At 61.5% G+C, this 922,746-nt stretch carries 804 protein-coding genes, 2 tRNA genes and 3 riboswitches (2 of these 809 only partly in view); of the genes, 415 read left to right on the top strand and 391 right to left on the bottom strand.

Annotation, left to right across the window (positions count from 1 at the left end; all coding sequences use genetic code 11):
* A protein-coding gene (locus KXD86_RS13335) for an alpha/beta hydrolase (RefSeq protein ID WP_218636493.1) crosses the window boundary here: on the bottom strand, positions 1-449 show its beginning. 481 nt of this gene lie to the left of the window's left edge; 449 of the gene's 930 nt are visible here — the first part of the coding sequence; its start codon is at positions 447-449; its stop codon lies beyond the left edge, outside the window.
* 284 nt (positions 450-733) lie between these two features.
* Between KXD86_RS13335 and KXD86_RS13330 the strand changes: the two genes are divergently transcribed.
* Both KXD86_RS13330 and KXD86_RS13325 read left to right on the top strand, forming a co-directional pair.
* On the top strand, positions 734-1,786 hold the full coding sequence (locus KXD86_RS13330; RefSeq protein WP_218636492.1) for an NAD-dependent epimerase/dehydratase family protein: 1,053 nt from the start codon (positions 734-736) through the stop codon (positions 1,784-1,786).
* A gap of 46 nt (positions 1,787-1,832) precedes the next feature.
* A complete protein-coding gene (locus tag KXD86_RS13325; RefSeq protein ID WP_218636491.1) occupies positions 1,833-2,912 on the top strand; it encodes a zinc-binding dehydrogenase in 1,080 nt (359 codons plus the stop codon).
* Positions 2,913-2,960: 48 nt separating this feature from the next.
* Here the strand turns inward: KXD86_RS13325 and KXD86_RS13320 are convergent, their stop codons facing one another.
* The 3 genes from KXD86_RS13320 to KXD86_RS13310 all read right to left on the bottom strand — a co-directional run bounded on the left by KXD86_RS13320 (position 2,961) and on the right by KXD86_RS13310 (position 6,196).
* Positions 2,961-3,932 carry a VOC family protein gene (locus tag KXD86_RS13320; protein WP_218636490.1) on the bottom strand — a complete coding sequence of 324 codons (972 nt, stop codon included), beginning with the start codon at positions 3,930-3,932 and terminating at the stop codon, positions 2,961-2,963.
* Between the two features lie 12 nt (positions 3,933-3,944).
* Positions 3,945-5,570, bottom strand: coding sequence for an AMP-binding protein (locus KXD86_RS13315; RefSeq protein ID WP_218636489.1), 1,626 nt, complete (start codon positions 5,568-5,570; stop codon positions 3,945-3,947).
* Positions 5,571-5,665: 95 nt separating this feature from the next.
* Complete coding sequence (locus tag KXD86_RS13310) at positions 5,666-6,196, bottom strand: 2,4'-dihydroxyacetophenone dioxygenase family protein (protein ID WP_137437001.1); 531 nt, start codon at positions 6,194-6,196, stop codon at positions 5,666-5,668.
* Between the two features lie 166 nt (positions 6,197-6,362).
* On the opposite strand from KXD86_RS13310, the gene KXD86_RS13305 reads away from it, so the two are divergent.
* Positions 6,363-7,424: an AraC family transcriptional regulator gene (locus KXD86_RS13305; RefSeq protein WP_218636488.1), complete on the top strand. Its 1,062-nt coding sequence runs from the start codon at positions 6,363-6,365 to the stop codon at positions 7,422-7,424.
* A gap of 239 nt (positions 7,425-7,663) precedes the next feature.
* Here KXD86_RS13305 and KXD86_RS13300 read toward each other — a convergent pair whose 3' ends face one another.
* The gene (locus tag KXD86_RS13300) at positions 7,664-8,347 is read right to left on the bottom strand and encodes a Crp/Fnr family transcriptional regulator (RefSeq protein WP_218636487.1); all 684 of its coding nucleotides are present in this window, start codon (positions 8,345-8,347) and stop codon (positions 7,664-7,666) included.
* 114 nt (positions 8,348-8,461) lie between these two features.
* Between KXD86_RS13300 and KXD86_RS13295 the strand changes: the two genes are divergently transcribed.
* The 7 genes from KXD86_RS13295 (at position 8,462) to KXD86_RS13265 (ending at position 16,250) form a co-directional block, all read left to right on the top strand.
* On the top strand, positions 8,462-10,009 hold the full coding sequence (locus KXD86_RS13295; protein WP_218636486.1) for an arylsulfatase: 1,548 nt from the start codon (positions 8,462-8,464) through the stop codon (positions 10,007-10,009).
* Between the two features lie 70 nt (positions 10,010-10,079).
* On the top strand, positions 10,080-11,054 hold the full coding sequence (locus tag KXD86_RS13290; protein WP_218636485.1) for an AAA family ATPase: 975 nt from the start codon (positions 10,080-10,082) through the stop codon (positions 11,052-11,054).
* A gap of 11 nt (positions 11,055-11,065) precedes the next feature.
* Positions 11,066-12,013: a DUF58 domain-containing protein gene (locus KXD86_RS13285; RefSeq protein WP_218636484.1), complete on the top strand. Its 948-nt coding sequence runs from the start codon at positions 11,066-11,068 to the stop codon at positions 12,011-12,013.
* A complete protein-coding gene (locus KXD86_RS13280) occupies positions 12,010-12,504 on the top strand; it encodes a DUF4381 domain-containing protein (RefSeq protein WP_218636483.1) in 495 nt (164 codons plus the stop codon). The genes KXD86_RS13285 and KXD86_RS13280 overlap by 4 nt, the downstream gene beginning before the upstream one ends.
* Positions 12,491-13,498, top strand: a complete 1,008-nt coding sequence (locus KXD86_RS13275; RefSeq protein ID WP_218636482.1) for a VWA domain-containing protein — start codon at positions 12,491-12,493, stop codon at positions 13,496-13,498. Before KXD86_RS13280 ends, KXD86_RS13275 begins: the two co-directional genes overlap by 14 nt.
* Positions 13,495-14,988 carry a VWA domain-containing protein gene (locus KXD86_RS13270; RefSeq protein ID WP_218636481.1) on the top strand — a complete coding sequence of 498 codons (1,494 nt, stop codon included), beginning with the start codon at positions 13,495-13,497 and terminating at the stop codon, positions 14,986-14,988. Before KXD86_RS13275 ends, KXD86_RS13270 begins: the two co-directional genes overlap by 4 nt.
* A complete protein-coding gene (locus tag KXD86_RS13265; RefSeq protein WP_218636480.1) occupies positions 14,985-16,250 on the top strand; it encodes a BatD family protein in 1,266 nt (421 codons plus the stop codon). Before KXD86_RS13270 ends, KXD86_RS13265 begins: the two co-directional genes overlap by 4 nt.
* Positions 16,251-16,314: 64 nt before the next feature.
* Here the strand turns inward: KXD86_RS13265 and KXD86_RS13260 are convergent, their stop codons facing one another.
* A complete protein-coding gene (locus KXD86_RS13260) occupies positions 16,315-18,015 on the bottom strand; it encodes a carboxypeptidase regulatory-like domain-containing protein (protein ID WP_218636479.1) in 1,701 nt (566 codons plus the stop codon).
* A gap of 280 nt (positions 18,016-18,295) precedes the next feature.
* On the opposite strand from KXD86_RS13260, the gene budC reads away from it, so the two are divergent.
* Together budC and KXD86_RS13250 are read left to right on the top strand one after the other, a co-directional pair.
* Complete coding sequence (gene budC / locus KXD86_RS13255; RefSeq protein ID WP_218636478.1) at positions 18,296-19,078, top strand: meso-2,3-butanediol dehydrogenase; 783 nt, start codon at positions 18,296-18,298, stop codon at positions 19,076-19,078.
* A 34-nt stretch (positions 19,079-19,112) separates the two neighbouring features.
* On the top strand, positions 19,113-20,102 hold the full coding sequence (locus tag KXD86_RS13250; RefSeq protein WP_218636477.1) for an NADP-dependent oxidoreductase: 990 nt from the start codon (positions 19,113-19,115) through the stop codon (positions 20,100-20,102).
* A gap of 96 nt (positions 20,103-20,198) precedes the next feature.
* Here the strand turns inward: KXD86_RS13250 and KXD86_RS13245 are convergent, their stop codons facing one another.
* On the bottom strand, positions 20,199-22,496 hold the full coding sequence (locus KXD86_RS13245; protein ID WP_218636476.1) for a tetratricopeptide repeat protein: 2,298 nt from the start codon (positions 22,494-22,496) through the stop codon (positions 20,199-20,201).
* 149 nt (positions 22,497-22,645) lie between these two features.
* Between KXD86_RS13245 and KXD86_RS13240 the strand changes: the two genes are divergently transcribed.
* The 5 genes from KXD86_RS13240 to KXD86_RS13220 all read left to right on the top strand — a co-directional run bounded on the left by KXD86_RS13240 (position 22,646) and on the right by KXD86_RS13220 (position 30,402).
* Positions 22,646-23,680, top strand: a complete 1,035-nt coding sequence (locus KXD86_RS13240; RefSeq protein ID WP_218636475.1) for an AraC family transcriptional regulator — start codon at positions 22,646-22,648, stop codon at positions 23,678-23,680.
* 108 nt (positions 23,681-23,788) lie between these two features.
* Positions 23,789-25,411, top strand: a complete 1,623-nt coding sequence (locus KXD86_RS13235; RefSeq protein ID WP_218636474.1) for an AMP-binding protein — start codon at positions 23,789-23,791, stop codon at positions 25,409-25,411.
* A 155-nt stretch (positions 25,412-25,566) separates the two neighbouring features.
* The gene (locus KXD86_RS13230) at positions 25,567-27,171 is read left to right on the top strand and encodes an arylsulfatase (RefSeq protein ID WP_218636473.1); all 1,605 of its coding nucleotides are present in this window, start codon (positions 25,567-25,569) and stop codon (positions 27,169-27,171) included.
* A 297-nt stretch (positions 27,172-27,468) separates the two neighbouring features.
* On the top strand, positions 27,469-29,040 hold the full coding sequence (locus tag KXD86_RS13225; RefSeq protein ID WP_218636472.1) for a parallel beta-helix domain-containing protein: 1,572 nt from the start codon (positions 27,469-27,471) through the stop codon (positions 29,038-29,040).
* 75 nt (positions 29,041-29,115) lie between these two features.
* Positions 29,116-30,402 (top strand): SO2930 family diheme c-type cytochrome, encoded by a 1,287-nt coding sequence (locus tag KXD86_RS13220; protein ID WP_218636471.1) that lies wholly within the window; start codon positions 29,116-29,118, stop codon positions 30,400-30,402.
* Between the two features lie 65 nt (positions 30,403-30,467).
* Here KXD86_RS13220 and katG read toward each other — a convergent pair whose 3' ends face one another.
* Positions 30,468-32,696 carry a catalase/peroxidase HPI gene (gene katG, locus KXD86_RS13215; protein ID WP_218636470.1) on the bottom strand — a complete coding sequence of 743 codons (2,229 nt, stop codon included), beginning with the start codon at positions 32,694-32,696 and terminating at the stop codon, positions 30,468-30,470.
* Between the two features lie 347 nt (positions 32,697-33,043).
* Here katG and KXD86_RS13210 point away from each other — a divergent pair, with 347 nt between their 5' ends.
* Positions 33,044-33,994: a hypothetical protein gene (locus KXD86_RS13210; protein WP_218636469.1), complete on the top strand. Its 951-nt coding sequence runs from the start codon at positions 33,044-33,046 to the stop codon at positions 33,992-33,994.
* 113 nt (positions 33,995-34,107) lie between these two features.
* A complete protein-coding gene (locus tag KXD86_RS13205) occupies positions 34,108-34,425 on the top strand; it encodes a hypothetical protein (RefSeq protein ID WP_218636468.1) in 318 nt (105 codons plus the stop codon).
* 19 nt (positions 34,426-34,444) lie between these two features.
* On the opposite strand, the gene eutC is transcribed toward KXD86_RS13205, so the two are convergent.
* The 3 genes from eutC to KXD86_RS13190 all read right to left on the bottom strand — a co-directional run bounded on the left by eutC (position 34,445) and on the right by KXD86_RS13190 (position 37,921).
* On the bottom strand, positions 34,445-35,257 hold the full coding sequence (gene eutC, locus KXD86_RS13200; RefSeq protein ID WP_218636467.1) for an ethanolamine ammonia-lyase subunit EutC: 813 nt from the start codon (positions 35,255-35,257) through the stop codon (positions 34,445-34,447).
* Complete coding sequence (locus tag KXD86_RS13195) at positions 35,250-36,662, bottom strand: ethanolamine ammonia-lyase subunit EutB (protein WP_218636466.1); 1,413 nt, start codon at positions 36,660-36,662, stop codon at positions 35,250-35,252. Before KXD86_RS13195 ends, eutC begins: the two co-directional genes overlap by 8 nt.
* Positions 36,663-36,733: 71 nt before the next feature.
* Positions 36,734-37,921 carry a GGDEF domain-containing protein gene (locus KXD86_RS13190; RefSeq protein ID WP_218636465.1) on the bottom strand — a complete coding sequence of 396 codons (1,188 nt, stop codon included), beginning with the start codon at positions 37,919-37,921 and terminating at the stop codon, positions 36,734-36,736.
* A 201-nt stretch (positions 37,922-38,122) separates the two neighbouring features.
* Here KXD86_RS13190 and nfsA point away from each other — a divergent pair, with 201 nt between their 5' ends.
* On the top strand, positions 38,123-38,860 hold the full coding sequence (gene nfsA / locus KXD86_RS13185; RefSeq protein WP_218636464.1) for an oxygen-insensitive NADPH nitroreductase: 738 nt from the start codon (positions 38,123-38,125) through the stop codon (positions 38,858-38,860).
* 16 nt (positions 38,861-38,876) lie between these two features.
* Here nfsA and KXD86_RS13180 read toward each other — a convergent pair whose 3' ends face one another.
* Positions 38,877-39,632: a putative 4-mercaptohistidine N1-methyltransferase gene (locus tag KXD86_RS13180; RefSeq protein WP_218636463.1), complete on the bottom strand. Its 756-nt coding sequence runs from the start codon at positions 39,630-39,632 to the stop codon at positions 38,877-38,879.
* A gap of 119 nt (positions 39,633-39,751) precedes the next feature.
* On the opposite strand from KXD86_RS13180, the gene KXD86_RS13175 reads away from it, so the two are divergent.
* Complete coding sequence (locus tag KXD86_RS13175) at positions 39,752-40,528, top strand: crotonase/enoyl-CoA hydratase family protein (RefSeq protein WP_218636462.1); 777 nt, start codon at positions 39,752-39,754, stop codon at positions 40,526-40,528.
* Here the strand turns inward: KXD86_RS13175 and KXD86_RS13170 are convergent.
* Positions 40,494-41,474: an Nmad3 family putative nucleotide modification protein gene (locus KXD86_RS13170; RefSeq protein WP_228739382.1), complete on the bottom strand. Its 981-nt coding sequence runs from the start codon at positions 41,472-41,474 to the stop codon at positions 40,494-40,496. The genes KXD86_RS13175 and KXD86_RS13170 overlap by 35 nt on opposite strands.
* Between KXD86_RS13170 and KXD86_RS13165 the strand changes: the two genes are divergently transcribed.
* The gene (locus KXD86_RS13165; RefSeq protein ID WP_218636461.1) at positions 41,473-42,102 is read left to right on the top strand and encodes a metallophosphatase domain-containing protein; all 630 of its coding nucleotides are present in this window, start codon (positions 41,473-41,475) and stop codon (positions 42,100-42,102) included. The genes KXD86_RS13170 and KXD86_RS13165 overlap by 2 nt on opposite strands.
* A 31-nt stretch (positions 42,103-42,133) precedes the next feature.
* Positions 42,134-43,126: an LLM class flavin-dependent oxidoreductase gene (locus tag KXD86_RS13160; RefSeq protein ID WP_218636460.1), complete on the top strand. Its 993-nt coding sequence runs from the start codon at positions 42,134-42,136 to the stop codon at positions 43,124-43,126.
* Here KXD86_RS13160 and KXD86_RS13155 read toward each other — a convergent pair.
* Positions 43,123-43,671: a glutathione peroxidase gene (locus KXD86_RS13155; RefSeq protein ID WP_218636459.1), complete on the bottom strand. Its 549-nt coding sequence runs from the start codon at positions 43,669-43,671 to the stop codon at positions 43,123-43,125. The genes KXD86_RS13160 and KXD86_RS13155 overlap by 4 nt on opposite strands.
* A 155-nt stretch (positions 43,672-43,826) precedes the next feature.
* On the opposite strand from KXD86_RS13155, the gene KXD86_RS13150 reads away from it, so the two are divergent.
* The 5 genes from KXD86_RS13150 to KXD86_RS13130 all read left to right on the top strand — a co-directional run bounded on the left by KXD86_RS13150 (position 43,827) and on the right by KXD86_RS13130 (position 48,033).
* Positions 43,827-44,366, top strand: a complete 540-nt coding sequence (locus KXD86_RS13150) for an alpha/beta fold hydrolase (RefSeq protein ID WP_218636458.1) — start codon at positions 43,827-43,829, stop codon at positions 44,364-44,366.
* A gap of 140 nt (positions 44,367-44,506) precedes the next feature.
* Entirely contained in the window at positions 44,507-45,535 is a 1,029-nt protein-coding gene (locus KXD86_RS13145) for a TRAP transporter substrate-binding protein (protein ID WP_218636457.1), read from the top strand.
* 107 nt (positions 45,536-45,642) lie between these two features.
* A complete protein-coding gene (locus KXD86_RS13140) occupies positions 45,643-46,236 on the top strand; it encodes a TRAP transporter small permease (RefSeq protein ID WP_218636456.1) in 594 nt (197 codons plus the stop codon).
* A gap of 35 nt (positions 46,237-46,271) precedes the next feature.
* Positions 46,272-47,558, top strand: coding sequence for a TRAP transporter large permease (locus tag KXD86_RS13135; RefSeq protein ID WP_218636455.1), 1,287 nt, complete (start codon positions 46,272-46,274; stop codon positions 47,556-47,558).
* 34 nt (positions 47,559-47,592) lie between these two features.
* Entirely contained in the window at positions 47,593-48,033 is a 441-nt protein-coding gene (locus tag KXD86_RS13130; RefSeq protein ID WP_218636454.1) for a universal stress protein, read from the top strand.
* Positions 48,034-48,035: 2 nt separating this feature from the next.
* Here KXD86_RS13130 and KXD86_RS13125 read toward each other — a convergent pair whose 3' ends face one another.
* The 7 genes from KXD86_RS13125 to KXD86_RS13095 form a co-directional block, all read right to left on the bottom strand.
* Positions 48,036-50,306 carry a GGDEF domain-containing protein gene (locus KXD86_RS13125; protein ID WP_218636453.1) on the bottom strand — a complete coding sequence of 757 codons (2,271 nt, stop codon included), beginning with the start codon at positions 50,304-50,306 and terminating at the stop codon, positions 48,036-48,038.
* 115 nt (positions 50,307-50,421) lie between these two features.
* Positions 50,422-51,282 carry an ABC transporter permease gene (locus KXD86_RS13120; RefSeq protein WP_218636452.1) on the bottom strand — a complete coding sequence of 287 codons (861 nt, stop codon included), beginning with the start codon at positions 51,280-51,282 and terminating at the stop codon, positions 50,422-50,424.
* 2 nt (positions 51,283-51,284) lie between these two features.
* The gene (locus KXD86_RS13115) at positions 51,285-52,145 is read right to left on the bottom strand and encodes an ABC transporter permease (protein ID WP_218636451.1); all 861 of its coding nucleotides are present in this window, start codon (positions 52,143-52,145) and stop codon (positions 51,285-51,287) included.
* Positions 52,142-53,236, bottom strand: coding sequence for an ABC transporter ATP-binding protein (locus KXD86_RS13110; protein ID WP_218636450.1), 1,095 nt, complete (start codon positions 53,234-53,236; stop codon positions 52,142-52,144). Before KXD86_RS13110 ends, KXD86_RS13115 begins: the two co-directional genes overlap by 4 nt.
* A 4-nt stretch (positions 53,237-53,240) precedes the next feature.
* Positions 53,241-54,326 (bottom strand): extracellular solute-binding protein, encoded by a 1,086-nt coding sequence (locus KXD86_RS13105; protein WP_218636449.1) that lies wholly within the window; start codon positions 54,324-54,326, stop codon positions 53,241-53,243.
* A gap of 177 nt (positions 54,327-54,503) precedes the next feature.
* Positions 54,504-55,550, bottom strand: coding sequence for a TRAP transporter substrate-binding protein (locus tag KXD86_RS13100; RefSeq protein WP_376770978.1), 1,047 nt, complete (start codon positions 55,548-55,550; stop codon positions 54,504-54,506).
* A gap of 255 nt (positions 55,551-55,805) precedes the next feature.
* Positions 55,806-57,482 (bottom strand): methyl-accepting chemotaxis protein, encoded by a 1,677-nt coding sequence (locus KXD86_RS13095; RefSeq protein ID WP_218636448.1) that lies wholly within the window; start codon positions 57,480-57,482, stop codon positions 55,806-55,808.
* Between the two features lie 224 nt (positions 57,483-57,706).
* Between KXD86_RS13095 and KXD86_RS13090 the strand changes: the two genes are divergently transcribed.
* Positions 57,707-59,059 carry a CHAD domain-containing protein gene (locus KXD86_RS13090; protein WP_218636447.1) on the top strand — a complete coding sequence of 451 codons (1,353 nt, stop codon included), beginning with the start codon at positions 57,707-57,709 and terminating at the stop codon, positions 59,057-59,059.
* Positions 59,043-59,420: a thiol-disulfide oxidoreductase DCC family protein gene (locus KXD86_RS13085; protein ID WP_218636446.1), complete on the top strand. Its 378-nt coding sequence runs from the start codon at positions 59,043-59,045 to the stop codon at positions 59,418-59,420. The genes KXD86_RS13090 and KXD86_RS13085 overlap by 17 nt, the downstream gene beginning before the upstream one ends.
* 8 nt (positions 59,421-59,428) lie before the next feature.
* Here the strand turns inward: KXD86_RS13085 and KXD86_RS13080 are convergent, their stop codons facing one another.
* Complete coding sequence (locus KXD86_RS13080) at positions 59,429-59,647, bottom strand: DUF3565 domain-containing protein (protein ID WP_218636445.1); 219 nt, start codon at positions 59,645-59,647, stop codon at positions 59,429-59,431.
* Between the two features lie 8 nt (positions 59,648-59,655).
* Complete coding sequence (locus KXD86_RS13075; protein ID WP_218636444.1) at positions 59,656-60,141, bottom strand: YchJ family protein; 486 nt, start codon at positions 60,139-60,141, stop codon at positions 59,656-59,658.
* Positions 60,142-60,252: 111 nt separating this feature from the next.
* Here KXD86_RS13075 and KXD86_RS13070 point away from each other — a divergent pair, with 111 nt between their 5' ends.
* Positions 60,253-60,984, top strand: a complete 732-nt coding sequence (locus KXD86_RS13070) for a sulfite exporter TauE/SafE family protein (protein WP_218636443.1) — start codon at positions 60,253-60,255, stop codon at positions 60,982-60,984.
* Between the two features lie 3 nt (positions 60,985-60,987).
* Here the strand turns inward: KXD86_RS13070 and KXD86_RS13065 are convergent, their stop codons facing one another.
* Positions 60,988-61,665 carry a hypothetical protein gene (locus KXD86_RS13065; protein ID WP_218636442.1) on the bottom strand — a complete coding sequence of 226 codons (678 nt, stop codon included), beginning with the start codon at positions 61,663-61,665 and terminating at the stop codon, positions 60,988-60,990.
* Between the two features lie 175 nt (positions 61,666-61,840).
* Here KXD86_RS13065 and KXD86_RS13060 point away from each other — a divergent pair, with 175 nt between their 5' ends.
* Positions 61,841-63,199, top strand: a complete 1,359-nt coding sequence (locus KXD86_RS13060) for a cyclic di-GMP phosphodiesterase (RefSeq protein WP_218636441.1) — start codon at positions 61,841-61,843, stop codon at positions 63,197-63,199.
* On the opposite strand, the gene KXD86_RS13055 is transcribed toward KXD86_RS13060, so the two are convergent.
* The 3 genes from KXD86_RS13055 to KXD86_RS13045 form a co-directional block, all read right to left on the bottom strand.
* Positions 63,196-63,627, bottom strand: coding sequence for a hotdog fold thioesterase (locus tag KXD86_RS13055; RefSeq protein WP_218636440.1), 432 nt, complete (start codon positions 63,625-63,627; stop codon positions 63,196-63,198). The two genes, KXD86_RS13060 and KXD86_RS13055, sit on opposite strands and share 4 nt — an antisense overlap.
* A gap of 91 nt (positions 63,628-63,718) precedes the next feature.
* Complete coding sequence (locus KXD86_RS13050) at positions 63,719-65,101, bottom strand: ribonuclease J (protein ID WP_218636439.1); 1,383 nt, start codon at positions 65,099-65,101, stop codon at positions 63,719-63,721.
* Positions 65,098-65,850 (bottom strand): substrate-binding periplasmic protein, encoded by a 753-nt coding sequence (locus KXD86_RS13045; RefSeq protein WP_218636438.1) that lies wholly within the window; start codon positions 65,848-65,850, stop codon positions 65,098-65,100. Before KXD86_RS13045 ends, KXD86_RS13050 begins: the two co-directional genes overlap by 4 nt.
* A 195-nt stretch (positions 65,851-66,045) precedes the next feature.
* Between KXD86_RS13045 and KXD86_RS13040 the strand changes: the two genes are divergently transcribed.
* Positions 66,046-66,729, top strand: a complete 684-nt coding sequence (locus tag KXD86_RS13040; RefSeq protein WP_218636437.1) for a type 1 glutamine amidotransferase domain-containing protein — start codon at positions 66,046-66,048, stop codon at positions 66,727-66,729.
* Here KXD86_RS13040 and KXD86_RS13035 read toward each other — a convergent pair whose 3' ends face one another.
* From KXD86_RS13035 to KXD86_RS12990, 10 genes are all read right to left on the bottom strand, one after another.
* On the bottom strand, positions 66,730-67,197 hold the full coding sequence (locus KXD86_RS13035) for an acyl-CoA thioesterase (protein ID WP_218636436.1): 468 nt from the start codon (positions 67,195-67,197) through the stop codon (positions 66,730-66,732).
* A 45-nt stretch (positions 67,198-67,242) separates the two neighbouring features.
* Positions 67,243-68,421, bottom strand: coding sequence for a benzoate/H(+) symporter BenE family transporter (locus tag KXD86_RS13030; protein ID WP_218636435.1), 1,179 nt, complete (start codon positions 68,419-68,421; stop codon positions 67,243-67,245).
* Positions 68,422-68,536: 115 nt separating this feature from the next.
* Positions 68,537-69,886, bottom strand: a complete 1,350-nt coding sequence (locus KXD86_RS13025) for an MFS transporter (RefSeq protein ID WP_218636434.1) — start codon at positions 69,884-69,886, stop codon at positions 68,537-68,539.
* Between the two features lie 62 nt (positions 69,887-69,948).
* Positions 69,949-70,728 (bottom strand): benzoate diol dehydrogenase BenD, encoded by a 780-nt coding sequence (benD, locus tag KXD86_RS13020; RefSeq protein ID WP_218636433.1) that lies wholly within the window; start codon positions 70,726-70,728, stop codon positions 69,949-69,951.
* A complete protein-coding gene (benC, locus tag KXD86_RS13015) occupies positions 70,725-71,753 on the bottom strand; it encodes a benzoate 1,2-dioxygenase electron transfer component BenC (RefSeq protein WP_218636432.1) in 1,029 nt (342 codons plus the stop codon). The genes benD and benC overlap by 4 nt, the downstream gene beginning before the upstream one ends.
* A gap of 20 nt (positions 71,754-71,773) precedes the next feature.
* A complete protein-coding gene (gene benB / locus KXD86_RS13010; RefSeq protein ID WP_218636431.1) occupies positions 71,774-72,265 on the bottom strand; it encodes a benzoate 1,2-dioxygenase small subunit in 492 nt (163 codons plus the stop codon).
* The gene (locus KXD86_RS13005) at positions 72,262-73,638 is read right to left on the bottom strand and encodes a Rieske 2Fe-2S domain-containing protein (RefSeq protein ID WP_218636430.1); all 1,377 of its coding nucleotides are present in this window, start codon (positions 73,636-73,638) and stop codon (positions 72,262-72,264) included. Before KXD86_RS13005 ends, benB begins: the two co-directional genes overlap by 4 nt.
* Positions 73,639-73,761: 123 nt before the next feature.
* Positions 73,762-74,703 (bottom strand): catechol 1,2-dioxygenase, encoded by a 942-nt coding sequence (gene catA / locus KXD86_RS13000; RefSeq protein ID WP_218636429.1) that lies wholly within the window; start codon positions 74,701-74,703, stop codon positions 73,762-73,764.
* 69 nt (positions 74,704-74,772) lie between these two features.
* Positions 74,773-75,063 (bottom strand): muconolactone Delta-isomerase, encoded by a 291-nt coding sequence (gene catC / locus KXD86_RS12995; protein WP_218636428.1) that lies wholly within the window; start codon positions 75,061-75,063, stop codon positions 74,773-74,775.
* A 34-nt stretch (positions 75,064-75,097) separates the two neighbouring features.
* Positions 75,098-76,219 (bottom strand): muconate/chloromuconate family cycloisomerase, encoded by a 1,122-nt coding sequence (locus KXD86_RS12990; RefSeq protein ID WP_218636427.1) that lies wholly within the window; start codon positions 76,217-76,219, stop codon positions 75,098-75,100.
* Positions 76,220-76,325: 106 nt separating this feature from the next.
* On the opposite strand from KXD86_RS12990, the gene KXD86_RS12985 reads away from it, so the two are divergent.
* Entirely contained in the window at positions 76,326-77,228 is a 903-nt protein-coding gene (locus KXD86_RS12985; RefSeq protein ID WP_218636426.1) for a LysR family transcriptional regulator, read from the top strand.
* On the opposite strand, the gene KXD86_RS12980 is transcribed toward KXD86_RS12985, so the two are convergent.
* Positions 77,229-78,008, bottom strand: a complete 780-nt coding sequence (locus tag KXD86_RS12980; protein ID WP_218636425.1) for an IclR family transcriptional regulator domain-containing protein — start codon at positions 78,006-78,008, stop codon at positions 77,229-77,231. It lies immediately after the preceding gene.
* Between the two features lie 198 nt (positions 78,009-78,206).
* Between KXD86_RS12980 and KXD86_RS12975 the strand changes: the two genes are divergently transcribed.
* The 11 genes from KXD86_RS12975 to KXD86_RS12925 all read left to right on the top strand — a co-directional run bounded on the left by KXD86_RS12975 (position 78,207) and on the right by KXD86_RS12925 (position 88,659).
* Positions 78,207-79,022 (top strand): CoA transferase subunit A, encoded by an 816-nt coding sequence (locus KXD86_RS12975; RefSeq protein ID WP_218636424.1) that lies wholly within the window; start codon positions 78,207-78,209, stop codon positions 79,020-79,022.
* The gene (locus tag KXD86_RS12970) at positions 79,022-79,810 is read left to right on the top strand and encodes a CoA-transferase subunit beta (RefSeq protein WP_218636423.1); all 789 of its coding nucleotides are present in this window, start codon (positions 79,022-79,024) and stop codon (positions 79,808-79,810) included. The genes KXD86_RS12975 and KXD86_RS12970 overlap by 1 nt, the downstream gene beginning before the upstream one ends.
* An 8-nt stretch (positions 79,811-79,818) precedes the next feature.
* Positions 79,819-81,021, top strand: a complete 1,203-nt coding sequence (gene pcaF, locus KXD86_RS12965; protein WP_218636422.1) for a 3-oxoadipyl-CoA thiolase — start codon at positions 79,819-79,821, stop codon at positions 81,019-81,021.
* 15 nt (positions 81,022-81,036) lie between these two features.
* On the top strand, positions 81,037-81,825 hold the full coding sequence (locus tag KXD86_RS12960; protein WP_218636421.1) for an alpha/beta fold hydrolase: 789 nt from the start codon (positions 81,037-81,039) through the stop codon (positions 81,823-81,825).
* A 238-nt stretch (positions 81,826-82,063) separates the two neighbouring features.
* A complete protein-coding gene (locus KXD86_RS12955) occupies positions 82,064-83,239 on the top strand; it encodes an ABC transporter substrate-binding protein (protein WP_218636420.1) in 1,176 nt (391 codons plus the stop codon).
* Between the two features lie 85 nt (positions 83,240-83,324).
* Positions 83,325-84,188 carry a branched-chain amino acid ABC transporter permease gene (locus KXD86_RS12950; protein WP_218636419.1) on the top strand — a complete coding sequence of 288 codons (864 nt, stop codon included), beginning with the start codon at positions 83,325-83,327 and terminating at the stop codon, positions 84,186-84,188.
* A gap of 13 nt (positions 84,189-84,201) precedes the next feature.
* Positions 84,202-85,158 carry a branched-chain amino acid ABC transporter permease gene (locus KXD86_RS12945; protein WP_218636418.1) on the top strand — a complete coding sequence of 319 codons (957 nt, stop codon included), beginning with the start codon at positions 84,202-84,204 and terminating at the stop codon, positions 85,156-85,158.
* Positions 85,159-85,160: 2 nt separating this feature from the next.
* Positions 85,161-85,928 (top strand): ABC transporter ATP-binding protein, encoded by a 768-nt coding sequence (locus tag KXD86_RS12940; RefSeq protein ID WP_218636417.1) that lies wholly within the window; start codon positions 85,161-85,163, stop codon positions 85,926-85,928.
* Positions 85,925-86,638 carry an ABC transporter ATP-binding protein gene (locus tag KXD86_RS12935; RefSeq protein ID WP_218636416.1) on the top strand — a complete coding sequence of 238 codons (714 nt, stop codon included), beginning with the start codon at positions 85,925-85,927 and terminating at the stop codon, positions 86,636-86,638. Before KXD86_RS12940 ends, KXD86_RS12935 begins: the two co-directional genes overlap by 4 nt.
* Positions 86,639-86,733: 95 nt before the next feature.
* Positions 86,734-87,732 carry a porin gene (locus KXD86_RS12930; RefSeq protein ID WP_218636415.1) on the top strand — a complete coding sequence of 333 codons (999 nt, stop codon included), beginning with the start codon at positions 86,734-86,736 and terminating at the stop codon, positions 87,730-87,732.
* Positions 87,733-87,849: 117 nt separating this feature from the next.
* Positions 87,850-88,659: an IclR family transcriptional regulator gene (locus KXD86_RS12925; protein ID WP_218636414.1), complete on the top strand. Its 810-nt coding sequence runs from the start codon at positions 87,850-87,852 to the stop codon at positions 88,657-88,659.
* On the opposite strand, the gene KXD86_RS12920 is transcribed toward KXD86_RS12925, so the two are convergent.
* Positions 88,656-89,612 carry an AraC family transcriptional regulator gene (locus KXD86_RS12920; RefSeq protein ID WP_218636413.1) on the bottom strand — a complete coding sequence of 319 codons (957 nt, stop codon included), beginning with the start codon at positions 89,610-89,612 and terminating at the stop codon, positions 88,656-88,658. The two genes, KXD86_RS12925 and KXD86_RS12920, sit on opposite strands and share 4 nt — an antisense overlap.
* Before the next feature lie 161 nt (positions 89,613-89,773).
* On the opposite strand from KXD86_RS12920, the gene KXD86_RS12915 reads away from it, so the two are divergent.
* Both KXD86_RS12915 and KXD86_RS12910 read left to right on the top strand, forming a co-directional pair.
* Positions 89,774-90,502 carry a MotA/TolQ/ExbB proton channel family protein gene (locus KXD86_RS12915; RefSeq protein ID WP_218636412.1) on the top strand — a complete coding sequence of 243 codons (729 nt, stop codon included), beginning with the start codon at positions 89,774-89,776 and terminating at the stop codon, positions 90,500-90,502.
* A complete protein-coding gene (locus KXD86_RS12910; protein ID WP_218636411.1) occupies positions 90,499-91,524 on the top strand; it encodes a peptidoglycan -binding protein in 1,026 nt (341 codons plus the stop codon). The genes KXD86_RS12915 and KXD86_RS12910 overlap by 4 nt, the downstream gene beginning before the upstream one ends.
* A gap of 43 nt (positions 91,525-91,567) precedes the next feature.
* Here the strand turns inward: KXD86_RS12910 and KXD86_RS12905 are convergent, their stop codons facing one another.
* Positions 91,568-92,680 (bottom strand): S-(hydroxymethyl)glutathione dehydrogenase/class III alcohol dehydrogenase, encoded by a 1,113-nt coding sequence (locus KXD86_RS12905; protein ID WP_218636410.1) that lies wholly within the window; start codon positions 92,678-92,680, stop codon positions 91,568-91,570.
* A 189-nt stretch (positions 92,681-92,869) separates the two neighbouring features.
* Between KXD86_RS12905 and KXD86_RS12900 the strand changes: the two genes are divergently transcribed.
* The 11 genes from KXD86_RS12900 (at position 92,870) to KXD86_RS12850 (ending at position 103,245) form a co-directional block, all read left to right on the top strand.
* Positions 92,870-94,195 (top strand): DASH family cryptochrome, encoded by a 1,326-nt coding sequence (locus tag KXD86_RS12900; protein WP_218636409.1) that lies wholly within the window; start codon positions 92,870-92,872, stop codon positions 94,193-94,195.
* Positions 94,192-94,680, top strand: coding sequence for a DUF6231 family protein (locus KXD86_RS12895; RefSeq protein WP_218636408.1), 489 nt, complete (start codon positions 94,192-94,194; stop codon positions 94,678-94,680). Before KXD86_RS12900 ends, KXD86_RS12895 begins: the two co-directional genes overlap by 4 nt.
* 8 nt (positions 94,681-94,688) lie before the next feature.
* A complete protein-coding gene (locus KXD86_RS12890) occupies positions 94,689-95,282 on the top strand; it encodes a tRNA-uridine aminocarboxypropyltransferase (protein ID WP_218636407.1) in 594 nt (197 codons plus the stop codon).
* A 96-nt stretch (positions 95,283-95,378) separates the two neighbouring features.
* Complete coding sequence (locus tag KXD86_RS12885) at positions 95,379-95,813, top strand: YkvA family protein (RefSeq protein WP_218636406.1); 435 nt, start codon at positions 95,379-95,381, stop codon at positions 95,811-95,813.
* 67 nt (positions 95,814-95,880) lie between these two features.
* On the top strand, positions 95,881-96,657 hold the full coding sequence (locus KXD86_RS12880) for a MotA/TolQ/ExbB proton channel family protein (protein ID WP_218636405.1): 777 nt from the start codon (positions 95,881-95,883) through the stop codon (positions 96,655-96,657).
* Positions 96,658-96,660: 3 nt separating this feature from the next.
* Complete coding sequence (locus KXD86_RS12875) at positions 96,661-97,608, top strand: flagellar motor protein MotB (RefSeq protein WP_218636404.1); 948 nt, start codon at positions 96,661-96,663, stop codon at positions 97,606-97,608.
* 219 nt (positions 97,609-97,827) lie between these two features.
* On the top strand, positions 97,828-99,036 hold the full coding sequence (locus tag KXD86_RS12870; RefSeq protein ID WP_218636403.1) for an ammonium transporter: 1,209 nt from the start codon (positions 97,828-97,830) through the stop codon (positions 99,034-99,036).
* Between the two features lie 200 nt (positions 99,037-99,236).
* On the top strand, positions 99,237-100,670 hold the full coding sequence (locus KXD86_RS12865; RefSeq protein ID WP_218636402.1) for a circularly permuted type 2 ATP-grasp protein: 1,434 nt from the start codon (positions 99,237-99,239) through the stop codon (positions 100,668-100,670).
* Positions 100,664-101,602, top strand: a complete 939-nt coding sequence (locus tag KXD86_RS12860) for an alpha-E domain-containing protein (RefSeq protein ID WP_218636401.1) — start codon at positions 100,664-100,666, stop codon at positions 101,600-101,602. The genes KXD86_RS12865 and KXD86_RS12860 overlap by 7 nt, the downstream gene beginning before the upstream one ends.
* Positions 101,599-102,384: a transglutaminase family protein gene (locus KXD86_RS12855; protein WP_218636400.1), complete on the top strand. Its 786-nt coding sequence runs from the start codon at positions 101,599-101,601 to the stop codon at positions 102,382-102,384. Before KXD86_RS12860 ends, KXD86_RS12855 begins: the two co-directional genes overlap by 4 nt.
* Before the next feature lie 96 nt (positions 102,385-102,480).
* Positions 102,481-103,245, top strand: coding sequence for a proteasome-type protease (locus KXD86_RS12850; RefSeq protein WP_218636399.1), 765 nt, complete (start codon positions 102,481-102,483; stop codon positions 103,243-103,245).
* Here KXD86_RS12850 and KXD86_RS12845 read toward each other — a convergent pair.
* Genes KXD86_RS12845 through KXD86_RS12825 form a run of 5 tightly spaced genes read right to left on the bottom strand, consistent with a single transcriptional unit; the run spans position 103,212 to position 111,674 of the window.
* A complete protein-coding gene (locus tag KXD86_RS12845) occupies positions 103,212-104,294 on the bottom strand; it encodes a lipocalin-like domain-containing protein (RefSeq protein WP_218636398.1) in 1,083 nt (360 codons plus the stop codon). The genes KXD86_RS12850 and KXD86_RS12845 overlap by 34 nt on opposite strands.
* Positions 104,291-106,570, bottom strand: coding sequence for an FtsX-like permease family protein (locus tag KXD86_RS12840; RefSeq protein WP_218636397.1), 2,280 nt, complete (start codon positions 106,568-106,570; stop codon positions 104,291-104,293). The genes KXD86_RS12845 and KXD86_RS12840 overlap by 4 nt, the downstream gene beginning before the upstream one ends.
* 4 nt (positions 106,571-106,574) lie before the next feature.
* Positions 106,575-107,258, bottom strand: coding sequence for an ABC transporter ATP-binding protein (locus KXD86_RS12835; RefSeq protein WP_218636396.1), 684 nt, complete (start codon positions 107,256-107,258; stop codon positions 106,575-106,577).
* Positions 107,259-107,271: 13 nt separating this feature from the next.
* Positions 107,272-110,436 carry an efflux RND transporter permease subunit gene (locus KXD86_RS12830; RefSeq protein WP_218636395.1) on the bottom strand — a complete coding sequence of 1,055 codons (3,165 nt, stop codon included), beginning with the start codon at positions 110,434-110,436 and terminating at the stop codon, positions 107,272-107,274.
* A complete protein-coding gene (locus tag KXD86_RS12825) occupies positions 110,433-111,674 on the bottom strand; it encodes an efflux RND transporter periplasmic adaptor subunit (RefSeq protein ID WP_218636394.1) in 1,242 nt (413 codons plus the stop codon). The genes KXD86_RS12830 and KXD86_RS12825 overlap by 4 nt, the downstream gene beginning before the upstream one ends.
* A gap of 79 nt (positions 111,675-111,753) precedes the next feature.
* Here KXD86_RS12825 and KXD86_RS12820 point away from each other — a divergent pair, with 79 nt between their 5' ends.
* Complete coding sequence (locus tag KXD86_RS12820; protein WP_218636393.1) at positions 111,754-112,203, top strand: potassium channel family protein; 450 nt, start codon at positions 111,754-111,756, stop codon at positions 112,201-112,203.
* Positions 112,204-112,234: 31 nt separating this feature from the next.
* Here KXD86_RS12820 and KXD86_RS12815 read toward each other — a convergent pair whose 3' ends face one another.
* The 11 genes from KXD86_RS12815 to atpD (KXD86_RS12765) form a co-directional block, all read right to left on the bottom strand.
* Positions 112,235-115,468: an efflux RND transporter permease subunit gene (locus tag KXD86_RS12815; RefSeq protein ID WP_218636392.1), complete on the bottom strand. Its 3,234-nt coding sequence runs from the start codon at positions 115,466-115,468 to the stop codon at positions 112,235-112,237.
* Positions 115,465-116,517, bottom strand: coding sequence for an efflux RND transporter periplasmic adaptor subunit (locus KXD86_RS12810; RefSeq protein ID WP_218636391.1), 1,053 nt, complete (start codon positions 116,515-116,517; stop codon positions 115,465-115,467). Before KXD86_RS12810 ends, KXD86_RS12815 begins: the two co-directional genes overlap by 4 nt.
* 78 nt (positions 116,518-116,595) lie before the next feature.
* Entirely contained in the window at positions 116,596-117,519 is a 924-nt protein-coding gene (locus tag KXD86_RS12805) for a F0F1 ATP synthase subunit gamma (RefSeq protein WP_218636390.1), read from the bottom strand.
* Entirely contained in the window at positions 117,503-119,035 is a 1,533-nt protein-coding gene (locus tag KXD86_RS12800) for a F0F1 ATP synthase subunit alpha (RefSeq protein WP_218636389.1), read from the bottom strand. The genes KXD86_RS12805 and KXD86_RS12800 overlap by 17 nt, the downstream gene beginning before the upstream one ends.
* The gene (locus tag KXD86_RS12795) at positions 119,025-119,795 is read right to left on the bottom strand and encodes a F0F1 ATP synthase subunit B family protein (RefSeq protein ID WP_218636388.1); all 771 of its coding nucleotides are present in this window, start codon (positions 119,793-119,795) and stop codon (positions 119,025-119,027) included. Before KXD86_RS12795 ends, KXD86_RS12800 begins: the two co-directional genes overlap by 11 nt.
* A 3-nt stretch (positions 119,796-119,798) precedes the next feature.
* Complete coding sequence (locus tag KXD86_RS12790) at positions 119,799-120,089, bottom strand: F0F1 ATP synthase subunit C (RefSeq protein WP_218636387.1); 291 nt, start codon at positions 120,087-120,089, stop codon at positions 119,799-119,801.
* Positions 120,086-120,781, bottom strand: a complete 696-nt coding sequence (locus KXD86_RS12785) for a F0F1 ATP synthase subunit A (protein WP_218636386.1) — start codon at positions 120,779-120,781, stop codon at positions 120,086-120,088. Before KXD86_RS12785 ends, KXD86_RS12790 begins: the two co-directional genes overlap by 4 nt.
* Entirely contained in the window at positions 120,781-121,074 is a 294-nt protein-coding gene (locus KXD86_RS12780) for an ATP synthase subunit I (RefSeq protein WP_218636385.1), read from the bottom strand. The genes KXD86_RS12785 and KXD86_RS12780 overlap by 1 nt, the downstream gene beginning before the upstream one ends.
* Complete coding sequence (locus KXD86_RS12775) at positions 121,064-121,378, bottom strand: AtpZ/AtpI family protein (protein ID WP_218636384.1); 315 nt, start codon at positions 121,376-121,378, stop codon at positions 121,064-121,066. The genes KXD86_RS12780 and KXD86_RS12775 overlap by 11 nt, the downstream gene beginning before the upstream one ends.
* Positions 121,375-121,785: a F0F1 ATP synthase subunit epsilon gene (locus KXD86_RS12770; RefSeq protein ID WP_218636383.1), complete on the bottom strand. Its 411-nt coding sequence runs from the start codon at positions 121,783-121,785 to the stop codon at positions 121,375-121,377. The genes KXD86_RS12775 and KXD86_RS12770 overlap by 4 nt, the downstream gene beginning before the upstream one ends.
* Complete coding sequence (gene atpD, locus KXD86_RS12765) at positions 121,782-123,167, bottom strand: F0F1 ATP synthase subunit beta (protein ID WP_218636382.1); 1,386 nt, start codon at positions 123,165-123,167, stop codon at positions 121,782-121,784. The genes KXD86_RS12770 and atpD (KXD86_RS12765) overlap by 4 nt, the downstream gene beginning before the upstream one ends.
* Positions 123,168-123,372: 205 nt before the next feature.
* Between atpD (KXD86_RS12765) and KXD86_RS12760 the strand changes: the two genes are divergently transcribed.
* From KXD86_RS12760 to KXD86_RS12750, 3 genes are all read left to right on the top strand, one after another.
* Entirely contained in the window at positions 123,373-124,629 is a 1,257-nt protein-coding gene (locus tag KXD86_RS12760; RefSeq protein WP_218636832.1) for a sensor histidine kinase, read from the top strand.
* Positions 124,622-125,155, top strand: coding sequence for a response regulator transcription factor (locus KXD86_RS12755; protein WP_218636381.1), 534 nt, complete (start codon positions 124,622-124,624; stop codon positions 125,153-125,155). The genes KXD86_RS12760 and KXD86_RS12755 overlap by 8 nt, the downstream gene beginning before the upstream one ends.
* Positions 125,156-125,296: 141 nt before the next feature.
* Positions 125,297-127,390 (top strand): putative bifunctional diguanylate cyclase/phosphodiesterase, encoded by a 2,094-nt coding sequence (locus KXD86_RS12750; RefSeq protein WP_218636380.1) that lies wholly within the window; start codon positions 125,297-125,299, stop codon positions 127,388-127,390.
* Here the strand turns inward: KXD86_RS12750 and KXD86_RS12745 are convergent.
* The 8 genes from KXD86_RS12745 to KXD86_RS12710 form a co-directional block, all read right to left on the bottom strand.
* Positions 127,387-128,046, bottom strand: a complete 660-nt coding sequence (locus KXD86_RS12745; RefSeq protein ID WP_218636379.1) for an energy-coupling factor ABC transporter permease — start codon at positions 128,044-128,046, stop codon at positions 127,387-127,389. The two genes, KXD86_RS12750 and KXD86_RS12745, sit on opposite strands and share 4 nt — an antisense overlap.
* A gap of 76 nt (positions 128,047-128,122) precedes the next feature.
* Positions 128,123-129,856: a SulP family inorganic anion transporter gene (locus tag KXD86_RS12740; protein ID WP_218636378.1), complete on the bottom strand. Its 1,734-nt coding sequence runs from the start codon at positions 129,854-129,856 to the stop codon at positions 128,123-128,125.
* Positions 129,857-129,863: 7 nt separating this feature from the next.
* On the bottom strand, positions 129,864-130,730 hold the full coding sequence (locus tag KXD86_RS12735) for an MBL fold metallo-hydrolase (RefSeq protein ID WP_218636377.1): 867 nt from the start codon (positions 130,728-130,730) through the stop codon (positions 129,864-129,866).
* 78 nt (positions 130,731-130,808) lie between these two features.
* Positions 130,809-132,275 carry a diguanylate cyclase gene (locus KXD86_RS12730; protein WP_218636376.1) on the bottom strand — a complete coding sequence of 489 codons (1,467 nt, stop codon included), beginning with the start codon at positions 132,273-132,275 and terminating at the stop codon, positions 130,809-130,811.
* Between the two features lie 89 nt (positions 132,276-132,364).
* Positions 132,365-132,985, bottom strand: a complete 621-nt coding sequence (locus KXD86_RS12725; RefSeq protein ID WP_218636375.1) for a tetratricopeptide repeat protein — start codon at positions 132,983-132,985, stop codon at positions 132,365-132,367.
* Positions 132,982-133,764 (bottom strand): SDR family oxidoreductase, encoded by a 783-nt coding sequence (locus KXD86_RS12720; protein ID WP_218636374.1) that lies wholly within the window; start codon positions 133,762-133,764, stop codon positions 132,982-132,984. Before KXD86_RS12720 ends, KXD86_RS12725 begins: the two co-directional genes overlap by 4 nt.
* Positions 133,751-135,922 carry an AMP-binding protein gene (locus tag KXD86_RS12715; protein WP_218636373.1) on the bottom strand — a complete coding sequence of 724 codons (2,172 nt, stop codon included), beginning with the start codon at positions 135,920-135,922 and terminating at the stop codon, positions 133,751-133,753. The genes KXD86_RS12720 and KXD86_RS12715 overlap by 14 nt, the downstream gene beginning before the upstream one ends.
* Positions 135,906-136,604, bottom strand: a complete 699-nt coding sequence (locus KXD86_RS12710; RefSeq protein WP_218636372.1) for a thermostable hemolysin — start codon at positions 136,602-136,604, stop codon at positions 135,906-135,908. Before KXD86_RS12710 ends, KXD86_RS12715 begins: the two co-directional genes overlap by 17 nt.
* 169 nt (positions 136,605-136,773) lie before the next feature.
* On the opposite strand from KXD86_RS12710, the gene KXD86_RS12705 reads away from it, so the two are divergent.
* The 5 genes from KXD86_RS12705 (at position 136,774) to KXD86_RS12685 (ending at position 142,154) form a co-directional block, all read left to right on the top strand.
* Positions 136,774-137,457, top strand: a complete 684-nt coding sequence (locus tag KXD86_RS12705; RefSeq protein WP_218636371.1) for a response regulator transcription factor — start codon at positions 136,774-136,776, stop codon at positions 137,455-137,457.
* Positions 137,454-138,863 carry an ATP-binding protein gene (locus tag KXD86_RS12700; protein WP_218636370.1) on the top strand — a complete coding sequence of 470 codons (1,410 nt, stop codon included), beginning with the start codon at positions 137,454-137,456 and terminating at the stop codon, positions 138,861-138,863. Before KXD86_RS12705 ends, KXD86_RS12700 begins: the two co-directional genes overlap by 4 nt.
* Before the next feature lie 95 nt (positions 138,864-138,958).
* Positions 138,959-139,726, top strand: coding sequence for a glycosyltransferase family 2 protein (locus tag KXD86_RS12695; protein ID WP_218636369.1), 768 nt, complete (start codon positions 138,959-138,961; stop codon positions 139,724-139,726).
* A gap of 1 nt (position 139,727) precedes the next feature.
* Complete coding sequence (locus tag KXD86_RS12690; RefSeq protein ID WP_218636368.1) at positions 139,728-140,396, top strand: TVP38/TMEM64 family protein; 669 nt, start codon at positions 139,728-139,730, stop codon at positions 140,394-140,396.
* Between the two features lie 9 nt (positions 140,397-140,405).
* Complete coding sequence (locus tag KXD86_RS12685; protein WP_218636367.1) at positions 140,406-142,154, top strand: ArnT family glycosyltransferase; 1,749 nt, start codon at positions 140,406-140,408, stop codon at positions 142,152-142,154.
* Positions 142,155-142,180: 26 nt separating this feature from the next.
* Here the strand turns inward: KXD86_RS12685 and KXD86_RS12680 are convergent, their stop codons facing one another.
* Entirely contained in the window at positions 142,181-142,741 is a 561-nt protein-coding gene (locus KXD86_RS12680) for a lipid-binding SYLF domain-containing protein (RefSeq protein WP_218636366.1), read from the bottom strand.
* A gap of 250 nt (positions 142,742-142,991) precedes the next feature.
* On the opposite strand from KXD86_RS12680, the gene cobS reads away from it, so the two are divergent.
* On the top strand, positions 142,992-143,756 hold the full coding sequence (gene cobS, locus KXD86_RS12675) for an adenosylcobinamide-GDP ribazoletransferase (RefSeq protein WP_285368515.1): 765 nt from the start codon (positions 142,992-142,994) through the stop codon (positions 143,754-143,756).
* A gap of 13 nt (positions 143,757-143,769) precedes the next feature.
* On the opposite strand, the gene KXD86_RS12670 is transcribed toward cobS, so the two are convergent.
* The 10 genes from KXD86_RS12670 to cbiB all read right to left on the bottom strand — a co-directional run bounded on the left by KXD86_RS12670 (position 143,770) and on the right by cbiB (position 154,185).
* Positions 143,770-144,438, bottom strand: a complete 669-nt coding sequence (locus KXD86_RS12670; protein ID WP_218636364.1) for a DNA-3-methyladenine glycosylase I — start codon at positions 144,436-144,438, stop codon at positions 143,770-143,772.
* 13 nt (positions 144,439-144,451) lie between these two features.
* Complete coding sequence (gene bluB, locus KXD86_RS12665; RefSeq protein ID WP_218636363.1) at positions 144,452-145,150, bottom strand: 5,6-dimethylbenzimidazole synthase; 699 nt, start codon at positions 145,148-145,150, stop codon at positions 144,452-144,454.
* Positions 145,147-146,622, bottom strand: a complete 1,476-nt coding sequence (locus KXD86_RS12660; protein WP_218636362.1) for a cobyric acid synthase — start codon at positions 146,620-146,622, stop codon at positions 145,147-145,149. Before KXD86_RS12660 ends, bluB begins: the two co-directional genes overlap by 4 nt.
* 3 nt (positions 146,623-146,625) lie before the next feature.
* Positions 146,626-147,237, bottom strand: coding sequence for a cob(I)yrinic acid a,c-diamide adenosyltransferase (gene cobO, locus KXD86_RS12655; protein ID WP_218636361.1), 612 nt, complete (start codon positions 147,235-147,237; stop codon positions 146,626-146,628).
* A gap of 38 nt (positions 147,238-147,275) precedes the next feature.
* On the bottom strand, positions 147,276-148,055 hold the full coding sequence (locus tag KXD86_RS12650; RefSeq protein WP_218636360.1) for an ABC transporter ATP-binding protein: 780 nt from the start codon (positions 148,053-148,055) through the stop codon (positions 147,276-147,278).
* Positions 148,055-149,014 (bottom strand): FecCD family ABC transporter permease, encoded by a 960-nt coding sequence (locus KXD86_RS12645; RefSeq protein ID WP_218636831.1) that lies wholly within the window; start codon positions 149,012-149,014, stop codon positions 148,055-148,057. Before KXD86_RS12645 ends, KXD86_RS12650 begins: the two co-directional genes overlap by 1 nt.
* A 30-nt stretch (positions 149,015-149,044) precedes the next feature.
* Positions 149,045-149,938, bottom strand: a complete 894-nt coding sequence (locus KXD86_RS12640; protein ID WP_228739380.1) for a cobalamin-binding protein — start codon at positions 149,936-149,938, stop codon at positions 149,045-149,047.
* Positions 149,939-149,992: 54 nt separating this feature from the next.
* Positions 149,993-151,861, bottom strand: coding sequence for a TonB-dependent receptor domain-containing protein (locus KXD86_RS12635; protein ID WP_228739576.1), 1,869 nt, complete (start codon positions 151,859-151,861; stop codon positions 149,993-149,995).
* Positions 151,862-151,991: 130 nt separating this feature from the next.
* Positions 151,992-152,209: riboswitch (cobalamin riboswitch) on the bottom strand.
* Positions 152,210-152,224: 15 nt separating this feature from the next.
* A complete protein-coding gene (gene cobD / locus KXD86_RS12630; RefSeq protein WP_218636359.1) occupies positions 152,225-153,253 on the bottom strand; it encodes a threonine-phosphate decarboxylase CobD in 1,029 nt (342 codons plus the stop codon).
* On the bottom strand, positions 153,250-154,185 hold the full coding sequence (gene cbiB / locus KXD86_RS12625; protein WP_228739379.1) for an adenosylcobinamide-phosphate synthase CbiB: 936 nt from the start codon (positions 154,183-154,185) through the stop codon (positions 153,250-153,252). Before cbiB ends, cobD begins: the two co-directional genes overlap by 4 nt.
* A 124-nt stretch (positions 154,186-154,309) precedes the next feature.
* Here cbiB and cobT point away from each other — a divergent pair, with 124 nt between their 5' ends.
* Positions 154,310-155,365, top strand: coding sequence for a nicotinate-nucleotide--dimethylbenzimidazole phosphoribosyltransferase (cobT, locus tag KXD86_RS12620; RefSeq protein WP_218636358.1), 1,056 nt, complete (start codon positions 154,310-154,312; stop codon positions 155,363-155,365).
* Between the two features lie 3 nt (positions 155,366-155,368).
* Positions 155,369-155,995, top strand: coding sequence for a histidine phosphatase family protein (locus KXD86_RS12615; RefSeq protein WP_218636357.1), 627 nt, complete (start codon positions 155,369-155,371; stop codon positions 155,993-155,995).
* Here the strand turns inward: KXD86_RS12615 and cobU are convergent.
* The gene (gene cobU / locus KXD86_RS12610) at positions 155,992-156,537 is read right to left on the bottom strand and encodes a bifunctional adenosylcobinamide kinase/adenosylcobinamide-phosphate guanylyltransferase (protein ID WP_218636356.1); all 546 of its coding nucleotides are present in this window, start codon (positions 156,535-156,537) and stop codon (positions 155,992-155,994) included. The two genes, KXD86_RS12615 and cobU, sit on opposite strands and share 4 nt — an antisense overlap.
* 154 nt (positions 156,538-156,691) lie before the next feature.
* Between cobU and KXD86_RS12605 the strand changes: the two genes are divergently transcribed.
* Together KXD86_RS12605 and KXD86_RS12600 are read left to right on the top strand one after the other, a co-directional pair.
* Positions 156,692-158,569, top strand: a complete 1,878-nt coding sequence (locus KXD86_RS12605; protein ID WP_218636355.1) for a putative nucleotidyltransferase substrate binding domain-containing protein — start codon at positions 156,692-156,694, stop codon at positions 158,567-158,569.
* Positions 158,559-159,284: a 3'-5' exonuclease gene (locus KXD86_RS12600; protein ID WP_218636354.1), complete on the top strand. Its 726-nt coding sequence runs from the start codon at positions 158,559-158,561 to the stop codon at positions 159,282-159,284. The genes KXD86_RS12605 and KXD86_RS12600 overlap by 11 nt, the downstream gene beginning before the upstream one ends.
* On the opposite strand, the gene msrB is transcribed toward KXD86_RS12600, so the two are convergent.
* From msrB to KXD86_RS12575, 5 genes are all read right to left on the bottom strand, one after another.
* The gene (msrB, locus tag KXD86_RS12595; protein ID WP_218636353.1) at positions 159,281-160,456 is read right to left on the bottom strand and encodes a peptide-methionine (R)-S-oxide reductase MsrB; all 1,176 of its coding nucleotides are present in this window, start codon (positions 160,454-160,456) and stop codon (positions 159,281-159,283) included. The two genes, KXD86_RS12600 and msrB, sit on opposite strands and share 4 nt — an antisense overlap.
* 99 nt (positions 160,457-160,555) lie before the next feature.
* Positions 160,556-162,031: a sensor histidine kinase gene (locus tag KXD86_RS12590; RefSeq protein ID WP_218636352.1), complete on the bottom strand. Its 1,476-nt coding sequence runs from the start codon at positions 162,029-162,031 to the stop codon at positions 160,556-160,558.
* Between the two features lie 3 nt (positions 162,032-162,034).
* Positions 162,035-162,736: a response regulator transcription factor gene (locus KXD86_RS12585; protein ID WP_218636351.1), complete on the bottom strand. Its 702-nt coding sequence runs from the start codon at positions 162,734-162,736 to the stop codon at positions 162,035-162,037.
* A gap of 35 nt (positions 162,737-162,771) precedes the next feature.
* Positions 162,772-163,062: a hypothetical protein gene (locus tag KXD86_RS12580; RefSeq protein WP_218636350.1), complete on the bottom strand. Its 291-nt coding sequence runs from the start codon at positions 163,060-163,062 to the stop codon at positions 162,772-162,774.
* A 176-nt stretch (positions 163,063-163,238) separates the two neighbouring features.
* Positions 163,239-164,222, bottom strand: a complete 984-nt coding sequence (locus KXD86_RS12575) for an NAD(P)H-dependent flavin oxidoreductase (protein ID WP_218636349.1) — start codon at positions 164,220-164,222, stop codon at positions 163,239-163,241.
* Positions 164,223-164,277: 55 nt separating this feature from the next.
* Here KXD86_RS12575 and KXD86_RS12570 point away from each other — a divergent pair, with 55 nt between their 5' ends.
* Positions 164,278-164,859, top strand: a complete 582-nt coding sequence (locus tag KXD86_RS12570) for a QsdR family transcriptional regulator (RefSeq protein ID WP_312846289.1) — start codon at positions 164,278-164,280, stop codon at positions 164,857-164,859.
* 123 nt (positions 164,860-164,982) lie between these two features.
* Here KXD86_RS12570 and KXD86_RS12565 read toward each other — a convergent pair whose 3' ends face one another.
* From KXD86_RS12565 to KXD86_RS12540, 6 genes are all read right to left on the bottom strand, one after another.
* A complete protein-coding gene (locus KXD86_RS12565; protein ID WP_218636348.1) occupies positions 164,983-166,398 on the bottom strand; it encodes an aldehyde dehydrogenase family protein in 1,416 nt (471 codons plus the stop codon).
* A 15-nt stretch (positions 166,399-166,413) separates the two neighbouring features.
* Positions 166,414-167,520, bottom strand: coding sequence for a zinc-binding dehydrogenase (locus KXD86_RS12560; RefSeq protein WP_218636347.1), 1,107 nt, complete (start codon positions 167,518-167,520; stop codon positions 166,414-166,416).
* Between the two features lie 28 nt (positions 167,521-167,548).
* Positions 167,549-169,351: an acyl-CoA dehydrogenase gene (locus tag KXD86_RS12555; RefSeq protein ID WP_218636346.1), complete on the bottom strand. Its 1,803-nt coding sequence runs from the start codon at positions 169,349-169,351 to the stop codon at positions 167,549-167,551.
* A 9-nt stretch (positions 169,352-169,360) separates the two neighbouring features.
* Positions 169,361-170,545, bottom strand: coding sequence for an acetyl-CoA C-acyltransferase (locus tag KXD86_RS12550; protein ID WP_218636345.1), 1,185 nt, complete (start codon positions 170,543-170,545; stop codon positions 169,361-169,363).
* Positions 170,546-170,565: 20 nt separating this feature from the next.
* Entirely contained in the window at positions 170,566-172,659 is a 2,094-nt protein-coding gene (locus tag KXD86_RS12545) for a 3-hydroxyacyl-CoA dehydrogenase NAD-binding domain-containing protein (protein ID WP_218636344.1), read from the bottom strand.
* 182 nt (positions 172,660-172,841) lie between these two features.
* Positions 172,842-173,669: an IclR family transcriptional regulator gene (locus tag KXD86_RS12540; protein ID WP_218636343.1), complete on the bottom strand. Its 828-nt coding sequence runs from the start codon at positions 173,667-173,669 to the stop codon at positions 172,842-172,844.
* A 274-nt stretch (positions 173,670-173,943) separates the two neighbouring features.
* Here KXD86_RS12540 and KXD86_RS12535 point away from each other — a divergent pair, with 274 nt between their 5' ends.
* The gene (locus KXD86_RS12535; protein ID WP_218636342.1) at positions 173,944-174,873 is read left to right on the top strand and encodes a 2-hydroxyacid dehydrogenase; all 930 of its coding nucleotides are present in this window, start codon (positions 173,944-173,946) and stop codon (positions 174,871-174,873) included.
* Positions 174,874-174,879: 6 nt separating this feature from the next.
* Here the strand turns inward: KXD86_RS12535 and KXD86_RS12530 are convergent, their stop codons facing one another.
* Complete coding sequence (locus tag KXD86_RS12530) at positions 174,880-176,223, bottom strand: hypothetical protein (protein ID WP_218636341.1); 1,344 nt, start codon at positions 176,221-176,223, stop codon at positions 174,880-174,882.
* A 200-nt stretch (positions 176,224-176,423) separates the two neighbouring features.
* Between KXD86_RS12530 and KXD86_RS12525 the strand changes: the two genes are divergently transcribed.
* Both KXD86_RS12525 and KXD86_RS12520 read left to right on the top strand, forming a co-directional pair.
* Entirely contained in the window at positions 176,424-177,629 is a 1,206-nt protein-coding gene (locus KXD86_RS12525; RefSeq protein ID WP_218636340.1) for a 3-oxoadipyl-CoA thiolase, read from the top strand.
* Positions 177,630-177,650: 21 nt separating this feature from the next.
* The gene (locus KXD86_RS12520) at positions 177,651-178,817 is read left to right on the top strand and encodes an acyl-CoA dehydrogenase (RefSeq protein ID WP_218636339.1); all 1,167 of its coding nucleotides are present in this window, start codon (positions 177,651-177,653) and stop codon (positions 178,815-178,817) included.
* Here KXD86_RS12520 and KXD86_RS12515 read toward each other — a convergent pair.
* The 4 genes from KXD86_RS12515 to KXD86_RS12500 form a co-directional block, all read right to left on the bottom strand.
* A complete protein-coding gene (locus tag KXD86_RS12515) occupies positions 178,790-179,110 on the bottom strand; it encodes a hypothetical protein (protein WP_218636338.1) in 321 nt (106 codons plus the stop codon). The genes KXD86_RS12520 and KXD86_RS12515 overlap by 28 nt on opposite strands.
* A 76-nt stretch (positions 179,111-179,186) precedes the next feature.
* Positions 179,187-180,539: a DUF1329 domain-containing protein gene (locus KXD86_RS12510; protein WP_376770977.1), complete on the bottom strand. Its 1,353-nt coding sequence runs from the start codon at positions 180,537-180,539 to the stop codon at positions 179,187-179,189.
* Positions 180,540-180,578: 39 nt separating this feature from the next.
* A complete protein-coding gene (locus KXD86_RS12505; protein ID WP_218636336.1) occupies positions 180,579-182,471 on the bottom strand; it encodes a DUF1302 domain-containing protein in 1,893 nt (630 codons plus the stop codon).
* A gap of 118 nt (positions 182,472-182,589) precedes the next feature.
* Positions 182,590-185,568: a hypothetical protein gene (locus tag KXD86_RS12500; RefSeq protein WP_218636335.1), complete on the bottom strand. Its 2,979-nt coding sequence runs from the start codon at positions 185,566-185,568 to the stop codon at positions 182,590-182,592.
* A gap of 282 nt (positions 185,569-185,850) precedes the next feature.
* Between KXD86_RS12500 and KXD86_RS12495 the strand changes: the two genes are divergently transcribed.
* The 4 genes from KXD86_RS12495 to KXD86_RS12480 are packed head-to-tail and all read left to right on the top strand — an operon-like array spanning position 185,851 to position 188,956.
* Positions 185,851-186,438: an RNA polymerase sigma factor gene (locus KXD86_RS12495; protein WP_218636334.1), complete on the top strand. Its 588-nt coding sequence runs from the start codon at positions 185,851-185,853 to the stop codon at positions 186,436-186,438.
* Positions 186,425-187,114, top strand: a complete 690-nt coding sequence (locus KXD86_RS12490) for an anti-sigma factor family protein (RefSeq protein ID WP_218636333.1) — start codon at positions 186,425-186,427, stop codon at positions 187,112-187,114. The genes KXD86_RS12495 and KXD86_RS12490 overlap by 14 nt, the downstream gene beginning before the upstream one ends.
* Entirely contained in the window at positions 187,111-187,605 is a 495-nt protein-coding gene (locus KXD86_RS12485) for a hypothetical protein (RefSeq protein ID WP_218636332.1), read from the top strand. The genes KXD86_RS12490 and KXD86_RS12485 overlap by 4 nt, the downstream gene beginning before the upstream one ends.
* 37 nt (positions 187,606-187,642) lie before the next feature.
* Entirely contained in the window at positions 187,643-188,956 is a 1,314-nt protein-coding gene (locus KXD86_RS12480; RefSeq protein ID WP_218636331.1) for a tetratricopeptide repeat protein, read from the top strand.
* Positions 188,957-188,967: 11 nt separating this feature from the next.
* Here the strand turns inward: KXD86_RS12480 and oadA are convergent, their stop codons facing one another.
* The 7 genes from oadA to KXD86_RS12445 form a co-directional block, all read right to left on the bottom strand.
* Positions 188,968-190,767, bottom strand: a complete 1,800-nt coding sequence (oadA, locus tag KXD86_RS12475; protein ID WP_218636330.1) for a sodium-extruding oxaloacetate decarboxylase subunit alpha — start codon at positions 190,765-190,767, stop codon at positions 188,968-188,970.
* Positions 190,768-190,790: 23 nt separating this feature from the next.
* The gene (locus KXD86_RS12470; protein ID WP_218636329.1) at positions 190,791-192,212 is read right to left on the bottom strand and encodes an acetyl-CoA carboxylase biotin carboxylase subunit; all 1,422 of its coding nucleotides are present in this window, start codon (positions 192,210-192,212) and stop codon (positions 190,791-190,793) included.
* Positions 192,213-192,316: 104 nt separating this feature from the next.
* Entirely contained in the window at positions 192,317-192,586 is a 270-nt protein-coding gene (locus KXD86_RS12465) for a hypothetical protein (protein WP_218636328.1), read from the bottom strand.
* Between the two features lie 163 nt (positions 192,587-192,749).
* A complete protein-coding gene (locus tag KXD86_RS12460) occupies positions 192,750-193,769 on the bottom strand; it encodes a HupE/UreJ family protein (protein ID WP_218636327.1) in 1,020 nt (339 codons plus the stop codon).
* The gene (locus KXD86_RS12455) at positions 193,766-194,611 is read right to left on the bottom strand and encodes a peptidylprolyl isomerase (RefSeq protein ID WP_218636326.1); all 846 of its coding nucleotides are present in this window, start codon (positions 194,609-194,611) and stop codon (positions 193,766-193,768) included. Before KXD86_RS12455 ends, KXD86_RS12460 begins: the two co-directional genes overlap by 4 nt.
* A 4-nt stretch (positions 194,612-194,615) precedes the next feature.
* Complete coding sequence (locus tag KXD86_RS12450; protein WP_218636325.1) at positions 194,616-196,517, bottom strand: DUF3604 domain-containing protein; 1,902 nt, start codon at positions 196,515-196,517, stop codon at positions 194,616-194,618.
* Positions 196,518-196,757: 240 nt separating this feature from the next.
* Positions 196,758-198,065 carry a DcaP family trimeric outer membrane transporter gene (locus tag KXD86_RS12445; RefSeq protein ID WP_228739378.1) on the bottom strand — a complete coding sequence of 436 codons (1,308 nt, stop codon included), beginning with the start codon at positions 198,063-198,065 and terminating at the stop codon, positions 196,758-196,760.
* Between the two features lie 319 nt (positions 198,066-198,384).
* Between KXD86_RS12445 and KXD86_RS12440 the strand changes: the two genes are divergently transcribed.
* From KXD86_RS12440 to KXD86_RS12425, 4 genes are all read left to right on the top strand, one after another.
* Positions 198,385-199,581, top strand: coding sequence for an acyl-CoA dehydrogenase family protein (locus KXD86_RS12440; protein WP_218636324.1), 1,197 nt, complete (start codon positions 198,385-198,387; stop codon positions 199,579-199,581).
* Between the two features lie 10 nt (positions 199,582-199,591).
* Positions 199,592-200,734 (top strand): acyl-CoA dehydrogenase family protein, encoded by a 1,143-nt coding sequence (locus KXD86_RS12435; protein WP_218636323.1) that lies wholly within the window; start codon positions 199,592-199,594, stop codon positions 200,732-200,734.
* Between the two features lie 111 nt (positions 200,735-200,845).
* Positions 200,846-201,607: a class II aldolase/adducin family protein gene (locus tag KXD86_RS12430; protein ID WP_218636322.1), complete on the top strand. Its 762-nt coding sequence runs from the start codon at positions 200,846-200,848 to the stop codon at positions 201,605-201,607.
* 10 nt (positions 201,608-201,617) lie between these two features.
* On the top strand, positions 201,618-202,073 hold the full coding sequence (locus KXD86_RS12425; protein WP_218636321.1) for a MaoC family dehydratase: 456 nt from the start codon (positions 201,618-201,620) through the stop codon (positions 202,071-202,073).
* A gap of 16 nt (positions 202,074-202,089) precedes the next feature.
* On the opposite strand, the gene KXD86_RS12420 is transcribed toward KXD86_RS12425, so the two are convergent.
* The 8 genes from KXD86_RS12420 to KXD86_RS12385 all read right to left on the bottom strand — a co-directional run bounded on the left by KXD86_RS12420 (position 202,090) and on the right by KXD86_RS12385 (position 209,987).
* A complete protein-coding gene (locus KXD86_RS12420; RefSeq protein ID WP_218636320.1) occupies positions 202,090-203,025 on the bottom strand; it encodes a ketopantoate reductase family protein in 936 nt (311 codons plus the stop codon).
* The gene (locus KXD86_RS12415) at positions 203,022-204,695 is read right to left on the bottom strand and encodes a long-chain fatty acid--CoA ligase (RefSeq protein WP_218636825.1); all 1,674 of its coding nucleotides are present in this window, start codon (positions 204,693-204,695) and stop codon (positions 203,022-203,024) included. The genes KXD86_RS12420 and KXD86_RS12415 overlap by 4 nt, the downstream gene beginning before the upstream one ends.
* Positions 204,696-204,718: 23 nt before the next feature.
* Entirely contained in the window at positions 204,719-205,498 is a 780-nt protein-coding gene (gene surE / locus KXD86_RS12410; RefSeq protein WP_218636319.1) for a 5'/3'-nucleotidase SurE, read from the bottom strand.
* Complete coding sequence (locus KXD86_RS12405; protein WP_218636318.1) at positions 205,495-206,559, bottom strand: phosphotransferase; 1,065 nt, start codon at positions 206,557-206,559, stop codon at positions 205,495-205,497. Before KXD86_RS12405 ends, surE begins: the two co-directional genes overlap by 4 nt.
* A 169-nt stretch (positions 206,560-206,728) precedes the next feature.
* Positions 206,729-207,496, bottom strand: a complete 768-nt coding sequence (locus KXD86_RS12400) for an SDR family NAD(P)-dependent oxidoreductase (RefSeq protein ID WP_218636317.1) — start codon at positions 207,494-207,496, stop codon at positions 206,729-206,731.
* Between the two features lie 21 nt (positions 207,497-207,517).
* Positions 207,518-208,720 carry an acyl-CoA dehydrogenase family protein gene (locus tag KXD86_RS12395; protein WP_218636316.1) on the bottom strand — a complete coding sequence of 401 codons (1,203 nt, stop codon included), beginning with the start codon at positions 208,718-208,720 and terminating at the stop codon, positions 207,518-207,520.
* Positions 208,721-208,752: 32 nt separating this feature from the next.
* Positions 208,753-209,193, bottom strand: a complete 441-nt coding sequence (locus tag KXD86_RS12390; RefSeq protein WP_218636315.1) for a PaaI family thioesterase — start codon at positions 209,191-209,193, stop codon at positions 208,753-208,755.
* Positions 209,193-209,987 carry an SDR family NAD(P)-dependent oxidoreductase gene (locus KXD86_RS12385; protein WP_218636314.1) on the bottom strand — a complete coding sequence of 265 codons (795 nt, stop codon included), beginning with the start codon at positions 209,985-209,987 and terminating at the stop codon, positions 209,193-209,195. The genes KXD86_RS12390 and KXD86_RS12385 overlap by 1 nt, the downstream gene beginning before the upstream one ends.
* 145 nt (positions 209,988-210,132) lie before the next feature.
* Here KXD86_RS12385 and KXD86_RS12380 point away from each other — a divergent pair, with 145 nt between their 5' ends.
* Entirely contained in the window at positions 210,133-211,734 is a 1,602-nt protein-coding gene (locus tag KXD86_RS12380; RefSeq protein WP_218636313.1) for a class I adenylate-forming enzyme family protein, read from the top strand.
* A gap of 3 nt (positions 211,735-211,737) precedes the next feature.
* Here the strand turns inward: KXD86_RS12380 and KXD86_RS12375 are convergent, their stop codons facing one another.
* Positions 211,738-212,478, bottom strand: a complete 741-nt coding sequence (locus KXD86_RS12375) for an enoyl-CoA hydratase/isomerase family protein (protein ID WP_218636312.1) — start codon at positions 212,476-212,478, stop codon at positions 211,738-211,740.
* A gap of 163 nt (positions 212,479-212,641) precedes the next feature.
* On the opposite strand from KXD86_RS12375, the gene dctP reads away from it, so the two are divergent.
* From dctP to KXD86_RS12355, 4 genes are all read left to right on the top strand, one after another.
* Complete coding sequence (dctP, locus tag KXD86_RS12370; protein ID WP_218636311.1) at positions 212,642-213,688, top strand: TRAP transporter substrate-binding protein DctP; 1,047 nt, start codon at positions 212,642-212,644, stop codon at positions 213,686-213,688.
* Positions 213,689-213,778: 90 nt separating this feature from the next.
* Positions 213,779-214,324, top strand: coding sequence for a TRAP transporter small permease subunit (locus KXD86_RS12365; protein WP_218636310.1), 546 nt, complete (start codon positions 213,779-213,781; stop codon positions 214,322-214,324).
* Positions 214,321-215,631: a TRAP transporter large permease gene (locus KXD86_RS12360; RefSeq protein ID WP_218636309.1), complete on the top strand. Its 1,311-nt coding sequence runs from the start codon at positions 214,321-214,323 to the stop codon at positions 215,629-215,631. The genes KXD86_RS12365 and KXD86_RS12360 overlap by 4 nt, the downstream gene beginning before the upstream one ends.
* A 116-nt stretch (positions 215,632-215,747) precedes the next feature.
* Complete coding sequence (locus KXD86_RS12355) at positions 215,748-216,344, top strand: hypothetical protein (protein ID WP_218636308.1); 597 nt, start codon at positions 215,748-215,750, stop codon at positions 216,342-216,344.
* Positions 216,345-216,410: 66 nt separating this feature from the next.
* Here KXD86_RS12355 and KXD86_RS12350 read toward each other — a convergent pair whose 3' ends face one another.
* The 3 genes from KXD86_RS12350 to KXD86_RS12340 form a co-directional block, all read right to left on the bottom strand.
* Positions 216,411-217,808 (bottom strand): sodium-dependent transporter, encoded by a 1,398-nt coding sequence (locus tag KXD86_RS12350; protein ID WP_218636307.1) that lies wholly within the window; start codon positions 217,806-217,808, stop codon positions 216,411-216,413.
* Between the two features lie 164 nt (positions 217,809-217,972).
* The gene (locus KXD86_RS12345) at positions 217,973-219,547 is read right to left on the bottom strand and encodes a methyl-accepting chemotaxis protein (protein WP_218636306.1); all 1,575 of its coding nucleotides are present in this window, start codon (positions 219,545-219,547) and stop codon (positions 217,973-217,975) included.
* A gap of 149 nt (positions 219,548-219,696) precedes the next feature.
* Positions 219,697-220,569: a carboxylate/amino acid/amine transporter gene (locus KXD86_RS12340; RefSeq protein ID WP_218636305.1), complete on the bottom strand. Its 873-nt coding sequence runs from the start codon at positions 220,567-220,569 to the stop codon at positions 219,697-219,699.
* A 188-nt stretch (positions 220,570-220,757) separates the two neighbouring features.
* Between KXD86_RS12340 and KXD86_RS12335 the strand changes: the two genes are divergently transcribed.
* Positions 220,758-222,155 (top strand): MATE family efflux transporter, encoded by a 1,398-nt coding sequence (locus tag KXD86_RS12335; RefSeq protein ID WP_218636304.1) that lies wholly within the window; start codon positions 220,758-220,760, stop codon positions 222,153-222,155.
* Here KXD86_RS12335 and KXD86_RS12330 read toward each other — a convergent pair.
* Positions 222,085-223,113: a GGDEF domain-containing protein gene (locus tag KXD86_RS12330; RefSeq protein ID WP_218636303.1), complete on the bottom strand. Its 1,029-nt coding sequence runs from the start codon at positions 223,111-223,113 to the stop codon at positions 222,085-222,087. The genes KXD86_RS12335 and KXD86_RS12330 overlap by 71 nt on opposite strands.
* A gap of 264 nt (positions 223,114-223,377) precedes the next feature.
* Here KXD86_RS12330 and KXD86_RS12325 point away from each other — a divergent pair, with 264 nt between their 5' ends.
* Positions 223,378-224,502 (top strand): HD-GYP domain-containing protein, encoded by a 1,125-nt coding sequence (locus KXD86_RS12325; RefSeq protein WP_218636302.1) that lies wholly within the window; start codon positions 223,378-223,380, stop codon positions 224,500-224,502.
* Positions 224,503-224,520: 18 nt separating this feature from the next.
* On the opposite strand, the gene fghA is transcribed toward KXD86_RS12325, so the two are convergent.
* Both fghA and KXD86_RS12315 read right to left on the bottom strand, forming a co-directional pair.
* Positions 224,521-225,366, bottom strand: coding sequence for an S-formylglutathione hydrolase (gene fghA, locus KXD86_RS12320; protein WP_218636301.1), 846 nt, complete (start codon positions 225,364-225,366; stop codon positions 224,521-224,523).
* A gap of 28 nt (positions 225,367-225,394) precedes the next feature.
* Positions 225,395-225,826 (bottom strand): CBS domain-containing protein, encoded by a 432-nt coding sequence (locus KXD86_RS12315; RefSeq protein WP_218636300.1) that lies wholly within the window; start codon positions 225,824-225,826, stop codon positions 225,395-225,397.
* 189 nt (positions 225,827-226,015) lie between these two features.
* Here KXD86_RS12315 and KXD86_RS12310 point away from each other — a divergent pair, with 189 nt between their 5' ends.
* Both KXD86_RS12310 and KXD86_RS12305 read left to right on the top strand, forming a co-directional pair.
* Positions 226,016-227,380, top strand: coding sequence for an alanine/glycine:cation symporter family protein (locus KXD86_RS12310; protein WP_218636299.1), 1,365 nt, complete (start codon positions 226,016-226,018; stop codon positions 227,378-227,380).
* Between the two features lie 119 nt (positions 227,381-227,499).
* Positions 227,500-228,153 (top strand): peroxiredoxin, encoded by a 654-nt coding sequence (locus KXD86_RS12305; RefSeq protein WP_218636298.1) that lies wholly within the window; start codon positions 227,500-227,502, stop codon positions 228,151-228,153.
* A 90-nt stretch (positions 228,154-228,243) separates the two neighbouring features.
* Here KXD86_RS12305 and KXD86_RS12300 read toward each other — a convergent pair whose 3' ends face one another.
* Genes KXD86_RS12300 through KXD86_RS12290 form a run of 3 tightly spaced genes read right to left on the bottom strand, consistent with a single transcriptional unit; the run spans position 228,244 to position 230,719 of the window.
* Positions 228,244-229,026: a MetQ/NlpA family ABC transporter substrate-binding protein gene (locus tag KXD86_RS12300; RefSeq protein ID WP_218636297.1), complete on the bottom strand. Its 783-nt coding sequence runs from the start codon at positions 229,024-229,026 to the stop codon at positions 228,244-228,246.
* 20 nt (positions 229,027-229,046) lie between these two features.
* Positions 229,047-229,712 (bottom strand): methionine ABC transporter permease, encoded by a 666-nt coding sequence (locus KXD86_RS12295; protein WP_218636296.1) that lies wholly within the window; start codon positions 229,710-229,712, stop codon positions 229,047-229,049.
* On the bottom strand, positions 229,712-230,719 hold the full coding sequence (locus KXD86_RS12290; protein ID WP_218636295.1) for a methionine ABC transporter ATP-binding protein: 1,008 nt from the start codon (positions 230,717-230,719) through the stop codon (positions 229,712-229,714). The genes KXD86_RS12295 and KXD86_RS12290 overlap by 1 nt, the downstream gene beginning before the upstream one ends.
* Before the next feature lie 200 nt (positions 230,720-230,919).
* On the opposite strand from KXD86_RS12290, the gene KXD86_RS12285 reads away from it, so the two are divergent.
* Complete coding sequence (locus KXD86_RS12285; protein ID WP_312846288.1) at positions 230,920-232,341, top strand: HDOD domain-containing protein; 1,422 nt, start codon at positions 230,920-230,922, stop codon at positions 232,339-232,341.
* Positions 232,342-232,348: 7 nt separating this feature from the next.
* On the opposite strand, the gene KXD86_RS12280 is transcribed toward KXD86_RS12285, so the two are convergent.
* Both KXD86_RS12280 and KXD86_RS12275 read right to left on the bottom strand, forming a co-directional pair.
* A complete protein-coding gene (locus KXD86_RS12280; protein ID WP_218636294.1) occupies positions 232,349-233,047 on the bottom strand; it encodes an anti-sigma factor in 699 nt (232 codons plus the stop codon).
* Positions 233,044-233,601 carry a sigma-70 family RNA polymerase sigma factor gene (locus KXD86_RS12275; protein ID WP_218636293.1) on the bottom strand — a complete coding sequence of 186 codons (558 nt, stop codon included), beginning with the start codon at positions 233,599-233,601 and terminating at the stop codon, positions 233,044-233,046. Before KXD86_RS12275 ends, KXD86_RS12280 begins: the two co-directional genes overlap by 4 nt.
* A 157-nt stretch (positions 233,602-233,758) precedes the next feature.
* On the opposite strand from KXD86_RS12275, the gene KXD86_RS12270 reads away from it, so the two are divergent.
* The 4 genes from KXD86_RS12270 to KXD86_RS12255 are packed head-to-tail and all read left to right on the top strand — an operon-like array spanning position 233,759 to position 237,805.
* A complete protein-coding gene (locus tag KXD86_RS12270; protein WP_218636292.1) occupies positions 233,759-235,234 on the top strand; it encodes a DUF4331 domain-containing protein in 1,476 nt (491 codons plus the stop codon).
* Positions 235,235-235,246: 12 nt separating this feature from the next.
* A complete protein-coding gene (locus tag KXD86_RS12265) occupies positions 235,247-235,483 on the top strand; it encodes a hypothetical protein (RefSeq protein ID WP_218636291.1) in 237 nt (78 codons plus the stop codon).
* The gene (locus tag KXD86_RS12260; RefSeq protein WP_228739377.1) at positions 235,467-236,681 is read left to right on the top strand and encodes a tetratricopeptide repeat protein; all 1,215 of its coding nucleotides are present in this window, start codon (positions 235,467-235,469) and stop codon (positions 236,679-236,681) included. The genes KXD86_RS12265 and KXD86_RS12260 overlap by 17 nt, the downstream gene beginning before the upstream one ends.
* On the top strand, positions 236,678-237,805 hold the full coding sequence (locus KXD86_RS12255) for a HupE/UreJ family protein (protein WP_218636290.1): 1,128 nt from the start codon (positions 236,678-236,680) through the stop codon (positions 237,803-237,805). Before KXD86_RS12260 ends, KXD86_RS12255 begins: the two co-directional genes overlap by 4 nt.
* Before the next feature lie 59 nt (positions 237,806-237,864).
* Here KXD86_RS12255 and KXD86_RS12250 read toward each other — a convergent pair whose 3' ends face one another.
* Positions 237,865-238,476 carry a hypothetical protein gene (locus KXD86_RS12250; RefSeq protein ID WP_218636289.1) on the bottom strand — a complete coding sequence of 204 codons (612 nt, stop codon included), beginning with the start codon at positions 238,474-238,476 and terminating at the stop codon, positions 237,865-237,867.
* 122 nt (positions 238,477-238,598) lie between these two features.
* Positions 238,599-240,092 (bottom strand): amidase, encoded by a 1,494-nt coding sequence (locus KXD86_RS12245; protein ID WP_218636288.1) that lies wholly within the window; start codon positions 240,090-240,092, stop codon positions 238,599-238,601.
* Positions 240,093-240,144: 52 nt separating this feature from the next.
* On the opposite strand from KXD86_RS12245, the gene KXD86_RS12240 reads away from it, so the two are divergent.
* Both KXD86_RS12240 and KXD86_RS12235 read left to right on the top strand, forming a co-directional pair.
* The gene (locus KXD86_RS12240) at positions 240,145-241,272 is read left to right on the top strand and encodes a lysozyme family protein (protein ID WP_218636287.1); all 1,128 of its coding nucleotides are present in this window, start codon (positions 240,145-240,147) and stop codon (positions 241,270-241,272) included.
* A complete protein-coding gene (locus KXD86_RS12235) occupies positions 241,263-242,024 on the top strand; it encodes a sulfite exporter TauE/SafE family protein (protein WP_218636286.1) in 762 nt (253 codons plus the stop codon). Before KXD86_RS12240 ends, KXD86_RS12235 begins: the two co-directional genes overlap by 10 nt.
* A gap of 28 nt (positions 242,025-242,052) precedes the next feature.
* Here KXD86_RS12235 and KXD86_RS12230 read toward each other — a convergent pair whose 3' ends face one another.
* A complete protein-coding gene (locus KXD86_RS12230; RefSeq protein ID WP_218636285.1) occupies positions 242,053-244,398 on the bottom strand; it encodes a diguanylate cyclase domain-containing protein in 2,346 nt (781 codons plus the stop codon).
* Between the two features lie 207 nt (positions 244,399-244,605).
* Between KXD86_RS12230 and KXD86_RS12225 the strand changes: the two genes are divergently transcribed.
* The 8 genes from KXD86_RS12225 to KXD86_RS12190 all read left to right on the top strand — a co-directional run bounded on the left by KXD86_RS12225 (position 244,606) and on the right by KXD86_RS12190 (position 251,440).
* Positions 244,606-245,409, top strand: coding sequence for a MotA/TolQ/ExbB proton channel family protein (locus KXD86_RS12225; RefSeq protein ID WP_218636284.1), 804 nt, complete (start codon positions 244,606-244,608; stop codon positions 245,407-245,409).
* Positions 245,396-245,791: an ExbD/TolR family protein gene (locus tag KXD86_RS12220; RefSeq protein WP_218636283.1), complete on the top strand. Its 396-nt coding sequence runs from the start codon at positions 245,396-245,398 to the stop codon at positions 245,789-245,791. Before KXD86_RS12225 ends, KXD86_RS12220 begins: the two co-directional genes overlap by 14 nt.
* Positions 245,788-246,195 carry an ExbD/TolR family protein gene (locus KXD86_RS12215; RefSeq protein WP_218636282.1) on the top strand — a complete coding sequence of 136 codons (408 nt, stop codon included), beginning with the start codon at positions 245,788-245,790 and terminating at the stop codon, positions 246,193-246,195. The genes KXD86_RS12220 and KXD86_RS12215 overlap by 4 nt, the downstream gene beginning before the upstream one ends.
* Positions 246,192-246,932, top strand: a complete 741-nt coding sequence (locus KXD86_RS12210; RefSeq protein WP_218636281.1) for an energy transducer TonB — start codon at positions 246,192-246,194, stop codon at positions 246,930-246,932. Before KXD86_RS12215 ends, KXD86_RS12210 begins: the two co-directional genes overlap by 4 nt.
* 317 nt (positions 246,933-247,249) lie before the next feature.
* A complete protein-coding gene (locus KXD86_RS12205; protein ID WP_218636280.1) occupies positions 247,250-248,098 on the top strand; it encodes a formate/nitrite transporter family protein in 849 nt (282 codons plus the stop codon).
* Between the two features lie 73 nt (positions 248,099-248,171).
* Complete coding sequence (locus KXD86_RS12200; protein WP_218636279.1) at positions 248,172-249,899, top strand: bifunctional protein-serine/threonine kinase/phosphatase; 1,728 nt, start codon at positions 248,172-248,174, stop codon at positions 249,897-249,899.
* A gap of 211 nt (positions 249,900-250,110) precedes the next feature.
* Complete coding sequence (locus KXD86_RS12195; RefSeq protein WP_007155157.1) at positions 250,111-250,629, top strand: Hcp family type VI secretion system effector; 519 nt, start codon at positions 250,111-250,113, stop codon at positions 250,627-250,629.
* Positions 250,630-250,747: 118 nt separating this feature from the next.
* On the top strand, positions 250,748-251,440 hold the full coding sequence (locus tag KXD86_RS12190) for a hypothetical protein (RefSeq protein ID WP_228739376.1): 693 nt from the start codon (positions 250,748-250,750) through the stop codon (positions 251,438-251,440).
* A 7-nt stretch (positions 251,441-251,447) separates the two neighbouring features.
* Here KXD86_RS12190 and KXD86_RS12185 read toward each other — a convergent pair whose 3' ends face one another.
* A complete protein-coding gene (locus tag KXD86_RS12185) occupies positions 251,448-254,144 on the bottom strand; it encodes a nitrate reductase (protein ID WP_312846287.1) in 2,697 nt (898 codons plus the stop codon).
* Positions 254,145-254,646: 502 nt separating this feature from the next.
* Between KXD86_RS12185 and KXD86_RS12180 the strand changes: the two genes are divergently transcribed.
* Genes KXD86_RS12180 through KXD86_RS12170 form a run of 3 tightly spaced genes read left to right on the top strand, consistent with a single transcriptional unit; the run spans position 254,647 to position 257,935 of the window.
* Positions 254,647-256,035: a CmpA/NrtA family ABC transporter substrate-binding protein gene (locus KXD86_RS12180; protein ID WP_218636278.1), complete on the top strand. Its 1,389-nt coding sequence runs from the start codon at positions 254,647-254,649 to the stop codon at positions 256,033-256,035.
* Positions 256,036-256,058: 23 nt separating this feature from the next.
* A complete protein-coding gene (locus KXD86_RS12175; RefSeq protein ID WP_218636277.1) occupies positions 256,059-257,054 on the top strand; it encodes an ABC transporter permease in 996 nt (331 codons plus the stop codon).
* Positions 257,055-257,065: 11 nt separating this feature from the next.
* On the top strand, positions 257,066-257,935 hold the full coding sequence (locus KXD86_RS12170; RefSeq protein WP_218636276.1) for an ABC transporter ATP-binding protein: 870 nt from the start codon (positions 257,066-257,068) through the stop codon (positions 257,933-257,935).
* An 11-nt stretch (positions 257,936-257,946) separates the two neighbouring features.
* Here the strand turns inward: KXD86_RS12170 and KXD86_RS12165 are convergent, their stop codons facing one another.
* Positions 257,947-259,245 carry a nitrate- and nitrite sensing domain-containing protein gene (locus KXD86_RS12165; protein WP_218636275.1) on the bottom strand — a complete coding sequence of 433 codons (1,299 nt, stop codon included), beginning with the start codon at positions 259,243-259,245 and terminating at the stop codon, positions 257,947-257,949.
* Positions 259,246-259,591: 346 nt separating this feature from the next.
* On the opposite strand from KXD86_RS12165, the gene KXD86_RS12160 reads away from it, so the two are divergent.
* From KXD86_RS12160 to nirD, 3 genes are all read left to right on the top strand, one after another.
* Complete coding sequence (locus KXD86_RS12160; RefSeq protein ID WP_218636274.1) at positions 259,592-260,824, top strand: NAD(P)/FAD-dependent oxidoreductase; 1,233 nt, start codon at positions 259,592-259,594, stop codon at positions 260,822-260,824.
* Between the two features lie 28 nt (positions 260,825-260,852).
* Complete coding sequence (nirB, locus tag KXD86_RS12155; RefSeq protein ID WP_218636273.1) at positions 260,853-263,360, top strand: nitrite reductase large subunit NirB; 2,508 nt, start codon at positions 260,853-260,855, stop codon at positions 263,358-263,360.
* A 154-nt stretch (positions 263,361-263,514) separates the two neighbouring features.
* Entirely contained in the window at positions 263,515-263,883 is a 369-nt protein-coding gene (gene nirD, locus KXD86_RS12150) for a nitrite reductase small subunit NirD (RefSeq protein WP_218636272.1), read from the top strand.
* 151 nt (positions 263,884-264,034) lie between these two features.
* On the opposite strand, the gene KXD86_RS12145 is transcribed toward nirD, so the two are convergent.
* A complete protein-coding gene (locus KXD86_RS12145) occupies positions 264,035-267,199 on the bottom strand; it encodes an efflux RND transporter permease subunit (protein WP_218636271.1) in 3,165 nt (1,054 codons plus the stop codon).
* On the bottom strand, positions 267,199-268,278 hold the full coding sequence (locus tag KXD86_RS12140; protein ID WP_218636270.1) for an efflux RND transporter periplasmic adaptor subunit: 1,080 nt from the start codon (positions 268,276-268,278) through the stop codon (positions 267,199-267,201). The genes KXD86_RS12145 and KXD86_RS12140 overlap by 1 nt, the downstream gene beginning before the upstream one ends.
* Positions 268,279-268,458: 180 nt before the next feature.
* Between KXD86_RS12140 and KXD86_RS12135 the strand changes: the two genes are divergently transcribed.
* Positions 268,459-269,823, top strand: coding sequence for a WS/DGAT/MGAT family O-acyltransferase (locus tag KXD86_RS12135; protein WP_218636269.1), 1,365 nt, complete (start codon positions 268,459-268,461; stop codon positions 269,821-269,823).
* Here KXD86_RS12135 and KXD86_RS12130 read toward each other — a convergent pair whose 3' ends face one another.
* Both KXD86_RS12130 and KXD86_RS12125 read right to left on the bottom strand, forming a co-directional pair.
* The gene (locus KXD86_RS12130) at positions 269,824-270,231 is read right to left on the bottom strand and encodes an NINE protein (RefSeq protein WP_218636268.1); all 408 of its coding nucleotides are present in this window, start codon (positions 270,229-270,231) and stop codon (positions 269,824-269,826) included.
* 378 nt (positions 270,232-270,609) lie between these two features.
* Positions 270,610-271,716 (bottom strand): helix-turn-helix domain-containing protein, encoded by a 1,107-nt coding sequence (locus tag KXD86_RS12125; protein WP_218636267.1) that lies wholly within the window; start codon positions 271,714-271,716, stop codon positions 270,610-270,612.
* 224 nt (positions 271,717-271,940) lie between these two features.
* Here KXD86_RS12125 and KXD86_RS12120 point away from each other — a divergent pair, with 224 nt between their 5' ends.
* On the top strand, positions 271,941-272,846 hold the full coding sequence (locus KXD86_RS12120; RefSeq protein ID WP_218636266.1) for a metal-dependent hydrolase: 906 nt from the start codon (positions 271,941-271,943) through the stop codon (positions 272,844-272,846).
* A 45-nt stretch (positions 272,847-272,891) separates the two neighbouring features.
* Here the strand turns inward: KXD86_RS12120 and KXD86_RS12115 are convergent, their stop codons facing one another.
* The 3 genes from KXD86_RS12115 to KXD86_RS12105 form a co-directional block, all read right to left on the bottom strand.
* Entirely contained in the window at positions 272,892-273,674 is a 783-nt protein-coding gene (locus KXD86_RS12115; RefSeq protein WP_218636265.1) for a class II glutamine amidotransferase, read from the bottom strand.
* 52 nt (positions 273,675-273,726) lie between these two features.
* Positions 273,727-274,833: a GGDEF domain-containing protein gene (locus KXD86_RS12110; protein WP_218636264.1), complete on the bottom strand. Its 1,107-nt coding sequence runs from the start codon at positions 274,831-274,833 to the stop codon at positions 273,727-273,729.
* Positions 274,834-274,942: 109 nt separating this feature from the next.
* A complete protein-coding gene (locus KXD86_RS12105) occupies positions 274,943-275,758 on the bottom strand; it encodes an SDR family NAD(P)-dependent oxidoreductase (RefSeq protein WP_218636263.1) in 816 nt (271 codons plus the stop codon).
* Between the two features lie 200 nt (positions 275,759-275,958).
* Here KXD86_RS12105 and KXD86_RS12100 point away from each other — a divergent pair, with 200 nt between their 5' ends.
* Positions 275,959-276,417 (top strand): NfeD family protein, encoded by a 459-nt coding sequence (locus tag KXD86_RS12100; protein ID WP_218636262.1) that lies wholly within the window; start codon positions 275,959-275,961, stop codon positions 276,415-276,417.
* A gap of 2 nt (positions 276,418-276,419) precedes the next feature.
* Positions 276,420-277,454 carry an SPFH domain-containing protein gene (locus tag KXD86_RS12095; protein ID WP_218636261.1) on the top strand — a complete coding sequence of 345 codons (1,035 nt, stop codon included), beginning with the start codon at positions 276,420-276,422 and terminating at the stop codon, positions 277,452-277,454.
* 28 nt (positions 277,455-277,482) lie between these two features.
* Here the strand turns inward: KXD86_RS12095 and yfbR are convergent, their stop codons facing one another.
* A complete protein-coding gene (gene yfbR, locus KXD86_RS12090; RefSeq protein ID WP_218636260.1) occupies positions 277,483-278,076 on the bottom strand; it encodes a 5'-deoxynucleotidase in 594 nt (197 codons plus the stop codon).
* Positions 278,077-278,181: 105 nt separating this feature from the next.
* Between yfbR and KXD86_RS12085 the strand changes: the two genes are divergently transcribed.
* Positions 278,182-279,006: a substrate-binding periplasmic protein gene (locus KXD86_RS12085; protein WP_312846286.1), complete on the top strand. Its 825-nt coding sequence runs from the start codon at positions 278,182-278,184 to the stop codon at positions 279,004-279,006.
* Here KXD86_RS12085 and KXD86_RS12080 read toward each other — a convergent pair.
* Together KXD86_RS12080 and KXD86_RS12075 are read right to left on the bottom strand one after the other, a co-directional pair.
* Complete coding sequence (locus tag KXD86_RS12080) at positions 279,003-281,828, bottom strand: DUF748 domain-containing protein (protein ID WP_218636259.1); 2,826 nt, start codon at positions 281,826-281,828, stop codon at positions 279,003-279,005. The two genes, KXD86_RS12085 and KXD86_RS12080, sit on opposite strands and share 4 nt — an antisense overlap.
* A gap of 85 nt (positions 281,829-281,913) precedes the next feature.
* Entirely contained in the window at positions 281,914-283,200 is a 1,287-nt protein-coding gene (locus KXD86_RS12075; protein WP_218636258.1) for an MHYT domain-containing protein, read from the bottom strand.
* Between the two features lie 224 nt (positions 283,201-283,424).
* On the opposite strand from KXD86_RS12075, the gene pdxH reads away from it, so the two are divergent.
* Genes pdxH through KXD86_RS12050 form a run of 5 tightly spaced genes read left to right on the top strand, consistent with a single transcriptional unit; the run spans position 283,425 to position 286,205 of the window.
* Entirely contained in the window at positions 283,425-284,060 is a 636-nt protein-coding gene (gene pdxH, locus KXD86_RS12070; protein ID WP_218636257.1) for a pyridoxamine 5'-phosphate oxidase, read from the top strand.
* Positions 284,029-284,805 carry a 4'-phosphopantetheinyl transferase family protein gene (locus KXD86_RS12065; protein WP_218636256.1) on the top strand — a complete coding sequence of 259 codons (777 nt, stop codon included), beginning with the start codon at positions 284,029-284,031 and terminating at the stop codon, positions 284,803-284,805. The genes pdxH and KXD86_RS12065 overlap by 32 nt, the downstream gene beginning before the upstream one ends.
* A 3-nt stretch (positions 284,806-284,808) precedes the next feature.
* Entirely contained in the window at positions 284,809-285,390 is a 582-nt protein-coding gene (locus tag KXD86_RS12060; RefSeq protein ID WP_218636255.1) for a DNA-3-methyladenine glycosylase I, read from the top strand.
* A 57-nt stretch (positions 285,391-285,447) separates the two neighbouring features.
* A complete protein-coding gene (locus KXD86_RS12055) occupies positions 285,448-285,753 on the top strand; it encodes a DUF6482 family protein (RefSeq protein ID WP_218636254.1) in 306 nt (101 codons plus the stop codon).
* Positions 285,750-286,205 carry a DUF3429 domain-containing protein gene (locus KXD86_RS12050; RefSeq protein WP_218636253.1) on the top strand — a complete coding sequence of 152 codons (456 nt, stop codon included), beginning with the start codon at positions 285,750-285,752 and terminating at the stop codon, positions 286,203-286,205. The genes KXD86_RS12055 and KXD86_RS12050 overlap by 4 nt, the downstream gene beginning before the upstream one ends.
* Positions 286,206-286,214: 9 nt before the next feature.
* Here the strand turns inward: KXD86_RS12050 and KXD86_RS12045 are convergent, their stop codons facing one another.
* The 8 genes from KXD86_RS12045 to KXD86_RS12010 all read right to left on the bottom strand — a co-directional run bounded on the left by KXD86_RS12045 (position 286,215) and on the right by KXD86_RS12010 (position 296,779).
* Complete coding sequence (locus KXD86_RS12045; protein ID WP_218636252.1) at positions 286,215-287,213, bottom strand: sigma-70 family RNA polymerase sigma factor; 999 nt, start codon at positions 287,211-287,213, stop codon at positions 286,215-286,217.
* A 253-nt stretch (positions 287,214-287,466) separates the two neighbouring features.
* Complete coding sequence (locus tag KXD86_RS12040; protein WP_218636251.1) at positions 287,467-288,918, bottom strand: aspartate kinase; 1,452 nt, start codon at positions 288,916-288,918, stop codon at positions 287,467-287,469.
* Positions 288,919-288,969: 51 nt separating this feature from the next.
* Positions 288,970-290,238, bottom strand: a complete 1,269-nt coding sequence (gene ectB, locus KXD86_RS12035; RefSeq protein ID WP_218636250.1) for a diaminobutyrate--2-oxoglutarate transaminase — start codon at positions 290,236-290,238, stop codon at positions 288,970-288,972.
* A 195-nt stretch (positions 290,239-290,433) separates the two neighbouring features.
* A complete protein-coding gene (gene ectA, locus KXD86_RS12030; RefSeq protein WP_218636249.1) occupies positions 290,434-290,949 on the bottom strand; it encodes a diaminobutyrate acetyltransferase in 516 nt (171 codons plus the stop codon).
* Positions 290,950-291,098: 149 nt separating this feature from the next.
* Positions 291,099-292,049, bottom strand: coding sequence for a metallophosphoesterase family protein (locus KXD86_RS12025; RefSeq protein ID WP_218636248.1), 951 nt, complete (start codon positions 292,047-292,049; stop codon positions 291,099-291,101).
* 12 nt (positions 292,050-292,061) lie between these two features.
* Positions 292,062-293,465: a sodium:solute symporter family transporter gene (locus tag KXD86_RS12020; protein WP_218636247.1), complete on the bottom strand. Its 1,404-nt coding sequence runs from the start codon at positions 293,463-293,465 to the stop codon at positions 292,062-292,064.
* 169 nt (positions 293,466-293,634) lie between these two features.
* Entirely contained in the window at positions 293,635-294,603 is a 969-nt protein-coding gene (locus KXD86_RS12015; protein WP_218636246.1) for a radical SAM protein, read from the bottom strand.
* A complete protein-coding gene (locus KXD86_RS12010; RefSeq protein WP_218636245.1) occupies positions 294,590-296,779 on the bottom strand; it encodes a dihydrolipoyl dehydrogenase family protein in 2,190 nt (729 codons plus the stop codon). Before KXD86_RS12010 ends, KXD86_RS12015 begins: the two co-directional genes overlap by 14 nt.
* Before the next feature lie 277 nt (positions 296,780-297,056).
* Here KXD86_RS12010 and KXD86_RS12005 point away from each other — a divergent pair, with 277 nt between their 5' ends.
* From KXD86_RS12005 to KXD86_RS11985, 5 genes are all read left to right on the top strand, one after another.
* On the top strand, positions 297,057-297,674 hold the full coding sequence (locus KXD86_RS12005) for an RNA polymerase sigma factor (RefSeq protein WP_312846285.1): 618 nt from the start codon (positions 297,057-297,059) through the stop codon (positions 297,672-297,674).
* Positions 297,668-297,919 (top strand): zf-HC2 domain-containing protein, encoded by a 252-nt coding sequence (locus KXD86_RS12000; protein ID WP_218636244.1) that lies wholly within the window; start codon positions 297,668-297,670, stop codon positions 297,917-297,919. Before KXD86_RS12005 ends, KXD86_RS12000 begins: the two co-directional genes overlap by 7 nt.
* A gap of 141 nt (positions 297,920-298,060) precedes the next feature.
* Positions 298,061-298,813 (top strand): amino acid ABC transporter substrate-binding protein, encoded by a 753-nt coding sequence (locus KXD86_RS11995; RefSeq protein ID WP_218636243.1) that lies wholly within the window; start codon positions 298,061-298,063, stop codon positions 298,811-298,813.
* Between the two features lie 18 nt (positions 298,814-298,831).
* Positions 298,832-299,506: an amino acid ABC transporter permease gene (locus KXD86_RS11990; protein ID WP_218636242.1), complete on the top strand. Its 675-nt coding sequence runs from the start codon at positions 298,832-298,834 to the stop codon at positions 299,504-299,506.
* On the top strand, positions 299,503-300,249 hold the full coding sequence (locus KXD86_RS11985) for an amino acid ABC transporter ATP-binding protein (protein WP_218636241.1): 747 nt from the start codon (positions 299,503-299,505) through the stop codon (positions 300,247-300,249). Before KXD86_RS11990 ends, KXD86_RS11985 begins: the two co-directional genes overlap by 4 nt.
* 18 nt (positions 300,250-300,267) lie before the next feature.
* On the opposite strand, the gene KXD86_RS11980 is transcribed toward KXD86_RS11985, so the two are convergent.
* The 3 genes from KXD86_RS11980 to KXD86_RS11970 form a co-directional block, all read right to left on the bottom strand.
* Positions 300,268-300,954, bottom strand: a complete 687-nt coding sequence (locus tag KXD86_RS11980; RefSeq protein ID WP_218636240.1) for a TVP38/TMEM64 family protein — start codon at positions 300,952-300,954, stop codon at positions 300,268-300,270.
* A gap of 314 nt (positions 300,955-301,268) precedes the next feature.
* Positions 301,269-302,120: a UDP-2,3-diacylglucosamine diphosphatase gene (locus tag KXD86_RS11975; RefSeq protein WP_218636239.1), complete on the bottom strand. Its 852-nt coding sequence runs from the start codon at positions 302,118-302,120 to the stop codon at positions 301,269-301,271.
* Positions 302,121-302,421: 301 nt separating this feature from the next.
* Positions 302,422-303,045: a YbhB/YbcL family Raf kinase inhibitor-like protein gene (locus KXD86_RS11970; RefSeq protein ID WP_218636238.1), complete on the bottom strand. Its 624-nt coding sequence runs from the start codon at positions 303,043-303,045 to the stop codon at positions 302,422-302,424.
* Between the two features lie 175 nt (positions 303,046-303,220).
* Between KXD86_RS11970 and KXD86_RS11965 the strand changes: the two genes are divergently transcribed.
* The 3 genes from KXD86_RS11965 (at position 303,221) to KXD86_RS11955 (ending at position 304,553) form a co-directional block, all read left to right on the top strand.
* Positions 303,221-303,553: an ankyrin repeat domain-containing protein gene (locus tag KXD86_RS11965; protein ID WP_218636237.1), complete on the top strand. Its 333-nt coding sequence runs from the start codon at positions 303,221-303,223 to the stop codon at positions 303,551-303,553.
* A 7-nt stretch (positions 303,554-303,560) separates the two neighbouring features.
* Positions 303,561-304,301, top strand: a complete 741-nt coding sequence (locus KXD86_RS11960) for a spermidine synthase (RefSeq protein WP_218636236.1) — start codon at positions 303,561-303,563, stop codon at positions 304,299-304,301.
* A 75-nt stretch (positions 304,302-304,376) separates the two neighbouring features.
* Positions 304,377-304,553 carry a hypothetical protein gene (locus KXD86_RS11955; protein WP_218636235.1) on the top strand — a complete coding sequence of 59 codons (177 nt, stop codon included), beginning with the start codon at positions 304,377-304,379 and terminating at the stop codon, positions 304,551-304,553.
* A 39-nt stretch (positions 304,554-304,592) separates the two neighbouring features.
* On the opposite strand, the gene KXD86_RS11950 is transcribed toward KXD86_RS11955, so the two are convergent.
* On the bottom strand, positions 304,593-305,975 hold the full coding sequence (locus KXD86_RS11950) for an alanine/glycine:cation symporter family protein (RefSeq protein ID WP_218636234.1): 1,383 nt from the start codon (positions 305,973-305,975) through the stop codon (positions 304,593-304,595).
* 37 nt (positions 305,976-306,012) lie between these two features.
* A complete protein-coding gene (locus tag KXD86_RS11945; RefSeq protein ID WP_218636233.1) occupies positions 306,013-306,573 on the bottom strand; it encodes an LOG family protein in 561 nt (186 codons plus the stop codon).
* Between the two features lie 145 nt (positions 306,574-306,718).
* Between KXD86_RS11945 and KXD86_RS11940 the strand changes: the two genes are divergently transcribed.
* Positions 306,719-308,827, top strand: a complete 2,109-nt coding sequence (locus KXD86_RS11940; RefSeq protein WP_218636232.1) for a 4Fe-4S binding protein — start codon at positions 306,719-306,721, stop codon at positions 308,825-308,827.
* Positions 308,828-308,854: 27 nt separating this feature from the next.
* Here the strand turns inward: KXD86_RS11940 and KXD86_RS11935 are convergent, their stop codons facing one another.
* The gene (locus KXD86_RS11935; protein WP_218636231.1) at positions 308,855-309,409 is read right to left on the bottom strand and encodes a carboxymuconolactone decarboxylase family protein; all 555 of its coding nucleotides are present in this window, start codon (positions 309,407-309,409) and stop codon (positions 308,855-308,857) included.
* Between the two features lie 118 nt (positions 309,410-309,527).
* Between KXD86_RS11935 and KXD86_RS11930 the strand changes: the two genes are divergently transcribed.
* Together KXD86_RS11930 and KXD86_RS11925 are read left to right on the top strand one after the other, a co-directional pair.
* Positions 309,528-310,127, top strand: a complete 600-nt coding sequence (locus KXD86_RS11930; protein WP_218636230.1) for a TetR/AcrR family transcriptional regulator — start codon at positions 309,528-309,530, stop codon at positions 310,125-310,127.
* A gap of 171 nt (positions 310,128-310,298) precedes the next feature.
* Complete coding sequence (locus KXD86_RS11925; RefSeq protein ID WP_218636229.1) at positions 310,299-311,606, top strand: NAD(P)/FAD-dependent oxidoreductase; 1,308 nt, start codon at positions 310,299-310,301, stop codon at positions 311,604-311,606.
* Positions 311,607-311,637: 31 nt separating this feature from the next.
* Here the strand turns inward: KXD86_RS11925 and KXD86_RS11920 are convergent.
* Positions 311,638-311,711 (bottom strand) — tRNA-Gly (locus KXD86_RS11920).
* 71 nt (positions 311,712-311,782) lie between these two features.
* Between KXD86_RS11920 and KXD86_RS11915 the strand changes: the two genes are divergently transcribed.
* From KXD86_RS11915 to KXD86_RS11905, 3 genes are all read left to right on the top strand, one after another.
* The gene (locus KXD86_RS11915; RefSeq protein ID WP_218636228.1) at positions 311,783-313,507 is read left to right on the top strand and encodes a potassium/proton antiporter; all 1,725 of its coding nucleotides are present in this window, start codon (positions 311,783-311,785) and stop codon (positions 313,505-313,507) included.
* A gap of 108 nt (positions 313,508-313,615) precedes the next feature.
* Positions 313,616-314,176 carry a L,D-transpeptidase family protein gene (locus tag KXD86_RS11910; protein WP_218636818.1) on the top strand — a complete coding sequence of 187 codons (561 nt, stop codon included), beginning with the start codon at positions 313,616-313,618 and terminating at the stop codon, positions 314,174-314,176.
* Positions 314,177-314,380: 204 nt separating this feature from the next.
* Positions 314,381-314,659 (top strand): Lpp/OprI family alanine-zipper lipoprotein, encoded by a 279-nt coding sequence (locus tag KXD86_RS11905; RefSeq protein WP_218636227.1) that lies wholly within the window; start codon positions 314,381-314,383, stop codon positions 314,657-314,659.
* A gap of 60 nt (positions 314,660-314,719) precedes the next feature.
* Here KXD86_RS11905 and KXD86_RS11900 read toward each other — a convergent pair whose 3' ends face one another.
* The 8 genes from KXD86_RS11900 to KXD86_RS11865 all read right to left on the bottom strand — a co-directional run bounded on the left by KXD86_RS11900 (position 314,720) and on the right by KXD86_RS11865 (position 323,021).
* A complete protein-coding gene (locus KXD86_RS11900; RefSeq protein ID WP_218636226.1) occupies positions 314,720-315,511 on the bottom strand; it encodes a slipin family protein in 792 nt (263 codons plus the stop codon).
* A gap of 42 nt (positions 315,512-315,553) precedes the next feature.
* A complete protein-coding gene (locus KXD86_RS11895; RefSeq protein WP_218636225.1) occupies positions 315,554-317,002 on the bottom strand; it encodes an NfeD family protein in 1,449 nt (482 codons plus the stop codon).
* A gap of 25 nt (positions 317,003-317,027) precedes the next feature.
* Complete coding sequence (locus KXD86_RS11890) at positions 317,028-317,780, bottom strand: SDR family oxidoreductase (protein WP_218636224.1); 753 nt, start codon at positions 317,778-317,780, stop codon at positions 317,028-317,030.
* Positions 317,781-317,830: 50 nt separating this feature from the next.
* Positions 317,831-318,898, bottom strand: coding sequence for a L,D-transpeptidase family protein (locus KXD86_RS11885; protein WP_376770959.1), 1,068 nt, complete (start codon positions 318,896-318,898; stop codon positions 317,831-317,833).
* 54 nt (positions 318,899-318,952) lie between these two features.
* Entirely contained in the window at positions 318,953-319,522 is a 570-nt protein-coding gene (locus KXD86_RS11880) for a TMEM165/GDT1 family protein (protein ID WP_218636223.1), read from the bottom strand.
* A gap of 228 nt (positions 319,523-319,750) precedes the next feature.
* On the bottom strand, positions 319,751-321,142 hold the full coding sequence (locus KXD86_RS11875) for an MDR family MFS transporter (protein WP_218636222.1): 1,392 nt from the start codon (positions 321,140-321,142) through the stop codon (positions 319,751-319,753).
* A gap of 3 nt (positions 321,143-321,145) precedes the next feature.
* Positions 321,146-321,571, bottom strand: a complete 426-nt coding sequence (locus KXD86_RS11870; RefSeq protein WP_218636221.1) for a MarR family transcriptional regulator — start codon at positions 321,569-321,571, stop codon at positions 321,146-321,148.
* A 163-nt stretch (positions 321,572-321,734) separates the two neighbouring features.
* Complete coding sequence (locus KXD86_RS11865; RefSeq protein ID WP_218636220.1) at positions 321,735-323,021, bottom strand: MFS transporter; 1,287 nt, start codon at positions 323,019-323,021, stop codon at positions 321,735-321,737.
* A 270-nt stretch (positions 323,022-323,291) separates the two neighbouring features.
* Between KXD86_RS11865 and KXD86_RS11860 the strand changes: the two genes are divergently transcribed.
* From KXD86_RS11860 to KXD86_RS11845, 4 genes are all read left to right on the top strand, one after another.
* The gene (locus KXD86_RS11860) at positions 323,292-324,194 is read left to right on the top strand and encodes a helix-turn-helix transcriptional regulator (RefSeq protein ID WP_218636219.1); all 903 of its coding nucleotides are present in this window, start codon (positions 323,292-323,294) and stop codon (positions 324,192-324,194) included.
* Positions 324,195-324,203: 9 nt separating this feature from the next.
* On the top strand, positions 324,204-325,967 hold the full coding sequence (locus tag KXD86_RS11855; protein WP_218636218.1) for an ExeM/NucH family extracellular endonuclease: 1,764 nt from the start codon (positions 324,204-324,206) through the stop codon (positions 325,965-325,967).
* A gap of 136 nt (positions 325,968-326,103) precedes the next feature.
* Positions 326,104-327,009, top strand: coding sequence for an alpha/beta fold hydrolase (locus KXD86_RS11850; protein WP_218636217.1), 906 nt, complete (start codon positions 326,104-326,106; stop codon positions 327,007-327,009).
* Positions 327,010-327,163: 154 nt separating this feature from the next.
* Entirely contained in the window at positions 327,164-328,234 is a 1,071-nt protein-coding gene (locus KXD86_RS11845) for an AraC family transcriptional regulator (RefSeq protein ID WP_218636216.1), read from the top strand.
* Here the strand turns inward: KXD86_RS11845 and queE are convergent, their stop codons facing one another.
* The gene (gene queE / locus KXD86_RS11840; protein ID WP_218636215.1) at positions 328,235-328,891 is read right to left on the bottom strand and encodes a 7-carboxy-7-deazaguanine synthase; all 657 of its coding nucleotides are present in this window, start codon (positions 328,889-328,891) and stop codon (positions 328,235-328,237) included.
* Positions 328,891-329,556: a 7-cyano-7-deazaguanine synthase QueC gene (queC, locus tag KXD86_RS11835; protein WP_218636214.1), complete on the bottom strand. Its 666-nt coding sequence runs from the start codon at positions 329,554-329,556 to the stop codon at positions 328,891-328,893. Before queC ends, queE begins: the two co-directional genes overlap by 1 nt.
* A gap of 185 nt (positions 329,557-329,741) precedes the next feature.
* Here queC and KXD86_RS11830 point away from each other — a divergent pair, with 185 nt between their 5' ends.
* On the top strand, positions 329,742-330,251 hold the full coding sequence (locus KXD86_RS11830) for a 3'-5' exonuclease (RefSeq protein WP_218636213.1): 510 nt from the start codon (positions 329,742-329,744) through the stop codon (positions 330,249-330,251).
* Here the strand turns inward: KXD86_RS11830 and KXD86_RS11825 are convergent.
* Positions 330,223-330,462, bottom strand: coding sequence for a hypothetical protein (locus tag KXD86_RS11825; RefSeq protein ID WP_218636212.1), 240 nt, complete (start codon positions 330,460-330,462; stop codon positions 330,223-330,225). The genes KXD86_RS11830 and KXD86_RS11825 overlap by 29 nt on opposite strands.
* 546 nt (positions 330,463-331,008) lie before the next feature.
* On the opposite strand from KXD86_RS11825, the gene KXD86_RS11820 reads away from it, so the two are divergent.
* Positions 331,009-331,281 (top strand): hypothetical protein, encoded by a 273-nt coding sequence (locus tag KXD86_RS11820; RefSeq protein ID WP_218636211.1) that lies wholly within the window; start codon positions 331,009-331,011, stop codon positions 331,279-331,281.
* Positions 331,282-331,326: 45 nt separating this feature from the next.
* Here the strand turns inward: KXD86_RS11820 and KXD86_RS11815 are convergent, their stop codons facing one another.
* From KXD86_RS11815 to KXD86_RS11805, 3 genes are read right to left on the bottom strand one after another with little or no spacing between them, the layout of a single operon-like run.
* Entirely contained in the window at positions 331,327-331,740 is a 414-nt protein-coding gene (locus tag KXD86_RS11815) for a response regulator (protein WP_218636210.1), read from the bottom strand.
* 48 nt (positions 331,741-331,788) lie between these two features.
* Positions 331,789-332,343 carry a hypothetical protein gene (locus KXD86_RS11810; protein ID WP_218636209.1) on the bottom strand — a complete coding sequence of 185 codons (555 nt, stop codon included), beginning with the start codon at positions 332,341-332,343 and terminating at the stop codon, positions 331,789-331,791.
* A gap of 34 nt (positions 332,344-332,377) precedes the next feature.
* On the bottom strand, positions 332,378-335,908 hold the full coding sequence (locus tag KXD86_RS11805; protein WP_376770958.1) for a hybrid sensor histidine kinase/response regulator family protein: 3,531 nt from the start codon (positions 335,906-335,908) through the stop codon (positions 332,378-332,380).
* Positions 335,909-336,036: 128 nt separating this feature from the next.
* On the opposite strand from KXD86_RS11805, the gene KXD86_RS11800 reads away from it, so the two are divergent.
* Positions 336,037-337,107: a hypothetical protein gene (locus KXD86_RS11800; protein WP_218636207.1), complete on the top strand. Its 1,071-nt coding sequence runs from the start codon at positions 336,037-336,039 to the stop codon at positions 337,105-337,107.
* Here KXD86_RS11800 and KXD86_RS11795 read toward each other — a convergent pair.
* Positions 337,101-337,352: a hypothetical protein gene (locus KXD86_RS11795; RefSeq protein ID WP_218636206.1), complete on the bottom strand. Its 252-nt coding sequence runs from the start codon at positions 337,350-337,352 to the stop codon at positions 337,101-337,103. The two genes, KXD86_RS11800 and KXD86_RS11795, sit on opposite strands and share 7 nt — an antisense overlap.
* Positions 337,353-337,565: 213 nt before the next feature.
* Here KXD86_RS11795 and KXD86_RS11790 point away from each other — a divergent pair, with 213 nt between their 5' ends.
* Positions 337,566-337,910 carry a hypothetical protein gene (locus tag KXD86_RS11790; RefSeq protein WP_218636205.1) on the top strand — a complete coding sequence of 115 codons (345 nt, stop codon included), beginning with the start codon at positions 337,566-337,568 and terminating at the stop codon, positions 337,908-337,910.
* Between the two features lie 2 nt (positions 337,911-337,912).
* On the opposite strand, the gene KXD86_RS11785 is transcribed toward KXD86_RS11790, so the two are convergent.
* Together KXD86_RS11785 and KXD86_RS11780 are read right to left on the bottom strand one after the other, a co-directional pair.
* Positions 337,913-339,199 (bottom strand): serine hydrolase domain-containing protein, encoded by a 1,287-nt coding sequence (locus tag KXD86_RS11785; RefSeq protein WP_218636204.1) that lies wholly within the window; start codon positions 339,197-339,199, stop codon positions 337,913-337,915.
* A 41-nt stretch (positions 339,200-339,240) separates the two neighbouring features.
* Positions 339,241-340,488: a GGDEF domain-containing protein gene (locus tag KXD86_RS11780; protein WP_312846284.1), complete on the bottom strand. Its 1,248-nt coding sequence runs from the start codon at positions 340,486-340,488 to the stop codon at positions 339,241-339,243.
* Between the two features lie 134 nt (positions 340,489-340,622).
* Between KXD86_RS11780 and ybaK the strand changes: the two genes are divergently transcribed.
* The gene (gene ybaK, locus KXD86_RS11775; protein WP_218636203.1) at positions 340,623-341,093 is read left to right on the top strand and encodes a Cys-tRNA(Pro) deacylase; all 471 of its coding nucleotides are present in this window, start codon (positions 340,623-340,625) and stop codon (positions 341,091-341,093) included.
* A 4-nt stretch (positions 341,094-341,097) separates the two neighbouring features.
* On the top strand, positions 341,098-342,294 hold the full coding sequence (locus KXD86_RS11770; protein ID WP_218636202.1) for a cation:proton antiporter: 1,197 nt from the start codon (positions 341,098-341,100) through the stop codon (positions 342,292-342,294).
* Positions 342,295-342,382: 88 nt separating this feature from the next.
* On the opposite strand, the gene KXD86_RS11765 is transcribed toward KXD86_RS11770, so the two are convergent.
* The 8 genes from KXD86_RS11765 to KXD86_RS11730 all read right to left on the bottom strand — a co-directional run bounded on the left by KXD86_RS11765 (position 342,383) and on the right by KXD86_RS11730 (position 355,022).
* Complete coding sequence (locus KXD86_RS11765; RefSeq protein ID WP_218636201.1) at positions 342,383-344,626, bottom strand: NADP-dependent isocitrate dehydrogenase; 2,244 nt, start codon at positions 344,624-344,626, stop codon at positions 342,383-342,385.
* 422 nt (positions 344,627-345,048) lie between these two features.
* Positions 345,049-347,040 carry an acetoacetate--CoA ligase gene (locus KXD86_RS11760; protein WP_218636200.1) on the bottom strand — a complete coding sequence of 664 codons (1,992 nt, stop codon included), beginning with the start codon at positions 347,038-347,040 and terminating at the stop codon, positions 345,049-345,051.
* Between the two features lie 16 nt (positions 347,041-347,056).
* The gene (locus KXD86_RS11755) at positions 347,057-347,836 is read right to left on the bottom strand and encodes a 3-hydroxybutyrate dehydrogenase (protein WP_218636199.1); all 780 of its coding nucleotides are present in this window, start codon (positions 347,834-347,836) and stop codon (positions 347,057-347,059) included.
* A 13-nt stretch (positions 347,837-347,849) separates the two neighbouring features.
* Positions 347,850-349,214: a TRAP transporter large permease gene (locus KXD86_RS11750; protein WP_218636198.1), complete on the bottom strand. Its 1,365-nt coding sequence runs from the start codon at positions 349,212-349,214 to the stop codon at positions 347,850-347,852.
* Positions 349,214-349,852 carry a TRAP transporter small permease subunit gene (locus KXD86_RS11745; protein ID WP_218636197.1) on the bottom strand — a complete coding sequence of 213 codons (639 nt, stop codon included), beginning with the start codon at positions 349,850-349,852 and terminating at the stop codon, positions 349,214-349,216. Before KXD86_RS11745 ends, KXD86_RS11750 begins: the two co-directional genes overlap by 1 nt.
* A gap of 115 nt (positions 349,853-349,967) precedes the next feature.
* Positions 349,968-351,020 (bottom strand): TRAP transporter substrate-binding protein, encoded by a 1,053-nt coding sequence (locus tag KXD86_RS11740; protein ID WP_218636196.1) that lies wholly within the window; start codon positions 351,018-351,020, stop codon positions 349,968-349,970.
* A gap of 330 nt (positions 351,021-351,350) precedes the next feature.
* Positions 351,351-352,799: a sigma-54 interaction domain-containing protein gene (locus KXD86_RS11735; protein ID WP_312846283.1), complete on the bottom strand. Its 1,449-nt coding sequence runs from the start codon at positions 352,797-352,799 to the stop codon at positions 351,351-351,353.
* A gap of 117 nt (positions 352,800-352,916) precedes the next feature.
* Positions 352,917-355,022 (bottom strand): 3-hydroxybutyrate oligomer hydrolase family protein, encoded by a 2,106-nt coding sequence (locus tag KXD86_RS11730; protein WP_218636195.1) that lies wholly within the window; start codon positions 355,020-355,022, stop codon positions 352,917-352,919.
* A 358-nt stretch (positions 355,023-355,380) separates the two neighbouring features.
* Here KXD86_RS11730 and KXD86_RS11725 point away from each other — a divergent pair, with 358 nt between their 5' ends.
* Positions 355,381-356,316 carry an alpha/beta hydrolase gene (locus KXD86_RS11725; protein WP_218636194.1) on the top strand — a complete coding sequence of 312 codons (936 nt, stop codon included), beginning with the start codon at positions 355,381-355,383 and terminating at the stop codon, positions 356,314-356,316.
* Here the strand turns inward: KXD86_RS11725 and KXD86_RS11720 are convergent.
* Positions 356,285-356,647 (bottom strand): DUF6164 family protein, encoded by a 363-nt coding sequence (locus KXD86_RS11720; RefSeq protein WP_218636193.1) that lies wholly within the window; start codon positions 356,645-356,647, stop codon positions 356,285-356,287. The two genes, KXD86_RS11725 and KXD86_RS11720, sit on opposite strands and share 32 nt — an antisense overlap.
* A gap of 87 nt (positions 356,648-356,734) precedes the next feature.
* Here KXD86_RS11720 and KXD86_RS11715 point away from each other — a divergent pair, with 87 nt between their 5' ends.
* From KXD86_RS11715 to KXD86_RS11700, 4 genes are read left to right on the top strand one after another with little or no spacing between them, the layout of a single operon-like run.
* On the top strand, positions 356,735-358,147 hold the full coding sequence (locus KXD86_RS11715) for a DUF2868 domain-containing protein (protein ID WP_218636192.1): 1,413 nt from the start codon (positions 356,735-356,737) through the stop codon (positions 358,145-358,147).
* Positions 358,144-359,574, top strand: a complete 1,431-nt coding sequence (locus KXD86_RS11710) for a GTPase/DUF3482 domain-containing protein (protein WP_218636191.1) — start codon at positions 358,144-358,146, stop codon at positions 359,572-359,574. The genes KXD86_RS11715 and KXD86_RS11710 overlap by 4 nt, the downstream gene beginning before the upstream one ends.
* A gap of 50 nt (positions 359,575-359,624) precedes the next feature.
* Positions 359,625-360,020 carry an ectoine synthase gene (locus tag KXD86_RS11705; protein ID WP_058092911.1) on the top strand — a complete coding sequence of 132 codons (396 nt, stop codon included), beginning with the start codon at positions 359,625-359,627 and terminating at the stop codon, positions 360,018-360,020.
* Positions 360,021-360,029: 9 nt separating this feature from the next.
* Positions 360,030-361,232, top strand: coding sequence for an MFS transporter (locus KXD86_RS11700; RefSeq protein WP_218636190.1), 1,203 nt, complete (start codon positions 360,030-360,032; stop codon positions 361,230-361,232).
* Positions 361,233-361,368: 136 nt separating this feature from the next.
* Here KXD86_RS11700 and KXD86_RS11695 read toward each other — a convergent pair whose 3' ends face one another.
* A complete protein-coding gene (locus KXD86_RS11695) occupies positions 361,369-362,544 on the bottom strand; it encodes a type III PLP-dependent enzyme (RefSeq protein ID WP_218636189.1) in 1,176 nt (391 codons plus the stop codon).
* A 185-nt stretch (positions 362,545-362,729) separates the two neighbouring features.
* A complete protein-coding gene (locus KXD86_RS11690) occupies positions 362,730-363,548 on the bottom strand; it encodes an ATP-grasp domain-containing protein (protein ID WP_218636188.1) in 819 nt (272 codons plus the stop codon).
* Positions 363,549-363,693: 145 nt separating this feature from the next.
* On the opposite strand from KXD86_RS11690, the gene KXD86_RS11685 reads away from it, so the two are divergent.
* Positions 363,694-364,539: an eIF2B alpha/beta/delta subunit family protein gene (locus tag KXD86_RS11685; protein WP_218636187.1), complete on the top strand. Its 846-nt coding sequence runs from the start codon at positions 363,694-363,696 to the stop codon at positions 364,537-364,539.
* Here the strand turns inward: KXD86_RS11685 and hrpB are convergent.
* The 7 genes from hrpB to KXD86_RS11650 all read right to left on the bottom strand — a co-directional run bounded on the left by hrpB (position 364,493) and on the right by KXD86_RS11650 (position 372,821).
* Positions 364,493-366,979: an ATP-dependent helicase HrpB gene (gene hrpB, locus KXD86_RS11680; protein WP_218636186.1), complete on the bottom strand. Its 2,487-nt coding sequence runs from the start codon at positions 366,977-366,979 to the stop codon at positions 364,493-364,495. The genes KXD86_RS11685 and hrpB overlap by 47 nt on opposite strands.
* 428 nt (positions 366,980-367,407) lie before the next feature.
* The gene (locus KXD86_RS11675; protein ID WP_218636185.1) at positions 367,408-368,622 is read right to left on the bottom strand and encodes a YbfB/YjiJ family MFS transporter; all 1,215 of its coding nucleotides are present in this window, start codon (positions 368,620-368,622) and stop codon (positions 367,408-367,410) included.
* A gap of 91 nt (positions 368,623-368,713) precedes the next feature.
* A complete protein-coding gene (locus KXD86_RS11670) occupies positions 368,714-369,379 on the bottom strand; it encodes an SCO family protein (protein WP_218636184.1) in 666 nt (221 codons plus the stop codon).
* Positions 369,380-369,420: 41 nt separating this feature from the next.
* A complete protein-coding gene (gene cyoE / locus KXD86_RS11665) occupies positions 369,421-370,341 on the bottom strand; it encodes a heme o synthase (protein ID WP_218636183.1) in 921 nt (306 codons plus the stop codon).
* The gene (locus KXD86_RS11660; protein ID WP_218636814.1) at positions 370,338-371,393 is read right to left on the bottom strand and encodes a COX15/CtaA family protein; all 1,056 of its coding nucleotides are present in this window, start codon (positions 371,391-371,393) and stop codon (positions 370,338-370,340) included. Before KXD86_RS11660 ends, cyoE begins: the two co-directional genes overlap by 4 nt.
* Before the next feature lie 65 nt (positions 371,394-371,458).
* On the bottom strand, positions 371,459-372,103 hold the full coding sequence (locus KXD86_RS11655; protein WP_228739375.1) for a redox-active disulfide-containing membrane protein: 645 nt from the start codon (positions 372,101-372,103) through the stop codon (positions 371,459-371,461).
* Positions 372,084-372,821 (bottom strand): SURF1 family protein, encoded by a 738-nt coding sequence (locus KXD86_RS11650; protein WP_218636182.1) that lies wholly within the window; start codon positions 372,819-372,821, stop codon positions 372,084-372,086. Before KXD86_RS11650 ends, KXD86_RS11655 begins: the two co-directional genes overlap by 20 nt.
* 92 nt (positions 372,822-372,913) lie before the next feature.
* On the opposite strand from KXD86_RS11650, the gene KXD86_RS11645 reads away from it, so the two are divergent.
* The gene (locus KXD86_RS11645) at positions 372,914-373,117 is read left to right on the top strand and encodes a twin transmembrane helix small protein (RefSeq protein ID WP_218636181.1); all 204 of its coding nucleotides are present in this window, start codon (positions 372,914-372,916) and stop codon (positions 373,115-373,117) included.
* Positions 373,118-373,129: 12 nt separating this feature from the next.
* On the opposite strand, the gene KXD86_RS11640 is transcribed toward KXD86_RS11645, so the two are convergent.
* Genes KXD86_RS11640 through coxB form a run of 4 tightly spaced genes read right to left on the bottom strand, consistent with a single transcriptional unit; the run spans position 373,130 to position 377,414 of the window.
* Positions 373,130-374,017: a cytochrome c oxidase subunit 3 gene (locus KXD86_RS11640; protein ID WP_218636180.1), complete on the bottom strand. Its 888-nt coding sequence runs from the start codon at positions 374,015-374,017 to the stop codon at positions 373,130-373,132.
* Between the two features lie 16 nt (positions 374,018-374,033).
* Complete coding sequence (locus KXD86_RS11635) at positions 374,034-374,636, bottom strand: cytochrome c oxidase assembly protein (protein ID WP_312846282.1); 603 nt, start codon at positions 374,634-374,636, stop codon at positions 374,034-374,036.
* A 12-nt stretch (positions 374,637-374,648) separates the two neighbouring features.
* Positions 374,649-376,232 carry a cytochrome c oxidase subunit I gene (gene ctaD, locus KXD86_RS11630; RefSeq protein WP_218636178.1) on the bottom strand — a complete coding sequence of 528 codons (1,584 nt, stop codon included), beginning with the start codon at positions 376,230-376,232 and terminating at the stop codon, positions 374,649-374,651.
* A 57-nt stretch (positions 376,233-376,289) separates the two neighbouring features.
* Positions 376,290-377,414 carry a cytochrome c oxidase subunit II gene (gene coxB / locus KXD86_RS11625; RefSeq protein WP_218636177.1) on the bottom strand — a complete coding sequence of 375 codons (1,125 nt, stop codon included), beginning with the start codon at positions 377,412-377,414 and terminating at the stop codon, positions 376,290-376,292.
* Positions 377,415-377,673: 259 nt separating this feature from the next.
* Between coxB and KXD86_RS11620 the strand changes: the two genes are divergently transcribed.
* The 7 genes from KXD86_RS11620 (at position 377,674) to KXD86_RS11590 (ending at position 384,576) form a co-directional block, all read left to right on the top strand.
* A complete protein-coding gene (locus KXD86_RS11620; protein WP_218636176.1) occupies positions 377,674-378,945 on the top strand; it encodes an MATE family efflux transporter in 1,272 nt (423 codons plus the stop codon).
* Between the two features lie 198 nt (positions 378,946-379,143).
* A complete protein-coding gene (locus KXD86_RS11615; RefSeq protein ID WP_218636175.1) occupies positions 379,144-379,794 on the top strand; it encodes a hypothetical protein in 651 nt (216 codons plus the stop codon).
* Between the two features lie 13 nt (positions 379,795-379,807).
* Positions 379,808-380,449 carry a methylamine utilization protein gene (locus tag KXD86_RS11610; RefSeq protein WP_228739374.1) on the top strand — a complete coding sequence of 214 codons (642 nt, stop codon included), beginning with the start codon at positions 379,808-379,810 and terminating at the stop codon, positions 380,447-380,449.
* Positions 380,449-382,803 (top strand): putative bifunctional diguanylate cyclase/phosphodiesterase, encoded by a 2,355-nt coding sequence (locus KXD86_RS11605; RefSeq protein ID WP_218636174.1) that lies wholly within the window; start codon positions 380,449-380,451, stop codon positions 382,801-382,803. The genes KXD86_RS11610 and KXD86_RS11605 overlap by 1 nt, the downstream gene beginning before the upstream one ends.
* Positions 382,800-383,675, top strand: coding sequence for a DUF3034 family protein (locus KXD86_RS11600; RefSeq protein WP_218636173.1), 876 nt, complete (start codon positions 382,800-382,802; stop codon positions 383,673-383,675). The genes KXD86_RS11605 and KXD86_RS11600 overlap by 4 nt, the downstream gene beginning before the upstream one ends.
* Position 383,676: 1 nt before the next feature.
* A complete protein-coding gene (locus tag KXD86_RS11595; RefSeq protein WP_228739373.1) occupies positions 383,677-384,126 on the top strand; it encodes a group I truncated hemoglobin in 450 nt (149 codons plus the stop codon).
* A gap of 63 nt (positions 384,127-384,189) precedes the next feature.
* Positions 384,190-384,576, top strand: coding sequence for a DoxX family protein (locus KXD86_RS11590; protein ID WP_218636172.1), 387 nt, complete (start codon positions 384,190-384,192; stop codon positions 384,574-384,576).
* Positions 384,577-384,582: 6 nt separating this feature from the next.
* On the opposite strand, the gene KXD86_RS11585 is transcribed toward KXD86_RS11590, so the two are convergent.
* The gene (locus KXD86_RS11585; RefSeq protein WP_218636171.1) at positions 384,583-386,394 is read right to left on the bottom strand and encodes a sensor domain-containing diguanylate cyclase; all 1,812 of its coding nucleotides are present in this window, start codon (positions 386,392-386,394) and stop codon (positions 384,583-384,585) included.
* A gap of 161 nt (positions 386,395-386,555) precedes the next feature.
* Here KXD86_RS11585 and KXD86_RS11580 point away from each other — a divergent pair, with 161 nt between their 5' ends.
* Together KXD86_RS11580 and KXD86_RS11575 are read left to right on the top strand one after the other, a co-directional pair.
* A complete protein-coding gene (locus KXD86_RS11580; RefSeq protein ID WP_218636170.1) occupies positions 386,556-386,786 on the top strand; it encodes a DUF1653 domain-containing protein in 231 nt (76 codons plus the stop codon).
* 124 nt (positions 386,787-386,910) lie between these two features.
* Positions 386,911-388,233, top strand: coding sequence for a Na+/H+ antiporter family protein (locus tag KXD86_RS11575; RefSeq protein WP_218636169.1), 1,323 nt, complete (start codon positions 386,911-386,913; stop codon positions 388,231-388,233).
* 413 nt (positions 388,234-388,646) lie between these two features.
* Here the strand turns inward: KXD86_RS11575 and KXD86_RS11570 are convergent, their stop codons facing one another.
* Positions 388,647-388,898, bottom strand: coding sequence for a YheV family putative zinc ribbon protein (locus KXD86_RS11570; protein ID WP_218636168.1), 252 nt, complete (start codon positions 388,896-388,898; stop codon positions 388,647-388,649).
* Positions 388,899-388,956: 58 nt separating this feature from the next.
* Positions 388,957-391,002: an oligopeptidase A gene (gene prlC / locus KXD86_RS11565; RefSeq protein WP_218636167.1), complete on the bottom strand. Its 2,046-nt coding sequence runs from the start codon at positions 391,000-391,002 to the stop codon at positions 388,957-388,959.
* Between the two features lie 207 nt (positions 391,003-391,209).
* On the opposite strand from prlC, the gene KXD86_RS11560 reads away from it, so the two are divergent.
* The 3 genes from KXD86_RS11560 (at position 391,210) to KXD86_RS11550 (ending at position 393,947) form a co-directional block, all read left to right on the top strand.
* Positions 391,210-391,746 (top strand): gamma carbonic anhydrase family protein, encoded by a 537-nt coding sequence (locus KXD86_RS11560; RefSeq protein WP_218636166.1) that lies wholly within the window; start codon positions 391,210-391,212, stop codon positions 391,744-391,746.
* A 28-nt stretch (positions 391,747-391,774) separates the two neighbouring features.
* On the top strand, positions 391,775-393,307 hold the full coding sequence (locus KXD86_RS11555; protein WP_218636165.1) for an alkaline phosphatase family protein: 1,533 nt from the start codon (positions 391,775-391,777) through the stop codon (positions 393,305-393,307).
* 187 nt (positions 393,308-393,494) lie between these two features.
* Positions 393,495-393,947, top strand: a complete 453-nt coding sequence (locus KXD86_RS11550) for an Hsp20/alpha crystallin family protein (protein WP_218636164.1) — start codon at positions 393,495-393,497, stop codon at positions 393,945-393,947.
* A gap of 36 nt (positions 393,948-393,983) precedes the next feature.
* Here KXD86_RS11550 and KXD86_RS11545 read toward each other — a convergent pair whose 3' ends face one another.
* Positions 393,984-394,301, bottom strand: a complete 318-nt coding sequence (locus KXD86_RS11545) for a PA4642 family protein (protein ID WP_218636163.1) — start codon at positions 394,299-394,301, stop codon at positions 393,984-393,986.
* A gap of 243 nt (positions 394,302-394,544) precedes the next feature.
* On the opposite strand from KXD86_RS11545, the gene KXD86_RS11540 reads away from it, so the two are divergent.
* The 3 genes from KXD86_RS11540 to KXD86_RS11530 are packed head-to-tail and all read left to right on the top strand — an operon-like array spanning position 394,545 to position 398,601.
* Positions 394,545-395,906, top strand: a complete 1,362-nt coding sequence (locus KXD86_RS11540; protein WP_218636162.1) for a glycine cleavage T C-terminal barrel domain-containing protein — start codon at positions 394,545-394,547, stop codon at positions 395,904-395,906.
* 39 nt (positions 395,907-395,945) lie between these two features.
* Positions 395,946-396,884 carry a methylenetetrahydrofolate reductase gene (locus KXD86_RS11535; RefSeq protein WP_228739372.1) on the top strand — a complete coding sequence of 313 codons (939 nt, stop codon included), beginning with the start codon at positions 395,946-395,948 and terminating at the stop codon, positions 396,882-396,884.
* Positions 396,865-398,601 carry a formate--tetrahydrofolate ligase gene (locus tag KXD86_RS11530; protein WP_218636161.1) on the top strand — a complete coding sequence of 579 codons (1,737 nt, stop codon included), beginning with the start codon at positions 396,865-396,867 and terminating at the stop codon, positions 398,599-398,601. The genes KXD86_RS11535 and KXD86_RS11530 overlap by 20 nt, the downstream gene beginning before the upstream one ends.
* Here the strand turns inward: KXD86_RS11530 and gbdR are convergent.
* Both gbdR and KXD86_RS11520 read right to left on the bottom strand, forming a co-directional pair.
* Positions 398,593-399,699, bottom strand: coding sequence for a choline metabolism transcriptional regulator GbdR (gene gbdR, locus KXD86_RS11525; RefSeq protein WP_218636160.1), 1,107 nt, complete (start codon positions 399,697-399,699; stop codon positions 398,593-398,595). The genes KXD86_RS11530 and gbdR overlap by 9 nt on opposite strands.
* A 138-nt stretch (positions 399,700-399,837) precedes the next feature.
* On the bottom strand, positions 399,838-402,408 hold the full coding sequence (locus tag KXD86_RS11520; RefSeq protein ID WP_218636159.1) for a GcvT family protein: 2,571 nt from the start codon (positions 402,406-402,408) through the stop codon (positions 399,838-399,840).
* A gap of 215 nt (positions 402,409-402,623) precedes the next feature.
* Between KXD86_RS11520 and KXD86_RS11515 the strand changes: the two genes are divergently transcribed.
* Complete coding sequence (locus KXD86_RS11515; protein ID WP_218636158.1) at positions 402,624-403,751, top strand: chloride channel protein; 1,128 nt, start codon at positions 402,624-402,626, stop codon at positions 403,749-403,751.
* An 18-nt stretch (positions 403,752-403,769) separates the two neighbouring features.
* Here KXD86_RS11515 and KXD86_RS11510 read toward each other — a convergent pair whose 3' ends face one another.
* The 7 genes from KXD86_RS11510 to KXD86_RS11480 all read right to left on the bottom strand — a co-directional run bounded on the left by KXD86_RS11510 (position 403,770) and on the right by KXD86_RS11480 (position 410,082).
* Positions 403,770-404,603, bottom strand: coding sequence for a flagellar motor protein MotB (locus KXD86_RS11510; protein WP_218636157.1), 834 nt, complete (start codon positions 404,601-404,603; stop codon positions 403,770-403,772).
* Positions 404,604-404,607: 4 nt separating this feature from the next.
* Positions 404,608-405,381, bottom strand: a complete 774-nt coding sequence (locus tag KXD86_RS11505; protein ID WP_218636156.1) for a motility protein A — start codon at positions 405,379-405,381, stop codon at positions 404,608-404,610.
* A gap of 54 nt (positions 405,382-405,435) precedes the next feature.
* Positions 405,436-406,263 (bottom strand): shikimate dehydrogenase, encoded by an 828-nt coding sequence (gene aroE, locus KXD86_RS11500; RefSeq protein ID WP_218636155.1) that lies wholly within the window; start codon positions 406,261-406,263, stop codon positions 405,436-405,438.
* Positions 406,253-407,182 carry an oxygen-dependent coproporphyrinogen oxidase gene (gene hemF / locus KXD86_RS11495; RefSeq protein ID WP_218636154.1) on the bottom strand — a complete coding sequence of 310 codons (930 nt, stop codon included), beginning with the start codon at positions 407,180-407,182 and terminating at the stop codon, positions 406,253-406,255. The genes aroE and hemF overlap by 11 nt, the downstream gene beginning before the upstream one ends.
* A gap of 8 nt (positions 407,183-407,190) precedes the next feature.
* Positions 407,191-407,763, bottom strand: coding sequence for an L-threonylcarbamoyladenylate synthase type 1 TsaC (gene tsaC, locus KXD86_RS11490; protein WP_218636153.1), 573 nt, complete (start codon positions 407,761-407,763; stop codon positions 407,191-407,193).
* Between the two features lie 43 nt (positions 407,764-407,806).
* Positions 407,807-408,982 carry a DNA-processing protein DprA gene (gene dprA, locus KXD86_RS11485; protein WP_218636809.1) on the bottom strand — a complete coding sequence of 392 codons (1,176 nt, stop codon included), beginning with the start codon at positions 408,980-408,982 and terminating at the stop codon, positions 407,807-407,809.
* Positions 408,983-409,065: 83 nt separating this feature from the next.
* On the bottom strand, positions 409,066-410,082 hold the full coding sequence (locus tag KXD86_RS11480) for a LysM peptidoglycan-binding domain-containing protein (protein WP_218636152.1): 1,017 nt from the start codon (positions 410,080-410,082) through the stop codon (positions 409,066-409,068).
* A 407-nt stretch (positions 410,083-410,489) separates the two neighbouring features.
* On the opposite strand from KXD86_RS11480, the gene def reads away from it, so the two are divergent.
* The 8 genes from def to KXD86_RS11440 all read left to right on the top strand — a co-directional run bounded on the left by def (position 410,490) and on the right by KXD86_RS11440 (position 418,669).
* Complete coding sequence (gene def / locus KXD86_RS11475) at positions 410,490-410,993, top strand: peptide deformylase (protein WP_218636151.1); 504 nt, start codon at positions 410,490-410,492, stop codon at positions 410,991-410,993.
* 98 nt (positions 410,994-411,091) lie between these two features.
* Positions 411,092-412,027 carry a methionyl-tRNA formyltransferase gene (gene fmt / locus KXD86_RS11470; protein WP_218636150.1) on the top strand — a complete coding sequence of 312 codons (936 nt, stop codon included), beginning with the start codon at positions 411,092-411,094 and terminating at the stop codon, positions 412,025-412,027.
* A gap of 1 nt (position 412,028) precedes the next feature.
* Positions 412,029-413,330: a 16S rRNA (cytosine(967)-C(5))-methyltransferase RsmB gene (gene rsmB / locus KXD86_RS11465; protein WP_218636149.1), complete on the top strand. Its 1,302-nt coding sequence runs from the start codon at positions 412,029-412,031 to the stop codon at positions 413,328-413,330.
* Positions 413,327-414,730 carry a Trk system potassium transporter TrkA gene (trkA, locus tag KXD86_RS11460; RefSeq protein WP_218636148.1) on the top strand — a complete coding sequence of 468 codons (1,404 nt, stop codon included), beginning with the start codon at positions 413,327-413,329 and terminating at the stop codon, positions 414,728-414,730. Before rsmB ends, trkA begins: the two co-directional genes overlap by 4 nt.
* Before the next feature lie 124 nt (positions 414,731-414,854).
* A complete protein-coding gene (glyQ, locus tag KXD86_RS11455) occupies positions 414,855-415,880 on the top strand; it encodes a glycine--tRNA ligase subunit alpha (protein WP_218636147.1) in 1,026 nt (341 codons plus the stop codon).
* 2 nt (positions 415,881-415,882) lie between these two features.
* Positions 415,883-417,964 carry a glycine--tRNA ligase subunit beta gene (gene glyS / locus KXD86_RS11450; protein ID WP_218636146.1) on the top strand — a complete coding sequence of 694 codons (2,082 nt, stop codon included), beginning with the start codon at positions 415,883-415,885 and terminating at the stop codon, positions 417,962-417,964.
* A 35-nt stretch (positions 417,965-417,999) separates the two neighbouring features.
* Positions 418,000-418,557 (top strand): D-glycero-beta-D-manno-heptose 1,7-bisphosphate 7-phosphatase, encoded by a 558-nt coding sequence (gmhB, locus tag KXD86_RS11445; RefSeq protein ID WP_218636145.1) that lies wholly within the window; start codon positions 418,000-418,002, stop codon positions 418,555-418,557.
* Positions 418,558-418,592: 35 nt separating this feature from the next.
* Positions 418,593-418,669 (top strand) — tRNA-Pro (locus tag KXD86_RS11440).
* Between the two features lie 28 nt (positions 418,670-418,697).
* Here KXD86_RS11440 and KXD86_RS11435 read toward each other — a convergent pair.
* Positions 418,698-420,215, bottom strand: a complete 1,518-nt coding sequence (locus tag KXD86_RS11435; protein WP_218636808.1) for a phospholipase D family protein — start codon at positions 420,213-420,215, stop codon at positions 418,698-418,700.
* Positions 420,216-420,401: 186 nt separating this feature from the next.
* Here KXD86_RS11435 and KXD86_RS11430 point away from each other — a divergent pair, with 186 nt between their 5' ends.
* From KXD86_RS11430 to KXD86_RS11420, 3 genes are read left to right on the top strand one after another with little or no spacing between them, the layout of a single operon-like run.
* A complete protein-coding gene (locus KXD86_RS11430; protein WP_218636144.1) occupies positions 420,402-422,765 on the top strand; it encodes a sensor domain-containing phosphodiesterase in 2,364 nt (787 codons plus the stop codon).
* Between the two features lie 31 nt (positions 422,766-422,796).
* Positions 422,797-424,080, top strand: coding sequence for a sensor domain-containing diguanylate cyclase (locus KXD86_RS11425; protein WP_218636143.1), 1,284 nt, complete (start codon positions 422,797-422,799; stop codon positions 424,078-424,080).
* A gap of 28 nt (positions 424,081-424,108) precedes the next feature.
* Positions 424,109-424,480, top strand: coding sequence for a VOC family protein (locus KXD86_RS11420; RefSeq protein WP_218636142.1), 372 nt, complete (start codon positions 424,109-424,111; stop codon positions 424,478-424,480).
* Between the two features lie 54 nt (positions 424,481-424,534).
* Here the strand turns inward: KXD86_RS11420 and KXD86_RS11415 are convergent, their stop codons facing one another.
* From KXD86_RS11415 to ptsP, 3 genes are read right to left on the bottom strand one after another with little or no spacing between them, the layout of a single operon-like run.
* Entirely contained in the window at positions 424,535-426,289 is a 1,755-nt protein-coding gene (locus KXD86_RS11415) for a PTS fructose-like transporter subunit IIB (RefSeq protein ID WP_218636141.1), read from the bottom strand.
* Positions 426,286-427,260 carry a 1-phosphofructokinase gene (gene pfkB, locus KXD86_RS11410; protein ID WP_218636140.1) on the bottom strand — a complete coding sequence of 325 codons (975 nt, stop codon included), beginning with the start codon at positions 427,258-427,260 and terminating at the stop codon, positions 426,286-426,288. The genes KXD86_RS11415 and pfkB overlap by 4 nt, the downstream gene beginning before the upstream one ends.
* Positions 427,260-430,091: a phosphoenolpyruvate--protein phosphotransferase gene (gene ptsP, locus KXD86_RS11405; RefSeq protein ID WP_218636139.1), complete on the bottom strand. Its 2,832-nt coding sequence runs from the start codon at positions 430,089-430,091 to the stop codon at positions 427,260-427,262. Before ptsP ends, pfkB begins: the two co-directional genes overlap by 1 nt.
* Before the next feature lie 131 nt (positions 430,092-430,222).
* Between ptsP and cra the strand changes: the two genes are divergently transcribed.
* Positions 430,223-431,260, top strand: a complete 1,038-nt coding sequence (cra, locus tag KXD86_RS11400; protein ID WP_218636138.1) for a catabolite repressor/activator — start codon at positions 430,223-430,225, stop codon at positions 431,258-431,260.
* Here cra and KXD86_RS11395 read toward each other — a convergent pair.
* The 3 genes from KXD86_RS11395 to KXD86_RS11385 all read right to left on the bottom strand — a co-directional run bounded on the left by KXD86_RS11395 (position 431,181) and on the right by KXD86_RS11385 (position 435,673).
* The gene (locus KXD86_RS11395; RefSeq protein ID WP_218636137.1) at positions 431,181-433,463 is read right to left on the bottom strand and encodes an ATP-dependent DNA helicase; all 2,283 of its coding nucleotides are present in this window, start codon (positions 433,461-433,463) and stop codon (positions 431,181-431,183) included. The genes cra and KXD86_RS11395 overlap by 80 nt on opposite strands.
* Positions 433,460-435,166, bottom strand: a complete 1,707-nt coding sequence (locus KXD86_RS11390; RefSeq protein ID WP_218636136.1) for a VRR-NUC domain-containing protein — start codon at positions 435,164-435,166, stop codon at positions 433,460-433,462. The genes KXD86_RS11395 and KXD86_RS11390 overlap by 4 nt, the downstream gene beginning before the upstream one ends.
* 69 nt (positions 435,167-435,235) lie before the next feature.
* Positions 435,236-435,673 (bottom strand): DUF4864 domain-containing protein, encoded by a 438-nt coding sequence (locus tag KXD86_RS11385; protein ID WP_218636135.1) that lies wholly within the window; start codon positions 435,671-435,673, stop codon positions 435,236-435,238.
* A gap of 165 nt (positions 435,674-435,838) precedes the next feature.
* On the opposite strand from KXD86_RS11385, the gene recC reads away from it, so the two are divergent.
* Genes recC through recD form a run of 3 tightly spaced genes read left to right on the top strand, consistent with a single transcriptional unit; the run spans position 435,839 to position 445,394 of the window.
* Positions 435,839-439,429, top strand: a complete 3,591-nt coding sequence (recC, locus tag KXD86_RS11380; protein WP_218636134.1) for an exodeoxyribonuclease V subunit gamma — start codon at positions 435,839-435,841, stop codon at positions 439,427-439,429.
* Entirely contained in the window at positions 439,426-443,163 is a 3,738-nt protein-coding gene (gene recB, locus KXD86_RS11375) for an exodeoxyribonuclease V subunit beta (protein ID WP_218636133.1), read from the top strand. The genes recC and recB overlap by 4 nt, the downstream gene beginning before the upstream one ends.
* The gene (gene recD, locus KXD86_RS11370) at positions 443,160-445,394 is read left to right on the top strand and encodes an exodeoxyribonuclease V subunit alpha (RefSeq protein ID WP_218636132.1); all 2,235 of its coding nucleotides are present in this window, start codon (positions 443,160-443,162) and stop codon (positions 445,392-445,394) included. Before recB ends, recD begins: the two co-directional genes overlap by 4 nt.
* Here recD and KXD86_RS11365 read toward each other — a convergent pair.
* The gene (locus KXD86_RS11365; protein ID WP_218636131.1) at positions 445,391-447,208 is read right to left on the bottom strand and encodes an ABCB family ABC transporter ATP-binding protein/permease; all 1,818 of its coding nucleotides are present in this window, start codon (positions 447,206-447,208) and stop codon (positions 445,391-445,393) included. The two genes, recD and KXD86_RS11365, sit on opposite strands and share 4 nt — an antisense overlap.
* Positions 447,209-447,309: 101 nt before the next feature.
* Here KXD86_RS11365 and KXD86_RS11360 point away from each other — a divergent pair, with 101 nt between their 5' ends.
* The 3 genes from KXD86_RS11360 (at position 447,310) to KXD86_RS11350 (ending at position 451,510) form a co-directional block, all read left to right on the top strand.
* Positions 447,310-449,100 carry an ABC transporter transmembrane domain-containing protein gene (locus tag KXD86_RS11360; protein WP_218636807.1) on the top strand — a complete coding sequence of 597 codons (1,791 nt, stop codon included), beginning with the start codon at positions 447,310-447,312 and terminating at the stop codon, positions 449,098-449,100.
* A gap of 92 nt (positions 449,101-449,192) precedes the next feature.
* Complete coding sequence (gene gabT, locus KXD86_RS11355) at positions 449,193-450,470, top strand: 4-aminobutyrate--2-oxoglutarate transaminase (RefSeq protein ID WP_218636130.1); 1,278 nt, start codon at positions 449,193-449,195, stop codon at positions 450,468-450,470.
* A gap of 278 nt (positions 450,471-450,748) precedes the next feature.
* Positions 450,749-451,510, top strand: a complete 762-nt coding sequence (locus tag KXD86_RS11350; RefSeq protein ID WP_218636129.1) for a VC0807 family protein — start codon at positions 450,749-450,751, stop codon at positions 451,508-451,510.
* Positions 451,511-451,611: 101 nt separating this feature from the next.
* On the opposite strand, the gene gyrB is transcribed toward KXD86_RS11350, so the two are convergent.
* The 5 genes from gyrB to dnaA all read right to left on the bottom strand — a co-directional run bounded on the left by gyrB (position 451,612) and on the right by dnaA (position 459,253).
* A complete protein-coding gene (gene gyrB, locus KXD86_RS11345; RefSeq protein ID WP_218636128.1) occupies positions 451,612-454,026 on the bottom strand; it encodes a DNA topoisomerase (ATP-hydrolyzing) subunit B in 2,415 nt (804 codons plus the stop codon).
* Between the two features lie 78 nt (positions 454,027-454,104).
* Positions 454,105-455,232 (bottom strand): DNA replication/repair protein RecF, encoded by a 1,128-nt coding sequence (recF, locus tag KXD86_RS11340; protein ID WP_218636127.1) that lies wholly within the window; start codon positions 455,230-455,232, stop codon positions 454,105-454,107.
* 124 nt (positions 455,233-455,356) lie between these two features.
* Positions 455,357-456,628, bottom strand: a complete 1,272-nt coding sequence (locus KXD86_RS11335) for an ABC1 kinase family protein (protein ID WP_218636126.1) — start codon at positions 456,626-456,628, stop codon at positions 455,357-455,359.
* A gap of 10 nt (positions 456,629-456,638) precedes the next feature.
* Positions 456,639-457,742 (bottom strand): DNA polymerase III subunit beta, encoded by a 1,104-nt coding sequence (dnaN, locus tag KXD86_RS11330; protein WP_218636125.1) that lies wholly within the window; start codon positions 457,740-457,742, stop codon positions 456,639-456,641.
* Positions 457,743-457,798: 56 nt separating this feature from the next.
* Positions 457,799-459,253 (bottom strand): chromosomal replication initiator protein DnaA, encoded by a 1,455-nt coding sequence (gene dnaA / locus KXD86_RS11325; RefSeq protein WP_218636124.1) that lies wholly within the window; start codon positions 459,251-459,253, stop codon positions 457,799-457,801.
* A 648-nt stretch (positions 459,254-459,901) separates the two neighbouring features.
* On the opposite strand from dnaA, the gene rpmH reads away from it, so the two are divergent.
* The 7 genes from rpmH (at position 459,902) to KXD86_RS11290 (ending at position 465,740) form a co-directional block, all read left to right on the top strand.
* Positions 459,902-460,036 (top strand): 50S ribosomal protein L34, encoded by a 135-nt coding sequence (gene rpmH / locus KXD86_RS11320; RefSeq protein ID WP_008940054.1) that lies wholly within the window; start codon positions 459,902-459,904, stop codon positions 460,034-460,036.
* Positions 460,037-460,048: 12 nt separating this feature from the next.
* On the top strand, positions 460,049-460,456 hold the full coding sequence (rnpA, locus tag KXD86_RS11315) for a ribonuclease P protein component (protein WP_218636123.1): 408 nt from the start codon (positions 460,049-460,051) through the stop codon (positions 460,454-460,456).
* Positions 460,456-460,746, top strand: a complete 291-nt coding sequence (yidD, locus tag KXD86_RS11310; RefSeq protein WP_218636122.1) for a membrane protein insertion efficiency factor YidD — start codon at positions 460,456-460,458, stop codon at positions 460,744-460,746. Before rnpA ends, yidD begins: the two co-directional genes overlap by 1 nt.
* A gap of 4 nt (positions 460,747-460,750) precedes the next feature.
* Positions 460,751-462,454 carry a membrane protein insertase YidC gene (gene yidC / locus KXD86_RS11305; protein WP_218636121.1) on the top strand — a complete coding sequence of 568 codons (1,704 nt, stop codon included), beginning with the start codon at positions 460,751-460,753 and terminating at the stop codon, positions 462,452-462,454.
* A gap of 73 nt (positions 462,455-462,527) precedes the next feature.
* The gene (mnmE, locus tag KXD86_RS11300; protein ID WP_218636120.1) at positions 462,528-463,898 is read left to right on the top strand and encodes a tRNA uridine-5-carboxymethylaminomethyl(34) synthesis GTPase MnmE; all 1,371 of its coding nucleotides are present in this window, start codon (positions 462,528-462,530) and stop codon (positions 463,896-463,898) included.
* Positions 463,899-464,042: 144 nt separating this feature from the next.
* Positions 464,043-464,789, top strand: a complete 747-nt coding sequence (locus tag KXD86_RS11295) for a substrate-binding periplasmic protein (protein WP_312846281.1) — start codon at positions 464,043-464,045, stop codon at positions 464,787-464,789.
* 204 nt (positions 464,790-464,993) lie between these two features.
* On the top strand, positions 464,994-465,740 hold the full coding sequence (locus KXD86_RS11290) for a substrate-binding periplasmic protein (RefSeq protein WP_218636119.1): 747 nt from the start codon (positions 464,994-464,996) through the stop codon (positions 465,738-465,740).
* 16 nt (positions 465,741-465,756) lie between these two features.
* Here the strand turns inward: KXD86_RS11290 and KXD86_RS11285 are convergent, their stop codons facing one another.
* The 5 genes from KXD86_RS11285 to KXD86_RS11265 all read right to left on the bottom strand — a co-directional run bounded on the left by KXD86_RS11285 (position 465,757) and on the right by KXD86_RS11265 (position 474,296).
* Positions 465,757-468,177 carry a GNAT family N-acetyltransferase gene (locus KXD86_RS11285; RefSeq protein ID WP_218636118.1) on the bottom strand — a complete coding sequence of 807 codons (2,421 nt, stop codon included), beginning with the start codon at positions 468,175-468,177 and terminating at the stop codon, positions 465,757-465,759.
* The gene (locus KXD86_RS11280) at positions 468,174-469,376 is read right to left on the bottom strand and encodes an MFS transporter (protein WP_218636117.1); all 1,203 of its coding nucleotides are present in this window, start codon (positions 469,374-469,376) and stop codon (positions 468,174-468,176) included. Before KXD86_RS11280 ends, KXD86_RS11285 begins: the two co-directional genes overlap by 4 nt.
* Position 469,377: 1 nt before the next feature.
* Positions 469,378-470,703 (bottom strand): lysine N(6)-hydroxylase/L-ornithine N(5)-oxygenase family protein, encoded by a 1,326-nt coding sequence (locus KXD86_RS11275; RefSeq protein ID WP_218636116.1) that lies wholly within the window; start codon positions 470,701-470,703, stop codon positions 469,378-469,380.
* On the bottom strand, positions 470,696-472,264 hold the full coding sequence (locus KXD86_RS11270; protein WP_218636115.1) for a pyridoxal phosphate-dependent decarboxylase family protein: 1,569 nt from the start codon (positions 472,262-472,264) through the stop codon (positions 470,696-470,698). The genes KXD86_RS11275 and KXD86_RS11270 overlap by 8 nt, the downstream gene beginning before the upstream one ends.
* A gap of 211 nt (positions 472,265-472,475) precedes the next feature.
* Entirely contained in the window at positions 472,476-474,296 is a 1,821-nt protein-coding gene (locus KXD86_RS11265) for an acyl-CoA dehydrogenase C-terminal domain-containing protein (RefSeq protein WP_218636114.1), read from the bottom strand.
* A gap of 248 nt (positions 474,297-474,544) precedes the next feature.
* On the opposite strand from KXD86_RS11265, the gene KXD86_RS11260 reads away from it, so the two are divergent.
* Genes KXD86_RS11260 through KXD86_RS11250 form a run of 3 tightly spaced genes read left to right on the top strand, consistent with a single transcriptional unit; the run spans position 474,545 to position 479,384 of the window.
* On the top strand, positions 474,545-475,105 hold the full coding sequence (locus KXD86_RS11260; RefSeq protein ID WP_218636113.1) for a DUF3833 domain-containing protein: 561 nt from the start codon (positions 474,545-474,547) through the stop codon (positions 475,103-475,105).
* Between the two features lie 35 nt (positions 475,106-475,140).
* Positions 475,141-476,235 carry an efflux RND transporter periplasmic adaptor subunit gene (locus tag KXD86_RS11255; protein WP_218636112.1) on the top strand — a complete coding sequence of 365 codons (1,095 nt, stop codon included), beginning with the start codon at positions 475,141-475,143 and terminating at the stop codon, positions 476,233-476,235.
* A gap of 2 nt (positions 476,236-476,237) precedes the next feature.
* Complete coding sequence (locus KXD86_RS11250) at positions 476,238-479,384, top strand: efflux RND transporter permease subunit (RefSeq protein ID WP_218636111.1); 3,147 nt, start codon at positions 476,238-476,240, stop codon at positions 479,382-479,384.
* 7 nt (positions 479,385-479,391) lie between these two features.
* Here the strand turns inward: KXD86_RS11250 and KXD86_RS11245 are convergent, their stop codons facing one another.
* Positions 479,392-480,666, bottom strand: a complete 1,275-nt coding sequence (locus tag KXD86_RS11245) for an EAL domain-containing protein (RefSeq protein WP_218636110.1) — start codon at positions 480,664-480,666, stop codon at positions 479,392-479,394.
* Between the two features lie 634 nt (positions 480,667-481,300).
* On the opposite strand from KXD86_RS11245, the gene mnmG reads away from it, so the two are divergent.
* The 16 genes from mnmG to KXD86_RS11165 all read left to right on the top strand — a co-directional run bounded on the left by mnmG (position 481,301) and on the right by KXD86_RS11165 (position 497,994).
* Positions 481,301-483,187, top strand: coding sequence for a tRNA uridine-5-carboxymethylaminomethyl(34) synthesis enzyme MnmG (gene mnmG / locus KXD86_RS11240; protein ID WP_218636109.1), 1,887 nt, complete (start codon positions 481,301-481,303; stop codon positions 483,185-483,187).
* Positions 483,188-483,196: 9 nt separating this feature from the next.
* A complete protein-coding gene (gene rsmG, locus KXD86_RS11235; RefSeq protein ID WP_218636108.1) occupies positions 483,197-483,841 on the top strand; it encodes a 16S rRNA (guanine(527)-N(7))-methyltransferase RsmG in 645 nt (214 codons plus the stop codon).
* A gap of 21 nt (positions 483,842-483,862) precedes the next feature.
* On the top strand, positions 483,863-484,657 hold the full coding sequence (locus KXD86_RS11230; RefSeq protein WP_218636107.1) for a ParA family protein: 795 nt from the start codon (positions 483,863-483,865) through the stop codon (positions 484,655-484,657).
* Positions 484,658-484,717: 60 nt separating this feature from the next.
* Complete coding sequence (locus KXD86_RS11225; protein ID WP_218636106.1) at positions 484,718-485,593, top strand: ParB/RepB/Spo0J family partition protein; 876 nt, start codon at positions 484,718-484,720, stop codon at positions 485,591-485,593.
* A gap of 270 nt (positions 485,594-485,863) precedes the next feature.
* Complete coding sequence (locus tag KXD86_RS11220; RefSeq protein ID WP_218636105.1) at positions 485,864-486,265, top strand: F0F1 ATP synthase subunit I; 402 nt, start codon at positions 485,864-485,866, stop codon at positions 486,263-486,265.
* A gap of 19 nt (positions 486,266-486,284) precedes the next feature.
* The gene (gene atpB, locus KXD86_RS11215) at positions 486,285-487,157 is read left to right on the top strand and encodes a F0F1 ATP synthase subunit A (protein ID WP_218636104.1); all 873 of its coding nucleotides are present in this window, start codon (positions 486,285-486,287) and stop codon (positions 487,155-487,157) included.
* Between the two features lie 74 nt (positions 487,158-487,231).
* Complete coding sequence (gene atpE, locus KXD86_RS11210; protein ID WP_012138088.1) at positions 487,232-487,489, top strand: F0F1 ATP synthase subunit C; 258 nt, start codon at positions 487,232-487,234, stop codon at positions 487,487-487,489.
* A 64-nt stretch (positions 487,490-487,553) separates the two neighbouring features.
* Entirely contained in the window at positions 487,554-488,024 is a 471-nt protein-coding gene (locus tag KXD86_RS11205; RefSeq protein WP_218636103.1) for a F0F1 ATP synthase subunit B, read from the top strand.
* A gap of 15 nt (positions 488,025-488,039) precedes the next feature.
* Entirely contained in the window at positions 488,040-488,576 is a 537-nt protein-coding gene (locus tag KXD86_RS11200; RefSeq protein ID WP_218636102.1) for a F0F1 ATP synthase subunit delta, read from the top strand.
* A gap of 28 nt (positions 488,577-488,604) precedes the next feature.
* On the top strand, positions 488,605-490,149 hold the full coding sequence (atpA, locus tag KXD86_RS11195) for a F0F1 ATP synthase subunit alpha (RefSeq protein WP_218636101.1): 1,545 nt from the start codon (positions 488,605-488,607) through the stop codon (positions 490,147-490,149).
* A 73-nt stretch (positions 490,150-490,222) separates the two neighbouring features.
* Entirely contained in the window at positions 490,223-491,086 is an 864-nt protein-coding gene (gene atpG, locus KXD86_RS11190; RefSeq protein ID WP_218636100.1) for a F0F1 ATP synthase subunit gamma, read from the top strand.
* 55 nt (positions 491,087-491,141) lie between these two features.
* Positions 491,142-492,536 (top strand): F0F1 ATP synthase subunit beta, encoded by a 1,395-nt coding sequence (gene atpD, locus KXD86_RS11185; protein WP_218636099.1) that lies wholly within the window; start codon positions 491,142-491,144, stop codon positions 492,534-492,536.
* A 47-nt stretch (positions 492,537-492,583) separates the two neighbouring features.
* Positions 492,584-493,006 (top strand): F0F1 ATP synthase subunit epsilon, encoded by a 423-nt coding sequence (locus tag KXD86_RS11180; protein WP_218636098.1) that lies wholly within the window; start codon positions 492,584-492,586, stop codon positions 493,004-493,006.
* A 151-nt stretch (positions 493,007-493,157) separates the two neighbouring features.
* Positions 493,158-494,525, top strand: a complete 1,368-nt coding sequence (glmU, locus tag KXD86_RS11175) for a bifunctional UDP-N-acetylglucosamine diphosphorylase/glucosamine-1-phosphate N-acetyltransferase GlmU (protein WP_218636097.1) — start codon at positions 493,158-493,160, stop codon at positions 494,523-494,525.
* 27 nt (positions 494,526-494,552) lie between these two features.
* On the top strand, positions 494,553-496,385 hold the full coding sequence (glmS, locus tag KXD86_RS11170) for a glutamine--fructose-6-phosphate transaminase (isomerizing) (RefSeq protein ID WP_218636096.1): 1,833 nt from the start codon (positions 494,553-494,555) through the stop codon (positions 496,383-496,385).
* 99 nt (positions 496,386-496,484) lie between these two features.
* A riboswitch (glycine riboswitch) is annotated at positions 496,485-496,583 on the top strand.
* 166 nt (positions 496,584-496,749) lie between these two features.
* Positions 496,750-497,994: a D-amino acid dehydrogenase gene (locus KXD86_RS11165; protein WP_218636095.1), complete on the top strand. Its 1,245-nt coding sequence runs from the start codon at positions 496,750-496,752 to the stop codon at positions 497,992-497,994.
* A 24-nt stretch (positions 497,995-498,018) separates the two neighbouring features.
* Here KXD86_RS11165 and KXD86_RS11160 read toward each other — a convergent pair whose 3' ends face one another.
* The 5 genes from KXD86_RS11160 to KXD86_RS11140 form a co-directional block, all read right to left on the bottom strand.
* Complete coding sequence (locus KXD86_RS11160) at positions 498,019-498,486, bottom strand: MarR family winged helix-turn-helix transcriptional regulator (RefSeq protein ID WP_218636094.1); 468 nt, start codon at positions 498,484-498,486, stop codon at positions 498,019-498,021.
* Positions 498,487-498,569: 83 nt separating this feature from the next.
* Positions 498,570-499,709, bottom strand: a complete 1,140-nt coding sequence (aliB, locus tag KXD86_RS11155) for a cyclohexanecarboxyl-CoA dehydrogenase (protein WP_218636093.1) — start codon at positions 499,707-499,709, stop codon at positions 498,570-498,572.
* A 24-nt stretch (positions 499,710-499,733) separates the two neighbouring features.
* Positions 499,734-500,516: an enoyl-CoA hydratase-related protein gene (locus KXD86_RS11150; protein WP_218636092.1), complete on the bottom strand. Its 783-nt coding sequence runs from the start codon at positions 500,514-500,516 to the stop codon at positions 499,734-499,736.
* A gap of 32 nt (positions 500,517-500,548) precedes the next feature.
* Positions 500,549-501,316 carry an SDR family NAD(P)-dependent oxidoreductase gene (locus KXD86_RS11145; RefSeq protein ID WP_218636091.1) on the bottom strand — a complete coding sequence of 256 codons (768 nt, stop codon included), beginning with the start codon at positions 501,314-501,316 and terminating at the stop codon, positions 500,549-500,551.
* A gap of 33 nt (positions 501,317-501,349) precedes the next feature.
* The gene (locus KXD86_RS11140) at positions 501,350-503,011 is read right to left on the bottom strand and encodes an AMP-binding protein (protein WP_218636090.1); all 1,662 of its coding nucleotides are present in this window, start codon (positions 503,009-503,011) and stop codon (positions 501,350-501,352) included.
* A gap of 197 nt (positions 503,012-503,208) precedes the next feature.
* On the opposite strand from KXD86_RS11140, the gene KXD86_RS11135 reads away from it, so the two are divergent.
* From KXD86_RS11135 to KXD86_RS11125, 3 genes are all read left to right on the top strand, one after another.
* Positions 503,209-503,985, top strand: a complete 777-nt coding sequence (locus KXD86_RS11135; protein ID WP_218636089.1) for an enoyl-CoA hydratase — start codon at positions 503,209-503,211, stop codon at positions 503,983-503,985.
* A 233-nt stretch (positions 503,986-504,218) separates the two neighbouring features.
* A complete protein-coding gene (nhaB, locus tag KXD86_RS11130) occupies positions 504,219-505,724 on the top strand; it encodes a sodium/proton antiporter NhaB (protein ID WP_218636088.1) in 1,506 nt (501 codons plus the stop codon).
* Between the two features lie 90 nt (positions 505,725-505,814).
* Positions 505,815-506,645 (top strand): substrate-binding periplasmic protein, encoded by an 831-nt coding sequence (locus KXD86_RS11125; RefSeq protein ID WP_218636087.1) that lies wholly within the window; start codon positions 505,815-505,817, stop codon positions 506,643-506,645.
* Between the two features lie 15 nt (positions 506,646-506,660).
* Here KXD86_RS11125 and KXD86_RS11120 read toward each other — a convergent pair whose 3' ends face one another.
* The 3 genes from KXD86_RS11120 to KXD86_RS11110 form a co-directional block, all read right to left on the bottom strand.
* Positions 506,661-507,314, bottom strand: coding sequence for a DUF3047 domain-containing protein (locus KXD86_RS11120; RefSeq protein ID WP_312846307.1), 654 nt, complete (start codon positions 507,312-507,314; stop codon positions 506,661-506,663).
* A 162-nt stretch (positions 507,315-507,476) separates the two neighbouring features.
* Positions 507,477-508,382: a response regulator transcription factor gene (locus KXD86_RS11115; RefSeq protein WP_218636086.1), complete on the bottom strand. Its 906-nt coding sequence runs from the start codon at positions 508,380-508,382 to the stop codon at positions 507,477-507,479.
* On the bottom strand, positions 508,369-511,752 hold the full coding sequence (locus KXD86_RS11110; protein WP_218636085.1) for a hybrid sensor histidine kinase/response regulator: 3,384 nt from the start codon (positions 511,750-511,752) through the stop codon (positions 508,369-508,371). Before KXD86_RS11110 ends, KXD86_RS11115 begins: the two co-directional genes overlap by 14 nt.
* Positions 511,753-512,152: 400 nt before the next feature.
* Here KXD86_RS11110 and urtA point away from each other — a divergent pair, with 400 nt between their 5' ends.
* The 11 genes from urtA (at position 512,153) to KXD86_RS11055 (ending at position 525,136) form a co-directional block, all read left to right on the top strand.
* On the top strand, positions 512,153-513,331 hold the full coding sequence (gene urtA / locus KXD86_RS11105) for an urea ABC transporter substrate-binding protein (protein WP_376770976.1): 1,179 nt from the start codon (positions 512,153-512,155) through the stop codon (positions 513,329-513,331).
* Positions 513,332-513,414: 83 nt separating this feature from the next.
* Positions 513,415-514,341, top strand: a complete 927-nt coding sequence (gene urtB / locus KXD86_RS11100) for an urea ABC transporter permease subunit UrtB (protein ID WP_218636084.1) — start codon at positions 513,415-513,417, stop codon at positions 514,339-514,341.
* A 9-nt stretch (positions 514,342-514,350) separates the two neighbouring features.
* A complete protein-coding gene (gene urtC, locus KXD86_RS11095) occupies positions 514,351-515,571 on the top strand; it encodes an urea ABC transporter permease subunit UrtC (RefSeq protein WP_218636083.1) in 1,221 nt (406 codons plus the stop codon).
* The gene (gene urtD / locus KXD86_RS11090; protein WP_218636082.1) at positions 515,571-516,329 is read left to right on the top strand and encodes an urea ABC transporter ATP-binding protein UrtD; all 759 of its coding nucleotides are present in this window, start codon (positions 515,571-515,573) and stop codon (positions 516,327-516,329) included. The genes urtC and urtD overlap by 1 nt, the downstream gene beginning before the upstream one ends.
* A gap of 2 nt (positions 516,330-516,331) precedes the next feature.
* Positions 516,332-517,021: an urea ABC transporter ATP-binding subunit UrtE gene (urtE, locus tag KXD86_RS11085; RefSeq protein WP_218636081.1), complete on the top strand. Its 690-nt coding sequence runs from the start codon at positions 516,332-516,334 to the stop codon at positions 517,019-517,021.
* Between the two features lie 13 nt (positions 517,022-517,034).
* On the top strand, positions 517,035-518,081 hold the full coding sequence (locus KXD86_RS11080; RefSeq protein ID WP_218636080.1) for an aliphatic amidase: 1,047 nt from the start codon (positions 517,035-517,037) through the stop codon (positions 518,079-518,081).
* A gap of 15 nt (positions 518,082-518,096) precedes the next feature.
* Entirely contained in the window at positions 518,097-519,140 is a 1,044-nt protein-coding gene (locus KXD86_RS11075) for an AAA family ATPase (protein ID WP_218636079.1), read from the top strand.
* A 101-nt stretch (positions 519,141-519,241) separates the two neighbouring features.
* On the top strand, positions 519,242-520,474 hold the full coding sequence (gene fmdA, locus KXD86_RS11070) for a formamidase (RefSeq protein WP_218636078.1): 1,233 nt from the start codon (positions 519,242-519,244) through the stop codon (positions 520,472-520,474).
* Positions 520,475-520,479: 5 nt separating this feature from the next.
* Positions 520,480-520,833 carry a zinc ribbon domain-containing protein gene (locus KXD86_RS11065; RefSeq protein ID WP_218636077.1) on the top strand — a complete coding sequence of 118 codons (354 nt, stop codon included), beginning with the start codon at positions 520,480-520,482 and terminating at the stop codon, positions 520,831-520,833.
* Between the two features lie 84 nt (positions 520,834-520,917).
* A riboswitch (cobalamin riboswitch) is annotated at positions 520,918-521,131 on the top strand.
* A gap of 110 nt (positions 521,132-521,241) precedes the next feature.
* Entirely contained in the window at positions 521,242-524,031 is a 2,790-nt protein-coding gene (locus tag KXD86_RS11060; RefSeq protein ID WP_218636076.1) for a ribonucleoside-diphosphate reductase subunit alpha, read from the top strand.
* A 31-nt stretch (positions 524,032-524,062) separates the two neighbouring features.
* Positions 524,063-525,136, top strand: coding sequence for a ribonucleotide-diphosphate reductase subunit beta (locus tag KXD86_RS11055; protein ID WP_218636075.1), 1,074 nt, complete (start codon positions 524,063-524,065; stop codon positions 525,134-525,136).
* Positions 525,137-525,193: 57 nt separating this feature from the next.
* On the opposite strand, the gene KXD86_RS11050 is transcribed toward KXD86_RS11055, so the two are convergent.
* The gene (locus KXD86_RS11050; protein ID WP_218636074.1) at positions 525,194-526,492 is read right to left on the bottom strand and encodes an aq_1923 C-terminal domain; all 1,299 of its coding nucleotides are present in this window, start codon (positions 526,490-526,492) and stop codon (positions 525,194-525,196) included.
* 560 nt (positions 526,493-527,052) lie between these two features.
* On the opposite strand from KXD86_RS11050, the gene KXD86_RS11045 reads away from it, so the two are divergent.
* The 4 genes from KXD86_RS11045 to KXD86_RS11030 all read left to right on the top strand — a co-directional run bounded on the left by KXD86_RS11045 (position 527,053) and on the right by KXD86_RS11030 (position 529,328).
* Positions 527,053-527,364 carry a cupin domain-containing protein gene (locus KXD86_RS11045; protein ID WP_218636073.1) on the top strand — a complete coding sequence of 104 codons (312 nt, stop codon included), beginning with the start codon at positions 527,053-527,055 and terminating at the stop codon, positions 527,362-527,364.
* Positions 527,365-527,432: 68 nt separating this feature from the next.
* On the top strand, positions 527,433-528,059 hold the full coding sequence (locus tag KXD86_RS11040; protein ID WP_218636072.1) for an FMN-binding negative transcriptional regulator: 627 nt from the start codon (positions 527,433-527,435) through the stop codon (positions 528,057-528,059).
* 70 nt (positions 528,060-528,129) lie between these two features.
* Complete coding sequence (locus KXD86_RS11035; protein ID WP_218636071.1) at positions 528,130-528,714, top strand: DJ-1/PfpI family protein; 585 nt, start codon at positions 528,130-528,132, stop codon at positions 528,712-528,714.
* Positions 528,711-529,328: a hypothetical protein gene (locus KXD86_RS11030; protein ID WP_218636070.1), complete on the top strand. Its 618-nt coding sequence runs from the start codon at positions 528,711-528,713 to the stop codon at positions 529,326-529,328. The genes KXD86_RS11035 and KXD86_RS11030 overlap by 4 nt, the downstream gene beginning before the upstream one ends.
* Before the next feature lie 420 nt (positions 529,329-529,748).
* Here the strand turns inward: KXD86_RS11030 and KXD86_RS11025 are convergent, their stop codons facing one another.
* Together KXD86_RS11025 and KXD86_RS11020 are read right to left on the bottom strand one after the other, a co-directional pair.
* Entirely contained in the window at positions 529,749-529,970 is a 222-nt protein-coding gene (locus KXD86_RS11025; protein WP_218636069.1) for a tautomerase family protein, read from the bottom strand.
* 39 nt (positions 529,971-530,009) lie between these two features.
* Positions 530,010-530,405, bottom strand: a complete 396-nt coding sequence (locus tag KXD86_RS11020) for a hypothetical protein (protein ID WP_218636068.1) — start codon at positions 530,403-530,405, stop codon at positions 530,010-530,012.
* 156 nt (positions 530,406-530,561) lie between these two features.
* On the opposite strand from KXD86_RS11020, the gene KXD86_RS11015 reads away from it, so the two are divergent.
* On the top strand, positions 530,562-532,145 hold the full coding sequence (locus tag KXD86_RS11015; RefSeq protein WP_218636067.1) for a winged helix-turn-helix domain-containing protein: 1,584 nt from the start codon (positions 530,562-530,564) through the stop codon (positions 532,143-532,145).
* Positions 532,146-532,288: 143 nt separating this feature from the next.
* On the top strand, positions 532,289-533,212 hold the full coding sequence (locus KXD86_RS11010) for a M14 family metallopeptidase (protein ID WP_228739370.1): 924 nt from the start codon (positions 532,289-532,291) through the stop codon (positions 533,210-533,212).
* Positions 533,213-533,265: 53 nt separating this feature from the next.
* On the opposite strand, the gene KXD86_RS11005 is transcribed toward KXD86_RS11010, so the two are convergent.
* Positions 533,266-533,598: a DUF3135 domain-containing protein gene (locus KXD86_RS11005; RefSeq protein WP_218636066.1), complete on the bottom strand. Its 333-nt coding sequence runs from the start codon at positions 533,596-533,598 to the stop codon at positions 533,266-533,268.
* 387 nt (positions 533,599-533,985) lie between these two features.
* Here KXD86_RS11005 and KXD86_RS11000 point away from each other — a divergent pair, with 387 nt between their 5' ends.
* Entirely contained in the window at positions 533,986-534,345 is a 360-nt protein-coding gene (locus tag KXD86_RS11000; protein ID WP_218636065.1) for a nuclear transport factor 2 family protein, read from the top strand.
* Positions 534,346-534,384: 39 nt separating this feature from the next.
* Here the strand turns inward: KXD86_RS11000 and KXD86_RS10995 are convergent, their stop codons facing one another.
* The 3 genes from KXD86_RS10995 to KXD86_RS10985 all read right to left on the bottom strand — a co-directional run bounded on the left by KXD86_RS10995 (position 534,385) and on the right by KXD86_RS10985 (position 537,222).
* Positions 534,385-535,428 (bottom strand): TauD/TfdA dioxygenase family protein, encoded by a 1,044-nt coding sequence (locus tag KXD86_RS10995; RefSeq protein ID WP_218636064.1) that lies wholly within the window; start codon positions 535,426-535,428, stop codon positions 534,385-534,387.
* A gap of 95 nt (positions 535,429-535,523) precedes the next feature.
* The gene (locus KXD86_RS10990) at positions 535,524-536,447 is read right to left on the bottom strand and encodes a DUF2167 domain-containing protein (RefSeq protein ID WP_218636063.1); all 924 of its coding nucleotides are present in this window, start codon (positions 536,445-536,447) and stop codon (positions 535,524-535,526) included.
* 82 nt (positions 536,448-536,529) lie between these two features.
* On the bottom strand, positions 536,530-537,222 hold the full coding sequence (locus KXD86_RS10985; protein WP_218636062.1) for a zinc metallopeptidase: 693 nt from the start codon (positions 537,220-537,222) through the stop codon (positions 536,530-536,532).
* Positions 537,223-537,421: 199 nt separating this feature from the next.
* On the opposite strand from KXD86_RS10985, the gene KXD86_RS18895 reads away from it, so the two are divergent.
* From KXD86_RS18895 to KXD86_RS10975, 3 genes are all read left to right on the top strand, one after another.
* Positions 537,422-537,646 (top strand): GDCCVxC domain-containing (seleno)protein, encoded by a 225-nt coding sequence (locus tag KXD86_RS18895; RefSeq protein WP_228739369.1) that lies wholly within the window; start codon positions 537,422-537,424, stop codon positions 537,644-537,646.
* 20 nt (positions 537,647-537,666) lie between these two features.
* The gene (locus tag KXD86_RS10980) at positions 537,667-538,140 is read left to right on the top strand and encodes a GNAT family N-acetyltransferase (RefSeq protein ID WP_218636061.1); all 474 of its coding nucleotides are present in this window, start codon (positions 537,667-537,669) and stop codon (positions 538,138-538,140) included.
* Positions 538,141-538,243: 103 nt separating this feature from the next.
* Positions 538,244-538,789, top strand: a complete 546-nt coding sequence (locus KXD86_RS10975; RefSeq protein ID WP_218636060.1) for a DUF6647 family protein — start codon at positions 538,244-538,246, stop codon at positions 538,787-538,789.
* Between the two features lie 38 nt (positions 538,790-538,827).
* Here KXD86_RS10975 and KXD86_RS10970 read toward each other — a convergent pair whose 3' ends face one another.
* On the bottom strand, positions 538,828-540,822 hold the full coding sequence (locus KXD86_RS10970; RefSeq protein ID WP_218636059.1) for a PA domain-containing protein: 1,995 nt from the start codon (positions 540,820-540,822) through the stop codon (positions 538,828-538,830).
* Positions 540,823-541,173: 351 nt separating this feature from the next.
* On the bottom strand, positions 541,174-541,779 hold the full coding sequence (locus tag KXD86_RS10965) for a DVUA0089 family protein (RefSeq protein ID WP_228739368.1): 606 nt from the start codon (positions 541,777-541,779) through the stop codon (positions 541,174-541,176).
* A gap of 112 nt (positions 541,780-541,891) precedes the next feature.
* Here KXD86_RS10965 and KXD86_RS10960 point away from each other — a divergent pair, with 112 nt between their 5' ends.
* Positions 541,892-542,245, top strand: coding sequence for a hypothetical protein (locus tag KXD86_RS10960; RefSeq protein WP_218636058.1), 354 nt, complete (start codon positions 541,892-541,894; stop codon positions 542,243-542,245).
* A 79-nt stretch (positions 542,246-542,324) separates the two neighbouring features.
* Here KXD86_RS10960 and KXD86_RS10955 read toward each other — a convergent pair whose 3' ends face one another.
* Both KXD86_RS10955 and KXD86_RS10950 read right to left on the bottom strand, forming a co-directional pair.
* On the bottom strand, positions 542,325-544,148 hold the full coding sequence (locus KXD86_RS10955) for a diguanylate cyclase (protein ID WP_218636057.1): 1,824 nt from the start codon (positions 544,146-544,148) through the stop codon (positions 542,325-542,327).
* A gap of 187 nt (positions 544,149-544,335) precedes the next feature.
* On the bottom strand, positions 544,336-546,909 hold the full coding sequence (locus KXD86_RS10950) for an EAL domain-containing protein (RefSeq protein WP_218636056.1): 2,574 nt from the start codon (positions 546,907-546,909) through the stop codon (positions 544,336-544,338).
* Positions 546,910-547,270: 361 nt separating this feature from the next.
* Here KXD86_RS10950 and KXD86_RS10945 point away from each other — a divergent pair, with 361 nt between their 5' ends.
* A complete protein-coding gene (locus KXD86_RS10945) occupies positions 547,271-550,822 on the top strand; it encodes an EAL domain-containing protein (RefSeq protein WP_218636055.1) in 3,552 nt (1,183 codons plus the stop codon).
* Between the two features lie 23 nt (positions 550,823-550,845).
* On the opposite strand, the gene KXD86_RS10940 is transcribed toward KXD86_RS10945, so the two are convergent.
* Both KXD86_RS10940 and KXD86_RS10935 read right to left on the bottom strand, forming a co-directional pair.
* On the bottom strand, positions 550,846-551,022 hold the full coding sequence (locus KXD86_RS10940) for a DUF2897 family protein (protein WP_218636054.1): 177 nt from the start codon (positions 551,020-551,022) through the stop codon (positions 550,846-550,848).
* A 132-nt stretch (positions 551,023-551,154) separates the two neighbouring features.
* A complete protein-coding gene (locus KXD86_RS10935; RefSeq protein ID WP_218636053.1) occupies positions 551,155-552,303 on the bottom strand; it encodes a hypothetical protein in 1,149 nt (382 codons plus the stop codon).
* A gap of 194 nt (positions 552,304-552,497) precedes the next feature.
* On the opposite strand from KXD86_RS10935, the gene KXD86_RS10930 reads away from it, so the two are divergent.
* The 3 genes from KXD86_RS10930 (at position 552,498) to KXD86_RS10920 (ending at position 555,497) form a co-directional block, all read left to right on the top strand.
* A complete protein-coding gene (locus KXD86_RS10930; RefSeq protein WP_218636052.1) occupies positions 552,498-552,752 on the top strand; it encodes a hypothetical protein in 255 nt (84 codons plus the stop codon).
* 70 nt (positions 552,753-552,822) lie between these two features.
* Entirely contained in the window at positions 552,823-553,923 is a 1,101-nt protein-coding gene (locus KXD86_RS10925; protein WP_218636051.1) for a mandelate racemase/muconate lactonizing enzyme family protein, read from the top strand.
* 77 nt (positions 553,924-554,000) lie between these two features.
* Positions 554,001-555,497, top strand: a complete 1,497-nt coding sequence (locus KXD86_RS10920; RefSeq protein WP_228739545.1) for a helicase HerA-like domain-containing protein — start codon at positions 554,001-554,003, stop codon at positions 555,495-555,497.
* 53 nt (positions 555,498-555,550) lie between these two features.
* Here the strand turns inward: KXD86_RS10920 and KXD86_RS10915 are convergent, their stop codons facing one another.
* Together KXD86_RS10915 and KXD86_RS10910 are read right to left on the bottom strand one after the other, a co-directional pair.
* On the bottom strand, positions 555,551-556,102 hold the full coding sequence (locus tag KXD86_RS10915) for an outer membrane beta-barrel protein (RefSeq protein ID WP_218636049.1): 552 nt from the start codon (positions 556,100-556,102) through the stop codon (positions 555,551-555,553).
* A 139-nt stretch (positions 556,103-556,241) separates the two neighbouring features.
* Complete coding sequence (locus KXD86_RS10910) at positions 556,242-556,937, bottom strand: glutathione S-transferase family protein (protein ID WP_218636048.1); 696 nt, start codon at positions 556,935-556,937, stop codon at positions 556,242-556,244.
* A 144-nt stretch (positions 556,938-557,081) separates the two neighbouring features.
* Between KXD86_RS10910 and KXD86_RS10905 the strand changes: the two genes are divergently transcribed.
* The 9 genes from KXD86_RS10905 to KXD86_RS10865 all read left to right on the top strand — a co-directional run bounded on the left by KXD86_RS10905 (position 557,082) and on the right by KXD86_RS10865 (position 567,531).
* Positions 557,082-558,968, top strand: a complete 1,887-nt coding sequence (locus KXD86_RS10905) for a monovalent cation:proton antiporter-2 (CPA2) family protein (protein ID WP_218636047.1) — start codon at positions 557,082-557,084, stop codon at positions 558,966-558,968.
* Positions 558,969-559,114: 146 nt separating this feature from the next.
* A complete protein-coding gene (locus tag KXD86_RS10900) occupies positions 559,115-559,660 on the top strand; it encodes a hypothetical protein (protein WP_218636046.1) in 546 nt (181 codons plus the stop codon).
* A gap of 64 nt (positions 559,661-559,724) precedes the next feature.
* Positions 559,725-560,672 carry a hypothetical protein gene (locus KXD86_RS10895; protein WP_218636045.1) on the top strand — a complete coding sequence of 316 codons (948 nt, stop codon included), beginning with the start codon at positions 559,725-559,727 and terminating at the stop codon, positions 560,670-560,672.
* A 114-nt stretch (positions 560,673-560,786) separates the two neighbouring features.
* Positions 560,787-561,896: a histone deacetylase family protein gene (locus tag KXD86_RS10890; RefSeq protein ID WP_218636044.1), complete on the top strand. Its 1,110-nt coding sequence runs from the start codon at positions 560,787-560,789 to the stop codon at positions 561,894-561,896.
* Positions 561,897-561,931: 35 nt separating this feature from the next.
* On the top strand, positions 561,932-562,144 hold the full coding sequence (locus KXD86_RS10885) for an acetyltransferase (protein WP_218636043.1): 213 nt from the start codon (positions 561,932-561,934) through the stop codon (positions 562,142-562,144).
* Positions 562,145-562,271: 127 nt separating this feature from the next.
* A complete protein-coding gene (gene betI, locus KXD86_RS10880; protein ID WP_218636042.1) occupies positions 562,272-562,880 on the top strand; it encodes a transcriptional regulator BetI in 609 nt (202 codons plus the stop codon).
* Between the two features lie 13 nt (positions 562,881-562,893).
* Positions 562,894-564,363 (top strand): betaine-aldehyde dehydrogenase, encoded by a 1,470-nt coding sequence (gene betB, locus KXD86_RS10875; protein WP_218636041.1) that lies wholly within the window; start codon positions 562,894-562,896, stop codon positions 564,361-564,363.
* 27 nt (positions 564,364-564,390) lie between these two features.
* Positions 564,391-566,076 carry a choline dehydrogenase gene (betA, locus tag KXD86_RS10870; protein WP_218636040.1) on the top strand — a complete coding sequence of 562 codons (1,686 nt, stop codon included), beginning with the start codon at positions 564,391-564,393 and terminating at the stop codon, positions 566,074-566,076.
* Between the two features lie 237 nt (positions 566,077-566,313).
* Positions 566,314-567,531 (top strand): BCCT family transporter, encoded by a 1,218-nt coding sequence (locus KXD86_RS10865; RefSeq protein WP_218636039.1) that lies wholly within the window; start codon positions 566,314-566,316, stop codon positions 567,529-567,531.
* A gap of 79 nt (positions 567,532-567,610) precedes the next feature.
* Here the strand turns inward: KXD86_RS10865 and KXD86_RS10860 are convergent, their stop codons facing one another.
* Positions 567,611-569,716 carry a PQQ-dependent sugar dehydrogenase gene (locus tag KXD86_RS10860; RefSeq protein ID WP_218636038.1) on the bottom strand — a complete coding sequence of 702 codons (2,106 nt, stop codon included), beginning with the start codon at positions 569,714-569,716 and terminating at the stop codon, positions 567,611-567,613.
* Between the two features lie 241 nt (positions 569,717-569,957).
* On the opposite strand from KXD86_RS10860, the gene ahpC reads away from it, so the two are divergent.
* On the top strand, positions 569,958-570,521 hold the full coding sequence (gene ahpC, locus KXD86_RS10855; RefSeq protein ID WP_218636037.1) for an alkyl hydroperoxide reductase subunit C: 564 nt from the start codon (positions 569,958-569,960) through the stop codon (positions 570,519-570,521).
* A 101-nt stretch (positions 570,522-570,622) separates the two neighbouring features.
* Here ahpC and KXD86_RS10850 read toward each other — a convergent pair whose 3' ends face one another.
* The gene (locus KXD86_RS10850) at positions 570,623-571,099 is read right to left on the bottom strand and encodes a peroxiredoxin (protein WP_218636036.1); all 477 of its coding nucleotides are present in this window, start codon (positions 571,097-571,099) and stop codon (positions 570,623-570,625) included.
* Between the two features lie 49 nt (positions 571,100-571,148).
* Positions 571,149-571,871 (bottom strand): DUF3581 domain-containing protein, encoded by a 723-nt coding sequence (locus KXD86_RS10845; RefSeq protein WP_218636035.1) that lies wholly within the window; start codon positions 571,869-571,871, stop codon positions 571,149-571,151.
* 267 nt (positions 571,872-572,138) lie between these two features.
* On the opposite strand from KXD86_RS10845, the gene ahpF reads away from it, so the two are divergent.
* Complete coding sequence (gene ahpF / locus KXD86_RS10840; RefSeq protein WP_218636034.1) at positions 572,139-573,725, top strand: alkyl hydroperoxide reductase subunit F; 1,587 nt, start codon at positions 572,139-572,141, stop codon at positions 573,723-573,725.
* Between the two features lie 164 nt (positions 573,726-573,889).
* On the top strand, positions 573,890-575,050 hold the full coding sequence (locus tag KXD86_RS10835; protein WP_218636801.1) for an ABC transporter substrate-binding protein: 1,161 nt from the start codon (positions 573,890-573,892) through the stop codon (positions 575,048-575,050).
* Positions 575,051-575,070: 20 nt separating this feature from the next.
* On the opposite strand, the gene KXD86_RS10830 is transcribed toward KXD86_RS10835, so the two are convergent.
* Together KXD86_RS10830 and KXD86_RS10825 are read right to left on the bottom strand one after the other, a co-directional pair.
* Positions 575,071-575,736: a transglutaminase-like domain-containing protein gene (locus tag KXD86_RS10830; RefSeq protein ID WP_218636033.1), complete on the bottom strand. Its 666-nt coding sequence runs from the start codon at positions 575,734-575,736 to the stop codon at positions 575,071-575,073.
* A 110-nt stretch (positions 575,737-575,846) separates the two neighbouring features.
* On the bottom strand, positions 575,847-576,581 hold the full coding sequence (locus KXD86_RS10825) for a TrmH family RNA methyltransferase (protein ID WP_218636032.1): 735 nt from the start codon (positions 576,579-576,581) through the stop codon (positions 575,847-575,849).
* A gap of 156 nt (positions 576,582-576,737) precedes the next feature.
* Here KXD86_RS10825 and rlmE point away from each other — a divergent pair, with 156 nt between their 5' ends.
* Positions 576,738-577,358: a 23S rRNA (uridine(2552)-2'-O)-methyltransferase RlmE gene (rlmE, locus tag KXD86_RS10820; protein WP_218636031.1), complete on the top strand. Its 621-nt coding sequence runs from the start codon at positions 576,738-576,740 to the stop codon at positions 577,356-577,358.
* A 12-nt stretch (positions 577,359-577,370) separates the two neighbouring features.
* Here the strand turns inward: rlmE and KXD86_RS10815 are convergent, their stop codons facing one another.
* On the bottom strand, positions 577,371-578,399 hold the full coding sequence (locus KXD86_RS10815; protein WP_218636030.1) for a histone deacetylase family protein: 1,029 nt from the start codon (positions 578,397-578,399) through the stop codon (positions 577,371-577,373).
* 76 nt (positions 578,400-578,475) lie between these two features.
* Positions 578,476-579,360, bottom strand: a complete 885-nt coding sequence (locus tag KXD86_RS10810) for a carbohydrate kinase family protein (protein ID WP_218636029.1) — start codon at positions 579,358-579,360, stop codon at positions 578,476-578,478.
* A gap of 153 nt (positions 579,361-579,513) precedes the next feature.
* Between KXD86_RS10810 and KXD86_RS10805 the strand changes: the two genes are divergently transcribed.
* Positions 579,514-580,230 carry an SGNH/GDSL hydrolase family protein gene (locus KXD86_RS10805; protein WP_218636028.1) on the top strand — a complete coding sequence of 239 codons (717 nt, stop codon included), beginning with the start codon at positions 579,514-579,516 and terminating at the stop codon, positions 580,228-580,230.
* A gap of 94 nt (positions 580,231-580,324) precedes the next feature.
* Positions 580,325-581,851, top strand: coding sequence for a flavin-containing monooxygenase (locus tag KXD86_RS10800; protein WP_218636027.1), 1,527 nt, complete (start codon positions 580,325-580,327; stop codon positions 581,849-581,851).
* A 37-nt stretch (positions 581,852-581,888) separates the two neighbouring features.
* On the opposite strand, the gene KXD86_RS10795 is transcribed toward KXD86_RS10800, so the two are convergent.
* The 3 genes from KXD86_RS10795 to KXD86_RS10785 all read right to left on the bottom strand — a co-directional run bounded on the left by KXD86_RS10795 (position 581,889) and on the right by KXD86_RS10785 (position 585,539).
* Entirely contained in the window at positions 581,889-582,956 is a 1,068-nt protein-coding gene (locus KXD86_RS10795; protein ID WP_218636800.1) for a transporter substrate-binding domain-containing protein, read from the bottom strand.
* Between the two features lie 59 nt (positions 582,957-583,015).
* Positions 583,016-584,395: a membrane-bound lytic murein transglycosylase MltF gene (gene mltF / locus KXD86_RS10790; protein ID WP_218636026.1), complete on the bottom strand. Its 1,380-nt coding sequence runs from the start codon at positions 584,393-584,395 to the stop codon at positions 583,016-583,018.
* A gap of 70 nt (positions 584,396-584,465) precedes the next feature.
* The gene (locus KXD86_RS10785; protein ID WP_218636025.1) at positions 584,466-585,539 is read right to left on the bottom strand and encodes an SDR family oxidoreductase; all 1,074 of its coding nucleotides are present in this window, start codon (positions 585,537-585,539) and stop codon (positions 584,466-584,468) included.
* A gap of 76 nt (positions 585,540-585,615) precedes the next feature.
* Between KXD86_RS10785 and KXD86_RS10780 the strand changes: the two genes are divergently transcribed.
* The 3 genes from KXD86_RS10780 to KXD86_RS10770 all read left to right on the top strand — a co-directional run bounded on the left by KXD86_RS10780 (position 585,616) and on the right by KXD86_RS10770 (position 587,559).
* Positions 585,616-585,984, top strand: coding sequence for a MerR family transcriptional regulator (locus KXD86_RS10780; protein WP_218636024.1), 369 nt, complete (start codon positions 585,616-585,618; stop codon positions 585,982-585,984).
* Positions 585,985-586,037: 53 nt separating this feature from the next.
* Positions 586,038-586,487 (top strand): DUF302 domain-containing protein, encoded by a 450-nt coding sequence (locus KXD86_RS10775; protein WP_376770975.1) that lies wholly within the window; start codon positions 586,038-586,040, stop codon positions 586,485-586,487.
* A 151-nt stretch (positions 586,488-586,638) separates the two neighbouring features.
* Complete coding sequence (locus tag KXD86_RS10770; RefSeq protein ID WP_218636022.1) at positions 586,639-587,559, top strand: lysophospholipid acyltransferase family protein; 921 nt, start codon at positions 586,639-586,641, stop codon at positions 587,557-587,559.
* On the opposite strand, the gene KXD86_RS10765 is transcribed toward KXD86_RS10770, so the two are convergent.
* Positions 587,553-588,422 carry a TlpA disulfide reductase family protein gene (locus KXD86_RS10765; protein WP_218636021.1) on the bottom strand — a complete coding sequence of 290 codons (870 nt, stop codon included), beginning with the start codon at positions 588,420-588,422 and terminating at the stop codon, positions 587,553-587,555. The two genes, KXD86_RS10770 and KXD86_RS10765, sit on opposite strands and share 7 nt — an antisense overlap.
* A gap of 311 nt (positions 588,423-588,733) precedes the next feature.
* Here KXD86_RS10765 and KXD86_RS10760 point away from each other — a divergent pair, with 311 nt between their 5' ends.
* Positions 588,734-590,056 carry a DEAD/DEAH box helicase gene (locus KXD86_RS10760; protein WP_218636020.1) on the top strand — a complete coding sequence of 441 codons (1,323 nt, stop codon included), beginning with the start codon at positions 588,734-588,736 and terminating at the stop codon, positions 590,054-590,056.
* A gap of 145 nt (positions 590,057-590,201) precedes the next feature.
* Here the strand turns inward: KXD86_RS10760 and KXD86_RS10755 are convergent, their stop codons facing one another.
* Together KXD86_RS10755 and KXD86_RS10750 are read right to left on the bottom strand one after the other, a co-directional pair.
* The gene (locus KXD86_RS10755) at positions 590,202-590,948 is read right to left on the bottom strand and encodes an OmpW/AlkL family protein (protein ID WP_218636019.1); all 747 of its coding nucleotides are present in this window, start codon (positions 590,946-590,948) and stop codon (positions 590,202-590,204) included.
* Positions 590,949-591,105: 157 nt separating this feature from the next.
* On the bottom strand, positions 591,106-591,588 hold the full coding sequence (locus KXD86_RS10750; protein ID WP_218636018.1) for a winged helix-turn-helix transcriptional regulator: 483 nt from the start codon (positions 591,586-591,588) through the stop codon (positions 591,106-591,108).
* Between the two features lie 138 nt (positions 591,589-591,726).
* On the opposite strand from KXD86_RS10750, the gene KXD86_RS10745 reads away from it, so the two are divergent.
* Both KXD86_RS10745 and bamE read left to right on the top strand, forming a co-directional pair.
* Entirely contained in the window at positions 591,727-592,839 is a 1,113-nt protein-coding gene (locus KXD86_RS10745; RefSeq protein ID WP_218636017.1) for an NADH:flavin oxidoreductase, read from the top strand.
* A 138-nt stretch (positions 592,840-592,977) separates the two neighbouring features.
* On the top strand, positions 592,978-593,286 hold the full coding sequence (bamE, locus tag KXD86_RS10740) for an outer membrane protein assembly factor BamE domain-containing protein (RefSeq protein WP_218636016.1): 309 nt from the start codon (positions 592,978-592,980) through the stop codon (positions 593,284-593,286).
* A 57-nt stretch (positions 593,287-593,343) separates the two neighbouring features.
* Here the strand turns inward: bamE and pntB are convergent, their stop codons facing one another.
* From pntB to KXD86_RS10725, 3 genes are all read right to left on the bottom strand, one after another.
* Positions 593,344-594,738, bottom strand: a complete 1,395-nt coding sequence (gene pntB, locus KXD86_RS10735; RefSeq protein WP_218636015.1) for a Re/Si-specific NAD(P)(+) transhydrogenase subunit beta — start codon at positions 594,736-594,738, stop codon at positions 593,344-593,346.
* Between the two features lie 12 nt (positions 594,739-594,750).
* A complete protein-coding gene (locus tag KXD86_RS10730) occupies positions 594,751-596,328 on the bottom strand; it encodes a Re/Si-specific NAD(P)(+) transhydrogenase subunit alpha (protein ID WP_218636014.1) in 1,578 nt (525 codons plus the stop codon).
* Positions 596,329-596,436: 108 nt separating this feature from the next.
* Positions 596,437-597,069, bottom strand: a complete 633-nt coding sequence (locus tag KXD86_RS10725; protein ID WP_218636013.1) for a TetR family transcriptional regulator — start codon at positions 597,067-597,069, stop codon at positions 596,437-596,439.
* A gap of 310 nt (positions 597,070-597,379) precedes the next feature.
* On the opposite strand from KXD86_RS10725, the gene KXD86_RS10720 reads away from it, so the two are divergent.
* Positions 597,380-598,960 (top strand): flavin-containing monooxygenase, encoded by a 1,581-nt coding sequence (locus KXD86_RS10720; RefSeq protein WP_218636012.1) that lies wholly within the window; start codon positions 597,380-597,382, stop codon positions 598,958-598,960.
* A 7-nt stretch (positions 598,961-598,967) separates the two neighbouring features.
* Here the strand turns inward: KXD86_RS10720 and KXD86_RS10715 are convergent, their stop codons facing one another.
* The 6 genes from KXD86_RS10715 to KXD86_RS10690 all read right to left on the bottom strand — a co-directional run bounded on the left by KXD86_RS10715 (position 598,968) and on the right by KXD86_RS10690 (position 606,558).
* Positions 598,968-599,810, bottom strand: a complete 843-nt coding sequence (locus KXD86_RS10715) for a DUF2279 domain-containing protein (protein WP_218636011.1) — start codon at positions 599,808-599,810, stop codon at positions 598,968-598,970.
* 106 nt (positions 599,811-599,916) lie between these two features.
* Entirely contained in the window at positions 599,917-600,690 is a 774-nt protein-coding gene (locus tag KXD86_RS10710; protein ID WP_218636010.1) for an SDR family oxidoreductase, read from the bottom strand.
* A 28-nt stretch (positions 600,691-600,718) separates the two neighbouring features.
* The gene (locus tag KXD86_RS10705) at positions 600,719-601,867 is read right to left on the bottom strand and encodes an acyl-CoA dehydrogenase family protein (protein WP_218636009.1); all 1,149 of its coding nucleotides are present in this window, start codon (positions 601,865-601,867) and stop codon (positions 600,719-600,721) included.
* A gap of 36 nt (positions 601,868-601,903) precedes the next feature.
* Complete coding sequence (locus KXD86_RS10700) at positions 601,904-603,091, bottom strand: acyl-CoA dehydrogenase family protein (protein ID WP_218636008.1); 1,188 nt, start codon at positions 603,089-603,091, stop codon at positions 601,904-601,906.
* Between the two features lie 158 nt (positions 603,092-603,249).
* Positions 603,250-604,431 carry an acetyl-CoA C-acyltransferase gene (locus KXD86_RS10695; protein ID WP_218636007.1) on the bottom strand — a complete coding sequence of 394 codons (1,182 nt, stop codon included), beginning with the start codon at positions 604,429-604,431 and terminating at the stop codon, positions 603,250-603,252.
* 30 nt (positions 604,432-604,461) lie between these two features.
* A complete protein-coding gene (locus KXD86_RS10690) occupies positions 604,462-606,558 on the bottom strand; it encodes a 3-hydroxyacyl-CoA dehydrogenase NAD-binding domain-containing protein (protein ID WP_218636006.1) in 2,097 nt (698 codons plus the stop codon).
* A 194-nt stretch (positions 606,559-606,752) separates the two neighbouring features.
* Between KXD86_RS10690 and KXD86_RS10685 the strand changes: the two genes are divergently transcribed.
* The 5 genes from KXD86_RS10685 (at position 606,753) to KXD86_RS10665 (ending at position 610,139) form a co-directional block, all read left to right on the top strand.
* Entirely contained in the window at positions 606,753-607,373 is a 621-nt protein-coding gene (locus tag KXD86_RS10685; protein ID WP_218636005.1) for a TetR/AcrR family transcriptional regulator, read from the top strand.
* A 1-nt stretch (position 607,374) separates the two neighbouring features.
* The gene (locus KXD86_RS10680; protein WP_312846279.1) at positions 607,375-608,181 is read left to right on the top strand and encodes a hypothetical protein; all 807 of its coding nucleotides are present in this window, start codon (positions 607,375-607,377) and stop codon (positions 608,179-608,181) included.
* 90 nt (positions 608,182-608,271) lie between these two features.
* Positions 608,272-608,895 (top strand): MarC family protein, encoded by a 624-nt coding sequence (locus KXD86_RS10675; RefSeq protein WP_218636004.1) that lies wholly within the window; start codon positions 608,272-608,274, stop codon positions 608,893-608,895.
* Positions 608,896-608,936: 41 nt separating this feature from the next.
* Positions 608,937-609,512, top strand: a complete 576-nt coding sequence (locus KXD86_RS10670; RefSeq protein ID WP_218636003.1) for a gamma-glutamylcyclotransferase — start codon at positions 608,937-608,939, stop codon at positions 609,510-609,512.
* 159 nt (positions 609,513-609,671) lie between these two features.
* On the top strand, positions 609,672-610,139 hold the full coding sequence (locus tag KXD86_RS10665; RefSeq protein WP_218636002.1) for a hypothetical protein: 468 nt from the start codon (positions 609,672-609,674) through the stop codon (positions 610,137-610,139).
* Here the strand turns inward: KXD86_RS10665 and KXD86_RS10660 are convergent.
* Positions 610,096-610,998 (bottom strand): DMT family transporter, encoded by a 903-nt coding sequence (locus KXD86_RS10660; RefSeq protein ID WP_218636001.1) that lies wholly within the window; start codon positions 610,996-610,998, stop codon positions 610,096-610,098. The two genes, KXD86_RS10665 and KXD86_RS10660, sit on opposite strands and share 44 nt — an antisense overlap.
* A 231-nt stretch (positions 610,999-611,229) precedes the next feature.
* On the opposite strand from KXD86_RS10660, the gene KXD86_RS10655 reads away from it, so the two are divergent.
* Together KXD86_RS10655 and KXD86_RS10650 are read left to right on the top strand one after the other, a co-directional pair.
* Entirely contained in the window at positions 611,230-612,171 is a 942-nt protein-coding gene (locus KXD86_RS10655; protein WP_218636000.1) for a LysR family transcriptional regulator, read from the top strand.
* A 101-nt stretch (positions 612,172-612,272) separates the two neighbouring features.
* Entirely contained in the window at positions 612,273-612,581 is a 309-nt protein-coding gene (locus KXD86_RS10650; protein ID WP_218635999.1) for a hypothetical protein, read from the top strand.
* A 48-nt stretch (positions 612,582-612,629) separates the two neighbouring features.
* Here KXD86_RS10650 and KXD86_RS10645 read toward each other — a convergent pair whose 3' ends face one another.
* The 3 genes from KXD86_RS10645 to KXD86_RS10635 all read right to left on the bottom strand — a co-directional run bounded on the left by KXD86_RS10645 (position 612,630) and on the right by KXD86_RS10635 (position 617,100).
* Entirely contained in the window at positions 612,630-615,131 is a 2,502-nt protein-coding gene (locus KXD86_RS10645; RefSeq protein WP_218635998.1) for an acyl-CoA dehydrogenase, read from the bottom strand.
* Between the two features lie 178 nt (positions 615,132-615,309).
* Entirely contained in the window at positions 615,310-616,200 is an 891-nt protein-coding gene (locus KXD86_RS10640; protein ID WP_218635997.1) for a prenyltransferase, read from the bottom strand.
* Between the two features lie 12 nt (positions 616,201-616,212).
* The gene (locus KXD86_RS10635) at positions 616,213-617,100 is read right to left on the bottom strand and encodes an AEC family transporter (protein WP_218635996.1); all 888 of its coding nucleotides are present in this window, start codon (positions 617,098-617,100) and stop codon (positions 616,213-616,215) included.
* Positions 617,101-617,304: 204 nt separating this feature from the next.
* On the opposite strand from KXD86_RS10635, the gene KXD86_RS10630 reads away from it, so the two are divergent.
* The gene (locus KXD86_RS10630) at positions 617,305-618,501 is read left to right on the top strand and encodes a MalY/PatB family protein (RefSeq protein WP_218635995.1); all 1,197 of its coding nucleotides are present in this window, start codon (positions 617,305-617,307) and stop codon (positions 618,499-618,501) included.
* A gap of 1 nt (position 618,502) precedes the next feature.
* Here the strand turns inward: KXD86_RS10630 and KXD86_RS10625 are convergent, their stop codons facing one another.
* The 4 genes from KXD86_RS10625 to KXD86_RS10610 all read right to left on the bottom strand — a co-directional run bounded on the left by KXD86_RS10625 (position 618,503) and on the right by KXD86_RS10610 (position 623,427).
* A complete protein-coding gene (locus KXD86_RS10625) occupies positions 618,503-619,039 on the bottom strand; it encodes a carbohydrate-binding protein (RefSeq protein WP_218635994.1) in 537 nt (178 codons plus the stop codon).
* 15 nt (positions 619,040-619,054) lie between these two features.
* Positions 619,055-619,999 (bottom strand): DMT family transporter, encoded by a 945-nt coding sequence (locus tag KXD86_RS10620; RefSeq protein ID WP_218635993.1) that lies wholly within the window; start codon positions 619,997-619,999, stop codon positions 619,055-619,057.
* Between the two features lie 43 nt (positions 620,000-620,042).
* Positions 620,043-621,479 (bottom strand): succinylglutamate desuccinylase/aspartoacylase family protein, encoded by a 1,437-nt coding sequence (locus KXD86_RS10615; protein WP_228739367.1) that lies wholly within the window; start codon positions 621,477-621,479, stop codon positions 620,043-620,045.
* Positions 621,480-621,789: 310 nt separating this feature from the next.
* Positions 621,790-623,427, bottom strand: a complete 1,638-nt coding sequence (locus KXD86_RS10610) for an MBL fold metallo-hydrolase (protein WP_218635991.1) — start codon at positions 623,425-623,427, stop codon at positions 621,790-621,792.
* Positions 623,428-623,571: 144 nt separating this feature from the next.
* On the opposite strand from KXD86_RS10610, the gene KXD86_RS10605 reads away from it, so the two are divergent.
* Entirely contained in the window at positions 623,572-623,997 is a 426-nt protein-coding gene (locus tag KXD86_RS10605) for a thioesterase family protein (RefSeq protein WP_218635990.1), read from the top strand.
* Here the strand turns inward: KXD86_RS10605 and KXD86_RS10600 are convergent.
* The 4 genes from KXD86_RS10600 to KXD86_RS10585 form a co-directional block, all read right to left on the bottom strand.
* Positions 623,983-625,272 carry an MATE family efflux transporter gene (locus KXD86_RS10600; RefSeq protein ID WP_218636798.1) on the bottom strand — a complete coding sequence of 430 codons (1,290 nt, stop codon included), beginning with the start codon at positions 625,270-625,272 and terminating at the stop codon, positions 623,983-623,985. The two genes, KXD86_RS10605 and KXD86_RS10600, sit on opposite strands and share 15 nt — an antisense overlap.
* A 178-nt stretch (positions 625,273-625,450) precedes the next feature.
* The gene (gene tpx / locus KXD86_RS10595) at positions 625,451-625,948 is read right to left on the bottom strand and encodes a thiol peroxidase (protein WP_218635989.1); all 498 of its coding nucleotides are present in this window, start codon (positions 625,946-625,948) and stop codon (positions 625,451-625,453) included.
* A gap of 104 nt (positions 625,949-626,052) precedes the next feature.
* Positions 626,053-627,273 (bottom strand): multidrug effflux MFS transporter, encoded by a 1,221-nt coding sequence (locus tag KXD86_RS10590; protein ID WP_218635988.1) that lies wholly within the window; start codon positions 627,271-627,273, stop codon positions 626,053-626,055.
* 225 nt (positions 627,274-627,498) lie between these two features.
* Positions 627,499-628,410: a LysR family transcriptional regulator gene (locus tag KXD86_RS10585; RefSeq protein WP_218635987.1), complete on the bottom strand. Its 912-nt coding sequence runs from the start codon at positions 628,408-628,410 to the stop codon at positions 627,499-627,501.
* A gap of 108 nt (positions 628,411-628,518) precedes the next feature.
* On the opposite strand from KXD86_RS10585, the gene KXD86_RS10580 reads away from it, so the two are divergent.
* A complete protein-coding gene (locus tag KXD86_RS10580; protein ID WP_218635986.1) occupies positions 628,519-629,190 on the top strand; it encodes a haloacid dehalogenase type II in 672 nt (223 codons plus the stop codon).
* Positions 629,191-629,343: 153 nt separating this feature from the next.
* On the opposite strand, the gene KXD86_RS10575 is transcribed toward KXD86_RS10580, so the two are convergent.
* The gene (locus KXD86_RS10575; RefSeq protein ID WP_218635985.1) at positions 629,344-630,495 is read right to left on the bottom strand and encodes an alpha/beta fold hydrolase; all 1,152 of its coding nucleotides are present in this window, start codon (positions 630,493-630,495) and stop codon (positions 629,344-629,346) included.
* 200 nt (positions 630,496-630,695) lie between these two features.
* Between KXD86_RS10575 and yihG the strand changes: the two genes are divergently transcribed.
* Positions 630,696-631,586, top strand: coding sequence for a 1-acylglycerol-3-phosphate O-acyltransferase, YihG family (yihG, locus tag KXD86_RS10570; RefSeq protein ID WP_218635984.1), 891 nt, complete (start codon positions 630,696-630,698; stop codon positions 631,584-631,586).
* A gap of 18 nt (positions 631,587-631,604) precedes the next feature.
* Here yihG and KXD86_RS10565 read toward each other — a convergent pair whose 3' ends face one another.
* From KXD86_RS10565 to KXD86_RS10555, 3 genes are all read right to left on the bottom strand, one after another.
* The gene (locus KXD86_RS10565) at positions 631,605-631,814 is read right to left on the bottom strand and encodes a hypothetical protein (protein WP_218635983.1); all 210 of its coding nucleotides are present in this window, start codon (positions 631,812-631,814) and stop codon (positions 631,605-631,607) included.
* Between the two features lie 60 nt (positions 631,815-631,874).
* Positions 631,875-633,863, bottom strand: a complete 1,989-nt coding sequence (locus KXD86_RS10560) for a ribonuclease R family protein (RefSeq protein WP_218635982.1) — start codon at positions 633,861-633,863, stop codon at positions 631,875-631,877.
* An 83-nt stretch (positions 633,864-633,946) separates the two neighbouring features.
* Entirely contained in the window at positions 633,947-634,621 is a 675-nt protein-coding gene (locus KXD86_RS10555) for a Fe2+-dependent dioxygenase (protein ID WP_218635981.1), read from the bottom strand.
* Between the two features lie 133 nt (positions 634,622-634,754).
* Between KXD86_RS10555 and KXD86_RS10550 the strand changes: the two genes are divergently transcribed.
* Positions 634,755-635,807: a 4-helix bundle domain-containing protein gene (locus KXD86_RS10550; RefSeq protein WP_218635980.1), complete on the top strand. Its 1,053-nt coding sequence runs from the start codon at positions 634,755-634,757 to the stop codon at positions 635,805-635,807.
* Positions 635,808-635,855: 48 nt separating this feature from the next.
* Here the strand turns inward: KXD86_RS10550 and KXD86_RS10545 are convergent, their stop codons facing one another.
* From KXD86_RS10545 to KXD86_RS10535, 3 genes are all read right to left on the bottom strand, one after another.
* Positions 635,856-636,305 (bottom strand): DUF411 domain-containing protein, encoded by a 450-nt coding sequence (locus tag KXD86_RS10545; RefSeq protein ID WP_218635979.1) that lies wholly within the window; start codon positions 636,303-636,305, stop codon positions 635,856-635,858.
* A 141-nt stretch (positions 636,306-636,446) separates the two neighbouring features.
* Positions 636,447-639,062, bottom strand: coding sequence for a heavy metal translocating P-type ATPase (locus KXD86_RS10540; protein ID WP_218635978.1), 2,616 nt, complete (start codon positions 639,060-639,062; stop codon positions 636,447-636,449).
* 6 nt (positions 639,063-639,068) lie between these two features.
* Positions 639,069-639,500 carry a MerR family transcriptional regulator gene (locus KXD86_RS10535; protein ID WP_218635977.1) on the bottom strand — a complete coding sequence of 144 codons (432 nt, stop codon included), beginning with the start codon at positions 639,498-639,500 and terminating at the stop codon, positions 639,069-639,071.
* Positions 639,501-639,741: 241 nt separating this feature from the next.
* Between KXD86_RS10535 and KXD86_RS10530 the strand changes: the two genes are divergently transcribed.
* From KXD86_RS10530 to KXD86_RS10510, 5 genes are all read left to right on the top strand, one after another.
* Positions 639,742-640,470, top strand: a complete 729-nt coding sequence (locus KXD86_RS10530; RefSeq protein WP_312846278.1) for an HAD family hydrolase — start codon at positions 639,742-639,744, stop codon at positions 640,468-640,470.
* Positions 640,471-640,563: 93 nt separating this feature from the next.
* Positions 640,564-640,983, top strand: coding sequence for a hypothetical protein (locus tag KXD86_RS10525; RefSeq protein ID WP_218635976.1), 420 nt, complete (start codon positions 640,564-640,566; stop codon positions 640,981-640,983).
* Between the two features lie 74 nt (positions 640,984-641,057).
* Entirely contained in the window at positions 641,058-642,017 is a 960-nt protein-coding gene (locus KXD86_RS10520; RefSeq protein WP_218635975.1) for a 5'-nucleotidase, read from the top strand.
* 41 nt (positions 642,018-642,058) lie between these two features.
* Positions 642,059-642,451: a DUF6559 family protein gene (locus KXD86_RS10515; protein ID WP_218635974.1), complete on the top strand. Its 393-nt coding sequence runs from the start codon at positions 642,059-642,061 to the stop codon at positions 642,449-642,451.
* Positions 642,452-642,605: 154 nt separating this feature from the next.
* The gene (locus KXD86_RS10510; RefSeq protein ID WP_218635973.1) at positions 642,606-643,463 is read left to right on the top strand and encodes an AraC family transcriptional regulator; all 858 of its coding nucleotides are present in this window, start codon (positions 642,606-642,608) and stop codon (positions 643,461-643,463) included.
* Here the strand turns inward: KXD86_RS10510 and KXD86_RS10505 are convergent.
* The 6 genes from KXD86_RS10505 to folE form a co-directional block, all read right to left on the bottom strand.
* Entirely contained in the window at positions 643,425-644,012 is a 588-nt protein-coding gene (locus tag KXD86_RS10505) for a LysE family translocator (protein WP_228739539.1), read from the bottom strand. The two genes, KXD86_RS10510 and KXD86_RS10505, sit on opposite strands and share 39 nt — an antisense overlap.
* Positions 644,013-644,095: 83 nt before the next feature.
* Positions 644,096-644,419 (bottom strand): hypothetical protein, encoded by a 324-nt coding sequence (locus KXD86_RS10500; RefSeq protein ID WP_218635971.1) that lies wholly within the window; start codon positions 644,417-644,419, stop codon positions 644,096-644,098.
* A 51-nt stretch (positions 644,420-644,470) separates the two neighbouring features.
* A complete protein-coding gene (locus KXD86_RS10495) occupies positions 644,471-646,738 on the bottom strand; it encodes a putative bifunctional diguanylate cyclase/phosphodiesterase (protein ID WP_218635970.1) in 2,268 nt (755 codons plus the stop codon).
* Between the two features lie 428 nt (positions 646,739-647,166).
* On the bottom strand, positions 647,167-647,598 hold the full coding sequence (locus KXD86_RS10490; RefSeq protein WP_218635969.1) for a CoA-binding protein: 432 nt from the start codon (positions 647,596-647,598) through the stop codon (positions 647,167-647,169).
* Between the two features lie 22 nt (positions 647,599-647,620).
* Positions 647,621-647,995, bottom strand: a complete 375-nt coding sequence (folX, locus tag KXD86_RS10485) for a dihydroneopterin triphosphate 2'-epimerase (protein WP_218635968.1) — start codon at positions 647,993-647,995, stop codon at positions 647,621-647,623.
* A 24-nt stretch (positions 647,996-648,019) separates the two neighbouring features.
* The gene (gene folE, locus KXD86_RS10480) at positions 648,020-648,589 is read right to left on the bottom strand and encodes a GTP cyclohydrolase I FolE (protein WP_218635967.1); all 570 of its coding nucleotides are present in this window, start codon (positions 648,587-648,589) and stop codon (positions 648,020-648,022) included.
* 194 nt (positions 648,590-648,783) lie between these two features.
* Between folE and KXD86_RS10475 the strand changes: the two genes are divergently transcribed.
* Positions 648,784-649,701 (top strand): alpha/beta fold hydrolase, encoded by a 918-nt coding sequence (locus KXD86_RS10475; protein ID WP_218635966.1) that lies wholly within the window; start codon positions 648,784-648,786, stop codon positions 649,699-649,701.
* 13 nt (positions 649,702-649,714) lie between these two features.
* Here the strand turns inward: KXD86_RS10475 and KXD86_RS10470 are convergent, their stop codons facing one another.
* Complete coding sequence (locus tag KXD86_RS10470) at positions 649,715-650,785, bottom strand: GGDEF domain-containing protein (RefSeq protein WP_218635965.1); 1,071 nt, start codon at positions 650,783-650,785, stop codon at positions 649,715-649,717.
* 180 nt (positions 650,786-650,965) lie between these two features.
* On the opposite strand from KXD86_RS10470, the gene KXD86_RS10465 reads away from it, so the two are divergent.
* Complete coding sequence (locus tag KXD86_RS10465; protein WP_218635964.1) at positions 650,966-652,048, top strand: patatin-like phospholipase family protein; 1,083 nt, start codon at positions 650,966-650,968, stop codon at positions 652,046-652,048.
* A gap of 3 nt (positions 652,049-652,051) precedes the next feature.
* On the opposite strand, the gene arsJ is transcribed toward KXD86_RS10465, so the two are convergent.
* The 4 genes from arsJ to KXD86_RS10445 are packed head-to-tail and all read right to left on the bottom strand — an operon-like array spanning position 652,052 to position 655,680.
* Complete coding sequence (gene arsJ, locus KXD86_RS10460) at positions 652,052-653,245, bottom strand: organoarsenical effux MFS transporter ArsJ (RefSeq protein ID WP_218635963.1); 1,194 nt, start codon at positions 653,243-653,245, stop codon at positions 652,052-652,054.
* A gap of 1 nt (position 653,246) precedes the next feature.
* Entirely contained in the window at positions 653,247-654,251 is a 1,005-nt protein-coding gene (locus KXD86_RS10455; RefSeq protein WP_218635962.1) for an ArsJ-associated glyceraldehyde-3-phosphate dehydrogenase, read from the bottom strand.
* Positions 654,248-655,321, bottom strand: coding sequence for an ACR3 family arsenite efflux transporter (gene arsB / locus KXD86_RS10450; RefSeq protein WP_218635961.1), 1,074 nt, complete (start codon positions 655,319-655,321; stop codon positions 654,248-654,250). The genes KXD86_RS10455 and arsB overlap by 4 nt, the downstream gene beginning before the upstream one ends.
* Positions 655,321-655,680 (bottom strand): metalloregulator ArsR/SmtB family transcription factor, encoded by a 360-nt coding sequence (locus KXD86_RS10445; RefSeq protein ID WP_312846276.1) that lies wholly within the window; start codon positions 655,678-655,680, stop codon positions 655,321-655,323. Before KXD86_RS10445 ends, arsB begins: the two co-directional genes overlap by 1 nt.
* Before the next feature lie 136 nt (positions 655,681-655,816).
* Here KXD86_RS10445 and KXD86_RS10440 point away from each other — a divergent pair, with 136 nt between their 5' ends.
* A complete protein-coding gene (locus KXD86_RS10440; protein ID WP_218635959.1) occupies positions 655,817-656,065 on the top strand; it encodes a CDGSH iron-sulfur domain-containing protein in 249 nt (82 codons plus the stop codon).
* Here the strand turns inward: KXD86_RS10440 and KXD86_RS10435 are convergent.
* From KXD86_RS10435 to pilG, 12 genes are all read right to left on the bottom strand, one after another.
* On the bottom strand, positions 656,062-657,060 hold the full coding sequence (locus KXD86_RS10435) for a PAS domain-containing protein (RefSeq protein WP_218635958.1): 999 nt from the start codon (positions 657,058-657,060) through the stop codon (positions 656,062-656,064). The genes KXD86_RS10440 and KXD86_RS10435 overlap by 4 nt on opposite strands.
* Before the next feature lie 90 nt (positions 657,061-657,150).
* On the bottom strand, positions 657,151-657,963 hold the full coding sequence (locus KXD86_RS10430) for an iron chelate uptake ABC transporter family permease subunit (RefSeq protein ID WP_218635957.1): 813 nt from the start codon (positions 657,961-657,963) through the stop codon (positions 657,151-657,153).
* Positions 657,950-658,741 carry a zinc ABC transporter ATP-binding protein ZnuC gene (gene znuC, locus KXD86_RS10425; protein ID WP_218635956.1) on the bottom strand — a complete coding sequence of 264 codons (792 nt, stop codon included), beginning with the start codon at positions 658,739-658,741 and terminating at the stop codon, positions 657,950-657,952. Before znuC ends, KXD86_RS10430 begins: the two co-directional genes overlap by 14 nt.
* Positions 658,734-659,225 (bottom strand): Fur family transcriptional regulator, encoded by a 492-nt coding sequence (locus KXD86_RS10420; protein ID WP_218635955.1) that lies wholly within the window; start codon positions 659,223-659,225, stop codon positions 658,734-658,736. The genes znuC and KXD86_RS10420 overlap by 8 nt, the downstream gene beginning before the upstream one ends.
* A gap of 67 nt (positions 659,226-659,292) precedes the next feature.
* Positions 659,293-659,754, bottom strand: a complete 462-nt coding sequence (locus tag KXD86_RS10415) for a chemotaxis protein CheW (RefSeq protein WP_218635954.1) — start codon at positions 659,752-659,754, stop codon at positions 659,293-659,295.
* A gap of 11 nt (positions 659,755-659,765) precedes the next feature.
* Positions 659,766-660,818, bottom strand: coding sequence for a chemotaxis protein CheB (locus KXD86_RS10410; protein WP_218635953.1), 1,053 nt, complete (start codon positions 660,816-660,818; stop codon positions 659,766-659,768).
* Complete coding sequence (locus KXD86_RS10405; RefSeq protein ID WP_218635952.1) at positions 660,818-668,428, bottom strand: Hpt domain-containing protein; 7,611 nt, start codon at positions 668,426-668,428, stop codon at positions 660,818-660,820. The genes KXD86_RS10410 and KXD86_RS10405 overlap by 1 nt, the downstream gene beginning before the upstream one ends.
* Positions 668,429-668,439: 11 nt before the next feature.
* Positions 668,440-669,339 carry a CheR family methyltransferase gene (locus KXD86_RS10400; protein WP_218635951.1) on the bottom strand — a complete coding sequence of 300 codons (900 nt, stop codon included), beginning with the start codon at positions 669,337-669,339 and terminating at the stop codon, positions 668,440-668,442.
* A gap of 27 nt (positions 669,340-669,366) precedes the next feature.
* Positions 669,367-671,442 (bottom strand): methyl-accepting chemotaxis protein, encoded by a 2,076-nt coding sequence (locus tag KXD86_RS10395; protein WP_218635950.1) that lies wholly within the window; start codon positions 671,440-671,442, stop codon positions 669,367-669,369.
* 91 nt (positions 671,443-671,533) lie between these two features.
* A complete protein-coding gene (locus KXD86_RS10390) occupies positions 671,534-672,082 on the bottom strand; it encodes a chemotaxis protein CheW (protein WP_218635949.1) in 549 nt (182 codons plus the stop codon).
* Positions 672,083-672,102: 20 nt separating this feature from the next.
* Positions 672,103-672,465 (bottom strand): twitching motility response regulator PilH, encoded by a 363-nt coding sequence (gene pilH, locus KXD86_RS10385; RefSeq protein ID WP_011787171.1) that lies wholly within the window; start codon positions 672,463-672,465, stop codon positions 672,103-672,105.
* Between the two features lie 32 nt (positions 672,466-672,497).
* On the bottom strand, positions 672,498-672,890 hold the full coding sequence (gene pilG, locus KXD86_RS10380) for a twitching motility response regulator PilG (protein WP_008175635.1): 393 nt from the start codon (positions 672,888-672,890) through the stop codon (positions 672,498-672,500).
* Positions 672,891-673,187: 297 nt separating this feature from the next.
* Between pilG and gshB the strand changes: the two genes are divergently transcribed.
* From gshB to KXD86_RS10340, 8 genes are all read left to right on the top strand, one after another.
* Positions 673,188-674,150, top strand: a complete 963-nt coding sequence (gene gshB / locus KXD86_RS10375; protein WP_218635948.1) for a glutathione synthase — start codon at positions 673,188-673,190, stop codon at positions 674,148-674,150.
* 38 nt (positions 674,151-674,188) lie between these two features.
* Positions 674,189-675,055: an energy transducer TonB gene (locus tag KXD86_RS10370; RefSeq protein ID WP_218635947.1), complete on the top strand. Its 867-nt coding sequence runs from the start codon at positions 674,189-674,191 to the stop codon at positions 675,053-675,055.
* Positions 675,052-675,618, top strand: coding sequence for a YqgE/AlgH family protein (locus KXD86_RS10365; RefSeq protein WP_218635946.1), 567 nt, complete (start codon positions 675,052-675,054; stop codon positions 675,616-675,618). The genes KXD86_RS10370 and KXD86_RS10365 overlap by 4 nt, the downstream gene beginning before the upstream one ends.
* A complete protein-coding gene (ruvX, locus tag KXD86_RS10360) occupies positions 675,611-676,054 on the top strand; it encodes a Holliday junction resolvase RuvX (RefSeq protein ID WP_218635945.1) in 444 nt (147 codons plus the stop codon). Before KXD86_RS10365 ends, ruvX begins: the two co-directional genes overlap by 8 nt.
* A gap of 32 nt (positions 676,055-676,086) precedes the next feature.
* Positions 676,087-676,596 carry a bifunctional pyr operon transcriptional regulator/uracil phosphoribosyltransferase PyrR gene (gene pyrR / locus KXD86_RS10355; protein ID WP_218635944.1) on the top strand — a complete coding sequence of 170 codons (510 nt, stop codon included), beginning with the start codon at positions 676,087-676,089 and terminating at the stop codon, positions 676,594-676,596.
* A gap of 42 nt (positions 676,597-676,638) precedes the next feature.
* Positions 676,639-677,652: an aspartate carbamoyltransferase catalytic subunit gene (locus KXD86_RS10350; RefSeq protein WP_218635943.1), complete on the top strand. Its 1,014-nt coding sequence runs from the start codon at positions 676,639-676,641 to the stop codon at positions 677,650-677,652.
* Positions 677,649-678,956: a dihydroorotase gene (locus KXD86_RS10345; protein WP_218635942.1), complete on the top strand. Its 1,308-nt coding sequence runs from the start codon at positions 677,649-677,651 to the stop codon at positions 678,954-678,956. The genes KXD86_RS10350 and KXD86_RS10345 overlap by 4 nt, the downstream gene beginning before the upstream one ends.
* A gap of 243 nt (positions 678,957-679,199) precedes the next feature.
* Positions 679,200-680,186, top strand: a complete 987-nt coding sequence (locus tag KXD86_RS10340; RefSeq protein ID WP_228739535.1) for a putative solute-binding protein — start codon at positions 679,200-679,202, stop codon at positions 680,184-680,186.
* Between the two features lie 49 nt (positions 680,187-680,235).
* Here KXD86_RS10340 and KXD86_RS10335 read toward each other — a convergent pair whose 3' ends face one another.
* A complete protein-coding gene (locus KXD86_RS10335; protein WP_218635940.1) occupies positions 680,236-680,508 on the bottom strand; it encodes an HU family DNA-binding protein in 273 nt (90 codons plus the stop codon).
* 362 nt (positions 680,509-680,870) lie between these two features.
* On the opposite strand from KXD86_RS10335, the gene KXD86_RS10330 reads away from it, so the two are divergent.
* The gene (locus KXD86_RS10330) at positions 680,871-681,818 is read left to right on the top strand and encodes a hypothetical protein (protein WP_376770974.1); all 948 of its coding nucleotides are present in this window, start codon (positions 680,871-680,873) and stop codon (positions 681,816-681,818) included.
* Positions 681,819-681,825: 7 nt separating this feature from the next.
* The gene (locus KXD86_RS10325) at positions 681,826-683,907 is read left to right on the top strand and encodes a TRAP transporter large permease subunit (protein ID WP_218635939.1); all 2,082 of its coding nucleotides are present in this window, start codon (positions 681,826-681,828) and stop codon (positions 683,905-683,907) included.
* Between the two features lie 32 nt (positions 683,908-683,939).
* Here KXD86_RS10325 and KXD86_RS10320 read toward each other — a convergent pair whose 3' ends face one another.
* From KXD86_RS10320 to mutM, 8 genes are all read right to left on the bottom strand, one after another.
* Positions 683,940-684,743, bottom strand: coding sequence for a methyltransferase domain-containing protein (locus tag KXD86_RS10320; protein ID WP_218635938.1), 804 nt, complete (start codon positions 684,741-684,743; stop codon positions 683,940-683,942).
* 111 nt (positions 684,744-684,854) lie between these two features.
* A complete protein-coding gene (locus tag KXD86_RS10315; protein WP_218635937.1) occupies positions 684,855-685,133 on the bottom strand; it encodes a hypothetical protein in 279 nt (92 codons plus the stop codon).
* Between the two features lie 177 nt (positions 685,134-685,310).
* A complete protein-coding gene (locus KXD86_RS10310; protein WP_218635936.1) occupies positions 685,311-686,843 on the bottom strand; it encodes a phosphoenolpyruvate carboxykinase in 1,533 nt (510 codons plus the stop codon).
* A 174-nt stretch (positions 686,844-687,017) separates the two neighbouring features.
* On the bottom strand, positions 687,018-687,872 hold the full coding sequence (gene hslO, locus KXD86_RS10305; RefSeq protein WP_218635935.1) for an Hsp33 family molecular chaperone HslO: 855 nt from the start codon (positions 687,870-687,872) through the stop codon (positions 687,018-687,020).
* Between the two features lie 79 nt (positions 687,873-687,951).
* Positions 687,952-688,359, bottom strand: coding sequence for a ribosome-associated heat shock protein Hsp15 (hslR, locus tag KXD86_RS10300; RefSeq protein WP_218635934.1), 408 nt, complete (start codon positions 688,357-688,359; stop codon positions 687,952-687,954).
* A 41-nt stretch (positions 688,360-688,400) separates the two neighbouring features.
* Positions 688,401-689,090 carry a GMP/IMP nucleotidase gene (gene yrfG, locus KXD86_RS10295; protein WP_218635933.1) on the bottom strand — a complete coding sequence of 230 codons (690 nt, stop codon included), beginning with the start codon at positions 689,088-689,090 and terminating at the stop codon, positions 688,401-688,403.
* A gap of 84 nt (positions 689,091-689,174) precedes the next feature.
* Complete coding sequence (locus tag KXD86_RS10290) at positions 689,175-689,507, bottom strand: hypothetical protein (RefSeq protein WP_218635932.1); 333 nt, start codon at positions 689,505-689,507, stop codon at positions 689,175-689,177.
* A gap of 169 nt (positions 689,508-689,676) precedes the next feature.
* Entirely contained in the window at positions 689,677-690,489 is an 813-nt protein-coding gene (gene mutM, locus KXD86_RS10285; protein ID WP_218635931.1) for a bifunctional DNA-formamidopyrimidine glycosylase/DNA-(apurinic or apyrimidinic site) lyase, read from the bottom strand.
* 231 nt (positions 690,490-690,720) lie between these two features.
* Here mutM and KXD86_RS10280 point away from each other — a divergent pair, with 231 nt between their 5' ends.
* Positions 690,721-691,899 carry a DesA family fatty acid desaturase gene (locus KXD86_RS10280; protein ID WP_218635930.1) on the top strand — a complete coding sequence of 393 codons (1,179 nt, stop codon included), beginning with the start codon at positions 690,721-690,723 and terminating at the stop codon, positions 691,897-691,899.
* Between the two features lie 69 nt (positions 691,900-691,968).
* Here KXD86_RS10280 and rsmD read toward each other — a convergent pair whose 3' ends face one another.
* Positions 691,969-692,607 (bottom strand): 16S rRNA (guanine(966)-N(2))-methyltransferase RsmD, encoded by a 639-nt coding sequence (rsmD, locus tag KXD86_RS10275; protein WP_218635929.1) that lies wholly within the window; start codon positions 692,605-692,607, stop codon positions 691,969-691,971.
* Between the two features lie 162 nt (positions 692,608-692,769).
* Here rsmD and ftsY point away from each other — a divergent pair, with 162 nt between their 5' ends.
* The 8 genes from ftsY (at position 692,770) to KXD86_RS10235 (ending at position 700,760) form a co-directional block, all read left to right on the top strand.
* Positions 692,770-693,924, top strand: a complete 1,155-nt coding sequence (gene ftsY / locus KXD86_RS10270; protein ID WP_218635928.1) for a signal recognition particle-docking protein FtsY — start codon at positions 692,770-692,772, stop codon at positions 693,922-693,924.
* 30 nt (positions 693,925-693,954) lie between these two features.
* Positions 693,955-694,644: a cell division ATP-binding protein FtsE gene (gene ftsE / locus KXD86_RS10265; RefSeq protein WP_218635927.1), complete on the top strand. Its 690-nt coding sequence runs from the start codon at positions 693,955-693,957 to the stop codon at positions 694,642-694,644.
* Complete coding sequence (gene ftsX, locus KXD86_RS10260) at positions 694,634-695,638, top strand: permease-like cell division protein FtsX (protein ID WP_218635926.1); 1,005 nt, start codon at positions 694,634-694,636, stop codon at positions 695,636-695,638. Before ftsE ends, ftsX begins: the two co-directional genes overlap by 11 nt.
* A 193-nt stretch (positions 695,639-695,831) precedes the next feature.
* On the top strand, positions 695,832-696,692 hold the full coding sequence (gene rpoH / locus KXD86_RS10255) for an RNA polymerase sigma factor RpoH (protein ID WP_218635925.1): 861 nt from the start codon (positions 695,832-695,834) through the stop codon (positions 696,690-696,692).
* Between the two features lie 116 nt (positions 696,693-696,808).
* Positions 696,809-697,720: an NAD(P)-dependent oxidoreductase gene (locus KXD86_RS10250; protein ID WP_218635924.1), complete on the top strand. Its 912-nt coding sequence runs from the start codon at positions 696,809-696,811 to the stop codon at positions 697,718-697,720.
* A gap of 4 nt (positions 697,721-697,724) precedes the next feature.
* Entirely contained in the window at positions 697,725-698,516 is a 792-nt protein-coding gene (gene hyi, locus KXD86_RS10245) for a hydroxypyruvate isomerase (RefSeq protein ID WP_218635923.1), read from the top strand.
* 95 nt (positions 698,517-698,611) lie between these two features.
* Positions 698,612-699,292 carry a winged helix-turn-helix domain-containing protein gene (locus tag KXD86_RS10240; RefSeq protein WP_218635922.1) on the top strand — a complete coding sequence of 227 codons (681 nt, stop codon included), beginning with the start codon at positions 698,612-698,614 and terminating at the stop codon, positions 699,290-699,292.
* On the top strand, positions 699,279-700,760 hold the full coding sequence (locus KXD86_RS10235; protein WP_218635921.1) for a sensor histidine kinase: 1,482 nt from the start codon (positions 699,279-699,281) through the stop codon (positions 700,758-700,760). The genes KXD86_RS10240 and KXD86_RS10235 overlap by 14 nt, the downstream gene beginning before the upstream one ends.
* A gap of 2 nt (positions 700,761-700,762) precedes the next feature.
* Here KXD86_RS10235 and KXD86_RS10230 read toward each other — a convergent pair whose 3' ends face one another.
* A complete protein-coding gene (locus KXD86_RS10230) occupies positions 700,763-701,044 on the bottom strand; it encodes a hypothetical protein (RefSeq protein WP_218635920.1) in 282 nt (93 codons plus the stop codon).
* A 258-nt stretch (positions 701,045-701,302) separates the two neighbouring features.
* Positions 701,303-701,782 (bottom strand): transcription elongation factor GreB, encoded by a 480-nt coding sequence (gene greB, locus KXD86_RS10225; protein ID WP_218635919.1) that lies wholly within the window; start codon positions 701,780-701,782, stop codon positions 701,303-701,305.
* A gap of 313 nt (positions 701,783-702,095) precedes the next feature.
* On the opposite strand from greB, the gene KXD86_RS10220 reads away from it, so the two are divergent.
* The 7 genes from KXD86_RS10220 to KXD86_RS10190 are packed head-to-tail and all read left to right on the top strand — an operon-like array spanning position 702,096 to position 709,699.
* A complete protein-coding gene (locus tag KXD86_RS10220) occupies positions 702,096-702,608 on the top strand; it encodes a YfiR family protein (RefSeq protein WP_218635918.1) in 513 nt (170 codons plus the stop codon).
* On the top strand, positions 702,605-704,065 hold the full coding sequence (locus KXD86_RS10215; RefSeq protein ID WP_218635917.1) for an ATP-binding protein: 1,461 nt from the start codon (positions 702,605-702,607) through the stop codon (positions 704,063-704,065). The genes KXD86_RS10220 and KXD86_RS10215 overlap by 4 nt, the downstream gene beginning before the upstream one ends.
* A gap of 57 nt (positions 704,066-704,122) precedes the next feature.
* A complete protein-coding gene (locus KXD86_RS10210; protein WP_218635916.1) occupies positions 704,123-704,599 on the top strand; it encodes a response regulator in 477 nt (158 codons plus the stop codon).
* On the top strand, positions 704,592-706,286 hold the full coding sequence (locus KXD86_RS10205) for a putative bifunctional diguanylate cyclase/phosphodiesterase (RefSeq protein ID WP_312846275.1): 1,695 nt from the start codon (positions 704,592-704,594) through the stop codon (positions 706,284-706,286). Before KXD86_RS10210 ends, KXD86_RS10205 begins: the two co-directional genes overlap by 8 nt.
* A 53-nt stretch (positions 706,287-706,339) precedes the next feature.
* Entirely contained in the window at positions 706,340-708,064 is a 1,725-nt protein-coding gene (locus KXD86_RS10200; protein ID WP_218635915.1) for a thiamine pyrophosphate-binding protein, read from the top strand.
* A 13-nt stretch (positions 708,065-708,077) separates the two neighbouring features.
* Positions 708,078-708,905: a citryl-CoA lyase gene (locus KXD86_RS10195; protein ID WP_218635914.1), complete on the top strand. Its 828-nt coding sequence runs from the start codon at positions 708,078-708,080 to the stop codon at positions 708,903-708,905.
* On the top strand, positions 708,902-709,699 hold the full coding sequence (locus tag KXD86_RS10190; RefSeq protein ID WP_218635913.1) for a citrate synthase family protein: 798 nt from the start codon (positions 708,902-708,904) through the stop codon (positions 709,697-709,699). Before KXD86_RS10195 ends, KXD86_RS10190 begins: the two co-directional genes overlap by 4 nt.
* Here the strand turns inward: KXD86_RS10190 and KXD86_RS18965 are convergent.
* A complete protein-coding gene (locus tag KXD86_RS18965) occupies positions 709,696-711,741 on the bottom strand; it encodes a TonB-dependent receptor plug domain-containing protein (protein WP_218635912.1) in 2,046 nt (681 codons plus the stop codon). The genes KXD86_RS10190 and KXD86_RS18965 overlap by 4 nt on opposite strands.
* A 338-nt stretch (positions 711,742-712,079) precedes the next feature.
* Between KXD86_RS18965 and KXD86_RS10180 the strand changes: the two genes are divergently transcribed.
* On the top strand, positions 712,080-712,547 hold the full coding sequence (locus tag KXD86_RS10180; RefSeq protein WP_312846274.1) for a hypothetical protein: 468 nt from the start codon (positions 712,080-712,082) through the stop codon (positions 712,545-712,547).
* Positions 712,548-712,563: 16 nt separating this feature from the next.
* Here the strand turns inward: KXD86_RS10180 and KXD86_RS10175 are convergent, their stop codons facing one another.
* Together KXD86_RS10175 and KXD86_RS10170 are read right to left on the bottom strand one after the other, a co-directional pair.
* Entirely contained in the window at positions 712,564-712,875 is a 312-nt protein-coding gene (locus KXD86_RS10175) for a site-specific integrase (protein WP_218635911.1), read from the bottom strand.
* A 132-nt stretch (positions 712,876-713,007) separates the two neighbouring features.
* Positions 713,008-713,268 (bottom strand): acyl-CoA-binding protein, encoded by a 261-nt coding sequence (locus KXD86_RS10170; RefSeq protein WP_218635910.1) that lies wholly within the window; start codon positions 713,266-713,268, stop codon positions 713,008-713,010.
* A 151-nt stretch (positions 713,269-713,419) separates the two neighbouring features.
* On the opposite strand from KXD86_RS10170, the gene KXD86_RS10165 reads away from it, so the two are divergent.
* Positions 713,420-713,911 (top strand): DUF4442 domain-containing protein, encoded by a 492-nt coding sequence (locus KXD86_RS10165; RefSeq protein ID WP_218635909.1) that lies wholly within the window; start codon positions 713,420-713,422, stop codon positions 713,909-713,911.
* Positions 713,912-714,451: 540 nt separating this feature from the next.
* The gene (locus tag KXD86_RS10160; protein WP_218635908.1) at positions 714,452-715,876 is read left to right on the top strand and encodes a DNA cytosine methyltransferase; all 1,425 of its coding nucleotides are present in this window, start codon (positions 714,452-714,454) and stop codon (positions 715,874-715,876) included.
* A gap of 8 nt (positions 715,877-715,884) precedes the next feature.
* On the opposite strand, the gene KXD86_RS10155 is transcribed toward KXD86_RS10160, so the two are convergent.
* From KXD86_RS10155 to KXD86_RS10140, 4 genes are all read right to left on the bottom strand, one after another.
* Positions 715,885-716,601: an HhH-GPD family protein gene (locus KXD86_RS10155; RefSeq protein WP_218635907.1), complete on the bottom strand. Its 717-nt coding sequence runs from the start codon at positions 716,599-716,601 to the stop codon at positions 715,885-715,887.
* Positions 716,602-716,634: 33 nt separating this feature from the next.
* Entirely contained in the window at positions 716,635-721,599 is a 4,965-nt protein-coding gene (locus KXD86_RS10150; RefSeq protein ID WP_218635906.1) for an ATP-binding protein, read from the bottom strand.
* A gap of 472 nt (positions 721,600-722,071) precedes the next feature.
* On the bottom strand, positions 722,072-723,613 hold the full coding sequence (locus KXD86_RS10145; RefSeq protein ID WP_218635905.1) for a hypothetical protein: 1,542 nt from the start codon (positions 723,611-723,613) through the stop codon (positions 722,072-722,074).
* 5 nt (positions 723,614-723,618) lie between these two features.
* A complete protein-coding gene (locus KXD86_RS10140) occupies positions 723,619-725,736 on the bottom strand; it encodes a hypothetical protein (RefSeq protein ID WP_218635904.1) in 2,118 nt (705 codons plus the stop codon).
* Positions 725,737-726,621: 885 nt separating this feature from the next.
* Between KXD86_RS10140 and tssB the strand changes: the two genes are divergently transcribed.
* The 23 genes from tssB (at position 726,622) to KXD86_RS10025 (ending at position 757,207) form a co-directional block, all read left to right on the top strand.
* Positions 726,622-727,113: a type VI secretion system contractile sheath small subunit gene (gene tssB, locus KXD86_RS10135; RefSeq protein WP_218635903.1), complete on the top strand. Its 492-nt coding sequence runs from the start codon at positions 726,622-726,624 to the stop codon at positions 727,111-727,113.
* A 63-nt stretch (positions 727,114-727,176) separates the two neighbouring features.
* Positions 727,177-728,658, top strand: coding sequence for a type VI secretion system contractile sheath large subunit (gene tssC / locus KXD86_RS10130; protein WP_218635902.1), 1,482 nt, complete (start codon positions 727,177-727,179; stop codon positions 728,656-728,658).
* Positions 728,659-729,090 (top strand): type VI secretion system baseplate subunit TssE, encoded by a 432-nt coding sequence (gene tssE / locus KXD86_RS10125; RefSeq protein WP_218635901.1) that lies wholly within the window; start codon positions 728,659-728,661, stop codon positions 729,088-729,090.
* Between the two features lie 70 nt (positions 729,091-729,160).
* Entirely contained in the window at positions 729,161-730,933 is a 1,773-nt protein-coding gene (gene tssF / locus KXD86_RS10120; RefSeq protein ID WP_218635900.1) for a type VI secretion system baseplate subunit TssF, read from the top strand.
* Entirely contained in the window at positions 730,897-731,913 is a 1,017-nt protein-coding gene (gene tssG, locus KXD86_RS10115) for a type VI secretion system baseplate subunit TssG (RefSeq protein ID WP_218635899.1), read from the top strand. Before tssF ends, tssG begins: the two co-directional genes overlap by 37 nt.
* Before the next feature lie 24 nt (positions 731,914-731,937).
* Positions 731,938-733,257, top strand: coding sequence for a type VI secretion system-associated FHA domain protein TagH (gene tagH, locus KXD86_RS10110; RefSeq protein WP_218635898.1), 1,320 nt, complete (start codon positions 731,938-731,940; stop codon positions 733,255-733,257).
* Positions 733,254-733,787, top strand: coding sequence for a type VI secretion system lipoprotein TssJ (tssJ, locus tag KXD86_RS10105; RefSeq protein WP_218635897.1), 534 nt, complete (start codon positions 733,254-733,256; stop codon positions 733,785-733,787). Before tagH ends, tssJ begins: the two co-directional genes overlap by 4 nt.
* A complete protein-coding gene (gene tssK / locus KXD86_RS10100) occupies positions 733,787-735,121 on the top strand; it encodes a type VI secretion system baseplate subunit TssK (protein ID WP_218635896.1) in 1,335 nt (444 codons plus the stop codon). The genes tssJ and tssK overlap by 1 nt, the downstream gene beginning before the upstream one ends.
* 3 nt (positions 735,122-735,124) lie before the next feature.
* Complete coding sequence (gene icmH / locus KXD86_RS10095) at positions 735,125-735,952, top strand: type IVB secretion system protein IcmH/DotU (RefSeq protein ID WP_218635895.1); 828 nt, start codon at positions 735,125-735,127, stop codon at positions 735,950-735,952.
* Positions 735,953-735,962: 10 nt separating this feature from the next.
* Positions 735,963-738,596 (top strand): type VI secretion system ATPase TssH, encoded by a 2,634-nt coding sequence (gene tssH / locus KXD86_RS10090; RefSeq protein ID WP_218635894.1) that lies wholly within the window; start codon positions 735,963-735,965, stop codon positions 738,594-738,596.
* Between the two features lie 49 nt (positions 738,597-738,645).
* Positions 738,646-740,214, top strand: a complete 1,569-nt coding sequence (locus KXD86_RS10085) for a sigma-54-dependent Fis family transcriptional regulator (RefSeq protein ID WP_218636793.1) — start codon at positions 738,646-738,648, stop codon at positions 740,212-740,214.
* Entirely contained in the window at positions 740,211-740,831 is a 621-nt protein-coding gene (vasI, locus tag KXD86_RS10080; protein ID WP_218635893.1) for a type VI secretion system-associated protein VasI, read from the top strand. The genes KXD86_RS10085 and vasI overlap by 4 nt, the downstream gene beginning before the upstream one ends.
* Positions 740,832-740,850: 19 nt before the next feature.
* On the top strand, positions 740,851-742,278 hold the full coding sequence (gene tssA / locus KXD86_RS10075; protein WP_218635892.1) for a type VI secretion system protein TssA: 1,428 nt from the start codon (positions 740,851-740,853) through the stop codon (positions 742,276-742,278).
* 31 nt (positions 742,279-742,309) lie between these two features.
* Entirely contained in the window at positions 742,310-745,900 is a 3,591-nt protein-coding gene (gene tssM, locus KXD86_RS10070) for a type VI secretion system membrane subunit TssM (RefSeq protein ID WP_218635891.1), read from the top strand.
* Positions 745,901-745,994: 94 nt separating this feature from the next.
* Entirely contained in the window at positions 745,995-748,106 is a 2,112-nt protein-coding gene (locus KXD86_RS10065; RefSeq protein ID WP_218635890.1) for a type VI secretion system Vgr family protein, read from the top strand.
* Complete coding sequence (locus KXD86_RS10060) at positions 748,066-748,866, top strand: DUF4123 domain-containing protein (protein ID WP_218635889.1); 801 nt, start codon at positions 748,066-748,068, stop codon at positions 748,864-748,866. The genes KXD86_RS10065 and KXD86_RS10060 overlap by 41 nt, the downstream gene beginning before the upstream one ends.
* 134 nt (positions 748,867-749,000) lie before the next feature.
* Positions 749,001-752,267, top strand: coding sequence for a hypothetical protein (locus tag KXD86_RS10055; RefSeq protein WP_218635888.1), 3,267 nt, complete (start codon positions 749,001-749,003; stop codon positions 752,265-752,267).
* On the top strand, positions 752,254-753,249 hold the full coding sequence (locus KXD86_RS10050) for a hypothetical protein (RefSeq protein ID WP_218635887.1): 996 nt from the start codon (positions 752,254-752,256) through the stop codon (positions 753,247-753,249). The genes KXD86_RS10055 and KXD86_RS10050 overlap by 14 nt, the downstream gene beginning before the upstream one ends.
* Before the next feature lie 113 nt (positions 753,250-753,362).
* Complete coding sequence (locus KXD86_RS10045) at positions 753,363-753,776, top strand: DUF4124 domain-containing protein (RefSeq protein ID WP_260523761.1); 414 nt, start codon at positions 753,363-753,365, stop codon at positions 753,774-753,776.
* Positions 753,777-753,864: 88 nt separating this feature from the next.
* Positions 753,865-754,776, top strand: coding sequence for an esterase/lipase family protein (locus KXD86_RS10040; protein WP_218635885.1), 912 nt, complete (start codon positions 753,865-753,867; stop codon positions 754,774-754,776).
* Entirely contained in the window at positions 754,773-755,105 is a 333-nt protein-coding gene (locus tag KXD86_RS10035; RefSeq protein ID WP_218635884.1) for a hypothetical protein, read from the top strand. The genes KXD86_RS10040 and KXD86_RS10035 overlap by 4 nt, the downstream gene beginning before the upstream one ends.
* 71 nt (positions 755,106-755,176) lie before the next feature.
* The gene (locus KXD86_RS10030) at positions 755,177-756,487 is read left to right on the top strand and encodes a glycerophosphodiester phosphodiesterase family protein (RefSeq protein WP_218635883.1); all 1,311 of its coding nucleotides are present in this window, start codon (positions 755,177-755,179) and stop codon (positions 756,485-756,487) included.
* Between the two features lie 141 nt (positions 756,488-756,628).
* The gene (locus KXD86_RS10025) at positions 756,629-757,207 is read left to right on the top strand and encodes an outer membrane beta-barrel protein (protein WP_218635882.1); all 579 of its coding nucleotides are present in this window, start codon (positions 756,629-756,631) and stop codon (positions 757,205-757,207) included.
* Between the two features lie 48 nt (positions 757,208-757,255).
* On the opposite strand, the gene cysK is transcribed toward KXD86_RS10025, so the two are convergent.
* The 4 genes from cysK to KXD86_RS10005 all read right to left on the bottom strand — a co-directional run bounded on the left by cysK (position 757,256) and on the right by KXD86_RS10005 (position 762,228).
* A complete protein-coding gene (gene cysK, locus KXD86_RS10020; RefSeq protein ID WP_218635881.1) occupies positions 757,256-758,227 on the bottom strand; it encodes a cysteine synthase A in 972 nt (323 codons plus the stop codon).
* A 39-nt stretch (positions 758,228-758,266) separates the two neighbouring features.
* Positions 758,267-761,191, bottom strand: coding sequence for a transporter substrate-binding domain-containing diguanylate cyclase (locus tag KXD86_RS10015; RefSeq protein ID WP_218635880.1), 2,925 nt, complete (start codon positions 761,189-761,191; stop codon positions 758,267-758,269).
* A gap of 79 nt (positions 761,192-761,270) precedes the next feature.
* On the bottom strand, positions 761,271-761,708 hold the full coding sequence (trxC, locus tag KXD86_RS10010) for a thioredoxin TrxC (RefSeq protein ID WP_218635879.1): 438 nt from the start codon (positions 761,706-761,708) through the stop codon (positions 761,271-761,273).
* Between the two features lie 76 nt (positions 761,709-761,784).
* Positions 761,785-762,228, bottom strand: coding sequence for a methylglyoxal synthase (locus tag KXD86_RS10005; protein ID WP_218635878.1), 444 nt, complete (start codon positions 762,226-762,228; stop codon positions 761,785-761,787).
* A gap of 84 nt (positions 762,229-762,312) precedes the next feature.
* Here KXD86_RS10005 and KXD86_RS10000 point away from each other — a divergent pair, with 84 nt between their 5' ends.
* The gene (locus KXD86_RS10000) at positions 762,313-763,101 is read left to right on the top strand and encodes an ATP-binding protein (RefSeq protein ID WP_218635877.1); all 789 of its coding nucleotides are present in this window, start codon (positions 762,313-762,315) and stop codon (positions 763,099-763,101) included.
* Between the two features lie 2 nt (positions 763,102-763,103).
* Here the strand turns inward: KXD86_RS10000 and KXD86_RS09995 are convergent, their stop codons facing one another.
* Genes KXD86_RS09995 through pdsR form a run of 3 tightly spaced genes read right to left on the bottom strand, consistent with a single transcriptional unit; the run spans position 763,104 to position 767,177 of the window.
* Entirely contained in the window at positions 763,104-764,411 is a 1,308-nt protein-coding gene (locus tag KXD86_RS09995; RefSeq protein ID WP_218635876.1) for a DUF3422 family protein, read from the bottom strand.
* A 15-nt stretch (positions 764,412-764,426) separates the two neighbouring features.
* Complete coding sequence (locus KXD86_RS09990; RefSeq protein ID WP_218635875.1) at positions 764,427-766,472, bottom strand: ATP-binding protein; 2,046 nt, start codon at positions 766,470-766,472, stop codon at positions 764,427-764,429.
* Between the two features lie 3 nt (positions 766,473-766,475).
* A complete protein-coding gene (gene pdsR, locus KXD86_RS09985; RefSeq protein ID WP_218635874.1) occupies positions 766,476-767,177 on the bottom strand; it encodes a proteobacterial dedicated sortase system response regulator in 702 nt (233 codons plus the stop codon).
* A gap of 192 nt (positions 767,178-767,369) precedes the next feature.
* Here pdsR and KXD86_RS09980 point away from each other — a divergent pair, with 192 nt between their 5' ends.
* The 5 genes from KXD86_RS09980 (at position 767,370) to KXD86_RS09960 (ending at position 771,596) form a co-directional block, all read left to right on the top strand.
* On the top strand, positions 767,370-769,496 hold the full coding sequence (locus KXD86_RS09980) for a marine proteobacterial sortase target protein (protein WP_218635873.1): 2,127 nt from the start codon (positions 767,370-767,372) through the stop codon (positions 769,494-769,496).
* On the top strand, positions 769,493-770,095 hold the full coding sequence (locus KXD86_RS09975) for a class GN sortase (RefSeq protein ID WP_218635872.1): 603 nt from the start codon (positions 769,493-769,495) through the stop codon (positions 770,093-770,095). The genes KXD86_RS09980 and KXD86_RS09975 overlap by 4 nt, the downstream gene beginning before the upstream one ends.
* A 48-nt stretch (positions 770,096-770,143) precedes the next feature.
* Positions 770,144-770,842 (top strand): lysophospholipid acyltransferase family protein, encoded by a 699-nt coding sequence (locus tag KXD86_RS09970; protein WP_218635871.1) that lies wholly within the window; start codon positions 770,144-770,146, stop codon positions 770,840-770,842.
* Positions 770,843-770,946: 104 nt separating this feature from the next.
* Positions 770,947-771,189: a GlsB/YeaQ/YmgE family stress response membrane protein gene (locus KXD86_RS09965; protein WP_218635870.1), complete on the top strand. Its 243-nt coding sequence runs from the start codon at positions 770,947-770,949 to the stop codon at positions 771,187-771,189.
* A gap of 2 nt (positions 771,190-771,191) precedes the next feature.
* On the top strand, positions 771,192-771,596 hold the full coding sequence (locus KXD86_RS09960; RefSeq protein ID WP_218635869.1) for an MAPEG family protein: 405 nt from the start codon (positions 771,192-771,194) through the stop codon (positions 771,594-771,596).
* A gap of 55 nt (positions 771,597-771,651) precedes the next feature.
* Here KXD86_RS09960 and KXD86_RS09955 read toward each other — a convergent pair whose 3' ends face one another.
* Entirely contained in the window at positions 771,652-772,098 is a 447-nt protein-coding gene (locus KXD86_RS09955; RefSeq protein ID WP_218635868.1) for an OmpA family protein, read from the bottom strand.
* A gap of 303 nt (positions 772,099-772,401) precedes the next feature.
* Between KXD86_RS09955 and KXD86_RS09950 the strand changes: the two genes are divergently transcribed.
* Positions 772,402-773,847, top strand: a complete 1,446-nt coding sequence (locus KXD86_RS09950; protein WP_218635867.1) for a rhomboid family intramembrane serine protease — start codon at positions 772,402-772,404, stop codon at positions 773,845-773,847.
* Between the two features lie 37 nt (positions 773,848-773,884).
* Here the strand turns inward: KXD86_RS09950 and KXD86_RS09945 are convergent, their stop codons facing one another.
* Complete coding sequence (locus tag KXD86_RS09945) at positions 773,885-775,339, bottom strand: hypothetical protein (RefSeq protein ID WP_218635866.1); 1,455 nt, start codon at positions 775,337-775,339, stop codon at positions 773,885-773,887.
* Between the two features lie 182 nt (positions 775,340-775,521).
* Here KXD86_RS09945 and KXD86_RS09940 point away from each other — a divergent pair, with 182 nt between their 5' ends.
* The 3 genes from KXD86_RS09940 to acnA all read left to right on the top strand — a co-directional run bounded on the left by KXD86_RS09940 (position 775,522) and on the right by acnA (position 782,013).
* Positions 775,522-777,309, top strand: coding sequence for an ABC transporter ATP-binding protein (locus KXD86_RS09940; protein WP_312846305.1), 1,788 nt, complete (start codon positions 775,522-775,524; stop codon positions 777,307-777,309).
* 170 nt (positions 777,310-777,479) lie between these two features.
* Complete coding sequence (locus KXD86_RS09935; protein WP_228739365.1) at positions 777,480-778,994, top strand: methyl-accepting chemotaxis protein; 1,515 nt, start codon at positions 777,480-777,482, stop codon at positions 778,992-778,994.
* A 259-nt stretch (positions 778,995-779,253) separates the two neighbouring features.
* Positions 779,254-782,013 (top strand): aconitate hydratase AcnA, encoded by a 2,760-nt coding sequence (acnA, locus tag KXD86_RS09930; protein WP_218635863.1) that lies wholly within the window; start codon positions 779,254-779,256, stop codon positions 782,011-782,013.
* 44 nt (positions 782,014-782,057) lie between these two features.
* Here the strand turns inward: acnA and KXD86_RS09925 are convergent, their stop codons facing one another.
* Genes KXD86_RS09925 through KXD86_RS09915 form a run of 3 tightly spaced genes read right to left on the bottom strand, consistent with a single transcriptional unit; the run spans position 782,058 to position 788,631 of the window.
* Entirely contained in the window at positions 782,058-784,001 is a 1,944-nt protein-coding gene (locus KXD86_RS09925; RefSeq protein ID WP_218635862.1) for a sensor histidine kinase, read from the bottom strand.
* 20 nt (positions 784,002-784,021) lie between these two features.
* Positions 784,022-786,850, bottom strand: a complete 2,829-nt coding sequence (locus KXD86_RS09920; protein ID WP_218635861.1) for a PAS domain-containing protein — start codon at positions 786,848-786,850, stop codon at positions 784,022-784,024.
* A 5-nt stretch (positions 786,851-786,855) separates the two neighbouring features.
* A complete protein-coding gene (locus KXD86_RS09915; protein ID WP_218635860.1) occupies positions 786,856-788,631 on the bottom strand; it encodes a sensor histidine kinase in 1,776 nt (591 codons plus the stop codon).
* Between the two features lie 95 nt (positions 788,632-788,726).
* On the opposite strand from KXD86_RS09915, the gene KXD86_RS09910 reads away from it, so the two are divergent.
* The 8 genes from KXD86_RS09910 (at position 788,727) to KXD86_RS09875 (ending at position 797,072) form a co-directional block, all read left to right on the top strand.
* Positions 788,727-790,415, top strand: a complete 1,689-nt coding sequence (locus KXD86_RS09910) for a diguanylate cyclase (RefSeq protein ID WP_218635859.1) — start codon at positions 788,727-788,729, stop codon at positions 790,413-790,415.
* Positions 790,416-790,418: 3 nt separating this feature from the next.
* On the top strand, positions 790,419-791,588 hold the full coding sequence (locus KXD86_RS09905) for a response regulator (protein WP_218635858.1): 1,170 nt from the start codon (positions 790,419-790,421) through the stop codon (positions 791,586-791,588).
* A gap of 1 nt (position 791,589) precedes the next feature.
* Positions 791,590-792,003, top strand: a complete 414-nt coding sequence (locus KXD86_RS09900; protein ID WP_218635857.1) for a response regulator — start codon at positions 791,590-791,592, stop codon at positions 792,001-792,003.
* 88 nt (positions 792,004-792,091) lie between these two features.
* Positions 792,092-792,412 carry a DUF2288 domain-containing protein gene (locus KXD86_RS09895; protein WP_218635856.1) on the top strand — a complete coding sequence of 107 codons (321 nt, stop codon included), beginning with the start codon at positions 792,092-792,094 and terminating at the stop codon, positions 792,410-792,412.
* Positions 792,413-792,430: 18 nt separating this feature from the next.
* Entirely contained in the window at positions 792,431-792,802 is a 372-nt protein-coding gene (locus KXD86_RS09890; protein ID WP_218635855.1) for a PA4575 family protein, read from the top strand.
* Positions 792,803-792,835: 33 nt separating this feature from the next.
* Positions 792,836-793,744 (top strand): LysO family transporter, encoded by a 909-nt coding sequence (locus KXD86_RS09885; protein ID WP_218635854.1) that lies wholly within the window; start codon positions 792,836-792,838, stop codon positions 793,742-793,744.
* Positions 793,745-793,836: 92 nt separating this feature from the next.
* Positions 793,837-794,796, top strand: coding sequence for an ABC transporter substrate-binding protein (locus tag KXD86_RS09880; protein ID WP_218635853.1), 960 nt, complete (start codon positions 793,837-793,839; stop codon positions 794,794-794,796).
* On the top strand, positions 794,793-797,072 hold the full coding sequence (locus KXD86_RS09875) for a diguanylate cyclase domain-containing protein (protein WP_228739364.1): 2,280 nt from the start codon (positions 794,793-794,795) through the stop codon (positions 797,070-797,072). The genes KXD86_RS09880 and KXD86_RS09875 overlap by 4 nt, the downstream gene beginning before the upstream one ends.
* Here KXD86_RS09875 and KXD86_RS09870 read toward each other — a convergent pair.
* The 3 genes from KXD86_RS09870 to KXD86_RS09860 all read right to left on the bottom strand — a co-directional run bounded on the left by KXD86_RS09870 (position 797,069) and on the right by KXD86_RS09860 (position 800,740).
* Positions 797,069-798,658 carry a Na/Pi cotransporter family protein gene (locus tag KXD86_RS09870; RefSeq protein ID WP_218635852.1) on the bottom strand — a complete coding sequence of 530 codons (1,590 nt, stop codon included), beginning with the start codon at positions 798,656-798,658 and terminating at the stop codon, positions 797,069-797,071. The two genes, KXD86_RS09875 and KXD86_RS09870, sit on opposite strands and share 4 nt — an antisense overlap.
* A gap of 67 nt (positions 798,659-798,725) precedes the next feature.
* Positions 798,726-799,934, bottom strand: coding sequence for a cyclic di-GMP phosphodiesterase (locus tag KXD86_RS09865; protein ID WP_218635851.1), 1,209 nt, complete (start codon positions 799,932-799,934; stop codon positions 798,726-798,728).
* On the bottom strand, positions 799,931-800,740 hold the full coding sequence (locus KXD86_RS09860; protein WP_218635850.1) for a TatD family hydrolase: 810 nt from the start codon (positions 800,738-800,740) through the stop codon (positions 799,931-799,933). Before KXD86_RS09860 ends, KXD86_RS09865 begins: the two co-directional genes overlap by 4 nt.
* 120 nt (positions 800,741-800,860) lie before the next feature.
* Here KXD86_RS09860 and KXD86_RS09855 point away from each other — a divergent pair, with 120 nt between their 5' ends.
* Both KXD86_RS09855 and KXD86_RS09850 read left to right on the top strand, forming a co-directional pair.
* Positions 800,861-801,691 (top strand): polyphosphate kinase 2 family protein, encoded by an 831-nt coding sequence (locus tag KXD86_RS09855; RefSeq protein WP_218635849.1) that lies wholly within the window; start codon positions 800,861-800,863, stop codon positions 801,689-801,691.
* On the top strand, positions 801,688-802,983 hold the full coding sequence (locus KXD86_RS09850) for a D-amino acid dehydrogenase (RefSeq protein WP_312846304.1): 1,296 nt from the start codon (positions 801,688-801,690) through the stop codon (positions 802,981-802,983). The genes KXD86_RS09855 and KXD86_RS09850 overlap by 4 nt, the downstream gene beginning before the upstream one ends.
* A gap of 12 nt (positions 802,984-802,995) precedes the next feature.
* Here KXD86_RS09850 and KXD86_RS09845 read toward each other — a convergent pair whose 3' ends face one another.
* Entirely contained in the window at positions 802,996-803,685 is a 690-nt protein-coding gene (locus tag KXD86_RS09845) for a tRNA/rRNA methyltransferase (protein WP_218635847.1), read from the bottom strand.
* Here KXD86_RS09845 and KXD86_RS09840 point away from each other — a divergent pair.
* The gene (locus KXD86_RS09840; RefSeq protein ID WP_218635846.1) at positions 803,684-804,958 is read left to right on the top strand and encodes a methyltransferase; all 1,275 of its coding nucleotides are present in this window, start codon (positions 803,684-803,686) and stop codon (positions 804,956-804,958) included. The two genes, KXD86_RS09845 and KXD86_RS09840, sit on opposite strands and share 2 nt — an antisense overlap.
* Here KXD86_RS09840 and KXD86_RS09835 read toward each other — a convergent pair.
* The 3 genes from KXD86_RS09835 to KXD86_RS09825 form a co-directional block, all read right to left on the bottom strand.
* Positions 804,915-805,406, bottom strand: a complete 492-nt coding sequence (locus tag KXD86_RS09835) for a DUF4124 domain-containing protein (protein ID WP_218635845.1) — start codon at positions 805,404-805,406, stop codon at positions 804,915-804,917. The two genes, KXD86_RS09840 and KXD86_RS09835, sit on opposite strands and share 44 nt — an antisense overlap.
* A 68-nt stretch (positions 805,407-805,474) precedes the next feature.
* Entirely contained in the window at positions 805,475-806,665 is a 1,191-nt protein-coding gene (locus tag KXD86_RS09830) for an OmpA family protein (protein ID WP_218635844.1), read from the bottom strand.
* A gap of 151 nt (positions 806,666-806,816) precedes the next feature.
* Positions 806,817-809,147, bottom strand: a complete 2,331-nt coding sequence (locus tag KXD86_RS09825) for an ATP-dependent helicase (RefSeq protein ID WP_218636791.1) — start codon at positions 809,145-809,147, stop codon at positions 806,817-806,819.
* Positions 809,148-809,331: 184 nt separating this feature from the next.
* Between KXD86_RS09825 and KXD86_RS09820 the strand changes: the two genes are divergently transcribed.
* The 3 genes from KXD86_RS09820 to KXD86_RS09810 all read left to right on the top strand — a co-directional run bounded on the left by KXD86_RS09820 (position 809,332) and on the right by KXD86_RS09810 (position 812,629).
* Complete coding sequence (locus KXD86_RS09820; protein WP_218635843.1) at positions 809,332-809,709, top strand: DUF2237 family protein; 378 nt, start codon at positions 809,332-809,334, stop codon at positions 809,707-809,709.
* Positions 809,709-811,862 carry a tRNA(Met) cytidine acetyltransferase TmcA gene (locus KXD86_RS09815; RefSeq protein WP_218635842.1) on the top strand — a complete coding sequence of 718 codons (2,154 nt, stop codon included), beginning with the start codon at positions 809,709-809,711 and terminating at the stop codon, positions 811,860-811,862. Before KXD86_RS09820 ends, KXD86_RS09815 begins: the two co-directional genes overlap by 1 nt.
* A 71-nt stretch (positions 811,863-811,933) precedes the next feature.
* Entirely contained in the window at positions 811,934-812,629 is a 696-nt protein-coding gene (locus tag KXD86_RS09810; RefSeq protein ID WP_218635841.1) for an ankyrin repeat domain-containing protein, read from the top strand.
* Positions 812,630-812,632: 3 nt separating this feature from the next.
* On the opposite strand, the gene KXD86_RS09805 is transcribed toward KXD86_RS09810, so the two are convergent.
* Positions 812,633-813,736, bottom strand: a complete 1,104-nt coding sequence (locus KXD86_RS09805; RefSeq protein ID WP_218635840.1) for an enoyl-CoA hydratase/isomerase family protein — start codon at positions 813,734-813,736, stop codon at positions 812,633-812,635.
* Positions 813,737-813,956: 220 nt separating this feature from the next.
* Between KXD86_RS09805 and KXD86_RS09800 the strand changes: the two genes are divergently transcribed.
* Positions 813,957-814,292 carry a c-type cytochrome gene (locus KXD86_RS09800; RefSeq protein WP_218635839.1) on the top strand — a complete coding sequence of 112 codons (336 nt, stop codon included), beginning with the start codon at positions 813,957-813,959 and terminating at the stop codon, positions 814,290-814,292.
* 26 nt (positions 814,293-814,318) lie between these two features.
* Here KXD86_RS09800 and ppnN read toward each other — a convergent pair whose 3' ends face one another.
* Positions 814,319-815,701 carry a nucleotide 5'-monophosphate nucleosidase PpnN gene (gene ppnN / locus KXD86_RS09795; protein WP_218635838.1) on the bottom strand — a complete coding sequence of 461 codons (1,383 nt, stop codon included), beginning with the start codon at positions 815,699-815,701 and terminating at the stop codon, positions 814,319-814,321.
* A 149-nt stretch (positions 815,702-815,850) separates the two neighbouring features.
* On the opposite strand from ppnN, the gene thiI reads away from it, so the two are divergent.
* On the top strand, positions 815,851-817,305 hold the full coding sequence (gene thiI, locus KXD86_RS09790) for a tRNA uracil 4-sulfurtransferase ThiI (protein WP_218635837.1): 1,455 nt from the start codon (positions 815,851-815,853) through the stop codon (positions 817,303-817,305).
* Positions 817,306-817,309: 4 nt separating this feature from the next.
* Here the strand turns inward: thiI and KXD86_RS09785 are convergent, their stop codons facing one another.
* A complete protein-coding gene (locus KXD86_RS09785; RefSeq protein ID WP_218635836.1) occupies positions 817,310-818,323 on the bottom strand; it encodes a histone deacetylase family protein in 1,014 nt (337 codons plus the stop codon).
* Between the two features lie 174 nt (positions 818,324-818,497).
* On the opposite strand from KXD86_RS09785, the gene KXD86_RS09780 reads away from it, so the two are divergent.
* Positions 818,498-819,949 (top strand): NAD-dependent succinate-semialdehyde dehydrogenase, encoded by a 1,452-nt coding sequence (locus tag KXD86_RS09780; protein WP_218635835.1) that lies wholly within the window; start codon positions 818,498-818,500, stop codon positions 819,947-819,949.
* 259 nt (positions 819,950-820,208) lie between these two features.
* A complete protein-coding gene (gene uvrD, locus KXD86_RS09775) occupies positions 820,209-822,374 on the top strand; it encodes a DNA helicase II (RefSeq protein ID WP_218635834.1) in 2,166 nt (721 codons plus the stop codon).
* A gap of 161 nt (positions 822,375-822,535) precedes the next feature.
* Here uvrD and KXD86_RS09770 read toward each other — a convergent pair whose 3' ends face one another.
* Entirely contained in the window at positions 822,536-823,333 is a 798-nt protein-coding gene (locus tag KXD86_RS09770; RefSeq protein WP_218635833.1) for an undecaprenyl-diphosphate phosphatase, read from the bottom strand.
* 123 nt (positions 823,334-823,456) lie between these two features.
* Positions 823,457-824,083: a porin family protein gene (locus tag KXD86_RS09765; protein ID WP_218635832.1), complete on the bottom strand. Its 627-nt coding sequence runs from the start codon at positions 824,081-824,083 to the stop codon at positions 823,457-823,459.
* Between the two features lie 171 nt (positions 824,084-824,254).
* On the opposite strand from KXD86_RS09765, the gene KXD86_RS09760 reads away from it, so the two are divergent.
* Positions 824,255-825,439, top strand: a complete 1,185-nt coding sequence (locus KXD86_RS09760) for an MFS transporter (protein ID WP_218635831.1) — start codon at positions 824,255-824,257, stop codon at positions 825,437-825,439.
* A gap of 34 nt (positions 825,440-825,473) precedes the next feature.
* On the opposite strand, the gene KXD86_RS09755 is transcribed toward KXD86_RS09760, so the two are convergent.
* Positions 825,474-825,878, bottom strand: coding sequence for an acyl-CoA thioesterase (locus KXD86_RS09755; protein WP_218635830.1), 405 nt, complete (start codon positions 825,876-825,878; stop codon positions 825,474-825,476).
* 196 nt (positions 825,879-826,074) lie between these two features.
* Here KXD86_RS09755 and KXD86_RS09750 point away from each other — a divergent pair, with 196 nt between their 5' ends.
* From KXD86_RS09750 to phoU, 5 genes are all read left to right on the top strand, one after another.
* Complete coding sequence (locus KXD86_RS09750) at positions 826,075-827,118, top strand: substrate-binding domain-containing protein (protein WP_218635829.1); 1,044 nt, start codon at positions 826,075-826,077, stop codon at positions 827,116-827,118.
* A gap of 142 nt (positions 827,119-827,260) precedes the next feature.
* On the top strand, positions 827,261-828,649 hold the full coding sequence (pstC, locus tag KXD86_RS09745) for a phosphate ABC transporter permease subunit PstC (RefSeq protein WP_218635828.1): 1,389 nt from the start codon (positions 827,261-827,263) through the stop codon (positions 828,647-828,649).
* Entirely contained in the window at positions 828,642-829,916 is a 1,275-nt protein-coding gene (gene pstA / locus KXD86_RS09740) for a phosphate ABC transporter permease PstA (RefSeq protein WP_218635827.1), read from the top strand. The genes pstC and pstA overlap by 8 nt, the downstream gene beginning before the upstream one ends.
* An 11-nt stretch (positions 829,917-829,927) precedes the next feature.
* Positions 829,928-830,815, top strand: a complete 888-nt coding sequence (gene pstB, locus KXD86_RS09735) for a phosphate ABC transporter ATP-binding protein PstB (RefSeq protein ID WP_218635826.1) — start codon at positions 829,928-829,930, stop codon at positions 830,813-830,815.
* Between the two features lie 32 nt (positions 830,816-830,847).
* Complete coding sequence (phoU, locus tag KXD86_RS09730; protein ID WP_218635825.1) at positions 830,848-831,570, top strand: phosphate signaling complex protein PhoU; 723 nt, start codon at positions 830,848-830,850, stop codon at positions 831,568-831,570.
* A gap of 23 nt (positions 831,571-831,593) precedes the next feature.
* On the opposite strand, the gene KXD86_RS09725 is transcribed toward phoU, so the two are convergent.
* The 5 genes from KXD86_RS09725 to mnmH all read right to left on the bottom strand — a co-directional run bounded on the left by KXD86_RS09725 (position 831,594) and on the right by mnmH (position 836,183).
* A complete protein-coding gene (locus KXD86_RS09725; RefSeq protein WP_218635824.1) occupies positions 831,594-831,959 on the bottom strand; it encodes a histidine triad nucleotide-binding protein in 366 nt (121 codons plus the stop codon).
* A 47-nt stretch (positions 831,960-832,006) separates the two neighbouring features.
* Positions 832,007-833,302, bottom strand: a complete 1,296-nt coding sequence (locus KXD86_RS09720; protein ID WP_218635823.1) for a UbiH/UbiF/VisC/COQ6 family ubiquinone biosynthesis hydroxylase — start codon at positions 833,300-833,302, stop codon at positions 832,007-832,009.
* 82 nt (positions 833,303-833,384) lie between these two features.
* Positions 833,385-833,939, bottom strand: a complete 555-nt coding sequence (locus tag KXD86_RS09715) for an aminoacyl-tRNA deacylase (RefSeq protein ID WP_218635822.1) — start codon at positions 833,937-833,939, stop codon at positions 833,385-833,387.
* A 170-nt stretch (positions 833,940-834,109) separates the two neighbouring features.
* The gene (locus KXD86_RS09710; protein WP_218635821.1) at positions 834,110-834,943 is read right to left on the bottom strand and encodes a mechanosensitive ion channel family protein; all 834 of its coding nucleotides are present in this window, start codon (positions 834,941-834,943) and stop codon (positions 834,110-834,112) included.
* 136 nt (positions 834,944-835,079) lie between these two features.
* Positions 835,080-836,183, bottom strand: coding sequence for a tRNA 2-selenouridine(34) synthase MnmH (gene mnmH, locus KXD86_RS09705; protein WP_218635820.1), 1,104 nt, complete (start codon positions 836,181-836,183; stop codon positions 835,080-835,082).
* 139 nt (positions 836,184-836,322) lie between these two features.
* On the opposite strand from mnmH, the gene KXD86_RS09700 reads away from it, so the two are divergent.
* Complete coding sequence (locus KXD86_RS09700; protein ID WP_218635819.1) at positions 836,323-836,979, top strand: 50S ribosomal protein L11 methyltransferase; 657 nt, start codon at positions 836,323-836,325, stop codon at positions 836,977-836,979.
* Between the two features lie 426 nt (positions 836,980-837,405).
* Here KXD86_RS09700 and KXD86_RS09695 read toward each other — a convergent pair whose 3' ends face one another.
* Positions 837,406-837,810: a VanZ family protein gene (locus KXD86_RS09695; protein WP_218635818.1), complete on the bottom strand. Its 405-nt coding sequence runs from the start codon at positions 837,808-837,810 to the stop codon at positions 837,406-837,408.
* A 97-nt stretch (positions 837,811-837,907) separates the two neighbouring features.
* Here KXD86_RS09695 and cysZ point away from each other — a divergent pair, with 97 nt between their 5' ends.
* From cysZ to KXD86_RS09665, 6 genes are all read left to right on the top strand, one after another.
* The gene (cysZ, locus tag KXD86_RS09690; RefSeq protein WP_218635817.1) at positions 837,908-838,657 is read left to right on the top strand and encodes a sulfate transporter CysZ; all 750 of its coding nucleotides are present in this window, start codon (positions 837,908-837,910) and stop codon (positions 838,655-838,657) included.
* A 17-nt stretch (positions 838,658-838,674) separates the two neighbouring features.
* Positions 838,675-841,536, top strand: a complete 2,862-nt coding sequence (gene rapA, locus KXD86_RS09685) for an RNA polymerase-associated protein RapA (RefSeq protein WP_218635816.1) — start codon at positions 838,675-838,677, stop codon at positions 841,534-841,536.
* A 128-nt stretch (positions 841,537-841,664) separates the two neighbouring features.
* Entirely contained in the window at positions 841,665-844,112 is a 2,448-nt protein-coding gene (locus KXD86_RS09680) for an acyl-CoA dehydrogenase (protein ID WP_228739520.1), read from the top strand.
* Positions 844,113-844,274: 162 nt separating this feature from the next.
* A complete protein-coding gene (crcB, locus tag KXD86_RS09675; RefSeq protein WP_218635814.1) occupies positions 844,275-844,655 on the top strand; it encodes a fluoride efflux transporter CrcB in 381 nt (126 codons plus the stop codon).
* 259 nt (positions 844,656-844,914) lie between these two features.
* On the top strand, positions 844,915-845,121 hold the full coding sequence (locus tag KXD86_RS09670) for a cold-shock protein (protein ID WP_008172950.1): 207 nt from the start codon (positions 844,915-844,917) through the stop codon (positions 845,119-845,121).
* A 167-nt stretch (positions 845,122-845,288) separates the two neighbouring features.
* Positions 845,289-845,987, top strand: coding sequence for a lysophospholipid acyltransferase family protein (locus KXD86_RS09665; RefSeq protein ID WP_218635813.1), 699 nt, complete (start codon positions 845,289-845,291; stop codon positions 845,985-845,987).
* Positions 845,988-846,032: 45 nt separating this feature from the next.
* On the opposite strand, the gene KXD86_RS09660 is transcribed toward KXD86_RS09665, so the two are convergent.
* On the bottom strand, positions 846,033-846,836 hold the full coding sequence (locus tag KXD86_RS09660; RefSeq protein WP_218635812.1) for a dienelactone hydrolase family protein: 804 nt from the start codon (positions 846,834-846,836) through the stop codon (positions 846,033-846,035).
* 118 nt (positions 846,837-846,954) lie between these two features.
* Between KXD86_RS09660 and ald the strand changes: the two genes are divergently transcribed.
* The 3 genes from ald to KXD86_RS09645 all read left to right on the top strand — a co-directional run bounded on the left by ald (position 846,955) and on the right by KXD86_RS09645 (position 849,476).
* Positions 846,955-848,073 (top strand): alanine dehydrogenase, encoded by a 1,119-nt coding sequence (gene ald, locus KXD86_RS09655; protein WP_218635811.1) that lies wholly within the window; start codon positions 846,955-846,957, stop codon positions 848,071-848,073.
* 23 nt (positions 848,074-848,096) lie between these two features.
* The gene (locus tag KXD86_RS09650; protein WP_218635810.1) at positions 848,097-848,669 is read left to right on the top strand and encodes a glutathione S-transferase family protein; all 573 of its coding nucleotides are present in this window, start codon (positions 848,097-848,099) and stop codon (positions 848,667-848,669) included.
* Positions 848,670-848,864: 195 nt separating this feature from the next.
* A complete protein-coding gene (locus tag KXD86_RS09645; protein ID WP_218635809.1) occupies positions 848,865-849,476 on the top strand; it encodes a Yip1 family protein in 612 nt (203 codons plus the stop codon).
* An 85-nt stretch (positions 849,477-849,561) separates the two neighbouring features.
* On the opposite strand, the gene KXD86_RS09640 is transcribed toward KXD86_RS09645, so the two are convergent.
* Entirely contained in the window at positions 849,562-851,982 is a 2,421-nt protein-coding gene (locus tag KXD86_RS09640; protein ID WP_218635808.1) for a phosphoketolase Xfp, read from the bottom strand.
* Between the two features lie 191 nt (positions 851,983-852,173).
* Between KXD86_RS09640 and ilvD the strand changes: the two genes are divergently transcribed.
* Positions 852,174-853,850: a dihydroxy-acid dehydratase gene (gene ilvD, locus KXD86_RS09635; RefSeq protein ID WP_218635807.1), complete on the top strand. Its 1,677-nt coding sequence runs from the start codon at positions 852,174-852,176 to the stop codon at positions 853,848-853,850.
* Here ilvD and KXD86_RS09630 read toward each other — a convergent pair.
* Positions 853,834-856,446: an EAL domain-containing protein gene (locus KXD86_RS09630; protein ID WP_218635806.1), complete on the bottom strand. Its 2,613-nt coding sequence runs from the start codon at positions 856,444-856,446 to the stop codon at positions 853,834-853,836. The two genes, ilvD and KXD86_RS09630, sit on opposite strands and share 17 nt — an antisense overlap.
* Before the next feature lie 270 nt (positions 856,447-856,716).
* On the opposite strand from KXD86_RS09630, the gene pbpG reads away from it, so the two are divergent.
* Positions 856,717-857,661, top strand: coding sequence for a D-alanyl-D-alanine endopeptidase (gene pbpG / locus KXD86_RS09625; RefSeq protein WP_218635805.1), 945 nt, complete (start codon positions 856,717-856,719; stop codon positions 857,659-857,661).
* 23 nt (positions 857,662-857,684) lie between these two features.
* The gene (locus KXD86_RS09620) at positions 857,685-858,164 is read left to right on the top strand and encodes an asparaginase domain-containing protein (protein ID WP_218635804.1); all 480 of its coding nucleotides are present in this window, start codon (positions 857,685-857,687) and stop codon (positions 858,162-858,164) included.
* 7 nt (positions 858,165-858,171) lie between these two features.
* Here the strand turns inward: KXD86_RS09620 and KXD86_RS09615 are convergent, their stop codons facing one another.
* From KXD86_RS09615 to KXD86_RS09605, 3 genes are read right to left on the bottom strand one after another with little or no spacing between them, the layout of a single operon-like run.
* Entirely contained in the window at positions 858,172-858,867 is a 696-nt protein-coding gene (locus tag KXD86_RS09615) for a pseudouridine synthase (RefSeq protein WP_218635803.1), read from the bottom strand.
* A gap of 2 nt (positions 858,868-858,869) precedes the next feature.
* Positions 858,870-859,898, bottom strand: a complete 1,029-nt coding sequence (locus tag KXD86_RS09610; protein WP_218635802.1) for a metal-dependent hydrolase — start codon at positions 859,896-859,898, stop codon at positions 858,870-858,872.
* Positions 859,899-859,904: 6 nt separating this feature from the next.
* On the bottom strand, positions 859,905-861,158 hold the full coding sequence (locus KXD86_RS09605) for a lytic murein transglycosylase (RefSeq protein ID WP_312846273.1): 1,254 nt from the start codon (positions 861,156-861,158) through the stop codon (positions 859,905-859,907).
* Between the two features lie 241 nt (positions 861,159-861,399).
* Here KXD86_RS09605 and KXD86_RS09600 point away from each other — a divergent pair, with 241 nt between their 5' ends.
* The gene (locus KXD86_RS09600) at positions 861,400-862,275 is read left to right on the top strand and encodes a response regulator (RefSeq protein ID WP_218635801.1); all 876 of its coding nucleotides are present in this window, start codon (positions 861,400-861,402) and stop codon (positions 862,273-862,275) included.
* Positions 862,276-862,285: 10 nt separating this feature from the next.
* On the opposite strand, the gene phoR is transcribed toward KXD86_RS09600, so the two are convergent.
* The 5 genes from phoR to KXD86_RS09575 form a co-directional block, all read right to left on the bottom strand.
* A complete protein-coding gene (phoR, locus tag KXD86_RS09595; RefSeq protein WP_218635800.1) occupies positions 862,286-863,602 on the bottom strand; it encodes a phosphate regulon sensor histidine kinase PhoR in 1,317 nt (438 codons plus the stop codon).
* Positions 863,603-863,654: 52 nt separating this feature from the next.
* The gene (gene phoB, locus KXD86_RS09590; protein ID WP_218635799.1) at positions 863,655-864,347 is read right to left on the bottom strand and encodes a phosphate regulon transcriptional regulator PhoB; all 693 of its coding nucleotides are present in this window, start codon (positions 864,345-864,347) and stop codon (positions 863,655-863,657) included.
* Between the two features lie 75 nt (positions 864,348-864,422).
* Positions 864,423-865,310: a 4-hydroxybenzoate octaprenyltransferase gene (ubiA, locus tag KXD86_RS09585; RefSeq protein ID WP_218635798.1), complete on the bottom strand. Its 888-nt coding sequence runs from the start codon at positions 865,308-865,310 to the stop codon at positions 864,423-864,425.
* 79 nt (positions 865,311-865,389) lie between these two features.
* The gene (locus KXD86_RS09580) at positions 865,390-865,971 is read right to left on the bottom strand and encodes a chorismate--pyruvate lyase family protein (RefSeq protein ID WP_218635797.1); all 582 of its coding nucleotides are present in this window, start codon (positions 865,969-865,971) and stop codon (positions 865,390-865,392) included.
* On the bottom strand, positions 865,952-866,509 hold the full coding sequence (locus KXD86_RS09575) for a hypoxanthine-guanine phosphoribosyltransferase (protein WP_218635796.1): 558 nt from the start codon (positions 866,507-866,509) through the stop codon (positions 865,952-865,954). The genes KXD86_RS09580 and KXD86_RS09575 overlap by 20 nt, the downstream gene beginning before the upstream one ends.
* 284 nt (positions 866,510-866,793) lie before the next feature.
* On the opposite strand from KXD86_RS09575, the gene KXD86_RS09570 reads away from it, so the two are divergent.
* The 3 genes from KXD86_RS09570 (at position 866,794) to KXD86_RS09560 (ending at position 869,123) form a co-directional block, all read left to right on the top strand.
* Complete coding sequence (locus tag KXD86_RS09570) at positions 866,794-866,961, top strand: rubredoxin (RefSeq protein WP_008173532.1); 168 nt, start codon at positions 866,794-866,796, stop codon at positions 866,959-866,961.
* A gap of 15 nt (positions 866,962-866,976) precedes the next feature.
* Positions 866,977-868,131 carry an NAD(P)/FAD-dependent oxidoreductase gene (locus KXD86_RS09565; RefSeq protein WP_218635795.1) on the top strand — a complete coding sequence of 385 codons (1,155 nt, stop codon included), beginning with the start codon at positions 866,977-866,979 and terminating at the stop codon, positions 868,129-868,131.
* Between the two features lie 137 nt (positions 868,132-868,268).
* Positions 868,269-869,123: an acyl-CoA thioesterase gene (locus KXD86_RS09560; RefSeq protein ID WP_218635794.1), complete on the top strand. Its 855-nt coding sequence runs from the start codon at positions 868,269-868,271 to the stop codon at positions 869,121-869,123.
* A 6-nt stretch (positions 869,124-869,129) separates the two neighbouring features.
* Here KXD86_RS09560 and KXD86_RS09555 read toward each other — a convergent pair whose 3' ends face one another.
* The 3 genes from KXD86_RS09555 to KXD86_RS09545 all read right to left on the bottom strand — a co-directional run bounded on the left by KXD86_RS09555 (position 869,130) and on the right by KXD86_RS09545 (position 873,417).
* Positions 869,130-871,694, bottom strand: a complete 2,565-nt coding sequence (locus tag KXD86_RS09555) for an EAL domain-containing protein (protein WP_218635793.1) — start codon at positions 871,692-871,694, stop codon at positions 869,130-869,132.
* A gap of 90 nt (positions 871,695-871,784) precedes the next feature.
* On the bottom strand, positions 871,785-872,231 hold the full coding sequence (locus KXD86_RS09550) for a flavodoxin (RefSeq protein WP_218635792.1): 447 nt from the start codon (positions 872,229-872,231) through the stop codon (positions 871,785-871,787).
* 88 nt (positions 872,232-872,319) lie between these two features.
* Positions 872,320-873,417, bottom strand: coding sequence for a GGDEF domain-containing protein (locus KXD86_RS09545; protein ID WP_218635791.1), 1,098 nt, complete (start codon positions 873,415-873,417; stop codon positions 872,320-872,322).
* 207 nt (positions 873,418-873,624) lie between these two features.
* Here KXD86_RS09545 and KXD86_RS09540 point away from each other — a divergent pair, with 207 nt between their 5' ends.
* Both KXD86_RS09540 and KXD86_RS09535 read left to right on the top strand, forming a co-directional pair.
* Positions 873,625-875,184, top strand: a complete 1,560-nt coding sequence (locus KXD86_RS09540) for an inorganic phosphate transporter (protein ID WP_218635790.1) — start codon at positions 873,625-873,627, stop codon at positions 875,182-875,184.
* 101 nt (positions 875,185-875,285) lie between these two features.
* Entirely contained in the window at positions 875,286-875,552 is a 267-nt protein-coding gene (locus tag KXD86_RS09535) for a hypothetical protein (RefSeq protein WP_218635789.1), read from the top strand.
* A 148-nt stretch (positions 875,553-875,700) separates the two neighbouring features.
* Here KXD86_RS09535 and panP read toward each other — a convergent pair whose 3' ends face one another.
* From panP to KXD86_RS09515, 4 genes are all read right to left on the bottom strand, one after another.
* The gene (gene panP, locus KXD86_RS09530; protein ID WP_218635788.1) at positions 875,701-877,377 is read right to left on the bottom strand and encodes a pyridoxal-dependent aspartate 1-decarboxylase PanP; all 1,677 of its coding nucleotides are present in this window, start codon (positions 877,375-877,377) and stop codon (positions 875,701-875,703) included.
* A 192-nt stretch (positions 877,378-877,569) separates the two neighbouring features.
* The gene (locus KXD86_RS09525) at positions 877,570-877,908 is read right to left on the bottom strand and encodes a DUF503 domain-containing protein (protein ID WP_218635787.1); all 339 of its coding nucleotides are present in this window, start codon (positions 877,906-877,908) and stop codon (positions 877,570-877,572) included.
* A 28-nt stretch (positions 877,909-877,936) separates the two neighbouring features.
* The gene (locus tag KXD86_RS09520; RefSeq protein WP_218635786.1) at positions 877,937-879,637 is read right to left on the bottom strand and encodes an isovaleryl-CoA dehydrogenase; all 1,701 of its coding nucleotides are present in this window, start codon (positions 879,635-879,637) and stop codon (positions 877,937-877,939) included.
* Positions 879,638-879,639: 2 nt separating this feature from the next.
* Positions 879,640-880,272: a TetR/AcrR family transcriptional regulator gene (locus KXD86_RS09515; RefSeq protein ID WP_218635785.1), complete on the bottom strand. Its 633-nt coding sequence runs from the start codon at positions 880,270-880,272 to the stop codon at positions 879,640-879,642.
* A 275-nt stretch (positions 880,273-880,547) separates the two neighbouring features.
* On the opposite strand from KXD86_RS09515, the gene KXD86_RS09510 reads away from it, so the two are divergent.
* The 5 genes from KXD86_RS09510 (at position 880,548) to KXD86_RS09490 (ending at position 886,621) form a co-directional block, all read left to right on the top strand.
* On the top strand, positions 880,548-880,769 hold the full coding sequence (locus KXD86_RS09510) for a hypothetical protein (RefSeq protein ID WP_218635784.1): 222 nt from the start codon (positions 880,548-880,550) through the stop codon (positions 880,767-880,769).
* A gap of 160 nt (positions 880,770-880,929) precedes the next feature.
* Positions 880,930-881,949 carry a lipase secretion chaperone gene (locus KXD86_RS09505; protein WP_218635783.1) on the top strand — a complete coding sequence of 340 codons (1,020 nt, stop codon included), beginning with the start codon at positions 880,930-880,932 and terminating at the stop codon, positions 881,947-881,949.
* 120 nt (positions 881,950-882,069) lie between these two features.
* Positions 882,070-883,107 carry a porphobilinogen synthase gene (hemB, locus tag KXD86_RS09500; protein ID WP_218635782.1) on the top strand — a complete coding sequence of 346 codons (1,038 nt, stop codon included), beginning with the start codon at positions 882,070-882,072 and terminating at the stop codon, positions 883,105-883,107.
* A gap of 68 nt (positions 883,108-883,175) precedes the next feature.
* The gene (gene ppk1 / locus KXD86_RS09495) at positions 883,176-885,317 is read left to right on the top strand and encodes a polyphosphate kinase 1 (RefSeq protein ID WP_218635781.1); all 2,142 of its coding nucleotides are present in this window, start codon (positions 883,176-883,178) and stop codon (positions 885,315-885,317) included.
* Positions 885,318-885,331: 14 nt separating this feature from the next.
* On the top strand, positions 885,332-886,621 hold the full coding sequence (locus tag KXD86_RS09490) for a DUF945 family protein (RefSeq protein ID WP_218635780.1): 1,290 nt from the start codon (positions 885,332-885,334) through the stop codon (positions 886,619-886,621).
* Positions 886,622-886,671: 50 nt separating this feature from the next.
* On the opposite strand, the gene KXD86_RS09485 is transcribed toward KXD86_RS09490, so the two are convergent.
* From KXD86_RS09485 to KXD86_RS09465, 5 genes are all read right to left on the bottom strand, one after another.
* Positions 886,672-886,920, bottom strand: a complete 249-nt coding sequence (locus KXD86_RS09485; RefSeq protein ID WP_218635779.1) for a YfhL family 4Fe-4S dicluster ferredoxin — start codon at positions 886,918-886,920, stop codon at positions 886,672-886,674.
* A 10-nt stretch (positions 886,921-886,930) separates the two neighbouring features.
* Positions 886,931-887,413 carry a pantetheine-phosphate adenylyltransferase gene (gene coaD, locus KXD86_RS09480; protein ID WP_218635778.1) on the bottom strand — a complete coding sequence of 161 codons (483 nt, stop codon included), beginning with the start codon at positions 887,411-887,413 and terminating at the stop codon, positions 886,931-886,933.
* A 65-nt stretch (positions 887,414-887,478) separates the two neighbouring features.
* The gene (locus KXD86_RS09475; RefSeq protein WP_218635777.1) at positions 887,479-889,071 is read right to left on the bottom strand and encodes a GMC family oxidoreductase; all 1,593 of its coding nucleotides are present in this window, start codon (positions 889,069-889,071) and stop codon (positions 887,479-887,481) included.
* Between the two features lie 26 nt (positions 889,072-889,097).
* Positions 889,098-889,730, bottom strand: a complete 633-nt coding sequence (locus KXD86_RS09470; protein ID WP_218635776.1) for a hypothetical protein — start codon at positions 889,728-889,730, stop codon at positions 889,098-889,100.
* Between the two features lie 69 nt (positions 889,731-889,799).
* Positions 889,800-891,245: a coniferyl aldehyde dehydrogenase gene (locus tag KXD86_RS09465; protein WP_218635775.1), complete on the bottom strand. Its 1,446-nt coding sequence runs from the start codon at positions 891,243-891,245 to the stop codon at positions 889,800-889,802.
* Positions 891,246-891,427: 182 nt separating this feature from the next.
* Between KXD86_RS09465 and KXD86_RS09460 the strand changes: the two genes are divergently transcribed.
* From KXD86_RS09460 to gntR, 6 genes are all read left to right on the top strand, one after another.
* Entirely contained in the window at positions 891,428-892,102 is a 675-nt protein-coding gene (locus tag KXD86_RS09460) for a TetR/AcrR family transcriptional regulator (protein ID WP_218635774.1), read from the top strand.
* A 314-nt stretch (positions 892,103-892,416) separates the two neighbouring features.
* Complete coding sequence (locus KXD86_RS09455; RefSeq protein ID WP_218635773.1) at positions 892,417-893,427, top strand: TRAP transporter substrate-binding protein; 1,011 nt, start codon at positions 892,417-892,419, stop codon at positions 893,425-893,427.
* A 61-nt stretch (positions 893,428-893,488) separates the two neighbouring features.
* Positions 893,489-894,091: a TRAP transporter small permease subunit gene (locus KXD86_RS09450; protein ID WP_218635772.1), complete on the top strand. Its 603-nt coding sequence runs from the start codon at positions 893,489-893,491 to the stop codon at positions 894,089-894,091.
* Positions 894,084-895,400, top strand: a complete 1,317-nt coding sequence (locus KXD86_RS09445) for a TRAP transporter large permease (RefSeq protein ID WP_218635771.1) — start codon at positions 894,084-894,086, stop codon at positions 895,398-895,400. The genes KXD86_RS09450 and KXD86_RS09445 overlap by 8 nt, the downstream gene beginning before the upstream one ends.
* 1 nt (position 895,401) lies before the next feature.
* The gene (locus KXD86_RS09440; protein ID WP_218635770.1) at positions 895,402-895,923 is read left to right on the top strand and encodes a gluconokinase; all 522 of its coding nucleotides are present in this window, start codon (positions 895,402-895,404) and stop codon (positions 895,921-895,923) included.
* Between the two features lie 45 nt (positions 895,924-895,968).
* The gene (gntR, locus tag KXD86_RS09435) at positions 895,969-896,967 is read left to right on the top strand and encodes a gluconate operon transcriptional repressor GntR (protein ID WP_218635769.1); all 999 of its coding nucleotides are present in this window, start codon (positions 895,969-895,971) and stop codon (positions 896,965-896,967) included.
* Here the strand turns inward: gntR and yihA are convergent.
* Positions 896,964-897,611: a ribosome biogenesis GTP-binding protein YihA/YsxC gene (gene yihA, locus KXD86_RS09430; protein ID WP_218635768.1), complete on the bottom strand. Its 648-nt coding sequence runs from the start codon at positions 897,609-897,611 to the stop codon at positions 896,964-896,966. The two genes, gntR and yihA, sit on opposite strands and share 4 nt — an antisense overlap.
* A gap of 174 nt (positions 897,612-897,785) precedes the next feature.
* Between yihA and KXD86_RS09425 the strand changes: the two genes are divergently transcribed.
* The 3 genes from KXD86_RS09425 (at position 897,786) to KXD86_RS09415 (ending at position 900,120) form a co-directional block, all read left to right on the top strand.
* On the top strand, positions 897,786-898,394 hold the full coding sequence (locus KXD86_RS09425) for a c-type cytochrome (protein WP_218635767.1): 609 nt from the start codon (positions 897,786-897,788) through the stop codon (positions 898,392-898,394).
* Positions 898,395-898,559: 165 nt separating this feature from the next.
* The gene (locus KXD86_RS09420) at positions 898,560-899,198 is read left to right on the top strand and encodes a thiol:disulfide interchange protein DsbA/DsbL (RefSeq protein WP_218635766.1); all 639 of its coding nucleotides are present in this window, start codon (positions 898,560-898,562) and stop codon (positions 899,196-899,198) included.
* Positions 899,199-899,259: 61 nt separating this feature from the next.
* Positions 899,260-900,120, top strand: coding sequence for an endonuclease/exonuclease/phosphatase family protein (locus tag KXD86_RS09415; RefSeq protein WP_218635765.1), 861 nt, complete (start codon positions 899,260-899,262; stop codon positions 900,118-900,120).
* 72 nt (positions 900,121-900,192) lie between these two features.
* Here KXD86_RS09415 and rpmG read toward each other — a convergent pair whose 3' ends face one another.
* The 3 genes from rpmG to radC form a co-directional block, all read right to left on the bottom strand.
* Positions 900,193-900,348 carry a 50S ribosomal protein L33 gene (rpmG, locus tag KXD86_RS09410; protein WP_008173465.1) on the bottom strand — a complete coding sequence of 52 codons (156 nt, stop codon included), beginning with the start codon at positions 900,346-900,348 and terminating at the stop codon, positions 900,193-900,195.
* Positions 900,349-900,359: 11 nt separating this feature from the next.
* A complete protein-coding gene (gene rpmB / locus KXD86_RS09405) occupies positions 900,360-900,596 on the bottom strand; it encodes a 50S ribosomal protein L28 (RefSeq protein ID WP_008173462.1) in 237 nt (78 codons plus the stop codon).
* Positions 900,597-900,813: 217 nt separating this feature from the next.
* On the bottom strand, positions 900,814-901,488 hold the full coding sequence (gene radC, locus KXD86_RS09400; RefSeq protein ID WP_218635764.1) for a RadC family protein: 675 nt from the start codon (positions 901,486-901,488) through the stop codon (positions 900,814-900,816).
* Between the two features lie 190 nt (positions 901,489-901,678).
* Here radC and coaBC point away from each other — a divergent pair, with 190 nt between their 5' ends.
* The 7 genes from coaBC to argA all read left to right on the top strand — a co-directional run bounded on the left by coaBC (position 901,679) and on the right by argA (position 910,862).
* Positions 901,679-902,881, top strand: coding sequence for a bifunctional phosphopantothenoylcysteine decarboxylase/phosphopantothenate--cysteine ligase CoaBC (gene coaBC / locus KXD86_RS09395; RefSeq protein WP_218635763.1), 1,203 nt, complete (start codon positions 901,679-901,681; stop codon positions 902,879-902,881).
* A 38-nt stretch (positions 902,882-902,919) separates the two neighbouring features.
* Positions 902,920-903,381 (top strand): dUTP diphosphatase, encoded by a 462-nt coding sequence (gene dut / locus KXD86_RS09390; RefSeq protein WP_218635762.1) that lies wholly within the window; start codon positions 902,920-902,922, stop codon positions 903,379-903,381.
* Positions 903,382-903,473: 92 nt separating this feature from the next.
* Positions 903,474-906,110 (top strand): phosphomannomutase/phosphoglucomutase, encoded by a 2,637-nt coding sequence (locus KXD86_RS19020; RefSeq protein WP_312846272.1) that lies wholly within the window; start codon positions 903,474-903,476, stop codon positions 906,108-906,110.
* 45 nt (positions 906,111-906,155) lie between these two features.
* Positions 906,156-907,052: an acetylglutamate kinase gene (gene argB, locus KXD86_RS09380; RefSeq protein ID WP_218635761.1), complete on the top strand. Its 897-nt coding sequence runs from the start codon at positions 906,156-906,158 to the stop codon at positions 907,050-907,052.
* A 24-nt stretch (positions 907,053-907,076) separates the two neighbouring features.
* Positions 907,077-908,324, top strand: a complete 1,248-nt coding sequence (locus tag KXD86_RS09375) for an acetylornithine deacetylase (protein WP_218635760.1) — start codon at positions 907,077-907,079, stop codon at positions 908,322-908,324.
* Positions 908,325-908,353: 29 nt separating this feature from the next.
* Positions 908,354-909,523 (top strand): acetylornithine deacetylase, encoded by a 1,170-nt coding sequence (argE, locus tag KXD86_RS09370; RefSeq protein ID WP_218635759.1) that lies wholly within the window; start codon positions 908,354-908,356, stop codon positions 909,521-909,523.
* Positions 909,524-909,554: 31 nt separating this feature from the next.
* A complete protein-coding gene (gene argA / locus KXD86_RS09365; protein WP_218635758.1) occupies positions 909,555-910,862 on the top strand; it encodes an amino-acid N-acetyltransferase in 1,308 nt (435 codons plus the stop codon).
* On the opposite strand, the gene KXD86_RS09360 is transcribed toward argA, so the two are convergent.
* The gene (locus KXD86_RS09360) at positions 910,836-911,906 is read right to left on the bottom strand and encodes an aminopeptidase (protein ID WP_218635757.1); all 1,071 of its coding nucleotides are present in this window, start codon (positions 911,904-911,906) and stop codon (positions 910,836-910,838) included. The genes argA and KXD86_RS09360 overlap by 27 nt on opposite strands.
* A gap of 170 nt (positions 911,907-912,076) precedes the next feature.
* Here KXD86_RS09360 and KXD86_RS09355 point away from each other — a divergent pair, with 170 nt between their 5' ends.
* Together KXD86_RS09355 and KXD86_RS09350 are read left to right on the top strand one after the other, a co-directional pair.
* Entirely contained in the window at positions 912,077-915,835 is a 3,759-nt protein-coding gene (locus tag KXD86_RS09355; protein ID WP_218635756.1) for a DUF1631 family protein, read from the top strand.
* Positions 915,836-915,853: 18 nt separating this feature from the next.
* A complete protein-coding gene (locus KXD86_RS09350; protein WP_218635755.1) occupies positions 915,854-916,720 on the top strand; it encodes a phosphoribulokinase in 867 nt (288 codons plus the stop codon).
* Between the two features lie 5 nt (positions 916,721-916,725).
* Here the strand turns inward: KXD86_RS09350 and KXD86_RS09345 are convergent, their stop codons facing one another.
* The 4 genes from KXD86_RS09345 to KXD86_RS09330 form a co-directional block, all read right to left on the bottom strand.
* Positions 916,726-917,571, bottom strand: coding sequence for a pirin family protein (locus tag KXD86_RS09345; RefSeq protein ID WP_218635754.1), 846 nt, complete (start codon positions 917,569-917,571; stop codon positions 916,726-916,728).
* 38 nt (positions 917,572-917,609) lie between these two features.
* Positions 917,610-918,212, bottom strand: coding sequence for an FMN-dependent NADH-azoreductase (locus tag KXD86_RS09340; RefSeq protein WP_218635753.1), 603 nt, complete (start codon positions 918,210-918,212; stop codon positions 917,610-917,612).
* 153 nt (positions 918,213-918,365) lie between these two features.
* Positions 918,366-919,160, bottom strand: coding sequence for an adenosylmethionine decarboxylase (gene speD / locus KXD86_RS09335; RefSeq protein WP_218635752.1), 795 nt, complete (start codon positions 919,158-919,160; stop codon positions 918,366-918,368).
* A gap of 260 nt (positions 919,161-919,420) precedes the next feature.
* Entirely contained in the window at positions 919,421-919,843 is a 423-nt protein-coding gene (locus KXD86_RS09330; protein ID WP_218635751.1) for an OsmC family protein, read from the bottom strand.
* Between the two features lie 272 nt (positions 919,844-920,115).
* On the opposite strand from KXD86_RS09330, the gene crp reads away from it, so the two are divergent.
* Positions 920,116-920,757 carry a cAMP-activated global transcriptional regulator CRP gene (crp, locus tag KXD86_RS09325; protein WP_007153756.1) on the top strand — a complete coding sequence of 214 codons (642 nt, stop codon included), beginning with the start codon at positions 920,116-920,118 and terminating at the stop codon, positions 920,755-920,757.
* Here the strand turns inward: crp and KXD86_RS09320 are convergent.
* Both KXD86_RS09320 and modC read right to left on the bottom strand, forming a co-directional pair.
* Complete coding sequence (locus KXD86_RS09320; protein ID WP_218635750.1) at positions 920,742-921,653, bottom strand: alpha/beta fold hydrolase; 912 nt, start codon at positions 921,651-921,653, stop codon at positions 920,742-920,744. The genes crp and KXD86_RS09320 overlap by 16 nt on opposite strands.
* Positions 921,654-921,751: 98 nt before the next feature.
* A protein-coding gene (gene modC, locus KXD86_RS09315) for a molybdenum ABC transporter ATP-binding protein (protein ID WP_218635749.1) crosses the window boundary here: on the bottom strand, positions 921,752-922,746 show its 3' portion. It continues 88 nt past the right edge of the window; the window shows 995 of its 1,083 coding nt (coding positions 89-1,083); the start codon falls outside the window, past its right edge; it ends in the stop codon at positions 921,752-921,754.

Below are 922,746 nucleotides of genomic sequence, written 5' to 3'. Positions count from 1 at the left end.
AGGTTGCCCCCGGCCGACTCCCCGCCCAGTACAATCCGCTCAGCGGGAACCCCGGAATCGAGCAGCAGACGGTACGCCGCCTCGCAGTCGTCGAGAGCGGCGGGAAAGGGGTTGGCGGGGGCCAGCCGGTAGTCCGGAATGAACGCGCTGGCAGCCAGGGGATCACAAAGGCGTTCGGCAAAGGACAGGTGTCCCCTGGGCATCGCCGGCAGAACAAAGGCACCGCCATGCAACCACAGAAGTACGGGACTGCCAGTGCTGGCAAACGGTGTACCCAGCACGTGGCCTGCTACCGCCCCGCCCTCGCCCCAGTGGTAGTCGTAGCGAAACCGCTCCCTCTGACGGGTGCTTGCCCAGCGCCCGGCGATGCCAATCTGCGCTCGGGCTACGCGTCGGGGGTGCCCGCGCAACAGGTAGGCCATAAACGGCCGCAGTAGCCAACGCAGCACAAGGAGCTTGCACCGGGTCGTGAATGAAAGTTGGAGCGAGCGCGTTGAATACGTAGTGGGGTCAGAGCGTGAATTCATGGAAAGCCAATCCCTTGGGTAATTTCTGCCCACACTATGACCAATTGGTCGTAGTGGCTCCTTGGCTTACAACGTCAACAGCTTGTTATTTCACGCCACGAAAAATATGGCGTGTTTTACCTGTAATTTGTCGTGAATTGAAAAATAACGGCGTCAAAAACTACGCACGATAGGAGCAACACAATAAACAGAAAAGGAGCCACCCCATGTCTCTCCCAACTGGTCGGGACGGGCAAAAGCCGTCCCTCCCTTCAAAAGTCTTCATAACCGGCGCGAACGGCTTCATTGGTCGCACCCTCTACCGTCGTTACCGCGAGCTGGGCTGCGAGGTCTGCGGCATGGATTTGCAGGCGGATGAAGAGCGCAACGTCATAGCCGGAGACCTGACCAATCCGTCAGGCTGGCGCGATCATGCCAAAGGCTGCGACCTCTTTATCAACACCGCGGCGGTGGTGTCGCTGGCCGCCGACTGGGAGACTTATTCCACCACATCGCTGGTCGGCGTTCGCAACGCCCTGGACGTCGCCATTGCCGGCGGTGCACAGCGCTTCGTGCATTTTTCATCCATCGCGGCCATGGGCTACGACTACGAACCCGGAGCGGACGAGACGGCTCCCGTGGTGATTGGTGAACACTACCGCTACGGCGTGGCCAAGGGCGCCTCCGAACACACGGTGCTCGCCGCCCACGCCGCCGGTGAAATCGACTGCACCATCATCCGCCCGGGTGACGTCTACGGTCCGGGCTCCCGCCCCTGGTTGCTGGAACCCTTGAAGATGGCCCGGGCCGGCCAACTGATCCTGCCCAACCGGGGCAAGGGCATCTTTACCCCCGTGTACATCGATGACCTGGTCGACGGCACCCTTCTCGCCGCCGGCCTGCCCGCGGGAAGCGGCCGTATTTTCATCCTCTGGGGCGACGAGCCCGTGACCTGCCGGGAATTCTTCATGAATCACTGGCGCTGGGCCGGCAACTCGGGTTTCCCACCCAGCATGCCTCTGGCAGCTGCCCTGAAACTCACCCAGGGCATCTGGTGGCTGAACCGCACGCTCAAGCGCCCCAACGAGGTCACGCCCGACGCCATGCTGATGTTCGCGCGCAAGGGCGGATTCTCCATTGAGAACGCACGGAAACACCTCGGCTTCGAACCCAAGGTCAACCTCGAAGAGGGGATGAAACGTTCCGAAGCGTGGCTCAGAGAGATGGGCGAGCTGAGCGGAACCGACCGTCAGTCCTTTGACAAGGAAGCCCGCACCTAACGCGGGCTTCTGACTATGCCACCAAGAAACACCAAGGAGACACCCAATGCGTAGTGCCATCGTTGAAAACAACAACCTGAAGATCGTGGATCTGCCGGAACCCAAACCACGTGAGAACGAGCTCCTCATCAAATCTCTGGTTTGCGGCATCTGCGGGTCCGACCTGCATTGCCGGCACCACACCCATGAGATAGCCGAGAGCTCCCGCGAGGTCGTGGGTCGCTCCATCATCGACGCCGACAAACCCATCCTGATGGGCCACGAGTTTGTCGGGGAAGTCCTGGAAACCCAGCAAGGCTCGACGTTCAAGGCTGGCGACCAGGTCGTCTCCCTGCCCTTCCTGATGCGGGAAGACGGTCTTGCCATGATTGGCTTCAGTTCCGCCGACGTTCCCGGGGGCTTTTCCGAACAGATGCTGGTCGACAGCCGGCTCACCATGAAAGTCCCCAATGGCCTGAGTCCGGACATGGCGGCTCTGACGGAGCCCATGGCCGTTGCCCTGCACGCGGTTAACCGTGGCGAACCAACCCGGCATCACGTACCCCTGGTCATCGGCTGCGGCCCGATCGGTCTCGCCGTTATTGCCGTGCTGAAGATGATGAAGATTGGCCCCATCGTGGCGTCGGATTTCTCGAGCGCGCGTCGCGACCTTGCCAGAAAAATGGGCGCGGATGTGGTGGTCAACCCGGCCGAGCACTCACCCTATGACAGCTGGAAAGACGCAGCCCAGACTGCGAACCCGGAAGCGGCCGGCCCGATCTCACCCCTGTTCGGTGGCGCCGACCTGAGACCCTCGCTGATTTTTGAATGTGTGGGTGTACCTGGCCTGATCCAGAATGTCTGTGCCGGCGCACCCTACGGGGCTCGGGTCGTGGTTGTGGGTCTGTGCATGGAAAAGGACGCGATCATGCCGTCCTACCCGGTCATGAAAGAAATCGATCTGCGCTTTGTCAGTTTCTACAGCGGTGAGGAATTCGGAGCGACCCTGAACCACCTTGCCAACGGCGAGCTCGATGCCGGTGGGCTGATTTCCGACACGGTGGGCCTGAGTGATATCGAATCCGCCTTCGACCGATTGGGCAAGCCTGAAAACGACGTCAAGATTCTGGTAAGACCGTCAGAATAAGCCGTCGAATACGACAAAAAAAGCCGCTGTTTCCAGCGGCTTTTTTGTTTATTGCTCGCGCCGGGCCAGCCATCGGCGTAGCCACCGAAGGGGTGCACCCAGGCGAAGGCTGGGGCGAAAGCCGGTCACCCGATAGGCAAATTTTCGGGGGTACAGAAGCTCTATGCTATTGCCGTCCGGGTCATTGATGTACATGACTTTGAATATGCCCGCCTCCAGAGCCTTTCCATTGGCCCGAAACCCCGACCAGAGCGCTTGGGCATACACCTCGTCCCATTCAATACGGGACTGGGTGTTAAGGGCAAAGTTCATGAAACCGTGCTGGTACAACGGCGGACGTTGACCTCCCGGAAACGGCTCAGCGGTGCGACAGATTTCCACCACAACGCCGCCGCCACGCAGGTACCTCGGTTCTGACAGACCCTGCTTCACCACGGAGAGACGCTGAGCCCACCCCTCAGGCATCTGCACCGGCGTGACGCCAAGTGAGCCAGACCAGGCACGCGCCACGCCTTCGGCATCGTGGGAATTGAGCCGGATCAGCCGCACTGCGGACGGTTGCTTCCGGCCATTCCAGCCAGCGTCCGGCAGGGGATCCCGCTCATAGATTTCCAGCGCGTTACCCTCGGGGTCCCTGGCGTAGGCCACCCTGCCACCGGTCTCTCCCTCCACGGCTTCCAGACGCTGCTGGGCCGACAGGGCATCAACGCAACACTGGAACCGTTGGCTATAGATTCCGATACAGGCATAACCCGGCATCGCCGGGCTCCAGTGTTCCGGGCGGGGCCGCATTTCCGGCGACCGGAAGTCGAAGAACTCCAGCTGGAACATGTCGGCATTGCCATCGAGAGACCAATAGCAGCGCGTATTTACGCCGTCGATTCCCATCACCCGGGTAGACAGCTTGCCCGCATAGATGGTCCGCCCCGACGACACAAAACCGAACAGGGTGCCGTACCAGGACCGGAGGGCCCTGGCATCCTGACACACGAAGGCAATCTGACTGCAGTATGTGCTCATCGGAATCCCACCTCAGACAACGCGCAGATCCTTCCTCAGGATCTTGCCAACGTTTGACTTGGGCAGCTCCTGCAGCACCTCGATTTCCTTCGGAACCTTGTAGGCGGCGAGACTCTGCCGGCAATGTGCCATCACGGCGTCTTTGTCGATCGCGGATCCCTCGGTCGGCGCCACGAACAGGCGGATGCGCTCACCGGTTTTCTCGTCCGGCACACCGATACAGGCCGCTTCAGCAACCTCGGGCAACTCACTGGCAACGGCTTCCACCTCGTTGGGGTAAACATTGAACCCCGAGACAATGATCATGTCTTTCTTGCGATCAACAATCTCGAACTGACCGTCCGGGTGCATGACCGCGACATCACCGGTTTTGAAAAAGCCATCCTCGGTGAAGGTATCGGCCGTTGCCTGCCCCCGGTTCCAGTACCCCTTCATGACCTGGGGTCCGCGGGCACAGAGTTCGCCCGGCGTTCCGGCAGGCAGGGCGTTGCCTTGCTCATCGATGATCTTGACCTCAGTGGACGGTACCGGATAGCCCACCGTGCCGCTGAATGCTTCCTGCCCCATCAGGTTCAGGGTGAGGATCGGCGAGGTTTCGGACAAACCGAAGCCTTCCAGGATGTGAGCCCCGGTGAAAGCCTTCCAGGCCTTGGAGGTGCTCGGGAAGATCTTGGAGCCACCCCCAAATGCCACCTTGTAACGGGACAGGTCCACGTCCTTGAACAAGGGATGCTGGGTCATGCCCGCGTACAGGGTATTGACGCCACCAATAACGGTGAACCCGGAATCCTTGATGGCCTTCAGGTAGGCGTCCATGTCACGAGGATTGGGAATCAGGATGGCTTTGGCGCCGATTGCCGCGTAGGCCACGAAAATCATCAGGCCAAAGATGTGATACATCGGCAGTGCCAGCACCAGCACCTCCTCCCCCGGTTCGTTCGCCTCGGGTATGAAGCTCCGGAACTGAAGGCTGTTGGCAACCAGGTTACGGTGAGTCAGTGTCGCGCCCTTGGAGGGGCCTGTGGTTCCACCGGTGTATTGCAGAAACAGGACATCATCGCCGGACACCGGTACCGCAGTGGGTTTATTACCCGTGTTGTGCGCCAACAGGTCCGCCATGCCGGTAAACTCGCCCAGTTCGGCGGGAATGTCGCCACCCGGAATCGGGAGGCCGGCCCCATCACCGGGATTGACCACAATCACCTGCGAAACGGACGTAGCGTCACGGATCGGGGTCAGCGACGCCACGGAGCCCGAATAGATAAACATCGTTTCGGCGCCGGAATCATTCAGCTGGTGTTCCAGCTCCCTCGACGTGTACAGAGGGTTCACGTTCACCTGGATTGCGCCCACCTTGAGAATCGCCAACATGGCCACCGGATAGGCAAAGATATTCGGCAACATGACCGCAATCCGGTCGCCCTTCTTCACCTCGTATTGCTGCTGCAGGGCGCTGGCCAGGGCATCCGAGGCTTCATCAAGCTGGCCATACGTCATGGTGTGACCAAAGCACTCCAGCGCGGCGTGCTCCGGGAAACGCTTGATGGCGTCATTAAACAAGCTGGTAACGGAGGCGTGGGTGTCAGGGTCAATCGTGGGGGGAACATCCGCGGGGTATGAATCAAGCCAGGGTTTCATGGTTTTCTCTACCTTTATTGACTGTTCGGATACAAAAAAACGCCCTACCCGGGAAAACCTGTTTTGGCCGGGAGGGCGCTTCTGCACTGGCTGTCTTACTTGACGTTACGGACCCGGGCATTGTGGTCCGGCTGGGGCGGCGTAATGTAGTTCGCCGGCTCCAGGCCCCGTTCCCGGATCAGGTTGTCCAGCATGATCATGATGTCGCTGGCATCCATGATGCCCAGGTAGTTGCCATCGTCGTCGAAATTGACGTTGGCGCCGTGCACCACCATCAGGGTCTCTGTCGGCCCGGTGTTGGTCGCTGGCGTGGTGAACTGGTGAATGGAACCGCCCGGCTCGTACAGGTAGCAACCGTCGGTCTGGGGATCGTTGGGGTATTCCTTGTATTCCCAATGACCCGAAATCGTGAACAGGTGCACCGTGCCCGTGTGGTAGTGACGGGGCAGCGTCACACCCGGATGGAACCAGACTTTCAGCACCCAGACACCGTTATGCGGATCAAGGAAAAGCGGTTGTACATCAATGCCTGGCACGCCTGGCATGGCGTCTTCATAAACAGGCTGATTCTTGGAATTCACATAAAGCAGTTCGTGGTGCTCAAAAACCTGGTTTGGCGTCGTCATGGTCGACCTCTCTTGTAGATTGTTTTGCCGTTGGCAATACCTGCCAGATTTCATGGTCACCCGATTCCGATGACGGCACATGATAGAAAATGCCGTTTTCTTGTTATTTCCCGCCAATGCAGCTAGCGTTACCCGTTACAATCGTGAACAACAATTACACCTCATTATGGTTACGACAGATCTCACCAGAGCCTCGTCCCTGGCACGACTGGACGAGTTTTGCGCCAAATACGGCCTGGATTACCGGGCGATGCTCCGTGAAGCCAGGTTGCCCGAGGACGTGCTCGAACATCCCGAAAGCCTGATTTCCTATTCCCGGATGGCAACACTGCTCGAAAACTGCGCCAACCGGACAGAGCACCCATTGTTCGGGTTGGAATACGGTATCTTCCAGGGCACGACCATCTTTGGACGTTTGCTTTATCTATTCAAGAACGCCCAGACCGTGGGCGATTCGCTGAACGAACTGATGCAGTATTATCATCTGCACTCCTCCAGCGGACTGGTGACCGCCACCATCGAGGACAAGATGGCCATTCTCAGCTACGAACCCTTGTTGAGCGAGGGGGTCGCCAGCAAGCAGGCCGTGGAACTGGCCATCGGGGTGGGCAAGGCCTTGCTGAAAATGCTGCTTGGGACCCAGTGGCGACCCAGTGGCGTGCATTTCCGACACGGGCCCGGCAGTTCGCCGCAGGCCTACAGCCGGCTGCTTGGCCTGCCTCCCCAGTTCGACAGCACCATCAATGGCTGGGTGTTTGAAGCCCGCCTGCTGGACCTGCCCCTGAGCGATTCCGATCCGAAGCTGCATGCCCTGATGCGCGAGCATCTGGAAAAAATGGATGAACTGTCAGTCCAGGAATTGCCCGCCTACGTTCAGCATCTCATGAAGAATTTTCTGCCCAACGGCCGGGTGACCATTGATCTTGTGGCGGATTACATGATGCTCAGCTCCCGCTCTCTGCAGCGCTACCTGACTGAGGAAGGCACCTCCTTCCAAAAGCTCCTGGACGAGACCCGCAAGAGCATGGCCGAACGCTACCTCCAGGAATCCGGCATCAGCCTGACCCAACTTTCCGGGATTCTCGGCTACTCCGACCTGGCGGCTTTCTCGCGCGCCTTCCAGCGCTGGTACGGCGTCAGTCCGAGGCAATGGCGAAAAGATCAGGGAATCCAGTCGTCATCCCGACTGCTATCCATGCGAAAAAAGGCGCCAGGCTGGCTGCGCTGATCGAAAAAGACCCCTCCGGGGAGAAGGGGCTGAAAGGGACACAGTTTTGGGCCAACCTGGCCCGGTGCGGAGCACGCAGACGACACAAACAGCAAAGGTAGGAAATTCCGCCTGCGGGATTGCCGGAGCAACCATCTCCTCACCTCTTAAAACTATACAAGCCCGCCCCAACCGGTTATTTAACTTAAGCCGCCAATGACTTAACTTTTATGTACTCACTGACAAACCAGGGGCGGCCTTTACTCGCGTGCAATGAAGGCTTCCAGTCCTTCGCGGTCCTTCAGATGAATCACGCCGTACCGGAACTCGATCAGATCTTCACCAAGCAATACCTGCAGGGCCCGGTAAGCTGCCTGTCGGGAAATGCCCAACATGCTGCCAAGTTGCTCCTGGGTCAGTCGGAGCGAGACAGGCGGCTCGGGATTGCCATGCTGAAAGGTCGCTATAAACAACAGACGCCTTGCCAGCCGAGCCGGAATTCCTCGCAGCGCATCATCCTCAATGACCATCAGAGCGGCCCGCAGCCGTTGCCCCAATTGCCTGACAATCACCGGGTAACATTCGGGAAAGGCGTCCAGCAGCCTCACGAAAGTATCGGACCTGAATTCAATCAGTCTGGTGGACTCATGGGCCACGGCTCCATACAGCCGCGGCGTATCTTCCCAGAACACGCCGTCGCCGAACCAGTTTCCCGGCCCACAAATCATCAGGGTCAGCTCCTTGCCGGCACCGCTGATGGCGTTCACCCGGACCGACCCGGATTCAATCACCGCCAGGGTCTTCTGGGAGCTGCCCTTCCTATAAATGGTCTGTCCCTCAGAAAAGCTCCGCACCGTCGCCAGGCGCGCGGCCTCGGCAATCCCCTCCGGTGGCAACCCGGCCAGAAGGTCACAGCTTCCAAGTGTGTCGGGAACATTGGTCATATTGGATTGTTACTCTGGTTACAGTGTTGCCCGAGGCTCCTGCCGTAGACTCGAAGCAAGCGAACAAAGCCAACCTCTGACAATAACGCTTGCGAGCTTCGACAGGAGAACAAAATGACTACCGGAAGCCTCTACCGGAGTGCCACCCGCCTGATCCTGGGCGTCGGCCTGCTCAGCCTCCATTTGGTGGCCGCCGCCGCAGAACGCCCCAATATTCTTGTCATCATGGGTGATGATATCGGTATTACCAATATCAGCAAGTACAGCCATGGCATGATGGGATACCAGACGCCGAACATCGACCGCATCGCCAACGAAGGCATGATGTTCACGGATTACTACGGGGAGCAAAGTTGCACCGCCGGCCGGTCTGCCTTTATCACCGGCCAGCATCCGATCCGGACCGGTCTGACCAAGGTCGGCATTCCGGGAGCCCCGATTGGCATCCAGCCGGAAGATCCCACCCTGGCAGAACTGCTGAAACCCCTGGGGTATGCCACCGGCCAGTTCGGCAAGAACCACCTGGGTGACCGGGACGAGTTCCTGCCCACCAACCACGGCTTCGATGAATTCTTCGGCAACCTGTACCACCTGAACGCCGAAGAAGCACCCGAAGACCCGGCCTGGCCCAACGATCCCAAGCTTGCCCAGATGATTACCCCACGGGGGGTCATCCGCTCCACCGCAGACGGCAAGGTCGAAGATCTCGGCCCGCTGAATACCACACGGATGGAAACCATCGACGAGGAATTCCTGCAGGCGTCACTGAACTTCATGGAGAAAGCCCACAACCAGGACGAGCCCTTCTTCGTCTGGTTCAATTCGACGCGCATGCATTACTACACTCACATCAAGGATGAAACACGAGGCCTGTCCGGCCAGGGTTTCTACAATGATGGTATGGTCGAGCACGACAACCACGTTGGCGAATTGCTGGCCAAACTTGATGAGCTCGGGGTCGCGGATAACACCATTGTTCTGTACACCACGGACAACGGTGTTCATTACAACCACTGGCCCGATGCCGGCATTACCCCTTTCCGGGGCGAGAAGAACACCAACTGGGAAGGCGGCTTCCGGGTGCCGGCCCTGGTCCGTTGGCCGGGCAAGATCGATTCCAACAGTATTTCCAACGACATCATGTCCCACCTGGACTGGGTGCCGACACTGATGGCCGCAGCCGGAGTTCCCGACATCAAGCAGGAACTGCTGGAGGGCCACGAGGCCAACGGCAAAACCTACAATGTGCATCTCGATGGCTATAACTTCCTGCCCTACCTCACCGGCAAGGTCGAGGAAGGTCCTCGCAACGACTTCATCTACGCCAGTGACGGTGGCGATATCCTGGCCTTGCGGGATGGCCCCTGGAAATTGGTCTTTGCCGAACAGCGCTCACACAAGTTTAACGTCTGGTCCGAGCCTTTCGTGAAACTGCGCATCCCTAAGGTATTCAACCTGCGCCAGGATCCGTTCGAGCGTGCCGATATCGACTCCAACTCCTACCAGGTCTGGTGGGACCGGAAGATCCAGGCCCGCGGCATGGCGACGCTGATCAAGGTCAAACAGTTCCTGAACACCTTCAGGGAGTACCCACCCCGCCAGAGACCGGCGACCTTTACCATTGATCAGATGATGGAACAGTTCCTCAACTACCCGCAGTGAGAGTCAGGGAAACGCGGCCCATGGCGGCGTTTCCCCACTTTCCGGGCACGGTTCTTTTACGAGGACGGTTATGAATACCCACGATTCTGTGGTCACCCTGATCGATCGCCTGAGCTCCGATGTGCTGGGTCAGGAGCAGCTGATCGAACAACTGGTTCTTGCGCTACTCTCCGATGGCCATGTGCTGATCGAGAGCTTGCCCGGGTTGGCCAAGACCCGCACGGTGAAACGGCTCGCCCATCACCTGGAGGCGCAGATGCGCCGGATCCAGTTTACCCCGGACCTGCTGCCCTCCGACCTCACCGGATCGGAGGTACTGCACTACACCAACGGCGTGCAATCCCTGGCGTTCGAACCCGGCCCGCTGTTTGGCAATCTGATACTGGCGGACGAGATCAACCGGGCCCCGGCCAAGGTCCAGTCTGCCCTCCTCGAGGTCATGGAGGAACGCCAGATTACCGTTTCCGGTGCTACCCACCGGATGGACGACCTGTTCATGGTGCTGGCCACACAGAATCCGATCGAGCAGGAAGGCACCTATCCCCTGCCCGAAGCCCAGATGGATCGTTTTCTCATGAAACTGGTGCTGGATTATCCGAGCCACGAACACGAATGCGACATGCTGAGGCTGGTCAGGTCCGAGCAAGACAACGAATCGCCCCAACCGGTGTCGGCACCGGACTTTCAGCCCGGCATTTTGCTGGCCGCCCGCCGGGAAATCGTCCGGCTTTTTGTATCCCCGAAAATCGATCAATACGTCGTCAGTCTGGTCCAGTCGACGCGACCGGCATTGGCACCCGACGCAACACTCCGTGGCTGGCTCGATACCGGGGCCAGTCCACGGGGAGCCATTGCCCTGGACCGGGCCGCTCGGGCTCACGCCTGGCTCCACCAGCAGCCTCACGTCACCCCGGACAACGTGCGCGCAGTCGCCCTGCCGGTTCTACGTCACCGGTTGAGGCTCAGCTACGATGCCATCGCGGATGGGGTTACCGAGGATCAAATCGTTGATCGACTGCTCGATCAGGTTGCGATTCCCGCCTGAGGGGAGCCACCATGGGCCAAAGCCGCACTGACAACACCGGCGTCTTCACCACGACAGATCGGCTGATGGCGCTCGAGCCTGAGGGACGACTCCCCGACTTCCATGGCCGCCAGCGTTCAAACAGCCAGCTGGCAGGGCAACACGGCTCAAGGATGCGCGGACGCGGGCTCGACTTCGATGAGCTACGTCGTTACACCAGGGGTGACGATATCCGCCACGTGGACTGGCGTGCCACCCGCAGGGCCGGAACCCCCTTGGTTCGCAGCTTCACCGAGGAACGCGACCGGCCGACCATGATCCTGTGTGATCAACGCATGGATATGCTGTTCGGTTCGTCGCTCCTACTGAAAGCGACGGCAGCCGCGGAAGTGTCGGCATTGGCAGCGTGGATAGCCTTCAACGCCGGCGACCGGGTCGGTGGCATTGTCTTCAACGATCAGCGCCTTGATACGGTTACGCCACACCGGAGCCGGCGTCGGGTTGCCGATCTACTCACCCGGATAGCCCGTCAAAACCAGGCCGTGCGTGTCGATAACGACGCTCCGCGCAATGTCGGACAGCTGGACAAGGTCATCTCGGGCTGCCTTGCGAATGCCTACCATGACCAGACCGTCTGCATCGTCAGCGATTTTGCCGGCATTACGGAACGAACCCTGGGCCTGCTGCAACAACTCTCCCTTCACAATGACGTGCTGGCCATTCAGGTTTACGACCCGCTGGCTGTGACGCTGCCCGACGCCGGAGTGGTAACCGTTGCCGAAGACCAGGTGGAGGTGACCCTCGACCTTGGCCATGCAGGCGTCCGAAACAGCGTCGCGGATTTTCTCACCGAACGGTTCCGGATCGTCGACGAACATCTCAGGCGCAGCCGGGTCGCTCACCTGAAAATCAGCACGGGCGAAGCCACTGTGCCCCAACTCCGGCGGGCTCTTGGACTGGCGGGAGCACAGCGTCGATGAGTCTGGTCAGCGATCTGGAACAGCTCCGGGAACTTCCATCCCCGCCCATGCCCTTACTGTGGCCACAGACCTGGGGCTGGGCCCTGGTACTGACCCTGCTGCTGGCCCTGGTCGTGGCCGGCCTGCTTTTCTGGAGACAGCGCCGGAAAACCAACGCCTACCGGCGCGCGGCCCTGGCGGAACTCGACGTCCTGGAAGCACAGTGGCGCCGGGATCCGGCCAGCACTGCGCCACTGAGGGATATACCCGAACTGCTCAAGCGTGCGGTGCTCAACCGTCCGGGAAACACGGCAACCGAGTTGGCGCGCATGGGAGGCCCGGACTGGCAAGGCGAACTGCAACGCATGGCCGCCACACCGCTTTCCGAAACCTTTGCCGAATCTCTGGCCGATTTGGCCTACGCCAGTGACCAGACCCTGACGCGCCTGGATGCGGCAGCCGTGATCGCCGAGTGCCGGCAGTGGTTGGAGACTCATCATGATCCAGTTTGATTTTCCCTGGCTCTGGCTGTTGCTGCCCCTGCCCCTATTGGCGTACCACGGGTTGCCCGCCTACCGGGCGCCCCATCGGAAACTCCGGGTGCCGTTCACGGTCGCCTTCAAGGATCGAATAGCGCAGAAAGCCAGCCCAAGGGCCGCCGGAATCTCCCGGGCCGCCCTCGCCCTGCGTTGGCTGATCTGGGCCCTGCTGCTGACGGCGGCCGCACGGCCGGCCTACCTCGGGCCTCCGATAACGCACATCGAACCCAGGCGCGACCTGGTTCTCGCCATCGACCTGTCCCAATCCATGTCCGAACCCGATTTCACCACCTCGGACGGAGCTGACACCCGGCGGCTGGACGCGGTCAAGCGGGCCGCCAGCCAGTTCATTAACTGGCGCACGGATGACCGCATCGGACTGGTCGGCTTCGGGGACCGCGCCTTTGCCCTCGCGCCCCCATCCCGGGAACACGATACGCTGCAACAAATCCTGGCAATGACCGAGACCGGCATGGCCGGCGCCAACACCGCGCTCGGCGACGCCATTGGCGTCACCCTGAAACTGCTGGAGCAAAGTGACCGTCCCGACAAACTCCTGATCCTGCTCACCGACGGCAATGACAACCGCAGCCGGCTCGACCCAATACAGGCAGCGCGTATCGCCAACAATCGGGGTCTGACCATCCACACCATTGGCTTTGGCCGGACCGACACAGGAACTGACGATGCCGTGGATGCGCCAACCCTGGCGCGCATTGCAGGGATGACCGGTGGCCAGTCATTTCTCGCGACAGACCGGACGGCGCTGGAGCGGGTCTACAGGACCATCGATGCCATGACACCGCATAACGCGGAAGAACTGAGAGCCCGGCCCCGCCGGGAGTTGTTCTGGATTCCCGTGCTGGTCGCTTCGGGGTTACTGCTTCTGCATCTGCTGGCCGCTCTGCGGTCATCTCAGGCACAGCCTCTGGCGGGCTGGCGAGAAAGGGAGAGGCGCGAGCCATGACGGAATCGATCGCCCAGTTTCACTTTCTGCGCCCCTGGGGCCTGCTGATCATGCTCGCGGGCCTTGCGTTGCTGCCAGCATGGCACAGGATCAGCCGCCGCCGGGATGCGCTGAGCCGGATGATTGCGCCGCACCTGCTGCCGCACCTCGCGCTGAACAGCAACAACCAGACACGTTTCCGGCCCCTACATGGTTTCAGCCTGCTGCTAGTGGTAGCCGGGCTGTCGGTTGCCGGGCCCACCTGGGACCGACTGCTGCCGCCCAATTTCGACGACCAGACCCGGGTGACCGTCGTCCTCGACCTGTCCGCATCCATGGCCGACACCGGTACACTGGCTCTGGCCCAGGACCGCATTCAATCACTCGCGGAACGCCGGCCCGGCTGGCACACAGGCCTGATCGGATACGCCCGAAGCGCCCATCGGGTGTTACCCCACAGCCGGGACAGGCAGCTGCTCAGCCTGTATCTCAACTCCCTTGAGGCGGGCATGATTCCGGGCCAGGGACGCAACCTGGCAGCCGCACTGGACCTGGCCACGGCACCATTCGGAGCTGGTGCCGGCCCGCAAACGGTCATCCTGGTTTCCGATAACCTGGCGTCAGCGCAGTTCTCCCCCTCACAAAGTGAGGGTCCGGGTGGACTAAAGGTGCTGGCACTGCTGCCAGAAGAAACCCTGGCCTCCGGCGCAACCCACGCGGTTCTGAACACGCTCTCTGCCGACACCCGAGCCTTCACGACGACGGAGCAGGACGTCCGCTGGCTCGAGCGTCAGGTCCAGACCCATTTCCAGCGTCAACAGAACCTTGATGACACACTCAAGTGGCGCGACTACGGCTACTGGCTGGTCTGGCCTGCCCTGCTGCTGGCCCTCGTGTCCATGCGCAAGGGTTGGAACCTTCAGTGGTGCCTGGTCGCCCTGCCACTGCTGATGGCTCCGGCGCCACCGGCCAACGCGGACGCTCTGGCCAATGCGTTTCTGACACCGGACCAGCAGGGGCGGCTGGCATTCGAAGCCGGAGACTACGCAGACGCTGCGCGACTGTTCCGCGATCCGTACCTGCGAGGCCTGGCGGCCTACCGCGCTGCCGATTTCGAGACCGCCATCGAGAGTTTCAGCCAACAGGATTCACCCCGGGCCTGGTTTTACCTTGGCAACAGTTACGCCCGGCAACTGGAACTGGGAAAGGCCAAGGTCGCCTTTGAAACGGCACTTGAGAAAGATCCCGGGCTGGAGGCTGCCAGGGCCAACCTCAGGCTCGTCGAAAAGATCTCGGAAGATCTCAATGAAGGCCGGACAAAAGCGCCGGATATTGGCGCTGACGCCGTCCGGTTCGACAAGCAATCCGGTCAGGGAGTGAGCACCAGAATCCAGGGGCAGGAGGCCATCACCGACGCGATCTGGCTGGAGAACCTGAACACCTCGGTCACGGACTTCCTGAAACGTAAGTTCGCTGCGGAGCAGCGCAACCAGACCGGAGAACAGCCATGAGAGTGCCGGGAAAGCCGGTACTCGCCGCTATACTCGTTTCCCATCTGGCGGATCACACTCTGGCCGCGGAAGTGAGGATCGAGACCCGGCTGGTTCCGGATGCCGACATCCGCTCCGGCCAATCGGTCTCCTACGAAGTGGATGTCCTGACCGACACCTGGCTGACCGGTACCCCGGAATTCCGGCCGCTGGAGGTCGCAGGCGCCCTGGTGTCTTTCCAGGGCAGCCAGGGCCGGAGCATTCAGCGCACGATCGAGGGCAAGCGCTATTTCGGCGTCACCTACAGCTATCGCCTGATTCCCCTGGACCCGGGCGTCACGACACTGCCGTCATTTCGCATCAAGGCCCCGGTGGGTCAGGAAGATGCCCCGGTTGCCGTGACCACCCCGGAGCGTTCGTTTGCCGTTCAGCCACTCCCGGCCGTCGAGTCTGCCGACATTTCACTTCTGGCGGCGGACGTCCAATTGAGCCAGAGCCTCAGCACGACCGGCGGCGGCATCGCCGCCGGCCACCCCGTCGTTCGGGAAATTCGGGTACGGGCCCATCAGGCCCTGGCGCTGTCCATCCCTCCCCTGACGGCTTCCTCACCCGGTGAGGCAGTGGGCACTCGCCTGCCTGCAGACATTCGCCCGATCACCGACGAAGGCGGCTCGATCACCGGCGGGGAGCGCATCGAGCGCATCCGCTACAGCCCTGACCAAGCAGGGACTTATAGACTGCCGGCCCTCTCACTCACCTGGTGGGACATTGACGATGACAGGATCCGGCAGTCGACGTTACCGGCTCTGCCGATCGAGGTCCTGCCCGGAGCCGGCCCATCGGAAACCCGGGTTCCGACAAGCTGGCTCCTTGTCATCCTGGCTGCCGGAGCATCGATGGCGATCCTGACAGGCTGCCGGCGGACAATCCGCTCGCGCACAAGACACGTCATCAGGCGGGTTCGCCGCCGGTGGCAGAATTCCCTACCCGGACAAAAGCAGGCCGCCGTCCGACAGCTCAGGGGAACGCCCAGAGAACTGACGGGACTGTACCGGCTCGCGGACAAACGGACCGGCGCTCATTCACTGCGCGACTGCCCCCTGGAATGCAGGCAGCGAGAAGCCCTGATGGCAGGCATTGCCGGATACTACGCCCCCCGCCCGGAACCGGAAACGAGCACCCGCAGACTGATCCCGCTGATACGAAAGATCAAAAGCGACCTCCGGACCGACCGTGGCCCACGCTCCGCGCAACTCCCACCTCTCAACCCCCGTCAACGATAAAAAAAGCCCGGACCAAACGGCCCGGGCGAAAAAGGGAGCACAACAACAAGGGGTTCCTTCTGGCTCAACGGCGGTAATTCGGATCCAGACACATCAGCACGCCGGTAAATTCTTCCAGGGCCTGTACCGGAATCGGGTTATTGGTCATGCAGGCCCAACCTTCTTCCGTGAAAGTAACGTCCCGGGTGTAGGTGCCACGCAGGGGTGCCGGGTAGGCGATGAATCTCTCCTGCTCAGGATCAAACCGGTAAATATGATCTGTCATGGTCTCATTGACCCAGACATCGCCGGTTTTCGGTGCAATGTTCAGGGAATAGGGACCTGGACGGGCGTCCGGCGCAAATTCCGGCATTTCGTAGACCTTCATATCCATGGTCTTGGTATCGATACGCGCGATCTCACCGTGACCGTAACCGGTCTGCCAGAGGATGCCATCCTCGGCAAAACGCAAACGGCGCGGGCCGAACACCGGGGATTCAATCTCGGTCACTTCCAGGGTGTCCGGGTCGATCCGGCCGATGCGGTTACCCCAGAGCCGGCTGTACCAGATCGAACCATCGAGCGTACTGACCGCCACCCCATAGGTCAGAACCGCCGGCGTGATGGCCACCGGGCGCGGCTCCGGCAAGTCGATCAGGGTGACTTCCTGGCTTTTTGGATCCAGCCGCCCAATCTGCTCGGTACCAACCACACTGAACCAGAGGATGCCTTTGCTATCCACGCGAATGGTGTGCGGGTAGGGCGCGTTGCCCGGCAGCGGGATCTTCTGTTCCCACGCATTGGTTTCCGGGTTGAACACACCGATGGAGGCGGAGTAGGAATTGGTCACGTACAGCTTGCCATCGTGGCCTTCGGCTAGTGAATGCGGGCCGTGGCGCACGTTGACCTTGTTCATCGCCGGCGGAACACCCAGCACCGTGAAGATGCCACCCAGCGGCATACCTTGCTCCGGATGCGGTACAAACTCCGTCTCGCCCTTCTCCAGGTTGGTAACGTACATGCCATCGGCAAACTGATCCACGGTGTAGACCAGGCCGTTTTCCGAGTGCACATAGGCATCGTGCGGCACACCGGAACTGGGCAACTGGTACTCGTAGACCTTGGTGTGGGCTAACGCGTCATCGAACGGGAATTCCGGGCGCATTTCCGTGGGCTTGCCATCAAACCCCTCCGCAAAGATCTCAGCCCGGCGGCGGTCCTTCTCGGTAATGTCAATCGCGCCCATGTAGGCGTGCATACGCTGCACCGTTTGCTGCCAGGACTCCGCCGGGCGAACGGTACGGGTAAAGGGATTGCCCAGCTGGTGACAGGACAGGCACTCGAGCTGGAACTTATCCCGGGTAAATGGCTCGTCTTCGCCGGTATCGAACGGCAACTCGTTAAAATGATACGACGCCGCCAGACTCTCCGAGACTTCACGATCCGCGTCGAGCGCGGTCATACGGACATCTTTACCAAGGCTTGCTGAAGCATCAGGCAGAACGATCTGTTCCTCGTGATCGGCGAAGTAATGGGCGCGAAACCTCAGGCGGAGTTCGCCTTGCAGGTCCGTTTCCAATACATATTCGCCCCTGGCATCACTGTAAACAGACTCGGAGATTCCCGCTTGCACGTCCGTCAGTCGAATGATGGCACCGGCGATCGCGTCGCCGTCGGCACTGGTCAGTTTGCCGGACACGGTTCCCGCGGACACAGGGGACGCGGCAAACAGCATGGCCGAGATTACGACCGCGTTCGCGACGGCCTTATTGTTTCTTGTAGTCATAACGCTCTCCGTCAATGGATCTCGAGCCGGGCATAACGAAACCATCGCAGCCCAGATCGCCTTATCCTAGGTCGAAGCGCAATCGATCATTTAACCCATCGCGAACAATTCTTGTTTTTTCACGCCAAACCATACCCTGGCAATTTTTATCAAATTTTAGGCGCCAATTAACGCTTCCCCGCGTTTTGCCCGTTGTACAACTACCGCTACCCCTACTCGTCCCTGCTTTCATCCCGGGGCGCGGGTAACGAATATTCAAACAACAGATGGGTAAACAGATATGCTTCAGAACAAGAAAACCATTATTACCGGTGGTGCCTCCGGTATCGGAGAACAGGCGGTTCGCCTGTTCCACGAGAACGGCGCGAAGGTGGTCATCGCCGACATGAATGAAGACAACGGCATCGCCCTGGCCAAGGAACTGGGCGAAGGCGTGTCCTTCATCAAGGTCGACCTGAGTATTCCGGAGGAGATCGAGCAGATGATCGCTTCGGCGGTTGAAACCCTCGGTGGCCTGGACATCCTGATCAACAACGCCGGTTTTGGCACCTACGGCCGCACCCACATCATTGCACCGGAAACCTGGTACAAGGTGATGGAGGTCAACCTGAACGCTCTGTTCCACACTTGCCGGCACGCCCTTCCCCACCTGATGAAGAACGGCGGCAACATTATCAACACCGCGTCCGTCTCCGGCACCCGCGCCGATTACGGCTTCAACGCGTATGCCGCGGCCAAAGGCGGCGTGATCAACTACACCCGCAACCTGGCACTGGACTATGCGACCGACAACATCCGCGTTAACAGCATCAGTCCCGGACTCATCAAAACCCCACTGACCGGCCCGCTGACGGGCCAGCCGGAGGCCTACCGGGAATACATGCACAACATTCCGATGAGTCGGGCGGGCGAGCCGCAGGAAATTGCCAAGGTGATGCTGTTCCTGGCCTCGGACCTGGCCAGTTTTGTCACCGGTCAAAACCTCTGCGTCGACGGCGGCGCTTCCGCCTGGAACGGCCAGCCCCGTTTCACCGAGATTTTCGGTGACGTCACCATTCCCTAACGCCGACATCAACGATTTCAGGAGTTCTTCAGGCATGACATTCAAAGCGTACAAACTGGCGAAGCGCCCGACCGGCGAGTTCACCGACGACTGTTTTCAGGCGATTGAGCTTGAGAAACCAACACTCAACCACGGTGACTTCCTGGTCAAACAGACCCACATGTCTCTGGATCCGGCCATGCGCACCTGGGTGCAGGACAACGAGGACAGCTACATCGAGCCGGTCCGACCGGGCGACATCATGCGCTCTTACGGCGTTGGTGAGGTGGTTGAATCCAAAAACCCGGACTATCCGGTTGGCGCCCGGGTGGTTGGCATCACCGGCTGGGCCGAATACACCCTGGGCGGCGAGGACATGCAGGTGGTCGACAAGTCCGTCGATGTGCAGGCGCTCATGTCGGTACTTTACGTCCCGGGTTTCACCGCCTACGTCGGCCTGATGAAGATCGGCCGCCCGGTCAAGGGCGAAACCATGGTGGTCAGTGGCGCCGCCGGCTCCGTCGGCTCCCTCGTGGGTCAGATGGGTAAGGCCGAGGGCCTGCGCGTCATCGGTGTCGCCGGCAGCGACGAGAAATGCCGCTGGCTGGAAGAGGAGCTCGGTTTCGACAAGGCCATCAACTACAAGGATGCCGACCTTGAGGAACAGTTGGCCGCTGCCACGCCGGATGGTATCGACCTTTACTTCGAGAATACCGGCGGTCCGATCCAGCACATGGTGTTCAACCGGATGAATCGCCTCGGCAAGATTGTCGTGTGCGGCAACATCGCCGAGTACACCAACGAAGTTCCGAACCCCGGTCCAAGCTGGGTGGACATCAACCTGAAAGCACTGAGGGTTGAGGGCTTCGTAATCACGGATCACTACGACAAGGTCGATGAGTCCATGGGGGCGATGATGAACTACCTCCAGAACGGCCAGATCAAATTCCGCAGTCACGTACTTCAGGGGCTCGACAGTGCCGTCGAAGGGGTTCAGCTCCTGTTCTCGGGCCAGAATCAGGGCAAGCTGTTTGTCGAGCTCTGATGTGTGGGGAATGACCTGACCCCGGCGATCTGATGCCCCCAAAGCCCACCCTAGGTGGGCTTTTTTATTGGTAGCCGGGGTTCCAACGTCTTCCCTTCAGCCGCCAACGCGAGCCGAGAGATCGCGTATCAGCCGATCAACCTGTTGATCAGTCGGGTGCGCCGCCTTCAGTTTGCGGGCGAACGCCAGCGCTTCCGACAGGTGCCCCTGCTGAAGTTTCAGATAGATCATGGCGTTCAGAAGTCCATGGTCCTCGGGATGACGCGCCAGCGCCTGACCAAGTACCTGTTCCGCCTCCGGCACCTTGCCCATCTGCGCAAGAACGAGGCCATGGTTGTACGCAACCCGGGGGTTGCCCGGATTAAGCGCACCGGCCTGCTCGAAGCGTGGAAGGGCTTCGGATGGACGCTTCTCCTCGACCAGCGCAAGCGCCAGCAGGTAGGCCAGATGCCCCCGGTCTGCGTCAGGCAGCCCATCAAGCTCCGCCCCCTCCGTCAGCGTCTCAACGGCCAGTCCGATCCGGCCCTGTTCGCTGGCAAGCGTCGCCAGGTTGACCCGGGCCGGAACAAAAAACGGATCCATGGCCAGCGCTTGCCGGTACTGCTCAATGGCCTCGGTTGGCCGACCCTCTCGCTGCAGGTAGGAGGCGAGGTTAAGCCGGTTACCGGGAAGCGTCGCCAGCGACCAGAGCCGCTGCTCGTAGTCCGCTTTCAGAGCCCGTATCCGAGGTTGGTCCTGCTCCGGAAACGCGGACAGGTCGACACCCGCCAATGACCTCAGCGCCTGGTCCCGCACCGCCGCCGGCTGATCCTCCGCCAGCTGTTTGCGCAGCCAGTTCACCCGGTCAGACTCCGGCAATTGCGCCAGACCGTTGGCGGCATAGGCCTGAACCAGCGGGTCGTCCGCCAGCAAGCCACTGCGAAGCGCCGAGCCCGCCCTGGGTCCGAAGCCCCCCAGATGTTCCGCCGCCGTGGCCCGGGCAATGGCCGGGGCCTTCGTATCCCGGATCAGGGCCGCCACCCGAAGAAAGCCATCGGCCTCCGCCCGCCGGAAGGCACTCAGGGCATTGGCAAAGTGCGGAGGACGACGGGGCGATTCGAACCAGTCGTCAATCGCAGCCACCGCCCAGTCGGCGCTCTTGTCATCGTGGCAGTCGTTGCAGGCATTGGGACTGCCGGTCGCCAGAGTCAGGTCCGGCCGGGGAATCCGGAAGCTGTGATCACGGCGCGGATCCACCACCATGTAGGTCTTGTCCGGCATGTGGCAATTCACACACTGGGCGCCCTCTGATTCCGGCGGATGCCGGTGATGGCTGCGTTCATCATAATCGCCGGCGGCAAGCTGTGGAAACCGTTCGGGGGGCGAGGCATTGTGGCATTGCAGGCACAAGCCATTGCCCTGAACCAGAAGTTCGGTGGTGTGGGGATCATGACAGTCCAGGCAATCCACCCCGGCCGCCGCCATCTTGCTCTGGACGAAGGAGCCATACACGTAGACCTCGCCCTGGATCTGGCCATCGGCGTGGTAGAGATCGGGCCGCAGCGTCGCCGGCAGCGCCTTGTCCAAATAGGGCTCCTGAACGTGCTGGCCATCTTGCAGACTCTGTCGCCTGCTGTGGCAGAACGCGCAAGTCTCGACCACTTCCTGCCCCTCCATGGCCTCGAAATCAATCTTGAGGCCGTTGTCCCCGGCCCCCGGGTAATCACCGGAGTCATCAGAGTTCGTCCGTGCCCAATCGACGTGATCCCGGCCGGGGCCGTGACAGCCCTGGCAACCGACGTTCTGTTCCTGCCAGGTGGTGGCAAAGCTGTCGGCTTCCGCGTCGTAGTTCATGCTCAGATAGGTGGAGTGGCAGTCCGCGCACATGGCGTTCCAGTTCTGGTATCGACCGGTCCAGTGCAGGGCATCGTCGGGCGCAAAGCGCTCCCCTGGGTACAGGGAAAACCAGCGCTGGCCGCCTTCCTCCGGGGCCCGGGTATCCCAGGCGATGGTTAACGCCTGAAGGCGACCGCCGGGAAACGCCACCAGGTACTGTTGCAGCGGAGAATAGCCAAAGGTGTAGGCGATTCGAAACGTTCCGGTCTCACCATCCTCACCTTCGGTCTCAACCCAGTAATGGCCATCACGCTCAAAGAATCGGGCGGTGACGGCGCCATCGCTGAACGTCCGGTTACCGAAGTCGCCAAGCACCGAAGCGCTGCTGGCCGGGCGCATGGCCCAGGCGTGGTCGGAGTCGGACCAGGCATGTTGCTCTTTCTGATGACAGCCAGCGCAGGTGTCTTCGGCAACATAGCCCAGGTCCTCGACGGACCGTCCCGGCGCGGTTTCAGACGCAGCCAAGCCCGGCATCACAAGGGCCAGAAAGATAACAACCAAACCGGGAACGAGGGGCATCCAATGAAGTCCTTTTCAACGCCTTGAAGGCACAGTCCAAGGCTAGCAGATTACTTCATCCAACCGGAAAAATGTTGCCCCGACGCGTTGCCCTGCGAAATTCCCGCTAACCTGATAGATGAGTCTTCAAGCCTGCCAGGCCAGAACCGATGACTGGAACCACTCTGATCCGAGCCAGCGCCATGATGGGCATCCCGGAGACCATCCGGGAACTGGGCGGCGATCCGAAATCGCTCCTGGGCCAATTCAATCTGCGCGAGGATTTGATCAGCAACCCGAAGCAGATGATGCCCTACAGCAGCCTGATTCACCTGATGGAGCAGGCCGCCCGGGAGCTCGACTGCAAGGATTTCGGCCTCAGGGTGGGCCTTCGCCAGGGCATGGGCGTTCTGGGGCCCATCGCCGTAATTGCCCAGAACTCATCGACGACCGAACAGGCGATCCGACACATCATCAAGTACATGGCCTACCACAGCCCGGGCGTTCATCTGGCACTGGACCCGGTGATACCGGGCAAGCCTGCCACCCTGTACTTTGATATCACCGTGGCGCAGGCACCGATTCGAAACCAGACCGTGGAGTTGAGTCTGGTGCTGGCCAAACAGGTGATCAGCGTGCTGTCCGGCCCCGACTTCCGACCGACCCAGATACGTTTCCGGCACGCTATGCAGGCGCCCGCCGCCCGATACCGTTCGATCTTCCAGTGCCCGGTGCACTTCAACATGCCCGGCAACGCACTCTGTCTTTCAGCCGCCGACCTGCAACGGCCCATTGACCAGTCCGACGCCGTGCTTCGCCAGGTCATGGAGGATTACGTACGCCAAACGCTTGAGCAAACCTCGGCCTCCCTCAGCGCCTACGTGCGCTCGCTCGTCATCACACTCCTGCCCATGGGACAACGCTGCACTATCTCGCTGGTGGCCCGGCATCTTGCGCTCAACGAACGCACGCTGCAGCGGGCCCTGAAGCGAGAGGGCGTGGTGTTTGAGGATTTGGTGGATGACATCCGGCGGGAACTGACTTCCGATTACCTGGCCGAACCCCGGATGGCCATGAGCCAGGTGGCAGGCCTCTTGGGTTACCGACAACAAAGCTCCTTCAACCGCGCCTGCCTGCGCTGGTTTGGCCAGTCCCCGAAGGCCATGCGGGAGTCGCTGACCTCATTTGATAAAAATCTGTCGTGAAAGGAGAAATTTTTGGCCGCTCCGCGGCGCCATTATGACCCCCTGCCAAAGGCAACCTTCCTGACGTTTCGCTTTACCGACAGATCAGAACAATCACTGGATTTTACGATGACCCAACCCTGGCTCGAACGCTACCCGGAGAGTGTTCCGCATTCGATTGACCCCAACGACTTCGCATCCATCAATGACCTGTTCAGGCAGGCGGTGGCCCAGTTTCCAAACCACCAGGCCCTCGAATGCTTCGGCATGACATTGACCTACCAGGAGCTGGACAGCCTGTCGGATGCCGTTGCCGTCAGCCTGCAGCAGGATCTGGGCGTTCGGAAGGGCGACCGTATCGCGCTGATGAGCCCCAACCTGTTTGCCTACCCGATCGTCATGCTCGGCATTCTGAAAGCCGGCGGCGTGCAGGTTAACGTCAATCCGCTCTATACTCCCCGTGAATTGGCGCATCAGCTCAACGATTCGGGTGCCAGACACATTTTCATATTCGAAGGCGCCACTCCGGCCCTGGCAGAAATCCGGGCCCAGACGCCGCTGGAGTCCGCGATCACCATCGGTCCCGGCGATGGCTCGGGCACCAGTTTGCTCAGCCCCGGCATCGCAGAGAACCTCGGCCAACACCGGACCCTGCAAAGCCTGTTGTCAAAGTACAGGGGCCAGAAGCCTGAACCGGTGGACATCAACGCAGAGGATGTGCTGTTTCTGCAGTACACCGGTGGCACCACGGGACCGTCCAAAGGGGCAACGCTGACCCACCGCAATCTGATCGCCAATACCCTTCAGTTCCGGGCCTTTATGCCGGATGCCAACACGCCGGGCAAGGAATGTGTGGTTCTGGCCCTGCCGATGTACCACATCTTTGGCCTGATGATATTCGTGGCCTATGCGGCGATCGGCGCCAAAGCCATCCTGATTCCCAATCCACGGGAGTTGGATGCGTTGATTCGTACCATCTGGAATGCACGCTTTACCGTGATCGGGGGTGTGAATACCCTCTATACCAGCATGACCCGGCATCCGGATTTCAAGATCGTCGATTTCTCCGCTTGCAAGGTCGCCTTTGGCGGCGGCTCCAAGATTTTCGCCAGCACCTCGGAGCGCTGGAAGGCCGCCTCAGGCAATCACATTGTGGAAGGCTTCGGTCTGTCCGAAACGTCGCCGATCCTCACCCTGAACCTGCTTGGCAACGAACAATTCAGTGGTACCGTGGGTTACCCCGTGCCGTCCACGGACGTCAAGATCCTGGGCCCGGATGACCAGCCACTTCCACCAGGCGAAGCGGGCGAGCTCTGTGCCAAAGGCCCCCAGATCATGAAAGGCTACTGGAACCGGGAGGACGCCACCCGCGAGGCCTTTACCAGCGATGGCTATTTCCGGACCGGCGATGTAGCGGTGATGCATGAAGACGGTCAGTTTGAGATTGTCGACCGCAAGAAAGACATGCTGATTGTCTCCGGTTTCAACGTCTATCCCAACGAAATTGAAAGCCTCGTGTGCGAGCTGGACAGCGTTGGCGAGGCGGCCTGCGTTGGCGTGCCGGATGAAAAAACCGGCGAGCGGGTGCGATTGTTTGTCTCGCCGTCCGGCGCCGGTGAGTTCAACCTCGGCCAGATCATCGAGTACTGCCGGGCCAATCTTGCCGCCTACAAGGTGCCGAGAGAAATCATCCGGCTCGAGGAGATCCCCAAGTCCAACGTTGGCAAGATCCTGCGCAAGGAGTTGCGCTAGCGACCCGCTTCGGTGGCGGTAATACAACTCGCTGCTATTCTCGTATCCATTACCAGTCATACCCCGTATGACGCGAGGCCCCGGCGCAAGGAATTCGGCGAACACGGGGCAGCGCGCAATCCGTCTGTTAAATTGGATTTAATGGAGCGCTTCATATGACCGAGACCCACCGTTTCTGGAACGTCCTGGCGACCTGCCTGGTCGCACTTACCTTGTCCATCCTCTCCGCAGGAGCCGCCTACGCCCAAACCGACCGCCCCAACATACTGGTGATCTGGGGGGACGACATAGGCTGGCAGAATCTCAGTGCCTACGGCCTCAGCACCATGGGCTACAAAACCCCAAATATTGATCGGATTGGTATGGAAGGCATCCGCTTTACCGATCACTACGCCCAGCCCTCGTGTACGGCGGGCCGCGCCGCCTTCATTACCGGGCAGTATCCGATCCGGTCTGGCATGACCACGGTCGGTCAGCCGGGCGATTCCCTCGGGCTGCAGGAGGCATCGCCTTCCCTCGCCGAGGTGCTGAAAGCCGAGGGCTACGCCACCGGGCACTTTGGTAAGAATCACCTCGGTGACCGAAACGAACATCTGCCCACCGCCCATGGCTTTGACGAATTCTTCGGCAACCTCTATCACCTGAACACTCAGGAAGAGGCCGAACAGCGTGACTACCAGCGCTTCGGCGAAGCTTACTCGGGCGACCTGGACGCGTATGAAAAGAAATTCGGGACCCGTGGCGTGATCCACTCGTTTGCCACGGATACGGTGGACGAGACCGTGGACCCCCGATTTGGAAAGGTAGGCAAACAAAGAATTGAGGATACCGGCCCGCTCACCCAGGAACGGATGAAAAACTTCGACGCGGGCGAAGTGATTCCCAAAGCCGAAGACTTCATGAAGACCGCCAAGGCGGAGGGTAAACCCTTTTTCGTCTGGCTCAATACCAGCCGGATGCATCTGTACACCCGGCTGAACGATGAGTGGCGCTACGCCGCGGAAGAGTACACCTCTGAAGCCGACTATCACGGCTCCGGCATGCTCCAGCATGACCACGACATCGGGCTTGTACTCGATTTCCTGAAACAGAACGGCCTGGATGAAAACACCATCATCTGGTATTCCACGGACAACGGCCCGGAACACAGCTCCTGGCCTCATGGTGCCACCACCCCCTTCCGGGGCGAGAAAATGACAACCTACGAGGGCGGCATTCGGGTGCCTTCCATGATTCGCTGGCCCGGCGTTATCGAGCCAGGACAGAAACTCAATGGTATCCAGGGGCACCAGGACATGTTCACCAGTCTTGCCGCGGCCGCGGGTGTGGACGATGTGGCCCAACGGATGATGGAGGAGAAGGAACAGTACATCGACGGAGTGAACAATCTTCCTTACTGGAAGGGTGACGCCGAGCACTCGGCGCGTGATCACATCTTCCACTATTACGAGTCCAAGTTGACCGCCGTGCGCATGGGGCCGTGGAAATTCCACTTCTCTACCAAGGAAGACTATTACGCCAACCTGGTTCCCCGCACGGTACCGCTGGTGTTCAATATCCGGATGGATCCCTTCGAAAGCTATGACAGCCCGGATGCCTATGGTCACCTGATGCAGAAAGTGTCCTGGCTGATTCAGCCCATGGGCGAACTGATGGGGCAGCACCTCAAGACCCTGGCCGAATACCCGCCCGTGCAGGGCGGCAAATCCTTTGACATGTCGAACGTCGTCGAAGATTTCATAAACAAGGGCATGCAATAAAAGCGACAGGCCGGCTGGAAACAGCCGGCCTCCTTCCCCTTTTCTCAACAGCGTCACTCCCGGCAAACAGGCTGAAAGACGCTGGTCAAAACCTGTAATTGCACGATTCGCACACCGTCTTCGGAACGCCCAACCGCAGCTCCCAGCCCTTTGTTTTCGCGGCCTTTCATAGTTTGCACAGTGCCTTCCACGATTCGACCACCTGATTATATGGAACCATTCCCACGGCCCGTTTAGCGTCATGCTGGTGGCTGATTGCGGCCAAAGAATTCAAACAAGAACCGTAGGGAGTTGTTTATGTGGACATTGCCCGGCCGTAAAGGCCTGCTTTCGGTCGCTGTGTTATCTGGCAGCCTATTCATCTCAGGCTGCGGGGACGACGGCAAAGACGGTGCGCCCGGACCTGCGGGCTCGGATGGCTCGAATGCCTCGGCCCAGAGCACGACCACAACCACCTCGGGCTTTGCGATTCCCGGGGACGCCATTTTCGTGGCCGCAGACGCACAGCCCGGCGATGACATTACCGAGGCCCTTCTGCTCGCCCTGTTCAACGTTCCGGACGATGCCACCGTGGTGTTGCCCAAAGGACGTTTCACCGTTTCTGAAACGATTACCATCAGCAGTGCCAGTGGGCTGATTCTGACCGGTCACGGCATCAACGAAACCATCCTCGATTTCTCCAACGCCGACGGCGACGACGCCATCCGCTTCGAGGGCGGTACTGATATCACCATCCGTGACCTGGGCGTGTATGAGGCCCGCAAAAACGGCATCAAGACGATCAGCGCCAACGGTGTTCACATGACCTACACCGCCACCGTATGGGAAGGCGAACTGGCCTCCGACAACGGGGCCTACGGCCTGTATCCGCTGCAGAGCCAGAATGTGTTGCTGGAAAACAACTACGCCTATGGCTCCGCAGACGCGGGCATCTACGTGGGCCAGTCCAACAACATCGTGATCCGGGACAACAGCGCGATCAACAACGTCGCCGGTATCGAAATCGAAAACTCCACCATGGCCGATGTGTACAACAACCTGGCGGCCGGCAACACCGGCGGGATTCTGGCCTTTGACCTGCCAGGGCTGGAACAGGCGTACGGCGGCAACATCCGGATCTTCAACAACACGGTCTATGCCAACAACGCCGAGAACGTGGGCAGTGGCGCCGTGGGCATTGTGCCGCCTGGCACCGGTGTTCTTGTTTATGCCGCCAGCGACGTGGAAATCTACAACAACCAGATCACCGATAACGAAACCACGGCCATTGCCATCGCCAGCTATTTCCTGGCCGATGACGACGTGGCGAACTACCCGGCCAACTACGGTGCGACCATGGCCAGGGGCTGGAGCCCACTGGTGAAAAACGTGTACATGCACAACAACACCATCGCACGGAACGGCGCGGATCCCCGGGGAGCGCTTATCCAGGACATTGTTGATGGCTATACCCTGATGCTGGGGGAAACCATGCCAGCCATCTTGTACGGCGGTATTGGTGAGCTTCTCTCCAACGCCGGGGCAATCGCCGGCTTTGACGGTCTTGTCGGCCCCGAAGCGGCCGCCGACGGGGTCGACTACGACGCCTACACCAATGGCGACCTGATCTGCGCCAACAGCAACGTCAACGGCAACCCGGCCCCGGACTATGAAAATGTAAATACCGGACTGGTCTACGATCCCACACCGTCTGCCGGTAGTTTCGACGGAGACGGCAACCCTGTCCCCAGCCTGTTGATCGACCAAATGGTGAACAACACCTACCTGGCCTGTGTCCAGAATCGGCTCCCGCCCGCGTCCGTCAACTTCAAGAACAATATCTACGGTTGTGCGGGTGATGACCTCGCCGAGCACGCCTGTTCGCTCTGATCTTCAACCCATCCGACAACGTGAGGGGCGACTCGTTCGGCCTTCACGGCAAGCCAACGTACGAGAGTCTGTGCGATGACAACCTACAAGAACACACTCAAATACTGGATCACCGGTGTAACCGCCGCCCTGACCTTATCGGCCTGCGGCGGCGGTGGTGGCTCCAATAGCGAAACCGGTGCCGGGACGGGAGCGACAGGCTCGGCCTTGAATGCCGGCGCGGGCGCACCTTCCGGAACGCAGGGGGACTGCAATGCAGACACCCAGGGCGTGAACTGGGATGCCCTGATGACCGAGACCTGCCGAAACCTGTCCGACTACGGATTGTTCCAGAACCCGACCGATCCCACCGCCAACCCCTCGACGGGTGGCGTCCCCTACGATCTGTCGACGGCCCTGTTCACCGATTACACCTCCAAGTACCGGTTTGTGTTCATACCGGAGGGCAAAACGGCCAGCTATACGGACAACGAGGTTCTGGAGTTTCCCGTTGGCACGGTGATTACTAAAACCTTTGCCCTGCCCGAGAACACCGCATTCCGCGACGGCGCCGAGACGGTTATCGAAACCCGGCTACTGATCCACCGTGAAAACGGCTGGCTTGCAATCCCGTACTACTGGTCGAGCAGCGAGGATGCGACGATTGCCATCTCCGGCAAGTCCATCCCGGACATGACCACGAGCCACAACGGCGCGGATATCACCTTTACCTACTCGGTACCAACGGCGTCGGACTGCACCTCGTGCCATTCGGTCGTGCCGGTGCTTCAGAGCGCCGACGACAAGCGGGAACCCATCTTCCTGCCCATTGGCCCCAAGGCCAGGTACCTCAACCACGACTTTGACTACGGCGGCATGATCTACAACCAGCTGGCTTACTGGGCAGAGGGCGGCATCCTGACCGGGCTGCCAGCCGACATGCAGTCCGTAACCAAGGCACCGGTGTTCAACGACCTGACCACGGTCAGTGCGCTCAACGACGAACAGCTGATGGATACGGCGAAAGCCTACCTGGACATCAACTGCGCCCATTGCCATCGCTCAGGTCTGACGCTGCCGGAAAACTACGCCGGGGCGGCCGGCGGAAGCGGGTTACAGGTCGAATACAATCGCGCGTACGCCGACGATCCCGGCAAGTTTGGTACCTGCAAAACGCCGGTGGCGGGCGGGCATCCGGACTATTCCGCGGATGTGGTCCCCCAGGACGCCGGGGATTCCTATCTGCTGTTCCGGATTTCCACCAATGACAACCGGCATCGGATGCCGGAGCTCGGACGGTCCGTGGTGCATCAGGAGGGGGTCGAGCTGATCAGAAGCTGGATAAACTTCCTGCCCGCGGCGAGCTGTTCGCCACCCGCCTGACGTTCGTCAGCGCCAAAAAAAGCCCGGCGAGGAAGCTCCCCGCCGGGCTTTGGTTTCAGAGCGGATCAGCTCAGGTCAAACCGGTCCGCGTTCATCACCTTGTTCCAGGCCGCAACGAAGTCCTTCACGAACTTCTCTTTCGCGTCGTCCTGGGCATACACCTCGGCAATGGCACGCAGCTGCGAGTTGGACCCGAAGATCAGGTCGACCCGGGTTCCAGTCCATTTCACGTCACCGGTCTTCCGATCCTTACCTTCGAAGACATCAGCGTCATCCGACGTGGGCTTCCACTCGGTGTTCAGATCGGTCAGGTTTACGAAGAAATCGTTCGTGAGCTTGCCCGGGGTCTTGGTGAAGACACCGTGTTTGCTCTGCTGGTAGTTGGCGTCCAACACCCGCAAACCACCCACCAGAACGGTCATCTCCGGTGCGCTCAGGCCAAGCAGTTGGGCCCGGTCCACCAGCATTTCCTCGTCCGACACGGTGAAGCGTGCGCGGCGGTAGTTGCGGAAACCGTCCGCTTCCGGCTTCAACGGCTCGAACGACTCGGCATCGGTCTGCTCGTCGGTCGCGTCGGTCCGACCCGGCGCGAAATCAACCAGCACATTGTGGCCGGCGTCCTTGGCCGCTTTCTCGACCGCGGCGTTACCACCCAGCACGATCAGGTCGGCCAGCGAGACTTTCTTGTTGCCCGACTGACTGTCGTTGAAGGCCTTCTGGATACCTTCCAGGGTCTTCAGCACCTTGGCCAGTTGCTGCGGCTGGTTAGCCTCCCAGTCCTTCTGCGGCGCCAGGCGAATGCGCGCACCGTTGGCACCGCCACGCATGTCCGAACCCCGGAACGTGGAGGCGGAGGACCAGGCGGTATAGACCAGCTCGGCGGTGGACAGCCCGGAATCCAGGATCTTGGCCTTCAGGTCAGCGATGTCCTGGGCGTTGATCAGCTCATGGTCGACCGGGGGCACAGGATCCTGCCAAATCAGGTCTTCGGCCGGTACTTCCGGACCGAGATAGCGTACTTTCGGGCCCATATCGCGGTGCGTCAGTTTGAACCAGGCGCGCGCAAAGGCGTCAGCAAACTCTTCCGGATTCTTGTGGAAGTGCTCCGAGATCTTGCGGTAATCCGGGTCCATCTTCATTGCCATGTCCGCCGTGGACATCATAATCGGCACTTTCTTGGACGGATCCTCAGGGTCCGGGGCCATGTCGCTTTCGGTCAGCCCAACGGGTTTCCACTGGTTGGCACCGGCCGGGCTCTTGGTCAGTTCCCAGTCGTACTTGAACAGGACGTCAAAGTAACCCATGTCCCAGGTGGTCGGGTTGGCGGTCCAGGCACCTTCCAGGCCACTGGTAATGGCATCGCGGCCCTTCCCGCTGCCGTGGCTACTCTTCCAGCCAAGGCCCATTTCCTCGATTGGCGCGGCTTCGGGCTCGGGCCCTACCTTGTCCGGGTCACCGGCACCGTGGGTCTTACCAAAGGTGTGACCACCGGCGGTCAGGGCAACGGTTTCGTAATCGTTCATCGCCATGCGGGCAAAGGTTTCACGGATATCCTTGGCCGACGCCAGCGGATCCGGGTTGCCGTCCGGGCCTTCCGGGTTCACGTAAATCAGGCCCATCTGGACCGCCGCCAGTGGGTTCTCCAGTTCCCGGTCACCCGAGTACCGGCTGTGAGGCTTGTCGCTGGTTGCCAGCCACTCCTCCTCGGCACCCCAGTAGATGTCTTCTTCCGGCTGGTAGATGTCTTCCCGGCCGCCGCCGAAACCAAAGGTCTTGAAGCCCATGGTTTCCATGGCGACGTTGCCGGTGAGAATGAACAGATCGGCCCAGGACAGTTTGTTGCCGTATTTCCGCTTGATCGGCCACAACAGGCGTCGGGCCTTGTCCAGGTTGCCGTTATCCGGCCAGCTATTGATCGGCGCAAAACGCTGGTTGCCGGTGCCGGCACCGCCCCGACCGTCACCCATCCGGTAGGTGCCCGCACTGTGCCAGGTCATCCGGATGAAGAAGGCGCCGTAATGGCCATAGTCGGCCGGCCACCAGTCCTGGGAATCGGTCATCAGGGCTGCCAGGTCTTTCTTGACGGCAGCGAGGTCCAGCTTCTTGAATTCTTCGGCGTAATTGAAGTCTTCACCCAGCGGGTTCGACTTGGGCGCGTGCTGGTGAAGAATGTTGAGGTTGAGCTGGTTTGGCCACCAGTCGCGAACGGACGTTCCTGCGCTGTCCATCTTGGTCATTGCGCCGTGCATAACCGGGCATTTTCCGGCGCCCGGTTGATTCGTTGTTGAGCTCATAATTCTCTCCGGTTGTGCAGTGTTGTTTAGTGATCTATCCAAGATAGACCAAGTTCACGATCCAGAAGGCCAACTCACCTTTTTTCGTGGTTGGGAGCATCCAAACACAGGGGCTGTGCCCGGCTATGTATACTTAGTTGTAGCAGCCGTACCGGATGGCCACTATTTGCTTTTTCTAACCGAAGCAATAGTTTTTGGTTTTCGACCAGGCTGGCAGTGATAGGAGACGTCTCGCCCGGACCGGGGAGATGGCCCGGACAGGATTTACCGAACCTTTACATCGTGTTGACAGTGTTTTGTAGAACGCTCTGCAACCATAAACACCAACAACCTATGAAAGGTGACTTATGACTGTATGGAAAAGCGTACTACTGGCATTGGTTCCTCTCCTGCTGACGGGGTGCAAGGTCACCGTCTCTTCTGACCACGATCGGTCGGACGATCACTCCTCCTTCACGCCCGGATTTTTCTTCGACGCCCGGGATACCGGGGACCACTTTCCCAACTCGGACTGGACTCTGGACCCCCATGCCCAGGCCTGCATCAGTGAACCGCTGTACTTTGAGACCGACAGTGGCAGGGTCCGCGTCTACGGCTCCCCAGCGTACAGCGAAACCGATTTCCGGGCGGCAGCGACGGAACTGGAACACCACATAGACGGGGTGCTGGGCCGTTTCCAGTTGCGTTGGCCCGAGTTTGTGGAGGATCGCAGTGCGGCGGCACCCTATCCCGGTCAGATCCTCGCCTGCCTGACCGATTCCATTTCCCCGGACCAGCTCGCCGAGGCATCGATGTCAGCCGTCAGCATCAGCCCCCATTACCGCCACTGGCCCTATGAAACCGATACCATCTTCAGACACCAACTTGCCCACTTCGTTCAGGAAAACCTGAGTCGGTACAGCGCCCGCTCCACCCTACTGCCCTATTGGTTTGCCGAAGGCCAGGCTTCTGTGGTGGCCGGCGAACCCATTGCATCGCCGTACCAGCACTACAATTACGACCCCCTCGAGGATGCCACTCTGCTCGACGCCGGCGCAGCCGACTACCGGTTCGAGCACTACGCCCTCGCCTATCGCTACCTGGAAGACGCCAACGGCGTCCTGGCCATGAACCTACTGTTCGACCTGATCCAGTTGATCGATTGGGAAGGTGGTTTCGGGGGGTACACCGACAGTGGCGAAACCTGGGCATTCGTGGAAGCATTCAACGCAGCCGCGCTGGTTGACCACCGCAATCAGGCGCTGACCTGGCAGCGATACAAGGCCGATTACCACTACCTGTTGAGCCACAGCTATTGAGAGGTACGGGGCAGGGACGCCCCAGGGAAACTGGATTAAAAGTGACCAATCGGGGATAATGCCGACCGATTTTTTACCGGTTTTCTGTTTCTGTTATTGGTCTCTTACTTGTCATGACATTTTTCAGTATTGCCCAGATCGTCATTTTCATCTTGCTGCTTGTAAACACCGTTCACCTCATGCCCGCCTTCGGTCGGTGCCTACGGTCCGCCGATACCGCGATCCAGTCGGGTTTCCTCTGCGCCATGCTCGCGGTTCGACTGGCCAGAAATACCCTCGGCCTGATCCTGGTTACCGCAGCGACGGCGCCCAATCCGGACATTCATGCCATGGTGCCAAAAGGCATCGCGCTGTTCGTTGTGCTGGCCGCCACCAACGTCGCCCTGACCCATTTCCGTCAGCGTCGCGAGGTCGAAGGCCTCCGTTTCTAGGGCATTCGACTTTCGGCAGTCAGTCGGTGAGGAAGTTTCGATCACCGCCGGGCGCGTCAATCACGGTGTCATCCGTCCGGTCCTTCAGACCAATGCCGGAAAGCTTGAGCCGGTCAGCCTCCCGAATCAGGTACAGCAGCCGCCGGCTCGCCTCTTCCACGCTCAGGCCGGCCGGCCGGATATTGGAGATACAGTTCCGACGGGCGTCGTTCAGGCCCGGCTCCGGGCCGAAAGTCAGGTACACGCCCAGGCTGTCCGGCGAACTGAGACCCGGACGTTCACCGATCAGCACAACCACCATGCGGGCGTTGAGCAGCAAGCCGATCTCGTCACCAATGGCGACACGGCCCTGCTGCACCACGGTCAGGGGGGCCAGCCGCCAGTTGCGGCCGTCCTGATCCAGCTCGGCAACCAGGTGCTTCACCAGGGCTGCCGCGTTGTTCTGCACCCCAAACGAGGACAGGCCGTCGACAATCACCACCGCCAGGTCGCAGGGCTCGGTCGTCGCCAGCGTCTGCAGGCGAGCACGTCCCTCCGCCGATAACTGCCGGCCCAGATCCGGCCGCTGCAGATAGGTGATGCGATCCACCGCTTCGCTGTGCAATTCCACGGTCTTGCCCATCGTACCGCCCGAATTCGCCTCATCCAGGTCGGCCATCAGCTTCGGAACGTCCAGGGGCAAGTGCACGGCGTCCCGCGCCTGGGCGTGGGCCAGCTGGAACGCCAGCAATTCGGACGTGGGCAGACTGATCCCCGCCCGCCCAAGGCCAATGCGGGCATCGGTATAGCGCCGCAGGCGTCGCCAGACATTGTCGGTAACCAGGTCACTCATCGCCGGTCTCCCCGGGCAACGCCCTCAAGCTGCTCCGGAACACCTCCGGCAACGCCTGACTGGGCTCGTGGCGGGAGATATCCGTGAAGATCTTCATGCGCGCCAGCCAGGCCTCGAATTCCGGAGCCGGCTTCAGATCCAGTACCCGACGGACGTAGAGCGCGTCGTGAAACGAGGTAGTCTGGTAATTCAGCATGATGTCGTCGGAGCCCGGAATGCCCATGATAAAGCTGCAGCCTGCCACCCCCAGGAGGGTCAACAGGTTGTCCATGTCGTTCTGGTCCGCCTCGGCGTGGTTGGTGTAGCAGATGTCACAGCCCATGGGCAGGCCCAGGAGCTTGCCGCAGAAGTGATCTTCCAGCCCGGCCCGGATTATTTCCTTGCCGTCGTACAGGTATTCCGGCCCGATGAATCCGACCACGGTATTGACGAGCAGCGGGTCGAATTTCCGGGCCACCGCATAGGCCCGGGCCTCGCAGGTCTGCTGATCCAGCCCGTGATGGGCGTCCGCGGACAGAGCGCTGCCCTGCCCGGTTTCAAAATACATGACGTTTCTGCCCACCGTGCCCCGGTTCAGGGAGAGCGCGGCCTCACGGGCTTCCTTCAGGGTGGCGAGGCTGAAGCCGAAGCTGTGGTTGGTCGCCTCGGTGCCGCCAATCGACTGGAATACCAGATCAACCGGCGCACCCTGTTCGATGGCTTCGAGGGTGTTGGTCACATGGGTAAGGACACAGGACTGGGTGGGAATGTCGTATTTGCCGATCACCTCGTCCACCAGCCGCATCAGGCGGGTGGCCTGGGCAACGTTGTCGGTGGCGGGGTTGATACCAATCACCGCATCACCACTGCCATACAGCAGGCCATCAAGGATACTGGCTGCAATGCCGGTGATATCGTCGGTGGGATGGTTGGGCTGCAGACGGGTGGACAGTCGCCCGGCCAGGCCAATGGTGTTTCGGAACGCCGTTGTAACGCGGCATTTTCGGGCCACCAGAATCAGGTCCTGGTTGCGCATCAGCTTGCTCACCGCGGCCACCATTTCCGGGGTCAGGCCGGGCCTGAGCGCCGCCAGGACCTCCGGTGTGGCCTGATCGCCCAGCAACCAGTTCCGGAAATCGCCGACGGTGAGGTGGGAGACACGGCGAAACGCGCTGGCATCGTGATCGTCCAGGATCAGGCGGGTGACCTCATCGGTCTCGTAGGGAATCAGGGCCTCGGAAAGAAATGTTTTCAGCGGCAATTCGGCCAATTTCATCTGGGCCACGATCCGTTCCTCGTCCGATCCGGCAATAACGCCCGCCAGACGATCTCCCGAGCGGGCCGGCGTTGCCTTGGCCATCAGTTCAGAAAGGTTACGGAACTGCCACGTCCGGGTCCCGAGCATGAACGAATACGGGTGTCGCATCGTTTTCCTCCACCAACCGTTTACCGACTGCCGTCGGGCCAAACGCAACAGGGACAGGGCAACGAGGAAACCTAGACGGCGGGGTCCACCCGTGGGGCAAACTCCACCCGGTTACGGCCCTTGGTTTTTGCCCGGTACATGGCCGCATCCGCCAGTTGCATCATCTCAGCAAAACTGCCTGTTTCCGGTGTCATGGCGACGCCACCGATACTGGCGGAAAGATACAGCGGCCTGCCCGCCACCACTCGACCGCGTTCCGCCAAACGCGCCAACAGACGACCGGTGATGGCCTCAACCTCGGCCCGATTACCGGTATTGAGCACCGCGGCAAACTCTTCGCCACCAATGCGCCCGACCGTGTCGACATCCCGCAGTTCTTCCGCCAGCAATGTCGCGACAAACCGCAGGGCATCATCACCAACCGCGTGCCCCCAACGATCATTGATCTGCTTGAAGTAATCAAGGTCAATCATCAGCACCGTGAGCAACTGGCCACGCTGCCGTGCCTGCTCAAACGCCGCCAGGCCCTCCCGGTAGAACGCCCTTCTATTGAGAAGCCGGGTCAGTTCGTCCCGCTCGGCAAGCTCCCGCAAATCCTGCTCCGCCTGGGTAAACGCGAGCAGGGGCAGCGCGAGGACGGTTGCCGTGGCCAAGAGCAGATGGTTGAAGAGAATCAGGGAGAGCATGGCATCGATATCCACGGTCACCAGACCAGACCGCCCGCAAGCGATCGTCAGCACCTGGATCATCATCAGGATGCCGTGAATGGCAAACAGGCTCTGGAGTACCCGAAAGGGCAACCTGGGTTTCCGTTTGATCCTCGACAGACGGTAAACCGCCAGACTGAACAAGAGTGCGGAATACAGGGCGGTCAGGAAGCGGGCTGCGACCGGATCACCCTCGAACGACACCACCAGGCCAAAGACGTAGATTCCACTGGCAAACTTCAGAATACGGGCCGAGTGGCGCGAGCCGAAAAACGGCAGTTCCATCAGGCGGTGAATGCCTGCAAGCAACAGCAGCGGTGACACGCCAAGACTCAAATGTCCCACCAGGACGGTCAGAAGGGGAGCCTCAATGAACGCACCAGCCGAGGCCAACAGGCTACCAAGGACAAAGCTGGCACAGGCGCCGGTCCACACCAGAAAACAGGGCTGATTGTCCCGGAGACGGTACACGGCCCAAAGCAGAGCCCCGATCAGCAGGTTCACGGCTATCGACAGCATCACCAGGGTCGGCAGGTGCACGTTCAGTTCCATTGGTCCTCTGGTCCTTGAGAATGAATCTGGAGGCGAACTCCCTCCAGCTTCACGATACCAGCACTCCCGCCTCCTGAACGTATCTGCTTTGTAGGAATTGGTATTATTAGTGTCATCACTTTTACCCACAAACCAGGACGGGTAACCTCGGATTCGATTAACGATCGTATGCTATACGACATTCACCGACAGCGAGATGCCATGAACGCCACGATTGACCTCCTGAAATCCCACCGCTCCATCCGAAAGTTCACCGATCGGAAAATTCCCCGCGAATTGTTGCGCGAGCTGATTCGGGCGGGCCAGAGTGCGGCGACCTCCAACCACGTGCAAGCCTACTCCGTGATTCACGTGGTCAATCCGGAAAACCGATTGAAGATCGCCGAGCTGGCCGGTGGCCAGCCCTACATCGCCGACAGCTCCGATTTCCTGGTGTTCTGTGCCGACATGAAACGCTCGACGGAAGCCGCGGAAAGAGCCGGTGCGGACGTCGTTCGCGGCACTACCGAACAACTGGTGGTTGCCAGCGTCGACACCGCCCTGATGGCCCAGAACGTTGCCATTGCCGCGGAATCTGAGGGCCTCGGCCTGTGTTACATCGGGGGTATTCGGAACAATCCCGCTGAGATCAGCAGCCTTTTGCGTCTGCCCGAACACGTTTATCCGGTCTTCGGCCTGTGTCTGGGGTACCCGGACCAGTCGCCGGAGGTTAAGCCCCGCCTTCCGGTGGACCTCATTCTCAAGGAAGACTACTACCAGGACGCACAGGACCAGGAACAGGTCGAGTCCTTCGACGCCACCATGAACAGCTATTACCGGGAACGCACCGGTGGCAACAAGGACACCACCTGGTCGGAGCAGCTCAAGCCGCTGTTCACCACCAAGTTACGCCCGCACATGAAGGCATTCTTGGAGGCCAGGGGCTTCAGAATGAAGTGACCGGCACCGCCGGCCTTCACACGGAGATTTTCTGCCAGACCGTGAGCTCGGAAAAACTGTGCTGGAACTTGTTGCGGGTCTCGCGGATCACGAATGGCAGGCTCCGGGGCTCACCCATCTGGCGAAAATGCGGCCCCAGTACCTCCCTCAAACCGTCCAGGGTGGTGTACTCTTCACCATCCTTCAGGAAGCCGCCGACCCACTCGGCGCGGGGCGTGTACTCCTCCAGCCAGGTGTAGGGTGAGGCAATGACCAGCAGACCGTCGTCGTTGATGCGCTCATGGATGGTGGTGAGAAATTTAGACGGTTGATACAGACGGTCAATCAGGTTGCCCGCCAGGACCAGATCGTAACCGGTAAATCGGGGGTCGAGGTCACAGGCATCGCCCTGATGGAACGCCACCTTGCCGGCTGTCTGCTCCAGGTCCAACGCAGCCAGTGTTCGCTCGTGATAGCTCACCAGCTCGCCCTCTTCCGGGCGGGCGTAGCGAACCCGTTTGTGTTGCGCCATTTCCTCGCACTTTCGAATAAACGTGGCCGAAAAATCGATGCCATCAACGTGGTCAAACCGTCGCGCCAGTTCGAAACTGGTCCGGCCACAGGCACAGCCAATGTCCAGGGCCCGCCCGAAATTCCGACCGTCCATGGCATCGATGGCGACGTCGGCCAGTTCTTTCGGGAAATTGGGCTCGCCGTGCCACCGCTCGCCAAAATGGAACTCCGAGTACTGGGCAAGTGTGGTGTCGTTCTCGTAAAACCCGCTGGGCTGCATTTCCCCGGCCTCCGACCCTGTTTGTGAAATGGGTTATGCTCACGTTATGGGTGAGACGTGTTCACCCATCTTACAATGAATTCGGCGGTTCCCCGCAAAAGACGCACAGGACACCCACTATGACCGAGCAACCCGTTCTCACGTCACTGACCGAAGGTATCCTCACCATCACCCTGAACCGACCGAGTCAACGCAATGCGGTGGATCGGCCAACCGCGAACGCCCTGCGCCGCGCTTTCACGGAATGCGAGGAGAATGAAGCCGTCAAGGTTGCGGTCCTGACGGGTGCCGGCGGCAACTTCTGCGCCGGCGCCGACCTCACTGCCCTCGACGACCCGGACCGACGCAACGAGATTGACCCCCACGGCACTGGACACGGCCCCATGGGTCCCACCCGGATGCAGCTGTCGAAACCCGTGATTGCTGCGGTCTCGGGTTATGCCGTCGCCGGCGGACTGGAACTGGCGCTGATGTGCGACCTGCGCGTGGCGGACAGTTCGGCGGTCTTTGGTGTTTTCTGTCGGCGCTGGGGCGTCCCCCTGATTGATGGCGGCACCGTGCGCCTGCCCCGGATCGTTGGTCACGGCCATGCCATGGACATGATCCTCACAGGTCGCCCGGTGACGGCCGACGAGGCCCTCTCGATGGGCCTGGCTAACCGGGTCGTGCCGGACGGCACCGCGCTCGACGCAGCCCAGACGCTTGCCCGCACCATCGCCGGTTTTCCCCAACGGTGCCTGCTCGCTGACCGCGCCTCGGCCATCCGCCAGTGGGACCTGAGCACCCACGACGCCCTGGCCACGGAAGGCGCAGCCGGCTATCCGGTGGTTTTTGAAGAGGCCATCGACGGCGCCCGGAAATTCAGGGAAGGGGCGGGGCGGCACGGCCAGTTCTGAGCAGCGCCGACAACCAGGGTTCCAGCTCCGGATACGCCGCCAGATCCAGGACAAACTCCTGGCCCCTGGCCGCCCCTTTCAGGTAACACCAGGGCGGGGCCAGTCGCCAACGATCTGGCCTGGCATGGTAACTCAGCGGTGCACGGGCATCGCCTGGATAAAAGCCCGCCGGCAAACGCCACTGGGTCGGCAGGCGAGCCTCCGGGTCACTCAGCATCAGCCCCTCGTCAAACGATGGGAAGACGCCGCTGCCGGGAAGAATCTGCCGCTGTTCCGGCAACCGGAAATCAGGGCTGGCCACATACAGAGTATTGCCCGCATCCGGCTGGCCGTGGAAATGTGGGTGGTACCGGGCCCAGGGCAAGGCGCTCTCCGGGAGCGCATCAATGGAGTGGGTCTCGGCAATGTGTAGCCAGCCCCAGATGGCATGGAAGGGCCGTGAACCCGGCACGAATCGCCAGCGTCGGCGCCAGAGTTCGGCCCGACGGAAGACCCCGAAAAACAGGAACAGGTCGCCCTCAGCGACCCCCTGATTGCGCAGGTGCCCCTGGGCGGATCCTGTCTGCCCCAGAACTGGCCGCCACCCGTCCAGACGGGGATAAGCCCCGGCCATCAGATCCGGATCCAGGTGAGCGCCGTCACCACCCCGAACGCGGCCGCCGCTCAGGTCCCGCGCCAGCTTGCCCAACCGACGTTCGCCAAAGCGCACATCATCGTAACGGATTTGAGACTGGCCATCGGGAATCGGCAGCACGCACAGCGAACCATCCGGGAGCAGCGGGCTGGGGCAGCCACCAGCGGAGGAATCGAAGCCTTTGCGACTCAGTATCAGGCGCATGGGGGTCACCATAAATGCGTGGACGGGTCTGGGGCGCCAGATGCTATCGTAGAATACGACGGATTTCCCGACCGAATCGCCATTGTCATCCAGGACACGCCGAACCATGAGAATTGTCTGTATCTCCGACACCCACAGCATGCACCGACAGATCGAGGTGCCAGACGGCGATCTGTTGATTCACGCCGGGGACTGTCTCGGGGTCGGCACCCTGGAAGAGCTGGAGGACCTGGATCGGTGGTTCTCGGAGCAGCCCCATCGCCACAAGATTCTGATCGCCGGCAACCATGACTGGTGTTTTCAGGATGAACCCGCCGACGCCAGGGCATTGGTCCAGCATGCCCATTACCTGCAGGACAGCGCACTGGAACTGGAGGGCCTGAAATTCTGGGGCAGCCCCTGGACACCGGTGTTTTTCAACTGGGCGTTCAATCTCGAACGGGGCCCGGCGATTGCCGAGCGCTGGGCCCGAATTCCCGGGGACACCGACGTGTTGATAACCCATGGCCCGCCCGCCGGCATACTGGACCGGATCATTCTGCCCACGGGAACCGTCCGCCCCGGGTGCGAGGACCTGGCCCGAAAGGTTGAAACCCTGTCCCTTCGGCTCCATGTTTTTGGACATATTCACGAAGACCACGGCCAGCAACAGATTGGCGACTGCCTGTATGTCAACGCCAGCACCTGTACCGGCAGCTACAAGCCGTTGAACCTGCCGGTTGTCGTGGATCTCTGACTCACCAACATGCACACCAATCCGGAGCCCCATGTCCAACCGACCCGACTATTCCCTGCTTGAGCTTGCCTCCGTTCGTGAAGGCGATTCCGTCGGCACCACGCTGGCCAACAGCGTGGCCTACGCCCAGCGCGCCGAACAACTGGGCTTTAGCCGTTTCTGGCTGGCCGAGCACCACAACATGGAAGGCATCAGCAGCTCCGCAACCTCGGTCCTGATCGGTCACATCGCCGGCAAAACCGACCGGATACGGGTGGGTTCCGGCGGGGTCATGCTGCCTAACCATCCACCGCTGGTGATCGCCGAACAGTTCGGAACCCTGGAGAGCCTCTACCCCGGCCGCATCGACCTGGGCCTGGGTCGTGCGCCCGGGACTGACCCGGTCACCGCCCGGGCGCTTCGCCGGGAGGGCCTGGGTGCCGAACAGTTCCCCGAGGACGTGGCCCGGCTGCAACAGCTGCTGGGGCCATTGCAACCTGGCCAGCCGGTCAAGGCCATCCCCGGAGCCGGCTCCAATGTCCCGATCTGGTTGCTGGGGTCCAGCCTGTACAGTGCCCAACTTGCGGCCATACGGGGCCTACCATACGCCTTTGCCGGGCACTTTGCGCCGCGGCTTTACCGGGAGGCGCTGCGGGTCTACCGGGACAATTTCCAGCCCTCTGACCAGCTGGCTGCCCCCTACTCGATGCTGGCCGTTCCGGCGATCCCGGCGGACTCGATGGACGAGGCCAGACGGTTGGCCACCACCAGCTACCAGCGGATTCTCGCGCTGTTCCGCGGCCAGCCGCTGTGGATGCGCCCACCGGTCGACTCCATGGAAGGACTGTGGAATGCCGGCGAAAAGGCCAGCGTTCAGGACTTCCTCGCGCTCCAGATCCTGGGTGATGCCAACGACCTGAACCGGCAACTGGACGAGCTACTGGCGACGGTCGACGTCGACGAACTGATGTTCACGATCGACATCTACGACCCCGCCAAGCGCCGTCACGCCCTGGAGGTTCTGGCCGCAACACGCCGTGCCTAGAGCACCGATTCGACGGCCCGGACCAGTGTCGGGTCGTCCGGCTCTACCCGACTGGGAAAGGCCTCCACCACTCGGCCATCCCGATCCAGCACATACTTGAAGAAATTCCAGCGCGGCGGCTGGCTCTGGCCACTGACGTGCTGGAACACCGGATTGGCGTCCGACCCCGTCACCGGGCCCGGGGCAATCATGGTGAAGGTCACTCCGAAATTCTTGTAACAGACCCGGGCAGCTTCCGCTTCGGTGTCTGCCTCCTGGCGGAAATCATCGCTGGCAAAGCCAACCACGACCAGCCCCCGGTCCTGGTATTTCCGGTGCAACGCTTCCAGCCCTTCGAACTGTCCGGTGTACCCGCATCGACTGGCGGTGTTCACCACCAGCATGGGTTTGCCCGCGGCCATGTTGCACAGGTTGACGTTGTCCCGGGAATGAAGCTTGCGGAGCTCGTGATCGAGAAACGCCGGGCAGGACGACGACACCGGCTCATCGGCGTGAACCCCGCCAACCGACAGCGAAAAAAGGGCCGCGAAGAGCAGTCTGACCATGGTTTGATACTCCGTTTACGTTCACCAGTATTACGCCACACAACGCCAAATGGTTTCAGTGCCGGGCAGCGGTTCGGCTGGACATGCCCGGTTTGACCCACCATCCTTTGCGGGACGCTCAATCCTCACAGACACCGTTTCACAGGGTTCGAACCATGCCCACACCGACACTGTTCGTCTTCCTTTCCCACGGCCTCGAAAGCGGTCCGGGAAGCACCAAGATCCAGGCAATGAAGGATGCCGCCGAGGCCTTCCCGGGCGTGACAGCCATCGCTATTGACCATCGCTCCACCAGGGATCCGGCGACCCGATTGGCACAGATGGCCAGCGCCATGGAGGAAGCCGGGGCCGATCCGGGCCGTACGGTGCTTGCCGGCTCCAGCATGGGTGGCTGGGTCTGTGCGCAGACCAGCGAATCAACCCCGGTACTTGGATGTTTCCTGCTGGCGCCCGCGCTGGCGATGGAAGGGTATCCCCAGTCAAGTCCGAACATTCGGGCCCGGTTTAGCCAGGTGATCCACGGCTGGAGGGACGACGTGGTCCCCGTGATGCCGGTACTGGAACTGGCCCGGAAACAGGGGCTTCCCACCCTGGTTCTACCGGATGGTCATCGCCTTGAGAACAGCGTCGGCCGGGTGGTCAGCGAGTTCCAATGGTTCCTCGAGGTGTGTCGCTCGAATCTGAATGAACCATGATTTCATAAACTTGCGACAGGGGTTCGGCACCGGGTTGGATTTTTTTGTTTTGGCCATTTTCTTGCGAAAACCCCGTTGTTTTGCCAGTCTTTAATAATGTAACAATAAATCTCAGTAGAAAAACGAACGGAGAAAACCCGATGAGTAGCATGAGTAAATTCAAGAAACTGGCCGGAATTTCAGCGTTCGCTTTTGCGGCCATGACGGTCGCCAACTCGGTGAACGCCGCTAGCTGGCGTTATGCTCACGAAGAGTATGAAGGCGACGTACAGGACGTGTTCGCGTACAAGTTCAAGGAATACGTCGAGGAAAACTCCGATCACACCCTGCAGATTTATCGTTTCGGCGAGCTGGGTGAATCTGACGACATCATGGAGCAGACCCAGGCCGGGATCCTGAACTTTGTTAACCAGTCCCCGGGTTTCACCGGCGCACTGATTCCGGAAGCCCAGATTTTCTTCATTCCCTACCTGATGCCCACCGACATGGAAACGGTCATCGAGTTCTTCCGGGAGAGTGAAGCCATCAATGAAGATTTCCCGAAGTTGTATGCCGACAAGGGACTTGAGCTTCTGAAGATGTACCCGGAAGGCGAAATGGTGGTCACCGTTGACGAGCCGGTTACCAAGCCGGAGGACTTCAACAACAAGAAGATCCGCGTCATGACCAACCCACTGCTGTCCGAAACCTATGCCGCCTTCGGCGCCACCCCGACCCCGCTGCCCTGGGGTGAAGTCTACGGTGCACTGCAGACCAACATGATCCAGGGCCAGGAGAACCCGATTTTCTGGATCGAGTCCGGTGGTCTGTACGAAGTGTCTCCGAACCTCGTTTTCACCAGCCATGGCTGGTTCACCACTGCGATGATGGCCAACAAGAACTTCTATGACGGCCTGTCGGACGAAGACCAGAAGCTGGTTCAGGACGCTGCCGACTTCGCGTTCGAGGAAATCATTGTTCACATTGACGGCCTGGCTGAAGAAGCCCTTGGCAAGATCCAGAAAGCCTCCGACGAAGTCACCGTCACTCGCCTGAACGACGAACAGATCCAGGCCTTCAAGGAGCGCGCTCCCCAGGTTGAGGACAAGTTCATTGAAATGACTGGCGAGAGCGGCAAGGAACTGCTCAACCAGTTCAAGGAAGACCTGAAAGAAGTTCAGAGCAAATAATCTGATGGACCAGTGCCCGCCGGCGCCTGCCGGCGGGCCTACCCCTTAACCCCGCCCCGCCGGGGACCTCCTACCGGCCGGGAGCAGAAAGTTCTGGAGCGGAACCCATGTCCGAGAACTCCCCGGATCTAGAAGACGACACTGGCACCTACGAGTCTGGCCTGCCCGGGTTTCTGGGAACCATCGATGTATGGATCAGTAAAGTTGAGGCGGTGATGCTTGCCGTCGGTGTCATTTTGATGGCCGTAAACACCTGTGTGAACGTCATCGCGCGCTTTGTCTTTGGTGAGGGCCTTTTCTTTTCCGGCGAGATCAACCGGATTCTGATCATCCTGATTACCTTTGCCGGCATCGGCTATGCCGCCCGCCACGGTCGCCACATTCGAATGTCTGCGGTTTACGATGCCATACCCGCAAAAGGCCGCAAGGTGCTGATGATCTTTATCGCCCTGGTTACCTCCGTAACGATGTTTTTCCTCTGCTATTACTCGGTCGGTTACATCGAGACGCTTCACGGTCGCGGCCGGATCCTGCCAGCCCTTGGTTTTGAAATTTGGTGGATTTACATCTGGGCACCTATTGGCTTCGCCATCACCGGCATCCAGTACCTGCTCACGGCGATCAAAAACCTCACCAGCAAGGATGTCTACCTTTCCACAGGTGTGGTCGACGGATACTCGGATACCGAATCGGAAGTATGAACCCAGCAGCTGACGCGAGATAAGGAAAGAACACCATGGCAACTATAATGATGTTGGTCATGATCGGGTTGCTGCTGCTCGGCTTCCCGATGATGGTCCCGCTGATCGCCGGCTCGGTGGTTGGCTTCGTAATGATGTTTGACGGCTTCGGCCAGATGGGCACGTTTGTGCAACAGATGATGGGGGGCATCCGACCCGCGTCGCTGATTGCGGTACCCATGTTTATCCTTGCTGCCGACATCATGACCCGAGGGCAGTCTGCAGAACGCCTGATAAACATGGTCATGGCTTTTATCGGTCACGTGAAAGGCGGCCTGGCCATCAGTACCGCCACCTCCTGCACGCTGTTTGGCGCAGTATCCGGTTCAACCCAGGCCACCGTGGTCGCCGTGGGCTCGCCTCTGCGACCGAAGATGCTGAAAGCTGGTTATTCTGATTCCTTCACGCTGGCACTGATCATCAACGCCAGCGACATTGCGTTTTTGATCCCGCCCAGCATTGGCATGATCATCTATGGTGTGGTCTCCGGAACCTCAATTGCGGAGCTTTTCATCGCTGGCATCGGACCGGGTGTCCTGATCCTGTTCATGTTCTCCATTTACTGCCTGATCTACGCCTACAAGAACAATGTGCCCACGGAGGAGAAGTCAACGTGGGGCCAACGCGCCGTGTCGGTACGCGAGGCCCTGTGGCCCCTGTTCTTCCCAGTCATTATCGTAGGCGGCATCTACGGCGGCATTTTCAGCCCGACCGAGGCCGCGGCCGTCTGTGTGCTGTACGCGTTCCTGCTCGAATTCGTCGTATTCCGGTCGCTTAAGCTGGCCGATGTCTACCGGATTGCCAAGTCCACCGGCCTGATTACTGCCGTGGTCTTTATCCTGGTCGCCGTCGGCAACGGCTTCTCCTGGATCATCTCGTTTGCCCAGATTCCCCAGGCTATTCTGGCCGCTGTTGGCGTCAACGAAGCCGGTCCTGTGGGCGTCCTGATTGCCATCTGTATCGCGTTCTTCATCGCCTGTATGTTTGTGGACCCGATTGTGGTGATCCTGGTGCTGACGCCGATTTTCGCGCCTGCCATAGAGTCCACCGGACTGGATCCGGTTCTGGTGGGGGTACTGATCACGCTCCAGGTGGCGATCGGGTCGGCTACGCCACCCTTCGGCTGCGATATCTTCACCGCCATTGCGATCTTCAAACGACCTTACCTGGAAGTGATCCGGGGCACGCCACCGTTTATCTTTATCCTGGTTGCCGCAGCTGGTCTGATCATCGCGTTCCCGGACATTGCGCTGTTCCTGCGTGACGTCGCCTTTCGGGATTGACGTCTAACCGAACCGCCGTCTCAAGGAGAAAGCTATGTTCAAACGGATTCTGGTTGCCATTGACGGTTCCAAGGCGTCCCTCAAGGCACTGGACAAGGCCATTGAACTGCAGAAGCTGACCGAGGCCGAGATCTACCTGATCTGTGTGTACAAACACCACAGCCTGTTCGAGGCCTCGCTGTCCATTGGCCGGCCCCCGGGTATGGATATCCCGGACAAGGTGCTTTCGGAGTACGCCAAAGAAGTGGTCAATCACGCCAAGGAATTGGCCAAGTCCCACGGAGCCATCAAAATTCGGGGTTTCGTGAAAAGCGGCCGGCCTTCAAAAGTGATCGTCAAGTTTGCCGAGGACAAAGAAACGGACCTGATTGTCGTGGGTACCCGAGGCACCCACAGCGACAAGGACGGCATGCTCCTGGGCAGTGTATCCCACAGGGTGGCGTCCCACGCCAAGTGTCCGGTGCTGGTGGTCTGACGTCAGGCCGCCTTGCTTCTTGAGATACCGACCCGGTTACGCCCCTCTTCCTTGGCCCGGTAGAGGGCCTGATCAGCCAGACTCAGTAGCTGCTCGGGCGCCTCGCCGGTTTCCGGCCAGCAAGCCACACCCACTGAAACCGTCAGATGCCCCAGGTCTTGGCCCTGAAACACGACCGAGGCATCGCTCACGGAATCGCACAGGCTCTGAGCGCGCTCGGTGGCGTCGTCGGTGAGCGCGCCCGGCATGATGACCACAAACTCTTCGCCACCGTACCGACAGACGATATCGCTGTCCCGGAACTGACGCTGAAGCGTCAGCGCCACCGACTGCAAGCCGCGGTCGCCAGCCTCGTGACCATGGGTGTCGTTGAATTGCTTGAAGTGATCGATGTCGATCACCAGAAGCGACAACGGAAGGTGGCTACGCAAAGCAACGGCGCATTCATGCTCGAACAGCTGATCGAAATAGCGTCGGTTCTTGAGTCCGGTCAACGCGTCCTCGTAGGAGAATTTCTGAAGTTCTTCCCGCAGGGCAATGCTTGAGAGGGTAATCGAGATCCGCTGGATGGCCTGATCCAGTCTGGTAAACAGCCGCGCCAGGCCATACCCCCGCTCTTCGTTCCCAACCAGCCCAACACTTTCCAGCAACAGGACGCCCTCGGTGACGATTCCCTCACTGGCGGACTCCACATTGATCCAGAAACACAGTGGGTCGGCGGGCCAGTTGGCCGCAGCCTCGAGGTTATTGTTTCCGGACGCTTCCGGGACCTGGGAAGGCCGCGGCAGCCCCCTGGACGCATCCAGGCTCTGCGGCAATGCGTTTTGCTCACCCGCATCACCCCAGCACACGACTGCCCGATAATGGCCATCATCGCCACGCTGGTAGAGTATGCCGGGAAGAGGACTGCAGAGATCCGGAACCACTTTGGCCAGTACGGGAAACGCCTGCTCGAGGGTGAGACAATCCTGAAGATCCGCAATCATGTCACCGAGCACCCGGTTTTTCTCATTCTCGAACGTCAGCATGCGCACCCGGGCCTGTTCACGACGGGCGAGGGATTCGGCCCGTGCTGTCCGTTCCTCCACCTTCTGCTCCAGGGAAACCGCCAGCCGTTTCAAGCCATTCTGAGTGCTCGCGTAATGCCAGAGAGAAATCACCACCACGGCCAGTGTGAACATCAGCAGACCCCAGCTCACGGGCACCCGGCCCCACGGAAGCACGCCGTGGGCGACGGCCATATCCACGATCAGAAAACCACAGAAAATGCCGTAGGTCAGCACCAGTACCTGTTGCTCGCGCACCATGTGCCGGAACCGGCGCACCACCACGACAGTGATGGCGGCAATGGTCGCCAAAAACAATGCATCGAACACCGGGAAGGTGGACGAAAGATTGACCACCCCAAGCAGGGCTAAGCCGATCGCCCCGACCAGGTAGCCAAGATGCAGCTTCCAGATCAGGCCAATCAGCCAGGGACGGTAATCCGCCAGCCATTGCTCGAGCATCAAGGCCAGGGCGACCGGCAACATGTAATAGGACCCCGCGGCCAGGTAGTCCCACATCAGCGGACGATAGGTGATCAGGAGGCTGGCCTGGCTCTCGGCCACCAGCATCACGGCGGCGGACAACGCAAACACGGCAAGCCCCAGGAACGTCCGTCGTTCGGTCTGCAGGGCAGCGAAAATCAGGGCAAGCAGAGCGATGAGCGCAGAAAAGCCCGCAATCACCAGGGCTTTCAGCGAGTTCTCCACGATAAACAGCACAAGGTCGGCCTGGTCCATAATCGACACTTCGCCCCACAGTCCGATGTCGGTGTAATCGGAGAACACCCGGAAATAGATCGGCTTGTCCTGATACCCCGCGGGCAGGGCAATGGCATGCCAGGGCCATCCCTGAAAGGAGCCACGGCCCTGGGAGTCGAAGGTCCCGTACTCATAGATCTGCTCGCCACCCAGGTACACCTGAACAATGATGTCGACGCTGAAAATGTAGAGAACGGGTTCTTGCCACTCTCCATTCGGAAGGGTTACCCGGTACCAGACATGTTCCCGACCGTTGCGGTCGGGCGGATTGGACGGGAATCCGATGGTTTGCCACTGGCCGGCGTCGGTCTCGAGCGTCCAGTGGGGCTGGCCGTCAGCATTGAAGGTCGAATCGCCCCAGCGATATTCCCAGCCATCAGTGATCGGCTGGGATGCAGCAAGGGTCGCGCCCGGCAGGGTGAACGCCAGAGACAACGCGATGATCAGCAGTGGGCGGAGCACATGCATCGGGAGGAAGCGCCTGCATTGTTGGGGAACTGGCACCAATTATAGGTTAATAGATCACAAACTGAGCCAGTCCGCTACGGCTGATGCCATCGTTCCCAGGGCCCCGAAGGATTGCCTAGCTTGGTCGGGACTCCGATCGACCCATAACCACCATCGCCAGCAAGGCTGAACCGACCATCAGCAGCAACGCCACCGCATTGAGGACCGGCGTGGAACCTTCTCGCAGCCGGTTGAACAGTGCCACGGTCAGTGGGGTATCGCTACCGGTCAGCATAACGGTGGTATTGAAGTTCTCGAAGGACATCAGGAACGCCATGGCGGCCGCGCCGAAAACGGATGGCAACAGCCATGGCAGGGTTACCGTAAACCAGGCCACGAGCGGCGTCGCCCCCAGGTTCAGCGCCGCTTCTTCCAGTTGAGGGTCGAATTTCCGCAAGCGAGCGGCAATCACCAGGGTACTCAAGGTGGTGATGAAGGTGACCTGGCCCATGACGACCAGCGGCATACCCGGCCGAAACACATCCAGCTCGATACCCCAGGCTCGGGAAACGTCGTTGGCCATGCCGCTGTAGAACACCAGGATAGACACCCCGAGGATGACGCCGGGAATGACCAGCGGTAGCAGCATCAGCACGTACAGAAACTCCTTGCCCCGGAACTGCAGGCGTTCAAACAGCACGGCGTTCACACACCCCAGCGCCACGCTGACGACGGTCACCCAGAAAGCAACCCTGACGCTGGTCCAGAGCGCCGCCAACAGGCCATCGTCGTGGAACAGACCGGTGCGGCCGGCCGAACCATCGGCCAGGTACCAGTCCAGGGTGAACCCTTTCCAGGGCAAGGAAGGAAACGGCGCATCGTTGAAGGCAAAGACCCCCGTTACCAGCAGGGGCAGCGCCAGATAGACGAAAAAGGCCACCAGATAGGCCAGGTAGAGGCCGTCGAACCAGCGGGACCGGGGAACGGATCGAATCATGGCTACCCCAGGACCTTGCGCAGGGACTGGCCCGTGAGTTTCAGGCCCAGCCACACGATAAGCGACGACAACACCAACAGCAGGACACCCAGGGCCGCACCCTGCTCCCAGTTAAACCGGGTAATGAACTGGGTGAAAATCTGCTGGGTGAACCAGGCGCTGTCCTTGCCGCCCATCAGGATGGGGGTCAGGTAGCTGCCCAGGGTCAGCATGAACACGACGATGCAGCCGGAAACGATGCCCGGCATTGCCCAGGGCACCACGACTTCCCTCAGGACGGTGGCATGGCTTCCGCCGAGATCGTACCCGGCTTCCACCAGGTTCTCATCCATGCCGTCCAGGGTGGTTACCAATGGCACCACCATGAACAGCAGGCCGTTATAGACCAGGCCGATGATCACCGCGACGTCGTTGTAAAGCATCTCGACCGGTCCATCGGCCCAGCCCAGCGCCTGTAGCCAGGCGCTGAACAACCCGCTTTCCCTCAGCAGGATCATCCAGCCATAGGTTCGCACCAGTTCACTGGCCCAGAACGGGATCAGGCAGGCCAGGAAAAGGAACCCCCGGGCGCGTCCCCGCGCCAGACGAGCGATGTACCAGGCGATCGGGAACGCAACGATCAGGGTCAGGAAGGTGGTCAACAGCGACATGACCCCGGTGCGCACGAAGGTCCGCCAGTAGTAGGACTCGGTAAAGAAATTCTGGTACTGCTCCACGCCCCAGGCCAGCGTGTCCCAACTTTCCCGAACCTGAAATGACACCCGCAGCATCTGCAAATGCGGCACCAGCACCAGCAACACGATCCAGAGCAGGAACGGTGTCAGCAGTAACCACAGCGACAGCCGGCCAGCCGATGGGCTCATCCTGCCTCCACACCGAATACGCGTGCAAGCAGCGGATCCCAGGCCAGCCGGACCGGTGCGTTCTCATGCAGGTTCGGCGCGGAACCATCCTGGGGTAGCCGGGCGTAGAGGGTCTGGCCCGCCATGTCCGCCTCTACCCGGCTATTGGCACCGTCAAACAGGGTGGTCTGAACGGTCGCCTGCAACGCGGAGAATCCGAAATCGTGGGCCTCGCCAGTCAACAGAAGGGATTCCGGGCGGATAAAAAGTTCCGCCCGCTGGCCCGGCTCAAGGTCGTTAGCGGCCACACGGCCCTGCACCAGCGAACCGTCGTCCAGACGGACGTCGGCCAGATCCTCACGCACCGCCACCAGTTCACCGCCAATCCGGTTGTTGTCTCCCACGAATCCGGCCACGAACGGCGTCGCGGGTTCCCGGTACAGCTGCTCGGGCGGCGCCACCTGATCAAACCGGCCGTCCCGCATAACCGCCACCTGATCGGACATCACCATCGCCTCCGACTGGTCGTGGGTGATGTACACGAAGGTGGTGCCAAAAGCTTTCTGCAGATGCTTGAGTTCCACTTTCATCTGCTCCCGAAGCTTCAGATCAAGCGCCCCAAGCGGCTCGTCCAGCAACAGCAACGTCGGCTCCAGCACCAGGCAACGCGCCAGGGCCACCCGTTGACGCTGGCCGCCGGAGAGCTCTCCGGGATTGCGGGATTCCAGGCCGGGCAGCCCCACCTGTTCAAGGACCCGGGCAACGCGCTTGCGGCGGTCCGCCGCCGGCACCTTCTGACGCTTCAGGCCATAGCCAATGTTATCGGCCACCGACATGGTCGGGAACAGGGCCAGGTGCTGGAACACCATGTTGACCGGCCGACGGTTCGGCGGCACGGCGTTCATCCGCTGGCCCCGGATATGGATGTCGCCGGAGTCGGGACGGTCAAAGCCGGCCAGGAGCCGCAGCAGGGTGGTCTTGCCACAGCCCGAGGGCCCGAGAATGGAGAAGAATGTGCCCGCAGGTACATCCAGAGAGACATGGTCCACCGCCGCGTGCTGCCCGAAACGGCGAACCAGGTCCGTACAGAAAAGGTCCGAATTCACCCCCATGCAATCAGTTCGCTGCCTGAACCCGATCGAGGACCTGACCTTCCAGGGTTTCGAGCCCCGGCGGTACCGGCGGATACCACTTGATGTTGTTGATGGCCTGATCGCCAAAACTGGCTCGATAGGCGTCCCGCAGGTCGGCACGTACGTACTCGTCCGCCCCCTTGGAGGCCGTGAAATTGCCCGACGCGTTGGTGATACGGGCGGCGATCTCCGGCTGCATCACGAAATTGATCCACCGATAGGCCGCCTCTTCATTCTCGCTGCGGCGGGGAATCGCGAACGTGTCAATCCAGCCAAGAGCGCCGGATTCCGGAGCCACAAACCGGATGTCCGGATTCTCCGCGTTGAGTTTCCAGCCGCCGGCATCCCAGGCCATGGCGGCGGTCACCTCACCGGTGCGCAGCAGGGCCAGCAACTGATCGCCACCGGTCCAGTAGGTTTTCACGTTGCCCTTGCAGTCAATCAGCTTGTCTTCCACCTTCGCCAGGATGGACTGGTACTGGTCCCGGTCGTTGTAGGCGGAAAACGGATCCATGCCCATGGCGAAGGCAAATCCGATCAGCGTCGGGCGTTTCAGGCGATAACTCACCTCACCGGCCACCGCCGGATCGCACAGATCCGTGTAATCGGTGACCGTCTCAGCCACCGAGTTGTGCACAATCAGCCCGCTGGTGCCCCACACCGATGGGACACCGTAGAACGCGCCATCCAGTTGGGTGGCGTTCCGGGTCGCCTTCAGCATGGACGGTTGCAGGTTGTCGGTGTCGACCCGGTCAAAATCAATCGGTTTGTAGATGTTGAACTGGCGTTGAACACCAACAATACGGTCCTGGCTGGGCTGGGCCAGGTCGAAACCGGCTCCCCCGGTCGCCCGCAGCTTGGAAATCATGTCCTCGTTGTTGGAGAGGGTCACCTGCACATCGATGCCGGTTTCTTCCTCAAACTGTGCCACCACATCGTCCGGAGCGTAACCGCCCCAGGTGATCAGTCGTAATTCCTCGGCCTGGGCAACACTGGAAAACGTACCGGCAATGAGCGCGGCAGACAGCAGCAGCGAACGTGTGGGTGCCAAACAATGGAGCCTGGTCATAACGCATCCTTGGTAATGATTGGGTCGGGAGTTTGCTAACCATTTGTTATCAGGAAGTTATAGACCATGTATTTCAGTTTTGTGAAACCGGGATAACAAAAACGGGGTGTGGCATCCTTCCGGATCCCGACACCCCGTTGGTGCGGCCGTGACCGGCCGGCTGGGTCTGATGCGGCGTTATTCGCCGGCAACGCTGTCCAGGTAGGCCTTATCGGAAATGTTGGTCCATTGGCGAACCTGGCGCAGGTACTCGCGCTGGGAATTGATGATCTCTTTCGCCAGTTCGTCCTGTTCCGCTGCTTCTTTCAGGAGCTTGTTGGTCGCGCCTCTCAGGGCTTCGATCACTTCCGGCGGGAAGGTCTTGTGAGTGACGTCCGGATAGTCTTCCTTCATCCGGTCCCAGGCCACACCACTTTCGTGCGTGCTCTGGATGTACATGTCGTAGGCGGCTGTGCGCATGGCGACGCGCAGGATTTCCTGCAGATCCGCGGGCAGGCTGTTCCAGGTTTTCTGGTTGATCAGGAACTGGACCTCGGCGCCCGGCTCCTGCCAGCCGGAATAGTAATACTTGGCAATCTGGTGGAAACCCATGCTGAAATCGAGGGCCGGGCCCACCCATTCAACCGCATCGATGGTGCCCCGCTCCAGGGCGCTGTATAGCTCACCCGGCGGGATGTTGGTCACCGCCACACCCAGCTCGGACATCACCTCACCAGCAAACCCGGGCGTGCGCATCTTCATGCCCTTGAGGTCGTCGAGGGATTTGATCTCTTCCCGGAACCAGCCACCCATCTGGTTACCGGTGTTGCCGCCCGGAAACGACAGCAGGCCGTAGGGTTCATACACCTTCTGCATCAGTTCCATGCCTTCGCCATGGTAGAACCAGGCGTATTGTTCCGGCGCGATCATACCGAAGGGCACCGTGGTGAAGTACATGGCGTTCGGGATGGTGCCCTTGTAGTAGTAGGACGCGGTGTGACCCATGTCGTACTGGCCGTTGCGGACAAGGTCAAAGATGCCAAACGGTGCCTTGTGTTTGTTGGAGGCATCAATCCGGATCTTCAGGCGACCACTGGACATGGTCTCCGCCATTTCCGCCATGTGCTCAACGGTCTCACCGAGGATCGGCGAATTGGGCCCCCAGGTCTGCGCCAGGCGCAGTGTGAACGTGTCCTCAGCCAGGCTGAGGGAACTGACTGAAACGGTCAGCGCAAAAGCGACCATTCTGAAAAGGTGAGTCATCATTGTTGGCACCCTTTATCCTATTATTATGTAATAAATTTTTGTTGAATCCGATCAATACTAGCTTGGGAACAGTGCCAGCGCCAAGACTTGCTCTGCGTCGTGGGAAGGACCAACGTGATGAAGCCTGCCAGAGCCTCGGGGAAGTCCTGACCCGACCCTGCGCAATGGATCGAGGACAACGGCCTCGCAAAACTGCCCGGTCGACGGCGACTAACGGGAAAACGTCGGACTGACTCAGACCTTGAACTGACTCACCAATCCTCGCAGACTCTCGCCCAACCGCGCCAACTCCTGGCTGGCTTCGTTGGTCTGGGTGACGCCGGTATCGCTCCGCTGGGCGGCGTCGACAATGCGCACCACGTTCTGGTTGATTTCCTCGGCCACTTGGCTCTGCTGCTCAGCCGCCGTGGCAATCTGGGTCACCTGATCGTGAATCTGGCCCACGGATTTTTCGATGGTCCCCAGGGCACCGGTGGCGTGATTGATGCGCTCAACGGTCTCCGAGGACCGGTCACGGGACCGGTTCATGCGCTCAACCGCCGAACGGGATTCAGACACAAAGCCATCGATCATTTCCCGAATCTGGTCGGCAGACTCGGCACTGCGCTTGGCCAGCTGACGGACTTCATCGGCCACCACCGAGAAACCACGGCCATGCTCGCCGGCGCGGGCTGCTTCAATGGCAGCATTCAGCGCCAGCAGGTTGGTCTGTTCGGTGACCGCGTGAATCACATCCAGAACCTGCTGGATGTCATCCGACTTCTCCGCCAGCGCATTGATCGTCCGGGCGCTTTCCTGAATCTCCTCGGACAGCTTGTTCACCGCGCCCTGGGCATTGGTAATGGTTTCGCCACCGTCCCGGGCCATACGATCGGCGTCGGAAGCCGCACTTTCGACCTCGTTGGCATTGCCGGAAATCTGCTGGATCGTCGCCGCCATTTCATTGATGGCGGAGGCAATCTGGTCGGTCTCCGAACCCTGTTCCTGCACCGACGCGCGGGTTTCATTGGCCACCCGGCTCAGTTCCTCGGCCGCCGACGCGACCTGGTCGGTGGTTGCCCCCACCTCACGAATGGTGTTCTGGATCTTGATCACAAACGCGTTGAACCGGCGTCCCAACTCCGACAATTCGTCCGTGCCGTCCTCCGGCAGACGGTGGCGAAGATCACCCTCGCCATCCGCAATCTCCTGCATCATGTCGCTCACGAGCTTGAGCGGCTTGGTCACGGTGCGCCCGACGAACAGGCCTACCAGCAGGGAAATGACGACGACGACCACCGTCACCGCCAGAACAAACCCGAGGGTGGAGGCGATGTTGTCCTCAATGTCGGCACGGGCAGCCGCAACTTCACGCTCGATGTTGGTCACGTAAACCCCGGCACCAATCATCCAGTCCCAACCCGGGATGATGGTGGAGTAGGACACCTTCGGTTCCTCGTTACCGGACGCCGGGTTCATCCACTCGTACTCGTAGTAACCGTCTGTTTCAGCCGCATCGAACAGGGAGCCCACCAGCTTCCTGAGGGTCGGGTTGCTCGAGGGGCCTTCCTTGGAAGGATCCGGAGCATAGGCCAGGTTGTAGACGTCGCGGGTATAGGCAAAGACATAGTTGGTCTTGTCGAACCGGATGGTCCGGAGGCGCGACGCCGCCTCGGCCTTGGCCTCCTCCTCCGAGAGTTCAGGGTCGTTCTTCGCGTCCAGGACAACCGCCCGGGCGGCATCGATCAGGTTCTTGAGTCCGGCCTTCCGGGACTCCAGCAGGCTGGCTTCAAGACGCTTGAGCTCAGCCTCGCCGCTGGCCTGGATCTGGCTGACGGTAATCCAGGCGATGGTCGCAGCAGTAATCAGAACCGGCACCAATACGGCCAGCAACAGTCGGGTGCGTACGCGCAGGTTGTTCAGGAGATTCATCAAAACGATCCTTGGGAACGGGTTGGGAGTTGTAAATTATCCACAGACATGCGTGGGGCACTGTTCCAGTTTGTTAAAACACGCCCGGGCACAAATCCGTGAGGGTCGCCCGAGCTGACGCTAGACTGGTACTGTTCGCGCATTTTCAGATAATTAGGGTATCGACCGTTCGGACCGGATCTTGAACGCGATATCGACCAAAGTCTTAAGACAACGGATGCAGCATGAAGGACCTTTTCCTGATCCGACACGCAAAATCCAGCTGGGCCGACGACAGCCTGCGGGACCAGGCGCGCCCCCTGAATGCCCGGGGCCAGAGCCAACTGGCGCCGCTGGGCCGGGCCCTGGCCCATCACGGCGGTTTTGCCGGCCAGGTGTACGCCAGTTCAGCCGTCCGGGCACGGGCGACCCTCGAAGGTGTCTTGCCCGCGTCCTTCCCGCCGGACCGGGTGCACGTCTGCCCTGACCTCTACACCTTCGATTTCCGGCGCCTGGCGAAGTGGTTGCAGGAGCGGCAGGAGCCGGGCCCGGTCGCAATCATCGGGCACAACCCGGCGCTGCTGGAGCTTGCCCAGTGGCTGCTCAAGCACCCGCCGGAGCAGTTACCCACGGCCAGCTTCGTGCATCTTCGCATTCCTTCGCAGCAGTGGGGTGAGCTGGCCAAAGGCAAGGGCAAGCTGGAGGCCCTGTTGACACCAAACGAATTCAGCTACCGCCATGTCGCCCGCAAACTGAAAAAACGGGCAAGAACCGACGGCGCCCGGCCAGGCCGGGATATTCCTGCAGCGTTGCAACATCAACTGGGGCTCATGCACCAACTGACACCCGGGGTGATCGTCGGCCTGGATGACGAATTCCTGCACCAGTACCGCATTGCCATTCGCCGCAGCCGCGCCCTAGCGGAATCGATTCAGGAGGTTACCGGGAACACCCTGCTGGCAAAATCGACCAAAGAGCTGAAACGGTATGCCAATGCCACCAGCAGGCTCCGGGACCTGCACGTTTTCCTGCAACATCTGCCGTCGCTGTGCGCGGCCAACGACGAACTGCGCACGGCCCTTCACACCTATTTCGAGATGGCCGTGGAGAGCGAACAGCAACAACTGGTGAAGAAACTGACGGGCAAGCGCTACCGCAAGAGCCTGGCGGACTGGCAGGACCGGATAGAATCGGGAAAACTGGAAAAACTTGCCGCGTCATTGAGCCGCAAAGACATCCGAAAGACCGCCCGCCAACGTATTGATGAGATCAATCGGCGGACTGCACTGCTGACCTCTTCCTCGCCGGACGAGGATTTCCACCGATTGCGCAAACTGTTGAAGCGGACCCGTTACCTTATGGAGCTCAACCGGGGAGATTGGAAGCGCCCCTTGAAAGTGCTCCGGGAACGGCAGAAACATTACGGCCATTTCCAGGACCTGCACGTGCAGATTCAGTTGCTGGAGCAGTTCCGCAGTGACGCGCCGGATATTCTCCCGGCGGCCCTGCGCAATCTCGAGACCGGGTTGGAGCAGCAGAAAGCGGAGGTCCGAAACCAGATACTGGCCCTTGGAGGACTGGATGACACTCCGGTATGACACCCTTTTCTACGACAGCCGCTGCCCCCTGTGCGCTCGGGAAATCCTCACCCTGCGCAAGTTGCAGGACGGCAGCCTGATTTTTGCAGACATTCACGAGCAAGGCGGTGCCAACCCTGACGTGCCCAGCCACGAGCACCTGTTACGCCGGCTGCACCTGCTGACCTGGACTGGCGAGTGGGTAACCGGTCTGGAGGCCACCGTGCGCGCCTGGTCACACACCGGCTTTGGTTTCCTGTTCAGACCCTTGCTCTGGCCCGTCGTCTTCCCTTTGGCCTCACGCCTGTACGCGATCTGGGCGGATCGACGCTATCAACGCAAATACACCTGTGCCATCGGCCGCAACGAACAGACTCACTGACACTGGCGTTACTCCGGGCCTGGCTGACGGTCGGGCGGCGCACCCTGGTTACACTTCTTGCACTCCAACTCGACACCCAGCATCGAGTGCCGGCCCTCATCGGTTAGGACCCAGGGCCGGTTGACCCAGGGAGGGTCATGGCGTACGTGCTGGTTATGTCCGCACGCCAGCTGGGCAACCCAATGATTCTCCTCGTCCCGATGATAGCCGGTGATGGGTTGTTTCATGGCCGCCACTACCCCGTTACCGGGCCCACGCCCAGACAGCAGGCCTTGTACTTCTTTCCACTACCGCAGGGGCAGGGCTCGTTGCGACCGGGTTTCAGGGCTCCTTCACGGGTCTCGCCGGACAGGTAGAACCATTGCCCATGCTCGCGTACGAAATCCGAGTGTTCTTCAAGATAGCCCCAGCCAGAGCCCGCGCGGTAATTCGCCCGGAAGTGCACCGTTCCCGCATCACCGTGTTGCCCGCTATCAAGAATCTGAAGCGACGCCCAGTCCGGGGACTGTTCCAGGCTAAGGTTGCCCGGCCGGGTGCGGGGGTGCCAGGTTGCCACCAGGTAATCGGTCAGGCCCAGCACAAAGGCGCAGTAGCGGGAACGCATCAGCGCTTCCGGGGTTTCGGCCGTTTTACCGAGGTGCAGAGGTTGGCAGCAGGTGGCATAGGTCTGGCCAGAGCCGCAGGGGCACGGCGTCTGATCGGGGGAGCGTTGCGTTGTCATCCAGGTCGGCCCGTCGTTCCACTATGGTCTGATAAGGAAACCCAGTCTATCAGTTCCAACCCGATAACCGCTGTGTTATCAAGGCAGATTGCCATTGTCCGGTGACTCATCTTGAACGAACTGAGCCTGCTGCAGATCCTGCTTGCCAACCTCGCGATACTCGCCGGAGCCTGTCTCCAGGGTGTGGCCGGCTACGGTATCGGTACGTTGTCGGCACCGCTGTTGTTCCTGGTCAGCCCGGTCCTGTTACCGGGCCCATTGATCCTGAACGCCACCGTTCTGACCGTGTTCATGCTGATTCGTAACCGCGGTGCCCTGCAGGTTCGCCAGGTTCGCTTCGCCATTGTGGGCGGTGCCATCGGCACGGTGCTGGCCGGCCTGACCCTGCTCATTCTGTCCCCCAAGGGATTCGAGCTGATCTTCGGGGTGCTGATCCTGACCGGTGTCGCCCTGAGCATCGGCGGACTGCGGCCGGCACTGAACGCTCGCAACAGCGTCATGGCAGGCGCCGCCTCCACCTACATGGGCACCATCACCGCCGTGGGCGGCCCACCCATTGCACTGATCTACCAGAACGAGAAGGGCCCCCTGGTCCGGGCCAACATGTCCGCGTTTTTCCTGGTGGCCAGCTTCCTGAGCCTGTCTGCGCTGCTGTTTTCCGGTTTTCTCGGCGCCCGGGAGCTGAAACTGTTTGCACTGACCTTCCCCGGTGTATTGATCGGCTTCTGGCTGTCCGGACGCCTGGTAAACCGCATGCCCTTCGATGGGCTTCGGCCGGTGATCCTGGCCATTGCCGCCGTGGCAGGGGCCGCAGCCCTGGTGCGGGGTCTGCTGTCGCTGTAACGCTCACTCCACCCAGAACCTTATCCGGAACCGGCTCTTTCGCCACAGGCGGGCCAGCATCAGCGCGTGCACGTTGATCAGCAGGGCAAACACCCACTCAAAGGCATTGTCGGTCCGGCTGTACAGAACCGGCGCGACGCCGTTGAGAATCACCGAAAGAATGCCAATGGCCAACGTCAGCTGGCATAGCCCGAGTAACCACTTGCTGTCTGCCCGCCAGACCGGGTGCTCCCGGAGCGCGGCACTGATCAACAGCTCGCAGAGAAAGGTCAGGGAAAGGTAAAGCACAACGCCGATTCGACGCATCAGATTGAAGCCTTCCCCCTCATGGCCGAGGGCCACCGTGTACGCTGCCAGGGCGGCGCTCGCGATCAGCCCCAGCCAGGGTACCCAGACAACGGCTGCCGACCGTACGCCAAGCTGTCTGAGCCAACGGCCATTGAACCACCAGAACAGCAGGCCAAGCAGGGCCGCCGGCAGCATCGCACCCTTGAAGATGAAATAGGACGTGCCTTGACGCCCGGTCTTGCTGATGCTGGTGCAGCTATCCCAATAGGGGATACAGAACGAGACGTGCCCCTCCAGCACCGAGACCACAAACGTCAGATGGATGGTCAGCATCGGGATCAGCCCGGCAGCAAGTGCCAGCCACCATAGCCGAACGCTGTTGGGATCTTTCATGACGAAAGCTCTTCACCCTTTCCGCTTGAAACGATCGATTAGCGTATCCGTGACAGACCGACTAACCTCTTGGGTGTGTGATATTTGATCAGATTTTACAGGCTGAGTCGTTCGTTGCGGACGGATTTCCCTCGAAACAGACGTAAATGCCGTCAGGGATGGCCGGAAACGTGTTATGGGTACACCGCATCAGGAAATCGTAGAGACCTGTATTGACGTCGCCGAGCTCGCAGTGGGCATGCACGTCGTGCGTCTGGACAGGCCCTGGGAGGAAACCAATTTCCTCCTTCAGGGCTTCGTGATTCGCGACGCTTCCGAGATTGAGGCGCTGCGGTCACAGTGCGAGTTTGTTTATATCGAAGGCCGCGTCGAACGGCCCGAATCGCCGCCACCCACCAGGGATGCCGAGCCGGCCCCACCGTCCGGTGGCTTTTTCGGTTTTTTCAGGCGCGGGAAGCACACGGCGCGGCCCCGGAAAGAGACCACCCCGAACGTTCCCCCTCGCCGTCGTGTCACCTACATCAACAAGGTGGACATGGGCACGGAAATGAAAACCGCCGTGATCCGGTTCGAAGATGCCCAGAACACCGCCAAGTCGATCATGGCCGGTTTGCGGCTGGGGCGAACGCTGGACCTGAACAACGCCCGCGCCGTGGTCAACAGCTGTGTCGACAGTGTGCTTCGCAACGAAAACGCCCTGTTGCTGCTTACCAAGATCAAGAACCAGGACGAATATACCGCCGAGCACTGCATCAACGTTTCGATACTGTCTGCGGCGTTCGGCAAACATCTCGGCTTGCTGGAGGGTGAGATCCGTAACCTGGCGCTGTGTGGGCTGCTCCACGACGTGGGCAAGGTGAAGATTCCCGAAGAGGTCCTGAACAAACCGGGCGCGCTGACACCCGACGAATTCCAGATAATGCGCAAGCACACCAGCCACGGCCGCACCATCCTGATGGGCACCAGCCAGTCCCTGAATACCGCCGTGGACGTCGCCTACAGCCACCACGAACGGGTCGATGGCCAGGGCTATCCACGAGGCCTGGAAGCGCAGCAGATCCCCTACTTTGCCAAGCTGGTCGGGCTGGTGGACACCTACGATGCCATCACCAGCAACCGTATTTACGATACTGGCCGGGCTTCCATGCAGGCGCTGGAAATCATTCACAAGCATCGCGACAGCCAGTTCGACAAGGAGCTGGCCGAGGCATTTATCCAGATGATTGGCGTCTACCCGCCCGGTTCAATCGTGGAAATGCTGAATGGCGAGGTGGCCATTGTGGTCGAGACCCACCGCAAGCATAAATTGAAACCCAAAGTGCTGCTGGTGCGGGAGGCGGACAAATCCGTGATGACGCCGTTCAGACACCTCGACCTGATGCAGGCCCCACGGGATGGGGCCGGACAGCCCTACCAGATTGCGCGAGAGGTACCGGATGGCACCCACGACATAGTGCTGAAGCATTTTGTCGATGACGGCCTGATTCTCGCCGCCCCCGTTCCGGAAGAGCCTGGCCAGCCCCCGATCACCTAGCGTTGGGAGAGCTTGGTGACCGCCATGGTCAGGCGTGAGATACAGGTTGTCTTGCCCTGCTCATTTTCAAGCCGGATCTCCCAGACCTGGGTGGCACTGCCAATGTGGAGGGCTCTGGCTGTACCGTAAACCCACCCCGTCCTGACCGGTCGCAGGTGATTCGCGTTGATATCCAGGCCCACCGCCACGGTTTCCGGATCCTTCAGGCAACAGTTTGCGGCCATGCTGCCCAGGGTTTCCGCCAGCAACACCGAGGCCCCGCCGTGAAGAATTCCGAACGGCTGAACCGTGCGCTCATCAACAGGCATCCGCCCTTTCACATAATCGTCACCAACTTCCAGGTACTCGATACCCATGTGGCCCACCGCCGTGTTCCTGCTGGATTCCATGAACGCGTCGAGATTCGGGGTGCGGGTCCAGATCGCCATGTTTGACGGCCTCCATCAATTGCTGGTTGTCATAAGAAGGGACCCAGTCTAACCAGATAGGATGCGAACGACTATCGGAAATTGGGCGAAATCAGTCGACCCGGACCAGTGTCTGCCGGTCCCAACCCAACCGGCCGGTTTCGGCGATCTGCCGTCGCATGCCCGGCACCGGACGGATCATGAACAGGTCACCATTGCGGCCAACCAGCGCCCGGTTAACGCCACACCCCTTGGCAATCTCGGCGTGGGTATCCATGTGCTTGGCTTCCCCGTGCACCGGAATGGCAATCTTCGGTTGGACCCACTGGTACATGGCCTCAAGCTCTTCCCGGGCGGGATGGCCGGAGGCGTGGATCGGTACGGCCGACTCCTCGGCGGTAATGACCGTCACGCCCAGCTCCCTGAGCCGGCGGACGAGGGCATCAATCGCCTCCTCATTCCCGGGAATGGCCCGGGCACTGAAGATCACCGTGTCCCCGGCTTCCAGTTCAAAATCCGGGTGGTTGCCCGACGCCAGCCGACGCAGTGCGGTGCGCGGTTCACCCTGGCTTCCGGTCGCCACCGCCAGCACTTCCGCCCGGGGCAAATAGCCCAGATGTGACGGGGTAATCAGGCGGTCGGCAGCATCCCATACGCCGGCTGCCCGCGCCGCACTACTCATGTTGATCAGCGAGCGCCCGAGCAGCCCCATGTAGCGCCCGGTTTCACGGGCAATCATCGCGAGGGTGTGCAGGCGGGCAATGTTGCTGCCAAAGCAGGTAACCACGACCCGTCCCTCGGCGGACCGGACGGCGTCCAGCAACCCCTGGTGCAGGGCCGCCTCGGAAACGGAATGGCCAGCCACCGTGGCGTTGGTGGAATCGCAGACCATGGCATCCACCCCTTCGGCAGCCAGATCGGTGAAGGTCTTTCGGGAATAGCCATGGCCGACCAGGGGTTGATCGTCCAGCTTCCAGTCGCCGCTGTGGAAAATGTTGCCAATGCCCGTCCGGATCATCAGGGCATTGGGGTCGGGAATGGAATGGGTCAACGCCAGCCACTGCACGTTGAACGGACCGATCTGCCGGCTGTCCCCGGTCTCGACAACCATGATCGGCACCCGGTGCAGCAGGTCGAACTCGGCCAGCTTGCGACGCAGTATCTCGGCGGTAAACCGGCTGGTGTAGATCGGGCACTGCAGCAACGGCCACAGATAGGGCACGGCGCCCACGTGGTCCTCATGGGCATGGGTAATGACCAGTCCCGCCAGCCGGTCCCGGCGATCCGCGATGAACGCCGGGTCTGCCATCTGGACCGGCGGCTCGCCACTGTGATGAACGGTGCCGTCGGCTGCCACACGCCCGGGCCTGGGGAAGGTCACGCCACAGTCCACCATGAGCCACTGGCCGTCGTGCCCATACAGATTGAGGTTCATGCCGATCTCGCCGGTTCCACCGAGCGGCAGGAACCAGAGGTCGTTGTGATCTGGCGTCATTGGCTTTCGATTTCCAGGTATTTCAGCACAAGATCCTCGTAGATGCCTTCCATTTCGATCAGTTTAAAGGCGGCCCGGATGTCGGCGGCGTACGCCAGCACGTTCGATTTCTTCGCTACGGCGATGAATGATCGCTCACCCGGCACAAAAAAGGGCGACACGGAGGCACTCACGCCGAGTTTGGCGACGGTGTACTTGCCCACCAGTTCCGGAGCAATGACCACGTCTACCCGCCCCCGCTCCATCATCAACATCAGGTTTTCGTAACGGGGCGCTCGCTCCTTCATCAGCTCGTCGTCCTCGTCGAAACGGGGAAAGTAACTCGAGCCGTCGAGGACACCGATCACCCGACCGTAGAGATCGGAATAGCCGTCAATCCGGTGGGTATCGGTCTGGTAGAAAAACAGGCGGCGTTCGGGTGGAAAGGCCGGAGCCACGAACTCCAGGAAGCGTTCCCGGTCCTCCGTTCGCAGCGGACCCAGCACAATGTCCACCTGGCCCTCTTCCGCCAGGCGGAGCACCCGACGAAACGGCGCTTCCCGATAGCGCACGTTCCAGCCGAGCCGGGCGGCGATCTCCTCGAAGATATCTACGTAAAGACCGGTACGCTCGCCATTGCTGATGATTCGATAGGGTGGCGCATGATTCACTCCGACTGTGACGGTCAAGGGCTCGATCGTTTCCGTGCCCTGCTGCGCCCATCCCGGTATAGCCATGAGCGCAAGCACCATCAATGTCAATGCTCGCATGCTTGTTGTCCTTCCATGAATGTCTCGCACGTGCCGTCTGAGGTTATCAGACAATACCCAGTATAGCCGCCAACAGATCTGTCGCGCCGCGATCGGCGTAACCAACGGTTGAAATTACTCAGCCCGGCACAACCTTGAGTGACAGGCGCAGTTGAGATTTGCCATTCATTCGTCAATACAAAGGACGGACTCACTATGAAAATTCTGATGGTTCTGACTTCCCATGATCAAATGGGCGACACAGGCCACAAAACCGGCTTCTGGCTGGAAGAATTCACCGCCCCCTATTACGTCTTTAAAGATGCCGGCGCCGACATCACCCTTGCGTCCCCGAAAGGTGGCCAGCCGCCCGTCGATCCGAACAGTGAAGCGGAAGACGCCCTGACCGAGACCACACGTCGCTTCCAGCAGGATGCCCATGCCAAGGAATCGCTTGCCAGCACCAAGAAGCTGAGCGACGTCGACATGAACGATTACGACGCCATTTTCTATCCGGGTGGCCATGGCCCGCTGTGGGACCTGGCCAACGACAAGAAATCCGTTGAACTGATCAAGACGGCCTACGATCAGGACAAGGTCATCGGTGCCGTCTGCCACGCCCCCGCCGTGTTCCGGGACGTGGAAATCAAACCGGGTCAGAACCTGGTTGGCGGCCGCGATGTGACGGGCTTCAGTAACAGTGAGGAAGAGACTGTCGGCCTCACCCAGGTGGTGCCCTTCCTGGTCGAGGACATGCTCAAGGAGAAAACCGGGAACTATACCTGCGGTGACGATTTCACGCCCCACATCGTGGTGGACGGAAAACTGATCACCGGTCAAAACCCGCCCTCCTCGGAAGGCACCGCCAAGGCCGTGATCCAGGCCCTGCAGGGGAGCTGATCAGCCCTCCTGACGCTGCTCCCCGGCGTGACTGATGAGTACGCCGGGAGCGCCTGCCTCCAGCAACGCCCTGATTGTCTCCGGAATCGACACCTTGGCCATCTGCGAGGGCTGGATCATCACGTAGGTGATGTCGGCATCCGCAATCAGCACCCCATCGCCGTAGCGATGGAATTCCAGGTGCAGGGTGAACGAGGTGTTGCCGATGCGCCCTGCCCGGATGCGGGCCTCCAGCACGTCATCGAATTTTGCCGGTGCCTTCCAGTTGACCGTCAGGCTGACCACCTGAATGTCCAGATCCTGGTCCAGCAGACGCTGGTAATCCCCGAACAACGTCCGGATGTATTCGTTGACGGCAATATCCACAAAGTCCCCGTAGCGGGCATTGAAGACAACGCTCTGGGCGTCGCATTCGCCGTAGCGCACGCGGAAACGGAAGCGGAATGGCAGATCAAGCTGGTCGGTCATGGTTCACCCGGCACGGAAAATGTGAAGCCAGCGTAACCGATTCGTTCACGATTTTCCGCCAGCCCTGCCATTGAGCACCAGATAGCAGCCATACCCGATCACCACGCCCCAAAAGGCCGAGGACAGACCGAAGAGGGACATGCCCGAGGCGGTGACGATAAACGCAATCAGCGAGGCCTCCCGGTGGCTGGCGTCTTCCAGGGCCGAGAACAGGTTGCCGGCAATGGCACCCAGCAGTGCCAAACCCGCCAGTACGGCGACAAACGCGGCCGGCAGGGAGGTGAACAGGCTGACGATGGTGCCGGCAAACAACCCGCCCACCAGGTAGAACACGCCGTTGGCGACCCCGGCGATGTAGCGTTTGCCCGGGTCCTTGTGGGCATCCTCCCCGGTGCAGATGGCCGCCGTAATGGCGGCAACGACGGTGGTGATACCGCCAAACAGGGCCATGGGCAGCGACACCAGGCTGGCGACACTGATCACCGGCTTGGCTTTGACGTGGTAGCCGGCCCCGTTAAGGATCGCCATGCCCGGCAGGAACTGTCCGGTCAGGCTGACCAGCACCAGCGGGATGGCCAGGCTCAGGGTCGACCCAAGGTTCCATTCCGGCGCGATGAACTGCGGCACCGCAATCCTCCAGTGCACACCGGAGAGCGAGGCGCCTTCCAGCACCACCGCCAGGATCACGCCGGTGATCAGCAGCAAAACCAGCGTGTACTTGGGTAGCAGGCGCCGGAACACCACATACGCCACCAGCATCCCCAGAGCCAGGGCCGGGGTGGTTTCAATGGAGGTAAACGCCCCGACTCCGAACTGAAACAGGATGCCCGCCATCATGCCCGCGGCGATGCCCTTGGGAATGGCACGAACAAAGGCGTCGAAGGTACCGGTTACACCTATGACGAAAATGATAACGGCGGCGGTGATGTAGGCGCCAACCGCCTCGTTCAGGGAAAGTTCGGGAAACAGGGTGACCAGCAACGCCGTACCGGGCGCGGACCAGGCGGTCACGATGGGCGCCTTGAGCCAGAGACTCAGCACGATGCCGGAGATGGCTGCGCCCATGGAAATCGCCCAGACCCAGGACGTCATCATTTCCGGCGAGATACCGGCGCTGCTTCCGGCCTGGAAGAAAATGGCCAGCGGGCCGGAATAGGACACCAGCACCGCGAGGAACCCGGCCACCACCGCAGATAACGACAGGTCTTTCATAACATCAGGCATGAAAAATCCTTACTGAGGGCCAATCAAAAATTAAAAAAAGGCCCGGCAAGCATACGCTCTCGGGCCAAAGAGGGGTACGACTGACTGTCTACCCAGACACAACGACAACGCTCAATCAGTTACTCGCAACCGCGGCCGAACGCCGCACAGGCTCTGTGGTTCTGAACCGGGAAGCCTTGCGCCCCACCAGCGCGACGGCAACGGTTGCGATGACGCCCGGAATGGCCAGCGCCAGGAAGTTCATGTGGTGCGGCAGCGCCAGAGCCAGCAGGGTTCCGCCAAGCATGGGCCCGACAATCGCACCGTTGCGGCCGATACCCGACGCCCAACCCAGGCCAGTGGAACGGATACTGGTCGGGTAATACTGGGCCACATAGGCGTACAGCAGGATCTGGGAGCCAATGGTGGTCGCGCCCGCCACGCCCATCAGCGTGTACAGGAACCACATCGGGCTCTCATAGCCGAGCAGGACCAGCGAGCCCGACCCGAGTACAAAGAAACTCACCAGCACCGAGCGCAGGGAAAACCGGTCGGCCAGCCAGCCCCCACCCACGGCACCGATGATCGCGCCTACGTTCAGGACCATCAGGAACATCAGGCTTGAACTCAGGGCATAGCCGGCGTTGGACATCAGCTTGGGCAGCCAGGACCCCAGCGCATAGACCATCAGCAGGCAGCAGAAGAACGCGGTCCAGAACATCAGGGTGCTCATGGCCCGGCCACCCCGGAACAGCTCCAGTACGGGCGCCTTGCTGTCGGTGGTGGCTGGAAAAGTCAGCCGGTCCAGCTCGTTGATGTCCCTGAAGGGTGCAACCTGCTGGAGAATACGCCGTGCTTCATCGTCCCGCTTTTTCGCCATCAGGAAGGCCACGGACTCCGGCAGGAATTTCAGCATGAATGGCAGCATCAGCATGGGCACGACGGCCAGGTAGAACATGATCTCCCACCCGAAGTTGGGCACGATCCAGATACCCAGGCCGGCCGACATCATGCCGCCCACGGCGTAGCCACTGAACATCAGCGCCACCAGCGTGCTGCGCTTGCGCGCCGGTGAGTATTCACTCATCAGTGAGACCACGTTGGGCATCACACCGCCGATACCCAGGCCGGCAATGAAGCGCAGGATACCGAACTGCCAGGGCGTGGTGGCAAACCCGTTGATCACCGTGGTAACGCTGAACAGCACCACACAGGCAATGATCACGTTCTTTCGGCCCAGCCGGTCCGACAGCATGCCAAAGCCCATGGCCCCGAACATCATGCCAAACAGAGCGCTGCTGCCCAGAAGCCCGGCAACATAGGGGTTCAGGCCCCACTGCTCCATCAGCAGCGGCAACACCACACCGTAGATCACCAGGTCGTAGCCATCAAAGATGATGATCAGGGTGCACCAGAAGAGCACCTTCCAGTGGAATCGGTTGAAGGCGGCGTTATCGATAACGTCGTTTACGTCGATGTTTCTCATGATCTCTCACTCCCGCTGTTGTTCTTGTGCGGAGTTAATGGAATGGGTTGATCCGGGCGGTTCTAGCCCAGGTCCCCGCCTGCCACCGGCAGGACGGTCCCGGTCATGTAGGACGAGGCGTCTGATGCCAGAAACAGAATCGGTTCGGCCTGTTCGTCCAGGGTTCCGTAACGGTGCATGAAGCTGTTTTCCGTGGTCTGGTCGACCAGCGTCTGGTACCACGCCTTTTCCTGGTCGCTCTGCTCGCTGGCATTGCGCGGTGTCAGACGCGGTGGCGCCTCGGTACCGCCCGGTGCCGCAGCATTCACCCGGATGTTGTGGCCGGCATACTCATACGCCATGTTCACGGTCATGGCATTGACGCCGCCCTTGGCTGCGCCGTAGGGCACTCGCATCAGCCCCCGGGTTGCCACCGACGACACGTTCACGATTACCCCGCCTTTCTGCTCCAGCATGTAGGGCAGCACGGCGCGACAGCTCCACAGGGTGGTGAACAGCGAGCGCTGGATTTCCTTTTCGATCTGCTCCGGCGTGTAATGCTCGAAAGGCTGGGCCCAGATCGTTCCGCCGACGTTATTGATCAGGATGTCGATGCGGCCGAAATGCTTGTGGGCCTCCGCCATGACGGTTTCGGCGCCGGCCCAGGTTTCCAGGTTGGCCTGGACCGCCACGGTGTCCGCGCCCTGATCACGAAGCTCCGCCGCCACACCCTGGACGTAGTCCGCAATGTCCACCACCAGCAGCCGCGCGCCCTCGGCGGCGGCCAGCTCGGCAACGCGCTTGCCAATGCCCTGGGCCGCGCCGGTGATCACCATCACCTTGTCCGTGAATCGCGCTTTCATGCGACCTTCTCCTCGGCGGCCGGCGCACTCGGGGTGAACTTCTCGTAGTGGAACGAGTTCGGCTGGATGCCTTTCTCCCGGAAGAATCCAAGCACCGAATCCACCATCGGTGGCGGCCCGCACAGATAGACGTCCACATCGCCGTCGTTCAGCGGGGCCTGGTCCATGTGATGGGTGACATAGCCCTTGCGCGGATGATCGCTGTCGTCGCTGGAGACACAGGTGACATAACTGAAGTTGTCCAACTCCCCGGCAAAGCGGTCGAGGATATCCAGGCACACCAGGTCATCCTCGTTGCTCACGCCATACACCAGGTGCGCTGGCAGGTCACAACCATTGGCCTTCATGTGTTCCAGCTTGGCCAGGAACGGCGCCAGGCCGGTACCGCCTGCCAACATCAGGACCGGTCGCTCGATGGGGCGCAGGTAGAAACTGCCCATCGGGCCGGTCAGGGTGACCTTGTCACCGGTGCGGGCCTTGCCCACCAGCCAGGAGCTCATCAACCCGCCCGGCACGTTCCGGATCAGGAAGCTCAGATCCCGGCTGCCGGGTTTGGAGCTGAAGGAATAGGCGCGGGTCTGATCCGTACCCGGCACCTGGATATTCACGTACTGCCCGGGCAGGAACGCGATGTCGTCGTCCGAGGTAATTTTCAGCTCGATGGACGTGGGCGAAATCAGGTTCACCTCGGCCACCGTGCCGGTGACTTCGGCATTGCCGGTCTTGCACAGGGTGGACGCCACCGGGACTTCGACCACGCAATCGCTGGAGGGCACCATCTGGCAGGTCAGGATCATGCCCTGCTCGAGTTCCTCGTCGGACAGCGCCTCGTCGATGTATTCGTCCCCCAGGTCGAAGTTGCCCTGATGGCAGGCACCCTTGCAGGTGCCGCAGACGCCATCGGAACAGTCCATGGGCAGATTGATCTGCGCACGGTAGGCGGCATCCAGAACCGTCTCGCCCTCGTTGCAGGAGACAAACCGGGTAACGCCGTCTTCAAAGTTCAGTGCGATGTTGTAACTCATGATGCTGCTCTCCCCATCAATTACAGGTGGTAAACGTCCACCACCTGATTGATGCAATCGTTGGTCAGAACGATTTTCTTGAACCGGATCAGTGGCTCGCCGCCACGCACATCCAGGGTGTAGAAAGACGTTCCGTAGTATTCCTGGGTTTTCTGGTACCGGTAGGACTTGGTCAGCCAGTTGAACCGGAGCTGCACTTCGTTGTCGTCCTGGGACAGAATTTCCAGGCCGCTGATGAAGTGATTGGTACGCGGTTCCGGCAGGGAACTGGCGCCGGAGCGCTCCGTCTTCAGTCGGTAGACCCGATCCTCAAGACCATCCTTGCTGGGGTAATAGATGAGCGAGATCTCGCTTTGCGGATCCTCGGTCAGCTCGTCATTGTCATCCCAGGCCGGCATCCAGTAGGTGACGTCCTCGTGGTAACACTCCAGCCAGCGGTCCCAGTCGCGATCGTCCAGGTAGCGGGCCTCACGGAGGATGAACTGCTCGATATCGTGGTAGCTAAGGCTCATGCGGACGCCTCCTCTTCGGTCACGGGGATGAAACGGGCACGCTCGGCATCAATGGCACGGATCATCTCGTCCTGCCAGTGCTTGTGATGGTTCACGTACAGGCCTTCGTCTTCGGGCTTGGAGCCACTCATGGTCGGCTTCATGTCCAGCTGGTTGGCATGGTCGTCCGGCCCGTCGATCCAATGAGCGGCGCCCCGGCTCATGTCGTTCCAGCGCGCGTCGCGGGCTTCGTAGCCACTCTGGCAGGCGCGGAATTCCTCCAGGTCGTCCGGTGTGCCCATGCCGGACACGTTGAAGAAGTCCTCGTACTGTCGAATGCGCTTGGTGCGCAGCTCAGCCGGCTCGTTCTTCGGACCGAACGCGTAGATGGTGACCTCGGTCTTGTTCACGTCGATCGGGCGGGTGACCCGGATCTGTGTGGAGAACTGGTCCATCAGGTACACGTTCGGATACAGGCACAGATTCTTGGTGGTACGGACGATGGAATCGGCACGGGCCTCACCGTAGGTTTTTTCCAGTCGCTCCAGCTGGCTGAAGATCGGACGAACCTCAGGGTTGAGCAGGCGCGTCCAGAGCATCATGTGGCCGTTCTCAAAGGAGTAGAAACCGCCTTCGGCCGACCAGCTCTTGGCGTCCACGGCCTCGGTGCCGCCCTTTTCATAGTTGCGCTGGCCCATGGTGGACAGGTAGTTCCAGTGCACGGTGCTGACGTGATAGCCGTCGGCGCCATTCTCGGCGGTCAGTTTCCAGTTACCCTCATAGGTGTAGGTGGAGCTGCCGCGCAGAATCTCCAGACCGTCCTCGGACTGGTCGACGATGTTGTCGATGATCTTGGTGGTCTCGCCCAGGTGCTCCTCCAGGGGCAGTACATCGGCATTCAGGCTGCCGAACAGGAAACCACGGTAATTGCCGAACTTGGGCATCTCTTTGAGATCGTGGGAACCGTCGGTGTTGAACTGTTCCGGGTAGCCGCCCTTCTTCTGGTCCTTCGCTTTCAGCAGTCGACCATCGTTGCTGAAGGTCCAGCCGTGGAACGGACAGGTGAACGAGGTCTTGTTGCCGCGCTTCTTGCGGCAAAGGGTGGCGCCACGGTGGGAGCAGGTGTTCAGGATGGCTTTCAGATCGCCCGCCTTGGTCCGGGTGATGATCACCGGCTGACGCCCGACGGTCACTGTGAAGTAGTCGCCCGGGTTCGGGATCTGACTCTCGTGGGCCAGGTAGACCCAGTTGCCTTCGAAGATGTACTTCATTTCCAGGTCAAACAGTTCGCGGTCGGTGAAGATACCGCGATCGCACTGGTAGCGACCGGTTTCCGGGTCCGCGACCACCGCATTGCGGACCTTGTCTGCGAGTTGTTCAAGTTTGTTGCTCATGTCATCTCACTCCTCTTGTTCTTGTGATGCCCGGTTTCGGGCGTGAGTCTCCCCGGGCCACCCCGTTTTCGGGGTGGCCGATCACAAAAACGATGAACCTTGGGTGTCGGTGGAAGAGGCCGTTCAGGCCGCCTCACCCTCCAGTGCGCGCTTGCGCTCGTGACGGGTCTGGAGCTCCGGCTTGTCGGTCGACACCAGCTGGATATTGAACTCCACCTCGGTGAACGGCGCGTTCAGGCCGAATGCCTCGGCCCTGGCGGGGTCCTCAATGCGGTTGGCGTCAACCACCAGCTCGTCCCGGGTCGCGAAGGCAAAGTCATCGTAGGTGTACTCATCACCAGCCAGGTTGATCTGGGTGGTCAGGTGTTTGAAGCCCGGCTTGGAGATAAAGAAGTGGATGTGCGCCGGACGGTTGCCATGACGGCCCAACAGGTTCAGCAGCGCCTGGGTGGAACCCTCGGGCGGGCAGCCGTAACCGGACGGGATGATGGAGCGGGCGGTGTAACGGCCATTCTCATCGGTGACGATCCGGCGACGCAGGTTGTACTCGCTCTGTGACTGATCGAAGTAGGAGTAGGCACCCTTGGTGTCCGCGTGCCACACGTCAACCACGGCGTTGGTAACAGGGTGACCGTTCTCGTCAGTCACCTGACCGGTCAGGATCATGGTCTCGGCGTTCTCATCGGAGCCATCATCCATGCGGGCGAAACCGTCGCTTTTGGGCGCACCGGCCACGTACAGCGGGCCTTCGATGGTGCGCGGCGTGCCGCCGTCCAGGCCTGCCTGCTCATCTTCCGCGTCAAGCCGGATGTCCAGGTACTTGTCCATACCCAGGCCCGGTGCCAACAGGGCGGCCTCACCGTTCTGGCCCAGTTCGTTTACGTAGTACACGGCTTGCCAGAATTCATCCGGAGTGACATCAAAGTCTTCGATAATCTGAAAAACATCGTGCATAACCCGGTGAACAATCTTCTTCACCCGTTCGTTCCCACCGTCCGTGTTGAAGCCGGCAACTTTCTCCAGCAGGTCCTTCACTTCCGCAGTTTGCATGGTTTTAACGGTCATTGTTGGTCTCCTCGTACTCTTGTTGTTGTTGCTCAAAACAGCTCTTCGGTTGGCAACGGTGCGTTGGGTTTAACGGTCGTCCTCATGGATCGAGGACGGATGTCGGCACAGGGGCGCGACAGTGATATCCATGTAGGGGAACAGCGGCAGGTTGCTGATCAACTCCTGCAATTCGGCGTTGTCCTCCACATCAAAGATGCTGACGTTGGCGTAGCTGCCGGCCACCCGCCAGAGGTGACGCCACTTGCCCTGGTCCTGCAGACCCTGGGCGTAGGCTTTCTCCCGGGCCTTGATGTCCGCGGCTACGTCGGCGGGCATGTCGTGGGGGATGTTCACCTTCATCTCAACTTTGAACAGCATGTACTTTCCTCCGTTTTCAGAGCGTTCCGGTGCCTCAGGCTTTCCGGCGGTAATGGGCCAGTTTGTCTTCGTCGAGTGCGATGCCCAGGCCCGGGCCTTTTGGCAGGTCGACCCCGTTGTCATGGAAATTCAGGGGCGTGGCCACGATGTCGTCTTTCATCAGCAGAGGACCAAACATCTCGGTACCCCAGTGCAGGTTTTCGAGGGTGGACCAGGCGTGCAGCGACGCGGCGGAACCGATGGTGCCCTCCAGCATGGTGCCGCCATACAGACCGATACCGGCGGCCTGGGCGACCGCTGCCTGCTCCAGGGCGCGAATCGGACCACCGGCCTTGGCAATTTTCATGGCGACGGCGCCGGAAAAGCCGGCTGCGGCCAGGTTGTACAAATCCTTGGCATCTGCGACGGCTTCGTCCGCGAGAATGGGGATATGGAATTTGTCCGACAGGCGCGCCAGGGCGGCGTAGTCTTTCATCGGTGTCGGCTGCTCCACCAGATCAATGCCTGCGGCCTGCAGTTCCGCCATCCCCCTGGCGGCGGTGGCCTCGTCCCAAGCCTGATTCACGTCCACCCGGACACTGGCACTTTCGCCCACCGCATCCTTGATTGCCGCCACGTGGCGCACGTCGTCCATCAGGGCGCGGGAACCGATCTTCAGTTTGAAATCGCAGTGACGACGGGTTTCGATCAGGCCGAGGGCTTCCTCGATGTCCTTGCCGGTATCGCCACTCGCCAGGGTCCAGAGCACCGGAAGGTGCTGGTGGACGGAACCGCCAAGCAGATCGGAGACCGGGCGATTCAGGCGCTTGCCCTGAAGATCCAGCAACGCGGTTTCAATGGCCGACTTGGCCAGGTTGTTGCCCCGGGTCGAGCGGTTTAACATTACCCTCAGGGTATTGATGTTGCCGGCGGGCTGGCCAATCAGTTGCGATTTGAAATAGGTATCAATGGTAAGTTTCACGCTTTCGGGGCTTTCCGGACCGTAGGCCAGTCCACCGATGGTCGTGGCTTCGCCCAGTCCCTCGATGCCATCGGAGTCCTTCATCCGCACGATCACCATGCTCTGAACCCCCATGGTTGTCATGGAAAGCTTGTGAGGGCGGATGGTCGGGATATCGACCAGTATCGCTTCGATGGATTGAATGGTGGCGGACATGGGCTCTCCGAATCGCAAGTTAGAAATCCTGTGATTCGAACAGTACGAAGTTTCACGGATGTGAACCAATATTGATTAAGTAATAACCGATACCCTGGAGGTATGGATGGAGCTGAGACACCTGCGGTACTTCGTGGCAGTGGGAGAGGAAGGCAACCTGACCCGGGCCGCCGAAAAGCTGTTTATTGCACAACCACCGTTGACCCGGGCCATGAAGCAGCTTGAGGAGGAAATCGGGGTCGAGCTGTTTGTCCGCAAACCCAGGGGGCTGGAACTGACCAACGGCGGGGAGTACTTCCTGGAGCAGGCGCGACAGATTCTGGACAAGGTCACCGCAACGGTCGAAGACACCCGACGCATCGCCCAGCACCGCAAGACCATTTTCTCCATCGGCTTCGTGCCGTCGGTGTTCTACGGCCAGCTACCGCTGATGGTCCGGCGTCTGCGCCGGAACAAGAACCTGGAGATTGTGCTGCACGAGCTGAAAACCCGGGAGCAGGTGGAGGCCCTGAAAACGGGCAAGATTGATATCGGCTTTGGCCGCATCAGCATCGAAGATCCCGACGTGGAGCAGGAACTGCTGTTCGACGAGCCGATCATTGCGGCCATTCCGGCCGGCCACCAGCTGACCCGACACCCGCCGTCCATGAAAGAACTGTCGGCCTGGCCCATGGTGACCTTTCCTGCGGGCCCGGGTCCGAACTTCGCCGACATCACCCAGGGCCTGTTCCACCGGCGCGGCCTCAAGATCCACGTCAGCCAGCAGGTCAATGATCTTCAGACCGCGCTGTCCCTGGTCGCCTCCGACATGGGCTTTACCCTGGTACCGGAACAGGTCCGGAAACTGAACCGCGAGGGTGTGGAGTTCATGCCTCTGGAGGACAACAACATCACCACACCGGTCATCGCCTCGCGCCGGCGCGGCGAGAACCCGAATGCTGTCATGCGCCTGGCCAACACTATCCTCGCCGAGCTGGTGGAGAACCGGCTGACTGGACGCTATCCCTGATCAGCGGGTGGTCTGCCGGACCTTCTCGGCAATGGCCTGAAGCCGCGGAAGGTAGACACCCATGAGGGTGTCCAGGGTCACCCTGGCCGCATTGGTGCTGATATTGATCGCCCCCAGCAGCTCGCCACTGCCCGCGAACACCGGAACCGCCACCGACCGCAAGCCCTGGTCCAGCTCCTGGTCCACGATGGAATACCCCTGCTCCCGGGCCTTGTAGATTTCGGCGCGCAAGGTCTCCTTGCTGGTGATTGAGGATGGCGTGAGCGCCTTCAGGTCGACGCGACGGAGAAATTGCTCCAGCTCATCCTCCGGCAACTGGCCAAGCAACACCCTGCCCATGGAAGTATAGGCCGCCGGCAATCGGGTCCCCACGGAGAGCGTGATCGCCATCAGCCGCTGGCGCGCGGCCGAACGCACGACATAGACCACTTCATCACCGTCCAGCACCGCCAGTGACGAGGATTCACCCAGCTCGGCGGTAATGTCCTCCAGGTATTGCTGAATCACCGCCCGGTACTGGTTCGAAGCCTGGTAGGCGTAGCCCAGCTGCAACACCCGGGGCGTCAGCTCGAACTGGCGACCGCTGCGCTTGACGAACCCGAGCGCGTGCAGGGTGAGCAGAAAACGCCGCGCCTTGGCCCGGTCCATGTCCGTTCTTGCGGCCACTTCACTGAGGGTCATGCGCGGGTGCTCGGCATCGAAGGCCTGGAGCACGTCCAGCCCCGAGGCCAGCGCCCCCACATAGTCCCGATCCCCGGGCTTGAGAATCTGTTCGTCCATTCCGGCTCCTTCAATGCCTTGCGCAGTCAATGTCAGCGCATGGTACCAGCTCGTTCGCAGTCCGAACATCCGTGCACTTTTCGAAATTGGTGAAAATTTGTACTTGACGATGCAAATCGAATCGCGCCATTATGTTCGCATATTAAACTTCTGTTCGCATATCGAACTTATCAACCGAGACACGAAGGAGACACTGCGATGGCTGAATTCCTCTCCCTCCAGGAAGCGGTGAGCAAACACATCAACAACGGTGACACCGTGGCGATGGAAGGCTTTACCCACCTGATTCCGTTTGCCGCGGGGCACGAAATCATCCGTCAGGAAAAGCGCGACCTGACCCTGATCCGTATGACACCGGACCTGGTGTACGACCAGATGATCGGTGCCGGCTGCGCGAAGAAACTGATCTTCTCCTGGGGCGGTAACCCGGGCGTGGGCTCCCTGCACCGGCTGCGAGACGCGGTTGAGAAAGGCTGGCCGCACCAGATCGAGATCCTTGAGCACAGCCACGCCGCCATGGCCAACGCCTATGAAGCCGGGGCCGCCGGCCTGCCGCTGGCGGTTCTGCGTGGTTACGTCGGTAGCGACCTGCCGAAGGTGAACGACCAGATCAAATTCATCGAGTGCCCGTTCACCGGAGAGCGCCTGGCTGCCGTGCCCTCCGTTCGCCCGGATGTGGCCGTGATTCACGCCCAGCGGGCTGACCGCAAGGGCAATGTGCTGATCGAGGGCATCGTCGGTATTCAGAAGGAAGTGGTCCTGGCCGCCAAACGCAGCATCGTCACCGTGGAAGAAGTCGTCGACGACCTCGGTGCCTCCGTAAACGCCTGCGTGCTGCCGTCCTGGGCGATCACCGCCATTGCCGAAGCCCCGAAAGGTGCCAAACCCTCCTACGCCCTGGGTTACTACGACCGGGACAACGCCTTCTACAAGGACTGGGATGGCATTGCCCGTGACAGAGACACCTTCCAGGCCTGGCTGAAAGAAAACGTTTTTGAAAAAGGAGCTGCGTGATGAGCCTCGAATTTACCTCTTCGGAAATGATGAGCGTCACGGCCGCCCGGGCGCTGACCAACGACATGACCTGCTTCGTAGGCATTGGTCTGCCCAGCGAGGCCGCCAACCTGGCGCGCCTGACCCACGCTCCGGACGTCACCCTGATCTATGAATCCGGCACTCTGCAGACCAAGCCGGACGTTCTGCCCCTGTCCATCGGTGACGGCGAGCTGTGCGAATCCGCGCTGACCACGGTGTCGGTCCCGGAGATGTTTCGCTATTGGCTGCAGGGCGGTCACATCAGTGTCGGCTTTCTGGGTACCGCCCAGATCGACCGTTTCGCCAACCTGAACACCACCCTGATCGGCGATTACCGGGAGCCCAAGGTCCGCCTGCCGGGCGGTGGCGGTGCACCGGAAATAGCCACCAACGCGAAGGAAGTGTTCATTACCGTCAAGCACTCCAAGCGCACTTTCGTTAAGGACGTGGACTTTGTGACCACCGTCGGCTTCGGTCGGGACGGCAAGGCCCGGGATAACGTCCCTCACATCGGCCGCGGCCCCACCGTGGTGATCACCGACCTGTGTATCCTCAAGCCGGACCCGGAAACCAAGGAACTGGTGGTCACCTCCCTGCACCCGAACGTCACCCGTGAGGACGTGATCGAGGCCACCGGCTGGAACATCCGCTTCGCCGACGAGCTGGACACCACCTCGGCTCCCACGGCCAGAGAACTGGACGTGCTGCGGGATCTGAAAGCGCGCACAAACGCCCATCACTCTTCGACTCAATCTGGCCAACAGTGAGGCAAGTTATGACTGACGTATTTCTCTGTCACCCCCGCCGTTCGGCCATCGGTCGCTTCGGCGGCACCCTTGCCAGCGTGCGCCCGGACGACCTGGCCGCCCACATTTTCAAGGCCGTGCTGGAGCAGGCTCCGGAACTGGATCCGGCCGCCATCGACGAAGTGATGATGGGCAGCGCCAATCAGGCCGGTGAAGATAACCGAAACGTGGCCCGCATGTCCGCGCTGTTGGCTGGTTTGCCCACTTCCGTACCCGGTACCACCCTCAACCGGCTGTGCGGCTCCGGCATGGACGCCGTGGGCACCGCATTCCGCGCCATCCGCGCGGGTGAAATGGAGCTGGTACTGGCCGGCGGCGTGGAATCCATGTCCCGCGCCCCGTACGTGATGGGCAAGGCCGACACCGCCTTCTCCCGCGGCCAGAAGATCGAGGACACCACCATCGGCTGGCGCTTCGTGAACCCGTTGATGAAAAAGCAGTACGGCATCGACTCCATGCCAGAAACTGCGGAGAACGTCGCCGAAACGTTCAATATCTCCCGGGAAGATCAGGACCTGTTTGCGTTTCGCTCCCAGCAGAAAACGGCCCGGGCGCAGCAGGATGGTGTGTTCGCCGAAGAGATCGTGCCGGTTTCGATTCCGCGCCGGAAACAGGATCCGCTTGTCTTCGACACCGACGAACACCCTCGCGAAAGCACCCCGGAGAAGCTCGCCGCCCTGCCCACGCCTTTCCGTGACAATGGCAGCGTGACGGCCGGCAACGCCTCCGGCGTCAACGACGGCGCCGCCGCCATGCTGGTGGCCAGTGAAGCTGCCGTGAACAAACAGGGCCTGAAGCCGATGGCAAAGATCCTCGGCATGGCCACGGCCGGCGTGGAGCCGCGCATCATGGGCATCGGCCCGGTACCGGCGGTTCGCAAGCTGCTGGAGAAACAGGGCATCGGCATCGACCAGCTTGATGTAATCGAGCTGAACGAAGCCTTTGCCGCCCAGGGCCTGGCCGTGCTGCGTGAACTGGGCATTGCCGATGACGATCCCCGGGTTAACCCGAACGGCGGCGCCATTGCCCTTGGCCATCCCCTGGGGATGTCCGGCGCCCGTCTGCTGATGACCGCCGCTCATCAGTTGCAGCGCACCGACGGCCGCTATGCCCTGTGCACCATGTGTGTCGGGGTAGGTCAGGGCATTGCTACACTCATCGAACGGGTCTGAGCCGGGGAGCAAAACATGGCATTTCTCAAACACAACGGCCGTACACTCTGTTACCGCCTGCTCGGCGACAGCGCCAAGCCATTGATTCTGATGGCCCACCCCCTGGGCATGACCCAGGGTGTCTGGGACGACATGCTGCCGTCCTTACTGGGCAAATTCCGGGTGCTGACCTGGGATTTGCCGGGCCACGGCGCAAGCGCCGCCTGGCCGGCCGGTTCCAGCCGGATCACCCCGGACGACCTGGCCCGGGAAGCCCTGGCGCTGGCAGACAACGCAGGGGTCGAGCAGTTTCACTTTGTCGGCACCTCAATCGGCGGCGTTATTGGCCAGCAACTGGTCAGCCAGCACGCCGACCGCCTGCTGTCCGCCACGCTCACCAATACCGGAGCGGTCATTGGCACCGCCGACGCCTGGAACACCCGTTCGGCCAACGTACTGGAACTCGGGCTCCAGACCATGGCCGTGGACATCGTGCCACGCTGGTTCGGACCCAACGCCTGTGAACAACAGCCAGCGCTGGTGGAAGGCTGGCGGGTGATCATGGGGCGCGGTGATAACCGCAGCTATGCCCTGCTGTGCGAGATGCTGGGCCGGGCCGATTTCCGTGAGCAACTCGGGCACCACCAGGTGGCACTGGCATTGATCGGCGGCACTGACGACGTGGCCACACCCCCGGAAACACTTCAGGCACTGGCCCAGTGCAGCGGCGCGCAGGAACCGGTCATCCTGGAAGGGATTGGCCATGTTCCCTCGGTGGAATGCCCGCAAAAATTCAGCCAGATGCTGATTCGTAACCTGGTCTGACCATCGGCCAGGCGAGACCGTCCTGGTGGCGGTGTGTTGTCTTCCCAGGGTCTTCTCCATGTGACCCCTTGCCCAGCGGCTCAGCCCCTGGGCTTTTTTGTGCCCCAATCCACTGAAATCCATCGCTTCCATCCCGGCTCTGCAACCACCGGACACGCCTGTGCAGAAAACGGATATTTCTTAAGCCCCTTCCCGCCTCTAATGACAGAACCCACAACAACAAAATTGAGGTGAGCACATGAACCCCATTAAAACCCTTGCCAGCACTGCCTTGGCAACCACCCTGGCCGCCGGGCTTTCTACCTCTGCCCCGGCGGCTGCCGGCGACCCGGTGAAAATCGGTGTCATGCTGCCGTTCAGCGGCATCTACGCCCAGCTGGGTGAGGCCGGTCGGGACGGCCTCAGGCTGGCCCTGAAACAACGTGTCGACCAGTTGCACGGTGCCGAAATCGAGTTCGTTGAGCTGGATACTGAGGCCAAGCCCTCAAGGGCCCCGGAACTGGCCTCCTCGCTGCTCAACCAGCACAAAGCGGACTTCGTGATCGGTCCGGTTCACTCCGGTGTTGCCATGGGCATGATCAAGATGCTGCGCGGCAAGGACACCATCATGATCATCCCCAACGCGGGTTCGGCCGCCGCAACCGGCCCCCTGTGTTCGCCCAACGTGTTCCGGACCTCCTTCTCGTCCTGGCAGCCGTCCTACCCCATGGGCAAGGTCGCTCTCGATAAGGGCTATAAAAAGGTCTACGCCATCAGCTGGAACTACGGCATGGGCCGCGAGAGCCTGGATGCCTTCGCCGAATCCTTTGAGGCCGGTGGTGGTGAAATTGTCGAGAAGGTGCTGCTGCCCTTCCCATCCACCAACTTCCAGTCCCACGTCAGTGACATCGCCGACGAGCAACCCGACGCCGTGTTCACCTTCTTCGCCGGCGGTGGAGCCATCAAGTTCGCCAAGGATTACGACGCCATGGGCCTGCGCGGCAAGATCCCGCTGCTGGGTTCCGGCTTCCTGACCGAAGGCACTCTGGAGGCCCAGGGCCCTGCCGCCGAGGGCATCATGACGGGCCTGCACTACGCGGAGCAGCTCGACATTCCCGAGAACCACGAATTCCGTGAAGCCTTCAACACCGAATACGGCCACTACCCCGACATCTACGCCGTGCAGGGCTACGACGCCGGTCAGGCCATCGCCGACACCATCGACCAGCTGGGCGGCGACATCTCCGACAAGCAGGCGGTGATCAGCACCATGGAGAAACTGACCATCAACAGCCCGCGCGGTGCATTCACCTTCTCCAAGGCTCACAACCCGATCCAGAACATCTACCTCCGGGAAGTGAAAGATGGCGTGAACGTGGTGCAGACCGTTGCCGCCCAGGCGCTGGAAGATCCGGCCCGCGGCTGCAGGATCTGAGCAAGGGTTCCGATGACTCCCGGCAGCCGCCGGGAGTTTCCCTCCCCCCTGAACTGACTTATCCGTACAACCGTTGGGTATCGTTATGTCTACCGAACTTTTCTTCGTGCAACTCATTAATGGTATCCAGTATGGGTTGCTCCTGTTTCTGATCGCCTCCGGCCTGACCCTGGTCTTCGGCGTGATGGGAATTCTCAACCTGGCCCATGGTTCCATGTACATGGTGGGCGCCTACCTGGTGTGGTACTTCGTTGCCGTGACCGGCAGCTTCACCGCATCCGCCCTTCTCTCGGCAGCCATCGCGCTCGGTCTGGGCATATTGATCGAAAGGGTGTTGATCCAGCGGCTCTATAACCGCAATCACCTGGACCAGGTATTGCTGACCATCGGCATGATCTTTGTCTTCAACTCCCTGCAGAGCATTCTCTGGGGCAACGATCCGTACGGCGTTGCCGTGCCCGAGACCCTGAGCGGCTCGGTGCCCTTCACCGACAATTCCAGTTACCCGGTGTACCGCATCTTCGCGGCCCTGGTCTGCATTGGCATTGCCGCCGCGCTTTATTTCGTCGTGAGCAAAACCCGCCTGGGCATGCTGATCCGTGCCGGTGAGTCCAACCGGGAGATGGTCGAGGCCCTGGGCGTCAACATCAAAAGCCTCTACACCATCGTGTTCGCCATCGGCGTCATGCTGGCGGCGGTGTCGGGCATCATTGCCGCCCCCATGCGTTCCATCGTTCCCGGCATGGGCGAGAGCGTGCTGATCACCTGCTTCGTGGTGGTGGTGATCGGTGGCATGGGCTCCATCAAGGGCGCCTTCGTGGGAGCTCTGATGGTCGGCATTATCAGCACCTTCGCCGCGGTACTGATGCCCACCCTGTCCAACATGATCATCTACATCTTCATGATCCTGGTGCTGCTGGTGAAGCCCCAGGGCCTGTTCGCCAAGTAAGCGGGAGCCGAACATGATTTTCGAGAAACGCACCGAGCGCATCGTCCTGGCGATCTTCTTTGTCATCGCCCTGTGTCTTCCCCTGTTCCTGGAGGACAATTCCTTCTTCGTGGGCAAAGCCACCACCGTTCTGATTCTGGCCGTGTTCGTCATGTCACTGGATTTTCTGGTGGGGCGGGTTGGCCTGGTTACCCTGGGGCACGCGCTGTTCTATGGCCTGGGCGGCTACCTGTTCGTGATCCTCACGCCGGAGTATGAAGCCGTAAATTTCTGGATCTACGCACTGTACATCCTGGCCGTCAGCGCGCTGACGGCACTGGTCGTCGGGGTTGTGGTTCTGCGGACGTCGGGTATCTACTTCATCATGATCACCCTGGCGATCTCCCAGATGGCCTATTACTTCTTCTTCGATTCCCTGGAGTTCGGTGGCAACGACGGCCTGTTCATTTTCATGAAGCCGGAGACCAGCATTTTTGGCCTGAGCTTCCTGAACCTGGACAACCCCTCGCACTTCTATTACCTGGCGCTGCTGGCCGTCCTGGTGACGTTGCTGGCCATCAAGATCATCCTGCGTTCGCGCTTTGGCCGCATCGTGGAAGCCAGCCGACTGAACCCGGAGCGTACCGAGGCCCTTGGCTACAACATCTTTGCGTTCCGCCTGATCAGCTACGTCATCGGCAGCACTCTCGCGGCTTACGCCGGTCTGCTGTTTGCCCTGCAGTACGGCTACGTGAATCCGCAATTCATGACCTGGGAAATGTCCGGTACCGCCCTGGTGATGTCCATCCTCGGCGGCCTCGGCACTATCTATGGAGCCATTCTGGGCGCCATCACCTACGAGGGTCTGCAGTACCTTTTCGAGCACATGAGCGAGGACTGGATGCTGCTTATGGGCGGCGCCATCATCCTCATGGTCCTGCTCCTGCGCAAAGGCCTGGCCGGTTATCTTGAAAAACTGCTGGAGAAATAATCATGGCCAACGACATCATTCTGGAAACCGAATCCCTCAGCAAACACTGGGGCGGCATCAAGGCACTCGATAACATCTCGTTGCAGTTCCGGGACCGGGAACTGCACGGCGTGGTGGGCCCCAACGGGGCCGGCAAAAGCACCTTGCTGAACATGCTGTGTGGGACCCTGAACCCTACAAGTGGCTGCATTTTCCACAAAGGTGAACGGATCGACGGCATGAAACCCTGGAAGTTCGTGCGTCGGGGCATCGGCCGCAGCTTCCAGAAAACCAATATCTATGCCGAGGTTACCTGTCTGGAAAACTGTGCGGTCGCAGCCCAGCGCCGTTTCACCGGCAGTTTCAACCTGTTTGCCTCGCGCCATGCCAACAAACTGGTCCGGGAAGCCGCGGAAAAGGCGCTCTGCCAGGTGGGCCTTGATCGCCGCATCCACACGATTGCCGCTGAAATCTCCTACGGAGAACAGCGACAACTCGAACTCGCGATGGTGCTGGCAACCGATCCCTGCATCCTGCTCCTGGACGAGCCGATGGCGGGCATGGGCCACGAGGAATCCCTGCGCATCATCGAGCTGCTGAACGAACTCAAGAAGACCTACAGCATTGTGCTGGTTGAACACGATATGGACGCCATTTTCGAGCTGTCCGACCAGCTGACCGTACTCGATAACGGCACCCATCTGATCACCGGCACCGTGGACCAGGTGCGCAACGAGCCCCAGGTCAAAGAGGCCTATCTCGGGAAGGAAGAGGAGGAGGAAGCGGCATGAGCAACAGCCTTCTGGAAGTGAAGAACCTCAACACGCTCTACGGTCGCAGCCACATCCTGCACGACCTGTCGTTCCGGCTTGATAAAGGGCAGTCCATGAGCCTGATGGGGCGCAACGGCATGGGCAAGACCACGACCCTGAAATCGATCCTGGGCATCGTCGGGCCGCGCAGCGGCCAGGTCTGTTTCGACGGCCAGGACATCAGCCATCTGCCCACCTGGAAACGGATGCGCCGGGACATAGCCTATGTCCCGGAAGGCCGGGGCATGTTTCATAACCTGACGGTCAAGGAACACCTGCAGATGGCCGCCCGCCCGGACAGCAACGGCAAATCCGGCTGGGATTTCGACCGGGTCATGGCGACCTTTCCCCGCCTCCAGGAACGGTTATCGAACCTCGGCACGGAGCTGTCGGGGGGCGAGCAACAGATGCTGGCCATCGGTCGCGCCCTGGTGACCAACCCCCGGCTGATGATTCTGGACGAGGCCACCGAGGGCCTGGCCCCACTGATCCGCCAGGACATCTGGAACGTCATCGCCACCATCCGGGAATCCGGCATTTCGACCCTGATCGTGGACAAGAACATCAAGGCCCTGAAAAAGCTCTGCGACCGCCATGTCGTTGTTGTGAAAGGAAAGGTTCACTTTGACGGCAGCTCCGAAGAGCTGGACCGGAACCTGGAAGCGGTCGAAACCGCGCTCAGCGTCTAAATGTACAAAATACGGATAACGATGTTCATTTTCGGGATATTTGAGCCTCACTGAATCGCCGATAGTTCACTTGCCAAACAACAAGGAGAAGGCAAATGAACTATCAGAAATCACTCATGGCGCTGGCGGTTGCCTCAACCCTCAGCGCAACGCCAACCTACGCCTTTGATCTCGGCACCTACAACGACACCAGCGTCAGCATCGGTGGCTACCTGAAAGCGGAAGGCATTTACGAGGACCCCGAACAGGGTGAATCCCGTTTCTTCGGTCGCGCCAACCAGAGCCGCATCAACCTCAAGACCGTCACCCAGAAACAGGGCCACACCATCGTGGGGTTTGTGGAGGGCGATTTTTACGGTGGGCTCTATCCGGGCGAGAACAACGACCTCAGACTGCGTCACGCCTTTATCAAGGTGGACGATGCCACCGTCGGCCAGACCTGGACCGGCCAGTTCTGGGCCGTCGCCTACAACGATTACCTGGATTTCCTGGGCGGGCCTCGCGGTACGCTGGGTGGTCTTAACTTCCGCACCACCCTGGCCAGCTACCAGTTCAGCGGTTTCCGGATCACGGCCCAGGACCCCGTCAACAACGACGCGGACGTGCCGGACCTGGCCATCAACTACAACCTGAACTTCGACGGCGGCCACCGGCTGATCCTGACCGCCAGCGGCCGGGAAGTGGCCAACGGCGATTTTGTCGGCGGCGGTGCCATCGGTTCCGAGATCAAACTGGGGCGCCACAGCCTGACCCTCAACGCCCACCATGGTGACGGACTGGGCGCCTTTACCGGCGTCGGTGTCGGCGGTTCCCTGGCCACCGATGTGGAGAATGGTGATGCGGTCAGCCAGACCGGCTTCAACGCCGGCTTCCGGTTCGTCCTCAACGACCAGTGGCGCGCCAATGTGGCGTACACCATGGTTGAGGTGGATGATCAGGCGGACACCGACTACGAGTCACCGCGCGTCAACCTGATCCATAACATTATTCCGGAGCTGGAAGTTGGGGTAGAGTGGCGCAAGTACAATCTGGCTTTCGGCCCACTGATCCCCGAAGGTCAGCAGGTTGAGGTAATGGCGAAATACTCGTTCTGAACTGAGCACTCAGAATTGGTACCCTTACCGCACGCGGACACAGGCGCCGACCGTCTTCCCGGCACCTGTGTCCGATCCGCGTCCGGAACGATCAAACACTTCATAGCGACCGCCTACATGACAGATGAAAGCCCCAAGCGGCAGGGAATAGGATCTCTCGAGATTGGTCTGCACATCCTGAATTACATTGCCAGCGCGTCCCGACCACCGACGCTGAAGGAATTGTCCGGCGCACTGGATCTCTCACCCAGCCGGGCCCACAAATACCTGGTCAGTCTGTTGCGCGAAGGCTACATAAATCAGGTCAACCAGACCCAGTACACGCTTGGCAACTCCAGCCTGACCCTCGGGATTTCGGCGCTGCGCCGGATCAATCCGATCCAGCTGTCCTACGAGGCCGTGGACCAGCTCAACGAGGACACCGACAAGACCGTATCGGTCACGGTCTGGAATGGATCCGGCCCGCTGGTCATCAAGTGGCTGGACTCGAGTCAGCCGATCTCGGTCAACGTGCGTCTGGGCGCAGAACTGTCGACCCTGAATTCCGCCGCCGGCCGGATCTATCTGGCCAGCCTTCCGGACGAACGCCGGCGACAGATCATCGACCGGTTCTACAAGCAGTCGGCCACACTGCCGAAGCACAAGGGCAAGGACATCCCGCGGGAACAGCTGGGGGCCCACCTCGAAGCCGTCAGGAAGTCTGGCTACTGTGCGTTTTTCAGTGACTACCTGCCAGAGATCAACGTACTGAGCATGCCGGTTCACGACCTCAACGGTTCCATCGTCACCGTCATTACCCTGCTCGGCCTCGAGCGGGACACCGACATCAGCGAAGGCTCGGAACTGTTTGAGCAGGTCAGAAACTGCGCCAGCAAGGTCACCCGGCAGATCTGCGGGCACCAGAAAACCGAGCAGGGCGGGAATTAACCGGCCATGCGCAGGGTCTCCGAAGGCAGCTCCCCGAACATTTTCCGGTAATCGGACGAGAACCGTCCAAGGTGGCTGAAACCGTAATCCAGGGCAACCTCCGTTACGTTACGGCACTGGCCCGCCAGCAGGTCCTCTCTTAACTGCCGCAGTTTCCGCTGTTTGACATAGCATTTCGGGGTGGTGGCAAAGCCCTTTGAGAAGGCGTTGTAGATGGACCGGACGCTCATGTTGGAAATCGCGGACAATTCCTCAACATCGATGTTGCGCTTCAGGTTCTGGTCGATGTAGCGAACCATCCGGCACACCGCGGGCGAAAAAGCCGGCTGGCTGTCATCACTGGCACAGTTGCTCGGAAACACCTTCAACAGCTTCTTCAGAATGATTTCCCGGTACGGCAGGGAGACCAGGCCGACCTCTTCGTCCCCACCCTCCTCCAGCTCACAGAAGACCGCACTCAGGATATTTGCCAACGTGGGACACAACGTCAGATCCACCGGCGTCCGCTCAAAGCGGACTTTCTCTCCCCCATGCCTGACCGGTCGTGCGGACCGGGCCGATTCCAGAACCGGCTCCGGCACCTTGATGATCAGCTTTTCGCAATCCGCCGAATACTCCAGGTCAATCTTTTCATAGGGGTTGACCATCATCGCCTCGCCAGCGCGCAGCCGAAGCCGCTCTCCGGACTGATGCCACACGCATTCTCCCCGGGTAACGATCTGAAAATGGTAGATCGAATCCAGCTCCGGGCTCTTGACCCGGACCGGATTGCCGTAACTGATCCGGGAAAGCCCGAACCCGGCAAATTCACGGAAACTGAGGCTGGCCGCCGCCGTGCTTTGGCCTTTCAGTTCCAGACGGTGATGCCCGATGTGGTCATTCACAAAGCCGGACACCTCTTCCGGATGGGCGCCATTGAATACAGTGTTGCCGGCGAGCGTTTGTCCAAACATAGCAAGACCTGTTTTCTTTATTGTTAATGCGTTCACCTTATATAAATTAAATCGATCAATCAACAACCAATCGCCGGGCGCGATCTGACCACACCGTCATTTCACTGCGCCCGGGCTGTGCTATGTTTTCCTGATACTTCCATCAAAGACTGGCGATGCTCATGAGCAATCCAAAGCACACTCTTTTCTGGATGACGCTTTTTCTGGCCGTGGTTGTGGTCGTCGGCGCTCTGATCCACAAACCACTGGCGACCGCGTTCATGGCGAACTGGGTCTTCAACCTGTTGATTGTCGGGGTGCTGATCGTCGGGATCGGCCTGACCTACCGCCAGGTTTTCGTGCTATTCCCGGAGTTGCGCTGGATCTCCCAGTTCCGCACCGGGCATTCCGGGCTCTCCGTCCTGCAGGAGCCTCGCCTGCTCAAGCCCCTGGCACGCCAGCTCGGCGAGGAGTCGAAGCGCGACCGGTTCAAGCTCTCCACCCTGGCCCTGCGCACCGTGCTCGACGGCATTCACTCGCGAATGGACGAGCAACGGGAAATCACCCGATATTTCATCAGCCTGCTGATTTTCCTCGGGCTGCTGGGCACCTTCTGGGGGCTGCTCGGCACCATCAACGCGGTGGGAGATGTCATTGCCAATCTCGATATGGGCCAGGGCGATTTCGGTACAGTGTTTGCCGATCTTCAGTCCGGCCTGCTGACGCCCCTTCAGGGCATGGGCACGGCCTTCAGCTCGTCGCTGCTCGGTCTGGGCGGCTCCCTGATTCTCGGCTTCCTGGACATCCAGGCCGGGCATGCCCAGAACCGCTTCTATGACGGACTCGAGGAGTGGCTCACCGGTGTCACCACTCTGGTGGACATCGCTGGCGAAGACGACCTGCAGTCATGATCGGATCAAAACGCAGGGCCCGCACCACCACCAATGTGTGGCCCGGCTACGTGGATGCCCTGTCAGCGCTGCTGATGCTGGTCATCTTCATGCTGCTGATCTATGTCGTCAGCCAGCTCTACCTGTCCCAGACCCTGTCGGACCGCAACACCGAACTGGCCCGTCTGAACCAGCGTCTGAACGAGATTTCCCAGCTGCTGGGCCTGGAAAAAAGCCGGTCCGAAGCCCTGGAAAAGCAGATCAGCGCCAGCCAGGAGCGCAGCGACGACCTGCAGCAACGGCTGGAACTCACCCGCAACCAGCTGATGCAGCAGACGGCCACCGCCGAGGCTCAGTCGGAGCGACTGGCGAACCTCAATGACGAGGTGTCGGAGAAGGATGAACTGTCGGCCAGCCAGCAGGCCATGATTATGCGGCTGTCCAACCAGATCGCGTCGCTGCAGGCGCAACTGAAACAGATCACTGCCGCCCTGAAGCTTCAGGAGCAGGAAACCGCAGAGAAAGAAGGCGAGCTGGAGGAGGTCAGCCGCCGCCTGAATACCTTGCTGGCCGAGCGGGTCAACCAGCTGGAACAGTACCAGTCGGAGTTCTTCTCACGGCTGCGGGACATCCTGGCGGACAACGAAAACATCCGGGTGGTCGGTGACCGTTTCCTGTTGCCCTCGGAGTTGCTGTTTGCCTCGGGTTCGGCGCAGTTGGGCGAGGATGGCAAACGCGAGCTCGACAAACTCGCCGGGGTGCTACTGGACGTGGTGGGGTCCATTCCGGAAGACATCGACTGGATCCTCCGGATTGATGGCCACACCGACCTGATTCCCATCAACACGCCCCAGTTCCCGTCCAATTGGGAGCTGTCGACCGCCCGGGCCGTGGCGGTGGTCCGTTATCTGGCCGATCAGGGTGTGCCGGAGAATCGCATGGTGGCCGCCGGTTTCGGGGAATTTTTCCCGGTGGCATCGGGCACGTCGCCGGAGGCCCTCCAGAAAAACCGGCGCATCGAACTCAAGCTGACCGACCGCTAGGCGCGCTGCAGGCGGGGAGCCCCCCGCCTGCAGCGGCCCTGGCTCAGAAATGAATGACCGAGCGAATGCTCTTCCCCTCGTGCATCAGATCAAACGCCTTGTTGATGTCTTCCAGCTTCATCTCGTGGGTGATGAACACATCCAGCGGGATCTCCCCCTTCTCGGCTTTTTCCACGTAGGACGGCAGCTCGGTACGGCCTTTCACGCCGCCAAACGCGGACCCGCGCCACACCCGGCCGGTGACCAGCTGGAACGGTCGGGTGCTGATCTCCTCGCCGGCACCGGCCACGCCGATGATGGTGGATTCACCCCAGCCCTTGTGACAGGCCTCCAGGGCGGCCCGCATCAGTTTGACGTTACCCACACACTCGAAGGTGTAGTCGGCACCGCCATCGGTCATCTCAATGATGACGTCCTGGATTGGCTTGTCGTAATCGTTGGGGTTGACCACATCGGTGGCGCCCAGCTGTCTGGCGATGTCAAACTTGCCGGGATTGATGTCGACACCGATGATGCGACCCGCCCTGGCCATCCTGGCGCCGATGATGGCCGCCAGACCAATGCCTCCGAGACCGAAGATAGCCACCGTCGCACCTTCCTCCACCTTGGCAGTATTCAACACCGCACCGATGCCGGTGGTGACACCACAACCGAGCAGGCAGACCTTATCCAGCGGGGCTTCCTTGGGGATTTTGGCCAGGGAGATTTCCGGCAGCACGGTATACTCAGAGAAGGTGGAGCAGCCCATGTAGTGATACAGCGGCTGGCCCTTGTACGAAAACCGGGAAGTGCCGTCGGGCATAACACCCTTGCCCTGGGTCGCCCGTACCGCGCCACACAGGTTGGTTTTGCCGGACGTGCAGAATTTGCACGTGCCGCACTCGGCGGTGTAAAGGGGGATGACGTGGTCACCCACGTCGAGGCCGGTTACCCCCTCGCCCACCGCTTCAACGATGCCACCACCCTCGTGACCGAGGATGGTCGGAAACAGGCCTTCGGGATCGGCGCCGGACAGGGTATAGGCATCGGTGTGACAGACACCGGTCGCGACGATGCGCACCAGAACCTCGCCTTTCTGCGGCGGCGCCACATCGACTTCGACAATTTCGAGCGGTTTGTTGGCCTCGAAAGCCACCGCAGCGCGGGATTTAATCATGGGAAGACTCCTCTTGAAAACGGCTCTGATCATTGGAAACGAAACGCGTGATCACACTAGTCAAGCACCTGCCCGGCGGATTCGCCAGATCGGTTTTGGTATGTTGTCTGGTAGGTCTCTGGCAATAATCTCTTGCGGGAAGAAGCACGTACACCTCAGCATTGGCTGACTGAAAAGGAACGCAACGCCTTGCACACTCTCTACTGGTTCACCCGGGATCTCCGGTTACACGACAACGCGACCCTGCTCGCGGCTTCCCGATCGGATATGCTGCTGTGTGTCTATGTGGTGGATCCCCGCTGGTTTTCGCCCGGACGGCTGCAGAGCCGGGCCATGGGTGAACACCGTTGGCGCTTTCTGTGGCAGAGCCTGATGGCGTTGGAGCGCAGCCTGCGCCCGCTCGGCCAACGCCTGCACATCGCCTATGGAATACCGGAGACGGTCATCCCTCAGCTGGTGCGCGCCCACGGCATTGCCCGGGTCGTGCGCTCCCGGCAACCTGGCACCCAGGAAGCTGGCCAGTGGCAGTCTCTCAAGGAACAACTGCCCGACACCCTCTTCCAGCAGTTTGAAACCCTGAGCCTGTTCACCGAGGGCTCGCTGCCCATGGCGTTGCCCGAGCTCCCTGATACCTTTTCCCAGTTCCGCAAGCAGGTGGAAAAAGCCGGGGAGCGCTGTACAGAACGTTTGCGGATTCGGACCCTGACCGCACTGCCACCCCCGCCGGGGTTTGCTGACGATAACCGGGGCGAATGCCCGCCAATTGCCAAGCCCCAGCATCCACTCCAGTTTATTGGCGGCGAGGAGGCCGGACTGGCGCAACTTCGGCAGTTCCTGTTCGTCAGGCATGGCATCGACCATTACAAGGAAACCCGCAATGCCCTCGACACCTGGGACGCGTCCTCCAAGTTTTCGCCCTGGCTGGCCAACGGGACGCTGTCGGTCCGGGAGGTCGCCGAGACCATTGCCGAGTACGAACGCAGTCATATAAAGAACGAATCGACCTACTGGCTCTGGTTTGAACTGCTGTGGCGGGAGTATTTCTATTGGTACGCCCTGAAGCACGGCGCCAACCTGTTTCGCCGCGACGGCGTTCAGCGTAAGCGCCGACCGGCCACCTTTTACGGACACCGGTTCATGGCCTGGTGCCAGGGCAACACCGAATACCCGCTGGTGAACGCCGCGATGAATCAGCTGCGGGAGACCGGCTACATGAGCAACCGGGCCCGGCAACTGGTCGCCAGCTGTTTCATCAACGAGCTGGAACTGGACTGGCGCTATGGCGCGGCATGGTTCGAGCAGCAGCTGATCGACTATGATGTAGCCAGCAACTACGGCAACTGGCAGTACCTGGCTGGCGTAGGGGCTGATCCCCGCGGACTGAGACAGTTCAACCTGGAGAAACAGGCGAAACAGTACGACCCCCTCGGCACCTTTGTGGACCGCTGGGGTGGACACGCCGACCAGCCCGTGGGATTACACACAGTGGACGCAGCGGACTGGCCCATTTTATGACGACGACTGGCAGCCCCCGGGAAATACTCGCGCGCATCATCGACTCGACCCAGCCGGACACACTTCTGTGTTGCGGCAGCATTGCCCACGAAGTGGCCGCCATTTGGCAGCAGCACAAGGGCGATGCCCGGGTCCGCAGCCTCGACACCACCGATCCCAATGCCGCCTTGCCACTGGACACCGTGCAGGACCTGGCCCTGATCTCCGATACCCTGGAACACCTGCCTCACGACGAGGGCGCCCTTCTTCTGGGCCAGCTGCGCAATTATGGCACTCACCAGATTGCGGTGCTGGTGGGCGATACCCCGGACTGGGCATTTACCGATTTCATTGGCCTGGGTTTCCGGCGCCATGCCGAAGTGCAGGGCGACCACGGCACGCTCACCCTGTATACCTACAATCTGGACACCTATAACCACAAGCGAGCCTGGAACAATCCGGACAACTGGGCCAACCCGGAAATGTGGGGCAAGGCCTGGTGGTAAGCCAACGCGTGCCCAGACACCTATGCCGCCGCTGCCACCTGCACCCCAACATCTGCGTCTGTGACCACTGCAGCGCCGTGCCGAACCAGACCCCGTTGACCGTCTTGCAGCACCCCTCGGAAGTGGGCCGGAGCAAGGGAACCCTGAGAATCCTGGAGCAGTGCCTGACAAGGCTCCAGGTCTTTGTCGGGGAAACCCCGGCAGAATTTCGCCAGGCCGGATTGGGTGACAACTTCCCCCTGGCCGGGACCGCGGTACTGTTCCCAGGGGCAGACAGCCAGGCCCTCGAAGAGGCCGACCTGCAAGGCATCCATCACTGGGTTTTACTGGACGGCACCTGGCGCAAGGCGGCCAAACTCCTGCACCTGAACCGGCGGATCGGCGAGCTGCCGAGGTATCACTTTGCCGCACCGCCGCCCTCCCGTTACGTTATCCGCAAGGCTCCGGGGGACCATCACCTGGCAACCGCCGAGGCCGCCGGCCACCTCCTCCAGCACCTGGAACCCGGCCTCGACACCGGACCCATCCACGCCGCCATGGCGGCGCTGGTGGCCCGACAACTGGCCCAGATCCCGGCACCACTTCGGGAACGCTACCGGTAGCACCGGGAATCCTGAGCGGTTGGCAATACACGCAGGCTTGAGCGATCATACGACCTGACAGACCTGACACCCCGCAAGCGTATAGGACACCCGTTTATGGCCCTGTTCAGCCAGAAGAACGCCGAGGAACAACTGAACGCCGAATCCGCCAAGGTGCATCGTGCCGACCTGGAAACGGTGCTCGAACGCCAGCGAGCCATCGAGGAAAAGGTGAAAGGCAGTGGCCGGCTCAAGCGCTTCAGTGCCGACATCAAACTGATGTTCTCGATGATCCGGGACTACTGGTACGGCAACTACCGCAGTGTCCCCTGGAAGACCATCGCCGCAGTCGCCGGCGCCCTGCTGTACGTGCTCAACCCGCTTGATGTCATTCCCGACCTGATCTTTGGCTTTGGTTTCCTTGACGACGCCGGTGTCGTCGCCCTGTGTCTGAAACTGGTCGAATCGGACCTGCACCGCTACGCGGCGTGGAAGGAACAACAGGAAAACCAACAGCAGGAACCAGATCCCGGATTTACACAATCAAATTGATTGGACAATAAACCAACGGTAGCCTCTCGCTTCGATCTTCCATCGCGTATTAGCCCCTGGAGTAAACGTGGATTTCGCCACCCTCATCGGCCTCGTCGGCGCCATCGTGCTTATTGCCTCTGCGGTTATCCTCGGGGTATCCCCGGATGTGTTCGTGAACGGCCCGTCACTGCTCATCGTGCTCGGGGGCAGCTTGCTGGTGGTGTTGGCCAAATTCAGCTTTGCCCAGTTCCTGGGGGCGTTCAGTGCGGCCGCCCGGGCCTTCAAGTTCAAACTGCCGGAAACCCGCGCTGCCATCGACGAGCTGGTGGAGGTGGCACAGGTGGCCCGGAAGGAAGGTGTGCTGGGCCTGGAAGACCGGGAGGTCGGCTCGCCGTTTCTGGCCCAGGGCGTCCAGATGCTGGTGGATGGCCAGAACGGTGACACCATCAAGCAGTTGCTCACCAAGGAGCGACTGATGACCCTGGACCACAACCGCTCCGGCGCCAAGGTGTTTACAGCCCTGGCGGATGTCGGCCCGGCCATGGGCATGATCGGCACACTGATCGGTCTGGTTCAGATGCTGTCCAATATGGAAGACCCGAAATCCATCGGCCCGGCCATGGCCGTTGCCCTGCTGACCACCCTCTATGGCGCCATGCTCGCAACCATGGTGGCCTCACCCATCGCTGACAAGCTGTCCCTGAGGATGACTGAAGAGGCCCGCATGCAGTCCCTGTACATTGACGCCCTGGTCGCCATTCAGGAGGGGACCAACCCGCGTGTGATCGAGCAACTGCTGTCCAGTTACCTGCCACCGAAGGAACGCAGCAAGGTCGGTGAGCCAGAAACCGCGAACGGGTAGGCCATGGACGAGTTACCGGAAGAGGAAAAGCCGGGAATTCCCGCCTGGGTGGTGACATTTGCCGACCTGATGTCCCTGCTTATGTGTTTCTTCGTGCTTCTACTGTCGTTCTCGGAAATCGACGCCCAGAAGTTCAAGCAGATCGCGGGAGAGCTGTCCAAAGCCTTTGGCGTGCAACGGGACGTCCCGACCCTGGAGATTCCCCAGGGGACCAGCCCCATCTTCGACAGGTTTTCACCGGCGCCGCCGGAACCCACGGTGGTCAATGAGGTCCGACAGACCACCACCGAAGAACGGCCAGAGTTACAGACCCTCAAAAGCCCCATCGAGCAGGCCGTTGAGGCCGCCATGCAGGAAGAGATGGATGAAAACACCGACCGCATCAAGTCGGTACTGGAGAACGCCATCCGAGATGGTCGCATCAACGTTGACCAGGACCAGCGCCGGATCGTCATCCGGGTCGAGGAAAAAGGGTCATTCCCCTCCGGTTCCGCGGACCTCACGTATGATTTCGAGGGGCTCCTTCTGGAGATGGCGGACGTACTTGCCGGCATCCCCGGGGAACTGACGGTAGAAGGGCACACCGACGACGTGCCCATCCGCACCTCGCGTTTTTACAGTAACTGGGATCTGTCAGCCGCCAGGGCCGCCGCCGTTGCCAATGCCTTACTGGCCACCGAGGACGTCGACCCGACGCGACTGGCCGTCAAGGGACTCGCCGACACAGAACCCCGGGTACCAAACTCCTCCGTGGAAAACCGGGCCAGGAATCGCCGCGTCGAGATCATCATCGATCTGTCCGGGCCCTTGCAGGAACAGGAAATCGAGCTGAGACAGCTGATCGAATCGGAGGCCCTTACCTCAGAGTCGGTGATTGATTTCGAATCCGCGACCAAAGAGACCAATAACGATCAGTCTGGCCCGGTCACCGGCGACAGCATCACCTGGTAACCCCACCAACACCGACCAATACGGTGCATACTTTCCATTTATGCACTGTAATGGTGCTATTTCGATTCATTTCCCGCACCAGAACGCCAGCCAAGCACTCACAACTGACTACCACTTCTAATTTTGCATTGTTTTGGAACATCTCTTGCTTATGTGCACACCCACAATGCACACAAAGCCCGACAGAGGCTGAAACACACCATCAGGAGCGAAAAACCCGTGGACATCACGAGTGCAGTACATACCCTGACCGAGAGCGCCAACACGCTGTTCATTCTCATCGGTGCCATCATGGTACTGGCCATGCACGCCGGCTTTGCCTTCCTCGAAGTGGGCACCGTGCGGCACAAGAACCAGGTCAATGCCCTGGTCAAGATCATGACCGACTTCGGCGTCTCCGCCGTCATGTATTTCTTCATCGGCTACTACGTTGCCTACGGCAGCCACTTCATGTCCGGTGCCGCCGAACTGACCGCCGGTAACGGCTATGAACTGGTCAAATTCTTCTTCCTGATGACCTTCGCCGCGGCCATACCGGCCATTGTCTCCGGCGGCATCGCCGAGCGCGCCAGGTTCTATCCGATGCTGATTGCATCCGGCCTGATCGTCGCGTTCATCTACCCCTTCTTTGAGGGCCTGATCTGGAACGGTAATTACGGTTTCCAGGGCTGGCTTGAGAGCCAGTTTGGTGCATCCTTCCACGACTTTGCCGGCTCGGTTGTAGTGCACGCCGTCGGTGGCTGGATTGCCCTGGCCGCGGTTCTCCTGCTCGGTGCCCGTAACGGTCGCTACCGCAACGGTCGGGTAGTGGCGTTTGCTCCTTCCAACATCCCATTCCTGGCGCTGGGTGCCTGGATCCTGACCGTGGGCTGGTTCGGTTTTAACGTCATGTCCGCCCAGACCCTGGACGGCATCAGCGGCCTGGTGGCCGTGAACAGCCTGATGGCCATGGTCGGCGGTATCCTGGTCTCCATGCTGCTGGGTCGGAAGGACCCGGGCTTCATCCACAACGGACCGCTGGCCGGCCTGGTTGCTGTGTGTGCAGGTTCCGACCTGATGCACCCGGTTGGTGCGTTAATAACCGGTGGTATTGCCGGCGCCATCTTCGTCTACCTGTTCGAATGGGCCCAGGACAAAATTGAGCGTCTGGACGACGTACTGGGTGTCTGGCCCCTGCACGGTGTCTGTGGTGTCTGGGGCGCCATTGCCTGCGGCATCTTCGGCCAGGAAAGTCTCGGCGGCCTGGGCGGCGTCAGCCTGATGTCCCAGATCATCGGCTCCGTTGCCGGCGTGGCCATCGCCTTTGTCGGCGGCCTCATCGTATACGGCGTGATCGGCGCCATCTCGGGGCTGCGCCTGACCGAGGAAGAGGAGTTCAACGGCGCGGACGTCAGCATTCACCGCATTGGCGCGACGGCCGTCGAGTAAGCTCCCCCTCTCCAACAACAGGCGGCCATCTGGCCGCCTGTTGTCCTTCTATCCCCCCCGAATTGACAGACGCCCGGTCTTCTCCTTTCTTTAATTCAAGGCAGTTTTCCAAAAACGACAACGACTGGCCCACCTTTTGCTGCCGATTACCTTACCGTGTGCCATACGCGCCGGCACCGCCCCAGGAGATGTACGGAATCATGCTGATTCAGACACCGGACCAAGGATTGTTTGACGAACTGTTCGACCAGGACAACAAAGTAAGACCACACTGCCGAATGCTGGAGCAGTGGTTGATCAACTCGGATGAAACCCTGATTGCTGAAAAACGTCGGGAAGCGGATGTGCTGTTCCAGCGCCTGGGCATCACCTTCAACGTTTACGGTGAGGACCAGGGCGCCGACCGGCTGATACCTTTCGATCTCATTCCCCGGGTGATCTCTGCCAGCGACTGGCACAAATTGCAGAGCGGTCTGCGCCAGCGGGTGCAGGCCCTGAACCGCTTCCTGTTCGATATCTACCACGACTACGACATTGTGAAAGCCGGCGTGATCAGCGCCGAACAGGTTTTTGCCAACCCGCAATACCAGCCCGGCATGCAGGCGCTGAAGCTGCCGCGCAACCTGTATTGCCACATCGCCGGGATTGACCTGATTCGTAATAACGACGGCGACTTCTACGTCCTCGAGGACAACCTGCGCTGCCCCAGCGGCGTGTCCTACATGCTCGAAAATCGCCGCATGATGATGCGTCTGTTCCCGGAGCTTTTCGCCCACTCACCGGTGGCGCCCGTTGAGCACTACCCCAATCTGCTGGGTGAGACGCTGCGGGCAGCCTCTCTGAACCCCAACCCGACCGTGGTGGTCCTGACGCCCGGCCGATTCAACAGCGCCTATTTCGAACACGCCTTCCTCGCCCGGCAAATGGGGGTGGAACTGGTGGAAGGCGCCGACCTGTTCGTGCACCAGAACAAGGTGTACATGAAGACCACGGTCGGGCCCCAGCAGGTCGATGTCATTTACCGCCGCATCGACGACGACTTCCTCGACCCACTCGCGGGCAATCCCGACTCCATGCTGGGCGTGCCCGGACTTTACTCCGCCTACCGCACCGGCAACGTGGTGCTGACCAATGCCATGGGCACCGGCGTCGGGGACGACAAATCCATCTACCCCTACGTGCCCGACATGATTCGCTTCTACCTGGACGAGGAACCGATCCTGAAGAACGTGCCCACCTGGCAGTGCCGCAAGAAGAAGGATCTCCAGTACGTACTCGACCACCTGCCGGAGCTGGTGGTCAAGGAAGCCCAGGGGGCCGGTGGTTACGGCATGCTGATCGGTCCAAAGGCCAGCAAAAAGGAACTTGCCACGTTCCGCGACCTGCTCAAGGCCCGGCCCCAGGATTACATCGCCCAGCCCACCCTGAGCCTGTCCACCTGCCCGACCTTTGTCGACGAGGGCATCGCGCCCCGACACCTGGACCTTCGCCCGTTCGTACTGTCGGGCAAGAAAATCCAGATGGTGCCCGGCGGACTGACCCGCGTCGCCCTCAAGAAGGGCTCACTGGTGGTGAACTCGTCCCAGGGCGGCGGCACCAAAGACACCTGGGTACTGGAGGATGACCTATGCTGAGCCGCGCCGCCTCCAGCCTGTTCTGGATGGCCCGTTACCTGGAACGGGCCGAAAGCCAGGCCCGTCTGCTCGACGTCAGCCTGACCATGGCCCTGATCGACGTACCGGAAGACCGGGTCGAACAGCTCTCGGTCCCCCTGCTGGTATCGGGCACCCGGGAGATGTTCTTTGAGTACTACAACGAAATCACACCCCAGAACCTGATCGATTTCCTGGTGCTGGATGATCGCCACCCCGCCAGCGTGTACACCATGATTCGCAGTGCCCGTGACAACGCACTGCACGTCCGCGGCAACCTGTCCGCAGACGTCTGGGAAAGCATCAACCAGGCCTGGTTCGAAATGAAGGAGCTGCGCCAGCGTGGCGTCAGCGAATCCAATGCCAGCACGGTATTCGACTGGGTCCGGGAACGTTCCCACATGTTCCGGGGTGCGGCCTACGGCACGCTGCTGCGCAACGATGCCTTCCACTTCCTGCGCCTGGGCACGTTCCTCGAACGCGCGGACACCACCGCCCGGGTCCTGGACATCCGTTACGTGATGGCCATGAAGGCGATGGAGGAGCACCCTACCCAGTCGTTCTTCGAATGGACCGCGGTGCTGCACTCACTGGCCGCGTTCGAAGCCTACCAGAACACCTATGGGCACAACCTGGACCCAATGAACGTCGCCGAGTTGTTGATCCTCGAGCCCGATGTTCCCCGTTCGCTGCGCGGCTGCCTGCAGGAAATCGCCAGCCTGCTGGAAGAGATCGAGAGTGACACCGCCCGGCGCTCCCGCCGACTGGCCTCCAGCCTGTACGCCAACATTCGCTACGGCGACCGGGAGTACATCGCCGAACGGGGCCTGCATGAGTATCTCGTGGATTTCCTGGAGCGTATCCAGGGCATTGCCGGGCAGATCCGGAACGACTTCATGGGGTGGAAACAATGAGACTCACGATTCAGCATGAAACCCGATACACCTACGAAACCCCGGTCCAGAACAGCATCCAGTACATCCGGCTGATTCCCAGGAATACGCCCCAGCAACGGGTCCACGACTGGCACCTGCACACACCGGGTGAAACCAGCCAGATGATGGACGGGTTTGGCAATCCGGTGACCATCATGACGCTCCATGACGCGGTCCCGGAAATTGTCCTGAGGGCGGAAGGCGTGGTCGATCTGACCGGCAAGCCACTGACCCGGGACGACTCGCCCTTCCCGCCCCAGGTCTTCCTGCGGCATACCACGCTGACCGAGACCGACGAAGCCCTGAAGGATTTCGCCAGCCAGTACTCCGCCAACAAGCGGAGCCTGGTGCGGCTCATGAAACATCTCCGTGAACACATCACCTTCATGCCGGGTGCCACCACGGTCACCCACTCGGCCAGCGAAGCCTTCAACCTGGGGGCCGGTGTCTGTCAGGACCATACCCACATTTTCCTGGCGTGCTGCCGCCACATCGGCGTCCCGGCCCGGTACGTCAGCGGTTACATCCATTCCGCGAACGACGATCATGTGGCCACCCATGCCTGGGCCGAAGCCTGGATCGGCAGCAACTGGCACACCTTCGACGTGGTCAACACCCTGAACGTGGCCGAAAGCCACATCAAGCTGGCCGTGGGGCTGGACTACCTCGATGCGGCACCGGTCCGGGGCGTTCGCAGCGGCGGCGGAACCGAGCACATGCAGACCACGGCCTGGGTCACCAAGGCCACCGGAAGCCAGTAACAAAAAACTCAACAATGCGACAAGAAAGCACTCACACATGGCCGAATGTTGAGATTAGACTACGCTGCTGAAGAAGGGCCTTATCAGGAGGGCTTCATGACCTATTGCGTAGCGATGCGCCTGGCCGACGGGCTGGTGTTCGCATCGGACTCCCGGACCAACGCCGGCTTTGACCAGATTTCCACCTTCCGCAAGATGCACGTGTTCGAGCAGCCGGGTGAACGCCAACTGGTCCTGTTGTCCGCCGGCAACCTCGCCACCAGCCAGAGCGTGATCAGCCTTCTGGAACGCCGCGCCGGCACCGATGCGGCGAACGTGCTGAACACGGCCTCCATGTTCGAGTCCGCCGAACTCGTCGGCCAGACCATGCGCGAAGTGATTCGACGGGACAACCCGGACGGCAAGCAAAGCCACGTGGATTTCAGTTGCTCGCTGATCCTGGGCGGCCAGATTCGAGGCGAGGAGCCCCGCCTGTTCAACATCTACCCGGAAGGTAATTTCATCGAGGCGACCGAAGAGACGCCCTACTTCCAGATTGGCGAGTCCAAGTATGGCAAGCCCATCCTGGATCGGGTCATCAATTTCCGCACCCCCCTGGACCGGGCCTACCAGTGCGCGTTGATCTCCTTTGATTCCACCATGAAGAGCAACCTGTCGGTGGGGATGCCGCTGGATATCGCCATTTATAAAAAGGACGCTCTCAAGCCCTGCCTGATCGAACAGGTCGAAGAACACTGCGAGTACTTCGACACCCTCAGGCAGCAATGGCACCAGGGCATTCAGGACCTGTTCGTCAGTCTGGAGCCGCCGGCACTGAGCCAGACGGATTACTCCCCACCGTACCCCGTCAGTTCCATGTAACCGTCGCCGGAGTGGCTGCCCGTGACACTCACCGGGCTCTCCCAGTAGGGATACTGCCCTCGGTTCCGGTAATCGCCGGGCGGGGCCGCCACGTCCAGATCCACCCGGTAGTCGGGCACCTGCAGCCGCCACCGGGTGGGCGTATCTCCCCTCAGGTTGTCGGGTGTCAGGACCAGATCGTCGGCCGCCAGCGCCACGGGTTTCCCGTCGGCCGGGATCCAGGTGCCGGAGACAAACTCGCCATCCTCCTCCCGCAGCCGGAAGGCCATCAGCTTGTCGCCGGAATCCAGATGCAGGGCAAACCAGTCCCAACCCTGCTGCCCGGTTTTCAGCAACTGGCTGCTCCATTCCCGGTCGAACCAGCCCCGGCCACGGACCGACAGAACCCGGCCATCGATGGTCACCGTGCCTTCGATCGCAATATCCACGAGGCTGAAGTACATCGATCCCTCGCCACTGGCCGACTTGGCACTGAAACCCTGCTCGCCGTGGGCCACGGGCTCGCCATCCAGCCGTAAGGTCAGATCGTAGGACCACTGCGCGGCCGGTACCTGCAGGCGCCACACCTGATCGTCCTCACGGGTCAATTGCCAGTCATCCAGCCAGACCTCGAACGGGCTTGCTGTGGCCCCGGCATGGCCGATATCGCCCCGGGCCAGCTTCTCGGCAAACCAGTGCTGCCCAGCCCAACTGACGGCACCATGGGCCATCCAGGCCGACTGCAGCGGCCAGCGGGACGGGGGCGGCGGGTCCTGGGTCGATGGCCGTGGCATCAGCGCCTGGCGGAACTGGGTCCACTGGAGGCCCAGGGGCTCACCCCCGTCGGTTTCCACGTTGGCCGTCAGGTACCACCATTCGATCCGGTGCTGTGGGTGGGGCCCGAGGTCCTCCGGGAAGGACAGGCGGTCTCCCGGACCGGGTTGGAGAAAGGGTACCGTCGCCTCGCCCTGGCCGGTTTCCGCCAGCCCGGCGAAGCCCGCGTCGTCCGGCTCGCGGGAACAGCCCGCCATGGATAGCAGCAACATCGCAAAGGCAAGTAAAGGTTTCATCGCTCGCCTCCGGACCTGGCATTGGCAGACACCGGCACTGCTGCCGGCTGAATAAGCTGACGACGCATGAGGACGGCGATACTGAGCCCGATCACCAGGCTGAGCCCGGCCAGCTCAAGCCAGAATTCCGGGTACACGGCCATGGGCAGGGACCAGCCAAACGCCAGCGGATTGATGCGATGCACCAGGGCCCAGGTCAGCCAGACACCGAGGGGCAGGGCCAGTGCGGCAATGCTCATGGTCAGGGTGACGGAAAGCCGAACCAGTTGCCCGGCCACCTCACGCTGGCCCATCCCCCACACCGCCAGCAACCGGTAGTACCAGACCCGGGTGGTAAAAAACACCCACCCCATGATCAGCAGCGACGTGGCGGCCAGGACCAGGGTCACGACCGTCATGGCCCGGGTCAGCAGGAACGTCTGATCGAACACGGCATCCGCCAGGGCCCGTACCCGGGCGTTATCCCGGACCGTCAGCGCCTCCACCTGCCAGAGGCGTTTCAGCCCGGAGGTCACGCGGTCCAGGTCGACCGCCCCCGGACTCACGGAAACGCTTTCGAATTCGGGCGTAAACGAGGTCGGCAGATGTTCGGCATTCACCAGAACCTCCCCGGCGGGACGCCCGTAATCCGGGTAAATGGCCAGCACCGGTAAGGTCTGCGACTGGCCAGACAGGATGACTGTCAGCGTGTCCCCGACCGACAGGTGTCGGCGCCGGGCCAGCTGTTCATTGACCATCACCCCCCGGCCCTCGGCGAACTGCAGCCAGGGTTCGTCCGTTGCCGCCTGAAAGCGCCAGGCCGTCAGCATGGTGCTGACCGGGGCCAGGGCGAACAGATCCACAGCCTGCTCCGGGGCTGACGCCGCGGCTGGTAGCGTGGCAGCACCGCGAACCACCCGGTGCCACTGACCGCTGCCGGCGATTGGCGATTCCGACGCCAACCAGTCCGCGGCGGCCTTGGTGTCCGCCCCGGCCGGCACCTCGATGAAATACGCCGCTGCCAGCCGCTGGGAGAGCCAGTCGTCGAAGGTGGCCTCAAACACGGTCACCAATGCCTGAACCGCCAGCACCATGGCCAGGGCAAACTGCAACGCCACCAGTGGCAAGGCCAGCCGCCGGGCCAACACCCCGAGCTCTGACCACTGCCAGCGGCTGAGCGGGTCTTCCGCCCCCCGGGCCCAGTGACGGGCCAGCCCGCCAATCAATCCAGGCGCGAGAAGGCCGGTCCCGGCAAACACCAGGGCGATGGCGACGAAGGTCAACCCCAGCCAGGGGGAAACGAAAGCCAGTGCCAGTCCGGCCAGCAGGGTCACCAGCGCCAGCTTGGGGCGTTGGCCGGCAGCGGCGGTGAACACCGATCGCCAGGCCGGCCGGAGCTGGTCCACAAGGCAAACGCCGGCCACCACCGCCACCATGGTCAGTGCGGGCTTGAACCAGCCCGCCCCCTGACCGGCATAGAGCGGCACATCGAACAGGTTGTCCAGGGCCTGGCCAAAGCCACCGCCCAGGGCGCCCGCCAACAGCCTGCCCAGCGCCACACCCGGAACCACACACAACGCCGCCAGCAATACAATTTCCAGCATCAGCGCCCGCTGGACGGCCGCCGGGGGCACCCCGAACCGGCGCAACAGGGCAAAACTTTCCCGGCGCTGGGCCAGGCCGAGCTGATACACGCTGCGCAACAGCAGGGCGGTAATCAGGAGCACCAGGACGGCAAGGGCATCGAGGTTCAGCAGGAAACTGGCGCCCAGCTCCCCGGTCTCGGGTCCGAGGGAGAAGGGGGTCACCCGGTAGGCCGCCGGCAAGTCGGCGCTGGCGTCTGCCACCAGCAGAGAGAGGGTTGACCGACTGCTCCCGGATTCGTCCGCGAGGGCAACGGCCTCTTCGATGTCGAGAAAGGGACGGCCATCCAGGGGTTGGTCCCAGGCACCGTCCTGCGCCTCCGGTCCGGCAAAGCAACTGGCCGCCAGCGGATCGATCCCCACCACCCGGCCAGCCACTCCGGGGCGCTCCACTTCCAGCCAGGGCATGACACAGTGGCCAGACCGGCGCAGTAACACGAAATCCGACACGGTTATCGGCTGGCCATCCGTGCGCTCCACTTGGTCCCGTTCAACCACGGCCCGTTCGCTCTGACCGAGACTGGTCCGGGCCTGACTGGTCAGGTGGCTGACGCCGGTCCACAGGGCGGTGGCCACGACAATCATCAGCGCCAGGGCCAGCAGCTGAAGGGGATGGCGCCGATAGTGACTGAACAGGGCCGGAAGCAGTGTCATGGCCCTATGCCGGAGCCGTGTGTGCCAGGTCGAGCCGCTGGTCGCACCGGGCCGCCAGTTCGGCATCGTGGGTGGCCAGGATCAGGGCGCAGCCGCTGTCAGAGCGTAGCCGAAACAGTTCATCGGCCACCTCATCCGCGGTGTGCCGATCCAGGCTGCCGGTGGGTTCGTCCGCCAGAATCAGGGCCGGCTTCATGGCAAACACCATGGCGAGGGCGGCCCGCTGCCTTTGGCCTCCGGACACCTGGTCCGGGAATCGCTCCGCGAGCTGGCCGATACCGAGGCGGTCGAGCCAGGCCTGGCAAACGTCCCGATCCCGGCCGGCCAGTCTGGCCCGCAAGCGAACATTGTCGAGCAGGGACAGGGCGGGCATCAGGTTGGCCTCCTGGAACACCACGCCGATTCGTTGCCGCCGAAGGGCCGCCCAGCGCTGGGACCCTCCATGCCGGTCGTCGGGGTGCCGGCGATCAAAGGTGTTGCCGCAGATGGAAATCACGCCGGCGTCCGGGTACTCAAGTCCACACAACAGGTTCAGCAGGGTGCTCTTGCCGGAGCCCGACCGCCCCATGACGGCCAGGGACTCGCCGCCGCCCAGCGTCAGATCGATGCCCGACAACACCGGCACCTGTTCGGTGCCACTGTCGAAGCGCTTGGCCAGACCACGAACCCGTACCAGTTCCTCGTGCATGCCTGCTCCGTTCCTATTCATCCGCCCCAAGCGGCGTCACGGTTTCGCCATGACGCTGCGCCCGCCATTCCCGGAACTGTTCCATCCAGGACAACAGCGCCGGTATCACCAGCAGCACCAGGAACGTCGACAGACCCAGCCCGAAGGCAATTGAGGTCGCCATGGGGATCAGGAACTGTGCCTGCAACGACGTTTCGAACAACAGGGGTAGCAGCCCCCCGATGGTGGTTAGTGAGGTCAGCAGTACCGCCCGGACCCGCTGCACCGCCGCTTCGTTCAGGGCCTCGGTTATGCCCAGGCCCTTTTGCCGCTGCTGGTTGTAGAAGGCTACGAGAATGATCGCGTTATTGACCACAATCCCCGACAGACCGAACAGACCAAACAGCGAAAGGATGGTGAGCTGAAGCCCCATCAGCCAGTGGCCCAGCAAGGCGCCCACGAGGGCGAATGGAATGATGGCCATCACGATCAGCGGCAGGCTCCAGGACGCAAACACCCAGGCCAGTACCACGTACATCAAGCCGAGACCGATCATCAGCCCGGTCCGCATGTCGGCCAGGGTCTCCCGCTGGTCGGCGGCCCGGCCCTCAAAGCTGTAGCGGACATTGAAGCGGCTGGCGATGTCGGGCAGTGCCGCGGCCTGCAGGCTGTCCAGGATCTGGTCGGTGGTGCTGACCCGGGTGTTGAGCCCGGAGGTGACTTCCACGGACAGCTTGCCGTCCGCGTGTCGCAACGCCTGAAAGCCCTGGCGGTGGTCCAGGTTCATGACTTGCGACAACGGCACGAAACGGCCGTCGGACACCCGGACCGTCATCTGGGACAGGGTGGACAGGCGCTGCCGCTGGTATCGCGGCAATTGCACCCGGACTTCCACCTCGTCCCGGCCGTCCTGATAGATTTGGGCGATGCGGCCGTCGAAGGCGGCCCGCAACTGCCGGCCCAGGTCTGCCGTGGTCAGCCCGAGCGCCTCGCCATAGGGGCTGACCTGGTAAATCAGCTGTTCACGGCCCCAGGGCATGTCATCTTCCACATCCAGCACGCCGGGCAGGGTTCCCAATGCCTGGGACAGCTCATCGGCGGCCGCTTTCAGGCTCTCGGCGTCGTTACCGGTCAGGCGGACATTGACGTCCCGGCCCGGAGGGCCGGCCTGACGCTCCGAGATGCTCAGGTTATCCAGACCGGCCGGCAGACGCAGCCGACTGCGCCACTCGTTGATGAACTCCGGATTGCGGACCGAGCGCTGGTCCGACGGGACCAGCTCGATCATCATCGCCCCCAGTTCATCGCCATTCCGGGACCGGCCCTCGGCGCCCAGAGTGGCACCCCGGGTCGTCACCGCGTGCAGGATCAGATCGCCCCCGAGGGCCTTCTCGGTGTCGTTCAGGGTCCGGCGCATGTCGGCCAGGAAGCGGTCAACGGTCCCCTCGTCGGTACCGGCGACAAAGCTCGCGTTGGCGTAGAAGATCGAGGGCTCCGGCGTCGGAAAGAAGTTGAAGCCGAGGCGACCGCCAACCAGGAGTCCCACCGTCAGCAGCGACAGCGCCAGGGCGCCGGCCAGGGTCATGCCGCGGTGTTGCAGGCTGACCATCGAAAACCGTCGAAAGGTGCCCTGACGGAAATGATCGAAGCGGCGCTCGAACCCGACCCGCAGACGTGCAATCGGGTTCGGGCCTGCCGACCGTGCCTCGCCCGCCCCGGATTTTGCCGGCCGCACGACAAAGGCATGCCGCAGGTGCGCAGGCAGAACGATAAAGCACTCCAGCAGGGACGCCACGAGGACGCAGATCATCACCGTGGGGATGTCGCCCAGGATATTCCCGATAACCCCGCCCACGACCAGCAGGGGCATGAACGCCGCCACTGTGGTCAGCGACGACGCCAGCACCGGCCACACCATGCGCTTGGCAGCGCCTTCGGAGGCATAGATGGATTCCTCGCCCATCCGCGCATGGGCATCCGCGTCCTCGCCCACCACAATGGCATCGTCGACGATCACCCCCAGGGCCATGATCAGGGCGAACAGGGAAATCATGTTAATGGAGCCGCCAATGCCCCAGAGCACCGCCATAGAGGCGAGAAACGCGGTTGGGATGCCAATCGCCACCCACAGGGCCACCCGTCCCGGCAAGAACAGGTACAGCAGGCACACCACCAGAACCAGGCCGCCAAGGCCATTGGTCACCAGCAACGAAATACGGTCGTTCAGCAGTTGCCAGGTCTGGTCGTACACTTCCAGTTTCAGGGACGGCGGCAGGGTGGGCCGGGTCTCTTCCAGCCACTGCTCAAGCACCTGGGCCGCGGCCAGGGAGTTGCCATTTTCAGCCCGCTGCAACAGCAGTTCCACCGCCGGATGGCCGTTTCGGGTCAGGGTGACCTGATTGTCCCGCGCCTCCTGCCGGATAATGGCAATGTCGCCGAGCCGCAACTGGATCCGGTCGCCACTGAGCACCGGCACACTCTCGAACGCCTGGGGCGACCGGCGCTGCTCCACCGCTCGCAGTTCCCGGGTGGCGTCCTGTTGCGCCATCATGCCCGCCGGCAGATCCCGGGAGACCGAGGCGACACGGTCGGCGATCTGTTCCAGGGACAGGCCCAGGGATTCCAGGCGCTCCACCGGCACGTCGATACTGATCTGTTGCTCCGGCAGACCGGTGATCGCCACCCGGTCAATCCCGCGCTCGAGCAGCTCGTCCTCGTACCGGTAACTCAAGGTCCGCAGTTCACTCCGGTCCACATCCCCGTATACCAGCAACCGGGCCACCGGTTCGTAGCGCTGAATGCGGGTAACCTGGGGCTCCTCGGCGTCGGCCGGCAGGTTGGTGAATTCGTCCACCTGCTGGCCCACATCGTCCAGGGCCTGGATCGGATTGGTGCCTTCGTGGAACTCCAGGGTGATGGAGGAAATCCCCTGGGCCGAGGTGGACGTCATCTTCTTCAGGCCGTCGATGCTGCGCAGCCGTTGCTCCAGCGGGTCCGTGATGCCCTGTTCCACATCCTCGGCCGAGGCCCCGCTCCAGACCACCTGAACGCTGACCACGTCCAGGGCAAAGGTGGGAAAGAACTGGATGTTCATCCGGGTCAGCGCCAGGACGCCACCGAGAATCATCACAAGCATCACCAGGTTGGCGGCTACCCGATGATGAACAAAAAAACCGATGACGCCCTTCCTGCGCCTCATGGCGAGGGCTCCCCCGGACGCTCCGCCAGCTCCACTTTCAGGCCCGTGACCGCATTCGGGAGATGGGTGGTGATCAGGCGCGCGCCGGGCGTCAGGGCGTCCCCGGCAACCACCAGCCGGCGCTCGCCGTTGCTGGCCCGCGCTTCGCCGATGCGCTGCACGGACACCCGTTGCATCCGGTCATCGCCGTTCATCAGGTAGACGTCATCGGCACCGTACAGGGCGCTGAAGGGGATGGCCACGGTCTCCGGGCGGGCCGGCCGTTCCAGGAGCACAGGGATCAGCTCCCCCGGCCGCAGGCCGGACGCGGGACCGGCCAGGGTGAGGATGGCTTCGGTCCCGGCCGGATCGGCCGTACCGGCAAAACGCGCCAGTTCGAAACGCTGGTTTCCCGACTCGCTGTGGGCAACCAGCGTCTCGCCCCGGCCCAGGGCCGCCAGCAGTTCCGCCCGGAACTGGGCCGGCACCCGGGCCCTCAATTCCAGCCCGCGATCCGGATACACCGACAACAGGGGTTCGTTACGCGCAACCTGATCCCCGGGCGCCACCTGAACGTCGGTGACCACGCCATCAAACGGAGCCTCCAGGCGCGCCCGCCTGGCATCCCGGCGGATTGAGGCCAGGTTGGCCTCGGCCTGGGCCAGTTTGGCCTCCAGGCTCTGCAACCTGGCCGGGTGCTCTTCAATAGCGCGCTGGCGCGTACTGACCGTCAATTCCGCCCGGGCCAGGGCATCGGTAGCGGCTTCGAGATCCTCCCTTGAGGCCAGGTTGCGGGTCACCAGTGATTCGGTACGCTCAAGCTGGCGGCGGGCGTTGTCACGAATAGCCCGTTCACTGCGAATGGCCGCCTGATCGTTACGGTAGCGCACGTCCTCGGCCCGTAGTTGCGCCTGCAGATCCGCCACCTGGGCCTCGGCCTGATCCACCACTGGCCCGATGTCGGCCTCGTCCAGGGCCACCAGCAGCTCCCCCGCCCGGACCCGCTCGCCCTCGGACACCGGTCGCGCCTCGATGCGGCCGGCCAACGTCGCGGTGACCGTCAACTGCTCCGGCGCCACCACCTGGCCATAAAGTGGCAGCAGCGGGGTATGGGTACCAGGCTCAATGGCCTGGACCGTCACCCGCCAACTGCGCTCGGTGGCACTCACCTCCGGCGGCTCCGGACGGGTCATTTTGAGAAGCAGGAAACCAACAACGCCGAGGGCGAGAATTATCAGAGGAAAGAGTCGTTTGGACATTACTTCATGGCCAGCTAAGGTAAATGGAACCCGTCCTGTATGGGGCGTAAATCTACTACACAACCGGAGTAAACCACAGTTGACCGTGAACGAGCATGTGGGCCTTATCAACGTCACCCTCATCAACGCCCTGATCGTGGCTGCGGTCGTGCTGATCCACCACGAATCGCTGATCCGCCTGAGCGGGCTGCTCTCACGAATGCGGCAGAGTCATCATTTCCGGATCATCGTTGCCGTCCTCGGCATCCTCGTGGCCCATACGGTCCAGGTCTGGATTTTTGCCGCCGCCTACTACTTCCTGCACCACGTCGAGGGCTGGGGCGAGCTGGTCGGCAACTTCAACGGCAGTCTGCTGGACTGCGCCTACTTCTCGTTCACGACCTTCACCACCCTGGGATACGGCGATATCCAAGCGTTGGGCCACCTGCGCTACCTCACCGGCATTGAAGCGCTGACCGGTCTGGTACTGATCACCTGGAGCGCCTCGTTCCTGTTCGTGGAGATGCAGCGCTACTGGCCTACCCGCTGAATTCGCCTGCCGGCCCGGTGCCGCACGTGAATCACAACCACTTGCACCGGGCGAGCGTGTAATAAAGCAATGGCACCACAAGGATAGTCAGCAGCGTGGACATCGCCAGGCCGAAAATCAGTGAGATGGCGAGCCCGTTGAATATCGGGTCGTGCAGGATGAAGTAGGCTCCCACCATGGCCGAAACCGCGGTCAGCGCGATGGGCTTGATCCGGACCGCCCCAGCCAGAACCACCGCCTCGTCCAACGGCACTCCCTCGTCCAGCAATTGGCGGATGAACACCACCAGAAGAATGGAGTTACGAACAATGATGCCGGCGAGGGCGATCATGCCAATCATGCTGGTGGCGGTGAACTCCCGATCCAGCAAGCCGTGCCCCGGCATGATGCCAATCAGGGTCAGGGGTATGGGCGCCATGATCACCAGTGGCAGGACGTAGGATCGGAACTGCGCCACCAGCAGCACGAAAATCATGAACACGCCGACGCTGTAGGCGATCCCCATGTCCCGGAAGGTATCGTAGGTAATCTGCCATTCCCCGTCCCATTTCAGCGCCCCGGATTCGGGAATATCCGGCTGGCGAATGAAAAACTGTTCCGGGGCGTCGGGCTGCTGCTCCAGCTGCCCGACCATGCGGAACATGCCGTACAGCGGCGAGTCCACGTCGCCGGCCATGTCGGCGGTCACGTAGGTCACGGGCAGTAAGTCCTTGTGGTAGCGAGCGCCCTGCCAGTTTGCCTGGGTGACGGTCGCGATGCTGGCCAATGGCACCAACTCACCGTTGCGGCTCCGTACCGGCACCGACATCAGGGCCGGAGGCTGTGCCTTGTCGCCCTCCGCCAGAACGATCCGGATCGGCACCGGGTACTTGGCGTGCTCGTCGTGCAGGAAGCTGACACTGTCGCCCCCCAGGGCCGTGCGCAACGCGGTGACCGCCTGGGCCTGGGAAACACCGAGCCGGGCCGCGCGGCTGCGGTCCACCTCCACGATCCATTGCCGGGTCGGCGCTTCCACGGACGTATCAATGTCCACAAGGCCTTCAATCTGCGCCATGCCCCTGGCGACCGCCGCCGCCAGTTCCGCCCGGCGAGCGGCATCGGCGGCATAGACTTCGGCGACCACCGGCGAGAGCACCGGCGGTCCCGGCGGCACTTCCACGATTTTGACCACGCCGCCAAACCTTTCGGCAATGGCCTGCAGAGGCGCGCGCAATGACTGGGCAATCTCATGGGACTGCCGCTGCCGGTGCTCGTCGTCCACCAGGTTGATCTGGAGGTCACCGTGATACGGCGCCCGGCGGAGGTAGTACTGCCGGACCAGGCCGTTGAAATTGATCGGAGACGCGGTGCCGGCGTAGCTTTGCCAGTTGGTTACCTCGTCGACGGTCTCCAGGTGCTCAGCCATGGCCAACAGGACCCGCTGGGTCTGTTCCATCGGCGTCTCTTCCGGCATATCCAGTACGACCTGGAGCTCGGATTTGTTGTCAAACGGCAGCATTTTCAGGATCACCACCAGAAACACCGGCAACGACGCCGCAGCCAGGGTCAGCCCGACCACTCCCAGCCCCAGCAGCCGGCGCCGCCAGGGGTGTTGCCCAAGAAACGGGGACAGCAGCACCCGGAAGAGTCTCAGTGATACCGGGCTGACGCCCTGGGCCGAATTCTCCCCGCCGTCGGAGTCACTGCCCGCAACGACCCCATGCTGGTGACTCAGCAGGCGCATGGCGAGCCAGGGGGCGACCACGAAGGCCACAACCTGGGACAGCACCATACCGGCGGACGCATTGATCGGAATCGGGCTCATGTAGGGCCCCATCAGGCCGCTGACAAAGGCCATCGGCAGCAACGCCGCCATGATCGTCAGACTGGCCATGATGGTCGGTGTGCCAACCTCATCCACCGCGACCGGGATCAGGTCCGGGATGGGCGCCCGGGAATTCCGGATGCGACGGTTGATGTTTTCAGTGATCACGATGCCGTCGTCGACCAGGATCCCGATGGAAAAGATCAGGGCAAACAGTGACACCCGGTTGAGGGTAAAGCCCCAGGCCCAGGAAAAGACCAGCGTCAGCAGCAGCGTAATCAGCACCGCCAGACCCACAATCATGGCCTGTCGCCAGCCCATGGCCGCCAGCACCAGCAGAACCACGCAGATGGTCGCGGACACCAGGTCGGTAATCAGCTTGCGGGCCTTGTCCGAGGCGGTCTGACCATAGTTCCGGCTGACCACCACCTCGACCGCCTCTGGCAGGGACCGATTGCGCAACTGGGCGAGCCGTTCGGTGATGGCGGTGGTGATGTCGATCGCGTTCTCGCCAGCCTTCTTGGAAATGGCCAGCGTGACGGCAGGCAGAACGTCCCCCGGCCGGCCACGCTGCGACGCGCCGGCGGCCGGACCAAAGCCGGTCATGACACTCTGATCCGGGACGGCCCGGCCACGCCGGACGTCCGCCACATCCTCCAGAAACACCGGGGCGCCGTCCTGCATGCCCACCACCAGCCGCCGAACCGCCTCGACATCCTCCAGCAGGGTGCCCGCCTGCACGGGGATCGAGACACCGTCCCGGGTGACCCGGGCTTCCTGGGAGCTTGCGTTGGCGGCCCCCAGGGCACGGGCAATGTCGTCGATGGTGAGATTGAAGCCGGTGAGCAGGGCCGGATCAAAGCGCACATCCACCCGGTCCGCAATGCCGCCCACGGTGTAGACGTCGCGGGTTCCCGGCACCCGTTTCAGCGCCACCTCCAGCATGTGAGCGAGGCGGGTCAGCTCTTCGCCCAGCAACTCGCCGGACGGGTCGAACAGTGTCAGGGTCATGATGGGCACGTCGTCGACGCCCCGGGGTTTGATCAGCGGCTGGCTGGCCCCGAGCGCCGGCGGCAACCAGTCCTGATGCGAGTAAACCTGGTTGTAGAGCCGGACCAGGGCCTCCTGCCGGGGTACGCCGACCTCAAATTCCACCGTGATCACCGCCTGCCCCTGGCGGGACACCGAGTACACGTGTTTTACGTCCTTGATGGCACTCATCACCTGCTCGGCGGGTACGGCGATGACGCTCTCCACCTCGGCCACGCTGGCCCCGGGCATGGCCACGAAGATATCCGCCATGGTGACATCGATCTGGGGCTCTTCCTCCTTGGGCGTGATGACAATGATCAACACGCCGACCAGAATGGCGAGTACGACAGCCAGGGGTGTCAGTTTCGAATTCTGGAATACCCGGGCAATGGCGCCAGAGGGTCCGACCGGCGGCAACTCCTGGCTCACGGGCGCGCCTCCGGATCCTGTACCCGCCGGTCACTGCCGGCCATCTCGACCGGCTGGATAACCACCCGTTCGCCCGCGTCCAGACCGGCCAGCACCTCAACCCGGTCCCCGTCCCGTATTCCGGTACGAATCGGGCGTAGCCTGGCGCGGCCGGCGTCGTCCACCACGTAGACGGCACGCAGCTCGCTGCGATGGATGACGCTGCTGGCCGGCACCCAGAGCGCGGTCCGATGGGCCACCGGCACGGCCACTTTCACCAGCATGCCAGGAAACAGCGAGCCATCCGGTTCGGCCAGGGTCATCCGCAGGCGAAAGGTATGAGTGGTGGGGTTGGCGTAGGGATAGAAGGTGATCTCGCCGGTATGCAGCACCCGTCCATCGGGCAACGTCACCTGCGCGTTTCGCTCCTTGCGGGCGAGCTCGGCGTACTGTTGCGGCAAATCGACGACCACCCTGAGATTTTCCAGGGAGAGTCCGCTCAGCAGCGGCTGCCCCGGACTGACCGACTCGCCCAGTTCGACGTGTCGCTCGGTCAGGATGCCGCTGTAGGGGGCCACCACACGGGTATAGTCGAGGCGCTGGCGCGCCTCCGCCACCATCCCGTTTGCCCTCGCCAGGCGAGCCTCGGCGGCATTGAGATTGTTTCGGGCCTGATCGAACTCCTGTCGCGACACCAACCCCCGCTCCCGAATGGCGGCCACCCGGTCGAAGGTCTGCTGCGCATCCGCCAGCCCGGCCCGGGCTTCATCCTGCGCGGCCTCGGCCTGCCGCAACCGCGCCTGTTGTTCGCTGTCCTCCAGCTGGACGATCAGGTCACCCGCTGCGACCGAGTCGTCCACATCAAACGGCAGCACCTCGACGGTGCCACTGGTCTGGGCGGAAACCGTGCTTTGCTGCACCGCTTCGATCACCCCATCTAGCTGGATTCTCTCCTCCAGCGTCTGTCGCAGCACCGGGGTCGACGCCACAGAGTCTTCGGCCGGGCCCTGGGCCAGGGTCGTTGACACCAGCAACCAGCAGATGGCGATGCTAAGGAAATGCCTGGCCATAGTTCACCTCCACCTTAATTTCCGTTTGATATAAACACATTCCCATAGGTTCTATTAAAACCGCCGTTCCCTCGAACTTCAACACCCGGGCCGCCCGGTGCCAGCTCCCCCTGGTTCCGATTTCTGAAGTGCTTCAAAACCAATGATGACGTCCAGCAACTCGGTGGTGATGTCCTCCTGACGCACCGAACGGAGCTGGCCCGCCACCTCCTCCAGCCGTTCATCCACCGACTTTTCGGCCTGTTGCATCCGGGCCAGGCGCGCGGCGTTTTCGGTCACAATCGCTTCTGCCGAAGCGTGGAAGACGCTGGCAAAAATGTGACTGCGCACCAGCGAGGCAAACAGCCTGTCTGAGGCCAGGGTGTGAACCGGAAGCGACCGGGACGCCCACCGGCGCCGGGTGAGATCCGCCAGCAACGTGTCCGACAGGGGAAGCAGCGGGCTGACCACTGGCTCCTGCTGGCCGCCAGGGACCTGGCGGGTGAACGCCAGGGCGACCGCAATCGGTTCCAGGCTGGTGCCATGACCGGATGCATCGAGCCGGGTCACAATGTCGCCTGCCAGGCGCCCGATGCCGTCCACCGAGGCCGGCGGCAACAACACGACGTCGGACGCGAGCCCCCGGTCCCGGAGGGCATCGCCCATCCTCGACCCGACGCACAGGATGCGCGAACGACCCGGGTTGGCGAAGGCCTCGGCGGACCAGGCCACGACCCGGTTCGCCAACAGCTCGTTGTAGTTGCCGCACAGCCCCTGGTCGGAGCCGAACACCACCACAACCGTTTCCGATGGCTGCCTTGCGGGCAAGGTCACGCGCCCGGAGCCCGTCAACAGCGCCTGGAGGCCGCTGATCACGGTTGCGTGGTAGGCCGCGACGGAGCGAGCCGCATGCTCGTACGGCACCGAATTGATGGCGGAGATGGTCTTCATGGTATGGACAATACTCCGGATGCTGGCCAGGGTGCCGTGGCGACGGGACAGGGCTTCAAAGGTCTGCGTCATGGTCGGCCACCCCCGGTTCCAGCGCCTGCCTGGCCAGTGCCAGCATGGTCACGCGATCGTCCTCGCCCAGGGACTGGTTCTGCACAATGCGCTGCCCCGGGGAGTCGAGATCGCCGGCATCCTCCCCCGCGATACGGACGATTGCCGCTAGGGCCTCCGTCTCGGTCAATTCGTCAAACAGCCCCGCCATCGCGGCGGTCAGAATGAGCAGCTGGGCCGCGGGCGCCATCGGCCCGTGCTCTGGCTGTCGCAGCGCGCGCCGAACGGCCGCGCCGCGAACGAGGCGGGCCTTGGTACTGTCGTCCAGCCGGGTGCCAAAGCGGGCAAAGTCCTCCAGCTCCTCGAACTGGGACAGGGTAACGCGCAGGTTCCCGGCAACCTCACGAAACGCCCGGTACTGGGCCTTACCTCCGACCCGGGACACGGATTTCCCGAGGTCCACGGCCGGATACTGGTTCTTCCTGACCAGTTGCGGTGACAGGTAGATCTGCCCGTCCGTGATGGAGATCAGGTTGGTCGGAATGTACGCCGACAGGTTTTCCGCCTGGGTTTCCACGACGGGCAGCGCGGTGATGGATCCGCCGCCAATTTCGGGCAGAAACTGACCGGCGCGTTCAAGCAACCGGGCATGGACGTAAAAAATGTCCCCGGGGAAGGCCTCCCGTCCCGGCGGCCGCCGCAGCAACAGGGACAGTTCCCGGTAGGACTGGGCGTGGTGGGTGAGGTCGTCAAAGACCACCAGAACATCGCGGCCCTGGCCGGAGAAATACTCCGCCATGGTCATGGCCGCGTAGGGCGCAATGTAGGACAGGCCGGGTGGATCCTCGTCGCCGGCAACCACCACGATGGCGTTGGCCATCTGGCCGCTGCGACGGAGGGTTTCAATGACCCGCGCCACCGCATCGCCCCGCTGGCCTATGGCGCAATAGATACTGATCACGTCCGAGCGGGCCTGATTCAGCATGGTGTCGAGGGCAATGGACGTCTTGCCGGTCTGCCGGTCGCCGATGATCAGCTCCCGCTGCCCCAGACCCACCGGCACGGCGGCGTCAATGATGGTGATGCCGGTCGCCAGCGGCCTCGTGATCGCCGAACGGCTCAGGATTCCGGGGGCAGGTGCCTCGAGCGGACGCTCGGCCACTGCGGCAATCCCACCCCGGCCATCCCTGGGCTGACCGCTGGCGTCCATGACCCGGCCCAGCAGACCACCCCCCACAGGCACGCTGATGACCCTGTGAGTGCGCCAGACGTCCTCGCCCACGGTGATCTGCTCCGATGGTCCGAGCAACACCACACCCAGGCGGCCGGGCTCCAGATCCAGCACCACGCCCCGGACCCCCGACGCAAACACCAGCAGTTCGTCGGCCAGCGCGCGACCGAGGCCGGCCACCACGGCAACGCCGTCGGCCACCTCGGCAACCCGGCCCACTTCGGCCAGCTCCGGGCCGACAGCCGGGTTGGCCCGCAACTGCGCCGTAAACGCCTGCAGGTCCGGTTTCACCGGCTCACGGCCCATGGTCCACCTCCGGTCGGGACGCCCCGGTCGCCATGCGTTCCGCCAGCTGCTCGGCAAGATTCTGGGTGTAACGGTCCACCGTCCAGACCAACTGGGCGCTGCCTAGGCGCAGCACCAGGCCGGGCGACTGGAGCGGGTCGGCCACGAAGCGCAGCGGGACATCCGGAACCAGCGCCTGCACCTCCCGGGTCAGCAGGTCGCGGGTCGTATCTGACAGGAGCTGATGACTGGTCACCGTGGCCTCTGCCGCGTTGCCGGCCGCCGTCTCAAGCTCCTCCGCCAGGGTTCGCAGCCGGCCGATGACGTGCAGGGCCATCCGCTCCTCCAGATCGGCGTCGGCAAGATCGTGCAAGGCCTTGCCCACCAGCTCATACAGGGTATCGGCACTGGCCCGGTACAGCTCGGTAACGAATTGATTCTGTTCGTGGGCCAGATGGGCACGCCATTCCTGTTCTTCCTGCCGCAGCGTCTCACGACCCGCGGCGAGCAGGGCATCGCGTTGTCGTTCCGCCTCCACTCGGGCCGCCTCGACCACGGCAGCGTCCTCCTCCAGGAGTTTCTCCTTGCGGGCAACAAATTCCGCCTCGGCGGCCACCGCCCTGGCCTTGGCACGGTCAGCCTCGCTCATCCGGGCGGCGATTTCGGCTTCACGGGCGTCAATTCCGTCGAGAATGGGCCGGTAGAGAAACCGCTTCAGTAACCACACCAGAACCAGGAAATTGAGGATCTGGGCGATCACGGTGATCCAGTCCAGCGACATGATCTAACCTGCAGCCGTGCTTGCCGCTTGCTGAATGAAGCGGTCCCAGAAGGGATTGGCAAACAGCACGATCATGGCAACCACGAAGCAGTAGATGGCGGTGGACTCGATCATCGCCAGACTGACGAACAGGGTTCGCGACAGCGTGGATGCCGAATCCGGCTGCTGGGCAATCGCATTCAGGGCCGCCGCCGCCGCACGGCCTTCGCCCAGGGCCGGCCCGATCGATCCGAAGGCGATCGTCAGACCGGCGGTCAGTATGGATACAGCGGCAATCAGGGCGAGATCGCTCATGGTTTTTTCTCCGTGTTGACCGACGTTCCGGATGGGGTTGTTGCCGAAGAGATGTACACCGTGGCCAGAACCGCGAAGATGTAGGCCTGGATCAGCCCGGTGAGCAGTCCCAGCATGTCCATAACCACCGGAAAGAAGAACGGCGCCAGCCCGAGCAGGATGGCCGCGATGACCGCTCCACTCATGACGTTCCCGTAGAGCCGTATGGACAGCGAGATCCCCCGCGAGAATTCACTGATGATGTTGAAAGGCAGCATGACGACCGAGGGCTGGACGTAATGCTTCAGGTAACCGCCAATGCCCTGGCGGGCGATACCGAACAGGGGCACGGCAATCAGCACCGACAGCGCCAGGGCCGCGGTGGTCGAGAGCGATGCCGTCGGCGGATAGAACCCGGGCACCACCAGCAACAGATTCGACACGGCAATGAACAGGAACAACGTGCCCGAAAAGTACAGGACATGACGGGACGCCTCCCGGGAGATTTCCTCAATCTGGCTTTTGATCACGGTGACGATCAGCTCCAGGATCGTCCGCCACCGGCTCGGCGGCACGTCCGGCCTCAGGTTTCGGGTGATGGCAAGGGAGCCGCCGACCAGAATCGCCATGACAATCCAGGTGTTCACGACGGTGCGGTTGATCCCGACCCCGGCAATGGAGAACACAATGATGTCGTCCGGTGTCAGTTGCATCAGACCTCCCTGCCTCCTGGCACCCGGGCCATCCGGATGGCGACAAAGCGAACCAGGAAAAACCCGGCAACGTAACCTGCCAGCGCCCAGCCATCGGTGCCCTGCCCGGTGATCACCCAGCCGGCGCCGAGCAGAATGGCAATCCTCAGGGCCGCACTGGGCAGCAGTACCGTGGCCGGACGGCCGATCTGCAAGGCCATCCGTATGCCCAGCATCAGGCCGGCAAAAAACAGGACGCTGGTCGCGACCCCGACGCCGAACCCGATCAGTGTTGCACCCCAGTCAGCCGTCATCGTCCCGCCCCTCATCGCCATCAACACCGGACTCCCTGCTGACCCAGGCCCAGGCAATCAGGGCACCCAGAACCACGCCACCCAGAATCAGCGCCATGGTCCAGGGGAAGGGCTGCGGAAACCGGCGATCCAGCCACATCCCGAGGAAGGCGCCACCAACCGTCGGCACCGCGACGGACCAGCCAATCATGCCAAACGTGCCCAATCCCCGCAGCGGACTCATGCCCGGATTCGCCCGGGCCCGCTTCAGCCGACGGGCATGCCGCCCGATGTCGTCCTCCGGGGAGCCCGGTGACCGATTCATGGCTTCGGCCCCTTGAGTTCCGAGAACCGGCGCACCATGCCAGCCTCCAGGCGAGACAGGGCTGCCCGGGCCACTCGCTCATCCTCATCCATGGCGACGAAGCTGCGGTTGACCGTCTCCCGCAGCGTGTCGAGGTTTTCACCGCGCACACCCCGGCGGACCGAGACCTCAACCTCATGCCCCTTCTTGACGAGGATGCCCTCGTCAATACCAAAGATCAGTTCCTGCCGATCCGCGGTCACCAGCATCAGCACGCTGGGCACCAGGGCGGTGACGAAATCGATGTGATTCGGTTGCATTCCGAAGGCGCCATTCTCGGCAACGGCGACCAGACTGACGACATCGCCCTGGTAGAGGGTTCGGGTGGGCAGCCGCAGGGTCACGCGCATCTCGCTCGCCACGCTCATGCCGCCACCTCCAGATCGGCCAGACTGCCAATCATGTAATAGTCGCCCTCGTTCCGATCGAAACGGGTCTGGTTCAGAATGGCCTCACAGCCATCCAGGGTGTCCTTGATCGCCACCCGTTTGCCGGTGGTGCCGGTGAACGAGCCGGTGGTGAAGAACGGCTGGGTCAGGAAGCGCTCGAGCCGCCGTGCCCGGGCGACCGTCAGCCGGTCCCCGGCCGACAGTTCCTCCATGCCGAGCATGGCGATGATGTCTCGCAGCTCCTCGTACTCCGCCAGGGTACGGCGCACAGCCCGGGCAATGTCGTAGTGGCGTATGCCGACCACTGTCGGCGTCAGCATGACCGATGACGACGCCAGCGGATCGATCGCCGGATACAGCCCTTCACTGGCGCGCTTGCGGGACAGCACCACCGACCCCGACAGGTGGGAAAAAATGTGCGCAGCCGCCGGATCGGTGAAATCGTCCGCCGGCACATAAACCGCCTGTACCGAGGTAATCGCCGCTTTCTGCGTGGACGCGATGCGCTCTTCGAGCTCCGCCAGTTCGGTGGCCAGGGTGGGCTGATAGCCCACCCGTGAGGGCATCCGGCCCATCAGGCCGGACAGCTCAGAGCCGGCCTGCACGAACCGGAACACGTTATCGATCAGCAGCAGCACGTCCTGGTGCTGGTCGTCCCGGAAGTACTCCGCCATGGTCAGTGCCGTCTTGCCGATCAGGAAGCGCACGCCGGGTGCCTCGTTCATTTGTCCGAACAGCATCACGGTTTTGTCGCGGACACCGGCCTCGCCCATTTCCCGGTACAGTTCCTCGGCTTCCCGCGAGCGTTCGCCGATGCCGCAAAACAGGCTGACTCCCTGGTGGTACTGCACGGTGTTATTGATCAGCTCGGTGATCAACACGGTTTTGCCCACCCCGGCCCCGCCGAACAGGCCGGTTTTACCGCCGCGTTCTAGCGGCGACAGCAGATCGATGGCCTTGATCCCGGTCTCCAGGACCGAGCCCCGGACCACGCGATGTTCCAGCAGCGGGGCCGGCTGGTGAATTGAGCGCAGGGTCTCGCTGACCGGAGGCGGCTTGCGGTCGATCGGCGCGCCGAACACATCGAGCATGCGCCCGAGCACGGCATCGCCAACCGGCACCCGAATGGGCCCGCCGGTGGCTTTTGCCGGCATGCCCAGCCCCAGCCCCCGAACCGGTGCCAGCGCCATACAGCGGGCTACGCCGTTATCCAACAGCGCGGACACCTCCAATGCGACCTTGCCCACGTACACCAGGTCACGAATTCGCGGCACCGGGTCGCTGAACCGGATGTCGACCACGCCGCCACGAATGGCAACGACCGTTCCCTCGCCCCGCTGGATCTGATTCTGGTGCGACATCCATCCGCCTCCCTGGGCCCGTTAAGTCGCGTGTAAGTTTGCGGTGTTCCCTAGCCCTGTGGTTTCTACAAGCATAGATCGTGGAGACGGACCGGCAGTTGATTAAGGGCAACTTTTGTACGCGAAACCGGGCGGGACAGAATGCCGCACCCCATGTTGGGCGGAATGCAGGTAGTCAGGCGGGAAACCCGTTAAAATGCGCGTCATGGAATGGCTCACCCTCTCGCAAACCGGTTTTCAACAGGCGGCCCGCTATCTGCTGGGCATGCGCCTGTCCATCGCAGCCATCCAACTGGTCGCACTCGCGATCGCCGAGGCCCTGATCGCGCTGACGTTCCGCGCCGAGGCCCTCCTGATCTGCCTGTTCTATGCGCTGTTCGCGGTCCTCGGCTGGCTCTGGTTCACCCGCCGGCCGCCCAAATCCGCGCTGACGGTGAGTGCCGGGCTCGCCCTGGACCTGGTGATGATCGGGGTCTGGCTGCTGCTGACCGGGGGCTATACCAGTCCGTTCACCGCCCTGCTCCTGCTTCCCATCGCCGTGGCCATTGTCCTCGTGCCATTGCGCCAGAGCATCGCGCTGACCGGGCTGGGGATTGCGACCTACACCGTTCTGGTGATCTGGCACACGCCCGTGACCCTGGGCGAGCATGGCACCGACCTGACGCAACTGCATCTGTTCGGCATGTGGGCGACCTTCGCGCTGACCGCCGCCATCCTGCTTCTGGTGGTCGGGACCCTGGCGCACCGGGTCCAGCGCCAGCAGACGCAACTGGCACACATCCGCGAAACCCGCCTGCGGGACGAACAGATCATTGCCCTGGGCCTGTCGGCGGCAGGCATTGCCCATCGCCTGGGCACGCCCCTCAACACCATGACCCTGCTGCTTGAAGAGATGCGCTCGGGCGACCATGGCCCCGCCGCCAGAGAGGACCTGGACCTGATGGCCCGGCAATTGCAACTCTGCAACAGCCACCTTCAGCAACTGACCAGCGCCGCCGTTCAGGCGAAAACGGCACAACCGGAAACGGTCAGTGTTCGCGCCTGGCTGGAACGCCTGCGGGAATCCGCCACCCTGCTCTGGCCGGCAGGCGCCCTGAACTGGCAAACCCCGTTCCCGGACGCTGCCATTGCCGTGGACACCACCCTGGATCAGGCGGTGCTCAACCTGCTGGCCAACGCCCTCAGCGCCAGCCCGGCCTGGGTGAGCATCAGTGCCCGCATCACTAAAAGCGATGGCGTGGAGATCGTGGTGGAAGACCAGGGCGACGGCCTGATCCCGAAGGACGGGAACGCCCCGGGCCAGGACGTTGTCGATTCCGAACACGGTCTGGGCGTCGGCCTGTTCCTGTCCAACGCTACCATCCAGCGCTTTGGCGGTACGCTGAAGGCCCGCAGCAGCAGACAGGGAACCACGATGATCATCGAACTACCCCGGGTACCGGAGGAAGGCGAACATGACTGATGCCCCAACCTGGCTGCTGATTGATGACGACGAGACGTTCCTGCAGGTCCTGCACCGCTCACTGGACCGGCAAGGCATTGGGGCGGCGGTCGCCCATTCCGCTGACGAGGCCCGACAGGCGCTGGCGCAGCAACGTTTCCACCATTGCGTCCTGGACCTGAACCTTGCCGGTGACAGTGGCCTGCAACTGCTGCCGGACCTGCTGAGCCGGCAACCCGACCTGAAGGTCCTGGTGCTGACCGGGTACGGCAGCATCGCCACGGCCGTCGAGGCGATGCGGCGTGGCGCGGTCAACTATCTGTGCAAACCGGTCACCGTGAAACAGCTGATCTCGGGGTTTGACCCCCTGGCGACGGCCCCGGAACTGCGTGCGGTACCGCCCTCGGTGGAGGAAATGGAATGGGAACACATCCAGCGCGTGCTGAATGAACACGATGGCAATGTATCCGCCACCGCCCGGGCCCTGAACATGCACCGCCGCACCCTGCAACGAAAGCTTCAGAAGCACTCGTACTGGCGTAACTGACGCCACCCGGGCGACAGATGCACAAGAAAATGACATCGATCAAACCCGGCGAACGAATTGGGCATTTTTTTCCGGCGCTTGTGCAGTAGCATCACGGCTCACTGACCGACCCCTCAATTCGGAGGCACTTGTTACCGCACCATGCCAGCAGACCGGGCCCCGCATCCAACCGTATCCAACACCCTGACCCACAGGCTCGCCAGCGTTGCCTCCATCACCCGGAACATGGTGATGCTGCTGGATAGCGCCGGCGTCATCGAGTGGGTCAATCCCGGTTTTGAAGAACACACGGGTTACCGTCTGGCGGACGCGATCGGGCACACCCCCGGGGAACTGCTGTTCGGCCCCGACACCGACCCGGAAACCATCCGGCGAATCCGGCGCAAGCTGTTTCAGGGGGAGCCGGTGCAGGAGGACATTCTCAACTACAGCCGGGCCGGGCAACCATTCTGGGTTCAGGTGTATTGCGCCCCCGTTGACGGTGACTGGAGCGGACGGCACGGTTTCGTGGTCATCCAGAGCAACATTTCCGATCGCAAAGCCAGCGAGCGCAACCTGCGGATTGCCGCCAGCGTGTTTGACCGCAGCCACGATGCCATCCTGATCAGTGATCACAACAACCGGATCCTGGATGTTAACCCGGCGTTTTCACGCATCACCGGTTACGCCCGTCACGAGGTTCTGGGGCTGACGCCGGCCATCCTGAGTTCCGGACGGCATTCCCCGGAGTATTACCGGTCAATGTGGCAATCCCTGGAGAAAACCGACCATTGGCGCGGTGAGATCTGGAACCGTCGCAGGAACGGCGAGGATTACATCGAGATGCTCGCCATCAGCCGGGTTCATCTGGACCAGCCGGGCAAGTTCTACCACGTCGCAGCATTTTCGGACATCACCGCCCTGAAAAATCACGCCCGGGAGCTGGACCGGGCCGCCAACTACGATGACCTGACCGGGCTGCCGAACCGGCAACTGCTGATCGAACGCCTTCGCTCCGCATGCGCGCACGCGGACCGGCTCCGGCGCGGCCTCTCGGTCTGTTGCCTTGATCTCGATGGCTTCAAGGCACTCAACCATCGCCTGGGGCGAACGGAAGGCGACCGGGCCCTGAAACTGATTGCCGAGCGGCTGAGTCACACACTCCGCAGCGGCGATACCATTGCCCGGATCGGGGGCGACGAGTTCATCCTGCTGCTCCAGAGCGACCGTCACGACGGCGTTTATCAACGCATCCTGGATTGTGTCAGCACGCCGTTGGCCGTGTCTGGCGAAACCATCCAGATAACCGGCAGTATCGGAATCACCCGTTATCCGGACGACGACGCCGATGCCGAAAGCCTGGTCCGTCACGCGGACCAGGCCATGTATTCGGCCAAGGAAAAAGGCCGTAACCAATACCATGTCTTTGATCCGGGGCTGGATGCCTACCGTCGCAGACGCCGGGACCAGCTCACGGAGATCAGCCGGGCGCTTGAGAACGGGGAATTCGAGCTTCACTACCAACCCCAGATCCGGGTGTCGGACTCGACACTCAAGGGCTTCGAGGCGCTGATTCGCTGGAATCACCCCACACGGGGGCAACTGGCACCCGGGGAATTCTTGCCGGCACTGGAAAACAGCCACCTGGAGATACCGCTCGGCCAGTGGGTGGTCAAGCAGGCGGTTCATCAACTGAACGCCTGGCAGGCCGCCGGCGAGTGTTTCACGGTCAGTATCAACATCAGCGCCCGGCACCTCATGGACCCCGGATTTGCCGACTACCTGGCCAGCTTCCTGAAAAGCCATCCGGAACTGGATCCCGGCCAGCTTACCCTCGAAGTCCTGGAAACCACCGCATTGGAGGACACCAAACGGGCCAGCAACGTCCTGGGCCGGTGCCGGGCCCTGGGGCTGAAAGTCGCCCTGGATGATTTCGGCACGGGTTTCTCGTCACTGACCTACCTGCGCACCCTGCCGGTGGACATCATCAAGATTGACCAGAGTTTTGTCCGCAATATGCTGACCGATACCAACGACCGCGCCATCGTGGAAAGTGTGATCTTTCTGGCCCAGCGGTTTTCCCGGCCAGCCCTCGCGGAAGGCGTCGAAAGCCCCGCCCAGGCCCGGGCACTGAGAGAGATGGGCTGCCATTTTATCCAGGGCTACGGCATCGAACGTCCGATGCCGGCCAGCGCCGTGCCGGCCTGGGCCCGCGAAGCGCGGTGCCGGGCACGAACCCTGCTGGCCCCGGCCTAGCGATAGCGCCGCTGATCCAGCGTGGTCAACCGATCGGGATGGAACACCATCAGCCCGGTCACGAAGGTGCCATTCACAAACCCTTCCGGAATCATGAACAGCGGCAGGTAGCGGATGTATTCGTGGACCAGTTCCCCGAAGCTGTACACGCCGCTGCTCCAGAGCATCAGACACATCACCACGCCGGCGGCCGCCACCGACAGTCCGGCGCCGAAGAAGCCGCAAAAAAAGATGTAGGCGAAGAAATTCCGGAAGTTGCATCGGCGCTCCCACAGCATGATGCCGTAACTGACCAGCGCCGGCACCATCACCGTCACCAGGCCATTGGCCGCAAACATCAGCAGCGGCTCGCGGCCGGTAATGACGGTGATCACGAGCGCCAGCAGCCCGGACAGGACCGCCAGGGCCCAGCCCAACATCAGGGTGATCACGGTGATCCCGAACACATGGATGGCCAGGCCGGGCGAGATTCCGGCCCGCAGCTGCCAGAGAAAACCGAGCACGACGGCCGCGCCAAAAAACGAGTGCTGGAGCGCGTTGTCGCGGCGGAAGGCCTGCCAGTCGATGGTGCGAACCGCTCTCACCAGAATCAGCAGGAACAGCACCAGGGTGACAACCCACTGGCCGGTCGATAGCAGATTCTCTGTCATGCCCATAGGTAACGTGCCGCCTGAACCTCGTGGAATACCCCATGATACCGGTCTTACCCCGGCGAGGGCCAAGGCCCGCCGGTCAGACAGGAATACGCTCGGCGGCCTTGTTACCGATCAGTTGCTGCCAGGCTTCAAAGGTACTCAGAAACACCTGGCCACTGAGTTTGGCCAGCAATTCGGTTCGCTTGAGCCGGTCCATCACCGGCCCTTTCACCTCCGACAGGTGCAGGGTCACGCCGGCATCCCTGAGCCGCTCATTGATGGCCTCCAGGCTTTCCAGCGCCGAGGCATCCACCAGGTTCACCGCCGGACACACCAGCACCAGATGTTTGAGTTCGGGTTCATCGGCCACCAGGTCCATGACCCGCTCCTCCAGAAACCGGGCATTGGCAAAGTACAGGCTTTCGTCCACCCGCAGGAACGTCACCTTGGGGCACAGTTCCACCTCATGGCGAAGCACATTGCGAAAATGCTCGGTACCCGGAACACGACCGACAACGGCACTGTGGGGCCGGCTGGTGCGGTACAGGAAGAGTCCGATGGACAACGCCACACCCGCGATGATGCCCGCCTCCACACTGTGCACGAGGGTCAACAGGATGGTCGCCAGCATGGCCCCGAAATCCGGTCGGGAATAACGCCAGGTCCGCCCCAGCGCCGGCAGGTCGATCAGCGTGGACACGGCCACAATGATGGTTGCCGCAAGCGTGGCCTGGGGCAGATAGGCGATCGCCGGAGTCAGGAACAGAGTCGCCAGGGCGATGCCCACCGCGGTGTAGGCACCGGCTGCCGGCGTTTCCGCGCCGGCGTCGTAGTTGACCACCGAACGGGAGAACCCGCCCGTCACCGGCATGCCACCGGACAGGCCGGCGCTGAGGTTGGCGGCGCCAAGGCCCACCAGCTCCTGGTCAGGATCGATACGCTGGCGTCGCTTGGCCGCAAGCGTCTGACCCACCGACACCGACTCGACAAATCCGACCACGCTGATCAGCAGGGCACTGACCGCCAGCTGTTGCCAGAGGGCCCAGTCCAGGCTTGGCAGGGTTAACTCGGGCAACCCGGCCGGCACGGCGCCCACGAGCCTGACACCGGCGGCCCCCAGGTCCAGTTGCCACGCCACCAGGGTGGTCACCAGAACCGCCAGGATCGGTGCCGTCTTGGTCAGGGTATCGGCCAGTCTCAACGGCACGCCGGCGGCAACCAGCCCGGGCTTTAGATACCGACGCGCCAGCAGCAGGAATACCAGGGCCCCGACGCCGATGGCAAGGGTCGCCCCGTTGGTCTGGCCAAGGGACTGCATCAGCGACTGGATGATCTCCACCAGGTTGTGGCCGGACGCGGGAATGCCAAACAGGTGTTTCAGCTGGCTGGCCGCAATGACCAGACCCGAGGCGGTAATAAAACCCGAAATCACCGGGTGGCTCAGGAAGTTGGCCAGGAAGCCCAGCCGCATCAGGCCCATCGCCATGAGCATCAGCCCCGACATCACCGCCAGCAGGATGGCCCCGGCGATGTACTCCGGGGCACCGGCTTCGGCCAGGGGCGCCAGCGCCGCCGCCGTCATCAGGGAGGCGACGGCCACCGGACCGACCGAGAGCGTACGGCTGGTCCCGAACACCGCGTAGACGATCAGCGGCAGGATACTGGCGTACAACCCGACCTGGGCGGGCAACCCGGCCAGCAGGGCATAGGCCAGTGACTGGGGAATCAGCATCACGGTGACAATCACCGCAGCCACAAGGTCACTGGTGGCCTGACTCCGACCGTAGGACGGCAACCAGTTCAGCACCGGCAGGTAGCGTTTGATGTCCATGCCCGCCTCAGAACCGGTTGATCGGCACTTTCAGGTACACCTGTCCGTTGTCCTCTTCCGGCGGCAAATGGCCCGCCCGCATGTTGACCTGGACCGACGGCAGGATCAGCCGTGGCATGTCGAGGGTCGCATCACGCTCGGTGCGCATCTTCACGAATTCGTCTTCGGAAACGCCATCGTGAACGTGGACATTGGCTTTGCGTTGCTCGGCGACGGTGGTCATCGGTTCAAACCGGTCCCGGCCGGGCGCCTTGTAGTCGTGGCACAGGAAGATCCGGGTCTCTGGCGGCAGAGCCAGCACTTTCTGGATCGAACGATAGAGCGTCCGGGCATCGCCGCCCGGGAAATCGCAGCGGGCGGTGCCGTAATCCGGCATGAACAGGGTATCGCCGACGAAGGCGGCATCGCCGATCACGTAGGTCAGGCACGCCGGCGTGTGCCCCGGTGTGTGAAGCACCCGGCCTTCGAGCCCGCCAATACTGAAGGTGTCGCCCTCGCGGAACAGCCGATCGAACTGACTGCCATCCCGGGCAAACTCGCTGCCGGCATTGAACGCCTTGCCGAAAATCTCCTGGACATCGCGAATGTGCTCGCCAATACCGGTCCTGCCACCCAGCGTGTCATGCAGGTAAGGCGCCGCGGACAGATGGTCGGCGTGGACGTGGGTCTCCAGGATCCATTCCACGGTCAGGTCGTGATCGCGAATGAAGGCAATGATGGTGTCCGCCGAGTCGAACGCGGTCCGGCCGGCGGCATAGTCGAAATCCAGCACCGAGTCGATGATCGCACACGACTGACTGTCCGGGTCCCGAACCACGTAACTGAAGGTGTTGGTCGGTTCGTCGAAAAAAGGTTGGACGATGGGGTTGCTCATGGGTTTCACCTCCGGAGCGAATCGCATTTTGATTCTAAGGATATACTATTTAGTAATATGGGGTGAAATGCCGATTGTTTATATACGCAGGACTCCTGATATGTCCACGGCGCAATCGCGCCCCGCCTGCTTGGCCAGATACAAACGATGATCCGCGCGGCCAATAACGGTATCCACGGAGATCATGCGGTCATCCCGCTCCCGGACTGAGGCCAACCCGGCGCTGACCGTCACCGGAATATCCCGGCCCTCGAACCTGAAATGGCCCTGCCGGACAGCGTCGAGAATGCGCGCCATCGTCTGGTGTACATCGACCTGCTCGGTGTCGGGAAACACCACCATGAACTCCTCTCCACCAAAGCGGGCAACCACATCCGTCGATCGCACCAGGTCCGCCAGGATGTCCGCAAACCGGCGCAGGGTATAGTCACCCCCGAGATGACCGATGGAGTCGTTGATCTGCTTGAAATGGTCAATGTCGAGCATGGCCACGGTAAAGTTTTCGTCGTAGCGTTCCGCCCGCTCCACCAGTTCGTGGAGCCGCGGCATCAGGTATCGGCGGTTATGCAGGCCGGTCATGGGATCCCGGATGGACTGGTTCAACAACTGTTCCTCGAGCAGATGCCGCTCCAGGGCACCGGACAGCAAACCGGAAATAATGATCAGCAGGTCGGCCTGGTCATCCCGCCACTTCCGGGCGGTCAGCGAGTCCATCCCCATGAAGCCCACCACCTGGCCCTGAACGCGCACCGGCACGCAAAACACCGATGCCGCCTCCTCCATGGTTTCGATGAACACCACCTCGTTCTCATCAACCATCTCGAGCAGTTTCTGACCCCAGGGATCCGTCGCGCCCAAGGGCACTGACTGGTCCTCATCGACCAGCGAGGTTACCCCGGGCCGGCACCACTGGTGGGTTTTGGTCACGCCGGTGTAATCGTCGTTAAAGGCGTAAAGATAGGCCCGGTCGGTGGCAAAAAAACGGCCCGTGCTTTCGAGCAGTTCCGCAATGCAATCGTCGATTGTGCCAAAGCCGACGTTGATGAACCTGGCCGACAGGCGCGCCACCAGTTTCTGGAATCCCGCCTGAAACGAGTACTCGGCCTCGCTGTCCCGGAGTTCCTGTTCCAACTCCTTGTAATGCTGGATGTTGTGGAACTGACCGTACCAGAGCGTACTGCCATCCTCCTGACGCTCCGGCCTCGAGTGGGCTTCGTACCACTGGTAATCGCCTCCGGACAAGCGCAGGCGGGCCTGGTATTGCCAGGGTTCCAGGTTGCGGGCCGATTCGAAGATGCTCGCTTGCAGGCCATCAAGATCATCCGGATGAACGATCGCGAACACGGCATCCGCGTTCTGCTTCAAGGCTTCAGGGTCTATCCCGAATCGGTCACGTATCTGCTCGCTGACGTAGGGGTATCGATGGGAGGTTTTGTCGGGACTCAGCCAGTAGGAAAAAAGAATGCCCGGGACCGCAGACGCCAGCCGATGAAAGAAATCCGCCGACCGGGATGGGGTCGACTGTGAGGATTTATTGGTCACCATGACATGCACTTTTGCTGAATGAGGGCCTCCAGCCCTCCTTGCACCAAGTGTAGTTCAGGGTGACAGGTGCGGCGAACGCCGCCTCGGGCTCAGAGCCGTCTCAGGAGCTGCTTCGCCTGTTCCCGGCGGCCGGTGTCCGCCAGTTCACGCCCGGGCCGGGACGGGGCTGCCAGCACTTTTTCCAGATAGCGACGGGCCTGCTCCGGCTGGTCCTGCTCCCTCAGGAAATCCCCGTAGAAGAAATTGGCATCGATGCCGTCGGGGTTGACCGCCAACGCCTTCTGGAGGTATTGCCGGGCCCTGTCATCGTCTCCGAACCCCAGTGGCCAGCCCGGCACCTGGTAGTACAGGCTGCCCAGGGACGTGTAGGCCGAGCCGTCCAGCGCATCCGGATCCAGGGCCAGGGCCGCTTCGAGCGATTTCCTGGCATCCTTGACCAGCCCGAGTGCGCCCAGCCCACCTTTCGCACCCGCGTAGGTGCTCAGGACAATGCCGTGCCAGATCAACGGTTCCGCGTGATCCGGATAGCGGGCAACAAAGTCCTCCGTGGTTGCGGCCAAGGCCTCAAAGGCTTTTTCTTTCCGATCCTCCGGCACCTGGTACTGGATTTCGGCCCAGCGCTGCTGGATGTCGGCGAGCTCCGCGTTCAGGTCAGCCGCCAGGGCCGGCACAGCAAGCAGCCCGGCCAACAGGAAAATGATCGCCCTCATGACAACACCTCCGAATTGAGAAAACGCCGGATGACCGGCAACTGTTTCAACATGGCCTTGTCCACAATGCGCGGCAGGATGCCGTTGATCACGACGAACAACTTTTCCGGCCAGCCCAGAAAGCGGCGAAGGTCGTCGTTTTCCATGGCCTTGAGGATCTGGGCAGCCACCGCTTCGGGCGCGTCCATCTTGTTGCCGAGAGCGTGATTGAGCTCGTTTACCGCCTCCGGATTCATGGCCGTGGCGGTGGCCCTTGGCGCCACGTAGACCACCTGCACGGGGGTATCCGCGAGTTCCCGGCGCAGGGCCTCGGAAAACCCGCGCACACCGAACTTGGTGGCACAGTAGGCGGTGTATCCGGGAAAGCCGATGCTGCCGAAGGTGGAACCGACAAAGACCAGCGCGCCGTAACCGGCGGCCTCGAAACGCGGGGCAAAGTGCCGGGCGACCAGCATGGCACTGCGGAGGTTGACCATCAGTTGATCGTCAATGGCCGTGACCGGCAATTCCCCCAGACTGGCGAAGTAGTTCTGGCCTGCGCAGTGAATAACGCCGTCGATATCCGGATAGGCCTCGCTCAGCCGAACAAGCTGATGCTCCAGGTCCGGCGCCGCCAGGTCCAGGTGCACCGCCGACACCCCGCTGAGTCTGGCCAGTCCCTCCGGTTGGCGGGACGCCACGATCACCTTGGCACCGGCGCGAATCAGGGGCTCAACCAGGGCCTTGCCAATGCCGCCAGTCCCGCCGAGCAACAGGAACACCCGATCATGCAGCCTCATGTTGCGACTCCTTGCGACCGGTCTGCACGGGGATGCTGTGCAGCATGTCGCCGTATAACCGATAGACCATCCGGGCCGACTCGATAATGGCCTGCTGGTCATCGGCATCGGTGATCTCGTTCATCAGCTTTCGGAAAAACTCGAAGTGTTCCTGGTCCAGCGCACCGTGGGAATACAGATAGCTGAAGGCCTCATCCGGCAGGCCCAGTTGCTTCTGGATCTGCTCACCCAGCGGCGTCGCCAGCTCAATGGAGGTCCCCTCAAGCACCTGCACCATGCCGAAGAAGGCCGCCGGGTTGCCGCGATCGATCTGGTCGTACAGGTAGGCCACCATCAGTTCGATCGAGGTGTCCCGCTTACCCTGACGGATGCTTTCCCGGTCGGCGCCACAGGCTTCGAGATCGTCCAGGATCCATTCGTGATGGCCGTACTCCTCTTCGATGTACTCCACCAGAGCCTTGCGCACGAATTCCAGCCGTTCCGGCAGGCGCCCGCCGCAGGCCATCATCAGCGGCACCGTGTGTTTGACGTGGTGGTAGGCCTGGGTCAGGAACCAGATGTAGCTCTCCAGATCGAAGCGGTCCTCCTGGATGGCCCGGATCACCGGGGCCTCGGTGACGTGTTTGCGGGCGTCTTCGGTTTCCTGCTGCAGTCGGTCAAAAAATGCCATGTGAAATCCTCCTGGCGGGTTCATCAGTGAAAACGTCATATCAATGTGGGTGGCGTCGGCCAGCAACGCCGTCAGATCGGTTTGAATCCGGGACCGGACTGGCCGCCCGTTTGCGGTAATGTGGCCCTCGGCCTGGCAGAGCAACTGCTCGCGCACGTAAACAGTCGCCAGTCGCGCGTAATCGGGCAGGCGATCGTTCAGTGCGCTCAATGCATCGGCGATCCGTGCCGGCGACTGGTCCTGGGTGACGGTGATCAGGGCACGCAGATGCGGCTCACCATCCCCAAACACGACCGCCTGGCGGGCGCCAACCGCCTGCACCAATTCGCTTTCCAGCCATTCCGGGCTGACGTTGCGTCCGAAGCTGGTGATCAATAAGTTCTTGGATCGGCCATCGACCCGGAGAAAGCCGTCGCTATCCAGCCGCCCCAGATCGCCGGTGCCCAGGCTCTCGTCCGCCCGCAGCGGATCCCCGAGATAGCCCAGGTGAGTGTTGCCGTGAACACGGATTTGCCGATCGTCATCCAGCGCAACCCGAACGTGGGCCAGTGGCTGGCCCACGGTGCCCGGCCGATCCTGACCCGGTACGTTCAGGGCCACCACCGAGCCGCACTCCGACAGGCCATAGCCCTCGAACAGAGGCAGGCCCGCACGGCGGCCACGGGCGAGAAGATCCGGAGACACCCGGCCACCGCCCACCGCAAGAAAACGGAATCGGCCAGGTTCAAGATGCCCCCGCTCGGCAGCGTCGACGAGCAGGCTCGCCAGCTCCGGTACGAGGATGACCGAATGCGGTCGGATCCGGTTCAGGCCCGCCATCAGCCTGGCTCCGTCAACGCCGCTGCTTCCGGTCATTCCGAGGGTCCCCAGCGGGGCCAGCTCGACCGTGGCGCCCATCAGCAGGGGCAGGTAAACGCCGGCAATGTTTTCCAGCAGCGTGGCCAGGGGCAAAATACACAGGTGATGGCGCAGCTCGAGACCGCCAAGGCGCTCGCGCAGGGCCTCGGCGGTAGCCGCCATCTGATCGGCAGAGAGGCACACGCCTTTGGGCGTACCGGTACTGCCAGAGGTAAAGGTGATCTTGGCGGTACCCGCGGGCACCCGCACAGCAGCCGCGGTCACCGGCAGGCTTTCCAGCCAGACCCCCTGCCCCAGCTCGTCGCGGCCCGGCCCCGGTTCCGCCCACAAAAGACCATCAAGGCCGGCCCGAGCGATCAGATGATCGGTCTGGCTACGGGAGAAAAATCCGGGCACCGGGACGCAAACAACGCCGGCCATCAGGCAGGCCAGATCGGCCAGCACCCAGGCCGAGGTGTTGTCACCGGTCAGACCGACCGAGGCCACGCCCCGCGCTTCAAGCCTTGCAGCGAGCCCGGCAGCGGCGGCGTACAGATCGCGAAACGTCATGTCTCCTGCCGGTGATTTCAGGGCGGTCCGCTCGGGTGTACGGCCCACCTGGGCCGCCAGCATGTCAGGCAATGCAGCCATACTGGTTTCCTCGTTCCGCGTCATTGCCGTTAACTGGAAACGTGACCTTGAGCAGACCGGCGGCCTTCAGCGCCGCCAGACTTTCGGCGACGCTCACCGCCATGACCACCGGGTGATGGTCGTAGTAACGGCCCCAACCGGCACCACCGTCGGCAAGCCGGGCCGGATCGGCGTCGGCCAGCACGTGGGTATCGATCCCGAGCCGGCGGAAGCTGTTCCGCAACTGGTCGGTGCCCGTGCACACCACCCAGTCATAGCCGGCGCCATCCAGCCACACCGCCAGGCTGGCAAACAGGTAACGGCTGACACCGGCTTCAACGCCGGCAAGATGGGCAATCTCGGCAATCGCCTGGCGACCAAGGCCGGGCTCCGGCATGCGGTTTTCAACCGGTTCACCGAGGTAATCTTCCAGAAACAGGGATTCACTGGCGGCGTTGCGCACACCGACCGCCGCCAACAGTGAGCCGTGGGCGGTGGTCAACACCAACAGGTCGGGAATGCGCAGGCTCGGCTGGGCGCCATAGGCCAGCAGAAACCGCCGCCGGATAAACTGGCCGACCTCCGCCGCCGTTCGGGTGTCTGCGTCAACCCGGCACAGCCAGCGGCCGGCACACCGGATGACGGGTGCCACCTCATCGGAATCCGGTGGGCAACAGGCGGACATCATGAGTGGATCTGACATAAGCGGTCTCCAGTAAGTGACTGGCAAGGCCTGATAAAAGGCAGTGCAAACTGAAGGTCAGATTAGGGAGGCAGCCTTAATCCAGGCTTAACCGTTGCCGCGAGTTTTCTTAAGCCGGCCTTAAGGTTTTTGTGCCAGACTTATATCGTTTTCCAGGTCGGGACCCACCATGCGAATACTGCTTGTCGAAGACGATCACCCACTCGCCAACACCATGCTCGAGATGCTGCGGGATGACCAGAATACGGTGGACTGGCTCGACGACGGCCAACAGGCGCTGAATGCGCTCTCGAATGAGCAGTTTGACCTGGTTATTCTGGATCTGACCCTGCCCCGGGTGGATGGCCTAGACATCGTACGGCGCGTTCGACAGCAGGGCGTTCAGACCCCCGTGATCATACTGACCGCCCGTACCGAACTCGGGGAAAAGCTGCAGGGCCTCGACTCCGGCGCCGATGACTATCTCACCAAACCCTTTGCCATGGCCGAACTCAAGGCCCGAATCCGAGCCGTGACCCGGCGCGGTGCTACGACATCGCACAACGGACTGGTGATCGGCCGGCTGATGCTGGATACAGACGCCAGCCAGCTGACGGTCGACGGGGAACAGTTCAGCCTGCCCCGCAGTGAGTTCCAGATACTGCATTACCTGATGCGCCATCCGGATCAGGTCGCCACCCGCCGGCGGCTTGAGGACCAGCTCTATGGCTGGGAGCATGGGGTGGAAAGCAACGCCCTGGAAGTACACGTCCACCATCTCCGGCGCCGGGTCGGCAAGGCCACCATCCGAACCGTAAGGGGGGTCGGCTACCTGCTCGACAGTCAGGCCGCCGCTTCCGGAGCCCAGGAATGAGCTTGACCCGCACCCTGACCGTTATGGTCGCCACCATGGTCCTGCTGATCACGCTGATTACCGCAAGCTGGGGCTTCTATGTCAGCAACCATCAGCTGGAAGAACTGTTCGACGCCGAGCTGGCCCAGAGCACCCGTATCGTGCAGGGGCTGGTCCAGCATCTGTCCGACACCCAGTCCCGGGAACAGCTGGCCACCATACTGTCCAAAACCCTCAAGCTGCCCGAAAGCGCGCTCTCTGAATCTGAGGAAGATGAAATCCTGCCGGACGGCTCCGGCCACAAGTATGAGAAAAAAATCGCCTTTGAAGTCTGGTCGCCGGAGCAGGATCCCCTGCTCAACACACTGCGGGCCGATGACAAACTGGAACTGCAGCCGGGATTCGCCTGGACCGAGGTCAGCGGCTTCCTGTGGCGAACATTCACCCTCCGGGATCCGGCCACGGGTTTCTGGATTCGTACGGCCCAGCGCGAGGACGTGCGCGAGGAACTGAGCGAAGAACTGGCCCTGGGTAACGTCCTGCCGCTGTTGCTGGCCCTGCCCTTGCTGGTGATCGCCGTGATTGTGGCGGTTCAGGTCGGCTTCCGCCCATTGCGGCGCCTGGAGCAGCCCGTGCGTTATATGGCTCCCGAACGCATTCACCCGCTTGACGAACGGCAGGCTCCCAAAGAAGTCGCCGGGCTGGTCAATGCAGTGAACGGCCTTCTCAGACGGCTGAACCAGGCCCTGGAACGGGAGCGGCGGTTTTCTGCTGACGCCGCTCATGAGCTGCGCACCCCGCTGACGGCCCTACGCCTGAATCTCGAGAAGGCCTGTGAGAAGGCCCCGGGGCAGTTTGAAGGCCTGACCCAATCGGTCGACCGGATGGTGTACCTCGTCGAACAGATGCTGTTGCTCAACCGGGTGGATGCCGGAACCGACTTCTCCCCTCAGTACCATAACCTGTCTGCCATCGTGGAACAGAGTATTGCCGATGTGGCGCCACTGGCGCTGAAAAAGGGTATTGAGCCGGTCCTCGAGGACGATGACGGCCAGGCCATGGTGTACTGCAACAGTGCCCTGATTAATACCCTGATGCGTTCCCTGCTGGCCAACGCCATCCAGTACAGCCCGGAGCACACAACCGTGCTGACCCGACTGGTTGCCTCCGGGGAGGGCTACCATGTGGTCGTCTGCGACCAGGGCCCGGGCATTGCGCCCGAAGAACGGGAGCGCGCGCTGAGCCGCTTTGTCCGGCTTGATCAACGCCAGGGCGGGGGTGCCGGGCTCGGTCTCGCCATCGCCCGACGCATTGCCGAACTCCATGGCGGCCAGCTCACCCTTGATGATCGACCGGACGGCCAGTCCGGACTCTGCGTACACATCTGGCTGCCGGCCCAGCCCGCCGCATGGAGCCGTAAGGTTTAAGCTTTATTTAAGGTTACTTCCCGACAATTCCGGTCAGAGTGCTGGCAGATCCTGCCTGCCCCAACTGATTCGAGCAACATCGAGGGAGGTGAACCGTGAGTCGGGAAAAGTCATTGTCACTGGTGATCCCAGCCAGGGACGAAGAAGAAAACATTGCCAGCCTGGTGACTGAGATCTTCGCTGTGATGCGGGACTATCCGAATTTTGAGGTAGTGCTGGTGGACGATGGCAGTGCCGACCAAACCCTCGAGGCCGCCATTCGAACCGCGCGGTTGATGAACGGCCACCTGGTGGGAGTGCGTCACGACCGGAGCGTTGGCCAGAGTACAGCGCTGGCAACCGGAGTTCGGCAGGCCCGCGGCCACCTCATTGCGACCATGGACGGGGACGGCCAGAACGACCCGTCCGACATCCCCACGCTGCTACAGAAGACCTCCGCCATCACGGTTCCCGATTTCTGCATCGCCGGCTACCGGAAAAACCGCAAGGACACCGCCTGGAAACGCTTCCAGTCACGCCTGGCCAATCGGGTCCGCAACGCTTTTCTGCACGACGGTGTGCCCGACACCGGCTGCGGACTCAAGCTGTTTCCGAAGGCGACATTCATGAAACTGCCCTGGTTCGACCACGGCCACCGCTTCATTCCGGCCCTGGTCAAAGGCCTGGGGGGCGAAGTGGCGGTGGTGGAAGTAAACCACCGCCCGCGGGGCGGAGGTACCTCCAAGTACACGGCCTGGAATCGGGCCTGGGCGGGCATTCTCGATCTGTTCGGCGTGATGTGGCTCCTGCATCGAACCCGGACCCCGGTCATTGCCGACATCGTCGAGTCGGAAAGCCGGGCGCCCGTTGCAAAGGCCTCCTGACATGGGAAACTGGTTACGCTGGCTGGTCTTCGGCGTGCTGGCCGTCGCCGGCTTCGTCGCGGTTCAACAGGGCTGGCTGGGCTTTCTGTCGGATAAAAACCTGGTCGCCAGCTATATTCACAGCCATGGCGTGGCGGGGCTGATGGAGATCATCCTCACGGGCGCAGTATTCACCGGTGTCGGGGCGCCGAGGCAGTTACTGGCGTTTGTTCTGGGGTATGCCCTGGACGGGCTCAATGGCACCCTGCTCTCAACCCTCTCGACTGCCCTGGGTGCCACCGGCTGCTTCTTTACTTCCCGGTGGCTGCTGCGAACGTCGCTGACCGAGCGCTTCGGCCAGCGCATGCGCCAGTTCGACGACCTGTTTCGCCAGCAGACGCTTCTCAAGGTCCTCATGGTGCGGCTGTTGCCGGTGGGCAGTAATCTGGTAACCAATCTGGTCGCCGGCTGTTCGGAGATTCGCTTTGCCCACTTTCTGGCGGGCAGCACCCTCGGTTACCTGCCCCAAATGCTCGTATTTGCCCTCGCGGGCGCCGGCGTCGGTCAGGCCGATCATTACGAACTTCTGCTGAGCATAACCCTGTTTATCATTGCCTCCGCCATTGGCGCCTTTTTGTACCACAGCCACAGGGCAAAAGCGCTCGCCAGCCCCGTTTCCAGCCAGTCCTGAGACCCGAACATGCCCGCATCGCCCTATTTCCGACACCTCCCGGACTCGTTGCTCCACCTGTCCCGCAACCGGCTATTGCTCCTGCTGCTGGCCTTTGCTGCCGTCATGATTGCCACCGGCATTGGCCTCCGTTCGCCCTGGCCCGCCGATGAGCCGCGCTTTGCCGAGGTCGCACGGGAAATGGTGGCGTCCGGCCAATGGCTGATCCCCATGCGCGGCGGCGAGTTCTACCCCGACAAGCCGCCGGTGTTCATGTGGAGCATCGCGTTTTTCTACTGGCTGACCGGTAACCTGAAAGTCGCTTTCCTGCTGCCCAATGCCCTGTGCAGCCTGTTAACACTGGGATTGGTCTACGACCTCGGAACCCGGCTCTGGAACCAGCGCACCGGCGCCGTTGCGGTGCTGCTGATGATGCTGGCACCACAATTTCTGGCCCAGGCCCAGAAGGCCCAGATTGATGCCATGGTGGCCTGCTGGATCACCGTTGCCTGCTATGGCCTGATCCGCCACTTCTTTACCGGGCCGGCCTGGGGTTGGTATTTCGCCGCCTGGGCGTTCATGGGGCTGGGGATCATCACCAAGGGCGTGGGTTTCTTGCCCGCATTGATGCTGGTGCCGCTGCTGGCGCTGAACTACCAGGATAGGGCGCGTTTCCATGGCGCCATGACCTGGCGCTGCGCCCTGGGCCCCCTGGCCATGCTCGCCGTGGTGGCGGCGTGGCTGGTGCCCATGGTGCTGTATGTGAACAGCGTGGGCACGGACGAGGCCCTAGCCTACAGGAACAACATCCTGTTCAAACAGACCGGCGAACGCTACGCCGATTCCTGGGGGCATCTCCAGCCCTGGTACTACTACCTCACCAGTGTCATTCCCGCCCTCTGGTTCCCACTGCCCCTGGTTTTCCTGGCGCTGTTCCGGCCGCTGACCGATGCCATCCGGCACCGTCCGGTGATTCTGGTGCAGCTGGCCTGGGTGGCCCTGGTGGTCCTGTTCTTCAGCATCAGTCCGGGCAAGCGCGGCGTTTACCTGTTGCCGGCACTCCCCATGTTCGCCCTTGCGCTGGCCCCGGTACTGAGCACGCACCGCCCGGCCCGGTGGTTTCCGCCGATACTCACCGGCCTGCATATGCTGATCGCGGTGGCGCTGGTCACCCTGGGTGTCCTGGCCTGGAATGATCACCCGAAACTGGTTGAAAAGGTCAGTGACTACAGCCGCGATCCCGCGCGGTTGAACGAGGCGGGGAGCCTGGTGTTAACGGTGGGACTGGTATGGCTGGCGAGCCTGCTCGGCCTGTGGCGTTCCCGGCCGCTGGGGCGCCTGTTCCTGGCCATGATGCTGAGCTGGCTGCTGCTGTCTACCTGGGGCTACCAGATTCTGGAACCCCTGCGTACACCACGCAACATTCTCGCAGCCGCTGAACAGAACGTGCCGGCAGACGCCCAACTCGGCATGATCGACTTTCGCGAGCAGTTCCTCCTGTTCTCGAAGCTCGATTTCGTTCACTTCAGTTTCTTTTCCAGCCTGCGGGACGAGGAACGCAACGCCTGGCGCTGGATGGGCGAGGGAGAACATCGCTTCATCCTGGTACAAGACAAGCTCGACCTGGACTGTTTCAGCCTGGATGGCGCCCGGGACCTCGGCGTCGCCCATCGGGAGCATTGGCTGCTGGTGGGCCCGGATCAACGGCTTCCGGACTGTGCCCCACCATCGAGAGTGCGCCAGTTCGCCACACCAAGCCCGGGCGCCTGGCTGGATTGAACCGGCTCTCACCGACGCCCGGGGACCTATCGCTGGATGCGGGAAATCTTCGTACCTTCAATACTGACCCCGGCCATCAAGCCCTGCTGGCTGAAAATAAAGGCGTAGGCATCGTCCTTGAGTGACGACGTCGACAGGTTCTTGGCCACGCCTTCGTCAACCATCACGACCGTGGGCCCGACTCCAACCTCCCAGCCGTCTGACGTTTCCAGGTAGCTGACGGCCTCGTCGGTCATCAGGAACATGGCGTAGGCATAGGACTGGGCGCCGGCCTGGAATCCGAAGGTTCCAGCCACGGAGTTGTAGTAATCGACAACCTCCGAATCTTTCATCAACACGCCCTCACCATAACTGCCGCCAAAGACCAGCCCGGCTTTTACGATGTTCGGGAACACCAGGACTGCCCTGGCGTCTTTGGACAGTGACTTGGCGACGGCATTGGTGTCGTAGAGCCTTTCCAATGCCTGCCGGGCATCCCGGTGCAAATCCTCGGCGGTTGCTGCCAGGGCCTGATGCCCGACGACCATCAGAACCATGGTAGCCAGCGCCAATATGGTTCCCTTTAACAAACTTGGTTTACTGTTCATGATGCCCCCCTCTTCCCGGTTCCAGGAGCCAGAACCGCGATATGGAATGGTGTTTCGGGGTCGAGACGAGACAGGCGCCACCGCCTGGCCCCTTACAAGACTGACTGCGGATCGAATGGTGACTGCTGTTCAGATGGGACGGCCAACTACCGGAGCATCTTTACCATGCGCCTGTTGGTGAAATTATAGTCCAGCTCGGAAAGAACCATGCAATCCGACTACAATGGCTCCTCATTTCAGGAGGTGCCAGGTGACCGTTTCGACACAGCATTTGCAGCGGGAGTGGCAAGCGTTCTGGCTTGCCGTCGGGTTCCTTACCCGAATTCCCATGATGATCCACATTGATTATTCCCAGCGGCTGATGAACCAGAGCAGCCTGTATTTCCCCTTGGTCGGTCTGGTGCTGGGTTGCCTTTATGCCGCCACCTACGGTGCCCTCACGCTGGCGTTCAGCCCTACCGTGTCGGTCATTCTGGTGGTCAGTCTGCACCTGTTCGTCACCGGTGCCTTCCACGAGGACGGTCTGGCCGACAGTGTTGATGCCCTGGGGGGCGGGTATACCGTGGAGCGGCGCCTCGCCATCATGAAGGACAGCCGTATCGGCACCTACGGCACAGTGGCGCTGGTCATGTCCCTGGGACTGAAAGTGGCTCTGCTGCTGGACGCGTCCGAGATCTGGCTGGCCATTCTGGTGGCGCCGGCGATAGCGCGGCTGGCGCCGCTGCTGATCATGTGGCAGTTGCCCTACGTGACCGATCGGGACAAGAGCCGGAGCAAACCGGTGGCCGACGGTTTTTCCCCTCGACGCCTGGGACTTGCCGCCGCGTTTACACTGGGCATTGCCCTGATCGCCGCGACCTGGGTTCCGGCAGCCATCACCGGCGCCCTTGCCGCGGTTATTCTCGTGGCGATGTGCTGGGGAAACTACATCCGCAATCAACTGGGCGGCTACACCGGCGACACCCTGGGCGCCAGCGTCGTGCTGTGCGAACTGGTGCTGCTGATGTTCCTGTAGATGCTACCGGTGCTCAGCTGTCGACGGTAAAGGAGAGTATCCGGGACAGATGACAGTAGGGCAGTCCGGTTTCCTCGTGCCAGTCGTTAAAGGCGGCCTGAGCCTGCATCAGCGCTTTCTTGCTGCCCGGCGAGGCGTCCAGCAGGTCGGCCCGGCGCAGGGCGGTCACCACGTCCGATGACAGGATGAAGCCGTCCCATCCTACCCGGCGCAGGAAATACTGAGCGCTGTTGCCCCCCAGCCGGGCACCATTGCGCTTGAGCCAGAGCAGCAAACCGGCCTGATCGTCTCTCGGCCACTGCTCGAGAAACTGCCCGAAACTGCCGTATTCTCGCGCCGTATCGACAATCATCCGGGCGTTCTCCGGTACCGTCCGGATCTTCTGCATGTTCCGAACAATGCGTTCGTCCCGGGCCAGATCCTCCAGCACATCGGGCGACACCTGTTGCCAGTACAGAGGCACAAAACCGTCGAACGCGGCCTCGAAATCCGGCCACTTGTTCTCGATAACGCGCCAGACAAAGCCGGCCTTGAACACACACCGTGTGAGTTCGGACAGGTATCGGTCGTCGGGTCTGGCCGCCAATTCACCAGCCTCCGGAACACGCGGCAGCAGCGCCCGCATGGCCGGCTCGCCACCCTTCAGGTTCAGGGCCCGCTCATAGATCTCTGAAAAACGCATAAGGCCTCACGGGTTACTGTTTCAGTTCTGCCAGGAGTGACTCGTCCTCCAGCGCCTGCCCCCAAAGATTGCCATGCACCAGGCCATTCAGGGGTAACCGAGACCGCCAGCCTTTGGCCTGGAGCTCCGGCTGGTCCAGAAACTCACTGACGTAACCGAGGCAGAGGTAGGCGAGCGGATAGACATTCTCCGGCAGATCCAGGGTTTTTGCCAACTGGTGCTGGTCCAGGATACTGACCCAGCCAACCCCAATGCCTTCGGCCCTTGCCGCCAGCCACAGATTCTGCACCGCCAGGCAGGTGCTGAACAGGTCGGTTTCGACAATCGAGTTCCGCCCCAGCACATGGGCACCACCACGGCTGCGGTCGCAGGTAATGCAGAGGTTCAGCGGACTCTCCAGAATGCCCTGCAGTTTCAGGCTGCGGTAGGTCTGCTGGCGATCGCCCTGATAGTTGTGCGCCGCCTTGTCATTTTCCGCGTCAAAGATCGCCAGCACCCGGGCCCGGACCTCGACGCTGTCGATGACCAGAAAGTCCCAGGGCTGCATGAAACCCACGGAAGGAGCATGGTGCGCGGCCCTGAGAAGACGGGCCAGGACGTCCGTTGGAACGGGGTCCGGCAGGAACTGGGAGCGAACATCCCGGCGTTCATGAATGGCGCGGTACAGACCGCGGCGCTCATCGTCGCTGAAGGGGCGGTTCGGATCGGTCATAGGGGGTTCCCGTTGGTCAGTCCCAGAAGCTGGCGCAGCCAGTCGGTATCGAGGCAGAGTTCGACCTGATCCGCCAGACGGTCCAGCTGCTCCAGGCGATGCTGCTGATAGTCCACGGCAGCCTGGTTGCCGCGCAGCCCCGCCCAGGCGAGTATTGCGTGGCAGGCTTCCGGTTCGTCAAAGACACCATGGACGTAGGTGCCCATGATCTGGCCGTCGGCACTGACGGCGCCATCGGCGGTTCCGCCAAGGTCCGCGAACGGTCGGTCCAGTGCCGGCCCCTCGGTCACGCCATTGTGCATTTCGTAGCCGCTGATACCGGCGTCCTTGCCCCCCGGCGCCCGCATCCTGCCTCGGACATTGCGTAACTGCTTGCCCGCAACCATTCGGGTGCGCATCGCCAACAGCCCCAGCCCCGGGGTGTGCCCCGGATCACTCTCGAGGCCGTCGGGGTCGCCCACCCGTTCCCCGAGCATCTGAAAACCACCGCAGATGCCGAACACCCGGCCGCCATAGCGCAGGTGACGCCGGATCTCGGTGGCCCAACCCTGGGCGGTCAGCCAGTCCAGGTCGTGACGGGTGTTCTTGCTGCCCGGCAACACGATGAGGTCCGCCGGGGGAATGGCTTCGTCCGGACCGATGAACCTCAGGTCCACCCCGGGGTGCAACCGCAAGGGATCGAAATCGTTGTGGTTGCTGATTCTCGGCAGTACGGGCACCACCACCTTCAGGGCGCCGGCCTCGCTGGTGCCACTGGTCCCGACGCTGTCCTCCGCGTCCACGATCAGTCCATGCAGGTAGGGCAACACGCCGACGACCGGCTTGCCGGTGCGTTCGGTCAGCCAGTCCAGCCCCGGCTCCAGCAGACTGATGTCGCCCCGAAACCGGTTGATGACAAACCCCGCCGTGCGGGCACGCTCGGTACCGGAGATCAGCTCGAGCGTGCCGACCAGCTGGGCGAACACGCCGCCACGATCGATGTCGCCGACCAGCAACACCGGGCAGTCCGCCGCTTCGGCAAAGCCCATGTTGGCAATGTCGTTGGCCCGCAGGTTGATTTCGGCGGGACTGCCGGCGCCCTCGGCAATGATCACGTCGTACCGGGTACTGAGGTTGCGCCAGGCATCCATCACTGCGGCTTTCGCCTCGGCCTTGTAGGCATGGTAGTCGAGGGCATTCATGTTGCCGTGCACCTGGCCCCGAAGGATGACCTGGGCGCCACAATCGGTCTGCGGCTTCAGCAGGACCGGATTCATGTCGCTGTGCGGGGCCAGACCGCAAGCCAGTGCCTGCAGCGCCGTGGACCGCCCAATTTCGCCGCCATCCACGGTCACTGCGCTGTTCAGCGCCATGTTCTGGGGTTTGAAGGGGGCCACGGACACACCCTGCCGGGCCAGCCAGCGACACAGGGCCGCCACCAAAGTGGTCTTTCCGGCGTCCGAGGTGGTTCCCTGAACCATCAGCGTCGCCATGTTTTAGAGCTCGACCCCTTTCTGGGCCTTGACGCCCTGGTCCTTGAACGCATGCTTGACCACACCCATTTCGGTGACGGTGTCGGCGAGATCCACCAGTTCGTGCGGGGCGGACCGGCCGGTCACCACCACATGCTGCATTTCCGGGCGGGCCTGCAGGTCATCCAGCACCCGGTCGAGGTCCAGGTAGTCGTATTTGAGCGCGATGTTCAGCTCGTCCAGCAGCACCAGGTCATAGCTGTCATCACCGAGCATCCGGGCGGCGACGTTCCAGGCACTGGCCGCGGCAGCCACGTCCTGGTCACGGTTCTGGGTGTCCCAGGTGTAGCCCTGCCCCATGACGTGGTAATCCACGTTCGGCAGATCCCGGAAAAAGGCTTCCTCGCCGGTGCTGAACGCGCCCTTGATGAACTGGACGATGCCTACCTTCATGCCATGGCCCAGCGCCCGCGCCACCATACCGAAGCCGGAACTGCTCTTGCCCTTGCCAGGGCCGGTCAGGACCAGCAACACACCCTGCTCCTTCTGGGCCCGGGCGATGCGCTCCTGCATGATTTTCTGTTTCGCCGCCATGCGGCGGGCATGACGTTCCGGGTCTTTGGCGCGTTCACGCATGATCGAATTCCTCCAGAGGATTGGTTGAAACAGGGGACTCAGTCCATAGCGGACCGGGCGGGCACGAATACCGGGGCGCCATCGGCCTCTACGGTGATCAGTTTCTGGCCGTACAGGCTTTCCAGGGCGTCGGGCACCAGCATACGGTCCGCGGGGCCCCAGCAGGCCTCGCCATTGGGGTACAGCAACAGGACGTGGTCACACCAGCGGGCTGCCAGGTTCAGGTCGTGCAAGCACATGAACACCGCGCGGCCGGCGCTGGCCAGCGACTTCAGCAATTGCATCACCGCCACCTGGTGATGCAGGTCAAGATGATTCGTGGGCTCATCCAGCAGCCACAGGGACGGATCCTGGGTCAGTACCGTGGCAATGGCGACGCGCTGACGCTCGCCCCCGGACAGGGTGTTCACGAGCCGGTCGGCCAGGTGCCCGACGTCCAGGCGTTCCAGTGCAGCCCGGGCCGTGGCCAGATCCTCTCCGGTTTCCATCTGCCAGGGCGACAACCAGGGATGCCGACCGATCAGCGCCGTCTCCAGCACGGTCGCCGGGAAACCGTCCTGACGTTCCTGGAACACCAGCCCCAGCTGTTGCGACACCAGGCGTCGGCGCAGGCTCGCCAGTGGCTGGTCGCCCAGGCACACCTGCCCATGGCGCGGGGCACGGAGGCCCGCCAGGGTGTGAAGCAGCGTGGTCTTTCCAGCGCCGTTCGGCCCCAGCACACCCCACATCTGCCCCGGCGCGACGGTCAATCCGAGCGGACTGCCATCGGCCCGATCCGGAATATCGATCACCAGCTCGTGGGTGTACAGGGCTTTCATCAGCGACTCCGGTACAGCAGATACAGGAACGTGGGTACACCCAGCAGCGCGGTGATGACCCCCACCGGCAACTGCTCGGGGGCAATCACCACCCGGGCCAGGGTATCCGCCAGCACCAGCAACGTGCCACCGGCCAGGGCACAGGCCGGCAGGATCAGCCGCTGATCGTTGCCGAGAACCAGGCGGAGCATGTGCGGCACCACCAGACCCACGAACCCGATACTGCCGGCGGTGGTCACCGCCGTTGCGGTCAGCAGGCTCGCGGCAATGTACACCAGCCACTCCAGCGGACGCACCGACACCCCGAGCACGGCCGCCTGCAGCGGCCCACGCGCCAGCACGTTCAGGCTCCGCCCCAGCGGCACCACCAGGACGCAGGCAGCCAGCAACAGCAGAAGAGCCGGCGCGGGCGAACGGGCGTAGGAGACGTCGCCCATCAGCCAGTACAGCATGCCCGGCAAGCGCTGGGCCGGGCTGACCGCGAGGATCAGGGTAATGATGGCGCCCCAGCCCGCCGCGACCACCACGCCCGTCAGCAACAACCGGGACGGGGTCCAGCTTCCGGTCCCGTGGGCAAGGCCAAACACCAAAAAGGTCGCCAGCAGGGCGCCGGCGAAGGCGGAACCGGACACGAGCATCCCGCCCACGCCCGCCAGCATGGCCAGCAGGGCACCAACGGCGGCGCCCCCGGACAGGCCCAGCACGTAGGGATCCGCCAGCGGATTCCGCAACAGAACCTGCATCAGCGCACCGGCCACCGCCAGTAGTCCACCGGTGGCGAAGGCAGCCAGCGTACGTGGCAGGCGAAGATCAAGAATCAGCGTCTGTTGCAGGTCGGTACCCTGGCCGGACAGCACGTCCAGAAGATCCGACAGCCCAACGCCGACACTGCCGACGCTGACCGACAGGCCAATGGCCGCCAGCCCGGCCAGGGCCAGCAGCCACAGCGGTCGGGCCACCGCGCGGGTCACCGGTGGGGCTCCCGGAGACTAGCGGCGGGCACGGGCGGTCTCCAGTTTTTCGCAGAACAGGCGGCTGCCCGCCAGCATGCGGGGCGTGGGCCGCTGAATCAGGGAAGGCGGCACGAAAAACAGGTTGTCCTGGCGGGTGGCCTGGAGCTCGGGAAAACCGGCCCAGCGCTGCAGCCAGTGGCGATTCTCCTCGCCCATACCGCCCGCCAGTATGGCCTCCGGGTCCGCTGCCAGCACCGCTTCGGTGCTGATCCGGGGCACCAGTCGGTCGAGATCGCCAAAGACATTGCGGCCGCCACACAGCGTGATCACCTTGCCGATCAGGTGCTCGTCGTTGACGGACATCAGCGGCTCATCCCACACCTGGTAGAACACCGGCACGGGCGGCGCGTCCTGATACCGGTCGCGCAGAGCGGCCATGCCCTGCCGGAAGGCCTCGGCCTCGGCAAAGCCCCTGGTTTCGGTACCGGCCAGGACGGCCAGCCGCTCGATGGCCGACGACACCCCCTCAAACGTTCGGGGTTCGATGGCGAAGACCGGCAGGCCCAGATCCGCCAGCGCTTCGAGCTGTTCCCGAGGGTTTCCGGTTACCCAACCTATCACCAGGTCCGGCCGCAGACTGACCAGAGCCTCCAGGTCCATCCGGGTATGGCTGCCCACCGACGGCACAGCCTTTGCCGCCTCCGGATAGTCGCTGTAGGCGACCACCGCGACCACATGGTCACCGGCACCCGCCGCCCACACCAGTTCGGTCGCGCCCGGAGACAACGCGGCAATGCGCCGGGCCGGTTCGGGCAGGCAGATCCGGCGGTCGGTGTCATCCACGGCACAGACCTCGGCACCGGCAACCCCGGGCATCAGCCACGGCAGCAGCGCCATCATCGTCAACCGGAACCACCTGTTGGTCAGCATCCAGGGTTTCACCTGCCTGTTCTGGCCTGCGGCCATTTTGTCATCCCGTTCGAATCAGAGTTCATACCGAATCGACGCCATGGCGGTCCGGCCAGCCGACAGGTATCGGCGGCCATCGAATCGCTCAGCGGTGGCGTAGGTCCGATCGAACACGTCGGTCACACTCAGCTTGCCCGTCCAGTCGGGGGCGAAGCGCCAGATCGCGCGAAGGTCCAGTGTGCCATAACCCGGCAGTCGCTTGGTGTTGGCCGCATCATCATAGCGATAGCCCTCGGCCACCAGGGTGCCACCCAGGGTCCAGGTGTCGATGTCACGGTCGATGTCCAGTCGCGCGCCCTGCCCACTGCGACGACGCAGGCGATTGTCGGTGCTGGCATCGCGGGCATCAGTCAGTGTCAGCGCCAGATAGGTCCGCCAGCCGTCCCGTTCGAAACCGGCGCCCAGCTCCAGGCCGCGAATTTCCGCCTCGTTGACATTTTCCGGACGCAGGTTGCCGGCGCCATCATCGGAGAGCGCAATCAGATTATCGATGTCCAGCTGATACGCCGCCACGTCCCAGAACCAGTCCGGGTAGCGCCCGCTGAAGCCCAGCTCCACGGTGCTGCTTTCCTCGGGTTTCAGGTCGGGATTACCGGCGTAGGAGCCACCGAAGGAATAGGTTTCCAGGGGGTAGTAGAGATCGTTGAACGTGGGCGCGCGAAATGCGGTGCCGTAACTGACGCGAACCCGGTGCGAACGGTCAAAGGCATGGCCGAGGGCCACACCGCCGGTTTCCTCGCGCCCATAGGCTTCGTTGTCGTCACCGCGCAGACTGACCTGGACATCGGTCGGCCCGAAATTCAGGCGCAACTGGCCAAACAGTGCCGCGTTGGTGCGACTGGTCTCGTCGAAGCTGGTGCTCGATTTGACTTCATCCGAGGACAGTTCCGTGCCCAGCACCAGCTCGTGCACGTCGCGGGTAAAGGTATTTTCCCAGCGCGCGGTGCGGGTGCGGGTGTTGAAGACCGAATCGGCAAAGGCATCGTTCGCGGTTTCCTGCTCGTCCCGCGCCTCGTTCAGATCAATGCGGGTGCGCCAGTAGTCGCTCAGTGGCGTGTCCAGGGAGAAGCCGACCGCCCGAAGTGTGAAGTCGGTGTTGCCGCCCTCGAATTCGGTGTTGCCCTGGGACTCGAACACCGATAACCCGGCCTTACCGCCATTGGGCAGCGTATGACTGAGGCGGGCGACCCCCGCATTGTTCCGGAATCCGCGGTCCTCTCCCCCCTCGATCAGCTCGGTACCGTCCGTGGTTTTATGCACGCCACTCACGCTCAGATTGGTGACGCCGTCACCCAGGCTCACGCCCGCCGCACCTTTGCGGGTATCGAAACTGCCACCGCCGGCTTCAACCCAGCCGGTCTGGCCTGCATCGGGTCTGAGGGTAAACGCCTGAATCACACCACCGACCGCATCGGCACCGTAAAGACTGCTGCGGGGCCCCCGCACAATCTCAACCCGCTCGATCAGTTCCTTGGGCACGTACTGCCAGGGCGCGCCGCCACTGGTGGCCGACCGGATCCGGATACCGTCAAGCAGCAGCACGGTCGAGTCGTTGGAGGTGCCACGGGTGAACACACTGGTATTTTTGCCAAACGCCCCGTTGGAAACAACCGTCACACCCGGTTGGCCCCGGAGCAGGTCCGCGAACTCGTTGGGTGCCTGTTTCTCGACGGTTTCCTCGTCCAGCACGGTCACCGAGGAGAGGCTCTCGCCTACCGTCCGCGGGCCGAGCGTGGCCGTCACAACAATGGGATCAAGCTCGCTGGCCTCACCGGAGGCGGACGCCTGCTGGGCGATCACAGGGGCGGAAAACAGGGGCAGGGAACACAGGACCAGGCCAGCCCCGAATGCGGACTGACTGTCTTTCAGGAAAACCATAATCATACTCACTCACACGCCGCACGCACCCGTGCGGGGATTCTTGTCAAATCGCGTGGGGCGAGTCTGGTCGGCAGGTGGGTAAGGGTTGTCATGGGCCAGAGAGGCTGTCACCCACCGCCGTCGCCCTCCGCAACGTCTGGTGTGTAAACAGGCCGGTCTCCGGGCTTATGAGCGGTGCGGCCAAGCGCACTGCGGTGATCGCCTTCCCATGCCTGGGCACAGTGGCGCACTCGATCACCGTTAACTCACATACCGTTGCGGGGGCAGCGCCGGACTCTCACCGGCTTCCCGTTTCACCCCGGCAATGTCGGCAGAACATCGCCTCGGGGCACCTGAAAACGAGCGGCAAGGCTAGCAATCGGTTACTCAGTGGTCAATGACAAAAGACACCCCCCGGAGACTTCGGGCAAGTTTTTGCCAATCCGATTCGGTGCCCGGCAGCCCCAGCCTCAGCGCACCCGGCCGGTCAAAGTGGCGTACCAGCACGCCCTGCTCCGCCAGTGCTACCTGCAGGCGGTCCGCGTTCGAATGCCGGAGGTAGCGGAACAGCAGCGTGCCCTGGGTGCCGGGCAAGCCGACCTCGGCGAGCAGTCCGCCCAGGCGCTGCGACGCCCCCTGCAGGAACGTTTCGGCGTCGTTCTGCCAACGGGTATCCCGCAGCGCCCGCGCCATCACGAAGCGGGCGGGACCGCTGAGCGACCAGGGACCGAGCAAGGCACTGAGGGCTTCACCGATAACCCCGTCGGTCAGGACCGCACCGGCTCGAACCCCCGCCAGCCCGAAAAACTTTCCAAGGGACTTGAGCACCACCAGCCCGGGTTGGCCCGACACAGGCGCAAGGCTGGCGCTATCCCGGGCGGTCAGGAAGGCCTCGTCAACGACCAACCAGCCTCCGCGCGACTGCAGGCGCGCCAGCCAGCCCAGCATCCGGTCGCGTTCGAGCCGAAGCCCGGTCGGGTTATTGGGGTTGATCCACACCACCACATCAAGCCCCTCCAGCCAGTCATCGCCGGCCGCCAGATCGGTGTCGGTGATCGCCCGAACCTCGTGGCCGGCACTGACCCAGCCGTGGGCGTGTTCGGCGTAACCGGGCTCGGGTACGCCAACGCGACAACGGCGGCGCAGGCGGGGCAGTGTCTGTATCGCCGCCTGGCTGCCGGGTACCGGAACGCAGACCGACGTTGTCGGAGCGCCGCACCAGTCCCGCACCACGTCCTCCAGGCCGTCATCATCGTCGGGCAGACGCTGCCAGACTGACGGGGGAATGACCGGCACCGGCCAGCCCAGCGGATTGATCCCGGTGGACAGGTCCAGCCACTGCTCCGGTGGACGGTTCCAGCGCCGGGCTGCCTCGATCAGCCGGCCGCCATGGTGTAATCGGGTCGGACCGTTCACCACACCAGCTCCCAAACGCCGACCATCAGAAGCAGGACAACGAGCCAGAGGCCGACACCACGCCGGACCATCCGGATGGCGTCCCGGATGGAACCCGCGGAGGGCTCGGCCCCGTTGCCGAGCCAGGGCCGGTCCTTGATTCCGGTGGCGTAGGACGCCGGGCCACCGAGGCGGACGGCCAGGGCGCCGGCACCGGCGGCCATGACGGGGCCGGCGTTCGGGCTGTCCCATAGCGGTGCCTGCGTGCGCCAGCAACGCCAGGCGTTGCGGGTATTGCCGAGAACGCTGTAGGTCAGGGCCGTCAACCGGGCGGGGACCCAGTTCATGGCATCGTCCAGTCGGGCGGCGCAACGGCCAAACCGGTCAAACCGCGGCGTCCGGTAACCCCACATGGCGTCCAGGGTGTTGACCATCCGATGCAGGACCACCCCGGGCAACCCCGCCACCAGAAACCAGAACAGACTGGCGAATACCGCGTCGGCCCCGTTCTCCAGCATCGACTCGGTGGCAGCCGCGGCCACCCCGGGTTCATCGAGGGCGGCGGCGTCGCGACTGACAATCCGGGCGACCTGCGCCCGGGCATCATCGAGCCGGTGTTCCTTGAGCGGGTGAGCCACGGCGAGGCCGTGCTCGGCAAGCCCCCGCAACGACAACGCCAACCAGAGTGCACCGGTTTCCACCACCAGCAACAGCGCCGGCGCCAGCGTTCGGGCAACGACCCAGAGCAGCAGGGTGATGGGAATCACCAGCGCCAGCGTGGCTGCGGCGCCCCGGGCAACCCCCGCCTGCCCGGACCGGTTGGCCCGACGCTCGATCCCGCCGGCCAATCGGCCAAAGCCGACCACGGGATGCCAGCGCCGGGGCTCACCCAGGCAGCGATCCAGCACCAGCGCGGCGGCACACACCGCCACCGATTCCACCACTCCGTTCAACACAGGCTCCCTAAGTCTCAGATTCCGTCGGGAGCGTCAGTCTACTCGACCCAACGCCAACCTTGACACCGTTTCGGCCCCGTTGGAGTATCGGGCGCCTGTTCAACCCGATTGGAATGACGCCATGCCCCTGCCCGACTGCTGGACCGCGCCCCTGCCCGCCACCGACGCCCATTACCGCGAACAGGCCCGCATGCGACAGTCTGTGCTGACCAAACCACCCGGGTCGCTGGGCACTCTGGAGCAGCTCGCCATCACCCTGAGCGGCCAGCAAGCGACGGCAACACCCGCAGTGGACCGCGTCCACATCGCCGTCTTTGCCGGTGATCACGGGGTCTGCGAGGAAGGGGTTTCCGCCTTCCCGCAGGCGGTGACGGCCCAGATGATTGCCAACTTTGCCCACGGCGGCGCTGCCATCAGCGTCCTGGCGAAGACCCTGGGCGCATCGCTGGAAGTGATCAACCTCGGAACCGTGGGCGACGTGCCGGCGGGACTCAACGGGGTGGTGGACGCCACCATCCTGCCCCAGACCCGTAACCTGGCCCTGGAACCGGCCATGACAGACACCGAGGTCGGAGCGGCCCTGACGGCCGGCGACCTCGCTGCCCAGCGGGCGGCAAGTGCCGGGACCCAGCTCTTCATCGCCGGCGACATGGGCATCGGCAACACCACGGCGGCCACGGCGTTGGCCTGCTGCCTGCTGAACCAGAATCCCGATGCCCTGTCCGGGCCCGGCACCGGGCTCGACGCCCGGGGCGTCTGCCACAAAGCCGAGGTCATCAAACGGGCCCTGGGCCGCCATGGCGCGGACCGTACCCCCATGCATGCCCTCGCCTCCCTCGGCGGCCTGGAAATTGCCGCCATCGCCGGCGCGATTCTGGGGGCTGCGGCCCGACGGATTCCCGTGCTGATTGACGGTTACATTGTGTCGGTGGCCGCGCTGGTGGCGATCCGCCAGCAACCGGAACTGCGCCAGTGGCTGCATTTCGGGCACCAGTCCGCCGAGCCCGGCCACCGGCGGGTGCTGGATGCGCTCGAGGCCACGCCCCTGTTGTCACTGGGCATGCGCCTGGGTGAGGGCAGCGGCGCAGCCGTGGCCGTGCCCCTGATGCGTTCGGCCTGCGCCCTCCACAACGGCATGGCCAGTTTTGCCGACGCCGGCGTCAGCGACAGGAGTTAGGCCATGACCCGGGACAGCCAGCAGCCGACCGCCGAGACCTCATTCCTGGACCTGATCCGTCACGGTGAGCCCGAAGGGGGCCCGATGTTCCGGGGCAGTCAGGACGATCCCTTGAGCGAGACCGGCTGGCGACAGATGCGCGCCGCCATCTCCGACAGCGATGACTGGGACGCGGTGTTGACCTCACCGCTGCAACGCTGCCGCCAGTTTGCCGAGGAGGTCGCCGGCCAGCGCGGTCTGCCACTGTATGTCGAGCCGGATCTGCGGGAAGTAAGCTTTGGCGCCTGGGAGGGCCGGACGTCCCAACAGATCCTGACCGACTTCGGCGACCAGTTGAACGCGTTCTGGAACGATCCCACCTCCACCACCCCGCCCGATGGCGAGCCGATTGCGACGTTCTATGATCGGGTGACCCGTGCAGCGGAGCTCTGGCAGCGCCGGCTGGCCGGCCAGCGGGTGCTGGTGGTGTGCCACGGCGGTGTGATCCGGATGCTGCTGTCGGATGTCCTTCACATTCCGTTATCACGCTCGTTCGCAGGCTTTGCGGTTCCGTACGCCTGTCGCAGCCTGATCCGTCTCGACCAGAGCGAGCACGGGCTGTTGCGCAGCCTGCTCCGTCACGGCAGCTAGAGAGCGGGCCATTTGAGCACCTGGGGCAAACCAGCCACCGACAGCACCACGCGGTGACACCGGGCTGCCAGCGCCTGGTTCAGCCAACCCAGTTCGTCGGCAAAGCGACGGGTTAACGGGTCCATGCCAATGGTGCCCAGCCCCACTTCATTGCTGACGATCGCCACCGGCGCCGGGTAGTCCGTCAACGTCTCGAGAAACCGGTTGCGTTCGAACTCAAGCACCCCCTCGCCGGCAAACAGCAGGTTGCTGACCCACAGGCTCATGCAATCAATCAGCAAGCCGGGCGGATGGTCCGACCCCGCCTGGGTCTCCAGCACCCCGGCCAGGTGCAACGGTTCCTCCACCACCCCCCAATGTTCGGGTCGGCCCTCTCGATGACGGGCGATCCGCAGGGCCATTTCATCGTCGCCGGCGGTCGCCGTCGCGACGTAGGTGGCCCTGTCCCAGGTGGTTGCCACGGACTCCGCCAGGGCGGTCTTGCCGGATCGGATACCGCCCAAGACCAGGGTGTGAGCGGTTGCCTGCGTGCCTGTGTTCATACTGCGGATTCCTTTGAAGCGTCCGTGATGGATGACGAAATCATGTCACGGAGCGCGGTTTCGAAACCAGACGTTTTGCCGGATGGTTACTGCCTGTCCCCCCTGCTATATTCGATAACCAAACCATTGCCTTAGCCAATTACCAGGGAGCGTTATGCAGGCCGAGCTCATCGACATCCGCAATCACCTGGCCAATTTTCCGCCCTTTGACGAGATGCCCGAGGAGCTGCTGGATCGGGTTGTGGCCAGCATTGAGGTGGAATACTTTCGTGCCGGGAGCCCCATTCTCGAGTTCGGCAGCCCCAATCACTGGCTGTACTACATTCGCAGTGGTGCCGTGGAGATTTTCCGGCGTTCCGGCGAACTCTACAATCGCATCACCGAAGGCGACATCTTTGGCCAGTTTGGGCTGTTGATGCATCAGAAGGTCCGCTTTCCGGCCAAGGCCCTGGAAGATACCCTGGTGTATCGGATACCCGAGGAAACCTTCAAGTACCTCTTCGAAAATGACGACAACTTCGCCGATTTTGTGGAAGTTGAGGACAAATCGCGCCTGCGCTCGGCGCTGTCCCGGCGAGAAAAGTCGAACGAACTGATGACCTCCCGGGTGACCCGGCTGATCTCACGGGAGCCGGTGTCGGCGCCGTGCACCGTGCGGCTGCAGGAAGCGGCCCGGATCATGACCGACCAGGGGGTCTCGGCCCTGCTGCTGATGGAGGATCACGGCGATCACCCCCGGCTCAAGGGCATCATCACCGACCGGGACCTTCGGACCCGAGCCGTGACCGAAGCCCTGCCCTCGGAAACCCCGGTGTGCGACATCATGTCCGAAGACCTGATTACCATCCGCGCCAGCGCCTTCATCTTCGAGGCCATGCTCACCATGTTGCACAACAATGTGCACCACCTGCCGGTGATGGAGAAGAACGAGGTTCGCGGGGTCATCGCCCTGGCGGACATCGTCAAGTACGAGAGCCAGAGTAGCCTGTACCTGGTGAGCAACATCTACCACCAGCAGGACGTGGCCGGCCTGAAAAAGGTCAGCCGGGATGTGCGCGACAGCTTCGTCCGCATGGTCAACGAAGACGCCAACTCACACATGATCGGCAGCGCCATGGCCGGTATCGGACGCAGCTTTACCCAGCGCCTGCTGGAGCTCGGCGAGGAACAGCTCGGGCCGCCCCCGGTGCCCTACTGCTTCATGGCGCTCGGTTCCATGGCCCGGGACGAACAGCTGGTGGTTACGGACCAGGACAACGCCATGATCCTGGACGACAGCTTCGTGCCCAAGGAGCATGACGCCTACTTTCTCGCCCTCGCCAAGTTCGTCAGTGATGGCCTGGCGGAATGCGGCTATTCCTACTGCACCGGCGACATCATGGCCACCAACCAGAAGTGGCGCCAGCCGCTGAGCGTGTGGAAAGACTACTTCATCGACTGGATCGAAAACCCCAAGGCCGAAGCCCTGCTGAACAGCAACATCTTCTTCGATCTCGACGGCATCCATGGCAAGACCGCCTTTGCCGAGGAACTCAAGGCACTGGTGGCGGAGAGGGCCAGCAACAGTCAGCGCTTCCTGACCCTTTTGGCCCGCAATGCCCTGAACCGGACGCCACCGATCGGCTTCTTCCGGAGCTTTGTGCTCGAGGAAGATGGCCAACAACGCAAGACGTTCAACCTTAAACGCCGGGGTACCGCTCCGCTGTCCGATCTCATTCGCGTTCACGCCCTGGCCTGCGGATCCAGGGCCCAGAACTCCTTCGAGCGCCTCAGGGCCATCGGCAAGACCAAGCTGATCATGGATGACGACCTGGGCAACCTGCGCGACGCCCTGGAGTTCATCGCCATCGTCCGCATCCGCCACCAGGCAATCGCCATCGAGGAGGGCCGTGAACCGGACAACAACGTGCGACCGGAGGACCTGTCGCCGTTCGAGCGCAGCCACCTGAAAGATGCCTTCCAGGTGGTAAGCAACGCCCAGAAATTCCTCCGGTTCCGCTACAACGCGGGGGTGGGCCGGAATGTCCAGTAAGCCCGTCAGCGAAGCAACGGACCCCGGCAACTGGCCCGAGCGGTACCGGGCGCTGGCACAGGACGCGCGCAGCCCACTGCTCAAGGAATTCTATGAGGCCGGGTGCGTGGCGCCGGATACCCCCCTGGCAGAGGTGCCGATGGTGGCCCTGGATTTTGAAACCACCGGCCTGGATCCGAGTCAGCACTCGATCGTCAGCGTGGGCATGGTGCCCTTCAGCCTGAACGGGATTCAGCTGGGCGCCGCCCGGCACTGGGTGGTGCGCCCGAAACTCCCCCTGCATCAGGCCTCGGTGGAGATTCATGGCATTACCCACGCCGACATCGCTCACGCGCCGGACCTCTCGGAAATTCTGGAATGGATTTTCGGCTTGCTGAAGGGGCGGGTTCCGGTGGTGCACTACCGCAACATTGAACGCCAGTTTATGGACGTTGCCCTGAAGTGGCGATTGGGTGAGGGCATCCGTTTTCCGGTGCTGGACACCATGGCCATTGAAGCCCACCTGCATCCGGACCGCCACCCATCCCGATGGCAGCGGTGGCTGGGCAAGCAGCCCATCTCGATCCGGCTCAGTGACAGCCGCGCCCGGTACGGGCTGCCGCACTACGCGGCCCACAACGCCCTGATCGACGCCATTGCGACGGCGGAGCTGCTACAGGCGCAGATTCACCACCACTTCAGCCCGCAAACGCCGATCAGGGAACTCTGGCTCTAGATGTTCTGACCGCCGGTCACCTCGTCGATGTACTCGCCGTAGCCACGGGCCTCCATCTCGTCCAGCGGGATGAATTCCAGGGCCGCCGAGTTCATGCAATAGCGCAGACCGGTCGGTGCCGGGCCGTCATCGAACACATGCCCCAGGTGCGAATCGGCATAGCGGCTGCGAATCTCGGTGCGGGTGCTGAAGAAGGATTTGTCCTCCCGCTCGACCACCGCATCGTTGCTGATTGGCCGGGTGAAGCTGGGCCAGCCAGTGCCCGACTTGTACTTGTCCCGGGAGGAAAACAGCGGCTCACCGGAGACAATGTCCACATACAGCCCCGGTTGCTTGTTATCCCAGTAGCGGTTGTGGAACGCGCGCTCGGTGCCGTCCTCCTGGGTAACCTCGTACTGGATATCCGTGAGACGTTGCTTGAGCGCCGCCTGGTCCGGCTTCACAAAGCGTTCCGGATCAAAGCCATTGCCCGCCTTGCCGGCTTTCATCGCGCCCGGCTGAAACCGGGAGAAATCCAGCTCGTAGTCCTCGCCATACACCTTCTCAATGAACTGGTAGCGGCCGGAATTGAACGTGTAGAAGTTGTAGCGCAGGGGATTCTTCTTGTAGTAGTCCTGGTGATACTTCTCCGCCGGGTAAAAGGCATCCAGCGGCACGATCTCGATCACGACCGGTTTGTCATAGACACCGGACGCCTGAAGCTCGGCCTTGGCGGCCTCCGCCAGACGCTTCTGCTCCGCATCGTGGTAGAAGATGGCCGGACGGTACTGTTTGCCCCGGTCCACGAACTGGCCATTGGCATCGGTCGGATCCATGATGCGCCAGAGTCCCTGCAGCAACCCTTCGTAGGTCATCTGATCCGGATCGTAATACACCTGTACGGCCTCGGTATGGCCGGTGGAACCGGACGACACCTGCTTGTACGTCGGATTCGCCTCGTCACCCCCGGCGTAGCCGGAGACGGCTTCCACCACCCCCGGGATTTTTTCGTAGCCGGCCTCCACACACCAGAAGCAGCCACCGGCGAAGGTCGCGACGGCCAGATCCGGATTATCCGGTGCGTATTCGCTGGTTTGCGCGGCGTGCTTGTCCGCCGTGGCGTAGGCCGCGAACAGGGCGCCTGCAGAGCCGATCACCAGAGCGGTGGCAATTCCTATCATCTTGCGTTTCATTGGAAGTCTCCTGTGAATGATTCCATGCTGCCAGCGTATCGCCGTGGCTTCACGAAAACGTTCAAAGACTATTACGAATCTATAACGGCGCGGATTTATTCATTGCCCGGGCAGCCAGACCCGGAATTCGGCACCGGCCGAGGCGCCGTTCTGCACCGAGATGCGGCCTTTCTGGAGTTCCGCCATGCGTTGGGCAATGGCCAGCCCCAGACCGGCATGGCCCGTGCGGGCGGCGCCGGAGGCCTGGTAGAAGGGTTCAAACAGGTGCTCCAGGTCAGCGGCGTCGATGCCGGGGCCGGCGTCGGTGACGGCGATGCAGGCCCCCCCGTCGCTGCGCTCCACCGCCAGGGTGACGCGGCTGTCCGCCGGGGCGTGACCGATGGCGTTGCTGATCAGGTTGTCGAGGATGCGTTCGGTCATGGCAATGTCTGCGTTCACCATCACCGCGTCGGCGCCGACGATCTCGAGGGATACCGCCGCGCGCTCCGCCTCGGGCTGGTGTTTCTGGACCACGTCATGGACCAGTTCGGCAATCATGCAGGGTTCCGGAGCGGGCTGCTTTTCCCGGGCCTCCAGCGCCGCCAGCTCGAACAGCTCGTCCACCAGCCGGCCCAGCCGATGGGTTTCCGCCAGCGCCACCTTCAGGAAACGCCCCCGTTCTGTGGGGCTCAGGTCCGCCTGCTTCAACTGCAGGGCCTCGAGGTACCCCTGAATCGACGCCAGCGGCGTGCGCAGGTCGTGGGAGACCTGGGCCACCAGCTGGCGCCGCTGATGGTCCTTGTCCTTGAGCAAATCCAGCTGGGCGGCAATGCGACGGGCCATCTGGTCAAAGCGCTCGGTCAGGTAATCAATGTCGTCACCCCGGGCCGGAACCCGATCGAGCGTCTCGGCCACGACCGCACCCGCATCGCCGGCCTCGAAACTCTCCACCCGCTCGGTCAGTCGCGACAGCCGGCGTGTAAGCAGCCGGAAAAACACCAGCCCCGCCAGCAGCCCGACAAACAGACTTACCGCCAGGGCACCGGCACCCATCTGCAGCAGCCGGTCACTGTGCACCATGCTCTCGGCGGTGTCGTATTCCTCGCCGCGCAGCACCACATAGAGATAGCCAGAGGGATTCACGTCGGACGGCACCGGCGTCACCGAGAAGACCTTGCGCCGGTCGTGGCTGCGCGGATCGTCCCCCGGCAGCGGGTAGGCCGTCGGGTCGGAGAGCAGGGTCCGGATCGGCGCCAGGGATACCCGGTTGCGTTTGATTTTGTCCGGATCCGCGGAGTAGGAGAGGATCTGCCCCTCGCGATCGAGCAGGTAAATCTCAATGCTGGGGTTGATGGTCATGTAGAGATCGAAGAGCTCTTTGAGGGCATTGCGATTGAGCTTGCCATCGGTCACCAGGTTACGGTCAGAGACCAGGTTGCTGGCCAGATCCCGGTTGAGTTCCTGATTGACCGCCGCGGTGTACTCCCGCACCGAGTACAGGCTCAGCACGGTAAACAGCCCGCCGACGATCACCAGCAGCAGGAACAGGCCCAGGGCCAGCCGGGCATAGAGGGTTCGGAACACCGACAGCGCCATGGGTCAGTCCATGAACCGGTAACCGACGCCCCAGACGGTCTGGACGTAGCGGGGTTCGGCCGGATCGGCCTCGATTTTGTTGCGGAGCCGGTTGATGTGGGTGTTCACGGTGTGCTCGTAGCCCTCGTGGTTGTAGCCCCAGACCGAATCCAGCAGTTGGGCCCGGCTGAAGACCCGCCCGCGATGACTGGCGAAATGCCAGAGCAGGTCAAATTCCCGGGCGGTGAGTTCCACTTCCTGATCCTGGACATACACCCGCCGGCGAATCGGGTCTATCCGCAGGCCGTCCACCTCCAGCAGTTCCGCCTCTGCGCGGGTTTCCTCGCGCGCAGACAGGGCATCGACCCGGCGGAACAGGGCCTTGATGCGCGCCGCCAGTTCCGCCACGCTGAACGGCTTGGTCAGGTAATCGTCGGCCCCCATTTCCAGCCCCAGAACCCGGTCCAGCTCGGTGCTCTTGGCGGTCAGCATCAGCACCGGAACATAGCCCGGGCTGGAGCGGATCTCACGGCACACCGCGAGCCCGTCCATGCCCGGCAGCATCAGGTCCAGGATCACAAGGTCCACGCCGCCCTGACGAAACCGCTCAAGGCCATCGTCACCGCGATCGACGAGAATCGCCTGCATACCCAGGTCGGTCACCTGCATGCGCACAAGCTCACCGATGCCCGGGTTGTCCTCAATGATCAGTACGGTTCGTGTCATGGTCTCCTGGCTCTGATCCGGTACAAACGCACCAGTTACTCCATGGTGTCCTGATCGTCCATGGTGTCTTTGTCCATGGACATGTCGTCGCTCTTCATGGTGTCCATGCTCCCGGACTCCATGGTGTCCTCTTTCATACCGTGCCCCATGTCATCAGCCATGTCATCCTTTTCCATGCTCTCGCCGGACATGCCTTGCTCGGACATGCCCTGTTCCATGGTGTCGTCCTTCATCATGCCCTCCTCGTCCTTCATCTCCTCGGCGACGGCCAACAACGGCGCCAGGCTCAGACTGGCAATGGCAAGCATTCGGGTCAGGTGTTTCATCGTGATCTCTCCGTGTTGTTCATCAAGTTAGTGCCGGCTTCGTACCGGCAACACGGACAGGATGGCAAGACCGGCTCACGGTCGGATCACGACCCGGTAAAGAGTGTATAGCGGAAATATCACAAAACCATCACGCCCGAGCGGGAAGCCACGGGCGTGATCGGGCGGGCGGCCAATCAGGACTGGGCCAGGAAGCCGGTGAGCCGCTCCCGGACGATGGCCTCAGCATCGGCCATGATGCGGTTGATCAGGTCTTCGCAGGTGGGGATGTCATGGATCAGGCCCGCCACCATGCCACAGCTCCAGGCGGCCTCGTTCATCTTGCCTTCCTGCAGCACCAGCCGGCCCTTGACGCCGGTCACCAGATGCCGGATGTCGTCAATGGTCTCGGCTTCGCCCTTCTCCCGCTCGATGCGGATGATCTCCTCCACCGCCGCGTTGTTCATCACCCGCTCGGTGTTGCGCAGGTTGCGCATGATCAGCCGGGTCTGGAGTTCATCGGCCTCAAGGATGGCCTGCTTGACGTTGTCGTGGATCGGCGCGTCCCTGGTTGCCAGGAAGCGCGTGCCCATGTTCATGCCCTCGGCACCCAGGGCCATGGCCGCCACCAGGCTGCGGCCGTCGGCCATGCCCCCGGAGGCCACAAACGGAATGCTCAACTCCTCGGCCGCCCGGGGCAGCAGAATGAAGTTGGGGATATCGTCCTCACCCGGGTGGCCACCGCACTCAAAGCCGTCAACACTGGCGGCGTCGCACCCGATGGACTCGGCTTTCAGGGCGTGACGCACCGAGGTGCACTTGTGGATCACCTTGATGCCCGCCGCCTTGAGCTGGGGCATGTACTGTTCGGGGCTGCGACCGGCGGTTTCCACCGCCTTGACCCCACCGTCGATGATGGCGTCGATATACTCGGGATAGGGAGGCGCCTTGAAAGAGGGCAGGAAGGTCAGGTTCACGCCGAACGGCTGGTCCGTCATCTGCCGGCAGCGGGCAATTTCCCGGGCCAGGTCCTCCGGCGTCGGTTGGGTGAGCCCGGTGATCATGCCGAGCCCGCCGGCGTTTGACACCGCCGACGCCAGTTCCGCATAGCCGACGTGGTGCATACCGCCCTGGATAATCGGATAACGGATACCGAACAGTTCGGTGATTCGGGTGTTCATAGCGGGTTTCCTGTTTTGTCGTTAGAATGAATCCAAACTCCGGCACGAGGTTTCAGTGACAGAGAAAACAACAACCAGAGCGACACCGGCCGACGCCTTCAAACGGGCCCGGCGCATGTGGCTCAAGGGTGAGCGCATTCACCTTGCATCCTTGTCTGACGAGCTCAATATTGGTCGTGCCACACTGTTTCGCTGGGTCGGAAACAAGGATCTCCTGATCGGGGAAGTGCTCTGGTCGCTTTACGAGCCCTTGCGGTTGGAGGCGCTCTCATCCACGCCCGGGCAAGGCGTCGACTTCGTCGTCGGCGTATACCGGCGGATCAATTCCACCATCCTGCACTTCGAGCCCCTGCGCCGGTTTATCAACCAGGATCCGGAATACGCCCTGAAGATCCTGACGTCCTCACAATCCACGTTGCACAGCCGGACCGTGGAGGCCAACACCCGGATTCTGAAGGACCAGGTCGCCTCCGGTTACATCAGCCCGCCGATGAACATCGAGAGCCTGTCCTACTTCATGGTGCGGCTGGCCGAATCCTGCCTGTACAGCGACATCATCGGCGGGCGCGAGCCCCGGGACGAAGAGCTGGAAGACGCCTGCACGGCTGTTCGGATCCTGCTTGGCGGTAAAGCCTGATTCCGGAGCTTGGCCCCCGCGGCGCGGTACCTTTTCTTTTGGGAAAAACAACTCGCTGCGCTCAGACATCTTTTTCCCGACAGAAAAGGTACCCCACCCCAGGGGCCGAGCGGACTTCGGGCGTTAAAGCTGGAGTGAGCGCACTTCCAGGAATTCCTCCAGGCCCCATTTGCCGAATTCGCGGCCAATGCCGGAGTGGCCGAAGCCGCCGAACGGTGCCTGCGGGTTGAAGGCACCGCCGTTGACGGTGACCTGCCCCGTGCGCAGCTTGCTCGCGACCTTCTTCGCCTTGTCCTGATCCGCCGACCAGACCGCACCCGACAGCCCGTATTCGGTGCCGTTGGCGATGCGAATGGCGTCGGCTTCATCCTGGTAGGGAATGATGCTCAGCACCGGGCCGAAGATCTCTTCCTGGGCGATGCGGCTGTCCGGTTTAACGTTGCCGAACACCGTAGCTTTCACGAAGTAGCCCTGATCACAACCTTCCGGGGCCTCGGGGCCGCCGGCCACCAGGGTGGCGCCTTCCTCGATGCCGAGACGGATGTAATCGAACACCCGGTCGCGCTGCTGGGCAGAGGCCAGCGGGCCGAGGCGGGTGGTTTCTTCCAGGGGGTTACCCGGGGTCATCTTTGCCACCGCGGCCGCCGCCAGTTCACAGGCCTCATCGTGCTGATCGGCCGGGACCAGCAACCGGGTCAGGGCCGTACAGGTCTGGCCGGAGTTCAGCAGGCAGTTGTTCACCGTGCCTTTCACCGCGGCACCGAGATCGGCGTCGGGCAGCACCACCGAGGCCGATTTGCCGCCCATCTCCAGGGCAATGCGCTTGAAATCGTCGGCGGCGGCGTGGGCAATGAGGTTGCCGGTGCGGGTGGAGCCGGTGAACGACACCATGCGCACGTCCGGATGCTTGATCAGGGTGTCGCCCACGGTCTGGCCCAGACCACAGACCAGATTGAAGACGCCTTTCGGCAGATCCGTACCATCCAGGATTTCGGCCAGAATGTACGCGCTCTGTGGCGCGATTTCCGAGGGCTTCAGGACCACGGTGCAGCCGGCGGCGATGGCCGGGACGATTTTCAGGATGACCTGGTGCAGGGGATAATTCCACGGGGTGATGCAACCCACCACGCCCACCGGGGCGTACTGCACTTCCGAGGTACCGGACTGCTCACTGAAGGCGAAGTCCGGCAACAGCTTCAGGTAGCTTTTGGTGATGGTTGCGGGCAGACCGGCCTGGATCGCGGTGGCCAGCTTGATCGGCATCCCCACTTCCCGGCAGATGGTTTCGGCGATTTCGCCACTGCGCTCTTTCAACCCGGCATGAAGCTGTTCGAGCACCTTGATGCGCTGCTCCAGGGTGCTTTCCGACCAGGATTCAAAGGCGCGATCGGCGGCGGCGATGGCCTGTTCCATTTCTTCCCGGCCAGAGGAGGGCACCCGGGCAATGACCTCGCCGGTCCCGGCTTCGTGGACGTCCAGGGTGTCGCCGCTCCAGTCCACCCATTGCCCGTTGATGTAGTTCCTGCTCAGATCGTTCATTCGGTTCCTCCTGACTCAGTCAAAGACAATCACGCCGCGGGCGTTCTTGCCGGCCACCATATCATCGAACGCCTGGGCGGCATCCTCGATCGGGTAGGTGCGGGTGATCAGTTCGTCGAGCTTCAGTTTGCCGGCCTGGTAGAGACCCAGAATACGCGGGAAATCATGCTGCGGCCGTGCCGAACCCAGCCAGCTGCCCTTCAGGGTCCGTTCGTCGGCGGGCAGGGTCAGCGTGGTCACGGAGGTCTTGTCCTTGGGATCGGCAACGCCCACGACCACCGCGGTACCGCCGCGGCCGAGACTCTTGTACGCCTGTTCCACCACGGGACCGGCACCGACGCACTCGAAGGCGTAATCGACACCGCCGGTCAGTTTCTTGACCGCGCGGGCGGGATCATCCACCTCGTTGATGTTCACGGTGTGGGTGGCACCGAACTCCTTTGCCATTGCCAGTTTCCGGTCGTTGCTGTCCACCGCCACGATCATCTCGGCGCCGGCCGTGGCGCAACCCTGGACGGCGTTCAGTCCAACACCTCCGATCCCGAACACGGCCGCCCGGGAACCCGGCTCCAGCTTGGCGGTGTTGAACACCGCACCCACCCCGGTCATGACCGCACACCCCACCAGGGCGGCGTTCTGCATCGGCACCTTGTCGTCCACTTTGACGCAGTTATCGACGTGCATGGTGGCGTATTCCGCCATCACGCCGCAGGCCCCGAACACGTTGAGTGGTTCGCCCTGGCTGCCTTTGGTGCGGACCGTCCCGTCGGGCAGGGTAAACATGGCCTTGCGGGCGTGTTCGCATAGGACCGGACGGCCCCGGACACACTGGCGACATTTGCCGCACATGGAGATGAAGGAGCTGACCACGTGGTCGCCTTCCTGGAAATCGGTGACACCTTCGCCCACTTCGACCACCACGCCGGCGGCTTCGTGACCGAGGACCAGGGGTGGCGGATACGGGATCTTGCCGGTGGTCGCGGAGAGATCGCTGTGGCAAACCCCGCAGGCGGCGATCTTGATGGTGATTTCACCCCGCTTCGGCCCTTCGACGGTGATGGTCTCGACCTGAACGGGCTGCCCCCATTCCCGGCAGACCACGGCCTTCGCTTGTCTGTCCATTCGCTTCAAACTCCCGTGCTAGTGCGTGTCAGAACTGTTCGTCCACCATATCCAGCGCAGTGGTATCCACGGCCCGCAGCAACTCCGCCGTGCTGATCACGCTGGGCAATTCGTACCGGGTAAAGTAGTCGCAAACCCTCACTTTACCCTCATAGAATTCCGGCGTCTGCTCACCTTTACCGGCCAGACCGGACAGGGCCCGGAGAGCCTGGCGCAGCCAGAGCCAGCCCACGACCACATGGCCAAAGGCGTCGAGGTACAGGGTGGCGTTGGCCAGCGCCTTCTCGGGGTTACCGCGTTGTTTTTCGCCGTTGATGGCGTCGGTTGCCGCCGCCATGGCACGCATCGCCACGTCGAGCCGATCCGCCGATTCCGTCAGCCGGGCGTGTTGCCGGGCCTCAGCCAGGCTCGCCTCCATGCGACGCATGAGTTCGTGGTAGTGCTCACCGCCAGCCATGGAGACTTTGCGCCCCAACAGGTCCAGCCCCTGGATGCCGTGCGTGCCCTCGTGAATCGGGTTCAGCCGGTTGTCCCGGTAGAACTGCTCCACCGGGTATTCCCGGGTATAGCCATAGCCGCCATGAACCTGGATGGCAAGGCTGTTGGCCTCCAGGCAGTAGCGGGACGGCCAGGACTTGATCACCGGCGTCAACAGGTCCAGCAGGCCGGCGGCCCGCTGGCGTTCAGCCTCGGTGGCCGCGTACTTCTTCTCGTCCACCAGCATGGCCCCCTGAAGGCACAGGGCAAGACCTCCTTCCACGTAGGCCTTCTGGGCCAGCAGCATTCGACGGATATCGGCGTGACGAATCAGCGGCACCTGCTCGGTGGCCGGATCTTTCTCACCGACGGGCCGGCCCTGGCGCCGCTCCCGGGCGTAGTCCAGGGCGTGAAGGTAACCGGTGTACCCGAGCATGACCGAGCCAAGCCCGACCCCGATGCGGGCCTCGTTCATCATGTGGAACATGGCGGCCAGACCCTGGTGAGGCTCGCCCACCAGGTAGCCGACGGCACCGTGTCGTTCGCCAAAGTTGAGCATGGTCGAGGTGGTGCCCCGGTAGCCCATCTTGTGGATCAGACCCGCCAGGGCCACGTCGTTACGTGCCCCGAGGCTGCCATCCTCGTTGACCAGGAACTTGGGCACCAGGAACAGGGAAATACCCTTCACGCCGGGTGGCGCGTCCGGCAACCGCGCCAGCACCATGTGAATGATGTTGTCACTCAGTTCGTGATCGCCACCGGAGATGTAGATTTTGCTGCCGAACAACCGGTAGCTGCTGTCGGCCTGGGGCTCGGCGCGGGTGCGGAGATCCCCCAGGGAGGAGCCAGCCTGGGGTTCGGTCAGGCACATGGTGCCGAAGAAGCGACCGGCCATCATCGGTTCGGCGTAGCGTTGCTGCTGGGCCTCCGAGCCCTGCACCATGATCAGGTTGGCGGCGGCGATGGTCAGGCCGGCGTAGCCCTGGGTGCCGACGTTCGCCCCCTTGAGCAGACCAACGCACATCTGGGCGACGGCCGCCGGCAACTGCATGCCCCCGCGCTCGTAATCCTGACTGGCGGCCATCAGTCCGGTGTCCCGAAGCACATCGAGGGCGCGCTTCACCTCCGGCCGCATCACCACCCGGCCCTGCTCGAACCGGGGTTCTTCCTCGTCCACCAGCCGGGCGTGGGGCGCAAATTCCTCCGCCGCCACTGTCAGGGCCAGGTCGAGGGCGGCCTGCAGGGTCTCCCGGCTGTGATCGGCATAACGATCAAACCCCAGAACCCGTTCGACGTCGTGCAGCTCAAACAGCTGGAACGCCAGATCGGCGGGGTTGATGATCTTCTGCTGCATGTAGCCCCCTTACACCACCTCGAACAGGCCGGCGGCGCCCTGGCCACCGCCAATGCACATGGTGACCACCACGTACCGTGCCCCGCGACGCTTGCCCTCGATCAGGGCATGGCCGGTCAGACGGGAACCGGTCACGCCATAGGGGTGCCCCACCGCAATGGAACCGCCGTTGACGTTGAGCTTGTCCATGGGAATGCCAAGCCGGTCGCGGCAATACACCACCTGGGACGCGAAAGCCTCGTTCAGCTCCCACAGATCGATGTCGTCCATGGTCAGGCCATTGCGCTGCAGCAGGCGCGGAATCGCGAATACCGGGCCGATGCCCATTTCATCCGGTTCGCAGCCGGCGACCGCGAAGCCACGGAAAATGCCCATGGGTTCGATGTTGTTCTTCTCGGCGTAAGTGCTGTTCATCACCGTACACACCGAGGCGCCGTCGGACAGCTGGCTGGCGTTGCCGGCGGTGACAAACTGCCCCTCCCCGCGTACCGGATCCAGGCCCTGAAGACCGTCAAGCGTGGTGTTCGGCCGATTACACTCGTCCCGGTTCAGGGTCACGTCTCTCGGGCTGACCTCACCGGTTTCCCGGTCCTTCACCAGCATGGTCGCCTCAAACGGCACGATTTCGTCATTGAAACGGCCTGCCTCCTGGGCGGCCGCCGTGCGTTGCTGGGACACCAGGGCGTACTCGTCCTGGGATTCCCGGCTGACCTTGTAGCGCTGGGCCACGATGTCCGCGGTTTCGATCATCGACAGGTACAGCTCGGGCTTGTGCTTCATCAACCAGTCATTGGTGGCGTGGAAGCTGTTGAGCTTGTCGTTCTGAACCAGGGAAATGGATTCCACACCGCCGGCCACCATCGCCGGCACTTTCTCCGACACCACCCGCTGGGCGGCGATGGCAATGGACTGGAGCCCGGAACTGCAGAACCGGTTGATCGACAGGCCCGCCGTCGTCACCGGCAGGCCGCCGCGGATCGCGGCCAGGCGGGCCATGTTCTTGCCCTGGGCGCCCTCGTGAAAGGTCGCGCCCAGGATGACGTCTTCAACCACGTGCGGGTCAACGCCGGCGCGCTCAACGGCGTGGCGGATCACGTGGCCGGCCAGGTCGATACTGTGGGTGTTATTGAGGGCACCCCGATAGGACTTCCCCAGGCCGGTACGCGCGGTGGAAACAATGACTGCATCAGACATAACAACTTACCCCAATAGAGTTACAGATCTCCGAAGGACTTGCGCTCGGCAACCAGCGTCTTCAGCAGGGCAGACGGTTTCCACTGGTCCCCAGCCAGCTCGTCGGAATACTTCTGCACCGCCTCAAGGATGGTGTCGAGGCCCAACTGGTCGGCCCAGAACATGGGGCCACCCCGGTATGCGGGAAAGCCGTAGCCGTAGATCCACACCACATCAATATCCAGGGCGCGGTCGGCAATGCCCTCCTCGAGGATCTTGGCGCCTTCGTTGATCATCACGAACATGCAGCGTTCGAGAATTTCCAGCTCGGAGATGTCACGGGGCTTGATGCCCTGCTCCTTACGGAAGTCGGCGATGATGGCGTCCACCTCCGGATCGGGAATGGGCTTGCGGCTGCCCTCCTCATAACGGTACACACCGGCCATGGTCTTCTGGCCGAGACGATCCTGCTCCACCAGTTTGTCCATCCAGCTGGCGGGCACGTCTTCCCCCGCGTTGCGGCGCTCTTCGCGAATGCGGTAGCCAACGTCAATACCGGCAAGATCCGACATCGCAAACTGCCCCATGGGGTAGCCCAGATCGGTCAGCACCTTGTCCACCTGCTGCGGTGTGGCACCTTCGTTAACCAGCGACATGGCCTCGGCACCGCGCTTGTGCAGCATGCGGTTGCCGACAAAGCCGTAGCAGTTGCCGACCAGCACACCCACCTTTTTGATCTTCTTGGCCACCGCCATCACCGTGGCCTTGACCTCGTCGGAGGTCTTGCTGCCACGGACGTTCTCCAGCAGCTTCATGACGTTCGCCGGACTGAAGAAATGCATGCCGACCACGTCCTCCGGGCGCTGAGTGGCCGAGGCGATCTCATCGATATCCAGGGTCGAGGTATTGGATGCGAGAATGGCTCCGGGCTTACACACGGCATCCAGTTTGGCGAAGATTTCCTTTTTGATCGCCATGTTCTCGAACACGGCCTCGATGACCAGGTCGACCTCTTTGAAGTCGTCGTAGGTCAGGCTGCCGGTGATCAGCGCCATCCGCTCTTCCACCTGCTGCTGACTGATGCGCCCCTTCTTGGCCGAGTTCTCGTAGTTCTTTCGGATAATGGCCAGTCCCTTGTCCAGGGCTTCCTGTTTGACTTCAACGATGGTGACGGGGATGCCAACGTTGGCGAAATTCATGGCAATACCGCCACCCATGGTGCCGGCGCCGATGATACCCACACTGCCGATCTCGCGAACCGGCGTATCCTTGGCCAGCCCTTTGACCTTGGACACCTCGCGCTCGGCGAAAAAGGCGTGGATCAGGCCCGCCCGCTGGGGCGATTCCATGCATTCGGTGAACAGCTCACGCTCGCGCTTCATGCCTTCCTCGAAGGGCAGCTCAAACGCGGCCTGCACCGCATCGACACACTTGAACGGCGAGAACAGGCCGCGGGCCGTTTTCTCGAGGCTGGCTCGGAACTGATCGAACACGTCGCTGCCCTTGTCCGCCGCCAGCTTGTCGGTCAGGTCACGGACTCGGCGGGCCGGCTTGCCCTCATCGGCGATTTTCTGCGCGAATGCCAGGCCGGCGGCCTTGATGTCGTCGCCGTCGTCCACCGCATCAACAATGCCCAATTCGAGGGCCTCGCGGGCATCGACGAACTCACCGGTGGTGATCATTTCGAGGGCTTTCCTGGCCCCGGTCAGGCGCGGCAGACGCTGGGTACCGCCGGCACCGGGCAGGAGACCCAGCTTCACTTCCGGCAGCCCCACCCGGGCGCTGCTCAGGGCAATCCGATAGTGGCATCCGAGGGCCGTTTCCAGACCCCCCCCCAGAGCCGTACCGTGGATGGCGGCGACAATGGGTTTGTCACTGCTTTCGTAGCGGTCCATGACCTCCGGCAGTCCCGGCGACTGCAGGGGTTTGCCGAATTCGCGAATATCCGCACCGGCAATAAAGGTGCGCCCCTCGCACACCAGCAACAGCACCTGGGCGTCGGCATCGTTTTGACCCTGTTCCAGCGCCGCCAGCAGGCCGGAACGAACCGCGTGACTGAGGGCATTGACCGGTGGGTAGTTCACGGTGATCACGCCAACGGTGCCTTCACGGTTGTAAGTTACGACCTCAGACATAATCTCTCCTCGCCTAATATGGAATGTAGTTTTAACAAGCGAAACATGGGAACGATTTAATAGGAGTTTTTCGGGCGTTTCAACCACCAATTAAAGACCAGGCACAAAAAAACCGCAGAGTTTCCTCTGCGGTTTTCTGGCAAGCCCCGTGGCTACGGCACCATAGCGGTGCCTGCTGACGTTTAGACGCCCAGGGATTCGATATCGCTGGCCAGCATCGCCAACTGATGGGCAATGGACTCGCGCAGCTTTTCACCCGGCACCAGGTAGGAGGGTGCCGCACAGGTCAGTGCCATGATGGTGCCGTCCTGAAGCTGGATCGGGACGCCGGCGGAGTTGATGTTGCGATCCCATTCGCCGAGCGACAGACAGAAACCGTATTTCTCGTAGTCTTCCTTGGCGCGCTCCAGCCCTTCCTTCTTTTCCGGCCAGCCTTCGGGGCCATATTTGGCTTCCATGGCGTCATCGATCATTTTCCGGGCCTTGTCACTGATGGCACAGTAATACGCCCGACCGGCGGAGGTGGTGGCCATCGGCAGCTTGAGCCCGATGTCCATGCGCAGCAGCGACGCTTCCGGCGGCAGGCGGTTCTCCACATAGATCATGTGCAGGCGATCGCGGCAGGTCAGGCCAACCGACATGTTGGTCTGACGGGCGAACTCGTCCATGTAGGGCTTGGCGAGCTGGCGAACCTTGAGGTTGGACACGTAGGCATAACCCAGCGCCAGAACACCAGAACTGAGCTGGTATTTTTCCAGCTGCATGTTGTAGCTCAGGTATCCCAGCTTGGTGAGGGTGTAGGTCATGCGCGACACCGTGGGCTTGGGCAGACCGGTAATCCGTGCGATGTCCTGGTTGCCCAGGATCACCGAGCCCTGACTGAACGCGCGCAGGACATCAAGCCCTCGGGAAAGCGCCTCGACGAATTTGCGGTCCTTCTCCGGCTTCACCGGTTCGCCATCACCAGAGGCAACCATCAGTTCCGGTGATGTGGTTTGTGCTTTCGACATAGTGAGGCGTCCTCCGACAGCGTCGCCTGGTCCGGTGTCCGGGATATAAATCCCATGCATACAAAAGATGCGGTATTTTAATCGTTGACGAAATCAAGTACCACAAGGTCTTTTCAAAATCCGTGCCGAATGTGAAACACTCTTCCCGAATGTTTCACAGATTTAATCCGAATAGCGGGTCAGGACCCGATATTCCCGATTTGTTTCGGCATTTTGTTCTGCCTAGCAAAATAGCATAACCAGATACTCCCTATTTTTCGAACATGGAGCCGCCATGAAGGTACTTTTCGCTGCAGGTGATCCGAAACCCGAGCGCTGGACCAAACCGATCAAAACACTGTTACCCGAGGCGGACGTATACGTCTGGGATCCGAACGGCCCCGTTGTTGACGCAGACTACGCTATCGTCTGGCAGCCCCCGACGGCGCTGTTCGAACGGGAGAAGAATCTGAAAGCGATCTTCAACCTGGGCGCCGGCGTCGATGGCCTGATGGCCCTTCCGGTTCTGCCACCCACCCTTACGGTGGTGCGCCTCGAGGATGCCGGCATGTCCGCGCAGATGGCGGAGTACGTCCTGCACCAGCTGGTGGAAGCCAGCCGGGACATGGAGGCCTACCGGGAACAGCAACGACAGGGCACGTGGAAGATCCATCGGCCCATCCGACGTAACGACTGGCCGGTCGGCATCATGGGCCTGGGCCAGATCGGCCAGCGGGTCGCCAGCACGCTGGCCGCCCTCGATTACCCGGTCAATGCCTGGGCCCGGGGCAAACACGACCTGGACGGTGTGCACACCTACGCAGGCACCGGAGAGCTGGGGCCGTTCCTCAGCACAACCCGGGTGCTGGTCAACACCCTGCCCCTGACCGAGGCCACCCGGGACCTGATCGACTATCCCCTGCTCAGCCAGTTGCTGCCGGACGCGGTGGTCATCAATGTCGGCCGGGGAGAATCCCTGGTCGAGGAAGACCTGCTGCGCGCGCTGGACGAGGGTCAGGTGGCCCGGGCCTCGCTGGACGTGTTCCGGGAGGAGCCTCTGCCGGCCGACCACCCGTTCTGGCGCCATCGGGGCGTTACCGTCACGCCGCACATCTCGGCGCGCACGCTTCGGGAATCCACCATCGAACAGATCACCGGGAAAATCCGCGCTCACGCCGCGGGCAGGCCGATCAGCGGCGTGGTCGACCGCGCAAGGGGTTACTGACCCCGATCAGCGCAGGATGACCGCCAGGAACGCCAGCAACAGCGGCACCGCGATCAGCACGAACAGCCCGTTCCAGCGGAATGCCACCTTCCAGCGGGATATCTGCCCGAAGCGCGACAGCAGCATCACCGACGGGCCAAACGGCGACAGCATCATGGCCAGCGAGAACCCGATGACCAGTGCCACCGCAATGGGCAGCGGGTCCACGCCTTCGGCAATCAGCTGGGGCAGGAATCCGGCCTGGATACTGAGCACGGTAATCGGAATGATGCCGATGGCCGACAGCAGCGGCAGCATGAGCAGGCCGGCGGCGGCCAGCACGAACACACCGCCGGCCGAGGCGGCCAGGCCGCTCAGGGCATCCCCCGGTATAACGGCGGACAGGGCCACACCGAGAATGGCGGAGGCGGCAAAGATGGCCATCTCGTTGCTCATTGCGGATATCTGGGCCGACGCCTCCCGGGTGATGGCCGCCGGGGAGCGGTCCTGCCACAGCATGTAGAGCAGGGTAATGGCCGGCACCGCCAGCATGGCCGCCGCCGACACCTTCAAACCGGTGAGCGCCACCAGCGTTGCCATCACGGAGAAGACCACGAGGACCAGAACCAGCAGCCTGACCGTGCCGGCCGGCCACTGGTCCAGCGCAACGCGCTCGGTGCTGACCTGCCGGAAGCGGCGCTGTTCAAGCAGCCACCCCAGCAGAACCAGGGCAACCGCTGCGGTCGCACCGAACGGCAGCAGCATGGACCAGCTCAAGACCGGCAGTTCCCGGGTCAGGATCGCCACCGCCACGCTCGTGGGGGCAACCAGAGGTACCAGGGCAAAGCCCCGAAGCGCACTGATCAACACACTGCGCAACCAACGCAACCTGGACTGACCGGTGATACCGCGTTCGCTCAGCGTCTCCGACAGGGTGCCGCACAAGAGATTCATCATCCCGAAGCTCAGCACGGACGCAATGCCACAGCTGACAAGGGCGTATTTCGGGTACAGCCAGACCGGGCGACCGCCCAGCAGCACGTCGTGGATGCGCCGAAGCACTTCGAACCGCCGGACCAGGCACTGCATCATGCCGAGGCTACCGAGAAACGCGGCATAGAACGCGGCATCCGCCGATGCCTTGATGAGCTGGGGCGTCGTCAACTGGCCCTTATAAGTCAGCCACGCGGTGACCGCCAGCGCCACCACCAGAAGGGCCCGGGAGTAGGCTTGCAGGCGCTTACCGGCCCACAGAAAGCCCACCAGGAAGAGCACGCCGGCCAGCGCACTCAACGCCTGGCTGGCCAGGCACATGGCAACCAGTTCCAGGGCAACCGCAACTGGCAATAACCCGCGTTCCACTGTCGTCATGATTCAACCGGCCCGAAAGGGATGGTCTCTGCTTGCATTTCAAACACACCCGGATTAGTCTTTCGTCAACTGATTACAAAACTGTGTTTCGCTTAACGAAACTATATTAGCATAAATGACCAGACAGACCCGACCGCTTTCTTCGCCGGGTTCGTCAGCTCACAATGACATCTGGTCCCCTGTATATAGAGGAAGCAGCCATGAGCGCTTACATCTATGACGGACTGAGAACGCCCTTCGGCCGTCACGCCGGCGCCCTCGCCCCGGTTCGCCCCGATGACCTGCTGGCCAGCGTGATTCGCGCCCTGGTTGAGCGCAATGCCTTTGCCCCCGAGGCCTACGAGGACGTGATCGCCGGCTGCACCAACCAGGCCGGCGAAGATGCCCGTAACCTGGCGCGCCATGCCGGGCTGCTGGCCGGCCTGCCGGTTGAGACCGGCGGCTTGACCGTCAACCGCCTGTGCGGCTCGGGGCTGGCCGCCATTATTGATTCCGCTCGGGCGGTCCGGTGTGGCGAAGGCGACCTGTTCGTTGCCGGCGGTGCCGAGAGCATGAGCCGCGCGCCGTTCGTGATGGCCAAGAGCGAGTCCCCGTTCAGCCGGGATTTCCGAGCCTTCGACAGCACCATTGGCGCGCGCTTCCCGAACCCGGCCATCGAGCGGGCCTTCGGTGCGGACACCATGCCGGAAACCGCCGACAACATTGCCCGGGAGCTGAACCTGGACCGGGACCTGGTTGACCGGTTTGCCGCCCAGAGCCAGGCCCGCTTCGAGGACGCCCGCCGCGCCGGCTTCTACACCGACGAGATCCTGCCCATCGAGGTGCCGCAGGGGCGTAAAAAGCCCCCCGTCACCGTCAGCGAGGACGAGCATCCGCGCCCGCAGTCCACGGCAGAAGCCCTGGCCGGTTTGCGGCCACTGTTTGAGGGCGGTGTGGTCACCGCCGGCAATGCCTCCGGCATCAACGACGGCGCCGCCGCCCTGATTATTGGCTCCCGGGAAGCCGGCGAAAAAGCCGGCATTCAGCCCCGGGCCCGGATCGTGGCGTCCGCCATCGCCGGCGTGGCTCCCCACGTCATGGGCTATGGCCCGGTTCCCGCCAGCGAAAAGGCGCTGGCCCGCGCCGGCCTGAGCCTCAAGGATATGGACGTTATCGAGATCAACGAAGCCTTTGCCGCCCAGGTTCTCGGTTGCACCACCCGATTGGGCATTGACCCGACCGATTCCCGACTGAATCCGAACGGGGGCGCCATTGCAGTCGGCCACCCGCTCGGCGCCTCCGGCGCACGGATTGCACTCACTGCCACCCGCCAGCTGGAACGCAGCGGCGGCCGCTACGCCCTGATCAGCATGTGCATTGGCGTCGGCCAGGGCATTGCCGCTGTCATCGAACGGGTTAACCACTGATTTCTACCGAGGAGAAACACCATGGCATCCACACCCTGGGATGATCTACTGCAACTCGATACCCAACTGGACGAAACCGAGCGCCAGGTTCGCGACAGTATCCGTTCTTTCTGTGACCAGCGCCTGATGCCCGGCATCATCGAAGCCAACCGTCACGAGAAGTTCGATCGCACCATCTTCAACGACATGGGCGAACTGGGCATGCTCGGCGCGACCCTGCCGGAAGAATACGGCGGGCCGGGCCTGAACCACGTTTGCTACGGCCTGATTGCCCGGGAAGTGGAGCGGGTCGATTCCGCCTACCGCTCTGCCCTGAGTGTCCAGTCGTCACTGGTCATTCACCCGATTCACGCCTTTGGTCAGGAAGCCCTGAAAAAGCGCATCCTGCCGCAACTGGCCTCCGGCGAAAAGGTGGGCTGCTTCGGCCTGACCGAGCCCAACCACGGGTCCGACCCGGGCAGCATGGAGACGCGCGCCAAGAAAGTTGACGGCGGCTATCTGGTCAGCGGCTCCAAAACCTGGATCACCAACTCGCCGATTGCCGACGTGTGCGTGGTCTGGGCCAAGCTGGACGGCACCATCACCGGGTTTGTCATCGAGCGCGGCGCCAAGGGCCTGGAAACCCCGAAGATTGAAGGCAAGTTCTCCCTGCGGGCGTCGGAGACCGGATCCATCTTTATGGACGAGGTGTTTGTCCCGGACGAGAACAAGCTGGACGTGGAAGGTCTGAAAGGCCCGTTCAGCTGCCTGAACAAGGCCCGTTACGGCATCAGCTGGGGCTCCCTGGGCGCCGCCGAGTTCTGCTGGCACGCGGCTCGCAGCTACACGCTGGAGCGCACCCAGTTCGGCCGGCCCCTGGCGGCCAACCAGCTGATTCAGAAAAAACTGGTGGATATGCAGACCGAAATCACCCTGGGCCTGCAGGGGGCCCTGCAACTGGGCCGGATGATGGATGCCGGCAACTACTCAACCGACGCCATCTCCCTGATGAAGCGCAACAACTGTGGCAAGGCTCTCGACATCGCCCGGGTGTCCCGCGACATGCACGGGGGCAATGGCATCGCCGACGAGTACCATGTGATCCGTCACGTGATGAACCTGGAAGCGGTCAACACCTACGAAGGGACCCACGACGTCCACGCCCTGATCCTGGGCCGTGGTCAGACGGGCATCGCCGCGTTCAGCTGAGCCTGATGGGGGTCGGGGGTCAGGGCCTCAAGATCGGCACAGATCTGGCAGCCCGGCTCCTGACATTCGGCCACGGAATGCCGGATGAAATCCCGGGCCAGCGTCGGCTCTCCCTGCGTTAACCGTCCCGAACAGACGGCGACATGACGATAGAGCGCCTCCACGGCCTCCAGTCGTGACGGGTAAGGTCCAAGTTCGGGAATCTCCCGGGTGCGGACCAGCCAATGGCCACCTCGAAAAAGCAAACGCCGCTCGATGTCGAACAGCAGGGTTGTCTGCATCAGCTCGAGCATGGTTCCCCTCCTTTACTGTCGGTTGACCCGGAAGCCAGCATGGCTGGCCCCGGGCACACTCCGATCAACCGTCGTCTCAGCGAACACCGGCCCGGCGCAGGGCGGCCGGCGTGTATTCCCGGGAACTGCGTTCGGTACCGTACTCGTACGGCGCGTCCTCTTCGTTGGTCATACCCATGACCAGGTACCGGCCTGAGAGCAGGTCGTAGAGGGTCTCAAAGGCATAAGCGGGAATGTTGGCGTCGTAGATCTGCATGGCGTGAGCCTCGGCGACGCGCCAGAGACTGCCACGACCGTCGTAGTGATCAACCAGCGCGATCTGCCAGGTATCTTCGTCCAGGTAGAAATCCCGCACTTCGTACACGTGGCGCTCCTCGTCTTTCAGGGTGGCCTTCACATGCCATACCCGATGCAGTTCGTAACGGGCCAGACTCTGGTCAATGTGTCCGGGCTGGATGATGTCCTCGTAGCTCAGGTCCCCACTGGCCAGGCGGTAGGAGTTGTACGGGATGTACATCTCCTTCTTGCCGATCAGTTCCCAGTTGTACTTGTCCGGCGCGCCGTTGTAGAGGTCCAGGTTATCGGACGTACGCTGGCCGTCAGCCGCGGTACCCGGGCCGTCGTAGGCCACATTCGGCGCGCGGCGCACCCGGCGCTGGCCGGAGTTGTACAACCAGGCCCGGCGAGGCTCCTTCACCTGGTTGATGGTCTCGTGCACCAGCAGCACGTTCCCGGCCAGCCGCGACGGCGCGGTGATGGCCTGCTTGAAGTAAAACATCACGTTCGGATCCTCGGACGGCTCGTAGTCTTCCAGCGCCACCCGCTCCGTGAACGATTCGGTGAACTTCACCGGGCTGAAATCGCCATTGGGTTGCGGTGTCACCTGGGCGACGTTTCGGGTGAACGAACCGCCCCGATACCGGGTGATGTGGTTGAAAATCGCCTCCAGGCCATTCTGGGGAATTGGGAACGGCGTCGCGGTCTGATAGTTCTTCAGGCCGTTGCCGCTTTCCACCAGTTCCACCTTGGTGGCATTTTCCATGGTCTGCTGCTGAACCGCTTCCGGGTATGTGGCCGTCCGGCGGGTCTGATAGACCGGGATGAAATAATCCTCGTAGGACTTGATCATGGCAATCTGGCCCGGACTCAGGTTGTCGGCATACTGCTCCAGGTTGCTCTGATTGATCCGGAACAGCTCCTTGTCGCCGGGGAAGGGATCAACGTAGCGGCCGTCGCCCTTGTAGCCCGCCGGTGCCTCGGTCAAGCCGCCGGTCCAGGCGGGAATTTCATCACCATTGCCTGCTTTCTCGGCGCCGATCGGGGTCAGGCTGTCGCCCAGTTTGGCGGCCTCCTGTTCGGACACCGCCGCGTGGGCCGGTCCGGAGGCCAGGAAGGCGCCCGCAACCGCGCCAAACATCAGGGTTCTCATCGTTTTCATGATCAATACTCCTGTCAGCTCAAAGGTTCGTTAGAAGGAATAGGAAATGGAGGCGGCGACAAAATCCCGGTCATTGATGACGTTGTAATCGCCGCCGAAGTAAGTGGTGTAACTGAGGTTCGCCTTGTAGGCGTTTTGATAGGTCGCTTCGACGCCAAGCCCGATGGATTTGTTGCCCTCGTTAAAGTTGCCACCCGGATCCGGCGCGTAGCCTTTTACATCGTGGGTCCAGAACAGTTTCGGTCGCAGGTTCACACCGACCAGCGCATCCGGGTAGTCCCAGACAAACAGCGTCCGGTAGCCCCAGGAGAACGAGGTGGTGAAACCGTCGCCGCGGCAGTTGCTGGCGTTGATGTTCAGGCGTGGATCGTTGTCTGTGCCCTGGCTACAGAAGTCGCCGGAGAAACTGGGGCCATCCAGCGGCACCGGCCCGACCCCGTAGATCCCTGAACGGCCGTAGCGGGCCTCGGATTTCCCCGGGAAATCGTGGATGTAGGTGGCCCCCACCTCACCAACGATGATGAAGCGCGCAGCGCCCATCACCCGATCGATGAAGTGAATCGCGGTCGCCTGGGCCTGGGACACCTTGAACCGGTCATAGCCGTCCACGGCATCACCCGCGTAGTTGCCGCCACTGGCGCGCTCACGCTGCTCCAGCTTACTGATGACCTGACCGTCGGGGCCGCGCTGCTGGAGGCCACCGTAAATCAGCTCGAAGGTGTTCCACTGGATGGGCAGGTTCGGCCGGAAGCTGTATTCCGCGCCGAGGGAGGTGCCGGTGGGCAGGGTGGTGTTGATGCTCAGACCGAACAGGTCAATGCCTTTCGGATACTCAATGAAGTAGCTCGGGAACCGGGAGAACGGTTTGCTCGGATCGTTGAACTGGTTCGCCTCCGGCGACTCCGGGTTATTCACCACCCCGCTGATGTAGGGCAGGCGACTGTGGTAACGGGTGTAGAACAGCCCGAGTTCGGCATCCAGGTCGGTCACGAACCAACGGGCGGCGACCCCGAACTGGTCCTTGTCGCCCGGCTCCTTGTCACCAAGGCGAGGCGCGATGAAGCCCTCTTCGAAGGCCTGGGAATCTGGCACCTGGCCGGCCAGCAGCACCGGCCCACAACCGTCGGCCGCGACGTCCGCCGTGGAGAAGAAGGTGCCGCAGTCATCGATCCGGAACGGCTCCCAATCGGTCTGCACGAACGCCTCGACGGTGACCTCCGGCGTGATGCCTACCGAGGTATACAGCATCTCGACCGGCAACAGGACGTCCTTCAGTTCGGCGCCGGGGGCCCGGAAGGCCGGGACGTCAATCGGATTGACGGCATTGATGCCGCCAAGAATGAACGTGCTTTCACCCCAGTTGACGACCTGACGGCCGTAACGGATGGACACCGGGGTATCGCCGAAATACCAGTCGGTGAAGACATAGGCATCGAGCAGGTCCACGCCCGCGGCGTTGTCCTTGGCTTCCTCATTCAACTCGCGGCGCTGCCCGACCGGGTCCACGGCGCGGGGATTATCCTTGAGCTCGTAATCGTAGTAGTAGCTGCCGCGCACCAGCGCACCCACCCGGGTGAGGACGTCGCTGTCCGGCGCGTAATCCAGGAACAGCTCGCTGCGCCCCCGCAGGATCTGCGAGTACGGTTCGCCCTTTTCGAAGTTCAGGTTGCCGTCGTCGAAGTTGTTGGAAGACGCACCCGTGTCACTGAATGCGAACTCCGGCCCCAGGTTACCCTGGGAAATCAGGTCCTTGTCCTGATCCTCCAGGCGGTAGGCAAGGCCGGCGGTCAGGGTGGTACTGAACGAGGCATCGATCTCGTAGATGTCGAAATCGAAGGCGGCAACCGACGTGGACAGGCAGGCCAGTGGCACCGCCAGCGCCAGGCGGGTCGTTCTGGATACGGTGGAGTTTGTTGTTGTCATTGCGTTTGCTCCGCAAGTTTTGGGCAAAGCCTCCCCGTACGGCGAGGCTAACGCCTTGATTTACTGTGTATCAGAGGAGGTTCAGACCGGCTCCGGCAGTCCGGGGCCGGTCGCGGGATCAAATCGGCAGGCCGCCACCCAGCAGGCCGCCGTCACCGCCGTCACTACCGCCACCGTCGCCGCCGGAACCGCTGCCGTCACCGGCATCGCTGTTGCCATCGGCGGTGCAGTCAGTCCCGGTGGTGTCCGCATCCTGAACGACGCAGGGGTTGTTGACCGTGACCGGATCCGTGCCGGTGAACAGGGTCAGCATCTGGAACACCATCTCGTCGAACACGGCACGGGAGGAGAAGCTGTCCGCGCTTTTCTGGCCGGCGGAGATCGGGTTGCCGTGGGAACCTTCCAGGTAGCGGGTGATGTAGGGCAGGTCGGTACCCAGTGGCGTCGACTCCGCGGCCATCGCCGCCGCCAGGGGATCGGTGCCCGCCATGGGCATGTTCTCGCCCGCAATCACGAAGCCGGTTTCGGGAATTGTGGTCGCCAGCGGCCCGAGCGGGTACAGCAGAGGATCGGCGGCGTTGGGAACGGTGTTGTCCGTGGGCCGGTCGACATCGTCAGGCACCCCGGCAATCTCGGTCAGGAGCACCGGCTCGCCCTGGTACATCGGGGCAAAGGCGGTGGGATCCGCGGAGTCCAGCAGGCCCTGGAAGACGTTGAAATAGATGTTGAGCTCGGTGCGTCCCTGGGCCAGAAGGCCATCCGATGCCGCGTCCAGACCCGGCAGCACCCGCGGAGCGATGGATTGGGAATTCTCCACCAGACGGGTGAAGCCGCCGCCGGTGTTCAGGAAGTTCGAGGCCATGATCGGGCTCAGGTTGGTGTTCCCGGCGTCGATTGCGGCGTTATTGACGTGGGGAAACGCGGCCCCACCCATCCCGCTCAGGGAATGACTCAGGAAATACACCCGATCCGGATCCAGGTTCAGGGTTTGCGGGCAGTCCGCACAGGCGTTGATGGCATCCTCAATGGCCTGCAATGACGCACTCACGTTCAGCAGGTCCAGCGCACCCTGACGCATGTTGTCCCGGGTATTGGCGTAGTTGGCGAAGTTCAGGAACAGGCTGCCGGATTCCGGCGCTTCCAGCTCTCCGGCCGGGACCGGGCTGAGCTCGGCATTGGCCGCAAAGCCGAAATGGCGCTCGGTGGCGTCCGCCGACGCACCGCTCTGGGTGGTGATCGGGTTCAGTCCCACGATCCCTTCATCGAAGATGCCATGCAGGGGCTGATCGATACCGATCGTCACGAAACAGTCGTGGTTGTTCGCGGGGTCTGCACACAACAGGCCGGCCGCCGTAGCCATGGGCAGGATGGCGGAACGGTCGGTGGTCACCGCGTGCTGGTAGATGATCACCGGGTAGCCGGAAGCGGGCTGCTGACTGGAAATCACCAGGTTATTGGTGTCCGGGGCTGCCACCACAATGGGTACGGTGGTGTCCGCGACCTTGCCGGCAAACGGGAACCGGTAGCTGATCCGGTCAGAGGGCGCCGCATTCAGGGACTCGTCGCCGGAAAAGTCAGCCGGCAACCAGCTCTCGGTGGTCAACGGCGAACCATCGCCCTCCGCAGGCAGGGCCTGGAAATAAGGCAGCGTGATCTCGCCCTCGTAGACATGAACGTTCAGGGGTGTGCCGGCAACTTCCTGGGCCAGGGCCGGATTGACATCGCCACCGTCCCGCTGGCTGAACACGGAAACCGGACGGGGCTTGGGCGCATCCACCACCGCTTCGGCGGCCGTCGCCAGATTCTGCGCCTCGGTCTCGACATCGATACTGGCGTCGGTCGCCTGGGCGGCGGCCACCTGAACGATGTGGGCAACGCGCCGATCCGCGCCAGCGTCGGCAACAACGTCGCTGTACAGGACAACGGTGCCATTGGCGTTGGCGTCCATCAGAATGGTCGCCAGGTTGTCGTCATAGAGCCGAAACGCCGGATCGGTCAAGGTGGCGTAAAGCGCGGAATTCAGGTTGGCTTCCTCGCCGGTTGCACCCTCGCCGAGTGGCTGGTCACTGAGGTTGTAAAAACCGTCCACCAGCTTGCCGAGTTCTTCCTGCCGCTGCGCAGTGGTCAGCACTGAGCGATAGAAGGTGATGGGCGCGGCGTTGGCGAGAATGACATCCTCCACCGCGGTGGTGGTGATCGAGGTGGCATACACCACGTCGTCGAAGGTCGAGGCAAAGCCGGCGGCCGCTGTCGATTCACGTTTGAAGTCGAAATAATCCGCCGCCAGGTTGCGCGCCGGCAGCATGGCATCACGGAACGGCTGGAACGCCGCGTTCGACAAAGTGCGCTCCGGATCGGCCACGGATTGGTAAATCGGCGAACCGACCAGTGGCTCACCATTGGCGTCCACGATGTCGTTGGTCAGGGCCAGGACGTACTGGGTCTTGGCCTCAAGCGGTGTCAGGGGCAGTACCCGCACCAGGTTGTTCTGGCCACCGTCGATGTCCAGCAACTCAACCCGAACCTTCTCCGCCAGCAGATCGCTGAAAATCGCATCGGCACCGGCGGTGTCACCCTGTTCCTGCAGACGCACGGCCTGGCGATACCGTGCGGCCGGGGTCAACCCCGGCGCTTCCGAGTCGAGCGGCTGGAGCGCATCGCCGCCGGCAAACTCGACCGGCACGAGAAACACGTTCTGGTCGGGATTGGGCACGACCGTTCCGTCGACTTCGACAAAGTCCCGGGCATCCAGGATCTGTTGGTCGTCCAGACTGGCGCTGATCTTCACATCGATGGGCGCGAGGACCGAGGCACCGTCCAGGAATCCAATACCCTGGGTCACAGGGTTAGCCGGATCCGTGCCATTGAGCATGGTGCCGTCATCGACCTCGCTCAGGAAAAACAGGGCATCGCTGGGTATCACGAACTCTGTTTCCAGTGGATCAAACAACGGATGGGTGCCGCGCTCAATCAGATCACTGTTGATCCGATAATCGGGATTGGCGTTCTTCTGGGTCTGGCTGCTGCTGTCCAGACAGCCGCTCAGACCGAGTGCGGCTGCCGACATGGCTGTGAACAATACGTTGCGGATAAGCATACTCTGTCACCTGTGGGTTTCTTGTAGTTCGGCGCTTCCGTCGCCTTTAGGTGCCCACCACGTAGGTCTAATTGCAAAGGTTCCAAAGCCGCAGGGAGATTTTCTGAAAAATCGGGACAATTACTCGTAACTTTATGTTTTTCAGACCTTTTCTGTCGTTCTTTTTTTTACAATACGGACATACCCGCAGACGCCCGAGACTGATAGACTGTTGGCACGATAAAAATCAGAGACCGTCCTGCAGCACTCCGACAGTGCAAGGTGATCATCAGGGGTACCCATTTGGCCTTGCTTCCGTTTCGCCAGTCCAAGTCAAAACGCTTTGAACGCCTGGTCCATCCGCACCTGCGGCCACTGCACACGTTTGCCTACCGGTTAACCGGCAGTCAGCATGATGCCGAGGACCTGGTGCAGGACGTCGTGACCAAACTGTTTCCCAAAGTGGACGAACTGGAACGGGTCGACGATCTCCGCCCGTGGCTGCACCGGGTTCTCTACCGCCAGTTCGTCGACAACGTGCGCAAACGGCCGGCCGGGCGTGAAGTGAGTGAAAACGCGCTGGGCCCCAAAGACCAGGCAACTTCGTTTCTGGAAACCCTTTCAGGCACCGAGCCGGACCCACTCACCCACACCGACAACGATCGTCGCAGCGCGCTGCTTCGCCGAATGGTTGGCGAACTGCAGCCCGATCAGCGGACGTTGTTATTGCTGCATGACTCGGAAGGCTGGCGCCAGGAGGACATTGCCGAGATCCTGGATGTGCCCCTGGGTACCATAAAATCCCGGCTGCATCGGGTGCGGGCATTGCTCCGAACAAAATTGCAGGAGGAGATGGAACCTTTTGAGGAGCAACAACGTGGCTGCCAATGAGGTGAATGCGATGAATTGCATTGAATTCAGAAAAGAGGTGGATGCCCTGGCGGCCGGCGAAGTAACCTCGGCCACCGAGGCCGCCATGCGTGGACACGCCAAATCCTGCGACGCCTGTGCCGTGGCTCTGGCGACAGCAACCTACATCGCCCAGCAGGTTGCGGCGGACCGCGCGCCCGAACCGGACGACGACTTCGAGGCCCGGATACTCGGTCGCGCCATGGCAACCGATGACTCACCCGCCCGACGACGCTGGACCACACCGGTCTGGAGCGGCGCCGTGGCGGCGGCGCTGGTGGTCGGGGTCTTCCTGGGCGCCCAGTTCACCCAGCCGCGCCAACCCGGCATGGAGCTGGCCGGTACCACCGAAACCGCGGCCATCAAACCCGCGGCCGAATCGGCGCAGAAAACCGTCCGGCTGGCCTTCACGTCGACCGAGGCCCTGGAAGACGTGACCCTGACCCTGGAATTGCCGCCCAACATGGAACTGACCCCCTTCCCGGGACGACACCGCGTTAGCTGGAAGGTCGACCTGAAGCCAGGCGACAACCTGCTGGCCCTGCCGGTGAACATCCTGTTCCCGGGCGAAGGCACACTGGTCGCACACCTGGGTGAAGGCACCAAGCGAAAGACCTTCCGAACGGATATTGGCAAGGAAACGGAACCATCGTCATGACTTTGAACCTACCCAGCCCAATTCGCTTTGCCTGGGCCCTGCTGTTCGGCCTTTGCGCGTCGCCAACGGTGGCCCTGGCTGAGGACGATTACAACGTGACCATGAGAATGGTGGCGGACGAGGAGGCCCTGGACAACTCCTTCGTTCAGGAAATGCAGATTCCCGAATCGATCAACGAGTTGAGTGAGGCCGGGGGACCGGACGAGCTGGATGCCAACGAGCTGTCCAGCGAGGCCTGGAGCCTTGAGGAAAGCGTGTCTTCCCAGGCCCGCGAAACCCGCGATGCGTTTGACACCGAGTTGCCGGGCGAAGACCTGCTCGACGCCCCGATTGCCGAAGGACCGGGCGGCGACCTGCCCGATCCAGGCCTGGATGTGCCCGAACTGGATCTGCCGGGCTCAGAACTGCCCACGGACGGGGACCTGTTGGACCCGGGTCTGGATGTGCTTAACGAAGGCCAGTCCACGCTCGATAACGTAACGAACCAGTAGCCGCCCAGGTGTCTGGCCGGTTCGAAGGGATGTGCCTTTGCTCCACCGACTGATCATGATGCTGCTGGTCTGCCTTGGCGTTGCTGTTGCGAACGCAACGCAGGCCGACACGTCGTTATCACCGAAGGAGAAATTCCGCGCGGGCATTGAGGCCTTCCAGAACAACAACCTGGAACGTGCCCGAGCGCTGCTTGAAGCCGCGGCCGAGGATCTGGAATCGCGGGCACTCACCTACAACCTTGGCGTGCTCTATTTCAAGCTGGGCGACTATGCCAACGCCGAAGCCATGTTTCGACAGCTCCTCCCATCACCTCAACGGGCGCTGGCGTTCTATAACCTCGGCCTGATTGCCCTGGCCCAGGATCAGACCGAACAGGCCCGGCAGGCGTTCCGGGAAGCCGCGCTGGCCAGCAGCGAAGAGAACCTGAGCAAGCTCGCCCGGGGCCAACTTGCCAAACTGGGTGAACCGCCGGCTCCGGACCGCTGGCAGGCCCTGCTGTCCCTGTCCGCCGGGTACGAAGACAACATTGCACTGTTCCCGGACAGCGCCGCCAGCTCCCTGGACGGGGCCTTCCTGGAATCGGTAAACGCGGTGTCGGGGTATCCCTACCGGTCAGGGGACCAGGCCATCAAAACCGACCTGCAACTGTACGGTCGCGAGTACACCACCGAAGAAGACTTCAATACCCACCTGGTTCGACTCAACGTAGCGGGCGTCCACGCACCCGGCCCTTATCGGCTGACGCTCGGCGTGGGCGGGGATCAGATCTGGCAAGGGGGCAATACCCGGGAGAACCGGGCCCGCCTCAGTGCCGGCCTCAGGAAATCGGATTGCGCCCTGGGTGACGAGAGGGCCGTGTGCTCCGTTTCGGTGGATGCCGAGCAGGTCACTGCGGCAGACCGGTACCAAGCCTACGACGGCCAGCACTACCGATTCGACACCCGCTACAAGGCACGATTGAACGCGTGGCGGGCCAGTGCCAAGTACCAGGTGGATTACGACGATCGCCGGAATCTCGATACCGGCACCGAGTACTACAGTGTCTCGCCGCTGGGCCAGACCGTGTCGCTGGGGCTGGGATACGCCATGACACCCGCGCTCGAGATCGGCACTTCCGCCAGCTACCGGTACAACTATTACCGCACCCCTCATCGCCTGGAAGTGCCAGAAGGGCTGCTGATCATCCGGCGGGAGGATCAGCGGCTGACCCTTTCGATGGACGGGGAATACCGGGTCAACAAAACCGTGTCCCTGCTACTGAACCTCCAGCAGGTTCGGAACAACAGCAACATTGCCCGGTACGATTATGACCGGAAAACGGCAACCGTGGGGGTCGCCGTTCACCTTTAGGCCCGGGCCGGCTACTCGATATCCACCAGCACCTCGCCCGGCACCACTCGGTCGCCCTTGGCGATGGACACTTCCTTGACGGTACCGGCGATGGTGGCCTTCACCTCGGTTTCCATCTTCATCGCCTCGATGATCAGTACCGGGTCGCCGGCCTCGACCTGGTCCCCTTCTTTCACCAACACATCCACTATGTTACCCGGCATGCTGGTGGTCACATGCCCCTCCTTGGTGGCACCGGCCCGGCCACTGCTGGAGCGGCTGCCGTCGCGGCCGTCATCGGCCTGGGATTCCAGGTGGATTTCCTCGGGCACCCCGTCCACCGTCATGTAGAAACGGCGCTCGTGCTCACCCGCCGGATTGGCCCCGGTCACGTCGATGTCGTAGCTCTCACCGTGCACGGTGATCTTGAACTTGGACGAAACACCGCCGGAACGCCCGCCCGGAATGGGTTCCAGCGGCTCCGGCTGAAGCGTGCCATCCCGGCGCTGCTCAAGATAGGCCTTGGCCTGGTCCGGGAACATGGCGTAGGTCAGCACATCCTCATCGCTCTGGGCCAGGTCACCCACCTGTTTGCGCAGGTCCTCAAGCTCCCGCGGAATCAGGTTCGCCGGGCGCTCCAGGACCAGGTCCTCGTTGCCGACCGCGCGACGCCGCAGTTCAGCGTCCACGTCAGCGGGCGCCTTGCCGTACCAGCCCTGGAGGTACTTTTTCACCTCGTTGGTGATGGTGTCGTAGCGCTTGCCGCCCAGCACGTTGATGACCGCCTGGGTCCCGACAATCTGGGATGTCGGGGTGACCAGCGGTGGGAAACCGAGGTCCTTGCGAACCCGCGGGATTTCCTCGAACACCTCCTGGATCCGGTCCAGCGCCCCCTGCTCCTTCAACTGATTGGCCAGGTTGGACATCATGCCGCCGGGCACCTGGGACAGCAGGACCGAGGTATCGACGCCGTTATAGGCGCTCTCGAACTGGTGGTACTTCTTGCGCACCTCCCGGAAATGCCGGGTGGCCTTGTCCAGCAGTTCGAGGTTCAGGCCGGTTTCCAGACCGGCATCGTGCAATGCGGCCACCAGCGATTCCGTGGGCGGATGGCTGGTGCCGCCGGCAAAGGCCGACAACGCGGTATCGATGTGATCCACCCCGGCTTCCATGGCGGCCCACTGGCACATCGGGGCCATGCCCGAGGTGGCGTGGGAGTGCAGGAACACCGGCAGATCGAGGGTGTTCTTGAGCTTGCCCACCAGCTCGGCGGTGACCGCCGGGGTCAGCAGGCCGGCCATGTCCTTGATGGCGATGCTGTCCGCGCCCATGTCCGCCATGGCGTTGGCCTGCGCCAGGTAGGCGTCGGTGTCGTGCACCGGGCTGACGGTGTAGCACAGGGTACCCTGGGCGTGCTTGCCGGCTTTCTTGACCGCCCGGATGCTGGTTTCCAGGTTACGCACGTCGTTCAGGGCGTCGAACACCCGGAACACGTCAATGCCGTTTTCCGCGGCCTTGGCCACAAACGCCTCCACGACGTCGTCGCCGTAATGGCGATACCCCAGCAGATTCTGTCCCCGCAGCAGCATCTGCAGGCGAGTGTTGGGCAGGGCCTTCCGGAGCGTGCGCAGCCGTTCCCACGGGTCTTCCTTCAGGAAACGGACGCAGGCATCGAAGGTGGCGCCGCCCCAGCACTCGAGGGACCAGTACCCGGCCTGATCCAGCCATGCACAGGCCGGCAGCATGTCTTCGGTCCGCATCCGGGTGGCGATCAGCGATTGATGGGCATCCCGCAGGATGACGTCGGTCATATGAATCTTGCGCTTGGTCATTCTGGATCTCTCCGATGTTCGGTTTACAGGCCCGCCTGGGCGGCAATGGCCGCGGCGATGGCAGTGGCGATGGCTTCAGGACGGGTCTTGGTGCTGTACTCCAGCAATTGCGGGTTCCGCTCCACAAAACCGGTGTTGAAGTTGGCGGCCTGAAATTCGTCGTGGCTCAGAATCTGCTGGTAATAGGGGATGGTGGTCTTGACCCCGTAGATCCCCATGTCGTTCAGCGCCCGCCGGGAGCGGGCAATCAGCTCAGGCCAGTCCATGGCCCAGACAATCAGCTTGGCGCACATGGAATCGTAATAGGGCGGGATCTCGTAGCCGGTGTACATGTTGGCGTCGGTACGCACGCCCGGGCCACCGGCCGAGTAGTAGCGGCTGATGCGGCCAAAACTGGGCAGGAAGCCGTTCTTGGGGTCTTCGGCGTTGATCCGGAACTGGGCGGCAAAGCCCCGGTAGCTGATATCCTCCTGCTTGAGCCACAACGCCTCGCCGGCGGCGATCCGGATCTGGGCCTTGATGATATCCACGCCGGTGATTTCCTCGGTGATGGTGTGCTCCACCTGCACCCGCGTGTTCATCTCCATGAAATAGAAACTGCCGTCATGATCCAGCAGAAACTCCACGGTGCCGGCATTCTCGTACCCGCACTGTTTGGCCACCCGCCGCGCCAGGTCGCCGATGTACTCTCGCTGGCTCTCTTCCAGCTGCGGCGATGGCGCCAGCTCAATCAGCTTCTGATTGCGGCGCTGGATCGAGCAATCGCGCTCGTACAGGTGCACCACGTTGCCGTAGCTGTCCGCCAGGATCTGGACCTCAATGTGGCGGGGTTCGATGATGCACTTCTCCAGAAAGACCTCGGCACTGCCGAAGGCCTTGGTGGCTTCGGAAATCACCCGCTCGTAATTCTGGCGCAGCTCCTTTTCGTTATCACACCGGCGGATGCCCCGACCACCGCCGCCGGAGGTGGCCTTGAGCATGACCGGATAACCAATGTCCGAGGCCTGCTGGACCGCATCCTCGACATCCCTGAGGTTACCCCTGGACCCGGGCGTCACCGGCACGCCGGCGGCCTCTGCCGTCTGCCGGGCCTGGGTTTTGTCGCCCATGGAGGCAATCGCCTCGGAAGACGGACCGACAAAGGTGATCCCCCGCTGTTTGCAGATCGCCGGCAGCTCGGCGTTTTCCGAGAGAAATCCGTAGCCGGGGTGCAGCGCATCGCAGCCGGTTTCGACCGCCAGATTGACGATGTGATGGGGGTTCAGGTACCCGGATAGCGGGTCCTGACTGATCTGATAGGACTCGTCGGCCTTTTTGACATGCAGGGAATACTCGTCCGCCTTCGAATAAATGGCGACCGAGCGTATACCCAGTTCGCTACAGGCCCGGGCAATTCTGACTGCAATCTCACCGCGATTGGCAATCAGCAGCTTCCTTATAGCCATGGATGATACCTCCAGACTTAAGTTTGGTTGGTTGTGATGGACCGGATTGGTCTTAGCAGTGCTGTGCACCGACTGGTTTCAGCCGACACTCAGACGAAGGACACTCAGGCGAAGAGTGGAGGGCCTTGCGGCAGGGTGGGAAAACTCAAGAGGCGAGCCGGCGGCTCAATGAAAAACAGGTTCGGCGAGTGACCCGAATATCCGGGAAGCAGGAAGCGGCCCGAGGCGTCTGGATCGGTCGAACCGGGTTCACCGAAAGGCGAGTCCCCGGAGGCATCCAGAAGCGCAGGTTGAAACGAACCGGGTTCATCAAAGGGATGGTCAGCTGCTAACAGGCCTGAACCCGTTGCTCCATAGACCACCATCAGTGCCATCAACATTATCAGGCAGAGACGATTCCGGTTTTGCGACACTCGCAGTTGAGCCATGAACATCCTTTTGGCGGGCTCTAACGCCCAAGGTCGCTCAGTTCTACCACAAGTAAATTCACAACTATGATCGTCTTTTTGAGTGTAAATATCAGTTTTTCTCGATGTACTACACCCAGAATCCGGCCACCCGCTCCACCAGCCAGAAGGACGCAAGGCCGCCGATGCCGTAGCTGGCCAGGCGCCTGCCGGTGTACTCAAACCATTGCACGACGCCCTCCCGGTGCCGGATGGCAAGTCCCGCCACGTAACCGCACAGCAGCACCCCACAGACAAAGGCGATCTGCCCGGCCTCGACCCCCAGATTGAAGCTCAGCAGCGCCATGGGAACATCGCCCTCAGGGAGACCGATTTCCCGCAGTGCCCCGGCAAAGCCGAAGCCGTGCAGGAGACCAAACGAAAACGACACCAACCAGGGATATCGGGCTGTCAGGCGCTGGTCATCCGCCGGGCGGGCCAGCTCCGTGGCAAGGAACACAATCGACAGCGCGATGACCGCTTCCACCGGTGGCGCCGGGAGCGTGAACATACCGAGCGTCACCCCGGCCATGGTAAGACTGTGGGCGATTGTGAACGAGGTCAGGGCGGCAATCAGCATCTTGAAGCTCGGAATCAGGAGCAGCAGGGCAAAGACGAACAGCAGGTGATCAAAGCCCTCGAGGATGTGCTCAACGCCCAGCACGAAATAGCTGGACAGCACCGATCCCTCCGGGCCACCCGGGGCAATCTGGAACGAAATGGTGTCCGGCGTCAGGCGGGTAACCACGGGTTCCGCGTCCGGCTCCGGGCTGTAACGAACCAGGACATCCGTTCGTGTGGCGTCAAGACCTCGAACCGCCACTACTCCGCCGTCCAGGCCCTCAGTGCAGGAGGCCAGCCAGCGGCTGACAAAGGCACGCCCGTCAAACTTCATCGGGCCGGGCGCCACCCGGGGTGTGCAGGTTTCGGGCAGCACCGCGTCAATCTGCATGGGCTGCCCACCGACCTGGGGCACCCGCCAGACCACCTGCCAGCTGTCGTTTCCGGCCGGCGCCAGGCTCAGAAAGCCGGGTTCCAGCGCGTGCGCCTTCAGCAGGGCAGGCATGCCCATGAGGATGGTCAGAAGAAGCGCCGATACCACTGTGTTCATCGCGATATCCCGTCCACATCCGGCACCGAGATCCGGTAATCAGACTTCAGGGCCAGAAGCTGTTCCTCACCCAGCCGTTCGGAGGCGTCACGACGCCAGGCGTCTTCCACCCGGTCCCGAATGAGCTCGAACTCGGGGAGCGTGCCTCCGGTTTTCCCGGTCACATTGACCAGATGCCATCCGAATGCCGACTCAACCGGCCCGGCCCAGTCACCCGGTGGCAGGGCAACAAGCTGGTCAAAAAAACCCGCACCGAAGTTCGAATCCACCGTGGTCCGCACACTGGCCCCGAGTTCCGGCGGCAGGAGGGTTGGCTGCCCAACCTCCTCCAGAGCCGCACCGGACTTGAGCGCTCGCAGTGCCGAACCGACCGTGGTCTCGTCCATGGCCTTGCCCAGGAAAACGTGCCGGAAGCCAACCTTGGGTAAGGTGGTAAACCGTTCCGCATTGGCCCGGTAATACTCTCGCAGAGTCTGGTCAGAGGGCTCGAGCGACGCAACGGCACCGTCGAGGATAAATTCCATCTTTTGCCTCAGACGCTGACGAATCACCGCATCACCGGTGTCGAGCCCCATGGCCAGGGCCTCCCGGACCAGGATTTCTTCCTGCACGTACTTGTCAACCAGGCGCTGCAGCTCATCACGGGTTGGCGGTCGCTGCCAGACCTGCCGGAAACTGCTCGCCAGTTGGGCGACGTCACTTTCGGTAATCACGAGGTTCTGGCCCGAGACCTCGTCTGGCGCATCGTTCAGCCCGCCATAGAGTCCGAAAAGCGCCACCCCGATCAGCAGGAAGTGGACAAAGGGTTCTCGCACCAGTCGTTTCATGGATGGACTCAGCATCCTGTCAGCCCTCCGGTGTGTACCAGATCGGTGAGGTATAGGCCCGGTCGATCACTTCCATGGGCGTCCCTTCCGGCATCTTGATCTGGAAATATTTTGCGTCGTAGGCCGTCCACCGTGGGGTCGGGATCTCCAGCACACGCACGTAGTAGAAGGCCCGCTGGTCCGGATTGAACTCGGGGTCGGCCCAGTGGCCAGCCAACGCGGCGCTGCCAATGTTGTTGGTGTAGCTGGCGTTGGCCACGTTCACGGTATTGCCGACGTCACCGTCGCAAGCCCCCTCCACGATGTCGCGCCCGGCACAGGCGACATCCCAGATCGTCTCCTGAGTCTCGCCGTCGCCATCAACCCAGCCCTTGATGATCTGAATCCGGTCCAGGTTGGCGCCGTCCGGATCCCGCAGGGCGCGGACCATGAAGGTCGGCGCATCCGTGCCTTCGGGCGCCGGCCGCAAATCGCCGCCCATGGGCACACCCCGTGAGTAGCCGGCATCGGCAAAGTCCGGGCGCAGCACCTCTTCCGGCTGGAAATCCCAGCCTCCGAACACCCGCACCCGCAACCGACTGCCCGAGGTGGCGAACACCTCGCGCCGGGCGAAAGCATCCCAGATGGCTTCCCGGGTGTTTTCCGTGGCCCAGACCCCGGCCAGGCCCGAGGCCCCCAGGTCAATGTCGTAAATGGACAGCTCCGGATCCACGGTGCTTTCGATCAGCACGCCTTCCTTACGGTGGGGCGAGGGTTCGACGATGTAGGCCTTGCCGAACCAGTTCTCCTCCCGGGTCGAAGGCAGCGCGTTGTGGGCATCGGTGGCACCGATCATGCCGAATTTGAAGGGATTCACACCCAACCGTTCGGCTTCGGCGAGCCCTAACTTCAACGCAGAACGGGCGTATTCGGTGCGGAGCATCTCCTGCTCCTTGGCCGCAGAACCGGCCAGGTTGGAGGTGTCGATAATCTCGTGGTCGGCAAAAGCATCATCCGGTGAGAGGAACGGGTGAGTTTCCCCGGTGCCCTTCGGCTGGGTCACCTCGACCACCGGCTCAAAGTTGGCTCGCCGCCGGGCGTAGGCCTCGTCAAAGGCGTCACCGTCGAAGGTTTCCAGCATGAACATCATGCCGTTGGACAGGTTGCCGTTGTGGGGAATGGCCAGCACCTGGCCGCCCGTGTCCTTTTCATAGGCCTCGAGGTAGTCCCAGAGGTCTTCGGGGTCGTCGCTGTCCAGTGCGGAAAATGGCACGATCTGGCGTGTCCGGTCGGCGCCGTCCCGGAAAATCACATTCCGGTGCAGGTTGTTGCCGTCCGGGCCGGAGGTCCATTCGTAGCCGATAAAGGTGGTGAACACGCCCGGTTCATAATAATTCTCGGCGTTGTCGATCACCTTTTGCCAGACCGCCGCCACCATCTCCGGACTCTTGATCATGTCCTCACCACGCCCGTTGGCCGCGATCCATTCGATGAACGCATCGTAACCATCCCCGGCCTTGAACATCTGGTACCAACGCTCGCCACCTTCGGTGCGGCGCACGAGCGGATCACCGCGTTCCAGGTAATCCGATAGCCCCAGATTCTCGGCGTGGTCGGCGACGACCACGAAATCCAGGGGTCGAATCAGCTTGAACGGGCCCGCAGTCTGGCTTTGGACCACCTCGCCGCGCGCGGCGCGGTAGGCGACGTCCGGCCCCGGTTTTGCTCCGCCCATGCCAGCGTCGGCGGACCAGGCGGTGTGCAGATGGGTATCACCAAAATAGACATTCTGGGGGAAGTGATCGTCGACGTAGGGGGAATATGGGGTCGCCGGCGCGGCGTATTCATCTTCGCTGATGCTCAGATCCTGGCCGTGTGTTCCCTGGGCCATGAAACCCAGGGCAAGGGCCAACAAACAACAGTGCCAACCTCTTCGGTTCATCGGGGACCTCCTGATCCTGAATTCTGGTACTCGCTTAGACCAGACCGCCATCCTTGGTCATACCTGCAGTTACAAGGCACTCATTACTATAGCTCACTTTCTGACCCTCGAACCGACAACCGCCCCCCCGGTCAGGCACCGCCGTCCGGGCACAAAAAAGCCCCGGCACGGGGGACGTTACCGGGGCTGAAGATGCAAAGTGAAATCTGGTTAACTCAATTCTGGTGCTTCTCCTGGCACTCAGAAACTCAACTTCGCCGAGGCCATCACCTGCTCGTACTTCTTGCTGCCACTGCTGGCAATCTCGCCAAAGTTCCAATAGGCGTATTCCAGGCCCAGGGTCAGTTTGGGGTGGGCGGACCACAACAGGTTGGCGTGTACCGACGTGGAGGCGTCGAAGTAGCTCAGGGTTCCCGCCGGGGAAGCCGTCAGGTCGTCGGCAAGTTCAGCGTGGGAGACCGACAGGTTTGAGCGCCAGTTGGGGCTCCAGAAATGCCGGTAGGCAGCAGTTGCACCGAAGGTCTTCAGCGGCTCGACCTGGCCTCCGGCCTGCGCAGCGAGATCGACGTCCGGGTAAGTAAACAGGCCCATGTAGCGGCCCAGCGCGCCGTAGCTGTACTGCAGCCGGAGATCGTCCTTGCCAATGGTGGGAATGCGGGCGCTGACCGAGACGGCACCGGTGGTGACGGTGTCGTCGGCGGCGTCGTCTTCCAGATGACGTACCACACCTGCCACCGAGTAGATGCCCAGGTCGCTACGCACCTGGTAACGAGCCACCAGGTCCGGGTAGGACTGGTCGTCATAGGAGGTGGTGCCAAAGCCGTCTTCCGGGTTTTCCAGGGCCAGCATCAGCTTACCGCCCGGGGCGGCCATGGTATACCGGATCATGGGCTGGCGCAGGAAGATAAACGCGGCCTGTTTGCCCTGGTCGAGAATTTCCGGCATGGCCGCCAGGTCGGTAAAGGTGGTGTAAGTCTGCCCGAACAGCCAGTCGTTCCAGGCGCCGTAGGCCTGGCGCAGACGCGGCGCGTAACTGTTGGACACCACCTCGTTGCCATCGGCGTTTGCGCCCTGGTTAAAGTCCATCTCGAGGTAGGTGTTCAGGTCGTGGCCGACGACATCCAGGGTTTTGGTGCCGATGCTAAAGCGACTTTCGCGGGCACTGAAGCCGGTCTTCCAGTCACTCTCGCCATCCCGCGCAGCGGTCGCGAAGGTCCGGGGCAAGCCCACCGAATAGCCATTTTTCCAGCCGTTGCCGTTGGAACCGGCGAGCACGTCGGCCTTGATAAACCCGCCAATGGTAACGGTGGTGTCACCGATGCGGATGCCGCGGCCATCACGAAGCAGGTAGTCGTTCTCGGTTTGGAGCTCCAGGGCGGTGCCGGTGCCCAGACGAGACTCCAACATCTCGATCCGATCGCGCAATTCCTGTAGCTCGGCGTCCTGTGCGGACGCCGTCTGGGCGCCCATCCACAGCACCGGAAGCGCAGCCAGGGCGGCCAGGGCCGCAGGCCGGCGATTACTCAAGGGCAGTCTTGTTGTTGTCATCTCAAACCTCTAACAGCGTGGGTTGGTGATTATTGTTGGAACCTTCGGAGCAGCAGTGGCTTCGATTACCGAATATTATTCCGCCAAGCGGTACACGGAACATATTCGGTTTCACTAAGCAGTACTAATTTCCGAGAACCGAAGGTTAAATGAAGGTTTTTGTCAGCACAACCCATCAAAGTAAATTTCAGGAATGCGTACGGCCAGGTTTCGGGTTTTGTGTTTCATTGACATTGACAGACACGCTGTCGGTGACCGATCATTAGGTAATTCTGCTATGCGGTATATATTTTCGCTGTGATGCAAAACGAGGTTGCCCATGAACATGAACTACACAGCCGAGGAACTCGCTTTTCGTGATGAAGTGCGCGCGTTCCTGGATGAGAAGCTGCCGGCAGACATCGCCGCCAAAGTGAAAGGCTTCCGCCGCCTGTCCAAAGAGGACCATCAGCGGTGGCAGAAGATTCTCGTGACTCAGGGCTGGTATGCCACCCACTGGCCGGAAGAATACGGCGGCGTCAAATGGACCCCGGTGCAGAAACACATCTGGGACGAGGAGTCCTGCCGCTACGGGGTGCCCCGCTCCATTCCATTCGGGGTTAACATGGTGGCGCCGGTCATCATCAAGTTCGGCAATGATGAACAGAAGCAGCATTACCTGCCACGCATCCTCAGTGGCGAACACTGGTGGTGCCAGGGGTATTCCGAGCCGGGCGCCGGTTCTGACCTGGCCTCGTTGAAAACCCGCGCCGTGCGCGACGGTGACCATTACATCGTGAATGGCCAGAAGACCTGGACCACCCTGGGCCAGCACGCCAACATGATTTTCTGCCTGGTTCGCACCAACACCGAGGTGAAGGCCCAGGAAGGCATATCCTTCCTGCTGATCGACATGAATACGCCGGGCATCACCGTGCGGCCGATCATCACTCTTGACGGTGAGCACGAGGTGAACGAGGTCTTCTTTGAGGACGTGAAGGTCCCGGTGGAGAACCTGGTCGGCGAGGAAGACAAGGGCTGGACCTACGCCAAGTACCTGCTCACCTACGAGCGGACCGGGCTGGCCGGGATCGGCATGTCCAAGGCGGCGCTGGCGCACCTGAAGCAGCTGGCCTCGCGCCGTATCAAGAACGGTCGCCCGCTTATCGAGGATCCATCCTTCAGCCAGCGCATTGCCAAGGTCGAGATCGACCTGACGGCCGCCGCCATCAGTAACCTGCGCATCATTGCGTCGGTCGAGGGTGGCGGTGTACCCGGTGCCGAAAGCTCCATGCTGAAAGTGAAGGGCACGGAAATCCGTCAGTCGATCAATGACCTGGCGCGCCGGGCCATTGGTCCCTACGCCATCCCGTTCGTGGAGGAAGAACTCAACCTCGACTACGACGGTGACTTCCTGTCGGACGAGAACGCAGCACCGCTTTCCGCCCAGTACTTCAACAATCGCAAGCTCTCGATTTTCGGCGGGTCCAACGAGATCCAGAAGAACATCGTGTCGAAAATGATTCTCGGGCTTTAAGGAGGCGACCATGGATTTCCGACTGAACGAAGAGCAGCAGATGCTGCAGGACACCGTGGCCCGCCTGGTGCGCGGTGAATACAGTTTTGAGAAGCGCCTGGAATTCAGCGAAACCGAGGCCGGGTTCAGCGAGGATTTCTGGAAACAGCTGAGCGAACTCGGCCTGACCGCCGTTCCCTTCTCCGAGGAACTGGGCGGCTTCGGCGGAGGCGGCGTCGAGGTCCAGTCGGTCATGACTGAGCTCGGCCGTGGCCTGTGCCTTGAACCGTACCTGCAATCCGTGATTCTGGGCGGCGGCCTGATTGCCCACGCCGGCAACGACAGCCAGGAAGAACAATGGCTGGCCGGTATTGCCAGTGGCGAGCTCAGGGCCGCCGTGGCACTGCAGGAGCCGCAGAGCTTCTACAACCTGAACGATGTGGAGACCCGCGCCGAAAAATCCGGTGACGGCTACGTACTCAATGGCCGCAAGGCCGTGGTGATCGGCGGCCACTGTGCCGACTTGATCTTGGTGTCCGCCCGCACCTCCGGTGACAGCCGCGATACCGACGGCATCAGCCTGTTCGCCCTGAGCCCGGACACCGACGGTGTCGAGCGCCGGACCTACCCAACGATCGACGGTTCCAGGGGCTGCGACATCACCCTGACCAACGTCAAGGTTGGCGCCGACGCCCTGCTGGGAGCGGCAGGCGAGGCTGGCGAGGTGATTGAATACCAGAGTGGCCGCGCCATTGCGGCCCTGTGCGCCGAAGCCGTGGGCGTCATGGAAATGGCCAACGAGCTGACCCTGGATTACCTGAAGCAGCGCAAGCAGTTCGGCGTGCCCATCGGCAAATTCCAGGTCCTCCAGCACCGCATGGTGGACATGATGTCCGAGCTGGAACAGGCCCGCTCGATGGCCATCCTGGCGGCCAGCGTTGCCGACGCGGAGCAGAGCGACGAGCGGCGCCGGATTCTGGCGGCCGCGAAGAACGTGATTGGCCGCAGTGGCCAGTTCATCTCCGAGAACGGCATCCAGTCCCACGGCGGCATCGGCATGACCTGGGAATACAACTTCGCCCACTACGCCAAGCGGCTGATCATGATCAACCATCAGCTGGGCGACGATGATTTCCACCTGGAACGGTACGCCAGTCTGTTACAGGCCAGCTAACCCCTTCGATAGTGAGCCTGGGACCTCTCTCCTTCCAGTCAGAGGTCCTGTTCGGGGGTGCCCTTCAGGCCACCCCCTTTTTTTGGTTCCGGACCAACTGAGGTGATCACAATGACAACAGACACCCAACGCACCAACACCGACACCCTGAACAAAGCGGAATGGCAGGTACGTACCGAACTGGCGGCCGCCTACCGGCTGGTGGCGCTGTTCGGCTGGGACGACCTGGTCTTTACCCACCTGTCGGCGCGGGTGCCCGGCCCCGACCATCAATTCCTGATCAACCCCTATGGCCTGCTGTTCCATGAGATCACGGCGTCGTCGCTGGTGAAGGTGGATCGCGAGGGCGAGGTGGTGGCGGCCGGCGGTCTTGCCCGGGTCAATCCGGCCGGGTTCACCATCCACAGCGCCGTCCATATGGGACGCGAGGATGCCGGTGCGGTCATGCACCTGCACGCTGCCGACGGCGTGGCCGTGTCGGCGCACCGGGATGGCCTGCTGCCCCTGAGCCAGACCGCCATGCTGTGCCTGGACCACCTCAGCTACCACGATTACGAGGGCGTTGCCCTGAACCTGGACGAGCGGGAACGGCTGATCCGGGACCTGGGCGACAAGTCAATGATGCTGTTGCGCAATCACGGCGTACTGACCGCCGGCCAGACCGTGCCGGAAACCTTCACCTACCTGTACTTCCTGATGAAGGCCTGCGAAATTCAGGTCAAGGCGCAAAGCTGCGGCCCCACCTGGATGCCGTCGGAACAGGCTGTTCAGACCACCGCCGAGCAATCACAGAACCTGGGCGCGGCGGCCAAACTCACCTGGCCGGCACTGTTGCGCCTGCTCGACAGCAAGAATCCGGGCTACGCGGTTTAAGGAGAATGCCATGCTCACCCCGTCACTCGACGAACTGAACCGCTACACAGGCAAGGTCATCGGCCACAGCCCCTGGCACACCATCTCCCAGGCGATGATCCAGGCGTTCGCCGACGCCACCGGGGATCACCAGTGGATTCACGTGGATGTGGAGCGGGCTCGCCGGGAAGCCCCCTGGAAGAGCCCGGTGGCCCACGGTTTCCTGACCGTGTCGCTGATTCCCCAGCTCAACACCCAGGTTTTGCAGGTAAGCGGCACCACCGCCAGCATCAACTACGGCATGAACAAGCTCCGGTTTCCCTCGGCCGTGAAAGCCGGCTCGGACATCCGCACCCGGGTCGAACTGCTGGACGTCAGTCAGGTGGACGAGCACCGGTATCTGGCCAGCTACCACACCACCGTGGAGATCAAGGGCGAGGACAAGCCTGCCTGTGTCGCGGAAAACCTGGTGATGTACGTAATCTGACTGGCAGTCCGGGCCCTCAGGCCCGGCCCTCCAGCGCGGCACGCATCTTCAGCGTAACCAGCACGGTGTTCAGGTGGGGAACGGCGATGCCATGACGCTCGGCGATGGCGACCACGTTACCGAGTACGGCATCGCGCTCAATGGGACGATCGTTCAGGTAGTCCAGGGCCATGCTGTTCTTGTAGGGCGGCATCTTGCGGGTGCCGTCGATGTTCTGGTCAATCAGCGACTCGTCCATGGGGTAGCCCTCCGCTGCAGCCACCGCCATCACCTCGGCAATCATCGCCCGGATCAGTGCTTCGCCACCCTCGGTGTCGAGGATGGTTCGGGTGTCCGCGCCGTTGGCGATGACCGACAGCGGATTGAACGGGGTATTCCACAGGCATTTGCGCCAGCGCTCCCCCACCACGGCTTCGGTCAGGTCGACCTTGATGCCGCCCTCGACAAACCGCTCGGAAAGTCGCCGACAATCCTCATCGATGCCCTCGGGGTAACGCCCCATGACCAGCTTGCCGTAGGCCTTGTGCTCCACCACGCCCGGTTCGGTGCGGCTGGCGGCAATGAACGCCAGGCAGCTGATGATGGGGTTGTCCGGGAACGCCTCCGCCAGCTCCCGCTCAATGTCCAGACCGTTCTCGATCAGCACCAGGCGGGTGTGCGGTCCCATCCAGGGCCGCACCAGTTCTGCCCGGTCGACACCGGGTAACACCTTGACGCACAGGATCAGGTAATCCGGCGGTACCTCCGGCGTGTCGCCGTCACGGTAGACATGATCGGGACGATAGGACAGATCCCCGAGCGGACTGCTGATCCGGATACCCTGTGCTTTCACCACGTCGTATTCCGAGCGCAGTACCGTGCTGACCGGACAGCCGGCCTGCTTGAGAATGGCACCGTAAAAACCGCCGATAGCACCGGCGCCGACAATCAGAATGCTCGGGTGTTCGCTCATGCCCGTCGTTCCTCTTTCTGCCATTCCTCTTCCTGCAGAGCTCGCCACATCAGCTTACCCGTAGGGGACTTCGGTAGCGAGTCGACAAACTCGACCAGCGTGGGCACCTTGTAGGCAGCCATCTGCTCTTTGCACCAGCCGGTGATGTCCTCGACCGTGGTCTTGCCGTCCGCCTCCGGAGTCAGCACGATGCAGGCCTTCACGGTCTCGCCCCGCTTGGGATCGGGCGAGGAAATGATGCAGACCTCATGGATGGCCGGGTGCCGGTACATGAGACCTTCCACCTCGGACGGCCAGACCTTGAAGCCCGAGGCGTTGATCATGCGCTTGACCCGATCGACCATGAAGAAATAGCCATCCTCGTCGTAGTAACCCAGATCTCCGGTGCGGAAGAAGCGTTTGCCGTCGATTTCCACAAAGGCCGCCTCGGTCTCCGCCGGTCGGTTCCAGTAGCCGATCGTGACCTGGGGGCCACAGGAGACAATCTCGCCGGTCTCGCCCGGGGCCTTTTCTTCCAGGGTTTCCACATCGATGATGCGGCTGTCCACGTCGAACACCGGGATGCCCAGGCACTGGGGTTTGGGGTTGGCGTTCGGATTGATGTGGGTCGCTGCCATGGTCTCGGACAGGCCATAGCCTTCGATGTAGTCCAGCCCGGTCATCGCTTTCAGTTTTTCAGCCACCGCAACCGGCATGGCGGCGCCGCCGCCCCCGATCATGTTGAGGCTGGAAAGGTCGTACTTGCCGATGTCCGGATTGGACAGGAAGTCCACCGCCATGGTCACGATGTTGGTCCAGCCGGTGACGCTGTAGCGCTCAATGAGGCGCGCCGCCGTGGTGCGCTCCCAGCGGGTCATGATCACGGATGTCGAACCGCTGTAAATGGGACCGTTCATGGAGCCGGTCATGCCCGTCACGTGGAAGAACGGCAGGGTGGCCAGCTGCACGCTGTCCGGGGTGCTCAGATTCCAGAACACCCGATGGACGGCCGTGGCCATCACCGACCGGTGGGTGTGCATGCAGCCCTTGGGCGCACCGGTGGTTCCGGAGCTGTAGGGAATGACCGCCAGGTCCTCCGGCGTCGCGGTGTGGGGCGCCGGCGTGTGATGAGCGGCCATGGCCGCTTCCCAGCTCACCATGCCGGGGCGCTCTTCGGACCACACCGGCGCCGCCACTTCCGCCGGCAGGTCCAGATCGGTATCTGGCTTGATGTAAGCGCTGTAGGACGCCACCACCACCTGTTCAAGATCGGTTTCCATCAGCAACGGCGAAATAAATCCGGCCAGCTCCTGGCCGGCGAGGCACACGGAAGCCCCCGTATCGGCGATGTAATGCTCCAGTTCCGCCGCCCGGTTCATCGGGTTGACCGGAATCACCACGGCATCCGCACGGAGAATGGCGTAGTAGGCAATGACGTACTGGGGCGAGTTCTGCATGTACAGCAGCACCCGGTCACCCTTCTTGACGCCCTGGGCCTGCAGGTAGCCCGCCATGGCCTCGACCTCATCCAGCAGCCGACGGTAGGTGATCGGTGCATCGTAGAAAATGATCGCCGTGTGGTCCGGAAACCGTTGGGCCGAGATCTCCAGATTGGTGAACACACTGGTCTTCGGCAGGGTCATGGTCTTGGGCAGTTCGTGGGGCCAGACCTTGTAATGGCGCGTGAACATCATTGTTGTTCTCCAGGTTTTAATCAGTCAGCCGCCAATGCGGACAGATCGAATTCGTTGACGCCCCCGGGCAGGGGGTCTTCGTGTCGTAGGGGGGTGATGGCGATGGCCTGGTTCCGCAGCACGGTCACGTCGGCGTCCGGGGCAACGATGTGTTGGGAGTTGCGGTCAAACCCCAGCCACCAATAAGGAAGACTCCGGGCATCCCGGCCCGCCATCAGGCGGGCTCGCTGAATCGAACCGGTGGATTGCCGGCACCAGCGCGCCCGGTCAATGGCACCGGCCTCGCAGGCCGGAAAATTGACGTTCCAGGCCCGAACCGTATCCGGCTGCCAGAGCATGCGAATCACAGCCTCGCCAAAGCGCTGCACCGGGTCCCACCGGATCCCCTCGCGGGACAGGAACGCCTGGCTGAGGGCAATGGCGGGGATGTTCATGTGCACCGCGCTCAGCACCGCCCCGACCGTGCCGGAGTACTGCACCGAATCACTGATGTTGGCGCCACAGTTCACACCTGACAACACGAGGTCCGGCGGGGTCTCTTCAAACCACTTGGCCAGGGAATAGAGCACGCAGTCCGCCGGCGTACCAGACACCGCATAGCGTTTCGGGCCGGTTTCGTACACCCGCAGCGGGTCGTGAATGGAAATGCTCTGCCCGGCGCCACTGCGATCGTGCTCCGGCGCCACCACCCAGACCTCCTCGGCCAGGTTCCCGGCAATCGCTTCCAGTACCGCCAACCCCGGTGCGTTGATGCCGTCGTCGTTGGTGATCAGGATGCGTTGAACAATGGGTCCGGTCATCGCTTTGCTCCTTCGCTGGCAATCTTCCAGCCCACCTGGGCAAGCAGACTGGCCCGTTTACCCACATCCAGGGCATTGGCGTTCGCGGCGTTACCATCCAGGGCCCGTTTGTAGACCCCCTGCAGGATTGCCGCGAGACGGAACAGCGAGAACGCCAGGTACACGTGCCAGTCCTCAATGCCGTCGCGACCGGTCTGGGCGCAGTAGCGGGCGATGGTTTCCTGCTCGTCGGGAATCCCCAGCGCTTCAAGGTCCTCCCCCTGCAACCCCCGCATCCCTTCCATATCCGAGGGCAGGTAATAAGGCAGGCAGTAATAGGCGAGGTCCGCCAGCGGATGCCCAAGGGTGGACAGCTCCCAGTCCAGGATCGCGATCACCTCGGGCTTATCCGGCGCCAGCATCAGGTTGCCGAACCGGTAGTCCCCGTGCGCGATGGCGCACTCATCATTGGCAGGGAGGTTTTCGGGCAGCCACGCCATCAACTGGTCCATGGCCGGCATATCGTCAGTCTTGGAGGCCAGATATTGCTTGGTCCAGCGCGACACCTGACGGGCCACGTAACCCTCGGGCCGGCCAAAGTCGCCCAGGCCGACAGCGTTGACGTCCACCGAATGCAGTTTCGCCAGGGTGTCGATGGCAGAGTGATGGGCCGGCAGTCGTTCATGACGGTCCAGCGCCCGCAAGGCCGAATGGCTGACGATCCGGCCTTCCAGGTAGTCCATGACGTAAAACGGCGTGCCGATGACCTCGCTGTCCTCGCACAGCAACCGAACCCTGGGAACCGGCACGTCGGTGTGCTCGGACAGGGCGCGCATCACCTTATATTCGCGCTCCACCATGTGGGCGGAGGGCAGCGTCTTTCCAGGCGGTTTTTTGCGCAGGACGTAACGGCCACTGTCGGTATCCAGCAGGAACGTGGGATTGGACTGGCCACCCTGAAATTGTTTGACCTCCAAGCGGCTACCAATCTCCGGCAACTCCTGTTGCAGCCAAACCAAAAGCCCGGACTCGTCAAATTTGTGCGCTGGCAGAACCTCCACCAACTCCGGCTCAATACTCATCGTCTCAGCCTTCTTTAACTCTTTGCGTACCGCAGCCCGCAACGGATTCAGCGGACGGCGGGTGGGTTGCCTTTCTGCAGGGAACAAAGGTGTCTGAGCGCAGCGAGTTCTTTTTCCCGGAAGAAAGGCAACCCACTCGCCGGCCCACCGCCAATCAAAAGGCCCTGCCTCAACAAATGGTTTCACCACCGTCAGCGACAATCACCTGCCCGGTGATATAGGCACTGGCCTTGGTGGACAAAAACACCGCCAGCCCGGCGATGTCGACCGGATCGCCGATTCTCCGAAGCGGCGTCTTGTCTTCCGCGCGCTTGACCCGAACCGGGTCTTCCCACAGCGCCTTGGCGAAGTCGGTCTTGATCAGGCCGGGGGCGATGCTGTTGATGCGGATGCCCTTCGGGCCCCACTCCACCGCCAGGTTCCGGGCCAGCGCCGCTTCCGCGGCCTTCGACACGCCGTAGGTGCCGATGGTGGTGTTGCCCCGGATACCGGCGATGCTGGACAGCAGTACCACGGCGCCTTCGCCTTTCTCGGCCATCTGCGGCAGCACCATGTTGGTGAGCCAGAAGGTCCCCTTGACGTTGGTGTCCATGATCTTGTCCCAGGCCTCGTCGGTCATTTCCGACGTCGGGCCGTAGACCGGGTTGGTGGCGGCGTTGCACACCAGGACATCGATGGCACCCCAGGTTGCGTTGGTTTTCTCGACCAGGTTCTGCAGGTCTTCTTTCTTACCGACATGGCAGGGAATGGCGAGGGCCTCGAAGCCCTGCTCCTTCAGCTCGTTGGCCACCTGCTCGCAGGCGTCGGCCTTGCGGCTGGAGATGACGACTTTCGCGCCCAGGCGCGCCATTTCTTCCGCAATGGAACGGCCAATACCCTTGGTGGAGCCAGTAATCAGGGCCACCTTGCCGGTCATGTCAAAAAGCGGGTTGTTCATCATTCGATCCTCATACTCGACTCAGCGATACTGACGAAGCTCCAGCTTGGCCACGGAATCCAGATGCACCTCATCCGGACCGTCGGCCAGCCGCAGAGTACGCACCTTGGCCCAGGCCGATGCCAGGAAGGTGTCCTGACTGACCCCGGCGCCGCCGTGCACCTGGATGGCCCGGTCGATGACCTTCAGCGCCATGCTCGGGGCAATCACCTTGATCATGGCAATCTCCTGGCGGGCCACCTTGTTGCCCACGGTGTCCATCATGTGGGCCGCCTTCAGGGTCATCAGGCGGGCCTGTTCGATCTCGATGCGGCTGCGGGCGATGTCCTTGCGAATGGAATCAAAGCTCGACAGCGGCTTGCCGAAAGCTTCGCGTTCGTTGGCGCGCTTGCACATCAGCTCCAGCGCCCGCTCGGCCACGCCGATGGTGCGCATGCAGTGGTGGATGCGGCCCGGCCCGAGACGGCCCTGGGCGATCTCGAATCCGCGACCTTCGCCCAGCAACATGTTGCTGGCCGGCACCCGGACGTTGTCGTAGTGGATCTCGGCGTGGCCGTGGGGCGCGTGGTCGTAGCCGAACACGGTCAGCGGGCGGATCATCTTCACGCCGGGCGTGTCCAGCGGCACCAGGATCATCGACTGTTGCTTGTGCTTTTCCGCCGTCGGGTCGGTCTTGCCCATGACGATGGCAATCTTCGTCGTGGTCGTCATGGCACCGGAGGACCACCATTTCTTGCCGTTGATCACGTACTCATCACCCTCGCGACGAATCTCGCAGGCAATGTTGGTGGCGTCCGAGGACGCGACATCCGGCTCGGTCATGGAAAAACAGGAGCGGATCTCACCGGCCAGCAGGGGTTTCAGCCACTGGTCCTGCTGCTCCTGATTTCCGTAACGGGCGATGGTTTCCATGTTGCCGGTGTCCGGCGCGGAGCAGTTGAACACTTCCGGCGCCATTTCTGACCGGCCCATGATCTCGCACAGGTGGGCGTATTCGAAGTTGGTGAGCCCGGCGCCGTACTCGCTCTCCGGCAGGAACAGGTTCCACAGTCCGGCGGCCTTCGCCTTGACCTTGAGTTCCTCGATGATCGGCACCGGCGCCCAGCGGTTCTCGGCCTGCTCGACCTGCTCATGGTGCTTGTGCTCGTTCGGATAGATGTGCGCATCCATGAACTCGTTCAACTGCGCCTGCAGTGTTTTTGCCTTGTCAGACAGGTCAAACATGCCCGCTTCCTCTTGTTGGTCTTGTCAAAAATTCAGATCGGGACACCTTCCGGCTTGTCGCTGCCAGACCGGATCCGGAAGGTGCCTTCGGCAATGGCCAGCAGGTTGCCCTGGTCATCGTGGACTTCACCGGTGCTGTTGAAAATCCGGGAACCACCGGCACGCTTGCGGCCCGTCACGCGGATGGTTCCGCCCGAACACTGGCCGGTGAACGTGGTGGTCAGCGACAGGGTGATGGCCTTGCGCATTCGACCGGGATAGGGGCAATAGGTGCCGGCCTGCGCCATGGCGATGTCCAGCAGCGAGGTCAGTACGCCGCCGTGAATCACGCCGGCGAGGTTCAGGTGCCGGGGCTGGAGTTCCAGCGCAATGACCGCCTCGCCCTCGCCCCATTCCGCCTGTTGATAACCCAGCAGGCTGTGGAAGCCTGGCAGCTCGGTGCCATGGAGGAACTCGGAATCGTGATCGCCCATCAGACTTTCATCCCCGGCAGGTTGAGTGACGCGGTGTTGCCACCATCCACCGCCAAGGCCTGGCCGGTGATGTAACTGGCGTCGTCACTGGCCAGAAACAGGATGGCCGCCGCAATTTCCTCGGGGTCGCCGTAGCGCCGCAGTTCGCAGCGGGAGCCCAGCTTGTGGGCTTTTTCGTTGGCGCGGGCGTAATCGAACACCGCCCGGGTCATGCCACTCTCGACCAGGCCGGGGCAGACCGCGTTCACCCGGACATTGTCGGCGCCCAGATCGCAGGCCGCGGTCATGGTGAGGTTGATCACACCCGCCTTGGAGGCACTGTAGGCGTTACCGCCGGCGCCGGAGCGAATGCCCGCTACCGACGCCGTATTGACGATCGAACCCAGCTTGCGGGCCTGCATGTGTGGCGCCACGTGCTTGATCAGGAGCATGGTACCCACCAGGTTTACCGACAGGACCTTGTCCCACTCCTCCCGCTCATTGCCCGTCACCGGCGGGTGGTTGCCCGTGGTGCTGGCGATGCCGGCGATGTTGCACAGGACATCGATCTTGCCGAAGCTGGCCAGGGTCTCGTCCACGAGAGCCGCCACCTGCGCTTCGTCGGCTACGTCCACCACACGGCGCAGGCATTCCGAGCCCTCGGGCAGGCTGTTTTCGGTTTCCACCAGTCCCGCTTCGGAGGTATCTGCCATCACCACGCGGGCCCCTTCCCGGGCCAGACGCAGCGCGGTTGCCCGACCAATTCCGCTGCCGGCACCGGTCACGATGGCCGTCCGGTTATCAAAACGCGCCATGCCACTTACCCCTCATGTGTCTGCATTGTTTTTGTCTTGGCGGTTTTAGCTTGCTCATTAATTTGTCACGCCTTCCGGTTTTGAGTCAATATATTCGAAAGGTAATTTCACTAGATAAAACACCATAGCACCGGAGCGGCAGAAAATGAAAAACAACATGCAATCGATGCCCGTCTATGCACCCGCGGAGGCCGGGGAAACCCTGACCCCCATCGGACACCAGATTCAGACGCACGCCACGCAGCGGGGCGACCAACCCGCGCTCATTGACGAGCGGGAGACCGTCAGTTGGCGCGACCTGATGGACCGGGTCAACCGGATTGCCAACCGCCTCCGGGAGGCCGGGCTCGAACCGGGCCAGTCGGTCGCGGCCCTGTCCGAGAACAGCGCGGACTATGTCGCGCTGTACCTGGGCACATTGGTGGCGGGCGGGTGTATGGTGCCGCTGTCCGGCATGGCGAGTTCAGACTCGCTGACCCTGATGCTGGCGGACTGCGAGGCCCGGTTCCTGTTCGTCTCCCCCAAAAATGCCGAGCTGTTGCAGGCCTTTCGGTCCCAGCTGACGAGCCTGGACGACAGTCGCATTCTGGCGCTCTGCGGCAACGGTGAGGGCATCGGTCCCGGTCTCACTGAGTGGCTGAACGGCGCCTCTGCAACCCCTGCGCCGGCGCCCGTCACCCTGGACGATCCCTTCAATATCATCTACAGCTCCGGCACCACCGGCACGCCCAAGGGCATCCTGCACGACTACCGGTTCCGCCAGCGCCAGATCCGGCGCATGAGCCGGTTCGGTCTGGACGGCGATGCCATCAACCTGGTTTCCACCCCGCTGTACTCCAACACCACCCTGGTGTCGGTGTTGCCGACCCTCTTCTACGGCGGCACCCTGGTCCTGATGGCGAAATTCAACGCGCACCGGTTCCTGGAGCTGTCGGAGCAGCACCGGGTCACCCACGCCATGCTGGTCCCGGTGCAGTACCAGCGCATCCTGGCCGAACCGGATTTCGACCGGTTTGACCTGTCCAGCTACCGCTTGAAACTCTGCACCAGTGCGCCCTTACGGGCCGAGATCATCGCCGATGCCATGGCCCGCTGGCCCGGCAACATCCGGGAAGTCTATGGCCTGACCGAGGGCGGCATTTCCACCTGTCTGGACTGTGCCGCCCACCCGGACAAGTGGGAGTCGGTAGGAACGCCCACCGAAGGCGCCGAGGTACGAGTGATTGACGAGGCAGGCCGGGAACTGGGGCAGGGCGAGATTGGCGAGATTGTCGGGCGCGCCATCTCGATGATGCGCGGCTACATCAACCGGCCCGAACAGACGCAGGAGATGCTGTGGACCAGCCCGGAAGGCGAGATTTTCTACCGCAGCGGCGATATGGGACGCATAGACGAGGACGGCTTCGTCTACATTCTCGACCGTCGCAAGGACATGATCATTTCCGGGGGGTTCAACATCTACGCGGTGGATCTGGAGAACGTGCTCCTGACCCATCCGGCCGTGGCGGATGCCGCGGTCATCGGGATTCCCAGTGAGCACTGGGGCGAAACCCCGCTGGGACTGGTGGTAAGGCGCCCCGGGTACACCGAGAGCGTGGCCGACATCCTCGACTGGGCCAATGAACGGCTGGGCAAGTCCCAGCGTCTGGCCCGCCTCGAGTTCCGGGAGGAGCTGCCGCGCTCAACCATCGGCAAGGTGCTCAAACGGGAGCTGCGCGCTCCTTACTGGGACAGAAACACGCACTGACGGTCACCGTCGGGCCAGTCGGTCCAGTGCGGCCCGGCAGTCGTCCGACCGGAGTCGCTCGGAGAATACGGCCCGCTCCCGTTCCAGCGCCGCCTTGATCTGTTCCCGCCAGGGCGCGCGCATCAGGCGTTTGCTGGCCCTCAGGGCCTCCCGCGGCTTGCTGGCGAGCCGTTGGGCCAGCGCCAGCGCTTCTGCCACAGCGGTGCCATCCTCCACCACCCGGCTGGCCAGCCCGCACTCCCGGGCCTCGTCACCGTTGAGCACTTCACCGAGCAATAACAGGTCGGCCGCCCGACGGGCGCCCAGATGCAGCGTCATGGTCACCGTCGACGCCGCTTCCGGCACCAGCCCGAGATCAACGAACGCGGTCTTGTAGGTGGCGCTCCGGGCCGAGATTACGGTATCGCAATGCAGCAGCATGGTGGTGCCGATACCAATGGCCAGCCCTTCAACGGCGGCAATCACCGGGATATCGCAGTTCATGAGGGTTTCGATGAACGCCAGTCCCGCCGACGGCCTGGGGTTGTCATCCGTGGCGCGGGCGCGAAAATCATCCAGATCGTTACCGGCGGTGAACACGGCTCCGGCCCCCGAAATAACCATGGCACTGACCTGCGAATCCTCGTTGGCACCGTTCACGGCAGTGGCCAGAGCCTCATACATGCTGCGGGTCAGCGCGTTCTTCTTGTCCGGACGGTTGATCACGAGATGGAGAACGCCGTCGGCCTGCTGGACATCGATCATTGGGCTATCCTTCTGACACAGTTTTGGGTTGTCGCCGCCAAACATCCTATTGCAAACGACCAATCTTGTGATAGATTCAGAGAACATAAATTCACCATGCAGTTATCAATTCTGCACAGTGAAACTCAAAAAGACTCCACTACAACAACGAATGAGGCCCGTCATGACTCTTTTTGCACATGCCCGCAAAACCCTGACCGTTTACGCGTCGGCCCTGACCCTGGGACTTTCCGCTGCCCTGAGCGCCGGCCCGGCCGTTGCCCAGGACACCTATACCTGGAAGGTGCAATCCCACTGGCCGGGCTCCAGCAGCTCCTACACCGACAGCCTCGAACGGCTTCAGCGGGTTCTGGATGAGCGCACCGACGGACGCCTGAAGCTCAAGCTTTACGAAGCCGGCGCCCTGTTCAAGGCCAAGGAAACCTTTAACGCCGTCAGCCGCGGCATTCTCGAGATGGGCACCATTTCTCCGGCCTACGCCCAGGACAAGGTTTCCCTTGCCGGCATTGCCTCCGGTCTGCCGTTCGCCTTCCGCAATGTCTGGGAGGCCGCTTACTTCCACCAGAACCTGGGCTTCGAGCAAATGCTTCGGGAAGAGGCTGCCGAGCATGGTGTCTACTGGGCCACTGACAAGGTCTACCCGACCGAGATGGTGGTGAAGAAGCCGATCAATAGCTGGGACGACTTCACCAGCCTGAAGATCCGTTCGTCCGGCGCACTGCAGACCTTCCTGACCGAAGCGGGTGCGGCCGCCTCCTACATACCGGGTGGTGAGCTCTACTCCGCGCTGGATTCCGGCATTGTCGACGGCGCCCACTGGGGAGCCTCACAGGGCGCGTTCAGCATGGGGCTTTACGAAGTCGCCAAGTACCACGTCCAGCCGGCCCTGAACATCGCCGGCACCGACGCGATCATTGTCAGCCAGAAAGCGCTCGACAAGCTGCCGGAAGACATGCAGAAAATCGTCAAGGACACTCTGCAGGAGCAGTTCTGGATCCGCACCAACGAGTACCAGTACAAGGAACGCATCACTCTGGCCAAGGCGATTGCCGAGCAAGGCGTTGAAGTCAATGTGCTGCCGGACGACGTTCAGGACAAGCTGGTGCAGACCGCCCAGAAAATGTGGGACGAGGAAGCCAAGCGCAGCGACAACGCCAAGAAGGCGCTGGCCATGCTGAAAGACTACCTGGCCGAGCTGGGCTACCTGTAAGCCCCGCGCACCGAGCACAAAACAGGCCGGAGCATCGCGTCTCCGGCTTTTTTGCCTCCGATTACAATCACCGTCCTTCTGGAGAAAGCCATGGGTGTGTTGACCGCATTCATGAGAGGGGTCACCCGTCTCAATGATTTCGTCGGGCGATGGATAGCCCTCCTCATTTTCGCCATGTTCGCGTTTCTGTTGCTGGAGGTTGGCTTTCGCTACCTGCTCAACTCGCCCACGGTCTGGACCAACGAGCTGACCCAGATGCTGTTCGGAATCTACGCGGTGATGTCCGGCGGTTACATCATGGCCCATCGCGGGCACGTGAACGTCGACCTGCTGCATTCCCACCTGACGCCGCGCAAGCGGGCGCTCATGGATATGTTCACGTCACTGGTGTTCTTCATTTTTACCCTGGCCCTGCTGTGGTTCGGGATCGACATGGCCCAGGAATCCATGTCCAGCTGGGAAACCTCCTACTCGGCCTGGAATCCGCCGATCTGGCCGGTGAAGCTCGCCATCCCCCTGGGCACTGGCCTGCTGGTCCTGCAGGGGTTGGTCAAGCTGCTGGAAGACATAGCCGTGGCGTTCGACCTGGATTACTACACGCCGGACGCGGGTGAGTCCGAAGGAGAACAGCTGTGAGCATTGAAGTCCTGACCCTGCTGTTCTTTGGCGCCCTGCTGTTTTTCCTGCTGCTGGGACTGCCACTGGCATTCGTGCTGGGTGGCGTCTCCGTGGTGTTCCTGTATTTCACCTGGGGCTTTGACTCCTTCTATATGGTGGCCTCCCAGATCTGGGGCACCATGGGCAGCTTTACGCTGGTGGCCATCCCGCTGTTCGTGTTCATGGCCATGGTGCTGGAACGCACCGGGGTAGCCCGGGACCTGTATCGCATGATGCACCTCTGGTGCGGCGGCCTCCGGGGCGGACTGGCGCTGGGTACCCTGATTATCTGCGCGGTGTTTGCTGCCATGGTGGGCATCAGTGGCGCGGCCGTGGTCGCCATGGGCACGATCGCCCTGCCATCGATGCTGGAGCGCGGCTATGACCGCAGCATGGCCCTGGGCGTGATCAACACCGGCGGTGGCTGGGGCATCCTGATCCCGCCCAGCATCCTGATGATCCTGTACGCCCTGATCACCGGTGTGTCGGTCGGCCAGATGTTCGCCGCCGGCATCATGCCCGGGATACTGCTGATGGTGCTCACCGCCATTTACATCCTGGTGCGCTGCCAGCTGCAGCCGGAACTGGCGCCCGCACTGCCGGAAGAGGAACGCGCGAGCTGGCCGGAGAAATTGCGCGCCCTGCGGGCGGTTCTGTTGCCCATCGGCGTGGTGATCATGGTCCTTGGCTCCATCATCGGCGGCATCACCACACCGACCGAGGCCGCTGCCATGGGCGTACTCGGGGCGCTCATTTCCGCCGCGGTCTATCGCCAGTTCAAGTGGAGCGTGATGCAGGAAGCGGCCATCCGCACCTTCAAGCTCACCGGCATGATCATGTGGATTCTGTTCGCCGCCCATGCGTTCAGTGCGGCCTACCAGAGCATGGGCGCGCAGGAACTGATTGAAAGCCTGATGAACCTGATCCCGGGCGGACCCTGGGGCATCATTATCGCGATGATGGTGATCGTGTTCCTGCTGGCCATGGTTCTGGACCCGGTCGGCATCATGCTGATCACCCTGCCGGTGTTCATGCCCATCGTGGAGAACCTGGGGTTCGATCCGATCTGGTTCGGCATCCTGTTCGTGATCAACATGGAAATCGGCTACATGACACCGCCCTTCGGCTTCAACCTGTTTTACCTGAAAGGCATCGTGCCGCCGGGTATCACCATGACCGACATCTACAAGTCGATCATTCCGTTCGTCATCGTGGAAATCGTTGGGCTTGGACTGATCATGGTGTTCCCGGAAATCGCGACCTGGTTACCGGATCTGTTCTTTTGACGGTCTGAATCTGCCACCCCGTCCCCCTATGGGTGGCAGATTTCCGAACTACGCATTACTCTCAGGTCACGGCCCCGGACTCAAGGAACCGGGGCCGACCAACAAGGAGAGTCCCCATGATTCAACCCTACCCCGACCGCCAGAGCCCGCTGGCCCACCTGCTGACCCCGTTACTGATTGCTGTTCTGACGCTGGCGTCCCTGCCTGCCCAGGCCCGCGATCTGTCTGAACAGACCATCCAGGCGTTCGTTGACACCATGAAAGCCGCGGAGTCCCTGGAACCCGAGTTCGAAGCACTCACCGATGAGATGGCCGCCGACCAGGAGTCGGAGATGCCGGATTTCGCCCATATCTTTTCCGACACCCTGTCGTCGATGGAAGGCGAACCTGTCTATACCCGACTGGAGGATATCGCCCAGGAGCACGGCTTCAGCGACCTCGAGGAATGGGGCACCACCGGTGATCGGATCTACCGGGCGTGGATGGCGATTGAACTGGAGCAGCAAAACCCGCAGGCCCGGCAGGAGATAGCCTCGGCCCTGGAGGAGATCGATAACAGCCCCCACCTGACCGAGGCCCAGAAAGCCCAGATGCGGGCCATGATGGAGAACGCCATGAGCGCCATGGAGAGTGCCAAGGACGCCCCCAGGGAAGATATCGAGGCCGTCCGGCCGCACCTCGACTTGCTGAGATCCTTCTCGCAGTCACCGTAGGCCCGCCATAAAAAAAACCCGGCTCACCAGGAGCCGGGTTTGTGTCTGGCGACAACCTCCGCCGGGTCAGGCCATCAGGTTATAGGCAAACACGATGATGACCGCAACCGGGGTGACGAAACGAATCAGGTTGTACCAGAGGGTAAACGCACCGCCCCCCAGCGACAGATCCAGCTTGAGGGATTCTTTCGCGACAAACCAGCCGACAAAGACCGCGGTGAGCAGGCCGGACAGCGGCAGCATGATGTTGGCGGTGACGTAATCGAGCAGGTCGAAAATGGTCTTGCCCTCAAACCGCTCGAACATGCCCAGTGGCGCCACGTCCGACCAGATGTTCAGCGAGAGAATCGAGGCAATGCCCAGGGACCAGCACAGCACCCCCACCAGAACGGCGCTGCCGGAACGACCCAGGCTGGTTCGCTCTTCCACCCATTCAACCACGGGCTCCAGCAGGGAAATACCGGAGGTCCAGGCGGCAAACAGCAGCAACACGAAGAACAGCGTGCCGAACAGGCCGCCCATGGGCATGTTGCCGAACGCCAGGGGCAGGGTCTGGAAAATCAGGCCCGGGCCGGCACCGGCTTCCAGACCGTTGGCAAATACCACCGGGAAGATGGCCAGCCCCGCCAGCAGCGCGACCGCGGTGTCCATGATCGCAACACTGACCGCCGTGCGGGCAATGGACACATCCCGGCCCAGGTAGGATCCGTACGCCATCATGATGGCCATACCCAGGCTCAGGGTAAAGAAGGCATGGCCGAGGGCAATCAACACGCCGCTGATCGACAAGGCGCCAAAGTCCGGGGTAAACAGGAAGCTCACCGCCTCGCCGAAATGCCCGGTGGTGGTGGCGTAGCCCACCGCCGCCAGCAGCAGAAGGAACAGCGCCGGCATCAGGATGGTGGCCGCCCGTTCCAGACCACCCTTGAGGCCACGGGACACTACCAAGACCACCAGCGCCATGAAGATGGTGTGCCAGATCAGTAACTGGCCGGGGCTGGCCAGCAGGCCACCGAACAGTTCGCCGATGGATTCGGCGGTACCGTCGGTGAAGTCGCCCATGGCGGCGTGCTCAATGTAAGACGCTGACCAGCCGCCGATTACCGAATAGAACGACAGAATGACAAACGCGGCGATCATGCCGATGACGGCCGATGCCCGCCAGAGCGGCGACTTCAGATTGCGCTCGGCCACCAGACGCATACTGGTGATGGGGTTGTGCCGGCCGTTCCGGCCAATGAAGACTTCCGCCATCATGATCGGAATACCGATCACCGCAATGCACAGCAGGTACACCAGGACGAAAGCACCACCGCCGTTCTCACCGGTGACGTAGGGAAACTTCCAGATGTTGCCGAGACCAACCGCGGAACCGGTCGCGGCCAGAATGAACGCCAACCGGGATGACCAGAGACCGCGAGAAGCCCCTGCGCCATTGCCCGAAGCCGAATTGGACTGAGTCATGATTGCTTCCTGTGGGTGTGTCTGAGGAATCGAAGATGAAGACCAAGGCCGGGTTATCCCAGCCTGTTGGAGCGCGATTCTGCCAGCACTGGCGGCATGATGCCAGCGCTGGCCGGGCATCGGGCCGGGCCACCCGAGACCCGGCTAAAAGCTGTTAAAGCTAACTAGCCGTTTTTGCTAATAAAGCGAGCGACCAGGTCTTTCAGGCCGCGGGACATGCCGCTGAGGTGATCGCTGCTCTTTTTCGCCGCATCGGCCTGCTCCTCGCTGTGATCCGCCAACTCGGCAATGTTGGTGATCTGCTGATTGATCTCATCGGACACCTGACTTTGCTCTTCGAACGCCGCCGACATGCTGATGAAGCTGTCCGAGATGGTTTCAATCGAAGTCACGATGTCCCGTAGGGAGCTCTCCGCCCCGCGAACTTTTTCCAGGCCTTGACTGGCCACGGCTTCGCCATCCCGTGTTGCCTGCACGGCCGAGTCGACCTGTCGGCGAAAATCGTCAATCACGTCCTGGATGCGAACCGTGGATTCCCGGGTTCGACGGGCAAGGGAGCGCACTTCGTCCGCCACCACGGCAAAGCCCCGACCCTGTTCGCCGGCACGGGCCGCCTCGATGGCGGCGTTCAGCGCCAGCAGGTTGGTCTGATCGGCAATCTCGGAGATCAGGCTCGCGGCCTCGCCAATGCTGTTGGTGGATTCCCCCAGCTTGCTGATGCTCTGCCCAATCCCGTTTACCCGGCCAACCAGTTGCTCGATGGCCACCAGGGCCTCGGAGCTGCGCTGGCTACCGACCCCGGCCAGGCGATTGGCTTCCTCCGCCTCCCGGGCGTTGTTGGTAACCGATTCCGTAACCTCCTGGATCGAGGCCGTCATCTCATTGATGGCCGACGCTGTTTGATCGGTTTCCGCGCGCTGACGGGCGATGGCTGAGGCACCCTCACTGATGTAGCCATAGGAGGCCCGGGCCTGCTCGTACAGCAGCTCGGCCTGGTCGTCGATGCGGGCCAGTGCCGTCCGGATTCGGGCCTCCTCGCTCTTCAGCACCAGGCCCATTTGGGAGAACAATCCATCTTCATTGCTGTAGGTGCGCGCAACCACCGGATCCCGGAAGGCATCGGGGCGCAGATCAAGCAATCGATTAAGGCGTCCGGTCACGGACTTCAGGATCAGGCCGGCACCAAGCGCATGGCCAATCACCACCAGCGCCGCCGCCAGCCAGGTGTGGTCGAAGCCGAGGGCTACCAGACTCAGCACCAGGGACAGCAACATTGGCCACCCGGACCTGAGCGCCGCGGCCACCCTGCTGCCGGCACTCTGCACCGATTTGCCGGCGGAGATGCGGGCATACAGGGCTTCAGCCCGAGCCACCTGTTCCCGGGTCGGTTCAACCCGAACCGACTCGTAACCCACCGTTCGACCGTTTTCACGGATCGGCGTCACGTAGGCGCTGACCCAGTAATGGTCACCGCTCTTGGCCCGGTTCTTGACGACGCCCATCCAGGCTTGACCCGCCTTGAGGTAGTCCCACATACCCTGGAACACTGGCCCCGGCATGTCCGGGTGACGAATGATGTTGTGGGCCTGTCCGATCAGCTCCTCTCGGGAAAACCCGCTGATCTCAACGAATTCCTCGTTGCAGTAGGTAATCACCCCTTTGAGGTCGGTGGTGGTGATCAGTCGCCCACCCTGACGCATCCTGATTTCACGCTGGGTAACCGGGAGATTTTGTCGCATACCTTCGCTGCTCTCTGATTCGGGCCGAAACACGTAACGGCGGACCACGGGAAATCCGCGCCCACGCTACTCAGGGTAGTTGTCGGGCACGATCCTGCAATCCGATCGGTAACGGCCAGGCCGCGAAAATCCTGAGTAGAGGGAAATACTTACGTCGAGGCCACGAGGCGGGCTCGGGGATGGAAGCGGGCGTTGACCCACAGGGAAAACGCGATGACACCGCCCCCAATGGCCAGACGCATGAGGTCTGCGTCCCGGTTCCAGATCAGCAGGTTAACGAACAAGCCCGCGGGCACCAGGGCATTGTTCATGATCGCCAGGGTGCCGGCATCCACATAGCAGGCACCGCGATTCCACAGGAACAGACCCAGCCCCGAGGCAGCCAGCCCCAACCAGGCCAGGATGCCCCATTGCAGGGACGTGGTCGGCAGGCGCTCGGCATTGCCGAAAATGAGGAACGACGGCAGGGCAATGAGCAGCGCCCCGAAGAAGAAGTAGCCAAATGTGCGATACGCGGGCAGTTCCAGCGGGAAATGCCGCATGATGTGTTTGTACCCCACCTGGCCTGCGGCGAAGGTGAAGTTTGCCACCTGCAGCAGCAGGAAGCCTGTGATGAAGTCCTCGCTCAGGCCATCGTACCGGATGATGCCCGCGCCCAGGGTTGCAATGCCAGCCGCCACCAGCGCCATCGGCGAAAATCGCCGGAACAGGGCATCGTCAATGAGCGTCACGTAGAGGGGCGTGAAGATGGTGAACAGCAAGACTTCCGGAACGGACAGATAACTGAAGGACCGATACAGGCACAGGTAAGTGATCCCGAACTGCAGCATGCCGGTCACCAGGATGCCCAGTTTCATTCCGGAAGGCACACCGCGCCAGCGGGTAAACGGCAGGAACACCAGCGCCCCCAGCAGGACCCGGCTGAGTACCGCAAAATCACTGTCGACCCGACCGGCCAGGAATTCGCCGATCAGGCTGAACGAAAATGCCCAAAGAACCGTAACGAAAACCAGTAAACCCATTGTGACCGCACCCCTGAAAACCAAGGCGCGTACTTTACCCGTTTTGTCGGAAATTTTCAGGCCCGACAGAGGTCCAGACGCAGAAACCCGGATGCCCGCCGCCGGCACGAATGCGGTACCATGCCAGCCCTGCCAACTGAGGGCAGGGAACGCCACCATCAGGAACGACCACCCGGACCCGCCACACTATGGATGAAATCCACCAGCCCCTACCGGAGACCCGCCAGCCGCTGGTACGCCAGACCCTGGGCGAGTGGCGAACCCTGGCGACCCTCGGCGGCCCCATCCTGATTGCCCAGGTCGCCCAGATGGCCAATGGCGTGATCGACACCGTCATGGCCGGCCACGCCAGTGCCGAAGACCTGGCGGCAGTGGGCATCGGCAGCAGCCTGTGGATGCCGCTGTTCCTGTTTTTCATGGGCCTTCTGGGTGCCCTGCAACCGATCATTTCCGGCTACAACGGTGCCCGGCTGCTGGACCGGATCATGCCGGCGACCTGGCAGGGCCTGTACCTGGCCGCCGCCGGCTCGGTGGTGATGATCCTGTTGCTGACCCACGTGCATCCGGTCCTCGATCTGCTGAACCTGGAAGCCCACACCGCCGGGATCACCCAGGGATACCTGAACGCCTTTGCCTGGGGCGTTCCGGCCATGCTGCTGATGACCGCACTGCGTGGACTCACCGATGGACTGGGCCATACCCGCGTGATCATGGCGTTTTCGGTCCTGAGCACCCTGATCAACCTGCCACTCAACTACATCTTCATCTACGGCAAGCTGGGGCTGCCGGCCATGGGTGGCGTGGGCTGCGGCTGGGCCACCTCCCTGTCCAACGGCGTCGCGGCCATCGCCCTGCTGGTGTACCTCAATCGCAGCGCCGCCTACCGGCGTTTTCACCTGCTTGCTGACCGCGCCAAACCGGACCTTGCCGGCCTGGTCTACATCCTCAGAATCGGCGTACCCATCGGCTTCACGATTTTCGTGGAAGCCAGTATGTTCTCGATCATCGCCCTGTTCCTGGCACCCCTCGGGCCGGTGGTCGTGGCCGGCCACCAGATCGCGCTGAACGTGGTCTCGCTGCTGTTCATGCTGCCCCTGAGCATTGGCATGGCTCTGACCCTGCGGGTCAGCTTCCTCATGGGGGCGGGAACACCGGACACCGCCCGGCTGATTTCGCGCAGTTCGCTGATCCTGGCGGCAGCCACCGCGCTGGTCTTCGCCGTCATGCTCTGGGGCTTTTCCGAGGGCATTGCAGCGCTCTACACCAGTGAAGCCGAGGTGCAACAGGTCACCATCCGGCTGTTGCTGTTTGCCGCCCTGTTCCAGATTGCGGACGTTATCCAGGTGACCTGCATCAGCGCCTTGCGGGGCTACAAGGACACCCGGATTCCGATGTTCATCATGCTGTTTTCGTTCTGGGGCGTGGGTCTGCCTCTGGGGTACCTGCTCACGTTCACCGACGTGATCAGACCGGCCATGGGGGCAGCCGGCTTCTGGGTAGGACTGACCGGGGGGCTTACGTCAGCGAGCATTCTTCTCGGCTGGCGGCTGTTTCGCTTCGCACCGGAGCCGGATCTGCATAGATGATGCAATCGCGCCCCGACGCTTTCGCCTGGTACAGGGCCGCGTCGGCGCGCGCCAGCCAACTGTCGACGTTCTCACCAAGCGCGAGCTGAGCCACGCCGAACGAGGCCGTGACCGGACCACCCGGATGTTTCAGGTGTTTCCGGAGAATCTGCTGGAGGTTGCCCAGTACCGTTTTCAGGCCGTCGCCGTAGGTACCGGGTAACAACAGCACGAATTCTTCACCCCCGTAGCGAAACAGGTGATCCGTTCGCCGGGTGTTCTGCTGGGTCAGGGCAACCATGTCCACCAGCACGTCGTCACCCACGCTGTGACCATACTCGTCGTTGATTTTCTTGAAGTGATCGAGATCCAGCAAGGCCACCGAGTAGGGCAGTCCGGTACGATCGGCATTGGCGACCGCCAGGGCCAGCTCCTGGTCCATGGACCGCCGGTTGCGCACGCCGGTGAGAGGATCAATGGTCGCCAGGTGTTCCAGCCTTTCCCGCTGACTTTCGTTCCGGTGGGCGAACACGTAGGCACAGGCACTGACGACCACCGCGCCCGCCGCGAACGACCACATCTGAACCAGTGACCGGAAAATGTCGACCTGGGCCATCAAGGCAAGGATGGCGCCCAGATTAATCACGATGGCCAGCCGCGGACGGGCCAGGAAGAAACTGGTGACCAGGCAGGGAAATACCCAGAACAGCCCCGGCTCGCCGGTCACTGCGCCCACCACGACGGCACTGGAGGACGTCATGACTGCCATGAACAGGCCACTGCGCTCGGTTCGGCCCGTCAACCAGGCGTGGCTCACGCTGGCCACAATACCGACCAGTATGGTGACGTCGACCAGGCCGGCCAGATGGTTTCCCTGCATGAACCGGAACACCGCGAACGGCGTGATGCCCAGAATGGCACTGGCACCGAGCAGGGTGATGATCGACAGACGGAAATCCGTCTTCAGGCGGTAGAACATCTAGGGCGTGGACCGACGACGTAGTTGTTTGATCCGGTAGCATAGCTCAAGGCGGTTGGAGGTTCTCTATACCCGGACGAGATTTTACAAATCCGTGACGCAGCGTCACAAAACGCGAACCCGCGCCCAGTCGCGTCATCGAATTCCAACGCCCGCGCAGTCAAATTGGGCAAAACAAGCTCCCGCATCAAGCAGATATAGAGGCCGGAGCACATTCAGGGGTAAACTGAACCTCCGTAAACTCTGCCAGCAGGACACACCATCGTGCACAATCTGGTCCGAATCGCACCCGGCGCCCTTGAGCTGGGACGCCCCCTGCCCTGGAATGTCTATGACGCCGACGGCAACGTACTGCTGCGCCAGGGCTATGTGATACAGACCAATTCCCAGCTGGAGCAGCTGTTCGAACGAGGCCGGTTCAAACCGAGGAAGATCGAACGTCCCCACGAGGAGATCTTCGAGGATGCTCGCGAACGCAATCCGTTTGCCGATTACCCCGACCTGCTTCACGCGCTGGAAACCACGCTGAACGCCATCACCGAAGGCGACCCCTCGGCCCAGAAACGGTTGATGGGGCTCACGCGGATGATCGAGCGAACCTGCACCGAAGCGCCCGATGCCAGCCTGGCACTGATTCACCTCTATTCAATCGGCCCGACCATCCTGGAACAGACCCTGTTCTACGCCATCCTCAGCCAGTTCATCGCACGTCAGTTCGGGCTGGAAGAGAAACGTCTCAGCGTGCTCACCGCCGCCGCCCTGACCGCTAACCTGGCACTGGTGCCGGTCGCCGATCAGCTCAATGCCTCCAACAAGGTATTGAGCGACCAGCAACGCACCGTGATCCAGAAGCACCCGGAACGCAGCGTCCAGGCCCTTCAGGCCGCCGGCATCGATAACCGGCTGATGAACACGATCATCGCCCAGCACCACGAGCAGGCGGACGGTTCGGGCTACCCCCTGGGGCTGAGCGGAACCGATATTCGTCCAGAGGCGGAAATCCTGGCACTGTCGGAGCGTTACGTGGCGATGATCACCAAACGGGCTTACCGGCCCCGCATGAACGTCGCGAATGCCCGGCGGCTCATCGCCACGCTTGCAGACGGCAAGTTCCGCCCGGCCATTCCCAGGGCACTGCTTCAGGTACTGGGGGACTACCCGCCCGGCATTCTGGTCCGGCTCGACAACAACGAAGTCGGGGTGGTCACGGGCCGACCGGTCCGGGCCCGCGGCCCCTTCGTGAAGGCCATCTTCGGTCCCCGGGGCAACCGCTACAGCGGCACCTTCGAACGGGACACCAGCATTCTGGAGTTCAATATCCGGGCTCTCGAGGAGCCCGAAATCATGCCGTCGATGGATTTCAGCCGGATCTGGGGCTTCCAGTCCTGAATCCGCGTCGGCCCGCGGTCACCGAAGCCCCAGGGCCTGGGCGTGATAGGTCAGGTGGTCGTCAATGAACGAGGCAATGAAGAAATAGCTGTGGTCGTAGCCGCGGTGCATGCGCAGGTTGATGTGGTGATGAAAGGTTTCACAGACCTCCGCAAGCGCCTCCGGATTGAGCTGGGTATCCAGGAAATCGTCGGCGGTGCCCTGGTCAACCAACAGCGGCAATCGTTCCCGCGCCGTCGGGATCAGCAGCGTGGCATCCCATTCCTCCCAGGCCGAGACATCGTCCCCGAGATACCCCGTGAAGGCTTTCTGGCCCCAGGGGCACTCGGACGGATTGGCAATGGGCGCAAAGGCTGAGACCGAGGCATAGCGCCCCGGGTTCTTGAGGGCCGCAATGAGCGCGCCGTGGCCACCCATGGAGTGGCCACTGATGGACCGCTGATCGGTCACCGGCAGTTCATTTTCGACCAGTTGTGGCAGTTCCTTGACCACGTAATCGTACATCCGGTAATGAGGCGCCCAGGGTTGTTGCGTGGCATTGATGTAAAACCCGGCGCCGGTGCCGAAGTCGTATTCGTCGTCCTCTCCGGGGAGATTGAGGCCGCGAGGGCTGGTGTCCGGGCAGACGATGGCAAGGCCCAGCTCGGCCGCCCGTTTCATGGCCCCGGCCTTCTGCATGAAGTTCTGGTCGGTGCAGGTCAGCCCCGACAGCCAGTACATCACCGGTACTTTGCGCGGTTCCCGAGCCACGGCCCGCGGCGGCAGGAACACCGCAAACTCCATATCGCATTCGAGCGTGGCTGAGTGGTGCCGGTAACGACGGTGCTCGCCGTCGAAACAGAGATTGGTGGATAGGAGTTCCATAGCGTCCTCGGCTTGGAGAAAGTTGGTATCAGTCGTCAGCACTGACGAACTTGGGCAGCTCGATTCCGCAACCTGCCCGCGCCAGTTCCGCCAGGATAGCCGTACGCGTCACAATACCAATCAGTTTGCCATGATCCACAACCGGGAAAACTTTGGGCTTGCCGGCCCCGAGGTTCTGAGCGAGATCCACAACGGCCATCTCCGGCGAGATCGTGACCGGCTCGCGGAACATCACGTCGTCAACAATGGGATCCCCCTCACAGTGGTAACTGCTGACCAACAGGGAATGGATGCAGTCCTGTTCCGACACAAAGCCCAGTACGTGCCGCTGATCGTCGACGACGGGCAATCCCGTCACATGGTTCTGGAGAAGGGTTTTCACCACTCGAGTCAACGGCGTGCCACACCGAACGGGTTCAATGTGATTCCACATGACATCAGAGACTTTCAGTGAGCGCATGGACAGGTCTCCTCCCGCTGAATCTGATTGCAGTGGCTCCCAGATGGAGCCCCTTTCTATAACCATAGGCAATGCAACACAGAAAGGAAAACCGAAAAAGGCCTCAACCGTTTACAGATCAAATTTATCACTTAAACTCATACGGTTAAGCCTCAAAAGGGCACCCACTGCTAACTACGGGAGATCCCCATGGAAGCCATATCCTCGTTCGTCGGACAAATCAATTCACTGGTGTGGGGTCCACCCATGCTGGTTCTCATTCTCGGGGTCGGACTGTTTCTGAGTCTCGGCCTGAAGTTGATGCCCATCCTGAAACTGGGTGCCGGGTTCCGGCTGATGTGGCAGGGCCGCAAGGCCACCGGTGCCGAGACCGAGGGCGAGATACCGCCGTTTCAGGCATTGATGACCGCACTCTCGGCCACGGTGGGCACCGGCAACATCGCCGGCGTGGCCACTGCCGTATTCCTGGGCGGTCCCGGGGCCTTGCTGTGGATGTGGCTGACCGCCCTGGTGGGGATGGCAACCAAGTACTCGGAAGCGGTGTTGGCGGTGCGATTCCGCGAAGTGGATGAACGGGGTGCCCACGTCGGTGGCCCGATGTACTACATTCGCAACGGCCTGGGCGCCAAGTGGGCCTGGCTGGGTGTGTTGTTCGCCGTGTTCGCGGCCATCGCGGCCTTTGGCATCGGCAACACGGTGCAGGCGAACTCGGTGGCCGACGTGATGGAAGCCAGCTTTGATATACCCCACTGGGTGACCGGCCTGATTCTGATGGTGCTGGTCGGTGCGGTGCTGATCGGCGGCATCCGCCGGATCGGGCACGTTGCCAGTGCCCTGGTGCCGCTGATGGCGCTGTCCTACCTGACCGCCGGGCTGCTGGTGCTGGCCATCAACGCCGCCGAAATCCCGGCGGCCCTGGCGCTGGTGTTCGAACACGCCTTCAGCCCGATCGCCGCCCAGGGTGGCTTTGCCGGCGCCGCCGTATGGGCCGCGATTCGCTTCGGGGTAGCGCGAGGCATTTTCTCCAACGAAGCCGGCCTCGGATCGGCGCCCATCGCCCACGCCGCCGCCCAGACCAAGAACCCCATCAACCAGGGCATGGTTGCGATGCTGGGCACCTTCATCGATACCATCATCATCTGCAGCATCACCGGGCTGGTCATCATTACCTCCGGTACCTGGACCGCCGGTGTTTCCGGCGCTGAACTGACCTCCATGGCCTTTGCCGAGGCCCTGCCCGGCGTCGGCAATTACGTGGTGGCCATCGCCCTGGCGGTCTTCGCGTTCACCACCATTCTCGGCTGGTCCTTCTATGGTGAACGCTGCATCGAGTTTCTGTTCGGTGTGAAGGCGATTGTGCCCTATCGAATCGCCTGGATCGTGGCCATCCCGGTCGGCGCGACCCTGAACCTGGGATTCGTGTGGCTGGTGGCGGACACCCTGAATGCCATGATGGCCCTGCCCAACCTGATCGCGCTGCTGTTGCTCAGCCCGGTGGTGTTCAGGCTGACCCGGGAGCACTTTGACCAGCAGAAAACCGTGGGCAACGCCTAGGGCCTTGTTTTCCGCCCCAACACGACCCACGTTTGTTGTATAGACTGAGTAAACATTCCGGCGGATACGCGGCCGGTCAACGAAAACTGCCGAACCTTGCAGGAAAAGGAGAGTAGCTTATGAGTTTACGTCTTGGAGATACCGCACCGGATTTCGAGCAGGATTCAAGTGAAGGGAGAATCTCGTTCTACGACTGGCTTGGCGATAGCTGGGGCATCCTGTTCTCGCACCCGGCCGACTTTACTCCGGTATGCACGACCGAGCTGGGCTTGACTGCGAAGCTCAAGGACGAATTCGCCAAGCGCAACGTCAAGGCCATTGCCCTGAGCGTGGACCCGGTCGAATCCCACAAGGAGTGGATCCAGGATATCAATGAAACCCAGGGCTGCTCGGTCAACTTTCCGATCATCGCAGACCAGGACCGGAAAGTGTCCGAACTGTACGACATGATCCATCCCAATGCCGACAGCAGTCTGACGGTTCGCTCCCTGTTCGTGATCGATCCGAACAAGAAGGTGCGCCTGATCATCACCTACCCGGCCAGCACCGGTCGCAACTTCAACGAAGTGCTGCGGGTGGTGGACTCCCTGCAACTCACCGACGATCACAAGGTCGCCACCCCCGGAAACTGGGAGCGCGGCGGCGATGTGGTGATTGTGCCATCGTTGCAGGACGAGGATGAAATCAAGCAGCGCTTCCCCCAGGGCTACAAGGCGGTGAAGTCCTACCTCCGGATGACACCGGACCCCAAGGCCAACTGGAGCGGCGATTGATCGCCCCCGAGGCGACCCACAAAAAAGGCCGGGCAGCTGATCTGCCCGGCCTTTTTTTATCCCGTGTTCCGGCCCGCGGGCCGGTTTACCTCAGAATGCAGGAACCACGGCGCCCTCGTAGTTCTCCTTGATGAACGCCTTGACCGCGTCGGAGGTCAGGGCCGCAGACAGCTTCTTCATGGCTTCGCTGTCCTTGTTGTCCGGACGGGCCACCAGGATGTTCACGTAGGGTGAATCGGAACCTTCGATCACCAGCGCGTCTTCGGTGGGGTTCAGTCCCGCTTCCAGGGCGTAGTTGGTGTTGATCAGCGCGATATCGACCTGGTTCAGGATCCGCGGCAGGGTCGCCGCTTCCAGTTCCTTGAAGTCCAGATTCTTCGGGTTTTCGGCGATGTCACGGGGCGTCGCCGTGATCTTGCTGGCATCCTTGAGCGTGATCAGCCCGGCTTTCTGGAGCAGCAGCAGGGCACGTCCGCCATTGGTGGGGTCGTTGGGAATGGCCACGACCGCGCCGTCTTCCAGTGCCTCCAGGGAATCGATCTTGCTGGAGTAGGCGCCAAACGGTTCCACGTGGACGCCGGTGACCGTCACCAGGTTGGTGCCGCGGCCGGCATTGAACTCATCGAGGTACGGCTTGTGCTGGAAGAAGTTGGCGTCCATCCGCTTCTGGTCCACCTGGATGTTCGGCTGGATGTAGTCGGTGAATACCTTCACATCCAGTTCCACGCCCTGTTCCGCCAGGGTCGGCTTCACAAATTCCAGGATTTCCGCGTGGGGAACCGGCGTTGCCGCCACCGAGAGCTCCTCGGCGGAGGCAGCGGCAGAAACAGTTACAGCGGCAGCCAGCGCCACCAGGGATTTCTTGAGATTCATTCTACGTTCTCCTGTTTGAATTATTTACGGCTGAAATAGAGCACCAGACGGTCACCAACCATCTGCAGCACCTGAACGAAAATCACCAGCAACGCCACGGTAATGACCATGACATCGGTCTGGAATCGTTGATATCCGAAGCGGATGGCCAGATCGCCAAGGCCGCCACCACCGATGACACCGGACATGGCGGCGTAGGAAACCAGGGTGATCGCAGTAACGGTGATACCGGCAATGATGCCGGGGAGTGCCTCAGGCAGCAGGGCGCCGAAGATGATCTGTTTGACGCTCGCGCCCATCGCCTGCGTTGCCTCGATGATGCCACGGTCCACTTCCCGCAACGAGGTTTCCACCAGCCGGGCAAAGAACGGCGCGCCGCCCGCCACCAGGGGCGGAATCGCGCCGGCCACCCCCAGGGAGGTACCGATCAGCAGCACCGTGAACGGAATCATCACGATCAGCAGGATGATAAAGGGCACCGACCGCAACACGTTCACCACAAACGACAACACGGCGTAGGCCACCGGCTGCTCCAGCAGCTGGCGCTTGCCGAAAAGGAACAGCAACACGCCGACGGGCAGGCCGATCAACACACTGAACAGCAGGGACATACCCACCATGACCAGGGTGTCCCAGCTGGCCCAGCCGATTTCGCTCCAGTCTACATTGCTCAACAGGGCGTCCATCAGCGCAGCACCTCCACGTGAACGTCGGCAGCCTTAAGGGCGTTCATGGCCACCTCCAGATCGCCACCGACCAGCGACAGGGTCAGCTGCCCGTAGGGCGTGTCCTTGATGTGGTCGATGCGGCCCGACAGGATGCTGAAATCCACGCCGGACTCCCGGGCCACGCTGCCCAGCAGCGGCTTGTAAGTGGCGTCACCCTTGAAGGTGAGGCGCATGATACGGCCATCGGCCTTCTGCAGATCTTCCTGAAGCTCCTCACTGTCGATGCTTTCGCTTTCGAACACGAAATCCCGGGTGGTCGGATGCTGGGGATGCAGAAACACCTCACTGACCGGCCCCATTTCCACCACACGACCGGCGTCCATCACCGCCACCCGGTCGCAGACCCGGCGCACCACATCCATTTCATGGGTAATCAGGACAATGGTCAGGCCCAGCTCACGGTTGATGTCCGCCAGCAGTTTCAGCACGGATTGGGTGGTTTGCGGATCCAGCGCACTGGTGGCCTCGTCGCACAGCAGAATGGTCGGCCGGCAGGCCAGGGCGCGGGCGATTCCGACCCGCTGCTTCTGCCCACCGGACAACTGGGACGGGTACTTGTTGGCGTGATCGGTCAGGCTGACCCGGGCCAGCAGTTCCTGCACCCGGTCACGGATCTCGGTTTTCGAGTAGATGCCCGCCAGCTTCATGGGAAAGGCAATGTTGTCCGCCACGGTCTTGGACGACAGCAGATTGAAGTGCTGGAAAATCATCCCGACCTTGCGCCGGAAAGCCCGCAACTCCGCAGCGTTGTAATGGGTGATGTTTTCGTCGTCGATCAGAATCCGGCCGCCGGTGGGTGGCTCGAGCAGGTTGATCAGACGCACCAGCGTGGATTTACCCGCGCCGGAGTGACCGACGATGCCAAACACCTCGCCGGTTTCAATGGTCATATCGGTGGGGTGCAGTGCGGGGATCGCCCGGCCGTCCACCTGATACGACTTCTGTACCTGGTCAAATACAATCACGGTAGCGCCTTGTGGGTGCAGCGTTAAAACCGGCGATTATAGCCCATTCCCTCGCCAAACCCGAATCCGCAGGCGCGGATCACCGTGGGTAAATGCCCTTACACAAACGGTTACCTGACATGGCATCGGGCCGTGGACTAAACTGGACGCTAAACAATAACCTCCATGCTTCCCGAAGCCCGCTGCCCGAGGCTACCCAAGTGACCACCGAGAACGATACGACGCCCGTGCGGATGACCACGACCCAGGCATGGGTCACCTACCTGAGCAAAGTGGAACTGCCGGTCCTGGCCAACACCCTCCGGCGGATCAATGAGCTGACCGACAGCCGCAACAGCACGGTTAACGAACTGGCCAACGTGATTCTCAACGATGCCCAGCTCACGTCGCAGGTCCTGCGGCTGTCCAATACGGTGTTCTATAACCAGACCCGGACCCAGGTCAGCACGGTCAGCCGAGCCATTACCCTGATCGGGTTCGATGCCGTGAAATCCATGGCCATCTCCTCGCTGATCGTCGACTCGTTGCTGCAACGCAACGACCGTCCCCACCTGCTGCGGTGCCTGGCGAGGGCCATCCATGCCGCGGTCCAGGCCCGGTGTCTGATGCCCAAGCGCAACGAAACCGCACTGGAAGAGGTGTTTATCGGGGCCCTGCTGATGAACATCGGGGAGCTGGCGTTCTGGTCCTGCGAAACCGAGCAGGCCACCGAACTCGAGCAGCGGTTGCGCCTGGAAGAACCGCCGGTGGAGGCCCAGAAAGCGGTTCTGCACACCACCTTTACGGAAATCACCCGGGGCCTGGTAGACGCCTGGTCACTGGGGCCGTTTATCAAGGACGTGGTCGCACCCGGCCAGCCCAACTCACCCAACGCCAGCCTGGTGCGGCATTCGGTGGAAATGGCGCGGCTGTCCGAGCTCGGCTGGCGCGGCACCGAGATGGACAAATTGCTCGAGCAACTGGGCAAGGATATCGATGAAAACCCGGCCACGGTTCGTGACCGGATCAAGGTCAATGCCGCCGAGGCCGCCCGCGTTGCCGTTTCTCTGGGCATTCCGCAAGTCACCGCGCTGATGCCCGGCAACCAGCAGGACGGCGATAAGGCGGCGGCGAAGGCACCGGACATGGACCCGAACCTGCAACTTCAGATCCTTCGCGATCTGACCGAAAGCCTGGCGGAAAAACCGGACATCAACGAAGTCTGTCAACTGGTGATCGAGGGCATCCACCGGGCCATCGGCATGCAGCGGGTCGCCCTGCTGATGGGCGATCGCAGCGGCCGGGAACTGGTGCCAAGGAAACTGAGCGGACGCGGCACGGAGGACTGGCGGGACCAGCTCACCATCCCGAGGGACGGGTCCGGCCCGCTGGCCAAGCTGTTGCCCGAGGCCGGCTGCTTTATCTACCGGCCCGATGCCGACGCCAGCCCGACCGGTTACGACCGCTGGCTCGGCCGGGTACCGGCCCTGGTGGGCCCCCTCCGGGCCAATGGACGGCTGGTCGGGCTGTTCTACGCCGACAACGCGGCCGGCGACTACACCCCATCGGACCAGCAGCTGTCGGCGTTCGGACACTTCATCCAGAACGCCCAGCTGTGCCTGACCCTGATCGCCGCCAAATAGGGCCGCCTCAGAGCTCGTAGAGTTTGGTCACGTGCAGAATAGGGCCGGTGGGCGCGCCGGTCGGCGACCCGCCCCTCGGCTCGAGGCTGATTGCCAGGGTTCGGCTTTGCGACAGTGCCGTCCGGGCCTCATCGCTCAGCGTCACCTGGTGCACGCCACCGGCGGGGATGACCCCCAGGGACAACGGCTGGCCGTCCTCCGGCACAATCCACAGTTCGTAGTCCTTGCCGGCGTCGGCAGCGCTCGCGGCGACCGATCGCAATTTCAGCAGATTGTCCCGCCCGGACTCACTGACCAGCCAGAGCGGATCACTGATGTCCGCCTGCACAATCGCACCGGACAACTGTGGCGTGGGCGTCTGCACTGGCTGCTGAACCAGCAACACCGCCAACACCACGGCGGCGGCCGTCGCCGCCAGGCTCCAACCCGGCCACAACCAGCGCACGCCCTGGCCGGCGCTCGCGCTGGCCGGGTCGGCCTTCGGCCAGAGTCGGCGCTCAATGGCTTGCCAGGCAGAGCGGGGAGGCGTCACTGGCGGCACTTCCGAGGACAGCTGGCCCAGCTTCTCTTCCCAGAACCAGACCTCCTGTCGAACCCGGGATGACTCCATCATCCAGCGCTCAAACCGCGCCCGAGCCTGCCCCTTCAATGAGCCCAGCACATACTCCGCAGCCAGGCTTTCGATACGTTCCGGTGTCTTTTTCATTGTTCCAGGCACCTCTTCAGCGCCAGCAAACCACGCCGGATCCAGCTTTTGACCGTTCCGATCGGCGAACTCAGCGCCTGCGCCAGCTCCTCGTGGGTGAATCCCCGATAGTATGACAGCAGAATGCTGTCCCGCTGAACCTCCGTGAGTTCTTCCAGGCAACCGTTCAACTGGGCTGAGCCCGCGTGGCGCAAGGAGTCATCCAGGGGGCCAGCTCGCTGGTCTTCCACGTGTTCGAGGTGATCATCACCGGAGGTCTGCCTGACTTTCCGGGACCGGATCAGGTCCAGCGTCCGATATCGGGCGATGGTCATCATCCAGCCCATCGGCGTGCCCCGACCGTCATGGTATTCGCCGGCGTGATGCCAGATTTGAATGAACGCTTCCTGCAGGGCTTCCTCCGCCAGCTCCCGCTGGCCCGCCAGTTTCATACACAATCCGAACATCCGCGCTGCGATCGCTTGGTACAGCTGTTCGAAGGCTTTGCGGTCCTGGTGCGCTACCTGAAACAGTAAACGCATCAGATCCTCCTGATCGGTCTGGCCAGGGTTCATAACATCTCCGTTTTTTATTGGCTCTGGTTCTGATACGCCCCGAATCGATCTCGGGATGCCAGACGCGGCAAAGATTATTTTTTCACCGACCTGCATCTTTCCTTCGAAGGCTTCCGTTTCCTCCTGTGAACCAACCACACAAGAAAAGGACAACGGAATGAACACGATTCTGAAACGCTCCGGCCTGGCCATTGCTGTCGCAGGCTTCTGTCTGAGTGCCAGCAGCGGCCACGCATCGAGTCACCGGGAAGCACCTTTCATCACCGAAATCCCGAAGGTTGATGGCACCGATTTTTACATGTTCCGCAGCTACGAGTCCGGTCGTGCGGATTATGTGACCCTTATTGCCAATTATCTGCCCCTGCAGGACGCCTACGGCGGCCCCAACTACTTCGATCTGGACGACGACGCGGTCTACGAGATCCACGTGGACAACAATGGCGATGCCCAGGAAGACATCACCTTCCAGTTCAGCTTTGAAGACCAGCTCAATGACATCCAGTTACCGGTGGGTGACGAAGGCAGCCAGGAAATGGTCTCCGTGCCGCTGAAAAACATCGGCGACGCCACGGTGGCTGGCAACGTGCAGTTGCAGCAGCAGTACACCGTGTCAGTGATCCGGGGCGACCGCCGGAACGGACGGTCCTTTGCCTCCACCAACGTCACCACCGGAACGGGCAGCTTCAGCAAGCCCCTGGACAACATCGGCGACAAGTCCTTCGCGGACTACGCCAGCTACGCCGACCAGCATATCTTCGGCCTGACCATTCCGGGCTGCAGCACCGACGGCCGGGTCTTCGTCGGCCAGCGCAAGGAAGCGTTCGCGGTCAACCTGGGTGAGATCTTCGACCTGGTCAACACCAACCCGCTGGGCCCGCGCGATGGCGAAGGCCCGGGTGACCTGGCCAACAAGAACGTGACCTCGTTCGCCCTCGAAATCCCCACCGACTGCCTGACTGGCACGGCCGCCAACTCCAACGGCCAGCCGGTCATTGGCGCCTGGACGACGGCCAGCGTTCGCCAGGCCCGGATCATCAACCCCGGCCCGTCCTCCAATGGCAAGGGCGCCACCGTGGAGGGCGGTGCCTACACCCAGGTTTCCCGACTCGGCATGCCACTGGTCAACGAGGTGGTGATCGGCCTGAAGGACAAGGACCAGTTTAACGCCAGCGAGCCGAAGGACGACGGCCAGTTCGCGACCTACGTGACCCATCCGACCCTGCCGGAACTGCTGGAAATCCTGTTCGGGGATGCCGGCGCTGTCGCGCCCAACAACTTCCCGCGGACCGATCTCGTCACCGCCTTCCTGACCGGTGTGCCCGGCGTCAACATGCCGGTGGGCGTTACCACCTCGGAAATGCTGCGACTCAATCCGACCATCGCGGCAACCCCGGCAGGTTCCCAGAATGACCTGGGTGTCCTCGGCGGCGACAACGCCGGCTTCCCGAATGGCCGGCGCCCGGTCGATGACGTTGTCGATGCGGCGCTGCGAGTCGCGATGGGCGCGCTCACCGAAGACGCACCGAACCGAGATGTTCCGTTCACCGATGGCGTTCAGCTGGATCCCGCTGAGCTCAGAACCACCTTCCCGTACCTGGCGACCCCGATCCCGGGTTCACCGAACGGTCTGTAAGGGGGACTGTGTATGCTTTCCATCGGTAAAATCGGACTGGCGTTCCTCACGGCGGTTGCCCTGTCAGGCTGTTTCAGCGATTCCGGCAATTCCGGACAGGGCCCGGTCCTGACTCTCGATTTCACCTCGTTCGTCACGGCGCAGGTCAAGGCCACGGCGGACACGACGGCTCCCGAGCGTCTTGATCGAATCGAGTTCAGCTTTAACGACCAGAACAACCCGCAGGCGTTCGATGAGCTGCTGCGGTAACCCACCGCGTCGCCGGACCCACACGGGCCTGTCTCCGGCGTCGACGCTCCCTGCCCTCCGGGGCAGGGCTTTTTGTTTCTGGATCGGGCTGGCCAGCCTGATGGCCTGGCCGTTCCCGGCCGTTTCGGCGCCAGCCCCGATCCGTACCGATTTCGCAGACGACGCGATTCTCGCCCGTCTGCCCGACGCCGTCCCCCGCGCCACTCAGGTGCCATCGAACGCAGGTGCCATGGCCGACGAGGTCCAGACCCTCATCGACCAGGCGCGGGGAACCGGCGACCCGCGCTTCCTCGGCTACGCCGAACGTCGCCTCCAGCAATGGCCGGACGAGGCCATGACCGATCGTCTGCGGGTTTTGCGGGCCACCCTGGCCCAGAGCCTCCACCGCTTCGACGAGGCCCGACAGGATCTGACCACCGTGATCGACCAGAGCACCGATCGCCGGCAACGCCTCCAGGCCCGGCTGACCCTGGCCAACCTGGAGACTGTTCAGGGGCGCTATGACCCGGCCCGGACACATTGCCAGCGCCTGTCAATGGCCTACCCCGGCCTGATAGCCGCCAGTTGCCTGGCCCAGGTGGATGCCCGTTCCGGCGATGCCCGGGCGGCCTATGAGCGTCTGGCAGACCGGCTTCTGGCCTCCGGGAACAGGGAGTCGGTTGGCCATCTCTGGGCGCAAGGCACTCTGGGCGACATCGCCGCGCAGCTGGGGCTGGCCTCGGCCGAGAGACACTGGCAAGCGGTTCTCGCCGGCAACCCGGAGGATCTCTATGTGCGCACACAACTGGCCGATTGGTACCTGAGGGACCAACAGCTCGAATCGGTCCTGGCACTGACCCGTGGTTACGAGCAGGTCGACGCCCTTGCCGTGTTGCGGGCGATTGCCATGCACGAGGCCGGGCATCCCGGTAAGGAGGCGCTCGCCGACCGGCTGCGGGAGCGATTCGAGGAAGCCCAGTGGCGCGGCGCGTTGCTGCATAAGCGGGACTTCGCCCGGTTCCAGCTGGCCATTGAGGCGCAACCGGACATCGCGCTCCGATACGCCATGGCGAACTGGCAGACACAGCGTGAACCTCTCGACACGGCGCTGGCGATCCGGGCGGCGCTTGCCGCTGGCGACCGAGCCGCCCTCAGCACGCTACAACGCTGGCTGACGACCACCAATCAGTCCGACGCACGCTATCCGGAGGTGCCATGAGACGGCCCGAACCCTGCCTGCGGCTGACCCTGACCCTGTGTCTGATGATGGTTCTGGCCAGCCAGGCCCACGCCCACAAGGCCAGCGACAGCTTCCTGTACGTCGACACCGGCCGGTCGGAGCTCAGGATTGACGTGGCCCTTCGCGACCTTGCCCTGCTTCTTCCGCTGGACCAGAACGGCGATCAACAGGTGTCGGGCCGCGAGATTCGGGCCCAGCGAGCCGGCATGACCCGAATCCTGGAATCGGGCGTCACGGTGGCCAGCGCCTCCGGGACCTGTGCCCTGGCCGGAGCGGACTGGGGCATCAGCACCCACAGCGACGGTCACTACGGTGCCGCCAGGTACCGACTGGACTGTCCGAACGGCGAACCGCCGGCAACCTTGAGTTACCAGCTGCTGTTCGACCGCGATAGCCTGCACCGTGGCCTTGTCCGCATCGACTCGGGCGATCGAGAAACCCTGGCAGTACTGTCGCCGGACCAGCGCCAAGTCGATCTCCTGCCCGGGTCGGCACCCGGGCGCTGGCGCACCTTCACGACCTTTCTCCGCGAAGGGGTCATCCACCTCCTGATCGGCCTGGACCACATCCTGTTCCTTCTGGTGCTGGTCTTGCCCGCCAGCCTGATGACCGCTTCACCGGGCAGGAGTGAGTCGCCCGGCCTGCGGCCACGGCTGATCCAACTCGCCGGCATTGTCACGGCGTTTACCCTGGCCCACTCGGTCACCCTGGCCCTGGCCGCCCTGGAGATTGTCCGCCTGCCCATTGCCTGGGTGGAAACCGTGATTGCCCTGTCCATTGCCCTGGCTGCTCTGAACGTGCTCTGGCCGGTCCTGGGCCGGAAGACCTGGAAACTGGCGTTCGGCTTCGGGCTTGTGCATGGTTTCGGCTTTGCCAGCGTCCTCGGCGACCTGACCGGCGGCGAGGCCAATCTGGCCATTGCCCTGGCCGGTTTCAACCTGGGCGTCGAGGCAGGGCAGCTGGGCCTGCTGATCCTGGGCTTCCCGGTGCTTTACCTATTGGCGCGATTCCGGGTCTACCAGCGCGCCCTGGTGCCCGCCATGCTGGCTGGCGTCGGGGGGATCAGTCTGATGTGGGTGATCGAACGGGCGGCCTCCATCTGAGGACCCGAGGTGGATCGTCAACGCCGCCGGCGCACGGAGCCCCGGCGGCTGTAGGAGGATCAGTGCAGGGCGCGCATCTGACGCGGGTAGAGTGCGGCGGTCACTTCCGGCTCTTCCAACAGGTCGGCCAGTTCCCGGTCGACCGCGGTTTCCTCGCCTTCATCCGGTAATGGCTCAAACAAGGTGCTGAGCCAGGCCGTGACGGACGGCGCTTCGTCCCGTTTGTAGTCGGTGGACAGCGCCTTGATCCGGCGGAAGCCGATGATGCGCTGGTGTTTTGGATCCCGAATCTGCTCGAACCCTCGCCAGTACACGTGATCACGGGTGTGCAACTGGACAAACAGGGTGTCGATCGGGCTGCTCTCGCCCTCTCCAGGGCTCTCCGCCGCATCCTCCGAGCGTTGTTCCGCCTCCGGTTCGGGTTTCTTCTGACGGATGGTGGTCCAGGCCGGGTACAGCACCGCCACCGCATCCGCTTCCACATGCTCGCGGGCAGCGCGGAGGATCAACCCCCAGCGGGCCTTGTCGGCATCGGTTTCAAGGGAATTAATGGGCAAGTCGTAGCTTTGTTCGCTGGACAGGACGATTGCCATCATCGGGGCATCCAGCTCCCCCATGGCCTCGGCCTGTGCTACTGATACCAGATCATCGATTGCCATCGGTTGGTTCATAATACGCTCGCCTCCTCGATGCCATCAGGGTCTGTCAGGAAGAATGGGTCTCCCTGACAAACAGCATAGCCTGTTCCGCACACAAAGATAAACGTGGAGTTTTGGCAAGCGGATCACAAGCCCTACCCATCGAAGGCGTTCTCCAGGCGCTCATACTGACCGAACCAGGGGTTCGCTTCCTCCAACTGGGCCGCCAGTTGCAGCAGCCGGACTTCGTCCCCATGACGCCCACCGAACTGAACGCCCACGGGCAGGCCGGACGCCGTCCAGTGCATCGGGACCGACATGGCGGGAGTCCCGGTCAGGTTCGCCAGTTGGGTAAAGGGCGTACGGGCCAGGCTTTCCAGCGCCATCTGATCAACCTGGCCGGTACGGTGCACCAGCTTGCCCGCTTTCAGCGCCAGCATCAGTCGGGCGGCAATCTTCAGGTGGGCCGGGGTCTCCAGCTCCCCGATGCGAGCCGGAAGCTGGCCGGTGGTGGGGCACAGATACAGATCGTAGCTGCCGAAAAACGCGCCGAGCGCACGGGCAAAGTCGTTCCACTGCTGCCGGCGCCGAACGTAATCGGACAGGGGCATGGAATTGCCCAGCATGCCGATCAGTCGGGTATCCAGCTCGAAGTCTTCGTCCCGGGCCCCGAAGCGTTCCCGGGCCTGCGCCATCAGCGCCGATACTTCACCGAAATACAACCCCAGGTAACAGCGGGCCAGCGCCATACCATCGAATTCCGGCCGGGCGTATTCCACCTTGTGACCCAGGTTTTCCAGCACCCGGGCCGTCGCCTCCACTGCGGCCACACAGTCTGGCGCAACCTCGGTATCGTAGGGCGAGGAGGTGAACACACCGATTTTCAGGGTACCCGGCGATTGCTGGCTCAACTGGGAAAAAGGCGCCGGCGGCGCGGGAATGGCGAAGGGGTCGCCGGAGGCCGGACCGCTGAGGATGTCCAGCATCGCCGCGCTGTCCCGCACGGTCCGGCTGACCACGTGATCGGTGGAGGCACCGGTCCAGGCCTCACCAACCAGCGGGCCGCTGGAAATCCTGCCCCGGGAAGGCTTCAGGCCGAACAGGCCATTGTAGGCGGCCGGGATACGAATGGATCCGCCACCGTCGTTGGCTCCGGCCATGGGCACGATGCCCGCGGCCACGGCCGCTCCGGAGCCGCCACTGGACCCGCCGGGGGTAAGGTCGGTATTCCACGGGTTGCGGGACGGGCCCCAGAGCTCGGACTCCGTGACCGCTTTCAGGCCGAATTCGGGCGTTGCCGTACGGCCCAGAAACACCAGGCCACCGTCCCGGGCACGCCGGACAAACTCGGAATCCTGGGTCGCCACATTTCGGGTGAGGCCCCGACTGCCATAGGTACAGGGGTGACCGGCCTGTTCCTGGGCCAGGTCCTTGAGCAGCAGGGGAACACCTGCGAAGGTCGCCTCCCTGGGAAATTCCTGGCCGGGTGCTTCAGAAAACTGCGGGTAACAGATAGCATTCAGGGTGCCGTTCACCCGGGTGGCCCGCTCCGTCGCCGCCTCGCAGATTTCACGTGAGGTAACCTCCCCTCGCCGGATCAGATCGGCCAGTGCGGTGGCGTCATACCTCAGATATTCTGATTGCTTCATCATAGGTTCCGTTTGTTATTGTGTTATCGGGAAGGTCACGGACGTTACGTGTATGAACTGGAGACTGACGAGCTTACGACAGCTCTGCCTGATTTTCATCCTGGCGTGCACAGGCCTGAGCCAGGCCAGTGCCGACGCAAACCCGCCAACTACCCCGGCTGACTGGACCCGGGTGGTGCGGGATACACCCTACTGGGCGAGCCAGGGGGTGTACAGCAACATCCTGACCATCCGCGGCTGGGTACTGCGGGAATCCGGCTACTGCGCCGAAACCGAGCGCCACATCCTGTTCGACATGCGCGGTCAGTTCCTGGCCTGGATTTCAGACGGTTCAGACCGCGACGAAACCCAGCAACGCCTCAACGACACCCGCCGCTCCTTGCATGAGAAGACGCGTACCGACACCTGGCTCCCCGGAAAAACCGACCAGACCGGCTACCCGTTCGCGCTCGCCTGCAACCAGCCCCACGTCAATCTGGATGAAGCAGTGGCCCGCTACCTCGGCACCCTGCCCGCTGATCGCCTCTGGGGCGCCTGGGACGATCTCTCGTTCGCGTCCGGCGAGCAGCCAGGCTCGTTGCATGAGGCCCTGATGTATGTGTACCAGACCCGTATGGCTCAGGACCGGCTGGACCTGCCCCAGGCCCTGCCACGCTACCTCGCCGGCCAGCTCCTGATCGAAAGCGGTGGTCAGGTCCGGGCCCATTCCGGCGCCAATGCCCGCGGCATCCTGCAACTGTCACCGTCGGCGCTGTCGGACTGCCGGATCAAACCCCGCAACTACTGGCACCGGCTGGCGCAGATTGACTGTGCACTCCGTCTGATGGACCAGAACGCCAGCAATCTCCGGCCGGTCTTCGAGCAACGGTTTGGCAATCTGCCCGACGCCAAACAACAACGCCTGTTCACGCTCCTGCTGGTGCAGGCCTACCACGGCGGCGCCGGGCGCGTTGAAGCGCTGCTGGTGGATGACGAGCTGTCGAAGCCCGCCGCCTATTTTGCCGAGCACCACCAGCGTTTCACCGCGGGCGACATCGCGTTCGGCATGGTCTTCCACAATCTGGGCCGTGATCGCCTGGGGCTGGCCTCGCTGTACTACGTCGCCGACGTGCAACTGGCAACGGAAGCCCTGTGCCGGTCTCCTCGGCTGGCCACCACGGAATTCTGTGAATGGAACTGACCCTGCTGCCGGACAGCCTGAGCGTACCTGTCGCGACCTTTCTGCTGGCCTGCTCGGTTCTGACCTCCATGATCACCGCCAGTCTCGGTGCCGGGGGCGGCGTTTTGCTGCTGGTGGTGATGGCGACCTGGATGCCGCCTGCCGCCATTATTCCGGTGCACGGCATGATCCAGCTCGGTTCCAACGGCGGGCGCGCCTTGCTGACCCGCAAACAGGTGGACTGGAAGGTGATCGCTGCGTTCGCCCCAGGCGTGGTGGTTGGCGCCGGTTTGGGCGCCTGGCTGCTGGTCGACCTGCCCGCGCCGGTCTGGCAACTGACCATCGGCCTGTTCGTACTCTACCTGTGCTGGGGGCCACCGCTGCCCAGGCGATCCTTCGGCAACACCGGTATTTTCCTGGCCTCCGGGCTCACCAGCTTTGTCAGCCTGTTCGTGGGCGCCACCGGACCGCTGGTGGCGGCCTTCATCAAGCAGATCCACATCGACCGTTTCGCCACGGTCGCCACCTTTGCCACGGCCATGACCCTGCAGCACGCGCCCAAGGCGCTGGTGTTCAGCGTTGCAGGATTTGTCTTTCCGGATTGGCTGCCGTTTATCCTGGCGATGATTGCCAGCGGGTTTGCCGGGACCTGGCTGGGCCTTCACCTGCTCCGATCACTGAGCAACCGGTGGTTCCATCACACCTTTAACGTGGTCCTGACGCTGCTGGCGTTGCGGCTGCTGTGGCAGGCTGGCAGCGCCAGCAGCTGGTGAGCCTGACATGTCCGGGACGGACCAGGCACTAGTCGTCGGAGGGTGCCGGAACCACCACGACCGCATTTCGACCCCGGGACTTGGCGATGTAGGAACCCTCGTCGGCACGGGAAATCACTTCCCTGGGCCCGCTGTCGCCCGAGGTCAGTTCGGTCAGCCCGATGCTGGCGGTGACCCCGAAATGTTTGCCGTCCTGCTCGATCCTCAGCTCCGCCACCCGCGAACGGATACGTTCCGCCAGCGCTTCGGCCCGTTCGAGGCCACAGGCCGGAAGAATGATGCCGAACTCGTCTCCCCCCAGCCGGGCCACGATGTCGGACTTGCGCACCGCATCCTTGAACAGGTCCGCCAGCCGTTTCAGCAGATCGTCCCCCAGGAGATGGCCGCCCTCGTCATTGACCGGCTTGAAATGGTCCAGGTCGATCAACATCAGCACCGAGCGCTCGCGCTGCTGAGGCACGTCCGCCATGCACTTGATGAGCGCGGAACTGAACGCCCGGCGATTGAGTAGCTGGGTGAGACTGTCGTGGGTTGCCTCCCAGGACAGTCGCTCTTCTTCGCGGCGGCGTTCGCTGTCATCCCGGATCACAAACACCATGCGTTCGTTGTGCTTGCCCTGACGCACGTGAAGCATGGTCAGGTCGATGTCGAAAACCTCGTCCTTCTGGTTGCGCAGCGTACCGTACAGACTGTCGACATTGTCGCCGGTCAGAAAATCGGTGTGGGCAAGGGGCCCGTCGTTGCCCTCGATGACCACCAGATCGAAGAAATTGCGTTTGACGCAGTTACCCTCGGTGCCCAGGAACACGCAGGCCGCCTCGTTGGCGTAGCGGATACGGCCCTGGACATCCACCATCAGAACCCCCTCCTGCAGCACACCGAGAATATGTTCCGCCCGCTGCTGTTCTTCCCTCAACGCTTCCTCGACTTCGAGCTCGCGGGAAATATCCCGTACCACCGTGATGCTCCCCAGCGCCTTTTCCGGGGTTTCGATCACCGCCGTCATCACATCGCCCCAGATCAGCTCCCGCTCGCCGCGACTCGGGATCCGGAAACGGCCCCGGAAAATTTCCTTATTCCTGAGAGCCTGTTGCCATCCGTTGCGGACAGTCTCCCGATCGCCTTCGTAAACACCGTTGATCAACTGCGTGTGCTGGAGTTCGGAGGCGGGCTGGCCGATCAGCTTCTCGAACGCGGGGTTCACGAAATCAATCCGGCCCAGGACATCGGTCTGCACGATGCCGATCGGGGCACTCTGGGTCAGTGAACGGAAGAAGGCTTCACGTTCGGCCAGCGAACCCAGGACCTCCTCACGCTCGTCCATGACCGTGTTGAAGATTTCGGCCACCTGGCGGATCTCCCGTCCGCCGGATACATCCACCGGGTTGGTGCGAACCCCGAGGTGGCGCTCGTTGATCTGCCGACCGAGTGCTCGCAGCGGCGCCATCAGACGCTGGAACACCCACAACGCCAACGGCCCGATGACGGCGATGACGGCAAGCAGGGTCCAGCCAAACGCATCCGCCATCCGGGTTAGCGGAGCGAAGGCTTCACGGGCCGGCCACACCACCGCCACGAACCAGGGCACCTGCGCCATCTGCTGCACCGACATGATGGCGCTTTCACCCTGGCCATCGCGGGTCTGCCGGGTGCCCTCGAAGCCCCCCATGGCGTCCTTAAGCACCGGATTCCCTACCCGAACCGGGACCATGACCTCATCGCTTCCGCCATGGGCCAGGGTCACCCCACTGCGCGTGCCAATTTCGAGATACCCGGTCTTGCCGACCCGCAGTCCGGCAAACTCTTCCATGAAGTTGGAGCCCTTGAGGAGGATCGCCCCGCCAATCATGCCGAGGAACTTTTGCCGATGGTCAAAAATGGGCGCCGCGATCATGACCGCCGGCTTGTCCTGGTAATTCGAGATGTAGGGATCGCTGATCACCGGCGTCATGTGATGGGATACGTTCTGGAAATACTCCCGGCCACTGACGTTAAGACCGGTTTGTTCATACGCCTCGGGGTACTCGGCCAGGACCACGCCGGTGGCGTCGATCAGATAAAGGCCATCAAAAAGGTGTTGCAGAGCGGTTTGCTGACGGATGAGCACGCGCGCGCGGGCACTGAGCGCAGTCTCGTCCATGGTGAAGCTTTCGGCGACATGGCTGAGGGTTTCCAGACGCAGGGCAAGTTTGTCGTCCAGTTCACTCGCCACCAAACGGGCCATGGTTTCTACCTGGTCTCGCGCCTGTTGTTCGAGCTCACCCTGACTGAGCAGGGAACCAACAAGGGTAACTACCAAGGCAGACAGAAGGATGACAACAATCACCAGGGCCACCGCGCGATTAACGAGGCTCCCAAACCAACGTTTGATCATCGCAGCGTTCCAACTCCAAATACTGGGGCGTTACGGTAAATAGAGACTCTCCCCTCCTGACCGCCGCACCCATAATGGCAGCAGGTCTTGATCACGGATCCCTGAAGGAATCTTAACAGAGCCTTCGGGAATGTCAGGTTACACCTTGCAAACTTAGTGATAATCGTTATTATTTAGATCACCAACTTCAGTACCGAGTCGTAGACCATGCCAGACACTGCCACGCTCTCTGCAACCGAACCCTTTGGCGGCCTGCTTTCCCGTTTGTTCGATATGGGTGGCCCGGTCATGATGGTCCTTGTGGCTATCGCTGTGGCTGGTGCAATTACCTTCGTCTATTTGATGCTGATGGGCGCGTTATACGCGCCCCGGCTCACCCCCAGACTTAAAAAAATTGTGACAATCTGGCAACAATCGCCCGGGCAAGTGCAGCCATCACAACTGCGCCGGCAGGTAAGCGCGGTCGGTCGCCTGAACCCGATGCTCCACCTGGTCGCAGACACCATTGAGGCCTGCCAGCAACGGCAGGACATCGAGCGGGTTCGCAGCACCGTAGCCCGGGATGCCCAACACGCCCTGGAGCCGTTCGAGGCGCCGCTCAAAATCATTGAGGTAATCGCCGCCCTGGCGCCATTGCTCGGACTGCTCGGCACCGTCATGGGCATGATGGACGCATTCGGTGCCATGGCCGCAACGGAAGGCCGTGCCAACGCCGCCCAACTGAGCGGTGGGATCTACGAAGCACTGACCACAACGGCGGCAGGCCTGATCATCGCCATTCCGTTTGCGGCACTGGCCGCCTGGATCGAATTCCGACTGCGGCGGATCCACAAAACCATCGACGGCACCCTTGTCACGGTGCTGAACGTTGCCACCCAGGAAGCGGCCACACCCGAGGGGCAGGCCGTGGATGCGGAATCAACCCCCGCCGGCAGCGCCCGACCGACTGCGGACCACGCGCCGGGCTATTCGAATCCGGGCCGACCGCGCTTTGCCCATGCAACTGGTTGAACCCCGCCCCAGGCGGCCCATCCCCATTCGGATCACCCCGCTCATCGATGTGGTGTTCATTCTGCTGGTGTTCTTCATGCTCACCAGCCGGTTGCTACCGGTGGGCTTTCTGGAACTCGGCAACGCCACGCCCGAGCGAACCCCGGCAACCGGTCCGTCGATCCCGGAACTGACCGTGATCGGGCCGGACGAGGTACTTTGGCAGGATAAGCCCCGCACCCTCGAGGACCTGATGACCGGCCTGGCAGCCGCCGGCATTTCGGAAGTGAACCTCACCACCCGGCCTGACACCGAGCTCGGCGCTTTCACCCGGACGCTCAGCCGACTGGACAGCGCCGGCATCGACACCCACTGGAAACGTGCGACCACGCAGACACCATGACCCAACTGGTTCCCCCGCCGTCGACCTCAGGCAAAACACTGATGGAACGCGTGGAAGACGCGCTGCTGCCCCTGATCAATCTGGTTTTCCTGCTGCTGATGTTTTTCATTGTCGCGGGCCAGATTGCTGATGAGCCGTTACCCGAGCTTCCCGGCGCCTCGGATTCCAGTGAACAGCCCCCCCACGCCGACCTGCTGGTCACCGCCAGTGGAGTCTGGCAGGTAGCCGGTGAAACGCTCACCGCCAACACCCTGATTGACCAACTGCCAGCGCCCAATGCCGACCGCCCCCTGACAATCGCCGCCGCCGATTCTATCGCCATGGCGGACCTCGAAGCGCTGTTCCGGGTCCTTGAGCAGGGCGGGTATACCGACGTCGTGCTGCTGACGGAACCGGCATCATGACCACGATTCCCCGCGCTGCGCGCGCCGTCCTGCTGCTGGTCGCCGTCCTGATTACTCTGGTGGCCAGCCTGCTGGTGGCCCCGGATCAACTCGTTCGACTGCCGGCCCTGGGCGATGCGGCGATCAACACGGCGCCGGCGATCCGGATCAGCCTGGCGACAGAGTCCGAACCAACCCCGGAGCCACGCCCCGCGCCGCAACCGGCGGAACCGGCGCCCCCCCAAAAGCCAGAGCCAGAGCCAGAGCCAGAGCCAGAGCCAGAGCCAGAGCCAGAGCCAGAGCCAGAGCCAGAGCCAGAAACGCTACCTGAACCCACGCCGGAGCCAACACCCGAGCCGGTGATGGAAGCCCCGTCAACGCCGACCGAACCGGCATCGGACAGTGCCAGCGCCGAACCCACGGCCCAGCCGCAAAGCCAGCAGGTGGAACTCAATGCCGGGCGCTCGGATGCGGTCGATAACTACCTGACCCGGCTGGCTCGACACCTCAGCCGATTCTACGATTACCCCCAGCGCGCCCGCCGCCTGGGGCAGGAGGGCATGCCGGTGGTGGTGTTCAGTTTCCGGCGCGACGGCTCCCTGCTGGAGCACCGCCTGAAAACCGGATCCGGACACCAGCTCCTGGATGGCGCCGCCCTGGACATGCTGGAACAGGCCGCCCCGCTACCGCCCGTCCCGCCCGACATGAAGGGTCAGAGCTTCCGTTATGCCCTGCCGGTCCGGTTCCGGCTGCGCTGAGTCATTCAAACACCTGTTCCAGCGTGCAGCATGTCGCTGAAAAACGCACTGAACGGGTGCGCCCAGTTCCGACCCCGGACTCAACGGAACCCGCGCCTGGCCCAGGAAATGCCGGCAAGCCTCTGAAATAAAATATCTTTCATAACCGGCCACACACTCTGGCACGGTCTCTGCAACTCTCCCGGTAACGGGGCCAATGTCGGCTCTGTTCACAGCGACAGAATACTTTTCAGACGACGGCGTCTGCTCACCCCTGCATCCTTGAACGTGGCAGCGGGTGGGTAGCGCCGTTTTTTTGTGGGCGAGAGGAACGAGCTATGTCTTATATTTTACCTTCGGAGTTCGTCACCAAGATGGTGGACGCCGGTGAATCGAAGATTTACATGTCGACGCGGGACACGCTGATCCGGGCCTTTATGGCCGGTGCCATCCTGGCGCTCGCGGCCGCGTTTGCCATCACCATTGCGGTAGAGACCGGCGTCTTCCTGATCGGCGCCATCCTGTTCCCGATCGGTTTCTGCATGTTGTACCTGATGGGCTTCGACCTGCTGACCGGTGTGTTCATGCTGACGCCCCTGGCACTGCTCGATAAGCGCCCGGGGGTCACGCCGAAAGCCATCCTGCGTAACTGGGGCTGGGTTTTCCTCGGCAACCTTGGTGGTGCGCTGACCGTTGCGTTCATGATGGCCTTTATCTTTACCTACGGTTTCAACACCGACCCGGGCGCCGTCGGCGCCAAAATTGCCAGTGTCGGCGAAGCCCGCACCCTGGGGTATGCCGAGTACGGCGCGGCTGGCTGGGCCACCATTTTCATCCGCGGCATGCTGTGCAACTGGATGGTGTCCATGGGCGTGGTTGGCGCCATGATCTCCACCAACGTCAGCGGCAAGGTACTGGCCATGTGGATGCCGATCATGCTGTTCTTCTTCATGGGCTTCGAGCATTCCATCGTGAACATGTTCCTGTTCCCGTCGGCCATCATCATGGGCGGTGAGTTCTCGGTCATGGACTACCTCTGGTGGAATGAGATCCCGACCGTACTGGGCAACCTGGTGGGCGGCCTGGCCTTCACCGGCCTCACCCTGTACACCACCCACGTGCGTACGGCTCCGAAGCGTCCGGCTCCGGCAGCTTACGACGACTCTGCACTGGCGAATCGTGCCTGAGCGTTGCACTGCTCCGGCCGCCGCACAGGCCGGATTGCCCCCGCCGGTGTCACCACCGGACGGGGGCTGATTTATGTCAGCCACCCTGGACGTTACCGTCGGCCAGTATTCGGATCAGGGCCGCAAGGCCCTGAACCAGGATTTTCACGGCCTGTTGATTCCCGACAACCACCAGCGTGTGACCAAGGGCATCGCCGTGGCCATTGCGGATGGCATCAGCTCCAGCAATGTCAGCCAGGTGGCCAGTGAATCGGCGGTGGCCGGCTTCCTCAACGACTACTTTTCCACGCCCGACACCTGGTCGGTCAAACAGTCCGCCCAACGGGTCCTTCGGGCCACCAACGCCTGGCTCCACGCCCAGACCCGACAGAGCCAGTATCGATACGACCACGACCGGGGCTATGTCTGCACCCTGAGCGTGATGGTGCTCAAGTCCACAACGGCCCACGTCTTCAACGTCGGCGACTCCCGGATTTACCGGATTCACGACCGCGAGCTGGAGCAGCTCACCACAGACCACCGACTCTGGCTGTCCCGAACCGAAAGCTGCCTGACCCGGGCCATGGGCATGGAACATCGCCTCGATATCGATTACCGCGAGGCACCGCTGCGCGCCGGGGACCGGTTTCTCCTCACCACTGACGGTATCTACGAGCACCTGTCGGAAAGCGAGATCCTCCGGTTGCTCGAAGACGGGGGCGACGACCTCGATGCCACGGCCGAAGCCATCGCCAGGGCCGCGTTCGCCGCCGGCAGCGACGACAACCTGACGGTTCAGATCGTCCGGATTGATGCCGTGCCGGATGCCCGCGAAGCCCGTGAGCTTTACCGGGAGCTGGGGCAACTGCCCTTTGCCCCCGAGCTGGCCCCCGGCCAGATGCTCGACAGCTACCGTATCGCCCGGCAGCTCCATGCCAGTGGCCGAAGCCACGTGTTCCAAGCCAGGGACGAGTCCAGCCAGACGCCGGTGGTCATCAAGACTCCGTCCATGGACCTGCGGGACGACCGCCAGTACCTGGAACAGTTCGCCGCCGAGGAGTGGATTGCCCAACGCATCAACAACCCCCACGTGGTTCGACCCTTCGCGCCCGAACGACCACGGAGTCGCGTGTACCTGGTGACGCACTTCGTGGAGGGCCGGACCCTGAAACAGTGGATGCTGGACCATCCGGCCCCGGACCTGGAGACCGTGCGAAACCTGGTCGAACAGGTGGGGCGCGGCTTGCGAGCCTTCCACCGGCTGGAAATGGTGCACCAGGACCTGAAACCGGAGAACATTCTGGTGGACGCCGAGGGTACCGTGACCCTGATCGATTTTGGCGCCACCCGGGTCGCCGGCCTGCAGGAGTTGGGCGACAGCGACCCGCCGACTCACCCTCGGGGCGCGGCGCTGTACAGCGCCCCGGAAACGTTTCTGGGGGAACCGGCCAGTTGGCGGGCCGACCAGTTTTCGCTCGCCGTCATAACCTATCAGTTGTTCACCGGGCGGCTTCCCTACGAGGCGGAAGTGCCGAAGATCCGCAACCGCGCTCAGCAGCGCCGGCTCACCTACCAGTCTGCCCGCCCCTATCGCGAGGACATTCCTGTGTGGGTCGACGACGCCTTGAGTCGGGCCCTGCACCCGGAACCCCACCGACGCTATCCGGCCCTGTCCGAGTTTCTCCATGACCTGCGCCAGCCCGGGGCCGACTGGCAGAACCGCCATCGGCCACCCCTGATCGAACGGCACCCGGTAACCTTCTGGCAAAGCGTGTCTGCACTGCTGCTTCTGGCACTGCTGGCGTCTCTCGCATTCGACTGAGATTCATCGGGCCACTTCTTGCCCGGCCAGCAAGGTCTGGCCCGGACCCCGGGCACGCGGTTGCCTCAGCGCAGCCACCAACCTCCTGAAAATTCTGTGGGCGACTGTTTTATATGCCTTTTTCCGAGCTGGCACGGCACTTGTACTGGTTGAGCGGTGTCCAGGGAAATCCTCGGGGACACGTTTTCATTCACACGTCATGGAGCAGACTATGCCAACTCCCTGTTACATCAGTATCGAAGGCCAGACTCAGGGCAACATTACCGCCGGTGCGTTCACATCCGATTCCGTCGGCAACATCTACGTGGAAGGTCACGAAGACGAAGTGCTGGTCCAGGAATTCAGCCACGTTGTGACGGTGCCCACCGACCCCCAATCCGGTCAGCCGTCCGGTCAGCGGGTGCACAAGCCGTTCAAGTTCACCTCGGCGCTGAACAAGGCCACCCCGCTGATGTACAACGCCCTGGCCTCCGGCGAAATGCTGCCCAAGGTTGAACTGAAGTGGTACCGCACCTCCGTGGAAGGCAAGCAGGAACACTTCTTCTCCACCATCCTCGAAGATGCCACCATCATCGACATCCAGTGCAACATGCCGCATTGCCAGGACGCCGCCAGCGCCGATTTCACCCAGCTGGTGACGGCCTCCCTGTCCTACCGCAAAGTCACCTGGGAGCATGCCGTGGCCGGCACCTCCGGTGCGGACGACTGGCGCTCGCCAATCGAGGGCTGAGGGCTCGCGGGTAATCCCGCCACCATGGTCGGCCGACGCGCTGGCCGTGGTGCTTTTTACCCCTGCGCCGGCAACGGGTATCATGGAACCCGATGTCCTTGAATGAAGTAACCGCTCGATGAAAAGTGCTCAGGCCAGACAACTCGGCCAACTGATGTGCGACACCACCTACGACGTACTCTGGCAACCCGCGGCTGACTGGGTTCGAAACCGCTCTCCGGGCAGCTCGCTGACGTGCAGGGTCGGGTCGGGCCAGGCCACCTACCACCGCTTTGATCCCCAGCAGAAACAGCACTTGATTACCTACGGCGTTCGCATGGTTGAGGCCAAGTACCGCCCCGATACGGCCCAGGGCTGGCTTTCAAGCCGGGAGATCCGTCAACGGGCCTACTTCGGCGGGCAACTGAGCCCACTCAATCTGCTGGCCCACACCTGCTGCCATGAGTTCGCACACCTGTTGCAACAAAGTGCCGGCCAACGGTATCGGGGCTCGGTGCACAACCGGCATTTCTACGGCATCCTGGATGAGCTCTATGAAAGCGGTGGCGCCGAGGCGACACGCCAGACCCTCGCTGACCGGGCCGCCGACGCCGGCGTGGCCCTGTCCGACGTCGAATTCGAAATGCCGGACCCGATGGCCGAACGGTCTAACTGGCAGGTGGGAGAGGCCGTCGTCTTCGGCTCGGGCGCGCGGGAGGTGCGCGGCAGCATTCTCCGGGTCAACCGCAAGACGTGCACCGTCCGGGCAATCGGGCGTACCCGGAGCGTGCGCTACCGGGTACCGATCCAGATGCTGCGCAAGCTGAACTGACCGCCGATCAGGAAGCCAGTGTCGCCCGCTGCGGCAGCGTGTCCTCCAACAAACCGCGCAATTCCGGCACGCAGGAGCCGCAATTGGTCCCGCACTTCAACGCCTCGCCCAGTGCCTCAACACTGTGCTGGCCGGCGCGAATGGCACTCTCGATCTGTTTTTCACCGATCTGGAAGCAACTGCACACCAGGTCCCCCACGTCTTCGGTGTCCACCGATCGGGCGGCGAGCAGGCATTGACGCTGCTCCCGACTTAACCGCTCGGCTCCGAAACACTCATCCAGCCAGGCCAGATCCGGCAAGTCGGCGGCGGCTGTGTCGACCAACAAAACCGCCTGCAACTTACCATCCAGAATCCGGGCCGCCCGGAACCGGCCACAGGCGGGATCTCCCATCAACACCTGGGGCGCTCCCCCGAGCCAGGCTTCAACCTCACGGGCCCAGTCCACCGGTTGGTGTCCCGCCAGCCACCAGCTTTCACTGTGACTCAGCGGTTGCCGGCTCCAGTAGCCGTCCGGGCGGGCCTGGTCCGGTTGCCAGTTGTGGCCCGGACGCCGCATCAGTCGCGCCTGCCACCGGGTCGGCTCCGGCGCCAGGCTGGCAACGCCGTGCTTGCCCTCCGGCTGACCGGAGACCGGGTCGGTGACCGGCATCATCAAGCTGGTCGCGGTGGCCTCGGAGGCAAACCGCCTGTTCCAGTGGATCGGCACGAACACTTCACCCGGCCGCTGATCCTCGGTGACCCTGACCCGGCCGACGTAAGCGGCAGAGTCTTCACCGGTCAGTCGACCCAAATCGCCGTCCCGGAGGTTTAGCGGCCGGGCATCGTCCGGATGCACCTCGATAAACGGTTCCTGGCGATGCGCCAGCAGCCGCGGCGCCAGAGCGGTCCGGGTCATCGTGTGCCATTGGTCACGGATCCGCCCGGTGTTCACCACGATCGGGTGGACGGGGGTCGGCACCTGGCCCGAGGTAATCGTGGACACCGGGACCAGACGGGCGCGCCCATCGGGCGTCGAAAAGACACCGTCTGAATACAGCCGCCGGGTGCCGGACAGCTGTCCCGAGGCGTCGACAACCAGGGGCCACTGCACGGGCGCCAGCAGGTCATACCCGGCTTCCGAGAGGTCATTGAGGGCACCAATGTCAAACTTTCGCTGTCCGTAGGCCTCGCGGGCCGCCAGACCGGACAGCGCCGCATGCTCCCGGAAGATCGCCGCCGGCGTCTGGTAATCAAAGGCCTGGCCATGCCCCAGCTCCCGGGCCACGGCACTCAGTATCCACCAGTCTGGCCGTACCTCGCCAGGCAGCGGCAGGAACGAACGCTGGCGCGAGATACAGCGCTCGGAATTGGTCACGGTGCCGTTCTTCTCACCCCAGCCGGCGGCGGGGAGCAGAATATCGGCATATTCGGTGGTGTCGGTTTCCGCCACGCAGTCGGACACGATCACGGTGGGGCAGCGGGCCAGTGCTTCGCGCACCCGTGCCGAACGGGGCAGGCTGACCGCCGGATTGGTGCCCATGATCCAGAGGACTTTGATGTCGCCCCGGTGTACCGCCTCAAACAGGTCCACCGCCTTCATGCCCGGACCCTCGGGGATGGCTTCGGTGCCCCAGAATCGCGCCACCTGTTCCCGGGCTCCCGGGCTGTCGTAATCCATGTGCGCCGCGAGGGTGTTGGCCAGCCCGCCGACTTCCCGGCCACCCATGGCATTGGGTTGCCCCGTAAGCGAGAAGGGACCGGCACCGGGTAAGCCAACTCGACCGGTCGCCAAGTGGCAGTTAATGATGGCGTTGCATTTATCGGTACCCGCCAGCGCCTGGTTGATACCCTGGGAAAAGCCCGTGACCGTGCGCGGCGTCTGCGCAAACCAGCGATAGAAGCGTTCAACATCGCCAACCGGAAGATCGCACTGTTGGGCAACGGAAGTCACCGAGGGCGCCGCCTCGAGGGCCGCCTCGAGGGATGCGTCATAACCCTGGCAGTGTCGCGCCACGTAGTCATGGTCGACGGCCCGGTGTTTTGCCAGCCACACCAGCAGGCCGTTAAACAGGATGGTGTCGGTGCCCGGCTTCAGTTTCAGGTGCAGGTCCGCCAGTTCAGCGGTTGCCGTTCGGCGGGGATCGATCACCACCACCCGCCGCCCCGACCGGCCCGCGGCCTTCATCCGCTGGTACAGCACCGGATGGGCCCAGGCCGCATTGCTCCCGGCCAGCACCAGCAGGTCCGCCAATTCGACATCCTCGTAACAGCCCGGCACGCAGTCCTCGCCGAAGGCCCGTTTGTGAGCCGCCACCGCCGAGGACATACACAGCCGGGAGTTGGTATCCACGTGGGGCGTACCGATGAAACCTTTGGCCAGCTTGTTGGCCACATAATAGTCTTCGGTCAGCAACTGGCCCGACAGGTAGAAGGCCACGGACCCGGGCCCGTGCTCAGCCACGACCTCTCGTATGGCCCCGGACACAGCGGCCAGAGCTTCCGCCCAGGTGCGATCCGCTCCCGCCACCCGGGGCGACAACAACCGACCGGTTGGCACCAGGGTTTCATGCAGTGCAGAGCCTTTGACACACAGGCGACCCTGGTTCGCCGGATGGTCCTGATCGCCGGTAACCCCATCGGGGCGCGCGGCAACACCGCAGCCAACGCCACAATAAGGGCAGGTGGTCTTGATCCCGGTTGCGGAGTTCAGCTTGGTATCCACGTTTCATCCTCTTGGCTCACAAGCAAAAAGCCCCTCGACTGCACACGGGTGATCCGTTGGGCAGTGGAGGGGCTTCGTTGCCTGGTTTCAATAATGGGTCGGTTTCTGGCAATTCACGGTGCAATAACAGGGCCAGTGCGTCCCCGATCGGAGGATCGAGGCCCCAGGCCTGTGGCCATGCCGCCCCGGGGCCGGCACCCGACACCAACCCCGACGTTCGTCTTTGCCGAAACCCGGGTCAGCGGGGCCACAATGGTGCAAAAAACCATCAAGATGCACTAAAACGACTCGGTCCAGACAGCGGAAGCTCCGTCCATGAGCTGCGCCGGTTTTTCTTACCTCCTGTTTTCACGCATTTTTTTATCACTGGCACAGGCTGTGCAGACTATCTCCGTGAACATTCGAGAACATCACAGATTCGACAGGCATAGGCGCCTGCTTTCCGGCAACGGAGGGCAGGCGCTTTTTTTTTGCCTGAAAGAACATCGCGAGGTAAGGAACCATGAAGACATCCCTGACAATCGTCACCGGAACACTCCGACAACTGGCCGGACTGGCCACGGCAGTCTCGCTGCTGACCGGTGCCAGCCTGACCCAGGCCGAGATTGGCGCGCCGGAGAAGCCGGACCTGAAACTGGGCTTCATCAAACTGACGGACATGGCACCCCTGGCTGTCGCCTGGGAACAGGGCTTCTTTATGGACGAGGGCCTGTTCGTCGAGCTGGAGGCTCAGGCCAATTGGAAAGTTCTGCTGGACCGGGTCATCACCGGTGAACTGGACGGCGCCCACATGCTGGCCGGCCAGCCTCTGGGCGCCTCCATCGGCTACGGCACCCAGGCCGACATCATCACCGCCTTCAGCATGGACCTCAACGGCAACGGCATCACCGTGTCCAACGATGTCTGGGAAACCATGAGCCAGCACATCCCCGAACAGGATGGCAAGCCCGTTCACCCGATCAGCGCCAGCGCACTGAAGCCGGTGGTGGAGGAATCCCGGGCCAAGGGCGAGCGGTTCCGCATGGGCATGGTGTTCCCGGTCTCCACCCACAATTACGAGCTGCGTTACTGGCTGGCCGCCGGGGGCCTGAACCCGGGCTACTACGCGCCCCAGCGCGGCGACACCAGCGGTACCCTGGAGGCCGACGTGCATCTGTCGGTCACGCCACCGCCGCAAATGCCGGCCACCATGGAAGCCGGGACGATTCAGGGCTACTGCGTCGGCGAGCCGTGGAACCAGCAGGCCGTGTTCAAGGGCATCGGGGTACCGGTGATCACCGACTATGAGATCTGGCCAAACAACCCGGAAAAGGTCTTTGGTGTCACCCAGGCCTGGGCCGAGGAGAACCCCAACACCCACCTGCACCTGTTGCGGGCACTGATCCGCGCCGCGCACTGGCTGGATGAGAACAACAACGCCAACCGGGAGGAAGCGGTCGAGATCCTGGCCCGTCCCAGCTACGTTGGCGCCGATGCCGAGGTCATCGCCAATTCCATGACCGGTACCTTCGAGTACGAGAAAGGCGATGTCCGGGAAGTGCCCGACTTCAACGTGTTCTTCCGCTACCACGCCACCTACCCGTACCCGTCTGACGCCATCTGGTACCTCTCGCAGATGCGTCGCTGGGGACAGATTCCGGAAGCCAAGTCGGACGACTGGTACATGAAGACCGCGGCCCGGGTCTACCGGGGCGACATCTATGCCGAAGCGGCCAAATCCCTGATCGAAGATGGCCTGATGAATGCAGAGGATTTCCCTGACTTCAGCCAGGAAAACTTCGCCCGCCCGGACCAGGGTGAGCTGATCGATGGTGTCGCGTTCACACCGCGCCAGCCCAATGCCTACATCGACAGCTTCGACATTGGCCTCAAAGGCTCCGAGACACCGTAACCGGGAGTACCCAGGAGAACGACATGAGTACGTCAACCACCCCCACTTCCAGAACCGGCGCATCCGGCTGGCTGAAACTGCTGGCTGACCGGTTCACCGGCGCCGAGCTGGCCCAGGGCGGCAAGCAGCTGCTGCTGCCGACCATCGGCATTCTGATTTTTCTCGGCTTCTGGCATCTGGCCGCACCCCAGGTGGACACATCGCTGGGCACCTTTCCCGGGCCGGCGCAGGTCTGGGAGCAGGGTGGACAGCTGTGGCAGGAACACGCGAACCAGCGGGCACGGGCGGACAAGTTCGTGACCATGCAGGAGGAGCGCAACGCCCGGATCCTGGCCGACAACCCGGAAGCCGAGGTCAAGATCCGTGATTACCCCGGAGCCCCGACGTTTCTGGATCAAGTCGTCACCAGTCTCATTACCGTGCTGGCGGGCTTCATACTGGCTACGATCATCGCCGTCCCCCTGGGCATCGTGTTCGGCCTGAACCGGTATTTCCAGGCCGCGGTCAATCCCCTGATCCAGATCTTCAAGCCGGTGTCGCCCCTGGCCTGGCTGCCGCTGGTCACCATGGTGGTGTCCGCCACCTACGTCAGTGACGATCCGATGTTCGAAAAGTCGTTCCTGACCTCGATGATCACGGTGACCCTGTGCAGCCTGTGGCCCACCCTGATCAACACCAGCGTCGGCGTCGCGGCCGTGAATCCGGATCTGCTGAACGTATCCCGGGTGCTGCGGCTGTCGTTCTGGACCCACGTCCGGAGGGTCGTCCTGCCGTCCTCGGTCCCGATGATCTTCACCGGCCTTCGGGTGTCCCTGGGCATTGCCTGGATGGTGTTGATTGCGGCCGAAATGCTGGCCCAGAGCCCGGGCCTGGGCAAATTCGTCTGGGACGAATTCCAGAATGGCAGCAGTCAGTCCCTGAGCCGGATCATGGTGGCGGTACTCGCCATCGGGTTTATCGGCTTCCTGCTGGATCGCATCATGCTGCTGATCCAGAAGAAAGTCGCCTGGAACGAATAACGGAGATGATCATGACTAAAGCGCATTTGGAACTGACCGGGGTCGAAATGGCCTTCGATACCCCGAAGGGCCCCTTCGTGGCCCTGGACAACGTCGACCTGAAGATCAAGAAGGGCGAATTCGTGTCCCTGATTGGCCACTCGGGTTGCGGAAAATCCACGGTCCTGAACATCGTCGCCGGCCTGCTGCAGGCCACCAAAGGGGGCTGCGTACTGGACGGCCATGAAGTCAATTCACCCGGCCCGGAGCGGGCAGTGGTGTTCCAGAACCACGCACTGATGCCCTGGCTGACGGTGTACGAGAACGTGGAACTGGCGGTGCAGCAGGTGTTCCGCAAATCCATGGCCAAACAGGAACGCCGGGACTGGATCCATCACAATCTGGAACTGGTCAACATGGCCCACGCCGCCAACAAGCGGCCGGGGGAAATTTCTGGGGGTATGGCCCAGCGGGTGGGCATTGCCCGGGCCCTGGCCATGAAACCCAGCGTCTTGCTGATGGACGAGCCGTTCGGGGCACTGGATGCCCTGACCCGGGCGCACCTGCAGGATTCGCTGATGGATATCCAGCAGGACCTGAACAACACGGTGATCATGATTACCCACGACGTCGATGAGGCGGTACTGCTGTCCGATCGCATCATCATGATGACCAACGGCCCGGCCGCCACTGTGGGCGAGGATTTGCACATCGACCTGCCCAGACCCAGGAACCGGGTCACCCTGGCCGACGATCCGACCTACGTGCATTACCGGCAGGAGGTCCTGAAATTCCTGTACGAGAAACAGCGCAAGCTGGAACACATAGCGCCCCGACGGGGCGGCCAGCCTGCTGAGACAACCCCGGAGACAAAGAAGGCTGCCCAGGCCGCACGGGCCTGAGCCGTTCCGCCTTACTTCAGAACATCGGCCATGGAGACCAGGGCCCGGGCTACCTCGGGCAGCTTCTTGCCCTGGTCCATGGCCAGTTTCCGCAACACCCGGTGGGCCTCGTCGTTGTCGATCTTGCGATGGTCCATCAACAGCAACACCGCCTTCTCCTGGGTTTTCCGGTCTTCCAGGGCTTCCTTGGCGCTCTGCAACTCGTCATTCATCTGCTGAAGCCGGCGAGTCTGTTCCTGCACCAGATCGAAGATGGACCGGCCAAACTGCTGACCCACCCCGTCACTGTTCCAGGATTCTCCCGCCCGGGCATCGTCGCCGGAATCACATAACACCAGCAGCGGCTGGGACGACGTATCCTGCTGGTCCAGGGACGCGATCAGGGTTTCCTGGTGCGCCAGGGAATTGCGGGCCTCGGCAAAGCGCTCGACACAGCGGGTGTGAAAGCTGCCTTCCACCGCATCTTCGACTTTCTTGAGCTCATCCATGCGTTCGGACATCAGCGTGAACCAGTGGTCCGCCAGTTCCGGGTCGAGGGACTTGTAGCGACCGACTGAACAGCCAAGCTGGCGCAGGCGTTCGATTTCGGTTTCCCGATCGTTACCGCGCAGGGACTGCCATAATTCGCGACTCTGGTCATCGGCGAAGCTGACAAACACGTCGAAACAGCGCTCCTGTGCCTCAACAAGGTGCATCATGCGCGTTGACAGTGCATTGTCGAAGCCGCCACTGGAGAATCCGGCGGACCCCACCGCCCGCTCCTGACCACAGAACTCCTTGCCATTCATCAGGTGCACCATGGCCACCAGCAAGCCCGCGATGGACGGATCGACGGCCGTGTCGGCGGCCTCGAAAACGACGGTAATGAACTCGTGGATCAGGCCGCAATAGGCGTCGGTGGCTTCGGCAGCCGACAACGTGCGGTTCTCAACCCCGACCCGCAGGGCCGGTAGCGCCTCGAGGCCGTGCAAGGCACTGGCGATGTGGTTGAGGAGGTGACTGCTGACGGGGTGGGCCGTCAGTTCCTCATGCACTTCGGCCAGGGCCTGCTCGAAGATGCCCGCCAGGCGTTCTGACTCCGCGATTGTCGCCCGGCGCTCGGTCACAAACTTTTCGCCGCCGGACCCCAGGAATACGTTGGAGGCCCCACGCTCCCGCTGCAGGCCGTGCACCAGATTGCTGATGCTCTGGACCACCTTGCCCATCTGCAGGAAGTACTGGAGGTTCATCAATTCGCACTGCCGCGAGGCGATCAGGTAGTCCGCCGCGGACGGCGGAGTGGGGTTGTGCTGTTTTCGTCTGGTGTTCATGGCATGACTCCCGGCACGTGGCCGTACTTTCTCGATACCCAAGAACTCAGCAATTACCGCGCCAGCAAAAGGCATCAAAGTCGTGCAAACCGCCCCACCACAGGGCAACAAATCCCGCTCGCCCACGCTCGTCTCGCGCACCAATTCACGGATGTTGTTGATTTTAAAGGCACTAGAAAAGTGGCACGAAGATCGCTTAGTCGAACGTAAGGATGAACGTCCCGGCCAAGGATTCGGCCGGACCATCAGATCATTGTTGTTGGCATTGGCGCCGGACCATCGATTCCCCCTCGGGGATGAGATGCTCCGGCTTTTTTTGTTGGTTCGGAAAGTGAGGGGAGCAGGTATGACCCGCAACAGGGAACGCACTCTGGTTATCTGCGGCCATGGCATGGTGGCGCAGCGCTTCCTGGAAGAGCTGGTGGCCCGGCCCCTTGCGACTCGTCTGAACATTATTGTCTTCAACGGCGAATCCCGGCCGGCCTACAACCGGATCCAGCTATCGGCCCTGCTCAGTGGCGATGCCGACGAAGGCAGCCTGACGCTCAAGCCCGGGGACTGGTTTTCGCGCCATGGCATTCGCGTGCATTGCGGTGAATCGGTCAGCGCCATTGATCGCCAGAGCCAGACCGTGACCACCACCACCGGACGTATCCAACGATACGACCGCCTGGTCATTGCCACCGGCTCCCGGCCAGGCCGACTGGGCCTTCCCGGCGAAGACCTGCCCGGCGTGACGCAATTCCGGGATTTCGACGACACCTGCCACCTGATCGAGCAGAGCCGGACCCGCAAACGGGCGGTCGTGGTGGGCGGCGGCTTCCTCGGTCTCGAAGCCGCCGCCGGCCTGCTGCGTCGGGGCGTCGCAGTGACGGTCCTGCACCGCAGCAGCCACCTGCTGAACCGGCAACTTGACCCCACCGGAGGCAACCTGCTGGCGGACGCCCTGAGGGCCAAAGGCATGGAGATTCTTACGTCAACCTCACCGGTCCAGTTCCTGGGCCGGGACGGTGTGCGCGCGGTTCAATTGAGTGATCAGACCGTCCTCAGCACCGACCTCGTCGTTGTCGCCACCGGCATTGTGCCGAACCGGGAACTGGCGCAGGCGGCTGGCCTCGATTGTGGGCGGGGAATCCGGGTGGACCGGCAACTGCGCACCAGCGATCCCCGCATCCATGCGCTCGGCGAATGTTGCGAACTGGACGACGAAACCTTCGGACTGGTGGAACCGGGCTATCAGCAGGCCCGGGTGCTGGCTGAGGTACTGGCGGACGACGCCAGCTCCGCCAGCTATCGCCGTTCGGTGATCGCCACCCGGCTCAAGATCAGCGACGTTCCGGTCTTTTCCTGCGGCCTGCAGGCCCCGGACGACAGCACCGAATCCCTGGTCTGGCAGGACTTCGAAACCGGCGGTTACAGCCACCTGATCATTCGCGACAACCGCCTTGTCGGCGCGATTCTGGTTGGCGACACCAGCCAGGGCCCCTGGTATCAGGAGCTGATCGCTGACAACGCCAACATTGCCCGGTTCCGGGCCCAGCTGCCGTTTGGCAGGCAATTTTGCGAGGCGGCGGCCTGAGCCGTCGCCCATGAAAGAGGACAAAACCATGAGCAAGAAAACCCTGATCGTGATCGGCAACGGAATGGTGGGCCATCACTTCCTCGAGCAGTTCGTTACCAGCCCGGCGGCGGCGGACTACGACATCGTCGTTTTCGGTGAGGAGAAACAGCTGGCCTACGACCGGGTCCACCTGTCCGAGTACTTTGCCGGCTCGACCCACGCCGATCTCGCCATGGGCACCGCCGACTGGTACACCGAACAGGGTATCCAGCTGCGCCTGAACGAGGCGGTCACCAGCCTCGACCGTGACCAGCGCACCGTGACCACGCCCAAAGGGCAGTACCGCTACGACGAACTGGTGCTGGCCACCGGCTCCTACCCGTTCGTGCCGCCCATCGAGGGTCGCGAACACCCGCACTGCTTCGTGTACCGGACCCTTGAGGATCTGGATGCCATCCGGGCCAGTGCCCAGAGCGGCAAATCCGGCGTGGTGGTCGGCGGTGGCCTGCTCGGCCTCGAGGCCGCCAACGCCCTGAAAAGCCTCGGCCTGCAGGCGCACGTGGTGGAATTTGCCCCCCGGTTGATGCCGGTGCAGCTGGATACCGACGGCGGCGCGCTGCTGCGCCACAAGATCGAAGAGCTCGGTGTGCAGGTTCACACCGAGAAAGCGACCACCGCCATCGTGGAAGGCGAGGATGCTCGCCTGCGCATGAACTTCAGCGATGACAGTCACCTGGAAACCGACCTGATCGTGTTCTCCGCCGGTATCCGTCCCCAGGATGCCCTGGCCCGGTCCAGCGGACTTGAGGTGGGTGAACGCGGCGGCATCGTCGTCAATGATCAGTGCACCACCTCGGACCCACACATTCACGCCATTGGCGAGTGCGCCCTCTGGGACCAGCGGATCTTCGGCCTGGTGGCCCCGGGCTACACCATGGCGCGTACCCTGGCCTCGGTGCTCAACGGCGATGCCGGGGCCGCCTTCACCGGCGCCGACATGAGCACCAAGCTGAAGCTACTGGGCGTTGACGTCGGCTCCATCGGTGACGCCCACGCCCAGACACCGGGCGCGCGCAACATCCGCTTCAACGACGAACAGGCCGGGCATTACCGTCGCATGGTGATCAGCGAGGACGGCAAGACCCTGCTGGGCGCCATCCTGGTGGGCGACAACAGCCATTACGACACCCTGCTTCAGTACACCCTGAATGGCATCACCCTGCCAGACAATCCGGAAACCCTGATCCTGCCGGAAAGCCAGGGTGGGGCACCCGCCCTGGGCCCGGATGCCCTGCCGGAAACCGCATCCATCTGCTCGTGCCACAACGTCACCAAGGGCGACATCTGTGGCGCGATTGACGCCGGCTGTGGCGACCTGGGCAGCATCAAGGCCGAAACCAAGGCCAGCACCGGCTGTGGTGGCTGCACCGCCCTGCTCAAGAACGTGGTCGACAGCGAACTGGAGAAGCGCGGCGTGGAGGTCAGCAAGGACCTGTGCGAGCACTTCCCGTACAGCCGCCAGGAGCTGTTCCACATTGTGAAGGTGAACGGCATTCGCACCTTCCGCACCCTGATCAGCCAGCACGGCAAAGGCCACGGCTGCGACATCTGCAAACCGACGGTGGCCTCCATCCTGGCCACCTGCTGGAACGACCACATCCTGGCCACCGACCACGTGCCACTGCAGGACACCAACGACACCTTCATGGCCAACATGCAGAAAAACGGCACCTACTCCATCGTGCCGCGCATCCCCGGCGGTGAAATCACCCCGGACAAGCTGATTGTCCTCGGCGAGGTGGCCAAGCAGTACAACCTGTACACCAAGATCACCGGCGGCCAGCGGGTCGACCTGTTCGGCGCCACCCTGAGTGAACTGCCGGAAATCTGGGAAAAACTCATCGCCGCCGGCTTCGAGACCGGTCACGCCTACGGCAAGTCCCTGCGGACGGTCAAATCCTGCGTCGGCAGCACCTGGTGCCGGTACGGCGTCCAAGACAGCGTCGGCATGGCCATCCTCCTGGAGAACCGCTACAAGGGCCTGCGCGCGCCGCATAAGGTCAAAATGGCGGTGTCCGGCTGCACCCGGGAGTGCGCCGAGGCCCAGAGCAAGGACTTCGGGGTCATTGCCACCGAGAACGGCTGGAACCTCTACGTCTGCGGCAACGGCGGCATGCGCCCGCGCCACGCCGACCTATTTGCCACCGACCTGTCGGACGAGGAACTGATCCGGACCATCGACCGGGTGATCATGTTCTACGTGCGCACCGGCGACCGGCTGCAGCGCACCAGCGTCTGGATGGAAAACCTGGAGGGCGGCCTGGATTACCTGAAACAGGTGGTCCTGGAGGACAGCCTGGGGATCTGTGCGGAACTGGACGAGCACATGGCGGGCATCGTCGATACCTACCAGTGCGAGTGGAAGACCGCGGTGGAGGATCCGGAGAAGCGCAAGCGGTTCCGGGAGTTCGTGAACGCGCCGGAGCAGAAGGACCCGGTACAGCAGTGGACGACCGAACGGGATCAGCGGCGGCCGGTTTTGGAGTCAGCCTAGCCTGTTTTTGGGTGCAAGAGCGCGGCGGCAAGGGAGTACTTTTCCTCTGGGAAAATAACTCGCTGCGCTCAGACATCTTTTCCCGGCGGAAAAGCACACCCATACCGCCTCACTCAGGGAACCCTGAGATAGACAGAATTAAAGGAGAACAGCCATGAAAGCTCGTACTTGTTGGGACGCGGTTTGTACCGTTGAGGATCTGGTGCCGGAATCCGGTATTGCGGTCTGGACTGACGATGGACCGGTGGCGGTATTCTATTTGCCGCACCGGCTGCCGGCGTTGTTTGCCATCAGCCATACCGACCCGTTCAGCGGTGCCAATGTGCTGGCTCGTGGAATCACAGGGGATTTGAAGGGCGAACCCGTGGTGGCATCGCCGCTGTACAAGCAGCACTTCAGCCTGGTAACCGGCCAGTGCCTGGAAGATGAAAACGTGTCGGTCAGAACCTATCCCGTGCTGTTGGACGGTGACAAAATCCGGCTGGAAGTCCCAGTTAATCAGTCAGAATCCGCCGTAGCCTGAAAATCGGTCGATCTGAGCAGCCGAACAAGCCGATTTGGGGGTGTGGTGTCTTTTTTCTGCCAGGAAAAAGCTGTCTGAGCGCAGCGAGTTCTTTTTCCCAAAGAAAAAAGACACCACACCCCCGAAGCGGCGATACCCCCTGAGAAAACCGCTACCGGCCAGAGGCCGTCCTGAAACGCTCCCGCCAGCCCAGAACAACGATGGTCAGCGCCGGCAGAAACGTCACCGTCACAATCGCCGCACCCACCAGGCCAAACAGCACAATCGCCCCCACGCCACGATAGAGCTCGGTACCCTCGCCCTGCAGGAACACCAGGGGCGACAGGCCACACAGCGTGGTCAGGGTCGTCATGGCGATGGGGCGCAGGCGGGTGCGGACCGCATCCGTAACCGCGTCCACCACCGAGCCGCCCTTGTGACGCAGGTTCTGGCGGGCCTGGTCCAGCACCAGAATCGGGTTATTCACCACCGTACCCATCAGGATCAGGAAGCCCAGCATGGTGATCATGTCGAAGGGCTGGCGCAGCGGCTGCAGGCCGAGCAACGGCAGCAGGCCCCCGACCAGGTTCATCAAGGCCAGGCCGACAATGCCACCGGCAACGCCCAGGGGAATCGCGGTCAGGATCAGCAGCGGGAAGCCCCAGTGCGCAAAGATCGCCACCAGGACCAGGTAGACAATGGCAATGGCGATGATGAAGTTACCAGCCAGGGCGTCGCGGGTGGCGTTGAGCTGGTCACTGGCACCGGAGATGTCAACGTTCACACTGGCCGGCAACGTGCCTTTCTCCCGCATCGCCTGCAGCAACTCGGTACGCACCCGTTCCACGCCAGCTTCCAGCGGAACGTCCCCGGGTGGAATCACGTTGAGGGTGACCGTTCGTCGACCGTCCACCCGCCGGACCACACTGGTATCCACGGTTTCCTCGATGGCCGCCACACTGGACAGCGGCAGGGTGGCGCCTTCGGGCGTGTGCACCATGACATCCGGCAGCCGGGTGAGCTTTGAATCCCGGCCCTCGCGGCCGTACAGGTAGATATCGATCTTGTCGTCATCGAGAAAGAAGTCGTCGATGTAACTGCCTTCGGTCAGCGACGCCACCGTAAAACCGATGGCTTCGGTATCCAGGCCCAGTTCGGCCGCCCGGTCCCAGTCCGGCCGGATCTGGATCAGCGGCTGAGCCAGGGACAGGGTCGACGGCTGGCTCTGGATCCGCGGGTTGTCGAAAATGGCCTCGGCCTGCCGGTAGGCAGCGTTGGCGGCCTGATAGACCGAGACCAGGTCCGGCCCGGAAATGTCCAGATTGATGCTGCGGGTGCCGCCGTCATTGCTGGAAATGATCGACCCCTTGGCGGCAAACGCGCGCATGCCCGGAAACTGCTCGTAGACCCGGGTGATCTCGTCCATCAACGCCTCGATGTGCGTCGGTTCCAGGGTCTCCGCGATGATTCTCAGGCCGGTGGGCGTGATCTGCAGGTTCAGGTAGGCCATCGGCGGCACACCGGTCTCGCCCGCCGCGTAGGCCGCACCGTCCGCGTTTACATGGGGCAGGAAATGGTCTTCCACCTGCTGCCCGATCGCGGCCATTTCGTCCAGGTTGTAGCCGGGCGGTGCGCTCATGGCGGCAAAGGTCTTGGGTTCCTCGCCCTCGGGCAGGTACTCCGCCGGTGGTGTCAGGAACAGGATCACCCAGGCACTCGCCAGCACGGTGGTGGCGATCACCAGGATCCGCCGCACCGAGCCGGACACCAGCCAGCGCACGGTCGCCATCACGGTGGTGGCCCAGCCGCCGGCGGTCTCATTGCCGTATTGATCGGTCTGGACCGTTCCGCGGCCGAAATCCAGCCGGGCGCAGAGGGTCGGGATGATCGTGATGGCCACCAGCATTGAGGCCAGGATGGCGGCCGAAATGGCGATGGCAACGTCCGAATAGAGCTGCCCGGCTTCCTCATCGATGAACAGGATCGGCAGGAAAACCAGCATGGTGGTGGCGGTGGAGGCCAGCACGGCGGGCCAGACTTCCTTCACGCCCTTGAGCGCCGACTCGAAGCGATCCAGGCCCAGACGGCGGTGTCGTTCAATGTTCTCCAGCACCACGATGCTGTTGTCCACGGTCATGCCAATCGCAAAGGCAATGCCCGCCAGCGAGATCACGTTGATGGTGCGTCCGGTGATCAGCAGGCCGATGAACGCCGCGATGGCACAGAGTGGAATCCCGCATACACCGGCCAGCGTCGCCCGGCCGGATCGAAGGAACAGGTACATGACCAGGGTGGCAAACACCGCGCCGATGCCCAGGTTGGTCCAGACGTTGGCGATGGACGCCTCGACGTAACGGGCATCGTCCGCCGTCAATTCCAGGATCATGCCGGCCGGTCTGAGGACCTCGTCGTTGATGGCGGCCACCTCGTCCATCATCGCGTGCTTGATGTCGATGACGTTGGAGCCGCTTTCGCGCCGGACCTGCAGACCGATGACCCGCCGGCCGTTGATCTTCGCCAATTCCCGGATGCGGGAGTGGCCGGGCTCAACCCGGGCCACCTCCCCCAACCGCACCACACTGTCGCCCTGGCGAAGGACCACCAGCCGTTCAAGCGCCTCGATATCGTCGAAGCGGCCGACGGTACGCAGCAGGTAGCGGCGCTTGCCGGCCTCAATCTCGCCACCGGAGATGTCCCGGTTGCGATCGGTGACCGCATCGCGCAGGTCCACCAGGCTCAGGCCACGCTGGGCCAGCGCCGCCGCGTCGACAATGATCTGCATCTGCCGGTCGGCGCCACCCCCGACTTCCACTTCCGACACCCCGGGTACGCTTTCCATCCGGGGGCGCACCCGGTCTTCAATGAAATCGCGCATCAGCTCGATGTCCAGCTCCCGAGGATTGCCTTCCAGGGTCGAGACACGCAGGTACATGAAGGAATTCGAAGAGAAGGACGCGGCCACGATACGGGGTTCATCAACATTGCGGGGGTAATCAGGAACCTGGCTGAGGGCATTGTTGATCTGAATGAGGGTTTCGGTGATGTCGACACCGAACGGAAACTCCAGCTCGATTTCCGCCGAGCCACTCTCCGCGGTCGCCATCATCCGGCTCAGGTTCGGCACGTTGCGCAGGTACCGTTCCTGTTCGATCAGGATCTCTTTCTCGATGTCCTGGGGCGTGGCGCCCGGCCAACGGGTTTCGACGGTGACCGTCCGAACCTCCAGATCCGGAATCATCTGCACCGGTATCCGGAACGCGGCCGCGGTCCCCAGGATCGCGACGATCAGGGCAATAACGGCGACGAGGATACCGTGGCGGATCACGCCGGCAAACATCAGCGGGCCTCCCGCTCAGCAATCCGGACGGTAATCCCCTCACTGAGCGACTCGTTGCCCCGAATAACCACCTGCTCACCCCCGCTCAGGCCATCGGTGACCTCAACCCGACCCTTGAAGGCGGTCCCCAGGCGCACCCGTTTTTCACTCACGGTGTAGGTGTCGCCCTCGGCAGATTGGGCAATCCAGACCGTCACCCGGCCCTCGGGGTAGCGGTTGATGGCGTCCCGGGAAACGGTCAGCCCTTCCTCTCCGGTGCTGACCCGGAGTACGGCCTGCACCGCCATGCCCGGCCAGAATCCGGCGCCCTCAGGCTGGAGCGCCCGCAGCAGGAAGGTCCGCGACTGCGGGTCGGTCACCGGAACCCGGGTGTTGATGGTTGCCTCGACAAAACCAGTCCCCTGTCGAACCCGCAGGCTGGAGCCTTCATCCAACCGGTCGAAATACTCCTGGGGCACCTGGAAATCCAGGCGCAGGTTGGTGGTGTCCACCAGCCGAAGCAGTTCGTCACCCGGAGTGACCCACTCACCGAGGTCACTGGTCCGCTCACTGACGACACCGTCGAAGGGCGCCCGTACATGGTGCCGGCGAACGCGGACCTCCATCTGATTGACCACGGCCGCAAGCCGGGCGAGGGCAGCGCGGGCAGCCACCACGTCGCTTTCGCGGCTGCGTACCTCGGTGGCGGCAATGTTCCGGCCGGCGCCGACCGAACGCGCTTCCTCGAGCCGCCGCTCCGCCTCCGCCAGCAACGCACGGGCCTGGTCGGTTTCGGCCCTGGCGGCTGCCAGTTCGTAGACGGCCTGCTCGTCATCGAGTTCAACCAGTACGTCATCCCGGGATACCCGATCGCCGACTTCAACCCTGACCGAATCCAACAGTCCGGCCACGGCAGGCGAAATCGACGACACCCGCAACGGATTGACGGTGCCGTTGAGCGACACCTCCTGGATAATGGGTTCCCTGGACACGGTCTCGAGCCGGACTCCCGGGGCCTGTTGCGCGGACGCCACCGCCGCAACCAGCCACAACAGCAACGCCCCCAACCGGACGTTCCCGTGGACAGTCGCCCTTCGCATTCCTCCCAATACTCGCACCCGGCACCCTCCGATCTTTTTGATAACCCGAATTAAGTGCTACGAAATGAACCTTAGACCAGACCTGACCGCCAGCAACTCCGGAATTCGCGAATGGGTCAATTTAGACCGTCGGCAATTAGGCTACTATCGGCCCAGACACCCAATGAAAAGGATGGCAGCGTGAAACCCCTGAGCCCCACCGACCAGCTGTTCCTATGGCTCGAAAAGCGACAGCAACCCATGCACGTGGGCGGCCTGCAGCTGTTTTCGTTTCCGGACGACGCCCCGGACGACTACGTCGCCCAGTTGGCCGACCAGCTCCGCCAGCACACGGAGGTCACGGCACCGTTCGATCGACGCCTCGACACCCGATTGGCCCAGCCGGTGTGGGTCCACGACGAACATCTGGACCTGGAACATCACTTCCGCTTCGAGGCGTTGCCCACGCCCGGGCGTATCCGGGAACTCCTGACCTTCGTCTCAGCGGAGCATTCACACCTGATGGACCGGGAACGGCCATTGTGGGAGTTTCACCTGATTGAAGGTCTGGGGGACCGCCAGTTTGCACTCTACATCAAGGTTCACCATGCGCTGATGGATGGGGTATCCGCCATGCGCATGGGTCAACGCATGTTGAGCACCGATCCCTCTGAGCGGAACATGCCACCCATCTGGGACCTGCCGGCAGGTGCCGGGCGGGACAGCGCCAGCCGGCCGACGCTCTGGCGCAGTATTGGTCATTTGCTGGGCGAATCCGGGAAGCAGTTGGGCACCGTGCCCACGGTGGCTCGGGAAATCCTGCGCACCGTCAACGAGGCCCGGAAGAACCCTGCCTACGACTCGATTTTCCACGCACCGCGTAGCCTACTGAACCAGAAGATTACCGGTTCCCGACGTTTCGCGGCACAGTCCTACGGCATGGAACGAATCCGCCAGGTCTGCCGGGCGTTTGGCACAACGGTGAACGACGTGGTGATGGCGATGTGTGCCAGTGCCCTGCGCACTTACCTGATGAACCTGGACGCCTTGCCCGACAAGCCGCTGATCGCGATGGTGCCGGTCTCCCTGCGCCACGACGACAGCGCCGAGGGCAATCAGGTGGGCATCATCCTGGCGTCCCTGGGCACCGATCTCGTCGATCCCGTTGCCCGGCTGATGCACATCCATCAGGACGTCAAACTGGCCAAAGACCGCTACGCCAAGATGTCCTCGGAGGAGATTCTCAATTACACCGCCCTGACTCTGGCACCGGCGGCCTTCCACCTGCTCACCGGCATGGCGCCGAAATGGCAGACCTTCAACGTGGTTATCTCCAACGTGCCCGGCCCGAAAGAAACCCGCTACTGGAACGGCGCCCGGCTGGAAGGCATGTACCCGGTCTCCATTGCCATGGACCGGTTGGCATTGAACATGACCCTGACCAGCTACCGGGACCAGGTCGAGTTCGGTCTGATCGGCTGCCGCCGCACGCTGCCCAGCCTGCAACGCATGCTCGACTACCTGGAGGACGGCCTGGTAGAGCTGGAACGCGCGGCCACGCTCTGATCAGCCGAAGCGATGCTCCCGGTTTCGTTCGGAGATCTGGTCGTTCAGGGTCCAGAAATCGTAGAGCACGCCCAGCAGGAACAGGCCGCCGGTGAGCAGGTAGATGATGCCGGTGATCCATTTCCCCATGTACATCCGGTGCAGCCCGAACACGCCGGTGAAGGTCAGCAGCAGCCAGCCGATGTTGTAGCTGACTTCGCCCTCACGGAAACGGAAGTCCGCCTCCCGGTCCATGGACGGGATCAGGAACAGGTCGATGATCCAGCCGATGAACAGCAGGCCCAGGGTGAAGAACCAGATGGTGCCGGTGATGGGCTTGCCGTAGTAGAAACGGTGGGAGCCCAGGAATCCGAAGATCCAGAGCAGGTAACCGAAGAGTTTGCTGTGCGTGTCTGTTCTGGTTTCCATATTGGCTTCCTTATGATGGCTCGTTTGCGCAGTTCCGTGATCACCTAGCCTGACTATGACGGTGGCTGGCCGGGGGCTGGATTATTTTTCCCTTGGGAAAAACAACTCGTTGCGCTCAGACATCTTTTTCCTGGCGGGAAAAATAATCCGGCCCCCGTCCGTCAGACAATAAGGGCATAGTTGCTGAAAACAAAGGACAAAAATACTGAAACCAACGAGACGGCTTCTTAATGAGTCAGAAGGGCGTGGGGTGATGGTTTATTTTTTCAGAGAACAAAGGTGTCTGAGCGCAGCGAGTTCTTTTTCTCTGAAAAAATAAACCATCACCCTGCGACCACGCTCCCATAGAAGCGGTCACAGAAACGAGGAAACCCCACCTCAAGGCCCTAGTTCGGGCGCCGGATCAGGCCCGTCCTCCCGAAACTCGCTGGCCGACTTGCCAGTCCACTTGCGGAACGCCCGGCTGAAATTGGATAGGTCCGCGTACCCCAGCTCGTAGGCAATCTCGCTGACCGACTGATTGGTGTACCGCAGCAGCTGGATGGCGCGGTCCTTGAGCACCGACTCGACAATTTCCCGGTAGTGGGTGTCTTTCTCCGCCAGCCGTCGCTTCAGGGTCCGGGACGAGACGCAGAAGCGTTCGGCCATGGCCTCCAGCGACGGTAGGGGCCCCGGCATCATCCTCAGCATATTGCGGATCGCCAGGGTGATGTCTCCCTGCTCCTTCAGGGCCTTCTGCAACTCGAACTCACACTGCTCCCGGGCCATTTCCGAGGCATCGGCGTCGGCCAGGCGCATGCGCACCTCAAGCAATTGCCGGGGAAAGACCAACATTTCTTCCGGCTGACCATACTCAAACTGTACCGGAAACTGGTCAGCAAACCGTCGATAGTATGGCGGCTCGGGTGCGCTCAGGCGCACGGTGACGCCGGGCAGCTTGCCGTGCTCCAGGGCAAACCCCTTGCTCTGGGCGTCGTCGCGGTCGAGCAGCTGTTCGGTCAGGAGGATCAGGGTGGCACTGACGGTTTCGGCCAGGAACGGGTAGAGCTCGGGTACATCGAACTCGGTACACAGCTGCACCAGGACCCGTTCGCCGGCCAGGGACTGTTTCATGCTCAGAAAGGGCGCCCGCAATTGCAGGTATCGGTGCACGGAATCCAGCGCGCCCTCGAAGGTGGGGCTGGTCAGGGCGGCAAACCCGAGTGTCCCGTGGATGGTCAGCCGCAACTCGCGTGCCAGGGCAAAGCTCAGGCCGTCCGGGCCCGCCAGATCCAGGGCACGCTGCGCCATCAGGATCGCGTCGGTCACAAACACCCGACTGTCGTTGGCCTTGAGGTCATCGGCGGTGAAGTTGAGCCCGTCGTAGAGCTTCCGATCATTGTGGCCGAGCTGCCGGACCGTTTCCGCCAGGACCCGCATGTACACGCCGGGCACCAGGAACAGGCCCAGCATCCGCCGTTCTTTTTCCGGTCCGGTTGTTGTCATAAGAGGTCCTTTGCGGGAAGTTTCCAAACGCGATGTCCCGACTCTATCAGAAGGTCTCCGGCGCCACAGTGGGGCGGGGGGCAGGTGTGACACCGTCAACTTAGTCAATTGCGCCATCCCCGCTGGCCCATCCTGAACGATGGCCGTCCTCTTCGCGCATTCCGTCCCGGCGTTGACTCTCCCACACTGAAGCCATGACATCAGCCAAAGTGAGGAGTACACAGATGCTGAGCACGAAAACACCCGAAAAACAGGCGGTCGTGACCCACAAGGCTTCCAACACCCCGGACAAGGTCGCCATCAAGCCTCAACGCATGGGATTCGAGTTCGGCGAGTCGGTGCCCCGTTACTGGCTCGACAACAGCTACCTCCTCAGCCACACCATGAATGCGCTGTCGGTGCTGTTTCCCGAGGGCGAGCAATTTTTCGTGGATTCGGTGCGAGCCTTCCGGGGCCAGATCCAGGACGCCAAGCTGAAGAATGAGGTTCGCGGGTTCATCGGGCAAGAAGCCATGCACTCCCTGGAACACGACGCCATGAATCGGCACGTTCGGGATCAGGGCATGCCGGTCGAGGCCATGGAGAAAGACCTCAAGGTGCTGCTGGACGCGGTCCGCCTGCTACCCAAACGCCACCAGTTGGCAATAACCTGCGCCCTGGAACACATCACCGCCATGATGGCGGACATGCTGCTGGAACGGGACGACGTCCGCGAAGACATGGACGAGAGCATGCGGCCACTCTGGGTCTGGCACGCCATCGAGGAGACCGAGCACAAGGCGGTGGCCTATGACGTGTTCCAGCAGGCCGGCGGCACCTATGCCGAGCGCGCGGTTTATCAGGTCATCAGCACCGGCGTGCTGGGCGTGGTTGCCACCTGGTTTACCGGCCGAATGATGCTTCAGGATCGCAAGAATTTTTCAGTCACGGACGCGGCCAGGGGCCTGTGGCGCATGTGGGGCGCGAACGGCACGTTCTCCAGCCTGATTCCGACCTGGCTGGAGTACTTCAAGCCCGGTTATCACCCCTGGGACAAGGACAACAGTGACCTGATTGCCAGGTTCAAGGACGAGATCCAGCAGTACATTGCCCCCGAGTACCAGAACGGCAATCGTCGCACCCTGCAATAAGCGCCCCAGAGGGCCTATCTGGCCCCGGACACCGGGTGGCCAAGGTCACCCGGTGGTGCCATTCCCCCTCATCACCACGTCGCCCTTGCGCCAGAGGCGCCACTCACCGGGCTCGTAGATATCCCACACCTCGTCGGTCGTCAGCGGTTCGGTGACGATCACGCTGACAACATCGTCGGGGGTCGTTTCGGATTCGAAATCGACGATGACGTCGGCATCTTTCAGCCGGGCCGGTCCAAACGGGGCACGGCGGGTGATGCTCGCCATTTTTGTGCTGCAGTAGGTGAACAGCCAGTCGCCGTTGCTGAGCAGGAGATTGAAGACGCCCTGACGGGCATAACCTCGCGCCAAGGCGACCAAACGTTCGACGATGGATTCGGTGGGGGTATCGCGGTCACAGTCACGCCGCAGGTGATTGAGGATATCGCAGAACAGCCCCTCGCTGTCCGTGCTGCCCACCGGCTCGTAGAACCCCGGGTCCGACCGGAATCCCGAAATCTGGCCGTTGTGGGCGAACACCCAGTAGCGGCCCCAGAGCTCTCTCTGGAACGGGTGGGTATTGGCCAGACAGATCGCGCCGACGTTCGCCTGCCGGATGTGGCAGATGGCCACCTCACTCTTGATCGGTGTGGTCTGGACCACCTCGGCGATGCGGGAGTTGGCACTGGCATCCACATCGTGAAACGCCCGCACGCCCTTGCCCTCGTAGAAGGCCACGCCCCAGCCATCTTTGTGCGGCCCGGTGTCGCCGCCCCGACGGGTCAGGCCGGTGAAACTGAAACAGAGATCCGTGGGCGTGTTGGCGCTCATGGCCAGGAGTTCACACATGACGGGCATTGGTTCCTTGTGGAAAAGAGCTCATGCCTCAAGGGTACCGGAATTAGCTGGCCCGACCAGACAGAATTTCACGGGGCCGTCGATGCGCCACGCCATCGGGACGGGCGATGCAGTTGCGGCCGGACCGTTTGCCGGAATACAGGCCGCGATCGGCCATGCAGAACAGGGTTCGGGCATCCCGTCCATCCGCTGGCCACTGGGCAATGCCAAAGGAGGCCGTAACCCGGATGTGAGCCTCGCCATAGGTCAGGTCGCGTTCGGCGATACGCTGGCGCAGTTCGTCCATCAACTCGAACGCCACCGCCGGCTTCACGTCCCTCAGGATCAGGCCGAACTCCTCACCGCCCAGCCGCCCGACGGAATCCGTGGCCCGCAAACGCTCGGTCAGGCGCAGTGCAATGCTGCTAAGCACCTGGTCGCCGGCATCATGGCCCAGGGTGTCGTTGACCACCTTGAAGTGATCAATATCCATGATGACCAGGGCAAACTCGGTACCGCTGCGGGCACTTTCGGCGATGGTCCGGTTCAGGATGCTCTGGAATTTGCTGCGGTTGGCCAGACCGGTCAGGGCATCGGTTTCCGCCATATCCACCAGGCGCTGCTCGGCCTCCTCCCGCCAGATTTCATAGACATGGATGAACGCCAGCATGAGCACGCCGCACAGCACCATGTTCAGCAGGTCAATCAGGACCCGCGGGCTACCGACATTGCCCAGGTGAACGTAGTAGATCACGCCGCCCAGGAGCATGAACGGCACGCTCAACAGCATGCCCTCGCGTTTGCCCAGCAGCAGATACGCCAGGACCGGAATCATCAAAACCCAGACAAAGGCCGAAACCGACGCCTGCGGCAACAACATGATGACCAGGAAGAATGAGAAGAGGGTAATCAGGTAAGCGTATATCCAGCGCTGGAGATGCAGCGTGGTGCGCAACCGACCGACACCGAAAAACAGGGTTGCGGCGGCCGCAAGTTCCCCGGCGCCCACCCACCAGAACCCGTTCAGTATCTGCAGGCAGGCGAACACAACCAGGGCGGCCCCGGTGGCTGCGAAGAGGAGCCGCATGATTGACCGGCGATGGCTTTCCCTGAGGCCTGAGCGACTCCGCTCCAGAGTCGCCCCCAAATCCGTGTGGATAGGCGTGTTCATGCTGTACTCTTTCCCTGGACGAACCCAAAGTATAGGACGCCCTCGGACTGTATGTAAAATGTACAGCAGGCGCTTTTCCCTTTCCGCCTGCCGCCATGCCGGTCAAGCCTCAGACATACAGGTTCTTGCGGGAGAAACGCTCCACCAGCGGCTGATACGCAGCGCCCAGCAACCGGTTGATGGCCTCAATGCCCCAGGCATCCGGGCCAACCAGAATCCGCGACTCGTCCCGGAGTATGCCTTTGACGATGATTTCCGCCGCCTTCTCCGGTGTGGTCATCGCCAGCTTGTCGAAGCCCTTGCGCTGGGCCGCGGCGTTCTCCGATTTGCCCATGCGGGCGGCGTTGGCGATGTTGGTGCGGATGCCTCCCGGGTGTACGCAGCTGACGGCAACCGGCTGATTCTCCAGTTTCATTTCCTGGCGCAACGCCTCGGTGAACCCGCGGACCGCAAACTTGGCGGCGTTGTACGCGCTCTGCTTGGGCACGCCAATCAGGCCGAAGACACTGGAAATGTTCACCACATGCCCCTCGCCAGAGGCGATCAGGTGCGGCAGGAAGGCTCGTGTGCCGTGGGCGACACCCCAGAAATCGATGTCCATGACCCACTGGAAGTCTTCGTCGGTCATCTCGCGTACGCTGGCAGAAAGGGCCACGCCGGCGTTGTTGATCACGAGATTGACCTGTCCGAAATCCTTCGCCACGGCTTCAGCGTGGGCATAGATAGCGTCCCGATCCGACACGTCGAGGGTGTAGCTTTTCACGTCGGCATCGTTGAGCGCCGCCACCGTTTCCGCCAAACCGGACTCGTTGACATCGGACAGGGCCAGACGGCACCCACGCTTCGCCAGCGACAGCGCCAACGCCCGACCAATACCGGAGCCTGCGCCCGTGACAACCGCAACCTTGTTGTTCAGATCCTTCATGGTCACACGACCTCTTGTTGTGGAATGTTGTGCAAAGCAGTCACTTTACCAGTTGCCCGGGCGCTGAATATGGCTGCAGTCGACATCCCGATCAGGCATTACGGCCACCCTGAGACGCGCCCGCCGGATTTGGGTACAATCGATGTCCGCTGGCCGGCAACCGCCGCCAGACCACTCTCCCGGAACAATGGAATTTGCATATGGAATGGAGCCTTACGCATTTCTGGCTGATCCTCGCCCTGGTCCTGAGCCTGGCCGAACTCACCTCCGGTGTGCTGCTGTTGCTGGCGCTGGGCGTGGCGGCGGCGTTGACCGCTGTGCTGGCCTTTTTCGGTGCCTCCTTTGAGTGGCAACTGGTCGGTATGGGTGTGTTTTCCGGGGTGCTGGTTCCGGTGGCGATACGCTGGATCCGACCGCGATTCTCGCCCAAGGGGGTTGCCTACGGCACCACCGGGACCGGCGTTGAGCACGGCCAGCGCTACCGCACTCTGAACCGGGATTTTGACGGCGCCTGCGGCATCAAGGTGAACGGCGACTTTTATCGGCTCAGGGTCGAGAGCACCGGCACCACCGAGCTTCCGGAAGGCACCGAGGTTATTTTCAAGCAGTTCGACGGCACCACCGCCGTCGTCGAAACGATCACTCACACGGAGCAGTAAACATGGAATCGTTCATCACACCGGGGCTGGTTCTCAGCCTGGTTTTTGTTGTTATCGGCATTTTTATCGTCGCCAAAGGCCTGGTGATTGTCCGTCAGTCCGAGGTCATGGTGATCGAGCGCCTTGGGTCCTTCAACCGGGTCCTCGAAAGCGGCGTCAACATCATCATTCCGTTCATCGAGCGGCCGCGCCCGATCACCATGATCCGCTACGTGCGGATGGGCGAGGAATACCACCCGGTCACCAGCGACGAGACCCGCATCGATCGGCGTGAAACGGTGATGGATTTCCCCGGCCAGCCGGTGGTCACCACCGACAACGTGACCGTGAAGATCAACGGCGCCCTGTATTACCAGATCATTGATCCGCGCCGGGCGGTGTACGAAGTCGCCAACATGAGCCAGGCGGTGGAAGTCCTGGCCAAGACCACCCTGCGCTCGGTGGTGGGCAAGATGGAGCTGGACAAGCTGTTCGAGTCCCGCAGTGAGGTGAACAACGCCATTCAGGCGGAGATGGAGGAGCCGGCGTCCAAGTGGGGCGTGAAGCTGACCCGGGTCGAGGTCCAGGACATCAGCATGCCGGAAGAGGTCGAGGAAGCCATGCGCCTGCAGATGGCGGCTGAGCGCAAGCGCCGGGCCACGGTCACCGAGGCCGAGGGTGAGAAATCCGCGGCCATTGCCATGGCCCAGGGCCAGCGGGAATCGGCCATCCTCAACGCCCAGGGCGACAAGGAATCGGCGATTCTGCGGGCCCAGGGTGAGCAGGAATCCATTCGCCTGGTCCTCAGCGCCATGGGCGACTCCGAGGAGAACAAGCAGACCGTTATCGGCTACCTGCTGGGCCAAAGCTACATCAAGGTCCTGCCGACAATGGCGAAAGACGGGGAACGGGTCTTCGTGCCCTACGAATCCTCCGCCCTGCTCGGTTCCATGGGCATGTTCCGGGAACTGGCCGGCAGTCCCGAAGACACGGTGCGCCAGGCCCTACGTCGCGACGGTCTGAAGGGCGGTCTGGTCGGCTCCGCCGCCGGCGCCTGATGAGGCAGGCCCGCGGCGGTGATCGAGATCACTCCAGCAGGTTATCCAGTGGCTGTTCGTAACTGGGCGCAAACACCTTGATGAAATAAGCCACTTCCCGCAGCCCGTCTTCTTCCAGACGGGCCCGGATCTGTCTTTCAGCCGGTTCAAACTCCTTGTTACCGGCTCGGATTTCCGCCTGGCACTTGAGCCAGGCGGACAGACGATCCGCCGCCTTGATCAGTTCCCGGTCCTCCGCCGGCAGCCTCGATTCCCGCACGTAGGGTGAAAAATCCGCCCGCAGATCCTCCGGCAGCAGCGCCAGCAATTCGGCTTCGGCCTTGTGCTCGATATCTCCGAACGCTTCGCGCATCACCCTCGAGTGGTATTTTACCGGCGTTGGCATATCCCCGGTGATCACTTCGGTGGCATCGTGGTACAGCGCCGCCGCAGCGATCCGGTCGGCATTGGCCTGGCCGCCAAAATGCCGGTTACGGATCAGGGCCAGGGCATGGGCGAGGGTCGCCACCTCCCAGGAATGCGTCGCCACGTTCTCTTCGATGGCATTGCGCATCAGTCCCCAACGCTTGATCCAGCGCAGTCGGGAGACGTAGGCGAAAAAGGGGCTAGCGGCGTTGGCCATGGCAGGGATTCCCGTTTTGCATAACTTTAAAATCCTGTTGTTCAGTCACATCCATTCTGGTGCTAATCTGAACGGGTATTCATTTATTACAGATCAGGACCCAGCGTGCCAGCCATCCATCGATCGACCAGAACACTGGCCCTGCTGACTGGCACACTCGCCCTGAGTTGGCTGTCGGCGGCGTACCCGAAGACCGAGATTACGGTCGGCGCCTACTACTTCCCGCCCGTTGCCGAAGTCAACCACGAGAACGAAGCCCAGGGACTGCTGGGCGACCTGATTGCGGGGCTCGAAGCGGTCAACGACGATCTCGACATCCAGGTGTTCTATACCTCTCCCAAGCGGCGCTATCTCGACTTCGAAGCCGGACTTTTCGACGTCATCTTCTTCGAAAGCGCCAACTGGGGCTGGTCCGACCGAAAGGTCACCCTGAGCCGGCCCATCCTGACGGATGAGGAGCTCTACGTGGCCCTGAAAAAGCCCGGTCGGGACCTGTCCTTCTTCGAGGACATCAGCCGCCACAGCATCGTGGCCATGTCCGGGTACCACTACGGGTTTGCCGATCTCGAGACCGACAGCGAGGCGTTGCAGGCAAGGTTCCACATCGAATTTTCCGACAGTCACAGCCGCAACCTCCAGCTTATCAAGGCCGATCGCCCGTCGGTTGCGGAGGTGGCCATCATCAGTCGCTCATACCTGCAGATGCACCTGTCGGAAAATCCCGAGGACTGGCGCAAATTGCTGATCTCGGACAAGCTCGACCAGAGTTATCAGCTCCGCATTGTGGCCCGGGAAGATGGCCCGGTGAGCGCCGACGACATGCTGCGCTTCATGGCACCACTGGTCACCAACGGCTCCTATCGGCTGATGGTCGAAAAATGGGGCCTGCAGCTGCCCGCCGGCTTCCTCACCGGTTTCGACCTGCCCTAGCGGACATCCAGGGTAAACTGGACGGTCACCGCACCGTTTTCATCAACGCTCGCATCCCGCGACGGATCCAGCATGAACAGCTGGTCTGCGGGCACCTTGTGGGTATCCAGCAGTACCTTGCGAACCGCAACGCCCCGGGCGGACGCCAGGTTACTCAATGCCTCGGGCGGCAATTGACGCTCGCCGGCCAGGTAGGCCTGACGGGCCGTTTCCCATTCCTCGTCGGTCAGCGACTTCTGGCCACCGGCGGTCAGCTCGTCCCGCAACAGTGCAAGGCCATCCGCCTCCGGCGCAACTCCGCCGCGAACGTTGAGCAACAGGTCCGGACGCTCGAGCAGGCCGTCGGCAAGGGCCGCAAGCTTGGCGGGCTCACCCTCGGCCAGTGCCACGCTGCCGGGCTGGAAACCGACTTGGCCCAACTCGTCGCTGCTCAGTCCCGCCATCTCGGCTATGGACCCCAGCATGCTGAACGGCGACGCCGCAGCCTTCACCAGCAGGTTGACGAACGCGCGCATGATCACCTGGCCCAGACTGAAATCAGGGTCGGAAAGATCGCCGCTGATGGGGAGATCCACTTCAATCACACCATCACGGTCCCTGAGCAGGGCCAGCCCGAGCGCCACCGGCGCGTCCACGGCGTCATCGCTGGCCACGGCCTGCCCCAGCTCCAGGCGGTCCATGACCACCAGGTTGTGAGCGTCCAGTCGGGTGCCGGCAATTTCATAATTCAGGTCGAGGTCCAGCTTCCCGCTGTCCACCCCGTAACCGATGTAGCGACCGAAGTACGGCGACAGTGCCGGCAGGGACACATCATTCATGGTCAGCTTCAGGTCGCTGACGTCGTCCGTCCCGAGGGTGCCCAGGGTTCCCGCGAACTCCACGGTGGCCACTTCGCCGACGCGACCACGGATGTCGACCTTGCCCTGCTGTGGGGGAATATTGCTGAGCCCGGTTACCGAGCCGTTCAGTTCGTCGAAGGACGTGGTGAAGGCCGGGCTGATACTGCGGTCCGTGTAGGCGATCTCGCCCTGCTCAAGCATCAATTGACCGATCCGGAAAATAAACCCCGGGTCCTCACCGGACGCATTGCCATCCGTCCCCTGATCCGTTGGGCCTCCATTGCCTGAACGGACAATTCGCTCGAGGTTATGCACGTTGTTGGTGGCCCGCACGACATTGACCGAGGGTTGGGTCAGGGTCACGGTGCCGATTTCCAACCGGGCCGGGTTCACGTTGTATTCAATAGGCGACAGGCGGAGGGACTGCCAGGACAACAGCCGACCGCTGTCGTCCGCCATGGCGAGCGACAGCCCGGCCACTTCCGCTGTGCCACTGAAGGTGCCGGTCAGCGGCTCCTGCTGGCCATCAAGATCCAGGTTGCCGTCAACCCCCAGAATGCCCTCGGCAATGGACAGGTTGGCGCCTTCCTGCACATAGGGTTCGAACGCCGCCAGCGCCACCCCGGAACCGGATATGCCCGCTTCGAGGGTGAAGGGTTGGGGCGTCAACTGACCGTCCAGGGACAGCGAACCGCCACTGGCAAGGGTGGCCTGAAGCTGATAGTTCACCGGTTCGTCAAGCCTGTGGCTCAGGGCGCCCGTGGTCAGGGAGAGCTGCTCAAGGGTCAGGTCCGCCGGCGTCTCGGTCTGGCGATCCTGCCACTGCACCCGGCCCTCCGACAGGGTAATGCCCTCGACAGACCAGTGGAATGCTGGCCCGCCTGACGCGGCCGGCGGTTCGGAGGCCTCAGGAGCCGTCTGGGCATCCTCACCGGTGGTCAGCGGCACCAGCCAGTCAATCACCCCGTTTTCATCGCGGGCAACCGCAAGCTCAAGGGCGGTAAGGGATACCATGCCGACGCTGGCCTCCCTCGCACTGAGATCGAAGCCGATCTGGTCAACGCTGATGGTGCCGGAGGTGAGACGGGCCTCCTCGCTCTCGGCATCGATGGCCACCGCCAGTTCCTCCAGCGACAGGGTACCGTTGCGTGTTGCCAGCAAAAACATATCCCCGGCCTGCAGCTCGTACTCCGATTGCAGGCTGACCCTGCCGCCCCGGAGATCGTAGGGCAGGTAGGGGGCCAAAAAGTGCTCGAGGGTCTGGTACCCGATGCCGCTGATGCTGATCGTCCCGCTGGAATACAACGGGGTGACACTGAGCTCACCCTGCCACTCGAGCGACTCGTCCCCGATGGCCGCCTGCAGACTGTAGCTGCTGTCCTGGCCATCCCGGCGCCAGGTGGCGAGATCATTCAGGCTGAGGTCCAGCGGCGTGATCCGGAACTCCGCAGACTCAGCCTTGCTGAAATCCCGGAACAGCAGTTCTCCGCCTTCGATGGTAATGCCGGTAAAGTAGAAGCGCGGAGGCTCGGCATCCTCCTCCGACCCTCCAGGGTCCGCGGCCGGCGGCTCTGATGCGGGGTTATTGTTCTGCCAGTCCCGGGCGAAATTGACGCCGTAATCGTCCAGCAGATCGAGGCGGATAAAGGGCTCCTGCAGCTCAATTGCCTCAAAGCCGACGATCCCCCGAACCAACTGGAAGAAATTCAGGTTCACGGCCAGGCGGTCGAACGCCACCACTCGTTCGTCGTCGCTGTCCCGGGCGGACAGACCTGAGGCTTCCACACTCAGAGCAAACGGATTGACCGAGATCTCCGCAACTTCCGACTGCCATCCCATACGCTCGTTGAGCTGGTCCGGCAGTGTTCGTTCCAGCCACCAGGGCAACAGCAGGAAACCGGCAATGCCGTAGAGCACGACGAGGGCCAGAAGCCCAATAAGCAGGTTCCTTACGAGGCGGTTCGGTTGTCGGCTCGCGGCCACGAATCTCTCCTTGTCAAAGGCACAATCCCAGGGGGCTTCTTCGCCCCCGCCTGATCACAAGGATAGTCGGCCTTGACCCGTTTTGTCAGCTGCCACCGAGCTGACCGGGCAAGGCCAGTTCCGGCGTCGCTTCCATGTTGGCGAAATGGCCAATGTCGTTCAGGTCGCGGGGTACCATGGCTGCGCGCACCAGTTTGCGGCTCGACGTGCCAGTGGTCGGGTAGACGGACTGGCCGGCACGCCATGTAATGGCCATACCGGCGGTGGTAATTGACCCATCAATCTGTCGCAGGCGCCTGTACATGAACGCGTGGTCGGCACTCTCATAATCCGGCACCAGGGCCACAAAGGCGCCGGCGGAATAGCGCGCCAGGTACACGGTGTCGGACAGGTCCGCCCGCAAGGCGCTACTGATCTCCCGGATAGCGTCTTCGAGCTCCCGATGCCCAAGCCGGTCAGTAAGCTCACGGAAATTGGCAACATCGAGATAAATCAGCGCAAACGGGTGCTCACGGGCATCGGGTCGGGCAAGGTGCTCAAGCAGCTCCTGCTCCAGCCCGGAGCGATTGGGTAATCCTGTCACGGAATCCACAAACGCCATTTGCTCGACCCAGCGGCTTTCCTCCGCCTTTTTGAGTTCCAGCTCACGCCGGGCGCGCACGTCCATAATCGTGACCACCAGGGCGACAGCCAGAAGCGCAACACAGGCCACAGCCAGGGGAATACCGATCCATTCGCCGCGCAGACCATTATCCGCCGCAGGTACCGCACCCGGCGGAAATTGCAGGGCAATCATGCCGGTGTAGTGCATACCGCAAATTGCAGCTGCCATCACGAGGGCGGCCACGAACTGGATCATCAGGGCACGCCCGCCCTCCAGCCCTTGCAGTTTGCGACACATCGCCAGCGCCGCCCCGGACGCGACCACGGCAATAATCACCGAAAGCACCAGGAAGCCGGTATCAACAACCGGGTCCGCGGACATGCGCATGGCGTACATGCCCAGGTAATGCATGACCACGACCCCGCCGGACATGGCCAGTGTGGCAGTGCCAAACAGGGCGGCACTGATCCGGGTCCGACCAATGATGTTCAGGGCCACGCCAGACGCCACAACGGCCGCAAGCCACGACACTACGGTCATGACAGTGTCGAAGGACATCGGCGCTTCCATCGGCATGGCGCGCATGCCCACGAAGTGCATGGTCCACACCCCGGAGCCCATGACCAGCGCACCGGTTATCAGCCAGCGCCGGCGCTCACCGCCCTGGGCGGTGTTAAGTCGGGTTCCGAAATACAGCGCGGTGTAGGCCGCGAGCAAAGCCACCACATAGGACGCAATGACCAGGGATAAATCGTATTCTGCCAACATCGTCTCTTTCTCTCTCGGTTCAGGGCGAGGTTCCTGACTGGACTTGCCGGGCCTGACTCCCCATAAATGTGGAAAGTAATACGGGGCGAAATGTGAACCAGGACTCATTCTTTTGTTTTTTTGTGTAATTAAAGCGGACATATACTGCCCCTGACAGCCGCCGCCGAACCCGTTATGCTCAGCGGTCAGAGTGTTCTTGGCCTGTTGAAGACGAGGGAAGCTTTATGGACATCGGCGATATGCGTCGGGAGTTTGAAAGTGAGGGGCTCGATCGCGATGCCCTCGATGACAATCCGGTGCGGCAATTCCAACACTGGTTCCAGGACGCGCTGCAAGCAGGCCTGCTGGAGCCCAATGCCATGTCTCTGGCCACCGCCGGCGCAGACGGTCTGCCCGACCTGCGTACCGTGCTGTTGAAATACTTCGACCAGAACGGTTTCGTGTTCTACACCAATTATGGCAGTCGCAAAGCTCGTGAAATCGAGGAGAACCCCCAGGCGGCCCTCCTGTTTCCCTGGATCGGCCTGAATCGGCAAGTCCGCATTCAGGGGCCGGTGGAAAAGGTCAGCAAATCGGAGTCCCTGCGTTACTTTGCATCGCGCCCCCGCGGCAGCCAGATCGGCGCCTGGGTATCGGAACAGAGCAAGGCCATCACGTCCCGCGGCCTGCTGGAGCAGAAAGTGGCCGAACTCAAACGGAAGTTCAGCGAGGGCGAGATCCCACTGCCCAGTTTCTGGGGTGGTTACCGCGTAGTGCCCGACCGGATCGAGTTCTGGCAGGGGCGCCCGAGCCGACTCCACGACCGGTTCGAATACGTGAGGGATGGCGATGACTGGCTCATCCAGCGCCTTCAACCCTGATCCGCAGCCGGCGATCTGGTTGTGCCGGGAAGCGGGCCGGGAGGCCTCCCGGCTGCCGGACTGGCTCACCGATTACGAACGCGAGACGGCGGACAAATTCAGCGGCCCGCGCAAGCGGGAGTACCTGTCCAGCCGCTGGCTGATTCGCCGGGCGATTGCCGGTGCCAGTGGCCAGGAGGCTGCCCGGTGCAGACCGATCAACGGCCGCCCGGTGGCCTCAGCCGAGCCGGTTGGCTGGCATCTGTCCTTGAGCCATAGCCACGGCCTTTCCGCCTGTGCCACCAGTCCGGCGCACCGGATTGGCCTGGACATCGAGCCCTGCACCCGCCACCCCCACTGGCAACGGGTCGCTCGACGCTGGTTTTCACCGCTGGAACAGTCGTGGTTGCTGGCCGAGGACAACCCGGAAACCTTTCTGAAAGTCTGGACCCTCAAGGAGGCCTGGCTGAAGGCGACGGGCCGGGGCATTGCCGGCAATCTGCAAACTCTGGAAGTTGGCCCGGGCTTCGACCTCCGGGGTGACCAGGCCGAACCGGACTGGCACGCCGACTGCTGGCGCGTGGAGGGATTTCTGGTGACGCTGGTATACCGCCAGAGCGATCCGACGCCCCCGATGCTGCGGCGGTTTGAGGCACCACCCGAGGACTATGGCTTGGCCGGGACTGATGAGCCGCGCGAGTCGGAAACCCCGGTGTTGCGACGTCGCATCGAACCCACACACCGTCCTTCAGAGGAGCAAGGCTAAGCGATGGCAAACACCGAACGCTGTCCCTGGTGTGGCACCGACCCACTGTACGTTCACTACCACGACACCGTCTGGGGCCGGCCCGAATACGATGACCTGGCCCTGTTTGAAAAGCTGTGCCTGGACGGCCAGCAAGCCGGCCTGAGCTGGATTACCATCCTGCGCAAGCAAGAGAACTATCGCGAGGCCTACGATGGCTTCAATCCGGAGCGAATCGTGCGGTACGACGATGCGAAAGTCGCGGAATTGCTCGCCAATCCTGGCATCATCCGGAACCGCCTGAAGGTTCAGTCCATCATCAAGAACGCCCGGGGATTTCTTGAGTTTCGCGAGAACGGCCAGAGTTTCAGTGACTTTCTCTGGTCCTTCGTCGATGGCCGCCCCATCCAGAACGCCTGGGAGCGGTTTGAGGACGTTCCGGTGACCACCCCCGAATCCGAAGCAATGTCCCGGGCGCTCAAGCGCGCCGGCTTCACCTTCGTCGGCCCGACCATCATTTACGCCTTCATGCAGGCCACCGGCATGGTGAACGATCACCTGGTCCGATGCCCGCAACATCAGAGGTGTCTGGCGCTCGGCAACTGATCTCATTACGTACCGGAGTCGTAACACTGCCAATAACACCAACTCCGGAGCTTCACTGTGAGAATCACCCTGGAAGAATTGCGAAACAGCCAAGGTCCGGTCATCGAACTGCTGGAAATCATCTCCCTCGAAGGCCAGCACTACATGGCCAGGCTTACGCTGGATGGCCGACTGCTGTTGCTGTCCGACAAAGACGGAGTCACCAGCCTGTTCCGAAGTTCCTGGCAGATCCAGGACACCCTCGCGGGGTTTCAGGTCCGGGAGACCCAGGTGGTGCACCCGTCCGCGTACCATGAGATGGTTGGGATGGAGCCGGCCCACGTTGAGCCCATGCGGATAAGGGTGCAGAGGGAAAAGACGTGATTGCTGTTGCCCGACTGGCCATCGTATTTGGTGTCGCCGGCCTGCTGCCCTTCCTCGCGGCGGTCGCAACCGTGTACCTCATGCCCCAGTACAGCGTCGCGGCGGTGTCCTGGTTCTACCTGTACAGCGCGGGGATTCTTGCCTTCATGGCCGGGGTGTACTGGCCCATTTCCATGCAACTGGACGATTGCTGTTATCCGCAGTCCCCGCTCGTGACCATGGTGTTCAGCCAGATTTTTTTCGTAACCGCCGGCGTCGGCCTGCTGCTTTCGACGCCGGGTCAGATTCTGCTCTACACGGTCGCGTATCTGGCCCTCTATCTGGTCGACGCCCGCTGGATGCGACTCTACTGGCCGGACTGGTACCTGCGCCTGCGTCTGTTTCTCACGTTCGTAGTACTGCTCTGCCAGGTGGCGATTGGCGCCTGGTATGTGCTGTTGCACGGAGCCTGACCGGGACGGTCAGGCTCCAAAGACATCCTCGGGGTCAGAGAATCGGCTCTGCAGTTTCTTCACCGCCATCTTCTCAATCTGACGAACCCGCTCCCGACTGATCCCCAGATCATCCGAAATGACCTGCAGCGTCTCCGGTTCGGGCAGACCAAGACCGTAGCGTCGTGACAGGATGGCCTGTTCACGATCGGTCAGCTCTCCCATCATGGCGGTCAGGGTCCGGCGGCGGTCGCGCTGCGACATGGCATGCTCGGGAGCCTGCTGTTCTGCCGCCTCCAGGCTGTCTCCCAGGGTCACAGACCCATCGTCGACCAACGGGACGTCCGTGGACACCTCACGCAAGGCGAGGGCGCGCAATTCGCCGATCCGGGAGGGCGAAGCCTCCATTTCCCTGGCCAGCTCGGACTGGGACGGGGTGCGGCCAAGGGTCTGGTGCATGCCCAGCGATACCCGGTGCAACTGGCGAATTTCATCGACCACGTTTTCGGGGGTGTGCACCAGACGGGTTCCGCGCTGAAGGCAGCGCTTCACCTCTTCACTGATCCACCAGTACGCGTAGGTCGAGAACCGAAAGCCCTTGCCGGGATCGAATCGCTCGGCGGCCTTGATCAGGCCGATATTCGCGTCCTGGATCAGGTCCGACATCGGAATGCCATGCTGACCGTAGCGGCGCGCAATGTGCACAGCCAGGCGCAGGTTGCTCTGGATCAGCTTGCGACGACACGCAGTCGCCAGATGAAAGGCCCGGCGACAGCGGGTCGAAAAGGCGCACGCATCCCCCAGACTTCCGATGACTTCCCGAAAGGTCTGCGGGGTTTCCACCGGCAACGCCAGTTCGGTACTGATGGTGCGGTAGCAGCGGGTCAGTTTTCGGGAGAGGCGGCGCTCCGCCTCATCCGTCAGGAGCTCATACCGGGACGCATCCCTGAAATACAGCCCAACCAGGGAATCCCTTTCGCCATCGTTGGGCGTGGTCGGAGACGGTCCCAGCCTATCCGTTTTACGCATGGCTATGGTACCGGTCGGAAATTTACAGAAGATACGTTGTTCAGGTGTTGATGGATTAACCACCCCTGAGGTCGAGGGTAGTCGTCACGGGGAAGGATAAAAGGAAGAAATCGTCCGGTCCGGATGGGGATCGGGTGGTGCCCGGCCTTGCAACCTGCCACTGCAGACCGGCCAGCCGGGCACCCCGACCTGGAGGCAAGACAACCTCCATTACCCGCAGACGAAGCGACCGGTTCCGCCTACGGGTAATCCGTTACTCGATCGAGGCCGCCACGATGGCGTACTCGTGATTGTGTGGCTCGATCAAGGCACCGTGAAGGGCGGCAATCGCCTTTTCATAGTGGTCTTCATCGACCACGAACTGGATGTCCACCTGTCGCATGCACTGGTGAATGGCCAGGACACTGATTTCGTTCTCGGTCAGCGAATTCACGGAACGGGCAAGAATGCCCGGCACCTTCATGTCGCTGCCGATCGCAGACACCAGTGAGACCTTGCGAGTGTTGATCTCGGCGTTCGGAAACTCCTCTTTCAGCGCCCGCACCACACGCTTCACATGCTTGAGCGTGCTGTCCACATAGTGGGTGATGGTGTTGGCGTTGGTGTCCTTCGCCATGAAGCGCACCTTGAAGCGGCCCAATACATCCAGGATGCGGCGGTCGGAACCGGGCTCGCCCTGCATGTCCTGATCGAACACTTCGATGGCAAACACGCCCTTGGCACCGGCTATGATTTCGACCTGCGGCGTCTCGCTGACGTAATCTCCGGTGATCAGTGTCCCGGTGTGCTCCGGCTCGAAGGTGTTCATTACCCGCAACGGAATTTCGTTCTGGCGCATCCCCTTGCCCGCACGGGGGTGGATGGCTTCCATCCCGAGGTTGGCAAGCTGGTCCGCCACGTCGTAGTTGGTGCGACCCAGCGGAACGACCTTGTCGGCACCGACGATGTTGGGGTCCGCGGAACTCAGATGGTATTCCTTGTGGATGATGGCCTCACGGGCCTCGGTGATCACCGCCACCCGGCTGAAGGTCATTTCGCTGTAGCCCCGGTCGAAGGTGCGCATCAGACCTTCCTTGCATTGCGCGTAACCGGTAACGATCGGCAGCTCCCGGGTCAGGTCAACGGCGTCGAAGGCCTGCTTGAGCTTGTCATCCAGCGGCAGCAGTTCCGCATCGCGCCAGCCCGTCAGGTCCACGAAGCGGGCGTTGATGCCTTCCTGCTGCAGCTTCAGGGCGGTGTTGAACGCACTGTGGGCTTCACCAATGCCGGCGAGCATCTCGCGCACCGTCAACAGGTGCTCCTCGAGCTGGAACTGGCCGTAGGAGCACAGGCGCTGGAGATCGATCAGACAGCCACGGACGCCTTCAATGCGGTCGGTGATGAACTGGTCGGCCTGCTGCTTGAGCATCGGGTCCTCGAACAGGTCACCGTTGATGTCGGTGAGAAACTTCACCAGCTTGGTGAGATCGTCACCCCAGGCCCAGTCCGATTCGGCGTCGGCAAACAGGGCGTAAACGCCCGGCTCGCCGGTCTTCTTGTGCTCCAGCAGTTCGTTGGTGACGCCGCCGTAGGCGGAGACCACGAAAATACGCTGGTAGAGGTCTTCCTTGTCGCGATTGCCAATAATGATGTTATCGCGAACGGCCTCGTAGTTGCTCATTGAGGTACCGCCAATTTTCTCGACGGTATGTTGTTGGGTAGTCATAGGTTTGCCTTCGCTATCCTGCAGAATGAATGTGCGGAGCCGGGAGGCGTCTCAGGACGCCTCGCTGATTCCTTCCTGCATGATCTCGTCGACGCTTTCAGCCAGCAGCGCAGCGCCCTTCTTCAGGTCGTCCTCACTGGTGGTAAGCGGCATCAGGCACTTGATGACCTCGTCGTTCGGACCACTGGTCTCGATGATCAGGCCACGCTCGAAGGCGCGCTTGGTAATCGGACCGGTCAGATCGGCGTTCTTGGCTTCGATACCGCGCATCAGACCACGGCCCTTCATTTTGAACTGGCCGGGATACTTGTCGCAAATCGCTTGCAGGGCATCGCCGAGGACCTTGGTCTTGGCCTTCACCTCGTTGGCGAACGCATCGTCTTTCCAGTAGGTTTCCACCGCGGTACGGGCAGTAATAAACGCCATGTTGTTACCACGGAAGGTACCGTTGTGCTCGCCCGGATCCCAGACGTCCAGTTCCGGCTTGAACAGCACCAGCGCCATCGGCAGGCCATAGCCACTGAGGGACTTGGACACGGTCACGATATCGGGCTTGATGCCGGCAAATTCGAAGCTGAAGAACTCACCGGTGCGGCCGTTACCGGCCTGGATATCGTCCACAATCAACAGGATGTCGTGCTTCTTGCAGAGCTCGGACAGGCCCTTCAGCCACTCGGCGCGACAGGCGTTCAGACCGCCTTCGCCCTGAACCGCTTCGACGATCACCGCGGCCGGCAATTCAAAGCCGGACGACCCGTCGCTCAGCAGCTTGTCCATGATCGCCAGGGTGTCGACATCGTCACCCAGGTAGCCATCGTAGAACATGAAATCAACGTTACCCAGCGGCGTGCCCACACCACCCCGGTGATGCTTGTTACCAGTGGCAGCCACGGCACCCATGGTCACGCCATGGAAGCCGTTGGTGAACGAGATGATGCCATTGCGGCCCTTGACCTTACGGGCCAGTTTCAGGGCCGCTTCGACGCAGTTGGTGCCGGTCGGGCCGGTGAACTGCATCTTGTAGTCCAGGCCGCGGGGATCAAGGATGTGCGTCTTGTAAGCTTCCATGAAGTCATGCTTGGCCGTGGTGAACATATCGAGGCCCTGGCTCACGCCGTCTTCCTCGATGTACTGAAGCAGCGCTTTCTTCAGGATATCGTTGTTGTGGCCGTAGTTCAGGGAACCGGCGCCGGCCAGAAAATCCAGGTACTCCTTGCCGTCTTCGGTGTACAGGTGCGCATTTTTCGCGCGATTGAAAACGACCGGAAACGCACGGCTATATACACGTACTTCGGATTCGGTTGACTTGAAAATTTCCATTGTCTTGCCTCTTAGCATGTCAGGTTCGAGGTAGATGCGCGGGGACCTATCGGGTAATGCGGATTCGGTCGCGATAAGCCCGCCGTGCGTTGGTTTAAGCCTGGTGGCAGACCTACCTCAGTGGTCTGCCGGCTAGTCCAAAACACAGTCTCACAGTCGTTCACGGCCGGCTTTCACCGGCGTGGACCGGGGCTCTCAGACAGGCTTCGTGAAGGGCCCGATGCGCAGCAGGAACTCGGAATCGTGCTGCCCACCAAAATGGGTCTCTTTCTCGAAGTGCTCGTGGTAGGTGAGCTCGGCTCCCATATCACGGGCGAATGAGCGGAACAGCGCCCAAGAGGCCTCGTTGTCTGCGGTGATGGTCGTCTCCATGTGCGTGACGTTTTTGCACGCCTCACGGCCGACGATCTCTTTCAGCATCCGCTTGGCCAGGCCCTGTCCACGACCTTTCTCGTGAACCGCCACCTGCCAGACAAACACGGTCTCGGGCTGTTGGGGAGGGATGTATCCGGAGATAAAGCCGACCAGATCGCCTTCCTTCTCCGCGGCCACGCCGGTTTCGGCAAAGTGGCTGCACTGCAAGAGGTTGCAGTAAATCGAGTTGGGGTCCAGCGGCGGGCATTCTGCCACCAGCTGGTGGAGCCTGTAGCCATCGTCCTTCACGGGTGTGCGAAGCGAGATGGCGGTGGTATTCGATCCTTCAGATGTCATAACGTGATCAATTCGCCTCAAAAAGTTAGTGCTAAATTATATAGACCACAAAATATAATTCAAGTCAGCTTTCGCGGCTCCCTCTGAGTGGGCCCCGGCTCGTTCTTTCAGAATAGACCGGTTTGACGCATTCGCCAGTGACAAAATCGTTAGGAAACGGAAGGAAAAACCAGCGACGCGGGATCCAGGGAGGTGCCGTTCAGAATACGCCGGCGATAGGATTCGGCGGCGTCCGAACCCGCCGGCCAGAGTCCATCGAACTCCGCCAGCCAGGCCGCGGAATCAAAGGCCACCGGCAGCAGGGAAACGTGGGCGCCGCGCTGCTCGCAGCCTGTCACGGGGGCTGCCGTGGGGCGGGAAAAACCGATCCGCGTGATCAGCCCCCGGGGATCGGCACGCAGGTTACCCATGCCGGCCGAGCCGTTATTGACCACAGTGCGCACCCGATCCTGGACCCGCCCGGACCAGAGTACCGGCAGGCAGGTATGGGTGCAGGCAATCACATCGGCACCGGTGGCCCGCAGCCACTCCTGCACCACCAATTCATTAGCTGCACTAAAGGACTCATGGGCCAGCCCCCAGCCGGCCAGGGATTCCGGATCGCCGTGCAGAACCAGAATCTTTAGGCCTCCAAATATCAGGCACAGGTACCGAGGCAGCAACGAAAGCCGGTTCTGGAGATCGGGGTGACGGTCAGCCACCCCCTGCAGCCGGGCCATGATCCGGTTCGACCGTTCAACCACGCCCTGTTCAACGAAATCCGGGTAGGCACAGCCACACCCGGCTTCGGCGCTCGGGTTGCCAAGTTCGTACTCGACATTGCCCAGGCTGACGGTGTGGTCGAGGACCCGCGTGTTGATGTCGCGAAACAGCGGATCGCTGGCGTTGAACCAGTTGAAGTCGCCATTGAACACCAGCCGGACCCTGTGCCCAAGCCGCTCCTCGGCACGGACCATGCGCTCGATTTCGTCCAGGGCAAAAGGATTCCCGTACAGCCCGCCGACAATGTAGAGCACGTCCTCGGGCACGGGCGTCGCCTGCTCACACAGGACGTCAGGCCGATACCGGTAGGCGAGTGGACAACTTCGACCTGCACTCATAACGCCGTCTCCTCAGGCTTCGCCGGCCGCCAGCGAACGACCCGCCAGACGGCGCAGCGCCAACGGCACGAAGAACCCGAACGAGCAGATCAGGAAGCCGTAAGCGTTGACCCCGAGCAGCATGGCGTACTTGCCGTCACCGATGGCCCAGCTGGCTGGTATCAGACCGGCCGCGAGCAACACACCCAACCCCAGGCCGGTCCAGAAACTCAGGTGAAAACTCCAGGGCGACCAGCGGGTGAAACCATAGAACAGGAACACCGGCGCCAACCCCATCACCATGGTACCGGAAATGGTGGTCGCCTTGAGAATGTCGGTGCCGGCGAACATCGGCAGGTTGCCGGCAAAGGCAAAGATCACCATGACCAGCGCACCCACCCGGATACTCGGCAGACGGTTCTTGGCCCGTCTGGCCAGCCGCGGCAGGTCCACCGCCAGGGATTTGGCCAGCGAGGTGAACGTGGAGTCCAGGGTCGAGCCGGCCGAGGTCATCATCACCACGCTCATGAAGAACAGCGCCGCCAGACCAAGGGACTGACCAACCGCCGCCGGCGCGTTACCCATGGCGTCGATGCCATTGAGACGGGCATGCACGCCCACCAGGCTGAAAATAAACACCGCCACGAAGCCCAGCAGCCCGGCGACCACGAAACTCTTCAGCATGGTCTTTTCCTTGTTCACGAAGCCCCGGTCGGTCAGGACCGGATCGTGGAACGGGTAACTGAACATCTGCAGCAGCGCCACCAGCAGCAGATCAAAGCCGGCATCCAGCCGGAACTCGCCATTGCTGAGCAGGGCACTGGTGTCATTGGCCGGCAGGATGAGGAACAGGACCGCGCCAACAAAAAAGACAAACACGAAGGCCTGGATCACGTCGGTAAAGATCGATGACCGCAAACCACCCTTGAGGCTGTAGGCGAGGGTAAACACGGTAAAGAGCATCGCCGCGGCGTAGTACTCCCACTGCCCCGGCAGGCCGAAGTAGCCACCCACGACCGCGGTGTTGCTCCAGACCTCGTTGTACAGACGAATCAGAATCGCCGCGGCAAACGCCAGCGCCGCCAGCCGACCAAACCGCGACGTCAGGAAATCCTGAAGACTCCGGGCCCCGGTCTGGGTCCGGATGAGATAGATGATGTAACCGGCCACCGGAATCGACAGCCAGTAACTGGCGTAGGCGAGGCCGCCGGTTACCCCGTACGCCGCCCCCAGATTGGCCGCGTTGGTCACCGACTTGGCAAAAATCCAGCTGATGAAAATACTCGCCGTCAGCGACCACTGACTCACCGGATTGCCCTGATCATCCGCGCCTTTGTAAAAGGAATTCGCGTTCTTACTTTTCGGCGACAGCACATACATCACAATGCCGTAAACCACCAGAAACCCCCAGAACAGGGCACCCTCAAACGTCGTCATCGTAAAAAATCCACGTTACTTTTAGCGCACAGCACGGCGAACCGCGCGGTCTGTGGGGCGGGTATTAATTCCCGCCAGAAAAATATGTCTGAGCGAAGCGAGTTATTTTTCCAAGGAAATTAATACCCGCCCCGCAGGCCGCCAACCCCCAACAAGCAGGCTGCGACAATCAACCGGGCGCCGAACAACTGGCCCCAAATCGATAACAGGAAAAGCACCGATGATGCCGCAACATAATGCGCTCCTCCATACTCTCCGCCAGCGACCCACCCAGATCGTACTGGGGATCGTCGTCCACCAGCGTGCAGGCATAGACCCGGACCTTGTCGCCCTTCTTCACCAGCATCCGCGTGTAGGTGCACATGAAGTGCGAACGTGACGCCTTGCTCGGGTACTTCTCCATACAGGTTTCGGTGATCTCCGGGCTGCCATCTTCCGACCCCGGCGTGCCCAGGTCGGGAAACGCGGTAAACGCCAGGCCCTCAGGGATGTTCCATTCCCGGAAAATTTCCCGAAATACGGCCTCCACGTCCGCCGGAATTTCCTCCGGATCGGTCTGGCGGGCGATGGATACCTTGAAACCCTGCTCGATCAGCCAGCGAATACCCTCCAGGGCCTGGTCGAAACTGCCCTCTCCCCGATCCTTGTCGTGCCGGGCCCGGTCCGGAAAATCCAGGCTGACCCGGAAGTGAATCGGATAGGCGTTGTCCAGCAACGGCAACACCTGGTGCCGACGCTTGAGCAGCGGCTCGGTGGCGTTGGTCAGCACAAAACAGGGCCGGTGCTGGCTGGCGTAGTCCAGGATGTTCACAAAATCCCGGATCACGAAAGGCTCTCCGCCGGTGAAGGAGAACTGCTCCACGCCCATATCGATGGCTTCGTGAATGAACGGCTTCACATCGCTCAGTTTCATGCCCGGAATCCGTCCATCGCCGGGGTGAGACCCTTCCAGGCAGAACGGACACGCCAGGTTGCAGGCGGTGCCGGTGTGAATCCACAGTTCCCGGAGCTTGTCCGCGTCGATATAGCCCCGGGGATCGCCCTGGCGGGTGTGGGTCCAGCTGTCGAACGCCCTGGGCTCGAGAACCTCCACCGCCGGAATGCGCTTGCGGGTCGGTCGTGCTTCAGTCAGGGGCATAAACGCTCCTCGATACGTTTGTGTCTTTGCCACGGCGCCAGCCGTGCAGTTTTTCCAACAGTTTCAGTATGCCCTGCGGCGCATGGGCACGCTTCCATTCACCGGCGGCGAATTTGGCCGACTCGTTCCAGGTCGGGTAGGGATGGATCGTGCCCAGAATCTTGTTCAGGCCCAGACCATGCTTCATGGCCAGGGTGAATTCCGACAGGATCTCTCCGGCATGGGTGCCAACCACCACCGCGCCCAGGATCTTGTCCTTGCCCGGCGGCGTCAGCACCTTGATGAAGCCGTGGTCCTCGCTCTCCGCGATGGCCCGGTCGAGATCGTCCAGGCCGTATCGGGTCACTTCATACTCGATACCCTGGTCCCGGGCCTCGGCCTCGCTCAATCCCACCCGGGCCACTTCCGGCGAGGTAAACGTGACCCAGGGCATGACCCGGTAATCCACGTTAAAGCGCTTGAACTGACCAAACAAACCATTCACCGCGGCGTACCAGGCCTGATGCGCGGCGGCGTGGGTAAACTGATAAGGACCGGCCACGTCGCCACAGGCAAATACATTGGGGTAGCGTACGCTCATGTCCTCCTCCACCGGCACCGTGCCGTTGGGCAAGGTTTCCACACCAATCCGGTCGAGGTGCAGGCCGTCCGTATTGGCGGCACGCCCCACCGCCACCAGCACCTGATCGAAAGCAATCCGCACCCGGTCGCCACCGTGGTCGCAGTACACCACCTTCTCGCCATCCTCGATGACAAATTCCTTCGCCGCATGCTCCAGGCGCACATCAATGCCGTCCTGTTCGAAGCGGTGTTTCACCAGGTCCGACACATCTCGGTCTTCCCTCGGCAATAGCCGCTCCCCCATTTCCACCTGGACCACCTGACTGCCCAGCCGAACAAAGGCATGGGCCAATTCCGAGCCGATCGGCCCACCGCCAAGCACCAGCAGGCGCTCCGGCTGAACCTCCAGTGACCACAGATTGTCAGAGGTCAGCGGCTCCATGTCAGCGAGTCCCGGAATCGGCGGCACAGCCGGTTTACCCCCCGTGGCCACGACAATGCTGCGGGCAGTCAGCCGCTCGGTCCGGCCATCGGTGTGCTTCACCTCAAGCTCCCAGGGTGATACGAAGCTGGCTTCGCCGGAGATGCAATCCACGCCCAGTTTGCGGTAACGCTCCGGGGAATCGTGGGGCTCGACTTTCGCGATCACCGTCTGGACCCGGTCCATGATGGTTTTGAACGAGCCCCTGACCGGCACCGCCTCGAGGCCATAGCGATCGGCATGGCGCAGGGTATCCGCCGCCTTGGCACTGCGGATCAGGGCCTTGGACGGCACACAACCGGTGTTAAGGCAGTCACCCCCCATCTTGTGTTTCTCGATCAGCGCCACCTTGGCCTTCACTGCCGCCGCAATGTAGGCCGACACCAAACCGGCCGAACCGCCGCCAATCACCAGGAGGTTGTAATCAAAGGAGTCCGGTTTCGTCCATCCGGCATACACCCGGCGACGCCGGATGAACCCCACCACGAACTTGGCAATCAGCGGGAACAGCCCCAGCAAGGCAAACGACAACAGCAGATCGGCAGAAACAATGTCACCGGTGGATTCAATCTGTGACAACTGGGTACCGGCATTAACATACACGAAGGTACCCGGAAGCATGGCGATCCAGCTCACCAGGGCATAGGTACGCAGCTTCATGCCGGTCAGCCCCATGGCGATGTTAATCAGGAAGAACGGGAACACCGGGACCAGCCGAAGGGTCGCCAGGTAGAACGCGCCGTCCTTCGCAATGCCCCGGTCCATGCGGGCGACGGTGGCCGCGTACTTGTCCCGAAGCGTATCACGGGCCAGGAAGCGGGCGACGAGAAAGGCGATGGTAGCGCCGATGGTGGAAGCGACCGAGACGGCGGCAAGACCGTAGACGTTGCCAAAAAACGCCCCGCCCGCCAGCGTCATGATGGCGGCGCCGGGAAGCGACAGGGCAGTGACCAGGATGTAAACCAGCATGTAACCGCCGACCGCCAGCCAGGCATTGTCAACGATCCAGGCGTCAAGACTCTGCTGGTGGGCCTTGAGCGACTCCAGGGTGAGGTAGTTGTGGGCTCCGCTGCTCCAGAAGGCAATCACCACCACCAGAATCGCCAGTATCATCAGCCACTTTTTCCGGTTCATCTCTTTATCCCGCATTATTGATTCGTTGTATCACTGACTCGGTAATCCTGGCGTTGTTACAGATGCCGTGGAACATTGTCGATCTATACGCCAGCTTCCTTGTCGAAGGGTACGTGGTTTTCTACCCGAAGAGGTCACGAATTGATAACAATCCCGTCAAAAACCCCAAACATGTCCTAAACTTGCAGACAAACTTCCGATTTCAGATGGGGTCAGGGAACCGCGCCACCGCTACGCTGACCAACGGCTAGACCCTCGACTCAAAGAGTAGGTACGCGTGATTCAACAAACAGACCTTGACGAGCGCCGCCTGGTTGAAGCCCTGAAACGCGGTGATTCATCGGCGTACGCCCAGGCCGTCTCACAGTTCAGCCCCGGCATGCTTGCGGTGGCCCGCTATTACCTGGACACGGGCAGTGCCGAAGACATCGTCCAGGATTGTTGGGTCACCGTGATCGATGCCATCCAGAAATTTGAGGGCCGCTCCGGTCTGAAAACCTGGCTGCACCGCATCGTGGCCAATCGCTGCAAGAACAGGCTGCGCAGCACCCACCGGGAGATCCCGACCGATTTTTCCGAGCGACTCGATCCGGAACTGGCCAGCCGCTTCGACGCCTCCGGCCGTTGGGCCACTCCCCCGAAACTGCGTTTCGACGCATCCGCTGAAGCCCTGTTGGAGAACGAGGCCCTGAGCAACTGCCTCGACAAGCACCTCGCCCATTTGCCGGAAACCCAGCGCTCGGCGTTGATCCTGTATGAAGCTCACCAGCACAGATCCGACGACGTCTGTAACATTCTGGACGTCAGCGCGTCTAACCTGCGGGTGATGCTTCACCGCGCCCGGCAGAAAATTTTTCTGATGGTGGAAACGTTCCAGGAGACGGGCCAATGTTAATGTGCCGCGAGCTGGCGGGCATTGCCAGCGACTACATCGACGGGGAATTAACCACGGGCCGGAACCTGTCCGTAAAAATGCACCTGATGATGTGCAGGCCCTGCCGGTCGTTCATCGGCAACTTACGCACCAGCACCGAGCTGATGCGACGGCACACCGCCTCGCACGTGGAGGCGGCGGTCATCGATCGCATCAATCAGCGGATTTCCGAGGCATTGGGGGCCAGGCCCGAGCGAAAGGACTGATACCACCCTTGCGCGCAGACCCGGTGTCGGTGGCACTCGCCCTCAAGGAAAGCCCGTATCGGATGCGCGCGCCAAGGTTGTTAAACTGGCGGTAATTTCTGATTCCCGCTCCCAAAGTCATCAACCCGAAAGGACATGACCATGAAAACCCTGTTAGCAACCACACTGTTAGTATTGTCTCTGGTCGCGACGCCGCTTTTGGCCCAGGACGGAAAAATCCGGGTCGGCATGTCGGGCCAGTACTTCCCGTTCACCTTTGTCGAGCAGGACACCCTGAAAGGCTTCGAGGTCGACGTCATGAACGCTGTGGCGCAGGAGATGGGGCGTGAGGTCGAGTACCAGACCGCCGCCTTCTCTGGCCTGTTCGGCATGCTCGGCGCGGGGCGGATTGATACCGTGGCCAACCAGATCACCATCACCGAGGAGCGCCAGAAGGCGTACATCTTCAGCGAGCCGTACGTCTACGACGGCGCCCAGGTGGTCACCAAGGCCGGCAATACCGAGATCGAGGGCGTCGAGGACCTGAAGGGCAAAACCGTGGCGGTGAACCTCGGTTCCAATTTCGAGGCGCTGCTGCGTAACCTGCCCTACGCCGATGAAATCGACATCAAGACGTACGACAGCAATATCGAGCGTGACACCGCCCTCGGGCGCGTGGATGCCTTCGTGATGGACCGGGTCAGTGCCAGCCAGATCATCAAGGAGAAGCCGCTGCCGCTGGAACTGGCCGGCCCCACCTTCTCCCAGATCACCAATGCGTACCCGTTCAAGGACACCGAGGAAGGCCGTGCGCTGCGTGATGAAGTCAATGCGGCCCTGAGTGCGTTGCGCGAGAAGGGCACGTTGCGCGAGATTTCCGAGGAATGGTTCGGCACCGACATCACCGCCCCATAACAACACAGGAACCGCATTATGGGCGCGCTTGACGTCGACTACATGCTGGGGCTGGTCCCCGTATTACTGGGGTACCTGCCCCTGACCCTGCAGCTGGCGTCTCTGGGCATGGTCCTGGCGCTGATCCTGGCGTGCCTGTTTGCGGTCATCCGGGTACTGCGGATTCCCGTGCTGAATCCGTTCACCATCGTGTTCATTTCGTTTTTCCGGGGCACGCCGCTGCTGGTCCAGCTGTTCCTGTTCTACTACGGGCTGCCCCAGCTGTTCAGTGCGCTGACCGTGATCGACGGCATCACCGCCACCATCATGGGCCTGACCATGCACTTCTCGGCGTACATGGCCGAATCCATTCGCGCCGCCATTGTCGGCGTCGATCGCAGCCAGACCGAAGCGGCCCTGTCGATCGGCATGACCAACAGCCAGCTGATGCGGCGAATCATTTTGCCCCAGGCCACGCGGGTGGCCCTGCCCACCCTGATGAACTACTTCATCGACATGATCAAGGCAACCTCGCTGGCTTTCACCCTCGGCGTTACCGAGCTGATGGGGGCCACCCAGAAAGAGGCCTCCGGCAGCTTCCTCTACTTCGAGGCGTTCATAGTCGCGGCGGTCATGTACTGGATCGTGGTCGAGATGCTGTCCTGGCTGCAGGGCAACCTGGAAACCCGACTGAACAAGGCCTACAGCCGATGATTGAACTCAAGGGACTGCGCAAGCAGTTTGGCGAGGCCGTGGTCCTCGACGGCATTGACCTCACCATCGAAAAAGGCGAGATCGTGGTTGTTATCGGGCCATCCGGCACCGGTAAGTCCACGCTGCTCCGTTGCGTGAACTTTCTCGAGCAGCCCACCGCCGGCGAGATCACCGTGGGCGACCTGACGGTGGATGTGAACCGGGCCCGTAAAGCCGACATTCTGGAATTGCGCCGGCAGACCGCCTTTGTCTTCCAGAACTACGCCCTGTTTGCCAACAAGACGGCGCTGGAGAACATTGCCGAGCGACTGCTGGTCGTGGATCGCTGGCCGAAGGCCAAGGCCCATGAACGGGCCCGGGAAATCCTCCGGCGCATTGGCCTCGAAGACAAGGCCGATGCCTACCCGGCGTCCATGTCCGGCGGTCAGCAACAGCGTGTGGGCATTGGCCGGGCCATGGCCGCCGGTGCCGAAGTGATCCTGTTTGACGAACCCACCTCCTCACTCGATCCGGAATGGGTGGACGAAGTGCTGTCGCTGATGAAACAGCTGGCCAGGGAACGTCAGACCATGTTGCTGGTCACTCACGAAATGTCCTTCGCCCGGGATGTGGCCGACCGGGTCATCTTTATCGATGGCGGCCGGATCGTGGAGCAGGGGCCGCCGAGCGAAATCTTCTACCACCCGAAGGACCCCCGCACCCGGGATTTCCTGCAGAAAATCCTGGCCACCCACCAGGCCTGATGCCCGCCCGCCGCGGAGTCAGGCGCTAAGATGCAGCCAACGTGCAATGCGGGAATGGGGCCTGCGACTCAGGTACCAGGGCAGGGTGCTCATGATTACCAGGATCACCACGGCGGCCACAACGGTCAGCAGCGGATTGAGTTCAAAGCTGTGCCCGAGCCCGGCGAAGACAAAGGTCATCGGTAACATACCGACCACTGAGGCCAGGGCGAATCGCCACGCCCGAATTGCCGTGACCCCCGCGGCGTAGCTGATCAGGGCAAATGAGAACAGCGGGATTAACCGGGTGAGCAGTACCGCAATGAACAGAAACCGCTGGGAACCGTTCACGGAGAACACCGGATTGTCCTCAAGCTTGCGCTGGACCACCTCGCGGCCGAGCACCCGGGCCAGGTAGAAGGCGATCATAGCACCCATCAGAGCGCCTGCCACGGCAATCGCCGTGCCCTCGAACATGCCAAAGGCAAGGCCCGAGGCCGCACTGATCGGCAAGGTTGGAATCGGCCCGACAACCACCCCGAGGATCATCATCAGCATCAGCAACAGCGGCCCGGACATGCCTTGCTGGTTGAGCCAGTCGGAGATGGCGGCGGGCGACAGACTGGCCGGCATCCCCAGTTGGCGAAGTACCAGCCAGGTAGCCGCCATCACCAGCGCGACAATGGCCAGAAAGGAGAGACGAAATACCCAGTGTGAACGATTCATTGGGGCATTCTACCCGTCAGGCAGGTCCGGGGAAGCAATAAATAATGCATGAATTAATGAATGAATGCGCAACCCATCTCCTGTTCAGTTGTCCAAGTTCTACTTGCCACCCATTTCCCCTTGTCCGGGCGGACTCCGAGGAGGGTGGCAGTCTGGAAGATGGAGGACGTAGACATGAAGATCCTGGCGCTCACCGGACTCTTGCTTGCTTTCGCAATCGGCGGTCTAGCCCACGCCGAAGGTGTAAGCGATGAGGACCTCAGATGTCAAAACAACCCAGCTTGCCTTCAACAACCCTCGGGAGAAGACAGGCGTTAACTGACCAGGCTATTGGCCTGTTCCACGAAAGCGGCCGGCACCGGGTCAAGCGTCGGTCGCGCGTTCCCAGTCACATCCGGGTGCGGCGCATCCGGCTCCGAAGTCAGAATCATCGGTGCCTCCGACCAGTGCAGTAGCTCCAGCCGTCCGGATGCCTGCTCCACCAGCGCGGTGCAGTGCTCCACCCAGTCCCCGTCGTTGCAGTAAAGGCCGTCCTCGCTTCGCAGGAAGCCCGCCGAGTGGATGTGCCCACCGATGAAGCCATCGTAGTGGCCTTTTTCCGCCACGGTCAGCGCCGCAAGTTCGAACCGGCGGATGAAGGTGCGCGCCTTTCCGATGCGGCTCTTCACCCAGGCCGCCAGGGACCAGTAGGGCTTGCCCCGGAGTCGGCGCCAGGCGTTGAACCAGCGATTGAAGCGAAGCAGTATGCCGTGGGCGCGATCGCCCACCAGCAGCATCAGGGGGCTGCACCGAACCACCTGGTCAAACTGGTCGCCGTGGCAGACCATGAACCGGCGGCCGTCTGCCGTGCTGTGCACAACCTTGGTCTTGAGTTCGATCCCGGCCACGGTCTGGCCACAGAATTTGCGGAAGAACTCATCGTGATTGCCGGGAATGTAGACAACCCGGGTGTCGCCAGCGGCGATATCCATCAGTCGCTGGACGATGGCATGGTGCTCGGGAGGCAGGTGGACCCGCTTCTGCATGGCAATCAGATCGATGATATCGCCAACCAGGTAAAGGGTTTCACAGTGCACACTGTTGAGGAAGTCGAGCAGGTAGGCTGCCTGACAGTCGGCGGTGCCCAGGTGCACATCGGAAATGAAAACGCTCCGGTAGTATCGCATGGTGTCTCCTGCCCTCGGTCTGCCCGGATAACCGCACGATCCCAGATCCGAATGACGGCACAGTGACAGCGCTGCGACATTTCCATGACCGGAGTGAACCTCCCGTTGACGGGGTACGCACCGGACAAGCCCGGTGAAGTCACGAGCGTCGAAGCGCTGATCGCCGAGGACACCTGACTGAGCTCGGGCGAGGGCCGGCGAACAGCAACGGGGAATGGTGGTGGGGTCAGGAGAGCCAGCAGGGGGAAAACCGGCCTGCGCCGGTTCCCGTGATGTGCCGGGGCCGTCTTGAAGGGACGTCTCAGCGGAGCGCCGGATTCAGGGTATAGGTCCCCGTTACCCGGGCGCTGGCCAATATGTGGCCGGCCATGGCCTCCCGGACATCATTGCCATCAAATTCACCGCTGAGGCCGAGACTCTCGACATCCAGCGCATGCACCTCGTAGTGGTAGTGGTGAATAATCTCATCGTTCCACGGTGGGCAAGGTCCGTCGTAACCGCCATAGGTGCCCGCCATGTCGGGGTTGCCGGCCAGAAACTGGGTGTAATTGTTCACCCCGCGGATGCCAATGGGGCCGGGGCCGGGCTCCTTGCCCTTGGGAATAACGCCGTCGCTGTCCTCACCCTCGGGGATGCGGCTGATGTTCGCAGGCACATCCACCAGCAGCCAGTGAAAGAAATCCACCCGGGGCAGGTCTTTCGACACGGTCTTGCCTTCCTGATTCACATCGTCCGCGACACTGGGCACATCCGGATCGAACATCATGACCACAAAGCTCTTGGTGCCGTCGGGCGCCCCCTCCCAAACGGTTTCCGGGTTGCGATTGGGCCCGAAACTCATATGATCTTCTTCACTGTAGACGCCAAACGCGAACGTTTCCGGGACCGGCTGGCCCTCCTCGATGCCTCGAACCTCTAGTTTCACGGCGTTGCCTCCTGTTGATCGTTGGCTTATATCTCAGTCATGGTGTCTGGAACAGACCCGATCTGTGATACAAGGGTTTTAGCAAGGGTGTTGCAGGTCTGTCCAGATTACCAGACTGCCATAATCCTTACGCCCGGCCACACAAACAGGCTCACTCACCAACCAGGAAACCGCCATGAGCGACCAGCAATCCGGCCAGCCAGGGCCGCCAGAAAACCAGATGGACGAAGACGCCATTGCCTTTGCCCAAGGCCTGTTCGAGCTGGCCCGCAAGGGCGCTGCGGGTCTGCTGGTGCCGTTATTGGACGCCGGCGTGCCCGTGGATCTGCGCACCAGCAAGGGGGAAACCCTGTTGATGCTGGCAGCCGCCGGCAATCACCCTGAAACCGTTCAACTGCTGCTGGAAAAAGGCGCCAACCCCGAGGCCACCGATGCCGACGGTGTTACGGCATTGGGCCACGCCCGCGCCGCCGGAGCCCAGGACGCGATCGCCAAACTGAATCGGTGACCGGTCGATGCTCAAAAAGGGAGAAATCATTCACCACGTCCGGGATACCCTCGGCAGTATCCTGGTGATCGACTACCGCAAGCACCGGGTCCTGACGTTCAACTCCGTTTTTGAGCAGAGCAAGATCGACCGGCGCCGTCCCCATGTGCCGGTGCACGAGTACAATCGGGCGATGATGCTGCCATCGGCGTTCGCATCACCCGGCCACGTCACGATTCTGGGATTGGGCGGCGGGGTGATGGCAAGCGCGTTCCACCATCTGTATCCGGACTGCCAGATCCACGCCATCGAGCTACGTCAGGCCGTGCTGGACGTATCCCGGGGCTTTTTCGACCTGCCCCAAAGCAGCCGGCTGACCGTATCCATCGGCGATGCCCGCGACGTGCTGGAACGACTGCCCGACGCCAGCACCGACATGATCCTGGCCGACCTCTACAACGCCGACCGTATGAGCCCGGCCCAGGCCCAGCGGATGTTCATCAATCACTGCAGTCGCGTGCTCGGTGCCACGGGCTGGTTAACGCTCAACTACCACCGGACCCCGGACCCGGAGGGCCCCTATTTCCGGCAGATCCGGAAACACTTTCCGGTGCTGTTGATGTTCCGCAGCAAAACCAACAACACGGTTATCTACGCCAGCAAGCAACCTTTCGAGGCGTTGCACGAGCGGGACCCGGCCCTGCAGGATCTGGAAAAGCGAATGCCGATCGACTGGCGCCGGTTGATGGCGAAAGTGACCCGCCTCTGACGCCCCAGCCTTGATCACTGGTCAGGATGATCCATAGTAGTAACTAGGTGTTACTGTGACTGGAGGAAACAGCGTATGGCTGATGAGGACTACAAGAAGCTCCACCCGATCCTGAACGAGATCACCCAGACCTACGTGAGCCTGTACACCAACAGACCCAACGAAAAGAATCGGGAACAGCTGATCAAGCTCGAAGCCCTGCTGCACGAAAAACTGGAGCAACTCAAGAAAGCGCGGGGCGACACCGAGTAATCGGGCCGTAGGCCCGACGTGAGCACGCGGCAGATGGTTTCAGGCTGCCGCGGCCTTACGCTTGAAGTATTCCCGCGTCAGCCGGACCACCAGGGGAGACAGCAGCAGGAGCGCGATCAGGTTTGGCACGGCCATCAACCCGTTGGCAATGTCACACAGCCCCCAGATCAGTTCCAGATCCATCACCGCGCCCAGCGGCAGCAACAGGCAGAAGAGTTTCCGGTAAACCCGAATCCGCTGGTTACCGAACAGATAACCGGTGCCCCGATCGCCGTAGTAGCTCCAGCCCACCACGCTCGAGAACGAGAAGAACAACAGCGACAGGGTGACCGCCAGCTTGCCCAGATCCGGCACGGCCGCATTGAAGGCCATGGTCGTCAGTTCAGAGCCGCTCACCCCGGTGGTCCAGACCCCGGTGGTGATAATGACGAGCGCGGTCATGGTGCATACCACCAGGGTATCGAACAACGGGCCGTTCATGGCCACCAGGCCGGCCCGCACCGGCTCGTCGGACCGGGCTGCCGCCATGGCGATGGGGGTTGTACCCAGGCCTGCCTCGTTACTGAACACCCCCCGGGCAACACCGAATTGAATGGTGGTCATCACCGCCGCGCCGGCGAAGCCCCCGGTGGCGGCGGTCCCGGTAAAGGCATCGGAAAGAATGCTGACAAAGGCGGCCGGCACCGCGTCCGCATTCAGCCCGAGCACCACCAGCGCACTGCCGACATAGATCACGAACATCAGGGGCACCAGACGCGAGACCACGCTGCCGATGCGACGGATCCCACCCACGATCACGAGCCAGATCAGTGCGCCATAAAGAAGGCCGATACCGAGCTTGACCCCGAACACCGTCGCCGCACGGTTCTCGTAGCCAAGGATGTCGCGCAGGGAAAACTCGAGGGTATCGGCCACGGAGTTCGCTTCCACCATATTGCCGGTGCCGTAGGCGGCAATGATGGCGCACAGGGCGAAGAACTGGGCCAGAGGTTTCCATCGAGGGCCGAGACCTCGCTCGATGTAGTACATGGGGCCGCCGGCGTAGCCGGTTTCCGGGTCATAGACGCGGAACCTGAGGGCCAGGGTGGTGCTGGCAAAGACCGTCGCCATGCCGACGATGGCGGTTACCCACATCCAGAAAATGGCACCCGGACCACCCAGGGCGATGGCGGTCGCCACCCCGGCAATGTTGCCGTTGCCAATGGCCGCCGATAGGACCACGGTAAGCGCGCTGAAGTGACTGAGTTCGCCGGTGATGGACGTTTCCGCATCCCGGCCACTGACGATGCGGAGCGACAGGCCAAGACGAAGCAACTGGATAAAACGCAGGCGCACGCTCAGATACAAGCCGGTGCCAACCAGCAATACGACGGTCAGTGGCCCCCAGACAATTTCTCCGACGCCTTCCACCAGTTCCTGCATGCCAGACGGTTCCTTTTGGCCGTGCCCGCAGTTCGTTTCAGGTCCACTTTTCGTGCGGCGGCTGGTACTGCCGGAATCCTGCCAGGAGTTGGTCCGGGGTGTCTGCCACCACCAGCATGTCGATGTATTCCTGTTTCAGGAAACCCGCTGTCTTCATGGACTGCACCATTGCCAGCAGGGGGTCGTAGAAGCCACCCACGTTGTAAAGCCCGCAGGGCTTTCGGTGGAAGCCGAGCTGGCCCCAGGTCCAGGCCTCGAAGATTTCCTCCAGCGTCCCGATGCCGCCGGGCAAGGCGACAAAGCCGTCGGCCAACTCCGCCATCTTCGCCTTGCGCTCGTGCATGTCCCGGACCACGAACAACTCGGTCAGACCCGAATGGGCGAGTTCGCGGTCCCGCAGGTGCTCCGGAATCACGCCATAGACCCGGCCACCACTCTCGATGACCGAGTCGGCCACGATCCCCATCAACCCGACATGGCCGCCGCCGAACACCAGGTCCACGCCCTGGGCGCCCAGGAACTCCCCCAGCTCCCTGGCCTTTTGGGCGTACTGCGGATCGGTTCCCGACCGGGAACCGCAATAAACAGCTATTTTCATCCACTCCTCACTCTATGGTCCGGCGCCGGAAAATCGGTCGATCTCCTCACAAAGTAGCAGAGAGCTGGCTCCGAGGTCGCATTGAGCAGCCTCTCAAAAGCTCTAGCATGAAGGATCAAACAACAAGAAATCCCAGGAGTTTCCCATGGCAGGGCGCCTAGCGCTCCTGATGGCCTGCCTGTTCTTGCTGTCCAGCGCCCGTGCGGAGCTGTCGGAAAGCAAGCGGTCATTGATCCAGGAGCTGTTCCCGAAAGCGACAGTGATCGACGACAAACGGTCGGATTTCCCCGTGTACCCGGTGTATCAGCTTCAGGAACTGCTGGGCTATGCCTACGAATCGGCGGATCTGAGCCGGCTACAAGGGTTTGCCGGCAAACCGATCCAGCTGCTGGTCGGGTTGGATGCCCGCGGCCGTTTTACCGGAGTCCGGGTGCTCGACCACCATGAACCCGTCTTCCTCCATGGCCTGGGCGAGCAGCCGCTGTTCGACTTTGTTGACCAGTACGCCGGCCACTCCCTGCGCGAACAGATTCTTGTCGACACATCCAATTCCCGTCGCTCCGGCAAGGACCCGGAGGGCAATATCGTCCATTTCGACGGGGTCAGTAAGGCCACGGTGTCCGTGCTGATCGTCAACGACACCGTGCTGTCGTCCGCCCTGAAGGTTGCCCGCGCCAAACTCGAGGGCTTCGGCCAGGCGGCCCCGACCCGCGCGCGGCCGGATTTCTTTACGCCACTGACCTGGCAGGAACTGATTGATCGCGGCTACATCCGGCATTGGCAGGTGGCCACGGACACGGTGGAACAGGCTCTGGGACGGCCTCTGTCAGACTACCCGGGCAACCCGGAACCCCGGCCCGGCGAGCCGTTTACCGAGCTGTTCTACGGCTACGTGAATGCGCCCATGGTGGGGCGCAACCTGCTGGGGCACGAGGGCTATGACCAACTGCTGGAGCAGGCGGGGGAAGACGCCAAGATTCTGGCGGTGATGTCCCGCGGGCCATTTACTCACCTGTCCGAGGACTTTGTCCCCGCCAGCGCCCCCGACCGGCTGGGCATGGTGCAGAACAACCTGTCACTAGAGCTTCGGGACCTGAACATGTTCGGTGGCAGTATCCAGCTACAGGCCGGTTCGATGCCGGAATTTGCCCAACAGACCCTGTTCCGGGTCGGAGGCAACGCCGGTTTCAACCCCGGCGCCGAGGCGACGCTCCGGCTGAACGTGGAGCTGGCGCGCAATCACCTGATGGTCGACCGGACCACGCTGGCCGTACCGGTCGCGTTCCCCGAAGAGCTGTTCGAGACCGTCGAGGTGGCGCCGTTGCCGGAGCAGACGCGGGCGCCGGTCTGGGTGGGCCTGTGGAAGGAGCGCTGGTGGCAAATCTCGTTGCTGGTCAGCGGGCTGGCCGTGCTGACGGTGTTCTTCGCGAAACAGCGGACCCTGAGCCGGTATCCGGCCCTGGTCCACCGGTTCCGTTGGGGCTTCCTGTTCTTCACGCTGTTCTTTATCGGTTTCTACGCCCAGGGTCAGCTCTCGGTGGTTAACATCTACACGCTGTTCCTGGCGATCTGGGATGGCTTTTCGCTGGATGTGTTCCTGCTCGATCCCATCCTGTTCATTCTCTGGACCTACACCTTCATTACGCTGTTCATCTGGGGGCGTGGGCTATTTTGTGGCTGGCTGTGCCCGTTCGCGGCGCTGCAGGAGATGGCCGCCTGGCTCGGTGAGAAACTGCGCTTCCCCCAGATCAAAGTGCCGGAACGCTGGCATCGCTGGCTGATCCTGCTCAAGTACCCGATCCTGGTCGGGTTGGTCGGCACCGCCTTCCATTCGCTGACACTGGCCGAGCAATTGGCGGAAGTCGAGCCCTTCAAAACCGGCATCACGCTGTTCTTTGTCCGATACTGGCCGTTCGTGGTCTACGCCGTGGGACTGGTGGTGGTGGGCATGTTCATCCACAAATTCTACTGCCGTTACCTGTGCCCGCTGGGCGCCGGACTGGCCGTGCTCGGCCGGCTTCGGCTGTTCAGCTGGCTGGACCGGGTGGAGCTGTGCGGCAATCCCTGCCAGCACTGCAAGAACGCCTGCGGGATCAACGCCATCCGGAAGGACGGCCGGGTGGACTACGACGAATGCATACAGTGCCTGGAGTGCGTGGTCATCCTGAACGCAGAAGACCAGTGCATCGACAAGCGCCTCCGGAACCGGAAACAGGAAAGGCAGGCCAATATCCTGGCAACGGATGCGGGCTGATTCCGCACCCGTCGCCATCGGGCTCGCTTACTTGGCCTTCTGCCAGGCGAACTTCTGGAAAGGTTCGTCCACCGGCGTCTCGGCAATGTGGTTGATGTAATTGCTCATCACCTTCTGCGACAGCACCAGAATCACCTCAAGTACGTGCCGGTGCTCGTAGCCCGCCTGGTAAAACGCATTCAGGTCCTCGGCATTGACGTTGCCGCGCTTGCGGGTGACCGCCAGCGTAAAGGTTCTCAGCGCCTCCAGTTTGTCATTGGGCAGGGGCGTCTCGTCCCGCAATGCATCGATGATCTCGTCCGAGACCTTCATGCTCTTGGCGATGCCGGTGTGCGCTGGCACGCAGTAATGGCAGGCATGCTCAACGTTGATGGTCTGCCACACCACGGTGGTTTCGTCATTGTTGAAACTGCTGTCCAGCACCAGCTGATGCAGCTTCTGATAGCCGTCCAGCACCGTCGGCGCCTCGGCCATCACGGCATGCAGGCCCGGGATCATGCCGAAACCCTTCAGGGAGTTTTCCAGCAGCGGCTTCGCCTGTTCCGGGGCAGAATCGGTGTCGTGCAGTTTGAAGTCCGTCATAACAATCTCCAATTTGAGTGATCGTTCAACAACACCTTCAGGTTAACTATTATTGAGCGATCACTCAAGATATAATTGAGCAACTACTCAAAATCAAAGATCCTGACAGTCATCAGCCATGGCCAGACACGCCCGATACGACCGGCAAACCGCTTTGCAAAAAGCCATCGCCCTGTTCTGGGAACGGGGCTACCACGGCAGTTCCATGAAGCAGATTGAACAGGCACTGGATATGCGTCCGGGTAGCATCTACGCGACCTTCGGCAGTAAAGACGGATTGTTTTCAGAGGCATTGGCGGCTTATGCCGAACAGGGCAGCCAGGAGCTCTCGACCTTTCTGCAGCGCCACCCCTCGGTTGTGGACGGCCTGCAAGCCTATCTGCGCGCGATCGCCCGGACCAGCAGCGAAGCCCAGCCCTCTCGCGCCTGCATGATCGTTAAAACCCTGCTGGAGTCGAGCAACACCCACCCAGCACTCGCCGAGCAGGCCAACCACATACTGGCGTCCATCCAGGAGACGATCTTTGACGCGCTCGAGCAGGCCAAAGCCCGGGGGGAGCTGGTCGAAAGTACCGATTGCCTGCGCTTGGCGCGCCTGCTTCAGGCCCAGATTGTTGCGCTCCGTGCCATGGCCGAGCGGGATCTGGCACCGGATGAACTGGCCAATCTGGGTGACGATGTGGCTGGCATTCTCGACGCTTACCGCAAGCCCCATTGAGGGCAAGCCGGGTGGCTGTTGCACTTCCGTAGAATTGTCCCCACGGTGCCCATCGCGCTACTATATTTCCTCTCGTATTAGCACCCTACCTTTTCGTCCGGCCCAGTGACGACAGCCAAGCATTTTCCTCAGAAGAGTGCTTGGCTCTCCTCACTTAAAGGGCTGACTGTTATGGAAAACCTTCATCACATCGTGGTGGTTGGCGGTGGCGCCGGCGGGCTTGAGCTGGTGACCAGTCTCGGCGACAAACTGGGCAGGAAGGGCAAGGCGCGGATTACCCTGTTGGATGCCGGCCTGACGCATGTCTGGAAACCATTGCTGCACGAGGTGGCGTCCGGCTCGCTGGACGCCAATGCCAACGAAATCAACTACCGCGCGCACGCCCGCAAGCACCACTACGAGTTTCAGCTGGGCCGGATGAGTGGCCTGGATCGCACGGCCAAACAACTGGTGGTAGCGCCGTTCCACGATGAGGACGGCAAGGAAGTGGTGCCAGAGCGCCACATCCACTATGACACCCTGGTGATTGCCGTTGGCAGCACCGCCAACGACTTTGGCACCCCCGGAGCGCAGGAGCACTGCCTGTTCCTCGACAGCCTGAAACAGGCCCGCCGGTTCCACAACCTGATGCTCAATGCGTTCCTGCGGAAGAACCATGAGGCCCGGCAGGGCCAGGAACACACCCTGAACATCAGCATCATCGGGGCCGGCGCCACGGGCGTGGAACTGGCCGCCGAATTGCGTCTGGCCTCCCGGGAGTTGCCGGTTTATGGCATGAATCACCTGAAGGACTCGGACGTGTCGATCACCGTGATAGAAGCCGCGGACCGCATTCTGCCCGCGCTACCCTCGCGACTGTCCGCGGCGGCCAGTCGGGAACTGGAGCACCAGCACATCAAGGTGCTCACCGGCCAACCGGTCAGCGAAGTCCGGGACGGCGCCATCGTCATGAAAGACGGTACCAAGCTGCCGTCGGAAATGAGCATCTGGGCCGCAGGCATCAAGGCGCCGGCGTTCCTCGCCGAACTCGGGCTGGAAGCCAACAAGGGCAACCAACTCGTGGTCAAGCAGACCCTGCAGACAACGCGGGACGAAGATATCTTTGCCTTCGGCGATTGCGCGGCCTGCCCGCAGCCGGATTCAGACCGGCCAGTGCCGCCACGGGCCCAGGCGGCCCATCAGCAGGCCGACGCCCTGTTCAAGACCCTGTGCAACCGCATCAAGGGCGGTGAGGCCGTCCCCTTTGTGTACAACGACCACGGCTCCCTGATCAATTTCAGCCGCTACACCACGGTCGGCAACCTGATGGGCAACCTGTCGGGCCGGAGCATGTACATTGAAGGCAAGGTGGCGAGGCTGTTCTACGTGTCCCTGTACCGCATGCATCAGGTGGCCCTGCACGGTTTCGTGCGCACCGGCATTATCTGGTTGATGGACAAAATCAGCCGTGCGATGCACCCGCGTCTCAAACTACACTGAGAGGGAACCGGGAACTGTGCCCGGCAAGCATTGGAGCGGGTGAAGGGAATCGAACCCTCGTATGCAGCTTGGGAAGCTGCCGTTCTACCATTGAACTACACCCGCATTAGCGATGGCCGCGAGAGCAATATAAGCGGTTGCTGCGCTTTTGGGCAAGCCCTCTGTCTGGAGCAAGAATGGATCCAATCCTTACCCTGCTGGGAGCCATGATGCTGGTCATCAGCATCCTGCTCAGCCCGCTGTCGAGCCGGGTGGGCATGCCGGTGCTGCTGATTTTCCTGGTGGTCGGCATGATCATGGGCGAGGACGGCCCGGGGGGCATCGAGTTCGACAATTTCGAGCTGGCCTTCCTGATCGCCAACCTGGCCCTTGGCGTTATCCTGCTGGATGGCGGCATGCGAACCCGGGCTGAAACCTTCCGGGTTGGCCTGCGGCCGGCCCTCGTGCTGGCGTCACTGGGGGTGTTCATGACGGCTGCGGGGGCTGCCGTGGTCGCCCGCTGGGTCTTCGACATGGAATGGCTGACCGCCCTTCTCGTGGGCGCGATCATTTCTTCCACCGACGCCGCCGCGGTGTTTTCTCTGCTTCAGGGGCGGGGCCTGCACCTGAATGAGCGGGTCAGCGCGACCCTGGAGATCGAATCCGGCAGCAACGATCCCATGGCGATCTTCCTCACCCTGATGCTGGTCACCCTGATCGATAACAGCGGCGAGGGTGCCACCGGCGCCGCCTTGATCATGCTGATCAAACAGTTTGGCATCGGTGGCGTGGCCGGTGTCCTCGGCGGCTACGTCGTGGTCGAGCTGGCCAACCGGACGCGACTCACGCCCTCGCTCTATCCCTTGCTCGTTGCCGCCGCCGGGATTTCCGTGTTCTCTGCCACCAACGCACTCGGGGGCAGCGGGTTTCTGGCGATCTACCTGGCCGGCGTGGTGATCGGCAACCGCCACGTCCGGATGATGCCCATGATCCTCCAGGTGCACGACGGCCTGGCCTGGCTGGCGCAACTGTGCCTGTTCCTGATGCTGGGCCTGCTGGTCACCCCGTCGGACCTGTTGCCGCTGCTCGGAAGTGGCCTGATCCTGGCACTGGCACTGATCTTCGTCATCCGGCCGCTGACGGTCTTACTCACGCTGTGGCCCTTCGGCTTCAACCGGCGGGAACTGGGATTCATCAGCTGGGTCGGACTACGCGGCGCCGTGCCCATCGTGCTCGCCCTGTTTCCGATCATGGCCAACCTGCCCCAGGCCCAACTGGTGTTCCACGCCGCCTTCTTCATCGTGTTGGTATCGCTGGTGGTCCAGGGCACCACCATGGCGCCGCTGGCCCGGAAACTCCGACTGGAAGTCCCCGCCGGCGAGGACCCGTATCGCCGCCTGCCCCTGGACGCTCCCGGTGCCGGGGACCACGAGCTCATGCTGTTCCCGTTGCGGGGCGAAATCTGGGAAACACCGCGCCCGCTGAGTCAGCTTCGTTTCCCGGAAAACACCACCGTCGCCGGGGTCTTCCGTAACCGGGTATGCCTTCAACCGAAAGGCGATCTGGAAGTGGCCAGTGGCGACACCGTCGCGATGTTTGCCACACCCAACGTGCTGCCCGAGCTGGGCAAGGCACTGAGCGGCCGCCATGCACCCAAGTACCTTGCCGAACGGGCCTTTTTTGGCGACTTTGTACTCAATGGTGACGCGTTGCTTGGGGATGTCGAACAGGTTTACGGTATCGAATTCGACGACCTTCCGCCGGAACTGTCGTTGGCCGAGTGCTTTGCCAGACGCACCAAGGGCCATCCGGTGGTGGGTGATACCGTGACGCTCGGCCCGGTGACTCTTGTTGCCCGGGCGACCAGTTCCGATCAGGTCACCAAGGTCGGCCTGAAGATGGACAGTTCACAAAATGTGTGATCCGGAAAAGAGATAACCAAAAAACTTAACAAAAGCTCTCAACAACCTACGGGCAGGCTGTGCTATAAACGTGCCTGAATGAAGATTAATAATTGGTAAGCTAGGATGATGTTCACCCGCTTTTTCATTGCCATTTGCCTGCTGACAGGGCTTGTCCTGATCCCGGTGTCCGGAACCGCCAGCGAAATATTGGCCAAAGCCGACACTCGCATGCCGGAGGCCGAGCCGTTCCAGACCGAAGCCCCGAGTATCGACAAGGTGCTGGTGCGCAAGGGTGAGCGTCGGCTTTACCTGATGGACGATGGCCAGGTGGTGAAGAGTTACCGGATCTCCCTCGGTGACAACCCGACCGGACACAAGCTTTACGAAGGCGATGAACGCACTCCGGAAGGCGACTACACGCTGGACTGGCGCAACGCTGGCAGCGACTTCTACAAGTCCATTCACATCTCCTACCCCAGCGAACGGGATCGTGAGCTGGCCAACGCCTGGGGACTCAACCCCGGCGGCAGCATCATGATTCACGGGCTGCCCAACGAGGCCGCCGATATGGCTTTTGCCTACCAGGGCCTGGACTGGACCGACGGCTGCATCGCGGTGACCAACGAAGAAATGGACGAGATCTGGCAATTGGTCGCCGACGGTACCCCAATCAGGATCGTTCCCTGAACATCCCCTGACAGCAGCATTAAGTTGTTGTCATAAGCCGATTAAATATACGTATCCGTAGTTAACATTTTGTCTCAGAGTGTTTTACACTGTTTAACGACTCCGGTAGTCAACGCCTATCCGGCCGGTTTGACAGGAAGTCGTCCATGTACTGAACTGACTTCCGGATCACAGGAAAAAACTCGACCAATAAGGGGATTTACAATGCGTAAACTGACGATCGCTGGGTTTGCACTTGCTACTGCTCTGACTGCAGGCTGTGCCTCTAATCAGGCTGCCGTAGACGAGGCGAATGCAACTGCCAACTCTGCAGAGCAGACCGCTGAAAATGCACTGAACACCGCTAACAGTGCTGCAAGCTCTGCCCGCACTGCCCAGCAGACCGCCGAGGAAGCTCTGGCCGCTGCAAAGGCTGCTCAGCAATCAGCTGACGAAGCCAACGAGCGCGCCAAGCGTATGCTTGAGCGTTCAAGCATGAAATAAGGCTCGGCTTACGCTGACGCTGAAAAGGCCGGGAACCCCGGCCTTTTTTGTGCCCGCCCCCTATTCGGCGGAATCGTTGGATCCGCCCTGCGTGTTGCGGAACGACTTTTCCATGAAAGGCCGCACCAGGTCCATGGGCATCGGGAACACGATCGTCGAAGAATTCGAGCCACTCATATCTGCCATCGTTTGCAGGTAACGCAACTGCATGGCCCCGGATTCGGCGGACATGACCCGGGCCGCTTCTACCAGTTTCTTCGACGCCTGCAATTCGCCCTCGGCGTGGATCACCTTGGCCCGCCGCTCGCGCTCCGCCTCTGCCTGACGGGCAATGGCGCGAATCATCGATTCGTTCAGATCGACGTGCTTGATCTCGACATTGGCCACCTTGATCCCCCACTCCTCGGTCTGGGCATCAATGATTTCCTGAATGTCCGAGTTCAGTTTGTCCCGCTCGGACAACATCTCGTCCAGGTCGTGTTTACCGAGCACGGACCGCAGGGTGGTCTGTGCCAACTGACTGGTGGCCGAGTTGAAATCCTCGACCCGGATGATCGCCCGCTCCGGGTCCACCACCCGGAAATACAGCACCGCGTTGACCCGCACGGTGACATTGTCCTTGGAAATCACGTCCTGGCTGGGCACGTCCAGGACAACGACCCTCAGGTCCACCCGGACGATCTGCTGGATACCCGGAATCACAATGATCAGGCCGGGGCCTTTCACACCCTGGAACCGGCCCAGGAAAAAGACCACGCCCCGCTGGTATTCCGGCAGGATCTTGATCGCCGAGCCCAGAATCAGCAGCAGAATCACCGTGGGTGCAAGGTAGGGAATCAGTTCGCCAATCATACGGCCTCCTTAGGTTTGCCGTTGCCTTATGTCTGCGCCGGGTCAGCGGTCGTCGTCAATGACCTCGACGGTTACCGTTAATCCTTCCATCGCCGTGACGCGCACCTGTTCGCCTTCGCTGACCGGTTGCGGGCTAACGGCATTCCAGCGTTCACCATTGAGGCGGACATGCCCGCGGTAATGGTCACGCTCCTCGATAAAGTCATCCAGGGCCGGTCCCTCTTCATGCGCCATCTGTTCAGTGCCGCTGACCGGCCCCTTGCGGCGCAGGGCGATAAACCGGGTGACGGTCCAGAGGATGAACCCTGCAGCAACCACGGCCGTTCCGCCAACGGTGGGTAGGGAGATATCGCGATGACTGCCGTCCATCAGAATCACCGAGCCGGTCACAAACGCCACGATCCCGCCCACACCGAGGATGCCGAAACTGGGCACGAACGCCTCCCCGACAATGAACGCCAGCCCGAGCAGGATGAGTGCCAGCCCGGCGTAATTAACGGACAGCACCTGAAAGGCGAAGAGGGCAAGAATCAGACTGATGGCGCCGATCACCCCCGGAACCACCGCACCCGGGTTGGCCAGTTCGAAGATGATGCCGTAGAACCCGATGATCATCAGGAAATAGGCCACGTTGGGATCGGTGATCACGGAAAGCAGCCGGGTTCGCCAGTCCGGGCGGGAACGGACCAACTCCAGTGACGCCGTTCTCAGAGTTCGCTCCGACGACGCCATACGCACGGTGCGCCCGTCAATCTGGCGAAGCAGGTCGCCCAGGCTGGGCGCCACCAGATCAATGACATTCTTCTCGAGGGCTTCATTGGCACTGAGATTGACGGCTTCGCGCACCGCCTCCTCGGCCCAGTCGGCGTTCCGTCCATGCCGCTCCGCGAGGCCGCGAATGTAGCTGACCGCGTCCTCCAGGACTTTCCGTTCCATAGCGGTATTGCCGCGACGCTTGCCGTCGCCATTCTGGTCGCCCCCGCCGGGCTCACCATTCTGGCCGTCACTGTCCGGAACCGGTTCGGGGTCGGATCCCGGCAGCCCCCCCATCTGGACCGGTGTGGCGGATCCAAGATTGGTGGCCGGGGCCATGGCGGCGATGTGGCTGGCGTAGAGGATGTAGGTTCCGGCGCTGGCAGCCCGGGCGCCCTGGGGTGACACGTAGGTGGCGACCGGCACATCGGAGGCAAGGATCACCTTGATGATGTCCCGCATCGAGTCCATCAGGCCGCCGGGGGTGTCCATCTCCAGCACCACCAGCCCGGCGCCCTCTGACTCAGCCCGCCGGATACCCCGGGTCACATAATCCATGGTGGCCGGGCCGATGGCGCCCTCAATGGTCAGCACCAGTGCGGTGTCCGCCGCTTCCTGCTGGGCGAGCACCTTATACGCCAGCGACCCCAGCGCCAGGAAAACCCCGATCAGAAAAACAGCGCTCCAGCCCCGGATACGGGCGGCGCGGGATAAGCTCGCGGGTTGGTCTGCCGGCATAACGCCTCCCCGGTTCCGATGGCATTCAGAACATTTTGGCCAGGACCGGCACCGGTAAGCGCCTCAGAAGGAAACCAATAGGCGTCCAGGGCCAGCGCGGCACGAAACACTCGTTTTTCCCGGACTCGATGGCTTTCACCATCGCCTTGCAGCCGGTCTCGGCGTCCACACGGAACGGCGCGTTCTTGACGCTCTCGTTGATCGCCGTGCGGATATACCCTGGATACAGTGTAGTCACGCGAATCGGAGATTTCGCCTTTGTCAGTTCGACACGAAGGCCCTCCGAAAGTGCCGCAAGGCCGACCTTGGTCGCCGCGTACGTGGTGATACTGGATGGCATGCCCCGCACCGCCGACACCGATGAGACGGTCACGAGGTGGCCGTGGTTCTGCTTGCGGAAGATTTCCATGGCCGCTTCCATCTGGGCCAGGGCGGAGACGAAGTTGGTTTCGGCGGTCTGCCGGTTGGCATCGAAGTGCCCGGTGCCGAGCGGCGCGCCCTTGCCAATACCAGCGTTGACGATAACCCGGTCCAATGTGCCGAACTCCTGCTGGAAGGCACGGAACACCTCGAACACCTGGTCGTGGTTGTCGACATCCAGGGCCCGGATACTGATCCGGGCCGCCGGATGTTTCTGCTGGAGCTCATCCCGCAGTGTTTCCAGTCGTTCCGTGCGCCGCGCGCACAAAGCGAGCTGGTCGCCCCGGGCCGCAAACTCACGGGCCATGCCTTCACCCAGGCCGGAACTGGCACCGGTGATCAGAATCGTGCGACTCATGGACTCTCCTTGGTTGTGATTATTATCGGATGAGCCGGGCTCTGACCTGGTCAGAAGTAGAGTTTTTGCTCCGGTTCACCGGCCGTTTCCGGCGTTTTTTCCTCGACGGTCTCGTCCGCCGCCATGCGCGTGACGCGCTCGCCGATCATGACCGGGATGCCATCGGCCTGGTCCACCGCGATTTCGATGGCCCGACGCTGAATCTCGACGCCCGGGTGCTGCTTCTCGAAGGCCTCAACTTCCGTGAACACCTGCCGCCAGAGGGTATCCCGGTCTTCCTGAGGGTATTCTTCATCCGGGCGGTGCACTTCCAGCCAGACTTCGCCACCCGATAGGCCGATCTTGACCGGATCCCGCACCACCTGCACGGAGGTGCCTTTTTCCACCTGGTAGACAAAGCGGGAGATGTCCTCGTTGTACATGCGGAAACAGCCGTGGCTGACCGCCATGCCGACGCCAAACTTCTTGTTGGTGCCGTGTATCAGATAACCCTTCTCACTCAGCAGCAGCGCGTGCGTTCCCAGGGGATTGGACGGGCCGGGCGGGATCATTCGTGGCAGGAACTCACCGCTGCGCTCATACTCGGCCCGGATGCTGGCGGGTGGGTACCACGCCGGAGACTCCAGTGGCATGGTGACCTTGGCGTCGGTCAGGGGCGACGGGTTTTCCTCGGAGCCAACACCCACCGGATACACCTGCACGCCACCCTCGGTAAAGTAGTACAGGCGGTACTCGGCCAGATTGATCACGATGCCCTCGCGCCGGGCATCTGGCATCACGTACTGGCGGGGCAGGGTGATGGTGGTACCTTCACCGGGCAACCACGGATCAACGCCAGGGTTGGCCTTGACCAATTCCAGATAGCCCATGGCGATGCGGTTTCCGATGGCCGCGAAGGTGTCCTCGTAGCGGGTGGTGAACACGTCCAGCTCACCGGCCAGATCGCCTTTCAGCGGAAACGTGGGCACTCGAGGCGAGCGGTCCGGCGCCTCCTCCACCTCTTCTCCACCGGCCTGGGCCTTGGCGTCCTGATCAGGCGTCGCGGTTTCCGCGGCCTGGAGAGGCGCCATGGCCATGACACTGGCCAGTAGCACAAAGTACAAAAGTCTCAATGACATAGAGATTCGTTCCAAAAAGTCTTTTCTATCCGCGTACAGTGACAGCCGCTCGCCTCAGGAGTTCATAAACGTGGTTGTCACGGTTACAACCGCCAGCACCAAAAACAGGATGCTCGCACTGATTCTCGCCGTGGCCAGAGGAAGCCTCTCCATCAGCCAGCGCCCTGCCATGATAACCGGTATGTTGGCAATCAACATCCCCACCGTTGTCCCCAGGATTACCCAGAGCGTTTCGGTGTAACGAGCCGCGAGCACCACCGTGGCAATCTGGGTCTTGTCCCCGATCTCCGCCAGGAAAAACATGATGGAGGTGGCCAGGAAGGCTCCCATGCCCAGAAACCTCGAGTCCTCGCTGTCGTCCTTGTCCGGTATCAACAGCCAGGCGGCAATAGCGACAAAGCTTACGGCCAGAATCCAGGGCAGCCAGGTCTCCGGAATAAACCGGGCAATCCAGGCGCCGAGCCAGGCCGACAGGGCATGATTAAGGACCGTGGCGACAAAAATGCCAAGGATGATCGGCAGACGCTTACTGTAGCGGACAACAAGGAACAGGGACAGTAACTGGGTCTTGTCACCGATTTCAGCGATGGCGACGGCCGCAGTTGAGGCAAGAAAAGCTTCCATAGACAACTCCAGGGCGGATTACCAGACATGAGACAGCCCACCTTCCGCCCTACGGAGGTGGCCTGCCTCAGGTCTTGCCAGTTCCACCGGTACCCTGGTGAAACACGATAGCCATGGAGATTGAGCTCCAAGTATGTTGACTACCGTCCGAGCGGCACCGTGTGCCAGGCCCGGAGGCTACTCCCCTGAAGGGACCCGTATCTTAGTCAATCGCCGTCGCGCTGACAACTACGCCCGCATTTTCCAGACCGGGATAGCCGCCACGGCGACAAACACTGCGACCAACCACCAGGCCGAATGAAACGCCGTGATGGTGGGCATACCACCGCTGTGCTCACCGAATTCAATGGTCAGGGCGACCATGTTGACGCCAAAAGCACCACCCAGTTGGCGAGTAAAATTGATGGTGCTGGAGCCGGCTCCAAGCTCTTCCGGCGCAAGCGGGTTCAGGGCTCCGGTCGACAGCGCCGGCAACATGAACCCGATACCGATGCGACCGACTATCGTCCACAGTGCCAGCCAGCCAAACGCCAGCGACAGATCCGAGAGGGCGAACAGCGCGGCGGAACAGGCAAACAGGGCGATACCGAAGATCACCAGTTTGCGGGCACTCTGTTTGTCCGCCAGCCGCCCGGCCAGGGGGAAAGTGAGTCCGAGGACAACGCCAGCGGGCAACATCAGCAGGCCCGCTTCGGTGGCGGTAAATCCAAGCGCGGTCTGGACGAACAGGGGGATCAGGTAGGTCGAACCAAACAACGCCAGGCCCAGCGCCATGGCGCCGAGGTTGGCATACAGGAACACCGGCTTGCGCAGCAACGCCACGTTCACCAGCGGGTGCGGGGTGCGGCGCTCCCGCAGCACAAACAGACCCAAGGCCAGCAACGCCAACAGTCCACCGATGACCACGCGGGATTCCTGCCCCGACAGCTCCTGCAGCCGGTTCAGCGTGTCCAGAGCCAGGGCCAGGGTTGCACCCAGCAACACCAGGCCAGGCAGATCGAAACGGTAGGGTGCGGGCCGGGATGGCGGCAGGGGCAGGAAACGCCAGGCCATGAAGACGCCAATCAGGGTAACCGGTGCCGGTGCGAACATGACATAGCGCCAGCTCAGCTGATCGACGAGAAAACCACCCAGCACCGGCCCCAGGGCCGGGGCGAGAATGACCCCCATGCCATAGATACCCATGGCCTGACCGCGTCGCTCACGGGGGAAGATCCGGAATACCAAATACATCCCCATCGGCTGCATCAGGCCCGCCATGGCACCCTGGGCGACCCGTGCCGCAATCAGCTGATCGGGGGAAACTGCGAAGCCACCGGCGATGGAAATCACGGTGAACAGGAACATGGCACCGGCCAAGGTCTTGCGTACCCCGAAGTGATCCAGCAACCAGGACGACGCCAGCATGGTGGTGGTCATGGCGGCAATGAACCCGGTTGCGAGCCAGTGCACCTGCCCCTGCCGGATCCCGAATTCCAGCATGATGTCGTGCAGGGCAACGTTCACCACCGTGGCACTGAGCACCGTGGCCATGGTGCCCAGCATGACCGTTGCCACCGCCAGCCACCGCCAGCGTTCCCCGTACCGGGCCCTCAGCCCGTCGACCGTGTTGTCGCTCAAGGCTTACTTCTGCTTTTCGGCGTTTTCCAGGATCTTGTTGAACACCTTGACGGTGCATTCGATGTCCTCATCGCTGATTCCCTCCAGCATCTGCTCCCTCAGTTTCTCCGCCCGCTCCGACAGATCGTCCATGAAGGCTCGGCCGGCAGCGGTCAGATGCAGCCGGCGGGCACGACGGTCATTGGGACAGGGCCGGCGTTCAATCAACCCCTGCTGCTCCAGGCTGTCCAACAGCCGCACCAGAGTCGGATTCTCAATCGCCATCAGGCTGGCCAGCTCCCGCTGGGTCAGTCCTTCGCCACCCTTGTCGAGATACACCATGGTGCTCCACCGGGCCTGGGTTACGCCCAGGTCCTTCAGGCGCTCGTCCAGCATTTTTCTCCAGCGGCGGGTAACCCGCGCCACGGCAAAGGGGAACTGATCTCTCATGCCTCACACTCCGTTCAAAAAGGCGGGTTGGCGCCACCCCTCAAGGGAACCGGCAGGCCAACCTCATGCTTACATTATCGGATAGGTAACAATAGTATGCTAACCATTACGATAAATACAGATGTGAGGAGGAAAACAGCCTTGGGGAAAACCGAAAGCCAGCTCAGCTGGCTTGGCGCTGTTCCTCGAGGATCATCTCCTCGACCTCCGGAGACTCGTGGAACTCGACGTTGCGCGGGTCCAGCTCGGTCAATACCGGCGAGGTCTCGGGCATGGCAGGCACATAGTGCTCCTGATCCCGGACCGGAACATCCTCGGTGTGGCTGATGCGGTAACTGGTGATCACGGCCAGCACCAGGAGGAACCCGGCGTTACCGTAGAACAGGCCGGACGGGCCGAGCAGGTTGATCAGCTCGGCCATGGCTATGGGGCCGATAACACTGCCAACACCGTAACTGAGCAACAGGGTCGCGCTGGCGGCAACAATCCGGCTGCTTTCCATGCGGTCGTTGGTAATGGCCACAGCGACGGGATAGAGAGTCGCGGACAGCCCGGTAAACAGGCCGACAAACAGGGTCAGCAGCCAGGGATTGGCGGCGCCGAGATACGCCACCGCGCTGGCCGAGCCAGCAGCCATCATGGCGATCCAGAACATCACCCGGCGCCGGTCAAAGTGATCACACAGGCGCCCCAGTGGCCACGCCATTATCATCGCAGCCACGATGGCACTGGCCATAAACGTGGAGGTCCTGGCCACGTCGAGCCCCACAAGCGTGGCGTACACCGGGCCCAGGGCATAGAATCCGCCGATCATCACGCCACAGATCAGCGCGCCGGCCACGCCCGAGAAGGATTCCCGGCCCAGGGTGAAAATCGAGATTCGATGCACCTGTTCAATCACTGGTGCTTCCATCCGGGTCAGTGACAGGGGCAGGAGCGCCAGGGTCAGCAGAATGGCGGCCAACGAGAAGGGCATGAAGTTGGACGGGTCGCCCACGTTGACGATCAACTGACCGCCCGCCGCGGACAGGTAAAACACAATCTGGTAAACCGCGAACAGCGCGCCGCGATTGGCGTTGGTGGCCCGGCTGGAGAACCAGCTTTCGATCACGACCAGAACGCCCGCAATGCTGAAGCCCGATAGCACCCGGAGCACGGCCCAGAAGAGTTCGGAAACGGCCATGGGGTACAGCAGCGCCGCCACGGCGGACACGGCGGCAAACACCGCGAAGGCGCGGATGTGGCCCACCCGGCCAATGACCTTGTGAACGTACAGGGTGCCCAGGACAAAGCCGATGGAATAGCACACCAGAATCCAGCCGATGACGTCCGGCGACACCGCCTCGATACTCAGACGGATACCCAGTAGCGTCATCAGGAAAGCGTTGCCGCTGACCAGCAGCACAATGCTCAGGATCAGGGCCGACAAAGAAGCAACCATGCGGGTCATTACAGCGGACTCCGGGGTAACGGGATACGTTCGTAACAGAGGGGAAGATAGCATCAAGATCCGGAATTCGCCGGTCGCGTATTAAAACAGCAGGCAGACCCGGTAGCTACTAAGCACTTCCCGAAATCTGTCAGACGCCGGTGAAGACCTCTGTAAGGCCGTCACCGCGCGGTTTGACAGGGTTTTACATTAATGGGTCGTAACAGACCCGGGTTGCCAGAGCAGGTAACATGAGCCCCAGTTATCCATTGGACCCGTGAGCGACTGGTTATGAAAAAAACGGACTGGCCCATCCGCTGGGATCTGCTGCTTCGGTACCGACTGATCGAGACCATTGCGCTGTGGGAAGGTCGCCTGACCACCAACCACATCTGTTACAGCTTCGGCATCGGCCGCCAGCAGGCATCCAAGGACATCAACACTTACCTGCGGGAATTGGCCCCGGGCAACCTGGTTTATGACCGGCACCTGAAGGGTTATGTGCCGGCGAAAAGCTTCCGTCCGGTAGTCACCCGCGGGCAGGTCAGCGAATACCTCGATCTGCTGGCGCGTCAGCAGAATCTGAGCAGCACCTTCGAATCGCTCAACATCAACCTGCCTGAGAGCACCGTGGTGCAGGGTCCCAACCGGGTCATATCGCCGGAAACCATGCGCGCCGTGGTGCTGGCCACCCGGCACGGACGCCAGCTTCGTGCCAGCTACGTCTCCCTGAGCCGACCGGAAGCGGTGGAAAGCATTCTGGAGCCCCACACTCTGGTCTGCACCGGCAACAGCTGGCACCTGCGTGCCTGGTGCGAGTCCAACCGGGAATTCCGGGATTTTGCCCTGAGTCGCTTCCACCGGCCACCGGAGGCACTGCGCCAGCGGGCCAAGCACGGTCGGCAGCAGGACAGTGACTGGAATCGCGAGGTGACCATGGTGGTGACCCCCGATCCACGCCTCACCGAGGCCCAGCAACGGATCATTGCCCAGGATTACGGCATGGAGCATGGTCGCCTCGAGATAGAAACCCGGGCGGCCCTGGCGCCCTACATGCTGTCGCGTCTGGGAATCACCCTGGATAATCAGCATCCGGATCCCCTTGTCCAGCAGCTGGAATTGTCCAACCCGGACCAGCTCGGCTTTGGCAGCAAACGGGAACGCGCCCTGAAAGCGGTCGCCGGGCTCTGCTAGACTGCCCGAGTGACGGTACGTACCCAACGCCTTTTCCTCTGTTCACTGCTGGCCCTGCTGCTCCTGCCCATGGCAGGTGCGGCGGCCTCCTCCTGTGGCCAGCCGGCCACTCCGATCGCCGCCATTCAGGGCCAGGGCAACGACTCCCCGATGGCCGGGCAGACCGTGACCGTCGAAGGCGTCATCACCCGGGACGCCCGGGTGCCGGGCGGCTTCGGTGGCTTTTACCTGCAACAGGCCGATCACCAGACCGATAACGACCCACGCACCTCCGAAGCACTGTTCGTATATACCCGCCGGACTGCGGGCGAGCCGGGCATGCGCGTACGAGTAACCGGCCGGGTCAAGGAATATCACGGGCTGACGGAGCTTGTGAGCATCAAGACCCTGAGTGTCTGTGGACAGGAACCCGTTCCGGAAGCGGTTACAGTGAGCCTGCCATGGTCAGCACCCGCGGAATCCCTGGAAAACATGCGGGTTCGCTTCGACCAGCAGCTGACGGTAATCGATAGCTACAATCTCGGCCGTTACGGCGAACTCACACTGGCTCCCACCGACCAGGTCAAGGCGACCGAGTACCTCCCGCCGGGCTCCTCCGCCGTGGAGGTCGCCAGGCGGAACCGTGACCAGCGGCTGTTGCTGGACGACGGGCGCCGGCAAACCAACCCTCGTCCCACTCCTTGGCCGCCCGGTGGCCTTACGCCAGAACGAACGGTACGCGCCGGGGACCGGATAAACGGGCTGATCGGCACCCTGGACTTTCGCTTCGGCGACTGGCGGCTCCAGCCCGAATCGCCACCAAGATTCGAACAGGCCAACCCGAGGCGGTCTCCACCGCCGAGGCCGGCCGAGCCCCACATCCGCATCGTGACCATGAACCTGGCCAACTACTTCAACGGTGACGGTCGGGGACAGGGATTCCCGACGCCACGGGGCGCCAAGCACCAGGCCGGGTATCAGGACCAGCACCAGCGCCTGCTGGCCGCCCTGAAGGCGCCGGATCCGGACATCCTGGCCCTTACGGAAGTGGAAAACGATGGCTACGGTCCGGACAGCGCAGTGTCGGACCTTGCCCACGCGCTGGGCCCGAACTGGCGCCTCGTTGAAACCCCGGGGGCCGACGGCGCGGATGAGATCCGGACCACGCTGCTCTTCCGCCAGGACCGGGTTACCGCCATCGGCGCACCGGCGCGTCTAACCCGCGGCCTATTCCAGCATCGGGGCCGCCCGCCCGTGAGCCAGACGTTCAGGGCCCGGGAGGGTGGGAAGGCATTTCGAGTTGTGGCCGTTCACCTCAAATCCAAGTCCTGTCGCAACGCCTCCGGGGCTGACCGAGACCAGAACAATGGTGAGGGCTGCTACGCCAGCCGCCGGTCCAACGCCGCCCGGGCCATCCTTGACTGGCTCCTCACGCTGTCCGAATCGCCGGACCTGGCGGGCACCCTGATAACCGGCGACCTCAATGCCTATGCCCAGGAAACGCCACTGGCGGTGTTCCGCGCGGGCGGATTCACCAGCCTGGTGCACGATCACCACCCCTGCACGCCCGACGCCTGCCGCCACTACACCTATCGCTACAAGGGCGAAAAGGGCTCGCTGGACTATGCCCTGGCGTCCGACTCACTCCGGCCCCGGGTCCTGACCGCCGCCACCTGGCTGCTCAATGCTGACGAGCCCCGGGCGCTGGGATACGGTGGCCCAGTGGACACCGCACACCCTCTGCCCTGGCGATCCTCGGACCATAATCCGGTGATCACCGACCTCCGGTACTGACCGGCCAACAGGCACGATCCATTCCCGGGCGGTTATTGCCGCCCCGCCGCCCGGTCCCGGCTGACTGGCCAACGCGCTGCTGCCCGCGGTCGGTAAACTGACCGGACAACGTTCAATCAGAGTGGTCCGTACCCCCATGAGAATTCCTACTCCCAACCTTTGGCCTGCCGCCAGGACCGGACAACGACTGTTGCTTCAGGCCCGGCGTCGTGAAACCCGGCTGGACAACCATCGGATGGTGTACCTGGAACGGGGCAAGCCCGGTCCGGACCGGCCCACCGTGGTGCTGATCCATGGCTTCGCGGCGATGAAGGAGAACTGGGGGTTCTGGCTGCAACGCCTGCCCCGCCACTGGCACCTGCTGGTGCCCGACCTGCCGGGCCTGGGCGAGAGCGAGTACCGGACCGACGCCAGCTACAGCTACGAGACCCAGGCACTGCGGCTTCGGGACTGGCTGGACAGCTTCCCGACCCGCAACATCCACCTGGCCGGAAGTTCCATGGGGGGTGCCATTGCCGCCGTGCTGGCCCACAAAATGGACCCGGCCCCGCGCTCGGTCACCCTGCTCAACAGCGCTGGCATTCCGGAGCATCCCGACGTTGACCCGGACGCCCCCTTCGAATCCGACCGGGACAGCCTGCTGATTCCCCAGGACTGGAAAGGCGTGTACCGCATGTTCAACAGCGTCGGGAATGGCCGGCCGACGGTATCCGGCATGGCCATGGCGGGCCTGCTGGGACCCGACCTGCTGCAACGCACCGACGCCCTGCGGCATATTTTCGGCGACATGCTGGCCGACGCCCTTGCGCCTGTGCGCTATCTGGGCCAGACAACGCCGCCGCTGCAGGTGCAGTGGGGCGATCGGGACGTGATTACTCCCACCCGCTGCGTGGACTGGTTTGCGACCGCAACACCGCACGCCGAAGTGCACATGTTTCGGGGCGTGGGGCATCTCCCCATGCTGGAAAACCCGGGGCGCTCGGCGGCGGTGCTGCAGGACTTTGTCCAGCGGAACAGTCGATCATTGCGGGTGCCCGGCTAACCTGAACCGGTGTGATCCCATGGTGGCCGGATGGGCCAATTGGCCCATCCGGCCCACTCCCCCGTCAGTGGAGTCATGGGGGCAGCGTGCTCGAAAGGTCATAATCGATACCAACAAGAATCCCTTACATAACAAGAACAGACGAGGAAATCCCATGCGCGCCTCCGTATCAACTGCACAGGACCTGGGCATGCCGGCCATTTACCTGCATCTCCTGGCCGAACTGCTGCATACCATTGGTGTCGATGAACGGGACCTTCTGCTCCGGGTTGGCCTTGACCCTTTGCGACTCAATGCCACCGATCTCCGTGTGAGCCAGTCCCAGGCCAGCGAATTCGTCACCCGGGCCATCATCGAAAGCGGCGAACCGGGCCTGGGCATCATGCTCGCGCGGGAACTGAAAATGCCTCTGCATGGCGCCCTGGGTACTGCCGTGATGAGCAGCCGCACCCTGGAAGAGGCCCTGGAACTGATGACCCGCTACCTGACCCTGCGGGCCCCGCACCTGCGCGTCACCAAGCGGCGCGGGGGAAGCAATGCCTGGTACGCGGTGACCTGCGACATGGACCTGGGGCCGCTGCAGGGTTTCATCATGGATGCCATGCTGTTCGGTTGCGTCTTCATGGGCGCACAACTGACCGGCGCCATTGTGGAAGGCTCCCGGGTTCTGCGGCGGGGTCCCGAGCCCGCCTACTTCTACCGTTTCCGGCAACTGATGCCCGTGCCGGTAGAATACGGCGCGACGGAGGATGCGCTGGTCATTCCGGTGTCCAAGCTCGACCTGCCGATCCGGTTCAGCGACGACCAGCTCGCCGCGTCCTCCCGGAGCCAGTGCGAAGAAGCCCTGCGGCAACTGACGGAGGATGCAGGGTTTGCCTGTCGGGTCCGGCGGGTAATCGAAACCAGCCATCCCTTCCCGCCCAAACTGGCGCGCGTGGCGGCCACCCTGTTTGTCTCGGAACGCACGCTGAAACGCCGCCTGCAGGAGGAAAACGCCAGTTTCCAAGCCCTGGTGGACCAGGTTCGACTGGAACGGGCAGGCGAACTGCTGACCAACACCGGCATGAACCTGAGCCAGATTGCCGACGCCCTCGGCTACGCCGACGCCGCCAACTTTACCCGTGCCTTCAAGCGCTGGACCGGGACCAGTCCGAGCCAGTATCGGCACCAGGCCCGGCGTCCCGACGGGGCCACGGCAAAATCCGTACTGACGGCGTCGGTGTGATCAGTCAATTCCGATGATCTTGTGCATCTGCAGGGTCAGACGCCATTGGGGATGGGCCAGGCAATAATCCGTGGCCTTGCGGGTGTTGCTCTGCTTGACGGGATCCTCGCCCTGTTCGGGCGCCGCCGGTGACGCCATGGGCGAGAGGAAGTAATGGCTGGCGCGAATGTGCCCGAAACGCTCCGGCATCGCCAGTGGCTGCGGATAGACCAGCTTGAGCTCGTCACAGGCCTCCACCACAACGGTCGCATTGGCCTTGGGACTGACACACAGCCAGTCGATACCCGACGGTACCGGCAGCGTGCCGTTGGTTTCCACACCGACCTCGAAACCGGCCCGATGAAAGGCGTCAATCAGGGGTTCGTCCAGTTGCAGCAGCGGCTCGCCGCCCGTGCAGACCACGTAAGGTCGGCCGGGGGCATCCGGCCAGAGGCTGCGGACGTGCTCGGCCAGCGCCTCTGGCGATTCGAACCGACCACCGTTCTGGCCATCGGTCCCCACGAAATCGGTGTCACAGAAATCACAGACCGCCGTTGCCCGGTCCTTTTCCCGGCCTGTCCACAGATTGCATTTGCTGAACCGGCAAAATACCGCCGCGCGACCGGCCTGGGCACCCTCGCCCTGGAGGGTGTAGAAGGCTTCCTTGACCCGGTACATCAGGCACGCACCTCGTAGTCGAGTGGGTCCGAAACACCGTTCGCGGCAAAGGCTTCCAGGCGCTCCACACAGGATCCACAGCGGCCACAGGCCTGTGCCCGGCCGTTGTAGCACGTCCAGGTCTGGCCGTAATCCAACCCCAGCCTGAGACCTTCGGCGAGAATCTGGCCCTTGTCCATAGCCATGAACGGCGCTTCAATCCCCACCGGTTCGTAATTGGCAACCCGGCAGACGGCGTCCATCTTCTGCACGAACTCCGGGCGACAATCCGGGTAGATCGCGTGGTCACCGCCATGGGCGCCATACCATACCGCCCCGGCGCCCACCGTGACCGCATACCCGGTCGCAAGGGAGAGCAGGATCATGTTGCGGTTGGGCACCACCGTGGCCTTCATGCTGTCCTCTTCATAGTGGCCTTCAGGCACCTCGATCCCTGACGTCAATGCCGAGCCGGACATCACCTCGCTCATGGCCCGGATATCAATCACCTTGTGGGAAATGCCCAGAGACTGGCAAACCGAGGCGGCACTCTCCAGCTCCCGGACGTGACGCTGGCCATAGTTGAAGGACAGCGCATGGACCTGATAGCCACGCTCGCGGGCGAGGTGCAGCAGGGTGAAGGAGTCCATGCCTCCGGAATAAATCACAACCACGGTTTCAGTCATTCGGAATCCCCATATGGTATCGAGCGGGCCGGACTGGTTTACTCCCGCCCCCGAGACAGTCGCCTGTCATCGGGCTTTTACAATGAATGGACATATTGTAACAGTGCACGCACAGGTTGGGTTCGCGTCTGGACAACGGGGCGAGTAAACTCAGCGAAAAACAACGTAACGACTACACTGAGCCAATGACCACTGACATCCGCCCGGCATTCATTGATTTTGAGGCCTCAAGCCTCGACCTGATTGCGAGCTACCCCATTGAGGTAGGCATCTGCATGCCGGATGGTGCGCTGCACAGTTGGCTGATTGCACCCCACGTGCTCTGGCAGGACTGGTCGGAAAGCGCCGAACGCATACACGGGATTTCCCGCACGACGCTGGAGGCGGAAGGCGCATCCGTTCGGGAAGTGGCGCTGCATCTCAATGAACTACTCCCCGGCCAGGTCTTCTGCGATGCCTGGACTTTCGACAGTTTCTGGCTCCATCGCCTGTTTCGCGCCGCCCGGGTACGCCCGGAGTTCCAACTGGAATCGATTTCCATGCTACTGGACACACCGCAGGTGCGGGAGTGGTCGGGTGTGCGCCAGCAGGTGATCACGGAACTGGGGCTACCGGTGCACAGGGCGGCCAATGACGCCCTGATTCTTCACAAGACCTGGGAGAAAATCAGGCCCCGGAGCGGCGAGATCGCATAGCAATCACTTCCAGGCCATCTCGCAACGTGTTCAGTGTCCAGTAGCTAACCAGTGCCATCAATCCCACACCGGCAACGGTAAAAATGAGATCCTCGCCGACCGGCTGGCTGCGTGCAACCAGCATGTAGAGTGCCAGGGCGGCAATGAGGGCGACTTCAATCATGATGTGGGTATGGAACTTCTTGCGGATAGATCCGGCTCTGTCGGCCATTTGCTTAGGTTTCAACCTCTGTGTCTGGTGACATCAACGATAAGTTAGCGTGCAAATTATCGCCAATGTGCCGACAGAGATCTGTACGAAGTAGTGGCTACGAGCTTTCCACTACCCAAAAAAAACGCAGCCCAATGGGCTGCGTAGAAAAGGAGAGATCCATTCGGCTTCTGGCGCGGCAGAAGCCTTGGATTGCACAACGTAAAAACACGTGACGCTGCGAATTATGCGCGCTCCGGCCAAGACCGTCTGTACGGGTTTGCCGAAGCGTTCCGGCGCTTGCAAACCGCCAGACAACCGATACACTGATGCTGAACCGAACCAAGAAAGTGCCGTTATGACTGGAATGATTCCACAGTACCGATTCAACGCCGCCCCGGATTGCCGCTCCACGCAGTCCGCGCGCGCCATGGTAAAAGACATCTAACGGCTTTCGGTCAGTCCCGGGAGCCATTGCAGCGACCGGGTCAGCTTCTCCGAGAAACCCCGGTTGCCCAGGCTCCGGGGTTTTTGTTTTTGCAGCCGCAAAACGATAAGGAGAACATCATGAAGAGACATCCAACAACACGCGCAGCGAACCAGCCCATGCCCGGTCGCCAGGGCCCGCTCAAGCGCCCGGACAAGCTGCCGCTGCTGGATGCAATCTGCAAAAAACTGAATCAGCGCGTCAATCTGGATGACGAGCAGCGGGTGCTCGGGCTCTATGAACGAGGCTGGATCTTCAAAGACGTGTTGGGCAACCTTGACGGTGCCGAGGCGCGGTATGTCCGTGCGCTGGCGACCCGATACAACTCTTGGATTGCGCGTCAGGTTGCCTGACACGCCCCTCCTTGCCGCCGGCCATGCCGGACAGGGCCGAACCGGTCAGTGGTGCCGGTTCAGGCCCCGCATGGTGGCCATATCTCCGCCATGGACCATGGCGTAATTATTCACCACGTCGTGAATCTTTTCCTGGGAATAGGGTTTGACGACATAGCCGTTAGCACCGGCACTGATCGCCCGCTGAATGCTGTCGATGGAGTCGTCCGCCGTCACCAGGACAATGTGCTGTTCGGCCCGGAGCTTTTTGAACTCCTGCATCAGCTCGTGCCCATCGCCATCCGGCAACCCCAGGTCCAGAAGAATGATCTGGAACTCCTGGTCGGCAAACGCGGCCCTTGCGGCAGCCGCATCGACGCATTCGGATACCTGAGTCGCACCGGCCCGGTATAGCATCTCGACCAGCCTTTCCCTCATGACCGGTTCGTCTTCCACTACCAGAACCCTGAGGTCAGTCATCGATCGTCTCCTGTCTTACTCGTGTATCCGGTCATTGTCTCAATACTCTCACAGGGAATCATTACCGGTTCGCCTGGGCAGATCCAGCGGCGCGGGGCGCGGGCCGGCCCCCTGTCCCGCGTCTTCGGCCGTGTCGCCTGAGCCACCGTCGCCCGCAGGCTCGTCGGCACCAGACCGGATCAGAATGTTGCTGATGCTTACCGCCGTCGAATACAGGGAGATCGCGATGATCAGCAGGATTGGCTGAACGAAGGCAACGAAACCGGGCACCTCAGCGCTGCCCATGATACTGAGCATGAGGATAATGGATGGCCCCAGCACCAGGAACAGGGTGAGGGCAATGAAAAAGACGATCCGCTCCTTGTAGCGGCCCAGGTCCCGGTTGGTCACCAGCCCCAGCACAAACTTGCCAATCGCCAGGCCGGCCAGAATGGCGGCGGCAATGCTCAGGTCCGGGCGCATCAGGGTCTCATACAACCGACCTTCCCAGAGCCTCTGCATGCCAATAACCAGAAACGGGAACAGCACGAACAGGATATCGGCGTAGGTCCCGTACATCATGCTGAGGGTGTATTGCTCACTGCGAGGTTGGCTATCAGTCATTGGCCTGTTCCTGTCGTTATTCTTCTGGTGTCGGTCATGTCGAGATCGCCGCAGCGGAGAGCGCGCGGTCTATCATGTCATTGAGCGTATCAAGTTCGCCGCGAACCCGTTCCCAGTCCGGGCTATCGGCCTTTAGCAAGGCCTCGACCGTCCCGGCCTGCTGGGTCATTGCCGGATAGCCCATGGCCCCTGCGGTGCCCTTGATCTGGTGCGCTTCCGATTTCAGGGATTCGGCGTCACCATCCGTCCACGCCGCCTCCATACGGTTCCGTCGGTCCGTCAGCCCACCCAGAAACTGCGGCACCAGACCCTCGATTTCATCGTCCTGGCTGTCCTCGCCTTTGTCGGACCGACGCTGCAGGAAGCGCTCCAGCAGTGCCTGCAGGTGTGTATTGTCGATGGGTTTGTCGAGCACACCGTCACAGCCCGCGTCCAGCAGGGCATCGGTCTCTTTCTGGTCGCCGGCGGTGAACGCGATGATGGGCCGCCGAAACCCAGTCTGACGCAACAACCGGGTGGCGTCGACACCGTCCATCCCGGGCATGTGACTGTCCATCAGGACCAACTGGATCGACTCCGACAGGGCCCGCCGTACCGCGTCCTCGCCGCTGGCGACGGACACTACCTCGAGCCCCTGCCGGCCAAGCATCCGCTCCACCAGGCGGCGGTTGTCGTCGTTGTCCTCGGCCACCAGCACCCGCCCCGTGAACGACCGGTCCAGTCTCTCACCCTGTTCTGCTTCGACCCTGAGGTAACGGGCAAGGGTCTCGTAGAAGCGCTGTTTGTCGATGGGCTTGGCCAGATGCTCATTGCAGCCCGCCAGCCGGTAATCGGCAATGTCCTCGGACATAACGTTGGCGGTCAGCGCGATCACCGGCGTGTTGACCCCAGCCTCCCGCAGCGCCGCGGTTGCATCCCGGCCGTTCATCACCGGCATCTGGATATCCATCAGGATCAGGTCAAAGCTATCCCGCAGGGCCATGTCCAACGCTTCGGCGCCATTACCGACGTGCACCAGTTCGGCACCGGTCCGGGACACCAGCAGCGAGACCAGTCGCCGGTTGGTCTCGTTGTCCTCGGCGCACAGGATGCGACCACTCAGGCGCGGCGCCATCACCATCGGGATGCCGCGCCGCCGCTGACTCAGTTCCGAGGCGTCACGCAGGAAATGGACGTTCGCCAGAGAGCCGGTGCGAATCGAGAGCTCAAACTCGCTGCCTTCGCCATAGGTGCTGTTGACCTGGATGCTGCCTCCCAGCATTTCGGCCAACCGACGGGAAATGCTGAGCCCCAGACCGGTGCCCCCGTACTGACGGGAAATGGCGGCACTGCCCTGGGCAAAGGGATCAAACAGCCGGCCCAGTTGCTCCGGTTTCATGCCGATGCCGGTATCCACAACCCGGGCAATCAGTTTTTCCTGCTCACGGTCGCAGCGCATCAACAGGGAGATCGACCCTTTTTCGGTGAATTTCAGCGCATTTCCGCAAAGATTAATGATGATCTGCCGGAACCGGGTCGGATCCGTAAGCACCTGTTCGGGCAGGGGATACTCACAGATGATGCTGAAATCCAGGCCTTTCTCACGGGCCCGGGGCGCGAAGAAGGCCCGGATTTCGTCGAGCAGCTCCGGCAGGTTGACCGACACCACATCCACATCGAGCTTGTTGGCGTCGATCTTGGAGTGGTCGAGTATGTCGTTGACCAGATCGAGCAGATGGCGTCCGCTCCGGACCACCGTTTCGGCGCTGCTGTGCTTTTCCTGATCGCTCAGGTCCGGGTCCAGCAGGGTCTCGCCATAACCGATGATGGCCGCAAGCGGAGTCCGGATCTCGTGGCTCATGTTTGCCAGGAACTGGCTCTTGGCTTCGGCCGAGTTACGGGCCAGTTCTTTTTCCAGCCGCTCTTGTTCCCGTTCACGCTCGATGCGCTGGCGCTGGTGACTCTCGGTCGCGTCAATGCAGGTGCCCTCCAGATGGGCCGGCTCACCGTCGGCGTCGTACACCGTGTGCAGGGAAATGTTGGCCCAGCGTTCTTCGCCATCGCGGGTCAGGTATCGGGCCTCGATGCCCTTGACCGTACCCCGGGCCTCCAACTGCTGGACCACGAGCCGCCGCAGCCGGTCATCGGCAATGCAGGTTTCCAGGACATCGGGGTTGCGCTTGAGCAACTCCCGGCTGCTGTTGTAGCCCAGCAGTTCGGCCATGGCCGGGTTGGCGGTGATAAAGCGGCGGGCCGGAGACATCTGGAACACGCCCTCAATGGCGTTATCGAACAGCGACTGGTAACGCTGCAGGTTGGAGAGCGCGCGCTGACTCCAGCTCAGCGCCTCACCCTGGACCTGTTTGATCCGATCCGCCAGCGCGAACGAGAACAGGATGATCTGGGCCGTGAGCCCGATCTGCGGCGAATAGTTGGTCAGGGTGTTGAGTGGCAGGATGCCCATGACGGTCAGGGCATACACCCCGAACCCGACCAGCGCCAGGGTCCAGGCAAAGAAGTACGCCCGGGCGGCCGGGTTGTAGTAGCGCCAGGACAGGTAACTGACCACGATCAGAACCAGGCTGAGGACCACCGAGCCGATCACGATCCACTCCATGGCAACGTGATAGGGCAGGAACAGGGACAGCACCAGGGTCATCACCACGGAGTACAGACAGAGCCGGAGCACCTGGTCGAGATCGGCGGAACGCTCCCGGGTTTCGAGCAGGTGACGGGCCATCAGCAACCCCCAGAACCAGGTCATGATGATCTGGAAATGCAGGTATTCCTTGTTGAACAGCGCTGGCCGGCTGTCCAGCAACTGAATGCCATGCACCTGTTCGGTGACGATGAAGATCGCCGCGGACACCAGGTAGAGGACGTAGTAGATGTTGCTGCGCTCACGGACCGAGACAGCCACGAACAGGTTGTAAGCCAGGATCGCCAGCACCGCCCCGAGCAACAGGCCGCGAACCACCTCGTCGACCGAGACCTTTTCGATGTAGTGGTCCGGGTGCCACAGGCTGATGGGCAAGCGGAAGGTATTGGTGTTGGTGATGCGCAGGTACACCGTGCTCACGGCATCCGGTGCCAGTGACAGGCGGAACGTCGGATTGGGAACGGCAAGGTCACGCTCGGCCCAGTTATCCAGGTAACCGGCACGATTCTGATGGACCAGCTCGCCGTCGCGAACCAGGTACATCCTGACCTCATCCACCAGCGGTAACGCCAGTTCCAGAATCCACTCGGTGACGCCGTCGGTTCCACGGGTACGGATGTCAAAGCGGGTCCAGTAGGCCGACTCCGTGTAACCGAAATTGAGTACGCCGCCTTCATGACGGGTAAAGGCGCCGAGCCCGCGATCCCTGACCTCACCGAACGTCAACTGCTGCTCAGGATCTTCCAGGTACCAGATGCAGCTGCCCAGATCCCGTACGCTGGCGGTGCCAGTGCTCAGGACCAGGTCGCCCTCCCGACAGGCTTCCTGGGCTCCGGCCGCCGCCGGCAGCAAGGCCGTCAGAACAAGCAGCAGGGCCAGCAGGGAGTGCGCCACTGCGAGGGGAGCCGGATGATTCCGTTGCCGCAAAATGTGATCTCCGCGAGGGTAGATGCCTATATTATCGTTTATTGTCAGCATTCGAACCGGGGCTTTAGGCCCCGCGGGTAATCACTTTAGCCGTTTACCAACCGCCGCGCACCCCAGAGCCGTTCTAAATGAGACATTTCTGCACCTTCAACGCAATCGCCTTCGCCGCCCTGGTCCTGGCCGGCTGCGGTCCGGAAGAGTCCGGTCCGACCGCCTTCAATCCGGCAACGGATGTCGACCTGACCTTCTCGACGTTCGATCTGGAGAACACGGACCAGGCACCGGACACCATCGATCACACCCGGTTCGACGATGTCTACCGCGGGCTTCAGCCCAGTGATAGCGAGGACTCCGACAGTGCAGCCTCCGCCGCGGAAATCCGTGCCCACATTGACGTGTTCATTCGCGCCACACCGGCCGACGATGGTCAGAGCTACACCCGCGTGCGGAACCCGGTGGACCTGATGAACCAGGTGATTGCCTCGGGTCAGGTGGCCAACTTTCAGGATGGCCGGCGATACATGGTGCAACGGGTCACGGACAACGCGGCGGGTACCTACAATACTCGCGAAAACCAGGCCGATATCCGGTTCACCGATCAGGAAGCGGTTTTGCAGGTGGCTGCGCTGAATGACAGCGTGTGGATATACCCGACGCTTGATTGGCGCTTTGTGCCCAGTGCGTCGGGCGATACCGACGGCAAGGTCTATCGTTCAATCCAGTACGTCAGCCGGAGCGTGGAGCCGGAGGACCGGGACGCCCAGCCGGAGCTGGTCAGCGCGCTCACCGGCACTCGGTTCAGTGGCGACAGCTTCTCCGCTTTGGGCTACAACCAGCCCGAATACGCAACGGCGGATTATCTGAGCCGCTCATTCGGGAGCCTCGAACTGCGGCAGGATTTTATCGCGGAGAAAACGGATACGCTGTTTATCAAGAGCCCAGACCGTCAGGTGATTGACCTCAGCCGCCACGACAGCTCGCAGTCGCCCGATGCCACGCCGGATTGCTTACGGGTGGAACTGGATTATGCCATGCAGGTTCTGAGGATTTTCAGTTCGGATGGTGAGCCGGCGACCGTACCGGCACCGACGGAAGAGAACCCGTCCAACACCGAAAACAACCCCGATTATTGCAGTTACCAGCCACCGGCTGAGGCCAAGGCAACCTGGCCAACCGTGGCCATGCCAAACCGTCAGTAGAACCGGCCTTCCTTCAGGTTCCAGGACTGGAGGAAGCCCTTCTTACGGTCAATCATCCGCTCATACGTGGAAATCATGATGGCGGCGTGGGGGGCTTTGGTGAGCCGCAGGGTCTCGATGCGACGTTCCAGACGCTCGACTTCGGAGCTGATCTGTTGATGGACGTGGTCACGAACGCTGTCGTGATGATCCAGCTTGACCGTTCGTTTGGATTGCTCGGCGCAGGTATGAGTGGGCTTATCCATTCGGCTTCTCGTCCAGTGAGTCGTGATAGATCCTTTTCCCATTCCGGAAGTCTGCCCATCTGTCGGGCAAAGTGCAATAAAAATGAATTTAGTTTCATTTTTATTGCCGGACCCGGAATGCGGATCTCCTCTCAAGACGTAAAAAGCCCTGCTATAGTTCCCTCTAATATCCCGATTTTTCAATACGATTCGTACCTTGCCCCGAGAGCAGACATGACCCAGACCTCCGTCGCCGATACCCTACGAGAATACCTCTCCCTGCTGGAACTGCTGGACGACGCCTACTGGGAGGCCAGCAGTATTCACCACAAGGACATGCTGTACGACATCATCAGCATTTTCAGTCAGGAAGTGGCCGAGATGAACAAGCTCAGCATCCAGGACCACCACTATCCCTACGAGGTGATCACCGAAGGCATTCGCCGGGTGGTCCCCAAGCTCGAGCGGCTGGATGAAAACCGGGAAGATGTGATCCAGCGGACCCAGACACTGACGGATTTCCGGGACATTCTGTCGTCGGTGCTGGGCATTCTCGAGGAGCAGTTACGAACCCTGTAATCTCAGGCCGCAACCAGTGGCCGCTGGTTCTCGGGAATCAGGGGAAAGCGGTTGCAGACCGTATAAACAAATTTCATCAGTGCCGGCAGGTGGTGCCCCACGATGGGAAAGCCGGTGTTGAGCAGGCTGACTGAAATGTCCCGCGCCGGGTCTGCCCAGCACAGCTTGTTGATCAGGCCAACGTGGCCAAAGGCGTAGCGACTCTGCGGCCCCCAGAGTCCGACCGGATTCCCACCAAGCATCATGCCGGCGCTGAAGCGCATGGGGATCATCATGGTGCGATCGATCTGCAGCGAACCGAACTGCTGGATAGCGCGCCGAACCGTCATGTCACTGCAGATGCGCTTGCCGTTCCAGACCCCGCCATTAAGCATCATCTGGAAGAAGCGGCCCATTTCCTCCGCGGTACCACACAGATTACCGGCCGGAATCACCGCTTCCTGGAACCGGGGATCGTTGGTGACCTTCTCAATGGTGCGGATATCACTGCCCAGAGCGCGGCTGACAATCCACGACACCGGGAACCGGGGCGTGGGGCCGGTGGCGTAATTGCTCGCCAGCTCATGCAAGTGGTCCGGGGCAATCCCGTAGGTGAACCACTTCATGCCCATGGGCTGGCGAATGTGGGTGTCCAGGTAGCGCTCAATGCTCTCTCCGGTCACCTTTTCCAGCACCCTCTGCAACACGAACCCGCCCGTGATGGCATGGTAGGCCACTTTGGCACCGTCCACTTCCACCGGCTTGGCCTCACACAACAGGCGCCAGACTTCGTCCCTGTCCCAGAGCACATCAATGGGTGTTTCCCGTGGTATCGCAGGAATCCCGCCCCGGTGGGAGAGCACCTGGTGCAGGGTGATCGTGCGCTTGCCGCCCTGGGAGAATTCCGGGCAGTAGTAGGCCACCGGGTCCGTCAGAGTGACCAGTCCCTGCTCTGCGAGCATATGGATCAGCAACGCCGTGACGGCTTTTGACGCCGAGAAATAACAGACCGGCGTCTCGGTGGTCATGGGTGTCTTCAGGACACTGGCGCTGTCCCGGGGACCATTCCCCGTGGCGTGCCCGATGGCCCGATGGAGCACCTGCTCACCCCGGTGGCGCAGGGACAATTGCAGGCCCGGATGAACGCCCGTCCGGTACAGGGCCTCGACACTGCCCCAGATGGCGTCAATCGCCTCCGAACCGACGCCGACGGCGTCAGGGTTCTCACCCGCCGCATCGCGGTAGGTCACGGCGGACAGGTCCTTGGGAACATCACAGGTACGCAGGGCACGGCGGGCAATTCGATTCATTCGGGTACAACCTTATTCGCTGTTCTTTTGTTATCAATGGCTCAGGCACCATTATGAACAGGGTCGGACCGCTCTGCCATCGAAACACAGTTCCGGCCCTGTTCCTTGGCACAATACATGGCCCTGTCGGCGGCCGCGCACAACTCGGCGGCCGTCGTGCCATGGCTCGGGTAAACCGCCACCCCGACACTGATGGTCAGTGGCACGGCAGTCCCGTCGCCGAGGGGGTACTGCACAGAACTGACCTGACGCCGCAGGCGCTCGGCGGTGTCGCGGGCTTCGGCCACCTCCATTTCCGGCAACACGATCACGAATTCCTCGCCGCCGAACCGGCCGACGGAATCGACCGTTCGCACACTGTCCAGGAGCAGCTGACTCACCGACTTCAGGACGGCATCGCCGGCCGCATGACCATAGGTGTCGTTCACTTCCTTGAAGTGGTCAAAGTCGATCCAGAGAATCGCCAGGGAGCGCTGATAGCGCCTGGCCCGCTCCAGCTCTTCCTCCATGAGCCTCGACAACTCCCGCCGGTTGGACAGCCCGGTGAGGGAATCACGGGTCGCCAGCTCCGCCAGTTCGTTCTCCAGCGCCTTGCGGTCGGAGATGTCCAGGACAATGCCCTCGAGCACGGTTTCACCATCGTCGTCGATAACCCCACGGCCCCGCTCCCACACCCAGGCTTCAGCGCCACCTCGGCGGGTCAGGGAATATTCCACCGAAAAGGGCTCTCCGCGATCCAGCGCCGCTTTCACCTCCGCCTGCAACCGCTCGTTGGTGGCGTCGTCCAGGAGATCGGCATAACTGAGTTGACGGTTGTTCACCAGGTCGGCCGGCTCGTAGCCGGTGAGGTCAATGCAGCCGTCGGAGACAAACAGCATGGTCCAATGGCGGTCGTAGCGACAGCGATACGCCATGCCCGGCAGATTATCCATGAGCACGGTAAGCTGACGCTCACGGGCTCGAAGTGCCTGACGCTGGGCAAACTGAAGTCTGAGCAGGGCCCGGTCCTTGTGAAGCTGTCGCAGCAGCGCGGCAAACAGCACCAGGCCGGTGACCAGGATAAAGAAAAAGCCCTTCCAGCTTTGAACCCGGGAGAGGGTTTCGGGGTCCCGGAACCAGGACTCAACCAGGACGTCGGAAAACGCAATCCAGGCAAATCCGGCCAACAGATAGATCAACGCCACCGACAGAGCCCGGCGCAAAGGCAGCCACTGCTCAGGGAGCTCGCGCTCCCTGGACGGCCTCATTCCCTTACCACGGGTCTGCATGGCGGCCCTGGCCTTAACCAACGTGTTTTCCTTAGTGTCATGCCGAGAAAATAGCCATTCTTCCGACATAAGTCGAGCCAGGCCCCAACTGGGGCGCTATCCTCCGCGATGACTGTGTTACATTTTTCAGGTCGGGCAACCAGGCAGGAGACACCATGACCCCGGGGATCAACGCCGCGCGGAAAGCGGGGATTCATCACACCATCCATGAGTACGATCACGATCCGGCCAGCGAGAGCTATGGCACCGAGGCGGCGGAAAAGATCGGGACCGATCCCAACCGCGTGTTCAAGACCCTGGTGGTTGCGATTGACGGCAAGGAACTGGCCGTCGGCGTGGTTCCGGTCAGTGCGAAGCTGAGCATGAAGCGGATGGCCCGGGCGGCGCAGGGCAAGAAGGCGGTGATGGCGGATCCCAACGCGGTCATGCGCAGCACCGGCTATGTGCTCGGCGGAGTCAGTCCGCTGGGTCAGAAACGGCGCCTGAAAACCTTCATCGACGCCTCGGCCCAGCAGTTCGAAACCGTGCTGGTGAGTGCCGGTCGGCGAGGGCTGGAGATCGAGCTGGCGCCCGAAGACCTGGCCCGGCTGGTGAACGGCCGATTCTTGCCACTGCAACAGGAGTGACGGGGTGTCCCACGCACTGGATCTGCTGTTAATCGGCGGCATTATGCTGTTGGCCCTGGCCGCCCACACCATCGGCCAGAGGCTCCATGTGCCCAGAGTCACGCTGCTGTTGCTGGTCGGCGCCCTGGCGGGACCGGAACTGCTGGATCTGATTCCCCGATCCGTGAGTCACAACTTCTCCCTGGTGACCGAACTGACGCTCGCCATGGTGGGCTTTCTGCTGGGGGAACGAATGGCCTTCCGCGATCTGCGCCAGGGGCGTGAGGCCATCATCATCAGCCTGGCGGTGACCCTGATCACGGCGCTGCTGATTTTTGTGGGGATCTGGCTGGTCACCGACAACCTGGTGGCATCGCTGCTGCTGGCCGCCATTTCCACGGCCACCGACCCGGCGGCCACCCTGGATGTTATCCGGGAAACCGGCGCCCGGGGGCCGCTGACCCGGGTAGTGTCCCAGGTCGTGGCCATTGACGATGCCTGGGGGGCAATACTGTTCAGTGTACTGCTGGTCTTCGCCGAACTGGTTTCGGGCAATGGCGCGGCGCTGATGGAAACGGTCGGCCACGGGTTTTATGAGGTGCTTGGCGCCATCGCCCTGGGCGCCCTGCTCGGACTGCCCATGGCATGGATGACGGGGCGCCTCAAGCCGGGCGAACCCATGTTGCTGGAGTCCGCTGGTTTCGTGTTCCTGGCCGCGGGCATAGCCGGGGCCATCGGCGTGTCGTATCTGCTGACCTGCATGGCGCTGGGGGTGATGGTTGCCAACCGGGCACACCATCACATCCGCCCGTTCCGCTCGATTGAAGGCATTGTCGAGCCGTTCCTGGCGATGTTCTTCTTCCTCGCCGGATTCAGCCTTGACTGGGAGGTGCTGCCAACCCTCGGGGTCATTGGTGCGGTCTACATCGTCGTTCGGATCGGCGGCAGGGTCGCCGGGGGTTACGTTGGCGGGGTGCTGGCTGGCTCCGCGCACAGTGTCCGCGTGCACAACGGCGCCTGCCTGTTGCCCCAGGCGGGGGTTGCGGTGGGGCTGGCGCTGGTCGCGACCGACCGGATGCCGGAGATGACCTTTCTGCTGCCACTGGTGATCGGCTCCACCGTGCTGTTCGAACTGCTCGGACCACCCATCACCATGAGGCAGTTGCGACAGGCGGGGGAGACCGGTAACGGGTCGTACGAGGAGCCCGACGACGATCGCTGAGGCACAAAAAAACCCGGACCACCTCTGCGGGTCGTCCGGGTTCTGGGTCAGGCGGTCCGGCCCAGGGCCGGCCCCGGTTTCCTGAGCCTTACTTCACCGATGCGCGGGCATCCTCGAGGATCTTGTTGAGGGTTGCGCTCGGCTGCATGATCTCGCAGACCTTCTCCATCGGCGGGTGGTAATAACCACCGATGTCCGCCGGATGGCCCTGAACCACGGTCATTTCTTCCAGGATCTTGTCCTTGTTCTCCTCCAGCTGCTTGGACAGCTTGGCGAAAAACTCCTTCAGATCCTTGTCGCTGTCCTGCTTGGACAGCTCCTCGGCCCAGTAGCGGGCGAGGTGGAAGTGGGAACCACGGTTATCCAGTTCGCCGGTCACACGGGACGGCGACTGGTTGTTCTCCAGCAGGCGCTCGGTGGCCTTGTCCAGGGTCTGACCCAGCAGGCGCGCACGCTCGTTCTGCTGCTTCTCGCCCAGCTCGTCGAGGGACACCGCCGTGGCCAGGAACTCGCCCAGAGAATCCCAGCGCAGGTGGTTTTCCTGAATCAGCTGCTGCACGTGCTTGGGCGCGGAACCACCGGCGCCGGTCTCGTACAGACCACCGCCGTTGAGCAGCGGCACGATGGACAGCATCTTGGCACTGGTACCCAGCTCCAGGATCGGGAACAGGTCGGTGAGGTAGTCACGCAGGACGTTACCGGTCACGGAGATGGTGTCAAGGCCGCGGATCAGGCGCTCCATGGTCCAGCGGATGGCACGGACCGGGGACATAATGCGGATGTCCAGGCCCTCGGTGTCGTGATCCTTCAGGTAGGTCTCAACCTTCTTGATCAGCTGGGCATCGTGGGCGCGCTCGTCGTCGAGCCAGAACACCGCCGGCATGCCGGTGGCGCGGGCACGGCTGACCGCCAGCTTGACCCAGTCGCGGATCGGCAGGTCCTTGGTCTGGCACGCGCGCCAGATATCGCCTTTCTCGACGTTGTGCTCGGTCAGCACGGTACCGTCCTCGGCAATGACCCGGACCACGCCGTCTTCCTTGATTTCAAAAGTCTTGTCGTGGGAGCCGTACTCCTCGGCCTTCTGCGCCATCAGGCCCACGTTCGGCACCGTACCCATGGTGGTCGGATCGAAGGCGCCGTGGGTCTTACAGAAGTTGATCACTTCCTGGTAGATGGTGGCGTAGGTGGACTCCGGCATGACCGCCTTGGTGTCCTTGAGCTTGTTGTCACGGGCCCACATCTTGCCGGAGTTACGGATCATCGCCGGCATGGAGGCATCGACGATCACGTCGCTCGGTACGTGCAGGTTGGTGATGCCCTTGACGGAATCGACCATGGCGATTTCCGGACGGTGCTCGTAACAGGCGTGCAGGTCTTCCTGGATCTGCTCCTGCTTGGACTCCGGCAACTGCTTGATTTTCTCGACCACACTGGACAGGCCGTTGTTCGGGTTAACCCCGATTTCATCAAACAGATCACCGTACTTGTCGAACAGGTCCCGGTAGAAAACCTTCACCGCGTGACCGAACACGATCGGGTGAGAGATCTTCATCATGGTCGCTTTCACGTGCAGGGAGAACATCACACCGGTTTTCTCACAGTCTTCGATGGCGTCCTCGAAGAACTTGACCAGCGCTTTCTTGCTCATGTACATGCCGTCGAGCACTTCACCTTCCTGCAGCGGAAGCTCGGGTTTCAGAACGGTCTGTTTGCCCTGCTTGTTCTCGAACACGATGCGGGCGGTGGTGGCCTTGTCGAGGGTGACCGACTGCTCGCTGGAGTAGAAGTCACCGCCGCGCATGTGGGCAACGTGGGTCCGGGACGCCGGGCTCCACTCGCCCATGGTGTGGGGGTATTTTCGGGCAAAGGCTTTGACCGCTGCCGGGGCGCGACGATCGCTGTTGCCCTCACGCAGAACCGGGTTGACGGCACTGCCCAGCACCTTGGCATAGCGGGACTGGATTTCTTTCTCTTCGTCAGACTCCGGATGTTCCTTGTACTCGGGAACGTTGTAACCTTGCTCGTTCAGCTCTTTGATCGCTGCACGCAGCTGGGGGATGGAAGCAGAGATGTTCGGCAGTTTGATGATGTTGGCATCCGGGTCTTTGGTGTACTCGCCCAGTTCAGCCAACGCATCGGGCACCCGCTGGTCTTCTTCGAGGTAGTCCGGGAAATTCGCCAGGATACGCGCCGCGAGAGAGATATCGCTGGTTTCGAATTCAATACCAGCCGGCTTGGCGTAAGTTTCCAGAATGGGAAGAAGCGACCGTGTTGCGAGGGCAGGTGCCTCGTCGGTCAGGGTGTAGACAATCTTTGCTTTGGATGATGTCATTTTCGTCCTCAGGCTAATGGGTGGGTTCAGGACGGTCACGGCAAGATCGAGCGTCTTGTGAACGTCCGACCCGGGCAATGACTGATTAGGAACTTTTGATAGACCTACTAAGATACCATTTTTTCATCTTTTCTGGTTAAGATCTTAGTATAAGAACGGACTAAAAGTTCGCTAATTCCCGTTACAGGACGATGAAAAACCTCGAATTTACGAAACTTTCGTACATTCAGGGCGCAGAGCAACGCATGTGAAAAGGCTCTGTCCAGAACCCGCTCGAGCACATCCCTGTGTCGCTTGAGCTTCGCCATCCATGGCTACGCACAGGTCTGAACAGAGCCTTTCCCCATGCGCCAGAACTCAGAGCCTGGGGTTCCATACGGCTTGAACACCGTTCGTTCGATCACTGTAGCGAACCCCAGTGATCAACCGTTTGGTAGCAGGCTCGCCTTGTTCAACTGCTCACGAATATGATCCAGCGCCTCCGGATTCGCCAGGGCATCCCGGTTGTCCGCCTTGGCCGAGCCGTTGATCAGGCGGGCGACCGCCAGCTCCACTTTCTTGCCACTGCGGGTGTAGGGGATATCGGCCACCTCGACGATGTGCCGGGGCACGTGGCGCGGGCTGGCACCTTCACGGATGCGGCTCTTCAGCTGCTTGAGCAGGTCGTCGGTGATGGCCTGGCCCTCCGCCGGCACCACCAGCAGGACTACTTCCACATCGCCGTCGATCTGGCGCCCAACCACGAGGCTGTCTTTCACCTCGGCCACGGTCTCCACCTGGCGGTAGATTTCCGCGGTGCCGATGCGGACACCGCCCGGATTCAGGGTGGCATCGGAGCGGCCGTAGATGATGGCGCCACCGTGTTCGGTGAACTCGATGAAGTCCCCGTGGGCCCAGACTCCGGGGAAGGTGTCAAAATAGGCCGCGTGATAGCGGGCACCGTCGGCATCGTCCCAGAAGCTGACCGGCATGGAAGGCAGTGGCTGGCGGCAGACGAGTTCCCCGCGACCACCGCTCACCGGTCTGGCGTCTTCATCGTAGGCCACGGCATCGACGCCCAGGAACCGACACTGGATTTCACCGCGGCGGACAGGCAGCAGCGGGGTCGAGCCCACAAAGCAGCCGCAGATATCGGTGCCCCCGGCAATGGAACCCAGCAGCACACCGGGCGCGCCATCGCTGTAGACCCAATCGTAATCCTCCGGCAACAGCGGCGAGCCAGTGGAGAACAGCACCCGCAGGGCGCTCAGATCCAGCTCCCGCGCCGGTTTCAGCTCGGCCTTGCGGCAGCCGGCCAGGAACCGGGCACTGGTGCCGAAATGGGTGACCTTCTCACGTGCAACGGTGTCCCAGAGGAAACTCAGACTCGGATACCCCGGCGAGCCGTCGACGGTGATCACCGCAGCCCCGGTCATCAGCGCGGAGGCCTGCCAGTTCCACATCATCCAGCCACAGGTGGTGAAATAAAGGAAGCGGTCTTCCGGCCCGACGTCGCCATGGAGCATCAGTTCTTTGGCATGGTTCACCAGCAGGCCGGCGTTGCCATGGACAATGCACTTGGGTTTGCCGGTGGTGCCCGACGAATACAGGATGTAGACCGGGTGGTCCGGATCCAGCGGGGTGAACGAGGGCGGCTGGCCGGCACCGGACGCAATGGCGTCTTCCCAGGGAGTAACGAGGTCGCCTTGGATCGGCGCCTGGTCCGGCAGTTGCTGGACACTGACCACGCACTTCAGGGTGGGCAGGCCGGCGATGAGCTCGGCGAAGTCGTCCTGGCGGGCAAAGACCTTGCCGCCATAGCCGTAGCCGTTCACCGCAATAAGCGCAGACGGCTCGATCTGGCCGAAGCGGTCCAGGATGGCACCCACGCCGAAATCGGGCGAGGCGGAGCTCCAGATCGCCCCGAGGCTGGTGGCGGCAAGCATGCCGACCATGGCCTCGTAGCCGTTGGTGACCACACCGGCCACCCGGTCGCCACTCTTGATGCCCTGACTGCGCAGGAAGGCCTCGAGCGCGCCCACGTCGGCTTTCAGTTCGGCGTAGGTCCGGCGCAGGACCGGGCGGGTCTCGCAGTAGGCCACGACCGCCTCGCGGTTGGCGTGGTCGCCGTCGGCCAGACGCAGCAGATTGGCCGCAAAGTTCAGTTTCATGCCCGGGAACCACTCCGCCCCCGGCATGTCCCGCTTGCCCAGCACCCGGTCGGCAGGGGTGTCGCAGACCAACCCGCAGTAGTCCCAGACCTTTGCCCAGAAGGTGTCGAGCTCGTCAATGGACCACTGGTGCAGGGCATGGTAGTCGGCAAACGGGCCGTAACCCTGCTCTTCCAGCCATTCCTTGAAGCGGCCCATGCGGGAGTGCTTGAGCGTGTCTTCCGAGGGAGACCAGACTACCGGCGATTGTTCGTCATTGCTCATCCATATCTCCTGAATGTTACTGCATATGCCAGCCGTGACTGACCACGATGGACTGGCCAGTCAAAGCCGCAGAGGGGAATGCCGCCAGATGAACGGCCAACTCTGCTACGTCTTCCAGAGTGGTGAACTCCCCGTCCACAGTGTTCTTGAGCATCACTTTACTGATCACTTCCTCTTCGGAAATGCCCAGTTCCTTGGCCTGTTCCGGAATCTGCTTGTCCACCAGGGGCGTGCGCACAAATCCGGGGCAGATGATGTTGCTTCGCACCCCGTATTCCGCACCTTCCTTCGCCACCGCCCGGCAAAGACCAAGCATGCCGTGTTTGGCCGCGACGTAAGGGGCTTTCAGGGGCGATGCCTCCAGGGAATGCACCGAGCCCATGTAGAGCATGGTGCCCCCTCCGCTCTCGTACATATGCTTGAGAGCCGCACGGGTCACCAGGAAGGCGCCATCAAGATGCACATTCATGACTTTGCTCCAATCGGAGTAAGCAAGCTTGTGCACCGGATCAATATGCTGGATGCCAGCGTTCGCGATGGCGATATCCAGGCCACCCCACTGTTTAACCACAGAGTTGACGTTTACGTCAACTGCATCTTCATCGGTCACATCCATTTCGAGTGCGATGGCCGTGCCGCCGGCCTGCTCGATGGCAGCTACGGTGTCCTGTGCCGCCTCGAGTGTCAGGTCAGCCACAGCGACCTTGGCCCCTTCGCGGCCGTACGCCTCGGCAATGGCCCGGCCGATGCCACGGCCGGCACCGGTAATCAGAGCAATCCGGTTTTCCAGACGCATGGTTATTGTCTCCTTAATCGTAAGCCACGCTGGGCAGCCAGGTCGCGATTTCCGGTACCACGAACACAATGGCCAGTGCTGCCAGCTGGATAATGATGAACGGAATAACGCCACGATAAATATCGGTGACCTTGATCTCCGGCGGGGCCACACCCTTGATGTAAAACAGTGCAAATCCAACCGGCGGCGTCAGGAAAGAGGTCTGCAGGCACATGGCGAACAGGATGGTGAACCAGACCAGGTCGAAACCGAGGCTTTGCACCACCGGCGCGACCAGGGGCAGGATGATCAGGGTAATTTCCACCCAGTCCAGGAAGAAGCCGAGCAGGAATACGCCGAGCAGAATGGTCAGAACGACGCCATAAGGACCAAACGGCAGACCCAACAGCGCGTCTTCGATCACCTGGTCGCCGCCCAGACCCCGCAGGACCACGGAGAACGCGGTCGCACCCAGGAAGATGGCAAAGATGAACGCAGCCGTTCGGGTGGTCTGTTGCATGGAGGAATTGAGCACTTTCAAGTTCAACCGGCCAGCCATCAGGGCCAACAGCAGAGCACCCAAAGCGCCAACACCGGAAGCTTCCGTCGGGGTTGCGATGCCGGCAAAGATGGAACCGAGAACACCCAGGATGAGCGCGGCCGTCGGAACAACGGCTTTCGCCACTTCCCAGACGATGGCCCAGCTCACTTTTTCGGTGCCCGCCGGTACCGGCGCAATGTGGGGTTGCAGCATTGGCCGGATAATGGCGTAGGCCACGTACATGGCACCCAGCATGAGGCCGGGGAAGAAGGCGCCCATGAACAGATCGCCGACCGACGCTTCCGGAACAGCCAGCCGATCCGCCATCAGGACCAGCATGATGGACGGGGGAATCAGGATACCCAGGGTCCCGGTGGCACAGGCCGTGCCCACCGCAAAGCCCTTGTCGTACTTGTTCTCCATCATCACCGGCAGGGACAACATGCCGAGGAGGACCACAGAAGCACCAATGATACCCGTGGTCGCGGCCAGCAGTACGCCGATGACAATTACGGTAACCGCATAGCCGCCGCGAACGGCGCCAAAGAGTTTGACCATGCTATTCATCAGGCGCTCGGCAACGCCGGACTGGTCAAGCATAATGCCCATGAAGATAAACATGGGCAGGGCCACAAGGGTCTCGCTACTGACCACCTTCCAGATTCGTTCGGGGACCAGCCCCATGGAGGAGGAGTAGTCAAACCACAGGTTGGCCCCAAAATTCTCGACGGCGATGACGCCCACGACGGTCCAGATAACCGCGGTGCCACCCAATACCCACGCAACCGGATAGCCGGTCATCAGCAGCGCCCCGAAGGTGAGGAACATGCCGATTACGAAAAGGGTTTCAAGCTCCATCAGGACGCATCCTCTTTCTTGTTCTCACCGGATTCGATCCGGATTGGCTTCGGAAAGCCGAAAAGCAGGGCAGTGACTTTCAGCAGACGGGACAGGGCAGCAATAATCAGGAGCACGAAAGACAGCGCCAGAACGCCCTTCAGAATCCACCGGTAAGGAAGGCCCGCCGGTGCCTGGCTGGTCTCGCCCTGTTCCCAGGAGCTCACGGCATAGGGAATCATTTCGTAGACCGCCAGCACCAGGAAAGGCAACAGCAGCAACACCAAACCCAAGAGTTCAATCCAGGCCTGGCCTTTGAGCGAAAGGCGTTCATGGATGACGTCGACCCTGACATGGTCATCGGTCACCAGGGTATAACCCAATCCCAACAACCAACCGGCACCGGCCAGGTGCCACTGGACTTCTTCAAGGGTTACCGAACCCTGGCCAAAGGCATAGCGGCCCACCACCGCGTAGATGATCACGCCGGTAACCACAATCCAGAGCCAGGAAGCACTCTTGCCTATCGCAGAAATCACAGCGTCCAAAACCTGGCTTAGCCAGGTAGTCGGAAACTCTGTGTGATGATGAATAAATTGACCGGCGTCCGACGCCGATGGGTGCACATCGGGCGGTGAGCCTTTATCAGACACTGCCATACAACAGTTCCTCGTTCAGAAAGCCTGCCGTGAAACAAGGATGGCCCCGCAGGGCCATCCAGACTGGATCAGGGGGAACCGGAAGTGCTCCGGTGCCCAATGTCAGCCCCGAACCTTAGAGGTCCGCCGGAACATAGGCACGGGTGTCCCACACCTTGTAGGATTCCATGAACTCCTGCTGACTCTCGTAAACACGCTTGAAGTCGGCATCCTTAGAGGCTTCTTCCTCAAGCACTTCCTCGGTGACTTCGCGCAACTTGAGCAGAACATCGCGGGGGATCTGGTCAGCCTGAACGCCCTTTTCCTGGAATTCGGCCAGAACCTTGCCGTTCTTGTACTCACCCTCAGCCAGACCACGGGTAGTTGCCGCGGTGCAGGAAGCCTCAACCAGCGCCTTCTGGGCCTCGGTGGCTCGTGCCCACTCGTCCTTGTTGATCAGCATGTACTGGGCAGTGAACTGCTGGTGCCAGCCCGGGAACAGGTTGTACTTGACCACCTGGTTAAATCCGAGGATCTGGTCGATGGCGGGCATGGAAAACTCGGTGGCATCGATGGTGCCCTTTTCCAGTGCCTGGTAGAGCTCGCCGCCGGGCATCATGGTGACAGAGGCGCCCAGTTTTTCGAGAACCTTACCACCGAGACCGGCGAAGCGGATCTTCAGGCCCTTGTAGTCTTCCAGTGTTTCGATGGGCTCGGAATACCAACCCGCTGTTTCTGGCCCAATGATGCCGCACAGCTGTGCGTGAACATTGAAGCCCTTGTTGGCATAGGTTTCCTGCAGCATTTCATGACCGCCACCGAAGTAATACCAGCCAATGTACGCGGGCGGCTTCATACCGAAGGGGACAGCGGCAAACAGGGGAATCGCGGGCACTTTGCCCTGGTCGTAACCGATCCAGGTGTAGCCGGCAGAGACCTTGCCGTCTGAGACGGACTGGAGGATGTCGAACGGCGGAACCAGCTTGCCCGGTTCATAGACCCGGACCTGGATACTGCCGTCAGAGGCGGTGGTGAGGTTTTCAGCAACCCAGGCTGCGGGAGAACCGAGGCCAGGCAGATTGGTGGCGAACGCAACGGGCATTTTCCAGCGCAGATCCTCTGCAAAAGCGGAACCCGTCGTCAGGGCAATCGCACCGGCGATACCGGTGATGGCCTTCAAGAGTTTCATTGGCAAGTCTCCTAGCATTGTTGTTGTATCTGGCCTGGCGGTCGCAACTTCGGACAGGCCTTGTCTGAGTATAGTCAGACATCGCAGAAAACAGACCGACAAGGGTAACTGGGGGGTCCAACAATGAGCGTCAGTCTTGTTCTCTGCGTTGTTCTGACGTCCTGCACGCCGGCATTTGCAGACACCGTGCCAACCACATTTTTATCAGTTTTTTCAGCAGGATAGAGTTTCAGAGTCAAAGCCGTGCGAGGGAAAATTGTCCGGCATTCCGGACGCATTTAGACATCAGTCGTAGGGGTTTGTACGGATAACGGGACAACTGTCCCGATTTCAGGACAATTTTGCCAGCTTTTCGTACAGAACGGACCGCGAAATGCCCAGCAATTTGGCTGCACGAGTTCGGTTTCCGCGGCTGGCCACCAGCGCCTCTTCGATCGCCTGGGCTTCCGCCTCCGCAAGGGTCCGGGCCAGCGGTCGCACGGGTTGGGGAGTCAGGGACGAGACCGGGCGTTTGCCAGTGCGGGGCAGCACCTTGAAGACCGCATCGGCATCCAGCAGACCGCCTTCCTCGCCCATCGTCAGGGCCCGTTCCAGAACATTGCGCAGCTCCCGGATGTTGCCCGGCCAGTCGTAGCTGCCCAGCGCAGACACCCCGGCATCGGTGATTTCACCGCGCAATTCCAACCCTTCACAGATCTCGCCCAGCAGGGCCTCACACAGCACCCCGAGATCCGCAAGCCGGTCCCGCAATGGTGGAATGGGGATTTCCAGCACATTGAGCCGATAGTAGAGATCCGAACGGAAACTGCCGTCAGCGATCATGGCTTCCAAGTTGCGACTGGTGGCAGCAATCACCCGGACGTCCACCTGCTCGACCTTGTTCGAACCCAAAGGCTCGATTTCGCCTTCCTGCAGGGCCCGCAATAACTTGGCCTGCAGAGGTAGGGGCATGTCACCCACCTCGTCCAGGAACAGCGTCCCGCCGTTGGCAAGCTGGAACTTGCCCTCCCGGGTACGCCGGTCGGCGCCGGTGTAGGCACCCGGTGCCACACCGAAGAATTCCGCTTCCAACAGGTTGTCGGGAATGGCCGCCACGTTGACGCCGACGAACGGTTTCTCCGCCCGCGTCGACACCGAGTGAATGGCCTGGGCCAACACCTCCTTGCCCGTGCCGGTTTCACCCAACAGCAACACCGGCATCTCGCGACCGGCCGCCAGACGGGCTCGACGTTTGACCTCCAGCGCGGCGGGACTGGCGCCGACAAAATCCCCGAGACTGTAACGGGTGCCGCGGGCCTTCTTGGCCAGCGCCTTGCGGGCGGCGGCCAGATCCTGATGCAGACGTCGGTATTTGGCCACCAGAGGGGTCAAAGGCTGCAGATCGTCGTACAGCACGAACGCCACAGCGCCCACGATCCGGCCTTCCTCGTCGTAAAACGGCAGGCGGGTGACCACCAGCTGCTGCTGGTTGTGCTCCATGATGTCCAGAAGCAGCGGCTTGCCACTCTCCACCACTTCCGGCATTCGGGTCTGGGGAATCACCTGGCGCACCGGCTTGCCCACCACGCGGGACGGGTCGCCCAGTCCCAGCAGGTGGGAATAGCTGCTGTTGATCCAGGTGATCCGGCTGTCCTTGTCCACCGCGATGGCACCCGCGCTCGCCGCCTCGAACATCGGGAACAGGGCTTCGATCAGGTCACGGGTCAGCCCGCTCTTGTTGTTCTCGGTAAACAGCTGTGTCATGTACCCTGCACCACCACCGGCCTGGATGTCGTTCATGGTAAAGCCCCACGCACCCGGCAGCCCCGGATGCAGTCACGGAAGTATATGGGCCCCCTGAGGCGGGGGCAAACGGAGCCGCCCCGAAACGGAACGGGGCGGCGGTGGGCCGGAGGTTTACTCCGGAATGCGCAGTTGATTGTCCTCGAACCGGATGCGGTCAGACGCTGCGGGATCGTCACTGATCGCGGGCAGGTTGGCCTCGGTCAATGGCGTGGTGATGGCACCCCGTGGCACCGTCCGGACCACTTGGCTCGGCGGCAACCGTTGCCGGTCGGTCAGCTTTGCCCACACCAGATCCAACGCCTGGAAGTAGTAGTGGTGCAGGGGCACATAACGGTCCGCGAGTCCGGGAAACCCGTTCAGCACATCCAGGTGATGGGCGTTGAGGATTTCATAGTAACGCAGGTTGCTCCGCTCCCCCTCGACCCGCTGGTTCAAGCCGACGTAAGGTCGAGACGTGTGGTTAATGGGCAGGATCGCATCCGCGCGACCGGTGACAAACACGGTCGGCTTGCCTTGCAGGTCGCCCGAGGCCCGAACCTCGGAAATGCCCGTGGCAATGTCGGCCGCCAGGTCTGCGGCGTCGCCCTCAAGCGCGCCGCCGGTCACCGCATCGCTGCCTTGGGCCAGGCTTCTCAGGCACAACAACGCATCCAGGCCGTAATCCAGTTGGCTGGAACTTGGCGAGGCACTGGCCGCCAGGTGGGTCGGTTGGCCAAGGGCGCCGTCGTAGACCAGGTTCACACCCGCGGTCGGCGGAATGCCGTTGCTGGTGGAGAACAGGGCCGCTTCGGTCGCCGGCGCCAGAGGCGTCACCGCGCCCAGCCCGTCGGTTGCGGCCAGACTGAGACCACAGACCCGATCCTCGACACCGGCCCGGCCGTAGGCATTGGCGTAGGTCATGGAAATACTCTGCGCCACGGCGAGGCCGAAGTGCACCGGCGCCAGCAGGTTCTGCTCGGGTTGGATCGCGAAATCCTCATTGAGAATCCGCAGCGCATCGGTCGCCCGTTCGTCCAGCGTCGCCCCGGTGACCAGCCCCTTGTTCGCGAGGGAGTTGCAGATGTTTTCGCCGACGACCGGTGAGTTGAACACGGCATTCAACGGCGCGGTATCCCGGATTGCCGGCGCGAGGTTGGCACAGCCCTGGTAGATGGCCAGCGCGGTGGTGTAGTCCAGCAGGCTTCGACTGTGGTCGGTGATGACCGGCCCGTCGCCCTGGCGGATGCTGAAGCCGGTGTCCACGTGCGGGTTGACGTTCGGTTCGGACACCGCCACCCCGTCGATCAGGCCCTGACGATCCTGTTCCGCAGCCCGGACCGAGGACCCACCCCCGTTGGAGACGCTGGACGCGATCACCACCGTGTTCCCGGGCTTGAGGGTAATCAGGGTCTCACCATTGGGCAGCTGTCGGCCGTATTTCTCATTGAGCACGTAGAACCCGAACTCGATGGACTGCAGCACGTGCTGGCCCCAGTCGGCTTCCGGGTTGGCCCTGGAATGGGCATGTTTGAAGGCAAGTCGGTCCGGCCAGAGCGCGCTGAAGTCCCCGCGGGCGGTGTCGGACAGATCCGCCCGGAACTGCACGGGCTCATCGGCATCGGTCAGGGTACCGTCGAGACGTTGGGCGGAATCGGTTTCCAGGTTATGGGAGCCGGTGCCGGTACCCTTGTCGGTGTAGACCACGGCACAGCCTTTTTTCAGGCCCCACTCGCCGGCCGTGCCAATGGCACCGTAAATGCCCCGGGAGCCGGAGGAGGGCGCGGTCACCATGCAGGCATTGCGGGGATCGAAACTGTCAGGCACCTGGGCCATCACGGTGACCGGAACGTCACTGCCCGGTACCGACATGTAGGCAAGGTACTCCGCGCCGGCGATCAGGCCCTCACCGGATGCGCCCACGCTGGGACCGAAAAAGACGCCGTAGCCCCCGCCCGGGACCGTGTCGACCAGCGCCCGGTAATTGTTGTAGATGGCCAGTCGCCGAAGTTCCGCAGACGTTGGTGCAAGCGGCTCGCTGAACGCCGGCGCGGAACCGGCAAGGCCGGACGCACCGAGCCCTGCCGTCAGCAGGTCGTCGGTTATGCCATCGTAGGTGGTCAGGGCGATGTCGCCCTCGATAAATCCGGGCACGGCGTTGAAGGCGGGATTGTCGTTCGCCCAGGCACTGGGGACGAGCACAGAGACACCGAGGACGGTGCCCAGTATGATTCGTTTCATGGTCGTTCCTTGTTTGTTGTTGTTGACGAACAGGCTCCGACCCCGGGCCGAGCCCTGCGAAAGTGGCCATGCGGATCCTGTGCCAATTGCCCAGGACGCTGTTTTTATTGAGTTAAATGAAAACCTCGACGGGAATTGGCGAACCTAATCCGGGTTTCCGGACAGTTGGAAGGGCGGCAAATCCTGAAAACCGGCGTCTCCGGGCTGCCTGACCGGTGCGTCCTGTGGCCCGGACACTGTACTGAATACCGGACACCTCCTTCGAATGGCACCCGGCGCGCCCACCGCATCCGCCCGCCGTCCCGGATCGTACACACTGCCAGGGCAATTCCATGGCGCGCGACGAGGGCAGGCAGTGATGGATCAATTCAGGAACTTACAACAGCTCGCGGCGTTGTTGCTCGGCTCGGTGTTGGTACTGGCCGGATGCGCCAGCCATCAAAACGCCCCCGACGGCCAGATCAGCGTCGTGACGACCCCGTTTTCGGTGGAACGAAACCTGCGGTTTTCGCCAGCCGATTGGCCACAGGCGCTGTTCGCGGACCTGTACCTGCCGGACCGGTCGTCGCCGCCGGTGGTGCTTCTGGTGCACGGTGGCGGCTGGGAGCGCCGCTCCCGCGACGACATGACCTGGATCGCCGAGGAACTGGCCAGCCATGGGTTCGCAGTAATGAACATCGACTACCGGTTTGCTCCGGACTACACCTTCCCGGCCCAACTCCACGACCTGCAACTGGCCAGGGCCTGGCTGAACCGCAACGCGGACCGGTACCAGCTGGATGCCTCCTCAGTCAGTGGTTTCGGATTCTCCTCGGGCGCCCACCTGGTGACCCTGCTCGCGGTGGTAGCCAGTTCCGACAGCAATCTGAACCAGCCTTTCGGTGGTCCGGATACCCGACTCAACGCGGTCGTGGCCGGCGGCCTGCCCGCCGACCTGACGGCCTTCGACTCCGGCCCCCTGCTGCGTCAGTTTCTCGGGGGCCCCGAGCAGGAGATTCCGCAGGTGTACCGCGACGCCTCCCCCATTACCCACGTCACTGACGAGACGCCGCCGGTTTTCCTGTTCCACGGAGGTATGGACGGGCTGGTACCCTTCAGTCAGGCAGAGCAGTTCCAGGCGGCGCTCGCCGCCCATGAGGTCGACAACGAGCTCTACAAGATGCATTTCAGAGGTCACATCACCAGCTTTCTGACCGCCGGTGACGCGGTGGCCGAGGCCATTCAGTTTCTGGTGAGGCAGGGTAAATCGAACGGCGGAGGTGTTAACCGATCCGAAGAAAGGGCAGGAGGCTGACGCCGGCAATGACGACGACGGCGACCACCGCCGCGAGCGTACGTACTGGCCGCCGCCGGATCATTGCCCAGACACCGCGGCCCTCGCCCGCGGCCAGGCGTTCACGAAAGGCCTGGCGCTGTGTGTCGAGGCGCTGCCGCTGGTACTCATCGAGCAATGCCCGTGCCCGGGCGGCCTCATCGTCATCGTGGACCCAGAAGCCACCCATGCTGATGCCCCAGCGGCTGGGCGGGGTCTCGTAGTAACGCACATCATGGGTCTCGAACAGCGCACGGATCTCGTCCGCCTCGTCATCGGGGACATGACGGAGATTCATCAGGTGGTGGGGCATGGAAGCTCGTTATCTGGTATCGATGGCCGGAATCCCTATATCCTAGCATCAACGGACGACACACAGAATTCACCACCGGGACACTGCATGACCGACAGCCCCCTCCATCTGTTGCTGGAGTTTGACGCCCGCAGCCAGCGGGACCAGGACCAGCCGCCGGCCTTCCTCCATCGCCGCGATCGCAAGTTTGCCCTGGGCTGCGAGCAGCGGGGCGAAACCCCGGATGCCCGAGGTTGGCTCGAGCACATGGCGCGGCTGAGCGGTCCCGGCGATCGCCCGTCCATTGCCGATAAAACTGACCGGCTCTGGAGCCGGTTCAACGCCGGCTTTGCCGCCGCGGGCGTGCTGCTGGGGGCGTTGACCATGCTCGGCCTGCTGTTCTATGACAGCGGCCAGCGCATCAACATCACGGTCTTCCTGGCCTTTGTGGTGCTTCAGCTGTTGCTGGCGGTGTTTACCACCGCCCAGGCCGTGGTGGGCTGGCAGCCCTGGCGGTGGCTGACGCGCCGGATAGTTCCGCGGAGCCCAACCGGGGTGGCCAACCGTCTGAACCCGGTTCTGATGGCCCGGGCCGCGCACCTTGGAGGCCTCGGTTTTGCACTGTCCGGCTTGCTGACTCTGCTGGCCATGGTGGTGGTTCAGGATCTGGCGTTCGGATGGAGTACCACCCTCGAGACCAGCGCTCCGGGCTACCACCAGCTTGTGGTCGCCGTGGCAACCCCCTGGAGCTGGCTGTGGCCTGCCTCGGTGCCTGATCTGGCCCTGGTGGAAGCCACCCGGTTTTTCCGGGCGGAGGCCGGGACCGGCGCCATTGAGCCCGGACGCTGGGGCCAGTGGTGGCCCTTCGTCACCATGCTCTGGATTACCTGGGTCCTGCTGCCAAGGTGCCTTCTCACCCTGGTCTCGGTGGGACTTCTGCGGCGACGCGCGAGGCAACTGCTGGCCAGCCACCCCGCCATGCATGCCCTGATGTACCGGATGGAAACGCCCGCCCTGGATACTGGCAGCCAGCACAACGATGCCGGCGATATGCCAGACACCGCTACTCGGGCAACCGTACAGGCATTGCCGGAGAGCGACATCCTGTTGCGCTGGGCCGGCGCCGGCGAACCGGAATTGCCGCGCACCCTGACCAGCGCAACCACACGCACGCTGAGTGCCGGGGGGGCAGCAAGCCTGGCCGACGATCAGGCGGCGTTGGGCCAGATCGACGAATGGCTCCGGAAAGGTCCGTCCCAGGCGGTCATGGTCGTCACCCGAAGCTGGGAGCCCCCGACCGGAGAGCTGCAGGATTTTCTTGCCGCCGCCCGCGAACGCTGGCCGGCCGGGACTCAGGTCGCCCTGGTCCCCCTGGCGCTGGACGCCCGCAAAGAGCCGGAAGCTCACCTGCTTCGCCAGTGGCTGCGCTTCGCCGAGCGTGTGGGCGAGGACTTTGTCGGCGTCTGCGCGCCTCGGCTGGAGTGGCGGGACCCCTACGCCGAGCAGGAGGGCGTGTCATGAACGCCGCCCCGGTATTTGCCGTCGTCGGTCATCCCAACAAAGGCAAATCCAGTGTCGTTGCCACGCTGTCCCAGAACGATGCCATAGCCATTGCCCTGGAACCGGGCACCACCCGCCAGCGCCAGGCCTACCCGTTGAGCGTCGACGGTCGCACCCTGTACACCCTGGTGGACACCCCGGGCTTCCAGCGCCCGCGCCGGGTGCTGGAGTGGCTGCACGCCCACAGTGTCTCCGCCTCCGATCATGCCGAAACTGTCCAGGCCTTCGTCACCCAGCATCAGGGCGATGGCCGGTTCACCGATGAGTGCGAACTGCTTACCCCGCTGATTCAGGGCGCGGGCATCATCTACGTGGTGGACGGTTCGGTTCCCTACAGCGCCGAACACGAAGCGGAGATGACCATCCTGCGCTGGACCGGCCGACCCAGTCTCGCCCTGATCAACAGCATTGGCAGCGACGACCACAGTGATACCTGGCAGGCAGCACTCGGCCAGTTCTTCCAGGTTGTCAGGAAGTTCGACGCCGTTCGTGCCCCGTTCGAGCAACATCTGAGCCTTTTGCGGGCGTTTGGCCAGCTTGAACCCGCCTGGGAAGAGCCCCTGGCGCAGGCCACCGAGTTTCTCTCCCAGCAACGCCGGAAACGTCGGCAGCAATCGGCGGCGCTGATTGCCAGGGCCCTGGAGGACATGATGGGCTACCGGGAGAAACGTACCCTGACCCTCGACCAGGCTGCCGCAACCAGCGACGCGGACCTCGCCGGACAGCTGCGCCAGCGCTGGTACCGACACCAGCGGAAGCGGGAACAGACCCTGCGCATCGACATCGAGCACCTGTATCAACACCAGCGCATTCAGCGCCAGGAGGCCGAGCTGCAGTGGCACAGCGACCATGACCTGTTTTCCGAGGACAGCCGCAAGCACTGGGCCGTGGGCAAACGTTACCTGGCCACGGCCGGTTTTGGTGCCGGTGCGGTCAGTGGCGCCGGAATCGATGCGCTGACCCTGGGCCACTCCCTGGGCGCCGGCGCCCTGGTCGGCGGTCTGATCGGTGCCGCCGGAAGCTACCTCTATGGGGACCGGCTGGCACTGCCGGCATTGAACATCGGAGTCCTGCAGGACGGACTGAAGACCGCCACCTTCGGCCCTGTACAGGACAGCCAGTTCGGCTATGTTGTACTAGGGAGGGCCGTGGATCACTGGTGGCATATCAGCCAACGCAACCACGCCGGACGGGATCTTCTGGACCTCGAACCGGCCGATCACCACTGGCTCGAAAGCCTCGACAGAAAGTGCCGGCAGGATATCCAGCAGGCCTTCGACAAACGCCGAAAGGGCCGGCCCCTTGATGACGCGCAGCGCCAGAAGTTCACCGCTGCCATCGAACAGGGCATGGTCGCTTACGACGAATGGCGGTTGAACCGGACCTGAAAGGGATGTTTATACTGTACGGCTATTCCATCACATAATGAGGAATGCCAATGAAAATCGTACGAGTGCAAGACATCATCGGTACCGAGCGGGAAGTGACGGGTCCGGGCTGGACCAGTCGCCGGATGCTGCTGAAGAAGGACGGCATGGGGTTCTCCTTCCACGAGACCATCATCCCGGCAGGCGCCGAACTGAACCTCTGGTACAAGCATCACCTGGAAGCCGTCTACTGCGTCGCCGGCAACGGCAAGATTCTGGACAAGGCCACCGGTGAAACCCACGAGATCACCGACGGCACCCTGTACGCACTCGACAAACACGATCAGCACACCCTGTATGGTGGCACCGAAGACATGCGCCTGATCTGCGCATTCAATCCGCCGGTTACCGGCCGCGAAGTCCACGATGAAGACGGTGCTTACCTCCCGGATACCGGCGAAGACTGATTCTCGCCTGTGGCTGAAACCGGAGCCGCACCCGCACCGCCACCGCCAGCCAGACTGCTGCCGGTGGCGGTCTTGCTTTGGTTCGCTGGAGTCTATCTCCGGATTCCGATCCTGGTGGCCCCGCCGCTGGCGCCTTTCATCAGTGACGAACTGGCCCTTTCCCAGGCCCTGACCGGGGCCCTGACCACACTGCCGATCCTGATGCTGGCCGTGGGCTCCATACCCGGCTCCCTGTCGATTGCCCGTCTCGGGCCACGCAATACCCTGGCCCTGGCCCTCGTCATCATGGTGATCGGCTCCGCCGGCCGCGGCCTGGTCCCCGATACCCTGACGCTCATGGTGGCCAGCGCCGTGATGGGACTGGGCGTGTCCATGATGCAACCGGCGCTGCCGGCCTTGCTGCCACGCTGGCTGGAGCCCCATCACCTCGCGCTCGGTACCGCGATTTACATGAACGGCATGCTGATGGGCGAGTTCATTGGCGCCGGGATCACCCTGCCGGTACTCATGCCATTGCTGGACAACAGCTGGCGCGCGACACTGCTGGTCTGGTCACTGCCCGCCTTGCTGGTAGCCGCGGCGCTGTTCCTGCCCAAACGGGACCGCAGCCGGCCGGTGCGTAACGTGGCCTGGTTACCGGACTGGAAAAACCCCCTGACCCTGCGCATCGGCCTGTTGCTCGGTCTGTCCGGTTCCCTGTTCTTCGGCCTGAACGCCTACATGGGCAACCTGCTGCAGTACCAGGGCCAGTTCGAACGACTCCCGGACGCCCTGTTCTGGTACAACCTTGCCCAGGTCTTCGCCTCCCTGACCATGCTCAAAATGGCCCGCTACTGGGTCGGCCGCCCCGGCGTCATCGCCACTCTGGCCAGCCTCGCCATCCTCGGCGCCATCGTTGCCGTCCTATCCAGCGGCTGGTGGTCGATCGTAAGCGCCACCCTCATGAGCCTGGTCGCCGGCATGCTCCTGATCCTGCTCGTGGCCATCCCGCCCCTGGTCGTTTCCTCCGCTGAAACCGGCCGCCTGTCCGCCGGCACCTTCCTGGTGGGCTACACCGTTGCCTTCACCGTGCCCATGCTCGGCGGCGTCCTGGCCGACTGGACCGGCGACGCCCGGCACGCCCTGATGGTGATGATCGCCTACGCCCTGATGGTGCTACCCCTGGCCTTCACCCTCGACCTGCAACGAAAAAAGGGCCAACCCGAAAGCTGACCCTTTCCAAACGTGTCCGCACCCACGTCAAAGAGCCGTGGGGCGGGTATACATTTCCCGCCAGAAATGGCTGTCTGAGCGCAGCGAGTTCCATTTCCAAGGGAAATGTATACCCGCCCCGCGGCCACCTCCGATTTTAGATGTAGTAGTCCTTCAACGGAGGAAACCCGTTAAACTCCACCGCACTGTAGGTGGTGGTATAGGCCCCCGTCGACAGCCAGTACATCCGGTCCCCGATCGCCAGATTCAGCGGCAGCGGGTACTTGTGATGCTCGTACATGATGTCCGCACTGTCGCAGGTCGGCCCCGCAATCACGCAGTCCTCGCCTTCGCCCACCTTATCCGTCCAGATCGGAAACTTGATGGCCTCGTCCAGGGTCTCGATCAGCCCGGAAAACTTGCCCACATCCGTGAACACCCAACGGTGCAGCGCGGTCCGGGACTTGCGGGAAATCAGAACCACCTCACTCACCAGCACACCGGCATTGGAAATCAACGAGCGGCCCGGTTCAATGATGATCTCCGGCAGATCGGCGCCAAAATCCTCGTGCAGGAAGCGCGAAATTTCCTCGGCGTACACCTTCAGCTCGTTGGTACGGGTGATGTAGTTGGCCGGAAAACCGCCGCCCATGTTGATCATCTTCAGCTCAATGCCGTCTTCTTCCTTCAGGCGTTCGAAGATGACCTTCACCTTGTTCAGCGCGGCATCCCAGGCGCCGATCTCACGCTGCTGGGAACCCACGTGGAACGACACACCGTAGGGCACCAGGCCCAGGTCCCGGGCCAGGATCAGCAGATCCATGGCCATGTCAGTCTGACAGCCAAACTTGCGCGACAGCGGCCAGTCAGCCGTCAGCGTGCCTTCGGTGAGGATCCTGACGTACACCTTTGAGCCCGGCGCGGCCTTGGCAATGTTGCGCAGGTCCGCTTCGGAGTCGGTGGCGAACAGGCGCACACCCTTCTCGTAGAAGGTGCGGATGTCCTTGGCCTTCTTGATGGTGTTGCCGTAGCTGACCCGGTCACCGGTCACGCCCAGAGCCAGCACCTTGTCGAGCTCGTACACCGAGGCGATATCGAAATTCGCGCCCTTGTCCCGCAACATGGTCAGAATCTGCGGGGCCGGATTGGCCTTCACCGCGTAATACACCTGGGCGTACGGGAATCCTTCCACCAGTTCGTTGTACTGACGATCGATGGTCGCGGTATCGATCACCACGAACGGGGTTTCCCGGGTATCGGCAAAGGCTTTGATCCGGCTAAAGGTCTCGGCGTCGTAGTAATCGGCGAGATTGGCGTTGGCTGACTCGGTCATGGATCGTGTGTCCCTCCACGGGGCAAACAGACATAAAAAAGGGGCGCTACAGCCTGGCTGCAGCCCCCCGGGAATTGGCGCGATCATCGGGCTTTTTTCAGGACCCGGATATGAGCAGATTTACTCATACGCCGGGATGCCGTAAAACCGCTCCGAGTCGTCGCTACGCGGCCGTTGGCCGGTGTTCAGACCGCCGCGGGCCAGGCGATTTCCGGGCCCGTGGGATCGTTTGGCCCGGCCGGCTCATTCTGCCGGCGCAGGTACTCCAGGATGGCGTCCTGAAGTTCGCTGCCCTGACCAAGGCCCTGGTTGCCAAACAGGCGGTTGAACTCCAGAACGTAGGGGTAGCCGTCCACCAGCGCGATGTCGAAGCCGGCGTGGTCCACCTCCAGCTCCCGGGCCAGCTTCAGGGCCAGATCGGTCACCACCGGCGGCACCGGGCTATTGTCGACCCCCCCGCCCCGCGCCAGGTTGTTGTAGAACCCCTGATCCGCCTGCGTCCGCCAGTAGGCTGTCAGCACCCGGTCACCAATCACCACGACTCGGGCATCCCGGTCGATGGGCAGGTACTCCTGGACATAAAGCACGTCCGTCACCTCACAATAGCGGTTCCAGTCCGCCCGCGTCTCGATCAGCCAGACCCCTTCCCCCATGCTGGCCTTGGGCAGTTTGGCGACAAACGGGTGGGGCATGGCGCTCCAGATCTGGTCCCGCTCATGGGGGCCATTGGCCTCGATGACGGTCCAGGGAGTGTGGGCCGGGGCCACGGTCTGGAACGCGCGGGTCATCTCCACCTTGTCATGACCGATCCGGTAACTGGCCACGCTGGGGAAGACCCGGCACTTGAGGCCGTGCACCAGCGCGTTCAGCTGCCAGTATTCCGGGAACAATACCCAGTCGGCGTCCCGCAGCCGTTCCCGGTGGCGCAGAAAATCATCCGGCTTGAGGACGGTGATATCGGGCAAGCCAAGGGTGCGAAAAACGTTGAAGGAAACCAGATTCATGACCACGCCCAGACAGGTTAAAAATTGTGCGCAATTCTATTCGGAGTTGGCCGGCTGGCAAGTTATTTTTTGGCGATCTGCAGCGCTCTGACCAGACGGCCATCTGCTAGTCTGATGGGTAACGGCACGAACCTATGGAACTGCCATGCCCGATTATTCAACCAACCCAGTGCTGTCGCGGCTCAAGAACGATTGCCAATCCGGCGCCACCCAACTGGCGCTGCAAACCCTGCAGGATCTCGCGGACTATCTGTGTGCCGCCCATCCGGACCCCAAGGCACTGAGCGGGTTGCTGACCGAGCTCCGGCGGGCTCGCCCCAGCATGGTGGTGATCGGAAACGCCATCGAACGGATTGAGACTCGCCTGAACAGTGACGACGAACCCTGGAAGCAGGTCGAGTCGGTACGGCGGGACCTCGAGGCAACGGCGGACCGGATCGTCAAAAACGCGTTGGCCCAGATCGACGAGGGCGCGGTGATCATGACCCACAGCGCCAGCTCCCTGCTGATCCGGCTGTTCCGGGAACTGGTGGAGGCGCAGGTCCCGTTTTCGGTGATCTGCACCCAGAGCAGTCCCGGACACGAAGGCCACCGTCTGGCCGCGACACTGAATGAGCTTGAGGTGCCCGTCACCCTCATTACCGATGCCCAGATGGCACTGTTCGTGGCGGAGGCCGACCTGGTGATGACCGGTTGCGACAGCTGGCTGGCCGACGGCCATTTTGTCAACAAGAGTGGCACCCATCTACTGGCGCTGGCGGCTCACGTTCACAACACCCCGTTCTGGGTGTTGGCCGATACCTTCCGCGACAGTCCGGACACCCTGGAGTCGGTCCACCTGGAGGAACTCCCGGCCGATGAACTGCAGGCCCCGGAAGGCCCATGGATAACCCCCCGAAACGTCTATTTCGAGCCGGTACCCGAGCAGCTCATCACCGGCCGGATCAGCGAGCTGGGCGTTTCTTTGTGCCCTGCTGCGCTTCGGCGGTGAAGGGGTCCTCGGGCCAGGGGTGCTTGGGATAGCGCCCGCGCATATCCTTGCGGACTTCCGGGTAGGCATTGCCCCAGAAACTGGCCAGATCCGCCGTGACCGCCAGCGGCCGCTGCGCCGGGGAAAGCAGGTGAATCACCACGGGTAACCGGCCTCCGGCCACTCTGGGGGTTTCGGTCCAACCGAACATGGCCTGCAGCTTCGCGGCCAGGACCGGCCCATTGTCGGCGGTGTAATCCAGTGAAACCTTCTGACCGGTCGGTATCGTCAACGACGTCGGCGCCAGCTCGTCCAGGCGTTGCTGTTCCGGGTAGTTCAACAGGCTTTGCAGCGTCGGCACCAGCTCCAGGCGCCGCAGATCCGCCCAGCGCTGCATGCCCACCAGAAACGGCGCCAGCCAGGTGTCGAGGCTGGCCAGCAGCGCATCGTCACTGACGTCCGGCCAGTCTCCGGGAAACACCCGGGCCAGCAGATTCACCCGGGCCTGCCACTGACGTGCTGCCTCGGTCCAGGGCAGGCTGTCGAGGCCCTTGGTCCGGACCGCGTCCAGCAAGCCTTGCTGAATCAGCGCCGGGTCGGGATGGGGCAGCGCCGTCTCAGCCAACACCAACTCCCCAAGCTTCCGGACCCGCCTGGCAATCACAGTGCCCCGCCGGTCGTCCCAGGTCGCTTCCTCGCGTTCCTCGATGTGGGTGGCCAGATCCTGCTCCAGATCCCGAACCTCGACCGGCGATGCCAGATAGATCGTCGCTTCACGGGATTCGCCATCCAGGTCGGCAGCCACCAGCCAGTCGTGCCGGGCCAGGGCGTCGTCCTCTCGCAAGGTCGCCCCCTTGCCGTTGCTGAGCTGATACCGGGGTGCCTGCCCTGACCGGCGCCGTCCGATGCGATCCGGGTAGGCCTGGGCCAACAGCCGGCCGACCTCGAACTCGGTCGGCACCGGGCCTTCACTGACTGCTCCGTTCCGGAGTCGTTTGGCGGCCTGGCGGATGGCGGTCAGACGCGACGGATCCAGATTTCGATGGCCCCTTTCGCCGTGGAGCACCCGAACGCGCTCGTGCAGGTCGGCACCGGCCCCCGGCCCCATCAGATCCCGGTCACCGAGCAGGGCGGCCAGGTCCGCCGCAAGCCCCGGCAACCCCAGTGCTCGGCCTCGCAGAACCAGGTGGGCCAGACGCGGATGCACACCCAGCTCCCGCGCCGCCTTGCCGTGTTCGGTGATGGCGCCATCCACATCCAGCATGTCCAGCCATTGCAGCAGTGCAACGGCCTGGTGCCAATGGGCCTCCGGTGGCGGGTCGATCCAGGCCAACTGGTCCGGCGTTCGGGCCCCCCACTGCGCCAGTTCGAGCACCAGGGGTGCCAGATCCGCCTCGCGGATTTCCGGCGGTGTAAAGTCTGCCAGCCCGAATTGCTCGGACTCGCTCCAAAGCCGGTAACAGACCCCGGGCTCGACCCGCCCGGCCCGGCCTTTGCGCTGCTCCGCCGAAGCCTTGGAGACCCGCCCCGTCTTCAGTCGTGTCATCCCGCTATTGGGATCAAACACCGCCCGTCGCTGCTGGCCGCTGTCGATCACCACCCGGACGCCCTCGATGGTCAGACTGGTTTCGGCAATCGCCGTGGCCAGCACCACCTTGCGCTCGCCTTCCGGCGCCGGCGTGATCGCCCGGTCCTGTTCGTCCGATTTCAGGTTGCCGTACAGCGGCGCCACCCGAATATGGCCCGCCAGTTGACCCTGCAAACGCTGTTCGGTCCTGCGGATTTCTCCCGCCCCGGGCAAAAACACCAGCACCGAGCCGGACTGGTCCCGAAGCGCCTCGTGGACCACGGCAACGACCCGATCCACGATCCGGGACGGCCGGCCCCGAGCCGAATCCGGTCGATACATGACCTCCACGGGAAACGCCCGGCCTTCGCTGCGGATCACAGGCACGTCGCCCAAGACCCGAGCAATGGGCGCGGTATCGAGGGTCGCCGACATCACCAGCACCCTGAGATCCTCCCGCAACGCCTGCTGGGATTCCCGCACCAGTGCCAGCCCGACATCCGCCTGCAGGGACCGCTCGTGGAATTCATCGAACAGCACCGCGGCGTAGTCCTCAAGCATGGGATCGGCCTGGATCAGACGGGTCAGAATGCCCTCGGTCACCACCTCAATGCGCGTGGCCTCGGACACTCGGGTATCAAGGCGTGTCCGGTAACCCACAGTCTGTCCCGGCTTCTCCCCCAGCTGCTTTGCCATGAACCGCGCCGCCGACCGGGCCGCCAGCCGCCTCGGCTCCAGCATCAGGATCTTGCGCTCGGCCCGCCAGGGCGCATCCAGCAAGGCCAGTGGCACGCGGGTCGTCTTACCGGCACCGGGCGGTGCCTGCAGCAGCGCCGTGGTGGCGTGTTCCAGGGTTTGTTTTAGCTCTGGGAGTATGGCGTCTATTGGGAGCATTTTTCAGCTTGGTTCAGGACTGCTGGGTTTGGGGGAGGGGCACGGGAATAATTTGAATTTCTGATCGGAAAAGAACTCGCTGCGCTCAGACACCTTTGTCCGTTCAGAAATTCAAATTACCCCCATACCCTCAGGGAACTCCAGTTGTCGTTACAGATTACCACGATCGAACCTAGGTTAAGTCGATACGAGACTTTCAAACCACGCCAGATAACACTCCGATAACCGGGCTCTTACCTTCGAACTCTCTGCCTCCAGTAACCAACCTCTTTATTAATCTTTCATCTTTAGCGATATCGGTGTTGTCAGCTAGAGCGGGGTGGTGGGGTATTTTTTTCCGCCAGAAATGGATGTCTGAGCGCAGCGAGTTCCATTTCCAAGGAAAAAAATACCCCACCACCCCGATCAATCCCGCCAAACCACAAGTCCTACAAAGACGACCGACCATGCCAATCCCCAGCCAGAGGCACAAAAAACACAAACACCAACCCAAACCCCAACGCTGCCACCCCAATCCCGAACGCCGACCCCAGAGTCCCGCCCATATCCAGCCACTGTTTCGTCAACCACGGCCCAACCATCTGTGTGAAGCCGTAGAGTGCCACCATGGCAGCCGACAACCGGGGGCCCTGGTGTGGATGCAGCGCCCGGCCAATGCGCTGGGTCAACAACACGGTGCCCAGGAAGGTACTGCCCACCAGGGCCGCGCACAGTACCAGGCCAATGGCGCCCGGCCACAGCACGGCCGCCAGTACACCAAGGAGTTGAATCAGGAAATTGAGCTTCAATGCCGGCAGATCGCCGAGTTTCGCCCCCAGTTTGTTCCAGATCCAGGGCGCGGGAATGGTGCACAGGGCCACGATCAGCCAGGTGCCATCAAGCATCCAGTGATTCGCGGGCAGCTCAAGGGTGGCCAGCAGGGGCAGGAAGGTCATTGGCAGGATATAGCCCAGGCCCGCACCGGCGTAGGACAGGAACAGTGGGATGCTGGCCCGGTCGAGCAGCGGAGTGGTGTCTGCGGCGTGACCGGGGTGGTTCTGTGGACGCACCGGAAGGTCCAGTTGCATTAACCGGGCAGCTCCCCACCAGGCCAGCGGAATGGACAGCACCGCCGCTGGCCACCAGCGCTGGGCACCGGCCAGCAACTCGGAACTGCCGGTCACCAGGCCACTGGAAACCAGCAGGCCGAGCCCGACCCCGATGTACACCAGGCCGCTCATGGAGGCGCGGTTGCGAAGCACCAGCCATTCCAGGATCAGGGCCGGGGCGTGCACGAACACCATGCCGTTGGCGACGCCGTTGAACCAGCGACTGGCCGAGATGAGGGTCAGGTTGTCGGTCTGGGTGACCAGCAGGGTGGTGAGCACATGGACCGCAAGGGAGACAGGGAGCAGGGTGCGGATCTGGTCGATGCGGTACCACCGGATGGCCAGCAGGGCGCCCATCAGGTAGCCGAGGTAGTTCCAGGTGGCCACGGCAGCGCCGTCGCCGGCACTGAACTGGCCGTCCTCCACCAGATAGGGCAGCAAAGGCGTGTAGATAAATCGGCCCAGCCCGTGGACAACCAGCAGCACGATCGCTCCGGCCGCAAGCACGGTGAACAATTGGCGAGGCGTGGTACAGCTTTGGGGATTCGACGGCATGGGCTCGGCTCGTGGTTTTCCAGCCGGAGAGTCTAGGTCACAACGGGGTGCCTGTCAGTGTGACCTTGGCCGTAGCGCTCATGCCGACGCGTCAGGAACTGGCCTTCAGCCGATTGTCCCGGGCCCATTCGTAAATCCGTTCGAACGCCTCCGCGAGGGATTCGGGATCATGGGGAGGCTGGATCACAGCGGCCAGCTTGCCGTCCGGATTCAGCAGCGCGAAGTGACCACTGTGGTCCACCAGCAGTTCGCCGTCGACCTCCCGATGGACAAACACCGCATTCAGGCTTTTTGCCAGCGCCCGCAGGGTATCCAGATCACCGGTCAGGCCATGGAAGTGTTCGCCGAAGAACCCCGTGTACGCCTTGAGTTTGTCCGGGGTGTCATGTTCCGGATCGGCGCTGACCAGCAGGTAATCCGGTTGTGGCAGTTCGTTCGAAAGCAGCTGGTCGGTACGGCGAAGGTTCGCCATGGCCGCCGGGCAGATGTCCGGGCAATTGGTGTAGCCGACAAACGCGAAGGTCCACCGGCCTCTGAGGCTTTCCCGGGTTACCGTCTCGCCTTTCTCATTGGTCAGGGTGAACGCAACCAGTTCCCGCGGCTGGTCATAGACATAGGTATTCAGCTCCGCCAGCTCCGGTGCCGGCTCGGGCTCCTGGTCACCGACCAGATAGACCTGGCGCCCGATGACCAGCCCGAATACCAAAAGCACTACCAGCAACAACGAAAACAGGGTCAGGCGAATCGAGCGGTTCATCAAGGGTCTGGCACCATGGTCATAAAAACACTGAGTCTACGTCAGAAGAATACAAAATGATCCACCAGCAATACCACAAACAGCGCCATCAGATAGGTGATGGAGTACTTGAAGGTATTCAGCGCCACCCGACGGTCGTCGCCCTTGAGCAAGCGAACCGCGTATTGCAGGAAACGCAGGCCGAGGGCCAGGGCGCCAATCAGGTAAATGCCGCCGGACATGCCGGTAACGAACGGCAACAGGCTGACCGCCAGCAACATGAACGTATACAGAAGGATGTGCAGCTCGGTGTATTTGTTGCCATGGGTGACCGGCAGCATGGGAATGCCCGCCTTGGCGTACTCTTCCTTGCGATGGATCGCCAGCGCCCAGAAATGCGGCGGCGTCCAGGCAAAGATAATCAACACCAGCAACAGGGCGTGACCCTCAACCTGTCCGGTGACGGCGGTCCAACCGAGCAGGGGCGGCATGGCACCGGCCAAGCCGCCAATGGTGATGTTCTGCGGCGTCGCGCGTTTGAGAAACAGGGTATAGACACCGGCGTAGCCCACCAGCGAGGCCAGGGTCAGCCAGGCCGTCAATTCGTTGACCTGCCACATCAGCACGGCCATACCGACGCAGGCGAGGATGGTGGCAAACAGCAGGGCATCCAGCGGGGCGATCTTGCCAGTGGCCACGGGTCGCTTGCGGGTCCGTGCCATGACGGTATCGATTTTCTGGTCGACCACATGGTTGACCACCGCGGCCGCTCCGGCCAGCAGCGCGATGCCGAGATTGCCGTACAACAGCACCTCCCAGCCCGGAACGCCCGGTGCGGCCAGCAACATGCCAATCACCGAGGTCAGGATCATCAGCGCAACCACCCGGGGCTTGGTCAGCTCCAGGAAATCCCGCCAGGAAATGGATGTGCTGGATGGGCTTTCAGTGGTCTGGACCGGCAATGTTTCCACTCGCTCACTCATGCCGTTACCTCTCGGTTCATTGTTGTTGTGTGTGTTGCAGTTGCGCTGTGCGTCTGTGGTAATCGATGGTGCCGCCAGATTAGGTAGACCACGGACAGCAACAGTCCCGCGCCCATGGCGTTGTGGGCCACGGCAATCCCCAGGGGAATGTGCAGCAGCACGTTGGCCAGCCCCAGGGCGATCTGGGCGGTGAGTACCACCGCCACCAGTCCGATGGGGCCGGTCAGGCCCGACGACTGCCGGCGGCGCCACATCAGCGACAGCAGAATGACGAAATACCCCAATACGATCATGGCCCCAAGCCGGTGGGTGACGTGGATCGCGACCCGGCCATCGGCGGTCAGCTGACCGCCCAGGTAATTGGGGCCCACGTGCTGGGTGACATCAAAACCGTGCTGGAAATCCATGCCCTCCGGCCACCATTGCCCCTGACAGGTGGGCAAGTCGGTGCAGGCCACCGCCGCGTAGTTCGCAGCGGTCCAGGCGCCGAGTGCAATCTGCATCACGATCAGCAGCAAGCCCCCGTAGAGCCAGGGCCGAAATGCCGCCGCCTCGGAGCCGTTACCGCCGGCCGGCCTACGGCCAATCCGACCCCGAAGCCGGAGCGTGAGCAAGGTCAGTAGCGTCAGGGTGGTGAAGCCGCCCAGCAGGTGCATCGCGACGACCTGGGGCCAGAGCTTGAGGGTGACGGTCCACATCCCGAACGCGCCCTGGAGGATGATGAAACCGGCGATGAACAGGGGCAGTTTCACCGGGACGCCGATTTTGCGAACGCGAACCGCGTAGGCCGCCAGCCCGAACACGACCAGACCGAGGGTACCGGCGGCATAACGATGAATCATTTCCGGCCAGCCTTTTTCCACATCCACCGGAGTATCCGGAAAGCGGGCATTGGCGATGGCAATGCTGGACTCACTCTGGGGCACGGTCAGAAAGCCATAGCAGCCGGGCCAGTCGGGGCAGCCGAGGCCAGCGTGGACCAGCCGGGTCCAGGCGCCCAGCATGATGACCACCACGGCCAGGCACGCGGCAAACAGGGCCCAGTTCGCCATGCGACGGGCGTGGGGAGACGACTCGGAAACCTGCTGATTCAAGGCCGGATCCTCCAGGCGATGGTTCATCCAATCTGGGAAATCTTGAGCAGATGCTTGAGGTCCTCCAGCATCTGCTTGCCGGTATTGTCCGCGCCGTAGTGCATCATCAGGTTACCGAACGGGTCCACCAGCAAAATTCGGGGTTCGGCCTCTGGGTCAATGCCGGCCGGCCAGTCCGGTGATGTGCCGGAGGCGGGTTTCAGGCGTTCCATCAGGCTGTATTCCTTCTGCCAGCGGGAGGACAGGTCGCCGGGAACGTTGCCGAGTACGGCCGCACGGGACACCCGATTGGCATTCTTGCCCAGGGCAATGTTGACCTGCCGGGCCAGGTACAGCAGTTCCTCGCAGGCGCTGTCGCACTCACCGGCCACGACCATCAGCATCCATTGGGGTTCCGCCGTGTCCGGGCCGAACCGCTCGGCCAGGGGATTGCCAGCGCCGGTCTGGAGGTTGAGCGTCTCGACCGGTACCACGGGCTGAATCAGGGTGCCGTTGTTGGTGTGACCGGCCGGATTCAACCAGCCGGTATAGAACATGATGGTTGCAAAGATCATCGGTCCGAAACCGATGGCAAACAGCAGAACAGCGGTGCGGCGACCGCGCCGGACCTGCTCCGGGGACGGGCCGTCGTTCTGCTCAGATACCCGGTTAGCCATTGTCGTTGTCATTATCGGCTCCTGTCTTTCGGTAACTCGCCACTACCGTCAATATACTAAGTGCAACCGCCAGCGCAAACCACTGGGTGGCGTATCCGTAATGAGTTTGCGGCCCCATCAGGTCCGGTGTCCAGTCAGCGCGAAAGGCGCCCGGCTGGTCACTGTCAGCCAGTCTCACGATGGCGTCAGGTAAATCGGGGATTTCCGCCCTGGCAGCGGCCCCGGGCAGGCTCTGCACCCGTCGGGGCCAGCCTTCCTGCGGTATCGCCGGGTCCGTCAGCACCGGCGGTTCCGGGTAATCACTCACCCGGCCCGCCAGCGTCAGCGCCCCCTCGGGCGTCGCCACCTCCGGCAACTGGTCACGGGTTCTCGGCGCTCGCACCCAGCCGCGATTCACCACAACGGCCGGTCCGGCGATGGGGTGGAACACCGTCAGTACTTCGTACCCCGGAACCCCGTCACGGGTCCGGTTGTCCAGCAACCAGGTGCGCTCGCCGAACTGGCCGGTCAGGGCAAGCGGCCGACCCGATTCCAGCCCCCGGGCGACCAGCTCCGGCCACTCGAGATCCAGCGCGTCCTGTTGCCACTGGTCCAGCATTGCCTGTTTTTGCCCGGCCCGGTCCAGTTGCCAGAGCCCGAGTCCGATCAGAAGCGGCAGGAACAGGCCCGTAAAAAGCATCAGCCGCCAATCGAAGTGCCAATGGCGGCGTTGGCCCTGCGGATCAGACATGCTCTGCTATAGTGACCTCTGAGGTTGCACGGGTTGGGTGTCGTTCACTTGGCTGCCAACCACCAACAATGCCAATAACTCCGGGAAATTCCATGCTTAAAGCCGTAATCGTTATCCTGATGCTGGCCGTGATTGTCAGTCTGTTCAGCGGCCTGTTCTTTCTCATCAAGGATGGCGGGAAAACCAATCGGGTGGTGAACTCCCTGGCGGTTCGGGTCACCCTCAGCATCCTGCTGCTGGCGGTCATTGTGATTGCGCTCTGGCAAGGGAGCCTGACATTGAATCCGACCCCCTGATTTCGAGACGCGTCAAAGAATGTAGACAAACACGAACAGCCCGAGCCAGACCACATCCACAAAGTGCCAGTACCAGGCGGCGGCCTCGAAGCCGAAATGTTGCTCCGCCGTGAAATGCCCTTTGGTAATTCGCACCAGCATGATGATCAGCATCAGCGACCCCAGCATCACGTGGGCCCCGTGAAAGCCGGTCAGCATGAAGAAAGTGCTGCCGTAGATACCGGATTCCAGTGTCAGGTTCAGGTCGTTGTAGGCGTGGCTGTACTCGTAGCCCTGAACGAACAGGAACACGATGGCCAGTGCGATGGTGGCTCCCAGCCAGAGTTTGGTCTTCGCGCGATCGCCGGCCTTCAGAGCGTGGTGCGCCACGGTTACCGTGAACGAGGAGGTAACCAGCAGAATGGTATTCATCAGCGGGAGGCCCCACGGACCGATGACTTCCTGCGGCCCGGGATAGGCTTCCGGGTCGGGGTTGTTGATCAGTGGCCAGGTGGCCTGGAAACCTTCCCACAGCATGTTGGAGCTGCCGCGATCACCCTCGCCGCCAAGCCAGGGCACGGCAAAGACCCGGGCGTAGAACAGGGCGCCGAAGAAGGCGGCAAAAAACATCACCTCCGAGAAGATGAACCAGCTCATGCCCCAGCGGAAGGAACGATCCATCTGCGGGCTGTACAGGCCCGAGCGGCTCTCCTGGATCACATTGCCAAACCAGCCAAACAGCATGTACGCCATGATCAGGGCGCCAATCAGGAACATGACCCAGGAGCCGGTCGTACTCTCGCCCTGATTGCTGTTGACCATGATCGATGCCACGCCGTACAAGGTCACGCCCAGGCCGACGGTGGCAATGATCGGCCATTTGCTCTGTTCCGGAACGTAATAGGTCTGGTTATCCGCCATGACAATCTCCGATGGCTTAGCCGTTTTCGTTTGTTGTTGTGATTGGTCGAACCGGCCCTGACACCTTCACCTGTTTACTCTGGTCATACAGGGTGTAGGACAGGGTCAGTTTGGTTATGTGCTCGGGCAGGTCCCGGTCGACAATGAACACCAGCGGCATCTCGGCGCTCTCGCCGGCCTGCAGGGGTTGCTGGTTGAAACAGAAACACTCGGTCTTGTGGAAATACAGGGTGCCCTCCGAGGGTGAAAGGCTGGGAACGGCCTGACCGACCATCGCCTCCGCCGTCGGGTTCTGCGCGAAGAAATTGACCGTGACCGACTCGCCCGGGTGCACCTCAATGCTCCGGGTCATGGGCCGGAAAACCCAGGGCATCCCCGGACCGTTCTGGGCCAGGAACTGGACCTGTACCTTGCGGCTGACATCGGCGTCGGTCGTGACCGACGCTTCGTATCGCCCTCCGGTCTTGCCGTTGATGCCGGTGATTTCACAGAACACGTCGTACAGCGGCACCAGGGCAAAGCCGAAGGCGAACATGCCAATTACCCCAGCCATGCACCAGGATATGACCCGCGCGTTACTGCGCGCGGGTCTTGGGTTTGCCGATGTCTGCTCGTCCACCCGCGGCCCCGCTTATTTCACTTCAGGGGGTGTGGCGAAGGTGTGGTACGGGGCCGGCGATGGCACCGTCCATTCCAGGCCTTCCGCACCATCCCATGGCTTGGCCGCGGCCTTCTGACCACCGCGCACACACTTCACGACAATCAACAGGAACAGCAGCTGGGTGGCACCGAACATGAAGGCCCCGACGCTGGACACCATGTTGAAGTCGGCAAACTGCAGGGCGTAGTCCGGAATCCGGCGCGGCATGCCTGCCAACCCAAGGAAGTGCATCGGGAAGAACGCCAGGTTCATGCCGATGAACGACAGCCAGAAATGGGTCTTGGCGAGGGTTTCGTCGTACATGTGGCCGGTCCATTTGGGCAGCCAGAAGTAGGCCGAGGCGAAGATGCCGAAGATGGCACCGGGCACCAGCACGTAGTGGAAGTGGGCCACCACGAAGTAGGTGTCGTGGTACTGGAAGTCCGCCGGCGCAATGGCCAGCATCAGACCGGAGAAACCACCGATGGTGAAGAGGATCACAAACGCCACGGCAAACAGCATGGGTGCTTCAAAGCTCAGCGCACCGCGGAACATGGTGGCCACCCAGTTAAACACTTTCACCCCGGTCGGCACTGCGATCAGCATGGTGGCGTACATGAAGAACAACTGGCCGGCGATGGGAATGCCCACGGTGAACATGTGGTGCGCCCATACCACGAAGGACAGCAGCGCAATCGCACCCACGGCATACACCATGGAGGCATAGCCGAACAGGGGCTTGCGGGAGAACGCCGGAATGATGTGGGAGACCGCCCCGAAGGCCGGCAGGATCATGATGTAGACCTCGGGATGCCCGAAGAACCAGAACACGTGCTGGAACAGCACCGGGTCACCACCGCCGGAGGCGTCGAAGAAGCTGGTTCCGAAGTTGATGTCCATCAGCATCATGGTGACCACCCCGGCCAGTACCGGCATAACGGCGATCAGCAGGAACGCGGTAATCAGCCAGGTCCAGACGAACAGCGGCATTTTCATCAGGGTCATGCCCGGAGCCCGCAGGTTCAGGATGGTGGCGATCACGTTGATCGCGCCCATGATGGAGGAAATCCCCATGATATGGACAGCAAAGATAAAGAAGGTGGTACTGGGCGGGCCATAGGTCGTCGACAGGGGCGCGTAGAAGGTCCAGCCGAAGTTTGGTGCACCACCTTCCATGAACAGCGTGGACACCAGGATCAGGAAGGCGCACGGCAATAACCAGAAGCTCCAGTTGTTCATCCGTGGAAGTGCCATGTCTGGCGCGCCGACCATCAGCGGAATCATCCAGTTTGCCAGACCGACAAAGGCCGGCATCACCGCACCGAAGACCATGATCAGGCCGTGCATGGTGGTCATCTGGTTGAAGAATTCCGGCTGCACGATTTGCAGCCCGGGCTGGAAAAGTTCTGCCCGGATGACCATGGCCATGGTTCCGCCCAGCAGGAACATGGCGAAACTGAATATCAGGTACATGGTACCGATATCCTTGTGGTTCGTGGTCAACAGCCAGCGGCTGAAACCTTTTGCCGGGCCGTGATGATGATCCTGGGCGTGGGTATCTGCAACCGCACTCATGAAAACCCCCGTTACCGCCATTTATTGTGGCTGGTGATATCTGTTATCTGGCGTTGATTACTGCTGGTTCTTGTAATCAAAAATTTCTTTCGGAGTGACCATTTCGCCGGTGTTGTTACCCCAGGCATTACGCTCGTAGGTAATCACCGCGGCCAGGTCCACTTCACTGAGCTGGCCACCGAAGGCCTGCATGGCCGTGCCGGAGACACCGTTAACCACGATATCAATGTGGGCAGCCATGTCTTCGGTGGCAACCGGACTGCCCTTGAGGGCCGGGAACGCCGGGGGCGCGCCGCTGCCGTCGGCCTGGTGACACGCAGCACAGGCTGTTTGGTAGGCCTTCTCGCCCCGCTCCATCAGCTCGGCCATACTCCAGTCTTTCTGGGTCAGTTCACGCTCTTTCTCGGCGGCGGCCTTCTGCTCCGCAACCCAGGTGTTGTATTCCTCTTCCGGCACCGCCTTCACCACCACCGGCATGAAGCCGTGGTCCTTGCCGCACAGTTCAGTACACTGGCCGCGGTACGTGCCGGGTTTGTCGACCCGGGTCCAGGTCTCGTTGATAAAGCCGGGGATGGCATCCTTTTTCACGCCGAAGTCCGGGACCCACCAGGAATGGATCACGTCGTTGGCGGTCAGCAGGAAACGCACCTTCTTGCCAACGGGAATGATCAGTGGGTTGTCCACCTCCAGCAGGTAGTTCTCACCCTTGGCCTGGCGGTTGTTGATCTGTTCCCGGGGCGTCGACAGGTTGGAGAAGTAACCGAAATCCTCGTTGATGTACTCGTACTGCCATTTCCACTGGTAGCCCGTCACCTTGATGTCCACATCGGACTCGGTGGTGTCGTACATATCGACGAGGGTGGCCGTGGCGGGAATGGCCATGACCACGAGAATGACAAATGGAATGATGGTCCAGAGTATCTCCACCAGGGTGTTCTCATGAAAATTCGCTGGCTTGTAGCCCTGGGATTTTCGATGGGCAAAGATGGACCAGAACATAACCCCGAACACCACGACGCCAATGGCGACGCAGATCCAGAGAATGATCATGTGAAGGCTGAATATCTCGTTACTGGTGCCGGTAACCCCCGGGGTCATGTTCAGAGTCCAGTCCGCCATGGACCAGGCGGGGAACATCAGACCGCCTAAAAGGGCACCTGCCCGCTGAGCGTGCACGCGCATACTGTGTCTCCACAGAGTGTTATTCTTGTCGGATTTGCGTTATCCCACTGATTTTACTGGCGCTCGCATACACCTGAAAAATCAGAGTGGAAGCCTGCTTATGGATACCTCACAGTCGAGTATAGACACAGATCGGGAAAAGGCTAAAAATTCGGCTAAATCCAAAACTGCTAACCACAGGATTTTTAGAATCAAAACGAATATAAAGTTTCGGCTGCCGTCCATCGACCAACGCCTCTGGGCGCTGGCATGGCCCCTGATGCTCACCAACCTGACGGTACCCCTACTCGGCCTCGTGGACACGGCGGTACTCGGACACCTGGACAGCCCGGAATACCTGGGGGCGGTGGCGGTGGGCGCCAACCTGTTCAGCATCCTGTACTGGACCTTCGGGTTCATGCGCATGGGCACGACCGGCCTGGCGGCCCAGGCCTGGGGCAAGCGCGACCAGTTTGGCCAGGTTGCCCTGCTGCTGCGTTCCGTGATGCTGGCCATCGGCATTGGCCTGGTGCTCATTCTGCTGCACCAGCCACTGATCTCCCTGGGGCTGACCTTGATGAATCCCAGCCCCGATGTGACCGCCCTGGCCGCCGAATACGCGACCATCCGGATCTGGAGTGCACCGGCGGTCCTGTGCCAATACACCCTGGTGGGCTGGCTGATTGGCACCCAGTTGCCACGGGGTCCGATGATCATGCTCATCGTCGCCAACGGCCTGAACATCGTACTGGACGTGCTCTTTGTCACCGGATTCGGCTGGAACAGCCGGGGTGTCGCGATGGCCACGGTCATTGCCGAATACGGCGCGGCAGCCATCGGGTTCGCTATCGTGCTGTCCCGGATGCCGGAGGGACAGCGGCTGACCCGGGCGCTGTTTGGCGAGCTGGCCGATTACCTGAAGATCCTGCGGGTCAACCGCTACATTATGGTCCGCACCGTGGCCTTGCTGCTGGTGCTCGCTTTCTTTACCGCGCAGGGCGCCCGCCAGGGCGACACCATTCTTGCCGCGAACGCGGTGCTGATCACCTTCCTGCTGGTCATCTCCAACGCCCTGGACGGATTTGCCAACGCCGCCGAAGCCCTGGTCGGCGAAGCCGTAGGTAAGGGCAGCCGGCGGCGCTTCCGGATGATCTTCCGGAGTGCCCTGCGCTGGTCATTGTGGGGCGCGTTACTGCTGACCATCGTGTTCGTGTTCGGGGGCCGGGCTCTGATTGCGTTGCTGACCGGCATCGAGGCGGTACAGACCACGGCCTGGCAATACCTGCCCTGGCTCTGGCTGCTGCCCTTTGCCTCGGTCTGGGGTTTCCTGCTGGACGGCATTTTCATTGGCGCGACCCGTACCCGGGACATGCAGAACACCATGCTGTTCTCAGCCCTTGGAGTGTTCCTCCCGGTCTGGTGGCTGACCACCGGCTGGGGCAACCATGGCCTCTGGTTCTCCCTGATTTGCCTCATGCTCGCACGCGCTCTGAGCATGGGTTGGCTGTGCTGGTCTCACAGCCGACACGGACGCTGGTTTTCAGAACAGTGAGACCCGCGTCAACCTCTGACATTTCCGCGTCCGATTTTAATAAACGGGAGCCGGCAAGGCGCAAAATGTCGACTACACTTGTCAGAAATGGCAGGCCTGGTTCGGTCCAACAAGCCCTGCTTTCCTGCCCTGCACTTGTTCCAGACATGGGGAGGCGCCTTGCGACCTCAATTCGTTCAGACTTCGGCATCTCCTGCAATGACACCACAGGCAGTTCTCGAAATCATTGATCAGGCACGGCGCAAGGAAGCCCGTTCAGGTACCTTTCTCCGCCTGCTCCGAGAGAAAGCTGCCCGCCTGCCCGCGTCTGTAACGATCGAAGGCTACCAACCCGCAACCTGCCTGTTTCAGTTTGCCGTTGAGTACATTGAGATGGCGCCCCGCCTGATCGAGTGCGTGGAAGCCTGCGCCCGGGAAGCGGGCAAGGCCGACCTGTTTGAACCCTTCGTGGAGTCCGCCACGCGCTATTTCACCCAGCCTTCGGCGCTGCTTGTGAAATACGACGGCCTGGACGGCTTGCTGATCCGCGCCTACCTGTGCCATCGCCTGATGGAAGAAATGTACGAGAACAACCGCTCAATCCGGGCCAGCGAACTGGTGGATCTGGAAGCCACCCGTGCTAACCTGTTGGCTCACCAGCTGATTGGTGAGCCATTCGCCAATGAGCTGGACGATTCAATTACCGTGACGGTTCTGCAGATTGCCGGCACGCCCGATTACTATGAACTGAACCTGGATCCGTTTGTTGACCAGGTCAACAATGCCGCCTGGGACTGGATGCGGCACTACTGGGAAAACCTGCTGGTAAGGAACCACATCCGGTTTTCCCTGGGGTCGGGTTTGGCCTGAAAGGTTCGGAAGTTTGATCAAGAAATGTCTCGTCGTTGTGCTGACGTTCCTGGCTTGGCCCACGCCAGTTGTGTCCTCCGAGCTCACTGTGACCGTCACCAACAGTGGCAGTAACGAGCCCGTCCCCGATGCCGTCGTTTATCTGGATCGAAGCGAAACGCTCACGCCGATCACCGCAGAGATTTCCCAGAAAGATCGGGCCTTCCACCCGCGGGTGTCGATCCTGCCGGTCGGATCCCGCGTCGAATTTCCAAACCGCGACAACACCCAGCATCACGTCTATTCCTTTTCACCGGCGAAAACCTTCAACATCGAACTCTACGCCGGCAAGCCGGAGGCCCCCATCCTGTTCGACCAGCCGGGCGTGGTGGAACTGGGCTGCAACATCCACGACCAGATGCAGGCCTTTATCATTGTCACCAACACCCGGGCCATCGGGCAGACCGATGCCGAGGGGCAGGTCACCCTTTCCATTGACGCCGGCACTAGTCCGCTGACGCTCAACATCTGGCATCCGCGCCTGCCAGACAATACCCGGCCCGTCACGCGGGGCCTGGACAATCTGCTGAGCCAGACGCTGGCCATCGATCTGGTTCCGGCGCGGGAAACGGATGACGCCATGGACCTCCTGCAACAGCGTTTCCGGGAGCTCTGATGAATCTGGCCGGGCGTATGGGATTCCGGGGCCGGCTGATCGCGGCGATGATTGCCCTGGTGGTGTTGGTCAGCCTGGTGATTGGCGCCCTGCTGATGGTGTACCTGTTCGAGGACGAAAAAAGCCGGGCAATGCAGCAGCTCGCCATCGGTGAACGGATGGCCCGGGAGGTTCTGGAACGCCGGACCGACCTGAACCTGTCCCGACTCTCGGTGGTGGTGCAGGATTTCGGCTTTCGCTCCGCCGTGGCCAGCGGCGATCCGGGCACCCTTGACAGTGCCCTCGAAAACCACAGCCGGCGGGCCCGGGCGGATTTCGCCCTGCTCACCAACAGCGCCGGCGACCTTCTGGCGTCCACCCTGAACCAGCAAATTCCGGACGCCTCGCCCCCACTTAGCCAGCCGGGATCGTCCCCCGGCAGTGCCCGAACCTTTATCCACCTCGGCGGCCAGGGCTATGAAGTGCTCAACGTTCCGGTCGAAGGCCCGGGACTCCGGGCCACGCTCATGGCCGGTTTCGCGCTGGACCAGCCGCTGGCTAACCTGATTGCCCGCCTGAGTGGAACCGAGGTCATTTTCAGGGCCCGGACAAATGCCGACGAGGCGTTCCGGGTACTGGCGGCGACGGGTAACCGCGAGATGCCCATGGAACAGGAACTGACCCCGGCACCCCAGGCCAGAAGCCTTCTGGATCCCACCCGATATTTCAGTCGTACGATCAACCTCGGTGGCACTTCCGCGTCAGAGATCGAGATCGTCCTGATGATCAGTCGCGAAGCCAGCCTGCAAAACTACTACACCCGGGCGAAGGAAATTGCCCTGCTGGTCAGCGCGATCCTGGTCTTCGCCATCCTGCTGGCGCTGATCATTGCCCGCTACCTGGGCAAGCCCTTGCTCCAGCTTGCCGACTACGCCCGCGCCGTAGGTGATGGCGAGAATCCGAAGCCCCCCGAGTTCCGCACCGGGGGCGAGCTGAAACAGCTCCGGAATGCCCTTGGCGACATGCTTGTTCGCCTGCGCGAACGGGAAGCCCAGATTCGCTACGCGGCCACCCATGACGATGTCACCGGCCTGGGCAACCGAAACGCGCTGATGCAATCCGTCCGGGAGCTGTTCGAGGTCGGGAACGCCTGTACCCTGATCGGCATGCGACTGGAGGACCTGTCCGACGTCAACGACACCCTGGGCCTGGAATTCGGTGACCGGGTCTTGGCCGGCATTTCCGAGCGGTTGCAGGCGGAGCTGCCGAATGCCCTCATGATTGCCCGGACCGGGGGCGGTGAATTCCTCGCCCTGGTGCCACCCCGGAGTCCCGATCGCGTCGACTCACTGACCCGCCGGCTCCATGGCGTGATCGAATCACCGCTTCAGATCAACAACACCCCGTTCTCTATCCGGGCCATCATGGTCACCATGGAGCTACCTGAAGACGCGGCCAACACCAACGAACTGCGCCGGCGCCTCAACCTGACGTTCGAACGGGCCCAGGATCACCCGGAACCCATTACCCGCTACCGGCCAGGCCAGGACGAAAGCCACCTGCGGGAACTTCAGCTCATTGCCGATCTGCACACGGCGATCGCCGACAATAGCCTGCACATGAACTACCAGCCCAAGCTGAACAGCCGAACCGGTCAGCTGGAGCAGTTGGAAGCGCTGGTTCGCTGGATCCATCCGGAACTCGGCTTCGTGCCGCCGGAGGAGTTCATTTCCCTGGCCGAGAAGTCGGGGCAGATCAATGACCTCACCGCTCACATCCTGAAACGTGTGGCCACCGATGCCCGGGCCTGGAACGAGCAGGGCGTTGATGCCGGCGTCGCCATCAACCTTTCCGCCAAGGATCTTACCTGGCCCGCCCTGGCCGACCACGTGGCCGAGACCTTTGCCGACTGGCATCACCACCTCGAGCGCATCACCCTGGAAGTCACGGAGAGTGCCCTGATGGAGGATCCCGTTGAAGCACTGGCCACCCTCCATCGGCTCAAGGCGCTCGGAGTCACCCTGTCGGTGGACGATTTCGGCACCGGGTATTCCTCCCTGTCCCAGCTTCGCACGCTGCCGGTCCAGGAACTGAAAATCGACAAGTCGTTCGTCCTGAAACTGGAGTCCGAACCCCAGGACCAGCTGATCGTGAGGTCCACCATCGACATGGCCCACGGTCTTGGCCTGAAAGTGGTGGCGGAGGGCGTCGAATCCCTGCAAGGCTGGCAGTTGCTGCAGCAATGGGGCTGCGACCTGGCCCAGGGGTTCTACCTGAGCCGCCCCGTGGCAGCTGCCGACCTGGCAGAAACCGCGCAGGCTCTGGCGGCCCGGCACCAGGAACTGGCCCAATGCACCATGGAGTATTCCCGATGAGACATGGCCCGCTGCTGCTGGCGGCACTGATGATGATTGCCGCCCCAAGCGCCCTGGCCGACATCGGCAGCCGGATCTGGGCAACCGGCGGGGTCACCACCATTGAAGGCAGCGCCGGCGGCGGGCTGGTGCCCTGGGCGCTGCTGGGGAGCTACGCCAGCGATGAGGAGTGGGGTGGAACGCTGACCCTGAGCCGGGCGGAAACCGACGATTACACGCTGGACGTCGCCGGTGCCGGCATCAACTGGAACAACCGGGTGGAACTGACCGTGGCCCGGCAAAGCCTGGATCTGGACGCATTAGTGTTCACCCTCAACAACGGCTTTGGTCTGGAGCAGGACGAACTGAACCAGGACATCTTTGGCGCCAAGGTCCGGCTCGCGGGCGACGTTCTCTACAGTCCCTGGGGACAGTGGTCGATGGGCCTCCAGTACAAACGCCAGCGCAACTTCACCGTGCCGGACGCCATCGGCGCCAGGGACGACAGCGGGACCGATGTCTATCTCAGTGGCAGCAAGGTGTTTTTCGCCGCGCTGTTTGACCGCAACCTGCTGGTGAATGCCACGGCACGGGCCACCCGGGCTAACCAGGGCGGGCTGCTGGGCTTTGGTGGCGATCGCAACAACAGTTACGAGGTGATGGCGGAAGCCAGCGCCGGGCTGTTTCTGAGCCGGCAATGGCTGGTGGGCGCCGAGTACCGGCAGAAACCGGATAACCTGGATTTCGCCGACGAAGAGGACTGGTGGGACCTGTTTGTCGCCTGGATACCCGATCGGCGCCTGGCGGTGACCGCGGCCGTGGTCAATCTTGGCGACGTGGCAACACTGGACGATCAACAGGGCCTGTACCTGTCACTGCAGGGGAGTTTCTGACATGCCCCGCATGATTTCCAAAGCGGCCATCCTTGGCCTCGTCTTTATCGCGGGCCTGACCCTGGCGGGCTGCCAGTCGGCGCCGGAAACGCCCCAGGCATCGCTGTACCAGCAGCTGGGTGAGCGCGCCGGGATCGCTCAGATCGTCGAGGACCTGCTGTTTCTGATCGTCGACGACGAGCGCATCAATCAGCAGTTCAGGGGGCTGGACGTGGCCAGCTTCCATCGCAACCTGACGGACCAGCTGTGCCAGCTCAGTGGCGGTCCCTGCACGTACAGCGGTCGCGGGATGCGCGAGGTGCACGCCGGCATGGCGATTACCGACACCCAGTTCAACGCCCTGGCCGAAAACCTGATCCTCGCCATGGAGGAAAACGGCGTCGGCACCGGTGCCCAGAACCGCCTGTTGAAACGCCTGATTCCCCTGTATCCGGATATCCGCAACCTTTGAGCAAAGGCCGCAACCGGGTATGCTTGCCAGTTAACTATTTGCTTCTGCTGGGAGAATCCTGCCGTGTTAGAGAACGCCGATCTGGGAAAACTGATTATCCGCCTGACCCTGGGCGGCCTGATGCTGTTTCACGGCATTGCCAAACTGCTCAACGGGATCGGGTTCATCGAGGGTGAACTGGCCAGTCATGGCTTACCGACTTTCCTGGCCTACGGCGTTTTCATTGGCGAGCTGATTGCGCCGCTGATGGTGCTGCTGGGCTACTACACCCGTATCGGCGCCGTGGTGATTGCCTTCAACATGCTGGTGGCCATTGCCCTGGTCCACAGCCATCAACTGCTGTCGCTGGGTGGTAACGGCGGCTGGGCGCTGGAACTGCAGGGCTTCTTCCTGTTTACCGCGGTCGCCCTGGTGTTCCTCGGGCCGGGTCGCTACAAGCTGAAAAACTGACCCGCGCTAGGACTGGTCCGCGGAGGTCGCCCGGGCGCCGCGGTAGGCCATCACCCGGTTGCGGCCGGCACCCTTGGCCTCGTACAGGGCCTCATCCGCCCGCTGGATCAGTTCGTCGGGTCGTTTCTCCAGCGGGGGAATCATGGTGGCAACACCCACACTGACGCTGAGGCTCACCGCCGCTTCCTGGGCGCCCGGATACACCGTGGCATTCTCAATGGCCCGCCTCAGGCGCTCGGCCACCTGAAGGGCCCCCGTCTCCGGGGTGGCCGGCAAGAGGACAGCAAACTCCTCGCCACCGAAACGGGCGAGCAGATCCCCGGAACGCTGGATCTCATGGGCACAGATGGCCGCCACCGTAATCAGGCAGTCGTCACCGACCAGATGGCCGTAACGATCATTGACCGATTTGAAATGGTCGATGTCCAGCAACAGCAGACTCAGGGGCTGTCCCTGCCGGGCCGTTCGCGCCCATTCGTCACGGATCCGCTCATCGAACTGCCGGCGGTTCGGAATCTGGGTCAGGCCATCGGTAAAGCTGATGGACTTGAGCCGCTGGTTCGCCCGCTCCAGTTCCTCCGTGCGCTCACGGACCCTTTCTTCCAGGGTCTGGTTCGCCTGCCGCTGGATCGTCAGCGCCTGCTCCTGAGCCTTCAACCGACGCCGGCGTTCCAGATTGATCCGGTGGGCCAGGGCGAAGGCCAGCAGGATCACCTCCAACGCAACGCCGATCTGGGGACCAAACTCGGTCAGGAAGCTCCGGGGCAGATAGCCCAGCTTGCTGATTGCCAGGATCAGGTGTCCCAACAGCAGTGGCGTCCACGCGAGGACGTAGAAGCCCGCCAGTGCCTGGCCCCGGAACCAGACATAGAGACCGATCAGCCAGCCGGCCGGGGTCGCGATGGCCGCCAGCACGGCCACCAGGGCAATACCGGACTGGTAGGGGCCGAACAACCCGTAGACCACGCTGAGCCCCGATCCGATCATCAGCGCCATCAGGAAGCGGTAACAGAATCGACTGTACCGGGCTACCGCCAGGAACTGGAGGCTGAACATGATGGCGGCCATCATGGCCAGGCCAATGATCGGGACCGTGAAGTACCGGTTCAGTATCGGCAGGTCCGGCCACCACCATTGGAACAGCAGACCGTGGAAGTGCAGGTGAACCAGTCCGGACGACACCACGGTCAGGACATACCAGAGGTAGGTGACCTGACGAACGATGGTAAACAGAAACAGGTTATACAGCCCGAGAGCGACGATGATGCCCAGGAACATGGCCTGCCAGCCATAACTCAGCTGCTCACCGGCCAGGAATTCAGCCGAAGGGAGCACCTCAACCGGGATCTGGACCGCACCCTGGGTTTTCACCCGGACATAGGCGGTGGCCGTTTCGGTATTGGACGGCACCAGGAACACGAAATTGCGGTGGTACAGGGGGCGGCTTGCAAACGGACGCGAATCGCCGGTTTCATAACGCCGGACGATCTCCCCGTCCACAACCCAGAAGACGTCGACCACGTCCAACAACGGATAGCGGATTTCCAGCACCCGGTTCTGCGGTTGCGGCGGCACCCGGGCCTTGAGCCAGAAGGCACCGTCACTGAAGCCGAGATTGAGCACCTCGTCCTCATCGAACGCCTGCCACTGGCCTGAGTCAAGCGCCATGACCTGCCGTGCGGTCAGCCGGTCATCCGCGTCCTCAAGCCAGAAAAAGTCAGCTGGGGCGGCCGATACCTGAGCCGGGCCTGACAACAGGACCAACGACAGGGCCAGCAACAGGTACGACAGAGCCGCTTTGGTAGCGGAATGGCTCATAGCAGGTTCCGGTTTTCGGGCCAGACAACTTGGACTACACTTCGAAATCCCCGCATGGCGATTCCGGGCGACTGGCAACGCATATATCAAGTGTAAACTGTTGAAGCCGCTGCGTCCCCTATCCATGGGTATACACCGGCCCGATCACGATGAGGCAGTACATGACCGAAAACCGACACCCGATTCAACCCGGCCGTTACCGCCACTACAAAGGCATGGATTACCAGGTCATCGATCTGGCCCGTCACAGCGAAACCGAAGAATGGATGGTGGTGTACCGGTGCCTGTACGGCGACCACAGTCTTTGGGTGCGCCCACTGTCCATGTTCCGTGAGACGGTGGAGTTGGCCGGCGAGCAGGTGCCTCGCTTTTCCCGCATCGGCGACGCCTGATCGCCCACATACGGCTTTTCCCGCTTTGACTGTTGCGGTCATTTCCTGCACATTAGCGCGCTTTTCGTGAACCTGGCCCTCACAAGGGGCCGGATAATCCAGTTGATCCTACCCGGAGTCTGCCATGAATGCCGTTGTTGCAGCGGTTGCCATCATGCTCGTCCTGAGTTTGTGCCGCATCCACGTTGTCGTCGCCCTGATCATCGGAGCCATTTCCGGTGGCCTGATCGCGGGCCTGTCTCTGGAGGCCACGATTGAAGCCTTCAACAATGGCCTGGGTGGCGGCGCCACCGTCGCGCTGTCCTACGCCACGCTTGGTGCCTTCGCCGTCGCCATCGGCAAGTCCGGTCTGGCCCATGCCCTGGCTGACCGCGCCCTGGCCCTGGTCGGTCGTCAGGACAACGGCTCTGCCGCCACCGGCGTCCGCTTCCTGATCATTGGCCTGCTGCTGGCCATCGCCATCTCCTCCCAGAACATCCTGCCGATCCACATCGCGTTCATTCCGCTGGTGGTGCCACCGCTGCTGTACGTGATGGCAAAACTGAACATGGACCGGCGCCTGGTGGCCTGCGTGCTGACCTTCGGTCTGATTACCCCGTACATGTTCCTGCCGATCGGCTTCGGCGGTATCTATCTGAACGAGATCCTGCTGGCGAACGTGGCCGAGAATGGCGTCGACGCCTCCGGCCTCAATGTCATGTCCGCCATGGCCCTGCCGGCCCTTGGCATGCTCTGCGGCCTGATGATCGCGGTGTTCTTCAGCTACCGGGGCGAGCGCCGCTACAACATGGACGCCATCGCCCGCACCGAGCGGGTCGACGTACGGTACAGCCCCCGCACCCTCGTGATGGCGCTGGTCGCCATTGTCACTGCCTTTGTGGTCCAGCTCTGGCTGGGCTCGATGATCCTGGGCGCCCTGGCCGGCTTCGTTCTGTTCAACGTGTCGGGCGTTGTGAAGTGGAAAGAGGCGGATGACCTGTTCACCGAGGGCATGAAGATGCTGGCGATGATCGGCTTCATCATGATCGCCGCCTCCGGCTTTGCCGAGGTGATGCGGGAAACCGGCGAGATCGCCACCCTGGTTCAGAGCTCGGTCGCCACCATTGGCGAGAACAAGCCGCTGGCAGCATTGCTGATGCTGGTGGTCGGCCTGCTGATCACCATGGGCATTGGCTCGTCCTTCTCGACCATTCCGATCATCGCTGCGCTGTACGTGCCGCTGGCCCTGCAGATGGGCTTCAGCCCGCTGGCCATCGTGGCCTTGGTGGGTACTGCCGGCGCCCTGGGTGACGCCGGCTCCCCGGCGTCCGACTCCACATTGGGCCCCACCGCCGGTCTGAATGTGGACGGCCAGCACAACCACATCTGGGACACCGTGGTTCCGACGTTCCTGCACTACAACTTGCCGCTGCTGGGCTTTGGCTGGTTGGCGGCCATGGTGCTCTGAGCTTCGGAGCTCGCCTTCGGGTCGTAGCCGTAGCCTGCCGGATTGGCGGGCTGCGAGGGGGCAGGGGGATTTTTTCCCTTGGAAATGGAACTCGCTGCGCTCAGACATCCATTTCTGGCGGGAAAAAATCCCCCAACCCCCTCACGACGGACCGACGCGAATAATGCCGAACGAGAAACGAGGAACGACATCCACGGGCGGATACAGACCAAGGACGGCTCCTCGCCAAAGGTTTTAGCCAATTTAGGCCCCGGTCTGAAAAGGTATAACTGTGGGGTTAAATAGAGAGGGTGTGGGGGTGCTTTTCTGCCGGGAAAAAGATGTCTGAGCGAAGCGAGTTGTTTTTCCCAGAAGAAAAGCATCCCCGCGCCCTCGACACCCCCACATTCAGCAGGCTAGGTGCCCAACAAAACTCAGTCCTCAGACCCGGCCTTAAAAAACACCACCTGCTTCACCGTATGATCATCCTCGTTCTTGCGCTTGTTCACCCGCGTCTCCAGCTCGGGGCTGGCCGGCTGCTCGGCATCCGATACCGCATCGGTAAACCCGCAGGCCACGCACTCGCGCACCTGGTCGTCGTCATCGGTGGTGAACATCATGATCTTGTCCATCTCCGCACAGCGGGGACAGACAGCGCCGGCGATAAAGCGTTTCGGACTCGCCATAACTCAACTCCGCAATTAGGTACTCCGGCAGTCACTACGACCGCCGGAACACATTGGCTCAGGCGGCTTCGTCCGTGATGCCGGATTGTTTCAACAGGGCGTTCACTTCCGGTTCGCGGCCGCGGAAGGCCTTGAACAGTTCCATGGGCTCCTGGGAGCCCCCCTTCTCCAGAATGTTCCGGAGGAAGGCTTTGCCGGTTTCCGGATCGAAGATGCCTTTTTCCTCGAACAGTGAAAACGCGTCTGCCGCCAGCACTTCCGCCCACTTGTAGCTGTAGTAGCCGGCCGCGTAACCACCCGCAAAGATGTGCGAGAAGGAGTTCGGGAAGCGGTTAAACGCTGGTGCCTCCACCACGGCGATTTCGTCACGGACCTTGCGGTGCATGTCCAGCGGGTTGGTGGGCGCCTCTTCGCTGAATTCCGCATGCAGGCGGAAGTCGAACAATGAGAACTCCAGCTGACGCACCATGCCCATGCCGGACTGGAAGTTCTTCGCCGCCAGCAGTTTCTGCAGCAGATCCTCGGGCAACGGTTCGCCGGTCTCGTGGTGCGAGGCAATCAGCGCCAGGGATTCCGGGTTCCAGCACCAGTTCTCCAGGAACTGGCTGGGCAGCTCGACCGCGTCCCAGGCCACGCCGTTGATGCCGGAGACATCCAGCACCTCAACCTGGGTCAGCATGTGGTGCAGGCCGTGGCCGAATTCGTGGAACAGGGTGGTGACCTCGTCGTGGGTCAGCAGCGACGGCTTGCCATTCACCGGCGGGGTGAAGTTACAGGTCAGGAAGGCCACCGGCAACTGCAACTGGCCTCTCAGGTTGCGCCAGCGCACCCGGCAATCAGCCATCCAGGCGCCACCACGTTTGCCCTGGCGCGCGAACAGGTCGAGGTAGAACCATGCCAGGGGCTCGCCATTGCGGCTGATGCAGTAGGCGGTGGCGTCCTCGTGCCAGGTCTCGACCCCGGGTTTCGCCTCGATCTGGACGTCGAACAGTTTTTCCGCAACCCGGAACAGGCCCGGCACCACCTTGTCCACCGGGAACCACGGGCGCAGGGTCTCGGGCGAGATGTCGTAACGCTGCTGACGGAGCTTTTCGCTGTAGTAACCGACGTCCCAGGCCTGCAGATCCTCAATGCCGTATTCGTCCCGGGCAAACGCCTTGAGCTCGGCAAATTCCTTCTCCGCCACGGGCTTGGACTTGTCCGCCAGCTGGTTCAGGAACTCGAGTACTTCGTCCGTGCTGCGGGCCATCTTGGTCGCCAGGGAGCGTTCGGCGTAGTTGTTGAACCCCAGCAACTTGGCCAGGGCATGGCGGCGCTTGAGGATCTCCGCCATCAGCGGCGTGTTGTCCCAGGTTCCGGCATCCGGGCCCTGGTCGGAGGCCCGGGTGACAAAGGCCTCGTAAACTTCCCGGCGCAGGTCGCGGTTGTCGCAGTAGGTCATGACCGGGTAGAAGCTCGGGAAATCGAGGGTGATCACGTAGCCATCCAGCTCTTTCTGGCGCGCGGCCTGTTTGGCGCCCTCGATCGCGGTCTCCGGCACACCCGCCAGCTCATCCACGTCAGTGATGTGCTTGTACCAGTGCTGGGTGGCGTCCAGCACGTTGTCGCTGAAGCGATTGGACAATTCCGCCAGCTCCCGGGACAGGGCGGCGTAGCGTTGCTTCTGTTCCTCGGGCAGGTCCACGCCACCAAGGTGGAAATCCCGGAGGGTGTTGTCCACGGACTTGCGCTGGGCCTCGCTCAGGTCCTTGAAGTCGTCCCGGGCGGCGAGCTTCTTGTAAGCCTCACACAGAACCGCGTTCTGGCTGACTTCGGTGCTGTACTCGGTCAGCTTCTCCAGGCAGTTCTTGTAGACCTTGCGCAGCTCGTCGTTGTTCATCACCCCGTTAAGGTGGGAGATCACCGACCAGGCGTTGCTGAGATGATCCTCCATTGCCTGCATGGGCTGGACCAGCGTCTCCCAGGTGGGGTCGTCCTGCTGGGCCAGCGTCGCGATCTTCATGCGATTTTCGCTGAGAATCTGGTCTATGGCCGTTTCCATGTGCTCAGTGCGGACATGGTCGAACTTCGGCAGCAGGTCGTTGGTCAGTAGCGGGTTATTCATAGGTCCCCTTCTCAGCCGTTCGTGTGTAAGGTAATTTCAGATAACTCCAAGCTCCGGGGGAGTGTTCGGGGTAGAGCTTTCCAAAACTGTGCGGAGCCATGGATGGCGGAGCTCAAGCGCCACATGGACGTACTTGAGCGGGTTTTGGAAAGCTCTACCCCGAAGACTCCAGACTCCGAAGCAATGGACACCTGAAAGGTATATGTAATGACGAATGTACGCTCACACAAGGGCAAAGCGCCACAATTTGGTAAACGTAGCTGGGTGGATCCCAGTGCCGTGGTCATCGGTGACGTGCAGACCGGCGACGACTGTTCCATCTGGCCAATGACGGTGGTGCGCGGTGACATGCATCGAATCCGCATCGGCAACCGCTGCAGCATCCAGGACGGCTCGGTGCTGCACATCACCCATGCCAGTGACTACAACCCGGGCGGGTACCCGCTCACCATCGGGGACGATGTCACCGTCGGCCACAAGGCGCTGCTGCATGGCTGCACCGTGGGCAGCCGGGTTCTGGTCGGTATGGGCTGCATCATCATGGACGGCGCGGTGGTGGAGGACGAGGTCATCGTCGCCGCCGGCTGCCTGGTGCCGCCCGGGAAAACCCTGGAGTCCGGCCACCTTTACGTTGGTTCGCCCTGCAAGAAGGCCAGGGCGTTGACGGAGGACGAACGCGGGTTCTTCACGTACACCGCCGGCAACTACGTCAAACTCAAGGACAGTTACCTCAGCGAGAGCTGATGGCGGAGCCGGGGGCAGGTGACCTGTGATGCTGGTATGGCTTCTGATTCTCAACGGCCTGTTTCTGGTTCCAGCCCTGGCCCTGCCCGGTGCGGCTCCCTGGCTTTCGGTGGAGGCCCTCGCGCTCTGGGCACTGCTGTGCCTGCGCCCGGTCTCCCGTGATCGACTGACCATCACGCTGGCCATCGGCTACAGTGCCATTGCGCTCCTCGTTCTGGCCGATGCCCTGGTGCGCCAGAGTCTGGGACGGGGCCTCAACCTCTATCTGGAAGCCGGGTTGCTGGGCGCCGCCTGGAACATCCTGACGACCAATCTGGGCGTTCCCTGGGCCCTCCTGGCCGTGGTGCTCCTGCTGGGCGCGTTGGCCGGGGTGGGCTGGCTCTTCCATGTCAGCCTCGAGCGCTTGCATCGTTACTCACCCAAGCGCCTGGGCAATCCCCTGTTACTGGTCACCGGCCTGGCCATCGCGGGCGCCGTCACGCCCCAGATCGGAAGCCCGGCGCTGGCGCTGGTTGCCCACCAGGCAACCCTGTTCTCGGACACTCAGCGGGCCAGCCAGGCCCTGGCCGAGCAGCTTCGTACCCGGGGAGACCGCCCCGCGTCGCTGCCACGGCTGGCCGGAAAGGACGTGATCCTCGGGTTTATCGAATCCTACGGAATCTCCTCGCTGACCGACGACCGGTACCGGCGTCGGATCGACCCACAGCTGGAAACCCTGGCCGAGCGACTGGCCTCCTCCGGTCTGACGGTGGCCACCGGCCGGCTGCGTTCACCGGTTCAGGGGGGGCAGTCCTGGCTGGGACATCTGTCCACGATAAGCGGCCACTGGATCGCCAACCAGCTTGCCTACGAGACGGTGCTGAGCAGTGGCTACCCGACCCTGGTCGATGACTTCCGGCGTACCGGCCATCGAACCCTGGCGGTGATGCCCGCCATCACCCGGGCGTGGCCGGAGGGCCGACTGCTGCGCTACGACCGCATCTACGCGTCCACCAACTTGGATTACCGGGGCCCGACCTTCAACTGGGTGACCATGCCGGACCAGTACACCTGGCACTGGTTCCAGCAACTGCGCCAACGTACCGCCGCCCCCGTATTCGCCGAGCTGGCCCTGATCAGCAGCCACGCCCCCTGGGTTCCGGTTCTGCCCGTACTTGAGGACTGGGACACCATTGGCAACGGCCGGGTGTTCAACCGCTGGCGGGGCACCGGGGAGGACCCCGTGTCCCTGTGGCAGGACCCGGACCGGGTTCGCGACCACTTCGCCAGGTCGATCCGCTACAGTCTGACCGTTGCCGGTGAGTTCGCGGCCCGGTACGTGCGGGACGATGCCCTGATGATCCTGCTGGGCGATCACCAGCCCGCCCCCCTGATCACCGGTGATAACGCGAGCCGGGATGTGATCGTCCATGTCATCAGTGGCAACCCGGCGCTGGTCGCGCCCTTCCTGTCCGGAGAACTGCCGGGATTCCGGCCCGGCACCCGGCCCGATCTCCACACACCCGGGGCACCCATGAACCGGTTCCGGCCATTCCTGCACCGGCACTTCGGCGGTCTTTGAAAGCGGATTGACGCTGGTCAAAATTCAGGCAGAAGCCCCCTTGAAAACGCCTCATCGGCGCCTACATTCGGTAATAGCAGAAGTTCACGGATAACCATCCGGAGGGCGCCACCGGTGTTAGACAGTTCCGCGAGCGAAGCTGAGAAACAACTTACAGATTCGTTATCGTGATGAGGAGGGTATTCCCATGAGCAACATAACCCGCTGGAATCCGGTCAGTGAATTCGAAGACCTGATGAACCGCTACAACCGAATGTTCGGCCTGGCCCGCGCCAACGAGCGCGAGGGTAAGGACCTGTTCAGCCGCAGCGACTGGTCACCGGCCGTCGACATCAAGGAAACCCCGGAGGCATTCACCATCGATGCCGAGTTGCCGGGCATGTCCAAGGACGACGTCAAGGTGACCGTACACGATGGCGTTCTGAGCATCGAAGGCGAACGCAAGCACGAAGAGGAATCCGGGGATAAGAAGCACCACCGTGTCGAGCGGTTCTATGGCAGCTTCCTGCGCCGGTTTACCTTGCCCGACAACGTCGATGAAAACAGTGTCAGGGCCAATTTCAAGGATGGTGTGCTGAGCCTCACGCTGCAGAAGGCCGAGCCGAAGGAACCGAAAGCCATCGAGGTGGACGTACAGTAACGCTCCGCCTTTCCACACTGGCAGCCGCGCCGGGAATCAGTTCCCGGCCGCGGCCGTCCGTTTTGCGCCGGCCTGCTCGAGGGCCTTGGCATACTCCACACTTCGGCGATGCTCAGAGATGATGTCCAGGATAGTTTCGCCGCTTTCACTCACCGCGTTCAGGTCGCGGCCAGCCTCCACGAAGAAGCCGATAAACCGCTCGAAATCTTCGGCGCGCATGGCCTGGTAGGCTTTCAGCAGGGCGTTGAAGTCAGGGTTCTTGGCCGAATCGTAGGGCTCAATGGCGAGAAAGCTTTTTACTCGCTCGTCGCTCCACTCCTCACCGATGACTTTGGGCTTGTCAGGTCCGCTCATATTCGCTCTCTCATTATCGGATACGTTGGGTGACTGAGATCATGGTGTCCGCGAGCCAGCCCCGGGCGACACAGTATAAGGATCTGAATCCAGGACAGTTATATGAATTCAGCATGAGAGTCTTCGCCCCGGCTATAAGGCCTTGACGCTTTTGGTCGCTTCCATGTCGTAATGGTTCCACCCGCCAGCGCCAAACGCGGTCACATTGATGCTATCAGCAACCCGCCAAAAGGGGAGATAGCCATGGCTGTCAAAATCGAGCAAGCACTGCAGGATCATCCGCAACAACGCGCCGGTGTCGCCCGGCAACCCGACACCGTCGACCAGAGCGATCGCAAGGTTCCCATCAACCTTCGGCAATCCGGCCCGACGCCGGTGGAGATGTTGATCTCCACGCGGGTACGCAAGTCGCCGTACTGGCACCTGGCTTACGAGGCCGGCTGTTGGCGCGCGACGGTGTACAACCGGATGTATCATCCCCGGGGCTACGTCCGGCCCGAGGAAGGCGGCGCCATGGTGGAGTACGAAGCCCTGATCAACGACGTCACGCTCTGGAACGTCGCGGTCGAGCGCCAGATCCAGGTCAAGGGCCCGGATGCCGAACGCTTCGTGAACTACGTCATTACCCGCGACGCGACCAAAATCAAACCCATGCGGGGCAAATACGTCATCCTCTGCAACGAGGACGGCGGTGTCCTCAATGACCCGGTCCTGCTGCGGGTGGCGGAGGACGAGTTCTGGTTCTCCCTGTCTGACAGTGATCTGGAGCTCTGGTTGCGGGGCGTCAACATCGGCATGGGCTTCAATGTCAGCATCGCCGAGATCGACGTGGCGCCGCTGCAGATTCAGGGCCCCAAATCCGAAGCCCTGATGACCGACCTGTTTGGGGAACAGGTCCGTGACCTGCCCTACTACGGCCTGATGGAGGGCCAGCTGGCCGGGCGCGACGTGATCGTGTCCCAGACCGGTTTCACCGGCGAGAAGGGCTACGAGATCTACCTCAAGGACGCCACCAGGTACGCCGAGGACGTCTGGTACGCCGTGCTGGCGGCCGGGGAAACCCACAACCTCCGGGTCATCGCCCCGGCCCACCACCGCCGCATTGCCGCCGGCATCCTGTCCTGGGGCCAGGACGTGGACGCGGAGACACTGCCGTTCCAGTGCAACCTGGCCTACCAGGTGCCACGCAACAAGGACGCGGACTACATCGGCAAACAGAAACTCGAGCAGGTCCGTGAGCAGCTGGATGCCGGCCACCCGCCATTCACCCACACCATGGTGGGGATCCGTTTCGGGGGCGGGCCGGTCACCGATTACTCCAACGACTTCTGGCTGATCAGCGGACCGAAGGGGCGCCCGGCCGAAGGCTACGTCACGTCTCCCTGGTACTCACCGGAACTGGAAACCAACATCGCCCTGGCCTATGTGCCGTTTGACCTGCGCGGCATCGGTACGCGGCTGACGGTGCACCTGCCGATAGAGTACGCCGCGCCGGATGGGTCGACAGACGTCGAGGCGGAAGTGGTGGAAGTGCCCTTCCGGCCCTCGGTGAATCCGAATGCGCGGGAGCGTGCACGCGCCAAAGGCATTGATTTTGCGGACTGACCACCGGCGCCGTGACCGGATCACCAGGGGTGACGCGTTATGACATTGGCCAATCAATCCACGGCGGGACCAGCCCCGGTAGAGCCGGGCGAGGCGTACAACCGGCGCCTGCAGGCGCTGGTGGGATCGGCGTCGATCGAAGCGACGCCCCGCCAGATCCTGCAGGCCGAACAGCTGCCACAGCTGCTGCCCGCCGGAACCCCGGTGTACGTGCCGTTCCTCCCGTCCGGACAGTTCGACGACACCCTGGCGGCCTGCGCCCGGCTGCTGGCACTGGGCATGCAACCTGTGCCGCACCTGCCGGCCCGGATGGTGGAGAGCCAGTGGCAACTGGAGGACTGGCTGGGCCGGCTTCAGGACAGTCAGGTTGACCGGTTGCTGCTGATCGCCGGCGATCGGGACACCGTGGCCGGTCCCTTCCCGGATACCCTGGCGGTGCTCGAGTCCGGCATCCTGTCCCGGTTCCGGTTTCACGGGATCGGGTTCGCAGCGCACCCTGACGGCCATCCAAGGGTCGACCGGGCCACGCTGACCCGGGCCCTCGACATCAAGCAGGAGTATGCCCGAGCGGCCGGAATCCGGTTGTGGGTGGTGACCCAGTTCACCTTCGATGCCCAGATCGTGATCGACTGGCTGCAGAGGCTGGGGACCCTCCTGCAAGAGGTGCCGGTTTACATTGGCCTGGCCGGACCCACACGGGTGCGGACCCTGATGGCCTATGCCAGCCAGTGCGGCATCGGCAATTCGACCCGCCTGCTGCTGCGCCAGCCCGGCAGCACCAGATTGCTGCGCGCCTGGCGGCCAGACGGCATGGTGCGATCCCTGGTCCAGTATTGTCGGGACAACCCCGACACCCTCCTGAAGGGGATACATCTGTTTCCATTCGGCGGTTTGCGCCAGTCGGCGCAGTGGATTCACGAACACAGCCGGTCCGTGGAGGACCGCAGGAGACAGCTCAATGGCTCCGCGATACAGTGAACAGGCCACCGACGCCCGCCTGCTCGACGACACCCCGGCACCGCCGGGAACGGACATTGACATTGCCCGGTCGGTCCAGCCCCAGTCCATCCTGTTGCTGGCCCAGCGAAGGTTCGGGTTGCCGGCCGAGAGCCTCGTGCCCTTCGGCCACTACAAGGCCAAGCTCGACATGGCCTATGTCGATACCTCCGATACCGCCGCGCGCGGCAAGCTGGTCCTGGTCACCGCCATGACACCGACCCCGGCCGGTGAAGGCAAGACCACCACCAGCGTGGGGCTGAACGACGGGCTCAATCGCCTGGGCGTGAACGCCTCGGTATGCCTGCGGGAACCCTCCCTCGGCCCCTGCTTCGGCATGAAGGGCGGTGCGGCCGGTGGCGGGCGCGCCCAGGTCATTCCGATGGAGGACATCAACCTGCATTTCAATGGCGATTTCCACGCCATTACCACGGCCCACAACCTGTTGGCGTCGCTGATCGACAACCACATCCACTGGGGCAACGAGGCCGGCCTGGATCCGCGTCTGGTCAGCTGGCGCCGGGTGCTGGACCTGACCGATCGGTCGCTGCGCAACCTCGTCTGCGGACTCGGTGGCAAGGCTCATGGCGTGCCCCGGGAAACCGGGTTCGACATCACCGTGTCGTCCGAGATCATGGCCATTCTGTGCCTGGCCGAAGGCCACTTGGACCTGCGCCGGCGACTGGGCAACATGATTATCGGCCGGCGCTCCGACAACTCGCCAGTCACGGTCCGCGACCTGGGCATGGAGGGCGCGTTGTCGGTGCTCTTGAAAGAGGCCCTGCAGCCGAACCTGGTGCAGAGCCTGGAGCACAATCCGGTGTTCATCCATGGTGGACCGTTCGCCAACATCGCCCACGGCTGCAACTCGGTCAACGCCACGCGCGCGGCGCTGGCGCTGAACGACGTCGTGGTTACCGAGGCAGGCTTCGGGGCCGACCTGGGGGCGGAGAAGTTCATCGACATCAAATGCCTGCATTCGGGGCTGCAACCCGATGCCGCGGTCCTGGTGTGCACCGTTCGCGCCCTGAAGATGCAGGGCGGTGTGGCCCGTAGCCGGCTGTCGGAACCGGACCTGAACGCGGTGCGTGCCGGGTCCGCGAACCTGGAACGCCACATCAGCAACCTGCACCAGTTCGGGCTGAACCCGGTGGTGTGCATCAACTGCTTCCCCGGCGACACCGACGAGGAGATCGATCTGATCCGGGCCATCTGCCGGAACCTGGGCGTGCGGGCCGTACCCGCGGACCACTGGGCCACAGGGGGCGAGGGCGCAACGGAACTGGCCCAGGCCGTGCTCGACCAGCTCAACGACGAGCCACCAGCGGTGCGTTTCCTGTATGACGACAACCTGCCCCTGGCCGATAAGATCGAAACCATCGCCACCCGCATCTATCACGCCGGCCACGTCGAGTTCACTTCCCAGGCCCGGCAACAGCTCCGGGAATTCGAGGCCCTGGGATTCGGGTACCTGCCGGTCTGCATTGCCAAAACCCAGTACAGTTTCTCGGTCGATCCGGCGTTACTGGGGGCGCCCTCCGGTCACACGCTGCCGGTCAGGGAAGTGCGCCTGGCTGCGGGTGCCGGATTCGTGGTGGCGGTCTGTGGCGACATCATGACCATGCCGGGCCTGCCACGCCGGCCGGCGGCCCTGGATATATCCCTGGATGAGAACGGGCTGGTCGTCGGGCTAACCTGAGTCCACGTTTTTTTCGAGAGTGCCGTAGGTCGGCTCCGAGCTGGCGCGCTTGAGCGCCTCACGGGAAGACGACGGCAGGGTCTGCCCGGGGTCGGTGGCCGAGTCCGCCGGTGTCCAGACTTCCACCCGTTCCTGCCGCGGCGCCCGGCCCATGGTTTTGCGGTAACAACGGCTGAAATGGGTGGCCGAGACGAACCCGCACATGGAGGCGATCTCGACGATCGAACACGAGGTCTGTTTCAGCATGCGGCGGGCACGATTGAGGCGAACCCGAAGGTAGTACCGGGACGGTGTGCAGCCCAGGTGTTTCAGGAACAGGCGTTCGAGCTGGCGGCGGGAAGTGCCTGCCAGCGCGGCCAACTCGCCCAGCTCGATCGGCTCTTCGATGTTGGCCTCCATCAACTGGGCCACTTCGACGAGCCTGGGCTGGGAACGGGCCAGCCTGGGCAGCATGGACACTGGCTGCGGGTCCGACTCTTCCCGCACCCGGTCACACACGAACATGTGCGAGACCGCGGTACTCAGTTCCCGGCCATGGCGACGGGCCAGGAAGCTGAGCATCATGTGCATGGGCACGGTACCGCCGGTGCAAGTCATCCGCTCCTGCAGGACTGTAAAGAGCCGGTTGTTGGTCTGTACCCGAGGGAAGCGCTCCTGAATGGCTTCCAGACACTCCCAGTGAGCACTGCAGGAATAGCCGTCCAGCAGGCCGGCGCTGGCGAGGATGTAGGCCCCCGTGCAAACGGCGCCCAGCAGGACATGGTGGCGCGCCTGCCGCTGCAGCCAGCGGATCTCCGCCGAGGAAAAGCTGTGGATAACGTCAACGCCGCCGACAACCATGATCAGGTCGAAGTGGTCATCATCCCGAAGCGCGGCGTCTGGCATGACGGCCATGCCGTCGCTGGCGCGAACGGTCCGGCCCCCGGCCGTTAACAATTTCCAGGAATAAAGTTCGGAGCCGGCCAGCTGGTTCGCCACCCGCAGTGGTTCAACGGCCGTCGCCAGGGCAATCAGCGTGAAGTTGTCGACCAGCAGAAAGCCGACCCGGTAGGGCACGTTGGCAGATTGGATGGCGCCAAAACCGCTCTCGCTGGCCACGTTACAACCTCCGCAGGTTGGAGGGTCTAGCCGCGGCCCCAATCCGATCCGTCAGACAGGGCCGCCTGACTTTAACAGTAGTTGCCATTGGTCAATCGGGCAATGCCGGGACCGCTCCGAGCCGGCGTCACACTGTCCTCAGACTTTCACCCGCTCGTTGTCCGGATCCAGCAGGGCCCGGTAACCGACCGCCTCCACCCGGATCGGGTAATGCTCCCCGAAATACTCGAGGGTCAGTTCCCGGCCCTCCTGGGCGTATTCATCCGGCAGGTAGCCCAACAGGATGTTCCGGCCCAGGGAAGGGCCCCAGACGATGCTGGTGTTGTAGGATCGCCGCCCATGACGGTCCACCAGTACCTCCCGGGTGGCCGGATCAAGGATGGGCCATTGCCCCACCGGGTAGCGCAACACGCCGGTCGCGTCACGGTGGTCGGTCATGGTCATGGTGCACAGGTAGGCGGCCTGCCGGGACAGCGCCCGCTGTTGCAGGTAAGCCTCCTTGCCATGGAAGTCCGCGTCCTTGACCTTGGGCCGGGCCAGCCCGGCTTCGTACAGGTTGTATTCCACTTCCAGGTCGACGTTCTGCAGGCGCAGGCTCTTCTCCAGTCGCCGGGAGTTGGCGTAGGTCTCGATACCCACGGGGGTCACCCCGGCGTCGTACAGCAGATCCCAGATTTTCAGGCCATAGCTGAACGGGAAGTAGAGCTCCCAGCCCGATTCACCGACGTAGGAAATCCGGAAGGCCCAGACGGGGACGCCCTGAACTTCCAGTTCCCGGGCGGTGGCAAAGGGGAAGCGCTCAAGGGACAGCTCGTCCGGGTTACTGACCAGGGCCGCCAGGGTCGCCCTGGCTTTCGGCCCCCAGAGGCCCAGGGTGGCCAGGTGATCGGTACGGTCGTCGATGCGGAGGTTGTCGAAGCCGTGTTGCCTGGCCATCCGCGTCATCCAGCAGTAATCCCGGTGCCCGGTATCACCGCCACAGACTACCCGGTAATCATCGTCGCCGCGCCGGATGATGGTCAGGTCGGAACGGACGCCACCCCGGGCATCCAGGAAATGGGTGTATACGCCTTTGCCGTGGGGGGGGGTGCCGCCCACCTTGGCCACCGACAGGAACTCGAGCAAACTTTCGGCGTCGGCTCCGGACACGTCGAAGATGGCGAAGTGGGACAGATTGATCATGCCGACCGATTCGCTCATCTCCAGCTGTTCCGCGTTGGAGACGTCCCAGAAATGCCGGGCATCCCATTCGTTTTCCCGCACCGGAATGCGGTCACGGAACTTGGGCAACAGCGTGGCCTCGTTGGCGGCGTAGCCATGGGCCCGTTCCCAGCCGGCCGCTTCCATGAAGTAACCACCGAGCTCTACCTCCCTCGGGTAGAACGGACTGGTGCGCATGCGTCGGCCGGTCAGGTAGGGTTCCCGTGGGTGAACCGCCGGCGTGTAGATCTTCTTGGCGGTTTCGTAGCAACGGTTGTACACGTAGGCCGGGGTTTTCTGGAGCGGGTAGTGCCGGGCAATATCGACGCTGTGCGGGTCCATGTCGGGCAGACCGGTGGTCATCCAGTCCGCCAGCAGCTTGCCGGCCCCCGGACCGTCCTTGACCCAGACCGCCTCGCAGAACCACAGGTTGCGCACCTCCGGCGACTCCCCCATCAGCGAACCGCCATCGGGCGTCACCGACAGCAGGCCATTGAACGAATGCTTCTCCTCCCAGCCCAGTTCGCCCAGAATCGGCGTCATTTCAATGGCTTTCTCGTAGGCGCCCATGACCTGGTCCAGTGACAGGTCCCGCATGGAGGGCGACATCCGGGCTTCGCCGGGTTCGGCTATGGCGCCTGGGTACACCAGCCTGGGGTTCTCGGCCTCGTAATAGCCCCATTCGATCCGGCCACCCTCGGTGGTGGTCGGGTCCCCGGTATCGCGGACGTACGCGGAATTGCCCTGGTCGCGGAACAGGGGATAGACAATCTGCTTGCCGGTGCCTCTCAACGGCTCGTAGGGGCCGAAGAACAGCAGCGGGTGCTCCAGCGGCATCAACGGCAACGCCGCGTTCGCGGTGTAGGCCATCAGGGGTCCCCAGATGCCCATGGCGAGCACCACGTATTCGGTTTCGATGTAGCCCTTGTCGGTCTCAACGCCCCGCACCTGACCATTCTGGACATCGATTCGGGTGGCGGGGGTGTAGGGGAACGCCTGCAACTTGCCGGTTGCCACGGCTTCCTCGACCAGGTCGCCCGCCACCTTCTGGGAGCGCGGCACCACCAGGCCTGCATCCGGATCCCACATGGCGCCCTGGATCTGGCTTTCCTCCAGCAACGGAAACCGTTCCTTGGCCTGGCTCGGGGAAATCAGGCTGACATTGGTACCGAACGCCTTGCCCGAGCCGACCTTGCGGCGCAATTCGTCCATGCGCTCGTCGTCGTCCACGCGGGCCACTTCCATGCCACCACACCTCACGTAGTTGCCGCGTTGCTCGTAGAAGGCCTGGCTGTATTTCGTGGTGTAGATGTTCAGTTTGTCGTGGGACGTGGTGAAGCAGAAATCCGACGCGTGTGAGGTGGAGCCGATGTCGGTGGGAATGGCCGATTTCTCCAGCCCGACGATGTCGTCCCAGCCCAGTTGGATCAGATGGTGGGCCACCGAGGAACCGACGATACCACCCTGGCCAATGATCACGACTTTCGCGCGTTTCGGTAGTTGTGCCATGTTTGCGTCCCCTTACACGATCCCGACAGGCGCACCCCGCCCCGGGCACACCGACCTCCACTTCAATGTGGCCCCGATTCCGGGCCCGAAGTGATTCCAATACGACATTCAGCCGTCCAAAAACGGCACCCGGCGAGGGGGCCAGGTGAGGCGCTGAGGACACAGGATGCCGGCCTGCCGTTGAGGGTAGGGCCAAAGCAGACTTTACTTGCAGTATGGACAGGACCGGCGTTCAACAGATTGTGTACCAGGTGGGCATGGTGACGGTGGTGGCCGTTGTCGTGGGGACGGCTGGCTCGCTGGCGGCCATCGGCTTCGTGGAAGCGGTCCACTATCTCAACGATCGTCTGCTGATTTCCCCCTATGCCCGGGTTCTGGCCGACAACCAGCCCGGACTGGTCGCGGCCGCCACGCTGCTGGTCCCCACCCTGGGCGGACTCCTGGTGGGCCTGGTGGTGCAGTTTCTGATTCGGGAAAAGCGCGGCCTTGCGCCGCCCGACGCCATCCTCGCGGCCCAGATGCCCGGGCCCACGCCGGGCCTGGGCAGCGGCCTGGCATCCACCCTGGCGGCACTGATCTCCCTGGGCAGCGGAGCGTCGGTTGGCCAGTACGGTCCGCTGGTCTATCTGGGCGCGCTGTTCGGCAACCTCGCTGCCCGAGTGCGACTCAATCTCCGCCACCAGCGGTCGATCGCCATTGCCTGTGGCGTGGCCGCGGCGATCTCCACCGCCTTCAACGCGCCGATCGCCGGTCTGGTCTTTGCCCACGAAGTCATCCTGCGCCATTACTACTTGCGGGCCTTCGCGCCGGTGACGGTGGCGGCAGCCACCGGCTACATTATTGCCAACGTGATCTTCGATCGTCCGGCCCTGTTCCTGGTGGATTTCACCCGCGTTGAACACAGCTACGAGTTCCTGTTGTTTGCCCTGGAGGGGGTGCTGTGCGCCGGGCTGGCGTGGTTGTTCGTGGTGTTGCTGAACTACAGTTCCGAGGCCAGTCATCGCCTCATCGCGCCTGCCTGGGCGCGGCCGGCGGTCGCCGGGCTCGCCGTCGGGGTCGTGGCACTGTGGCTGCCGGAGGTTCTGGGCATTGGCCAGGAAACCCTGCGCTTTGCCACCCGCACTGACCGAATGGCGGCGCAGGCGAACCTGATCAGTTACGGGCCGACCCGGACATCGGCCCAGAAGCGTATCGGGCTGCATACCGACATGGGCGTGTCGATGCAGCCGCACATGCCGACCGACCCGGCGCACATGGACAACGCGATCTTCCGGGACCATGTCTGGTATTCAAAGACTCTGGAGCTGCGCGAGCAATGGTTCCAAAGCTGGCTGGACCAGTGATGCCCCACGGGCCACGCCCTAGGGCAGGATCTCCACCGGCAGCTCGCCGGCTGCGGCCGAGTCCTGGCACTCGGGATCACGGATGGCAATCTCCACCCGGCGGTTCAGGGCCCGGTTTTCCGGTGAGTTGTTGGGCACCAGCGCATTGGTTTCGGCCCGGCCAGCGGCTACCACCCGTTCGGCCGGCACCTGTCGGTTCAGCACCAGCTCGTGCACCACCGAGACCGCCCGCGCCGCCGACAGATCCCAGTTGGAGCGGAACCGGCTACTGGAGATCGGCCGGTCATCGGTATAGCCGGACACAAACACATTGCCCGAGCATTCGGACAGCACGTTCACGACCCGCTCGATGATCGGAATCATTTCCGGCTTGATGTCGGCCTCGCCCGAGCGGAACGTGGCCTCCTCGGAGAAGCGGATCACCACCTGCTGGTCGTCGTAGTTCACGTTCAGGGCTTCCGACGCCACCTCCGTTTCCAGCTCCCGGATCAGGCGACTGGCCAGGTCGATGACGCCACCGGGGATTTTGGTCTCCGCCACCGAGTCGTCCCGCTCGTCGATGAATTCCGGTTCGCGGGCCTGGCTTTCGGTGGGCTCGGGCAGCGACACGGTGTCCGATTCGATCAGTGTAATCGGCGACCCCCCGACATCCTCACCCACCACGTTGCTCGATCCGAGGGCCACCGCCATAGAGTTGGCCATGGCGCGGTACTTGTCCACGTCCATTTCCGCAAACGACAGCAACAGAATGAAGAAGGTCAGCAACAGCGTCGCCAGGTCGGCAAAGGTGACGATCCAGGCCGGCGTCGAGGTCTTCAGGCGGCTGCGATTTTTCTGCTGGACGACTTCCAAGGCCTCAGGCCTCCCGCTCCGGCGCCAGGCCGGTCCGCTGATCCGGGTGAACGAAGGACGACAGCAGCTCGGTCATGACCCGCGGGTTCTCACCGCGCATGATGTTCTTGATCGAGGTGATGATCAGCATCTGGTTGCGGGTTTCGTCTTCCGCCTTGAGCTGCAGCTTGTCCGCCAGGGGCAGCGCGATCAGCTGGGCGATAAACGCGCCATACAGGGTGGTCAGCAGGGCAATGGCCATGGCCGGGCCGATGGAGGAGGGATCATCCAGGGTGTTCAGCATCTGCACCAGGCCAACCAGGGTACCCAGCATGCCGATGGCCGGCGCCGATTCGCCAATGCCCCGGAACACCCGCTCGGCCACTTCGTAACGCTCGGACGACTGTCGGGCTTCCTGGGCCAGGGCTTCTTCCACCAGTTCCGGCGGATGGCCATCGACACACAGGTTAATGGCCTTGCGCAGGAAGACGTTGTCGGTCTCGTGGTTTTCCAGGCCCAGGATACCCTCCTTGCGCACCACCATGGCGAGCGCGCCAACCTCCCGGATCAACTCAGCCGGACGGTCAACCCGATCGATGAAGGCGGCGCTGAAGGCCAGCCGGAAGGCGCTCATGACCGAGGGCATGCGGAACTTGATCAGGGTCACGGCAAAGGTGCCGCCCAGAACGATGGCCAGGCCGGGCAGGTTCAGGAAGGTCAGCAGCGAGGCATTGGCCAGCATGGCCATGCCGACAATCAGGACACCGGCGACAAGCCCGACGAGGGTAAGAATATCCATGGAAAACCCTTAGTTAAGTTGACCCTGAGCATCGCCCAAACCCCGGCCGCCCGCTCAGTCGTTACGCAATTCTTCAATCACCGGCGCGGTGTCGGGACGGACCCCTCGCCACACCCGGAAGGATTCCGCGGCCTGCTCCACCAGCATGCCCAGACCGTCGAACACATGGCGGGCACCCTGGTCCAGCGCCCACTGATTGAAGGTCGTGGTCTGTAGAGAGTACATCATGTCGTACACCACGGTGTCGGTGCCGATCACATTTGCCGACAGCGGAGGCAGATCGCCCTGCAGGCTGGCACTGGTGCCGTTGATGATGAGATCGAAGGGCTTGTCGACCTGCTCGAAACCACAGGCGCTCAGCTCGGTGGTTCCGGCATCCGGCGCGAACAGTTGCACCAGCGCCTCCGCCCGGGCAATCGTGCGGTTGGCGATGGTCAGGGCGGCGGGGCGCTGGGCCAACAGGGGGCCGATGACACCCCGCACGGCGCCCCCGGCACCCAGCACAAGGATGCGGGTATTCGCCAGGGTGACGCCGTGGTTGCAGGTCAGATCCTGCACCAGGCCATGGCCATCGGTGTTGTCCGCCGTCAGTTTGCCATGCGCATCCAGGTACAGGGTATTGGACGCCCCGGCTTTCTCCGCCCGTTCCGTTCGGCAATCCGCGAGCTGCCAGGCCTGCTCCTTGAACGGGACGGTGACGTTCAGCCCCATGCCGCCCCGGGCGAAGAAGCCGCGAACGGAACCGGCAAAATCCTCCAGCGGCGCCTGAATGGCCGTGTACTCCAGGGCCTCGCCAGTCTGGCTGGCGAACAGGCTGTGGATTCGTGGCGATTTGCTGTGGCTGATGGGGTGACCCACGACGGCGTAAAGGTCATTGTGCATTCGGTGTCTCCAGCCAGTTCCGTGCGGTCAGAAAGAAGTCGGTCAGGCGCGCTTCCTCGGTACCGGGCTCCGGGACCCGGCTGTAATCCCAGCGCACCAGCGGCGGCAGCGACATCAGGATGGACTCGGTACGACCGCCGGATTGCAGCCCGAACAGGGTACCCCGATCGTACACCAGGTTGAATTCCACGTAACGGCCACGGCGATAGAGCTGGAAGTCCCGCTCGCGCTCGCCAAACGGGTGCGCCAACCGCCGCTGAACGATCGGCTCGTACGCATCAATATAGCTGTTGCCCACCGATTGCATCAGGCCGAAGTCCTGGTCGAAATCGCCGGTGTTGTGATCGTCGAAAAACAGGCCACCGATGCCACGGGGTTCGTCCCGGTGTTTCAGATAGAAGTAATCGTCACACCAGTGCTTGAAGTGGTCGTAGAGACCGTCGCCAAACGGCTCGCAGGCCGCCTTGGCGGTTCGGTGCCAGTGCACACAGTCTTCCTCGAAGCCATAGTAGGGCGTCAGGTCGTACCCTCCGCCAAACCAGTACACCGGCTCGGCGTTTTTGGGGGTGGCGATGAAGAAACGGACGTTGGCGTGGGAGGTGGGCACGTAAGGATTGTTGGGATGCATCACCAGCGACACGCCCATGGCCTGCCAGGGTGCACCCGCCAGGTGCGGCCGATGGGCGGTAGCCGATGCGGGCATGGTCTCGCCCATGACGTGGGAGAAATTCACGCCGCCCTTTTCAAAGACAGCGCCATCGGCGATGACCCGGCTGACACCGCCGCCGCCCTCGGGCCGGTCCCAGGCGTCGCGCGCGAAAACGGCTCCATCTTCCAGGGCTTCGAGACGGCTGCATATCCGGTCCTGAAGGTCCAGAAGGTAGGCTTTCACGGCCTGGATGTCGGGTTGCTGAGACATGAACTCTCCTAACGAAGCTGCTGACCACTGACGATATCAATAATGCGGCTCGGGTTGCGACGTCCGCCCAGCGCCCCCGGCACCAACCAGTCGAGTTGCTCGCCGAAGTAACGGCGGACCTGCCAGGAATACCGCGCGGGTTGACGGCCGGCCGGATTGCAGGAGGTCGAGACCAGGGGCATGCCGGCGACGTCGCACAGGGCGCGAACCACGGGATGACTGCTGACCCGAACGGCGATGGCACTGTGACGCCCCCGCACCCACTCCGGAATCTGCTGGTCCACGTCGGGCAACAGGCAGGTGACTGGTCCTGGCCAATGCCGCTCGGCCTCCCGCTGCAACTCCGCTGGCAGGGGGTCGAGCAGGAAGCGGACCTGATCGAGGGAGCTGGCGACCAGGATCATGCCCTTGTCCATGGGCCGGTGTTTCAGTTCCAGAATACGCTCGACCGCCTGGATGTCCCAGGGATCGCAGCCAAGGCCCCAGACCGCTTCGGTCGGGTAGGCGATAACGCCACCGCCAAGAAGGGTTCGGCGCGCACAGTGAAGCTGCCAGTCGCTGAGGGGGGAGGGCGCTGTCATGTCGATATCCAGGGTCGCTGTCGGATGAACGCTCGCACCGGGCTCAGGCGATCCGCTGGAAACCACCCGGCGCCGAACCCACCAGACCCTGCAATTCCAGAAGCAGCAGGGACTGCATGAGCTGGTCCGCCGGCAGACCGGTTACTGAACTCAGTGCATCTGTTGACTGCGGATCATACCCTAAAGCCTCAAACACCGCGATTTCCCGCTGCGCCAGACCGGCCAGCTCCGGACGGCGGCCAGCCCGCTCTGCGTCGGGCGGGACAGCCGGATTGTCAGCCCCGGAGAAGGACCACCAGGTGCCGAGTTCCTCGAGGACATCGTCCACGGTTTCCACCAGGCGCGCGCCCTGCTTGATCAGGTGGTGACAGCCGCGGGCCACCGGGCTGTGCACCGAGCCGGGAATGGCAAAGACCTCCCGACCCTGCTCCAGCGCCAGCCGGGCGGTGATCAGCGAACCGCTTTTCAGCCCGGCTTCCACCACCAGCACACCCCGGCTGAGGCCACTGATGATGCGGTTGCGCTGGGGGAAATGTGCGGCCCGGGCCGGCGTGCCCGGCGGGTATTCCGACACCATCAGCCCGTGCTCGATCACGCGCTGCCCGAGCCGTCGGTGCTGGCTCGGGTAGATCCGGTCGAGGCCACTGCCAATCACCGCCAGGGTGGCGAAGCCCTGGTCCAGGGCGCCGGCGTGGGCGGCGCCGTCGACACCAAGCGCCAGGCCACTGGTCACCAGCAGGTGTCGGGCGCTGAGTTCTGCGGCGAAGGTGCGGGCATGATCCAGGCCGGCGACGCTGGCGTGGCGACTGCCGACGATGCCGATCTGGTTCCGGGCCAGCAGGGAGAGGTCGCCCCGGGCATAGAGCACCAGCGGCGCGTCGTGGATGTGGCCGAGGGCCTCGGGATAATCAGGGTCCTGGCAGGTAACGATGGAGATGGCCAAGCGCTCGCAGTCGTGCCGGATCTGCTGCACCCTGGCCACCAGCGGGTGGTCGGCATCACCCTGTTGCCACGCCCGGATGGCCGCCCCGGTTTCCGCCGGAAGGCCACAGGCCCTGAGCGTGGCCGGGTTCAGGCTCAGCAGGTCAGTCAACAGGGGGTAGGCGGACGCCAGCTTGCGCCTGCGGCGCAGGCCCAGACCGGGCAGGTTGGCCAGGGCCAGCCAACGGTCGGTATGGTCGGCAACGGTGCCCGGATTCCGGGCCACGGGAGAAGGCAACTCAGTCACAGTGTCATCCTTGAAAACGAAAAAAGCCGGACCTTCCTGGCCCGGCCATCATTCAAACCCGGGATGCTAGGGCATCAGGGGTTGGTCACCTTGTCGCCCACAGAGAGGGGGCGGGTGGCCTGCAGTACCAGGCCGTAGCTCATCTTTTCGTAGGCCTTGAAGACCATCATCAGGCCGGCACGCTCGGACGGCAGTTCGATGGTTTCCCCGGTAACCGGATCGCGAACCATGTTGCCGCTCTTGAGCACCGCCATGACGTTACCTGGCTCCAGGCCATCGCGCTCGCCGCGGTTAATGGTGACCACATCAAACTGACCGATCTGGCTGACACCGCCATCGACGGCGATCATCACGCCTTCCACGTCCTGGTCGGGGGCACTGGGCACGAAGCTGGTGGCAATCGGACGGTTGACGTTGGTGAGCAGACGGTCACCGATACGGATTTCCTGGTTGGACTTGGTCAGGCGCAGAGTCAGCACATCGCCGTTTTCCGCGGTGACGTTGCCGGCGCCGATGCTGCGGGCCTCCAGACCGAGAAACTCACCGGTTTCCGGATCCACGAATTCCTTGGTGCGGCGGAAGATGCCCACCTTGTCCGCCGGTTTCTCACCACGGGCATAAATGCGATCGCCGGCACCGGTGATGATCCGGCCGTCTTCACCTTCCAGCACGTAGGGCGCGCCGTTCAGTTCTTCCGGTGTCACGATGCGGGTGTCGGTCAGGAAGCTGCTGATGGCGTCCAGCGGAATGGCGGGAATCGGCGTATCGATGGGCTCGGAGCGAACCTTGGGCGACAGCTTGACGACATCGCTGGAAGCCACCTTGGTCACGCGGGGCTCCCCGCCGATGTACACCAGGGCCAGGCGATCACCGGGGTAGATCAGATGAGGATTCGCAACCTGGGGGTTTACGTGCCAGATTTCAGGCCAGTACCACGGGTTATTCAGAAAACGCCCCGAAATATCCCAGAGGGTGTCACCCTTTACGACAGTGTAACGCTCGGGATGATCCGACCGCAGCTCCGGTGCAGCCTGGGCCCAGGAGGTGAACAGCAGCGTAAATGCTGCCAGAGCGTACAGCAGTTTCCTCATTGTGTAAGTCCTTGATCGCGTGCCTTGAGTCTTTGCATTCTTTTTGGATGCAGCCAGTTATCCGCAGCTTATTACGTTGTTATTCCTGATACTATAGAAGAAGTCCCGGAATTTGTGATGTTATCTTTTGTTCTTCCAGTAAATTCTATCCTTCCGGCGAAAGATTTTAACTATTAACTGATCAGTTTGTACTCAATCGACGAATTGTTGGATAATAGAGAAATCGCGTTAACGCTGCCGGCAGCCGTTGAATCCTGCGGTTCCGTCCCGATCATCTTAGGTAAAGGGTGATTTTTTGCGCAGTACGCTGTCGCATTTTGGCGATCAGTTTCACTCGCTTGCAGAAATTTACACGGGATACAAACGTTAACACTGCACTCAGATATACAGGTCAATAAACGAGCGTCATGATACTAGATATTCTCGAATACCCGGATCCCCGTCTGCGCACCATCGCCAAGCCGGTGGACGAGGTAACGGACGACATCCGCAAGCTCATCGACGACATGTTCGAGACCATGTACGATGCGCCCGGCATTGGTCTGGCCGCCACCCAGGTGAATGTTCACAAGCAGATCATCGTGATGGATCTGTCGGAGGACAAGAGCGAGCCGAGGGTGTTCATCAACCCCGAGGTCGAGGTGCTTGATGGCGAGCTGGAGGACATGCAGGAAGGCTGCCTGTCGGTACCGGGCTTCTACGAAGACGTCAGCCGCATCGAACACTGCATGATCCGGGCCATTGACCGCGACGGCCAGCCCTACGAGCTCGAAGCCCGCGGACTGCTTGCAGTGTGTATCCAGCACGAGATGGATCACCTGAACGGCAAGCTGTTTGTCGATTATCTCAGCGCCCTGAAGCGTAACCGGATTCGCAAGAAGCTGGAAAAGCTGCACAAGAAGAGCGCCTGACCGGGCAAGCGTGGAACGCCGCCAGGACAGGTAAACAGACTTCGGACCGGGTCGCGACCCGGTCTTTTCGTATTCAACGGAACAGAGACTTCAGCCCCGTGCGACTTGTTTTTGCTGGCACCCCCGACTTTGCAGCCACCGCTCTGACAGCCCTGCTGAACACCCACCATACCGTGGTCGGCGTCTACTCCCAGCCGGACCGACCCGCCGGCCGCGGGCGCAAGCTGACCCCAAGCCCGGTCAAGCAGGTGGCCCTCGACGCCGGTATCCCGGTGTTTCAACCGGAAAGCCTGAAATCGGACGCGGCCCAGCAGGAGCTGGCGGACCTGAAACCGGACGTGATGATCGTCGCCGCCTACGGCCTGATCCTGCCCAAAGCCGTGCTCGACATTCCGGTGCACGGCTGCCTGAACATCCACGCCTCCCTGCTGCCCCGCTGGCGCGGCGCAGCGCCGATCCACCGCGCCATTGCCGCCGGCGATGCCGAAACCGGCATCACCATCATGCAGATGGACGAGGGGCTCGACACCGGCGCCATGCTGCTCAAATCCATGACCGCCATCGAAGCCGGTGATACCGGCGGCAGCCTTCATGACCGGCTGGCTGCGCTGGGGGGCGATGCCATTGTCGAAGCCCTGCGGCTGCTGGAAAAAGGGGAGCTGACCGGCGAGGCCCAGAACGACGATGCCGCCTGTTATGCCCACAAGCTGAGCAAGCACGAGGGCCACATCGACTGGTCCGGCGACGCCGCGACCATCGAGCGCCTGGTTCGGGCGTTCAATCCCTGGCCTGGCACCTACACCGACCTCGACCAACAGCGCATCCGGGTCCATGCGGCCTCGGTCCTCCCCGAGGCCAGCCAGAAGCCTGCGGGTACCGTCCTGCGGCGGGAACGGGAGGGCATTGATGTGGCCTGCGGCACCGGCACCCTGCGCATCACCCGCCTGCAACTGTCGGGATCCCGGGCCCAGAGCGCCAGCGACCTGATCAACGGCGGCAAACAGCTTCTGCTGCCCGGCCAGGAGTTGCACTGAGATGGGAGGCTCCGGTCAGCCAATGCGGGCCGTCGCCGCCGGCGTATTGCTGGCAGTGGAAAACGGCCAGTCGCTGTCCCAGTGCCTGCCGCCGGCACTGTCCCGACTTGCCATCAACGAACGCCCGGTCCTGCAGGCGCTGTGCTACGGCACCTGCCGCTGGTTCCACCGCCTTGACGGCGAGCTGCGGGGCCGACTGAAAAAACCACTGCGCACGCCCGATCGCATCGTTCACCACCTGATGCTGGTCGCGCTGTTTCAGCTCCGGTTCAGCGAGCAAGCCAACTACGCCATTCTCAATGAGACCGTGGAGGCCTGCCGGGCACTGGACAAACCACACCTCACCGGACTGGTGAATGGCGTGCTGCGCGCTGCCGAACGGGAAGGCGCGCCGGAACCGGCGAACGATGCGGACCGGTTCAGCCACCCGGCCTGGATGGTGGAAAAGCTCCGCCACAACTGGCCCGACGACTGGTCAGGAATTCTCGACGCCAATAACGCCCAGGCGCCGATGACGCTGCGGGTGAACGCGCTCCGTTTCAGCCGGGACGATTACCTGGCCCTGCTGGCCGAGGCGAGCATCGAAGCGGCACCCACCCGGTTTGCACCCTTCGGTATCCAGCTTGACCGGCCGGTGCCCGTGGAGCACCTGCCGTGGTTTGCCGATGGCGCCGTCAGCGTCCAGGACGAGGCCGCCCAACTGTGTACGACACTGCTGGATCTGGGTCCCGGCCAGCGGGTACTGGATGCCTGCGCCGCGCCCGGCGGCAAGACCTGCGCCATTCTGGAAGCCTGCGGCGATCTGGCCGAAGTGGTGGCGATCGACGAATCCGCCGCGCGCCTGCCACGGGTGCAGGAGAACCTCGACCGGCTGGACCTGACAGCCACCCTGATCCAGGCCGACGCGGCGAACACCGAACAGTGGTGGGATGGCAACGCCTTCGACCGGATTCTGCTGGACGTACCCTGCAGTGCCAGTGGTGTCATCCGGCGACACCCGGACATCAAGCTGCTGCGGCGGGAAACGGACATCGTGCCCCTGGCCGGCATTCAACTTGGCCTGCTGGAGGCCATGTGGTCTATTCTCAAACCCGGCGGGCGACTGGTGTATGCGACCTGTTCAGTGTTCCCCCAGGAAAACCACCGTATAATCCAGCGATTCCGTAAACAGCAGGACACGACCGTGCTCGTGGAACCGGAGGTTTCATGGGGACGGGACATGGGCGCGGGGCGGCAACTGCTTCCCGATCCGAACAGCCATGACGGCTTCTTCTACGCCGTACTGGAGAAACCCGAAGCATGAAGATCCTGATTCTCGGTGCCGGCCAGGTGGGTGGCACACTGGCCGAAAACCTGGCGAACGAAGCCAACGATATCACCATCATCGACAGTGACGGTGCCCGGCTACGCGAGTTGCAGGACCGGCTCGACATCCGGACGGTCCAGGGCGAGGCGTCGTATCCGACCTCGCTCCGGCAGGCCGGAGCGGAAGACGCCGACATGCTGATTGCCGTCACCAGCAGCGACGAAACCAACATGGTGGCGTGCCAGGTCGCCAAGCTTCTGTACAAGACCCCGACCACCATCTGCCGGGTTCGGGCCAACGCCTACCTGGCAAAATCGGACCTGTTCTACCAGAGGGACCAGAAGAAAGACCTCGACAGCCTGCGTGGCTTCCCCATTGACGTCCTCATCAGCCCGGAACATCTGGTGACCAAGCACATCACCCGCCTGATCGAAAACCCCGGCGCGCTGCAGGTGCTCGAATTCTCCAAGGGCCTGACCCGGCTCGTGGCAATCCGGGCCATGAAGGGTGGACCGCTGGTCGGCCATGAGTTGTCGTACCTGCGCACCCACATGCCCCGCATCGACACCCGGGTGGCAGCCATCTTCCGGAAGGACCGGGCGATCATGCCCCAGGGCGACACGGTGATCGAGGATGGCGACGAAGTGTTCTTCATCGCCGCGTCCGACCACATCCGGTCGGTCATGAGCGAGTTGCAGCCTCTGGTCAAGAACTACAAGCGCATTTTCATCTGTGGCGGCGGCAACATCGGCCAGCGCCTGGCGCACACGCTGGAGAACCGGTACCAGGTCAAGCTCCTTGAGCGGAACCACGAGCGCTGCGTGATGCTGTCGGAAAACCTGCGCAAGACGGTGGTGCTGGAGGGCAACGCCGCCAACAAGGACATCCTGCTGGAAGAGAACATCGAGAACACCGACGTGTTCTGCGCCGTCACCAACGACGACGAGGCCAACATCATGGCCTCACTGCTGGCCAAGCGGCTTGGCGCGCGCAAGGTGCTCACGCTGATCAACAATCCGGATTACGTGGACCTGATCCAGGGTGGCGACATCGACGTGGCCATCTCGCCCCAGCAAACCACCATCGGCAGCCTGCTGACCCACGTGCGCCGGGGCGACGTGGTGAACGTTCACTCCCTGCGCCGGGGCGCTGCGGAGGCCATTGAAGCCATCGCCCACGGCGACCACCGCTCTTCCAAGGTGGTCGGCAAGCGACTGGATGAAATCAACCTGCCGGAGGGGACCACCATCGGTGCCATCGTGCGGCACAACGAAGTCCTCATCGCCCACGATCACCTCCGGGTTCAGCCCGATGACCACGTGATCCTGTTCCTGGTGGACAAATCCCGGATCCGGGATGTGGAAAAACTGTTCCAGGTGGGGCTGACGTTCTTCTAGTTCAAAATCAACGCAGTGAACTCCTCTTAGAAATACCGCTTTGGCAAGCGTATAATGCGCCTTTTTTCAGAGTGCCCCGGCGGAATCGGGGCGCCACACTCAGACCGATCAGTAGGCAAACGTCGTGACAGACAAGGCAACGAAAAACACCGCTCCGGACATCAGGACCTTTCAGGGCCTGATCATGGCTCTGCAGAATTTCTGGGCGCAGCACGGCTGCGTGGTACTCCAGCCACTGGACATGGAAGTGGGTGCCGGTACGTTTCACCCGGCGACTTTCCTGCGGGCCATCGGGCCGGAAACCTGGAATGCCGCGTACGTTCAGCCCAGTCGCCGCCCCACTGACGGCCGCTACGGGGAAAACCCGAACCGCCTCCAGCATTACTACCAGTTCCAGGTGGTGCTGAAACCGTCGCCGGACAATATCCAGGAACTCTACCTCGACTCGCTGAAGGCGCTGGGGCTGGACCCGCTGGTCCACGACATCCGGTTCGTCGAAGACAACTGGGAATCTCCAACCCTGGGCGCCTGGGGCCTGGGCTGGGAAATCTGGCTCAACGGCATGGAGGTGACCCAGTTTACCTACTTCCAGCAGGTTGGCGGCCTTGAATGCTACCCGGTGACCGGTGAGCTCACCTACGGTCTTGAGCGCATCGCCATGTACCTGCAGGGCGTGGACAGCGTCTACGACCTGGTCTGGACCGAGGGTCCGGACGGCGTGGTCACGTACGGCGACGTTTTCCATCAGCAGGAAGTCGAGATGTCCACCTACAACTTTGAGCATGCGGACACCGACTTCCTGTTCCACAGCTTTGACGTCCACGAGCGCGAGAGCGCCCGCCTGATTGACGCCGGCCTCGCCCTGCCGGCCTACGAGCAGGTGCTCAAGGCGTCCCACACCTTCAATCTGCTGGATGCCCGGCACGCCATCTCGGTGACCGAGCGCCAGCGTTTCATCCTGCGGGTACGTACCCTGGCGCGGGCCGTGGCCCAAGCCTACTTCGACAGCCGCCGAAAACTCCGCTTCCCGCTGGCGCCCGAGGCCTTGCGCGAGGAAGTGCTGGCCGCGGCAGATGCCGCCGATGACAAGACCAACGGCAAGAAAGGCAAGAAATCGAAGAAGGTACAGCAGGAACAGGGGAACGCGTAACCATGGCAACACAGGATTTTCTGGTCGAACTGGGCACCGAAGAACTGCCCCCGAAAGCACTCAAGCCACTGTCTGATGCGTTCACCCAGGGCATTGCCCGGGGCCTGGAAGACGCCGGCATCGAGTTCGGCAAGGTCGAAGCCTTTGCCGCCCCTCGTCGTCTGGCGGTCCGGGTTCGGGATCTGTCCGATGCCCAACCGGACAAGCCCGTCGAGAAACGCGGCCCGGCGGTGAAAGCCGCCTTCGATGACGCCGGCAACCCGACCCGCGCACTGACCGGCTTTGCCACCTCCCTCGGCGTCACTCCGGACCAGCTCGACACCCTGGAAACCGACAAGGGTGCGTGGGTGGTCTACCGCACCGTCGAACAGGGCAAGCCCACCGTCGAACTGATGCCGGAACTGGTCGAACAGTCCCTGGCGGCGCTGCCCATCCCCAAGCGCATGCGCTGGGGCGCACACCGGACCGAGTTTGTCCGCCCGGTGCACTGGGTCGTCCTGCTGTTCGGCAACAAGGTCATTGATGCGCCGATCATGGGCCTGGCACCCGGCAACAAGACCCGCGGCCATCGCTTCCACTGCCCGAAAGCCCTGATCGTGCCGACACCCAGCGATTACGAGGTCGTGCTCAAGCAGGAAGGCTATGTCATTGCCGATTTCGCCGAGCGCCGCGAACTGATCCGGGCCGGTGTGGCCGAGCTGGCCGAGCGCGAAGCCGGCGGCAAGGCGGTCATTGATGACGACCTGCTCGACGAAGTCACCGCCCTGAACGAATGGCCCGTGCCACTGATGGGCCGTTTCGAGGAACGCTTCCTGGAGGTACCTGCAGAAGCGCTGATCTCCTCCATGAAGGAGCATCAGAAGTACTTCCACGTGGTCGCCGCCGACGGCGAAATGCTGCCGCTGTTCATCACCGTGGCAAACATCGATAGCAAGGACCCGTCCCAGGTTATCTCCGGTAACGAAAAGGTGATTCGTCCGCGCCTGTCCGACGCCGCGTTTTTCTACGAAACCGATCGCAAGACCCGGCTGGAAGACCGTATCGACCTGCTCAAACCGATCGTGTTCCAGGAAAAGCTGGGCAGCATCTACGACAAGTCGGTCCGGGTGGCTGCCCTCGCGAAGAAGATTGCGGACGCCATCGGCAGCGATCCGGCCCTGGCCGAGCGCGCCGCCATGCTGGCCAAGACCGATCTGGTCACCGAGATGGTGCTGGAGTTCACCGACCTGCAGGGCATCATGGGCCAGTACTACGCGGCCAACGACGGCGAAGCCGAAGACGTTGCCAAGGCCCTGAACGAACAGTACATGCCTCGGTTCGCCGGCGACGATCTGCCGACCACCCTGACCGGCTGCGCCATCGCCATTGCCGATCGCCTGGACTCGCTGGTCGGCCTGTTCGGTATCAACCAGCCGCCGTCCGGTACCCGGGACCCGTTTGCACTGCGTCGCGCGTCCCTGGGCGTGCTGCGCATCATCATCGAGCGGGAACTGCCGCTGGACCTGCAGACGTGCTGCCAGTGGGCCGAGGAGAACTTTGCGGTACTGACCGAGAAGAACACCGCGTCGACGGTGGTCGATTACATGCTGGAGCGGTTCCGGGCCCACTACGATGAGCAGGGTATCGGGGCCGAAGTCTACCTGGCCGTGCACGCCCGCCGTCCGACCCGTCCGCTCGACTTTGACCAGCGCGTCAAGGCGGTCGAGGCCTTCCGTCAGCTGCCCGAGGCCCAGGCCCTGGCCGGCGCCAACAAGCGGGTGTCCAACATCCTGACCAAACAGGGCGGCGAGCAGATCGGTGAAGCCGTGGATAGCGCTTTGCTGCAGGACCCCGCCGAGCAGACGCTGGCAGACCGGGTCGACCGACAGGCCGAGAAAGTGCTGCCACTGTTCGAGCAGGGCGACTATGCCAGCGCTCTGCGTTCGCTGGCCAGCTTGCGGGAGCCGGTGGATAACTTCTTCGACGAGGTCATGGTGATGGCCGAGGACGAGGCCATCCGCAACAACCGTCTGGCTCTGCTGAACCGGCTGCGCAACCTGTTCCTCCGGGTCGCCGACATTTCGCTGCTGCCGACCGCCGGCTGACAGTGCGTTAAAGAGGCAGGGGCGAACGGGAAACGATGCTGATCATCCTCGACCGGGACGGGGTCATCAACGAGTACGATGGCAACTACATCTGTTCTGCAGATGAATGGCATCCCATTCCCGGCAGCATTAACGCGGTGGCCCGGCTTTGCAACGCCGGCCACCGGGTCGCCATTGCCACCAACCAATCCGGCATCGCCCGAGGCTACTACGACACCGACGAGCTGGATGGCATGCACGAGAAGCTTGAGCAACTGGTCGAGGCGGCGGGTGGCTGCATCGATTTCATCGCCTACTGCCCCCATCACCCGGATGATCACTGCGGGTGTCGCAAGCCTCTGACCGGCCTCCTGGAGCAGATCCGTGCCCATTTCCACCTGACGTCGCTGGAGGGTGCCGTCATGGTCGGCGACAGCCGCAAGGATCTGGAGGCCGGTTTCGCCGGGGGCTGCCAACCGGTGCTGGTACGAACCGGCAACGGAAGGGAGACAGAGCGGCACCTGGACGCCCGACCCATACCCGGAGCACAGGTCACGATCTACGACAATCTCAGCGCTTTTACGGATGCGCTTTTGTCGGCCGAGGGCTGGTAAAACCAGAGTGAATCCGTATAATACCGGCCGTTGATCGGCGTGTGGCGCAGCTTGGTAGCGCACTTCGTTCGGGACGAAGGGGTCGCAGGTTCGAATCCTGCCACGCCGACCACTTTCCCGCTTTTTTCTCCCGCGTTTCCCTACAAAAGCCCTTCGATAGGCAACAGAGAAAACACAAACACCATCCCCCGTTTGAACGCGCCGGCCTCCGGATCATGACTGTGGCGGACGACCTCATCGCCGTTGCGCTCGATCCACTGCAGATCCCCGTCGTCGTCCAGCACGACTTCGTAGGCAACCGAAACCAGCCGCTCGTCAAACAGGGTCTCCAGCATGCCCGCCAGCTCACGATTCTCGATGATAAAGCCCAGTTCGGTATTGAGGTGCGTGGAGCGCGGATCAAAGTTGAAGGAACCGACGAACAGGGTGTCGCCATCCACGGCAAAGGTCTTGGCGTGCAGGCTGGAAGAGGAGCTGCCCGACAAACCGGTCTGCAACCCCCGCTCCACGGATTTGCCGTCGTTCAGCTTGCGCAGTTCGAACAATTCCACGCCCGCTTCCAGCAGCGGCTTCCGGTATTTCGCGTAGCCGGCATGAACCAGCGCCACGTCGTTCGCCTCGAGGGAATTGGTTAGCACCCGAACCTCAACGCCCTTGCTTTCAAGATCCCGGAACAGCGCCACGCCGGCCTTGCCGGGTATGAAGTAGGGTGACACCAGATCCACGGAGGAGGTTGGTTCCCCCAGGGCCCGGGCCAACTGGCGGCTCATCAGGTCGTCACCATCGCTGTCGCCCAGCGCCTTGGCCGGGTCATCGCTGACCATGCTCACGGGGGCCCAAACGAAGCGCAGATCGCCTTGCAGCAGCGCGGTCATGAACGTGGAATCCGCCACTGACTGAACGTATTCCGCCGCCTCCGGACTCTGTTCCAGCGCCTGCGCCGAACGCATCAACGCCGTGAGTTCCTCCAGCCCCACCTCGGGTAACAGCAGGTCCGCCGGGTAGGCCGACGCACTGGCCCAGTAGCGGTCGAAATCGCTGGACAGCTCGTCGACGATGGGCCCGATGGCCAGGATATCCAGGTCCGCGAACAGCGCCCCGTAGCCGGCGCCGAAATACTCATCGGCGACGTTGCGACCACCGATGATGGCGGCCTGGTTATCCGCCGTGAAGGATTTGTTGTGCATCCGGTGATTCAGACGGGAAAAGTCGCTCAGGTAGCCGAGCCATTTGGCGCTTCGGGTGGGGAAGGGATTGAACAACCGCACCTCGATGTTTGGGTGACCGTCCAGTGCCGCCAGCGGCTCATCCAGACCTGAGATGCCATTGTCGTCCAGCAACAGCCGAACCCGGACTCCCCGCTCTGCCGCCCGGTAAAGCGCATTGAGCAGCAACCGGCCACTGATGTCATAGCGCCAGATATAGTACTGCACATCCAGCGAGACATCGGCGCCTTCGGCCAGCAAGACGCGGGCAGCGAAGGCATCGTAGGGGTCCGAGAGGGTCAGAATACCGCTGTTGTCGCCGTGTTCCGCCAGCGCCGGGGCAATGGCTCGCCCCAGCCGGGTATCCGTGGTCTGCTCGATCGGGAGTGCCATGCTCTCCGTGCGCTCGGACAGGGCGGGTAGGGCACAGCCGGTTAGGCCCATCATCAACATGGCCAGGATTACGATCCCTGGTAGCCATCGAACCGTGTTGTCGAACACCACAATTCCCTTCTGGTGGACTAAAAAGACCCGGGCAGGTTGGTCCGGAGTAGTGTTATGCTAACGTTGTTCTTTCTAAGGTAGCCACTGCCACGGTATTTGTCATGGCACCAAGCGCCCACCACCCAAGGCAGCGGTATGCCCCCTAGCAGCGTTGAAAAACGACGACTGGCCGCCCTCGAACGACTCGGCATTCTCGATACCCCGCCAGAGGAGCGCTTCGAGCGGCTAACCCGGATCGCGCGCCAGTACTACGGGGTGAAAATAGCCCTATTCACCATCCTCGACGTCGAACGACAGTGGTTCAAGTCGAGCCAGGGCACGGATCTGCAGGAAACGCCGCGTTCCGTCGCCTTCTGTGACCACGCCATCCGACAGGACAAGCTGTTTGTGGTTGAGGATGCCACTCGGGACCCCCGGTTTCGCAACAATCCCCTGGTGACGGACGAGCCCCACATTCGTTTCTACGCCGGCATGCCGGTCCGCGAACCGAGCGGCTTCAAGCTTGGGACGCTCTGCATCATCGACGACCAACCACGCAAGTACACCGAAATTGACTTGGATGTCCTGCGCACGCTGGCCAGCTTGATTGAAGACGAGCTGGAACGCTCGTATCTGGCGAGCGATGAAAGCGACTACGTCGAGGTTTCCCACCTCAGCCGGGCGATCCACCGGGCCCAGAATGTATTTCTGACCAGCGACAATGACCGGGCCGCCTTCGAACAGATGCTGAACGATTTGCTGTCCTTGACCGGAAGCCAGTTCGGCTTCATCGGGGAAGTACTGTATTCGGATGCCGACGTGCCTTATCTGAAAATCGGCGCCATCACCAACATCGCTTGGAGTCCAGAGACCCAGGCACTTTATCAACAGGTGGAACGACGGGGCCTGATCTTCGATCGTCTCGACAACCTTCTTGGCAAGCCGATGGTGACGGGCGAGGTCATCATCTCGGATGACGTGAGCAAAGATCTCCGGCGGGGTGGACTGCCACCCGGCCATCCGGCCATTGAAAGCTATATCGGGATTCCGATTTTCTCCGGGGAGCAGCAGATTGGTATGGTCGGCCTCGCCAATCGCCTCGGTGGCTACCGCAAAAAGCTGGCGGATGAACTCGGCCCTCTCCTGCAAACCGTCGGTAACCTGATCGAGCGAAAGCGCTTGTACCAGGAAAAACACGAACACCGAAAACGCCTTGAACAGGCGGCCAATTACGACTCCCTGACTGGTCTACCCAATCGCCGCCGCCTGACCCAACTATTTGAAGAAGAGTTGCACGAGGCCGATCTGCGCAACGGAAAGGTGGCCGTCTGCTTTATCGATCTGGACGGATTCAAGGAAATAAACGACAAGCACGGACACGCCGTTGGCGACGCGGTCCTGAAGAGCATCGCCGAGCGGCTTCAGACTGCCATTCGTGAACACGACGTCGTTGCCAGACTTGGCGGGGACGAGTTTGTCGCCATCCTCAGGGATGTTGACCACCCAAAGGTCTACGCCCGGATGCTGGAAACGGTCCGCCAACCGATCAGCTACAAACAATTTGTGCTGCACCTGTCGGCCAGTATGGGCGTCACCGTCTACCCCGATGATAATGTCGATACCGACATGCTGCTCCGGCACGCGGACCAGGCCATGTACGCAGCCAAGGAATCCGGGAAAAATGGCTTTAAGGTCTTCGACCTGGACAGCCACCTGACCCGCAAGGAGCGGATCCGGGTCCTGGAGCAGATCGGCGGAGCCCTCGACAAACAGGAGCTGGAACTCTATTACCAGCCGAAGCTAAACCTCCGGGATCGAACACTTGAGGGTTTTGAAGCCCTGATACGTTGGAACCACCCGGACGAGGGCCTGTTAAGCCCCGGGCGTTTTATGGAACACATCGAGTACACCGAACATGCCCGTCTGGTTGGCCTGTTCGTCATACGCTCGGCCATTCGCGTGCTCGAAACGTTTATTGATCAGGGTTTACCGTACACAGTGAGCGTCAACCTCAGCCCCAGCCACTTCCTGAGCACCCACTTTCCCGGTGATATCAACGATACACTCGGTGCTTGCCCGGCAGAGGTAAGATCCCGGCTGATTATTGAGATTCTCGAGTCCACAGCCCTGGACGACGCCGAAACGGCGCTGACCAACCTCGGGCTTTGCCGGCACCTGGGCGTGGACATCTCCCTGGATGACTTTGGCACGGGCTATTCGTCATTGACCAATTTCCGAGATCTGCCCGCCCGGGAAATCAAGATCGACCGTTCGTTCGTGCAAGACATGATTATCGACCCTAACGGCGACATGATCGTCCAGGCGATCCTGGGCCTATCCCGCAGCTTCAACCGCCGAACCGTGGCGGAGGGAATCGAGACCGTGGAAGTCGAGCAGCGACTGATCGAACTGGGGTGCGAAAACGGCCAGGGTTTCCTATACAGTCCGCCACTGCCCTTGGCGGAAGCGCTGGCCTGGGCACATCGGTTTCACTGGGACCACCGACATGTGCTTAACTAGCTAGGCAGGCATCCATGAGGTAAAGGAACCCATGCAGCTATCCGCGGAAACGCGACTGAAAGCCATTCTGGAGGGCACCGGGGCGGGAACCTGGGAATTCAATCTGGACACCGGTGAAATCATCTTCAACGACCGCTGGGCCTCCATGCTGGGTTACACCCTCGACGAGTTGTCTCCGGTGTCCTTTCAGACCTGGGAAGGGCTGTGTCATGCCGACGACGTTCAGGCCGCCCATCGGGCCCTGGCCCGGTATCTCAATGGTGAAGAGCCCCAGTACGAATGCGTGCTGCGGATGTTGCACAAGAACGGCGAGTGGCGCTACATCCACACCCGGGGCACCCTGCTTACCGACCGCGACGACGCCGGTGCCCGGTGGTTGATGGGCACCCACCTGGATGTGACCGATGAGAAAGTCAGTCAGCACCAGCTCCAGAAACTCGCCGAATCCCTGCCGGGCGTCATCTACACCTTCGTGATGGAACCGGATGGCAGTTTTCACTTCCCCTATCTGAGCCAGAAGACCGAGGATTTCTACGGCGTTTCCGCCGAAGAAGCCTGGGCCAACCCCAGCCTGATGTTTGACCCGGTCCATCCGGACGACCTGCCACGGCTCCATGCGTCCATCGACGACTCCGCCCGTACCCTGTGCCAGTGGGTGTGCGATTTCCGGATCGTGCTCGGCGAACGGATCCGCTGGCTTCGAGGTGTGTCCCGACCGGAGCGGGATATTGATGGCAGCATCACCTGGCACGGCGTGATCACGGACATCGACGACCGCAAGCGACTCGAACTGGAGCTCGAGCAGTTGTCCATCACCGACGAGCTGACCGGCCTGTACAACCGCCGGTACATGCTCCGGAAACTGGAAGAACTCGCGGCCGAGACCGAGCGTTACGGCCACACCTTTTCGCTCATTTCCCTGGACATCGATTATTTCAAGTCGGTCAATGATTCCTGGGGCCACGCCATGGGTGACAAGGTGCTCCAGACCTTCGCCCAACTGATCGAGTCCCGGACCCGGAAGGCCGACATCGTGGCCCGGACCGGGGGCGAAGAGTTCATTGTGCTGATGCCCAGCACCACCCTCGACGATGCCCGGCACGTGGCGGAAGCCCTCCGGACCGCCATGGAAAACCGGTCCTTTGTCAGCGACGAAGGTCAGTCCTTCAGTGTTACCCTCAGTGCCGGCGTGGTCAGCTGGTCGACGGACGTTCCGTCCGTGCGCGATCTGCTGGCCATGTGCGACCAGTCCCTGTACCAGGCCAAGCGGGCCGGACGGAACCGGGTGGTGGTCAGCGGCGCCGACAGCAAGTAAACCCCAACCCCCAATCGGAGCAAGCACTATGATCGGATACGTCACCATTGGTGTCAGTGACATGAACAAGGCGAAGGCGTTCTACTCGGAACTGCTCGCCGATCTCGGCGCCAAGGTCTTGCTGGACATGGGCCGCATCGCCTTCATTGGCAAGAGCATGGGCTCACCCATGCTGGCCGTCTGCGAGCCCTACAACAAAGAGCCCAATCACCCGGGCAACGGCAACATGGTGGCAATACATCCCGGCTCCAAAGAGGCGGTGGATGCCCACTACCGCAAGGCCATCGAGCTCGGCGCCAGCTGTGACGGCGAGCCGGGACAGCGAATCCCCGACCAGTTCTACGGGGCCTACGTGAAGGACCCGGACGGCAACAAGCTGGCCTTCTTCCACTTCGGGTAACGCAAGAGGCCCTCGGACGAGGGCCTCTTTTCCATGACGGGTAACCGGACTGCCTCAGGTCGCCGCGGGCACCACGTCGGCCTTTCCAGCCTTGACCAGCGCGTAGCCAAAACCAATCACCAGCGAGCCGACCGCAATGGCGATCAGGTAGGGCAGCACCGTGCTCACCGCGTTGGGAATCGCCAGGACAAACAGGCCGCCATGGGGCGCCATCAGCTTGACCGAGAACAGCATGGACAACGCACCGGTGATTGCGCCGCCGACCATGCACACCGGAATCACCCGCAATGGATCCTTGGCCATGAACGGAATGGCCCCCTCCGAGATGAAACACAGGCCCAGCACGAACGAGGCGCGTCCGGCCTGGCGCTCGGCCTCGGCAAACTTCCGCCGGGCAATGAACGACGCCACCCCCATGCCGATGGCCGGGACCATGCCCGCCGCCATGATCGCCGCCATGGGTGCGGAGCCGCCACTGCCCTCGGACAACAGGCCAACGCCAAAGGTGTAGGCGGCCTTGTTCACTGGCCCGCCCAGGTCGAAGCACATCATGGCGCCGAGGATTCCACCCAGGAGAATGGCGTTGGTGGTGCCCATGCTCTCCAGGAACCCGGTCAGCCCGTCCATGATGGCCGCCATCGGCTCACCGATCACATAGATCATGCCCAGGCCGGTCACCAGGCTGGCGATCAGGGGAATGATCAGGATCGGTTTGAGCGACTCGATGCTTTCCGGCAAGGGCAGTTTCTGGCTGATGAAGCGGGCCACGTAACCGGCCAGGAAGCCGGCCACAATCCCGCCCAGGAAACCCGCGCCCAGTTCACCGGCCAGGAAGCCCCCGATCATTCCGGGCGCCAGGCCCGGGCGGTCGGCGATGGACCAGGCTATGTAACCGGCCAGCAGCGGAATCATCAATTTGAACGCGGTACCGCCACCGATCTGCATCAGGGCCGCTGCAAGCGTGCCCTCTTCCTGGAACGCCTCAATGCCGAAGACAAAGGACAGGGCAATGAGCAGGCCACCGGCCACCACCATGGGCAACATGAACGATACCCCGGTCAGCAGGTGCTTGTAGGGGCCACGTTTTTCGCCCCCGGTGCTGGCGGCCTTTTGCTGACCGGGATCCTGGACCGTCGCCTCGGCGAGGGCGTCGCGCACCGTGTCCGCCGGCTTTTTCAGGGCAGCGCCGGTCGAGGTGCGCCAGACCCGCTTGCCCGCAAAGCGGCCGGGGTCCACCTCAATGTCACAGGCCAGGATGACCACGTCGGCGGTGGCAATCTCCTGCTCGGTCAGCGGGTCCTGGGCGCCCACCGACCCCTGGGTTTCCACCCGGATGTGATGACCGGCCGCTTCGGCGGCGGCGGTCAGCGCCTCTGCCGCCATGAAGGTATGCGCCACACCGGTCGGGCAGGCGGTCACCGCGACAATGTTGGCGACTCCGGAGCCGGGGCGTTCGCCGCCAACCGTTCCGGATGCCACGGGCGCCTCCTCCGGCGACCAGGGGCGGGCCTGCTGTTCGGCGGCCTCAAGCACGGCGGCCGGGTCCGGCAACGCCTCGGTCACCGGAATCCGGTACAGGGGTTTCCCGGCGTAGGCTTCCAGCCTGACCGGCGCGCCCAACGCGGCAATCACGAGGTCGGCCGCGGCAATCGCCGCGTCCCCGGGGGCCTTCGCCGACTGGCCATCGGGACCACGGACGTCCGTGGTGACCTGCCAGCCGCGCTGATTGGCAGCGCGCTCCAGGGCCCGGGCCGCCAGGAAACAGGTGGCGAACCCCTGGGGGCAGGAAGTGACAATAATCAGGTTCATAACGGCATCTCCCCATTGTTGTTTTCCCCGGGCCAGGGGGTCACCCGGGTGTTGTCGAGCAAGGTGGTGAAATCAGGCGCCGCCGGGTTTCCCACACCGGCATGCTGCACGCACTCCGCCGACAGGGCGGTGGCAAACTGGAGGCGCCGGGACGCAGTCATCCCGCCCACGGCCGTCAACTGACCGTGCAGCATGCCGGCCAGCAACGTGTCACCGGCACAGACGGTGCTGCGCACGGTCACCGGAGGCGGCACCGCGCGGAAATTGCCCTCGGGACCAAACCAGAGCACACCGTCGGGCCCCAGTGAGACAATCACCTGGCCGATGCCCTGACCCCGGAGCCCGGCGGCCACGTCCGCGACCTCGCGGGCATCGACGAGGGGGCAACCGGCCCAGGCTGACAATTCCTCAAGGTTGGGTTTGATGGCATCGGGCGTCGCCTTCAGCCCATGCACCAGGGCATCGCCGCTGGTGTCCAGCCAGACCGGCTTACCCGCCTGCCGGGCCATGGTGACCAGATCGGCGACCGAGGACGGTGGCATGTTGGCCGGCAGGCTCCCGCCGATGACGATGACATCCTGCTCCGGCATCAGGGGCCCCAGCCGGAACTCCAGGCGCTTGAGGGCGTCGGCGGGTATCTCGAAGCCGGACCCGTTGATGTCGGTGACCCGGCCCCCCTGTTCGGCGATCTTGATGTTGATGCGGTTCTGGCCCGGAATCCGGACAAACCGGTCCTCGAGCCCCTCGTCGGCAAACAGGCGCTCGAACGGGGCGGCGTTGTCTTCGCCCAGCAACCCGGACACCGTGACCCGGTGCCCCAGACGCGCCAGCACCCGGGCCACGTTCAGGCCCTTTCCGGCGGCGTCAAGGCTGGTGGCGGTGGTCCGATTCACCTGGCCGGGGGCCAGGGCCGGAAGGTCGGCGTTCAGGTCGAGCGCGGGGTTGAGTGTCAGCGTGAGTATCCGGGCCATCAGAACGACTCCAGGGCATCGCGGACCTCGGCGGCGGCGGCCTTGGTCAATGCCAGTTCCGCCCGGGCCCGGGCGTCATCGAGGGTCAGTTCACGAATGCAGGCCTTGACCAGGGGCACCCGGCGACTGGTCACCGACAGTTCATCCACCTCCAGACCCACCAGAACCGGGATCGCCTGGGGATCCGAGGCCAGTTCCCCACAGACCCCCACCCAGCGGTCGTGAGCATGGGCCGCCTCGACGGTCATCTGGATCAGGCGCAGCACCGCCGGGTGCAGGGCATCGGATTGCGCGGAAAGCTGGCCATGGCCACGATCAATGGCCAGGGTATACTGGGTCAGGTCGTTGGTGCCGATGGAGAAGAAATCCACTTCCGGTGCGAGGGTTCGCGCCAGCAGGGCACACGACGGCACTTCGATCATCACCCCCACCTGGACATCCGAGGCGGCCACCTCCGACTGCACCCGTTTCACAATCGCCTGGGCGGCCCGGAACTCCTCGAGATCTTTCACCATAGGGAACATGATCCGCAACGGCCGGTCACCGGCCGCGGTCAGCAGCGCCCGGACCTGGGTTTCGAGAATGTCCGGGCGGGTCAGTGACAGCCGGATACCGCGCAGACCCAGGAACGGGTTGTCTTCCTGGGGCAGGGGCCAGTAATCCAGGGGCTTGTCGCCCCCCACGTCCAGGGTCCGGGCCACCAGGGGCAGTCCGTTCAAGGCATCGAAAGCGTGCCGGTACTCCCGGACCTGGGTGTCGAGATCCGGCGCCTCGGGGTGGGCCATGAAGATGAACTCGGTCCGAAGCAGGCCGATGCCGTCGGCGCCGCGTTCGACGGCGTCGGGAGTGTGGGCGGTATTACCCAGGTTGGCGCACACCTCGATGGTGTGCCCGTCCCGGGTGGTGGCCGGCCGCTGGCGATGGTCGTACGCCTCCGCCTGCAGGGCGTCCAGCTGGTCGATGCGACGGCGAATCCGATCCCGGCGTTCATTGCCGGGGTTCGGCACCAGGCAACCACGCTCACCGTCCACCACCAGTTCGGCGCCGTCAGTGATGGTCAATATCGCCTCGCCGGCCCCCACCACAGCGGGCAGGCCCAGTGCCCGGGCCAGAATGGCGCTGTGGGAGGTGGCACCACCCCGGGCAGTCACCAGCCCCCGGACCCGGGAAGTATCCAGGCGGGCGACGTCGGACGGTCCGAGGTCGTCCGCCACCAATACATAGGGCGAATCGGGCGGCGTTGGCATCGACACCCCGCAGAGGTTGGCCAGGACCCGGCGACCGACGTCCCGCAGATCGGCGGCACGCTCGGCCAGAAGGCGGTCGGCCAGTGCCTCCTGTCCCCGGGCCGCGGTATCGATGGCCCGCCACCAGCCGGCTTCGGCGGAGGCGCCCTCATTGATGGCTTCCAGCGTGGCCTGGTACAGGTCTTCGTCCTGCAGCATTTCCACATGCACCGACAGGATGGGCGCCGCTTCGCCCCCCTCGGCCTGACGGATCAACGTCCGGAGCTGGCCATCGGATTCGTCGAGGGCACGGTTCAGGCGCTGTATCTGCGCTTCCCCGTCCGCGGCGGTATCGGCGTACGTCAGTTGGGGCTGGCGCATCACGAAGGCCGGAGCCAGGGCGAGTCCCGGCGAGGCCGCAACGGCCTTGAGCGGCTGGTCGTCCGTCAGCGGCTCGGGGTCGGTTGCGGCATCATCGGCGAGCTTCTTGCCACCGTCGCGCAGGGGCGAGACCTGCTCGCCCAGCCCCTCGGTGATCGCCCGGGTCAGCGCCGTCACCGCCTGTTGCGCCTCATCACCGGTGGCGGAGAGCACCAGGGTCTGGCCCCGGCGGGCACCCAGGCCAATCACCCGGGTCAGGCTGGTGGCCGAAACGGCACTGCCATCGCCCTCCAGCAGGCGTACCCGGATACTGGCGTTATGGCGGCGGGCCTCCTGGATCAGCTGTTTTGCCGGTCGCGCGTGCAAGCCGTGGGTGTTCAGCACGGTGACAGTGGCCGTGACCGCATCCGCCGCCTCACCGGAGAGTCGGGCCAGCAGGGCATCCGCGCCCAGGCCGTCGATGCCGGCGTCCCCGGCCAGAAAGTTATCCATCCGTTCCAGCAGGTCGTGGCACTCGTCCCCGGGCCCGGCCAGGCAGAAGACACCCCGCAGCTCCGGTGCCGACCGTTTCGGCGTCGCCAGCGACAGCGCCGGACGTCGGGCGCCGCGGGTGTGATGCACTAACCAGAAGCCCTGCCCCAGGGCCACCGGCGGCTGGTGGACGATCTCGGCGAGGAAGTCGGTATCGATGCACTGCAGGCGCTGGAGCCGGGCCGCCGCGGTCAGCGCCAGCTCCTTGGCGGTTGTCGCCTCGATGCCCAGACACAGGGTGTCGCCGTCGCATTTGGCCACCACCGGCGGTTTGGACAGCAGGGCAACGAGTTCGCCGGCGTCGCCGACCTTCGCCAGTTGCTCCGCCAGCCCCGGCTTGTCCAGCACCCGGGTCAGGTGGCGCAGGATGTCCAGGTGCTCGTCGGACTGGGCCGCAATGGCCACCAGGACATGCACCCGGGCACCGTCGTGCCAGGTGATGCCATCGGGAAACTGGAGGATGCGGATGCCGGTTTCCAGCACCGCATCGCGGCTTTCGGGTGTGCCGTGGGGAATGGCAATGCCGTTGCCCAGCACGGTGGACGATTGCTGTTCACGGGCCTTCATGCCGGCCAGGTACTCGGGGGACGTGCGGCCGGCGGTTTCCAGATCCTTGCCAGCCTGGGTCAGGGCGTCCTGCCAGTCACCGGCGGTGGCCCCGAGGCGAACGTCATTGGCGGTCAGCGTCAGCATGTGATGTGCCTCGCTTTGTTGTTGTGGTCGTTCGTGGTTTTAGTCTTGCTGAATCGTGTCAGCATGCTTAGAATCGATGATGGATCAGATGTGTTCAGAAATCAAGCAATCGATGAACAGGGAAGCAGACCATGACACTCGCCGAACTTGCCCGGCTTGCCGGGGTATCGAGAACCACCGCCAGCTATGTCATGAATGGTCAGGGGGTGGCCCGGCGCATCAAACCGGACACCATCGAGAGGGTCCTGGCCATTGCCCGCGAACACCATTTCCAGGTGGACGCCCAGGCGGCCGCCCTGCGCGGTGGCGCCAGCAAGACCCTGGGTTTTATCCTGCCGGACCTGGAAAACACCAGTTATGCCCGACTGGCCAAACTGCTGGAACAGGGGGCCCGGACTCGCGGCTACCAGCTGTTGATTGCCGGCTCCGATGACGACCCGGACACTGAAAAATCCCTGGCCCGGGCCCTGAAAGCAAGACGCTGCGATGCCCTCATCGTGGCGAGTGCGCTGGGCGAGACGGATCCCTTCTACCCGGACCTGCAGGCGAATGGCCTGCCGGTGGTGGCCGTAGACCGGGCCCAGTCGCCGGACGTGATCCGGTGCGTGGTCAGTGACAACCGGGGGGCGGCCGACACCCTGACCCGGTCGGTCCTGGACCACCACACCGGCACGGTAGCCTGGCTGGATGCGGTCCCGGAGATCGCCATGACCCGACAGCGACGCGCCGGATTCGAGGCCGCTGCGCGCCGAGCTGGCTGCGACATCCGGGTACACAGTGGTACCCGGTACGACCGCCAGACCGGCGCCGCCCTGATGCGGACAGTGCTGACCGACTCGGGCCTGCCGGACGCGCTGGTGACCGCCTCCTACACACTGCTGCAAGGCGTGCTCGACGTGCTACTGGAGCAGCCCGGGGGCCTGCCCCGGGATCTGAAGCTGGCCACCTTCGGTGACGATCGCCTGCTGGATTTTCTGCCGGTGCCGGTCAACTCCCTGCCGCAAAACCACGAGGCCATTGCCGCCGCCGCGCTGGACCAGGCCCTGTCCGCCATTGAGGCCCCGGACGACCCCGTGCAGCCGGTGACCATCAATCGGTCGTTGAAGGAACGTCCAACGCCGGTGCCTCGAACCACCAGCCCGGTAGCCGGTTCCGCACCTCTGGCCTGAGGAACCGGTCATCAATCAGCCAGATCACGCCCTCATCCTCGGGCGTCCGGATCACCCGGCCCGCAGCCTGCGCCACTTTCTGCAGGCCGGGAATCAGGTAGGTGTAGTCATAGCCGGCGCCGAAGCGCTGTTGCAGTCGGGCCTTGAGGATCTCGTGCCAGGCGTCGAAGGGCGGCAACCCCAGGGTCGCCACAAACGCGCCGATCAGCTGGTCACCCGGCAGATCAATGCCCTCACTGAAAACGCCCCCCAGGACCGCAAACGCAACGCTGGCATCCGGCCCACGGAAGCCGTCCAGGAAGGCCGCACGTTGCTGTGGGCTCATGCCCGGCTGCTGGGCCCGTTGCGGGATTTCCGGGGCTTCCCGGGCCAGGGCATCACTGACGGTTTTGAGGTAACTGAAGCTGCTGAAGAACGCGAGGTAGTGCCCGGGGCGTTCCCGGAACTGGCCGGCGATCAGGTGCGCAATGGGTTGCGCCGACGCCTCACGGTGAGCCCGGCGGGTGCTGATCCGGGGTGTGAAGCGCACCTGGAGTTGGGCCGCGGTAAACGGGCTGGGCAGGGAGGTGAAGCGGCTGTCATCCGGCAACCCCAATAGATCCCGGTAATAGCCCCCCGGGCTGAGGGTCGCGGAAAACAGCAGCACCGACGCGGCCGCGGCAAAACGCTCTCGCAGGAAATCCGCCGGTACCAGGTTCTGGATGGTCAGGCTGGCCCGGCCCCTGCCGGTGCGCCGGAATTCGCACAGGGAATGATCACCGAAGGTGTCCGCCAGTTTCATGAACGCCACCGACTCGAACAGCAGTTCCTGCAGGACCAGGTCCGGCGGATTGTCGGCAAGGAAGTCGGTCAGCCCGGAGGCCAGGCCGAGCAGACTGCCGACCAGGGCGGACGGAAGGCCGTCCAAAAACACCGGGGTGTCGCCGGCGTCGCCATGATCCCGAACAACCCCCTGCCAGGCCCGGGCCGTACGGTCCAGGTGCGCCTTCAGAACCCGGGGCGCGGTTTTCCGGATCCGCAGCAATCGCTGCTGGTCCAGCCGCACCGAGTACATCCCCCGGCCCCGGTCCACCAGGTTGTGGGCCTCGTCCACCAGAACGGCGGCGCGCCACTGGTTTTGACGCACCAGACCGTGGAGCAGGGCCGACTGATCGAACATCCGGTTGACGTCGCCGATCACCACATCGCTCCAGCGCGCCATCTCCTGGGCCAGGAAGTAGGGACAGATACCGTGGCCGGCGGCAATGCGGGCCAGGACGTCCCGGGTCAGGGTGGCCCCCGTTTGGGCCGCTTCCGCCCGGGCGTCCGGGAGCCGGTCAAAAAACCCTTTTGCAAGCGGGCAGGATTCCCCGTGGCAAGCCTTGTCCGGATGCTCACAGGCGTCATCCTTGGACACCAGTTCCAGCGTCCGCAAGGGCCAGTGACCGGGGTTGTCCTGGGCCGTGCGCAGCCGCTCGATGGCATCGACCGCCAGCTGCCGGGCGGTGTTGCGGCAGGTGAGGTAATACAGGCGATCCTGGCCGGCGGCCGGCAGCGCCATCAATGACGGAAACAGGGTGCCCAGGGTTTTGCCCAGACCGGTGGGCGCTTCCAGCAGCAGCGTGCCACCCTGCCTCGAATTCTTGTAGACGGTTTCCGCCAGTTGCCGCTGTCGGGGCCGGAATTCCGGAAACGGAAAGCGCAGGTCCGTCAGTCGGGCATCCCGCTGCTCCCGGTGATGGTCCTCCTGCTCCGCCCATGCCCGGAACTGGTCACACAGGCCCTCCAGTTCCTGCCAGAGCTCCACCGCCGTGGCGGTTTCCGTCACCGGCGTCTCCTTGTCCCTGCCGGTGTCGTAATACACCAGGGCCAGCTCCAGTGTCGCCAGATTCTCCTGGCGACAGAGCAACGCGCCATAGGCCCGCAACTGGGCCCGATGCAGGGCCCGCTGATGGTCCCGGATACGGGACAGATCGCCCCGATGGGTCTTGATCTCCTCCAGTCGGCCGCGATGAGGTTTATAGCCGTCCGCCCGCCCGGACAGCTCCAATCCCAGGCACTCTCCGGTAAGCAAGTACTCACTTTTATAGCCATACCCCCGCCGGGCCTGAATCGCCCGGTGGCCGGCGATGCCTTCCTCGGAACTGGGCGCCGGGGTGTAGCGAAAATCCAGGTCGCCATGGCGAGCGGCAAACTCACACAAGGTGCGGACGGCCACTTTCACTCGGACTCTCCGTCCGGGCGCCAACGTACGTAACAGACGCTGGCGGCAATACCGTGGTGCCCGAAGAACGCCAGCCACCGACGCTGATGGTCCTGCAGCCGGTCTCCCGGGCCTTTCACCTCGATCATCCGATAGCGACCGTCGCGGGCCGGCCGGGCCGGGTAGAACTGGATCAGGTCCGGGAATCCGCTGCGGTGCTCCCGGATGTTCAGCAGCAGGCGCTCGAACAGCACCCGGAGATCCCCGGCGGGGATGCAGTCGAGGGCCAGGGTCAGCAGCTCTTCGGTGAGTACCGGCCAGATCACGAACGGATTGGCGATGCCCTGCTTGTCCGCGAAGTTATCCAGAATCACCCGGCGATAGCCACCGTTGTCCAGCAGCGCAAAGCACTGCTCGAAAGCTTCCTCGCGGCGGGCGACAAAATCCTCGCGGGTGAGGTCAGCGGGGCCGACATGGAAGGGATGGAAAAACGCGCCGGGAATGGCCTGGAACACCGTCTGCCAGCACAACAGGCCGAACAGCCCGTTGATCAGGGTGTTCTCCACGTAATACACCGGCGCGTCCTCCCGGGTCAGGTCATCCCGCGCCGCCAGTTCCACCGACCCGGCCAATGGCGGCCCCAGGGTCAGGGTGAACTCGTGAATCGGGGGGGCCGGGGTCAGCCGGGGCGTCGGCGCGCCCATCCGGGACGCAAGGCGTTTGAGGATTCGATCCAGGCCCTGGGCCTCGGCGTCGCTCAGGTCCTTGCTGTGCCAGTCCCGGGCCAGGTCCCAGGCCTCCTCGAAGCGCTTCATTCGCTCCAGCAGGCGCAACCGCTTTAACCGGGCTTCCCTATGGCCACTGGCGGCGAGCGCCTCGAGCGCCAGGGGTCGGTCGCCCTGGCGCTCGGCCTGCCGGCCCAGTTCCAGCAACAACCGGTCCCGGCGACTGGTCAACCAGGGGTTGTCCGAGGCAGCAGGCACATCCACCCACACGTCGACGGCGGGAACGCCGGCATCCAGCCGTTCGCGGCAGTCGTGCATGGCCAGGTAGCAGTCCACGTCCTCTCGCTGATGGAACGCCCGGGAGTCCGGCGACAGGGCAACCTGTTCATAGCGTTGGTGGCCCAGCTCGACAAGCACGAAATCGGACCAGCTCTGGCGCAGGTTGCCGAAGAACATCAATCGCGTCCGGTCGAACAGCGCCATGTGCCGCACCCGGACCACCGTTGCCCGATCATGGCCCAGCCACTCCGCGGCCGGCATGGCGTCAGCAAACCGGTCCAGCAGGACCTCACGCATCCGGGCCTTGGACAGGGTTTTCGGCAGTCCCTGGCGTGCCAACGCCTCCGCGAAGACCGGCCTCAGTTCGGCCAGCGTGTAGAGCCGGAAAAGATCATCGAGCCCGAGCTGTGGCTGGTCGTCAAGCCAGCCCCGATCAACCAGTTCCGCCAGTGCTTGGGTTTCGGGTACGGTCAGTTCCGGGTAGTTCAGTTTGTCGGTCCGGAACAACTCCCCGCTGCGCATGACCATCCGGGTCAACAGCGCCCGTGCAGACCGGGACAGCTCGAAGAATCCGGTCAGACGATCGTATTCGCTGGCCTGCAACAGGTCATGGTGGTGACTCGCGACCCAGCGCAGCACCGTTTCCATGTTTTCCAGGTAGTACAGGGGATTCTCAAGATCCGCGGTCTGGGGCCGTGAATCCTGGGGCTGTGTGCTCATTGGGGATCTGGACGACCTTCAGGTTGAGGGTTATTCGCCCCCCAACTCTACGACGACCAGCCTGATCGCTCAAATCCCCAGTTCGGCAGGCTTGACGCGCACGCCCGCCACTTTCCATTCGCCGTCGATCAACACCATCCGATAGTAGGCATCCCAGCGCTTGCCCTCAGGCCCTTCCAGGCGGACAACCTGGATCTCGAAGGGGCCATGGGGAACCCGTTCCGCGAACTCGATGGCGCTGGCCCGGTGCACGGCGGGGTAGGCTTCGCGGACCATGCTGAGAAACACATCGGACGAGCCGAAACGACGTTTGATGCCGTCGGAGGCAATGGTCCAGGCGGCCTCGTCGTCGTCGTTTGCAAACGCTTCAATCTGCAGGAGGATGGTATTGCGAATGGCGGCGTCCTTGTCCTCAGCCTGCAGCGACACCGACGTGGCGGCCGCGAGTAACGCGAGCAGGACCGCGATGGGCCCGGCGGCGTAGGTGGAACCCGTTCTGGCTTTCATGAGAGGAACCCTCCTCAATGAACCCTGTTACAGCTTACGCCTTTTGCAAGGGGACGGATGCTTTTTGATCAAAATTTAACCTCTGAAAATCCCGGTCTGAATCTCGCGCCACTTGCGGTAACCTGTGACATCAGGATTGAACCGTATTACCCGACAAGGATCCCCATGGCCGAGCACGCCGCCATCGAACCCGGCTTTCACGCCATCCACGCCAATCACCTGGAAGACCTGCGACGGGCCGTGGTGTTCATCTGCCAGCAGACGCCCCTGCCACCGTTGGAGGGCGAGACCTTCCTGGTCCAGAGCAACGGTATTGCCCAGTGGCTGAAGCTGGCGCTGGCCGAAAAGCGGTCTGAGGATGGTGGCGGCGGACTGGGGATCGCCGCCGGCATGGATTTCCTGTTTCCCGCGCGCTTTATCTGGCAGGCGTACCGGGCGGTACTGCCGGCGGGGGAGGTGCCAGAGCAGTCGCCGTTCGACAAGGGCCGGCTGGTCTGGCGCCTGTACCGGTTGTTGCCGGAACTGGTTACGGACGACGCCGTGTTCACGCCACTGGCCCGGTTTCTGGACGGCTCCGACCCGGCGTTGCGGAGTTTCCAGCTGGCCGAGAAAGTCGCCGACCTGTTCGACCAGTACCAGGTTTTCCGGGCGGACTGGCTGACGGCCTGGGAGCAGGGGCGGGATGTGGTGATCACGGCCCGCAACGAGGAAAAGCCACTGGACGAGGAACGGCGCTGGCAACCCGTGCTGTGGCGGCGCCTGGTCGACGACATCGGTGCCGATGCCCACACCAGCCGCTCGCAGATCCACACCCGGTTCATGGCGCTCGGCCAATCGGCGGAGGCTCCAGCCAATCCGGGCCGGCTGCCCCGGCGCATCGTGGTGTTCGGGGTCTCCTCGCTGCCGCGCCAGGCGCTGGAAGCCCTGTCCGTGCTCAGTCGCTTCAGCCAGGTGGTGTTGTGTGTGCATAACCCCTGTCAGTTCTACTGGGCCGACATCATCAGTGACCGGGAACTGCTCAAGGCCGAACGCAAGCGCGGTATTGCCCATCCCGCGCTGTCACAGATCGGCGATCCGGACCATTTGCACCAGCACGCGAACCCATTGCTGGCCGCCTGGGGCAAGCAGGGCCGAGACTACATCCGGCTGCTGGACGAATTCGACAATCCGGACGAATACCGTGACCGGTTCCGGACCCCGGACCAGAAGATCGACATCTTTTCCGAACATGGCGAGGCGGCCAGTCCCCGCCTGCTGCACCAGCTCCAGAACGACATCTACAACCTGACCCCGCTGCAGGACATCCGCAACGAACAGCGCGAGGTGAGCCTGGCACAGGACCACAGCCTGGCCTTCCACGACGCCCACAGCCCCCAACGGGAAGTGGAAATCCTGCACGACCAGCTGCTGGCCGCGTTCAATGCCGATCCGGGCCTGCGTCCCCGGGACATCATCGTGATGGTGCCGGACATCAACGTCTACGCGCCCCATATCCAGGCCGTGTTCGGGCGCTACCAGGCCGGTCGCAAACGCCACATTCCCTACACCATCTCCGACCAGGGCCAACGCCATCACGAGCCGGTGCTGATCGCGCTGGAAACGCTGATGTCGTTGCCGCGCAGCCGGTTCGCCGTGAGTGAGATCATCAGCCTGCTGGAAGTGCCCGGCATCCGTGACCGCTTCGGCATCACCGAAGAGGAGATTCCCCTGGCCCGGCGCTGGGTGGAGGGGGCCAATATCCGCTGGGGCCTGCACGGTCGGCACCGGGAAAGCCTGGAATTGCCCGGCAATCTGGAGCGTAACACCTGGCAGGCGGGACTGCGGTCGATGTTACTGGGCTACGGCATGGGTGACGATGAGCCCTGGGCGGGCGTCCAGCCCTACGGCGAAATCGGCGGTCTGCAAGCGAGCCTGGCCGGTCGCCTTGATGCCTTCGTGCACCAGCTCGAGACGCTGTGGACCGAATTGCAGGAGCCGCGCACACCCAACGGGTGGGAGACCCTGTTCTCCGAGATGCTGGGGCAGTTTTTCCACCAGTTGGAAGGCACCGACCTGTTGCTGTTGAACCGGTTTCGCCGGCAACTGGAGCAATGGCTTGACGACGCCCTGGCCGCTGGCCTGGATGACCAGTGCCTGCCCCTGAACATCGTCAAGGATGTCCTGCTGCAGGGGCTGGACGAGGGTGGCCTGAACCAGCGCTTCCTGGCCGGCAAGGTGAACTTCGCCACCCTGATGCCGATGCGCGCCATCCCGTTCCGCCGGGTGTGCCTGTTAGGCATGAACGACGGCGATTACCCCCGGTCCCGGCCGCCGGTGGACTTCGACCTGATGGCCGAGGACTACCGCCCGGGCGACCGTTCCCGCCGGGAGGACGACCGCTACCTGTTCCTGGAGGCCCTGTTATCGGCGCGGGAGCAGCTCTACATCAGCTGGGTCGGGCGCAGCATCCGTGATGACTCGGAGCGGCCGCCGTCGGTGCTGGTCGGGCAGCTTCGGGATCATCTCGATGGTCTCTGGCAGCTACCGGATGCCCCCCAGACTCCGGTGTCGCGGGCACTGACCACCGAACATCCGTTGCAGCCGTTCAGCCGGTCTTATTTTCCCCTGGCCAACGGCGAGGCGGACGGAGCCGACTCCCGCCCGAAACCGGTGACGGAGGTTCTGCGGGCACGCAGCCTGTTCACCTACGAGCGGGAGTGGCGCACCGCCCACACTGAAGAGGCGCCGTCAGCAGCGCCAACGCCCCTGCCGTACCAGGCGCCAGAGGAACCCATCACCCTCAATGATCTGGCGCAGTTCCTGAAAAAGCCCATCGACACCTTCTACCAGCGTCGGCTCCAGGTACGTTTCGAGGCCATCGAGGACGATGACACGGACAACGAGAATTTCGATCTCAGCGGCCTGGATCGCTGGCGTCTGGACAACGAGCTGATCCAGGAAAGCCTGCTTAAGGCCGGGTCCGAAGAGGAACTGCACGAGCGATTGGAGCATACCCTGGACCGCATGGCCCGGCGCGGCGATCTGGGCATGGGCGTCACCGAACACCGGTTGCGTACGGAGCTGTCGGGGCGGCTGCCGGATCTGTTCCAACGGTATCAGGACAGCCTGGCCGACTGGCCGGAGGCGTTGGCCGAACCCCGGGTCCTGGACTACCGGTTCAGCAACGACACCGGGTCCGTTGAGCTGGTGGACCTGATCGACGGCTTGCGCGCCAACCACCAGGGTGATCTGTGCCGCCTGGTCATTGCCCGGTCGAGTCTGCTGTCGGGCTCGGGCAGCAGTCGGCGGGTACGCTACGCCAACCTGCTGCCGGACTGGATCCGGCACCTGGCCGGCCAGCTCACCGGCCAGCCGTTCGATACCCTGGTCCTGGCCAAGGAAGAGGGCAGGAAATTCCGCTTCGGGCCGCTGTCAACGGAGCAGGCCAGGGCGCATCTGGACGCCGTTCTGGCCCGCTGGATGGAGGCCACCACCCGGGTCCTGCCCCTGCAATGCGACGCCGGCTTCGCCTGGATCTACAGTTTCTACCAGAGCAAGAAATACCGGGGTGATCACGACCGGGCCATCGCCGATGCGGGGCAGGCCTACGCCCATGCCCTCGACCGGGACACCGGCTACCTCCGGGGCGCCTTTGAATCCCCGGCCGACCTGCTCGCCAGCGACGACTTCGAAGCATTGCTGCACGCGCTGTACGTCCCCCTCTGGGAAGCCGAACAGGACACCACCGCGGCGACCGCCATCGAGGCCCTGGCATGAATAACGAGATGACCCATCGCAATCCGAACCTGGATCCGCTGACCCTGCCGCTGAACGGCAGCACCCTGATCGAGGCCAGCGCCGGCACCGGCAAGACCTTCACCATCGCCATCCTGTACGTGCGCCTGGTGCTGGGTCACCAGCAACCGGAAGGCAGCCCGCTGGCCCAGGGTATGTTGCCACCCAACCTGCTGGTGGTGACCTTCACCGACGCCGCCACCAAGGAATTGCGGGACCGTATCCGGACCCGGCTGACCCAGGCCGCCGAGGTGTTTTCGGACTCGGCCGACAGTGCGGCCGCCTCACCGGAAACCGCCCTGATTTACCAGTTGCGGGATCACGGCTACCCGGACCCGGCCAGCTGGCCGGAGTGCCGCAAGAAGCTGCTGCTGGCCGCCGAGTGGATGGACGAGGCGGCGGTGTCCACCATTCACGCCTGGTGCAACCGCATGCTCAGCGAGCACGCCTTCGACAGTGGCAGCCTGTTCAAGCTGACCCTGGAAACCGACCAGAGCGATCTGCTCGACGACGTGGTCCGGGACTACTGGCGCACGTTTATCTATCCTCTCCCGAGCCAGCTCATGGAGGAAGTACTGGGTCACTGGCGTACGCCGGCGGACCTGCGCCAGGCCGTACGCAATCTGATCCCCGACGCCAACAGCCTGGGGACACCGGACGGCGACGTGACCGGCGCCATAGAGGCGATCCAGCGCCGGCGCCTTGACCGCGCCCGGGAATTGAAAGCCTACCCCTGGGCACACTGGAGAGACGAAGTGCTGGCGCTTCTGGATTCCCTGCACCAGGGCAAACGCCTGCACGGCGGCAGCAAGAAACCCATGGTCGCGGCCTGGGACACCCTGCTGGCCTGGCAGGCCTCCGATGCCCTCTATCCGGACGGCCTGGACAAGGCGGGCTTCCAGAACCAGACACCGGCGGTGCTGCCCGCCAAACTCAAGGGCGACCAACCGGCGCCCGAGCACCCGGCCTTTGACGCCATCGCCGAGCTGATCGCCTTCAGCCAGAACCTGCCCAGCGCCGAGGCCGATATTCTCAGGCACGCCACCGGCTGGATTGCCCAACGCCTGGAAGCCGAGAAACAGCAGCGGTCGGAAATGGGCTTCGACGATCTGCTGACCCGGCTGGACGACGCCCTGCATGGCCCCCGGGGCGACCAGCTCGCCGCCACCATTCGCCGCCAGTTCCCGGTGGCCCTGATCGACGAATTCCAGGATACGGACCCGGTCCAGTACCGCATCTTCAATCGCATATACCGGGTCGCGGAGAACGATCCGCACACCTGCCTGTTGATGATCGGGGACCCCAAGCAGGCCATCTATGGCTTCCGGGGGGCCGATATCTACACCTACCTGGAAGCCCGCCAAGGCGCCCGTGAGCGTACCTATACCCTGGGCCGCAATTTCCGCTCGGCCGAGCCGATGGTCAGGGCCGTAAACCGGATTTTCGGGTACGCCGACCAGACCAGCCGTGACGGTGCCTTCCTGTTTGGCCAGGGTGATACCTCACCGTTGCCATTCCAGGGCGTGGACGCCAACGGCACCAAGCGGCTCTGGGCGGTTGACGGCGAGGTCCGACCGAGCCTGACGTTCTGGACCCTGGACAGCGACGACACGGCCGGTGGCAAAGGGCGGAGCCTCGCCAAGGGAGCGGCGACGGCCGATCTGGCCGAGACCTGCGCCAGTGAGATCGCCCAGTTGCTGACCCTGGGCCAACAGGGCCGGGCCGGCTTTGCCCTGACCGGCGATCCGGTGGATGTGCAGCCGGTCACGCCCGGCGACATCGCCATCCTGGTCAACAACCGCACAGAGGCCAGCGCCGTGCGTCAGGCCCTGGGCGACCGGCGGATCAAGAGTGTCTACCTGTCCGACCGGGACTCGGTGCTGGCCTCGCCCGAGGCGGCCGAAGTGCTGTGCTGGCTCCGGGCCTTTGCCGAACCACGCCAGCTCGGCCTGGCCCGGGCGGCGCTGGCAACCCCGACCCTGGCCCAATCCTGGCACGCCCTGAACCGGCTACTGACCGACGAAATCGCGCTGGAGCGGGAAATCGAACGCTTCATGGGCTATCAGCAGCAGTGGCAGGCGCAGGGCGTGCTGCCCATGCTGCGCAGCTTCCTGATGGATTTCGATGTGCCCGGGCGTCTGCTGCAGCGGCCGGATGGCGAGCGGCGGCTGACCGACATCCTCCACATTGCCGAGCTGCTGCAGCAGGACAGCCTGCAACTGGACGGCGAACACGCCCTGGTTCACCACTTCACCCAGATCCTGCGGGCCGCGGACGACGAGGACGAGCATCGCACCCTGCGCCTGGAAAGCGACGCCGGCCTGGTGCAGGTCATTACCGTGCACAAGTCCAAGGGCCTGGAGTACCCCCTGGTGTTCCTGCCCTTCGGCACCTCGTTCCGGGCCCAGAGCGACAACCAGGCCTGGGTGCGCTACCACGATGACGACGGCCGGCTGGCGACGGTGTTCGATCCCACCCCGGCCGACATCGCCCGGGCCGATCGTGAACGCCTGGGTGAGGACATCCGCAAACTTTACGTGGCCCTGACCCGGGCCAGGTTTGCCACCTGGGTCGGCGTCGCGGCCATCGATCAGTGGTTCCGAAGCGGGCTGGGCTACCTTGTGTCAGGCGCCACCGGCGACACCGATACCGGGCCGGCCCCGACCGATTGCCTCGCGCCACTGGCCCGGGACGAAGCGGCCATTGCGGTGATACCGCTGCCGGAAACCACCGAAGTCTGCTACCACCAACCCGAACCGGAAACCCTGGGCCCAGCGCTGGTGTCCAGCCGTGAGGCGAGGGAAGACTGGTGGATCGCCAGTTACTCCGCGATCGAATACAGCGGCATGACCGGCACCGGCATCGTGTTTACCGGGGAAGTTGAAGACGCCGAGACCCAGAACCTGCTGGAGGAAAGCGCCCAGCCGGCGGACGAAGCCGTGCCGGACGCCGTCGCCGACGGGGATCATCACCAGTTTCCCCGGGGAGCCGGGCCCGGCACCTTCCTGCATGATGTACTGGAATGGTTTACCCAGCAGGGGTTCCGGACGGTTGTGGATAACCCGTCACTGCTCCGGGATTACCTCACCCGTCGCTGCACCACGCGCGGCTGGGGTGACTGGGTGGTGCCGCTTGAGCGCTGGTTGCTGAGCCTTATTCGCCAACCCCTGCCGCTGCAGCGGGACGCCTCCGAACGGGTCAGTCTGGCCGACCTGGGCCAACTGCGACCGGAGCTGGAATTCTGGTTCGAAAGCTGCAACGTCAGTACCCGGACCCTGGACAGCCTGGTCAGCGAATACACCCTGAACGGGGCCGACCGCCCCCAGGCCGAACCTGGCCGGTTCAATGGCATGCTCAAGGGCTTTATCGACCTGGTGTTCGAACATGGGGGGCAGTATTACGTGCTCGACTACAAGTCCAATACCCTCGGCGAGGACGACCACGCGTACACGGACCAGGCCATGGGCGAGGCCATCCTCGACAAGCGCTACGACCTCCAGTACGTACTCTACCTGTTGGCACTGCATCGGCTGTTGAAGGCAAGGTTGCCGAACTACGATTACGACCGCCACGTTGGTGGCGCCGTCTACCTGTTCCTTCGCGGCTACCGGGCGGCCAGTTGTGGCGCGTTCACCGACAAGCCACCCCGACTGCTGATCGAACGACTGGACGCACTGTTCGACGGTGAGTACGGACCCGGGGAGGCGGCCGCATGAGCAAAACCCGTCACTCCGACCAGCAGTTCGCACTGGACCTGGATACCGATCCCCGGCCGACCACCGCGCCTGCAATCGATACCCGGGACCCGTTTACCGACGCCCGGACCATGGACCAGTTGCTCGACCAGTGGCAGCAACGGGGCTGGCTGAGGCCACTGGACGTCGGGTTTGCCCGCCTGATCCGCACGCTGACCCAGGAACAGGGCGAGCCGACCCCGCCTCTGTTGGTGTTGCTGGCTGCGCTGGTCTCTCACCAGGTTGGCCGGGGCCACGTCTGTGTAGACCTCGCCAACCTGCTGCAGGACGCCGACGGAACACTGGCCCTGCCACCGGACGAGGCTGAACCGGCAGCCACCGCCAACGACGCCGGGACCACGGCGACGCCCGCTCCCGGAGAAATCCTGGCCCGGGTCAACCTGAACGACTGCCTGGACGCTCTGGCAAAGGTTTCGGCGGTAAGTGATGGCTCACTGACGTCACCTTTGGTGCTGCAAGGTACTCGCCTTTACCTGCGCCGGCTCTGGCGCTACGAGCGCCGGATTGCCGAAGGTATCCACGCCCGGCTGGCGCTGACTTCGCCGCTCGCGGATCCCGGCTCCGACGCGGCGGGCGCCCTGGGTGAAGCTCTGACGATCCTGTTTGGCGGTGGACCCGATGTCGATTATCAACAGGTCGCCTGCGCGCTGGCTGCCCGCAACCGGTTTGCCGTGATTACCGGGGGACCGGGCACCGGTAAGACCACCACGGTGGTCAATCTGCTCGCCGCCCTGCAGTCAGTCGCCAGCCAGTCGCCACAACGCGACGGCCGGAAATACCGGATCCGGTTGGCCGCCCCCACGGGCAAAGCGGCCGCCCGCCTGAACGAATCCATTGCCGGCGCCGCCAGCCGACTGCCACTGGACCGGCTGCCCGGTCAGGTCACGCTTGAGGACATTCCGACCCGGGTGACCACCTTGCACCGACTGCTCGGCAGCCGGCCCGATACCCGCCGGTTCCGCCACAACCGGGACAACCCGCTGCTGGTGGATATTCTGGTGATCGATGAGGCGTCGATGGTGGACGTTGATCTGATGGCGTCGGTGTTCGAGGCCCTGCCGCCAACCGCGCAGCTGATCCTGCTCGGGGACAAGGACCAACTGGCGTCGGTGGACGCCGGCGCGGTGCTGGGCGAGCTGTGCCAGCGGGCAACCGCGGCTCACTACACACCGGATACCGCCAACTGGCTGTCGTCGGTGATTGGCTGCACCCTGCCGGACACCCTGATGGATCCCCGGGGGCAAAGGCTGGATCAGGCGGTGGCCATGTTGCGCAAGAGTTACCGCTTTGGTGAGGGCAGTGGCATCGGCAAACTCGCGGAGGCGGTCAATGCCAACGCCCTGGACTCGGCCATGCTAACAGCCTGTCGTGACGGGGCGTTCGCTGACGTGATCTGGCTCAACGGCGGGACCCGACGGCCGGCCCCGGACGAGACCCTGGCGCGGATTGCCGATCATGCCATCACGGGTAGCCCGGAGGCCTTCCGCAACCAGGGACGGGGGCGTCAGGTGAGTTCCCGGCCATTGCCACCGCCAGTGGGCTACGGTGATTACCTGTCGCTGCTGAACCAGCATCGCCTCACCGCAGACAGCGGGCGGGACGAATGGGATGAGCTGGCCCGGCAGGTACTCGGGGCGTTCTCGGACTTTCAGGTGCTCTGTGCGCTGCGCAAGGGCCCCTGGGGCGTGGACGGCATCAACGACCTGGTGGCGCGCCAGCTGCTGGCCCACCGGCTGATTCCGAGGGCCGAAGGCTGGTATTCGGGCCGACCGGTGCTGGTGACCGGCAACGACTACAACCTGGGCCTGATGAACGGTGACATCGGCATCACCCTGTCGGTGCCCTGGGACCGGGATCATGACGGCCAGCCCACGCCAACCCTGCGAGTGGCCTTCCCGTCCGCCGATGGCAGCGACGGGATCCGCTGGATTTCACCAAGCCGGCTGCAACAGCTGGAAACCGTGTACGCGATGACGGTGCACAAATCCCAGGGGTCGGAGTTCAACCACACCTGCCTGGTACTGCCGGACCGTCTCAGCCCGGTGATGACCCGAGAACTGATCTACACCGGTATAACCCGGGCCCGGAACTGGTTCAGCCTGATCACCGGCGACGCCGGGGTCTTCCAGGACAGCGTCAAACAACGGGTCGTTCGGGCGTCGGGCCTCGCCGAGGGGCTTATCGGGCGCTAACGTTCAGCGTCGTCCGGTCCGGCCTCGGTGACACCCCGGTGCTGCTGTTCCCAGAGCCGGGCATAGTGGCCCTGCCGCGCCAGCAGATCGGTGTGGTGGCCGCTTTCGACAATCCGGCCACCGTCCATGACCAGGATGGTGTCGGCGTCACGGATGGTGGACAGCCGATGGGCAATCACCAGGGTGGTCCGCTGTCGGCTGACTTCCCGGAGCGCGCCCAGGATCGCCTGCTCCGAGAGCGAATCCAGCGACGAAGTCGCCTCATCCAGGATCAACAGGGGCGGATTTTTCAGGATGACCCGGGCTATGGCCACCCGCTGTTTCTCGCCCCCGGACAGTTTCAGTCCGCGTTCACCAACCCGCGTTTCGTACCCCTCCGGCAGGCTGTGGATAAAGCTGTCCAGATGGGCCATGCGGGCGGCCCGATGGACGTCAGCCTCGGTGGCGTCGGGCCGGCCATAGGCCAGGTTTCGGTACAGGGTGTCGTTGAACAGCACGGTATCCTGGGGCACCACGCCAATGACGGCGCGCAGGCTGTCCTGGGTAACGTTCCGGATGTCCTGGCCGTCGATACCGATGGCGCCGTCATCCACATCGAAGAACCGGAAAAACAGGCGCGCCAGGGTGGACTTGCCCGCGCCACTGGCGCCGACAACCGCCACGGTGTGGCCAGCGGGAATGCGGAAATGCACGTCGTTCAGGATGGGCCGGTCCGGCCGGTAGGCAAAATGGACGTGATCGAACACCACCTCCCCGTCGGTCACCGCCAGGGGCTTGGCGTCCGGGGCATCCTCGATGCCGGGCTTGTCCCCAAGCAGGCCAAACAGGCGCTCCACATTGACCAGGGCCTGTCGGATCTCGCGATAGACAAATCCCAGGGCATTGAGGGGAATAAACAACTGGAGCAGGTAGGCGTTGATCATGGTGAAATCGCCCAGGGTAATGGTTCCGCTGGCCACCTCACGTACCGCCATGGCCATGATCACAATCAGCGCCACCCCGATGATCAGGGCCTGACCGGCATTCAGCACCGCCAGTGACAGGCGGTTTTTCAGGCGCGCCTGCTCCCACTCCTGCAGATCCTGGTCGTACAACTCGGCTTCGAAGGCCTCATTGTTGAAGTACTTTACCGTCTCGTAGTTGAGCAGGCTGTCCACCGCCCGGGAATTGGACTGGTTGTCCCGGGCGTTGGCTTCACGCACAAAGTGGGTTCGCCACTCGGTCACCCGGATGGAAAAGAGCACGTACACCACGACCGATACCAGGATGGCAACCACGTAGCCGACGTTGAACACCACCAGGAGGATGCCGGCAACCATCAGGATTTCCAGCAGGGTGGGGACGATGTTGAACAGGGTGAAACGCAACAGGAAACTGATGCCATTGGTGCCGCGTTCAATGTCTCGGGCGAGGCCACCGGTCTTGCGGTCCAGGTGGAACGCCAGTTCCCGGTTGTGTAAGTGCCGGAACACCCTCAGCGACACCCGGCGCATGGCCCGCTCGGCGACCCGGGCGAACACGGCGTCCCGCAACTCACTGAACAGCGTGGCACCAAACCGCAGCAAACCATAGGCGACCACCAGCAATACCGGTATCCACAGCACCAGGTCTCCGGTTCGGTTCTGGTCCAGGTAATCGACGATGTACTTGAGCGCCACCGGTGTTGCCACCGTCGCGACCTTGGCAAGGACCAGCAGCCCCAGGGCCAGAATTACCCGCCCGCGGAACTCCGCCAGGTAGGGCCAGAGACCGGCGATGACTTTCCAGTCGGGTTTGTGATGGGCGGGATAATCGTTGTCGGCGTAGGCGCGCACAGAAATTTCCTTGTCGGACAGGGCAAAGCAACGGCAGGGGCCGTATGATGAACGTCGGCAACAGAGTGTACCGCAATCCCGGGCCGGTTCATGTCCGCGGAATGTACGTTGAACCCAGGAGGCAGATCATCCACACCCGTCATCGCCAGGCCCTGAAGCTGGTCATCGAATTCATCGGCCCGTATCGCAAGGCCGTGGCCGGAGCCCTGGTGGCCCTGGTGGTCACCGCTGGTATCACCCTGGGGCTGGGGCAGGGCCTGCGCATCCTGGTCGATCAGGGGCTGGCAACGGAATCGCCGGCCATGCTGGCCCGGGCCATCGGCCTGTTCTTTGTGCTCGTGCTCGGGCTCGCCTTCGGCTCCTTCGCCCGCTTCTACCTGGTGTCCTGGATCGGGGAGCGGGTGGTGGCGGACATCCGCAAGAAGGTGTTCAACCATCTGATCGATCTACATCCCGGATTTTTCGAACAGAACCGGGCGCTGGAAATCCAGTCCCGGTTCACCGCCGACACCACCGTGCTGCAGTCGGTGATCGGCTCCACCGTCTCCATTGCTCTTCGTAATGCCCTCATGCTTGTGGGCGGCCTGATCCTGCTGTTCGTCACCAACGCCAAGCTGGCCAGCATTATCCTGCTGGGTTTTCCCCTGGTGATTGCCCCAATCCTGTTTTTTGGCCGGCGGGTGCGACAGCTGGCGCGCCTGAGTCAGGACCGGGTGGCCGATGTGGGCAGCTATGTGGGTGAGAACCTGACCCAGATAAAGACCGTCCAGGCCTTCAACCATCAGCCCCACGACCGGCGGTTTTTCGCCGAGGTGTCGGAGAAGGCCTTTGCCATTGCCCGGGAACGCATCCGTCAGCGGGCCTGGCTGACCACCCTGGCGATCTCTCTGGTGATGGGTGCCGTCGGTGTCGTGCTCTGGATCGGGGGCCTGGACGTGATCCACGGGCGGATTTCGCCGGGCGAGCTGGCCGCATTCGTGTTCTACAGCCTGCTGGTCGGGGTTGCCGCCGGGGCCATCAGCGAGGTGATCGGCGAACTCCAGCGAGCCGCCGGCTCCGCCGCGCGCCTGTTCGAACTGCTCAGAACCGAGCCCGCCTTCGCTGGCCGAGCAACAGGCGGCGGTAGACTGCCCGACCGGGTGAACGGCGCCATCGCGATCGAGGAACTGACCTTCCATTATCCCGGGCGTCAGGCCCTGCCGGCCCTGGTGGATTTCTCGTTGGCCGTCGAAGCCGGGGAAACCCTGGCGTTGGTGGGCCCCTCCGGCGCCGGCAAATCCACCCTGTTCGACCTGTTGCTGCACTTCTACCAACCCGACCAGGGACGCATCCTGATTGACGGTGTGGATGCCAGTTCGCTGTCGTTGTCGGAACTGCGAAATTGCTTCGCGCTGGTGCCCCAGAATCCGGCGCTGTTCCATGGCACGGTGGCGGACAATATCCGCTACGCCCGCCCCGATGCCAGTGTCGACGACGTACGGGAGGCAGCCCGGGTCGCCCACGCCCACGAGTTCATCGAGGCGCTGCCGCAGGGCTACGACACCCGGTTGGGGGACGCCGGCCTGGGGCTCTCAGGGGGGCAGAAGCAGCGGCTCGCGATTGCCCGTGCGCTCCTGGCCAACGCGCCTATACTGCTATTGGATGAGGCAACCAGCGCCCTGGATGCGGAAAGCGAACACCTGATCCAGCGGGCCATGCCGGCGTTGACCGCCGGCCGGACCACGCTGGTGATTGCCCATCGCCTGGCCACGGTCAGGGATGCCGACCGGATTGCGGTTCTGGACCAGGGTCGATTGCAGGCGGTCGGGAGTCACGAGGAGCTGATGCGGAACAATGCGCTGTATCGACGTCTGGCTCAACTTCAATTCCGCGACGAGGCGACATCGGCGTGAGCGATGTCCACGTTGGTCGGTTTGTGGTTCCTGCCCGTACTCCTTACACTGGTTAATGAACGATTCGAACCTGAACTCAGGGAGAAGGCAAAGTGAGCAATAAAGAATTGCAGGCACTCAAAGAACGCTATGTTGCAGCGGGCGCGGCAAGTCCCAATGAACAGTTTGCCGATCACGCAACCAACGCAGAACTCTGGGATGCGGATGGCAAGCGGATGATCGACTTCGCCGGCGGTATCGGTGTACTCAACATCGGCCATCGGCATCCGAAGGTCGTGGAGGCAGTGAAGGCGCAGCTGGACAAGCTGATGCACACCTGCCAGACGGTCATGCCCTATGAGGGCTACGTCAAGCTGGCCGAGAAACTCAGTGGTGTGGTTCCGGTTCGGGGGCACGCCAAGGTGATGCTCGCCAACTCCGGTGCCGAGGCCCTGGAAAACGCGATCAAGATCGCCCGCGCCGCCACCGGTCGGACCAACGTGATCTGTTTTGACGGCGGTTACCATGGCCGGACCTTCTACACCATGGCCATGAACGGCAAGGCCGCTCCCTATCAGACCGACTTTGGCCCGATGCCGGGCACGGTCTACCGTGCGCCCTATCCGGTTCCGTACCACGGGGTCAGCGAAGACGAAGCGCTTCGTGGCCTGAAGATGGCCATGAAAGCGGATTCGCCGGCCAAGGACACCGCCGCCATTGTCATCGAGCCGGTTCTGGGCGAGGGCGGTTTCTACGCGGCACCCACCAGCTTCCTGAAGGAAATCCGCAAGATCTGCGACGAGAACGGGATCCTCATGATCGTGGACGAGGTCCAGAGCGGGTTCGGCCGGACCGGGAAGATGTTTGCCATCGAACACAGTGGCGTCGAGCCGGACATGATGACCATGGCCAAGAGCATGGCGGACGGCATGCCGATCTCGGCCATCGTTGGTACCGACAAGCATATGGATGCGTCCGGCCCCAACTCCCTGGGTGGCACCTACACCGGCAGCCCAACGGCCTGCGCCGCGGCGCTGGCCGTGTTTGAGGTGTTCAAGGAAGAGGACATCCTGGGCAAGGCTCAGCGTCTGGGTGACAAGCTGAAGCAGCGCTTCAGTCAGTGGCAGGAACAGTTCGCGCATGTGGACAACGCCCGGAACCTCGGCCCGATGGCCGCCTTTGAGCTGGTGGAAAGCAAGGACACGCGGGTACCCAAGCCGGAACTGGCGGCAGCGGTCGCCAAGAAGGCCAAAGAGAAAGGCCTGATCCTGCTGAGCTGCGGCATGTATGGCAATACCCTGCGCTTCCTGATGCCAGTGACGATTGAAGATGAGGTGCTGGAAGAGGGACTGGCGATTGTCGAGGAGAGTCTCAAGGAGGTGGGTGCCTGATCGGCACTAGCCAATACGAGAATCGAGGAAAGCCGGGCAGTACGCCCGGCTTTTTTGTGTCCCGGGTGCCGGTGGCAGCGACACGGATCCCTCGGCGCAGGTGGTCTGGCAGTCGGGCGCGAACAATCGGCTGGAAACGGGTAACGCCGGGTCCTCGACAAGTACCTCGGGTTCCTTTTGAGGGCGGTTACGTCCGGACTCTGATTCGTCGTATACTGCCGAGAAGTCTTCCGGCAGTGCTTGTCAGCCTGCTGTTGTTCCACCAACCAGGCTAAACCATGACGTCTCCGAGTTCCCCGAACAGACCCGATCACAAGCCCAGGCCCTGGGTGGACTTACTGGTCAGTATCATCATTCCTTCGGTCATCCTGATGAAATTCAGCGGTGACGAGCATCTGGGCAGCGTCAACGCGTTGATCATCGGTCTGGCGTTTCCGCTCGGCTGGGGCCTGTTCGAATTGATCCGCTATCGCAAGAAAAACTTCATTGCGGTCCTGGGTTTGATCAGCGTGGGCCTGACCGGTGGCATTGGGTTGCTGGAACTCGACGCCGGCTGGCTGGCCGTCAAGGAGGCGGCAGTGCCGGCGGTCATCGGCCTGGCCGTACTGGTATCCACGCGCACCAAATACCCGCTGGTACGAACCCTGCTCTACAACCCCAACGTGCTGGACGTGCACAAGATCCACGAGTCACTGGAGGAAAAGGGTAGGGTTGACGAGTTCGAGGCGCGCCTGCTCAAGGCCAGCTACTTTTTTGCCGGTACCTTCCTGTTCTCCTCGATCATGAACTATGTGATTGCCCGCTGGATTGTGACCAGCCCGTCCGGCACCGAGGCGTTCAACGAGGAACTTGGCCGGATGACACTGGTGAGTTACCCGATGATCGCGATTCCGTCGATGATCATGATGATGCTGATCTTCTACTACCTCTGGCGCACCATCCGACGGTTGACCGGCTATACCCTGGAGGAGGTGATGGCGCCTCATCTGGCGGAAAAAGAAAAGCAGAAGCGGAACTCGGGCAAGCAAACCGGGGGCTGATGGCTTCCAGACTGCCCTTTCAGGACACGAAGGGGCGATGAAAAAAAAGCGGCGAGGATGACATCCTGCGCCGCTTTTTTTCTGGCCGGTTCAGCCGAGAGTTACACGTCCAGGTTGGTCACTTCCAGTGCGTTGGTCTGGATGAAGTCCCGACGTGGTTCGACGTCATCACCCATCAGCGTGGTGAAGATCTGGTCGGCGGCGAAGGCGTCCTCGATGGTCACCTTCATCATGCGGCGGGTTTCCGGATCCATGGTGGTCTCCCACAGCTGTTCCGGGTTCATCTCGCCCAACCCCTTGTAGCGCTGGATGTTCAAACCACGCTGCGCTTCCTTCATCAGCCACGCCAGGGCGCCCTCAAAGGACAGCACCGCCTGCTTGCGCTCGCCGCGCTGGATGAAGGCGCCGTCTTCGATCAGGCCCTCCAGGGTTTCGCCCATGCGGGCGATGGCGGCGTAGGAGGACGATTCGAAGAACTCGTGATTGAACACGTGCTCATGGGGAATACCGTGGACATAGATGGTGACCTTGGGCAGGAACAGATCCCGCTCCGGGTCCTTGGTCACCGAGAAGGTGTACTTGGTGCCGGTACGGGTATCCAGGGTCAGACCCTCGCCCAAGCGCGCTACCCAGCGGGCTACCGCGGCCTCGTCCTTCAAGTGCTCGGACTTGAGGGTGACGTTATCGAGCATCTGCTCCAGAACCTTGGCCGGATAGGCCCGCGACAGGCGATCAATCATCGCCATCACCGCCTGGTAATCCTTGACCATGGTTTCCAGGGCGGAATCCTTGAGGGCGGGCGCATCCGGATTGACGAACAGCTGGGCGCCTTCCAGAGCGGTCTGGGTCAGGTAGGCTTCCTTGGCTTTCTCGTCTTTCAGGTACTGCTCCTGCTTGCCGCGCTTGACCTTGTACAGGGGCGGCATCGCGATGAAGACGTGGCCACGCTCGATGATTTCCCGCATCTGGCGGAACAGGAACGTCAGCAGCAGGGTCCGGATATGGGAACCGTCAACGTCCGCGTCCGTCATGATGATGATGGAATGGTAACGCAGCTTGTCCGGGTTGAATTCCTCCCGGCCGATCCCGCAACCGAGGGCGGTGATCAGGGTCCCCACTTCCACAGACGACAGCATCTTGTCGAATCTCGCCTTCTCGACGTTCAGGATCTTACCCTTCAGCGGCAGGATGGCCTGGGTCTTGCGATCACGGCCCTGCTTGGCACTACCGCCGGCCGAGTCACCCTCCACAATGAACAGTTCGGAGAGGGCCGGGTCCTTTTCCTGACAGTCCGCCAGTTTGCCCGGCAGACCGGCAATATCCAGAGCGCCTTTCCGGCGGGTCATGTCCCTGGCCTTACGCGCGGCCTCGCGCGCCCGGGCCGCCTCGATCATCTTGTTGACGATCAGCTTGGCTTCGTTGGGCTGCTCCTGCAGGTAGTCGGCGAAGCTCTGGTAGAGCTCCTGTTCGACGGCGGTCTTCACCTCCGAGGACACCAGCTTGTCCTTGGTCTGGGAGGAGAACTTGGGATCCGGCACCTTGACGCTGATGATCGCGGTCAGGCCTTCCCGGGCGTCGTCGCCGGAGGTACTGACCTTGGCTTTCTTGCCGAGGCCTTCGTGTTCGATGTAATTGTTCAGGGAACGGGTCAGCGCGGCGCGGAATCCGGCCAGGTGCGTACCACCATCCCGCTGCGGGATGTTGTTGGTAAAGCAGAAGATGTTTTCCTGGAAGGCATCGTTCCACTGCATGGAGACTTCAACGACGATGCCGTCTTCCCGCTCGCGGTTGAAATGAAACACCCGGTTAATCGGGGTCTTGTTGGTGTTCAGATGCTCAACAAAAGCACGCAGACCGCCTTCGTACTCGAACACCTCCTCCTTGCCGCTGCGCTCGTCGGTCAGTCGAATCCGCACGCCACTGTTCAGGAACGCGAGTTCCCGCAGGCGCTTGGCGAGGATGTCGTAATGGAATTCGATGTGAGTGAAGGTTTCCGGTGACGGAATAAAGTGCACCTTGGTACCGGAAGCATCGGTTTCACCGACCGCGGCCAGGGGCGCGTTCGGCACCCCGTGGGTGTAGCTCTGCTCGTAGACCTTGTTGTCCCGACGAATGGTCAGCGTGAGGGTAGAGGAGAGGGCGTTAACCACCGACACCCCAACGCCGTGCAGACCACCGGAGACCTTGTAGGAGTTGTCATCGAACTTACCGCCGGCGTGTAGGACGGTCATAATGACTTCGGCGGCGGAAACGCCTTCCTCCTCATGGATGTCGACGGGAATGCCCCGGCCATTATCCTTTACGGTGATGGACTCGTCCGGGTGGATGATGACACCGATTTCGGAGCAGTAGCCAGCCAGAGCTTCATCAATGGAGTTGTCCACCAACTCAAACACCATGTGGTGCAGACCCGTGCCATCATCGGTATCCCCGATGTACATGCCCGGCCGCTTCCGTACCGCATCCAGTCCTTTCAAGACCTTGATACTGGAGGAATTGTAGTTCGATTCGCTCATTAGAGACTCCTGAAGGGTGTGCCGGTTTGGCTGGGCCTGGCCGTGGTGCTCTCGATCACAGGTCCCGCTTGGCCGGTTCTATTCTTCCGTCAATTTGCCATGTTCCACGTGGAACATTCTGTATTCGGGCGCATCGCCAGCCGGCCACAACACCCCGGGTTCGGGGTGCTCGATGGACGTGATAAACACCTGGCATCGCAACGCCTGTAATTTCCGAGCCAGCATGGCCCGATGGCCCACATCCAGCTCGGCATTAATATCGTCGAGCAAAAACGTCACCTGCTTACCCAGCTCACTCAACACCATGCCCTGGGCAATTTTCATCAGGATAACGAGGGTTTTCTGCTGGCCCCTGGAGAACGTCTCCGCTACCGGCCGGCCTTGAAATTTTAACCGGATGTCAGCGCGATTGGGCCCATACAACGTGTGCCCCATCCGCCGTTCCTGCTCCCGGTGACTGGCCAGAATATCAACCAGCGACTGGCTGGTATCCCAGCCGGGATAGAACTCCAGTTTCAGCCCCTGAGTCCACCCAACATCCACCTCCTGAACCAGCGCTTCGAACGCTGTCTTGAAGCGGGTAAAGGCGGTTTGTCGAGCGTCGCTGATCCGCTCGCTCAGAGCTGCATACTGGGTATCCCAGACCCGCAGCAGTGCTTCGTCTAGTCTACCATTTCTCAGCGTTTGATTCCGCTGCGATGTCACTCTCTGGCATTGCTGCCACACCCCAGCGAAGGAAGGTTCCACGTGGAACACTGCCCAATCCAGAAACTGCCGACGCTTACCCGGACCACCCGCCACAATATCAAAGACACCGGGATCAATGACCGACACCGGTAGATGCATGGCCAGCGACGACAGGCTCCGAACACCTTCGCCATCAACCCGCAGGGTGGTTTCCTTTTGCATGACATCACGGGCGATGCCCACGCGATGGGCAATACCCTCGGTGGCATTGCCCGGTCCGCCATCCAGTCCGCGGTCCAGACCGCCAAAAACCGTAAACTGCTGTTCGCCGTGACTGACCACCGCCTGGTGACGGCTGACCCGAAACGACCGGCCCAGACCCAGATAGCCAATGGCTTCCAGAACGCTGGTTTTACCGCTGCCATTTTCACCGTAAAGGAGATTGAACGAAGGGGAGAAGCTTACCGGCGCAGACGACAGATTACGGAAGTGCTGGGTCTGGAGTTTCACTAGCGCCATAGAAACGGGAACTCGAGAGAGTGGTGGGGAGCCTTGCAGGCGACCACAAAAAAGGCAGCGTCACCGCAGGTGCAACGCTGCCCTAGTGTACAAAAGCCCGCCCGGGAAGGCGAGGCATGCCGTCTCAGTGCAGCATGTTCAGCCGCTCATCCATGAACACGTCCATTTCCGGCGCGAGAATGTGCACGTAGCGGTCGAAGTACAGGAACTGCTTGAGCAGGAGCGCAAATTCCCGGGGGAAGTGCAGACCGTGGCTTTCGCCGATTTTCACCATATCCATCAGAATATGATTCACATCGTCTTCGGCCTGGTCCGCCTCGTAGGGCACCTGGTCCGGTACCATCTTGTCCATTTGCTGATACAAGCGGCGAAGGTCACCCGCCAGTTCGTCCACCCGAACCGTCTGATGAGTGACACCGATTCGAATCATGGCATCCGCCATCCCTTCGAAGTTCCCCACCATCACGGACGAGATAAAGTCGCTCACCGCCTGCCAGGTATCCGGTTTGATCCGACCAACAATGCCGAAATCAATGAATCCGACCCGACCATCCTTCAGCACCATCAGATTGCCGGCGTGGACATCCGCGTGGAAGAACTCGCACTGGGTCAGACTCGCAAACCAGGTGTTCATCGCGGTGATCAGGGTCCGCTCCGGATCACGGGCATACCCCCGTATGCTTTCCAGATCCGTCAACGGCACACCGTGGAAACGTTCCATCGTCAGAATCCGACGGGTACTGCAGTGTTCGTACACCAGCGGTACCGTCGCCTCTTCGTTATGGGAATCGTGCAGGAAGTTGCGGAACACCTTCAGGTTGTTCGCTTCCTTGATGAAGTCGCACTCCTCCATCATGGTGCGCTGGATCTCTTCCACGATACCGGACAGTGACGTCCAGGACAGTTTCGGTGCCAGTGTTTCCAGAATACGCGCGGACAGATAGAGGAAGTTCAGGTCCGTCAGCAGAATGTTTTCCACACCCGGCTTCTGCACCTTGATCACCACATCCTCGCCGGTGACCAGACGCGCCGCATGAACCTGGGCGATGGAAGCGGAAGCCAGGGCCACGGGGTCAATGTCCGAATACACCTGATCCAGCGGACGGCCGAGCTCGTCCCGAATGATTTTCTTGATCACACCGAAGGGCAGGTTGGGAGTTTTATCCAGGCAGTACTGGAACTCCTCAACGTACTCTTTCGGGAAAAAGGTCGGTGAACTGGCGATGAACTGACCCAGTTTGATGTAGGTTGCGCCCAGCGATTCGAACGTCTGGCGAAGCAACCGTGGGGTCGGGGGTCTGTCCCCCCGGACCCAATTGACACCTGTGCGCCCCAGCACGGACAGCGTCTGTCCAATCCTGAATGCGCCTTTGATTCCGTTCGCCACGGTGCCCATGTTATTCCTCCTATAGCCTCATTGGCATAACCACATAGAGGCAGCGGTTATCAGTCTGGGATTCGATCAAGGCACTGCTGTTGGGATTGGACAGGGTGATCTTCACCTGGTCGTCATCCAGTGCGTTCATGACATCCACCAGGTAGCCTACATTAAACCCGATCTGAAGGGATTCGCCCTGATAGTCCACCGGCAGCGCGTCTTCGGCCTGTTCCTGATCCGGGTTGTTGGCGAACACCTGAAGCTCGTTCGGCGCCAGGTTCAATCGCACACCCCGAATGTTTTCATGGGACAGAATGCCCGCCCGCTGCAGGGTGTTCTTCAGCGTGGCCCGGTCCGCCATCACGATCTTGTCACCGCCCCGGGGGATGACCCGGTTGTAGTCCGGGAACTTGCCCTCGATCAGTTTGGAGGTAAAGGTGTACGCGCCCACCGTTGCCCGCAGGTGGTTGTCACCAATCACCAGGGTCACCGGAGTATCCACATCATCCAGCAACCTTGCCAGTTCAAGAACACCCTTGCGGGGAACAATCACCTGACGGGCTTCGGGACAGCCGGTTTGCAACTCGAGCCCGGCCATCGCCAGGCGATGACCGTCCGTCGCCACCGTGCGCACATGGCCCTGATCGACTTCCAGCAACAACCCGTTCAGATAGTAACGGACGTCCTGCTGGGCCATGGCAAACGCGGTCGCGTCCAACATCCGACCCAATTCCTTCTGCGGCAGCTCGAGTCGGAAACTCTCCGCTTCATCTTCCACGTTGGGGAAATGCTCAGCCGGCAGCGTTGACAAGGTAAAGTGGCTCTTGCCACACCGCAGGTGCAACCGGTCACCTTCCAGCGCCAATTCGATCGGCGCTTCCTCACCCAGCGCCCGACAGATATCCGCCAGTTTGCGCGCCGGGACGGTAATCTGCCCTGGCTGATCCACGTGCACCGGCGTCACCCGGCCCACCAGTTCAACCTCCATATTGGTCCCGGTCAGGGTCAGGGTGTTGTCCTCGGCCACCAGCAACACGTTGGACAGCACGGGCATGGTTTGTTTCTTTTCCACCACGCCAGCAATGCTTTGCAGCGGGGTGAGCAGGGATTCACGGCTGATCGTCAGTTTCATGGCACTCAGCTTTCTTTTAGGTTGGAAGGGTGAATGTTATGCGCCAACGCCCGGTATCAGGTGGTCAGCAATCTCATAAAGTTCTGATAATCTTCGCGGATACCGGGATCGGTCTCCTGTAGCTCCACGATTTTCTTGCACGCGTGCAACACGGTGGTGTGGTCCCGGCCACCAAAGGCATCCCCGATCTCCGGCAGACTGTGATTGGTCAGCTCCTTGGACAGGGCCATCGCCACCTGCCGGGGCCGCGTCACCGTCCGGGTCCGGCGTTTGGACAACAGATCGGCCACCTTGATCTTGTAGTACTCCGCCACCGTTCGCTGGATATTATCGATGCTGACCTGCTTTTCATGCAGCGCCAGCAGATCTTTCAGGCTTTCCCGAATGAACGGCGGGGTAATCTCCGACCCCGTGAAGTGAGCATTCGCTATCACCAGACGCAGCGCTCCCTCTAACTCACGCACATTGGAACGAATCTTCTGGGCAATAAAGAACGCCGCCTCACTGCTCAGTTTGACGTTCGCCTGGTCGGCTTTTTTCATCAGGATGGCAACCCGGGTCTCCAGCTCCGGTGGTTCCACCATCACCGTCAGGCCCCAGCCAAACCGGGACTTCAACCGCTCTTCCATGTCCACGATCTCTTTCGGAAACCGGTCGCAGGTAACGATCACCTGCTGGCCACCCTCGAGCAACGCATTAAAGGTGTGGAAGAACTCTTCCTGCGACCGCTCCTTCCGGGCGAAGAACTGGATATCGTCAATCAACAACGCATCCACCGACCGGTAGTACCGCTTGAACTCGTTAATCGCGTTCAGCTGCAGGGCCTTGACCATGTCCGCCACGAACCGCTCCGAGCGCAGGTAGGCCACCTTGGCCTTGGGATTCCGGCGCACGATCTCGTTTCCGATCGCGTGCATCAGGTGGGTTTTACCCAGGCCAACCCCACCGTAGAGGAACAGCGGATTGTAGGCGCCCCCCGGGTTCTCCGCGACCTGCATGGAGGCCGCCCGGGCCAGTTGGTTTGATTTACCTTCGACAAAGGTTTCGAAGGTAAAGCCTTCGTTCAGGAAGCTCTGGTGCTTTATATCACCCTCGACCTGCACCGGCCGACGCTCGTTCTGGGACTTGGGACGCACCGCCGTATTGTTGCCAACACTGACCGCGACACCTTTTTCTTCCTCCGTGACCCGGCTGCCGCTCTCCTCCTGAACCGCTCCATTAACCTTGACCGGCACTTCCGAACGGGTAACCGGCTCGCTTTCGCGAGGGGCGGAACCAACCTTCATGTTGACCCGGGGCGCCTGTCCGCCATTCAGGTCCTTTAACACTTCTTCTATACGCCGGAGGTATTTCTCGTTGACCCAATCCATCACGAACCGGTTCGGGGCGAACAGCATCAACTGCCCTTCGCGGTGATCGGACTGAAGGGGCCTGAGCCAGGTGTTGAACTGTTGTGCGGGAAACTCATCCCGGAGTACTTCAAGACATTGATGCCACATACTGTTCGGCACGACAGCCTGCTCCCGATAACCCAGAAATGTCTCAGATCAGAATGACGAGACGTCCAATCCAAAGAGATGACTTCGGATTCTAACCCGACGGCCCACCCAGTGAAAGGGTAAAACCGGTTTCATAAACAGCCTGTGGAAATTAAAAAACAATTTTATCAGCCTGTTACGAACTTACCTACAGGGTTGTGTACAGAATTTTTTTGCTCCGTAACTTACCCACACCCCTGTGTGTACACCCCACCGTCAACCCTGTGTGAAACCACCGGACGGATCGGTGGATAACTTCCCCCTGGCGGACCAGGTGGACTTATTCACATTTCGTGTGGCATCCATCCACAGGGCTCATCGGCATTTGTCACAACCCTTATCAATACCGTAACATCCTGGCTAAAATAGGCTTTTATCGCTTATCCACAGAAAACAGGCTGCGTAATAACAGTAATAATTAATCTTTAAAGAGAATTCTAAAAAGACCTATAGATTTAATTACCGACCTCGCCTCCAAAAATCGATCCACGAATCCGCACAAGCCCCTAGCAATAACCATTGAATTTCCTCCGGCATTTGCATAGAATGCCGCTCCTGTTTTGGCTGTACATTTTCCAGCCAGTTAGGAATTCCCAACTTACGAATTGTGAGATCATCACCATGAAAAGAACGTTTCAACCAAGCGTCCTGAAGCGTAAGCGCGTTCACGGTTTCCGTGCCCGTATGGCCACTGCCAACGGTCGCAAGGTTCTGTCGCGTCGTCGTGCCAAGGGTCGCGCACGTCTGTCCGCGTAACCAGCTCGCCTCATGAAGGCTTTGAGTTTCCCGAAATCGCACCGGCTACTGCGCCCAGCTGATTACGGCAAAGTCTTCGATGACGTACAGCTGAAAGTTCCGCACCGGAATTTTCTGATCCTGGCCACACCGAACGATCTCGGTCACGCCAGGATCGGTTTGATTTTTTCCAAGAAAAACCTGAAGCTTGCGGTTCAGAGAAACCGGATAAAACGTCAGGTCAGGGAGACCTTCAGGCATCAAACCGATTATCCGAATCTGGACATTGTGGTTCTGGGACGCCAAGGACTTGCCAGTCTCGACAACCACACCATCCGGGCATCGCTGAACGAGCTTTGGCAACGACTAAAGCGGAAACATCAGCAATCCCAGCCATCACGGGCGAACTCATCAAGGCCTGCCGGTAGAGGAACGGGTTAATGCGCAAACTCCTGCTTTTGCCCATTCGCTTGTACCAGTATGCAATCAGTCCCATGATGGCGAGTCATTGCCGCCACACCCCCACCTGCTCGCAATACGCTGTCGAAGCCATCAGTCATCATGGCGCGGGAAAAGGCCTTGTCCTCGCTGTTCGACGACTAATGAGGTGTCATCCCTGGGCCGAAGGCGGTTATGATCCGGTTCCCGGCCTGGCAGAGGCCACCACCACCGACATGGCACACGGCCGGCAGGCTGATCATTCTCACACCACAACCCAGACCAGACAGTAACTCTATGGATATTCAACGCATCGTATTATTTGCCGGCCTGGCTATTGTCAGTTATCTGATGGTGCTTGCCTGGAATGAGGATTATCACCAGCAGCCGGCCACCGAACAGGTTGCGGAAACCAGCACCTCCCAGGCCAACACCGGCACTGACAACCTGGTGCTTCCGGAACAGGGCCAATCTGGTCAGGACGGTGAAGAGTTCGCCACGCCGGAATCAGACCAGCAAATGGTGTCTTCCGCCGACACCAGCGTGGAGGTCGATGACCAGTTCGTGACCGTCCAGACCGATGTATTGGATATCACCATTGATCGCGTCAGTGGCAATCTGGTCCGGAGCGCCCTGACCAACTACGACAAATCCCTGAACAGCCGGGAACCACTGAAGCTGTTGACCAACACCGAAACCCGCACCTATGTCATGGAAAGCGGACTGATTGGTCAGGACGGACCGGATAGCCGGGCCAACGGTACCGCACCGGTTTATGAGACCACCGCTGACAGCTATGCCCTGGATGAAGGCCAGGACCAGCTGACCGTGGATCTCACGTTTACCACCGATTCCGGGGTGAAGATCACCAAGCGCTATCAGTTTGAGCGGGACAGCTACGAAATCGGGGTCCGTTACCTGATCAACAACGAATCCGGCGAGCCCTGGAAGGCCAACTTCACCGGCAAGATCGTCCGCGACCAGGCTCCGGATCCGACCGCCCAGACCAGCATGGGCATCAAGGCGTTCCTTGGCATGGTGATGAGTTCACCGGAAGATCCCTACGAGAAGTTCGATTTCAGTGACCTGTCCGAAACGCCGATCAACCAGTCGGTGACCAACGGCTGGCTGGCCTTCCTCCAGCACTATTTCCTGGCCGCCTGGGTGCCCGAGCGTGATCAGCCCGCCCAGTTCCAGACCACGCGTCGTGGCCCACTGTACGTGATGGGCTTTGTTTACCCGGCCACCACGGTCGCGCCGGGTGAGACAGTCGAGGTCGGAGCGCAAGCCTACGTCGGTCCCAAGATCATCGACCGTCTGGAGAATGTCGCGCCGAACCTGGACCGGACCGTCGATTTCGGATGGTTGTTTTTCATCTCTCTACCACTGTTCGTCATCATGGAGTGGTTCTATAGCCTGGTGGGCAACTGGGGTGTGGCCATCATCCTGCTGACGGTTCTGGTCAAGGCAGTGTTCTTCCACCTGTCCGCCACCAGCTACAAGTCCATGGCGAAGATGCGAGCCGTTGCGCCCCAGCTCACCCGTCTCAAGGAGCTGTACGGCGACGATCGCCAGCGCATGTCCCAGGAGATGATGGCGCTGTACAAACGTGAGAAGATCAATCCGCTGGGTGGCTGCCTGCCCATCCTGGTGCAGATGCCGGTGTTCATCTCCCTGTACTGGGTGCTGTTCGAGAGTGTCCAGTTGCGCCACGCGCCGTTCATGCTCTGGATTCAGGATCTGTCCCAGATGGATCCGTACTTCATTCTGCCGATCCTGATGGGCGCCAGCATGTTCCTGCAGATGCACCTGAACCCGACGCCGCCGGATCCGATGCAGGCCAAGATCATGAAGATGATGCCCTTGATCTTCACGGTGTTCTTCCTGTGGTTCCCGGCGGGTCTGGTACTGTACTGGCTGGTGAACAACATTCTGTCGATCAGTCAGCAGTGGTACATTACCCGCAAGATTGAAGCAGAGACGGCAGCCAAGAAGCACTGACCGGTGCGGCTGAACTGACCCAGACAGAGGCTCCTTCGTGGAGCCTCTGTTGGTTGTGCCCCAAGGAACCCTGATGAGCCAGACTTCAGACACCATTGCCGCCATTGCCACCGCTCCCGGCCAGGCCGGTGTTGGCATCGTGCGGGTCTCCGGCCCGGCGGCGGCGTCCATCGCCCGGCAGATGCTCGGGTTTGAGCCAAAACCCCGTTACGCCCATTACGGCCCGTTCCTGGATAGGGACGGCGGACTGATCGACGAGGGCATCGGCCTGTTTTTCCCGAACCCCCATTCGTTCACCGGCGAGGACGTGTTCGAGCTTCAGGGCCACGGCGGTACCGTGATCCTGGACCTGCTGCTGCGGGAAGTCTGCAGTCGCGGTGCCCGCCTGGCCCGACCGGGGGAGTTCTCCGAACGCGCCTTCCTGAACGACAAGCTCGACCTGGCCCAGGCCGAGGCCATCGCGGATCTGATCGAGAGCAGTTCGGAGCAGGCGGCCCGCTGTGCGGTCCGTTCCATGCAGGGCGTATTCTCCCGCCGCATAGACGATCTGGTGGACGCCGTTACCCATCTGCGGATCTATGTCGAGGCGGCCATCGATTTCCCCGAGGAGGAGATCGATTTCCTCGCCGACGGCAAGGTTGCCGGTGACCTTCAGGCACTGCTGGCTCGACTGGACACCATCCTCGCCGAAGCCCAGCAGGGCACGATCCTTCGGGACGGCATGAAGGTGGTGATCGCCGGTCGCCCCAACGCCGGCAAGTCCAGCCTGCTCAATGCCCTGGCGGGGCGCGAGGCGGCCATTGTCACCGCCATCGAGGGTACGACCCGGGACGTACTCCGGGAACATATCCACATCGATGGCATGCCGCTGCACATCATCGACACCGCCGGACTGCGGGACAGTCCCGATGAGGTGGAGCAGATCGGCATCGCCCGGGCCTGGGATGAAATCCGCCAGGCCGACCGCATTCTGCTGATGGTCGATGCCACCACCACGGCCGAGACCGAACCCCATGAAATCTGGCCGGACTTCATCGACCAGTTGCCTGCCAACGCTCCGGTTACGGTGATTCGCAACAAGGTGGACCTTTCCGAGGAATCGGTCGGCCTGACCGAGGCCGATGGACGGACAGCGCCGGTGATCCGGCTTGCGGCGAAGTCGTCCCTGGGCCTGGAGGTGCTCCGGGACCATCTGAAACAGTGCATGGGGTTTGCCAGTACCACCGAAGGCGGCTTCCTGGCGCGGCGTCGGCATCTGGATGCCCTGGAGCGCGCCCGGGAATCGCTGTTGCAGGGGCAAAGCCAGCTCGAAGGTTATGGCGCCGGTGAACTGTTGGCAGAGGACCTGCGGGCCGCCCAGGATGCCCTCGGCGAAATCACCGGGCACCTGAGCCCGGACGAGCTCCTCGGGAAGATCTTCTCCAGCTTCTGTATCGGCAAATAACCGGGGGGCGCCGCGGTTGCCGGGGCAGGATCCGGCTGGTTACCAAATGAAACGTTTTTCCCGAGGGAAAGCACGGGGCAGGGCGTGAATCTTGCGTCCTGACCAAGGCATATCCGTGTATTTTCCAATTGGGAGTGATAAGCCGTGGTTAAGAAAGTTCTGGGTTCTGCGCTGGTCGGGTTGGTCCTGGCAGGCTCGTCCGCACAGGCAGCCGAACGGCTGTACCTGTACACCGAGAATTTCCCCCCCTACAACATGAGCACCTCCGGAAGGGCGTTCGAACACAGCGTCGAAGACATCGACGGTTTGTGCACCGAATTGGTGACCGCTGCCCTGAAACAGACCAATCTGGAGTACCGCATCAAGCTGCGGAACTGGGACTACGGCTACAACCGGGCCCTGAACAAGCCGAACCACGGCATCTTCTGCACCACCTACACCGAGGAGCGGGCGCCGCGCTTCAAGTGGGTGGGGCCGCTGACCAAGAACCTGTGGACCATCTTTGCCCCGGCCGGCTCGGATTTCCAGATGGACAGCCTCGACGACGCCCGGAACAAGGTGTTCGGTGGCTACCGCAACGACGTCAAATCCGAATACCTGATCAAACGGGGTTACGAGGTGTCCGCCCTGGACAGCGATGACCTCAACCCCAAGCGCCTGGAGCTGGGCCAGATCGATCTCTGGCTGGCCGATCGCCTCGGCGGTCCCTACCTGGCCTCCCAGCAGAACGTTGAGGGACTGGTGCCGGTGTTTTCCTTCAACGACACCGAGCTGTACCTGGCGCTGAATCCGGACACCTCGGACGAAGTGGTGGACAGCCTGAATGCGGGCCTTCAGAGCATCCGGGAATCCGGCATGTTCGAAGCCATTCAGACCAAATACGGCCTTTAAACCGCAGCCAAACCCTGCGAACAGCCCCTGATCCGGTTCGTGATCGGTGACTCAACGAACTGGAGGGGAGCGTTCGCCTTTGATTTAATTACGAAATTAAACACATTATCGGTAAACCCCCGATACCAGCTGAGCTAGACTGCCGCCCCTAGACGAGCGAAGCCACGATCTGCTGTGGTTCCCACTATCTGAAGGAGAGAAGACGTGCGGTATCTGTCCCTGCTGGCAACCCTGGTGGCGTTTCTGGCCATTACCCCGAACACTCAGGCTTCCGACAAGCTCTACCTCTACACCGAGAATTTCCCTCCCTACAACATGAGTGCTACCGGCCGGGCCTTTGAACACAATGGCACGGACATCGACGGCCTGTGCACGGAAATGGTCAAGGCGATCCTGAAGCACACCGACCTCGACTACGTCATCAAGCTTCGTAACTGGGACTATGGCTACAACCGGGCCCTGAACAAGCCCAACCACGGCATCTTCTGCACCACCTACACCGAAGAACGGGCGCCGCGCTTCAAGTGGGTGGGGCCGCTGACCAAGAACCTGTGGACCATCTTCGCCCCGGCCGGTTCGGATTTTCAGATGGACAGCCTCGACGACGCCGAGGACAAGGTGTTTGGCGGCTACCGCAACGACGTCATGACCGAGTACCTTCTGGCGCGGGGCTATGAGGTGTCGGCGCTGGACAGCGACGACCTGAACCCCAAGCGTCTGGAGCTGGGCCAGATCGACCTGTGGATTGCCGATCGTCTGGCGGGGCCCTACTTCGCCTCGCAGCAGAACGTCGACGGCCTGGTGCCGGTGTATTCGTTCAACGACACGGAACTGTTCCTGGCGATCAATCCGCGTACCCCGGACGAGGTGGTGGATCAGTTGAACGAGGCTCTGGAGCAGGTCCACGACTCCGGCATGTTCACAGCCATCGAGACCAAGTACGGTCTCTGATGGCTGGCTTGAAGGCTCAGGTCGACACCGCGGCGTCCGACGTGGCCGGCCGGTGGCGGAATGCCGCCAGCGGATTTTTCAGCACACCGTGGAACTGAAGGTTTCCGGCCGGATCCGCGAGATCCACCATCTGCTGGTTGTTGGCCAGTTGTAACCGGTTCAGGCAGGAACGGCGGAATTCCGGGGCGAACAGGTCGTGCTGCCGGAACTTTTCCCGAAGCTCCGGATGACGGTCCTGGTACTCGTGGACGCAGGCCGCCACCTGTTCCCAGAATTCGATCTCCGGGACATCGCCCTGTTCATCCAGAATCGCAGCCATGAATCGGAAGATGCAGTCGAACAGGTCGGTGAAAATCGACAACACCTTCAGGTCATCTGGAACGTCCACCTGAAGCCGGCGGACGTCGCTGTTCAGACGAATCTCGGTGTTCATGATGGCCGCCTCCTCACCGATGTCTTTCATGATGGCCCGGACCGGCGCGCCGTTTTTCATCACCAGGATCAGGTTTTCGCCATGGGGCATGAACACCAGGTCGTGGGCGTAGAAGCAGTGCAGCAGGGGACGGAGGTAGCAGTTCAGATACCGTTTCAGCCAGGCCCGCGCGTCCAGCCCCGACTTCGCGATCAGCGCCGGGAGCAGGGCGTTGCCTTCCGGGTCGGTGTGCAGCAGTGCGGCCATGGTCATCAGCTGCTGGTTGTTGGCCACCGTGGGCACCGGACTTTCCCGCCAGAGCGCGGACAGCATCTTCCGATAGGGGCTGTGCTTATCGGCCGCCCGCTCCAGGTGACGGTTGATGTAGCCAATCCCGGCCACTTCGCGCAGCAGGCTGAAACCGGTGCTGGCCAGGTACGGATCCTGGGACACCAGGTTGTGGAGAAAATCGTTGATGGCGGGCGTGGTCGTCATGTAGTCCGGTGAAAGGCCGCGCATGAACCCCATGTTGAGGATCGACAGTGCGGTCTTGATGTAATGCTGGCGGGGCCGGTCCAGATTGAAGAAGGTGCGGATTGATTGCTGGGCCTGGTAATGGTCGTCGCCATAGCCCAGGCAGACCAGCTCGCGGTTGGCCAGATCCGGGGCAAACAGATGCGCCAGTTTGTTGGTCCACTGCCAGGGATGGACTGGGATGTAGCAATAGTCGTCCGGGTCCAGGGCCAGTTCTCTCAGTTGCCGGTCGAACGCTTCCAGTTGCCGGAACCCCAGTTGCGATTCAACCAGTTCCCGGTGATCCAGGCCGTTGCTGCCGGCGAACCGGGTGTGAGCCCGATGGCCCGCGAGCCAGACCAGGCGCATCGGCTTTCCGGCCTCGGGGGCGTAGCGCCGGTAGTCGTCGGCACCGAAGCCGATCCGGCCGTTGTTGGCCACAAAACAGGGGTGGCCTTCAGACATCGCCGCTTCCATCTGCTGAAACCCGGCGTCCACCAGGTCGGCGACCGCCTGATCAGCCCGCGTGTGCTTGTAGGCACTGCCATACAGCGTGCTGCTCACTTCTTCCAGATAGGTCGGCAGCATGGCGTCCGTGATCTTCAGGCTGTGCTGGAACTCGATGATGAAACTCACCGCGTCCACGGGCGCCGTCTCACCGTTCACCTGCTTACCGATGGATGCGGCATCGATCTGCCAGTGGTCGAGTGCCAGCTTGCGCGCCTGAAACTGGTATTCGATGGCGGGATCGTCGGCCACCACCCGGTATCGGTTCCAGCCGGCGTCACTGGACAGGCTCTGCGGGGTCAACAGCAGTTCGTGGGAAAACTCGCTCAGGGCCTTGCGAACCAGCAGGGTATTGACCCGTTGCCACAGCTCGGGGGACAGGTGTTCAGACGCCCGCTGGGGCGGAAATTCGGGTTCGTGGGTCATGGGATAACTCTCCTCGTGGGATGCCCTGGCCTCGTCGAATTGGGCTTCGGTGCAGAACGCCAGGTGGGCGGTTTTGTCGGGCAGTTCAATAACCGTGTCGTAGGCGAAACCGACATGCCGGTTCAGGGGGTGGATTCGGTCGTTGTCACAATCGGGTTCGACCACCACCCGCCGGGCACCCAGGTCTCGGAACAGCCAGGCCATAACGTTGGTGAAGATCGCGCGGGTAAAACCGGGGATGGGCGTTTCCGCCGGAGCCACCAGAATGTGCATGCCGAGGTCACCGTCCCGGACAGGGTAATGGTCCGCCAGGGGGGACCGCGCGGGGTCATAGGTCTCCACCAGGAAGACCGGGACTCCATCGTGGCTGCCGATAAAGACGTCGCCGTGCCCGGTTGTCCGGAGCTGGAAATAGAAGCCCGCCAGGTCGTCCCGGGTCATCGTCTGCATGCCCCAGAAGCGGGCGTGGTCCGAGCTCAACCAGCGCTGGACCTGGGGCAGGTCGACGGCAAGATCGAGCGGCCGAAGGGTAAAGGTGCCGAGGCCGGGCACGGGGGTCTTCAATGGCTCCGTAATCATGAGGGGCTCCTTGCAGGATCGGGGGTTGGAAGGGTGAGCAGGGGTCGAACCAGGGCCATGTAGGCCCCGGCCGTCACGACGAGCCCGGCGGCTCCAACCACAAACGGGTTGGCGAGGCCAAACGACTCGACCAGGGCGCCGGCGGTCAGTGCGGCCACCAGGACGCCCATCTGCTGGAACAGGTTGAGGGTGCTGTAATCGGCGGCGTAACGCTCCAATGTGCTTAGGGCAAACATCAGCTGATCCAGTCGGACCGTGGCCTGGAACAGTCCCCAGCCAAACAGGACCCGGCCCAGCAAGACGTAGCCGGGTTGGTCGAGGCCCTGCACCAGCAGGCCGGCGGCCGCCAGGACCAGTGCCGGAACTATGCCGGTGCCCGGCGTCGGAGTGGCGCGCCGGAGGTTTATCCACAGCGCCAGGACGGCAACACCGGCGGGAATGGCGAACACCAGCCCGGAGACCAACTCGTGGGTGTGATCGGAGACGTGTTCCCAGTGCCGGACGAAAAAGGGCCGGATCAGGTAGGCGCTGAAGTAGAAGGCGAACATGACCAGGCCAAGCGGAAGACGAAACGGGACGGTCGGCGGTGGTGGCGTTCCTGGCGGGGTGGGATCCGGGCGCGCCTCCGGTCCTGCCGGCGTTGGGCTGTCACTGCGCAACAGGTAAAGGCAGGTGGCCGTTTGCAGAACATCGCTGGCCGCCATGACCAGGAAAATCTGGCGCGGTTCGAACCACTGCAGCACCGCGCCTCCCAGTACCGCTCCGGCAATGCCGCCGAGATGAACGACGACCGACAGCAGCCCGATGGTGCCACCGTGACGGTCCGGATGTTCACTGGCCAGGATGAGCGGATAGATCAGCAGGTAGCTGGCCTTGAACACCAGCATGGCCATGGATATCAACCAGAACCACGTCAGGTTGTCGGTCCAGTAACACAGCAGGCACAGGGCGCCGGCGGCAACCTGGGTGTAGACCAGCAGGTTCAGGACGCCGGTGCGGCGCACCAGCCTTGCCCACAAGGGTAAGGCCAGGATAACGGCAAGGCAGGAGGCACTCAGGTACAGGCCGACGTGTTGGGGGTTGGTCACCCCGAACACGGTGGCAAAAAAATGCGGATAGAACGGCAGCAGCATCGAATCACTGACCACCGCGGCCAGTGTCAGGCCGATCAGCCAGGCTTTCAGGTGGCGATGGAGCATGTCACTCCATCTCCGCATTGGCTGGCCGGGCCGTGCCATCAGGCGCGCCGAAGGTCTGAAAGGCAATGGCGTCCTCGACCGGGTAGGGTTCCCGCCCGGTCAGCGCCCGCAGGATACAGGCATTGCGGTAGCAGGCCATGCCGAGGTCCGGGGTCACGAAGCCGTGGGTGTGCAGTTCGGCGTTCTGGACAAAGATTTCGCCGCCGGCGGTGTCGATGCTGTAGTTTCGCCGGACCGAAAACCGGCCCCGGTCGTCCCACCGAATCCGGTGCCGGATTCCGGACAGGAAGTCCGGCGGCTGGTACTGGTAACCAGTCGCGAGGACCAGGGCCTGGCTATGGTGGTGGTACCGTCGGTCCTGTTCGGTGTGGTGCAGGTCCAGCTGGTAGTCACCGCGCCCGGCGTCGACGTGGGCGCCCACGAGCCGGGAATTGGTCGCCAGCATGACCGGCAACGTCCGCTCCAGCCGCTTCACGTACAACAGGTCGTGGATGGCGTTGATCAGGTCGGTGTTGATGCCCTTGTAGAGGTGTTTCTGTTCCGCCAGCAGACGATCCCGGGTTTCCGGCGGCAGGTCGTGGAAATAATCGACGTACTCCGGTGAGGTCATTTCCAGGGTGAGTTTGCTGTAGTCCAGCGGGAAGAACCGCGGCGACCCGGTGATCCAGCTCAGGCTGTAGCCATGCCCGTCAATGTCCTGCAGCAGATCGTGGAAGATTTCCGCGGCGCTCTGGCCACTTCCGACCACCGTAATGGAGGACCCGGCCTGCATGTCCCGTTTGTGATCGAGGTACCTGGATGAGTGCCAGACAGGCCCGGGAAGGTCATGGCAGCAGTCGGGAACCCAGGGCCTGGGCCCGGTGCCGAGCACCAGGCGGCGGGCGCGGAAAATCAGGAGGGCACCGGTGCGGGTGCAACGGGCGCTGACCCGGTACAGGCCATCGCCTTCCTCGTAGTCGATGCGCTCGACCCGGGTATCGAATCGGAGGTTGTCCAGCCGGCGTGCCGCCCACTGGCAGTACTGGTTGTATTCCCGGCGCTGGAGGAAAAAGTTCTCCCGGATGTAAAAGGAATAGATCCGACCCTGCTCCTTGATGTAGTTCAGGAAACTGAAGGGACTGGTGGGATCGGCCAGGGTCACCAGGTCGGACAGAAACGGTGTCTGGAGGTGGGTGCCTTCCAGCATCATGCCCGGATGCCAGTTAAACTCAGGATTCTCATCCAGTACCAGCCCATGCAGATCGTCAAGCGGCGCGGCCAGGCAGGCGAGGCTGAGGTTGAACGGACCCAGGCCGATCGCAATGAAATCGTAGCAGCGGTCAGTCACAGGCCGCCTCCTCGGGTTGAACCGATTGGTTCAGCCAGGTGTGCTCGCCGTGGCGCTTGACCAGCCGGAGTACGGCCTGGATATCGTGGATGTGGGTATCCGGGTTGAGCAGGGTAATTTTCAGATACTGCCGGTCATGCACGCGGGTGGCGGCAATCATCGCTTCACCGGACGCCATGATGGCCTGGCGGATATGGCGATTGATCGCATCGAGCGTGGATTCGGGAGTGTCCCGTCCGGGGTTGTACCGGAACACCAGGGTACTGAGCTGGGGTTGGTGGATAACCTCGATGGCCGGGTCTGACAGCATCAGCAGGTAGGCCTTGCGGGCCAGGTTGAGGACCGTGTCGAAGGCAGCACCGAGGGCGTCCGGTCCGAGCGTGCGCAGGCTCAACCAGAGTTTCAGGGCGTCGAACCGTCGGGTGGTTTGCAGGCTCTTGTCGACGAGGTTGGGGGTACCCTGTTCCCGGGCACTCAGGGGATTCAGGTAGTCCGCGTGCCAGGTCACGCAGGAGAAAGCCGTCCGGTCCCTCGCCAGCAGGGCGCTGCAGGCAACCGGTTGCAGGAAGGATTTGTGGTAATCGACAGTGACCGAGTCCGCCCGTTCGATGCCCGCCAGCAGGTGGCGATGGCGCCGGGAGGTGAGCAGCCCCCCGCCGTAGGCGGCGTCCGCATGCAGCCACACGCGGTACTGGCTGCACAGGTCGGCAATCTCGGGCAGCGGGTCGATGCTGCCGAAATCGGTGGTCCCGGCGGTGGCGACCACCGCCATTGGAATCGACCCGTTGTATTGGCACGCCTCCAGGGCGCTCTGGAGTCGGCCCACTTCCATGCGGAAGTAACGGTCGCACGGCACCGGAACGACCGAGTCATAGCCCAGGCCGAGCAGGGCAGCGGCTTTCTGGACGCTGAAGTGGCTGACCTCCGAACAGAAAATCCGAAGTCGGTGGCTGTCCGGATGGAGGCCCCGGTCCCGGGTGCTGTGTTGCCAGCGCGCCTGGCACAGAGTGTCCCGCGCCAACAGCATGGCCATCAGGTTCGACTGGGTGCCACCGCTGGTGAAGATACCGTCCGCTTCCTGCCCGAGCCCGATGCGCTCGGCGGTCCAGTCGACCAGGCTCTGTTCGATGAAGGTTGCCCCGGCGCTCTGATCCCAGGTGTCCACCGAGGTATTGATGGAGGCCTGGATCAGCTCGGCGACAACGGCCGGAATGGTGACCGGGCAATTCAGGTGGGCCTGATAGCGAGGATGGTGAAAATACACGGCATCGTCGAGATACAGGCCCTGCAGTTCGGTCAGGGCGCCGTCCAGGCTGGCGCAGGGCTGGTTCAGGTCGAGGTCGGAAAAGGCGTGACTCAGGGTACCCGGCTGAATGCCACTGAAGGGTTTGTCGGTCTGGGACAGCTGGCGCTGGATCAGGTCAATGCCCTTGAGCAGGCTGGCCCGGTAGTGTTCGAGATTGTGGGAGTTGAAGAGGTGACGGTCGTCGGCTGACGGCGGCACGCAACCGGACGGCGGCCGGTCAAACGCAATGGACGGCGTAAAGGCCTCGTGGCTCATAGCTGCAGTTCCTTATGCCAAGGGGAGCGAACGGTACCCGGGGGCCCGTTTCCTGGGTCAAACAAAACATAATGCGAATGATAATGATTATTATTAAATAAAATATGTCTGAAAAGGCGGTAGGTTTCAGTGGCAAAGGTGACGGGGGAAGGCGAGGGGATCGCCGGGACAGTGATGTCCCGGCGTAAGGCAGGTGACTGTAAAGGCAAGGTTAGCCGGTGAAGGCCATGTCCTCGGCATCCAGTTGCATCAGGTTTTTGGTGGGGCTCAGCATGCTGGTGGCATGGGCCTGGGCCCGTGGCAACAGACGCTCGTAGTAGAACTCGGCGGTGGCCAGCTTGGCCCGGTAGAAGGCCTCGGATTCCTCACCACCCTTGCGCACCCGGTCTGCGGCCACCGCCGCCTGGCGGGCCCAGATGTACGCCATGGTGACGTAGCCGCTGTACATCAGGAAGTCGTTTGCCGCCGCGCTCACCACGTCCCGGTCCTTGCGGGCCGCGAGCATGACCCGGACCGTCAGCAGGTTCCATTGCGCGGTCAGCTTCAGCAGTTCCACCGCATAGGGCCGCAGGCGTTTGTCGGTGAGGTGTTTGCGGGCGAAGTTGGCGATCTTCAGGGTAAAATCCCGTACCGCACCGCCCTGGGTCATCAACAGCACCTTGCGCCCCAGAAGATCCAGCGCCTGGATGCCGGTGGTGCCTTCGTACAGGGTGGCAATCCGGGTGTCCCGGACAATCTGTTCCATACCGTGCTCGCGGATGTAGCCGTGGCCGCCAAACACCTGCATACCGAGGTTGGCGGCCTCACACCCCAGTTCGGTGAGGAAGCCTTTCAGGATGGGCGTCAGGAAGCCGAGTTTGTCGTCGTACTTTTCGGCTTTCTTCTGGTCACCCGTGGTGTGGCCCTCCACCATGTGGTCCGCCAGTCGGGCCGCGTAATAGAGCATGGCCCGTCCGCCTTCGGCGATGGCTTTCTGGGTCAGCAACATCCGACGCACGTCGGCGTGATAGATCAGGGCGTCGGCGACCTGGTCCGGTTCCTTCTTGCCGGACAGCGCGCGCATCGACCGCCGTTCCCGGGCGTAATCCAGGGCCCACTGATAGGACAGTTCCGCCGGCCCCACGCCCTGGATGGCGGTGCCGATGCGGGCGGTGTTCATGAAGGTGAACATGCAGTTCAGGCCTTCATTCTCCGGCCCGATCAGGAATCCAGTGGCACCGTCAAAATTCATCACACAGGTGGCTGAGGCCTTGATGCCCATTTTCTTTTCCAGGCTGCCGCAGGTCACCGCATTGCGTTCGCCGACGCCGCCGTCGTCGTTGGGCACGAATTTCGGCACGATGAACAGGCTGATGCCCCGGGTGCCTTTGGGCGCGTCTGGTAACCGGGCCAGCACGATGTGGACAATGTTCTCGGTCAGGTCGTGGTCGCCGGAGGAGATGAAGATCTTGGTGCCGGTCAGTTTGTAGCTGCCATCGGCCTGAGGCTCGGCTTTGGTTTTGACCTGGCCGAGATCGGTTCCGCACTGGGGCTCGGTGAGGCACATGGTGCCGCCCCAGCGGCCTTCGGTCAGCGGCGTCAGGTAGGTGTGCTTCTGTGTCTCGCTGCCGTGCAGGAAAATGGTGTTCATGGCGCCCAGTGACAGACCCGGGTACATGGAAAAGGACCAGTTCGCGGTGCCCATCATCTCCTGTTTGAGCAGGCCCATGGACGCCGGCAGTCCCTGCCCCCCGAATTCCTCGGGCGCGGACAGTCCCTGCCAGCCGCCCATGGCGTACTGATCGTAGGCCTCTTTGTAACCGCGCGGCGTGGTGACGATGCCGTCCTCCAGCTTGCAGCCCTCCTCATCGCCGGACTGGTACAGGGGGCTCAGCACTTCCTCGCAGAACCGGCCGCATTCGGTGAGAATGGCGTCAACGATGTCCGGCGTGGCGTTGCCTCCGCTGGCAAGGCCCTCGTAGTGTCCGGGATAATCAAACACCTCATTGAGCAGAAATTTCATGTCGCGCAACGGCGCCTTGTAAACCGGCATAACGGTTCCTCGTGGTCTCTTGGTGACAGGGTTGGGAGGTTCGTCCGGCCTCCATTGCTTTCTGTTTTACGGGATTCCCCGTGCCCTGCCATTGACGAAAAGCACTGGTGCGCCTGTCAGGAAAGACAATTGGCTGAAATGACGAAACCGCCGCAAGGCCTTGAGACAGGCTGATCGGAGTCCACGTAAGTGGCGTATGTTCCGGAACCGATGTTCCATCCACGTTTCATAGTGCGAGTGTAAAAGTCATGCAAATCCCCCTTGTTAGCGTTGCTGTCACTGGTCTGGTCCGGGTTCTCTGGGTATTGTTCGGGGTGTGGCTCCTCGCCGGTTGCGCGGGTCCCTCGCTGGAGGATTACAGCGACCGCGGCCCGGCACTGATCCCGGACCAATTCTTCACCGGTGACCTGTCGGCCCGGGCCGTCGTCAAGGATTATTCCGGCGAGGTGATTCGCACCTTTGACGCCGATATCACCGCCTCCTGGGATGAGGACGGCACCGGCACCCTGGATGAGGTCTTCCGTTTCGACGACGGTGAGGTCCAGACCCGGGTCTGGACGCTGACGCCCACCGAACAGGGCTATCGGGCCACTGCCGGGGATGTGGTTGAGCCCGGACTGATGGAATGGCAGGGCAACGCCATCCACATGAACTATGTCCTGCGGGTGGCCTACGGTGATGGCACCCTGGATGTGCGCATGGACGACTGGATGTATCTGGTAACGCCGGACACCCTGATCAATCAGACCACCATGAGCAAGTGGGGGATTGAGGTCGGGGAAATCGTCCTGGTGATCCAGAGGCAGTAGACTCACCTCACAATTGACAGACGCTGGACGTATTTATGTGGAAGCAATGGCTGGTTGCACTGATGTTGGTGGTAGTGGCGGCAGGCGCTGCGGTGGGTTACCAGAACCTGGGGGGTGACACCAAGGCACAGACCGGCCGTGAGCGTCCGGCCAGCGTCGTCAATACCCGGTCGCCGGAGCAGGATACCGTCCGGGATGTGGTCAAATCGGTGGGCAATCTCCGGGCCGTGAACGCGGTGGCGCTAACCACCGAGGTCAGTGGCCGGGTGATTGCCCTGAACCTTCAGCCGGGGGCCCGGGTGAGCGAGGGCGATCTGCTCCTGCGACTGGACGACCGTCAGGCCCGGGCCGATATCCGGGTCATTGAATCCCAGTTGGCGGACAGCCGCCGGCAGTTGGAGCGGGCCCAGCGGCTGCGTTCGAACAACAGCATATCCCAGGCTCAGGTGGACGAATTGCGGACCGCCGTAAACGTCGCCGAGGCCCAGCTTGCCGCCGCCCGGGTACGATTGGAAAATCACCGGATCGAAGCGCCGTTTGACGGTGTGGTCGGGCTCAGCGACATTGCCATTGGGGCCTATGTCACTGCCGGAACGCCGATAACCACCCTGGACTCCACCGACCGCATGGAACTGAATTTTTCCATTCCGGAGCGGTTTCTGGGGCAGCTCGGACTCGGCCAGCCGGTAACCGGGGTATCGCCCGCCTTTCCCGATGTCCGGTTCTCCGGCGAACTCGCCGAACTGGGTACCCGCATCAACGAACTCAGCAGGACCCTGCCGGTGCGGGCCCTGATCGATAATCCGGACGGGATGTTGCGACCGGGCCAGTTCATGTCGGCGACCCTGACCCTGAGGGAGCGCCAGGCACTGATGATCCCGGAACAGGCGGTGATGATCCGGGGGGATGAACAGTACGTGTTTGTCGCCGAGGATGGCATCGCCCGGCGGATCTCGGTAACCCTGGGGTCGCGGATGCCGGGCAGGGTAGAAGTGGCCGAGGGGCTGACCCTCGAGGATGCGGTGATCGTGACCGGCCAGGACCGGATCAGCAGCGGTGACCGCATCGAAGTGGTGGATGGCGAGAATGCCATTCCGGACAACCGCTTCAGCCAGTCCCTGGAGTCCTGACCGTGATTCTCTCCGACGTCTCCATCAAGCGGCCGGTATTCGCGACGGTTCTCAGTCTTCTGATCGTGGTGTTTGGTCTGGCCGCGTTGCTGGGTCTGCCGGTCCGGGAGTACCCGGACATAGATCCGCCGGTGGTCTCCATTTCCACCGACTACATCGGTGCCGCAGCCGAAGTGGTGGACACCCAGATTACTCAGGTAATCGAAGGCGCGATCAGCGGCATCGAGGGTATCCGTTCAATCGAGTCGTCGACCGAGCAGGGCGAATCGCGCACCAGCATCGAGTTTTCCACAGCCCGGGATGTGGATATCGCTGCCAACGATGTCCGGGACGCCGTGTCCCGGGTCGCCGACCAGTTGCCGGACGAAGCCGAGTCACCCGTGGTTAGCAAGGCCGACTCCGACGCCCGCCCGATGATGTGGGTGACCCTGCGCAGCGATGTCTGGGACAGTGCCGAATTGAGTGATTTCGCCGATCGGGTTCTGGCCGACCGGCTGTCCGTGCTTGATGGCGTCGCCGATGTTTCTATCGGGGGCGAGCGCCGCTACGCCATCCGGGTGTGGTTGGACCGGGAGCGCCTGGCGGCCCGGAACATCACCGTGTCCGAGGTGGAACAGGCCCTGCGCAGCAACAACGTGGAACTGCCCGCCGGTTCGGTGGATTCTTCCACCCGAAATTTCACCGTTCGGGCCGAGGGCCGGTTATCCACCGTGGACGAGTTCCGACGGCTGGTCATTCGTCGCGACGGTAACGACCTGCTGCGCCTCGGCGAAGTGGCGAATTTGCAGATGGGCGTGGAGTCGGACGTTAGCCGGTTACGCGCCAACGGCCAGACCGCCATCGGGATGGGCATCATCCGCCAGTCCAAGGCCAACACCGTGGCGGTCTCCGATGCCGTCCAGGCCGAACTGGAAAAGATCCGGGAAACCCTGCCACCGGAAGTGACCATCGCCGAAAGCTACGACGAATCGATCTTTATCCGGGCCTCGATAAAGGAAGTGGTGACGACCCTGGCCATTGCCGTGTCCCTGGTGATTCTGGTGATTTTCCTGTTCCTTCGGTCCTGGCGCGCGACTCTGATTCCGGCCGTGACCATCCCGGTGGCGGTGATCGGCGCCTTTATCGGGCTGGGCTTTCTGGGCTTCTCCATCAACGTGCTGACCCTGTTGGCCGTCATTCTCGCCATCGGCCTGGTGGTGGATGACGCCATTGTGATGCTGGAGAACATCCAGCGCCGGATCGACGACGGTGAACCGCCGCTGCTGGCGTCCTACCGGGGCGCGAAACAGGTCGCGTTTGCGGTGATCGCGACCACGTTGACCCTGGTGGCCGTGTTCGTGCCCATCTCGTTCATGGGCGGCAACATCGGTCGCCTGTTCGCCGAGTTCGGCTTCACCCTCGCCGCCGCGGTGGTGGTCTCCAGCCTGGTAGCGCTGACCCTGGCGCCCATGCTGTGCTCAAAGTGGCTTCGGCACAGCCCGGAGTCGGCCGAGGGGCATCGGCTCTGGGCCGCCAGTGAGAAGTTTCTCGACGGCCTGACCAACGGGTACCAGCGGTTGTTGCGGTTTTCCCTGAATCAGCCCGGGTTGCTGCTTGGGCTTGGGATCGCGGGCCTGATTGCCGCCGCGGTTGTCTACCCGAAGCTGCCCCAGGAACTGGCACCGACCGAGGATCGCGGCATCATCATCATGCCCACCAGCGCACCCCGGGGGTCGACGGTGGAATACACGGATCATTACGTCCGGCAGGCCGAGGAGCAGCTGCTGCCCTACCTGGAATCCGGTGTGGCCGACCGCCTTTTGTCCATCGTCGGGTTCCGGAATGAGGAAGACAACGCCTTCATGATCATGGGTCTGGCGCCCTGGGAGGAACGGGACACCAAACAGCAGCAGATCACCAGCGAGTTGCGGGGCAAACTGAGCCAGATCTCCGGGATCCGGACCGTGGCCGTGAACCCCCCGGGGCTGGGCCAACGCGGCTTCAACCAGCCGGTGGAGTTTGTCATCGCCGGCCCGGATTACGAATCGGTACAGGCCTGGAGCGATGAGCTGGTCGAACGGGCAAAGGACAACGCCAACCTGCTGAACCTGGAAACCGATTTCGAGTTGACCCGCCCGGAACTGCGGGTATCCATTGACCGGGAACGGGCCGCGGATCTGGATATCACCGTCCAGGATGTCGGCCTGACCCTGCAGACCATGCTGGCTTCCCGTCAGGTCACCACCTATCTGGACCGGGGGCGGGAGTACGACGTCATCGTGCAGGCGGCGGACGCAGACCGGGCCACGCCGGCGGATCTGGGCCAGATCTTCCTGCGCCCGCGGGACGGCGGAAGCCTGATTCCCCTGCAGGCCCTGGTATCGGTCAGGGAAACCGGGGCCAACCCGGACCTGCGCCGCATCGATCGGCTTCCGGCCGTGGTCATCAGCGCCTCGCTGGCGGACGGATACGATCTGGGCTCGGCCCTGACGTATCTGAACAACCTCGCTGTGGATAACCTGCCGCCGGAGGCACGGGTCAGTTACAAGGGGTTGTCCCGGGAATTCGAGGAATCCTCCGCGGCCATTTACCTGACTTTCGGGCTCGCGTTCGTGATCGTCTTTCTGGTCCTGGCGGCGCAGTTTGAAAGCTGGATCCATCCCCTGATCATCATGCTGTCGGTGCCACTGGCGGTGACCGGCGCGTTGTTGGCCCTGTGGTGGTCGGGCATCAGCCTGAACATCTACAGCCAGATCGGGATCATCATGCTGCTTGGATTGATGGCCAAGAACGGCATCCTGATTGTCGAGTTTGCCAACCAGCTGCGCGACAAGGGCTATGCGGTGAAAGACGCCATTCTGGAGGGGGCGAGCCTGCGCTTCCGGCCGGTGCTGATGACCACCATCTCGACGGTGTTTGGCGCCGTGCCCCTGGTGATCGCCACCGGCGCCGGTGCGGAGAGCCGTGCGGCCATCGGTGTGGTGATCCTGGGCGGACTGGTGTTCGCCACCACCTTGACCCTGTTCATCATTCCGGTGCTGTACAACCTGCTGGCCCGCTTCGCCAAGTCCGCCAATGCTGTGGAAATGGAGCTCGAACGCCAGGCCACCGGTGCGGCCGGGGGCTCCGGCATGGCGGCGGCTCCCCAGAAACGGGCGGACGAGTTCTGAGCGTCGGTCAGAGTGTGGAGGGGAAGGTCATCTGGCCGTTAAAGACTTCGTCCGGGTGCACGTCGACGCAAAGTACCTGGACACCGGCTTGAGTCGGAAGGCTTGTGGACAGGGTGATGGTGCGTTTGGCGTCGGGTAGGGCAACGTAGGGCCGGGAGCTGTTGATGTGTTGGGGCCGTTCCAGGGCGTTTCGAAAATACTCCCGATGGCTCCACCGTGCGCCGGCGGAATGATACAAGGGGTTGAATTTGCCCCGATTGAGGTCCTGGCTGGCGTGGGCCAGGTTACCCTGCTGCACGCCGTTGCCGTCCAGCAGGAAGCAGCGCTTGACCCCGTCCAGTTCCAGCAGGCGGTGACACGAATGCCGGAAATCGTTGCCACGTGCCAGGCCGTGGCAGGCATCCATGATCTCGAAACGCAACAGGCGCAGGTAGTTTTCCTGGTCCCGGTGATCCTGAAGTGTCCACTCGCTGGAATCGGTCACCACGGAACGCAGTCGGGATTCCGACTTTTCCACAGAAGTGTCGGCAATGGCCGCCGGTCGGGCAAACAGGAAACCCTGCAGCAGATCGGCTTCGGTGGCCAGGGCGATCCGGGCCTGAGCGCCATTCTCGATGCCTTCCAGCAACACCAGGCTGCCACTTTCCCGGATCATCCGCACCAGACTCTCCAACAGGAGACGGGCGCGGTTGTTGGTCTCCGCGTTGACCAGCAGGCTGCGGTCGAGCTTGACGATCAGCGGGTTGATTCGCCACAGGCGTTCGAAGTTGGAATCGCCCATACCAAAATCATCGATGGCAATCTGAAAACCCAGGGTCCTGGCGTTGTGGATAAATTCCATCAATGCATCGGGGTCATCCGAGGCGGTTTCCACCAGCTCCAGCACCACTTTCTCGGGATGAATGCCGTTGCGTGTGCATTGGGCGGCCAGACGCTCCAGTGACGCTTCGGGATGCACGCAGGTGTCGGGGTTGATGTTCAGGAACAGCCAGACCGGATTGGCTTCGGCAGAGTAGTTGGCCAGGTGCAGGTGCAGCAGGTGCTTGTCCAGTTCCGCCGTCTGACCCAGTTCCTGCGCCCGTTTGAACAGGCTCACGGGCGACACCGGCTGATGCCCCCGGCTCACCCGAACCAGCGCTTCGTAACCGACCAGTTTCTGGTGGGTCGGACTCAGGATCGGCTGGTACACGGACTGAAACTCGTGACTGTGGATAACGCTGGACTCCGGGTTCAACCCGGTCCGGGTATGGCTACGGCGGGAAAGCCGGACTACGCTGCTCATGGTCAGCACCCTCGGGCCTTGCTGTTGTTGGAGCCGTCCTGGCCATGGATTCATATCATTAGGACAGTAACGACTGGCGAAATCCGTGCCAAAGCCCGTCGTTCCAGCGAACACGGGCGGAGCAGGGCCTGCACCCCGCGTTGGGTCGATCACGGCTGCACAGGACCGGTGCGTATCCGGATGTTCCCGGCGTGGTCATGCACTAAAACGGGCTGGTTGGCAGCCACTCACTGGCTGGGCCCTGTGATGGGCTGCCTGCGGCGTCGCGATGCCGCCAAATCTGTGGATAATTTCTTGGACAACCTTCGGATAAGCTCTGGAAGCATTTTCTTTAAAATAATAAAAACAAAGAGTTATAGGTATTTTTGGCTCTTCTGATTGGGTGTTTTGGGTGTGGATAACTGTCTTGAAAACTTTTTTGAAATTCGACTTACAAACGTTTGAAAAACTAAGGATTTCGGTTTTCCACTACGCGGTTTTCAGGCTCATCCTCCGGATTTTACCCCTGTTGGCGTGGTACCCGCTTTCAACTGGTCCGGTCTCTGGTTAAAATTTGCACATTTCAACTGCAATTTCATGGATCAGGCGTTATACTCGCCGGCCTGTTTTTATCCCCCGATTTCCGAGGTGAGCTGTGGATTTTCCGACCCGTTTCGATGTCATTGTCATTGGTGGTGGCCACGCCGGCACCGAAGCCGCGTTGGCGGCGGCGCGCATGGGTTCCCAAACCCTGCTGCTGACCCACAACATTGAGACCCTGGGCCAGATGTCCTGCAATCCGGCCATCGGCGGCATCGGCAAGAGCCACCTGGTGAAGGAAATCGACGCGCTCGGTGGCGCCATGGCGAAAGCGACGGATCTGGCCGGAATCCAGTTCCGGGTGCTCAACAGCCGCAAGGGACCGGCCGTGCGCGCGACCCGGGCCCAGGCCGATCGGGTGCTGTACAAGGCGGCGATTCGCCACGAACTGGAAAATCAGCCCAACCTGACCCTGTTCCAGCAGGCCGCGGACGATCTGATTGTGGAAAACGAGCAGGTCACCGGCGTGGTTACCCAGACTGGCATCCGCTTCAACGCCAGAACCGTCGTCCTGACCACGGGCACCTTCCTGGGCGGAGTTATCCACATTGGCATGCAGGCTCATTCCGGTGGCCGTGCCGGCGATGCGCCGGCGAACGCGCTGGCCCAACGTCTGCGCGAACTGCCGTTTAACGTCGGCCGCCTGAAAACCGGGACGCCACCGCGCATTGATGCCCGCACCGTGGATTTCTCGGTGATGGAGCAACAGTGGGGGGATAACCCCGCGCCGGTGATGTCCTTTACCGGCAGCCGGGACCAGCACCCGGAACAGATCTGTTGCTACGTGACCCGCACCACCGAGCGGACCCATGACATTATCCGCAGCGGTTTTGATCGCTCACCGATGTTCGCCGGCAACATCGAGGGCGTGGGCCCACGCTATTGCCCGTCCATTGAGGACAAGGTCAACCGCTTTGCCGACAAGGACTCGCATCAGATCTTTGTTGAGCCCGAGGGCCTGACCACCAACGAGCTCTACCCGAATGGCATCTCCACCAGTCTGCCATTCGATATCCAGCTCGAGGCCGTGCGGTCGATCCCGGGGTTCGAGAATGCCCACATCACCCGGCCGGGCTACGCCATCGAGTACGACTTCCTGAATCCGCAGGACCTCCGCCATACCCTGGAAACCAAGTTCATCCAGGGCCTGTACTTTGCCGGTCAGATCAACGGCACCACCGGCTACGAGGAAGCGGGTGCCCAGGGTCTGTTGGCCGGCATCAACGCCGCCTTGCGCGCCCAGGAGAAAGACGAGTGGTACCCCCGCCGGGACGAGGCTTACCTCGGTGTGCTGGTGGATGACCTGATTACCATGGGCACCAGCGAACCGTACCGCATGTTCACCAGTCGGGCGGAGTACCGCCTGATCCTGCGTGAAGACAACGCCGACCTGCGCCTGACCGAGACCGGCCGAAAGCTGGGGCTGGTGGACGATGACCGGTGGCAGAAATTCAGCGACAAGCGTGAGGCCATCGGCCGGGAGCGGGACCGTCTGGAATCGACCCGCATTCATCCCAACACCGACGCGGGCGAGCGGGCCAACGGCTTACTCAAGCAGCCGATGAACCGGGACCAGTCCCTGGCCGAGCTGCTGCGTCGTCCGGAGATCGACTACAGTCACATTGCCGAGATTGGCGGTGAACAGGCCGACGACGAGAACGTCGCCGCCCAGGTCGAGATCGAGATCAAGTACGAGGGTTACATCTCCCGCCAGGCGGACGAGATCGAGCGTCTGCGCCGGAACGAGAACACGGCTCTGCCGGTGGACCTGGATTACGACGTCATCGGCGGCCTGTCCAACGAGATCAAGCAGAAGCTCAAGACCGTCCGTCCGGAGACCGTGGCCCAGGCGTCCCGGGTCCAGGGTGTCACCCCGGCGGCGGTCAGCCAGATTCTGGTGCACCTGAAGAAACGCGACCTGTTGCGTAAGCAGAGTGCCTGATCCGATTCTATGACCAATGACCTCTGGCAAGGCCAGCTCCGGGACGGGCTGGCAACCATGGACCTGTCCCTCACCGAGGACCAGCAGCGGCAACTGCTGGCCTTCCTGGCCCTGCTCAACAAATGGAACCGGGCCTACAATCTGACGGCCGTGCGCGATGAGCGGCAGATGGTGTCCCGGCAGTTGCTCGACAGCCTGAGCATCCTGCCCTGGGTCACCACCGGCCATCTACTGGATGTTGGTGCCGGTGGCGGCCTGCCCGGGATTCCGCTGGCCATTGCCCTGCCCGACCGTCGGTTCACCCTGCTCGACAGTAACGGCAAGAAAACCCGTTTCCTCAATCAGTGTGTGCTGGAGCTGGGCCTGTCCAACGTCGAGGTGATCCACGGCCGCGCCGAGGCCTGCACGCCGGAACAGCCGTTCAGCCAGATCAGCAGCCGGGCCTTCACCGCGCTGGAGAACCTGGTGACCTGGTGTGGCGATTTGCTGGCAAATGAGGGCGAGTTCCTTGCCATGAAAGGCCAGTTTCCGGATGATGAGGTAGCTGCCCTTCCGGCCGGCTGGCAGGTAAAATCCCACCGGTCCCTGGCCGTTCCCGGCGCCGATGGTGACCGACACCTGCTGGTGATTGCCAGGGCACAGCATTCCCAGTAACCCGCGAACAGGAGGCGAGACATGGCGCGCGTGATTGCAGTGACCAATCAGAAAGGCGGTGTGGGTAAAACCACCACCTGCGTGAACCTTGCCGCGTCTCTGGCTGCGACCAAGCGCCGGGTCCTGCTTGTGGATATGGACCCACAGGGCAACGCCACCATGGGCAGTGGTGTCGACAAGAACGCCCTTGAGCTGTCCGGCTACGATCTGCTGACCAAGCGTGCGTCTGCCGCCGAGGTCATCTTCCTGGCCGAGGCTTCGGGTTTCGACATACTGCCGGCCAACGGCGACCTGACCGCGGCGGAAGTCGAACTGATGAACGAGATTGGCCGGGAGCATCGCCTGCGTCTGGCACTGAACACCGTTCGCGACAACTACGACTACATTCTCATCGATTGCCCGCCTTCGCTGAGTCTGCTCACGGTCAACGCCCTGTCGGCGGCCGATTCCGTGCTGATTCCGATGCAGTGCGAGTACTATGCGCTGGAAGGCCTGGCAGCCCTGATGAACACGGTCGAGCAGATCCAGGAAACGGTGAATCCGAATCTCCAGGTTGAAGGCATCCTGCGTACCATGTACGACCCCCGCAACAGCCTGACGCTGGATGTTTCCGCCCAGCTCAGCGAGTACTTCGACGACAAGGTCTACCGGGCCGTCATCCCGCGCAACGTCCGACTGGCGGAAGCGCCGAGTTATGGCATGCCTGCGCTGAAATACGACCGTGCCTCCAAGGGCGCGGTGGCCTACCTGGCCCTGGCCGGCGAGATGGTTCGTCGCCACGGCTCGAAAAAGACATCCGCGCCAGTTGCGGTGTAACATACCGCCCTGTCACTCAATAACGCACAACGAATTTCAACGGGAAGAATGACTGACACCATGGCGGCGAAGAAACGAGGATTGGGCGAGCGCGGACTGGGCGCCCTGCTGGCGGGCTCCAAGGTTAACCTCGATCAGGAACTGAAGGACCACGACGGCGAACTGCGCGAGGTTCCGATCGACCTGATCCAGCGTGGCCGCTACCAGCCGCGTCGTGATATGGATCCGGCTGCGCTGCAGGAGTTGGCCGATTCCATTCGCCAACAGGGTGTCATGCAGCCCGTGGTCGTCCGCCCCATCGCGGAAGGACGGTACGAGCTGATTGCCGGTGAGCGTCGTTGGCGCGCCACCCAGATGGCCGAGCTCGACAGCATTCCCGCCATCATCCGGGACGTCCCCGATGAAGCCGCCATCGCCATGGCGCTCATCGAGAACATCCAGCGCGAAAACCTCAATCCCATCGAGGAAGCCTTCGCCCTCCAGCGGCTTCAGGACGAATTCGGTCTGACCCAGGCCCAGGTCGCCGAAGCCGTGGGCAAATCCCGCACCACCATCACCAACCTGCTGCGCCTGATCGGCCTGACCGAGGACGTGCGCCTGATGCTGGAGCACGGTGACCTGGAGATGGGGCATGGCCGGGCCATGCTGACCCTCCCGCCGGAGCAGCAGATGATGGTGGCCAAGCAGGTGGTGGCCAAGTCCCTGTCCGTGCGCCAGACCGAGGCCCTGGTTCGCCGGGTCCAGCAGGAGAAGCCGGGGCAGAAAGCCTCCGCTCACACGGCGGTGGACCCGAACATCCGGGCGCTGCAGGACGATCTCGCGGAACGCCTTGGGGCCCGGGTGTCCATAGCCCACGGCCAGCGAGGCAAGGGCAAGCTGGTGATTGAGTACAGTTCCCTCGACGAACTCGACGGTATTCTTGGCCATATCAAGTAATTTGGCCCGTTTTTCTGGTTCTTTCGGACGCCTACGAAAGTTCGTGGTTTCAGTCCTACACAACATGTAGTGTTGTGGGGGCGCTCACTCGCCTATTTGTGTCCAAAGCGGCGCAAAGTCACTGACTCTGCCCTTTCCCACCGGTTTTTGCGGAATCCGGTTTTGTTGATTCGTGCACATTGAACACATATAATCTGCGGCGCTCGTATCGGTGTATTTGTCTAATTTTTAAACTGCATCGGGTAAAGGCACCGTACTCCCGGGAAGAACATGACGCAGACGACTCCGAGCGGTATACGCCGCCCGCCTATCGCACGATGGTTTGTCATAGAAAGTGTGGTACTGGTCTTCGTCAGCCTGGCGTTTTTACTGTTTCGGGGCCAGGTTTCCGGTTATTCAGCGCTATTGGGCGGTCTTATTTTCCTTCTGCCCCACGGTTATTTTGCGCTCAAGGCATTCCGCTACTCCGGCGCGCGGTCTGCCAAAAAGATCATGAGTTCTTTTTACCAGGGTGAGGCCGGCAAGCTCATCCTGTGCGCCATCTTTTTCACGATGGTGTTCAAATGGATTCAGCCGCTTGATATAGCGGCACTTTTTCTAACATTTGCGATCATGCTGGTCACCAACTGGTTGACACCGCTACTGGCGGGCAGCAATACGCAGCAAAGCTAACTGGACCTGGGAAACCGTTATGGCAGGAAGTGCATCCGAATATATCCAGCATCACCTCCAGAACCTCACCTACGGTAAGCTGCCGGCAGGCTATGAGCGTGCCGACGGAACCGTAGTGGATGAAGCCACCTGGACACTGGCTCACACGGCGCAGGAAGCGTCGGACATGGGCTTCTGGGCGGTACACGTGGACTCGTTGGGCTGGGCGGTCGGTCTCGGCGTCCTGTTCCTGTTCCTGTTCCGCATGGCGGCCAAGCGCGCGACCTCTGACCAACCGGGTGGTCTGCAGAACTTTGTCGAAGTGATGGTCGAGTTCGTTGACAACAGCGTCAAGGAAACCTTCCACGGCAAGAACAAGGTCATTGCCCCGCTGGCACTGACCATTTTCTGCTGGATCTTCCTGATGAACCTGATGGACCTGGTGCCGGTGGACTTCCTGCCGCAGCTGTTCCATCTGGCTGGCGCCGAGTACATGAAGGTGGTACCGACCACCGACGTGAACGTTACGCTGGGTATGTCGCTGTCGGTGTTCTTCCTGATCATTTACTACAGCCTGAAGGTCAAAGGCGTTGGGGGCTTCCTGGGCGAGCTGACCCTGCACCCGTTCTCGTCTGACAACCTGGTTCTGAAGATTCTTCTGGTTCCGGTCAACCTGCTGCTGGAGGGCGTCAGCCTGATCGCCAAGCCGATCTCACTGGCCCTGCGTCTGTTCGGTAACCTGTACGCCGGCGAGCTGATCTTCATCCTGATTGCGCTGCTGCCCCTGTGGGCTCAGTGGACGCTGTCTGTGCCCTGGGCGATTTTCCACATTCTGGTCATCACCCTGCAGGCATTCATCTTTATGATGTTGACGATCGTGTACTTGAGCATGGCTCACGAAGACAGTCACTGATCGGACACCATTAAGCCGTAGTTCTAAACCCTAACCGTTAAACTGAAAACCTAAACTGAAAACTGGGAGTTATCATGGAAACTGTAGTTGGAATGACCGCGATTGCCGTTGCACTGTTGATTGGCCTGGGTGCCCTGGGTACTGCGATTGGCTTTGGTATCCTCGGTGGCAAGTTCCTGGAAGGCGCTGCGCGTCAGCCGGAAATGACCCCGATGCTGCAGGTTAAGATGTTCATCGTTGCTGGTCTGCTGGACGCCGTAACCATGATCGGTGTTGGTATCGCACTGTTCTTCACCTTCGCCAACCCGTTCGTCGGCCAGATCGCCGGTTAATCGAGTCGCCAGCCGGGATTTCCCGGTCAGATGATTCTTAACAACACAGGCGAGAGGTGAAGACGTGAACATTAATTTGACGATGATTGGTCAAGCCATCGCGTTCTTTATCTTTGTCGTCTTCTGCATGAAATATGTGTGGCCACCTATCATGGCCGCACTGCAGGAGCGTCAAAAGAAGATCGCTGACGGACTGGCTGCCTCAGACCGCGCGGCGCGCGATCTGGAACTGGCTCAGGAAAAGTCAGCTCAGGAACTGCGTGAAGCCAAACAGCAAGCTGCGGGTCTCATCGAAGAGGCCAACAAGCGTGCGGCCGCCATTGTGGAAGCATCGAAAGATGACGCCCGCAAGGAAGGCCAGAAGCTGATTGAGCAGGCCAAGGCCGAAATTGAACAGGAACGGAACCAGGCCCGTGACGCCCTGCGTGCAGAAGTTGCCGCAATCGCTGTCGCTGGTGCTGAGAAAATCCTGGAAGCCTCTGTCGATGCCTCCAAGCACAACGAGATGTTGGAAAAACTGGCGGCAGAACTTTAAACGACGAGGTTCATCATGGCAGAACTGAGAACGCTGGCCCGTCCCTACGCAAAAGCAGCATTCAAGGCCGCCCAGGAGCATGAGCAACTGGCTGATTGGTCCCAGGTGCTGACGGTTGCCGGACAGGTCACCGCGAACGAAGACATTCGACAGCTTCTCGCGAATCCGGGTCTGGAAGAGTCGAAGAAAGCCGAGCTGATCCTCGAGGTCGCCGAAGAAGGCGTCAACGATCAGATTCGTAATTTCTTCGCTGTACTGGCGGAAAACCGCCGGCTGACTCTCCTTCCTGAGATTGCAGCGCTCTTCAACACGTACCGGGCTGATCTGGAGCGCACTGTTGATATCGAAGTTACCGCAGCCTTCGAGCTGACGGACGAACAGCAACAGAAGCTCGCCCAGGCACTCTCGACCAAACTCGAGCGGAAAGTGTCAGTCGCAGCGTCAATGGACAAGTCTCTGATTGGCGGTGCAATTATTCGTACCGGTGATCTGGTCATCGACGCATCTGTACGCGGAAAGCTGACCAAGCTGGCCGACACTCTGGGCTCCTGATTTCAGCACAAGGTTTGAGGATATTGGCATGCAGCAACTGAATCCATCCGAGATCAGTGACATCATCAAGAAGAGAATCGAGAAGCTCGATATCTCTTCCGAAGCAAAGAACGAAGGTACGATCCTGTCCGTTTCCGACGGTATCGTGCTGATCCACGGTCTCGCCGACGTTATGTACGGTGAGATGATTGAATTTGCCAACGGCGTCTTCGGCATGGCTCTGAACCTGGAGCGTGATTCCGTGGGTGCGGTTGTCCTGGGTGACTACGAAGACCTGGCAGAAGGCCAGAAGGTTCGTTGTACCGGTCGTATCCTGGAAGTTCCGGTTGGTCCGGAACTGATGGGTCGCGTGGTCGATGGTCTGGGTAACCCGATCGACGGCAAGGGCGAGTTGGGTACCGAGCTGACCGCACCGGTCGAAAAGGTTGCACCGGGCGTGATCGCTCGTCAATCCGTTGATGAGCCGGTTCAGACCGGTCTGAAAGCGATCGACACCATGGTTCCGGTTGGCCGCGGCCAGCGTGAGCTGATCATCGGTGACCGTCAGATTGGTAAGACCGCTGTCGCGATTGATGCGATCATCAATCAGAAAGGCACCGGCATCAAGTGTATCTACGTGGCCGTTGGTCAGAAGCAGTCTTCCATTGCTGCAGTAGTACGCAAGCTGGAAGAGCACGGTGCCATGGATCACACCATCGTGGTTGCCGCCGGCGCCGCCGATCCGGCCGCCATGCAGTTCCTGGCGCCGTACTCCGGTACCTCCATGGGCGAATACTTCCGTGACCGCGGTGAAGACGCGCTGATCGTATACGATGACCTGTCCAAGCAGGCCGTTGCTTACCGTCAGATCTCCCTGCTCCTGCGTCGTCCGCCGGGCCGTGAAGCTTACCCGGGTGACGTTTTCTACCTGCACTCGCGTCTGCTGGAGCGCGCCTCCCGCGTAAACGCCGACTACGTCGAGCAGCTGACCAACGGCGAAGTGAAAGGCAAGACCGGTTCCCTGACCGCACTGCCGATCATCGAGACTCAGGCTGGTGACGTATCCGCGTTCGTACCGACCAACGTAATCTCCATTACCGACGGTCAGATCTTTCTGGAAACCAACCTGTTCAACTCCGGTATTCGTCCGGCGATGAACGCCGGTATCTCCGTATCCCGGGTCGGTGGTTCTGCCCAGACCAAGATCATGAAGAAGCTCGGCGGTAACATCCGTCTGGCTCTGGCCCAGTATCGTGAACTGGCCGCTTTCGCCCAGTTTGCTTCCGATCTCGACGAAGCAACCCGTAAGCAGCTTGAGCACGGTCAGCGTGTAACGGAACTCATGAAGCAGAACCAGTACAGCCCGATGTCCGTGGCTGAAATGGGTACGGTTCTGTTTGCAGCCAACGAAGGCTTCCTGGACGACGTTGATGTCGACAAGGTTGTTAAGTTCGAAGCGCAGATGCTTGACTGGATGCGCTCCGAGCAGAAAGACCTCCTCGACAAGATCAACGAGAAAGGCGATTACAACGACGAAATCGCTGCCGGCCTTAAAGCTGCACTTGAGAAATTCAAGACCACTCAGAGCTGGTAAGAGAAAGGGCCTGCACCTAGTTGCGGGCCGCTTTTCGTAGCAATGAGTGTCTAACTTGAGAAGGCAGTGAGTTATGGCCGTCGGCAAAGAAATACGTAACCAGATTTCAAGCATCAAGAGCACGCAGAAAATCACCAGCGCCATGGAAATGGTGGCGGCGAGTAAGATGCGCAAGGCTCAGGAGCGCATGCAGGCGACTCGTCCGTATGCCGAGAAGATGCGTCAGGTGATCGGGCACATTGCCAAGGCGAATGCTCAGTACAAGCACCCGTTCATGGTCGACCGCGAGGTTAAGCGCGTGGGCTATATCGTGGTGTCGACTGATCGTGGCCTCTGCGGTGGTCTGAACATCAACCTGTTCAAAGCGCTTGTCCGTGACATGAAAGCGTGGAAAGAGAAAGGAGTGGAATCCGATCTGTGCGCCATCGGGCAGAAAGGAGCGTCCTTTTTCCGGAGCTACGGCGGTAACGTCGTTGCGGCGCTGACCCATCTGGGTGACAGCCCGAGCTCTGAACAACTCATCGGCAACGTCAAGGTTATGCTGGATGCGTTCTCGGAAGGCAAAATCGACCGTCTGTATGTGGTCAGCAACGAGTTCGTCAATACCATGACCCAGAGCCCGACGGTAGAGCAGCTTCTGCCCCTGCCCGAGAGCGAAGACGAAGAAGAGATCAAGAACCAGTGGGATTATCTCTACGAGCCCGATGCCAGGCAGATCCTCGATGGCCTTCTGCCACGTTTTATTGAATCCCAGGTGTACCAGGGTGTGGTAGAGAATCTGGCATGTGAACAGGCAGCCCGGATGATCGCCATGAAGAGCGCAACTGATAACGCCGGTGACATCATCGACGAACTTCAGCTGGCTTATAATAAGGCGCGTCAGGCAGCCATCACCCAAGAGATTTCGGAGATTGTGAGCGGCGCGGCTTCGGTCTGATCCCGTCCACAGTCCAACTGGTTTTATTGACTACTAAGATAACGAGGAACCGAGCATGAGTAGCGGACAAATCGTTCAGATCATTGGCGCGGTTATCGACGTGGAATTTCCACGTGACTCCGTACCCAACATATATGACGCACTGCTGCTTGAAGGTGGCGAAACAACTCTGGAAGTCCAGCAGCAGCTGGGTGACGGCATTGTTCGTACCATCGCAATGGGCAGCACCGAAGGCCTGAAGCGTGGCCTGAAAGCAGAAAACACTGGCAAGGCAATCTCGGTACCGGTTGGTACCCAGACCCTGGGCCGTATCATGGACGTTCTGGGTCGCCCCATCGACGAAGCCGGCGAGATCGGCGAAGAAGAGCGTTGGGCGATTCACCGCAAGGCCCCGGGCTATGCAGACCAGTCGGCCTCTGCCGACCTGCTGGAAACCGGTATCAAGGTTATCGACCTGATCTGCCCGTTCGCCAAGGGTGGTAAGGTTGGCCTGTTCGGCGGTGCCGGCGTGGGCAAGACCGTAAACATGATGGAGCTGATCAACAACATCGCGAAAGAGCACTCCGGTCTTTCTGTATTCGCGGGTGTTGGTGAGCGGACCCGGGAAGGTAACGACTTCTATTACGAAATGAAGGAGTCCAACGTTCTCGATAAGGTTGCCATGGTTTACGGCCAGATGAACGAGCCTCCCGGAAACCGTCTGCGTGTGGCCCTGACCGGTCTCACCATGGCCGAGAAGTTCCGTGACGAAGGCCGTGACGTACTGCTGTTCGTCGATAACATCTACCGTTACACCCTGGCCGGTACCGAGGTATCCGCACTGCTCGGCCGTATGCCGTCTGCGGTAGGTTACCAGCCGACCCTGGCCCAGGAGATGGGTGAGCTGCAGGAGCGGATCACGTCTACCAAGACCGGCTCCATCACGTCTATCCAGGCGGTCTACGTACCGGCGGATGACCTGACTGATCCGTCACCGGCGACCACCTTCTCCCACCTCGACGCGACCGTGGTACTGAGCCGTGACATCGCCTCCAAGGGTATCTACCCGGCGATTGATCCGCTTGACTCCACCTCTCGTCAGCTGGATCCGCTGGTGATCGGTGACGAGCATTACGAAGTGGCCCGTGGCGTGCAGACCAACCTGCAGCGCTACAAGGAACTGAAAGACATCATCGCCATCCTGGGTATGGACGAACTGTCAGAAGAAGACAAGCTGACCGTCGCCCGTGCTCGTAAGATCGAGCGTTTTCTGTCCCAGCCGTTCCACGTTGCTGAAGTATTCACCGGCGCGCCCGGTAAGTACGTTTCCCTGAAGGAGACCATCAGCAGCTTTAAGGGCATCCTCAACGGTGACTATGACGATATGCCCGAGCAGGCGTTCTACATGGTTGGTACCATTGAGGAAGCGGTCGAGAAAGCGAAGGAAATGAAGAGCAAGGCCGAGAAGTAATTTGAGCCGTTGCACTTGTTTCCGGATCGATCAGAGAGGCAACTGACATGGGTATAACCGTGCATTGTGATGTGGTAAGTGCCGAAACAAAGATCTATTCCGGATTGATTGAAATGCTGATCGCTGCGGGCTCTGAAGGTGACCTGGGTATTGCCCCGGGTCACACCCCGCTGCTGACCCAGCTCAAGCCGGGTCCCATTCGGATCATCAAGCAGGGCGGTGAAGAAGACATTCTTTACGTGTCCGGCGGGTATCTGGAGGTCCAGCCCAATCTGGTAACTTTGCTGGCTGATACTGCGGTTCGTGCCAAGGATGTGGACGAAGCCGCGGCTCTCGAGGCGCAGAAAGAAGCCGAGAAAGCACTTGCCAACAAGACCGGTGAATTCGAGTACTCCCGTGCCGCTGCAGAACTGGCCGAGGCTGTCGCACAGCTTCGTACCATCCAGCAGCTGCGTAACAAGATGCGCTAAGCATTTTCGTTTCGGGTTTGCCGAACACCAAAGCCGCATCCTGAGCGGCTGGATATCCAACGCCCGGCGTTGGGACTCCGGCCATCCGGGTTGCGGCTTTTTTTTGTTGATTGAAACCGACATCAAGACATTCCCGGGGGTCTGAACCGTCATGAGCCCGTTACACGTTGTGATCCTGGCCGCGGGTCAGGGTTCAAGAATGAAGTCCGCCCTGCCCAAGGTTCTGCATGCGGTGGCGGGCAGGCCCATGCTGCACCATGTGATCGGGACTGCGAAGCAGCTCGGCGCGGAAAAGATTCACACCGTCATCGGTCATGGTGCCGACCAGGTTCGTGCTCTGACCTCGGAGGCAACCGTCAATTGGGTGGTCCAGAGCGAGCAACTGGGCACCGGCCATGCGGTTGCCCAGGTGCTCCCGGATCTGCCGGATAATGCGCGGGTCCTGGTGCTTTACGGCGATGTTCCGCTGACTCGCCGCGAAACCCTGGAGGCCATGGTTGCCGAGCTCGACCACGAGACCCTCGGCCTGCTGACGGTCTCGCTGGACGATCCCAATGGTTATGGGCGGATCGTGCGGGACACGGCGGGCAACGTCCTATCCATCGTCGAACAAAAGGACGCCACGGACGACCAGCGAGCGATCCGGGAGGTCAATACCGGTATCCTTGCGGTGTCCGCGAACCATCTGAAGGCCTGGCTGCCGGCCCTGTCGAACCGCAATGCCCAGGGTGAATACTACCTGACCGACATCATTGCCATGGCGGTGGACAATAACTTGTCGATCTCGGTGTCCCAGCCGGCTGACGCGTTCGAAGTCCAGGGCGTCAACAACCGGCTGCAGCTGTCTGAGCTCGAGCGCTGGTACCAGCGTCGCGAAGCCGAACGGCTGATGACCGAGGGCGCGACGCTGGCCGATCCGGCCCGTATTGATGTTCGGGGGGAGCTGACCATTGGCAACGACATCCTGATTGATGTCAACGTCGTGTTTGAGGGTGAGGTCCAGCTTGGCAGTCAGGTTTCCATTGGCCCCGGTTGCGTGATCAAGGACGCCCGCATTGCCGATGGCGCCCAGATCAAGGCCCACAGCATCATTGAAGGCGCTACCGTGGGTGCCAACGCGCAGATCGGTCCGTTTGCGCGTCTGCGCCCCGGCACCGAACTGGCGGCCGGTGCCAAGGTCGGCAACTTCGTGGAAACCAAGAAAGCCATCGTGGGCGAGGGCAGTAAGATCAACCACCTGAGCTATGTGGGAGACGCCACCCTGGGCCGTAATGTGAATGTTGGTGCAGGCACCATCACCTGCAACTATGATGGTGTTAACAAGTTCCAGACGGTGATCGGAGACGGAGCCTTTGTCGGTTCCAATTCCTCACTCGTCGCCCCGGTCAACGTCGCCGCGGGCGCCACCATCGGTGCCGGCTCGACCATTACCCGGGATGTTGCGGGCAACGAACTGGCTGTGGCCCGGGGCCGCCAGCGTAATATTTCCGGCTGGGAACGGCCGAAGAAAACTGATTGAGCAGCTTACAGGACAGGTGAAAGCAGCATGTGTGGGATTGTAGGTGCGGTTTCGGAACGGGACGTTCAGGGCATTCTTCTCGAGGGTCTCCGCCGTCTGGAGTACCGGGGCTACGACTCCGCCGGTATGGCGGTGGTCGATGGCGGAACCGTGGTGCAGCGCGCCCGGGAAGTGGGCAAGGTTGCCTCCCTGAGCGACGCCATCGACGCAAACCCCCTGACCGGGCATGTGGGCATTGCCCACACCCGCTGGGCCACCCACGGTGAGCCGTCCCAGATCAATGCCCACCCCCACATGTCCGGCGACCGTCTGGCCATCGTTCACAACGGCATCATCGAGAACTATCAGGACCTGCGCGAGGAATTGAAGGGCGACGGCTTTGACTTCACCTCCCAGACCGATACCGAAGTGGTCGCCCACCTGATCGAGAAGTACTACCGCGATCTGAACAACCTGTACGGGGCGGTCAAAGCGGCCATCGCCCGCCTGCGCGGGGCCTATGCCCTGGCGGTGGTGCATTCCGACGAACCGGACCACCTGGTGGTCTGCCGGGAAGGCAGTCCCCTGGTCATCGGCGTCGGGATTGGCGAAAACTTCATTGCGTCCGACCAGCTCGCCCTGCTGCCGGTCACGGACCGGTTCATGTTTCTGGAAGAGGGTGATATCGCCGATATCCACAAGCACCGAGTAATTATCCACGACCGCGAGGGCACCCCGGTCGAACGCAAGATCACCCGTTTCGAACACGGCACGGACTCTGCCGACAAAGGCGAATACCGCCATTTCATGTTGAAGGAGATCTACGAGCAGCCGAAAGTGATCAAGGCCACCATGGAAGGCCGGATCACCGATAGTCGTGTACTCGAACAGGCGCTTGGCACCGAGGCGGCCAACCTGCTGGAAGACGTCAAACATGTGCAGATCATCGCCTGCGGCACTAGCTATCACGCGGGTATGGTGGCCCGCTACTGGATCGAGGAGCTCGCCGGTGTGCCCTGCTCCGTTGAGGTGGCGTCCGAGTTCCGGTATCGCAAACACGTGATCCAGCGGGACACCCTGTTCCTGTGCATTTCCCAGTCCGGGGAGACCGCCGATACCCTGGCCGCCCTGCGTCAGGCGAAACAGGCGGGCTTCCGGGCCGCACTCGCGATCTGCAACGTGCCGGGCAGTTCCCTGGTGCGGGAATCCGATCTGGTCATGATGACCCAGGCGGGCCCGGAGATTGGCGTGGCGTCCACCAAGGCCTTTACGACCCAGCTCACGGCGCTGCTGATTTTCACCCTGGCCCTGGCCCGTCACAACGGCCTCGAGGAGCAGCGCGAAGCCGAGATCGTGAAAGCGATTCACCAGCTGCCGGGTCAGGTTGACCAGGTACTGGCCCTCGATGGGGACATTGCCGAGATGTCCAAGGCCTTCATGGACAAGAATCACAGCCTGTTCCTGGGCCGGGGTTCGCAGTTCCCGGTGGCACTGGAAGGCGCCCTGAAGCTCAAGGAAATTTCCTACATCCACGCGGAAGCCTACCCGGCGGGTGAGCTCAAGCACGGGCCGCTGGCGCTGGTGGACAGTGAAATGCCGGTGGTTACCGTGGCGCCCAACAACGATCTGGTGGAAAAGCTCAAATCCAACCTCGAGGAAGTGCGTGCCCGGGGCGGTGAGCTTTTCGTGTTTGCCGACCAGGCTGCGGACGTTCGGGCCGAAGATAACATTCACGTCATGCAGTTGCCGTCGGTGCACGAAATCACCGCGCCCATCGTGTACACCGTTCCGCTCCAGTTGCTCTCATACCACGTGGCCGTTCTCAAGGGCACGGACGTGGACCAGCCGCGCAACCTGGCCAAGAGTGTGACGGTCGAATAATTTGCCATTGTCTGGCGCCCAACCCGGGCGCCAGGGCAGCCAGAGGTTTTGTCCAACGGCGTTTTTTGCTATTTTGCAAAGCAGACTGGCATTCAACCAGACTTGTTAGCGGGAGAGACTGTGTCGTAACACATTGCGACCAGCGCCGAAGGAGCAACTGCCCCGGAAACTCTCAGGCAAAAGGACCGCTAACTTGAATACTTTCCGAAGAGCTGTCGACGACTGCGTCAGTCGGCACACCGAAGGAGCAAGCCGCCGATTCCGTCGAATGGGCGCGTGAATCTCTCAGGTACCGTGACGGAAGGGGTGCTTTCTACCACTGTGGGTAGAGAGGGAACCCTGGACGCCTCCTGGAGATGGTTGTATGAAGCGAGTTGCAGTAATTGGCGGTGGTATCACCGGTATCACGACCGCCTACACCCTGGCCAAGCGCGGCTATGATGTCACCGTATACGAAAAGCACCGCTACGCCGCGATGGAAACCTCCTTCGCCAACGGCGGTCAGTTGTCGGCCTCCAATGCCGAGGTCTGGAACAACTGGCAGACCGTGATGAAAGGCATGAAGTGGATGCTCCGCAGTGACGCCCCCCTGCTGGTCAATCCCAAGCCGTCCTGGCACAAGCTGAGCTGGTTTGCCGAGTTCATTGCCGCCATTCCCCAGTACGAGCGCAACACCACCGAAACCGCGCGCCTGGCCATTGCCGCCCGGCAACACCTGTTCCAATGGGCGCAGGACGAAGGCATCGATTTCGATCTCAAGAAGCAGGGCATCCTGCACATCTACCGGGACAAGGAAGGGTTTGATCACGCGGCGAACGTCTCGAAGCTCCTGGCTGCCGGGGGGCTCGAACGCCGACCGGTCACGCCCGAGGAAATGAAGTCGATCGAGCCTACCCTGGCCGGCACCTATTACGGTGGCTTTTTCACCGAGAGCGATTCCACCGGGGATATCCACAAGTTCACCAATGGCCTGGCGGAGGCGATCCTGCGTCTCGGGGTCAAGACCTGCTATGGCCACACCGTCACCGAACTCAGCGCGGACCGGACCAACGCCTGGGTGACCGCGTACGACGGGGAACAGCAGAACCGCGACACCTTTGACGGCGTGGTCATCTGCGCCGGGACCGGCAGCCGGGCACTGGCGGCGAAGCTGGGCGACCGGGTCAATATCTACCCGGTCAAAGGTTATTCCATTACTGTTCAGCTGGACGACGAGGCATCTCAGAAGGCTGCACCGACCGTCAGTCTGCTGGACGACGCCACCAAGCTGGTGACCAGCCGACTGGGTGATGACCGCTTCCGCGTGGCGGGAACCGCTGAATTCAACGGCTTCAACCGGAACATCCGGGATGATCGGATCAAGCCACTGACCCGATGGGTCGAGGAATGTTTCCCGGGCGTGAGCACCCGCCGCGTCGTGCCCTGGGCCGGGCTGCGTCCCATGTTGCCGAACATGATGCCGCGGGTAGGGCCGGGTCGTCTGCCGACCGTGTTCTACAACACTGGCCACGGTCACCTGGGCTGGACCCTGTCGGCGATCACCGCCGAGCTGCTGGCCGAAGCTGTTGAAAGGTCGTCGTCTGGCGTTACCGTCAGCGCCGCCCGCTAGTCTGGCTTGTTGGCCCGGCCATGTTCATTGGCCGGGCTTATCGCCAAGCGAAATCCCGCTCAGGTCCCGTTGCAGTTTTTTCAGAAGGTGCAGCAGACTCACTCCGTCATCGAAGCTCAATCCCTGCAAGGCTTGCTGGTAGAACTCGGTGATGGTGTCCTGCAGCTTGTTCCAGAACTCCCGACCGGATTCGGTGAGCACCACCAGCCGGGCGCGCCGGTCCTGGGGATCGGGAATCCGGACCACATGGCCGTCCCGTTCCATGCGTTTCAGGACGCCGTCCAAGTTCTGGCGGCTCACGTGCAGGTACTCCTTGAGCTGGTTGAACGAGGTGCCGTCCTCGAACCCCTCCCGTGACAGTGCCCCCAGCACCGCCCACTGCACCGCGCTGATCCCCATTTCATTCTGAACCTGCCGCTGCAGGATGTTTCCGGTCTGGAACAGGCGGAAAAACAGCCGGTTCGGAATGCCGCCCGATTCGTTGACGATCATCTGAGCTCCTGTCTGTGCCTTCGGGCCGGAGACCCGCGGAAGGCTTACATCGTTGCCCCGAATCACGACGGACCGGGAGCGCATTACGTGGGTAGGTACTCGCGAGCAATGATATTCTTCATGATCTGCGCGGTGCCGTCACCTATTTGCAGGCCCAGGACGTCCCGCAGCCGCTGGGCAAACGGCAGGTCCTCGCCCCAGCCGGTGTGCCCGTGGGCCAGCAGGCACTGCTTGACCACGTCGAACGCCAGCTTCGGCCCCCACCACTTGTTCATGGCCGCCTCGGCGTTGTGGGGCAGGTTGTTGTCCTTGAGCCAGAGCGCATGGTAGCACTGCAGGCGCGCCGCCTGAACGTAGGTCTGGTATTCCGCCAGCGGATGGGTCAGGCCCTGGAACGCGGACAGGTTCTGACCGAAGGCCGTGCGTTCGGTCAGCCACTGCCAGGTCTCATCCAGCGACTGCTGGGCCACGGCCAGACACTGCAGGCCGATCAGCGCCCGGCTGTAGTCGAACCCCTGCATCACCTGTTTGAAACCTTGGCCCTCGTCGCCCATCCGATGGCTGGCGGGCACGTCCACGTTGTCGAAGAAGATGGAACCGCGGCCGATGGCCCGCTGGCCGTTGTCTTCAAAGCGGGTGGTGGTAATGCCCGGGCTGTCCATAGGCACCAGAAAGGCACTGATGCCGGAGGCCCGCTGCTCCACCGTGCCGGTGCGGGCAAACACCACCGCCACGTCGGCCTGGTCGGCCATGGAGATGGAGGTTTTTTCGCCGTTGAGCACGTAGGCGTCGCCTTTCTTCTCGGCTTTCAGGCGCAGGTTGGCGGCGTCGGAGCCACCATGGGGTTCGGTCAGGGCAATGCAGGCCACCTTCTGGCCAGAGGTCATCCCGTGCAACCAGTGCGTGGCCAGGTCCGGGGCTGCGTGGCTGGCAATGATCTGACCATTCAGGGAAGCCAGCAGGGGAATGTAGCCTACGTTGAAATCCCCCTTGGAAATCTCCTCAATGATCACGCCGCTGGTGACACAGTCCATACCGCTGCCGCCGAATGCTTCCGGTAGCTCGCCGCCCAGCAGGCCCATCTCGCCAAGCTGGCGGATGACATCCTTTTCAATAACCCCTTCTCGGTCTCGCTTGCGATAGCCCGGGGCAAGAACCTCGGCGCTGAAACGGGCGACCACTTCACGGATCGCGTTTTGTTCTTCGGTGAATGCGAAATTCATGGTGTTCTCCGGACTATCGGGCCGTTACTTGTAGTATTTGCGGAACTCGGGCTTACGCTTTTCCTTGAAGGCGCGCACACCCTCCTTCGATTCCTCGGTGTCGTAATACAGGCTCAGGGCCTGCATGCCGAGGGCGCCGATGCCGGCAATGTTGTCGCTGTCGGCGTTGAAGGAACGCTTGGCAATACTCAGCGCGGTGGGGCTCTTCCCAAGGATCTCGTCGCACCACTGCCGCACCTCCTCGTCTAGCTGCTCCGGCGGTACCACCGCATTCACCAGCCCCCATTCCAGCGCCTGCTGGGCGGAATACTTGCGGCACAGGTACCAGATTTCCCGAGCCCGCTTTTCACCCACCACCCGTGCCAGGTAGGCGGTGCCGAAGCCTGGATCCACCGAACCCACCTTGGGGCCAACCTGGCCGAAGATGGCGGTTTCCGAGGCGATGCTCAGGTCGCAGATTACATGCAGGACGTGGCCGCCACCGATGGCGAAGCCGTTCACCCGGGCGATGACCGGCTTGGGCACTTCCCGGATCAGGCGTTGCAGTTCCTCCACCGGCAGGCCGATCAGTCCACGGCCATCGTACTGGCCTTCGTGAGCGCCCTGATCGCCGCCGGTGCAGAAGGCTTTCTCGCCGGCGCCGGTAAAGACGATCACTCCGATGTCCTTGTTCCAGCCGGCGCGATTGAAGGCGTCGATCAATTCCATGCAGGTCTGCCCCCGGAAGGCATTGTAGCGGTCCGGACGGTTGATGGTAATGGTCGCGACGCCGTCGGTTTCGTCGTACAGGATGTCTTCGTAGGTCATGGTCGTTTCTCCGTATTTGTGAAAAAGGCCGTTCATCCGGCCATGGTCAGTCCGCCGGACACACTGATCACCTGGCCGGTAATAAAGTTGGCGTCGTCACTGGCGAGCAGGGCGATCACACCGGGGTAGTCCTCGGGCCGGGCCAGCCGCTTCATGGGAACGGCGTTACGGAAGGCCTCCAGCAGTTTTTCCGGGTTCGGGGCGCTTTCGGCGACGCCCTTGAGCAGGGCGGTGTCCGTGGGGCCGGGGCAGACCACGTTCAGGCACACGTTCTTGGTGGCCAGTTCCCGCGCCACGGTCTTGCTGAAACCCACCAGCCCCGCTTTGCAGGCCGCGTACACCGACTCGCCGGAGGACCCGACCCGGGCGGCATCCGAGGCCACGTTGATGACCTTGCCGCCACCGGCGGCCACCATCTTCGGGAGTACCACGTGGTGCATGTTCAGGGCGCCGGTCAGGTTCACGGCAATCAACTGCTCCCAGAGTTTGGGGTCGGTCTTGAGGAAGGGCATGAAGCGATCGAAACCGGCGTTGTTCACCAGCACCGTGGGCACGCCGAGATCGTTCTCGATGGCTGTGACGGTTTCGGTGATGGCCGCGTAATCGGTGATGTCCGCCGCGTAGGCGCGGGCTTCGCCACCGGCCTGGGTGATCAGATCGACGGTCGCCCGGGCGGCGGCTTCGTCACGGTCCAGGACGGCCACGCGGCTGCCCTCTTCGGCGAATCGTCGGCATACGGCTCGGCCGATGCCGCCCCCGCCGCCGGTAACGATCACGGTCTTGTCGTTGAGACCTCTCATGATGATGTGCTCCTGTGTCTGAACATTGATGGGCTAGCTGCGGCTGGCGGGTTCCAGTCGAATCGTCCGGGCCTGTTCCCGCAGTTTGAATTTCTGGATCTTGCCCGAGGCTGTGCGGGGCATGGCCTCGATCACTTCGAGATATTCGGGCAGGTAGTTCCGGGACAGCTTCTGCTCGAGCAGGTAGGCCTTCACCTGCTCCAGAGTGACGCCGGTGGCGTCGTCGACAGTTACATAGGCACACACCCGCTCCCCGAGCCGGTCGTCCGGGCAACCCACCAGGGCCACATCGACGAGGCCGGGGAATTTGTAGAGCAGGTTTTCCACTTCCACCACGGGAACGTTTTCGCCGCCGCGGATCACCACGTCCTTGGTGCGGCCGGTGATGCGGATGTAACCGTCCCGGTCCATACGGGCCAGATCGCCGGTGCTGAACCAGCCGTCGTCGTCGACGCCATAGAGTTCCGGGCGCTTGAGATAGCCGACAAACAGGCTCGCGCCGCGGACCAGCAGGTTGCCTTCCTCGTCAGCGGCCAGATCGTTACCCTGGAAGTCGGTGATTTTCACCTCCATCCAGGGCAGGGCCTTGCCGTCGGACTGACTGGCCCGTTCGGCGGGATCTTCCGGGCAGGTCATGGTGACCGCGCCGTTCTCGGTCATGCCCCAGGCCGAGATAATCCTGGCCTTCAACACCTTGCCGGCCTGGTCGACCACGGCGCTGGGTATCGGGGCGCCGGCCGACACGAAGATGCGCAGGGAATCCAGTTCGCCCTCATGGTTGGGGGCGGCTTTGACCAGGTCGGCCAGGAAGGGCGTGGCGGCCATGGTGAAGGCCGGCTGCTCGGCGGCAATCACCTTACACACGTACTCGGCGTCCCAGATGTCCTGAAGGATGGCGGTGGTGCCCAGGTAGATGGGCATCAAAATGCCGTACATGAAGCCGGTCTGATGCGCGAGAGGCGAGGCCATGAGGACCTTGTCGTCCGAACCCAGGTGCAGCCGGTCGGCGTAGGGACGGACATTGGCGAACAGGGTGTTGGAGGTGTGCATCACCCCCTTGGGCTCGCCGGTGGTGCCGGAGGTGTAGAGAATCTGGATGACATCGTCGGCACCGAGCTGGCGCTCCCGGAACAGGGCTGTGGTGTCCTGCTGTTCTTCCCAGGGGGTGTCGAGCAGGCGTTGCTCGAAGCTGCGATCGCCTTCGCCGCCGATCACCAGCAGGGTTTCCAGGTCGGGCAGTTCGGCCCGGATGCCATCGACCATGGCTTCGTAGTCGAAGTTGCGGAACCGCTTCGGAATGACCAGCAGCCGGGCTTCCCCGTGCTTGAGCATGAACCGCAGTTCGCGCTCCCGGAAGATGGGCATCAGCGGGTTCAGGATCGCGCCGATGCGCAGGCACGCCAGGTGCAGGGCGGTGGTTTGCCACCAGTTGGGCAGCTGGCAGGCCACCACATCACCCTTCCCGATGCCCAGGCCGGCCAGACCGGCGGCCATGCGGGTGACGGTGTCAGTCAGTTCCCGGTAGGTGAAGACAGTTCGGGTGTCCCGGGTGACCTGGTAGCTGACGATGGCTTCCCGGTCGGGGGTGCGGCCGACCGCTTCATCCAGGTAATGGGTAATGAGCTTGTCGTTCCAGGCTCCGCTTTGAATCATGGCGGAGCGACGTTCCGGTTGGGGGGTAATGCCTGTGTCCATGCGATCCACCTGTTGTTATCGGTTTTTGTCAGTCATTGGTGATGGGCCCGGCAGGGCCGCCAGCGTGTCTTTTAACATACGCCCCTCCAAAATATTATGTCAAGATGTTGCTTTAAATTTGGGTTTGGCAATCGGGTGGGGTATGTTCGGTAACTTAAAAAAAGCATCCTTTGATGCCTGAACCATTCGGAGAGGTCATGACATACAACAACATATTGTTAGAGAGGTACGATGCGGTTGCGCTGATCAGGCTGAATCGTCCAACGGTGCACAATGCCCTGAACAACGCCCTGATGGCCGAGTTATCCGACCTGTTGAAAGCGTTGGATGCGGACGAGTCTGTCGGTGCCATCGTGATCACGGGCAACGAGAAAGCCTTTGCCGCCGGTGCCGATATCTCTGAAATGCAGCATCTGGATTTTTCCAGGGCCTACCGGGAGGAATTCATCACCGCCAACTGGGAACAGGTGACCCGGTGCCGCAAACCCGTGATTGCGGCCGTCGCCGGCGTCGCCCTGGGTGGCGGATGCGAGCTGGCCATGATGTGTGATGTGTTGATCGCTGCCGATTCAGCGCGGTTTGGCCAGCCGGAAGTCAGGCTCGGCATCCTGCCCGGAGCCGGCGGAACCCAACGCCTTACCCGGGCCATCGGCAAAGCGAAAGCGATGGACATGTGTCTGACCGGCCGTCTGATGGATGCCGAAGAGGCCGAGCGCAGTGGCCTGGTCAGCCGGGTGGTTCCCGCCGATACCCTGTTGGAGGAAGCCCTGTCGGCTGCCCGGGACATTGCCGGCATGTCCCGGATTGCCACCATGCTCAACAAGGAAGCCGTGAACCAGGCGTTCGAGACCACCCTGAAGTCCGGTGTGGATTACGAACGCCGGTTGCTTTGGGCAAGTTTTGACACGGAAGACCGCCGCGAGGGCATGGCGGCGTTTCTGGAGAAACGATCGCCCGAGTGGAAACATCGGTAGGCAGTTGTGTTTTATTTTTTAACCCGGTGCCCGCATGCTGCCGGAAATCGGTTAAAATGCGGGCAGCGTTGTCACTGAAATCCAGTCATGGCCCGCAGGGCAGTCTTAATTGCCAGGACCAAAAGTGGTCGCAAAGCGTACCTTCGGACCATACCCCGGTACACAAATATCAAGGAAGATGCGGGCTGTCTGCCGCACCCTTCCAGTAACCCTTTTTTTAAAAGAAACCCGCAATGCCCACAACCGTCATCTCCGGCTTTACCCACAATTTCCTTGGCAAGGCGCCCGTCTGGTACAAACAGGTCATCCTGCTGTTTCTGATCGCCAACCCTATCGTGATGTATCTGTTGGGGCCGGGGACAGCCGGCTGGCTGCTGATCGCCGAGTTCATTTTCACCCTCGCCATGGCGCTGAAATGCTACCCGCTGTTGCCGGGCGGCCTGCTGGCGGTGGAAGCGTTGCTGATTGGCCTGACCACACCGGATGCGGTGTACCTGGAAGTGCTCACCAACTTCCCGGTGATCCTGCTGCTGATGTTCATGGTCGCAGGCATCTATTTCATGAAGGAACTGCTGCTGGTGACCTTTACCCAGATCCTGGTGGGCGTGCGCTCCAAGTCCGCGCTGTCGTTGCTGTTCTGCAGTGCAGCGGCGGTGCTGTCGGCGTTTCTGGATGCCCTGACCGTCACCGCGGTGATCATCAGCGTGGCCGTGGGTTTCTACTCGGTCTACCACAAGGTGGCGTCCGGCAAAGGCTACCACCACAGCGACCACAACGCCGGCAGTGACGACGAGGTGGTCGAGCTGCATCGGGAGGATCTGGAAAACTTCCGGGCCTTCCTGCGCAGCCTGTTGATGCACGGTGCCATTGGTACCGCCCTGGGTGGGGTCGCCACCATGGTGGGTGAGCCCCAGAACCTGTTGATTGCCAAGGTGGTGGACTGGGACTTCGCGGGCTTTTTCCTGCACATGGCACCGGTCAGCCTGCCGGTGCTGGCCGCGGGCCTGTTTACCTGCTGGGCGCTGGAGAAATTGCGCTGGTTCGGGTACGGCGGGCGTCTGCCCCGGCCGGTCCGGCAAGTGCTGGAAGAGTTCGCCGAGAATGAGCGGGCCAAGCGCACCAAGGCCGATCAGGCCGCACTTTGGGTCCAGGCCATCGCTGCGGGTATCCTGGTGATTGGTCTGGCGTTCCACCTCGCCGAAGTTGGCCTGATTGGCCTGCTGGTCATCATCCTGGTTACCTCGTTCACCGGCATCACCGATGAACACCAGATTGGCAAGGCGTTCCAGGAATCCCTGCCGTTTACCTCCCTGCTGGTGGTGTTTTTTGCCGTGGTGGCGGTGATCCACGAGCAGCACCTGTTCAAGCCCATTATCGATTACGTGCTGTCCCTGCCCGAAGGGCAGCAGCCGGGCATGTTCTTCATCGCCAACGGTGTGCTCTCCATGATCAGCGACAACGTGTTCGTGGCCACCGTGTACATCAGCGAAGTCAAGCAGGCGCTGGATGCCGGCAGCATCAGCTACGAGCACTTCCAGGCCCTGGCGGTTGCGATCAACACCGGGACCAACCTGCCCAGTGTGGCCACCCCCAACGGCCAGGCGGCGTTCCTGTTCCTGCTGACCTCGGCCATTGCGCCCCTGGTTCGGCTGTCTTACGGGCGCATGGTGATCATGGCCTTCCCCTACACCCTGGTGATGGGCGGCGTTGGCCTGTACATGGTGGTCAACCACATCTGAGGGTGATTTTGTCAATTTGCGGCCGCTGTCCGTGCACAATTTTTACGGTCTGATAAGCTCTGCTAAAAGCGATTACAAGAACCGGAATTCATGAACAGCTGCTGTATCCGTCGCTCCGCATCCAACCCTGTCGGCATCGCCACCTTTGCCCTTTGGCTGGTGGTGTTCATTCTGGCCTGGCCAACAACGGCCTCGGCCGAAGAGATGGCGTCGAAAACCCTGCGAATTGCCTACGTGGAGTTTCCGCCGATTACCTTCCGGAATCACGCCGGAGAGGCCGACGGGGCCATGATCGACATCACCCGGAAAGTGGCGATCGAAGCCGGATACACCCCGGAGTTCGTCTACCTGCCGGTCAGCCGGGTCTACCTCTATTTGCGCAACGGTCTGATCGACCTCTGGCCGGGTCCGACCGACATTCCCACGCTCGAGGGTGAAGTGCTGGAAAGCTGGGCCAGCCCGATGCCGATCCGTCTCAGTGCCTGGTATGTCGAGAAGAAAATGAGCCCGTTGGAGAATTTTGATCAGCTCCGGGGCAAGACCGTGATCGTGATTGGCGGCTACACCTACGCCGGGTTGATCAACTGGCTGAACAACGCGGAGGACATCCGCATCACCGAGGCCCCCAATCACCGCTCGGCCATCGACATGCTCAAGCGCAATCGCGGCGACTACCTGCTCGATTATCGGGAACCCGTGCTGGAAATCCTCGACCGGCCTGAAATGGAGAAGATTGGCGAAACGGCGGTACGCAGCCGCGACCTCGCCTGGCTGTTCTCCCTGGCCAGCCCCCGCGCGGCCGTGCTCCGGGAGGAGTTCGACGATGCCTACCTGAGACTGGCCGAGAAGGGCGAAGTCCCCCAGGTGCGCACCGTCACCCCGGGCTACGTCATTCCCGGTTTTCCCGAGGCCTATCGCTAGCCCGGTCAATTCACCTCATTCGGTCGACAGGCTGATGTCGCCGTACCAGGCGGTGGCCGTTTCCCCGGTGTTGTCGGAGTCAGACATGATGGCGATGCCGACCAGCGGCGGTGGTGCCTCCCCGAACGCCCGGCGGTAATCCGCCACGATATCCCGCTCCACGGTCACCCATTCGCCGGCCCGTTCATTGCCGGAATTCACCGCCACCATCATGGTTTTCTCGGTGTAGGGATTGGGGACCGTCTCGCCCTCGGGCAGGGTGTTGGCCCAGATGTAGTTGAGGGCATTGCCGGGCAGGCTTTCACCAAACAACACCTCGACGGTCTTGCGCTTGGCGCGTTCGAAGAAACCGGCCTTTTCCGGCTGGAACTTGAACGCCACGTAGATCCGCGCCGGGTAGTCGTCGCCGGACTTTTCCCGGGCATCGCCCTGCTCAAACACGTTCGAGACTTTCCAGCGCCAGCGCAGGATCAACGAGTCCCCGGGCTGCACATCCAGCCGGGTGATCATGCCGGAGGCGCCGCCATTGGTGTCGGCCCGAACCACCTGGGTGCCGTCCTCGGTCACCAACTCATAGCGGGAGTGCTCGTCGATCTTGGGAAATTCCAGCGGTTCCCAGCCGGAGCCTTGCCCCAGAGATTCAAGCTGGGAAAAAACCGGTAGTTCAATGGCTTCCGCCTGCGCGGTGGAGCTCAGCCAGGGGCCGGTGGCCAGGACCAGTGCGGGGATCAATGTTTTCAGTGGCGTCAGGCGCACAATGCTCTCCTCGGTCTGCAATCGCGTGGGATTACCCGGGTGACAGCCGACGCCCTGAAAAGTGCCCGAACGCCTCTACTGCGTGGCCAGCAGCCGGATGGCACTGGCCGCCGCGGCGGTGCGGTTCTCCACCCCCAACTTCCGGAACACCTGTTCCAGGTGCTTGTTGACGGTGCGTGGGCTCATGTCCAGGATCTGGCCGATCTCCCGGTTGGTCTTGCCGTTGGCGATCCACAGTAGCACGTCCGATTCCCGCAGTGTCAGCTGGAACCGCTCCCGCAGGGCGGCGGCCGAGCTGTTCTGGTTCTGCGGAGTCTTGAGCCGGAGCAGATACTCCCGGCCGTCCACCAGGGCCAGATATTCCACCGAGCGCGGCATGTCCAGGGCTCGCAACGGCATCACGTGTCCGGGTTCCAGATTGTGGCTGAGCCATTCTTCCAGCCGCGCCCGGACGTCCGAAAATTCCGGATGATTGCTGTCGGGCAGGCACCGGCAGACCTGGGGGGTGCCCCAGAGCAAATTGCCCTCCCGGTCCACGGCAAACAGGTTCTGGCCGGCGGTATCGAGGGCACTGCGGGCGCTGCGGGTCATCCGGGCATTGGTCAGGTGGACGTCCATGCGCGCCAGCAGTTCGGTGGTGTTGATCGGCTTGGTGACGTAGTCGACGCCGCCGGCGTTGAGGCCCATAACCACGTGTTCGGTGTCACTGAGGCCGGTCATGAAGATGATGGGGATGTCGGTGAACGCCGGGTTCTCCTTCAGCCGCCGGCAGGTTTCAAAGCCGTCCATGTGCGGCATAAGCGCATCCATCAGCACCACGTCCGGGGTGATGTTCTGGCTGATGGTCAGCGCCTGGTTGCCCTCCAGCGCCACCAGCACGGTCATGCCGGCTTCCTCGAGGGCATCGTTGATCATGCGAATGGAGTCGACCGCGTCATCCACGACCATCACGACGGTTTTCCGGTCTTCATGAAGCTTCATGTTCGGCTACCTCAAGTAATTCCAGAATTTTTTCGAACTGAAAATCGTTGGTGAGCTGGGAGAGTTCGTCGGTGAAGCGTTGGTCCGCCTCGCCGCGGTGCCTGAGTCCGTGCAGGGCTTCCAGCAGTCCCTTGCGGTGCCCGATACGGGCCAGGTCCGCCAGTTCCTGTCGGTAGGCCAGGGCGGGCAGCGGCAGGTCGCCGGTGTCCGACACCGGGAGGGCGGCGAGCGGTTCGGCACTCTTCTCGAACCGCCACTCCAGGTCCAGCACCCCGGCGATGGTGTCCAGCAACAGGTTCAGTCGCACGGGCTTGATGATGTAACCGTCGTGCAGGCGCGGTGAGTCCGCGGCATGGTGGCCCTCGTTGGCATCGGCGGACACCATCACCACCGGCATGGCGTGTTTGTCCGCCCGCAGCTGCTGGAGAACCTCCCAGCCGGTACGCCCCGGCATGGACACGTCCAGCAGCACCAGGTCCGGGCGTTCGGTGGCCACCGTTTCCTCGACCCGGAGGGCATTGCCGATGTCGATAATCTCGAAACCCAGTGGCGACAGCATGGCGCGGATGACCTGGCGGTGGGAGATGTCGTCGTCCACCAGCAGGACCTTGCGCCGGGTGCCGTGATAGCCGTAGATCCGGCGAGCCGGGGCGCTGATCGATCGGGGGCTGGAGCTGTGCAGGCTGGAGAGCATCAGGCTCACCTTGAAGGTGCTGCCCTGGCCGGGTTCACTGGCCACAGAGATATCGCCGCCCATGATCTCGGTAAGCAGCCGGGTAATGGTCAGGCCAAGTCCGGTGCCACTGCGGCTCTGGCCCGGGGTACGGATACGCTCGAACGGCCGGAAGATCCGTTCGATGTTCTCCTGGGCGATGCCTTCACCGGTGTCCCGGATGGTGAACTCCGCCACCTGGCTGCGGTAGCGCAGCGTCAGGGAGACCCCGCCCTTGTCGGTGTACTTGATGGCGTTTGAGAGCAGGTTGATCAGGATCTGGCGCAGGCGTTTCTCGTCGGTGGTCACCATTTCCGGCAACGGGAAGGGGCAGTGGTAATCGAACGCCAGGCCCTTCTCCTCGGCCTGCAGCTGGAACATGGTGACCAGCTGTTCCATCAGCAACTCGATGCGGACCTGGTCCCGGTGCAGGTCCAGCCGTCCGGCCTCGATCTTGGAGATGTCCAGCAGCCCCTCGATCAGATCGGCCAGGTATTCGCCGCTGCGGCGGATCACCCCCAGGGCTTCCTTGCGGTGGGGCGGGACCGAGTCGTCGTTCTCCAACAACTGGGCATAGCCGAGAATGGCGTTCAGCGGTGACCGGAGTTCGTGACTGATACCGGTCAGATAGCGGCTTTTCGCGCCATTTGCGGCCTCTGCCTGCTCTTTCGCCTGCTGCAGGGCCTGATCGGTGCGCTCGTGAGCGACAATTTCCTCCATCAGCAGCCGGGTCTGACGGCCGGACTCTTCCTCCGCCACCACGCGGCTTTCGTGGGCCAGCACAAACAGCCAGCAGATCACCCCGGTAACAATCACCAGGATGAAAAATACCTTCCAGAGGGTGACGGACAGCAGCAGGGCTTCGGGTGCCGAGGCCACCGGCGTCTTGAAGTAAATCAGCGACAGCAGCAGGCCGGACAGGCCATTGATCAGAAACAGCAGGCTCAGGAAGTGACCGAGGCGGGAGTGGAGTCGGCTCAGGAGCGCACCGGGCATCAGCTTGCCGAGAAACTGCTGCAACTGTTCCTGGTAACCGGCGCCGGGTTTGCAGACGTCCCCGCAGCGGGCGTCCAGGGAGCAACACAGGGAACAGATGGTGCCGTCGTAAGCCGGACAGCTGGTCACGTCCTCCGGCTCGAATCTGTGCTCGCAGATGGTGCACTGAACCAGTTGATGGTCCGTGGCGAGGGGCGTAAACGGACGGGCGGTGTAAAACCGGCCGCCGGTCTTCCAGGCGATCAACGGCGCCGTCACCAGTGCCACGGCCAGGGCAATGAAGTGAGACAGGGCTTCCGCATAGGCCCCGAGGACGCCGGTGTGGCAGGTAATGCCCACCACCGAGGCGGTGATCATGGCACCGACGCCCACCGGGTTGATGTCGTACAGGTGCGCGCGCTTGAACTCAATGTGTTTGGGGCTGAGCCCCAGCGGCTTGTTGATCACCAGGTCCGCCACCAGCGCCCCGACCCAGGCGATGGCGATGATGCCGTAGAAGCCGAGGGTTTCCTCCAGCGCCCGGTAGACCCCCAGTTCCATCACCAGCAGCGCGATCGCGACGTTGAAGAACAGCCAGACCACCCGGCCCGGGTGGCTGTGGGTGAGCCGGGAGAAGAAGTTGGACCAGGCAATGGAGCCGGCGTAGGCGTTGGTGACGTTGATCTTGAGCTGGCACAGAATCACAAAGATACCCGCCATGGCCAGGGAGATCTCCGGCGAGTGGGTGATGTAGTTGAAGGCGATCACGTACATCTGGGTCGGATCCGCCGCCTCCGTGGCCGAGATGCCCTGGTTCAGGGCCAGTACCGCCAGGAAGGAGCCGGCCAGGATCTTGAGCATGCCAATCACGATCCAGCCCGGCCCGCCGGACATCACCGCCACCCACCACCGGCGTTTCTCCTCCCGGTTCCGGGGTTCCGGAATGAACCGCAGGAAATCCACCTGCTCGCCAATCTGGGCAATCAGCGAGAACACCACGGCGGCGGCCGCGCCAAACATCACCACGTTCAGGCCCTGGCCGGCGGCCTCGCCCAGGCCCTCGAATTTTGTCCAGTCGCTGATGGACGAGGCATCGGCGTAGATGATGAACACGAACGGCGCCAGCTGCAGCAGGATCCACACCGGCTGGGTCCAGACCTGGAACCGGCTGATGGTGGTGATGCCGTGAATCACCAGCGGGATGATCGCCACCGCGCAGATCAGGTAGCCCAGCACCAGGGGGATGCCGAACAGCATCTCCAGGGCCATGGCCATGATGGCCGCCTCGATGGCAAAGAAGATGAAGGTGAACGAGGCGTAGATCAGCGAGGTGATGGTGGAGCCGATGTAGCCGAAGCCCGCGCCCCGGGTCAGCAGGTCAATGTCCACGCCGTAGCGGGCGGCGTAGTAACTGATCGGGATGGCGGTCAGGAAGATCACCAGGCTGACCACCAGGATGGCGGCAACCGCATTATCGAAGCCGTAGTGCAGGGTGATGGAGCCGCCGATGGCTTCCATGGCCAGGAACGAGATTGCACCCAGGGCGGTGTTGCTGACCCGGGCAGCCGACCAGCGCCGGGCGCTCTTGGCGGTAAACCTCAGGGCGTAGTCTTCCAGCGTCTGGTTGGCGACCCACTGATTGTAACTGCGCCGAACCCGGAAAATGTTCTGTCGTGCGGCCATCGCTGCCTTGCCTGTGTAACCTGGGAAAATGCCCGGTTTTGGGGCGGTTTTGGGGTTCCGCGCACCGGATTTGAAAGCCTCAACAAGTTCCGTGCCATTCTCCGGTGCGCGATGAGATGCGGTGACATTTAATTCGTGTACCTGCGTTTTAGCCGGTTCGGCCGGGGACCGGAATGCGTCAAATGACGTAGGGCGCTGGGGTGATTGCCGAATGGGCACCCATGAAGGGGCTGAGCAGAATGGTTGACGTGGGCGCTGTGCTTTCGCAAGGAAGCGCGGCACCGGCTTTCAACCACTGCGAGGAATCACCATGGGTACGACAGAGATAACCGCCGGTGGGCGGTCGATAGGCAAGGGGCTCGGGTTTCGAAAGAGCCTGATGACACTGGCGGCGTCGGTCATGCTGGCCACCTCCGCGCAAGCGGCCGTGCCGAGCACCGACGAGGTCAACACCACGGGGTTGGCGGTCACCGATGACACCGTCACGGTCGGCATCCTGCACTCCATCACCGGCACGATGGCAATCAGTGAGATCGGCTCGGTGCAGGCGGAAAAACTGGCGATCGAACAGATCAACGCCTCCGGCGGCGTGCTGGGTCGTGAGATCAAGTACGTCCAGGAAGACGGCGCCAGTGACTGGCCGACGTTTGCCGAGAAATCCCGTAAACTGCTGCGCCAGGACGACGTCGCCGCCATTTTCGGCGCCTGGACCTCCGCGTCCCGGAAGGCCATCCTGCCGGTGATCGAGCAGTACAACGGCATGCTCTACTACCCCACCTTTTACGAAGGCCTCGAGCAGTCCCCGAACGTGATTTACACCGGCCAGGAAGCCACCCAGCAGATCCTGGCGGGTATCGACTGGGCCGTGAAGGAGAAGGGGGCCAAGACCTTCTACCTGCTCGGTTCGGACTACATCTGGCCGCGCACCTCCAACAAGATCGCCCGCAAGCACATCGACAAGCTGGGCCTCAAGGTCGTGGGTGAGGAGTACTACCCATTGGGCCACACCCAGTTCAACTCGGTGATCAACAAGATCAAGCTGAAGAAGCCGGACGTGATCTTCGCCTCGGTTGTGGGTGGCTCCAACGTCGCCTTCTACAAGCAGATGAAGGCCGCCGGCGTGGATTTCACCGAGGAAGATCCCCTGCTGCTGACCATCTCGGTGACCGAGGACGAAATCCGCGGCATCGGTGGTGAGAACGTGGAAGGTATCTACGCCTCCATGAAGTACTTCCAGAGCCTCGACAACCCCAACAACCAGGAATTCGTCAAGGCGTTCAAGGAAGCCTACGGCGACGACATGGTCATTGGTGACGTCACCCAGGCGGCCTACCTCGGCCCCTGGTTGTGGAAAGCGGCGGTCGAGAAGGCCGGCTCCTTCGACATCGACAAGATCCGCGAAGTCTTCGCTGGCATCGAGTTCAAGAAGGCACCGGAAGGCTACGTGCGCATTCACGAGAACCACCACCTCTGGTCCAAGACCCGCATCGGCCGTGCCCAGACCGACGGCCAGTACCAGGTGGTTTACGAGACCGACGAGCTGATGGAGCCGGACCCGTTCCCGGAAGGCTACCAGTAAGTGTGGATGGCCGGCGCCTCCGTGCGCCGGCAGCCACCGCCTCCACAACGCAAAGCATGTTGGTTTGAAGGGGAGTAAGGGTCATGTTCGATGGCTACACCAGCAGTGAATTGATGTCGATATTTGCCATGCAGGGGTTTGCCGGGCTCTCCCTGTTTTCAGTGTTCGTACTGATGGCAATGGGCCTGGCCATCATCTTCGGTCAGATGGGTGTCATCAATATGGCCCACGGGGAGTTCATGATCCTCGGCGCCTACACCACCTACCTGACCTCGGGTTTCTTCCAGAGCTACCTGCCCAGCCTGTTCGGCGGGTACTTCTTCGTCGCCATGATACTGGCCTTCCTGATCTGTGCCGCACTGGGTGCGCTCGTCGAATGGCTCATGATACGGCGACTCTACCACCGGCCCCTCGACACGCTCCTGGCCACCTGGGGCCTCAGCCTGATCATGCAGCAGGCCTACCGCTCCATCTTCGGCGCCCGCGAAGTGGGCGTGGAACTGCCCGAGTGGATGATGGGGGCGTTCCAGGTAACCGACCTGGTGGAGCTGCCGATCAATGGTCTGTTCGTGATGATCATCGCGCTCTCCATCGCCGTCGGCGTCTACCTGTTGATGTACCGCTCCGGCTACGGCAAGAAAGTGCGGGCCGTGGTCCAGAACCGCCCCATGGCGGAAGCGGTGGGCATCAACAGCGCCGGCATCGACCGCGCCACCTTTGCCCTTGGCTGTGGCATTGCCGGCATCGCCGGTGCGGCGTTCACCATGATCGGCTCCACCGGCCCGTCATCCGGCCAGGCCTACATCGTCGACACCTTCCTGGTGGTCGTGTTTGGCGGCGCCCAGAGCCTGATCGGCACCATTGTGTCGGCCTTCGGCATCTCCCAGGCCCAGTCCACCATGGAGTTCTTCCTCAGTGGTTCCATGGCCAAGGTCCTCACCCTGCTGGTCGTTGTCGGCATCCTGATGCTGCGTCCGGAAGGACTCATGGCCCTCAAGGTCCGTCGCTAGGAGATTGTCATGAAGAGTTCATCCCCATTGAAATGGTTTTCCTCCCGCGAGGGGCTGTATTACCTCGCGCTGGCCGCCCTGCTGGTGGTCATCCTGCCGCTGGCGCTCGACCCCTTCCGCCTGAACATGGTGGGCAAGTACCTGACCTACGCCTTCGTGGCCATCGGCCTGGTGATGTGCTGGGGCAAGGCCGGCATTCTCAGCCTGGGCCAGGGCGTGTTCTTCGGCCTTGGCGGCTACTGCATGGCGATGTTCCTGAAGCTGGAGGCCTCCACGCCGGAGGCCACCGCCATCCAGTCCACACCCGGCATTCCGGATTTCATGGACTGGAACCAGCTCACCGAACTGCCGTGGTTCTGGGAACCGTTCCACAGCTTCTCCTTCACCCTGCTGGCGGTGATCGGAGTGCCCATGCTGCTGGCCTTCATCATCGGCCTGGCCATGTTCACCCGGCGGGTGGGTGGCGTGTACTTCGCCATCATCACCCAGGCCATCGCCGCGATCCTGACCATCCTGATCATCGGGCAGCAGGGTTACACCGGTGGCGTGAACGGCATTACCGACCTGCAGACCCTGATGGGCTGGGACATCCGCAGCGATGCGGCGAAAACCACCCTGTACTTTATCTGCGTGGGCATGCTGTTCCTGTGCCTGTTCGTGGCCCGGCTGGTCCAGAACCGCAAGCTCGGCCGCATCCTGGTGGCCATGAACGCCCAGGAAAACCGGGTGCGTTTCTCCGGCTATGACGTCGCCGCCTTCAAGATCTTCGTGTTCTGCCTGGCCGCGGCTTTCGCCGGCATCGGCGGCGCGCTGTTCACTCTGATCGTCGGCTTCATGTCGCCGTCGTTCATCGGCATCGTCGCCTCCATCGAGATGGTCATCTTCTGTGCCCTCGGTGGGCGGTTGTCGATCCTCGGTGCGGTCTACGGCGCGCTTCTGGTGAACGCGGCCAAGAGTGGTTTCTCGGAATCCTTCCCGGAACTCTGGCCTTTCGCCATGGGTGCCCTGTTCATCGGCGTGGTACTGGCGTTCCCGAACGGTCTGGCCGGCCTTTACCAGAGCTACGTGATGCCGCTGGAAGAGCGCCTGTTCAAGCGTAAGTCCAAGGCCGAGGCCCAGCCGGTATCCGAGCCCGAGCCAACCGCCGAGGCGCGCAAGCCGGCGGTTGAGGCGAAGGAAGCGCATGACTACGACCCGATGCTTGATCACTACAGCCCGGAGAAATCCTGATGAACGCAGCCAAATCCAAGAGCAATGACTTCCTGCTGGCGGTGGAGGGGCTCACCGTGTCCTTCGACGGCTTCAAGGCCGTGGATGACCTCTCGTTCTACCTCGACCCCAAGGAAATCCGGGTCATCATCGGCCCGAACGGTGCCGGCAAGACCACGGTGCTGGACCTGATCTGCGGCAAGACCAAGGCCACGGCCGGGTCCATCAAGTTCGCCGGCAAGGAGCTGACCAAACTCAAGGAGCACCAGATCGTCCACAACGGGGTCGGGCGCAAGTTCCAGACCCCCTCGGTGTTCGAGGACCTGACCGTGTTCGAGAACCTGGAGCTGTCGTTTCCCCGGGGCCACAGCGTGATGGGCGCGCTGGCGTTCAAGCGCGACCCGGCGGTGATCGAGGCGGTGGAGGAGGTGGCGGAAACCATCTTCCTCTCCGATGCCCTGGACCAGCCGGCGGCCATGCTCAGCCACGGCCAGAAGCAGTGGCTGGAGATCGGCATGCTGCTGATCCAGAAACCGGACTTGCTGATGCTGGATGAGCCGGTGGCCGGCATGTCGGTGGCCGAGCGCAAGAAAACCGCCGAACTGCTCAAGGTGATCACCAAGGACCACACGGTGCTGGTGATCGAGCATGACATGCAGTTCGTCGGCGACATCGCCGACCGGGTCACCGTCATGCATCAGGGCAAGGTTCTCTCAGAAGGGTCCATCGAGCACGTGAAATCGGACCCGAAAGTCATCGAAGTCTACCTGGGGCACTGATCATGCTGAACGTAAAACATCATTCGGTGGCCTATGGCCAGAGCACCATCATCGATGACCTGAACCTCGATGTGGCAAAGAACGAAATCGTCGCCGTGGTGGGCCGTAACGGCATGGGCAAGACCACGCTGATGAAATCCCTGGTGGGGATGACGCCCACAAAAGGAGGTGAAGTCAGCCTGGACGGCACCGATCTTTCCAGCCTGAAGAGCTTCCAGCGGGTGCGCGCCGGCATCGGCTTCGTGCCCCAGGGGCGGATGATCTTTCCCACCCTGACGGTGCGGGAAAACATCGAGACCGGCCTGGCCGCGGTGGGGGAGAAGAAGGTGCCGGAGGACCTGTACGAACTGTTCCCGGTGCTCAAGGAAATGCAGAACCGTCGCGGCGGCAACCTGTCCGGCGGCCAACAGCAACAGCTGGCCATCGCCCGGGCGCTGGCCACCCGGCCCAAGGTGCTGCTGCTCGACGAACCCACCGAAGGCATCCAGCCCAACATCATCAAGGACATCGCCCAGACCCTGCGGCGCATCCGCGATGAGCGGGGGTTGTCCATTGTGGTGTCGGAGCAGGTGCTGAGCTTCGTGATGGATGCGGCCGACCGGATTCTGGTGATCGAGAAGGGTGCCATCGTGCACGAAGAGAGCCGGGCGGAAGCGGACCAGGACAAGATTGCCAGCTATCTGGCGGTGTAACGAGGAGATAAACATGAGACACGGTGATATATCCAGCAGTAACGACACCGTCGGCGTGGCGGTGGTGAACTACAAGATGCCCCGGCTGCACACCCGGGACGATGTGCTCGCCAACGCCCGCCGGATCGCGGACATGATCAAGGGCATGAAGGTGGGCCTGCCGGGCATGGACCTGGTGGTGTTCCCGGAATACAGCACCATGGGCATCATGTACGACAACGACGAGATGATGGAAACCGCCGCCACCATTCCCGGCGACGAGACCGCCATCTTCGCCGCCGCCTGTCGAGAGGCCAACACCTGGGGCGTGTTCTCCCTGACCGGCGAGCGCCACGAGGAGCACCCGAAAAAGGCGCCCTACAACACCCTGGTTTTGATCAACAACGAGGGCGAGATCGTCCAGAAGTACCGCAAGTGCATTCCCTGGTGCCCCATCGAAGGCTGGTATCCCGGTGACACCACCTACGTCACCGAAGGCCCCAAGGGCATGAAGATCAGCCTGATCATCTGCGACGACGGCAACTACCCGGAAATCTGGCGCGACTGCGCCATGAAGGGGGCGGAGCTGATCGTGCGCTGCCAGGGCTACATGTACCCGGCCAAGGAACAGCAGATCATGATGGCCAAGAGCATGGCCTGGGCCAACAACTGCTACGTGGCCGTGGCCAACGCCTCCGGCTTTGACGGCGTCTATTCCTACTTTGGCCACTCGGCGATCATCGGCTTCGACGGCCGCACCCTGGGTGAGTGCGGCGAGGAAGACATGGGCGTGCAGTACGCCCAGCTCTCGGTCAGCCAGATCCGCGATGCCCGCGCCAACGACCAGTCCCAGAACCACCTGTTCAAGCTGCTGCACCGGGGCTACACCGGCGTGCATGCCTCCGGTGATGGCGACAAGGGCGTGGCCGACTGCCCGTTCGAGTTCTACCGCACCTGGGTGATGGACGCCCAGAAAGCGCAGGAGAATGTGGAGGCCATGACCCGCAAGACCGTCGGTACCGCCGAGTGCCCAGTCGGCGAGCTGCCGTTCGACGGCAAGGAAAAATCCGCAGGGGCCTAAGCCCGGGAGGCACTGATGCCGTTTATCAACGAACGGCTGGAAGCCAACCGGGAGTCCATTGCAAAGAACCGGGCCGCTTCAGGCCCGGTTCGTGTTTCCCGGTTCCGCTTCGAGCCCGAGGCCGTCATGGCCCGCCTGCGGGACAACATCGTCGGCCAGGAAGAGGCCCTCGCGACCATGGAAGCCATGCTGGTGAGGGTGAAGGCCGACATCGGCGAGGACAACCGGCCGCTGGCAGTGCACCTGTTCCTGGGGCCCACCGGTGTCGGCAAGACGGAGACCGTGCGTCTTATCGCCGAGGCGATTCACGGCAACCGCGATGGTCTGTGCCGCATCGACATGAACACCCTGGCCCAGGAGCACTACGCCGCCGCCCTCACCGGGGCACCACCAGGCTATGTGGGCAGCAAGGAAGGCCACAGCCTGTTCGATCTGGACAAGGTTCAGGGGTCATTCAGCAAACCCGGCATTGTGCTGTTCGATGAAATTGAAAAGGCCAGCAAGGAGGTGGTTCGTACCCTGCTCAACGTGCTGGACACCGGCCGCCTGGTCTTCCCCTCCGGCAACCGCGAGATCGACTTTCGCAACACCCTGATTTTCATGACCAGCAACGCCGGCGCCCTGGACGCCGAAGCCCATCTGCAGCATTACCAAAAGAGCTGGCGCCGCTGGCTCGGGTTATCGCCCGGTAAGGGCGAGGCCATTCGCGATGCTGCGTTGCGACGACATTTCGATCCGGAATTCCTCAATCGGATCGACCAGATCCTCACCTATAACCCGCTTTCCGACAACTGGCTGGAAGCCCTGCTGGACATCGAGCTGGCGGGCCTCAATCGCCGTCTGGCCAAAAAGCACGCCGAACTCACCGTGTCGCCCGACCTGCGCGCGGACCTGTGCCGGGGCTACGACGCCCGTTACGGCGCCCGGGAACTGTTGCGGGCCTTCCGTCAGCGCCTGGAGCCGGCCGTGGCCCGGGCACTGCTGGCCTATCCGAACTGCCACCGGTTTGAGGCCGGCCTGAAGGGCAGGGCCGTCACCGTGTACCAATACGTCGAATGACGTAGGCACCGGGGGCATTTCGCGAATACCTCGCCGGCACCGGATTTCGGATAGTAAAGCCGTTACCTAAACGTGTAAGCCAAGACCAAGGAGCGCCCGTTATGGCTGAAACCATAATCAAGATTGATCTGAACAAGTCGGCCTATGAGAACGACAAAATCCACAACCGCTGGCACCCGGACATTCCCCTGGTGGCCACCGTCAAACCCGGTGATGACTTCATCGTCGAGTGCTATGACTGGACCGGCGGCCAGATCAAGAACGACGACAGCGCCGACGATGTGCGCGATGTGGACCTCAGCCAGGTGCACTTCCTGTCTGGCCCGATCGGGGTTGAGGGCGCGGAGCCCGGCGACCTGCTGGAAGTGGACATCCTCGACATCGGCACCTTCGAAGAGAGCCAGTGGGGCTTCAACGGGTTCTTCTCCAAGCAGAACGGCGGTGGCTTCCTGACCGAACACTTCCCGGAGGCCCAGAAATCCATCTGGGACTTCAACGGCATGTTCACCAAATCCCGCCACATTCCGAACGTGGAATTCGCCGGCCTGATTCACCCGGGCCTGATCGGCTGCCTGCCCTCCAAGGAACTGCTGGAGACCTGGAACAAGCGGGAAGCCGGCCTGGTGGCCACCGACCCGGAGCGGGTGCCTGAGCTGGCCACCCTGCCGAACGGCGAGACCGCCCACATGGGCCAGATGCGCGGTGAGGCCGCCAAGGCCGCCGGCGCGGAAGCCGCCCGCACCGTGCCGCCGCGAGAGCACGGCGGGAACTGCGACATCAAGGACCTGTCCCGGGGTTCCAAGGTGTATTTCCCGGTGTACGTGGACGGCGCCGGCCTGTCCGTGGGCGACCTGCACTTCAGCCAGGGCGACGGTGAGATCACCTTCTGTGGCGCCATCGAAATGGCTGGCTGGATCCACCTGCGGGTGAACCTGATCAAGGACGGCGTGAAGAAATACGGCATCAAGAACCCGGTGTTCAAGCCCAGCCCGATCAAGCCCCGCTACGACGACTACGTGATCTTCGAAGGCATCTCGGTGGACGAAGACGGCGGCCAGCATTACCTCGACGTGCACGTGGCCTATCGCCAGGCCTGCCTGAACGCCATCGAATACATGACCAAGTTCGGTTACACCAGGGCCCAGGCCTACGCGATCCTCGGCTGCGCGCCGGTGGAAGGCCATATCAGCGGTGTGGTGGACATCCCCAACGCCTGCGCCACGCTCTGGCTGCCCACCGGCATCTTCGACTTCGACATCAACCCGTCGGCCGATGGTCCCCAGAAGAAAGTCAGTGGCGGCATGGACGTACCCCTGTCGAAAGATAAGGAGTAACCGCCATGCCCGTGTATGACTACAAGTGCCGGGAGCACGGCCTGTTCAACACCCTGGCCACCATGGACGACGCCGCCAAGCCGGCGGAATGCCCCACCTGCAAGGTGCTGTCGCCCCGGGTGATCGTGTTGCCGTCGCACATTGCGGCCATGGACCCGGCCAACCGGGCGGCCCAGGACCGGAATGAAAAATCCCGGCACGAACCGGTGTTTTCCACCGCCGACCGCCGGGCCCACGACCAGGAGCACAGCCGCAGTTGCGGTTGTGGTTCCCCGAAGCCTGGCAAGTCGATGCTGTTCTACACCGCCGACGGGAAGAAAATGTTCCCCTCCATGCGGCCCTGGATGATCAGCCACTGACTCTCAGTATCGAGTCTGTCACGTGTTTGGCCCCTCCGGGGGCCTTTTTTGTTGTCCCGCCTTGTTCCGCCCGAATATCGTGTATATAGTGTTTTCATCCTTGGTCAACTACCAGATGTTGTTTTTTTGAGCATCTCGGTAGCGGGAATCCGGTGGGAATCCGGAACTGACGCGCAGCGGTATTGGAGAACGAGCGTGGCATCAAGACACTGGCGCAAGCCGGGAAGTCGCCACGCGAGGCCGAATCGAACGATTCATGCTCCTGAGTCCGAAGACCTGCCAGGGATACAACTGCACCTTCGCGACTCAGGGTGAGCAGATCGGTAGTGCCTGCCTGTCTCCCGGGCAAGGTGCGCCCCTGCGTACGCGAAGGTGAACGGAACCCAACGCGTATTCAGGAGTACAGACATGTCCAGCTCTGCCCTGGCTGAACCCCAGCCGTCGTCCCCAACCGACACCGAATCCCTGCAGGTCATCAAACGCAACGGCACCCTCGTGGGCTTCAATCCGTCCAAGATCACCGTCGCCGTGACCAAGGCGTTTCTGGCCGTGGAAGGCGACAAGGCCGCCGGCTCCGCCCGCATCAACGACGCCGTGCACCGGGTCACCGACCAGGTCCTCCAGGCCATCGGCCGGCGCCTGAAAGCCGGCGGCAAGGTTCACATCGAAGACATCCAGGACCAGGTGGAACTGGCGCTGATGCGCGCCGAGGAACAGAAAGTGGCCCGCGCCTATGTGCTCTACCGGGAAGAACACGCCCGGCAGCGTGCCCACGATCATCCCATGGAAGCGCACCCGCACCTGACCGTGAAGAAGGCCGGTGGCGAGATCGCCCCGCTGGACCTGGGCCGGATGAAACTTCAGGTGGAGCAGGCCGCCACCGGCCTGGACGGCATCGACGGTGACTCCCTGGTGGACGACGCGCTGACCAACCTGTACGACGGCATTGCCGAGGAAGACGTGCTGTCGGCGCTGGTGATGACTGCCCGCGGGCGCATCGAACAGGAGCCGGACTACAGCGCCGTCACCGCCCGCCTGTTGCTGGAGCAGCTGCGGCTGGAAAACGCCACGGCCCTGAACTTGTCCACAGAGCTGCCGCTGTCGGAGATCTATCCACAGGCCCTGAGTGCCTTCATTGCCGCCGGCATCCGCTACGAGCTGCTGGACGATGCGCTGGCGGCCTTTGATCTGGAGCGCCTGGGCGCGGCCCTGAAACCGGAGCGGGACCGGCAGTTCGGCTTCCTCGGCTTGCAGACCCTGTACGACCGTTATTTTATCCATTGGGATGGCGCCCGCCTGGAACTGCCCCAGGTGTTTTTCATGCGCGTGGCCATGGGCCTGGCGCTGCGGGAGGACGACCCCAACGCCCGCGCCATCGAGTTCTATGACCTGCTGTCCTCGTTCGACTACATGGCCAGCACGCCGACGCTGTTCAACAGCGGCACCCGGCATTCCCAGCTGTCCTCCTGCTACCTGACCACCGTGGGGGATGACCTGGAAGCCATCTACGAGGCTATTCGCGACAACGCCATGCTGTCGAAATGGGCCGGCGGCCTGGGCAACGACTGGACCCCGGTGCGCTCCCTCGGCGCCCACATCAAGGGCACCAACGGCCAGAGCCAGGGTGTGGTGCCGTTCCTGAAAGTGGTCAACGACACCGCCGTGGCGGTGAACCAGGGCGGCAAGCGCAAGGGCGCGGTGTGCGCCTACCTGGAAAGCTGGCACCTGGACATCGAGGAATTCCTGGAACTGCGCAAGAACACCGGCGACGAACGCCGCCGCACCCACGACATGAACACCGCCAACTGGGTGCCGGACCTGCTGATCGAACGCATGCGCGAGGACCGGGACTGGACCCTGTTCTCCCCCAGCGACGTGCCGGACCTGCACGACCTCTACGGCAACGAATTCCGGGAGCGGTATGAACATTACGAGGCGCTGGCGGAACAGGGCAAAATCAAGCTGTTCAAGACACTTCCCGCCAAGCAGCTCTGGCGCAAGATGCTGACTGTGCTGTTCGAGACCGGCCACCCGTGGATCACTTTCAAAGACCCCTGCAACCTGCGCTCGCCCCAGCAGCACCAGGGCGTGGTGCACAGCTCCAACCTTTGCACCGAGATCACCCTGAACACCAACGCGGACGAGATAGCCGTGTGCAACCTGGGTTCGGTGAACCTGGCCGCCCACATTGCCAACGGCGAGCTGGATGTGCAGCGCCTGGAGCGCACGGTGACCACGGCCGTGCGCATGCTCGATAACGTCATCGACATCAACTACTACGCCGTGCCCCAGGCGAAAAACTCCAACCTCAAGCATCGCCCGGTGGGCCTGGGCCTGATGGGCTTTCAGGACGCGCTCTACCAACTGGGCCTGCCGTACACCAGCCCGGAAGCCGTGGAGTTTGCCGACGTGGCCATGGAGCAGCTCAGCTACTTTGCCATTCGCGCCTCTGCCACGCTGGCGGCGGAACGGGGCGCTTACGACAGCTACGAGGGCTCCCTGTGGCAGCAGGGCATCCTGCCCATCGATTCCATCAGCCTGCTTCAGCAGGCGCGCCGGGAAGGGGATCTGTCCGTGGATACCCGCGCCCGGCTGGACTGGACCCCGGTGCGCGAACTGATCGCCCAGCATGGCATGCGCAACAGCAACGTGATGGCCATCGCGCCCACGGCGACCATCTCCAACATCGTTGGGGTCTCCCAGTCCATTGAGCCGGCGTACCAGAACCTGTTCGTGAAATCGAACCTGTCCGGCGAGTTCACGGTGGTGAATCCGTCGCTGGTCCGTGACCTCAAGGCCGAGGGCCTGTGGGACAACGTGATGGTCAACGACCTCAAGTACTTCGACGGCTCCGTACAGCAGATCGACCGCATCCCGGCCCAACTCAAGGCCCGCTACGCCACCGCGTTCGAGATCGACGCCCGCTGGCTGGTGGAAGCCGCCGCCCGTCGCCAGAAATGGCTCGACCAGGCCCAGAGCCTGAACCTGTACATGGCCGAACCCAGCGGCAAGAAGCTGGATGCCCTGTACCAGCTGGCGTGGGAGCGGGGCCTGAAAACCACCTATTACCTGCGCTCGCTCGGGGCCACCGGGGCCGAGAAAACCGCCTCGGTGTCGGCATCTTCCATGGCGCCTTCTACCGCACCCCAGCCCCAGGTATGCAGCATCGACGACCCTGACTGCGAAGCTTGTCAGTAACCACTTACTTTCATTTGAAGAGGCTCAGACCATGCTCGACTGGGACGACGAACCGAAAACCACCAGCACGCCGGCCGCTCAGGCCGGCGCCAACCCCGGCGCTCCGGCGCCGGTCAACGCGGACGACAAACGCGTGATCAATGGCGAGACGGACATCAACCAGCTCGCCCCGTTCAAGTATCCCTGGGCCTGGGAATACTTCATGAACGCCAACAAGAACCACTGGACCCCGCTGGACGTGAACATGGCCCAGGACGTCCACGACTACCACCACCGGCTCACCGCGCCGGAAAAGCACGTGTACGAGAACGTGCTGGCCTACCTCACCACCTCCGACATTTTGGCCATGCGCAACATCGGCCTGGCGGTGATGGAGAAGATGAGCGCACCGGAACTGCAGATCTACCAGGCCCGGCAGGTGTACGAAGAGGCCATGCACACCTGGGCCTACCAGCACTGCATCGAAACCCTGAACCTGGACCAGAGCGAGATCTACAACCGCTACCGCGTGGTGCCTGCCATCAACGGCAAGATCCAGATCGCCAACCGCCGTCTGGACGCGGCCATGCGCCCGGACATGAACCTGCGCAACAGGGACGACCTGCAGGAATTCATCATGTCCTACCTGTTCTTTGCGGCGGTGTTCGAAGGCACCTGGTTCTACAACGGCTTCAGCCCCATCTTCGCCCTCCAGCGCCGCGGCCTCATGCGCGGCACCGGCGAACAGCTGCAGTACATCCTGCGGGACGAAGCCATGCACTTCTCCTTCGGCCTGAAGGTGGTGAACCAGATCGTGGAGGAGGAGAACATCCGCTTCGATCCGAAAGCCGTGCGCGCCATGTGGGACGAATCCGAAGCCGCCGAAACCGACTACGCCAACTACATCCTGCGGGATCCGATCCTCGGCTACTCTGCCGAGTACCACAGCGAACAGTTCCGCTTCGTGGCCAACCGACGGGCCCGGACCGTGGGCCTGGAAGAGCCGTTCCCCGGCGCAAGGAACGTCTCCCCCTGGCTGGACGAGCAGGCCACCCTCAGGAAGGAAAAGAACTTCTTTGAGACCCGGGTGATCGAGTACCAGACCGGGGCACAGTTGGAGTGGTAACCGCGTCGGCCTCGCTCTTCCCGGACACCATCGGGGAGAGCGGGGCGGTCGTGAGCGCTAGAGCAGGGTTACGCTACGGATGTCAGCCAGGGGAACGGGAACCACCATGGTGCCGCCGTACATGTGGCGCTTGAGCTTCAGGGCATTGCCCTCCACCGCCTGGATACGCCCCTCAATCGCTCGGCCGTTGGCCAGCTGGATCTGCACATCGTGCTGGAGATGATCATCAAGCTGGGCCAGGGAGATCCTGCCCTCGGAGGAGGCCGGAGCGGATTGAGCAGGCTCCGGTGCCGCCGGCTGCGATGGCGCGGATTCCGGGACAGACACCGGGCTGCGGCGTTCCTCGGCCACTGCCGTGTCCGCCCGGCTGACGCTGATGGCCTGCAGTCCGGACCGTTCCGTGCCCAGTTTCGGGTTCAGTCGCCCGCTCAGGTAGACGGGGTCCGGGCTCAGATAGTTGTCCCCGAGATCCAGAGCCGGGAAGGGCTCCATCTGGAACGTCAGCGTACTGCCCGGATGCGTAAGGTAATCCTGGTAAATGTCGACCAGGCTTGCGCTGGGCTTGAGTCCCATCGCCTGCCATTCGGCGACCCAGGCCTCCAGATGGTGGGTTCGGTACGCCTCGGTTTCCATCGCCAGCGCCTTGGCGCAGAAATCCAGGGTACGGTTCAGGTAGCCGAGATCTTCAAATTCAATCGTGGCCGCCTCCAGTTGCGCCGTTTGCGCCACCTGTGGCGACAAGGCCATCTCGCTGAACGAGCCGGAATGGTAGACGACCATTTCCAGGCCCACCGCCATCTGGTTCCGGGAGACCATCTCAGTGGTCAGCGTGAGTTGGTTGCCGGTTTCGGAGAGCCGGTACGCCACGTCCATATCGAGCGTGAGGTAGTCGTAGCCCATGCGCGCCAGGTCGCTTCGGTTGAAGTAGCTACGCGCTCCGCACCCCGCGGTTTCCAGTTGGCTGAACGGATTGCTGCCCTGGGCGGCCTCTTCCAGGTTGGACATGAACGCCATGTCGGCCTTGAGCCCTTCAATGGAGAATTTCAGGTAGTCCGGCATCTGACCGGACTGGAAATGATCCCTGAGCGTCAGCAGGGCCCAGGGGCTGCCGGTCCCGAGAGCGACCTTGTCCACCGCAATCACCTCGGACGTTGCCCGGGAGGTGAAGCGGAGATCGTGCACCTCAACGTCCCCCGAGAAGTTCGTGGTTACGCTGCCGTACTCCATGGCGGCAAACGGCGCCAGCTGCATCTTGGCGAGTTCCAGACCGTCGGTCACTGAACTGGTGATTTTGTAGTACGCGGAACCCAAAAGACCGGCAACAGCGACAACGAGAACAATCAGCAGGCGTTTCATACAAGTCCCTTTTAGAATCAATCCAGAGCGATACTATCTTAACTCCATGTAATATTTAAAGTTGGGGACCGAATCATGAAATGGGCGTTGCCGCGATCAGCCGGGGAATTCGCTGAGCTGGCCCGGAGTTCAACGACAAATAACGCTTATTTCCTGTTGGCACTCCATTGGTCTATGCTGTAGTTCGCTGATTTATAACTATTAACGCGAAAGAATGACCGGCGCGGGTTCGGAAATAGACGCAGCGTGAGCTATGTGACATCGACCTTTTCGTCCCTGGTGAACACGTCCCATTGGTGGTTCAAGCTGGCAAAGAATTTGTATCCAAAGCTGCCGCTCACCGCCAGGAGGAAGGTTGGGCCCCAACCTACGTCCAGTGCAAATAGGAAGGCATCAAAGTGGAGGTAGGTAGCGCCGATGGTCCCAGGATCTTCGATGCAGGCAGCGAAACTTGGGTTCCGCCCAACATTGATTTTTCTCGCTATGTGCCGGTTTCTTCACCGGTGATGCCAGTCGCCATACGCAGATTGAGCTCTGAGTGAGTAGTAAGGATCCAAAAAATGGAAGTTATAAAAAGTAAGCATTTCATTGCCGATCGCGCGTGGGGATCAAAGCAAATCGCAAACATGCGAGGAATCACCACCAGCCTGCACTGGACGGATAAGCCATACAAATGGCACGTAAACGATGGCGAGGAAGTCTTCGTGGTTTTAGATGGTGTAGTCGATATGCACTACCGCTTAAATGGCACTGAGGAAGTCGCTGCTCTGGAGGTAGGGGACATATTCTTTGCTTCAGTCGGTACGGAGCATGTTGCCCACCCAAGAGGTGAGGTGCGTGTGCTTGTCGTTGAGAGCGAGGGCAGCGTATAACAGGGCCGGGCAAGCCGCTGAACCGCGGCGTTAGCTGAATAGAAAATCTGCAAGGGAGTCGATGCTGGATGTACGTGCCAAATCACTTCAGGGAAGATGACACAGAAAAACTTCATCAATATATCCGTGACTATGGCTTCGGGTTACTTGTGACCGCCGACGATGAGGGTATTGAAGCGAACCATGTTCCTTTCCACTTGAGCATGGAAGCAGACGACTCACTCGGTACGTTGCAGTGTCATCTGGCACGGAGTAATCCGGTATGGCAGCGCATTCAAAACGGTGAGGCTGTCCTGGCCATTTTTCAGGGCCCAGATGCTTACGTGTCGCCATCTTGGTATCCCACGAAAGCGGAAACCGGTCGCGTCGTTCCAACCTGGAATTATCTGGCCGTGCATGTTGAAGGCAGTGCCCGTGTTATACAGGACCCTGTTTGGCTCAAGGAGCACGTGCGTCAGCTAACAGACCAACACGAAAAAGGTCGAGCACAGCCTTGGGCTGTCGATGACGCACCAACGGATTTCACTGAACGCTTGGTGCAGGGGATCGTTGGAGTCGAGGTCAAGATCAAGAAGTTGACTGGAAAGTTGAAGGCCAGTCAAAACCAGCCTGAGCGTAATCAGGCCGGTGTCAAAGATGGTCTGAAAGGTGAGCATGCGCCACGTTCGGATGCAATGTCAGGGTTCATCGGCTAACAAGGGCGGTCAGGGGACGCTGCTGACGTCGCGCCGCTGCCATTAACGTTATGTGTTTGAGGAGCATTGAATGAACATCGGCATTTTTATCTACCCCGATGCTGAAGTGCTCGATTTTTCCGGGCCGTTCGAAGTGTTTTCCACCGCTTCGCGCTTGTGTGACGGGAACAAAGCCTTCTCGGTATTTTTAATTGCCGAACACAATGCCGTGGTGTCTGCCAGAGCCGATTATAAAGTCCTTCCCGATTACTCGATTAAGGATCATCCGCCGCTGGATGTGCTGGTAATTTCAGGCGGGGTGTACACGTCCGAATTGGAAAATAAAGTGGTCACCGATTGGATCAGGGACCAGGCTCAGTCCGTGAAACTCATCGCTACCGTTTGCACCGGTGTTTTCCTGCTCGCACAAGCCGTTCAGTCTTTGTCCTGCAAAGTCACCACGCACTGGGAGGACATTCCGGATCTCCGGAACCTGTTTAGCCGGCTCAACGTGGTCGACGGTGTGCGGTGGGTCGACGAGGGCAATATCGTGAGTTCAGGCGGGATATCTGCCGGCATTGATATGAGCTTACATTTGGTGAGTCGTTTGCACAGTGACGAACTGGCGGAGAAAACGGCGCATCAGATGGAGTTTTTCTGGACAAAAAACACATGACCAACCGCGTAAGGCTGAGGGTTTTCAGCCGCCGTTTCGCACGGCATGAGCGCACAATGAACCGCGTATTTATCTTTCTGGCAATAGCAACGTTGGCCGGCTGTGCGTCGTCAACCGTGCCTCGTAATGATTCGGGGTTCGTCGAAGTGGTCAACCTAACAGCTTTTGAGGGATGCTACAGAAACTGCAGCAACACCGCGGATGGCTCAGCGTTGGCTTGTCTGAGCGATATCGTATGGCCGAAGGTGTTTGAGCCAGAAAGCAAGCCTGAAGCCGTTTTCATCAAGCAAGAAGACAACCATCGAATAATCGTTTCTGCAATCTCGAATGGAATGATGCTAAGAACATCGACCTTCGAGGCAGGGAGAGATTTTGAGTTCACAGACGGCCGTATCGAATTGAACCGTGAATACGTAGCGTCTGGGGCCCATGAGCCCGGGAATGTGTTTATTGGCGTCGGGACAGCTAAAACGGTTTTAGGTCTCGACGCACAAGGGCAAGGTCGTATCAGTCAATCCGTCTCGTTTGCAGGCACTGGGTTTCTCATCATCCCAATCGCCGGGGCGGCGACGGACGTTAGCAAGATTGAGAGGTCAGTGGGTCTTTGCGATTGAAGCTAACTCGGGAAGGTTCGCTTCATAGCTGGCACAGAAAAAGTGCTAACCCTACTGATGTGCTGGCAAAGCTCGCAAGCGCGCGAATTCTAAATAGGTGGCCAGGTTGAGCTTCGGGCTGCGTAAACTCCGAAAAATTTCGCGCTTGTTGGAGGGCGCCGTGCCCGTAGGCCGAAAAATCGGTTTCCAATGAGATTGTGACGACTGGCACCATCACAACGGCTCAAGCCGTTCGGTCCGGCGAGTCTTGGGAAACGCACCTGCAAGGTATTGCGCTGCCGAACCTTGCGGTGGAAATGGTTCCGTGAAGACGCCGCGCGGTGAGACCACGCAGCGCTGATCTTGCACCGCTTCAGTGTTGGACTTCCCTTCTCTGGAGAAGGGAAGTCCAGTTCCGCCTGGAAGGGCGACATAAACGCCTCAGGCAGCGCCGGCCTGTATTTTTCTGACGTCGCTGCTACCCAACGGCTGGCCGCCGATGCCCCATTCGCCTTCCTTGACATCCTTGACGACGACCCAGGTAACGCCGCGCATGGCTTCGCCTTCAATGGCGACCATGGCATCGGTGACCTTCTCGATCATTTCCCGCTTCTGTTCCTTGCTGAATACGTTTTCGATGACGTTGATTGTAACGAGTGGCATGGTGTGTCTCCTTCGGGTTGAGGGTGGTTACCAGAATGGTTAAACCACCTTTAGAAAGCTGCCGGATACCGGCGGCGTTAAAAACGTTGTTCGGATCAGTTCCAGACTGAGTGGCTTGTCACGATTCCAGCTTGCCAGCGAAAGCAGCCGTGCGAGCGGGCAGTAATCCACCGTGATCAGGGCAGTGGTTCCCAGCAGCTGAATCCAGTTGATCCATTGGCAGTAAGGCATGAGGCCGATGATCAACAGCGCCAGGTAAACAAAGCGCACCTGCAGCGGAAAACTGGATGGCCCGTCGTACCGCGCCACAAAAACCAGGCAGTGAGCCACAGTGACCAGAATGGCCGCGTACAGTGCCGGGGGCCAAAACACCAGGCCAGCAGCCAGGAACAGGTTGGTGAATATCCAGCCAATGTGTCGTGTGTATCGAATCACCCTGAGCCCCCTGTTTCTTCGTCCGCGCTTCAATCTGAGAACCAGTTTAAACAGGCCCGAACCGCGTTACATGCGGATGAGCGGGAGCTTCTGTGGAGCTTTTGTGGAGGTTTTTTGCTACTTTCAATTGAATAATCAGAGCCTGGAGAGCGCGCGATGCGGCTAGCATTTGGCGACTACGAGCTGGACACCGACCTGTTTGAGCTTCGCTGTGCCGGCGAACTCCGGTCGCTTGAGCCCCAGGTCTTTGATTTGCTTGCCTACCTGGTGAGGCACCGGGACCGTATTGTCAGCCGGCAGGAGCTGCTGGATGAGCTATGGGCCGGGAAGATTGTCACCGAGTCCACGTTGAGCAGTCGCATAAAGGCGGTCAGGCAGGCCCTGGGGGATAACGGCCGCGAGCAGCAACGTATTGCCACCTACAATCGTCGGGGTTATCGGTTCGTGGCGCAGACCCAGGAATCGCCGCCCCCGCTTTCGGAACGCGAAGCGCTTTTGCGTGACAATGCCCTCGCCGGCAGCGAAGCCCTGGGCTCCGCGTGTCTGTTCCCACAGTTCAAGGGCCAGAGCCACGATCGTCCGGTATTGGCAGTGCTGCCGTTTTCACACAGTCAGGGCAGTGACGAGGTTGCCTGGATTGCCGATGTGCTTGGTGAGGACATCGGTATCCAGCTTGCCCGCATCCCGGGATTCATGGTGCTGTCGCGCAATACCTCTGCCTATTACCGCCTGCGGGAAATCAGTATCGATGAGATCGGCCGAGAACTGGGCGCCGACTATGTGATTGAAGGGTCGGTATGGGCCAGGGGTGAGAACCTTCGGGTCGGGCTGCAGTTACAGGAAATAGCCAGCGGTCGACTGTTATGGTCCGAACGCAGGGTGATCCCGGCTGACCAACTTGCCGAGTTGCAGGAGGAGCTGGTGTGCGAGATCGTCGGTTGTATCGAGCCGGAACTCAATCGTGCCGAGCTTGAGACGTTGCGCAGGCGGCGTACTGTGGATCTCGGAGCCTGGGCCCTGTACCGACAGGCCCACGCGACGCTGGGAATGAAAGGTTGGAGTGAGGAGAGTTTTACCGAAGCGGCGGATTTGCTGCGCCAGGCGATTGCCCAGGATCCGGAGCTCGCGTTTGCGCATGCGTATCTCGCCCTGATTCTGGCCATAGGGCATCTGGTGGGGCTGGTCCACGGAGGCGACTGGAAGCGCGAGGCGACCGAAGCCGCGGAAACGGCGGTGGCACTGGATAGTCAGGACTCCGATGTGTTGGGGTACGCGGGCTGTGCGTTTGCCGACATGGGTGACTACCAGCGTGGTATCGACATGCTTCGCAGAGCGGTCGAGATCGACCCGAGTAATGCCCAGGCCCTGGCAGCCCTGGGCGCTGCTTTGCTACAAACGGGCGAGGAAGGTGGGATCGACTATATGCTCCACGGCATTCGAATCAGTCCCCGAGATAACCGTCTGGCGGCCTGGGGCGCTTTGCTGGCGCGCGGCATGATCAATTACGGAAGGCTTGATGAGGCCATTGCCACCGCGGCGGCTGCGTGCCGCTGTGATGACAAGATTTTTCTGCCTCGGGTGGTTCTGGCAATTGCCCAGATTGTCGCGGGCAATCAGGCGGCGGCCGCCTTGGCACTTGGGGATGCCCGGCGCATTCGGCCAGGGTTGTCCATCAAAGATATTGCCCGCTTTGCGAGCACAGACGAAATTGGCCTGCTCCAGCGTGCCGATCTCCTGTAGAGGGAGTTTCGCCTGCCACGACACCTCAGTGATTCCGTTGCTTCGCAGTGCCAGGGCTTTATCGCGTCGTGAAAATCCTCGGTTGTTGGGCTGCGGCTGCTAGAATGCCTCCCTGAATTGGCCAGCACTGGAGAAGATGCGATATGAACATGGCTCCCGCTTCCTACCCGATCGGTACGCCCGGGGTTGCCTGGGGCGACGCGGAACGCGCCGAGTGGTTGTCACGACAGACTCGTCAACGCAGCTACGAGGCTGAGGTGTTGAGTGTGGTCGAGCGCCTGCGCTCGCGCTTCGAGGTACAGGAGTATGGTCGTCTGGAGTACGGCCCAGACAGTTATCCACTGATGGCCATCCGGAGCCGCGACTGGAAGGATGACTTGCCGGTGGTGCTGGTAACGGGCGGGGTACACGGCTATGAAACCAGCGGTGTGCACGGCGCGCTGCAGTTCGTCGATCAGCATGCGGCGGATTACGCGGGCCGCATTAACCTGCTGGTCGCGCCCTGTGTCAGCCCCTGGGCGTACGAGCGCATCCATCGCTGGAACGCGAACGCGATTGACCCGAACCGCTCGTTCCGCGACGGCAGTTCGGCTGAGGAGTCGGCGGCACTCATCCGTTTGGTGACGCCGGTGCGTGATCGCGTACTGCTGCATATCGATCTGCACGAGACCACCGATACCGACGAATCCGAGTTTCGCCCCGCCCTGGCGGCCCGGGACGGCAAGCCATTCGAGCCGGGCGGGATTCCCGACGGCTTTTACCTGGTTGGTGACACCGAGAACCCGCAGCCGGAATTCCAGCGGGCACTGATCGAGGCGGTGGAGCAGGTGACTCATATCGCCCCGGCGGACGACGGCGGCGAGATTTTCGGATCTCCGGTGGTCGCCCGCGGCGTCATCCAGTATCCGCTCAAGCAGTTGGGCCTGTGCGCCGGTATGACCAGCGCCCCCTACACGACCACCACCGAGGTCTATCCTGATAGCCCCCGTGTGACTCCCGGGCAATGCAATGACGCGCAGGCTGCTGCGGTGTGTGCGGCGATCGACTACGCGCTGGCGCACTCGTAGGGAACCGCAAAGGACGGCAGACTTCGAGGCCTCGTTAACCGGGCCTCAAAGCCTTAATCCGCGGACGACAGTGGCGGTTGAAATCGCAGGACTCGAGCGTTTGTCGTCGCCGTTGGCGCACAGGGGCGCTGCTGATCCAGCAAGGCTTGTCGCAGGCTGAGCAACGAGTCGTACATCATCGACTGTATATCCAATAAGGCCTTCATCGGACTACCGGCTACCCGGCGCCGGGCTTCGATCACGAATTGAAGGCCCCTCAGTCTGCGTTGAATGCGCTGGGAACTGTGGCGAATACACTCTTCGATCAGTTCCGCCCGCAGTGTCTCAAAGGCTTCCGGATCACGTTGAGCCAGGTCCTTAAGCTCATCGAACGTGGGCAGGTCCATAACTTTCCTCCGTTCCTGGATTCAAGCAATCAGTACAGCTTCACTCCTTTTCAAAGCCCCTGTAATCCGCGTTCGACAGTCCGGAAACTGATTCGGCTCCTCGCAGAGAAAAAGCCAGGATGGTTTAAGTTAAGCCTCGGCGGGTTCGGGAATCAAGCTTCTAGTCGTGGAATGCTACAGGTTCTCGATTGGGGCTACACAGCCGGTGAGCCCGACACCCTGGCATGGCTCGATGCGCCGGTGAACTCCCCAAACCCTCAGTTGCATGTGGCCGTGCCGATCCCTCGGTCATTGGGTGGGCCGTCGCCGACCGGCGACTGTTGCTATAGTTAACGCATAGGCAGAGCCGTTAACTGTTGTGCTTGTCTCTTAGGGGAGGGCAGGAACATGAAGCTATCGGACATTGTGCAAAGAGGATGGGATGCGGTAGTCGCTGGAAACCTGGACTCGTTGGTCGCTGACTACGTGGATGATATGGCATTCATCATGCCCGGCCAGTCGAATGTGCTTCAGGGAAAACGAGCGTTTCGGGCGGCGCTTGAGGGGTTGGGGCAAATCCTGCCGCCGGGGTTCGAGGTGACCGGTCTTCGGCAAATTGAAGGAGAGGGTGAAGTCGTTTCAATTGTCGAGTGGAAGTCTGACAAGGTGCACGCCTCTCAGCTCGCGGTGCTGTTCAAGTTCCGCGGCGATAAGATCTACGAAGAGCGGTGGTTCATCGATACGGAACAATGGAAAGAGGCCTTTTGATGCCCAGTCCATTAACCGGCGTCTCCTTGCTGTCGTGGATCAGTTCTGCAGGCGGATATCGTCCTTCCACCGGAAGCCCACACCACCGGCCTGCCAAACACCATCCTTGTTGAAGGGATGAGGTCCGGACAGGTTGATGTAGGTCGGCAGGCCGAAGTGAGGTGATAACTCCCGTTCGGATTTGATCGTGACTCGATCCATGATTCTCAACCCCTGCTCCTGGGCGGGCATATGGGCTTCGGGCGAAGCCCGGTGGGCGACGGCCCAGTTGTCGATGTAGAGCAGATCACCATGGTCGTAGTGGTAACGTATCCCGTAACCCCGCTCGAAGGAGTCGTTCATCAGATCGTTGTAGTCGTTGAACAGCTCCTTCATTTCGGCGTCGTTCAGCAACCGAAATTTGTCCGCGGTTGCCGGTTCCCTCTGCAGTTCCTCAATCGAGAGTCCCTCTTCCGGCAACCGTTCAAGCACGGCCCCGGTCATGCCCAGGTGAAGCCAGACGCTTTTTCGTCCGGAGACGGGGTGCGTATGGACCACGGGATGGGTCACACTCGACGCCGAATTAACCGATACAAGGCGTTGCCAGAACGCCTGTTTCTCCTCCGGCAGAGTGTCAAAGGCCGCGCCCTGATGCGCGAAGTGGGTACCGCCCCCGCGCTCCGGTGCTCTGGCCATGTAATACGCGGAATGCGAGAAGGTCGCGGCTTCGAAACTGCCATCGTTGTGCCACTGGGGGCCGACGCCCAGGATCCCGTAGCGGCTGTCGTTGGAACAGCGGAAGATGTGACGGTTTTGGCCGGGCGTGGCGGGATGGACCCCGTGGGTGGAGTGGATCTCGTGAGCGCCCCACCATTTGCTGGCGTTGATCAGTTCATCGGGAGAGAGGTCGGTCTGATGCTTGAACACGATGAAGCCCCGGTTGGCCATTTCCACTGCCAGCGCCTCGACAACGGCCCTGGGAAGTTCGGAACGAACATCCGCGCCATAGATCTCAACGCCCAGCGGTTCCAACGGTTTCAGTGTTAAACCTTCAGCCTCGATCAGGGCGACGCGGTCGGGGTCGAGCGGGGGCACCTGTCCCATAAGTCAGACTCACCTGTCAGGTCAATGTATGAACAGCCTAACGCAGTGTGCCTGGCAGGCAAAACCCCTGAGAAACGAGGTGCCCGGCCGCCCTTTTACGTGTCGGATTTCCGGCTCTTCCACAGCTTGCCGCCAATCGCCGCGAGGCCCGCAAGAATGATCACGCCGAATTTCTTGAGAAAGAGCAGCGCCGCCGCGAAAAAGCCGGCTTTGGCCGCCGCCTTACCCGCCACCAGGGCGCCCAGGCCGTAGGCTGCGACGGTATCCACCTCCGGATCAAAGTCGCTGTAACGGTGCCCGTCATCGAACTGCGCCATGTCCAACACCGTGTCCAGGTTGGCTTCGATCTCCGGCAACTGGTGCATACCGGCAATGAAGTTCAGAACCAGAACCCCCTGGCGGCCCAATACCCGGATGTTGTAGTTCAGGGTGTGGTAGGGGTCATCGCCAAATTGGAGTTCCTGCGCCCAGTACAGCTTGTGCGAGGCCTCGTTGTAATGCGGGGTGGCCGCCCAGCCAACCAGTTCGATGGGCTGGTAGCCGGCTTCCACACGCTCCGGGTTTACCTCGCGGGTGTCTTCCTGCATCTGCTCAAGCAGATCGGCGTAGTCGATCTCGCTCGCGTTTTCGTCGGACACATACCCGTCTTCTTCATATTCGATGGTCACGCCCCAGGAGGCGTCATCCAGCGGTGTGACGTCCGACGGAAACAGCATGCCAAGGGTTTGGCCACCGGGGGGGTTGCCCCAGGCCTCAACCAGAACCCGTTGGGTATCTTCCGGTGACAGGTAGTAGAAACTTTCAGGAACATTCAGCGTGGCCACGCCATTAGGAAGGCTGATCTCGCCCTGCTGGTAGTTCAGGCTGTCGACGAATTCCTGGGCCCACTGCCGGTACTCCTGCTCCTGCGCCGTTATCTCGGCTTCGGTCGGTGTTTGCGCATCGGCGGTCTCATTGGCCAGGCTGAGCGGGCTGTACGAGAGGAGTAGAACAGAGGTCATTAATGCAACGATTTTCATGGTGTTTCCCTGTGGTTTGGCGAATCTTCCCTGGTAGAGAAAATGCGGGGTGAGGGGCAGTGTGCCCGCGGGTTAGGCGCCTTCAGCGAATGGCGCTTCTGAGAATCATGAGCCAGCGGCCAAGCCGCAGGATGTCCAGCAGCGCAGCGGCCACATAGGTGAAGGCCGCTGCCTTCAGTACGCTGTTAGCCGCATCAAACTGATGGTTCTGGAGATATCCGCCCTTCACCAGAATCGGCATGGCTTTGTTGAAGCTGGCGTCCCATTCCATCGGCAGAATGATGAACTGGACCAACACCGACGCCACCATGGCAACCACGCCGATCAGGGCCGTAAGCAGTGCCACGTGCGGCACCTTGAAGAGGGCAACGACCAGGGGGATGGCAATCAGGAAACCGACTGCCACTTTCTGGATCATGATGGCAACCGGCGAGTACCGGTGGCGCAATCCCGTGATGGCTTCCTGGCGATGGTATTGAATGGCATGGCCCACCTCATGGGCGGCCACAGCGACTGCCGTCACGGAACGGCCATCAAACACGTCGCGGGACAGGCGTACGGCTTTGTCCGAGGGGGCGTAGTGATCGCCTTCATCGGTCGGCTCCACGATGACGTCGGAGAGCTCAAACCGGTTAATGAGGTGCTGGGCCAGCTCGCCGCCCGTGCCCGGCATAGCCGAATCCGGCGCACCATGTTTTTTCATGACATGGCGAATCCAGAGGTGGGGCCCGAAAACAAGTAGCAGAATCAGGATGGGAGCAATAACAAACAGCATATCCTTTGCTTCAGTTGTTAGGTTTGCTCTGAGTATACCAGCGGCACTGTGCTGAAAGGCCGACTGGGTCCCAGTATTATGGCGACACGTCGCCAATTGATTGACAGATCTTCCCCGGTCTCAGTCCGGGTTGTGGAAACCGTGCTAGCATTTCAGTGAAGGCATCCACGCGTCGACGACCGGAAACTGGGAGGCAGCCATGGCAGAGGTTATTCTGGAATCCACCATCACCTGTCCCGAGTGTGGCCATCAAAAAATGGAAACCATGCCGACCAATGCGTGCCAGTACTTTTACGAGTGTGAGGCCTGCCAGGCATTGTTGAGGCCAAAGGACGGTGACTGCTGTGTGTTTTGTTCGTACGGCAGTGTTGTCTGCCCACCCGTACAACAAGGCGTTGGATGCTGTGGCCCGGCCACTGACTAGCAAATCGGACACGGACGACGATGAAAATTCATGCCTACTGCGCCCATTGGGCTCCTGAGATCGCGGACCTGTTCCACTGGGCGGTTCACGCGATCTCCCCCTCTGTGTACAGCCCGAAACAGAAAGAAGCCTGGGCCCCGACGCCGCCCAATTACGAAGCCTGGGCCGAGCGGCTGGCGGCTAAGAAACCGCTGGTCGCGATCGTCGATCATCGCGTCGCGGGGTTTATGGAACTGGACGCGGACGGCCACATTGATTGTGCCTACACCCATCCGGAGTTTCAGCGTACGGGCGTGGCGTCAGCGTTGTATGCCCAGGTGCTGAGGGATGCCAAAGCCAGGCATCTTGAACGGCTCTTTGTCGAAGCCTCCGTCGTTGCCCGACCGTTTTTCGAGCACCGCGGGTTTGCTGTGATCCGGCAGAACGAGGTCGAACGCAATGGGGTCGCCTTGGTGAATTTCGCCATGGAGAAACCCCTTCGAGCAATTGAATGAAGCTTCGTAAGCGTGCTGTGCTAGCCTAGTAAGACAGACCACCATCCATGAAGTTAACTCGTGGAAGGCGATCCTCATGCGACGGGGCAGGCCTAAAAATTGGGTGCAGTCAGTTGCGACCACACGGCCGGCCTTCAACGTGTGGGTCTTTTTACTGTGGTTGCTGGCAGTTCCGGCGGTTCTCAGTGCTGATGCCGCCCTTGATGACAGTGGCGCGGCGGAACTTTCCCGGGTGGCGGTTACCTTGGGAGACTGGATCATTGGGCAAACCCGCTTTTCTGAAACGGAACTGCCGGGCATTCAGTTCAAAACCCAGGCTGAGCTCGCAGAGTTGTGCTTCCCGGGATTCTCCCACGATCGCCTTCCCAGCATTCGCGGAGCCTACGATGCCCGTGCGGCGGTCGTTTACCTCAATACCGACTTTCAGTCGGGCGATCTCCTGGACACCAGTTATCTCCTGCACGAACTGGTGCATCATTTCCAGGTGAATGATCCTTCCCGTGATGTCCGGGTATCAAAGCCTGCCATGGAGGCTGAGGCACTCCGCATACAAATGAAATGGCTGGAGGAAAACGGGGTAACGGATGCGATGAGGCAACTGGGAGTCGACGAGAAAACACTGCGAATGCTGGAGGCTTCTCCCCGATAATCCCGGGCGGCGTTGCACCGCCCGGGTAAGTCTGTGGTTTAAGGCGTTGCAGGCGCGTTGCAGTAGAGCACGTCGGTGGCGTCTTCACAGGTCCACCGGAAGATCCACAGCCCGGTGTTGCGGTCGGTGCCCAGAATGTACTGTTCGCCGTTCACTTCAGTGACATGAACGCCCCAGAAATTGGAGCCGGCCGCTTCGCCGTATTCCTCGCCGGCGATAAAGCGCCCGACTTCGTGCATGTTCCAGGACACGACACCTTCGCCCTTGCTGTTGTCATGCAGATGGCCCGGGCGCCACTCGACGGCGCGCATGCCCAGGGAATACCAGCTGATGAAGGTTCGGTCCGGGTAGGTCGGGTCGATCTCCAGGTTGTGCATGGTCAGGTCGCCGGCGCCTGTGGCCAATGCCGGATCGGTGGCTTCTGCCGGCGCGTAGTAACCCATTTCGCCCAGGTAATCCACGGTGACGGTCTCGCCGTCCATACCCCGGGGAACGGTGATCTGGGTTGAGGTGTTGTTCAGGGTGTGCAGATAGCCCCAGCCATCAAAGACGGCACCCAGGGTGGCTACCAGCCCCAGTGACGCGGGTGCAGGCAATGCCGGGTTGGCCCCCTCCCCATCGGGACAGAGATTCGGGTCGTAGCCATCGATGCCGAGGATCGCAAAGCCCGAGGAACGCGGCACGAACAGCATCGGGATATTCGCCTCCACCAGCATGGAAACCGACGCTTCGCAGTTGCCAGGTGCGGCCGAGTTGAAGACGATGCCCGCGCTGTAGCCGGCGGCCTCAATGGTCTGGGCCTTGAGGGTAAAGGCACAGGCCCCGCGTTCGATCAGGGCAATGCTCGCGCCCACGTCCGCCGCCGGTGTCAGGGTGTCGCCACAGGCCAGGCCAACGTACGCGGTTTGTTCCGTCAGTTCGGTAATGTCCGCGCCCGGTCCGATCTGGGGCACGTTGCTGCCCTGACTGGCCCGGTAGGATTCGCCATCAATGGTCACGGCGGTGAACAGGGAATCGAAGTCTTCGTCACCTGCGAAAACTTTGTCAAAATTGGGCCCGGCAAAGACGGCTGCGTGGGCGTTACCCTCTGGAGGCGATGTTCCGTTGACCGGGTCCGGGTCCGGGTAGGTGGAGTCACCCAGAAACACCGGGTTGTAGGGATCATTGATATCGAGCGTGATGAACCCGGCGTCCCAGTAGGAGAGCACCGCCTGCCAGTTTTCGCCCGGGCCCGGGTCCATGTCGTTCACCCAGATATCATGGAGCAGTGGGGTGGCAAAGGTGCCCATGAAGAGCTGTCCGTCGGCAGCAACCTCGGGGTTGGTCGCGAGCCAGGTATCGATGCCGGTGGTGGTGATCAGTTTGGGTGCCTGGGGCTTGGTGATATCGGCGATTTTGAGATCGTCGAGGGCCACGTCGTCGACAATCAGCAGGTAGGTGTTGCCACTTGCTGTTGTCCAGGGGAAGACGTTATGAACCGGAAAATCGAGAAAGTTCTGCTTCAGGGCGTGGGGCTTCTCCGGGTTGGTGACGTCCCAGAGCGCGATGCCGGACTGGCCTCTCTGTCTCGTGCCGTTGCCGTTCAGCAGACCGCAGGGCTCAAGTGAATGGATCAGCACATCCCGATCGCCGACTTCGGTCACTTTGACGTCGTTGATCCGGGTATCCGGAGGGGATTTGATCATGCCGACCGTCACTGGATTGGCGGGGTCCCGGATGTCGGAAATGAAGACGCCGGAGCGATTACACTCGGGTTCCTGAAAGGTGCCGATGTACGCGTAGCCGTCGTGTGCCCACACGTCCGTGTACAGGCCGTTGGCGATGCCGTCCAGCGTATCGCGGCCGACGACTTCGAAGCCATAGTTTACGTTGGCCGGAACGTGCCCGTCCGGCAGTGGTGAGTCGTGTAACAGGTTTTTATTGTCGGCCTTGCTGCCATCGGCAACGTGTTGTTCGTCTGCCCATGCCTGGGCCGTGAGTGTTGCAGATAAGGCGATCACTGCCAGTGAGCGCCAAGCGTATGTCTTAGCCATGTTGCAATCCCTGTCGGTTGGAGACGTCATCCCTGATCTAACGCGGTTTGCTGGTGGAATCAGTGCAATGACAGTCTCGTGGTTCTAGTTTTTCTGCTGTGCACCGGGTATTACTCCCAACATCAATACCCGCAAAAAACATAGCAGGGATTGCCAACGTGCCTTAGTTGATTTGGTAGCTTCTGATCTACCCTCATACTTATTGGTTCTAAATAGGCGGTTTTAAGACTGCAAAGCTTGGAAGGCGGTCAGTGTTAACTTGCTGATACACAACCGTTTGAGCACCGTGGGACGGTGCCGGTTTTTCGGATCGGACCTGGAAGCCCCCGGGAACGCCCCGGGGGAACTGGTTCACACTTTGCGCGCTTTTCTCACACCCAGGCCCAGGATCCCAAGACCCATGAGCGCCAGCGTGCCCGGTTCGGGCACCGGGTTGGAGGGATCGCCCGGATCATCGGGGTTGCTGGCGCTGGAGACACCGTCCAGCCAGACACTCCAAAAGGGCCCCATGTCAATGTCGTTGGCCGGCTGGTTCCAGGATTCCAGCGCAATCGGAGCCTGGCCATCGAAGCTGAAACCGTCGCTCAGAGCGCTACCGTTGGCAAAGTTGTTATAGGTGGCCACGGTAAAGATGTAGTCTCCCGCGCTCAGGCTGGCCAGCGAGAAGCCGGAGTCGTAGTAGGTCTGGGTGCCGGGGTTGATCGTGTCGTTGTCGTCGTTCTCGTCAATCAGCGTGCCATCCGCCCGCCACAGCGCGGTGATGGGGTCGAAGTTGGTGCCGGACTGGAAGGAATCGGTCCACACGCGCACATCGTTGGCGTCCGAATCGAGCGTGAAGTAGGTGTAGATCACATCGTTGTGGTAATCGATCTCACCGGTGAAATTGATCGGCGCGGCGTTAACCACGTTGGACGCGGCCAGAACGGTCCCGGCCAGCAGTGCAGTCATCCTGTGCATAAAAGCTCCCTAGAAAATCTTTCCTTTTTAGATAGTTACGGTGGCTGTCCGGCCACCGCACCGCTGTCCAAGCAAATGCTCAGCCGGGGATGGAATAAGCTATCAATATCATGTGGTTAAGGAGATTTTGGGTGGAGAGGGTCCCGGCACAGCGTCGGAACCTGTAAAGCAGGCTGACGCACTGAATAAGGGGTTGGGTGGAAAAACAGAGGTTTCTCAGTGGCTTCGCCAAGGGGCACGCGAAGAACTATGCTGGAACATAAACGGAATGGATGCTCCAGTCATGAAAGAAAAAACGGTTGTGTTGGCTTACATGGTTGCAGTCGGGGGCAGTGTTTTAGTCGCTTTTTTGCTCTGGCTGTCCCTGGAGGACAAGTTCACTTTTATCAGCCTGGTCTTCGTGCTCATCTTTTGGTACGTGATCAAGACGGTTTTCATTTATCTGACTGCTCTGTTTTTTCACTGAGTTCATAGATTTATCGACGTTAACGCAAACAATCATCAATTGATGCGTAACCTTGAGCGCCGTTGCGGCTAAAACCCACCTACTCGGTGATGCTCGGCGACGGCGCGCCAACCACCCGGTTCCGGCCGTCCGTCTTGGCCCGATACATCGCCTCGTCCGCCAGCTTCAGCAAGCCCTCGATGGTTGCCTGACCCTCAGTGAAAGCCAGGCCGATGCTGGCGGTGAGGACCAGGCGCTCGTCACCCGCATGGATCTCGATGCCGGCGATGTCGTTACGCAGGCGTTCCGCCAGCGCCAGGGCAGAAGCCTTCGGTTCCTCCACAAGCAGGGCGAACTCCTCGCCACCCAGCCGACCAAACACGTCGGTGACCCGAATACTCTGGCTGATGGTGTCGGCGAACCGGCACAGCACGGCATCGCCGGTGCTGTGGCCGCAGGTGTCGTTGATACGCTTGAAATGGTCGAGATCAATCATGAACAGGCAGCAGGGCTTGTGCTTGCGCTGCGCCAGTTTGAGTCGGAGCGAGGCATCGTGCAGGAAGCTCCGGCGGTTCAGGATTCCGGTCAGGGCGTCGGTGCGGGCTTCCAGTTCGGCGATCCGCTTGGCCTGTTCCAGTTCCCGGGTACGAACCCGCACCTCGGCCTCCAGTCGGGACTTTGAAAGCTCGAGGTGTTCCCGGTATTGGCGCTCGGTGCTTTTCTTGTCCTGATACACCCGGCGCATCTGGAAGCCCATGGCAAACATGATGGTGAGCATTTCCGAGAACGACGCCACCGGCGGCCAGTAATAGTTGAACAGGGTATGCTCCACCACGCCGAGGTCACGGAATGCCTGCATGAACAGCCCCATGACCAGGAAACTCCAGGCCAGGGAAAAGATACCGGCTTCGGTCAGGCCCTGCCGCCACCGGATCACTCCGGCCACGATCACCATCGGGTACAGCAGGAGCGCCAGGGTAATGGTAATCAGGGCGATGATCTTGATCTGGAAGGCTCCGGCGACCAGGAGCAGGCCGGCGTTGGCAATCATGAACAGGATGACGTAATCGAGGCGGCGGACGTGCTGGCGGGTTTGCAGGAACATCCGGGCGAAGGCCAGCCCCAGCAGGATGGTCAGGGCACCGCTGATTGACATCAGGCTCCAGTGAAACTGATCGCGGAGGAAAAACTGGTGGGTGTAACCGAGAATCGTGGCCCAGCAGGTGATTTTGGACAGCGCGTAGGCCGAGTAAACGAAAAACAGGCGCTTGCGGCTGACCACGCCGGCGATCAAGGCGAACATCGCCATCAGGAGAAAGCCGCCAAACAGGAAGCCGATCAGGGTGGTTTCCCGCAACTGCTGGGCTTCAAGCTGTTTGGGTGACCAGATGCGCATGCTGGGGAAGGCATAGCCGCTCTCCTTGGAACCATAGCGAACCAGCACCTCCCGGGTCTCATTGCCGGCGATGGTCAGGGGCACGATAAAGCGGTTGTGCTCAACGAGGCGGTGGGAAAACGGCCGTTCCATGGAGAGGCTGGCTACCCTGGTGAAGTCGCCGGTGTCCCGGGGCCGGGTGAATGCGTCCAGCTGGATGAGCTGGTGGTCGACGTATTCCAGGTGCAGCGTCAGTGGCTGCGCCGACGGATTGCGTAACTCGAAATGGCTCCAGTAGGCCCCGGGTTTCAGGCCGGTGGAGCCGGCACTCGCCAGAGGCTCGAATTTACCCGCCGCCAGGGCAGACCGTACCTGGCTGAGATCCAGATCGCCCTGGGGATCATGCAGAACCCGGGCATGGCCGGTCTTCTGAATTCCCCGCTCTTCCTCACTCACCGTGATGGGCGTGTTGGCAGACACGGCTGCGGACAGCAAACATAGCAGGGGCACGAGAATGGCGCGGAGGATGAGGGACGGTTGATGATTCATGGTGGTCACTGCTGGAAGCCCGGTTAAAGAATAAACGGGGGGGTGGGCTGTGTCTACGACATCGGCAGGTTCTCGGGACGCTCCAGGTGTCCGGCTTCGCACCTCCTGTGCCAGAGCAAAAACCTGGCCCTGAAGCAGGCTGCCCGGCTGCGGCTCGCGCTTCTCCCGCCGAGGTGGTCTTGCCGGATCAGTTGGTCAGCAGCCGGACCGTGGGCCTGGCCCGGGCCGGGACATTCTGGTGCTCCGCCAGCCAGACTTTCAGGTCCTTCAGAGGTAAGGGGTGGCACAGCCAGAAACCCTGCAGCTTGTCGCACCCCATGGCTTGCAGGATGCGCGCGGTTTCCTCGTTCTCGACGCCTTCGGCGACCACCTTGTAACCCAGCCCGTGCACCATGTTGATGGCCGTCTCCACAATCACTTGGGAACTGTCGCTCCCGCACACGTCGGTGATCAGCGAGCGGTCCAGCTTGATCTCGGAGGCGGGCAACTGTTTCAGGTAGGACAGGGACGAATAGCCACTGCCAAAATCGTCGATGGAAACCTGGAGCCCGGTATCGGCCAGCGCCTGCAATGCCCGCAGGCCCTTTTCCGGGTCTTCCATGGCCGCGGTCTCGGTGAGCTCCAGGGTGAGGCGCTTGGCGTCAACACCGTGCTCCGCCAGGACGGCGTCGAGCCGTTCGCCGAGCTCCCTTGATGCCAGGTCCCGGGTCGAGATGTTGATCGACAGGGACAGCCTGGGGTGCTCCGTGAGCAACGCCGCCAGGTCCCGGATGCTTCGGCCGATCGCCCAGTGGGTCAACTGTCGAATAACGCCGGTTTCCTCGGCGAGTGGCACGAAATCCGACGGGCAGACCCAGCCCCGCTCGGGGTGGTGCCAGCGAATCAGGGCTTCCAGGCCCACGATGTCGCCGCTGTTCAGGCACACCTTGGGCTGGTAGTAGAGCTCGGTCTGGTTGCGCTGGAGGGCCTCCCGGAGATCCGACATCAGCGTCAGCCGGCTTTCGCTGTAGATGTCGAACGCCTGGGAATACAGGCCGGTGGCAAAGGGCCCCCGCGGCGCGATTTCCATGCCGACGTGCGCGTTGCGTATGAGCTGGGCGGCATTGTCACCCTGGGACGGGAAACTGGCGGCGCCGAACTTCGGATGCAGCTCGATGGCCAGGTTATCCTGCAGAATCGGCTCGGACAGCAGCCCCAGCGCCTTATTGAGCCCGTCAAAGTTGTCCGTCGCCTTGCCGACGTTGACCAGTATCCCGAAGCAGTCGCCAGACAGCTGGTACACGCATTCATCCCGGCCCTGGTCGTCCTGGATGCGATGGACCACCGGTAGCTGCACGGCCAGTTTGGTCATTTGCCGGGCCAGACGCCGGAGCAAGCGCTCACTGCGGCTCAGGCCCAGGGTGCGGTTGATCTCATCGAGCCGGGTAATCCGCGCCACGCCCACCATGTACCGGCCGCCCGGGTCCTGCTCCAGCTGCTGGTTCACCATCCATTCGAACCGGTTCCGGTTCGGCAGGCCGGTAACCGGGTCATGGGTCATGGCCTCGTTCAGTTTGTTCCGGGCTTCGTTGCGGGCAATCTCTTTTCGCAGGCTGTCCGCCTGGGCTTTGATCTTCTCTTCCCGTTCACGGTACAGGCGATCCGCCAGCGCCAGGGTCAGAATGAAGGCCTCGAGGCCGGACCCGATCTGCATGGCGTACTCGGTCATGAAGTTGACCGGGAAAAACCCCAGCGCCCGGCCGGCGGTGGCCAGCACGCCCACGGTCAGCGGGGTCCAGGCGAGGGTAAAGAAGGCGCCGGCCCGAACGCCCGCAGCCCAGGTAATGGGACCGGCCACGAACAGCAGCGAGAAGAAGACCAGCGCCGAGATGGCAGAGAGCTTCATGGCGCTGTTGTAGTCCAGCACCATGGCACAGGCGAAGTTGACGATTTCGAAGCAGATCATCGCCCGCATGGCCAGATCAAGGCGGGGGCTGTGGGACTGGACCTTCAGGAAGGTGCGGCAGAACAGCACCGAGAACAGGGCCAGGATTGGCATCGAGGCCAATAAGGCCCGGGCATGCAGCCACGGGACGTCGGGATACAGCAGCTGGAAGCTGTAGCCCTTGCTGGACGCAAAGAACAGCAGGTAGCCGGAAATGGCCAGCGCGTAATACAGGTACAGGCGCTCCCGCAGGGTCAGGAACACCGCGAGGTTGATCAGGATGATGACGGTGAGGCAGCCGTAATAGAAGAAATGCAGCTTCTGTTCGTTGGAGGCGGCGCCAAAGAACTGGTTTTCTCGCCAGATCCGCAGCGGCAGAATCATCGGGCCTGCGGTTTCGGCCCGGACATACAGGGTCTTGGTCTGCTCCGGCGCCAGCGTGAACCGCAGCAACATGTTGGGGTGTTCAACGTCCCTGGGATAAAACGGGCGGGTGTCGCCGGTTCTGAATTCCTGGACCTTTTCGGTACCCGAGAAGACGTGAAAGATCACGTCGTCCAGTTGCGAGTATGCGAGCTCGGCAATCAGGTTCAGCGCGTCCGGCGTCTGGTTGGTGACGGCAAACCGGAGCCAGTAGGTGGAGGGCGTCATGCCAAAGGTGGCGCTGCCGGAGGGCATGGCCTGCCATCGGGTATCGGGCAAACCGACGACCTGCTCGAGATCGGCCTGACCCTCGGGGTCCTCCCAGTACTCGAAATGGCTCTGGATGGGGGCGGCCCCGGCCACGACAATGGGCTGCGTTTCCGCCTGAACGGCGTTCCAGGCCAGTAAACACATCACCGCTAAACTGAAGCGCAACGTTCTCGATAGGATCACGATCAACCAACCATCTTTTCGGTCGTGGAGTCTAATTGTTGTTCTAGTCATTGATCAATATTTAATCCTATCGTCCAGGGTCGTCCAAACTGAATGAATTTCATGTAGAAAAATGTGTACAGATTTCTAACAGTCTGATTCTGCGTGCAATCTCCCGACAAACCCGCCCTGGGGACCCTTTTAGGGCGTGGCGAGTTGCTGAAGATTGGGGAGGGGGTGGTCCTTTCCTATGCTATACCTTAAGAAGGTCCTGTCTAGCGCGTGGAATGCGGCTGTCAGATCAGGTGTTACGCTCAGGGAATAGGCTGCGCCTGTAGGTTTTATGGAAAACGACTCTGCTGACCGCTTGCAACCGCCCGGCGGTGAATGGCTACTGGGCGGCGGCGAGATGGGTGAGCTGGTGCGGTCCATGGATTGGTCCAGGACCCCGCTCGGCCCCCGAGAAAACTGGCCGCACATTATGCGGTCGGTGACGAATCTTTGCCTCAATACCAGCTTCCCGATCAACGTGGTCTGGGGGCCTCACCGCGTTCAGATTTATAACGACAGTTACCGGGCCTTCTGCGGCGACAAGCATCCGGAGTCCATGGGACAGGACTTCCGCGAGATGTGGGGCTCAATCTGGCACCTCGTGGACGACGCGTTTGAAATGGCCACCAGCGGCAAGCCTTCGCGCCTCGTCAACCGGCGCGTGTTTCTGGATCGGGTCGGCTACCTGGAAGAAGCTTTCTTCACCTCGAATTTCAGCCCGATTTTCGACGACGATGGCACCGTGGCCGGTGTTTTTCATCCCGTGACGGAGCTGACCCAGCAGGTTCTGGGTGAACGGCGTTTGCGGGTGGTGCAATCGGTTACGGATCTGTTTTTCGACGCCACCACCCTGGAAAGCGCGATCAACAAGACCATCCATGCGCTGACACGTCACAAGCTTGAAGTGCCGTTTGCCCTGTTTTACCTCATCGACCCCTCCGGTCGTGAGGCCTACCTGCGGGCTGAAACCGGTTTGGACGCCGACAGCAGCGACGCGCGGGTGCCGGCCATCGATCTTCGCAACAACCTTTCAATCTGGCCCGTCGATGAGGTTCTGGTTTCAGGCGACAGCCTGGAATTAACCGACCTGCACACGCGTGCAGTAATTGTTGGCTCGCCCTACGATGAGCCGGTTCGGGAGGCCATTCTGATGCCGATCACGGTGGCCGAGGGCGATTTCCCGAACGCGGTTCTGATTGCCGGGGTCAGCGCCCGCCGACGATTGGACACGGCGTACCGGAATTTCTTCGACATGCTGCGCTACACCGTTGAAAAAGAATTGTCCCACGCGCTTTCCTACGAGCGTGTGCGTCTGCAGACCGAGGCGCTGGAGGAGCTGGATCGCGTAAAAACGACCTTCTTCACGCACATCAGCCACGAATTGCGCACGCCCCTCACGTTACTGCTCGGGCCCGTGTCGGAAACGCTCAAAGCCCGGGGGCGCAGTCTGAACAAGGGGGATCGTCGTCGCCTTGAAATTGTGCACCGGAATGCCCTGCGGTTGATGAAGCTGGTGAATTCGTTACTCGACTTTGCCCAGATCGAAGCTGGCCGGGCCCAGCCCAGCTACGCCCCCGTCGACCTTCCCAAAGTTACCCGCGAGATCGCGAGCATGTTCGAATCCGCGTTCGAGATGGCCGGCGTCGAGTTTGACATTGACTGCCCGGACGCGCCGGAACCGGCGTACGTGGATATCGGCATGTGGGAGAAGATTGTCCTCAATCTGCTGTCCAATGCCTTCAAGTTCACACTTCGTGGCCGTGTGACGCTTCGGTTGGTCTGGCAGGCGGACCATATCGAGTTGACGGTGGAGGATACCGGCATCGGCATTGCCGAGAACGAGCTGCCGAAAATTTTCGAGCGGTTCCACCGGGCACCAAACGTTGCCGGCCGAACCTACGGGGGCAGCGGGATTGGCCTTGCGCTGGTCCGGGAGCTGGTGAACCTGCATACCGGCACCATTACCGCGGATAGCACGCCGGATCGGGGGTCCCGATTTACCGTCAGCGTTCCGCGGGGAAAAGCCCATCTGCCCGACGATCAAGTGACCGGCGCACTGCCCTATGACGCAAGCCTGACCGGGCAGGCCTACATCGCCGAAGCGATGCAGTGGTTAGGCATCGACGTCACGCCCACGCCAAAATCGCAGGCACACACCGGCGAGTCGACGATCGCCCGCGTGCTGGTGGTCGACGATACCGCCGATATGCGTCGGTACCTTTACGATATCCTCTCGCCCTACTGTCAGGTCGAAACCCTGGCGGATGGTGAGCAGGCGTTGGAGGCGATCCGAACAGACCCGCCGGACCTGCTCATCAGTGATCTCATGCTTCCCAAAATGGACGGATTTGAGCTCGTTGAGGCGATTCGGGCATCGGAGACCACGACTCGATTGCCGGTTATCCTGCTGTCTGCCCAAGCTGATGAGAACGCGCGGGTGAAAGGCCTGAGCTCTGGTGCTGACGATTATCTGGTCAAACCTTTCTCCGTCGCGGAGCTGATCGCCCGGGTCCAGTTGCGATTGAGCTCTGGGCGTTCCCGGAGGCTGGCCGTTGAGAAGGCGCAGCATGACGATCTGACGGATCTCCCCAACCGCACGCTGATCTACGAGTTTGCGGAGCGACTGATTGCTGGCGCCGAGCGGGCGCACACGCACATGGCGGTGCTGTTCATCGACATGGATCGCTTCAAGCCGATCAACGATGAGCACGGGCATGCGATCGGTGACGCCGTGCTTGCGGAAGTCGCCTGCAGGCTCAGGGAAGGGGTACGCGAAGAGGATTCCGTGGGCCGAATCGGGGGCGATGAATTCCTGGCAGCGCTGTCCCACCTCTCGTCTCCTTCCGATGCGGCGAAGGTTGCCCGGCATCTGGTTAAAGTCCTGTCCCGACCTTACCGGGTGGACGGCCTGGTACTGCACACCACACCGAGCATTGGCATTGCGATCTACCCCGAGGATGGCAAAACCCCCGATCAATTGACCCGTGCCGCCGACCAGGCCATGTATCTGGCCAAGCTGGCGGGCCCCGGGAAGATTCAGTTCTGTGAGAAGCAGGCCAATCAGCACGAGCAGCAGATCAGCCGAATCGAGCATCGCTTCAAGGGCGCGTTTTCGAGAGGCGAATTCGAACTCCATTACCAGCCTGTGGTCGATCTGCAGAACGGGCAGCTGACCGGTGTCGAGGCGCTTATCCGCTGGCCGGGCAGCAGCTTCGGGCCGAAAGATTTTCTCCCGGTCGCCGAACAATGTGGCCTGATGGAAAAGCTCGGAGACTGGATAATCAACGAGGCCTGCCACCAGTTGAGGGTGTGGGGTGATGAAGGCATGCCGCCGATTACGCTGTCCATTAATGTCTCTCCCATGCAGTGCCGGCAGGCTCAGTTGGTGCGACGTTTGATGCGGTCGGCTGCCGAAAACGGGCTGCCCCCGAGCTCTCTGCAGATTGAGATCTCGGCGTGCGAACTGTTCAAGGGCGACGACACGGACATTCTGAAGCTCCTCAAAAAGCTCCGGTCGGTGGGTTTCAAACTGGCGCTTGATCACTTTGGCAAAGAAGAGTCCAACCTCAACCACCTGGTGGAGTTGGCGCCGGACACCCTCAAGATGGACCAGAAATTCAGTAAATCGAACGGCAGTGATGCGATTCAGCTGGCCGTGGTAAACAGCATTGTGTCGATGGGGTCGACCCTGGGCTTTCAGGTGGTGGCCGAGGGGATTGAGAACGCCGGCATACTGACCACGCTGCAGTCAGCTGGCTGCCGGGACTTCCAGGGGTTTCACATCTGCCCGCCCCTGGCTGCAAACGAATTCACGCACTGGTATCACGACTGGAAGGCCAGCTAGGTTGGCGCGGGTAAAACTGCCTGCTATTTCCAGTCGTCCTCCGCTTTTTCCCTGGCTTCCAGTTCCGCCTTCCGTTTGCGTATTTTGTCCATCTTTTCGTCGGAGATGTGCATGCTGTTGGCGGAATTGCGAAGGATCATCAGCCCCCCGACAATCAGCGCCAGGGCAAGGATTACGAATAGCCATCCGATGGTTGGCATGAGCAGGACTCTCTGTGGGGGTGTCTGTTTATAGTGGACCACCGGAAGAGATTTCGGCAACCGGTTCGCCAACCAACCTGCACTCAACGAACAACCGCGGGGATCAGCCCGCGGTTGTTCAGGGTCACGGCCTCAGTAATCCTTCACTTCAAACTGGTCGTCTTCCGGATCCGCGGTGTAGCGGCCTTCCACCTGGTCCCAATGGTAGGTGTCGCCCATCATGGCCCGAATGCGGCTGTCGTCCGTCGCGGCACTGGCGGCGTCCGCGCCGGTGGCCGTGCGGTTATTCCACCAGTTGATGGTGACTTCCTCCGGAGCCGCCGAGGCCATCGACCGGAAATACCAGGGCACCACGTGATTGTGCTTGTTGACGTAATCGGCGGAGGCCAGGTACCAGAAGCGGTTGTGGATAAAGGTCACGATGCCTTCGAGCTCGGTGTTCTTGTCGCCGATCCAGACGTCCTGAATGCCGGAGGATTTGTACCAGGTCACCGGCGTGTCATGGCGCTGGATCAGTTCCTCAATGGACCACTTGGTGCGCTCGCCCACCCAGTCATTGGCGCCGTCGTTGTTGGCATCACCCAGGTAGCCTTTGCCATCCTGGGACCAGAAGGGATCCAGCAGCTCCAGGCGGTCGACCAGCACGTTGGTGCCCACGCTGCCGGCGTAGACCGCATCGCTGATCTTGCGGGCGACGATGGTGGCCAGCTGGTTGCCCAGCGAGTGGCCGGAGAGGCGCAGGTAGTACGAGGTGTTGCCGGCCAGTGCCGCGGTCACCTGCTCAAAGGCAATCTGGCCCACCGATTTGGCCGGTGAATGCAGTGTGCTGTACGAGCCGTCGCTCAGGGCATACCGCATGCCCCGTGGCCCATTGGCGGTCCACATCTTGGCTTCGGCGTCTTTTACTTCCGACTCGTCGGCGAACTGGTCCCAGTAGAAATAGGCGATGTTCCACCCCTTGTTCTTCCAGGACGTGGAGGTAATCACGTCTTCATCGCCCCAGACAAAGCGAAAATCTTCCCGGTCGTAGCCGTCGCCGCGGGTGGCCGCGCCTGGCTGCCAACCGTGGAAATGAACAATGGTGGGTTTCGAGGGATCGTAGAAACGCAGGGGTACGTTGTTGACCGTACCGTCTGCTTCGACGGCTTTGACCGCCGTGTTGTTGCCGTCGAACCAGTACAGGCCATAGTCGAGCGTGTCGGGCACGGCGTGGGCAGTCAGGGGCATGAACAGAACGGATGCCAATAACATCACGAGGATGGATCGGAGTGGTTTAAGCATGGAATATTCAAACCTGTATTGTTGTTGTGTTGGTGTGGGTTGATAACCCGCTCTGGAACGTAGCAAAGAAACCTTGGAATAAAAATGAACATGTGTTCAATTTCCCGCTTGATGTTCCGTTTTTGTGCGATGTTTCTGAATTTTCGAAACAGATGCGATGAAAGACGGAACCCCAGGCCTGTCAGGTGCCCCTCATGACCCCCGAACAATGGCAGACCGTGCTCGAGACCATCCCCGACGTTCGCGACGGCCTCACCCGCACCGAACGGCTGATCCTGTACGTCATCCACGAGACCCAGCGGGAGCTGAACGGTCGTAATGTGCCGACGGCCATGCTCTATGGCCGGGTGCTGGAATACGTTGATATGAGCGAAGCCGAGCTTCATGCCTACCTTGATCGTCTGGGGGTCAAAGGCGACGGTTATTCCAATCCGCCCAACCGCCGGTAAATAGCGGCGCCGAGGCCGCAGGCGGTCTATGCTCAGAAGATGCAGCAACGGCCAGGGAAGGGGGCAGGGCATGCGTATCGAGAGCATTGCGGTCTACACCGCCGAATTGCCATACACCGGCACGGCCTACGCCTTTGCGGGTGGGCGCTCGCATCGGGTGTTTACCAGTACCGTGGTGGTCCTGACCACCAACGCCGGCCAGACCGGCTACGGGGAGGTCTGTCCCTGCGGACCCAATTACATGGCAGCCTTTGCCGAGGGGCTGCCCTCGTGTCTGTCGGTGTTGGCGCCCAGTGTCATTGGCAGCGACCCCCGCCACCTCACCCGGATCCACGAAAGCATGGACCAGGCACTGACCGGCCATGCGGTGGCCAAGGCGGCCATTGATATGGCCTGTTGGGATCTGTTGGGCAAAGCCGCGCGGATGCCGGTCTACACCCTGTTGGGTGGCTTGCTGACCCCGTCCATGCCCCTGCACCGGATTGTGCCGCTGGCGGAACCGGCAGAAATGGAAGCCTCCCTGGGTCGATACCGTTCGGAGGGTTTCCGGCACATCCAGATCAAGCTTGGCCACCGTGTTGACGAGGACATCGAGCTGATTCAGACCCTGGCCAGAAAGAAGCAGCCGGATGAAATCTGGGTCGGTGACATGAACGGCGCCTGGCGCCGAGACCAGGCCCTGCGCTTCTCCCGGGCGGTGGAGGACCTGGACCTCTATCTGGAACAGCCCTGCCGCGGATACGAGGAAGGCCTGTCGGTGCGACGCCGGTGTCGGCACCCGGTGAAGCTGGATGAGAGCCTGAACTGCCTCGCCGATGTGCAGCGCGCCATTCGGGACGATGCGATGGATGCCATGGCGCTGAAAGTGAGCAAGTTTGGCGGCCTGACACCGGCCCGCGTCATTCGCGACGTCTGCGTGGATGCCGGTATTGCCATGACCATTGAGGACGCCTGGGGCAGCGGCATCGCCACCGCGGCGTATGCCCATCTGGCGGCCAGCACACCGTCCCGTGCCCTGTTGAACACCACCGATCTGCACAACTACAACACGGTGCAGCTGGCGGACGGCGCGCCCGAGGTGTCCGCCGGGCGGATGACCCTGAGCGACCGGCCCGGTTTGGGGGTTACGCCGGATTTCAAAGCCCTGACTCTGCACGACGTCTATGAGTGAGTGCCACGCCCGCCACGGTGTCCCGGCCGGGGCTATACTCGTGGATGAAAGCTGCCACCGCAGCATGCCCTGTGAGGATGTTCCCGGTGAACCAGATACTGATCGGCAAGGGTGAACGCCCGGTGCATTTACTTGGCCGGTATGGCAACCGGCACGGTTTGATTGCTGGCGCCACTGGCACCGGCAAGACCATCACCATGATGGTGCTGGCGGAAGGGTTTTCCCGGCTCGGGGTGCCGGTGTTTGTCGCGGACGTGAAGGGCGACGTGGCTGGCCTGTCCCAGGCCGGGGAAGCCAGTGAGAAACTGCGCGCCCGGGCCTCGGAAATCGGGGTGCAGGGCTACGCCAACGAGGCCAGCCCCGTGGTGTTCTGGGACCTGTACGGCAAACTCGGGCATCCGGTGCGCACGACCATCAGTGAGATGGGGCCGAGCCTGCTGGCCCGTGTCCTGGAGCTGAACGACACCCAGACCGGTGTGCTGGAGGTCGCATTCCGGCTCGCCGACGATCAGGGCCTTTTGCTGTTGGACCTGGAGGACCTCCGGGCGCTGTTGGGTCTGGTCGCCGAGACCCGCAAGGAGATCTCCCGGACCTACGGCCTGGTCAGTCCCCAGTCGATCGCCGCCATCCAGCGGGCCCTGCTGTCACTGGAGCGTGACGGCGGCGATCTGATGTTCGGTGAGCCGGCCCTGGATCTGAACGACCTCATGGGCACGGATCTGAGCGGCCGGGGCATCATCAATGTGTTTGCCGCCGAGCAGCTCATCCTGAAACCCCGTCTTTACTCGAGTTTTCTGCTGTGGCTCATGTCCGAACTGTTCGAGAACCTGGCGGAGGTGGGTGATCCCGAGAAGCCACGGATGGTGTTTTTCTTTGATGAGGCCCACCTGCTGTTTGACGACGCTCCGCCTATCCTGCTGAAGCGAATCGAGCAGGTGGTGCGGCTGATCCGCTCCAAGGGGGTGGGCATCTATTTTTGTTCACAGTTCCCGGACGATTTGCCCGGTGAGGTTCTCGGACAACTGGGCAACCGCTTCCAGCATGCCCTCCGAGCCTTCACACCGAGGGATCAGAAGGCGGTCAAGACCGCCGCGGAAACCTTTGTCGCGAACCCCGGTCTCGATGTCGCCCGAGTGATTTCAGAGCTGGGTGTGGGTGAGGCGCTGGTGTCCACGTTGCAGGACAACGGCATCCCCATGCCGGTTGAGCGCACCCGGATTTCCCCACCCCGTTGCCGCATGGGGCCGGTCAGCGCCGAGGAGCGGGCCATGGTGCGTAGCCGCAGTCCGGTGGGCAGCCGGTACGACACGCCGGTGAACCGGGAATCCGCCCATGAAATTCTGACCCGGCGAGCCGAAGAGGCCGTCAAGGCCGCGGAAGCGAAGGGTGCATCGCCTCAGCCCGTGGACGCCGACAGCAATCCGCTGAGTGACATGCTCTGGGGCAAGGGGCGTCGGCAGGGCGTTGTCGAAGCCATGGCCAAGTCCGCTGCGCGTTCGGTGGGCAGTCAGCTCGGGCGCCAGATCCTGCGGGGTTTGTTGGGTGGTATCTTGGGTGGGTCGCGAAGGCGATGAGGGTAAAAATGCCGGGACCGCCAGTACCTGGGGTACCGCCCGGTGTTGTGGGGTCAGAAAGTGTAGGCGGCGCCTACGGAGAAGTAGTCGATATCGAAGTTATCGAGATCGTAGCGCTCGTATTCGGCCCGCAACTGGAAGGAAAACAGGTTGAATCGGGCACCGATGCCATACAGCGGATCGGTACCGTCGTCGCTACCCCCATCGAAGTCACCGTCCCAGCTGATAAAACCGGCTTTGCCAAAGATACCCACCGGGCCTAACTTGAAACCGGCCAGTCCGGCACCGGTCCAGCCGTCGACTTCAAAATCCGCGTTACTGAGGGGGCCTAGGGTGCCTTTGAATTTACCGAAATCGACATAGGCGCCTTCAACCGCCAGATCCACCAGGGGAATCAGGCCAAAGTTGTAGCCCCCAAATATCTTGTACCCGGTATCGTCGTCGTCAAAATCGACATCACCGATATCCGGAAGCTCGTCGTCGAAATCCAATTGAGCCTGGCCGACGGAAGCGCCGAGGTACAGGCCGCTGTCGCTGCCTGCTAGGGTCGTGCCCGATACTGCAAATAGGGAGACTGCTAGAGTGAGAGGAATAACAGGTTTCATGGTCTTAGCCTCCTTTGCTAAGAGAGCATCGGTTAAAAATTAGGCGATTGTCTGACATTTGTCGAATAATCTGCCTTGAAACCGCTGTTTATTCCCCTCGAACCTCAATTCGGTGCAGATTTGTGGCGTGTTTGACGACTTATCTGGCGGTTACGGCGGTTCGTCTGTCCTCCACCACGGTACCGATCCGCTCACAGTCGCCTTCGTGCTCCTGGTCGATCCAGGGTTCCACCAGGGCCTCCTCGGCCCACGTCTGCATGCCGGGTGAGGCCAGCATGTGCCGGATGTAGTCAGCCATGGCCGGGGTCCGTTCCAGACCATAGGTTTCGAAGCGGAACACCACCGGGGCGAAGAAGGCGTCCACCGCGGTGAAGCGCCCGCCCGCCAGGAAGGGACCTCCGAACCGTTTCAGGCCGTCCTGCCAGACGGTGGCGATGCGCTCGACATCCCGCGCCAGTTCCGGCGGCACCTCGGTCACGCGCACGCTCACACCGATGTTCATGGAACAGAGGTCCCGCAGGGCCTGGAAACCGGAGTGCATCTCGGCGCAGGTGCTGCGAGCCCAGGCCCGGGCGATCGGATCGGCCGGCCAGACCTCCGGGTAGTCATCAGCCAGGTGCTCGGCAATCGCGAGGGAGTCCCAGACCCTGACGTCGCCATCCTGCAAAGTCGGCACCTTGCCGCTGCCCCCCTCCGCCCGGAACGCGGCCCAGGCCGGTTGATCGCCGAACGGCAGCATGTGTTCCTCGAAGGGGATACCGAGTTCGCGCATCAGCAGCCAGGCTCTCAGCGACCAGGAGGAATAGTTCTTGTTGCCAATATAGAGGGTGGTCATGGCGTGGGGTCCTTTCCGTAGTGGGTTGGGTTATGCTCGCAGAGTCTGTACCTCATTACACTCTATAAGTCCGGGATATCATTGGTCTATCCATAATCACGCCCCGGATCGGCTCTGGTCGGCATCACTCAGGGAGAACGCGGCATGACAGCGTATTTCATACAGGCTTTCATCTACCTGGCGGCGGCCGTGATCGCGGTTCCGCTGGCGAAGCGGTTGGGCCTCGGTTCGGTTCTCGGGTACCTGGTGGCCGGTGTCGTGATCGGTCCGATCACCGGTCTGGTGGGGCAGGAGGCCACAACCATCCAGCATTTCGCCGAGTTCGGTGTGGTGATGATGCTGTTCCTGGTGGGCATGGAGCTCGATCCCAAGGCACTCTGGGCCATGCGGGTCCGGCTGGTGGGTCTGGGCGGACTGCAGGTGGTGCTGACCGCGGCGGCCGGCACGGCGGTGGCCTGGTGGCTGGGCCTGCAGTGGCAGACCGCGCTGACGGTGGGCCTGATCTTCGCGCTGTCATCCACGGCGATCGTGTTGCAGACGCTCAACGAGAAAGGCCTGGCCAAGACCGAGGGCGGGCGAAGTGCGTTTTCCGTGCTGCTGTTCCAGGACATCGCGGTGATCCCGATGCTGGCCCTGATCCCCTTGCTCGCGCTTCCGGAACTGATGGCAGCCTCCGGAACCGAGGCCGGCCACGACAGCGGACTGAGCCTGGTGGCGCACTTGCCGGCTTGGGCCCACGGCCTGGTGGTGATCGGAGCGATTGCCGTGGTGATTGTGGGCGGCTTTTATCTGAGCCGGCCAATGTTCCGGTACGTGGTGCAGTCGGGGCTACGGGAAGTGTTTACCGCCATGGCCCTGATGCTGGTTATCGGGATTGCTGCCCTGATGAGCCTGGTCAATCTGTCCCCGGCATTGGGCGCCTTCCTCGCCGGGGTGGTGCTCGCCAACAGCGAATTCCGGCATGAGCTGGAAGCCAACATCGAACCGTTCAAGGGCCTGCTGCTGGGGTTGTTTTTCATCACAGTGGGGGCGGGGATCAACTTCGATGTACTGGTGGCGGAATGGGGCACGATTGTCTCCCTGGGGGTGGCCGTCATCGTCGTCAAGGCACTGATCCTGCTGGCGCTGGCGTTGCTGTTCAGAATTCACGGCAGCAACGGCTGGCTGTTTACCCTGGGACTGGCCCAGGCCGGCGAATTCGGGTTCGTGCTGCTCACTTACAGCGTTCAGAACGCCGTTATCCCGGTCGACATTTCACAGGTCCTGTCACTGGTGGTGGCGCTGTCGATGTTCCTGACGCCGGTGCTGTTTATCGTCTACGACCGTGTGGTGTTGCCCCGGTACCGGCGCTCCAAGAATGATGAGCGACAGGCAGACACGATCGACGAACGGGCACCCGTCATCGTCGCCGGTGTTGGCCGGTTCGGGCAGATTGTCTGCCGGCTGCTGCGGGCCAATAACATTCCCATTGTGGTGTTGGACCATGAGATCGAGCAGATCGAGAACGTCCGCCGGATCAACATCAAGAGCTTCTTCGGCGACGCCAGCCGTCCGGAGTTGCTGGAAACCGCGGGCATCGAGGAGGCGCGGCTGCTGGTGGTGGCCATCGACGACCGGGACCGGACGGTGCGGATTGTCGAGCACGTGAAGAAATTCTACCCCGGTGTCTGGGTTCTGGCGCGGGCGTTCGACCGTGGCCACAGCTACCAGCTGCGCGTGGCGGGTGCCGACGACGTGGTCAGCGAAACCTATCACTCGGCGCTGGAGCTCGGCGGCCATGCCCTGACGGCCATGGGGGTGCACCCGCTTCGGGCCAAACAGATGACCTGGGCATTCGTCGAAAATGAGGAGGCGCACGAAGACGAACTGTTCGAGGCCTGGCAGGAAATCGAGGAGGGCATCGGCTTCAGTCCACGCTACGGTGAACTGTTCATGAAGCTGGAAGAGGCCCTCAACAGCGCCATGCAGAAGGATTGGGAGGAGCCAAAGAAAGAGGATGTGCCGATCTGGACGCCGCCGGTGGAGCACTGAACGGCGCTGTCCGATTACGGCTTGTTAATAACACGCCAAAAAGGTCGTCTCGTCTGGAACCCCAGAAAAAATTTTCCGTGGTGGGGAATAAATCCCGAACTGATCCGTTAACGGGGTGAATACAACGGAAATTCTGGAGGTAAACGATGATGAAACGTACGTTGACTCTTGCCATTTGCTCCCTCATGGCCGTCTCCGCAGTTGCTGCGGAAACCAGCGGTTCCGCCAACGCCAGCGTTGAGGCGGATGCCCGGATGAGCGCCCAGGCCGGCGGCACCAACGCCAACGGAGGCGCGAGTGCGAGCGCCAATGCCCAGGGCGATTCGGAGTCTGCCCGGGACGCCGGCGATCAAATGGCGGCCGAGGCTCGAGGCACCGGTGAGAGCGCCCGGAGTGCCGCCGTGTCTGTCAGTGAGGAGGCGCGCGCCACGGGCCGCGAAGCCGCAGAGACCGCCGTGTCCACCGGGCAGCAAGCCCAGGGCCAGGCGAGGTCCGAGGCCCGGGCCGCGGGTGAACGCGCCGGTGACATGGGCAAAAGCGCCAAGGGCAGCCTGGAAGCCAGCCAGAAGGCCGAGGTAAATGCCCAGACCCGTCAGGAAGTGGGCAGTTCGGTCTCCGAGAGCGTGAGATCGGAAGTTCAGAACAGCGTTCAGGGGTCTGTGCAGAGTGCCACCGAGGGTGGCCTGCTTTAACGCCGTGACCCAACCCATCCAATCGGGCCGCCCAGCGGCCCGTTTTTATTGAAGGAGTGGCTCAATGCAACGCATGACGCACGCGCTGCCCCTGGTCATCCTGTCCGGCTGTTTCCCGCTCAGTGCCCAGGCGGCGACGGTCGGGGGGCACGTCGAGACCGGCTACGAATACGACAGCAACCTGAACGTTGATGAGCTGGACACCTCGTCCGGCCAGAGCGATCAGGCCTGGGTTCTCGGTGCGGGCGTGGAGGCGAGCGGTCGGCCGACCGACAACGTCAAGCTGACCGGTACCTATGATTTCACCTCCCGAAACTACCGGGACAACGACGAGTTCGACCAGGACACGCACCTGGTGTCCGCGGATCTGAGTTACGACATCGGGTCCGTCACCCTGGGTGCCAGTCACCATTTTTCCCGGTCAATGCTCGCCTCCGATCCCTTCCTGGATTACAACCGCAGCAGTCTCTACCTCGGCAAACTGGTGGGTGACGACGTCTATTTGCGGGCGAGCGTGTTGAAGGCCCGCAAATCTTTCGAGGAAAACGAGGCGAGGGATGCGGATACCCGCGGGCTGAGCCTTGATAGTTTCCTGTTTTTCAACGACACCCGCACCGTGTTCATTCTGGGCTTCGATGGCAACGACCAGGACGCCGTCTCTGACGCCTACGATTACCAAATGCTTGCGGTGAAAACGCGACTGAAGCACCGGTTCGTGGTGTCGGGGCATGAGAATACGGTGAAAATTGGCTGGCGTTTCGAGGCCCGGGACTACGATGAGCCCGTGTCCTCGGTGGAGCAGCCTCTGCTGTCGCCCCTGCCGGGCTCAGACACGGTCGGGTCCGAACCTCGCAGTGACCGGATTGCCACGGCGGACATCAGCTACGGGGTGGGGCTGACAGACTGGTTGACCACCGAGGCCAGTCTGGAATACCGGGATTACCGATCCACGCTGGATTCCGCCGATTATGACAAGACGGTGGCGGCCGTGACCGCGCGCGCGGAGTTCTGACGACGGCAGGCGTCAGGGCAGTCCGGGCGCTGCCGCTTCTCCGGTTTTGGACTATGCTTTCGGAGGAACCTGCTCTTGAGCAAGAGCCCATAAACCGGAATTTCGGAGTCTACTGTGGCGGAGCCAAATGGGGTCACCGTTTTCTACGACGAGAGGGTGCTCAATCACTCCCCTGACGTAAACGCGGCTTTTCTGCCGGGACGCCTCGATAAGCGTGTTCGAAGCATTCTGTCGGGGCTGAATGTGCAATGGAAATACCCGGAGCATCCCGGCCGCATCCGGGCAATTATCGAGCTGCTTGAACGGGAGCCGGTGGAGGGCGTTCGTTTTGCGCTCGGCAAGGCGGCAACCCGTGAGCAGCTCGCCCGGGTCCATACCACGTCCTATCTGGACTATGTTTTTTCCCTGCGCAACAAGAACGCCTGGCTGGATGTGGATACCACCGCGGTGTCACCCGGCAGCATTGAGGCCGCTGAAGTGGCCGCGGGTACCGCCGTTGCCGCCGTTGAGGCGGTGGTTTCCGGTACCACCCGTAGTGCGTTCGCGCTGGTGCGCCCCCCCGGCCATCACGCCGAACCTGTGCGGGCCCGGGGTTTTTGCCTGTTCAATAATGTCGCGGTGGCTGCCGCCCATGCCCAGGCGGAGCTGGGTTGCCAGCGTGTGCTGATTGTCGACTGGGATGCCCATCACGGCAATGGCACCCAGGACATCTTCTGGGCCGACCCGGACGTGCTGTTTTTCGACATTCACCGGTCCGCCCCGTTCTACCCGGGTAGTGGTGGTCTTCAGGAAGTGGGTGCCGGACTGGGCGAGGGGACGACTGTAAACGTCCCGATTCCCGGCGGTTCCGGTGACCTGGCCTATCTCAAGGCCCTGAACGAGATCCTGGTGCCGGCGGCCGAGTACTTCAAGCCGGACATCATCCTGGTGTCGGCAGGTTTCGATGCCCATTGGTTTGACCTGGCCCTGAACGTCTCCTACGACGGCTTCGCCGCCATGACGGAAGTTGTCCAGGCCCTGGCGGATCGGGTCTGCGACGGCCGCCTCGCGTTTGTGCTGGAAGGTGGTTACAACACCGAGTCCCTGGCGCACGGGGTACGATCGGTACTCAGCGTGCTCGCCGGCGGCAGCGCGGCACAGCCGAGGATCTGCGGCATGGAAGAAGTGGACGAGGCCATTGCCTTCCACCTGAGTGCTTTTACGGACGACCCACCCGGTAGCTGACAGCAACCCCGAAACGACAGATGCAGGAGGTCGATATGTTTGTGGCAGAGAAATCCACCGGACACCTGATTGAGGTGCTGGATACCCGGGGGTTGTTCGATCCCCATGAACACCGCATCAAAGGCAGCTTGCATTACGGCGAGGAAGCCCAGGATCCTGAATTCTATGATAAATCCGAGCTGAGCTTCCCATCCGGCGAATCCCTGCCCCAGTGCTGGACCGATCCCCACTACCGGCGGAAAAACTGACGCTCTGGCCGGCGAGCCACTGACTGTTTCTTGAACAACGTTGCAAGCGTGTCATCTTTTCGGTAGCCTTTATTTTAATTGAACGTTCAATTAACAAAAGAGATGCGGAAACGGTAACGAACCTGTCATGCCAAAAGTCGGAGTCAAAGACACACGCAAGCAGCAGCTGATCGAGGCCACCATGCATTCCATCGCAGAGCTGGGGATGCAGAACACGACCATAGTCAGCATCAGCAAACGGGCGGGGATGTCCTCGGGCATCATCAGCCACTATTTCGGCGGCAAGCAGGGGCTGATTGAAGCGGCGTTGCGGTACCTGTTGGACCAGCTCGGCAAGGAACTCCGGGAACGCATGGCAAAAACCGACGGTTCGCCGGAGCAGCGCCTGAACTGCATCATCGAGTCGAATTTTTCCGAGTTCCAGCGCTCGGCACTGGCCGCGAAAACCTGGCTCAGCTTCTGGGCCCGGTCCATGCACGAACCGGGTCTGAAGCGGCTGCAGCAGATCAACAACGCACGGCTGTACAGCAATCTGCGTTACTCCTTTGCCCAGGTGCTCGGGCCCACGGCCGCAACGGCCGCTGCTCGGCAGACCGCGGCCTTGATCGACGGCTTCTGGCTGCGCAGTGCCCTGAGCCTCGACCCGCAGGAGAGCTTTGAGGCCGGCGAAACGCTGTGCAAGCGCTTCGTGCATGATGCCCTGTCCCAGGCCGAGACAACGAATTCATCTTTTTGAGGTTTCACAGATTATGTCCAATTCGGTACCCCGCTTTCAGAACTTTGTCCACGGTCGCTTCCTGGCCAACAGCACCGGTGAGGTGTTCCCGGTGGTGAATCCTGCCACCGGCCAGGTGATCTACGAGGTGGAAGTGGCCGACGAATCGGTGCAGCAGGCAGCGATAGAGAGCGCCCGCGCCGGCTTCGCCGAGTGGTCGGCGATGCCGACCATCGAACGCAGCCGTATCCTGCTGAAGGCCGTGGCCCTGCTTCGTGAGCGCAACGACGAACTGGCGGCCTGCGAAGTGCGGGACACCGGCAAACCCTGGCAGGAGGCGGAAGCGGTGGATGTGGCCACGGGTGCCGACGCCGTGGAATTCTTCGCCGGGCTGGCCCCGTCCATCGAAGGCAATCAGCAGGACCTGGGCGGTGACTTCTATTACACCCGTCGCGAGCCGCTGGGTATCTGTGCCGGGATCGGCGCCTGGAATTACCCGATCCAGATCGCCTGCTGGAAGTCGGCGCCGGCGCTGGCCTGCGGTAACGCCATGATCTTCAAGCCGTCGGAAGAGACCCCCATGGGGGCGATCAAGCTGGCGGAGATTTTTGTTGAAGCCGGCGTTCCGGCGGGCGTCTTTAACGTGGTCCAGGGCGCGGCGGACGTGGGTGCCTGGCTGACCCACGAGCCTGCCATCGCCAAGGTGTCGTTCACGGGTGAGGTCGGTACCGGCAAGAAGGTCATGGCGGCCGCCTCCTCCACCCTGAAAGACGTCACCATGGAACTGGGCGGCAAATCCCCGCTGATCATCTTTGACGACGCCGACCTGGAAAACGCCATCTCCGCGGCCATGGTGGGCAACTTCTACACCCAGGGCGAAATCTGCACGAATGGCACCCGGGTGTTTGTCCACGAGAGCATCTATGAGCGCTTCATGGACCGTCTGCTGGAGCGCACCCGCAAGAACATCAAGCCGGGCGATCCGATGGATCCGGACACCAATTTCGGCGCCCTGATCTCGGCGAAGCACCGGGACCTGGTGCTCGACTACATCGCCAAAGGCCTGTCGGAAGGGGCGACGCTGAGCCACGGTGGCCGCGCGTTCGAGCCCGAAGACTCGAAGGGTGGCTATTTTGTCGAGCCCACGATTTTCACCGACTGCACCGATGACATGACCATCGTGCGGGAGGAAATCTTCGGGCCGGTGATGTCGGTACTCACCTTCTCCGACGAGGACGAGGTGATTGCCCGGGCCAACAGCACCGACACCGGCCTGGCCGCGGGCCTGTTCACCCGGGATATCCGCCGCGCTCACCGGGTGATTCACCAGATCCAGGCCGGGATCTGCTGGATCAACAGCTACGGCGCCTCGCCCGCCGAAATGCCGGTGGGCGGCTACAAGCTCTCCGGCATTGGTCGCGAAAACGGCAAGGTCACCCTCGACTACTACACCCAGCTCAAGTCGGTGTACATCGGCATGGAAGACCTGGATGCGCCGTTTTAAGCCAGTGACCCAACCCGGAGCGACTCTATGAAAGAAAACCGATACGACTACATCATTGTCGGGGCAGGTTCCGCCGGTTGCGTGCTGGCGAACCGTCTCACCGAGGACGCCCGACACCGCGTGCTGCTGCTGGAAACCGGCGGCAGCGACAAGAGCATCTTCATCCAGATGCCGACCGCGCTGTCGATTCCGATGAACACCAAGAAGTACGCCTGGCAGTTCGAAACCGAGCCGGAGCCCTATCTGGACAACCGCCGCATGCATTGCCCCCGGGGCAAGGTGCTGGGCGGCTCCTCGTCCATCAACGGCATGGTCTATGTCCGCGGTCATGCCCGGGATTTCGACGAATGGGAAGCCGAGGGGGCCGAGGGCTGGAACTACCGCCAGGTACTGCCGTATTTCAAGAAGGCGGAGACCTGGGCGTTCGGTGGCGATGACTACCGGGGCGACCAGGGCCCGCTTGGGGTGAACAACGGCAACAACATGCAGAACCCGCTGTACCAGGCCTTCGTGGATGCGGGCGTGGATGCCGGCTATTTCCCCACCAACGACTACAACGGTGCCCAGCAGGAAGGCTTCGGTGCCATGCACATGACGGTGAAGAACGGCCGCCGCTGGTCCACCGCCAATGCCTACCTGCGCCCGGCCATGGAGCGCCCGAACCTGACCGTGGTGACCCATGCCCTGGTGCACGAGGTGTTGCTGGACGGCAAAACCGCCACCGGTGTTCGCTACGAGCAGGGTGGCAAGGTGCACGAAGCCCGGGCCGCCGAGGAGGTCATCCTGTCGGCCGGTTCCATCGGCTCGCCGCACTTGTTGCAGTTGTCCGGTATCGGCCGCCGCGAGGTACTGGAATCGGCCGGCATCGAGGTGAAGCACGAACTGCCCGGTGTGGGCGAGAACCTGCAGGATCACCTGGAGTTCTATTTCCAGTTCCGCTGCAACAAGCCGGTGTCCCTGAACGGCAAGCTGGATTGGTGGAACAAGCTCAAGATCGGCCTGCGCTGGATTCTGAAAAAAGACGGCCTGGGCGCGACCAACCACTTCGAATCCTGTGGCTTTATCCGCTCCAAGGCGGGCGTCGAATGGCCCGACCTGCAGTACCACTTCCTGCCGGCGGCCATGCGCTACGACGGTAAGGAAGCCTTTGCCGGCGACGGTTTCCAGCTGCACATCGGGCACAACAAGCCGAAAAGCCGGGGCACGGTGCATGTGCAATCCGCCGATCCGACCCAGGCGCCGCAAATCCGCTTCAACTACCTGCAGCACGAAGCGGACCGGGAAGGCTTCCGGGATTGTGTCCGGCTGACCCGGGAAATCATCAACCAGCCGGCGATGGACGCGTACCGTGGCCCGGAAATCCAGCCCGGAGTCGACGTCCAGACTGATGACGAGATCGATGCCTTCGTCCGGCAGGCGGTGGAAAGCGCCTATCACCCCTCCTGCACCTGCAAGATGGGCACGGACGAGCTGGCGGTGGTGGATCCCCAGACCCGGGTTCGGGGCATTCGAAACCTGCGGGTGGTGGACTCGTCCATCTTCCCGACCATACCCAACGGCAACCTGAACGCGCCCACCATCATGGTGGCCGAGCGGGCAGCCGATCTGATTCGGGGCAGGGAGCCCCTGAAACCTTCTGACGCCCCTGTGCTCATGGACGGGCAATGGCAGGAGCGACAGCGACCGGGAACGGCCAAGCGGGTGCTGGGCTAGCGCTGCACACCGTTTCCACCCGGAGGTGCAATGCCTCCGGGGCTTTGCAAACCATCAGGATTTCCCTATCAGCGCGACGGCTCTGCCAGCCGTTTCCTGGGCGCCAGATAGGCAAGTCCTGGCCCGTCAAAAAACAACGCGGGGGTTTGTGTCCGATTCGAACGAGCAACAGCTTCAAAGTAGAGGAGGAACACCCATGCTGTTCACTATAATGACTGAAAACCGCCGGAGGACCTCATGACACTCTGGTTATCCACAGGCCTGATTTTCACCTTCGCGGCCATCGCGCTGATTCTGTACAAGTGGTGGGACGTGCAATGCATCGGCGTGACGCCGGTACGCACCCTGACCTTTATCGCCATCCTGTTCACCTCCGGGCTGGACGTCGGGCTGATCATGTTCCCGCTGACCGAGTTCGGCGGCTACAGCGACCTCTCGGCAAGCCCGGAATACGGCTTTGCCAACCCGCTGGCCATCGAGTTTGGCTTCTGGGCCTTCCTGATCTGGGGCTTCTATTTCCTGACCTGCTTCTACTTCGCGATCATCGAGCCGCGGGTGAAGTTTTTCGAGATTCCCCTGGTCAAGGTGGTCAACAACGTGGTGATCATCGGCACCTGCGCCTTCACCGCCTACCTGCTGCTGGTGAACCTGCCCTGGTACCTGCCCCAGGTGGGCGACGGCGAATCGGTGGTACCGACCTTCTACGCCATCGTGTTTGCGGCCATTGGACTGGCGGTCTACTCCAGTTCGAAGATCAAGTACGTGCGGATCCTGAGTATCGGCTCCAGTGCCCTGTTCATTGCCCTGATTCTCGGCATGTGGGGCAGGGCGTTCCTGACCGGCGACGGTTCCCCCGGTGATTTCTTCGGGACGTTCAGCCTGCTGGGTGAATACTTCACCAACATTCACCAGTTCCTGTTGCCCATCAATGACTACCACGAGTTCTACCTGTTCTGGTGGTTCTCCTGGAGCATCATGATTGGTCAGTTCACGGCGCGTTTTGTCAGTGGTATCCGGACCTGGCAGCTGCTGATCGCGATGCTGGTGGTCCCGTCCATCGCCATCGGCGTGTGGTTCTCGGTGCTGTTCCACTACCACGACGAGGGCCTGCAGGTGGCCGCCTTCACCAACATTGCCATGATCACCGTCGGGGTGTTGATGGTGGTCAACTCCCTGGATTCCCTGATCCGGCTGTACACCGACAACCTGAACCTGACTGCCCAGCGCCTGGGCCGGGCCAACTACGTGGTATTCAACTTCCTGGCGATGATTGGCCTGACCATGCTGTTCCAGCTGGATTTCCTGCGCATCCAGTGGGTCGGTGCCCTGGTGATCGCCCTGTACTTCGGCTGTTTTGCCTACATCCTGGCGAAGAAGCGCTCCGAAGTGGCGGCCATCCGGACGTCTCCCAAGGAGAATATCCTGGATTTCCACAAAATCGAGCTTGCCGGTTAATCCGGTCAGTTTGTGAACAAAAAGCAGGTTGGTCCGCTGGATCAACCTGCTTTTTTTTTGCAAGCGCGGTCGCGGTGGGTCAGTTGCAGCTGCCGAGTTGATTAATCCAGTCCGCGATGACCAGGGCGCCCCGGGTGTCTACCTGCAACGTGCTGATCGGCGGCATCCGCGACGCCTGGTCGGCAACCATCCGCAGGTACAGCAGGGAATTCTCGGCATCCCCGGGGCTGAGCAGTTGCGCTCCGGGGCGGCCCAGGTCCCCGTTGCTGGGTACGATACCGCAGGCACCGGTCTGGGCCAGGGGCGTGGTGAACCGCAGGTCCATGCCGCTCTGGGAAGTGCCGCCTGGGCGGTGGCACTGACTGCAGTTGGTGTGCAGGTAACTGCGGGCGCGGCTGGTGATCGAGGCCGTGTCGTCACGGCTTGGGGTCAGGCGCCGTTCACGCTGGGCCGCGGTGGGCGGTTGGCCGAGAACGCCAATGCCCGCCAGCGTGGCCAGTTGATTGGCAGTCCTGCCGGTTCCCGGATAGGTGAAATCGGTGTTCAGTTGCAGGGTTTCCAGGCCGAGACTGAAGCCTGCCGCAGCGGTGTGGCAAAGGTTGCATTCGCCGGCGGACGGGTAATGCCAGACCTGACCACCCAAGTCCACGTCCTGGGCGCCGTCGACCAGTTCGGCGTCGGTGCCGGCGTCGTTCCACTGGTAGCTGTAGCCGGACCAGCTGCCATCGGCGTTGTGCAGGTACAGGCGGGTTTCAATGAGGCGCTGGCTCAGCGTGAAGTGTTTCACCAGCACCGAGCCCCGCGGGAATTGGAAATCGCCGCTGTCATCGACGCTGACACTGGTGCCGTTGGGCAGGGCCATGTAGCGGGTCTTGTCGGCCCCGTCGGACCAGAAGGGTTCAATGACGGTGTAGGGAATCAGGCCATCCCCTGGCTGCCAGGGCGCACTGGCCTGAACGCAGCCGGTCTCGGACAGTCGCTGGGGCAGTTCCACGTCAACGTTCACCGGGTCAATCCGGAACAGGCCGGAGAAGGTAATGAGGTAAAGCTCACCGTCCCGGTCTTCGGCGAAGGAGGCCACATTGCGGCCGGTTTCCAGCAGGGTGCGGCGCTGGTAGCTGTCGTCTGGCTGTCGCTCGAGGGCCCACAGCGTGCCCGAACCGAAATCGGAGAACAGGTAGGCGCCGCGGAGGGCGGGCATGTTGTTCCCGCGGTAGACGTAACCGCCGGTGACGGAAATGCCGTCCGAACGACCGTAGGCGGCAACCGGCGCGATGGGGTCGGACGCCGGCGCGCTGCAGCTGTTGTTGGTGCGCTGGAAGCCCTCGTAGCAGCGCCAGCCGTAATTGCCGCCCAGGGTAATCTGGTTGATTTCCTCAAACTGGTTCTGGCCCACATCCCCGGCCCAGAGGTCCCCCGTGTCGCGGTCAAAACTCCAGCGCCAGGGGTTGCGCAGGCCGTAGGCGTAGATTTCCGGTACCGACCCGGACACCCCGTTGTTGGCGGGGCTGCCGTCGGTGTTGATCCTGAGTATCTTGCCGAGCCGGGTGGACAGGCTCTGGGCGCGATTGCCCGGGTCGTTGGCGTCGCCGCCATCGCCAAGCCCGACGTAGAGCAGATTGTCCGGGCCAAAGGCGATGTGGCCGCCGTTGTGGTTGCTGAACGGCTGTTGCTGTTCCAGCAGGTTGGTGCGGTCCAGTCCGCCGGCCCCGTCGTCCCTGAGGCTCTGGCCATTGTCGGTGGATTCGAAGCGGGCGACGAACGAGGTCATGCCGTTGGTGTTCTCGGTGAGCGACAGGTAGATAAAGCCGTTGGAGGCAAACGCCGGGTCGAACGCCATGCCGAGCAATCCGCATTCGTTACACTCGCTCAGGGAATAAGTGGCGGACAGGTCCACCAACTGGCTCCGGGTCTGCGTATTCAGGTCCAGGCGATGGATAACGCCACCCTGTTCAACCACGTAGAAAATCCCGGGCAGGCTGGGGTGGGGCAGCATCAGCAGCGGCGCGTTGAAACTGAGGGAGGGCGCAATGGGGGTAAGTTGCACCTCGGCGGTCGGATCAAAGGCCAGGCATTCGGTGTTGGACGGGCGCTCGGAGAGACCGACGGTGCCGCCGGAGCTTCCTGAGCCACCGCCGCAGGCGGTGACCGCCAGGCAGATGAGTAGCAGAAGACATCGTTGCATGAGCCCTGTCCTCCCTGCAGAGCACTAATAATAGTCCATTCCTCACATTCCGAAAGATTGAAGTTGGCAAATCCGTCTCCATTAACTGGCCTGTGGGGAGTCTTCGCCTTGCCTCCACTCAAAATAGGCATTGCCTATCTTTGGTTTGGAAATTATCAATTTTATCCGGACGCCCAAAATCATTAACTTGGGCGTCGTTCATTCATTTACCCGTGAATCCATCAACCAGGAGTTAGCTTTAATGGGCATCATTAACAGCGAGATCAAACCGTTCAACGCAACTGCATTCAAACAGGGCGAGTTCGTTGACATCAGCGAAGCCGACGTAAAGGGCAAGTGGGCCGTATTCTTCTTCTACCCGGCTGACTTCACCTTCGTGTGCCCGACCGAGCTGGGCGACGTGGCGGACAAGTACGAAGAGCTGCAGAAGCTGGGCGTGGAAGTGTTCTCTGTGTCCACCGACACCCACTTCACCCACAAGGCGTGGCACGATGCGTCTGAAACCATCGGTAAGATCAACTACTACATGGTTGGCGACCAGACCGGCACCATCACCAACAACTTCGGTGTGATGCGTGAAGGTCAGGGCCTGGCCGATCGCGCCACCTTCCTGATCGATCCGGATGGCGTTATCCAGGCGATGGAAATCACTGCCGAAGGCATTGGCCGTGATGCGGACGATCTGATGCGCAAGGTCAAAGCGGCTCAGTACGTTCGTAACCATCCTGGCGAAGTCTGCCCGGCCAAGTGGAAGGAAGGCGAAGAGACGCTGGCTCCTTCCCTGGATCTGGTTGGCAAGATCTAAGTTTCCCTTCTCAGGCGAAACGAAAGGTAAGGGCCTGCGTTGCGGGCCCGATACTGCACACGAACCCCGGTCCAGCCGGGGTTCGTTGCGTCTGGAGGGGATTAAAGGGCGGCGAGGACGGCTTCGGCGCTGGTTTTCTCCAGGCCCTTTTCATCCACCTCAAGCCAGGTGACGACACCGTCGTCGACAATCATCGCGTAGCGCTGGCTACGAATGCCCATCTTGGTGGCGGTCCGGTCCTGGGTCAGGCCCACGGCGGTGGCGAACTCGGCCAGGCCATCGGCGAGCATCAGGATCTCCTCGGCGTTGCTGGCCTTGCCCCAGGCATCCATCACGAAGGCGTCGTTCACCGAGGTGCAGGCGATGGTGTCCACACCCCTGGCCTTAATCTGGTCGGCGTTAACGACAAACCCCGGCAGGTGGGCGGCCGAGCAGGTAGGTGTGAAGGCGCCGGGGACGGCGAACACAACCACCTTCTTGCCGGCAAAGAGTTCGCCGGTGCTGAGCTTTTCCGGACCGTTGCTGCCCATGACCTGCAGTTCGATGTTCGGTACCCGTTCACCTACCTGAATCGCCATTGTGTGCGCCTCCGCTGTTGTTGTGGTCTCAGTGATACGTCTGCCGGGGTCAGGCGTTGCCGCCGTAGTTGGCGCCGCGGGCCTTGAGCCGGTAGAACTCCTCAAGCACGCCCGCCATGGCGTCCTGACTGTAAGGGCGCAGGCCGCCGAGCACCAGGCGCTTGGCCACCTCACCGACCGGCTGGCCATCGGACAGCAGCCGGTATTCAAGGGTGACGTTGCCGCGCTTGCCGTTGGCTTCCAGATCGGCATTGTGCAGTTCCAGCTCCGGCGCGGCAGCATCCAGTGTGTCGAGGGCGAGGCTCATGCTCTCGTACATGACCATCGGACGGTCCGGGTTGAACATCACGCCCTTGGATTCCATCAGCGGCTGCAGCGTGTGGGGGAAGTTCTTCCCGGAGGCAGCCACGTAGCAACGAGTGAAGTTCTCGATGACGGTTTCGTCATGGGTGTGGGCACCGCTTCGGGTGACCTCTAGGTAGACTTTGCCGTTGCTGTCGCAGACTTCAATGGTGCCCTCGGCGGGCTCCCGGAACGCCAGCGGGACACTGTCGCCGAGCAGGCTGCGGAACTGGAATGTCATGTTGGCAGAGAGCCCGAACCGGGCCAGAACCACCGCAAACAGGAGATCACCCGGCACACAGAAGCGCCGGGCATCGGGATCGTGTATCGGATTGAAGTCCCCCGCTATTTCCTTGGCGAAACGGCTGGCTTGCAGCGCTGTGATGGAAACGCGCTCATCCTTGAGGGAGTAGAAACGATCTAGAAACATGCTCTGCCTATTCTCGATAGCGAGGGGTGATTTTTCGGTGTCTGTCTCCATCTTAGAGGGTGTGGCGCCGTCTGCATATGCGCTATTGGTCAAGGTTCGGGCATGAACTATCAAACCTTAATTACCGTATAGCAAAGGCCTATCAAACTGTTTGGGCCAATCAATTTGAGGCTTTTCCCGCCAGCCCTTATTGTTCGCTACATCAAACTTACAGTCCTTTTAAAATTCAGAGACTTGGTTTCACCTTAACCGAAGAGGAACGCGTACATGTTGGATGCCGGTATCAAGGAGCAATTGAAAGCCTACATGGAGAAACTGCAGCAGCCGATCGAGCTGGTGGCAGCCTACGATGACGGGGCAAAGTCCCAGGAGCTGAAGCAGTTGCTCGAGGAGATCGAGCCCATGTCCGAGAAGATCAGCCTTCGGACCGAAGACAGCGCCGATGTGCGCCGTCCATCCTTTGCCATCAACCGCGTGGGTTCCGACATTGGTGTCCGGTTCGCGGGTATTCCCATGGGCCACGAGTTCACCTCCCTGGTGCTGGCGTTGCTGCAGGTCGGTGGCCACCCGTCGAAGGCGGCTCAGGACGTGATCGAGCAGGTCAAGGATCTGGACGGTTCGTTCGAGTTCGAAACCTATTTCTCCCTGTCCTGCCAGAACTGCCCGGACGTGGTTCAGGCGCTCAACCTCATGAGCGTGCTGAATCCCAACATCAAGCACACGTCCATTGACGGCGCCCTGTTCCAGGACGAAGTGGAGCGGCGTGAAGTCATGGCCGTTCCCAGTGTCTACCTCAACGGTGAGGCCTGGGGGCAGGGACGCATGACCCTCGAAGAGATCGTTGCCCGGTTGGACACCAAATCCGACGAAAAGGAAGCCGAGAAGATCAACCAGAAAGACACCTTCGAGGTGCTGGTGATCGGTGGCGGTCCGGCCGGTGCCTCTGCGGCTATTTACGCGTCGCGCAAGGGCATCTCCACGGGCATCGCCGCCGAGCGCTTTGGTGGCCAGGTGGCCGACACCATGGGCATCGAGAACCTGATTTCCGTGCCTTACACCGAAGGCCCGAAACTGGTTGCCGCCATGGAGCAGCACGTCAAGGAATACGACGTCGACATCATGAACATGCAGCAGGCCGAAAAACTGATTCCGGCGGCCCGGCCCGGCCTGCCCCATGAGATCCGTCTGGCCAACGGGGCATCCCTGAAAGCCCGCACTCTGGTGCTGTCCACCGGTGCCCGCTGGCGCCAGTTGGGTGTTCCGGGTGAGGAAGAGTACCGGAACAAGGGCGTGGCCTACTGCCCGCACTGCGACGGTCCGCTGTTCAAGGGCAAGCGTGTGGCGGTGATTGGTGGTGGTAATTCCGGCGTGGAAGCGGCCATCGACCTGGCGGGCATCGTCGGTCACGTTACCCTGATCGAGTTCGGTGCCGAGATGCGCGCCGACGACGTCCTTCAGAAGAAACTGCGCAGTCTGAAGAACGTGGAAATCATCACCTCCGGCCAGACCACCGAAATCACCGGTGAGAACGGCAAAGTGAGCGGGCTGAACTACAAGGACCGCACCTCGGGTGAGGAGCACCACGTGGCGCTGGAAGGCGTGTTCGTCCAGATCGGGCTGGTGCCGAACACCGAATGGCTGAAGGGCGATATCGAGCTGAGCCAGCACGGCGAAATCATCGTGAACGACCGCAACGAAACCTCCATTCCGGGTGTGTTCGCGGCGGGCGATGCCACCACCGTGCCCTACAAGCAGATCGTGATTTCCATGGGAGAGGGCTCCAAGGCGGCGCTGAGCGCGTTCGACTTCCTGATCCGCAACTCGGTGGAAGACGACGAGGACGAGGCCGCCTAAGACCCCCTGTCCACGACCTCCTGATGATGAGAGCGAAAGGCACCGGAGCGATCCGGTGCCTTTTTTTGTACCCACCGACGCGGTTGCTTGTTCGGGATCGGGGTTCTGAGGTAGCTTAGGCCCCATCTGCCCGGATTTTGGTGTGTCGAGGGGGAAGTGGCGTGATGAAGTCCCGTCGTCGGTTGTTGATATCCTGCCTCCTTTCGGTTTGGCTGCTGGCGCCTGTCCAGGCGGCCACCCGCCCCAGCGTTGTCTTCCTGTCCCCGGACGATTCTCGTTTCTGGTTCATGGTCGCCGACTTCATGACGGCCGTGGCGTCCGACCTGGAGATGGACCTCAGTATCGAGGTCGACCGGGAGAGTCATCGATTCAGTTACCTCAATCTCCTGCAATCGGTGCTTAACCGACCGGATAAGCCTGACTACCTCGTGTTCATGTGCAAAGAGGGCGTCACTGCGCGCATGCTCCGCCTTGCCAACGACGCCGGGGTTAAAGTGTTCACCTTCAACACCGATGTCCCCGCCGAGGCGCAGCGGGAGGTGGGCTTGCCCCGGCAATCCCTGGCAAACTGGATTGGTCACCTGTCGCCGGACAACGTGGCCGCCGGCCGTCAACTGGCAGACTTTCTGGGGCAGCAGGCACGGGACCTGGGCCTGATTGAGCCGGAGCGGCCGTTGTCCTTGATTGCCCTGTCCGGAACCCTCGATTCCTCCGCCGCGAAAGACCGGAACACCGGCCTGCTCAAAGCAGTGAACGACCAGAGGGCGAGACTGTCCCAGTTGGTCAACGCGGAGTGGAGTGCCGAAGAGGCCCGGCAGAAAACCCGCATATTGCTCAAGCGTTATCCGGACACGACGTCCATCTGGAGCGCGAGTGATGGCATGGCGCTCGGCGCCATTGAAGCGGCCCGGATGGTGGGCAAGCAGCCCGGCACGGACCTGGTGATTGGCGGTGTTGATTGGGAACCCCAGGCGCTGGCGGCTATCCGGAACGGCGAGCTGGCGGTCAGTCTGGGGCGCCACTTTATGGGGGGTGGCCTGCTAATGCTGTTGCTGCACGATTACCACCGGGGCCACGACTTCGTGTCCGGTGACCAGGTGCCGACGTTGCGCTATGAGCTGCAGCCGGCGACCCGGACCAACGTCGGGCGCGTGGAGCGCATCCTGGAACCGGATCATTGGCAGGACGTCCGGTTTGAACGCTTCAGCCGTGCCCTGAGCCCGGACAGCGCGTTGCGCTGGCGCAGCGCCAACCGACTGATGGATGCCTTTGCCTCGGCCCTGGCCGCGCAGGGCGGGGCGGAAAGCCTGGTCAGTCAGGACTGACGCCTGCGATCGTCGGCCGGTTATCGGTCAAGATCGGCTTCCAGGCTGGTTCGCTCGGAAGGCGTGAGCTCGGTGTCCCCGAACAGATGCGGGTAGGCATCCCGGATTCCCGACACGATGAATTCGTGGGGAACGTCGTCGAAAACGCCGTGATCGTTCACGTACTCCATGTGGGCGTCACCGGAATCGGTGAACTCCTGAAAGACCGAATCGTGCTCACCGTCGAACGCCAGCGGAGCCACGCCCATCAATTCGCACAACTGCCGGTTGAACGCCGGCGTTGCCTTCACCCAGCGCCCGTTCAGGAACAGCTCAATAAAACCGTGCATCCGGAAGATGTCGGACTGCAGCCACTCGATCAGTTTCGGACTGGACAGGTGGTTGCGCACATCCGCCAGGCCCAGTCGGCTGGGAATGCCGATGGATCGGGCGGCCGCGCCCAACAGGACCGCTTTCGGAATGCAGTAGCTTTCGCCGCTGGTCAGCGCGTGGCTGGCGCTGAAGGTTTCCGGATCGGTGCGGAACACGTAGGGGTTGTAACTGACGCCGTCCCGGACCGCCAGGTACAGCGCTTTGATCTGTTCCACCGGATCCTCGGGGACACCTTCCAACTGACGGGTTATCCAGGCTTTGAGCTCGGGCTGGTCATAGTCAAAGAAAGCGCTGGGCTGGAGATAGGCATCCATAATCGTCATCCGGAGTGGGGCTTCAGGGCCCCATCCTCGCCAATTAGCAAGCTACGGGCAATGACGATATCCGCCAGACTGACTGCCAAAAAAGCTCAAGGCTGCCCGCGTTAACCCCGGATCAGCTCGTAGGCGCAGATGTTGACGGAGGTCGCGAGATTCAATGACTCGATGTCTCCGTGCCCCGGGATGGTGTAGGGCGCGGCCGCCAGTTCCTTCAGGGCTTGCGTCGGGACCCCGCGGGCCTCGTTGCCGAACAGGTAGCAATCGTGCTGGCGGAACCCCGGTGAGGTCAGCGCTGCCCCGTTCAGGTCGAGGCAGGCAACGCGCTGATAATGGCTGGCGAGTTGCGACAGTGGCACGTCGGTGGCCAGGGGAACATGGAACAGAGCGCCCATGCTGGCACGCACCACTTTCGGGTTGTAGGGGTCAACGCTGCCGGGGCTGAGCAGGCAGCGAAAGCCGCCAAACCAGGCCAGGGTGCGCAAAACGGTGCCGAGGTTGCCCGGATCCTGGACTTCGTACAGGTAGATGGCTTTTTCCCCCGGCGCCGGTGAGGCCCGGCCGGGGTCCGGCGTGGGCATGGGGACCACCGCCAGAATGCCTTGCGGGGTTCGGGTGTCGGCCAGTTGTGCCATTTGACGTTCGCTGACCAGATGCGTCCGGAACGGGCTCTGCCAGTGTGCGTAGGCGTCGGTGACGTAGAGCTCGGCGGCTTCGAGCGCGGGTTGGCTGCTGGCGGCCTTTTGCAGTTCCAGCGCCAGATGCTCACCCTCGACCAGGTAATGCCCGAAGGCCTGGCGGTATTTTTTCTGGTGCAGTTTTCGGATGTCGTTCAAGTTCACGATGGTCGCCCGCTAGTGCCCGTGAGATCGTCCCGAGCCGGCCCGGCCCAAGGTGCACCGATTGTACGTGCGCCGGGCGCCGTTGTCAGGATTTTGCCGGGCGTTGGCGCGCCACGTACAATAGGCCCCTGGTTTCTTCCCGACTGATGAGTTCCTATGGCCCGATCCAAAAGCAGCAACCGCTGGCTCGAAGAGCACGTGAACGACCCCTTCGTGAAACAGGCGCAGGTGGACGGCTATCGCTCCCGGGCCAGCTACAAACTTCTGGAGATCAACAAGAAGGACCGCCTGATTCATCCCAACATGGTGGTGATGGATCTGGGCTCGGCTCCGGGCGGCTGGTCCCAGGTTGCGGCCAACCTGGTGGGCCACAAGGGCCGGGTCATCGCCTCCGACATCCTGCCCATGGACCCGGTCGCCGGGGTGGAATTTATTCAGGGTGACTTTACCGAGAACGAGGTATTCGATCAGATCATGGCGACCCTGGGCGATGCCCCGGTGGATGTGGTGATCTCCGACATGGCCCCGAACATCAGTGGCGTGACGGTGGCGGACCAGGCCTCGTCCATGTACCTGGTGGAGCTGGCGCTGGATATGGCGTGCCAGGTGCTCAAGCCCAAGGGCAGCTTCCTCGCCAAGGTGTTTCAGGGCGAAGGGTACGACGAGTACCTGAAATCAGTCCGGGCGGTGTTCGACAAGGTCGTGGTGCGCAAACCGGATTCCTCCCGCGCCCGCTCTCGGGAGGTCTACCTGCTGGGCAAGGGGTTCAAGGGCTGAACCCCCGGAGCCTCAGGCTCCGTCGAATCCCTGCATGACATTAACGGCATTGACGCCAATGGCGTCCACGTCGTAACCGCCTTCCATGGTGAACACCGTCGGCAGACCCAGCGCTTCGAGCCGCCGGCCCAGGCTGAGATAGTCCTCCGATTTCAGCTTGAAGAATGAAATCGGATCCTCCTCGAAGGTGTCCACGCCGAGCGCGACAATCAGGGCGTCCGGCCGGAATCCGGCAATCCGCTCGCAGGCCGTTTCCAGGCCCTGGCTCCAGGTGCTGTATGGGGTACCCGGAGGGTACACGATGTTCAGGTTGTAGCCTTCGCCTTCACCTTCCCCGGTTTCATCCTCGAAGCCCAGAAAATGCGGAAACACCAGGTCCGGGTCGCCGTGCAGACTGAGGGTCAGCACGTCCCGGCGATTGTAGAAAATCGCCTGGGTGCCGTTGCCGTGGTGGAAGTCGACGTCGAGAATCGCCACCCGTTCGGCGCCCTGGTCCCGGAACGCCTGGGCCGCAATGGCGGCGTTGTTGAAAAAGCAGTAGCCGCCGAACAGGTCGGCGTGGGCATGATGACCCGGTGGCCGGCACAGGGCGAACGCGGCCCGTTCCCCTCGGGCCACCAGTCGCTGGGCCGTGAGCGCCACGTTGGCGGAGGCCCGCGCGGCTTCCCAGGTGCCGTCGGAAATCGAGGTTTCGGCGGCAAAGCTGTAGTAGCCGAGGCGGCCATCAATGTCCTTTGGAACCCTGGCCCGCATGCCACGACCGCACCAGACCGCGGGGATGGCCTCCCCGGGTTTGTCGGCGGCGACCCAGTCCGCCCAGCACGTTTCCAGGAAGGCAACGTAGTCGGCCCGGTGTACCCGTTTCACCGGTTCCAGCCCGAACTCCTCCGGCTCCAGGATCTCCCCGAGCCCCTGGCTTTTTACCCGGGCCAGGATGGTCTCCGCCCGGGACGGCTTTTCATGGGGATCGATCAGGATACCGCCATCCAATTCGGTTTTGACGGCGCGACGACTGTGCAGGGGAGAGAAAACGGTTTTCATGGGTATTGCGTCCCGCAGTGAATGACCTTCTGACTGTCGCACAGGGAAGATGCCCGCTCAATCCCGACCTTTGGCGCTATCCGGTGGATTCCACCCCCAGCTTTTCCGGGCTGAGGTCAGCAGGAGCCAGCGACCGGCTGGCCACGCACAGGGCCCCGCAAACGGCGCCGGCCCGCAGGCATTCCGACAATGCTGCTCCCTCAAGGTAACGGTGCAGAAAGCCACTGAAGAAGGCGTCGCCGGCCCCGTTGGTGTCCAGCACCCGGGTGGCCGGAACCACCGGCTGCTCCAGCCACTCGCCTGCCGCGGTGAGCAGGCTCGCGCCGGCAGCGCCGTGGGTACAGACCACGAAGTCTTTGCCCTGCTGTACCAGGTGCGCCATCGTCTGGCGGTAGTCCGGCAGGTTGTCGCTGGACAGGAAGATCACCCGGGCGGCGTCGATAAAGGGCTGGTGGTGGGGGTTGGCGCCATCGTAATCGTGCAGGTCGGTCCAGATGGGCAGCTTGTCCGCTCCAAGCCAGGGCAGGGCGGAGCGGGTATAGCCGAGAATATTGACCACCGCCAGGGCGCAATCCCGAGCGGCCCGTCGCACCGATTGCCAGTCCAGGGAGTCGGGCTCGGCGGGAGGCTGCACGAACAGCGAAATCCGCTTGCCGTCGGGCGTCATCAGGTTGGTGTGCTGTTCGGTTGCGGCCGCGGTCTGGGTTTCCAGCAGGTGCAGGCGGGGGTGCTGCAGGGCGGCACGGACCTGTCGGCCCTCGTGGTCGTCGCCCAACAGCGTGTGGAACACCACGCGGTGGCCCAACGCGACCAGGTTCAGGCTCTTGCCGGCCCCGGTGCTGCCCAGGGCCCGGTAGCTGGCCTCGGGCCAGATGGTCTGAGGTGTCGGGGCCGGCAGTTCCGGCAGTTGAACAATGGTGTCGAGTGAGGCACCACCGAGAATCAGTATCGGACCGGTCATTGGAAGGGTTCCTGATCGAAGGGAGAGTTGCCAGTCTAGGCCGGTCGGCGGTGAGGGAGATCCTCCCGCGCCCTACGCCCCGGTTCTTTTTAATCGGTGGTATTTCGACTAAGGTCAGAACATCCAGAAACCGGGACGATCGAATCAACCGCCATGCTTTACCCACTGTCGACACTGGCCCTGGGGCCGATCCTGATCGGCCAGGGCCATTACGTACGCCGCATCACGCCCCGGTTGCCGGAGCCGGAAGGTGAGCGTGAAGGCGTGACGGGTCACGGTCCTGAGCTGCGCTTGCTGATTGTCGGTGACTCGGCGGCGGCAGGTGTGGGGGTGACCAATCAGAGTGAGGCCCTCGCGGGTTGCCTGGCCGCGCAACTCGGTCAGCGATTCCGGCTGCACTGGCGACTGATTGCAGAGACCGGGCGCACATCGGGCGATGTGCTCAGGGCCCTGGTGCAGGAGCCGGAGTCCCGGTTTGACGTGGTACTGGTGTCCATCGGCGTAAACGACGTCACCGGCCGGACCCGTGACCGGCCATGGCTGAAACACCTGGACGAGTTGTCCGGCCAGCTGGCCGATCGTTTTTCCGCGCAACTCGTCCTGTTTACTGCCATTCCGCCCATGCACCTGTTTCCGGCGCTGCCCCAGCCCCTGCGCTGGTACCTAGGTCTGCGTGCCCGGCAGCTCAACGGGTTGCTGGAGGACTTCTGCCGCCACCGGGCGGGCACCCGGTTCCTGTCGGTGGGCTTTCCACTGGAGCCCGGTTTCATGGCGGCCGACGGTTTTCACCCCGGCGCGAATGCCTACCGGATCTGGGCCGAGCACTCGGCCAGGGCCATCTGTGAACTGGCTCAAACAACGGCCCGGTAGCACCGGCCCGGCCAATTCCCACCCGCGCCCGCCTGGGCTATCTTGATTCCAGAGGCGTGATCGGAACAACAACAAGGGAGTCGAGAGGCCGGTTATGAATGAGCAACACTTTGATGTCCTGATTATAGGCGCGGGCGTATCCGGGATCGGAATGGCGTGCCACCTGCGTCGGGACTGCCCGGGCAAGTCCTTCGCCATTCTTGAGCGCCGCCAGTCCCTGGGCGGCACCTGGGACCTGTTCCGTTACCCGGGTATCCGGTCCGATTCCGACATGTTCACCTTTGGGTACAACTTCCGGCCCTGGGTGGGTGGCAAGGTGCTGGCGGATGGCGCGTCGATCAAGCAATACGTGCAGGAAACCGCACGGGAACATGACGTAGACCGCCACATCCGTTACGGCCTGGCGGTGAAAACCGCGGACTGGTCCAGCGTCGATAAATGCTGGCGAGTCACCGCCGAACACGAGGCCACCGGTGAGACTCAGACCTACACCGCGAATTTCCTGGTCGGCTGTACCGGCTATTACAACTATGACCACGGCTACACGCCCGATTTCCCGGGCGAAAGCGAGTTCAAGGGCCAGATTGTGCACCCTCAGCACTGGCCAGAGGATCTGGACTACGCGGGCAAGAAGGTTGTGGTGATCGGCAGCGGCGCCACCGCCATCACGCTGGTTCCAACCATGGCGGAGCAAGCCGGCCATGTGACCATGCTCCAGCGGTCCCCGACCTATCTCATGCCCCTGCCGTCCACTGACAAGCTGGCACTCGGGCTGCAGAAAGTTCTGCCGGATTCAGTGGCCTACAAGCTGACCCGGGCCCGCAATGTGGCGATTTCCCGCTTCCTGTACCAGCGATCCCGCAAGAGCCCCAGATTCATGCGCCGGATGTTCCTCGGGATCATCAAGCGTCAGGTGAACGGTCAAGCCGACATGCGGCATTTTACCCCGGATTACGATCCCTGGGATCAGCGCCTGTGTGTCGTGAAAGACGGCGATCTGTTCACCGCCCTGAAGACCGGCAAAGCCAGCATCGCCACCGACCACATCGAGCGGTTCACCGAAACCGGCATCCGTCTGAAATCCGGTGAGGAGCTGGAGGCGGATATCATCGTTCCGGCCACCGGCCTGGAGATCCAGATGCTCGGTGGCATCAAGCCGACGGTGGATGGCCAGGCGGTGTTGATGAAGGACAAGGTCATCTACAAGAACGTGATGGTGGAAGGCATGCCCAACGCCGGCATGATCTTTGGCTACACCAACATCTCCTGGACCCTGAAAGTGGACATCGCCGCTGAATACCTGTGCCGCCTGATGAACCTGATGGACAAGCGCGGCTACCGGGTGGTGATGGCCCGGGACACCGAGAACAGTCGGGGCGAGGACACCATCCTCGGTGCGCTCAACTCCGGCTACGTGAAGCGGGCCGCGGACCGGCTGCCCCGCCAGGGCACCCACGGCCCCTGGAAGGCCTCCCAGAACTACCTTGAGGACGTGAAGATCCTCCGGTTCGAGCCCATCGAGGACGGCTTCCTGGAGTTCGACGGCAAACGTACCCACGCCAGCGCCCGTGACACCGGCGGCTTCCTGAAACCGCTGCGTTCCGCGCTGTTCGGATCCTGACGACGCGGGCGCTGCCCTGGCGCGCCCGCGCTCACCGTTACTCGGAACCGAGGTAACTGGCCTGGACGTCGCGCCAGTCTGGGGACTCGGTCATGCGCAGAATCTGCTGGGAGACTCTGGCCCTCAGGGGGCGACCCTCGGGCAAGGCCAGGGCATACAGTTGCTCGGCGAAAATGCCCGGCAGAATCGACAGCTGCTGCTGACCGAGCTGCTGGTTCCGGTACTGCAGGAGCGCGCGATCGTAGACAATGGCATCGGTCTCCCCTTCTGCCACGGACACCATGGCCGAGGTCAGGTCCGGATAGGATTGGTAGCGGATTCGCTGTTCCTCCAGATAGCGCTGACTGGCGGTACCGTTGATGGTGGCAACAACCTTGCCTGGCAGGTCATCGGCCCCCTGGATGCCCGTGCGCAGGTTACTGACGGTCAGCGAGGAGGTGATGGCCGCCGTGAAGCTGGCCACCATGATCAAGCCGGCAAACATCCAGACCAGGGCAATCAGCCGACCGGCAAAGGACACCGGCGCCTTGTCACCGTAGCCTACGGTGGTCATGGTCACTGCCGCCCACCAGAAGCTCGAACCAATGCCCTGGGCGGCGGAGCCGCCAAACTGTTCCGGGTTACGCCGGCGTTCCACCAGCCAGAGTGCAAAACCGACGGCCAGCAGCAGCGCGCCAAGCGCCAGCACGACACTGACGAATTGCCAACTGATCAGCGCCTTCAGGCTGGCGAGCAGGCTTTGTTCCGGTTGCGGCGGAACCGCGATCGACAGCCCGGTCTGATAGAACGGGTGGCTGAAATCGAAGCGCGCCTCCCGGTCGGCGGTCATGGTCAGGGCCCCGACGGCGACATCGATCTCCCCGGTTTCGGTGGCGCTCAGCAGATCGCTGAACGCCATGGGTACCCATTCAAAGTCCCGATCCATGCCCGCCGCCACGGTCCGCCAAAGGTCGATGCTGATGCCTTCCCATCGCCCGTCCTCGGTCTGCATGACGAACGGTGGCACTTCGGTGATGCCGACTTTCAGCGGGGTTTCGGCGGCATGAAGCTGGCCGGCGGTGGCGAGGGCCAGCAGAAAAACACAGGACAGAATCCGTTTAAGCATAGTCACGCGCGGCCGTTTCCGACCGCGCTCCCTTGTCACATTTGGATGAACGCTTGGCGTTATTCATGAAACGCTTCCTGAATCACGTCCCGGTAGTTGCGGATGCGTTGCACGTAATGCACGGGCTCGTAGCCTCGGGCATAGCCGTACCGGGTGCTCGGATAGTAGCGTTTGTCCGCTTTCAGCGGCAGAACCTCCGACATATCCTGCCAGGAGTCAGGGTTCTTGTTCAGTGAGCGGGCCAGTTCTCGGGCGTCGAGCAGGTGGCCGCGACCGATATTGTAGCTGGCCAGGGCCAGGAACGTGCGGTCCGGCTCCGGGATCGTCTCCGGCAGTCGGCGATGCCGGTCCGCCAGGTAGCGGGCGCCGCCGTCAATGGCCGCATACGGGTCCAGGCGGTTATCCACGCCCAGGGATTCCGCGGTGCGTTGGGTGAGCATCATGATGCCGCGAACACCGGTGGGGGATTTCGCCTCGGGATCCCAATGGGACTCCTGATAAGACAGGGCTGCCAGCAAGTCCGCCGGCATGCCGGTCTTGGCTTCGGCCTCCCGGAACTCGTCGATGAAGTCGGGCAAACGATCCTCAATGCGACGGTTCAGGGCGCGGAGATCCACGAAATCGAAATCGCCGATGTAGGCGTAGTAGCGATTTTCCATGCGGCCGATGGCTTCGTCACCGGCGCTGCTGTTCATCCATTCCCGGGCATCCGACGCCAGGTCGTCCGAGCCCGATGGGAGGTACCAGCCGAGATTCTGTCCGGTGGTCAGGTTCATCGCCACTTCCAGATGCGGGAAATGGCGGCGCATCACTTGCACGATGTTGGAATCGGCCACGGTGCAGCCGATGTCCTGCTCGGCAACCGCCGACAGGATGACCTCGGTGGTCCGCTTGTCGTCTTCCTTGAACTCGAGGCCCGTGTGTTGTTCCTTCAGCGTGTTGAGGGTTTCCACATAACTGGAACCGGCGGTGACGACGATCTCGGTGCCGGGAAGATTCTCAGGCTGCCGGGGCAGGGGGCGGGCATCCCGGTGGCACACCAGTTGTTCCGTGATTTCGGTATGGGCCGGGCCTCGGGTGAAACGTTCGTCCCGGGATGGCAGATGGGTCAGGCCGGCGGCGGCGAGATGGGTTGTACCCGCATCCAGGGATTTCAGGACCTCGCCCGTCGAATCCAGCATGGTCCATTCCACCTCCCAGCCACGGGCCTGGGCGTAATCGCTGATCAGCGCGTATTCCGGCCCGACCGGATTTTCGTGCCGGTCCAGGTAATAAGTGGTCGATCCATTGCGGGTGGCGACCTTGAGCACGCCGGTTTCCGCGGGTGGTTTGAGATCTGCGGCTGTGGTTTCGCTGGCGGCGTTGCTGCCGCCGTCGCTACAGCCGGCCAGCAACAGCGGGAGAATGAGGGCACTGCATGAGAACTTCCATCGAATCATGATGACGACTCTCTTTTTGTGACTTCTACGTATAAATACGTACCTACCCCCACTGATACTACTGTCTCCGCTAATTGGATGCATAAGTCTCGATTTTTTCGTCAGAATTGTCCTGGTTGAGATAATAGTGGGCCGATGCGGCCAGGTAGCTTTGGAAGGCCGGAACCGGGATGCCGGCGTCCGACAGGAAGCGGCGGGTGACGGTGGTATCGAAGCGTTGTGGCTGAATAAAATCCAGGGACTCCGGGGCAACCTTCAACAAGCCGGCGACGCCCGGAACTCTGAGCAGTCCACGCAGGATCGCCACCGGCACGTGATAGCTCGGTGCGCCTTGTCCGGTGATGCTGGCGAGCGTGGCCAGCAATGCCCGTAGATTGGGCGTTGTGTCATCCAGTGCCAGCAGGGTCCGCGGTGGCTGTTTATGGCAACAGGCGGCCGCGATGAGAGCCGCCAGGGTGTCGACCGGAATCAGCGGTAACCAGTGGTGTGGACTGCCGGGAATCATGGCCATCCGACCCTGGAAGAGGTTGTCCATCAGTGCGTAAAGGGGCTGGGCCGGATCGATGTGACCGGTGGCCGAGTGTCCGGCGACCGTGGCCGGCTGGATTTCGACACTGTCCATCTGGTTCTGCCTGACAAACGCCCGAGTGGCCAGGCCGCTTTCCAGTTTGCTGGCTTCATAGCCACCCAGTCTGCGGTAGACCCGGTGCCAGCGGGTCCGATCGGGGTGGAGCAGGTCGATGCCGGACCTTTCCAGGTGAGCCGTGTTGGCGAGCATGAAGCCGGTGACAAACACCAGGCGGGCACCCAGTGCCCGGGCCAGCTCCGCCACCCGCAGGCTACCGGTCACGTTGGTGTGGCGGGCCTCGTGCGGCGGCAGGTGCCACGCGAAGCGCGCGACCAGATGCACCACGCAATCGACCCCGGCAGGCCATTCGGTCAGTCCCAGTTCCGGGGTTTCGAGGTCTCCTGCCAGGACCGAAATTCGCTCGGCTGCGCCGGCTCCCGCACGGACGAAGGTTCTCAGTGTCGCCAGCGAATCGGGGGATCGCATCAGTGCAATCACCTCATGCCCCTGTTGGGTCAGGGCCAGGCACACATGTCTGCCAATAAAACCGGAGGCTCCGGTGATCAGAATTTTCATAACACGCTCCTTGTTTGGGTGAACGGAACCAGCCTAAAGTATGGAGTAAACTCTAAGGTCAACAGGGGCGATGGACATGCGGATTGCCGAACTGGAGCAGCGCACCGGGGTCAGCCGTTACACGCTCCGGTACTACGAAAAGCAGGGACTGATCCGTGAGGTGGCCCGGGCGAACAACAATTACCGGGAGTACCCGGAACAGGCCGTTGACCGGGTTGCGATGGTGCGACAGCTCAAGGACCTGGGGTTTTCCCTGCGTGAGATCCGGGACCTGCTGGACGCGGTGCGGTCGGACCGGATCAACTGCCTGGAAGGCGCCGCGCTCATGGCGGAGAAGCGAGCCCGGGTCAATGCGCGGATAAGGGAGCTGGAAGCCGTCAGCCGGATGCTTCAACAGGAACAGGAGCGGCTGGAGCAGAGTGCCAGGGACCATGGCCTGCTGTAGTGGTCTACTATTGGTTGTGCCCACCACCGAATGAAAGGACGCTGGATATGAAGATGCTCAGGCTGTTCGCCGCTGCCCTGTTCACCCTGGCTACTGCCGGTCTGACCCATGCCGCCGATGGTCTGATTGCGGTCAAGAGCAGCTACAGTGTGCCGGCCACGGCGGACAAGCTGGTGGCGGCACTTGAAGAGAAAGGCATGAGGGTGATGAACCGGATTGACCACGCGGCTGGTGCGGAAGCCGCCGGCTCCTACCTGAGGCCGACCGAGCTGGTGATCTTCGGCAATCCGACAGTGGGTACGCCGCTGATGCGCTGCGCACAGAGCGTGGCCGCCGACCTGCCACAGAAGGCCCTGATCTGGGAAGACGAAGACGGCCAGGTCTGGCTTGGCTACAACGATCCGGCCTATCTCAAAGCCCGGCATGGCATCGAGGGCTGCGACGAGGTGCTGGCAAACATCACCGGGGCACTGGCCCGTTTCGCCGAGGCGGCAACGCGCTGACCCCTGAACCCCCCAACGTGCTGCGAAAAGTACTGTTACGGAAAACACGTACACATCGGTGGATGGCTGTGTCAGGCTGCACACCTGTTCATCCGGTTTGGTTTTTCCTGATTCTCGGCCGGTCATTATTTCTGTTGTAGGTGACTGTTGTATGGCCTCTCGCAGCAAGGCGGCCCGGCGCCCGCTCTGGCACCCGGCGTACTGGGGTTCCTGGTGTCTGGTTTTTGTCCTCTGGTTGTTGTCGTTTCTGCCCATGTCTGCCAAGCAACGCTTTGGCGGTGCACTGGGCCGCTTCCTTGCCCGCAAGCTCAAATCCCGGGCCAAAGTGGCCGACGCCAATCTCTCCGCCTGCATGCCGGAGCTCAACGACGCCGAGCGCAGCCAACTGGTTGAGGACACGTTTGTCGCCTCGGCCAGGGGCTTTCTGGAGAGCATCCACGCCTGGTGGCGGGATATGACACCTTATTGCGATCGAGCGTCGGTCCATGGCCTCGAACACCTCGAAGAGGCCAAACAACGGGGCAACGGGGTACTGCTGATCGGTGGCCACTACAGCATCTTTGATTTCGCGTTGCCGCTGATTGCCTGCCAGCTCGACAAGCCGGGCTACATGTACCGCCCCAACAACAACCCGGTCATCGACCGGATGATCGAACGTGGCCGCCGCCGGCATTTCAACATTCGACCCTTTACCAAGCGCGAGCTGCGGCCAATGCTGTCGTTCCTGAAAGAGGGCGGGCAGGTCTGGTTCGCCTGTGACCAGGACTTTGGCAAGAAATCGGAAGTGTTCGTGCCCTTTTTCGGCGTCAACGCCGGCTGCATCACCTCCCCCAGCTATATCGCCCGGCAGTCCGGGGCGTCGATCCTCTGCGTCAGTCACCTGCGCATGCCCGATGGCAGTTACCGGGTGGAGTTTTCGCCGATTCAGGAACAGTTTGGTGACGATACCCAGAAGGACGCGGAGATCTGGAACGGCTTCATCGAGGACACCGTTCGGGAACAGCCGGACCAGTACCTGTGGTTGCACAAGCGCTTCAAGAGCCGACCGGAAGGGGTTGCGAGCATCTATTGAACCTCGTCCGATGCGGTATTGCCGGCCCGCTGATCGACATCGGATTGACTTGACCGTTGCCCGAACTTGTCCAGACCTCGGGCGAGGGTGGCGTGGGAAAGTTGCCCCATGTGGGAATCCACCAGTTGGCCGCTGGCGTTGTAGAACAGGGTAGTGGGCAAACCGTGGCTGCCTGAGACGCGGGCCAGCTGGCCAGTTTTGTCCAGATAGACGTTGTTTACCTCCAGCTGCTGATCCGCCAGGAATGCCCGGATGGTGCCGGGGTGCTCGCGCTGGTTGGCAAACACGTAGACCACATCGGAATCGCGCGCCTGTGCCTGCTGAAGAACGGGCATTTCCCGGATGCAGGGCGGGCACCAGGTCGCCCACAGATTGACCACCATGGGTTTGCCCTGCGCCAGATCCGGGAGCGAGCTGGGCTGCCCATCCAGAGCCCTCAGCGCCACCTCCGGTATCCCCCGGGCCTGTTGCTCGATCAGGGCAATGGTGGCGGTGGTGCCGGCCCAGAACAGGACGCCCGTCGCTACGGCAACGGTCAGGGCGCGGCGAAGCGCCTGCCGGCGCCACAGCAGGAAGAGCGTCATCGCCAGGGCCCCGATCACCCCCCAGACCGCATCAAATCCGCCATCCCGGATATCGATGATCCCGAGCAGGTCATTCCGGTAGTGTTCGAAGTACTGCCCCACAAAACCAACACGGGCAGTGATCATGGCGGCAAGGAAGATGTCGGCGACCGGGCCCGCCACCGGCACGCGGTGCCGCCGTCCCATAAGACCGCCCACCAGCAGGGCCAGGAGCAGGGCGACAAGCACTGAAAGATGGCCGATGGACAGGCTCATGGGGCCCACGCTGATGCTGGTCATGAAAACTCCGGTCGGGAATGAGAGGTGTCTGTGACGGTCCGCGGGCCCTTGAGTTCCCGGACGACCGTTAACAAATACCTATGGCTAAGTCGCCGGGCCTCTGTTACTGTGCCCGCATCCTGCCTCTAGGGATTCCGCTTTTCCGGCTTATCGCCGTGTTGCGAACCATCCATACGACCTGTCAGAGGACGTCACCCCGTTAACGGCGCGTGACTGTAGTCGTCTTTTATTCCATGAATCTTCATGGCATCTGCCCGCATTCGCCGAGAACCGGTGTTCGTGGAGGCAGAACAATCAAGAGTTGATCCACTATGAATTTTTCTTCACTCGGTTTGTCCGAGCAGCTGGTCCGTGCCACCTCCGATCAGGGTTACGAAACCCCGTCTCCGATTCAGGCCCAGGCCATCCCCGCGGTCCTGTCCGGCAAGGACGTGATGGCGGCGGCCCAGACCGGCACCGGCAAAACCGCCGGCTTTACCCTGCCGCTGTTGCAGCGTCTTGGTGAAAAACCGCGCACTGGCAAGGGCCCCCGCGCCCTGATCCTGGCGCCGACCCGCGAGCTGGCGGCACAGGTGCATGACAGCGTGAACCTGTACAGCAAATATATTCCAACCAAGGCGGCCGTGGTCTTCGGCGGGGTGAAAATCAATCCCCAGATGATGAAGCTGCGTAAGGGCCTGGATGTGCTGGTGGCGACACCGGGACGACTCATGGACCTGTACCAGCAGAACGCGGTGCGTTTTGACGAGGTCGAGATCCTGGTCCTGGACGAAGCCGACCGGATGCTGGACATGGGTTTCATCCGTGACATCCGCAAAATCCTGGCATTGTTGCCGGCCAAGCGCCAGAACCTGCTGTTCTCAGCGACTTTCTCCAACGAGATTCGTACTCTGGCCGAGGGGCTGCTGGACAACCCGGTTCAGGTGGAAGTGGCGGCCCGCAACACCACCGCCGAGAAGGTGAAACAGTCGGTTTATCCGGTGGATCAGAGCCAGAAAACCGCGCTGCTGAGCAAGCTCGTACGTGACAACGACTGGGAGCAGGTGCTGGTCTTTACCCGCACCAAGCACGGTGCCAACCGCCTGACCCAGAAACTGGAGCGGGACGGCATCACCGCCGCCGCGATCCATGGCAACAAATCCCAGGGCGCCCGTACCCGCGCGCTCAGTGAGTTCAAGCAGGGTGACATCCGGGTGCTGGTGGCAACCGACATCGCCGCCCGTGGTCTGGACATCAAGCAGCTGCCGCAGGTGGTGAATTTTGAATTGCCGAACGTGCCGGAAGACTATGTCCACCGGATCGGCCGCACCGGGCGTGCCGGAGAAAGTGGCCATGCCCTGTCTCTGGTCAGCGCCGACGAGGGCAAGTTGCTGGCAGGCATCGAGAAACTGATCAAGAAGCAGTTGCCACGCAAGTCGGTGGAAGGCTTTGAGCCGACCAACAACCTGCCGTTGAAGCCAAAAGCCAAGGCCGATCCGAGCAAAGCCCGAGGCCGTAACGGCAACGGTGGTGGTCAGGGCCGGCCCGGTGGCAAACCCAGGAGCGCCGGCGCCAAGCCGGGTGGACGCAGTGGTGGCCGCAGCCAGAATGGCGGTGGTCAGCGGGCTCGTTCGGGCCAGCGTCAGAGTGCCTGAGGCCGGTTGAGGTCCTTCAGAAAGGCGGAGCGATTGCTCCGCCTTTTTCGTTTCTGTGACAAAAAAGCGGGGCCCGAGGGCCCCGCACAGGAAGCGCACCTTTCGACAACCCACAGACCCATTAGGTTGCCGGACGGCACGGGGATCAGAACGTGTAGGAGACGCCGACCATGTAAACCCAGGGGTCGATGTCCACATCGAGCTTCCCGGTGGTGATCTTGCTGCCATCAGCGGCGTAGACACCGATCTCGGCGTCGGTGTCGATGTCGAGCCACCACACCGCGGCGTTCAGGCCGACGTTATCCGTCAGCCGGTAATCCAGACCCACCTCGGCTGCCAGGCCAAAGCTGTCGTCCAGCGTCAGGTCGGTGCGATCCACCGTCCCTGCCGGTGTTCCCAGGTTGGCCTGGGCGACGGCATCCACGGTGTCGGTCAGGGTTTGCGTGGTTTTCTCTTCGAAGAAGTTCGTGTAGTTCACGCCGGCCCCGAGGTACGGCTGGAACTTGCTGGCGCTTGGCATCGGGAAATACTGGAGGGTCAGGGTCGGTGGCAGGTGCTTAGTTTCACCCAGCTTGCCTGCGCCGCCCAGAATGCCGTCGCCCTTGATGTCGTGATTGAACGGGGTGGCGGCGAGCAGGCCGACACCGACGTGGTCAGAGAGCATGTAGGTGAAGGTCAGCCCAAGCTGGGTATCGGAGTCGACCTTGACCTTGGCGCCGGGAATGACGGCTAGCCCGGGCAGGTCGGTTCTCAGACTGTTGCTGGAGGAATCCGGATCCACCGTGGCGGCACCGGCACGGAAAATGAAATCACCGGCCTCATAAGCGTTGACGGCGGGGGCGGCGGCCAGCATCGCAGTGGCCAGAACACTGAGTGTGAATGTACGGGACATCTCGATCTCCTTAACCTGAAAGTGTGATGGGGTCAGGTTAATGACCGAGCGAAATGGAAAGTTGACTTGGCGCAAGAATCGCCGGCGAACGCCCCCGCTTCAGCCAGCGCTTTGATGTAACTCAAAAAGTGGGCAGGTGTGGGGCTTGTGCCAATAGTCAGGCGGAGCTTTTTTTGCTTTCGGTCCGGCCGGCGGGCAGGGACGCCTCGGGTACGAACACGTCCCGGACCGTCAGTGGCTGGCCGTCAGCGTCCTGGACTTCCACCGGGTGGATGGGGCGGCCCGTGGCCCGGTCCCGGAGATCCAGCGGCGGCTCATCAGGCGCCGGGTTCCACTTGTCGCCCCACTGACGCAGGGCAATCACCACCGGGAACAGGTCCCGGCCCTTCTCGGTCAGCCGGTATTCAAAGCGGGAGCCGTGCTCGCCAACATCAACCTTGCTCAGGACCCGATTGTCCACCAGCCGGGCCAGGCGGTCACACAGGATGTTCTTGGCAATGCCCAGTTCCTGCTGGAAGTCGACAAAGCGCCGGGTACCGTACATGGCGTGCAGCACAATCAGCAGCGACCACCAGTCCCCCACTTCATTGAGGGCACGGGCGACGGAGCAGTTGGAATCATCAAAACGTTTTCTGGCCATGTCAGGGAGTGTACCGAATAGGGTTGCATTTTAAAACCAGATTGAATAGGGTTGCTTTACGAAACCAAATTGATGAGGTCGCTACGTTTTTCCTTACCTCATTGCCAGTCAGCTTCTTTAAGCGAGGAGTGCTCTTCCATGACCATGAATCTTGGCCCCCTTTTCGAACCGTTTGAGCTTCACAACCTGAAGCTGCGCAACCGCGTGGCCATGGCGCCCATGACCCGTAACTTCTCGCCGGGCAATGTCCCCAACGAGGACGTGGTCAGCTATTACCGTCGCCGCGCGGAAAATGGCGTTGGCCTGCTGATTACCGAAGGCACCACCGTGAACCACGCGGGCGCCAATGGCTACCCGAATGTCCCGGCGTTTCATGGCGACAATGCCCTGGGCGGCTGGAAGCAGGTTGTGGATGCCGTGCATGAAGCGGGCGGTGCCATTTTCCCGCAGCTCTGGCACGTGGGTGCTGTGCGCAAGGAAGGAACCGAGCCGGATCCCTCGGTCCCGGGTTACAGCCCATCTGGCCTGTTTGCCCCTGGCAAGCCCAACGGCAAGGCCATGACCAAGGATGACATCGACGATGTGATCAAGGCGTTTGCGGATGCCGCCCAGGATGCCAAGGGGCTCGGTTTTGACGGCGTCGAGATTCACGGTGCCCACGGTTACCTGCTGGACCAGTTCCTGTGGGAAGGCACCAACCAGCGGGACGACGAATACGGCGGCAGCATGGAAAACCGGCTGCGGTTCGTGGTCGAGATCGTCGAGGCCGTCCGTCATCGCGTCGGCCCGGACTACCCGATCATGCTGCGTTTCTCCCAGTGGAAGCAGCAGGATTACGAGGCGAAACTGGTCAATACTCCGGAAGAACTGGACGCCTTCCTGGCGCCGCTGGTCGAGGCCGGCGTGGACATCTTCCACGCGTCCACCCGTCGTTTCTGGGAGCCGGAATTCGAGGGTTCAAACCTGAACCTGGCTGGCTGGACCCAGAAACTCACCGGTAAACCGACCATGTCGGTTGGCAGTGTCGGCCTGACCGAGGACTTCATCAGCGGCACCTTTGCCAGCAAGAAGGAAGCGGTGGAACAGGCCGGCATCGACGAGCTGGTGGAACGCATGAACAACCACGAGTTTGACCTGATTGCCGTGGGGCGCGCCCTGTTGCAGGACCCGGAATGGCTGGTGAAAGTGAAGGAAGGGCGGATTGGTGAGGTCGAGCCGTTCGCCAAGAAGTCACTGGCCAAACTCTATTAAGTTTGTGTACCCCCTTCGGCCCCGGTTAACCGGGGCTTTTTTGTGCCTGTCGAATCCGGTACCTGTCTGATCCGTAATCGCATCCGCCGGCCTATCCACTATCATGGGGCCTATTGTTCATTGGAAGGGAGTGAAAGGATGTTGAACTCAGCCTTACTGAAGATGACGGCCCTGGTTGCGGTGCTGACTCTGGCCGGGTGTGCCACGGTCGGCCAGGATTTCGCGACCCACAACGTCGACGAAATCACCATCGGCGAGACCACCCGCTCCGACATCGAGGCACTGTTCGGCGAGCCCTGGCGCACCGGTGTTGAGGACGGCAAGCGTACCTGGACCTACGGCAAGTACCGCTGGTCGGCGTTCGGTGATGCCGAGACCACCGATCTGGTCGTGCGGTTCAACGAGGACGGCACGGTTTCGTCCTACGTCTATAACACCACTGAATAAGCCGCGGTCCGGCCTGGTCTCCGGCGTCGCCGGGCACCAGGCCGCAATCCCGCTCCGCTAGCCCCGCAGGCCACTCACCAGCTTGTCGATACTGTCCTTGGCGTCGCCAAACAGCATCCGCGCGTTGTCCTTGAAGAACAAGGGGTTTTCCACGCCGGAATAGCCGGTCGCCATGCCCCGTTTCAGGATCACCACCTGGTGGGATTTCCAGACCTCCAGCACCGGCATACCGGCAATCGGGCTGCCCGGATCCTCGGCGGCGGCCGGATTCACGGTATCATTGGCGCCGATGACCAGCACCACGTCGGTGTTCGGGAAATCGTCGTTGATTTCGTCCATCTCCAGAACGATGTCATAAGGCACATGGGCCTCGGCCAGCAGGACATTCATGTGGCCGGGCAGGCGACCCGCCACCGGGTGAATGCCAAAGCGGACGTTGACGCCCCGTTCCCGGAGTAGCTTGGTCATGTCACTGACGCCGCTCTGGGCCTGGGCCACCGCCATGCCGTAGCCTGGAACGATGATCACGGACTCGGCATTGCGCAGCTCCTCGCAGACCTCGTCAACGGTGGTTTCGTGCACCGACTGGTCGGAATCGGCCGCGGCCGAACTGCTGCTGGTCTGGCCAAAGCCGCCGAGGATGACGCTGATGAACGACCGGTTCATCGCCTTGCACATGATGTAACTCAGGATGGCACCGCTGCTGCCGACCAGGGCACCGGTCACGATCAGCAGGTCATTACCCAGCATGAAGCCGATGGACGCCGCCGCCCAGCCCGAGTAGCTGTTGAGCATGGACACCACCACCGGCATGTCGGCCCCGCCAATGGCCATGATCAGGTGGATACCCAGGACCGAGGCGATCAGGGTCATCAGTACCAGCGCCACCAGGCCCAGGGCCAGGCTGTCGGTCCCCAGGAACCAGGCTCCCAGCAGCACGGAGACGATCACCGCCGCCAGGTTCATCAGGTGACGTCCGGGCAGGGTCAGGGCCTTGCTGGCGATGCGGCCGTCGAGCTTGCCGCAGGCCACCAGTGACCCGGTGAAGGTAACGGCACCAATGAAGATCCCGACAAACACCTCCACCAGTTTGATGGTGTGCTCGGTCCCCACGGTGACCTTGAGCGGTTCGATGTAGCCGGCAAAGCCCACAAACACCGCCGCCAGCCCCACGAAACTGTGGAGCAGGGCCACCAGCTGCGGCATCTGGGTCATTTCCACCTTGTTGGCGATGGCGATGCCGATGCTGGCGCCGACGAGCACCGCAATCACGATGGCGATCAGACCGCCACCGCTGACGTTGGCCACCGTGGCAATCAGGGCAATGATGATTCCGGCGACGCCATAGAGATTGCCGCGCCGGGCCGATTCCTGGTGGCTCAGACCACCGAGACTGAGGATGAACAACACGCTGGCCACCACATAGGCCACACTGACGAGTCCTGTACTCATGGTGGTCGACTCCTACTTACGGAACATTTTGAGCATGCGGTGGGTGACCCGGAAGCCGCCCCCCACGTTGATGCTGGCAATCAGCACCGCGACAAACGCCATGATCCCGACCGCGATGTTACTGGCCTGGGCCAGGTGCAGCATGGCCCCGATCACGATGATGCCGCTGATGGCGTTGGTGACGCTCATCAGGGGGGTATGCAGCGACGGGGTGACATTCCAGATGACCTGCCAGCCGATGAAACAGGCCAGCACAAACACCGTGAAATGACGGAGGAAACTCTCCGGGGCATGGGCGCCAACCCCGTACAGGGCGGCCACCGTGACCAGCAGCAAGACGCCCTTGCCAATCAGGCTCCGGCGGGCCGATTCCTTGCGGGCGGCTTCCTTCTGGGCCGCCGAAGGTTCCTCGGTGCCGGGCGCGGGCTTCGGACTGACCGGCGCCTCGGGTTGGGGTGGCGGCCAGGTTACATCCTGGCCGTGCACCACGGTCAGGCCACGGATAACGTCGTCCTCCATGTTGACCTGGGGCTCGCCATTCTTCTCCGGGGTCAGCTCGGTCAGCAGGTGAAACAGGTTGGTGGCGTAGAGATCGCTGGCCACCTTGGCCATCCGGCTCGGCAGGTCGGTGTAGCCAATCAGGGTAACGCCGTGTTTCTCGACAATGGTACCGGGCTCGGTCAGCTCGCAGTTGCCGCCCCGCTCGGAAGCCAGGTCGACAATGACGCTGCCGGGCTTCATGGACTTGACCATGTCGGCGGTGATCAGTCTGGGTGCCGGCTTGCCGGGAATCAGTGCGGTGGTGATGATGATATCCACCTCTTTCGCCTGCTCCGCGAACAACGCCATCTCGGCCTTGATGAACTCATCGCTCATCTGCTTGGCGTAGCCGCCGGAGCCGCTGCCTTCTTCCTCGCCAAAATCAAGCTCCAGGAATTCCGCACCCATGCTTTCGATCTGTTCCTTCACCTCCAGCCGGGTATCGAAGGCGCGTACCACCGCCCCCAGGCTGTTGGCGGCGCCCACGGCCGCCAGGCCGGCGACACCGGCGCCGATCACCATCACCTTGGCCGGCGGCACCTTGCCCGCCGCAGTGACCTGGCCGGTGAAGAATCGCCCGAAATGATTGGCCGCCTCAATGACCGCCCGGTAGCCGGCGATGTTGGCCATGGCGCTCAGGGCATCCATCTTCTGGGCCCGGCTGATTCGCGGCAGGCTGTCGATGGCGAACGAAGTGATCTTTTTGGCCGCGAGCTTCTCCAGCAGCTCCGGATTCTGGGCTGGCCAGATGTAACTGACGAGGAAGGCCCCCTCCTTCATCAGGTCGATCTCGTGGGCTCCCAGGGAAGGGTTTTCCATCGGCGCCCGGACCTTCAGGATGAAATCCGAGTCGCGCCATAACGACCGGGTATCAACGGCGATGCTGGCGCCGACCGCTTCGTAGGCCTCGTCACGGTAATGCGCGGCCTCGCCGGCACCGGCTTCGACAACAACCTCGTACCCCAGGTCGATCAGCTTGTGCGCCGACGGTGGCGTGACCGCTACCCGCCGCTCGTCGGTGAAAATCTCTTTCGGGATGCCCAGTTTCATAATGCGTGCGCCCTCCGGCTGAACGGATGAACCAAGTATCTGATATACAGACTAGTTCAACCTGAGGAACCTGCCCGTTTACATCAAAATGGGGCGATTACCGAAGGGTCATTCGGTACTGGCAACCAGTTGCGCCAGCCGCTCGGGCGACAGGGAGTCCACCATCGCGCCGCGAAACTGCCGGTTGATGAATCGCTCGGTTTCCCGCTGAATGCGTTCCCGCTGTGCCGGCTGATCGATGTAATCCATGGCCCGGAACAGGATGTAGCGGATGGTCATGTGGGAGATTTCATGAATGGTGTCCGGGGCAACCGCCTTGACCAGGTCCCGGTCAATCAGGTCCTCGGCCATCTCACGCGCGCTGGCGTCCAACTGGGCTTCCAGGGCCCGTCGCAGGACGGGGGAAGGACCATGCAACTCCCGCACGGCCACGGTGGTCGCGGCCGGGTTGGCCAGGAAATAGTGGTACACGAAACTGACGGTGTCGTGGGCGGCCTGCTCGGAGGTATCCGCCGTGCGCCGCAACTCCCGCACCCCGGCCTTCATGTCCTCGGCGATGTAGCCGAGCACGTTCAGTCCGAACTCGTCCAGGTTCCGGAAATGCCGGTAGAAGGTGTTCGGGTTCAGTCCCGCTTCCCGCGCAAGCTCCCGCAGGCCCAATGATGTCAGGCTCCGGCTCTGGGTGATCAGTCTCAGCGCGGCCTGCACAAGCTTCAGTTTGCCGCCCGTTAACACACTCATGATGTAACGCCTCAGTCAGATGGGGGAATTGGGGGAAGCTTTCCGAAACTGTGCGCAGCCATGGATGGCGGAGCTCAAGCGCCACATGGACGTGCTCGAGCGGGTTTCGGAAAGCTTCCCCCGATTGCCCCTTCTCAATGTTGGAGGGAAGGACAGTTGGTTGTCAGTAAGGGCCAACTAGTGGGTTTTGATCGAATCAGAGTATACAGTTGTCTACCTTTCTGTGTATACATGTGTCTACCGATCGCCATCATGACGCGATCGACAACAACAGACAAGGCCGCACAGGTCACAGGAACACGAGGTTACCATGAGCCAGACAACGAAGATTGCCATCATTGGAACCGGATTCTCCGGATTGGGAATGGGCATCAAACTCAAGGAGGCCGGCTACAACGATTTTGTCATTCTCGAACAGAGCGACGACGTCGGCGGTACCTGGCACGAAAACCATTACCCCGGTTGTGCCTGTGACGTGCAGTCGGCCCTGTACTCCTTCTCCTTCGAGCAGAACCCGAACTGGAGCCGGATGTTCGCCCGCCAGCAGGAAATCAAGGAGTACCTGCGCGGGTGTGCCGAAAAGTACGGCTTGATGGAGCACATCCGCCTGAACACGCACGTGGCCGGAGCGCACTGGGATGACCAGCGCGCCCAGTGGACCGTGGAAACCTGCGACAGCCCCACGCTCTGGGCCTATATGCAGGACAAGGGACTCAAGCCGGGCGACACGCTGGACCGCAGCGACAAGGCGTTGCCGTCGTTCGAGCGTTTCAGGGCTGACATTGTGGTATCGGCGATGGGCGGACTCAGTACGCCGGCTTACCCCGCCATCAAGGGCATTGAGACCTTCACCGGCAAGAGCTTCCATTCCCAGGACTGGGATCATGGCTACGATCTGCGAGGCAAGCGCGTGGCGGTGATCGGCACCGGTGCCTCCGCCATCCAGTTCGTCCCGGAAGTGGCCAAGGAAGCCGCCCGGCTTGACCTGTACCAGCGTACCCCGCCGTGGATCATGCCCAAGCCGGACCGGGAGATCCGTCCGCTGGAGAAAGCCCTATTCCGCCGGTTCCCCCAGACCCTCAACGCCTTACGACAGAGCATCTACTGGATGCTGGAAGCCCGGGTGCTGGGCTTCGTCGGTAACCCGCGTATCCTCAAGCTGGGGGAGCTCCAGGCCCGCCGGCACATCCGCAGCCAAATCAAGGACAAGGCACTGCGCCGGAAGGTGACCCCGGATTTCCACTTTGGCTGTAAGCGGGTGCTCATCTCCAACAACTATTACCCGGCGCTGGCACAGGACCACGTTAACGTGCTCACCGATGGTATCCGGGAAGTGCGCGGCAACGTGATTGTGGATGGTCAGGGCAACGAGCGGGAAGTGGACTGCATCATCTACGGCACTGGCTTCAAGGCCCAGGATCCGATTCCCGCCGGCATGGTGCATGGCCGTAATGGCCAGGACCTGCTGGAAGCCTGGAAAGAAGGCGCCGAGGCCTACAAGGGCAGCGCGATCACCGGTTTCCCGAACTTTTTCATGCTCACGGGTCCCAACACCGGTCTGGGCCACAGTTCGATGGTGTATATGATCGAATCCCAGATCCAGTACATCCTGGACGCGGTGAAAACCATGGACCGCAAAGGCTGGCGCAGTGTCGAGGTGAAAGAAGAGGCGTTCAGCCAGTACAACGCCTCGGTGCACGCCAAGCTCGGTGATTCGGTCTGGCACACCGGCTGCAAGAGTTGGTACGTCAACGAGAATGGCAAGAACACCACGCTCTGGCCGGGCTTCACCTGGCAGTTTCGGCAGCAGACCCGCCGTTTTGATGCCGCACAGTATCGCTGCGAGCAGGTCCAGTCGGAACTGGAGGGACAGGACGTCGCGTTGGCTTGACGCCTGATCAGTCGCCCGGGGTTTCCTCGGCTGCGAGGTAGATGCCGGGTGGCTGGTAGTAGTTGAAAAACGTGGCGGTCTTTCGGTAGCCCTGACGCCGGAACAGGTCCGTCAGGTTCAGGCCGATGCCCACGTAGAGCGTGCGCTCATCGGGCTCATCCGGGGCTGAGTAGCCCCGGGTGTAATAGCCGGCGTGGAACTCCACGTGCCGGAGAACCCCCCGCCTGAACGCATCGAAGCCATTCAGTTTGAGAGCCACCAGGTATTTCGAGTTGTCGTAATCGGTGGTGACGTCAATCTGGTTTGGCTCAAAGCCATACTCCCAGCGCAGGTCGACCTTTTCGGCCAGGCTTGGAAAGCGGTACCGGTAATAGCCCGCGAGGGCGCCGGCGGCATTGGCGATCAGATCCTCGTAGGAGAAACCGAAGTCGCTGAAGGCGTCTCCGAATTCCATATACCCCAGGATGGCAAACGAGGACAGCGCACCGTACCGGGCAGCGTTCTCCGGGGTGAAGCACCAGTGCTCGTACAGGCTGGCGATGCCCTGAGCCGTGGCGTAGGTGGTGAACAGGTGACCAAGCTTGTCGGCGCCGCCCTCGGGGCTGTCCTGGCCGAACCAGCCTTCCGACGAGGCGCTCGGGCTGGTACTGAAATAATCCCAGTGGGTGACACCCCAGGCGGTGATGACACCCGCGCCGGTCAGGGTGACGCTGGCTGCCCGGCGCAGCCGTTCATCTGGCGAGATGGGTTCGGGGCACTGTGCCATTGCCGGGGGCGCACAGGCCAGAGCGGCCACAAGCATGGCCGCCCGGACGAATCGACGTGGTGCGCCCAGAGCCCTTGGATTCATGGTCAATCCCGATCATCGCATCCTGATTGCGATACCGCAGCAGCCTTTAGCATAGCCAATCCAGCGGTGCGGGACAGCCGGGAACCGGCAGAGCTCAGCTCACATCTCAGCTTACGAGGGTGCCGCCGTCCACGGCCAGGCACTGCCCGGTGATGTGACGACCGGCCTCGGAGGCCAGCAGCACCGCGGCACCCTTGAGGTCTTCCTCGCCGCCGAAACGGTTCAAGGGGATGCGCTCCAGCATCTTCTCGCCCTGGGCATCCAGCAACCCCTGGGACATCTTCGAGGGGAAGAAACCGGGGCACAGGGCGTTCACGTTGATGTTGTACCGGCCCCACTCGGCGGCCAGCGCCCGGGTGAAGTTCACCATGGCACCCTTGCTGGTGTTGTAGGCGATGGTCTTCATGCCCTCCGGATTGCCGGAAAGTCCAGCGATGGAGGCGATGTTGATGACCTTGCCGGTCTGGCGCGGGATCATGCAGCGCTTGCCCACGGTCTGGGTCAGGAAGAAGCTGGCGTTGACGTTCAGGTTCATCACCTTCATCCAGCCTTCGGCCGGGTAGTCCTCGGCCGGGGCGCCCCAGGTGGCGCCGGCGTTGTTCACCAGGATGTCGATGTCGCCCAGCTGGTCGACCACCTGATCGACCACCGCCGGAATCCCCTCGAGATTGCCCAGATCCGCGGCGATGGTGATCACCTTCACGCCCAGCCCCTCCAGATGCTCTTTGGCGGCATCCAGCTCATGCTGCTTGCGGGCACTGATGGCGACGCTGGCGCCCAGTTCGCCCAGCGCTTCCGCCATCTGCAGTCCGAGGCCCCGGGAGCCACCGGTGATGAAAGCGACCTTTCCGGTCAGGTCCAGTAACTGTTTCACGCTCATAATGGGTTCCTCTTCTGTAGGGTCGAACTCAGGCGCTCGCGGCCAGCAGGCCGTCACTGACCTGGGCCAGATGGTGGTCGGCGTCGCCAAACAGCAGGTTGATCAGGGTCAGGCGCTTGAACAGGTGGGCGGCGAACATCTCGTCGGTCACCCCCATGCCGCCGTGCAGCTGCACACCTTCCTGACCGACAAAGCGGGCGGCCTGGCCCACCAGGGTCTTGGCCATGGACAGGGCTTCCCGACGTTGCGTGCGGACGTCGGAGTCGGCCTCGCTGGCGGCCAGAATGGCCATGGATTTCGCCTGCTCGGCCTGGATAAACATATCAGCCATCCGATGCTGCAACACCTGGAACTTGCCGATGGCCACGCCAAACTGCTTGCGGGTCCTGATGTACTCCAGGGTGGTGGCGTTCATGGCTTCCATGGCGCCGACCGCCTCCGCGCACAGGGCAGCAATGCCCAGATCGGTGGCCTTCTCAATGGCCGGGAAGGCCTCATCGAGGGTGCCAATCAGATGGTCGGCGCTGACGCTTACCCCGCTGAACTGGATGTCCGCCATGCGATGGCCATCGTGGGTCGCAAAGTCGTCCACCTGGATACCCGGGGTCGAGGTGTCGACCAGAAACAGTGATAGGCCGCGCTCATCGCCCGGCTCGCCGCTGGTGCGGGCTGACACGATAACCTGTTGGGCCTGTCCGCCGTGCAGGACGGCGGTCTTGTGGCCGCTGATCCGGTAGCCGTCTCCGTCCCGCCGCGCGGTGGTGTGTACGTGGCTCAGATTGTAACGGGCACCGGGCTCGCTGTGGGCAAAGGCCAGCAACCGTTCACCGCTTCCGATAGCGGGCAGTATGTCTTTTTTCTGGGCCTCGCTGCCATGATCGCGGATCAGGCCGCCGGCCAGCACGACGGTGGCCAGGTAGGGCTCAACCACCAGGCTGCGCCCGAAATTCTCCATCACCACCATGGTGTCAATCGCGTTACCCCCCAGGCCGTCATAGGCTTCGGGGAAGGTGAACGCCAGCAAACCCATCTCTGCCAGCGCGGCCCAGGTGGCCGGGTCGCTGCCCTGGCCGGACGCAATCACTTCACCGCGTTTCTCGAACCCGTATTCGTTGGTCACGAAGCGGCGCAGGGAATCGTTCAGCATCTGCTGTTCTTCGGTGAGTTCAAAATTCATAGACGTCTCTCCAAATCTTAAGAGCTGCAGGCGCTGTTAAAGACCAAGCACGAGTTGGGCGATGATGTTGCGCTGGATCTCGTTCGACCCGCCAAAGATCGACAGCTTGCGCATGTTGAAGTAATCGCCGGCCGCCGGCGTGGCATCGATGGAGCCGGTGCGGGGGCCCTGGTAGTCCAGCTCCAGTGCCTCCGGAATGTGGGCAATGGCATCCTGGCCGGTGGCTTCCATCAGCATCTCGAACAGTTTCTGGCCGATCTCCGTGCCACGAATCTTCAGGATCGAGGCCTGGGGGCCGGGGCCACGCTTGTCGGTCAGTACCCGTAACACCGTCAGCTCCAGCGCCCGGAGTTCCGCATCCAGTTGCGCCAGGCGATCCCGGAAGCGGGTGTTCTCGATCAGCGGCCGCTGCCCGTCCTGTTCTTCCCGGGCGACTTCCTTCAGGCGTTTCATCAGTGCCTTCCACTGCCCGACGTTGGCCAGCCCGGTGCGCTCGTGACCGAGCAGGAACTTGGCGTAGGTCCAGCCCTGATTCTCTTCGCCAATCAGGTTCTCGGCCGGCACCTTCACATTGTCGAAATAGACTTCGTTAATTTCGTGCTCGCCGTCCAGCATGATGATGGGGCGCACTTCGATGCCCGGGCTGTTCATGTCGATCAGCAGGAAGGAAATGCCCTGCTGGGGCTTGCCTTCGGTGCTGGTGCGCACCAGGCAGAAAATCCAGTCGGCGTGCTGGCCGAGTGTTGTCCAGGTTTTCTGGCCGTTGACAATGTAATGGTCACCCTCGCGCTTGGCGGCCGTACGCAAGGAGGCCAGATCGGAACCGGAGCCCGGCTCGGAGTAGCCCTGGCACCACCAGTCTTCACCGCTCAGAATGCCCGGCAGGAAGCGCTGTTTCTGCTCGTCGTTGCCAAACGTCATGATCACCGGGGCAACCATGCGCAGCCCGAAATCCAGCTGGCGGGGCGCGCCGGCAAGGGCACATTCTTCCTCGAAGATCAGTTGCTCGATCGGGCTCCAGCCGGGGCCGCCAAACTCTTCCGGCCAGGTGGAGGCGCCCCAGCCCTTCTCGTGCAGTATTGCCTGCCAGCGCTGGGTCATGTCTTTATCGTGGCGCAGGCGTTTTTGCACGCGTTCGCGAATGTCATCCGGAAGATTGTCTTCCAGGAATTGGCGAACCTCGGCGCGAAAGGCCGCTTGTTCGGGGGTGTAATTGAGATCCATGTTGCACCTCTTGTCTGATGGCTGAGGTAAATGGTTTTGGCTGTCGGAGCTGCCGTAAATTCTTACCGCTGGGTCTTAGCCTTGGGGGTGGTGCCGAAGGCGCGAGTTCTGGACACCCTTACCTGACAGGCGCTACCCCAATGTCTCAGGCCAATAAATCAGGCAACCTCGAACAAGCCCGCAGCACCCATACCCGTGCCCACGCACATGGTCACCACAACGTACTTAACACCCCGACGCTTGCCTTCGATCAGCGCGTGACCAACCAGACGGGAGCCGGTGGTGCCATAAGGGTGGCCAACCGCGATGGCGCCGCCGTTGACGTTCAGGCGGTCCATCGGAATGCCCAGCTTGCGCTGGCAGTACAGAACCTGAACCGCAAAGGCTTCGTTCAATTCCCACAGGCCGATGTCGTCGACGGTCAGGCCGGCGCGCTTGAGCAGTTTGGGCACGGCGAACACCGGGCCGATGCCCATTTCATCGGGCTCACAACCGGCGACGGCAAAGCCCCGGAAGATGCCCAATGGGGCAACACCGCGCTGCTCCGCCAGTTTGCCGTCCATCAGCACGCAGGCAGAGGCGCCGTCGGAGAACTGACTGGCGTTGCCGGCGGTGACCACGCCACCCTCCATCGCCGAGCGGATTTTGCTCACGCCCTCGAGGTTGGTGCCCGGGCGGATGCCTTCGTCCTGGCTGATGGTGACTTCCTGGCTGCTTAGCTGGCCGGTGGCCTTGTCCGCGACACCCATGGTGGTGGTAATCGGCACGATTTCGTCGTCGAACTTGCCGTCTTCGCGGGCCTGCGCGGCCAGCGTCTGGCTGCGGACCCCGTACTCGTCCATGTCTTCTTTCTTGATCTCGTAGCGCTTGGCCACGGTTTCGGCGGTGTCGAGCATGGACCAGTAGAGTTCAGGCTTGTGCTTCGCCAGCCAGGGCTCCATGAAGTAGTTCTGGTTCACGTTCGCCTGCACGGTGGAGATGGATTCCACACCGCCGGCGACCATCACCGGCACTTTATCCACAGCAATATGCTGGGCGGCCATGGCGATGGCTTGCAGGCCGGACGAGCAGAAGCGGTTGATGGTGGCGCCGGCCACGGAGACCGGCAGGCCAGCGCGGATCGCGCCCATGCGGGCGACGTCGTTGCCGGTGGAGCCTTCGGGCAGGGCACAGCCCATCAGCACGTCTTCGATCTCGTTTGGGTCGACCTTGGAGCGCTCAACCGCGTGCTGGATCGCGTGGCCGGCCAGGGTCGCACCGTGGGTCATGTTCAGGCCGCCGCGCCAGGATTTGGCCAGGGGCGTACGGGCGGTGGATACGATGACAACGTCATTGGACATAATAATTCTCCGAATAAATTCGTGGACCGGTTATTTGCTATCGAAATCCTTGCCTTCCTCGGCGCGCTTGGCCAGCAGGGCCGCAGGCTTCCAGAATCCGGGCTGGGTATGGCGGTCTTCGGTGAAGGCCTGCATCGCGCGAACCACGTTGGGCAGTCCGACTTCCTCGGCGTAGTGCATGGGGCCGCCGCGGAACACCGGGAAGCCGTAACCGGTCAGGTAGACCATGTCGATGTCGGAGGCGCGCTGGGCAATGCCTTCATCGAGAATCTGGGCGCCTTCGTTCACCAGCGCGTACACGCAGCGTTCGACGATTTCCTGGTTGCTGATCTTGCGCGGGGTGATGCCCAACTCGGCGCGGACTTCGTCCACCACCTTGTCCACGTCCGGATCGTGCAGGGCGTTGCGGTTGCCCGGTTCGTAACGGTAGAAACCGGCACCGGTCTTCTGGCCATAGCGGCCCATCTCACACAGACGGTCGGCGACGACCATCTTCACCATGTCCGGGTTTTCCTGGTACTGACGCTTGCGGATGGCCCAGCCGATGTCGCCGCCGGCCAGGTCGGCCATGCGCAGCGGGCCCATGGCAAAGCCGAATTTCTCGATGGCCTTGTCGATCTGCTGCACGCTGGCGCCTTCTTCGAGCATCAGCAGGGCTTCGCGCTGGTACTGGTTGATCATGCGGTTGCCGATAAAGCCGTCGCACACGCCGGAGACCACAGCGGTCTTCTTGATCGCCTTGGCCAGTTTCATGGCGGTGGCCAGGACGTCTTTGGCGGTCTTCTCACCGCGCACCACTTCCAGCAGCTTCATGATGTTGGCCGGGCTGAAGAAGTGCAGGCCGATGACGTCTTCCGGACGCTTGGTAAAGCTGGCGATCTTGTCCAGATCCAGGGTGGAGGTATTGGAGGCCAGGATGGCGCCGGGCTTGCACACCTCGTCCAGCTTCTCGAACACCGACTGCTTCACACCCATTTCCTCGAACACCGCTTCGATCACCAGATCGACGTTGCTCAGATCGTCGTAACTGAGCGACGGGGTGAGCAGTTCCATTTTCGCCTTGGCATCGTCTTCACTCATGCGGCCTTTTTTCACCCGGCCTTCATAGACCTTTTGAATGGCGGCCACACCGCGGTCCAGGCCTTCCTGCTTCATTTCCACCAGGGTGACCGGGATACCCGCGTTCAGGAAGTTAATGCTGATGCCGGTGCCCATGGTGCCGCCACCGATCACGCCCACGGACTGGATGTCGCGTACCGGGGTGTCGGAGGGCACGTCGGCGATCTTGCTGGTCAGGCGCTCGGAGAAGAACGCGTGGCGCAGGGCGCGGGATTCCGGGGTCTGCATCAGGTTCACAAAGGCTTCGCGCTCAACCTCCATGCCCTTGTCGAAGGGCATGGTCACGGCGGCCTTCACGGCATCGACGCACTTCAGCGGGGCGGGGTAGTTCTTGGCCATGGCACCCACCGTATTGCGGGTGAACATGAAGAAGCCCTCAGGATTCGCGTGCTTGGCTTTCAGGTCACGCACTTTTTTCAGCGGCAGGTTCTCGCTGACCACCTTGGTGGCGTAAGCGACCGCGGCGTCGAACAGCTCGCCGTCAACGATCTCGTCAAACAGCGCACTGCCTTTGAACTGCTTGGCTGGAACCACGCTGCCAGACACGATCATGTTCAGGGCGTGCTCGGCGCCGATCACCCGGGGCAGGCGCTGGGTGCCGCCGGCACCGGGCAGCAGGCCCAGTTTGACTTCCGGCAGGGCGATCTGGGCGTCCGGCTTGGCGATGCGGTAATGGCAGCCGAGGGCCAGCTCCAGGCCGCCACCCATGCAGGCACCGCTGATGGCGGCGATGACCGGTTTGCGACTGCTTTCCACGTAGTTGATCACGGTGGTCAGGATCGGCTCGGCCATGGCCTTGTTGGTGCCGAACTCACTGATGTCGGCGCCGCCGGAGAAGGCGCGGTCGGAACCGATCAGCACCACGGCTTTCACGGCATCGTCCGCTTCGGCTTTCTGGATGCCATCAACAATGCCCTTGCGAAGGGCCAGGCCCAGGCCGTTAACGGGCGGATTATCGAGGCGAATGACGGCGGTGTGGCCGTGTACATCGTAGTGGGCGGTACTCATGTGGCAGCTCCCTGGTACGGACATCGGTGTGATCGGAGGTGCACGGAGCGATGTCTTGAAATCTCCATACACTGGTGTATTGTTGGTCCATACACTAATGTATGTTTTTGACGTGGTCAACGGTTTCAGTGCAGCCGTTCCAGTTCATGTAGAATGCAGATGCAACGCCGACCAGAGCAGGACTCGATGCCGGAATGAACCAAGCACAGACCCCCAAGCGCCGCGGTCGAAACGCCTCGGAGAAGAATCAACTCACCCGTGATGACTGGCTCGATGCCGCCGCGGGCGAGGTGGCTGCCGGTGGTTTCAGTCAGCTGCGGGTGCTGACGCTGGCCAAGAAGCTGGGCGTGACCCGCGGCAGTTTCTACTGGCACTTTCGCGACCATGAGGATCTGGTCATCAGTTTTCTCGATCGCTGGCGCGACCGGCGCCTGCATGAATTGCAGTACTGGAAGCCGAAAGGCGGTGACGTGGAGACCGAACTGCGTCAGATTCTGGAACTGCTGCTGACCGATGCCTCCCGCAACATCCGCCGCCTGCAGGTGGAGTTGGCGGTGCGGGATTTTGCCCGGCGCAATGAGTACGCGGCGGAGTTGGTCACCCAGGTGGACGCCGCCCGCATCAATCAGAACTGCACCCTGTTTGGCCGCATGAGCAGTGACCCCCAGCACGTGCGGGATCTCTCCTTGCTGCTCTACGTTGCGACCATTGGCTCCCAGGTCGTGCTGACCGGTAAGAAAGGCGACGAAGCGACCATCCGGCGAATTGAGGATCTGATGGCCCGGGTTGTGCTGGGGCAGCGCGATGATTCGTAAGGTGGCACTCACATGGGCCCTGCTGTTCGGCCTGACCGGCCAGCCGGCGGTCGCGGACGAGAGCTGTCTGCAGAGTGCCCGGACGGATCTGGAGCGGCTCTATTGTGAGGTGATGGCCGAAGGTGCGGGGCGGGGGTTGCCGTCACAGGCCGATTTCCGGCGCAATGAGCCACAGGTCCAGGCGTTGCTGCTTCGGGGCCCGGCGCGGAGACTTGGCCTCCAGGTGCCCGATGCCGGCCGCACCCCGGAGCGCTCGAAGCCATCGGTCGAGGCCACGACCACCGAACCGGCGCCCGAGCCGGCAGAAACGCAACCCGTGCGGGCGGCCGGGCTGTCTGACTGTCGCCTGAGTGGCGAGCGGATCCTGTGTCCGGACCGGACGTTCGAGCTGGTCCCGAACCGGCCAAACCGCGAGTTGGCCCCCGGGGTGCTGGCGCCCGACAATCGCCTCGGCCTGCGTGCGTGGGAGGGTGATCGAACCAACGAAACGGCCGTCCGGCGCTACCTGTCCGATGCCTACGACCGCTACATTCCCAAGATGGTGGAGATCGGTCTCGGCGCCAACACTATGAGTTTCACCGCCTTCTACAATGCGTTCCAGACCCTGGAGGCTGGCGGTGTCAATTTCGCCGACCGCATGGAACAGACCTTCCAGCTGTTGAAACAGGACAAACAGAGCCTTGCGGTGAAGGCGCGCTACCATTCCGAGCTGCCGGATACCCTGACCCTGTGCGATGACATCAACCGGGACATTATTGTGTGTGACAACGTCGCCACCAACTGGGTTTTTGTCCGCCAAGACCGCTGACCGGGGCTGGAATACGTCCTCTTCCTTACGGCAAAAAATCCTTGGGGCGACTAGACTTGCCGCCGTTCATCAACCGCCGGAATGTCCCGAATGCTTGAAACCTTTTTCTCAACCTTCATCAGCAGCACGGTTCGCTTTCTGTTCCTGCTGGCGCCTTTCTTTGTGGTCACCATGTTCCTGGCCCTCACCCGCGGTCTGCCGGCGGCAGAGAAGGCCTCGATCATCCGGCGCGCCTGCATTTCGGCCTTCGTGCTGGGCCTGGTGCTGTTCTTTGCCGGCCCGCTGTTGTTCAGCGCCGTAGGCATCACGCTCAACTCCTTCCGGATCGGTGCCGGCACCCTGCTGTTCCTGACCGCCATCAGCCTGGTCACCAGCGGTACCCGCAACCATGCCACCGGCCTGCCCGAGGAGGACCGGGACGACATTGCGGTGGTGCCCCTGGCCATTCCGGTGATGATCGGTCCCGCGACCATCGGTGCCATCCTGGTGTACGGGGCGGAACTCAAATCCGTGCCGGAGGTGGCCGGAGGGCTGCTGGGGCTGGTGTCCGGTCTGCTGATACTGGCGATCCTGTTGCGCTTGTCCGGCTACCTGGAACGGGCCCTGGGCAAAACCGGCCTGAATATCCTGTCCAAGATCAGTGGCCTGATCCTGTCGGCGATGGCGGCGGAAATCGTGCTGACGGGTATTGCGGGTTTTATCGCCGCCACATAGAGTATTCGGGCATTCCCCCGACGTTCTAGCCAGAGAGCTGTATGGCCGCCAACACCATCGAACACAACCGAACCCGTCAGAACTTCGAGGGCGTGTCCTCGATCTGGCTGTTCGGCTACGGGTCACTGATCTACAAAGTGGACTTTCCCTTCCTGGAGCAGCGCCCGGCCCGCATTCAGGGCTGGGAACGCCGGTTCTGGCAGGGGTCCCACGATCACCGGGGCACTCCTGAGGCGCCGGGCCGGGTGGTCACGTTGATCGAGAGCCCGGGAGCCGCCTGCAAGGGAATGGCGTACCGGGTGTCGCCGGCGGTGTTCGAACACCTGGATGTGCGTGAGAAGAACGGCTACCTGCGGTTCGCCACCACCATGACCTTTGAGGACGGCAGCCACGCCGAAGGCCTGGTGTACATTGCGACGGAAGACAACGAGGCCTTCCTCGGCCACGCCCCGGACGCCGAGATTGCCCGTCAGATCGCCGGAGCCGTTGGACCGAGCGGACCAAACTCGGAATACCTGCTGCGTCTGGCGGAGTCACTTCGGATGCTCGGAGACGTGTGCCCGCATACCTTTGCGATCGAAACCCACCTGCGTTCTGACGCTGATCGCGACAGCTAAGCGTCCGGAAACGTAAAGTCCACCGCAACTTCCGTAAAGTTCGTGCAAAGCCGGCCGCTGGCGGCTGACTTTCCCGCCCGGTTCGATAGTCTGGATTCAGGAGGTGCAGGCGGAGTGTCTGCCTGACCATTCCGTTTCCTGAAGGACAGGAGAATCGCCATGAAACGATTACTGATTGGAAGCTGCGTTGCCGCCCTGCTGATGAGTGCCGCGCCGGTGTACGCAGACGGACACCGGGGCGGTGGTCACCCGCCGGGTATCCAGAACCAGCTGGACCGGGGCAAGGCGATGCCTCCCGGGCACCAGAAGAAAGAGTTCCTGCAGGCCCACTACCGCCGCGACCATCACGACCGGGATCGTCGCTACAAGGACAAACACAAACGCAAGTATCACAAGCCCCACCGCGACCATTACTCCCGTTACGATCGTGACCACCATTACCGCGACCGGCACCGCCACTCCTATCGGGATTACCACCGGGACCACCGGCACGATCGGCACGACCGGCGACACCATCACCGGGAGTACCGGGTTCATATCGGCTTTGATGGCTACGTTCCCCCGGAGTACCGGGTTGCGCGGATCATTCACAATACTCGTGAGCTAATTGAACCTTCCCACCGTTGAAGCCTCGGGCCGGCTCCCTGCGACGGTGCCGCAATCCGATCAGGATCAGCGGCACCACAATCATCAGGCTGCCGGCCAGGAACCAGGCATCCGGAACCTCGCCAAAGCCAACCCAGCCAATACCCACCGCCCAGATCAGGCCGGTGTATTCGGCGCTGGTGACCTGGTTGGCATCCACCTGCTGGTAGGCCAGCAACACGGTGATGTTGTAGCCCAGGATGAACAGGGATGACCCCAGCGCGCTGATCAGTATCCCGGAATCCCAGGCCGCGCCCTCCCACCAGGCCAGGGCACCGGCCGCGGGCAGGATCAGCAGGTAGTTCAAGAACAGCTTGTGCACGGTGGACTGTTTCTTGGGCAGTTGGCGGACCATCACCGCGTTGATGGCCAGCGCAAAGGCCGACCCCAGGGCCGCCACCGCCGCCCAGTTGAATTCCACCGGCCGCAGGATAACCACGATGCCGGCAAAGCCACTGAATACGGCGCTCACGCTCAGCGGGGTCAGCCGCTCCCGGAACAGGAAGACGGACAGCACCATCACCAGGATGGGCGCGGCGTAGAAGACGGCGTTGGCCGTGGCCAGCGGCAGGTTCCCCAGGGCGATGACCATGCACAGTATCCCCGCCAGGTGGATATGGGCCCGGAAGGCGTGAATTCTGAAGCCGGCGAACAGCCGCTTGCGGTCCAGTTGCCCGGCCAGGGGCAGCAGGAACAGCAGGGTGATCACGCAGCGCAGGAACGCGAACTGGAACACCGGTGCACCCGGCTCCAGCAGCTTGATAAAGACATCGGAGATCAGCGCCATGGCGTTGCCGATCACCAGCAGAAGAATGGCACTGTTGACGGTTTTGCCTGACATAATTTGACCCCCCATAGGTCCGGTGTTTGGAGTTCGCGCCCCGAGAACCTCCCTTCTCAAAACACGCTCCTTCGGCCCATCCATGGGGCGCTTGGGCGCCGCCATCCCTGGCTCCGCTCAGTTTTGAAAAGGGTGGCTCACGGGGCACCCTCAGCAGTTAGGAGGCATTCTAATGACGTGTTAATATCCGATAAAATGATGTTTATTCTTGCGCTATTAGAAAAATAGATAATGAAGCTGCCACCCCTGAAATCCCTGCCGGTCTTCGAGGCCGTCGCCCGACTCAACAGCTTTTCATTGGCTGCTGAGGAGCTGGCGGTGAGCCAGAGTGCGGTCAGTCACCAGATCAAACAGCTGGAAACCTATCTCGGAGAGAAGCTGTTCTGGCGCAGTGGCCGAACCCTCACGCTGACGGACGAGGGCCGTCAGTACCTGGACGGCATCAGTTCGGCGCTGTTGCAGATCGAGCGGGCCAGTGAACAGCTGTTGGGCCATGAAGAATCGCGGCTGCGGTTGTCGGTGTTCAGTTCCTTTGCCGTCCGCTGGCTGGTGCCCCGACTGCCGGATCTGCAGCGGCTGCATCCCCAGGTGGAGCTGGCCCTGGAAATGAGTATCGAAAGCCCGGTGCTGTCGGACCGGGTGGCAGACTGCTTCATCACCATCCACAAGGGCTCGTCGGCCTACAGTTACGAACTGCTGTATGTGGAGCGACTGTTCCCGGTCTGCAGTCAGGATTACTGGCAGAAAATCCGTCGGGAGCTGGGTCGGGAAGGGCCGGATGCCGATGACCTGCCCCTGTCAGTGGAGGAGGTGTCCCGGTTCCCGCTGTTGTCGACCCACAGCATCTTCGAGAAGGCGGCGGGGGACTGGGACGCCTGGTATCGGGCGGTTGACCAGCGGATTCCGGCCGACGCGAGCATCCAGCATTTCAGTCACATGTTGCTGGCGCTGGAAGCGGCCCGGTTCCACCAGGGCATCGTGCTGACCAATGACTACATGCTCAGCACCCGCAAGGATTCGGAGGATTTTGTGCGCCTGCCGTGCCATCCGGTGATGACCGGCGACCGGTTCTACTTTGCCTGGAAAACCAGCAGGCGCCGTGAGCGCGGGCTGCAGTTGCTCCGGCGCTGGCTGGTGGATGAAGCGATCCGGGGCGGTCTGCGGGGCGAGTGACGGCCGATTGCCCGGAACCTTTGGGTATGAATGAGCGTGAACGTGAGTAGAGTCCGAGCCACGTTAATGTATCGCAAGTGCCAGATGTAAGGAGTTGGTAGATGAAGAAATCCATTCTGATGGGTGCCCTGCTGGGGCTGATGATTGGCGCGGCGCCGGTCATGGCCAAGTCGCCTGAGGGTGAACAGCTGCCGCCAGGCCTGCAAAAGAAGGTTGAGCGGGGCCAGCCGCTTCCGCCGGGTTGGCAGGAGAAGCTCAACTACCACGAAGGGGATCATTTCGATCGGGATTTGCTGCGCTATGGCAACATCTACGACATCGATGGCCATCGCCAGCGGGTGGAAATCGAGGACCGGGTCTACACGATCATCAAGGACACCCGGGAAATCATCGACATTCTCGATCAGTGAGTGTCTGAGTAACCGGGCCAGTCAGGCTGGCCCGGTCGTTCGCTCCTGCTAGTCCCGGGCTGGCCGTTCGACCACTTTGCGCTTGCCCTTGGCGCAGCGGGACAACGCCTTCAGCCCCTCGCCTTCGAACGCGTCCACGCGGATCACGTCGTACAGCGCGGTCAGGGCTTCCAGCAACTTGTCACATTCCTCTTCCTTCACCACGCCCTCGGCACAGGCCCAGTCCACCAGCTCTTTGCGCTGATGACCCATCAGCAGATCGATTCCGCCCAGCTCGTCTTCGTCCCGGTTGCGCATGGCTTCGTGCAGCCGGTCGCGCATTTCGTGGGTTTCATTGGCGAGACGATAAGCATTCAGCACACGGCCCAGTGGATCGTCTGGATCGGTGTTTATGTAGCTGCCACGGCTGATGCGCTGACGCAGTGGCGTGTCTTTGACGATGCTGTTGGCGACGGCGGTGCCGAGCTTGTCATTCGGACCATTCAGGCCGGTTGCGCCCAATGGGAATACGAGAATGCGCAACGGCCAGCGAAGCGCCACCACCGGGAAGTTGATGATGGCTTCGCGCATAGACGCCTGCAGGTCCCGCAGACAGGTCTGCAGACTCCACTCCACCAGCGGTCGCTGATCGTCCGGGTAGCCCTCTTCATGCCACTGCTTGATCACGGCCGTGGCGTAGTAGAGGTGGGTCAGGCAGTCGGCCATCCGGCCTGACAGGCGCTGCCGGGCCTTGAGCCCGCCACCGACCGTCAGCAGGGTGACGTCGGTCATCAGGGCAAAGGCGGCCGAAAACCGGGCCAGCTGGCGGTAACTCGACTGAATGTTGCCCTGCCTGGGAACCGATTCGAGCCAGCCACCGGACAGGCCGAGCACCAGCGACCGTAAGGCGTTGCGGGTGGTGTGAGCCAGGTGCCGGTAGAAGATGCCATCGAATTTCCGGACGGCCGCTTCCTGGTCTTCCATACCCGCGGCTTCGATCTCCTCGACGATGAACGGGTGGCAACGAATGGCGCCCTGGCCGAAGATCATCAGGCTGCGGGTCAGGATGTTCGCACCTTCGACGGTAATGCCGATGGGCACGGCCTGATAGGCCCGTGCGAGGAAGTTGCGGGGGCCGGTGATCACCCCCCGGCCTGCGACCACGTCCATGGCGTGGTTGATCACTTCGCGCATCAGGTCGGTGTTGCGGTATTTCAGGACCGCCGATGGCACCGATGGGCGCACGCCCCGGTCCAGCATGCCGGACGTCAGCAGGCGCGCGGCATCCATCATGTAGGTGTAGCCGGCGATAGGTTCCAGCGCCTCCTGAACACCTTCGAACTGGCTGATGGAGCGACCGAACTGCTCCCGGGTGTAGGCGTAGGAGCCGGTCGCCAGGCTGGCGACCTTGCCCGCCCCGGTGCCCAGCGCGGGCAGGGAGATGGAGCGGCCAATGGACAGGCACTCCAGCAGCATGGTCCAGCCCTTGCCGAGCATCTCCTGGCCACCGATCACCTGCTCCATGGGGATGAAGACTTCGGTGCCCCAGGTCGGCCCGTTCATGAACACGGTGTTCATCGGCAGGTGCCGGGCACCGGCGTTTACGCCCTCGGTCTCACGGGGCACCATGACGCAGGTCACGCCGATGTCGTCGCTGCCGCCAAGCAGCTTGTCCGGATCGTAGACCTTGATGGCGAGCCCGATCAGCGTCGCCACCGGCGCCAGCGTGATGTAGCGCTTGTTCCAGGTCACCTTCAGCCCGAGTACTTCCTTGCCGTTCCACTCGCCCTTGCAGACGATGCCCTTGTCAGGGATGGCACCCGCGTCCGAACCGGCCACCGGCGAGGTCAGGGCAAAGCAGGGAATGTCCTCGCCCTTGGCGAGTCGGGGCAGGTAATGATGCTTCTGCTCGTCGGTACCATAGTGCATCAGCAGCTCGCCCGGCCCCAGGGAGTTGGGCACCATGACGGTGACCGCCGCCGAGACACTGCGGGTGGAGATTTTCATCACGATTTCGGAGTGGGCAGTGTTGGAAAACCCGAGGCCGCCGTTTTCCTTCGGAATCACCAGCCCGAAGAAACCCTTTTCCCGGATGAACTTCCAGACCTTGTCGGGCAGGTCGTACTGTTCGTGGGTGATTTTCCAGTCGTCCAGCATGGCGCAGAGCTTCTCCACGGGCCCATCCAGAAAGGCCTGTTCCTCGCTGGTCAGATGGGCCGGCTGGGCATCAAGCAGTTTGTTCCACTCGGGCTTTCCGGAAAACAGCTCGCCATCCCAGTCGACAGAACCGGATTTCAGGGCTTCCGCCTCGGTGTCCGACAGGCTGGGCAGCCGGCTTCGCACCCAGCCCAGGAGCGGGCGGCTGAGCTTGTTGAGGCGGAGGTCCCCGGGCAGTACCAGCATCAGGGAGAGGGCCAGCAGCGCGCCCCCGAACAGGATGCTCAGGAGGTGCCAGTGGTCCTGGAAGAGGCCCACCACCGTGGCAATGGTCAGGATGGCGGCGGCGGTGGTGCCGCCGATGCCGAGGTAGATCAGCACCAGGCCACTGATCAGAAGGAACAGAACACTCATGGGGGAGACCTCCATATCATGAATAAAATCAACCAGATTTGTAGTTAACCATCGGTCAAACTTCCAGCAGTTGCAAGCTGGCACCGGTCTCGCAGAAAAGTAATACGACGGTAATGCCGGGAAGTGGCATGGCGGAAGAGGCCCCGTCGAGCGCCGTCAGGAAGGAGCAGGTCGACGCTCAGACCAGCAGGCCGATGACCAGAAGCGCCAGGGTGGCCAGCAAACCGACGACATTGGCGCCCAGGATAAGGTTCAGGCGTTTGGGTCGGGTCAGGGCCTGGGGCAGGTTTAGGCCGATCCAGAGCATCAGGGGGGCCGACAGCAGGGCCAGGGCAGTGCCTGTGGGCAACCAGCCCAGCCACCAGCCGGTCAGCAGGATCAGCTGGCTGCCGGCCAGCAAGGCCGCTACAAGGCGGGCGGCGGCCCGGGGGCCGCAAGTGATGACCAGGTGTCGGCGACCGACGGTTCGGTCTGCGTCGGCGTCCGGAATCTGGTTGATCAGCAGCAGTTCGCTGGCCAGAAACAGGCTGATCAGTGAGACCACAAGGGTGGTGGTATCGATCCGGGCACCGAGCGCAATCACCGTGCCCAGGACCATCACCGGGCCAAAGCCCAGTCCGGGTGCCAACAGGCACAGCAGGGGTGACCGGGTGATCCACCGGGTGTAGGTCAGGATAAGCAGCAGCCCGGCGACGCCAACCATCAACATGGGCACGCCGCGCTGCCAGACGAAATACCCGCCAATGGCAATCACCAAACCCAGTGTGGTCACGGCCGTCGCCAGCACCCCGGTAGCCGCGGAGGGTGCCTCGGGCAGGGCGCCGCTGCCGCCGGAGAAGGGCGTGCGCCGGGTAATCAGGTCAAGCCCGGAGACGAAGTCCTGGTGTTCGTTGAACAGATTCACCGCGGCGTGGGCCAGCACAGCCCCGAGGAAAACCAGAACGACATCGAGCACCGCGGTCTGAACGCCCTGGTGCGAGGCGATGGCCATGCCCAGGCCCGCGCACAGGGGCGCCAGAATCAGGAAATTCGGACGGGAAGCCCGGACGATCGCGCCGGTTTCGGACATGGCAGACCTACCCTAGATATAGCCCTCGGCGAACACCAGGCCCAGGACAATGGGCATGACCACCAGGCTGCCCAGGTTACCGAGCAGCACCAGCGAAGCGACCTTGTGCGGTTCCTGGCGGTATTGCTCCGCGACCATGTAGTTGAGCACCGCTGGCGGCAGGGCGGCGAAGACCCAGAGCGCGGCCACCTGAAGACCGGGCAGGTCGAGGAGTTCGATCATCGGCCAGGCCAGGATCAGGCCGCTGGCGGGGCAGGCGATGGCACCGAGCATTCCCAGCTTCCAGTCACTGAAATCGACATCCAGCATCCGCACACCCAGGGCGAACAGCATGAGTGGAATGCACACGCCCCCGAGCATGTTCAGGGTTTCCAGCAACCATGCCGGCAGGGGAACGCCACCAAGGTTGACTGCCAGGCCGGCGATACTGGCGAAGACAATGGGCAGCTTCAGGCGCTGGACGATCGAGGTATGGGGGTCGAGCATGTACAGCCCAACCGAGAAATGCAGCAGCATCTCGACAATGAACAGGACCACCGCCGCCGGCAGCGCGGCATCGCCGAAGGCCAGCACCAGCAACGGAATGCCCATGTTGCCGGAGTTGTTGAACATCATCGGTGGCAGGAAGGTTTTCAGGTTCAGCTTCAGTACCCTGGCCAGCGGGTACAGAACGATGCCGGACCCCAGCACCACCACGGTTGCGGCGAGGGCCAGGCGGGCGTATTCCTGCAGCGGCGCCTGCTGGTCGGCCAGTACCGCGAACACCAGCATGGGCACGAACAGCTCCATGTTGAGAATGTTCAGGCCCTGGATGTCGGGGGTGCGATAGCGGCCGTAGAGAGCCCCACAGCCAGCAATCACAAAAACCGGCAACATCGTGGAAAGAATCTGGGCAATCATGCAAAGCTCCGACGAGCGTGACGGTGGTCCATTGGATAAACTGTTAGGTTCGCAAGTATCGGGCTGTCTGGGCAAGCACTATTCAACGGTGTTCGACCAAAGCAGAAGGCCCCTGCCGTCCGGGCCCCGGTTGCGGTGGCCGGACCCTGGCCCCACAATACGGGCCAATACAGTAAGCGATGACCGCCTGTCAGGGAGTAGTTTGTGACCAGTCCGTTCGATCAGCCCGTTGCCCGTGACCACACCTGTTCGGTGAAATTCGATGCCCGCAAGGCGGTGTTCGGCCGTGAGGATGTGATTCCGGTCTGGGTCGCGGACATGGACTTTGCCGCCCCGGAGGCCGTTACCCGCGCCCTGGTGGAACGTGCCCGGCACCCGGTGTACGGCTATACCCTGTTCCCGGACAGCCTCTTCCAGGCCATGATCGACTGGTTTCACAGCCGCCATGGCTGGGACATCGAGCGGGACTGGATCCTGATGGCGCCGGGCGTGGTGCCCTCGCTCCACGCCGCCTGCATGGCTTACGCCGAGCCGGGCAACGGGGTGATCATCCAGCCACCGGTGTATCCGCCGTTTTTCAGTTCGGTTCGCCAGAGCGGTCGAACGGTAATCGAGAATCCGCTGATGCTGGAGGAGGGAGACGGGTCCGGCCCGGGTCGCTACCGCATGGATCTGGAACACCTGGAGCAGTGTGCGGCCCGGGCCGATGCCCGGGTGTTGATGCTGTGTTCGCCCCACAACCCGGTGGGCCGGGTCTGGAGTGCGGACGAATTACAGGCGGTCCTGGCCATTGCCCGAAAGCACGGCCTGGTGGTGCTGTCGGACGAGATCCACTGCGACCTGACCTTTGATGACGGCCCGCGACATACGGTCCTGGCGACGTTGGCAGAGCCCGATGACGCGCTGGTCACCGCGATCGCGCCCAGCAAGAGCTTCAACATGCCGGGGCTGGGCTTGTCGGCCCTCGTGATCCCCGATGCGGACCGTCGCGCGGCCATGAAAGCCGTCTTCCAGACCCTGCATATGACCCAGTGCAACCCGTTCAGCGTGGCCGGGTTCGAGGCGGGCTACCGAGAGGGTGGCGCCTGGCTGGATGAGCTGAGGGGCTATCTGCAGGCGAACCGCGATTACGTGGAGGAGGCAGTCAACCGTCGCCTGCCCGGCATCAGGGTCTCGGCGCCCGAGGCGACCTACCTGATGTGGCTGGATTGCCGCGAGCTCGGCATGACAGACACCGAGCTCAAGCGGTTCTTTGTTCAGGAGGTGGGCGTCGGCATGAACCCGGGGCTGAGCTTCGGCGACCCGGGTTCCGGTTTCATGCGGCTGAACATTGGCTGCCCCCGCGCGGTGCTGGCGGAGGTGTTGGAGCGGATGGAAACCGCCCTGGGCGCGCGCGCCTGACTTACTGGGTTTCCGGGGACAGCATCTGTTTCAGCGAACAGTGGTCCTCCACCTCGCGCCACCGGGGAGGCTCGGTCATGCCCGGCATATCGCCCGACGTGGGCCGAATGGCCTCCCACACCATGCCGCCGTGTGTGGCCAGGCTGCCGACGATGTAACTCTCGGCAAAGCGCCATTGTTCGGGCCGCTCACACACGGTGGGCTCGTCCCCGTCCGAGGATGTCGGGTCGGCCACCGGGGGCACGGTCGTTTCTTCCGCCGCTTTCTGTTTGGCTCTCTGTTCGGCGTCGCATTCCGGCGCTTCATCCAGCTCCTTCCAGTCGAAGCTGATCCCGGGTTCCTTGCCTTCGCTGATCTGCCGGGCTTCGAACCACTGGCCTTCATAGAACACCGCGGCCCCGGCGGTGTAATAGCGGCTGGGCAGCCAGCCCGACTCGTCCGGGTCGCAGGGTTTGGCGAGTGCCGTGGTGGTCAGACCCAGACCCACCAGAAGCAACAGCAAAGAAACGAACGGATGTGAATTACGTTTGCTAAACATAAGGGTCTCCTTGTCTCAGCTCGACTCGCGATAGGTCGTCGCCTGCCGACCGGCCCGGGTTGCCAGCACCAGACCTGCCAGAATAAGCAGTCCGCCGACAACATGGAATAGGCCCAGCGATTCCTCAAGGAAAATGCCAGCGAGAACCGACGCGAAGACGGGCGTCAGGTACATGAATATTGCCGCTTTTGACGGGCCGATGGCGTGAACACCGTGGTTCCAGAAGCCATAGGCCAGAATGCCGGGGAAGATGGCGAAATAGAGCAACGGAAGCAAGGTGTTGCCGGAGAGTTCGAAGCCGCCAGAGAAGAACATCAGATCAGTCAGGTAGAAGGGCAGGATGACCAGGGTGCCCAGCAGGACCTGCGTGGTCAGGAAGGTCAGTGCCGGCAGGGGCACCGCCTGGCGCCGCAGTAGCACCGAAAACAGCCCCCAGCTAAAGACCGCGGCCACCATGATCAGGTCCCCCGGCTGGGCCCGGAGTCCGGTCAGCACCGTGATATCACCCTGGGCCACGACGGTCAAAATGCCCATGACCGCCAGCACAATGCCGAGCGCCTGCAGGGGACGGGTCCGATCGCCAAGCAGGATCCAGGACATCAGGGCGACAAAGATCGGAATGGTGGCGTTGATCAGGGCAATGTTGGTGGCCGTGGTGCTGGTGGCGGCGAAGTAGAGCAGGGAGTTGAACGCACCGACACTGAAGGTCGCAAGCGCCAGCATTGATCCGAGCCGGTCCCGGATGATCTGCCGGTGGCGCCAGACGCCCGGCAAGCCCAGGGGCAGCAGGATGGCCAGCGCGATGACCCAACGCCAGAACGACATGGACAGCGGCGGGATACTCTCCACCGTGCCCCGGGCCACCACGGCGTTGCCGGCCCAGAACAGGGGCGTAAGCACCAGCCCGACGTAGGCGAGGCCCGGGATGCGGGATAACGGTCCGGCGTTTTCTGAAGACACTCGTACTCAATCCTCGGGTGTGGTCAGGAAAACGCACAGGATACTACTCTCCCGGAACTTCTGCCTCCGTACCAATGTGGTAGGCGGCGAAGCCCGCCATCACCACCTGGTCCACCGCCATACCGATGATCCGGCCGTTACTGCTGGAGCGGATCGGGTACTGGGCGTTGGTAATCGGATCGGCCACGTAGCCGAGAATTTCGCCCTCGGACACGCGGGCGCCCAGGTCCACTTCACTGAACAGGATGCCCCCATGCTGGGCCCGGATCCAGTCGGAATCGTAATAGACCGGCTCAGGGTCGCCCCAGACGAACATGCGGGAAATCATGCCCTGGCGTTCCATCAGGCTGGTGAGACTGTTCACGCCGGCCTCGATCTGGTGCTCCTGGATGCGGTGGGATTCGCCCGCCTCCATGGTGACCGTGGTGATGCCGGCCTCTACCGCGGCGCTGCGAAGCATGCCCGGGGAGCCGGTACTGTGCACCACCGCCATGCGGTCAAAGCCCTGGGTAAAGGTGGCGACGTCCGGATTGTTCATGTCGGCCCGCAGTTGCGGCAGGTTGGTCCGCTTCAGGGAGCCGGTATGAATGTCCACCAGCATGTTACAGCGGCGGATGATGTTCTCGAACAGCGAGTGGGCAATGCGGTCCGCCAGGCTGCCGTCGGGGCTGCCCGGAAAATGCCGGTTGAGGTCACGACGATCCGGCAGATACCGGCTGCCCTGCTGGAAACCGGGCAGGTTCACGATCGGGATGCCGACGACCCGGCCGGACAGTTTCTCCGGATCGAGGTCGTACATGGTGCGCCGGATGATCTCGATGCCGTTCAGTTCGTCACCGTGGATTGCACCGGTCAGGCACAGGGTTGGGCCGGCGTTGGCGCCGTTCACCACCAGCACCGGGGTCGGTTGGGACAGCCCGGCAATCTGGATGCCCGGAGACCAGGCCAGTCGGGTAGAGGTGCTGGGCAGAATCTCGGTGTCCAACAGGGTAAAACTTTCGGCCGGCTGAACGGCGGGCTCCCTGGCTACCGTGCCCCCCGTTTCCTCGCCAAGGCGGATCTCGCTGTCCTCGGTTGGCGTGGTGACCACGGCCGGTTCGGCATCGGCAGCCGGTTCAGCGGCGGTCGCCGGCGTCGCCGGAGCGGATTGCGGCGTCGGCTCCGGGGCGGGGGCGACCTCCTTCAGGTCGATGTTGGGCGCCACTTTCTTGGATTTGGGTTCCGCAGAGTCAGCCGCCTTGGGCCCGCTTGCACTAGCGCTGGCGGTTTCGGACGCGTTCGGGGCGGCATCCCCGGTCTCACGCGGACGGGATTGCTCGACGTCTTCAACACTCTCGTCCTCGGCGAGGACGGCGATCCGGGTCTCCGGGCTCTTCTCGCTGTCGGTCGCGGAGGTTTCAGCCTGCACGAACGCAGGCACGGCCAGCGCGAGCGCGCAGGCGAGTGGTCGAAATGGTGTCAGCGTGTAATGCCAGTGCAACAGCATAGTTCCTCACGGGTCGTCAGAATGCGCTCAAGGATAGAGTGCCCCTGGCGGTCATGAATACAGCTGTGACAAAGGTTTAATGCCACCTTCATGAAATGCCGGTATTTTTCGGGTTCCTGTGCAAAATCTGCGCAGGCCATATTTTGTACAGATGGCCCAGTTATACCTGTCAAATGGGATTAACAATATGGATCTTTTGCGACTTCTGGTAGCGATTTTGTTACCGCGTTAGGCGTTTGTTTGCCGGAAGGCATCGCGAGGAAGTCAGCCGGAGCCGGGCTATCCGCCCGGCTCCGGCTGCCAATCAGGTGCGCGGGGTGGGCTGCCAGAGCTCGTCAGACTGGCGGGCGCGGCCGTCGATCTCCAGCTTCAGCAAATGGGCGAGCGCCGAGCGCGCCGCCAGGCCATGAATGGCGGCCGGAACGTCGTCGTAGGCGTGGGTCGTCAGATCCTTCAGCGTGGCCGGTCCGTGTTGTTTCAGCGCCTTGGCCACCTTGTGTTCCCGGGCCAGCCGGTGGGTGATCAGGAAATCAATCACCGCTTCCGGATACCCCATCAGAAAGCCGTGCGCCGGGGCAATCACCCGGATCGATTCCCCAAGCAGATCGTACAGGGCATCGAGGTACGCCTTCATGTCGCCATCCGGCGGATTAATCACCACCGTTGACCCCTGCATGATGTGGTCACCGGAGAACAGCATGTTGGGACCTTCCAGCAGATAACACACGTGGTTCGACGCGTGGCCGGGCGTGTGCAGAGTCTTCAGAAGCCCTGCCTCGGTCACAATCAGGTCGCCGTGTTCGGGCTCGTCATCCGGTGCAAACGTCTGGTCCTGACTGGGGCCCTTGGGCGCGGGCAGGCCGAAGACCCGACACCCGGTTTTTGCCTTCAATGTGGCGGTGGCGGGTGAATGATCCGGGTGCGTGTGGGTGACGATCACCTGGTCAATGACGCCGCCGGTCAGTTCCAGAATGCGCTCGATGTGCACCGCATCGTCCGGGCCGGGGTCGAGTACGGTAAAACGTTCATCGCCCAGCACATAGGTGTTGGTGCCTGGCCCGGTCATCATGCCCGGGTTGGGTGCGGTCAGCCGAACCACACCGGCGGCCACCTCGACCGGCTCGCCCGGAACAATCTCGGCGCGGGTACTGCCCTCGCCCTCGGGATCAAGCTGGGTGGCCTCGTCGTAGGCCGGCGCCCCAGGCTCCAGCATGACCGGCTTGCCCTTCTTCAATGCCGGCCAGGGCTGGCTGGGGTAGGTCTCCGGCGGGTTGGCGTGGGCATAGCGCATCAGCGCCTCGGTGCTCGGAAAATCGCTCAATACTCGCATGGTCCGAAGCGTTGGCAGCCCGAGCAGACGGCGGCCACTGCGATGGTCTTCCAGGGCCTGCAGCGGGCTGATCCACAGATGGTCGATGGTCTCGGTACCGTCGTGGCTGGCGGTTTGACCCTCGGGCGCGCCGGTCACGAAAAAGCGGGTATCGAAGCGGCGAGGCGGCCCCGGTGGCGTGGTCCAGTGGCTCAGGTACGCCAGCCGGTCCAGCGGAATGGTCAGCCCGTGCCGCTGGCACAGGTCCGCCAGGCCCAGTTCGCCCTGGAATACCGCCTCACGGTCCCGATGCACGGGGTGATCCGCGCCGATGGTCTGGCCGGCCTCATCGATGGCCACCAGAATGCCGGCCTCCTCGAAACACTCCCGGACGGCGGCGAGCATGTAGTCGGCGCCGCCCTCGTCCAGGCTCATGACCTGGCTGATCTCGGTATCCTCCGGCCCCACCGCGTGCGCCCGGGCCGTGGCTTCCTGCTGATCCACCGCGCCCCCCGGAAACACGAAATAGCCGGGAAGAAAGACCGCATCCCAGGTGCGCTGAAGCAGCAGCACTTCAACACCGTCTTCCGTATCCCGAGTCAGAACCAGAGTGGCCGCAGGGCGAATATCCATAGTTTTCCCGTTGTTAATATGTATTGGAGCGCCGGATAAGAGATACGAAGCAAGATAACTGAATTCACCGCAAGATGAACAGTCCAAGCCAAACGCGTATTATGCGCCCTGCCAATCGAATCCCCAGCCAGACAGGTACCCCACGTGGCCCGCATCAAACTCGCTTTCCCGGATGACGTCTTCTGTTTCGAAACCAACATGCCGGTGCGCATCACCGACATCAACGGGGCTAACCACCTGGGCAACGACGCGCTGATCTCCATGCTGTCGGAGGCCCGCGCCCAGTTCCTGGTGAACTACGGCATCCAGGAAGCTGGCCACGACGGGATCGGCATCATCGTGACCGATCTGGCCACCATGTATCAGTCCGAATCCTTCTTCCCGGAAATGCTTCGGTTTGAAGTCGGGTTGATGGATTTCAACAAGTACGGCGGGGATTTCGTGTTCCGGGTCACCAAGGCCGAAAGCGGCCAGCCTGTGGCGCTGGCCAAGTACGGCTTTGTGTTCTTCAACTACCAGCGCAAGGAAGTGGCGCCCATGCCCGAGAGCTTCCGCTCACGCTTTGGCTGATACCGGCGCCGAGCGCAGCTTGGTCATGCCGGCGCGATAGAAGCTGTAGGCCATAACGCCGGCAAACAGGTTGCCCACCAGGGCCCCGCTCATCAGGCCGTAGATGCCATTGAGCTGGCTGCCGAGCCAGAGCAGTGGCAAAAAGCACAGGAACAGCCGCAGCGTGGATACCAGCAACGCCCGCATGGCCAAGCCCAGGGCGTTGCACACCGACACCATCAGCATGCACACCCCGAGGCCGCTGTAACTCAGCGGCACCCGGAGCAGGTAGCCGGCCAGGATGTCCTGAACCTGGGCATCGCTGGTGAACAGCTCCGACACCAGCCCCGAGGCGACCAGCCAGGTCAGCCCGATGGCCAACTGCCAGGCGACCACAAACCGCACCGCGATGCGCACCAGTTTGCGGATCTGCTCGATATCCCCGGCGCCCAGCAACCGGCCGATCATCGGTGGCATCGACATGGTCAGCGCCAGCACCACCACGATCGAAAAGAATTCCAGGCGCGTGCCCAGCCCCCAGGCCGCCACCGCTGCCGACCCAAAACCCGCCACCATCGCGGTGGCCAGCATGGCCGAGGCCGGCGGCATCAGCTGGCTGACCATGGCCGGCGCCATGATGCCGTTGAGCTGCTTCAGCGCCTGGCCCAGGGCAAGCTGGCGGAGATCGAACCGGGCCCAGTGCCGTTTCAGGAGCTTGGGATAGATCACCAGGCAGCCCAGGCTAAAGGAGGTGACCGTTGCCCAGGCGGCACCGGGGAGGCCCCAGTCGAAGACAAAGATGTAGAGCGGATCCAGGGCGATGTTAAGCAGGCTGGTGGCGACCATCATGTAGCCCGGCAGCTTGGTGTCGCCATGGGAACGGCAGACGCTGTAGCCAAAGTACAGGGTGGCGCCGGTCCAGGCAGCAATCAGCCAGGGCAGCCAGTAGCTGCGAATCATGGGCAGCAGTGACTCCTCGGCCCCGAGCGCGGTCATGATCCACTCCTGCAGCACCCACAGTCCCACACACAGCACGAACACCAGGCTGCCGCCGACCGTGATGACCAGCCCGCCCAAGCGAAAGGCACGGAGTTCGTCGCCCTGGCCCAGGGTTCGGGAAATGATCGCCGTGGTGGCGATGCCGAGCCCCACCTGAAGCCCGATGATGAGCTGCTGCATGGGCAGGGTGAAGCCCAGGGCCGCCAGGGGATCCCGGCCTAGTTGGCCGATAAAGGCGCTGTCGGCCAGTTGAAAGGTCATCAGGGAGAGCACGCCAAACAGCATGGGCCAGGTCATGGTGTAGAGCTGACGGGGCAGGCTGGCGGTCTCGGGTGGTTTGCTCACGGGATGAGGGTGTGGCCTTGGTTCGACATGGGGCACAGATCTTAACAGGTTTGGGGCCAGGTTTCGGTGGCGACGTGCTGGTCGGGGCTGACGCCGCAGGATGCGCCGTCAGCCCGATCCGTTCGGCGGGTCAGAGTGCCTTTAACGCGGCCTCGTAATCCGGCTCGTCCTTGATCTCATCGACCAGTTGGCTGTACATGACCTTGTTGTCCTCATCCAGCACGACCACCGCACGGGCACACAGCCCTGCCAGCGGACCGTCCTGGATGGCGACGCCGTAGTCCTGCTGGAAGCTGTAGTTGCGGAACGTCGACAGCGTGATCACGTTCTTCAGGCCTTCCGCGCCGCAGAATCGGGCGGCGGCGAATGGCAGGTCTGCTGAGACGACCAGGACAACCGTGTTTTCGAGGCTGCCGGCCTTTTCGTTGAACTTGCGGGTGGAAGCGGCGCACACGCCGGTGTCTACGCTGGGGACGATGTTGAGAATCTTGCGCTTGCCGGCCCAGCTGTCCAGTTTGACCTCTTCCAGGCCGCTGTTGGTGAGGGTAAAGGGCGGCGCGTTTTCACCCGGTTTCGGGAAGTTGCCGCTCAGTTCAATGGGGTTGCCGTCGAGATTTACCTTGCTCATGACCTTTCCTTAGCTATCGGGTGCGTGGGAATCAGAGTTATTCAATTTACTCTTTGTAGTCCAGTTTGGACTATCTTGCACCCGATCGGTTCTCTGGCCAGTGATTATGGCGCGGAGGCACCCTGGGGTTCGAAACCCACTGCCGGATGTCGCTGGACCAGCAGCAGGTAGCTGGCCAGGGCCGCACAGGCGCACACCGCAATCACCATGGCCATCACGAGTGACGTGCCATCGTGGAGGTGGCCCACCAGCATGCCGGCACCGGCCGCAACGGCCATCTGGGCAAAACCGAACAGGGCGGATGCCGAACCGGCCATGCGCGGGAAGTTGGCCATTGCGCCGGCCATGGTCTGGGGCAGCACCATGCCGGTGCCGAGCATGAACAGGGTCTGGGGCAGAATGACCGCCCAGACATTGTAAACCCCGGCCAGGGCAAGCCCTGCCATCAAACCGCCACCGGCCACCGCGATGACCAGTCCTCGTACCAGAATCTGGTCTGGCAGCAGTCTGCTGCCCAGGCGAACGGCGGACAGGTTCCCGGTGACGTAGCCGGCCACCATGCACGCGAAGAACAGCCCGAAGTGTTCGGGCGCCACACCCAGGAAGTCGATCAGCACGAACGACGAACCCGACAGAAACGCAAACAGGCCCGAGAAAATCAGGGCGTTGGTCAGGGTGTAGCCAAGAAAGCTGATGTCGGTGCCAATGCGCCGATAGTTACGCAGCAGGCTGCAGAGCTTGAGCGGCTGGCGATAGTCCGGGCGCATGGGTTCGGGAATGCCGAAGGCCACCACAACCGCCATCACCAGGGCGTAGCCTGCGAGGACCAGGAAAATGGACGACCAGCCGAGGCCGGCGACCAGGAAGCCGCCGATGGTGGGCGCAATGGCCGGTGCCAGTGCCATGATGCTGGCAAGAATGGCGAGGATCCTGGCGGCTTCACGGGGGGTGTAAATGTCCCGGATCGCGGCGCGGCCCAGGACCGGGCCTGCCGAACCACCCAGGGCTTGCAGGAACCGACACAGCATCAGGGTTTCGATGTTCGTGGCAAGAGCACAGCCAATGCTGGCGATAGCGAATAGCACGAAGCCCCCGATCATGATCGGCTTGCGGCCGAAGCGGTCGGCCAGGGGGCCGCAGATAAGCTGGGCCAGCGCAAAGCCGACCATGTAGAGGCTCAGTGTCAGCTGGACCTGATCGGTGCCGGTACCAAAGTCGCTCCCGATCTGCGGCAGCGCCGGCAGGTACATGTCGGTGGCGAGCGGCCCGAGCGCCACGGCGGCGGCGAGCAGGATGGTTGTCCAGACACTGGTAAGCGTGAGCATCTTGTTTCCTGAGAGTGGAGGAGGCCCGCTGGGATAAATGCCTTCCAAAACCCGCTCCTGGCGGCACATCCCTGTGGCGCTTGAGCTTCGCCATCCTCGGCTCCGCGCAGTTTTGGAAGGCATTTATCCCAGCAGGCGGTCAAACTGTTGAAGGGAGTCTAGTGTCGTTCGGCCAGAAAAATAACGGCCGCAGGCTTCATACGATATATGAACAATATCGATTGATTATGGGTTGAGACCGTTCATGGTCGCTGCCACGGCGTTCACATGATTCCGCAGCCAGCGGTGGGCGGGGTCGTTCTGGTTCCGGCGATGCCAGAGCATCAACAGGGTGAAGGGTTTGAAGTCGAAGGGCAGGGGTGTCCAGGCAAAGTCCCGAAGTAAGTGTTTGCTCATCAGCTCGGGCGCGGTGGCCAGCATATCGGTCCCGCGCAGGAATTCGGGCAGGCCGGAGAAATTGGAGACGGTCACCAGGTTTCTCCGAGTCAGGCCGCGGGCGGACAGGGAGGTTTCCAGGCCGGGTTTCTCGCCCGTGGCGAACAGCAGGGCGATGTGGTCGGCCTTGAGGTAGTCCGCCAGATCCTTCGGGGCGTCTCGTTGGGCCGGGTCGTAGAACACCACCATGCGATCGGCCATCAGACCGCGCTGCATGATGTCGGTCGCCTCCGGGGCGTGGGGCGACAGGATCAAGTCGCAGACGTCCTTGCGCAGCATGTCGGCATTGGGGATGCCGGACGGAATCACCTGCAGCCGGATGCCCGGCGACTCGCGGCGCAGCGTCTTGGCCAGGTGGGGCAGCAGAAGGTCGCGCTGGTAGTCGTTGGCGGCGATGGTGAAGGTGAACTCGGCGGTTTGCGGCGAAAAGGGCGGGCCCGAGGCCAGGGAATGCAGGTCGTCCAGGATCTGACGAATGTGCGGTCCGGCCTGCAGCGCGTAGCGGGTCGGGGTGATGCCGCGCCCGGATTTGACGAACAGGGGATCGCCCAGGGCCTGTCGCAGTCGATCAAGGGTGTGGCTGACCGCGGACTGACTGACTCCCAGTTTGATCGCCGCGCGGGACACACTGCCCTCATCCAGCACGGCGATGAAGGTGCCGAGGGCGCGGATGTCCAGATTGAATGTATCGATGGGGTTCATGAATGGCAGTCTACCTCAGAGCCGGGCGCTCCGGAACGGTACGCGGCAGCGAACCGAAAGATTTGGTAGGGTTGAGCCATTGTCCGGGCAAACAGGAGAGCAATCACGATGACCATGCGACTGGCGTTCGATGTGTACGGCACCCTGGTGGATCCCATGGGGATGTCGGAATTGCTCAGGCAGGATGCCGGTGACCAGGCTGGGGCGGTGGCGGCCCTGTGGCGGGAGAAACAGCTGGAGTTCTCGTTCCGGAAGGGGTTGATGAAGCTGTACGAGGATTTTGGTGTGTGCACCCGGCAAGCGCTTCGGTTTGCCATGGCATCCCACAAGCTGCCGTTGTCGGACCAGCGGGAGAATGAGTTGCTGATGGCCTACCTGTCGTTGCCCGCGTTTGACGATGCACTGCCGGCGTTGCAGTCGTTAAAGGGCCAATACCCCCTGTTTGCGTTTTCCAACGGTACCTACCCGGCACTGGAGAAGGTGTTGGGTCACAACGGCCTGCTGGCGCAGTTCGAGGGGCTGGTGTCGGTGGATGATCTGAAAACGTTCAAGCCGGACCCTGCCGTATACACCTATGCCCGGCGTGCGACCGGCGCCTGGGACGAGCCTTTGTGCCTGGTGTCCAGTAATGCCTGGGATGTGATCGGGGCCCGGGCGGCGGGGTTGCTGGCGGTCTGGGTTCGGCGCGATCCGGAGAAGGTGCTTGAGGATTGGGGGATTGAGCCTTCTGCCGTTATAAGTTCACTTTCGGAGCTGCCCGAGACTCTTGAGAACCTCTAGCCTTGGTGGCGTGGCCACTGGCTGCCGGCTTCCAAAACCCGCTCAAGCACATCCCTGTGGCGCTTGAGCTCCGCCATCCATGGCTCCGCACAGTTTTGGAAGCCGGAAGCCAGCGCCCAATCATCTGCAGAGCCTGCCGTCGAAAAAAACTTTTTAGTCCGAGCGCTCAGCCAGCCACTCGGCCAGTTCCAGCCAGCTTTCCTTGGGCGCCTTGCTGCCCGCCAGAATCCCCATGTGACCACCCGGCACCACCCGGAAGGTTTTGTCACCGGAGCTGACGTGGTCCATCACCCGCTTGGCGGCGCCCGGGGTGACCATGGTGTCCTCGCTGCCGGCGATGGCGAGTAAGTTGGCGTTCACATTCTCCAGGCGGGCAACGTCGTCGCCGATCTGGATGTCGCCCTTGGAGAGTTGGTTGTCGATCCAGACGCGCACCACGGTGTCCTGGATGATGCCGCCGGGGTAGGCGACCATCCGGTCGAGAAAGGCCGAGGTGGTGGCGTGGTTGGTGACAAACTCCCGGTCGCCCAGGCGCACCACCAGCTCCCAGTAGCTCATCACGCTGGCGATGGGGTTGGTCAGTTTGAAGCCGATGGTGTTGGCCCAGCCGGGCGTGTGGAACCAGTGGGGTTTGACGTTGTGAATGCGGAAGCCGGTGCGTTTGCGGACGAATTCGGCAACGTCGGCCATGCGCTGGTTCAACAGCCCGAGGATGCCGGAGGCGTGGCTGTCGATGGGCGAGCCCAGGACGATGGCGTTACGCACGTGCTGGTCGTTGCTCAGGGCGGAGTAGAACAGGGTGAACATGCCGCCCAGGCTCCAGCCGTGCAGGGTCAGTTCCTGTTCGCCGCTGTGCTGACGCACCCGGTTCAGGTAGGCCGGCAACAGCTCTGCCACGTAGGTGTGCAGGTTGTAGTGGCTGTGGGCCCGGGTTGGCACGCCCCAGTCGATCAGGTAGACCTCGAAGCCTTTGGCGCGCAGGAAGCGGACCAGGCTGCGCTGGGGGAACAGGTCGTAGATGAGCATGTTCACGGCCAGGGGCGGGATGATCACCACGGGGGTGCGGTGGGTCTGGCGTTCGACCGGAATCAGGGTGTCGTCCAGTTCGATGAAATCCTCGTCCAGCGGCGGGTAGTAACGGAAGCTGACGAGGCCGTCGCTGTGGAGGGTCTCGAACGGGGTCTGGCCGGCCTGCACTAGGCTGGCGGCGCGGAACACCCGGTCAAAGGCGTTGCCGGCGTAGAGCGCGGTTTGTCGGGTCAGCCCCGATGCCCGGTCGGCGGCGAATTTGAGAAGGTTTGGCATTGGCAAGTCCATAGATGTCAGGCCCGGCATGATGACGAAGGGGACGTTGGGAGCAACCATAGAGTATCGTGGCAGGGTTCGGCTATGGCAGATCCGTCCATCCCGACTGGCAAACTGGTCACTTTCGGCCACTGCCCAAGTGGGTCATCGGTTGCTATCATTGCCCCCCATTTCCGCCCAACAATGACAACAGGAATCGCATGCTCAGTTTCCTCCCGGCTCCCGTAATCGGCATCCTCAATTCCATTCTGCTCGGCATCAACACCCTGGTCTGGTGCATTCTGCTGTACATCCCGGCGATCCTTAAGCTGGTGGTTCCGATCAAGGGGTTTCGTGTGCTCTGCACCCGCGTGATCATCGCCATTGCCGAGGCCTGGGTGGCCTGCAACGTTGGCTGGATGAAGCTGACCCACGGCACCCAGTGGGACGTGAAAGGGGCCGAGCACCTGAAACGGGAAAGCTGGTACCTGGTGCTGAGTAACCACCAGAGCTGGGTGGACATCCTGGCGATGCAGCGGGTGTTCAATCGCCGGGCGCCGTTCCTGAAGTTTTTCCTCAAGCAGCAGCTGATCTGGGTGCCGGTGATCGGTCTGGCCTGGTGGGGGCTGGATTTCCCGTTCATGAAACGCTACACCCGGGAGTATCTGATCAAGCATCCGGAAAAGCGTGGCGAGGACCTCAAGGCCACGCGCATTGCCTGCGAGAAATTTCGCTACACGCCGGTGAGCGTCATGAACTTTGTGGAAGGCACCCGGTTTACCCAGGCCAAGCACGACAAGCAGAAATCCCCCTACACCCACCTGCTCACGCCGAAGGCCGGTGGCGTCGCGTTCGTGCTCGATGCCATGGGTGACTCCATCGAGACCCTCGTCGATGTCACCATCGCCTACCCCGGCGGCGCGCCGACCTTCTGGGATTTCATCTGTGGTCGGGTCCGGGAAATCAAGATGGAGATCCACACGGTGGCCATCCCGGAACACCTCAAGGGCCGGGACTACTCAACCGACGCGGAGCACCGCAAGAACGTGAAGGATTGGCTGGCCGACCAGTGGCGGGCCAAGGATGAGCGGCTGGAGCGGATGCTGGGCTAGCCGGGCAGGGAGGGCGCGTCAGGCCTTGTCGCCTTCGTCGTCCTCCACCTCGTCCGGGTGTTCGCGCTTGTAGCGTTCCCACTCTTCCCAGTCATGGGGCGTGCCGGCATGCGGCCGGCGCAGATGCCGGGCGTGTTCCATGGCGTTGTGCCGGAGGCTGTGGTCCCGCTCCTCTTCGTCCTTGTCGAAGCCGTACTTTTTCAGAAATTCGTCAGGCGTGATGGGCATGGCGCACCTCCCTCCAAGGATGTCTCCTTACGTTTACGATGCGCCTGACCTGTCGGTTTTTCAACCAGAGCTGGCGGGCTTATCGGCGGTCTGGATTTCCTCCGCCTCCACCAGCTTGAAGTTGATCTGTCGGCGTTCCTCGTCGACCCCGGCAAAACTGACCTTCACCGGCTGTTCGATCTGGAAGATGCGACCGTTCTTGTTGTGAATCAGGCGCAAGGTCACCGGATCGAAGCCGTATTTGCCGTCCAGGTCCTTGCAGCTGACAAAGCCTTCGAGGCCATTGGCGTCCAGGCGGACAAAGAAACCGGCCGGTACGGTGCGGCTGATGACGCCGGGCATGGGTTCGTCGCCCAAGGTCTTGGCAAAGTCGCTTTTCAGCCAGGCTTCCAGACTGTTCGCGGCCTGACGCGCCCGGATCTGGGCCTGTTGCAGGCTTTCCAGCTGTGCGTCCGTCAGCGCCTTCATCGGGCAATCCCAGAGCGCCGATTTGATCAGGCGATGCACGTAGAAATCGGAAAACTTCCGCAGCGGTGACGTGAAGGTGGTGTAGGCGTCCAGCCCCATGCCCTGGTGCGGCGCGGCCTTGAAGCCGAGCTCCGCGCGGGCCAGCTGGCGGGAGATGATGGCCTTGACCGGCACCTCGGCGTCGAGCTCTTCCGTCTGTTTCATCAGCGTGCGGAAACCGTCCGCGCTGTTGGCATCCACGTCGGACAGGTGCGGGGCATGGCTTTCCAGCAGCGCCCGGATGTTGTCCAGCCGGTCGTCCCGGAGGCCCGGATGCTGGATGAACAGGCCGGAGGCCTGGCGGGTCAGGAAATCCGCGGCGCAACGGTTGGCCGCCACCATGCATTCCTCGACCAGGCGGTGGGCCTCGTTCTGCACCGACGGCTCGATCATGCGGATGCGCTTGTTCTCATCCAGCCGCAACCGGAACTCGGGCCGGTCGCCGCTGAGCAGGGCATGCTCATTGCGCCATTTGCGCAGGGCGGTCGCCACCTGGTGCAGCTGATCCAGGCTGTTGGCCACCGCGTCGGGCAGCGCCTTGATGTCCTCGTCTTCGCGGCCTTCAATCAGGTTGGCCACCAGCTCGTAGCTCAGCTTGCGCTGGGACCGGATGACCGCCTGGTGAAAGCTGTAGTCGCCCAGGCTGCCGTCATTGTTCACCTGCAGGTCGCACACCAACGCCAGTCGGTTGACCTCGGGCATCAGTGAGCACAAACGCGTGCTCAGGCTGTCCGGGAGCATGGGCAGGGGCTCACCCGGAAAGTAGATCGCGGTGGCGCGATTGAAGGCTTCCTGCTCCGCCGGGCTGCCGGGTTCGATGAGAGCGGTCGGGTCCGCGATGGCGATGGACAGGGTCCAGCCGGTGGCGTTGGGTTCGGCCAACAGGGCATCGTCCATGTCCTGGGTGCCCGGGCTGTCGATGGTCACGTAGGGCTGAGAGGTGCGGTCCTCCCGCTCGGCCTGCCGCGCTTCGATCGATTGCTCATCAAGGCTGTCGGCCTGGGCCTGCACCGGCTCCGGCCAGGCATCCGTCAGATCGAAGGTGGCCAGGGTCAAGGAACGCTCGATGCCGGGTTCACCGGCCTTGCCGATCACCCGCAGTATCCGGGCCTGGCCCTTGCCATCCTTGATCGGATGCTTGTGGATCTCGCAGTAGATGTAGTCGTCGGGCTGGGCGTTCATGCGCGCTTTCGGCGGAATGAAGATCCAGCGGTTGATGCCCGGGGTCTCCGGCACCACGAAATGGCCCTTGCCCTTGACCAGGTAACGGCCGACAAAGGTGGTCAGCCGGGACTCCAGCAGCTCGTCCACCACGCCCTGGGTCTTGCCTTTGTCCACTTCCTGTTCGGTGACGTTGACCCGGTCGCCGGGCAGCACCTTCTGCATCTCTTCGGGAGGCAGGAATACATCCCGACCTTCATCCAGGGCAACGAACCCGAACCGGCCGTTGGTGGCCTTGACGGTGCCGGGGTAGACCACCTTATTTTCTTCGATGTCGGATTTCAGCTGGCGCAACTGGCTGAGAGCGTCGGCATTGAGCATGAATGAACCTGGCTGGAAATAATGAATGTTGGGGCGGAGTATAACGGTTATGGCTGCATGCGTCAGATAGCGGACTTCCCAAACTAGATTTCGGTCCAGAAACGCTGGAGATTGGCGAGCGACTTGGTGAGCAGATCGAACTCGGCGGTCTTGCCCTCGCGCTCAAACAGCTGGCGGCGAGCCGTGTCGAGATCGAACAGCACCTCCCGGTGCGCGGGATCCCGGATGGTACTCTGAACCCAGCCGATGGCAACCCGACGCTGTCCCCGGGTGACCGGTTCCACCCGATGCAAGGTGGAGGAGGGATAGATCACCACGGAGCCGGCGGGGAGCTTGTAGGACTGCTCCCCGGCGCTGGTGTCGGTGACCAGCTCGCCGCCATCGTAGCTGTCCGGGTCGTCCAGGAACAGGGTAAAGGAGATGTCGGTGCGCAGCCGCCCCGGCCCCCGACCCATTACCGGGTCATCCACATGGTTGCCGTAGGTCATGCCGTCCCGGTAGCGGCTGAACAGGATGGGGGTCATCTTCGCCGGCCGCACCGCCATCTGGAACAGGGGATGTCCGGTGAGGGTTTTTTCCACTTCCGCCCGCAAGCCCTGGGCGGTCTCGTCGGCCACCTGCATCTGTTCGTTGTTCTTGACCAGGCGGGCATGCCAGCCCGCGGTCTTGCGGCCGTCTTCAAAGCTGCCGCTGTCGAGTGCCGAGCGCACGCGCTCCAGTTGTTCGGCGCCCAGTACCTCACCAATACACAGAATCATGGTGTCTCCAATTGTTAATACGAATAATTTGCAATCAACGCCCCGTTTGACTCATCATGCACCACCATGAATGTGCCATCAATCTTCCCGCTGTCCGTGTGTCTCCGGCGGCGGTCTTATTGAGGAGACCCGAATGCAAAACCAGAAACTCAAACTGTGGACCGGAATCGGTATGGCAACGTTGCTGGCCAGCTCCGGCGCGGTGGCCGACGAAAACCAGAAAGACCATCACGATGAGATGATGACATCCGGTGCCCATGGCGGCGAGGGTGGTGAACACCACGGCGGCGAAGGCGGTGAGCATCATGGCGGTGAAGGCGGCGAGCACCACGGTGGTGAAGGTGGTGAAAGCCACGGCGGAGAAGGTGGCGAAGGCCATGGTGGTGAAGGCGGCGAGGGCCACGGTGGCGAAGGTGGTGAAAGCCATGGCGGCGAAGCCGGTGCCGCATTCAGTTACTTTGCTGCCGGAGGCGAAGGCGGTGAAGGCGGTGAAGGTGGCGAAGGCGGAGAAGGCGGCGAAAGCGGCAGTGCCGTGTCCGCCGTTGATTCCGATGGCGCCTACGTTGCCATGCTCCAGATGATGCAGGGCCACCTGCTGGCCGCGCGTGAACTGATCAAATCCGGTGACGCGGCCGAGGGCCGTCCGCACCTGACCCACCCCTGGGTTGAGGTCTACCCGATGATCGAGGAAGGCCTGAAGCATCGCGGTCAGAACGACCTGCGCGAGCGCCTGGAAACACTGGCTGAAAAAGCTGGAAGCGTTGAAAACTGGGGCGATATCAACAAGCAATTCCAGGCGGCCTGGGTTGCGACCGAGCAGGCCGTGAGCGCCGCCGATGGCAGCAAGGGCCTGAGCGCAGCGAACGTCTCCAAGGTCGTCCTGTCACTGACCAAGCAAGCGGCGCTGGAGTATGAAGAAGCGCTGGATGGCGATCGCTTTGTGGCCGTGCACGAGTACCAGGACGGCCGGGGCTTTGTGCTGGCGGCCCGGGACTACCTGGATAGCCACCAGAAGGCGCTGAAGAAGCAGAACAAGGAAGCCTGGCGTGATGCCAACAAGGCCTTGGACGAGCTCCAGACGGCCTGGCCGACCGCCGTTCCACCAGAGAAACCGGTCGTTCCGGCGTCGAACCTGTACGCCGCCCAGGCCCGGTTGGAACTGGCGCTGGCGCCATACCTCTACTGATCGCGTCAAATCACCGGGGCCAGTCCACTGGCCCCGGTTTTCCTTCCCTTAGTTGTATTCCGAGAACACCCGGGTCTGACCGTTGTCGTTGAACATCAGGACCTGGAAGTGGTCCTTGCGGTCCCCCATTTCCATGCCCGGCGAACCTGCCGGCATGCCCGGTACGCTCAGGCCCTTGGCCTGCGGTGCCTCGGCAATCAGGCGATGGATGTCGTCCGCCGGCACGTGCCCCTCGATGACGTAGTCACCAATGAACGCGGTGTGGCAACTGGCCAGTGCCGGTGTCAGTCCGGCGTCGATCTTGACCGGGTTCAGGTTCTGGGTCTCCGTAACCTCCACCTCGAAGCCGTTGGCTTCCAGATGCTTGACCCAATCGGTGCAGCAGCCACAGGTGGGCGACTTGTACACGTGAATGTTCTGCGCCGCACCGGCGGCCAGCAGCGGGGTGCTGAAGCCCAGCGCGGCCGTCAGGGCAAATCCAAGAGCCTGTTTTTTCATTACTTCATCCTCGCTCAGATAATGGCTAGTGGTGGCTGTGGTCGTGTTCGGACGCGTCGCCGGTTGTGGGAGACAGCCAGAACCACCACACAATGGCGGCCATGAGCACCACACCTCCAGCGTTGACCAATAGAGTAGTCATCAGTTCCGCACCTCTTGTTGATCGTGATCAGTCTTTGGTGATTCCCTTCGGGCATCCGGGCCGGCTTTGAAGAAACGCAGCCGGTTGGCGTTGGAGACCACGGTCACTGACGACAGCGACATGGCCGCGCCCGCCAGGATCGGGCTCATCAGAATGCCCCAGACCGGGTACAGCAGGCCGGCGGCAATCGGAATGCCGAGGGTGTTGTAGATAAAGGCGCCGAACAGGTTCTGATGAATGTTCTTTACGGTCGCCCGTGAAATCTGGATGGCGTCCGGTACCCCGTGCAGGGAGCCCCGCATCAGGGTAATGGAAGCACTTTCGATGGCCACGTCCGTGCCGGTGCCAATGGCAAAGCCGACGTCGGCGGCCGCCAGGGCCGGCGCATCGTTGATGCCGTCACCGACCATGGCCACGGTATAGCCCTTGCCACGCATGGCGCTGACCACCTCGGCCTTGTCTTCCGGCAGGACCTCGGCGCGGTAGTCGTCAATGCCGGCCCGGGCGGCAATCGCCTTGGCCGTGGCATCGATGTCACCGGTAACCATCATGACCTTGATGCCGGACTCGTGCAGGCGCGCAATGGCGGCCTCGGAGTCGGGCTTGATGGCATCGGCCACGCCAATCACGCCCAGCACCGAGTCACCCACGGCAACAAACAGCGGGGTGCCGGCCTGATCGGTGATGTCCCGGGCGACGTCGTCCAGGCCCGACACATCCAGACCTTCGCTTTCCAGCCAGCGGCGGTTGCCCAGACGAACGGTCTGGCCGTTGTAGTCGCCCCGGACGCCCTTGCCATTGATGGCCTCGAAGTTGCTCACCGATTCAAGGTTAATGTCATCGTCCTTGGCGCGTGCCACCACGGCCTCGGCCAACGGATGCTCGGAGTGCTGCTCGAGCCCGGCGGCAATCGCCAGCAGCCGCTGTTCATCCCCATCGGTGGCGTGCACCCGGGTAACCGCCGGATGGCCCTCGGTGATGGTGCCGGTCTTGTCGAGGATCACCAGGTCCAGTTTGCCGGCAGTCTGCAGGGCATCGCCCTGACGAATCAGCGCACCGTATTCCGCGGCCTTGCCAACGCCCACCATTACCGACATCGGCGTTGCCAGGCCCAGGGCACAGGGGCAGGCGATGATAAGTACGGTGGTGGCAGCGACCATCATGTGAACCACGGCGGGTTCGGGACCCACGTTGTACCAGACCAGGGCCGCCACCACGGCAATCAACATCACCGTGGGCACGAACACCGAGGAAATCTTATCCGCGAGCCGGCCGATGGCGGGCTTTGAGCCCTGGGCCTTCTTGACCAGATGGATGATCTGCGCCAGCGCGGTTTCGCTGCCCACCCGGGTTGCCTCGTAGATGATGGACCCACGGGTATTCAGGGTGCCGGCGGAGACTTCGTCACCCTCGCCCTTGCTCACCGGCATGGGTTCGCCCGTCAGCATGCTTTCATCAATGCGGGTGGAACCCTCTATGATTTCGCCATCCACCGGCAGTTTTTCGCCCGGGCGCACCCGGATCCGGTCGCCCTTGCGGACCTCTTCCACCGGAATGTCCCGTTCCTCGCCATCGCGAATCACCCGTGCGGTCTTGGCACGCAGGTCCAGAAGCCGTCGAACCGCTTCCGAGGTCTTGCCCTTGGCACGCAGCTCCAGGGCCTGGCCCAGGTTGATCAGGCCGATGATCATGGCCGACGCCTCAAAATAGACGTGCCGGGCCATCTCCGGGAGCGCATCCGGTACGCTGGCCACCACAATCGAATACAGCCAGGCGGTACCGGTACCCAACGCAATCAGGGTGTCCATATTGGCGTTGTGGTGCCGGAAGGCTTTCCAGGCGCCGGTGTAGAAATGACCGCCCGTGGCCGCAATCACCACCAGGGTGACGGCACCCAGGACCAGCCAGATGCCCTGATTGGCTTCGGTGACCATCATGGTGCCGAACCCCATGCCCCAGACCATCAGGCCCACGCCCAGGGACAGGCTCACCGCCATCTTGATCAACAAACTGCGGTAGGTCTTCTTGTCCTGCGCCTGTTTGCGCTCGTCGGCCTCGTCTTCGTTCTCGATCACACTGGCACCGTAGCCGGCGCTTTCCACCGCCCGGATCAGTGCCTTGGGATCGGCCCGGCCGGTGGCGGTGGCCGTGTTGTCGGCGAGGTTCATATGGGCATGGGTGATGCCCGGCACCGATTTCAGTGCCTTTTCAATGGTGTTCACGCAGGAGGCACAGGTGGCGCCAGACACCGACAGGGCAATCTGATCCCCCTCATCGTTTGCCGCGTCGGCCTCTTCGTGGGCGTGATCCCCCTGGTTTACGGCGTCGTCCGCAGCCGGGGGTTCCTCCGCCGGTGTCTGCTCCACGCTGCAGCAGCTGGACTCGGTCGCCCCGGAAACCGGCTCGGCCGGATACCCGGCGTCGGTCACCCGGCGGGCCGCGTCGTCCAGATCGATGTCGTCAGGCAGCGCGACGGTCTGTTCGTCCAGGTTCACCTCGACCAGGTCCGGGCTGCCGGTCAGTGGTTCCAGGGCGGCCCGAATCTTTTTGACGCAGCCCTGGCACGAGGCGCCGGAAATGGACAAGGCGGTTTGCAGTGCCGTTGTCTCAGTCATCTTTGTTCACTCCTCATATCCGTTAACGGTGGACGCTTCGTCCCAATGTTCAATCAGACGGCAGATGGTGTGGCCGTCCGGTGTGCCGTCCGGCATATCCCGCCAGGCCGAGAGCGCGCCTTTCATGCGCTCGCGCAGTTGCTGGAGTTCGGCGATCTCACGCTCAACCTCGGCCAGCCGCTGCTCAAACACCTCGCGGACCATCGGGCAGGGCGAGTGATGATCGTCGGCCTGATCGAGAATGGACCGGATCTCCGGCAACGAAAAACCCAGTTGCCGGGCCTTGCGGGCAAAGCGCAGCCGCCGCAGATCGTCGGTATCGTACTGTTGGTAATTGTTCTCGGGATTGCGGCTGGGATTCAGCAGCCCTTCCCGGGTATAGAAGCGGACGGTGTCCGGATTGACCGCCGCCGCTTCCGCTAACTGTTTGACTTTCATAGCTCATAACCCTGATTCAAGGTTGAACGAGTGTTTGGATACGCCAAACGCGGACTGCTTCCGATGTACAACAGAGCATAGCCTAAAACCTGTGAGTTACTCACAGGTCAAAGATTTTTTTTGGGAATGACAGGGCCAGGGGCAACGACGCGGGAGCAAATCATGGATGTCCAATGAATACGTGGCGGAGGGAGGTGCGCTCGTCTAAGCTGTTGTTTTATAAATTTGTTGGTGGTGAGTGGTGAGATTGATTGTCCGTAATAGCGAAGCAGTCAATTTTTTCCATATAGTGGAGCGCTGCCTAATTGCTGTTATAGGCCAAGGAAGTCTTGTGCATCTGGTCTTGTTTGACATAGACGGAACATTGGTTGAGTCATACGACTTCGATACCGAGTGCTTTCAAGCAGCTATTAAGGATGTGTTGGGAGTTACGATAGGGCCTGACTGGAGCCGTTACCGCCATGTGACTGATTCTGGGATTCTCGCCGAGGTGATTGATAGCCTGGGCCTCGAAAGTGACAGCGAGAGTATCACCGCAGACGTTAAAGAACAGTTTATAAGCAGAGTAGCGGATTACATTTCGTGCCACTCTATATCCCCGATCCCTGGAGCCTATGAGCTTTTATCCCAGCTCGTCGCTCGCAAGAATGTTGCAGTAGCTTTTGCAACTGGTGGCTGGAGTGAATCAGCCAAGATGAAACTTGGCTCAGCAGGTATCACATTCTCAGCTATACCGTTGGCCTCTTCCTCGGATCACTACAGCAGAACAGAGATCATGCGGTTGGCCGAAAGGCGTGCGGGTAAGAGTCATTACGATTCCATGACCTATTTTGGGGATGGCCCATGGGATGAGAAGGCTTCCAAAGCTCTGGGTTACAACTTTGTCTCTGTCGGAGATCGTATTACTAGCCCTAAATCGATTAGGGATTTTACAGAAGTCGATGTGGTGTTGAGGTACATTGGCTTATAACCAACGACTGCACTGCGACCAGTTTTCCGCCGCTTCGCGGTTTCAAACCGGCGCGTAAGCCGGGCGTAAAGCACCAATAAAAATGAGGTTGAGATGTTTGGTCTTATAAAGCGTTCGGATGCACCGCACCAGGTAAAACGAGCATCAATGTTCTTGTTGAGTTACGCGCTCATAGTCCTGGTCGGAACGCTGTTTTATGCCTTTGAATCCGGCGGTGAGGACACGAGAGAGTTGTTTCGGGGGTTAATCCGCGTTGCCGGAATTAGCTACATCGCTTGGTGGCTCCTGTCTCTCAAAAAAGAAGCGTGGTGGTTTGCAGTAGGTGCCTGTGGATTCCTTTCACTCTTGGGCTTGGTTGGCATAGGGGCGCTGCTATACGCGGGCTCCATCGTCAGCACAGATTATTACCTGCTGGTTCTGAAGCTAATTGCACCGTTATACCTGCTTATCCATGCATTGGTGATCCTTGTCAGAGAAGACACAAGGTCACTCTTTATCGCCAGGCATGCTTAACGAGTCACTGTTGCGGCTTGCCGGCGCCACGCACCGTCAGCCCCACCGCTTCGCGTTAGGTTTAAGGGGAATTCATGGCTTTTGATCTGTCGGACACACTGGTGGTCGGAATCTCCGCAACAGCGCTCTTTGATTTGAGCGAAGCGGATTCCGTCTTTCGACGAAAGTTCGAATCGAACAGAGAAGAGGCCGTTGAAGAGTACCGCGAATACATGGCGGAGCGTGAGGCTGAAGGACTCAAGCCCGGTACAGGGTTCCATTTGGTGAAGGCGCTCCTCTCACTGAACCAGTTCCAGTCCGCTGACGAAGCCCCGCTCGTCGAGGTGGTTGTCATGTCTCGTAACAGCCCTGAAACAGGCGTGCGGGTTTTTCACAATATCCGCGATTACGGGCTGGATATAACACGCTCGGCCTTCACCGGTGGCGAATCCGTTGTTGATTATCTGGACGCCTACGACGTTGACCTGTTCCTCACGACCAACTCCAAAGACGCTCAACGCGTGATTGATAGCGATAGCTGCGCTGTGGCCCTGGTCAAGGAGCCTCCTGCGAATATGGAGAAGATACCGGATGGGCAGGTCCGGCTCGCTTTCGATGGCGATGCGGTATTGTTCAGTGATGAGAGTGAGATCGTCTACAAGACCGCAGGCTTAAAAGGGTTTCATACGGTCGAGGACAAAGAACAAGACAACCCCTTGAATGACGGGCCTTACGCGACGTTGCTGCGGAAGCTCTCGCGGCTTCAGGACAGGCTTCCCCACACCGTAGAGTTTTCTCCCGTTCGCGTTGCCATCATCACGGCACGAAATAGCCCGGCCGAAATGAGGGTGATTAAGACACTGAGGCACTGGGGCGTTTACGTTGATGAAATATTCTTTCTGGGTGGCTTGGACAAATCAAAGATCATCAAGGCCTTTAAGGCCCATATCTTTTTTGATGATCAAGATATTCATTTAGAGCCGGCCGCCAAGTACACCCCGGCGGGCAAGGTGCCTTATAAGTCAGGGTCTCCCCTGAATGATTCAGACGAGTAACTGTAACCTCACGCGGCAGCCTGGCCGAGGCGTTAACTTCCATGATTGAACTCATACGCAAATATCAGCTGAGACGGGCCTTTAAAGGTTACATCTATACACTCGGGCCAGAGCTCAGAAAGCGGTACGGTGGATCGGATCAATACACCGTTCTTCAGATCAAGAAGACCGTGGTGCATTTGAATCTCAACAAGCAGTACCTCCCATACGCCGTAGCGATGTATCGGCACGAACAGTCAAAAAATACAGTCGACATGCTACGCCTTGATCAAGCTTTTCTGGATCGTCTTCGTGCGGAGGTGGCGGCTGCTCTGTTTAATGGAAACCCCAATTACGATGCGAGAGATGTCCTGTCGTTGAGCAAGGCGGTCGGTTGGAAAGGTGGCCCTACACCAAATTGGTGGTCAAACAATCTGGGTAAAACGAGCCTTTGAGAATCTGAAAAGGCGGTAACCGGGACGCCAACTACGCGTTGCTCCGTTGCCGCCCCGAGACGTGATGTGTTGCCGGCGAGCAGCTGGAGCGGTGAGTTTCTGCTAGTCTATTGCCAAGCGCACTGGCCCGGCAGATCCGTTCTGAGGCAAAACCATGACCAACCCTAACACCCCCGTTTTCTGGCGCGATGCCCGCATGCCCCATGTGGAATTGCGCAAAGTCGCGGATGGGCGCGAGGTTTGTTATGCCCTCCATACGCACCGGCACTGGTCAATCGGGGCGATTACCGCCGGCGAAAGTACGTTTCTCTACCGCAACGACCAGTATCACGTGCGCGAGGGTGCGCTCGTGTTGATGAATCCGGAATGGCCGCACGCCTGCAATCCGATTGATAACCAGCCCTGGGCGTATCTGATGCTGTATGTGGATACCGGCTGGCTGACTCAGTTGAGGTTTGAAGCCGGGCTGCTGGAGACTTGCGACTGGCAGGACCTAAAGACGGCGGTGCTCACTGATCCGGAGCAGTATCAGGGCTATTGCGCCATGGCCGAGAGCCTGCTGGACCCCGGGCGGGACCTGCTGGAAAAACAGAGCCGGGTGGCGGAGTATCTTCTCGACCTGATGCAGACGTTGGCCGGGCAACCCGCGGAAGCGGTGAAGTCGCCATCCGGCACGCTGGCGGCGGTGGCCGCCCATCTCGACAACCATTGTACGGACGAGATTTCCCTGGATGACCTGTGCGCCATAAGCGGCTACAGCCCCGGGCATCTGGTGCGGGCCTTTCGACAGGCCTACGGCTTAACGCCCCACGCTTATCTGATCAACCGCCGCGTTCAGCACGGGCAGAACGATCTGAAGCGTGGCACCAGTATTGCGGAAGCCGCCCTGAATGCCGGCTTTGCCGACCAGGCGCATTTCCAGCGAACGTTCAAACGGCTGGTGGCCGCCACCCCTAACCAGTACCGGCAACCCTCAATCCAGCAGCAGGAAAACGCAACTGCCGGCAAGTAACAGCGCCAGGCAACGGTTAAAGGCCCGCAGAATGCCCGGTTGCTGCACCAACCGGCGAAGGCCCACGCCCACGTACACCCAACCCGCCAGCGACAGCCAGCAGATGGGCAGATACAGACCGGCAAACAGCCACAGTAGGGCCGTGTCTCCTCCTTCGGTGAACGCCCCGATGCCGGCCACCGATGCCAGCCAGGCCTTCGGGTTCAGCCACTGCATCAGGGCCCCGGTGAGGAAGCCGGGTGCCGGGCGCGCTTCGTCATCGGCAAGGTGCCCGTCGGCGGTTGCCAGCCGATAGCTCAGGTACAGCAGGAAGGCGATGCCCGCCCAGCTCAGCCAGCGTTCAAACTGGGGGGCATAGGCCAACAGCGAATGCAGGCCAAGGCCCACCGCGACAAACAGCGCGATGAAGCCCAGCGTGGCACCGGTAACGAACACCAGGCCCTGATACACCGGGTACCGGGTACCGCTGCTCAGGCACACCAGATTCACCGGGCCGGGGGAGATGGAGGCAACCAGCGCAAAGGCAGACATGGGGAGAATGACAGACAGGCTCATGGATCAGGCTCTCGTTGGATCAGGAGCTTGAAGTGTGCCCGGGGTCCTGCGCTGGGTATTGAAGAAAATTGCGGTTGTTACCGCTGCACGGACTCTTTCGCCCGCAAAAACGTCCCACAGGTACTGCACTGGTCCGGCGCCATCAGCTTGGCCTGCCAGCCGATCTTGTGGCCACAGGCCGGGCAGGCCAGTTTGAGCTGGAGCACGATGATGGGGGTGACGATCAGGGCAATCAGGACACCCAGGGGGCCCCAGCTGTTGCCGCTGGACAGCCCCAGCTGGCTGCTGAACACCAGGATGACGGTCAGCGCCAGGAAGGCCGCAATGAAGTAATTCCGGTTCCAGCGCTCCCAGCGCCGGATGATGCTGTCCTGTTCAGGGGTTAGGTATTTCGAAGCCATATCAACTCGCCCGTGGAATCCAGTTCGTATGATGGGGATGGCGGGCCGTTTTTACAATTCGGAATCCACGGTCGGTCGGGTCACCAGCAGGCCCTCCGCCATGGCCCGTTCCAGCTCGGCGGCGGGAATCGGCCGGCTGATCAGGTAGCCCTGGGCGAGATTGCAGCGGTGGTTCTTCAGGAAGGCCAGCTGTTCCTCGGTTTCCACGCCCTCGGCCACGACCTGGATGCCCAGGTTGTGGGCAAGGTTGATCACCGCGCGGGTGATCACGGCGTCGTCGTGGCGTTCGGTGACTTCGGTGATGAAGGAACGGTCGATCTTAAGCAGGTCCACCGGGAAATCCCGCAGGTATCCCAGGGAGGAATAGCCCACCCCGAAATCGTCGATGGCCAGGTGCACGCCCAACTGGTGCAGGCGTGACAGCTGGGTCAGGTTGCGTTCGATGTTCTGGATGAAGATCTCTTCGGTCAGTTCCACTTCCAGGCGATCGGCCGGCACGTTCTCGGCTTCCAGCGCTTCCCGGATATGATCCACCAGTTCGTCATCGTCCAGTTCCCGGCCCGAGAGGTTCACGGCGATCCGGAGGTGTTCAAAGGCGGTGCCCTGCCACTTGGCCAGTTGCCGGCAGGCGGCCATGACCACCCAGCGGCCGATGTCGGTGATGCGGCCGCTTTCCTCGGCGAGCGGGATGAAGTCCACCGGCGGCAGTAGGCCGCGGCGGGGGTGTTGCCAGCGGATCAGCGCCTCGACGCTGTTGATCTCGGAGCTGTCGAGGTCCAGCTGCGGCTGGAAGTGGAGCACGAACTCGTTGTGGGCCAGGGCCTGGCTCAGGTCCTTGTCCAGTTCCAGCCGCATCACTTCCCGGTCCTGCATGCCTTCGGTGTAGAACTGGTAGGTATTCCGGCCCTGCTCCTTCGCGCGATACAGGGCAACATCCGCATTGCGCAGCAGGGTGTCGGCGTCCAGGCCACTCTGAGGATACACGGCTACGCCCATGGTGGCGGTGACCCCGTGGGCCTCGCCCTGCACCTCGAAGGGTTCGGCAAAGCACTGCTTGACCTGGCCCAGCAGGTGGATGATGTCGTCGATGTCTTCCACCTGCTGTTGGCACAGCATGAATTCGTCACCCCCGGAGTAGGCCACCAGGATGCGCTCGTTGCTGAGGCTGTTCAGGCGCTCGGACACCTTGATCAGCAGTTCGTCACCGAACTGGTGGCCCAGGGAGTCGTTCAGCATCTGGAAGCGGTCGAGATCCAGCATCACCAGCGCGACCTGCCGGCTCTGACGGTCGGCGATGTTCAGGGTGTGGGCCAGGTCCTCCATGAAGAAGCGCCGATTGGCGAGGCCGGTCAGGGTGTCGGTGGATTCCAGGCGGGCGAGGTCCTGTTGAATCGTTTTCCGCTGGTCAATTTCCCGGTCAAGTTGCCGGCGGGTTTTCAGCAGGGCCTGGTTGCGTTTGAGAATGAGCTGGACCAGCAGAGTGGTCAGGCTGGTGAGCAGCCCCATCAGCACCAGTGATGCCAGGGTCAGTTGCGGCCACGCACTGCGCTGGTTCTGGACCCACTCCGTGGTCGGGTGCAGAACGAACGACCAGTTGAGGGTCGGCAGTTGCACCGGTTCGGTATGGGAGAAAGTAGTGTTGGCGGTACCGGAATCGTTGAGTTCGTAGCGAACCTCTCCGTTGTTCAGTATCTCGATGCTGAAGGATTCCTTGACCCGGCTGGTGAGCAGCTGGCGGGCGAGGACCTCCATCCGGAACACACCGGCAATAAAACCGTTGTTGTCCGCCCCGGTGCCCACCGGCGCGTAGATCACCAGGCCCTTGCCGCCCTGGCGCAGGTCGATGATGCCCGAAATGTCGAATTGGCCCGATTCGCGGGCGGTTTCGAGTGCTGCCCGCCGCTGGTCGGAGAAGGCGACGTTGAAGCCGATGACCTCCGCGTTGCCGGAGTAGGGTTCCAGCCAGCGAATGATGAAGTCACGATCGATCCACTCAACGGCCTGGTAAACCCCGAAATCCTCGAGGTAGTGCCGTGCGTCTTTGCGCCAGACGGCTTCGGTAGTGCCTGGTGAGGCCTCCAGTCGCTGGGCCATACGCTGGATGGCCTCGGCGTGAATGATGAATTCACGCTCCAGGCTGTTGGCCATGGCCCGGGCCTCGTTCGCAAGATTGGCCTCAATCTGCCGGGTGCCCTGTTGTGCCAGGCCGTAATACAGGCCGGCTGCGAGGCCGAGAAAAACCAGGAAAATGGCTACCGGGAACCCGGGGTGGAGTAGACCCCGCACAACGATGTTGGTGGCTGGTTCCGGTTTTTCCACACTGCTCTCCAAAAATGTCGTTTGCCCTGCCCGAGTATCGGCCGGGAGTTGGTGATTATGAATGAATTTTTCCAGGGCCGCCCACTAACTGCTGGATCCGGCTACCCAGTGAGACGCCATAGGCTCCTTCGGGCAATGGGGTTGCGATGTCCGGCCTAATGGCGCCGTCTTCGGGCGTCCCTGCAAGGTCAACAATACGGGGAGTTACGGGAATTTTCGAGGCATCCAGCAGGATTTTCATCCGGTCTCGAGATTTCGGCCCACGTGGCTGGCTACCCCACGGGCAATCTCACGGGTATCGAGCTCCATCAGGGTGCCGGGCACTACCAGCCTTTTCGTCATTTCAGCCGATTATGGCAGACCGGTACCTGGAGTCATCGCCGACACGTCCAGGTGTGAACTGGTTCTCGTTTTTTGTGCTTTCGGATTCAGGCGTGGACCGGAGGAATGCCCAGGCGGGGGATTTCCTGTTTGGGGCAGCGATCCATGACCGTGGTCAGGCCCGCCGACTCGGCGCGGGCGACGCCGGCTTCGTTGATCACGCCGACCTGTAGCCAGATCACTGGAATACGCTGCTCAATGGCGGCGTCAATCACCGCATCCGTGCGCTCCGGGGCCAGGAACAACTCCGCCATGTCCACCGGTTCTGGCAAAGAGGCCAGATCGGCGTACACGGTTTCGCCAAGCAGCTGTTTTCCGGCCAGCCGGGGGTTGACCGGGATCACCCGGTAGCCCTGGTGTTGCAGGAACGCCATCACCTCATGGGAGGGGCGATTGGTTTTCTCGCTGGCGCCCACGAGCGCGATGGAACGGACACTTTCCAGAATGGCTCGCAGTTGTTCCGGGGAGTTGCTGGGCATGGACGGGAATCACCTGGTTGGTTTAACGATGCGCCTCAAGGCAAACAGACACGGACTCGGCATAGCGTAGCGCGTGGGGCTTGTCGATTTCCACCTGGGCCCACCGAACGGCCTCGTGTTCCATGACAATGCTCAGCACCTCGTGGGTCAGGCGCTCGAGCAGGGCAAACCGGTTGCCGTCGACATGGTGGATGATCTGCTTGGTGATGGTCCGGTAGTTCAGTGCCGCCGAGATTTCGTTCTCGTTGATGGCATCGGTGGCGTCGTAGGTCAGGCACACGTTGATCAACACGTCCTGCTGGTTGTTGATCTCTTCATCCTTGATGCCGATGTAGGCACGCAGCAATAGATCCTTGATGCGAACCCGAGCCTGGTGATGCCCGATTACGTCTGTCATAGCGCCTCCGTTATCCGGGGTGGATCAGCGGTTGTTGCCAATCAGATTGAGGAACTCGGTGCGGGTTGCCTGGGACTTGCGGAACTGTCCCAGCATCATTGAGGTCTTCATCCGCGAGTTCTGTTTTTCCACACCGCGCATCATCATGCACATGTGCTGGGCCTCTATGACCACGGCGACGCCCTTGGCGTTGGTGACGCTCTCGATGGCCTCGGCAATCTGGCGGGTCAGGTTTTCCTGGATCTGCAACCGGCGGGCATACATGTCGACGATGCGGGCAAACTTGGACAGGCCCAGCACCCGGCCCTGGGGCAGGTACGCGATGTGGCACTTGCCGATGAACGGCAACATATGGTGTTCGCACATGCTGTAGAGTTCGATGTCCTGAACCACCACCATTTCATCCATGGCGGACTCGAACACGGCGTTGTTCACCAGGTCGTCGAGGCTTTGCTGGTAGCCCTGGGTGAGGAACTGCATCGCTTTGGCAGCTCGCATCGGTGTGTCCTGCAGACCTTCGCGCCCGGTGTCTTCGCCCAGTCCGTTAATTATGGCGCTGTAGTGGCCCGCGAGGTCATCAAGGAGTTTGGTCATAGTCAATTCCGGTCTGCTGTATCTTACGAGGGCCAAAGCTTAAGGCAATTTGCCCGTCATCTCTACGCTTTACGATTGTGACCCGGGAAAAGACCACTTTGCTCTGGTGCCGCTTGAGCACTGCAGGACGGCTATGGCAGGCAGCGCTGGATTGTTTTACAGTCAGGGGTTGGATAAGTCGCCGGGGATAAAGGATGGAACAGGTGATTGCCGATGCTCGAAACGCCGTGTCTGCTGGTCGCGAATCGGGCACCCTTGAGGGTTGGCAGCAGGGAGGCAAGTGGTTCAGCTACGGGGGACACGCCATATTCAGTCGTATGGCGGGGCAAGGCGACCCCCTGGTTCTGGTTCATGGTTTTCCAACGGCCAGTTGGGACTGGAGCCGGGTCTGGCCGATGCTGACGCCCCAGTACAGTGTGCTGGCGCTGGACATGCTGGGCTTTGGCTTTTCCGACAAACCCATGGGCTACGCCTACAGCATCGAAGATCAGGCCGACCTGCTGCAGGGCTGGGTGGAAGGTCTTGGGCTGTCGTCCATTCATCTGATTGCCCACGACTACGGCTGCAGTGTGGTGCAGGAATTGCTGGCCCGGGAGCAGGAAGGCGTGCTGCCATTCAGCATCGCCAGCGTCTGTTTCCTGAACGGCGCGCTGTTTCCCGAAGTTCACAACCCCCTGCTGATCCAGAAGCTTCTGCGCAGCCCCCTGGGTGGGTTGATCAGCCGGGGCTTGACCCGTCGCACCTTCGAGCGGAATTTCCGTCGCCTGTTTGGCAGCCAGAATCCCCCGGATCATCAAGACATGGAGGACTTCTGGCAGTTGCTGACCTACAACAACGGCCGGGGTATCCTGCATCACCTGATTCAGTTCATGGAAGAGCGGCGCTGCCATCGCAACCGATGGGTTGGCGCGCTGCAGAAGGCAAGTCAGCCGATGCGGTTGATCTCCGGGACGGCCGACCCGGTGTCGGGCGCTTCCATGGCGCGGCGTTATCGTGAACTGATTGCCAATCCGGATGTGGTCAGCCTGCGAAATACCGGGCATTACCCCCACTTTGAATGCCCGTGGGATGTATTCACCGCGTATCGGGATTTCCGCAAGCGGGTCGGGTAAGGGGAGCCCGGCGCTAGCTTCCGACCACCGGATCGCCCAGCTCGGGGGTGGTATTGGCCGCTGCGGGTGTTGGCCGCCGGGCATTCACCACCTGGTTGCGACCCCGGGACTTTGCTTCGTACAGCGCCTGGTCCGCCCGGTTCAGCCAGACCGACCAGGTTTCCCCCTGGCACACCTCCGCCACGCTGGCGCTTGCGGTTATCCGAATGTCATTCATAAACGGGCTGGAGCCGATGCCGGTCAGCAGTTGATAGGCCAGGGTGTCGGCGTCTTTCTGCCGGGTTTCCGGGAGCACGATCATGAACTCCTCGCCGCCGATCCGGAACAGCTGATCGCTTTCCCGAAGGCGCTTTCGAACCCGCGCCGCCATTTCCTTCAATACCCGGTCTCCCGCCAGATGGCCCCATTGATCATTGATCACCTTGAAGAAGTCGAGGTCGATCAGGATCAGGCTGGACACCCGCTCGTAGCGCTCCCGCATCTGAATCTGATGGTTGAGGATATCCGCCAGCTGGGACCGGTTCAGGCATCCGGTCAGCGGATCGGTGGTGGCCAGCCGGGTGAGTTCCTGTTGGAGTTTGCCCACCAGCCAGGCAAACACCATGGCAAACACGCAGGTCAGGCCGAGTGAGAACGTGATGCGCCAGAAATCGGCTTCAGGGAACTTGAAGAACGAGACCACGGCCATGACGGTCACGAACACGACATTGCTCACCATGGCTTCGCGCAGGGGCAGCAGGAAAAACAGGGCGGTTGCGGCCGGATAGGCCCAGTAAAGCCCGGCGTGTCCGTTGATGGTGGTGGAATAGGCCGCACAGACCACTGCCAGCAATGGGAACAGGCGCCCCTGCAGGAAATAGGTGTTGCGGTAGTGCAGGAACGCGATCACCAGCAGCGCGTTGGCAGAGAACAGCACCAGCAGGCCGGATAGCAGCCGGTGGTCCTGATACCATTGCACGAAGATCAGCGGCGCAACGGCCACAAAGGCCCAGAAGTGGAGATGAAAAACCAGCTGCCGTTTGAACCCCAGGACGGCAAGCGTGGGGTTGGTCGCTAGTGGGTTGGGCGGGGCAAGTACACTCACAGCAAACTCCTGCTGCCAAAGAAAATCGGTCCGCTTCCGATGCCGGACTGTCGAAAGTCTAGCATGAGCGGCCTGATATTGAAGCCCAAACCGCTATTTATGATCGCTATTAGTTTTCTTCAGTTGGCCGGAGTTTGGTCGCTTGGTTAAACTCCGCGGAACCAAAACAGGGAGTTCGTTATGACCGCAATTCACACCCGGGCACCGGCACTTACCATCCGTGCCGGCCGCCGAGCCTTGGAGCGGCTGAAAAACCGGCCACTGACCCCCGAGGACGTTCACGTCGTCCCCGGCGCTGCCGGCGGGCCCAAAGCCCTCGGCATCAGTGGTTTGGACAAGGCCATCTTCGGGGATTGGCTGCCCCGGGCCCCCCAGGAACGTTCGCTGATTGGTTCCTCAATCGGCAGCTGGCGGTTTGCTGCGGTGGCGTCCTCGGATAATCCGAAAGCGCAGCTTGCCAAGCTGGCGGAGCTGTACACGTCGCAGCGATTTGCCAAGGGGGTGAGTCCTGCCGAAGTGAGTCGCAAGAGTGTGCTGTTTCTGGAAGAGCTGCTGGGTGGGCGCGAGGATTTCATCCTTAACCATCCCTGGTACCGGCTGAACGTGGTCGTGGTGCGTAGCCGCGGCATGCTGGAGCATGACACCAGGGGCCGTTTGAGCCTGGGCCTGATGAACGCCATCAGCGCCAACATGGTAAGCCGTCGCCATCTGGGCCGGTTCATGGAGCGGGGCATACTTCACGATGCCCGCCTGAATACCCCGGTGTCGAAACTGGTCGATTTCCCCAGCCACCAGGTGGCGCTGACGCACGACAACCTGTTGCCGGCCCTTCTGGCCTCGGCCTCCATTCCCATGGTGATGGCGGGCGTGCGAAACATTCCCGGGGCGCCGGAAGGCGTGTACCGAGACGGGGGCCTGCTGGACTACCACCTGGATCTTCCCTACGAACAGCCGGGTGTCATTCTCTATCCGCATTTCACTGACAAAGTGGTCCCGGGCTGGTTTGACAAGACCCTGCCCTGGCGCCGGGGTGACGCTACCCGTCTGCAGGACGTCGTATTGGTGGCCCCTTCCCGGGACTACCTCGAGTCCCTGCCGGACCGCAAGCTGCCGGACCGGAAGGATTTCGAGAAATACGTCAATGACGACGACGGTCGCGAGCGCGCCTGGCGCAGGGCCATTGCCGAGAGCGACCGGTTGGGTGATGAGTTCATGGAACTCGCCGACACCGGCAAGCTGGCGGACGTGATCCGACCGCTCTGACGTTCAGGCGGACGCCGGGCGGCGCTCTGGCAGTCCGGTGGCAAGCACGGCGGCCAGGGCCACCAGCCCGGAGGATATCCACAGGCACGCCTCAAGGCCGTACACCTGGTAGACCCAGCCCGAGAGCAGGGTGCCGAGCAGTCGCCCCGCAGCGTTGGACATGTAGTAGAAGCCCACGTCCAGGGACACACCATCGGAGCGGGCGTAGCTGACAATCAGGTAGCTGTGCAGCGATGAATTGATGGCGAACAGCACGCCGAACAGCAGCAGCCCGCCCACCACCGTCAGTTGCGGCGGAATCGACGTCCCCAGCCCGATGGCAATGCCCGCCGGCACAACGGCCAGCAGCGCGGCCCAGAGTATGGCCGGTGCCTTGCCCGTCAGGTCACCGGTGAGCCTGGGCGCCTGAGTCTGTATGAGGCCATAGCCGATGATCCAGCACGCCATGAATCCGCCCACCTGCCAGAAATCCCAGCCAAACACCGCGTGCAGGTATACCGGCAGGGCGACCACGAACCAGACGTCCCGGGCCCCGAACAGGAACAGGCGCGCGGCGGACAGAACGTTGATCGGGCGGCTCTTGGACAGCAGGTCGGTAAATTTCGGTTTGGCCTTGCTCTTGCCCAGTTCCCGTTTCAGCAGGAACAGACTGGCGAGCCAGATCAGGGACAGGGCAGCGGCCATGGCGACGACGGCGCCCTGGAAGCCGGCGGTCATCAGCAGCACGCCGCCCAGGAAGAACCCGACGCCCTTGAGGGTGTTCTTGGAACCGGTGAGCACGGCGACCCATTTGTAGAGCTTGCCCTGTTCGGTGTCCGGCACCAGCAGCTTGATGCCGCTCTTGGCCGACATCTTGTTCAGATCCTTGGCGATCCCGGACAGCGCCTGGGCGGCCATGACCCAGGGAACGGTGAGCGCCGCCGCAGGTACGGCGAGCATGGCCAGCGCCGCGATCTGCAGAAACAGGCCCACGTTCATGGTGCGGTTGAGCCCCATCCGCGCCCCGAGGTAGCCCCCCACCAGGTTGGTCACCACGCCGAAGAACTCGTAGAAGACGAAGAGCAGGGCGATGTCCAGTGGCGCATAGCCGAGCTGGTGAAAGTGCAGCACCACCAGCATCCTCAGGGCGCCGTCCGTCAGGGTGAAGGCCCAGTAGTTACCGGTGATGACCAGGTACTGGCGGATGGCAGCGGTCATATCAGGCGGTGCCCACCTTACGCATCAGTTCGGCGGTGCGGTTGGCGTAGCCCCACTCGTTGTCGTACCAGGCGTAGAGCTTCACCTGGGTGCCGTTGACCACCATCGTGGACAGGGCATCGATGATCGCGGACCGGGGGTCGGTCTTGTAGTCAATCGAGACCAGCGGGCGGTCCTCGTAGCCCAGAATGCCCTCCAGTTCCCCCTCGGCCGCTTCTTTCAGAAGCTGGTTGACCGTCTCCCGGTCGGTGGGGGTGTCCACTTCGAACACGCAGTCCGTCAGGGAGGCGTTGGTCAGCGGAACCCGCACGGCGTGACCGTCGAGCCGGCCCTTCAGCTCGGGAAAGATCTCGATGATGGCGGTGGCCGAGCCGGTGGTGGTCGGTATCAGCGAGCTGCCGCAGGACCGGGCCCGGCGCAGGTCCTTGTGGGGCGCGTCGACGATGGTCTGGGTGTTGGTCAGGCTGTGGATGGTGGTGATGGACCCGTGGCGGATGCCGAGTTTCTCGTGAATCACTTTCACCACTGGTGCCAGGCAGTTGGTGGTGCAGGAGGCCGCCGTGACAATCCGGTCCGTCGCGGGATCGAACAACTGGTCGTTTACGCCCATCACCAGGTTCCTGGCACCGGCTTCCTTGACCGGGGCGGTGACCACCACCCGTTTCACGCCCTGGTCCAGGTAAGCCTGGAGCACGTCCACCTTTCGCATATGGCCACTGGCCTCGATGACCACGTCGCAACCGGACCAGTCGGTTTCGCCGATGGTCCGGTTGTGGGTCACCCGGATACGGTGGCCGTTGATGACCAGGGCGGTGCCATCGAAGCCGGCCTCCTGGTTCCAGCGTCCATGAACGCTGTCGAAGTTCAGCAGGTGTGCCAGGGTGGCGGCGTCTGCGCCGGGGTCATTGACCGCCACGAATTCGACGTCGGGCCATTCCCAGGCCACGCGCAGCGCGAGCCTGCCGATGCGGCCGAAGCCATTGATGCCTACTTTGATCGTGCTCATTGCGGGTACCTCCCCTCGTTTTCCGGGGTTGTCGAAAGGGTGTCAGGAGAGCCGACGGCCGGAAACCAGCGTCGGGTCCGGTTGGCGAACGCGACCAGCGACAGCATCACCGGGACTTCCACCAGAACACCGACGACCGTAGCCAGGGCCGCCCCGGAGGTGAGTCCGAACAGGCTGATGGCGACGGCAACGGCCAACTCGAAGAAGTTGGACGTGCCGATCAGGCTTGCCGGGGCGGCGATGTCGTGGGGCAGTCTCATTCTCCGGGCCATGAAGTAGGCGATGAAAAAGATGCCGTAGCTCTGGATCAACAGCGGGACGGCGATCAGGGCAATGGCAAACGGGTTGTCCAGGATCCGGTCTGCCTGCAGGCCAAACAGCAGGGCCACGGTCGCCAGCAGGCCCATGATGGTGGTGGGCTTGCTGTGTTGCAGCCAGGCGTCCAGACGCGACTGGCCCTGGCGCAGCAGGTAGCGCCGGGTCAGGACCCCGGCCACGAGCGGCGCGACCACGTAGAGCACCACCGAGAGCAACAGGGTTTCCCAGGGCACCGTAATGGTGGAAAGGCCCAGCAGGAAGGCGGCAATCGGCGCAAAGGCAAACACCATGATGAGGTCGTTTACCGACACCTGAACCAGGGTGTAGGCGGAATTGCCCCGGGTAAGCTGGCTCCAGACGAAGACCATCGCGGTGCAGGGGGCGACCCCGAGGAGAATCATGCCGGCGATGTATTCCGTGGCCGTGGTCGGGTCCACCAGGTCCGCAAACAGCAATTTGAAGAATAGCCAGCCCAGGGCCGCCATGGTGAACGGCTTGATCAGCCAGTTGATGAACAGGGTCAGGATCAGTCCCCGGGGTTCGCGGCCGACATCCCGGATGGCGGTGAAATCCACCTGAACCATCATTGGATAGATCATGGCCCAGATGAACACCGCCACCACAAGGTTCACGTGGGCGTAAGTTAGGTTGGCGATGGTGTGGTACACCCCCGGTAGCAGGGTGCCGGTGGTGATTCCGAGTGCGATGGCCAGGGCCACCCACAGGCTGAGGTAGCGTTCGAAGGTTCCCATCAGCTGCAGTCCACACTGACGGGGCGGTCGGGCAGGGCATCCAGCCGCTCGCTGATGGGCGCCAGCAGGCCCGCGCAGGCCTCGGAGGACCTGTCGAGTACCGACTGGACCCATTCGGGCAGCTCCGGATGCAGTCGATAGTACACCCACTGCCCCCGGCGCTCATCCTGCAACAGGTTGTGCTCCCGGAGATACGCCAGATGGCGACTGACCCGGGGCTGGGACAGATTCAGGGCGGCGGTGAGTTCGCACACGCACAGCTCGGTCTGCTGCCGGATCAACAGCAGGATGGTCAGCCGGTTTTCATCCCCCAGTGCCTTGAACACGGGCACTGGGTGGTAATCAAGGGTGTTGGCCACGTATATCTGATTTCCCATATATGCAGAAAAAGGAATGTTAATGTAAGCGCTTGAGGCCATTCCGGCAAGTCGCCGACAGGGATTTGTCTATACTGCGGGTACCTTGGATGCAGAATCGTGTTTATCGGGAGGTCCTATGAGTGATGAGAAAGCCCATGTGGCAAGCACCACGCCGTATTCTGTTCTGGTTGAGGCGGGCAAGAACTACCTGTGGTGCGCCTGTGGCCGGAGTCAGGACCAGCCGTTCTGCGACGGGTCCCATAAGGGCACGGGGTTCAAGCCGGTAAAGTACACCGCCGAAAAAAAGGAGTGGCTCTGGTTCTGTGGCTGCAAGCAGACCGGAACGCCGCCACTGTGCGATGGCACCCACAAGACGCTGGCCTAGTGGCCGTTCTGGGCTAGCGCGCTGATCCGGTATCCGCTCAGCCCGTGCACCGGGTCCTGCAGCGCCAGTATCCGGATGGCGACATCCAGCACGGTCTCCTCGTCGCGGTGCAGCAGGGGTAGGTCAATGCGTTCGATGGAATGATCCGATCGCGCGGCCGTGAGGGCCCGCCGGAAGTTTTCCCGTGAGCCGGGCTCGATCAGCCGTTCGAACGGCTCTCCGATCAGGTCGGCGGGTGCGCGTTCCAGCAGGTCGGCCGCCTGGGGGGAAATGAAACCGATGAGGCCCATTTCGTCCAGTTCGCTGATGATGGCGCCGGACAGGACGACCAGATCCCGGCTGCGCTGTTCGCTGTCATTCAGGGCCTGACGCAGTATGGATTTTTCGACCTGAAGGTTGGTGATGTGCTGGTCGGCACCGGTTTCCCGGCGTTCCAGATCCATGATCTGCAGGGACTGGGTGTGAAGCCTGCGGCACTGGAACAGCGCCAGCAGGGTCGCGATGATGGCGAGCGTGCCCCCGGCCAGCCACACGTTTCGGTGCGCACGGTTGGCGGACTGTTCCAGCATGGATCGGGCCGGCACGGTGGTCAGCATCCAACTGAAATCGCCGTAGTTAACCTCGGTCCGAAGAGCCCGCGTGGGATCAATCGAGCCCTCGGTGCGGATCTGGAGCAACGGCCGCTTGGTATGCCGCGCCAGGGTGTCGACGCGAACTCCCAGGCTGGGTGGCAACGCCTCTTCAAAGACGGAATACAGCCATTCCTGGGTCGAGGCGGTCTCGGATGCCCGTGTTGGGACCCGGGCCAGCAGCAGGTTCACCAGCGCCTGGTGTTGCGCCTGATAGTGAGCCTCGGCCAGTTCGCTGGCCCGGCTGGATTCGAGATGTGCCATGGTCGCCGTCGCCGTCAGCCCGGCGATCAGTATGACCAGGGGGACCCAGAGACCGGGCCAGAGGCTGCTCTGGCCGGGCAAACGGGGTTTTGAGCTTTCCATGCGGGCCTTCCTGAGCGATGGCGATTGCGCGCCACGCTCATCAAGTGATGTCCTCTCACTTTAGACCAGGGTGCCGCTGCAGGGAAATTCTCAGATCCTTGCCTTGCCGGCGGCCCCATACACGAGCAGAAAGGTGAGAAACGCGGTGACCACCGCCGATGGTCCCGCCGGAGTGTCCAGGTACCAGGACAGGCTGAGCCCTCCGGTCACCGCCACGAAACCGAAGACCATCGCCAGCCCCACCATGTGTTCGGGGTTATTGGCCAGGCGCCGCGCCGTTGCGGCGGGAATGATCAGCAGGGCGGTGATCAGCAGCACCCCGACGATCTTCATGGCGACGGCGATCACCAGTGAGAACATCAGCACCAGTGCCAGCCGCAGCCGCTCCACGGGCAGGCCTTCCACCCGCGCCAGCTCCTGGTGAATGGTGCTCATCAGCAGGCCATTCCACAGGGTCGCCAGCAAGGTGAGGATCACGGCGGCGCCGCCGTAGATCCACAGCAGGTCGTTGCGACTCATGGCCAGCAAATCACCGAACAGCAGGCCGGTCAGGTCAACCCGCACATCGGGCATAAAGCTGAGTGTAACCAGGCCGATGGCCAGGGCGCTGTGGGCCAGTATGCCCAGCAAAGTATCCGTGGCCAGGGCCCGGGTTCGGGAGAACAGCACCAGGGCCACGGCCAGCACGACACAGGTCAGCACCACGCCGACGTGCAGAGGCACGCTGATCAAAAAGCTCAGGGCGATGCCCAGCAGCGCCGAGTGCGCGAGGGTGTCGCCGAAATAGGCCATGCGCCGCCAGACCACGAAACAGCCCAGTGGCCCGGCAACCAGTGCCACTCCCAGGCCGCCGATCAGCGCCCGCCAGAAAAAATCATCGAGGACGGCATCAATGATGGGCATGGCCGGAGCACTCCCGGTGGTCGTGGGTTGGCGCAACGTGATCGTTCTCGACCACGTCGCCGTGAAGGTCGTGGCTGTGATTATGATGGTGGTGATAAACCGCGAGGGACTCGGCCACCTGGGTGCCAAAGGTTTCGATGAAGGCCGGATCGTGGGAAATGTCGGCCGGGTTTCCGCTGCAGCAGATGTGCTGGTTCAGGCAGATCACCCTGTCGGTTGCGGCCATGACCAGGTGAAGGTCGTGGGATATCATGATCACGCCGCAGTTGAGCTCGTCCCGAAGCTGGCGGATCAGCTCGTACAGGGAGGCCTGGCCATTGATGTCGACCCCCTGTGCGGGTTCGTCCAGCACCAGGAGATCCGGTTTCCTGACCAGGGCCCGGGCCAGTAACAATCGCTGTTTCTCGCCCCCGGACAGGTGGTGCACCGAGGCGTTGAACAAGTGCCCGACGCCGGTTTTCGCCAGCGCCGCCTGGCACTCGGACGCCGAGCGACCGGTCAGCATCATGAACCGCTTCACGCTCAGGGGCAGGGTCGATTCCAGTGCCAGGTGCTGCGGAACGTATCCAATCACCAGTTTGTGGGCCAGGCTGACGGCGCCACGGCTGGCCTTTTGCAGGCCCAGGACGGCTTTGATCAGCGTGGTTTTGCCAGCACCGTTAGGCCCGATGATGGTGAGTATGTCGCCCCGATGCACCTTCAGGTTGACGTTATCAACCACGGCTCGATCGTCAAACGCCACGGTGAGGTTGTCCAGGGTGACCAGCAGTTCACTCATGGCCAGACTCCTTCTGACACCGCGGACAGAGGCCGGCGATCTCGAGGGTGATGTCATCCAGTTCGAAGGCCTCGGCTGCTGCCGCCGCGTGCACGGCGCCGGACACGGAGGGCGCGGTCAGCTCAAGCACATTGCCGCAGGCCCGGCAGATCAGGAACATGCCGGTGTGATGTTCGCCGGCGTGGGCACAGCCGATGAACGCGTTGAGCGAGGCGATGCGGTGCACCAGTCCGTTTTGCTGCAGAAAATCCAGCGCCCGGTAGACCGTGGGTGGCGCGGCGTTGTGGCCGTCTTCAGAGAGTTGCGCCAACACGTCGTAAGCGCCCAGGGGGCGGTGGGACTGCCAGATCAGTTCGAGCACCCGCTCGCGGGTGGGCGTCAGGCGTGCACTGCGTTGCTGGCAGATGTCCCTGGCGTCAGCCAGGGCCTGGGTAACACAGGCGTCGTGATTGTGCGGGCGATAGGGCAGTGCGCGGGCGGACATGGCGGGAATCCTGCGAAATTTGCAACATTATAACATTCCCATGTTTTCCTGCCATGCCCCTGGTGGTTCAGGGACGGGACTGGTTTGCCAGGGATTCCAGGTACTCGAGGTTGGGAATCCAGGCGCTGTCACCGTCCACTTCCACCTGCATGATGTCGGCCGGGCCGGCCTCTCCGTCTTTTCGCTGGATCTGGTCTTCGGTCAGGCGGGTCTGGCTGGGAATGCCCTGAGTCACCAGCGCCATGAAGGGCACCTGCTCATGGTGTTCGCCAATGGTGTTCAACACCACGATACGCCCCCGGTTATCCCCCGGAACGCTGAGGCTGCCACCGTTGGCGGCATCGTAGGAAATCACCGGGAGCTTGAGGCCACGCCAGTCCAGGTAGCCCACCAGCCAGTCCGGGGTGTTGGCTCCGGCGTCGTCGCTGGCGAAATCCACCACTTCGGCAATGGTCACGTTAGGCAGTAACAGTTGCCGCTCGCTCATGGGAATCATGACGCAGGAGAGAGTCTGGCTTTTGTCTTTCATTGCATGTGTCCTCAGGCGGAGTCCCGTTTCTGCCGGCCTTTGAGCAGGCAGGATTTTTCAATGGTTTTGACCAGTTCCCGGGCCAGTTCCTCCGGGGTCCCACACAGTGTGGAGCAACCGGTGGCAGCGACCGAGTCCGGCATGGAGCTGTTCCCGCAGCTGCTGCTTTCCTGGACCCAGATCTTGCTGCCATAGGCTTTCAGCATGGGCGCAGCGATGGCGCCGTCATTACCCATGCCGGAGAACAGGATAGCATGACAGTGTCGTCCGTAATGGTCGGCGACGTTGAGCAACACCTGGTCGATGGACGGGCCGTAGGGGCCGGGCCAGGGGGTATCGAGTTCGGTCAGCGCGCCGGTGTCGGAAATTTTCCACTCGTGCTCCACCGGCAGCAGGACCACGTCACCGTTATGGACCCGAAGACCCTCTTCCGCCCGTTTGAGCTGGTAATGGGCATGGCGGCCGAGCACCCGGGTCAGCACCTCGGTGAAGTTGCCGTCAATGTGTTGGGCGTAGATGAAACCGACCGGCAGGCCCGGAGGCAGGTGATCGAGAAACGTCTTGACCGCCGCGGGTCCGCCGAGCGAGGCGCCGAGTATCCAGACTTCCTCGGCGATGGAGCCGGGGGCCGCGGGGGGAATCCAGTGAGGCAGCGTCGCCGTCGGCGGGCTCGCCGGGGGCTGTTCTTCGAGCTCCTGAATGCTGGCTTCGGAATCGAGCTCCTCCAGGTTGCCCAGCTGCTGCTCCAGCTTGCCAAGCAGCCGGCGCTCCCAGCGGAAGTAGTCGGTGCCACCGGGCTTGGGGGCCTGGTCCAGGCCAAACAGTACCGGTGCTTCGGTGTTTTCAAGCAGGTGGTCGAACAGGACCGGGTGGTCGGCTTCGTCCGCCAGGGTAACCAGCCAGAGTCCGGCTTGCGGGAAGTCCGGGTAGCCCAGCAGGCGTTCGGGATCCCCGGAGAAGCAGACGTCGAGACCGACCTTCGCCGTTGCGGCCTGCAGGCGATGACGCTGCAGGACAACATCCGAGACGATCCCGACTCTGGGCCGGCCGCATTGGCCGGCCATCACTGGTTACCGGTCAGCCGTTTGATGGTCTCAAGCAGCTCGGTTTCCTGGAATGGCTTGCCGAGATACTCGTTCACACCGATGGCCATGGCCCGTTCCCGGTGTTTCTCGCCGGTTCGTGAGGTAATCATGCAGATGGGTGTTTCCGACAGGTTGTCGTCGTGCCGCACGAAACTCGCCACCTCGAAACCATCCATCCGCGGCATCTCGATATCCAGCAGGATAACGTCCGGTTTGTGGTCCTGAAGCTGTGCCACCGCATCCAGGCCGTCTTTCGCAAGGATGACTTCCATGCCGTTGCGTTCCAGCAGGCGCGAGGTAACCTTCCGTACCGTTACCGAGTCGTCCACCACCATCACGGTGGTGATCTGCTCTTCGTAACGGGCCGCCTCGCGGGCTTTCTCCAGGCTGGCCAGTCGTTGGCGTTCGGACAGGATGTCGGAACGGATCATGGCCGGCAGGTCGAGAATCACGACCACGTTACCGTCACCAAGAATGGTTGCACCGGACACGCCACGCACGGAACCGAACTGCGGCCCGAGCGACTTAACCACGATTTCCCGGCTACCCATCAGGTTGTCCACCTGCAGCGCCATGGGCTGTTCGGCACCGCGCACCAGAATCACCGGCAGCGGTAGAACCTGACCCTGGAGCTTGGGCTGGTGGTCACTGTTCAGCAGGCTGCCGAGGTACTGCAGGCGGTATTCCTGGCCGGCGTATTCGTACATCGGCGCGTCGGGCTTGTAATACTCTTCGAGCTCGTAGGTGCTGACCCGAACAATACCTTCGATGGTGTTCAGCGGGATCGCGTAGAAGTCCTCGCCGGTGGACACCATCAGTGCCCGGTTCACGGACACCGTAAACGGCAGGCGCACAGTGAAGGTGGAGCCGCGTCCGAGTGCGGAGTCGATGTCCAGGCTGCCGCCGAGCTGCTTGATCTCGCTGGCCACCACGTCCATACCCACACCCCGGCCGGAAATCTGCGTCACCTGCTGGGCGGTGGAGAAGCCGGGCTGAAGGATGAACTGCAGGATCTCACGTTCGGAGAGGTCCTCGTCTTCCCGCAACAGACCCTGGCGGATGGCCTTGTCGCGAATGACCTTGGAGGGGATGCCCTTACCGTCGTCCATCATCCGCAGAACCACGTCACCCCCTTCGCGGGTGAGAGACAGCACGACTTCCCCGGTTTCCGGCTTGCCGGCGGCCTTCCGGTCAGCCGGCGCCTCGATGCCGTGGTCGAGGGCGTTCCGGAGCATGTGCTCCAGCGGGGCAATCATCCGTTCCAGGATGTTGCGGTCCATTTCGCCCTCGGCGTTGCGGACATCGAAATCCACTTTCTTGCCAAGCTCACCGCTGATCTGGCGAACGATACGGCGCAGTCGCGGCACCATCGATGAGAACGGAATCATGCGGGTCTTCATCAGACCTTCCTGCAGTTCCGTGTTGATGCGGGACTGCTGGACCAGCAGGGTTTCCGTATCCCGTACCCGGTCAGCCAGGGTTTCCCTCAGGTCTGCAAGGTCAGAGGAGGACTCGGTCAGTGCGCGTGACAACTGCTGGATTGACGAATACCGGTCCATTTCCAGCGGGTCGAAGTCGTCCCCGTAGTCCGGGCCGTGTTCCTTCTCGGCGCTGAACAGGATTTGCGCCTCGGTTTCGATATCCATCCGGCGCAGCTGCTCGCGCAGACGTTCGATGGTTGCCGCCATTTCGTCCAGGGTGTGGCCAAAATCGCTGGTCTGGGTTTCAAGGCGGCCACGGGTAATACTGGTTTCACCGGCGAGGTTAACCAGTTCGTCCAGCAGGGGTGCGGACACCCGAATGGTTTCCTGGGCCGCACGCTGGTTGTCGTTGGCCTTTTTCCGGCTCTTGGCGCGCGCCTTCACTGGCGACTGGGCCGGCTTGGGTTCTGGCGCGGCCGGTGCTTCGGCCGCGGGAGCCGGGGCCGCAGGTTTTACCGGCTCTGCCGTCTCGGCCGGCGTTTCTTCCTTCGGCTGCGGCTTCGGCGCTTGCTCGGTCGGTGCCGCCGCTGTGTCGCCGGATTCATAGCGTTTCCGGATCTCGGCCACCATGGCGATGATGGCGTCGTGATCTTCGGTGATGCTCTGCCACTGGTTCTTGTCCGGGGCGTTGCCACCCAGGTCAATCAAACGGGTCTCGAAGGCATGGGCCTTGTCACCCAGCGGCGTCAGTTGAGACAGGCGAGCGCCCCCCTTCAGGGTATGCAGCGCCCGCTGCGCCTCCTGGTTGAAAGCATGATTGGACGGCTCCTTGCGCCAGTCATCAAGCAACTGCTCGAGCTGGTCCAGGATTTCGCCCGCTTCCTCGAGGAAAATCTCCAGAACTTCCGGGTCAACCTGTTCGTCCGACGCGGCCGGTTGTGGCGTTTCGGGTTCGGTCTCGGCCGTGTCATGGGCCGTTTTCAGGGCCTCGACCAACGCGGAGTCTTGCTCCGGCTTGTTGCCGTCTTCGAGGCTGGTCAACATCGTCTTCAGCGAGGCCAATGCCTTGTCGCTGAGTGCCAGCAGAGCCTGCTGGCTATTGGAGCCTGCAATCAGCGGATCCAGGGCGTCCGACCAGGCTTCGGCCAGATCGGCAATCGGATCGACGTCCGATAACCGGGCACCACCCTTGAGGGTGTGGAGTTCCTGCTGGAGCTGGGTTACACCGGTCAACTCATCCGGTTCATCCCGCCACTGTGCAAGGCACTCGCTGACGGCGGCGTAGATCTCGAGACCTTCGTCCAGGAAAATGCCGATCAGGTCGTCATCGCTGGCGCCGGCCAGGGTTTCGGCCAGTCCGGGTGTAGCCTCGATGGTGGGCTGTGACGCCTCCGGTTCGGGTGTGTCCTCAACCGGTTCCTCAGCCAGGGACTCACCGCGCAGGATGGCCTGGACCTTGGCGACAAGGTCCTTGGCGGGCGGGCAGGGCTTCTGGGTCGCCGCCTGTTCAACCATCTGGGCCAGACGGTCGTGGCATGCGAACAGCAGATTGTTCATGTCTTCGCTGGCGTCCAGCTGGCCTTCTGCCACTTTCTCGAACAGATCTTCGAGTACGTGGGTCAGGTCGCCGATGGCCTCGACGCCGGCCATGCGCGCACCCCCCTTGAGGGTATGAACGTCGCGCTGGAGTTCGGCGGCCACCGCCCGGTCGGACGGATCCTCGCTCCAGCTGTGGAGCGCGCTGCCGGTGGAGTTGATCAGGTCGTAGGCCTCTTCGAGGAAGATGCCGACCAGCTCCGGGTCAAGGTGGGAGAGATCGGCGACGGTGTCTTCCTCGGCATCGCCTTCGGCCTCCTCCGGTTCCTCCGCAGCGGCCCCGGCGGGCTCTTCCAGTTCTGGAGCATCCTGGAGGTCTTCCTCGGACTCGTCCGGGGCGTCGGATACGCCGGCCGAGCTGACATCGGTGACCGGGCGCGTGCCGGTCGCACCGTTGATGTAGGCCTGGATCTCTCCGATCAGATCGGGTGCCGGACGCGGTGTTTCCTGGGCCTCGAGCGATTCGACCATGCCGGCGAGACGATCGTGGGAACGGAACAGCAGGTCTGACAGTTCATCGTTGATCGACAGTCGCTGTTCGGTCAGGCCTTCGAACAGGGTCTCCAGTTCGTGGGAAAGGTCGCCGATCGACGGGATATCGGCCAGGCGGGCACCCCCTTTCAGGGTGTGAAGATCCCGCTGCAGCAACCGCAGAATGTCCAGGTTATGGGTGTTCTCACTCCAGTTCTGAAGCGCGTCGGCGGTGCTGTCGATCAGGTCCCGGGCCTCTTCGAGGAAGATCTCGGCAAGCTCCTGGTCCATCTCGTCGTCATCGGACTCGGCGATCTCCGGCAACGGCGGTGCCTCGAAAGACTCGTCTTCCGCCTTGGCCTCTGGCTCGGCGGTCTCCATCTCGTCGTCCAGGTCAAAGCTGAGATCGATGGCCTGCAAGTCCTCCGTGAACTCCTGGTCAAACGCGTCAGGCTTGGCTTCTTCTTCCGCCGGGCTTGGGCTCAGGGCATCAAGGCCGCTCAGGATCTCATCGCTGGATTCGGTTGCGAGCCCCGCGGCCACCTGATCCATCATGTTGATCAGTTGCTCGTGGGCGTCACGAACGGTGTCGAAGAACGCCTGATCGGGCGCACTGTCGCTGGCAGCAACCCGGCTGTAGGCCTCTTCCAGGGCGCCGGAGAGTGCCGACACATCGGACAGGCCCGCTTCGGCTGCGCCTTCGGTAAGCTGTGCCAGTTCCTGACGGAGCTTGCCGAGTGATTCGGTTTCTTCCGGGTTCCTGGCCCACTGGTCGAGAATGCGGTCGGCGTCCAGGACAATATCGAGGCCTTCGTTCAGGAACAGCTGAACCAGTTGCGACGGTGCTTCCAGAGTGGGCTGTTGATCGCCGCCATCGTCCCGGTAGCTGCGCAGGGTTTCCTGGGATATCCGGTCGAGCTTTTCCAGGAATTCGTCGGTACCCGGGAGCGAAGCCTGGGGATTTTTCCGGATTTGGGCCAGGCCCTGGGTCAGGAATTCACAGGCGTCCTGAATGCAGGAAAGGATTTCCTGATCGGCGCGTTTGTTCTGGGCACGGGATTCTTTGACAAACCGCTCGAGTGGCGTAATGACTGCCGCGATCGGCGCTATGCCGGCGGTGTGGGCGCTGCCCTTGAGGGTGTGCAGGGCCCGTGACAGGTCGTCGGTGTAGGAGATCGAGGTCTTGTCGCCGGCCGCGGCAATGTAGTCCTTCAGGGTTTGCAGATGGGTTTCGGTTTCACTCTCGAAAATATCGAGCAGAACCGGGTCGACACCCCCCTCGTCGACGAGCTCCGGGCTGGCGTCATCGCTGTTAGTAGCGGACGCCGCCGGTAAATCGCTCTCGGCCGCGGGCATGCTGCTGGCGTTGGGGATTTCGCCATTGGCGAGGGCCTTGGCCCGGGCTTCCAGGACAGAGGTGTCCACGCTCGGATTGCGCCGCTTTTCGAAGTCCTCGACCAGCGCCGGCAAGACGCCGGTGACTTCGTCGAGCAGGCCGGCGATGTCGTCGTTCATGAAGATGCTGCCGTCAATCACGCGGTTCAGCATGTTCTCGACCGACCAGGCCAGTTCCCCGACAACCAGTGCGCCGACCATCCGGCCACTGCCCTTGAGGGTGTGGAAGGCGCGGCGGACTTCGGCCAGGGCGCTGCGGTCGTCATGCTGGCGCAGCAGCATCGGGAGGTACTCCCGAATGGTCTCGAGCACTTCGCCTGCTTCCTCGATAAAGATCTCGAGGATTTCATCGTCGATCAGGTCATCGTCCCCGGTGGATCCCGTTTCGGCTGGCTCCTGACCGGTTGGCTCCTGAGCCGTTGGCTCGGGCGTTTCGACCGCCGCGGTCTCTTCGTCTGCCGGGGCATCGACGGCGGGCTGAGGTTCGGCCGGCGCGTCGCCATTCTCGGTACGGCGGGTGGTGGCCATGGCTTCGGCGCGTCCGATCAGGGCGCTGACGTCACCACCGGTTTGACCGTCACGGAATTCGCGAATCAGCGACGGGATGCGGATATTGACTTCGTCGATCAGGGAGAACAGGTCATCGTTCGGTTTGATGGTCTGGTCGATGACCCGGTTCAGCAGGTTTTCCACGGACCACGCCAGTTCACCCAGGCTGGTCGCGCCGACCATCCGGCCACTGCCCTTGAGGGTGTGGAAGGCGCGACGGACTTCAGTCAGGGCCTCGCGGTCTTCATGGTTCTGGCGCAGTTGCGGGTAGAAGTCGTGGATGGTTTCCAGGACTTCCTCGGCTTCCTCAACGAAGATCGACAGGATTTCATCATCGAGGAGTTCATCGTCGGAACCCTTGTCCGGTTCGGCCGCTACCGGGCCGGATTGCTCGGCGGGTGGTTCCATGAGCGGAATGTCGGCGCCGGTCTCGTTTTCGGTCCAGGTCGGTTCTGCGCCAACCGGAAAACCGAGGGAGGCCAGGCTGTCTTCGGCCACCTTGAGCACCGTTTCGTTTTCGCCGATGCCCTCGGCCAGACGCTCAAGGTAGTACTCGATGCTGGTCACGGCATCGGCCAGGGTATCGAGCTGTCTCCAGTCGGGAACCTGTTTGCCTCCCAGCAGAACGTTGGTGACGTAGCCTTCTGCGGACTCCAGCATGTCGGCGACGCGATCCAGGGGGATCAGGCCGAGACCGCCACGAATGCTGTGCAGCAGGCCCGGCACGTGTTCGATTTCACGGGTATCCCACTGTGAGGCGATGAAATTCACAATGGCGGTCTTGACCTGCTCAAGGGTGTTGCGGGATTCCCGCAGCAGGGCGCTGCTGGCTTCGCCCAATTCCCGTGAGCCCAGGTTGACCGGTTTGTCACCCTCGGTCTCGGTGCGGGATTCGTACTGGCGGTCGCTGTCGAGACCGGCCAGGCTGGCCTCGACGTAGAGCAGGGCGCCGGCGATATCCATCATGGTGCCGTCGTCAACCAGTTCGCTCTGGTTGCTCAGTTTTTCGACCAGTTCGATCTGCTCGGTTACAACCTTGCGGGGAATGCCCAGACCCAGCACCGCGAGGGTATTGGCAACCTGGCGCAGGCCCGGAAGCAGTTCTTCCAGCTCGCCGTTCTGGCGCAGTTCCGCTCGAACGAACAGATCGAGCTGATCCTTCAGTTTGGCCAGTTCCTCGTTCAGCGCACTCACCACCGAATGAATGGCTTCACGGCCAGGACCGGAGACGCGGGTGCGGGCGGCGTCGACATCGTCCTCGGACGGCAGCGCCTGGTCCAGCAGGTATTCGCTTCGAAGTGCGCTGACCTGCGGCGTGTCGAGATCGCGGGCGCGGGCCACGTAATAAAGCAGGTGCTTGAACAGCGCTTCCGGGGCCGGTTGCTGAAGGATGTCGGCGTGCTCGTCGGTCAGCCGACGAATTTCACTGTCCAGTTCCCGCAGCAGGGATTTAACCGCCGCATTAACCGGGTTTACGTGCGCCTGAAGGGTCTCAACAAAGGCGCTGGCCGCTTTCCAGAGTTCACCCCGTGGGGTTTTCTGGCACAGCCGGGTCAGTCGCAGAATGACTTTCTGCATGTAATCAAAGTGGGCGTCCAGACCTTCCTCGCGCACGACGCCGGCGAGGGCAAACTGGTACATCTGGCGCAGTTTCCGGATATGGCCGAGAACTTTCGGATCCTGCAGGCGCTGGGAGGTCTTGCCACTGACCTTGATCTGGGCGCGGCTCAGGTCCGGCTTGAACAATGAGGTATCGGACAGCAGGGCTTCGCCCCGGGCAGCGCGCAGGTCGTTCAGCAGTGGCAGCAGCACCATGGGGAAATCGTCCTGGCTGCTGGCCAGGTGCTCCAGGTACTGGGGCAGTTGCAGGATGGCCTGCATCAGGACTTCAACGGCTTCGTCGATGTTGGCAACGGCGTCGTTGAGCACGGCCTGGGTGAGCTTCTCCATCTCTTCGGTCAACAGGGCCGCGCCGTAAAGCTCGACCATCTGCAGGGTGCCATGCACCTGATGGAGGTAATTCAGGCAGAAGCGCAGGCGCGCGGTGTCGTCACGGTTTTCGACATACGCTTCCAGTGCATGCTGACCCTGGGTCAGCGTGTCCTGTATTTCGCCCCGAACCCAGTCGAGGGCGATGCTGTCATGGTGATTGCCCATAACCACTCCGGTTATTCTTCGTCAGTCTGGCGTTTTATCCACGCCAGCACATGTTCCGAGGGTACCCTCTGCAGGCCGGGAGGCTGCCAGTCGGTCAGCTCTCCCTGGCCCAGCACCAGCAGCCCCCCGGGCGCCAGCCGCTCTGCAAGTCGCTTGACAATCTCCCGCCGGCGCCAGCGGCGGAAGTAGATCAGCAGATTCTGGCAGAAGATAATGTTCATCCCGTGCATGGGTGCCTTATCGAGATCCAGTACGTTCAGTCTGGTAAAGCACACCCTGTCCCGGATGCTGTTCACTATTTCTACGGTATTCCGCTCGGCCGGGCGGAAATACCGGGATTTCATGTCGTCGTCCATCCCGATCAACTTCCGGGGATTGAACTGGCCGTGGTGGGCCCGTTCGATCGCGGGCTTGCTGATATCCGAGCCGGTGATGCCAAACAGCGGCTGGAGTTCCAGCTGGCGCATGCACTCATTCAGCACCATGGCGAGGGTGTAAGGCTCTTCACCGCTTGAACACCCGACACTCCAGGCTTCCAGGGGGCGCTTTCTCAACTGCTCCCGCGGTCGCGTCAGCACATAATCCGCCACCAGGCGAAAGGCATCCGGGTCCCGGAAAAACCGGGTTTCCTGGACCGTGAGTCGATCCACCAGTGTCGCCCATTCCCTGACTGCATCCGGCCCGGATACGATCTGCTCGTAGTAGGCCTGGTAGCTGCTGCAGCCGATCTCCCGCATCCGGATCCCAAGATTGGTTTCCAGAAACGATCGGCGTTCGGCCGACAGGGTTATGCCGGTGCGATGCTCCAGCAGGGTCTGCCACTGGGTGAACTGCGCCTCGTCCATGTCCGGGAGTCGGCGCAGTGACCAGATGCCTTCGGCGGGTGACAGGTTGCTATGCATGTGCGCCATAAACCGTCAACTGCCCCGGGCCGAAAATCAGCCCACCACCGGTACGTCGCTGTCTTCCTCTTCTTCCTGCTCGGCGGAGTCTTCTTCCGGCAGGGTAAAGCCGGCAACCGAGGACCGCAGCTCAGACGCCATTTCCGCCAGGTTACCGATCGACTTCGCGGTCGCGTTGGTACCGGACGAGGTCTGGGACGTGATTTCCTGGATGACGTTCATGGTGTTCGAAATGTGTGCCGCAGACGAAGACTGCTGACGGGCGGCGTTGGAGATGTTCTGGATCAATTCCGCCAGACTCATGGATACGTTCTCGATCTCTTCGAGCGCGATACCCGCGTCCTGGGCCAGACGGGCACCCCGGACCACCTCGGCGGTGGTGTGTTCCATGGAGATAACGGCTTCGTTGGTATCGGACTGGATCGTCTTAACCAGGGCTTCAATCTGTTTGGTCGCTGCAGAGGAACGTTCCGCGAGGCGCTGAACCTCGTCCGCGACCACCGCGAAGCCTCGACCCGCGTCACCGGCCATGGAGGCCTGGATCGCCGCGTTCAGGGACAGGATGTTGGTCTGGTCGGCGATGTCGTTGATCAGGGATACGATGTCACCGATTTCCTGGGAAGACTCACCCAGACGCTTGATCCGCTTGGACGTTTCCTGGATCTGCTCACGGATGTTGTCCATGCCGCGGATGGTGTTCTGTACCACTTCCGCGCCTTTCTTCGCGATCGCAACCGACCGCTCCGCAACCGCGGAGGATTCTGCGGCGTTCGAGGATACCTGGTCGATGGAGACCGCCATCTCGTTAACCGCGGCAGAGGCGCCGGCAATTTCCTGGGCCTGGTGCTCGGAGGCGTCGGCCAGGTGCATGGCCGTGGCCTGGGTTTCCTGGGCCGCTGAGGACACTCGAACGGCGGTGCCACGAATCGACTGTACCAGTCCGCGCATCTGGTCGATCGCGTAGTTGATGGAGTCGGCGATGGCACCGGTGAAGTCCTCGGTAACCGTGGCCTCAGTGGTCAAATCACCATCCGCGAGGTCGGCGAGTTCGTCCAGCAGTCGCAGGATCGCGTTCTGGTTCTGCTCGTTCTGCTCCTGAGTCGTGGACAGGCGTTCCTGGGCTTCCCGGTACAGTGCCAGACCGATGAAGACCACGATGGCGACCATGGCCGCAAGGATGATGAAGGCCAGAGTCGGGCTGATCAGCCGGGAGCCGGACTGGTTCCGGAACCCGTCAGCCAGGACGGACAGTTCGGTCAACAGGAGCTCGGAGTTCTGGAAGATGTCGCTGGCCGCAGTACGCACCTTGAAGAGGTCGGGAGAGGCTTCAAGGATGGCGTCTACGTTCTGGGAAACGAACTCGAACAGTTCCGCAACGGCTTCAAGGCCGTAGATGGCATCTTCGTCGTTAACCTTGGAGATGCCCATGGCCTGGTTGCCATTGAGCTGTCCTTCCAGTACCCGGCCGAACAGGCTGGCGTCGCGACCGAAACGGTCGGCGGCGATCACCGCGTCTTCGTCACCGGACAGTACGTTGTTAACCGAGCGCACAATCCGCTCCGCAAGCAGTGACTGGCGCTGGGCCAGGGCGATCTGCTCGGCCGGAGCGCCGTTGTCCAGGAGGATCTGTACGATGTCGTCGTACTCGACCTGAAGCTGCGGGATGGTTTCGTTCAGGGTCCGTGCCACTTCGTGCAGGCCGAGTACCGCGTCCTGGGTGGAGAGGATGCTGTCGGCGTTTTCACGCACGGTATTCCAGTTTTCCTGAACGCCACTCTGCTGTGCCAGTTCGCTCGGCGGGAGGCCGGTTTCGGGGTTGCCCTCAGTGACATTGCTCCAGAGCTGCTGGAACTCATCCCGTGACCGCCGTAGCTGGTTGAAAGCCTCGGCAGTACCGCCGGCGGCCTCCGTGGCGTTCTTCGCGATGGCCTGCGAGAGAACCCTCAGCTCGGCCGTGTTGGCGATGTATTCCTGGTCGTTCTGGCTGTCTTTGTTAATAATAAACAGGACCACAACGAGCAGGACGGTGAGTGCAATCAGTGCGGCGATCAGACCGGCAACAAGCTTGTTGCCTCCCTGTCCCATACTGAGTCTTCCGGCTCTGTTTTTCATTTTCTGGCTCCCGGCCTCTTCATAAAGATTGGCAAGTTTGTTTTTGCGGGTATCAGGCGGTCAGGGTGATGTTCCTGCCAGTTCCACACCCTTACCACTGTGCGACGTCAAGAAAGCGTTCGTCATCGAGCAGGTCGACGGCAGAAAAGACTTTCCAGACTTCCTCGTTGCGTTCGTAGCCGCCTGTAACAAACGGTCGAACGTTTTCAGGTACACCTTCCGGTGACTCCTTGAAACTGTCTGATGCGAAGTACTGCATGCCCAGTACGTTGTCGACCACCAGTCCGCTGAAAATGTCTCCTTCCTCGACCACGAGCACACGCCGTTCACGCAGACTGCGGGACGAGCGGGGAATGTCGAAGAAACTGGCGAGATCGACCAGGGGGAGGAGGCGACCACGGACGTTGGCGGCACCGAGAAGAAAGGGGCGAACCCCCGGAATGTGCGTAAACCGGGGGACGTGGAGAATTTCTGTGACTTCGCCCATGGGCGCCACGTAACGCTCACCGGCCAGAACGAATCCGATGCCGTTCCACAGCTCAACGGCTTCCTGCTGCTCCGGCAAGCCAGCCGCCATGGACCGGCTGCGCTGGGCGATATCCGTCAGAACGGCATAGGGGGCGGCGGTCTGGGCGGACATGCTTACTCCACGGTTGGGGATCAGGCAATCAGGCTGTTGATTGTTTTGATCAGATCGTCTTCGTTAACCGGCTTGACCAGATAACCTTTGGCGCCCTGACGGGTACCCCAGACACGGTCAGTTTCCTGATCCTTGGTGGTGACAATCACCACGGGAATGGAAGCGGTCTCCGGAGCGCGGGTCAGCTGGCGGGTTGCCTGGAACCCGTTCAGGCCAGGCATGACTACGTCCATCAGCACCAGGTCGGGGGTTTCGGCCCGAGCCTTGGCAACGCCGTCCGCGCCGTTGTCGGCCGTCAGGACTTCGTGCTTGTGCTTTTCCAGGATGGTGGAGATTTTCTTCACCTCGGTGGGGGAGTCGTCAACAATGAGAATGCGAGCCATGGGTTCCTCGATGGTTCAGGGTTTCAGCAGGTTTACTGTTCCGCCTGGGGGACATACTGGCGGATAGTGTTAAGCAGCTCATCCTTGCTGAACGGTTTGGTCAGGTACTGGTCGGAGCCGACAATGCGGCCCTTCGCCTTGTCGAACAGGCCGTCCTTGCTGGAGAGCATAATAACCGGCGTCTTTTTGAAAGAGGAATTGTTCTTGATGAGTGCGCAGGTCTGGTAGCCATCCAGTCGGGGCATCATGATGTCGACAAAAATGATGTCCGGCTGGGAATCGGCAATCTTGGCCAAAGCGTCAAAGCCGTCAGTTGCGGTGATGACCTCGCAACCGACCTTTTTAAGAAGGGTTTCTGCGGTGCGACGAATGGTTTTACTATCGTCGATCACCATGATCTTCAGATTCTCGAAGTTGTCATCCATTGTCCAACTGCCTTGCGCTCAGCGACTGTCATTATTTTCAAACGGGGATTTTTAACACAAACCTTAAGGTTGTTCTATAAACCCCGCTTATTTATAGAGTATCAATGGCTGGAGAAAAAGTATTACTTTGTGACCAAATGTACTTGTGCCTGCAACTTCACGTAATCGGCTGAGGATTTCTGCGGATGCATTCATGGCTCGGGTACAATACCATTCGATGTCTCAGCATAGCACTTATTATCTGGTTTACTCTGCTGACCGGTTCGTGTTTTTAACCCCTGGAGCTAAAGAGACACTATGACAGTCCGACTCGGGATCGTGATGGATCCGATCAAGGATATCCATTTCAAGAAAGACAGTTCTCTGGCGATGTTGCTGGCGGCGCAGAAACGCGGCTGGGAGATTGAGTACATGGAGCTGCCGGATATGTATCTGGATGGCGGCAAGGCCATGGCTCACACCCGGGCCCTGACGGTGCACATGGATCCGGAGAACTGGTACAGCTTCGGCCCGAGCCAGGACCGGGCCCTGGGTGAGCTGGACGTGATTCTGATGCGCAAGGATCCGCCGGTGGACCGGGAATTTCTGATGGCGACCTACATTCTTGAGTCAGCTGAGCAGCAGGGCGCGCTGGTGGTCAATCCGGCGGCGACCCTCAGGGACTGCAATGAGAAGCTGTTTGCCACCCAGTTCGAGGACTTGACCCCACCGTTGCTGGTCAGTCGGTCTGCCACCCGGTTCCGTGAATTCTACGCCCGGCATGGCGACGTTATCATGAAGCCTGTCGATGGCATGGGCGGCCATTCCATTTTCCGCATCAAGGAGAATGACTTTAACCTGGGCGTGATCATCGAGACCCTGACCAACTATGGCCAGCACCAGGCCATGGCCCAGAAGTACATTCCGGAAATCGTGGACGGCGATAAGCGTATCCTGCTTATAGAGGGTGAGCCGGTACCGTATTCACTTGCGCGCATTCCCTCCCAGGGCGAGAATCGCGGCAATCTGGCGGCGGGTGGCCGGGGTGAAGGCCGTGAACTGACGGCCCGAGACCGGGAAATCTGCGAGCGGGTGGCACCGGTGATCAAGGAAAAGGGCCTGATGTTTGTCGGCCTCGACGTCATTGGTGATTACCTGACGGAAATTAACGTAACCAGCCCCACCTGTATCCGGGAACTCGATTCCGCTTTCGGGATCGACATTGCCGGCATGCTGATGGAGGCGATTGCCCGACGTCTGGATGGGAAAAAGCGGGCGTGATGCCCGCATCGGGGCCAACGATTTAACCAGGATCAGGAATGGCAGTTCAGGTAAGCGACTTCGACCGGTTTTCCTTCACCCTCTTCATGGCGCTGGCGTTTCACGCCATGGTGGTGCTGGGTATTACCTTTGCCCCGGAGTCGCCGCGTTCCTCGGCCCAGACCATGGAAATCACCCTGTCGCAGTTTGAGGATGAGGAAGCGCCCGAGAAAGCGGATTTCCTAGCCCAGACCAACCAGAAGGGCAGCGGCAGTGAAGAAGAGGCCCGGGAAATGACCACGCCGCAACCTGCGGAAGTCAGTCAGCCCAAGGCCGCCCAGGTCCAGCCCGAGCCACCGTCACAGGTCGAGCCGCAGCCGCGCCAGGAAAAACAGGTGGTGCAGACGGAGAGCAGCGCCCGCCAGAAAGTGCAGAAACCCGAAGAGCGCACCGAGCCGGTGGAGAAAACGGCCCCGGTCCGCAACAAGAAAAGCCTGATGGAACGCAGCCTCGAAATCGCCAGTCTGGAGGCCCGCTTTGATGCCCAGCAGCAGGCCTACGCCCGCAAGCCCCGGGTGATGCGGGTGACGGCCGCGTCCACGCTGAAATCCACAAATGCCTGGTACGTGCAGAACTGGGTCAGCAAGGTGACCCGGGTCGGCAACATCAATTATCCGACCGAAGCACGGCGCTCCGGCATCTATGGCACGCTTCGGATGCTGGTTTCCCTCAAGAAAGATGGCACAATCAAGGAAGTTGCCGTTCTGCAGTCTTCCGGCAGCACGGTACTCGATGACGCCGCGATCCGTATTGTCAGAATGGCGGCACCGTTTGCACCATTCCCGGATGAGATGCGGGAAAATGTGGACGAATTGGAAATCATACGAACCTGGTCTTTCCAGCGGCGGGGGCTGACATCCGGATGACAGCATCAAAGCACTCTCCCCACAGCTTGCGACATCATTTCCTGGTGGCGTCCCCCTATCTGGCGGACCCGAGGTTTCATGGTGGGGTCATTTATCTGTGCGAACACTCCGACGAGGGCGCACTCGGATTGATGATCAACCAACCTCTGGATATCCACCTCGGGGAAATCCTGGAACAGCTTGACATGCACGGCGGCGAACTGGATCTGCCGGTGTTCAGCGGTGGGCCGGTTGAGCCCGAACGAGGGTTTGTCCTGCACCCGCCGGGAACCAGTTGGCAGAACACCGCTCAGGTGACCGACGACGTGCTGCTTACCACGTCCCGGGACATCCTGGCCGGTATTGGCAAAAATGAAGGGCCTGAAGAGTTCCTCGTGGCGCTGGGTTACTCCGGCTGGAGCGAGGGTCAGCTTGAGCAGGAGCTGGGCAGCAACTCCTGGCTGACCTGTCCTGCCTCGTCCGACATTCTGTTCCGAACGCCCTGGGAGGATCGCTACAAGGCGGTGCTCAAGAAAATTGGCGTGGATCTGAACCAGCTCAGCGAGTCCATTGGTCATGCCTGAAACGGGCAACCGACGGGTCCTGGCCTTTGATTACGGAACTCGACGAATCGGTGTGGCATCCGGTCAGGAGATGCTGGGCACCGGCCAGCCGGTGGCCATGATACCTGCCCGGGACGGCATCCCCGACTGGAGCCAGGTGGAGGCACTGCTTCAGGAATGGCGCCCGGACGTGGTTGTCGTGGGACTGCCGCTGAATATGGACGACTCCGAGAACGAGATGTGTGCCCGGGCCCGCAAGTTCGGCAACCGCCTGCACGGTCGCTACCATGTGCCGGTGGAAATGGTGGACGAGCGTCTCACCAGCTATGAAGCCAAGGGCGATGTGATGGCCGCCGGAGGCAGCCGGGACTTTGGCCGTCACGGCGTCGACGACCGGGCCGCGGTGCTGATTCTGGAAACCTGGTTTGGGCTTCAGGGCAATCACGCCGGCGAGTGACCGATACCGTCTCATTAGACAGCGAGGAAGTAATGACCGCACTGCTTGATATGGATCAGTTGCTGAACGAACTGGAAGCGGGCCTGCGCCAGGTGCTGGAAGACCGCGGGGTGGAAAAGCCTGTCCTGATCGGTATCCGTACCGGTGGGGTCTGGCTCGCGGATGTCCTCAGCAAGCGCCTGGGGCTGGATGAACCGTTCGGTGAACTGGACATTTCCTTCTACCGGGACGATTTCAGCCGCATCGGACTGAATCCGAAGGTGAAGCCGTCCAGTCTGCCCTTCGATACCGAAGGTCGGGATATCATCCTGATTGACGATGTCATCATGAGCGGCCGGACCATTCGGGCCGCGATGAATGAAATTTTCGATTATGGCCGTCCAGCCAGTATCATATTGGCCACTCTTATTGATCTCGGTGCCCGGGAACTGCCGATCCAGCCCGATGTGACTGGCCGGAGCCTGGCCCTGGAATCGCACCAGCGGGTCAAGCTGCGCGGCCCTGAGCCCCTGCACATCGAGTTTCAGGAAACCGGGCACTGATCCAGCTTTAAAAAACACCGCAGAACGGCAAACAGGCGACCCATGACCGCAAACGACCCTTCCCCGAACCACTTGCAGCTGACCCGGGATGGTCAGTTGCGGCATTTTCTGACGTTGGACGGCCTTGACCGCGAGCTGCTCACGGACATCCTGGACACGGCCGATTCATTCATCGAAGTGGGGGAGCGCACCATCAAGAAGGTGCCGCTGCTGCGGGGCCGAACGGTGGTCAACCTGTTCTTCGAATCCAGTACCCGGACCCGGAGCACCTTCGAACTGGCAGCCAAGCGTCTGTCGGCTGACGTGCTCAATCTGGACATCAGCACGTCTGCTACCTCCAAGGGCGAATCGCTCTCCGACACCCTGCTGAACCTCGAAGCCATGGCCAGCGACATGTTCGTGGTGCGCCATTCCCAGAGCGGCGCCCCGCATTTCATCGCCGAGAGCGTGACCCCGGGTGTGGCCATCATCAACGCCGGCGACGGCCGCCACGCGCATCCCACCCAGGCCATGCTGGACATGCTGACCATCCGTCAGCACAAGGGCAGATTTGAGGGGCTGAAGGTTGCCATCGTCGGAGATGTCCTGCACTCACGGGTGGCCCGGTCCCAGATTCGGGCGCTCAATGTGCTCGGTGTCGACGAGGTCCGGGTGATCGCCCCCGGCACCCTGCTGCCGAAGGATGTGGAAAGCCTTGGCTGCACCGTGGAGTACGACATGGCACGGGGCATGAAGGACCTGGATGTGGTCATCATGTTGCGCCTGCAGAAGGAACGGATGGAGGGTGCGTTGTTGCCCAGCGAGCGTGAATTCTACCGGCTCTACGGGTTGAACCAGGACAAGCTGGCCCTGGCCCAGCCGGACTGTATCGTAATGCACCCCGGGCCGATTAACCGCGGCGTGGAAATTGAGTCGGCGGTGGCAGACGGTCCCCAGTCGGTCATTCTCAATCAGGTAACCAATGGCATTGCCGTCCGGATGGCGGTGATGTCCATGGCCATGGGCGGGCAGGTTTCCGAACGACAACAGAAACAGATGAAGGGGGCTCAGGCATGAGCGTAGCGGAAACGACCGGCGGGCCGAGCCTGAAAATCGTCGGTGGACGCATTCTGGACGGCCAGGGTGGCGAAAGGGCCAACACGGCACTGCTGGTCCGGGATGGCAAAATCGCCGCCCTCGGGGATGCCGCCAGCCAGGCCAGCGCCGATGAAACCCTGAATGCCGATGGCTGCATCATCACGCCGGGTTTCATCGATTTGAACTGCAATCTGCGTGAGCCAGGCAATGGCCAGAAAGGCAACATCGCGTCGGAAACCCGCGCGGCGGCTCACGGCGGCTTCACCACGGTCTGTGCGTCGCCGGAAACGTCGCCCGTCAACGATTCCGGCGCCGTCACCCACCTGATCCGGGACGTCGCGGCCACCCGTTCCCCGATTCATGTCCTGCCGGTTGGCGCCGTCACCCGTGGTCTGGAAGGCGAGTTGCTCAGTGATATGGCGGGCCTGGCCGCCGCCGGTTGCGTCGCGGTTGGCAACGGCGCCCGGGGTGTGCGCAATGCCCGCATCCTGCGCCGGTGCATGGCCTATGCCCAGACCTTCGGCCTGACGGTCATGTTCAGTCCTGAAAACCAGGCCCTGGCCGCGGACGGCTATGCCCACGATGGCCTGGTCACATCTCGCCTGGGCCTGCTCGGGATTCCGGAAGTGGCGGAAACCACGGCGGTCATGGAAATGATCCTGTTGGCGGAGGAAACCGGCGCACGCCTGCATCTGAGCCAGCTTTCCTGTGCTCGCAGCGTGGAAATGCTCGCCGAGGCCCGTCGCCGGGGCATTGCGGTCACCGCTGACGTCGCCATGCATCAGTTGTTGTTCACGGAAGAGGCGCTGGCGGGCTTTGACAGCCGTTTTCACGTGCGTCCGCCGTTGCGTGGCGAACGCGATCGCAAGGCCCTGATTGCGGGCGTTCGCGAGGGCGTTATCGATGCCATCGTCAGTCAGCACCTGCCTCATGACTCCGCCGCCAAGCAGGCCCCGTTGGCGGCCACTGAACCGGGTCTTTCCACGATTGAAAGTGTGCTGTCATTGGGTCTTGAACTGGTCGAACTCAATGAACTGAGCCTGTCCGAACTGGTGCGTGCACTGACAGCCGGGCCGGCCTCGGTTCTCGGTCGGGAGGCTCGGGTGGCAGAGGGTGACGTCGCCGACCTGTGCCTGTTCGATCCCGAGCAACACTGGACGCCGAACCACACTACGCTGGTCTCCGTCGGGCGTCACGCTCCGGTCACCGGCCGTGAACTGCCTGGGGTTGTCCGCATGACTCTGGCCGGTGGCAAGGTGGCCTGGAAACAGCCGGCCGGCTGAAACCGAAGCCCGGTCAAAATGCGGCAGAGGTGGCGGAACCTCTGTCGACACCATCACAGAATCCCCCCGTATTGCTGAAAAGCCCTTGATGACAGGCACCTGTGCCAACGTATTCTTACGGGTGGCGGCCTAACGTCGGCCAAGGAAAGCGGGTCATTCGATACACACGGACGTATCGGGACCCGACAATAATAAATCAGGAGTCATCCCGTGAAATCAGCAACCTTCCCAAAACGGGTGGCCATGGCTGCCACCCTGTGTGCCAGTCTTCTGTTCCCCTCACTGAGCCAGGCGCAGAATGAGCCACTGGAACGCAGCTTCTGCGTTTTCGATCCGGTGGGCGCCAATGGCCCCCTGTTCGCCATCACGAAAACTTTCCAGCCCGTTGCCCTCAAACAGGGTATCAAGCTGAACCTTCGGGCTTATACCGATGAAAAGGTCGCGGCCGAGGATTTCAAGGCGGGCCAGTGCGATGCCGTTTTGTTGACCGGGACCCGCGCCCGAGAGTTCAACAAGTTCACCGGAAGCCTGGAGGCCATGGGCGCGGTACCCGGTGAAGAAGAGATGCGACTGCTCTACAACACCCTGAGCCAGTCCAAGGCACGTCCGTTCCTCATCGACGGCCCCTACGAAGTGGCGGGTGTCTTCCCGGGTGGGGCCATTTACCTGCATACCCGCGACCGCAGCATCGATTCGGTGGAAAAGCTGCAGGGCAAGCGCGTCGCCACCCTCGATTACGATGAAGCCTCGGTTCGCATGGTTCGGCACGTCGGAGCTTCTGTCGTCGGTTCCAACTCCGCGAACTTTGCCGGTAAATTCAACAACGGCAGTGTCGACCTGGCCTACGCGCCGGCCGTTGCCTATACCCCGTTGGAACTCTACAAGGGGGTCCAGCCCAACGGCGCCGTGGTCAAATATGCCCTGGGCTACATGAATTTCCAGGTGATCATCCACCGGGACCGTTTCCCCGACGAGGCCGGCCAGATGGTACGTGACGAATCCATCAAGCGGATTGATCAGGCCTACGACATCATTGCCCAGGCCGAGGCGGAGATTCCGAATGACGTGTGGATGACGCTGCCGCAGGAAGATACCGCCGAGTACGACAAGATGCTGCGCAAGGTGCGCCTGTCACTGCTTGAGGATGGTGTCTACGACGAGCGGGCGATCAAGTTGATGAAAGCAATCCGTTGCCGCGTGGACGGGACTCGCTCGGAGTGTGCTTCCTGATAATGCAGTGCGGATGAATGCGGGCCCGCGGACTGCGGGCCCGTTGGCCTTAGCCGATCTGTTCCTTGAGGGCCTTGCCGGCTTTAAAGCCAACCGTTTTGCTTGCGGGGATGCGGATGGTGGCGCCCGTTTGCGGGTTTCTGCCATCCCTCGCTTCCCGGGCGCGGATGTTGAATGTGCCAAAACCGATCAGGGTGACATCTTCGCCCCGGGAGGCGGCCGCTGAAATCTGATCGGTAAAGGCGGTAATCACCTCGGCGGCTTTCTCACGGGTGAGGCCGGTTCGATCAGCAATGGCAGCAGCGAGTTCAGGTTTGCGCATCAGGTACTCCTTTTTTTATTTCTGTTTTGGTCTGGGTGCTGGCCGCCGGCAGTAAGCCGTGCGGTCGTTTCCATCTATAGTGGGTCAGCGACCGATGTGCAAACCCCGGTACCCCATGAAAGTGGCATGATTGGCGCCATTTGCGGCGTCGGTCTCATAAAAACAGGATCTTGTGGGCCATAATGCGGCCGTGGTTACAGTCTGTAACAAAGGCCCGAGAACAAAAAACGCAAGGTGACGTAGCGATGACACAGCCCCCCATGTCCTCCCTGACACATTCCCACGCCTGGCCCCGGCTCAAGGCACTCACGACGGCCCTGGTGGCGAGTGCGGTACTCAGTGGCTGCGGTGTGGTCAACAATATGATCTACAAGACCACCGGCGACGTGATGCAGGGCTTTTCCCGGGATCATACCGTGCCCTACCTGATGGAGAGCAATGATCTGGCCATGGGCTGTGCCATGAGCGAGGCCACCGCGCCCCTGCTGATGTCCTTTGGTCGGGTTACCTCGGAGCCGGACCAGTTGGCGGTGATGCTTTACCTGTCCGCCGGGGGATGCGCGGAGGAAAAGGCGCGGGAATTCGAACTGGATGGCCTGGCGGCCATGCATGCCATGAATGCCAACGAAGCCGAGGATGCCCTGATCCGCCAGAAGCGGGCCTATGTGCTGGCCTCCGAGCGCTATTTCAAAAGTTGGAAGCACCACAATGCCTACTACGGCGAGCCCGGGAACGGCGAGTGCCCGGACTTCGATGATGACAAGGACGAATTCATCTACATGGCGGGTCTGCTCTCTGGCCTGCAGGCGCTGAATGCCCAGATTCAGTCCACGTCGTCCATCGGGGTGCCGGCCAATGTCGGTTCGATTGTGGCCCGGGCCACCAGTTGCCTCGAAAACGACAAGTGGTGGGGGGCGCCGATGGCCTTGCGGGCGACGGTCTGGGCGATGATTCCCGGAGCCCAGCCCGAGGGCGAGGATGCCTTTGAACGCCTGGCCATTGCCGATGAACAGGGCGAGGCCGCGGGCGTCCGCCTGCCCCACGTGTTCCATGCCATCGCCGCCATTAACAAGGGTGATCAGGACATGGTGAAGAGCGTCATCCGCGACCACGCTCAGTCCCTGGACGAAACGCCGGCCAATGCCGAATGGCGCTTTGTCGATGCCATGGCCACCGACATGATCGTCGCCATTTCCGATCGTCTGTGGGTGGAGAACACGGGTCACCGCACGCCGCTGGGCCAGCTCGGCACCTTCTGGGACGACCAGCAGGAAGAGGTGGAAACCATGAACCTGGACGATCTGCTGTAAGAATCCCATGTCCCAGAATGTAGCTGTTTCCAGAGTTGGTTTGCGCCGTAGCGGGCTGGAGTGGTTCTCCTCGTTGCCCGCGTGCCTGTTGCTGCTGGCGGTGGTGATCTTTTCCACCAGTAGCGACATCCACAACCAGATGCTGCGCGGTGGCGAGCAGCTCTGGAGTGGTTACTACAAGTTGCGCATGGACCCGGTGGCGCCCACCTGTAATCCGAACCGGGATATCGATGCCGCGGTCGCTGCCGAACTCGCCGAAACGCCGGCCGCCGATGACCCCATGGCGGCTTTGCTGGGGGCCGAGGAGAAGGATCCCGCGGAAGTCCGGCTCGCCATCGAGCGCTCGGTGGCCGACTGCCGGGAAGCGTATCTGAGTTTTGAGAGCCTCCAGGGGCAACTGACGCCGGGGGTGAAGGCCTACCGCGCCGTGGAACTGTTCGTGGCCGATCTAATTGCCTTCGGGTTGTCCTCGCAGCGCTATATTCTCGTGATACTCGTGATGCTGTGTGCCGTGACCGCCACGTTGACTCGCCATCACATTGCCATGCGCGCCATGGAAACCCGCCTGGACTACACCGTTTCCCATACCCTGCAGACCATTGCCAACGCCATGCTGCTGGGCTCCAGTGTTATTTTTCGCCAGTCGACCCTGGGCGCTGAAACCTCGGTGTCGTCCGAGGAGCTGTTGCTCCACAACTTCTGGATCGTGGGCTTTGCCTGTCTGACCCTGGCCAGCCTGTACCGACTGATCCGGGTGCCGGAAGACCTGCAGGACGGCGGCAGCCTCAACAAGGCCTTCCTGGCCGTGCCGCTGTACACCGTGATGTGCCTGATTTCCGGGACTTACTTTGCCCTGATCGGCCATGCTTCGGGCATTGGCATCTATCTGGGCAAGATGATGGAACTGGCGGACATGTTCCTGAACGTCGGGCTTTACGTCTGGGTGGGCATGATGCTCAAGCAGACGCGGCTGGCGACCCTGGTGTTCAATGTGTTCCGGCCCTGGCGTATGCCGCCGGAGATGCTGGCGGTCGTGGCGGTGTTGGTGGCGGCGATTCCGACCGCCTATACCGGGGCGTCCGGGATCTTCGTGATTGCCGCCGGTGCCGTGATCTACAGTGAGCTTCGGGCAGCCGGTGCCCGGCGCCAATTGGCGCTGGCGGCGACTGCCATGTCGGGGTCCCTCGGGGTGGTTCTGCGTCCGTGTCTCCTGGTGGTGGTCATCGCCTACCTGAACCGGGAAGTCACCACCGACGAGCTGTTTGGCTGGGGTATCTGGGTGTTTGTCCTGACGGCCACCATGTTCATGTTGGTGGCGCTGACGGTTAATCGGCAAAGTCAGTTTGACCTGGCGCCGTCATCGGTGGCGTTCCCGGCCATGCTCCAGGCACTCAAGCCGCTGGTTCCCTACGTGCTGGTGATTGCCGCCGTCGTCCTGCTGTATCGCTACGCGCTGGACGTGACCATGGATGAATTCTCCGCACCGCGCTTGTTGCCGGTCATGATGCTGGCGGTATTGGTTTATGAGCACATCAGCCTGAAGAACACCCGGGGCAGGGCGTCCGGCGAGATCCATCATCAGGGGCTGGAACGGAGCCTCCGGGGGGCCACCAACGACACCACCGCGGAGATTGGCGCGTTGCTTCTGCTGCTGGGCCTGTCCGTCAGCATTGGCGGAGTGATTGAGCGGTCCCACATCATGCAGAGTTTTCCGCAGGCATTCGACAGTGCCTGGTCCGCCATGCTCCTGATGGTGGTGATTCTGGTCGTGCTGGGCATGATCATGGATGCCTTCGGTGCTGTCATCCTGGTAACGGCAACCGTTGCCACCATTGCCTACAGCAGCGGTATCCACCCCATCCACTTCTGGATGGTGACCCTCGTTGCCTTTGAACTCGGGTATCTGAGCCCGCCAGTGGCCCTGAACCACCTGCTCACCCGTCAGGTCGTGGGTGAGGCAGAAGTCATGGCGGCCCAGCAGGAGACCGGAACTTTCTACCAGCGTCATGAACGCATCATCATGCCGCTGATTGCCATGGGAATCTCTTTGTTGGTGGTGGCCTTTGTGCCCCTGATGTTCTACGCCTGACATATCCGGCGTGATCGCGATGTTGATGCCCGTCAGAATTTGACGGCGCTGAGGACGTGGACCGGCACCTGGAACTCAACGGTGCCGCGATCCGTGCAAAACGGCAGAAGCGCGGCTTCAGCCTGCTCAATCACGGCCTCGATGGTGGACTCGTCCAGGTGGATATCGGCGAACGGAAACCAGCCCTCAATGTCGGCGAGCGCCATGTCTCGCACTTCGGGAAATCGGGCGGTGGTTTCCAGGGTTCTGATGTCCGGTGCACTGATGCCGGCGTCGGCGAACAACGCCGTGAGTTTTCGGGTGTCGCCCAACGAGAAGGGACGCTGCAGCGCCCGACCGATGGCGGGATCGACAATCCGGCTATAGACCGCCGACATCACCTGGTACGCCGGTACCCGAGTGATCGAGTCGAACACGGCGACCGTCAAGCGTCCCCTGGGTCTGAGAACCCGATACATCTCGCGCAGTGCCTGTGTCGGTGACGGAAAGAGCATCAGGCCGAACTGGCTGACCACCACGTCAAAGGTACGATCGCTGAAGGGAAGTGCCTCCGCATCGCCCTGCTGCCAGTGGATGCCCGGTGCTTTGCATTGCGCCACGGCAAGCATGCCCGGGTTGAGATCCACGCCGGTTACCGAGCCCAGGCCTTCGAAGCGCCGTGAAATTGCCCGGGCGAGAATGCCTGTGCCGCAGGCCACGTCGAGAACATCCTGGCCGGTATGAACCGCCGCTCCGTCGGCCAGCTGTTTCGCAACATCCTGAAACAGCGCCGGTACCAGTCGCGCCTCATAGGCGCGTGCGGTCGCTTCGGGTTCGATTACGCTCGGAGTTTCCATGCCCGTCTCTCCTTCCGAGACACGACATCAAAACGTGCGTTCAGAATGCTTGCCTCACTCCCCCCTTCGACGCTTGGACAGAGCGAAGGGGATACGGTTCCGGTCAGCGGTTCAGCGATTGCCCCACATTCGCGACACCGCCGCATCGGTCCCCAGGGTCCCAACGATCACGGAGAGGCCACCGATACCCAGGAAGACGACAACCGGAATGAGCGCGCCATACTGGCCTGTGTAGATCAGCGCACCGGCTGAAATGGTTGAGAGCGTCAGGAACAGCAGGCCCACCACGTTCAGGATGGTGCGGTGAGAGGCCTTGTAATTGGGGCCAACGTCTCCGGATTCCAGGGGTTTGAGAATGGGCGAGCAAAGCTGTCGAAGGGTGTCTTTCATACCAGGACCGTGTTGTGAAGATAAAAGGCGGTGCGTCAGCCCATACTGTGCCACAAACCCGCGGACAAGGGGTATGCCCCGCGCTTGAAGGATGGCCCCAGTACCATTGGCGCTCAATGGGGCATAAAAAAAGCGCCGGGCTCTCGCCGGGCGCTTTTTTCTGGGTCAGGCCTTGCCTCAGAGCTTCGGGCCGGCCTCGACGATGGCGTCGGAAACGTCGAACTTCTTGAAGTTGTCGACGAACTGGGCGATCAGCTCCTCGGCCTTGCCGTCGTAGTAGTCCGGGCTTACCCAGGTGTTGCGCGGGTTCAGCAGCTCGGAATCCACGCCCGGCACACGCTTGGGCACGTCCAGGTTCAGGGTCGGCAAATGTTCGGTTTCGGCGTCGTCCAGGTCGCCATTCTGAATTGCGGCAATGATCGCCCGCGTGGTCGGAATGCTGAAGCGGCTGCCTTCGCCGTATGGGCCGCCGGTCCAGCCAGTGTTGACCAGGAAGACCTTGCTGCCGAACTCGTCCATACGCTTCATCAGCAGTTCGGCGTAAACGCCGGCCGGACGCGGGAAGAACGGCGCGCCGAAGCAGGTGGAGAAGGTGGATTTGAGCTTGGAGGACGACCCCATTTCCGTGGAGCCCACCAGAGCGGTGTAGCCGCTCAGGAAGTGATAGGCCGCCGCTTCCTTGGACAGGATGGACACAGGGGGCAGTACGCCGGTCATGTCGCAGGTCAGGAAGACGATGTGTGACGGCTCGCCGGCCCGGTTCTCGATCACGCGTTTCTCAACGTGTTCGAGGGGGTAGGCGCAGCGGGAGTTCTCGGTGAGGGACACGTCAGTGTAGTCCGGCTCGCGAGTCTCCGGATCGATGGCGACGTTCTCAACGATGGCGCCGAAACGGATGGCGTCCCAGATGATCGGTTCGTTCTTCTGGGAGAGATCGATGCACTTTGCGTAGCAGCCGCCTTCAATGTTGAAGACTGTGCCCGGGCCCCAGCCGTGCTCGTCGTCGCCAATCAGGAAACGATGCGGGTCGGCGGAGAGGGTCGTCTTGCCCGTGCCGGACAGGCCAAAGAACAAGCAGGTCTGGCCGTCTTCGCCGACGTTTGCCGAGCAGTGCATGGGCAGTACGTCTTTTTCCGGCAGCAGGAAGTTCTGGACGGAGAACATCGCTTTCTTCATCTCACCGGCGTAATGCATGCCGGCCAGCAGGACCTTGCGCTTGGCGAAGTTGATCATCACGCAGCCGTTGCTGTTGGTGCCATCACGCTCCGGATCGCACTCAAAATTGGCGGCGTTCAGGATCTGCCATTCCTGCTTGTCGGCCGGGTTGTAGCTGTCCGGACGGATAAACAGGTTGCGGCCAAACAGGTTCTGCCAGGCCGTTTCAGTGGTCATCTTGACCGGCAGGTAGTGCTCGGGATCTGAGCCGACGTGAACGTGGGATACGAACTGGTCTTTCTCGGCAATGTAGGCCTCAACGCGATCCCAGAGGGCGTCGAACTTGTCGGCGTCGAATGGGCGGTTGATGGGTCCCCAGTGGATATCGTCGGACGTACTCGGTTCTTCGACGATGTATCGATCCATGGGAGACCGGCCAGTCCGCTCGCCGGTTTTCACAACAAGTGAACCGTTGGCAGCCAGTTGGCCTTCGTTACGTGCCAGTGCCAGCTCGACCAGTCGTGCTGTACTCAGATCATTATAAGTGTTGCTCACTTCGACCTCGCCCTTGGGAATGTCTTCGTGATTGCTCGGGCCGCCCCCCCATAAACTGGCGGAAATCTGAGCAATCGGGTCAATTCAGGCGCGCTATTATGCCAGAGGCGCCGGTAAAAAACGACAACCCTTAACACCCCGTCATGACTGGCTTTCGGGCCATCCTAAAAGCCTTTAGTGTAGCGTATGGCCGGTGAAAAGATGATCAATGTCATTTCTATCGAAGCGATAGTGTGCGTGACAAAACTGGCAGTCCATGTCGATCTGCCCCTGTTCGTCGAGGATGCTGTAGCATTCGTCCTTGCCAATCGCCTCGAGGGCGCCGAGGGTTCGCTCCCTCGAACAGCTGCAGCGAAACGCCACGGCTTCCGGGTCAAACAGTCGCACGGTCTCTTCGTGGAACAGGCGGTGCAGTATGGTTTCACTGTCGAGTTCCAGCAGTTCCGACTGCTCGACTGTGCGGGCCAGGTGGTTTACTCGGTCCCACAGGTCATTGTCGCCGTCAGTGGCGCCCGGCAGGCGCTGGAGCAAGAGTCCCGCCGCCCGGTTTTCGTCGGCAAACAGGATCAGGCTGGTGGAGATCTGTTCAGAGCGTTCGAAGTATTCCTCAAGGCAGCCGGCCAGGCTGTTCTCTTCCCTCGGGACGACGCCCTGATAGCGGTTACCCCTGTTGGGAGTGATGGTGATGGCCATCCGTCCCTCGCCCAGCAGGTTGTGAAAATCTTCCTCGCTCATGGCGTGTTCGTCGAACCGTGCCAGCCCGCGAATGTAGCGGTCATGGCTGCACTCGGCCATCAGGGTTCGAAGGGGACCTTCGCCCTGTGCCTGCAGTGACAGGGTGCCCTCAAACTTCAGGGTGCTGCTCATCAGGACGCTCGCAACCAGCGCTTCGCCAAGCAGGTCCCGGATGGATTCAGGGTAGGGCGCCTGGCTGCCGATTTCCTGGTAGCTCTCATCCAGTTGTACCCAGGCGCCCCGGACTTGGCTGTCCTCGAAGATAAAGCGCTGGAATTGGTCGCGGGATGCCATGGTGTTTCTCCTGAAAAACTGACTGCTGAATTGGGTTCAATCGTGCCCCGGTGTTGGTCCCGGGGCCTGCTGAAAGGGCTCAGATGTTGTTCTGCTCACGGAAGCGCTGGATGTCGCGACGATCTTTCTTGGACGGTCTGCGTGCCGGCGGTAACTGGGCGGCCTGCATGGTTTTTCGTTGCCAGGCCAGGTCCTCGCGTTTTTTCACGCTGTCGTCGGTCTCGTGGTAGAGCTTCTGGGCTTCGGGCGCGCCCCGGCGACGGTCGCTGATGTCATCAATGATCACCACCTTTTCCTGCCAGCCCAATCGCAGGGTGACTTTGGCGCCGGTCTCCACCACCTTGCCGGGCTTGCAGCGCTGGCTGTTGTAGTGGACCTTGCCGCCTTCGATGGCTTCCTTGGCCAGGGAGCGGGTCTTGTAGAACCGTGCCGCCCAGAGCCATTTGTCGAGTCTTACACGTTGTTCGTCAGCGGTGGATGCCGTCATGTCTCCTCACCTGATGAGCGTATGCCCTGATTATAACCCGCTCATTGACCGGATGGCAGGGATCGGCGCTGACGCAGTGCGGGAAGCACTTCATCGAAATGATGAATGCCGGGGATCTCCGGGTGGTGGGCATGCGCCGCCTGTTGGCTGTCGGGCGACAGAACCGCGAGGCATTGGGCAATGCCGGCCCGGCGGGCGCTTTCCAGAACCGGGAAGCTGTCGTCCACCATGAGAGTGGTCCGGGCCTGGTAGGGCACCCGGTGTTGCAGGTCCTGCCAGAATTCCGGGTGTTCCTTGGCCTTGCCCAGCTGGTGGCTGGATACGATAGCGTCCACGCGGTGCTCCAGCCCGGTGTGCTCGAGCTTCAGGCGCAGTGGATCCGGATGGCAGTTGGTAACAATCACCGAGCGCAGTCCCGAATCTTTCAGTGCCTGGAGGAAGTCAATGACGTGGGGCCGGTAACCGATGCGATCGCCAACCTCCGCCTTGAGCCCGGTTATGTCCAGGGCAAGCCGATCGCTCCAATAGTCGGTGCAGTACCAGTTCAGGGAGCCACGTTCGGCCATGATCATCGGGATCAGGTGATCCTTTGCGGCCTGGGGGGCAAGGTCATTCTGTTCGGCGTAACGCCTGGGCAGGTGTTCCAACCAGAAGTAGTTATCGAAGTGCAGATCGAGCAGTGTCCCGTCCATGTCGAGGAACACCGTGTCGAGGGAAGACCAGTCCACCATAAACCAAAACAGCCTGAGAAATTTTCTTCAGGCTGCCGGAGAAGCCCGGCCTTGGCAAGCCGGGATAGTACGGATCCGGGCGGATCAGTTGCTGGTCTGTTCCACCGATTCCGGTTTGCGGCCAGTGCGGGAGCAGCCCAGGCAGCGCACGAACGTCGCTTTGGCCGGGCCCATTACCAGCACTTCGCCTGCTTCGCCGGCGTTGCCGCCCAGCAGGGAAAATGGCAGGGATACCAGGTACACGGCACTGCCGATGATGGTGGTGGCAAACAGAACCGGGCGGGCGAAAATGGCATCACCGGTCATGGCCAGGGCCGAGGGGGTTTCGTCCACCGCGCGAGCGTGCCCAACGGAAGAGAATGCCATCAGGCAGGCGGCCAGCGTGGCCATCAATGTGCGGGAAATCTTGCGGGTCATTGTACTGTCTCCTGAACTTATCGGCCCCTAGGGTTCCGGCCGCGCCGGTTTGAGCGCTCAATACGCCTGCCCAGTGTAAACGAAGGGCATGAATTCTCTGTTAACTATGAATCATATTTGCGTATTTTCAAACGATTTTTCGTTGCAAAATGTGCATTTGTGTCGGGTTCTAGCGCTGGCATCGGGGGCAGTAGACGGTGGAGCGGTTGTTCATGCGAATCTCTTTCAGCGGTGTCTGGCACTCCCGGCATGGCTCGCGGGTACGGCCGTAAACCAGCAGGGACTGGGCAAAGTAGCCCGGTTTACCGTCGCTGTTCACAAAGTCCCGCAAGGTGGTGCCACCCATCAGAATGGCGGCACTGAGAGTCTCGCGGATCGCCTCGGCCAGTCGGTGATAGCGGTCCAGGCTGATGCGCCCGGCTTTCCGTTTGGGGTGAATGCCGGCCTTGAACAGGGCTTCGTTGGCGTAGATGTTGCCCACCCCGACAACCACGTGGTTGTCCATGATGAAGGACTTTACGGGGGACTGTTTGCCGCGCGAGAGACGGTACAGCATCGGGCCGTTGAACTCCGGCGACAGCGGTTCGGGCCCCAGGCTGGCAATCAGTGGATGATGATTGGCGGCATCGGTCCAGAGCCAGCATCCAAATCGCCTCGGGTCGTTGAAGCGCAGCGTGACTCCGGAGGCCAGGCCCAGTTCGACGTGGTCGTGGGGCAGCGGGGGCGTGTCGTCGGTAATCACGCGCAGACTACCGGACATTCCCAGGTGCACTATCACAGTGCCACCATCGAGGTTCAGGAACAGGTATTTGGCCCGTCGGTCGACGTTCCGGATGATCTGGCCTTCCAGTCGTTGGGGCAAATCATCCGGTACCGGCCAGCGCAAGCTGGGATTGCGCACGGTAACCCGGGTGATGGTCTGGCCCTCACAATGGGGGGCGATGCCGCGTCGGGTGGTTTCAACTTCGGGTAATTCAGGCACTCGGCGATACTCCCGGGCGAAAAACGATCGTTGGTCCGCACGCTGACCGTGGGGCAGGAAACGGATTAAGTGTAATCAGTAACAAATTTGCAGCCAAATGCTGTTGTGACAGCGAACAGGCGTAAGCTAAAGTGACAGTGTTGGTTTGTTTTTTCCGTCGAGAGTCGAATAATCCCTTTCGTCGTGCCTTGCGAGGTGGTGCAAACCGCTGAATTGAATTGAGGAATTTATATGTGGTTTAACGGTCTTCTTGACCTGTCGGTGATGCAGCTGATTCTCGTTGCCCTGGGTATGACCCATATCACCATCGTTAGTGTTACGCTGTATTTGCATCGCCATTCGGCCCACAATTCACTGGACCTGCATCCGGTGCTCAAGCACTTCTTCCGGTTCTGGCTCTGGATGACCACTGCCCAGAACACCAAGGAGTGGACGGCCATCCACCGCAAACACCACGCCAAGTGCGAAACCGAGGAAGATCCCCACAGCCCCGTAGTGCTTGGGATCAGGAAGGTTCTGTTTGAAGGTGCCGAGCTCTACGCCACCGCCGCTACTCCGGAAACCCTGGAACGTTACGGCCAGCGCACCCCGGAAGACTGGATCGAACGCAACGTCTACAGTCGCTACAAGATGTTGGGGATCGTGTTGATGGCCGGGCTTGATCTGGCGCTGTTCGGTGTTAACGGCATCTGGATCTGGGCGCTTCAGATGATGTGGATTCCAGTGTGGGCAGCCGGTGTGGTTAATGGTATCGGCCACTGGTTCGGTTACCGTAATTTCGAGTGCGCCGACAATGCCCGTAATATTTCACCGCTGGGCATCCTGATTGGCGGCGAGGAGCTGCACAACAATCACCACACCTACCCCAACTCCTCCAAGCTGTCCAGGCGTTGGTACGAATTCGATATCGGCTGGGGCTATATCCGCCTGTTCCAGCTGTTTGGTCTGGCCAAGCCCAAGGGTTATCGTCCGATTGCCCACTACGTGCCGGGCAAGCAGGAGGTGGATGTGGAAACGGTGCAGGCCATCGCCAATAATCGATTCGACATCATGCGTCAGTACCGCAAGCGGGTGATGGAGCCGGCCCTGCGTCAGCAGAAGGCACTGATGGACGACGAGATCCGGCCCCGTTATCGCAAGCTGAAACAGCTGCTGTCCCGGGAGGTTTCCCTGATCCATCCGAAGGAGAAGGAAACCCTGGAGTCGGTGCTGGAGCGCAATGCGATGCTGCGCCAGCTTTACGAAAAGAGCCATGAGCTGCAGGCTCTGTGGCGCCAGCGGGGGCTCAAGCCTCAGGAAAAACTGCATGCGCTGATGGAGTGGTGCAGGGAAGCGGAAGCCAGTGGCATCCGTTATCTGGAGGAATTTGCGGAGCACCTTCGCGCCTACTCCCTCAGGCCAGCCGCCTGATCCAATGACCCCGCTTCGGCGGGGTTTTTTGTGGCTGGTGGAAACGTCTCTGGCCTCGAAGAGGCGGGGTTACTCGTCGTCTGGCCGAATCTGGAACAGGCAGTAGGTCACCTGGCCGGCGGTTTTCTGGCGATGAAGATGCCAATGGGTCGGGACGGCCGGTGTGGTCATGTCACTTTCGTGCTCGATGTACACCCAGCCTTTCGGCTTGAGCCAGCCCTGTTCATCCAGCAGGGGTACGATGCGTTCCAGCCATCCCTGTCGGAAAGGCGGGTCCATGAAGACAATGTCGAAGGGTCCGCGGTCGCGGTGAGCCAGGAAGGTATCCACGCTCGCGCAGACCACGTCCCCCCGGTCCGATTTCAGCAACCGGAGATTGTCACGCAGGGCCCGGGCCAATGCCGGGGTGTGGTCGACCAGGGTGGCACGGCCGGCGCCCCGGGACAGGGCTTCCAGACCCAGGGCACCGGAACCGGCAAACAGGTCCAGGCAGTCGCTCCCGGCGAGTTGGAACGACAGCCAGTTAAACAGGGTTTCACGGGTCCGGGCGGGGGTTGGTCGCACCCCGCCGGCATCGGGGAATCGGAGTTTCCGGCTGCGCCAGTCGCCACCGATGATGCGCAGTTCGCCCATACCATCCCGGTTGCGGGCGGATTCGCGGGGTGGCCTGTTCGACGGGCTCCGGCCGGCGGGTTTTCTGCTCGCCATGGTGTCAGCTCCAGAAGCAGTTCTGATTTGGTGTCGTCGGGGCAGCATGGTAGCCGAAACCGGACCGGGCGTGATAATGCCTGTGCCCCTCACTTAACCGGGACAGTCTGCTAGAATGTCGGCCTTGTTTGTCCCGCCCATTCAGATTGATGGTATGACTTTATGACGGCAGAGTGGATTTCAATCGGCCTACTGGCCCTTCTTGTGCTCGTATTTGTTCTGGATATTGTGGCCAACCGCCGCCGCGCGCCGCGTCCGAAACCGGTGCCCCAGCGCAAACCTGAGGTGGCCGAGGGTCCGGCAACGGCCAAGCCGGTTGAGAAGAAGAGTCCCGACGCCGAAGCTGCCGCGGTAGCGCCAGCGCCCGAGAAAGTTGAACCCAAACCCGAGCCCGAACCCCAGCTCAGCGTCTTCGAGCGCATCAGGCAGGGCCTGGGTAAGACCCGGGCGAGCCTGACCGGCGGCATGTCCGACCTGTTCTCGTTGACCAAGAAAATCGACGAGGACCTGCTGGAGGAAATCGAGACCACACTGCTCATGGCGGATGTGGGTGTCACGGCAACCTCGGAAATCATTGAGTCCCTGACCGACAAGCTCGAGCGCAATCAGCTCAAGGACGGTGAGGCCTTGCGTAAAGCCCTGCGGGACGAGCTGCATGGTCTGCTGAAGGATGTCACCAAGCCCCTGTCGATCGATGCCGGCAAGCAGCCCTACGTCATCCTGATGGTCGGTGTGAACGGGGTCGGCAAGACCACCACCATCGGCAAGCTCACCAAGAAGTTCCAGAACGAGGGCAAGTCAGTCATGCTGGCGGCTGGGGATACCTTCCGGGCCGCCGCGGTGGAACAGCTGCAGGTCTGGGGTGAGCGTAACGACGTCCCGGTTGTTGCCCAGCACACGGGGGCGGACAGCGCCTCGGTTATCTTCGACGCCATCCAGTCCGCGAAGTCCCGGGGCGTTGATGTGGTTATTGCCGACACCGCCGGCCGGTTGCAGAACAAGGACAACCTGATGAACGAGCTGGAAAAGGTGGTCCGGGTCATGAAGAAATTGGACGACACGGCGCCCCATGAGGTGATGCTGGTGTTGGACGCCGGGACCGGCCAGAACGCCCTGAGCCAGGCCCAGGTATTCCAGCAAGCCGTTGGCGTCAGTGGGATTACGCTGACAAAGCTGGACGGCACCGCCAAAGGCGGTATCGTATTCGCCATCGCCCGCCAGTTGCAGCTGCCCATCCGGTTTATCGGTGTCGGCGAGCAGGTTGATGACCTGCGCAGCTTCGATGCGGAAACGTTTGTGGATGCCCTTTTTGATTGATCCCCGGCTTTACCGGAGCAGTAGCCAGCCATGATCGAGTTTCGTCAGGTTACCAAGCGGTACGACAGTGATCACACGGCCCTTCGCCAGGTTAACTTTCGCCTGGACCGGGGAGAGCTGGCGTTTCTTACCGGCCATTCCGGTGCCGGGAAAAGCACCCTGCTGAAATTGATCATGGTGATGGAGCGGCCCAGCGCGGGCGAGCTCGTTGTCGGTGGCCAGCTCCTGAACCGTTTGCCGCGTCGCCAGATTCCTTACATTCGTCGCCATATTGGTGTGGTGTTCCAGAATCACCAGTTGCTGTTTGACCGTACCGTCTATGACAACGTCGCCATGCCCCTGGAAGTCATGGGCGCCTCTCCCCGCGAGGCCGGTCGTCGTGTCCGGGCAGCGCTCGACAAGGTCGGGTTGCTGAGCAAGGAAAAGATGAACCCCATGCAGCTCTCTGGCGGTGAACAGCAGCGCGTCGGGATTGCCCGGGCGGTGGTCAACAAGCCGCCGGTGCTGCTGGCGGACGAGCCCACGGGTAACCTTGACCCGGAACTGTCGGCCGACATCATGAACCTGTTCGGGCAGTTCAGTCAGGTTGGCGTCACCGTCTTGATTGCGACGCACGATATTGCCCTGATTAACGAATTGGGTCGCCGTACCCTGACCCTCGACCACGGTCGACTGGTCGCGGGCGGCACGCCGCTCGTGGGAGGTGTAAGTGGCCACTGACCCACGCCGAAAGTCCGATACGGCCAGGGGTGCCAATACGTCCCGGGCACCCTGGCGCCAGCAGGCGGAGAGTTACCTGACCCACCACCGGAAAGTGGCCCGCGACAGCGCCGAGCGCATGTGGCGAACGCCGGTGGCCAGCCTTATGACCTGGACCGTGATGGGAGTGGCCCTGGCGCTGCCGGTTGCACTGCTGTTACTGCTCACCAGCCTTGAAGGTGTCAGTGCGGGATGGGAAAGCAGTGCCCGCCTGACCGCCTACCTTCAGCTGGATGTGCCGTTGGAGGATGCTCGTGAACTGAGTGACGAGATCGGCGCCGACGGTCGGGTCGCCGAGGTCGAGCTGGTGGATCGGGCAGACGCGCTGGCCGAGTTTCGGGCGTCCTCGGGGCTTGAGGATGCACTGGATTATCTCGAGGATAACCCGCTGCCCCACACCTTGCTGATCACGCCTGAAGAGAGCGCGCGTTCCGAGGCCGGCGTGGAAGGGCTACTGCGCTTTGTTGAGGAGATGGAGGGCATCGAACGCGTTCAGGTGGACCTCGGTTGGCTGCAGCGACTGAATGCCATGACCGACTTGCTGGCCCGTGCCGTCTGGGCGCTTTCGCTGCTGTTGGCGGCGGCTGTGGTGCTGGTGATCGGCAATACGGTTCGGTTGGCCATTGAAAATCGCCGCGACGAGATTCTGGTGGCCAAGCTGGTGGGTGGTACGGATGCCTTCGTGCGCCGGCCATTTCTCTACACCGGTGCGTGGTTCGGTCTGGGCGGCGGCGTTGTGGCGTGGGTGCTGCTGCAGGTATCACTCTGGTGGCTGAGTGGACCGATTGAACGTCTGGCGGGCCTGTATCGCAGCGAATTCTCCCTGAGCGGACTAAGCTTCGATGGGGCCCTGGCGTTGATTATTGTCGCGATGCTGCTAGGCTGGCTAGGCGCCTGGGTCGCAGTGAAGCGGCATCTGGACGATATTGAGCCCGGTGAAATCGCCGGCGGATGATCCGGATAGCGGGAAAACCGTATTGAAAGTGCGGGTGGCCCTGACGTAGTTTCGGAGTTAGCGAAAGCCACGGTGAATTTTTCAGATAGTTGATTTTAAACGTTTTACTGAAAGATTCGGGAACTTTTCAGGTTCTTGGCAGTCAAATTGTTACTTGTTATATTTGGTCGCTGTCAGGTTCGGAGGTTAAAGCATGGGTACGAGTTTACAGCTGGTTGACAGACTGGTTCCGGGTGCCAATCTCGAGTCTTACATTCAGGCTGCGGGTCGCATTCCGGTACTAACGGCAGATGAAGAGCGAGAGCTCGCCGAAAAACTGCATTACGAGGGCGACGTAGAGGCCGCCCGTCAACTGGTGCTGTCTCACCTGCGTTTTGTGATTCACATTGCCAGAAGCTACTCCGGCTACGGCCTGGCTCAGGCAGACCTTATCCAGGAAGGGAACGTCGGCCTGATGAAGGCCGTGAAACGCTTCAACCCGGAATACGGTGTCCGTCTGGTGTCCTTTGCGGTGCATTGGATCAAGGCAGAAATTCACGAGTTTATCCTGCGCAACTGGCGGATCGTGAAAGTTGCGACCACCAAGGCCCAGCGGAAGTTGTTTTTCAATCTTCGCAGCCAGAAGAAGAAGCTTGCGTGGCTGAATCACGACGAGTTGAATGCCGTGGCCGCCGATCTTGGCGTAGAGCCCCGTGTTGTCCGTGAGATGGAGGGGCGTCTGGCTTCCCAGGATACCGCCTTTGACGGACCGATGGACGACGACGAGGACAACGCCTACCAGGCACCGGCGTACTACCTCGAAGATCGTCGCAGCGATCCGGCCACCCAGCTCGAGAATGCGGATTGGACCCAGGATTCAAACGGCCGCCTGATGGAAGCTCTGGAAGGTTTGGATGCTCGCAGTCAGGATATCCTTCGGGAGCGTTGGCTGTCGGACAGCAAGTCCACACTGCACGAACTGGCGGATCGGTATGGGGTGTCCGCCGAGCGGATTCGCCAGCTTGAAAAGAACGCCATGAAGAAGATCCGGAATCAGATGGCCGAAGTGGCCTGAGTCCAGGGATTCCAAGCGGATCTTTGAAAACGCCACCACCGTTCCGGTTGGTGGCGTTTTTGTTTGTATAATCGACAACATTCCATTCTTCGGACCACGGCAGGGAATTTACGGGTATGACCTCAGCACGACCGCACATCGCTTTCCTCGGTATTGGCCTGATGGGCGCACCCATGACTCGCAATCTGCTGGATGCCGGATTCCCGATGACGCTCTGGAACCGCACTGCCAGCAAATGTGAGTCGTTCTCCGGTGACGCCGAGATTGCCAACTCACCGGTCGAGGCGGTGCGCGATGCGGACGTGGTAATTACCATGCTGGAGAACAGCGATGTCGTGGAGCAGGTGCTGGTGGAGCGGGGCACGCTGAGCGCGCTCAAGCCGGGCGCGTTGCTGATTGACATGAGCTCGGTTCAGCCTTCCCTGGCCCGTCGCCATGCCGAACTCGCCGGCAAGCAGGGGGCCGGCTACATTGATGCCCCGGTCTCCGGTGGCACTTTGGGCGCGGCCGAGGCCCGCCTGAGTATCATGGCCGGAGGTTCCGAGGCGGACCTTGCCCGTGCGGAACCGGTCTTTGCGGTATTGGGTACCTGCACGAGAATCGGGCCGGTTGGGGCAGGCCAGTTGGCGAAGTTGGCCAACCAGGCCATTGTGGGCATCACCATCGGCGCGGTCTCGGAAGCGCTGCTGCTCGCCGCCAAGGGCGGCGCCGATCCGGCGGCCGTCCGGGAGGCCCTGATGGGCGGCTTCGCCGGCAGCCGGATTCTGGAGTTGCACGGGCAGAGGATGCTGGACCGGAATTTTTCGCCGGGTGCGCCGGCCCGAATCCAGCTCAAGGACATGCGCATGATCCTGGACGAAGCCCGTGCGGAGGGGCTGACGTTGCCGCTGTCCCAGCAGGTCCACAATGAATACCTGTCGCTGATCGCCAACGGGCACAGTGACGTTGACCACAGCGGCCTGCTGCTGGAACTGGAGCATCTGAATGGATCGCGTCTGGGTTCCCTGGGCCGCGGTCCGAAGGAGTAAAACCATGCCTCGCTTTGCCGCCAACCTGTCGATGTTGTTCACGGAAGTGGATTTTACCGAACGTTTTGCCCGTGCCCGCGCCGCCGGTTTTGACGGCGTTGAGTACCTGTTCCCTTACGCCTATCCCAAGGATCTGCTGGGGCGGGTCCTGCGCGACAACGAGCTCACCCAGGTGCTGTTCAATCTGCCGCCGGGACAGTGGGACGCCGGTGAGCGGGGCATCGCCTGTTTACCGGACCGGGTGGACGAATTCCGCGCCGGCGTGGATCAGGCTGTCGAGTACGCCAGGGCGCTGGGTTGCAGGCAGTTGAACTGTCTTGCCGGGCTGAAGCCGGCGTCGGTGCCCGACGATGTGGCGTGGCAGACGCTGGTCGACAACGTGGCGTTCGCTGCGGAAAGGCTTGCGGCCGAGGACATCACCTTGTGTCTCGAGGCCATCAACTCGCGGGTGGATATGCCCGGGTTTGTTCTGGACACCTCGGGCAAGGTGCTCGCGCTGATCGAAGACGTCGATGCCGACAACGTCCGCCTGCAGTACGACCTTTACCATATGCAGATCATGGAAGGGGACCTGATACGTTCAATGGAATGCCTGTTACCATGGATCGGGCACATTCAGTTTGCCGATAATCCCGGCCGACATGAGCCGGGAACGGGCGAGATTAACTTTTCGAATGTTTTCGAGGCAATCGACAGCATGGGTTATGAAGGCTGGGTAAGCGCGGAATACCGGCCTTCGGGGGAGACTGGCGACAGTCTGGGATGGTTTTCCGGAGGGTCTCGACCGTCGCCATAGGCGACACCCTCTTACAAGATCGTAACTGGCCGGCCCTCTGACTTCTTCGTACCCTTGTCGGTAATTAATGAAATCCGCTATCGGGAGGAAAACCGGTGAAAGCACTGGTAATCGAAGACGATCAGGATGTAGCAAATTATCTGGTGAAAGGGCTGAGAGAGTCAGACTTCGTCGTGGATCATGCGGCCGACGGGAAAGACGGCATGCTCATGGCCGCCAGTGAGGACTACGACATCATGATTGTCGATCGCATGCTCCCGGGCATGGACGGCCTGTCCATTATCAAAACCGTGCGGGCGACGGGTAACCAGGTGCCGGTCTTGATCCTCAGTGCGCTGGGTGACGTCGACGACCGGGTTGAAGGTTTGCGCGGCGGTGGTGACGACTACCTGACCAAGCCGTTCTCGTTCACCGAATTACTGGCCCGGATTGAATCCCTGGTGCGCCGTAACCGGCAGACCGCCGAAACCGAAACGGTGCTGCGGGTCGCCGATCTGGAGATGGATCTGCTGGCGCGCACGGTCAAGCGAGCCGGCCACAACATCGATGTCCAGCCCCGGGAATTTCGCCTTCTTGAATACCTGATGCGCAATGCGGGACAGGTCGTCACCCGTACGATGCTGCTTGAAAAGGTGTGGGACTATCACTTCGATCCCCAGACCAACGTGATCGACGTGCACATCAGCCGCCTGCGGGCGAAGATCGATAAGGAATTCGATACACCCTTACTGCAAACCATTCGGGGTGCAGGGTACATGTTGCGTGAAACTGCTTAGCCAACTCAGAACCTCGTCCTTCCAGCTAGCTCTGCTGTACATGGTGGTTTTTGCCACCTCAGTATTCCTGTTACTGGCCTTCATCTACTGGCGTACAGCGGGCTTCATGACGGCCCAGACGGACGAAACCATTGAAGCGGAAATTGCCGGCCTGGCGGAACAGTACCGCGGCCGGGGCGTTAATGGCCTTATTACCATCATCCGCGAGCGGGTCTCACGCGACCCCAACGCCAAGTCTATCTACCTCCTGACCACCGACGATTTCCTGAAACTCGCCGGAAACATCGAATCCTGGCCCCAGGGCTCCCGCTCCGACAGTGGCTGGATCAACTTCACGCTGGATGAAGCCGTCGGCTGGAATGGCCCGGAACGTTTGGCCCGTGCCCGGATTTTCGAGGTGCAGGGCGGCTTGCGGTTGCTGGTGGGCCGCGATGTCGATGAGCTGACCAACCTCAAGCGGGTGATTGAAACCGCGATCAACTGGGGGATGGGGATTACCCTGGCGCTGGCGCTGCTCGGCGGCTTTCTGATGAGCCGGAGTACGACCCGGCGCATCGAGGTGATCAACAACACCTCCAGGCGGATCATGAATGGCCATCTTTCGTTGCGGATTCCCACCCGGGGCACCGACGACGATTTCGATCAGTTGGCGGAAAACCTGAACCAGATGCTCGATCGCATTGTGTATCTGATGGAAGGCATCCGGCACGTGTCCGACAGCATTGCCCATGATTTGAGGACGCCGTTGACCCGGCTGAGAAACCAGCTGGAAAGCACCTTGATGTCCGTGGATAACGACGAGGCCCGGGAACAGGCCGGTCGTGCCGTGGCAGAAGCGGATCAGTTGCTGGCAACCTTTAACGCCCTGCTTCGAATTGCGCGCCTGGAAACCCGTGGCAACACCGCTGACATGAAGCCGGTTTCTCTTGATGAACTGGTTACCGACGCCTGCGAATTGTATGAGGCGCTGGCCGAGGACAAGGAGCAGACCTTCGAGCAGCGACTGAACAAGGGCGTGATGATTGAAGGTGACCGTGACCTGCTGTTCCAGATGATCAGCAACCTGATCGACAACGCCATCAAGTACACGCCAGAGCATGGCATCATCGGGGTGGCGATTCGAAGGGACGGGGCCGACGCCATCTTTGAGGTCAAAGACAGTGGCATCGGCATTCCCGACGACGAGAAGGATCAGGTGTTCCAGCGCTTCTATCGGGTTGGAAAAAGCCGCTCATTACCAGGCAATGGCCTGGGACTGAGCCTGGTCAGCGCGGTGGCCGAAATCCACAAGGGCCACATCGTGCTGAGCGATACATACCCGGGCAAAACCCCGCCCGGGCTGACGGTTTCCATTCACATGCCGGCCTTCACCGGTGTGAGCAAGCGCATCAAGGCTACACAGGCCGAGTTGGCTGCGGGGTCGGGGGAGGAGGGCTCGCCCAATCCTCCCAAAACCAGCGACGTCTGATCTTACTGATTGGCCCGAAACCGGTTGACCCGCTCAAGAATCGGACCAATCAGCGCGTCGGCACGCGCTTCCAGGGAGTGGGTGATGTGATCAAGCTGGGACCGGCGGCGTCCCACTCGCGCCTGGATGCTGTCCCACTCGCCTTCCAGGTATTTCTGTTCCGCCATCAGGTACGCCGCGATGTTGTGGCGGTTAACCTTGCCGGTAATACCCATCTGGTCGAGCCGATAGCCAATGGTGTCTACGCCCTCCAGGGCAATGTTCAGCAGTTTCTGCGTGTTCATTTACAAGCTCCGTGACTTGAAATCGTGATAGGAATCCATGCTCGCACGCTAACCTCGGCGGCTAGAGTGTACAACCTAATTTCAGCATGGCCCCGGGTCGCAAATGCCTGTCTAAAAGGTAATTCGCCGGCCACTCTGTTGTAACCCCGTCTGTGCATAATGGAAACTGAAGACGTTGAAGCAAGTCTCATCCATTGCTTGCTTCTCCCTCCAGCACAGCGCTAGCCTTAACCCCGTGTTTACGGGGTTTTTTTTGGTTTACGCCTCGCCCGCCTCATACCAGATTCGATCGACGTACCAGGTTTTCTCGCCCATCGGAGTCCGCACGATGACTTCGTCATCTTCCTCTTTCTTCAGGCAAGCGCGAGCAATGGGCGCGTCAATCGAGACGTAGTCCTTGCGCTCATAGATCTCATCCGGACCCACGATCCGGAACGTCAGTGAGGTCTCGTCGTCCACCAGCCTGACCCAGGCGCCAAAAAACACCCGGCCTTCCTGGGTCTCGGCGTAATCCACGATCCGGACGTTTTCAAGCCGGTTCCGGATGTGTCTGACCCGTCGGTCGATTTCTCGCAGACGGCGCTTGTTGTACTGGTAATCGGCATTTTCCGACCGATCTCCCAGACTTGCTGCCCAGGTCACTTTCCGGGTGACGTCCGGGCGCTCGGTGCGCCACAGGAAATCCAGTTCTTCCTGCAGTTTGTGGAAACCTTCACGGGTGATCAGATTCGTTTTCATAGAGCGGGTGATTTACCAGAGAAGCACGAAGGCGTGTTGGTATAGAATCGCAAATTGAGGGAGACACTGCCACAACCGTCACATCTGTAAGGGTTTAATTGGGATCGGTTTATTGACGCGGCGGAAACCGGTGCTAACCTTCGGGTGGTTATCGGGCAGTTTGCCAATATGTCGTGCAAGGCCTTGAGATACGTGAAATTTGGACTGTCATCAAGCTAAACACTCCGGGCTGGCTTATCGGGTGCGCATGAGGTGCGCCTTTTACGATAAGGGTTCGATAAAATGGATGGCCGGGGGTTACCCTTAGGTGTTTTTGAAATTCCTTATCGCATTACTTCTATGCGCCCTTGTTGGAGCGTCCAACGCTTCGGTGCGCTCGGAGTATGAGGTCAAAGCGGCCTTTCTCTACAATTTCACGCGCTTTATCACCTGGACGGAACCCCAGGCCGATGGGTCTGATCTGGAGATCTGTGTCTTGGGGCAGGACCCGTTCGGGGATCTTCTTGAACAACTGGATGGCCGCGTATCCCAGGGCCGAACCCTTGGATTGGCGTATCCGGCGTCGCTTTCCGACAGTGAAAACTGCCAGATCCTGTTTGTCGGCAGTGCCAAATCCAGAGATTTGCCTGCCATCACGGATTACGCCACTAAACACCAGATGCTGACGATCAGTGAGATTCCCGGCTTTGTGGAGGGCGGCGGGGTGATCGGATACGTGAAGGAGGGGAACGTTATCCGGTTCGAGATCAACCTCAAGGCAGCCCAGAGCGCCGGCCTGCATGTCAATTCCCGACTGCTGGAACTTGCCGTGAGGGTCATCCGATGATGGAACGCTGGCGCTGGCAATACTGGCCGCTGAAAACCAAACTGCTCCTGCTCACCTTGTCGATCAGTACCCTGGGTATTCTGCTGGTCTGCACCAGTCTGGTGGTGGTTGAAAACCAGAACTATCAGGAGCAGCTTGAGTCCGAACTGCATGTCATCGCTGATATCCTGGCAGAACAATCGGCGGCTGCGCTCCTTTTTGAGGACGACCAGCAGCTCAACACCATTATTTCAAGCCTGCGTCAGATCGGAACCATCGAACAGGTCTGCGTGTACAATGTTTCAGGGCAGGTGATGAGTGCGCTGAATGAGTCGGGCAATGCACGAGCCTGCCCGAACCTGGCTGTTCCGCCGGAGGTCGGCTTCGTCGGTGACTTCTATCGTCTGCTGAAGCCAGTCACGCTCGACGGAGACACCGTCGGCCAGTTCTATCTGATTTCCCGCCTCGAGGTCTTGCGTGAGCACATCCAGGCCTTCATCGTGGTGACCTTCAGTATCGGGATTGGGATCCAGGTGGTGCTGGCGTGGGTCGCATTGCGTTTGCAGCGACTGGTATCGGAGCCGGTATTCGAGCTCTCCGACGCGGCCGAGCGGATAGCCCGGGACCACGATTATTCCATCCGGGTGCCGGTCTACGGCAAGGACGAACTCGGGCGACTGGGCAGTGCGTTCAACGAGATGATCGGCACCATCCAGCAACAGAACCTGAAGATTCTGCAGAGTCGTGATGACCTGGAGCGTACCGTTGCGGATCGCACCTCCGAGCTCAGTCTGGCCAATCGGGAACTGGAAGCCTTCAGTTTTTCGGTCTCCCATGACCTTCGTCAGCCGCTGCGGGCGATCGAGGGGTTCGGTCAGGCGCTGGAGGAAGACTGTGGCGACCAGTTGAACGAGACGGGGCGGGACTACCTGCACAGGATACGAGCGGCGACGGTAAGGATGGGCGGGCTGATTGACGGGCTTCTGGTGCTGTCCCGGGTAAGCCGTCAGGCCATGGAGGTCAAACAGCTTGATCTCAGCGCCATGCTTGAGGAAATCGTGGAGGAATTGAAGGAAACCACCGACCCGCTCCCCACCGATGTCAGCATACAGCCGGGTATTCGGGTGGTCGGCGATGGTAGAATGATTCGCGTGGCTTTTCAGAATCTGCTCGAGAATGCCTGGAAATACACCTCAAAGAACGATCATCGCCGCATTGATGTGATGGCCTGTGAGGCTCCCGACAGTATTACCGTTGCAATTCAGGACAATGGTGTTGGGTTCGATATGAAATACGTGGACAAGCTGTTTGTCGCGTTTAACCGTTTGCACACACCCGCCCAGTTCGTCGGGACAGGCCTGGGATTGGCCACCGTGGACCGGGTGGTGCGTCGACATTTCGGTGAAATTTACGCGGAATCGTCGGTCGACAACGGTGCCTGCTTCTTCGTAAAGTTTCCGTCCTCAATGCAGAAGTAAGGTGGCGCGGACTGCAGATGCCTTTGATTTTCCGATGGAAATGGAGCATGTATGGCTATGGATGACTACGCAATTCTTGTCGTGGAGGACAGCCCGGATGATCAGGTCCTCACCCGACGGGCGCTCAGGAATTCGTGCAGACCCAGTTCCATCATCATGCTGGAAGACGGACAGGAAGCCCTCGATTTCCTGTTCGGAACCGATACGACCGAGCGCTCACAGCTTGTCGAGTCCATCGGTGTTGTGTTGCTTGACTTCAAACTGCCGAAGGTGAGCGGTCTGGAGGTATTGCGCCGTATCCGGTCGTCGCCGGCAACCGACTGGATCCCGGTGGTGATGGTCACCTCGTCGGATGAACCGCAGGAGCTTCGTGAGGCCTATCGGTTAGGGGTCAACAGTTTTGTTACCAAGCAGATCGACTACAGTAAGTTCAGTGAGCAGATGAGTCTGCTAGCTCGATATTGGTTGACTGTGAATACCGTTCCCATCCTGGGAGTAACCCGATCGTTCCATAAAGGTGGCGATGGTGAGTGAATTGAAGGATCGACTGCGGGTGTTACTGGTCGAGGACTCGGAGGATGACGCGCTTCTTCTCCTTCGGGCGCTCAAGAAGGGGGGGATCGAACCGTATTATCGTATGGTTGATACCGAAAGTGCCATGGAAGCCGCTCTCTCGAAGTCTGACTGGGACCTTGTGATTACCGACCACAGCCTGCCAGGTTTTACGTCATTTCGGGTGCTGGAGCTGGCGCGCCAGCTTGCCGCGGACCTTCCTGTCATCATCGTTTCGGGCCTGATTGGCGAAGACGTCGCGGTGAGCGCCATGAAGGCTGGCGCGCAAGATTACATCATGAAGAACAACCTGGCCCGGTTGATCCCGGCGATCCATCGCGAAATGCGGGAAGTGACCGTCCGGCTTGCCAAGAAGGAAGCCGAGTCGACCCTTCAGCACATGGCGTACCATGACAGCCTTACGGACCTGGTCAATCGTCGCGAGTTTGAACGCCAGTTGGATGCGGCGCTGCACGATTCCCGGAAATCGGCCCGGGATTGCGTGCTGCTGTACCTGGATCTGGACCAGTTCAAGATCATCAATGACACCTGTGGCCACCGGGCCGGCGATGAGCTGTTGAAGCAGCTCGCGAAGCTTCTCGGCCAGAACTTGAGAGCCAACGACACCCTGGCTCGTCTGGGGGGGGATGAGTTTGGTGTGCTGCTGCGCGGTTGCGATGCCATTGACGCCCGCAAGGTGGCCGAATCCCTGTGCGAAGAGGTACGGGAGTACCGGTTTGTCTGGGAAGGCAAGCCGTTTGCCGTCTCGCTGAGCGTGGGCATGGTCATCATAGGCAGCCGCTACAAAACCGCCAGTGAGCTGCTCAGCCACGCCGATCTGGCCTGTTACGCCGCCAAGGATCGTGGACGCAACAACGTCCAGGTGTACGAATCCAGTGACAAAGACATGCAGCAGCGTCAGCGGGATATGCAGTGGACAAGCCGCCTGCAGGAAGCGCTGCAAACTGACAATTTCTTCCTGTGTCACCAGGAAATGGTTCCGCTGCAGGAGAAGAGTGCCGATGGTTTCCGGACCGAATTTCTGGTGCGCCTGCGACAGGGCAACGAGATTATTCCACCCGGCGCCTTCATTCCGGCCGCCGAACGTTTTGGCCTGATGCCGCGGATAGACCGACGGGTCATCGAACTGGCGTTCGCCTATCTCGATCGCACCGGCCTGGGCCGCGAACCGACTGGCACCTTCTTCATCAACCTGTCCGGTGGATCCCTGAGTGACGCCGAGCTCTTTAATTTCATTCGCACCAAAGTCGAGCAGCATTCCATCCTGCCGCACCGGGTGTGTTTCGAAATCACCGAAACTTCCGCGATTGCAAACCTGAGTGACACGATCGGCTTTATCGAGCGGGCTCGCCACGATGGTTTCAAGTTCGCGCTGGACGATTTTGGTTCGGGCATGAGTTCCTTCTCCTACCTGAAAGCCCTGCCCATTGATTACCTGAAAGTGGACGGCGGTTTTATCCGAAACATGATCGCGGACCCGATTGATATGGGGATCGTCGATGCCTGCAACCGGATTGGACACGCGGCGGGACTGAAAACCATTGCCGAGTTTGTTGAGACCGACGAAGTGAAAGAGTGCCTCCGCAAGCTCGGTCTCGACTTTGCCCAGGGATATGGAATATCGAAGCCAGTGCCCCTGGAACAGTAAACCGGATGGGCGCGGCATCTCCGTCCGCGTCGGCCACCTGTAATGAGTATCCAATGCTTGAGTGTGGTGATTTAATTCTGCGGTACCTGGAGCGTCTGGGTGTTGAGTTCGTATTCGGGGTACCGGGTGGCAGCATTGAGCCTTTCTACAATGCCCTTGCCCGCAGTGAGCGTCGCGGGGGCATCCGTGTTGTAACCGCTCGCCACGAAACCGGCGCTGCCTTCATGGCCGACGGATATGCCCGGGAATCCGGCCGGCTGGGTGTGTGTTGCGCAACGGCAGGGCCGGGCGCCACCAACCTCCTCACCGGTGTCGCCGCAGCCTACGCCGACAACACACCGATGCTGGTGATATCCGCCCAGACCTCTCTGAATCGATTTGGCCAGGGTGCCTTGCAGGAGTCCTCCTGCACCAGTATCAACACCACCGATATGTTCGCCAGCTGCACCCGCTATAACACGCTGGTATCGCACCCCGAACAACTCCTCCCGAAACTGCTTCACGCGATTGGCCATGCCATGGGGCACCAGCCGGGCCCGGTGCACCTGTCCATTCCCCTCGACGTCATGCGCCATCGTGTCCCGGAAGAGACCCTTCACACCTCCCTGAATGCCTTTTTGGCGAATGAAGTGCTGCCAGCGCCCGGAACACTGCAAAGCCTGGTCCGGCACTTTGAGGGGGTACGCCGGGCGACGATTGTCCTTGGGGAGGGCGCGGTCTCCGCCGTTCCTCAACTGATACGGCTCGCCGAGCTGAAGGGCTGGACGCTTGTGACGACGCCCCGGGCGAAGGGTGTCATCGACAGTTTTCACCCCCTGTATCGCGGTGTCTTTGGTTTCGCGGGACACCGCAGTGCCTCGGACGCCCTGAAACCTGAGAACGCCGAGCGAATCATTGTCGTCGGTGCGGCGTTGGATGAGGTCTCCACAGCAGGTTGGGATCCGGATGGCATCGTGTCCGAGCGGTTGATCCATATCTCCAGAAACCCCGCACACCTGACCCGAGCCACCATGGCGCGTTTCGCCGTTTTTGGCGAACCCCATCTGATTGTTGACCAACTTCTGGATGCGCTGGGCCAAGACGCCCAAGCTGCCAGACCGAGGCGGGTGGGTTCCAATGACGGATTGCCCGCCATCATTGACGAGCGATTTCGCGACGGTTGTTACGCCACGACCGGGCCCGTGAAACCGCAAGCGCTAATGACCTATTTCAGCCAGGCCTGCCCGGACATGACCCGCGCCCTGTTTGACAGTGGCAACAGCTTCCTGTGGGGGATACATCACTGGAACGTTCGGCGGCCTGAGGCATTGGCTCCGGACAAGAACCTGTTCCACATCGGCATCGGGTTTGCGCCGATGGGGTGGGCTATTGGTGCGTCGGTAGGCGTTGCCATGGCGGCCAAGGGAGCTCCGGTCCTGTGCGTTACCGGCGATGGCAGCTACCTGATGTCGGGGCAGGAACTGACCACGGCGCTGCAAGAGTGCCAGAACCTGGTGATGGTGGTGCTGAACGACGCCTCACTGGGCATGGTCCGCCACGGTCAGGCCCTTGGCGGTGCAGAGCCGATCGCGAACCGGCTACCCACCGTGGATTACGCGAAATTGGCCGAAGCCCTGGGTGTGAGGTCCTTCCGGATCAATAACATGGAAGAGCTTTACGCGCTTGACCTGCCCGATATTTTTCAGCATCCGGGGCCGTGTTTGCTTGACGTAAGGATTGACGCCGACGAAGTGCCCCCCATGGGCGCCAGAATGAAAGTGCTCACCGCGACCGAATAGGCAGGACGACGCAATGACTACAGAGTACCAGTACCACTCCAACATCTGGCTGGAAGAGCCGGAAGCTGAGAACCCCTTTGCCGCAAGGGCCTGTTACTGCCGTGGGTATGATGTCTACGGTGAGGTGGTTCACAAGGCCAGTTGGTTTGAATACCTGCTGCTCATGTTCAAAGGCGAGCGCCCCGGAAAGGGGGAGGCGGCCTTGCTTGAAAAGCTGGCCATGGTACTGGCCAACCTCGGGCCTCGTGAAACCAGCGTTCGGGCGGCGATGAACGCGGGTGTTGCCGGTACCAATCACAGCTCCGCCCTGATGGCGGCGCTTGCGGTGGGGGCAGGCCAATACGGTGGGTCCCAGGAAGTGTCGGTGTGTATCGGGCTTTGGCGAGAATGCCGTTTTGATTTTGATCGGTGGTGCGCCCGGCTATCGAACCCGAGCGACGACGAACGTGCCGACATCTGGCTGCCCATGGAGCATGCGCCCGGCTTTGATCCGAACGGAGACGTAACGCCGACACCCATTCTCCAATCGCTGGAGCTGCTGGCCGGGTTGGCGCCTGCCAACGGTGCGCTCGCCTGGCTAGAGGCCAATCGACAGGCGCTGGAGCAGAACGTTGGCTACCCATTGGCAATGAGTGGGCTTGCCGCGGCTGCGCTGGTTGATCTCGGGATGGATCCCGACCAGGGCAGCATGCTGTACCTGATTCTCAGGCTACCGGGCGCGGCCGCCCATGCCCTGGAGCAAAAACAGATGGGGTGGAAAAAGTTCCCGTATTACGGTCCTGCCATAGAGCTGGACGAGAGCAGTCCCGATCCCGAGTCACCGGAGGGGAGTCAGCCATGAACCACGAAAAGCTTCTGGAGACAGAAAAGCGCTGGGTAACCCGCAAGGGTAAAGCGTATCTGTCCGACCGGGTCATTGTGCATGGCAAGGATTTGCACCAGGAACTTGGTGACTATGACTGGATCCATCTTTACCTATACGCCATTCTCGGGAGAGATCCTGGGAAAAATGTCGCAAAGATGCTGAATGCCTACTGGGTTTCGACCAGTTATCCGGATGCCTCTATCTGGCCGAATCATGTCACTGCCCTGGCAGGCACGGTGCGCTCAACGCCATCGTTGTCGTTGATGGCGGGTATGAGTGTGTCAGAGGCTTCAATCTACGGCCGCCGCCCGGAAGTTCGGGCCCTGGACTTTTTTTACCGTGCAGGCAGACATTGCGATGAAGGCGGCGCCCTCAGTGAATTTGTTGAGCAAGAGAAGGCCGCCGGGCGAACCATATATGGCTATGGGCGCCCACTGGCCAAAACCGACGAGCGTATTCCATTTACCCTGGCCAAGGCCCGTGAATTTGAACTTGATGGCGGTCGTTACCTTAAGATGGCCCTCGACGTACACGACTACCTCTACGAGACCTACGGTTACTCGATGAACGTTGCCGCCGTTCACGCGGGCCTGGCGGCCGATATGGGCCTGAGTTGCCAGGACTATCAAACCTTCCTAACGCCCTGTTTCGTAACGGGCATGGCGCCCTGCTATCAGGATGCGAGGGATCGACCCGAAGGTAGCTTCTTCCCAGTTCGTTGCGAGAACATCGTTTACGACGGTCCGGAAAAGCGCGGGTGGGATGATTAGAACTGGTACTGGGCTTCCACGAAAGCCGAGCGTCCAGGCATTGGGAAGTCGCCGGGGATCTCAGGCCTTGGGTCGGAATACGGGCTGGGGTCGCGCACGTCGGCATTGAATGCGTTTCTTACCGACACGGCAATATCAAATCCGCGCCATAGACCATTGGTGCGGGCCACAAAATCCACGGTGGTGTAGTCATCCACCGGCTCCCTGGGGTCCGACGGGGCCCGTTTTTGCTCGCCGACCCAGTTGACCTGGGTGTTCAGATCCCACGTCGGGACCACGCCCCACTCAATCCGAGCGTACGCCTGGTGATTCGGTGCCTGGCCGACGGAGGAGTCGGTGCGTTGATCCTCGGCCGTCTGATAGGCGTAATTGGCGGTCAGGTTCAGGTTGTCCAGCGCCTGATAGCTGGCCTCGACCTCGGCACCGTGACCCTTACGCTTGCCGGAGTTCTGGTACTGATTGGAAATCGGCCCCGGAATGGGTTCCGCGCTGATCAGGTCGTCGATCTCATAGTAGAAAACGTTCACGCCGTAAAACAGGCGGGTGGTGGCCTGGTAGGCGAGGGCGACTTCCAGCGTGTCGATCGTCTCCGGGTTCAGGTCCTCGTTGCCCGCGGTGATCGGGTTATTCGCGGCGTAGAGTTCATTCAGCGACGGCGCACGGAAGGCTCGGCCGTACAGGAATTTGGTTGTCAGTGTGTCCGTGGTTGCCCACACAAGAGCGGCCCGGGGATTGATGGTTTGCCCGAAATCCGCGTAATAGTCGTAGCGGAGCCCACTTACCAATTGCCAGTTCTGGGCAAACTGCCATTCGTCCTGAACGAAAACGTAGTAGTTCTTGCGGTCTTCTTCCGGCATCCAGACCTGGTCCGGATCGTTTGATACGTCTTCCACCTGGCCCTTGGGGCTGAAATCCGTGTTGAAGTTCTTCCGTTCGGTAACGTCGTACAGGTCCGCCCAGAACGCCCCTACGCCGGACAGAATCCGGTGGTTATCGATGTTGCTGTAGATGGAACTGAGGTCAACCCGTAGCTGGCGTTCCTTGTAGCCCGGGCTACCGAGGAACCCGTCCGGGAAGGCGCCGCCAAACGCGCCCGGCGGATAAAGCGCGATGTCATTCTCGGGTTCCTGAGTAACGTTCAGATAGCTGACCCGGCTTTCGACTTCAAGCCCCTCAACCACGTCCTCCCATCGGTAACTGTAATCAACGTTCAGCCGTTGGGAACTGTAGCGCCCCTCCGGGTCCAGGGCCTGGGCAAGGCCGGGCCCGGTGCCGAGATCTCTCCGGTCCTGAATCCCTGCACGCAATTGCCAGCGCTCACCACGGGCATCCAGTCGGGCGTCGAACTGATCCACCGAGGTGTTGACCGGCCCGGGGGCCAAGGACGCCGAGGTGCCGAAGGCTTCGTCAAAATTGGTCTGGGCGTCACGTTCGATGGTTCGGCGCCACCCATCGGTGCTCTGTTGCTCAAGAACAAGGCTGACGTCGGTGCCGCCAAAGTCCGTGGCCGCCTCGACCCAGGCGCCGGTCCTATCGAAGCTTCCGGCCCGAACGCCGGTCAGGACACCTTCGATATCCTGGGCGCTCTTGGTGATGATATTGATAACGCCCGCATACGCGTCTGCGCCGTACAGCGCCGATCCGGGGCCACGTATGACCTCGATTCGCTTGATGGCCTTCACCGGCATGCCGCCCCAGGTATTGCCCCGGTTGCCGAACATCATGGTGGTGACCGGAACACCATTGATCAGAACCAGTGCCTGCGGATTGAAGCTCGAGGTGATGCCCCGGAAGATGTACTTGGAGGTGAACGCCTGGTCTGAGTGGTTTACATGCAGGCCCGGCACGGTTTCCAGTACCTGGTCCAGGTCATTCGCGCCCATGGCGGCAATGTCTTCAGAACTGATGACCGAGGTGATCGCTGCGGCTTTATCGAGAGGGGTCGCGCTCCCGGATGCGATCGATACCACCCGGATCTGCCCCAGTTCCTCGAGGGGGATGTCCCACAGGGAGTCGTCGCCGGTCGCTGCGCTTGCCGCCATAGTGGGTACCAGCCATGCGAAAGCTGAGATCCTGAGGAGCGGGCGGACTTTCAATATAGACATCCTTGGACCGAGTTGGCGGCGCACAGCCGGGCGAAAGAATTGCTTGCTAAACCGGAGTTTAGACGCATTTCCCACGTAAGCAAACTGGAACATGGGATTGATTGTTATCCAGGGTTTACAGCATGACCCATGCTGCTACGTATTGGCTTAGGGTGTTAGTGAAAAGCGTCACAGAATCGTCGACCAACTGCGCAAACCGTCTTTTTTGACGATAGACTGATCAAAAAGTGTCACATGTGGTGGCAGGGATGAGTCGGTCAGCCAGGGTTATGGTCATGGATATGGGTACGGGGATTGGAAAAGTCGGACGTTTATTGGGTCGCTCGGTGTCGATAGCCGGCAGCGCGGCACTCTTTGCTTTGCCTGCGCTGGTTTCCGCCCAGAGTGACGCCCCCGCAAAGGAAGAGGCCTTCGAGTACGAAGAGCGCTCCACGATTCACAACATTCCGCTGCGCTCCATCGAAGAAGACGCCCTCGCCAATACGGTGATCGAGGGTGGGTTGTCTGCCCCGGCAGCGGGCGTGCCGGTCAAGCCGGCAACAGACGATGATTTCTACCTGGATCCGCTGGCCCTGCAGCCGAGGGACAGTCGAACCGACCTGGGGCGTTCCGAGATTCCTGTGGAATTCCGGTTCAGCAACCCCAAGTCCATACCCGGACAGACACACAGCAACAACTACGTGATTCGCCCGCCTCAAAACCGCAATTACGACGCGCTGAACGTCAATATGACCGAGCGCTGAACGCCGGCCGCAGCGTTCAGGCTGCGGCGGTTTCGCTCATGCCCACCTTTCCGAGAACATCCTCGTAGAAGAACGTCAGTGCCTGGCTGGCCTGGTTCAGCCGTGCCCGAGAGATCTCGATGCGATCGCCCAGATAGCTGAGAAACTCCTGGCGATCCTCGCAGCCGAGGGTGTCCGGATCCTTCAAATCGTGGAACAGGACGAAACGGGTAATCCAGTGCAGGTAATTCTGTTCGGCACGCTGGTTCAGATGCTGTGTACGAATGGCGTTTTTAACACGGCCAACAAGGCCGGGCTGGGATTGTTCCAGCGCTTGGGTGATTTCCATGAATAACTCTTACCGATTGGGTTCTTTTTGTTATGTTGCGCGCATCTTATGACAAACGTTTGAAGGTCGCAAAAACTTTTCCGGGGAAGGGTGATCCCGGTCAAATCAACCGGGATCGACAGGCAGGCGTGCTTACTTCAGGGCGTTGAGCTTGTCGACGTATTGCTGCATGGCGTCGTCCTTGGACGTGCCCTTGAGCTTGTCCCACGCGTCGTACTTGGCGCGGCCCACGAAATCCATCATGCCCGGGCGCTTGCCGGAAACATCGCCCTCGGTCGCCTGCTTGTACAGCGCGTAGAATTCCAGCTTCATCTCATTGGACGGCTGGAAATCCCCTTCGGCGTTCTGGATGTAGTTTACGGCTTCATCAAATTGGGTTTTCAGATCGCTCATCTTGCTCTCCTTGTTGGTAGGCGTTGGGTCCTGTAAGGGTTGGGCCGAGTATAGCCAGCCCATGGCGTGCCGTCATTGACCAAACGTTCCTTTCCTTCGACGAATGGGGTATTGTCCCGAGCCGAAAAGTTCGATAAGCGGAGAGTCGTCCATGGCCAGCGCCAACAAATTGTCTGGAATCGTTAACAAAATCAATCGTCTGCCCGATTTCGCCCGATCCAGGGCCCTGAGCCTGTTCTTTGGCAAGGTGGTGCCATTCACCGGTACCACTGGTATTCGCATTGAATCACTCGATCACGAGCGCTGCGTCATCAGCCTGGCCAACAAGCGCCGGGTTCAGAACCACATTGGCGGCGTGCACGCCGTTGCCTCGCTGGTTCTGGCCGAATCTGCCACAGGCTTCCTGGTTGGCCTGAACGTGCCGGACGACAAGGTACCGGTCATCAAGACCGCCAAAGCCGAGTACACCCGTCGAGCCAAAGGCGACATGACCGTTGAAGCCCACCTGACGGACGAGCAGCGCGAGCGCATGCGCACGGAAGACAAGGGCGATGTCTCCGTGCCGGTGACCATCCATGATAGCGAGGGCAAAGAGCCCATCGAGATTGAGATGGTTTGGGCGTGGACGCCTAAGCGGCGGTAGGCTGCTTAGGTATCAATCTATTCGGAATTTTTTGGGGATAAGTCGATTTTAGGTGGTAGTTGAAAGAGGCTGTTCTTTGGTACGGATGTTAGCATTTCATGGCAGATCCACTGCGATGGGGACTAGGTGAAATGGTTATCATCACTGAGCTTTGTTTCTCATATCGAAAACTAATCAAAGCGTTCTTGTCCCAGCGGGGAAATGCCAGTTCATCAGAAGCTCCGGATCTAAAGGAAGCTTGAAGAGGCGCGCACTGAAGGGATCGATTACATTCAGCAGTCCCATAACTCATTCCTGAATGCGAGAGAAATTGGTGGGTCAACAAAAGAGAGAAACCGCTTCCTTCTAAACCTGCCGCTGAGGTAGAAGTCACTATCAATGTGCAAACACTAAAAATTGATGCTGTTGATCCCATAATTTGGTGTATCGCCAAAATGCTATATAAGTCATTATGGGTTTGACTATTACCAGCATACTGTATATAAAAACAGTCTAAGTTCGGGCCGTTTTGCCCTTTCAAGATCCTATCGCTGAAGCACTATGAAGTTTATTGACTTATTTTCCGGATGTGGGGGCCTCTCCCTTGGCCTGCTAAACGCTGGCTACACGGGGCTGTTTGCGGTTGAACGCAGTGCCGACGCTTTTTCTACGTTAAAAAGGAACCTGATCGATCAGGAGTTTGTAGGGCTTAATGGAAGGTTTGATTGGCCGAATGCCCTTGAGTGTAGAAATCACGATATTCTGGCACTCTTGGATGATCCAGAAGCCTCCCGGTACTTGGACAGCCTTGGGAATAGCGGAGAGGTCGATCTTGTGGCCGGCGGGCCCCCATGTCAGGGGTTTTCATCTGCGGGCAAGCGAGATCCTGATGACCCCAGAAACCAGTTGGCATTTGCCTATCTAGAGATTGTTCGGCGCGTCAAACCCAAGTTTATTCTCATGGAAAACGTGCGAGGGATCACTCAAACTTTTACCAAAGCTGGTTCCCAAAGTCTTCCTCCATCGGAACAAATTGAGCGAGCATTAGCTGAATTAAATTATGTGCCTTTTCATTTGATCGAGAACAGTAGCCAGTGGGGGGTTCCCCAAGCTCGTCACAGGTTTGTGCTGATTGCTATTCATAAAGACCAATTTTTAGGCAGCAATGTTAATGGTGATTCACTGCAGTTGCTGTCTACCGGAAAAGAGCTTGCGACAAAGGTTGAAGCCCAATTAAAGGTTTTCGCGGAAGAGTTTAAGATTAATAAGGGGCTGCCCCCACTTGTTACTGCTTCTGACGCGTTAAAGGACTTAAAGACTCTGAACTTTCTCGGCAACCCCTATAAACTGGTCGACGTTCCGAAAGATGATTCGCGTGCGTCAGGGTTCAAGCAAATCGCTGAATATGCACCAACCTTTTGTAGGAACCCAGCGTATATAAATTTAATGAGGAAAGGTTGGGAGAGAAAGAAGTGTCCAAATCATGGCCTGCGCTTACCTAACCATACGGTGAAAGTGAAAAAGCGCTTCGAAAAGATCCTTGAAGATATAGACGACTTGAACCTGCAAACACGATACAAACTAGCCAGAGGTAAAACTTTACCCCTGCTTTATCGGCAAGAAGTGCATAACTCACGAAAGCACTCCTTGACCGTATTGGACCCGCACAAGCCGTCCGGCACGGTTACCACCTTACCAGATGATATTTTGCATTTTGATGAGCCTCGAATCATGACCGTTCGTGAGTTGGCTCGGTTGCAATCTTTCCCTGATTGGTTCCGTTTTGAGGGGCCCTATACAACGGGAGGTAGCCTTAGAAAGAAAACATGCCCGAAGTATACTCAGGTCGGGAACGCCGTTCCTCCCCTAATGGCTGAGGGAATCGGCCTATTCCTGAAAGAAAGTTTAGGACGGCTGTTGCATATAGAGACAGGAAAAATAGAAAAACATGAGACACAATGCGCCCAAAGAGCGGCACTGATTTAGCTTACTAATTACGGTCTGTTCACGCTTAAACAAAATGCGGCCAAGGGACATTCGTTGCAAGCCGGGTTTTGCTTTTTGCAAACTATTCGTGCCAAATCAAGGACTGCCCAGTTAATCGAACTTGGATTATCTGAGGTAGAAACTACCCGTTCGGACAAAGTGAGCAGGTACGGGTCATGCCGAATGTCGGCGTATTCTCGTGAACCGAAGAAACGCTCCAGCACTCTCGCCATATTCACATCAAGGAGTGGTGTGGGTAGCCCATCTCGATACATCAAGATTGCATTGACTATGTAATCACCCAATCCAGGCAATGCCTTGAGCTCATCCCTAGAATGGGGTAGCTTTCCCTCTAGCTTGTTAACTTCTTTTCCAAGGCTCTGAAAAACTTCTGCTCGCCGCCTATACAAACCAAACGGTTTCAATTGGGACTCCAAAACACTCGTTGATGCTTCGGCAAGGGCCCGCCAATCTGGGAAACTATCAAAAAAGAAAGAATAGTGTTTGCTGACCGTCTCTGCACGAGTTCTTTGCAGTAACAGCTCCAGAATAACTACTTCATAAATGCTGATATCGGGATGACGCCATGGAAAATCTCGCCCGCTCCTTGCGAACCAGATCCTGAGCTGAGAAGAAAACCAAGCAATCAATTTTCCATCGATTTCAATTGCGCGCTTTTTTGCTGCTTGGCGTCGTTGGGATGCTTTACTCCGTAGATAGGCCATTGCTAGTCGTTCATTATGGTTCCTGTGAACTTTCTATTCGAAACTATAAAACGGTACTGCCTTTATGAATTCACCTTCCCACCCAAGAGTCTTACAGAGAGAGTGGAACGGCTTTAGGCCAGATATACGGTTAACTATGTTATCTGACGCTGACGGAATTCCAATTTTATCGAGATCCCTCGCTGTTACACCTGGAACTTGATGTATAAACCAGCTTTGAATAGGCTCCCTATAATCAGTGCGTTGGTTTTTAAAATGGCTAAAATACTGCGATGCTAGTATGACCCCTATCCCAAATGCTCTTCCTTGAAGGAGAAGTTTCGATAATACCTCAAATTCATAAGGCATAATGTTATGAGCCTCATCAACTAAAAGGTACGAGTCTATGAACCGTGTTTGAGGTTCAGTTCCAACAAATGGCTTCTTCTCAACCTTGAGCATATAGTCATAGTAAAGGTTGAGAAATATAACTATCACCATCTTTTTCAACTTATCGTCACTCAGGTCTTTCAAGTCAATGGCGATAACGCCGTCAAAGAACTCGTTGAAGCTAACAATCTTATTAGGGTCATCCTCGAAAATCTCGTAGTCAACAAGATCGCTTATAATCCCCGATACAGAGTCAGGTTTTCCATCAATAACTGAATCGTACTGCTCCAAAACATCGTAGATTGTGGGATCGCGCCCATTTTCTTCCCTTTTTAATCGGTACGCGGATTTTATCGCGTCCTTGAGGTTCTTATCCTGAACCGGCGCACTTACTGAGAAGATCTTTCGAAGGATGTCTCGGAAGAATCCGATTTTGTCTAACATAGCTCTGTTCGAGCTGTCTCCCGATGTTGAAAATAGATTAAGAGGAATTTTGTAGGGTGATACAATTTTAACTTTGGCTTTCTCTATGAACCTGCAGTCATCATCAACATCACTAAAATCACGCTTGTAGTCGAGAATTAATATTTTTGGAGGTAGTCCCCTATTTTTCTGAGGATTTTTCACCATTTGATAAACTAGAGATTTTAAGAGCTGGGTTTTTCCAGTACCAAGATCGCCGACAACACCAATATTAATATTATTCAGTGCAGTATTACCGGGATAAAATTCAACATCTTTATTCCCGATTAGTTCAGTTGTTTGGCCAATCTTGAAATGGAGGCCTTCTAGGGGTATTGGATCATTCTCAGATTTTGAGTCTCCAGAGGATGAAACGTTTATGGGCGTGTTGATGCCAGTTAAATCAGACTGTAGCTGCTCTGAATCGACCGCGTTATTATTTGAGCCAGAATCTGAAGGCTCAGGCAGCCCTTTTGAACTCACTTCATCATGAAGCTCGCTTTCAATTAATAGGTTCCAATCATTAATTTGCTCAGAAATATCGTCAATAGCGTGTGATTGGGAGGCAGTTAGTAAGGCGCCCGCTAATTCGAAGCTTAGTATTACGATGTTTTTATCGCTGCTTGCGTCGGATGCCATTGCGCGGCTTTTAGACGTTTTCTCAATGGAGACGAGTCTGCCTATAGGATCTAATTCCACATCCATTTGGCCTGACATTAACCCTGCGATAGTACTTTGATGGTAGGAAACCCAATGAGGGTTCCGTCTGGCCATATCTGTTTCGCCATATACTCGGAATCCATAATCTAACCAGCTTGCCAGTAAGTCACGGTATGCGAGCCCCCACAGGGCTGACTTCTTACTGGTCTCCTTTAGTGAGATGAGAAAGTCAGCAAACGAGGTAGCCTGTGCCACGGCTTCACCACGCTGTTTGTCAGTCATTTCGCTTGTGCGTGTCTTTACTTCAATAGGGGTGACTTTTAACGCTTTTGGGTCGTGCAACTGGTCACCATCATCGACGCCAAATGCGATACTCAGCACTAATAGATCAGGCCTTTCTCGGTTTTCTGCATCGAGAGCTTTTCTTAGCTCATCGAACCGAGGCTGGAAAACGTCAGCAGGGATCACGAGGTTGATACGTCCGTTATCAATTGCAGGGATGAGTCCTTTACCCAAACCAGCAACTTGAAAGTCAGTTTGCAATAGGCGCGAGGCGATCAACATTCCAGCCTCACCAAGACTGGCTGAGCCACCGCTGGTGAGGCGCTTTAGCGTCGGTATTCCCCGTCGAGAGATCTCGTCCAGCAATTGGCCAACCTGTTCGTCCGTGACGATTTGGGATTGAACGAAGTTGCCTAGAATATTTGTCATAGCAGTGAACATTGTGGGCGATTGTTTTGCGACCAAATAGAACCCGCAAGCTTGGCCGGCCCCGGGTGCATAGCGGGGGAGTTCATAATCCCAAAGGTATGTGTTGTTTTCTGTGCTATGAAAACACGTTGCATCCACTGCAGAAGAGGAGATGGCGCAGTACCTAGTATTTTCTAGAGACGCGTTTAAGGTTTGTAGATTAGGAGCAAAACCAAGACTGTCGAAATCGGCTTCAGTTACACAAGTAAGTTCCAGATGGGAAAGAGCTCTCGACATGTTGTCAAGCAATTGGTCTCCACAGGGTTCGTTAACGAATGAACCCGCTCTAGACAGAGACAGATACTTTCTATGTTCTGTAGCATTCTTCTTGATACTAATTCGAGAAACGCAACTTGGATCTACAGGGGACCTGACCCCTTCTTCTCGAAATTCCTGATCCATAGTTTGTAGATGATCAACGATGGAGAGATCGGTTGGCGTGGTGCCTTCATTTTCACCGTTCGTGTACCATCGAACCTGAGTTCCGGAGCGTTCAGTTAGAGAGGCAAGGGCTGCGGGTTCAAGTTGCTCTTCTTTCGGCCTCATGTCGATGACCTGGAGCGTAAGGCCTCCGGCTGAAGACCATTCGTCAACATCAGGTCCTAAATTCTCTAGACACCATTCGTCTATTCCTTCGTTGCAGGAGCTATAGCCAGATGAATCACTGTGAAGAGAGATCCTCAGCCTTGCTTTGGCTGGATATAACTGGCGAATTTCATCCAATGAACGTTTTACTTGTTGTTTGTTGAACCCGGTTACCATTCCCTCAACTTTCAAGCCAAGTTCTTCTCCGAACACCCCGATTCCGTTTCCTTGATTTACTTCGGAGATGGCGTCGGCTCGCCATAGAACAGACCAATAGTCGGAAGAACTCTTGACTGACGCGAAGCCAATTGATTTGAATTGGCCGTTTACGTCCCTGCATTTAAGTGACATGCAATCAGGAAAACTGGATGGTTCAATGACACCTGCAACTGGGCAAGGTAAACCTTGTTGAATTGCCTCCTGAAGAAGGTGCTGTGCGTGGCATTGCCAAGCCAGTCGAATCGGGTGCAGCGGTGATAGAAGCAACGCGACTGGGGTTGTTTTGAGGTAAGAAACCTGTGTTGTTTGGGCCTCGTGGACAGTTATCAAGTCCGCCCAGGCTGCAAGTGAGTCTGGTGCAGTGAGCCAATCGGCGTACTCACCTATATAGCGTTCTACAGCACTACGTTTGTTTTCGTCCTGCATTAGCTGGCCAAGACTGAGGGCCTCAATAGTGCATCCCTTCTCGTCGCAGAGGCTCTTCAAAAATAGACGAACTTCTTCCCGTGCCTGTATATAGCCAGCAGGAGGAGTGAGTTCATCGATCCTTGGGCGCGGATCAACCGCAAGTCCTAAACTAGATAGGCGGGGATACTCTTCCCATATCGGGGGCTGCCAAACTTCCTTGAACTCCGCCCCAATAATAAGAGGGAGGTACGATGCCTCACAATCTAAAATCCACTGTTCAAGCTGTGTTAGCATGGTTTGCTTTACATCGACTTTCCCTACTTTTGTCGAACGAGTGCAATTATTGGTGACAAATTTATCGAATTCGCTTTTTGCCCCTTCTGCTGCGAATTCGCTAGTACTGACGTGTATTCGGAAAATAATCGATTCTTCTAGCTCCGGAAGATCTAGCTCGAACTCGGCAGTACAGTCAGCAGATATCTCGAGGACAGCAACAGCGTATCCTTCTCGCTTGTCTGATGTTGTCACGGGCCAAGGTCTTGCGGGCTCATCTTCATTGTCTTCGACATGCCCGCTGATTCTAGACGGCATACTAATACCAGTTCGGTAGAAGAACTCTACGGTATGAGTGCCAATTCCGTTGGTGACCAACTCTGAGTCAAACGAGAACTTTGTCGGCGCTTTCGTCTTAGTCTTGCGCCCCGATCTTTTCTTTTTAAAGGGTGTAAGTTTTTGGGCCGATCTGCAATTAAGCACCACCCCAGGCAGATAGCTATCCAGCGCCACTAGTTTCAGCTTCGTGGGTTTTTCGAGCCGGCTGCTTACAAACTCATAGCAAAGATATTGCTCGTGATCAGAAAGGGGGGAGTCATCTTCCCACTCGATTTCACTGGCATCGATGGTGAGTTCTTCTATCAGCTCGGCTTTCTTGCGTCCAGACGACCTATATACGAGGACTTTTTCTCCAATTAGCTCGTCATTTACTGAGATGAGGAATCGGGGAGACTGGTAAACGACGGGTAATTGGCTTGCCAACATAGGACGAAATAATGCGTTAGTACAGGTGACTTTGAGGTCGCCAACGTCCTGATTGTTGTCCTGGCTAAGCAGTTCTAACCAAACCGCCTGAGATAACGTATTCCACCAATCTAGATATTGGCCTTGTTGGCATGCTTTTGAGTAATTACCTAATGGCCGGCTGACATATTCTTGCGGCGTCCGGAACAGGTAAATGGCGTTTTTTTTGAACGATTCCAGTGCGGCACCGACCTCTTCCGAACGCGAATCCTCCTGAAGTTGACTTATACCTGCCGAAAAACCGTGATCACGAATGAAGTTGGCAATGGAGTTATTAATCTCAGAGTCGGGAGCCTCATGTTCTTCTAGCCGGGGAAGCCCTAAAGCGTGGCAGAGCACTTGGTTACTCTTCCCCTCTTCGCCGATATCATACAATTTACGGAGTAGCTCCCAGGGCGCGCTCATCTCATCGCCATGGGCAGACTCTAAGAACGCCTCTTCTAGCGCACGCCAAGCAAGCAGTTCCATCTCAGAGGATATACCATGGAATCTCCCCAGTACTGCACTAACGACTCTCTGTACAAACCGCTCATCCTTCCATGTAGAGAAAGCGACATGGTTAGTTCGTTCCAGTCCTAGTTTGTTTACGGTAGTGCCCGTAGAAAGCAAGGGCGGATCATTAATTGCTGCAAGTGCAAGATATGATCCGTAAGCTGTTCTGACTGCTACAACATGGTTCCGTGAACACCGGGTCGTATCTTGGTGTGGTGGGTCCTCTACGCCTTCTTGAATCCGGAGTACAGGCACTCTCTTAGAGTGTTCTCCGCGCTCCAAAACGATTCGTGGTCCCATTGCCTCGAACCTGTCGAATACTTCGTCAAGCATTTTCCCGGGCAGAGCGGAAAAGACGACCCTCAGATCATCATTTTCGGATGAGATATAATGGCCTGCATCTTCCTGAATCAAGCCAACTAGGTAGCTGATGAAATCCTGCTTCATATTATCTTCCCGCGCTCCTTGCTCCCGCTAGAGGGCTAACAAGAACCATTCCTCCTTCAGCGTCGGGGCTATCAATAGCAATCGACATATCCCGAAGTCTCTTGCCTAAGCTTTCGCCTGCTCCCAAAGCCAATTCCGCCTCTATTCCATAGCCTGCGAGCTGCTTGCACAAATCTTGAACGGTACAAGGCCCAACCACTTTGCTCGCTGCACAGTGGACCATCAGTATTGTCGATAAGGGGCCTAGTCCTAGGACCCAGGGGGCACTCGCATAATTGCCGCGTTTCTCGACATAGTAACCTTGATCATAACTTTCTAGTCCAGCTTCAGAGGTCATGCGCTGACGCGCTACGTGACCAAGGAACTCCAAGACATTCTTTGATGAGCCTTTTTTGCACTCGGCGATCCTGCGGTCGCTCTCAATCATTTCATTGAAGTACTCAAGGTATTCGTTGAAATCAAACTTGTGTTCTAAATTAGCTAGGTACTTTAGGCTTTCCATAATTTCGTCTGGGTTGCGTAAACGAACCCTTGACATGTCTACTCCCCTAGTCTCTAGCATATGTAAGATCAAGTTCAGGGCGCCGCGACCCTCGATATAGTGGCGTGCTGTTTCTCTTATCGGTTTTGTAGTGAGTTGGCCAAGGCTCCAAAAACGTTTCTCTGAATTGAGAATCGATTCGACATCCACCTTGCCTGCGCTCTTACGTTGAAAGACGGCATTTTCTAAAAGCTCTCGGCATACATCATGGGCATGGCAAAGCCATGTTACGTGTGCGCTGCTTCCTATCCTGCAAAGTGACTCAAGCATACTTATCCACTGTCTGCGCGTAAGATGGCCTTTTAATTCGAGGACGATTTGAAGGTCCTCAACAAATCGATTGGCAGGGCACTGCACAGGTAGGGGGCCAAAGAACGTATCGGCGGAATAAGGAAACTTGCTTGGCTTTTTCCATGCGTCTTTGATGCTTTCCGTTCGCCAAGTTTCGAACTCTGACTGCAACAGAAAAGCCCAGGTGTCGTCATCTTCTTCAGTTACACTCAATTTGTCGAAAAGCTTCCTCCAGATTTCTAGTGCTTTTCCGTAGTCGCCAGTACCTATTGCAATCATCTTCGCGATTAGCTTCCCTGGATTCCAAGGGTTTCCTGTCAAGCGAGCAGACATTGAGTACAAAGTAGCGTCTGGGACCAGAGGTGAAATTTGGCTCCCCCGCTGACTCGATTGTCCCGAGAGGTTTGGTGTAGCAATCGCTCGATTTACAACTTTGTTCCACAACTTCGCATCGAATCCAACTTCACTTTGTTTATTATCCGGTCGCCTTCCCTTTTCGAGGTGCTTCCGAAAGCCTTTTCCCAAGTGCCAAACTTTTTCACTAACCAAACCGGAGTCCGAAAACCCGACGTTCCTATACAGTGAGGCCAGCAGAATCTCTCCTGTGGCAACTTCAGGGAACGGGGTCAGGTGCAAAAAGCTGGCGGCGTAGTTTGGGTGTAAGCTGGCTTCCTTCCAGGGCTCATTTAAGAAGTCTCTTAGTGTTTCCATGAGGTTTACTTCCTAAACCGAACGGTTTTGCCTACTTTCAGCATGTAGCTTTCCCGTCCGATGGTAAGGTCAACGTTGTCTCTCACGAAATCCTTGTCTCTGGCCACTTGTCCAGCGGTAACAGATTTCACTTCGTCGATCAATGCGAAGACTTCCTGTGGTAAAGAGGCGGGGTTCAGGCCTTCCTCTATTTCTTTCAGGGCCTTGTATAAAGCAAAGGTGACGGGTACATACCTGTTATGAACTCGTATAAACGGGGATCGTGCGGCGGGTTTCGAGGAGTTGCCAGAATCCATGTGCATAGAGGTACTAACGTTTCTTACTCGGAGTGATACGTCTCGATCACGATGGGCGACAGGCTGACCGAAAGTAGTTGATAGCGGGATCTTAAAGGAGCGTCGGTCTTCGTTGACGAGTTTTTCGACGAGATCCTCTACCTCTTCATATTGGGCATCACTTTGATAAAGGAGAGCGTATTTCTTGAGCAGCTCCCCGTCTTTCGAGACTCCGAACCTTAAACCAAGGCTTCGCTTCACTAACCGTGCCGCGAACTGGCGTAAAGACGATTGTAAAAGTCTAGCTTGTTTCGAAAATCTGGCCGGATGGTAGTGGTCTTGCAGTGTCTCGTCAGCTTCCGCTAGCTGGGCTAAAAGCTTTCGTTCGCTAGGTGCCAGGCGTTCGGAAACAGCTTCTAGCCCATCCTTTACCGAAAGGCTAAAATGCTCTTCAATCCAATTGACAGTCACAGGTTGCCCCTTCCTCGACTCAGTGTACAGCACACGCTCTCCATGGATGAGAGCCGGGTCTAGGCTTGTAGAGAAGTCTCCTGATAGGAGTTCGCTGATTGAGTTTTGCTCGTTTTCTGCAAGAGTCTTGAGCGTGGAAAAGTGGAATTTCGCCAGATTTAGAGCTCGCTCGCTAAGCTGTTCAGGAATTTTTTTTCCTGCAAGAACTGATGTGTATGCTTTGTGGTGTTGACCGGTAGCCAACCGAGGCCAATTGGGGAATAGTCTGTGATGATAAAGTCGTGATGTAAGCAGATAACGAGCACGCGCACTCTCCAAGCTACCGAGGCCCTTTGCTTCCAGTTGTAACATCTTGGCGGTCCAGTCACATGGCCTGTAATACTTCCCATTTATTACTAGTGAGCCTGGATCTCCAATAAACAGGTATGAAACAAGCGAGTAAAGGTCTCGAAAAGTCCATCTTTTGCCAGATGCGAGTTCATAATGGAAAAGGAAACGAACTAGATTGTCCCGGGCTTTTTTGTTCTCGAGTAGTGCCCTATTTTGGCAAAAAGGGCAGTCGGCTTTGTTCTCGCAGGGGAGAGTCCAACTTTCCTTGGCAAGTGCTTTGTCTAAAACGCGGTGCGCAACACTGGTATAAGGTTCTTCTTCGTGCGAAGGGGCGACTAAGGATTCAACGTCCATCGGCCAAAGGGCAAGCTTGCTTCCTTCAAGTGGCCAGCAGTCAGGGGCTTCTACTCCACCACTCGCGGCCGAGATTATCTTTGCCAAGAAACTAGCCATCTCATCGTCCCCGTTCCGGGTGGCTAGAGATGAGGTATTTGCTAGAATGCCACGGTTGACGCAACCGATGTAGATCCCTTTGTATTCGCCGCGGTGTATTTGTCGAAGCTCTCTCAATAGCAGGGATTCCGCTGTTTCTCCTGGCAAGGAAGGATCGTTCTCTGTAGCATCCTGAACCAATCGTATTGTTGGTTCTATAGAAACAACATTTTTATTTAGTCCTTCGAATTTAACCTCTGTCATTCGAGGTGGGCGGGCTGCTACTTCTCGCTTGTATTGGTCAGCGAAATTTTGAAGTAGTTTTCCTCCCGCATTAATCGCATCGTCGAATCTCGAAATAGTCCCTTCGACGGCATCAGTTTTTCCGTTACCGGGGCCACCAACCAGAAGAACGGCGGTTGGAACACCTGCTTCACCAGCGGTGAGTGAATCAACCCAATGTGCAAGTTTCTCGACCAACGGAGTGGTAAATTGCTCCTTAACTGGTCGGCCTGACCCTTCCTGAAAAGGCTGTCGAATACCACCTCTCTTGGCTCCGGACCAATTGATGAGTCCCTCTGGGAAAAGCAGTTCTCTTTTTTTTTCGAGTTCCATGTTACCCCTCAAAGATAGCGCGAGATCCTTTCTGCCTAAGGGCTTAGACCTGATTGGCGAAATCACAAGCTAGTTGATTTTCGAGCAGTGTTCACGGGATGCTTTGTGTGACAAGTTTGACCGTCTCATCCACTTTCTGTCGCCCTAAGTCGGTTCGGTAGGGACTATTATAACTCTCTTGTTGTTTTACCTTTGAGGTTACGCTGAGGATAGGGATCCAGTCCAGATTAGAACGGTTCAAAGATACAAAACTCAAACAGTAATCGAGCCAAGGCCAACTATGAAGTTTTGGCAAAGAGCTATGGTTGGGTGAAGTTCCTTATAATTTGTATCTAGTCCCCCCCTTTAAAAGGTCGGTAAACAGTCACGTTTAAATATTGATCTGCTAGCCATCCTGCTACTGATTTTTTGGTCAGGTAACAACTTCACTTTTTGATCTGCTAGAAACACGACTCGCAAAGTAATCCGTATCGCTACACGCAAACTAAATTGAAGGGTCTGGGTGAACATGAGTAAGCCTCAGACAGTTTGAGGGAAAAGGGCTCTCGTGGATATGCAAGTATTCGAAAATAGCGTTCTGCGCTGGAGGATTTAAAGCTCTGACTTGTGACTCCGCAGGGAGGCGCCAAATGGAGTTGACTTAAGGTTGAGTTTCTCCAAGCCTGGCGTTTCCGATCATTGCCGGAGTCTCCAAATTTCTCGGGGTTATGTCACCTCCGTTAGAGCCCGGCCAAACCTTGCCCGGGTGCACATTCTGACGAATTCCCGGCCAGTTTTTGCTTGAGAATGCCAGATGACCTGTGTAGAGTTGCGGGGCGTTGCGTGCCAGGAGGGCGCGTACAAGGGATTGAACAACTGTAAATGATTTGCACAGGGAGCAAGCGCATGTCATCGAAAGACGGTTCCGTCGCGCCTAAAGAGCGCATCAATATCAAGTATGTTCCAGCCACCGGGGATCAGCAGGCCGAAACCGAGCTTCCGCTGAAAATGTTCGTCGTTGGTGATTTCAAGGGGCATGCTGAAGAAACCCCCATCGAAGATAGAAAGGCGATTTCAGTCGACAAGAACAACTTCCGTTCTGTCATGAAAGAAGCTGATCTGAGCCTCTCCACCACCGTCTCCAATCAACTGGATGAAAGCGCCGATGACTTACCGGTGAACCTCAACATCCAGACTCTCGAAGACTTCTCCCCCGATAGCATTGCCCGTCAGGTTCCGGAACTTCAGAAACTGGTTGACCTGCGTGAGGCCCTGGTAGCCCTCAAAGGCCCCCTGGGTAACGTGCCATCGTTCCGCTCGAAACTGCAGGAGCTGCTGGACAACGAGCAGGCCCGGGAGAAGTTGTTGGCTGAATTGGAACTGGCCACCGGCGAGTAACGCCAATGCCGCCGGAGCGCGGCTCAAAATTCGAATGTCAATTACGTACTAAAGGGATGTGGTATGTCTGATACTGCTGTGCAGCAATCTGCTGCCTCCGAAACCGTTTCAGAAGGGTCCTTGCTGGATCAGGTCATGGCAAATAGCCGGATGGCACCTGCCGATGAAGGCTACGATGTGGCGCGAAAGGGTGTGGCTACGTTTATCTCCAACTTGCTGAAAAGTGATGAGAAGGGTCAGCCCGTCAACAAGGCTCTGGTCGACCAGATGGTCGTGGAGCTGGATCGCAAGATCAGCGCTCAGATGGATGAGATTCTGCACGCGCCACAACTACAGGAGCTGGAATCCTCCTGGCGTGGCCTGAAGCTCATGGTGGACCGCACCGATTTCCGCGAAAACATCAAGGTGGACATCCTGCATGTTACCAAAGCCGAGCTTCTCGAGGATTTCGAGTTCGCCCCGGATGTCACTCAGACGGGCTTCTACAAGCACATTTACGCCACCGAGTATGGTCAGTTCGGTGGGGAGCCCGTCGGAGCCGTTATCGGAAACTACGCCTTCACGCCCTCCACACCGGACATGAAGCTTTTGCAGTACGTTTCTTCGGTTGGGGCGATGGCTCATGCGCCGTTCCTGTCTTCCGTGGCCCCGTCTTTCTTCGGCGTTGACAGCTACCAGGAGTTGCCGGCAATCAAGGAATTGAAGGCCGTATTCGAGGGCCCGAAATACGCCAAATGGCGTTCACTGCGGGAGTCTGAGGACGCCCGGTACCTTGGTTTGACCTCGCCCCGGTTCCTGTTGAGGGTTCCCTACGATCCGACGGAGAATCCGGTGCGCAGCTTTAATTACAAGGAGGATGTATCCGCTGACCATGAGCATTACCTGTGGGGCAACACAGCTTATCTGCTGGCCACCCGCCTGACCGAAAGTTTTGCCAAGTATCGTTGGTGCCCGAATATTATCGGCCCGCAAAGCGGAGGCTCGGTGGAAGACCTGCCTGTACACCTTTTTGAATCCTTTGGTCAGCTTGAATCCAAGATTCCCACAGAGGTGTTGATCACCGACCGGCGTGAGTACGAAATGGCGGACGAAGGGTTCATCGCTCTCACCATGCGGAAGGGCAGCGACAATGCTGCCTTCTTCTCTGCAAACTCGGTGCAGAAGCCGAAGCAGTTCCCTAACACGAAGGAAGGCAAGGAAGCTGAGACCAATTACAAGCTGGGTACCCAGCTTCCCTACATGATGATCGTCAACCGGCTTGCGCATTACATCAAGGTACTTCAGCGAGAACAGATCGGCTCCTGGAAGGAACGTCAGGATCTGGAGCGAGAGCTGAACACCTGGATTCGCCAGTATGTTGCCGATCAGGAAAATCCGCCGGCGGACGTTCGCAGCCGCCGTCCACTGCGTGCGGCTCAGGTGACGGTATCTGACGTTGAGGGTGACCCCGGCTGGTATCAGGTTTCCCTCGCGGTTCGCCCCCATTTCAAGTACATGGGAGCGAACTTCGAGTTGTCCCTCGTGGGCCGCCTGGACAAGGACTAAATGAGTCCTTACGACGCTCTCCAGGGTATGGGCGGCAGCTTGTTCGAACGACTGGAGCAGGCTGCCGAACCCTCAGGGCAAGACATTGGCGAGCACAGCCATGTGCTGGAGTCTATCAAGCGCCATCTGGTTCGATTGCTCAATGCGCATCCCGGCAATAGCGCAAGTGCACCGGACCTCGGCTTGCTGGATTTCAACGATGCCACCCTTGGGACCCATGACCTCAATATCCAGATCCGGAGCGCTATTCGACGCTGCATAGAGAACTATGAGCCCAGGGTGCGGCGCGTCGATGTGGTGCCTTTGCCGCAGCAACAGGACCCGTTGCAGTTGCGTTTTCAGGTGACGGTCTATCTGAGAACGGATTCCGCGGACGATAAAACGACCATCGATCTGTTATTGGATGACAAGCGGTATTACCGCGTGGTTTAACCGGCATGGAAAAGAGGGGTGGGGATAAATCCCTGCGCTGCCTCTAGCCGGACATTGGTGTATGAGTTTTATGAAGTTAAACCGATTCTACAGGGATGAGCTGTCCTTCCTGCGGCTGCAGGGGCGAGAATTTGCGGAGGCGCACCCTCAACTGACCCGATTTCTTTCGGAGCAGAGCACTGACCCGGACGTTGAGCGCCTGTTGGAAGGCTTCGCGTTCCTGACGGGCAAGCTTCGAGAAAAGGTTGAAGACGAGTTTCCCGAGCTCACGCATTCCCTGCTGAACATGTTGTGGCCAAACTATCTTCGCCCGGTGCCCAGTTGCACCATCATGCGATTTGATCCGCAGTTGCATGCAATCAGTGAGCGTCAGCGGGTGCATCGCCACACCGAAATCAAGAGTCGGCCAGTGGGCGACGCTGCGCGGCAGACCCAATGTCGGTTTCGAACCTGCCGTCCGGTGGATGTGTTTCCAATGAGCGTTGCAGGTGCGCACGCGGAGCATTCTCGGGAAGTGTCTTCGGTCACCGTGGATCTGGCGCTTCACACCGATCAGCCTCTGACGGAACTGGGTCTGGGCACTCTGCGTTTTTACCTGGGCGGTGATAAACACTCCGCAGAAACTCTGTACCTTTGGCTTAATCACTATCTTAAGCGAATGGAACTGGTTGTCGGAGATGCTATCTACAACCTTCCCGCATCGCTGCTTCAACCAGTGGGATTCGGCTCCGAAGAGGCGTTGCTTCCCTACCCGAAAAACGCCTATCCGGGATATCGGATACTGCAGGAGTACCTGAGTTTTCCGGAAGCCTTCCATTTTGTGGATGTTCGGGGCCTTCAGGCCCGTTTGCCATCGGTTCAGGCGGACGAAATCAGCCTGCGTTTTCATTTCAATCGGATACTGCCACCCGACACCAGCGTCCGAACCGAAAGTCTTCAGCTGTACTGCACGCCCGCTGTCAATCTCTTCAGCCACGAAGGTGAACCGGTCGACTTGAGTGGGCGTCAGACCGAGTACCGCATCTCGCCCTCGGGCCGTTCGCCGGACCACTATGAGGTCTTCAGTATTGAGCAGGTAGAGGGCTGGCTGGAAGGTCGGTCCGGACGAGGTGAACCTCGCATCTATACGCCCTTCGAGAGCTTTCAGCATGAGGTGGAACGCGATCGTCGGCGGACCGCCCTGTATTACCGGATGCGGGCTCGCGAGAGTGTTCGGGGAGACGGCTTCGATCATTACCTCTCATTCGTGCGTGGTGATGAGTCTGAGTGCCTGAATCGTCAGGAGGCAGTGTCGCTGACCCTGACGTGTACCAACCGCCAACTGCCCCAGCAATTGGCGGTTGGCGAGGTTTGCATGGCCACGGAGAGTTCACCGGCATTTGCTTCGTTCAGCAATATCACCCGGCCGACGGCAACGCTGCGCCCGACGCTGGATGGCAGTCTCCTGTGGACCCTGATTTCAAATCTGTCGCTCAATTATCTGTCCATGCTCGATGTTGATGCGCTGCGTACGGTGTTACGAGTGTACGACTTCAGGGCATTGGTTGATCGACAGGCCCAAAGGGTGTCCCAGCAACGGCTTGCGGGTATCCGACAAATTGAAACCACGCCGGTAGACCGCATGGTGCGAGGATTACCGGTTCGGGGCATTCGGTCAGTGCTGGACCTTGATCAGAGTGGGTTTGCCTCAGAGGGCGACCTTTTCCTGTTCGGCACGGTGCTGAGCCAGTTTTTTGCGCTGTACGCGAGCATTAACGCGTTTCACCAACTGGATGTGGTGAACGTCGACAATCAGGAACGGTACACATGGACGTTACAGCAAGGTCAGCAGCCGCTGATGTAGCCGAGCTGCAACCCGTTCTGGGCAATGCGCGACGCTACAGTTTTTTTCAGCTGGTGGACCTGATTCACCGGCATCATGGCGACGATCTCGAGCGAGACGGAACTGACCAGCCCCGCCAGGAGCGCATTCGATTTTCCGCTTCCGCAGGCCTGGGTTTTCCGGGCAGCGATGTCGTGTCGGCGCTGTCGCCGGAGCACGAACATGCGCCTTATCAGATGGAAGTCAGCTTTCTGGGGCTGCACGGTTCGCAATCGCCGCTGCCGGGGTACTACCTGGAAGATCTGGCCTGGGAGGCCGGTCAGAGCCTGGGGGTACGTCGTCACTTTCTGGATTTCTTCAATCATCGTCTGGTGACGCTGTTTCATCGCAGTTGGCGAAAGTACCGCTATTACGTTCGTTTTCAGCCCGGTGCGTCAGACGGTTTTTCGGACCTGATTTTTTCCCTGGTTGGGCTCGGCGACAGCCGATTGAGGAATGCGACACCGCTGAACTGGTCGAAAATGCTCGCCTATGCCGGGCTGATGGCAGGGCGTAGTCGTTCACCGGAGGTTGTCAGCGGCATGGTGGCCCATTGCTTTGATCTGGACGATGTCAGCATTGAGCAGTGGGTGCTTCGCAGGGTCGCCATTGCCCAAGACCAGCAGACGCAGTTGGGGAAAGCCAATGCCGTGCTGGGCAGCAATACGCTCGTCGGTGATCGTGTGCGGGACCGCAGCGGCAAGTTCATTCTTCGTATCCGTAACCTGAGCCGTGAACGTTTCGCTGACTTTCTGCCCAATGGCTGTGAGCACGAGCGCCTCGTAAAACTCGTCGAGTTCGCCACTCGGGAGCAGCTTGCCTACGACCTCGAGTTGCAGATGCGACCTCAGGATGTTCGGGCCATCGAGTTGGGCAATGAGGTTCGACTTGGCTGGAATTCCTTCGTGACTCCGGAAAAGGCCCGCAGGCGCCCTGCGGTAAGAATTCAGATACGCCGGTGATGCCGGTTTAACAAGGAATCAGGTATGAACACTCGCCCGTCAATGCTTCTGAAGTTGACACTCACGAATCCGGCGGAAACGGGGAGTGGAGCGATCATTGAGCATTGCTTCGACGTCAGTGGTGGCTCAATCGGTACCGCAGCCAACGACACCTGGCAACTCTCGCCTCATCGTACCGGAGTGGTGGCTGGCCATGCCGAGATTCGCTTTATGGATGGGGGCTTTTGCCTGATCGATCGCAGCGGTCGGACGTTTATCAACAGCTCCAGTCAACCGCTTGGTCGGGGCCGACGGGCACGCCTGGAACATGGTGATACGGTGAAGGTTGGCCGGTATCACCTTCGTGCGGAACTGGCCGCCGGAGATAGGTCACATCACGGGGCAGATCCTGAGCCCGAGCATGATCAGCTGGTCAATGGTGACGTTGTCGAACCAGACAAAGTGTCTGTTCATGAGAAGGAAGCGGCCGTGGAAGGGAAAGAGCCGCTGGAAGGCCTTGACCCGGCCATTGGAATGGATGACACCAACGATCCGCTGAATCCCTGGCGAAGGGAACTCGCGGGAGAGCAGGGGACGGAATTGTCGCTTATGGCTGATGACCCCACGTGGGTGGCGGGTGCTGCTGCAGTAACGGATGAATATCGGGAAAACCGCGACGTTGCGATGGGGCTTCCGATCAGAACATCAGGGAGAGATAGAATGCCAGACTCACGATCTGTTGCTGGTTATCACAGGAATTCCGATACGAGTCGAAAACACATCAGCGGTGCACCGCTGATGCGGGGCATGGAAACGGAGCTGGAGTTCGTTAGCAGCGACGAAATGCAGCTATTCATGGAGGAGGCAGGGCAAACACTCAAAGCCACGGTCGAGGGGCTGCTTGCTTTGCATCAATGTGAAGACAGTCGCCATCAGGCCCTCCGTACCAGGCTCCAGCCGATCGAAGATAATCCGCTGCGGTTGGGTGCCGATTACCAGGACACGGTACAAACCCTGTTTGCCAGTCAGCGCAGCCCGGTACACCTGTCAGCGCCAGCCGCCATTAGAGAGAGTCTGGAAAGTCTTAACCACCACCAGTTGGCGACCCAATCGGCCATCCGTGAGGCCCTCGCCGCAATTCTGCACGCATTCTCGCCGGATGCCCTGCTGCGCCGCTTCCACGGATATCGTCGAGGGCTGGGACAGAGTGAAGATGAGGGCCGCTGGGCCTGGGACATGTATCAGAACTACTACCGTGAACTGAAATCCAGTCGTCAGCAGGGCTTTGAACGTCTCTTTCAGGAGGTGTTCGACCAGGCTTACGACCAACACTTGCGCCAATTACAGAGGGAGGATCTGTTGTGAAGATCTGCAAATGGAGTTTGCTGGCGATAACCCTTGTGCTGGCAGGATGCAGCACGCCTTACAACGCGGTGACCAAGACCGCGAAAGTTCTCTGGGATCCCGACATACCGGTGGGGTACCCGGAAGACCTGCCCAGCCGGGTTGACCTGACCATGGTAGCGGAACCCGACGTTAACCCGAATGAATCGCTGGCGCCGACCCCGATTGCCTTCCAGATTATTGAGATGCGGGATAGCTCGTTGCTGATGGCCGGTGACTTTGACTCGCTCCTGAACAATCTCGACGAATCGTTGGGCCAGAACTACGTGGACCACAGTGATTATTCGCTTGTGCCTGGTCAGTTCAAGTTCGTTGAGCCCTTCGAGATCAGTGAAGACACCCGCTTTGTTGGCGTGATTGCCTTTTACGCCTACCCCAACCTGTCCCAATGGAAAAAAGTGGTGAAGGTGGACCCCCTTGGTGGCCGGTACCATCTGCTCGTCAACCTGCGAGAGCGGGAAGTACAGCTGAAGCGTTCGGACGAGTCCTGATGGCGGTTACCAATCGAGTCGTCTGGAGTGACGGCCTGTTCATAAAGCCTCAGCACTTCCAGCAACAGCAGCGCTATCTGGAGCATCAGATCAATGAGCGCGCATTGGCCGTCTCGGACTTTCTTTACGGCTTTAGCGATCTTGAGCTGAATGATGAATACCTGAGTTTCGGTAGCATCGGTCTGGTCCGGGCCGCGGGCTTTTTCCCCGACGGCACTCGGTTCAACCTTTCCCAGGACGATGCCATGCCGGAACCGCTGGAAATTGGCGACGCTTCCGTGGCCAATCAGGTGGTTTACCTCGCGATTCCACTCGGCAGCGATTCCCTGGCGGAGGTGCAGTGGCCGGATACGTCAACAACAGGGCGGTTCCGGGCTGCAAGTGCGGAGATACGAGACCTGCACTCGGTTGACGGAGATGCCCACTCCATTGACGTCGCCCGGGTCGCCCCGCGGTTGATGTTGGAGCGGGAGGATCGCAGCGCCTATGCCGCCCTGGCAGTTGGGCGAATTCTGGAAAAGCGGCCAGATGGCAGCCTCGTCCTCGACTCCCATTTTGTACCGACGATGTTGAGTGTACGGGCTGCGCCCCGGCTTCAGCGCTTTGTGGGCGAAATGGCGGGCTTGATGCGCGAGCGGGCAAAGAACATCGCTGAACGCGTGGGTGCGCCAAGCCAGGGCGGCGTGGCCGATGTGGCCGATTTTATGCTGCTTCAGATGCTTAACCGCGCCCACCCGAAGTTCATGCACCTGGCCCGCTTGCGTCAGCTCCATCCGGAGCGACTGTACGAAGCCATGCTGGAACTGTGCGGTGAGCTGGTTACCTTCACCGACGAAAATCGATTGCCCCGAGAATATTCAGCCTACGACCACGACTTGCCAGAGGTCTGCTTTACCCCGCTGATGCAGGTTCTTCGTCAGTCCCTGAGTACAGTATTGGAGCCGCGGGCACTGGCCATTCAATTGCAGGAACGGCAATACGGTCTCACGGTTGCCCCGTTGCAAGACAGTCAACTGGTGCGTGACGCCGAGTTTATTCTGGCCGTGAAAGCAGATTTGCCGCTGGACGACCTGCGCAAGCAGTTCACCCAGCAGTGCAAGGTGGCCTCGGTGGAAAAGATCCGCGATCTCATCAGCCTGCAGTTACCGGGCATTCCGTTGACGGCATTACCGGTAGCGCCGCGGCAGCTTCCTTACCATGCCGGATTTGTTTACTTCCGACTGGATGACCAGAGCCAGGCTTGGCAAATGCTCGACAACGCAAGTGGCTTCGCCTTCCACGTGGCCGGAAGTTTCCCCGGCATGGAAATGCAATTTTGGGCAATAAGGAGCTAATTCATGGCAGATGCGCAGGTAATGGATTTACCCAATGGTGGTATGGACACTGGCAGCAGTGCATTCAGCGATTTGATGTTTGCCGATGTCTCCGAACGCTCCGCGTCCTCCGCCAGTGGCTTCGCCAACGAACAGTTTCAGCTTCGAGGACTCGAGGATAACCGGCTCATAGATGCGGCTACGCCACTGCTTGGTCTGGTAATCCGTGTGCGCCGGCTGACTGAGTTTGGTGACGTGGAGGGCCTGTACCGGCAAGTCGTCGACGAAGTAACGGCAGTGGATCGGGAACTCATTGAACAGGGCTATGAGCGACCAACGGTGGTGGCCTATCGCTATGTACTGTGTGCCTTTATCGACGAAGCGGTGCTTGGCACTGATTGGGGAGCGCACAGCGTATGGTCTCAACACTCTCTGTTGTCCCGGTTCCACAACGAAACCTGGGGTGGGGAAAAGGTGTTCGCCATTCTGGGCCGCATGGAGCGGGAACCCGCCCGCTATCGGGATATGCTGGCTTTCATTCACCTGTGCCTGTCACTTGGTTTTGAAGGCCGTTACAAGGTAATGGAAAACGGTCGCGATGAGTATGAAGCGATCGTTCAGGGGTTGTACGAACAGCTCAAGAATCAGCGAAAAAGCGACGAGCCAGGCCCCTTGTCGGATGCCCTGAGCAACGTCACACCAGCCCGTAACCGACTGCGAAGTGGCCTGCCTCTGTGGGGCATTGCCGGGTTCTTTGTTGCGGCAATGGTGGGCGTTTACACCCTCTATAGCATGGCGCTGGATGATCGCATCAAGGATGTGCTCAGCGTTCTGGAACAACTACCGAAATAAGGACATCACTGTGATTCGGGTAGAACTGCCGGCGCTAATCGAGCGCCTGAATGAAATTTGCCGTCTGGGAATGGAATCCTCGGCAGCACTCTGTATCAGCCGCCAGGGCGCTGAAATTACCCCTGCACACCTCCTGTTCAAACTTCTGGAATCTCCCTTTTCCGACGTTCGTCAGATTCTTGAACGCAGTGGCATCAACCATCAGGAGCTTCAGGCACTCATTGGCGATAGCTTGAACGGTGAGCGTCAGACCGCGGAGCCCTATCCCACGTTTTCGCCGTTGCTGATTGAGCTACTGCAAGACGCCTGGCTGCTGGCTTCCGCGGAACTCGGTCACACAGAGCTGCGCTCCGGGGTAATTTTTCTGGCGCTGTTGTTGAACGCCGATCGCTACCTGATGCCGACGGTTGCTCGGGCGGTGAGGGACATCAATCGCGAGGACCTGCGCCGTAAGTTCGATGCTCTGACCCAGGGATCAACGGAACAGCCGGTGTTCGGTGGGGGTGAGGTTGATCAATCTGCTCCGGTTGCAGATATGGATCCGCTTACCCGTTACGCGACCGATTTCACCCGATTGGCCCGTGAGGAAAAGCTGGATCCGGTCGTTTGCAGGGACGCTGAAATCGACCAGATGATCGATATCCTGTGTCGACGGCGTAAAAACAATCCCATTGTGGTTGGAGACGCAGGGGTTGGAAAGAGCGCAGTCGTGGAGGGGTTGGCATTGCGCATCGTACGCGGTGACGTACCGGAACGACTGGAAAACGTCGAACTCTGGACCCTCGATTTGGGGGCGTTACAGGCGGGTGCGTCGGTCAAAGGCGAATTCGAGAAGCGTCTCAAAGGGGTGATCGATGCAGTGAAAGCCTCCACCACGCCAATAATGCTGTTCATTGATGAGGCTCATACCCTGATCGGCGCGGGCAACAGCGAGGGTGGCGCGGATGCGGCCAACTTGCTCAAGCCAGCTCTGGCCCGCGGTGAATTAAGGACGATTGCTGCGACAACGTGGCGCGAGTACAAGAAATACTTTGAAAAGGATCCGGCATTGAGTCGCCGTTTTCAGCCGGTGACCCTGGACGAACCCAGTCCTGCTCAAGCGCTCCACATCCTTCGTGGACTGCGAACCGTGTACGAAAAAGCGCATGGCGTTCTGATTGCCGACAGCGCATTAAGAGCGGCCGCTGAGATGTCCGCCCGTTATCTGGTCGGACGGCAATTGCCCGATAAAGCGATCGATGTCCTGGACACCGCCTGTGCCAGGGTCAGCCTGAATCTGAGTACGCCCCCTCGCCGCCTGAGCCATCTGCGCAGTGAGCTTCACCAACTCGCTATGGAGCAGGAGCTCATGACGCGTGAGCTTACGCTCGGCCAGGCTGTGGATGCTGGCCGGGACGCTGAACTCAAGGACCAGTTAGTCAGGTTGAATGCGGAAGCGGCGGACGTCGAACAACGCTGGAATACCCAGCGAGAGCTGGTCGCCCGCCTGGTGCAAATCCGCGAGGAGCTGCTCACGGAGGCGGGCACTGACGAGTTCTCCGCTAACCGTATCAATGAGACGGAGCGTCAAGAGCATCCAGCCCTTTGCGACGAAGCCGCCGCTGTCGAGCAGGAACTTGCGGTGATGCAGGCCGACGACCCACTGGTACATGCCCGGGTTGATGCCCGGCAGGTGGCGGCAGTGATTGCCGACTGGACAGGCATTCCCGTGAACCGAATGACCGTCGATGAACTGCAGACCATCACCCATCTGCCGGACTACTTGAAGGCTCAGATCAAAGGTCAGGATCAGGCGATCGAACGCCTGCATCAGCACCTGCTTACTGCCCGTGCTGATCTCCGTCGGCCGGGCCGACCGATGGGCGCATTTTTGCTGGTAGGTCCCAGTGGCGTTGGTAAAACCGAAACCGTGGTCCAGCTTTCGGAGTTGCTGTACGGCGGTCGTCAATTTCTCACCACCATCAACATGTCCGAATACCAGGAAAAGCACACGGTTTCCCGTCTGATTGGCTCACCGCCCGGTTATGTTGGTTACGGAGAAGGGGGCATCCTGACCGAGGCCATTCGCCAGAAACCTTATTCCGTCGTGCTGCTGGACGAGGTGGAGAAAGCACACCCCGAGGTGCTCAACCTGTTCTATCAGGCGTTTGATAAGGGAGAGCTGGCCGATGGCGAAGGCCGATTGATCGATTGCAGGAACGTGGTGTTCTTCCTGACCTCCAACCTTGGGTATCAAACAATTGTCAGTCATGCGGGGACTCCGGAGAGACTTGAGGAAGCGCTGTATCCGGAATTGGCAAACTTCTTTAAGCCGGCGTTACTGGCAAGAATGGAAGTTCTGCCGTACATGCCGCTGGATCAAGACACACTGAATCGAATCGTCGCCGACAAACTGGATCGTCTGGCGATTCAGATCGGTGAGCGGTATCAGACCGAGGTGGTGCTGGAAGAAGGGCTTGTGGAAGCTATCCGCAGTCGCGCGATTCGAAGTGAGAACGGCGCACGAATGCTGGAGTCGATCATGGAAGGTGAGCTGTTACCGCCGGTTTCACTGGCGCTGCTGGAGAAGCTGGCACTCAGGGAACCGGTTGTGAAAGTGACGTTGGGTGTTTCCGACCAGGGATTTTCGGGAACTGTTGTTTAAGGAAAACGGATAAGAAAACCGGAACGTTTAGGGACGAATTATGGGACGGATGCAGACGGAACTGCACACCGGCATCGATCTGGCGGTTGAGCTAATTCAGCAGGAAACATTGCCGGCGTTGCTGAAAACCGCGACGGCGCAGCTTAGAAAGACCTTTGGCCTGACCCGTTGCTGGGCACTGGAGCTGGATCTCAGTGGCCGGACCTTACACTGTGATGAGCTGCCGGAGCAGGCCGAATTCGACTGCAATGACTTTAGCCACCCCTTCAGTCATATCCTGCAAACCGGGCGGGCTCGGGAGCTCTCTCGGGCGGCAAGCTATCGGCTCGATCATTCCGGCTTTCAGGCACTCTTTGAGGCCAGCGAACGTCCCCGCTCGTTCTGGATTGAACCCCTGACCGGCGCTGATGGGCGCATGCTCGGCATGCTGGTTCTGTGCCGGGATGAGTCGGATTGGGAGGGTATTACGGCACAGCCATTGTTCGGTGGCCTCAGACAACTGCTGGCTCATCAATGGGTGAGTCAGTTGCAGAGCCGCGACCAAATCTGGCAACGGCGTTTGCTCAAGCGCTCTCTGGATAACCTGCACGATACGGAAACCGTTCGCCGGCATTGTGAACGGTTATCCCGGACCCTCGTCGGCAATTCTGTCGCCATGACCCAGTTGCGAACCCAAGTCGTTCGCGCGGCCGGCAGCATGCTCTCGGTGCTGGTTCAGGGAGAAACCGGTTGTGGCAAAGACGTCGTCGCCCGGGGGATCCACGAACTCTCGGATCGCGCTGATGGCCCCCTGGTTGTCGTCAATTGCGCCGCAATCCCGGATACCCTGCTGGAAAGCGAGTTGTTCGGACACACCAAGGGCGCGTTTTCCGGCGCCTACCAGTCCAAGGACGGTCTCCTGGCCCAGGCTGACGGGGGGACGTTGTTCCTGGATGAAATTGGCGATATGCCAATGGCGTTGCAGTCGAAACTCCTCCGCGTGCTGGAAAGCCGACAATTCAGGCCGCTCGGCGCTCGGGACGAACGGCGTTCCGATTTCCGGTTGGTTGCCGCCACGCATCAGCCTCTCCAGCAGCGAATCGAGGCCGGTAACTTTCGTCGGGATCTGTTCTACCGACTGGGCCAATTCCCCTTGCGGGTGACGTCATTACGGGAACGGCCGGAAGATCTTGAATCCCTCAGTCGCCATTTCATTCACCTCTACACAGAAAGAGAAGGTACCGGCCCCCTGGGGATTAGCAGTCATGCATTGCACAGGCTCGCTGGTTATGACTTTCCGGGCAATGTTCGGGAATTGAGGAACATCATTGAGCTGGCCTGCCTGCAGACGCCGGCAGGCGACGATATTCAGCCCGAGGTACTCCGCCTGGAGGATCCGTTTGGCGAGCCGGATCTGCTCGGACCTACAGCCGTGGTGGAGCCGAAGCCAATGCCTGGTGTGCCGGGAAGCAAGGATATCCGGGATCTTAAGTCGGCATCGCAGGCGTTCGAGGCTGCGGTCATTCGGGAGCGCCTTCAGCAGTACGGTGGCAATCGGGCCCAGGCGGCAGAGAGTCTGGGCCTACCCAAACGCACGCTGGCTCACAAGTGTTTGAAATACCGGGTGAACGAGCTATGACAGCGTCACGAAGCTTGCTGTTGATGCTGATCGTTGCGCTTGCGTCGCCCGCCGTCATGGCAAACCGCCTGGACGCGGCTCAAGCCTGCGCGAGCGAACCTCAGCGGCTCAAACGCCTTGCCTGCTTCGATGATGTTTTCGGTACCCAAATTGAGAATGCCGAGGCCTCGCCAGCTCCGGATGTACACCGTCCTGAGCGCTGGCGCCAGGCATACGCCCAGGCGGTCGACAGCCTGTCGGTCGTCTATCGCAACACCGGCCAGGTTGCAGGGCACCTCGTGACCATACCGGCTCTCGGGGTCAGACCACCGCGTCCCTTGTTGGTGCTCCAGTGCCACAACAACATTACCGAATTGGCTCTGATGTTGCCGGAAGCCGTCAAACTGGAGCGCGTTGAGATTGGAATCGGAGGTGCACGGTCGGATTGGCGAGTCCGGGACAACGGATTCCTGATCAGTGGGGGGCGGGGTTTACCCGCTATCCGGACGGTTAGTGCAATTGAATCGGCGTCCGACATCAGCCTGCAGGCCAGTGGCGGGGATCTGGATGGCCTGGTGTTTGACCTTTCCGGCTTTCACGCCGCCATTCGTCCGTTACGCGCCGCTTGTGGCTGGTAACTGCAAAGAGGATACGATTGTGCAGGTAATTGAAGAGCACCCCTATGTGGATCAGGTCCTGGCACCTCTGGATGGCGAATCGGGGGTGGGGGAAGCCCTTGGGGACGATGTCGTCTTCGAGTTCCTGGAAAACGAGATCATGAAAATGGGCTCATTGGCCCACAGCGATATCGACTGGCCCAAGGTGGAAAACGAGGCCTTAAAGATCCTGTCAGACAGAAGCAAGGACCTGAAAGTTCTGGGGTTCTTGATGCTGAGCCTGCAACGAGGCGGCGATGGTGAACGGTTTGCCTTGTCCCTTTTCCTGCTGCACCGGGTGATGGATAGCTGGTGGACCAGTGCCTGGCCCTATCCTGGTGACCGGGGAAAGCGCGCGCGAACGTTGATGTTCAACCAGATGTTGCAGCGTGCCGGCAACAGCATTGAGGGTCTGGCTTTTGACGGGAGTGTTGGTGACGGTCGTGGCTTTTGCCTGAACCTGGTGGATAAGCTTCTATCCCAGGCAGAAGCGCTTGAATTGCCTGGAAATTTGCTGCTGGATCTGAAACGAGCGCTCGAGAGGCTACCACGCGTGAATGAGGCCGGTGCGGAACCCGAGAGGTCGGTCCCGTCGCCAACGCCCACCTCGGCAGCCACAGAGAGCGTGGTGTCTTCCAGCAGCGCGGGTCTTGGTTCCGTCACGTTGGATCCGGGTAACGAGCGAGCGACCCGACAAAGTCTGCTCAGGGTCGCGGATTTGCTGACGGAGACGGAACCGGCCAGCCCGCTGGGTTATCGACTGCGGCGTTATGCCATTTGGTCCAGCATCACGAGTCTGCCACCCACCCGGGATGGTAAGCGCACGGATCTCGCTGCCGTTAGCCCTGATCGAGTGTCTGACTATCGCGAGAGTCTGGAAAAGGCGCCTGACCATGAGCTCTGGAAACGTATCGAGCTGAGCCTGTCGGTGAGCCCCTTTTGGCTGGACGGTCATTGGTTGAGCGCAATGGTGGCTTCCGCGCTGGGGCATGACGCCTGCGCCGACGCTATTCGTGAGGATCTGAGAGGCTTCATCCAACGCCTGCCACAATTGCCTGAACTGACCTTTAACGATGGTACGCCCTTTTTGTCGAACGATGGCGCCGACTGGCTGTGGGCCGCACCTTCGCGAGTTGCCACGGGCGGTGGCGGGGCGAGCTCCTGGGACTTGGCCTATGAAACGGCGATGGAGCTGATTCCCAAAAAGGGTTTGGCGGCCGCTATGCAAGTGATGGAGGAAGGGCTGGTCGAGGCTCGCGAACCGCGCGAGCAATTCTACTGGCGCCTGGCGAACGCGCGACTGCTCCGTGAGGCCGGGCTTAAGACGCTGGCCGCTCAACAGTTTCAGGACCTGTATCAGCAGGTTCAGGGACGGGCGCTAGAGGACTGGGAACCGGCACTGATCAAACAGTTGCAGAGACTGGCCTGATCACTCGATTTATCAAGGATGAACTGCAGGAATGGACACCATGTGGAGAAAAGGATTACTCGTTGGTCGTTGGCTGCTGCCGCACCTTCAAAAGGCTGCACCGGTCATGCTGGCACTGGGGGTGGTCGCCCTCGTGGTGGCGACATGGTGGCTCGGTCCGAATTGGTCAATCAACGGCGAATATCCGCTGGCCGCCTGGCAGATGCGGGCCCTGGTAACGCTGGGCGTGATCCTCGTTGTCGCCATGATGTGGGGCGCTATTCTGGCCCGTCGTCTGCGCATCGTGAATTTGGCCAAAGCAGATGAGCAACAGGAACGCGAGGACCCAATCCTGCCGTTGGAGCGAAAGCAGCAGCGGCTTCTCGATCGTCAACTCACGGCACTGAAGAGCAACCTTACGGGTCGGAAGGGACTCTACCGTTTGCCCTGGTACCTGGTGATGGGCCTGGAGGATGCCGGCAAAACCAGTCTGATCCAGCGCTCGGGTCAGACCTACACACTGACGAATGTCACCCGTAACAATCACACCGATCGCAACCCCTTCGGTTTTGACTGGTGGATCGGCGATGACGGGGTGCTGATTGATCCGGACGGAGAGCTTCTCAGCCACCACGGAGAGGGTGCAAGCTCAGAGCTGCAGCGTCGTCTGTGGCATCATTTTCTTCGTTGGCTGGAGCGGAATCGCCCTCAGCGTCCGCTGAATGGCGTCGTACTGACGGTGGATCTGGCCAAACTGAGTATGGCCAGTGAGCCGGATCGAAAAGCCCATGCGATCCGTCTTCGCACTCGATTGCGAGAGTTAATGGAACAGTTGGGTTCCCGCCTGCCGGTTTACGTGAGCTTCACCAAGCTCGACCTTCTCTACGGTTTCGATCCATTGGTCAGAACGCTCAGCAAACAGGAGAAGGACCGGGCACTGGGCTTCACCTTCGAACTGAACGTCGAGGCTGGCAATGATGACTGGCTCATCGAATTCTCGAAACGATTCAGTGCCTTGGTTGCGGAGCTGTCGGAGCGTCTACCCGATGTCCTGGCGAAAACCCGTGATGCCGAGTCAAGGGCGGCCGCCTACTCCTTCACTCGGCAGCTGGCCGGTCTTAAACCAGTCCTGGAACAGTTTCTGGTTGACGTACTTTCCTCGGATGCCTTTTCCACGCCGGCGTTGGTGCGCGGCACCTACTTCACGTCGGTTCTGCAGGAAGGCGTTCCCGAGGATGCATTTGTCTCCGCCGCTGCCGCCAACTATCGCATGGCCAATCCAATTCAGCCTGCGCAACGTTCTGGACCCACGGCCAGCCTGTTCACCCGCTCACTCTTCCCGCAGATTATTTACCGGGAAGCCGGTCTTGCCGGAGACAATCAAAAGCTTACTCGACGGCGCCGGCGTCAGGTTGTTACAGCGATGGTGGTTGCCCTCTGTGCCGGAATCGGCATGACCGCGGGTTGGCAACATTACTTCATAAAAAATGCGGAAGCCGCGGCCCAGGTAGAAGATCGGGTTCGGCGTTTTCTTGATAACTGGCAACCTGTGGGTTTCGAACCCGATAACACCGGCCGTAGTTTGCTGGAGCCCCTGAATGAGCTTCGAAACGCAACACTGGCATTTGGTGATCATCGTGACCAATGGTCATGGACGACGGATTTGGGATTGTACCAGGGGCACCTTGTGGGTCCGGCTGTGGAGGCCTCATACCTCGATATGCTGTCTTACCAGTATTTGCCGGCAGTCATGTTTGGCGTGATGGCAGAGATGGGCGAGGCGACAGAGGGGGACGCTGATCGTCTCGATCACTTGCGGGTCCTTCGGATGCTTTACGATGCCAGTGGGCGTCGTAGTGATATCGTCGTCGAGTACATGGGCGATTTCTGGCAGAGTAGATTCCCGGGTCAGAAAGACCTGCAGCAGCGTTTGATGGCACACCTCAAATACGCCATGGCACATACCGATCTCGGTGCACGCGCAAGTGCCGGGGATGATACTGCCAGGATGGCTTTGGCGCCCTTCCAGAGCAGCGTGGAGTGGGCCCAGCATGAGTTGGGTCGAATGGCGACACCGGAGCGTGTCTACCGTGATCTTGAAGCTGATGCCAACCGGGAATTCCGAGCGCCGCTAGATCTGGCTCGCACGTCTGGCCCTGCATTCAGTGCGGTGTTTGAACGCGTTGATGAGTTTGGTGAGCCGGTGGCCGAACAGAGGGCTGAGCATTCTGACCCATTGGTCATCCCTGCACTTTTGACGCGGGAAGGTTTAGAGAAGTGGTTTCTCCGGAAATCGGATTCGGTCACAGAGCTGGCTTTGGTGGATGCCTGGGTTTTGGGACGCCGGGATGACGTGAATTTCAGCCAGGCTGACGAAGCGAAACTCCGAGCCAAGCTCCAGACGCTTTACGCTGACCACTACTCGAATGCCTGGCGTCTCGCGTTGAGCCGGGTGGACGTCCATCGGTTTGAAGATCTTAATCACGGAGTTCGGATTCTTGAGAGCCTGACCAGTGGCCATCAGCCGCTGGCTCAACTGCTGGACCAGGTGGAGCGCAACACGCGTCTGATTCCGGCCGAGGGGGACAGTCAGCCGGCCGTGAAGTCGCTTTTTGAACAGTCCCCCCATTTCCCGATGCTCAAGGAGATTGAGCGTCAATTCGCGGACCTGAACCAGCTCAGTCGACGGGAGGGCGACCAGCCTACCGGTCTGGACCAGGTCATGGCCGTCGTCGTCGAACTCTATGAGTACATGCGCAATATCCAGGAATCGCCGGACAGGGGAAAGGCCGCCCTGGCGGCTGCCCGGGCCAGAATCGGGTTACAAGGGGCGGATCCCATCTTCACCTTGCAGCGCATGGCCGATCATCAGCCTGAGCCGCTGAACCGTCTACTGGTGCGGCTGGCGAATGAGAGCTGGCGGGTTCTGCTGGACCAGGCCGTCGCGCAACTTGAGCGTGAATGGTATCGAGAGATCTACCAGCCATTTCAGCAGAACCTGGCCCGGCATTACCCCTTCAGCCCGGATGCCGCCCGGGACGTTGCACTGCAGGATTTCGAGCGTTTCTTTGGTCCTGATGGTGTGCTGGATACCTTCTATAAAAACAACCTCAAATTGTTCCTGGAAGACCATCCGGAACAGGTTGGCGATGCCAACCGGGCCGGACTGGTGAGGCGCGACGTTCTCGCGTCGCTTGATAAGGCAGAGCGAATCCGTCGCGCCTATTTCACCCGCGGAGGAAGCCTGGATGTCGAGTTCGCACTAGAGCCGCTGAATCTCTCGGCCAATAAGCGACGTAGTGTCGTCAATCTGGATGGCCAGCTTGTGGAATTCAGCCATGGCCCGCGGCAAAGTATTCCACTGGTCTGGCCGAATACCCTGCGGGACACGGTCGAAAGCCGTATTACCCTTGTGCCGATTCAGGTCAATCGGTCGCCGCGGAGCATTTCTGAGAACGGGCCATGGGCCTTGTTCAAGTTACTCGATGAGGCAGACATCACTGGTGTCAGCGGCAGTGCCGTGGACGTCCGGTTTCAGGTGGACGATGGTGAAATGCGTTATCGCTTGCATGCGGCCAGCAACACCAACCCGTTCACACAGCAGTTGCTGGCGGGGTATCGCCTGCCCCGCAGCTTGTATTAGACTGGCGTCGCTTCGGGGGTGACCGAGCCTCACCCCGGGCGCCAAGGTTTTGCACAGGACTGTGCGAAGACTCAAGACTTCAGGGATCGAAGACATGCCCCAGGCAAGCGGATTGCAGTTCACCGCCCGTGTTGGTGAGCTCCCCCCAGACTTATTCGCCGTGGTCGGTTTTGTGCTGACCGAAGGCCTCTCCGAACGGTTTCATGGCCACGTGCAGCTGGCCAGCACCGATCCGTCACTGTGCGCCCGGGATCTGCTCGAGCAGAGCGTGGATCTGGTGGTCTGGCAGGACAGCCAGCCACTGCGTCGCTTTACCGGCGTGATCAGTGAATTCACCCGCGGCGAGACCGGCCACCGCCGCACCCGCTACGAGGTCATCATCCAGCCGCCCCTGTGGCGCCTGGGGCTGATGCAGAACAGCCGCATCTTCCAGACCCAAGGCCCCGACGCCATTGTGCGCACACTGCTTGAGGAGCGGGGCCTGGTGAATTCCGTGTTCGACCTCAAGCGCCCCCCGGCGGAGCGGGAGTACTGCGTCCAGCACCGGGAGACCGATCTGGCGTTTGTGGAACGGCTGGCGGCGGAAGAGGGCTGGCACTACCGTTACCAGCACGGCAGCGTGGACGGCTCGGAGCAACCCGCCCTGATCCTGGCCGATCACCACGGCGATGCCCCCAGGCTGGAGGCCGTCGGCTACAACCGCAACGCCGGCGGCAGCACCCGGCAACCGGCGGTCTTCCGGTTCCGGTACGAGGAACGGGTGAGGGCGGCCTCCGTGGTGATGAAGGATTACACCTTCCGGAACCCGGCCTACGCGCTGATGCACGAGCAGGGGGCACTTACGCCCCACCACCGGGACGACTACCAGCACTTTGACTACCCGGGCCGGTTCAAGGCCGACGCCAGTGGCCGGCCGTTCACCGAGGCCCGGCTGGAGGCACTTCGCAACGACGCCAGCACCGGCCAGGGTGAAAGCAACCGGCCGGACTTTACCGCCGGTGCCCGCGTCGCACTTAGCGACCACGACAATGCCGAGCTGAACCGGGACTGGCTGCTGACCACCGTCACCCACCAGGGCAGACAGCCCCAGGCGCTGGAAGAGGAGGGTGGAACCGACCCGACCACCTATCACAACGCCTTCAGGGTCATTCCGGCGGACCGGACCTGGCGGCCACGGTGCGAGCACCGGCCCTTGATGGATGGACCCCAGGTGGCACAGGTCACCGGCCCCGAAGGGGAAGAGATTCACTGCGACGAACACGGCCGGGTCAAGGTGCGGTTCCCGTGGGACCGCTATGCCCGCAACGACGAACACGCCAGCGCCTGGCTCCGGGTCAGCCAGGGTTGGGCCGGCGGCCAGTATGGGTTCATGGCGCTGCCGAGGGTCGGCCACGAGGTGATCGTCTCCTTCCTGGACGGCGATCCGGACCAGCCGATCATCACCGGTCGCACCCATCACGCCACCAACAAACCGCCGTGTTCACTGCCGGCGCACAAGACCCGGACCACCCTGAAAACCCAGACCCACAAAGGGGAGGGTAGTAACGAGCTGCGGTTCGAGGACGAAGCCGGCCAGGAGCAGGTCTTCGTCCATGCCCAGAGGGACCTGGACCTGCTCATCCAGAACAACCGGACTGACGTCATCAGGAACAACAGCCACCTGACCATTCAGAACAATGGGTTCGCCCATCTGAGAGGCAATGACCATCAGACGGTTGAGGGTGATAAGCGAGAACGCACTGGCGCGGATCGCAGCTTCAGTGTATCCGGTACTTTACACCTGAAGGCTGGTACGGCTTGGCTTAGCGACTCAGGCACCGAACTGCACATCAAGGCTGGTCAGAAGGCTGTCATCGAAGCGGGGGCAGAGATCACTCTGAAAGCAGGTGGCAGCTTTGTGAAGATCGATGCCAGTGGTGTGGCCATGGGTGGCGCCGCGATCAAAATGAATGCCGGTGGGGCTGCGGGACAGGGCAGCGGCCAGCGTGTTCTGGCGCCTGAGATGCCAGGGTTGGTGGCGCGGAGCGGCGAGACTGTGTCGCCGGTAGAGGTCGCGAATGTTGGGCAGAGAGGGAACGCAGAAGCGGTGTCAATCAACCGGGATGGATTATTGAGTGCTGCGTTTGACCGAGCAGCTGCACAGCAAATTTGCCAGAAGAAAGCGGATGGAACATGCGATGTTGTCGACTGTCCCTGTATCGGATGAACCCAAGCCATGTTCTAACTTTGACAAGTCTCTTCACGACTGGTGCGTTGCATCCGGGGATTGTTGTCAGCTAATCATTGACGCTGCGCAGTACGATGAAGGGGAAGTGCTCAGGCGAGTTTATGCTCTGGATGACAACCCGCAGTGGTGTTGGCTCTTTGGTGAAACTGACTTTGAAGAGCATCAAGACGCAGGCCCAATCGTTGTCCAGACAAACCTTAATAGCGCGCTTTTTCAGTACGCCGTCTCCCATTGGGGGGCTGATGAGGCGTTAGCCATCCTGATATCAGGGCGTGCACAGAACTTGGCTCTGGCGGGTATTCGCCAAAGCCTGATGATCCGTTTCGAAACATACGGCCCCTGTTTTGTACGAGTCTATGACGGGCGTTTTCTGGAAGTTTTGAACGTCTGTCTCCCAGACGCAGTCGGCCGCCTGATCATTGAGGGTGAGCTGCTGGCCTGGATCGTTAATTGCGGGAAAGATGCGCACTGGTCGAGTGCAGGTGGCATCAGCACAGAATCGGAGGGGTTGTCTCCTTCCCAACCAAGATCCTTGGAACGGCTATTGACGTGGGTGAGTGGTTGGCCCCGATGCATGGCCATCGCGAATAATCATCACCACACATCAAACTGTCGACTCCGGATCATTCGTGAGCTTTGGTCTGCCGGCCATGCGTGTCCCGATTCGGATGCCGAGCTGGGCGCATTGTGGCAATACGGGGAACAGGATTTCCACGGACTACATGAAAAAGGACGTTAGCAATGTCAGCCATTAAGCCACCAACCTGTACACCGTCGCGCACTTTTTGGCTGGAATTGGTTGGGGAAGCTTCCCTCGACGGGCACCATTATTGTTTGCTCGATCACGAAACGGAGAGTCCTTCTCCGGAGCCTATGGAGTCCTGTGCCGATCTTCGTGGGCGAATGGGGCCCATTCTGGCCGGCCATGCAGAGTCACCGTCGAGACGGTCCCTGGTTCTGGAACTCCATGGCGATGAGAAAATCGTGGTGCCAGTGATAGACCGGGAACCGATCGCGCCTCTAACGCTGCTGCCTCCTCAAAGGAATTTTCAAGACAACCTGATGGTGGCGGTACACCCCACCGTGTTCTGTGACGCCGGCGAACTGGGCTATGCGCGGCCCATGACCGGTTATGAGGAAAGTGTGGCGGCGCCTCTGCGAACGGGGTGGGTGTACGTCTTTTTCCACGGGCGCCTTTGGCGCGAACTGTTTGTGGTGACCGCCGAGGAATCAGCTCCGTTACTGCGGGATACGGACCTGGCACGATTCCGACGGGCCGGTGAAGAAGACAGAAATGAGCGTCCCCCCGTAGGCCCTGAACTGGACACCGTGCACCTACCGGCCCGGTTGCTTGGCCGCAACGTATACGATGATGTGGAGTTGGCATTCAGCGATACCCAGTGGTCCTGGCAGCATATCGAAGCGCTGGAAGCCAACGACTCGCTCCGTGCCAGCCGGTGTCGTAACGCCCGTGCCATCAAGGGTTTTCTGGACCGGATACCGGGAGGCATGTTCCCCGACTGGCACCGGGTTGATGAACTTGTTCCCATGCGTGCCCGGGACAACCCGCTGGAGCGGGATATTTTCATGCCGAACCAATGGCTGCGTGATATCGATGGCAGCGACACCCAGAGAATGATGGATGAGATGGTCACCCAGCGAGATGCCATTGAATCCGATGAGGCTGTTGTTGATGCCGACATGGATATCTATCCGCAGATGCTGGTTCCACGCTGGCGACACCTGCACCTTAAGGGAGAGGTGCTGCCGGAGATTACCGAAGGCGTGGATGTATTCGAGACGCTGCGTAACCGTCACCTGTTATCGCTGACCTTGCGGGACCCACTGTTTGCGGCCAGGCACCTGATTCAGCATATGAATGAGAGCCTGGCGCTTCTACTGGCGTTGGTGGATAACATCAAAAAGCGGCCTCACGGCGTCACCGCAGAATTGTTCCACAACAATTTCCGACGAGAGGTGCTGCCGAACGGCTCCAGAAACCCTCTACTCATAGAGGGGAGCTGGTTTGACAATCGTCTGGATGATAGTGAAGACGGGCTCCTGCTGCGTACCGTCTATGAGGTGGAGCGCGCAGCCCTGCGCCGCCACCTGATCGAAGCTCAGGGCGTTGTTGTACGCCTGATGGAAGACACACGCGCGGAAAACCTGACGGAAGTACTGCGTGATCTTTTCAACGCCGAACCAGGTAACGACGTGGCCGGATACGTTCAAGCCGGCCCTCTGCTCCAGGCCCTGACCATGCCGGTAGGCAGGGCCGACCCGCTGCTGTTGCCCCAGGATGCGGGCCGGATGAAAGCCAGCGGCGCGGAAGAACTGAACGAATCCCTGATGGTGGGTGAGCACCCATTGGCGGCGCTGCTGTTGCCGTTCAAGGACCCATCCGAAGCATTGCCCGGCGACGCCACCGGTGAAAAGCTCCGTACCATGGTCGGCGCACTCCAGGACCGTGAACAACCCATGCGAGTGGCCGAAGCCAACGTACTGCGGAGCCTTGGCGAGCATTTTGACCAAACCAGTGCTCCTGATATCGCGGAAATATTCTCAGATACTCGCTTCGGCATGCACGCGTTGTCCGCACCTCTTTCGGAAGTGAGTCAATGGTGGCTCGCTGGCGTGCAGGAAACTCTAATGAAGAAAGGTGCTGTTTTTGAAGCCAAAGTCAGCCAGGTGAAAGGAGCCTTCGAGGGCTTTGCTGAAGCTGCCATACCCGGAAAGACCACTCTCCATTTAACTAGTGCCGAGGATAGCAAGCTTTATACGCTGCTCGACGTTGTGGATGAGCAGGGGCATACCCTGACCTCTGGCGCTGCGATGGGGGCCACACTGAAGCTGGCGGACAACCGGGCCTTTGGTGAAGTGGTAAGGCGCCGACCGGTCGGACAGTTTTTCCATACGGCATCGGTGAGCCCTACAGGATTGCCGCCGTTTTTGGTGGTGCTGGACCTATTCAATTTTATGAATGCCGTCAATTATTCTGAGGATGGAGTTCGTTATGGCGCAGGGGTTATGAGTGCCTTCTCCGATCTACTTGTCAGTTCTGGGCAGCTGCTGTCGGTGTTACCCAAAAGAACCGTTTGGCTCGACAAACAGGTTGGCGCCTGGAAACAGGAAGCCAAATGGTTTTCCAGAATGTCTGGTAGCTTCAACTCGGAAAACAGATTTGCCCATGCCGTTGTCCGTAACAAGCTCCAGGCCGCTGGCTGGATAGCGGGTATGTTTACTGTCTCCATAATGGTCTGGGATGCCGCTGCAAACGCGTTTCAGGGGCGCCTGAAACTGGCCGCAGCCGATATGACCAAGGCTGTCGGGGTCGGTGTCATGACTAACTCCGACATCATTGCCGGGCGAATCCTCACACCCATGGGCCGCCAGTTGGTGCACCGTACTGGTGAGCGGGCTGTGGCATCGGCGCTGTTATCCAGGGCCGCTACGGCGGTAGGCTGGGGAGGGACGGTCAGCGCGGGTTGGGTGACGGTGATTGGTCTGGGAATTTATGGGCTGGGCGAATGGCTTTACTACGAAATCAAGGATGATGCCATCAGTAACTGGTTGCGAGGGGGCCCGTTCTCGGGTAATTCAAAAGATCAACTTCCGGATTTGCGGGATGAAGAATCGGCTTACGTGGGCCTCCTGAAGTCCATGATGCCTATGTCTGTCACGAGGGTAACCGGTTCCGCAATGAATAGTGTCCTACAGGAAAATAACCTTTCCGCTTGGCAGGGCACAGCAGAATCTGTGTTTTCCTTTTCCGCGCCGGCACTGGCCATTTCAGGCGAGCCAGTGACTATTGAGTGGGAACTGGAATACGAACGAACCCATTATCAAGCACTTGGCCGGGCGGGGACCGAGACGCTTGCCTCCAGACGCGGCACTACTCGCCACGTCGATTACAGGTTTGACGGCAATCATACTATTCATTTAGTGGTGTCGGAGGTCCAGCTCCCGGAAATGGTCCCGAACGAGCACAATCACGAATACGTGACCACGCGCTACTCTGTGAAAAGCTTGGAACTCTCCTTCCAGATCAAGGTCTGGGATCGCCAGCAGGAAACCTATACGATTCGGGAAGTCAGCGAACAGCTCACCGATATGGATATCAAGCACCATGCAAGAGGTTAACCAACCAAAGGCTACCTATGCCCCCGGCGCCTATCGCCCGGATGCCATTCCCGAGCAGGCTCCTCTAAAGGACATCAGCCGCTTTGCCAAGTCCCTAGAGGCGGGGGATTTCATTGAGCGACTGCCTTGGGGTGACTATGCAAACATCGACACTAGTGTGTCTCCTAATTCTGCACGAATTCACCAAACTAGAATGTCTGGAAGCAGTAGTAGGAATCTCGCTGGTCCGACCTGGACCCATAAGCAGCAACCCACAGAGTTTGTAAAAACTCGCTGGCAGCTCTTGTTGATGCTTGCGGGGGCTTTTGCCGACTATGGAATGCTCAAGTTTATACTGCTTTGTTCTGTCGTTGCGGATATAGCGACCATCATCAAATTTGGAAGTTATTCGTTAATGACGTTGGTGGTTCTCGGTCTTCACCTGTTTTTCCGTTACCCCTTCACTTGGTTCCTAGAGCGGTATCCCAGCCTCATCGTCAAGGACTTGGGTTGTGGGTTCTCTCGGCCCACCGGCATGGTGAAGTTCCGTACGTGGCGTGAAGAAACCTTCGAAGCGCCGTTTATCGAGTTTGATCCCTACATCTCATTCCATGTGAACCCCAAAGGCCCGGTTAGCTACAAGCTGCTCCTGCGCCACCGCTACACCGGTTGGCAAACCACAGTGGCCCAGGTCGCAGATGTCCACAAAGTCGAGCTGTATGCGCACTGGGACGAACTGCAGCGCTACATGGACGTCAGCCAGCCTTTACCGGATGTCCCGGCTCTGGAGAAGTTCCGCCCACTGGACCCCACCACGGCAGAGTATGATGCGGCGGGCAAGCGCGGACGCCCGGTGGACTATTGGGCGACACTGGACTTGACCTGGTGGGAGGCTGAAGGTTATCCGGCGCACCTGCGGCGGATTCGAGAATTCCCCTGGTCGACGCTGGAAGACCGGATGGAGAAGAGCGTACCTAATCTCAGCCAGGGGGCCATGGTTTAAACTCAAGCAGTATCGCCGTTCTGCCCAGGGAAGGCAGTAAACGTGGGTATCAGAAGCTGCGTGACGAAATGGAGTTCACGATGATTGTCGTACGGTTGTTGGTTGTAGTCTGCATGTTCCCTCTTACGGCGCACGCCGGCGTCTACAAATGGGTAGACGCCCAAGGCCGCACTCACTTCGGTGATCGCCCCCCTTCCGAAGTCAAATCCAAACAGGTCCAGATCGACGCGGCGCCGGCCCAGCCGGATGCCACCGCCCGTGCGCGCCAGGAGAACATTGAGAGTTTTCTGGATCAGAAGCAGCAGGAGCGGAGTGAGCAGCAGGCGCTTCGGGCCGAGGCGGAGCAGCGGGCCGCCAAGCAGGCCGAGCAGTGTCAGAAGCTGCGTGCCCGCCTCAAGTACATGGAGAGCCTTTCCGGGTTCTACAACGTGAACGATCAGGGCGAGCGCGTGTTCGTTGACGATGCCGAGAATGCCCGGATTCGGGAGCGTTTCCGGGCGAAGGTGCAGCAAACCTGCAGCCGCTGAATCGACGCGGCCACTCAGCCTTGAGGGTCAATCCCTTTGGCGGCAATGGGTGTAGACTGGGCGTACATTGCACAGAAGGATTCTGCCCATGCCGTCCGCTCAGATGCCCCAATGGCAACGCCACACCTCGGCGATTGCCAGTGGTTTCCTTGGAGACTGGTTGGAGTCACGCCGGAATCCGCTGGCGGTCCCGCTGACGTTACTGCACAAGGGGTCCGAGTTGGACCCTGCCAATCCCCGCGTTGATCAGCCTGCCGGCACGTTGTGCCTGTCCATTCACGGGCTGATGGAGTTGGAAACCGTCTGGCAACTGCCGGGTGATTCCGCTGGCAGTTATGGGGCTTCACTGTCTGCCGGCATTCCCGGCGGGGTTGCCGATCTTCGTCTGCGCTACAACACCGGTCGGCCCATCTACCGCAATGGCCGGGATCTGGCGGAGCTGCTGGAGCAGGTGGTTTCCGCCTGGCCGGTGCCGGTTACCCGCTTGATTCTGCTGGGGCACAGCATGGGTGGTCTGGTCATTCGCAGTGCCTGCCAGTCGGGCCAGGAGGCGGGTCACCGCTGGCTGGAAGCACTCAGTGATTGCGTGTACATCGGCTCGCCGCACGATGGGTCCTGGTTGGCCAAGGGGGCGCGTTCCGTGGCCGGTGTGTTCAATGACATGCCCCGGGATTACCTGAAGGTGATTGGTGAGGTCATCGATTTACGCAGCTCGGGGATTCGTAACCTGTCCCGCGGCGACATTCTGGAACCGGGTGCCGGTGACGCGCTTTTGCTGCCCGGCACCCGGCATTATGTGGTCTGCGGCCTGTTGTCCCGGTCCCGGAAGCACCCGGTGAATGCCTGGTTCGGTGACGCGCTGGTGCATGAAGCCAGCGCGCAGGGGCGGGAACAGTCGGGCTGGCAGCTGGCGGGCATGGCGACGTTTCCGGGCATTGACCACATTCGCCTGGCTCATCACCCGGCGGTGGCAACGCAACTGCAGGAGTGGTTGGTATGAACAGTCGGCTTGATCAGGAACAGCGGCGCTGGTGGCTGGGCGTGGGCGACGTGCTTGCCCAGGGGGCCAGCCACAGCGCGACCAAACTCGAGCGGGTGCATCTGGCGATCGCCGACGAGACCTTTGGCATTCTTGAACGCGTCCCCGTTACCCGCCCCTGGAGCCTTCTGGTGCGGGTTTCCCATCACGGGATCTCGAGGTTGAGTTACCGGAGCGTGAGCTTGGCCGCCACCGGTTTGGGGTATGCGATTACGGCGTTAACCGCTGAGCCGGACCCGGCCGTTGATCAGGACCAGAACGCTCATAACGCTCATAAAGTGGTCAACTAACGGTCACGCCATCGTAACCCGCCTTGTGAACACTGAATCGGCAGTATCATTCATTTCACAAGGAGCCGTTTATGAATTTACGCACATTGCTGGGCGTCGTGCTTTGCGCACTGCCCTTCGCTGTCACGCAGGCCGCGCCGAACTCTCAGGCTGGCCAGAACTGGGTCCCGCCCGGGCAGATCGACTGGCAGGGCGCGATCAAGCGCGGCGCCAAAGGCCATGACACCATCGAAATCGGGCCGCGTCCGTTCTGGCTGGTGGAAGACATGGATGAAGGCCCGCTGAAAGAGCGTCTGCAATCCTGCAGCACCAAGCACCTGAAGCGGAGCGATTTCTCGATCGGCCACCGGGGGGCGCCGCTGCAGTTTCCGGAACACACCCTCGAATCCTACGTCGCTGCCGCCAAAATGGGGGCCGGCATTGTCGAGTGTGATGTCGCCTTCACCAAGGACCGGGAGCTGGTGTGCCGGCACGCCCAGAATGATCTGCACACCACCACCGACATCGTCACCATCCCCGAGTTGAACGCCAAGTGCACCCAGCCCTTTGTACCGGCCGACCCTGCCACAGGCACCCCGGCCCGGGCGGAGTGCCGGACCAGTGACATCACCCTGGCCGAGTTCAAATCCCTGAAGGGCAAGATGGACGCCTACAACCCCATGGCAACCACCCCGGAAGCCTATGTGAAGGGCACCGCAGACTGGCGGACGGATCTTTACACCGCCCGCGGCACCCTGATGACCCACCGTGAAAGCATCGAGCTGTTCCAGGCCCTGGGCGTGAAATTCACCCCGGAGCTGAAATCACCGGTGGTTGAGATGCCGTTTGAAGGCGACTACAGCCAGCAGGACTATGCCCGCCAGATGATCGAAGACTACCGCGCCGCCGGCGTGTCGCCCGAGGATGTCTGGCCACAATCCTTCAATCTGGATGACGTGCTGTTCTGGGTGAACGAAACCCCGCGTTATGGCAAACAGGCGGTGTTTCTGGACCAGGCTGCACCCACGAGTGAGAACACCTCCCTGGCCTACATGGAAAGCCTGAAGGCCCAGGGTGTGAACATTCTGGCGCCGGCGCTCTGGAAGATGCTGTCGCTGAATGGGCACCAGGAGATTGTGCCGTCAGAGTACGCCGAGAACGCCCGCATGGCGGGTCTGGACCTGATTGCCTGGACGGTGGAGCGCAGCGGTCCATTGGCCAACGGTGGCGGCTGGTACTACCAGAGCGTTACGGACGCCATCAACAACGACGGTGACATGCTCACGGTGATTGACGTACTGGCCCGGGACGTCGGTGTCATCGGCATCTTCTCCGATTGGCCCGCCACCACCACGTTCTACGCCAACTGCATGGGGTTGGCCGGCAATTCCCGGCATCGCTGATGGACAGGCAATGACAAAACCGTAGTCCGGTTTTAACCCCCATAAGGCAGGAATCCGGTTAGGGTGAGTTCAAGCAATCGAGATGTAGGTCTCTGATTGTACGAAGGAAAGGATATCTGAACTCAGTAGGAGGAATGCCTTATGAAGTCCACAACCCGATTTGCCTGTGCCAGTATTCTGACCGCGACCGCGTTTACCGCACCGGCCGCCTGGGCACAGAGCGGCGTTGACCGGGATCAGGCGGGTCCTTACATCAGTGGTAGCTACGGTGGCTACAAGGCCCATGGCGGTGAATTCGAGGATGAGAACGACATGCTCGGCGCCGCGCTCGGCTATCAGTTCAATCCATTCTTTGCGCTGGAAGCGGAATACATCGACTTTGGCAACTTTGGCACCGATGACGTCGAGGGAAAGCTGAAAGGCGCTGGGCTCAGTGCCATCGGTCGCCTTCCGCTGACGCCGAGCTTCGGCGTTTACGGTAAGGTCGGTGCCTTTGCCTCGGCGTTCGACGTTGATGCGTTTGACGAGAGCGAAACCTACGACGAGGTCAGTCCGTTTGTCGGCGCTGGCGTCGATTTCCGGGTGACAAACCAGTTGACGGCGTTTGCGGAATACAACCGCTACAACGTGGACATCGATGAAAGCGATTTCAACGGTCAGGTGACCAACGATGGCCCCGAGTTCGATACCGGGCGCGTTGGCCTGAAGTACCAGTTCTAACAGAAACCGAGGACGTGGCCCGTGGCCGCGTCCTCGCACTGCCTTTGCTTACTGCTTGTTCTCCAGATCCCCGAACCGGTCGGCAAACAGCGCCGACGACAGGTAACGTTCCGCCGAATCCGGCAGCACCACAACGATATTCTTGCCCTTGTGCTCCGGCCGCTTGCTGATCCGAACGGCAGCCACCACCGCCGCGCCACAGGAAATGCCGCACAGGATGCCTTCTTCCTGCATCAGCCGATGGGCCATGTCCATGGCCTCTTCGTTGGTGACCGTTTCCACCTCGTCCACCATTTCCAGGTCCAGGTTCTTGGGCACGAAGCCGGCGCCAATGCCCTGGATTTTATGAGGCGCGGGGGTTAGCTCTTCGCCGTTCAGGGTCTGGGTGATGATGGGGGAGTCGGCGGGCTCCACGGCGACGGTGGTGATTTTCTTGCCCCGGGTTTCCTTGATGTAGCGGGAAACACCGGTCAGGGTGCCCCCGGTGCCAACGCCGGAGACGAAGATGTCGATCTCGCCATCGGTGTCGTGCCAGATCTCGGGGCCCGTGGTGTCTTCATGAATGCGTGGGTTGGCCGGATTCTGGAATTGCTGCGGCAGGAAATAGTTGTCCGGATCGGAGGCAAAAATCTCCTCGGCTTTGGCAATGGCGCCGGGCATGCCCTTGGGTGGTTCGGTCAGAACCAGTTCGGCGCCCAGCGCCTTCAGCACCTTGCGACGTTCCAGACTCATGGAGGAGGGCATGGTGAGAATCAGTCTATAGCCGCGGGCTGCTGCCACGAACGCCAACGCAATACCGGTGTTGCCGCTGGTCGGCTCGACAATGGTCATGCCGGGTTTGAGGGTACCCCGTTTCTCCGCATCCCAGATCATTGCGGAACCGATGCGGCATTTCACGGAATACGCCGGGTTACGGCCCTCGATCTTGGCCCAGATCGTGGCCCCGTCGTTCACCCGGTTCAACTGAACCAGCGGCGTGTTGCCGATGGATAGCGAATTGTCTTCATAGATGCGTGCCATGGTGTGCTCCTTGTCGTTTTCAGGGAAGTCTAGCACCACTCACTCTTTTATGGCTCGAACCTCCAGGCGGTTCCGGCCATTCTGTTTCGCGCAGTAGAGTGCCTGATCGGCCAGCCGTAGGAAGGAGGCCGGCGAATCGTTGGGCTCAGGGATGCCGGTGGCCAGGCCAATACTGACGGTCATGAGGATCTCCTTGCCAACATAGACCGTTGGACGTTCCGCGATGGCGTTCCTGAAACGGTCCATCCGCTCAACGATCTCCTTTCGATCCTGGTAGGTGGTGAAAATCACGAACTCCTCGCCACCAAAGCGGGACAGGCGATCCGTTTCACGACGGAAATGCTGGCGCATCGTCTCGGCCAGGGTTTTGAGACAGTGGTCGCCGGCCTCGTGACCGTAGGTGTCGTTGATGGACTTGAACAGGTCCGCGTCGACCATCGCCACGGCGAATCCGTCGCGGTTGCGCTGGCACCACTGGAAGCTTTTCCGGAACTCCCGGTCGAAGTAACTGCGGTTACCAAGCTGGGTCAGGTCGTCGGTCACGCTCAGTCGCGCCAGTGCATCGTTGGCACTGGCCAGCTGTCGGTTCAACCGGTTGAGTTTGCGGTTCCAGTAGAACATCAGACCGGCGCCGATGATGGCGATGCCTACCAGTTGCCACACCAGTCGGTAGTCCACGGACTGTTCGATCTTGATGTTGCGCCAATAGCTCTCGAGGTTGTTGCGTTCCTCCGGGGTCAGGTTGTCCACCAGTTTCTGCATGATGCCGAGCAGGGTGGGTTCGTCGCTTCGGGTGCCTACCGCAAGGGACCAGTCAGCCGGAATACGGCCAATCACCTTGATGTCAGCCAGGCCAAGTTCCTGCATGTGGTAGCTGGCGGTGGCCAGGGTGGTAACGTAGCCGGCCAGTTCGTTTTCCTGGAGCAGTTTCAGCCCCTCGGTTTCGTTTTCCACCTCGATCAGTTTCAGGCCCGGGTAGCGGTATTTGAGGAGTTCCGAGAAGGCGTAGCCCTTGACCAGGCCCACCTTTTTATTGCGCAGGTCGCCCACGTTTTCGATGAATGGGGCTTCAATGCGCCCGAGGATAATGTTCGGAACCTGCAGGTACGGCGTGGTGAAGTTCAGGTAGCGGGTCCGGTCTGGCGTTTTCATGGCCAGGGCCAGCATATCGCACCGGCGCGACTCCACAGCCTCCAGGCTCTCCGGCCAGGATTCGGTTCGCACCAGTTCGAACTGGATGTTGCTTCGCTCACTGAACAGGCGGAAGGCTTCCGCAGACAGGCCCACATGTTTGCCCGAGGAGTCGAGGCCTTCGAGGGGCATCCAGTCGTTGTCGATGCAGTAGGAGACGGACCGGTCGTGTTCATCCAGCCATGCCTGCTCGTCGGGGGAGAGGCTGAGCTTGTTTTGGCCGCGGGATTCCCCGGCGGCCGAGGCGCCCAGCCATCGGTCTTCAATGGTCCTCATTTCGGTTGGGCTGATGGCCGCCATCGCCTGGTCGAGAATCTCCGCAAGCGGGGCCAGGGAGGCTCGAACGCCGAAACGCAGGTCTTCCCCAGGGTGATCTTCAAACACCAGTTCTCCGGCGATCCGGACACCCGGAATCCGCAACTCCTGAACCCAGAAGTTCCCGTTCGGCAGTGCCGCGAGGACAACGTCCACTCGATCGTGCTCCAGAGACTGGAACATGGCTTCCTGGGAGTCGAAAACCTTGGCGTTGTTGCCGAGCGCCTGAACCACTTCCTTCTCATAGTAAATGTCCGAACTGATACCGACGGTATAGCCGGACAGACTTCCCAGGCCGGTGTACTCGAGGCCACCGTCACGGGTAAAGACAACGTTCGGGATGATGTAATAGGGCTCGGTAAACCGGGTGAAGCCCTGGCGTTCTTCGGTCAGGGACATATTGGCCAGCACGTCGATGGTGCCATCCCGAAGCATGGGAACCAGCTCCGACCAGGCCCCGCTTACCGGGATTACCTGCAACCCGGTCAGGTCTGCCAGGCGATTGAGGACGTCGACGGACAGCCCCTGCATTTTGCCCCCGGCCTTGAAACTGAAGGGCGCATAATCCGCCATCAGGCCAACCCGGATGGGCCCCAGGTTTGAGATGAACTGGCGTTCTTCATCGGTCAGTTTGAAATTCAGGGATTCGTTGATGCTGGTGCCACCGAACTCCCGCCACCGTTGCAGCAGCTCCATTTTCCGGGACTCTGGAATGGCCTCAAGCCCCAGTTGGATGCGTCGGAACAGTTCCGGGTTGTCTTTTCGCACGCCAATGCGGAGGTCTTCCTGGGCCTTGGGCCCGAGCGGTGCCTGGCCGGCGATGCTCAGAAAGTACAGGCCCGCGATGTTGGCCTGGTACTTGAGGCTCAGCCGTGGCCCCACGATGACGTCTACCCACTGGAACGCAAGGGCCCGAACCAGGCTTGGAATGGAGTCGTAGCTCCTGACGTCGATGCCGTTTTCAACCAGGAGATCCCGATAATAGACGTCCTTCACAACGCCGACCCTGAGGTTCTTCAGGTCCGCGAGGGACTCAATGTCTCCGATCGGCCGGGTGCCGTCCTGCATCAGGTAGGTCTGGCGGATGTGGTAAGGCTCGGTGAAAAGGACCCGGTCGGTCTCATCCTCCCGGTAGGAGATGGCGTCGATGACATCAAGCTGGCCGTTCAGGAAGGCCTCATAGAGTTCGGGCCAGTTGCCGGCCCGATACTCGAACCTGATGCCGCTGTTGGCTTCGATCTCTTTCAGGATGTCCGGTGAAAAACCCGCCGTGGTGCGGCCTTCAAAAAACGAGTAGGGCTTGTTGTCGGCAACAATGCCGACGGAAACCGGGTCCTCGGGGGCGTCTTCTTCGGCCCCGGCGCTGGACAATGTGAGGAGCAGAGCAAGGCCGACAAGAAAGGTAAGCCCCAGCCTGGCGAGATAAGAATTGGAAGGGGGGGCGAACCAGTCGCTCATTGGGTTGCCGGTAGTAGTCTGTCCCTGATAAAGAGTCAGTCTAGTCGGTGCGGCCGGCTTTGCCCAACGAGTGTGAACGTCAGGTTACAAATTGTTTGAGCCAGGTGGTCAGTTGCGATGCCGGCATGGCGCCGCTCTGGCGGGCGATTTCTTTGCCGCCACGGAACAGAATCAGGGTCGGGATGCTGCGAATGCCGAACTGGCCGGATGCCTGGGGTGCTTCTTCCGTATTCAGCTTGCCGAAGGTGACCTTGCCCGCCCAATGTTTGGCGGCCTGCTGAAACTCCGGCGCCATGGCCTTACACGGGCCACACCAGCTGGCCCAGAAATCCACCAGGACCGGCAAATCGGAGTGAGCGACCACGTTCGCCAATGTGGCATCGCCCAGGGTGGCGACATCACCGGCCAGCAAGGGGCGCTTGCAGGCGCCGCAGGCCGGGTTATCGGCAAGTCGGGCCGCCGGCACGCGGTTGGTTCTCAGGCAATGGGGGCACTTGATCTGGCGGACATCGGTCATGGAATCTCTCCTGAATGCTCTGCTTCATCAAATGGAGCCCGAGACCGGGAAATTCAAGATGCCCGCCACTGGCGCCTCACTGGCTGACGTTTCGACCGGTGTAATCGGAAAAGTCCGGCTTCTTCGGGTGGTGCTGGTCGTCGGTCATGTAGGCCGAGGTCAGGATGAACTCAGCGGTGGCCCGGTTACACGCCACCGGAATGTTCCAGAGCGCGGCGATCCGAAGCAGTGCCTTGATGTCCGGATCGTGGGGTTGGGGCTCGAGGGGGTCCCAGAAGAACACCAGCAGGTCAATTTCACCTTCGGCGATCTTGGCGCCGATCTGCTGATCGCCGCCCAGGGGGCCACTCAGCAGGCACTGGATGTCGTCCCGCTGCAGGTTCTCGCGGAGCAAGCGGCCCGTGGTGCCGGTTGCGTAGAGGGTCAGCGGCGTGAAGCGGGTGCGGTTCTCGGTAACCCAGTCCACCAGTTCCTTTTTCTTGTTATCGTGTGCCACCAGAGCGACGGATTTTACGGCCATTTGAGGTAAAGTCTCCCTTTTACAGAGCGAATCCGGGGTCAGTGTTTCACAGCCGGCCATCGGACGGAATAGGACAGAAGGGTTATGTCAGTGACCGACACCGTTGATTGGAGAACCACATCCGCCGCCCTCTGGCGTCGCCACCGGTCCGGTTTGCGGGCCATTCGCCGGCTTGACCCGGTGCAGTGGCAGGACCTGACCGGCATTGATCGCCAGCAACAGGCACTGGCCCGGAACACCGAGCGGTTCCTGGCTGGCGAACCCTCCAACAACGCCTTGCTCTGGGGGTCGCGCGGGACGGGAAAATCTTCCCTGATCAAGGCCCTGCTGAACCGTTACAGCGAACGCGGGTTGCGGATGATCGAGGTGGACAAGGATGACCTGGTGAATCTGCCGGAAATCGTCGATGACATCTGCGACCTCAGCTTCCGGTTCGTGATCTTCTGCGACGACCTGTCGTTCGACGTGGGTGAATCCGGCTACAAGGCGCTCAAGAGTGTTCTCGAGGGCTCGTTGGAGCTGCCGCCGGAAAATGTCCGGGTCTACGCCACCTCCAACCGCCGGCACCTGATGCCGGAGTTCATGTCCGACAACCTCAAGAGCGAGATCCGGGACGGTGAACTGCATCCGGCCGAGGCCATTGAAGAACAGGTCTCCCTGGCCGACCGTTTTGGCCTGCAGCTGTCGTTCTATCCATTCTCCCAGGATGTCTACCTACAGGCGGTGGATGCCCTGTTCCCGGAGGTGGCCGACCGGGACGCCCTGCACCGGCAGGCCATCCGGTTTGCCACGGGCAAAGGCGTGCGCAACGGCCGCACCGCCCAGCAGTTCTATCGCCAGTTCGCCGGTGACGACCTCTCGGACCAGGGCTAGGGCTACTGCCGTTTGGCGAGCTTGATGAACCGGTTGTGGATGGCGCGCACCCCGAAGAAGACCAACAGCAGGGTGGTCGGGATGGCAATGCCGAGCACCAGTGACTTGTTGAAATCAATGCCGGCGTCGTACATCGCCTCAAGCCCCAGCTTGAGCAGCCCGACGAGGTAGTAGGAAATCGCCACCACGGAAAACCCTTCCACGGTGTGCTGCATCATCAGCTGGATCTTGGATCGGCGATCCATGGAGCTGAGCAGTTGCTGGTTCTGGCTCTGAATCGCCAGCTCAACCCGGGTACGCATCATGTCCGATGCCCTGTCGACCCGCCGTGACAGATCCTCCAGCCGCTCACTGACGGCCTCGCAGGTCTTGACCGCCGGGGTTAACCGACGGGTCATGAATTCGGTGATGGTGAGGTGCCCCGACAGTTCGTCTTCCCGCAGTTCCTCCAATCGGGTGAGCACCAGGCGATGGTAGGCCCGGGTCGCGGAGAAGCGGAACGTGGAGTGGGCCCGGAATGCTTCAATGCGGGAGGCGATGTTGGTCAGTTGGGCCAGCAGTTTCTGCTCGTCCACATCCTGATTGTCAGCCAGCGCCTGGGTAATGATTGCCATTTTCTGGTCCATGTCGTTCAGGGCAGGCGTCATTTCCCGGGCGACCGGCAGCGCCAGCAGCGACATCAGCCGGTAGGTTTCGATTTCCATCAGGCGCTGGGTCAGTCGGCCCAACTGGCTGTCGGACATGTGGTGATTCATCACCATGAACCGCCCGAAACCGTCGCTGTGGAGCTTGAAGGTGCCCCAAACCCGGGCCGCGCCTTCCTGCGGGCTGCTGCCCACCAGCCGCATGCCCTCGAAATGCTGGCGGACATAGGCCAGGTCTCCATGGGCATCTTCCGTGGCCGGACGAATTTCCAGGTGAAACGCCGCGACTACCGTGCCCGTCAGTTGCTCCAGCCAGCCCTCTGGCAGCGGTGAGATGCCGGTTTCCAGGAAGGGGCTTTCGTCACTGTTGGCCAGGTTGGTGAAGGTGTAGGTGGCGAACTCCATGTGCATCTCCCGGCGCACCCGGAGACTGCCAAAGGTCTGCTCGAAACAGCCCACTTCCTGCTCTGGTACCGGATAGCCCAGTTGCCGGTGCAGTTCCTGCAGGTGCAGAAACTGTTGGTGGCGTTGTTCCGGCGTCGTCAGGACCGCCATCTGGGTAATCCGGGCCGGGGTCGGCAGGACCTGGAAGGGACGTGAGTGCAGTTCGTTGTACAGGTCATCCCGTAAGGGATGGATATCGAGGCAGTCCAGTCGCGCGCTCACGGCAGGGTCCTGTGGTCAAGAATGGGCTGTCGGGATGATAACGCGGAATCGAACCCCGTCAATGCCACTTTGGACGCCATTGCTGGCTTCCACACTGGCACCGTGGAAGTCGGCAATGAGTCTGACGATCAGCAGGCCCTGGCCGAGGTGGCCCTCCTCCTGGCCCTCCCGCAGGGACACGAAGGGGCCGAAGATGTCCGCTCCGTTGTCACCCGGCAGGGCCGACCCCTCGTTGAACACCGACAACCAGAGGCCGTCGGCATGGCTTTCCAGCTCGACCTGGATCAGCCCGCCCTGGGGAGTGAAATCCCGGGCGTTGTCCACCAGCTTGTCCAGCATTTGGACCATGAGTTCCGGGGAACCGATCATGGCGCACCCGTGTTCGGGGCCGACGTACCGGATCCGGTGGCTCGGATCCAGCGACTGATAGGCGGCGGTGGCCTGGGACGCCACTTCGGCAAGATCAAAATCTTCTTTGTCGGCGTGGTCGAAACTCTGCTCCAGGCGGGCCGCCTCGCTCATGCCATTGAGGATCTGGCGCAGCCGGTCGGTCGCGGCCGAGGCCCGTTCCAGGTATTGCTGGCGCTCGCGTTCGGATTCGCTGTGGCTCAGGTTTTCCAGGGACGACCGAACCACGGCAACCGGCGTTTTCAACTCATGGGACAGGCGGCGGGAAAAACTTTCCAGGTAGCGGTTGTAGCCGTGCAGGCGATCCACCATCTGGCTGAAGTGGCGCTGCAGTTGCCCCAGTTCGTCGTCGGACCCGGAGGCGGGCAGGGAGCCGGTAATCCGGCCGTCTTCATCCACGCTGGCGCTGACGGCCCGTTGCAGGCGGGTGATTCGCCAGGATAACCAACTGGCGTAGCCCAGCAGAACCAGGGTCAGGCTGATAATGATCAGGGTGCTGCGGGCGATCACTGACCCCAGGGTCGAGCCCGAGAGCGTCAACAACTGGTCCAGGGATTGTTCGAGGATCAGGGTACGACCGCCAAACACCGGTTCCGTGGTCAGCAGCCAGATGCTGCCGTCGTTGTGCTGAACGAGCCCCTCCGGCGGCAGCGTGCCGGCGGCCAGACGGTTGCCGCCGTTGATCGCTTCCGCCGGCTCGGGCTGGTAGAACCGGATCAGCGCGCGCAGGGCATTGAGGCTGATCCGTTCGGTCACCTGAAGCGGGCTTAACTGGTCAAATTCCGGTGGCGCCTGACCAACCGTGAGCTGTTGCCGCGCGGTCACCCAGCCTGCCGGTTCGATCACCCGGACGTTCTGGCCCGGATTCAAACGGGGTTCCAGCTGCCGTTCAAGGCCGTGATCCGGTCGGACCAGCACGGGCATGGGGTCAACTGGCGTGCTGACGCCGGCGGACGGGTCCTCGTTTGACCAGCGTGCTGTGAAGCCGAGCCGGCTTCCGGCGGGCGGTTCGGGCATCTGGAACTCGATCTGCCAGCCGTTCCGCGTGGTTTGCCAGCTACCGGTCACGCGGTAGTCCGGGGTTTCGTTGTCGGTGCCGTCGAGCGCGTAGAACGTACCGGGTGCCGCTGCCCGGATCAGCCATGACCGGGCCCGGGCGGATACGCCCACGGTGTCATCCGGGGGCTGCAGCGAGAGAATCAGTCGATCGTGGGCCGCGTCGGGATTGCCGGGATCGTACAGGGTCGGTTGTCGATTGTTGATGCGAATCAGGAGGTAGAGGTGTCGGCCATCCGAGGCGGCCTGCCACTGCAGGTCCGGCTGCGCCGAGGTCTCGGTGGCAACGGCATCGGCGTCCTGCCACGGCTGGACCTGCTCACCCTCCTCATAGCCCGGCCAGTCGTCCGGGTAGCCGTCGAGGTTCAGGGACCGGTTCAGTGGGTCGACATAGATCGCCGGCTGGTCAACGGTGACCGGTGACTGGCCGACCAATGCGTCGCCCGCGGTATCGGCCAGCCGTTTTGCCTGCATCCGCAGTTGTTCCCGGGCCTGCTGGCGAAGGGCATCGTCCAGCTCCAGCACAAACTGCAGACCCGCCCATGGAATCAGCAGCATGAGCAGGCTGGCAATCAGGAGCTGGCGTTTCAGGGTCAAGGGTCAGGCCTCATGCGCGTTCCAGCGGTAGCCCATGCCATAGGCGGTCTGGATGCCGTCGAACCGGCCATCCAGTTGCATGAATTTGCGGCGAATCCGCTTGATGTGGGAGGTCACGGTGTTGTCGTCGAGAACGGTGCTGGCGGCCTCCATCAACTGGTCGCGGCTGCGGACATGGCCGGGATGCTGGACCAGCGAATGCAGCATCCAGAATTCGGTGACGGTCAGGTCGAGTGGCTGGCCATCCCAGGCCACGGTCATTCGGTCCACGTTAAGGTTAAGGCGTCCGCGTTCCAGAACTTCGTCCGGCTTCTGAAGCGCCTCCGCCCATGCCTCGGCACGGCGCAGCAAGGCGGTTACCCGCGCCAGAAGGTGTTCCATGCTCATGTCTTTGGTGACGTAGTCGTCGGCACCGAGCCGCAATCCGTGGACCGAATCGATGTCGCTGTCCCGGGCGGTCAGGAAGATGATGGGCAGGGTCTGGGACAGGTTCCGAAGGTCCTGGCACAGGGCAAAGCCCCCTTCCGGTTCCTCGCCCAGACCGACATCAATAATGGCGAGATCGGGCAGTTCCTGTCGCAATACCTGCCAGGCCGCCGGCCGGTCCCCAAAGGTGGAAACCCGGTAGCCCCGGCGTTCAAAGGCGATACGGTAGTTATCGCGAATGGCGGGTTCGTCTTCAATCAGAACAATGTGTTTCTTCATGGTAACAACAGTTTAGCCAACCAGTGAGCCTCTATTTAAGCACGGCGGCCAGCAAGAGCAAGGTTGGCGCTCGTGGTTGCCACAATTGATCATTTTTTGCGGCTGGAATGCCCGGTTTTGCCATCTCAGGCACTCATGGGATTGCTGAAATGACTGCATCTCGACCAATCATGCAGCAAAAAGGATCCCGACATGATGCTTTCTACCGGACTTCTCAAACTACCACCCAGGCTCACGGACAGCCAATACCACCGGGCACGACGCTGGGCGGAAGGTGTCAGCCTGTGGCTGGCGGTTCTGCTGATGCTGTTCGTGCATCCGCTCTATGCCGAAGCCAGTCAGGTAAAGCGGGAGGACGCGGGCCTGCTGCATTTTGTCGACGGGGCGGGGCGCTGGCAGGAGCCGGCGATCATCCTGGACAGCGAGTTTGATATCCAGGTCAGTGGGCTGATTGCCGACAGTCGCCTGTCCCGCCGGTTCCGCAATACCAGTGGAGAGTGGCGGGAAGGTGTTTTCGTCTTCCCGTTGCCGGACAACGCAAGCGTCTATGGCCTGACCATGAAAGTGGGGGAGCGCACCATCGTTGGCAAGGTGCAGCCAAAAGCCGAAGCGCGCAAAACCTATGAGAAGGCGAAGGCCTCCGGTCGCCACGCTGCCAACGTTGAGCAGCAGCGGCCCAATCTGTTCACCGCGCGGGTGGCGAACATCCCGCCGGGCGAAACCATCGCGGTGGAGCTTCGCTATCAGCAACCGGTGGATTACCGGGCCGGTGAGTTCGAGTTACGCCTGCCGACGACGCTCACGCCCCGGTACATGCCGGGGCAGCCACTGGCGGAGTCATCTGGCCAGTGGCAGGGTGGCTGGGCGGTGCCCTCAACCGAGGTGCCGGATGCCGATGCCATCAGTCCCTTTACCGTGCGGGCCAGTGACGTTGACGCCAGCAGCCACCGGGCATCGATCCGGATGACCATTGACGCCGGCCTGCCGCTGGCCCGGGTGGTCAGCCCCACGCACCGGCTGGAAACCCGTCTCGACGGCCAGAACGTGGAGGTGCAGCCGGAGCAGGGGAAGCTGCTGATGAACCGGGATTTTGTGGTGCGCTGGCGGCCGTTGGCCGGGCAGGAACCCACGGCGGCGGTGTTTCATCAGCGCTGGCAGGAGCAGGACTACCTGCTGGCCATGATTGTACCCGGCACTGGCACCGCCCCTGTGTTGCCCCGTGAGCTGGTGTTTGTGATCGACACGTCCGGCTCCATGGCGGGCGAGTCGATCCGCCAGGCGCGAACCGCACTCCAGCGCGGACTCGACACCCTGAAGCCGAACGACCGGTTCAACATCATTCAGTTCAATAACCAGACCCACGCCCTGTTCATGCAGCCGGTGCCGGCCGACGGCAACAACCTGGCCCGGGCCCGTCGCTATGTCGACGGCCTCAATGCCGATGGTGGCACCGAAATGGCCCCGGCGCTGGATCTGGCGCTGAACACGCCGGCCATCGGCCGTGACGATGAGGCGGCCGCGGAACGGGTGCGGCAGGTGGTGTTCATCACCGATGGTGCGGTCGGCAACGAGGCGGCCCTGTTTGCCCAGATTCGCCAGCAACTGGGTCGCCAGCGTCTGTTCACGGTCGGCATTGGCTCCGCCCCCAACCTGCATTTCATGAGGGAAGCGGCACGCTGGGGCCGTGGCCTGTACACCGCGATCCAGGATCCGTCCGACGTTGGAGGCCCCCTCGAGACCCTGTTTACGGCCATGGAGGCACCGGTACTCACCGACGTCCGGGTCGAGTGGCCGGCGGGCTCTGATCCGGTTGAGAGTTTTCCGGCACGACCGGGGGACCTGTTCCAGGGCGAGCCGATGGTTCAGGTGGCACAGGGCAGTGCGCCCGCGGGTGTCCTCAAAGTGTCCGGCAAGCTTCCGGGCGGCCGGAACTGGGAGCGTTCGCTGGATCTGCAGCAGGCCGCCACGGGCGCCGGTGTGGCTCGTCACTGGGCACGGCAGAAAATCGACAGTCTGCTCGATACCGCTCGACTGGAGAGCTCCGAGCCGGACAAATCCCGGGTCACCGCTCTTGCCGTGGACCATGGCCTGATGTCGCCCTACACCAGCTTCGTTGCGGTGGATGAGACGCCGGCCCGGCCTGCGAATGCACCGCTGGGCACGGACCATCTTCCCACCCTGCTGCCGGCCGGCAGTCAGGCCGGCATGTTGCGCTACCCGCAAACGGCGACAGTGGCACCGTTGCTGACCGCCCTGGGACTGATTGGACTGATGTTTGCGGCAGCCATCGGCCTGTTGCAACGGAGGCAATCCGCATGAGCCGCTTATTTCTGCTACTGGTAACCTCGTCAGCCACCCTGCTGGTGTTCGGCCTGTGGATACCGCTGAAAGCGGTGGTGGCCCAGGAACTGCTGGAACTGGCCTGGGCCGAGAGCCAGGCCCGGCAAACCGCAACCCGGCCCTGGCCCTGGGCCGACACCTGGCCGGTGGGCAGGTTGACCGTTCCGGAACTGGATCAATCCATGATTGTGCTGGCGGGCGGCCACGGTGAGAGCCTGGCGTTCGGGCCGGGACAGGTTCTGGGCAGTGACTATGGCCGGGGTCCGACGGTGATCGCGGGACATCGCGATACCCATTTTGACCAGCTAAAGTACCTGAAGACGGGCAGTGAGTTGCGGTTGCAGGGTCGGGATGGTGGCTGGCGGACCTACCGGGTGCTGGCCACACGCATTGTCGACAGCCGGTCAGAGCAGATCGACACGCGGCTTCTTGAGGAAGATACCTTGCTGCTGGTGACCTGCTACCCGTTCGACAGCATGGATGCCGGTGGCCCGCTCCGATACGTGGTGGAGGCCCAGGCTGGCAGTTCCGGCGACCGCAACCAACTGGAACAAATTGATACTGTCGCCGGAACCTGACGTTGGCGTACACTTGTGCGCCAAAATTCGGCGACAGAGTTGTACTACATGGGTGCTTTGAGAAAATTCCTGGCCTGGGTGAGCGTACCGGTTATCTGCCTGTTTGCACTGGTGCTCTACATGGCCCGGCCGTTCAACCCGGACAACAATCGGCTGCTCGGTTCGGCGGTGGCCCGGGTGGGGCGTGCGCTGCTGGGGATGGAGCGCCCCCTCCATGGTCTTGAACATCTGCCCACCGACCGCCCGACGGTGGTGATCGCCAACCACCAGCACAACGACGACCTGTTCGTTTTCGGGGACCTGCTGCCCCCCCGCACCGTCACGGTCGGCAAATCCTCGCTGATCTGGATTCCCTTCTTTGGCCAGGTGTTCTGGCTCGGCGGTAACGTCATTCTGAATCGCGCCCGCTCCCACAAGGCCATCGCCATCATGCAGGCCACCAGCGCCGCCATTAGCGAGGACCATAAGAGCCTCTGGGTGTTTCCCGAGGGCACCCGCAGCCAGGGCCGTGGGCTCCAGAAGTTCAAGAAAGGTGCCTTCCACGCCGCGATTGCCTCCGGCGCTCCGATTACCATGGTCTGTGCCCGGCAGTATGAGGACAAGACCCTGGGCTGGGGCGGTCGCCGGGAGCCGGTTCCCGTCCGTATTTTGCCGCCGATCGAGACCGCGGGTATGACAACGGAGGACATCCCCGAGCTGATGGTCCGTTGCTACAGCCAAATGGCCGAGACCATCGCCGAGTTGTAGGTACGCGCCGGGTTCGACGGGAAGTTCTTGAAGCACCAGAAGAAACAGGGCAGTCTTGGCGGATCTGAACACGTTGTTCGATGACCTTCAGGGAGGCGCAAGCAATGAATCTGATTCTGTTTCTGATAATCGGTGGTGTCGCCGGCTGGCTGGCCGGACTGATCATGAAAGGCCGCGGTTTTGGTGTGCTGGCCAATATTGGTATCGGTATTGTCGGCTCTGTCATCGGCGGGTTTCTCTTCCGTCTGCTCGGCCTGATGGCCCAGGGCGCGGTGGGTGAGTTGGTGACGGCGACCGTCGGTGCGGTGCTCCTGCTTGCCATCGTTAGCAAGATCAAGAAGGGCTGAGCATGATCGTACCCGTAACCGGAGTGTTTGCCGCGGTCATCGGCCTGCTTTTGCTGGTGCTGTCGGGCCAGGTGGTGAGGTTCCGTCTCAAGTACAAGAAGGGCATGGGCGTCACCGAAGATCGCGACTTCGAGGCGGCAGTCCGGGCCCACGCGAACCTGGTGGAATACGCTCCCATTGCTCTTCTGATGCTGGCGATTGCCGAGCTCAACGGCGTTCCATCGGGCCTCGTGTACTGGAGTGGCATGACGCTGGTGGTGGGGCGCGTGTTGCATGCCTGGGGCATGGTCAATGGCCGGGGCGGAACCCATTGGGCCCGCATGATCGGTATTGTCATGACCTGGCTGGCGATTCTTGCGACCGCCATGCTGCTGCTCTGGAATGTCTGGCAGGTGTACGCCGGCTAGAACCGGGCGCAGTAAAAAGGGGCCATCTGGCCCCTTTTTTGTGGCGATGTTGTGCTCAGCCCTGCATAGCCTGGGGCAGTTCCTGGGTCAGGTATTCCAGTTCGACCCGACGGTTCGCTGCGTGATCCTCCGGTGTGGCCAGCGGCCGGCTCGACCCCCATCCCGTCAGAATCAGCTGGCGCTCCTGCACGCCTTCCTGCACCAGCAGGCGGGCCACCGCGTTGGCCCTGAGTCGGGACAGGAACTGGTTGTAGTCCTCAGTCCCGAAATTGTCGGAATGACCGTGTATCCGAAGCCGGGCGTTGGGGTGCTGTGTGAGATAGACGGCGTGTTGTTGGAGCATGGCGTTATCGGCAGCGTCCAGCGCATGCTTGTTGAAGCCAAAGTGAAATTTTAACCGGTGAGGGCGTTTGGCTTCGGTGGCCAGAGCGGCCGAGGCGAATCCGGACGCCAGGGCGGCCTTGGCAATGAGATCCGGGTTGTCCAAAACGAGTACGGTCATTGGCAGTATCCTTGATTCCAGTATCCGGTTTTTCTTGTTATTCCCATTCAATATTGTCTGGCATGGGAATAACGGCAATTGGCGAATGGTCGATAAGGCATGTCCGCTCCCTGATGGCCCGATTAAATGGCATTTCTGTGACCCTTCCGTGACAGGGAAATCAGGAAACCATCGAACCGGACACATTTCCGGGCTTGCATCGGCTTTGCCTTGACGCCGGATACTATTTGAGCGCGAAAAGAGGGCCTTACTGTGGTAAAAAGCAGGTTTTCAGGGACAGATTGTGATGAATTGTGACCGCCCATGCTGATTATCCCCGCTGAAAACGCCGTTAACTGGAAGCGTCCGCCCCTGGTCACGCTGGGTCTGATGCTGGCCTGCCTGTTGGTTTTCCTGTTTTATCAGGGCGGCGACAGCCAGAAGCTTGAACAGGCGGTGTCCCAATACCTCGAATCCGACCTTCAGTCACTCGAGGCACCCGCCTACGAGGACTACCTGCAACGCCAGATCCGGTTCGAAGGTGCCCAGGACCGGATTCACGAGCTGCAGCAGTTCCAGGAATTGCGCGCCGAGGATGAGCAGTTCTGGGTGGCCGTCAACCTGTTGATGGACCGGGAGTTCTACCAGTATCTGCAGGAAAACCAGGCGGTCATCTGGGCCGCCGGGGACCGGGCTCGCTGGAACGAGCAACGGACACCCATCGAGGAGGCGTTTATCCAACGGCTGAGCACGTTTGAGCTCGGACTGGTGCCGTCGGAACTGTCCCTGTACACGTTGATCACCTACCAGTTTCTGCACGGCGGCTGGGGGCACATCATCGGTAACCTGGTGTTCCTGTTCCTGCTCGGGTTCACCGTTGAAAAAGCCCTGGGGGCGGCCCGCTATCTGGTCGCCTATCTGCTGTGCGGGGCCCTGTCTGGTCTTGTCTTTACCGCCTTTTCCTCCGGCAGTCCGGTGCCGCTGGTGGGCGCGTCCGGTTCGATCTCCGGGCTGATGGGGATGTACGTGGCCATCTACGGCCTGCAGAAAATCCGGTTCTTCTACTTTCTCGGGGTCTATTTCAACTATTTTCGGGCACCGGCGCTGGCGATGCTGCCGGTCTGGCTGGGCAAGGAGATCTACGATTACTGGTTCGCCGGGGCAACCGGGATAGCCTACATGGCTCACGCCGGTGGCCTGGTGGCCGGGGCGGGGCTGGTCTGGATGCTGGGGCGCAGCTGGTTGCAGGTGCGCGAAGAGTTTTTTGAACCGGAAGCCGAGGAACAGGATGCCCGGTTCACCAACAGCTACGCCCAGGCCATGGCGAGTCTCGGCCGAATGGAGTTCGAGCTGGCGCGGCGCCAGTTCGAGGCGCTGCGTGAGCACTACCCGGATCGGCCGATTCTGCTGGAGCACCTGTACCGACTGGCCAAACTTCGGCCGGATCTGCCGGAGTACCGGGACCGTACCCGCGAGTTGATGAATGACGCGATGGTGCGCCGGCAGCCGGAACAGATGATCGAGATCTGGCAGGAATACCTGGGCAAGGGCGAAAGGCACCAGCCCCTGAGCGCCGAAGACCACAACCGGGTTCTGTTTACCAGCCTCAAGCAGCAGGACCTGAAGGCCGCCGAGAAGGCGTTTGAACGCCTGCGCGGTACCGGCGAGGAGCTGCTCACCACCGAGGCTTGCCGGCTGCTGGTGGAAGAGTTCGAGAAACGCCAGATGGCGCCCAAGGCCCGGCATTACCGGCAGTTGCTTCAGGGCTAGCGGGCAGGGCACGTGGACGAGGCCTCGTCCACGTGCCTCAGTCGTTCACTGCGAAGGTCGCTTTAGGTCCTTTAAGCGGCTCGCGTTTCTCGGCCTGCGCCAGGTAGGTCGCGATCTGTTCGTGCAGCGGATGGTTCACGCAGCGTTTCTGGATAAAGGTCAGGAACGCGGTCGCTTTCTCCCACTGATTCAGTCCGTTTGCCAGTGTCTGGGCCACCAGCAGGTAGGCCGGTGCCAGTTGGTCGCTGTCCGGGAAGCGCTTGTGGAAATCCTGAAGCAGTTTCAGCGCCGGCTTGAACTGGCCGCGATGGTAGAGGGCTCGGGCGCACCGCACGGTCAGCTCCGGATCCTCCAGACGGAACTGGGGTTCGGCGGCGTACAGTGACGCCAGCATGGCTGCCATGGCGTCGCCGTCATTGCGGTCGGCCAGCCAGCCCAGGATTCTGGGGTGGTAACGATAGAGCTCGTTCAGGTCGTTACGGGCGGTCAGCAGCTGATACAGCTGGCCGATGCGAAGGGCGTTGTCCCGGTCACGCTTGAGCGCCTCTTTGAGCATGGACTGAACCCGATCGTAGTTGCCGTCCTTCAGGTTCATATCGATGTCGGCGTCGAAACGGGCGCTGCGGTCGCGCTCGTGAGTGTCCTGTTCCCCGGGGCCGTCCTGGAGATCCGAGGCGAATCCGAGCTCTTCCTGGTACTGGAACAGCAGGTACCCGAGCATGTGGAACAGGATGAGGGTAAAGGTACTGTTCAGGAAGCCGGCCACCGGCTGCGAGACCCAGAACGGGAAATGATTGACGGCGAAATCCTGGGCCGCGCCCGAGGCCAGGGTCAGCAGGATCAGGTAACCGTAGAGCAGAAAATAGGGGCTGCCGATCCGGGAAATGAGCATGGCCAGGTTCATCGGGTTGACGGCCGCACCCACGGAACGCTCCATGGCCAGCACCATGATACTCGCCGGCATGGCGAGCACCACGAAGGCGAGGGCGAGCATCATCAGCAGCGGGCCACCGAGCATGCCCGCCGCCGCCACGAGCCCACCCATCAGGACAAACACCAGCAATTGCAGGATGACAATGTCGAAGCCGCTGCCGGAAAACGCGACCGATACCGGTGGCGGTTTCAGATGGCCTTCGGCGGTATGATTGATCACTGCGTAGGTATACTTGAACAGGGCGAGGGCCAGCACCAGCCAGATCAGGATGCCAATCAGGTTGGCCGGGGCGACCACGGGTACCAGGGTACAAATGGCAATGACGATCAGTGGATCGCTGTGGAACGGGTAGCGGAAAAACGCGCCGACGCGGTTCCAGAATGGCACCACTTCGGTGGCCGCGCCCAGATATCGCATCGCTTTGCTGCACTGGGGGCACAGGGCCCGTCGGTGCCGGGTGTCGGCATCCGGCATGCAGCGGCTGCAGTAATGGATCTGGCACTCGCCACAGTGCCATTTGGCCGGAGCGCCCGGGTGGTAATCACAATCGTGTTTCACGGTTGGCCTTCGTCCTGGTCCGTCAGAATAGATCGAGGGCCAATGATGACAGATGTCATGGGCGATCGCAGCAAACCGGTTAACAGGTAGACTATTGTCAGAGCCCGCACGTATGGGTCAGGGCAGGCAGTGAAACCGGAGGAGTCTTGGACCAGCAACCACGCAGTAGCCGTTCCATCGATATCGACAGCGCCCAGCGCCACTATCAGTGGCGCGATGTCTTCGCGCTGGCGCTCAAGCACAAGCCGCGCCTGGTCAAGGCGAACCTGCTGGCGATCATGGCGACGGTGATGAGCGTGCCAGTGCCCCTGCTGTTGCCGGTCCTGGTGGATGAGGTGCTGCTGGAGGAGGCGGGGCCGGTGTTGCCGGTGATGAACCGATTGCTGCCGGAGGCCTGGCAGCAGCCGGTGGTCTATATCGGCTTGATGGTGCTGTCGGCGTTTGCATTGCGGCTGTCTGCGTTGTTCTTCAATGTCTTGCAGTCCCGGGAATTCTCCAAGGTCTCCAAGGACGTGGTCTTCCGGATCCGGTCCCGATTGCTGGGCCGGCTTCAGCGGGTGGCCATGTCCGAATACGAAACCCGGGGCTCCGGCGGGATCAGCAGCCACTTTATTACCGACCTGGACACCATGGACCAGTTCCTGGGCACCACCATCAGCCGGTTCCTGGTGGCCAGCCTGACGGTCACCGGCACGGCCCTGGTGCTGCTGTGGGTGCACTGGCAGTTGGCGCTGCTCATTCTGTTGTTCAACCCGCTGGTGATCTTTGCCACCATCCTGATCGGCAAACGGGTCAAGGAACTCAAACGTCGTGAGAATGCGGCCTATGAGACGTTTCAGGGCGATCTCACCGAAACCCTGGATGCCATTCACCAGCTCCGCGCGGCCAACCGGGAAAAGCACTACCTGCGTCAGCTGATTGACCGGGCCCGTACCGTCCGGGATCACGCCATTCAGTTCGAGTGGCGCAGCGACGCCGCTTCCCGGGCCAGCTTTGCCCTGTTTCAGTTCGGGGTCGATGTCTTTCGCGGGGCGGCGATGGTTACCGTGCTGTTCAGTGATCTGAGCATCGGCATGATGTTCGCCATTTTCGGCTACCTGTGGTTCATGCTGACGCCGGTTCAGGAAATGCTGAACATGCAGTACGCCTGGTTCGCCGCCAATGCCGCCCTGGGCCGGATCAACCGACTGCTGGAGCTGAAAGAGGAGCCGCGTTACCCGGCATTGGAGAACCCGTTCCGGGGTCGGCACACAGTGGGCCTGACCCTCAGGGACGTTCACTTCAGTTACGACGACGAACCGGTCCTCAGGGGCATCAACCTTGACCTGAAACCGGGTGAGAAAGTGGCGGTGGTGGGCGCCAGTGGCGGTGGCAAATCCACGCTGGTGCAGGTCATCCTTGGCATGTATACGCCCCAGCAGGGCGAGGTCCTGATCGACGGCGTGCCGGTCCAGCGCATCGGGCTGCCCTGCCTGCGGGAGCACGTGGCCACCGTGCTGCAGCATCCGGCACTGTTCAATGACACCGTGCGCCAGAACCTGACGTTGGGGCGTGACAAGCCCGAGTCCGAGCTCTGGGAGGCCCTGCGCATCGCCCAACTGGATAAAACCGTGGCGATGATGCCCGACCAGCTCAATACCATGATCGGGCGCCAGGGCGTTCGCCTGTCTGGCGGCCAGCGGCAACGATTGGCGATCGCCCGGATGATCCTGGCGAATCCGTCGGTGGTCATCCTCGACGAGGCCACGTCGGCTCTGGATGCCGAGACCGAGTTCCAGCTGCACCGGGACCTGGAAGCCTTCCTGCGCCAGCGCACCACCCTGATCATTGCGCATCGCCTGAGTGCGGTGAAACAGGCCGATCGTGCTTGCGTGTTTGAAGATGGCCGGATCATCGAGGAAGGCCACCACGACGAGCTGATCCAGCGCGAAGGCCTTTATGCCCAGCTCTACGGAGAACGGCAGATGTAACCGCGTTGCCGGCAAAGTGGTCGAATGGTTACTTTAATTTACATCATTGTCTGATCTGTCGTTTTTGACGACCGTATATCAGCACGGGAATTCAACGTTAACAAAACGCTCTGTGCTGGTTGGTGAACGGACTCACAACACCTGCCGATTTGCATTCGAGGTTGTGCAGCATGTCCGAATCCATCAGTTATGCCCGTCAGGAACGGCTGCGTAGCGATCGTTACCTGTTTTTGATCCTGCTCGCCCACGTTCCTGTGGTTGCTTTCCTGATTCCTCTGGAATTCGACACCGGCGGGTTCGCGTTGCTGATGCCATTGTTCCTGGGAGTCATTGTCAGCGGCGGTTATTTGCTGTTTCGGGGGCAACGGGCCTGCTCCGTGTTTTTTGCGGTGTGCCTGATGGCGTGGTCGGCGATCATGATTCAGAGCCAGTTGGGTCGGGTGGAGATGCATTTTCATATATTTGCCGCTCTGGCGCTGGTCATCGTCTACCGCGATTGGTTGCCGGTGGTTGCCGGGGCCGGCGTCATTGCGGCTCACCATCTCTTGCTTACGGCTCTTCAGCAGTCCGGGGTAACGCTCGGAGACATGCCCGTGATGCTCTTCAACCACGAGGCAACCTACGGCATGGCATTCCTGCACGCGGTGTTTGTAGTCTTCGAGGCTGCCATTCTGGTGTTCTTTGCGCTGAGAATGGCGATGGAGCGGAACCAGGCATTACAGATTATTGGCGTGGTTCGGGATTTCGGCGCGCACCAGGACCTCAGCGGCCGTTTGGACGGGACCGGTGATGTCCTGACGGCTCGTTACTTCAACGACATGATGGACCAGTTCGCGGGCCTGATTGCCCAGGTCAGAGAGTTGTCGGGGCGACTGCGCGAGAGCGCCGACGAGTTGACGGGTGTCAGCGACCACACCAGTCGCATCGTGGAAGAGCAGCATCGACAGACGGATCAAGCGGCGACGGCCACCAACCAGATGACGGCCACCACCCACGAAGTGGCGCAGAGTGCCCAGGCGGCCTCGGAATCGGCCAGTCGGGCGTCGGAAGCGGCGCTGGAAGGGCGGGGCAATGTTGAGCAGGCGGTGCAGCTGACGGACGCCACTCACGCCGCCTTGGAAGATTCGTCCCGGATGGTGACGGAGCTGGTCGAGAAGGTGAAATCCATCGGCGCCTTCGTTGCGTCCATCAACGACATCTCCGATCAGACCAACCTGCTTGCGCTCAACGCCGCGATTGAAGCGGCGCGCGCCGGGGAGCACGGTCGGGGATTCGCGGTGGTTGCCGAAGAAGTCCGAAATCTCTCGCGTCGGACCCAGGATTTTACCCGTGAAATCGGGACTACGATCGAGGATCTGGCATCCGTTTCCGAAGCCACCTTTGCCGCAATCGGGATAGGCCAGACCCGGTCCGCAGAGACCAGCGAATCGGTTCGCAGGACGGGAGACGCCATTCGTCGTATTGAACTGGCGATTGCCGATGTGGGCGATATGAACCGCCAGATTGCTGCGGCCGCTGAGGAACAGGCGACAGCATCATCGGAAATCCATGAAGGGGTTCAGCGAGTTGCCGACCAGAACTCCGAAGTGGTTCGCGAAGCAGACCGGACCCGGACCATGGCGAGGCAGCTGGAGCAGGTTATTGGCGACGTTGATGGACTGGTTCGGGGCTATCAGGGACTCTGAGCCCCGGATGATATTCAGCGGGCAAATGCCGAACATTCACGAGGCTGCAGTTGAACTCTGCTCAATCGGTGCAATAGTTATAGGTGACTTCACATCTCCGAGTCCTTACACCAGTCTGTCCCGTATTGTGTATGAACCAATGTCGCGCGCACACTGATGCAAGGGCTTGCGCATGGCTCCCTGGCGCCCGTTAAGCGGGTTTGCCATGCTCAATCAGCCTTCCGGTATGTTCGGATAACGACGAAGAAGGAGGCACCACATGTCGAACGACAGTCCCAGCAAAGACAGCCTGAATACCTTATCCAGCCTGGAAGCCGGTGGCAGGACTTACCACTACTACAGCTTGCCAAAGGCCGGGGAGACCCTCGGTGACCTCAATCGGCTGCCCTTTTCCCTCAAGGTTCTGATGGAAAACCTGCTGCGGAATGAGGACGACACGACGGTCGATCGTCGTCACATTGATGCCATGGTGCAATGGCTGAAGGACCGTCGTTCCGACACCGAGATCCAGTTTCGCCCGGCCCGCGTGCTGATGCAGGACTTCACCGGCGTGCCGGGGGTGGTTGACCTGGCGGCCATGCGCGAGGCTGTGAAGGCCGCGGGCAAGGACCCCGCGCTGATCAACCCGCTGTCACCGGTGGACCTGGTGATCGACCACTCGGTGATGGTGGACCATTTTGGCGATTCGTCTTCGTTCAAGGACAACGTGGCGATCGAGATGGAGCGCAACGAGGAGCGTTACGAGTTCCTGCGCTGGGGCCAACAGGCCTTTGACAACTTCCGGGTGGTGCCGCCGGGCACCGGGATCTGTCACCAGGTAAACCTCGAGTACCTGGGTAAGACCGTGTGGTCGAAAGACCAGGACGGCAAGACCTTTGCCTACCCGGACACCCTGGTGGGCACGGATTCCCACACCACCATGATCAATGGTCTGGGTATTCTCGGCTGGGGCGTCGGCGGTATCGAGGCCGAAGCCGCGATGCTGGGCCAGCCGGTGTCCATGCTGATTCCCGAGGTTGTTGGCTTCAAGGTGACCGGCAAGCTTCGGGAAGGCATTACAGCCACCGATCTGGTGCTGACGGTGACGGAAATGCTGCGCAAGAAAGGCGTCGTGGGCAAGTTCGTGGAATTTTACGGCGACGGCCTCAAGGACATGCCGGTGGCGGATCGGGCCACCATTGCCAATATGGCCCCCGAGTACGGCGCGACCTGCGGCTTCTTCCCCGTCGATGAGCAGACCATCAAGTACATGCGCCTGACCGGCCGCGAGGACGATCAGCTTGAGTTGGTGGAGGCCTATGCCAAGGCCCAGGGCCTCTGGCGCGAGCCGGGCCATGAGCCGATCTATACCGACACCCTGGAACTGGACATGGGCGAGGTCGAAGCCAGTCTGGCGGGGCCGAAGCGGCCCCAGGACCGGGTGGCACTGAGGAACATGAAGGCGTCCTTCGAGTTGCTGATGGAGACCGCCGAGGGGCCGGCAGACTCCCGGGAGAGCAATCTGGAATCGGAAGGGGGACAAACCGCTGTGGGCGTGGAGGACAGTTATGAACACCACGCCAGTCAGGATGTCGAGATGAATGGCGAGTCCTTCCGCCTGCATCCCGGGGCGGTCGTGATTGCGGCGATTACCTCGTGCACCAACACCTCGAACCCGAGCGTGATGATGGCCGCCGGCCTGATCGCCCAAAAAGCCGTCCAGAAAGGTCTGAAAACCAAACCCTGGGTGAAGACGTCGCTGGCGCCGGGCTCCAAGGTGGTGACCGACTACCTGAGAGTCGGCGGGTTCCAGGACGATCTCGACGAGCTGGGCTTCAACCTGGTCGGCTATGGCTGCACCACCTGCATCGGCAACTCCGGTCCGTTGCCGGATGCCGTTGAGAAAGCGATCAACGATGGTGATCTGACCGTGGCATCCGTGCTCTCCGGGAACCGTAACTTTGAGGGGCGGGTGCATCCCCAGGTGAAGACCAACTGGTTGGCATCGCCGCCCCTGGTCGTCGCCTACGCGCTGGCCGGTAACGTCCGTCTGGATCTGGAGAACGATCCTCTGGGCGCCGACAAGGACGGTAACCCGGTTTACCTGAAGGACCTGTGGCCGAGCCAGCAGGAAATCGCGGAGGCTGTCGAAAAGGTAAAAACCGACATGTTCCGCAAGGAATACGCCGAAGTATTCGATGGCGACGCCACCTGGAAAGCCCTCAAGGTGCCCGAGAGCAAGGTGTACCAGTGGTCCGACAAGTCCACCTACATCCAGCATCCCCCGTTCTTTGAAGGCATGGGAGAAGACCCGGAAGCCATCGAGGACATCCGGGACGCCAACATCCTGGCGCTGATGGGCGATTCGGTGACCACCGATCACATTTCGCCCGCCGGCTCCTTCAAGGCGGATACACCGGCCGGCAAGTATCTGCAGGCGCAGGGTGTCGACCCGAAAGACTTCAACTCCTACGGCTCACGCCGGGGCAACCACGAAGTCATGATGCGTGGCACCTTCGCCAACGTCCGCATCCGCAATGAAATGCTCGACGGCGTAGAGGGTGGCTTTACCCGGCATGTGCCCTCAGGCGAGCAGATGCCCATCTACGATGCGGCGATGAAATACCAGGAAGAGGGCACCCCGCTGGTGGTCATCGCCGGCAAGGAGTACGGCACCGGGTCCAGCCGCGACTGGGCGGCCAAGGGAACCCGCTTGCTCGGTGTCCGGGCGGTGGTGGCGGAATCCTATGAGCGGATTCACCGGTCCAACCTCATCGGTATGGGGGTGATGCCGCTGCAATTCCCGGAAGGCACCGACCGCAAGAGCCTGAAACTCACGGGTGAGGAGACCATCAGCATCGAGGGCCTGTCTGGCGACATCGAGCCGGGGCAGACCCTGACGATGACGGTGACCTACAAGGATGGCTCCACCGAATCCTGTGACGTGAAGTCGCGCATTGATACCGCCAATGAGGCGGTCTACTTCAAGCACGGCGGCATCCTGCACTATGTGGTGCGGGAAATGCTCAAGTCGGCGTAACAAGGCGGCACCTTGAGGGGCCCGGCGGGCTGTCCCGCCGGGCCTCAGTCTGCCTCCTCCCTCACTGCCAGCGATACCACCGGCAGTTCCAGCCAGAACATGGCACCCGTTCCCTGGATTGAGTCGTAGTCAACCAGACCGTTCATGTTGACCATCAATTCCCTGGTAATGGCGAGTCCAAGCCCGGTGCCGCCCTTGGCCCTGCGGTCTGAGGCGTCGGCCTGGGAGAATTTCTGGAATATCCGGTCCCGGAATCCGGGCGGTACCCCCTCCCCATGATCCCTCACGCACAGCCGGATCCGGTCCCGGTGGCTCTGGGTAAACACATCCACCGTGGCGTCGTTGGGGGAAAACTTGATGGCGTTGGACAGCAGGTTGGCCAGGGCCTGGTGGAAACGTTGACGGTCGACCCGGACCTTCACCGGTGCGAGCGTCTCCACATGAAGCCTGATTCCGCGCTCCCGGGCCAGGGGCTCGAGGTTCTCGATGCATTCCTCAACGAGGTCGGGCAGCTCGTGGTTACCGAGTTGGAAAATCATCTTGCCGGCTGCCAGCTTTTCGATGTCCAGCAGATCGTTGATCAGCAGGGCCAGTTGCTGGCTATTGCGGTAGGCAATCTGGGCCAGCTTGGAGGCCCGTTCGGGCAGATCGCCCGCCGCATTGTTGGCAAGCAGGCCCAGGGATCCGGAAATGGAGGTCAGCGGGGTACGGAGTTCGTGGCTGACCGTGGAAATGAACTCACTTTTCAGGCGATCCACCTTCTTCTGCTCGGAGATGTCCTCGGCGATGAGCCAGATGACGGACTCGCCGTCGCCGCCGTCGAGCCGGAGGCCCTGAAGCGTGACCGGCACCAGACGCTGCTCGGCGTTCGGGAAGAACCCCTCCCGGCCGCTGAACCGGAAATCCCGGGTCAGGGTGTCGCGAATGCCCAGGCCCTCGGCCAGGGGTTTGCCGTGTTGATCGTAGGCGTTGTCGAAGAAGTCCAGCGTTTGCGCACCGCTGCCAAAACTGCGCTCGAAGGCATGGTTGGCCTCGAGCAATACCCCCCGGTGGGCACTGTAGAGCGCGATGCCAATAGGGGCGAGTTCAAACAGCCCCTTGAACCGGCGCTGGGTTTCCCGGTCTTTCAGCAACAGGTTGGTGAGCCAGAAGGTGCCCGCGGTGACCACCAGAACCATCAGGGCCAACAGGCCTCGCGAGAGCCAGGGTGACTCCGGGTGACTGGGCCAGCCCCGGGCCGGTTCGGCAAACAGCGTCCATCGTGTGCCCGGCATGTTGAGGCTGGTGGTTACCGGGTTGTTCCAGCGGGTTGCGCCTGTTCCCAGAAAGATGGCGTCCCGGTCATCGGGATCGGAGGCCGTCGACAACCCGAATTTCAGGTCGTTGTCGAACGGGACCAGACCGACCGTGCGATAGAGTCTCTGCAGGTCCAGGATGACCGAGACGACCCCCCAGAATTCGCCGCTCTGACTGTCGAAAATGGGAATTCGGCCGGCCAGCCCCTGTCCGCCCTGAACCAGGTTGATGGGACCACTGAACACGGCCCGACGGCTCTCAAGCATCAGCTCGATTTGTTTGGGGGGCAGGCTCTGCAGCGTCAGGTCGAGGCCCAGTGCGGCTTCATTGCCTTCCATGGGGTAGATGTTGCGAATGACGAATTCCGGGGCCAGTCCGATGTTCCTCAGGTCGGGCGCCAGCTGGAAGATCACCGCCGCCAGCTCCCGAAAGCGCTCTTCGTCGATGTCGGGTTGAACCGAGACGTTCGCGGCCAGGCCCCAGACCGTCTGAATGTTCTGCAGGATGGTGCCCTGAAGCTTGAGGCTGAGGTCATCCAGGCGCGCTTGCCACTGGTGGCGCACGTCTGTTTTATGCCGGGCGGTCCCGGCAGAATCCAGCGACAGCGCCACGGCAATCATCAACAGCAGGACGCCCAGCCGGGCGGTCCAGATCAGCGAATGAAACAGTTGGTCGCGGTTTTTTGAAGCCATTGTCAGGTACTCATTTTGCGCTAGCTGACCGGAATGTCGAGCCAGAAGCTTGCGCCCCTGCCCTCGGTCGATTCGAAACCAACCCCTCCACCCATCTGGGTCATGATCTCACGGGTGATGGCCAGGCCAAGGCCGGTGCCACCCCGGCCGCGGGTATCGGAACTGTCGGCCTGGGCAAATTTCTGGAAGATCCGGTGCCGGAAACTGTCGGGTATGCCCGGCCCCTGGTCGGAAACCTGAATACGGAATTGGCCGCGGTCGAGTCGGGTGCCAACGATCACGTCGCTGTGTTCGGGGGAAAACTTGATGGCGTTCGACAGCAGGTTGGCCAGGGCCTGTTCCAGGCGTTGGCCGTCGACCGCAAGGGTCTGGTCCGGATGGTGGTCGTTGAAGCGAACGGTGATGTCCCGCTCTACGGCATAGGTGCGCATGCGATCAATGCAGCGCTGGATCACCGGGCTGACCGTTTGCCATTGCAGGCGAATGCTCATTTTGCCGGAGGCCAGTTTTTCCATGTCCAGCAGATCGTCAATCAGTTGCTTCAGGTTGTCGCTGTTTCGGGCCGCGATGGCGATCATGCGCTCGACTTTTTCCGGCAGGGGGCCCAAGGCGCCGCCGGCAATGAGGCCGAGAGACCCGGCAATGGACGTCAGCGGTGTGCGCAGTTCGTGGCTGACGGTGGAGATGAACTCGTTTTTCATCTGCTCCACCTTCTTGCGTTCAGAGATGTCCTCAATCAGCGACCAGATCAGCGAGCGACCGGAGGCGTTGGTGATCAGAAGGCCCTGGATGATCGCAGGGTAGGTGCTGTGATCCTTGCGCAGGATGTCCTGCTCAAAGGGCCCGAAACGCCCTGTTTCTTCCAGTTCCGCCAGGGCGCGATCGCGCAATCGGGCAAATCCGTCGCCGGGCAACAGTTGCTGGAAGTCCAGTGTCATGAACTCCTCCCGGGTGTACCTCGTGGGCGCCAGCAACGCCTGGTTCACGTCCAGGAAACTGGCCTGGCGATAGTCGTTCAGGGCAATGCCGATGGGGGACAGCTCGAACAGCCGTCGCAGCTCTTCCTCGCTTTCCTGAAGGGCGAGCTGGATGCGCTTCTTGTCGTCGATATCGGCAATGTAGCCGTGCCACATGATGCTCTTATCGGCCAGCAGTTCCGGAGTTGCGCGACCTTCCACCCAGCGCCAGTCGCCATCGCCCCGGGTCGTGCGGTATTGCTGTTGCCAAACCGAGAGTTGATGGGCCGATTCGGCGATGCTGGCGCCCACCGCGTCCAGATCGTCCGGGTGAATGCGCGAGAAGACGGGCGATGCATCCTCGCAAACGTCCTCGCTCTCGACACCATAGATCTCCCGGATGCCCGGCCCGGAGAACGGAAACGCCGAAGAGCCGTCCGGCCAGAGTCGATACTGGTACAGCATGCCGGGCGTCTGTTCGACCAGTTTGGTCAGGGTTTGAACGCCGATGCGCCGTTCGAGAACGCCTGCCACCCAGCGAGCCAGCAGGGTGACAAAGGTGACTTCGGTTTCGGAAAAACCCTGTTCTCGCGGTGTTGTTGAGGAAAAGTTGAGCGTACCGAACAGCCGGTCATGAAGGTAGATGGGCGCTGCAACGTAGCTTTCGAGGCCAAACAGTTCGTAACAGGGCCGGTCCCGGTAGGGCGAACGGGCCATGTGGGCAATCGCGAGGCTGTCGTCCTGCTCGACCATAATGGAGCAATAGGTGTTGGGGAGGGCAAAACTGAGCCCCTCCTCGAGCCCGGCATCGTCCGGCGCGTCGAACCACAGGACAGTGTAAACGTTGCTGGTGATCTCGCTGACAATGGCAACGGGCATGCCCAAGTAATCGGCGCCGAGCCGCAGCGCTTTGCGGATGCGCGCGTCGTCGTCTGTTTCCGGATCCAGCGCGAGGTCGTTCAGGATGCTCAGGGCGGTATTCTGTTGCTGCATCTTTTGCAGGTTCGCCATCTCCGCCGTGACATCCGCATGGGTGCCGTACATCCGCAGCGGTTCGCCATTGCTGGTCCAATCGAACACCTTGCCCCGATCATGGACCCACACCCAGTGCCCGTCCTTGTGCTGCATCCGGCAACGGTAGTCGTACTCATCGAGCTCCCCGGCGAAATGGGCCGCCAGTAGGCGCTCGGATTTCTGCAAATCCTGCGGATGGGCAAGGTTAAGCCAGGTCTGGATACTGACCGGTTCCAGTTCCTCCAGCCGATATCCACAAATTTGGGCCCAGCGCTCGTTGAAGACGGTTTCGCCGGTCTGGACATTCCATTCCCAGGTTCCAACCCGGGTCCCCTCAATAACCGCACGAGCGCGCTTTTCGCTTTGCTTGAGATCCCGGTAAAACTCCGAAGCCGCCTGCAGGTTGATTTCCCGCTCGACGCAATCGGCCAGTTCCCGGAGCAGGTTTCGGTCCTCCTCGCTAAACCGGCGTGGGGTCCGGTCAATGATGCATAGCGTTCCCAGCCGAAAGCCCTCGGGACTGTGCAGGGGCGCTCCCGCGTAGAAGAGGATATCGGGTGCTGCTGTCACCAGGGGGTTGTCGGCGAACCGTTCGTCGTTGCGGGCGTCCTCAATGACCAGGACGTCCGAATGCAGGATCGCGTGGCCACAGAAAGAAATGTCCCGGGGCGTCTCAGGAACGTTGAGGCCCTGGCACGATTTGAACCATTGCCGGTTACGGTCAACGAGGGTCACCAGGGCGATGGGCACATCGAACATTTTGCCGGCCATGCGGGTGAAACGATCGAATCGTTCCTCCGGGCTGGTGTCGAGCAGACCGGTGCGCTCAACGGCCGCCAGGCGCTCCAGTTCGTGCGAGGGTAGATCCGGCGCTTTCATGGCAGTCAGGTCTCTTGTCCGGCGACGGGCAGCTCAATCCAGAAATGGGCTCCCTGATCGTAGTAATAGCCGATGCGGCCGTCCATCAGGGCGATGAGCTCCCTGCAGATCGCCAGCCCCAGGCCCGTGCCTTTTGTTGATCGTGTGCTGCCTGTCTCCGCCTGGGCGAATCGTTCGAACAGCCGCTCCATGAAGGTTTCGGGCACCCCTTCGCCGCTGTCCCGCACGGTAATTCGCAGCGATTCGGAGCCACTGCGCTCTACCCGGATGTCCACCTTGCCCCTGGCCGGCGAAAATTTAATGGCATTGCTGACGAAGTTGTCGAGTATCTGCCGTAACCGGTGCGGATCGGCAATGACCGTATGGCGGGGGTCGCAGGTGGCCGTCAGGGTAACCTCATGATCGCTTGCCATGGCCTGATTGCCTGAAACCGCAGCGTCGATGATTGGGTGCAGTGTCTCCTGTCCCAGCGATACCGCCATTTGGCCCGCAGACAGCTTGCTGAAATCCAGCAGGTCTGAAATGAGAAGTTGCAGCCGCTCCCCGTTTCGCAGCGCCAGGGTGCTCATTTGTTGCGCCCGCTCAGGCAGGTCGCCTGCGGCCCCGGATTGGATCAGGCGCAGTGCGCCGTTGATTGAGGTCAGGGGGGTGCGCAGTTCGTGACTGACGTTGGAGACGAAGTGCTCTTTCATCTGAGCGATGGCATCTCGCTCGTCCATCAGGCGGTTGAAGGCCAGGGCCAGATTTCGCACCTCCACGGGGCCCGAGTTGTCCAGCCGGGCTGCTTCGGAGGGGTTCCGGACCATGTTCTCGATTTTCCGGGTCATGCGATCCAGGGGGGTGGTGGCGTATCGGCTGAGCCGATAGCTGATCAGGGCGATCAGGACAGCGATGCCCAGACTGATCCCGAAGAAACGCACGAACGAGGCTTCCGCCGGAGCCGTCGCCCATTCGAATGGGACGGCACGAATGAACTGCCAGCCGAGCTTCTGCAGGTGGCTGGTGGCGTAGATGAGGAGTTGGCCATCAGGCCCCTCGGTGGTGCCAAAGCTGATGCCAGACAGAGCGGCGTCAATCAGTGGGTTTTCACCGGGGGGCGGTAAGGACTGGATGCCCCGATCGGCTGTCGGTCCACCTTCGATGTACAGGAAATTGTTGGTATCGATGACCCGGAATCTGGCGTCGTCGTTGGCAATTTCGCTCAGCATGTCCGCTGGAATAATACTGGTTTCGCCCAGGTTGATGGTGCCGCTGAGAAACCCGAGGAGATCGTCGTCGTCCGTTTGAATGGGCGCGATGAAGGATATCAGTGGTACGCCGGTCGTGCGGCCCATGATCGGGCGGCTGATGACCGGTTGCCGGGTTCTCATGGCCTCTCTGAAATGTTCCCGGTCCGCATAATTGGTGCCGATGCGTCCGGGCACAGAGATCGTCTCTGCAATGGCGGTTGCCTTGTCATCGAACACGAGGATGCCGTCCGGGAACAGGGACCGCAGGAGCCTCTGGCGCTCGAGTTGTTCCGAGATGTCCTCAAGGCTGTGCAGCCTTTCGCCGTCCGTGAGCATGGTGGCGGATTCCGCAAGCACATCCAACTTCAACTGCAACCGCTGGTCGACCTCGGCTGAAATGCGCCGGGTTTCATTCAACTGCTGTTTGGTCAGGATGGTTTCGAAATCATCGACCAGGGCCCCGTAGGCAATCAAAAGCACGGAACCCACCGTTGCAACGGTTCCGACAAGGATGATCAGGGCAATTCGGGTGCCCAGGGACAATGAGCTCAAACCGACTTCCTTCTGGTACTTTCCTGGAAATGCTGCTTTTATGTGACTGGGAGTCTGGCACAATCCAATAGTGGAGCAGATTACACGGAAGGGCCATGTCTGAAGAGAAAAAATCTGAGGTTGCACGGAAGCTGGAACTTCTGAAGCTGCGGTTCAAGGATAAAGCAACGACGGATATAGGGCTCTTGCAGTCGGCGGTAGGCCGGTTTCGTGCGGGAGAGGTCTGTGCCAGTGACATTGCCTCCGTCTACCATTCCCTGCACAGACTGGCAGGATCAGCGGGCACCTTTGGCTACACCGCGCTTGGCGAGGAAGCGCGTTCACTGGAAATGATGGTTAAGCCGCTGATTGGCAGTGACGATGGCCCGTCTGATTCCGCCCTGGCCCCCGAGCAGGTCCGTGATGTGATCAACCCGGCCTTCGCGTCGCGGATCGCCAACCTGGACAGTCTGTTGTCCCTCGAGCAGGATTCGGTCCGGCCCCAGTCCGCCGCTTCGCCACTCAGAGTGGGCGGTAGTCCGGACGAATCCGTTGTGCTGATTGTCGATCCTGATCAGGATCTGGCTCGTGACCTGATGTGTGGCCTGGAGTTCCACGGATTCCTGGCCAACGTCTTTCCTTCCATGGACAGTGCACTGGCGAACGGTTTGGCCGGAGTCTCCGCGCTGATTGTCAGGGACGAACTTGTGATCCGCGAACGCGCCACCTTCAACGCGATGGCGGACATGCCTCCTGTTATCTGTGTCGGGGCTGAAGATTCCTTCCTGGGGCGTTACGCGCTGGCAGAGCGGGGAATCGACGGCTTTGTTTGCGAGCCCGTGGATATTCCCGTTCTTGCGGATTACATGGCGCGGCTAATTTCGGATCACAATGAAGGTCACTCCAGCCGGGTCATGATTGTGGATGACGATCCCGAGTTGCTTGAACACTATGGCCTGGTGCTGGAAAACGGCGGGATGGACGTTCGGCGGGTTAACGACCCGGCGCAGATTCTGACAGTCCTTTCGGAGTTCAGGCCAGACATCGTCCTGATGGACGTCCAGATGGGGCAGTTCAGTGGCCCCAGTCTGGCCCGGATGCTTCGCTTCGATCCGGAATGGCTGGGGCTTCCGATCATTTTTCTGTCCTCCGAGGAAGATCGGGAATTCCAGGTTGAGGCGTTGTCTCAGGGTGGTGATGATTTTCTTGCCAAGCCGGTATCGGATGCGTTCCTGCTCCGTGCCGTGTCCGTGCATTGTTACCGAGCCCGGCAGCTGGACAAACTGGCCTCTCGGGACAGCCTGACAGGGCTGCTCAAGCACTCGTTGGCCAAATCCGAAATTCAGAAAGAGCACGCCCGTTGCATGCGCCTGAACCAGACGTCGGTCGTCGCGATGTTGGACCTTGATCACTTCAAACAGGTCAACGACCGGTATGGCCACAGAACCGGGGACATCGTCATCAAGGGGTTGGCAAACCTGCTTCGACACCGGCTTAGGACATCGGACGTGATTGGCCGGTACGGTGGTGAAGAGTTTGTGGTTGTGCTGCCCGACTGTCCGGTCGAGGACGCACACCGTGTTCTTCAGTCCGTGTGCGACCATATGGCCGGGATCGTATTCAGTGGCGGTGACCGGGAATTTTCCGTGACCCTGAGTGTTGGTCTGGCGTCGCTCGGGGACTACCCCACCAGTGACGATGCCCTGGAAGCGGCGGATCAGGCCCTGTACCGGCGCAAGCAGGGCGGCCGCAATGGCGTGACTGTGAGTGGCGATGAATCGACATCGGTCGGGACGGTCAGCTGATTTATGGATGCCCTGGTTGTAGAAGATGATGATCTGATGGCCGATCTTCTGGAAACGGTCGTGGCGGGGCTCCATCCGGCCATGACGGTATCCAAGGCCTCTGGTTTTCAGGAGGCCATGTCGGTTTGGCAGAGCAACAAGCCGGGCCTGCTGATTGTTGACTGGAATCTGCCGGATGGGTCGGGTCTCGAAATCATTCGTCAGGTCCGGTCCAGGGACACCGAGGTTGCCATTGTCATGATTACGGGTCGAGCCGACCGGGAGTCGATCCTGAAGGCAGCCCATTACCGCATCAACGGTTATATCAGCAAACCCTTCAACGTCGAGATGCTGCACGAACGCCTGATGGCGATGATTGGTCAGGCCTTGCCCGAGGCTGCCCCCGAGTCCGATTCGCTGGAAGACATGCTCACGGCTGGGCTCGATACCGTCATCCAGCTTCCGGCAAGAACGGATGCGGCCAGTGTGCTCGAATTGATGGCTAGGGCGGACGGGCTCTCGTCGGGACAGCTGGCAGAGCGTTGGCGGAACGACGCATCTCTGACGGCGCGACTGCTGGATGTCGCCAACCGGTCCTCGTTCCGCAGGACGGGCGCCCCCCAGGCCAACCTCCGGGACGCGATTTCTCTGATGGGCGTGCCCATGGCCCTGAACCAGGCGCTGGCGTTGGCTTTGGATGTCAGTGCTGCTTTCTCCACCGACGCCCTGACGGCGATGGCGGTCAGTTACCAGAAACAGGCGGAAGCCGTCGTCGGAGAGGCCCAACGGATGGCGCAGGCGCTGGGCAAAAACTCGGCGCCTTTTCAGACGGCCGGACTGTTGAGTCGCATCGGTGAGCTGGCGGTATTGAAAGTGATGGACCGGTTCCTGAAACAGGGTGGGGAGCTGACGGACCAGACCATGGTGCAGGCGATCAAGGACTGGGCCCAGCCCTATGGAAACCGGCTCAAGGTCCAGTGGCGATTGCCGTTGGAACTCCGGCAACGGATCGGTGCGGTCCACCATGTTCCCCGGGAGAACGTGACGCAGGATCGGTTGATCATGCGCGCTGCGGCACTGGTGACCAGTGAATCGGCGCGGGACGAAGAACGCAGCAGGCTGTTGCGGCAACTTGGACTCGAAGAATGGCAGGCAACGGGGAACGCACCGGGCAAAGACGATGAGGGCGGATGAGATGGCAGACGCAGGTAGTGAGCTGGAAAAGATCATGTTGGTGGAAGACGAGGAAGACATCCGCGCGGTGGCCGAGCTTGCCCTGGAAGCGGTTGGGGGCTTTACCCTGAAAACCTGCGCGTCCGGCCAGAGCGCGCTGGAGACTCTTGAGTCATTCCAGCCGCAGCTGATCGTGCTCGACGTGATGATGCCCGGCATGGACGGCCCGACCACGCTGAAGGCGATTCGCCAGCGACCGGGATTTGCCCGAACCCCCGCGGTGTTCATGACCGCAAAAGTGCAGCCCGACGAGGTCAGCGGGTACTTGTCGCAGGGAGCGGCTGCGGTGATTCCCAAGCCCTTCGATCCCATGGCACTGCCGGATCGGATTCGCGAGATATGGGACAGCCTCGACGCCAAAGCACACCCGCAATGACCCAATCTGACGGCTCGCGCTGGTGTCGCAGCCAGCGATTCGGTTACCCTGTTGGAAACGAATCCCTGGTATTATTGAGGCCCCTGTCATGTCGTCTGAACCCTCCCAGGATGAGCTGAAAGCAAAGCTGAATCTGGAAACGTCCCGCATCCACTGGCACGACCTGCAAACCTATTTTGCCCGCGGGCAAGTGGTCCGGGTTGCGCCGGAGCTCGACTTGCTGGAGGTGGCGACCGAGTTGGCAGCCGACAACAAATCCCGGTTCCAGCAATGGATGACCGACGGCAAAGTGGGCGATATCCCGGCGGACCTGGCCCAGGCCTGGTACGACAGCAATACCGAACTCTGGGCGGTGGTGATTGCGCCCTGGGTACTGGTCCAGGATCGGTCCGGCCATGTCCTGCATTGATCGCACCGTGGATCTGAGATGAATCTGCACTACTTTCACGGTCGCGGCCCGCTGAAGGCCCTGGTGATGGTGCGCCGGGATCACCGCCTTGAGCTGTTCATCAGGCCGGTGGGTGAGGGCACCTGGGCACTGGTGGCCCTGACCGGGCCGGATCAGGGGCAGCCCGAACGCAAGCATTGCCAGGGGCCCTGGTCCACGCTGGCCCGGGCCGAATCCGTCTTGCGCAGTACCGCCGGCGCCTTGATGGGAAATGGGTACGAGCCGCGCCCCTCGGATTACGTGGTGTGGTCGGTGACGGCCCAGCGGCTGGCCCGTGCACTGCGTCCCGACCAGGCCAGCGGCACTGACCGTCACACACTGGATCCCGACCAGTTCGAACCCCTTTTCTGATCGACACCTCCCATTATTCTTCCTGAGGAAACCATGCTGACCGGCGCACTGCTGATTCTTGCTCCCCTGTTTTTGGGCTTTGCCCTGTCCCTGGAAAACCGCCGGGCCATGACAATGATTCACTACCTGGTGGAGAGCCTTGTCTATTTCATTCTCGCCCTGCTGGGCTTGGGGCTGGGGCAGATGGAAGGGCTCGCCAACCAACTCGGTGATATGGCGGTGCAGGTGGTCGCGCTGGTCAGTGTCCTGTTTGTGGCGAACATGGCCGGACTCTGGCTGTTGCATCGCTGTCTGCCCATGGCGACTGAACAGGGCGAGGTCAACGAGCGCCCGGGATACCGTCGCCTGTTCATGGCAGGTCTCAAGCCGCTGCTCGCGGTTCTGGTTGGTCTGCTTGCCGGCTATTTCCTGCTGCCGCCACTGCCCCTGGTCGAGGATGTTGCGACCTGGTCACTGATGCTGCTGTTATTCCTGATCGGGCTCCAGCTCCGCAACGCCGGACTATCGCTTCGTAAGTTGCTGATGAACCGACAGGGTCTGGGTATCGCCCTGGCACTGACTGTGAGCTCTCTGGTGGCAGGCGCCGCTTTGATTCCGGTGCTGGCCCTGCCATGGCACGATGTTCTGGCGCTGGCCTCCGGATTTGGCTGGTACTCGCTGTCCGGGATTGTGGTGGGCGAGGCGTTGGGACCGGCGTGGGGCGGCGTTGCCTTCCTCAATGATGTCTTGCGGGAAATCATCGCCCTGGCCATCATTCCCGTGTTGATTGCGAGCCGACCGGCCATGGCGATTGGCTATGGCGGCGCCACGGCGATGGATTTCACATTGCCGGTGATACGCAGCAGTGGAGGTCTGGCGTGTGTGCCTGTGGCAATTGCCTCGGGCTTCCTGCTGTCGTTTCTGTCGCCCATCCTGATGGGGATTTTCCTGTCTCTGGGCTAAATTGCTCCGGCGCAACACCGGTAAGGGTTTTACCGGCACGGGCGCACACAGTAAGATTAAAAGAAGGTAACTTCTCCGTCGCGGAGTGATCAATGCATCGTCGCCACTTTCTAGGGTTCTCGGTTGCCGCCGCTATGGCGGCGTCGGGCCTTTCCGGATGTGGCCGCGCACAACCGCTCCGGATGGGCATCCACCCCTGGATTGGCTACGAACCCCTGTATCTTGCCGAGGAATTCGGCTGGCTTCCCGAGTCGGTTACGTTGCTCAAGGGGGCGGCCGCGGCGGATTCCATGGCCGGTTTACTCGCCGGTGAGCTTGACGGTGCGGCACTGACACTGGATGAGATGCTGCGGGTCAAGGATCAGGGTGGGGATCTGGTTGTCGTCGGGGTGACGGACGTGTCGGCAGGCGCCGATGTGCTGGTGGTGCGGCCCTCTATCGGGGAGCTGCGGGAACTCAAAGGTCAGCGGGTTGCGGTCGAACTCACCGGCGTGTCCGGTATCATGCTGATCAAGATTCTGGAGCGGGCCGGACTCCGTCGTGACGACATCATCCAGGTTGACCTCCCGGTCAATGAGCACCTCGACGCCTGGCGGCGTGGGCAAGTGGATGCGTCCGTCTGTTATGAACCTGTCGCCTCGATCCTGCAAAGTCAGGGCGGTGTCCGGCTGTTCGACAGTGGGGACCTGCCCGAGACCATCTTTGATGTGCTCGTGGTGAATCGGGAAATAACCCGGAACAATCCCCGGGCGGTCCGGGATCTTCTGGCCGCTCATTTCTCAGGGCTGAAGCACCTGGTCCGCAACCTCCACGATTCGGTCTACCGCGTCGCCAGTCGCCAGAACACCTCCCCGGCTGCAATCCGGAAGGCGCTGGCAACGGTGATGCTGCCTGACCTGGCCGCAAATCAGCGCTACCTTGCGTCGACCGGCAGGATTGAAATGATCGCGCGTAACCTGGGGCACATCATGATGAGCGAGGGCATGATTGGTCAGATGCCCAATTCCCGTCGACTCTGTGATCCCTCCTTTCTGCCACGGAGTGTCATTTGAAGGCTCTACGGCTGGGGGTGTCCCTCATGCTCCTGCAACTGGCTGTCCTGTTGCCAACCGTGGCCTCGGCGACCGGTCCGACGCTGACTTTCGGAGTGTTCGCCTCGCGACCCGAGGCCATCCTGCGGGATCGGTATGAGCCTCTGACCGCCTATTTGTCCGAGGCCATTGGCAAACCCGTCGAGCTGCGATTGCTGAACCAGGACGAGATGAATCGTGCACTGGCCTCCAACCGGCTGGATTTTATTGTCACCAACCCCAGCCATTTCCTGATGATTCGAAGTGAACGAAGCCTGACCGGTGTGCTCGCCACGGTGATGCGGACGTGGAACGGGACGTCCACAACCAGCCTGGGTGGCGTCATCATTACCGGTGCGGATCGCACAGACATCAACGGTCTTGCTGATATTCGGGGCAAGAGCATCGCGACGCCCGGGGACCACTTTCTGGGGGGATACCAGGCCCAGGTGCTGGAGCTGATGGAGGCGGGGCTGGATATTCGTCGTCATAATCTGATTAAACGGGTTGGCAGTCACGACCGGGTTATTCGTGCGGTCATGGCGGGTGATGCCGACGTCGGCTTCGTCCGGTCCGGGGTCCTGGAGCAGTTGTCCGTGAGCCAGCCGGAGCTGATGCAACAGCTACGGGTGTTGAACGAGCAGCAGCTCACAGGATTTCCGTTCCGGGTGTCCACACGGCTGTACCCGGAGTGGCCCCTGGTGGCGCTCCCTCATGTCGACAGCGGGATGATCCGGCGGACCGCTTCCGCCCTGTTTGCCCTGGAGGAAGATTCTGCCGTTGCCCGCGCGGCGGGCATTGCCGGTTTCTCGCCACCGGCGGACTACCAGTCCGTGGAATACCTGGCCCGCCAGCTGCGCATTGCGCCCTACGATCAGGTGCCTGAGGTCACCTGGGTTGATGCCCTGCATCAGTACCGGATCTGGGTGTTCACGGTGCTGGTCCTGGTGATGCTGCTGGTCACCAGCACCCTGTGGCTGGCCAAGCGGACGCGCCAGCTGACGGTCGAGCAGGGGCGATTGCGCCGACTCATCGTGAGCTGGCCACAACCCATGCTGATGATTCAGGGCGGTGTGTTTGTAGGCACCAACCGGGCTGCGGTTGACTTGTTCGGGTACGCCTCCCGGCAGTCGCTGCTGGGCAAGGATATCGCCAGCTTTTCTCCCGATCAGCAGCCCGATGGCACGCTGTCCCGCCAGAAAATGGAGGCGTTGGTCGCCCGGGTGAGCAGGGGGGAAGTAAACCATGGCGAATGGGTCTTCCAGCGCGCGGACGGAAGCGATGTCTGGGTCGATATGACCATCGCCCCGGCTCACGACGCCAATGAGTCGGTCCCTTTCCTCCTGTGCTCGCTGTATGACATCACTGGGCGCAAACAGGCGGAACAGAAGCAGCGACTGGCGGCCAGCGTGTTTGATTACGCCCGGGAGGCCATTTTCATCACCGACCGCCACGGCATCGTGGTGGATGTGAACGATGCCTTCGTGTCGATTACCCGTAGCCCCCGCAGTTATGCCATCGGCCAGCCACCGCCTCTGCCCATGGATGAGGGCAGCAGCGTGTTCCAGAGTGCCCGCAATCAGGGTTTCTGGCACGGTGAGTTCACCGCCACCCGGGGCGACGGCGCCCCCCTTTCCCTGGCCGTGACCATCAGCTCAGTTCGCGACGACATGGGGAAGATTACCCACTTTGTCGGCATTTTCAGTGACGTTACCCGCCTGAAAGAGCAGGAGCAAAAACTGCTCACGCTGGCGCACTACGATGCTCTGACCGGTCTGCCAAACCGGGTACTGTTTGCCGATCGGCTGCAGCAGGCCATGGCCCAGGCCCGACGCCAGGAATACCGGATTGCCGTTGTCTACATTGATCTGGATGAGTTCAAGCCGGTCAACGACGCCTTTGGCCATGAGGCGGGGGACAAGCTTCTGGTGCAGGTGGCCGAGCGGATGCGCCTGGCATTGCGGGAAGAGGATACGCTGGCTCGCCTCGGTGGAGATGAGTTCGCCGCGGTGGTGGTCAACGTTCCCGACGAGGACGATCTGGAGGGGTTGCTGTCGCGTTTGTTGCGAGCGGTTTCGACACCGGTCTGGGTGTCGAATCATTCCATTAAGGTGTCTGCCAGTGTTGGCTATACCCTCTTCCCCCAGTTGCCCGATCTCGACGGTGACCAACTCCTGCGTCAGGCAGATCAGGCCATGTACCGAGCCAAGCAGCTGGGCAAAAATCGTTATTGTCGGTTCTTCCCCGATAGCATCTAGTTCTCGCCGGGCAGGGTGTCTGTTGCCGGCGTCCATTGCAGGGATTTGCTCCATTGGTCCGACAGACGTCGGACCGAACTGAGATCGTCCAGAAGCCGGTCTCCGGAACTGGTCGGAACGTCGCGCCGCACGACCATTCCGAGCAGGGTCGATTTCAATTGATGATAGGTCCGCTCCGCGTCGTTGAAGGTCTCGGACGACGCACCCTCAGAAGCAATCAACGCACGAAGCACATTCAGGTAATTCTCGAGGCCGGGCCTGAGCGGCGCGAACTCCGGTTCATGGCGGGCGGCTTGCAGACGCAACAGCGCAGGCGCCAGCGCGATGGTCTCCACCAGGTAGCGACACGTCCGGATGCTTTGCGTGAGAGCGTCGACCGTTGAGGGGTGCATTCTTTCCGCGCGCAAGCGGGCGATGTAGTCGTTGATGGCGGTATTGAGGCTGAGAGCCGCTTCGGACTTCGGCTGTATCTGGCCGGGCTTCAACCCTTCCCGGTCGACACAGACTCTCAGCAGCCCCCGGGCCAAATTGATCAACCGCTTCATTTCCTCGTCCACCGCCCCAACGGCGAGCTCGGGTGTCGTCACCAGCGTGTCGTCGAGATAGCGGGGTTCGGCATTGTCCTCCTCCTTGCTGCGGAACAGCCGGCCCAGGAAATAGGCAAGTCGGGGGGCGAAGGGCAGCATGATGGCGGCGCCGAGAACGTTGAACAGGGTGTGGAACAAGGCCAGCGACACGGCCGGACTGGCACCCAGCTCAAACCATCGGGCCAGTGCGGCGACCAGCCAGAGCAGCAGCGGTAGGATGGCCACGGCGATGGCACCGGTCACCAGATTGAACGTGACGTGTCCGAGCGCGAGTCGTCGGGCGTTGGCCGTCGCGCTGAGTACCGCAATCGCGGCCGTGGACGTCGTCCCCAGGTTGGCACCAATGACGGCGGCGGCCGCGTTCTCAAGGGACAGGAGGTTGCTGGCAGCGGCACTGAGAATGATGGCCAGGGCCGCACTTGAGGACTGGGTAAGCAGGGTGGCCAGGAACCCGAACAGGACAAACAGGGGCAGGCCGTATTGTTGGCCCAGCATGCCTTGGCCGTCCACTCCCTCCGTAATGACTCCGAGTGAATCCTTCAGTAGCGACAACGCCAGGAAAAACAGGGCAAAGCCGGCCAACGCCTCGCCCACGGCCCTGCTCCGATGCCCCGAACTGAGCAGTCTCAGCGCCATGCCCAGGGCCAGCAGGGGCATGGCAAACGCTTCAATCTTGATGTCGAAGCCCACCAGGCTGACCAGCCACCCGGTCATCGTGGTCCCGACGTTGGCGCCGAAGACCACGCCAAGGGATTGGCCGAGGCTCAGCAGCCCGGCGTTTACGAAGCCGATGGTGGCAACGGTGACAGCGCTGGATGATTGCACGATGCCTGTGATCAGTACCCCGGTACCAAACCCCTTCAACGGGGTTTTGGTCCAGTCCGAGAGCATGTGGCGCAACTGGGGCCCGGCGGCGTGTTTCAGGCCGTCGGTCATCATTTCCATGGCCAGCAGAAATAGCGCGAGGCCGCCAAGAATCTGGAAGATGGAGGCAATCATCGGAACATCGGGTTTTCCGGTCAGGGGTTATTGCAAGCTTAGCAGAGGGCGCTCTCGACCCCAGGGCTCAGACCATGAACTTACGAACATCGATCCGGTAGTCCTCGGGATCCACCGAGCGGAGAATGCGGTCCTGGGTACCGGACCGACCCAGGTCGATGGTGTCCACCGTGATCGGCATGCGGAATCGGGTGTGGTACATCACACGGACCACCGGCAGGCGCTGGTCCTGCTCATTGGCCTCCACCACCACACCCAGCCGGCCGCTTTCCAGCAACACCATCGAACCAACCGGATACAGGCCGATGCAGCGGATGAACTGCTTGACCAGGGACGGGTCCAGATGGTCCCCGCTCCACTCCAGAAGTTTTTTCAGTCCCTGAGTCGGTGTCATGCCCTTGTGGTAGACCCGGTCGGAGGTAATGGCATCGTAGACATCGGTGATGGCAACCATGCGGCCGTAGACGGAAATTTCCTCGCCCCTGAGGCCCTCGGGGTAGCCGCTACCGTCAAGGCGTTCGTGGTGCTGCGCCGCAGTGATGACGGCCAGTTCGCCAATTCCCTCGGTGGCGGACAGGATGTCACGGGAATGGCGGGCATGAAGTTTCATGACCTCAAACTCGTCGGCTGAGAGCCTCCCGGGTTTGTGCAGGATCTCGTCGGGCGTCAGGATCTTGCCCAGATCGTGAAGCAGGGCGCCGACGACGGTCTGGTGCAGAACGTCCGCGGGCAGGCCCCGGTAGTTGCCAAACAGGGACATCAACACGCTCAGGTTGACCGAGTGTTCGAGCAGGTAGTTGTCTTTATCCCGAATGCGTCCGAGGCAGCTGAGGGCATTGGCATTACGCAGTACCGAGTTCTGCAACTCGTCGGCCAACTGGTGAATCGGGGCAATGTCGATGGCGCCGCCGATCTTGACGTTGTTCATGAAATCGCCCACCAGCCCCTGGGCCTGGCTGTGGATCTTCTGGGCAATGACCAGTTCCTCCGCCATCGGCACGTGCGGTCGTAGACCGGGCGTCTGCTCTCCGGCAGTCTGCAGGGCCGCTTCGTTGCGCCGATCCACTTCGGCGGCGGTTTCGGAATCCTGGGTGTCCAAACCTTTGGACGCGTCGATGTAAACGAACGCAACACCCATCTGGCGGATCTTCTCGATGGTTTCCTCTTTTTTAACGACGCCTCGCTTGCGCTGGCTGTTGTGAGGAATCCAGTCGTTGTTGAGGTCGGTGATGTACATGCCGACCTTCAAAGCCGAGATGGGAATGCGCTTGATCATTGATTGGGGAAGAACGTCCGCAGGCTGTTCTGGTAGGTTTTACTCAACACCTCGGCCAGTGGCAGTTCCTTAACCTCGGCAATCTTTTCCGCCACGAATGGCAGATAGAACGGGGCATTTTCACGGCCGCGGTAAGGCACGGGCGTCAGGAACGGCGCATCGGTTTCCAGCAGGATCTGCTCGATGGGCGACATGCGCACGATGTCGCGCACATTCTCCGCCTTCTTGAACGTTGTGATGCCGTTGAAGCCAAGGCACCAGCCCTGGTCCAGCGCATATCGCGCGAGCCCCGGCCCTGAGGTAAAGCTGTGAATCACGCCGCGCCGGCTCAGGGTGTCTTCGAATTCCCGCAGAATCGCGATGGTGTCGTCGTCTGCCTCACGGCTGTGGATAACCACCGGTCGGTCGTGGTCGCAGGCGATCTGAAGCTGACGACGGAAGACCTCGCGCTGCACGTCCCGATCGGCGTTGTCGTAGAAGTAATCCAGGCCGATCTCACCGACCGCAACGATCTTGTCGTCGCTGGCGTGGGCCCGGATTTCCGCCTCGGCGGCATCGGAATAGCTTTCCGCCTCGTGGGGATGGATGCCCTGGGTGCCATACACCCACGGTGCAACCTGGCTCAGTTCCCGGACCCGGGCCAGATTGTCCGCGGACACGGCAATGGTGATCACCTTCTCGATGTTGACCCGTTGGCTCTGATCCAGGGTGTCCTCCAGAGGGCGGTCCTTGAGGTAGTCCAGGTGGCAGTGGGTTTCGATAATGGGATGATCGAAAACGGGAATCTCGCGACGTTTTTTGCTCATTGCCGTGGGTTTAACTCCATCGCAGCCTCGGAGAGACTGCTATCCTGAGAATTTAATGGCCACAAGTTTACCAGTTTGTACGATTGTTGACGCCCATGACAGCGATAGGGAGTTCCCGGCATGCGTGTTTCGAAATTTGCCAATAGCTGGTTTTATGACCCCGACAAACCCCGGTTCCATGACTACCCGTACCTGCTGGAGGATGACGACACGCTACCGGCACTGGAGTCCAGCCTGGAGGAAATCGGGGAATACCAGCGCCGGCTGTGGGCCAACCGGAACCGGGCACTGCTGGTGGTCATTCACGGTCCGGACACCAGTGGCAAGGACAGTCTGATCCGCACGCTTGCGACCTACGCAGACCCGGCAGGCTTTCATGCCTGGTCGTTCGGTCGTCCCCAGGGGGCGGAAACCCGCCACGATTTCCTGTGGCGCGTGGTGCCATACCTGCCCGGGTTTGGCGAGATGGTTGCCTTCAACCGAAGTCATCATGAGGCGGTCATCAGTGAACGCATCTGGCCGGTTCATGCCCCCGAAAGTTACAACTGGCGTAACCGGCACCACGCCATCCGAAACTTCGAGTGGAATCTGGTGGAGGAGGGCACCACGGTCGTCAAAATCTGGCTGAACCTGTCGGAAGACGAGCATCGCCGTCGGCTGCTGAAGCGACTGGACAAACCCCGCAAGCGCTGGAAATTCGACCGGTCCGATATTGATGGCTGGGAAAAACGCGATCAGTATGCGGCCTTTGCGGAAGAAGCCATGGCCCAGACCCATTCCCGGGAGGCGCCCTGGTTCGTGGTGCCGGGGGATCGGAAGCCTCAGGCCCGCAGGATTGTCGCGGCTATCCTGGCGGAACAGTTGCAGCGGCTGGCCCCGGACTACCCGCAAGAAGACCGGGCGATACTGGACGAGTACCGTCAACTTCTGGCCAGCAAGGGCGTGAAATAAACCGACACAGGGAGGCGCAGATGCGCGTAGTTGTAGTGGGCGGCGGCGTTGTGGGGGTGACCACCGCGTACGAACTGAATCGCCGGGGCCACGAGGTGACCGTGCTGGAACGGCATGAGGTCGCAGGCAACGAGACCAGCAAGGGCAATGCTGCCCAGCGTTCTTACGGGGTAGTTTACCCCTGGGCGGATCCCGGCATGGTGTTCAAGGCCCTGCCCTGGCTGTTGAAACAGGACGGTCCGCTGAAAATGCGCATGCCGCCCTCGGTCGAGGCCGTCAGGTTCATGTTCGCCACCCTGCGCTACGCCCGGTCGCCAGGCCTGTTCGGTTTAAACCGGCGGGCCATGCTGCGCCTTGGCATGCACAGCCGTGAGCGGTTCCTGGCCCTGGAACGCGAGCTTGATCTGGCCTTCGATGGTGACCACAAAGGTCTGCTCCACCTGGCCAGCACCCCGGAAGCACTGGCGGGGTACCGGGACCTTCACGAGCTGCTCGACGAACTGGGCATTCCCTCGCGGCTGCTGACGCCCGAGCAGGTGCAGGAAGCCGAACCCGGCATGGTGGGTAATGGGCCGTTGTACGGCGCGCTGAGTTATGAAACCGACGGTACCGGCGATTGCCACCAGTTTTCCCAGGCCCTCGCCCAGGCGTGCGAGGCCAAGGGCGTCAAGTTCCGGTATCGGGTGGAGGCGGAACGGCTGCTTGGCGACGACCGCACCGTGCAGGCCATTGAGCTCAGGACCGAGGACGGGGAGCGGGAGCGACTGGAGGCGGACGCCTTCGTCGTCAGCGCCGGTTGCTGGTCCGGTTCGCTGGTACGGCCCCTGGGGCTGGAACTGCCGATCTACCCGGTCAAGGGCTACAGCCTGACCGTACCGCTGAGCAATCCTGACCATGCCCCGGTGTCGACCGTCCACGACGACAACTACAAGGTGGTGTCCACTCGCCTTGGCAACCGGCTGCGGGCCACCGGTTTCGTGGAACTTGCGGACTTCAATCGTGATATCCCGGAGGCGCGTCTGGCGACCATCCGCAAATCTGTCCTGTCACGGTTCCCTGGCTGTGCGGACCTGGACGCCGCGGAAACCTGGACCGGATTCCGTCCAATGACGCCGGACGGACCCGCGATTATCGGAAGGGGGCCACGGGACAACCTGTTCCTGAATACCGGACATGGCACCTTTGGCTGGACCCTGTCCGCCGGCAGCGCCGATGTGATCGCCCAGGTGATTGACGGCGAGACTCCGTCGGTCTGTCTGGATGCCTTCCGGCCCGGTCGCTTCAGTGAATAACCTGACGCGCAGTCAGTCGCGTTTCAGCCGCTTCTCGATGTTGCCGCACAGGGTGTGAACGAAGCCGATGTCACGTTCCCCCAGCATGGGCAAGCGCTCGAACACCCACTGGGACAGTTTGCCGTCCGCGGGTGCGTCCAGGGTGGGCAGAAGCTGTTCCAGCCGGCTGCGCAGCGCGCCCAGGCGGGCCGCATCCCCACTGTGACTGACGGGGTTGGTGGCAACCGACAGCCCGGACATCTCCCAGGCATACAGCATGACGGACTGGGCCAGGTTCAGGGAGGGATAGGGTACCTTCATGGGAATGCCGGTCAGCAGGTCGCACAGGGCCAGTTCGTCGTTGGACAGGCCGCGGTCCTCCCGGCCGAATACCAGTGCGGCGGTACCGACGGACCGACCCTTGCCCGACACCAGCTCCCGCAGCTTGGACGGCGGGTGCCAGTCGGTCCGGTTGTGTCGTGGTTTGGCCGAGGTGCCCATCAGCAGGTCTACGGAGTTTCTAACCGACGCCAGATCGGGGAAAATGCGCGCGTTATCGAGAATATGATCGCTGCCATGGGCGAGCCAGTGCGCTTCGGGCCGGGTGTGCTGATCAGAATTGACCAGCCAGAGCTCGCCGAACCCCATGGTGCAGAGGGCACGGGCGGCAGCGCCAACATTTTCAGGAACCTTGGGTTCAACGAGTACAAAGGCCAGTTGCATGACATTACCTCCGGCCGCGAGTTTACACGACCCTGCCGAATCTTTTTACAGCCACTGGCAGGCGCTCAATGACTGGCTGATTCTACACCGTCCGCTCTGGCAGTCGGCTCCGTTCATGGAACCGGTGCCCGGATGGACCCGTGACTATCCTGGACTGGCGCGGCTGGTCGCCGGCCTTGGTGATCGCCAGTGCGATGCGCTGGATGACGATCCGGCTGAATTGGCGAGCCTGGCCGGTGAATACCTGCCGACATTGACCGCGTATTCCCAGTTGGTGGAGCTGCCGGATTTGTCGCCCTCCGCCCACGAGGTGGCACGGGCAACCTTGCCGGAAGTCCGGGCCGTGGATATGCCGGGGCGCAAGCGTCAGCAATCCGGGGCTTTTGCGGCTGCGGTCCAGCCCCTTCGGGAGTCGGTGCTGGACTGGTGCTGTGGCAAGGGCCACCTGTCCCGGACGCTGGCGGCCGGATGCCCGGAACCGGTTCGCGGTTTCGAATGGAACGCGGAGCTGGTCCGTGATGGCAACCGGCTGGCGGTGCAGGCGGGCGCTGCCGTCTCGGTGCAGTGCCAGGACGTCATGGCACCCGATCTTGCCCTGCCTGCGAACGTGCACGGGGTCGCCCTGCATGCCTGCGGTGATCTGCATCGGCAGCTAATCCGCGTCGGCAGCGAGGCCGGCCTGCCGCGTCTGAGTGTTTCTCCCTGCTGCTACCACCTGACCGACGCTCGCCCCTATCGCCCGTTGTCCCATCGTTCCGCCAGCTGTGATAACCGACTGGAACTGTCCCCAAACGACATACGGCTGGCGGTCCAGGAAACGGTCACGGCTCCGGCGCGGGTGAGGGCGCAGACTCGGTTGGTCAGCCAGTGGCGCCTGGGGTTTGACGGCCTTCAGCGTGAGCTCAGGGGGTGTGACGATTACCTGCCGGTGCCGTCGCATCCGTCCCGTCTGATCCATGAGGGCTTTGAAGGCTTCTGTCGCTGGGCGGCCGGGAAGAAAAAGCTGGCGTTGCCGGATACGACCGATTTCGAACACTGGCGCGAGGTGGGCGAACGTCGCTGGCGGCAGGTCCGTCGCCACGAACTGGTACGTCACCTGTTCCGTCGCCCCCTGGAGCTCTGGATCGTGCTGGACTATGCGGTTTTCCTGGAAGAACGGGGCTACCGGGTCCGCCTCGGCGAATTCTGCGACCGCACCCTCACGCCCAGAAACCTGTTGCTGGACGCCGTCAGGGTTTCCGGTATTCCACCCGTTGAACACAACCGTCCGTAAAGTACACGTAGGTGAGTTCGTACAGGGCCCCGTAGTACCGGGTCTGGTAGATCCAGACCTCCTGGGGGCTGGTGTAGGTTTCCGGTGGGTTGCCAAAGGCCCGGCGCACGTGGTCCCGGGTCATGCCCCGAACAATTTCCTCCCGGACGATATGGCGCCTCAGGTCGGTGGAATTGATGAAGCGGCAGGCTGTTGGTGCTTCGCGGGTCGTTTCGTCGTCGCTCCCGTCTGCCTCCTCAGCCCTCGGAGCGTCGGGCGCGGGCGGGGGCAGGTTGCTGTCCAGACGGCCGCCGATGCGGTTGTCCGGAATGGTGATCGCTTCCCCGTTGCCCTCGCAGGGCTCATCCGTATACATCACTCCGTTGGCGGTGTTACACCGGAACACCCCGGCAAGCGGGTGGTTGAGGGTGCACAACAGGAGAGCCAACGCGGAAACGGCTCTGATCATGGGACCTCCGAGAAAAAAGGCGCCCATGTGGGCGCCTTGACTGCATCAGTCGGCCAGTACCGACGATTTCACCGTTCGACCTGAATCAGCGCCTCAACCCGACGGTTGGCGGCGCGGCCCTCGGCGGTATCGTTGCGGGCAATCGGCCTCTCCTCCCCATACCCGGAAGCTTTCACCCGACTCGGATCGACACCGAGGGAGTCGACCAGGCGCGCGGCCACGGCCTCGGCCCGACGCAGGGACAGGAACTGGTTGTAGTCCGCATCGCCAACGCTGTCGGTATGGCCGGCAACCTCCACAAAGGTTCTTGGGTTTTCCTCGAGGAAGTCCGCGACGCGTCGGAGGTCCTCATCGTAGGCCTTGTTGATCACCGAACTGTTGTTGGCGAACTGGACGTCCACTTCAAAGGTCTGGATGACTTCGGTGACCCCTTCGCAGCCCCGCTCGTCGACGGTGGCACCCGGAGTTGTGCTCGGACACTGATCGACACCGTCAATGACGCCATCGTTGTCGCTGTCCGGCTCGCAACCTCGGCTATCCACTTCGGCACCGAGTGTGGTGTCCGGGCAGGCATCCCGGGCGTCGGCGACGCCATCCCGGTCGCCGTCCGGCTCACACCCTGTGCTGTCGACGGTGGCGCCGGCCGGGGTGCCCGGGCACTCGTCGGACTCGTCGGGAACACCGTCGTTGTCGGAATCCGCCGGTGCAGCGACCGAGCGATAGAACGCGAAGCTCAGACCCAGGGACACCTGGGTGTCAAAGGTACTCTCGTCAATACCGTGGAACTCGCGCAGGTCGGCTCGCAGGGAGAAGGAATCGGTGAAGTTGTAGCGAATACCGGTACCCACGTTAACCCGGGTTTCGTCGTGATTGCTGCCAGACGTCAGAGGGGCGCTGGCATCCTCACCGAAATCGGCGTGACCGCCACCGAAAGAAACGTAAGGGTTCACGGCCTCGGTCGGATTGGCAAAGTAGTAGATGATGTCCATGCGAATTTCATCAAAATCGGATTCGCCGGGGGCGCCTTTGCGATCCACATTGGCGCGGGAGTACACAGGCTCCACCGCCCAGCGGTCCGTAAATCGGTACTCCAGGCCACCGCCATAGGTATCGGCTTCACTCAGGTCGCGTTTGTCGTCGAAATACTGGTAGGCCGCGAAAGGATTGATGTAGACGGTGTCCTTCCGTTCGGCGGCAACCGCCGGGAATACCAGGGTAGATGCGATGGCAGCCATCGCGCACGAACGCAAAAAATTCATGCGGAACCTCCTGTTCATCATTCGTTTTTGAGAGTGCGTCAACGGGAAACTGCGGGAATACCCGGTGTCTATCGGCCGAGGGGCTGGGCAATAAAAATATAGACACGAACGACGTCTACAGCAATGTTACGCGCCGGGAATCGGTTTGGTTTCAGTCGTTTTGGGCCAGAGGGGTGAAATACAGGTGCGCGCTCTTTTTGCTGAAGTTCAGGGTGTCGCCATTGTCGAACCGGACCTCGAAGGAGCCCTCGTCTTCGGCCACGACCTGTCCCGCGCCGAAAATGGCGTGACTCAGGCGCTCGTGGTGCCAGAGTGCCTCTGTGGTATCGGACACGGTGGCCACGGTCCCTTCCAGTACAATGCCTTCGCGTTCGGCGTAGCGCCGGCCGACCGGCGTAATGGGTGCCTCCAGTGACAGCGACTGCCCCGGTTCCTCGATGCGCTCGTCCAGCCAGGTGCCCAGTTCGCTGGACAGGTTGAAACTGCATTCACCGACAAAACGGCTGGGCCCCTGGTCACCGTCCAGGTGCGGCTGGGAACTGGCCGGGCGACTGATCAGGTGAAGTTGCTGGCGGGTGCGGGTCATGGCCACGTACAGCAGGCGCCGTTCGCTCTCGAGAAAGGCGCGGGCATCGTCATGGGGTCGGGGGCTGTAGGGCAGGTACTTTTCCTGCAAACCGGGAATAATCACCCGTGGCCACTCGAGCCCCTTGGTGCGATGGATGGTCGACAGCAGCACGCCGCCCGGGCGGTTTTCTCCCGCCTGCTGCTTCAGGGTGTTCAGGTGATCAACGGCACCGTTGGCGTCCACATCCAGGCTTTTCAGGTACTGCCGGAAACCCTGGACGGTGTCGATGCGCTCCTCGGCGCTCTCATGGGTCAGCGCCAGGCTTCGGATGCCTTCGTACAGGTCGGTGTGTTCGGCGTACACGCTGATCAGTCCGGCGACCGGACCCTTGTAGTCGCGCAACTGGCCCAACACCTCGCCCAGCTTGCGCAGTTTCCGGCCGGCCATGGGCGACAGGGCGTCGAAATCCATGGCCAATAGCCGTTCGTGCCAGTCGCCGGAGAAGCCGGCGAGAAACCGCGCCAGTTGCTCCAGTTCGGGCTCCTTCATTCCCACGTGGGGGAACCGCAGTAACTGGCGCGCCACCTCCAACCGGTCGCTATCCGGCAGGTTCGCCAGTCGCCCGGTGACCACCATCAACAGTGAGACGATGGCCTGAACTTCCCGGCTGAACAGCGCGCCCTTGCCAGCATCAATGCGATAGGGAATCTGTCGGGCCAGCAGTTTCAGCTCGATCGGGACGCTCTGACTCCACACCCGGAACAGAATGGCGGTTCCACCCAGAGACGACTCGGGTGCTTGCTGGAGAATCGTCACGACGGTGTCGCTGTCGCTCTCAACCCGGTGCAGCGTCACCTCCGTGGCAGGTGTGGACGGGTGCGAGTGGCACTGCACGTCCTTGCGGCCGGTGTTGTGGCAGATCAGGTGATTGGCGAGCAGTGCGACCCGATGGCCGTACCGGAAGGTGTAGCTGAGCGTCTGCTCCAGCGGGCTCTCGAACTCGTCGCTGAAGCGCTTGAGGATGAATTCCGGCTTGGCGCCCCGGAATTCGTAGATGGTCTGGTCCGGATCGCCCACCACGGTTACCCGGGCCCGGTCGCCGGCCACGTACCTCAGCAGCAGATGCTGGATCTCGTTGGTGTCCTGGTACTCGTCCACCAGGATCAGGTCCATCTTGTTGCCCACCAGCCGCTGCAGGGGCGGGTTCTGGTGAATCGCCATCACCGGCTCGTAGAGCATGTCGGCGTAGCTGATCCGGCCCTGGCCCTTGCGCCATTGCTCGAAGCTGTGGAACAGGTCGATCAGGTAGCGGTGTTTGTCGGTGTAACCCAGTTCCTCGAAGACAATCTCCGCGGGCGACAGGGTGGTCTTGACCAGGTCTATGAAGCCGGTGGCCGTCTCCACGAAATCCTTCTTGTTGCGCCGGATCTCGTCCGCCAGATCCTCCGGCGCCAACCGCCGGGTCAGTTGCCACGCCTGGAAGCTGATTTCCTGCTCGGTGAGGATCTTGTCGGAAAAGCCCGGCAGGTAGCCTTCCCGAACGAAGCGTTTATACAGTCGCAAGCCCATGGCGTGATAGGTCCGGATCTCCGGCGTTGCCAGCCCGCTCTGGCTGCACACCTCCTGCAGCTTGCGCTCGAAATCCACCCGGGCACTGCGGTTGAACATCAGGACCAGCATGCGGTCGGGGTCGTGCCCCTGCTGGAGCAGGTAGCGGATCCGCCAGGCCAGGGTGGAGGTCTTGCCACTGCCGGCCACGGCAGTGATCACCGAATGTTCATAACCGGCGGTGATGATGGCCCGTTGTTCATCGGTGAGGAAATCTGGCAGATCAAGGGAGGCAGAATGTTGGGGTTCGGTCGGCATAGCGCGTATTGTACTGGCCAACTGGCAGTGCGGGTACCTGTCCCGCATAATCAGTATCAATCGATAAAAGTCATACGACGACTCCTGGGTTGGCCGCAGCCTTTGGGTTGGGCTCTCCAAAACCCGCTCAAGCACGTCCATGTGGCGCTTGAGCTCCGCCATCCATGGCTCCGCACAGTTTTGGAAAGCCCAACCCAAAGGCTGCTCAGTTCCGGAGTTTGAGGACGAATCCATGCAGATATCCGAACCCGTAAACGTACTTGGCGAGCAACTGGAAACCTGCGGCACCGACCCGAAAACCGGGTTCTACCGCGATGGTTGCTGCAACACCGGTCCCGATGACCTGGGATTTCACACGGTCTGTGCAGTGGTCACCGACGAGTTCCTTGAATTCTCGAAGCGCCGCGGCAACGACCTCAGTACCCCCCGCCCGGATTTCGGCTTCCCCGGATTGAGGGCCGGCGACAGCTGGTGCCTGTGCGCGGCGCGCTGGCAGGAAGCCCTGGAGGCAGACGCGGCCCCCCGGGTTCGCCTGCGGGCAACCCATCAGGCCACGCTGGAGATGTGTGACCTGAACGACCTCAAGCGCCATTCCGTGGACCTCAGTTAATGCAACCGGCCCCGTCCCCGGCCAATGATTTTGACGCCTGGCGGCAGCTCCAGCGCCGTCTCCAGCAGCGGGGGGAACGGCGGCTGGTACTGCTTCTGGGTGAGCGTTCCAGGGCCCTGGATTGGCTCAAGGCGTTGTTGCCGGGATTGACTCAGGAGCCGGGTGTCTGGACCGGCCCGGAGGCAGACAATCCGAGTGACAAGCTGCTCCCACTGGCGCCCCGGCACGCCCGGCAGTGGTTGGGCCGCGAGTTGTCGGTGCTGGTCTGGGATGGCTGGCACGGGAATCCGCCGGATGGCCTGGCCGCCCTGTCAGGCACCCTGCAGGCCGGCGGCCTGCTGTTCTGGCTAATGCCGTCGCTGGACCAATGGTCCGGTTTTGACGATCCGGACTACGCGCGGACGGGACTGGAGACGCTGGCAGAGCACCCCTTTGCCGCCCGAATGGCGAGCATCCTTGCCGCGGATCAATCGGTCATCCGCATCGACACCGCTGATCCATCGTCCACGCCACTGCCGCTTCTTGCCGAACCGGACAACGGGTTCACTGTCGGCGCCACCTCGGATCAGCAGGATCTGATCGAACGGTTGGTCCAGTTTGGTCTGGGGCGTCGGCGTCGGCCCATGGTCATCACAGCGGATCGCGGTCGTGGCAAGTCCGCGGCGCTGGGATTGGCGGCGGCCGCTCTGCTGCAACGGGGGCGGCGACAGATTCTGGTGTCGGCGCCATCCCGCGACAACGTGGATACCCTGTTTCGTCATGCCCGGGAAGCCCTGGGGGAGGACCTTCTGGCCGCCTCCGACGCCTGCCTGCAGACCCGGGCGGGCGCCTGCCTCAGGTTCGTCACGATCCGGGAACTGTTGGCGGAAAAGCCAGAGTCCGAAGTGGTGTTGGTGGACGAGGCCGCGGCGATCCCGGCTCCACTGCTCAAGCAGGTGCTGCTGGGGTGGCCCCGGGTGGTGTTCTCGTCCACCATTCATGGCTACGAGGGGGCTGGCCGGGGCTTTGCGATCCGTTTCCGGCAGATCCTGAACCGGGAGACGCCGCACTGGCAGTTAATGACCCTGACGGCGCCGGTCCGTTGGTCGGTCAGTGATCCCCTGGAACCGCTGGTGTCGCGTCTGTATCTTCTGGCGGCGGATAACCGGGCCTCCGTGTCTGTGAGCGTCAGCCCCGATGACGTGATCATTGAACCGTTTGTTCCCCGTAACGCAGACGATCGGCAATTATCGGACGCCTTTGGCCTGCTGGTGGACGCGCATTACCGCACCACGCCCGGAGATCTCAGGCAGTGGATGGATGCTCCGTCGGCCCGGAGCTGGCGGGCGAGGGTGGGTAACGTCACCGTTGGCATTCTCTGGGGCGCGGTGGAAGGTGGCCTGGCGCCGGAGCTGGCCGAGCAGGTGACCATGGGGCAACGCCGAATCCGGGGCCATCTGCTGCCACAGTCACTGGCCAGCCACAGCGGTTTCCCGGAAGCCGCGTCCCAGGGGTGTTTGCGCGTGGTCCGCATTGCCGTGCCCGACGCGGCCAGGCGGTGTGGTGTTGGCCGTCGGCTGGTGGCCGCGGCCAGTGAGGCGGCCCGCGAGGAGGGGCTGGACACGGTCGGCACCAGTTTCGGCGGCAGTCCGGCGTTGCTGGCATTCTGGCGCGCCTGTGGCCTGCGGCTGGTGAGACTGGGCCTGAACCAGGAGGCCACCAGCGGCGAATACCCGGTGCAGATGATGAGCGGCCTCAGCGAGGCGGGGGCGCGCCTGGTTGGCCAGCTCCGCGCCCGTCAGGCGGAACACTGGCTGGCGCTGTTGCCACTGGCCTGGCCGGCGCTGGAACCCGGCTTGCTGGCTGCCCTGGATGACGACCTGCCGGCAAACGAGCGCCTGAATGACCACGATCGCCGGGATCTTCGCAGCTTTGGTCATGGCCATCGGGGGTTCCTGCTCAGTCTCCCGGTGCTGCGAAAAACTAGCAGGGTAAGCGGAGTCGCGGCCTGGTTGCAGGCTCAGGGTGATGCCGCGCTGTGGACAGCCGCGGTGCTGCAGCAGCGGAACTGGCCGACCCTGCAGGCGGATGGGCTGTGTCTCGGTCAGCGCGACGGTGAGGAACGGTTACGGGCGATGATTCGTGAACTCCTGCAAAAGGGGCCAGAGTTGTGACTCGCTCGATTTAATTCTCCTTCGGTGCTGCCCAGAATAGGTCACACATTATCCGACCGAGATCGTCTGCTATGGCCAAGGGAACCGGCTCCCCCCGTTATCCAGTGTTTATCCTGTTGTTGCTCCTGTCCTGGGTGTCCGGATGCGCCTCGCGCTCCGAACCGACGAACCTGGAACTGGAGACCGCTACCGGCGCTGCCACGCCCATGATAGAAGCCGCAGAACAGGGGGACCTGGATCGGGTGATGGCCTTGTCCGAGGCGGGGGCATCGCTCAACACCCTGACCGAAAAGGGCTCGCCGCTGATGGCCGCGGTGGCCGCGGGCCGGGACCGAGTCGCCTGGTACCTGTTGTCGGAGGGGGCGTCGCCGGACCTGGCCACCGCCGATGGTGAAACACCGCTGATGGTAGCGTCGGCCCAAGGCAGTCGCCGTCTGGTCCAGTTACTGTTGTCGGCGGGGGCACGGGTGAACGCCCGGGATGCCAATGGCTATACGCCGGTCATCCGGGCTGCCGAGCAGGGGCACCTGTCGGTCGTCAAAGTGTTGCTGGCTGCCGGCGCCAACGTGAACGTCAGCCAGGGTGGCGAGTCATTATTGATGAAGATTGTCGACAGTGGTGATCTGTTGACGGCGGAAATGCTGCTGGCCGGGGGCGCGGATGTGAATTATCGCAGCGCCGATGGCCGCACCGCGTTGGACGTGGCCCGGGCCAGCAACAACCGCGATCTTGAGATGCTGCTGGTCCAGGCTGGCGCGGAGCTGTAGGGCTCAGCCAAGCTGCATGGGATCGGTTTCATCGTCCCATTCCGGCTGGAAATGGGCCTGGACCACGTCCGGCGGAACGTCGGCCACACTGGCGAATGACCAGGTTGGTCTCTGGTCCTTTTCCACCAGCCTCGCCCGGATGCCCTCCGGCAGGTCCGGTCGGCGGGTGCATTCCATCGCCATGGCCAGTTCCATGCGAAACACGTCCTTGAGCGACATCTGCTGCGCCTTCTGCAGTTGGGTCCAGATCAGCCACGCCGACACCGGGCAGCCACCCCTGAGGTTGCTCATGCAGGCATTCCACCACTCGCTGTCGATCTCGGCCGAAAGCAGTTGATCGACGATCTCCGGTAATTCATCACCGGCACTGAGTCGGGCGATGTCCTGTTCGTGCCGTTCGAGGTTGCTGTGTTCAAGTGAGCGGTAATCCGGGGCGTGCATCTGGTTGAGCAGCCGGAACAGGCGGTTGTCGTCCGCCGCCGGTTCGCCGGTCCATCGCTGGTTCTGGAGCTCCCCAAGCAGGGACTCCCGGTCTTCCTCCAGCAACACCATATCGGCGAGGCCAATGCGGATGGTGTCGGTGATGTTCAGCCGGGCCCCGGTCAACCCCATGAACAGGCCGATGCGTCCGGGCAAACGGTTCAGGAACCAGCTGGCGCCCACATCCGGAAACAGTCCGATGGAGATTTCCGGCATGGCCACCATCACATTGGGTGTTGCCAGTCGGTAACGGCAAGCCGCCAGCAGCCCCAGTCCGCCGCCCATCACCACGCCGTGGGCAATGCCGACGATGGGCTTGGGAAACCGGTGCAGGCTGTAGTCCAGCCGGTACTCGCGAGTAAAGAAACGGGTGGCAATGTCGTGTTCGCCACCTTCCTTGATGGCGCTGTAAAGATTACGAATGTTCCCGCCGGCGCAGAACGCCCGTTCGCCCTTGCCCTGGAGCACAACCGCACAGATGCGGTCATCCTCGGCCCAGCGGTCCAGGGTGGTCTGTAGTTCGTTGATCATGGGCTCCGAAAGAGCGTTGAGGCTGGCGGGGGCATTCAGGGTAAGCAGGCCGATGTGGCCTTCCAGGCATTCAATTTCCTGAACCTCTATGGACATTGAGGGAATCTCCGGTCTTCAAAAATAATCTGGGCCACGTCGCTCACCGTACTCTCAAGTCAAACCGGCCAGGTGAAAAGAGGACCAACGTCGAACAAAGCGATTGATTTATCGCATTTGGCGATAACAGGCTCTGTGGTATATAAAGTCAGACAGTTTACAGTCCGGTACCGACTGCCGGTAGGCAAACGCTAAAAACGATGATGAGAGGGTAAAGACAATGACATTGAAACACTACGCCATTGCGGGAATTTTTGCGCTCAGCACGGCCGTCCCGGCCATTGCGGCTGCCGCCGACGCCGAAGCCGGCAAGGCGAAGGCTGCGGTCTGCGCGGCCTGCCACGGCCAGAATGGTCTGGCCCAGATTCCGACTTACCCGAATCTGGCCGGTCAGAACGAGCAGTACCTGGTCTCCGCGATCAAGGCCTACAAAAACAAGCAACGCACTGGTGGCCAGGCGGCCATCATGCAGGGTCAGGCCGCCGCGCTGAGCGATACCGATATCGCCAACCTGGCCGCCTATTTCGCCAGCCTCCCGGCTGACGGCGGCAAGTAAGGTCTCCGGGCTATCAGTGAGGCGGCTCAGGCCGCCCCGCTGACAATTCGGTAACTGGGCCGGTAGGCCGATGAGCCGGGCAGTTTCATCCGGTTCTGGGCCACGAACTGGGCCAGCATTGCTTCCAGGGGTTTGATCAACGTCGGGTCCCCGGCGATCTCGAACGGGCCCTTGGCTTGCACCTGACGAATACCATCTTCCTTCACGTTTCCGGCAACAATCCCGCTGAACGCTTTCCGCAGATTGGCGGCGATAAGATGTACCGGCTGGTCCCGATGCAGTTCGAGCGCCCGCATGTTGTCGTGGTTCGGGTGGAACGGCAGCTGGAACACCGGGTCAATCTTTAGCATCCAGTTGAAGTAGTAGGCGTCCTGCATCGCGCGCCGGAACGTTTCCACCTCTTTCATGCCCTTTTTCATGGTCTGTGCCACACGGGCAGGGTCGTCGATGATGATTTCGTACTTGCTGGCGGCTTCGTCGCCCAGGGCATTCCGGATGAACTTGTCGATCATCTCGAAATACTCCGCGTTTTCCTTTTCCCCGGTGAAGACCACGGGGAAGGGCAGATCGGCGTTGTCCGGGTGCAGCAGAATGCCCAGCAGGTAGAGGATTTCCTCTGCGGTACCGACGCCGCCGGGAAACACGATGACGCCGTGGCCGCAGCGAATAAAGGCTTCCAGCCGCTTTTCGATATCCGGCATGATGACCAGTTCGTTGACGATCGGATTCGGTGCCTCGGCACCGATGATGCCGGGTTCGGTAATGCCAATGTAGCGTCCGTTCTTCACCCGTTGCTTGGCGTGGGCGATGGTCGCGCCTTTCATCGGGCCTTTCATGGCGCCGGGGCCACAGCCGGTGATGATGCTCAGGGAGCGCAAGCCCAGCTGGTGCCCGACTTCCTTACTGTACTGGTACTCGTCCTGGCTGATGGAATGGCCCCCCCAGCACACCACCAGGTCCGGTTGCCGTCCGGGCTCAAGGACCCGGGCATTGCGCAGTACGTGGAACACCAGGTTGGTGAGATCTTCCGGGTCGTCGCGGCGGAAGCCGGCGGCACTCTGGGGGATGGAGTGGGAGTAGATGATATCCCTCAGCACGGAAAACAGGTGCTCGCGGATACCGCGCAGCATCTCTCCGTCCACGAACGCGTGGGCGGGTGCGTTGATCAGTTCCAGTTTAAGACCCCGGGGTTGGGGCACCAGCCGGACATCGAAATCGGCGTGGGATTCCATCAGCGTTTTACAGTCGTCGGTCTCGACACCCGTGTTCAGGACCGCGAGCGCGCACTGGCGAAAGAGCCGGTACAGGCCGCCCTGGCTTCGGTCCTTGAGGCGGCTCACCTCATGGTTGGAGAGGATCTCGAGACTGCCCTCCGGTGACACGAGGGCATTGATGGTGGGTTCTTGCATGAACGATAAAACTCCTGAATGGTTCCGGCTACGAGGGCCCGGAGACACCTTCCGGCCGGTGTTTCGGCAATGCCTGATTTTGAGGCATGGTCCCAAAAAGGTAGACTAAGTGCTTTCTGCGTTATACGCCACTCGACAATACTCCGATTATGAAACTACTTATTCGTCCGGCTCCTGAAGTCGCCATCAAGAGCAAACCCGTCCGCCGCCAGCAGATGCGTCATCTGCGGCAGAACATTCGCAAGCTGCTGGCCAGGCTGGATCACGACATTGTCGTGGAGGGCAGTTGGGATCGGGTGGATGTGGCCGTTCCGGAAGGCCGTGGTCTCTCTGGGGCTGTTGTCGAGGAGTTGCTGCGGATCCCGGGCATCTCCACCATTCAGGAGATTGGCGTGTTTCCGTTCGCCGGCCTCGACGATGTTGCGGCAAAAGCCGTGGACGCCTTCGCCGACCGACTGGCGGGAAAAACCTTCGCCGTCCGCGCCCGTCGTCATGGTGAACATGACTTCCGGTCCATTGATCTTGAGCGCACCGTGGGCGCCGCCCTGATGCAGGCCTCGAGCGCGACCGGTGTGGACCTGAAGGCGCCCGACGTGGAAGTGCGGATCGAGGTTCGGGACGACCAGTTCCACATTGCCCACCGCAAGCATCGCGGGCTGGGCGGTTACCCGTTGGGCAGTGTCGAGAACGTGATGACGCTGATTTCCGGCGGGTACGATTCCTCGGTGGCGGCGTACCTGATGATGCGTCGCGGGCTTAGGAACCATTTCCTGTTTTTCAATCTTGGAGGAACCGCGCACGAGGTTGGCGTTCGCCAGGTGGTGCATTACCTGTGGAATCGTTACGGCGCATCCCACAACGCCAAGTTCATTTCCGTGCCGTTTGACGGTGTGGTCGCTGAAATCATGCGCTCGGTCAATCACCGTCACTGGGGCGTGGTGCTGAAGCGCCAGATGCTCAAGGCTGCGGCGGAAATTGCAAAGAAGAACAATGCCGTGGGCCTGGTTACTGGCGATGCGGTGGCGCAGGTGTCGAGTCAGACCCTGAGCAACCTCAATGTGGTGGACCGGGCCAGTGATGAAGTCGTTCTGCGCCCGCTGATTTCCATGGACAAGGAAACCATCATCAACATTGCCCGCGAGATTGGTACCGAGTCCTACGCTCGCACCATGCCGGAATACTGCGGCGTGATTTCCCAGAAACCGGCCACGCGGGCAAAACTGCATCGGGTCGAAGCGGATGAGGCGGAAATGGATCCGTCGGTGCTGGCCGGCGCGGTGGAAGCCCGGGAGGAAACCCCGATCAGCCGCCTGCTGGAAACCACCCAGACTCCCGAGGACGTGGAATTGGTCCAGACGCCGGGCGTGGACGATGTGATCATTGATGTTCGCCACCCCAGTGAGGGCGAACAGTCACCGCTGATGCTGACCAACAATGAAGTCGTCCAGATCCCGTTCTACGAGCTGAACCAGCAGATCGCGGAGCTGCCGGCGGACCGGCAGTACCTGCTGTATTGCGATCGTGGGTCAATGAGCCGGATGCACGCCGGTCACCTAAAGGCGGAAGGGCACGACAACATCAAGGTGTACGCGCCGGCGTCCTGATGGGTCAGCCGGCCAGGCCCTTGAAAAACTGCTGGACGTTCTCGCTGAGGGCGTCCAGGTCGTAGCCACCTTCCTGTACCACCAGTGTCGGCAGTCCGAGCTGACGGATGTGGGAACTCAGCCGGCAGAACCCCTCCGAGGTGACCGAGACCTTGGCCTGCGGGTCGTTCTTGTAGATGTCGAAGCCCAGTGCGAGGATCAGCGCATCCGGCTGGTACAGCTTGATGGCCGCCAGGGACTCATCCAGTTTCTCGAAGAAATCGTCTTCCGAGGCCCCGTGCGGCATGGGCAGGTTGATGTTGTAGCCGAAGCCTTCGCCTTCGCCCCGCTCATTCTCGAAACCAGTTACCACCGGGTAGAAATTGGTCGGATCCCCGTGGATCGAGACGTACAGCACGTCGCTGCGATCGTAGAAAATCTCCTGGATGCCCTGTCCGTGGTGCATGTCGGTATCGAGGATGGCGATGCGCGGGAACCGGCTTTTCATGTGCTCGGCGGCAATGGCCGCGTTATTCAGGTAACAGAAACCGCCGGCGGCATCCCGCCGGGCGTGATGGCCAGGCGGCCGGCACACGGCGTAGGAAATGCGGTCGCCGGCGATCAGGACATCCGCGGCGCCCAGGGCGGTCTGTGCAGACCAGTAGGCCGCGTGCCAGGTGTTCTCGCCGATCGGGCAGCTGCCATCGGCCTGGTAGCGAGCCGCCTCGGCCAGGATGCCGGTCAGGTGGTTGGGGGATCGCACGAAAATGTTTGAAATCACCTCGTCGCCCCAGTCATCCATTTTCACCCAGCGCCGGTGCGCCGATTCCAGAAAACGGAGGTAGCCCAGGTCATGGACCTTGGCAATGGCGGCCGCACCCTGGTCGGAAGGCTGCAGAACCGGTATGCCCATTTCCTTCAGGCCTTCGAGCATCTGACCGGTACGATCCGGGACTTCCTGCGGCTGCCGCATCTGTCCGCGGGTGAAGTAGGTCTTTGGAAGATGCTGATCCTGAGCAGGGTGGAAAAACGCTTTCATTATCCGACCTCCGTGGTTTCCGATTCTCCGAGTATAGGCACAGTCGGAGGGTGATCAAAAGCCTGGCTGTCGACTTTACAGCCAGTGAATCAGCATCCACTATGGAAGACATATTTAACCGACGCAACTGTGCCCCACCGGGGCATACCGACACTGACAGATAGAGGAGCCGTGATGATCGAGTCACCACTGCTGGAAAAGATGACGGGCTACATCGGCGGTCGCTGGACTGACAATGCGCAGGGACACACCTTCGACGTCTACAACCCGGCAACGGGCAAGGTGATCGCCCAGGCAGCCTCAATGACCGAGGACGAGGTAAAGGCCGCGGTTGCTGCGGGCAAGTCGGCGCTTCGACTCACCAGTCCCTACTCCATTGAGACCCGCAGGAAGTGGCTGGAAGATATCCGGGACGCGCTCAAGGCCAACAAGGAGGAGGTCGGCCGGATCCTTTGCATGGAACATGGCAAGCCGCTGCATGAGGCCCAGGGCGAGGTCGATTACGCTGCCGGTTTCTTTGACTATTGCTCCAAGCACATCCAGGCGTTGGACGCGCACACGATTCCGGAAAAACCGAAGGACTGCACCTGGACCGTTCATTACCGGCCGATCGGGGTCGCTGGCCTTATTACGCCGTGGAACTTTCCGATCGGCATGATCGCCAAGAAGCTGTCGGCCGCGCTGGCTGCCGGCTGTCCGTCGGTGATCAAACCGGCCAGTGAAACGCCGCTGACCATGATTGCCCTGTTCAGCCTGATGGACAAGCACACGGACCTGCCCGACGGCATGGTCAACCTGGTGATGGGTAAGGCCAGCGTGATCGGCAAGGTTCTGTGCGAGAGCCCGGATGTACCCATGCTGAGTTTTACCGGGTCCACCGAAGTGGGCCGCAAGTTGATCCTCGACACCGCCGAACAGGTCAAGAAGTTGGCCCTGGAGCTGGGCGGCAACGCACCCTTTATCGTCTTTGACGATGCTGACCTGGACGCAGCGGCGGATAACCTCATCGCCAACAAGTTCCGGGGCGGTGGCCAGACCTGCGTGTGCGCCAACCGCATCTTTGTCCATGAAAAAGTGGCCGATGCCTTTGGTGAAAAGCTTGCCGAACGAGTGAACAAAATGACCGTGGGTGACGGTATCAACGGTGACGTTGACCTGGGTCCGCTGATCAACCAGGCCGGCTACGACAAGGTTAAACGCCACGTAGAGGATGCGCTTGAGAAAGGCGCGAGCCTGGTGGCAGGCAAAAAACCGGAGGAGTTGGGCGATGACCTGTTCTTCCCGCCAACGGTGGTAACCGGTGTTAACCGTGATATGTGCTGTTATCGCGAGGAAACCTTTGGCCCCCTCGTGCCCATGGCGCTGTTCCGCACCGAAGAGGAAGTCATCGATGCCGGGAACGACACCGAATTCGGTCTGGCATCCTACGTCTTTACCGGCGATGCCGAGCGGGCCCAGCGTGTTGCCGCTGGCTTGCGATTCGGCCATTGCGGCTGGAACACCGGCACCGGGCCCACGCCGGAAGCGCCGTTCGGCGGCATGAAAGCCTCCGGCATCGGCCGCGAGGGTGGTCTGGAAGGTCTGTTTGAATTCGTTGAAGCTCAGACAGTGCCTAGAGGCTTCTGACAGAAAAACGGAAACCCGATAGCCCTCATCCGGTGGGGGTGTCGCACGGGGGAAGCGCCCCTTCAGGACACGCTACGAGCACATCCATGTGCGCTTGGGTGTGGCCATCCCTGGCCACACACAGTCCTGAAGGGGCGCTTCCCCCGCGCTCTTTCTGACTTTTCCTGGTGGCTTTAGAGAATCTCTCCGCGCGGAAATCCCTTTTTTCTCCTGTTATACTTCCACTCCTGTTTATTTAACCAGTAGCGAACGATTCCCTATGGATGTCTCCCACATTATCGATCCTCTCAACGATGCCCAGCGCGAGGCCGTTACCGCCCAGAACGATCACCTGCTGGTGCTGGCGGGTGCCGGCAGTGGCAAGACGCGGGTTCTGGTGCATCGGATAGCGTGGTTGATGACGGTCGACCGGGTACCACCTACGGGCATCCTGGCGGTAACCTTCACCAACAAGGCCGCCAAGGAGATGCGTTACCGCATCGAGCAGATGATGAACATTCCGGCCCGCGGGCTCTGGTTCGGCACCTTTCACGGCATTGCCCACCGCCTGTTGAGGGCGCACTGGCAGGACGCCGGCCTGCCGGAGAATTTCCAGGTGCTCGACAGCGACGACCAGCTTCGGCTGATCAAGCGGGTGATGCGGGAAAATCAGATTGATGAGAGCAAGTGGCCGCCCAAACAGGCCCAGTGGTTCATCAACAGTCAGAAAGACGAGGGACTTCGGGCCGACCACATCCAGGAAAACCCGGGTGACCATTTCACCTCGATCATGCTGAAGATCTATCGCCAGTACGAGAAGCTGTGCCAGCAGGGTGGGCTGGTGGATTTCGGCGAGTTGCTGCTGCGTTCCCACGAACTCTGGCTGCACCGGCCCGAGCTGCTGGCCCATTACCAGAAGCGCTTCCAGCACATTCTGGTCGACGAGTTTCAGGATACCAACACGATCCAGTACGCCTGGCTGCAGGTGCTGGCCAGCAACCGTGTTCCCCTGACAGTGGTGGGGGATGACGACCAGTCCATCTACGGCTGGCGCGGCGCCAAGATCGAGAACATCCAGCAGTACCAGCGGGACTTCCCCAATGCCCGTCTCGTGCGGCTGGAGCAGAATTACCGCTCGACCCAGATGATCCTGAAGGCGGCCAACGCCGTCATTGCCAACAACCAGGGCCGTCTGGGCAAGGAGCTCTGGACCGACGGGCCGGATGGCGAACCCATCAGCCTGTACGCCGCGTTCAACGAACAGGACGAGGCCAACTACATCGCCGACAGCATCTCGGCCTGGGTTCAGGATGGCAACCTGCGCAGCGAGTCGGCGATTCTCTACCGTTCCAATGCCCAGTCCCGGGTCCTGGAAGAAGCGCTGATGCGCCAGGGCATTCCCTATCGGGTGTACGGCGGCCTGCGGTTCTACGACCGCCAGGAAATCCGCAACGCCCTGGCCTATCTGAGGCTGGTGCAGTATCGCCGGGACGATGCCGCGTTCGAGCGGGTGGTAAACGTGCCACCCCGGGGCATCGGCGCCAAGAGCCTGGCGGAATTGCGGGAGTACGCCACGGAACAGAGCATCTCGCTCTGGGAATCGGCGGAGCGGTTGCTGGAGGCGGGCCAGGTGAAAGGCCGGGCCAAGACCGGACTGCAATCGTTCATTGCCATCATCGAAGGCCTGTCGGGTATGGTCGGCGACGCCACGCTTCATGGGTTGATGAAGCAGACCATCGACGACAGCGGACTGAAGGACTACCACGCCAGCGAGAAGGGCGAAAAAGGCCAGGCCCGGGTGGAAAACCTGGAGGAACTGGTGAACGCGCTGTCCGACTTTGAGGTGGAGGACGGCGTCGATCCGTTGGCGGAGTTCATCGCCCAGGCGGCCTTGGATGCGGGCGAGTCCCAGGCCGAGGCCCACGAGGACAGCGTTCAGCTGATGACTCTGCACTCTGCCAAGGGACTGGAGTTTCCGCTGGTGTTCCTGGCCGGCGTGGAGGAAGGACTGTTCCCCCACGGCATGTCGCTGGAGGAACCCGGGCGGATGGAAGAGGAGCGCCGGCTGGCCTATGTCGGCATCACCCGGGCGATGAAGAAGCTGGTGCTCACTTACGCGGAATCCCGCCGTTTGTACGGCCAGGAGAAATTCAACGCCCTGTCCCGGTTTGTCCGGGAGATTCCCGGCGACTGCCTGCAGGAAGTGCGATTACGCAACACGGTGACCCGACCCGCCATGGTCGAGCGCCCGAACGAGAGCCTGTTCAGCCAGGATTCCGCCCAGCAGTCCGGGTTCAGTCTCGGGCAGCGGGTACGCCATCCTAAATTTGGTGAGGGCATCGTGATGAATTCCGAGGGAACCGGGCACCACACCCGTGTGCAGGTGAATTTCGACGACGGCGCCAAGTGGCTGGTGCTGGCGTATGCGCCGTTGGAGGCGTGCTAGTCTTCGCGGGCGGTTTGCATCGTAGATTGGGCAGGGGTCGGGTAAGGCTTCCCAAAACTGTGCGGAGCCATGGATGGCGGAGCTCAAGCGCCACATGGACGTGCTTGAGCGGGTTTTGGGAAGCCTTGCCCGATGCCTGCTTCCCCCCCATGTTTGACGGTTTACATCAGAACGGCGTAGATCACCCCCGCCAGGACAATCCGATAGACCACGTATGGCCACATGCCCACGGTGTTCAGCCATTTCAGGAAGAAGTGGATGGCGGTGATCGCCATGATAAAGGACGTGATACCGCCGATCAGAAAGCCGCTCCAGTCAACCAGAATGTCGGAGGTGGCGACCTCCAGCAGCTTTACGGCTGAGGCCAGTACGATGATCGGAATGGCCAGCAGGAAAGAAAACCGCGAGGCGGTCTCCCGGGTCATGCCCAGGAACAGACCGGCGGTGATGGTGACGCCGGACCGGGAAGTGCCGGGCACCAGGGCCATGGCCTGGGCGATGCCGACCACAACGGCATCTTTCCAGCGGAGTTGATCGAGCGTTCGCTGGCGTTTCGGGAGCCAGTCGGCGATACCGAGCAACACACCGAACACCAGGGTGGTGGCAAAGATCACTCCCACAGCCCGCAGCTCATTATCGATCAGGTCGAGCAGTGCTAATCCCGCCAGGCCCGCCGGGATGGTGCCGATCACCAGATACAGGGCCAGCGCCCCTTCACCCACCAGCCTGCGCTGGGCCATGGAGAGCAGGCCGTCCCGGGCAATGCCGAAAACCTCCCGCCGGAAGTAGAGCACCACGGCCAGGAGGGTGCCCAGGTGAACCGACAGATCAAAACCCACGCCCTGATCGGTCCAGCCAAAGAAAGCCGGGGTCAGAATCAGGTGGGCGGAGCTGGAAATGGGCAGGAATTCGGTCAGCCCCTGAAGAAGGCCGAGGAATAGGGCCTGGAAAAAGTCCATTGTGTCGATTCCGTTAGATCCAATGCGTCAGAAATGTGGCCGCGATAGTAGCAGGGTGGTGAAGGGCTGAACAGATGATGTGGTTGGCGCCCATTCAACGGCCTGCGATGGCGTGGGCCGCCGTCAGAAGCGAATGGCCAGCCCCGCGCCAGCTTCAATCTGCACGTAGCCACTGCTCTCGAACCTGAGCTCGCACCCGCCTGAGCAGAACGCCGAACCGCCGGAGTTCAGGGCGGTGTAAATCCCGCGAAGGTCCAGCCGCAGGCGCAGTTGCTCGGTCAGGAAGAACTGGTATCCGCCGCCAAGGGACAGGGCGGCGCGGTGGTGGGTCTCATATCCGGAATCGTCCGGCTCGAGACGGGTAACGCCCAGCACGCCGGAGACAAACCCGCCGTGGTTTTGGCCGCTCGGGAAATACAGCCCACCGAACTGGAGCTGATAAATCGTCAGGTCGATTGAGTCGATGCCGGGGTCAAAGAAACCGCTGTCCAGCCGGGCCGAGGTGGTTTGTCGGCCAAAGTAGAGTTCCCCCTGTTTGCCCGGCTCCGGCAGGTCGAAATTGATGACGAGTCCCTGGCTGACGGAATCCCGGAAGTCGATTTGGTCCGCCGTGCTGGCCCCGGCGGTCTCGATATCCACCGAACTGCTCATGCGAAAACCGGCGAATGGCGACAGGGTAATGTCAGCCGCTACCGGTGGCGCCGTCAGGGTCAGGGCGAGAAGGACCGCTTTGAGACGTCGGACAGTCATATGCGCATCCCGTGGCTGGGTGGCTGGTTGTTGAAGGGATTCCGTGCAACGATATTACCATTGCAGATTCCGCGTGCCTTGCCAATGGGTTGCAAGACACCAAAGTAGCATGGGCGAAGCAGGCCTCCCGAGGCTAGGCTTGCCCCATCGCTCGCATAAAAGACAACAACAATGATCGACCTGCTCAGACGTTTTCCCTTGCCTGTCATTGTCCTGGCCCAGCTGTTCGGCACGTCGCTCTGGTTCAGCATCAATGGCGTCTGGCTGTCACTGTCGGCGGAGTTGGGGCTGACCGAATCCGATCTGGGCCGGCTGACGCTGGCGGTTCAGGCGGGCTTTATCGCGGGCACGCTGACCATTGCAGTGACAGGCCTGGCAGACCGGTTCGGCGCGAGCCGGATCTTTGCGTTGTCGAGTCTGCTGGGTGCCCTTGTCAATGGTGGATTTGTGTTCGCCGCCGGTTCGCCACCACTGGATTTTCTCCTTCGATTCGCCACCGGACTGTGCCTGGCTGGCATCTATCCCCTGGGCATGAAAATGGTGATTGCCTGGACTCCGAAATACGCAGGTGCGGCGCTGGCCTGGCTGGTCGGCATGCTTACTCTGGGTACGGCGTTGCCCCATCTGATGCGGGGCGCCACCTTCGGCATGCCCTGGGAGTGGCCGTTACTGGTGGCATCCGTACTGGCACTGGCCGGGGGCGTGCTGGTGTTTTTACTGGGTGACGGTCCGCACCTGCCGAAAAGCAATGGCCCACTGCCCCTGAGTCAGGGCCTGGCGGCGTTGCGCATACCCCGGTTCCGGGCGGTCGCCGGTGGGTATTTTGGCCATATGTGGGAACTCTATGCGTTCTGGACCCTCACGCCGCTTCTGATAGGGCGTGAGCTGGCCCGGCTGGGACAGGACGCCAGCCTGATCCCCTGGTTCGCGTTTGCCGTGATCGGCATCGGCGCGGCCGGGTGTATTGGTGGTGGCCGGCTGAGCCGCACCAAAGGCAGTGAGTGGGTAGCCCGGCGTGCGCTCATGCTGTCCGGCAGCGTCTGCCTGCTCTACCCGTGGCTGAGCGGGTTGGCGCCGGAAATTCTGATGGTACTGCTGCTCATCTGGGGGGTTGCGGTGATTGCCGATTCGCCGCAATTCTCGGCGCTCGCGGCTGCGACTGCGCCGCGGGAATCCGTGGGCTCGTCTCTCGCGGTCATGAATGCGGTCGGATTTGGCCTGACGTTACCGGCCATCTGGCTGACCAGTGGCCTGTGGGGGCAGCTTGGCGTCTGGGTTGTGCTGTTGCTGGTTCCCGGGCCGGTGCTCGGTTTGTGGTCCCTGGCCCGGGCGCGCCCCGCTTCGGCCGGTTCATAACCGCGGCGTCACGGTTTGCCGGCATGGCCGGCAGTCACCGGCTTTGTTCGGGGACCTCGCGGATGCGGCCGTGCTCATCAATGGCGACGTACACAAACAGCCCCTCGGTCACCTTGCGCGGGTTCTTCGCGGTTCGATCCAGTGTCCATACCTCCACGCTGATCTTCATTGAACTGCGGCCAATGTCCACGAGTTCGCAGTAACAGCCAACCTGAGAACCAACGCGCAGCGGCGACAGAAACTCCATCCGATCCATGGCGACGGTGGCGTTGCGTCCCAGCGAAATGCGTCCTGCCATGGTGGCGGCCGCGATGTCCATCTGCTTGACCAGCCAGCCAGCAAAGACGTCGCCATTCGGGTTGGTGTCGGAGGGAAGGGGAACGATCTGGAGCGTCAACTCCCCTCGAGGAGTCGGTTTGTTATCGTCTAGTGCCGTCATGGAGCCTGCCTTGTTCGGACATCTGGAATTGTTTTACCCCGCATGTTAACGGGCTTTGGCGTTGCTGCAAGCAGATTTACGTTATCGCGACTATATTTCAGAAGCTGTAACAAAGTTGTCACAGAGTCCAATTACTCTGCACTCATCGGTAAAACAGATACACACTCTAAGTCCAACCGATTAATGGAGACTCAACGTGATTAAACTGAACAAAGCACTCGCAACTGTTGCACTGGCCGGCTCCGTCGCCGCCATGTCTGCACCGGCCATGGCCCGCGACACTATCAGTATCGTGGGTTCTTCCACGGTTTACCCGTTTGCAACCGTGGTTGCCGAGCGCTTCGGTACCAAAACCGATTTCAACACCCCAAAGCTGGAATCCACGGGTTCCGGCGGCGGCATGAAGCTGTTCTGTCAGGGCATTGGCACCCAGCACCCGGACATCACCAACGCGTCACGTCGAATGAAGGCGTCTGAGTACGAGCTGTGCCAGAAGAATGGCGTAACCGACATCACCGAATTCCGTATCGGTTCCGACGGCATTGTCATTGCCAGCTCAAAGGACGCCGAGAACCTGGAAATCACCCTCAAGCAGCTGTTCCTGGCCCTGGGTTCCAAGGTGCCGGTCGACGGCGAGTGGGTGGCCAACCCGAACAAGAATTGGAGCGACGTGGATTCCAGCCTGCCGAACAAGCCGATCCGTGTGATGGGGCCGCCCCCGACCTCCGGCACCCGTGATTCGTTCAACGAGCTGGCCCTGGCCGCAGGTTGTGACGAGCTGCCGGAAGCGGCAAGCCTGGGCGAAGACCAGCACGGCGCGATCTGTGAAAGTGTGCGTGAAGACGGCGCCTTCATCGAGGCGGGCGAGAACGACAACCTGATCGTTCAGAAGCTGATCGGCGACACCGACATGTACGGTGTGTTCGGTTACAGCTTCCTGGAAGAGAATGCGGACCGTCTGCAGGCCGCCACCCTGAACGGCATGGTGCCGACCGCCGAAGGCATCGCCGCGGATGAGTACCCGGTCGCCCGCTCCCTGTTCTTCTACGTGAAGAAAGCACACGTTGGCGTTATTCCCGGTATTCAGGAATACGTGGACGAGTTCACCAGCAACGCCGCCATGGGTCAGAATGGCTACCTGAAGAACGTTGGCCTGATCGTGCCGCCGCGTGACCAGCTGATGAACCTGATGGACAAGGCAGAGAACATGCCGAACCTGGCTCTGGAAGAGCTGAAGTAACCCGAAAGATTCGGGACAAACAAGGGTGCGGGTCCTCGATTGGGCCCGCGCCCTTTCGCACGTTTAGGAATACCATCCGGTGCCATGGACCGTTTCAATCTGTAAACTGGGCGCCTACTTGAAGTCGTAGACAGGATTATTCATGCAACCGGCTAATTTATTTCTGCTCACCCTGGTGCTTGCCGTACTGGCGTATGGCTTCGGGTATGCACGGTCCCGGTCATTGGCCATGCCACTGGGCGGTATCCGTCATCTCAAGTCCCTGCCATTCTATTACGGTGCCCGGGCGGCGCTTTGGAGCGGCATCCCGGCGCTCATCGTGCTGGGACTCTGGGCCGCTTTCCAGGGCAAGGTTATCCAACTGATCGTCATAGGAGGGCTGCCGCCGGAGTTGGCCCCCCAGTCTGAGGGGCAGGCCAGCCTGCTGCTCAGTAAAATCAGCAACGTGGCCAGTGGTGCGCTGCCTGCGGGATTTGTCGAGGCGCCCATCGCGGAAGCGGCCGAACGGCTGCAGGCTCTGCGGGCCCAGAGCCGAATGCTGATGTCGGTGCTCGTGGTCGCCGTGGCCGTGCTCGCCGGCTTTCTGGGCTGGCTGCGGATCCGCCCCCGGCTCAACGCCCGGTCGCAGGTTGAGGCCATTTTGAAATGGCTGTTCTTTGCCTGCGCTGCCCTCGCCATCCTGACCACCGTTGGCATCATTTTCTCGGTCGCCTTCGAGACCTTCCGTTTCTTCGGGAAGGTGCCTTTCCTCGAATTTTTCTTTGGCTCCCAATGGAGCCCGCAAACGGCATTGCGTGCCGACCAGGTGGCGGCCGAGGGCGCCTTCGGCATGATCCCGCTGTTCACCGGCACCCTGCTGATCTCCGCCATTGCCATGGTGGTGGCGGTGCCTGTGGGTCTGCTATCGGCAATTTACCTGTCGGAATACGCCAACCGGAAGGTTCGTGGGGTGGTGAAGCCGCTGCTCGAGATGCTGGCCGGGATTCCAACGGTGGTTTATGGCTTCTTCGCGGCGCTGACCGTTGCACCGTTTATCAGTGATCTGGCCGACTCTCTCGGGATTGACGCGTCATCGCAGAGTGCGCTGGCCGCCGGCGGCGTCATGGGCATCATGATCATCCCGTTTGTGTCCTCGCTGTCGGACGATGTCATCAATGCCGTGCCCCAGTCGCTTCGGGATGGCTCGCTCGCCCTTGGGGCGACCCAGTCGGAGACCATGAAGAAGGTCATTTTCCCGGCGGCGTTGCCGGGCATCATGGGCGGTATTCTGCTGGCGGTGTCCCGGGCGATCGGCGAGACCATGATCGTGGTCATGGCCGCAGGGCTCGCGGCCAACCTGACCGCCAACCCGCTGGAGACGGTCACCACCGTAACGGTGCAGATCGTAACCCTGCTGACCGGTGACCAGGAATTCGACAGCGCCAAGACCCTGGCTGCCTTCGCCCTGGGTGCCATGCTCTTCCTGGCTACCCTGTTGCTTAACGTAATTGCCCTGAAAATCGTGCGTAAATATCGGGAACAGTATGACTGATCAACGTTCACAGGCGGAGATCGTCCGCCAGTCGCTCAAACGCCGGTATCGCAAGGAGCGCCGCTTCCGGGCCTACGGGATTCTGGCCATCGGTATTGCCCTGTCGGCCCTGGTGATCCTGTTCACCGACATCATCGGTAAGGGCTACACCGGGTTCATGAAAACGTCCATCACCCTGGAGGTGAACCTCGATGGTGAGATGATGTACCTGGACGATCCGACCGACAGTCGCCAGCTCAAGATGGCGGATTTCGTCGAGCCGCTGGTCCAGGCCCTGATTCAGGAGATTCCCGGTGCCACCGAGGAAGATCGTGACGAGGTCCGTGGCCTGATCAATCCCTATGCCTCGGTGACCCTCAGGGACGCCCTCAAACAGAACCCGGATTGGCTGAACACCACCCGGACCATGACCTTCCTGTCCCATACGGATGTGGACGTGTATGTAAAGCATGCCGGTGATGAGGGGTATTCGATCAAGCTCGACGAGCAGCAGAAAGCCTGGGTGGATGAACTGCTTGAGCGCGGGGTGATTGAAACCGGCTTCAACGATGTGTTCTTCAGTGGTGGCGATTCCCGGGATCCGTCCAAGGCCGGGATCCTGGGCGCGATCGTCGGTTCACTGCTGACCATGTTCGTCACGCTGGTCCTGTCCTTCCCGATCGGTGTTGCGGCGGCGATCTACCTGGAGGAGTTTGCGCCCCAGAACAAGTTCACCGATTTCATTGAGGTGAATATCAACAACCTGGCCGCGGTGCCCTCCATCATCTTTGGTCTGTTGGGCCTGGCGGTTTTCATCAACCTGTTCGGCATGCCGCGGTCGGTGCCGGTCGTCGGTGGTCTGGTGCTGACCCTGATGACGCTGCCGACCATCATCATTTCCAGCCGGGCTGCCATCAAGAGCGTGCCACCCTCCATCCGGGAGGCGGCCGAGGGCATTGGCGCGTCCAAGATGCAGGTGGTTCTGCACCATGTGCTGCCGCTGGCCATGCCGGGCATGCTGACCGGCTCGATCATCGGCATGGCCCAGGCACTCGGCGAAACCGCGCCGCTGCTGCTTATCGGCATGGTGGCGTTCATTGTTGATGTACCCGACGGATTCTTTGATTCCGCGACCGTGCTGCCGGTTCAGGTTTTCCTGTGGGCGGGTAGCCCCGAACTGGCCTTTATCGAACGTGCGTCAGCCGCCATTATGGTGCTGCTGGCCTTCCTGATCAGTATGAATGCATTGGCCATCTGGATGCGTAAACGCCTCGAGCGCCGGTGGTAAGGAGAATCAAGATGAATACCATGAATTCAAGCATTGCCAGTGAAGCGTCCCCGCAGGATGAGGCGAACGTACCGGTTCCGGAGAGTAAACCGACCGATACCGTTATCGAGGAAGGCAAGACCGTCGGCAAACCGTATTCCGACGACGCCAAGTTCAAGCTTCGTGACGTCGAGGTGTTCTACGGCGAGAGCCGGGCGATCAAGAAGATCAGTCTGGACATCGCCCGAAACGAGGTGATTGCCTTCATCGGTCCCTCCGGCTGCGGCAAGTCCACGTTTCTGCGCTGCCTGAACCGGATGAACGACAGCATCGACATTTGCCGGGTCAAGGGTTCGCTGCAGCTGGACGACCAGGACATCTACGATTCCAAGCGCGATGTGGTGGAGCTCCGTGCCCGGGTGGGCATGGTGTTCCAGAAGCCCAACCCGTTCCCGAAATCGATCTACGACAACGTGGCCTACGGCCCGCGCATCCACGGGCTCGCCAATCGCAAGTCCGATCTGGATGAGATCGTCGAGAACAGCCTTCGCAAGGCCGGCCTTTGGGACGAGGTGAAAGATCGCCTGGACGCCACCGCCACCGGCATGTCCGGTGGCCAGCAGCAGCGCCTGTGCATCGCCCGCGCCATTGCCGTGAGCCCGGAAGTGGTGCTGATGGACGAGCCCTGTTCAGCGCTGGACCCGATCGCCACCGCCAAGGTGGAAGAGCTGATTGCCGAGCTGTCCGAGAGCTACACCATCGTGATCGTGACCCACTCGATGCAGCAGGCGGCTCGGGTATCCCACCGCACGGCCTACTTCCACCTGGGCCATCTGGTGGAAGTCAACGAAACCAACAAAGTATTTACCTCGCCGGAACACGAACTGACCGAATCCTACATCACAGGTCGTTTCGGCTGATTCCGTCGCCGGGAACATTGGAGAAGCAGAGTATGCCTACAAAGAAGGACGATGTTTACGGGGATCATATTTCCCACAAGTTCAATGATGAACTGATGGATCTTAAGACTGAGTTCCTGAAAATGGGCGGGATGGTCGAGTCCCAGGTCGAGAACGCCGTTCAGGCGCTGATGGACGGGGATGGCCACCTCGCCGAGGAAATTCGGGCCAAGGACAAGCGCGTCGACCAGATGGAGATCGACATTGACGAGGAAGCAACCCTCATCATTGCCCGTCGTCAGCCCACGGCCCGGGACCTGCGCCTGGTGATTTCCGTGATCAAGATGGTCGCGGACCTGGAGCGGGTCGGGGATGAAGCCAAGAAAATCGCCAAACTGGCCATCAAGCTGGCGGAAGAGGGGCAGGCGCCACGAGGTTACGTGGAAGTACGCCACATTGGCACGCACGTGCTGAGCATGCTGCACGATGCCCTCGACGCCTTTGCCCGGCTGGACTCCGAACAGGCGTTGCGGATCATGAAGGAAGACAAGCGGGTGGACGAAGAATACCAGGCGGCCGCCCGGACCCTGCTTACCTTCATGATGGAAGATACCCGGAACATCTCACGCTGCATGTCGGTGATGTGGGTTCTGCGGGCCCTGGAGCGGGTCGGTGATCACGCCTGCAACATCGCCGAGAACGTGATCTTCATGGTGAAGGGCGAGGACGTGCGCCATACACCGGTTGAGGAAGCCGAACGCGTGGTGGGGCGCTAGCCCCACCTGAACGGCCGCTCTGCTCAGGCCTGTTTCATCCGGTCCGTGTAGGGTGGCCAACCAAAAGGCTTGCCAGCCAGCAGGTGCAGATGGATGTGAAACACCGTCTGCCCTGCGTTTTCTCCGCAGTTCATCACGGTGCGATAGCCGTCCTCGGCAAAACCCATCTCTTTCGCCAGCTTGCTGGCCACCCAGTAGAGGTGCCCGACCAGCTCCCGGTCGCCTTCCTCAATGTCATTGATGCTGGCAATCTCTTTTTTCGGGATGACCAGCAGGTGCACCGGTGCCTGGGGGTTGATGTCACGAAACGCAAGACTGACGTCGTCCTCGTAGACAATATCGGCGGGAATCTCCCGGTTGATGATCTTGGTAAAAATGGTCTCTGACATGGTGGCTCCTGGTTCGTGGTGGCAAATGGTGTTGTGTCGCGGGTTCGCTACAGCTGTCTGAGCCCCGGAATCCGATCGGTCAGCCGGGCCAGCGGCGCAGGCAACCGGTCATCAATGCCCATGGCGTAACGCGCCACCTGGTTGCGGGCGAAGGGCAGGGCTCTGGCCGCGCCGAGCCCCAGGTTGCGCAACAGGTGCAGCGGCGGCGTGCGGTTGCTGAACAGGTGGTAGAACAGGTCCATGGTCATCATCATGCGCCGGTTGGCTGGACGGCGCTGGTGTTCATAGCTACGAAGCCACTGTGGGTCGGCCAGATCGCAGTGGGCACGCTTGGCCTCCTTGAGCAGAGCCTGCAGGCACTGGGCGTCCTGGAACCCCAGGTTGACCCCTTGGCCAGCCAACGGGTTGATGGTGTGGGCGGAATCGCCGGCGAGAACCACCCGGCCGGAAAAATACCGCTTGGCGTGCTGGCGGGCGATGGGGAAACTGGCCCGTGCCTCAATGTGGGTGAGCAACGGAAGCTGGGACGGAAAGGCGCGCTGGATTTCCAGCCTCAGCGCCTCGTCTGACAGGCCCTTGAGCCGAGCCAGTTGCTCGGGGGCGTCATACCACACCAGAGACGCCCAGCTTTCCCCCGGGTGGGTGGCTTCTGCGCTGTGCAGCGGCAGGAAGGCCCGGGGACCACTGGGATAGAAACCCTGCCAGGTAATGTTTTCAACCGGCCCCTGGTAGCGCACCGAAATTACCATGGCCTGCTGGCTGTACTGGTTGCGGCTGACCCCGATGCCGGCCATGGTGCGAATCGCCGACTGGGCTCCATCGGCACCAACCACCAATCTGGCTTCCAGGGTCTGTTGATCTTCCAGGGTGATCGTCACCGACTCCGCCCCCGGAGTCAGTGTTGAGACGCCTTGGCCGGCCATGATGGTCACCCCGGGCTCGGCCTCGGCGCTTTGCCACAGTGCCTGTTGCGTCACCGAGTTTTCCACGATGTGGCCCAGGTGCGACGTCTTCAGCCCGTCGGCATCAAACTGCACCTCGGTCAGTGTTCGCGGCATCAGGTTGGACAGCGGGTGGCGCGCTTCATCCCAGACCGCCAGGCGCTGGTAGGGCGTCGCACGCATGGACAGGATACGGTTCCAGGCACCGAGTTCCTGGAGGTAGCGTTCCGTGCCCGCGCTGAGCGCCGACACGCGGATATCCGGAGGCGTTTCCGGGGCGAAGTCGGGCGCGGACGAACGATCAATTACGGCCACCTTGAACCCATCCCGGCCCAGGCCCGTGGCAAGGGCGGCACCGACCATGCCGGCGCCGACCACAACAACATCAAAAGCTTGTGTCATATCGGGTTCCTGTCTGATGCCCACAGTTTACGCGATGGCGCAGATCAGACAAGCGACCCGGATCAAGTCGGCCGGTTCAACGTCAGTAACCGGCGGCGCGCGTAACCCTCGCCTTGACGTCGTCCGGCCGGCGCCGCCCCTTGGCCAGCCATGCCGGTTTCTGGGCGCCGGGCTTGGTAAAGCCCTGATTCAGTACCATGGGCTGAACCAGGGTCAGGAAGTCGCTCGTTTTCATGTGCACGGATTCGGTGTGGCTGCCGGCCGCGAAGGCCAGTTCGGGTTGCTCGGTCAGAACCTCACTGCAATAGACGGACATGCCGAACAGATTTCCGAACGGCGGCATGGCACCAACCTCGCAGTCCGGGAACCGGTCCTGGAATTCCCGTTCATCGGCGAGGTCAATGAAGTCCGTGTCGAGAATCCGGGACAATCGGTCCCAGCGGATGCGCCAGGTCGCGGGCATCACCAGCATCGCCATTTTCCCGTCCAGTTCAACGATGACGGTTTTGACGACACGGTCGCCGGCAATCTTGACGTGGTGGGCGAGTTCCTGGGCGGTGAAGGCAGGCGGGTGGGAGAGGCACATGTATTCCACATCGGCCTCATCGAGAAATTCTTTCAACTGCTGTACCGGCATAGTGACAACCTCCTACCAGCAATGACAGCGTTCCAGAGCCCTTTGTTCTGGGTGGGGCTGGCTCTGACGGCCTGGCGGGTTCCCTGAGCCCCGCCATTAACCGTCAGCTTAGTTCAGGATGTGCAGTTTGCGAGTAACCGGTTGTATCAATGCGAAACGGTTCGCGGTGGTTACTCGGTTTTGTACAGGTGCACATCCCGCTGTGGGAAGGGAATGCTGATGCCCTCTGCATCGAAGGCTTTTTTCACCTTCTCCTGCATTTCCCAGTAGTACGGCCACAGGTCATCGGTCGGTACCCAGACCCGGAACATCAGGTTCACCGAGCTGTCGCCCAGGCCGGCCACGCAGATGCGGGGCGCCGGGTCCACCAGGCTGCGCTCGTCTTCTTCCATCAGGCGCTTGAGGATGCCCTTGGCCTTGTCGATGTCATCGCCGTAACCGATGCCAAAGGTCATGTCGCACCGTCGTTTGTCGTAGATGCTGACGTTGACGAGCGTGGCATTGGACAGGCTGCCGTTGGGAATCACGATGCGACGGTTATCGAAGGTGTTGACGATCGTGTAGAGGATGCTGATTTCATCGACCGCGCCGAGGAAGCCCTGGGCCTCAATGGTGTCGCCCACCTTGAAAGGTTTGAAGATCAGAATCAGGACCCCGCCCGCGAAGTTGGCAAGGCTGCCCTGCAGAGCAAAGCCGATGGCCAGGCCCGCGGCACCAATAATGGCCACGAAGGAAGTGGTGGCGATGCCCACCATGGAAGCCACGGAAATCAGCAGGAGGATCTTCAGGACCACCCCGATAAGTCCGCACAGGAACTTGTTCAGGGTCGGATCTTTCTTGCCAAGCTTGGCATCAAGTACCGCGACAAAGCGTTTGATCAACCACAGACCGATGATCAGTGTCACGATGGCCAGCACGACCTTGGGGGCGTAGGCCATGGTCAGGCTGATGGCCTGATCGATCAGTTCTGAGGCACTTCCTTCAGCTCCAAAAAGGTCTTCCATAGAGGAACTCCTTGCTCATTAGTATTTTTAGTAGAGGGTAATGCTCTGTAACGTAACCTTAAAACACGGTTCCGGCATGTTTATAGCAGACATGTGAGTCGTGCGCGTTACACAGGCACAGTTTGATCGATGTAAATTACGCAGGTTGAGCCTGTCTGGCCCAGTCCAGAATGACCTCGGGGCCTCCTCGGACAAGAATTCGGCCCTGTTTCTGGCTGAGCTGGTAGTCGTACATCGGATCGTAATAGTCCTCAAGCAGCGCCCGGATCCAGGCATCGTGGTCGCTCAGGTCCTGGTGTTGCTGTTGGCGCTCCAGCGCGATTTCCATCAGGGCCCTGAGCTGTTTGTGGCGTTCGCCGCCGAGGCGTTTGCGGATGCGGTCGAGGGCGCTGAGCAGATAATCCCGGAAGTTGAGCCAGCCAGCTTCCTCACCATCCCGATGGGTGTAGTCGGCACACATCCCCTCGACATAGTCTTCGCGAATGATGGCGATACGCTGGTCCAGGGGTTGTTCGAGAACCATCAGAGGGGCTGCCGCCATGCGATCACGCAAGGTTTCTGGCAGCGCGCAGCGACCGACCAACCGACTCTCGTCCTCCAGGTATATCGGGCCGCCGTTGATGTGGTGTGCCTTGAGCATCGCCACCGCCAGGCGATTCTCGAAATCGATCTGGGAGGGTTGGGGGCTGACCTGGCGGCCAAAGCTGGAGCCCCGGTGGTTGGCCAGCCCTTCGAGGTCGACCGGGTTGGGCAGTTGCTGCAGGACCCGGGTTTTTCCGGTGCCGGTCCGGCCGCTGAGAATCCGGAATTCACTGTCCCGGATCCGTTCCTCGAGACTGTCGATCAGGAACCGTCGGAGCGCCTTGTAGCCGCCCTTGACCAGCGGGTAGTCGATGCCGGATTCCTTGATCCACGACTGGGTCAGGCGCGAGCGCAGACCGCCCCGAAAACAGAACAGGTAGCCGTCCGGGTGTTGGGCGGCAAAACGCTTCCAGGTTTCGATCCGCTGCGCCTTGATGTCTCCGGCGACGAGTTGATGGCCCAGTTCAATGGCCTGATCCTGGCCTTTTTCCTTGTAGCAGATGCCGACCCGGTGTCGCTCCTCGTCGTTCATCAATGGAGCATTCTCGGCGTTGGGGAAGCTGCCCCGGGCAAACTCCACCGGTGCCCGGACGTCCATCAGGGGGACGTCATTGAGGAACAGGGACAGGTAGTCGTCGGTGTCGGGTCTGGTTGCCATTTCAGCGTCTAACCGGTTAACAGAAGTGAGGCGGCAGTATAGCGGAATTGGCTTTTTTCTGCTCGCCGGACGCTGTTTCCCGGGGGCAGGATCGCTACAATAGCGCCCGTTCCAGCGCGCCGACCAACGGAGAAAATGGATGTCGACCAACCGCCTTGATGAGCATTTGCGAAAAACCCTGAGCCGGGGACGGGTGGCGGTTTCACGTCCTGCCGGCTGTCCGGAGATTCCCCTGCATCTGTTCGATCCGTCGGTCCTCGAGGGGCCGCTGAGTCATGACGAGGCCCAGGCGGTGGTGGCCGAGCCGGCTTATTGGTCGTTCTGTTGGGCCAGCGGCCAGGTTCTGGCGAGCTGGATTCTGGCCAATCCCGGATGGGTATTGAATAAGCGGGTTCTGGATTTTGGCTCCGGTTCCGGCGTGGTGGCGGTTGCCGCTGCCCTGGCGGGTGCCCGGGAGGTCATCGCCTGCGACCTGGATCCAGCGGCTCTGGATGCTGTCGCCGCCAATGCCGACCTCAATGGTGTGTCGTTAACTTTGTGTGACGACTGGCGTAAACGCCCGGCGGACCTTGACGTCGTGACGGCCGCAGACGTCCTTTACGATCCGGAAAACCGTCCGCTGTTGAACGTCTTCCGTGAGTCGGCATCCAGGGTACTGCTGGCGGATTCGAGAGTTCGGGACCTGGGCGACACCGCCTACGATCTGCAGACGGTCATTGAGGCAAGAACCTGGCCCGACCTACATGAGTTCGAGGAGTTCAATCGGGTTCGTATCTACCTGGCTGAGGAAAGGTAACTGCCGGTTAGAAAAAGAAAAGGGCAACCATAAGGCTGCCCTTTGTCGAAACAGGTCGGCGCATCCGTGCGCATGTGGCAACAACCTTGTTGCGAGTCCCTGAGCCGCTCCCTGGTGCCGGCATCCGAGCCAGCCTTCCGAATAATTATCCTTTAAGCGAGGCGTCCCTGTGTCCATGCCTCTCCCTGCATTCCATGCCGGGGTGCTTCCGATGCGTCGTCCTTTTCCCTGTCATCCTTGATGTGATCACTATAGCAATCGGCGCTTTACAATCGTGTGAACTTTGCGCGGTCGGGGCCCGCGGTCTGTGGGCATTCTGATGGGATACCTGTTCTGTAACAGTCGGTTATAAAACTTTAAAGAACGGTTGCTCACCGTTACGTACATGATATAGGTGCAAGATCTCACGCCTTTGTAGGAAATATCTCACAAGGGTTCGGGCGAATTTCGCAAATCTGCTTTGCGGGCACGGCGAAGTCCCGGCCAAGGCAGTAGCCCAACCAGAATGCCCACCCCATCGGCGGCCAGGTCGGCCATCGAAAAGTCCCGGTAGGGCAGGGTCGCCTGAACGACTTCGATGGCGAAACCAAAGATCAGCAGCGGCGGCACAAACCACACGGCTTTGGCTTGCGGCCAGGCGAGCCGGGTCAGGATGGTCAGCTCGGCGAAGGCAATCAGATGATTGACCTTGTCGCTGGCGGACGATGGGACCGGATAGGGGTTGGCGGTGGTTGCCAGGAACAAGATGGCCAGCACGGAAATCAACAGAGCGGTCCGCCAGAGTGGACGGCAGTGCAACAAGGCCAGAGCGCTGTGTTTCAATCGTGCCATGGGGGATTTTCCGTAGGACGCCTCGGGCTGTGGGAACGTTTCCAACATGATATGCTTTGCGCCCCGTCACTGTCATTGAAACGGAGGGCCTGCCGGAATGCTCAAGGGTAATTTTTTTCGTGGACTGGGCTACCTGGGGGAGGGCTTCCGTCTGATTCGGCAACCTGGCCTGCGGTTGTTCGTGATCATCCCGCTTGTTATCAACGTCCTGCTGTTCGGTCTCCTGTTCTATTTCCTGGCGGAACTGTTCGCCGGCCTGATCGCTGCTGCCATGGGCTGGCTGCCCGACTGGGCCTGGCTGCAGGCCCTGGACTGGCTGTTCTGGCTGCTGTACGGCGCCGTCATCCTGTTGATGTTGGCCTACGGCTTCGTGATCGTCGCCAACCTGATCGGCTCGCCCTTCTACGGTTACCTGGCCGAATTGACTGAAAAACATCTGACCGGCCAGGAAGTCAGCACCGATGACAGCTGGAGTGCAATCGTCAAGGACATCCCCCGGGCGCTCTGGCGCGAGGTTCAAAAAATTCTTTATTACCTGCCCCGGGCCATTGGCCTGTTTGTGCTTGGCCTGATCCCGGTGGTCAATCTGGTTGCGGCGGTGCTGTGGTTCCTGTTCAACAGCTGGATGATGGCCCTGCAATACGTTGATTACCCCGCCGACAACCACAAGGTCAGCTTCAGGGCTTTGCGCGGTCTGCTGGGCGATACCCGGCTCTCGGCCTTTGGTTTTGGCCTGCCGGTAGCGCTGGCGGCCATGGTGCCGGTTCTTAACCTTGTGGTGGTGCCGGCGGCGGTCTGCGGGGCAACGGCCTACTGGGTGCGCGAAAACGGCGCCACCCGAAAATAATTCTGTTTGGAGGTTTCTTGGATACGTCGGATTTTGTCATTGGTCAACGTTGGGTCAGCCACAGTGATACTGCCCTGGGCCTGGGGATTGTTACGGATATCTCCGGCCGTCGGGTAACACTGGGGTTTCCGGCGGCCGACGAGGAGCGCACCTACGCCATCGACAATGCACCACTGTCGCGGATCATTTACCAGCTCGGGGAGGCGATCCAGACCTTTGACGGCGAACACTATGTGGTTCGGGCGGTTGAGGACGTTGGCGGCGTATTGATGTACCACGCCGACGACGGCGAGAACATTCACCAGATTTCCGAAGTGAAGCTTAGCAGTTCGGTGAACTTCTCGGCGCCGCACCAGCGCCTTTTTGCCGGCCAGTTTGACCGCAACGGCGCCTTCCGCCTGCGGGTGGCCACCCTGCAGCATATGGACCGGTTGCGGGCGTCTCCGGCGCAGGGTCTGATTGGCGCTCGAACCCAGCACCTGCCGCACCAGATTTACATTGCCCACGAAGTGGCCAAACGGCACGCGCCCCGGGTTCTGCTGGCGGACGAAGTGGGGCTGGGCAAGACCATTGAGGCGGGTCTGATTCTTCACTACCAGCTGCATACCGGCCGAGCCAAGCGGGCTCTGATCGTGGTGCCGGACTCCCTGATGCACCAATGGCTCGTGGAGATGCTCCGGCGCTTCAATCTGCGCTTTTCCATCATTGATCAGGGACGTTACGACGCGCTGAAAGAAGACGAAGACGATGTGGATTCGCTGGTCAACCACATCTTTGGTGATGACGACGCCGTCAATCCGTTCGAAACAGAACAGTTGGTACTGTGCAGCCTGGATTACCTGGCGAGCAGCGAACAGGCCCAGAAGGATGCCCTGGCCGCAGGTTGGGACCTGATGATCGTGGACGAGGCTCATCACCTGGCCTGGAGTCCCGAAGCGGCCAGTACCGAGTACCGCATCGTCGAGGCATTGTCGGCGGCCAGCCGTGGTTTGCTGTTGCTGACCGCGACCCCGGAACAGGTGGGCGTGGCCAGTCACTTTGCCCGCCTCCGGCTTCTCGATCCGGCGCGTTTTCACGACCTGGAGACCTTCAGGAAGGAAGAGCTGGACTACGAAGCCATCAACAAAGTCGTGCGGCGTCTGGAAGCCGAGCCCTCGGAGATCGCCGGCGAGGATCGCGAAGCGCTCCAGAACTGGCTCGGTGAGGAACTGGACCAGTTGCTGGCGGGTGAGGACCCGCATCAGGCCATTATCGATGCGTTGCTGGACCGCCATGGCACTGGCCGGGTGCTGTTCCGCAATACCCGGGCTGCGATCGCCGGGTTCCCGGAACGGCGACCGCTGCCGGAAGCCATGCCCTGTCCGGCCATGTACGACGACACTGCCTGGGGCCTCGACGGCTTGTCGCCAGAACAGTCGGTGCCGGAAGAACAGTGGCTGGCGGAAGACCCCCGAGTTGCCTGGCTGGAGAAAAAGCTGGTCAGCCTGCGTCCGGCCAAGGTGGTGGTGATCTGTGCCCGCGCGGATACTGCGATGGCACTGGAACATTACCTGCAGCTGCGGGCGGGGATCCGCAGTGCCGCGTTCCACGAACACCTCAACCTTGTGGAGCGTGATCGCGCGGCCGCCTATTTTGCCGACAGCGAGCAGGGTGCGCAGGCGCTGATCTGCTCGGAAATCGGCAGCGAGGGGCGAAACTTCCAGTTTGCCCACCACCTGGTGCTGTTTGACCTGCCGGGCAACCCGGATCTGCTGGAACAGCGCATCGGGCGCCTGGACCGAATTGGCCAGACCGAGGCCATCGATGTTCACATCCCCTACCTGCAGGGCACCGCCCAGGAAGTCCAGTATCGCTGGTTCCAGGATGGCCTGAATGCCTTCGCCGAGAGTTGTGCCGTCGGTGTTGCCGTTCAGGACAAGGTCCAGGACCAATGGCTGCAAGCCATCGGGGGCAGCGCGGACGCACTGGAGTCCCTGGTTGCCGAGTCCGCAGACGAAGCAAACCGACTGCGGACCCTGCTTCACAATGGTCGCGACGCCCTGATCGAACGGAACTCCTGCCGCCGGGATGTGGCCGATCGGCTCATCGTTGATATCGAAGCGGAAGAGAGTTCGGCCCAGGTTCGCGACTACATGATTGAGGCCTTCGACATTCTCGGTGTGGATGTGGAAGACCACAGCGATCATTCCGACGTATTGCGTCCCGGCGAGCATTACCATGCCGGTCACGTGGCTGAATTGCCGGAAGACGGTGTGACTGTGACCTGGAGCCGGCAGCAGGCGCTGGAGCGGGAAGACCTGGCGTTCATGAGTTGGGAGCATCCGATGGTGACCGGGGTGATGGATTCGGTCACCAGCTCAGGCTTGGGCAAGGCCGCCCTTGCCAGTCTGTCGGTCAAGGCTTTGCCGGCCGGAACGCTCCTGATGGAAGCCCTGTTTACCGTCCACTGTCCGGCGCCGGAATCCCTGCAGTTAACCCGCTACCTGGCAGTGTCGCCCCTGCGCCTGCTGGTGGACGTCAATGGCAAGGAGTTGTCGGCGGCGTTACCCCATGACCGGCTGAACGACCTGTGTTCGAATATTCGCCGCAAGACGGCCCAGGCCGTCGTGCCCCAGATACGACCCCAGGTGGAGACCATGGTCGATCATGCCGAACGCCTGTCCGAGCCCCATCTGGAGCCCATGAAACAGAAGGCGCTGGATCAGCTGGAGGCCAGCTTCGGGCCGGAAATCCGCCGGCTGGAGGCACTGCAGCAGGTGAATCCGGCGATCCGTGAGGAAGAGATTGATTTTTTCCGAGGTCAGTTGGCATCGGCCCGTGAGGCCATCGGCCGGGCCACCCTGGCGTTGGAGGGAATCCGTGTGATTGTCACCGCGTAAGTCGGGGTGTGAACAGGATTACTGAGTCAACGGTGAGCGCTGTTATGCTCTCATCTGATGCGGTACTGTGGGCGTACCTACTTTAGTCTAAGAACTTTCCGAACCATGGATGACTGAGAGAACCTATGATGACCTTCATTTTGTTTATTGTGGCGCTGGCCGGCCTGTTGACCGTAATGCGTCGTGAATCCGGCGCCATGCCGGCAATTGGCGTGATGGCTGGGGTCGGTCTGGTGTCCCTGATCTTTGCCTCCGGATGGCTCGCCCTGATTCTGTTTGTCGGTGCCGGTGTCACTGCCGCCGCGGGCTTGCCCGGTTTCCGCCAGAGTTGGCTGACACCGAAAATTTTCGCCACCTTCAAGAAAGTGGCGCCCAAGGTTTCCGATACGGAAAAGGTCGCCCTTGAGGCCGGCACCGTCGGTTGGGACGGCGAGTTGTTCACCGGCCAGCCGGACTGGCACAACCTGCTGATCAACCGCCATACCGGCCTGACTGAGGAAGAGCAGGCGTTTGTGGACAATCAGTGCACCCAGGCCATCGCCATGTGCAACGCCTGGGATCTCGCCGTCGAGCGCGCAGACCTGCCCAAGGAACTCTGGGATTTCCTGAAGAAAGAAGGTTTCTTCGGCATGATCATCCCGAAGGAATACGGTGGTCTGGAGTTTTCCGCCAAGGCCCAGACCGCAGTGCTGCAGAAACTGGCCGCCAACGAGATGCTGATGGTCTCGGTCGGGGTGCCGAATTCCCTCGGTCCGGGCGAGCTGCTGGTCAAATACGGTACCGAGGAACAGAAGAAGCATTACCTGCCCCGTCTGGCCGACGGCCGCGAAATTCCCTGTTTCGGCCTGACCGGTCCGCGGGCCGGCTCAGACGCCACCTCGCTCCCGGATACCGGCATCGTCTGCAAGCGCAAGATTGATGGTAAGGAAGTGGTGGGCATTGAGCTCAACTTCGAGAAGCGCTGGATCACGCTGGCGCCGATTGCCACCGTGGTCGGCCTGGCCTTCCGTATGTTCGACCCCGACGGCCTGCTGGGGGACGAGAAAGACTACGGCATCACCTGCGCCCTGATTCCCCGTGACACCAAGGGTATGGAAATCGGTCGCCGCCATTGTCCGATTGGCACGCCGTTCCTGAACGGGCCGATCAAGGGCAAAAACGTGTTCATCCCGCTGGATTACATCATCGGTGGTCAGGAAATGGCCGGACAGGGCTGGCGCATGCTGGTTGAGTGTCTCTCGGTCGGGCGTTGCATCACGCTGCCATCGGGCGCTGCCGGTGCCGCGGCCTATGCCGCTGGCACCGCGGGTGGGTTCACCCGGGTGCGCCGCCAGTTCAATACGCCGGTGGCGGACATGGAGGGTGTGCAGGAACCGCTGGCCCGAATCGTGGGCAAGACTTACATCGCCCAATCGGCGGTCAATCACACCGCGAACATGATCGACCGGGGCGAGAAGCCGGCGGTACCGTCGGCCATCCTCAAGTACCATCTCACCGAATTCCAGCGCGGTGTGCTCACCGACGCGATGGATGTGCATGGCGGCAAGACCGTAACCCTTGGCCCGCGTAACTACCTGGGCATTGGTTTCAGTGGCGCCGCGGTGTCCATCACGGTGGAAGGTGCCAACATCATGACCCGCAGCCTGATGATCTTCGGTCAGGGCGCCATTCGCTGTCATCCTTACGTCCTGAAAGAGCTGGCGGCGAAGGATAATGACGATATCAAGGCCTTCGATGAGGCCTTCTTCGGGCACGCCGGCCTGATCTTCGGCAATGCCGCCCGGGCCTTCACCCAAGCCCTGGGGCTGGGCCGCGCCGATGTTCCATTCGATAGCGCCAGCCGCCGGTATGCGCAGGCAGTGGCCCGCTTCAGTGCCGCCTTCGGACTCTGTTCGGATGCCGCCATGACCACGCTGGGCAGCGAGCTGAAAATGCGTGAGCTGATATCGGCCCGTCTGGGCGACATGCTCTCCAATCTGTACCTGGCGTCCATGGTGCTGAAGAACTGGCACGAGAGTCAGCCGGTGGAAGGCGAGAGAGAGGTCATGGAATACAGCCTGGGGCTGTTGCTGTACCGTACCGAAAACGCTCTGGACGAGTTCCTCCAGAACCTGCCAAACAGGGTAGTGGCCATGGCCCTGCGTGCCATTACCATGCCGCTGGGTCGCCGGTGGGATGCTCCCCACGACGATTTGTCCCGGACACTGGCTCGCGCCATTTCCACGGACACCCCGATCCGCAACAAGCTGATTTCCGGGGTATGGACGACCGATGGCGAAGGCACGGTGGAGAATCCGCTGGCCCGATACAACGGCCTGCTGAAGGATTACGACAAGGCCGAGCAGCTTTACCGCAAGGTCAACAAGGCCTACGCCAAGGGCGAGCTGCCGATGACCGCCCTGCATCCGGAAGAGCGCTTCGAAGCGGCGCTGGAAGCCGGGATCTACACCAAGGAAGAGGCGGACTTCATGCGGCAGTATGAAACCGTGGTGCTGGAAATGCTCACGGTAGACGACTTCCCGTTCGATGAATTCGCTCGCCAAAAGGATACGGTCATCGACCATAACCCGGCCTGACCGGGGGCTTTCGTATTCGAATGCAAAGGGGTGCCGGTTTGGCACCCCTTTTTCGTGTCTGGTTATAAAGCCTTAACTTGATAGCGCATTAACGGCATACTCGGAGAACCCGTGCCGAATCGGTGCGGGGCACGTTCAGCAGAATCGGGAGAGTCAGACCGGATGTGGCTTTCAGTACTGGCAGTAAGCGCCGGAGCCGTCATTGGCGCCAATCTTCGTTGGGCCCTGGGACTCTGGCTCAACAGCACCTACCACGCCGTTCCCTACGGCACCCTGGTGGCCAACCTGAGCGGCGGCTGGCTGATTGGCCTGCTCATCGGCTATTTCAGCCACGGCAGCTCGCTGGCACCGGAATGGCGCCTGTTTGCCATCACCGGCCTTTGCGGTGCACTCACCACCTTTTCCACGTTCTCACTGGAAATGTTTGCAGCCATCCAGGAAGGCAAATGGGCCATGGCCGTTACCGGTATTCTGGCCCACGTTGTCGGGTCTCTGTTGATGACTGCATTCGGCATTTATACCTTTGGATTAGTCCGCGGCTAGGCCGCTTTCCGGCGCTCAAGAGTGGGTAAGACTACCTACTTAAATTATTGAAAATCCACTTGGCAATTCTGAAATTCAGGAGTAGAGTGACTTTCGTAGGAAAGATTCAGTAAAGCATTTCATCAATAAGACGTACCTCCGCAGTTAGTAGTGACCGTCCTGTTTTTGATTCCGCGAGTTCTGTATTTCCGTAAACGCCAGCCCGCACCATGAAGGTGTGAGGCGGCAGATTAAATGATTGATTTCAGGAAGTTTAAGTATGTCTACTACTACCGGTACTGTTAAGTTCTTCAACGAAGCAAAAGGCTTTGGCTTTATCACTCGTGAAGGCGGCCCGGACGTATTCGTTCACTACAGCGCTATTCAGGGCAGCGGTTTCAAGACTCTGGCAGAAGGCCAGCAGGTCGAGTTCACCGTTACCCAGGGCCAGAAAGGTCCCCAGGCGGAGAACGTTGTTGCTCTTTAATCCCCTGATGGATTAAGCGACAAACGTTGAAAAAGGCAGCTTCGGCTGCCTTTTTTTGTGTCTGGTCCCCGGACGAGGTTGCATGCTTTGTGATTTTCTTCCTGGTGTGTAATCTTTATGCCCCTGTTGCTCGTTAAAATGGAAGTCGAGACAGTCAGGACCCGTTCATGCTCAAGACCTTGAAGGCCATCTGGATTCTTTTCTGGGCCACCGTTCTCACGCTTATCCTGTTTTTGCCGATCGTCGTGGCGGCCCTGTTGGGCAAGCGCGGTGATGCCGCCTTTAACGGCACCCAGATATTCGCCTGGGCGATTCTGAAACTCTGCGGCATTCGCCTGGTGGTCCGGGGCAGGGAGCATATCCAGCCCGGCCAGCGTTACGTCATTCTGAGCAACCATGCCTCCTACTTCGATCCACCAGCGCTGGTTTTGGCGCTGGGGCTGCAATATCGCTGGGTCATCAAGAAGGAATTGCGCAAGGTGCCGTTATTCGGGCTGGCGCTGGAGACGTCCCGCAACCTGTTCATCGATCGCTCCCGGGGCAGCGATGCGCTGGAAAGCATCAAGCGGGGGGTGGCGCAACTACCGGAAGGCACCGGAATTCTGATTTTCCCGGAAGGCACGCGGTCGTGGGATGGCAACCTGCTGCCCTTCAAGAAAGGCGGCTTCGTCATTGCCAGAGATGGCCAGCTGCCTATTCTGCCGGTCACCATCCGGGGCTCCCATGACCGGCTGCCCAAGGGGCAGGCGGCTTTCTCGCCCGGTCGGATCGAGATCGTCATCCACCCACCGGTCGCCACTCGCGACCGGTCGGTCGAATCTCTGATGACTGGCGTCCGGGGCACCATCGAATCAGCCCTGAACTGACCCGCTTCCGGTTGGAAGCGGGCCACGCCTGAAGGCGCAGGTGTGTTATTGGGCGAAGATCTCTTCGTAGAACCGCATGGTCCCCTGCCAGGAGCGGGTGGCGGCATCCTCGTTGTATCCCACCGGCATGCCGAATTCTTCGGCAAACTTGTCAGCGCCGGGGTTGGTGAACGAATGCAGGACTCCAGGGAAGCTGACCAGCGTCAGGTCGACACCGGCATTCTGCATTTCCTGCACAAGGCCAGCGACCTGCTCGGAGGGAACCATTTTGTCCGCTCCGCCCGTGTACACCTGGACCCGGGCCTTAACCATGCCGGGTTCCGCCTTAAGTGGGCTGCCCAGGGCCCCGTGGAAGCTGACGACGCCGTCCAGATCAACGCCCAGTCGGGCCATGTTCAAAACCACCGCTCCGCCGAAGCAGTAGCCCTGGGCGGCAATGCGGCTGCTGTCCACACTCTCATGCTCGGCCAGCAGGGACTTGGCTTTCAGGAACCGGGCCTTGACCTGCTCGATGTCCTGGGTTGCCTCCTGCATGAACTTCTGGGCGGTATCCGGGTGCTCGGCAAGCTTGCCGCTGCCGTACATGTCCAGGGCAAACGCCGTGTAGCCTGAGGCCGCCAGTTTCTCTGCCTGCTCACGGGCAAAGTCGTTGTGGCCCCACCATTCATGAACCACAAGCACGCCGGGACGCTTGCCTTCCAGTTCATCGTCCCAGGCCATGTAGCCGGTGAACGTCTGATCGTCGATCTTGTATTCAATGGTTTCGGTCTGCATTTCTGCCATCACCTGCGTGGTTGCCAGGGAGAATGAAAGTGCGGCGACTGATGTGACTGTCTTCAATGTAGCCATGAGGGGACTGCTCCTTCAGATGCATTCAATTGCTTCGGTCGGACAATCACCTTTTTACTACACTTCAGACACAGACACACGAATTGGCGGACATGGTGCCGAACCCGGGAGGTTTTGAATGAAAATTGGCGTACCCAGGGAGATCAAGAACCACGAATACCGGGTGGGGATGACGCCCGCTGCGGTCCACGAACTCTGTGGTCATGGCCACGAGGTTTTTGTAGAGTCGCAGGCCGGCGCTGCCATCGGGTTCGGCGATGACGATTACCGGCACGCGGGTGCGCAGATTCTGCCAGACGCCCGGAGTGTTTTTTCGGAGGCGACGCTGATCGTCAAGGTCAAGGAGCCTCAACGGGAGGAACGGGCACTGCTGACCCGGGATCATACGCTGTTCACCTACCTTCACCTGGCGCCGGACCAGGCCCAGACTGATGACCTGGTGGCATCCGGTGCCACCTGCATAGCCTATGAGACGGTGACCGACAGCCACGGCCGCCTACCCCTGCTCGCGCCCATGTCCGAAGTGGCCGGGCGAATGTCGATTCAGGCCGGGGCTCACTGCCTGGAGAAATCGGTGGGTGGTCGCGGGGTGCTTCTGGGAGGCGTGCCCGGCGTCAGCCCTGCCCGGGTTACCGTGGTCGGCGGAGGCGTGGTGGGGCAGAACGCCGTGGCCATGGCGATTGGCATGGGAGCCCAGGTGACTGTGCTGGATCGTAGCATGGACGTTCTGCGCAGCCTCGATCACCTGTACGGTAACCGCATTACCACGCTGTTTTCCACCGGCCATACCCTGGATCAGGCGGTGGTGGAGTCGGATCTGGTGGTGGGCAGCGTTCTGATTCCGGGGGCATCCGCACCCAAGTTGATTACCCGCGATATGATTTCCCGGATGGCGGAGGGCAGTGTGCTGGTGGACGTTGCCATTGACCAGGGTGGCTGTGCAGAAACCTCGAAACCGACCACGCACGATGACCCCACGTACATTGTCGATGGTGTGGTACATTACTGCGTGGCCAATATGCCCGGTGCCGTGGCGCGCACGTCGACGCTGGCGCTTAACAACGTGACGCTGCCCTTCGTTGCCGCGCTTGCCAACAAAGGGCCGATCCGGGCCATGAAGGAAGACCCGCACCTGATGGCCGGACTGAATGTGGCCAATGGCAAGGTGACGTACAGGGAAGTGGCAGAGGCCACCGGGCATCCATACACCGACCCTGAATCCCTGCTGGGATCCTGAGCCGTGACACACTCGGAGAAACCATGAAACTGATTGGATCAACCACTTCGCCCTATGTTCGGCGTATTCGCATCCTGCTGGATGAAGAACCCTATGAGTTCGTCAACCTCAATATCTATGGCGAAGGCCGGGATGAACTGCGGAAAACCAATCCAACCCTGAAGATTCCGGTTCTGGAAGACGATGGCCAGGAAATCTATGACTCGAGGATCATTGCCCGCTACATCAGCGCCAAACAGGGTCGCGATCCCCTGACGTGGGACCAGCAGAACCAGTTGACCATGATCGATGGCGCCAACGACTCGGCGGTTACCATGCTGCTGTCGGAAAAGTCCGGCATCGACACCAGCCAGGACCTGATGTTTTACAACCTCCAGCGTGAACGCATCATGACCACGCTGCGCACCTTGGCAGCCATGGTCGATGACGGCCAGTTCGAAGCCTGGAACTACCCGGCGATCTGCCTGTACTGCCTCGTTGACTGGCTGGAGTTCCGCGATCTGGTGGACTGGACCGGGGTCGAGAGCCTGCTGTCATTCCGGGACAGTCACCGGGCCAAGCCCTGGGTCGCCGAGACCGATCCTCGCCAGACCTGAGCAACTGCGGCCGCCGCCGGAACCAGGGTTGGCGGCCGCCATCTCCGGAGTGCGAACCGGCACAAATTTTCACCAGATGAGCTTCCCCATTTGCCGTTCTTGACTATAGTTAAGGACAGGAACGGTTGCTGATCCAACCCGATCAGACGCCCGTACTTGACTATACTTACAACGACTAAGAAAAGGGGGTCATCCATGCTCCTGTCTCATGCCTTCGGTCTCTTCACCCACCCGGACGATGAGTGGGCTTCCATTCGAAAAGAACACGAAACCCCGCGCCGGCTCTACGTTGCCTACGTGGTTATCCTGGCCGCTATCGGCCCCATCTGCGCTTACATCTCGACGGCCTATTTCGGCTGGACAGTTGGCAGCGATCGATTGATCAAACTGACGGAAATCAGTGCCCTGCAATTGAGCGTGCTCACCTACCTGGCCATGCTCGTCGGGGTCTTCGCCCTCGGTTACGCGGTGAACTGGATGGCCAAGACGTACGGCGCCCGTGAGGAACACGTACCGTCCAACGGCATCGCCCTGGCGGCCTATTCCTGCACGCCGCTGTTCCTGGCCGGGTTCGCCCTTCTGTATCCGGTGCCCTGGTTCAACGCCATCGTTTTCCTGATTGCGGCCTGCTACGGGGCCTGGCTGATGTATGACGGCCTCCCGATCGTCATGGGGATTGAGAAGGATCGGGCGGTATTCTATGGCGGCGCGCTGCTCACCGTTGCCCTGGTCATCCTGGTGTCGACGCGGGTCGGTTCCGTCATCCTCTGGAACTTCGGCGTCGGTCCGGTGTTTGTCAGCGGGTGACCGCCTGCGGCCCAGGAAGGGCTAATCAACAAGGGAGGCGAGAGCCTCCCTTTTTTGTTGGCGCCTGTTACGTATCTGAGACCGTTCAGGATGGCAGGCCCCGGGTGATGACGGAGGGATCCCCTCGACCTTCGACCGCCGCGAGCTCAGCCGCGGACAGCCATTCACCGGGCGGCTGGTCCATCACCACAGCACAGGCAGCCAGCGTGTGCGCCCAGGAACAGCGGTTAGCGAACAGCATGCCGGCCTCGTTCAGGGTGCCGCCCCGGTTGATATAACCGAGGACCCGCGACCGACCGGGTTCGGGAAACAGACTGTACAGGTGCCCGCGGAACACCTCGGGGCGCATGTGGGTGAGTGCGACCCGCCGGTGGATCCGGCGTGGGAACAGCCGCTCGCGTTCAAACTCGGACAGGCAACTCTCGGCCTCCAGATGATCCCTGGGCTGCCGGAAACGACCGGGTTCCTGCAGATAAACGAGGCGGAAAGGGGTGCCGGTTTCGCGCAACCGCTCACTGGCCCGAATCGCCTCGGACAACTGGTAGGCGCCGTTGGCGATCAGCAGGATAGGCTCGCCCTCGGAGGTGTCTTCATCGACCACGAGCGCGCCGTGTTTTGCCAGCGTTTCGGCTTCACCCGGGTCGAACACGCAGGGCCTTTCCCGTTTGGGAATGACCATGCAGGTGATGCGTCCCCGCTGGGTATAAACCTCGGGCAGCGAAGCCAGCGTGCTGTTGTAATCCGCTGGGAAGAGGACCCGGGACACATCGTTCATCTCGCCCAGTAGCGCTTCGCAGAAGGTGGTGTCCTGATGCGACTGTTCGTTCTTGCCGTTCTCCCAGGTGTGAGAGGTGGCAATCACCGGGAAGCCCAGCCAGCGGGGCGGGCGGCCGACTTCTTTCTGGTGCCTGGCAAAGATCAGGTCCTGACGGATGGCGCCGAGCATCTTGACGCAGAAGGCTTCGTAACTGGCGACCAGGTTCAGCCCGGCCTTGTTCGCCAGGCAAGCAGACACCACCGCTTCCTCATTGAGAGCGGTGATGACTTGCCCCTGAACCGACTCCTGGTCGTTCTCCGGCTGGGTGACCCGGTGTTTGAGTTCCGCCAGTACGCCGCCCAGCCGGTTACTGGCCATTTCGTCCGGGTTGCCGACGCGGGCACGCAGGTGGCGGTTTTCGTTCACCAGTGCCCGGAAGAAGTTGTCCACCGCCGTCATCGGGGAGGTCTGCCCGTTGCTCCAGGGTAGCTTGGGAATGGCCGGTTCCGGTGGATTACGGCTGGCCAGCGGATGGTCGCGCTCAAGGACTCGTCCCTGAAGAGCATGCTGGTTGAGCAGGGCGGTGCTCTGGGCAAGTTCGGTCGGGTCAACCCAGAGCGTCCGCGTATGCTCCAGAAACAGGTCCCTGGCGCGGGCATCAATCCGCGGGTTACCCGGCAGCGGAAGATTATGGGCGGCATTGCTTCCGGCCCCGTAGAAACCGAAGCCCTTGGTGGTCTCGGCGATGCCGTAGGGAATGCGCACGGGGTAGGTGCTCTCGCCCCGGAATGCGCTGTCGGCCTGGTAACGGAGTGATTGTTCCATCTCGAACAACGCGCACACAAAGGCAGCCGGGTCGCGGCCATCAAACCGGTAGGGGTCAAAGCCCCGTTCCGCCAGATGCGACTCGAAGCGTTCCAGGCCCGCCCGGGTTCCGAGTTCGGTTCGCTGCTCGATGCGTCGGCCATTGGCAATCATCACCGGCAGCACCAGACCGCAATCATCGGCGCGCCACCAGCGGGGTATCCAGTCACTGCCGCGCTGCTCCTCGGCAGCACCGTCGGAAAGAAAGGTCACCAGGGACTCGCCGGGCAGCGGCATATGGCCATACTGGAGTTCGGCAAAGCCCAGATACCCGCCTTCAAGGATACCGCCGGCGGTATGGGGATTGATGTGGCTTCCCAGCGGCGCACTCATGCGGCCGTCGGGGCGCTGCCGGTAACTGTAGAAGTCCGCCGCCAACCGGGACAGGCCATCCGGCTTTTGATAGCGTTCGGCCTGTTCCGGATGCAGGTTGCCGGTCAGCACGTTGAGGGCATCGACGGCGGCGGCACAGTGGCCCTGGCCCATCAGCCAGCTGCGGGTGCGGCCGGTGAGGTTGTTGAGCGCCAGATAGGCGGCGTACGCGGGAACCATGTTCAGTGCACCGCCGGTATGGCCCTCCGGAGTGACCTTGAAATCCTGTGGCGCAAGAGGCTGGCCTTCGGCGTCAACGCGATTGGCGTAGGTCATGTGAACGACCAGCCAGAGTCCGGCGCTGGCCAGTCGGTCCAGTGCCGCGAGCTTGCGGAAGACCGTCTGGGTATCGGGTTGCAGCCCGGCTTCAACCAGGCGATTGGCAAGGCTGCAGACGTGGGAACAGGTGGCATCGGAATGCCGGATGACCCCGTAACCCTGGCGCCAGGCTTGGTAAGCAGGATCTGCCGGGGTCGCACCTGTGACCGATTCGGTTGTGGTTGCCGAGGGCATGGGACGCCTCCATTTCTCCATTCGATGGAATGATTGTAAAAGGCCCTCATCCCTCGCCCCTTGATGCAAGTCAGTCGGAACAGCATCTCCTTCCGATAGGGATCACCAGACAATAAGGCGGAATACCGTTGCCCGCCGGCGCTGATTCTGCCAGCCTGAAGGCATGACTCAGTGAAACGGGAGATTCCGCGATGGCTCAGGATAAACGGCGCCGCTATTCATCGCCTGTGGTTGACGGCATCGGCAAGTCGGCCAGCCGGGCAATGTTACGGGCGGTCGGGTTCGGCGATGATGACTTCAAGAAACCCCAGGTCGGCATAGCCTCCACCTGGAGCAATCTCACGCCGTGCAACATGCACATCAACGGCCTCGCCGAAGAATCTGCTGCTGGGGCCGACGAGGCTGGCGGCAAGGCCCTGATCTTCAATACCATTACCGTTTCCGACGGCATCGCCAACGGCACCGAGGGTATGAAGTACTCGTTGGTGTCGCGGGAGGTCATTGCCGATTCCATCGAGACGGTGGCCGGCTGTGAGGGCTTCGATGGGCTGGTGGCCATTGGCGGCTGTGATAAGAACATGCCCGGTTGCCTGATGGGCCTGGCCCGGCTCAACCGCCCGTCGGTGTTCGTCTACGGCGGCACCATCATGCCCGGGGAGAACCACACGGACATCATTTCCGTCTTTGAGGCCGTCGGTGCCCACGCCCGTGGCGACCTGGACCTCATCGAAGTGAAGCAGATTGAGGAAACCGCAATCCCCGGCCCGGGTTCCTGCGGCGGCATGTACACCGCCAACACCATGGCCTCGGCGATCGAAGCCATGGGTATGAGCCTGCCCGGAAGCTCCGCCCAGAATGCCGTGTCCGAGACCAAGGCCGAGGACTGCCGCGCCGCCGGCGCCGCCGTTCTGAACCTGCTGGAACGGGATCTCAAGCCCTCGGATATCATGACCCGGAAGGCGTTCGAGAACGCCATCACCGTGGTCATTGCCCTGGGCGGGTCCACCAATGCCGTCCTGCACCTGCTGGCCATGGCCAGCACCGTGGGTGTGGCGCTGGATCTGGAGGACTTCGTTGAGATCGGCAAACGGGTGCCCGTGCTGGCCGACCTTCGCCCCAGCGGGCATTACATGATGTCAGAGCTGGTGACCATTGGCGGCATTCAGCCACTGATGAAAATGCTGCTTGAGCGCGATCTGCTGCACGGGGACTGCATGACGGTCACCGGACAAACGCTGGCGGAAAACCTCGCCGATGTGGCGCCGTACCCGGAAGGGCAGGACATCATTCACGCCTTCGACAACCCTATCAAGGCCGACAGCCACCTGCGCATTCTTTACGGCAACCTGGCACCGACGGGATCGGTGGCCAAGATCACCGGCAAGGAAGGCACCCACTTTACCGGACGTGCCCGGGTGTTCCACTCCGAAGAGGAGGCCCAGGCCCGTATTCTCGACGGGACGGTGGTGGCCGGCGATGTCCTGGTGATTCGCTATGAGGGACCCAAGGGGGGGCCGGGCATGCGCGAAATGCTCAGCCCAACCTCCGCGATCATGGGTAAGGGACTGGGCAGTGATGTTGCGCTGATCACCGACGGTCGTTTCTCCGGAGGCAGTCACGGGTTTGTGGTGGGGCACATTACCCCGGAGGCTGCCGAGGGTGGTCCAATCGCCCTGGTCGAGGACGGCGATACCATTACCATTGATGCGGTTGGCAACCGGATCGAGCTGGACGTGACCGATCAGGAGCTTGAGCGCCGGCGCCAGAACTGGCAGGAGCCGGCCCCCCGGTTTGAGCGCGGCGTGCTGGCCAAATACGCCCGCACCGTCAGTTCCGCCTCCAAGGGGGCGGTTACCGATCTGCCGTGACCGTCCGGGCCCGATCCTCGAGCCGTTCGGGGCGGGCCCAGTAGTAGCCCTGGCCGTACAGGCCAGGGAACTGTTGCAGCCAGACGGCGACGGATTCGTCTTCCACGCCTTCCACCACCACATCCAGATCGAGCGCATCGCCCAGCTCCAGCGCCGCCCGGAAGATGCGCTGGCGGGTGGGGTGCTGGAGGATATCCTTGAGGAAGCTCCGGTCGATTTTCAGTTCGTCCAGATCAAAGGTGGCCAGGGTGCCGAGGGATGAGTGGCCGGTGCCGAAGTCGTCCAGGGCAATCCGGAAACCGGCCTTGCTCAGGCTCCGGATCATGGTCCGGGCCGCGGTGGCATCAAGCATCATCGCCGTTTCGGTGATTTCCAGGATCAGGTCTTCCGGTCGGGTGCCATGGTGCTGTGTGATCGCGGTGACTTCCTCGAGAAAATCCGGGTGCGCCAGGTCCTTTGCGGACACGTTGACGGCAACGCCAACGTGGTCACCGTGACGGTCCTTCAGGCGGCCCTGGTCGCGGCAGGCCCGATCGATCACCCAGAGTGTCACCGGGTGAATCATGCCGACCTGTTCAGCCAGCGGCACCCAGTGGGCGGGCGGAACCGGGCCAAAGTCGGGATGCTGCCAGCGGATCAGTGCCTCCAGTGATTCGGTCCGCTTGTCCCGGATGGACACCTTGGGCTGGTATTCCAGCCACATCTCGCCATTTCTCAGGGCCCCCTCGACATCCAGCATCAGTACCTGTTGCCGGTACTGCCATTCGGCAATGGCCGGGTCATAAATGGTCAGCGTCTGGCGGCGGTCGAGTGCGGCAAAGCCGGCCGAAGACAGGGCGCTGGCGACGTCGTTACCGTGTTCGGGTGCATGGGCCATGCCCACGGAAGCGCTCCAGGAGAACGCGAACCGGCCTTCCCGGAAATTATCGTCAAGCCAGTCCGTGAGCTCCAGGAGCATCTCGTCAGCGACCTCGGAGTCCTCGTCGCGGTGCAGGGCAAAGGCGTGGGTGGCGGTATCGATGCTGGCGATGGCGTAGCCATTGATCATCACAAGGCGGTCGCCTAGTAGCCGTTTCAGGAAGCTGTTGAGGTTCCGGAGGTAGCTTTTCAACAGTTCCTCCGCGGTGCGGTAACCCAGCGCCTGTTCAATCTCGTTGAAACGCTCTAGCCGGATCAGGCCAAGGGTGTAGGGCTGCTTCCGGCTGTCGAGTGCGTCCAGGCATTCCTCGAGCATGGCCCGGTTGGGCTTGCCAGTGATCCGGTGGGTCTTGAGCAGACGATCGTAGTCCTGCTCCACCTGTGTTCTCAGTCGCTGTTCCTGCTGGGCCCGAATGTCTGATCGCATGCGCCGTTTGCGCTCCTCGAGCATTTGCCGGCCGACCGCACTGGTCAGGATCAGCGATCCGGCAGCCGCACCGAGGAAGAAGGCCGAATCGGTCAGGCTGTTGATTGGAACCCAGCCGATGGTACGCAGGGAGGATATCAGTGAGCCCGCGAGCATGGCGAGAATGGAAAGGGCGTAGTGACGGGCATAGACATGGCTGCGAAACTGGCTCACGACCAATCCGAGAATAATGGCGCCGCCGGTCATGGCGAGCAGCAGGAACGAGCCCTGACCGAGCAGGGGCAGGGCCAGAGGGATCGCCAGCAGATGCGCGACCGCCAGGATACTGATGCCAAAGAGGATCCGGGCCGCGTTCGGGGGTACGGGCATGAAATGCGGAGTAAACTGGCACAGTGCGATCAGGCAAAGGGGCAGGGTGATGTTCAGGAGTCGGTTCATTTCCGGCAGGTTGGGCCATAGGTACCAGAGCCCGAAACCTTCCATCACCAACTGGCTGTAGATCAGGCTGAACATCAGCACGCTGAGCCAGGCCAACCCCGGGCGTTTCATCTTGACCACGATGCTGAGGTTGAACAGCAGGGCAAACACCAGCAGGCCGGTAATCGACGCCTTCCAGGCCAGGGTGCCGGCACTCTCGCTAATGACGGTCTCTGGTGCCAGTACTGACAGGGGCAACATGGTGGGGCCGGAGTTGCGGACCTCGAACAACAGGGTGGACGTGCCCGGGGGAAGGCTGATCGGCCAGACCCACTGTGGCAGTGCAATCAGCCGGTGGTTGAACGGATACAGGTCACCCAGTGCCGGCAGTAACGAGACTGTGCCGTCGTCGCCGATAATCGCCGGCTGAATGTGATCCAGGGAGGGGGCCGAGACCACCGCCCATTGCCGCACCGGTTGATCGCCGGGATTGGTGAGGGTCACCCGGAAGGTGACTGGCGCAGAGAAATATCCGAGGCCGGAGTAATTGTCCCGCACGGGTTGCCAGTTGGTCCCCCGCCAGAGTTCGTGCTCCAGGACGTCGGTCAGTGATTTGGTCAGGTAATGCGTCTGGAGCGATGGCTTGGCGGCTGGCGGAAGCCTTGAGAACGCGGAGTCGGACGTCAGGGGGGCGGTATTCGGAAGGGTGGTGGTCAGAAGCCCGTAGCCAAGGGTAAGGATCAATAACAGGAACGGCGACCAGCGCCGGAGGACAAAAGCGGGCCGGCGTAGTTTCTTCTTCCTGCCCTCTGCGTGTCCTGCGCTTGAATCCATGCAATCGAAGTCCCTGCCGCCACGACGTTCGATTCGTCGGGTTGTTACAGTCGGGTTACACTCGGAAAATTACTGTAACACTATGAATTTCCAGAAATTTTAATACATTTTAAGGATTTTTGCATTTTCTGTTTAAAACGGGTGACTTAAAATTGTGACCTGATCGAGATCCCCGTTGGCTGTTATAGTGGTCCGACCGTTTGCTGCGGCCGGGTGGAGACGACCCCGGGGCGCTTGAACACACAGGTTTTTACGACAGGATTGGTTTGAATGAGAGTGCGTGGCGTTGTCCCATTGGCGGTTGTTTTACTGCTGTGTCTTCCTGGCTTACTGGCGGCGCACCAGACGTCTGAGGCCGCCAGCCCGAGGCCGGAAGCTTCGGGCCCTAACCTCGCCTCGGTCAATGCCGCCGTCGCTCTGGTGAACGAGGACGGGCTCGTTTTCGGCAAGCACGCCGATCGTCCCGTGCCCATCGCCTCACTCACCAAAGTGATGACGGCACTGGTGGTGCTGGATTCCGGCGAGCCGCTTGATGAATGGCTGACCTTCGCCGAGCGCCACACACCGGCGGCGGCCAACGCCTACACCAGAATCCGTGTTGACTCCGAGCTTCGCCGGGGCGAGGCCCTGCGCATCGCCCTGATGTCGTCCGAGAACTTTGCGGCCTACACCCTGGCCCGGAGTCATCCCGGTGGCTTCGACGCCTTTATTGAGGCAATGAACGCCAAGGCCCGGGAACTGGGCATGGACGGAACCCGTTTCGTTGATCCGACCGGTCTGTCCGCCGACAATGTCTCCACCGCCGCTGACCTTGTGCAGCTCGTGAAGGCCGCCGCAAAGCACCCGGAGATTCGCGAGTATTCGACCACCGGTTACCACCGTGCGCATTTCCGCAGCCCGCGTTACAGCCTGTCCTTCGGCAACACCAACGCCCTGGTGCACCGGAAAAGCTGGGGCGTGGAACTGAGCAAAACCGGCTACCTGAGCGAGGCCGGTCGCTGTCTGGTGATGCTCTCCGAGATGAATGGCAAGCAGGTGGTGACCGTGCTGCTGGATTCTCTGGGTACCCGCTCCCCCATGGGGGACGCCGGTCGCATCAAGCGCTGGCTGGACACCGGGGCCCGGGGCCGGGTGGCCAAGGCCGCACGGCGATACGAACAGCAAAAAAACGCGGCGTACGCGACCGCCCAGACCAACACCGTCAGTACCAACTGACTCCGAAGGGAAAGCGCTCTGTCATGATCCAGATTTTCACTACGGGTGGCACTATCGACAAGGTGTATTTCGACGCCAACAGCGAGTTCGAAGTGGGGCCGTCCCTGCTCCCGGACCTGCTGTCGGAATCCAACATCAAGGACGGTTACCAGTTGCGCGAGTTGATGCGCAAGGACAGCCTGGAGATGACCGATGCCGACCGCCAGACCGTGTTGCAGGCGGCGACCGAGAGTGACTGTGATCGGATCCTGGTGACTCACGGCACGGACACCATGGCGGACACCGCGGCGGTCCTGGCTACCCTGAAGGAAAAGACCATTGTCCTGACCGGCGCCATGCAGCCCGCCCGGATGCGGCGCACCGACGCCGTGTTCAACATCGGTTTCGCCTGGGCAGCCGTGCAGTTGTTGCCGGCGGGCGTTTACATCGCCATGAATGGTGAGGTGTTTGAGGCGGGGTCGGTTCGAAAGAATCTCAAGGCCCAGCGCTTCGAGCGTCTGTGATCCCGGCCTAGCCCACGCTGTCGATTTCCTTGGGCGTCAGCACCCTGTATTGCCCCGGTTCCAGGGCAGGGTCAAGGGTAATGGCGCCAATACTGACCCGGTGCAGCGCGCTCACGTGATTGCCAACCGCCGCGAGCATGCGCTTGACCTGGTGGTACCGTCCCTCGGAAATGGTCAACTCAATCAGTCGTTGTTCCAGAACCCTTACCCGTGCCGGACGCGTGGGTTGAGGGTCGTTGCGCAGGGACACGCCCTGTTGCAGTTGCTGAACCGCAGATTCGGAAAGTTCATCGCTCAGGGTGACCCTGTAGGTCTTCGGGCAGTCCACCCGCGGGGATGTGATGCGGTGGGACCATTGACCGTCGGTGGTCAGCAGTAATAGTCCGGTGGTATCGGCATCCAGCCGGCCCGCGATGTGAAGATTGACAGAGAGTGCCTCCGGCAGCAGATCCAGCGCAATCGGGTGCTCGCTGTCCCGGGTGGCGCTGACGACGCCGGCGGGTTTGTTCAGCATCAGGTAGCGCTCTCCGGGAAGGGTGCAGGTCTGTCCATCCAGGGTCACAACCGCATCCACTGGCAGTTTGATGTTGGCGCCTGTGCAGGGGACGCCATCGACCTGAACGCGCCCGGCACTGATAGCGCGTTTGGCGTCCTTACGTGAGAGCGGTGTACTGGCGGCAATGAACTGATCCAGTCGCGCCATGGCTAACAGGTCTGTCCGGGCGTTGGCGCTGCCAGCTCGGCGAGGCACAGTACCGGGGTTTCGCCGGTGAGCCGTTCCCAAAGGAGCCCGAGTGCTTTCGGATCAAGCTGCGGCCGCGGAGTGCGGACGCTGCGCACTGGCTGGATACCATCGGTAGCCTGGCGCGCGAGCACGAAGGTGAAGGGGTGGGCGCCGGGTATGCCGAGCCGGATATCCGTCGCCGTGATCTGGTCTCCGGCCCGGCTGTAGTCAAGCAGGCCCCGGGTAAACCACTCGAGACGCTGTGCCTCCGGGAATCCCGACACCGCCCGGGCCAGCGCCGGATCCCGTGGGAAATACTCCAGGTTCAGGGGCGCGTCACCATCGAAAAAGCCTGTGACAATTTCCACATGCTGGCGCTCGGTGAGTGCCGTGGCCCGCCAGAGCACCGTGTTGAAGGGCATGGGCTGGACCAGTAGGGTCGGATTCTGCAGTCCGGCGCGTGCCAGAGCAGGTCGCACCCGTTCGGTGATGACCTGCTGCGCCGCCAGTGTCCACCCCAGATACAGGCTGGATACTGCCAGCCCGGCGATAAGCGATGCCCGGGCCGGTGGGCGAACCAGGAAGACGATACAGCCCAGCAGCAGGGGCAGGGTGTAGAGCGGGTCGATGATAAAGATACTGCTGATGGCCACCGGTGATCCGAATGGCCAGAACAGCTGGGTGCCATAGGTGGTAAAGCTGTCCAGTAACGGATGGGTGATCAGGACCAGCCCGGTGAGTGCCTGCCAGCGGACGAAGCCCAACTGAGGCCGCCAGCGCCAGAACAACCATGCCAGAAGGACGGCAAGTGGTGCCAGCACGAAGATCGAATGGCTGAACCCACGGTGCTGGGTAAAGTTGCTAACGGCAGAGCCGTAGTCAATCACCACGTCCAGATCCGGCAGGGTGCCAAGCACGGCGCCCACGACCAGGGCGCTTCGGCCCAGGGCTTTGCCTGCAACGGCACCGGCAATTGACGCGCCCAGTGCCACTTGGGTAATGGAATCCATGTCGGGCTATCGCTCTACGCTGACCCCCAGTTTCTCCAACACCGTTTCACCGGGATAGCCATCGGCAACCAGTCCAGCGGACGCCTGGAACTGTCGGATGGCAGAACGGGTTCCCGGGCCCATAATGCCGTCGGGTGTGCCGCTGTCATAACCCCGTTGGTTCAGGGTTTCCTGCAATTCCAGAATGGCCGCCCGTGACAGGGACGGGACGTCTTCAGGCGGTGGATTCTGCAGGCCGCCCGCGCCGGCAACCCGGTCGGCCAGATGGCCAACCGCGATGGCGTAGAACTCCGAGCGGTTCCAGCCCATGATCACCTTGAAGTTGTGGTACGCCAGGAAAGCCGGCCCCTGGTGGCCTGCCGGCACCACCAGCGAGGCGTCGATGGAGGCGTTGGCCAGGGCGTTGCCGAAGGCGTCGGTAATGCCCAGTTCGCGCCACTTGGTCAGCGGAAGCTTGCGGCCATCCGCCAGGGAATAATCAAAGTTGTCGGGCAGGATGACTTCCCGGCCCCAGCGATAGTCCGGGTCCCAGCCCATGGATTCCAGGAACTTGCCCGCGGACATCATGGCGTCCGGCAAGCTGTTCCACAGATCCCGGCGGCCGTCGCCATCGGCGTCCACGGCGTGTTTGAGGAACACCGTGGGCATGAACTGCACGTGCCCCATGGCGCCGGCCCAGGACCCTTCCATCTGCTCGGCGGCAATCGCGCCTTCATCGATGATGCGCAAGGCGGCGATCAGTTGCTGGGTGAAGAAACTGCTGCGGCGGGGATCGCAGGCCAGCGTGGTGAGTGCGCTGGGTACCGACATCTTGCCAAAGTAGCTGCCGAAGTTGGTTTCCAGACCCCAGAATGCCACGAGGTAGGGCGCGGGTACGCCGGTCTCGGCGGTTACCCGCTCCAGCAGGTCGCTATGCTCCTTCAGCAGTTCCCGGCCCTTGGTGATGCGATCCTCGTTCACGCGACGATTCAGGTAGTCGGCAAAGGTGGTGGTGAACTCGGGCTGGCGCCGGTCCAGTTCGATAACACGGTCCAGGTGTTCGACCCGGGCCATGACCGTGCTGGCGGTTTCGGTGCTGACACCGGCGGCCGTGGCCCGCTCCTGCAGACGAGCCTTGCATTCGGCAAAGCCATCGGCCGGTGCGGCGGATGAGTCGTCCTGGCCCAGAGCGGGCATGGCCAGGCCGGCCAGGAGACCGGTGATGGAAAGACTGTAAACGGCACTCCGACGGGGCAGAATCCTTGCAATGGCGTTCAGCACACAAAACCTCGGCACGGTATCGATGGTGTGGAAATCGGGGCCTCCATGGTAGCGCGTTTTGAAGCGACAGAAATACCGGATGGGGCCCTTCCGAGTGACAATTGTTTAACCTCGAGGTTCCAATCTGTCGCGTTACTTGTCTGGTTTGTCGTCTTTTTGTAGCGGTGGGGTTTCCGGTGCAGACCGATGTTCTATAGTTGGGCGATAACACTTGGGCGGCGGTTAACGGAAGGTAGCATTCATGGCAACGCTGAAAGCGCTGGTGGTGGACGATGCCAGCTTTGTCAGGGACCTGGTCAAACGGACGGTGCGCCAGCGCTTTCCCGTGTTCGAAACCACCGATGCCCAGGATGGTCGCAGAGCCCAGTCGCTGATGTCCCGAACCACCTTTGACCTGGTGCTCTGTGACTGGGAAATGCCGGAGATGTCGGGCCTGGAACTGCTCCAGTGGATGCGTCAGCAACCCCAGTACAAAACGGTGCCGTTCATCATGATTACCAGCCGGGGCGACAAGGACCATGTGATTGAGGCGGTCAAAGAGGGCGTGTCGGAGTATCTGGGCAAGCCGTTCAGCCCCGATGGCTTGTGCAAAAAGGTCATCAAGGTGATGGGGAGCCGGCTTGCGCAGGCCATGGACCGGAGCGGCAAATCCATGGGCGGGCCCGCAGACGCGTTCAAGGAATCCGCAGCGTTGCTGACCCAAAGACGTGAGCCCGCCCCGGAAACGCCGGTTGAGGCGCCATCCTCGCCGTTAGTGAGAGGGGGCGATGCGGGTACCGGTGCCGCCCCGGCCCGGCCCGCGCTCAGTGTGGCGTCCGTTCGGTTTGCGGACAGCACCCTGAAGTCGGTCATCAAGGACATCAATCTGACGGAAGTGCGGGTGCTGGCCAAGCGTGACCAGGCGTTCCCCGGCATTCTCGACCAGGCGGTGATTGATATCGAGATTGGCGAGGGGCAGATGGCTCGTCTGAACGGCTACGTCCACCAGTTGCAGGCGGTGGACAAACGCCAGGACACGGATTTTGTCAGCGTCACCATCCGCTTCGTGGACGAGGATCCGAAGAAGATGGAGGACCTGTCGCGCTTCATCGCCCGGTTCCGCGCCGGCAACCGCTGAGCGGCGGCCGTCACTCGGTGCTTTCCGGTACCCGTTCGACCAGCCGTTCCCGGGGGAAGTGGCAGATGAATTCGCTGCCTTCGCCAATGTGACTGCGAATCTCCAGATTGCCGTCGTGATTGAGCAGCACGTGTTTGACGATGGCCAGGCCCAGGCCGGTTCCGCCGGTGTCCTTGTGGCGACTGGGGTCGGCCCGGTAGAAACGTTCCGTCAGTCGGGGGATATGAATCGGGTCGATGCCGATGCCGGTATCCCTCACGGCCAGGTGGGCGCCTTCCCGGTTGGTGGTCCAGGTAACGGTAATGCGGCCCTGTGCCGGGGTGTATTTCACCGCATTGAAGATCAGGTTGGAAAACGCGCTACGCAACTGGCTTTCATCGCCGCGCAGTAATCGATGGTCGGCAACCCGTATGTTGATTTCGTGCTGCTTCTCACCACTCAGAACCTGGGCATCCTGGCAAATCTGCGCGAGCAAGCCTTCCACGTCGGTGAGGCTGTCGTTCACGGTCTGCTCCCCGGTCTCGATCTTCGACAGCAGGATCAGATCGGTGATCAGGGCTTCCATGCGGGATGACTGCTCCGACATGGTATTAATTGCCCGTCGCCATTTCGGCGGAAGGTCGTCGGCGTTGTCCACCAGTGTTTCCAGGTAGCCGCTGATCACCGTCAGCGGTGTCCGCATCTCGTGGGAGACGTTGCCGACAAAATCACGGCGCATCTGCTCCAGTTGGAAGAGTCGTGTCACGTCCTTGGCGACGATCAGCCGGTCGTCGTCGCCGAACAGGCTGATCTGGATCTGCAGGCGGATGTGCGGCTTGGCCGGTGAGTGGATTTCCAGTGGTTCGCGGTAGTCCCGGGAATCGAAATAGCTTTTGAAGGCGGGGGCACGAATCAGGTTGTGTATGTATTGGCCCTGGTCGGTGTTTCGCCGGAAACCCAGGAGGTACTCGGCCGACCCGTTCCACCATTCCATCGCTCCCTGGTGGTCGGTCATGATGACCCCGTCGCGCATGGCGTTGGTGGATTCCTGGACCCGGTTGATCTGGGCCCTGAGGCGGTCCCGGACCCTGAGGTGGGTCTGGTGCAGTTTGTGGAGGTTGTCGAAAATGTCGCCCCACAGGCCAACGCTTTGGGGCGCATCTTCGGAGGCGCTCGGGTTGGCGAGCCATTGGTACAGGCGCCGGGCCTGGACCAGGGTCCACCAGAGGTAAACGATCAGCCCGATGGTGAGCCCGTAGACGGGTTCACCAAAATACAGGCCGACTATGGTCGAGCCGATGAGGCCGCCCATGATATAGCGGAGGTACCGCGACCAGTTGTGCTGCATCAAACGCTGCCTTGTGTCATGTGCCGAGTTGATGCCCTGCGGCCGGGGCTGGTCAGGCGGCCCTGGTCGAGAATCGGTAGCCCGTTCCCCGAACCGTCTGGATCAGGTGATCATACCTGTCACCCAGCGCCTTGCGCAGCCGGCGAATGTGGACATCAACGGTACGCTCTTCTACGTAAACGTTACCACCCCAGACCTGATCCAGGAGCTGGGAACGCGTATAGACCCGTTCCTGGTGCGTCATGAAGAACTGGAGCAACCGGTATTCCGTTGGTCCCATGTTCAGCGCACCATCGTTTGTGGTGACCCGGTGGCCGATGGGGTCCAGCGTGAGCCCATCCACTTCGATCGGGGTGTCGACCCCCGGCGGCGTGGCGCGGCGCAGGACCGCCTTGAGTCGGGCCACCAGTTCCCGCGGGCTGAAAGGCTTGGTGATGTAATCATCCGCACCGACTTCGAGTCCCTGGATCTTGTTGTCCTCTTCGACCTTGGCGGTCAGCATGATGATGGGGATGTCGGCGGTCGATTCCTCTTTTTTCAGGCGACGCGCCAGTTCGACACCGCTGGTTCCCGGCAGCATCCAGTCCAGCAGGACCAGATCCGGTTGTTTGTCGACAATCAGGGCATGGGCTTCCCGGGCATCCGCTGCCTCTAAGTAGTCGTAATCCGCCATTTCGAGAGCCACGGCAATCATTTCCCGGATGGGCGCCTCGTCATCGACGATCAGGACGGTTTTTCCAGACATAAGCTAAACCTGTGTCAGACCTTGATTTGTTGCTGACTCATTACAACGCTCAAGTATTACAAGTATATGACAGGTTCAGGCAATCATCAGATCGATGACCAGCCCTGCGAACACGGCAAAACCGGCCCAGTTATTGTTCAGGAAGGCCTTGAAGCAGCCCTCCCGGGACCGGTTCCTTGCCAGGTACTGCTGGTAGACGAACAGGCCGGCCATGCCCGCCAGACCCAGATAATAGAAAGCCCCCAGTTCAGCGCGCAGGCCCACCATGAGCAGTATGACAACCACCATGGTTTGAAGGATCCCAATGATGGCGCGATCGGCATCCCCGAACAGAATGGCAGTCGACTTGATGCCCACTTTGAGATCGTCGTCCCGGTCCACCATGGCGTAGAAAGTGTCGTACGCCACCGTCCACAGCACGTTGGCGGTAAACAGCAGCCACATGATCTGGCTGACTTCGTTGGCCTGGGCCGCCCAGGCCATGGGAATGGCCCAGGAAAACGCCGCGCCCAGGAACAATTGGGGCAAGTGGGTGTAGCGCTTCATGAAGGGGTAGATGAACGCCAGCACAGCGCCACCAAACGACAGGTAGAAGGTCAGGGTGTTGGTGAACAGCACCACCATCAGAAAGGACACCAGGCACAGGCCCGCAAAAAGTGCGACGGCCTCCCAGGCCTTGATCCGTCCCGCGGTCAGAGGTCGGTCCTGGGTGCGCTTGACGTGGCGATCCCAGTCTCGGTCGGCAAAGTCGTTGATGGCGCAGCCGGCGGCACGCATGAAAAACACGCCCAGGGTAAACACAATGATATTGCCGATGTCCGGGCTGCCCTCACCGGCCAGCCAGAGTGCCCAGTAGGTGGGCCAGAGCAGTAGCAGGCTTCCAATCGGGCGGTCGATACGCAGCAGTCTGGCGTAGTCGGCCAGCCGGTTCTGGACGTGATCGGGCATGGCATTAAGCAGCATAAAGCAGATCCGTTTGGTGGCGCGGTGAACGGGATGCAGGGATTATAGCCAGCCGGGGGGGAGGGGTTAAAGGCTGGCGTCAGCGATACAGGTCGGGCAAAAAGTATTCGCCCACCAGCAGGGCCTGGCCATTGCGGTGAAACAGTGACCGCCGCGCGACTTCCGGCTGTCCCTCCAGGGACCGGTTGCAGAGGCCGGTTTCCAGGGGGCCGCGTTGCCAGTCCGGGCTGCTGAACAGATAGGCGCCCAGGGGGCGGTTGCCCAGATGGCGCAGGCGGCGGCCACGACCTTCCAGGCAGCCAAGGGGAATGATCGTGCGGGCGAGTACCCAGGGCATGCCGTCCCCGCACAGCCGCACCTCGCGAATCCACGCTCGCTGCCGCGTCGGGATTTCCAGGTGGCGCGCCTCCTCCAGCGTGGGCACGGCAAAACCCTCGCGCTGAACCTCGACGTGGAAGGAATGCAGGCACCGCTGTTGCAGCGCCCGGGTGAACGAGCCCTCTACCTGCAGCCAGTAGCGGGCCGGGCCGTGCACGTCAGGGTTGCGGAGTCCGGCGGCGACGAGGGAGCTGTACCAGTCGGTCGGTGGAATGATCAAACAGCGCTCGTCGGGGCGTCCGGAAGGTTGGTGTGAGATGGCGTCAAAGTCCCTTGACGGCATAAATTCCGGGCGCGTTGCGCCAATAGCCCTTGTAATCCATTCCAAACCCGAACAGGAACCGATCTTCGACGTCCAGTCCGGTGAAGTCGGCCTTCAGGCCGGGTTGGGCCTTGCGATCGTGCTGTTTGTCGACCAGCACCGCCGTCAGGACTTCCTTGGCACCGTGAGCCCGGCAGTAGTCTGCGATGGCGCAGAGGGTCGTACCTTCATCGAGGATGTCGTCGACGATCAGGATGGTGCGGCCGTTCATGTCGACGTCCGGGCGCAGCTTCCACTCCAGGATGCCGCCGGTGGTTTCCTGGCGATAGCGGGTGGCGTGCAGGTACTCGGCCTGCACCGGGAATTTCAGTTGGGTCAGCAACTGGCCGGTCAGTATCAGGCCGCCGTTCATGACGCAGAAGAGCAGCGGATTGCTGTCCCGAAGGCGGTCGGTGATGTCGTCAGCCAGTTTGCGGATGGCGGCCTGTACCTGCTGTTCGTTCACCAGGCAGTCGGCTTCTTCCATTACCTGATTCAGTTCGGCGACGGTATCGGTCATAACGGTCGGTCCTGTCGTAAAACGGCCGATTATACCGGAGAGGATCGACGGAAGGGAGGGGCAGTGCCGGGCCCCGGGGTCTGTATTTATGGCTATTGGCAGAAAACCCGGTGACTGTCCGTCTGCGCTGGCATTGGTCAACGACGGGGGGATGGGTATGATGGCTGCCTGACGTGTCCAGTGGCCCGATCTGTCCGGTTCGGGTGCTGTTAACCAAGCGAAACAGTTGCGCGCATGATTGTAGGACAATTATTATTGCGCCCAACGGAACCAGGAGAGTAAGCATGAAAAAATGGCAGTGTGTGGTGTGCGGCCTGATTTACGATGAGGCCGAAGGCTGGCCGGAAGACGGCATTGAGCCGGGCACCAAGTGGGAAGACGTGCCGGAGGACTGGGTCTGTCCGGATTGCGGCGTCGGTAAGGAAGACTTTGAAATGATCGAGATTGGCTGACCCCGGAGCAAGGTTATGACTGAACAGGCCCCCATCGTAATTGTCGGTACCGGATTGTCGGGTTACTCGCTGGCCCGAGAAATGCGCAAGCTGGACAAGGAAACGCCCATCGTCATGGTAACGGCGGATGATGGTGTGAGTTACTCCAAGCCCATGCTGTCCACCGGTTTTACCAAGGACAAGGACGCTGATGGCCTGGCCCAGGCGGCGCCTGACGCAATGGCCGAGCAGCTTAATCTCCAACTGCGTACGTTCACCACCGTGACCGGGATCGACATCGACGCTCGGGAGCTGGTGCTTGGCGACGAACGACTCGCGTACAGCAAACTGGTGCTGGCCTGGGGCGCGGATGTGATTCGGCTCTCCATTGACGGGGACGGCCTGGAGCACGTGTATTCGATCAATGACCTGATGGATTACCGGGCCTTCCGGAAGGCCCTGTCAGGCGGGCGGCGCGTCGCCATCATGGGCGCCGGCTTGATTGGCTGTGAGTTCGCCAATGATCTGCGTAACGGCGACTACGACGTGGACGTCATTGCGCCATCCGATGTGGTGATGCCGGGGCTGTTGCCCGAGCCAGCGGCCAATGCGGTGCAGCAGGAGCTGGAGAACCTCGGGGTCCGGTTTCACCTGGAAACCGTGGTGGAACGCATTGACCGAGAGGGGCAGGGGGTAACGCTCACGCTGGCCAACGGTGAGACCGTGTCGGCGGACATGGTGATCTCCGCGGTTGGCCTGCGGCCCCGGACCGAGCTGGCACACGCGGCGGGGATCAAGACCGGTCGCGGGATTACCGTCAACCGGGCGCTGGAAACCTCGGCCCCGGATGTCTACGCGCTGGGCGACTGCGCCGAGGTAGACGGACACGTGTTGCTGTACGTGTTGCCATTGATGGCCTGCGCCCGGGCGCTGGCAAAAACCCTGGCCGGAGAGCGCACGGAAGTGAGTTACGGGACCATGCCGGTCATGATCAAGACGCCGTGTTGCCCGACGGCGGTCTGCCCACCGGCGCCGGATGCCGAGGGCGACTGGCACGTGGAACAGGACGGATCGGATGTGAAGGCCCTGTTCCGGAGCCCCGAGGGCGAGATTCTCGGCTTTGCGGTGACGGGCCGATTCGCGGTGGAGAAGCAGGCGTTGTCCAAGGAAACGCCGCCCATCCACAGCTAACCGCTTGCCTTTCCTGACGGCCCCCACCGTCGTTGGGGGCCCGGTTTCGTCCCCGGCATCCGTGCTTTTGATTGCGAAATGCGCCGGCTTGGGGTAGAAAACTTCTTCGTGTGCTAACGAATTTAACAGGAGCAGGCATGCTTGAAGTAACGAAAAAGCTGGTGGATTTACTGGACCTGTCCCCCATCGGCGATGATCACTTCCAGGGCGACAGCGAGGATCTGGGTTTCCCGAATGTCTTTGGCGGGCAAGTGCTCGGGCAGGCCCTGATGGCCGCCAGCCGCACCGTTGAGGATCGCCTGTGCCACTCCCTGCATGCCTATTTCCTGCGCCCCGGAAACCACAGCATGCCGATCGATTACGAGGTGCAGCGGGTCCGGGATGGTGGCAGCTTTTCCGTGCGGCGGGTGATTGCCCGTCAGGGGGGTAAGGAGATCCTGACCGGCTCCATGTCCTTCCAGGTCGCCGAGCAGGGCTTTGAACACCAGCTGGATATGCCGGATGCACCGGACCCGGACACCCTGAAGTCGGAGCACGAGTGGGGCAAGCTGATCGCACCGCACGTTCCCGAGAAGATGCGGGATTCGCTGACCCGGGACCGGCCAATCGAAATTCGCCCGGTGGACCCGGTCAACCCGTTCAAGCCGGAGAAACGCCCACCTCACAAGCAGAGCTGGTTCCGGGCCCAGGGACACCTGCCGGACGACCCTGTGCTGCATCGTTGCCTACTGACCTACGCCTCGGATTTCCAGTTCCTGGGGACGTCGCTCAACCCTCATGGGGTCACGTTCATGAGCAAGAACATGCAGGTGGCAAGTCTGGATCATGCCATCTGGTTCCACCGGGATTTCCGCATGGATGAATGGTTGCTGTATGACAAGGATAGCCCCAGTGCGTCGGCCGGACGCGGTTTCAACCGGGGCAATTTCTTCAACCAGAATGGCGTGCTGGTGGCCTCGACCACCCAGGAAGCACTGATCCGCCAACGCTGAGTAACGTCAGCCCAGTTTTTGCTGCTGGCTGTCCGAGCGGCTCAGCCAGTCCAGCATGTCATCGAATGGCAAGGGTGGGGTAAGCAGGAAGCCCTGGATCATGTCGCAGCCCATGCCCCGCAGTAGCCCCGCCGTGGTCTCATCCTCCACGCCCTCGGCCACCACTTTGTAGCCAAGGCTATGGCACATGTTGATGGTGGTCTGGACGATGACCCGGTCTTCGGCCCGGGTGACCAGGTCGGAGATCAGCGAGCGGTCTATCTTGATCTCACTGGCGGGCAACTGCTTGATGTAGGACAGCGACGAATAGCCGGAGCCGAAGTCGTCGATCGACACCGGGATGCCGGTGTCGCTAAGCTGTTTCAGGGCGGTCAGGGAGTTGGCCGGGTCCTGCATCATGGACGTCTCCGTCACCTCGAACGTGATGCTGTTTCGATGCTGTTGAAAGCTGCTCATCAAGCGCTGGACATGCAGCGGGAAGTCCGGCTCCCGGAGGTTGTTGGGAGAAATGTTCACCGACAGGTTCAGGGTCCAGCCGTGCTCCAGCAGAAGGCTGCGCATGGTGAGGGTCTGCTCCAGTACCCAGCGGGTCAGTGGCTTGATCAGGCCGGTCTGTTCCGCCAGCACCACCATCTCATCAGGACGGATCTGGCTCTGTTTCTCGGGCCAGCGGATCAGGGCTTCCAGGCCGACCACGGCACCGGTTGCCAGTGACACCTTGGGCTGCAGATACAGTGCCAGCCGGTTATCGATCAGGGCCTGGCGCAATTCGGAGACGATGGTCAGCCGGTCGGCGCTGAAGGAATCCCGGGACGGCTTGTAATAGGCCATGCCCCGTTCCAGGGCCCGGTCGGTGCCTTCGGCGATCACTGCGCGGCGAATCAGGGTGTTGGCGTCCGTTCCGTGGTCCGGGAAGATGGCCACGCCCAGGCGGGCATCCATGGGTACTTGCATGCCCAGATAATCCACCGGGTAGCGGATATCCTCCAGGGCTTTGACCACGGACCGGGCCGCCGCTTCGGCCACGTCGGCGTCCACCACAAAGGCGAACGTTTGCGGGTCCAGGGAGGCCAGGAAATAGCTGCGCTCGTCCGTCTGTTCGACGGCAATGGCCCCGGGCAGGTCCCGTACAACGGCGTTGTAGTGTTTCGAGGCCAGCTCCAGGATCTGGTCGCTGTTGCGGTGGCCGAGCGTCTTGGTGACCGATCCCAGGTTGTTCAAATGGATCACGGTGATGCCGAACCGATGGTCCGGGCTGCGCATCATCAGATCGTTCAGGGTCATCTCGAAACTGCTGCGATTGGGCAGTCCGGTCAGCGGGTTGTGGAGCGCGTGGTCCATCAGCTTGAGCTCGGCGGACCGTCGGGCCGTCATCGCCCGTAATTCGGCTTCCCGGGCCTCCACCTTGTCCTGGCGTTCCTGGAACATTCTGAGGGCCATGGCCATGGCCAGTAACACGGCCTGCAATGCCGAGCCGATCTGCATGGCGTAGACCGTCAGGAAATTGTTGGGCAGGAAGCCGTACTTGTTGGCCGCGGTAATGGCGCTGCCAAGAGTCAGCGCGCCCCAGGCCACGGTGTAGTACGCGGCCTGCCGGTTACCCCGAAGCCACTGCTGCGGGCCCAGCAGGGTCAGCAGCAGACTGCTGGGAATGGATAACGCAACCACCAGTCGGATTGACGTGCTGTAATCCATCACGAAGGTGGACAGTGCCGCGACCGAGTTGATGGCAATGGCAACGATCACCGTGCGCTCCAGCGCCGGGCTTGTTCGGTCGAGATTGAGGAACGCCCGTGAGAACCAGAGCGTAAAGATCAACGCCATCGGAATGCTCAGCAGCATCGCCCGGTTCTGGATCTCCGGGCTGGTGGGCCACAGCGCCTGGAAGGTAATGCCGTTCAGGGTGCCGATGAGCAGGAGGTAGCCCAGGGTCGACAGCACGTACAGCAGATAGACCCGTTCCCGGAGAGCCAGGAAGACGAACAAATTCAGGAAAATGGCGGTGATCAGGATGCCGTAGTAGACCGCGTGAACCTGGTCTTCGATGAACGAGCTCTCGAAGAACGACTTGTCGTTCCAGAGCGCCAGCGGCACCTGCATGGCGCCACTGGTTTTCACCTCAAGCAGAATGTCGTAGTGCCCCTCAGCGGATCGCTCGAACGGAAACAGGAAGTGGCGATGGAGGATGGGGCGCTGATGGAACGGGAAGGCATCGCCGGTGGTCACGCTGCGAACGATTCTGCCGTTTTCGACCAGGAAAAAGCGGACCTGGTCCAGGTGGGCGTAGCTGATTTCCAGAAGGTTCAGCGAGGTCCGATCCGGGACCGGAAACTTGAGCCAGAGGGTGTCTTCGATGTAGCCGAAGTTCGGGCTCTGCCCCTGCAGGGATCGCCAGTCTCCGAATTCGAGCAGTTGTTCGGGCGTTGCGTCGGCGCCGTCGGCGACCGTCAGAAAACTGGCCTGGGGTACATAGTGACCTTCCGCCCCAAGGGACGGCTGGGCGAGCGCAAACAGAAGGAGCAGCGCCGCAAGTAGTCTTGGCCAGTCAATGAATGTCACGAAGTGTCGCATTTGGTCTCGTTATAATCGCGAGTATGGCCTTTCACCGGCAACGGCTCAAGCGTCAGACGTTTCCAGTGTGCTCTTTTCGCCAACCAGGCCTCATATCTGCGTCAGCCATTGCCGGACCCACGGCAGCGCTTCCTCTTCAGGCTCCATGGTTTCCAGGGCATCAATGCGCAGGGTATCGCCGACTTTGCGGGCGGCGGTCTCGCTCAGGGCCTCTTCCATCAGATCGCCGGCCCCGCAGAACGTATCCCCGTAGGAGCTGTCGCCAAGGACAATGATTCCGAAGGGGCGACCCGGTTGCTGGGGCAGCCGGTCGCGCAGATCGACGTAGAAAGGCAGCAGGTTTGCCGGCACTTCGCCCTGGCCGGTGGTCGAGGTGCACACCAGCAGGGCGTCGTCGTTGCCGGTGATGTCCTCCAGCACGGGATTCTCCAGGACCGTCACGTGGTGGCCCTCGCTCTCCAGGCTTTTCTTGATGGCCCGGGCGGTCAGCAAGGCGCCGCCGTAGACGCTGCCCACCAGAATTCGCATGTTGGTCATTTTCCTTCCTGTCAGCTCGGTGTCACCCCGGAACTTACGGGGCCAGACTGGCGTCCGATCATAAAGGCAGCGGGACCGCTGCTCAAGGTCAGGCCATGCCGCTGGCGGTCGCATCCCGGCTACGAACTCTTGGCGCAATGCGATTCCGGCCGGCTTCCTTGGCGTTGTAGAGATGAACGTCGACCTGCTTGAGCAGTTCGTCGATCGAGCCGGCCTTGGCGATGGAGCAGACGCCGGCGCTGATGGAAACCGGCAGGTCGGTGCCGCGGAACTGGAACCGGGTGCGGGCCACTTCCGCGCGCAGGCGCTCCGCCAGGGTCAGTGCCTGGAGCAGCGAGGTGTCCGGCAACAACAGCAGAAACTCCTCGCCACCCCAGCGCGCCGCCACATCGGTCTGGCGGATGATGGCCTTCATCAGCGTGGAAAACTCCCTCAGCACTTCGTCCCCGGCATCGTGACCAAAACGGTCATTGATGACCTTGAACAGATCCAGGTCGATCAATGCCACCGAGAAATGATGGCCGGACCGTTGATAGCGTGAGAACTCTGCGCCCAGCCGGTTCTGCATGTCCCGGCGATTGGACAGACCAGTGAGTTCATCGGTCTTGGCGGCATGCTCGTGGGTTTCGGCCAGCGCCACCAGCTCGTTACGGGCCTTCAGGCGGCTGGCCTCGAGCACAAAGCAGAGAATGGACTCGAAGGTCAGGGTGGCAAAAAACCGGATTTTGAAGTCGGTGCTGTATTCGGTCGAAACCAGGGGCAATCCGGGGAACTGGAAAACAACGACCGCAATCAGGTAGCAGAATAACAAAACCGCGGTGCCGGTCTTGAGGTTGGTCAGGTAGAACAGCAGCGGCGGAAACACATAGAACCAGAGGGGACCGGTATTGCTCTCGCCCCCCGACGCGATCAGGTAGGTAAACAGCAGGCCGACCACCAGCAGCAGGCCGCCCTTCTGGACGGTACGGTCACCGGTGTGGGCAAACCAGGCCATGTTGGCGGCGACCACCAGCACGAACGACCAGAGAACCCAGGCGTGAGTATCGTGGTCGGCATACCATGCCTTGGCGCCGATGCCGATCAGAAACGCAATCGCCATGACCGACAGCCAGGTGATCAACCGTGATACCTGGGCGTCCTCGCGCTCGCCGACGGCCCGTTGGCCGGATGTAGTTTGGTCGGTCATCTGAGCCTTTACTGGAATTGTTATAGTTTTAATGCTTTTTAATGGAATTATGGGGCAGTTTGCCGAAAGAATGCATCCTTTCGCTACTCATTGTGTGATCTGGACGTGCTATATCCGGTTTATTTCAATTTGATGTCAAAAAATTTATAGTTGCGGCGCGTAACTGTCACAGTTTTCCCATTCAGACCAAACGAGACCCAATCTGTTATGGCCCGTTCAACCGGATTTCTGGATACCCTTCTCACCAGCCCTTCCACGGAACGATACAGGGTCGGATTCAGCCTGCTGTTTCTTCTCGGCATATGGCTGACCGTTGGTTCTTTCAGCCAGGGAATGCCGAACAGCATGCTGTTGATGGCGGCGGCCGTTATTGGTGGCTACATGGCGATCAACATCGGCGCTAATGACGTTGCCAACAACGTGGGTCCCGCAGTGGGCTCAGGCGCGCTCTCGCTTGGGGGAGCGATCATTATTGCCGCTATTTTTGAGGCAAGCGGCGCACTGATTGCCGGTGGCGACGTGGTGTCGACCATCAAGGGCGGCATCATTGATCCCACGTCCCTGGAGAATGGTCAGGCCTTTGTCTGGCTGATGACCGCTGCGCTTCTCGCCGGGGCGCTGTGGCTCAACCTGGCGACCTGGATGGGCGCGCCGGTTTCCACGACCCATTCCATTGTCGGTGGTGTGCTCGGTGCCGGCGTCGCCGCCGGTGGTTGGGGCATCGCAGACTGGGCGGTGATGGGCAAGATCGCCGCTAGTTGGGTCATCTCCCCGGTTCTCGGGGGGGCGCTGGCCGCGCTGTTCCTGTACGCGATCAAGAAAACGGTGCTGTATCGCAAGGATGTCGTTCCTGCGGCGCGCACCTTTGTACCCCTGCTGGTGGCCGTGATGGCCTGGGCCTTCGGGACCTATCTGATGATCAAGGGCGTCAAGAAGGTCGTGAAGGTCGACTTCATGGAGGCGTCCCTGATTGGTCTTGTTGCGGCGGCCGTGGTGTACGTTGCCGTCCGTGCCCTGGTGAACCGCCGGGCCGCAACCATGGAGAACAGCTCGAGCGGGGTAAACACCCTGTTTACCTGGCCGCTGATTTTTGCGGCGGCACTGCTGAGCTTTGCCCACGGCGCCAATGACGTTGCCAACGCCATTGGCCCGCTGGCGGCGATTAACGATGCCCTGTCCTCAGGCGGTGTGGTGACGTCCGCCAGCATCCCGCTGTGGGTGATGATGGTCGGCGCGCTGGGTATTGCTGTCGGTCTGATGCTTTTTGGTCCGCGCCTGATCAAGACCGTGGGCAGTGAAATTACCGAACTGGACAAGACCCGTGCCTTCTGTGTTGCCCTGTCGGCAGCACTGACGGTGATTCTGGCCTCGCAGCTTGGTCTGCCGGTCAGCTCCACTCACATCGCTCTGGGCGGGGTCTTCGGCGTCGGGTTCCTGCGGGAGTACCTGAAATCCAACTACGCCACCCAGCTCCACAAGATCATGGAGCACCATGATCCGGAAGAGCAGCAGCGGCTGAAACCTTTCCTGAACGATTTCCGCAATGCCTCTGTCGAGGAGATGGAGAACCTGCTGAAGCAGGCCAAGAAGAAAAAGCAGGTGCCACTGTCGAAGTCCGAACGTAAGCGGCTGAAGAAGCTTTACCGGGAAGAAATGGTCAAGCGTTCGCACCTGCTGAAGATTGCTGCCGCCTGGATTATCACGGTGCCGGCGTCAGCCATCATGGCCGCGCTCCTGTTCTTTACTCTGCGTGGACTGCTGATCTGATCACACAGGCTGGTTGCAGTCCGCCAGTTTGGTCATACTGTTTGAACGTAACGGGGCGGCTGTCGCCCCTGGCATTCATTTGTCCGTGGAGTGAAGGAAGTATGAGTACATCGAATGAGAGCCGTCAGGCCAAGATGATTGATGAACTGCGCGTGTTCATCAAGAAGGTGCTGAGTGAGCCGACCATTGCCGTTAAGTCCATGGAAATTGCCCGCAAGCATCGCAATGAGCCCAATGCCAACGAGATCATTGCCCGGGAAATCAGTGCCAATACCACGATCCGGATTCCGGAGAACTGGAGCGAGGCGGACCACATGTTCCTGGAAATCATCCACGAGGTGCTGGATGACGAAGAGGCGCTTTACTGAGGCTGCTCCCGAACTCTGAGCGAGGAAGGCGAAGGGCTATCTAAAACCGTGCGGAGCCAAGGATGGCGGAGCCGAGCGTACATGGACGTATTACAGCGTGTTTTGCATAGCCCTTCGCCTTCCTTGCGGTTTCGCCGGCAGGCACACCTCAGGCCTGCCTTGCCCCCGGCTGGTGCTGCTTCAGGACCGCATCCGCCATCTGATGCAAGATGTTCATCTCGTCCTGAATCCCCTCATCGCCCGACAATTCCCGCTGTTCAGCGAGAATGTCCGTCAGAATCTCCCGCGTGGTCAGCGGGTTCGCCAGTACCACCCGGAACACGATGCAGGGGAAGTGGTAGTAGCGTGACGGTTCCAGACGGGTCCGTGAAACAAAGGCCTTGCCCCGTTCCCGCTGGGTCTTCTGGATAAACTTGGTGATCCGGTTCAGGCAGGTGTTGAGTTTTTCGGCCTGCAGCGGATCCGCGATCGCCAGGGCGTCCTGGACATTCTCCGGGCAATAGCGGTAGGTGAGGATGTTCAGCTCCGGCCGGGTGACCAGTTCAAAGTCCGGTTCGTCCTCTATCATCCCGGCAAACGTCTTGGCCTTGTCGATGCCCTGATCGATCAGAATCTCGTAGCCTTCCCGCGCCAGGATCTTCAGTCCGGAGTGAATCAGCATCGACATACCCGGTCGAGAGCCCTCCAGCGTTGTGCTGCCGAGGTCCCGGGAACCTTTCCGGATGATGTACTGGGCGTGGTGTTCGACCGCGCTTGCCAGGCTCGGATCCTTGAAGACCACCAGGCCCACGCCCATCGGCACGTAAAGCTGTTTGTGGGCATCAAAGGTGACCGAGTCGGCCTTGTCGATGCCGCGAAGCAGGTGCTTGTGGGTTCGTGAGAACAGGGTGGGGCCGCCCCAGGCTGCGTCCACATGGAAGTGGGCACCGAATTCCCTGGCGATGTCTGCCATCCCGTCGAGCGGATCCACGTTACCCGTTTCGGTGGTGCCGGCAACCCCGCAGATGGCCATGACCTTGATCTTCTGGCGCTGCAGTTCCAGGCATTTGTCGCGCAGGGCGTCGGTCTGGATGCGGTTTTCGTCGTCGGTATCCACCGGCACCAGGGATTCCCGGCCCAGGCCCAATACGTCCGCGGCCTTGCGAAGGGAATAGTGGCCGCGTCGGGAGACCACGATGGCGGCCCCCTCGTAACCGTAATACTTCAGGGCCCGGAACAGGCCTTCCTGGTGCAGCCCGCGGAAGTTGCCTTCCGCGGGGAAGGCGCGGTTGCGGGCGACCCAGAGTGCGGTCAGATTGGCGATGGTGCCGCCGGAGCACATGGCGCCCAGTGCATAGCGGGGGTTGTGCATCCACTTGCGATAGAACGCGCCGTCTTCCTCATACACCAGACGGTGGATCATGCCCAGGACCTGCCGCTCCATGGGTGTGAAGGCCTTGGAGGTCTCAGTCTTCACCAGGTTCTGGTTCAGCGCGATCATGATCTTGGACAGCGGCAGCATGAAATAGGGCAGCGCCGAGGTCATATGGCCGATGAAGGCCGGGGACGCGGTATGAACGGAATTGGCCACCAGTTTGTCGAGCAGGAACTGGGCCTGTTCGGACACGAACACGGGTTTTTCGGGAATGGCGTAATCGGAGAAATCTTTCTCCACGTCCGACAGGTCCCGTTCAACCGCAACGATGTGCTCCTGCAGGAACCCTGCAAGATTTCTGGAGATGTTCTGGTCGATCCGGCTCAACGTGGATTCCGGCGCCTCAGGCACCGTGAACACGCGATACATGGCCTCAACGGAGGCCTGGGCGGATTTTTTCTTTCCGGTCATAGGTACCACACGTAATCAGTGGTCATCCGTAGGGCCGGTTCCGGATGCCCGACGGATACTGCCGGAGTATTGGTCCGGCGTTGGTAACTGGCCGCCTTCAGCTGACGGGCACACTGGCATCCCTGAGGGTGCGTAGTATACGGCGTGTGACGAGGTTACGCCACAAGGCCCCAACCCAGTGCCCGCAGCGGGTCAGAGAATTTCCCGGTGTACATCCAGTATGGCAGCATCCACCCGTTCCTCGATGGCTTTCTCAACCTGATCGAGGCGCTGGGTGATCTGTTGGGAGGAGGTGCCGAGCGCCGCAATGGTCCAGGTGGCGCAGTCGAGAGCGTCCAGATCGGAGGTTTCGGCAACCGCCAGATCCGGTTCTCTGCCCCAGACGGCACGCAGGGCGGTAAACACCTTGCGCTTGGCTTTGAGGTCCTCGCAGCCGTACAGCTGGAAGTGCAGGGTGAGCACGCCTACATGAGGCGTGATCACCGGTTGCGAGCCAGGTTGGCTCAGCAGTTTTCGCAGGGCTTCAGACATAGTGATCCGTGCTCAGAGGAGGATCGGACTAGCCTACTACAGGTGTTGCACGTTTGATAATGGCGGTGGCGTCCGTCCCTGATGGCAGGTTGCCGTAGTTGAGCCCGCCGCCGGCTTCCAGGCGGGTGGCGCAGAAGGCGTCGGCAACCGCCGGGTCCGAATGCTGCAGCAGCAGGGCGCCTTGCAGCGCCAGGGCCATGCGATCCACCAGGTTGCGGGCGCGATACTGGACGTCGCTGATGTCGGCAAAGTCGGTCTGCAACTGGGCCAGGAACCGGTCAAACCGGGCGTCGGCACCCCGGGCCAGGGCCGTTTCGTGGAAGAAGGCGTCCAGGGTCTCGGGTTCTTTCTGCAGGGCGCGCAGGGTGTCCAGGCACTGGACGTTACCACTGCCTTCCCAGATCGCGTTGACCGGAGACTCCCGGAACAGTCGGGGCATGATGCAGTCCTCCATGACGCCGCTGCCACCAATGCACTCCATGGCTTCGTAGGCGTGATTCGGTGCCCGCTTGCAGATCCAGTACTTGCCCACCGGGGTCGCCAGGCGGGTCAGCAGCCGTTCGTGCTCCTGGTCCTGGTTGTCCAGGGCCCGGCCTACGCGCATGGTGTAGGCCAGTGCCCCCTCGCTTTCGAGCGCCAGGTCGGCCAGAACGTTCTGCATCAGGGGCTGATCGATCAGGCGATGGCCAAAGGCGCTGCGATGACGGCAGTGGTGGGTGGCCTGGGCCACCGCCTGGCGCATGCCGGCGGCACTGCCGATCATGCAGTCGAAGCGGGTCATGGCCACCATCTCGATGATGGTCGGGACGCCCCGGCCTTCCTCGCCGACCATCCAGCCCAGGGCGCCCCGCAGTTCGGCCTCGCTGGAGGCGTTGGCCACGTTGCCCATCTTGTTCTTGAGGCGTTGAATCTGCCACGGGTTCTTGCTTCCGTCTGGCCGCCAGCGGGGCATGAGGAAGCAGGACAGCCCGCCCCGGGACTGGGCCAGGACCAGGAAGGCATCACACATGGGCGCCGAGACAAACCACTTGTGACCGACCAGTTCGTAGGCCTGGCCCGGGCCTTCGAGGCCCACCGGATAGGCCTTGGTGCTGTTGGCGCGAACGTCACTGCCGCCCTGTTTCTCGGTCATCGCCATGCCAATGGTCACGGACGCTTTCTGGCCGTCGGGAAGGTTGCGCGGGTCATAGCTGTTGGCGAGGATCTTCTGCTCCCAGTCCCGGGCGAGGTTCGGCTGTTTCCGGATTGAGGGTATGGCGGCGAAGGTCATGGTGATGGGGCAGCAATGGGCCGCCTCCACCTGCGAATGCATGTAGTACTTGGCCGCCCGTGCCACATGGGCACCGGCACCCGGGTGCGTCCAGGGGCTGCTGTGCAGGCCATTCTCCATCGCGATGCCCATCAGTTGGTGATAGGCCGGGTGGAAATCCACTTCGTCGATGCGATGCCCAAACCGGTCGTGGGTATTGAAAACCGGCTTGTTGCTATTGGCACGGAACCCCAGGTCGATGGTCTCCGCCGCGCCCGCCAGGGCGCCAAAGCGCTTCAGCTCGCCTGCTGCCCAGCCGGCGCCTTCCCGGGTCGCCGCTTCCTGAAGCGCGATGTCCTGCTCGAAAAGGTTGTAGTCCTCAAGTGCAGGCGGTTGGTTGATCACCTCATGGGTACTTGCCAGGTAGCGGTCTTCGGTAATCTCGGGGCGGCTCTCGGGGTGGGGCTGCCGTGCGTTCATGGCTATCTCCTGGTGCCAGTCAACCCCTGCATGCAAAAGCGAATGATGGTGTCGACCAGCAGGTCATTGTTGTCGGTTTTCACTGCGGAATCCGTGCCGACCTGGGTTGGCGACAGGGGGCCGACAAGGCTTTCCGCGATGGCGCCTACAAGGCAGGTGCTGCTCTGGCAGGCGTCCTGATCCGGAATGCACCCAGCGTCGATGCCGTCGCGGATGGCCGTTTCAAAAAGGCTTGCGTAAGCCTTCCGGTACTTCAGTCGTTCTTCTTCAACCTTGGGGTCCACGGGCTCGGCAATCAGCGACCAGGCCATGGTCGGGCCGCGAAGCGCCCGTTCGGCGAACTGCCTCAATGCCCTTTCCAGTCGAGCGGCGGCATCGCCGGTGGTTGCCAATGCTTCGGCAACCTTGTCCACCTCGCGCTGGGTTGCCCGTCGGAACACCTCGGCAAACAGGTCTTCCCTCGATTCAAAGTGCCGGTAAATCGTGCCGGTAGCCACGTTCGCAAGCCCGGCTATCCGGGTAATCCGCGCACTCCGGAAACCGCCTTTGGCGACGCATTCATAAGTGCAGTCGATGATGCGTTGCCGCGCCTCTGCTTTGCGCTGGCGCATTTTCTCCGTTTCACGATAAGCCATATTGGCTCCCTACAAGTAGTGGATCATTGTTCATTCTTTTAGTCAATCTGGCGGAACCCCGAGATAGCCCCATTTTGTCATATAAAATCAGTGTCTTATTTTTTGTTACAAAAAATTACAAAAAAGTCGTTGCTCAGAAATAGCGTGGCCACAAAAACCGGATTATAAAGACGCCAAGACGATGCCTCAGTTGGCAGTTCGTCGAGACTGGGTGCAGAAGCTCTGTGCGGGATTCCGGCACTCGACCATCTGTTTTCGTTGATGGAGAAAATATCATGAGTGAATTCGACGAAAGCAATCTGGAGTCGTCCGGAAACTGGGGCGGTGACAGTGACGACAGCCATACCATTGCAGGCCGCGCCCGGGTTCGGGCCCAGTTGCAGGCCGACATCGATGCGTTTCTGAGCCAGGGTGGAAAGATTCAGGAGGTTGATACCTTCTTCCGGTCTGACTCCCCCCGCAAGGTGGACGTGGGTTTTAATAACCGCTCCCTCTGATAGCTTGTCAGGACAGGCCGGGATAACCGATTCCGGCCCTGTTTTTGACGTCGTTCTCGGCAGCTTTGGCCGACCTCGTTTATGCTCGTGCAATCCCGCCGTATCCGGAGTGACCCCGGAACGGTAGCCATTTCCCGGGAAACCACGGACAGCCCTGATCATGATTAACCTTACCCGCCCCTTGGTTTTCCTGCCGCTGGCCCTGGCGGGGCTGATTGCCGTCGTCTGGTTGTGGCCCGGTCCGGACCGCGGGAAAGCCCCGGACACCGTCACGCGGCAGGACCCGCCGCCGGTAACTCCCCAAGCTGCGCCCCCGCCGTCGGAATCCAAGGCGCCATCCGCGCTGGTGGGTCAAGCCGGCGCCGTGCCGGAACAGCTGCCTGCCTCTCTGGCCGGCACGTCTGTCCCCCCGGGATGGGCGAAAGTAGACGCCCATGGTGACCTGATTCCCACCCAGGCATTACGCCAGATGTTCGAGTATTTCCTGTCGGCGCTCGGGGAGGAATCCCTGCCGCAACTGGTTGCCCGGATCGAGCAGGCCCTGTCGGTTCTGGAGGAGCCGGCACGGAGTCAGGCCCTGACAACCCTTGGCGCCTACCTGGACTACAAGCTGGCGGTGTCTGACCTGGAAGCGGGTTATGGAGGCGCGGCGGATGCGTTGGAAATGCAGCGGCGCATGGAAGAAATCCATGCGCTGCGCCGAACCTGGCTGGACAGTGCGACCGCGGAAGCGTTCTTTGCCCAGGACGAAGCCATCGACCGTTTCCAGGTCGAGAAGCTTCGAATCACCCGGAATTCGGACCTGACCGATCAGCAACGACAAGCGGCCCTGGCGCAGGCCGAGGCAGACTTGCCGGAGCCCCTGCGTCGGGCGCGACGGGAAACCCGGCGCTTTGCCGATTACGAGCGGGCGCGTCAGGAACTGGCGAATGATCCGGCGGCGCTTCAGGCGTGGCGGCAGCAGGCTTTTGGCGCCGAAACCGCGGAACGGCTGGCCGTGCTCGAGCAGGAACAGGATGACTGGGCCCGGCGCTGGCAGGCCTATTCCAGGGAGCGGGAAACCCTGATGGCATCCGGGTTGGCGGGGCCCGAGTTGGAAACCGCCCTCGAGCGGCTACGGAATCAGCGCTTTGATGAACAGGAGCGAATTCGGGCCCAGGCGCTGGATTCGATTCGGTAACGGCGTTGTCACATCTGGCCCCTAACCTGTTGCGGGAATCTGCAACCCGTGGCCAAGGCCGTGTATGATGGGACGCAGAGCGTCGTTCCGGCGTTGTCGTCTGTCATCGTGTTCCCGGTCATGTCAATCAGGAGGTTTTCCGTGCCGAGTCCGACCCCACGTGCTTTCCCCGCCACCCGCCTGCGTCGCAACCGCGCGAGTGATTTTTCCCGGCGTCTGGTGAGGGAGACCCAGCTGGCCCCTGACAACCTGATCTATCCGGTGTTTGTCCTTGAGGGCGAGGGGCAGCGGGAGTCGGTGCCGTCGATGCCCGGGGTGGAGCGGTTGAGCGTGGATCTGCTGGTCGAGCAGGCGGCTGAATTGGTGGACCTCGGGATTCCGGCAATCGCCCTGTTCCCGGTGGTGCCGGCCGATAAAAAGAATCTGTCCGGCTCCGGTGCCTGGGACTCCGAGGGGTTGGCCCAGTGCGCGGTTCGCGCCCTGAAAAAGGCCTACCCGGAGTTGGGCGTGATTACGGACGTGGCCCTGGATCCGTTCACCACTCATGGTCAGGACGGAATCATCGATAATGACGGTTACGTGCTGAACGATGTGACCGTGGAGGCACTGGTCAACCAGGCGCTTTCCCACGCCGATGCGGGGGCGGATGTGGTTGCGCCCTCGGACATGATGGACGGTCGTGTGGCCGCAATCCGGGAAGCGCTGGAGTCCGCCGGGCATGTGAATACGAGGATTCTGGCCTATTCTGCCAAATATGCCTCGAGTTATTACGGGCCGTTCCGGGACGCGGTCGGCTCTGCCGGCAACCTCGGCAAGGGCAACAAATCGACGTACCAGATGGATCCAGCCAACGCCGACGAGGCGATTCACGAGGTGGCCATGGACCTGGCCGAGGGTGCCGACATGGTGATGATCAAGCCCGGCATGCCGTACCTGGATATCGTGCATCGGGTGAAGTCCGAGCTGCAGGTGCCCACCTTTGTGTACCAGGTCAGTGGCGAATACGCCATGCACATGGCGGCGGCCGAGAATGGCTGGCTTGACGGTGATGCCGTGATGATGGAAAGCCTGATGGCAATGCGCCGGGCCGGCGCGGATGGCATCCTGACCTATTTCGCGGTTCGCGCGGCGCGGCTGATGCGCGATCAAAGGCGCTGAGCCGGCCAACGAATACGACCGCACGACCGGCCCGTGCCGGTGGTGCATCCAACTGGAATCGAGGGATTATGACGACGGAAACGGCGAAGCAACTCAAGTCGGACAGCGGCCAGAGCGTGCCCGCACCCATGGATGTGCCTGCGGTCGAAGATGGCATCAATCTGGATGCCAGTGAGAATTACTTCAACCGGGAAATCAGCCAGCTGCAGTTCAATTACCGGGTTCTCAAGCAGGCGCTGGATACCACCCATCCGCTCATCAATCGTCTGATCTTCTGCTGCATTTTCAGCAGCAATATGGATGAGTTCTTTGAGATCCGCGTGGCCGGTCTGCGCCAGCAGATGAAGTACGGTCGGGAGACCGTGGGTATGGACGGCATGATGCCCGAGCAGGTGCTGGCGGAAATCAGCCGGGTTGCCCACGACCATATCCACGAACAGTACGACATCCTCAATAACGTTCTGATCCCGGAAATGGAGCGCGAGAACATCCACTTCGTGCGCCGTCGGGAGTGGACGCCCGCCCAGGCCGAGTGGGTGCGCAACTACTTTGAGGAGGAAATCCTGCCGGTGGTCAGTCCGATTGGACTGGACCCCTCGCACCCGTTTCCGCGCCTGGTTAACAAAAGCCTGAACTTCATCGTTGAACTTGATGGCAAGGACGCCTTTGGCCGCGAGACCGGTATGGCGATCGTGCCGGCACCACGCTCCCTGCCGCGCCTGGTGCGTCTGCCCGATGAGGTCTGCGAAGGCGGCGAGAACCTCGTGTTCCTGTCGTCGATGATTCACGCCCACGCCGACGAGCTGTTCCCCGGGATGGAGGTGAAGGGCTGTTACCAGTTCCGTCTGACCCGTAACGCCGACCTGGAACTGGAAGACGACCTCGAGGACCTGGCATCCGCCCTGCGGGGCGAGTTGCTCAGTCGCCGCTTCGGTGACGGGGTCCGGCTGGAGGTGGCGGACAATTGCCCCGAGGAACTGATGCAGTTCCTGCTGACCGAGTTTGGCCTGACTGAGCGCGATCTCTACCAGGTGCACGGTCCGGTTAACCTGACCCGGCTGATGGCAGTCAGTAGTCTGGTGGATCGTCCGGACCTGACCTACTCCGGGTTCTCGCCCTCGATTCCGAAGCTGATCCGCAGCAAGGATTCGATGTTCGACAGCATCCGCAAGCAGCCGATCCTGCTGCTGCATCCCTTCGAAAACTTCAGCCCGGTGGTGGACCTGTTGCGCCAGGCGGCGAAGGATCCCCAGGTGCTTGCGATCCGCCAGACCCTGTACCGGACCGGCGCCGATTCCGAAATTGTCGAAGCGCTGGCGGATGCCGCCCGGCGCGGCAAGGAAGTGACCGCCGTGATCGAACTGCGGGCCCGTTTCAGCGAAGCCGAAAATCTGGAGCTGGCCAGCCGCCTGCAGGAAGCTGGTGTGATCGTGGTGTACGGGGTGGTTGGTTACAAGACCCACGCCAAGATGATTCTCATCGTACGCCGTGAAGAAGGCCGGCTGCGCCGGTACGTGCATCTGGGCACCGGTAACTACCACGCTGGTAACGCCCGCCTGTACACCGATTACAGCTTCATGACCTGTGATGAGTCGATCGGCGATGACGTCAACAAGCTGTTCCAGCAGTTGACGGGCATGGGTAAGGCCCTGAAGATCAAGAAGTTGTTCCACTCACCGTTCACCCTGCACACCCGGCTGCTCAGCCTCATCGATCGCGAGGCCGGCTTCGGGGACAAGGGGCGGATTATCTTCAAGTTCAATGCGCTGACCGAACCGCAGATGATCAAGGCTCTGTACCGGGCGTCCCAGGCGGGAGTGAAGATCGACCTGATCATTCGCGGCATTTGCTGCCTCAGGCCGGAGGTGCCAGGGCTGTCCGAAAACATTCGGGTGCGCTCCATCGTGGGTCGCTTCCTGGAGCACACCCGGGTGTATTATTTTGGCAACAACCGGCGGCCGGATGTGTACTGCTCCAGCGCCGATGGTATGGAGCGCAACCTGCTGAGCCGAGTGGAAACGGCGTTTCCCATTGAAGACCCGGCACTGGTGGAGCGGGTTCGTGAGGACCTCGACACTTACCTCGCGGATAACTGCCAGTCCTGGGTGCTGCAATCGGACGGCAGCTATATTCAGAATCAGCCTGCCGAAGGCGAGGAGAGGCTGGCCTCGCAACTGGTGCTGCTCGAGCGGCTGACCGGCAAACCCTGACACGGAGAGATCTCTTGCAAAAAAAATGGATGATTGCCGGTGCTTCGGTGCTGGTTGTGGCGGGGGCCATGCCATGGATCGTCGGCTTTGTCACCCAGGTTCAGTGGCAAAAGGCGACCGAAGAGGTCAACCGTTCCCAGCCTTTTGTGCGGATGGAAACGGGGGATTACCGTCGCGGTGTACTTGGGTCGGAACTGAGGGGATCCCTGGTGCTGCAGAATCCGGATACCGGAGAGTCTCATCATCTGGACTACACCGCCAACGTGAGTCATGGGGTCACCGGCAGCCTGCTGGATTTCAAGCCTGTGGGCGGGTGGTCGCCGGAGGGGGTGGACTGGTTCCCGGATAGCGAGCCCCGCCTGACTCTGGAGACCCGCCTCTGGGGCACCGCAACGGTGGAACTCGAAGCGCCCACCATGACGATGACCAACGAGGCTACCGGTGAGTCGCTCAACACCAGTGGTGGCCTGGCCCGGGTCGAAATCAGCGACGCGGGCTCCCGGGCGGAGGCCCTGATGGTCTGGCCGGCCCTGAGCCTGTCTGGTCCGGAAGTGGACATTCGCATCGCCGATATCCACCTGGAGCAGGACATGGAGCACCTGGTCGGGGATGTCTGGATCGGCGCTGGTGAACTCGACGTCGGCTCCCTGGTTGTGACGCCGAAGGCCGAGGAGCCGGTGAATTTCCGGGATTTCAGCCTGACCTCTGCCACCGCGGCGAGCGCTGACGAAAGCCGCATCGATTCGACCGTCACGATCAAGCTGGAAGAGATCGTGCGGGCGAACCAAAGCTATGGGCCGCATCGCCTGACCTTCGCTCTCGAAGACTTGGATGTGGCCAGTTGGAGTTCCCTGACCGGGGGCATGTCTGACCTGCAGACCATGGTCGTGCAGGCGGGCCCCGACGGCGCGCCCGAGCCAGAGCGGCAGATGGCGGCCATGGAGCAGGTGAACCAGGCCTTGCGGGATCTGGCGGCATCGGGCTTCTCGGTCGGGTTTCCCGAGCTGAGCCTGTCCACCCCCGAGGGTACGGTGACCGGCCACGCGATGATCCGCCACCCTGAACTCAGTGCCGACGAACGGGCAGGCATGTTGATGGTGATGCAGCGATTGGCCGGTGACATGAGCCTGAGCGTGCCGACGGCGCTGGTGGAGACTTATCCCGACGTGCGTCTGCAGCTGGCGCCACTGATCAAGCAGGGCCTGTTGATCGAGGATGGTGACCAGTTGGTGATGGAGGCGGTGATGAAGGATCTGATGGTGAACGTAAATGGCAGGGAGATTCCCTTACCGCCGCTGCTCTGAGTGGCGACCTGGATCTGAATAAAAAGCCCCATTCGGGGCTTTTTTTGGTGTCAGTTGCCGGTGAGCTTCCGATACTTGTCCATCAGTTGCGCCTCGGTTTCCTGGTGCCCCGGATCCAGGGGAATGCAGTCCACCGGGCAAACCTGCTGGCACTGGGGTTCGTCGAAATGGCCGACGCACTCGGTGCATTTGTTCGGATCAATGACGTAAATATCGTCGCCCGGCGAGATCGCCTCGTTCGGGCATTCCGGTTCACAGACGTCGCAGTTGATGCAGTCGTCGGTAATCATCAGGGCCATCTGTGTTCCCTCAGGCTGATTTAAACTTCTTCTTCATGGCCGCTTCAACGGCGGGATCGACAAACTCCGAGACATCGCCGCCGAGAGAGGCAATTTCCCGGATCAGGGTCGAGGAGATGTAGGACAGGTGGTTGGCGGGTGTCAGGAACACGCTTTCCACTTCCGGTGCCAGACGACGGTTCATGTCCGCCAGCTGGAATTCGTACTCGAAGTCAGAAACCGCACGCAGTCCCCGGAGGATCACCGTTGCGCCCTGCTCACGGACAAAATCGGCAAGCAAGTTGCTGAACCCGGTGACACTGACGTTCGGAAGATGGTCGGTGGCCTGGCGTACCAGTTCACAGCGCTCTTCCAGGTTCAACAGCGGCTGTTTCTTGGGATTGTAGGCCACGGCAACAACAATCTCGTCGAACATGCGGCCGGCACGTTCGATCAGATCGGTGTGGCCATTGGTAATGGGGTCGAAGGTGCCCGGGTAGATAACTTTCGGCATGCACAGCTCCTTTTTCGGGAGTGCCTAGAATACCAGTTTGCTGCCCATCCCAAAACGGCCGACGGTTATCCGGCCAGTTTGCCGGCCAGTCGGGTGCTGTTTCTGGCCGCCAGGGCGTAAACCGACAGTTGCGGATTGGCGCCGATACTGGTCGGGAAGATCGAGGCATCGTGTACGCTGAGATTGCTCACGTGGTGGTGCTCACCAAATCCGTTGACCACCGACCCCTTCGGGTCGGTCCCCATGCCGCATCCACCCATCTGGTGAGCGGTGAAGAGCCGGACCCGGTGGGGTTCCATGGCAATGGTCTCGATGGCGACCCGGGCCTCGGCCCAGCTGCGGTACCACTCGGAATCCAGGTGCACCAGACGAACCTTGCGGGCGCCGGCGGCAAACTGGATTTCGGCCATCGTAAGGTAGGCCTGCCGCAGTCCATCCCAGAGGTAGTCGGAAATCGGGTAGTCCAGCACCGGGCTGCCGTCATCCCGCAGTGACACCGTGCCGCCGGGACTGTCCGGATGGAAGCCGTCCCGGAGCAGGGCAATGACGGACTGGGTCCAGGGCAGGCCGGCCATGGCATCAACCTGGGTTTGGCCGTGGCCGGGTATCACGCCTGCCGAGACGGCGGGATGCAGGGGGGGCACTTCCAGTTTGAATCCGGCGGGGCCGTCGACCCCTTGCTTGAAGTTGAACTCGTCGGAATAGACCGATTGCGGCGCCCCGTAGTACGGATCGACCTTCTCTGGCATCTGGGCCACGGTGGCATTGACCGGATGCAGGAACGAGCGCTTGCCAACCCGGCCATGGGGATCCGGGACGTCGGAGCGCAGTAACAGCCCTGGTGAGCCAATGGCGCTGGCGGCCACGACGAAATGCCGGGCCTTCAGGGTCACTGTCACCCCCGAGGGGGTAACACCGTCAGCGTTCATCGCCATTGCCTGCAGATGATCGATGCGGTCCTGGTTCATGACAAGGCGGTCGGCGCGCAGCCCGTGGAACAATCGGGCCTGGTGATCCAGGGCGCCGGGCACCGTTGTCATCAGTGCCCCCTGCTTGGCGTTGGTGGGGCAGCCGACCCCGCAGTAGCCCAGGTTCCAGCAGCCCTTGACGTTGCGCGGAATGATCTGCCACCGGTAACCGAGCTTTTCGCAGCCCTGACGCAGAATGTCGTTGTTGACGTTGGGATCCATATGCCAGGGCGCCATGGAGTGCCGTTGCTCCCGCCCTTCAAACCAGGGGGCCATGGCGTCCGGCGTCAGGTTGTCCAGGCCGAACCGTTCAGACCAGTAGGTCAGGGTCTCATCCGGCGTGCGGAAGCTGGAGGTCCAGTTAACGGTAGTGGAACCGCCCACGCATCGGCCCTGGAGGATGGCAATGGCACCGTCCCGGGTGACCCGGCTCATGCCCTCCTGGTAGAGGTTGGCGTAGGCGGTGAGCTCGTCCATCTTGAAGTCTTTCTGGTAATACAGTCGGCCCTCTTCGACCAGGATCACCGACAGCCCGCTTTTGGCCAGGATCTCTGCCGTGGTGCCGCCACCGGCACCGGTGCCGATCACCACCACATCGGCTTCGTGGGTCTGGTCTTCAGCCAGGGTTGCGCCATCGGTGACGTCCCAGCCGGCCTCGAGGCCCTGGGCAATGCGATCGGTTAACGACATGGTTGGCTCCGTAAATCGGCGGTGAATCAGGCGTTCTTGATGTGGGGCAGGGCCTCGATGGCCCACTGGGGTGGTCCGGGATAGCCCGACAGATGCCAGTGGTCCCGGTAGCCGTAAAAGGCCACGTTGCTGATCTTGGTCAGGGCGATGTAACCATTGTTGAACAGACCGATGCCGCTGGTGCGCCAACGTTCGAGAAAAGCATCGGCCTCAGCGCTGGTTACGTTGGGCCAGCTTGACCAGACCCGGGCGATGGTGACTCGGGTAAAACCGAAGTTGAGCAGGTCAAACAGACGGCGTAATTCCCGCTGATTGGCGGGGCCGAACTGGGAAATACCGGCATCAATGCGTTCGATGGTCGAGCCAATGACCTGGCGACGGTCCTCGGGCTGCTCCGTCAGTGCCGGTCCGATGATGGCGGGCAGCAGGGCATGGAACAGCTGGACATCGTCCCGGGTCAGAAACCGGAACTGGTAGCCGTCACTGGGGCCGAGGTCCACGGCCTCCCTGGGGCCGGCGGGTGTCGTGGCGCAGCCGCTGAGGCCGGCAGTCACACTGACGGCACCGAGAAACAACGCCCCACCCATACCGGTTTTGAGGAAGCTGCGGCGGTCGAGATCGCCAGATTCGGGGGATCGGGCGTGCGGCAGGTCGTTCATGGATCCTGTTCTCTTATTATTCTGAGGGGTGAGTGGGAGTCCGTGCTGAACGGGCTCCCACCTCGGGCGTTAGCGAATAAAGAACTTGTATACCATCTTGTGGGCAGCGGTGCCGTGCGGTGCGTACACAAATTTGCCGCTGTTGAACTTTTGCTTGGAAAAGATCGCGCGGTGGTGGGAGAAGGTCAGGAACCCTTCCTTACCGTGGTAATGGCCCATGCCGGAGTCACCGATGCCACCGAACGGCAGGTCGTCCTGGGCGACGTGCATGAGTGCGTCGTTGATGCACATGCCGCCGGAATGGGTGTTCGCCACCACGTGCTCCTGCTCGTTCTTGTCGTAGCCGAAGAAGTAGAGAGCCAGCGGTCGCGGGCGATCGTTGACGTAATGCAGGGCTTCGTCCAGGCCGTTGTAGCTGACGATGGGCAGCAGGGGGCCAAAGATTTCGTCCTGCATCACTTTCATGTCCGGCGTGGTGTTCAGGATCAGGGTCAACGGAATTTTCCGGGTGCCATCCCCGAGGTTCTCCCGGGCCGGATTGATCTCGATGAGCTCGGCCCCCTTGGCGCGGGCGTCTTCCAGGTAGCCTTGCAGGCGGTCGTACTGGCGTTCGTTGATGATGGCGGTGAAATCGTCGTTATCCCGCAGACTCGGGTACATTTCCGAAAACCGCGTGCGGAATTCGTCCACGAAGGCCTGGACCCGGTCGGCGGGACACAGCACATAGTCCGGTGCAACGCAGGTCTGGCCAGCGTTGAACGCCTTGCCAAAGGCAATGCGCTGGGCGGCGTCCTCCATCGGTACATCCGGAGACACGATGGCCGGCGATTTGCCGCCCAGTTCTAGGGTAACCGGCGTGAGGTTCTCGGCGGCCGCCCGCATCACCAGTTTGCCGACGGAGGTGGAGCCGGTGAACAGCAGGTGGTCGAAAGGCCGGGACGAGAAGTCGGCGGCGACGTCGGCCTCGCCGGTAATCACCGAAATCAGGTCCTCCGGGAACGATGCCTCGATGATCTCCTTGAACAGCGCCGAGGTATGAGGGGTGAACTCGGACATCTTGATCATGGTCCGGTTGCCGGCCGCGAGCGAGGCAACCAGGGGGCCGACGGCGAGATACAGCGGGTAATTCCAGGGCACGATGACACCGACCACGCCCTTGGGCTGGTAGTGAACCTTGTTGCTGGCCGGCTGGAACAACACCGAAACATGGCGTTTCGAGGGCTTCATCCAGCCACCCAGGTTTTTCAGGGTGTAGTTGATGCCCTGGATTGAGGGCATCACCTCGGCGATCAGGGATTCATCCCGTGAGCGGCAGCTGAAGTCCCGGTCAATGGCATCCAGCAGGCGATCCTGATTGGTCAGCAGGGCTCGCTTCAGGCGCTTGAGGTTTTCCTGGCGCTCGGTCTGTGAGGGCATGGGGTTGTTGCGGAACGCTTTTTTCTGATCCTCGAAAACCCGATGGGTATGCTGGATCTGCTTCTTGCTTTCAGTAAGCTGGACGACAGTGGCTCCCATGGCGTACTCCCCAATAATGACGCCGCTGCGATCGCGCGGCCGTCTGTTGTTGTGTGGTGGCGAAAAAATGCTCAATTTGCGCTCAGGGGTATTATTAGAGTATATACTCTAGGTAGTCAAGCAGGGGGCGATGGCCTATTGGGCCATCCGTGAGCCACATAACAACAACCGCCGAAACGTGTATGAAAACCAGAGACAAGATACTGCTTTCCAGTCTGGAGCTGTTCAACGAGCGGGGCGAACGCAACGTCACCACCAATCACATAGCGGCGCACCTGGCGATCTCGCCGGGCAACCTCTATTACCACTTCCGCAACAAGTCGGACATCATTTACGAGATCTTCCTCGAGTACGAAAAGCTGGTGGACTACTACCTGGATATTCCGGAAGACCGCGCCATGACTCTGGATGACATGACGTTCTATCTGGAGTCGGTGTTTGACGGGCTCTGGAGTTACCGGTTCTTCCACCGGGACCTGGAGTACCTGCTGGACAGTGATTCCCGGTTGCGCAAGGACTACAGGGAGTTCACCAACCGCTGCCTGAATGCCATCAGTCGCATCTTCGAGAAGTTGTCGGAGGCGGGCATCATTGAGGAGCAGCCTGAGGATCTGCGTGCGGCGATGTCGCTGAACGTCTGGCTGGTGATTACCAACTGGATGGCGTTCCTGAAAACCGCCCACGCCGAGGAAACCTACGCCGGCCTGACCCTGACCGAGCTGAAACAGGGTATCTATCAGGTGCTGACGCTGGAAATTCCCTATCTGACGCCGGCCTATCGTGACCGGGTGATGGCATTGCGGGAGAACTACCGTCCGTCTCTGCCCGAGCGCAGGGATGAAGGCGTTCCGGTCTAAGGCGTAAGTAGAAGTCGAAACTCTGATCAAAAAATAATCGAAAATGGAACTTTTGCCGAAAACGGCCGTCATACCGTCTGACGTAGGAAATCCGGACATTTCTTGCGTCTCCTGAGTGAGTTCTCAGGTTTTAGCACGTCGCAAACCCTGACGTTTTGCCGGTCTGTCCTATGGCAGACCGGTTTTTTATTTCCATCCGGTTCCGAATTCACGTCCTGATCAATAAACGCTCTTGTATGTGCTCCCTGAATTGGGTAGCCTTCAAATGTTACCGGTAACATGAGCCGGCACAAAAACAATCAGGAGATCCCATTATGTTCCCGACCCGACTCGCCGCTGGCGTGTTGTCAGCGACCTTTGCCCTCAACGCTTTTGCAGCGGACTACACCCTCAAGTTCCAGTCGTCCGATCCCTCGGGCGTCAAAAACTTTCAGATCCAGCAGGAATGGGCCGACCGTGTGGAAACCATGACCAATGGCCGCGTCGCCATTGATCTCCTGCCTGTGGGCAGTGTGGTCAGCCACACCGAAACGCTTGGCGCCATGAAAATGGGCGTGCTGGACGGCCATGTCTCCGTGACCGGGTATTTTTCCGGCAAGGATCCTGCGTTCGGGCTTATCGGGAACACCGTGGGTGCCTGGTCCAGCCCCGACCAGCTTATCGACTACATCAACTACGGCGGTGGCTATGAGCTGATGAACGAGCTGTATGCTCCGTATGGTGTGAAGTTCGTCGGCGGCGGTGGCACTGGCCTGGAATCGTTTGTTTCCAAGAAGCCCCTGAACGGTGTGGAGGATTTGAAGGGACTCAAGATGCGGGCCCCGGAAGGTCTGGTGCAGTCGGTTTTTGCCGCCGCGGGCGCGGCCCCGGTGAACCTGCCCGGTTCCGAGGTGTATACCGCCCTGAGCAAGGGGGTTATTGACGCGGCTGACTACACCGTGTTCTCCACGAATCACGAAGCCGGTCTGCACGACATCGCCCCGCATCCGGTGTACCCGGGATTCCACTCCCTGCCACTGATCGAGATTTCCATGGACCTGAAGGAATGGGAAAAGCTTCCTGAGGATATCCAGGCGATCATGACCGTGTCGGCCCGGGACTTTGCCCAGGACATCAGCACTCAGTTGGCGTTGTCTGACAGGAAAGCCGTGACCGCGGCTCGGAACAACCCCGACATCACCGTTCATGACTGGTCGGCGGAAGAGCGCCGCAAGTTCCGCACCATTGCCCGGGACCAGTGGGAAGTCTTTGCCGAGCAATCGCCGAATGCGGAAAAAGTCTACGAGTCCGTGACCGGCTACCTGGAATCCCAGGGGCTGCTCTAAGAGCGGCGCCCCGTAACCAGTGTCCCGGCGGGTCAGGCTTGCCGGGTGCTCGGAGTTCATCATGTCTGCGAAAAATCTGTCCTCCGGGCCCGAGCAGGATCCGGACCGTTACGATCTTCTTCCTGAAACCGGCGAGGACGTCGGCTTTACCGGGCTAGACCGGGCCATCGTCTGGCTGGGCAAGAGGTTGAGCCTGGTGTTTGCCCTGATCGTCCTGGTGTCTTTTTATGAGATCGTGCGGAGATACGTCTTTGATGCGCCTACGCTGTGGGTGCATGAAACGGTCACCTTTGCCGGTGCCACCCTGTTTGTACTGGGCGGGCTTTATGCCCTGGCCACGGACCGGCACGTACGCATCGTGTTGATTTACGATGCGGTCTCGCCCCGGGTCCAGCGCTGGCTCCGGGTGGTCCACCACCTGTTCGGGCTGGCGTTCTGCAGCATGATGCTGTACGCCAGCTGGTTCATGGCCAAGGAGGCCGTGCGTGCGCCCTGGGGCGGCTGGCGGCTGGAGACCTCCGGCTCGGCCTGGAACCCGCCGTTTCCCGCGTTGCTGAAAGTAATCATCCTGGTGGCGATTCTGGTCATGACCATCCAGTTCGTGCTCCACCTGATTCGTGATCTGCGCCAAAAAGTACCGGCAGGGGAGCGCGAGGATGTTTGAACTGGCTTCTCTCGGAATTGGTTACGGCAGCCTGTTGATGCTGCTGATGCTGATCGTGCTGTTGCTGACCGGCATGCAGCTGGCCTTTGCCACCGGCCTCGTGGCCCTGGTGTTTGCCATCGGCTGGTTCGGGCCCGATGCGCTGCCGATTGTCAGCAGTCGCCTGTACAGCTTTATTGGTAACTATGTCTTCCTGGCCGTGCCGATGTTCGTGTTGATGGCCTCGCTACTGGATCATTCCGGCATCGCCCGGGACCTGTTCGATGCCATGGCCCGCTTTGGCCGCAAACTGCGTGGCGGTGTTGCCCTGCAGACGCTGGTGGTGGCGGTGATCCTGGCCTCCATGTCGGGTGTGATCGGCGGCGAAACCGTGTTGCTGGGTATCCTGGCCCTGCCGCAGATGCTGCGCCTGGGTTACGACCGGAAACTGGCCATCGGGACCACCTGCGCCGGCGGCGCCCTGGGTACCATGTTGCCTCCGAGCATTGTGCTGATCATTTATGGCCTGACCGCCAACGTGTCCATTGGGGACTTGTTCAAGGGCGCGTTTCTGCCGGCGCTGATTTTGGCGTTGCTGTACATGGGTTACGTACTGGTTCGGGTCTGGCTGAAGCCGGAGATGGCACCGATACCCTCTGATCAGGATCAGTTGGACACCCCGGCACCCAACTTCTTCAAGGCCCTGCTGTTTCCGATTCTGTCGGTGGTGGTGGTTCTGGGAAGCATCTATGGTGGGGTGGCGTCGGTCACCGAAGCCTCGGCCCTGGGGGTCCTGGGTATTGCCATCAGTACCTGGATTCGGGGCGAGTTGTCCCGGAATATGATGCGTAAGGCGACCATCAGCACCCTGCGTGTGTGCGGCATGATCATCTGGATCGGTATTGGTGCCACCGCGCTGGTGGGGGTCTATAACCTCATGGGCGGCATTGAGTTTGTCCGTGAAATGGTCTTTGCCGTCAGTGGTGGCGACGGGCTGACCACCATCCTGTTCATGATGCTGATCCTGCTGATTCTGGGCATGTTCCTGGACTGGGTCGGGGTGGCGCTGCTGACCATGCCGATTTTCGTGCCCATCGTCACCGAGCTTGGGTACAGCCCGATCTGGTTCGGTGTGGTGTTCTGCATGAACATGCAGGTGTCCTTCCTGTCACCGCCCTTTGGTCCGGCGGCCTTCTACCTGAAAACGGTTGCACCCAAGGACATTTCGCTGGGTGAGATCTTCCAATCCCTCCTGCCGTTTATCGCGCTTCAGATCCTGGCGCTTGGGCTTTTGATCGCATTCCCGCAACTCGCGCTGTGGTGGCAATAACATGAGTGTCCGCAAAGTCATTGTCATGGGCGTTTCGGGGTGCGGCAAGAGTCTGATTGGCACAGGCCTGGCGCAACGCCTCGAGGTGCCGTTTTTTGATGCCGACGACTTCCACAGCCGGGCCAATGTGGCCAAGATGGCGAACGGAGTCCCGCTGACAGACGCTGACCGTATCGGCTGGCTGGACGACCTTGCGGAACTGGTTCGATCTGAGCCGCAGGGCCTCGTACTGGCGTGCTCGGCCCTGAAACGGGCGTATCGCGATCGGCTGCGGGCAGGCAATCCGACCCTGGAATTTGTCTATCTCAAGGGCGATATGGACACCATCTGGGCCCGGCATGCCAGTCGCGAGGACCATTACTTTACGGGTCGCGCCATGCTTGAAAGCCAGTTCGATACCCTGCAGGAGCCAGAGCCGGACGAGGGCGTTATCGAAGCCGATGTTGCCGATCCGCCAGATCGCATCATCGAGCGCTGCCTGTACCGTCTTGGTGAGCGTCGCAGCGGGGCAGCCGAAACGTGACGGCTGGTTTATGATGGGGGCCAGTCAGTGTAACCAGGATATCGGATGGTAAAGAAAAAACGCCCAACCTTGCAGGACATTGCCGATCGCGTTGGCGCCACCAAAATGACGGTGAGCCGCTGCCTCCGCGGCGGAGATAATGTCTCGGAGCACATGCGTGAACGGATCTTTGCCGAGGCCGAAGTCCTGGGCTACATCCCCAACCGGGCGCCGGACCTGTTGTCCAAGTCCACCAGCCACGCCATCGGTGTTCTGCTGCCGTCGCTGACCAACCAGGTGTTTGCGGACGTCATCAAAGGCATCGAATCGGTCACCGAGCCCGCCGGTTACCACCTCATGCTGGCCCATTATGGCTACAGCCAGGAGCTGGAGGAGAGCAGTCTCGCCTCGCTGCTGTCCTACAACGTCGACGGCCTGATTCTCTCCGAAAGCCAGCACACGGACCGAACCCTGCGGATGCTGGGGACGGCGGGCGTGCCGACGGTTGAGATTATGGATACGCATTCGCCGCCGTTCGAACAGGCGGTCGGCTTCGACAATGTCCAGGCCGCCTATGACATGGTGCGGGAAATCATTCGTCGCGGCCGCCGGCACGTGGTGTACCTTGCCGTACGACTGGATGCCCGCACGCTGCAGCGTCAGGAGGGGTACGTGCGGGCTATGGAAGAGCACGGGTTGGCACCGGTCACCCTGCGCAGTGAACAGCGTTCGTCCTTCAGCGTGGGGGCGACGCTGCTTGACCGGATACTGAAGGAAGCGCCCGACACCGACGCCATATTCTGCACCAACGACGACGTTGCCATTGGCGCATTTTTCGAGTGCCAGAGGCGCGGAATTGCCGTGCCCGATCAGATCGCCATTGCGGGGTTCCATGGGCACGACGTTGGCCAGGTGATGGTGCCGACACTGGCCAGTGTGATCACGCCGAGGGAAGAAGTGGGCAAGCGAGCCGCCGAAACCCTGATCGCGCGCCTGTCCGGCCAAGCCATCGAGGAGCGTTGCATCGACCTGGGGTATCGGATCGAGCCGGGCGGGACGCTCTAGTCGGTTTCCGGCTCCGTCTCAAGGTCGGCTTCCAGCCAGTCCGTCAACGCTTCACGGCATTCGTCGACACCCCGTTTCGATGTCGCGGAAAACATGATCAGGTGCTCCACGCATGAAAACGCCTTCAGCCGTTTCGCGATGCCCAGCATGGCGGTTTTCGCCTGGCCGAATTTCAGCTTGTCGGCCTTGGTGGTCAGAATCATCAGCGGAAGGTTGTTATGTTCACACCATTCCACCATCATTTGGTCGAAATCCGTGAGCGGGTGCCGGATGTCCATGACCAGCACCAGGCCGCGCAGGCAGCGCCGGTCATTCAGGTAATGGCCCAGGTGCTTCTGCCAGTCGTCCTTCATGTCCCGCGAGACCTTGGCATAGCCATAGCCGGGGAGATCGACCAGCCGGCAGCCTTCACGGTTCAGGGTGAAAAAGTTGATCAGGCGGGTGCGGCCCGGAGTTTTACTGGTGCGGGCCAGTTTGCCGTTGGCGGTGATGGCATTGAGTGCGCTGGATTTGCCTGCATTGGAGCGCCCGGCAAAGGCGACTTCAGCACCAAAATCCGGTGGACATTCGTCCAGCCTGGAGGCGCTGATCAAGAAACGGGCACTGTTAAACGACAGGGATTTTTGAGTCAGATCAGGGTCCACAGCGGTCGGCTTTCCTTTGGATTTCAGTTATCAGGGATTAATGTATAATGCTACACCAATTCCGGGCGGCGCGCTGAGCGTGACCGCTGTCAGCCCCGGTTTTGAGCCTGACTGATCAGTGCCTGCCGGCTGCACAACGAAGAATACCTTTAAGATGAGAGAAGCGGAGCGAGCATGAAAAAACTGATCGCAGGAGTTGTTCTCGGTGTTGGCCTCACAGCGATGGCTCACGGGGCAGGAGATCCTCAAGCGGGCGAACAGAACGCGGCGGTATGCGCCAGCTGTCATGGTCAGGGTGGCCAGAAGCCCATCATGGGCGCCTACCCGAAACTGTCTGGGTTGGGCGAGAATTATCTGCACGACCAGCTGGTGGCCATCCAGTCGGGTGACCGCGTGATTGCGGAAATGACTGGACTGCTGGACGGCAAGTCAGATCAGGAACTTCAGGATCTGGCGGCGTATTTTGACGACCAGAAGATGATTGTCAGCCAGGCCAATCCGGATCTGGTCGAGCAGGGTGCTGCCCTATACCGCGGCGGTAACATGGCCTCCGGTGTTCCGGCGTGCGCCGGTTGTCATAACCCCCAGGGCAAGGGCAACGAGCCCGGTGGCTATCCGCGTCTGGGCGGTCAGAATGCCGAGTACATCAGCAAGCAGCTGAAGGCCTATCGCAGCGGCGAGCGGGCCACCGGTGCCAACGCCGCCATCATGATGGATGTGGCGGCGAAGCTGACCGACGCAGAGATCGAGGCCGTTGCCAACTACGTGTCCGGTCTGCACTGATTGGCTGAACGGCATCGCGCTTGATAACGGAAAACCCCGCCCTACGCGGGGTTTTTTGTTGCTTACGGCTCTGTAACCCGGGGGTTTCACTCGCCTGTGGAACTTTTCGGTTTGCCTGGGTCATAATCCCTCACACTCACGAATTCATGAGATCGGAGATACTCAATGATCAGAACACTCGGAACGGCAGCTTTCCTGGCAGTGGTATTTGCGTTTGGTGGGCCCGCCAGTGCAGAAACCTGGGAAGAGGGTACGCACTATCAGAAACTGGATACCCCGGTTCGCACCGACAGTGACGATAAGATCGAAGTGGCTGAAGTGTTCTGGTACGGCTGCCCCCATTGCTACAACTTCAAACCCATCGTCGAGGCGTGGGAGCAGAATCTGTCCGATGACGTCGAGTTTGAAATGCTGCCGGCCGCTCTGGGACGTTCCTGGGAGCCCCACGCCCGCGCTTACTATGCCCTTGAAGCCATGGGCGAGCTCGACAAGGTACACGATGCCCTGTTTGATGCCCTGGCCGGTGAGCGGCGCCCGCTGAATACGCCGGAAGCACTGGCGGATTTCGTGGCCGGACACGGTGTGGATGGCGAGGCCTTCCTGAAAAACTACGAGAGTTTTGGCGTAAATGCCCGCATGCAACAGGCGCAGGCCAAGATTCGCGGTGCGCGAATCACAGGTGTTCCGACTATGCTGGTAAATGGTAAATACAAAGTCAGCGCGTCCATGGCGGGTAGCCATGAAGTGGCGTTGGAAGTGGTTGATTATCTGGTCGCCAGGGAGCGCCGTGCCAACGCTGAATAAATCGGCAGGCCCGCAGCTTAGCGGCTGTGGGCCCTTCGGGGCAGAGTAGGGCTGGGGTTATATGTACAAGCGAATCCGCAATCAGCTGAATGGGATTGTGAACTCTGTCAGTCAGCCCCGTGGTAGTTGCTCCGGTCTCGAGCACGTGCCGGAGTTTGAGCCCCATCGCCATATCCGGTTGCTGACCTTCAATATCCAGGTCGGGATCAACACGTCGTCCTACCGGCATTACCTGACCCGCAGTTGGCAACACATCCTGCCTCACCGAAAACGGATTCACACCCTGGACCGGATTGCCCATCTGATAGGCAACTACGACGTGGTTGCCCTGCAGGAGTGCGACGGTGGCAGCTTGCGCAGCGGCTACATCAACCAGGTTCAGTACCTCGCCGAGGCGGCCGGTATCCCCTACTGGTATCAACAACTCAATCGCAACCTGGGGCAGATTGCCCAGCACAGTAATGGCTTGCTGAGCCGGTTTCGCCCCCTGGACGTGACGGAGCACCGGTTGCCCGGCCTGATTCCGGGGCGGGGGGCTATCATCGCCCGATACGGTTCCGCGGATGACCCGCTGGTGCTGGTGCTGATGCACCTTTCCCTCAGTAAGACGGCGCAACAGCGGCAGCTGGGTTACATTCGCGAACAGATTGCCGACTACCGTCACGTGGTCCTGATGGGCGACATGAACAATCACGCCGAAGAGTTACTGACCCAGACACCGCTCAAAGAAACCGATCTTGTGCCCCTGCCAGGTTCGGCGCACAGTTTTCCGAGCTGGCGGCCGGAAAAGGCGCTTGACCACATCCTGGTGAGTCCGTCACTGGAGATCCGGCGTTCCGAGGTGGTCAGTTACCCGATATCGGACCATCTGCCCATTGCCATGGATGTGGCGTTGCCCAAAGGGTACCTCGAAACCTTCTGAAGCTAAGCCGGTTGCGGCCACAAAAAAAACCCGGCGCGTGGCCGGGTTTTTTTGTGGATGCCGGATCAATGATTACTTGATCTTGGCTTCCTTGTACGCAACGTGCTTGCGGACAACCGGATCGTACTTTTTGATCTCGATCTTTTCCGGAGTGTTACGCTTGTTCTTTTTGGTCGTGTAGAAGTGACCAGTGCCTGCTGAAGATACCAGCTTGATTTTCTCGCGCATGATGCGGCTCCTTAAAATTTCTCGCCGCGGGCACGAAGGTCTGCCAGCACAGCGTCAATGCCTTTTTTGTCGATGATGCGCATACCCTTGGTGGAAACGCGCAGCTTCACGAAACGCTTCTCGGACTCAACCCAGAAACGGTGGTTCTGCAGATTCGGCAGAAAACGACGACGAGTGTGGTTCATCGCGTGGGATACGTTGTTACCGGATACCGGACGCTTACCGGTAACCTGACAAACTCTGGACATACTTGCCTCCGACCTGAGCAATGGTCTCTAAAATACGAATTCGTTTTTAATGCGTCTCTGGTTGCTGAGGAGCGCTTGCGCCCCTGTTCGCGCCTCTAAACTGATACGCTGCTCGCCAGACGCCGCCAGAAAGGGACGCTTTTATACCAGAACTCGCTCCCCAACGCAAAAAATTGTTGGGAAATTGGCCAGTTTTCCGGTGGCCGTGTTCCGGTACTCACATCAAACCCCGTTCAGCCAGCGATATTACCTCACCGTGGCCGACAACCATATGGTCAAGAACCCTGATGTCCACCAAACCGAGCGCCTCTTTGAGCCGCCGGGTCAGGGCAATGTCCGCCTGACTCGGCTCCGCCACGCCGGAGGGATGGTTGTGGGCGAAGATGACCGCAGCTGCGTTATCATCCAGCGCCTGGCGGACCACCTCGCGGGGATAGACCGCCGCGCCATCTATGGTGCCGCGAAACAGTTCCCGGTACTGGATAATCCGGTGTCGGTTATCCAGAAACAGGCCAGCGAACACTTCATGAGGGTAGGCGGAGAGACGGCTGGCCAGGAAGCGCCGGGTGTCTTCCGGCGAGCGCAATGGGTCGCCCTGGCGCAGGGGCTCGTCCATCACGCGTCGGGCCATTTCCATGGCAGCCTGGACCTGGGCGTACTTGGCCGTCCCGAGTCCCTTGACCCCGCAGAACTGGGTGCGCGAAGCGGTCATCAGGCCTCGCAGACTGCCGAACTCGGCGATCAGTGCGCGGGCCATTGTCATCACCGGGACGCCAGCGGTACCGGTGCGTAGAAATATCGCCAGTAATTCGGCGTCAGAAAGGGACGGAGCGCCATGGCTGAGCAGGCGTTCCCGGGGACGTTCGTCCGTGGGCCAGGCGGGATTGGGCATAACGGCTTCCTTGCAGTTCGGGTGGCGTTGCGGGAGGGCGCGTCCTGCGCCGGGAAGTAAGTCTCAGGGTTACAAAGGTTACTTGAAAAAGTAACAATCGGTAAACGTCAGAAAGGGGTTGGCAGGCTGTCTGTGCCGGCAGAGCGTGCTATCTTATAAGCCTTTATTTTTACGAGGATACGGAGCCCTTATGGCTGCCAAACGAATTCTGCTCGGTATCACCGGTGGCATTGCCGCCTATAAAAGTGCAGAACTGGTTCGTCTGCTGAAAAAGGCCGGTCACAGCGTACGGGTTGTGATGACCCGGGGTGCCGAGGCGTTCGTGACGCCGCTGACCTTCCAGGCACTCAGTGGCGAGCCCGTGCGCACGTCGCTGCTGGATCCCGAGGCTGAGGCGGGCATGGGGCACATCGAACTGGCGAAATGGGCGGATCAGGTGGTCATTGCCCCTGCTTCTGCGGATTTTATCGCCCGCCTTGCCCAGGGCATGGCCGATGATTTGCTGACCACCCTGTGCTGCGCCACGGAAGCACCGATTGCCCTGGCTCCGGCGATGAATCAGGCCATGTGGGGCAATCGCCGTACCCAGCGGAATATTCAGCTTCTGCAGGACGATCCGCAGATCACCCTCTGGGGGCCGGATCAGGGCGAACAGGCTTGCGGTGATACCGGGCCTGGCAGAATGTTGGAACCGTTGGTGCTGGCGGGGCTTATTAACGACGACCGGCGCGGCGGGCCGCTGGCGGGCAAACGGGTGGTGATCACCGCCGGGCCCACCCGTGAACCGATCGACCCGGTACGTTACATCAGCAATCACAGTTCCGGCCGAATGGGCTATGCCCTGGCCGCAGCGGCCCGCGATGCCGGTGCCGAGGTGGTGCTGGTCAGTGGGCCGGTGACCATTCCGGTGCCGCCGGGGGTTCAGGTCCGCGATGTGGTCACGGCCGAGGACATGTTGCGCGAAGCGTCCGCCGCCGTCGACGAAGGCTGTGACCTGTTTATTGCCAGCGCCGCCGTGGCCGACTATCGGCCGGAAACCTGTGCCGGTGACAAGATCAAGAAATCCAGTGAGCACATGGCGTTGCCTCTGGTGCGTAACCCCGACACGCTGGCGACCATTGCCGCCCGCACCGACGCTCCCTTTGCCGTGGGCTTTGCCGCGGAAACGACCGATGTGGCCCGGTATGCGAGGGATAAAATGCTGCGCAAGAAACTCCGGATGATCGTGGCCAACGACGTCTCAGTCCCGGGGCTCGGATTCAACAGCGACAACAACGCCGTCACGGTATTCTGGCCTGAAGGCGAGGTGTCGATAGGGCCGGACAGTAAGCAACAGATTGCCGATCGCCTGGTGGCGTTGATCGGCGAGCATCTCGACAAGGCCGCGGACTGACCGATGGCCGCCCCCGTTTTTGCGATAAAGGATCACTCATGACCAGAAAGAAACTGCAGGTGCGGATACTGGATGACCGCATCGGACATCAGATTGCGTTTCCGGAGTACGCCACCGACGGGTCGGCCGGTCTGGACCTTCGGGCCTGCCTGGACGAGCCCCTGACCCTGGAGCCGGGCCAGACGCACCTGATCCGGACCGGACTGTCCATTCACATTGGCGATCCCGCCCTGGCGGCCATGATTCTTCCGCGCAGCGGCCTGGGCCACAAGCACGGCATCGTCCTCGGTAACCTGGTCGGGTTGATTGATTCGGATTATCAGGGCGAGTTGATGGTGTCCTGCTGGAATCGTGGCCAGACCACGTTCACCGTGGACGTCGGCGAGCGCATCGCGCAACTGGTGCTGGTGCCGGTCGTGCAGGCTGACTTCGAGGTGGTGTCGGAGTTTGATACCAGTGACCGTGGCGAAGGTGGCTTCGGGTCGACCGGAACCCATTGAGCCTGAGCCGGCCGCCCATGACCCCGGGGCGGCGGCTATACTTTGCGAAAAATGCTTGTCCAGGGCGAAAAAATACAACTGCAGGATGGACTATGAAGCTGGGTAAGAAGAAGACCTCCGACACGTCCGGTGAGGGAGCACCAACCAAGAGAAAGGCGGCGAAAGCTGGCAAGCAGAAAGCGTCAGCCGGGCCGAAACTAAAACGTCTGGATTCCGTTGCCACGGTCCAGGCCCTGGTCGTTCTCCTCGCCGGCGTAATCGCCGCTGTCCTGATCCAGTTCTTTGCCGTCCAGCCAGCGGCAACCGAGCGGTTCGCAGCCCAGAAGGCCGTGGAAGCCGATGCCGCGGCACTGCGTCTTAATCAGTATCTGGGCCTGATGCAGGCCAGCGTCGATGGTCTTGCCACCCGGCCGGATGTGCTTGCCGCGTTGACCGAGCCGGACGGCATTGCCGAAACCGAAGCCAGCCTGGCCCAGGCTCTGCCCGACATTCAGGCCGTGCACCTGTTCCGCTACCGGGAAATACCCCGGACGGCAAGGGACGAGGGGCTGCTGGGCTTTGCCGGGCTGGAACTGGCCCGACGGGCGGAAACAGGCCAGCCGCTGCATCCGGATGCCTTCCCCCGTGACAACCGCTGGCTCCTGCAGATGGCCACACCGGTCCGTCATCCGTCCAGCAACGCCGTGGTCGGCAGCCTGCTGGTGATCTTCGACGCCGCCCGTTTGCAACCCCTGCTGACGGTCGTCAATTCCGAACTCGGTGGACAGCTGGCGCTCACCCAGAGCGTGGGTGGCTCGGCCCGGACCGTGGTGGGCCAGGGCGGCGCCTCGGACGCGGCGGAAACCCGGACCCTGAATAATCCGGACTGGTCGGTGGTCTACAACCCGGCGAGAGGAGCGACAGCGCCGGTGGACCTGGTGATGGTCGCCCTTCTGGTGGGGGTGCCGGTACTGGTCGCTGCGATCCTGGTTTGGGTCCTGCTCGGCACTGCCCAGCGGGGGCTGCGGCAGGACGTGGCCGCCCTGATCCAGTGGGCGCACAAGGTGTTCGGGGGCGAGCGGGTCAAGCTGCCCGGGTTCAAATGGGACATGGTGGCGTCCACCGGCGAGGTCCTGTTCCGGCTGTCCCAGGTGGTTGAACGGCGCATCGTCAAAGCGGTGGACGTGGCTAAGCCCAAGAAGGCCGCAGGCCAGACGTCCACGACGGTTCAGGGTGACGAGCCGTTGTTTCAGGACAAGGACATGCCGGATATCGACATGCTGGATGGCGACGAAGACGTTCTCGGTTTTGGCAGCGGCGACGACACCCTGTTTGGCGGTGACGCGCCGGACGTGGAAGAAACGGCGGGGCCGGCCGTGGAGCTGTCACCGGATATTTTCCGGGCCTACGACATCCGGGGGATTGTTGGTGACACTCTGTCGGCGGATGGTGTCGAGATTATCGGGCGGGCCATCGGTTCGGAGGCGAAGGAGCGCGGAATCAACGCGATCTGTATCGGCTACGACGGCCGGCACTCCAGTCCCGAGCTGGCGGATTCGCTGGCGCGGGGCATCATGGCAAGCGGTTGTGACGTTATCCATGTCGGCGCGGTACCGACGCCGGTGCTCTATTTCGCCACCTACGAGCTCCAGACCGGCTCCGGTGTCATGGTGACCGGGAGCCACAACCCTGCTAATTACAACGGCCTGAAGATCATGCTCGGTGGTGAAACCCTCTCGGGCGAAGCGATCCAGAAGCTGTATCAGCGCACCCGGACAGGCAACTTCGCCAGTGGTCAGGGTAGCCAGTCCACCGAAGATGTCCGCCGGGCGTACCTCGACCGGATTGTTGGTGACATTGCGGTGGCCGCTCCCCTCAAGGTGGTGGTGGATGCGGGCAACGGCATTGCCGGTGAGTTGGCGCCGATGCTGGTCGAGGAGCTGGGCTGCGAGGTGGTTCCGCTTTATTGTGACGTGGATGGTGACTTCCCGAACCATCATCCGGACCCCGGCAAACCGGCCAACCTGGCAGACCTGATTGCTCGGGTTAAGCAGGAAAAAGCCGACATCGGCCTGGCGTTTGATGGCGATGGCGACCGTCTGGGGGTGGTGACCAATTCCGGTAAGATCATCTGGCCGGACCGCCTGCTCATGCTGTTTGCCCGGGACGTGGTTTCCCGCAATCCCGGTGCCGATGTTCTGTATGACGTCAAATGCAGCCGTCGCCTGGCAGGGGTCATTTCCGAGGCGGGTGGTCGGCCCATCATGTGGAAAACCGGCCACTCGTTGATGAAGGCGAAAATGAAGGAAACCGGAGCCTTGCTGGCGGGTGAGATGAGCGGCCACATTTTCTTCGGGGAGCGCTGGTACGGTTTCGATGACGGTTTGTACTCGGCGGCCCGCTTACTGGAGATTCTGGGTGTTGAAGACCGGCACAGCGATGAGGTGTTCGAGGATTTCCCGGAAGATATCAGCACGCCGGAGCTGAATGTCGAGGTGACCGAAAGCAGCAAATTCGCGATCATTGAACGTCTTGGTCAGGAAGGTAACTTCGGCGACGGAAACATCAGTACCATAGACGGTATCCGTGTCGATTACGCCGATGGCTGGGGGTTGTGCCGGGCTTCCAACACGACACCGGTACTGGTTCTGCGATTTGAAGCGGAAACCGAACAGGGTCTGGAGCGCATCAAGGGGGTTTTCCGGGAGCAGCTGCACAAGGCGGCCCCGGACGTCACAGCGGACTTCTGAACATCGCCCAGACAACGTTTTAACTAAGGATCAATAGGCAACAAGATGGCGTTGGATCGTGATACAGCAATGCAGGTGGCGTCGGTTCTGAGTCGGGGCCTGCCGTATATTCAACGGTTTACCGGAAAAACCGTGGTGATCAAGTACGGCGGTAACGCCATGGAGAACGAGGAACTGAAAAGCAGCTTTGCCCGGGATGTGGTGCTGATGAAGCTGGTCGGGATCAACCCCATCGTTGTCCACGGTGGCGGGCCCCAGATCGGTGAACTGCTGGAACGCCTGAATATCAAGTCCCGCTTCGTGAATGGCATGCGGGTCACCGATGCCGAAACCATGGATGTCGTGGAAATGGTTCTCGGTGGTCAGGTCAACAAGGAAATCGTGTCATTGATCAACGCCCAGGGCGGCACCGCCGTGGGACTGACCGGAAAGGACGCCAACCTGATCCGGGCCCGGAAACTCGAAGTGGTTGACCGTTCGCCCGAGCTGGAGCGTCCCGAAATCATCGACATTGGTCATGTGGGCGAAGTTGCCAGTGTTAACGTCGACGTCATCGATATGCTCACCCGCAGCAACGTGATCCCGGTGATTGCGCCGATCGGGGTCGGACCGGATGGTGCTTCCTACAACATCAACGCCGATCTGGTGGCGGGCAAGGTTGCCGAGGCCATGAAAGCCGAAAAACTCATTCTTCTGACCAACGTGGCCGGACTGAAGAGCAAGGAAGACAAGGTTTTGACCGGATTGACGGCTCAGCAGGTCAATGACCTGATCGAAGACGGCACCATTCATGGTGGCATGCTGCCGAAGATCCGCTGCGCGCTGAATGCGGTCGAGAACGGTGTTCGAACCTCCCACATCATTGACGGCCGTGTGGCCCACGCCTGTCTGCTGGAAATCTTTACCGACGAGGGTGTCGGCACCCTGATTTCCCGTAACTGATGCCATTGGCTTAGGAGTCTCGTGATGAAGCGCCTGCTCACGTTGCTGGTCCTTCTGGGCCTGGTTGGTTTTGCCGTTTTCAAGGCCGGAGTCTGGTGGCTGGCGGATCAACGCCTCGACGAGGCGCGTACCGCACTGGAATCGTACGGAGTGCTTGAGCGGGGCACCATCAGTTCCGGTGTGGATGGCCGCCTGGTGCTTTCCGGCAACAGCTGGCAGGACTTCCGTCTGACCCGCTCGCTGGAAATCGGTCGGGTGGAGCTTGATGCCGGGTCGCCGGTCGATCTGGTCATGGCGCTGCTGGATCCCGCGTCGCTGCCGACGAGATGGTCGCTTCAGGCCGAAGGCGTTGGGCTCGTGCTCGAGGCCACCATGTTTCGCAACTGGGTAACCGCCGAGGGCGAGAACAGCGCCGGCGAGCCGGCCCTGTTTGTCCTTTCCTGTGCCCCGGATCCCCGCCAGCGGCTGGGTAGCGGCGACCTGATGCGCATGGGCGTAACCGGTCTTGGTGGCGAGTTCCTGCTTGAACAGCGGGCTAATGGTGTGTATGCCGAGCTGAACACGGCCGGCACGGGCAGCGTCGAGCTGGACTGGCCCGGGGCCCGTCTGGACCTTCTCGACCTGGACAATCTGCCCCAGAGCAGTGCCGAGCCGATGACGGTCACGCTTCGCGACGGTGGCCTGATGCGACGGGTCGCCGCTTATTGCGCCCGTGAAGCGGGTCTTGAGCCGCCGGAGTGGGCGGGTCGTGTGCTGTCGGCGTTCCGTGAGGGGCTACGGGCCCGAGGCCTGGTGGCCAGTGATCAGTTGCTGGCGCTGTACCGTCAATGGCTGCTGGAAGGCGGCGAGCTGACGGCGACCCTGGATCCGGGGGCCGAGGCCCTGGGTATTCCGGTCTATCCGGTCGGCAGTGACGAGGAGAGTGCCGCGTGGCCGGTGGCGTACAACGGCGCTAGCGTGCCGGATGTCTTCCTCCGTGAAGCGCCACCCATTGCCCAGGACACGGGCGAAGAGGCGCCAGGTTCGGCCGCCCCGGAGGAGAACCCGGAGGTGGAAGGGTGGTATGCTGATTCGATCGAGAACGCCGGCCGGTGGATTGATCGCAGGGTCCGGGTGACCCTCTCCAACGACAACGTGGTGGAAGGCCGTTTGGTCAGCGTCAGTGATCGGGAGCTGGAAGTGGCCCGCGTGGTTGCGGGTGGCGAAGTGGCTTACCCGATGCTGGTGCGCGCCATCACGGACTTTGAGATCTGGCGCCGAGGCCGCAAGTAAGGACCCTGATTCAGGGCTGAGGAAAACCTATGTCGCAGTCTGCAGTGAATACCGCGTCGGTGCCAGGCGTGAAAGACATGCTGGCTCGCCTGATATCCCTGCCTTCCATCAGCAGTGCGTCCTCCACCTGGGATCACAGTAACGAGGCGGTGGTTCGGACACTGGCTGAGTGGCTTGAGCCCCTCGGCTTCGCCGTCGAGATTCTGGACGTACCCGGAATGCCGGGCAAGTTCAACCTGATCGCCACCCTCGGTAGCGGCTCGGGTGGCCTGGTGCTTTCCGGCCATACCGATACGGTGCCCTATGATGACAAGCGCTGGCAGAGTGATCCCTTCACGCTGACGGAACGGGATAACCGATGGTACGGCCTGGGTACCTGCGACATGAAGGGGTTTTTCGCGCTGGCCATCGAGGCGGCGCGGGAGTATGCCGGCACGCCGCTCAAGGAACCGCTCATCATCCTTGCCACGGCCGACGAGGAGAGCTCGATGAATGGCGCCCGGGCCCTTGCTGAGGCCGGCAAGCCCAAGGGCCGCTACGCGGTCATTGGCGAGCCCACCAGCCTGAAACCGGTGCGCATGCACAAGGGCATCATGATGGAGCGCCTGAAATTTGAAGGCCAGTCCGGCCATTCCTCGAACCCGGCCCTTGGCCGCAATGCGCTCGAAGGCATGCACGAGGCCCTGTCCGAGTTGCTGGCCCTGCGCGGCCAATGGCAGGAGCAGTACCGCAATCCGAACTTTGAAGTCCAGGTGCCGACCCTCAACCTGGGCTGCATCCACGGTGGCGATAATCCCAACCGGATCTGCGCACAGTGTGAGCTGCATTTTGACCTCCGGCCCCTGCCGGGCATGGACATGGAAACCCTGAGGCAGGCGATCCTGAACCGGGTCCAGCCGGTTGCCGAGCGCCGGGAGCTGGGAATGGTTTTCGAGCCCCTGTTCGACGGTGTGCCGCCTTTTGAAACGCCGGCCGATGCGGCCCTGGTGAAGGCCTGTGAAAAACTGACCGGGCACTCGGCCCATGCCGTGGCGTTTGCGACCGAGGCGCCCTGGTTGCAGAAGCTGGGGCTGGAAACGCTGGTAATGGGGCCGGGCTCCATCGATCAGGCCCACCAGCCCGACGAGTACCTGGAACTGTCTCAATTGGAGCCGACGGTCCGGATCCTGAAGGGACTGATCAGACAATTCTGCCTGTAAACGCCCTGTAACGACTGACTTGGAGAGCGGGTTGAAATCGAACGACTGGCTGCATGGGTTCCGCCACTCATCGCCCTACATCAACGCCCATCGGGGACGGACGGTGGTGTTGACCATTCCGGGCGATGCCATTGAGCATGGCAATTTCATCAACATCATCCACGACATCGCGTTGCTGAGCAGCCTGGGGGTGAAGTTGGTGGTGGCGTTCGGTGCCCGACCACAAATCCAGGCCCGCCTGGACGGTGCCGGTGTTGAGTCATCCTTTGCCCGGGGGCTGCGTATTACCCCGGAGCAGCAGCTGCCCATGGTGATGGAGGCCATCGGCGGCCTGCGCGCCTACCTTGAGAGCCGCCTGTCCATGGGGCTGGTGAACTCCCCGATGCACAATGCCCGGATCCGGGTCAGCAGCGGGAATTACGTCGCCGCCCGACCGGTCGGGGTACTGGACGGTATTGATTTCGGTCACACCGGTAAGGTCCGGCGGATTGACGTGGCCGGTATCGAGAAACTGCTGGAGTTGGGGCACATCGTCCTGCTGCCGCCCTTGGGTTATTCGCCCACCGGCGATGCCTTCAACCTGTCCTACGAGGACGTGGGCAGCCAGGTGGCGGCCGCCCTGCAGGCTGAAAAACTGATGGTCTTCATCGATGACCAGGGGCTGCTCGAGGAAGACGGTTCCCTGATCCGCGAGCTCTCGGCGCGTCAGGCGTCAGAACGCCTCGCCGCGGGTGTCGTGACCGGTCACGATGCCGCGCTCTTGCGGGCCGCCTGCGACGCCTGTGTCAAAGGTGTTCGCCGGGCTCACATCATCAGCTACGTTGATGACGGCGCTCTGTTGGAGGAGATGTTCACTCGGGATGGCTCCGGGACCCTGGTCAGCGGTGACAATTACGAGCAGATCCGACAGGCCCGGGTTGAGGACATCGGCGGTATTCTGGAGCTGATTCAGCCGCTGGAGGAACAGGGTATCCTGGTCCGTCGGTCCCGGGAAATGCTGGAGACCGAGATCGACCGGTTTGTGGTAGCGGAGCGCGACGGCACGATCGTTGGCTGTGCCGCGCTCTACAGCTATCCGGAGGAAGCGAGTGGAGAGTTGTCCTGTTTTGCCGTGGACCCGTCCTACCGTCGGGCGGGACGGGGTGATGAGATTCTCGCCATGGTGGAAAAACTGGCCAGGGCACAGGGCCTCCATAAGCTGTTCGTACTGACCACGCAAACCGAACACTGGTTTCGGGAGCGGGGCTTCCAGACATCGACGGTGCAATCCCTGCCGGGTCCCAAACTGGCGTCCTACAACACCCAGCGCAATTCAAAAGTCTTCTACAAAGCGCTCTGACAGCTCGGCCAGTCGCTGTGAGCGCTCGGTTTCCGGGCGCTCGGAGAGCGCTTCCACGGCCCGGTAGAAGGCTTCGAAATCATGATCCTGGTCTCTTAGCAGCTGGCGAAACCCCGGAACGTACTGGTTGTACTGTTGGAACAGGGCGAGGTTGGCGTTGTTCAGGCGGGTCGGGCTGGCGCCGAACGGCCCTGGCTGGGTCCATTGGCGGGAGAGCTCCGAGTAGGCCTCGAGCAAACCTGCCATCAGGTCGGCTTTCCGTTCGCGCATGGACTCCTGCGACAGTCGGTCGCGCTGCTGGTACAGGGCTTCCAGCTGGGCCGTGGTTGTCTCCACCAGTGCCAGGGTCTGGTTGCGCTGCTGCAGGCGCTCGAAGGCCCGCTGGAACGATTCGGGATCGCCCGAACGATTGGACCACAGCTTCAGGCCTTCGAGTTCGACCGCGGTCGCAAAGCTTTCGTTGAACGCCGTGTCCTCACCGATGTAAACGACGCGGTGTGCCAGCTCGTGGAACATCAGCGCGACCATCCGGTCGTCGGAGAGATTGGTGAAGCCCGAGTGCAGCGGGTCGTCGAACCAGCCCAGTGTCGAATAGGCCGTTACCCCGCCAATGAACGTGTCGTAGCCCGCCTCCTGGAACGTGGCTTGTTCCGTCTCCGCGTCGTCGAGGTCAAAATAACCGCGGTAGGCCTGACAGCCAAGCACCGGATAGCACCAGCGGTGGGGTTCGAGGGAAAACTCGGGCACCGCGACCAGGTTGACCACCACCCAGGGGCGATTGAGCGCGACGTAATCCGTGAAGGCGTCGCCGACCGGCAGGCTCAGGGTTTCGCGGGCAAACTGCCGGGCCCTCTGGCTGGTGGTGAGTTTCGCTTTCAGTTCGTCGGGGGTCGCGTCACTGGCGATCAGCCCGTTCACGGAATCCCCTCCCATCATCAGGGACAGGTGACCGCTCACGGCCTGGCTGTAGTAGCCAATGGTCGTACACCCGGTAACACCGGTTACCAGTAGCAAAAGAAGGTATATCTGACTAAGCTGTTTCATGGGTCAGGATGTTATAGTGGCGAAGGTTACCCGTGGGGGCCGGGCCGATATATTACAGACATGGTTCCCATAGTAGCAGGTGGCGTTTGTCACTGATTCCAGGGATGAAAGCCGGATTCGGTGGGTGCGACTGCCCGCCCGTTCCGGTATTGCGAATGATCAGGTAGTTCATGGATCCGAGAGAACGTCGTAGCAGCCCCCGTAAACCCATCAAGCTGGCGGCCCAAATTGATCTGGGAAATGGCGAAACCTGGCCCTGCCAGATCGCGGATTTCTGTCCGGAAGGCCTCTTTGTCCGCTATTCGGCCGATACCTCCCGCAAGCTCGATCGGGCGTTGGTCGCCGCGAGCCCGTCTGAACTGGTGGTCCGGTTCCGAAGCCTCGATGGCCAGCGTCGTCATGAACTGCATGTCAGCATCGTTCGCCGGATCGAGGGTGCCATGGGCGTCCATTTCACCCGCTCCAACCCCGCCGCCGTCGACGCCATGCTGCAGCAGTGTGGCAGTTCCCGGAACCAGGATCGGGCGTCGCTCCGGGCACCGAGCGATCGCGTCCAGTATGTCCTGCATCAATCGGCCAAGGCGGTCATCCAGTTCATCGAACCCCTGATGGACCACTGTTTCGCGCACATGGTGGCCGGGCTCAAACAGGCGGCCCAGAAAGCCACGAACGACCAGCAGGCCAACGAGTTCATGGATGCCTCCGGCCAGCTCCAGGCCCGGCAGCGGGTAATCTGGCACCAGATGGCCCGAACCCTGGAGTCGCCCCTCAAGCCCGCACCCAAGGGGTTTCCGGGCTCGGAACTGTCGGTGGTGGACAAGGGTGAGTTCGAGGACTGGCTGACCATCCGGGTGATGGTGACCAAGGCCGATACCCAGTACCGGGGTGACCTGCTGCAACTAAAGCTGCGCCTGGACAAACTGGGCATTGCCAACGCCACGGGGCATCACAATCCGCTCGGACCGTCCCTGGTCTGTGAAGCCTTCCACGCCGGATTGAACCAGTTGAAGGCAACCCGGGACGTGGAAAAGGTTTGCCTGAAGATCTTTGAACAAACGGTGCTGCAACAGCTGGGGCCCCTCTATGAGGAACTCAACAACATCCTGATCCGCCAGGGGGTGCTGCCGGACCTGGACCTGAGCAAGTACCTGAGCGACCACGCCGTCACACGATCGGAATTCCGGCCTGCGGCGCCCCCGGCGCCAAAACCGGAACCCAAACCCAAACCGAAGGAATCCGCCCGCCCGGCCGAGTCAGCGAAACCGGCAGCCCCCGCTCGCCGGTCCCGGAGCCCCCGAACAGGCGGCGAGTTTCGTGGCTATTCCCAGGCGGCGCAGACTGCGTTTGCCACCGTCCGCAATCTGCTCGATACCCTGAGCGCCAGCCGTGTTGCCCGGGGCGATGCCGAACCGGTGACGTTTCCGCCCAATGCCCGGCCTCTTTCGGCCGGGGAACTGCATCGGGAGCTGCAACAATTGCAGGTGCAGGCTGTCGCTGATACCGAAACGGTCACGCTCAAGGAACGGGTGGTGGAGAAGGTTCGGGCCAGTGGCGACACCAAGCTGGATGAGGAACAGCAGGGCACACTGGATGTGGTCGACCGGTTTTTCCGGTCGGTGGTCGAAAGCCCGAAACTGAGTGAATATGCCCAGGAGCGCATGCGCCAGCTTGAGGTGCCCGTGCTCAAGGTGGTGATGCGGGATCCGGCGTTTTTCGACGATCAGGACAGCCCGGTCCGGGGCGTGATGAACCGTCTGGCCCAGCTTGGGGTGAAAGGCGGCCGGATCAATCCGGTGGTTCAGCGCCGGGTCGATGAACTGATCCAGCGAATTACCACCGATTTCGAACAGGATACCGGGGTGTTCGAGCAGACCATGCTGGAGCTTGATTCCCTGATTGATCGCCAGAACCTGGTCTATCGGCGCAACGTCGAGCGCGTGACGGCGGCCGCGGAAGGCGCACAGAAAGTGGCCGAGTCGAAACAGGCCGTGGCCGAGGTGCTGAACGAGAAGCTGGCGGGCCGTAAGGTGCCCAAGGCGGTTCTCAGTCTGCTGGACGGTGGCTGGCGCGATCTGCTGTCGCTGACCTGGATTCGCCAGGGTCCGGACAGCCAGCTCTGGCAGGACTACCTGTCCGTGATCGATTCGCTGCTGGCGTTTGCCGTCGACCCCCACAGCACCATCAACCTTCCGGAGTTGTTGCGGGTGATCCAGGACGGCCTGTCGTCAATCTCCAGCAACCACATGCCGTCGTCCCAGATTCGTGACGAATTGAAACAGTTCCTGGTACGCAGTCCCGACAAGGCTCCCGACCTGGTGGAGGTACCACCGGTGCAGCCCGAGAAGACCGACACGAAGGCGTTGTCCGAGCGGGAACAGCGCAGTCTGCAACGGTGGATCAACCGGGCGCAGCAACTGCGTACCGGCGATTGGCTGCGGGATCAGGAAAAGCCGGACCAGCCCCAGTACATCCGCCTGGTGTGGATTGCCCGTGGGTTCAGCCGCTTCGTGTTTGTGAATCATCAGGGTATGCGCGTGGTTGAGCTGGAACTGGAGGCGCTGGCTCGCCAGATGCGCAAGGGCATTATCGTTCCGGACAACCAGTATGAGCGGCCACTGGTGGATGAGAGTATCGATCGGATGGTGCGCAAGGTTTACGATCAGCTGTCCTGGGCATCGACCCACGACGAGCTGACCGGATTGCTGGGCCGCCGCGAGTTCGAGCGCATGCTGGACCAGCAACTGGCCCGGCGCGAAGACGAGCGGACGCTGGTCCGGCTGGACCTGCGTCGGTTCCGGTTGCTCAACGATACCGCCGGATACCAGGCCGGGGATGCGACCCTGAAGATGGTGGCGGATCTCCTGGGCCGTGCCGTCGAGGATGGGATGCCACTGGCGCGGTTGTCGGGCAATGAGTTCGCGCTGCTGGTGCCCGCAGAGAATGCCCTGCAGATCGCCCGTGACCTGGTCAGTTCGGTCGAAGCCGCGGAATTCACCTTTGATGGCCGTACCTACCGTTTGTCGGCGAGTGCCGGTGTGGTGCCTGAACTGCCGGCGCTGGCCAGCGCCGAGCGTTGGCTGAGGGCGTCTGAGCAGGCGCTGTCGGCCGCCAAACAACAAGGGCACGGCAAGGTGGCCGAGTACGCGCTGGATGCCGGCGACCAGGCGCGTCAGGAGCAGATTGCCGCCAAGGTGGCAGGCCTGAGTGATCTTAACGAGGAGCGTATGCTCCTACGCTGCCAGAAGATCATCCCCTTGCACGCTCAGGCAGCCATGTCGCCCCAGTACGAAGTGCTGATCAGCATGTACGACGATGCCGGAACCCTGATCACCGGCCGCGACTTCGTGCGCATGGCGGAACGGTATGACCGGATGCAGGCGGTGGATCGCTGGGTGGTCGGGCACATGCTGGATTGGTTGCAGGCAAAAGCGCCGGACCCCCGGCACATGGGTGGGATCTGCATCAACCTGTCCGGTTTTTCCCTCAACGACCAGTCGCTGCTGGAGTTTATCTACGAAAAGCTGAGCCAGAAGGATGCGCCCATCGAGCGGCTCTGGTTCGAGCTCACTGAGGCGTCGGCCATCAACGATATCGAGGCGGTGGCGGATTTTATGCTGGAAATGAAAGAACTGGGGTGCCGGTTCTGTCTGGGCAATTTTGGCAGTGGGCCAAGTTCGTTCCAGTTCATGCGCTCGCTTCCGGTGGACCTGATCAAGATCGACAGCACGTTCACCAGCCAGCTCTCCACCAGTGAGACTGACCGCGCGATGGTGCAGTCGATGGTCGATATGGCCCATTACATGAAGCGGGAAGTCATTGCGTCCCAGGTTGAATCCCGCGACATTCTGGATATGCTGACACAGCTGGGCGTGGATTACGCTCAAGGCTTCGTGGTCGAGAAACCGAGGTTACTCGACAGTCTCATCTGATCTTCGGACCCCATCTGTATGTCCAAGCGCCATCCGATTATTGCCGTTACCGGTTCGTCCGGCGCCGGAACCACCACAACCGGCCAGATCTTCAACCGCATGTTTGCCAGTGAGTGCCTGAATGCGGCCATGGTCAGCGGGGACAGCTTCCACCGGTACAACCGGGAACAGATGGCGAGGCTGGCCGCCAAGGGGCAGTTTGGCGAACGCAACCACTTCGCGCTGGCCGCCAATCACATCGATAAACTCGAAGCGCTGTTTTACGACTATGGCCACACGGGTAACGGTCGCTACCGCCAGTACGTGCACGATGAGGATCGCGAACTGATGGCCGCCGGCCACAAACCGGGTACCTTCACGCCCTGGGGACCCTTGCCGGCCGATACCGACCTGCTGTTCTACGAGGGGTTGCATGGCGGCGTGGTCAGCGATGCCTACAATATTGCCCAGTACGTGGACCTGCTGATCGGCGTGGTGCCCATTGTGAACCTGGAATGGATCCAGAAGATCCATCGTGACACCAACAAGCGGGGGTACAGCCAGGAAGCCGTGGTCGAGACCATCATCAACCGGATGGACGACTACGTCCACGACATCGTCCCGCAGTTTTCACAAACCCACATCAACTTCCAGCGGATTCCCCTGGTGGATACCTCCAATCCGTTTGTCGTCCGCGATGTGCCCACCGAGGACGAGAGCATGTTGGTGATCCGGTTTCGGGACCCGTCGGAAGTGGATTTTCCCTACCTGCTCCAGGTCATCGCCAACAGCAGCCTGTCCCGCCACGACACCCTGGTCATACCAGGCACAAAAATGGCGCTGGCCATGGATCTGCTGGTGCGACCCATGGTTCAGCGCCTGATGGCCAGAAAACCCTTCGCCTGATGTGCTCAGGCAGTGAGCCTGCCGTCCCGAAAATCCTGCAGTGCCTGCTCGATCTCCTCGCGGGTGTTCATCACAAACGGTCCGTACTGCACCACAGGTTCGCCGATGGGCTTGCCGGCAATCAACAGCAGCCGGGCGCCCTGTGCGCCGGCCGTCACGGAAACCCGGTCACCGTCTCCGAGCACACTGGCCGCGTGGCGCTGCAGTTCCCGGTCGCCCACGCTGGCCTCGCCTTCGTATAGATAGACCAGGCCGTTGTGGGTGGCCGGTACCGGCAGGGTTGCCCGGGCGTTGGCGTCCAGAAGGATGTCCGCATAAACCGGTTGCGTGCTGCGGCCCGAGACTGCGCCCTGTCGTGCGGCACCGTCGATCTCCACGGTTCCGGCGATGAGTTTTATCCGCCCACCGTCAATGGTGATGTCGGGGATGTCCTCCGGCTGGATATCGTGGTACCCCGCTTCGGTCATCTTCTCCGCGGCGGGCAGGTTCAGCCAGAGCTGGAAGCCCCGCATCACGCCTTCTTCCTGCTGGGGCATTTCCGAATGAATGATGCCGCGGCCGGCCGTCATCCACTGCACTCCGCCGTTGCGCAGGTCCCCACGGTTGCCGAGGTGGTCCTCGTGCAGCATGTGACCTTCGATCATGTAGGTCACCGTTTCAAAGCCACGATGTGGGTGCGAGGGAAACCCGGCAATGTAGTCCGAGGCCTCCGCCGATCCGAATTCGTCCAGCATCAGGAAGGGATCCAGCCGTAGCGAGGGCTGTTGCCCCAGAGAGCGCTTGATACGGACCCCGGCCCCGTCCGAGGTCTCGGCGCCTGGTATAACCTGTTTAAGCGTGCGTTCTGTCATGACTGACCTCCTTCCGAAAGGGAATGGGAACCGCCGGTTCAGGCGGTCAGGGTCTCAATATCCCGGCTGGCTTCGTTCAGGGCGCTTTCTTTCTGGTCGTCGCCCATGTTCAGGCCTTCCGCGTACACAAAGTGCACATCGTTCAGGCCCAGGAAGCCGAGGAACAAACGCAGGAACGGTGTCTGCGAGTCGTTCGGGGTTCCAGCGTAGATGCCACCGCGCGCCGCCAGAATGTATACCGGACGATCCTCCAGCAGACCGACCGGGCCATTTTCAGTGTAGCGGAAGGTGATGCCGGCCCGGGCGATGTGATCGAAGTAAGCCTTCAGGACGGACGGAACACCGAAGTTGTACATGGGCACACCCATCACCAACACGTCCGCCTGCTTGACCTCTTCGATCAGTGAATCTGAATAATCCACGATGCGCTGCTGCTGATCGTTGCGGTCGTCAGTGCCGGTCAGGAAAGCGCCAAACCGGGAGGCGTCGAGGTGTGGAACCGGCTCTTCGGCCAGATCGCGATGGGTGATGCGGATCTCACCATGGGTCTTCTTCAGCTGCTCCAACGTGCGCTCTACCAGCTGAGAGGACTGACCGTCCTGGCCGAAAATGCTTGCGGTGATGACAAGTACGTTTTTCATGTTCAATTCCTCCGAGGGTGATTCGAATGGTATGGAGGTATTGAACTGCGTAGAGGGCTCAGATGAAATCGGAGAATCTTGGAAGGTTTGTTCAGAATTTTTGATGATGGAAAAGCGCGCCCCTCAGGGCGCGCCCGGCCCGGCTGACGCGCGTTATTCCACGTTCCGGGAGTAGAAGATTTCCAGCATTTCCCGGCGCAGCCGATCTTCGATGGACTGGGCTTCCTCTTCACCAAGATCGCTGGCGTTGACGCCAAACACGTAGTTATCCAGCTTGAAGTTCTTAAGCATCATCTTGGTGTGGAACAGGTTTTCCTGGTACACGTTGACATCGATCATCTGATAGGCGTTCTGGGTATCCTCGGTCAGATAATTCTGGATCGAGTTGATGTCATGGTCGATGTAATGCTTGGTGCCGTCGACGTCACGGGTGAAGCCGCGGACCCGGTAATCCACGGTGACCACGTCGGAGTCGAAACTGTGGATCAGGTAGTTCAGTACCTTGAGCGGTGAAATCAGGCCACAGGTGGACACGTCGATGTCGGCCCGGAAGGTGCTCACGCCGTCGTGGGGGTGGCTTTCCGGGTAGGTGTGCACGGTTACGTGGCTCTTATCCAGGTGTGCCACGATGGTGTCTGGCAAGGGGCCGGGCGATTCTTCGTTGTCCGGCTCCTCGCCGTTGGTCAGTTCGTGCTCGGCAATCAACATGGTGACTGATGCGCCGTGGGGGTCGTAATCCTGACGGGCAATGTTGAGCACGTTGGCGCCGATGATCTTGACCACGTCGGTCAGGATCTGGGTCAGTCGCTCGGCGTTGTACATCTCGTCGATGTAATCGATGTACGCTTCGCGCTGCTCTTCGGTCTGCGCATAACAGATGTCGTAGATGTTGAAGCTCAAGGATTTGGTCAGGTTGTTGAAACCGTGCAGCTGGAGTTTGGTTTCCATGCTCAGCCCCTCCGTAGAATGGAGATGAATGACTGCAGAAATGCGTTAGTGCGTTCTGCCGAGGCCGCCACCGACTACTGACCCGGTTGTACACCTTTTGCGCAGACCGGCGGAGAGGGTGCGTATTATGCACACCGCGAGAGATGTTGAATAGTCTTGGGGCATCATTTTAGCATCCGTGATTGCCGATGCATCCAGACCCGTGCCGGGGGCCGGGTTGCGGCCTTTGGGCGACCGGTCGGGGATTGCTCGTCCCCGGTTCAGTCGGCCTCGCGGATTTCATGGCTGTGGGTGATTTCAACCCCGGCCTGTTCCAACATGATAGACGCCGAACAGTACTTTTCCGCGGACAGGCTCACCGCCCGCTTCACCAGGTTTTCCTTGAGCTGGTGACCGGTGACGACGAAGTGCAGGTGGATCTTTGTGAACACCGCGGGCACAGCATCCGCACGCTCCGCGTCGAGCTCGGCGTGGCACGCGGTAACGTCCTGACGGCTCTTCATCAGAATGCTCATGACGTCAAACGAAGAGCACCCACCGAGGCCCATTAGCAGCATTTCCATCGGACGCGGGCCGAGGTTTTCACCGCCGTGGTCGGGTGGGCCGTCCAGCTGAACACTGTGGCCCGTGCCACTGGTGACTTTGAAGCTGGCATTCCCGGTCCAGTCAACGGTTGCTTTCATTGAGGCTACACTCCGTTCCAGTAGGCTAGCGCGCCGGTCGGGCCGGCAGGCAAAGTTGGCATTGTTGGCGGAATGCTAGCACAGACACCTGTTTCGAACAGCCGGGGAAAGCTCGTCGGATACAACTTGTATAAGCTTTCCGGTTGCCCAAATCAGGCCTTCTTGTTATAAGTTGCGCAGTTTTTGTAGAAAAATGACCGAACCCGCAGGGAAAGCCGGGTGCATAACAAACATCGGGACCCGCCAGTATTTGAGGAGGCACGACTCGCATTATGGCCACTATCGTCAAGCCGGTTGAGCAGAAAACGAAGCATCTCGACTATTTCCTTTCGCAGTGCCACCGCCGCCGTTACCCAGCCAAGAGCACGATAATCTATGCCGGTGACAAGAGCGACTCCCTGTTCTACATCGTCAAAGGTTCGGTGACCGTCATCATCGAGGACGACGATGGCCGGGAAATGATCATGGCCTACCTCAATGCCGGTGACTTTTTTGGCGAGATGGGGCTGTTCGACAACATGGATTCGCGCAGTGCCTGGGTAAAGGCCAAGACCGAGTGCGAAGTGGCCGAGATCTCCTACACCAAGTTCCGGGAAATCGCCCAGCAGGATCCCCGGGTGCTTTACTTCATTGGCGAACAGATGGCGTCCCGCCTGCGTCAGACCACCCGCAAAGTCGGGGATCTGGCGTTCCTGGATGTCACCGGTCGGGTGGCGCGCACGCTGCTGGATCTGTGCAAGGAACCGGACGCCATGACCCATCCGGACGGCATGCAGATCAAGATCACCCGTCAGGAGATCGGCCGCATCGTGGGGTGTTCCCGGGAAATGGTGGGCCGGGTCCTGAAGACCCTGGAAGACCAGGGCCTGGTGCGGGTCAAGGGTAAAACCATGGTGGTTTACGGAACCCGCTGATCGGCCAGCGCCCGTCTCCCCGTCTGGGCGCTGACAAACTCCCGCACCGCTTCTGCGATCAATCCCGCATCTGTCAACGGCGCCCAGTGTGGCGCGTCCAGTTCCTTGCGAGTCAGCTTGCCCGTCCAGTGCGCCAGGTGCTCGAAGAGCTCGCTGCCCACATAATTGTCGCGGCCCGGAATGAGGAGCTGAACCGGACAGGTGGCGTGGCGCTCCGCGGGTCGGCGCAGCCGGGGCAGGAAGTTGGCCCGGTACAGTTTGACCCCAAAGCGACCGTCCGCTTTCTGGAAGGGGGTCCGGCGGGCGTCGGTGACGCCCTCTCGACGTTGCAGCAGTGCCGGCCAGATCCTGTCCAGGCCAGACTGCCAGATCAGCTCCGGCAGGAGTGGCACCTGAAACAAAAACACATACCAGGAGCTTGCCAGCTGTCGAAGGAGCTTTCCCGCACCGCCCCCTGATACATCGCGCCACTGGCGTCTCAGCCAGAAGCCGACATGGTCCAGACAGGGCCCGGAAATGGAGGTGTAGGAGAGTATCCGGCCCGCCAGCGGAGCGGTGGTGACCGATTCCCAGCTCTGGATCGAGCCCCAGTCATGGGCGACCAGATGAAAGGGCCGGTCTGGCAGCAGCTGATCCACCACCGCCCGGAGGTCGTCCGCCAGGCAGGACAGGCGATAATCCCGAGTGCGTGCGGGCTTGTCGGACTGGCCGGCTCCGCGAACGTCGTAGCGCACCAGGAAATAATCGGCTGCCAGGGCCGCGACGACCTTGTCCCAGACTCTGTGGTTGTCCGGATAGCCATGAACCAGAACGAGTGGTGGGCCTGCGGGGTTGCCTTCAGTGACAGCGTGGAGCGTGATGCCCCCGCTGGCCACTCGGTGTGTGACGCCTGCCATTGCGGTGCTCCCCATCGGAAATTGAACGGACGGTTGAAGCGTAACGGCTGGGAAGTCCGACGGCTGTGGCCTAACGGGCCAGAAACCGGCCCGGAACGTCAGTCGACAATGGCCACGGATTTGACCTGCATCCAGACGTTCTGGCCTGGCTCAAGCCGGAGGGTATGCACGGCCCGGCTGGTCAGGCGGGCCAGGAAAGGGGTTTGGCCTGCCAGGAGCCGAACCATGGAGGTGCCCGGGCTCAGTTCCGAGGCAACCTCGTCAATGACCGCCGGAACCAGATTCTGAATGCTTTGCTCGGTCTGTTCAGCCAGTGCCAGGCTGATATCCCGGGCCAGGATCTGAAGGCGAATGGCCCGGCCAATGGCCAGGTTGTCTTCGGCCCGGAGCCAAAGATGGCCGCCCGCGAAGTCGGCGCGGCACAAATGCCACTGGTCGTCCCGCTCCCCAATGCGGGCATCAATGATCACGCCGGCATCCTGTTCCAGGCCAAAGGGCTGCGAGGTTCGGGCCAGGGTTTCCTGCAAGGGGCCCTCGGCGAGGATGCGGCCCCGGTCCATCATCACGATGTGGTCCGCCAGTCGGGCCACTTCCGCGGTGGAATGGGACACATAGAGAATTGGGATGGCCAGTTTGTCCCTCAGGGTTTCAAGGTAGGGCATGATCTCCTGCTTGCTGGTCCGGTCCAGGGCGGACAAGGGCTCGTCCATCAGCAGCAGCTCCGGGCTGGTCAGAAGCGCGCGGGCAATGGCGACACGCTGGCGTTCGCCTCCGGACAGGCCAGCCGGCATTCGATCCAGAAGGTGCGACAGGCCCAGCCACTGCACGGCGTCGTCGAAACCGATGCGTCGACGTGCCGCGGGAATTCGTCGGTAACCATAGCTGAGGTTGCGGCGCACGTTGAGGTGTGGAAACAATGACGTTTCCTGGAACACGTAGGCCAGTGGACGCTGGTGAACCGGGCGCAGAGCCGTCTTGCTTTGCCAGGCATCCCCGTTGACGATCACGCTGCCTTCGGCGCTCTGGAGCCCCGCGATGCAACGCAGCAGCGTGGTCTTGCCGCACCCCGAATGCCCAAAGAGTGCGGTCAGGC

Origin of the sequence: Marinobacter arenosus (assembly GCF_019264345.1) — a bacterium.
GTDB classification, from domain to species: Bacteria; Pseudomonadota; Gammaproteobacteria; order Pseudomonadales; family Oleiphilaceae; genus Marinobacter; species Marinobacter arenosus.
Note: the sequence above shows the minus strand (reverse complement) of the source record. Positions and strands in the feature narration are given on the sequence as shown.

Coding starts and splice junctions, on each gene's coding strand:
- KXD86_RS13330 (WP_218636492.1), top strand. CDS start 734: ATGTCTCTCCCAACTGGTCGGGACGGGCAAAAGCCGTCCCTCCCTTCA.
- KXD86_RS13325 (WP_218636491.1), top strand. CDS start 1,833: ATGCGTAGTGCCATCGTTGAAAACAACAACCTGAAGATCGTGGATCTG.
- KXD86_RS13320 (WP_218636490.1), bottom strand. CDS start 3,932: ATGAGCACATACTGCAGTCAGATTGCCTTCGTGTGTCAGGATGCCAGG.
- KXD86_RS13315 (WP_218636489.1), bottom strand. CDS start 5,570: ATGAAACCCTGGCTTGATTCATACCCCGCGGATGTTCCCCCCACGATT.
- KXD86_RS13310 (WP_137437001.1), bottom strand. CDS start 6,196: ATGACGACGCCAAACCAGGTTTTTGAGCACCACGAACTGCTTTATGTG.
- KXD86_RS13305 (WP_218636488.1), top strand. CDS start 6,363: ATGGTTACGACAGATCTCACCAGAGCCTCGTCCCTGGCACGACTGGAC.
- KXD86_RS13300 (WP_218636487.1), bottom strand. CDS start 8,347: ATGACCAATGTTCCCGACACACTTGGAAGCTGTGACCTTCTGGCCGGG.
- KXD86_RS13295 (WP_218636486.1), top strand. CDS start 8,462: ATGACTACCGGAAGCCTCTACCGGAGTGCCACCCGCCTGATCCTGGGC.
- KXD86_RS13290 (WP_218636485.1), top strand. CDS start 10,080: ATGAATACCCACGATTCTGTGGTCACCCTGATCGATCGCCTGAGCTCC.
- KXD86_RS13285 (WP_218636484.1), top strand. CDS start 11,066: ATGGGCCAAAGCCGCACTGACAACACCGGCGTCTTCACCACGACAGAT.
- KXD86_RS13280 (WP_218636483.1), top strand. CDS start 12,010: ATGAGTCTGGTCAGCGATCTGGAACAGCTCCGGGAACTTCCATCCCCG.
- KXD86_RS13275 (WP_218636482.1), top strand. CDS start 12,491: ATGATCCAGTTTGATTTTCCCTGGCTCTGGCTGTTGCTGCCCCTGCCC.
- KXD86_RS13270 (WP_218636481.1), top strand. CDS start 13,495: ATGACGGAATCGATCGCCCAGTTTCACTTTCTGCGCCCCTGGGGCCTG.
- KXD86_RS13265 (WP_218636480.1), top strand. CDS start 14,985: ATGAGAGTGCCGGGAAAGCCGGTACTCGCCGCTATACTCGTTTCCCAT.
- KXD86_RS13260 (WP_218636479.1), bottom strand. CDS start 18,015: ATGACTACAAGAAACAATAAGGCCGTCGCGAACGCGGTCGTAATCTCG.
- budC (WP_218636478.1), top strand. CDS start 18,296: ATGCTTCAGAACAAGAAAACCATTATTACCGGTGGTGCCTCCGGTATC.
- KXD86_RS13250 (WP_218636477.1), top strand. CDS start 19,113: ATGACATTCAAAGCGTACAAACTGGCGAAGCGCCCGACCGGCGAGTTC.
- KXD86_RS13245 (WP_218636476.1), bottom strand. CDS start 22,496: ATGCCCCTCGTTCCCGGTTTGGTTGTTATCTTTCTGGCCCTTGTGATG.
- KXD86_RS13240 (WP_218636475.1), top strand. CDS start 22,646: ATGACTGGAACCACTCTGATCCGAGCCAGCGCCATGATGGGCATCCCG.
- KXD86_RS13235 (WP_218636474.1), top strand. CDS start 23,789: ATGACCCAACCCTGGCTCGAACGCTACCCGGAGAGTGTTCCGCATTCG.
- KXD86_RS13230 (WP_218636473.1), top strand. CDS start 25,567: ATGACCGAGACCCACCGTTTCTGGAACGTCCTGGCGACCTGCCTGGTC.
- KXD86_RS13225 (WP_218636472.1), top strand. CDS start 27,469: ATGTGGACATTGCCCGGCCGTAAAGGCCTGCTTTCGGTCGCTGTGTTA.
- KXD86_RS13220 (WP_218636471.1), top strand. CDS start 29,116: ATGACAACCTACAAGAACACACTCAAATACTGGATCACCGGTGTAACC.
- katG (WP_218636470.1), bottom strand. CDS start 32,696: ATGAGCTCAACAACGAATCAACCGGGCGCCGGAAAATGCCCGGTTATG.
- KXD86_RS13210 (WP_218636469.1), top strand. CDS start 33,044: ATGACTGTATGGAAAAGCGTACTACTGGCATTGGTTCCTCTCCTGCTG.
- KXD86_RS13205 (WP_218636468.1), top strand. CDS start 34,108: ATGACATTTTTCAGTATTGCCCAGATCGTCATTTTCATCTTGCTGCTT.
- eutC (WP_218636467.1), bottom strand. CDS start 35,257: ATGAGTGACCTGGTTACCGACAATGTCTGGCGACGCCTGCGGCGCTAT.
- KXD86_RS13195 (WP_218636466.1), bottom strand. CDS start 36,662: ATGCGACACCCGTATTCGTTCATGCTCGGGACCCGGACGTGGCAGTTC.
- KXD86_RS13190 (WP_218636465.1), bottom strand. CDS start 37,921: ATGGAACTGAACGTGCACCTGCCGACCCTGGTGATGCTGTCGATAGCC.
- nfsA (WP_218636464.1), top strand. CDS start 38,123: ATGAACGCCACGATTGACCTCCTGAAATCCCACCGCTCCATCCGAAAG.
- KXD86_RS13180 (WP_218636463.1), bottom strand. CDS start 39,632: ATGCAGCCCAGCGGGTTTTACGAGAACGACACCACACTTGCCCAGTAC.
- KXD86_RS13175 (WP_218636462.1), top strand. CDS start 39,752: ATGACCGAGCAACCCGTTCTCACGTCACTGACCGAAGGTATCCTCACC.
- KXD86_RS13165 (WP_218636461.1), top strand. CDS start 41,473: ATGAGAATTGTCTGTATCTCCGACACCCACAGCATGCACCGACAGATC.
- KXD86_RS13170 (WP_228739382.1), bottom strand. CDS start 41,474: ATGGTTCGGCGTGTCCTGGATGACAATGGCGATTCGGTCGGGAAATCC.
- KXD86_RS13160 (WP_218636460.1), top strand. CDS start 42,134: ATGTCCAACCGACCCGACTATTCCCTGCTTGAGCTTGCCTCCGTTCGT.
- KXD86_RS13155 (WP_218636459.1), bottom strand. CDS start 43,671: ATGGTCAGACTGCTCTTCGCGGCCCTTTTTTCGCTGTCGGTTGGCGGG.
- KXD86_RS13150 (WP_218636458.1), top strand. CDS start 43,827: ATGCCCACACCGACACTGTTCGTCTTCCTTTCCCACGGCCTCGAAAGC.
- KXD86_RS13145 (WP_218636457.1), top strand. CDS start 44,507: ATGAGTAGCATGAGTAAATTCAAGAAACTGGCCGGAATTTCAGCGTTC.
- KXD86_RS13140 (WP_218636456.1), top strand. CDS start 45,643: ATGTCCGAGAACTCCCCGGATCTAGAAGACGACACTGGCACCTACGAG.
- KXD86_RS13135 (WP_218636455.1), top strand. CDS start 46,272: ATGGCAACTATAATGATGTTGGTCATGATCGGGTTGCTGCTGCTCGGC.
- KXD86_RS13130 (WP_218636454.1), top strand. CDS start 47,593: ATGTTCAAACGGATTCTGGTTGCCATTGACGGTTCCAAGGCGTCCCTC.
- KXD86_RS13125 (WP_218636453.1), bottom strand. CDS start 50,306: ATGCATGTGCTCCGCCCACTGCTGATCATCGCGTTGTCTCTGGCGTTC.
- KXD86_RS13120 (WP_218636452.1), bottom strand. CDS start 51,282: ATGATTCGATCCGTTCCCCGGTCCCGCTGGTTCGACGGCCTCTACCTG.
- KXD86_RS13115 (WP_218636451.1), bottom strand. CDS start 52,145: ATGAGCCCATCGGCTGGCCGGCTGTCGCTGTGGTTACTGCTGACACCG.
- KXD86_RS13110 (WP_218636450.1), bottom strand. CDS start 53,236: ATGGGGGTGAATTCGGACCTTTTCTGTACGGACCTGGTTCGCCGTTTC.
- KXD86_RS13105 (WP_218636449.1), bottom strand. CDS start 54,326: ATGACCAGGCTCCATTGTTTGGCACCCACACGTTCGCTGCTGCTGTCT.
- KXD86_RS13100 (WP_376770978.1), bottom strand. CDS start 55,550: ATGGTCGCTTTTGCGCTGACCGTTTCAGTCAGTTCCCTCAGCCTGGCT.
- KXD86_RS13095 (WP_218636448.1), bottom strand. CDS start 57,482: ATGAATCTCCTGAACAACCTGCGCGTACGCACCCGACTGTTGCTGGCC.
- KXD86_RS13090 (WP_218636447.1), top strand. CDS start 57,707: ATGAAGGACCTTTTCCTGATCCGACACGCAAAATCCAGCTGGGCCGAC.
- KXD86_RS13085 (WP_218636446.1), top strand. CDS start 59,043: ATGACACTCCGGTATGACACCCTTTTCTACGACAGCCGCTGCCCCCTG.
- KXD86_RS13080 (WP_218636445.1), bottom strand. CDS start 59,647: ATGAAACAACCCATCACCGGCTATCATCGGGACGAGGAGAATCATTGG.
- KXD86_RS13075 (WP_218636444.1), bottom strand. CDS start 60,141: ATGACAACGCAACGCTCCCCCGATCAGACGCCGTGCCCCTGCGGCTCT.
- KXD86_RS13065 (WP_218636442.1), bottom strand. CDS start 61,665: ATGAAAGATCCCAACAGCGTTCGGCTATGGTGGCTGGCACTTGCTGCC.
- KXD86_RS13060 (WP_218636441.1), top strand. CDS start 61,841: ATGGGTACACCGCATCAGGAAATCGTAGAGACCTGTATTGACGTCGCC.
- KXD86_RS13055 (WP_218636440.1), bottom strand. CDS start 63,627: ATGGCGATCTGGACCCGCACCCCGAATCTCGACGCGTTCATGGAATCC.
- KXD86_RS13050 (WP_218636439.1), bottom strand. CDS start 65,101: ATGACGCCAGATCACAACGACCTCTGGTTCCTGCCGCTCGGTGGAACC.
- KXD86_RS13045 (WP_218636438.1), bottom strand. CDS start 65,850: ATGCGAGCATTGACATTGATGGTGCTTGCGCTCATGGCTATACCGGGA.
- KXD86_RS13040 (WP_218636437.1), top strand. CDS start 66,046: ATGAAAATTCTGATGGTTCTGACTTCCCATGATCAAATGGGCGACACA.
- KXD86_RS13035 (WP_218636436.1), bottom strand. CDS start 67,197: ATGACCGACCAGCTTGATCTGCCATTCCGCTTCCGTTTCCGCGTGCGC.
- KXD86_RS13030 (WP_218636435.1), bottom strand. CDS start 68,421: ATGCCTGATGTTATGAAAGACCTGTCGTTATCTGCGGTGGTGGCCGGG.
- KXD86_RS13025 (WP_218636434.1), bottom strand. CDS start 69,886: ATGAGAAACATCGACGTAAACGACGTTATCGATAACGCCGCCTTCAAC.
- benD (WP_218636433.1), bottom strand. CDS start 70,728: ATGAAAGCGCGATTCACGGACAAGGTGATGGTGATCACCGGCGCGGCC.
- benC (WP_218636432.1), bottom strand. CDS start 71,753: ATGAGTTACAACATCGCACTGAACTTTGAAGACGGCGTTACCCGGTTT.
- benB (WP_218636431.1), bottom strand. CDS start 72,265: ATGAGCCTTAGCTACCACGATATCGAGCAGTTCATCCTCCGTGAGGCC.
- KXD86_RS13005 (WP_218636430.1), bottom strand. CDS start 73,638: ATGAGCAACAAACTTGAACAACTCGCAGACAAGGTCCGCAATGCGGTG.
- catA (WP_218636429.1), bottom strand. CDS start 74,703: ATGACCGTTAAAACCATGCAAACTGCGGAAGTGAAGGACCTGCTGGAG.
- catC (WP_218636428.1), bottom strand. CDS start 75,063: ATGCTGTTCAAAGTTGAGATGAAGGTGAACATCCCCCACGACATGCCC.
- KXD86_RS12990 (WP_218636427.1), bottom strand. CDS start 76,219: ATGTCCGCCACCATTCAATCCATCGAAGCGATACTGGTCGATATCCCG.
- KXD86_RS12985 (WP_218636426.1), top strand. CDS start 76,326: ATGGAGCTGAGACACCTGCGGTACTTCGTGGCAGTGGGAGAGGAAGGC.
- KXD86_RS12980 (WP_218636425.1), bottom strand. CDS start 78,008: ATGGACGAACAGATTCTCAAGCCCGGGGATCGGGACTATGTGGGGGCG.
- KXD86_RS12975 (WP_218636424.1), top strand. CDS start 78,207: ATGGCTGAATTCCTCTCCCTCCAGGAAGCGGTGAGCAAACACATCAAC.
- KXD86_RS12970 (WP_218636423.1), top strand. CDS start 79,022: ATGAGCCTCGAATTTACCTCTTCGGAAATGATGAGCGTCACGGCCGCC.
- pcaF (WP_218636422.1), top strand. CDS start 79,819: ATGACTGACGTATTTCTCTGTCACCCCCGCCGTTCGGCCATCGGTCGC.
- KXD86_RS12960 (WP_218636421.1), top strand. CDS start 81,037: ATGGCATTTCTCAAACACAACGGCCGTACACTCTGTTACCGCCTGCTC.
- KXD86_RS12955 (WP_218636420.1), top strand. CDS start 82,064: ATGAACCCCATTAAAACCCTTGCCAGCACTGCCTTGGCAACCACCCTG.
- KXD86_RS12950 (WP_218636419.1), top strand. CDS start 83,325: ATGTCTACCGAACTTTTCTTCGTGCAACTCATTAATGGTATCCAGTAT.
- KXD86_RS12945 (WP_218636418.1), top strand. CDS start 84,202: ATGATTTTCGAGAAACGCACCGAGCGCATCGTCCTGGCGATCTTCTTT.
- KXD86_RS12940 (WP_218636417.1), top strand. CDS start 85,161: ATGGCCAACGACATCATTCTGGAAACCGAATCCCTCAGCAAACACTGG.
- KXD86_RS12935 (WP_218636416.1), top strand. CDS start 85,925: ATGAGCAACAGCCTTCTGGAAGTGAAGAACCTCAACACGCTCTACGGT.
- KXD86_RS12930 (WP_218636415.1), top strand. CDS start 86,734: ATGAACTATCAGAAATCACTCATGGCGCTGGCGGTTGCCTCAACCCTC.
- KXD86_RS12925 (WP_218636414.1), top strand. CDS start 87,850: ATGACAGATGAAAGCCCCAAGCGGCAGGGAATAGGATCTCTCGAGATT.
- KXD86_RS12920 (WP_218636413.1), bottom strand. CDS start 89,612: ATGTTTGGACAAACGCTCGCCGGCAACACTGTATTCAATGGCGCCCAT.
- KXD86_RS12915 (WP_218636412.1), top strand. CDS start 89,774: ATGAGCAATCCAAAGCACACTCTTTTCTGGATGACGCTTTTTCTGGCC.
- KXD86_RS12910 (WP_218636411.1), top strand. CDS start 90,499: ATGATCGGATCAAAACGCAGGGCCCGCACCACCACCAATGTGTGGCCC.
- KXD86_RS12905 (WP_218636410.1), bottom strand. CDS start 92,680: ATGATTAAATCCCGCGCTGCGGTGGCTTTCGAGGCCAACAAACCGCTC.
- KXD86_RS12895 (WP_218636408.1), top strand. CDS start 94,192: ATGACGACGACTGGCAGCCCCCGGGAAATACTCGCGCGCATCATCGAC.
- KXD86_RS12885 (WP_218636406.1), top strand. CDS start 95,379: ATGGCCCTGTTCAGCCAGAAGAACGCCGAGGAACAACTGAACGCCGAA.
- KXD86_RS12875 (WP_218636404.1), top strand. CDS start 96,661: ATGGACGAGTTACCGGAAGAGGAAAAGCCGGGAATTCCCGCCTGGGTG.
- KXD86_RS12865 (WP_218636402.1), top strand. CDS start 99,237: ATGCTGATTCAGACACCGGACCAAGGATTGTTTGACGAACTGTTCGAC.
- KXD86_RS12860 (WP_218636401.1), top strand. CDS start 100,664: ATGCTGAGCCGCGCCGCCTCCAGCCTGTTCTGGATGGCCCGTTACCTG.
- KXD86_RS12855 (WP_218636400.1), top strand. CDS start 101,599: ATGAGACTCACGATTCAGCATGAAACCCGATACACCTACGAAACCCCG.
- KXD86_RS12850 (WP_218636399.1), top strand. CDS start 102,481: ATGACCTATTGCGTAGCGATGCGCCTGGCCGACGGGCTGGTGTTCGCA.
- KXD86_RS12845 (WP_218636398.1), bottom strand. CDS start 104,294: ATGAAACCTTTACTTGCCTTTGCGATGTTGCTGCTATCCATGGCGGGC.
- KXD86_RS12840 (WP_218636397.1), bottom strand. CDS start 106,570: ATGACACTGCTTCCGGCCCTGTTCAGTCACTATCGGCGCCATCCCCTT.
- KXD86_RS12835 (WP_218636396.1), bottom strand. CDS start 107,258: ATGCACGAGGAACTGGTACGGGTTCGTGGTCTGGCCAAGCGCTTCGAC.
- KXD86_RS12830 (WP_218636395.1), bottom strand. CDS start 110,436: ATGAGGCGCAGGAAGGGCGTCATCGGTTTTTTTGTTCATCATCGGGTA.
- KXD86_RS12825 (WP_218636394.1), bottom strand. CDS start 111,674: ATGTCCAAACGACTCTTTCCTCTGATAATTCTCGCCCTCGGCGTTGTT.
- KXD86_RS12810 (WP_218636391.1), bottom strand. CDS start 116,517: ATGGCCAGGCATTTCCTTAGCATCGCCATCTGCTGGTTGCTGGTGTCA.
- KXD86_RS12805 (WP_218636390.1), bottom strand. CDS start 117,519: ATGACGCAGACCTTTGAAGCCCTGTCCCGTCGCCACGGCACCCTGGCC.
- KXD86_RS12800 (WP_218636389.1), bottom strand. CDS start 119,035: ATGGGCCGTGAGCCGGTGAAACCGGACCTGCAGGCGTTTACGGCGCAG.
- KXD86_RS12795 (WP_218636388.1), bottom strand. CDS start 119,795: ATGTCGCTGGACTGGATCACCGTGATCGCCCAGATCCTCAATTTCCTG.
- KXD86_RS12790 (WP_218636387.1), bottom strand. CDS start 120,089: ATGAGCGATCTCGCCCTGATTGCCGCTGTATCCATACTGACCGCCGGT.
- KXD86_RS12785 (WP_218636386.1), bottom strand. CDS start 120,781: ATGCAACTGACACCGGACGACATCATTGTGTTCTCCATTGCCGGGGTC.
- KXD86_RS12780 (WP_218636385.1), bottom strand. CDS start 121,074: ATGACGGCTGACTGGGGTGCAACACTGATCGGGTTCGGCGTCGGGGTC.
- KXD86_RS12775 (WP_218636384.1), bottom strand. CDS start 121,378: ATGAATCGGTCACCGGGCTCCCCGGAGGACGACATCGGGCGGCATGCC.
- KXD86_RS12770 (WP_218636383.1), bottom strand. CDS start 121,785: ATGAGCGTGGCGAGCGAGATGCGCGTGACCCTGCGGCTGCCCACCCGA.
- atpD (WP_218636382.1), bottom strand. CDS start 123,167: ATGTCGCACCAGAATCAGATCCAGCGGGGCGAGGGAACGGTCGTTGCC.
- KXD86_RS12760 (WP_218636832.1), top strand. CDS start 123,373: ATGGAATGGCTCACCCTCTCGCAAACCGGTTTTCAACAGGCGGCCCGC.
- KXD86_RS12755 (WP_218636381.1), top strand. CDS start 124,622: ATGACTGATGCCCCAACCTGGCTGCTGATTGATGACGACGAGACGTTC.
- KXD86_RS12750 (WP_218636380.1), top strand. CDS start 125,297: ATGCCAGCAGACCGGGCCCCGCATCCAACCGTATCCAACACCCTGACC.
- KXD86_RS12745 (WP_218636379.1), bottom strand. CDS start 128,046: ATGGGCATGACAGAGAATCTGCTATCGACCGGCCAGTGGGTTGTCACC.
- KXD86_RS12740 (WP_218636378.1), bottom strand. CDS start 129,856: ATGGACATCAAACGCTACCTGCCGGTGCTGAACTGGTTGCCGTCCTAC.
- KXD86_RS12735 (WP_218636377.1), bottom strand. CDS start 130,730: ATGAGCAACCCCATCGTCCAACCTTTTTTCGACGAACCGACCAACACC.
- KXD86_RS12730 (WP_218636376.1), bottom strand. CDS start 132,275: ATGGTGACCAATAAATCCTCACAGTCGACCCCATCCCGGTCGGCGGAT.
- KXD86_RS12725 (WP_218636375.1), bottom strand. CDS start 132,985: ATGAGGGCGATCATTTTCCTGTTGGCCGGGCTGCTTGCTGTGCCGGCC.
- KXD86_RS12720 (WP_218636374.1), bottom strand. CDS start 133,764: ATGAGGCTGCATGATCGGGTGTTCCTGTTGCTCGGCGGGACTGGCGGC.
- KXD86_RS12715 (WP_218636373.1), bottom strand. CDS start 135,922: ATGGCTGCATTGCCTGACATGCTGGCGGCCCAGGTGGGCCGTACACCC.
- KXD86_RS12710 (WP_218636372.1), bottom strand. CDS start 136,604: ATGTCAGATCCACTCATGATGTCCGCCTGTTGCCCACCGGATTCCGAT.
- KXD86_RS12705 (WP_218636371.1), top strand. CDS start 136,774: ATGCGAATACTGCTTGTCGAAGACGATCACCCACTCGCCAACACCATG.
- KXD86_RS12700 (WP_218636370.1), top strand. CDS start 137,454: ATGAGCTTGACCCGCACCCTGACCGTTATGGTCGCCACCATGGTCCTG.
- KXD86_RS12690 (WP_218636368.1), top strand. CDS start 139,728: ATGGGAAACTGGTTACGCTGGCTGGTCTTCGGCGTGCTGGCCGTCGCC.
- KXD86_RS12685 (WP_218636367.1), top strand. CDS start 140,406: ATGCCCGCATCGCCCTATTTCCGACACCTCCCGGACTCGTTGCTCCAC.
- KXD86_RS12680 (WP_218636366.1), bottom strand. CDS start 142,741: ATGAACAGTAAACCAAGTTTGTTAAAGGGAACCATATTGGCGCTGGCT.
- KXD86_RS12670 (WP_218636364.1), bottom strand. CDS start 144,438: ATGCGTTTTTCAGAGATCTATGAGCGGGCCCTGAACCTGAAGGGTGGC.
- bluB (WP_218636363.1), bottom strand. CDS start 145,150: ATGACCGATCCGAACCGCCCCTTCAGCGACGATGAGCGCCGCGGTCTG.
- KXD86_RS12660 (WP_218636362.1), bottom strand. CDS start 146,622: ATGGCGACGCTGATGGTTCAGGGAACCACCTCGGACGCCGGAAAGACC.
- cobO (WP_218636361.1), bottom strand. CDS start 147,237: ATGCGTGAACGCGCCAAAGACCCGGAACGTCATGCCCGCCGCATGGCG.
- KXD86_RS12650 (WP_218636360.1), bottom strand. CDS start 148,055: ATGAAAGCCCTGTACACCCACGAGCTGGTGATCGATATTCCGGATCGG.
- KXD86_RS12640 (WP_228739380.1), bottom strand. CDS start 149,938: ATGCTGACCAACAGGTGGTTCCGGTTGACGATGATGGCGCTGCTGCCG.
- KXD86_RS12635 (WP_228739576.1), bottom strand. CDS start 151,861: ATGATTATGGTTTTCCTGAAAGACAGTCAGTCCGCATTCGGGGCTGGC.
- cobT (WP_218636358.1), top strand. CDS start 154,310: ATGCCCCTGCCCGACTGCTGGACCGCGCCCCTGCCCGCCACCGACGCC.
- KXD86_RS12615 (WP_218636357.1), top strand. CDS start 155,369: ATGACCCGGGACAGCCAGCAGCCGACCGCCGAGACCTCATTCCTGGAC.
- cobU (WP_218636356.1), bottom strand. CDS start 156,537: ATGAACACAGGCACGCAGGCAACCGCTCACACCCTGGTCTTGGGCGGT.
- KXD86_RS12605 (WP_218636355.1), top strand. CDS start 156,692: ATGCAGGCCGAGCTCATCGACATCCGCAATCACCTGGCCAATTTTCCG.
- KXD86_RS12600 (WP_218636354.1), top strand. CDS start 158,559: ATGTCCAGTAAGCCCGTCAGCGAAGCAACGGACCCCGGCAACTGGCCC.
- msrB (WP_218636353.1), bottom strand. CDS start 160,456: ATGAAACGCAAGATGATAGGAATTGCCACCGCTCTGGTGATCGGCTCT.
- KXD86_RS12590 (WP_218636352.1), bottom strand. CDS start 162,031: ATGGCGCTGTCGGTGTTCCGAACCCTCTATGCCCGGCTGGCCCTGGGC.
- KXD86_RS12585 (WP_218636351.1), bottom strand. CDS start 162,736: ATGACACGAACCGTACTGATCATTGAGGACAACCCGGGCATCGGTGAG.
- KXD86_RS12580 (WP_218636350.1), bottom strand. CDS start 163,062: ATGAAACACCTGACCCGAATGCTTGCCATTGCCAGTCTGAGCCTGGCG.
- KXD86_RS12575 (WP_218636349.1), bottom strand. CDS start 164,222: ATGAACACCCGAATCACCGAACTGTTCGGTATCCGTTATCCGATTATC.
- KXD86_RS12565 (WP_218636348.1), bottom strand. CDS start 166,398: ATGAACGATCTGAGCAGGAACTACATCAACGGGCAATGGGTGGACTGG.
- KXD86_RS12560 (WP_218636347.1), bottom strand. CDS start 167,520: ATGGACAGACAAGCGAAGGCCGTGGTCTGCCGGGAATGGGGGCAGCCC.
- KXD86_RS12555 (WP_218636346.1), bottom strand. CDS start 169,351: ATGCAGCAGAAGATCATCAACCCCGCCGATCTGGCGTTCCAGCTGTTT.
- KXD86_RS12550 (WP_218636345.1), bottom strand. CDS start 170,545: ATGTCTGATGCAGTCATTGTTTCCACCGCGCGTACCGGCCTGGGGAAG.
- KXD86_RS12545 (WP_218636344.1), bottom strand. CDS start 172,659: ATGTCTGAGGTCGTAACTTACAACCGTGAAGGCACCGTTGGCGTGATC.
- KXD86_RS12540 (WP_218636343.1), bottom strand. CDS start 173,669: ATGTCGAAAGCACAAACCACATCACCGGAACTGATGGTTGCCTCTGGT.
- KXD86_RS12535 (WP_218636342.1), top strand. CDS start 173,944: ATGAAGGTACTTTTCGCTGCAGGTGATCCGAAACCCGAGCGCTGGACC.
- KXD86_RS12530 (WP_218636341.1), bottom strand. CDS start 176,223: ATGACGACAGTGGAACGCGGGTTATTGCCAGTTGCGGTTGCCCTGGAA.
- KXD86_RS12525 (WP_218636340.1), top strand. CDS start 176,424: ATGAGCGCTTACATCTATGACGGACTGAGAACGCCCTTCGGCCGTCAC.
- KXD86_RS12520 (WP_218636339.1), top strand. CDS start 177,651: ATGGCATCCACACCCTGGGATGATCTACTGCAACTCGATACCCAACTG.
- KXD86_RS12515 (WP_218636338.1), bottom strand. CDS start 179,110: ATGCTCGAGCTGATGCAGACAACCCTGCTGTTCGACATCGAGCGGCGT.
- KXD86_RS12510 (WP_376770977.1), bottom strand. CDS start 180,539: ATGAGAACCCTGATGTTTGGCGCGGTTGCGGGCGCCTTCCTGGCCTCC.
- KXD86_RS12505 (WP_218636336.1), bottom strand. CDS start 182,471: ATGACAACAACAAACTCCACCGTATCCAGAACGACCCGCCTGGCGCTG.
- KXD86_RS12500 (WP_218636335.1), bottom strand. CDS start 185,568: ATGCTTATCCGCAACGTATTGTTCACAGCCATGTCGGCAGCCGCACTC.
- KXD86_RS12485 (WP_218636332.1), top strand. CDS start 187,111: ATGACTTTGAACCTACCCAGCCCAATTCGCTTTGCCTGGGCCCTGCTG.
- oadA (WP_218636330.1), bottom strand. CDS start 190,767: ATGACCAAGCGCAAGATTCATATGACCGACGTCATCCTGCGGGATGCC.
- KXD86_RS12470 (WP_218636329.1), bottom strand. CDS start 192,212: ATGGCTATAAGGAAGCTGCTGATTGCCAATCGCGGTGAGATTGCAGTC.
- KXD86_RS12465 (WP_218636328.1), bottom strand. CDS start 192,586: ATGGCACTGATGGTGGTCTATGGAGCAACGGGTTCAGGCCTGTTAGCA.
- KXD86_RS12460 (WP_218636327.1), bottom strand. CDS start 193,769: ATGAACACAGTGGTATCGGCGCTTCTTCTGACCATCCTCATGGGCATG.
- KXD86_RS12455 (WP_218636326.1), bottom strand. CDS start 194,611: ATGCTGAGTCCATCCATGAAACGACTGGTGCGAGAACCCTTTGTCCAC.
- KXD86_RS12450 (WP_218636325.1), bottom strand. CDS start 196,517: ATGAACCGAAGAGGTTGGCACTGTTGTTTGTTGGCCCTTGCCCTGGGT.
- KXD86_RS12445 (WP_228739378.1), bottom strand. CDS start 198,065: ATGACAACAACAAGACTGCCCTTGAGTAATCGCCGGCCTGCGGCCCTG.
- KXD86_RS12440 (WP_218636324.1), top strand. CDS start 198,385: ATGAACATGAACTACACAGCCGAGGAACTCGCTTTTCGTGATGAAGTG.
- KXD86_RS12435 (WP_218636323.1), top strand. CDS start 199,592: ATGGATTTCCGACTGAACGAAGAGCAGCAGATGCTGCAGGACACCGTG.
- KXD86_RS12430 (WP_218636322.1), top strand. CDS start 200,846: ATGACAACAGACACCCAACGCACCAACACCGACACCCTGAACAAAGCG.
- KXD86_RS12425 (WP_218636321.1), top strand. CDS start 201,618: ATGCTCACCCCGTCACTCGACGAACTGAACCGCTACACAGGCAAGGTC.
- KXD86_RS12420 (WP_218636320.1), bottom strand. CDS start 203,025: ATGAGCGAACACCCGAGCATTCTGATTGTCGGCGCCGGTGCTATCGGC.
- KXD86_RS12415 (WP_218636825.1), bottom strand. CDS start 204,695: ATGTTCACGCGCCATTACAAGGTCTGGCCCCACGAACTGCCCAAGACC.
- surE (WP_218636319.1), bottom strand. CDS start 205,498: ATGACCGGACCCATTGTTCAACGCATCCTGATCACCAACGACGACGGC.
- KXD86_RS12405 (WP_218636318.1), bottom strand. CDS start 206,559: ATGAGTATTGAGCCGGAGTTGGTGGAGGTTCTGCCAGCGCACAAATTT.
- KXD86_RS12400 (WP_218636317.1), bottom strand. CDS start 207,496: ATGAACAACCCGCTTTTTGACATGACCGGCAAGGTGGCCCTGATTACT.
- KXD86_RS12395 (WP_218636316.1), bottom strand. CDS start 208,720: ATGTTTGACCTGTCTGACAAGGCAAAAACACTGCAGGCGCAGTTGAAC.
- KXD86_RS12390 (WP_218636315.1), bottom strand. CDS start 209,193: ATGGGCGATCACGATTCCGAGTTCCTCCATGGCACCGAGCTGCCAGGC.
- KXD86_RS12385 (WP_218636314.1), bottom strand. CDS start 209,987: ATGGCGCGTTTTGATAACCGGACGGCCATCGTGACCGGTGCCGGCAGC.
- KXD86_RS12380 (WP_218636313.1), top strand. CDS start 210,133: ATGAAAAACAACATGCAATCGATGCCCGTCTATGCACCCGCGGAGGCC.
- KXD86_RS12375 (WP_218636312.1), bottom strand. CDS start 212,478: ATGATCGATGTCCAGCAGGCCGACGGCGTTCTCCATCTCGTGATCAAC.
- dctP (WP_218636311.1), top strand. CDS start 212,642: ATGACTCTTTTTGCACATGCCCGCAAAACCCTGACCGTTTACGCGTCG.
- KXD86_RS12365 (WP_218636310.1), top strand. CDS start 213,779: ATGGGTGTGTTGACCGCATTCATGAGAGGGGTCACCCGTCTCAATGAT.
- KXD86_RS12355 (WP_218636308.1), top strand. CDS start 215,748: ATGATTCAACCCTACCCCGACCGCCAGAGCCCGCTGGCCCACCTGCTG.
- KXD86_RS12350 (WP_218636307.1), bottom strand. CDS start 217,808: ATGACTCAGTCCAATTCGGCTTCGGGCAATGGCGCAGGGGCTTCTCGC.
- KXD86_RS12345 (WP_218636306.1), bottom strand. CDS start 219,547: ATGCGACAAAATCTCCCGGTTACCCAGCGTGAAATCAGGATGCGTCAG.
- KXD86_RS12340 (WP_218636305.1), bottom strand. CDS start 220,569: ATGGGTTTACTGGTTTTCGTTACGGTTCTTTGGGCATTTTCGTTCAGC.
- KXD86_RS12335 (WP_218636304.1), top strand. CDS start 220,758: ATGGATGAAATCCACCAGCCCCTACCGGAGACCCGCCAGCCGCTGGTA.
- KXD86_RS12330 (WP_218636303.1), bottom strand. CDS start 223,113: ATGTTCTACCGCCTGAAGACGGATTTCCGTCTGTCGATCATCACCCTG.
- fghA (WP_218636301.1), bottom strand. CDS start 225,366: ATGGAACTCCTATCCACCAATCTCTGTTTCGACGGCGAGCACCGTCGT.
- KXD86_RS12315 (WP_218636300.1), bottom strand. CDS start 225,826: ATGCGCTCACTGAAAGTCTCTGATGTCATGTGGAATCACATTGAACCC.
- KXD86_RS12310 (WP_218636299.1), top strand. CDS start 226,016: ATGGAAGCCATATCCTCGTTCGTCGGACAAATCAATTCACTGGTGTGG.
- KXD86_RS12305 (WP_218636298.1), top strand. CDS start 227,500: ATGAGTTTACGTCTTGGAGATACCGCACCGGATTTCGAGCAGGATTCA.
- KXD86_RS12300 (WP_218636297.1), bottom strand. CDS start 229,026: ATGAATCTCAAGAAATCCCTGGTGGCGCTGGCTGCCGCTGTAACTGTT.
- KXD86_RS12295 (WP_218636296.1), bottom strand. CDS start 229,712: ATGGACGCCCTGTTGAGCAATGTAGACTGGAGCGAAATCGGCTGGGCC.
- KXD86_RS12280 (WP_218636294.1), bottom strand. CDS start 233,047: ATGAAAAAGACACCGGAACGTATCGAAAGCCTGGCTGCGGAGTATGTG.
- KXD86_RS12275 (WP_218636293.1), bottom strand. CDS start 233,601: ATGAACCCTGGCCAGACCGATCAGGAGGATCTGATGCGTTTACTGTTT.
- KXD86_RS12270 (WP_218636292.1), top strand. CDS start 233,759: ATGAACACGATTCTGAAACGCTCCGGCCTGGCCATTGCTGTCGCAGGC.
- KXD86_RS12265 (WP_218636291.1), top strand. CDS start 235,247: ATGCTTTCCATCGGTAAAATCGGACTGGCGTTCCTCACGGCGGTTGCC.
- KXD86_RS12260 (WP_228739377.1), top strand. CDS start 235,467: ATGAGCTGCTGCGGTAACCCACCGCGTCGCCGGACCCACACGGGCCTG.
- KXD86_RS12255 (WP_218636290.1), top strand. CDS start 236,678: ATGAGACGGCCCGAACCCTGCCTGCGGCTGACCCTGACCCTGTGTCTG.
- KXD86_RS12250 (WP_218636289.1), bottom strand. CDS start 238,476: ATGAACCAACCGATGGCAATCGATGATCTGGTATCAGTAGCACAGGCC.
- KXD86_RS12245 (WP_218636288.1), bottom strand. CDS start 240,092: ATGAAGCAATCAGAATATCTGAGGTATGACGCCACCGCACTGGCCGAT.
- KXD86_RS12240 (WP_218636287.1), top strand. CDS start 240,145: ATGAACTGGAGACTGACGAGCTTACGACAGCTCTGCCTGATTTTCATC.
- KXD86_RS12235 (WP_218636286.1), top strand. CDS start 241,263: ATGGAACTGACCCTGCTGCCGGACAGCCTGAGCGTACCTGTCGCGACC.
- KXD86_RS12230 (WP_218636285.1), bottom strand. CDS start 244,398: ATGATCAAACGTTGGTTTGGGAGCCTCGTTAATCGCGCGGTGGCCCTG.
- KXD86_RS12225 (WP_218636284.1), top strand. CDS start 244,606: ATGCCAGACACTGCCACGCTCTCTGCAACCGAACCCTTTGGCGGCCTG.
- KXD86_RS12220 (WP_218636283.1), top strand. CDS start 245,396: ATGCAACTGGTTGAACCCCGCCCCAGGCGGCCCATCCCCATTCGGATC.
- KXD86_RS12215 (WP_218636282.1), top strand. CDS start 245,788: ATGACCCAACTGGTTCCCCCGCCGTCGACCTCAGGCAAAACACTGATG.
- KXD86_RS12210 (WP_218636281.1), top strand. CDS start 246,192: ATGACCACGATTCCCCGCGCTGCGCGCGCCGTCCTGCTGCTGGTCGCC.
- KXD86_RS12205 (WP_218636280.1), top strand. CDS start 247,250: ATGTCTTATATTTTACCTTCGGAGTTCGTCACCAAGATGGTGGACGCC.
- KXD86_RS12200 (WP_218636279.1), top strand. CDS start 248,172: ATGTCAGCCACCCTGGACGTTACCGTCGGCCAGTATTCGGATCAGGGC.
- KXD86_RS12195 (WP_007155157.1), top strand. CDS start 250,111: ATGCCAACTCCCTGTTACATCAGTATCGAAGGCCAGACTCAGGGCAAC.
- KXD86_RS12190 (WP_228739376.1), top strand. CDS start 250,748: ATGAAAAGTGCTCAGGCCAGACAACTCGGCCAACTGATGTGCGACACC.
- KXD86_RS12180 (WP_218636278.1), top strand. CDS start 254,647: ATGAAGACATCCCTGACAATCGTCACCGGAACACTCCGACAACTGGCC.
- KXD86_RS12175 (WP_218636277.1), top strand. CDS start 256,059: ATGAGTACGTCAACCACCCCCACTTCCAGAACCGGCGCATCCGGCTGG.
- KXD86_RS12170 (WP_218636276.1), top strand. CDS start 257,066: ATGACTAAAGCGCATTTGGAACTGACCGGGGTCGAAATGGCCTTCGAT.
- KXD86_RS12165 (WP_218636275.1), bottom strand. CDS start 259,245: ATGAACACCAGACGAAAACAGCACAACCCCACTCCGCCGTCCGCGGCG.
- KXD86_RS12160 (WP_218636274.1), top strand. CDS start 259,592: ATGACCCGCAACAGGGAACGCACTCTGGTTATCTGCGGCCATGGCATG.
- nirB (WP_218636273.1), top strand. CDS start 260,853: ATGAGCAAGAAAACCCTGATCGTGATCGGCAACGGAATGGTGGGCCAT.
- nirD (WP_218636272.1), top strand. CDS start 263,515: ATGAAAGCTCGTACTTGTTGGGACGCGGTTTGTACCGTTGAGGATCTG.
- KXD86_RS12145 (WP_218636271.1), bottom strand. CDS start 267,199: ATGTTTGCCGGCGTGATCCGCCACGGTATCCTCGTCGCCGTTATTGCC.
- KXD86_RS12140 (WP_218636270.1), bottom strand. CDS start 268,278: ATGCGAAGGGCGACTGTCCACGGGAACGTCCGGTTGGGGGCGTTGCTG.
- KXD86_RS12130 (WP_218636268.1), bottom strand. CDS start 270,231: ATGGAAACCAGAACAGACACGCACAGCAAACTCTTCGGTTACCTGCTC.
- KXD86_RS12125 (WP_218636267.1), bottom strand. CDS start 271,716: ATGACAACAACCGGACCGGAAAAAGAACGGCGGATGCTGGGCCTGTTC.
- KXD86_RS12120 (WP_218636266.1), top strand. CDS start 271,941: ATGCTGAGCACGAAAACACCCGAAAAACAGGCGGTCGTGACCCACAAG.
- KXD86_RS12115 (WP_218636265.1), bottom strand. CDS start 273,674: ATGTGTGAACTCCTGGCCATGAGCGCCAACACGCCCACGGATCTCTGT.
- KXD86_RS12110 (WP_218636264.1), bottom strand. CDS start 274,833: ATGAACACGCCTATCCACACGGATTTGGGGGCGACTCTGGAGCGGAGT.
- KXD86_RS12105 (WP_218636263.1), bottom strand. CDS start 275,758: ATGAAGGATCTGAACAACAAGGTTGCGGTTGTCACGGGCGCAGGCTCC.
- KXD86_RS12100 (WP_218636262.1), top strand. CDS start 275,959: ATGGAATGGAGCCTTACGCATTTCTGGCTGATCCTCGCCCTGGTCCTG.
- KXD86_RS12095 (WP_218636261.1), top strand. CDS start 276,420: ATGGAATCGTTCATCACACCGGGGCTGGTTCTCAGCCTGGTTTTTGTT.
- yfbR (WP_218636260.1), bottom strand. CDS start 278,076: ATGGCCAACGCCGCTAGCCCCTTTTTCGCCTACGTCTCCCGACTGCGC.
- KXD86_RS12075 (WP_218636258.1), bottom strand. CDS start 283,200: ATGTTGGCAGAATACGATTTATCCCTGGTCATTGCGTCCTATGTGGTG.
- pdxH (WP_218636257.1), top strand. CDS start 283,425: ATGGACATCGGCGATATGCGTCGGGAGTTTGAAAGTGAGGGGCTCGAT.
- KXD86_RS12065 (WP_218636256.1), top strand. CDS start 284,029: ATGACTGGCTCATCCAGCGCCTTCAACCCTGATCCGCAGCCGGCGATC.
- KXD86_RS12060 (WP_218636255.1), top strand. CDS start 284,809: ATGGCAAACACCGAACGCTGTCCCTGGTGTGGCACCGACCCACTGTAC.
- KXD86_RS12045 (WP_218636252.1), bottom strand. CDS start 287,213: ATGCGTAAAACGGATAGGCTGGGACCGTCTCCGACCACGCCCAACGAT.
- KXD86_RS12040 (WP_218636251.1), bottom strand. CDS start 288,918: ATGACTACCCAACAACATACCGTCGAGAAAATTGGCGGTACCTCAATG.
- ectB (WP_218636250.1), bottom strand. CDS start 290,238: ATGGAAATTTTCAAGTCAACCGAATCCGAAGTACGTGTATATAGCCGT.
- ectA (WP_218636249.1), bottom strand. CDS start 290,949: ATGACATCTGAAGGATCGAATACCACCGCCATCTCGCTTCGCACACCC.
- KXD86_RS12025 (WP_218636248.1), bottom strand. CDS start 292,049: ATGAGTGCAGGTCGAAGTTGTCCACTCGCCTACCGGTATCGGCCTGAC.
- KXD86_RS12020 (WP_218636247.1), bottom strand. CDS start 293,465: ATGACGACGTTTGAGGGTGCCCTGTTCTGGGGGTTTCTGGTGGTTTAC.
- KXD86_RS12015 (WP_218636246.1), bottom strand. CDS start 294,603: ATGCCCCTGACTGAAGCACGACCGACCCGCAAGCGCATTCCGGCGGTG.
- KXD86_RS12010 (WP_218636245.1), bottom strand. CDS start 296,779: ATGAACCGGAAAAAGTGGCTGATGATACTGGCGATTCTGGTGGTGGTG.
- KXD86_RS12000 (WP_218636244.1), top strand. CDS start 297,668: ATGTTAATGTGCCGCGAGCTGGCGGGCATTGCCAGCGACTACATCGAC.
- KXD86_RS11995 (WP_218636243.1), top strand. CDS start 298,061: ATGAAAACCCTGTTAGCAACCACACTGTTAGTATTGTCTCTGGTCGCG.
- KXD86_RS11990 (WP_218636242.1), top strand. CDS start 298,832: ATGGGCGCGCTTGACGTCGACTACATGCTGGGGCTGGTCCCCGTATTA.
- KXD86_RS11985 (WP_218636241.1), top strand. CDS start 299,503: ATGATTGAACTCAAGGGACTGCGCAAGCAGTTTGGCGAGGCCGTGGTC.
- KXD86_RS11980 (WP_218636240.1), bottom strand. CDS start 300,954: ATGAATCGTTCACACTGGGTATTTCGTCTCTCCTTTCTGGCCATTGTC.
- KXD86_RS11975 (WP_218636239.1), bottom strand. CDS start 302,120: ATGCGATACTACCGGAGCGTTTTCATTTCCGATGTGCACCTGGGCACC.
- KXD86_RS11965 (WP_218636237.1), top strand. CDS start 303,221: ATGAGCGACCAGCAATCCGGCCAGCCAGGGCCGCCAGAAAACCAGATG.
- KXD86_RS11960 (WP_218636236.1), top strand. CDS start 303,561: ATGCTCAAAAAGGGAGAAATCATTCACCACGTCCGGGATACCCTCGGC.
- KXD86_RS11955 (WP_218636235.1), top strand. CDS start 304,377: ATGGCTGATGAGGACTACAAGAAGCTCCACCCGATCCTGAACGAGATC.
- KXD86_RS11950 (WP_218636234.1), bottom strand. CDS start 305,975: ATGCAGGAACTGGTGGAAGGCGTCGGAGAAATTGTCTGGGGGCCACTG.
- KXD86_RS11945 (WP_218636233.1), bottom strand. CDS start 306,573: ATGAAAATAGCTGTTTATTGCGGTTCCCGGTCGGGAACCGATCCGCAG.
- KXD86_RS11940 (WP_218636232.1), top strand. CDS start 306,719: ATGGCAGGGCGCCTAGCGCTCCTGATGGCCTGCCTGTTCTTGCTGTCC.
- KXD86_RS11935 (WP_218636231.1), bottom strand. CDS start 309,409: ATGACGGACTTCAAACTGCACGACACCGATTCTGCCCCGGAACAGGCG.
- KXD86_RS11930 (WP_218636230.1), top strand. CDS start 309,528: ATGGCCAGACACGCCCGATACGACCGGCAAACCGCTTTGCAAAAAGCC.
- KXD86_RS11925 (WP_218636229.1), top strand. CDS start 310,299: ATGGAAAACCTTCATCACATCGTGGTGGTTGGCGGTGGCGCCGGCGGG.
- KXD86_RS11915 (WP_218636228.1), top strand. CDS start 311,783: ATGGATCCAATCCTTACCCTGCTGGGAGCCATGATGCTGGTCATCAGC.
- KXD86_RS11910 (WP_218636818.1), top strand. CDS start 313,616: ATGTTCACCCGCTTTTTCATTGCCATTTGCCTGCTGACAGGGCTTGTC.
- KXD86_RS11905 (WP_218636227.1), top strand. CDS start 314,381: ATGCGTAAACTGACGATCGCTGGGTTTGCACTTGCTACTGCTCTGACT.
- KXD86_RS11900 (WP_218636226.1), bottom strand. CDS start 315,511: ATGATTGGCGAACTGATTCCCTACCTTGCACCCACGGTGATTCTGCTG.
- KXD86_RS11895 (WP_218636225.1), bottom strand. CDS start 317,002: ATGCCGGCAGACCAACCCGCGAGCTTATCCCGCGCCGCCCGTATCCGG.
- KXD86_RS11890 (WP_218636224.1), bottom strand. CDS start 317,780: ATGAGTCGCACGATTCTGATCACCGGTGCCAGTTCCGGCCTGGGTGAA.
- KXD86_RS11885 (WP_376770959.1), bottom strand. CDS start 318,898: ATGTCATTGAGACTTTTGTACTTTGTGCTACTGGCCAGTGTCATGGCC.
- KXD86_RS11880 (WP_218636223.1), bottom strand. CDS start 319,522: ATGGAAGCTTTTCTTGCCTCAACTGCGGCCGTCGCCATCGCTGAAATC.
- KXD86_RS11870 (WP_218636221.1), bottom strand. CDS start 321,571: ATGAGAGATCAGTTCCCCTTTGCCGTGGCGCGGGTTACCCGCCGCTGG.
- KXD86_RS11865 (WP_218636220.1), bottom strand. CDS start 323,021: ATGACCCGCATGGTTGCTTCTTTGTCGGCCCTGATCCTGAGCATTGTG.
- KXD86_RS11860 (WP_218636219.1), top strand. CDS start 323,292: ATGAAAAAAACGGACTGGCCCATCCGCTGGGATCTGCTGCTTCGGTAC.
- KXD86_RS11850 (WP_218636217.1), top strand. CDS start 326,104: ATGAGAATTCCTACTCCCAACCTTTGGCCTGCCGCCAGGACCGGACAA.
- KXD86_RS11845 (WP_218636216.1), top strand. CDS start 327,164: ATGCGCGCCTCCGTATCAACTGCACAGGACCTGGGCATGCCGGCCATT.
- queE (WP_218636215.1), bottom strand. CDS start 328,891: ATGTACCGGGTCAAGGAAGCCTTCTACACCCTCCAGGGCGAGGGTGCC.
- queC (WP_218636214.1), bottom strand. CDS start 329,556: ATGACTGAAACCGTGGTTGTGATTTATTCCGGAGGCATGGACTCCTTC.
- KXD86_RS11830 (WP_218636213.1), top strand. CDS start 329,742: ATGACCACTGACATCCGCCCGGCATTCATTGATTTTGAGGCCTCAAGC.
- KXD86_RS11825 (WP_218636212.1), bottom strand. CDS start 330,462: ATGGCCGACAGAGCCGGATCTATCCGCAAGAAGTTCCATACCCACATC.
- KXD86_RS11820 (WP_218636211.1), top strand. CDS start 331,009: ATGAAGAGACATCCAACAACACGCGCAGCGAACCAGCCCATGCCCGGT.
- KXD86_RS11815 (WP_218636210.1), bottom strand. CDS start 331,740: ATGACTGACCTCAGGGTTCTGGTAGTGGAAGACGAACCGGTCATGAGG.
- KXD86_RS11810 (WP_218636209.1), bottom strand. CDS start 332,343: ATGACTGATAGCCAACCTCGCAGTGAGCAATACACCCTCAGCATGATG.
- KXD86_RS11800 (WP_218636207.1), top strand. CDS start 336,037: ATGAGACATTTCTGCACCTTCAACGCAATCGCCTTCGCCGCCCTGGTC.
- KXD86_RS11795 (WP_218636206.1), bottom strand. CDS start 337,352: ATGGATAAGCCCACTCATACCTGCGCCGAGCAATCCAAACGAACGGTC.
- KXD86_RS11790 (WP_218636205.1), top strand. CDS start 337,566: ATGACCCAGACCTCCGTCGCCGATACCCTACGAGAATACCTCTCCCTG.
- KXD86_RS11785 (WP_218636204.1), bottom strand. CDS start 339,199: ATGAATCGAATTGCCCGCCGTGCCCTGCGTACCTGTGATGTTCCCAAG.
- ybaK (WP_218636203.1), top strand. CDS start 340,623: ATGACCCCGGGGATCAACGCCGCGCGGAAAGCGGGGATTCATCACACC.
- KXD86_RS11765 (WP_218636201.1), bottom strand. CDS start 344,626: ATGACATCATCCAAAGCAAAGATTGTCTACACCCTGACCGACGAGGCA.
- KXD86_RS11760 (WP_218636200.1), bottom strand. CDS start 347,040: ATGAGCAATGACGAACAATCGCCGGTAGTCTGGTCTCCCTCGGAAGAC.
- KXD86_RS11755 (WP_218636199.1), bottom strand. CDS start 347,836: ATGCGTCTGGAAAACCGGATTGCTCTGATTACCGGTGCCGGCCGTGGC.
- KXD86_RS11750 (WP_218636198.1), bottom strand. CDS start 349,214: ATGGAGCTTGAAACCCTTTTCGTAATCGGCATGTTCCTCACCTTCGGG.
- KXD86_RS11745 (WP_218636197.1), bottom strand. CDS start 349,852: ATGGCAGTGTCTGATAAAGGCTCACCGCCCGATGTGCACCCATCGGCG.
- KXD86_RS11740 (WP_218636196.1), bottom strand. CDS start 351,020: ATGAAACTCTTGAAGGCCATCACCGGTATCGCCGGTGCGATTGCCCTG.
- KXD86_RS11735 (WP_312846283.1), bottom strand. CDS start 352,799: ATGAACGACATCCAGGCCGGTGGTGGTGCAGGGTACATGACACAGCTG.
- KXD86_RS11730 (WP_218636195.1), bottom strand. CDS start 355,022: ATGAAACGAATCATACTGGGCACCGTCCTCGGTGTCTCTGTGCTCGTC.
- KXD86_RS11725 (WP_218636194.1), top strand. CDS start 355,381: ATGGATCAATTCAGGAACTTACAACAGCTCGCGGCGTTGTTGCTCGGC.
- KXD86_RS11720 (WP_218636193.1), bottom strand. CDS start 356,647: ATGCCCCACCACCTGATGAATCTCCGTCATGTCCCCGATGACGAGGCG.
- KXD86_RS11715 (WP_218636192.1), top strand. CDS start 356,735: ATGACCGACAGCCCCCTCCATCTGTTGCTGGAGTTTGACGCCCGCAGC.
- KXD86_RS11710 (WP_218636191.1), top strand. CDS start 358,144: ATGAACGCCGCCCCGGTATTTGCCGTCGTCGGTCATCCCAACAAAGGC.
- KXD86_RS11705 (WP_058092911.1), top strand. CDS start 359,625: ATGAAAATCGTACGAGTGCAAGACATCATCGGTACCGAGCGGGAAGTG.
- KXD86_RS11695 (WP_218636189.1), bottom strand. CDS start 362,544: ATGACCGAGTCAGCCAACGCCAATCTCGCCGATTACTACGACGCCGAG.
- KXD86_RS11690 (WP_218636188.1), bottom strand. CDS start 363,548: ATGAATCTGGTTTCCTTCAACGTTTTTCGCACCCTTGGCTTGCCCGAT.
- KXD86_RS11685 (WP_218636187.1), top strand. CDS start 363,694: ATGCCCGATTATTCAACCAACCCAGTGCTGTCGCGGCTCAAGAACGAT.
- hrpB (WP_218636186.1), bottom strand. CDS start 366,979: ATGCTCCCAATAGACGCCATACTCCCAGAGCTAAAACAAACCCTGGAA.
- KXD86_RS11675 (WP_218636185.1), bottom strand. CDS start 368,622: ATGCCGTCGAATCCCCAAAGCTGTACCACGCCTCGCCAATTGTTCACC.
- KXD86_RS11670 (WP_218636184.1), bottom strand. CDS start 369,379: ATGAACCGCTCGATTCGCCTGACCCTGTTTTCGTTGTTGCTGGTAGTG.
- cyoE (WP_218636183.1), bottom strand. CDS start 370,341: ATGAGTGAGCGAGTGGAAACATTGCCGGTCCAGACCACTGAAAGCCCA.
- KXD86_RS11660 (WP_218636814.1), bottom strand. CDS start 371,393: ATGGCGAACTGGGCCCTGTTTGCCGCGTGCCTGGCCGTGGTGGTCATC.
- KXD86_RS11655 (WP_228739375.1), bottom strand. CDS start 372,103: ATGACAACGACAATGGCTAACCGGGTATCTGAGCAGAACGACGGCCCG.
- KXD86_RS11650 (WP_218636182.1), bottom strand. CDS start 372,821: ATGTCTGATCCGCAGGGCCAACGCCGCCATTGGCACTTCGATTGGCGG.
- KXD86_RS11645 (WP_218636181.1), top strand. CDS start 372,914: ATGCTTAAAGCCGTAATCGTTATCCTGATGCTGGCCGTGATTGTCAGT.
- KXD86_RS11640 (WP_218636180.1), bottom strand. CDS start 374,017: ATGGCGGATAACCAGACCTATTACGTTCCGGAACAGAGCAAATGGCCG.
- ctaD (WP_218636178.1), bottom strand. CDS start 376,232: ATGAGTGCGGTTGCAGATACCCACGCCCAGGATCATCATCACGGCCCG.
- coxB (WP_218636177.1), bottom strand. CDS start 377,414: ATGCGCGTGCACGCTCAGCGGGCAGGTGCCCTTTTAGGCGGTCTGATG.
- KXD86_RS11620 (WP_218636176.1), top strand. CDS start 377,674: ATGCTCACCAACCTGACGGTACCCCTACTCGGCCTCGTGGACACGGCG.
- KXD86_RS11615 (WP_218636175.1), top strand. CDS start 379,144: ATGACACCACAGGCAGTTCTCGAAATCATTGATCAGGCACGGCGCAAG.
- KXD86_RS11605 (WP_218636174.1), top strand. CDS start 380,449: ATGAATCTGGCCGGGCGTATGGGATTCCGGGGCCGGCTGATCGCGGCG.
- KXD86_RS11600 (WP_218636173.1), top strand. CDS start 382,800: ATGAGACATGGCCCGCTGCTGCTGGCGGCACTGATGATGATTGCCGCC.
- KXD86_RS11595 (WP_228739373.1), top strand. CDS start 383,677: ATGCCCCGCATGATTTCCAAAGCGGCCATCCTTGGCCTCGTCTTTATC.
- KXD86_RS11585 (WP_218636171.1), bottom strand. CDS start 386,394: ATGAGCCATTCCGCTACCAAAGCGGCTCTGTCGTACCTGTTGCTGGCC.
- KXD86_RS11580 (WP_218636170.1), top strand. CDS start 386,556: ATGACCGAAAACCGACACCCGATTCAACCCGGCCGTTACCGCCACTAC.
- KXD86_RS11575 (WP_218636169.1), top strand. CDS start 386,911: ATGAATGCCGTTGTTGCAGCGGTTGCCATCATGCTCGTCCTGAGTTTG.
- KXD86_RS11570 (WP_218636168.1), bottom strand. CDS start 388,898: ATGGCGAGTCCGAAACGCTTTATCGCCGGCGCTGTCTGTCCCCGCTGT.
- prlC (WP_218636167.1), bottom strand. CDS start 391,002: ATGAATAACCCGCTACTGACCAACGACCTGCTGCCGAAGTTCGACCAT.
- KXD86_RS11560 (WP_218636166.1), top strand. CDS start 391,210: ATGACGAATGTACGCTCACACAAGGGCAAAGCGCCACAATTTGGTAAA.
- KXD86_RS11555 (WP_218636165.1), top strand. CDS start 391,775: ATGCTGGTATGGCTTCTGATTCTCAACGGCCTGTTTCTGGTTCCAGCC.
- KXD86_RS11550 (WP_218636164.1), top strand. CDS start 393,495: ATGAGCAACATAACCCGCTGGAATCCGGTCAGTGAATTCGAAGACCTG.
- KXD86_RS11545 (WP_218636163.1), bottom strand. CDS start 394,301: ATGAGCGGACCTGACAAGCCCAAAGTCATCGGTGAGGAGTGGAGCGAC.
- KXD86_RS11540 (WP_218636162.1), top strand. CDS start 394,545: ATGGCTGTCAAAATCGAGCAAGCACTGCAGGATCATCCGCAACAACGC.
- KXD86_RS11535 (WP_228739372.1), top strand. CDS start 395,946: ATGACATTGGCCAATCAATCCACGGCGGGACCAGCCCCGGTAGAGCCG.
- KXD86_RS11530 (WP_218636161.1), top strand. CDS start 396,865: ATGGCTCCGCGATACAGTGAACAGGCCACCGACGCCCGCCTGCTCGAC.
- KXD86_RS11520 (WP_218636159.1), bottom strand. CDS start 402,408: ATGGCACAACTACCGAAACGCGCGAAAGTCGTGATCATTGGCCAGGGT.
- KXD86_RS11515 (WP_218636158.1), top strand. CDS start 402,624: ATGGACAGGACCGGCGTTCAACAGATTGTGTACCAGGTGGGCATGGTG.
- KXD86_RS11505 (WP_218636156.1), bottom strand. CDS start 405,381: ATGGATATTCTTACCCTCGTCGGGCTTGTCGCCGGTGTCCTGATTGTC.
- aroE (WP_218636155.1), bottom strand. CDS start 406,263: ATGCACAATGACCTTTACGCCGTCGTGGGTCACCCCATCAGCCACAGC.
- hemF (WP_218636154.1), bottom strand. CDS start 407,182: ATGTCTCAGCAACCCGACATCCAGGCCGTGAAAGCCTACCTTCTGGAC.
- tsaC (WP_218636153.1), bottom strand. CDS start 407,763: ATGACAGCGCCCTCCCCCCTCAGCGACTGGCAGCTTCACTGTGCGCGC.
- KXD86_RS11480 (WP_218636152.1), bottom strand. CDS start 410,082: ATGAGGAAACTGCTGTACGCTCTGGCAGCATTTACGCTGCTGTTCACC.
- def (WP_218636151.1), top strand. CDS start 410,490: ATGATACTAGATATTCTCGAATACCCGGATCCCCGTCTGCGCACCATC.
- rsmB (WP_218636149.1), top strand. CDS start 412,029: ATGGGAGGCTCCGGTCAGCCAATGCGGGCCGTCGCCGCCGGCGTATTG.
- trkA (WP_218636148.1), top strand. CDS start 413,327: ATGAAGATCCTGATTCTCGGTGCCGGCCAGGTGGGTGGCACACTGGCC.
- glyS (WP_218636146.1), top strand. CDS start 415,883: ATGGCAACACAGGATTTTCTGGTCGAACTGGGCACCGAAGAACTGCCC.
- gmhB (WP_218636145.1), top strand. CDS start 418,000: ATGCTGATCATCCTCGACCGGGACGGGGTCATCAACGAGTACGATGGC.
- KXD86_RS11435 (WP_218636808.1), bottom strand. CDS start 420,215: ATGTTGATGATGGGCCTAACCGGCTGTGCCCTACCCGCCCTGTCCGAG.
- KXD86_RS11430 (WP_218636144.1), top strand. CDS start 420,402: ATGCCCCCTAGCAGCGTTGAAAAACGACGACTGGCCGCCCTCGAACGA.
- KXD86_RS11425 (WP_218636143.1), top strand. CDS start 422,797: ATGCAGCTATCCGCGGAAACGCGACTGAAAGCCATTCTGGAGGGCACC.
- KXD86_RS11420 (WP_218636142.1), top strand. CDS start 424,109: ATGATCGGATACGTCACCATTGGTGTCAGTGACATGAACAAGGCGAAG.
- KXD86_RS11415 (WP_218636141.1), bottom strand. CDS start 426,289: ATGAACCTGATTATTGTCACTTCCTGCCCCCAGGGGTTCGCCACCTGT.
- pfkB (WP_218636140.1), bottom strand. CDS start 427,260: ATGGCCCGGATACTCACGCTGACACTCAACCCCGCGCTCGACCTGAAC.
- ptsP (WP_218636139.1), bottom strand. CDS start 430,091: ATGCTGACGCTGACCGCCAATGACGTTCGCCTCGGGGCCACCGCCGGT.
- cra (WP_218636138.1), top strand. CDS start 430,223: ATGACACTCGCCGAACTTGCCCGGCTTGCCGGGGTATCGAGAACCACC.
- KXD86_RS11390 (WP_218636136.1), bottom strand. CDS start 435,166: ATGAGCACACAGCCCCAGGATTCACGGCCCCAGACCGCGGATCTTGAG.
- KXD86_RS11385 (WP_218636135.1), bottom strand. CDS start 435,673: ATGAAAGCCAGAACGGGTTCCACCTACGCCGCCGGGCCCATCGCGGTC.
- recC (WP_218636134.1), top strand. CDS start 435,839: ATGGCCGAGCACGCCGCCATCGAACCCGGCTTTCACGCCATCCACGCC.
- recB (WP_218636133.1), top strand. CDS start 439,426: ATGAATAACGAGATGACCCATCGCAATCCGAACCTGGATCCGCTGACC.
- recD (WP_218636132.1), top strand. CDS start 443,160: ATGAGCAAAACCCGTCACTCCGACCAGCAGTTCGCACTGGACCTGGAT.
- KXD86_RS11360 (WP_218636807.1), top strand. CDS start 447,310: ATGTACGTTGAACCCAGGAGGCAGATCATCCACACCCGTCATCGCCAG.
- KXD86_RS11350 (WP_218636129.1), top strand. CDS start 450,749: ATGACGTCTCCGAGTTCCCCGAACAGACCCGATCACAAGCCCAGGCCC.
- gyrB (WP_218636128.1), bottom strand. CDS start 454,026: ATGAGCGAATCGAACTACAATTCCTCCAGTATCAAGGTCTTGAAAGGA.
- recF (WP_218636127.1), bottom strand. CDS start 455,232: ATGGCGCTAGTGAAACTCCAGACCCAGCACTTCCGTAATCTGTCGTCT.
- KXD86_RS11335 (WP_218636126.1), bottom strand. CDS start 456,628: ATGGGCACCGTGGCGAACGGAATCAAAGGCGCATTCAGGATTGGACAG.
- dnaN (WP_218636125.1), bottom strand. CDS start 457,742: ATGAAACTGACGATCAGCCGTGAATCCCTGCTCACCCCGCTGCAAAGC.
- rpmH (WP_008940054.1), top strand. CDS start 459,902: ATGAAAAGAACGTTTCAACCAAGCGTCCTGAAGCGTAAGCGCGTTCAC.
- rnpA (WP_218636123.1), top strand. CDS start 460,049: ATGAAGGCTTTGAGTTTCCCGAAATCGCACCGGCTACTGCGCCCAGCT.
- yidD (WP_218636122.1), top strand. CDS start 460,456: ATGCGCAAACTCCTGCTTTTGCCCATTCGCTTGTACCAGTATGCAATC.
- yidC (WP_218636121.1), top strand. CDS start 460,751: ATGGATATTCAACGCATCGTATTATTTGCCGGCCTGGCTATTGTCAGT.
- mnmE (WP_218636120.1), top strand. CDS start 462,528: ATGAGCCAGACTTCAGACACCATTGCCGCCATTGCCACCGCTCCCGGC.
- KXD86_RS11285 (WP_218636118.1), bottom strand. CDS start 468,177: ATGATTACGGAGCCATTGAAGACCCCCGTGCCCGGCCTCGGCACCTTT.
- KXD86_RS11280 (WP_218636117.1), bottom strand. CDS start 469,376: ATGCTCCATCGCCACCTGAAAGCCTGGCTGATCGGCCTGACACTGGCC.
- KXD86_RS11270 (WP_218636115.1), bottom strand. CDS start 472,264: ATGAGCCACGAGGCCTTTACGCCGTCCATTGCGTTTGACCGGCCGCCG.
- KXD86_RS11265 (WP_218636114.1), bottom strand. CDS start 474,296: ATGCCGGTTTACAAGGCGCCGTTGCGCGACATGAAATTTCTGCTCAAT.
- KXD86_RS11260 (WP_218636113.1), top strand. CDS start 474,545: ATGCAAATCCCCCTTGTTAGCGTTGCTGTCACTGGTCTGGTCCGGGTT.
- KXD86_RS11255 (WP_218636112.1), top strand. CDS start 475,141: ATGTGGAAGCAATGGCTGGTTGCACTGATGTTGGTGGTAGTGGCGGCA.
- KXD86_RS11245 (WP_218636110.1), bottom strand. CDS start 480,666: ATGAGCAGCGTAGTCCGGCTTTCCCGCCGTAGCCATACCCGGACCGGG.
- rsmG (WP_218636108.1), top strand. CDS start 483,197: ATGACCAATGACCTCTGGCAAGGCCAGCTCCGGGACGGGCTGGCAACC.
- KXD86_RS11230 (WP_218636107.1), top strand. CDS start 483,863: ATGGCGCGCGTGATTGCAGTGACCAATCAGAAAGGCGGTGTGGGTAAA.
- KXD86_RS11225 (WP_218636106.1), top strand. CDS start 484,718: ATGGCGGCGAAGAAACGAGGATTGGGCGAGCGCGGACTGGGCGCCCTG.
- KXD86_RS11220 (WP_218636105.1), top strand. CDS start 485,864: ATGACGCAGACGACTCCGAGCGGTATACGCCGCCCGCCTATCGCACGA.
- atpB (WP_218636104.1), top strand. CDS start 486,285: ATGGCAGGAAGTGCATCCGAATATATCCAGCATCACCTCCAGAACCTC.
- atpE (WP_012138088.1), top strand. CDS start 487,232: ATGGAAACTGTAGTTGGAATGACCGCGATTGCCGTTGCACTGTTGATT.
- KXD86_RS11200 (WP_218636102.1), top strand. CDS start 488,040: ATGGCAGAACTGAGAACGCTGGCCCGTCCCTACGCAAAAGCAGCATTC.
- atpA (WP_218636101.1), top strand. CDS start 488,605: ATGCAGCAACTGAATCCATCCGAGATCAGTGACATCATCAAGAAGAGA.
- atpG (WP_218636100.1), top strand. CDS start 490,223: ATGGCCGTCGGCAAAGAAATACGTAACCAGATTTCAAGCATCAAGAGC.
- atpD (WP_218636099.1), top strand. CDS start 491,142: ATGAGTAGCGGACAAATCGTTCAGATCATTGGCGCGGTTATCGACGTG.
- KXD86_RS11180 (WP_218636098.1), top strand. CDS start 492,584: ATGGGTATAACCGTGCATTGTGATGTGGTAAGTGCCGAAACAAAGATC.
- glmU (WP_218636097.1), top strand. CDS start 493,158: ATGAGCCCGTTACACGTTGTGATCCTGGCCGCGGGTCAGGGTTCAAGA.
- glmS (WP_218636096.1), top strand. CDS start 494,553: ATGTGTGGGATTGTAGGTGCGGTTTCGGAACGGGACGTTCAGGGCATT.
- KXD86_RS11165 (WP_218636095.1), top strand. CDS start 496,750: ATGAAGCGAGTTGCAGTAATTGGCGGTGGTATCACCGGTATCACGACC.
- KXD86_RS11160 (WP_218636094.1), bottom strand. CDS start 498,486: ATGATCGTCAACGAATCGGGCGGCATTCCGAACCGGCTGTTTTTCCGC.
- aliB (WP_218636093.1), bottom strand. CDS start 499,709: ATGAATTTCGCATTCACCGAAGAACAAAACGCGATCCGTGAAGTGGTC.
- KXD86_RS11150 (WP_218636092.1), bottom strand. CDS start 500,516: ATGACCTACGAAGACATCCTGTACGACGAAACCGACGGCGTCGCGACC.
- KXD86_RS11145 (WP_218636091.1), bottom strand. CDS start 501,316: ATGAGAGGTCTCAACGACAAGACCGTGATCGTTACCGGCGGCGGGGGC.
- KXD86_RS11140 (WP_218636090.1), bottom strand. CDS start 503,011: ATGGACACAGGCATTACCCCCCAACCGGAACGTCGCTCCGCCATGATT.
- KXD86_RS11135 (WP_218636089.1), top strand. CDS start 503,209: ATGACATACAACAACATATTGTTAGAGAGGTACGATGCGGTTGCGCTG.
- nhaB (WP_218636088.1), top strand. CDS start 504,219: ATGCCCACAACCGTCATCTCCGGCTTTACCCACAATTTCCTTGGCAAG.
- KXD86_RS11125 (WP_218636087.1), top strand. CDS start 505,815: ATGAACAGCTGCTGTATCCGTCGCTCCGCATCCAACCCTGTCGGCATC.
- KXD86_RS11115 (WP_218636086.1), bottom strand. CDS start 508,382: ATGAAGCTTCATGAAGACCGGAAAACCGTCGTGATGGTCGTGGATGAC.
- KXD86_RS11110 (WP_218636085.1), bottom strand. CDS start 511,752: ATGGCCGCACGACAGAACATTTTCCGGGTTCGGCGCAGTTACAATCAG.
- urtA (WP_376770976.1), top strand. CDS start 512,153: ATGCTGGCCACCTCCGCGCAAGCGGCCGTGCCGAGCACCGACGAGGTC.
- urtB (WP_218636084.1), top strand. CDS start 513,415: ATGTTCGATGGCTACACCAGCAGTGAATTGATGTCGATATTTGCCATG.
- urtC (WP_218636083.1), top strand. CDS start 514,351: ATGAAGAGTTCATCCCCATTGAAATGGTTTTCCTCCCGCGAGGGGCTG.
- urtD (WP_218636082.1), top strand. CDS start 515,571: ATGAACGCAGCCAAATCCAAGAGCAATGACTTCCTGCTGGCGGTGGAG.
- urtE (WP_218636081.1), top strand. CDS start 516,332: ATGCTGAACGTAAAACATCATTCGGTGGCCTATGGCCAGAGCACCATC.
- KXD86_RS11080 (WP_218636080.1), top strand. CDS start 517,035: ATGAGACACGGTGATATATCCAGCAGTAACGACACCGTCGGCGTGGCG.
- KXD86_RS11075 (WP_218636079.1), top strand. CDS start 518,097: ATGCCGTTTATCAACGAACGGCTGGAAGCCAACCGGGAGTCCATTGCA.
- fmdA (WP_218636078.1), top strand. CDS start 519,242: ATGGCTGAAACCATAATCAAGATTGATCTGAACAAGTCGGCCTATGAG.
- KXD86_RS11065 (WP_218636077.1), top strand. CDS start 520,480: ATGCCCGTGTATGACTACAAGTGCCGGGAGCACGGCCTGTTCAACACC.
- KXD86_RS11060 (WP_218636076.1), top strand. CDS start 521,242: ATGTCCAGCTCTGCCCTGGCTGAACCCCAGCCGTCGTCCCCAACCGAC.
- KXD86_RS11055 (WP_218636075.1), top strand. CDS start 524,063: ATGCTCGACTGGGACGACGAACCGAAAACCACCAGCACGCCGGCCGCT.
- KXD86_RS11050 (WP_218636074.1), bottom strand. CDS start 526,492: ATGAAACGCCTGCTGATTGTTCTCGTTGTCGCTGTTGCCGGTCTTTTG.
- KXD86_RS11045 (WP_218636073.1), top strand. CDS start 527,053: ATGGAAGTTATAAAAAGTAAGCATTTCATTGCCGATCGCGCGTGGGGA.
- KXD86_RS11040 (WP_218636072.1), top strand. CDS start 527,433: ATGTACGTGCCAAATCACTTCAGGGAAGATGACACAGAAAAACTTCAT.
- KXD86_RS11035 (WP_218636071.1), top strand. CDS start 528,130: ATGAACATCGGCATTTTTATCTACCCCGATGCTGAAGTGCTCGATTTT.
- KXD86_RS11030 (WP_218636070.1), top strand. CDS start 528,711: ATGACCAACCGCGTAAGGCTGAGGGTTTTCAGCCGCCGTTTCGCACGG.
- KXD86_RS11025 (WP_218636069.1), bottom strand. CDS start 529,970: ATGCCACTCGTTACAATCAACGTCATCGAAAACGTATTCAGCAAGGAA.
- KXD86_RS11015 (WP_218636067.1), top strand. CDS start 530,562: ATGCGGCTAGCATTTGGCGACTACGAGCTGGACACCGACCTGTTTGAG.
- KXD86_RS11010 (WP_228739370.1), top strand. CDS start 532,289: ATGAACATGGCTCCCGCTTCCTACCCGATCGGTACGCCCGGGGTTGCC.
- KXD86_RS11005 (WP_218636066.1), bottom strand. CDS start 533,598: ATGGACCTGCCCACGTTCGATGAGCTTAAGGACCTGGCTCAACGTGAT.
- KXD86_RS11000 (WP_218636065.1), top strand. CDS start 533,986: ATGAAGCTATCGGACATTGTGCAAAGAGGATGGGATGCGGTAGTCGCT.
- KXD86_RS10995 (WP_218636064.1), bottom strand. CDS start 535,428: ATGGGACAGGTGCCCCCGCTCGACCCCGACCGCGTCGCCCTGATCGAG.
- KXD86_RS10990 (WP_218636063.1), bottom strand. CDS start 536,447: ATGAAAATCGTTGCATTAATGACCTCTGTTCTACTCCTCTCGTACAGC.
- KXD86_RS10985 (WP_218636062.1), bottom strand. CDS start 537,222: ATGCTGTTTGTTATTGCTCCCATCCTGATTCTGCTACTTGTTTTCGGG.
- KXD86_RS18895 (WP_228739369.1), top strand. CDS start 537,422: ATGGCAGAGGTTATTCTGGAATCCACCATCACCTGTCCCGAGTGTGGC.
- KXD86_RS10980 (WP_218636061.1), top strand. CDS start 537,667: ATGAAAATTCATGCCTACTGCGCCCATTGGGCTCCTGAGATCGCGGAC.
- KXD86_RS10970 (WP_218636059.1), bottom strand. CDS start 540,822: ATGGCTAAGACATACGCTTGGCGCTCACTGGCAGTGATCGCCTTATCT.
- KXD86_RS10965 (WP_228739368.1), bottom strand. CDS start 541,779: ATGCACAGGATGACTGCACTGCTGGCCGGGACCGTTCTGGCCGCGTCC.
- KXD86_RS10955 (WP_218636057.1), bottom strand. CDS start 544,148: ATGAATCATCAACCGTCCCTCATCCTCCGCGCCATTCTCGTGCCCCTG.
- KXD86_RS10950 (WP_218636056.1), bottom strand. CDS start 546,909: ATGTGTTTACTGGCCTGGAACGCCGTTCAGGCGGAAACGCAGCCCATT.
- KXD86_RS10945 (WP_218636055.1), top strand. CDS start 547,271: ATGGAAAACGACTCTGCTGACCGCTTGCAACCGCCCGGCGGTGAATGG.
- KXD86_RS10940 (WP_218636054.1), bottom strand. CDS start 551,022: ATGCCAACCATCGGATGGCTATTCGTAATCCTTGCCCTGGCGCTGATT.
- KXD86_RS10935 (WP_218636053.1), bottom strand. CDS start 552,303: ATGCTTAAACCACTCCGATCCATCCTCGTGATGTTATTGGCATCCGTT.
- KXD86_RS10930 (WP_218636052.1), top strand. CDS start 552,498: ATGACCCCCGAACAATGGCAGACCGTGCTCGAGACCATCCCCGACGTT.
- KXD86_RS10925 (WP_218636051.1), top strand. CDS start 552,823: ATGCGTATCGAGAGCATTGCGGTCTACACCGCCGAATTGCCATACACC.
- KXD86_RS10920 (WP_228739545.1), top strand. CDS start 554,001: ATGTTCCCGGTGAACCAGATACTGATCGGCAAGGGTGAACGCCCGGTG.
- KXD86_RS10915 (WP_218636049.1), bottom strand. CDS start 556,102: ATGAAACCTGTTATTCCTCTCACTCTAGCAGTCTCCCTATTTGCAGTA.
- KXD86_RS10910 (WP_218636048.1), bottom strand. CDS start 556,937: ATGACCACCCTCTATATTGGCAACAAGAACTATTCCTCCTGGTCGCTG.
- KXD86_RS10905 (WP_218636047.1), top strand. CDS start 557,082: ATGACAGCGTATTTCATACAGGCTTTCATCTACCTGGCGGCGGCCGTG.
- KXD86_RS10900 (WP_218636046.1), top strand. CDS start 559,115: ATGATGAAACGTACGTTGACTCTTGCCATTTGCTCCCTCATGGCCGTC.
- KXD86_RS10895 (WP_218636045.1), top strand. CDS start 559,725: ATGCAACGCATGACGCACGCGCTGCCCCTGGTCATCCTGTCCGGCTGT.
- KXD86_RS10885 (WP_218636043.1), top strand. CDS start 561,932: ATGTTTGTGGCAGAGAAATCCACCGGACACCTGATTGAGGTGCTGGAT.
- betI (WP_218636042.1), top strand. CDS start 562,272: ATGCCAAAAGTCGGAGTCAAAGACACACGCAAGCAGCAGCTGATCGAG.
- betB (WP_218636041.1), top strand. CDS start 562,894: ATGTCCAATTCGGTACCCCGCTTTCAGAACTTTGTCCACGGTCGCTTC.
- betA (WP_218636040.1), top strand. CDS start 564,391: ATGAAAGAAAACCGATACGACTACATCATTGTCGGGGCAGGTTCCGCC.
- KXD86_RS10865 (WP_218636039.1), top strand. CDS start 566,314: ATGACACTCTGGTTATCCACAGGCCTGATTTTCACCTTCGCGGCCATC.
- KXD86_RS10860 (WP_218636038.1), bottom strand. CDS start 569,716: ATGCAACGATGTCTTCTGCTACTCATCTGCCTGGCGGTCACCGCCTGC.
- ahpC (WP_218636037.1), top strand. CDS start 569,958: ATGGGCATCATTAACAGCGAGATCAAACCGTTCAACGCAACTGCATTC.
- KXD86_RS10850 (WP_218636036.1), bottom strand. CDS start 571,099: ATGGCGATTCAGGTAGGTGAACGGGTACCGAACATCGAACTGCAGGTC.
- KXD86_RS10845 (WP_218636035.1), bottom strand. CDS start 571,871: ATGTTTCTAGATCGTTTCTACTCCCTCAAGGATGAGCGCGTTTCCATC.
- ahpF (WP_218636034.1), top strand. CDS start 572,139: ATGTTGGATGCCGGTATCAAGGAGCAATTGAAAGCCTACATGGAGAAA.
- KXD86_RS10835 (WP_218636801.1), top strand. CDS start 573,890: ATGAAGTCCCGTCGTCGGTTGTTGATATCCTGCCTCCTTTCGGTTTGG.
- KXD86_RS10830 (WP_218636033.1), bottom strand. CDS start 575,736: ATGGATGCCTATCTCCAGCCCAGCGCTTTCTTTGACTATGACCAGCCC.
- rlmE (WP_218636031.1), top strand. CDS start 576,738: ATGGCCCGATCCAAAAGCAGCAACCGCTGGCTCGAAGAGCACGTGAAC.
- KXD86_RS10815 (WP_218636030.1), bottom strand. CDS start 578,399: ATGAAAACCGTTTTCTCTCCCCTGCACAGTCGTCGCGCCGTCAAAACC.
- KXD86_RS10810 (WP_218636029.1), bottom strand. CDS start 579,360: ATGACCGGTCCGATACTGATTCTCGGTGGTGCCTCACTCGACACCATT.
- KXD86_RS10805 (WP_218636028.1), top strand. CDS start 579,514: ATGCTTTACCCACTGTCGACACTGGCCCTGGGGCCGATCCTGATCGGC.
- KXD86_RS10800 (WP_218636027.1), top strand. CDS start 580,325: ATGAATGAGCAACACTTTGATGTCCTGATTATAGGCGCGGGCGTATCC.
- KXD86_RS10795 (WP_218636800.1), bottom strand. CDS start 582,956: ATGCTTAAACGGATTCTGTCCTGTGTTTTTCTGCTGGCCCTCGCCACC.
- mltF (WP_218636026.1), bottom strand. CDS start 584,395: ATGATTCGATGGAAGTTCTCATGCAGTGCCCTCATTCTCCCGCTGTTG.
- KXD86_RS10785 (WP_218636025.1), bottom strand. CDS start 585,539: ATGAAAATTCTGATCACCGGAGCCTCCGGTTTTATTGGCAGACATGTG.
- KXD86_RS10780 (WP_218636024.1), top strand. CDS start 585,616: ATGCGGATTGCCGAACTGGAGCAGCGCACCGGGGTCAGCCGTTACACG.
- KXD86_RS10775 (WP_376770975.1), top strand. CDS start 586,038: ATGCTCAGGCTGTTCGCCGCTGCCCTGTTCACCCTGGCTACTGCCGGT.
- KXD86_RS10770 (WP_218636022.1), top strand. CDS start 586,639: ATGGCCTCTCGCAGCAAGGCGGCCCGGCGCCCGCTCTGGCACCCGGCG.
- KXD86_RS10765 (WP_218636021.1), bottom strand. CDS start 588,422: ATGACCAGCATCAGCGTGGGCCCCATGAGCCTGTCCATCGGCCATCTT.
- KXD86_RS10760 (WP_218636020.1), top strand. CDS start 588,734: ATGAATTTTTCTTCACTCGGTTTGTCCGAGCAGCTGGTCCGTGCCACC.
- KXD86_RS10755 (WP_218636019.1), bottom strand. CDS start 590,948: ATGTCCCGTACATTCACACTCAGTGTTCTGGCCACTGCGATGCTGGCC.
- KXD86_RS10750 (WP_218636018.1), bottom strand. CDS start 591,588: ATGGCCAGAAAACGTTTTGATGATTCCAACTGCTCCGTCGCCCGTGCC.
- KXD86_RS10745 (WP_218636017.1), top strand. CDS start 591,727: ATGACCATGAATCTTGGCCCCCTTTTCGAACCGTTTGAGCTTCACAAC.
- bamE (WP_218636016.1), top strand. CDS start 592,978: ATGTTGAACTCAGCCTTACTGAAGATGACGGCCCTGGTTGCGGTGCTG.
- pntB (WP_218636015.1), bottom strand. CDS start 594,738: ATGAGTACAGGACTCGTCAGTGTGGCCTATGTGGTGGCCAGCGTGTTG.
- KXD86_RS10730 (WP_218636014.1), bottom strand. CDS start 596,328: ATGAAACTGGGCATCCCGAAAGAGATTTTCACCGACGAGCGGCGGGTA.
- KXD86_RS10725 (WP_218636013.1), bottom strand. CDS start 597,069: ATGAGTGTGTTAACGGGCGGCAAACTGAAGCTTGTGCAGGCCGCGCTG.
- KXD86_RS10720 (WP_218636012.1), top strand. CDS start 597,380: ATGAGCCAGACAACGAAGATTGCCATCATTGGAACCGGATTCTCCGGA.
- KXD86_RS10715 (WP_218636011.1), bottom strand. CDS start 599,810: ATGAATCCAAGGGCTCTGGGCGCACCACGTCGATTCGTCCGGGCGGCC.
- KXD86_RS10710 (WP_218636010.1), bottom strand. CDS start 600,690: ATGAGCGTGAAACAGTTACTGGACCTGACCGGAAAGGTCGCTTTCATC.
- KXD86_RS10705 (WP_218636009.1), bottom strand. CDS start 601,867: ATGAATTTTGAACTCACCGAAGAACAGCAGATGCTGAACGATTCCCTG.
- KXD86_RS10700 (WP_218636008.1), bottom strand. CDS start 603,091: ATGGATCTCAATTACACCCCCGAACAAGCGGCCTTTCGCGCCGAGGTT.
- KXD86_RS10695 (WP_218636007.1), bottom strand. CDS start 604,431: ATGTCCAATGACGTTGTCATCGTATCCACCGCCCGTACGCCCCTGGCC.
- KXD86_RS10690 (WP_218636006.1), bottom strand. CDS start 606,558: ATGAGTACCGCCCACTACGATGTACACGGCCACACCGCCGTCATTCGC.
- KXD86_RS10685 (WP_218636005.1), top strand. CDS start 606,753: ATGAACCAAGCACAGACCCCCAAGCGCCGCGGTCGAAACGCCTCGGAG.
- KXD86_RS10675 (WP_218636004.1), top strand. CDS start 608,272: ATGCTTGAAACCTTTTTCTCAACCTTCATCAGCAGCACGGTTCGCTTT.
- KXD86_RS10670 (WP_218636003.1), top strand. CDS start 608,937: ATGGCCGCCAACACCATCGAACACAACCGAACCCGTCAGAACTTCGAG.
- KXD86_RS10665 (WP_218636002.1), top strand. CDS start 609,672: ATGAAACGATTACTGATTGGAAGCTGCGTTGCCGCCCTGCTGATGAGT.
- KXD86_RS10660 (WP_218636001.1), bottom strand. CDS start 610,998: ATGTCAGGCAAAACCGTCAACAGTGCCATTCTTCTGCTGGTGATCGGC.
- KXD86_RS10655 (WP_218636000.1), top strand. CDS start 611,230: ATGAAGCTGCCACCCCTGAAATCCCTGCCGGTCTTCGAGGCCGTCGCC.
- KXD86_RS10650 (WP_218635999.1), top strand. CDS start 612,273: ATGAAGAAATCCATTCTGATGGGTGCCCTGCTGGGGCTGATGATTGGC.
- KXD86_RS10645 (WP_218635998.1), bottom strand. CDS start 615,131: ATGAGTGTTCTGTTCCTTCTGATCAGTGGCCTGGTGCTGATCTACCTC.
- KXD86_RS10640 (WP_218635997.1), bottom strand. CDS start 616,200: ATGTCCGAAACCGGCGCGATCGTCCGGGCTTCCCGTCCGAATTTCCTG.
- KXD86_RS10635 (WP_218635996.1), bottom strand. CDS start 617,100: ATGATTGCCCAGATTCTTTCCACGATGTTGCCGGTTTTTGTGATTGCT.
- KXD86_RS10625 (WP_218635994.1), bottom strand. CDS start 619,039: ATGTTTAGCAAACGTAATTCACATCCGTTCGTTTCTTTGCTGTTGCTT.
- KXD86_RS10610 (WP_218635991.1), bottom strand. CDS start 623,427: ATGGATATTCGCCCTGCGGCCACTCTGGTTCTGACTCGGGATACGGAA.
- KXD86_RS10600 (WP_218636798.1), bottom strand. CDS start 625,272: ATGACCTGGCCCATGCTGTTTGGCGTGCTCTCCCTGATGACCTTTCAA.
- tpx (WP_218635989.1), bottom strand. CDS start 625,948: ATGAGCAAGGTAAATCTCGACGGCAACCCCATTGAACTGAGCGGCAAC.
- KXD86_RS10590 (WP_218635988.1), bottom strand. CDS start 627,273: ATGCTCACGCTTACCAGTGTCTGGACAACCATCCTGCTCGCCGCCGCC.
- KXD86_RS10585 (WP_218635987.1), bottom strand. CDS start 628,410: ATGAACCCCATCGATACATTCAATCTGGACATCCGCGCCCTCGGCACC.
- KXD86_RS10580 (WP_218635986.1), top strand. CDS start 628,519: ATGACCATGCGACTGGCGTTCGATGTGTACGGCACCCTGGTGGATCCC.
- KXD86_RS10575 (WP_218635985.1), bottom strand. CDS start 630,495: ATGCCAAACCTTCTCAAATTCGCCGCCGACCGGGCATCGGGGCTGACC.
- yihG (WP_218635984.1), top strand. CDS start 630,696: ATGCTCAGTTTCCTCCCGGCTCCCGTAATCGGCATCCTCAATTCCATT.
- KXD86_RS10565 (WP_218635983.1), bottom strand. CDS start 631,814: ATGCCCATCACGCCTGACGAATTTCTGAAAAAGTACGGCTTCGACAAG.
- KXD86_RS10560 (WP_218635982.1), bottom strand. CDS start 633,863: ATGCTCAATGCCGACGCTCTCAGCCAGTTGCGCCAGCTGAAATCCGAC.
- KXD86_RS10555 (WP_218635981.1), bottom strand. CDS start 634,621: ATGATTCTGTGTATTGGTGAGGTACTGGGCGCCGAACAACTGGAGCGC.
- KXD86_RS10550 (WP_218635980.1), top strand. CDS start 634,755: ATGCAAAACCAGAAACTCAAACTGTGGACCGGAATCGGTATGGCAACG.
- KXD86_RS10545 (WP_218635979.1), bottom strand. CDS start 636,305: ATGAAAAAACAGGCTCTTGGATTTGCCCTGACGGCCGCGCTGGGCTTC.
- KXD86_RS10540 (WP_218635978.1), bottom strand. CDS start 639,062: ATGACTGAGACAACGGCACTGCAAACCGCCTTGTCCATTTCCGGCGCC.
- KXD86_RS10535 (WP_218635977.1), bottom strand. CDS start 639,500: ATGAAAGTCAAACAGTTAGCGGAAGCGGCGGCGGTCAATCCGGACACC.
- KXD86_RS10525 (WP_218635976.1), top strand. CDS start 640,564: ATGTTTGGTCTTATAAAGCGTTCGGATGCACCGCACCAGGTAAAACGA.
- KXD86_RS10520 (WP_218635975.1), top strand. CDS start 641,058: ATGGCTTTTGATCTGTCGGACACACTGGTGGTCGGAATCTCCGCAACA.
- KXD86_RS10515 (WP_218635974.1), top strand. CDS start 642,059: ATGATTGAACTCATACGCAAATATCAGCTGAGACGGGCCTTTAAAGGT.
- KXD86_RS10510 (WP_218635973.1), top strand. CDS start 642,606: ATGACCAACCCTAACACCCCCGTTTTCTGGCGCGATGCCCGCATGCCC.
- KXD86_RS10500 (WP_218635971.1), bottom strand. CDS start 644,419: ATGGCTTCGAAATACCTAACCCCTGAACAGGACAGCATCATCCGGCGC.
- KXD86_RS10490 (WP_218635969.1), bottom strand. CDS start 647,598: ATGCCCAGCAACTCCCCGGAACAACTGCGAGCCATTCTGGAAAGTGTC.
- folX (WP_218635968.1), bottom strand. CDS start 647,995: ATGACAGACGTAATCGGGCATCACCAGGCTCGGGTTCGCATCAAGGAT.
- folE (WP_218635967.1), bottom strand. CDS start 648,589: ATGACCAAACTCCTTGATGACCTCGCGGGCCACTACAGCGCCATAATT.
- KXD86_RS10475 (WP_218635966.1), top strand. CDS start 648,784: ATGGAACAGGTGATTGCCGATGCTCGAAACGCCGTGTCTGCTGGTCGC.
- KXD86_RS10465 (WP_218635964.1), top strand. CDS start 650,966: ATGACCGCAATTCACACCCGGGCACCGGCACTTACCATCCGTGCCGGC.
- arsJ (WP_218635963.1), bottom strand. CDS start 653,245: ATGACCGCTGCCATCCGCCAGTACCTGGTCATCACCGGTAACTACTGG.
- KXD86_RS10455 (WP_218635962.1), bottom strand. CDS start 654,251: ATGAGCACGATCAAAGTAGGCATCAATGGCTTCGGCCGCATCGGCAGG.
- arsB (WP_218635961.1), bottom strand. CDS start 655,321: ATGGGAACCTTCGAACGCTACCTCAGCCTGTGGGTGGCCCTGGCCATC.
- KXD86_RS10440 (WP_218635959.1), top strand. CDS start 655,817: ATGAGTGATGAGAAAGCCCATGTGGCAAGCACCACGCCGTATTCTGTT.
- KXD86_RS10435 (WP_218635958.1), bottom strand. CDS start 657,060: ATGGAAAGCTCAAAACCCCGTTTGCCCGGCCAGAGCAGCCTCTGGCCC.
- KXD86_RS10430 (WP_218635957.1), bottom strand. CDS start 657,963: ATGCCCATCATTGATGCCGTCCTCGATGATTTTTTCTGGCGGGCGCTG.
- znuC (WP_218635956.1), bottom strand. CDS start 658,741: ATGAGTGAACTGCTGGTCACCCTGGACAACCTCACCGTGGCGTTTGAC.
- KXD86_RS10420 (WP_218635955.1), bottom strand. CDS start 659,225: ATGTCCGCCCGCGCACTGCCCTATCGCCCGCACAATCACGACGCCTGT.
- KXD86_RS10415 (WP_218635954.1), bottom strand. CDS start 659,754: ATGAAAGACAAAAGCCAGACTCTCTCCTGCGTCATGATTCCCATGAGC.
- KXD86_RS10410 (WP_218635953.1), bottom strand. CDS start 660,818: ATGGCCGGCCAATGCGGCCGGCCCAGAGTCGGGATCGTCTCGGATGTT.
- KXD86_RS10405 (WP_218635952.1), bottom strand. CDS start 668,428: ATGGGCAATCACCATGACAGCATCGCCCTCGACTGGGTTCGGGGCGAA.
- KXD86_RS10400 (WP_218635951.1), bottom strand. CDS start 669,339: ATGGCGCACATGCATAGCAACCTGTCACCCGCCGAAGGCATCTGGTCA.
- KXD86_RS10395 (WP_218635950.1), bottom strand. CDS start 671,442: ATGAAAAACAGAGCCGGAAGACTCAGTATGGGACAGGGAGGCAACAAG.
- KXD86_RS10390 (WP_218635949.1), bottom strand. CDS start 672,082: ATGTCCGCCCAGACCGCCGCCCCCTATGCCGTTCTGACGGATATCGCC.
- pilH (WP_011787171.1), bottom strand. CDS start 672,465: ATGGCTCGCATTCTCATTGTTGACGACTCCCCCACCGAGGTGAAGAAA.
- pilG (WP_008175635.1), bottom strand. CDS start 672,890: ATGGATGACAACTTCGAGAATCTGAAGATCATGGTGATCGACGATAGT.
- gshB (WP_218635948.1), top strand. CDS start 673,188: ATGACAGTCCGACTCGGGATCGTGATGGATCCGATCAAGGATATCCAT.
- KXD86_RS10370 (WP_218635947.1), top strand. CDS start 674,189: ATGGCAGTTCAGGTAAGCGACTTCGACCGGTTTTCCTTCACCCTCTTC.
- KXD86_RS10365 (WP_218635946.1), top strand. CDS start 675,052: ATGACAGCATCAAAGCACTCTCCCCACAGCTTGCGACATCATTTCCTG.
- ruvX (WP_218635945.1), top strand. CDS start 675,611: ATGCCTGAAACGGGCAACCGACGGGTCCTGGCCTTTGATTACGGAACT.
- pyrR (WP_218635944.1), top strand. CDS start 676,087: ATGACCGCACTGCTTGATATGGATCAGTTGCTGAACGAACTGGAAGCG.
- KXD86_RS10350 (WP_218635943.1), top strand. CDS start 676,639: ATGACCGCAAACGACCCTTCCCCGAACCACTTGCAGCTGACCCGGGAT.
- KXD86_RS10345 (WP_218635942.1), top strand. CDS start 677,649: ATGAGCGTAGCGGAAACGACCGGCGGGCCGAGCCTGAAAATCGTCGGT.
- KXD86_RS10340 (WP_228739535.1), top strand. CDS start 679,200: ATGGCTGCCACCCTGTGTGCCAGTCTTCTGTTCCCCTCACTGAGCCAG.
- KXD86_RS10335 (WP_218635940.1), bottom strand. CDS start 680,508: ATGCGCAAACCTGAACTCGCTGCTGCCATTGCTGATCGAACCGGCCTC.
- KXD86_RS10330 (WP_376770974.1), top strand. CDS start 680,871: ATGATCTACAAGACCACCGGCGACGTGATGCAGGGCTTTTCCCGGGAT.
- KXD86_RS10325 (WP_218635939.1), top strand. CDS start 681,826: ATGTCCCAGAATGTAGCTGTTTCCAGAGTTGGTTTGCGCCGTAGCGGG.
- KXD86_RS10320 (WP_218635938.1), bottom strand. CDS start 684,743: ATGGAAACTCCGAGCGTAATCGAACCCGAAGCGACCGCACGCGCCTAT.
- KXD86_RS10315 (WP_218635937.1), bottom strand. CDS start 685,133: ATGAAAGACACCCTTCGACAGCTTTGCTCGCCCATTCTCAAACCCCTG.
- hslO (WP_218635935.1), bottom strand. CDS start 687,872: ATGGCATCCCGCGACCAATTCCAGCGCTTTATCTTCGAGGACAGCCAA.
- hslR (WP_218635934.1), bottom strand. CDS start 688,359: ATGACGGCATCCACCGCTGACGAACAACGTGTAAGACTCGACAAATGG.
- yrfG (WP_218635933.1), bottom strand. CDS start 689,090: ATGGTGGACTGGTCTTCCCTCGACACGGTGTTCCTCGACATGGACGGG.
- KXD86_RS10290 (WP_218635932.1), bottom strand. CDS start 689,507: ATGACCCGCAAGATTTCCCGCACATTGATGGCCACGCTGGCCGCCTGC.
- KXD86_RS10280 (WP_218635930.1), top strand. CDS start 690,721: ATGTGGTTTAACGGTCTTCTTGACCTGTCGGTGATGCAGCTGATTCTC.
- rsmD (WP_218635929.1), bottom strand. CDS start 692,607: ATGGCGAGCAGAAAACCCGCCGGCCGGAGCCCGTCGAACAGGCCACCC.
- ftsY (WP_218635928.1), top strand. CDS start 692,770: ATGACGGCAGAGTGGATTTCAATCGGCCTACTGGCCCTTCTTGTGCTC.
- ftsE (WP_218635927.1), top strand. CDS start 693,955: ATGATCGAGTTTCGTCAGGTTACCAAGCGGTACGACAGTGATCACACG.
- rpoH (WP_218635925.1), top strand. CDS start 695,832: ATGGGTACGAGTTTACAGCTGGTTGACAGACTGGTTCCGGGTGCCAAT.
- KXD86_RS10250 (WP_218635924.1), top strand. CDS start 696,809: ATGACCTCAGCACGACCGCACATCGCTTTCCTCGGTATTGGCCTGATG.
- hyi (WP_218635923.1), top strand. CDS start 697,725: ATGCCTCGCTTTGCCGCCAACCTGTCGATGTTGTTCACGGAAGTGGAT.
- KXD86_RS10230 (WP_218635920.1), bottom strand. CDS start 701,044: ATGAACACGCAGAAACTGCTGAACATTGCCCTGGAGGGCGTAGACACC.
- greB (WP_218635919.1), bottom strand. CDS start 701,782: ATGAAAACGAATCTGATCACCCGTGAAGGTTTCCACAAACTGCAGGAA.
- KXD86_RS10215 (WP_218635917.1), top strand. CDS start 702,605: ATGATGGAACGCTGGCGCTGGCAATACTGGCCGCTGAAAACCAAACTG.
- KXD86_RS10210 (WP_218635916.1), top strand. CDS start 704,123: ATGGATGACTACGCAATTCTTGTCGTGGAGGACAGCCCGGATGATCAG.
- KXD86_RS10200 (WP_218635915.1), top strand. CDS start 706,340: ATGCTTGAGTGTGGTGATTTAATTCTGCGGTACCTGGAGCGTCTGGGT.
- KXD86_RS10195 (WP_218635914.1), top strand. CDS start 708,078: ATGACTACAGAGTACCAGTACCACTCCAACATCTGGCTGGAAGAGCCG.
- KXD86_RS10190 (WP_218635913.1), top strand. CDS start 708,902: ATGAACCACGAAAAGCTTCTGGAGACAGAAAAGCGCTGGGTAACCCGC.
- KXD86_RS18965 (WP_218635912.1), bottom strand. CDS start 711,741: ATGGCGGCAAGCGCAGCGACCGGCGACGACTCCCTGTGGGACATCCCC.
- KXD86_RS10180 (WP_312846274.1), top strand. CDS start 712,080: ATGGATATGGGTACGGGGATTGGAAAAGTCGGACGTTTATTGGGTCGC.
- KXD86_RS10175 (WP_218635911.1), bottom strand. CDS start 712,875: ATGGAAATCACCCAAGCGCTGGAACAATCCCAGCCCGGCCTTGTTGGC.
- KXD86_RS10170 (WP_218635910.1), bottom strand. CDS start 713,268: ATGAGCGATCTGAAAACCCAATTTGATGAAGCCGTAAACTACATCCAG.
- KXD86_RS10165 (WP_218635909.1), top strand. CDS start 713,420: ATGGCCAGCGCCAACAAATTGTCTGGAATCGTTAACAAAATCAATCGT.
- KXD86_RS10160 (WP_218635908.1), top strand. CDS start 714,452: ATGAAGTTTATTGACTTATTTTCCGGATGTGGGGGCCTCTCCCTTGGC.
- KXD86_RS10155 (WP_218635907.1), bottom strand. CDS start 716,601: ATGGCCTATCTACGGAGTAAAGCATCCCAACGACGCCAAGCAGCAAAA.
- KXD86_RS10150 (WP_218635906.1), bottom strand. CDS start 721,599: ATGGAACTGCTTGCTTGGCGTGCGCTAGAAGAGGCGTTCTTAGAGTCT.
- KXD86_RS10145 (WP_218635905.1), bottom strand. CDS start 723,613: ATGGAAACACTAAGAGACTTCTTAAATGAGCCCTGGAAGGAAGCCAGC.
- KXD86_RS10140 (WP_218635904.1), bottom strand. CDS start 725,736: ATGGAACTCGAAAAAAAAAGAGAACTGCTTTTCCCAGAGGGACTCATC.
- tssB (WP_218635903.1), top strand. CDS start 726,622: ATGTCATCGAAAGACGGTTCCGTCGCGCCTAAAGAGCGCATCAATATC.
- tssC (WP_218635902.1), top strand. CDS start 727,177: ATGTCTGATACTGCTGTGCAGCAATCTGCTGCCTCCGAAACCGTTTCA.
- tssE (WP_218635901.1), top strand. CDS start 728,659: ATGAGTCCTTACGACGCTCTCCAGGGTATGGGCGGCAGCTTGTTCGAA.
- tssF (WP_218635900.1), top strand. CDS start 729,161: ATGAAGTTAAACCGATTCTACAGGGATGAGCTGTCCTTCCTGCGGCTG.
- tssG (WP_218635899.1), top strand. CDS start 730,897: ATGGACGTTACAGCAAGGTCAGCAGCCGCTGATGTAGCCGAGCTGCAA.
- tagH (WP_218635898.1), top strand. CDS start 731,938: ATGAACACTCGCCCGTCAATGCTTCTGAAGTTGACACTCACGAATCCG.
- tssK (WP_218635896.1), top strand. CDS start 733,787: ATGGCGGTTACCAATCGAGTCGTCTGGAGTGACGGCCTGTTCATAAAG.
- icmH (WP_218635895.1), top strand. CDS start 735,125: ATGGCAGATGCGCAGGTAATGGATTTACCCAATGGTGGTATGGACACT.
- KXD86_RS10085 (WP_218636793.1), top strand. CDS start 738,646: ATGCAGACGGAACTGCACACCGGCATCGATCTGGCGGTTGAGCTAATT.
- vasI (WP_218635893.1), top strand. CDS start 740,211: ATGACAGCGTCACGAAGCTTGCTGTTGATGCTGATCGTTGCGCTTGCG.
- tssM (WP_218635891.1), top strand. CDS start 742,310: ATGGACACCATGTGGAGAAAAGGATTACTCGTTGGTCGTTGGCTGCTG.
- KXD86_RS10065 (WP_218635890.1), top strand. CDS start 745,995: ATGCCCCAGGCAAGCGGATTGCAGTTCACCGCCCGTGTTGGTGAGCTC.
- KXD86_RS10060 (WP_218635889.1), top strand. CDS start 748,066: ATGGAACATGCGATGTTGTCGACTGTCCCTGTATCGGATGAACCCAAG.
- KXD86_RS10055 (WP_218635888.1), top strand. CDS start 749,001: ATGGAGTCCTGTGCCGATCTTCGTGGGCGAATGGGGCCCATTCTGGCC.
- KXD86_RS10050 (WP_218635887.1), top strand. CDS start 752,254: ATGCAAGAGGTTAACCAACCAAAGGCTACCTATGCCCCCGGCGCCTAT.
- KXD86_RS10045 (WP_260523761.1), top strand. CDS start 753,363: ATGTTCCCTCTTACGGCGCACGCCGGCGTCTACAAATGGGTAGACGCC.
- KXD86_RS10040 (WP_218635885.1), top strand. CDS start 753,865: ATGCCGTCCGCTCAGATGCCCCAATGGCAACGCCACACCTCGGCGATT.
- KXD86_RS10035 (WP_218635884.1), top strand. CDS start 754,773: ATGAACAGTCGGCTTGATCAGGAACAGCGGCGCTGGTGGCTGGGCGTG.
- KXD86_RS10030 (WP_218635883.1), top strand. CDS start 755,177: ATGAATTTACGCACATTGCTGGGCGTCGTGCTTTGCGCACTGCCCTTC.
- KXD86_RS10025 (WP_218635882.1), top strand. CDS start 756,629: ATGAAGTCCACAACCCGATTTGCCTGTGCCAGTATTCTGACCGCGACC.
- cysK (WP_218635881.1), bottom strand. CDS start 758,227: ATGGCACGCATCTATGAAGACAATTCGCTATCCATCGGCAACACGCCG.
- KXD86_RS10015 (WP_218635880.1), bottom strand. CDS start 761,191: ATGAGCGACTGGTTCGCCCCCCCTTCCAATTCTTATCTCGCCAGGCTG.
- trxC (WP_218635879.1), bottom strand. CDS start 761,708: ATGACCGATGTCCGCCAGATCAAGTGCCCCCATTGCCTGAGAACCAAC.
- KXD86_RS10005 (WP_218635878.1), bottom strand. CDS start 762,228: ATGGCCGTAAAATCCGTCGCTCTGGTGGCACACGATAACAAGAAAAAG.
- KXD86_RS10000 (WP_218635877.1), top strand. CDS start 762,313: ATGTCAGTGACCGACACCGTTGATTGGAGAACCACATCCGCCGCCCTC.
- pdsR (WP_218635874.1), bottom strand. CDS start 767,177: ATGAAGAAACACATTGTTCTGATTGAAGACGAACCCGCCATTCGCGAT.
- KXD86_RS09980 (WP_218635873.1), top strand. CDS start 767,370: ATGATGCTTTCTACCGGACTTCTCAAACTACCACCCAGGCTCACGGAC.
- KXD86_RS09975 (WP_218635872.1), top strand. CDS start 769,493: ATGAGCCGCTTATTTCTGCTACTGGTAACCTCGTCAGCCACCCTGCTG.
- KXD86_RS09970 (WP_218635871.1), top strand. CDS start 770,144: ATGGGTGCTTTGAGAAAATTCCTGGCCTGGGTGAGCGTACCGGTTATC.
- KXD86_RS09965 (WP_218635870.1), top strand. CDS start 770,947: ATGAATCTGATTCTGTTTCTGATAATCGGTGGTGTCGCCGGCTGGCTG.
- KXD86_RS09960 (WP_218635869.1), top strand. CDS start 771,192: ATGATCGTACCCGTAACCGGAGTGTTTGCCGCGGTCATCGGCCTGCTT.
- KXD86_RS09955 (WP_218635868.1), bottom strand. CDS start 772,098: ATGACCGTACTCGTTTTGGACAACCCGGATCTCATTGCCAAGGCCGCC.
- KXD86_RS09950 (WP_218635867.1), top strand. CDS start 772,402: ATGCTGATTATCCCCGCTGAAAACGCCGTTAACTGGAAGCGTCCGCCC.
- KXD86_RS09935 (WP_228739365.1), top strand. CDS start 777,480: ATGTCCGAATCCATCAGTTATGCCCGTCAGGAACGGCTGCGTAGCGAT.
- acnA (WP_218635863.1), top strand. CDS start 779,254: ATGTCGAACGACAGTCCCAGCAAAGACAGCCTGAATACCTTATCCAGC.
- KXD86_RS09925 (WP_218635862.1), bottom strand. CDS start 784,001: ATGGCTTCAAAAAACCGCGACCAACTGTTTCATTCGCTGATCTGGACC.
- KXD86_RS09920 (WP_218635861.1), bottom strand. CDS start 786,850: ATGAAAGCGCCGGATCTACCCTCGCACGAACTGGAGCGCCTGGCGGCC.
- KXD86_RS09910 (WP_218635859.1), top strand. CDS start 788,727: ATGTCTGAAGAGAAAAAATCTGAGGTTGCACGGAAGCTGGAACTTCTG.
- KXD86_RS09905 (WP_218635858.1), top strand. CDS start 790,419: ATGGATGCCCTGGTTGTAGAAGATGATGATCTGATGGCCGATCTTCTG.
- KXD86_RS09900 (WP_218635857.1), top strand. CDS start 791,590: ATGGCAGACGCAGGTAGTGAGCTGGAAAAGATCATGTTGGTGGAAGAC.
- KXD86_RS09895 (WP_218635856.1), top strand. CDS start 792,092: ATGTCGTCTGAACCCTCCCAGGATGAGCTGAAAGCAAAGCTGAATCTG.
- KXD86_RS09890 (WP_218635855.1), top strand. CDS start 792,431: ATGAATCTGCACTACTTTCACGGTCGCGGCCCGCTGAAGGCCCTGGTG.
- KXD86_RS09885 (WP_218635854.1), top strand. CDS start 792,836: ATGCTGACCGGCGCACTGCTGATTCTTGCTCCCCTGTTTTTGGGCTTT.
- KXD86_RS09880 (WP_218635853.1), top strand. CDS start 793,837: ATGCATCGTCGCCACTTTCTAGGGTTCTCGGTTGCCGCCGCTATGGCG.
- KXD86_RS09870 (WP_218635852.1), bottom strand. CDS start 798,658: ATGATTGCCTCCATCTTCCAGATTCTTGGCGGCCTCGCGCTATTTCTG.
- KXD86_RS09865 (WP_218635851.1), bottom strand. CDS start 799,934: ATGATCAAGCGCATTCCCATCTCGGCTTTGAAGGTCGGCATGTACATC.
- KXD86_RS09860 (WP_218635850.1), bottom strand. CDS start 800,740: ATGAGCAAAAAACGTCGCGAGATTCCCGTTTTCGATCATCCCATTATC.
- KXD86_RS09855 (WP_218635849.1), top strand. CDS start 800,861: ATGCGTGTTTCGAAATTTGCCAATAGCTGGTTTTATGACCCCGACAAA.
- KXD86_RS09840 (WP_218635846.1), top strand. CDS start 803,684: ATGACATTACCTCCGGCCGCGAGTTTACACGACCCTGCCGAATCTTTT.
- KXD86_RS09845 (WP_218635847.1), bottom strand. CDS start 803,685: ATGCAACTGGCCTTTGTACTCGTTGAACCCAAGGTTCCTGAAAATGTT.
- KXD86_RS09835 (WP_218635845.1), bottom strand. CDS start 805,406: ATGATCAGAGCCGTTTCCGCGTTGGCTCTCCTGTTGTGCACCCTCAAC.
- KXD86_RS09830 (WP_218635844.1), bottom strand. CDS start 806,665: ATGAATTTTTTGCGTTCGTGCGCGATGGCTGCCATCGCATCTACCCTG.
- KXD86_RS09825 (WP_218636791.1), bottom strand. CDS start 809,147: ATGCGGGACAGGTACCCGCACTGCCAGTTGGCCAGTACAATACGCGCT.
- KXD86_RS09820 (WP_218635843.1), top strand. CDS start 809,332: ATGCAGATATCCGAACCCGTAAACGTACTTGGCGAGCAACTGGAAACC.
- KXD86_RS09815 (WP_218635842.1), top strand. CDS start 809,709: ATGCAACCGGCCCCGTCCCCGGCCAATGATTTTGACGCCTGGCGGCAG.
- KXD86_RS09810 (WP_218635841.1), top strand. CDS start 811,934: ATGGCCAAGGGAACCGGCTCCCCCCGTTATCCAGTGTTTATCCTGTTG.
- KXD86_RS09805 (WP_218635840.1), bottom strand. CDS start 813,736: ATGTCCATAGAGGTTCAGGAAATTGAATGCCTGGAAGGCCACATCGGC.
- KXD86_RS09800 (WP_218635839.1), top strand. CDS start 813,957: ATGACATTGAAACACTACGCCATTGCGGGAATTTTTGCGCTCAGCACG.
- ppnN (WP_218635838.1), bottom strand. CDS start 815,701: ATGCAAGAACCCACCATCAATGCCCTCGTGTCACCGGAGGGCAGTCTC.
- thiI (WP_218635837.1), top strand. CDS start 815,851: ATGAAACTACTTATTCGTCCGGCTCCTGAAGTCGCCATCAAGAGCAAA.
- KXD86_RS09785 (WP_218635836.1), bottom strand. CDS start 818,323: ATGAAAGCGTTTTTCCACCCTGCTCAGGATCAGCATCTTCCAAAGACC.
- KXD86_RS09780 (WP_218635835.1), top strand. CDS start 818,498: ATGATCGAGTCACCACTGCTGGAAAAGATGACGGGCTACATCGGCGGT.
- uvrD (WP_218635834.1), top strand. CDS start 820,209: ATGGATGTCTCCCACATTATCGATCCTCTCAACGATGCCCAGCGCGAG.
- KXD86_RS09770 (WP_218635833.1), bottom strand. CDS start 823,333: ATGGACTTTTTCCAGGCCCTATTCCTCGGCCTTCTTCAGGGGCTGACC.
- KXD86_RS09765 (WP_218635832.1), bottom strand. CDS start 824,083: ATGACTGTCCGACGTCTCAAAGCGGTCCTTCTCGCCCTGACCCTGACG.
- KXD86_RS09760 (WP_218635831.1), top strand. CDS start 824,255: ATGATCGACCTGCTCAGACGTTTTCCCTTGCCTGTCATTGTCCTGGCC.
- KXD86_RS09755 (WP_218635830.1), bottom strand. CDS start 825,878: ATGACGGCACTAGACGATAACAAACCGACTCCTCGAGGGGAGTTGACG.
- pstC (WP_218635828.1), top strand. CDS start 827,261: ATGCAACCGGCTAATTTATTTCTGCTCACCCTGGTGCTTGCCGTACTG.
- pstA (WP_218635827.1), top strand. CDS start 828,642: ATGACTGATCAACGTTCACAGGCGGAGATCGTCCGCCAGTCGCTCAAA.
- pstB (WP_218635826.1), top strand. CDS start 829,928: ATGAATACCATGAATTCAAGCATTGCCAGTGAAGCGTCCCCGCAGGAT.
- phoU (WP_218635825.1), top strand. CDS start 830,848: ATGCCTACAAAGAAGGACGATGTTTACGGGGATCATATTTCCCACAAG.
- KXD86_RS09725 (WP_218635824.1), bottom strand. CDS start 831,959: ATGTCAGAGACCATTTTTACCAAGATCATCAACCGGGAGATTCCCGCC.
- KXD86_RS09720 (WP_218635823.1), bottom strand. CDS start 833,302: ATGACACAAGCTTTTGATGTTGTTGTGGTCGGCGCCGGCATGGTCGGT.
- KXD86_RS09715 (WP_218635822.1), bottom strand. CDS start 833,939: ATGCCGGTACAGCAGTTGAAAGAATTTCTCGATGAGGCCGATGTGGAA.
- KXD86_RS09710 (WP_218635821.1), bottom strand. CDS start 834,943: ATGGAAGACCTTTTTGGAGCTGAAGGAAGTGCCTCAGAACTGATCGAT.
- mnmH (WP_218635820.1), bottom strand. CDS start 836,183: ATGGCAACCAGACCCGACACCGACGACTACCTGTCCCTGTTCCTCAAT.
- KXD86_RS09700 (WP_218635819.1), top strand. CDS start 836,323: ATGTCGACCAACCGCCTTGATGAGCATTTGCGAAAAACCCTGAGCCGG.
- KXD86_RS09695 (WP_218635818.1), bottom strand. CDS start 837,810: ATGGCACGATTGAAACACAGCGCTCTGGCCTTGTTGCACTGCCGTCCA.
- cysZ (WP_218635817.1), top strand. CDS start 837,908: ATGCTCAAGGGTAATTTTTTTCGTGGACTGGGCTACCTGGGGGAGGGC.
- KXD86_RS09680 (WP_228739520.1), top strand. CDS start 841,665: ATGACCTTCATTTTGTTTATTGTGGCGCTGGCCGGCCTGTTGACCGTA.
- crcB (WP_218635814.1), top strand. CDS start 844,275: ATGTGGCTTTCAGTACTGGCAGTAAGCGCCGGAGCCGTCATTGGCGCC.
- KXD86_RS09670 (WP_008172950.1), top strand. CDS start 844,915: ATGTCTACTACTACCGGTACTGTTAAGTTCTTCAACGAAGCAAAAGGC.
- KXD86_RS09665 (WP_218635813.1), top strand. CDS start 845,289: ATGCTCAAGACCTTGAAGGCCATCTGGATTCTTTTCTGGGCCACCGTT.
- KXD86_RS09660 (WP_218635812.1), bottom strand. CDS start 846,836: ATGGCTACATTGAAGACAGTCACATCAGTCGCCGCACTTTCATTCTCC.
- ald (WP_218635811.1), top strand. CDS start 846,955: ATGAAAATTGGCGTACCCAGGGAGATCAAGAACCACGAATACCGGGTG.
- KXD86_RS09650 (WP_218635810.1), top strand. CDS start 848,097: ATGAAACTGATTGGATCAACCACTTCGCCCTATGTTCGGCGTATTCGC.
- KXD86_RS09645 (WP_218635809.1), top strand. CDS start 848,865: ATGCTCCTGTCTCATGCCTTCGGTCTCTTCACCCACCCGGACGATGAG.
- KXD86_RS09640 (WP_218635808.1), bottom strand. CDS start 851,982: ATGCCCTCGGCAACCACAACCGAATCGGTCACAGGTGCGACCCCGGCA.
- ilvD (WP_218635807.1), top strand. CDS start 852,174: ATGGCTCAGGATAAACGGCGCCGCTATTCATCGCCTGTGGTTGACGGC.
- KXD86_RS09630 (WP_218635806.1), bottom strand. CDS start 856,446: ATGGATTCAAGCGCAGGACACGCAGAGGGCAGGAAGAAGAAACTACGC.
- pbpG (WP_218635805.1), top strand. CDS start 856,717: ATGAGAGTGCGTGGCGTTGTCCCATTGGCGGTTGTTTTACTGCTGTGT.
- KXD86_RS09620 (WP_218635804.1), top strand. CDS start 857,685: ATGATCCAGATTTTCACTACGGGTGGCACTATCGACAAGGTGTATTTC.
- KXD86_RS09615 (WP_218635803.1), bottom strand. CDS start 858,867: ATGGCGCGACTGGATCAGTTCATTGCCGCCAGTACACCGCTCTCACGT.
- KXD86_RS09610 (WP_218635802.1), bottom strand. CDS start 859,898: ATGGATTCCATTACCCAAGTGGCACTGGGCGCGTCAATTGCCGGTGCC.
- KXD86_RS09600 (WP_218635801.1), top strand. CDS start 861,400: ATGGCAACGCTGAAAGCGCTGGTGGTGGACGATGCCAGCTTTGTCAGG.
- phoR (WP_218635800.1), bottom strand. CDS start 863,602: ATGCAGCACAACTGGTCGCGGTACCTCCGCTATATCATGGGCGGCCTC.
- phoB (WP_218635799.1), bottom strand. CDS start 864,347: ATGTCTGGAAAAACCGTCCTGATCGTCGATGACGAGGCGCCCATCCGG.
- ubiA (WP_218635798.1), bottom strand. CDS start 865,310: ATGCTGCTTAATGCCATGCCCGATCACGTCCAGAACCGGCTGGCCGAC.
- KXD86_RS09580 (WP_218635797.1), bottom strand. CDS start 865,971: ATGCCGTCAAGGGACTTTGACGCCATCTCACACCAACCTTCCGGACGC.
- KXD86_RS09575 (WP_218635796.1), bottom strand. CDS start 866,509: ATGACCGATACCGTCGCCGAACTGAATCAGGTAATGGAAGAAGCCGAC.
- KXD86_RS09570 (WP_008173532.1), top strand. CDS start 866,794: ATGAAAAAATGGCAGTGTGTGGTGTGCGGCCTGATTTACGATGAGGCC.
- KXD86_RS09565 (WP_218635795.1), top strand. CDS start 866,977: ATGACTGAACAGGCCCCCATCGTAATTGTCGGTACCGGATTGTCGGGT.
- KXD86_RS09560 (WP_218635794.1), top strand. CDS start 868,269: ATGCTTGAAGTAACGAAAAAGCTGGTGGATTTACTGGACCTGTCCCCC.
- KXD86_RS09555 (WP_218635793.1), bottom strand. CDS start 871,694: ATGCGACACTTCGTGACATTCATTGACTGGCCAAGACTACTTGCGGCG.
- KXD86_RS09550 (WP_218635792.1), bottom strand. CDS start 872,231: ATGACCAACATGCGAATTCTGGTGGGCAGCGTCTACGGCGGCGCCTTG.
- KXD86_RS09545 (WP_218635791.1), bottom strand. CDS start 873,417: ATGACCGACCAAACTACATCCGGCCAACGGGCCGTCGGCGAGCGCGAG.
- KXD86_RS09540 (WP_218635790.1), top strand. CDS start 873,625: ATGGCCCGTTCAACCGGATTTCTGGATACCCTTCTCACCAGCCCTTCC.
- KXD86_RS09535 (WP_218635789.1), top strand. CDS start 875,286: ATGAGTACATCGAATGAGAGCCGTCAGGCCAAGATGATTGATGAACTG.
- panP (WP_218635788.1), bottom strand. CDS start 877,377: ATGACCGGAAAGAAAAAATCCGCCCAGGCCTCCGTTGAGGCCATGTAT.
- KXD86_RS09525 (WP_218635787.1), bottom strand. CDS start 877,908: ATGTCTGAAGCCCTGCGAAAACTGCTGAGCCAACCTGGCTCGCAACCG.
- KXD86_RS09520 (WP_218635786.1), bottom strand. CDS start 879,637: ATGAACGCACGGCAGCCCCACCCCGAGAGCCGCCCCGAGATTACCGAA.
- KXD86_RS09515 (WP_218635785.1), bottom strand. CDS start 880,272: ATGGCTTATCGTGAAACGGAGAAAATGCGCCAGCGCAAAGCAGAGGCG.
- KXD86_RS09510 (WP_218635784.1), top strand. CDS start 880,548: ATGAGTGAATTCGACGAAAGCAATCTGGAGTCGTCCGGAAACTGGGGC.
- KXD86_RS09505 (WP_218635783.1), top strand. CDS start 880,930: ATGATTAACCTTACCCGCCCCTTGGTTTTCCTGCCGCTGGCCCTGGCG.
- hemB (WP_218635782.1), top strand. CDS start 882,070: ATGTCAATCAGGAGGTTTTCCGTGCCGAGTCCGACCCCACGTGCTTTC.
- ppk1 (WP_218635781.1), top strand. CDS start 883,176: ATGACGACGGAAACGGCGAAGCAACTCAAGTCGGACAGCGGCCAGAGC.
- KXD86_RS09485 (WP_218635779.1), bottom strand. CDS start 886,920: ATGGCCCTGATGATTACCGACGACTGCATCAACTGCGACGTCTGTGAA.
- coaD (WP_218635778.1), bottom strand. CDS start 887,413: ATGCCGAAAGTTATCTACCCGGGCACCTTCGACCCCATTACCAATGGC.
- KXD86_RS09475 (WP_218635777.1), bottom strand. CDS start 889,071: ATGTCGTTAACCGATCGCATTGCCCAGGGCCTCGAGGCCGGCTGGGAC.
- KXD86_RS09470 (WP_218635776.1), bottom strand. CDS start 889,730: ATGAACGACCTGCCGCACGCCCGATCCCCCGAATCTGGCGATCTCGAC.
- KXD86_RS09465 (WP_218635775.1), bottom strand. CDS start 891,245: ATGGGAGCCACTGTCGTCCAGCTTACTGAAAGCAAGAAGCAGATCCAG.
- KXD86_RS09460 (WP_218635774.1), top strand. CDS start 891,428: ATGAAAACCAGAGACAAGATACTGCTTTCCAGTCTGGAGCTGTTCAAC.
- KXD86_RS09455 (WP_218635773.1), top strand. CDS start 892,417: ATGTTCCCGACCCGACTCGCCGCTGGCGTGTTGTCAGCGACCTTTGCC.
- KXD86_RS09450 (WP_218635772.1), top strand. CDS start 893,489: ATGTCTGCGAAAAATCTGTCCTCCGGGCCCGAGCAGGATCCGGACCGT.
- KXD86_RS09445 (WP_218635771.1), top strand. CDS start 894,084: ATGTTTGAACTGGCTTCTCTCGGAATTGGTTACGGCAGCCTGTTGATG.
- KXD86_RS09440 (WP_218635770.1), top strand. CDS start 895,402: ATGAGTGTCCGCAAAGTCATTGTCATGGGCGTTTCGGGGTGCGGCAAG.
- gntR (WP_218635769.1), top strand. CDS start 895,969: ATGGTAAAGAAAAAACGCCCAACCTTGCAGGACATTGCCGATCGCGTT.
- KXD86_RS09425 (WP_218635767.1), top strand. CDS start 897,786: ATGAAAAAACTGATCGCAGGAGTTGTTCTCGGTGTTGGCCTCACAGCG.
- KXD86_RS09420 (WP_218635766.1), top strand. CDS start 898,560: ATGATCAGAACACTCGGAACGGCAGCTTTCCTGGCAGTGGTATTTGCG.
- KXD86_RS09415 (WP_218635765.1), top strand. CDS start 899,260: ATGTACAAGCGAATCCGCAATCAGCTGAATGGGATTGTGAACTCTGTC.
- rpmG (WP_008173465.1), bottom strand. CDS start 900,348: ATGCGCGAGAAAATCAAGCTGGTATCTTCAGCAGGCACTGGTCACTTC.
- rpmB (WP_008173462.1), bottom strand. CDS start 900,596: ATGTCCAGAGTTTGTCAGGTTACCGGTAAGCGTCCGGTATCCGGTAAC.
- radC (WP_218635764.1), bottom strand. CDS start 901,488: ATGCCCAATCCCGCCTGGCCCACGGACGAACGTCCCCGGGAACGCCTG.
- coaBC (WP_218635763.1), top strand. CDS start 901,679: ATGGCTGCCAAACGAATTCTGCTCGGTATCACCGGTGGCATTGCCGCC.
- dut (WP_218635762.1), top strand. CDS start 902,920: ATGACCAGAAAGAAACTGCAGGTGCGGATACTGGATGACCGCATCGGA.
- KXD86_RS19020 (WP_312846272.1), top strand. CDS start 903,474: ATGAAGCTGGGTAAGAAGAAGACCTCCGACACGTCCGGTGAGGGAGCA.
- argB (WP_218635761.1), top strand. CDS start 906,156: ATGGCGTTGGATCGTGATACAGCAATGCAGGTGGCGTCGGTTCTGAGT.
- KXD86_RS09375 (WP_218635760.1), top strand. CDS start 907,077: ATGAAGCGCCTGCTCACGTTGCTGGTCCTTCTGGGCCTGGTTGGTTTT.
- argE (WP_218635759.1), top strand. CDS start 908,354: ATGTCGCAGTCTGCAGTGAATACCGCGTCGGTGCCAGGCGTGAAAGAC.
- KXD86_RS09360 (WP_218635757.1), bottom strand. CDS start 911,906: ATGAAACAGCTTAGTCAGATATACCTTCTTTTGCTACTGGTAACCGGT.
- KXD86_RS09355 (WP_218635756.1), top strand. CDS start 912,077: ATGGATCCGAGAGAACGTCGTAGCAGCCCCCGTAAACCCATCAAGCTG.
- KXD86_RS09350 (WP_218635755.1), top strand. CDS start 915,854: ATGTCCAAGCGCCATCCGATTATTGCCGTTACCGGTTCGTCCGGCGCC.
- KXD86_RS09345 (WP_218635754.1), bottom strand. CDS start 917,571: ATGACAGAACGCACGCTTAAACAGGTTATACCAGGCGCCGAGACCTCG.
- KXD86_RS09340 (WP_218635753.1), bottom strand. CDS start 918,212: ATGAAAAACGTACTTGTCATCACCGCAAGCATTTTCGGCCAGGACGGT.
- speD (WP_218635752.1), bottom strand. CDS start 919,160: ATGGAAACCAAACTCCAGCTGCACGGTTTCAACAACCTGACCAAATCC.
- KXD86_RS09330 (WP_218635751.1), bottom strand. CDS start 919,843: ATGAAAGCAACCGTTGACTGGACCGGGAATGCCAGCTTCAAAGTCACC.
- crp (WP_007153756.1), top strand. CDS start 920,116: ATGGCCACTATCGTCAAGCCGGTTGAGCAGAAAACGAAGCATCTCGAC.
- KXD86_RS09320 (WP_218635750.1), bottom strand. CDS start 921,653: ATGGCAGGCGTCACACACCGAGTGGCCAGCGGGGGCATCACGCTCCAC.